Annotated in this window: 926 protein-coding genes, 11 tRNA genes, 3 other RNA genes, 6 pseudogenes and 2 riboswitches; of the genes and pseudogenes, 428 read left to right on the forward strand and 518 right to left on the reverse strand. The window is 44.7% G+C overall.

All coding sequences use genetic code 11. From position 1 onward, the window contains the following. The first annotated feature begins 173 nt into the window (after positions 1-173). From nadA to A8O14_RS06245, 3 genes are all read left to right on the forward strand, one after another. Positions 174-1,301, forward strand: a complete 1,128-nt coding sequence (nadA, locus tag A8O14_RS06235; RefSeq protein WP_068948715.1) for a quinolinate synthase NadA — start codon at positions 174-176, stop codon at positions 1,299-1,301. Positions 1,302-1,360: 59 nt separating this feature from the next. Continuing rightward, positions 1,361-2,266, forward strand: a complete 906-nt coding sequence (nadC, locus tag A8O14_RS06240; protein WP_068948716.1) for a carboxylating nicotinate-nucleotide diphosphorylase — start codon at positions 1,361-1,363, stop codon at positions 2,264-2,266. 188 nt (positions 2,267-2,454) lie between these two features. After that, positions 2,455-3,615 (forward strand): helix-turn-helix domain-containing protein, encoded by a 1,161-nt coding sequence (locus A8O14_RS06245; RefSeq protein WP_068948717.1) that lies wholly within the window; start codon positions 2,455-2,457, stop codon positions 3,613-3,615. 161 nt (positions 3,616-3,776) lie between these two features. Here A8O14_RS06245 and nadB read toward each other — a convergent pair whose 3' ends face one another. From nadB to A8O14_RS06280, 7 genes are all read right to left on the reverse strand, one after another. After that, entirely contained in the window at positions 3,777-5,429 is a 1,653-nt protein-coding gene (gene nadB, locus A8O14_RS06250) for an L-aspartate oxidase (protein ID WP_068948718.1), read from the reverse strand. Between the two features lie 40 nt (positions 5,430-5,469). Then, positions 5,470-5,748 carry a type II toxin-antitoxin system RelE/ParE family toxin gene (locus A8O14_RS06255; protein ID WP_068948719.1) on the reverse strand — a complete coding sequence of 93 codons (279 nt, stop codon included), beginning with the start codon at positions 5,746-5,748 and terminating at the stop codon, positions 5,470-5,472. Continuing rightward, positions 5,748-5,975, reverse strand: coding sequence for a ParD-like family protein (locus tag A8O14_RS06260; RefSeq protein WP_068948720.1), 228 nt, complete (start codon positions 5,973-5,975; stop codon positions 5,748-5,750). The genes A8O14_RS06255 and A8O14_RS06260 overlap by 1 nt, the downstream gene beginning before the upstream one ends. 111 nt (positions 5,976-6,086) lie before the next feature. Beyond that, the gene (fdhF, locus tag A8O14_RS06265) at positions 6,087-8,978 is read right to left on the reverse strand and encodes a formate dehydrogenase subunit alpha (RefSeq protein WP_068948721.1); all 2,892 of its coding nucleotides are present in this window, start codon (positions 8,976-8,978) and stop codon (positions 6,087-6,089) included. Between the two features lie 51 nt (positions 8,979-9,029). After that, the gene (locus tag A8O14_RS06270) at positions 9,030-10,832 is read right to left on the reverse strand and encodes an NAD(P)H-dependent oxidoreductase subunit E (RefSeq protein WP_068948722.1); all 1,803 of its coding nucleotides are present in this window, start codon (positions 10,830-10,832) and stop codon (positions 9,030-9,032) included. A 166-nt stretch (positions 10,833-10,998) separates the two neighbouring features. Beyond that, positions 10,999-11,223, reverse strand: coding sequence for a hypothetical protein (locus tag A8O14_RS06275; RefSeq protein ID WP_068948723.1), 225 nt, complete (start codon positions 11,221-11,223; stop codon positions 10,999-11,001). A gap of 9 nt (positions 11,224-11,232) precedes the next feature. Continuing rightward, the gene (locus A8O14_RS06280) at positions 11,233-13,677 is read right to left on the reverse strand and encodes a DUF748 domain-containing protein (RefSeq protein ID WP_068948724.1); all 2,445 of its coding nucleotides are present in this window, start codon (positions 13,675-13,677) and stop codon (positions 11,233-11,235) included. A 77-nt stretch (positions 13,678-13,754) separates the two neighbouring features. Here A8O14_RS06280 and A8O14_RS06285 point away from each other — a divergent pair, with 77 nt between their 5' ends. Further along, positions 13,755-14,348, forward strand: coding sequence for a 3-keto-disaccharide hydrolase (locus A8O14_RS06285; RefSeq protein ID WP_068948725.1), 594 nt, complete (start codon positions 13,755-13,757; stop codon positions 14,346-14,348). Position 14,349: 1 nt separating this feature from the next. Here the strand turns inward: A8O14_RS06285 and A8O14_RS06290 are convergent, their stop codons facing one another. The 8 genes from A8O14_RS06290 to A8O14_RS06325 all read right to left on the reverse strand — a co-directional run bounded on the left by A8O14_RS06290 (position 14,350) and on the right by A8O14_RS06325 (position 21,546). Next, positions 14,350-14,697: an HVO_A0114 family putative DNA-binding protein gene (locus A8O14_RS06290; RefSeq protein WP_068948726.1), complete on the reverse strand. Its 348-nt coding sequence runs from the start codon at positions 14,695-14,697 to the stop codon at positions 14,350-14,352. Continuing rightward, entirely contained in the window at positions 14,694-15,050 is a 357-nt protein-coding gene (locus A8O14_RS06295) for a toxin-antitoxin system TumE family protein (RefSeq protein ID WP_068948727.1), read from the reverse strand. Before A8O14_RS06295 ends, A8O14_RS06290 begins: the two co-directional genes overlap by 4 nt. A 67-nt stretch (positions 15,051-15,117) precedes the next feature. Then, positions 15,118-15,420, reverse strand: coding sequence for a YciI family protein (locus tag A8O14_RS06300; RefSeq protein ID WP_068948728.1), 303 nt, complete (start codon positions 15,418-15,420; stop codon positions 15,118-15,120). A gap of 24 nt (positions 15,421-15,444) precedes the next feature. Beyond that, positions 15,445-17,154 (reverse strand): amidohydrolase, encoded by a 1,710-nt coding sequence (locus tag A8O14_RS06305; protein WP_068948729.1) that lies wholly within the window; start codon positions 17,152-17,154, stop codon positions 15,445-15,447. A gap of 58 nt (positions 17,155-17,212) precedes the next feature. Beyond that, the gene (locus tag A8O14_RS06310) at positions 17,213-18,043 is read right to left on the reverse strand and encodes a hypothetical protein (RefSeq protein WP_068948730.1); all 831 of its coding nucleotides are present in this window, start codon (positions 18,041-18,043) and stop codon (positions 17,213-17,215) included. Between the two features lie 64 nt (positions 18,044-18,107). Further along, a complete protein-coding gene (locus A8O14_RS06315; RefSeq protein WP_145915341.1) occupies positions 18,108-18,578 on the reverse strand; it encodes a hypothetical protein in 471 nt (156 codons plus the stop codon). Positions 18,579-18,623: 45 nt separating this feature from the next. Then, positions 18,624-20,315 (reverse strand): amidohydrolase, encoded by a 1,692-nt coding sequence (locus tag A8O14_RS06320; RefSeq protein WP_068948732.1) that lies wholly within the window; start codon positions 20,313-20,315, stop codon positions 18,624-18,626. 139 nt (positions 20,316-20,454) lie between these two features. Further along, positions 20,455-21,546: a patatin-like phospholipase family protein gene (locus A8O14_RS06325; protein WP_068948733.1), complete on the reverse strand. Its 1,092-nt coding sequence runs from the start codon at positions 21,544-21,546 to the stop codon at positions 20,455-20,457. Between the two features lie 310 nt (positions 21,547-21,856). On the opposite strand from A8O14_RS06325, the gene A8O14_RS06330 reads away from it, so the two are divergent. The 3 genes from A8O14_RS06330 to A8O14_RS06340 all read left to right on the forward strand — a co-directional run bounded on the left by A8O14_RS06330 (position 21,857) and on the right by A8O14_RS06340 (position 23,089). Next, the gene (locus tag A8O14_RS06330) at positions 21,857-22,075 is read left to right on the forward strand and encodes a hypothetical protein (protein WP_068948734.1); all 219 of its coding nucleotides are present in this window, start codon (positions 21,857-21,859) and stop codon (positions 22,073-22,075) included. Between the two features lie 91 nt (positions 22,076-22,166). Next, positions 22,167-22,427 carry a hypothetical protein gene (locus A8O14_RS06335; protein ID WP_068948735.1) on the forward strand — a complete coding sequence of 87 codons (261 nt, stop codon included), beginning with the start codon at positions 22,167-22,169 and terminating at the stop codon, positions 22,425-22,427. Further along, positions 22,421-23,089 carry a hypothetical protein gene (locus A8O14_RS06340; protein WP_068948736.1) on the forward strand — a complete coding sequence of 223 codons (669 nt, stop codon included), beginning with the start codon at positions 22,421-22,423 and terminating at the stop codon, positions 23,087-23,089. The genes A8O14_RS06335 and A8O14_RS06340 overlap by 7 nt, the downstream gene beginning before the upstream one ends. Before the next feature lie 65 nt (positions 23,090-23,154). On the opposite strand, the gene A8O14_RS06345 is transcribed toward A8O14_RS06340, so the two are convergent. Then, positions 23,155-24,333 (reverse strand): outer membrane beta-barrel protein, encoded by a 1,179-nt coding sequence (locus A8O14_RS06345; RefSeq protein ID WP_068948737.1) that lies wholly within the window; start codon positions 24,331-24,333, stop codon positions 23,155-23,157. A gap of 13 nt (positions 24,334-24,346) precedes the next feature. Further along, positions 24,347-25,681, reverse strand: coding sequence for a TAXI family TRAP transporter solute-binding subunit (locus tag A8O14_RS06350; RefSeq protein WP_068948738.1), 1,335 nt, complete (start codon positions 25,679-25,681; stop codon positions 24,347-24,349). A gap of 497 nt (positions 25,682-26,178) precedes the next feature. Between A8O14_RS06350 and A8O14_RS06355 the strand changes: the two genes are divergently transcribed. Both A8O14_RS06355 and A8O14_RS06360 read left to right on the forward strand, forming a co-directional pair. Then, the gene (locus A8O14_RS06355; RefSeq protein WP_068948739.1) at positions 26,179-27,909 is read left to right on the forward strand and encodes a TRIC cation channel family protein; all 1,731 of its coding nucleotides are present in this window, start codon (positions 26,179-26,181) and stop codon (positions 27,907-27,909) included. Between the two features lie 6 nt (positions 27,910-27,915). After that, on the forward strand, positions 27,916-28,440 hold the full coding sequence (locus A8O14_RS06360; RefSeq protein ID WP_068948740.1) for a cupin domain-containing protein: 525 nt from the start codon (positions 27,916-27,918) through the stop codon (positions 28,438-28,440). 28 nt (positions 28,441-28,468) lie between these two features. On the opposite strand, the gene A8O14_RS06365 is transcribed toward A8O14_RS06360, so the two are convergent. The 9 genes from A8O14_RS06365 to A8O14_RS06405 all read right to left on the reverse strand — a co-directional run bounded on the left by A8O14_RS06365 (position 28,469) and on the right by A8O14_RS06405 (position 39,094). After that, positions 28,469-29,011, reverse strand: a complete 543-nt coding sequence (locus tag A8O14_RS06365) for a (2Fe-2S)-binding protein (RefSeq protein ID WP_068948741.1) — start codon at positions 29,009-29,011, stop codon at positions 28,469-28,471. Further along, positions 29,008-31,809, reverse strand: a complete 2,802-nt coding sequence (locus A8O14_RS06370; RefSeq protein WP_068948742.1) for a xanthine dehydrogenase family protein molybdopterin-binding subunit — start codon at positions 31,807-31,809, stop codon at positions 29,008-29,010. Before A8O14_RS06370 ends, A8O14_RS06365 begins: the two co-directional genes overlap by 4 nt. 36 nt (positions 31,810-31,845) lie before the next feature. Next, positions 31,846-33,201 (reverse strand): deaminase, encoded by a 1,356-nt coding sequence (locus tag A8O14_RS06375; protein WP_161484816.1) that lies wholly within the window; start codon positions 33,199-33,201, stop codon positions 31,846-31,848. Between the two features lie 10 nt (positions 33,202-33,211). Further along, the gene (locus A8O14_RS06380) at positions 33,212-33,643 is read right to left on the reverse strand and encodes a hypothetical protein (RefSeq protein ID WP_161484817.1); all 432 of its coding nucleotides are present in this window, start codon (positions 33,641-33,643) and stop codon (positions 33,212-33,214) included. Positions 33,644-33,732: 89 nt separating this feature from the next. Continuing rightward, positions 33,733-35,568, reverse strand: a complete 1,836-nt coding sequence (locus A8O14_RS06385) for a bifunctional metallophosphatase/5'-nucleotidase (RefSeq protein WP_068948744.1) — start codon at positions 35,566-35,568, stop codon at positions 33,733-33,735. A 97-nt stretch (positions 35,569-35,665) separates the two neighbouring features. Then, positions 35,666-35,971 carry a hypothetical protein gene (locus A8O14_RS06390; RefSeq protein WP_068948745.1) on the reverse strand — a complete coding sequence of 102 codons (306 nt, stop codon included), beginning with the start codon at positions 35,969-35,971 and terminating at the stop codon, positions 35,666-35,668. A 25-nt stretch (positions 35,972-35,996) separates the two neighbouring features. After that, positions 35,997-37,223: a hypothetical protein gene (locus A8O14_RS06395; protein ID WP_145915344.1), complete on the reverse strand. Its 1,227-nt coding sequence runs from the start codon at positions 37,221-37,223 to the stop codon at positions 35,997-35,999. Positions 37,224-37,398: 175 nt separating this feature from the next. After that, positions 37,399-38,595, reverse strand: coding sequence for a DUF1624 domain-containing protein (locus A8O14_RS06400; protein ID WP_082913124.1), 1,197 nt, complete (start codon positions 38,593-38,595; stop codon positions 37,399-37,401). Between the two features lie 304 nt (positions 38,596-38,899). After that, positions 38,900-39,094, reverse strand: coding sequence for a hypothetical protein (locus A8O14_RS06405; RefSeq protein ID WP_145915345.1), 195 nt, complete (start codon positions 39,092-39,094; stop codon positions 38,900-38,902). 676 nt (positions 39,095-39,770) lie between these two features. Between A8O14_RS06405 and A8O14_RS06410 the strand changes: the two genes are divergently transcribed. Both A8O14_RS06410 and A8O14_RS06415 read left to right on the forward strand, forming a co-directional pair. Continuing rightward, the gene (locus tag A8O14_RS06410; protein WP_068948748.1) at positions 39,771-40,055 is read left to right on the forward strand and encodes a hypothetical protein; all 285 of its coding nucleotides are present in this window, start codon (positions 39,771-39,773) and stop codon (positions 40,053-40,055) included. A gap of 111 nt (positions 40,056-40,166) precedes the next feature. Then, positions 40,167-41,666 (forward strand): Fic family protein, encoded by a 1,500-nt coding sequence (locus A8O14_RS06415; RefSeq protein WP_068948749.1) that lies wholly within the window; start codon positions 40,167-40,169, stop codon positions 41,664-41,666. Positions 41,667-42,085: 419 nt separating this feature from the next. On the opposite strand, the gene A8O14_RS06420 is transcribed toward A8O14_RS06415, so the two are convergent. Further along, positions 42,086-42,176, reverse strand: a tRNA-Ser gene (locus A8O14_RS06420). Positions 42,177-42,235: 59 nt separating this feature from the next. Beyond that, complete coding sequence (gene acs / locus A8O14_RS06425) at positions 42,236-44,209, reverse strand: acetate--CoA ligase (protein WP_068948750.1); 1,974 nt, start codon at positions 44,207-44,209, stop codon at positions 42,236-42,238. Positions 44,210-44,392: 183 nt separating this feature from the next. On the opposite strand from acs, the gene A8O14_RS06430 reads away from it, so the two are divergent. The 5 genes from A8O14_RS06430 to A8O14_RS06450 are packed head-to-tail and all read left to right on the forward strand — an operon-like array spanning position 44,393 to position 48,534. Further along, the gene (locus tag A8O14_RS06430) at positions 44,393-45,916 is read left to right on the forward strand and encodes a fumarate hydratase (RefSeq protein ID WP_068948751.1); all 1,524 of its coding nucleotides are present in this window, start codon (positions 44,393-44,395) and stop codon (positions 45,914-45,916) included. An 11-nt stretch (positions 45,917-45,927) separates the two neighbouring features. After that, positions 45,928-46,740: a glutamate racemase gene (murI, locus tag A8O14_RS06435; RefSeq protein ID WP_068949749.1), complete on the forward strand. Its 813-nt coding sequence runs from the start codon at positions 45,928-45,930 to the stop codon at positions 46,738-46,740. Continuing rightward, positions 46,737-47,420 (forward strand): energy transducer TonB, encoded by a 684-nt coding sequence (locus A8O14_RS06440; RefSeq protein ID WP_068948752.1) that lies wholly within the window; start codon positions 46,737-46,739, stop codon positions 47,418-47,420. Before murI ends, A8O14_RS06440 begins: the two co-directional genes overlap by 4 nt. Before the next feature lie 5 nt (positions 47,421-47,425). Then, a complete protein-coding gene (locus A8O14_RS06445) occupies positions 47,426-48,118 on the forward strand; it encodes a MotA/TolQ/ExbB proton channel family protein (protein ID WP_068948753.1) in 693 nt (230 codons plus the stop codon). 2 nt (positions 48,119-48,120) lie between these two features. Further along, positions 48,121-48,534 carry an ExbD/TolR family protein gene (locus A8O14_RS06450; RefSeq protein ID WP_068948754.1) on the forward strand — a complete coding sequence of 138 codons (414 nt, stop codon included), beginning with the start codon at positions 48,121-48,123 and terminating at the stop codon, positions 48,532-48,534. Positions 48,535-48,548: 14 nt separating this feature from the next. Here the strand turns inward: A8O14_RS06450 and A8O14_RS06455 are convergent, their stop codons facing one another. After that, positions 48,549-49,016 carry a hypothetical protein gene (locus A8O14_RS06455; protein WP_068949750.1) on the reverse strand — a complete coding sequence of 156 codons (468 nt, stop codon included), beginning with the start codon at positions 49,014-49,016 and terminating at the stop codon, positions 48,549-48,551. 27 nt (positions 49,017-49,043) lie between these two features. Then, positions 49,044-49,132 (reverse strand) — tRNA-Leu (locus tag A8O14_RS06460). A 133-nt stretch (positions 49,133-49,265) separates the two neighbouring features. Here A8O14_RS06460 and A8O14_RS06465 point away from each other — a divergent pair. The 4 genes from A8O14_RS06465 to purU all read left to right on the forward strand — a co-directional run bounded on the left by A8O14_RS06465 (position 49,266) and on the right by purU (position 53,508). Continuing rightward, positions 49,266-51,725, forward strand: a complete 2,460-nt coding sequence (locus A8O14_RS06465; protein WP_068949751.1) for a penicillin acylase family protein — start codon at positions 49,266-49,268, stop codon at positions 51,723-51,725. A gap of 70 nt (positions 51,726-51,795) precedes the next feature. Next, complete coding sequence (locus A8O14_RS06470) at positions 51,796-52,203, forward strand: surface-adhesin E family protein (RefSeq protein ID WP_068948755.1); 408 nt, start codon at positions 51,796-51,798, stop codon at positions 52,201-52,203. Between the two features lie 11 nt (positions 52,204-52,214). Next, entirely contained in the window at positions 52,215-52,577 is a 363-nt protein-coding gene (locus tag A8O14_RS06475) for a hypothetical protein (protein WP_068948756.1), read from the forward strand. 76 nt (positions 52,578-52,653) lie between these two features. Further along, complete coding sequence (gene purU / locus A8O14_RS06480; protein WP_068948757.1) at positions 52,654-53,508, forward strand: formyltetrahydrofolate deformylase; 855 nt, start codon at positions 52,654-52,656, stop codon at positions 53,506-53,508. 19 nt (positions 53,509-53,527) lie between these two features. Here purU and soxA read toward each other — a convergent pair whose 3' ends face one another. From soxA to A8O14_RS06510, 6 genes are read right to left on the reverse strand one after another with little or no spacing between them, the layout of a single operon-like run. Next, on the reverse strand, positions 53,528-54,304 hold the full coding sequence (gene soxA / locus A8O14_RS06485) for a sulfur oxidation c-type cytochrome SoxA (protein ID WP_068948758.1): 777 nt from the start codon (positions 54,302-54,304) through the stop codon (positions 53,528-53,530). Then, the gene (locus A8O14_RS06490; RefSeq protein ID WP_068948759.1) at positions 54,301-54,630 is read right to left on the reverse strand and encodes a thiosulfate oxidation carrier complex protein SoxZ; all 330 of its coding nucleotides are present in this window, start codon (positions 54,628-54,630) and stop codon (positions 54,301-54,303) included. The genes soxA and A8O14_RS06490 overlap by 4 nt, the downstream gene beginning before the upstream one ends. Before the next feature lie 9 nt (positions 54,631-54,639). Beyond that, complete coding sequence (locus tag A8O14_RS06495; protein ID WP_082913125.1) at positions 54,640-55,122, reverse strand: SoxY-related AACIE arm protein; 483 nt, start codon at positions 55,120-55,122, stop codon at positions 54,640-54,642. Then, positions 55,119-55,568 carry a sulfur oxidation c-type cytochrome SoxX gene (gene soxX, locus A8O14_RS06500; protein WP_228385049.1) on the reverse strand — a complete coding sequence of 150 codons (450 nt, stop codon included), beginning with the start codon at positions 55,566-55,568 and terminating at the stop codon, positions 55,119-55,121. The genes A8O14_RS06495 and soxX overlap by 4 nt, the downstream gene beginning before the upstream one ends. A gap of 21 nt (positions 55,569-55,589) precedes the next feature. After that, positions 55,590-57,806: a xanthine dehydrogenase family protein molybdopterin-binding subunit gene (locus A8O14_RS06505; RefSeq protein WP_068948760.1), complete on the reverse strand. Its 2,217-nt coding sequence runs from the start codon at positions 57,804-57,806 to the stop codon at positions 55,590-55,592. Positions 57,807-57,815: 9 nt separating this feature from the next. After that, entirely contained in the window at positions 57,816-58,265 is a 450-nt protein-coding gene (locus A8O14_RS06510; RefSeq protein WP_068948761.1) for a (2Fe-2S)-binding protein, read from the reverse strand. Between the two features lie 152 nt (positions 58,266-58,417). Between A8O14_RS06510 and A8O14_RS06515 the strand changes: the two genes are divergently transcribed. Together A8O14_RS06515 and A8O14_RS06520 are read left to right on the forward strand one after the other, a co-directional pair. Next, the gene (locus A8O14_RS06515) at positions 58,418-58,768 is read left to right on the forward strand and encodes a CidA/LrgA family protein (RefSeq protein WP_068948762.1); all 351 of its coding nucleotides are present in this window, start codon (positions 58,418-58,420) and stop codon (positions 58,766-58,768) included. Further along, on the forward strand, positions 58,761-59,489 hold the full coding sequence (locus A8O14_RS06520) for an LrgB family protein (protein ID WP_068948763.1): 729 nt from the start codon (positions 58,761-58,763) through the stop codon (positions 59,487-59,489). Before A8O14_RS06515 ends, A8O14_RS06520 begins: the two co-directional genes overlap by 8 nt. A gap of 13 nt (positions 59,490-59,502) precedes the next feature. Here the strand turns inward: A8O14_RS06520 and A8O14_RS06525 are convergent, their stop codons facing one another. From A8O14_RS06525 to A8O14_RS06545, 5 genes are all read right to left on the reverse strand, one after another. Continuing rightward, positions 59,503-59,817, reverse strand: a complete 315-nt coding sequence (locus A8O14_RS06525) for a HigA family addiction module antitoxin (protein ID WP_068948764.1) — start codon at positions 59,815-59,817, stop codon at positions 59,503-59,505. 8 nt (positions 59,818-59,825) lie between these two features. After that, a complete protein-coding gene (locus tag A8O14_RS06530) occupies positions 59,826-60,104 on the reverse strand; it encodes a type II toxin-antitoxin system RelE/ParE family toxin (RefSeq protein WP_068948765.1) in 279 nt (92 codons plus the stop codon). A 67-nt stretch (positions 60,105-60,171) separates the two neighbouring features. Beyond that, complete coding sequence (locus A8O14_RS06535) at positions 60,172-61,149, reverse strand: Bug family tripartite tricarboxylate transporter substrate binding protein (RefSeq protein ID WP_068948766.1); 978 nt, start codon at positions 61,147-61,149, stop codon at positions 60,172-60,174. A gap of 19 nt (positions 61,150-61,168) precedes the next feature. After that, entirely contained in the window at positions 61,169-62,044 is an 876-nt protein-coding gene (locus tag A8O14_RS06540; protein ID WP_068948767.1) for an isocitrate lyase/PEP mutase family protein, read from the reverse strand. Between the two features lie 56 nt (positions 62,045-62,100). Then, positions 62,101-63,453, reverse strand: coding sequence for an aspartate aminotransferase family protein (locus A8O14_RS06545; protein ID WP_068948768.1), 1,353 nt, complete (start codon positions 63,451-63,453; stop codon positions 62,101-62,103). An 88-nt stretch (positions 63,454-63,541) separates the two neighbouring features. On the opposite strand from A8O14_RS06545, the gene A8O14_RS06550 reads away from it, so the two are divergent. Together A8O14_RS06550 and A8O14_RS06555 are read left to right on the forward strand one after the other, a co-directional pair. Then, positions 63,542-64,522: a Bug family tripartite tricarboxylate transporter substrate binding protein gene (locus A8O14_RS06550; protein ID WP_068948769.1), complete on the forward strand. Its 981-nt coding sequence runs from the start codon at positions 63,542-63,544 to the stop codon at positions 64,520-64,522. Between the two features lie 30 nt (positions 64,523-64,552). Beyond that, positions 64,553-66,142, forward strand: coding sequence for a gamma-glutamyltransferase family protein (locus A8O14_RS06555; protein WP_068948770.1), 1,590 nt, complete (start codon positions 64,553-64,555; stop codon positions 66,140-66,142). 38 nt (positions 66,143-66,180) lie between these two features. Here the strand turns inward: A8O14_RS06555 and A8O14_RS06560 are convergent, their stop codons facing one another. From A8O14_RS06560 to A8O14_RS06615, 12 genes are all read right to left on the reverse strand, one after another. Then, positions 66,181-67,509 carry an ATP-dependent DNA helicase gene (locus A8O14_RS06560; protein ID WP_082913127.1) on the reverse strand — a complete coding sequence of 443 codons (1,329 nt, stop codon included), beginning with the start codon at positions 67,507-67,509 and terminating at the stop codon, positions 66,181-66,183. 68 nt (positions 67,510-67,577) lie between these two features. Further along, positions 67,578-67,653 (reverse strand) — tRNA-His (locus A8O14_RS06565). 57 nt (positions 67,654-67,710) lie between these two features. Then, positions 67,711-68,793, reverse strand: coding sequence for a tRNA dihydrouridine(20/20a) synthase DusA (gene dusA, locus A8O14_RS06570; RefSeq protein ID WP_068948771.1), 1,083 nt, complete (start codon positions 68,791-68,793; stop codon positions 67,711-67,713). 94 nt (positions 68,794-68,887) lie between these two features. Continuing rightward, entirely contained in the window at positions 68,888-69,151 is a 264-nt protein-coding gene (locus A8O14_RS06575) for a hypothetical protein (RefSeq protein ID WP_068948772.1), read from the reverse strand. Between the two features lie 12 nt (positions 69,152-69,163). Then, positions 69,164-69,547: a translational machinery protein gene (locus A8O14_RS06580; RefSeq protein ID WP_068948773.1), complete on the reverse strand. Its 384-nt coding sequence runs from the start codon at positions 69,545-69,547 to the stop codon at positions 69,164-69,166. A 111-nt stretch (positions 69,548-69,658) separates the two neighbouring features. Next, positions 69,659-70,561 (reverse strand): pseudouridine synthase, encoded by a 903-nt coding sequence (locus tag A8O14_RS06585; protein ID WP_068948774.1) that lies wholly within the window; start codon positions 70,559-70,561, stop codon positions 69,659-69,661. A 30-nt stretch (positions 70,562-70,591) separates the two neighbouring features. Further along, positions 70,592-71,380 carry a methylmalonyl-CoA decarboxylase gene (scpB, locus tag A8O14_RS06590; RefSeq protein WP_068948775.1) on the reverse strand — a complete coding sequence of 263 codons (789 nt, stop codon included), beginning with the start codon at positions 71,378-71,380 and terminating at the stop codon, positions 70,592-70,594. A gap of 60 nt (positions 71,381-71,440) precedes the next feature. Further along, positions 71,441-71,656, reverse strand: a complete 216-nt coding sequence (locus tag A8O14_RS06595; protein ID WP_068948776.1) for a hypothetical protein — start codon at positions 71,654-71,656, stop codon at positions 71,441-71,443. Between the two features lie 14 nt (positions 71,657-71,670). Then, positions 71,671-72,888 (reverse strand): polyhydroxyalkanoate depolymerase, encoded by a 1,218-nt coding sequence (locus A8O14_RS06600; protein WP_068948777.1) that lies wholly within the window; start codon positions 72,886-72,888, stop codon positions 71,671-71,673. Further along, positions 72,885-73,223, reverse strand: a complete 339-nt coding sequence (locus A8O14_RS06605; protein WP_068948778.1) for a hypothetical protein — start codon at positions 73,221-73,223, stop codon at positions 72,885-72,887. Before A8O14_RS06605 ends, A8O14_RS06600 begins: the two co-directional genes overlap by 4 nt. After that, complete coding sequence (locus A8O14_RS06610) at positions 73,214-73,651, reverse strand: cupin domain-containing protein (RefSeq protein WP_068948779.1); 438 nt, start codon at positions 73,649-73,651, stop codon at positions 73,214-73,216. The genes A8O14_RS06605 and A8O14_RS06610 overlap by 10 nt, the downstream gene beginning before the upstream one ends. A 2-nt stretch (positions 73,652-73,653) precedes the next feature. Further along, on the reverse strand, positions 73,654-74,313 hold the full coding sequence (locus tag A8O14_RS06615; protein ID WP_068949755.1) for a glutathione S-transferase family protein: 660 nt from the start codon (positions 74,311-74,313) through the stop codon (positions 73,654-73,656). Between the two features lie 174 nt (positions 74,314-74,487). Here A8O14_RS06615 and A8O14_RS06620 point away from each other — a divergent pair, with 174 nt between their 5' ends. From A8O14_RS06620 to A8O14_RS06630, 3 genes are read left to right on the forward strand one after another with little or no spacing between them, the layout of a single operon-like run. Further along, on the forward strand, positions 74,488-77,934 hold the full coding sequence (locus A8O14_RS06620; protein ID WP_068948780.1) for a transglutaminase family protein: 3,447 nt from the start codon (positions 74,488-74,490) through the stop codon (positions 77,932-77,934). A gap of 11 nt (positions 77,935-77,945) precedes the next feature. Beyond that, entirely contained in the window at positions 77,946-80,558 is a 2,613-nt protein-coding gene (locus A8O14_RS06625; protein ID WP_068949756.1) for a circularly permuted type 2 ATP-grasp protein, read from the forward strand. A gap of 12 nt (positions 80,559-80,570) precedes the next feature. After that, a complete protein-coding gene (locus A8O14_RS06630; protein WP_068948781.1) occupies positions 80,571-81,488 on the forward strand; it encodes a transglutaminase family protein in 918 nt (305 codons plus the stop codon). Here the strand turns inward: A8O14_RS06630 and arsB are convergent. The 12 genes from arsB to scpB (A8O14_RS06690) all read right to left on the reverse strand — a co-directional run bounded on the left by arsB (position 81,485) and on the right by scpB (A8O14_RS06690) (position 96,840). Next, on the reverse strand, positions 81,485-82,537 hold the full coding sequence (arsB, locus tag A8O14_RS06635) for an ACR3 family arsenite efflux transporter (RefSeq protein ID WP_068948782.1): 1,053 nt from the start codon (positions 82,535-82,537) through the stop codon (positions 81,485-81,487). The genes A8O14_RS06630 and arsB overlap by 4 nt on opposite strands. Next, on the reverse strand, positions 82,534-83,013 hold the full coding sequence (locus A8O14_RS06640) for an arsenate reductase ArsC (RefSeq protein ID WP_082913128.1): 480 nt from the start codon (positions 83,011-83,013) through the stop codon (positions 82,534-82,536). The genes arsB and A8O14_RS06640 overlap by 4 nt, the downstream gene beginning before the upstream one ends. Then, positions 83,010-83,339 carry an ArsR/SmtB family transcription factor gene (locus A8O14_RS06645; RefSeq protein ID WP_068948784.1) on the reverse strand — a complete coding sequence of 110 codons (330 nt, stop codon included), beginning with the start codon at positions 83,337-83,339 and terminating at the stop codon, positions 83,010-83,012. Before A8O14_RS06645 ends, A8O14_RS06640 begins: the two co-directional genes overlap by 4 nt. 509 nt (positions 83,340-83,848) lie before the next feature. Then, positions 83,849-86,206 carry a Tex family protein gene (locus tag A8O14_RS06650; RefSeq protein ID WP_068948785.1) on the reverse strand — a complete coding sequence of 786 codons (2,358 nt, stop codon included), beginning with the start codon at positions 86,204-86,206 and terminating at the stop codon, positions 83,849-83,851. A gap of 105 nt (positions 86,207-86,311) precedes the next feature. Next, positions 86,312-88,129, reverse strand: coding sequence for a translational GTPase TypA (gene typA / locus A8O14_RS06655; RefSeq protein ID WP_068948786.1), 1,818 nt, complete (start codon positions 88,127-88,129; stop codon positions 86,312-86,314). Positions 88,130-88,180: 51 nt separating this feature from the next. Beyond that, positions 88,181-89,092, reverse strand: coding sequence for a tRNA pseudouridine(55) synthase TruB (truB, locus tag A8O14_RS06660; protein ID WP_068948787.1), 912 nt, complete (start codon positions 89,090-89,092; stop codon positions 88,181-88,183). Next, positions 89,093-89,461, reverse strand: a complete 369-nt coding sequence (gene rbfA / locus A8O14_RS06665) for a 30S ribosome-binding factor RbfA (protein ID WP_068948788.1) — start codon at positions 89,459-89,461, stop codon at positions 89,093-89,095. Between the two features lie 10 nt (positions 89,462-89,471). After that, positions 89,472-92,222 (reverse strand): translation initiation factor IF-2, encoded by a 2,751-nt coding sequence (gene infB, locus A8O14_RS06670; RefSeq protein ID WP_068948789.1) that lies wholly within the window; start codon positions 92,220-92,222, stop codon positions 89,472-89,474. Positions 92,223-92,235: 13 nt separating this feature from the next. Next, positions 92,236-93,717, reverse strand: a complete 1,482-nt coding sequence (nusA, locus tag A8O14_RS06675; protein WP_068948790.1) for a transcription termination factor NusA — start codon at positions 93,715-93,717, stop codon at positions 92,236-92,238. After that, positions 93,714-94,205, reverse strand: coding sequence for a ribosome maturation factor RimP (gene rimP / locus A8O14_RS06680; protein ID WP_068949757.1), 492 nt, complete (start codon positions 94,203-94,205; stop codon positions 93,714-93,716). The genes nusA and rimP overlap by 4 nt, the downstream gene beginning before the upstream one ends. Before the next feature lie 172 nt (positions 94,206-94,377). Then, positions 94,378-96,150 carry a 23S rRNA pseudouridine(2605) synthase RluB gene (rluB, locus tag A8O14_RS06685; protein WP_068948791.1) on the reverse strand — a complete coding sequence of 591 codons (1,773 nt, stop codon included), beginning with the start codon at positions 96,148-96,150 and terminating at the stop codon, positions 94,378-94,380. A 3-nt stretch (positions 96,151-96,153) separates the two neighbouring features. Further along, on the reverse strand, positions 96,154-96,840 hold the full coding sequence (scpB, locus tag A8O14_RS06690; protein WP_068948792.1) for an SMC-Scp complex subunit ScpB: 687 nt from the start codon (positions 96,838-96,840) through the stop codon (positions 96,154-96,156). A 305-nt stretch (positions 96,841-97,145) separates the two neighbouring features. On the opposite strand from scpB (A8O14_RS06690), the gene A8O14_RS06695 reads away from it, so the two are divergent. From A8O14_RS06695 to A8O14_RS06705, 3 genes are all read left to right on the forward strand, one after another. Beyond that, positions 97,146-97,934 (forward strand): patatin-like phospholipase family protein, encoded by a 789-nt coding sequence (locus A8O14_RS06695; protein ID WP_370623045.1) that lies wholly within the window; start codon positions 97,146-97,148, stop codon positions 97,932-97,934. Between the two features lie 96 nt (positions 97,935-98,030). Then, on the forward strand, positions 98,031-98,300 hold the full coding sequence (locus A8O14_RS06700) for a BrnT family toxin (protein WP_068948794.1): 270 nt from the start codon (positions 98,031-98,033) through the stop codon (positions 98,298-98,300). Continuing rightward, on the forward strand, positions 98,284-98,556 hold the full coding sequence (locus tag A8O14_RS06705) for a BrnA antitoxin family protein (protein WP_068948795.1): 273 nt from the start codon (positions 98,284-98,286) through the stop codon (positions 98,554-98,556). The genes A8O14_RS06700 and A8O14_RS06705 overlap by 17 nt, the downstream gene beginning before the upstream one ends. Positions 98,557-98,565: 9 nt before the next feature. On the opposite strand, the gene A8O14_RS06710 is transcribed toward A8O14_RS06705, so the two are convergent. From A8O14_RS06710 to A8O14_RS06730, 5 genes are all read right to left on the reverse strand, one after another. Next, complete coding sequence (locus tag A8O14_RS06710; RefSeq protein WP_068948796.1) at positions 98,566-99,225, reverse strand: C40 family peptidase; 660 nt, start codon at positions 99,223-99,225, stop codon at positions 98,566-98,568. Between the two features lie 148 nt (positions 99,226-99,373). Beyond that, complete coding sequence (locus A8O14_RS06715) at positions 99,374-101,011, reverse strand: ABC transporter ATP-binding protein (RefSeq protein WP_068948797.1); 1,638 nt, start codon at positions 101,009-101,011, stop codon at positions 99,374-99,376. After that, on the reverse strand, positions 101,008-102,033 hold the full coding sequence (locus A8O14_RS06720; protein ID WP_068948798.1) for an ABC transporter permease: 1,026 nt from the start codon (positions 102,031-102,033) through the stop codon (positions 101,008-101,010). Before A8O14_RS06720 ends, A8O14_RS06715 begins: the two co-directional genes overlap by 4 nt. Further along, positions 102,030-103,094, reverse strand: coding sequence for a microcin C ABC transporter permease YejB (locus tag A8O14_RS06725; protein WP_191904655.1), 1,065 nt, complete (start codon positions 103,092-103,094; stop codon positions 102,030-102,032). Before A8O14_RS06725 ends, A8O14_RS06720 begins: the two co-directional genes overlap by 4 nt. A gap of 11 nt (positions 103,095-103,105) precedes the next feature. Further along, a complete protein-coding gene (locus tag A8O14_RS06730) occupies positions 103,106-104,974 on the reverse strand; it encodes an extracellular solute-binding protein (protein ID WP_068948800.1) in 1,869 nt (622 codons plus the stop codon). Between the two features lie 50 nt (positions 104,975-105,024). Here A8O14_RS06730 and fabI point away from each other — a divergent pair, with 50 nt between their 5' ends. The 6 genes from fabI to A8O14_RS06760 all read left to right on the forward strand — a co-directional run bounded on the left by fabI (position 105,025) and on the right by A8O14_RS06760 (position 111,413). Next, entirely contained in the window at positions 105,025-105,810 is a 786-nt protein-coding gene (gene fabI, locus A8O14_RS06735; protein ID WP_068948801.1) for an enoyl-ACP reductase FabI, read from the forward strand. Then, a complete protein-coding gene (chrA, locus tag A8O14_RS06740) occupies positions 105,807-107,144 on the forward strand; it encodes a chromate efflux transporter (RefSeq protein WP_068948802.1) in 1,338 nt (445 codons plus the stop codon). The genes fabI and chrA overlap by 4 nt, the downstream gene beginning before the upstream one ends. A 22-nt stretch (positions 107,145-107,166) precedes the next feature. Further along, complete coding sequence (locus tag A8O14_RS06745) at positions 107,167-108,051, forward strand: FAS1-like dehydratase domain-containing protein (RefSeq protein ID WP_068948803.1); 885 nt, start codon at positions 107,167-107,169, stop codon at positions 108,049-108,051. Between the two features lie 36 nt (positions 108,052-108,087). Continuing rightward, positions 108,088-109,464, forward strand: coding sequence for an MmgE/PrpD family protein (locus A8O14_RS06750; protein ID WP_068948804.1), 1,377 nt, complete (start codon positions 108,088-108,090; stop codon positions 109,462-109,464). A 17-nt stretch (positions 109,465-109,481) separates the two neighbouring features. After that, complete coding sequence (locus A8O14_RS06755; RefSeq protein WP_068948805.1) at positions 109,482-110,327, forward strand: HpcH/HpaI aldolase/citrate lyase family protein; 846 nt, start codon at positions 109,482-109,484, stop codon at positions 110,325-110,327. Between the two features lie 96 nt (positions 110,328-110,423). Next, a complete protein-coding gene (locus tag A8O14_RS06760; protein WP_068948806.1) occupies positions 110,424-111,413 on the forward strand; it encodes a tripartite tricarboxylate transporter substrate binding protein BugD in 990 nt (329 codons plus the stop codon). Positions 111,414-111,486: 73 nt separating this feature from the next. Here A8O14_RS06760 and A8O14_RS06765 read toward each other — a convergent pair whose 3' ends face one another. The 5 genes from A8O14_RS06765 to A8O14_RS06785 form a co-directional block, all read right to left on the reverse strand. After that, on the reverse strand, positions 111,487-111,855 hold the full coding sequence (locus tag A8O14_RS06765) for a Rap1a/Tai family immunity protein (RefSeq protein WP_068948807.1): 369 nt from the start codon (positions 111,853-111,855) through the stop codon (positions 111,487-111,489). 21 nt (positions 111,856-111,876) lie between these two features. Beyond that, positions 111,877-113,160 (reverse strand): DUF3300 domain-containing protein, encoded by a 1,284-nt coding sequence (locus tag A8O14_RS11975; RefSeq protein ID WP_068948808.1) that lies wholly within the window; start codon positions 113,158-113,160, stop codon positions 111,877-111,879. A gap of 75 nt (positions 113,161-113,235) precedes the next feature. Then, on the reverse strand, positions 113,236-113,856 hold the full coding sequence (locus tag A8O14_RS06775) for a hypothetical protein (RefSeq protein ID WP_068948809.1): 621 nt from the start codon (positions 113,854-113,856) through the stop codon (positions 113,236-113,238). Beyond that, positions 113,856-115,130 carry a sialidase family protein gene (locus A8O14_RS06780; RefSeq protein WP_228385050.1) on the reverse strand — a complete coding sequence of 425 codons (1,275 nt, stop codon included), beginning with the start codon at positions 115,128-115,130 and terminating at the stop codon, positions 113,856-113,858. Before A8O14_RS06780 ends, A8O14_RS06775 begins: the two co-directional genes overlap by 1 nt. Next, complete coding sequence (locus tag A8O14_RS06785) at positions 115,121-116,842, reverse strand: ArnT family glycosyltransferase (RefSeq protein WP_068948810.1); 1,722 nt, start codon at positions 116,840-116,842, stop codon at positions 115,121-115,123. The genes A8O14_RS06780 and A8O14_RS06785 overlap by 10 nt, the downstream gene beginning before the upstream one ends. A 192-nt stretch (positions 116,843-117,034) precedes the next feature. On the opposite strand from A8O14_RS06785, the gene A8O14_RS06790 reads away from it, so the two are divergent. The 3 genes from A8O14_RS06790 to A8O14_RS06800 all read left to right on the forward strand — a co-directional run bounded on the left by A8O14_RS06790 (position 117,035) and on the right by A8O14_RS06800 (position 119,217). Continuing rightward, a complete protein-coding gene (locus A8O14_RS06790) occupies positions 117,035-117,364 on the forward strand; it encodes a c-type cytochrome (RefSeq protein ID WP_082913129.1) in 330 nt (109 codons plus the stop codon). A gap of 13 nt (positions 117,365-117,377) precedes the next feature. Beyond that, positions 117,378-118,652, forward strand: coding sequence for an NAD(P)/FAD-dependent oxidoreductase (locus A8O14_RS06795; RefSeq protein ID WP_068948812.1), 1,275 nt, complete (start codon positions 117,378-117,380; stop codon positions 118,650-118,652). A gap of 106 nt (positions 118,653-118,758) precedes the next feature. After that, positions 118,759-119,217 (forward strand): phosphate-starvation-inducible protein PsiE, encoded by a 459-nt coding sequence (locus A8O14_RS06800; protein ID WP_099092305.1) that lies wholly within the window; start codon positions 118,759-118,761, stop codon positions 119,215-119,217. Positions 119,218-119,221: 4 nt separating this feature from the next. Here A8O14_RS06800 and A8O14_RS06805 read toward each other — a convergent pair whose 3' ends face one another. Further along, positions 119,222-120,634: a TAXI family TRAP transporter solute-binding subunit gene (locus tag A8O14_RS06805; RefSeq protein ID WP_068948813.1), complete on the reverse strand. Its 1,413-nt coding sequence runs from the start codon at positions 120,632-120,634 to the stop codon at positions 119,222-119,224. A 79-nt stretch (positions 120,635-120,713) separates the two neighbouring features. Between A8O14_RS06805 and A8O14_RS06810 the strand changes: the two genes are divergently transcribed. Next, positions 120,714-121,415, forward strand: coding sequence for a pirin family protein (locus A8O14_RS06810; RefSeq protein ID WP_068949760.1), 702 nt, complete (start codon positions 120,714-120,716; stop codon positions 121,413-121,415). 22 nt (positions 121,416-121,437) lie between these two features. On the opposite strand, the gene A8O14_RS06815 is transcribed toward A8O14_RS06810, so the two are convergent. The 4 genes from A8O14_RS06815 to A8O14_RS06830 are packed head-to-tail and all read right to left on the reverse strand — an operon-like array spanning position 121,438 to position 125,174. Beyond that, positions 121,438-122,421: a Bug family tripartite tricarboxylate transporter substrate binding protein gene (locus tag A8O14_RS06815; protein ID WP_082913130.1), complete on the reverse strand. Its 984-nt coding sequence runs from the start codon at positions 122,419-122,421 to the stop codon at positions 121,438-121,440. A gap of 30 nt (positions 122,422-122,451) precedes the next feature. Continuing rightward, positions 122,452-123,501 (reverse strand): Ldh family oxidoreductase, encoded by a 1,050-nt coding sequence (locus A8O14_RS06820; RefSeq protein WP_068948814.1) that lies wholly within the window; start codon positions 123,499-123,501, stop codon positions 122,452-122,454. Between the two features lie 4 nt (positions 123,502-123,505). Continuing rightward, positions 123,506-124,336 carry a GntR family transcriptional regulator gene (locus tag A8O14_RS06825; protein ID WP_082913131.1) on the reverse strand — a complete coding sequence of 277 codons (831 nt, stop codon included), beginning with the start codon at positions 124,334-124,336 and terminating at the stop codon, positions 123,506-123,508. After that, positions 124,242-125,174, reverse strand: coding sequence for an SMP-30/gluconolactonase/LRE family protein (locus A8O14_RS06830; protein WP_068948816.1), 933 nt, complete (start codon positions 125,172-125,174; stop codon positions 124,242-124,244). The genes A8O14_RS06825 and A8O14_RS06830 overlap by 95 nt, the downstream gene beginning before the upstream one ends. 142 nt (positions 125,175-125,316) lie before the next feature. On the opposite strand from A8O14_RS06830, the gene A8O14_RS06835 reads away from it, so the two are divergent. Beyond that, on the forward strand, positions 125,317-126,252 hold the full coding sequence (locus A8O14_RS06835; protein WP_068948817.1) for a 3-hydroxyacyl-CoA dehydrogenase family protein: 936 nt from the start codon (positions 125,317-125,319) through the stop codon (positions 126,250-126,252). Here A8O14_RS06835 and A8O14_RS06840 read toward each other — a convergent pair. Beyond that, positions 126,239-127,384, reverse strand: a complete 1,146-nt coding sequence (locus A8O14_RS06840) for a mandelate racemase/muconate lactonizing enzyme family protein (protein ID WP_068948818.1) — start codon at positions 127,382-127,384, stop codon at positions 126,239-126,241. The two genes, A8O14_RS06835 and A8O14_RS06840, sit on opposite strands and share 14 nt — an antisense overlap. Positions 127,385-127,448: 64 nt before the next feature. Between A8O14_RS06840 and A8O14_RS06845 the strand changes: the two genes are divergently transcribed. The 4 genes from A8O14_RS06845 to A8O14_RS06860 all read left to right on the forward strand — a co-directional run bounded on the left by A8O14_RS06845 (position 127,449) and on the right by A8O14_RS06860 (position 131,344). After that, positions 127,449-128,411 (forward strand): Bug family tripartite tricarboxylate transporter substrate binding protein, encoded by a 963-nt coding sequence (locus A8O14_RS06845; RefSeq protein WP_068948819.1) that lies wholly within the window; start codon positions 127,449-127,451, stop codon positions 128,409-128,411. A gap of 26 nt (positions 128,412-128,437) precedes the next feature. Continuing rightward, the gene (locus tag A8O14_RS06850) at positions 128,438-129,985 is read left to right on the forward strand and encodes a UxaA family hydrolase (RefSeq protein ID WP_068948820.1); all 1,548 of its coding nucleotides are present in this window, start codon (positions 128,438-128,440) and stop codon (positions 129,983-129,985) included. A gap of 62 nt (positions 129,986-130,047) precedes the next feature. Then, on the forward strand, positions 130,048-131,028 hold the full coding sequence (locus A8O14_RS06855; protein ID WP_068948821.1) for a DnaJ C-terminal domain-containing protein: 981 nt from the start codon (positions 130,048-130,050) through the stop codon (positions 131,026-131,028). A 4-nt stretch (positions 131,029-131,032) separates the two neighbouring features. Beyond that, positions 131,033-131,344 carry a chaperone modulator CbpM gene (locus A8O14_RS06860; RefSeq protein ID WP_068948822.1) on the forward strand — a complete coding sequence of 104 codons (312 nt, stop codon included), beginning with the start codon at positions 131,033-131,035 and terminating at the stop codon, positions 131,342-131,344. Between the two features lie 7 nt (positions 131,345-131,351). Here the strand turns inward: A8O14_RS06860 and A8O14_RS06865 are convergent, their stop codons facing one another. After that, complete coding sequence (locus tag A8O14_RS06865) at positions 131,352-133,268, reverse strand: ATP-binding cassette domain-containing protein (RefSeq protein ID WP_068948823.1); 1,917 nt, start codon at positions 133,266-133,268, stop codon at positions 131,352-131,354. Positions 133,269-133,344: 76 nt separating this feature from the next. On the opposite strand from A8O14_RS06865, the gene A8O14_RS06870 reads away from it, so the two are divergent. Further along, the gene (locus A8O14_RS06870; RefSeq protein WP_068948824.1) at positions 133,345-133,941 is read left to right on the forward strand and encodes an AAA family ATPase; all 597 of its coding nucleotides are present in this window, start codon (positions 133,345-133,347) and stop codon (positions 133,939-133,941) included. Between the two features lie 63 nt (positions 133,942-134,004). Here A8O14_RS06870 and A8O14_RS06875 read toward each other — a convergent pair whose 3' ends face one another. The 4 genes from A8O14_RS06875 to A8O14_RS06890 all read right to left on the reverse strand — a co-directional run bounded on the left by A8O14_RS06875 (position 134,005) and on the right by A8O14_RS06890 (position 138,925). After that, complete coding sequence (locus A8O14_RS06875) at positions 134,005-134,673, reverse strand: OmpW/AlkL family protein (RefSeq protein WP_068948825.1); 669 nt, start codon at positions 134,671-134,673, stop codon at positions 134,005-134,007. A 167-nt stretch (positions 134,674-134,840) separates the two neighbouring features. After that, a complete protein-coding gene (gene hemN / locus A8O14_RS06880; RefSeq protein ID WP_068948826.1) occupies positions 134,841-136,256 on the reverse strand; it encodes an oxygen-independent coproporphyrinogen III oxidase in 1,416 nt (471 codons plus the stop codon). Positions 136,257-136,295: 39 nt separating this feature from the next. Further along, on the reverse strand, positions 136,296-137,906 hold the full coding sequence (locus A8O14_RS06885) for an NAD(P)/FAD-dependent oxidoreductase (protein ID WP_068948827.1): 1,611 nt from the start codon (positions 137,904-137,906) through the stop codon (positions 136,296-136,298). Between the two features lie 29 nt (positions 137,907-137,935). After that, positions 137,936-138,925, reverse strand: a complete 990-nt coding sequence (locus A8O14_RS06890) for a tripartite tricarboxylate transporter substrate binding protein (RefSeq protein WP_068948828.1) — start codon at positions 138,923-138,925, stop codon at positions 137,936-137,938. 74 nt (positions 138,926-138,999) lie between these two features. Here A8O14_RS06890 and A8O14_RS06895 point away from each other — a divergent pair, with 74 nt between their 5' ends. Next, on the forward strand, positions 139,000-139,548 hold the full coding sequence (locus A8O14_RS06895) for a YaeQ family protein (RefSeq protein ID WP_068948829.1): 549 nt from the start codon (positions 139,000-139,002) through the stop codon (positions 139,546-139,548). Between the two features lie 21 nt (positions 139,549-139,569). After that, positions 139,570-139,986, forward strand: a complete 417-nt coding sequence (locus A8O14_RS06900; protein WP_068948830.1) for a putative toxin-antitoxin system toxin component, PIN family — start codon at positions 139,570-139,572, stop codon at positions 139,984-139,986. Between the two features lie 18 nt (positions 139,987-140,004). On the opposite strand, the gene A8O14_RS06905 is transcribed toward A8O14_RS06900, so the two are convergent. After that, the gene (locus tag A8O14_RS06905; RefSeq protein WP_068948831.1) at positions 140,005-141,003 is read right to left on the reverse strand and encodes an LLM class flavin-dependent oxidoreductase; all 999 of its coding nucleotides are present in this window, start codon (positions 141,001-141,003) and stop codon (positions 140,005-140,007) included. Positions 141,004-141,032: 29 nt separating this feature from the next. Between A8O14_RS06905 and A8O14_RS06910 the strand changes: the two genes are divergently transcribed. The 5 genes from A8O14_RS06910 (at position 141,033) to A8O14_RS06930 (ending at position 142,575) form a co-directional block, all read left to right on the forward strand. After that, positions 141,033-141,254: a hypothetical protein gene (locus A8O14_RS06910; protein ID WP_068948832.1), complete on the forward strand. Its 222-nt coding sequence runs from the start codon at positions 141,033-141,035 to the stop codon at positions 141,252-141,254. 8 nt (positions 141,255-141,262) lie between these two features. Next, on the forward strand, positions 141,263-141,463 hold the full coding sequence (locus A8O14_RS06915; RefSeq protein WP_068948833.1) for a SlyX family protein: 201 nt from the start codon (positions 141,263-141,265) through the stop codon (positions 141,461-141,463). A 69-nt stretch (positions 141,464-141,532) separates the two neighbouring features. Continuing rightward, a complete protein-coding gene (locus tag A8O14_RS06920; RefSeq protein WP_082913132.1) occupies positions 141,533-141,865 on the forward strand; it encodes a type II toxin-antitoxin system RelE/ParE family toxin in 333 nt (110 codons plus the stop codon). Continuing rightward, entirely contained in the window at positions 141,862-142,167 is a 306-nt protein-coding gene (locus A8O14_RS06925; RefSeq protein WP_068948834.1) for a helix-turn-helix domain-containing protein, read from the forward strand. Before A8O14_RS06920 ends, A8O14_RS06925 begins: the two co-directional genes overlap by 4 nt. 57 nt (positions 142,168-142,224) lie before the next feature. Further along, a complete protein-coding gene (locus tag A8O14_RS06930; protein WP_068948835.1) occupies positions 142,225-142,575 on the forward strand; it encodes a phage holin family protein in 351 nt (116 codons plus the stop codon). A 10-nt stretch (positions 142,576-142,585) separates the two neighbouring features. On the opposite strand, the gene A8O14_RS06935 is transcribed toward A8O14_RS06930, so the two are convergent. Next, the gene (locus A8O14_RS06935; protein ID WP_068948836.1) at positions 142,586-144,400 is read right to left on the reverse strand and encodes an AsmA family protein; all 1,815 of its coding nucleotides are present in this window, start codon (positions 144,398-144,400) and stop codon (positions 142,586-142,588) included. Positions 144,401-144,438: 38 nt separating this feature from the next. Between A8O14_RS06935 and A8O14_RS06940 the strand changes: the two genes are divergently transcribed. Next, entirely contained in the window at positions 144,439-144,780 is a 342-nt protein-coding gene (locus tag A8O14_RS06940) for a zinc ribbon domain-containing protein YjdM (protein WP_068949763.1), read from the forward strand. 5 nt (positions 144,781-144,785) lie between these two features. Here the strand turns inward: A8O14_RS06940 and A8O14_RS06945 are convergent, their stop codons facing one another. Further along, positions 144,786-145,004: a YdcH family protein gene (locus tag A8O14_RS06945; RefSeq protein ID WP_068948837.1), complete on the reverse strand. Its 219-nt coding sequence runs from the start codon at positions 145,002-145,004 to the stop codon at positions 144,786-144,788. A gap of 227 nt (positions 145,005-145,231) precedes the next feature. Between A8O14_RS06945 and A8O14_RS06950 the strand changes: the two genes are divergently transcribed. Further along, positions 145,232-146,077, forward strand: coding sequence for a hypothetical protein (locus A8O14_RS06950; protein WP_068948838.1), 846 nt, complete (start codon positions 145,232-145,234; stop codon positions 146,075-146,077). Between the two features lie 23 nt (positions 146,078-146,100). Here A8O14_RS06950 and A8O14_RS06955 read toward each other — a convergent pair whose 3' ends face one another. Next, on the reverse strand, positions 146,101-146,364 hold the full coding sequence (locus A8O14_RS06955) for a hypothetical protein (protein ID WP_068948839.1): 264 nt from the start codon (positions 146,362-146,364) through the stop codon (positions 146,101-146,103). 69 nt (positions 146,365-146,433) lie between these two features. Here A8O14_RS06955 and A8O14_RS06960 point away from each other — a divergent pair, with 69 nt between their 5' ends. Continuing rightward, complete coding sequence (locus A8O14_RS06960; RefSeq protein ID WP_068948840.1) at positions 146,434-147,090, forward strand: DsbA family oxidoreductase; 657 nt, start codon at positions 146,434-146,436, stop codon at positions 147,088-147,090. Positions 147,091-147,099: 9 nt separating this feature from the next. Here A8O14_RS06960 and A8O14_RS06965 read toward each other — a convergent pair. Continuing rightward, positions 147,100-147,189, reverse strand: a tRNA-Ser gene (locus A8O14_RS06965). 133 nt (positions 147,190-147,322) lie between these two features. Between A8O14_RS06965 and A8O14_RS06970 the strand changes: the two genes are divergently transcribed. Continuing rightward, on the forward strand, positions 147,323-147,568 hold the full coding sequence (locus A8O14_RS06970) for an AbrB/MazE/SpoVT family DNA-binding domain-containing protein (protein ID WP_068948841.1): 246 nt from the start codon (positions 147,323-147,325) through the stop codon (positions 147,566-147,568). Then, entirely contained in the window at positions 147,568-147,993 is a 426-nt protein-coding gene (locus A8O14_RS06975) for a type II toxin-antitoxin system VapC family toxin (protein ID WP_068948842.1), read from the forward strand. The genes A8O14_RS06970 and A8O14_RS06975 overlap by 1 nt, the downstream gene beginning before the upstream one ends. A 64-nt stretch (positions 147,994-148,057) precedes the next feature. Here A8O14_RS06975 and A8O14_RS06980 read toward each other — a convergent pair whose 3' ends face one another. Genes A8O14_RS06980 through A8O14_RS06995 form a run of 4 tightly spaced genes read right to left on the reverse strand, consistent with a single transcriptional unit; the run spans position 148,058 to position 152,770 of the window. Further along, positions 148,058-148,462 carry a hypothetical protein gene (locus A8O14_RS06980; RefSeq protein WP_068948843.1) on the reverse strand — a complete coding sequence of 135 codons (405 nt, stop codon included), beginning with the start codon at positions 148,460-148,462 and terminating at the stop codon, positions 148,058-148,060. A 27-nt stretch (positions 148,463-148,489) separates the two neighbouring features. After that, positions 148,490-149,800 (reverse strand): serine--tRNA ligase, encoded by a 1,311-nt coding sequence (gene serS / locus A8O14_RS06985; RefSeq protein WP_068948844.1) that lies wholly within the window; start codon positions 149,798-149,800, stop codon positions 148,490-148,492. 28 nt (positions 149,801-149,828) lie between these two features. Beyond that, complete coding sequence (locus tag A8O14_RS06990; protein ID WP_068948845.1) at positions 149,829-150,524, reverse strand: outer membrane lipoprotein carrier protein LolA; 696 nt, start codon at positions 150,522-150,524, stop codon at positions 149,829-149,831. Positions 150,525-150,532: 8 nt separating this feature from the next. Beyond that, positions 150,533-152,770, reverse strand: coding sequence for a DNA translocase FtsK (locus A8O14_RS06995; RefSeq protein WP_191904657.1), 2,238 nt, complete (start codon positions 152,768-152,770; stop codon positions 150,533-150,535). A gap of 105 nt (positions 152,771-152,875) precedes the next feature. Here A8O14_RS06995 and trxB point away from each other — a divergent pair, with 105 nt between their 5' ends. Further along, positions 152,876-153,832, forward strand: coding sequence for a thioredoxin-disulfide reductase (gene trxB, locus A8O14_RS07000; RefSeq protein WP_068948846.1), 957 nt, complete (start codon positions 152,876-152,878; stop codon positions 153,830-153,832). Between the two features lie 64 nt (positions 153,833-153,896). On the opposite strand, the gene vapC is transcribed toward trxB, so the two are convergent. From vapC to A8O14_RS07015, 4 genes are all read right to left on the reverse strand, one after another. Continuing rightward, positions 153,897-154,295 (reverse strand): type II toxin-antitoxin system tRNA(fMet)-specific endonuclease VapC, encoded by a 399-nt coding sequence (gene vapC, locus A8O14_RS07005; RefSeq protein WP_068948847.1) that lies wholly within the window; start codon positions 154,293-154,295, stop codon positions 153,897-153,899. Next, positions 154,295-154,528, reverse strand: a complete 234-nt coding sequence (vapB, locus tag A8O14_RS07010; RefSeq protein WP_068949765.1) for a type II toxin-antitoxin system VapB family antitoxin — start codon at positions 154,526-154,528, stop codon at positions 154,295-154,297. Before vapB ends, vapC begins: the two co-directional genes overlap by 1 nt. Positions 154,529-154,610: 82 nt before the next feature. Next, the gene (locus A8O14_RS11770) at positions 154,611-154,787 is read right to left on the reverse strand and encodes a hypothetical protein (RefSeq protein ID WP_161484819.1); all 177 of its coding nucleotides are present in this window, start codon (positions 154,785-154,787) and stop codon (positions 154,611-154,613) included. Positions 154,788-154,880: 93 nt separating this feature from the next. Next, positions 154,881-156,941, reverse strand: a complete 2,061-nt coding sequence (locus tag A8O14_RS07015; protein WP_068948848.1) for a sodium-translocating pyrophosphatase — start codon at positions 156,939-156,941, stop codon at positions 154,881-154,883. A 172-nt stretch (positions 156,942-157,113) separates the two neighbouring features. Here A8O14_RS07015 and ppa point away from each other — a divergent pair, with 172 nt between their 5' ends. The 3 genes from ppa (at position 157,114) to A8O14_RS07030 (ending at position 159,727) form a co-directional block, all read left to right on the forward strand. Further along, positions 157,114-157,650 carry an inorganic diphosphatase gene (gene ppa, locus A8O14_RS07020; protein ID WP_068948849.1) on the forward strand — a complete coding sequence of 179 codons (537 nt, stop codon included), beginning with the start codon at positions 157,114-157,116 and terminating at the stop codon, positions 157,648-157,650. Between the two features lie 47 nt (positions 157,651-157,697). Further along, positions 157,698-159,317 carry an NAD+ synthase gene (locus A8O14_RS07025; protein WP_068948850.1) on the forward strand — a complete coding sequence of 540 codons (1,620 nt, stop codon included), beginning with the start codon at positions 157,698-157,700 and terminating at the stop codon, positions 159,315-159,317. Between the two features lie 71 nt (positions 159,318-159,388). After that, entirely contained in the window at positions 159,389-159,727 is a 339-nt protein-coding gene (locus tag A8O14_RS07030) for a P-II family nitrogen regulator (protein ID WP_068948851.1), read from the forward strand. A 27-nt stretch (positions 159,728-159,754) separates the two neighbouring features. Here the strand turns inward: A8O14_RS07030 and A8O14_RS07035 are convergent, their stop codons facing one another. After that, complete coding sequence (locus A8O14_RS07035) at positions 159,755-160,738, reverse strand: helix-turn-helix domain-containing protein (RefSeq protein WP_068948852.1); 984 nt, start codon at positions 160,736-160,738, stop codon at positions 159,755-159,757. A 506-nt stretch (positions 160,739-161,244) separates the two neighbouring features. On the opposite strand from A8O14_RS07035, the gene ilvD reads away from it, so the two are divergent. Next, positions 161,245-162,939, forward strand: coding sequence for a dihydroxy-acid dehydratase (ilvD, locus tag A8O14_RS07040; RefSeq protein ID WP_068948853.1), 1,695 nt, complete (start codon positions 161,245-161,247; stop codon positions 162,937-162,939). Between the two features lie 75 nt (positions 162,940-163,014). Here the strand turns inward: ilvD and A8O14_RS07045 are convergent, their stop codons facing one another. From A8O14_RS07045 to A8O14_RS07085, 9 genes are all read right to left on the reverse strand, one after another. Continuing rightward, on the reverse strand, positions 163,015-163,497 hold the full coding sequence (locus A8O14_RS07045; RefSeq protein ID WP_068948854.1) for a copper chaperone PCu(A)C: 483 nt from the start codon (positions 163,495-163,497) through the stop codon (positions 163,015-163,017). A 32-nt stretch (positions 163,498-163,529) separates the two neighbouring features. Next, on the reverse strand, positions 163,530-164,006 hold the full coding sequence (locus A8O14_RS07050; protein ID WP_068948855.1) for a TlpA family protein disulfide reductase: 477 nt from the start codon (positions 164,004-164,006) through the stop codon (positions 163,530-163,532). After that, on the reverse strand, positions 164,006-165,166 hold the full coding sequence (locus A8O14_RS07055; RefSeq protein ID WP_228385051.1) for a sialidase family protein: 1,161 nt from the start codon (positions 165,164-165,166) through the stop codon (positions 164,006-164,008). Before A8O14_RS07055 ends, A8O14_RS07050 begins: the two co-directional genes overlap by 1 nt. 86 nt (positions 165,167-165,252) lie before the next feature. Beyond that, positions 165,253-167,457 carry a TonB-dependent receptor gene (locus A8O14_RS07060; RefSeq protein ID WP_068948856.1) on the reverse strand — a complete coding sequence of 735 codons (2,205 nt, stop codon included), beginning with the start codon at positions 167,455-167,457 and terminating at the stop codon, positions 165,253-165,255. A gap of 80 nt (positions 167,458-167,537) precedes the next feature. Continuing rightward, the gene (locus tag A8O14_RS07065) at positions 167,538-167,909 is read right to left on the reverse strand and encodes a DUF2946 family protein (RefSeq protein ID WP_068948857.1); all 372 of its coding nucleotides are present in this window, start codon (positions 167,907-167,909) and stop codon (positions 167,538-167,540) included. Between the two features lie 92 nt (positions 167,910-168,001). After that, complete coding sequence (gene oxlT / locus A8O14_RS07070; RefSeq protein ID WP_068948858.1) at positions 168,002-169,258, reverse strand: oxalate/formate MFS antiporter; 1,257 nt, start codon at positions 169,256-169,258, stop codon at positions 168,002-168,004. 536 nt (positions 169,259-169,794) lie between these two features. Further along, a tRNA-Thr gene (locus A8O14_RS07075) sits at positions 169,795-169,870 on the reverse strand. Between the two features lie 15 nt (positions 169,871-169,885). Next, a complete protein-coding gene (locus tag A8O14_RS07080) occupies positions 169,886-170,356 on the reverse strand; it encodes a cyanophycin metabolism-associated DUF1854 family protein (protein ID WP_068948859.1) in 471 nt (156 codons plus the stop codon). After that, positions 170,353-172,710 (reverse strand): cyanophycin metabolism-associated ABC transporter, encoded by a 2,358-nt coding sequence (locus tag A8O14_RS07085; RefSeq protein WP_068948860.1) that lies wholly within the window; start codon positions 172,708-172,710, stop codon positions 170,353-170,355. The genes A8O14_RS07080 and A8O14_RS07085 overlap by 4 nt, the downstream gene beginning before the upstream one ends. Positions 172,711-172,913: 203 nt before the next feature. Here A8O14_RS07085 and A8O14_RS07090 point away from each other — a divergent pair, with 203 nt between their 5' ends. Beyond that, positions 172,914-175,106, forward strand: a complete 2,193-nt coding sequence (locus A8O14_RS07090) for a cyanophycin synthetase (RefSeq protein WP_068948861.1) — start codon at positions 172,914-172,916, stop codon at positions 175,104-175,106. After that, positions 175,107-177,677: a cyanophycin synthetase gene (gene cphA / locus A8O14_RS07095; RefSeq protein ID WP_068948862.1), complete on the forward strand. Its 2,571-nt coding sequence runs from the start codon at positions 175,107-175,109 to the stop codon at positions 177,675-177,677. Between the two features lie 85 nt (positions 177,678-177,762). On the opposite strand, the gene A8O14_RS07100 is transcribed toward cphA, so the two are convergent. After that, positions 177,763-178,761 carry a class 1 fructose-bisphosphatase gene (locus A8O14_RS07100; RefSeq protein ID WP_216861565.1) on the reverse strand — a complete coding sequence of 333 codons (999 nt, stop codon included), beginning with the start codon at positions 178,759-178,761 and terminating at the stop codon, positions 177,763-177,765. A gap of 185 nt (positions 178,762-178,946) precedes the next feature. On the opposite strand from A8O14_RS07100, the gene A8O14_RS07105 reads away from it, so the two are divergent. Together A8O14_RS07105 and A8O14_RS07110 are read left to right on the forward strand one after the other, a co-directional pair. Further along, positions 178,947-179,150 (forward strand): antitoxin of toxin-antitoxin stability system, encoded by a 204-nt coding sequence (locus A8O14_RS07105; protein ID WP_068948863.1) that lies wholly within the window; start codon positions 178,947-178,949, stop codon positions 179,148-179,150. Between the two features lie 2 nt (positions 179,151-179,152). Then, a complete protein-coding gene (locus tag A8O14_RS07110) occupies positions 179,153-179,536 on the forward strand; it encodes a type II toxin-antitoxin system VapC family toxin (protein WP_068948864.1) in 384 nt (127 codons plus the stop codon). 15 nt (positions 179,537-179,551) lie between these two features. Here A8O14_RS07110 and pepN read toward each other — a convergent pair whose 3' ends face one another. The 5 genes from pepN to A8O14_RS07135 all read right to left on the reverse strand — a co-directional run bounded on the left by pepN (position 179,552) and on the right by A8O14_RS07135 (position 186,377). Next, positions 179,552-182,161 (reverse strand): aminopeptidase N, encoded by a 2,610-nt coding sequence (gene pepN / locus A8O14_RS07115; RefSeq protein WP_068948865.1) that lies wholly within the window; start codon positions 182,159-182,161, stop codon positions 179,552-179,554. A 44-nt stretch (positions 182,162-182,205) separates the two neighbouring features. Then, positions 182,206-182,781 carry a TMEM165/GDT1 family protein gene (locus tag A8O14_RS07120; RefSeq protein WP_068948866.1) on the reverse strand — a complete coding sequence of 192 codons (576 nt, stop codon included), beginning with the start codon at positions 182,779-182,781 and terminating at the stop codon, positions 182,206-182,208. Positions 182,782-182,835: 54 nt separating this feature from the next. Continuing rightward, on the reverse strand, positions 182,836-183,954 hold the full coding sequence (ald, locus tag A8O14_RS07125; protein WP_068948867.1) for an alanine dehydrogenase: 1,119 nt from the start codon (positions 183,952-183,954) through the stop codon (positions 182,836-182,838). 12 nt (positions 183,955-183,966) lie between these two features. Next, entirely contained in the window at positions 183,967-185,292 is a 1,326-nt protein-coding gene (locus A8O14_RS07130; RefSeq protein ID WP_304609584.1) for an amino acid permease, read from the reverse strand. Between the two features lie 317 nt (positions 185,293-185,609). Then, the gene (locus tag A8O14_RS07135) at positions 185,610-186,377 is read right to left on the reverse strand and encodes a tRNA threonylcarbamoyladenosine dehydratase (RefSeq protein WP_068948868.1); all 768 of its coding nucleotides are present in this window, start codon (positions 186,375-186,377) and stop codon (positions 185,610-185,612) included. Positions 186,378-186,399: 22 nt separating this feature from the next. Between A8O14_RS07135 and pdxH the strand changes: the two genes are divergently transcribed. Further along, entirely contained in the window at positions 186,400-187,035 is a 636-nt protein-coding gene (pdxH, locus tag A8O14_RS07140; RefSeq protein ID WP_068948869.1) for a pyridoxamine 5'-phosphate oxidase, read from the forward strand. Between the two features lie 7 nt (positions 187,036-187,042). On the opposite strand, the gene msrA is transcribed toward pdxH, so the two are convergent. Further along, a complete protein-coding gene (gene msrA, locus A8O14_RS07145; RefSeq protein WP_068948870.1) occupies positions 187,043-187,615 on the reverse strand; it encodes a peptide-methionine (S)-S-oxide reductase MsrA in 573 nt (190 codons plus the stop codon). A 49-nt stretch (positions 187,616-187,664) separates the two neighbouring features. On the opposite strand from msrA, the gene A8O14_RS07150 reads away from it, so the two are divergent. Then, the gene (locus A8O14_RS07150) at positions 187,665-189,062 is read left to right on the forward strand and encodes a coniferyl aldehyde dehydrogenase (protein WP_068948871.1); all 1,398 of its coding nucleotides are present in this window, start codon (positions 187,665-187,667) and stop codon (positions 189,060-189,062) included. On the opposite strand, the gene leuE is transcribed toward A8O14_RS07150, so the two are convergent. Beyond that, positions 189,063-189,740 (reverse strand): leucine efflux protein LeuE, encoded by a 678-nt coding sequence (gene leuE, locus A8O14_RS07155; protein ID WP_068948872.1) that lies wholly within the window; start codon positions 189,738-189,740, stop codon positions 189,063-189,065. Between the two features lie 252 nt (positions 189,741-189,992). On the opposite strand from leuE, the gene A8O14_RS07160 reads away from it, so the two are divergent. Both A8O14_RS07160 and A8O14_RS07165 read left to right on the forward strand, forming a co-directional pair. Continuing rightward, a complete protein-coding gene (locus tag A8O14_RS07160) occupies positions 189,993-191,507 on the forward strand; it encodes a DEAD/DEAH box helicase (RefSeq protein WP_068948873.1) in 1,515 nt (504 codons plus the stop codon). Positions 191,508-191,509: 2 nt separating this feature from the next. Beyond that, complete coding sequence (locus tag A8O14_RS07165; RefSeq protein ID WP_068948874.1) at positions 191,510-192,082, forward strand: chorismate--pyruvate lyase family protein; 573 nt, start codon at positions 191,510-191,512, stop codon at positions 192,080-192,082. 13 nt (positions 192,083-192,095) lie between these two features. Here A8O14_RS07165 and A8O14_RS07170 read toward each other — a convergent pair whose 3' ends face one another. Next, complete coding sequence (locus A8O14_RS07170; protein WP_068948875.1) at positions 192,096-192,917, reverse strand: uroporphyrinogen-III synthase; 822 nt, start codon at positions 192,915-192,917, stop codon at positions 192,096-192,098. An 18-nt stretch (positions 192,918-192,935) separates the two neighbouring features. Beyond that, positions 192,936-193,901, reverse strand: a complete 966-nt coding sequence (gene hemC, locus A8O14_RS07175; RefSeq protein WP_068949769.1) for a hydroxymethylbilane synthase — start codon at positions 193,899-193,901, stop codon at positions 192,936-192,938. 55 nt (positions 193,902-193,956) lie between these two features. On the opposite strand from hemC (A8O14_RS07175), the gene argH reads away from it, so the two are divergent. The 3 genes from argH to A8O14_RS07190 are packed head-to-tail and all read left to right on the forward strand — an operon-like array spanning position 193,957 to position 197,458. Continuing rightward, on the forward strand, positions 193,957-195,375 hold the full coding sequence (argH, locus tag A8O14_RS07180; protein WP_068948876.1) for an argininosuccinate lyase: 1,419 nt from the start codon (positions 193,957-193,959) through the stop codon (positions 195,373-195,375). Between the two features lie 5 nt (positions 195,376-195,380). Next, a complete protein-coding gene (locus A8O14_RS07185) occupies positions 195,381-195,932 on the forward strand; it encodes a TRAP transporter small permease subunit (RefSeq protein WP_068948877.1) in 552 nt (183 codons plus the stop codon). Then, the gene (locus A8O14_RS07190) at positions 195,929-197,458 is read left to right on the forward strand and encodes a TRAP transporter large permease (RefSeq protein ID WP_068948878.1); all 1,530 of its coding nucleotides are present in this window, start codon (positions 195,929-195,931) and stop codon (positions 197,456-197,458) included. Before A8O14_RS07185 ends, A8O14_RS07190 begins: the two co-directional genes overlap by 4 nt. A gap of 39 nt (positions 197,459-197,497) precedes the next feature. Here A8O14_RS07190 and A8O14_RS07195 read toward each other — a convergent pair whose 3' ends face one another. From A8O14_RS07195 to A8O14_RS07210, 4 genes are read right to left on the reverse strand one after another with little or no spacing between them, the layout of a single operon-like run. Continuing rightward, entirely contained in the window at positions 197,498-199,765 is a 2,268-nt protein-coding gene (locus tag A8O14_RS07195) for an arginine/lysine/ornithine decarboxylase (protein ID WP_068948879.1), read from the reverse strand. Continuing rightward, positions 199,762-200,676 carry an ion channel gene (locus A8O14_RS07200; RefSeq protein WP_082913135.1) on the reverse strand — a complete coding sequence of 305 codons (915 nt, stop codon included), beginning with the start codon at positions 200,674-200,676 and terminating at the stop codon, positions 199,762-199,764. Before A8O14_RS07200 ends, A8O14_RS07195 begins: the two co-directional genes overlap by 4 nt. 13 nt (positions 200,677-200,689) lie before the next feature. Then, positions 200,690-201,256: a dCTP deaminase gene (gene dcd / locus A8O14_RS07205; protein ID WP_068948880.1), complete on the reverse strand. Its 567-nt coding sequence runs from the start codon at positions 201,254-201,256 to the stop codon at positions 200,690-200,692. Between the two features lie 40 nt (positions 201,257-201,296). After that, a complete protein-coding gene (locus A8O14_RS07210; protein ID WP_068948881.1) occupies positions 201,297-202,148 on the reverse strand; it encodes a formate dehydrogenase accessory sulfurtransferase FdhD in 852 nt (283 codons plus the stop codon). A gap of 151 nt (positions 202,149-202,299) precedes the next feature. Here A8O14_RS07210 and metG point away from each other — a divergent pair, with 151 nt between their 5' ends. The 4 genes from metG (at position 202,300) to panC (ending at position 205,966) form a co-directional block, all read left to right on the forward strand. Beyond that, positions 202,300-203,970, forward strand: a complete 1,671-nt coding sequence (gene metG / locus A8O14_RS07215) for a methionine--tRNA ligase (RefSeq protein ID WP_082913136.1) — start codon at positions 202,300-202,302, stop codon at positions 203,968-203,970. Positions 203,971-204,073: 103 nt separating this feature from the next. Beyond that, positions 204,074-204,262: a DUF3460 family protein gene (locus A8O14_RS07220; RefSeq protein ID WP_068948882.1), complete on the forward strand. Its 189-nt coding sequence runs from the start codon at positions 204,074-204,076 to the stop codon at positions 204,260-204,262. Next, a complete protein-coding gene (locus A8O14_RS07225; RefSeq protein WP_068948883.1) occupies positions 204,255-205,118 on the forward strand; it encodes a segregation and condensation protein A in 864 nt (287 codons plus the stop codon). Before A8O14_RS07220 ends, A8O14_RS07225 begins: the two co-directional genes overlap by 8 nt. Further along, a complete protein-coding gene (gene panC / locus A8O14_RS07230) occupies positions 205,115-205,966 on the forward strand; it encodes a pantoate--beta-alanine ligase (protein WP_068948884.1) in 852 nt (283 codons plus the stop codon). Before A8O14_RS07225 ends, panC begins: the two co-directional genes overlap by 4 nt. Before the next feature lie 74 nt (positions 205,967-206,040). Here the strand turns inward: panC and A8O14_RS11940 are convergent, their stop codons facing one another. From A8O14_RS11940 to A8O14_RS07260, 7 genes are all read right to left on the reverse strand, one after another. After that, on the reverse strand, positions 206,041-206,196 hold the full coding sequence (locus A8O14_RS11940; protein WP_228385052.1) for a hypothetical protein: 156 nt from the start codon (positions 206,194-206,196) through the stop codon (positions 206,041-206,043). Positions 206,197-206,225: 29 nt separating this feature from the next. Then, positions 206,226-207,158, reverse strand: coding sequence for a methionyl-tRNA formyltransferase (locus tag A8O14_RS07235; protein WP_068948885.1), 933 nt, complete (start codon positions 207,156-207,158; stop codon positions 206,226-206,228). Between the two features lies 1 nt (position 207,159). Beyond that, complete coding sequence (gene frc, locus A8O14_RS07240) at positions 207,160-208,407, reverse strand: formyl-CoA transferase (RefSeq protein WP_068948886.1); 1,248 nt, start codon at positions 208,405-208,407, stop codon at positions 207,160-207,162. 128 nt (positions 208,408-208,535) lie between these two features. Then, on the reverse strand, positions 208,536-208,964 hold the full coding sequence (locus A8O14_RS07245) for a PAS domain-containing protein (protein ID WP_068948887.1): 429 nt from the start codon (positions 208,962-208,964) through the stop codon (positions 208,536-208,538). Between the two features lie 71 nt (positions 208,965-209,035). Next, positions 209,036-210,286, reverse strand: coding sequence for a formyl-CoA transferase (gene frc / locus A8O14_RS07250; protein WP_068948888.1), 1,251 nt, complete (start codon positions 210,284-210,286; stop codon positions 209,036-209,038). 64 nt (positions 210,287-210,350) lie between these two features. Next, entirely contained in the window at positions 210,351-212,060 is a 1,710-nt protein-coding gene (gene oxc, locus A8O14_RS07255) for an oxalyl-CoA decarboxylase (protein ID WP_082913201.1), read from the reverse strand. A 213-nt stretch (positions 212,061-212,273) separates the two neighbouring features. Next, positions 212,274-212,891 (reverse strand): Crp/Fnr family transcriptional regulator, encoded by a 618-nt coding sequence (locus A8O14_RS07260; protein WP_068948890.1) that lies wholly within the window; start codon positions 212,889-212,891, stop codon positions 212,274-212,276. An 82-nt stretch (positions 212,892-212,973) separates the two neighbouring features. Then, positions 212,974-213,187: riboswitch (cobalamin riboswitch) on the forward strand. Between the two features lie 140 nt (positions 213,188-213,327). On the opposite strand from A8O14_RS07260, the gene A8O14_RS07265 reads away from it, so the two are divergent. The 5 genes and pseudogenes from A8O14_RS07265 (at position 213,328) to A8O14_RS07280 (ending at position 217,081) form a co-directional block, all read left to right on the forward strand. After that, positions 213,328-215,382: a TonB-dependent receptor domain-containing protein gene (locus tag A8O14_RS07265; RefSeq protein WP_068948891.1), complete on the forward strand. Its 2,055-nt coding sequence runs from the start codon at positions 213,328-213,330 to the stop codon at positions 215,380-215,382. A gap of 93 nt (positions 215,383-215,475) precedes the next feature. Continuing rightward, on the forward strand, positions 215,476-215,748 hold the full coding sequence (locus A8O14_RS07270; protein ID WP_068948892.1) for a hypothetical protein: 273 nt from the start codon (positions 215,476-215,478) through the stop codon (positions 215,746-215,748). Further along, positions 215,729-215,944 (forward strand): annotated as a pseudogene (locus A8O14_RS12020) (cell division protein ZapA); the annotation flags it as partial. The gene A8O14_RS07270 and the pseudogene A8O14_RS12020, both read left to right, overlap by 20 nt. Before the next feature lie 99 nt (positions 215,945-216,043). After that, a non-coding RNA gene (gene ssrS, locus A8O14_RS07275) (6S RNA) lies at positions 216,044-216,262 on the forward strand. Continuing rightward, on the forward strand, positions 216,263-217,081 hold the full coding sequence (locus tag A8O14_RS07280) for a sulfite exporter TauE/SafE family protein (protein ID WP_068948893.1): 819 nt from the start codon (positions 216,263-216,265) through the stop codon (positions 217,079-217,081). It begins immediately after the preceding RNA gene. Here the strand turns inward: A8O14_RS07280 and A8O14_RS07285 are convergent, their stop codons facing one another. From A8O14_RS07285 to A8O14_RS07325, 9 genes are all read right to left on the reverse strand, one after another. After that, entirely contained in the window at positions 217,082-218,602 is a 1,521-nt protein-coding gene (locus A8O14_RS07285) for a malonate--CoA ligase (RefSeq protein ID WP_068948894.1), read from the reverse strand. It lies immediately after the preceding gene. Between the two features lie 35 nt (positions 218,603-218,637). Next, positions 218,638-219,996: a TRAP transporter large permease gene (locus tag A8O14_RS07290; protein WP_068948895.1), complete on the reverse strand. Its 1,359-nt coding sequence runs from the start codon at positions 219,994-219,996 to the stop codon at positions 218,638-218,640. 2 nt (positions 219,997-219,998) lie between these two features. Continuing rightward, on the reverse strand, positions 219,999-220,505 hold the full coding sequence (locus A8O14_RS07295; protein ID WP_068948896.1) for a TRAP transporter small permease: 507 nt from the start codon (positions 220,503-220,505) through the stop codon (positions 219,999-220,001). Between the two features lie 2 nt (positions 220,506-220,507). Continuing rightward, a complete protein-coding gene (dctP, locus tag A8O14_RS07300; RefSeq protein ID WP_068948897.1) occupies positions 220,508-221,581 on the reverse strand; it encodes a TRAP transporter substrate-binding protein DctP in 1,074 nt (357 codons plus the stop codon). 158 nt (positions 221,582-221,739) lie between these two features. Beyond that, the gene (locus A8O14_RS07305) at positions 221,740-223,044 is read right to left on the reverse strand and encodes a malonyl-CoA decarboxylase domain-containing protein (protein ID WP_068948898.1); all 1,305 of its coding nucleotides are present in this window, start codon (positions 223,042-223,044) and stop codon (positions 221,740-221,742) included. A 134-nt stretch (positions 223,045-223,178) separates the two neighbouring features. After that, positions 223,179-224,084 (reverse strand): LysR substrate-binding domain-containing protein, encoded by a 906-nt coding sequence (locus A8O14_RS07310; RefSeq protein WP_068948899.1) that lies wholly within the window; start codon positions 224,082-224,084, stop codon positions 223,179-223,181. Positions 224,085-224,096: 12 nt separating this feature from the next. Further along, positions 224,097-224,888, reverse strand: coding sequence for a prolipoprotein diacylglyceryl transferase (lgt, locus tag A8O14_RS07315; RefSeq protein WP_068948900.1), 792 nt, complete (start codon positions 224,886-224,888; stop codon positions 224,097-224,099). 12 nt (positions 224,889-224,900) lie between these two features. Next, on the reverse strand, positions 224,901-225,365 hold the full coding sequence (locus A8O14_RS07320; RefSeq protein ID WP_068948901.1) for a DNA polymerase III subunit chi: 465 nt from the start codon (positions 225,363-225,365) through the stop codon (positions 224,901-224,903). 14 nt (positions 225,366-225,379) lie between these two features. After that, positions 225,380-226,990, reverse strand: a complete 1,611-nt coding sequence (locus A8O14_RS07325) for a leucyl aminopeptidase (RefSeq protein WP_068948902.1) — start codon at positions 226,988-226,990, stop codon at positions 225,380-225,382. Between the two features lie 175 nt (positions 226,991-227,165). On the opposite strand from A8O14_RS07325, the gene lptF reads away from it, so the two are divergent. The 3 genes from lptF (at position 227,166) to A8O14_RS07340 (ending at position 230,437) form a co-directional block, all read left to right on the forward strand. Continuing rightward, positions 227,166-228,281: an LPS export ABC transporter permease LptF gene (gene lptF, locus A8O14_RS07330; protein WP_068948903.1), complete on the forward strand. Its 1,116-nt coding sequence runs from the start codon at positions 227,166-227,168 to the stop codon at positions 228,279-228,281. Beyond that, complete coding sequence (gene lptG / locus A8O14_RS07335; RefSeq protein ID WP_068948904.1) at positions 228,278-229,432, forward strand: LPS export ABC transporter permease LptG; 1,155 nt, start codon at positions 228,278-228,280, stop codon at positions 229,430-229,432. The genes lptF and lptG overlap by 4 nt, the downstream gene beginning before the upstream one ends. Positions 229,433-229,495: 63 nt before the next feature. After that, positions 229,496-230,437: a CysB family HTH-type transcriptional regulator gene (locus A8O14_RS07340; protein WP_068948905.1), complete on the forward strand. Its 942-nt coding sequence runs from the start codon at positions 229,496-229,498 to the stop codon at positions 230,435-230,437. 44 nt (positions 230,438-230,481) lie between these two features. Here A8O14_RS07340 and A8O14_RS07345 read toward each other — a convergent pair. After that, positions 230,482-230,566, reverse strand: a tRNA-Leu gene (locus A8O14_RS07345). Positions 230,567-230,718: 152 nt separating this feature from the next. Between A8O14_RS07345 and A8O14_RS07350 the strand changes: the two genes are divergently transcribed. The 8 genes and pseudogenes from A8O14_RS07350 to rng all read left to right on the forward strand — a co-directional run bounded on the left by A8O14_RS07350 (position 230,719) and on the right by rng (position 237,375). Further along, positions 230,719-231,438 (forward strand): YebC/PmpR family DNA-binding transcriptional regulator, encoded by a 720-nt coding sequence (locus A8O14_RS07350; RefSeq protein WP_068948906.1) that lies wholly within the window; start codon positions 230,719-230,721, stop codon positions 231,436-231,438. A 21-nt stretch (positions 231,439-231,459) separates the two neighbouring features. Beyond that, complete coding sequence (gene purD, locus A8O14_RS07355; protein WP_068948907.1) at positions 231,460-232,734, forward strand: phosphoribosylamine--glycine ligase; 1,275 nt, start codon at positions 231,460-231,462, stop codon at positions 232,732-232,734. 44 nt (positions 232,735-232,778) lie between these two features. After that, a complete protein-coding gene (gene hemF / locus A8O14_RS07360) occupies positions 232,779-233,690 on the forward strand; it encodes an oxygen-dependent coproporphyrinogen oxidase (protein ID WP_068949771.1) in 912 nt (303 codons plus the stop codon). Between the two features lie 11 nt (positions 233,691-233,701). Further along, a complete protein-coding gene (locus tag A8O14_RS07365; protein ID WP_228385053.1) occupies positions 233,702-234,391 on the forward strand; it encodes a nicotinate-nucleotide adenylyltransferase in 690 nt (229 codons plus the stop codon). A gap of 47 nt (positions 234,392-234,438) precedes the next feature. Continuing rightward, positions 234,439-234,825, forward strand: a pseudogene (gene rsfS / locus A8O14_RS07370) (ribosome silencing factor); the annotation flags it as partial. An 18-nt stretch (positions 234,826-234,843) separates the two neighbouring features. Next, positions 234,844-235,287, forward strand: a complete 444-nt coding sequence (gene rlmH, locus A8O14_RS07375; RefSeq protein WP_068948910.1) for a 23S rRNA (pseudouridine(1915)-N(3))-methyltransferase RlmH — start codon at positions 234,844-234,846, stop codon at positions 235,285-235,287. After that, positions 235,280-235,915: a Maf family protein gene (locus tag A8O14_RS07380; RefSeq protein ID WP_068948911.1), complete on the forward strand. Its 636-nt coding sequence runs from the start codon at positions 235,280-235,282 to the stop codon at positions 235,913-235,915. Before rlmH ends, A8O14_RS07380 begins: the two co-directional genes overlap by 8 nt. After that, positions 235,912-237,375 (forward strand): ribonuclease G, encoded by a 1,464-nt coding sequence (rng, locus tag A8O14_RS07385; protein ID WP_068948912.1) that lies wholly within the window; start codon positions 235,912-235,914, stop codon positions 237,373-237,375. The genes A8O14_RS07380 and rng overlap by 4 nt, the downstream gene beginning before the upstream one ends. A gap of 4 nt (positions 237,376-237,379) precedes the next feature. Here rng and msbA read toward each other — a convergent pair whose 3' ends face one another. Next, positions 237,380-239,143, reverse strand: a complete 1,764-nt coding sequence (gene msbA, locus A8O14_RS07390; RefSeq protein WP_068948913.1) for a lipid A export permease/ATP-binding protein MsbA — start codon at positions 239,141-239,143, stop codon at positions 237,380-237,382. A 10-nt stretch (positions 239,144-239,153) separates the two neighbouring features. Here msbA and A8O14_RS07395 point away from each other — a divergent pair, with 10 nt between their 5' ends. The 3 genes from A8O14_RS07395 to A8O14_RS07405 are packed head-to-tail and all read left to right on the forward strand — an operon-like array spanning position 239,154 to position 241,845. Then, on the forward strand, positions 239,154-239,915 hold the full coding sequence (locus tag A8O14_RS07395) for a glycosyltransferase family 2 protein (RefSeq protein WP_068948914.1): 762 nt from the start codon (positions 239,154-239,156) through the stop codon (positions 239,913-239,915). Beyond that, positions 239,912-240,691: a glycosyltransferase family 2 protein gene (locus tag A8O14_RS07400; protein ID WP_068948915.1), complete on the forward strand. Its 780-nt coding sequence runs from the start codon at positions 239,912-239,914 to the stop codon at positions 240,689-240,691. Before A8O14_RS07395 ends, A8O14_RS07400 begins: the two co-directional genes overlap by 4 nt. Positions 240,692-240,702: 11 nt before the next feature. Further along, entirely contained in the window at positions 240,703-241,845 is a 1,143-nt protein-coding gene (locus A8O14_RS07405) for a glycosyltransferase family 9 protein (RefSeq protein WP_068948916.1), read from the forward strand. 3 nt (positions 241,846-241,848) lie between these two features. On the opposite strand, the gene dnaE is transcribed toward A8O14_RS07405, so the two are convergent. Then, on the reverse strand, positions 241,849-245,463 hold the full coding sequence (dnaE, locus tag A8O14_RS07410; RefSeq protein ID WP_068948917.1) for a DNA polymerase III subunit alpha: 3,615 nt from the start codon (positions 245,461-245,463) through the stop codon (positions 241,849-241,851). A 15-nt stretch (positions 245,464-245,478) separates the two neighbouring features. On the opposite strand from dnaE, the gene gluQRS reads away from it, so the two are divergent. Beyond that, the gene (gene gluQRS / locus A8O14_RS07415; RefSeq protein WP_228385054.1) at positions 245,479-246,414 is read left to right on the forward strand and encodes a tRNA glutamyl-Q(34) synthetase GluQRS; all 936 of its coding nucleotides are present in this window, start codon (positions 245,479-245,481) and stop codon (positions 246,412-246,414) included. Between the two features lie 6 nt (positions 246,415-246,420). On the opposite strand, the gene A8O14_RS07420 is transcribed toward gluQRS, so the two are convergent. The 3 genes from A8O14_RS07420 to A8O14_RS07430 form a co-directional block, all read right to left on the reverse strand. Then, positions 246,421-247,863: a DEAD/DEAH box helicase gene (locus A8O14_RS07420; protein ID WP_068948919.1), complete on the reverse strand. Its 1,443-nt coding sequence runs from the start codon at positions 247,861-247,863 to the stop codon at positions 246,421-246,423. 6 nt (positions 247,864-247,869) lie between these two features. After that, positions 247,870-248,274 (reverse strand): GlcG/HbpS family heme-binding protein, encoded by a 405-nt coding sequence (locus tag A8O14_RS07425; RefSeq protein ID WP_191904688.1) that lies wholly within the window; start codon positions 248,272-248,274, stop codon positions 247,870-247,872. A 166-nt stretch (positions 248,275-248,440) separates the two neighbouring features. Further along, entirely contained in the window at positions 248,441-249,625 is a 1,185-nt protein-coding gene (locus A8O14_RS07430) for a pyridoxal-phosphate-dependent aminotransferase family protein (RefSeq protein ID WP_068948921.1), read from the reverse strand. Between the two features lie 180 nt (positions 249,626-249,805). Here A8O14_RS07430 and A8O14_RS07435 point away from each other — a divergent pair, with 180 nt between their 5' ends. After that, positions 249,806-250,492, forward strand: coding sequence for a GntR family transcriptional regulator (locus A8O14_RS07435; protein ID WP_068948922.1), 687 nt, complete (start codon positions 249,806-249,808; stop codon positions 250,490-250,492). Continuing rightward, positions 250,489-253,545, forward strand: coding sequence for an FAD-binding and (Fe-S)-binding domain-containing protein (locus tag A8O14_RS07440; protein ID WP_068948923.1), 3,057 nt, complete (start codon positions 250,489-250,491; stop codon positions 253,543-253,545). The genes A8O14_RS07435 and A8O14_RS07440 overlap by 4 nt, the downstream gene beginning before the upstream one ends. Positions 253,546-253,562: 17 nt before the next feature. Here the strand turns inward: A8O14_RS07440 and A8O14_RS07445 are convergent, their stop codons facing one another. The 3 genes from A8O14_RS07445 to queG are packed head-to-tail and all read right to left on the reverse strand — an operon-like array spanning position 253,563 to position 255,841. Beyond that, positions 253,563-253,922: an AzlD domain-containing protein gene (locus tag A8O14_RS07445; RefSeq protein WP_068948924.1), complete on the reverse strand. Its 360-nt coding sequence runs from the start codon at positions 253,920-253,922 to the stop codon at positions 253,563-253,565. Beyond that, positions 253,922-254,707 (reverse strand): AzlC family ABC transporter permease, encoded by a 786-nt coding sequence (locus A8O14_RS07450; protein WP_068948925.1) that lies wholly within the window; start codon positions 254,705-254,707, stop codon positions 253,922-253,924. Before A8O14_RS07450 ends, A8O14_RS07445 begins: the two co-directional genes overlap by 1 nt. Before the next feature lie 33 nt (positions 254,708-254,740). Beyond that, positions 254,741-255,841 carry a tRNA epoxyqueuosine(34) reductase QueG gene (gene queG, locus A8O14_RS07455; protein WP_068948926.1) on the reverse strand — a complete coding sequence of 367 codons (1,101 nt, stop codon included), beginning with the start codon at positions 255,839-255,841 and terminating at the stop codon, positions 254,741-254,743. A 42-nt stretch (positions 255,842-255,883) separates the two neighbouring features. Between queG and tsaE the strand changes: the two genes are divergently transcribed. The 3 genes from tsaE to A8O14_RS07470 all read left to right on the forward strand — a co-directional run bounded on the left by tsaE (position 255,884) and on the right by A8O14_RS07470 (position 257,933). Next, on the forward strand, positions 255,884-256,411 hold the full coding sequence (gene tsaE / locus A8O14_RS07460) for a tRNA (adenosine(37)-N6)-threonylcarbamoyltransferase complex ATPase subunit type 1 TsaE (RefSeq protein WP_068948927.1): 528 nt from the start codon (positions 255,884-255,886) through the stop codon (positions 256,409-256,411). Beyond that, a complete protein-coding gene (locus A8O14_RS07465) occupies positions 256,412-257,770 on the forward strand; it encodes an N-acetylmuramoyl-L-alanine amidase (protein ID WP_068948928.1) in 1,359 nt (452 codons plus the stop codon). Positions 257,771-257,857: 87 nt separating this feature from the next. Continuing rightward, positions 257,858-257,933, forward strand: a tRNA-Lys gene (locus A8O14_RS07470). A 332-nt stretch (positions 257,934-258,265) separates the two neighbouring features. Here A8O14_RS07470 and A8O14_RS07480 read toward each other — a convergent pair. The 10 genes from A8O14_RS07480 to A8O14_RS07525 form a co-directional block, all read right to left on the reverse strand. Then, positions 258,266-258,871 (reverse strand): hypothetical protein, encoded by a 606-nt coding sequence (locus A8O14_RS07480; RefSeq protein ID WP_068948930.1) that lies wholly within the window; start codon positions 258,869-258,871, stop codon positions 258,266-258,268. Positions 258,872-258,916: 45 nt separating this feature from the next. Beyond that, the gene (locus A8O14_RS07485; protein WP_068948931.1) at positions 258,917-260,653 is read right to left on the reverse strand and encodes a thiamine pyrophosphate-dependent enzyme; all 1,737 of its coding nucleotides are present in this window, start codon (positions 260,651-260,653) and stop codon (positions 258,917-258,919) included. 47 nt (positions 260,654-260,700) lie between these two features. After that, positions 260,701-261,915, reverse strand: coding sequence for a c-type cytochrome (locus A8O14_RS07490; RefSeq protein WP_068948932.1), 1,215 nt, complete (start codon positions 261,913-261,915; stop codon positions 260,701-260,703). A gap of 47 nt (positions 261,916-261,962) precedes the next feature. Beyond that, positions 261,963-262,448 carry an ion channel gene (locus A8O14_RS07495; protein ID WP_068948933.1) on the reverse strand — a complete coding sequence of 162 codons (486 nt, stop codon included), beginning with the start codon at positions 262,446-262,448 and terminating at the stop codon, positions 261,963-261,965. A gap of 13 nt (positions 262,449-262,461) precedes the next feature. Beyond that, entirely contained in the window at positions 262,462-263,325 is an 864-nt protein-coding gene (locus A8O14_RS07500) for an FUSC family protein (protein ID WP_068948934.1), read from the reverse strand. Beyond that, complete coding sequence (locus tag A8O14_RS07505) at positions 263,313-264,155, reverse strand: hypothetical protein (protein ID WP_068948935.1); 843 nt, start codon at positions 264,153-264,155, stop codon at positions 263,313-263,315. Before A8O14_RS07505 ends, A8O14_RS07500 begins: the two co-directional genes overlap by 13 nt. 40 nt (positions 264,156-264,195) lie before the next feature. Then, positions 264,196-265,242 (reverse strand): HlyD family secretion protein, encoded by a 1,047-nt coding sequence (locus A8O14_RS07510; protein WP_161484822.1) that lies wholly within the window; start codon positions 265,240-265,242, stop codon positions 264,196-264,198. Then, positions 265,202-266,578, reverse strand: coding sequence for a TolC family protein (locus A8O14_RS07515; RefSeq protein ID WP_161484823.1), 1,377 nt, complete (start codon positions 266,576-266,578; stop codon positions 265,202-265,204). The genes A8O14_RS07510 and A8O14_RS07515 overlap by 41 nt, the downstream gene beginning before the upstream one ends. 173 nt (positions 266,579-266,751) lie before the next feature. Continuing rightward, positions 266,752-267,387 (reverse strand): response regulator transcription factor, encoded by a 636-nt coding sequence (locus A8O14_RS07520; protein ID WP_068948938.1) that lies wholly within the window; start codon positions 267,385-267,387, stop codon positions 266,752-266,754. A 120-nt stretch (positions 267,388-267,507) separates the two neighbouring features. Beyond that, a complete protein-coding gene (locus A8O14_RS07525) occupies positions 267,508-268,977 on the reverse strand; it encodes a sensor histidine kinase (RefSeq protein WP_068948939.1) in 1,470 nt (489 codons plus the stop codon). Between the two features lie 462 nt (positions 268,978-269,439). Between A8O14_RS07525 and A8O14_RS11715 the strand changes: the two genes are divergently transcribed. Both A8O14_RS11715 and A8O14_RS07535 read left to right on the forward strand, forming a co-directional pair. Continuing rightward, the gene (locus tag A8O14_RS11715) at positions 269,440-269,637 is read left to right on the forward strand and encodes an antitoxin VbhA family protein (protein WP_068948940.1); all 198 of its coding nucleotides are present in this window, start codon (positions 269,440-269,442) and stop codon (positions 269,635-269,637) included. Further along, positions 269,615-270,208 (forward strand): Fic/DOC family protein, encoded by a 594-nt coding sequence (locus A8O14_RS07535; RefSeq protein WP_068948941.1) that lies wholly within the window; start codon positions 269,615-269,617, stop codon positions 270,206-270,208. Before A8O14_RS11715 ends, A8O14_RS07535 begins: the two co-directional genes overlap by 23 nt. A 141-nt stretch (positions 270,209-270,349) precedes the next feature. Here A8O14_RS07535 and A8O14_RS07540 read toward each other — a convergent pair whose 3' ends face one another. Then, entirely contained in the window at positions 270,350-271,627 is a 1,278-nt protein-coding gene (locus A8O14_RS07540; RefSeq protein WP_068948942.1) for a glutamate carboxypeptidase, read from the reverse strand. A gap of 249 nt (positions 271,628-271,876) precedes the next feature. Between A8O14_RS07540 and A8O14_RS07545 the strand changes: the two genes are divergently transcribed. The 7 genes and pseudogenes from A8O14_RS07545 (at position 271,877) to A8O14_RS07570 (ending at position 277,622) form a co-directional block, all read left to right on the forward strand. Further along, positions 271,877-272,485, forward strand: coding sequence for a cupin domain-containing protein (locus tag A8O14_RS07545; protein WP_068948943.1), 609 nt, complete (start codon positions 271,877-271,879; stop codon positions 272,483-272,485). Between the two features lie 10 nt (positions 272,486-272,495). Beyond that, positions 272,496-273,587 carry an NHL repeat-containing protein gene (locus A8O14_RS07550; protein ID WP_068948944.1) on the forward strand — a complete coding sequence of 364 codons (1,092 nt, stop codon included), beginning with the start codon at positions 272,496-272,498 and terminating at the stop codon, positions 273,585-273,587. Positions 273,588-273,601: 14 nt separating this feature from the next. Next, positions 273,602-274,354, forward strand: coding sequence for a substrate-binding domain-containing protein (locus tag A8O14_RS07555; RefSeq protein WP_145915346.1), 753 nt, complete (start codon positions 273,602-273,604; stop codon positions 274,352-274,354). Positions 274,355-274,376: 22 nt separating this feature from the next. Next, positions 274,377-275,465, forward strand: a complete 1,089-nt coding sequence (locus tag A8O14_RS07560; RefSeq protein WP_068948945.1) for an amidohydrolase family protein — start codon at positions 274,377-274,379, stop codon at positions 275,463-275,465. Between the two features lie 212 nt (positions 275,466-275,677). Next, positions 275,678-275,848, forward strand: a pseudogene (locus A8O14_RS12025) (phytochelatin synthase family protein); the annotation flags it as partial. Between the two features lie 14 nt (positions 275,849-275,862). Beyond that, on the forward strand, positions 275,863-276,732 hold the full coding sequence (locus A8O14_RS07565) for an HpcH/HpaI aldolase/citrate lyase family protein (RefSeq protein ID WP_068948946.1): 870 nt from the start codon (positions 275,863-275,865) through the stop codon (positions 276,730-276,732). A 95-nt stretch (positions 276,733-276,827) separates the two neighbouring features. Continuing rightward, a complete protein-coding gene (locus A8O14_RS07570) occupies positions 276,828-277,622 on the forward strand; it encodes a bestrophin-like domain (RefSeq protein ID WP_068948947.1) in 795 nt (264 codons plus the stop codon). On the opposite strand, the gene A8O14_RS07575 is transcribed toward A8O14_RS07570, so the two are convergent. Further along, positions 277,623-278,060 (reverse strand): gamma-glutamylcyclotransferase family protein, encoded by a 438-nt coding sequence (locus tag A8O14_RS07575; RefSeq protein WP_068948948.1) that lies wholly within the window; start codon positions 278,058-278,060, stop codon positions 277,623-277,625. Between the two features lie 243 nt (positions 278,061-278,303). Here A8O14_RS07575 and A8O14_RS07580 point away from each other — a divergent pair, with 243 nt between their 5' ends. Further along, positions 278,304-278,522, forward strand: coding sequence for a hypothetical protein (locus tag A8O14_RS07580; RefSeq protein ID WP_068948949.1), 219 nt, complete (start codon positions 278,304-278,306; stop codon positions 278,520-278,522). Positions 278,523-278,535: 13 nt separating this feature from the next. Here A8O14_RS07580 and A8O14_RS07585 read toward each other — a convergent pair whose 3' ends face one another. Continuing rightward, the gene (locus A8O14_RS07585; RefSeq protein ID WP_068948950.1) at positions 278,536-278,913 is read right to left on the reverse strand and encodes a hypothetical protein; all 378 of its coding nucleotides are present in this window, start codon (positions 278,911-278,913) and stop codon (positions 278,536-278,538) included. Continuing rightward, positions 278,914-279,141, reverse strand: a complete 228-nt coding sequence (locus A8O14_RS07590) for a hypothetical protein (RefSeq protein ID WP_068948951.1) — start codon at positions 279,139-279,141, stop codon at positions 278,914-278,916. A gap of 99 nt (positions 279,142-279,240) precedes the next feature. On the opposite strand from A8O14_RS07590, the gene A8O14_RS07595 reads away from it, so the two are divergent. Continuing rightward, complete coding sequence (locus A8O14_RS07595; protein WP_068948952.1) at positions 279,241-279,906, forward strand: alpha/beta hydrolase; 666 nt, start codon at positions 279,241-279,243, stop codon at positions 279,904-279,906. Here A8O14_RS07595 and A8O14_RS07600 read toward each other — a convergent pair. The 4 genes from A8O14_RS07600 to pmbA all read right to left on the reverse strand — a co-directional run bounded on the left by A8O14_RS07600 (position 279,903) and on the right by pmbA (position 284,553). Then, on the reverse strand, positions 279,903-280,688 hold the full coding sequence (locus tag A8O14_RS07600; protein ID WP_068948953.1) for a sulfite exporter TauE/SafE family protein: 786 nt from the start codon (positions 280,686-280,688) through the stop codon (positions 279,903-279,905). The genes A8O14_RS07595 and A8O14_RS07600 overlap by 4 nt on opposite strands. A 25-nt stretch (positions 280,689-280,713) precedes the next feature. After that, the gene (locus tag A8O14_RS07605; RefSeq protein WP_068948954.1) at positions 280,714-282,000 is read right to left on the reverse strand and encodes an NRAMP family divalent metal transporter; all 1,287 of its coding nucleotides are present in this window, start codon (positions 281,998-282,000) and stop codon (positions 280,714-280,716) included. 104 nt (positions 282,001-282,104) lie between these two features. Further along, a complete protein-coding gene (locus A8O14_RS07610; RefSeq protein WP_068948955.1) occupies positions 282,105-283,187 on the reverse strand; it encodes a TRAP transporter substrate-binding protein in 1,083 nt (360 codons plus the stop codon). A gap of 64 nt (positions 283,188-283,251) precedes the next feature. Continuing rightward, positions 283,252-284,553, reverse strand: coding sequence for a metalloprotease PmbA (gene pmbA / locus A8O14_RS07615; protein ID WP_370623046.1), 1,302 nt, complete (start codon positions 284,551-284,553; stop codon positions 283,252-283,254). A 71-nt stretch (positions 284,554-284,624) separates the two neighbouring features. On the opposite strand from pmbA, the gene mog reads away from it, so the two are divergent. Then, complete coding sequence (gene mog, locus A8O14_RS07620) at positions 284,625-285,248, forward strand: molybdopterin adenylyltransferase (protein WP_068948957.1); 624 nt, start codon at positions 284,625-284,627, stop codon at positions 285,246-285,248. Positions 285,249-285,253: 5 nt separating this feature from the next. Here the strand turns inward: mog and orn are convergent, their stop codons facing one another. Continuing rightward, on the reverse strand, positions 285,254-285,838 hold the full coding sequence (gene orn, locus A8O14_RS07625; RefSeq protein WP_082913140.1) for an oligoribonuclease: 585 nt from the start codon (positions 285,836-285,838) through the stop codon (positions 285,254-285,256). A gap of 15 nt (positions 285,839-285,853) precedes the next feature. Between orn and A8O14_RS07630 the strand changes: the two genes are divergently transcribed. Then, entirely contained in the window at positions 285,854-287,107 is a 1,254-nt protein-coding gene (locus A8O14_RS07630; protein WP_068948958.1) for a M48 family metallopeptidase, read from the forward strand. Positions 287,108-287,109: 2 nt separating this feature from the next. Next, positions 287,110-288,123: a ribosome small subunit-dependent GTPase A gene (gene rsgA, locus A8O14_RS07635; protein ID WP_068948959.1), complete on the forward strand. Its 1,014-nt coding sequence runs from the start codon at positions 287,110-287,112 to the stop codon at positions 288,121-288,123. On the opposite strand, the gene A8O14_RS07640 is transcribed toward rsgA, so the two are convergent. The 6 genes from A8O14_RS07640 to rpsP all read right to left on the reverse strand — a co-directional run bounded on the left by A8O14_RS07640 (position 288,068) and on the right by rpsP (position 292,036). After that, on the reverse strand, positions 288,068-289,024 hold the full coding sequence (locus A8O14_RS07640) for a CobD/CbiB family protein (RefSeq protein ID WP_068948960.1): 957 nt from the start codon (positions 289,022-289,024) through the stop codon (positions 288,068-288,070). The genes rsgA and A8O14_RS07640 overlap by 56 nt on opposite strands. After that, a complete protein-coding gene (locus tag A8O14_RS07645) occupies positions 289,021-289,758 on the reverse strand; it encodes a CoA pyrophosphatase (RefSeq protein WP_068949774.1) in 738 nt (245 codons plus the stop codon). The genes A8O14_RS07640 and A8O14_RS07645 overlap by 4 nt, the downstream gene beginning before the upstream one ends. Positions 289,759-289,824: 66 nt before the next feature. Next, positions 289,825-290,217, reverse strand: a complete 393-nt coding sequence (rplS, locus tag A8O14_RS07650; RefSeq protein WP_068948961.1) for a 50S ribosomal protein L19 — start codon at positions 290,215-290,217, stop codon at positions 289,825-289,827. Positions 290,218-290,353: 136 nt separating this feature from the next. Beyond that, positions 290,354-291,100, reverse strand: a complete 747-nt coding sequence (gene trmD / locus A8O14_RS07655; RefSeq protein WP_068948962.1) for a tRNA (guanosine(37)-N1)-methyltransferase TrmD — start codon at positions 291,098-291,100, stop codon at positions 290,354-290,356. A gap of 30 nt (positions 291,101-291,130) precedes the next feature. After that, positions 291,131-291,697 carry a ribosome maturation factor RimM gene (gene rimM / locus A8O14_RS07660; RefSeq protein ID WP_068948963.1) on the reverse strand — a complete coding sequence of 189 codons (567 nt, stop codon included), beginning with the start codon at positions 291,695-291,697 and terminating at the stop codon, positions 291,131-291,133. Between the two features lie 93 nt (positions 291,698-291,790). Continuing rightward, on the reverse strand, positions 291,791-292,036 hold the full coding sequence (gene rpsP, locus A8O14_RS07665; protein ID WP_068948964.1) for a 30S ribosomal protein S16: 246 nt from the start codon (positions 292,034-292,036) through the stop codon (positions 291,791-291,793). Positions 292,037-292,260: 224 nt separating this feature from the next. Between rpsP and A8O14_RS07670 the strand changes: the two genes are divergently transcribed. Both A8O14_RS07670 and A8O14_RS07675 read left to right on the forward strand, forming a co-directional pair. Beyond that, on the forward strand, positions 292,261-292,791 hold the full coding sequence (locus A8O14_RS07670; RefSeq protein WP_082913141.1) for an META domain-containing protein: 531 nt from the start codon (positions 292,261-292,263) through the stop codon (positions 292,789-292,791). Positions 292,792-292,813: 22 nt separating this feature from the next. Continuing rightward, complete coding sequence (locus A8O14_RS07675) at positions 292,814-293,260, forward strand: hypothetical protein (protein ID WP_068948965.1); 447 nt, start codon at positions 292,814-292,816, stop codon at positions 293,258-293,260. A 47-nt stretch (positions 293,261-293,307) separates the two neighbouring features. Here A8O14_RS07675 and A8O14_RS07680 read toward each other — a convergent pair whose 3' ends face one another. From A8O14_RS07680 to A8O14_RS07700, 5 genes are all read right to left on the reverse strand, one after another. Then, positions 293,308-295,095, reverse strand: a complete 1,788-nt coding sequence (locus A8O14_RS07680) for an acyl-CoA dehydrogenase (protein ID WP_068948966.1) — start codon at positions 295,093-295,095, stop codon at positions 293,308-293,310. A 40-nt stretch (positions 295,096-295,135) separates the two neighbouring features. Beyond that, complete coding sequence (locus A8O14_RS07685) at positions 295,136-296,071, reverse strand: electron transfer flavoprotein subunit alpha/FixB family protein (RefSeq protein WP_068948967.1); 936 nt, start codon at positions 296,069-296,071, stop codon at positions 295,136-295,138. Then, positions 296,072-296,821, reverse strand: coding sequence for an electron transfer flavoprotein subunit beta/FixA family protein (locus tag A8O14_RS07690; protein WP_068948968.1), 750 nt, complete (start codon positions 296,819-296,821; stop codon positions 296,072-296,074). It lies immediately after the preceding gene. 86 nt (positions 296,822-296,907) lie between these two features. Then, a complete protein-coding gene (locus tag A8O14_RS07695) occupies positions 296,908-298,560 on the reverse strand; it encodes an acyl-CoA synthetase (protein WP_068948969.1) in 1,653 nt (550 codons plus the stop codon). Positions 298,561-298,603: 43 nt separating this feature from the next. Continuing rightward, positions 298,604-299,524: a histone deacetylase family protein gene (locus A8O14_RS07700; RefSeq protein WP_068948970.1), complete on the reverse strand. Its 921-nt coding sequence runs from the start codon at positions 299,522-299,524 to the stop codon at positions 298,604-298,606. Between the two features lie 83 nt (positions 299,525-299,607). Between A8O14_RS07700 and A8O14_RS07705 the strand changes: the two genes are divergently transcribed. Continuing rightward, positions 299,608-300,870 carry a lytic murein transglycosylase gene (locus tag A8O14_RS07705; protein ID WP_068949776.1) on the forward strand — a complete coding sequence of 421 codons (1,263 nt, stop codon included), beginning with the start codon at positions 299,608-299,610 and terminating at the stop codon, positions 300,868-300,870. 5 nt (positions 300,871-300,875) lie between these two features. Here the strand turns inward: A8O14_RS07705 and cysM are convergent, their stop codons facing one another. The 15 genes and pseudogenes from cysM to gyrA form a co-directional block, all read right to left on the reverse strand. Further along, on the reverse strand, positions 300,876-301,787 hold the full coding sequence (cysM, locus tag A8O14_RS07710; RefSeq protein ID WP_068948971.1) for a cysteine synthase CysM: 912 nt from the start codon (positions 301,785-301,787) through the stop codon (positions 300,876-300,878). Positions 301,788-301,828: 41 nt separating this feature from the next. After that, positions 301,829-302,254 carry a ComEA family DNA-binding protein gene (locus A8O14_RS07715; protein WP_068948972.1) on the reverse strand — a complete coding sequence of 142 codons (426 nt, stop codon included), beginning with the start codon at positions 302,252-302,254 and terminating at the stop codon, positions 301,829-301,831. A gap of 87 nt (positions 302,255-302,341) precedes the next feature. Beyond that, the gene (gene rfaD / locus A8O14_RS07720) at positions 302,342-303,361 is read right to left on the reverse strand and encodes an ADP-glyceromanno-heptose 6-epimerase (protein ID WP_068948973.1); all 1,020 of its coding nucleotides are present in this window, start codon (positions 303,359-303,361) and stop codon (positions 302,342-302,344) included. Next, positions 303,358-304,287 (reverse strand): D-glycero-beta-D-manno-heptose-7-phosphate kinase, encoded by a 930-nt coding sequence (gene rfaE1, locus A8O14_RS07725; protein WP_068948974.1) that lies wholly within the window; start codon positions 304,285-304,287, stop codon positions 303,358-303,360. Before rfaE1 ends, rfaD begins: the two co-directional genes overlap by 4 nt. A 41-nt stretch (positions 304,288-304,328) precedes the next feature. Further along, positions 304,329-305,693 carry a UDP-glucose dehydrogenase family protein gene (locus A8O14_RS07730; protein WP_068948975.1) on the reverse strand — a complete coding sequence of 455 codons (1,365 nt, stop codon included), beginning with the start codon at positions 305,691-305,693 and terminating at the stop codon, positions 304,329-304,331. Between the two features lie 43 nt (positions 305,694-305,736). Next, on the reverse strand, positions 305,737-306,948 hold the full coding sequence (lapB, locus tag A8O14_RS07735; protein ID WP_068948976.1) for a lipopolysaccharide assembly protein LapB: 1,212 nt from the start codon (positions 306,946-306,948) through the stop codon (positions 305,737-305,739). 108 nt (positions 306,949-307,056) lie between these two features. Next, positions 307,057-307,353, reverse strand: a pseudogene (locus tag A8O14_RS07740) (integration host factor subunit beta); the annotation flags it as partial. 52 nt (positions 307,354-307,405) lie between these two features. Continuing rightward, on the reverse strand, positions 307,406-309,079 hold the full coding sequence (gene rpsA, locus A8O14_RS07745; protein WP_068948978.1) for a 30S ribosomal protein S1: 1,674 nt from the start codon (positions 309,077-309,079) through the stop codon (positions 307,406-307,408). 153 nt (positions 309,080-309,232) lie between these two features. Beyond that, entirely contained in the window at positions 309,233-309,895 is a 663-nt protein-coding gene (gene cmk / locus A8O14_RS07750; protein WP_068948979.1) for a (d)CMP kinase, read from the reverse strand. Between the two features lie 15 nt (positions 309,896-309,910). Continuing rightward, positions 309,911-311,230: a 3-phosphoshikimate 1-carboxyvinyltransferase gene (gene aroA / locus A8O14_RS07755; RefSeq protein WP_099092336.1), complete on the reverse strand. Its 1,320-nt coding sequence runs from the start codon at positions 311,228-311,230 to the stop codon at positions 309,911-309,913. Between the two features lie 8 nt (positions 311,231-311,238). Further along, complete coding sequence (locus A8O14_RS07760; RefSeq protein ID WP_068948981.1) at positions 311,239-312,120, reverse strand: prephenate dehydrogenase; 882 nt, start codon at positions 312,118-312,120, stop codon at positions 311,239-311,241. A gap of 21 nt (positions 312,121-312,141) precedes the next feature. Next, a complete protein-coding gene (gene hisC, locus A8O14_RS07765) occupies positions 312,142-313,266 on the reverse strand; it encodes a histidinol-phosphate transaminase (RefSeq protein ID WP_068948982.1) in 1,125 nt (374 codons plus the stop codon). Positions 313,267-313,284: 18 nt separating this feature from the next. Next, positions 313,285-314,364 (reverse strand): prephenate dehydratase, encoded by a 1,080-nt coding sequence (gene pheA, locus A8O14_RS07770; RefSeq protein ID WP_068948983.1) that lies wholly within the window; start codon positions 314,362-314,364, stop codon positions 313,285-313,287. Then, on the reverse strand, positions 314,364-315,461 hold the full coding sequence (gene serC / locus A8O14_RS07775; RefSeq protein ID WP_068948984.1) for a 3-phosphoserine/phosphohydroxythreonine transaminase: 1,098 nt from the start codon (positions 315,459-315,461) through the stop codon (positions 314,364-314,366). Before serC ends, pheA begins: the two co-directional genes overlap by 1 nt. A gap of 26 nt (positions 315,462-315,487) precedes the next feature. Further along, positions 315,488-318,196, reverse strand: a complete 2,709-nt coding sequence (gene gyrA, locus A8O14_RS07780; protein ID WP_068948985.1) for a DNA gyrase subunit A — start codon at positions 318,194-318,196, stop codon at positions 315,488-315,490. 159 nt (positions 318,197-318,355) lie between these two features. Between gyrA and ompA the strand changes: the two genes are divergently transcribed. From ompA to A8O14_RS07805, 5 genes are all read left to right on the forward strand, one after another. Beyond that, on the forward strand, positions 318,356-318,928 hold the full coding sequence (gene ompA, locus A8O14_RS07785; RefSeq protein WP_068948986.1) for an outer membrane protein OmpA: 573 nt from the start codon (positions 318,356-318,358) through the stop codon (positions 318,926-318,928). Positions 318,929-319,025: 97 nt separating this feature from the next. Beyond that, positions 319,026-319,715 (forward strand): bifunctional 2-polyprenyl-6-hydroxyphenol methylase/3-demethylubiquinol 3-O-methyltransferase UbiG, encoded by a 690-nt coding sequence (ubiG, locus tag A8O14_RS07790; RefSeq protein WP_068948987.1) that lies wholly within the window; start codon positions 319,026-319,028, stop codon positions 319,713-319,715. Next, positions 319,712-320,398: an HAD family hydrolase gene (locus A8O14_RS07795; protein WP_068948988.1), complete on the forward strand. Its 687-nt coding sequence runs from the start codon at positions 319,712-319,714 to the stop codon at positions 320,396-320,398. The genes ubiG and A8O14_RS07795 overlap by 4 nt, the downstream gene beginning before the upstream one ends. 65 nt (positions 320,399-320,463) lie before the next feature. After that, positions 320,464-320,822, forward strand: a transfer-messenger RNA (tmRNA) gene (ssrA, locus tag A8O14_RS07800). A gap of 161 nt (positions 320,823-320,983) precedes the next feature. Continuing rightward, positions 320,984-322,237 carry a tyrosine-type recombinase/integrase gene (locus A8O14_RS07805; protein WP_068948989.1) on the forward strand — a complete coding sequence of 418 codons (1,254 nt, stop codon included), beginning with the start codon at positions 320,984-320,986 and terminating at the stop codon, positions 322,235-322,237. Here A8O14_RS07805 and A8O14_RS07810 read toward each other — a convergent pair. Genes A8O14_RS07810 through A8O14_RS07820 form a run of 3 tightly spaced genes read right to left on the reverse strand, consistent with a single transcriptional unit; the run spans position 322,234 to position 324,779 of the window. Further along, on the reverse strand, positions 322,234-323,844 hold the full coding sequence (locus A8O14_RS07810) for an AAA family ATPase (protein ID WP_068948990.1): 1,611 nt from the start codon (positions 323,842-323,844) through the stop codon (positions 322,234-322,236). The two genes, A8O14_RS07805 and A8O14_RS07810, sit on opposite strands and share 4 nt — an antisense overlap. Positions 323,845-323,892: 48 nt before the next feature. Next, on the reverse strand, positions 323,893-324,246 hold the full coding sequence (locus tag A8O14_RS07815) for a M15 family metallopeptidase (RefSeq protein ID WP_228385055.1): 354 nt from the start codon (positions 324,244-324,246) through the stop codon (positions 323,893-323,895). Further along, on the reverse strand, positions 324,243-324,779 hold the full coding sequence (locus tag A8O14_RS07820; protein WP_068948991.1) for a hypothetical protein: 537 nt from the start codon (positions 324,777-324,779) through the stop codon (positions 324,243-324,245). The genes A8O14_RS07815 and A8O14_RS07820 overlap by 4 nt, the downstream gene beginning before the upstream one ends. Between A8O14_RS07820 and A8O14_RS07825 the strand changes: the two genes are divergently transcribed. Continuing rightward, entirely contained in the window at positions 324,778-324,963 is a 186-nt protein-coding gene (locus tag A8O14_RS07825; RefSeq protein ID WP_068948992.1) for a hypothetical protein, read from the forward strand. The two genes, A8O14_RS07820 and A8O14_RS07825, sit on opposite strands and share 2 nt — an antisense overlap. On the opposite strand, the gene A8O14_RS07830 is transcribed toward A8O14_RS07825, so the two are convergent. Both A8O14_RS07830 and A8O14_RS07835 read right to left on the reverse strand, forming a co-directional pair. Next, positions 324,960-325,343, reverse strand: a complete 384-nt coding sequence (locus A8O14_RS07830) for a hypothetical protein (protein WP_068948993.1) — start codon at positions 325,341-325,343, stop codon at positions 324,960-324,962. The two genes, A8O14_RS07825 and A8O14_RS07830, sit on opposite strands and share 4 nt — an antisense overlap. A gap of 11 nt (positions 325,344-325,354) precedes the next feature. Continuing rightward, positions 325,355-326,401 carry a phage major capsid protein gene (locus tag A8O14_RS07835; protein WP_068948994.1) on the reverse strand — a complete coding sequence of 349 codons (1,047 nt, stop codon included), beginning with the start codon at positions 326,399-326,401 and terminating at the stop codon, positions 325,355-325,357. Positions 326,402-326,638: 237 nt separating this feature from the next. Here A8O14_RS07835 and A8O14_RS07840 point away from each other — a divergent pair, with 237 nt between their 5' ends. The 3 genes from A8O14_RS07840 to A8O14_RS07850 all read left to right on the forward strand — a co-directional run bounded on the left by A8O14_RS07840 (position 326,639) and on the right by A8O14_RS07850 (position 327,833). Beyond that, entirely contained in the window at positions 326,639-327,055 is a 417-nt protein-coding gene (locus A8O14_RS07840) for a MarR family winged helix-turn-helix transcriptional regulator (protein WP_068948995.1), read from the forward strand. Positions 327,056-327,123: 68 nt separating this feature from the next. Continuing rightward, on the forward strand, positions 327,124-327,429 hold the full coding sequence (locus A8O14_RS07845; protein WP_068948996.1) for a DUF2917 domain-containing protein: 306 nt from the start codon (positions 327,124-327,126) through the stop codon (positions 327,427-327,429). Positions 327,430-327,443: 14 nt separating this feature from the next. Next, positions 327,444-327,833, forward strand: a complete 390-nt coding sequence (locus A8O14_RS07850; RefSeq protein ID WP_068948997.1) for a tautomerase family protein — start codon at positions 327,444-327,446, stop codon at positions 327,831-327,833. Positions 327,834-328,025: 192 nt separating this feature from the next. Here the strand turns inward: A8O14_RS07850 and A8O14_RS07855 are convergent, their stop codons facing one another. The 4 genes from A8O14_RS07855 to A8O14_RS07870 all read right to left on the reverse strand — a co-directional run bounded on the left by A8O14_RS07855 (position 328,026) and on the right by A8O14_RS07870 (position 333,046). Next, entirely contained in the window at positions 328,026-328,784 is a 759-nt protein-coding gene (locus tag A8O14_RS07855) for a hypothetical protein (RefSeq protein ID WP_068948998.1), read from the reverse strand. Next, positions 328,784-329,809 carry a helix-turn-helix domain-containing protein gene (locus A8O14_RS07860; protein ID WP_068948999.1) on the reverse strand — a complete coding sequence of 342 codons (1,026 nt, stop codon included), beginning with the start codon at positions 329,807-329,809 and terminating at the stop codon, positions 328,784-328,786. The genes A8O14_RS07855 and A8O14_RS07860 overlap by 1 nt, the downstream gene beginning before the upstream one ends. 92 nt (positions 329,810-329,901) lie before the next feature. Further along, a complete protein-coding gene (locus A8O14_RS07865) occupies positions 329,902-331,104 on the reverse strand; it encodes a hypothetical protein (protein WP_068949000.1) in 1,203 nt (400 codons plus the stop codon). Further along, positions 331,085-333,046 (reverse strand): hypothetical protein, encoded by a 1,962-nt coding sequence (locus tag A8O14_RS07870; RefSeq protein ID WP_068949001.1) that lies wholly within the window; start codon positions 333,044-333,046, stop codon positions 331,085-331,087. Before A8O14_RS07870 ends, A8O14_RS07865 begins: the two co-directional genes overlap by 20 nt. Before the next feature lie 87 nt (positions 333,047-333,133). Between A8O14_RS07870 and A8O14_RS07875 the strand changes: the two genes are divergently transcribed. Continuing rightward, positions 333,134-334,114, forward strand: a complete 981-nt coding sequence (locus A8O14_RS07875; RefSeq protein WP_068949002.1) for a DUF4238 domain-containing protein — start codon at positions 333,134-333,136, stop codon at positions 334,112-334,114. A 40-nt stretch (positions 334,115-334,154) separates the two neighbouring features. On the opposite strand, the gene A8O14_RS07880 is transcribed toward A8O14_RS07875, so the two are convergent. The 4 genes from A8O14_RS07880 to A8O14_RS07895 are packed head-to-tail and all read right to left on the reverse strand — an operon-like array spanning position 334,155 to position 337,037. Next, positions 334,155-335,456: a terminase family protein gene (locus tag A8O14_RS07880; protein ID WP_068949003.1), complete on the reverse strand. Its 1,302-nt coding sequence runs from the start codon at positions 335,454-335,456 to the stop codon at positions 334,155-334,157. A 3-nt stretch (positions 335,457-335,459) separates the two neighbouring features. Next, a complete protein-coding gene (locus A8O14_RS07885; protein ID WP_068949004.1) occupies positions 335,460-335,912 on the reverse strand; it encodes a hypothetical protein in 453 nt (150 codons plus the stop codon). Then, a complete protein-coding gene (locus A8O14_RS07890; RefSeq protein WP_068949005.1) occupies positions 335,909-336,151 on the reverse strand; it encodes a hypothetical protein in 243 nt (80 codons plus the stop codon). The genes A8O14_RS07885 and A8O14_RS07890 overlap by 4 nt, the downstream gene beginning before the upstream one ends. Further along, positions 336,141-337,037, reverse strand: a complete 897-nt coding sequence (locus A8O14_RS07895) for a YdaU family protein (RefSeq protein ID WP_068949006.1) — start codon at positions 337,035-337,037, stop codon at positions 336,141-336,143. The genes A8O14_RS07890 and A8O14_RS07895 overlap by 11 nt, the downstream gene beginning before the upstream one ends. Positions 337,038-337,854: 817 nt before the next feature. On the opposite strand from A8O14_RS07895, the gene A8O14_RS07905 reads away from it, so the two are divergent. Next, positions 337,855-338,160: a hypothetical protein gene (locus A8O14_RS07905; RefSeq protein WP_068949008.1), complete on the forward strand. Its 306-nt coding sequence runs from the start codon at positions 337,855-337,857 to the stop codon at positions 338,158-338,160. Positions 338,161-338,180: 20 nt separating this feature from the next. Here A8O14_RS07905 and A8O14_RS07910 read toward each other — a convergent pair whose 3' ends face one another. From A8O14_RS07910 to A8O14_RS07925, 4 genes are all read right to left on the reverse strand, one after another. Next, positions 338,181-338,627 (reverse strand): 5' nucleotidase, NT5C type, encoded by a 447-nt coding sequence (locus tag A8O14_RS07910; protein WP_216217821.1) that lies wholly within the window; start codon positions 338,625-338,627, stop codon positions 338,181-338,183. A gap of 76 nt (positions 338,628-338,703) precedes the next feature. Further along, complete coding sequence (locus tag A8O14_RS07915; protein ID WP_068949010.1) at positions 338,704-340,134, reverse strand: restriction endonuclease subunit S; 1,431 nt, start codon at positions 340,132-340,134, stop codon at positions 338,704-338,706. Further along, positions 340,128-342,152: an N-6 DNA methylase gene (locus tag A8O14_RS07920; protein WP_068949011.1), complete on the reverse strand. Its 2,025-nt coding sequence runs from the start codon at positions 342,150-342,152 to the stop codon at positions 340,128-340,130. The genes A8O14_RS07915 and A8O14_RS07920 overlap by 7 nt, the downstream gene beginning before the upstream one ends. 133 nt (positions 342,153-342,285) lie before the next feature. Further along, positions 342,286-344,463: a GmrSD restriction endonuclease domain-containing protein gene (locus A8O14_RS07925; protein ID WP_068949012.1), complete on the reverse strand. Its 2,178-nt coding sequence runs from the start codon at positions 344,461-344,463 to the stop codon at positions 342,286-342,288. Between the two features lie 540 nt (positions 344,464-345,003). Between A8O14_RS07925 and A8O14_RS07935 the strand changes: the two genes are divergently transcribed. Then, positions 345,004-345,972: a helix-turn-helix transcriptional regulator gene (locus A8O14_RS07935; protein WP_068949014.1), complete on the forward strand. Its 969-nt coding sequence runs from the start codon at positions 345,004-345,006 to the stop codon at positions 345,970-345,972. 246 nt (positions 345,973-346,218) lie between these two features. Here the strand turns inward: A8O14_RS07935 and A8O14_RS07940 are convergent, their stop codons facing one another. The 6 genes from A8O14_RS07940 to A8O14_RS07965 form a co-directional block, all read right to left on the reverse strand. Beyond that, positions 346,219-346,506 carry an STAS-like domain-containing protein gene (locus A8O14_RS07940; RefSeq protein WP_068949015.1) on the reverse strand — a complete coding sequence of 96 codons (288 nt, stop codon included), beginning with the start codon at positions 346,504-346,506 and terminating at the stop codon, positions 346,219-346,221. Then, on the reverse strand, positions 346,500-347,351 hold the full coding sequence (locus A8O14_RS07945; RefSeq protein ID WP_228385056.1) for an ATP-binding protein: 852 nt from the start codon (positions 347,349-347,351) through the stop codon (positions 346,500-346,502). Before A8O14_RS07945 ends, A8O14_RS07940 begins: the two co-directional genes overlap by 7 nt. A 491-nt stretch (positions 347,352-347,842) precedes the next feature. Further along, a complete protein-coding gene (locus tag A8O14_RS07950; RefSeq protein ID WP_068949017.1) occupies positions 347,843-349,000 on the reverse strand; it encodes a methyltransferase in 1,158 nt (385 codons plus the stop codon). Beyond that, positions 349,000-349,854: a pirin family protein gene (locus A8O14_RS07955; RefSeq protein ID WP_068949018.1), complete on the reverse strand. Its 855-nt coding sequence runs from the start codon at positions 349,852-349,854 to the stop codon at positions 349,000-349,002. The genes A8O14_RS07950 and A8O14_RS07955 overlap by 1 nt, the downstream gene beginning before the upstream one ends. Before the next feature lie 20 nt (positions 349,855-349,874). Next, entirely contained in the window at positions 349,875-350,426 is a 552-nt protein-coding gene (locus tag A8O14_RS07960) for a carboxymuconolactone decarboxylase family protein (protein WP_068949019.1), read from the reverse strand. 9 nt (positions 350,427-350,435) lie between these two features. Then, entirely contained in the window at positions 350,436-351,437 is a 1,002-nt protein-coding gene (locus A8O14_RS07965) for a tripartite tricarboxylate transporter substrate binding protein (protein WP_068949020.1), read from the reverse strand. Positions 351,438-351,526: 89 nt separating this feature from the next. On the opposite strand from A8O14_RS07965, the gene A8O14_RS07970 reads away from it, so the two are divergent. The 7 genes from A8O14_RS07970 (at position 351,527) to A8O14_RS08000 (ending at position 357,859) form a co-directional block, all read left to right on the forward strand. Then, positions 351,527-352,297, forward strand: coding sequence for a sulfurtransferase (locus A8O14_RS07970; protein WP_068949021.1), 771 nt, complete (start codon positions 351,527-351,529; stop codon positions 352,295-352,297). Between the two features lie 96 nt (positions 352,298-352,393). After that, on the forward strand, positions 352,394-353,389 hold the full coding sequence (locus A8O14_RS07975) for a Bug family tripartite tricarboxylate transporter substrate binding protein (RefSeq protein ID WP_068949022.1): 996 nt from the start codon (positions 352,394-352,396) through the stop codon (positions 353,387-353,389). Between the two features lie 48 nt (positions 353,390-353,437). Beyond that, entirely contained in the window at positions 353,438-354,811 is a 1,374-nt protein-coding gene (locus tag A8O14_RS07980; protein WP_068949023.1) for an MmgE/PrpD family protein, read from the forward strand. Positions 354,812-354,832: 21 nt separating this feature from the next. Beyond that, the gene (locus tag A8O14_RS07985) at positions 354,833-355,810 is read left to right on the forward strand and encodes a D-2-hydroxyacid dehydrogenase family protein (protein WP_068949024.1); all 978 of its coding nucleotides are present in this window, start codon (positions 354,833-354,835) and stop codon (positions 355,808-355,810) included. Positions 355,811-355,812: 2 nt separating this feature from the next. Then, positions 355,813-356,352 carry a chromate transporter gene (locus tag A8O14_RS07990; protein WP_068949025.1) on the forward strand — a complete coding sequence of 180 codons (540 nt, stop codon included), beginning with the start codon at positions 355,813-355,815 and terminating at the stop codon, positions 356,350-356,352. Then, positions 356,349-356,870, forward strand: a complete 522-nt coding sequence (locus A8O14_RS07995) for a chromate transporter (RefSeq protein ID WP_068949026.1) — start codon at positions 356,349-356,351, stop codon at positions 356,868-356,870. Before A8O14_RS07990 ends, A8O14_RS07995 begins: the two co-directional genes overlap by 4 nt. Positions 356,871-356,881: 11 nt before the next feature. Then, positions 356,882-357,859 (forward strand): Bug family tripartite tricarboxylate transporter substrate binding protein, encoded by a 978-nt coding sequence (locus A8O14_RS08000; RefSeq protein WP_068949027.1) that lies wholly within the window; start codon positions 356,882-356,884, stop codon positions 357,857-357,859. Positions 357,860-357,901: 42 nt separating this feature from the next. Here A8O14_RS08000 and crcB read toward each other — a convergent pair whose 3' ends face one another. Genes crcB through A8O14_RS11775 form a run of 4 tightly spaced genes read right to left on the reverse strand, consistent with a single transcriptional unit; the run spans position 357,902 to position 359,428 of the window. Further along, a complete protein-coding gene (gene crcB / locus A8O14_RS08005; RefSeq protein ID WP_068949028.1) occupies positions 357,902-358,279 on the reverse strand; it encodes a fluoride efflux transporter CrcB in 378 nt (125 codons plus the stop codon). Positions 358,280-358,289: 10 nt separating this feature from the next. Next, on the reverse strand, positions 358,290-359,069 hold the full coding sequence (gene ygiD, locus A8O14_RS08010; protein ID WP_068949029.1) for a 4,5-DOPA-extradiol-dioxygenase: 780 nt from the start codon (positions 359,067-359,069) through the stop codon (positions 358,290-358,292). Positions 359,070-359,078: 9 nt separating this feature from the next. Continuing rightward, positions 359,079-359,216, reverse strand: coding sequence for a hypothetical protein (locus tag A8O14_RS11865; protein ID WP_172793433.1), 138 nt, complete (start codon positions 359,214-359,216; stop codon positions 359,079-359,081). A 44-nt stretch (positions 359,217-359,260) separates the two neighbouring features. Next, positions 359,261-359,428 (reverse strand): hypothetical protein, encoded by a 168-nt coding sequence (locus A8O14_RS11775; protein WP_161484824.1) that lies wholly within the window; start codon positions 359,426-359,428, stop codon positions 359,261-359,263. 28 nt (positions 359,429-359,456) lie between these two features. On the opposite strand from A8O14_RS11775, the gene A8O14_RS08015 reads away from it, so the two are divergent. Together A8O14_RS08015 and A8O14_RS08020 are read left to right on the forward strand one after the other, a co-directional pair. Then, positions 359,457-360,119, forward strand: a complete 663-nt coding sequence (locus tag A8O14_RS08015) for a site-2 protease family protein (RefSeq protein WP_068949030.1) — start codon at positions 359,457-359,459, stop codon at positions 360,117-360,119. Between the two features lie 89 nt (positions 360,120-360,208). Beyond that, positions 360,209-360,661, forward strand: coding sequence for a c-type cytochrome (locus A8O14_RS08020; protein WP_068949031.1), 453 nt, complete (start codon positions 360,209-360,211; stop codon positions 360,659-360,661). A 5-nt stretch (positions 360,662-360,666) separates the two neighbouring features. Here the strand turns inward: A8O14_RS08020 and A8O14_RS08025 are convergent, their stop codons facing one another. Then, complete coding sequence (locus A8O14_RS08025; protein WP_068949032.1) at positions 360,667-361,347, reverse strand: cytochrome b/b6 domain-containing protein; 681 nt, start codon at positions 361,345-361,347, stop codon at positions 360,667-360,669. A gap of 42 nt (positions 361,348-361,389) precedes the next feature. Between A8O14_RS08025 and A8O14_RS08030 the strand changes: the two genes are divergently transcribed. After that, on the forward strand, positions 361,390-362,595 hold the full coding sequence (locus tag A8O14_RS08030) for an MFS transporter (protein ID WP_068949033.1): 1,206 nt from the start codon (positions 361,390-361,392) through the stop codon (positions 362,593-362,595). 24 nt (positions 362,596-362,619) lie between these two features. Here A8O14_RS08030 and A8O14_RS08035 read toward each other — a convergent pair whose 3' ends face one another. After that, on the reverse strand, positions 362,620-363,561 hold the full coding sequence (locus A8O14_RS08035) for a 3-hydroxyacyl-CoA dehydrogenase family protein (protein WP_068949034.1): 942 nt from the start codon (positions 363,559-363,561) through the stop codon (positions 362,620-362,622). Positions 363,562-363,646: 85 nt separating this feature from the next. Between A8O14_RS08035 and A8O14_RS08040 the strand changes: the two genes are divergently transcribed. From A8O14_RS08040 to A8O14_RS08055, 4 genes are all read left to right on the forward strand, one after another. Then, entirely contained in the window at positions 363,647-364,576 is a 930-nt protein-coding gene (locus A8O14_RS08040; RefSeq protein ID WP_068949035.1) for a 2-hydroxyacid dehydrogenase, read from the forward strand. A gap of 12 nt (positions 364,577-364,588) precedes the next feature. Further along, positions 364,589-365,515 (forward strand): dihydrodipicolinate synthase family protein, encoded by a 927-nt coding sequence (locus tag A8O14_RS08045; protein ID WP_068949036.1) that lies wholly within the window; start codon positions 364,589-364,591, stop codon positions 365,513-365,515. A 25-nt stretch (positions 365,516-365,540) separates the two neighbouring features. Next, on the forward strand, positions 365,541-366,491 hold the full coding sequence (locus tag A8O14_RS08050; RefSeq protein WP_068949037.1) for a TAXI family TRAP transporter solute-binding subunit: 951 nt from the start codon (positions 365,541-365,543) through the stop codon (positions 366,489-366,491). A gap of 77 nt (positions 366,492-366,568) precedes the next feature. After that, positions 366,569-368,581 carry a TRAP transporter permease gene (locus A8O14_RS08055; RefSeq protein ID WP_068949038.1) on the forward strand — a complete coding sequence of 671 codons (2,013 nt, stop codon included), beginning with the start codon at positions 366,569-366,571 and terminating at the stop codon, positions 368,579-368,581. Between the two features lie 79 nt (positions 368,582-368,660). Here A8O14_RS08055 and A8O14_RS08060 read toward each other — a convergent pair whose 3' ends face one another. Further along, positions 368,661-369,794, reverse strand: a complete 1,134-nt coding sequence (locus tag A8O14_RS08060; protein ID WP_068949039.1) for a mandelate racemase/muconate lactonizing enzyme family protein — start codon at positions 369,792-369,794, stop codon at positions 368,661-368,663. Positions 369,795-369,966: 172 nt separating this feature from the next. Here A8O14_RS08060 and A8O14_RS08065 point away from each other — a divergent pair, with 172 nt between their 5' ends. Further along, positions 369,967-371,364: a M23 family metallopeptidase gene (locus tag A8O14_RS08065; RefSeq protein WP_228385057.1), complete on the forward strand. Its 1,398-nt coding sequence runs from the start codon at positions 369,967-369,969 to the stop codon at positions 371,362-371,364. A gap of 68 nt (positions 371,365-371,432) precedes the next feature. Here the strand turns inward: A8O14_RS08065 and A8O14_RS08070 are convergent, their stop codons facing one another. Next, entirely contained in the window at positions 371,433-371,873 is a 441-nt protein-coding gene (locus tag A8O14_RS08070) for a universal stress protein (RefSeq protein ID WP_068949041.1), read from the reverse strand. 87 nt (positions 371,874-371,960) lie between these two features. Between A8O14_RS08070 and A8O14_RS08075 the strand changes: the two genes are divergently transcribed. Together A8O14_RS08075 and A8O14_RS08080 are read left to right on the forward strand one after the other, a co-directional pair. After that, positions 371,961-372,362: a DUF2177 family protein gene (locus tag A8O14_RS08075; protein ID WP_068949042.1), complete on the forward strand. Its 402-nt coding sequence runs from the start codon at positions 371,961-371,963 to the stop codon at positions 372,360-372,362. Positions 372,363-372,369: 7 nt separating this feature from the next. Beyond that, positions 372,370-373,998: a SulP family inorganic anion transporter gene (locus tag A8O14_RS08080; protein ID WP_191904658.1), complete on the forward strand. Its 1,629-nt coding sequence runs from the start codon at positions 372,370-372,372 to the stop codon at positions 373,996-373,998. On the opposite strand, the gene A8O14_RS08085 is transcribed toward A8O14_RS08080, so the two are convergent. Then, complete coding sequence (locus A8O14_RS08085) at positions 373,995-374,714, reverse strand: sulfite exporter TauE/SafE family protein (RefSeq protein ID WP_082913143.1); 720 nt, start codon at positions 374,712-374,714, stop codon at positions 373,995-373,997. The genes A8O14_RS08080 and A8O14_RS08085 overlap by 4 nt on opposite strands. 72 nt (positions 374,715-374,786) lie before the next feature. On the opposite strand from A8O14_RS08085, the gene A8O14_RS08090 reads away from it, so the two are divergent. After that, positions 374,787-375,557, forward strand: coding sequence for a helix-turn-helix domain-containing protein (locus A8O14_RS08090; protein ID WP_068949044.1), 771 nt, complete (start codon positions 374,787-374,789; stop codon positions 375,555-375,557). 2 nt (positions 375,558-375,559) lie between these two features. Here the strand turns inward: A8O14_RS08090 and A8O14_RS08095 are convergent, their stop codons facing one another. The 10 genes from A8O14_RS08095 to A8O14_RS08140 all read right to left on the reverse strand — a co-directional run bounded on the left by A8O14_RS08095 (position 375,560) and on the right by A8O14_RS08140 (position 384,753). Further along, complete coding sequence (locus A8O14_RS08095) at positions 375,560-375,820, reverse strand: hypothetical protein (RefSeq protein WP_068949045.1); 261 nt, start codon at positions 375,818-375,820, stop codon at positions 375,560-375,562. Next, positions 375,817-376,020: a hypothetical protein gene (locus tag A8O14_RS08100; RefSeq protein ID WP_068949046.1), complete on the reverse strand. Its 204-nt coding sequence runs from the start codon at positions 376,018-376,020 to the stop codon at positions 375,817-375,819. The genes A8O14_RS08095 and A8O14_RS08100 overlap by 4 nt, the downstream gene beginning before the upstream one ends. 30 nt (positions 376,021-376,050) lie before the next feature. Continuing rightward, on the reverse strand, positions 376,051-377,508 hold the full coding sequence (gene ccoG / locus A8O14_RS08105) for a cytochrome c oxidase accessory protein CcoG (protein ID WP_068949047.1): 1,458 nt from the start codon (positions 377,506-377,508) through the stop codon (positions 376,051-376,053). 3 nt (positions 377,509-377,511) lie between these two features. Then, the gene (gene ccoP / locus A8O14_RS08110) at positions 377,512-378,438 is read right to left on the reverse strand and encodes a cytochrome-c oxidase, cbb3-type subunit III (RefSeq protein ID WP_068949048.1); all 927 of its coding nucleotides are present in this window, start codon (positions 378,436-378,438) and stop codon (positions 377,512-377,514) included. After that, positions 378,435-378,602, reverse strand: coding sequence for a cbb3-type cytochrome oxidase subunit 3 (locus A8O14_RS08115; protein WP_068949049.1), 168 nt, complete (start codon positions 378,600-378,602; stop codon positions 378,435-378,437). The genes ccoP and A8O14_RS08115 overlap by 4 nt, the downstream gene beginning before the upstream one ends. Positions 378,603-378,621: 19 nt before the next feature. After that, positions 378,622-379,272 (reverse strand): cytochrome-c oxidase, cbb3-type subunit II, encoded by a 651-nt coding sequence (gene ccoO, locus A8O14_RS08120; RefSeq protein ID WP_068949050.1) that lies wholly within the window; start codon positions 379,270-379,272, stop codon positions 378,622-378,624. A 10-nt stretch (positions 379,273-379,282) separates the two neighbouring features. Beyond that, positions 379,283-380,725: a cytochrome-c oxidase, cbb3-type subunit I gene (gene ccoN, locus A8O14_RS08125; RefSeq protein ID WP_068949051.1), complete on the reverse strand. Its 1,443-nt coding sequence runs from the start codon at positions 380,723-380,725 to the stop codon at positions 379,283-379,285. Positions 380,726-380,892: 167 nt separating this feature from the next. Next, positions 380,893-381,072, reverse strand: coding sequence for a cbb3-type cytochrome oxidase assembly protein CcoS (gene ccoS, locus A8O14_RS08130; RefSeq protein WP_068949052.1), 180 nt, complete (start codon positions 381,070-381,072; stop codon positions 380,893-380,895). Positions 381,073-381,081: 9 nt separating this feature from the next. After that, positions 381,082-383,514 (reverse strand): heavy metal translocating P-type ATPase, encoded by a 2,433-nt coding sequence (locus A8O14_RS08135; protein ID WP_068949053.1) that lies wholly within the window; start codon positions 383,512-383,514, stop codon positions 381,082-381,084. A gap of 3 nt (positions 383,515-383,517) precedes the next feature. Continuing rightward, complete coding sequence (locus A8O14_RS08140) at positions 383,518-384,753, reverse strand: MFS transporter (RefSeq protein WP_068949054.1); 1,236 nt, start codon at positions 384,751-384,753, stop codon at positions 383,518-383,520. Positions 384,754-384,837: 84 nt separating this feature from the next. On the opposite strand from A8O14_RS08140, the gene A8O14_RS08145 reads away from it, so the two are divergent. Continuing rightward, on the forward strand, positions 384,838-385,809 hold the full coding sequence (locus A8O14_RS08145; RefSeq protein WP_068949055.1) for a Bug family tripartite tricarboxylate transporter substrate binding protein: 972 nt from the start codon (positions 384,838-384,840) through the stop codon (positions 385,807-385,809). Between the two features lie 5 nt (positions 385,810-385,814). Here the strand turns inward: A8O14_RS08145 and A8O14_RS08150 are convergent, their stop codons facing one another. From A8O14_RS08150 to ccmA, 14 genes are read right to left on the reverse strand one after another with little or no spacing between them, the layout of a single operon-like run. Next, the gene (locus A8O14_RS08150) at positions 385,815-386,138 is read right to left on the reverse strand and encodes an AtuA-related protein (RefSeq protein WP_068949056.1); all 324 of its coding nucleotides are present in this window, start codon (positions 386,136-386,138) and stop codon (positions 385,815-385,817) included. Next, positions 386,135-387,508 (reverse strand): acyclic terpene utilization AtuA family protein, encoded by a 1,374-nt coding sequence (locus tag A8O14_RS08155; RefSeq protein ID WP_068949057.1) that lies wholly within the window; start codon positions 387,506-387,508, stop codon positions 386,135-386,137. The genes A8O14_RS08150 and A8O14_RS08155 overlap by 4 nt, the downstream gene beginning before the upstream one ends. A gap of 15 nt (positions 387,509-387,523) precedes the next feature. Beyond that, on the reverse strand, positions 387,524-388,279 hold the full coding sequence (locus A8O14_RS08160; protein WP_068949058.1) for a 2OG-Fe dioxygenase family protein: 756 nt from the start codon (positions 388,277-388,279) through the stop codon (positions 387,524-387,526). Between the two features lie 32 nt (positions 388,280-388,311). After that, entirely contained in the window at positions 388,312-389,268 is a 957-nt protein-coding gene (locus A8O14_RS08165) for a Bug family tripartite tricarboxylate transporter substrate binding protein (RefSeq protein ID WP_068949779.1), read from the reverse strand. Positions 389,269-389,291: 23 nt separating this feature from the next. Beyond that, positions 389,292-390,596, reverse strand: a complete 1,305-nt coding sequence (locus A8O14_RS08170) for a TAXI family TRAP transporter solute-binding subunit (protein WP_068949059.1) — start codon at positions 390,594-390,596, stop codon at positions 389,292-389,294. Between the two features lie 46 nt (positions 390,597-390,642). Beyond that, the gene (gene ccmI / locus A8O14_RS08175) at positions 390,643-391,845 is read right to left on the reverse strand and encodes a c-type cytochrome biogenesis protein CcmI (protein WP_068949781.1); all 1,203 of its coding nucleotides are present in this window, start codon (positions 391,843-391,845) and stop codon (positions 390,643-390,645) included. Next, a complete protein-coding gene (locus A8O14_RS08180; protein ID WP_068949060.1) occupies positions 391,838-392,323 on the reverse strand; it encodes a cytochrome c-type biogenesis protein in 486 nt (161 codons plus the stop codon). Before A8O14_RS08180 ends, ccmI begins: the two co-directional genes overlap by 8 nt. Next, positions 392,320-392,850, reverse strand: a complete 531-nt coding sequence (locus A8O14_RS08185) for a DsbE family thiol:disulfide interchange protein (protein ID WP_068949061.1) — start codon at positions 392,848-392,850, stop codon at positions 392,320-392,322. The genes A8O14_RS08180 and A8O14_RS08185 overlap by 4 nt, the downstream gene beginning before the upstream one ends. Next, on the reverse strand, positions 392,847-394,766 hold the full coding sequence (locus A8O14_RS08190; RefSeq protein WP_068949062.1) for a heme lyase CcmF/NrfE family subunit: 1,920 nt from the start codon (positions 394,764-394,766) through the stop codon (positions 392,847-392,849). Before A8O14_RS08190 ends, A8O14_RS08185 begins: the two co-directional genes overlap by 4 nt. Next, a complete protein-coding gene (gene ccmE / locus A8O14_RS08195; RefSeq protein WP_068949063.1) occupies positions 394,763-395,197 on the reverse strand; it encodes a cytochrome c maturation protein CcmE in 435 nt (144 codons plus the stop codon). The genes A8O14_RS08190 and ccmE overlap by 4 nt, the downstream gene beginning before the upstream one ends. Next, positions 395,194-395,382 carry a heme exporter protein CcmD gene (gene ccmD, locus A8O14_RS08200; protein WP_068949064.1) on the reverse strand — a complete coding sequence of 63 codons (189 nt, stop codon included), beginning with the start codon at positions 395,380-395,382 and terminating at the stop codon, positions 395,194-395,196. The genes ccmE and ccmD overlap by 4 nt, the downstream gene beginning before the upstream one ends. Then, the gene (gene ccmC, locus A8O14_RS08205; RefSeq protein WP_068949065.1) at positions 395,382-396,152 is read right to left on the reverse strand and encodes a heme ABC transporter permease CcmC; all 771 of its coding nucleotides are present in this window, start codon (positions 396,150-396,152) and stop codon (positions 395,382-395,384) included. The genes ccmD and ccmC overlap by 1 nt, the downstream gene beginning before the upstream one ends. Further along, positions 396,149-396,814 carry a heme exporter protein CcmB gene (gene ccmB, locus A8O14_RS08210; protein ID WP_068949066.1) on the reverse strand — a complete coding sequence of 222 codons (666 nt, stop codon included), beginning with the start codon at positions 396,812-396,814 and terminating at the stop codon, positions 396,149-396,151. The genes ccmC and ccmB overlap by 4 nt, the downstream gene beginning before the upstream one ends. Beyond that, the gene (gene ccmA, locus A8O14_RS08215) at positions 396,811-397,473 is read right to left on the reverse strand and encodes a cytochrome c biogenesis heme-transporting ATPase CcmA (RefSeq protein WP_228385058.1); all 663 of its coding nucleotides are present in this window, start codon (positions 397,471-397,473) and stop codon (positions 396,811-396,813) included. The genes ccmB and ccmA overlap by 4 nt, the downstream gene beginning before the upstream one ends. 196 nt (positions 397,474-397,669) lie before the next feature. Between ccmA and A8O14_RS11630 the strand changes: the two genes are divergently transcribed. Together A8O14_RS11630 and A8O14_RS08230 are read left to right on the forward strand one after the other, a co-directional pair. Next, positions 397,670-399,027, forward strand: a protein-coding gene (locus A8O14_RS11630) for an IS3 family transposase (protein ID WP_099092309.1) whose coding sequence is annotated in 2 segments (ribosomal slippage) — positions 397,670-398,135 and positions 398,135-399,027 — 1,359 coding nt in all. Because the reading frame shifts where the segments join, the coding sequence is not laid out codon by codon here. Between the two features lie 74 nt (positions 399,028-399,101). Further along, positions 399,102-400,559: an alkaline phosphatase gene (locus A8O14_RS08230; RefSeq protein WP_068949069.1), complete on the forward strand. Its 1,458-nt coding sequence runs from the start codon at positions 399,102-399,104 to the stop codon at positions 400,557-400,559. 98 nt (positions 400,560-400,657) lie between these two features. On the opposite strand, the gene A8O14_RS08235 is transcribed toward A8O14_RS08230, so the two are convergent. Further along, positions 400,658-401,821, reverse strand: coding sequence for an IS30 family transposase (locus A8O14_RS08235; protein ID WP_068949070.1), 1,164 nt, complete (start codon positions 401,819-401,821; stop codon positions 400,658-400,660). A 970-nt stretch (positions 401,822-402,791) separates the two neighbouring features. On the opposite strand from A8O14_RS08235, the gene A8O14_RS08240 reads away from it, so the two are divergent. From A8O14_RS08240 to A8O14_RS08250, 3 genes are all read left to right on the forward strand, one after another. Beyond that, the gene (locus A8O14_RS08240; RefSeq protein WP_015421843.1) at positions 402,792-403,466 is read left to right on the forward strand and encodes a haloacid dehalogenase type II; all 675 of its coding nucleotides are present in this window, start codon (positions 402,792-402,794) and stop codon (positions 403,464-403,466) included. A gap of 28 nt (positions 403,467-403,494) precedes the next feature. After that, positions 403,495-405,165, forward strand: a complete 1,671-nt coding sequence (locus A8O14_RS08245) for an MFS transporter (protein ID WP_015421842.1) — start codon at positions 403,495-403,497, stop codon at positions 405,163-405,165. Between the two features lie 67 nt (positions 405,166-405,232). Continuing rightward, the gene (locus A8O14_RS08250; protein ID WP_068949071.1) at positions 405,233-405,919 is read left to right on the forward strand and encodes a GntR family transcriptional regulator; all 687 of its coding nucleotides are present in this window, start codon (positions 405,233-405,235) and stop codon (positions 405,917-405,919) included. A gap of 630 nt (positions 405,920-406,549) precedes the next feature. Here A8O14_RS08250 and A8O14_RS08255 read toward each other — a convergent pair. Both A8O14_RS08255 and A8O14_RS08260 read right to left on the reverse strand, forming a co-directional pair. After that, on the reverse strand, positions 406,550-406,996 hold the full coding sequence (locus tag A8O14_RS08255; protein WP_068949072.1) for a phosphate-starvation-inducible protein PsiE: 447 nt from the start codon (positions 406,994-406,996) through the stop codon (positions 406,550-406,552). A gap of 161 nt (positions 406,997-407,157) precedes the next feature. Continuing rightward, positions 407,158-407,511, reverse strand: a complete 354-nt coding sequence (locus A8O14_RS08260) for a hypothetical protein (RefSeq protein WP_068949073.1) — start codon at positions 407,509-407,511, stop codon at positions 407,158-407,160. Positions 407,512-407,683: 172 nt separating this feature from the next. On the opposite strand from A8O14_RS08260, the gene A8O14_RS08265 reads away from it, so the two are divergent. Continuing rightward, positions 407,684-407,989, forward strand: coding sequence for a high-potential iron-sulfur protein (locus A8O14_RS08265; protein WP_068949074.1), 306 nt, complete (start codon positions 407,684-407,686; stop codon positions 407,987-407,989). A 144-nt stretch (positions 407,990-408,133) separates the two neighbouring features. Here A8O14_RS08265 and hemF (A8O14_RS08270) read toward each other — a convergent pair whose 3' ends face one another. Further along, on the reverse strand, positions 408,134-409,075 hold the full coding sequence (hemF, locus tag A8O14_RS08270; protein WP_068949075.1) for an oxygen-dependent coproporphyrinogen oxidase: 942 nt from the start codon (positions 409,073-409,075) through the stop codon (positions 408,134-408,136). After that, entirely contained in the window at positions 409,068-410,837 is a 1,770-nt protein-coding gene (locus A8O14_RS08275) for an ABC transporter transmembrane domain-containing protein (RefSeq protein WP_068949076.1), read from the reverse strand. The genes hemF (A8O14_RS08270) and A8O14_RS08275 overlap by 8 nt, the downstream gene beginning before the upstream one ends. A gap of 142 nt (positions 410,838-410,979) precedes the next feature. On the opposite strand from A8O14_RS08275, the gene A8O14_RS08280 reads away from it, so the two are divergent. Continuing rightward, on the forward strand, positions 410,980-411,216 hold the full coding sequence (locus A8O14_RS08280; RefSeq protein ID WP_068949077.1) for a CDGSH iron-sulfur domain-containing protein: 237 nt from the start codon (positions 410,980-410,982) through the stop codon (positions 411,214-411,216). A 13-nt stretch (positions 411,217-411,229) separates the two neighbouring features. Here A8O14_RS08280 and hemC (A8O14_RS08285) read toward each other — a convergent pair whose 3' ends face one another. Beyond that, on the reverse strand, positions 411,230-412,207 hold the full coding sequence (gene hemC, locus A8O14_RS08285) for a hydroxymethylbilane synthase (protein WP_068949078.1): 978 nt from the start codon (positions 412,205-412,207) through the stop codon (positions 411,230-411,232). Between the two features lie 89 nt (positions 412,208-412,296). Here hemC (A8O14_RS08285) and bchI point away from each other — a divergent pair, with 89 nt between their 5' ends. Continuing rightward, positions 412,297-413,331, forward strand: a complete 1,035-nt coding sequence (gene bchI, locus A8O14_RS08290) for a magnesium chelatase ATPase subunit I (RefSeq protein WP_068949079.1) — start codon at positions 412,297-412,299, stop codon at positions 413,329-413,331. Beyond that, positions 413,328-415,145, forward strand: a complete 1,818-nt coding sequence (locus tag A8O14_RS08295; protein WP_068949080.1) for a VWA domain-containing protein — start codon at positions 413,328-413,330, stop codon at positions 415,143-415,145. The genes bchI and A8O14_RS08295 overlap by 4 nt, the downstream gene beginning before the upstream one ends. A 104-nt stretch (positions 415,146-415,249) precedes the next feature. On the opposite strand, the gene A8O14_RS08300 is transcribed toward A8O14_RS08295, so the two are convergent. Continuing rightward, the gene (locus tag A8O14_RS08300; protein ID WP_068949081.1) at positions 415,250-416,128 is read right to left on the reverse strand and encodes an alpha/beta fold hydrolase; all 879 of its coding nucleotides are present in this window, start codon (positions 416,126-416,128) and stop codon (positions 415,250-415,252) included. A gap of 139 nt (positions 416,129-416,267) precedes the next feature. On the opposite strand from A8O14_RS08300, the gene A8O14_RS08305 reads away from it, so the two are divergent. From A8O14_RS08305 to A8O14_RS08365, 14 genes are all read left to right on the forward strand, one after another. After that, positions 416,268-417,173: a polyprenyl synthetase family protein gene (locus A8O14_RS08305; protein WP_068949082.1), complete on the forward strand. Its 906-nt coding sequence runs from the start codon at positions 416,268-416,270 to the stop codon at positions 417,171-417,173. A 14-nt stretch (positions 417,174-417,187) separates the two neighbouring features. Continuing rightward, entirely contained in the window at positions 417,188-418,351 is a 1,164-nt protein-coding gene (locus A8O14_RS08310; RefSeq protein ID WP_082913147.1) for a methyltransferase, read from the forward strand. 80 nt (positions 418,352-418,431) lie between these two features. Then, positions 418,432-419,382 (forward strand): chlorophyll synthesis pathway protein BchC, encoded by a 951-nt coding sequence (bchC, locus tag A8O14_RS08315; RefSeq protein ID WP_068949083.1) that lies wholly within the window; start codon positions 418,432-418,434, stop codon positions 419,380-419,382. Then, positions 419,379-420,386, forward strand: coding sequence for a chlorophyllide a reductase iron protein subunit X (locus A8O14_RS08320; protein WP_068949084.1), 1,008 nt, complete (start codon positions 419,379-419,381; stop codon positions 420,384-420,386). The genes bchC and A8O14_RS08320 overlap by 4 nt, the downstream gene beginning before the upstream one ends. A gap of 14 nt (positions 420,387-420,400) precedes the next feature. Continuing rightward, on the forward strand, positions 420,401-421,924 hold the full coding sequence (gene bchY / locus A8O14_RS08325) for a chlorophyllide a reductase subunit Y (RefSeq protein WP_068949085.1): 1,524 nt from the start codon (positions 420,401-420,403) through the stop codon (positions 421,922-421,924). Beyond that, a complete protein-coding gene (bchZ, locus tag A8O14_RS08330; protein ID WP_068949086.1) occupies positions 421,924-423,381 on the forward strand; it encodes a chlorophyllide a reductase subunit Z in 1,458 nt (485 codons plus the stop codon). The genes bchY and bchZ overlap by 1 nt, the downstream gene beginning before the upstream one ends. Positions 423,382-423,504: 123 nt before the next feature. Beyond that, complete coding sequence (pufB, locus tag A8O14_RS08335) at positions 423,505-423,651, forward strand: light-harvesting antenna LH1, beta subunit (protein WP_068949087.1); 147 nt, start codon at positions 423,505-423,507, stop codon at positions 423,649-423,651. A gap of 49 nt (positions 423,652-423,700) precedes the next feature. After that, positions 423,701-423,922 carry a hypothetical protein gene (locus A8O14_RS08340; protein WP_068949088.1) on the forward strand — a complete coding sequence of 74 codons (222 nt, stop codon included), beginning with the start codon at positions 423,701-423,703 and terminating at the stop codon, positions 423,920-423,922. Positions 423,923-423,932: 10 nt separating this feature from the next. Further along, entirely contained in the window at positions 423,933-424,109 is a 177-nt protein-coding gene (gene pufA, locus A8O14_RS11535) for a light-harvesting antenna LH1, alpha subunit (protein ID WP_071608677.1), read from the forward strand. 99 nt (positions 424,110-424,208) lie between these two features. Next, positions 424,209-425,033, forward strand: coding sequence for a photosynthetic reaction center subunit L (pufL, locus tag A8O14_RS08345; RefSeq protein WP_068949089.1), 825 nt, complete (start codon positions 424,209-424,211; stop codon positions 425,031-425,033). Between the two features lie 32 nt (positions 425,034-425,065). Then, on the forward strand, positions 425,066-426,064 hold the full coding sequence (pufM, locus tag A8O14_RS08350) for a photosynthetic reaction center subunit M (RefSeq protein ID WP_216861588.1): 999 nt from the start codon (positions 425,066-425,068) through the stop codon (positions 426,062-426,064). Beyond that, positions 426,061-427,104 carry a photosynthetic reaction center cytochrome PufC gene (pufC, locus tag A8O14_RS08355; RefSeq protein ID WP_068949091.1) on the forward strand — a complete coding sequence of 348 codons (1,044 nt, stop codon included), beginning with the start codon at positions 426,061-426,063 and terminating at the stop codon, positions 427,102-427,104. Before pufM ends, pufC begins: the two co-directional genes overlap by 4 nt. 57 nt (positions 427,105-427,161) lie before the next feature. Continuing rightward, on the forward strand, positions 427,162-428,721 hold the full coding sequence (gene crtI, locus A8O14_RS08360; RefSeq protein ID WP_082913149.1) for a phytoene desaturase family protein: 1,560 nt from the start codon (positions 427,162-427,164) through the stop codon (positions 428,719-428,721). 55 nt (positions 428,722-428,776) lie between these two features. Then, complete coding sequence (locus A8O14_RS08365) at positions 428,777-429,769, forward strand: phytoene/squalene synthase family protein (RefSeq protein WP_228385059.1); 993 nt, start codon at positions 428,777-428,779, stop codon at positions 429,767-429,769. Positions 429,770-429,801: 32 nt separating this feature from the next. Here A8O14_RS08365 and A8O14_RS08370 read toward each other — a convergent pair whose 3' ends face one another. The 5 genes from A8O14_RS08370 to A8O14_RS08390 all read right to left on the reverse strand — a co-directional run bounded on the left by A8O14_RS08370 (position 429,802) and on the right by A8O14_RS08390 (position 435,172). Further along, on the reverse strand, positions 429,802-430,524 hold the full coding sequence (locus A8O14_RS08370; protein ID WP_216861587.1) for a carotenoid 1,2-hydratase: 723 nt from the start codon (positions 430,522-430,524) through the stop codon (positions 429,802-429,804). Positions 430,525-430,718: 194 nt separating this feature from the next. Then, the gene (gene crtD, locus A8O14_RS08375) at positions 430,719-432,212 is read right to left on the reverse strand and encodes a 1-hydroxycarotenoid 3,4-desaturase CrtD (RefSeq protein ID WP_068949093.1); all 1,494 of its coding nucleotides are present in this window, start codon (positions 432,210-432,212) and stop codon (positions 430,719-430,721) included. Next, a complete protein-coding gene (locus A8O14_RS08380) occupies positions 432,196-432,888 on the reverse strand; it encodes a hypothetical protein (RefSeq protein ID WP_068949094.1) in 693 nt (230 codons plus the stop codon). Before A8O14_RS08380 ends, crtD begins: the two co-directional genes overlap by 17 nt. Positions 432,889-432,894: 6 nt before the next feature. Then, entirely contained in the window at positions 432,895-434,319 is a 1,425-nt protein-coding gene (ppsR, locus tag A8O14_RS08385; RefSeq protein ID WP_068949095.1) for a transcriptional regulator PpsR, read from the reverse strand. Between the two features lie 22 nt (positions 434,320-434,341). After that, a complete protein-coding gene (locus tag A8O14_RS08390; RefSeq protein ID WP_068949096.1) occupies positions 434,342-435,172 on the reverse strand; it encodes a cobalamin B12-binding domain-containing protein in 831 nt (276 codons plus the stop codon). 198 nt (positions 435,173-435,370) lie between these two features. Between A8O14_RS08390 and bchF the strand changes: the two genes are divergently transcribed. The 26 genes from bchF to A8O14_RS08520 all read left to right on the forward strand — a co-directional run bounded on the left by bchF (position 435,371) and on the right by A8O14_RS08520 (position 463,654). Next, on the forward strand, positions 435,371-435,844 hold the full coding sequence (bchF, locus tag A8O14_RS08395; protein WP_068949097.1) for a 2-vinyl bacteriochlorophyllide hydratase: 474 nt from the start codon (positions 435,371-435,373) through the stop codon (positions 435,842-435,844). Continuing rightward, the gene (locus A8O14_RS08400) at positions 435,841-437,133 is read left to right on the forward strand and encodes a ferredoxin:protochlorophyllide reductase (ATP-dependent) subunit N (RefSeq protein ID WP_068949098.1); all 1,293 of its coding nucleotides are present in this window, start codon (positions 435,841-435,843) and stop codon (positions 437,131-437,133) included. Before bchF ends, A8O14_RS08400 begins: the two co-directional genes overlap by 4 nt. 11 nt (positions 437,134-437,144) lie before the next feature. Continuing rightward, a complete protein-coding gene (gene bchB / locus A8O14_RS08405) occupies positions 437,145-438,767 on the forward strand; it encodes a ferredoxin:protochlorophyllide reductase (ATP-dependent) subunit B (RefSeq protein WP_068949099.1) in 1,623 nt (540 codons plus the stop codon). After that, complete coding sequence (locus A8O14_RS08410; protein ID WP_216217836.1) at positions 438,757-442,539, forward strand: magnesium chelatase subunit H; 3,783 nt, start codon at positions 438,757-438,759, stop codon at positions 442,537-442,539. Before bchB ends, A8O14_RS08410 begins: the two co-directional genes overlap by 11 nt. Then, the gene (bchL, locus tag A8O14_RS08415; protein ID WP_068949101.1) at positions 442,539-443,450 is read left to right on the forward strand and encodes a ferredoxin:protochlorophyllide reductase (ATP-dependent) iron-sulfur ATP-binding protein; all 912 of its coding nucleotides are present in this window, start codon (positions 442,539-442,541) and stop codon (positions 443,448-443,450) included. The genes A8O14_RS08410 and bchL overlap by 1 nt, the downstream gene beginning before the upstream one ends. Before the next feature lie 2 nt (positions 443,451-443,452). Continuing rightward, on the forward strand, positions 443,453-444,157 hold the full coding sequence (gene bchM / locus A8O14_RS08420; protein ID WP_068949102.1) for a magnesium protoporphyrin IX methyltransferase: 705 nt from the start codon (positions 443,453-443,455) through the stop codon (positions 444,155-444,157). Next, positions 444,150-445,580 (forward strand): BCD family MFS transporter, encoded by a 1,431-nt coding sequence (locus A8O14_RS08425; RefSeq protein WP_068949103.1) that lies wholly within the window; start codon positions 444,150-444,152, stop codon positions 445,578-445,580. Before bchM ends, A8O14_RS08425 begins: the two co-directional genes overlap by 8 nt. A gap of 23 nt (positions 445,581-445,603) precedes the next feature. After that, positions 445,604-446,368, forward strand: a complete 765-nt coding sequence (gene puhA / locus A8O14_RS08430) for a photosynthetic reaction center subunit H (protein WP_068949104.1) — start codon at positions 445,604-445,606, stop codon at positions 446,366-446,368. Then, entirely contained in the window at positions 446,365-447,045 is a 681-nt protein-coding gene (puhB, locus tag A8O14_RS08435; protein ID WP_068949105.1) for a photosynthetic complex putative assembly protein PuhB, read from the forward strand. The genes puhA and puhB overlap by 4 nt, the downstream gene beginning before the upstream one ends. Next, entirely contained in the window at positions 447,042-447,485 is a 444-nt protein-coding gene (gene puhC / locus A8O14_RS08440) for a photosynthetic complex assembly protein PuhC (RefSeq protein WP_068949106.1), read from the forward strand. Before puhB ends, puhC begins: the two co-directional genes overlap by 4 nt. Before the next feature lie 2 nt (positions 447,486-447,487). Further along, entirely contained in the window at positions 447,488-447,841 is a 354-nt protein-coding gene (locus tag A8O14_RS08445) for a hypothetical protein (protein WP_068949107.1), read from the forward strand. Continuing rightward, positions 447,838-448,914, forward strand: a complete 1,077-nt coding sequence (gene acsF, locus A8O14_RS08450) for a magnesium-protoporphyrin IX monomethyl ester (oxidative) cyclase (protein ID WP_068949108.1) — start codon at positions 447,838-447,840, stop codon at positions 448,912-448,914. Before A8O14_RS08445 ends, acsF begins: the two co-directional genes overlap by 4 nt. 6 nt (positions 448,915-448,920) lie before the next feature. Continuing rightward, positions 448,921-449,679, forward strand: a complete 759-nt coding sequence (gene puhE / locus A8O14_RS08455) for a putative photosynthetic complex assembly protein PuhE (protein WP_068949109.1) — start codon at positions 448,921-448,923, stop codon at positions 449,677-449,679. A gap of 11 nt (positions 449,680-449,690) precedes the next feature. Next, positions 449,691-450,632: a 4-hydroxy-3-methylbut-2-enyl diphosphate reductase gene (gene ispH, locus A8O14_RS08460; RefSeq protein ID WP_068949110.1), complete on the forward strand. Its 942-nt coding sequence runs from the start codon at positions 449,691-449,693 to the stop codon at positions 450,630-450,632. A gap of 113 nt (positions 450,633-450,745) precedes the next feature. Next, positions 450,746-451,630 (forward strand): chlorophyll synthase ChlG, encoded by an 885-nt coding sequence (gene chlG / locus A8O14_RS08465; RefSeq protein WP_068949111.1) that lies wholly within the window; start codon positions 450,746-450,748, stop codon positions 451,628-451,630. Next, positions 451,627-452,955, forward strand: coding sequence for a BCD family MFS transporter (locus A8O14_RS08470; RefSeq protein ID WP_068949112.1), 1,329 nt, complete (start codon positions 451,627-451,629; stop codon positions 452,953-452,955). Before chlG ends, A8O14_RS08470 begins: the two co-directional genes overlap by 4 nt. Positions 452,956-452,958: 3 nt before the next feature. Further along, positions 452,959-454,164, forward strand: a complete 1,206-nt coding sequence (locus A8O14_RS08475; RefSeq protein ID WP_068949113.1) for a geranylgeranyl diphosphate reductase — start codon at positions 452,959-452,961, stop codon at positions 454,162-454,164. Then, complete coding sequence (locus A8O14_RS08480; RefSeq protein ID WP_068949114.1) at positions 454,161-454,646, forward strand: TspO/MBR family protein; 486 nt, start codon at positions 454,161-454,163, stop codon at positions 454,644-454,646. The genes A8O14_RS08475 and A8O14_RS08480 overlap by 4 nt, the downstream gene beginning before the upstream one ends. A gap of 13 nt (positions 454,647-454,659) precedes the next feature. After that, the gene (gene hemA, locus A8O14_RS08485; protein ID WP_068949785.1) at positions 454,660-455,961 is read left to right on the forward strand and encodes a glutamyl-tRNA reductase; all 1,302 of its coding nucleotides are present in this window, start codon (positions 454,660-454,662) and stop codon (positions 455,959-455,961) included. A gap of 16 nt (positions 455,962-455,977) precedes the next feature. Then, on the forward strand, positions 455,978-457,855 hold the full coding sequence (gene dxs / locus A8O14_RS08490) for a 1-deoxy-D-xylulose-5-phosphate synthase (protein ID WP_068949786.1): 1,878 nt from the start codon (positions 455,978-455,980) through the stop codon (positions 457,853-457,855). A 13-nt stretch (positions 457,856-457,868) separates the two neighbouring features. Next, a complete protein-coding gene (locus tag A8O14_RS08495) occupies positions 457,869-459,086 on the forward strand; it encodes a Coenzyme F420 hydrogenase/dehydrogenase, beta subunit C-terminal domain (protein ID WP_068949115.1) in 1,218 nt (405 codons plus the stop codon). Between the two features lie 115 nt (positions 459,087-459,201). After that, positions 459,202-460,170, forward strand: a complete 969-nt coding sequence (locus A8O14_RS08500; RefSeq protein ID WP_082913150.1) for a cobalamin B12-binding domain-containing protein — start codon at positions 459,202-459,204, stop codon at positions 460,168-460,170. 17 nt (positions 460,171-460,187) lie between these two features. Next, complete coding sequence (hemE, locus tag A8O14_RS08505) at positions 460,188-461,309, forward strand: uroporphyrinogen decarboxylase (protein ID WP_068949117.1); 1,122 nt, start codon at positions 460,188-460,190, stop codon at positions 461,307-461,309. Positions 461,310-461,317: 8 nt separating this feature from the next. Further along, entirely contained in the window at positions 461,318-462,640 is a 1,323-nt protein-coding gene (locus A8O14_RS08510; RefSeq protein WP_068949118.1) for an NAD(P)/FAD-dependent oxidoreductase, read from the forward strand. Positions 462,641-462,652: 12 nt separating this feature from the next. Continuing rightward, complete coding sequence (locus tag A8O14_RS08515; RefSeq protein WP_068949119.1) at positions 462,653-462,961, forward strand: winged helix-turn-helix domain-containing protein; 309 nt, start codon at positions 462,653-462,655, stop codon at positions 462,959-462,961. A 90-nt stretch (positions 462,962-463,051) separates the two neighbouring features. Beyond that, positions 463,052-463,654: an FMN-dependent NADH-azoreductase gene (locus A8O14_RS08520; protein WP_068949120.1), complete on the forward strand. Its 603-nt coding sequence runs from the start codon at positions 463,052-463,054 to the stop codon at positions 463,652-463,654. Positions 463,655-464,069: 415 nt separating this feature from the next. Here the strand turns inward: A8O14_RS08520 and A8O14_RS08525 are convergent, their stop codons facing one another. Both A8O14_RS08525 and A8O14_RS08530 read right to left on the reverse strand, forming a co-directional pair. Continuing rightward, complete coding sequence (locus A8O14_RS08525; RefSeq protein WP_161484825.1) at positions 464,070-464,663, reverse strand: nitroreductase family protein; 594 nt, start codon at positions 464,661-464,663, stop codon at positions 464,070-464,072. Further along, positions 464,653-465,120, reverse strand: coding sequence for a nuclear transport factor 2 family protein (locus tag A8O14_RS08530; protein WP_068949122.1), 468 nt, complete (start codon positions 465,118-465,120; stop codon positions 464,653-464,655). The genes A8O14_RS08525 and A8O14_RS08530 overlap by 11 nt, the downstream gene beginning before the upstream one ends. 173 nt (positions 465,121-465,293) lie before the next feature. Between A8O14_RS08530 and A8O14_RS08535 the strand changes: the two genes are divergently transcribed. Beyond that, positions 465,294-466,370, forward strand: coding sequence for an HPP family protein (locus tag A8O14_RS08535; RefSeq protein ID WP_456107071.1), 1,077 nt, complete (start codon positions 465,294-465,296; stop codon positions 466,368-466,370). Continuing rightward, positions 466,367-466,897, forward strand: coding sequence for an HPP family protein (locus tag A8O14_RS08540; RefSeq protein ID WP_068949124.1), 531 nt, complete (start codon positions 466,367-466,369; stop codon positions 466,895-466,897). Before A8O14_RS08535 ends, A8O14_RS08540 begins: the two co-directional genes overlap by 4 nt. Positions 466,898-466,904: 7 nt before the next feature. Here A8O14_RS08540 and A8O14_RS08545 read toward each other — a convergent pair whose 3' ends face one another. The 6 genes from A8O14_RS08545 to A8O14_RS08570 are packed head-to-tail and all read right to left on the reverse strand — an operon-like array spanning position 466,905 to position 475,207. Continuing rightward, positions 466,905-467,414, reverse strand: a complete 510-nt coding sequence (locus tag A8O14_RS08545; RefSeq protein WP_068949125.1) for an HPP family protein — start codon at positions 467,412-467,414, stop codon at positions 466,905-466,907. 3 nt (positions 467,415-467,417) lie between these two features. Further along, on the reverse strand, positions 467,418-468,326 hold the full coding sequence (gene ybiB, locus A8O14_RS08550; RefSeq protein WP_068949126.1) for a DNA-binding protein YbiB: 909 nt from the start codon (positions 468,324-468,326) through the stop codon (positions 467,418-467,420). Positions 468,327-468,333: 7 nt separating this feature from the next. After that, a complete protein-coding gene (locus A8O14_RS08555) occupies positions 468,334-471,174 on the reverse strand; it encodes a nitrate reductase (RefSeq protein WP_068949127.1) in 2,841 nt (946 codons plus the stop codon). Continuing rightward, entirely contained in the window at positions 471,167-471,517 is a 351-nt protein-coding gene (gene nirD / locus A8O14_RS08560) for a nitrite reductase small subunit NirD (protein WP_068949128.1), read from the reverse strand. The genes A8O14_RS08555 and nirD overlap by 8 nt, the downstream gene beginning before the upstream one ends. After that, positions 471,510-473,960: a nitrite reductase large subunit NirB gene (nirB, locus tag A8O14_RS08565; RefSeq protein WP_068949129.1), complete on the reverse strand. Its 2,451-nt coding sequence runs from the start codon at positions 473,958-473,960 to the stop codon at positions 471,510-471,512. Before nirB ends, nirD begins: the two co-directional genes overlap by 8 nt. Then, positions 473,957-475,207, reverse strand: a complete 1,251-nt coding sequence (locus A8O14_RS08570; protein WP_068949787.1) for a CmpA/NrtA family ABC transporter substrate-binding protein — start codon at positions 475,205-475,207, stop codon at positions 473,957-473,959. Before A8O14_RS08570 ends, nirB begins: the two co-directional genes overlap by 4 nt. A 195-nt stretch (positions 475,208-475,402) precedes the next feature. On the opposite strand from A8O14_RS08570, the gene cobA reads away from it, so the two are divergent. The 9 genes from cobA to cydB all read left to right on the forward strand — a co-directional run bounded on the left by cobA (position 475,403) and on the right by cydB (position 484,281). After that, on the forward strand, positions 475,403-476,206 hold the full coding sequence (gene cobA, locus A8O14_RS08575) for a uroporphyrinogen-III C-methyltransferase (RefSeq protein WP_068949130.1): 804 nt from the start codon (positions 475,403-475,405) through the stop codon (positions 476,204-476,206). A 20-nt stretch (positions 476,207-476,226) separates the two neighbouring features. Further along, positions 476,227-477,600, forward strand: coding sequence for a CmpA/NrtA family ABC transporter substrate-binding protein (locus A8O14_RS08580; protein ID WP_068949131.1), 1,374 nt, complete (start codon positions 476,227-476,229; stop codon positions 477,598-477,600). A 15-nt stretch (positions 477,601-477,615) separates the two neighbouring features. Next, the gene (gene ntrB, locus A8O14_RS08585; protein ID WP_068949132.1) at positions 477,616-478,476 is read left to right on the forward strand and encodes a nitrate ABC transporter permease; all 861 of its coding nucleotides are present in this window, start codon (positions 477,616-477,618) and stop codon (positions 478,474-478,476) included. Next, complete coding sequence (locus A8O14_RS08590) at positions 478,466-479,329, forward strand: ABC transporter ATP-binding protein (protein WP_068949133.1); 864 nt, start codon at positions 478,466-478,468, stop codon at positions 479,327-479,329. Before ntrB ends, A8O14_RS08590 begins: the two co-directional genes overlap by 11 nt. Before the next feature lie 22 nt (positions 479,330-479,351). Next, positions 479,352-479,795 carry a cyanase gene (gene cynS / locus A8O14_RS08595; RefSeq protein ID WP_068949134.1) on the forward strand — a complete coding sequence of 148 codons (444 nt, stop codon included), beginning with the start codon at positions 479,352-479,354 and terminating at the stop codon, positions 479,793-479,795. A gap of 87 nt (positions 479,796-479,882) precedes the next feature. Beyond that, entirely contained in the window at positions 479,883-480,314 is a 432-nt protein-coding gene (locus A8O14_RS08600) for a PAS domain-containing protein (RefSeq protein ID WP_068949135.1), read from the forward strand. A 1-nt stretch (position 480,315) separates the two neighbouring features. Further along, complete coding sequence (locus A8O14_RS08605; RefSeq protein ID WP_068949136.1) at positions 480,316-480,681, forward strand: sirohydrochlorin chelatase; 366 nt, start codon at positions 480,316-480,318, stop codon at positions 480,679-480,681. Positions 480,682-481,912: 1,231 nt separating this feature from the next. Further along, positions 481,913-483,265 carry a cytochrome ubiquinol oxidase subunit I gene (locus tag A8O14_RS08610; RefSeq protein ID WP_068949137.1) on the forward strand — a complete coding sequence of 451 codons (1,353 nt, stop codon included), beginning with the start codon at positions 481,913-481,915 and terminating at the stop codon, positions 483,263-483,265. A gap of 2 nt (positions 483,266-483,267) precedes the next feature. Beyond that, on the forward strand, positions 483,268-484,281 hold the full coding sequence (gene cydB / locus A8O14_RS08615; protein WP_068949138.1) for a cytochrome d ubiquinol oxidase subunit II: 1,014 nt from the start codon (positions 483,268-483,270) through the stop codon (positions 484,279-484,281). Between the two features lie 213 nt (positions 484,282-484,494). Here the strand turns inward: cydB and A8O14_RS08620 are convergent, their stop codons facing one another. After that, positions 484,495-485,151, reverse strand: a complete 657-nt coding sequence (locus A8O14_RS08620; RefSeq protein WP_068949139.1) for a DsbA family oxidoreductase — start codon at positions 485,149-485,151, stop codon at positions 484,495-484,497. Between the two features lie 518 nt (positions 485,152-485,669). On the opposite strand from A8O14_RS08620, the gene A8O14_RS08630 reads away from it, so the two are divergent. Together A8O14_RS08630 and A8O14_RS08635 are read left to right on the forward strand one after the other, a co-directional pair. After that, positions 485,670-485,879: a TA system antitoxin ParD family protein gene (locus tag A8O14_RS08630; protein ID WP_068949141.1), complete on the forward strand. Its 210-nt coding sequence runs from the start codon at positions 485,670-485,672 to the stop codon at positions 485,877-485,879. Beyond that, on the forward strand, positions 485,879-486,157 hold the full coding sequence (locus tag A8O14_RS08635) for a type II toxin-antitoxin system RelE/ParE family toxin (RefSeq protein WP_068949142.1): 279 nt from the start codon (positions 485,879-485,881) through the stop codon (positions 486,155-486,157). Before A8O14_RS08630 ends, A8O14_RS08635 begins: the two co-directional genes overlap by 1 nt. 335 nt (positions 486,158-486,492) lie before the next feature. Here the strand turns inward: A8O14_RS08635 and A8O14_RS08640 are convergent, their stop codons facing one another. Next, complete coding sequence (locus tag A8O14_RS08640) at positions 486,493-486,993, reverse strand: DUF6933 domain-containing protein (protein ID WP_068949143.1); 501 nt, start codon at positions 486,991-486,993, stop codon at positions 486,493-486,495. Positions 486,994-487,552: 559 nt separating this feature from the next. Between A8O14_RS08640 and A8O14_RS08645 the strand changes: the two genes are divergently transcribed. Then, a complete protein-coding gene (locus A8O14_RS08645; protein ID WP_161484826.1) occupies positions 487,553-488,548 on the forward strand; it encodes an STAS-like domain-containing protein in 996 nt (331 codons plus the stop codon). A gap of 222 nt (positions 488,549-488,770) precedes the next feature. Here A8O14_RS08645 and A8O14_RS08650 read toward each other — a convergent pair whose 3' ends face one another. Genes A8O14_RS08650 through A8O14_RS08675 form a run of 6 tightly spaced genes read right to left on the reverse strand, consistent with a single transcriptional unit; the run spans position 488,771 to position 494,667 of the window. Beyond that, positions 488,771-489,745, reverse strand: a complete 975-nt coding sequence (locus A8O14_RS08650; protein ID WP_068949145.1) for a Bug family tripartite tricarboxylate transporter substrate binding protein — start codon at positions 489,743-489,745, stop codon at positions 488,771-488,773. Between the two features lie 29 nt (positions 489,746-489,774). After that, positions 489,775-490,764: an oxidoreductase gene (locus A8O14_RS08655; protein WP_068949146.1), complete on the reverse strand. Its 990-nt coding sequence runs from the start codon at positions 490,762-490,764 to the stop codon at positions 489,775-489,777. A gap of 1 nt (position 490,765) precedes the next feature. Continuing rightward, positions 490,766-491,737 carry a tripartite tricarboxylate transporter substrate binding protein gene (locus A8O14_RS08660; protein ID WP_068949147.1) on the reverse strand — a complete coding sequence of 324 codons (972 nt, stop codon included), beginning with the start codon at positions 491,735-491,737 and terminating at the stop codon, positions 490,766-490,768. 22 nt (positions 491,738-491,759) lie between these two features. Further along, positions 491,760-492,920: an acyl-CoA dehydrogenase family protein gene (locus tag A8O14_RS08665; protein ID WP_068949148.1), complete on the reverse strand. Its 1,161-nt coding sequence runs from the start codon at positions 492,918-492,920 to the stop codon at positions 491,760-491,762. 28 nt (positions 492,921-492,948) lie between these two features. Continuing rightward, positions 492,949-493,434, reverse strand: coding sequence for a MaoC family dehydratase (locus A8O14_RS08670; RefSeq protein ID WP_068949149.1), 486 nt, complete (start codon positions 493,432-493,434; stop codon positions 492,949-492,951). A 12-nt stretch (positions 493,435-493,446) separates the two neighbouring features. Beyond that, positions 493,447-494,667: a CaiB/BaiF CoA transferase family protein gene (locus A8O14_RS08675; protein ID WP_068949150.1), complete on the reverse strand. Its 1,221-nt coding sequence runs from the start codon at positions 494,665-494,667 to the stop codon at positions 493,447-493,449. A gap of 151 nt (positions 494,668-494,818) precedes the next feature. Between A8O14_RS08675 and A8O14_RS08680 the strand changes: the two genes are divergently transcribed. Both A8O14_RS08680 and A8O14_RS08685 read left to right on the forward strand, forming a co-directional pair. Further along, on the forward strand, positions 494,819-495,604 hold the full coding sequence (locus A8O14_RS08680; RefSeq protein ID WP_216217835.1) for an IclR family transcriptional regulator: 786 nt from the start codon (positions 494,819-494,821) through the stop codon (positions 495,602-495,604). 36 nt (positions 495,605-495,640) lie between these two features. Beyond that, positions 495,641-496,417 (forward strand): enoyl-CoA hydratase/isomerase family protein, encoded by a 777-nt coding sequence (locus tag A8O14_RS08685; protein ID WP_068949152.1) that lies wholly within the window; start codon positions 495,641-495,643, stop codon positions 496,415-496,417. Between the two features lie 416 nt (positions 496,418-496,833). On the opposite strand, the gene A8O14_RS08690 is transcribed toward A8O14_RS08685, so the two are convergent. Genes A8O14_RS08690 through A8O14_RS08710 form a run of 5 tightly spaced genes read right to left on the reverse strand, consistent with a single transcriptional unit; the run spans position 496,834 to position 501,894 of the window. Further along, complete coding sequence (locus A8O14_RS08690; RefSeq protein ID WP_082913152.1) at positions 496,834-497,532, reverse strand: GntR family transcriptional regulator; 699 nt, start codon at positions 497,530-497,532, stop codon at positions 496,834-496,836. Further along, positions 497,532-499,349 carry an allophanate hydrolase gene (gene atzF / locus A8O14_RS08695; RefSeq protein ID WP_068949153.1) on the reverse strand — a complete coding sequence of 606 codons (1,818 nt, stop codon included), beginning with the start codon at positions 499,347-499,349 and terminating at the stop codon, positions 497,532-497,534. The genes A8O14_RS08690 and atzF overlap by 1 nt, the downstream gene beginning before the upstream one ends. Further along, positions 499,346-500,131 (reverse strand): ABC transporter ATP-binding protein, encoded by a 786-nt coding sequence (locus A8O14_RS08700; RefSeq protein WP_068949154.1) that lies wholly within the window; start codon positions 500,129-500,131, stop codon positions 499,346-499,348. The genes atzF and A8O14_RS08700 overlap by 4 nt, the downstream gene beginning before the upstream one ends. Next, on the reverse strand, positions 500,128-500,895 hold the full coding sequence (locus A8O14_RS08705) for an ABC transporter permease (protein ID WP_068949155.1): 768 nt from the start codon (positions 500,893-500,895) through the stop codon (positions 500,128-500,130). Before A8O14_RS08705 ends, A8O14_RS08700 begins: the two co-directional genes overlap by 4 nt. A gap of 6 nt (positions 500,896-500,901) precedes the next feature. Further along, the gene (locus A8O14_RS08710) at positions 500,902-501,894 is read right to left on the reverse strand and encodes an ABC transporter substrate-binding protein (protein ID WP_068949156.1); all 993 of its coding nucleotides are present in this window, start codon (positions 501,892-501,894) and stop codon (positions 500,902-500,904) included. A gap of 208 nt (positions 501,895-502,102) precedes the next feature. On the opposite strand from A8O14_RS08710, the gene A8O14_RS08715 reads away from it, so the two are divergent. Then, the gene (locus A8O14_RS08715) at positions 502,103-502,315 is read left to right on the forward strand and encodes a hypothetical protein (RefSeq protein WP_068949157.1); all 213 of its coding nucleotides are present in this window, start codon (positions 502,103-502,105) and stop codon (positions 502,313-502,315) included. A gap of 246 nt (positions 502,316-502,561) precedes the next feature. Here the strand turns inward: A8O14_RS08715 and A8O14_RS08720 are convergent, their stop codons facing one another. Then, a complete protein-coding gene (locus A8O14_RS08720; protein WP_068949158.1) occupies positions 502,562-503,026 on the reverse strand; it encodes an Hsp20 family protein in 465 nt (154 codons plus the stop codon). A gap of 472 nt (positions 503,027-503,498) precedes the next feature. On the opposite strand from A8O14_RS08720, the gene htpG (A8O14_RS08725) reads away from it, so the two are divergent. The 15 genes from htpG (A8O14_RS08725) to ureG all read left to right on the forward strand — a co-directional run bounded on the left by htpG (A8O14_RS08725) (position 503,499) and on the right by ureG (position 517,324). Further along, positions 503,499-505,400: a molecular chaperone HtpG gene (gene htpG, locus A8O14_RS08725; RefSeq protein WP_068949159.1), complete on the forward strand. Its 1,902-nt coding sequence runs from the start codon at positions 503,499-503,501 to the stop codon at positions 505,398-505,400. A gap of 22 nt (positions 505,401-505,422) precedes the next feature. Continuing rightward, a tRNA-Gly gene (locus A8O14_RS08730) sits at positions 505,423-505,497 on the forward strand. Between the two features lie 467 nt (positions 505,498-505,964). Continuing rightward, positions 505,965-507,224 carry an urea ABC transporter substrate-binding protein gene (gene urtA / locus A8O14_RS08735; RefSeq protein WP_068949160.1) on the forward strand — a complete coding sequence of 420 codons (1,260 nt, stop codon included), beginning with the start codon at positions 505,965-505,967 and terminating at the stop codon, positions 507,222-507,224. Positions 507,225-507,275: 51 nt separating this feature from the next. After that, the gene (gene urtB, locus A8O14_RS08740) at positions 507,276-508,859 is read left to right on the forward strand and encodes an urea ABC transporter permease subunit UrtB (protein WP_068949161.1); all 1,584 of its coding nucleotides are present in this window, start codon (positions 507,276-507,278) and stop codon (positions 508,857-508,859) included. Between the two features lies 1 nt (position 508,860). Beyond that, complete coding sequence (gene urtC, locus A8O14_RS08745; RefSeq protein ID WP_068949162.1) at positions 508,861-510,003, forward strand: urea ABC transporter permease subunit UrtC; 1,143 nt, start codon at positions 508,861-508,863, stop codon at positions 510,001-510,003. Beyond that, positions 510,000-510,797, forward strand: a complete 798-nt coding sequence (gene urtD, locus A8O14_RS08750; RefSeq protein ID WP_068949163.1) for an urea ABC transporter ATP-binding protein UrtD — start codon at positions 510,000-510,002, stop codon at positions 510,795-510,797. Before urtC ends, urtD begins: the two co-directional genes overlap by 4 nt. A gap of 2 nt (positions 510,798-510,799) precedes the next feature. After that, on the forward strand, positions 510,800-511,492 hold the full coding sequence (gene urtE, locus A8O14_RS08755) for an urea ABC transporter ATP-binding subunit UrtE (protein WP_068949164.1): 693 nt from the start codon (positions 510,800-510,802) through the stop codon (positions 511,490-511,492). Positions 511,493-511,527: 35 nt separating this feature from the next. After that, positions 511,528-512,403, forward strand: coding sequence for an urease accessory protein UreD (locus A8O14_RS08760; protein ID WP_068949165.1), 876 nt, complete (start codon positions 511,528-511,530; stop codon positions 512,401-512,403). Between the two features lie 18 nt (positions 512,404-512,421). Next, complete coding sequence (locus A8O14_RS08765) at positions 512,422-512,724, forward strand: urease subunit gamma (RefSeq protein ID WP_068949166.1); 303 nt, start codon at positions 512,422-512,424, stop codon at positions 512,722-512,724. A gap of 11 nt (positions 512,725-512,735) precedes the next feature. Beyond that, positions 512,736-513,368, forward strand: coding sequence for a HupE/UreJ family protein (locus A8O14_RS08770; RefSeq protein ID WP_068949167.1), 633 nt, complete (start codon positions 512,736-512,738; stop codon positions 513,366-513,368). Next, entirely contained in the window at positions 513,365-513,703 is a 339-nt protein-coding gene (locus tag A8O14_RS08775) for an urease subunit beta (RefSeq protein ID WP_068949168.1), read from the forward strand. The genes A8O14_RS08770 and A8O14_RS08775 overlap by 4 nt, the downstream gene beginning before the upstream one ends. Then, positions 513,703-515,406, forward strand: a complete 1,704-nt coding sequence (ureC, locus tag A8O14_RS08780) for an urease subunit alpha (protein WP_068949169.1) — start codon at positions 513,703-513,705, stop codon at positions 515,404-515,406. Before A8O14_RS08775 ends, ureC begins: the two co-directional genes overlap by 1 nt. An 8-nt stretch (positions 515,407-515,414) precedes the next feature. After that, positions 515,415-516,011, forward strand: coding sequence for an urease accessory protein UreE (gene ureE / locus A8O14_RS08785; protein WP_068949170.1), 597 nt, complete (start codon positions 515,415-515,417; stop codon positions 516,009-516,011). After that, positions 516,001-516,693 carry an urease accessory protein UreF gene (locus A8O14_RS08790; RefSeq protein ID WP_068949171.1) on the forward strand — a complete coding sequence of 231 codons (693 nt, stop codon included), beginning with the start codon at positions 516,001-516,003 and terminating at the stop codon, positions 516,691-516,693. Before ureE ends, A8O14_RS08790 begins: the two co-directional genes overlap by 11 nt. 10 nt (positions 516,694-516,703) lie before the next feature. Further along, a complete protein-coding gene (gene ureG / locus A8O14_RS08795) occupies positions 516,704-517,324 on the forward strand; it encodes an urease accessory protein UreG (protein ID WP_068949172.1) in 621 nt (206 codons plus the stop codon). 310 nt (positions 517,325-517,634) lie between these two features. Here the strand turns inward: ureG and A8O14_RS11780 are convergent, their stop codons facing one another. Continuing rightward, positions 517,635-517,772, reverse strand: a complete 138-nt coding sequence (locus A8O14_RS11780) for a hypothetical protein (RefSeq protein ID WP_161484827.1) — start codon at positions 517,770-517,772, stop codon at positions 517,635-517,637. Positions 517,773-518,082: 310 nt separating this feature from the next. After that, positions 518,083-518,664 carry a histidine phosphatase family protein gene (locus A8O14_RS08800; RefSeq protein WP_068949173.1) on the reverse strand — a complete coding sequence of 194 codons (582 nt, stop codon included), beginning with the start codon at positions 518,662-518,664 and terminating at the stop codon, positions 518,083-518,085. Between the two features lie 149 nt (positions 518,665-518,813). Between A8O14_RS08800 and A8O14_RS08805 the strand changes: the two genes are divergently transcribed. The 4 genes from A8O14_RS08805 to A8O14_RS08810 all read left to right on the forward strand — a co-directional run bounded on the left by A8O14_RS08805 (position 518,814) and on the right by A8O14_RS08810 (position 520,283). Continuing rightward, on the forward strand, positions 518,814-519,347 hold the full coding sequence (locus tag A8O14_RS08805) for a superoxide dismutase family protein (protein WP_068949174.1): 534 nt from the start codon (positions 518,814-518,816) through the stop codon (positions 519,345-519,347). Positions 519,348-519,429: 82 nt separating this feature from the next. Then, a complete protein-coding gene (locus tag A8O14_RS11870) occupies positions 519,430-519,606 on the forward strand; it encodes a hypothetical protein (protein WP_191904659.1) in 177 nt (58 codons plus the stop codon). A 66-nt stretch (positions 519,607-519,672) separates the two neighbouring features. Then, positions 519,673-519,822, forward strand: coding sequence for a hypothetical protein (locus A8O14_RS11785; protein WP_161484828.1), 150 nt, complete (start codon positions 519,673-519,675; stop codon positions 519,820-519,822). A gap of 26 nt (positions 519,823-519,848) precedes the next feature. Next, entirely contained in the window at positions 519,849-520,283 is a 435-nt protein-coding gene (locus tag A8O14_RS08810) for a DUF2244 domain-containing protein (RefSeq protein WP_068949175.1), read from the forward strand. Here A8O14_RS08810 and A8O14_RS08815 read toward each other — a convergent pair. Next, positions 520,275-520,820, reverse strand: a complete 546-nt coding sequence (locus A8O14_RS08815) for a DUF4149 domain-containing protein (RefSeq protein ID WP_145915350.1) — start codon at positions 520,818-520,820, stop codon at positions 520,275-520,277. The two genes, A8O14_RS08810 and A8O14_RS08815, sit on opposite strands and share 9 nt — an antisense overlap. 35 nt (positions 520,821-520,855) lie before the next feature. On the opposite strand from A8O14_RS08815, the gene A8O14_RS08820 reads away from it, so the two are divergent. From A8O14_RS08820 to A8O14_RS08830, 3 genes are all read left to right on the forward strand, one after another. After that, entirely contained in the window at positions 520,856-521,443 is a 588-nt protein-coding gene (locus A8O14_RS08820) for an RrF2 family transcriptional regulator (protein ID WP_068949177.1), read from the forward strand. Between the two features lie 18 nt (positions 521,444-521,461). Continuing rightward, complete coding sequence (locus tag A8O14_RS08825) at positions 521,462-522,850, forward strand: 3'-5' exonuclease family protein (protein ID WP_068949178.1); 1,389 nt, start codon at positions 521,462-521,464, stop codon at positions 522,848-522,850. Between the two features lie 117 nt (positions 522,851-522,967). Further along, a complete protein-coding gene (locus tag A8O14_RS08830) occupies positions 522,968-524,284 on the forward strand; it encodes an alpha/beta fold hydrolase (RefSeq protein WP_068949179.1) in 1,317 nt (438 codons plus the stop codon). Between the two features lie 52 nt (positions 524,285-524,336). Here A8O14_RS08830 and A8O14_RS08835 read toward each other — a convergent pair whose 3' ends face one another. Together A8O14_RS08835 and A8O14_RS08840 are read right to left on the reverse strand one after the other, a co-directional pair. Beyond that, positions 524,337-524,972: an NAD(P)H-dependent oxidoreductase gene (locus A8O14_RS08835; protein WP_068949180.1), complete on the reverse strand. Its 636-nt coding sequence runs from the start codon at positions 524,970-524,972 to the stop codon at positions 524,337-524,339. 41 nt (positions 524,973-525,013) lie between these two features. Then, the gene (locus A8O14_RS08840; protein ID WP_082913153.1) at positions 525,014-525,925 is read right to left on the reverse strand and encodes a LysR family transcriptional regulator; all 912 of its coding nucleotides are present in this window, start codon (positions 525,923-525,925) and stop codon (positions 525,014-525,016) included. Between the two features lie 121 nt (positions 525,926-526,046). Here A8O14_RS08840 and A8O14_RS08845 point away from each other — a divergent pair, with 121 nt between their 5' ends. The 7 genes from A8O14_RS08845 to A8O14_RS08875 all read left to right on the forward strand — a co-directional run bounded on the left by A8O14_RS08845 (position 526,047) and on the right by A8O14_RS08875 (position 532,277). Next, a complete protein-coding gene (locus A8O14_RS08845) occupies positions 526,047-527,240 on the forward strand; it encodes a CaiB/BaiF CoA transferase family protein (RefSeq protein WP_068949181.1) in 1,194 nt (397 codons plus the stop codon). Positions 527,241-527,249: 9 nt separating this feature from the next. Continuing rightward, a complete protein-coding gene (locus tag A8O14_RS08850) occupies positions 527,250-528,176 on the forward strand; it encodes a hydroxymethylglutaryl-CoA lyase (RefSeq protein WP_068949182.1) in 927 nt (308 codons plus the stop codon). Between the two features lie 9 nt (positions 528,177-528,185). Then, positions 528,186-528,581: a VOC family protein gene (locus tag A8O14_RS08855; protein ID WP_068949183.1), complete on the forward strand. Its 396-nt coding sequence runs from the start codon at positions 528,186-528,188 to the stop codon at positions 528,579-528,581. Between the two features lie 119 nt (positions 528,582-528,700). Continuing rightward, positions 528,701-529,744, forward strand: coding sequence for an alpha/beta hydrolase (locus tag A8O14_RS08860; protein ID WP_082913154.1), 1,044 nt, complete (start codon positions 528,701-528,703; stop codon positions 529,742-529,744). 31 nt (positions 529,745-529,775) lie between these two features. Beyond that, positions 529,776-530,756 carry a fumarylacetoacetate hydrolase family protein gene (locus A8O14_RS08865; RefSeq protein ID WP_068949184.1) on the forward strand — a complete coding sequence of 327 codons (981 nt, stop codon included), beginning with the start codon at positions 529,776-529,778 and terminating at the stop codon, positions 530,754-530,756. A gap of 6 nt (positions 530,757-530,762) precedes the next feature. Then, positions 530,763-531,719, forward strand: a complete 957-nt coding sequence (locus A8O14_RS08870; protein WP_082913155.1) for a Bug family tripartite tricarboxylate transporter substrate binding protein — start codon at positions 530,763-530,765, stop codon at positions 531,717-531,719. Between the two features lie 15 nt (positions 531,720-531,734). Then, on the forward strand, positions 531,735-532,277 hold the full coding sequence (locus A8O14_RS08875) for a VOC family protein (RefSeq protein WP_068949186.1): 543 nt from the start codon (positions 531,735-531,737) through the stop codon (positions 532,275-532,277). A gap of 9 nt (positions 532,278-532,286) precedes the next feature. Here the strand turns inward: A8O14_RS08875 and A8O14_RS08880 are convergent, their stop codons facing one another. Both A8O14_RS08880 and A8O14_RS08885 read right to left on the reverse strand, forming a co-directional pair. Then, positions 532,287-533,246, reverse strand: coding sequence for a Bug family tripartite tricarboxylate transporter substrate binding protein (locus A8O14_RS08880; RefSeq protein ID WP_068949187.1), 960 nt, complete (start codon positions 533,244-533,246; stop codon positions 532,287-532,289). 14 nt (positions 533,247-533,260) lie between these two features. Then, entirely contained in the window at positions 533,261-533,860 is a 600-nt protein-coding gene (locus A8O14_RS08885) for a cupin domain-containing protein (RefSeq protein WP_068949188.1), read from the reverse strand. Positions 533,861-533,959: 99 nt separating this feature from the next. On the opposite strand from A8O14_RS08885, the gene A8O14_RS11790 reads away from it, so the two are divergent. Then, on the forward strand, positions 533,960-534,121 hold the full coding sequence (locus tag A8O14_RS11790; RefSeq protein ID WP_161484829.1) for a hypothetical protein: 162 nt from the start codon (positions 533,960-533,962) through the stop codon (positions 534,119-534,121). Here A8O14_RS11790 and A8O14_RS08890 read toward each other — a convergent pair. After that, positions 534,118-534,879, reverse strand: a complete 762-nt coding sequence (locus A8O14_RS08890; RefSeq protein WP_068949189.1) for an SDR family oxidoreductase — start codon at positions 534,877-534,879, stop codon at positions 534,118-534,120. The genes A8O14_RS11790 and A8O14_RS08890 overlap by 4 nt on opposite strands. A gap of 58 nt (positions 534,880-534,937) precedes the next feature. Continuing rightward, a complete protein-coding gene (locus A8O14_RS08895) occupies positions 534,938-535,282 on the reverse strand; it encodes an HNH endonuclease (protein ID WP_068949190.1) in 345 nt (114 codons plus the stop codon). A gap of 61 nt (positions 535,283-535,343) precedes the next feature. Between A8O14_RS08895 and A8O14_RS11540 the strand changes: the two genes are divergently transcribed. From A8O14_RS11540 to A8O14_RS11545, 3 genes are read left to right on the forward strand one after another with little or no spacing between them, the layout of a single operon-like run. Further along, on the forward strand, positions 535,344-535,613 hold the full coding sequence (locus A8O14_RS11540) for a TIGR03643 family protein (RefSeq protein ID WP_071608678.1): 270 nt from the start codon (positions 535,344-535,346) through the stop codon (positions 535,611-535,613). After that, on the forward strand, positions 535,610-537,145 hold the full coding sequence (locus A8O14_RS08900; protein WP_068949191.1) for a cryptochrome/photolyase family protein: 1,536 nt from the start codon (positions 535,610-535,612) through the stop codon (positions 537,143-537,145). Before A8O14_RS11540 ends, A8O14_RS08900 begins: the two co-directional genes overlap by 4 nt. Positions 537,146-537,153: 8 nt before the next feature. After that, positions 537,154-537,315: a DUF2256 domain-containing protein gene (locus A8O14_RS11545; RefSeq protein WP_071608679.1), complete on the forward strand. Its 162-nt coding sequence runs from the start codon at positions 537,154-537,156 to the stop codon at positions 537,313-537,315. A 24-nt stretch (positions 537,316-537,339) separates the two neighbouring features. Here A8O14_RS11545 and A8O14_RS08905 read toward each other — a convergent pair whose 3' ends face one another. Then, a complete protein-coding gene (locus A8O14_RS08905; protein WP_068949192.1) occupies positions 537,340-538,035 on the reverse strand; it encodes an SDR family NAD(P)-dependent oxidoreductase in 696 nt (231 codons plus the stop codon). 61 nt (positions 538,036-538,096) lie between these two features. On the opposite strand from A8O14_RS08905, the gene A8O14_RS08910 reads away from it, so the two are divergent. The 7 genes from A8O14_RS08910 to A8O14_RS08940 all read left to right on the forward strand — a co-directional run bounded on the left by A8O14_RS08910 (position 538,097) and on the right by A8O14_RS08940 (position 544,029). Continuing rightward, positions 538,097-538,507, forward strand: a complete 411-nt coding sequence (locus A8O14_RS08910; protein ID WP_068949193.1) for a thiol-disulfide oxidoreductase DCC family protein — start codon at positions 538,097-538,099, stop codon at positions 538,505-538,507. Between the two features lie 9 nt (positions 538,508-538,516). After that, positions 538,517-539,071 carry a chalcone isomerase family protein gene (locus A8O14_RS08915; protein WP_068949194.1) on the forward strand — a complete coding sequence of 185 codons (555 nt, stop codon included), beginning with the start codon at positions 538,517-538,519 and terminating at the stop codon, positions 539,069-539,071. Continuing rightward, on the forward strand, positions 539,071-539,619 hold the full coding sequence (locus A8O14_RS08920; protein ID WP_068949195.1) for a DUF3833 domain-containing protein: 549 nt from the start codon (positions 539,071-539,073) through the stop codon (positions 539,617-539,619). Before A8O14_RS08915 ends, A8O14_RS08920 begins: the two co-directional genes overlap by 1 nt. Before the next feature lie 80 nt (positions 539,620-539,699). Continuing rightward, a complete protein-coding gene (locus tag A8O14_RS08925) occupies positions 539,700-540,488 on the forward strand; it encodes an SDR family NAD(P)-dependent oxidoreductase (RefSeq protein ID WP_068949196.1) in 789 nt (262 codons plus the stop codon). A 144-nt stretch (positions 540,489-540,632) separates the two neighbouring features. Beyond that, a complete protein-coding gene (locus tag A8O14_RS08930) occupies positions 540,633-541,646 on the forward strand; it encodes a TRAP transporter substrate-binding protein (RefSeq protein ID WP_068949197.1) in 1,014 nt (337 codons plus the stop codon). Between the two features lie 14 nt (positions 541,647-541,660). Then, positions 541,661-543,514 (forward strand): TRAP transporter large permease, encoded by a 1,854-nt coding sequence (locus A8O14_RS08935; RefSeq protein ID WP_099092311.1) that lies wholly within the window; start codon positions 541,661-541,663, stop codon positions 543,512-543,514. Positions 543,515-543,540: 26 nt separating this feature from the next. Then, a complete protein-coding gene (locus tag A8O14_RS08940) occupies positions 543,541-544,029 on the forward strand; it encodes a cupin domain-containing protein (protein ID WP_082913156.1) in 489 nt (162 codons plus the stop codon). 62 nt (positions 544,030-544,091) lie between these two features. On the opposite strand, the gene ahpF is transcribed toward A8O14_RS08940, so the two are convergent. Both ahpF and ahpC read right to left on the reverse strand, forming a co-directional pair. Continuing rightward, entirely contained in the window at positions 544,092-545,672 is a 1,581-nt protein-coding gene (ahpF, locus tag A8O14_RS08945) for an alkyl hydroperoxide reductase subunit F (protein ID WP_068949199.1), read from the reverse strand. A 105-nt stretch (positions 545,673-545,777) separates the two neighbouring features. Next, complete coding sequence (gene ahpC / locus A8O14_RS08950; protein WP_068949200.1) at positions 545,778-546,341, reverse strand: alkyl hydroperoxide reductase subunit C; 564 nt, start codon at positions 546,339-546,341, stop codon at positions 545,778-545,780. A gap of 216 nt (positions 546,342-546,557) precedes the next feature. Between ahpC and A8O14_RS08955 the strand changes: the two genes are divergently transcribed. Both A8O14_RS08955 and A8O14_RS08960 read left to right on the forward strand, forming a co-directional pair. Next, a complete protein-coding gene (locus A8O14_RS08955; RefSeq protein WP_068949201.1) occupies positions 546,558-547,205 on the forward strand; it encodes a lipid-binding SYLF domain-containing protein in 648 nt (215 codons plus the stop codon). 115 nt (positions 547,206-547,320) lie between these two features. Next, positions 547,321-547,848: a phasin family protein gene (locus A8O14_RS08960; RefSeq protein WP_068949202.1), complete on the forward strand. Its 528-nt coding sequence runs from the start codon at positions 547,321-547,323 to the stop codon at positions 547,846-547,848. 7 nt (positions 547,849-547,855) lie between these two features. On the opposite strand, the gene A8O14_RS08965 is transcribed toward A8O14_RS08960, so the two are convergent. Both A8O14_RS08965 and A8O14_RS08970 read right to left on the reverse strand, forming a co-directional pair. After that, entirely contained in the window at positions 547,856-548,755 is a 900-nt protein-coding gene (locus tag A8O14_RS08965; protein WP_068949203.1) for a histone deacetylase family protein, read from the reverse strand. Then, positions 548,752-549,138, reverse strand: coding sequence for a DUF2237 family protein (locus tag A8O14_RS08970; protein ID WP_068949204.1), 387 nt, complete (start codon positions 549,136-549,138; stop codon positions 548,752-548,754). The genes A8O14_RS08965 and A8O14_RS08970 overlap by 4 nt, the downstream gene beginning before the upstream one ends. Before the next feature lie 149 nt (positions 549,139-549,287). Here A8O14_RS08970 and A8O14_RS08975 point away from each other — a divergent pair, with 149 nt between their 5' ends. The 7 genes from A8O14_RS08975 (at position 549,288) to A8O14_RS09005 (ending at position 553,798) form a co-directional block, all read left to right on the forward strand. Continuing rightward, the gene (locus A8O14_RS08975) at positions 549,288-549,722 is read left to right on the forward strand and encodes a DUF2452 domain-containing protein (protein WP_068949205.1); all 435 of its coding nucleotides are present in this window, start codon (positions 549,288-549,290) and stop codon (positions 549,720-549,722) included. A gap of 31 nt (positions 549,723-549,753) precedes the next feature. Then, positions 549,754-550,734, forward strand: coding sequence for a quinone oxidoreductase family protein (locus A8O14_RS08980; protein ID WP_068949206.1), 981 nt, complete (start codon positions 549,754-549,756; stop codon positions 550,732-550,734). A 77-nt stretch (positions 550,735-550,811) separates the two neighbouring features. Continuing rightward, positions 550,812-551,222 carry a hypothetical protein gene (locus tag A8O14_RS08985; protein WP_068949207.1) on the forward strand — a complete coding sequence of 137 codons (411 nt, stop codon included), beginning with the start codon at positions 550,812-550,814 and terminating at the stop codon, positions 551,220-551,222. 144 nt (positions 551,223-551,366) lie between these two features. Then, entirely contained in the window at positions 551,367-552,224 is an 858-nt protein-coding gene (locus tag A8O14_RS08990; protein WP_068949208.1) for a metal-dependent hydrolase, read from the forward strand. 120 nt (positions 552,225-552,344) lie between these two features. Then, positions 552,345-552,764 carry a MarR family winged helix-turn-helix transcriptional regulator gene (locus tag A8O14_RS08995; protein ID WP_068949209.1) on the forward strand — a complete coding sequence of 140 codons (420 nt, stop codon included), beginning with the start codon at positions 552,345-552,347 and terminating at the stop codon, positions 552,762-552,764. A gap of 22 nt (positions 552,765-552,786) precedes the next feature. Then, a complete protein-coding gene (locus A8O14_RS09000) occupies positions 552,787-553,215 on the forward strand; it encodes a DoxX family protein (protein WP_068949792.1) in 429 nt (142 codons plus the stop codon). Positions 553,216-553,246: 31 nt separating this feature from the next. Then, positions 553,247-553,798: a flavodoxin family protein gene (locus A8O14_RS09005; protein ID WP_068949210.1), complete on the forward strand. Its 552-nt coding sequence runs from the start codon at positions 553,247-553,249 to the stop codon at positions 553,796-553,798. Positions 553,799-553,867: 69 nt separating this feature from the next. On the opposite strand, the gene A8O14_RS11635 is transcribed toward A8O14_RS09005, so the two are convergent. From A8O14_RS11635 to A8O14_RS09040, 6 genes are all read right to left on the reverse strand, one after another. Beyond that, positions 553,868-555,225, reverse strand: a protein-coding gene (locus A8O14_RS11635) for an IS3 family transposase (RefSeq protein ID WP_099092312.1) whose coding sequence is annotated in 2 segments (ribosomal slippage) — positions 553,868-554,760 and positions 554,760-555,225 — 1,359 coding nt in all. Because the reading frame shifts where the segments join, the coding sequence is not laid out codon by codon here. Positions 555,226-555,350: 125 nt separating this feature from the next. Beyond that, complete coding sequence (locus tag A8O14_RS09020) at positions 555,351-556,541, reverse strand: MFS transporter (RefSeq protein ID WP_068949212.1); 1,191 nt, start codon at positions 556,539-556,541, stop codon at positions 555,351-555,353. Between the two features lie 115 nt (positions 556,542-556,656). Further along, positions 556,657-557,079: a thioesterase family protein gene (locus A8O14_RS09025; protein WP_068949213.1), complete on the reverse strand. Its 423-nt coding sequence runs from the start codon at positions 557,077-557,079 to the stop codon at positions 556,657-556,659. A 119-nt stretch (positions 557,080-557,198) separates the two neighbouring features. Then, positions 557,199-558,458: a D-amino acid dehydrogenase gene (locus A8O14_RS09030; RefSeq protein ID WP_068949214.1), complete on the reverse strand. Its 1,260-nt coding sequence runs from the start codon at positions 558,456-558,458 to the stop codon at positions 557,199-557,201. A 149-nt stretch (positions 558,459-558,607) separates the two neighbouring features. Next, positions 558,608-558,696: riboswitch (glycine riboswitch) on the reverse strand. Positions 558,697-558,725: 29 nt separating this feature from the next. Continuing rightward, on the reverse strand, positions 558,726-559,895 hold the full coding sequence (locus A8O14_RS09035) for a M20 aminoacylase family protein (RefSeq protein ID WP_068949215.1): 1,170 nt from the start codon (positions 559,893-559,895) through the stop codon (positions 558,726-558,728). A gap of 12 nt (positions 559,896-559,907) precedes the next feature. Continuing rightward, positions 559,908-560,891: a Bug family tripartite tricarboxylate transporter substrate binding protein gene (locus A8O14_RS09040; RefSeq protein WP_228385060.1), complete on the reverse strand. Its 984-nt coding sequence runs from the start codon at positions 560,889-560,891 to the stop codon at positions 559,908-559,910. Between the two features lie 119 nt (positions 560,892-561,010). On the opposite strand from A8O14_RS09040, the gene A8O14_RS09045 reads away from it, so the two are divergent. Continuing rightward, the gene (locus tag A8O14_RS09045) at positions 561,011-561,922 is read left to right on the forward strand and encodes a LysR family transcriptional regulator (RefSeq protein ID WP_068949216.1); all 912 of its coding nucleotides are present in this window, start codon (positions 561,011-561,013) and stop codon (positions 561,920-561,922) included. 55 nt (positions 561,923-561,977) lie between these two features. Here A8O14_RS09045 and A8O14_RS09050 read toward each other — a convergent pair whose 3' ends face one another. The 16 genes from A8O14_RS09050 to A8O14_RS09120 form a co-directional block, all read right to left on the reverse strand. Next, entirely contained in the window at positions 561,978-563,012 is a 1,035-nt protein-coding gene (locus tag A8O14_RS09050) for a porin (protein ID WP_228385134.1), read from the reverse strand. Positions 563,013-563,047: 35 nt separating this feature from the next. Next, positions 563,048-563,209 (reverse strand): porin, encoded by a 162-nt coding sequence (locus A8O14_RS11945; protein WP_228385061.1) that lies wholly within the window; start codon positions 563,207-563,209, stop codon positions 563,048-563,050. A 273-nt stretch (positions 563,210-563,482) separates the two neighbouring features. Continuing rightward, on the reverse strand, positions 563,483-564,472 hold the full coding sequence (locus tag A8O14_RS09055; protein WP_228385062.1) for a tripartite tricarboxylate transporter substrate binding protein: 990 nt from the start codon (positions 564,470-564,472) through the stop codon (positions 563,483-563,485). Then, a complete protein-coding gene (locus tag A8O14_RS09060) occupies positions 564,459-565,769 on the reverse strand; it encodes an MFS transporter (RefSeq protein ID WP_068949218.1) in 1,311 nt (436 codons plus the stop codon). Before A8O14_RS09060 ends, A8O14_RS09055 begins: the two co-directional genes overlap by 14 nt. Before the next feature lie 2 nt (positions 565,770-565,771). Then, on the reverse strand, positions 565,772-566,575 hold the full coding sequence (gene pcaD, locus A8O14_RS09065; protein WP_068949219.1) for a 3-oxoadipate enol-lactonase: 804 nt from the start codon (positions 566,573-566,575) through the stop codon (positions 565,772-565,774). An 8-nt stretch (positions 566,576-566,583) separates the two neighbouring features. Continuing rightward, positions 566,584-567,792 (reverse strand): 3-oxoadipyl-CoA thiolase, encoded by a 1,209-nt coding sequence (gene pcaF / locus A8O14_RS09070; RefSeq protein ID WP_068949220.1) that lies wholly within the window; start codon positions 567,790-567,792, stop codon positions 566,584-566,586. Beyond that, positions 567,789-568,439 (reverse strand): 3-oxoacid CoA-transferase subunit B, encoded by a 651-nt coding sequence (locus A8O14_RS09075; RefSeq protein ID WP_068949221.1) that lies wholly within the window; start codon positions 568,437-568,439, stop codon positions 567,789-567,791. Before A8O14_RS09075 ends, pcaF begins: the two co-directional genes overlap by 4 nt. 2 nt (positions 568,440-568,441) lie before the next feature. Further along, positions 568,442-569,110 (reverse strand): 3-oxoacid CoA-transferase subunit A, encoded by a 669-nt coding sequence (locus A8O14_RS09080; protein WP_068949222.1) that lies wholly within the window; start codon positions 569,108-569,110, stop codon positions 568,442-568,444. Beyond that, on the reverse strand, positions 569,103-570,302 hold the full coding sequence (locus A8O14_RS09085) for a benzoate/H(+) symporter BenE family transporter (RefSeq protein WP_068949223.1): 1,200 nt from the start codon (positions 570,300-570,302) through the stop codon (positions 569,103-569,105). The genes A8O14_RS09080 and A8O14_RS09085 overlap by 8 nt, the downstream gene beginning before the upstream one ends. Continuing rightward, a complete protein-coding gene (locus A8O14_RS09090; protein ID WP_191904660.1) occupies positions 570,302-571,087 on the reverse strand; it encodes a 1,6-dihydroxycyclohexa-2,4-diene-1-carboxylate dehydrogenase in 786 nt (261 codons plus the stop codon). Before A8O14_RS09090 ends, A8O14_RS09085 begins: the two co-directional genes overlap by 1 nt. Beyond that, positions 571,087-572,109 carry a benzoate 1,2-dioxygenase electron transfer component BenC gene (gene benC / locus A8O14_RS09095; protein ID WP_068949225.1) on the reverse strand — a complete coding sequence of 341 codons (1,023 nt, stop codon included), beginning with the start codon at positions 572,107-572,109 and terminating at the stop codon, positions 571,087-571,089. The genes A8O14_RS09090 and benC overlap by 1 nt, the downstream gene beginning before the upstream one ends. 17 nt (positions 572,110-572,126) lie before the next feature. Continuing rightward, positions 572,127-572,618, reverse strand: a complete 492-nt coding sequence (gene benB, locus A8O14_RS09100; protein ID WP_068949226.1) for a benzoate 1,2-dioxygenase small subunit — start codon at positions 572,616-572,618, stop codon at positions 572,127-572,129. Beyond that, entirely contained in the window at positions 572,615-573,985 is a 1,371-nt protein-coding gene (benA, locus tag A8O14_RS09105) for a benzoate 1,2-dioxygenase large subunit (RefSeq protein WP_068949227.1), read from the reverse strand. The genes benB and benA overlap by 4 nt, the downstream gene beginning before the upstream one ends. 43 nt (positions 573,986-574,028) lie before the next feature. After that, positions 574,029-574,949: a catechol 1,2-dioxygenase gene (gene catA / locus A8O14_RS09110; RefSeq protein ID WP_068949228.1), complete on the reverse strand. Its 921-nt coding sequence runs from the start codon at positions 574,947-574,949 to the stop codon at positions 574,029-574,031. Positions 574,950-575,017: 68 nt separating this feature from the next. Beyond that, positions 575,018-575,308: a muconolactone Delta-isomerase gene (gene catC, locus A8O14_RS09115; protein ID WP_068949229.1), complete on the reverse strand. Its 291-nt coding sequence runs from the start codon at positions 575,306-575,308 to the stop codon at positions 575,018-575,020. Positions 575,309-575,319: 11 nt separating this feature from the next. Next, positions 575,320-576,465 (reverse strand): muconate/chloromuconate family cycloisomerase, encoded by a 1,146-nt coding sequence (locus tag A8O14_RS09120; protein ID WP_068949230.1) that lies wholly within the window; start codon positions 576,463-576,465, stop codon positions 575,320-575,322. 100 nt (positions 576,466-576,565) lie between these two features. Between A8O14_RS09120 and A8O14_RS09125 the strand changes: the two genes are divergently transcribed. Beyond that, a complete protein-coding gene (locus A8O14_RS09125; RefSeq protein WP_099092313.1) occupies positions 576,566-577,480 on the forward strand; it encodes a LysR family transcriptional regulator in 915 nt (304 codons plus the stop codon). A gap of 467 nt (positions 577,481-577,947) precedes the next feature. Here A8O14_RS09125 and A8O14_RS09130 read toward each other — a convergent pair whose 3' ends face one another. The 6 genes from A8O14_RS09130 to A8O14_RS09155 all read right to left on the reverse strand — a co-directional run bounded on the left by A8O14_RS09130 (position 577,948) and on the right by A8O14_RS09155 (position 582,601). Then, the gene (locus A8O14_RS09130; protein WP_068949232.1) at positions 577,948-579,186 is read right to left on the reverse strand and encodes an ABC transporter permease; all 1,239 of its coding nucleotides are present in this window, start codon (positions 579,184-579,186) and stop codon (positions 577,948-577,950) included. Position 579,187: 1 nt separating this feature from the next. Beyond that, positions 579,188-579,889, reverse strand: coding sequence for an ABC transporter ATP-binding protein (locus A8O14_RS09135; RefSeq protein WP_068949233.1), 702 nt, complete (start codon positions 579,887-579,889; stop codon positions 579,188-579,190). 8 nt (positions 579,890-579,897) lie between these two features. Further along, the gene (locus A8O14_RS09140; protein WP_082913158.1) at positions 579,898-581,196 is read right to left on the reverse strand and encodes an efflux RND transporter periplasmic adaptor subunit; all 1,299 of its coding nucleotides are present in this window, start codon (positions 581,194-581,196) and stop codon (positions 579,898-579,900) included. An 88-nt stretch (positions 581,197-581,284) separates the two neighbouring features. Beyond that, positions 581,285-581,593, reverse strand: a complete 309-nt coding sequence (locus tag A8O14_RS09145; protein WP_068949234.1) for a hypothetical protein — start codon at positions 581,591-581,593, stop codon at positions 581,285-581,287. Beyond that, on the reverse strand, positions 581,577-582,152 hold the full coding sequence (locus A8O14_RS09150) for an RNA polymerase sigma factor (RefSeq protein ID WP_068949235.1): 576 nt from the start codon (positions 582,150-582,152) through the stop codon (positions 581,577-581,579). The genes A8O14_RS09145 and A8O14_RS09150 overlap by 17 nt, the downstream gene beginning before the upstream one ends. Positions 582,153-582,160: 8 nt before the next feature. Next, positions 582,161-582,601, reverse strand: coding sequence for a DUF3106 domain-containing protein (locus A8O14_RS09155; protein ID WP_068949236.1), 441 nt, complete (start codon positions 582,599-582,601; stop codon positions 582,161-582,163). 144 nt (positions 582,602-582,745) lie between these two features. On the opposite strand from A8O14_RS09155, the gene A8O14_RS09160 reads away from it, so the two are divergent. From A8O14_RS09160 to A8O14_RS09170, 3 genes are all read left to right on the forward strand, one after another. After that, a complete protein-coding gene (locus A8O14_RS09160) occupies positions 582,746-583,411 on the forward strand; it encodes a Spy/CpxP family protein refolding chaperone (RefSeq protein WP_068949237.1) in 666 nt (221 codons plus the stop codon). Then, on the forward strand, positions 583,412-583,714 hold the full coding sequence (locus A8O14_RS09165) for a hypothetical protein (RefSeq protein WP_068949238.1): 303 nt from the start codon (positions 583,412-583,414) through the stop codon (positions 583,712-583,714). 266 nt (positions 583,715-583,980) lie between these two features. Continuing rightward, positions 583,981-585,162, forward strand: a complete 1,182-nt coding sequence (locus A8O14_RS09170; protein ID WP_068949239.1) for an integrase core domain-containing protein — start codon at positions 583,981-583,983, stop codon at positions 585,160-585,162. A 638-nt stretch (positions 585,163-585,800) separates the two neighbouring features. On the opposite strand, the gene A8O14_RS09175 is transcribed toward A8O14_RS09170, so the two are convergent. The 5 genes from A8O14_RS09175 to A8O14_RS09195 form a co-directional block, all read right to left on the reverse strand. Further along, positions 585,801-586,418: a hypothetical protein gene (locus A8O14_RS09175; protein WP_068949240.1), complete on the reverse strand. Its 618-nt coding sequence runs from the start codon at positions 586,416-586,418 to the stop codon at positions 585,801-585,803. A 156-nt stretch (positions 586,419-586,574) separates the two neighbouring features. Next, on the reverse strand, positions 586,575-587,033 hold the full coding sequence (locus tag A8O14_RS09180; RefSeq protein ID WP_068949241.1) for a hypothetical protein: 459 nt from the start codon (positions 587,031-587,033) through the stop codon (positions 586,575-586,577). Positions 587,034-587,187: 154 nt separating this feature from the next. Continuing rightward, positions 587,188-587,586 (reverse strand): hypothetical protein, encoded by a 399-nt coding sequence (locus A8O14_RS09185; protein ID WP_068949242.1) that lies wholly within the window; start codon positions 587,584-587,586, stop codon positions 587,188-587,190. A 156-nt stretch (positions 587,587-587,742) separates the two neighbouring features. After that, positions 587,743-588,159: a hypothetical protein gene (locus A8O14_RS09190; protein ID WP_062309433.1), complete on the reverse strand. Its 417-nt coding sequence runs from the start codon at positions 588,157-588,159 to the stop codon at positions 587,743-587,745. Between the two features lie 170 nt (positions 588,160-588,329). Then, on the reverse strand, positions 588,330-589,172 hold the full coding sequence (locus A8O14_RS09195) for a hypothetical protein (RefSeq protein ID WP_068949243.1): 843 nt from the start codon (positions 589,170-589,172) through the stop codon (positions 588,330-588,332). Positions 589,173-589,366: 194 nt separating this feature from the next. On the opposite strand from A8O14_RS09195, the gene A8O14_RS09200 reads away from it, so the two are divergent. Beyond that, on the forward strand, positions 589,367-590,098 hold the full coding sequence (locus tag A8O14_RS09200; RefSeq protein WP_068949244.1) for a hypothetical protein: 732 nt from the start codon (positions 589,367-589,369) through the stop codon (positions 590,096-590,098). A gap of 25 nt (positions 590,099-590,123) precedes the next feature. Further along, on the forward strand, positions 590,124-591,059 hold the full coding sequence (locus A8O14_RS09205; RefSeq protein ID WP_068949245.1) for a hypothetical protein: 936 nt from the start codon (positions 590,124-590,126) through the stop codon (positions 591,057-591,059). Between the two features lie 23 nt (positions 591,060-591,082). On the opposite strand, the gene A8O14_RS09210 is transcribed toward A8O14_RS09205, so the two are convergent. Further along, entirely contained in the window at positions 591,083-591,649 is a 567-nt protein-coding gene (locus A8O14_RS09210) for a tyrosine-type recombinase/integrase (protein WP_068949246.1), read from the reverse strand. Between the two features lie 444 nt (positions 591,650-592,093). Continuing rightward, entirely contained in the window at positions 592,094-592,552 is a 459-nt protein-coding gene (locus A8O14_RS11950; RefSeq protein ID WP_068949247.1) for a hypothetical protein, read from the reverse strand. Positions 592,553-592,959: 407 nt separating this feature from the next. Between A8O14_RS11950 and A8O14_RS09220 the strand changes: the two genes are divergently transcribed. Both A8O14_RS09220 and A8O14_RS11875 read left to right on the forward strand, forming a co-directional pair. Next, positions 592,960-593,409, forward strand: coding sequence for a DUF6641 family protein (locus A8O14_RS09220; RefSeq protein ID WP_099092314.1), 450 nt, complete (start codon positions 592,960-592,962; stop codon positions 593,407-593,409). A gap of 65 nt (positions 593,410-593,474) precedes the next feature. Beyond that, entirely contained in the window at positions 593,475-593,621 is a 147-nt protein-coding gene (locus A8O14_RS11875; protein ID WP_167345994.1) for a hypothetical protein, read from the forward strand. 282 nt (positions 593,622-593,903) lie between these two features. Here A8O14_RS11875 and A8O14_RS09225 read toward each other — a convergent pair whose 3' ends face one another. The 5 genes and pseudogenes from A8O14_RS09225 to A8O14_RS09250 all read right to left on the reverse strand — a co-directional run bounded on the left by A8O14_RS09225 (position 593,904) and on the right by A8O14_RS09250 (position 596,992). Next, positions 593,904-595,250 (reverse strand): tyrosine-type recombinase/integrase, encoded by a 1,347-nt coding sequence (locus A8O14_RS09225; protein ID WP_068949249.1) that lies wholly within the window; start codon positions 595,248-595,250, stop codon positions 593,904-593,906. A gap of 168 nt (positions 595,251-595,418) precedes the next feature. After that, positions 595,419-595,661, reverse strand: coding sequence for a hypothetical protein (locus tag A8O14_RS09235; RefSeq protein WP_068949251.1), 243 nt, complete (start codon positions 595,659-595,661; stop codon positions 595,419-595,421). A gap of 247 nt (positions 595,662-595,908) precedes the next feature. Then, positions 595,909-596,325: pseudogene (locus A8O14_RS12030) on the reverse strand (DUF6988 family protein). Next, positions 596,325-596,531: a hypothetical protein gene (locus tag A8O14_RS09245; RefSeq protein ID WP_068949253.1), complete on the reverse strand. Its 207-nt coding sequence runs from the start codon at positions 596,529-596,531 to the stop codon at positions 596,325-596,327. Before A8O14_RS09245 ends, A8O14_RS12030 begins: the two are co-directional and overlap by 1 nt. Further along, positions 596,528-596,992: a hypothetical protein gene (locus tag A8O14_RS09250; RefSeq protein ID WP_145915351.1), complete on the reverse strand. Its 465-nt coding sequence runs from the start codon at positions 596,990-596,992 to the stop codon at positions 596,528-596,530. Before A8O14_RS09250 ends, A8O14_RS09245 begins: the two co-directional genes overlap by 4 nt. A 411-nt stretch (positions 596,993-597,403) precedes the next feature. On the opposite strand from A8O14_RS09250, the gene A8O14_RS09255 reads away from it, so the two are divergent. Then, entirely contained in the window at positions 597,404-598,354 is a 951-nt protein-coding gene (locus A8O14_RS09255; protein ID WP_068949255.1) for an alpha/beta fold hydrolase, read from the forward strand. 118 nt (positions 598,355-598,472) lie between these two features. Here the strand turns inward: A8O14_RS09255 and A8O14_RS09260 are convergent, their stop codons facing one another. The 3 genes from A8O14_RS09260 to A8O14_RS09270 are packed head-to-tail and all read right to left on the reverse strand — an operon-like array spanning position 598,473 to position 601,782. Then, complete coding sequence (locus A8O14_RS09260) at positions 598,473-599,741, reverse strand: DASH family cryptochrome (protein ID WP_068949256.1); 1,269 nt, start codon at positions 599,739-599,741, stop codon at positions 598,473-598,475. A gap of 33 nt (positions 599,742-599,774) precedes the next feature. Next, positions 599,775-601,175, reverse strand: coding sequence for a 3'-5' exonuclease family protein (locus A8O14_RS09265; RefSeq protein WP_068949257.1), 1,401 nt, complete (start codon positions 601,173-601,175; stop codon positions 599,775-599,777). A 19-nt stretch (positions 601,176-601,194) separates the two neighbouring features. Further along, the gene (locus A8O14_RS09270; RefSeq protein WP_068949258.1) at positions 601,195-601,782 is read right to left on the reverse strand and encodes an RrF2 family transcriptional regulator; all 588 of its coding nucleotides are present in this window, start codon (positions 601,780-601,782) and stop codon (positions 601,195-601,197) included. A gap of 35 nt (positions 601,783-601,817) precedes the next feature. Between A8O14_RS09270 and A8O14_RS09275 the strand changes: the two genes are divergently transcribed. Beyond that, the gene (locus A8O14_RS09275) at positions 601,818-602,363 is read left to right on the forward strand and encodes a DUF4149 domain-containing protein (RefSeq protein WP_068949259.1); all 546 of its coding nucleotides are present in this window, start codon (positions 601,818-601,820) and stop codon (positions 602,361-602,363) included. On the opposite strand, the gene A8O14_RS09280 is transcribed toward A8O14_RS09275, so the two are convergent. Both A8O14_RS09280 and A8O14_RS11795 read right to left on the reverse strand, forming a co-directional pair. Beyond that, positions 602,355-602,789 (reverse strand): DUF2244 domain-containing protein, encoded by a 435-nt coding sequence (locus tag A8O14_RS09280; protein WP_068949260.1) that lies wholly within the window; start codon positions 602,787-602,789, stop codon positions 602,355-602,357. The genes A8O14_RS09275 and A8O14_RS09280 overlap by 9 nt on opposite strands. Positions 602,790-602,815: 26 nt before the next feature. Continuing rightward, positions 602,816-602,965 (reverse strand): hypothetical protein, encoded by a 150-nt coding sequence (locus tag A8O14_RS11795; RefSeq protein WP_161484830.1) that lies wholly within the window; start codon positions 602,963-602,965, stop codon positions 602,816-602,818. Between the two features lie 129 nt (positions 602,966-603,094). Here A8O14_RS11795 and A8O14_RS09285 point away from each other — a divergent pair, with 129 nt between their 5' ends. Genes A8O14_RS09285 through A8O14_RS09295 form a run of 3 tightly spaced genes read left to right on the forward strand, consistent with a single transcriptional unit; the run spans position 603,095 to position 605,005 of the window. Next, positions 603,095-603,739 carry an LON peptidase substrate-binding domain-containing protein gene (locus tag A8O14_RS09285; RefSeq protein WP_068949261.1) on the forward strand — a complete coding sequence of 215 codons (645 nt, stop codon included), beginning with the start codon at positions 603,095-603,097 and terminating at the stop codon, positions 603,737-603,739. Between the two features lie 4 nt (positions 603,740-603,743). Then, positions 603,744-604,604 (forward strand): oxygenase MpaB family protein, encoded by an 861-nt coding sequence (locus tag A8O14_RS09290; protein WP_068949262.1) that lies wholly within the window; start codon positions 603,744-603,746, stop codon positions 604,602-604,604. Positions 604,605-604,621: 17 nt separating this feature from the next. Next, on the forward strand, positions 604,622-605,005 hold the full coding sequence (locus A8O14_RS09295) for a DUF4149 domain-containing protein (protein ID WP_071608680.1): 384 nt from the start codon (positions 604,622-604,624) through the stop codon (positions 605,003-605,005). A 28-nt stretch (positions 605,006-605,033) separates the two neighbouring features. Here A8O14_RS09295 and A8O14_RS11880 read toward each other — a convergent pair whose 3' ends face one another. Together A8O14_RS11880 and A8O14_RS09300 are read right to left on the reverse strand one after the other, a co-directional pair. Next, positions 605,034-605,210 carry a hypothetical protein gene (locus tag A8O14_RS11880; RefSeq protein ID WP_191904661.1) on the reverse strand — a complete coding sequence of 59 codons (177 nt, stop codon included), beginning with the start codon at positions 605,208-605,210 and terminating at the stop codon, positions 605,034-605,036. 1 nt (position 605,211) lies between these two features. After that, positions 605,212-605,610 carry an MAPEG family protein gene (locus A8O14_RS09300; protein WP_068949263.1) on the reverse strand — a complete coding sequence of 133 codons (399 nt, stop codon included), beginning with the start codon at positions 605,608-605,610 and terminating at the stop codon, positions 605,212-605,214. A gap of 80 nt (positions 605,611-605,690) precedes the next feature. Between A8O14_RS09300 and A8O14_RS09305 the strand changes: the two genes are divergently transcribed. Genes A8O14_RS09305 through A8O14_RS09315 form a run of 3 tightly spaced genes read left to right on the forward strand, consistent with a single transcriptional unit; the run spans position 605,691 to position 607,732 of the window. Beyond that, positions 605,691-606,377, forward strand: a complete 687-nt coding sequence (locus A8O14_RS09305) for an alpha-ketoglutarate-dependent dioxygenase AlkB family protein (RefSeq protein ID WP_082913161.1) — start codon at positions 605,691-605,693, stop codon at positions 606,375-606,377. Beyond that, positions 606,313-607,308 (forward strand): NAD(P)/FAD-dependent oxidoreductase, encoded by a 996-nt coding sequence (locus A8O14_RS09310; protein ID WP_068949796.1) that lies wholly within the window; start codon positions 606,313-606,315, stop codon positions 607,306-607,308. Before A8O14_RS09305 ends, A8O14_RS09310 begins: the two co-directional genes overlap by 65 nt. A 13-nt stretch (positions 607,309-607,321) precedes the next feature. Beyond that, on the forward strand, positions 607,322-607,732 hold the full coding sequence (locus tag A8O14_RS09315; protein WP_228385063.1) for a dihydroneopterin aldolase: 411 nt from the start codon (positions 607,322-607,324) through the stop codon (positions 607,730-607,732). Positions 607,733-607,855: 123 nt separating this feature from the next. On the opposite strand, the gene A8O14_RS09320 is transcribed toward A8O14_RS09315, so the two are convergent. Further along, positions 607,856-608,389: a superoxide dismutase family protein gene (locus A8O14_RS09320; protein WP_068949264.1), complete on the reverse strand. Its 534-nt coding sequence runs from the start codon at positions 608,387-608,389 to the stop codon at positions 607,856-607,858. A gap of 101 nt (positions 608,390-608,490) precedes the next feature. Here A8O14_RS09320 and A8O14_RS09325 point away from each other — a divergent pair, with 101 nt between their 5' ends. Continuing rightward, a complete protein-coding gene (locus tag A8O14_RS09325; RefSeq protein WP_228385064.1) occupies positions 608,491-609,120 on the forward strand; it encodes a histidine phosphatase family protein in 630 nt (209 codons plus the stop codon). A gap of 14 nt (positions 609,121-609,134) precedes the next feature. Beyond that, positions 609,135-609,989, forward strand: coding sequence for a DUF6671 family protein (locus tag A8O14_RS09330; protein ID WP_068949265.1), 855 nt, complete (start codon positions 609,135-609,137; stop codon positions 609,987-609,989). 37 nt (positions 609,990-610,026) lie between these two features. Here the strand turns inward: A8O14_RS09330 and A8O14_RS09335 are convergent. Together A8O14_RS09335 and htpG (A8O14_RS09340) are read right to left on the reverse strand one after the other, a co-directional pair. Then, positions 610,027-610,101: transfer RNA gene (locus A8O14_RS09335), tRNA-Gly, on the reverse strand. 22 nt (positions 610,102-610,123) lie between these two features. After that, the gene (gene htpG / locus A8O14_RS09340) at positions 610,124-612,025 is read right to left on the reverse strand and encodes a molecular chaperone HtpG (protein WP_068949266.1); all 1,902 of its coding nucleotides are present in this window, start codon (positions 612,023-612,025) and stop codon (positions 610,124-610,126) included. 468 nt (positions 612,026-612,493) lie between these two features. Between htpG (A8O14_RS09340) and A8O14_RS09345 the strand changes: the two genes are divergently transcribed. Both A8O14_RS09345 and A8O14_RS11650 read left to right on the forward strand, forming a co-directional pair. Then, positions 612,494-612,958, forward strand: coding sequence for an Hsp20 family protein (locus A8O14_RS09345; RefSeq protein WP_068949267.1), 465 nt, complete (start codon positions 612,494-612,496; stop codon positions 612,956-612,958). Between the two features lie 645 nt (positions 612,959-613,603). After that, a pseudogene (locus tag A8O14_RS11650) lies at positions 613,604-614,961 on the forward strand (IS3 family transposase). A gap of 86 nt (positions 614,962-615,047) precedes the next feature. On the opposite strand, the gene A8O14_RS09360 reads toward A8O14_RS11650, so the two are convergent. Beyond that, a complete protein-coding gene (locus tag A8O14_RS09360; protein WP_068949268.1) occupies positions 615,048-615,467 on the reverse strand; it encodes a CHRD domain-containing protein in 420 nt (139 codons plus the stop codon). A gap of 152 nt (positions 615,468-615,619) precedes the next feature. Between A8O14_RS09360 and senB the strand changes: the two genes are divergently transcribed. Beyond that, positions 615,620-616,576 carry a selenoneine biosynthesis selenosugar synthase SenB gene (senB, locus tag A8O14_RS09365; protein ID WP_161484831.1) on the forward strand — a complete coding sequence of 319 codons (957 nt, stop codon included), beginning with the start codon at positions 615,620-615,622 and terminating at the stop codon, positions 616,574-616,576. An 11-nt stretch (positions 616,577-616,587) separates the two neighbouring features. Here the strand turns inward: senB and egtD are convergent, their stop codons facing one another. The 10 genes from egtD to A8O14_RS09415 form a co-directional block, all read right to left on the reverse strand. Further along, complete coding sequence (gene egtD, locus A8O14_RS09370; protein WP_228385065.1) at positions 616,588-617,520, reverse strand: L-histidine N(alpha)-methyltransferase; 933 nt, start codon at positions 617,518-617,520, stop codon at positions 616,588-616,590. Positions 617,521-617,549: 29 nt separating this feature from the next. Further along, complete coding sequence (gene phnE, locus A8O14_RS09375; protein WP_068949270.1) at positions 617,550-618,344, reverse strand: phosphonate ABC transporter, permease protein PhnE; 795 nt, start codon at positions 618,342-618,344, stop codon at positions 617,550-617,552. Beyond that, complete coding sequence (locus A8O14_RS09380; RefSeq protein WP_068949271.1) at positions 618,341-619,168, reverse strand: PhnE/PtxC family ABC transporter permease; 828 nt, start codon at positions 619,166-619,168, stop codon at positions 618,341-618,343. Before A8O14_RS09380 ends, phnE begins: the two co-directional genes overlap by 4 nt. 2 nt (positions 619,169-619,170) lie before the next feature. Then, complete coding sequence (locus tag A8O14_RS09385) at positions 619,171-619,956, reverse strand: phosphonate ABC transporter ATP-binding protein (protein WP_370623065.1); 786 nt, start codon at positions 619,954-619,956, stop codon at positions 619,171-619,173. Next, the gene (locus tag A8O14_RS09390) at positions 619,953-620,825 is read right to left on the reverse strand and encodes a putative selenate ABC transporter substrate-binding protein (RefSeq protein WP_068949272.1); all 873 of its coding nucleotides are present in this window, start codon (positions 620,823-620,825) and stop codon (positions 619,953-619,955) included. Before A8O14_RS09390 ends, A8O14_RS09385 begins: the two co-directional genes overlap by 4 nt. Positions 620,826-620,864: 39 nt before the next feature. Further along, positions 620,865-621,905, reverse strand: coding sequence for a selenide, water dikinase SelD (gene selD, locus A8O14_RS09395; protein WP_068949273.1), 1,041 nt, complete (start codon positions 621,903-621,905; stop codon positions 620,865-620,867). A gap of 59 nt (positions 621,906-621,964) precedes the next feature. Continuing rightward, positions 621,965-623,116, reverse strand: a complete 1,152-nt coding sequence (locus A8O14_RS09400; RefSeq protein WP_082913163.1) for an SUMF1/EgtB/PvdO family nonheme iron enzyme — start codon at positions 623,114-623,116, stop codon at positions 621,965-621,967. 37 nt (positions 623,117-623,153) lie between these two features. Next, positions 623,154-623,753 carry a DsbA family oxidoreductase gene (locus A8O14_RS09405; protein ID WP_068949274.1) on the reverse strand — a complete coding sequence of 200 codons (600 nt, stop codon included), beginning with the start codon at positions 623,751-623,753 and terminating at the stop codon, positions 623,154-623,156. Positions 623,754-623,795: 42 nt separating this feature from the next. After that, the gene (locus tag A8O14_RS09410) at positions 623,796-624,347 is read right to left on the reverse strand and encodes a demethoxyubiquinone hydroxylase family protein (RefSeq protein ID WP_068949275.1); all 552 of its coding nucleotides are present in this window, start codon (positions 624,345-624,347) and stop codon (positions 623,796-623,798) included. A 72-nt stretch (positions 624,348-624,419) separates the two neighbouring features. Beyond that, positions 624,420-624,983 (reverse strand): RrF2 family transcriptional regulator, encoded by a 564-nt coding sequence (locus tag A8O14_RS09415; RefSeq protein ID WP_068949276.1) that lies wholly within the window; start codon positions 624,981-624,983, stop codon positions 624,420-624,422. A 352-nt stretch (positions 624,984-625,335) separates the two neighbouring features. Here A8O14_RS09415 and A8O14_RS09420 point away from each other — a divergent pair, with 352 nt between their 5' ends. From A8O14_RS09420 to A8O14_RS09435, 4 genes are all read left to right on the forward strand, one after another. Then, positions 625,336-625,521 carry a hypothetical protein gene (locus A8O14_RS09420; protein ID WP_068949277.1) on the forward strand — a complete coding sequence of 62 codons (186 nt, stop codon included), beginning with the start codon at positions 625,336-625,338 and terminating at the stop codon, positions 625,519-625,521. Between the two features lie 23 nt (positions 625,522-625,544). Further along, positions 625,545-625,871 (forward strand): hypothetical protein, encoded by a 327-nt coding sequence (locus A8O14_RS09425; RefSeq protein ID WP_068949278.1) that lies wholly within the window; start codon positions 625,545-625,547, stop codon positions 625,869-625,871. Positions 625,872-626,102: 231 nt separating this feature from the next. After that, complete coding sequence (locus A8O14_RS09430) at positions 626,103-627,590, forward strand: glycine betaine ABC transporter substrate-binding protein (RefSeq protein ID WP_216861595.1); 1,488 nt, start codon at positions 626,103-626,105, stop codon at positions 627,588-627,590. Between the two features lie 89 nt (positions 627,591-627,679). Next, entirely contained in the window at positions 627,680-629,242 is a 1,563-nt protein-coding gene (locus tag A8O14_RS09435; RefSeq protein WP_068949279.1) for a cryptochrome/deoxyribodipyrimidine photo-lyase family protein, read from the forward strand. A 45-nt stretch (positions 629,243-629,287) separates the two neighbouring features. On the opposite strand, the gene A8O14_RS09440 is transcribed toward A8O14_RS09435, so the two are convergent. After that, complete coding sequence (locus tag A8O14_RS09440) at positions 629,288-629,668, reverse strand: VOC family protein (protein ID WP_068949280.1); 381 nt, start codon at positions 629,666-629,668, stop codon at positions 629,288-629,290. A 490-nt stretch (positions 629,669-630,158) separates the two neighbouring features. On the opposite strand from A8O14_RS09440, the gene A8O14_RS09445 reads away from it, so the two are divergent. Further along, on the forward strand, positions 630,159-630,686 hold the full coding sequence (locus tag A8O14_RS09445) for a YceI family protein (RefSeq protein WP_161484832.1): 528 nt from the start codon (positions 630,159-630,161) through the stop codon (positions 630,684-630,686). 187 nt (positions 630,687-630,873) lie between these two features. On the opposite strand, the gene A8O14_RS09450 is transcribed toward A8O14_RS09445, so the two are convergent. The 5 genes from A8O14_RS09450 to rpsU form a co-directional block, all read right to left on the reverse strand. Further along, on the reverse strand, positions 630,874-631,476 hold the full coding sequence (locus A8O14_RS09450; protein ID WP_068949282.1) for a nitroreductase family protein: 603 nt from the start codon (positions 631,474-631,476) through the stop codon (positions 630,874-630,876). Positions 631,477-632,095: 619 nt separating this feature from the next. Continuing rightward, on the reverse strand, positions 632,096-634,693 hold the full coding sequence (gene rpoD, locus A8O14_RS09460; protein ID WP_071608681.1) for an RNA polymerase sigma factor RpoD: 2,598 nt from the start codon (positions 634,691-634,693) through the stop codon (positions 632,096-632,098). A 234-nt stretch (positions 634,694-634,927) separates the two neighbouring features. Further along, positions 634,928-636,889 carry a DNA primase gene (dnaG, locus tag A8O14_RS09465; RefSeq protein WP_068949284.1) on the reverse strand — a complete coding sequence of 654 codons (1,962 nt, stop codon included), beginning with the start codon at positions 636,887-636,889 and terminating at the stop codon, positions 634,928-634,930. A gap of 27 nt (positions 636,890-636,916) precedes the next feature. Then, positions 636,917-637,363 carry a GatB/YqeY domain-containing protein gene (locus A8O14_RS09470; protein ID WP_068949285.1) on the reverse strand — a complete coding sequence of 149 codons (447 nt, stop codon included), beginning with the start codon at positions 637,361-637,363 and terminating at the stop codon, positions 636,917-636,919. A 118-nt stretch (positions 637,364-637,481) separates the two neighbouring features. Then, positions 637,482-637,694: a 30S ribosomal protein S21 gene (gene rpsU, locus A8O14_RS09475; RefSeq protein WP_011903537.1), complete on the reverse strand. Its 213-nt coding sequence runs from the start codon at positions 637,692-637,694 to the stop codon at positions 637,482-637,484. Positions 637,695-637,771: 77 nt separating this feature from the next. On the opposite strand from rpsU, the gene tsaD reads away from it, so the two are divergent. Further along, positions 637,772-638,845 carry a tRNA (adenosine(37)-N6)-threonylcarbamoyltransferase complex transferase subunit TsaD gene (gene tsaD, locus A8O14_RS09480; protein WP_068949286.1) on the forward strand — a complete coding sequence of 358 codons (1,074 nt, stop codon included), beginning with the start codon at positions 637,772-637,774 and terminating at the stop codon, positions 638,843-638,845. A 6-nt stretch (positions 638,846-638,851) separates the two neighbouring features. Here the strand turns inward: tsaD and folE2 are convergent, their stop codons facing one another. Genes folE2 through xseB form a run of 4 tightly spaced genes read right to left on the reverse strand, consistent with a single transcriptional unit; the run spans position 638,852 to position 642,752 of the window. Next, a complete protein-coding gene (folE2, locus tag A8O14_RS09485; protein WP_068949287.1) occupies positions 638,852-639,679 on the reverse strand; it encodes a GTP cyclohydrolase FolE2 in 828 nt (275 codons plus the stop codon). Between the two features lie 25 nt (positions 639,680-639,704). Then, positions 639,705-641,606, reverse strand: coding sequence for a 1-deoxy-D-xylulose-5-phosphate synthase (gene dxs, locus A8O14_RS09490; RefSeq protein ID WP_068949288.1), 1,902 nt, complete (start codon positions 641,604-641,606; stop codon positions 639,705-639,707). A gap of 15 nt (positions 641,607-641,621) precedes the next feature. Then, on the reverse strand, positions 641,622-642,518 hold the full coding sequence (locus A8O14_RS09495; protein ID WP_068949289.1) for a polyprenyl synthetase family protein: 897 nt from the start codon (positions 642,516-642,518) through the stop codon (positions 641,622-641,624). Beyond that, positions 642,519-642,752, reverse strand: coding sequence for an exodeoxyribonuclease VII small subunit (gene xseB / locus A8O14_RS09500; RefSeq protein WP_068949290.1), 234 nt, complete (start codon positions 642,750-642,752; stop codon positions 642,519-642,521). It abuts the gene before it with no gap. 161 nt (positions 642,753-642,913) lie between these two features. On the opposite strand from xseB, the gene A8O14_RS09505 reads away from it, so the two are divergent. Continuing rightward, positions 642,914-644,020, forward strand: coding sequence for an aromatic ring-hydroxylating oxygenase subunit alpha (locus tag A8O14_RS09505; RefSeq protein WP_068949291.1), 1,107 nt, complete (start codon positions 642,914-642,916; stop codon positions 644,018-644,020). A gap of 51 nt (positions 644,021-644,071) precedes the next feature. Beyond that, complete coding sequence (locus tag A8O14_RS09510) at positions 644,072-644,902, forward strand: sulfurtransferase (protein ID WP_068949292.1); 831 nt, start codon at positions 644,072-644,074, stop codon at positions 644,900-644,902. 26 nt (positions 644,903-644,928) lie between these two features. On the opposite strand, the gene A8O14_RS11680 is transcribed toward A8O14_RS09510, so the two are convergent. From A8O14_RS11680 to polA, 3 genes are read right to left on the reverse strand one after another with little or no spacing between them, the layout of a single operon-like run. Further along, positions 644,929-645,702: a ZIP family metal transporter gene (locus tag A8O14_RS11680; protein WP_068949293.1), complete on the reverse strand. Its 774-nt coding sequence runs from the start codon at positions 645,700-645,702 to the stop codon at positions 644,929-644,931. 6 nt (positions 645,703-645,708) lie between these two features. Continuing rightward, the gene (locus tag A8O14_RS11685; protein WP_068949294.1) at positions 645,709-646,593 is read right to left on the reverse strand and encodes a dienelactone hydrolase family protein; all 885 of its coding nucleotides are present in this window, start codon (positions 646,591-646,593) and stop codon (positions 645,709-645,711) included. A gap of 23 nt (positions 646,594-646,616) precedes the next feature. Beyond that, positions 646,617-649,442: a DNA polymerase I gene (gene polA / locus A8O14_RS09525; protein WP_068949295.1), complete on the reverse strand. Its 2,826-nt coding sequence runs from the start codon at positions 649,440-649,442 to the stop codon at positions 646,617-646,619. An 82-nt stretch (positions 649,443-649,524) separates the two neighbouring features. On the opposite strand from polA, the gene A8O14_RS09530 reads away from it, so the two are divergent. Genes A8O14_RS09530 through A8O14_RS09540 form a run of 3 tightly spaced genes read left to right on the forward strand, consistent with a single transcriptional unit; the run spans position 649,525 to position 651,712 of the window. After that, positions 649,525-649,938 (forward strand): hypothetical protein, encoded by a 414-nt coding sequence (locus A8O14_RS09530; RefSeq protein WP_082913164.1) that lies wholly within the window; start codon positions 649,525-649,527, stop codon positions 649,936-649,938. A 26-nt stretch (positions 649,939-649,964) separates the two neighbouring features. Further along, complete coding sequence (locus A8O14_RS09535) at positions 649,965-650,942, forward strand: homoserine kinase (RefSeq protein ID WP_068949296.1); 978 nt, start codon at positions 649,965-649,967, stop codon at positions 650,940-650,942. Next, the gene (locus tag A8O14_RS09540) at positions 650,939-651,712 is read left to right on the forward strand and encodes a BPSS1780 family membrane protein (protein WP_068949297.1); all 774 of its coding nucleotides are present in this window, start codon (positions 650,939-650,941) and stop codon (positions 651,710-651,712) included. The genes A8O14_RS09535 and A8O14_RS09540 overlap by 4 nt, the downstream gene beginning before the upstream one ends. Before the next feature lie 11 nt (positions 651,713-651,723). Here A8O14_RS09540 and A8O14_RS09545 read toward each other — a convergent pair whose 3' ends face one another. Next, a complete protein-coding gene (locus A8O14_RS09545) occupies positions 651,724-654,087 on the reverse strand; it encodes a UvrD-helicase domain-containing protein (protein WP_068949298.1) in 2,364 nt (787 codons plus the stop codon). 24 nt (positions 654,088-654,111) lie between these two features. On the opposite strand from A8O14_RS09545, the gene A8O14_RS09550 reads away from it, so the two are divergent. After that, entirely contained in the window at positions 654,112-657,003 is a 2,892-nt protein-coding gene (locus A8O14_RS09550) for a valine--tRNA ligase (RefSeq protein ID WP_068949299.1), read from the forward strand. 14 nt (positions 657,004-657,017) lie between these two features. Beyond that, positions 657,018-657,902 (forward strand): UTP--glucose-1-phosphate uridylyltransferase GalU, encoded by an 885-nt coding sequence (gene galU, locus A8O14_RS09555; protein ID WP_068949300.1) that lies wholly within the window; start codon positions 657,018-657,020, stop codon positions 657,900-657,902. Positions 657,903-657,982: 80 nt separating this feature from the next. Here the strand turns inward: galU and A8O14_RS09560 are convergent, their stop codons facing one another. Then, positions 657,983-658,210, reverse strand: coding sequence for a sulfurtransferase TusA family protein (locus A8O14_RS09560; RefSeq protein ID WP_068949805.1), 228 nt, complete (start codon positions 658,208-658,210; stop codon positions 657,983-657,985). Positions 658,211-658,224: 14 nt separating this feature from the next. Next, positions 658,225-660,849, reverse strand: coding sequence for an alanine--tRNA ligase (alaS, locus tag A8O14_RS09565; protein WP_068949301.1), 2,625 nt, complete (start codon positions 660,847-660,849; stop codon positions 658,225-658,227). A gap of 131 nt (positions 660,850-660,980) precedes the next feature. On the opposite strand from alaS, the gene A8O14_RS09570 reads away from it, so the two are divergent. The 3 genes from A8O14_RS09570 to A8O14_RS09580 all read left to right on the forward strand — a co-directional run bounded on the left by A8O14_RS09570 (position 660,981) and on the right by A8O14_RS09580 (position 664,820). Then, positions 660,981-661,442 (forward strand): tripartite tricarboxylate transporter TctB family protein, encoded by a 462-nt coding sequence (locus tag A8O14_RS09570; protein ID WP_068949302.1) that lies wholly within the window; start codon positions 660,981-660,983, stop codon positions 661,440-661,442. Between the two features lie 18 nt (positions 661,443-661,460). Then, on the forward strand, positions 661,461-662,963 hold the full coding sequence (locus A8O14_RS09575; RefSeq protein ID WP_068949303.1) for a tripartite tricarboxylate transporter permease: 1,503 nt from the start codon (positions 661,461-661,463) through the stop codon (positions 662,961-662,963). An 84-nt stretch (positions 662,964-663,047) separates the two neighbouring features. Further along, a complete protein-coding gene (locus A8O14_RS09580; RefSeq protein ID WP_068949304.1) occupies positions 663,048-664,820 on the forward strand; it encodes a glutamine--tRNA ligase/YqeY domain fusion protein in 1,773 nt (590 codons plus the stop codon). Here the strand turns inward: A8O14_RS09580 and A8O14_RS09585 are convergent. Continuing rightward, on the reverse strand, positions 664,801-665,697 hold the full coding sequence (locus A8O14_RS09585; RefSeq protein ID WP_228385067.1) for an SDR family oxidoreductase: 897 nt from the start codon (positions 665,695-665,697) through the stop codon (positions 664,801-664,803). The two genes, A8O14_RS09580 and A8O14_RS09585, sit on opposite strands and share 20 nt — an antisense overlap. A 27-nt stretch (positions 665,698-665,724) precedes the next feature. Here A8O14_RS09585 and A8O14_RS09590 point away from each other — a divergent pair, with 27 nt between their 5' ends. Together A8O14_RS09590 and A8O14_RS09595 are read left to right on the forward strand one after the other, a co-directional pair. Further along, positions 665,725-666,774 (forward strand): CDP-6-deoxy-delta-3,4-glucoseen reductase, encoded by a 1,050-nt coding sequence (locus A8O14_RS09590; RefSeq protein ID WP_068949306.1) that lies wholly within the window; start codon positions 665,725-665,727, stop codon positions 666,772-666,774. A 46-nt stretch (positions 666,775-666,820) separates the two neighbouring features. Continuing rightward, positions 666,821-668,011: an acetylornithine transaminase gene (locus A8O14_RS09595; RefSeq protein ID WP_068949307.1), complete on the forward strand. Its 1,191-nt coding sequence runs from the start codon at positions 666,821-666,823 to the stop codon at positions 668,009-668,011. Between the two features lie 12 nt (positions 668,012-668,023). On the opposite strand, the gene A8O14_RS09600 is transcribed toward A8O14_RS09595, so the two are convergent. From A8O14_RS09600 to A8O14_RS09630, 7 genes are all read right to left on the reverse strand, one after another. Beyond that, positions 668,024-668,737 (reverse strand): ABC transporter ATP-binding protein, encoded by a 714-nt coding sequence (locus tag A8O14_RS09600; RefSeq protein ID WP_068949308.1) that lies wholly within the window; start codon positions 668,735-668,737, stop codon positions 668,024-668,026. Continuing rightward, the gene (locus A8O14_RS09605) at positions 668,737-669,510 is read right to left on the reverse strand and encodes an ABC transporter ATP-binding protein (RefSeq protein ID WP_216861592.1); all 774 of its coding nucleotides are present in this window, start codon (positions 669,508-669,510) and stop codon (positions 668,737-668,739) included. Before A8O14_RS09605 ends, A8O14_RS09600 begins: the two co-directional genes overlap by 1 nt. Then, positions 669,510-670,598: an ABC transporter permease subunit gene (locus A8O14_RS09610; protein ID WP_082913165.1), complete on the reverse strand. Its 1,089-nt coding sequence runs from the start codon at positions 670,596-670,598 to the stop codon at positions 669,510-669,512. The genes A8O14_RS09605 and A8O14_RS09610 overlap by 1 nt, the downstream gene beginning before the upstream one ends. Then, positions 670,591-671,526, reverse strand: a complete 936-nt coding sequence (locus A8O14_RS09615; RefSeq protein ID WP_068949311.1) for a branched-chain amino acid ABC transporter permease — start codon at positions 671,524-671,526, stop codon at positions 670,591-670,593. Before A8O14_RS09615 ends, A8O14_RS09610 begins: the two co-directional genes overlap by 8 nt. Positions 671,527-671,589: 63 nt before the next feature. Beyond that, complete coding sequence (locus tag A8O14_RS09620) at positions 671,590-672,777, reverse strand: branched-chain amino acid ABC transporter substrate-binding protein (protein WP_068949312.1); 1,188 nt, start codon at positions 672,775-672,777, stop codon at positions 671,590-671,592. A 29-nt stretch (positions 672,778-672,806) separates the two neighbouring features. Continuing rightward, entirely contained in the window at positions 672,807-673,748 is a 942-nt protein-coding gene (ispH, locus tag A8O14_RS09625) for a 4-hydroxy-3-methylbut-2-enyl diphosphate reductase (protein ID WP_068949313.1), read from the reverse strand. 3 nt (positions 673,749-673,751) lie between these two features. After that, positions 673,752-674,198 carry an FKBP-type peptidyl-prolyl cis-trans isomerase gene (locus A8O14_RS09630; protein ID WP_068949314.1) on the reverse strand — a complete coding sequence of 149 codons (447 nt, stop codon included), beginning with the start codon at positions 674,196-674,198 and terminating at the stop codon, positions 673,752-673,754. A 30-nt stretch (positions 674,199-674,228) separates the two neighbouring features. Between A8O14_RS09630 and radC the strand changes: the two genes are divergently transcribed. The 3 genes from radC (at position 674,229) to rpmG (ending at position 675,492) form a co-directional block, all read left to right on the forward strand. Further along, positions 674,229-674,924, forward strand: a complete 696-nt coding sequence (gene radC / locus A8O14_RS09635; protein WP_228385068.1) for a RadC family protein — start codon at positions 674,229-674,231, stop codon at positions 674,922-674,924. A gap of 155 nt (positions 674,925-675,079) precedes the next feature. Next, the gene (gene rpmB, locus A8O14_RS09640) at positions 675,080-675,313 is read left to right on the forward strand and encodes a 50S ribosomal protein L28 (protein ID WP_011903570.1); all 234 of its coding nucleotides are present in this window, start codon (positions 675,080-675,082) and stop codon (positions 675,311-675,313) included. A gap of 11 nt (positions 675,314-675,324) precedes the next feature. Continuing rightward, the gene (gene rpmG, locus A8O14_RS09645) at positions 675,325-675,492 is read left to right on the forward strand and encodes a 50S ribosomal protein L33 (RefSeq protein ID WP_015421876.1); all 168 of its coding nucleotides are present in this window, start codon (positions 675,325-675,327) and stop codon (positions 675,490-675,492) included. Between the two features lie 66 nt (positions 675,493-675,558). Here the strand turns inward: rpmG and A8O14_RS09650 are convergent, their stop codons facing one another. From A8O14_RS09650 to purN, 3 genes are read right to left on the reverse strand one after another with little or no spacing between them, the layout of a single operon-like run. Continuing rightward, positions 675,559-676,758, reverse strand: a complete 1,200-nt coding sequence (locus tag A8O14_RS09650) for a DesA family fatty acid desaturase (protein ID WP_068949315.1) — start codon at positions 676,756-676,758, stop codon at positions 675,559-675,561. Positions 676,759-676,800: 42 nt separating this feature from the next. Then, entirely contained in the window at positions 676,801-678,345 is a 1,545-nt protein-coding gene (locus tag A8O14_RS09655; protein ID WP_068949316.1) for an RsmB/NOP family class I SAM-dependent RNA methyltransferase, read from the reverse strand. Beyond that, on the reverse strand, positions 678,342-678,971 hold the full coding sequence (gene purN, locus A8O14_RS09660) for a phosphoribosylglycinamide formyltransferase (RefSeq protein ID WP_068949317.1): 630 nt from the start codon (positions 678,969-678,971) through the stop codon (positions 678,342-678,344). The genes A8O14_RS09655 and purN overlap by 4 nt, the downstream gene beginning before the upstream one ends. 39 nt (positions 678,972-679,010) lie before the next feature. On the opposite strand from purN, the gene A8O14_RS09665 reads away from it, so the two are divergent. Genes A8O14_RS09665 through dut form a run of 5 tightly spaced genes read left to right on the forward strand, consistent with a single transcriptional unit; the run spans position 679,011 to position 685,035 of the window. Then, the gene (locus tag A8O14_RS09665) at positions 679,011-679,961 is read left to right on the forward strand and encodes a bifunctional riboflavin kinase/FAD synthetase (RefSeq protein ID WP_068949318.1); all 951 of its coding nucleotides are present in this window, start codon (positions 679,011-679,013) and stop codon (positions 679,959-679,961) included. Beyond that, on the forward strand, positions 679,936-682,815 hold the full coding sequence (gene ileS / locus A8O14_RS09670) for an isoleucine--tRNA ligase (RefSeq protein WP_370623067.1): 2,880 nt from the start codon (positions 679,936-679,938) through the stop codon (positions 682,813-682,815). The genes A8O14_RS09665 and ileS overlap by 26 nt, the downstream gene beginning before the upstream one ends. A gap of 10 nt (positions 682,816-682,825) precedes the next feature. Next, the gene (gene lspA / locus A8O14_RS09675) at positions 682,826-683,314 is read left to right on the forward strand and encodes a signal peptidase II (RefSeq protein ID WP_068949319.1); all 489 of its coding nucleotides are present in this window, start codon (positions 682,826-682,828) and stop codon (positions 683,312-683,314) included. Positions 683,315-683,323: 9 nt separating this feature from the next. Further along, complete coding sequence (coaBC, locus tag A8O14_RS09680; protein WP_068949320.1) at positions 683,324-684,535, forward strand: bifunctional phosphopantothenoylcysteine decarboxylase/phosphopantothenate--cysteine ligase CoaBC; 1,212 nt, start codon at positions 683,324-683,326, stop codon at positions 684,533-684,535. Between the two features lie 50 nt (positions 684,536-684,585). Beyond that, complete coding sequence (gene dut, locus A8O14_RS09685; protein ID WP_068949321.1) at positions 684,586-685,035, forward strand: dUTP diphosphatase; 450 nt, start codon at positions 684,586-684,588, stop codon at positions 685,033-685,035. On the opposite strand, the gene A8O14_RS09690 is transcribed toward dut, so the two are convergent. The 5 genes from A8O14_RS09690 to clpS all read right to left on the reverse strand — a co-directional run bounded on the left by A8O14_RS09690 (position 685,032) and on the right by clpS (position 690,733). Further along, complete coding sequence (locus tag A8O14_RS09690; RefSeq protein WP_068949322.1) at positions 685,032-686,276, reverse strand: dicarboxylate/amino acid:cation symporter; 1,245 nt, start codon at positions 686,274-686,276, stop codon at positions 685,032-685,034. The genes dut and A8O14_RS09690 overlap by 4 nt on opposite strands. Positions 686,277-686,288: 12 nt before the next feature. Further along, positions 686,289-687,698, reverse strand: coding sequence for an aspartate ammonia-lyase (locus tag A8O14_RS09695; RefSeq protein ID WP_068949808.1), 1,410 nt, complete (start codon positions 687,696-687,698; stop codon positions 686,289-686,291). Between the two features lie 110 nt (positions 687,699-687,808). Then, positions 687,809-688,045: a hypothetical protein gene (locus tag A8O14_RS09700; protein WP_068949323.1), complete on the reverse strand. Its 237-nt coding sequence runs from the start codon at positions 688,043-688,045 to the stop codon at positions 687,809-687,811. A gap of 28 nt (positions 688,046-688,073) precedes the next feature. Continuing rightward, positions 688,074-690,380: an ATP-dependent Clp protease ATP-binding subunit ClpA gene (clpA, locus tag A8O14_RS09705; RefSeq protein WP_068949324.1), complete on the reverse strand. Its 2,307-nt coding sequence runs from the start codon at positions 690,378-690,380 to the stop codon at positions 688,074-688,076. Continuing rightward, positions 690,377-690,733, reverse strand: coding sequence for an ATP-dependent Clp protease adapter ClpS (gene clpS, locus A8O14_RS09710; protein ID WP_068949325.1), 357 nt, complete (start codon positions 690,731-690,733; stop codon positions 690,377-690,379). The genes clpA and clpS overlap by 4 nt, the downstream gene beginning before the upstream one ends. Before the next feature lie 276 nt (positions 690,734-691,009). On the opposite strand from clpS, the gene A8O14_RS09715 reads away from it, so the two are divergent. Together A8O14_RS09715 and A8O14_RS09720 are read left to right on the forward strand one after the other, a co-directional pair. After that, the gene (locus tag A8O14_RS09715; RefSeq protein WP_011903586.1) at positions 691,010-691,213 is read left to right on the forward strand and encodes a cold-shock protein; all 204 of its coding nucleotides are present in this window, start codon (positions 691,010-691,012) and stop codon (positions 691,211-691,213) included. Positions 691,214-691,296: 83 nt separating this feature from the next. Continuing rightward, the gene (locus tag A8O14_RS09720) at positions 691,297-691,758 is read left to right on the forward strand and encodes a DUF192 domain-containing protein (protein WP_068949326.1); all 462 of its coding nucleotides are present in this window, start codon (positions 691,297-691,299) and stop codon (positions 691,756-691,758) included. A 1-nt stretch (position 691,759) separates the two neighbouring features. On the opposite strand, the gene A8O14_RS09725 is transcribed toward A8O14_RS09720, so the two are convergent. The 5 genes from A8O14_RS09725 to argF form a co-directional block, all read right to left on the reverse strand. Next, positions 691,760-692,500 carry an alpha/beta fold hydrolase gene (locus A8O14_RS09725; RefSeq protein WP_068949327.1) on the reverse strand — a complete coding sequence of 247 codons (741 nt, stop codon included), beginning with the start codon at positions 692,498-692,500 and terminating at the stop codon, positions 691,760-691,762. 72 nt (positions 692,501-692,572) lie between these two features. Next, positions 692,573-693,930, reverse strand: a protein-coding gene (locus A8O14_RS11655) for an IS3 family transposase (protein ID WP_099092315.1) whose coding sequence is annotated in 2 segments (ribosomal slippage) — positions 692,573-693,465 and positions 693,465-693,930 — 1,359 coding nt in all. Because the reading frame shifts where the segments join, the coding sequence is not laid out codon by codon here. A gap of 84 nt (positions 693,931-694,014) precedes the next feature. Then, positions 694,015-694,320, reverse strand: coding sequence for a pyrimidine/purine nucleoside phosphorylase (gene ppnP / locus A8O14_RS09740; protein WP_068949329.1), 306 nt, complete (start codon positions 694,318-694,320; stop codon positions 694,015-694,017). 40 nt (positions 694,321-694,360) lie between these two features. Beyond that, the gene (locus tag A8O14_RS09745; RefSeq protein ID WP_068949330.1) at positions 694,361-695,593 is read right to left on the reverse strand and encodes an argininosuccinate synthase; all 1,233 of its coding nucleotides are present in this window, start codon (positions 695,591-695,593) and stop codon (positions 694,361-694,363) included. Between the two features lie 67 nt (positions 695,594-695,660). After that, positions 695,661-696,608 carry an ornithine carbamoyltransferase gene (gene argF, locus A8O14_RS09750; RefSeq protein ID WP_191904691.1) on the reverse strand — a complete coding sequence of 316 codons (948 nt, stop codon included), beginning with the start codon at positions 696,606-696,608 and terminating at the stop codon, positions 695,661-695,663. Between the two features lie 152 nt (positions 696,609-696,760). Here argF and A8O14_RS09755 point away from each other — a divergent pair, with 152 nt between their 5' ends. After that, entirely contained in the window at positions 696,761-697,075 is a 315-nt protein-coding gene (locus tag A8O14_RS09755; RefSeq protein ID WP_068949331.1) for a DUF3579 domain-containing protein, read from the forward strand. A 74-nt stretch (positions 697,076-697,149) separates the two neighbouring features. Here the strand turns inward: A8O14_RS09755 and rpsT are convergent, their stop codons facing one another. Then, the gene (rpsT, locus tag A8O14_RS09760; RefSeq protein ID WP_068949332.1) at positions 697,150-697,416 is read right to left on the reverse strand and encodes a 30S ribosomal protein S20; all 267 of its coding nucleotides are present in this window, start codon (positions 697,414-697,416) and stop codon (positions 697,150-697,152) included. A 151-nt stretch (positions 697,417-697,567) separates the two neighbouring features. Between rpsT and murJ the strand changes: the two genes are divergently transcribed. Next, entirely contained in the window at positions 697,568-699,121 is a 1,554-nt protein-coding gene (gene murJ, locus A8O14_RS09765; RefSeq protein WP_068949333.1) for a murein biosynthesis integral membrane protein MurJ, read from the forward strand. A gap of 5 nt (positions 699,122-699,126) precedes the next feature. After that, the gene (locus tag A8O14_RS09770) at positions 699,127-699,969 is read left to right on the forward strand and encodes a SirB1 family protein (RefSeq protein WP_068949334.1); all 843 of its coding nucleotides are present in this window, start codon (positions 699,127-699,129) and stop codon (positions 699,967-699,969) included. A 21-nt stretch (positions 699,970-699,990) separates the two neighbouring features. On the opposite strand, the gene A8O14_RS09775 is transcribed toward A8O14_RS09770, so the two are convergent. Further along, positions 699,991-700,635 carry a VTT domain-containing protein gene (locus A8O14_RS09775; RefSeq protein ID WP_068949810.1) on the reverse strand — a complete coding sequence of 215 codons (645 nt, stop codon included), beginning with the start codon at positions 700,633-700,635 and terminating at the stop codon, positions 699,991-699,993. A gap of 58 nt (positions 700,636-700,693) precedes the next feature. On the opposite strand from A8O14_RS09775, the gene miaA reads away from it, so the two are divergent. Beyond that, positions 700,694-701,698 (forward strand): tRNA (adenosine(37)-N6)-dimethylallyltransferase MiaA, encoded by a 1,005-nt coding sequence (gene miaA / locus A8O14_RS09780; RefSeq protein ID WP_068949335.1) that lies wholly within the window; start codon positions 700,694-700,696, stop codon positions 701,696-701,698. A gap of 16 nt (positions 701,699-701,714) precedes the next feature. Here miaA and purM read toward each other — a convergent pair whose 3' ends face one another. Continuing rightward, positions 701,715-702,767 carry a phosphoribosylformylglycinamidine cyclo-ligase gene (purM, locus tag A8O14_RS09785; protein WP_068949336.1) on the reverse strand — a complete coding sequence of 351 codons (1,053 nt, stop codon included), beginning with the start codon at positions 702,765-702,767 and terminating at the stop codon, positions 701,715-701,717. Between the two features lie 72 nt (positions 702,768-702,839). On the opposite strand from purM, the gene A8O14_RS09790 reads away from it, so the two are divergent. Genes A8O14_RS09790 through panB form a run of 6 tightly spaced genes read left to right on the forward strand, consistent with a single transcriptional unit; the run spans position 702,840 to position 708,108 of the window. Next, positions 702,840-703,829: an AI-2E family transporter gene (locus A8O14_RS09790; protein ID WP_082913166.1), complete on the forward strand. Its 990-nt coding sequence runs from the start codon at positions 702,840-702,842 to the stop codon at positions 703,827-703,829. Positions 703,830-703,839: 10 nt separating this feature from the next. Beyond that, complete coding sequence (hda, locus tag A8O14_RS09795; RefSeq protein WP_068949338.1) at positions 703,840-704,595, forward strand: DnaA regulatory inactivator Hda; 756 nt, start codon at positions 703,840-703,842, stop codon at positions 704,593-704,595. A gap of 19 nt (positions 704,596-704,614) precedes the next feature. Next, complete coding sequence (locus A8O14_RS09800) at positions 704,615-705,295, forward strand: histidinol-phosphatase (protein WP_068949339.1); 681 nt, start codon at positions 704,615-704,617, stop codon at positions 705,293-705,295. Beyond that, entirely contained in the window at positions 705,292-706,695 is a 1,404-nt protein-coding gene (gene pcnB, locus A8O14_RS09805) for a polynucleotide adenylyltransferase PcnB (RefSeq protein ID WP_068949340.1), read from the forward strand. The genes A8O14_RS09800 and pcnB overlap by 4 nt, the downstream gene beginning before the upstream one ends. Positions 706,696-706,747: 52 nt before the next feature. Next, on the forward strand, positions 706,748-707,275 hold the full coding sequence (gene folK, locus A8O14_RS09810; RefSeq protein ID WP_068949341.1) for a 2-amino-4-hydroxy-6-hydroxymethyldihydropteridine diphosphokinase: 528 nt from the start codon (positions 706,748-706,750) through the stop codon (positions 707,273-707,275). 17 nt (positions 707,276-707,292) lie between these two features. Next, positions 707,293-708,108, forward strand: a complete 816-nt coding sequence (gene panB, locus A8O14_RS09815; protein ID WP_068949342.1) for a 3-methyl-2-oxobutanoate hydroxymethyltransferase — start codon at positions 707,293-707,295, stop codon at positions 708,106-708,108. Here the strand turns inward: panB and dnaJ are convergent, their stop codons facing one another. The 5 genes from dnaJ to hrcA all read right to left on the reverse strand — a co-directional run bounded on the left by dnaJ (position 708,109) and on the right by hrcA (position 714,240). Continuing rightward, positions 708,109-709,245: a molecular chaperone DnaJ gene (gene dnaJ / locus A8O14_RS09820; RefSeq protein WP_068949343.1), complete on the reverse strand. Its 1,137-nt coding sequence runs from the start codon at positions 709,243-709,245 to the stop codon at positions 708,109-708,111. 100 nt (positions 709,246-709,345) lie between these two features. Beyond that, positions 709,346-711,277, reverse strand: a complete 1,932-nt coding sequence (gene dnaK, locus A8O14_RS09825; RefSeq protein ID WP_068949344.1) for a molecular chaperone DnaK — start codon at positions 711,275-711,277, stop codon at positions 709,346-709,348. Between the two features lie 190 nt (positions 711,278-711,467). Beyond that, entirely contained in the window at positions 711,468-712,025 is a 558-nt protein-coding gene (grpE, locus tag A8O14_RS09830) for a nucleotide exchange factor GrpE (RefSeq protein WP_068949345.1), read from the reverse strand. A 66-nt stretch (positions 712,026-712,091) separates the two neighbouring features. After that, positions 712,092-713,189, reverse strand: coding sequence for a ferrochelatase (hemH, locus tag A8O14_RS09835; protein WP_082913167.1), 1,098 nt, complete (start codon positions 713,187-713,189; stop codon positions 712,092-712,094). A 40-nt stretch (positions 713,190-713,229) separates the two neighbouring features. Further along, positions 713,230-714,240, reverse strand: a complete 1,011-nt coding sequence (hrcA, locus tag A8O14_RS09840) for a heat-inducible transcriptional repressor HrcA (protein ID WP_068949347.1) — start codon at positions 714,238-714,240, stop codon at positions 713,230-713,232. Between the two features lie 37 nt (positions 714,241-714,277). Between hrcA and A8O14_RS09845 the strand changes: the two genes are divergently transcribed. Further along, positions 714,278-715,183 (forward strand): NAD kinase, encoded by a 906-nt coding sequence (locus A8O14_RS09845; protein WP_068949811.1) that lies wholly within the window; start codon positions 714,278-714,280, stop codon positions 715,181-715,183. A 26-nt stretch (positions 715,184-715,209) separates the two neighbouring features. Beyond that, positions 715,210-716,880: a DNA repair protein RecN gene (gene recN, locus A8O14_RS09850; protein ID WP_068949348.1), complete on the forward strand. Its 1,671-nt coding sequence runs from the start codon at positions 715,210-715,212 to the stop codon at positions 716,878-716,880. A 6-nt stretch (positions 716,881-716,886) separates the two neighbouring features. Here the strand turns inward: recN and glnE are convergent, their stop codons facing one another. Further along, positions 716,887-719,691 (reverse strand): bifunctional [glutamate--ammonia ligase]-adenylyl-L-tyrosine phosphorylase/[glutamate--ammonia-ligase] adenylyltransferase, encoded by a 2,805-nt coding sequence (gene glnE, locus A8O14_RS09855; RefSeq protein WP_068949349.1) that lies wholly within the window; start codon positions 719,689-719,691, stop codon positions 716,887-716,889. A 78-nt stretch (positions 719,692-719,769) separates the two neighbouring features. Between glnE and A8O14_RS09860 the strand changes: the two genes are divergently transcribed. The 4 genes from A8O14_RS09860 to A8O14_RS09875 are packed head-to-tail and all read left to right on the forward strand — an operon-like array spanning position 719,770 to position 727,409. Beyond that, positions 719,770-723,903: a YhdP family protein gene (locus tag A8O14_RS09860; protein WP_082913168.1), complete on the forward strand. Its 4,134-nt coding sequence runs from the start codon at positions 719,770-719,772 to the stop codon at positions 723,901-723,903. Positions 723,904-723,909: 6 nt separating this feature from the next. Continuing rightward, on the forward strand, positions 723,910-724,743 hold the full coding sequence (locus A8O14_RS09865) for a carbon-nitrogen hydrolase family protein (RefSeq protein ID WP_068949350.1): 834 nt from the start codon (positions 723,910-723,912) through the stop codon (positions 724,741-724,743). A 20-nt stretch (positions 724,744-724,763) separates the two neighbouring features. Then, on the forward strand, positions 724,764-726,254 hold the full coding sequence (tldD, locus tag A8O14_RS09870) for a metalloprotease TldD (RefSeq protein WP_082913169.1): 1,491 nt from the start codon (positions 724,764-724,766) through the stop codon (positions 726,252-726,254). A 30-nt stretch (positions 726,255-726,284) separates the two neighbouring features. Further along, complete coding sequence (locus tag A8O14_RS09875) at positions 726,285-727,409, forward strand: 3-deoxy-7-phosphoheptulonate synthase (protein WP_068949351.1); 1,125 nt, start codon at positions 726,285-726,287, stop codon at positions 727,407-727,409. A gap of 38 nt (positions 727,410-727,447) precedes the next feature. Here A8O14_RS09875 and A8O14_RS09880 read toward each other — a convergent pair whose 3' ends face one another. Then, positions 727,448-728,017, reverse strand: a complete 570-nt coding sequence (locus A8O14_RS09880; protein ID WP_068949352.1) for a cob(I)yrinic acid a,c-diamide adenosyltransferase — start codon at positions 728,015-728,017, stop codon at positions 727,448-727,450. 27 nt (positions 728,018-728,044) lie between these two features. Here A8O14_RS09880 and A8O14_RS09885 point away from each other — a divergent pair, with 27 nt between their 5' ends. Genes A8O14_RS09885 through proC form a run of 5 tightly spaced genes read left to right on the forward strand, consistent with a single transcriptional unit; the run spans position 728,045 to position 733,569 of the window. Further along, positions 728,045-729,550, forward strand: coding sequence for an FAD-linked oxidase C-terminal domain-containing protein (locus A8O14_RS09885; protein ID WP_191904692.1), 1,506 nt, complete (start codon positions 728,045-728,047; stop codon positions 729,548-729,550). Next, positions 729,550-730,695 (forward strand): glycolate oxidase subunit GlcE, encoded by a 1,146-nt coding sequence (gene glcE, locus A8O14_RS09890; RefSeq protein ID WP_068949353.1) that lies wholly within the window; start codon positions 729,550-729,552, stop codon positions 730,693-730,695. Before A8O14_RS09885 ends, glcE begins: the two co-directional genes overlap by 1 nt. Positions 730,696-730,703: 8 nt before the next feature. Continuing rightward, positions 730,704-731,978, forward strand: a complete 1,275-nt coding sequence (gene glcF / locus A8O14_RS09895; protein WP_068949354.1) for a glycolate oxidase subunit GlcF — start codon at positions 730,704-730,706, stop codon at positions 731,976-731,978. Beyond that, positions 731,978-732,703: a YggS family pyridoxal phosphate-dependent enzyme gene (locus A8O14_RS09900; RefSeq protein WP_068949355.1), complete on the forward strand. Its 726-nt coding sequence runs from the start codon at positions 731,978-731,980 to the stop codon at positions 732,701-732,703. Before glcF ends, A8O14_RS09900 begins: the two co-directional genes overlap by 1 nt. After that, the gene (proC, locus tag A8O14_RS09905; RefSeq protein WP_068949356.1) at positions 732,700-733,569 is read left to right on the forward strand and encodes a pyrroline-5-carboxylate reductase; all 870 of its coding nucleotides are present in this window, start codon (positions 732,700-732,702) and stop codon (positions 733,567-733,569) included. Before A8O14_RS09900 ends, proC begins: the two co-directional genes overlap by 4 nt. A gap of 1 nt (position 733,570) precedes the next feature. Here proC and ubiA read toward each other — a convergent pair whose 3' ends face one another. Further along, on the reverse strand, positions 733,571-734,434 hold the full coding sequence (gene ubiA / locus A8O14_RS09910) for a 4-hydroxybenzoate octaprenyltransferase (protein WP_068949357.1): 864 nt from the start codon (positions 734,432-734,434) through the stop codon (positions 733,571-733,573). Positions 734,435-734,442: 8 nt separating this feature from the next. Next, positions 734,443-736,509 (reverse strand): ATP-dependent DNA helicase RecG, encoded by a 2,067-nt coding sequence (gene recG / locus A8O14_RS09915; protein ID WP_068949358.1) that lies wholly within the window; start codon positions 736,507-736,509, stop codon positions 734,443-734,445. A gap of 30 nt (positions 736,510-736,539) precedes the next feature. Between recG and queA the strand changes: the two genes are divergently transcribed. From queA to secF, 5 genes are all read left to right on the forward strand, one after another. Beyond that, on the forward strand, positions 736,540-737,586 hold the full coding sequence (gene queA / locus A8O14_RS09920) for a tRNA preQ1(34) S-adenosylmethionine ribosyltransferase-isomerase QueA (protein ID WP_068949359.1): 1,047 nt from the start codon (positions 736,540-736,542) through the stop codon (positions 737,584-737,586). After that, positions 737,583-738,740: a tRNA guanosine(34) transglycosylase Tgt gene (gene tgt, locus A8O14_RS09925; RefSeq protein WP_068949360.1), complete on the forward strand. Its 1,158-nt coding sequence runs from the start codon at positions 737,583-737,585 to the stop codon at positions 738,738-738,740. The genes queA and tgt overlap by 4 nt, the downstream gene beginning before the upstream one ends. Before the next feature lie 134 nt (positions 738,741-738,874). Further along, positions 738,875-739,201, forward strand: coding sequence for a preprotein translocase subunit YajC (gene yajC, locus A8O14_RS09930; RefSeq protein WP_068949361.1), 327 nt, complete (start codon positions 738,875-738,877; stop codon positions 739,199-739,201). 25 nt (positions 739,202-739,226) lie between these two features. Beyond that, a complete protein-coding gene (secD, locus tag A8O14_RS09935; protein WP_068949362.1) occupies positions 739,227-741,086 on the forward strand; it encodes a protein translocase subunit SecD in 1,860 nt (619 codons plus the stop codon). Between the two features lie 3 nt (positions 741,087-741,089). Continuing rightward, entirely contained in the window at positions 741,090-742,064 is a 975-nt protein-coding gene (gene secF, locus A8O14_RS09940) for a protein translocase subunit SecF (RefSeq protein ID WP_068949363.1), read from the forward strand. A gap of 6 nt (positions 742,065-742,070) precedes the next feature. Here secF and A8O14_RS09945 read toward each other — a convergent pair whose 3' ends face one another. Further along, a complete protein-coding gene (locus A8O14_RS09945) occupies positions 742,071-743,432 on the reverse strand; it encodes a 3-deoxy-D-manno-octulosonic acid transferase (RefSeq protein ID WP_068949364.1) in 1,362 nt (453 codons plus the stop codon). Beyond that, complete coding sequence (gene purB, locus A8O14_RS09950; protein WP_068949815.1) at positions 743,429-744,808, reverse strand: adenylosuccinate lyase; 1,380 nt, start codon at positions 744,806-744,808, stop codon at positions 743,429-743,431. Before purB ends, A8O14_RS09945 begins: the two co-directional genes overlap by 4 nt. 97 nt (positions 744,809-744,905) lie before the next feature. Between purB and A8O14_RS09955 the strand changes: the two genes are divergently transcribed. Further along, positions 744,906-745,520 carry a glutathione S-transferase gene (locus A8O14_RS09955; RefSeq protein ID WP_068949365.1) on the forward strand — a complete coding sequence of 205 codons (615 nt, stop codon included), beginning with the start codon at positions 744,906-744,908 and terminating at the stop codon, positions 745,518-745,520. A gap of 14 nt (positions 745,521-745,534) precedes the next feature. Here A8O14_RS09955 and mnmA read toward each other — a convergent pair whose 3' ends face one another. Further along, positions 745,535-746,644 (reverse strand): tRNA 2-thiouridine(34) synthase MnmA, encoded by a 1,110-nt coding sequence (gene mnmA, locus A8O14_RS09960; RefSeq protein WP_068949816.1) that lies wholly within the window; start codon positions 746,642-746,644, stop codon positions 745,535-745,537. A 177-nt stretch (positions 746,645-746,821) separates the two neighbouring features. On the opposite strand from mnmA, the gene A8O14_RS09965 reads away from it, so the two are divergent. Genes A8O14_RS09965 through A8O14_RS09975 form a run of 3 tightly spaced genes read left to right on the forward strand, consistent with a single transcriptional unit; the run spans position 746,822 to position 749,717 of the window. After that, entirely contained in the window at positions 746,822-747,952 is a 1,131-nt protein-coding gene (locus A8O14_RS09965; RefSeq protein WP_068949366.1) for a Re/Si-specific NAD(P)(+) transhydrogenase subunit alpha, read from the forward strand. A 26-nt stretch (positions 747,953-747,978) separates the two neighbouring features. Next, positions 747,979-748,320: a proton-translocating transhydrogenase family protein gene (locus tag A8O14_RS09970; RefSeq protein WP_068949367.1), complete on the forward strand. Its 342-nt coding sequence runs from the start codon at positions 747,979-747,981 to the stop codon at positions 748,318-748,320. A gap of 29 nt (positions 748,321-748,349) precedes the next feature. After that, positions 748,350-749,717, forward strand: coding sequence for an NAD(P)(+) transhydrogenase (Re/Si-specific) subunit beta (locus tag A8O14_RS09975; protein WP_068949368.1), 1,368 nt, complete (start codon positions 748,350-748,352; stop codon positions 749,715-749,717). Positions 749,718-750,276: 559 nt separating this feature from the next. Here the strand turns inward: A8O14_RS09975 and oxlT (A8O14_RS09980) are convergent. From oxlT (A8O14_RS09980) to A8O14_RS09990, 3 genes are all read right to left on the reverse strand, one after another. Beyond that, positions 750,277-751,521 carry an oxalate/formate MFS antiporter gene (oxlT, locus tag A8O14_RS09980; RefSeq protein WP_228385069.1) on the reverse strand — a complete coding sequence of 415 codons (1,245 nt, stop codon included), beginning with the start codon at positions 751,519-751,521 and terminating at the stop codon, positions 750,277-750,279. A 217-nt stretch (positions 751,522-751,738) separates the two neighbouring features. Further along, positions 751,739-753,391, reverse strand: a complete 1,653-nt coding sequence (gene groL / locus A8O14_RS09985; protein WP_068949370.1) for a chaperonin GroEL — start codon at positions 753,389-753,391, stop codon at positions 751,739-751,741. A gap of 28 nt (positions 753,392-753,419) precedes the next feature. Continuing rightward, on the reverse strand, positions 753,420-753,710 hold the full coding sequence (locus A8O14_RS09990; protein ID WP_068949371.1) for a co-chaperone GroES: 291 nt from the start codon (positions 753,708-753,710) through the stop codon (positions 753,420-753,422). Between the two features lie 315 nt (positions 753,711-754,025). Here A8O14_RS09990 and A8O14_RS09995 point away from each other — a divergent pair, with 315 nt between their 5' ends. From A8O14_RS09995 to dacB, 4 genes are read left to right on the forward strand one after another with little or no spacing between them, the layout of a single operon-like run. Continuing rightward, positions 754,026-754,868 (forward strand): diguanylate phosphodiesterase, encoded by an 843-nt coding sequence (locus A8O14_RS09995; protein ID WP_068949372.1) that lies wholly within the window; start codon positions 754,026-754,028, stop codon positions 754,866-754,868. Continuing rightward, positions 754,868-755,491, forward strand: coding sequence for a response regulator transcription factor (locus A8O14_RS10000; RefSeq protein ID WP_068949373.1), 624 nt, complete (start codon positions 754,868-754,870; stop codon positions 755,489-755,491). Before A8O14_RS09995 ends, A8O14_RS10000 begins: the two co-directional genes overlap by 1 nt. Positions 755,492-755,496: 5 nt before the next feature. After that, entirely contained in the window at positions 755,497-757,914 is a 2,418-nt protein-coding gene (locus A8O14_RS10005) for an ATP-binding protein (RefSeq protein ID WP_068949374.1), read from the forward strand. A gap of 47 nt (positions 757,915-757,961) precedes the next feature. After that, entirely contained in the window at positions 757,962-759,494 is a 1,533-nt protein-coding gene (gene dacB / locus A8O14_RS10010; protein WP_068949375.1) for a D-alanyl-D-alanine carboxypeptidase/D-alanyl-D-alanine endopeptidase, read from the forward strand. On the opposite strand, the gene A8O14_RS10015 is transcribed toward dacB, so the two are convergent. The 7 genes from A8O14_RS10015 to A8O14_RS10045 are packed head-to-tail and all read right to left on the reverse strand — an operon-like array spanning position 759,440 to position 766,924. Then, entirely contained in the window at positions 759,440-760,528 is a 1,089-nt protein-coding gene (locus A8O14_RS10015; RefSeq protein WP_068949376.1) for an L-threonylcarbamoyladenylate synthase, read from the reverse strand. The two genes, dacB and A8O14_RS10015, sit on opposite strands and share 55 nt — an antisense overlap. Positions 760,529-760,530: 2 nt before the next feature. Continuing rightward, entirely contained in the window at positions 760,531-761,715 is a 1,185-nt protein-coding gene (locus A8O14_RS10020) for a 5-(carboxyamino)imidazole ribonucleotide synthase (RefSeq protein ID WP_068949377.1), read from the reverse strand. Between the two features lie 4 nt (positions 761,716-761,719). Next, positions 761,720-762,214: a 5-(carboxyamino)imidazole ribonucleotide mutase gene (gene purE, locus A8O14_RS10025; RefSeq protein ID WP_068949378.1), complete on the reverse strand. Its 495-nt coding sequence runs from the start codon at positions 762,212-762,214 to the stop codon at positions 761,720-761,722. A gap of 40 nt (positions 762,215-762,254) precedes the next feature. After that, entirely contained in the window at positions 762,255-763,151 is an 897-nt protein-coding gene (locus tag A8O14_RS10030; RefSeq protein WP_068949379.1) for a phosphoribosylaminoimidazolesuccinocarboxamide synthase, read from the reverse strand. A gap of 7 nt (positions 763,152-763,158) precedes the next feature. Continuing rightward, complete coding sequence (fba, locus tag A8O14_RS10035) at positions 763,159-764,223, reverse strand: class II fructose-bisphosphate aldolase (RefSeq protein WP_068949380.1); 1,065 nt, start codon at positions 764,221-764,223, stop codon at positions 763,159-763,161. 50 nt (positions 764,224-764,273) lie between these two features. Next, on the reverse strand, positions 764,274-765,710 hold the full coding sequence (gene pyk, locus A8O14_RS10040) for a pyruvate kinase (RefSeq protein WP_068949381.1): 1,437 nt from the start codon (positions 765,708-765,710) through the stop codon (positions 764,274-764,276). 2 nt (positions 765,711-765,712) lie between these two features. After that, positions 765,713-766,924 (reverse strand): phosphoglycerate kinase, encoded by a 1,212-nt coding sequence (locus A8O14_RS10045; RefSeq protein ID WP_068949382.1) that lies wholly within the window; start codon positions 766,922-766,924, stop codon positions 765,713-765,715. A 211-nt stretch (positions 766,925-767,135) separates the two neighbouring features. Here A8O14_RS10045 and A8O14_RS10050 point away from each other — a divergent pair, with 211 nt between their 5' ends. The 5 genes from A8O14_RS10050 to A8O14_RS10070 are packed head-to-tail and all read left to right on the forward strand — an operon-like array spanning position 767,136 to position 770,436. Next, positions 767,136-768,059, forward strand: coding sequence for a branched-chain amino acid transaminase (locus A8O14_RS10050; protein ID WP_068949383.1), 924 nt, complete (start codon positions 767,136-767,138; stop codon positions 768,057-768,059). Positions 768,060-768,083: 24 nt separating this feature from the next. Continuing rightward, positions 768,084-768,272 (forward strand): zinc-finger domain-containing protein, encoded by a 189-nt coding sequence (locus A8O14_RS10055; RefSeq protein ID WP_068949384.1) that lies wholly within the window; start codon positions 768,084-768,086, stop codon positions 768,270-768,272. 46 nt (positions 768,273-768,318) lie between these two features. Beyond that, complete coding sequence (gene waaF, locus A8O14_RS10060) at positions 768,319-769,353, forward strand: lipopolysaccharide heptosyltransferase II (protein WP_068949385.1); 1,035 nt, start codon at positions 768,319-768,321, stop codon at positions 769,351-769,353. 20 nt (positions 769,354-769,373) lie between these two features. After that, positions 769,374-769,808 carry a nuclear transport factor 2 family protein gene (locus A8O14_RS10065; RefSeq protein WP_068949386.1) on the forward strand — a complete coding sequence of 145 codons (435 nt, stop codon included), beginning with the start codon at positions 769,374-769,376 and terminating at the stop codon, positions 769,806-769,808. Positions 769,809-769,812: 4 nt separating this feature from the next. Then, positions 769,813-770,436 carry a DUF2946 family protein gene (locus tag A8O14_RS10070; protein WP_068949387.1) on the forward strand — a complete coding sequence of 208 codons (624 nt, stop codon included), beginning with the start codon at positions 769,813-769,815 and terminating at the stop codon, positions 770,434-770,436. Here the strand turns inward: A8O14_RS10070 and A8O14_RS10075 are convergent. Beyond that, positions 770,433-772,085 (reverse strand): M48 family metalloprotease, encoded by a 1,653-nt coding sequence (locus A8O14_RS10075; protein WP_228385070.1) that lies wholly within the window; start codon positions 772,083-772,085, stop codon positions 770,433-770,435. The genes A8O14_RS10070 and A8O14_RS10075 overlap by 4 nt on opposite strands. 71 nt (positions 772,086-772,156) lie before the next feature. On the opposite strand from A8O14_RS10075, the gene moaC reads away from it, so the two are divergent. Beyond that, the gene (moaC, locus tag A8O14_RS10080; protein WP_068949389.1) at positions 772,157-772,630 is read left to right on the forward strand and encodes a cyclic pyranopterin monophosphate synthase MoaC; all 474 of its coding nucleotides are present in this window, start codon (positions 772,157-772,159) and stop codon (positions 772,628-772,630) included. 53 nt (positions 772,631-772,683) lie between these two features. Here moaC and A8O14_RS10085 read toward each other — a convergent pair whose 3' ends face one another. From A8O14_RS10085 to A8O14_RS10120, 8 genes are all read right to left on the reverse strand, one after another. Further along, on the reverse strand, positions 772,684-773,184 hold the full coding sequence (locus tag A8O14_RS10085; RefSeq protein WP_068949390.1) for a pilin: 501 nt from the start codon (positions 773,182-773,184) through the stop codon (positions 772,684-772,686). A 121-nt stretch (positions 773,185-773,305) separates the two neighbouring features. Then, on the reverse strand, positions 773,306-774,010 hold the full coding sequence (locus tag A8O14_RS10090) for a TerC family protein (protein WP_068949391.1): 705 nt from the start codon (positions 774,008-774,010) through the stop codon (positions 773,306-773,308). A gap of 93 nt (positions 774,011-774,103) precedes the next feature. After that, positions 774,104-774,997 (reverse strand): succinate--CoA ligase subunit alpha, encoded by an 894-nt coding sequence (gene sucD, locus A8O14_RS10095; protein WP_068949392.1) that lies wholly within the window; start codon positions 774,995-774,997, stop codon positions 774,104-774,106. A 15-nt stretch (positions 774,998-775,012) separates the two neighbouring features. Next, positions 775,013-776,182, reverse strand: a complete 1,170-nt coding sequence (sucC, locus tag A8O14_RS10100; RefSeq protein WP_068949393.1) for an ADP-forming succinate--CoA ligase subunit beta — start codon at positions 776,180-776,182, stop codon at positions 775,013-775,015. Between the two features lie 188 nt (positions 776,183-776,370). After that, positions 776,371-776,889, reverse strand: a complete 519-nt coding sequence (gene recX / locus A8O14_RS10105) for a recombination regulator RecX (RefSeq protein WP_068949394.1) — start codon at positions 776,887-776,889, stop codon at positions 776,371-776,373. Between the two features lie 17 nt (positions 776,890-776,906). After that, complete coding sequence (gene recA / locus A8O14_RS10110) at positions 776,907-777,998, reverse strand: recombinase RecA (RefSeq protein ID WP_099092316.1); 1,092 nt, start codon at positions 777,996-777,998, stop codon at positions 776,907-776,909. A 119-nt stretch (positions 777,999-778,117) separates the two neighbouring features. After that, positions 778,118-778,651, reverse strand: coding sequence for a DUF2878 domain-containing protein (locus A8O14_RS10115; protein WP_068949395.1), 534 nt, complete (start codon positions 778,649-778,651; stop codon positions 778,118-778,120). Between the two features lie 62 nt (positions 778,652-778,713). Then, positions 778,714-778,790 (reverse strand) — tRNA-Met (locus A8O14_RS10120). Between the two features lie 291 nt (positions 778,791-779,081). On the opposite strand from A8O14_RS10120, the gene A8O14_RS11660 reads away from it, so the two are divergent. Further along, a complete protein-coding gene (locus A8O14_RS11660) occupies positions 779,082-779,414 on the forward strand; it encodes a hypothetical protein (protein WP_216217827.1) in 333 nt (110 codons plus the stop codon). 112 nt (positions 779,415-779,526) lie between these two features. On the opposite strand, the gene A8O14_RS10125 is transcribed toward A8O14_RS11660, so the two are convergent. The 5 genes from A8O14_RS10125 to A8O14_RS10140 form a co-directional block, all read right to left on the reverse strand. Next, on the reverse strand, positions 779,527-779,709 hold the full coding sequence (locus tag A8O14_RS10125) for a hypothetical protein (RefSeq protein WP_068949396.1): 183 nt from the start codon (positions 779,707-779,709) through the stop codon (positions 779,527-779,529). A gap of 27 nt (positions 779,710-779,736) precedes the next feature. Further along, entirely contained in the window at positions 779,737-779,883 is a 147-nt protein-coding gene (locus A8O14_RS11800; protein WP_161484833.1) for a hypothetical protein, read from the reverse strand. 9 nt (positions 779,884-779,892) lie between these two features. Next, positions 779,893-780,918 carry a tyrosine-type recombinase/integrase gene (locus tag A8O14_RS10130; protein WP_068949397.1) on the reverse strand — a complete coding sequence of 342 codons (1,026 nt, stop codon included), beginning with the start codon at positions 780,916-780,918 and terminating at the stop codon, positions 779,893-779,895. Positions 780,919-780,989: 71 nt separating this feature from the next. After that, positions 780,990-781,460 carry a DUF6641 family protein gene (locus tag A8O14_RS10135; protein ID WP_323368182.1) on the reverse strand — a complete coding sequence of 157 codons (471 nt, stop codon included), beginning with the start codon at positions 781,458-781,460 and terminating at the stop codon, positions 780,990-780,992. A gap of 706 nt (positions 781,461-782,166) precedes the next feature. Next, positions 782,167-782,655, reverse strand: a complete 489-nt coding sequence (locus A8O14_RS10140; protein ID WP_145915353.1) for a hypothetical protein — start codon at positions 782,653-782,655, stop codon at positions 782,167-782,169. A gap of 318 nt (positions 782,656-782,973) precedes the next feature. Here A8O14_RS10140 and A8O14_RS10145 point away from each other — a divergent pair, with 318 nt between their 5' ends. After that, complete coding sequence (locus tag A8O14_RS10145) at positions 782,974-783,540, forward strand: tyrosine-type recombinase/integrase (RefSeq protein ID WP_068949400.1); 567 nt, start codon at positions 782,974-782,976, stop codon at positions 783,538-783,540. Positions 783,541-783,593: 53 nt separating this feature from the next. Here the strand turns inward: A8O14_RS10145 and A8O14_RS10150 are convergent, their stop codons facing one another. The 3 genes from A8O14_RS10150 to A8O14_RS10160 form a co-directional block, all read right to left on the reverse strand. Continuing rightward, positions 783,594-783,911, reverse strand: a complete 318-nt coding sequence (locus tag A8O14_RS10150) for a hypothetical protein (RefSeq protein ID WP_068949401.1) — start codon at positions 783,909-783,911, stop codon at positions 783,594-783,596. Next, on the reverse strand, positions 783,911-784,579 hold the full coding sequence (locus tag A8O14_RS10155; RefSeq protein ID WP_068949402.1) for an AAA family ATPase: 669 nt from the start codon (positions 784,577-784,579) through the stop codon (positions 783,911-783,913). The genes A8O14_RS10150 and A8O14_RS10155 overlap by 1 nt, the downstream gene beginning before the upstream one ends. Positions 784,580-784,648: 69 nt before the next feature. Next, on the reverse strand, positions 784,649-785,461 hold the full coding sequence (locus A8O14_RS10160) for a hypothetical protein (protein ID WP_068949403.1): 813 nt from the start codon (positions 785,459-785,461) through the stop codon (positions 784,649-784,651). A 272-nt stretch (positions 785,462-785,733) separates the two neighbouring features. Between A8O14_RS10160 and A8O14_RS10165 the strand changes: the two genes are divergently transcribed. The 3 genes from A8O14_RS10165 to A8O14_RS10175 are packed head-to-tail and all read left to right on the forward strand — an operon-like array spanning position 785,734 to position 788,605. Further along, on the forward strand, positions 785,734-786,537 hold the full coding sequence (locus A8O14_RS10165; protein ID WP_068949404.1) for a hypothetical protein: 804 nt from the start codon (positions 785,734-785,736) through the stop codon (positions 786,535-786,537). Between the two features lie 59 nt (positions 786,538-786,596). Next, on the forward strand, positions 786,597-787,529 hold the full coding sequence (locus tag A8O14_RS10170) for a DNA cytosine methyltransferase (protein ID WP_068949405.1): 933 nt from the start codon (positions 786,597-786,599) through the stop codon (positions 787,527-787,529). 47 nt (positions 787,530-787,576) lie between these two features. Further along, positions 787,577-788,605, forward strand: a complete 1,029-nt coding sequence (locus tag A8O14_RS10175) for an HpaII family restriction endonuclease (RefSeq protein WP_068949406.1) — start codon at positions 787,577-787,579, stop codon at positions 788,603-788,605. Here the strand turns inward: A8O14_RS10175 and A8O14_RS10180 are convergent, their stop codons facing one another. From A8O14_RS10180 to A8O14_RS10190, 3 genes are all read right to left on the reverse strand, one after another. Beyond that, positions 788,606-789,820, reverse strand: coding sequence for a tyrosine-type recombinase/integrase (locus A8O14_RS10180; protein ID WP_082913171.1), 1,215 nt, complete (start codon positions 789,818-789,820; stop codon positions 788,606-788,608). It abuts the gene before it with no gap. A gap of 378 nt (positions 789,821-790,198) precedes the next feature. After that, positions 790,199-790,627 carry a hypothetical protein gene (locus A8O14_RS10185; RefSeq protein WP_068949407.1) on the reverse strand — a complete coding sequence of 143 codons (429 nt, stop codon included), beginning with the start codon at positions 790,625-790,627 and terminating at the stop codon, positions 790,199-790,201. Beyond that, complete coding sequence (locus tag A8O14_RS10190) at positions 790,624-791,517, reverse strand: exonuclease domain-containing protein (protein ID WP_068949408.1); 894 nt, start codon at positions 791,515-791,517, stop codon at positions 790,624-790,626. The genes A8O14_RS10185 and A8O14_RS10190 overlap by 4 nt, the downstream gene beginning before the upstream one ends. A gap of 94 nt (positions 791,518-791,611) precedes the next feature. On the opposite strand from A8O14_RS10190, the gene A8O14_RS10195 reads away from it, so the two are divergent. Continuing rightward, complete coding sequence (locus tag A8O14_RS10195; protein ID WP_068949409.1) at positions 791,612-792,883, forward strand: tyrosine-type recombinase/integrase; 1,272 nt, start codon at positions 791,612-791,614, stop codon at positions 792,881-792,883. A gap of 216 nt (positions 792,884-793,099) precedes the next feature. Here the strand turns inward: A8O14_RS10195 and A8O14_RS11805 are convergent, their stop codons facing one another. From A8O14_RS11805 to A8O14_RS10210, 4 genes are all read right to left on the reverse strand, one after another. Then, positions 793,100-793,243, reverse strand: a complete 144-nt coding sequence (locus A8O14_RS11805; protein ID WP_161484834.1) for a hypothetical protein — start codon at positions 793,241-793,243, stop codon at positions 793,100-793,102. 93 nt (positions 793,244-793,336) lie between these two features. Further along, entirely contained in the window at positions 793,337-793,732 is a 396-nt protein-coding gene (locus A8O14_RS10205; protein ID WP_068949411.1) for a hypothetical protein, read from the reverse strand. Positions 793,733-793,787: 55 nt separating this feature from the next. Beyond that, a complete protein-coding gene (locus A8O14_RS11810; RefSeq protein ID WP_161484694.1) occupies positions 793,788-793,937 on the reverse strand; it encodes a hypothetical protein in 150 nt (49 codons plus the stop codon). Positions 793,938-794,143: 206 nt separating this feature from the next. Next, positions 794,144-794,431, reverse strand: coding sequence for a DUF6641 family protein (locus tag A8O14_RS10210; RefSeq protein ID WP_323368183.1), 288 nt, complete (start codon positions 794,429-794,431; stop codon positions 794,144-794,146). A gap of 145 nt (positions 794,432-794,576) precedes the next feature. On the opposite strand from A8O14_RS10210, the gene A8O14_RS10215 reads away from it, so the two are divergent. Then, the gene (locus A8O14_RS10215) at positions 794,577-794,960 is read left to right on the forward strand and encodes a hypothetical protein (protein WP_068949412.1); all 384 of its coding nucleotides are present in this window, start codon (positions 794,577-794,579) and stop codon (positions 794,958-794,960) included. Positions 794,961-795,646: 686 nt separating this feature from the next. Next, complete coding sequence (locus A8O14_RS10220) at positions 795,647-796,213, forward strand: tyrosine-type recombinase/integrase (RefSeq protein WP_068949413.1); 567 nt, start codon at positions 795,647-795,649, stop codon at positions 796,211-796,213. Here A8O14_RS10220 and A8O14_RS10225 read toward each other — a convergent pair. Then, positions 796,205-796,987, reverse strand: a complete 783-nt coding sequence (locus A8O14_RS10225; protein WP_068949414.1) for a hypothetical protein — start codon at positions 796,985-796,987, stop codon at positions 796,205-796,207. The two genes, A8O14_RS10220 and A8O14_RS10225, sit on opposite strands and share 9 nt — an antisense overlap. A 139-nt stretch (positions 796,988-797,126) precedes the next feature. Between A8O14_RS10225 and A8O14_RS10230 the strand changes: the two genes are divergently transcribed. The 4 genes from A8O14_RS10230 to A8O14_RS10245 are packed head-to-tail and all read left to right on the forward strand — an operon-like array spanning position 797,127 to position 799,493. Then, positions 797,127-797,918 (forward strand): hypothetical protein, encoded by a 792-nt coding sequence (locus tag A8O14_RS10230; RefSeq protein WP_068949415.1) that lies wholly within the window; start codon positions 797,127-797,129, stop codon positions 797,916-797,918. A 19-nt stretch (positions 797,919-797,937) separates the two neighbouring features. Further along, the gene (locus A8O14_RS10235) at positions 797,938-798,648 is read left to right on the forward strand and encodes a hypothetical protein (RefSeq protein ID WP_068949416.1); all 711 of its coding nucleotides are present in this window, start codon (positions 797,938-797,940) and stop codon (positions 798,646-798,648) included. 52 nt (positions 798,649-798,700) lie between these two features. Further along, a complete protein-coding gene (locus tag A8O14_RS10240) occupies positions 798,701-799,000 on the forward strand; it encodes a hypothetical protein (RefSeq protein WP_068949417.1) in 300 nt (99 codons plus the stop codon). Between the two features lie 10 nt (positions 799,001-799,010). Further along, positions 799,011-799,493 (forward strand): hypothetical protein, encoded by a 483-nt coding sequence (locus A8O14_RS10245; RefSeq protein WP_068949418.1) that lies wholly within the window; start codon positions 799,011-799,013, stop codon positions 799,491-799,493. A gap of 137 nt (positions 799,494-799,630) precedes the next feature. Here A8O14_RS10245 and A8O14_RS10250 read toward each other — a convergent pair whose 3' ends face one another. Together A8O14_RS10250 and A8O14_RS10255 are read right to left on the reverse strand one after the other, a co-directional pair. Continuing rightward, the gene (locus A8O14_RS10250) at positions 799,631-800,131 is read right to left on the reverse strand and encodes a hypothetical protein (protein WP_068949419.1); all 501 of its coding nucleotides are present in this window, start codon (positions 800,129-800,131) and stop codon (positions 799,631-799,633) included. Between the two features lie 41 nt (positions 800,132-800,172). Next, positions 800,173-802,353, reverse strand: coding sequence for a heavy metal translocating P-type ATPase (locus A8O14_RS10255; protein ID WP_068949420.1), 2,181 nt, complete (start codon positions 802,351-802,353; stop codon positions 800,173-800,175). A gap of 98 nt (positions 802,354-802,451) precedes the next feature. Here A8O14_RS10255 and cadR point away from each other — a divergent pair, with 98 nt between their 5' ends. Then, positions 802,452-802,850 carry a Cd(II)/Pb(II)-responsive transcriptional regulator gene (gene cadR, locus A8O14_RS10260; protein ID WP_068949421.1) on the forward strand — a complete coding sequence of 133 codons (399 nt, stop codon included), beginning with the start codon at positions 802,452-802,454 and terminating at the stop codon, positions 802,848-802,850. Between the two features lie 149 nt (positions 802,851-802,999). On the opposite strand, the gene A8O14_RS10265 is transcribed toward cadR, so the two are convergent. The 6 genes from A8O14_RS10265 to A8O14_RS11980 form a co-directional block, all read right to left on the reverse strand. Continuing rightward, positions 803,000-803,395, reverse strand: a complete 396-nt coding sequence (locus tag A8O14_RS10265) for a hypothetical protein (RefSeq protein WP_228385071.1) — start codon at positions 803,393-803,395, stop codon at positions 803,000-803,002. After that, entirely contained in the window at positions 803,392-803,718 is a 327-nt protein-coding gene (locus A8O14_RS10270) for a heavy-metal-associated domain-containing protein (protein WP_068949422.1), read from the reverse strand. Before A8O14_RS10270 ends, A8O14_RS10265 begins: the two co-directional genes overlap by 4 nt. 22 nt (positions 803,719-803,740) lie before the next feature. Further along, positions 803,741-804,379, reverse strand: a complete 639-nt coding sequence (locus A8O14_RS10275; protein ID WP_011903509.1) for a hypothetical protein — start codon at positions 804,377-804,379, stop codon at positions 803,741-803,743. Then, positions 804,376-804,657, reverse strand: a complete 282-nt coding sequence (locus A8O14_RS10280) for a copper-binding protein (protein ID WP_011903510.1) — start codon at positions 804,655-804,657, stop codon at positions 804,376-804,378. Before A8O14_RS10280 ends, A8O14_RS10275 begins: the two co-directional genes overlap by 4 nt. Before the next feature lie 71 nt (positions 804,658-804,728). Then, complete coding sequence (locus A8O14_RS10285; RefSeq protein ID WP_068949423.1) at positions 804,729-804,998, reverse strand: hypothetical protein; 270 nt, start codon at positions 804,996-804,998, stop codon at positions 804,729-804,731. A 140-nt stretch (positions 804,999-805,138) separates the two neighbouring features. Beyond that, entirely contained in the window at positions 805,139-805,261 is a 123-nt protein-coding gene (locus A8O14_RS11980; RefSeq protein WP_099092317.1) for a hypothetical protein, read from the reverse strand. 104 nt (positions 805,262-805,365) lie between these two features. On the opposite strand from A8O14_RS11980, the gene A8O14_RS10290 reads away from it, so the two are divergent. The 3 genes from A8O14_RS10290 (at position 805,366) to A8O14_RS10300 (ending at position 807,122) form a co-directional block, all read left to right on the forward strand. Then, positions 805,366-805,716: a DUF3147 family protein gene (locus tag A8O14_RS10290; protein WP_068949424.1), complete on the forward strand. Its 351-nt coding sequence runs from the start codon at positions 805,366-805,368 to the stop codon at positions 805,714-805,716. A gap of 309 nt (positions 805,717-806,025) precedes the next feature. Continuing rightward, positions 806,026-806,358: a cupredoxin domain-containing protein gene (locus tag A8O14_RS10295; protein WP_068949425.1), complete on the forward strand. Its 333-nt coding sequence runs from the start codon at positions 806,026-806,028 to the stop codon at positions 806,356-806,358. Further along, the gene (locus A8O14_RS10300) at positions 806,355-807,122 is read left to right on the forward strand and encodes a hypothetical protein (protein ID WP_068949426.1); all 768 of its coding nucleotides are present in this window, start codon (positions 806,355-806,357) and stop codon (positions 807,120-807,122) included. Before A8O14_RS10295 ends, A8O14_RS10300 begins: the two co-directional genes overlap by 4 nt. A gap of 80 nt (positions 807,123-807,202) precedes the next feature. Here A8O14_RS10300 and A8O14_RS11820 read toward each other — a convergent pair whose 3' ends face one another. The 3 genes from A8O14_RS11820 to A8O14_RS10310 form a co-directional block, all read right to left on the reverse strand. Beyond that, a complete protein-coding gene (locus A8O14_RS11820) occupies positions 807,203-807,376 on the reverse strand; it encodes a hypothetical protein (protein WP_161484836.1) in 174 nt (57 codons plus the stop codon). After that, entirely contained in the window at positions 807,351-807,557 is a 207-nt protein-coding gene (locus A8O14_RS10305; RefSeq protein ID WP_068949427.1) for a hypothetical protein, read from the reverse strand. The genes A8O14_RS11820 and A8O14_RS10305 overlap by 26 nt, the downstream gene beginning before the upstream one ends. Before the next feature lie 232 nt (positions 807,558-807,789). Then, positions 807,790-809,325 (reverse strand): autotransporter outer membrane beta-barrel domain-containing protein, encoded by a 1,536-nt coding sequence (locus tag A8O14_RS10310; RefSeq protein WP_161484837.1) that lies wholly within the window; start codon positions 809,323-809,325, stop codon positions 807,790-807,792. A gap of 270 nt (positions 809,326-809,595) precedes the next feature. Between A8O14_RS10310 and A8O14_RS10315 the strand changes: the two genes are divergently transcribed. Continuing rightward, entirely contained in the window at positions 809,596-811,035 is a 1,440-nt protein-coding gene (locus A8O14_RS10315; protein WP_068949429.1) for a sensor histidine kinase, read from the forward strand. A gap of 3 nt (positions 811,036-811,038) precedes the next feature. Then, positions 811,039-811,680 carry a response regulator transcription factor gene (locus A8O14_RS10320; RefSeq protein ID WP_068949430.1) on the forward strand — a complete coding sequence of 214 codons (642 nt, stop codon included), beginning with the start codon at positions 811,039-811,041 and terminating at the stop codon, positions 811,678-811,680. A 119-nt stretch (positions 811,681-811,799) separates the two neighbouring features. Here A8O14_RS10320 and A8O14_RS10325 read toward each other — a convergent pair whose 3' ends face one another. Next, positions 811,800-812,792 carry a DUF2806 domain-containing protein gene (locus A8O14_RS10325; RefSeq protein ID WP_068949431.1) on the reverse strand — a complete coding sequence of 331 codons (993 nt, stop codon included), beginning with the start codon at positions 812,790-812,792 and terminating at the stop codon, positions 811,800-811,802. 389 nt (positions 812,793-813,181) lie between these two features. Here A8O14_RS10325 and A8O14_RS10330 point away from each other — a divergent pair, with 389 nt between their 5' ends. Continuing rightward, complete coding sequence (locus A8O14_RS10330) at positions 813,182-813,502, forward strand: DUF6150 family protein (RefSeq protein ID WP_082913172.1); 321 nt, start codon at positions 813,182-813,184, stop codon at positions 813,500-813,502. A 14-nt stretch (positions 813,503-813,516) separates the two neighbouring features. Then, positions 813,517-814,128 (forward strand): MOSC domain-containing protein, encoded by a 612-nt coding sequence (locus A8O14_RS10335; RefSeq protein ID WP_068949432.1) that lies wholly within the window; start codon positions 813,517-813,519, stop codon positions 814,126-814,128. A gap of 53 nt (positions 814,129-814,181) precedes the next feature. Here A8O14_RS10335 and A8O14_RS10340 read toward each other — a convergent pair whose 3' ends face one another. Next, complete coding sequence (locus A8O14_RS10340) at positions 814,182-815,852, reverse strand: MFS transporter (RefSeq protein ID WP_068949433.1); 1,671 nt, start codon at positions 815,850-815,852, stop codon at positions 814,182-814,184. A 175-nt stretch (positions 815,853-816,027) separates the two neighbouring features. Between A8O14_RS10340 and A8O14_RS10345 the strand changes: the two genes are divergently transcribed. Then, positions 816,028-817,626: a gamma-glutamyltransferase family protein gene (locus A8O14_RS10345; protein ID WP_071608683.1), complete on the forward strand. Its 1,599-nt coding sequence runs from the start codon at positions 816,028-816,030 to the stop codon at positions 817,624-817,626. Here A8O14_RS10345 and A8O14_RS10350 read toward each other — a convergent pair. Then, positions 817,613-818,242 (reverse strand): trimeric intracellular cation channel family protein, encoded by a 630-nt coding sequence (locus A8O14_RS10350; RefSeq protein ID WP_068949435.1) that lies wholly within the window; start codon positions 818,240-818,242, stop codon positions 817,613-817,615. The genes A8O14_RS10345 and A8O14_RS10350 overlap by 14 nt on opposite strands. Positions 818,243-818,335: 93 nt before the next feature. Here A8O14_RS10350 and maiA point away from each other — a divergent pair, with 93 nt between their 5' ends. Further along, positions 818,336-819,019, forward strand: a complete 684-nt coding sequence (gene maiA, locus A8O14_RS10355) for a maleylacetoacetate isomerase (RefSeq protein ID WP_068949436.1) — start codon at positions 818,336-818,338, stop codon at positions 819,017-819,019. Here maiA and A8O14_RS10360 read toward each other — a convergent pair. From A8O14_RS10360 to A8O14_RS10370, 3 genes are read right to left on the reverse strand one after another with little or no spacing between them, the layout of a single operon-like run. Continuing rightward, complete coding sequence (locus A8O14_RS10360; RefSeq protein ID WP_068949437.1) at positions 818,987-819,916, reverse strand: AEC family transporter; 930 nt, start codon at positions 819,914-819,916, stop codon at positions 818,987-818,989. The genes maiA and A8O14_RS10360 overlap by 33 nt on opposite strands. A gap of 12 nt (positions 819,917-819,928) precedes the next feature. Then, a complete protein-coding gene (locus A8O14_RS10365; RefSeq protein ID WP_068949438.1) occupies positions 819,929-820,453 on the reverse strand; it encodes a gamma carbonic anhydrase family protein in 525 nt (174 codons plus the stop codon). 56 nt (positions 820,454-820,509) lie between these two features. Beyond that, positions 820,510-821,712: an ammonium transporter gene (locus A8O14_RS10370; protein ID WP_068949439.1), complete on the reverse strand. Its 1,203-nt coding sequence runs from the start codon at positions 821,710-821,712 to the stop codon at positions 820,510-820,512. 136 nt (positions 821,713-821,848) lie between these two features. Between A8O14_RS10370 and A8O14_RS10375 the strand changes: the two genes are divergently transcribed. Both A8O14_RS10375 and A8O14_RS10380 read left to right on the forward strand, forming a co-directional pair. Further along, complete coding sequence (locus tag A8O14_RS10375) at positions 821,849-822,217, forward strand: Rap1a/Tai family immunity protein (RefSeq protein WP_068949440.1); 369 nt, start codon at positions 821,849-821,851, stop codon at positions 822,215-822,217. Positions 822,218-822,263: 46 nt separating this feature from the next. After that, positions 822,264-822,551, forward strand: coding sequence for a glycine zipper domain-containing protein (locus A8O14_RS10380; protein WP_068949441.1), 288 nt, complete (start codon positions 822,264-822,266; stop codon positions 822,549-822,551). 45 nt (positions 822,552-822,596) lie between these two features. Here A8O14_RS10380 and A8O14_RS10385 read toward each other — a convergent pair whose 3' ends face one another. Together A8O14_RS10385 and A8O14_RS10390 are read right to left on the reverse strand one after the other, a co-directional pair. Continuing rightward, complete coding sequence (locus tag A8O14_RS10385; protein WP_068949442.1) at positions 822,597-822,986, reverse strand: OsmC family protein; 390 nt, start codon at positions 822,984-822,986, stop codon at positions 822,597-822,599. Between the two features lie 34 nt (positions 822,987-823,020). Next, a complete protein-coding gene (locus A8O14_RS10390; protein WP_068949443.1) occupies positions 823,021-823,431 on the reverse strand; it encodes a rhodanese-like domain-containing protein in 411 nt (136 codons plus the stop codon). A 58-nt stretch (positions 823,432-823,489) separates the two neighbouring features. Between A8O14_RS10390 and A8O14_RS10395 the strand changes: the two genes are divergently transcribed. The 9 genes from A8O14_RS10395 to A8O14_RS10435 all read left to right on the forward strand — a co-directional run bounded on the left by A8O14_RS10395 (position 823,490) and on the right by A8O14_RS10435 (position 833,431). Next, complete coding sequence (locus A8O14_RS10395; protein WP_068949444.1) at positions 823,490-824,752, forward strand: putative Na+/H+ antiporter; 1,263 nt, start codon at positions 823,490-823,492, stop codon at positions 824,750-824,752. 66 nt (positions 824,753-824,818) lie between these two features. Beyond that, positions 824,819-826,165 (forward strand): tRNA (N6-isopentenyl adenosine(37)-C2)-methylthiotransferase MiaB, encoded by a 1,347-nt coding sequence (gene miaB, locus A8O14_RS10400; protein WP_068949445.1) that lies wholly within the window; start codon positions 824,819-824,821, stop codon positions 826,163-826,165. 88 nt (positions 826,166-826,253) lie between these two features. After that, entirely contained in the window at positions 826,254-826,634 is a 381-nt protein-coding gene (gene ybeY, locus A8O14_RS10405) for an rRNA maturation RNase YbeY (protein WP_255531430.1), read from the forward strand. A 37-nt stretch (positions 826,635-826,671) separates the two neighbouring features. Beyond that, positions 826,672-827,508, forward strand: coding sequence for an HlyC/CorC family transporter (locus A8O14_RS10410; protein ID WP_068949447.1), 837 nt, complete (start codon positions 826,672-826,674; stop codon positions 827,506-827,508). A gap of 8 nt (positions 827,509-827,516) precedes the next feature. Beyond that, positions 827,517-829,040: an apolipoprotein N-acyltransferase gene (gene lnt / locus A8O14_RS10415; protein ID WP_216861569.1), complete on the forward strand. Its 1,524-nt coding sequence runs from the start codon at positions 827,517-827,519 to the stop codon at positions 829,038-829,040. Between the two features lie 59 nt (positions 829,041-829,099). Further along, positions 829,100-829,972 carry a glycine--tRNA ligase subunit alpha gene (glyQ, locus tag A8O14_RS10420; protein WP_068949448.1) on the forward strand — a complete coding sequence of 291 codons (873 nt, stop codon included), beginning with the start codon at positions 829,100-829,102 and terminating at the stop codon, positions 829,970-829,972. Positions 829,973-829,980: 8 nt separating this feature from the next. Continuing rightward, positions 829,981-832,119 (forward strand): glycine--tRNA ligase subunit beta, encoded by a 2,139-nt coding sequence (gene glyS, locus A8O14_RS10425; RefSeq protein ID WP_068949449.1) that lies wholly within the window; start codon positions 829,981-829,983, stop codon positions 832,117-832,119. Continuing rightward, on the forward strand, positions 832,116-832,688 hold the full coding sequence (gmhB, locus tag A8O14_RS10430) for a D-glycero-beta-D-manno-heptose 1,7-bisphosphate 7-phosphatase (protein ID WP_068949450.1): 573 nt from the start codon (positions 832,116-832,118) through the stop codon (positions 832,686-832,688). The genes glyS and gmhB overlap by 4 nt, the downstream gene beginning before the upstream one ends. A gap of 8 nt (positions 832,689-832,696) precedes the next feature. Beyond that, the gene (locus A8O14_RS10435; RefSeq protein WP_068949451.1) at positions 832,697-833,431 is read left to right on the forward strand and encodes a lysophospholipid acyltransferase family protein; all 735 of its coding nucleotides are present in this window, start codon (positions 832,697-832,699) and stop codon (positions 833,429-833,431) included. Between the two features lie 4 nt (positions 833,432-833,435). Here A8O14_RS10435 and rsmA read toward each other — a convergent pair whose 3' ends face one another. From rsmA to A8O14_RS10455, 4 genes are read right to left on the reverse strand one after another with little or no spacing between them, the layout of a single operon-like run. Then, positions 833,436-834,212 (reverse strand): 16S rRNA (adenine(1518)-N(6)/adenine(1519)-N(6))-dimethyltransferase RsmA, encoded by a 777-nt coding sequence (gene rsmA / locus A8O14_RS10440; RefSeq protein ID WP_068949452.1) that lies wholly within the window; start codon positions 834,210-834,212, stop codon positions 833,436-833,438. Positions 834,213-834,215: 3 nt separating this feature from the next. After that, on the reverse strand, positions 834,216-835,223 hold the full coding sequence (gene pdxA / locus A8O14_RS10445) for a 4-hydroxythreonine-4-phosphate dehydrogenase PdxA (protein ID WP_082913208.1): 1,008 nt from the start codon (positions 835,221-835,223) through the stop codon (positions 834,216-834,218). Then, complete coding sequence (locus tag A8O14_RS10450) at positions 835,198-836,658, reverse strand: peptidylprolyl isomerase (RefSeq protein WP_071608684.1); 1,461 nt, start codon at positions 836,656-836,658, stop codon at positions 835,198-835,200. Before A8O14_RS10450 ends, pdxA begins: the two co-directional genes overlap by 26 nt. After that, positions 836,655-839,180: an LPS-assembly protein LptD gene (locus A8O14_RS10455; RefSeq protein ID WP_068949454.1), complete on the reverse strand. Its 2,526-nt coding sequence runs from the start codon at positions 839,178-839,180 to the stop codon at positions 836,655-836,657. The genes A8O14_RS10450 and A8O14_RS10455 overlap by 4 nt, the downstream gene beginning before the upstream one ends. A gap of 33 nt (positions 839,181-839,213) precedes the next feature. On the opposite strand from A8O14_RS10455, the gene A8O14_RS10460 reads away from it, so the two are divergent. The 10 genes from A8O14_RS10460 to ruvB all read left to right on the forward strand — a co-directional run bounded on the left by A8O14_RS10460 (position 839,214) and on the right by ruvB (position 848,775). Next, complete coding sequence (locus tag A8O14_RS10460) at positions 839,214-840,215, forward strand: aminoglycoside phosphotransferase family protein (RefSeq protein ID WP_068949455.1); 1,002 nt, start codon at positions 839,214-839,216, stop codon at positions 840,213-840,215. 12 nt (positions 840,216-840,227) lie between these two features. Then, the gene (murU, locus tag A8O14_RS10465) at positions 840,228-840,944 is read left to right on the forward strand and encodes an N-acetylmuramate alpha-1-phosphate uridylyltransferase MurU (RefSeq protein ID WP_068949456.1); all 717 of its coding nucleotides are present in this window, start codon (positions 840,228-840,230) and stop codon (positions 840,942-840,944) included. Next, positions 840,937-842,301, forward strand: coding sequence for an aminopeptidase P N-terminal domain-containing protein (locus A8O14_RS10470; RefSeq protein ID WP_068949457.1), 1,365 nt, complete (start codon positions 840,937-840,939; stop codon positions 842,299-842,301). Before murU ends, A8O14_RS10470 begins: the two co-directional genes overlap by 8 nt. A gap of 2 nt (positions 842,302-842,303) precedes the next feature. After that, on the forward strand, positions 842,304-843,461 hold the full coding sequence (locus A8O14_RS10475; RefSeq protein WP_068949458.1) for an FAD-dependent monooxygenase: 1,158 nt from the start codon (positions 842,304-842,306) through the stop codon (positions 843,459-843,461). Between the two features lie 153 nt (positions 843,462-843,614). Beyond that, positions 843,615-844,631: a tRNA dihydrouridine synthase DusB gene (gene dusB, locus A8O14_RS10480; protein WP_068949459.1), complete on the forward strand. Its 1,017-nt coding sequence runs from the start codon at positions 843,615-843,617 to the stop codon at positions 844,629-844,631. Between the two features lie 35 nt (positions 844,632-844,666). Then, entirely contained in the window at positions 844,667-844,906 is a 240-nt protein-coding gene (locus A8O14_RS10485) for a helix-turn-helix domain-containing protein (protein WP_068949460.1), read from the forward strand. Between the two features lie 39 nt (positions 844,907-844,945). Next, positions 844,946-846,526 carry a bifunctional phosphoribosylaminoimidazolecarboxamide formyltransferase/IMP cyclohydrolase gene (gene purH, locus A8O14_RS10490; RefSeq protein WP_068949461.1) on the forward strand — a complete coding sequence of 527 codons (1,581 nt, stop codon included), beginning with the start codon at positions 844,946-844,948 and terminating at the stop codon, positions 846,524-846,526. A 6-nt stretch (positions 846,527-846,532) separates the two neighbouring features. After that, entirely contained in the window at positions 846,533-847,051 is a 519-nt protein-coding gene (ruvC, locus tag A8O14_RS10495; RefSeq protein ID WP_068949462.1) for a crossover junction endodeoxyribonuclease RuvC, read from the forward strand. Positions 847,052-847,080: 29 nt separating this feature from the next. Further along, positions 847,081-847,662 carry a Holliday junction branch migration protein RuvA gene (gene ruvA / locus A8O14_RS10500; RefSeq protein ID WP_068949463.1) on the forward strand — a complete coding sequence of 194 codons (582 nt, stop codon included), beginning with the start codon at positions 847,081-847,083 and terminating at the stop codon, positions 847,660-847,662. Positions 847,663-847,704: 42 nt separating this feature from the next. Then, positions 847,705-848,775: a Holliday junction branch migration DNA helicase RuvB gene (gene ruvB, locus A8O14_RS10505; RefSeq protein WP_068949464.1), complete on the forward strand. Its 1,071-nt coding sequence runs from the start codon at positions 847,705-847,707 to the stop codon at positions 848,773-848,775. On the opposite strand, the gene tyrS is transcribed toward ruvB, so the two are convergent. Further along, positions 848,772-850,004, reverse strand: coding sequence for a tyrosine--tRNA ligase (gene tyrS, locus A8O14_RS10510; protein ID WP_068949465.1), 1,233 nt, complete (start codon positions 850,002-850,004; stop codon positions 848,772-848,774). The two genes, ruvB and tyrS, sit on opposite strands and share 4 nt — an antisense overlap. A gap of 88 nt (positions 850,005-850,092) precedes the next feature. Here tyrS and A8O14_RS10515 point away from each other — a divergent pair, with 88 nt between their 5' ends. Next, on the forward strand, positions 850,093-851,220 hold the full coding sequence (locus A8O14_RS10515) for an anhydro-N-acetylmuramic acid kinase (protein WP_068949823.1): 1,128 nt from the start codon (positions 850,093-850,095) through the stop codon (positions 851,218-851,220). 12 nt (positions 851,221-851,232) lie between these two features. On the opposite strand, the gene erpA is transcribed toward A8O14_RS10515, so the two are convergent. From erpA to rplM, 4 genes are all read right to left on the reverse strand, one after another. Beyond that, complete coding sequence (gene erpA, locus A8O14_RS10520) at positions 851,233-851,607, reverse strand: iron-sulfur cluster insertion protein ErpA (RefSeq protein ID WP_068949466.1); 375 nt, start codon at positions 851,605-851,607, stop codon at positions 851,233-851,235. A gap of 68 nt (positions 851,608-851,675) precedes the next feature. Then, positions 851,676-852,734 carry an N-acetyl-gamma-glutamyl-phosphate reductase gene (argC, locus tag A8O14_RS10525; protein WP_068949467.1) on the reverse strand — a complete coding sequence of 353 codons (1,059 nt, stop codon included), beginning with the start codon at positions 852,732-852,734 and terminating at the stop codon, positions 851,676-851,678. A 120-nt stretch (positions 852,735-852,854) separates the two neighbouring features. After that, positions 852,855-853,256: a 30S ribosomal protein S9 gene (gene rpsI / locus A8O14_RS11665; protein WP_015422033.1), complete on the reverse strand. Its 402-nt coding sequence runs from the start codon at positions 853,254-853,256 to the stop codon at positions 852,855-852,857. A 9-nt stretch (positions 853,257-853,265) separates the two neighbouring features. After that, on the reverse strand, positions 853,266-853,694 hold the full coding sequence (gene rplM / locus A8O14_RS11670) for a 50S ribosomal protein L13 (protein WP_068949468.1): 429 nt from the start codon (positions 853,692-853,694) through the stop codon (positions 853,266-853,268). A 418-nt stretch (positions 853,695-854,112) separates the two neighbouring features. Between rplM and A8O14_RS10540 the strand changes: the two genes are divergently transcribed. Beyond that, the gene (locus tag A8O14_RS10540) at positions 854,113-854,535 is read left to right on the forward strand and encodes an OsmC family protein (protein ID WP_068949469.1); all 423 of its coding nucleotides are present in this window, start codon (positions 854,113-854,115) and stop codon (positions 854,533-854,535) included. On the opposite strand, the gene rnpB is transcribed toward A8O14_RS10540, so the two are convergent. From rnpB to A8O14_RS10605, 13 genes are all read right to left on the reverse strand, one after another. Continuing rightward, an RNA gene (rnpB, locus tag A8O14_RS10545) (RNase P RNA component class A) lies at positions 854,536-854,842 on the reverse strand. Between the two features lie 64 nt (positions 854,843-854,906). Further along, positions 854,907-855,965, reverse strand: coding sequence for a dihydroorotase (gene pyrC / locus A8O14_RS10550; RefSeq protein WP_068949470.1), 1,059 nt, complete (start codon positions 855,963-855,965; stop codon positions 854,907-854,909). 1 nt (position 855,966) lies between these two features. Next, positions 855,967-857,307 carry a glycerate kinase type-2 family protein gene (locus A8O14_RS10555; protein WP_068949471.1) on the reverse strand — a complete coding sequence of 447 codons (1,341 nt, stop codon included), beginning with the start codon at positions 857,305-857,307 and terminating at the stop codon, positions 855,967-855,969. A gap of 9 nt (positions 857,308-857,316) precedes the next feature. Next, a complete protein-coding gene (locus tag A8O14_RS10560) occupies positions 857,317-859,140 on the reverse strand; it encodes an ABCB family ABC transporter ATP-binding protein/permease (RefSeq protein WP_068949472.1) in 1,824 nt (607 codons plus the stop codon). Positions 859,141-859,164: 24 nt separating this feature from the next. Next, the gene (gene nudB / locus A8O14_RS10565) at positions 859,165-859,608 is read right to left on the reverse strand and encodes a dihydroneopterin triphosphate diphosphatase (RefSeq protein WP_068949473.1); all 444 of its coding nucleotides are present in this window, start codon (positions 859,606-859,608) and stop codon (positions 859,165-859,167) included. Positions 859,609-859,636: 28 nt separating this feature from the next. Further along, positions 859,637-861,436, reverse strand: a complete 1,800-nt coding sequence (gene aspS / locus A8O14_RS10570; protein WP_068949474.1) for an aspartate--tRNA ligase — start codon at positions 861,434-861,436, stop codon at positions 859,637-859,639. Between the two features lie 15 nt (positions 861,437-861,451). Continuing rightward, complete coding sequence (locus tag A8O14_RS10575) at positions 861,452-862,105, reverse strand: DUF502 domain-containing protein (RefSeq protein ID WP_068949475.1); 654 nt, start codon at positions 862,103-862,105, stop codon at positions 861,452-861,454. A 52-nt stretch (positions 862,106-862,157) separates the two neighbouring features. Beyond that, entirely contained in the window at positions 862,158-863,747 is a 1,590-nt protein-coding gene (gene ubiB / locus A8O14_RS10580) for a ubiquinone biosynthesis regulatory protein kinase UbiB (RefSeq protein WP_068949476.1), read from the reverse strand. Between the two features lie 3 nt (positions 863,748-863,750). Then, the gene (locus tag A8O14_RS10585; protein ID WP_068949477.1) at positions 863,751-864,371 is read right to left on the reverse strand and encodes a ubiquinone biosynthesis accessory factor UbiJ; all 621 of its coding nucleotides are present in this window, start codon (positions 864,369-864,371) and stop codon (positions 863,751-863,753) included. 53 nt (positions 864,372-864,424) lie between these two features. After that, positions 864,425-865,336 (reverse strand): Tim44 domain-containing protein, encoded by a 912-nt coding sequence (locus tag A8O14_RS10590; RefSeq protein WP_068949478.1) that lies wholly within the window; start codon positions 865,334-865,336, stop codon positions 864,425-864,427. 67 nt (positions 865,337-865,403) lie between these two features. Next, the gene (ubiE, locus tag A8O14_RS10595; protein WP_068949479.1) at positions 865,404-866,147 is read right to left on the reverse strand and encodes a bifunctional demethylmenaquinone methyltransferase/2-methoxy-6-polyprenyl-1,4-benzoquinol methylase UbiE; all 744 of its coding nucleotides are present in this window, start codon (positions 866,145-866,147) and stop codon (positions 865,404-865,406) included. Next, the gene (locus A8O14_RS10600; protein ID WP_068949480.1) at positions 866,147-866,545 is read right to left on the reverse strand and encodes a gamma-butyrobetaine hydroxylase-like domain-containing protein; all 399 of its coding nucleotides are present in this window, start codon (positions 866,543-866,545) and stop codon (positions 866,147-866,149) included. Before A8O14_RS10600 ends, ubiE begins: the two co-directional genes overlap by 1 nt. Continuing rightward, positions 866,545-870,384: a DUF3683 domain-containing protein gene (locus A8O14_RS10605; protein ID WP_068949481.1), complete on the reverse strand. Its 3,840-nt coding sequence runs from the start codon at positions 870,382-870,384 to the stop codon at positions 866,545-866,547. Before A8O14_RS10605 ends, A8O14_RS10600 begins: the two co-directional genes overlap by 1 nt. A gap of 134 nt (positions 870,385-870,518) precedes the next feature. On the opposite strand from A8O14_RS10605, the gene ilvA reads away from it, so the two are divergent. Genes ilvA through queF form a run of 3 tightly spaced genes read left to right on the forward strand, consistent with a single transcriptional unit; the run spans position 870,519 to position 873,803 of the window. Next, complete coding sequence (gene ilvA / locus A8O14_RS10610; RefSeq protein WP_068949482.1) at positions 870,519-872,039, forward strand: threonine ammonia-lyase, biosynthetic; 1,521 nt, start codon at positions 870,519-870,521, stop codon at positions 872,037-872,039. A 12-nt stretch (positions 872,040-872,051) separates the two neighbouring features. Next, positions 872,052-872,960, forward strand: a complete 909-nt coding sequence (locus A8O14_RS10615) for a 5'-nucleotidase (protein WP_068949483.1) — start codon at positions 872,052-872,054, stop codon at positions 872,958-872,960. Positions 872,961-872,975: 15 nt separating this feature from the next. Further along, on the forward strand, positions 872,976-873,803 hold the full coding sequence (gene queF, locus A8O14_RS10620; RefSeq protein WP_068949484.1) for an NADPH-dependent 7-cyano-7-deazaguanine reductase QueF: 828 nt from the start codon (positions 872,976-872,978) through the stop codon (positions 873,801-873,803). Between the two features lie 93 nt (positions 873,804-873,896). On the opposite strand, the gene ssb is transcribed toward queF, so the two are convergent. Beyond that, entirely contained in the window at positions 873,897-874,352 is a 456-nt protein-coding gene (gene ssb / locus A8O14_RS10625) for a single-stranded DNA-binding protein (RefSeq protein ID WP_068949485.1), read from the reverse strand. 80 nt (positions 874,353-874,432) lie between these two features. Beyond that, the gene (locus tag A8O14_RS10630; protein ID WP_068949486.1) at positions 874,433-875,617 is read right to left on the reverse strand and encodes an MFS transporter; all 1,185 of its coding nucleotides are present in this window, start codon (positions 875,615-875,617) and stop codon (positions 874,433-874,435) included. 37 nt (positions 875,618-875,654) lie between these two features. Here A8O14_RS10630 and uvrA point away from each other — a divergent pair, with 37 nt between their 5' ends. Beyond that, a complete protein-coding gene (gene uvrA, locus A8O14_RS10635) occupies positions 875,655-878,543 on the forward strand; it encodes an excinuclease ABC subunit UvrA (RefSeq protein ID WP_068949487.1) in 2,889 nt (962 codons plus the stop codon). Between the two features lie 20 nt (positions 878,544-878,563). Here uvrA and A8O14_RS10640 read toward each other — a convergent pair whose 3' ends face one another. Beyond that, entirely contained in the window at positions 878,564-880,546 is a 1,983-nt protein-coding gene (locus A8O14_RS10640; RefSeq protein WP_068949488.1) for a monovalent cation:proton antiporter family protein, read from the reverse strand. A gap of 11 nt (positions 880,547-880,557) precedes the next feature. Here A8O14_RS10640 and A8O14_RS10645 point away from each other — a divergent pair, with 11 nt between their 5' ends. The 9 genes from A8O14_RS10645 (at position 880,558) to rapZ (ending at position 886,994) form a co-directional block, all read left to right on the forward strand. Then, a complete protein-coding gene (locus A8O14_RS10645; protein WP_068949489.1) occupies positions 880,558-881,550 on the forward strand; it encodes a KpsF/GutQ family sugar-phosphate isomerase in 993 nt (330 codons plus the stop codon). Between the two features lie 21 nt (positions 881,551-881,571). Next, positions 881,572-882,144: a KdsC family phosphatase gene (locus A8O14_RS10650; protein WP_068949490.1), complete on the forward strand. Its 573-nt coding sequence runs from the start codon at positions 881,572-881,574 to the stop codon at positions 882,142-882,144. Between the two features lie 3 nt (positions 882,145-882,147). Then, positions 882,148-882,789 carry an LPS export ABC transporter periplasmic protein LptC gene (gene lptC, locus A8O14_RS10655; protein ID WP_068949491.1) on the forward strand — a complete coding sequence of 214 codons (642 nt, stop codon included), beginning with the start codon at positions 882,148-882,150 and terminating at the stop codon, positions 882,787-882,789. 1 nt (position 882,790) lies between these two features. Further along, a complete protein-coding gene (locus A8O14_RS10660) occupies positions 882,791-883,351 on the forward strand; it encodes an LptA/OstA family protein (RefSeq protein ID WP_082913174.1) in 561 nt (186 codons plus the stop codon). Further along, complete coding sequence (lptB, locus tag A8O14_RS10665) at positions 883,348-884,115, forward strand: LPS export ABC transporter ATP-binding protein (protein ID WP_068949492.1); 768 nt, start codon at positions 883,348-883,350, stop codon at positions 884,113-884,115. The genes A8O14_RS10660 and lptB overlap by 4 nt, the downstream gene beginning before the upstream one ends. Before the next feature lie 183 nt (positions 884,116-884,298). Then, on the forward strand, positions 884,299-884,622 hold the full coding sequence (gene hpf / locus A8O14_RS10670) for a ribosome hibernation-promoting factor, HPF/YfiA family (protein ID WP_068949493.1): 324 nt from the start codon (positions 884,299-884,301) through the stop codon (positions 884,620-884,622). A 33-nt stretch (positions 884,623-884,655) separates the two neighbouring features. Further along, positions 884,656-885,117, forward strand: a complete 462-nt coding sequence (locus A8O14_RS10675) for a PTS sugar transporter subunit IIA (protein WP_068949494.1) — start codon at positions 884,656-884,658, stop codon at positions 885,115-885,117. Next, a complete protein-coding gene (hprK, locus tag A8O14_RS10680; RefSeq protein ID WP_068949495.1) occupies positions 885,114-886,100 on the forward strand; it encodes an HPr(Ser) kinase/phosphatase in 987 nt (328 codons plus the stop codon). Before A8O14_RS10675 ends, hprK begins: the two co-directional genes overlap by 4 nt. Positions 886,101-886,103: 3 nt before the next feature. Further along, positions 886,104-886,994 (forward strand): RNase adapter RapZ, encoded by an 891-nt coding sequence (gene rapZ / locus A8O14_RS10685; protein WP_068949496.1) that lies wholly within the window; start codon positions 886,104-886,106, stop codon positions 886,992-886,994. Here rapZ and mutY read toward each other — a convergent pair. Continuing rightward, positions 886,939-888,081, reverse strand: coding sequence for an A/G-specific adenine glycosylase (gene mutY / locus A8O14_RS10690; protein ID WP_068949497.1), 1,143 nt, complete (start codon positions 888,079-888,081; stop codon positions 886,939-886,941). The two genes, rapZ and mutY, sit on opposite strands and share 56 nt — an antisense overlap. Beyond that, positions 888,066-888,902, reverse strand: coding sequence for a bifunctional DNA-formamidopyrimidine glycosylase/DNA-(apurinic or apyrimidinic site) lyase (mutM, locus tag A8O14_RS10695; RefSeq protein WP_068949498.1), 837 nt, complete (start codon positions 888,900-888,902; stop codon positions 888,066-888,068). The genes mutY and mutM overlap by 16 nt, the downstream gene beginning before the upstream one ends. Positions 888,903-888,937: 35 nt before the next feature. Here mutM and A8O14_RS10700 point away from each other — a divergent pair, with 35 nt between their 5' ends. The 6 genes from A8O14_RS10700 to pth all read left to right on the forward strand — a co-directional run bounded on the left by A8O14_RS10700 (position 888,938) and on the right by pth (position 893,883). Continuing rightward, positions 888,938-890,425, forward strand: a complete 1,488-nt coding sequence (locus A8O14_RS10700) for a lipoprotein insertase outer membrane protein LolB (protein ID WP_068949499.1) — start codon at positions 888,938-888,940, stop codon at positions 890,423-890,425. Further along, positions 890,418-891,302, forward strand: coding sequence for a 4-(cytidine 5'-diphospho)-2-C-methyl-D-erythritol kinase (gene ispE / locus A8O14_RS10705; RefSeq protein WP_068949500.1), 885 nt, complete (start codon positions 890,418-890,420; stop codon positions 891,300-891,302). Before A8O14_RS10700 ends, ispE begins: the two co-directional genes overlap by 8 nt. 5 nt (positions 891,303-891,307) lie before the next feature. Further along, a tRNA-Gln gene (locus tag A8O14_RS10710) sits at positions 891,308-891,384 on the forward strand. 54 nt (positions 891,385-891,438) lie between these two features. Beyond that, positions 891,439-892,404, forward strand: a complete 966-nt coding sequence (locus A8O14_RS10715; protein WP_068949501.1) for a ribose-phosphate pyrophosphokinase — start codon at positions 891,439-891,441, stop codon at positions 892,402-892,404. 135 nt (positions 892,405-892,539) lie between these two features. Further along, positions 892,540-893,190, forward strand: a complete 651-nt coding sequence (locus A8O14_RS10720; RefSeq protein WP_068949502.1) for a 50S ribosomal protein L25/general stress protein Ctc — start codon at positions 892,540-892,542, stop codon at positions 893,188-893,190. A 102-nt stretch (positions 893,191-893,292) separates the two neighbouring features. Beyond that, positions 893,293-893,883, forward strand: coding sequence for an aminoacyl-tRNA hydrolase (pth, locus tag A8O14_RS10725; protein ID WP_068949503.1), 591 nt, complete (start codon positions 893,293-893,295; stop codon positions 893,881-893,883). A gap of 9 nt (positions 893,884-893,892) precedes the next feature. Here pth and A8O14_RS10730 read toward each other — a convergent pair whose 3' ends face one another. The 5 genes from A8O14_RS10730 to A8O14_RS10750 are packed head-to-tail and all read right to left on the reverse strand — an operon-like array spanning position 893,893 to position 897,975. Continuing rightward, the gene (locus A8O14_RS10730; RefSeq protein ID WP_068949504.1) at positions 893,893-894,159 is read right to left on the reverse strand and encodes a YfhL family 4Fe-4S dicluster ferredoxin; all 267 of its coding nucleotides are present in this window, start codon (positions 894,157-894,159) and stop codon (positions 893,893-893,895) included. 15 nt (positions 894,160-894,174) lie between these two features. Further along, positions 894,175-894,666, reverse strand: a complete 492-nt coding sequence (gene coaD / locus A8O14_RS10735; RefSeq protein ID WP_068949505.1) for a pantetheine-phosphate adenylyltransferase — start codon at positions 894,664-894,666, stop codon at positions 894,175-894,177. A gap of 36 nt (positions 894,667-894,702) precedes the next feature. Next, positions 894,703-895,317, reverse strand: coding sequence for a 16S rRNA (guanine(966)-N(2))-methyltransferase RsmD (gene rsmD / locus A8O14_RS10740; RefSeq protein WP_316934893.1), 615 nt, complete (start codon positions 895,315-895,317; stop codon positions 894,703-894,705). Beyond that, positions 895,310-896,650, reverse strand: a complete 1,341-nt coding sequence (locus tag A8O14_RS10745; RefSeq protein WP_068949507.1) for a M16 family metallopeptidase — start codon at positions 896,648-896,650, stop codon at positions 895,310-895,312. Before A8O14_RS10745 ends, rsmD begins: the two co-directional genes overlap by 8 nt. Continuing rightward, entirely contained in the window at positions 896,647-897,975 is a 1,329-nt protein-coding gene (locus tag A8O14_RS10750) for a M16 family metallopeptidase (protein ID WP_228385074.1), read from the reverse strand. Before A8O14_RS10750 ends, A8O14_RS10745 begins: the two co-directional genes overlap by 4 nt. Positions 897,976-898,074: 99 nt before the next feature. Between A8O14_RS10750 and ftsY the strand changes: the two genes are divergently transcribed. Together ftsY and rpoH are read left to right on the forward strand one after the other, a co-directional pair. Then, positions 898,075-898,965: a signal recognition particle-docking protein FtsY gene (gene ftsY, locus A8O14_RS10755; protein ID WP_068949509.1), complete on the forward strand. Its 891-nt coding sequence runs from the start codon at positions 898,075-898,077 to the stop codon at positions 898,963-898,965. A gap of 90 nt (positions 898,966-899,055) precedes the next feature. Next, positions 899,056-899,985 (forward strand): RNA polymerase sigma factor RpoH, encoded by a 930-nt coding sequence (gene rpoH, locus A8O14_RS10760; protein ID WP_068949510.1) that lies wholly within the window; start codon positions 899,056-899,058, stop codon positions 899,983-899,985. Positions 899,986-900,006: 21 nt separating this feature from the next. Here rpoH and A8O14_RS10765 read toward each other — a convergent pair whose 3' ends face one another. Genes A8O14_RS10765 through A8O14_RS10785 form a run of 5 tightly spaced genes read right to left on the reverse strand, consistent with a single transcriptional unit; the run spans position 900,007 to position 904,009 of the window. Next, positions 900,007-900,597 (reverse strand): SCO family protein, encoded by a 591-nt coding sequence (locus A8O14_RS10765; protein ID WP_068949511.1) that lies wholly within the window; start codon positions 900,595-900,597, stop codon positions 900,007-900,009. A 1-nt stretch (position 900,598) separates the two neighbouring features. Further along, positions 900,599-901,492 carry a heme o synthase gene (cyoE, locus tag A8O14_RS10770; protein WP_068949512.1) on the reverse strand — a complete coding sequence of 298 codons (894 nt, stop codon included), beginning with the start codon at positions 901,490-901,492 and terminating at the stop codon, positions 900,599-900,601. After that, a complete protein-coding gene (locus A8O14_RS10775) occupies positions 901,489-902,592 on the reverse strand; it encodes a COX15/CtaA family protein (protein WP_082913175.1) in 1,104 nt (367 codons plus the stop codon). Before A8O14_RS10775 ends, cyoE begins: the two co-directional genes overlap by 4 nt. Continuing rightward, the gene (locus tag A8O14_RS10780; RefSeq protein ID WP_068949513.1) at positions 902,592-903,248 is read right to left on the reverse strand and encodes a hypothetical protein; all 657 of its coding nucleotides are present in this window, start codon (positions 903,246-903,248) and stop codon (positions 902,592-902,594) included. The genes A8O14_RS10775 and A8O14_RS10780 overlap by 1 nt, the downstream gene beginning before the upstream one ends. A gap of 2 nt (positions 903,249-903,250) precedes the next feature. Beyond that, positions 903,251-904,009: an SURF1 family protein gene (locus A8O14_RS10785; RefSeq protein ID WP_228385075.1), complete on the reverse strand. Its 759-nt coding sequence runs from the start codon at positions 904,007-904,009 to the stop codon at positions 903,251-903,253. A gap of 47 nt (positions 904,010-904,056) precedes the next feature. Here A8O14_RS10785 and A8O14_RS10790 point away from each other — a divergent pair, with 47 nt between their 5' ends. Next, positions 904,057-904,269, forward strand: coding sequence for a twin transmembrane helix small protein (locus A8O14_RS10790; RefSeq protein WP_068949514.1), 213 nt, complete (start codon positions 904,057-904,059; stop codon positions 904,267-904,269). Between the two features lie 63 nt (positions 904,270-904,332). Here A8O14_RS10790 and A8O14_RS10795 read toward each other — a convergent pair whose 3' ends face one another. From A8O14_RS10795 to A8O14_RS10820, 7 genes are all read right to left on the reverse strand, one after another. Then, positions 904,333-905,187, reverse strand: a complete 855-nt coding sequence (locus tag A8O14_RS10795; RefSeq protein WP_068949515.1) for a cytochrome c oxidase subunit 3 — start codon at positions 905,185-905,187, stop codon at positions 904,333-904,335. Between the two features lie 29 nt (positions 905,188-905,216). Beyond that, positions 905,217-905,381 (reverse strand): DUF2970 domain-containing protein, encoded by a 165-nt coding sequence (locus A8O14_RS10800; RefSeq protein WP_071608698.1) that lies wholly within the window; start codon positions 905,379-905,381, stop codon positions 905,217-905,219. A 26-nt stretch (positions 905,382-905,407) separates the two neighbouring features. Beyond that, the gene (locus tag A8O14_RS10805; RefSeq protein ID WP_068949517.1) at positions 905,408-905,992 is read right to left on the reverse strand and encodes a cytochrome c oxidase assembly protein; all 585 of its coding nucleotides are present in this window, start codon (positions 905,990-905,992) and stop codon (positions 905,408-905,410) included. A gap of 15 nt (positions 905,993-906,007) precedes the next feature. Beyond that, positions 906,008-906,223, reverse strand: a complete 216-nt coding sequence (locus A8O14_RS11960; protein ID WP_216217828.1) for a cytochrome oxidase small assembly protein — start codon at positions 906,221-906,223, stop codon at positions 906,008-906,010. Next, positions 906,123-907,742: a cytochrome c oxidase subunit I gene (gene ctaD, locus A8O14_RS10810; RefSeq protein ID WP_068949518.1), complete on the reverse strand. Its 1,620-nt coding sequence runs from the start codon at positions 907,740-907,742 to the stop codon at positions 906,123-906,125. Before ctaD ends, A8O14_RS11960 begins: the two co-directional genes overlap by 101 nt. A 42-nt stretch (positions 907,743-907,784) precedes the next feature. Continuing rightward, positions 907,785-908,855: a cytochrome c oxidase subunit II gene (gene coxB, locus A8O14_RS10815; protein ID WP_370623054.1), complete on the reverse strand. Its 1,071-nt coding sequence runs from the start codon at positions 908,853-908,855 to the stop codon at positions 907,785-907,787. Between the two features lie 276 nt (positions 908,856-909,131). Next, the gene (locus A8O14_RS10820) at positions 909,132-909,920 is read right to left on the reverse strand and encodes a methyltransferase domain-containing protein (protein ID WP_228385076.1); all 789 of its coding nucleotides are present in this window, start codon (positions 909,918-909,920) and stop codon (positions 909,132-909,134) included. Positions 909,921-909,943: 23 nt separating this feature from the next. On the opposite strand from A8O14_RS10820, the gene A8O14_RS10825 reads away from it, so the two are divergent. Then, positions 909,944-910,687: a ComF family protein gene (locus A8O14_RS10825; protein ID WP_068949828.1), complete on the forward strand. Its 744-nt coding sequence runs from the start codon at positions 909,944-909,946 to the stop codon at positions 910,685-910,687. A gap of 28 nt (positions 910,688-910,715) precedes the next feature. Next, positions 910,716-911,186 (forward strand): tRNA (uridine(34)/cytosine(34)/5-carboxymethylaminomethyluridine(34)-2'-O)-methyltransferase TrmL, encoded by a 471-nt coding sequence (gene trmL, locus A8O14_RS10830; protein WP_068949520.1) that lies wholly within the window; start codon positions 910,716-910,718, stop codon positions 911,184-911,186. A gap of 20 nt (positions 911,187-911,206) precedes the next feature. On the opposite strand, the gene A8O14_RS10835 is transcribed toward trmL, so the two are convergent. From A8O14_RS10835 to A8O14_RS10850, 4 genes are read right to left on the reverse strand one after another with little or no spacing between them, the layout of a single operon-like run. Continuing rightward, positions 911,207-912,229, reverse strand: a complete 1,023-nt coding sequence (locus A8O14_RS10835) for an NAD(P)H-dependent glycerol-3-phosphate dehydrogenase (protein WP_068949521.1) — start codon at positions 912,227-912,229, stop codon at positions 911,207-911,209. A 24-nt stretch (positions 912,230-912,253) separates the two neighbouring features. After that, positions 912,254-912,778, reverse strand: coding sequence for a protein-export chaperone SecB (gene secB / locus A8O14_RS10840; protein WP_068949522.1), 525 nt, complete (start codon positions 912,776-912,778; stop codon positions 912,254-912,256). 26 nt (positions 912,779-912,804) lie between these two features. After that, positions 912,805-913,059 (reverse strand): glutaredoxin 3, encoded by a 255-nt coding sequence (gene grxC, locus A8O14_RS10845; protein WP_068949523.1) that lies wholly within the window; start codon positions 913,057-913,059, stop codon positions 912,805-912,807. Between the two features lie 8 nt (positions 913,060-913,067). Beyond that, positions 913,068-913,481 (reverse strand): rhodanese-like domain-containing protein, encoded by a 414-nt coding sequence (locus A8O14_RS10850; protein ID WP_068949524.1) that lies wholly within the window; start codon positions 913,479-913,481, stop codon positions 913,068-913,070. 22 nt (positions 913,482-913,503) lie between these two features. Between A8O14_RS10850 and gpmA the strand changes: the two genes are divergently transcribed. From gpmA to A8O14_RS10865, 3 genes are read left to right on the forward strand one after another with little or no spacing between them, the layout of a single operon-like run. Beyond that, positions 913,504-914,193: a 2,3-diphosphoglycerate-dependent phosphoglycerate mutase gene (gene gpmA, locus A8O14_RS10855; RefSeq protein WP_068949525.1), complete on the forward strand. Its 690-nt coding sequence runs from the start codon at positions 913,504-913,506 to the stop codon at positions 914,191-914,193. Positions 914,194-914,203: 10 nt separating this feature from the next. Next, complete coding sequence (locus A8O14_RS10860) at positions 914,204-915,637, forward strand: S41 family peptidase (protein ID WP_068949526.1); 1,434 nt, start codon at positions 914,204-914,206, stop codon at positions 915,635-915,637. Between the two features lie 18 nt (positions 915,638-915,655). Continuing rightward, positions 915,656-916,408 (forward strand): HesA/MoeB/ThiF family protein, encoded by a 753-nt coding sequence (locus A8O14_RS10865; protein ID WP_068949527.1) that lies wholly within the window; start codon positions 915,656-915,658, stop codon positions 916,406-916,408. Positions 916,409-916,419: 11 nt separating this feature from the next. Here A8O14_RS10865 and ptsP read toward each other — a convergent pair whose 3' ends face one another. The 6 genes from ptsP to A8O14_RS10895 form a co-directional block, all read right to left on the reverse strand. Next, a complete protein-coding gene (ptsP, locus tag A8O14_RS10870) occupies positions 916,420-918,171 on the reverse strand; it encodes a phosphoenolpyruvate--protein phosphotransferase (RefSeq protein ID WP_068949528.1) in 1,752 nt (583 codons plus the stop codon). A 2-nt stretch (positions 918,172-918,173) separates the two neighbouring features. Next, entirely contained in the window at positions 918,174-918,443 is a 270-nt protein-coding gene (locus A8O14_RS10875) for an HPr family phosphocarrier protein (protein WP_068949529.1), read from the reverse strand. A gap of 14 nt (positions 918,444-918,457) precedes the next feature. Continuing rightward, on the reverse strand, positions 918,458-918,883 hold the full coding sequence (locus tag A8O14_RS10880; protein ID WP_068949530.1) for a PTS sugar transporter subunit IIA: 426 nt from the start codon (positions 918,881-918,883) through the stop codon (positions 918,458-918,460). 1 nt (position 918,884) lies between these two features. Beyond that, positions 918,885-919,826, reverse strand: a complete 942-nt coding sequence (gene gshB, locus A8O14_RS10885) for a glutathione synthase (RefSeq protein ID WP_068949531.1) — start codon at positions 919,824-919,826, stop codon at positions 918,885-918,887. A 29-nt stretch (positions 919,827-919,855) separates the two neighbouring features. Then, positions 919,856-921,154 (reverse strand): glutamate--cysteine ligase, encoded by a 1,299-nt coding sequence (gene gshA / locus A8O14_RS10890; protein ID WP_068949532.1) that lies wholly within the window; start codon positions 921,152-921,154, stop codon positions 919,856-919,858. 104 nt (positions 921,155-921,258) lie between these two features. Beyond that, positions 921,259-922,743, reverse strand: a complete 1,485-nt coding sequence (locus A8O14_RS10895) for an ammonium transporter (protein ID WP_068949533.1) — start codon at positions 922,741-922,743, stop codon at positions 921,259-921,261. Positions 922,744-922,746: the final 3 nt, after the last annotated feature.

Genomic DNA, 922,746 nt, shown 5'->3' on the forward strand with positions numbered 1-922,746 from the left:
CCAGAATGCAGAAAAATAGCGCTACGAGCCCATGCGCCGCGATTAATCTAAAATCGACACATTCAATTGAAATGTTTTATCATAAATTGATCCTCTTTGGTCATGGTGCCAAATTAATATCGGCTTAAGTCCAAGCCAAGTATCAACTAATAACCTTTTAATCTTAGGTTGTCATGAATTCCACTGTTAGCACACCAATTGCCTTTGATTATCCTCAGCAAGATGCCTCTGGGCTAACTTGCACAGCACAAGCATGGGCTAAAGTGCCGGCACCTTTAACGGATGTCCAAAAACAGTCTGTACTTGCTCGTATTCGTTCGGAATTGATTGCCCGCAAGGCAGTCTTAATTGCGCACTACTATGTCGATGGGGCAATTCAAGATCTGGCACTAGAGACTGGTGGCTTTGTTGCAGACTCTCTAGAAATGGCGCGCTTTGGTAAAAATCATCCTGCACAAACCTTAATTGTGGCTGGGGTGCGCTTTATGGGTGAGACTGCCAAAATTCTCAGTCCAGAAAAAACCGTCTTGATGCCCGATCTAGAGGCTACCTGCTCTTTAGATTTGGGTTGTCCTGCTGATCAATTTGCACTGTTTCGGTCTCTGCATCCTGACCGCGTCGTCGTGGTGTATGCCAATACCAGTGCTGCAGTTAAGGCTCAGGCCGATTGGATGGTCACCAGTTCTTGTGCTCTTGCGATCGTACACCAATTACATCAGCAAGGCAAAAAAATCTTGTGGGCTCCTGATCGTCACCTAGGTAGTTATATTCAGGAGCAAACGGGCGCTGACATGCTACTGTGGAATGGTGCCTGCATAGTGCATGATGAATTTAAAGGGGTTGAGCTTGAGCTATTGCGTGCTCAGCATCCTCAAGCAGTCGTATTAGTCCACCCAGAGTCTCCTAGCAGTGTGGTTGCGCAAGCTGATGTCGTGGGCTCAACTTCAGCCATGATTAAAGCGGTTGTTGATGGCAATGCTGCCGAATATATCGTGGCGACTGATCAAGGTATCTTGCACCGCATGCGCCAATTAGCCCCAGGTAAACATCTCATCGCCGCACCTACCGCGGGTCAAAGCGCCACCTGCAAAAGTTGTGCCAACTGCCCTTGGATGGCCATGAATGGATTGCAAGGCATCTTGCAATGTCTCGAGCAAGGCTCTGGTGAAATTGATGTTCCTGAACCGACTAGATCAAATGCGCTCATTTGTATTGAACGTATGCTCGACTTTACGGAACACCATCCCGAGCTTTTAGCTAAAGCGCAACATGGCTTTGTGAAAAACATCGGGGCTGCTTAATTGATTTTGCCCCTTGATCTTGGTACTTTTTGCTTGGACGATCTACCCTACTTATCGCAATGCATACCCCAAGTCTAAATCCCTCCCCTACGCTATCGTGGTCGGTGCCTTTTGGTTTTAATGAAACCCTAGAGCAAGCTCGTCAGCGCAATATTCACGATGCCTTACTAGAAGATGTCGGGGTTCAAGACTGGACAGCGCTATTGGTGCCCGATGAACCTGCCCAAGCGCAATTATGGGTGCGTGAGTCTGCGGTCTTATGTGGGGTTGATTGGTTTGAGGGTTGCTTAAAAAAGCTCGATCCCCAAGCGCAAGTCATCTGGAACTATCTTGAGGGCGCAGTGATGGAACCCAATACCGTGGTTTGCTCCATCAAAGCTCATGCGCGCGCGATCCTGACGGCTGAGCGCCCTGCCCTTAATTTTTTACAGAGCCTGTCTTGGACTGCCACGATTACCCACTCATATGTCAAGGCTATTGAGGGGGTGATTCCCAACCCTCAGGCTTGCCTGATTTTAGATACCCGAAAAACCATCCCTGGCTTACGTCAGGCTCAAAAATATGCGGTGCGTGTGGGCGGCGGTAGTAATCAGCGCTTGGCCCTGTGGGATGGCATTTTGATCAAAGAAAACCATATTGCGGCTGCTGGTGGTATTGGCCCCGCATTGCGCGCTGCAAGCGCCCTTCATGCAGGGGTTTCTATTCAGATTGAAGTAGAAAACTTTGCTGAACTTCAGCAAGCCCTTGATGCGGGAGCACTCAGCATTTTGCTCGATAACTTCACCCCCAAAGAGATGGCACAAGCAGTGCAATTGACGGCTAAAAGGGCGTTACTTGAGGCTTCTGGGGGTATTGATCTCGATCAGATTTGTGCGATAGCCAAAACAGGGGTAGATCGGATCTCGATCGGAAAATTGACCAAAGACATTGTCGCGGTTGATTTTTCTCTTCGGGTCCAGGCTTAATATGAGAAAAATAGCCTTATCTTTCAAACAATAAGCCCATTTAAGCTAGAATGTGCACTAAGAAACTGAGGTCTGAAACGTTGCTAAGCTAGCACTTTTGCGCAGCATGCAGTTTTTGCTCAATCAGTTTTTGCTTAATCAGTTCTTGCTTTTGGCATATGTAAAATTTAATCAGAAAACGGCATTTGGTGAATAAGACTCCTGTTATCACTCAAGTCAACGGTCGTGCTTTTCAAGAAGCACGTGAGCGCTTGGGTATTTCTGTTAAGGATTTAGCCAAGCAGTCGTGTTTCTCAGTTCGACAAATCGAACAGATTGAAAATGGCAAAAGTGATGCGTTTTATTCATTAGCGATTAAAGCCAATGCTGCCAAAAAAATTGCTCATCTTTTAAAACTGTCAGAAGCTGAAGCTTTTGAATTCAAAGTCGACTCTCTGACGCTGGCAGCAGAAAAAGAAACGCTCACCACTGACACTGATAACTCACAATCGAGTCTCACGAGCAGTCCTGCAACTACACCAGCAAGATCTATTGCTACGCACACTGACGCAGTCGATTCTCGCTTTAGCTCTCACTCAAGCGCTCTGAGTGAACAACTAGAACCCCGCTTTGGTCCTGATCAAGATGGTACAGGATCCTTAGCATCATTAAATCATAAGCCACGCTCTGGCCGAACGCTCATCATCAGCCTTGCCTTGGCAGCAATTGTTTTGCTGGTGGTATTGATACAGTCAGATTTACTCATCCAAATACAAAATCCATTTTCACCTAAGCCTGCTCCGGTTGTAGAAGTCATGATTCCCGAAGACAAACCCGCTGAACCTGAAAAGTTGGGTATGACATCTGACAATAATGCCTCTACTGCTAGCCCTGCAGCTACTCTAAACACTAACGCTGCAACCGGAACAGTTGGATCAAATAGTGCTCCAAGTACTGCGCTTGCAACAGTAGCACCGAGTGCTGCCATCACGCCAAGCAATACCCTAGAGGGTTGTCCGAGTGTGGGTGTCAGCGCAAGTGCCTATACACCCACTCAAAGTAATCGCAGTGCGGACATGGTGTATGTGGTGAGCAAGGTCAATCAGACTGTGTGCGTGGTCGATGCCAATGGAAAAATCCAAAATCGATCTTTAGATGCTGGCACCAGCGCTTCTTTTTATGGCAAGCCTCCGTTTAAGGTCATGACCAGTGGTTTATCACAAGTAGATTTGTTCTTTCAGGGTTGGAAAGTGAGACCTACAAACCCCAATGAGAAGACCATTGAATTGCTACCATTGATCAATGCAACTCCGCCTGCGCCAAGTGTCGCGCCCGCACCTGCCGGCAACTCTCCCAGCACCACGAATTAAGAATTAAAAATTAAGGTTAAGGCCTCGGTCACATTGTTCCTAGAGCTTCATTACTGGCTTAGTAAGTCAGACTTTACTGAGTCAGACCTTACTGAGTCAGACCTTAGTGAGTCACACTTTAACTAGTATCTGTACTGCTTTTCTGAATACCTTAAGGTTGTCTAGGATTCTTTTTCTTCTCGGTCAATCGCTTGCGGGGTCAAGATAGTGGGGTAGGAAACCGCCCAAGTGCCAGGATAATCGCGACTAAAATGGAGTCCTCGACTTTCTCTTCTCATCAGAGCTGATCTAACGATTAATTCAGCGCACTCTAGCAAGTTGCGTAACTCAATCAGATCTCGTGTGACCTTAAAGTTCGCGTAATACTCTTGTACTTCATATCTGAGCAACTTAATTCTGTGTAAGGCACGCTCTAAACGACGATTGGTTCTCACAATGCCAACATAGTTCCACATCAAGGAACGCAGTTCATCCCAGTTATGGGCAATCACCACTTGCTCATCGGCATCTTCTACTTGGCTTTCATCCCATAAGGGAATAGTAGGTAATGGCGGCGTTTTGAGTGTACAAATATCTTCTGCTGCTGCCTTACCAATCACAACACATTCAAGCAAGGAGTTACTCGCGAGGCGATTAGCACCATGCAAACCAGTATAGGTCGCTTCACCTACTGCATATAAGCCAGGCAAATCCGTGCGACCCTTGAGGTCCGTCACCACTCCACCACAGCTGTAATGCGCCGCAGGCACAACTGGAATAGGTTCTTTGGTAATGTCTAGGCCCAAACTGAAGCAACGCGCATAGATCATGGGGAAATGCTCTTTGATAAAAGCTTCGCCCAAATGGGTGGCATCTAAATGCACATAATCTAAGCCGTGCTTTTTCATTTCAAAGTCAATGGCACGTGCGACGATATCTCGTGGGGCCAGTTCATTGCGCTCATCATGATCTGGCATAAAACGGGTGCCATCTGGCAGTTTTAATAAACCACCCTCACCGCGCATGGCTTCAGTAATGAGGAAGGTACGGTCACTAGGGTGATACAGGCAAGTTGGGTGGAATTGAATAAATTCCATATTGCCAACACGGCAACCTGCACGCCATGCCATGGCAATTCCATCGCCCGTAGCAGTATCGGGATTACTGGTATAGCGATACACTTTGCCAACACCGCCTGTAGCCAGTACTACTGATTTAGCTTGTATCGTTTCTACCCGATTGTTTTTAATGTCTAAGGCATATACGCCATAGCAACGATTGGGTTTAGTGCGCTGCGTCTTGGCATCAAGTTGACGATTGGTAATGAGATCCAGAGCAATCCAATGTTCCAGAATCTGAATATTTTGATGTGCTCTGGCTTTATCCAGTAACACTTCATGAATGGCTTTGCCTGTGGCATCAGCAGCGTGCGCAATACGGCGATGACTATGGCCACCTTCACGAGTGAGATGTAATCCCATCGGACCAGTCTCATCAGCAGTAAAAGGAACGCCCTGCTCTACTAACCATTTAATCGCCTCAGCACTTTCTTCAGCGATATAGCGGGCAGTCGACTCCACTACGAGACCAGCACCAGCATCCAAAGTATCAGCTACGTGTGAATCAATACTGTCATGCTCTTTATCAACCACGCCAACAATACCGCCCTGGGCCCATGCAGTGGCTGCCTCACTCAAACCACGTTTGGCCATCAGAATCACTGGCTGAGTCTTGGCCATATGCAAGGCAACGGTTAAGCCAGCTAATCCAGCCCCAATAATGAGAACCGGTAACTCAGCTTGAGTTTGCGTGGAGGATGGTTTTGAACTGGCCATAGAGGGATCATTCTAAAGGTCGCTAGAGATATTCGCTCATTTATCGCTTAATGTTTCGGTAGAAGTTTTCGTGGGGTCCAATGGAGTCTAAATAAACAAGCCTAAGACCATCATCAATAGAATAGCCAAGCAAGTAAAGCTGGCTGTTGCTCTTAAACTTAAAAACCCATAATTTAGACAAATCACCCTTTTTTCTCTCACCAATACGGGGTGCTTCTGAGATTTTGACTACAGCGTCGTCAACATCTTTAGCAGTTTTGTCATTTAGTTTTTTGTATTGTCTTGTAAATCGGCGCATTTGAATAACTGCGTACGCCATTAAAGCTTCCTTGATCGAGGAATAAATGGAGTCCCGCTTTCACGCGGCTCTGCTAATGAGGCCAATGACTCCGCAATGAAAGATACTGGCAAATCGGGATTATCGATTGCGGCACGGCCTACTTTTGCCCAAAACTCGATCTGGCCAGCAATAGTCCGATGCTCAGCCTTGGCCTCTAGCTTGGCTAACTCATAAAGATCATCATCAATTCTCACTGGCATACCCATCAGGACCCCCTTTTCTTCATTTTACTACAAAAGTAGTAAGAAAGAAAATAGGGTTTAAATATAAAAAAGGGCTCTTGGTGGGAGCCCTTTGATGACTTGGTAGCTATTTACTTAGACAATCGCAGCCTGAATGAGTTTGGGATCATTCGTTCCATAACCCATCACCTTGGCAGCATTGCCACCTTTGGCAAGTTTGACTGCGCAATACTTAAATTCCGGAATCTTGCCAAAGGGATCTAGGGCTGAGTTGGTAATCAGGTTAGCCGCAGCCTCGTAGTAAGCAAACGGAATGAAGATCACGCCTCGGGGAGTGCCATCATCCCTACGTACGTGAATGCCTACCTCACCGCGACGAGATTGAACGGTAATGACATCACCTGCAGTTACCCCTAATTGGGTCATGTCTTCACCATTCATAGAGACAGTTGCCATGGGTTCAATCGCATCCAAGATCGTTGCTCTTCTAGTCATACTACCGGTATGCCAATGTTCTAACTGACGACCGGTAATCAAGACAAAAGGATATTCAGTATCTGGACGTTCATTTGCAGGAATAATGTCAGCCGGTACGAGTTTTACCTTACCGTCTGGAGTCGCAAATTCATCATCAAATACGATGGGACGACCGGGATCTTCAGCAGAAAGGCATGGATAGGTGACGCTCGATTCCTTTTCAAGACGCTCCCAGGTAATACCGTTAATCGCGCCATGCATGGCTTGACGCATTTCATCATAGACGGCCGCCACACCATCATCTGGTCCTTGGTAATTCCAATTCAGGCCCATACGCTTAGCAATTTCTTGAATAATCCACAAATCTGGCTTAGCGTCACCTGGCGGGTTGATTGCCTTCTTGCCCATTTGCACCATACGGTCGGTGTTACTTGCGGTACCCACCTTCTCTGGCCAGGCGCTGGCTGGCAATACAACATCAGCCAGCAATGCTGTTTCGGTCATGAAGATATCCTGTACCACTAAATGCTCTAGCGATGCCAAGGCATGACGGGCGTGATTTAAGTCAGGGTCACTCATCGCTGGGTTTTCACCTTCGACGTACATGCCACGAATCTTATCGGGATCACTATCGGGCGCAGTAATCTTATGCATGATCTCAACCACAGTGTAGCCAGGCTTTTTATCGAGCGGTGTGCCCCAGAATTTTTCAAACCAAGCATGCGCTTCTGGATTGTCAACCCGTTGATAGTTCGGGAACATCATCGGAATCAAACCGGCATCACTAGCGCCCTGAACATTGTTCTGACCACGCAATGGATGCAAACCAGAACCTGGTTTACCGATTTGACCAGTGATACTGACCAAAGCAATTAAGCAGCGCGCATTATCAGTACCGTGCACATGTTGGCTTACACCCATGCCCCACAAAATCATTGCTGACTTCGTAGTGGCAAATTCTCGAGCGACTTCACGCAAGGTTTCTGCTGGAATGCCGCAGATTGGTGCCATCGCTTCTGGGCTATACCCTTTGATATTTTCTTTTAGAGCCTCGTAGTTGCTTGCACGATTTTTGATGAACTCTTGATCAGCCAAGCCTTCTTCAATAATCGTATAGATCATGGCGTTGAGCATTGCCACATCGGCATCGGGCTTGAACTGCAGATTGCGCCAGGCATGTTTACTAATCTCAGTCATGCGCGGATCGCAGAGCACAATCTTGGTACCGCGTTTAGCGGCATTCTTAAACCAAGTTGCAGCTACTGGGTGATTCGCTGTTGGATTTGAGCCGATCAAGAAAATCAAGCTCGAGTGCTCAACATCATTCACTTGATTGCTGACTGCACCAGAGCCAACACCTTCTAGCAATGCCGCTACTGATGACGCATGGCAAAGACGGGTGCAATGGTCCACGTTATTACTACCAAAGCCCGTGCGAACCAGTTTTTGGAATAAGTAGGCCTCTTCATTACTGCCTTTGGCAGAACCAAAGCCAGCAAGCACCTTCAAGCCGTGTTGATCTTTTAACTTCTTCAGGCCACCACCTGCAAAATTCAGCGCCTCTTCCCATGTAGCTTCACGGAAAATATCAGACCAGTCTTGTTTACCTTCGAGGATAGATTCATCCTTAGGCACGCCAGGTTTACGAATCAAAGGCTTGGTTAAGCGCTGTGGATTATGAATGTAATCCATACCAAAGCGACCTTTAACACAGAGACGATTGTGATTAGCTGGGCCATCACGACCTTCGACGCTCACAATCTTTTCATCTTTCACGTTGTAGGTAATTTGGCAACCGACACCGCAGAATGGACAAACAGAATCCACCTTACGATCGACAGTCTGTGAACCAATCAAGCCCTTGGGCATCAATGCGCCAGTTGGGCAGGCTTGTACACACTCTCCGCAGGCAACGCAAGTGCTCTCGCCCATGGGATCATTGAGATCAAAGACGATTTCGCTATGCGCGCCACGCATGGCGTAGCCAATCACATCATTGACCTGCTCTTCACGACAAGCGCGGACACAACGATTGCATTGAATACAGGCATCAAGATTGACAGCCATCGCGGGATGCGAGATATCATTTACTACTTTGTCACGGCGCAAGGCTTTGAGTTCTGGACGAACGGTCACATCCATGCGCGTAGCCCAGGTACTGAGTTCGCCATGTTGTTGCTGTTGTTCTTCAGCCTTGGTATCACCCACCCACTTAAAGCCTTCGTCTGGCATATCGGAGAGCAACATCTCGAGCACTAATTTTTGACTCTTGATCGCGCGCTCGCTATTGGCTTTAACTTCCATGCCAGGCGTAGCGCTTCTGCAGCAGCTAGGAGCCAAGGTACGTTCGCCATTGATTTCTACTACGCAAGCACGGCAGTTGCCGTCTGGGCGATAACCGTCTTTAAAGCACAAATGTGGAATATCAATACCGTGACGTTTGGCAGCTTTGAGAATCGTTTCACCTTCATAGGAAACAATCGTCTGACCGTCTAACTTGAACTCAATAGTTGGTAGCTCGAGTGCTTTTGGATTGGTTGGTGCGTTCATATAGTCTCGTTATTCCCTGATTTTTCTAGGTACTTTTTTTAAGCTACTTCCTTATTGAATTTCTTCTGGAAAGTATTTAGTAATACAACGTATCGGATTCGGGGCTGCCTGACCTAATCCACAGATTGAAGCATCAATCATCACGGTAGCCAAATCTTCAAGCGTTTCTTGATCCCAGGTTTTAGACTGCATTAACTTAGCAGCTTTGCCAGTACCGACGCGGCATGGCGTGCACTGACCACAACTCTCGTGTTCAAAGAAGTGCATCACATTGAGCGCCATGTCACGAGCTTTATCTTTGTCACTAAATACCATCACCGCCGCAGAACCAATGAAGCAACCATAAGGCTGCAAAGTATCGAAGTCGAGCGGAATGTCATTCATCGTTGCTGGCAAGATGCCGCCGGATGCCCCACCAGGCAAGTATCCATAAAATTGGTGACCATCTTGCATACCACCACAGTATTCATCAATGAGTTCTTGTATGGTGATACCAGCTGGCGCTAATTTGACGCCTGGTTTTTTAACACGGCCACTGACGCTAAAACTACGTAGGCCTTTGCGATCGTGACGCCCATATGAACTAAACCACTCTGGTCCACGAGAAATAATGTCGCGCACCCAATAGAGGGTTTCAAAGTTATGCTCTAAGGTTGGTCGACCAAATAAGCCCACTTGGGCGATGTAGGGAGGACGCATGCGGGGCTCACCGCGCTTACCTTCAATACTTTCGATCATGGCAGATTCTTCACCACAGATATAGGCGCCTGCGCCACGACGCAATTCAATATTCGGAATTGGGAATGGCGGATTCGCTTTGAGCTTAGCCAACTCTTTTTCGAGTAATTCACGGCAACCGTGATACTCATCACGCAGATAAATGTAGCAAGCATCAATACCCACAACATTAGCTGCAATCAATAAACCTTCTAAGAAACGATGTGGGTCACGCTCAAGATAAGTACGGTCTTTAAATGTGCCTGGCTCACCTTCGTCAATATTGACTGCCATGAGCTTCGGTGCGGCTTGATCTTTCACGATCCGCCACTTACGACCTGCTGGGAAACCTGCGCCCCCTAAACCGCGGAGACCAGAACTCTCCATTGCTTTGATCACACTCTCAGCGTCTTTCTTGCCCTCATGAATTTCCTTCGCTAAAGCGTAACCACCTTGAGCACGGTAAGACTCATACCCCACATAGTCAGGAGAAACTGCTTGGTTCTCACCTTGTGGAGATACACCTTGCTCTGCCAATGCAGCAGGATCAAAGCTCGCATCGTCCTTGGCCATGGGCTGAGTAGTCAACTGATTGCCGACTGCCGCCTTGACCTTATCAGTTGTCGCAAATAGCACTGGGTATTGATGCACTACTGCTACTGGAGCTTGCTCACAGCGCCCTACGCAAGGAGCTGCAATCACTTTCACCTTGGGATTACCCAAGATGCTTGGTAGCTTTGCCAGAAGGTTTTGCGCACCCGCTAATTCGCAGGCGATGCCATCACATACGCGCACAGTGATGTCAGCAACTGGATCATTACCACGCACCACTTCAAAGTGATGATAGAACGTGGCTACTTCATAGACTTCTGCCATTGGCAAATTCATTTCTTTTGCCAGAGCAACTAAATGGCGATCATGTAATGCGCGATATTCATCGTTGAGCTTATGGAGATTTTCAATTAATAGATCGCGACGATGTGGCGCATCACCGATCAACTGTCGAACTTCAGCAACTGAAGCATCATCTGCTTGACGACCTTTTAATTTGCTTTTGCGACGAATGGTCTCCCTCAAATCATCAGCAGTAGCCACTGCGACTGCTTTGACTTCCTTGGTAGGCTTTGGGTGATTCATAGTCTCTAGTCTCTAATATTTATGTAGGCGATTAATACGTCTTTATTGCATGCGTTTACACCACCCCAAAATAGGGGGAAAACGCAAATTAACGCTTGATTTTGGGTTATTTCAAGCCCTAAGTCCTTGACGGCGCTCAAGGGATTGAATTACGGGTAAACCCTAATTAGAGAAGGGATGGAGATGGCTTATCTCCAGGGGGCAAGGAGTAATCCAGCTTACGCTCATAGAGCCTTGCCTTGTAGCAATCTTCATAGCCCTTGCTACCGATATTCCAGCCAATGGAGGTGCAGTCATCTTGAGCTGCTTGCTCAATCGAGCCACAAGCCACCAAAGAGATGCTGGCTAAAAGTACGGAAATAAGGGGGAGGCGCAGTTTTGTCGAATTCATGGCTCAAGTCTACTTGATTCTGAGCTCAACATCGAGGGGAACGCCCTCTTTGCCTGCCTCAACGGGTTTAACTTCACCCACCGCAATTCGATCCTTCAGGCTTGGGTTTTCCTTGAGCATCATGGCATAGGCATTTTGAGCACGATTCTTGGCAAGTGTTTTCAGTTCAGCATCGCTAATTTCAATCCCGGCAATCAGCTCCGAATGAAGTTGTTCATTACGAGCTTCACCATCAGGGAGCATTAATAATCTTTGGCCCAACTTGATGCGGCCAATGTATTGCGCATAAGCCGCTTTTAAACCAGATTGCACACGGGGATCGGACAAACTGGGTAATGGCACAGGCTCACCTTCTTGCAACTTAAAGCCAGCATCTTTCAAGATCGCACTATCCGCTTTTACCCTCGCCAACTCTTGTTTATCTTTTACAGGATCGTAAGTACCAATAATTTCTAAGGTGGAATTCGGGCGCTTGACCAAATACTCACCAAATTTTTCAAGGCGCTCTTGATCTTCTGGCAAGAACACGGCTTCACCCAGTACTGCATTAACACCTTCATCTCCACCCATGCCCAATATAAAAGCCAAGGCCCTGAATGGCGCAGTAGCTACATTAGTCAGTACATTGGTAATGGCCTGCCAAACCAAGCCACTCGCACTAAATTGTGGTGAATCCACATTACCCGCAATACGAATGGTGACATCGATGGTGTCATCTGAGTCTTCCAACAAAGCAATTGCTAAACCTAGGGGCAATTTCTTTCCCTGAAAGTCAGGAACTTCATCACCAAGCTGCACATTCTTAATGATGATTTGATTGCTGCCATTCAGTTGACCATTTTTGGCGCGGTAATTGAGATTGAGATTGAGATTGCCACCTGTAATTTGATAACCTGCATAAGTCATGACTGCTGGATTAAAAGTAGTGAGGGGCAAGTTTTTAAAACTCATCAAGATGTCATGATTGCGACGCGGATCATCAAATGAAGCTTGGCCTTTTGCGCGCATGCTGCCCGAGTTTGCCACCACCCCATCCATTGCAATGGAAGCAAAACGGCCAGGAGCGTTGCTCACCCCCAGAAAGGTCGCATTAAACTTTTTGACATCGACTTTAAAGTTTGGCTTCATTGCCAAATCCGTAAAGAACACTTCTCCAGATCTCAGATTGACTGAGCGAATATCGAGGTCAAACAGACTCTTGGTCTGACTCGCAGGCTGATCCTGAGTAACCGCCACGCCATCAGTATTAGGCGAGTCATCGCTCTTGGGTTTAGAGAACAATCTGCGGAAGTTCGACAGCCCCTGCGCATTGATTTCAAAACAAAGTGCTGGATGCTCAACAATCACTTCATCCATCACAAGGCTGGTGGACTGACTGCCAGCTTTGTTACTAATCTTATATTCAAATTGACGAATGTCAGCGCTATCCCATGTAACGAGAGGCGTCTTTTCGCCTTTTTCCAAAATAGCTAAGTTTGCAATTTGCGCATTTCCAGAATAAATGTCGGCCTCATGGGTTAGTTTCACTACCAGCTCTGCATTCAGAAGTCCACTATTGCCGACCAATTCTTTATTAGCAGGCAAGAAAGCAATCATTGGGGCAGTGGCAATATTTTCAATCTTCACCTTTCCTTCTAGCGCTTTAGAGGCGGTATTCAAATCCCAGTGCGAAAGAATTTTTCCTTCATCAAGCTTGAGATCCAGTTGAACTCCCAGTATGTTGGAGCTTGGATTGTCTAATCCTCCAGCCAAACTCACATGATTAAAAGCCAGTGTCTTATTTACCCCAGGAATTAAAAGCTGCAACGAGCCAAGATTAAAGTCGTACTGACCACGCACTCCCGACACCAGACCATTTTGGTCATAGTTAGCGACATCAAGCAACTTGATTGAAAACGGCTTGAGTGCTTCTTTCAGCTTGCTAGCTTCATCGACCAAATCAAGGGTTGCGCCACTAACTAAAAACTCATCTACAGAAATCTTCAATGGCTTTTGGGCTTGATTGGGATCCTTAGGTGGGAGATTTTTTTGCAGCGCATGGATAAACTCTTGCCAGTTCCAGCCGTTTGGTATTGCGCCCTGCTTTTTATTTACGCGCTTCTCTAGCAGTAACTTAGGTTCATCCAGGATGATTTCATCAAACCCAATTTCTCCAAGGACTAGCTTGGTCCATTTCAGGTTAATCAGTAGTCTCTTAAATTCAACTAACTTGCTACCACCCTCTTTGGCCAAATGCAGACCATCAATTTCAATTTGTAAACGCAAAGGTGAAAGTCTTATATCCTGATAAGCAATCTCATAACCAAGCTTTTCACCATACTGGGCTGCAGCCTTTTGGACGAATCCAGGAACAAATAAATGGTATGCTCCCCAAAACAAGACGGTCAAGCAAATGAACGCCCCCGCTATGCGAAGGCTCCATTTTTGGATCTTAGGGTTTTTGAGGGGGAGCATCTACTTGTATTTACCTATGAATATCAGTAACAATGAAATTATCACAGAACAAATAATATAAACCCACTGGAGACCTTATGAAATCATCCCTAAAGCTCATAGCCTCACTAGCTTTCTGCTTACATACTGCCCTATTTGGTAATTTAGCTTTTGCTCAAAATCAAGATGGTTTTGTAGACTTGATCGATGGGATTAGTTTGAGTGGTTGGAATATCATCGGCAATGCGAGCTGGCTTATTGGCAACGGAGTTGTTGAAGGCAACAAACCGAATGGATTCTTAGTCAGTACGAAGTCATATAAGAACTTTGTGATCAGAGCAGAATTCTGGGCTGAATCAGACACCAATAGCGGCATCTTTATTCGCTGCCAGGACCCCAATAAAGTCTCCGCAGCGACTTCTTATGAAGTCAATATTTGGGATACTCGTCCTGAGCAAGCCTATGCCACTGGCGCAATTGTGGATGTCGCCAAAGTGAATGCTGTTCCTAAGGCGGGCGGACGCTGGAATGTCATGGAAATTGTCGCCAATGGCTCACACTTCAAGGTCACACTCAATGGTGTAGTGACTGTTGCTGATGGGCAAGACAGTAAATTTGCAGAAGGCCCTATTGCCCTGCAATCTGCTGGTGGAGTTGTCAAGTTCAAAAAGGTTCAGATCAAACCAATTTAAATTAGACAAAAATCTCAATACGATCACCGCAGGCTATGGGCATTAATGCCCTATCCTGCTTTTTCATTTTCACAAGCCCGTAATTCGACATTGTCTTCAATGTTCGGGAAAGATTTCCTTGTTTACGGCCAGTCAGGTCAGCCAACTCTGTTACTGAAACTGGCTTAGATGAGCGAATCACTTCCAAAAGCGCACGGTTTTCATCGCTCAATACCTGAGCAAGAGATCGCATTGATGTAAACCAAATTTTGGGGTCGCTACTTTTGGCCTTTAATTTTCCACTTGCAATTGCAAGCATGCGCTTGCGAATATCTTCTTGTGATGCAATGCCAATCTTGATTACTTTCATTTACCTTTGTCCGCCCTTAAAACTTTATCTACATCAATAAAGAAATCACTTAGCAATTGATGGGCATCTTTAAAATCATATCGAATGCCCTGATCATTTGGAGATCGATGCTTATGGTCATAAGGGAACTTTCTACCAGAATAGCCAAACGGTACCCTTACCGCATGAGCGTTGTCATAACCCATGATTCTTAAACCACTGGGCTTATGCAAAGTAAGGGAATATCGAATTCCATGTGGAATTGCGGTTGTAGCGTCCACCTGCCATGCCTCAATCTTCACCCAATACCCATCCTCTTGATCGATTACCTGGTGATGTAAGTCCAGTAAGTTAGAGATGCCAGAATCTTTCATCCCCAAACTATATCAACTAATGATATACCAAAAGTATCAACCCTTCAAAGAGCCTGGTCTAGATCAATTAAGCAGGAGGAAATCCAGCCTTCTGTGCCCACATATTGTTAAATGCATGAATCACTGGTTTTTCATAAACACCTGCCTTGGTATAGGGCTCGTCTTTTAACCAGGCATCTACGGCTGCTCGGTTTGGAAAGTCCAATGCCAACAGGCTGCCAACAACTGTTTTGCCATCTTCTGATGTGAGTGGTCCGGCAAAGGCCATACGATCAGCTTGCTGCGCTAAGTAAGCGCGATGCTCAGGACGAATTTGCACTCGCAGATCTGCTGTACCTGGACGATCCATTAATAAAATTGCATAAATCATATTTTTCCTTAAGAAATTGCTTTATTACCAAGCCTGCTTTTTGCCATCAATCCAAGTTTCCTTCACTTGAATATTGCGGATTTCATCAACCGGTGTCTTTTTAGGATTTGCCGATAGCACTACCAAGTCAGCTTGCTTACCTACTTCAAGACTGCCAACTTTATCGTCAGAGAACATTTCATAAGCTGCATTAATGGTTACAGCCCGAATCGCATCATCCACGGTGACACGCTCATCTGGTCCAAGCACTTTGCGTGGTGCTTTTTGCCATAGGCGACCAGCACCTTCAGAAATATAGTTCAAAGGACCCACATTAGAGACTGGAGAATCGCTATGGTAAGCAAAGCGTCCACCTTCTTTTTTGAATGAGCCTGACGGATCAATACGATCAGCACGCTCTGGACCTACGATCTTGTCATGAAATGCTTCACCCCAGTAATCTACGTGCCCAATCGTAAAGCCTGGAATCACGCCCAACTTCACCGCACGCTTGACTTGCTCTGGAGTGTTGATTGTGAAATGCTCAATACGCAAGCGGCGTGCTTTAGGATCAGGCGAATTGGCTAATAACTTTGAATAAGTATTAAGGGTTTGCTCAATCGTACGATCTCCATTTGCATGGGTGGCAATCTGCCAGCCTTGATCAAAGACCGGCTTAGTCATCTTATAAATTTGATCATCGGCGTAATCTAAATTACCTCGAAATTGAGTCCCTTTAGGATAAATATAGGGATCATTTAAGGCTGCGGTGATACCTTGAGTAGAACCGTCAGAGACAAACTTCACGCCCACATAACGCAACTTGTCATCACCATCATTTGGCTTTAAACCATGCATGCCATCAGCCAATAATGGGCCATACAAATATGCTCTAACCCGCAATGGAAAATTATCGCTATGAACCAGAGTATTAAAGAGCTTTACTTCATTATCTAAACCCAACATCAAACCCAAGGTGATTTCCGCTGAGGTTGTTACCCCTTTTGAAGCAATCATCTTGGCTGTTTTTTGCATGGCTGCTGCTAATTCAGCATCGGTAGGTGCAGGCGCATGCTTCAGAATAGACAAAATTGCTGATGGCTCAACAACCACACCCGTTAAGCGACCCTGAGCATCCTTCATGTAAATACCGCCATCCCCAGGATTTGGAGTTTTATCAGTAATGCCGGCAACCTCAAGCGCCTTATGGTTCACATACAGAATATGGCCCGATTGATTCATGACTGCAATTGGCACCTCTGTCGAGACTTTATCCAATACATCCGCAGTCAATTCGGCCATAAATGGTTGCGTGCGGGATGGATCCACACCAAAAGCGCCCAACCATTGTCCCTTTGGCAGAGTCTTTAATCTTGCCTTGAGTTTTTGACTAAGCGTATCAATAGTGTCGTATTGAGGAGTGAAGTTCGACAGATTAAGCCAAAGCACTTCTGTCATCGCTGTCATCACAATATGAATGTGGGGCTCTACAAAACCCGGCATCAGCGTTTGACCTTTGAGATCAATCACCTTAGTGCTGTTTGCACGCCACTCTTTGGTTACAGCATCCTTTGGGCCTACCGCCACAATCTTGCCATTTTGAACGGCCAGTGCTTGCGCCACTTCATTCTTCGCATTGACAGTTAATATTGGACCGCCATAAAAAATGGTGTCTGCAGCCTGGGCAGCAAAAGCCGCTGGATGAGCAGCAATTAAGCCTGCGGATAAAAGTGCAATGCGAATCATGCGTTTCATAGAAAACCTCTTATAAAAGTGAAAGGCCATTAAAAGATGCCAGTCCAGATAAATAAAATTACTTCAAAATGACTAATGTTGCTGTAGCACGAGCACCCCAACCTGAAGGTCCGCCCGGCACGTTGCTAATGTAATACATTGGGCCGGCCGCAAATTGAATTGGAACGCCATCAAAAACCATTAATTTTGAAACACCCGTATAGAGAGGATTAGAGGTGCGATGAGAGTCATAGTTATATTGCGCTTCCATATTGACTGTATAGGTCCAGGCATCCTTGGTCGTATAAGCAACAAACGGTTGGCCATATAAATTATTTTGCGTGCCAAAAGTTGGATTACCGCCTACGTTCCATGATTGATACCCAAGAAGACCATAAGTCCATGGGCCATGACGATTTAGGACAACGCCTGTGATACCGGCACCAGTTTGTTGAGAGCCAAACTTACCGCTATTACCTGATGGGGACACAGCATATGGCCCAACACCCCAAATCCATGAAGAATTAGTATTGGGGGCATAAAAAGATTCGATGGTGACACTGGCAATACCGTAACCAGAAAAGGGTTGTCCACTGGCACCTTGCACACTTACTTCTCTCACTCCCGCAACAATCGGTCGCAGAATAAATGTATCCCCGCCGCCAAGATCAAAAGGAGCGACCGGCTGAAATAAAAGGGTTTGCTCTGAGCCCCCTTGATTGGCGCCAATGCCTCGGCTAAATTCGTACTGAAGCGGAACGGAGATCATATTAGCAATTGGATTGGCTAACTTTTTAGCAATCCCCTCTTTATCAACTCCCCCGGGGGTAGATGCACTTTCTTGTGCCTGCGCAAGACTAGATGTTAGCGCCATCAATATGGCAAGACCAATGATTTTGAAAATTTTCATATGAATAATTAATGAAGAGTCGCAAAGTAAGGGCAATTAATCCAATGCCCTTACAACCAATAAATTACTTCGTTAACTTGACAACTGCTCCCGTGGAAGGAAACCACATTGGCGCAGTCAGCTTGCCGCTTACCATTGCAATCACCCCTTTTTCATTTTTAACGGTAACAGTTTCCAAGGCATCATCTGGCTTAATACCGCCACCAATTTGAAAGTAAGAGCCCTCAAATTGAGAAATGTCTTTCATTCCGTACACATAACCCGTTGCTTTTAGTTCAGCTTCACCGAAACGATTACCCATCGTTACTGCAAGAACTGTAAATGGGTATTGCTTGCCCTGAAACGTAAGCACACCTTTGGACAATGGAACAGCAGATTCACCAGAGAACATTGTCAATGCTTTAATGTCTAGGGTAAAAGTTGCAGAAGGTTCTAGCGTTGGATCAGCTGCATATGCATTTCCATACAAAAGACTGAGGGCAAAAAGAAGGTTTGTTGCAATTCGCAAGGACTTATTCATAATTTTTAAGGTCATTTAGTAAAAATCGTGTTTGGGATATGTGGGGAGTCTGAAAAACATTTATTGCTGATGAACATACAACTGCTTACCACCCTTTATGGTTTCCGTTACCTGAATGTCTTTAATTTGCATTGGATCAACCTTTAAAGGATTGTGATCAAGCACAACTAAATCAGCAAGCTTTCCGGCGGTAATGCTGCCCTTGTTTGCTTCTTCCTTGTACATGTAAGCAGGAACAGCAGTAAAACCACGTAAGGCTGTATAAGGATCGGTGCACTGGTCGGCACCTAATGCATCCCCACCATAGGTTTGGCGATTAACAGCAGTCCAGATGGTAAACATGGCGCTTGGTCCTGAAGAAGGGGTATCGTTATGTAGGCCCGCATGCAAACCTTTTGCCTTAGCCCAAGCCATAGGAACCATATTGTTAGCCCTCTCCTCCCCTAAGATCTTTTTATATACATCTCCATACATCCAGATGTGATTAGGCATAAATTGGGGAATAATTTTGTTGCTCTTATACAGATCTAGTTGGTCATTGCGAACAAAAAAGGAATGTGCAATTGCAGTTCTGCGATCTTCAGTAATGCCCGTCTCGCGAATTGCTTTAGCAATTGCGGAAAGGGTGATATCAATACCTGCATCACCGTTGGAATAGCCAAAGTACTGAATATTTTTCTGATAGGCCAATTTCGCGTAGCGATTAACAAGATCTGGTGGGGATGCATCTAAGCCACGCCAATCCTTTGGAAACCCAGTTGTATCTGCATAAGGCTTGCTGAAATATGCCAACTTTAATTGTGGTGCACCGTCAGTAGAAACCAGGATGCCTGCTACCTTAAAGCCGCCATCACCTTCTGTATAGACACCAAAAGGATACTTAGGGTTGGTAGCTAATAACTGATCAACCACATCATAGGTTGGCAATGCAATCAAATCTAAACTAATTACCCTGCGATCTACAGACAATCGCATGTTTTGAATATCCTCCACCGTGGTCTCATAACTTTGCGCAGTGGTGAAACCATTAGAAGCATAAATTCTTTCCGCCTTGCGATAAGTTTCCATGGTTAAGTCGCGGGGAAATTTTCCAAACACCTTTGCTGTCGCAATAAAGTTTGGTTCACCTATCAATTCACCGGTTAACTCTCCCGTTTTTGGATCCACTGGAAGCATTCCTTGCGACACTTTGGTAGCCTTAGTAAATCCAAGTTTTTTAAGCCCCGCAGTATTTACGATGCCAGTCAGAGTCGAAATATTGTTGATGAATACTGGCTGATCGGGGAATGCGCTGTCTAAATCCGCAATAGTCAAAGGCCCATCAGTCAAAAAGGCATCTGCGTACTCGGCGCCAATAATCCAGTCATTAAATGGACGAGCCTCGGCTTTTAATCGACCAATTAACTCCTGGGTTGTATGAGGCGGCTTTTTTGAGAAATATCCCAAATTCACTGCCAAGGTATTTTGTGCAATCAAGGTGAAGTGGCCCCAGGCATCGATAAATCCTGGCAACATCGTTTGCCCTTTTAAATCCCGCATCGTTGGATTAACTCCAGCTTGATTTAAAGCATCTCGCATATTGCCGGTAAAGGTAATTTTTTTATCCTTCACCACAATTGCTTCAACATACTGTGGCTTATCACCCTCCATGGTGAGAATATCGCCATTGAAATAAACCGTTGAATTATCGGCAAACACTTGGACTGAAAATACAAACAAAAGGGAAGTAAAACAGACTTTGAAGATTTTCATAAACAGCCCATTGAAATAAGTGAATCGAGTATTAATGGATTATAGAGGAGCGAGTTCCAGAGCAATCTTGATAAGCAAAGGTCTTTAAACAATTACAGGGTGATTGTTGTTTCATAAAACCCTTTGATTAGAAAAAAATTTAAGCCCAAAATTCTTTAATTTTTGATGCCTCTACTTTTGCTCGATCATACCCTGTTCGCAAGGCACCTGCGATCTGCTTTGGATCAAGCAAATCGACCCCTGCTGGGGTGCCAGCAACAATCCACTTTACTTTTGTGCCTGTTGCTTCAACGTCTTTAATGTTTTGAGTAATCGGATGAGGAATCGTTGTCAGAATTGCTCCTGTAATGCCATTGGTTAATGTGATGATCAAAGCTCTTTTTGAACCCGCTACCAAGTCCACGTGGGCAGGATTGGAACATATCCCTCCATCCATGACATAGCGCTGGCCCAGCAATGTTGGCCCAGCAACACCAGGCAGTGAACTACTGGCTGCCGCTCCGTGCGCTAGAGCAATGTTGTTCTTCTTGGCCGTTTGCTGACCTACAACCAATCGCTCTCCTGTGTAGCAATCAATTCCGGTAGTAAACATTCTTTTTGGTGGCCAACTTTTTTTGCTATCACCGGTTAATAAAGCTGCTAGCTTTTCAATACGATCACTGTTTAATTTATTGTCAGCAGCTAGTGCTGCGGCACCAATGATTCTGCGTGTTTCAATACTGCCATCCGTAGCACTCATATTCACCTTATCAGCTCTTAGTTGACTGATGTTTGGAGTTGCTACTGGTGCTATCTTAGAGAATATTTCCGGAAACTTACCGAAAAAATCAAATTCTGTTCGCAGACGGTAAAACTCACCTGAGAGTAGTGATGAGCCCATGTAAGACCCAGCAGAAGTACCAACAACCATTTCAGGCATATTGGCCATATCCAGCCCAGCTTCATATAGGCCATAGAAAAATCCGCAATACCAGGCAATGTAATACTCCCCACCACCACCGAGCACCATTGTCCGATCTAGTCCTTTTGCCAAATTGGAAACGGTCGGTTTTGTAGCAATCGGAATTGACAAACCATCATCGGCAAATAATTGATTAGATATCTCAGTTGCTTTGAGCTGTAAGTTTGATTTTTCAGAGGCTGCGTGAGCTTCACTAATTGCAAATCCATTGGTGCCTGCTATGGCTGCTGAACCAACAATCGTTTTTTTTAAAAAATCACGGCGGGACATTCGAATGCCTTTATGAAATTAGTTATAAAAGATCTTATCAGCCCTAACCATAAAAAAACCACCCGAAGGTGGTTTAGGTATTGCTTGGCGGTGGGTGTAGTCAGCGCCCATATTGTCTTTGTATAACGCCCTGCTAACAGGGAAATTAACAGGGTATTTCGGTAAAAATGGGCCTGATTTTTCCCAAAACAGACGGCCAACCCCCTAAATATATAGCCATCCGACCAAAGCCACGATTTGGGAACAGGGAATAACAGGGAATGATCATTTTTCACCAGATTATTCTAAAATTTAAGAAACTAAGGGTTCTATGGTTCTAGAAGAAGGCTATCTTTCCGGGGCAATAAACGGGTTTCACAATACCAGCACTGTTTTTAAATTTAATGGTGGTGGCACATGGATTCAAGCCGAATATAACTACCTCTATCAATACCTGTACGCCCCATATGCAAAAGTAATTGAGAAAAATGGAATGGCATTTATTGAAATTGAAGGAATAGATGCATCGGCTCCAGTTAGGAAGGCCTAAATAACCCAAGAACAAGGCGCTCAATAGGCAAGCCATGAATCCTTATTGGGGTCACTGTGAGTGAGGCTTTATCCAAAATTAACCATCCAATATGCCCGTTGTCATTCCACCAGCTGTCGCCACAAAACTTGCCGACATTGAGACGCTGCTCAAGCCCTTCGATACATTCGAGCTTTTTGGTGAACTTAACCAACTAATAAATAAAACGGAACTTACCGATGATGAGCGCCTAGGCTACCAGGCAGAGGTTCTTGGATTTCAATTCACACCGATGCGCGGTAAAGACCGCAGCCCATGGGGTGGTTATTTTGGCCCATTTTCTCCTACGGAACAGCAACTGGCGAAATGGTAAATAGTCCGGATGCCAAAAGTATTTCGCTAGAGGTAATTGAGTACTGGAAGGCTCGCTCAAAGCAAACACCTTACCCCGTTCTTCAAGCTCGATATGCTGATTTAGCCGTAGATATTGGTTGCATTTGGAATCATGAGCACCCTGACAAAGCGAAAATTACGCTACCACGTGAACTTTCTCAGTGCGCTATTGATGGTTACATATGCACGGTGGAGGGCTGTCTATCAACGGAAAATTACCAAACCTGGACATTTCTTAATAGAGCAATTGATCTTGCGCTACTTGTTAAAGATACACAGAGAGTTGAGAAGATAAAACATATTGCGCTTGCCTATACCCGCAATCAACCAAAATCGTGGTGGGAATTAAATAGCCTTGTTTGGGAGAAAAAAGGTTTAACTTTAAGCGGGCCAGAGCGTGATGAACTGATTGGATGGCTTGAGGATGCGTTAATAACCTCCTCCAACATTAATGATCCCACTCACTTTAATCCACATGAGGCACTTAATGCGGCCGATCTTCTCCAATGTTGGTATAAAAAATTAAAACAGACCGACCTTGGTGTGACTACCCTCAAAAAAGCAGGGGCTGCATTCGAGGGGCTAGCAGTCAAAAACGAATGCACTTACTGCGATTGCATGGCTAGAAGACTGAAGCTTTAGATAAACATTGCCCAGCTTCAAATAATCGTTCTTGATACTGCGTTGTTGATACCACGTTGTTGATACTAATACAAAAAGCCCATTTCCAGCATGATGCGCGCCTGATTTGTGGCATTCCCCGCAGCTCCAAATGCTTGACCTGCGCTTGTTTTAACAGCTTGAACGTAGGAAAGTTCACCACGAATAAAAGTACGCTGATACTGATAGGTCGGCGTAATTGTCGCCGACCAAGCGGCGCTCCTAGGTCCATACAAGAGATTGGGGGTATTGACTTGGGTTTTATTGCCCGAGCCGATGTACTCTAGCCTCAAGGGGAGCGTAAAGCCGCCGGTTGCGGAACGCGTGACCTGATAGCTAGTCAACACAGCCGCTCCCATGGTCTGCGCGCTGCTCAAAATACCAATCGAGGGATTGGCCGGGACATACGTATATTGCAAATAGGGCGTCACACTCCAATGATCAGCGCGATAACTATAAATAGCGTTGAAGATCTGAGAATTATTTTGAAAGAGTGGCGTGATAAAAGTATTAGTGGAGTTCGCTTTAATTGCGCCAGTCCACACCATACTGGCATCGCTGCGGGCATTGAGCTGATAGCCGAGTGAAGCCCCCATCCAACTGAGTTGATTGGAATAGAAACCATCATTTAACGTGATCGCACTCGAGAGTGCACCCTCCCGATAGGAAACTTCAAATCCTTTGCTGACATTGCTCGTTTGATTCCAAAGCAGCCCGCGGTCAATATTGCTATTTTGATAGGTGAAGGTATTTTCATAACCGCCAAAGGAATTGATTTTGCCGGCACTCAAGCGCCAGTGCGTATCCGGTACTACGGAGACCGAAGCTAAAGGCAATACACCAAAACTTTCTTTGGTTTGCAGGCTGGCGCGCTGATAAGTCGTACCTAAGGAAGGAGTTGAATAGTAACCCCCTTGCAGATAAAACTGTATTAGGCCAGTCTCTTTTTGTAGTACGAGCTGCGCATTAGCGAGATCAGCATAGGCATGATAGTCGTTCGGTACAGCGTTGGTTTGCGCCATACCGATACCACTCACAACGGCAGAGATATTGACTGATCCAAGGGGAGCAAACTCGAGCTGGAAAGGCTGCGTAATTAGTAGCTGCGTACTCAGTGGCTGCGCGCTAGATAAGGGCTGATCTTCCGGGGCATTTTGCCCAAATACACTGAAGGAGTAAATCCATCCAGAGAGCGTAGCCCAGATAATGTAAGACGAAATCCTCATATGGTGTGGCTAATTAATCTAACTGCGAACGCGTTTCAGATAGGCGCTCCAGAAAGTCCAGATAATCTGATTCGCATCCTGAGGGTACTCGATACTGCGCCTCTGCCTTTCGTATCTCACCTAATCTCTTGGTGATGGCCAATCGGCGTTCTGCAGTAAGAGGAGCTTGGGCTATATCACGCTCGTATTGCAATACCTCGCGCAAGATTTTTTCGATTCGAATCCGGAACCGAATTGCTCTTAAATTGATATTGAGCTGAGAGAGCGGAATAATGATCGCCAGCACCGAGAGAATGTATACCCAAATTCGGTCAATAAACGCCGCTAACCAAAAGGGTAAATAGCGCATGGTTTGGGGAACGCCATAATCGTAGTAACTCGATGCAGTAGCGCTAATCGGAATGGTTAAATCGAGATAGGCAGGAAATTTTTCTTCGCTGCTTAAAAATAAACTTCTCGAGCTGCGTTGCGCCTCTTTGGCGGCCATCAGCAACACCATTTGTAAGCCAGGATGAAGATCCTTACTGACGGCCAGGTTAGTTGTTGTGGCAAGCAGTGAAATATCCTTAGGAGGAATCTGCCTGGCTATATCAATGGCGGCAGCAGGTAAAGTAACTACCTTTACAAATGGCAGTTGAATGTCATAAGCCGCGGCATGCGTTAGCTCAAATAACTCAATCTCAGGCTCATGCAATAAACGCATCACAATGGGATCGATTGCGGGATTCACATTGATTACCACATCAAGTTCACCCGCTAACAGATCCGATAAATTACTTTCATAACTGCCAACCTTAAAATTTTGGGCGGACTCTATATCAATCCCATTGAGTAAGAATATTTTTTTAGCGATCGTCCAGGTACCACTTTGGCTAGGGCCTACGCCCACTCTGAGGCGCGCCAAATCTTTTAGTCTGTCGGTTCGGTTGGCCAAACCCTTGCGTTGAAAAATCCACACTGGCTCAAAATCGACGCTACCGAGTGATTGGAGCTTGTCAGCTAGCTCTGAACTCAGTACACCCCCCTGAATCAATGCCGCATTCACACCGTCTGTCCCACTTGCCAGCATCTGGGCACTTTGCATCGAGCTTGGGGAATTTTGAGTGCTCAGCGAAATGCCTTTATCTTTTAAGAACTGTGCTTGTTTTTGCGCGATCAAGGAGTAGCCCGATTCTTCTCCCGAAATCGCCATGCGAATCTGACTTCCCGCAATTGGGTCTATCAGATAGAGGCCTGCTAAAAATCCCAACAATAGAAAAGTAAATATCAGTTTATTTTCTAATAGGAGTTCTTTAAATGCTGCCAGCTCGTCGCGAGCCGCTAATAAAAAATAGTTTTCTTTTAACACCTAGAGGCCCCGTAATAAAGCTACATAATGATATTCGTCTTGATCATTGAACATTGAACATTGAACATTGATTAAGCATGATTGCTTTTGCAAACTAAATGCTTAAGCTTCACTCCATACTCAATGGTACTAGCAAGGGACGGAGTAATCGGCGGATGCAGTGCTCAATAAAATAGATCGCCTTGATTTAACTGATCTTGATTCAATAATCTGCCCCACCCTACCTCGACAGCTCAAAATCGCCAACATTCGGCAGGCCTGAGAGAATCCCCTAATCTGACTTAGCCCCAAAATGAAGCACCACAACAGAATGCAAGCCTGCCAATAAGCCAAGCCATATTCATTTGGACGTAATTAATGGTTTTATTTGCCCTCAATCCCATTTTTCATGGGTTTATACCAAGTGATGCCGCTATCTTGGCTTCCCAAGACCTCAATTTGATACTATCAAAAGTGATCCATTAACTGCATTTGCTTTTCTAAGCCCCCTTTTTTCAATGAAATCATTCCGTTTATATTGCCATCTTTTACTGGTCTTATTAGGCTTAATTGGCCTATCAACAAACGTTCAAGCCCAAGAAAAAATATCCGACCCGATTCGGGTTCAGCTTGCCTGGTATCACCAAGCGCAATTTGCGGGATTTTATATTGCCGAAATTCGCAAACATTTTAAAAATGAAGGGCTCAATGTCACCTTGGTGGAAGGGGGCTCGAACATCAATCCCATTACCGAAATCCAGGAAGGTCGCGCGGATGTCGCGGTGTCTTGGCTGAGCAACGCCTATAACCTGTCTAATGACCAGAAATCAGTCAGTAACGTAGCGCAAATTTTTTCCGGTTCTTCCTTGGCGGTTGCGTGTCGCATTAGCGCGGGTGTTTTTACCCCGCAAGATATGGTTGGGAAAAAAGTGGGTGTTTGGGAAGTCGGTGATGAAGCCTTGGTGAAAAAAATGATCCAGCTGCTCTCCATTCCACCAGAATCGGTAGAGCTGGTAAAACAAGCTCCCAATGGCCAAGATCTGGTAGATGGAAAAGTAGCTTGTGCCACCATCATGACTTATAACGAGTATTGGCAGATTCTGGCTGCTGGCGTACCTGCAAGCGATTTGATCGTGATTAGTCCTGATTTATTTCAGATTGCGCATATTGAAGATGGTTTATACGTGTCTACAGAGCGTTTAAAGTCACCTATTTTCCGTGAACAGCTGGTGCGTTTAGTCAAAGCCTTACGCCAGGGCTGGGCTGAGGCTCGTATTGCCCCCACGCTAGCCGTTGAAACTATTGAGCGGATGGCACCGAAATTGAATAAAGAACATCAGCATCACATGCTTGAATCGATTTTGGGAACGATTCCAAGTAGCCCCGATCAATTTGGCTTGCTGGATTTGAGTAAATACTATTCAGAGGTAAACCTCTTACTGGCCAAAGTTGATGACAAAAAAGCACCAGGTCATTTGTGGACTTATGAGATTTGGAATGAACTCAAGAAGGCAGATGGCAAATCTACTCCATTAACACAAGCAACAAAATTTTATGCAACTAGTATCACGGGCATGCTCGCTTTTAAAGTCTTGGTGTACTTAGGGGTGTTTACCTTTGCGCTCTCTGGAGTACTAGAAGCGATCAATCGTCATTACGACTTATGGGGACGTCTCATCCTGGCATTTTTATCTGGCGTAGGCGGTGGCACCCTTAGAGACCTGATTATTGGCGGTGATCGCCTGCCCTTTTATTACGTAAAAGATATTACCTATCCCTTGGGCATTTTGATTGTGGTGCTCATTACAACGGTCATTGTGCTGATGTATGAGGATGCTCCGCAAAGTAAAACCTTTAAAACTATTAAAAAATATGCTGATATTTTAGGGTTCTCCATGCTCGCCATTACGGGTGCAGTGATTTCGATTTCTGCTGGACTACCCTGGTTTTGGGCTCCCATTTGTGCGGCCCTCACTTGTGCCGGCGGTGGTATGTTGCGCGATATCGTGATTAATCAAGAGCCCAGTACCTTTAAGGGCGTGATCTATGAAGAGGCTGCCATCGTAGGTGCCTTATTCTTGGTAGGCGGTCTGATGATCTCCAATCATTTTGAATATACCGCTGTGCCTGTCTATATCAGCTTGATATTAAGTGTGATCCTCATCGCCTGCTTGAGAATATTGATCTATAAATACCATTGGCACTATCCCAAAAGCCTGGGCGGTAATATGACCCCCGATCAGCACTAAATTTTAATGATCATAAAATCTACTCCCTTCTCTTTAGCGCTCTGGGTGCTTTATTCAAGTTGTAGCTTGGCTCAGGCAGAACCTCAGTCCCAAGAAATGATCAACGATACGACTCCTCCCGGCACAGTTGTTAAGGCAAGCGAGGCCTTGCTACTGCATCAAACCCACCCATCTGGCAATGACATCGTTATCATGAAAACCATCAGACCCAGCGGCACGAGAACCCCGATTCATCAGCATCCCTCTAGCGGTAGCACCTGTGTGATCTCAGGCGAAATGACCCTCTACTTAGAGGGTGCGGCGCCGCAGCGTGCTCCTGCAGGAGCTTGTTATGCCATGCCTGCGGGTAAAAAAATGGCGGGCGTCAATTCTGGTCAGCAAGAGGCAGTCATGATCGATATTTTCATTACTCCCAAGGGCGGAGAGTTATGGACGGTAGTGGAGTCACAACACCAGAAACTGCAAAATCAACTAACCCCACCCATGCTACCCATGCTACCCATAGCACCTGTACCACCTAGTCATCAATAGTCAATAGCCAATATTGCAGACTTGATCATTAAACAGTAAGGCCTGGGGTTTTTAAAATAAGTTCTTTGATCGCACGGTAATATTGAACATATCCTGTGCAGCGGCAGATATGGCCATTGAGGCTTTCCATAACCGTTTTTTCAACATGCGATTTTGGGATGGGGTGTTTTTGTAATGACTCGATTAAGACCGTAGCCGCATTAACAAAACCGGGCGTGCAATAGCCACATTGGAAACTATAATTTTCCAAAAATGCTTGCTGGACAGGTGAGATCGCCGTTAACTGGCCCTTTGCATCTCTCTTGCCATGACCTTCGATAGTGCGAATACTCTTGCCGTTAAAAGCAATGGCAGGCACTAAACAAGTGATGGATTCAGTACTGCTACCATCAGGATTATCAACAATGACAGTACAAGCCTGACATAGTCCCTGCCCACATCCCAGACGAGAGCCCGTTAAGTTTAAATACTCATGCAAAAACTCAATCATATTGAGCGAAGCCGGCACTAAAGCTGTCTCAATCGCCTTACCATTGACATTGAGATTGAATGGCATCAGTTCTTCACTCATAACGGGGCCCCTATCATTTTTTCTGCTGTGATGGGGAGGTCATAAAAACGTTTTCCCGTAGCAAATGCCACTGCATTGGCTATGGCAGGGACAATTGGAATGATAGCCACCTCAGCCATGCCTTTCGGCGGATCAGTATCACTTAAGGGCGGAAGCATTTCATGGCTTTGTGACCATACTGCAACATCAGATGCGCGCGGGATGGAGTAGCGGTCTAAATTCCAATTTCCCTTGCCTGGTCCATCTTCATATAGCGGTAGATATTCCATTAAGGCATGCCCAATCCCCATAGCCATCGCTCCAGACATTTGACCGCTTACCAGCTGAGGAATCATGACATTTCCGCACTCCACAATGGAGTGGTGGTTGAGAACCTCGACAGCGCCACTTTTCTTATCTACCGATAGCTCTACCAAACTGCCGATCACACAGAACAAAGTCATTGCGCCCCGCACTCTGTCTACCGCTGGATACTGCACCCGATTTCTCTTAATGAAGTGATAAGCGTGTGGATTTTTGGCGTTCCCATAGCGCAGGGATAGCCCATCAATGGGTCGCCAAAATGTATTCCCGGCCACCTTGAACTCGGCCTCGGCCCATTGCCAGCGGTTAAAGGTATGAACAACTGAACCGGTGACCAGCCCTAATTCATGGGCTTTGTGAGCGAGTCTGTTGAGAGATAAAGGCTCTAAACCAGTCGCTGTTAAACAGCCGCTCACCCACCTTGCTTGCTCAAGCTTAGGTTGTGTAGTGCTCAGCTGACCCCCATTAATCCCTTGACCCCAAATCGCTAAAGCTGCTGGCCATAAACCAAAACGGAAAATCATATACCCCGCTTCTTTGGTAGCGTGGGTTAAGTAATACGCTGTGTTAGTAGCGCCAGAAGACGACACATAGTTTGGCGTCCAGCGAGGATTAGTACGAGACCAATCATCTTCTTGGGATTGCTGATTGGTGTTTGCATTTCCCATGCTCTCCATGGGAAGATCTGCCCAATCGGTAATGCCTAGCTTTACCTCATGCGCCGCTTGGCCGAGCCATTGCTCACAAATGACAGCTTGGGTAGTTGCCAGACCTGTACCCATTTCGATGCCCGGATGAAAAACGCAGATGCGCCCATCTGGACTGATTTCAATTTTGGCAAATGCCGCTTCCCGCCCAGTCCCAAAACTTTTTTGTGCACAGCCAAACCCTACTCCATAGGATTTTCCAGGGTTGGCTTTCTCAAAACTTGCTTTCCGAGCATACCGCTCCTGCCAAATCACCTGTTTTTTTGCCTGCTGTAATACCTCGATCGCCCGATTCTGCCCCGATGGGATCGCACCTTGAGATGTTTTCATGCCCGTCAGCATGACATTGTTCAGACGAAAATCTATGGGATCCTGACCAAGAATGGTGGCAATCTCATCAACCATCATTTCCATTGAGCCAACCGTTTGCAAGGAGCCAAATCCCCGAATCGCACTGGCATCCATTGCGCGTGAAGATTTCACCGTACCGCACAAATCACTTTTTGGATAATAATAAATACCGCCTGCTTGGATCGTAGATTGTGGCAAGACGTAAGGTGAAAAGCTTGGTCTGCCCCCGCCATTTGACTCAATCTGCGCCTGCAGAGAGGCAAACTTTCCAGTATTTCGATTGACGGCAAGCTTATAACGTATATCGTAAGGATGGCGTTTGAGTGCAGCTTGAAAATTCTCATAACGGTCGAGCGCAATACGCACCGGTAAACCTTGAGCGTACAGCGAGGCCAGCAACACATAAAAAGTATGATTTGAAGAGTCTTTTGAACCGTAGCCTACCGTATAGCTTGGATAAATATACAAATCTTTCAGCGCAAAAGCAGATCCCTTCAACATCTCCACAGCACTGGTCATTGTTTCGTTGGGATTTTGGACTGAGACTACCATGTGCAAAGATTTTGATGAGGAGTCATACCAGCAATTGGCGTTCTCTGTTTCCATCGTAAACGCGTCGGTCGATTGCGTTTTAAATTCTCTTTCTATGACCAAGTATTCACTTGAGGGATTGGCGAGCTCATCCTGGATCTGCTGGGCATAGTACATCCCCTGCTCACTTGCATCACCTTGAATATTCCCCTTTGGCCAAAGTGGCTCCTGATTTGAATAGCCTTTATTTTGAATGCGATTATTTTTGAGACTTGAAAAAATATCATTCGCCTCAGGAGTTGCTCCAGCAATCCGCACCGAACGAAATGATGCCCATGGATCTTTTTTCAAAGGACCCACCACTGGACCATATTTAAAAATAGTCTCATTAAACTGCAATAATTTTTTGCACTGTCTAAATTTTTCATATTGATCAAAAATCAATATAGCAACTGGCTGACCTAAGAGTGGAGCGACTTTGCCCTCAGGTAACAGCATGTCTTTTCCATAAAAGGCTGGGAAATCAATCTTATCTTTTGCTAAATCCCGAGCAGTAATGATTCGAATCGGTTTCATGTCATCACTTACTGTGCTCAGATCCATGCCTAGGTATGCTCTATCAGCCTGATTAATCCTTAATATGAATCCATAGGCTTGCTGAGAGGGCCATCCTTCCAAATCTTTTGCCCTGACATCACGCGCGAATACTTTAGCACCCGTCACCTTAGCTATGCCATCAATCCGATATTGATCAGCATTAGGTGTCTTGCCATATTCAGCAACAGCCGAAAAATGATTCTCACTTAGAGTGCTAGAGAATACTTTTGAGCTCAGGGTAGAAAAATAGATATTCACCCCAGCAATGGTGGCTAGCTTTAAAAATTCTCGCCTTGAAGTAGAGGTCATTTAAAAAATATACTCCGTTCTATATGAAGAATGTACCTAGACAACTACCTTTTGTGGATTGATATTGACCAGCTCCCAATAAAATGGGGGCATGGCCTTAATCAAAGCACGTAAATCTTCAATCGTTCCCAATTCTGGCTCGAGAAAATATTGAAAATGACTAGGTTGTTTGACTGGGATGACACCCTCCATCGTTGATCCATAAGCGCCTAGGTCTTTTAATGTCGTCGTGTCATCAGCGCTCGGGGCGTATAGAAACACAAAGGTGCCATATCGAGGGGAGGTCAGCGACTTTTGTGCATTCAAGGAATGCTGTGGATCGTTGATGAATTGAAATCTCAGTTGAGAGTACTGTTGTACTGTCAACATGAAAGCAGTAGAAATGGGGCTGATGTCAAACCTGTCGGCAGAAGCCATTAATAAATTGCCGTAATAGTCAATGAAGGCAACGGCATTTCTGGCATTGGGTGTACTATTTTTAAGTCGAATTAAAAAATTTTTTAGCGCTTGATCGGGTCGTCTATAGTTTTTCAATCGGATGCTAAAGGCATCGGCAAATGATGAGGCGTAAGCCTCCTTCATCGGTGAAAGAGCGGGGTCCACCATTTGATCAGCAAGATTGCTAGGATTTAATCCAGAGCCTGAGCTTGATTGACGCACTTGACTAGCGCTATCTTCGAACACTGTAAGACACCCGCTCGCTGTACTGGGACTCACTAAAGTATCTTGATAAAGCGTATGTTGCGCTCCGAGGTATTGCCTTCCACCAGCAACGCCATAAAATCCAAAGGTATCTAATAGCTTTTGGCGAATGCCTGAGGGCAATCCGGGGTAATTAGCTTTTTCGTTATAGTTGATACCAGCGTAAGCATCATAGGCCACCACAGCAGCATTAAAACCAGCGGTAGTAATCGAACCAGCGCACATAGCGCATGGATCTAAGGATGTGACAATGGTTAATTGCTCCGGTGGAGGGAGTTTTAGCGCAGCGACATGTTGATAGTACCAACTGATCAACTGACGCTCACCATGCGCTGTAGGATCTTGAGTGTATGGCGTGTTTGACAATGGGCCAAGATTATTTCCTAAGCGCACTAGCACTTGGTTGTGCATCGTCTTAATCACTTTGCCGCTAGCATTTTCAATCATTGCACCGCCCACACCAAACGTACCGCTATCACTGGCTTGTTTAGCAAGCATGAGCACAAGAGCAGCAGCCTCTTCGGAGTTTTTGACATAGTCAATTGACTTGGGAGCAACGGTATTGTTTGACTCAGATTTGCATGCTGCAAGGAATGAGGAGCCCAATAATCCAGATAAAAAAATGGGCGCTGGCGAGCCTGCAATAAATTGAAGGAAGTGGCGTCGAGTAGGATGGGGTTTTTCTTGCATGGGTAATCGCCTAATGAGTCTGTTTTTCTTTGGGAGTGCCACCATCCGTGTCAATTGGGGCTGGCTGAGGCATTTTGCGCATTTGCTCAATTTGACTTAAACGTATGTCGCAGTTACCAGGAACCGTGGTACATAAACTGCGGTCATCAATCCCAAGCGTTCGCTGAATTTTACGAAAGCGCTGGAGAAAATACCAAGCAGTGTTATAGGAGCCATACATTCCAGTACGTACAGCATCCATGGCCCCAACATACGCAAAGTAATAAGTGCCTAGCTTTTGGGGGGAAGAATTCATCTGACGCTCAGCGAGCTCATCGATACAATCTTGGTATTGAATCGTATCAAAGTGAATTTTCATAAAGCATTGTTGTTGGGCACTTTCAGCCCCACCTTTAATTTGCTCAAGCACTGTTTGCGACGAAAGAGCCGTCGCACTTATCATGATCAGAAACATTCCCCACAGGCCGGTATAAATCCATCGCATTATTTACTAAGGAAGTAGGTAATTTATGAATGTTCTAAAAATTCTATTTAATAAAATTTAGGGCAAGTAGCACACTGTATACGACGTTTTGGAGGCGGCATTGGTGAAGAGGCTGGGTATTGATTAAAGTAATGGACCATGGCATCAATATCGACTACACCCATATCCTGCAATCCTGTTCCCTGCTTAAATACCGTAAAGTTATCCCCACCATCCTCAGCTAAAAATGAATTCGTTACCACGCGATATTTTTTCTTCAAATCCAATGGCTCTTGATTAGGGCCTATCCTGACGGTATCGACTAATACCAAATTACCCTTGCCAAAATCTTTTCCGGGTCCGCGGGTGACATCCCAAGAATAGGTCAGAGTAGAGCTCGGTTGCAATAGCCTACCGCACATATTGACACCGTTTTTCTTGAGCGGTTTGTTCCGGCAATTAGCGCCTTCCCATTGCTCTTCGAGCAAGCGAATCAGTTGTTCTCCCGTGAGGTCAACATAAAACAAATTGTTGCCAAAGGGGGCAATACTAAAGAGGTTATCGTAAGACACTGCACCAGCTTTATTGATACCAGAGCGCACTCCTCCAGGATTCAGTAAGGCAATATCCGCTTTTGCCTCTTTTGGGGCACTAGCCAAATAGGCATCTGCAATCACATCCCCCATCAAGTGCTCCACATTATTATTGCGGGCTGTTGTTCCCTCAATGGTCACCATTGGCAAAGGTGCAGCGATATAGCCTTGAATCACAGCGCGTTTCTTTTGTGAAAGGTCGTCATACAGGGCAACTTCTCTCTGTATAGCGGGGTCTGGCTTCAAGGCGGTATAGCCTCTAGGAATCTTCTTATTTTGATCATTGATCACGGGAAGACTGTTGGCTTTTTTATCAAGCACCCCCTTACCTGGCTCAATAAGCAAATTGATATCTGTCACCACATTACCGTAATAGTTTGCCTGTGTTAGCAAAATACCAGTTTGTTGATCTTTACAGACATATTCACGGTGGGTATGTCCGCTAACAACAACATCCACATTTTTTAAGCCGTGCACGATAGGCAGAATTTCTCCCGAAAGACCAGGACAAGTTTGATCATTCAAAGTAGCCGCAGTAGTGCCACCACCCTGATGAATCAATACCACCACTGCCTCGATGCCCTGGGCCTTAAAGCGAGCCGCATGTTCATTAATGACCTCGATTTCATCATTAAAACTCAAACCGAGTGCCCCGCGCGTTGCCTTTGGGGTTCCCCGCAAAGTGAGCCCTACAAAACCGATGCGCACACCATTAAACGATTTGATATAGGTAGACGGAAATAAAGTCTTGTTTGTATCGTCATCGATCACATTGGCAGCAAGGTACTGAAATTGCGCACCATTAAAAGTATTATTCTTGATGCAAGTTTCTTTACCGATCACTTTGCCTGGTGCACAGCCGCCATTTTGCAAGCGCATTAATTCAGTCTTGCCTCGATCAAATTCATGATTTCCTACTGCCGAGACTTCAAGCCCAATCTCACCCATCACATTAATCGTTGCTTCATCCTGAGTAAACGAGGAGATGGCTGGAGAAGCGCCAACAAAATCTCCGGCACCCACCACGATGGAATTCGGATTTTCAGCTTTCAGCTTTTTGACTAAAGAGGCAATATAGGGTGCACCACCGACCTTGACTTTAGCAACCTTCTTAGGATTATCAGGATCTATTAGAAAAAGCTCTGCATTGTCCGATCTATTGAGATATCCATGAAAATCGTTCATCGCAATGATTTTGACTTTTACAGGCGCCTTATTGAGCTCACTCACCGAGGAAGGGGCGGTGCTACAAGCTGATAAGCCAGCCACAACCAGGCATATACCAATCAGCGATATGTGTTTTAGATTCATTTCAAGCCCATTGCAAAATAAGGAAGATTAATGATTGATAATTGAGTGCATCAGATTCGGAATTGGATTTGAATTTGGTTTTGAAGTGATATTCCAATTATTGCCCCTTACAAGAATCCATTAACGCCGCCGTAAATGCCGAGGTTAGATTTCTTCTTAAAAATTGTGGATTATGGTTTATCCACCTGACAAAATAGTCATTTGATCTTTGCAGGTCATATTGAGGCTGACAAGTAGCGGCTAGTTCAGCGTTTGCCTTGAGATATCTGCGCAGGTAGATCTCCTGTTGCTCTGTTGTCAGCATCAAATAATCTGAAGGGCTGTTGACATCCATTGAAGGTTGCGCATATGCCATGGTGCTGAGAATAAGGCTCAAGAACATGTAAAGACATTTCAATTTCATATATCGCCTTCTTTGATGACTTTCTTTAAAATGCGAACGGTAAGTCATACTTCACATTCAAACCAACCGTTTGAGAGGTGGTGCCAATATATTGATTTTCTTTTTTATAACCCACCATCGTTTTAATGCCGTTTTCAAAGGTGTAGCCAATGGCAACTTGCTGCTGATTCCAGCGGTCAGAAACATAGACATTCGATGGTATTAATTTTTTGATATTAGGTGCTTCAGCATTCCAATTGGCGTCCCAGACATTTCCAGATAAACCAAAACTCCATTGTTTGTAGCCGAACAATAAGGATCCAACATAATAGCTCTTGTTATACCCCGCCAACCCCGCAGAATTAATAATGCGGTTGTACTCTAATAAAGGGGTTAACTTAATGCCGCCACCAAGATCGATCTTGTTCACTAAGGTCGAGACCACGTAGCGTTGTTCATTGCCTAGGTATTGATTGGCTACTGGCGTATTCGTATCTACGTTGTACAGACTTTGGGTAGTCAGCTTTACTGCGGCCAATTGATAGCGAAATTGAGGAAATATCGGAATATTTAAGCCGTCTAATGAAACTGCGTAATTATTCAACTTCCCCGTATTCGCAGGTCCGCCTAAACTCAGCGGGGTTGGATTCCTGCTAGCGCCAAAGGTATCCGATAAACCCGTGGTATCGACCATAAACGCACTACCTGATAGTGCGTGATTGCCATAGCCAGGAGTGTCAAATTTATATGCCCCTCCCAAGACCATCATATTATCAACACCATACTCTTTTTTGGCGATTGTTTTACCCCAAATGCCTGCTGCAAAATCACGCGAGAGAGAATAATTAATACTAGTATGCCCTGCTACCAGCGAGTAATCATCAGCATCATAACGAATCGCGAGTTCCGCAAAAAAGGCTGAACCTTCATCAAAGAAATAGTTTTGGGTCGTTTTTTCACCGCTAGAGGTGGCAAGCCGAAGATTGGCGGATAAATAAAGATCTTTTGTCGCATATAAATTCCCCAAAATATACCCTTTAGAGTAGCTATTTTGTGGTGTATTGGCGATATTTTTACCGCTATAAGTATCTTCAACAAAAAGAGAGAGGCCCATTTTTCCTTCGAACAGGGGTGTGGAAAATAGCTTATCGTTCTCCGCGGCTAATTTGATCGCCTCTGCCTTTTTTTCTGCTGCAGTATCTGTAGTGCTTATCTGTTTTACTTCCACATTAGCAACTGGTGTAGTTTGCGCAAGACTCTGCTGTGTCAGCATCAAGCTACTGAGAGCTCCGATACTAAAAAGGAGGCGTAAAGTGAAACCGTAAAAGTTCATGACAAAATCATTACAGATTGATCTTAAGATAATGGAGAATCGCTATATGTTTTTTGAATCATAATCAATGCGCATGCACTATTGATGACGAATGTAGATTAAACATCAGAGCATGCTAAATATAGCTTAACCACCAATCTTTTCGGCGTTGCTTGAGATCTGCAAACCATTTACAAGGGGGATAGAGAGCAATAATGACCAGTGGCCAAATCAAATACACAGATCCAATGGCTATGCCGTAATTTTCAGGCTTGGCTGAAGTAATCGGCCCAAATAACCAATTCATGCCAATTCCTGTGTAGTAGGCATAAAGCACTGCTAAAGTGTGCAATAAAAATAGATGGGTAACGTAGAAGAAAAAGGGTACCCTACCGAATACGGTAAAAAAATCAACTACGATCCCTTGTGCCTTCTCGGCAAAAGCAAGAAGCAGACAAGCTGGCCCCAAGGTCATTAAGAGAAAAAGCAAGGAAGGGGGATATTTTTCTACATTGAGAAAAGAAATGATCGTACCTAATGTGTCCCCTTTCATTTGCCATGGCACTGGGTTGCCGTAAAAATTGGTCCAACGCAGTATCAAGAAACTCACTGTCAGAATCACGCCCATGATTTTTAAATAGCGAATCCGAGAATCTTGGGGCATTTGATACAGGGAACCCATGACATACCCAATGCTGACTACGCCAATCCAGGGCACTAAGGGATACAAAACCAGAATTTCAAGCTTACTACCAAACTGGAGTAACCCAGATTCGTGCAATAGATTCCACAAAAATCCATAATGCCCAAGCGCACTAGCATGCACATTATCAACTGCGTTATGCCCAAAAATCATTACTAATGAAATGCTTGCAATCAGCCAACGCGGCATAAAAACCATCATCGCTAAAGCCAGCATTGAACCACCAATAGCGAAAATGACTTGCAGGAAAAAGTAATCAAGATTAAGGCTAAACATCCAAGCGAATCGGACAATCAATAATTCTGCGAAGATAAGCCATAAACCTCTTGATAAAAGAAAGTAACTGACCTGTTTCGTCGAAGACACTTTACTTGCATATAAAGCAGCGGCTGTTCCCGTCAACAACATAAATACTGGGGCGCAAATATGCGTGATCCATCGTGTAAAAAAAATGAAAGGGTCTAATGTGGCACTCGGATCTTGAGGGCTAGCATTGAAAAAATCTCGGGTATGGTCCAGCACCATGATTACCAGCACAAAACCACGCACAAAATCGATGGAATTTAAACGAGAACGTGAGCGGTTATGCCTAAAACTAGCAACAGGGCTTGCATTACTGGTCATATTCATTTTTCTCCACCATTTACAACGTCTATATTACAAGATCATTTTTCGGTCTTATTGGGGGATTACAGTATTGAGCACCAAATGAAGGCCTCCATTAAGAAGTCCAATCGATCACCAGTTTTGTCCTTGGTCATCCATCCTGAGTTAGTAGACTTTGATGGGGTAGATTTCTCAAGCTGGTGTTTTACGGGGTATAGTAGACATTCTTATAAAACAAGCTTGGATCTCCTATCTGGCCCTTAGTTGCCGTTCAGGACAATAAAAAAGGCCACCCGAAGGTAGCCTAAATTAAGAGTGAAGAAATGCCTTAGATTGGATTATGTACCGCACAAGTTTGACCATTAGCAGATTGGCTAGCTGAAGCATTGAATGGTGCGCCAGAAGTGACCGTTTGCAAAGTGCCGCTACCGCAACTCGTTGAACCAGTGCCACCGTTAACCTGCTTTGGAGCATATAGGCTGTTACCCTCTAAATAAGGTTTGATTGAACCTTTATTAAACAAATAGTCAACCCCCATCCAAATTCAGGTGTTAATGTAAGGGGTACTAGGCAAATACAGCAATTACTGTTTCCCGACCCTAATTTTACATAATGATTGATTTTTTCCGACATTCGGCCGGTTATCAACCAGTATGAATTTCTACTATTATCTTGTCTGATGGCCGGTTGAATCCAAGGCCAATTTCTGCCTGTCAAGCATCTTTAAATTGCCTGCTTTGAGTGTCTACTGCTTAATTGGTAAGAGCCATTAGCATTAGCGCATAGGTATGTAGAACATATATATCTTCACGAAAATACCAACCAGACTTTAGGTAGTAGATCTCGAAGCCAAATGGAATTTAATCATTAGGTGGGGATCCTCCTCTTCTAACATTATTGAAGGGCGCACTCTAGGCAATTGGTTAGGTAAAAAAAGAAGTTGAACCGGGATATGCACATTCACTACCAATAATTCAAAGGTACATCAATAGTTGCGTAGAAATAAATAAAGCCCGTTAGGGCTTTATTTACATACATCCATGGCGGAGAGGGAGTCCAGTTTTTGCCCCTCCTGTGCAGTCTACCATTCTCCATAGAACCCTTGCAATATATAGGCTCTATCGGTAACCCTACTCTAATCACACCCATTCAAGTTCACTAAAATCTTGGTTTAAACGGTGGGTATGAAGGAGGGAATTTTGAGTGCTTTAGAAAACAGCAAGACTGGCGGAGGCACTCAAAAATCAAGGTTAACTGCACGCGGTATAACTTCACTTACTACCCCAGGATATTACTCTGACCCTGATAACAAATGCCTCTATTTGCAGGTATCCTCAGGTCTGGGTTCTTTTAAGCTTCAATTTGAAGGCAGTCCACATAGAGCAGATGTCGATGCTCTTAATACCTTGAGGCTTTTCTTTGAAATCCTTCACAGGCACAATCAGATATATCAATTGTTAACTGACGCAAAGGCTGTGAAATAGCCTTATTTAAAAAGCCAAAATTAGGGTTATTTTTATTCTATACGCACTTTTGTTGACATTAAACTATAATATATGCATAGTTGTTGACAATAATGGATAAATTGAGGTCCTATGAGCACTTCTGTTGACCAGCTACCCCTCTTGCTTTTTAGTTCAAGAGAAGACAAAACCAACGCCCAGAGAATTTCCCGCTTGGCTAGGTCTGGGCGTTTGCGTCAAATTTATCGCGGCATTTACACCAGCGACATCACCAGCCCGCTCGAACAAATCATTCGGCCCAATTGGCGGCAAATTACCGAATATCTTTATCCAGGCTCCGTAGTAGCTTACCGCTCTGCTCACCTTTGCAAACCAGATGATAGCGGCAATGTATTTTTAGTATCTGGCAATAGAGCACGTCAAATAGCATTTCCAGGGTTGACTCTCAATATCTTGCCAGGTCCTGCTGCAGTTCAATCGCACAAAGATTCGCTAAACGATACCCCGTATGGAAAACTCTTTATATCCTCGGAGGCTAGGCGGTTACTGGAGAACCTCTATAGCCGAAAAGGCTCAGATCTTCGCACTATGGGTCGCCCTTGGGTTGAGTCTTATTTAAGCAAGCTATGCACCATTCGTGGTGAACATAAGCTCAATGCACTGCGTGATGACGCTAAAGCTATTGCCCATCAATTAGGTCTAGAGGTTCAATTTAAAACACTAAACACGATTGTTTCGGCCTTAATGCAAACTGGTAAGGCTCGCTCTTTAAGGGCAGCTGATGCATTAGCGCGCGCAGCTGGTAAGCCTTATGATCCTGATCGCATTGAGATCTTCGAAACTTTGTTTTCTGCATTAAGAAAACCTTTTCCCATCATTGGAGATCAGGCAAAAACAGGTAAAAGCGCCTTTAATTTCGCATTCTTTGAATCGTACTTTTCGAACTACATTGAAGGCACTACATTTACCGTTGAAGAAGCTTCTGAGATTATTTTCGATGGAAAAATGATTCCAAAACGAAATGAAGATTCACATGATGTACTTGGCACCTTTAAAGCAATCATGGAGCAGCCCTTTCGCTCTAAGCCTCCGAAAGATGAGGATAATTTTTTAGCGTGGCTTTTGCAATGTAACCTCCAAATACTCTCTAGTCGTCCAGATAAAAATCCAGGCGAATGGAAAGAGCAAACCAACCAAGCCGGCAACACCATTTTTGTTCACCCAGAGCTTGTAAAAGGTACTTTACGTGAAGGATTCAAGCGCATTTCTTTGCTAGAAGATCCATTTGCGCGCGCATTGATGGCGATGTTTGTAGTTACTGAAGTGCACCCATTTATGGATGGCAATGGCCGAACGGCGCGCCTCACGATGAATGCATACTTAACTCAACACTCCACCTCTCGCATTATTATTCCCACAGCTTATTGTGAGGAATATTTACTGCCATTAAAAGCACTGTCTCAAAATAATGACCCTGATCCTTTCATCCGATCCATGACTCGTGCATGGCGTTGGACCGCTGGATTTGATTATTCGAACTTCCCAAATCTTTGGGAAAAAATGAAGGCTTGTAACGCATTTACAGACAACCCCTCACAGCATCAATTGCTTGATCCTCACGATATAAGCTAAGTTGTTGACGAAAAATGACTATATCGGCAGTTTTGTAGACAAAATGAGGCGATTTGGGTGTCTAAAGACATTTATGTCTACATGCCACTAGTTTTAAGTGGCATGTAATTCACAGCTATCCATATCACCATATTGCCTAAATACTGAGCAATCCGGTCTATTGGATTTTCAAAGCTAGTCAACTCAGGAGATACATGCAAAAGAAATCTAGAAATCAAAGCATATAGCGTTGACGTCTTTAGCGACCACCGTGGAAGCGGCTAAAGCCCTTGGGTTCGTATTGCGTTGAACCGATATAACCAGTCCAAGGAGCTGCAACACGGTCTTTTCTTAGGTAATTTTTCGCTGGTGGGTAGAGTAGTAGGTAAAGATCCTCAAAAAAGAAAGAGCCCCGTGGATAGGGGCTCTCAGGGTGTTGCTGGCGGAAGGGGCGGGATTCGAACCCGCGGTAGGCTATTAACCTACGCACGCTTTCCAGGCGTGTGACTTAAACCGCTCATCCACCCTTCCGGAACCGTAGATTATACGATTGCCGCAAGGGCTTTGCCCCAAACCCCGGTAAAGCGAGCTTAGAGAGACTCTTTGAGCTGCTCCAAGATATGTGGATTTTCCAAGGTAGAAGTATCTTGAGTGACTTCCTCGCCCTTTGCAATCACACGTAACAAACGGCGCATGATCTTGCCTGAACGGGTTTTTGGTAAGTTGTCGCCAAAGCGCACATCTTTTGGTTTAGCAATTGGGCCAATCTCTTTACCAACCCAGTTACGCAATTCAGTCGCAACCTTCTTAGCATCTTCACCAGTTGGGCGACCGCCTTTAAGAACTACGAATACGCAAATTGCTTCACCAGTGAGCTCGTCTGGGCGACCAACTACTGCCGCTTCAGCAACTAATGGATTAGCCACTAAGCAAGATTCAATTTCCATGGTTCCCATACGGTGACCAGAAACGTTCAAGACGTCATCGATACGGCCAGTGATGGTGAAGTAACCAGTATCTTTATTACGAATTGCGCCGTCACCCGCTAGATATAAAGTGCCGCCCAACTCTTCTGGGAAATAAGACTTCACAAAGCGATCAGGATCATTCCAAATCGTACGAATCATCGAAGGCCATGGACGCTTAACTACCAAGATACCGCCCTGGCCATTTGGCACATCAACACCCGCCTCATCGACAATCGCTGCCTGAATACCTGGCAACGGCAATGTGCATGAACCTGGAATCATTGGGGTTGCGCCTGGCAATGGAGAGATCATGTGACCACCAGTTTCGGTTTGCCAGAAAGTATCTGCGATTGGGCAACGTGAACCACCGACATTCTCGTAGTACCACATCCACGCCTCTGGATTAATGGGTTCGCCTACAGATCCCAAGAGACGCAGTGAGGACAAGTCATAGCTCTTAGGGTGTACTGACTCATCGTTACTAGATGCTTTGATCAATGAACGAATTGCTGTTGGTGCGGTATAGAAAATGCTGGCTTTGTGTTTTTGGATCATGTCCCAGAAGCGGCCAGCATTTGGATAAGTTGGCACACCCTCGAACACAATCTCAGTAGCGCCGACTGCAAGTGGACCATAAGTAATGTAAGAGTGACCCGTTACCCAACCGATATCCGCTGTACACCAGAACACATCATTTGGTTTGATGTCAAAAGTCCACTTCATTGTGAGAATCGCCCACAAGAGATAGCCACCAGTGGAATGTTGAACACCCTTTGGTTTACCAGTAGATCCAGAGGTGTAAAGAATGAATAATGGGTGCTCAGCGCTTACCCACTCTGGCTCACAAGTAGTTGCTTCGTTGGCCACAATCTCTTGCATCCAAACATCGCGCCCTGCTTGCATATTGATGTCTGTACCAGTGCGCTTGCTTACGATCACATGTTTAACCTTAGGGCACTCGCCAGTAGACAAAGCTTCATCACAAATAGCTTTGAGTGGCAATGCTTTGCCGCCACGGTACTGTCCATCGGCAGTAATCACGGCAACTGCGCCAACGTCCATAATGCGGTCGCGTAATGCTTGCGCAGAGAAGCCGCCGAACACAACAGAATGAATTGCGCCGATACGAGCACATGCTTGCATCGCAACAATACCTTCGATGGTCATCGCCATATAAATGATGACGCTGTCACCAGACTTCACACCCATCTTGCGCAATGCGTTTGCCATTTTGCAAACACGCTCGAGCATCTCTTTATAAGTGACTTTAGTAACTGTGCCGTCATCTGCTTCAAAGATGATGGCTGTTTTATCGCCTAAGCCAGCTTCAACTTGACGATCCAAACAGTTGTACGAAGCATTGGTGGTGCCATCTTCGAACCATTTATAGAAAGGCGCTTTAGACTCATCCAAGACTTTGGTAAATGGCTTTTTCCAATAGATATTTTCTTTTGCAAGACGACCCCAGAAACCGTTGTAATCAGAATTAGCTTCAGCGCAAAGCTTGTTATAGGCGTCCATACCTGGAATTGCCGCACCCTTTACAAAATCTGCAGGTGGGTTAAATACGCGGTTTTCTTGTTTTAATGGTTCCATACTTCACAGCCCTCTATTAAATAATCAATGATCTGTACGTCTCAAAATGCGCAAAATGGCGCAAAATGGCAGGTTTAGACCCTTAAGACCTTCGAAGATAAGTGAAAACACTTGGGATTTGCTCTATGGCAAACCCTTAAAATAGGGGAAACCTTACTAATTATGTGGAAATTAGCCTAAAACATGACCAATATTAAACAAAACGACCTAATTCAAAGCGTAGCTGACGCCTTCCAATTTATCTCTTACTACCACCCCAAGGACTTTATTGACGCAATGGGCAAAGCCTACTCCCTTGAAAAAGGTGAAGCGGCAAAAGATGCAATTGCACAGATTCTGACAAATAGCCGGATGTGCGCCGAAGGTCACCGCCCACTTTGTCAAGATACTGGTATCGCAGTGGTCTTCCTCAAAATTGGTATGAACGTACAGTGGCCAGACGCCACGATGAGCGTCACTGATATGGTCAATGAAGGCGTACGTCGTGCGTACCTCAATCCAGAAAATACTTTGCGTGCTTCGGTCCTGACTGATCCGGCAGGTAAGCGCAAGAACACTGGCGACAACACTCCTGCAGTGATCCATTATGAAATTGTTCCTGGTGATGATGTTGAGGTGATCTGCGCCGCTAAAGGTGGTGGCTCTGAAAATAAAGCCAAGATGGTGATGCTCAACCCATCTGATTCGATCGTGGATTGGGTTCTCAAAACTGTCCCTACTATGGGTGCTGGCTGGTGTCCTCCAGGCATTCTGGGTATCGGCATTGGTGGTACTCCAGAAAAAGCCATGTTGATGGCCAAAGAAGCGTTGATGGGTCCAGTAGATATTCAAGAACTCATTGAACGCGGTGCCAAGAACCGCGTCGAAGAGTTACGACTTGAGCTCTACGACAAAGTAAACAAACTCGGTATTGGCGCCCAAGGCTTGGGCGGTTTGGCGACTGTGCTCGATATCAAGATCTTGGATTACCCAACCCATGCAGCTTCTTTGCCTGTGGCAATGATTCCGAACTGCGCAGCAACCCGTCACATCCATTTCCATTTACATGGTGATGGTCCTGCGAAGTTAGAAGCCCCTTCCCTATCCGATTGGCCTGATGTCACTTGGACACCAGACGTTCAAAAATCGAAGCGTATTAATTTAGACACCTTGACTGCTGAAGAGGTAGCCAGCTGGAAACCAGGCGAGACCTTGCTTTTAAATGGCAAGATTTTGACTGGCCGTGATGCTGCTCATAAGCGCATTCAAGACATGCTTGCTAAAGGTGAAGAGTTACCGGTGAGTTTTAAAAACCGCGTGATTTATTACGTTGGCCCAGTTGATCCAGTACGTGATGAAGTGGTTGGTCCAGCAGGCCCTACTACCTCTACTCGTATGGACAAGTTTACTGAAATGATGCTCGCAAAAACGGGCTTGATTTCGATGATTGGTAAAGCTGAGCGTGGGCCTGCAGCTATCGAAGCGATTAAGAAACATAAGTCTGCTTACCTCATGGCCGTAGGTGGCGCTGCTTACCTAGTATCTAAAGCAATTCAAACCTCTAAAGTGGTTGGCTTTGCCGACTTAGGCATGGAAGCTATCTATGAGTTTGATGTGAAGGATATGCCAGTAACTGTTGCTGTGAACTCTGATGGCATCTCTATGCATGAGACTGGCCCAAAAGAGTGGCAAACAAAAATTGGCAATATTCCAGTCAAGATTGCATAACTGGTTTCGCATTGTCTCTAATCGGCGTTTTTGATTCTGGCGTAGGTGGCTTATCCATCTTGGATGAGGCCCTGCGCCAACTTCCCCAACACGACTATATCTATCTGGCAGATTCAGCAAATGCGCCTTATGGTGAAAAGTCTGGTGCATGGATTGCTGAGCGTAGCTTAATCTTATGCAAATACTTAGCTGACGCTGGATGCGACGCCATTGTGCTTGCATGCAATACCGCTACCGCTGAAGCAATTAAACAAATTCGTGAGCAATTGCAAATCCCCGTCATCGGGGTGGAGCCTGGTATTAAGCCAGCAGCAATGCAATCTCAAAATGGGGTTGTTGGGGTCTTGGCAACTGAAGCCACTCTCAAAAGTGATAAGTTCAACGCTTTATTGGCAACCCTTCCTAATGATTGCCGCTTCATAAAGCAAGCTGGTGCTGGGCTAGTACCACTAATTGAAGCCGGCAAAGCCGATAGCGAGGAAGCATTAGATCTTCTTGCGAAACATCTTGAGCCTATTCTAGAAGCGGGTTCAGATACCTTAGTGCTCGGTTGCACCCACTATCCCTTCCTTAGAACAGCCATACGCAAACTCTTGGGTGACTCCATCACGCTTATTGATACGAGTGATGCAGTGGTAAGACAACTCAAGCGCCAACTAGAGCTACTTGCATCTGATGACAAGTTAACCATTCAGGACCATGGATCTGTGAACTTTGTGAGCAGCAAAGATGATGCTGTATTGCTGCAAATGGCACAGAATTTAATGCATAGCAATCTTGAGATGCATGCAGTCAAGTCCCAGATGTTAGGCAACATCAAATGAGTGCGTTTTTAAATAAGCTCGATGCTCACCTGCCATTTACGAAAACGGAGCGGATCATCATCTGCATCGTGCTGCTGATGCATGCTCTGCCAGCCTTAGAGTTTTTACACTGGACTAGTAAGCCTACTTCACTTGACGATACAAGGGTGATGGCCAATTTAGTAAGCCCCGACACTGCCTCAAGCAAGAGCCAACAACCACCTGCTCCCCCTCCAAAACCCAAGGAGGAGTCTAAGAAAAAAACGGTAGAGGAAAAGTCTTCACAAAAGCCAACGCCTCCACAGACACAAAATACGCCGCAGCAACAAAAGAGTGAATCTCAGTCACAAAGTCAGATGCAAAATGCAGCTGTAGCACCTGCTACGACTGGTGGCGCTAGCGGCACACCGATTCAGACGGACATTGGTAAACTGGTCGTTGTATACCAGCCCGATGCAGATGCCTACTACCCTTCCTTCTCCAAGAGATCAGGCGAACAAGGTACTGTGGTTGTGCGTTTGATTATTTCTGAGAACGGAGAGGTTGAAGATGTTGCCATATTGCAATCGAGCTCCTTCCCCAGGCTGGATCGAGCAGGCACTGATATTGGCCGTCGCTATCGCTTTAAACCATTTTTAGTAAACGGTTCACCACAAAGAATTTCTACCAATCTTTTAATTAAATTTAATCTTAAGAATTAACAAATATGAATACACCTTTTGGAATTGCAAATCTTTGGCTTGAGGGTGATGCCATCACTCGCTTTGTAGCGATTGCCTTATTAGTGTGCTCTATCGTTACTTGGGTCATCTTGCTCACGCGTTTTTGGGAACTCCGTAACCTGCGTAAATTTAAGCCTGAGTTAGAGCAATTTTGGCGCGCCACTTCTTTTGATCAAGGCATGCAGTCCTTTAGCGATCATGCCATCAACCCTTACTATCATATTGCCAAATCTGCGAGTGGCGCTTCCGTGCACCATCAGAGCCAAGCGAGCAATCATCGCGAGTTATTACAAACCCTGAACTACTCTGAATGGATGTCTCGCAGTATTAAGAATGGCATTGATAGTATTGCTGCAAGCCTGCAAAAGGGGTTGACCTTCTTAGGCTCTACTGGTGCAACTGCTCCGTTTATCGGCCTGTTTGGAACTGTATGGGGCATCTATCATGCTTTGATATCAATCAGCAGCTCAGGTAGCGCCCAGATTGATCAAGTTGCAGGTCCTATTGGCGAAGCCTTGATCATGACAGCTTTGGGCCTTGCAGTAGCAATTCCTGCAGTACTTGGATTTAATGCGATCAATCGCGCAAACAAACTTCTAGTGGCCGATCTCAATCGCTTTGGCAATGACTTACTGGCGTATTTCGTAACTGGCGCCCGCGTGAAGTCTGGAGAATAAGCATGTCTTTCCATATACAAGACGATCAGAGTGATGACGCCATCATGGCGGAAATCAATATGACTCCGATGGTGGATGTCATGTTGGTACTGCTGATTATTTTTATGATCACCCTGCCTGTCATTCAGCAAGCAGTGAAAGTCGAACTTCCAAAGGCTAATAGCGTTCGTAATGAAATTAAGCCTGAGTCAGTCCAACTCACCATCGACTCCAAGGGGCAAATCTTCTGGAACAGCACACCTATTGACCTAAAAACATTCGATGGCTACGCTCAGAAGGCAGCGGAAAAAGATCCTCAACCAGAAATTAATCTTCGCGCTGACAAATCGGTGAAATATGAGTATGTTGCTCAAGTCTTGGCAGCCTCTCGCCGCGCAGGCCTAACCAAACTGGGCTTTGTCACTGAACCGGATTAATTTCTAATCTCGTTTTATTTTGATTTATAGGGCATTTTAGATGGCAAGCAGTTTTCTTCGCTGACATAAGTTCCGTTGCCTATCGTCTCACCCAAAATACCACCCTGAATTTTTTCGACTTTCTTGAGCTTGCCAGTTACCGGGTCTAGTGTAATCTGCGTGGATACCGTTCCAGCCGAATAAGAAACGCCCATCAGGTTTTCTGGTTCAAAGCTCGCTTCAACTGCTATCAAAATATTAGGACGTGCTAGCGTCACACTTTTCACCACTTGTTTGCCGTAAGCGTCAGATTGATCTAAGTCTCGATCATCCAAATACACTTTAGCTTTCTGGGTACCAGCAGCCAAAGTAATCTTCATGTCGTACTCTTCGGTATAGCCTTTTTCAGTACGCTTACAGTTAAATTCAAGAATATCGACGGCAAGTGAGGGGGCAGATATAAGAGCAATAGACAGGCAAAGCAGGGTTTTAGATAAATTCATAACCAATGAATCATGAAAGAAAAGTGGTGGTGCCCGAGGCCGGAATCGAACCGGCACGACTTTTTTGAGTCGGCAGATTTTAAATCTGCTGTGTCTACCGATTTCACCACTCGGGCTCGCACAAGCAGAAACTGCCGCGCTATATAAATCAAGACAAGATGAATTTTAGCATGTACGCCCCCAACCCCCTTGAGAGGCCTATTTCCATAGACACTCAGTGAGTCAGCACAAAAATACTAAAATATGCTTATGAAATCCAATGGCAATTTGGCAGGTCTACGTAAGCTCTTACACCCTTTGATTTGGGTTCTGGGTTTCTCCCTGTTGGCAGCATTAGCCATCATCCTCAGCTACCTGTATTCAGCACAATCAAGCCCTTCAGGAAAACGCAGCATTAAAAGTCTTGGGGATAACGTTGTCATCACCTTTGATGAATCTGATATTCCCCACATTAAAGCCAATAGCCAATCAGATGCTTTATTTGCCTTAGGCTATTTGCACGCATCTGAACGCTCTTGGCAAATGGAAATGAATCGCCGTATTGCGAGTGGACGCCTCTCCGAAATTCTCGGAAGTGAAACCGTTAATATTGATCGCTTCATCCGCACCCTAGGAATCAAGCGCGCTGCAGAACAACAGTTCGATAAATATCCTGTTTCCACAAAACGTTTATTACAAGCTTATGCTGATGGCGTAAACGCAGGCAACTCTCAACTGGGTTGGGCACTACCAGTGGAATATTTTTTAACGGGATCTAAGCCAGGCCACTGGTCTCCAACCGATAGTGTTGCCTGGATGTTGATGATGGCATTAGATCTAGGTGGTAATTGGCATAAAGAATTACAAAGGCTTGAGCTCTCCGAGCATTTAACAACGACGCAAATTTGGGAAGTGCTACTACCCTTTGAGCCGGATGAGCCAGTTACTAAGATGGATTTTGCAAAAATCTATCGGGACCTCAATGTCTTCAATCCCAAAGCGGGTCCAGTGAACAATCGCTCCAAAAAGCTACCCGCTACAGAGCTCTCAGCCATTGACCCCCCAGGCGGCAAGGATGGCATTGGCTCAAATAACTGGGCATTAAGCGGCAAGCTCACAGCAAGTGGCAAACCATTATTAGCCAACGATCCTCACTTAGGATTGTCGGCCCCTGCAATTTGGTACTTTGCCCATTTAGATGCTCCGGGCTTAAATGTCATTGGTGGCACCCTTCCAGGAATTCCGGCAGTGGTACTTGGTAGAACCGAGAAATTTGCTTGGAGCTTTACCAATACCAACCCCGATGTACAAGATTTGTATATCGAGCAGATTGATCCAAAAAATCCTGGCATGTACCGCGGCCCTGATGGCATGCTGCCATTTAAAGTACGACAAGAACTGATAGATGTCAAAGGCGCCCCTTCGGTAAATTTCATTGTGAAAGAAACTCGTCATGGTCCAGTGATCTCAGACTCTTATGCTCGTGCTAGACGGACAATTGATACCGAGAAATTTGCTTTGGCCTTGCGTTGGACTGCCTTAGACATTGAAAACCAATCTGTTGCAGGCCTGTTGGAAATGAATCGTGCTAAGGACATGGATTCATTCAAGCAATCCTTGCGCAAGAATTACGCTCCGATGCAAAACGTAGTGATGGCTGATGTTGATGGCAATATTGCTTATCAAGCTGCCGGAGTAGCTCCTAAGCGCATTCTCCATCAAGGACTTTATGGGGTTGCTCCCGCCCCAGGATGGGAGAAGCAGTATGACTGGAATGGTTACGTGCCTTTTGAGCAATTGCCCGCCAGCAATAATCCGGAGCAAGGCTGGATTGCAACTGCCAATCAAAGAATTATTGCGAGTAATGATCCCAACCCTCTGACCAGCGACTGGGACCTGTCGGCTCGCTATGACCGCATCGTAGATCTCATTAAGGCTAGAAATAGTCATGACTTGGAATACATGAAGACGATGCAGGCAGACACACTCTCTCTGACGTCGATCCCCCTTTTGGATCTCTTTAAATCTAGCACCCCCAGCCATCCTCTAGGTGCTAAAGCCTTAGAGGTCTCAAAAGATTTCAATGGGGATATGCGAATTGATAGTACTGCTGCACTTATCTTCAATGCTTGGGTAGATAACCTGACTCGCAATCTATTTTCTCGCTTAGGTTATGTCTTTACTGAGACCTATGGTGATCGCAACTATCGTGGCGCACTCATTGCACAATTGAAAAACCCTAATAGTCCTTGGTGTGATGATCCCAAAACTGAACGAGTCGAGACTTGCGCAGAAGCTTCTAATCAAGCCTTTGATAAAGCATTGGAATTTCTCAGTAAAGAATATGGCAATGATCCAAGCAAATGGACTTGGGGTAAAGCACACACCGCTATCTCTGAGCACCGTCCATTAAGCAAAATTCCCTTTCTTGGTAAATTGTTTAATATAGAGACGCCATTCCCAGGTGATAGCAACACTATTAATGTTGGCAGATTAGAGCTACTCCGATCCAATAATCCTTATGAGACTCTACAAGGGCCAAGCTTGCGAGCGATCTATGACTTTGCTGACCTTGAAAAGTCGCTATTCATCATCCAATCAGGTCAATCAGGCTGGGTCCAAAGCAAGCTTTATCGCAATATGAGCCCCCTTTGGGCCAAGAATGAATATTTACCCTTGCAGATGAAGCCTGAAAACAGCAAACGGACCTTGGAATTAAATAATAAGTAATTCTTCTGGTCCTTGGGATGTATAAAATCACCTTAACCTACTTATAAGCCTTCTTTTTGAAAGTCTTCCTATGAAAAAAATCCTTCTTGCCAGCCTAACTACTTTCACTCTCTTATCGACCTACAGCAATGCAAATGCCGCCTGGAAAGAATTAGGTGCCAATGACCTTATGGTGGTGTATGTGGATCTCGATACTATTCAGACCCAAGGTGAGAAAACGCAAATCATCTCGATGTTGGATTTCAAAAAACCGGGCCTTAATCCAACCAATAAGCAGCCTGTGAGCTCTATTATTGGCCTCAATGAATTTGACTGTCCAACTATCAGCTATCGTCCAATTGCCTTTAAAGAATTTTCTGGCAATAAGGGCACGGGCAAAGTTGTTTCGGAGAACAATACTCCCGATAGCAAATATGAACCAGTACCCAATGGCGACTGGGTTGCTGGCGTCTTTAACTCGGTATGCAAGGCTAAGTAATCTTATATTGAATGCCCTCAACACTCTGGGTTTGGCTTCTATTCTTTTTTAATCTTGCTTTTTTGCAAGGATGCGCAGCACCTTTAGCAGCCCTAGGTGCTAGCAGCACTGCGGCAGCAAGCTCTGCTGGCACAACAGTAGCTACTGCTGCAGTTGCCAACCCGATAACAGCAACTAGCATAGTCTCTACTGCCGCAACTGGCAAATCTCCTTTAGAGCATGCCGCGTCCGCTGCTACTAAGAAAGAATGCAGTTTTAGCAATATCGTTGGCCCAAAACCTATCTGTGAAGATGTTGTCCTTCCAAAAATTATTGACAACAGTAGTCCCTTGCCAGGGCCTGCGGATCAAGCAAAAGAGACTGTAAAACAATAAGAATCTGAGAGTCCTAAGAAATAAAGCAGCTAGGGTCTAAAATCAAGGTTTACCTGAATTCTTGATGGCTTACCTGATGACTACTGAAAACTATTACCTCACCCTTACTTGCCCTAACAAGCCTGGCATTGTTGCTGCCGTATCCACATATATCTTTCAGGCGGGTGGCGATATTGAAGAAGCCCAACAGTTTGATGACAAGGCATCTAAACGATTTTTCATGCGTGTGAGCTTTAGCTGCCCAACGGATGGCAATACATTGCGCTCCGGTTTTACGGAAATTGCCAAACGCTTTGAGCTCACCTGGAATCTACGTGCCGTTAAAGATCTGAAGCGCGTATTGATCATGGCCTCAAAGCTAGACCATTGCTTAGTTGATCTTTTATACCGCTGGCGTATCGGTGAACTACCGATGATTATCTGCGGCATTGTTTCCAATCATCCGCGCGATGTGTATGCCAGCATTGATTTTGCAGACATTCCTTTTTATCACTTACCAGTGACCCCAGAAACAAAGCCTGCACAAGAAGCCAAATTATTAGAGATCATTGCCGAGTCTAAGGTAGACATGGTGATTTTGGCGCGTTACATGCAGATTTTGTCGGATGATTTATCGACCAAATTATCAGGCCGTTGCATCAACGTTCACCATTCCTTCTTGCCCAGCTTTAAAGGTGCTAAGCCATACCATCAAGCACACGCGCGCGGGATTAAATTGATTGGCGCTACTTCACATTTTGTGACTAGTGATTTAGATGAAGGCCCGATCATTGAGCAAGACGTTACTCGCGTCACCCACGGTGATACGCCAGATGACTTGGTTCGCAAGGGTCGTGATTTAGAGCGCACTGTTTTATCTCGTGCTCTACGTTATTACTTGCATGACCGCGTCTTAATTAACGGCACTACCTCAGTCGTATTCTCCGACTAATTTCTAATAGCACGACTTATTAAGGCCTGACCCCTGGAGACTCTAGGGGCAGTCCACGTGCACGCCACGCCAGAAACAATTCAAGCTGAGCCATTTCTGGTGAGCCATATTCATATTGCTGTGCCCTCACTCCACTCATACAGTTGCGCAGGCGGCGCTGTAAAGAGCCTAAGGTTTGCCATTCCAAACGATAGATTGGATACGCATTGGGATGACCTTGGGGAATTGGGCTGCCGCCCAATTTCAAGCCTGCACGCTCCTCATGGCACTGAGCACAAGACAAGTTCAGTTGCCCCATACGCTCATAAAAGGACTGACGGCCTTTTTGCAGGGATGCTCGATTTTCTGGGGTCTCTTTGACTGCAATGGGCATCCCCTTTGATTGGTTTGCAATGTAAGCAGTGAGCGAGAGTAGTTCTTTACTTTCGTAGGCCAACGAAGAAGCGCCTTGAGCACCTGCTCGGCATTGATTAATTTGCCCCTCAAGTGTCTGCAAGCTTCCTTTAATCATTTTCGGAAAAACGGTTGCCACACCGCGCATGGACTTCTTGGCGTCACCATGACAACTGGCACAGGATTGATTATTTTTTTCAGAAGGCTTATTCCACAAAGCCTCTCCATCACCAACCCAAAACATCGCTGGGTTCAGGCTTGGATCATCTTGCATAGCTTTATTTTCAGCAGACATCAGTTCATAGCTGGATTGCAGTTTAGGCTTAACGCCATCGCCTGCTGCTAATAGGGTCGATCCACTAAAAATTAAACAGCAAGTAATCAGAAACTGCTGTTTACTCATGACACTGTGATATTAGCTTGGTTCATCGCTTCATATCCATCATCACCAGTCCACTTGAACTCTAATACTCCAGTCTCAGTGGCGATCGTCGTAAAGATGATGAGAGGATTGGCGCCAATTCCCGAATAAAAGTCTGCCTTAAAAATCTCGATATTGTTATAGGTACAAGTAAATACCCGAATAATGTCGCGCGGAATTAACTTACCACCCTCGGTATACCGAAAACCAGATTCCATATCATGCTGGGCAATCGCTCGGATTTCAATAATCGAACCCTTCTTTGCGCTAGATGGCATAGTAATTGAGGTGCGTGAGGTTTTTCTCATAATCTGTCCTCACACCAACTCAGTACAAGCTGAAAGTGTCACTAAAGTTTCCGCCTGACCTTGATAAAAACTTCCATTACTCATCTGCGCAATAGCTCGAACAATCTGACTATCAGCCAAACGAACCCGAGTAGTGATATTGGCTGTACCTGAGCGTGGCGATAGGTAAACCGTAAAGATATTGGGCAATGGATTGCCCTCAGCAATGACATGAATCGCTTTGACATAATCATTCGCTGTCATTGGACTCTCAACGCTCACCTTGAGCACCACTAAATTACCATTCTCAACCAGCGGTGGAATTACCAGCTTTACTTTTCCATCAAGCACTGGCTTACCACCGGTAATTTCTTGAATCGCTTTTGATGCATCTTCTGGCTTAGCAAATGCTGTTAATGGGCTAAACCAGGCACCCAAGGCCAGCAGGCCAAATTTTTGAATGCGCTTAAACCATGTGCGACGGCTGTTTTGAATCCATTCTTTACGCATCATTGAACACTCGTATTTAAAGAAAGTAAAAATGCCACGACGTCCTCAATCTCTTGACCACTCAAGATAGTTTGTCCAACAAACTTGGGGGCAACCCGATTGAGAAGATCAGTTCGGTAATAGGCCGGCATGATGGTATTGGAATTAAAGTGACTTGTGTCCACAATTCTGGCTCTTAGTTGAGGTGCTGTATATCGGGCAACACTACTACTGAGCTCTGGTGCCAAGTTACCCTGAAAACGCTCTTCGGGAAACGGCCCGCTGTGGCACAGCAAACACAAACCCGTTTGGCGGCTGGCCACAATAGTGCGTCCACGTAAGGCATCTCCAGGGATTACCGTTAGCGGCTGATCAATGACGCCATTGACAATCGTTTGCGCAGCAGCCAGATTGAGATTGAGGGCGACCAGCAAGAGTATTGCTAGTACGCACCCCTTTCTCATAAACATCGAATCACAGAACTGAGCTAATTAAACCAGCTTAATGCCGCTGTTTTTCAAAGGTACTGTGCGATAGCGTTTTCCAGTAGCACGATAGATTGCATTGAGCACTGCAGGAGCCGCAACCGCAATCGTAGGCTCGCCAACACCACCCCACTCTTTACCGCCACCCTGAATCACAATGGTCTCTACCTTTGGCATCTGGGATAGGCGAATCGAATTGAAGGTATCAAAGTTCTTCTGTACCACGGCACCTTTATCAATTGTGATTTCTTCTTCGAACAAAGCAGATAGGCCATATACAAATGAACCAGAGACCTGGCGTGATACCTGTGCTGGGTTAACGATATAACCAGGATCAGTAGCAGCAACGATGCGATGAATCTTCACTTCATTGCCATTCTTCACGGATAACTCACATGCTGCAGCGACATAGCTACCGAAGGAGCGCATTTGCGCAACCCCACGATAAACACCAGGAGCAGCAGGTTTAGTCCAGCCAATACCATCGGCTACTGCATTCAGAACAGCAACTGCACGCGGGAACTCTTGCATGTGCTTACGACGGAACTCCACAGCATCCATGCCCGTTGCCTCAGCTAACTCATCCATAAATGTTTCAATGAATACGGCATTCTGGTTCACGTTCACGCCACGCCAAAACCCGGGTGGCACATGTGTATTGCGCATTGCATGATCAATCGTGAGATTCGGGAAGCTATAAGTAATACCATGCTCACCTGAAGGCTCCAAGCCCTGGAAGGTCAACGGATCTTTACCTTTATTGGCAGCAACTACTGCAGGACGTACCGCAGCCAAAATAGATTGGCCAGATAAACGCATATTCAAACCGGTAACATTTTTCTTATCGTCAATAGCCGCAGTCATCTTACACATCATGACTGGGTGGTAACGACCCTGGGTCATGTCTTCTTCACGTGTCCAGATCAACTTAATGGGTGTGCCCGGCATTTGCTTGGCAATATTGACCGCCTGAGTTGTGTAATCTTGGAAAGCGCCGCGGCGACCAAAGCCGCCACCTAGATTTACTTTGTAGACATTACACTTCTCTGCAGGCAATCCAGAAGCAGCGATCACCGCAGCCAAAGATGCTTCACCGTCTTGTGTTGGCACCCATGCTTCGCAAGAATCTGCAGTCCACTTGGCAGTGGCCGTCTGTGGTTCAAGGGTTGCGTGATTCAAAAATGGATAGAAGTAAGTCGCCTCAATCTTCTTAGATGCATTTGATAGTGCAGAATGCACATCGCCATTAGTAGTATGCACAAATGCATCATTCGCAGTCAGACCCTCTTCCAACATCTTCTTAATAGAAGCGCTAGTGACATTACCGTTCGCGCCGTTATCCCAAACAATATTGACTTGATCTAAAGCGGTTTTAGCTTGCCAGAAGGTTTCAGCAACCACAGCTACAGCTGAATCACCAACTTGAACTACTTTCTTTACGCCCTTCATACTCTGTGCTTTAGCAGCGTCATAGCTCTTGACCTTGCCGCCAAATACTGGAGACTCTTTGATGTTAGCGACCAACATACCTGGCATCTTTAAGTCAATCGCATATACCTGACGACCAGTCACCTTATCTGCAACACCGTCGATACGATTGACTGGCTTACCAATCAACTTCCACTCTTTTGGATCTTTTAATGGAACTTCAGTTGGCACTGGTAATTGTGAGGCTGCTACAGAAACTTTTCCAAATGTTGTTTTACGGCCAGATGGTGTATGCGTGATCAGACTATTGGATGCTACGCATTCAGTAACTGGAACATTCCATTGATTTGCTGCTGCCTGAATTAGCATCATGCGTGCTGCTGCACCGCCCTTACGAACATACTGTTCTGATGTACGGATACCGCGGCTACCACCAGTTGAGTAACTGCCCCAGGCTTGTTTACGCTTAAGACTCTCTGCTGGCGATGGATATTCGTAGCTCACTTTTTTCCAGTCGCATTCCAACTCTTCTGCAACCATTTGCGCCAAACCCGTAATAGTGCCTTGACCCATTTCCGAACGGACAATACGCACGATGACATCATCGTTGGGTTTAACAACAACCCACACACCAATCTCCGGGGTTGCCAGTGGGGTCATAGCGGTTGTGCCAGTGCCCATTGCAGCATTTGCTGCAGACATAAATGTCAGATCAAAGCCGATTGCCAAACCGGTAGCAATCGCACTAGAGCCAACTACAAAATGACGGCGGGAGGTATTAATAGTAGTAGTCATATTTCCTCCTTAAGCTTTGCTAGCAGCATGAATTGCTGCGCGCACTTGTTGGAATGTGCCGCAACGGCAGATATTGGTAATGGATTCATCGATTTGCGCATCTGTTGGCTTTGGGTTATTACGCAACAAAGCAGTTGTTGCCATCACCATGCCAGACTGGCAGTAGCCACACTGTGGCACTTGGTTATCAACCCAAGCTTTTTGCACCTTAGAAAGCTGTCCACTCTTCTCTAAACTCTCAATGGTTTCAATTTTCTTGCCTTCGGCTGCAGCAACAGGCAATGAGCAGCTGCGAACTGCTTGACCCTCAAACAAAACAGTACAAGCACCGCATTGACCCACTCCACAACCATACTTGGTTCCGGTGAGGCCAATTTGCTCACGAATTACCCACAGTAATGGGGTATCTGGATCTACATCCACCTTATATTTCTTGCCATTGACATTTAACTCAGCCATGAGCGGTCTCCTATTTATCTCTGTTCTTGTTTTACTTTTGATACTTATTTTTTAAGGGGCTTTACTACAAAACCCCTATTAATTTCCTATATTTATCTTACTCAAGAAATCATTTATTGCTATGCAACATAAATCAGAGCCTGTAAGATCAGATGATGATTTCTGGCCTAGTACAAATTCTTCTTTTTCAAAGTCTTGGTGAGTTAGTTTCCAAGTTACTACTCCCCACCCTGCCAGGTCCAGTGATTGGCTTGGTCATGCTGGTTGGATGGCTGGTCATTCGCAAGGGTATTAATACTGAACTGGCTATGGTGGCAGATGGCTTCAGTCAATATCTGGGCTTACTCTTTGTGCCTGCTGCAGTTGGCGTTGTGCTATTTCTACCGCAACTCAAGGCCAATGCATTGGCCATCATATCCGCACTAGTTGCTAGCGTCATCCTGACTATTGGATCAAGTGCTCTGGTGGTTCGCTTTTTAAGCAAGAAAGCTAGCCATGAGTGAAAAGCATTCGATTGTAGAAATTTGGGTTTACTTATCGGGTAGCCCGCTCTTTGCACTCTTTATCACTTTAGCCGCCTATCAGATTGGCCTCACTATTTATAAGCACGCTAAGCAAAATCCCTTAGCTAATCCCGTGGCTATAGCCATCTTGATTGTGGCTAGCACTATCACGCTCATTGAAATGCCCTACTCAACTTACTTTGAGGGTGCGCAATTTATTCACTTCTTACTCGGATCTGCCACTGTATCTTTGGCAATTCCGATCTATCGGGGGTTGAGTAGTCTTAAAGGTAGATCTTTGCCTTTAATTGCATCGCTGTGTACCGGTGGTTTAGTTTCTATTGTGAGCGCCGTAGAAATTGCCAGACTTTTAGGAGCTGATAGCAGCATTACTGGTGCCATGTATCCAAAATCAGTGACCGCTCCAATTGCGATGGGTATTGCTGAGCGCATTGGTGTGTCACCCACTTTGACAGCCATCTTTGCCGTGAGCACTGGAATACTAGGCGCTATCTTGGCGCCCTTTGTGCTCAACGCATTGGGTATGAAAGCTTGGTGGCAAAGAGGATTTGCGATTGGTATTGGCGCACACGGCATCGGTACCTCACGCGCATTTAGCATTCACCCTGAAGCGGGAACCTATGCAAGCCTTGCGATGGGAATGAACGGCGTGATTAGCGCTGTTGCTATCCCCATCATCTATCACTTATTTAATAAGTAATTCATTATTGAGTTTAAGCAGCATGCAGTGCTGGTATGCGAGCATGCTTTACTTTTGGCTTAATAGTCTTTCTTGCTTTCCATAAATCGCAAGCAGATTGTTGAGCCAACCAAACGCTGGCGCTACCACCATTCTTTACACCAAGCCACGCCTCGATACGCAAAGCCATTTCAGGAGATATCGCAGCCTTGGCATTTAATACACGCGACAAAGCAGGACGAGTAACACCCAGCTGCTTGGCCGCTGCAGTTACAGTCAACTCTAGAGCAGGCAAGATATCATCTCGCAAGATGAGCCCTGGATGGGGTGGGTTGTGCATTTTTCTCATTTTTATCGTCAATGGTAATCCTGATAATTCACCAGCATTGCATCTTCCCCTTCAAATCTAAATGTCATCCGCCAGTTTCCGCTCACCACAATTGAGTAGTGGCCCACAGACTTTCCTTGAAGCAAATGAAGGCGCCAGCCCGGCAAATTCATATCCTCCCAGGATCTCGCCTCACTCAACCTTGCGAGTTGTCGCGAGAGCCGTGGAGCATGCGCGCTTTGGATGCCTGCTCTACTACCTGTTTCAAAAAATAGCTGCAATCCTTTGTGGCGAAACGATTTGATCATACCACATTGTATAGCATAGCGTTACACCAATATTGAGTCTCCATAAAGGCATATTTACATTATGGAATTACTCAGATTTGATTTGAGCGGCTTTCACAATCGGTGCAAATCGCACTAAGTCGCCCTTAATTTGCTCACCAAATTTTTCAGGTGTACCAGGTGATGGGAAGATACCCATGGATAGAAGCTTCGCCTTACCTTCAGGTGAATTCAGGATCTCATTTAAAGCTTGATTCAATTTGGTAATAATCGGTTTCGGTGTTTTTGCTGGGGCTAGTAATCCAACCCAATCATCAATCACAAAATCTTTGACGCCACTCTCGATAAAAGTTGGCACATCAGGCATGCTTGGACTACGTTTTGCACTCGACACAGCAATCGCTTTAATTCTGCCAGTAGCAACGTATTGATTTGCTCCAGCAACTGCAGTGTAGACAAGAGGAATATTGCCACCCAATAAATCTAGCAAAGCTTGACCACCCCCTTTATAGGGAACATGAACCAAGTTCGCGCCTGTCTTTTGCTTAAAGAGCTCTCCTGCGATATGCGGAGTTCCACCAGACCCGGATGTGCCATAAGACAGTCCATTAGGATCCTTTTTGGATATCGCAATAACGTCTGCCAAAGTCTTACCCTGAAAATCGTTATTCGCAACAATGATCAAAATGGCGTCACCAATTTTTCCGATAGGTGCAAAGTCTTTCACGCTATCAAAGGGCACCTTGTCAAAAAGTGAAGGATTGATTGATAAAGTACCCGCATAACCCAATAACAAAGTGTAGCCATCAGGTTCAGCAGTGGCAACCATTTGAGTGCCAATATTGCCAGATGCGCCAGGCTTGTTATCGGCAATCACTTGTTGACCCAGCTTCAATGACAATTGCTCCGCAATGAATCTCCCTGAGGTATCCGTTACGCCACCTGGTGTAAACGGAATGATTAAGCGAATGGGTCGATTGGGATAATTTGATTGTGCAAAGCCAGCCAACGAAGTCAGGGCTGTCAGCAAAAAAATGGCGGATGAGAAGTAACGATGTAATGTCATGGCAAACCTTTATCTAGTTTTACTTCGTCTCAACAAAACGTTTCTCAAATTCCCATACATCTTCAAAGCCCATCAGCTTTGATAGATCCCCGAAGTCATATAAATCTACTGGATTATTGATGGAGGAGCCAGAGTCTTTAAAGTGTTCGTACACCTTACTCATTGTCTGTACTGAAGCCAGTAAAGCGGTTACTGGGAAGATGGCGATTTTATAACCCAACTGCTCTAACTCTACTTTTGATAACACAGGAGTTCTTCCCTTCTCCACCATATTGGCTATCAATGGATGATCGGGAAAGGTCTTACCTATGCGTTGCATTTCTTCTTGAGTCTCAGGTGATTCAATAAATAGAATATCTGCACCAGCTCGAGCATATGCTTCACCACGGCGAAGTGCCTCGTCCAAGCCGAGAGTAGTTCTAGCGTCAGTTCTGGCGATGATCTTGAAATTGGGGTCGGCACGTGACGCAACTGCAACCTCAATCTTTCTAACCATGTCTTCCATTGGAATCACTCTGCGGCCGGGTGTGTGTCCACATTTTTTAGGAAACTCTTGGTCCTCTAGTTGAATCGCTACGGCACCGGCAGCTTCATAACCACGAATGGTATGACGTACATTTAATAAGCCACCATAACCTGTATCACCATCGGCAATCAAAGGAGTCTTAGCCATCCCAGCCATCGCAGTTACCCTGCCAACCATTTCGGTATAAGTGGCAATGCCTGCGTCTGGCAATCCTAACAATGAAGCAACCGTACCATAACCCGTCATGTAGAGGGCATCAAAATTCATACGATCTGCTAAGCGTAATGACACCATCTCATAAACTCCAGGTGCAACAATCAATCCTGGTTTACTGAGTCGCTGATTAAACAAATCCCTTTGGGTCGTCATAGGTCTCCTAATTTTTATCTTTTTATTTTGTTCTATGTTTTATTTTATTGGGCGTGCTATGCGTTGATTTTCATTGCAGCATCTATCGCGTCACCCAATACACTACATAAGAATTCAACTTCTTTAGGCTCTGAGATAAATGGAGGCCCCACTGCAATTACATCTCCCGCAACACGCACGAGAGCGCCTCTCTCAATGCATGCTTCTAACACCTTAAGCGCACGCAAACCTGGCTTACCAGAAACTGGATCGAGCTCCACCGCGCCAGATAAACCAAAGTTCCGAATATCCAGAACACCAGCCTTGCCTTTCATGGCATGCAGTCCATTCTCTAAAACAGGTTCGAGTGCTTTTGCACGATTGACCAAGTCATCAGATTCAAAAATATCCAGTACTGCATGACCAGCAGCCGTTGGAATGGGATGGCCTGAATAGGTATAACCGTGGAAGAATTCAATTGCTTGCTCTTGCCCACCATTAGCAATAATGCTGTCATAGATATCACCACGCACGATTACACCACCCAGCGGAATAACGCCATTCGTAATCGCTTTTGCAAAGGTAATCATATCGGGTACAACACCAAATCGGTCGGCACCAAAGTTTGCGCCCAGGCGCCCAAAGCCCGTAATGACTTCATCAAAGATTAATAAGATCCCGTGCTTAGTGCAGATCTCACGAATTTTTTGCAGATAGCCTTGGGGTGGAACAATCACACCCGTCGAGCCCTGAACTGGCTCAAGAATAACGGCAGCAATCGTATTCGCATCCTGGAGTGCAACGATTTTTTCTAACTCATCTGCAAGGTGCGCACCCCATATAGGCTGCCCTTTTGAAAAAGCCATTTGCGAAAGATTGAGAGTATGTGGAAGATGATCAACACCAGGCATCATCATGCTGGCAAACATCTTGCGGTTGGCAACCATACCTCCCACCGAAATACCGCCCATACCAACCCCGTGATAAGCGCGATCCCGTCCAATCATACGAATGCGTGAAGCATTACCCATAATCCGGTGATATCCAATGGCAATTTTTAGTGCGGTATCAACCGCTTCTGATCCGGAGTTTGTAAAAAAGACTTTGTCTAAGCCTGCTGGTGCCATATTGGCAATGCGAGTAGCTAGACTAAAAGTAGCCTCGCTTGCCATCTGAAATGCTGGGCAATAATCCATGGTTTCATACTGCTGAGAAATGGCTGCACCAATTCGTGGGTCTGCATGCCCCAATGGTGAGCACCAGAGCCCAGATAGACCATCAAATAGCTTACGGCCATGATCGTCATAGTAGTAAGCTCCCTTAGCAGACCGCATGATCTTTGGATGCTGATGAAAGTAGCGGTTTGGGGTAAACGGCAGCCAGTACGCTGACATATCTACACCGTTCAGTGTTTTATTTACTGCCGTCATGAATGTCTCTCGAAGTCTATATATATCTGTTTTCTGAATATCCAATACTATATAACCCATTGACCCATTTGACTCTAAGGACCTTGAAATGACTATCCTTAAATCCTGCCTTTTAAGTGCCTGCACCCTACTAAGCTTATTTGGCAACGCTTTTGCCGCCCCAGAGACTGATTGGCCTAAGAAACCCATTCTTGCAATTGTTTCCTTTCCGGCCGGTGGCTCTACCGATATTTTTGCGCGCAGCGTAACTGCTCCCCTGGCGGATTTACTCGGTCAATCTATTGTGGTGGAAAACAAACCCGGTGCAGGCGGCATGATTGGCTTACAAGCTGCTGCCAAAGCTGCCCCGGATGGTTACATCATTCACATTAGTGCATTGACCAATCAATCCATTTCTTCTGCTTTGTTTAAGAACCCCCCTGCTGACTTACAAAAAGATTTTGTTCCTGTCGCTCTAATTGGCACTATTCCCCATTTGATTGTGGTGAACCCTAGCGTTCCCGCTAAAAATCTTCCTGAACTCATTGCTTTTATTAAATCCAAAAAGGGTGATTTCAATTACGCATCCCAGGGTAACGGCAGCCTCTCCCATTTAGAGTCCACCTTGTTTATGCAACGCATTGGCGCTACCGGCACTCATGTTCCTTATAAGGGCAGTAGCTTTGCATTACCTGACCTTATTGCTGGTAACACTTTAATGATGTTCGACAGCGTGACCGCATCCCTACCACACATTCAGAGCGGTAAGCTGCGACCTATTGCTATTGCTGCAGCGGAACGTTCACCACTCATGCCCAATGTACCAACATTGGGGCAAGATGGTATGAAGCAATTTGATGTTGAGAACTTCTATGCGGTCTATGTCCCCAAAGGAACTTCTCCAGCCATTGTGAGTAAGTTAGAGCATGAGATTCGTAAGATTTTGACTAACCCGGACTTTAAGTCCCGGATGGCTGCGCAAGGCATCCATCCGCAATTTGCTAATTCAGAAAAGCTTGCAGAAATTACAGTTGAAGAGGCAAATAAATGGACGAAAGTAGTAAAGTCAGCGAATGTTAAAGTTGACTAATTATTAACTTTTTAATTACTAAAATTAACTATGCTCATTTCTCCCCCATTTGGCGGTGGTCGCGCCCCCGTACTCGCCAGAAATACCGTTGCTAGCTCTCAACCTTTAGCGACCCAAGCCGGTATTGAAGCTCTGCAAAACGGAGGAAATGCCGTCGATGCTGCACTAGCAACAGCGATCACCCTCACCGTAGTTGAACCGACCATGAATGGTCTTGGTGGTGATGGCTTTGCAATTTTGTGGGATGGTAAGAAAATTCATGGTCTCAATGCTTCGGGTCGTGCCCCTGCCGCGTGGACTCCAGAGTACTTTGCAAGCAAGTCTGCGATGGATCTCATCGGCTGGAATACCGTCACCGTTCCAGGAATGGTGGCTGGCTGGATTGCGCTCTCCAGAAAATTTGGCAAGCTGCCATTTGCACAACTCTTTCAGCGTGCAATCGACTATGCAGAAAATGGTTTTCCGGTTTCACCAGTGATTGCACGCCAGTGGCGTGAAGCCATTCCGATTCTCAAAAATCAACCGGGCTTTAGCGAGTCATTCTTAATAGACGGCAAAGCCCCACAGGCTGGTCAGATTTGGAAATACCCTGCTCAAGCAAAGACCTTGAAAGAAATTGCGACTACTGAAGGTGAGTCTTTCTACAAAGGTCCTCTAGCCCAAAGCATGGTTGACTTTGCCAAAGCAACTGGCGGTTGCTTCACCATGCAAGACTTTGCTGATAACGAACCGGATTGGGTTGAGCCCCTCGCTTTTGATTACGGTGACTACACCCTCCTAGAAATTCCACCGAATGGTTCAGGCATTGCCGCACAAATGGCTTTAGGTATTTTGCAGGCTGCCAATGCTAAACAATATCCTGCAAATTCAGCCCAACGTATCCATCTTCAGATTGAAGCAATGCGTTTAGCATTTGCTGATGCTTATGCTTATGTATCTGATGCACGCTCGATGCAAGTTCCAGTATCAAGTCTATTAGATCGTGACTACTTAGCAAGTCGTGCTGCATTGATTGATGATAGCAAGGCTGGTACCTACGGCCCTGGTGATCCCCACTCTGGTGGTACCGTCTATCTTTGCGCTGCCGATGAATCTGGCATGATGATTTCGTATATTCAGTCAAACTTCAAAGGCTTTGGTTCTGGTGTTGTGGCTCCAGGTGGTATCGCCTTCCACAACCGTGGCATGAGCTTTAGCTTGCTCAATGGTCACCCCAATCAGGTTGCTCCTGGTAAGCGCCCCTTCCATACAATCTTGCCCGGGTTCTTAACAAAAGATGGCAAACCACTAATGGCATTCGGTGTGATGGGTGGCAATATGCAACCGCAAGGACATCTTCAATTTGTAATGCGTTTTGTTGATGAGTATCTCAATCCGCAAGCCTGCTCTGATGCTCCACGCTGGCGTATTGACGATCTTGGCAAACTGACAGTAGAGGCATCGATGCCGCAAGGCGTTGTGGATGGACTAAAAGCCATGGGGCATGAAGTAGCTGTTCAGCCTGCCAGTAGCCTGGACTTTGGTAGCGCACAAGCAATTGCTAAGTTAATGGATGATGTCACCTCTGCTTATATTGCTGGTAGCGATCACCGCCGCGATGGATTAGCCGCTGGGTTTTAAAAAATATAGTCTTGCTTTTTGGTAAGTTACTTAAGGCCTTATTTAGCGGGCAAGCAGTTCAAATAAAAGCGTTTGATCTCTTGATCGCAACTCACATCTCTGGGTTCAATCGGTCTTTGTAGAGAAATGCCTTCAATCGTTTTACAGCGGCTCAGGGCCACATAAACCTGTCCTGATGCAAATGCTCCAGATGAGAGATCTACTTTGACTTTGTCCAAGGTCTTGCCTTGACTCTTATGAATGGTGACAGCCCAAGCCAGCATAAGCGGTATCTGCACATAAGTACCAATAATGCTTGGCGAGATCTTGCCAGACATCATGTCATGGTCGTAGCGATACGATTCCCACTGATTGCCAGTAACTTCTACGGTATTTGAGTAGGGCCCGTTTTGCACCATCACCTTAACCTTATCAGGAAGTAACTCACGTACTATGCCGATCGTGCCATTGACCCAACGCTTCGGAAAGCCTGGATCTGTTGCAGTGAACATCACCTTAGCTCCGACTTTTAAGATTAAATTATTAGGCGACGGCAGATTACGCTCATCGATATTGAACTTACCAGTCGTTTTGCCTGCATAGACCTTACCTTCAGTCGTAATAGCACGTAGTCCAGCCCCATTGATCTGATCAGCTCTTGCATTGGTAGTGGTCAAGGTAATAGTTTGTTCATCAACCGCCTCATCCTTGCGATAGCACTGGGCATTAAGAGTATCGATAGCCTCATCTACATCTTGATTAATTCGAATACGGTTTAAGAGGCTAGCGAAGTGTTCATCTTTTTGGCGGAAAATCTTGGATAACTCCACCATAGTGACGTCTTTACGATGCAAGGCCATGGCACAAAAGAAATAAGGTCCTTCATAGCCTCGATCAGCGAGCACTTGCATGTCTGCACTTGAAACCACTGGAGGCAATTGAAACAGATCACCTACAAACATTACCTGAATGCCGCCAAAGGGCTTGCCTTTTTGCGGACCATTCTCACGTAGGAATAAATCCATAGCATCAACTACATCAGCACGCACCATGGAGATCTCATCAATGATGAGCAAACGAATGTCTTTATAGAGCCGCTTATCGCGCAGCGGCTTAATGTCTTCTTCGGGAAAAATTAAACGTGGTGGCAGTCTAAAGAATGAATGAATAGTCACTCCCTTGACTTGTAACGCCGCTACCCCAGTTGGCGCAACGACGACAACATTGCCGGGGGTAGTTTCTCGCAGATGACCGATTAAGGTTGTTTTACCAGTCCCTGCTTTACCGCTCACAAAGATATAAGGATCTTGACGCTCAATAGCCTCAATCACGGCCTGGTAATCAGGGGTGATTTCGATTTCGTGAGGTTCAATTACTGGCTTAGTCATTTCAAATTATTGTGTTTCATGAGGGCCATATAAAAAGGCTCCAATTTTGGAGCCTTTTGCAATTTGGATGGGGCGAACGACGGGGCTCGAACCCGCGACAACCAGAATCACAATCTGGGACTCTACCAACTGAGCTACGTCCGCCGTTGTAGAAGCTGAGATTATAGCCTTTTTGACAAAAAACTGACTAAAACAGCCTTATTATGCGGTTTCTAACTCAAAAGCAGCCCAATCGCCAAGGCATAGGCTGGCGCCCAGAAAGAAGTCTGCAATGGCTGCTTTACTTTGAACTTTGGCTAATGCATGGTGATCTGAGAGAAGCTGACGCCAGTAGCGTGACCCTGCCCTACCATGCGCCAAGCCCAAAATATGTCTCGTGAATGCGCCAATATAAAAAGGCTTTTGTTTTACTTGGCACTCATCAAACCAAGACCAGACCTGATGCACCAAGGCAATCTGAATACGGTGCCATTCAGTTTCACTAAAAAGATAACCTGCAGCATCTCCATCAGTATTGATTAAGTCATCCCATCCTAATAGCAATGCTGGGAAATGATATGCAGCTCTTCCCACCATAAAGCCGTCAAAGTCATCCCAATGTCCAGCAATTTGCTCGTTCGTTTCTAAACCACCATTAAGCAGTACTTTGAGATTAGGAAAATGTTTTTGCGCATCTAATCTCAATCTAGCAGCAACTTCATAACGTAGAGGTGGTTTACTGCGATTCTCTTTAGGAGATAAACCTTTGAGTACTGCGTTGCGCGCATGTATGGTAACTTGACTAGCACCTGCATCCGCCACAGCCAAAATGAAATCAAGCGCAAACTGATAATCCTTTTCTGAGCTGGCAGCATCCATGGAATCCAATCCCAAGCGATGCTTTACTGAAATCGGAATATCCACCGCCCCCTTCATGGCCTTGATACAGTCAGCCACTAAATGAGGCTCTGCCATCAGGCAAGCACCGAAGGCACCACGTTGCACACGCTCCGATGGGCAACCGCAATTCAGATCGATTTCATCATAGCCCCACTGCTGCGCTAGCTCTGCAGATTTCGCCAAATCACTTGGCTCTGAACCACCCAATTGCAAAACAACAGGATGTTGATCTTGCGAATAATCTAGATGACGTGGCACATCCCCATGCATCAGAGCGCCAGTGGTCACCATCTCGGTATAGAGAACGGCTTCTTTAGTAAGCGTACGATGAAAAGAACGGCAATGACGGTCAGTCCATTCCATCATTGGGGCTACGGCCAGACGCTTCTTAGGGGAATTGATCATGAACTTCTTTTAAATAACGATTAGTGACTATTTTAAATGCATCAGGGCAACCGAAGTTGCCCTGAATAGAATGGGACAAGAGTGCAGTTCTTACCTATTTCAGCTTAGCTAGCTTAGCCTCTAGCTCTACTGCAAGATCTAGTGCGCCCATGTAGCCAGACTTCAGATGATTTGGCAGATCTGGGTCGCCAACCATAGCGCCTAAGGTTTCAACCAGACTAAAAACAATTCCTTTAGCTGCTCCAGCGGCAATCGTATTATTGGCTACCGCTTCATCAATATGATTAACCGCTTCCAAAAAGTAATCGTGACCTGGTAAGCCATCTGGTCCTAGCGCTTCTTTAGTATCTTTACTCATTTTTTTCCTTCTTTAAAGCATCTGATCTACTTTATAGAAAAACTTGCGGGCATAGGCAAGGATTTCTTTATCGCTTGGATGATCTACAGTTTCTACACCAACAATCTTTTCAGCAATCTTGGCATCATGCTGGTGGGCATGCTTAATCAACTCTAATTTAGCTGAGCCTGGCCCCAGAATCAAAATTTCCAGTGATTTATTTACCGCCTCTATAACGGAGTGCAGATATTTGGAATCTAAGATGACTTTACCGCTGCCAACTTCTCCGCCCTTGTGATGCAAATGACTGTGGGTAGATTTACTACGAATGATTTCTGCTTCGCTAGCCTCTTTGCTCAGGAACATGACGTGAGCTTCTTTGTGGTCTATCCAGATGACTGCATGATTTAATGACATATTTTCCCTATTGTTTTGAATGACTACCCTTTCAGGATACTCCTGCAGGCTTCTTTCAATCACTTATGGGCTTGATTTAAGTCAAATAGATGACCTCAAAGAGCAGAACCACTAGAACTCCAAGGTCTTTTGGCTGGTAAATGACCTTGCTTGATTCGTGATGGGATCTTGAAAGGCAATTTCTTTAGCCAATAGCTGTAATGGCTTAGAAATATCGAGGTCATATTCTTGGTATGGCGTGAGAACTGGATAAATCTGATCATGCTTGATTGGGATGCTCAGCGAATTGAGGTGGCAACGCAATTGATGCTTCTTGCCACTGCCTGGAGTGAGGCGATATTTAGCCCAAGGTTTATTGGCTTGAATCAATTCGATGAGCGTATCTGAGTTTGGTTCGCCCTCCACTTCTGCCATCTGCAGGAAGTGTGCTGATTCTTCTAAGCGACTTTGATAAGTCATGGGCAACTGCTTAATCAGCTCTTCTGAGTATGGCGCAATCGCTTCATACGTCTTTTTAACGGCGCGATCTCGAAAGAGGTTTTGATATTGCGCTCTTTCATTAGGATTCACCGAGAAAATCACAAGGCCAGCAGTGTCCCGATCGATACGATGTATTGGGCTCAGGGTTTGAATGTTGACTTTTTTCTTCAGGCGATTGAGAAGTGTTTGATGAAGATAAAGTCCGCTCGGTGTCACCGGTAAGAAATGGGGTTTATCAGCAACTAAAATATGTTCATCTTGAAACAGAATTTGTTCTTCGAATGGAATCTCTGGTTCGCGCGCCAATCTCCTGAAATACATCAGATGCGTATTGGGTTGGTAAGGGTCACTTGCTGCTAGAGGTTGACCTTCTAGATCCAGAATCAGGTTATCGCCAAAGCGTTGCTCCCACTCTGCCGCTTCAATGTGCGGAAACTGGGCAATAAAGAATCGCAACAGGTTTGGATGAGCTTGATCAGCAGGTAAAAATACCCGTGATGCTGACACCCCTTCTGAATTAACCTGAATGCTCATAGCGCCCCATTGCTTGGAGCTCTATTTTAACTACATAGCCTGACCAAATACGGGATCGCGTCTTTCTAGAAATGCTGTAATGCCTTCGCGGTAGTCGCTGCCCATATAGACGTTCTTACGCAGAGACTGCAGGTGCTCAAATACTGCTGGGTTCATGACAGCTGCGTCAGAGAGCATTTGTGCTTGGGCTTTGAGTACTGAGTTAGCTTGCGGTGAACGCGAGGCAATCGTTCTGGCCATTTGATAAGTCTTCGCCTCTAATTCGCCGGACACATAAAGGTGATTGAGAATACCGATTTGTAATGCACGGTCGGCACCAATGGGATCAGCAGTAAGGAACATTTCTTTTACGACATTTAGTGGCATGCGTGACATGAAATGCAAAATGCCACTGGCGGTATAGGGAAGGCCCAGCTTTGCAGGTGTAATTGCAAAGGTGGAGTCATGGTCTCCCATGGCAATATCGCAACTCATTATCAAGTCCGTGGATGCGCCCCAGACTGAGCCATCTACCATTGCAATCACTGGCGCCCTAAATGCACGGATGGACTTCAGAAGCACCATCACAGGATCATCTGCTGGCAAGGGGTCACGTTCAGAACGGGGCAATTCCATTACATCATGTCCTGCCGACCACACCTTATTCTTTTGATCCGATCTCAGTACCAAAACACGCACATCCTCTTTGCCAAATACTTCTAAGGCATGATGCATCTCTTCTATCAAACACTCGCTTAATGCGTTGCGCTTACTGTAATGATTAAAGCGAATAGTGGCAATCAAATCTGCCTGTTCGGTTTTGATGTACTGATAGTTCATTTTGAAATGCTTTTGTCTTATTTTTTATTGAGTATTTCTCTGTCTCTTTATTTTCTAGCGCTATGCGGTAATCAGGATATCTCCGATTTCCATCTTTTCCCACCAGATAAATGGCAGTAAATAGACTGGTTCGCCAGCATCTTGCAGAATTTCTAGGGCGCCATCATTCGTTTTATTGGCTTCATATTTGCCAGGATTTAGCGGAAAACATCCGTTATCCGTACCATCATTACGACGCATTCTAGCGATGATATTGCGGGTGATGTATACGACCATGATTCCTCCTCCATTTATAGAGCTGACTGAATATGATTACGAACAACAGGATAAATCTGTCCATCCCAGCGTTTACCATTAAATACGCCGTAATGTCCCACGCCCGCCTGCAGGTGATGAGACTTCATATAGCCTGGCAAACCACTACAAAGGTCTTGTGCTGCTAAGGTTTGACCAATCCCACAAATATCGTCCCGCTCACCTTCTACGGTTAGCAAAAATGTCTTTTTAATGAGCTTCGGATTGACTAATCGCCCCTGATAGGTCAACTTGCCCATTGCCAGATCGCGATCCATAAAGACTTTTTGAATAGTTTCTAAATAGAATGGGGCCGAGAGATCCATGATTGCAAAGTACTCTTCATAAAAATCATGAATGGCATCCGCTTTTTCTGTTTCACCACTAATGCGATAGTCATAGAGCTTTCTAAATGACTCTGCGTGACGATCCGGATTCATGCTCATGAATGCCATGAGTTGCAAGAAACCGGGATAGACCTTCCGACCTGTGCCGTTGAATTGACCGGGAATGATCCCAATCAATTTTTCTTCAAACCAACTGATCGGCTTACTGGTAGCCAACTCATTTACCTTGGTTGGACTTTGGCTGACATCGATTGGACCTGCCATTAATGTCAAGCTAGCTGGCACATACGGACTTTTATCCTCAGACATGATGGCCGTTGCTGCTAAACAAGCCACTGTAGGTTGGCAGACTGCCATTAAATGGGTTTGTGGGCCAATGATTTTTAAGAAGTTGATGATGTGCTCGACATAAGAATCAAAATCGAACTCTCCACAACTTAATGGAATATCGCGAATATTGAGCCAGTCGGTGACATAGACATCATGATCTCTCAACAAAGTCTTGATAGTGCCAGCCAATAAGGTGGCAAAGTGCCCTGACATAGGTGCAACTAGCAAGATTTTGGGTTGCCCTTCAATGCCTAGTTTTGTAAAGCGCACCAGATTACAAAAATGGGTTGAGTTCACCAACTCTTCGCTAACAGCCTGCTCTACACCGAAAGAATCGAGTACTGCATCAATCTTGAAATCAGGTCTTGTATGCGTAAAACCTAATAATGATATTTGCTCGTAGTGAGCAGCAAGGCGCTGCATGGGATTTAAGGTGAAATTACCAAACCAATTATTAGATACCCGCTCTGAAGCCTTCGCAAATAAGCGAATGGGATCGTGCAAGTTTGAAAAAGTTTGATATGCCTTATACATCATCTATGTGCACCGCTTTCTATATGACGTAAGGCTCGTTCAGTGGTTTTCAAAGTAGGATCAAATACCCTACTTAGGGAGACATCGTTTGCAATGATGGCTGCCGTTTGTGCCGCTCGCGCAGAAACAATCGACAGATTGACAAATCCTGCTACGTTGAAGGTTTTGAGAAGATCAATCTCTTGATCATCAGTTGCTGATAGCTCGCCCGATTCAATCTTCTTATATAGCTCGCGGTAATATTCACGCATACCCTCGAGCTCCTCAGCGAGCGTCATGATCCGCTGAAACAACACAGCAAAATCAGACGCTAATGGATTTTTATTGATCACTTCCATGGGGTGACTCCTGGCACCTCCGCAGGACCAACGGAGACCTCAACAGTACCAAAGTCCGCAGGGCCAACAATCTCCAAATACTCCATGTCTGGAGAATAATCAAACAGGTAGTGAGTAATGCCTGGCATTTGATGGACCACATCACCCGCTTCAACCAAGGTCACCTTGTCTTCATACATGAACTTAGCCCAGCCTTTGTTCATGATGACAATTTGAAACTCAGCTACGTGATAATGCCATCCCGTTCCATCGACTGGTGGCTTATTCGCCTTCACCAAATGGGCAATCACTTTGCCTTTGGTGGCTTTCGCTACGCCTAAATCACGATACAGAAAGAAGTCCCTCAATCCACCAGGAAGAAACTGTGTATCAGCCAGTTTTACATGGGAAAACTCGGTATCGCTCTTCAACTTTACAGGTGCATTCATGATCAAAACTCCACTTCAAGTTCTTCAATGTCATCGGGTTCTTCGAGGGCGCCCATCACCCATTCCTTCATCTCTGGCATCGCCATGATGTGCTCGCAATACCGCTCGCTCGCCTTATCCAGCTCTACGTGATAAGTCAGGAATCTTGTGACAACTGGCGCAAACATAGCGTCAGCCAAAGTGGGTTCTTTGCCAAATAGGAATGGGCCACCATAGGTAGAAAGGCAGTCTTGCCAAATGACTAATATGCGGTTGATATCGATTTGTGCTTTTGACCAAACCTTAAATGATTCAAACTTTCCTTTGATGTTCATAGGGAGTGAGGCGCGCATGGCAGAGAAACCAGAATGCATCTCACCACAGACGGAACGGCAGTGCGCTCTGGCTACTGGATCTTTTGGTAAGAGATGGGCTTTGGGATTGAGCTCGTTAAGATATTCACCAATTGCCATGGTGTCCCACACCTTGCAACCATCATGATCCAAACGCGGTACTAAGATAGAGGGCGAAAGGAGTAAGAGCTCAGCCCGGTTATCAACATCATCTGGGTGCACAGCAACTTCCTGAAATGGCAGACCAGAGAGTTTGAGCATGAGCCAGCCACGCAGAGACCATGAGGAGTAATTTTTACTGCTGATCGTCAAGGTAGTTTGCTTAGACATATCTACTTTCATAAGGGGATGCAACTACAACATATTCCTTCTCAATTGGGCAATTGCATATCTATGCCCTGTTTTTGACGTCTTTTGCCCAATTTTGGGCACACCCTTATTTATGGCACTAATCTTGTGCGACGCAATAATGCACCCTTGTGGTGAACTTATAGACTTTGAGACATGTCTATCCATGCCGCCCTCCACCACGTTACCGAATATGACTACGACCGCCTAGTCGAGTTGGGTCCGCAAGTCGTGCGCTTGCGCCCAGCTCCACATTGCCGAAGTCACATTCTTTCTTACTCACTCAAGGTTGAGCCAGAAGGTCATTTTGTGAACTGGCAACAGGATCCTTACGCAAATTACCAAGCGCGTTTGGTTTTTCCAGAGAAGACAAACAAATTCAAAGTTACGGTTGATCTTGTTACTGAGATGGCGGTTTATAACCCTTTTGATTTCTTTTTAGAGCCGGATGCAGAAAATTATCCATTCACCTACAACTCAGAGCTCAAAAAAGAATTGCGCCCTTACCTCGGAAGAATGCGCAATGCCACATTAAATAAGTATTTCAAAATGATTGATCGTAGCGAAATGCGCACGATTGATTTTTTAGTCAAACTCAATCAACAGGTTCAACAAGATATTCGCTACCTCATTCGCATGGAGCCTGGAGTTCAAACTCCCGATGAAACTTTAGAGCTTCGTAGTGGCTCTTGTCGCGACTCTGCTTGGTTAATGGTCAACCTATTGCGCCTATGCGGCTTGGCCGCACGCTTTGTATCGGGCTATCTGATTCAATTAAAGCCGGACGTAAAAGCACTTGATGGTCCAAGCGGTACAGAGGTAGATTTCACAGACTTACACGCTTGGTGTGAGGTGTATCTACCAGGTGCCGGCTGGATTGGCTTAGATCCCACCTCTGGTTTGTTTGCGGGTGAAGGTCATATACCAGTAGCTTGCACACCAGAACCATCAGGTGCCGCACCTATTGAAGGTGGCGTTGACAAGTGCGAAGTCGAGTTCAAGCACACGATGGAAGTGACTCGAATCTATGAGTCTCCTCGCGTTACCAAACCGTATACCGAAGATCAGTGGCAAGCAATTGTTAATCTAGGTCATAAGGTCGATAAAAAATTAGAAGATGGTGATGTGCGTCTTACGATGGGTGGCGAACCTACTTTTGTCTCCATTAATGGTCGTGATGAACGCGAATGGAATGTGGATGCGCTCGGGCCCACCAAGCGAGGTTATGCTACAGAGCTAGTAGAACGTCTGCGTAAAGAATATGGCGATGGCGGCTTCTTACACTTTGGTCAAGGCAAATGGTATCCTGGCGAACAATTGCCACGCTGGGCACTCTCCATTTATTGGCGAGCTGATGGACAAGCAATCTGGAAAAACCCTCGGTTATTTGCTGATGAACGTGATCCCATCATGTACACCAACAAGGATGCAGAGAAATTTGTCTACACGCTCTCCAAAAACCTAGGCCTTGCCGATAAATTTATTGAGCCCGCATATGAGGATGTGTTCTATTACCTCTGGCGAGAATCCAAACTCCCGGTCAACGTAGATCCCTTTAAATCCAACTTGGATGATGAGATGGAGCGCACTCGCTTAAAGCGCGTGTTTACCCAAAAATTAGATTCTGTCATCGGGTATGTATTACCAATTGAAGCTGATCAGGGTCAAAACTACTTTGATACCAATTGGAAAACTGGTCCTTGGCTTTATCGTGATGATCGCCTATATTTATTACCCGGTGACTCTCCCATGGGTTATCGCCTGCCACTCGATTCCCTGCCTTGGACGAATAAAGCAGATTACCCATACATGATTGAGCAAGACCCTTTTGCTCCGCGCCCACCTTTACCCAGCTCTGCACCAGTCATTCAGCAACATCAAGGTTTGGGTCAGTCTATTTTTGGCGGAACTGTTGGCGGTACTACAGGCAAATCTAGCGCTTCTTCAAAATCCTCTTCCAGCAAAACCATTTGGAGTCAGTCGCAAGACGTGCGTTATCCACAACGACAAGAATCGGCTGCTTGGATTACCCGTACTGCGCTTTGCGTTGAGACCCGTGACCCAATGCGTTCGAATGGACCGGATGCAGAGAAGAAACATGGCGGCAAAAATGGCGCATTGTATGTATTCATGCCACCACTTGCGCGTCTAGAGGATTACCTCAATTTATTGGAAGCAGTTGAAGCAACTGCAGAAGAACTTCAGTTTCAAATCGTGATTGAGGGTTACCCTCCTCCACGCGATCCTCGACTCAAGCTCTTGCAAGTCACTCCCGATCCTGGCGTGATTGAAGTCAACATTCATCCGGCTCATAACTGGAATGAATTGGTCGAACATACTGAGTTTCTGTACGAAGCCGCTTTTGAATCACGCTTATCCGCAGAGAAGTTCATGACCGACGGTCGCCATACTGGTACTGGCGGTGGCAACCACTTTGTAATGGGTGGTGCAACTCCGGTAGATAGCCCCTTCTTACGCAGGCCAGAACTCCTCGCCAGTTTGATTTTGTATTGGCACAACCATCCTAGCCTGAGTTATCTCTTTAGTGGCATGTTCATTGGACCAACTAGTCAAGCTCCGCGCGTTGATGAAGCGCGTAACGATCAACTCTACGAATTAGAGATAGCCCTCAAAGAGATTCATGAGAATCGCAAGAAGTATGGTGCCAGCATGCCTCCATGGCTTGTCGATCGCACCTTGCGTAATATCTTGATTGATGTGACTGGCAATACCCATCGTAGTGAGTTTTGTATCGATAAGATGTACTCACCTGACAGTCAAACAGGACGCCTTGGTTTATTGGAACTTCGTGCCTTTGAAATGCCACCACATGCGCAGATGAGTATTGTGCAGCAATTACTCATTCGTGCGTTGATTGCGCGCTTCTGGGATGATCCCTATCTTGCACCTGCAACCCGCTGGGGCACTGAGTTACATGATCGCTGCCTTTTGCCAACTTTTATCAAGATGGACTTTGATGATGTTATTGAAGAGATGCAAGCTCATGGTTATGACTTTAAACCAGAGTGGTTTGCACCACATCTTGAGTTCCGCTTCCCATTGATTGGTCAAGTTCAAACCATGGGTACTGAGATTACTTTGCGCAATGGACTTGAGCCATGGCATGTCATGGGCGAAGAAAGTACTGGTGGCGGTACTGCACGTTATGTGGATTCTTCTATCGAACGGGTTGAGGTGCGCGTCACTGGACTTAACCAAAGTCGTTACACCATTACTTGTAATGGAGAGCCATTACCTCTTCAGCCAACCGGTATTGCTGGTGAATATGTTGCTGGTGTTCGTTACAAGGCTTGGAATCCACCTTCCAGCTTGCATCCAAGTATTGGAGTGCATGCCCCATTGGTATTTGACGTGATTGATACCTGGATGAAACGCTCGGTTGGAGGCTGTCAGTACCATGTGGCCCATCCCGGTGGGCGTAACTACGATACCTTCCCGGTCAACGCCTATGAGGCGGAGAGTCGGCGCCTCTCCCGCTTCTTCCGCATGGGTCACACACCAGGATCGGTCGAAGGAATACAGCCCAATATTGAGTTGGCAGCCAGCAGAGAGTTTCCATTTACGCTCGATATGCGTCGATGAGACAATGGGCTGTGGACTCTACTCAAGCCAATCCTTTGAAATCTACAGCCAATCCCCCTCTGGTGGATGAGATTGCCCGCTTGGCACCAAAAGCCAAAGAGGGTCACTTTGATGAATTGCGTGGCAATGCATCAAGCCTGTTGCCACACTGGAAGACGTTTTTTGAGCAATTAGAGCCCTCAGGACTATCCGATTTAGATCAGCGCACGCTTGAGCTTAATCGTCAAGTTCAAGATAACGGCATTACATATAATGTCTACGCCGATGAATTTGGACCACAACGCCCTTGGTCAGTAGATCTCTTCCCCTTGATCATTAGCCCAGAGTCTTGGCAAGAGATTCAGTCGGGAGTCTTGCAAAGAGCAAAATTATTAGAAGGCATCATCAAAGATATTTACGGTTCCCAGACTTTACTCAAAGAAGGTTTGATACCACCAGCCTTAATTCATGGTCACCCAGGCTACTTACGCTCCATGTACGGCGCTAATTTTCATCAGCGTAAGCATTTGCACATCATTGCTTTTGACCTAGCCAGAGCGCCGGATGGTAAATGGTCTGTACTATCTCAGCGCACGCAAGCTCCTTCCGGTTTGGGTTACTTGCTAGAGAACCGCAATCTAATTGCACGGCAGTTTCCCAAAGCGTACGAGCAAATGCATATTGCGCCACTGGCCAATGCCTATCGTGATCTGATTGATGCTTTGAAACTTGAAAGCCCCGCAGGTCCCAATGCCCATATCGCTCTTCTCACCCCTGGTCCCTATAACGAAACCTATTTTGAGCATGCCTATCTTGCTCGCTATCTAGGTTTAACACTAGTAGAGGGCGGAGATCTCACTGTTCGAGATCAAAAAGTGTATCTAAAAACAGTTCGCGGTCTCGAGCCAGTAGATATTTTACTTAAGCGCTTGGATGATGAATTCTTAGATCCTTTAGAGTTACGTGCCGACTCCACTTTAGGTGTTCCTGGTTTATTGCAAGCGATTCGCGCTGGTAATGTCATCCTAGCGAATGCACCTGGCTCAGCATTTTTAGAGTCCCCCGCTCTGTTAGGATTCTTACCCGCTATTAGCGAGCGCTTGCTTGGTGAAAAAATTCAATTACCGGCGATGGATACCTGGTGGTGTGGGGAGCGCGCAGCTTTAGATGCCGCTATTCCGAATTTGGGTCACAGCGCTATTAAGCCGACCTATCCAAATGGTAGCGGTCATCAAAATTATGAATCTGCTTTGGGTTGCGACCTGACTCAAGCACAACTCGATGAATGGGTTGGCAGAATTACTCGTCAACCTGATGAACATACTGTGCAAACGTATATCCCGCTAGCGCAAATGCCAACCTGGCTCAATGCATTTAATCTCAATGACGCCTCACTCATAGAGCCTCACTCTTATATGCTGCGAGTATTTGCGCTGAGTAATGGTCCTGACAGCTGGCAAGTATTACCTGGGGGTCTTGCGCGTATTGCAGGCAACGATTCTGGTATTGCCTCTATGCAAAGGGGTGGTAGTAGTGCCGATGTATGGGTACAAAGCCATCAAACCACTTTAGATTCAGAGGTTCATCCTCAACAAGCATTACAACCAAAAGAGTTGGTCATGCGCAAACGTATGGTGACCAGTCGTGCTGCTGAAAATTTATATTGGTTTGGTCGCTACACCGAGCGCAGTGAGAATATTTTGCGTTTGGCTAAGCTCTACCTAGAAAATATTAATAGTGAATACATCCCTTCCCGCTCCCTATGGACCTGGCTAGAGCATCTCTGTCATCAATATGGTCTAGTGCCTGAAGGCGTACCAAGCAATTTTGATCAAGGAGATATTCGTCATCGTATTTTTGAGAGAACTTTGATTAATTCTCTAAATGGAAATGAAGGCGTCACTAGCGTTGGCTTTAATCTCAATGCAATGAAGCGCACTGCCTCCAATGTACGTGAAAGACTTTCAACTGAACAGTGGAGCACGATTAATCACTGTATTGAGCACTTTGAAAAAGATTGTCTTAAGGCAACGACCTTTCATGATTTTTCTTCCTCACTAGCCATTGATGCCCTAAAGCAAGCCAGCAGTTCTTTAGCAGCTATTACCGGCGCTCAAACTGACCGCATGACAAGGGATGATGGCTGGCAACTTCTCTCGATTGGCCGCCACATTGAACGTCTATCGTTCTTAACAACGGTTTTAGACTCAGCCATCGAAATGGGTTTACTGTTTAATCCCAATACCGATAGCTCTGGCTACACAGCATTACTGAATTTATTTGACAGCACGATTACCTTTCATGCTCAGCACCAGCAGAGCCGTGAAATTGCTCCACTGGTCAGCCTCTTAGTGCTAGATGATGAGAATCCTCGCTCCCTAGCCTGGGTAAGCAAAGCATTACGCGCTAGACTATCTAAATTGGCTGGCACAGAACGCAATAACCCAGATGAATTAACTCGCAGTGTGACCAATCTTCAAGACTACGATCTATTGAAACTATCTCGTGCTGATGGCTTTGGTAATTTCTCTGAATTAAGGAACTGTTTACATGCGGTTTCACAATCAGCCTGGAATATTTCTGATGAAATTAGTGCGCGCTACTTTAATTTGATTCATGCCAACGAATATAGCGTTCAAACATAAATACCCATCACCATGCTGCTTGAAATCACTCACGACACTCACTATTCCTACGATCCCAATGTAGAAATAGCGCAGCATTTTGCGCATCTTAAGCCTGCCTCAATGGGAAGCCAGCAAGTTTTAAAGACGGAGATTCAGGTAAACCCAAAGCCTGCCTGGTCAGAAGAGAATGTAGATAACTATGGCAATGTTTGTACTTTTTTCTCACTACAAAATCGCCACAGTGAACTATCCATTACTGCCAAATCATTGATTCAAACCAAGACCGATGCTCTTGTGGGACCTAAGCCTGCAGAAACGCCTACCTGGGAACTAGTACGCGAGTATTTTCGCTATCACTCCAATACCCAATGGGATGCGGCTTCAGAATTTTTGTTTACCTCCCCTTTTATTGCCTTGCGTCCTGAGTTTTCAGAATTTGCCAGAGCAAATTTCACACCTGGTCGACCTATATTGGAAGCTGCGATTGATTTAACGCAGCGCATTTATGGTGAATTTCACTATGTCAGCAAGAGCACCGATATTGGTACGCCCGCACTGGATGCCTTAAATAAAAGAGAGGGTGTTTGCCAAGACTTTGCTCATATCTTGATCTCATCATTGCGAAGCATTGGCCTGCCTGCCAAATACATCAGTGGCTACATCCTGACTAACCCACCCCCTGGCCAAGTACGCTTAATTGGTGGTGATGCCTCACATGCATGGGTGTCAGTTTATATCCCGAGCATAAATGAAAATGGCCAACTGTCTACAGGGCTCTGGTGCGACTTAGATCCCACCAATAATCGTTGGGGCTATGAAACCCCTGGTGAAGACTATGTGCACCTTGCCCAAGGAAGAGACTACGCTGATGTCTCGCCAATTCGTGGTGTGATTCACGGCGGTGCCGATCACACCTTGGATGTTGCCGTGACAGTCATGCCTGTCTAAGCTAAATCGGGCTTAAAGTAACGACCTTTAATAGCCAAAGCTAAAGAAACTAAACCTATCATGATGGGCACCTCAACTAGGGGCCCTATCACTGCCGCAAATGCTGCTCCAGAATGAATTCCGAACACGGCAATAGCGACCGCAATCGCCAACTCAAAGTTATTACTTGACGCTGTAAACGATAAGGTGCAGCAGCGCTTGTAATCGATACCCATTTTGCTAGTGATCACAAAGGTAATGACAAACATCACAGCAAAATAAATCAGCAATGGAATTGCGATCGTTAATACATCGCCAGGCAATTGGAGAATGAGCTTACCCTTGAGGCTAAACATCACCACGATCGTAAATAACAATGCAATCAGAGTAATCTTGCCGATCTTAGGCACAAAGTGTTCGTGGTACCAATCTTTAGAGACAAACTTGAGCATGACAAAGCGAGTTAAGAGACCTGCAATGCAAGGAATACCCAAGTAGATAAATACGGTGGTTGCAATCTCACCAATCGAAACGCTTACATTAGATGCAGATAATCCAAACAATGGCGGCAAGACAGTCAAGAACACATAGGCATAGACGCTAAAGAACAGCACTTGAAAGATTGCATTAAAAGCGACTAAGCCTGCCGCATATTCTGTGGAGCCCTTAGCAATGTCGTTCCAAACAATCACCATGGCAATACAGGGCGCAATACCAATCAAGATTAAGCCGGCCATGTACTCCGGTTGATTGGGCACAAAAGTGATCGCTAAAAGAAACATAAATATTGGCGCAACCATCCAGTTCATGACAAAGGCAATCCCAAAGATACGCTTATCTTTAAAGACATCTGGCAGATCTTCATAGCGCACCTTGGCAAATGGCGGATACATCATCAAAATTAAGCCAATAGCAATCGGATAATTTGTTGTGCCAACTTGGAAAGAGTTAATGAACCCCTCTACTCCCGGAAAGAAATAACCCAAGCCAATACCAGCTGCCATAGCAGCAAAAATCCAAACCGTTAAGTAACGATCTAAAAAAGAGAGTTGTTTAGTAAGAGCAGTCATGATTTGGTGTGCACTTCTTTCAGGGATAATGAGTCGAGCGTTTCTAGTGGCATATCAGCCAACAGATCAAGGCGCTTCTTGAGGCCAATCATGACATCTTTAAATGCCCTTCTCTTGTCCTCATCCGTACCTTGCACTTGAGATGGATCGGGAAAGCCCCAATGCGCTGTTGCAGGCTTACCCGGCCAGAATGGACAGACTTCTCCAGCAGCGTTATCGCAAACCGTAATAATAAAATCCATCTTCGGCGCATCTGGTAGCCCATATTCATCCCAACTCTTGCTTCGTAGCTTTGATTCTGGGTAACCCAATTCTTTGGCGATCTCAGCGGCAAATGGGTTTACTTTAGTGCCTGGTGTAGATCCTGCTGAGTAGCCGACAAACTTACCACTTGGATGGGTAGATGCCAAGGCTTCGCCCAATACAGATCTTGCGGAATTATGGGTACAGAGAAATAGGATGTTGTATTGCTTCATACTGTCTTTACCCCTTTTTGAATTTTGATCGGCGCGCATTCCTTGCCACCACAGCAGTTATCTAACAAGAACTCACTGAGGTCCTGTACCAGCTTTGCATTGGGTCGATAAATGAGATTACGACTCTGTCTTTCAACTAAGAGAAGATTAGCTTGCACCAACTCTTTTAAGTGAAAGCTGAGGGTGGCATTGGGAATGCCTAATTTCTCAATGATTTGACTAGGAGTTAGACCTACATCTCCTCGCTGAACAATCAAACGAAAGATATTAAGCCTAGACTCCTGCCCCAAAGCAAGGAATGCTTGAACTGCATTAGTATTTTTCATATTTCCAATTATATAGAAATATATATGACGCTTTTGTTACAAGCAAAACGTGATTTAATGGCTCTTGCGGTTAGGAAAAGATCAAGTTGAGCTTCTCGCGCAGTGTCTTCTTTTTTGGATGACACCCATTACCAACTACTTTCATATATTGAGGATGACGTTAAATAGGCTATTAGAGTAGTTCGGGTACATTAATCCATAGGCAATTTCTGTTTTAGGATCTTCAGCAATATAGGCTCCAAACATTCTGTCAAAGTTCATCAGGATCCCGCCATAGTTCTTATCCAAATGCCGATTATTTGGTGCCCTACTCCGACACCCAATAAGGTTGTGCTCTTAATCCAAGGGTATGATTTCTTGTAACGCCACTTATCAATCAGAGATTACGTCAAGATTGCAATTGCAATCTAGGATAAGAAATAAACAGACTGGTTATTGCTGAGGAATTGTTCCATAGGACTATATTAGCCCAGCAATCCAGAGATGATTTACTTACTAATAGCTTGGGATTATTTTTTTAACTTTGCCAACGCTATGGCCATCGCACTATTAATGGGCGCAACTTGCCTTCTATCCTCCTGAGGCTTTTTAGGCTCGTTGGATTTAGGGCGATTGGGACTTCTTTGCACCGATTTTGGGGAGGCACTTGCTTTTGGTGCTTCATCAGTCAGGCGCATCGTCAGCGCAATACGTTTGCGTTTCTCATCTACCTCAAGCACTTTGACTTTCACGACTTGCCCCGCTTTCACAACAGAATGTGGGTCTTTTACAAAGGTGTTTGATAGTGCAGAGATATGCACTAAGCCATCTTGATGAACGCCGATATCTACAAACGCACCAAAGGCTGCAACGTTAGTAACAACCCCCTCAAGAATCATGTCTGTCTTCAGGTCACTGATTTTCTCAACCCCTTCTTTAAAGGTGGCAGTGGTAAATTCTGGGCGAGGATCACGACCTGGCTTTTCTAACTCTTTCAGAATATCGGTCACTGTTGGCACACCAAATTGACCATCGGCATACTTTTCTGGTGAAAGAGATTTGAGAAGGTTGGTATCACCAATCACCTCTTTCACACCCTTCTTAATGTCTTTCAAAATCTTCTCTACTAGGGGATAGGATTCTGGGTGGACTGCTGAGGCATCAAGCGGATCTTGGCCATTCATGATGCGCAAGAAGCCGGCAGCTTGCTCAAAAGTCTTTTCACCAAGGCGAGGCACACTCTTGAGATCCATTCTGGATTGAAATGCACCCTTGCTATCGCGGTAGGCAACAATACCTTCAGCAACCGTACTAGATAGACCAGAAACCCTTGCTAATAATGGTGCTGAGGCAGTATTTACATCGACGCCGACAGCGTTTACACAATCTTCTACCACCGCAACAAGTGACTTAGCCAACTGGGTTTGCATCACATCATGTTGATATTGGCCCACACCAATTGATTTGGGATCAATCTTCACGAGCTCTGCCAATGGATCCTGCAATCGGCGTGCAATCGATACTGCGCCACGCAAAGACACATCCATGCCTGGCAATTCTTTTGAAGCGTACTCAGAGGCGGAGTACACAGAAGCACCTGCTTCTGAAACAACGATCTTAGTAAGACCCAGCTCTGGCTTGGCTTTTATTAAATCTTGCGCAAGCTTATCGGTTTCTCGTGAAGCCGTGCCGTTACCAATCGAAATCAAAGTCGCCTTGTGCTTCTCAGCCAATTTAGCAAGGGTGATTAGCGAGCCTGCCCAATCATTCTTGGGTTGATGGGGATAAATCACATCGGTATCGACCACTTTGCCTGTCGTATCGACTACCGCCACCTTCACACCAGTGCGCATTCCAGGGTCTAGACCGATCGTAACTCTTGGTCCTGCGGGGGCAGCCAGAAGAAGATCCTTGAGATTGCGGGCAAAGACATTAATAGCTTCCGTTTCTGAGCGCTCACGTAATGCAGTCATCAATTCTGACTCTAAATGCAATGAACACTTCACGCGCCAGGTCCAACGGACAGTGTCAGCTAACCAAGCATCGGCTGCCCTACCTTCATTTTTGATTTTGAAATGATTGGCAATCCGGTTTTCACAAGGGTTGTGTGGCGCACCCCATTTTGGCTTCTCTTCTTCTGAATCTAAACGCAGCATTACCATCAAGATTTGCTCACGGCGCCCCCTAAACAATGCCAAGGCGCGATGCGATGGTATGGCCTTAATAGGTTCGGAGTAGTCAAAGTAGTCCGCAAATTTCTCACCCTCTTGCTCTTTTCCGGCAATTATTTTGGATTCCACTACGCCATGATCTTGCAAATAAACTCTCAGTGATTGCACTAGTGCGGCGTCTTCGGCAAAGCGTTCCATCAAGATTTGGCGTGCACCTTCTAGAGCTGCCTTTGTATCTGGCACTCCTAGATTTTCAGTTTCCTCGATCTTAAAGGCAGGCTTGATGTATTTAGCTGCTTCTGCTTCTGGGTCGAGAGTGGGATTGGCTAATAGATCATTCGCGAGTGGCTCTAATCCAGCTTCTAGCGCTATTTGCGCTTTTGTTCTTCGCTTTGGCTTATAAGGCAAATAGAGATCTTCAAGGCGGGTCTTATCTTCCGCCATCATGATGGCTTTGAGCAACTCAGGGGTCATCTTGCCCTGCTCTTCAATCGAAGTCACGATGGTCTTACGGCGATCCTCCAGCTCACGCAAGTACGTTAAGCGCTCTTCAAGCAAACGTAATTGCACATCATCCAAGCCACCCGTTGCCTCTTTACGGTAACGCGCAATAAAAGGCACTGTTGCGCCTTCATCTAATAAGGCAACAGCAGCGGCGACTTGATTTGGTTTAGCAGAGAGTTCTTGGGCAAGGCGTTGTTCAATCGATGGCAGCATTTATCGGCTCTCTCATACTTTTCTATTTGTATTTTTGGAATATTTGGATTGTCTGAAGAACAAAAGCCACCCGGAGGTGACTTTTGTTGTGTAGCTTGAGTTTAATTACTCGCGTGATGCTTTCTTGCGCTCATGCTCCTTAAGGTAACGCTTACGAATACGAATACTCTTCGGTGTTACCTCAACCAATTCATCATCATCAATGAACTCGACTGCGTACTCTAAGTTCATTGCGATTGGCGTAACCAGGCGCACTGCTTCGTCAGTACCAGAAGCGCGAACGTTGGTTAATTGCTTACCTTTAATAGGGTTAACAACCAAGTCGTTATCACGGCTGTGGATGCCAATCACCATACCTTCGTATAAGGGATCGCCAGGACTTACAAACATACGGCCGCGGTCTTGTAATTTCCATAAGGCATATGCAACTGCTTCACCATCATCTTGGCTAATCAATACGCCGTTATGACGCTCTCCTAAGATTCCATCCTTAGCAGGTGCGTAAGAATCAAATGTATGGCTCATTAAACCGTTACCGCGAGTCATGGTCATGAAATCGCCTTGGAAGCCAATCAAACCACGTGCTGGAATGCGGTACTCAAGACGAGTACGGCCTTTACCGTCGCTCACCATATCGAGCAATTCACCTTTACGCTTACCCAAATCTTCCATCACGGCGCCTTGGGTAGTGTCTTCTAAGTCAACAGTTAAGTTCTCGTACGGCTCCATCTTCACACCATCTTCTTCATGGAAAACCACGCGTGGACGGGAAACAGCCAACTCGTAACCTTCACGGCGCATTGTCTCTACCAAAATAGTGAGGTGCAATTCGCCGCGGCCTGAGACTTCAAATACAGTGTCATCGTCAGTATCTTTAACACGCAAGGCCATATTGGATTTCAATTCGCGGTCTAAACGCTCACGAATCTGACGGCTAGTCACAAACTTACCTTCACGACCAGCCAGTGGGCTCGTGTTCACCATGAAGTTCATGGTTAAAGTAGGTTCATCAATCTTAAGCATTGGCAATGCCTCTGGAACATCTGGTGCACAAATCGTTGTACCAATTGCCAAGTCTTCAATACCGTTTACCAATACGATATCGCCTGCTTGTGCTTCATCAACCAATTCACGCTCTAAACCGCGGAATTTCAATACTTGGTTAATACGACCTTTACGTTGTGTGCCATCTGGACCATCCATAAAGACGACATCCATTAATGGCTTTACGGTTCCACGGTTTACACGGCCAACACCGATCTTACCGACGTATGTGCTGTACTCAATCGAGGTGATCTGCAATTGCAAAGGACCCTCTGGATTGTCATCACGCACTGGAACATGCTTAAGAACAGTGTCAAACAATGGGCGCATATCACCTTCGCGCACATCATCAGTTAAGCCAGCATAGCCATTGAGGCCTGATGCATACACCACTGGAAAATCTAACTGCTCTTCAGTAGCGCCTAATTTATCAAATAGCTCAAAGGTTGCATTGATGACGTAATCGCAACGTGCGCCAGGACGGTCAACCTTATTGATTACCACGATAGGCTTTAATCCTAAAGCCAAGGCCTTCTTGGTAACAAAACGGGTCTGTGGCATTGGACCCTCAACTGCATCGACCAAGAGTAATACACCGTCAACCATCGAGAGTACCCGCTCTACTTCACCACCGAAGTCTGCGTGTCCTGGGGTATCAACGATGTTGATGTGTGTGCCGTCATATTCCACTGCACAGTTCTTGGACAAAATAGTGATACCACGTTCTTTTTCAAGATCGTTTGAGTCCATGACGCGTTCGGTCATTTTTTCATTGGAGCGGAATGTACCAGATTGACGCAAGAGTTGGTCAACCAAAGTAGTTTTACCGTGGTCAACGTGGGCGATGATGGCGATGTTACGAAGTGCGCGTTTAGTCATGTGAAGCTTCTAAAGTTAAAGATAAGTAAAGGGGTTATAAGAAATAATTGTTTAATGTGCCTGCGAAATCAAACGCTTGGGATGTAAAACCCCGGAGCGCCAATCAGCAGTACCAATAAAGTTATGTGGAGCAGCAGTAGCGCGATAAATTCTCACCAAAGCCTCAATCGAAGGCAAGTTGAGCGGAACGCGTTGTCCCATTTCTAGACGCTTAGCTTGTTGCTCGTCTACGGTTAGGTGTGGCAAGGTTTGTAAAAGTGCATCAACCGGCAGGATATAGCTTGAGCTATCGTGCAAAGCGTTCTGAATCGATTCAATCGTAAAAGATTGCTCCAAACTCAAGTGCCCTACTTCGGTTCTGCGTAAACCAACTAAATGGGCACCACAACCTAAGGCATTACCAATATCTTCAGCCAATACTCGAATATACGTACCCTTGCTGCAAGTCACCTCTAGAGTCGCTTCAGGCCAATTAATACTAGTCCAACGAATCTTGTGAATCGTGATCTCGCGGGGTGTACGCTCTAACTCAACACCAGCACGAGCGTATTCATATAAGGGCTTGCCATCACGCTTGAGCGCAGAATACATTGGTGGCACTTGAGTAATGGGACCAGAAAATTTGCGTAGCAAAGCATCTAAAGCTTTTTGTAGGGCTGCTCCATTTTCAAAAGCAGGTAGGGGCAATTCTTCAATAGTGAGGCCTTCAGCATCACCAGTATCAGTGCGGGAGCCAAACTTCACCTGAGCGATATAGGTTTTATCTGCTTCCAGCAAGTCTTGAGAGTACTTAGTTGCTTCTCCCAAGCAAATCGGCAATAAGCCAGTTGCCATTGGATCTAAGGTGCCTGTATGCCCAGCTTTTTCTGCATTAAACACACGCTTAACAGCAGTCACGGCACCCTGGGAACTCATTCCAGCAGGTTTATCTAGCAATACTACGCCGTCGATACGCGTGGACATTTATTTGCTCTCGCCTGATTGATCGCTCTCTAGAGCTTGATCGATCAATCGAGACATCTCTATGCCATGTTCAACTGAGCTGTCATAGTGAAAGTGCAAAGTTGGCACAGTATGAATATGCAAACGCTTAAACAGTAAAGAGTGTAAGTAGCCCGCTTTTTCCTGAAGGACTTTGAGCGCATGCTCTGGTTCGGCACCCAATACAGTGAAGAACACCTTAGCGTGCGCCAAGTCCGGTGAGAGCTCAATACTTTGTAAGGTAATCAAGCCCAAACTGGAGCTACGCAACTCACGAGGAATCAGTTCGGCCAAGTCTCGCTGAATTTGATCGGCGAGACGCTGGTTACGATGAGGACTGGTTTTATGCATACTGGAACAATTAGAGTGAACGAGCTACTTCAGTCACTTCAAATACCTCTAATTGATCGCCCTCTTTAATGTCGTTGTAGCCTTTTAATGACAGGCCACACTCAACACCGGCACGAACTTCTTTAGCATCATCCTTAAAGCGCTTGAGAGAGTCCAATTCGCCTGACCAGACAACGACGTTGTCACGCAAGAGACGAACGCTTGAAGTGCGTTTAACAATACCGTCAACGACCAAGCAACCAGCAATTGCGCCAACTTTAGATACCAAGAAGACCTGACGAATCTCTACCAGACCGGTAATTTCTTCTTTCTTATCCGGAGTCAACATACCGCTCAAGGCGAGTTTCACTTCATCAACCGCGTCATAAATAATGTTGTGATAACGAATATCTACACCATTGTTCTCAGCCAGCTTACGGGCTGCAGCATCGGCGCGGGAGTTAAAGCCAAAAATCACCGCTTTAGAAGCCACTGCCAAGTTCACGTCGGTTTCTGTAATACCACCCACAGCCGCATGAACAATCTGCACCTTCACTTCAGGAGTAGACAACTTCATTAAAGATTGAGCCAATGCTTCTTGAGAACCTTGAACGTCAGCCTTAATAATCAGCGGCAACAACTTCGCTTCAATCGCACCCTCTTCCATATTTTCCATCATGGTTTCAAGTTTGAATGCCTGTTGTTTAGCCAACTTCACATCACGGAACTTACCTTGACGGAACAGGGCAATTTCACGAGCCTTACGCTCATCAGGAACCACTTGTACTGACTCACCAGCGGCAGGAACTTCAGATAAACCCTGAATCTCCACCGGAATAGACGGGCCAGCTTCGTTACACGGCTTACCGTTTTCATCCAACATGGCACGAACACGACCAAAGGTGGAGCCCGCCAACAACATATCGCCACGCTTGAGCGTACCCGATTGAACCAATACTGTTGCAACTGGACCTTTACCTTTATCCAAACGTGCCTCAATCACGAGACCTTGTGCAGGAGCATCTTTAGGCGCTTTGAGTTCTAAGATTTCTGCTTGCAGAAGTACGTTCTCTAGCAATGCATCAATACCTTCGCCTGTTTTAGCAGACACTGGAATAAATGGCACATCGCCACCATATTCTTCAGGAACAACCTGCTCAGCTACCAACTCCGTTTTTACTCGCTCTGGATTGGCTTCTGGTTTATCGATCTTATTAATAGCAACCACTAATGGCACTCCACCAGCAATCGCATGGTGAATCGCCTCTTTAGTTTGCGGCATTACACCGTCATCCGCTGCTACGACCAAGATCACGATATCGGTTGCCTTAGCACCACGAGCACGCATGGCAGTAAACGCTTCGTGACCTGGGGTATCTAAGAAGGTAATCATGCCGCGTGGTGTTTCTACGTGGTATGCACCAATATGCTGAGTAATGCCACCCGCTTCGCCGGAGGCTACTTTGGCCAAACGAATCTTATCAAGCAAAGAAGTTTTACCGTGGTCAACGTGACCCATCACCGTAACTACTGGTGGGCGTGGCAACATTTCTGCATCATGCCCGTCAGTACCCAGATCTAAATCTGGATCATCTAACTTCGCAGCATGGGCTTTATGACCCATCTCTTCCACGATGATCATGGCTGTATCTTGATCGAGCACTTGGTTAATGGTAACCATTTGGCCCATACCCATCAGCAGCTTAATCACTTCAGCACTCTTAACCGCCATCGCATGAGCAAGTTCAGCTACCGTAATCGTTTCTGGAACATGAACATCGCGTACAACCGGCTCCGTTGGAACTTGGAAGTTGGTATCAACGTTTGCTTCAGCAATTTGACGCTGTTTCTTGCGACCGCCGCCTGAACGCCAGCCACCAACACCACCAGAGGTATCGCCACGGGTCTTAAGACCACCAGGTTTCTTAGCGCCTTCTTCTTGCCAAGTCGATGAAGTCTCAGAAGACTTGATCGTCTTACCACCAACCTTAGCTGGTGATTTTTTCTTATCGTCTGCACCCTCTGCTTTAGCAGGTTTATGCAAAGTTCCTTTTTTTGCTTCTTCAGCAGCAACTTCGCTTGGCGCTTTCAGAACACGAGCAGGAGCACTCATCATGTCACGAATCGCTAAGGCTTCAGCCTCAGCAGCTGCACGACGTACACGAATATCCGCTAGCTCTTTTTCTTTACTTGCAGCAATTTCTTTAGCCGCTTTGTCTGCTTTGGCTTTTTTCTCAGCAGCCGCAGCAGCAGGGGCATCACCAGATTCAGCTTCAGTAGGGGCAGCAACTTCTTTTTGACGCGCCTCTTCTGCGGCTTTCATTTCTGCTTCTTGACGAGCCAATAACTCAGCTTGACGAGTAGCTTCAGCTGCGCGTTTTTCCAACTCCTCTTCAGAGAGGATTGGTTTCGCTGGCACTGTTGATGTAGCAACTTTAGCTGGCTTTTCGGGTACTTCTTCAGTAGCAGGCGCCTTATCTCCCGCTTTAACCAAGACGCGCTTTTTACGAACTTCTACTTGCACGGTACGAGTACGTCCAGCAGAGTCTGCCTGACGAATCTCAGAGCTCTCGCGCTTAATCAACGTAATCTTTTTGCGTGCTCCAGTGTCAGCGCTGCCATGAGCTTTCTGCAAATGCTCAAGCAAGACAGTCTTGTCCTTTTCGGTGATGCTATCGTCCTCAGAACCTTTATCGATCCCGGCTGCCTTCAATTGCTCTAAGAGGTCAGCCGCGGTTCGTTTGAGTTCCTTAGCGAGTACTTTTACTGTTGTTGTTGCCATGCACTACTTCCTCTCATGAAGTAAACCAATGTTCGCGCGCTTTCATGATGAGCGTTTTCGCAGTTTCTTCGTCAATTTGTGTCGCCTCAACTAGCTCATCAACAGCCAGTTCAGCCAGGTCGTCACGGGTATGTACTTGATTGTCAGCAAGCTTGGCAATCAATTCTGTGGTCATTCCCTCTAAGGAAAGTAAGTCTTGTGACACTTCGCCAATGCGCTCTTCCTTTGCCAACTCCATCGTCAACAAAGAATCACGTGCGCGGGTGCGCAACTCATTCACAGTATCTTCATCGAATGAATCGATCTCTAACATTTCAGACAATGGTACGTATGCCACTTCTTCTAATGTATTGAAACCTTCTTCAATCAAAATATCAGCCACTTCTTGGTCTACGTCCAATTTGTCCATAAATAATTGACGTACAGAAGAAGCTTCTTTTTCAGTTTTCTCAGCAGACTCTTCAGGAGTCATGATGTTAATCTGCCAGCCAGTCAAATCGCTAGCCAAACGTACGTTCTGTCCGCTACGACCAATGGCGATTGCCAAGTTTTCTTCATCAACTACTACATCCATCGCGTGGCGCTCTTCGTCAACTACGATTGAAGATACTTGTGCAGGAGCTAAAGCACCAATCACAAACTGTGCTGGATCCTCAGACCACAATACGATATCCACTGCTTCGCCTGCTACTTCATTACGAACTGCAGTAACGCGAGTTCCACGAACGCCAACGCATGTACCGATTGGATCAATACGCTTGTCATAAGTCACAACAGCAATCTTTGCGCGGATACCAGGATCACGGGCAGCGCCCTTAATCTCCAGCAAGCCCTGCTCCATCTCAGGCACTTCATTTTCAAACAACTTGATCAAAAAGTCTGGGCAAGTACGGGATAGTTCGATTTGTGGGCCACGAGCCTCACGATCCACTTTGAGGATGTAAGCACGGACGCGGTCACCGGAACGTAAATTCTCTTTTGGAATCATTTGATCACGACGGAGCAATGCTTCAACACGGCCTGATTCAATAATCAAACCATTCTTGTCAGCGCGCTTGACAGTACCGGTCATAACTTTTTCGCCACGCTCAAGGTAGTCGTTCAAAATTTGCTCGCGCTCGGCATCACGAATGCGTTGCAAGATCACTTGCTTAGCCGCTTGTGCACCGATACGACCGAATGCTAACGATTCGATCTGCTCTTCGATGTAGTCGCCAACCTCCATGTCGGGAATTTGCTCTTTGGCTTCAAATTGCAAAATCTCCTTATCTGGCTCTTGCAGACCGGCTTCATCAGGAACAACCAACCAACGACGGAAGGTTTCGTATTCGCCTGACTCACGGTCAATCGATACACGAATATCCACATCTTCATTGGGATAACGCTTCTTAGTGGCTGATGCCAGCGCCATTTCAAGCGCCTCAAACACAATCACTTGATCAACGTTCTTTTCACGCGCTAGGGCGTCTGCCAACATGAGAACTTCTCGGCTCATGACTTTCTTCCTTTGAAATCAATAACAGGGACCAACCGAGTCTTATCGACCTCGGCTAAAGAAAACTCCAATTGAGACGGCTGACCATCAGCTGCCTCGAACACCAAACCAAATTTCGCATCAGGTGAATTCAATTCACCACTCAGCAAACCTTGCAACACACCACGAAAATTCTTACGGTTACCAACGGCAACACGCAACTTCATATCCACTTCCATTCCAGTAAAGCGCTCAAAATCGACTGCTGTCTTTACAGGACGATCTAAACCTGGAGAGGAAATCTCCAAACGCTCATAAGGAATGTTTTCTACTGGCAAGGTGTAGCTCAACTGATGACTCACCTTCTCGCAATCCAAAACAGTAATCAACCGCTCGTAATCTGGGTTTTCAATTGTGACGCGCAGCAAACCCCCAGCTTCACGCTCGATATCTACTAGCGTGTAGCCCAAGTTTTCCAACTCTGCAGCGATGATCTTTTGATCCTTCACAACACCCTTCAAACCAAAACGGCAAAAAAAAATGGGCTTTGAAGCCCATATTCTCGAAATTCAGAACAGGCCGACTTACGTTGATCGCAACATCAGTCGGTAACAACACTTGCAGCATGTTTGTGCTGCAAGACCAAAATTATAGCTGATTTTTAGAGAAAACTGTTAGAAATCAGAAGCTTTCGCCAGGATTTCGGGGTTTTCTAGGGCCCTTATTGAAGGGTTTGCGCCCTTTAGGAGCGCCCCGTTTGGGTCCATTTCCAGGACTTTGGGGGTTGCCTGTCACGAATGCAGACTGGCCATGGTGCACTTTTTTAGCTTTATTACGGCCTTGACCGTTTCCGCCCTGCCCACCTTGACCGCCCTGTCCACCCTGTCCAGGCCTACCGCCTTGGGTTCGACCCCGGAAAGGACCACGTCCCTCGCCAGATCCACCGCCACCGCCAGGTTTGCCACCCCTACCTTGGTGAGTGAGACCGTTGTGACCACTTGCCAGGGTTAAAGCGTCCCGTGAACCCCAGTAAGAAACTGAGGTTTGCATTGGGTCAGGTTGAAAGTCTGCGCCAGCAGGGTTACGACTTTGTCCACCAGCATTTGGGTTGCGAGCCTTGTCTTGTGGCTGAGGCATTTTTAAGCCCGCAGACTTCATCAAGTTATAGATGCCACCGGCCTCAATCTCTTCCCACTTTCCGCGCCTTAAGCGTGGAGGCAATAAGAAAATGCCGTAACGAGTTCGGATTAAGCGAGATACCGTATGGCCAACTGCTTCAAACATACGACGCACTTCGCGATTACGTCCTTCAGTTAATGCAACGTGGTACCAACGGTTAGCACCGTCACCACCGCCCATCGCTAGGCGTAAGAATTTAGCTTGACCATCATCGAGCGTAATACCGGTCTTTAGTTGCGCCGTATTGTCTTGACTCAACTCACCCAAGATACGCACAGCGTATTCACGCTCAACACCGTAACGTGGATGCATCAAACGATTCGCCAACTCACCAGAAGTAGTAAATAGCAATAAACCTTCAGTGTTGAAGTCCAAGCGACCTACGGCAATCCAACGACCTTGACGGGGTTTGGGTAAACGATCAAATACCGTTGGACGACCCTCTGGGTCTGACTGGCTCACGATTTCGCCAGCAGGCTTGTGATACATGATGACGCGTGGGGGCTTTGTTTGAATCTTACGATGCACCGCTTTGCCATTGATGCGTACTTGATCGGTCGGACCAATACGCTGACCAATATGTGCAGGCAATCCATTAACAGATACGCGCCCTTGCACAATTAAATCTTCCATGTCGCGGCGTGAACCCATGCCGGCATCAGCTAATACTTTATGAAGTTTAACGGTATCTTCATCATCCGCATCATCGTCTAGACCGTCCAGATCAGACCATACTTCATCACGCAAACTCAGCGGCAATTCATCGATGTTTGCAAACTGCAGACTACTCATCTCTTCTTCAGTCGGCGCATCCGGATCTTCATTTTCACGTGAACGCTGTGCACGTTGCGCACGACGTTCTGCACCCGTTTGATGAGAGATTTCGCTTTCGTTTAAGCCATCTGGATTCTTGGCTTCCAATACTTCTGGCGCATCTAGTGCAGCATCAAACTCACCTGAAACAACTGAAGCAAATAAGGCTTCAACATCTGCAGGGTTTGGTGCTAGCTTTGCGGAATGATTACCGCCTTCACGAGGACCATTTGAACCCTCACCTTCACGACGCGGTTTGTCCTTATTGAAGGGACGCTTCTTATTAAATGGGTGCTTGCCGCTGCCTGCACGACGAGGATGGCGTGGGCCACGATCCTCGCGAGGCGCACGTTCACCACCCTCACCCTGAGGGGCTTCTGTATGAGAAGACCCTGTATCAGTCTGTGATGGTGTTGCTGCAGGCGCTACTGGGCTTGAATCGTTTTCGTGAGAACTTGTCATTAATTATTGTTTTGTTTCGTCTGATTGCTCATCAGACTCAGGGGTAACTTCTTCTGCGATGATTTCGCTGGTTTCTTCAATTACTACTTCTGTCGTCTCTTCAATCACAACCGTTTCTACTGTGGCGGTAGGATCAAATTCCATGACTGCTTGGCCTAAATGCTCTGCAGCTGCCATCGGTGCCGCATCCTCCAAAATTGGTAGGCTTTGTAGGTTAGTCAGACTTAAGTCATCTAGAAATTGTTTTGTTGTGGCATACAAACCAGGACGGCCGATTGTATCTTTATGGCCAATCACTTCAACCCAACCACGGTCTTCTAATTGCTTCATCACGTTACTGCTCACAGCAACGCCACGAATTTCTTCAATCTCACCACGAGTAACCGGTTGACGGTAAGCAATAATGGCCAAAGTCTCCATCACTGCACGAGAATACTTTGGCGGCTTCTCAGGCGTCAAGCGATCAAGATATTCGCGCATCGACAAACGACTCTGAAAACGCCAGCCTGTTGCAATATGCACTAGCTCCATACCCTTGTCATCCCAGGCGCGTTGCATCTCAACCAATGCTTCATCAATATCGGCAGTGGTGATGTCTTCAATAAATAGGCGAGACAGATCGGCAACTGATAGTGGCTCCTGCGCGCACAGGAGGGCTGTTTCAATAACGCGCTTGTTGTGGTCGTCCATAAAAGTCGGGCTATCAGGATTGGTCCTGAGTAGGCTTTAAAAAATGTATTTCAGTAATGGGTTTTGGTGTTCTCTAGCAACTACGGACAATCCATCTCATAATTTCTAGTTAGGGAATATGACCGCGCTGCAACGAAGTCCTTTTCGTTCACCGTGCAACTATTATAAGGTAGGCTCAATACAATAGCCACATGCACAATATTTCATCAAAACCCCCGATTTCCCCTGAACGACGCCATTTGTTAGGTCTTGGCATCGGAATGGGCGCACTCTTGGGTGCAAGCGGCTTGAGCTCATGCAGTCTCATGGGGCCCAAAAAGCCAGTGGTTGGATTGGTTCTTGGTGCTGGCGCCGCCAGGGGATTTGCCCACGTGGGCGTCATTAAAGCCCTCGAAGCACAAGGCATTCACCCCGATATCGTTGTTGGCAGTAGTGCTGGGAGCGTGATCGCCGCCCTCTTTGCCTCTGGCGCCACTGGGAACGATCTCAATCGCCTGGCTCAAAATCTCGATGAAGCCACGATTGCTGACTGGGGTCTTCCATTTGCCGGACGTTTTGGGGGGTTGATCAAAGGGGATGCCCTTCAAAACATGGTCAACCGTGAAGTACAGAATAAAACCATTGAGCAGATGCGTATTCCTTTAGGAATTGTTGCTACTGAATTGCAATCTGGCAAAGGAGTTTTATTTCGCACAGGCAATACTGGTCAAGCGGTACGTGCTTCTTGCAGTGTGCCTGGCGTCTTTCAGCCCACTGTGATTGGTGGCAAAGAATATTTGGATGGCGGCCTAGTGGCACCGGTACCCGTCAGCTTTGCAAGACAGATGGGCGCGACCCTAGTGATTGCGGTGAATATTTCTTCGGAGCCTGTTCATCAAGACGCGAGTGGAACCTTTGGCGTTCTGCAACACACTATTTCGATTATGCAAAGAAGCATTAATCAATATGAACTCAAGAGTGCGGATATTGTGATTACCCCACAACTCAAACAAATGAGTAGTGGTGATTTCAAATCTAGAAACGCGGCGATCTTGGCTGGCGAAGTCGCAGCCCAAGAGCAAATAGCATTGATTAAGGAAAAGCTGAAAAGCTGAAAGGCTGAGCCGGCAGGTCATAAACCCCTGAATAATATGTCCTTTTTGTAATCATGGTATAGTTCCATAGGTCTAATTGTAACTACAATTAGACCTATGGAGATTACTTATGACTGGGCAAAAAACGCGCAAAACATCCTCGAACGAAATCTTTCCTTTGACCGGGTGGTGGATTTTGATTTCGAGACAGCAAATTTCACGATCGACAAGAGAAAAGACTACGGAGAAATTCGTAGATGTGCGATTGGTTACCTTGGAAGCAGGCTGCATTCCCTGGTATTCACCGAAACGCCAAAAGGAATTCGGGTAATTAGCTTTAGGAAGGCAAATAAACGAGAACTAGCAATCTATGAACAGAAAAACTAAAAACGATAAAGATGATTTTGAATGGACCGAGACGGAACTGAAGGTGTCCAAAAAAATAAATTCGCTTCCAAAATCTCTACAATTAAAACTTGCAGCACGCAAAACTAGAGGTCCGCAAACAAGCCCCACTAAAGTCTCCACTACCATTCGTTTATCGAGTGATGTGATTGCATCCTTCAAGGCAACTGGATCTGGATGGCAAACGAAAATTGATCATGCACTCAAGCAATGGCTTGAAGAACATACACTGACGTGACAAAATTTTCTAAAGACTGCGTGACTTACGCTTGAGGTTCTTCACCTCATTTAATAACTCTTGACGCTCAGCGTCATCTAAGTTGTCACTGCCATCAAGACGACGGGCGCCGTCAAAACGTTTATCCCAATAAAGACTACCAAGATCGTCAACGCGAACACTGGTACCTTTGGATGGCGAGTGAATAAATTTGTTATCACCAACATAAATACCCACATGCGAAAACGTTAAACGCATCGTGTTAAAGAATACGAGATCGCCTGGTTGTAATTCATCGCGACCTATCGGCTTTCCAACACGACTCATTTGTGTAGACTTGCGTGGTAGCAAGAAACCCAATTTATCTTTAAAGACGTAGCCAACAAAACTGCTGCCGTCTAAACCAGACTGAGGCAATTCTGTATCCCAGCGATAACGCACACCGATCACTTCCATCGCGCGATTGATCAACTCTTCAGATTTTCCGGTAACGGTATCAGCCAAACGATCAGATACTCGAGCGATATAAGCCCTACCAGCCTGGAACATACTTTCCTTGGGAACCACTGTATCTGACGTTGCTGCTGAAACCTCAGGCGCAGTCGTATCCGCTGCTAAGGCAGTGAACGAAACCGCCAAACCTAAGGCAGAACCCAAGGTTTGAGAAAGTAGCGTTTTTTTCAGTGACATCAAGTCAGTTTAACAAAGAACCCTTATTTAACCAAGCTTTGACTCTATTCTTAAGCCTTTGTTTATAAACAATATTTTGCACCTTTTCAGAGTCATTATTGGGAAAATGCACCAAATTAGCCCCAAAAAGAGTGGTTTTGAACTAGAGCTAGGTAAGCTCAGCGGCCGCAAATAACTCTTTGGTATAGATCTGCTTAGGGTGTTTGATCAAGGTTTCGGTATCGCCGAACTCCACCACCCTACCCTCTTTGAGCACCATAACCTCATGCGACATGGCCCGAATCACGGCCAGGTCATGGCTAATTATCAGATAAGCCAGGTTGTACTTTTTCTGCAGCTCTGAGAGTAAAGCTAAGACTTGTTTCTGAATGGATACATCTAATGCTGAAGTCGGTTCATCCAAGACTAAGATCTGCGGACGCAAGATCAAGGCACGCGCAATCGCAATACGTTGACGCTGACCACCAGAGAACTCATGAGGGTAGCGAGTTAACGCCGAGCGATCTAAACCTACTTCCTTGAGCATATCCACTACGCGAGATTCACGTTCCGCTGGGGACAGTTTTGGATAATGCACATCTAATCCTTCGGCAATAATTTGCATCACGTTCATGCGTGGCGACAATGAACCAAAAGGATCTTGAAAAATCACCTGCAAACTTGAACGCATTGCGCGACGCTCAACTGGTTTTAACTTCTGCCAATCTTTACCCAAGACATCGACATCACCACTGACTTGGGCAGATGAGTCGCCCAACAGTCCGAGGACGGCCATACCTAAGGTGGTCTTACCTGAACCAGACTCTCCAATCACGCCAATGGTCTGACCCTGTTTTAGATTGAAGCTGACTTTTTTCAAAACTTTGTGAGAGGGCGCCTTTTTAAACCATGAAGTTGATTCGGAACTTGGGTAAGCGACGGATAACTCTTCTGTCTTTAAGAGCACTGGCGCTAAAGGCATGACCGGTGCAAGTTGACGCACAGGCTCGCTGTTAACTAAGGCACGCGTGTAAGGATCGCTTGGATGATCAAAGACTTGCTTTGTTGAGCCTGACTCCATGAGATTGCCTTGGTTCAAGACTGCAACTCGCTGCGCAAAGTGCTTGACTAAATTAAGGTCATGCGTAATGAGCAGGATGCCCATGCCGCCATCTGCCTTAGATTCTTCTTGTAACTCTTTGAGCAAATCCAGAATTTGCAAACGCAAACTGACATCCAATGCTGTTGTTGGTTCATCTGCAATCAAGAGGCGTGGCTTGCAAGCCAAAGCCATTGCAATCATCGCGCGCTGGCGTTGTCCACCAGAGAGCTGGTGAGGATAAGAATGGAAGCGACGCTCAGGCTCAGGGATACCCGTCTTTTTAAGCAAATCAATGGCTGCATCTATGGAATCAGACTTTGAGATAAGGGGTTGATAGATCTGTACCGCCTCGATAATTTGATTGCCGATGGTAAATAGTGGGTTGAGCGCAGTCATCGGCTCCTGAAAAACCATGGCGATCTCGCGCCCACGTATCTCACGAATATCTTCAATTGGCAAAGACAGTAAATCCACCGTCCCACTACCATCTTTTTTATTCCACAGAATCTTTCCAGAGACTTTAGCGCCCTCAGGCTCTAGTCTTAAAGGAGCTAGTGCCGTTAAAGTTTTTCCTGAGCCAGATTCACCAACGAGAGCAACACGCTCGCCAATACCAATTTCTAAATCCAAATGATTCACTGCAAACTTCTCGCGGCGTCCCGAGCCAAAGGAAATTGACAAATCCTCGTAACGTAGCAAACTCATGAGCGCCCTCCGCTCATGAGTCCTGCTTTACGCGAATCGTAGGCATCACGCAGCGCTTCACCCATGAAAGTGAGCAGCAGCAATGTCGCCACCAAGACCACAAAAGTCGATAGTGAGATCCACCATGCGTCTAAGTTACCCTTACCTTGCGAGAGCAACTCACCCAAGCTAGGCGTGCCGGGCGGCACTCCCAAGCCTAAGAAATCCAAGCTCGTAAGGGACAAAATGGCGGCACTCATACGAAATGGTAAAAAGGTAATCACAGGCGTCAAACTATTGGGCAGAATATGGCGCCACATGATTTGCACATTCGTCAGGCCCAATGCTCTGGCGGCGCGAACATACTCTAGGGCGCGGTTGCGAAAGAACTCAGCACGAACGTAATCAGATAAGCCCATCCAACCAAATGCTGCTAATAAGATAATTAATAGCGAAACGCTCGGATTAAAGATTGAGGCAAAGATGATCAAGAGATAAAGCTCTGGCATAGCGGACCATATCTCAATCAAACGTTGAGAGATCAAATCAAATTTGCCACCAAAAAATCCCATCAAGGATCCTGTGATGATGCCAACCGTTACCCCCACGATGGTTAATGCCAAACCAAACAATATCGATAGGCGGAAGCCGTATATAAGTCGTGAGAGCACATCGCGACCTCGATCATCAGTACCTAGCCAGTTTTGCCAGGAAGGCGGCGCAGGATTGGGAACTTGTGAGAAGTAATTGAGCGTCTCGTAGCTATAGGTGATGGGTGGATAGATAGCCCAATTACCATTACTCGTAATGTTGCGACGAATATCTGGGTCCAAGAAATCCGTTGGCGTAGCAAAGTCTCCACCAAATACCGTTTCTGGTTGATTCTTGGCGATTGGGAAATAAAAATGGCTGTCATAACGCACAATCAATGGCTTGTCATTCGCAATGAATTCAGCACATAGAGAAAGACCAAAGAGAATTACGAAGATCCACAAGCTGGTATAGCCTCTGCGATTACTTCTGAAGCGCTGCCAACGACTCATGAACCACCTCCAGCACCAAACTGAATGCGAGGATCTACATAGACGTAGCAAAGATCAGAGATCAACTTCGTAAACAAGCCGATCAGGGTAAATAGATACAAAGTGCCAAAGACCACTGGATAGTCACGGCGCATGACTGACTCGTAAGAAAGCAAACCAAGGCCATCAAGCGAGAACAAAGTTTCAATCAAGAGTGATCCAGTGAAGAAGGCACCAATGAAGGCTGCTGGGAAGCCCGTTACCAGCGGCAACATCGCATTACGAAAGACGTGCTTCCAAAGTACTTGCTGTTCAGTCAGGCCTTTTGCTCTTGCGGTCAATACATACTGCTTGCGAATCTCTTCCAAGAAAGAGTTCTTGGTCAACATAGTGACTACTGCAAAGCTACCCAAGACGGATGCCGAAATTGGCAATACCAAGTGCCACAAGTAGTCCATCACCTTACCTATCAAACTCAGCTCGCTCCAGTTATCAGAGGTCAATCCTCGTAAGGGGAAGAGCTGCAGAAAGCTACCTCCACCAAAGATCACCAACAAGAGCACACCCAATACAAATCCTGGAATAGCATAGCCCACCAAAATCATGGTGCTTGTCACCGCATCAAAGCGTGAGCCATCGCGTACTGCTTTAGCAATTCCCAGTGGAATCGATACTAAATAGGTAATAAAAAATGTCCACAAGCCAATACTGATCGACACAGGCAGTTTTGAAACCACTAAGCGCCAAACACTTTCATGCTGGTAGTAGCTCTCACCCAGATCAAATCTCGCAAAGCGGCCCAACATCATAAAATAACGTTCTAGTGGTGGCTTATCAAATCCATACAAAGCCTTCACTTCCTCTAAGCGCTGTGCATCAATACCTTGGCGTCCACGATAAGTTGCTCCAGCACCAGAAGACTCTGTGCCACCAACCGCTGCATCGCCCTTACCCTTGAGCTCCAATACCATTTGCTCGACAGGGCCGCCTGGCACAAATTGCACTACCGCAAAGGTCAAAGTCAAGACGCCCAACAAGGTTGGAATCATCAGCAATAAACGTTTGAAAATGTAGGTGCGCATTTGTCCTTGCATTATTTTGCTTCCTCTTTCCACCAGTTTTGCATAATCCATGGCTCAGCCTGGTAATACAGCGGCGGCTCTGGGTAGCGCATTTCTTTCTGGAAGGCTACGCGGTGGGTTGGGTTGTACCACTGCGGTATTACGTAATAGCTATTCCACAGTACACGATCGAGTGCTCTACAAGCAGCACGCAACTCTTCACGATTTTGCGCCTTTGTAATCTCTTCAATTAAAGCGTCGACCACGGGTGATTGAATGCCAATAATGTTGTCTGATCCTTTTGCTTTGGCTGCTTGACTGCCAAAGCGATCCCAAAGTTCATTGCCTGGATTTTGTGAGTCAGGAAAGCGCGTGGTGGTCATATCAAAATCATATTCATCCATGCGTTTTTGATACAGGGCAAAGTCGCTCGTTCGTATGTCAAGCTGTATACCCAACTTTTCTAAGTTACGACCGTATGCAGAAAGGACTCTTAAGAAAAATCCGCCGTTCTCGACCATCTCAATCCGAAACGGCTCCCCCTTTTCATTTCGCAGGGCACCATCGCGATATTGCCAGCCCGCATGCATCAGTAATTCACGCGCTTGACGCAGATTTTGACGCAGACTGCCTGGGGACCTCGTTGAAGGTGGCGCAGGCATTGGACCAAAGACAGCGTCAGGCACCCACTGTGGGTATTTAGCCTTTAGCGGTCTGAGTAACTTCAATTCGGCTTCAGTTGGTTTGCGAGGACCATCAAAGTTCGCACTTAAATCACTATTAGTAAAATAACTATTAATGCGGCCATACTGATCAAAAAATATTTGACGATTGAGCCATTCAAAGTCCAAAGCCAAACCTAATGCTTGACGAACACGTGGATCTTGCAAAGCAGGCTTGCGCACATTCATGGCAAAACCCTGCATACCAGCGCCGTTGTGATTGATAAAGGCTTTCTTTAAGAGCGTGCCGTTATCAAATTTAGAGCCTACGTATCCTTTAGCCCAAATCTTGGCGCGGTACTCTACTAAAGCATCAAACTCACCCGCCTTAAATGCCTCAAGTCTCACGGCATCATCGCTGTAGAGTTTGTATAAGACACGATCAAAGTTATAAAAACCCACGCGAACATTTAATGGTTTGCTTAATTGATCAGCCCAATACTGTGGATTGCGCTTATAGGCAATAGACTTGCCAGCCTTGAAGGACTCAATCAGATAAGGTCCACTACCAATCGGAGTTTCAAAGGCAATCTTATCAAAAGCAATCATCGTGCCATCAGGACGCTTACCCCAGTTACGAGAAAAAATGGGGAGCGTTCCGACCATGATCGGCAATTCGGTATTGTTATTCGCAAAATCAAAGCGCACGACTCGATCAGAAAGCACGACCGCTTGTTTCACATCAGCAAAAGTCGTTTTATAACGAGGATGTGCAAGACCGCTCATCAAAGTATCAAAGCTATGTTTAACATCTGCCGCTAATACTGGAGAGCCATCAGAAAATTTAGCTTCAGGTCGAATGTGAAACGTAACAGACTTACGATCTTTTGCTATATCAATATCGTCAGCAAGTAATCCATAAATACTAGATACCTCATCTGCACTCCCTTCGGCGAGAGATTCAAACATCAAATCAATTCCGGGAGCCGTAACGCCGCGCAAGGTATAAGGATTGAACTTATCAAAACTGGTTCTTTGCCCTGGGTTTGGTAAGGTCAAAGTTCCGCCTCTGGGAGCATTGGGATTGACGTAGTCAAAATGGGCAAAACCATCGGCGTACTTTGGCTTACCGTACTGGGCAATCCCTTGAGCTGCTTGCGCAATATTGCTGCCAAGCCCCACTAGCATGGCTAGCAGTAAGAAATGGGCAGTTTGGCGAAAAAGGGTTTGAGCTGGCATATATGCAACAATTGTAGATAGCAAATCATATTTGAAGCAAAGGACACAACATGGGCTTTCTCTCCGGCAAAAAAATCCTCATTACCGGCCTCCTCTCCAACCGCTCCATTGCCTATGGCATTGCCAAAGCCTGCCACCGTGAAGGCGCTGAACTTGCCTTTACCTACGTCGGCGAGCGCTTTAAGGATCGTATCGTTGATTTTGCAAAAGAATTCAATACCGAACTCATTTTTGACTGTGATGTTGGTAGCGACGAGCAGATTTCTGCCCTCTTTAAAGACTTAGCTAAATCCTGGCCTCAGTTTGACGGTTTTGTACACGCAATTGGCTTTGCCCCACGCGAAGCGATTGCTGGTGACTTTTTAGAAGGCCTCTCACGCGAAGGCTTCAAGATTGCACATGACATTTCTGCATATAGCTTCCCTGCAATGGCTAAAGAAGCATTACCTATGTTACGTGATAAATCTTCATTACTCACATTGACCTACTTAGGCTCGATGAAGAATGTTCCCAACTACAACACTATGGGTTTAGCTAAAGCATCACTTGAAGCATCTGTGCGCTACCTCGCTGGCTCCGTTGGTCCTAAGGGCATTCGTGCGAACGGCATCTCTGCAGGTCCAATTAAAACCTTGGCAGCTTCTGGCATCAAAGGTTTTGGCAAGATTTTGGAAGCAGTTGAGCAAACTGCGCCACTACGACGCAATGTCACAATTGATGATGTTGGCAACACTGCAGCATTCTTATTGTCAGATTTAGCAAACGGTATCACCGCAGAAATCATCTACGTCGATAACGGCTTTAGCCAAGTCGTTGGTGGTATGGAAGACGCTTGAGCAAACCGCAATCAATCAGCCTGCGTGAGGCCCTCAAATTTTGGATAAAGCTCGGATTTATCAGCTTTGGAGGCCCCGCAGGACAGATCGCTGTTCTGCATCAAGAGTTAGTCGAGAAGCGTCGCTGGATTTCAGAGCGGCGCTTTTTACATGCGCTCAACTATTGCATGGTGTTACCGGGGCCTGAAGCCCAGCAACTCGTTACTTATATCGGTTGGCTTATGCATCGCAGTTGGGGTGGCATTCTGGCTGGCACGCTTTTTGTTCTTCCTTCTTTATTTATTTTAATTGGTCTGTCATGGGTGTATCTCACGTATGGACAAGTGCCGTGGATTGCTGCGATTTTCTTTGGTATTAAACCGGCAGTCACTGCGATCGTTATTCATGCTGCCTTTCGGATTGGTAAACGCACGCTTCATAATCAAGCACTCAAGGCGATTGCAATTGGATCGTTCTTAGCCGTTTTTATTTTGAACTTATCGTTTCCCATTATTGTCTTGATCGCTGCTGCTGTTGGATGTTGGGGTGGCAAGCGTTATCCAGAATATTTTCAACAGAATAGTCATGCAAACAAAGAAGCCAAAAGCTATGGTAGTGCCATCATTGATGACGATACCCCCACTCCAGCTCACGCCCAATTTAGCTATCAAAGCACAGCTCTGCATAGTACTGTTGCCTTTGCTTGTTGGCTATTACCCATAGCAGCTCTGATTGCTTATTTTGGCTGGAAAACACTTTATCCAACCATTGCCTGGTTCTTTACTAAAGCCGCCTTCCTCACCTTTGGTGGTGCGTATGCAGTATTGCCTTATGTTTATCAAGGTGCAGTAGATCAATTTCATTGGTTAAGCGCTAATCAAATGATTGATGGTTTGGCACTCGGTGAAACGACTCCAGGACCACTCATCATGGTGGTCGCTTTTGTTGGCTATCTCGCAGGTCATATCCAACATCTGATTGGTTATAGCAACCCATTTTGGTTTGGTGCTCTCGGAGCAGTTGTGGCTACCTGGTTTACTTTCTTGCCATCATTCTTCTTCATCTTGGTTGGCGGCCCCCTAGTTGAGTCGACCCACGGCAAAATTGGCTATACCGCACCACTCACTGCAATTACTGCAGCAATCGTTGGCGTGATCGTCAATCTAGGTCTATTTTTTGCGTATCACGTGTTTTTACCTCATGGATTAGGCGGCTCGATTTCCTGGATTTCAATGGCGATTTGTGGATTAGCAGGCATAGCATTGTTTAAATTCCATAAAGGGGTGATGAGCGTCATTGGCGGCTCTGCTTTGGCAGGGCTGTTGACCTACTTTTCGTCAGTTTTGATCGGCTAAGATTTCCCCCAAGATTGGCATAATGGAAGTTATGCGAATCGAACCTCAAACCATTACCCATCTTCAAGAGTGGCTCGGCAAAACCGAGACCCTTACCGACACTATTACTGCTGCACCGGTACGTGCTTTATCGGCAACTTTAGATAGGCCCGATCCCGAACCTGTCAAAGGCACTTTCTTGCCTGAACTCTGGCACTGGCTATATTTCCTGCCCCATGCACGTCAATCCGAAATCGGTCCTGACGGTCACCCCAAGCGTGGCGGCTTCTTGCCACCAGTACCACTACCTCGCCGTATGTGGGCCGGCAGTCGTATTCAATGGCTAGAGCCTCTGAGTGTTGGTGATGAAATCAAACGCGTTTCTAAGATTGCATCCGTTACTCACAAATCGGGACGCACTGGCGACTTGATTTTTGTTTTAGTCAAACATGAGATTACCAATCAAAAAGGTTTGGCTATCATTGAAGAGCATGACATCGTGTATCGCGATGCGCCTGGCCCCGATGACAAACCTGTGGCACCAACACCAGCGCCTACTGATGCCAGGTGGAGCAAAACCATCACACCAGATGATGTGCTTTTATTTCGCTACTCAGCTTTAACCTTTAATGGTCATCGCATTCATTACGATCGCAAATATGTGACAGAGGTTGAGGGCTATCCAGGCCTCATCGTTCATGGACCCTTGATTGCCACGCTCTTAGTTGATCTTGTACGCCAGAGTATTCCAGGTTGTAAGTTGAAGAGCTTTGAGTTCCGGGCCATACGCCCTACTTTTGATATCAATATCTTCAAAGTGAGTGCTAAGCCAGATTTAGAAAAAGATCCTTCTGGAAAAACGATTGCAATTTGGGCTCAAGATCATGAAGGCTGGCTCACCATGCTAGCGACTGCAGTGCTCGCCTGATGAATTGAAAAACTAAAAAAATAGAGACAATACAAAATGACGACTGAACATTTATCACGTGAGCTTGCTAGTTTTGCCGCGAATCTGAAGATCGCTGATATTCCAAGTGAGGTTATCAGTCGCGCAGAAGATCTTTTAGTGGATTGGTTTGGCTCTGCGATTGCAGGCAAAGGATCGCGCCCAGTTGAAACGATTACTCAGTTTGCTCAAAACATGAGTGGTTTTGATGCTACTCACGCTGGCCCTTCTGAAATTCTCATCACCCGTAAGACCTCAAGCCCTTTATTAGCTGCGATGGCTAATGCTGCTGCGTCCCACGTTGCAGAACAAGATGATGTGCATAACGGCTCGGTCTTTCATCCCGCAACGGTCGTATTTCCTCCAGCTTTAGCCTGCGCTCAAGCGATTGGTACCTCTGGCGAAGATTTGCTGGTTGCCGCTGTAGCAGGTTATGAAGTTGGTATTCGGGTTGGTGAATTTTTGGGTCGCTCGCACTACAAGGTGTTTCATACCACCGGCACTGCGGGTACGATTGCAGCGGCTGCTAGCGTTGGACGTTTACTCAAACTGAACCCTGAGCAGATGTTGCATGCCTTTGGCTCAGCAGGAACACAATCAGCCGGTCTTTGGGAATTTTTGCGTGATGCTGCAGACTCCAAGCAATTACATACTGCGCATGCTGCTTCTACCGGTTTAATGTCTGCCTATATTGCGCACGCTGGCTTTACTGGAGCACAACACATCCTAGAGGGCAAGCAAGGTTTGGCCGCAGGCATGTCAAGCGACGCAGATCCAAGCAAGTTAGTTGATCGTCTAGGCACTCGCTGGGCTTTGGCCGAGACGAGCTTTAAATATCACGCCTCTTGTCGTCACACCCATCCCGCTGCTGATGCGCTATTACAAGTAATGCTAGCCAACAAACTCAAACCTAGCGATATCGCTAAAGTAGAAACTTTGGTTCACCAAGGTGCGATTGATGTCTTAGGTCCAGTCACTGACCCTGCTACGGTTCATCAATCGAAGTTCTCGATGGGTACAGTCTTGGCTTTGATTGCTCACTATCAGTTCGCTGGCTTGCAAGAATTCGATGAACATTTTCATGACGATACAGTTTGCCTGTTTAGAGATCGCGTCACCATGACGCTCGACCCTGAAGTTGATGGCGCTTATCCACAACGTTGGATTGGGAAGGTTAAAGTGCACTTAAATAATGGTCAGATCCTAGATGGCCGCGTGGATGAACCTAAGGGCGACCCCGGCAATACCCTCTCTCGTACAGAAATTACAGATAAAGCTATGCGCCTAGCCGCCTTCAGCGGCGGTGCCAGCCCCACAGAGATGAGCAAAGCAATTGATCTCTTGTGGAATGTCCGCAAACAAGCCAAGATAGGCTCTTTATTACCCAGCAATTAAAGCTGTAACCCCCAAATATGAATCCACTTGATACCCCATTAGTTTTTAGCTCTAACTTTTTATTCGTACCTGGCACTCGCCCTGATCGCTTTGTCAAGGCACTCGCTAGCGGTGCTAACGGTGTGGTGTTGGATTTAGAGGATGCGGTTGCAGAAGAAGATAAAGAGGCGGCACGTAATGCCATTCGTACTGCCTGGCCTCAGTTCTCCGCCGAGCAGAAGCAACGCTTAGTTATCAGAAGCAATTCTCCGGGGACTAAGTTTTACTCTGCTGATTTAATACTGGCGCAGGAATTACAAGTGGGCTGCCTACTCATTCCCAAGAGTGAATCGCTTGATCAAATTAATGGCGCTGCGCTGATTCTGCCCAAGACTGCAATCATTCCGATGATCGAAACTGCAATTGGTCTTGATCACCTTCGAGAAATTGCTAACTCGAATCAAGTACTTCGCCTAGCACTTGGCAATTTGGACTTGCAAGCAGACCTTGGGATGATTTGTGATGAACAAGAAACAGAATTGCAGACCGCTCGCTATCAGATCGTTTTAGCCTCTCGTTTAGCCCAAATTGCCCCTCCTATTGATGGGGTTACGCCTTCAACTGATGACCTGCTTCGCATTACGAATGATGCTGAACGCGCCAAGCGCATGGGCTTTGGTGCGAAGCTCTGTATCCATCCAAAGCAAGTGGCTATTGTGAAGGCTTCCTTTATGCCCACTGAGGAAGAAATTGAGTGGGCGCAAAGAGTAATAGAAGCAGATCGTGCCTCAAAAGGGGGCGCAGTTAAACTCGACGGTAGGATGATTGATCGTCCAGTAGTGCTATTAGCCAAAAGGACGCTAGCGCTTGCTGGTAAACACTAATCTAATACCAAGATCATTTTTATCAAAAAATGGCAAAATGATCCCCAGTAAAGCAGTACTTAAAATGCTTTTAACAACTAATACTCGAGACTAACCATGAAATTACGTAAATCGCTATTCGCTGGTTTCTTTGCAATCGCTGCCTCAACATTGCTCGCTGGCAATACATTGGCTGCAGATGTTTATCCAAATAAACCAGTCACCTTAGTCGTACCTTTCGCTGCAGGCGGCCCAACTGATGCAGTTGCGCGTCTGATTGCAGTCCCAATGGGTAAAGAATTAGGCCAAACCGTGATTGTTGAAAATACGGTTGGTGCTGGTGGCACTATCGCCGCAACTCGTGTAGCTCGCTCTGCACCTGATGGCTACATGATCTTTATTCACCATATGGGCATGGCTACTGCGCCGGCTTTATACAAAAAATTGAACTTTGATCCAATGAAGGATTTTGAATACATTGGCCAAGTAGTTGATGTGCCAATGGTACTCTTGGGTCGCAAAAATTTCCCGCCTAACAACTTCAAAGAATTAGAGGCTTATATCAAAGCTAATAAAGATAAAGTTACATTGGCAAACGCTGGTCCTGGCGCAGTGTCTCAGTTGTGCGGTCTCTTATTCATGTCTCGTGAAGGTGTTGAATTGACAACCGTTCCTTACAAAGGAACTGGCCCTGCTTTGACTGATTTGCTCGGCGGACAGGTTGACTTGCTTTGCGATCAGACCACACAAACCGTTCCTTATATTAAAGATGGTTTGGTTAAGGCCTATGGCGTAACTACTCCAAAACGTTTACCAGCATTACCAAACATCCCAACTTTAGATGAGCAAGGCTTAAAAGGTTTTGAAGTCAAAGTTTGGCATGGCATGTATGTTTCTAAAGGAACCCCTCCAGCAGTTGTCAACAAGATTAATAAGGCACTGAACGTTGCACTGAATGATCCCGAAGTGAAAGCACGCTTGGCAGAATCGAATATTGAAATTGTTCCACCAGCCAAGAGAACTCCAAAAGGACTACAGGATCATCTTGATGCTGAAATCAATAAATGGGGTCCAGTGATTCGTAAAGCTGGAGCTTACGCAGACTAATGCACTAATCAGTCTCTAGCTTCAATTAAAAAAACCAGCTTCGGCTGGTTTTTTTAATTGGGTATCCGGCTAATTACTTACAAGGATAGTTCTGAGTAAAGAAGCGCATTAATGACTTAGCTGCTTGATCTTTATTCAATTGAGGATTTGATTTGGTCCAGGCCAAGAACTTTTGCAATACCTCATTGCGAGTCTCGGTCTTATTTGCAAAGCATATAGCTGGCTTAGCATTTATAGCGCGATTGGCCAAGTACTGTTGGTACACCCCCTCGCCAAAGCCAAAACAAAAACTGCGACCCTCGATGTCATCGGGATTTTTGCAGAGCTCAACAAATGCAGCAGTGCTAGCATCATCAGCAGGAAGGTCTTTCTGCGCAAATGCACTTGGCGCAAAGGAAAGAATGGACACAATAAATAAGAATGTTGCTGGTAATGTTTTCATAATTCTCTTCTCTTAAAAAGGTTAACGCCTAAAGCCGCTCATATGACCACCACCAAAGCCGCCCATATGCCCGCCCCCACCTCCGTTAAATCCACTCATATGACCTCCGCCGCCAAATCCACCACCCCCACCGAATCCACCCATATGGCCACCACCAAAGCCACGTGAGCGATCTTGGTCGCTGTCAAAGCGAGCCTGATCACGCAATGCGTTTTCTTGGGCAGCCTCACGGTAAACATTCGGGTCAGATCGATCCATCTGAGCATCATTACGCGCTTCTTGATTTAGGCGCGCTGCTTGATCTCTTTCTTGAGGGGTGGCATCTTTTTGAAAGGCATTATTAGCTCGCTGAGCATCAAGGCGGGCAGCTTGCCTGTCCTGTGGCGTGGCATTATTTTTCCAGTCATTCAATAAGCGCTGTTGATTGACAACACTGGCTGGACCAATAATAGCGCGGGAAGGTATACGTCCAGATGGGTTGATGGTTGTAGAGTTGATCGTGCCGTTATTCCAATTGGGGTAGGTCCAAAAATCATCGCCGATCATAAAGCCCAGACCAAAATCCATGAATCCCCAAGCTGGATCATAGACAGGATATGGCGGGTAATCAGGATATGGCCATGGACCATAAACCACTGTAGGGTTATAACTTGGTATGTAAACCACTTTGGTGTTAGCAGGGGCAATCAAGATATTGCCGTTGGCATCAGTGGTGACAGTGATTTCTTTATTCGACTTCAGTGCTCCAGCTTGAATGGCTTTTTTTCTTAAATCTTGTACCGCCTTCATCGTGTCTGCAACTTGGAGCTTATAAGCATTACCCAAGTTTTGAGTCCACTGTAATTTACTGCCCATCATGTTGAAAGCTTTTGGAAACGATATCAAGGATTTAACACTATCGTTCCACGATTGTGTCTTCAGTGCATTCTGCAGGGCATCGCCCTTCAAGGAAGCATTGCTATTACGCCAGTTATAGGCTTCTGCTACTTCCAGTGGATAGGTAGAAGCCAACAACATCAGCGAGAGCAAAGAATCTGGATAAAGTGCTATAGGAGAAACCAATGACTGCAATTGCGCGGCAGAAATGGTTTGTGGACCTGCGTTATAGCTTGGGTCTTCAGTGTAGCCAGGGATACCATATCCCCCGCTTTGCGTATAAGCCTGAGGGTAGTAACCGCTTTGTTGATATGGCCCTGGATTCATGACGCAGCCATTGAGAAGAGATCCAAAAGCGATCACCACCAGTGCCGGCAGTCTGCTTTGCTTGATCAATGCGGTAATACTTCCTCGGCTTACCTGTTTCATATCTACCTCAGTATTGCTCAATATCAATAACTCATTTGATTCACCCTACTTTACTACCTTGGGTATGAGTGCGAATTAACCCGGCCTAAATAAATAGCCAGAGCGCGCTTTCTCTTTACGCTTTTCAAGAAACAATCCAAGCAATGAAAAAATCACCCAGATTGCCAAGAGTGGATCCAATAGATAATCCCAAAGATTGGCAGACTCATGCCAATGCACTCCCCAAGCAATAATAGCAAGACCCAAAATCCAAGTCCCCTTACTCCAGCTTGCTAGACCACAGACCGCTGCAAACAATAGTACTGAGATCAAGAACATCGTAGAGCCATAACCCCAAGCGTATGGATCGAGCATTCCCAAACCTAGGGCCAAGGGATAAAAACCCATGGCAACGATTGCCACACTCAATTTAAATGCGGCGGGTACATGCTTATGATTTGGCATCAAAGTTCCCCATAGTAAGAGGGTAGTCACAATACTCAGATCACCAATAACACCGCGAACATAAGCTGCTAGCGGCAACTCCAGCGAAATACCTAAAGGCCAGAAAAAGAGATTGGCCAGTACTAGTAACAAAATAACTTTTGCAAGCAACGGAAATGCTTGTTGAGAAATTTTTTGCATCGCCCAAATCAACACGAAAGCGCAAGTAATCGACATTTCCGCCAAGGCAATATTCTGCAGAAGATGATTCATTATTGAGCCTCCTTCACTTCAGAGCTTGCTTCATTATTAGATTGCGTTGGTAATTGCTTATAAGCCCTTGAAAGCCATGTATTTGAGAAATAGACATGTCGAATCTTTTTACGATCCCAGGTGTAGACCAAGTGCGCATCATTGCCATTTTCGCTGATGAGAAAAGGATATGAAAATTCTTTACGCTGCTCATCTGCTAAAGCTTCATCATTCTCTAACACCTCGACCACATGCCATTGCCCCAACTTGGGATTACTCATCATTAGAACTAGGCGATGACGCCCTGCTTCAATATTATTTAGGGCTAATAGATGGGTTCCGTTTTTCAGAGTTAAGCCCGCAACCGCAGAATTCGGATTAGCAATCTCTAGGTCCGCAGCAGCTTGCCAAGATTGGCCTGCATTTTGAGTATGACTAATAGGGATGTGCTTTGGCTGCCCTGCACTTCTCGTCTGACGGAAATAGGCAGTAGCATCTTGAGGCTCATTCACAAAGATAACTGGCTGAATCGCGCTACGACCTGAACTCATGCGGCGCTTATCGATCACCTGCGTGCCGTCTAACCTCAAAAACTCACCAAAGCGACCAATCCATTCGTGATACGCAGGCAAGCCCAGACGTCCATCTGCAAAAACAATAGCTGGCGACTTTACCAATGTGCTTAAGTTGATGAGGGGTGAAGTAATCAAGCGTTCTGGTCGCCCCCAAGTAAAGCCATCGTCTTCTGAAATCATAGTGGAGATAGAGCTCCCTGCCCAGCCACCAATCGATACCGTAACAAAGAACAATTGCAGGCGACCATCAGCCATACGCGCAGGAACAGGATTGCCTAGTTTTGCAATGTAGCGCGATAAACCTTTTTGTGCGCCAACTCGGTCAATCACTACTGAAGGTGATGACCAAGTATTGGTTTTGGAATCAAAGACTGCAGTGTTAATAACAACATCAGCAGCACCCTCTCTACTACCCGCAAACCAAAATGCACAAATACCGCCATCCTTTAGAGTAATCAGCGAAGCAGCATGGACCGAAGGCGCGCCTGTATCGGGGAGCCAATCAGCTCGTGGGCCAGAAACTGAAGGCTGCCCAGACACTTTAGCTTTTACTGCAGCAACATTTGCTGGCTTGGTTTCTGGCGTGACTTCTTCGGGCTCTACTACTGCAAGTTCATTACTAGCAAATGGCGCCCATACAGGGCGACTGTCGATATGAATAAAGCCAACTACGGCAGCAAGCAGTAAAAAACATAGGGCAATCACACGACTCATCTGCATACATCCTTCACATTCAACAACTCAGTACTCAATACTGGTGTGGCAATTAAATATTCTGTTACGAACAGATACTCGCCAATATGGCCAAGCAGCATGGCTTTAATTTCTTCATCAGAATGGCGCGCCCGCATTTCCATTCTCTGGCCAAGGATCAAGCAAGAATCACAGATCGCAGGAGCAGATCCCAAAGGAGCATGCACCGCTACCAATGGATAAGTCTTAGTGAGGCTTTCACTATTCCCAGCATCCTTTGCAAGATAACCATGTAGCTGAGCGCCTGGTAAGAGCAAGCGATATTCTTCATCTTTTGCACGATAGTCACATGGAATCCAAACATCTTTTCCCTGCACTTGCGCAATGGTCTGCGCAGAAAATCGACCTAAGTTTCCCTCTAAAGGACCAAGGCTGCTAGTGAGAGCGCAATAGACCAAGAAACATCCCATCAATGCAAGAGTCTTGCACTGACTTTTCTTGATCAGGCCAATCAAGACGACGATCAAGGCGATAGCCATCAATCCCCAATGAGTCGGACTATAGGACCACGATCCCGCATCACCCATAAAAAGCGAAGTTTGCAGATTGATGCCAAGCCATAACAATATTGAGAGGACTAGGCCCTGCAAAAGCAAAGCAATTCGGAATCCCCAAAAAGGCAAACGCTCCCAATGCAGTGCAATAAGCGCTGCAAATGCCGGCATCACTGGCAGAAGATAGCGGCCAGAGCGTTGACTTGGCAAACTAAAAACGACTAAGAATGCACCAATTAGCAATAAGAGCAAAACCTCCTCCACCGACAAGAAGCGACGCTCGCGCCAGCATTGCATCAAAGTGGAGAGCAATACAAAAGTGGATAGGCCAGCATTTGTAACTGTTGTGAGTAGTAATATCCAAATACTGTCACCTCCACGCACAAAATCCATAAAGTAATTAGAACTCCGGGCAGCAAACTTGCCAGCATTCTCCCCCAGCACAAACTCTCTCCAGACCGCTTCTGGCTGGGGATCGAGCACAAACCATAGGCCAAATACTCCTAAAGCCAATACGCCAATCAAGATCAGCTTATAAAGATCTCGTATAAGCGTTTGAGGAATACTCCATTGCCGCCAATGCCAGTAATACAAACCCAGCGCTAGAGTAGCGGGAACAATATAGGCAAATGATTTTGCAAAAAGCGCTAAGCCAAAGCAGATACCAGCTAACACCGGAAAGAGCAGTTTAGATTCAAAAGCAGACTTGCCCCAATACAGCAGCGCAAAAAATGGCAAGCTCAACCAGAATACTTCGGGTGGGTCAGTTAAAAACGGGCGCCCGTAGCGATAGCTTGCAAAAAACGAGAGCCAAACAAATGCTGCTAAGAATCCAGTTTGGGTTTTGCCACTAAAGCGACGAACTGCTAAAAATAAGAAAAATGCAGTGAGTCCTGTATAGAGAACACTCGGCCAACGCAAGTTTTCCAAGCTCCATTGACTGGCCCAACTGGTACTGGCAATTCCTTGCCAAAAAATTAGTGGTGGCTTAGTGTTTTTAATCCCATCCATTTGAGATTGGAGCGGCAGCCAACTACCTGCATCGGCCGTCATTCGCACGATATGCATGTAGGGGTACTCATCTCCATTTTTAGGAGCAAAACGACTATCTAAACCATAGAGATAGGTAAATACCGCCAAAACTAGGGTTAGGAGTGCATACCGAAGAGGAAATGAGCCACGCATGCCTATAGTTTATAGGCTTACAGCTCTTGCCTATAGAAAAGCTGAGCTATTTACTTTTGGGTATGAGCTTATGAAAAATCCCTATGGGATGAACATCCCTTTTTAGTAATTTCTTGGTTAAGATAGCCTAAGAAAAACATTTATGCGCCACCGTATTCATGGCGCATTCCACTAGAGCGGAGATCCATTTCCATGCGAGTCAATCGAATGAAGTCAGTTTTTGCAGCAGGCATCTTTTTTAGTCTTTCTGCCCTAACTTCTATTAGCCAAGCCCAATCCGATACCACCAAGCTCTATCACCGAGGGCTAGCTGCAACCTGTGCCAATTGCCATGGAACCGATGGTAAAGGTGTTGTTGATGGTGGCATGCCTCTCATCAACAACCTCACTAGCGAACAAATGCTGACTCAACTGAAAGCATTTAAATCTGGGGCACGTGAAGGTACCATCATGCCGCAGTTAGCCAAAGGCTATTCTGACGAGCAACTCGAAATCATCGCCAATCAACTTGGCCAGAAATAATTAGGAGATCACCATGGATCGTCGACACTTTATCGGCCAAAGTACAGCAGCTATTGGCTTGCTCGCAGGCTTCTCAGGTCAGTCACGTGCCAATTTACAAAAAGCAGAAGTTCTAGTTATTGGCGGCGGCTATGGCGGCGCGACAGCAGCTAAATATCTGCGCCTATTTTCGAATAACACCGCCAAGGTAACCTTAATAGAGCCTAATGCTTCTTTTATTTCTTGCCCACTATCGAACTTGGTGGTGGGTGGTTCACGCACCCTAGCTGAGCTCACTAGTCCTTATGACAATCTGAGCAAACGTCATGGTGTCAAAATTATTCAAGATAGCGTGATCGGAATTGATCCAGATAAAAAAACAGTCAAGCTCGCCTCTGGCAAAAAACTACCGTATGACAAAGTGATTGTGTCACCCGGCGTGAGTCTACTGATGAATAGTATTGAAGGACTCGCACAAGCAAACAAAGCGGGAGTCACCTTGCAAGCTTGGAAGGCTGGAGCAGAAACGGTGGCTCTGCATAAGCAGTTAGCAGGTATGCGTGATGGCGGTACCTTTGCTATTAGCATTCCTGAAGCCCCCTATCGCTGCCCTCCCGGGCCTTATGAACGTGCCTGCCAAGTGGCTAGCTATTTCAAGCAAAACAAACCAAAGTCCAAGGTGCTCATTCTCGATGCGAATCAAGATGTCACCTCTAAAGGCGCCCTATTCAAAAAAGTCTGGGCTGAGCAATACCCTGGCATGGTGGAATATCTACCCAAACACAATGTCACCGCAGTAGATGCGAAAACCAAGACCATGAAGTTTGAAATACAAGACGACATGAAGGCAGATGTTTTAAATTTACTACCCGCTATGAGTGCCGGTGAAATCGCTGTCAATACGGGTCTTGCGAACTCCAATGGACGCTGGGTGAATGTGAACTTCCTCAACTTTGAATCCACCGCCCAAAAAGATATCCATGCATTAGGTGACTCCATTCAAGTGGCTTATGCTATGCCTAAATCAGGACATATGGCTAACCAACACGCTAAGGTTGCAGCGGCAGCCATTGTTGCTGAACTTAGTGATTGGGAAGTTAATCCTGCTCCAGTGTTAACTAATACCTGCTACAGCTTTGTGAATGCCAAAGAAGTGGTCCACGTTGCAAGCGTGCATCAATACATCGCTGCTGAAAAAACCTTTAAGCCAGTTCCGGGTTCTGGAGGTCTTTCTCCTGGGCCAACCACCCTTGAGGGGGTCTATGCTTGGGGATGGGCCCACAACATCTGGGCCGATACGCTTGGTTGACCCAGGTCAACACTTACAAAAAAAGGGGCTCATTAGCCTCTTTTTTTCTTTCTTTTTCTCATTTGAGAAATATACTGAGACCCATAAATAGAACGATGGAGGCTTTATGAATATGACCCCTACCTCACCAAAAGATGCAACCAAGCTAGAAGCTGCCATTGAAAAATGGACCGTGCCGATTGGCAACCTCTTTGTCTCGCTGTTTCATCGGATCGCTTTGTTTGGCATTGGTGCGGCAACCGTCTGGTCAGCAGCAGTGGCCTTTCTAGGAATGGTCAGCAAAGGCTCCGCTTCCATTGAAGACTTATTGCTATTGTTTATCTATTTAGAAATCGGCGCGATGGTGGGCATTTATTTCAAGACCAATCATATGCCCGTTCGCTTCTTGATCTATGTAGCCATTACAGCAGTAACTCGCTTAATCATCGATTTAGTCAATACCAAACATGAAGCTGACATGGCGATTCTGTTTATGGGTATTACGATTTTGATCTTGGCGCTAGCTAATGCCGTTGTGCGTTACGCCTCTTTCAAATTCCCTAGCAGACACAGCGATAACGAATAGCTAGCTATAGATCAGGATCAACACCAGCATCATATTGATAGGGGTGAACACCCCTATTTAGGCAATTACGCACGTAATCAATACTCGTTCGCAAGGAATAGTAATCGCCAGCTAATCGTTTGGATACTGTGACATTTAGAGCCTGATATTCCAAGAGATCCAATCTTTTTAGATACTCATCCCGCTTCGCGTGATCATAGTTGGTTAGCAGGTCTTGCTCAAAAGTCTTGAGCTCCCCATACAGACGATTAATTTTGTTATACATCCGTCTGGTTCTAAAGCTTGGCAGTGCTTGTAATGCTGGATAGGCCAGTACGCAGAATGGCAACAGCACAAAGATCAGTCTGCTAATGAACTCTGCTAGCCAAAATGGAAAGTAGGTCGAGATAAGCGGATATCGATTTTTCTCGTAATGAACCGCCACAGGACTTTCTGGCAATAGAGAATCTTTAAAAGATGGAAACTCCCCTCTCTTTGTAAAGAAGGATTCCCTACCGTTGATTTCCCTAGCTGCCTCTAAGAATAGGAACTGAATAGCTGGATGCATGCGGTCATCAATCAACAGATTCGTTGTGGTCGCGACCAATTTCAAATCTTCACTTGGAAAGTTACGCTCCAAGCCGAAGGACCCTTCAGGAACTTTGAGGATTTGCAGGTAAGGGATGATCTTAGTAAAGGCCTCAGCACGCTTAAAGGTCACTAGATGCATTTTTGGATCTGCGAGTAATGTTTGAATATTCGGCGCCTCGTAAGAATCCACGATAAAGGCGCCGTCAATCTCACCCTTCTTGAGAGCTTCAACCGCCCGCTCTCCTGGCAAGTTGAGAAATTGGAGATTGGTTCGATCCAATCCTGTAGCCTTCAAAATTTGCGTCGACTGCGCATGCGTTCCACTACCTTCAATACCAATTGAAATCTTGCGATTGGCAAAAAATTTAGAGTGCCCACGCACTACCTCAAAATCGCTGTACTGAACCTCTGGCCCGGTATAGAAAAACCAGATCGGATCGTAACCAATCGCACCCAACGATTGAATACCACTCACACTTTTAGGATGTGCAACTCCAGCCTGAACAAACGCTGCTTGCACTGGATCATCACGATCACTCAGACGGGAGAGATTTTCTTGTGCGCCATTGGTTGGCGTCAACTCCAATATGACGCCTTTCTTAGCAAAGAACTCTGCATACTTCTTACCCAATACTTCATACGATCCGCCAGGTGAGCCAGTAGCCATCAGAACATGTCTTGGTGGAGGTGGATCTGCATACCACCAAATTCCCATCAAGACCATGAGCAAGAAAAGGAGTAGCGGCCACGCCTCTTGTAAAAATTGAGTAAAGTCAGACCACTTCTCCTGAGCAGTCTCAGAAAGACCTAAGAATGTTTCTTGAACGCTCTGTTTGAAGCTTGCCATACGCTACCAATTAACCAATATCGTAAAAGCTTATGATAATGTCCTTATTGCCATTACATGGAAATTAATCCCATTAGATATGCAGATACTCAGAAAATCCCAAGATAGGGGCTATGCAGACCACGGCTGGCTCAAAAGCTTTCATTCCTTTTCTTTTGCGGGATATCACGACCCCCGATTTATGGGCTGGGGTAATTTGAGGGTCATTAATGAAGATCGCGTTGCTCCTGGTATGGGCTTTGGCAAGCATGGCCACCGTAACATGGAAATTATTAGCTATGTTTTAACAGGTGAGTTGGCGCATGAAGACAGCATGGGGAACGTTAAAGGCATCCCTCCGGGAGATGTTCAGCGTATGAGCGCTGGCACTGGCGTAATGCATAGTGAATTTAATCATGCAAAAGATCAGACCACCCACTTTTTGCAAATCTGGATTGAGCCTAATGTTTTAGAAGTGGCGCCTAGCTATGAACAAAAAACTATTCCGCAAGCAAACAAAGAGGGAAAGCTGTGCTTGGTAGCATCCTCTAACGGTGAAGATGGTTCTGTTTCCATTTCAGCTGATGCCAAAATGTACTCAGGTCTTTTTGATGGCGCCCAATCTGCACGGCTCACTTTAGATCCAAGCCGTAAAGCCTACGTACACTTAATTCGTGGATCACTCGATGTGAATGGCGAGATACTAAGCGGTGGAGATGCCTTACTCATTCACGGTGAAAATCAAATAAGCCTCTCCAATGGAAAAAGTGCTGAGGTCTTGGTATTTGATCTCAGCGCTTAATGGTTTAGTAAGCAGATTGGATTTAATCTAGCTTAATCTTCGCTTTTTCAATCACTACTTTCCAGCGAGCAATATCTGAGAAATACAAATCAGAGAATTGCTGAGTATTCATTGGCGCAATTTGTACACCAGCCTTCTGAAAGCGATCTTTCATCTCTGGCGTTTCTAAGATCTTCAAAACAGCGTTATTTAACTCCTTAATGATTGCTTGTGGCGTTCCAGCTGGCACAAATACACCTTGCCACAAAGCCATCTCATAACCCTTGACCCCAGACTCTTGAATAGTTACCAATTCTGGTGCGCCACTGAAGCGATTTTTACTTGTAACAGCCAATGCCCTTGCTTTATCGCCTTTATATAAAGGTAGGCCGACAGGCATGCCAGCAAAATAAAAATCAATCTGACCGCCAACTAAGTCTGTTGCTGCTGGTGATCCACCTTTGTACGGAATATGAATCGCCTGCAAGCCGGTAGTCGCAAGAAACAACTCGCCAGCCATGTGATCAGAGTTGCCAATACCAGAAGAGCCAAAACTTAACTTACCTGGGTCTGCTTTGAGCATGGCAATCAAATCGGCTACGCTCTTTGCGGGCGAATTGTTATTCACAATCAAGATGTGAGGAGTCGCCGCCACACCAACTACTGGCAGTAAATCTTTTTGACCATTAAAGGGTAATTTTGGATTAGCTGCCACATTAATTGCCAAGCCATTTTGTGCAAACAAAATGGTGTAACCATCAGGCGTGCTTTTAGCTACTGCATCTGCTGCCAAGCTACCTGCTGCACCCCCACGATTTTCAACAATAATCGGCTGCTTTAAAGCAAGGCTAAGATCATTGGCAATCATTCTGCCAACAATATCAGTCGAGCTTCCAGGTGCATAGCCAATCATCATCTTGATAGGCTTTTCAGGATAGGCGGCTACAGCTGAACCAACGAATACTGGAATCACAGCCGGTAGTACTACTGCGCTTATTACTATGTTTTTTATTAGTTTTTTAAACATATTGCCTCCTCCAGTAATTTTTTAAATGCTTTATAAGCTTAAGGCAGGGATGCCGCACTCTTTGGCACAGGTATTTAATGCATCTAACAGCTCAGGTGAAACTGGAATGCCTTTATGAATTCTCTCTGCCATGGTTTTTGCTGCCCCTTCACCCGGCACTCGAATTTCTTTGACACCCGGTAAGGTTGATGAATTCTTCAAATCCTTTACCAAAGCAACTACTCTCGCTACAAATTCGTCCTTGTTACCAAAAGCACTTGGATCGACCGCAATAATAGTTTGCCCAGTATTGGTTACCAAGTCATGGTGTGCATTGAAATCAATCGTTCCCTTGCCAACCGCTGCATTGTTTAAGGCACCAGCCAGAAGACCAATCATCACTGCTAGGCCATAGCCTTTGTAACCACCAATAGGTAATAGAGAACCTTCGGCAGATTTTTTGGGATCTGTGATTGGCTTACCTTGACGATCAATCATCCAATCATCTGGAATAGACTCCCCCTTTTGGGCAGCTACTTTCACTTTTCCATAGGCCGCAACTGTTGTGGCGATATCTAAAAGTACTGTAGGGCCGTCACCAGCTGGAACAGCAATAGCAATCGGGTTGGTTGATAATAATAAATCGATACCGCCCCATGGCGCCATATGGTTCGCATTACCTACTGCCATATAGATTCCGATATATCCCTGCTCTGCTAGCTTGCGAACATACACAGATGCTGCACCAGAATGATTTCCATAGTGACTGCCGATCCAACATACACTGTGCTGTTTTACTTTTTCTATCGCAAGATCAACCGCCCTGTTCATCACCAAGTGACCTAAGGCGTTATCACCATTAATCAGTGCAGTTGCGCCCCGCTCACGCTCGATATGAATATTGGGATGCAAGTTAACGCCGCCTGCTCGGATCCTCTTGAGATAGGCGGGTAAACGAAAAATACCATGGCCATCAGCACCTACTAGATCAGACTTCACCATTAGGTTTGCAATGATGTCTGCATCTCCTGCAGGAACTTTCTCGGCTTGAAGTGCACTGGAAATAAAGCGCTCAGCGTCAGCGATGGATAAATATTGCATGATGCTAGGCCTCTGAGCTCGCTTTAAATTCCATGCTGTAGACGTATTTATTTTCTGGATGATGCGTGACTGTCACTTCAAATAACTTATCTTGATCATCAAAGTAACGACGAATAATCACTAGACAGGATGTATCAGGCTTGATGTGAAGTTTTTCAGCGATTGCTGGTGACGCCACAGCGGCATAGACATCAACCTCCGCCCTCTCGATTCTTGCGCCATATTTTTTTTCAATTTGCTCGTACACCATCACCTGAGTATGCTCTGGATCTTTAGTCAGCGAAGCAAACTGGGGCAGGATATAAATATCGGTCCAGGCAATGACCTCTTCTGCCTGTTGACGCTTACGAATACCGCCAATGTGATACCAAGAAGATCCGATCGGCGCCCCGACAATCTGACTAAGAGGTTTATCGAGCTCGATAAACTCTTCCACTAAGTTTTCACGATAGGTATCACGTGAGTAACTCAGAATATCAATCGGCGAGTTATAGCTTTGTGTGAAGCGGCGTAGGCGCTGCCGTGATACAACTTTTGTAGGCGCGCCTTGATGGCGATAAATCAGACCATTCGCTTCTAGAATTTGGAGCGCGTGTCGCAAGGTGTGGCGACTAGACTCAAAATCTCGGCAAAGATCCGTCTCAGCAGGCAAGACGGATCCCACCGGCCAATCACCATTATAAATACGCTGCTCTAGCGTATTCGCTAGAGTTTTGTATAACGGTAATCGCTCAGTCAACTTAGGAAAGCCCAAACATTTTTTTACCAGCAACTGGCACGCGGGCCTTGAGAATGTCGCCAGATAAAGATTCGGTGATGTAGAGATCTTTTCCATCAGCACCGCCAAAGCACATATTAGCTAAATGATGATGGTGTGGATTCTCAGAGTAGATCAAGTGCGTTGGCAACATGTTGTTATCGAATCTCCAGATGCCAATTCCAAGGTGGCATACCAACAGGCCGTTTTCAGAGTCCATCTCGATACCATCTGGACCAGCAACGCCACCAGTCAACTGCACCGCTACACCAGTCTTAGATACTGAACCGTCGGCCATCAAAGGCAATCTCCAGATCTGCTGAGATCTAGTAGCTGCAACAAATACATGCTTTTCTTGAGTGTTCAAGGTAATCCCATTTGGACTTGGTACGTTGAGTGCCAAGCGATCAAGCTGACCGTTAGCGCGCAATCTAAATACGCGGCCAGTTGGATCGGCGATGCCTGTTTGTCCTTGGTCTGTGAAATACAAATCGCCATTAGAAGCAAAATGTAGATCGTTCAAACCCTTGAAGTTTTCGCTATACATTGAACCCAAGATGGTTTCGATTTTTCCGGTCTTTGGATCCAATGCGAGTAGACCTGCTTTGTAGTCGCAAATAAAGGCACGGCCATCTTTATGAAACTTCATGCCGTTTGGCCAACCATCGTACTGAGTAATCAATTCCCACTCACCTTTGGTATCAATGCGGAAAATGCGACCAAATGGAATGTCTACAAACCATAAATTGCCTTCGCGATCAAAAGAGGGGCCTTCTAAGAAGCACTCTACTTCTGCGCCCTGACGATTGGGATCGGACCAGCCTGTGCGGGATTTCTTACGAAACTTCTCTGGCATGGTCGAAAAAACTTCGGTCTTGATTTTTTCAACCGGCTGGAAAGGGTTATGCATGGTCATTGGGAAGTCTCCTGAGATAAGTTATACGGATAAGTAAGTTTTATTATTTAACTATTAAACCATAAATAATGCTAACCTTACGCATCTATTGATCAGAATCGATCAAACCCAATTGATTACTTAACCGTATAGGTTTAAAAATATGAAATCTGTAGCTGTTATCGGAACCGGAATTATGGGTGCTGGCATTGCGGCTGGCTTTATTGCCCAAAACATCCCCGTAGTTATTTTGGGCAGATCCAAAGAAAAGGCTGAAGCCTGCTTAGATAAAGCCATCACCCTGGCAAAGAAAATTGGCGTGGTTGGAGACAATGCCACCAAAGAAGAAGCTGACATTAAGAAGCAGCAATTCGTTGGAGTCATGGAAGAGTGGCAGAGCTGGGATCAATGCTCCTGGGTGATTGAGACCGTAGCCGAGAACTTAGAACTCAAACAAAAGGTATTTCAATACCTGGATCAAGTTGTACCAGCAGACATTCCTATTGGTAGCAATAGCTCTGGTTTCCCGATCAGTAAGATTGTAGAAGGACTCACGACCGCCAACCGCATGATGGGCGCCCACTACTTCATGCCTGCAGAGGTCGTGCCATTGGTTGAGATCGTCATGGGACAAAAGACAGAACTGAAATACGCCGAGCAAGCTTGCGAGCTTTATAGAGCCATTGATAAGAAACCCGTTCTAGTAAAGAAGGATATCCCTGGATTTTTAGCAAACCGTATTCAGCACGCTCTGATGAGAGAGGCCCTCTCCCTCGTACAGGAGGGTATCGCTACCCCAGCAGATATTGATGATGCAGTTAGATATAGCTTTGGCTTTCGCTATGCAGCCGTTGGTCCGATGACTCAAAAAGAGATCTCGGGTTGGGACGGCATGGCTAATGCTGCTAAAGAGATTTATCCGTCGCTATCGAATATCACCTCCCTGCCCCCTAAGGTAGTTCAGTTAATGGCTGATGGAAAAACAGGTATGAAAGCAGGCGAAGGTTTTCGGAAGTGGACACCAGAAGAAATCAAAACAGTTTCGGACTCCTACTCCCGCAGATTGAAAGCTGCTTTTGATGTACTTAATATTGAATAATTGAGTAACCTTGGGCTACAGCATCCTTCACACGAGCCAGATTTGGCGTAACTCCAACACCAGTAGTGTTGAGTTGCTCAATATCAAGATGGCCACGCTTTGCGCTTAATGGGCGATCGCAAATATCAAAGCGCAGATATTGATTTGACATGCTAAATCCCCAAGGCACTTCTCCGATTGCAAAACCGATGGATGCTGTTGCAGCTCCCGCTAGCGAAGTTTCGGCAACCTTACACGCGAGATTGAGTTTGAGATTATTACTGCGCAACAGTTGTGCGCAATTCCAAGCCTCCAATACCCCACCCGTCTTGATTAACTTGAGACTAGCGCCATCAAGCGCCTTGGCTACTCTAAATTCATCTATTTCATCTGAGCCATGGATAGATTCATCTAAACCAATTGGAATTGGTGAGCGCTGCTTGAGTAAAACAAAATCCGCTAAAGCAGAATCCGCATGGATTAACTGCTCTGCAAAAGCGAGTGTACCGGCCTGCTTAGAAGTACAAAAACCTATCGCATCATCTAGAGACATCGCGCCATTAGCATCTACAGAAATCACATCACCCTCTAGTAGGTCTGAAAGAACCTGGACTCGATGCAGATCCTCCTCTACAGAGAGTGAGCCAATCTTAATTTTCCAATGCCGAAATCCTGCTTCACGAAAGAATTTGGCATCAGCCACTTCTTTTTCTAGAGTGCCGCCCAACATGCGCAGCAAGGGAAGCTTGCCAGGCTCTGGTAAATCTTCACTAGCCCCTAGTGATCGCAAGTATTTCCACAAAGCAATCGAATTTTTTTGTGTATATAGATCTAGCAACGCCATTTGTAGACAAGATTTTGCTGATGGGTTGCCATATAAAATCGCATCACACGCTTTCGAAAAATGCTTGGGATCGCTCCACTCCATCTTGCAAGCTTTTTCCACCAAATACTTCACACTGGCTAGTAGGCTGTCCAGTGTTTCACCAGTCATAAGTGGTGCAGCGGATGCTTCACCCCAGCCTTGGTGGCCTTCATCATCAGTTAAACAAAGCAATACTGTTTTGGCGTCGACAATCTGCTCTTTGGCCATCTTGATTGGCTCAATGAGTGGTATGGATAGGGGGAAGATTGTCGCCTGAGTGATTTTCATTTTTTATAAAGCATTTAAAACAAGATCTTATAAGAATAAATATTAGGAATACGGAGAACATTACATGAGAAAAATCTTTTTGGCATTGTCGCTGGTCAGTATTGGCTTTGCTACCACTGTGCAAGCTCAGAGCTACCCAACGCAACCCATCAAATTGATAGTTCCTTTTGCTGCAGGCGGCCCTTCTGATGTTTTAGCTAGAGGCTTTACACCCAAGCTTGGTGAAAATCTTGGTCAGCCCATCATTATTGAAAATAAACCTGGTGCAGGTGCCAACCTCGCTGCTGAATACGTAGCCAACTCTAAACCTGATGGCTACACCCTCTTTCTGATGATGGTAGGCACTCAGGCCATTAATGAAACCCTATACAAGAAGCTGAATTACAACCTCATCAAAGACTTTTCACCAGTATCCTTAGTAGCCTCTTCATCCCTGCTCTTTGTTGCTAATCCTTCTGCACCTTTTAAAACAATTCCCGAGTTGGTTGCATACGCTAAAGCCAATCCAAACAAAGTAAGCTTTGGCTCTTCTGGTGCTGGAACGCCATTACACCTCGGTGGCGAACTATTTAATACTCAAGCTGGGACAGATATCCTGCACGTACCCTATAAAGGCGCCGCTCCAGCATTAACGGATGTGCTTGGGGGTCAAATTGAAACTGCTTTAGTAGGAACTCCCGCTGCACTGCCCTATGTCCGCTCTGGCAAATTGGTGCCGCTTGGCATCACTAGCCTAAAGCGCTCTCCGAGTGCGCCAGAGATCCCAGCAATCTCAGAGTACTACCCTAAATTTGAAGTAGAACTCGTGTATGCCATTGTTGCCCCAGCAAAGACACCTAAGGCAGTTATTGATAAACTCAACTCACAACTAAATACGGTTTTAAATAATCCAGAGATCAAAGCACAGATCAATAGCAAAGGCTTTGAAATTGTTACTAGCACCCCTTCTCAATTAGGGGACTACATTAAGTCAGAGGTTTCTAAATGGGCTCCCATTGTGAAAAAGTCTGGCGCTACTCCTGAATAATCAAACTCTCTATTTGAAAGAAATCCATGATTGAAATTTCCGAAAAACGCCTGATTGGCCCGATCATTCGCCTACACCCCAACGACAATATCGTTGTTGCTCGCATTGATATTGCTATTGGTACCGAAGTGCCCAGCGAGAACTTTACTAGCCGTAGCCAAGTGCCTGCTGGCTACAAAATTGCTGCTAAGAAGATTCTCAAAGGTGAGCCAATTCTCAAATACAACGTTACTGTAGGTTTTGCTAACGTCGATATCGAGCCAGGCACGATGGTGCATAGCCACAATACCGAGTTTCGTGAATTCGATCGTGACTATGCTTATGCAAGCGAGTTCAAGCCAACTCAACTGTTGCCTGAGTCAGAGCGTGCAACATTTCAAGGTTATGTGAGACCCAATGGCAAAGTAGGTACTCGTAATTTTATCGGCATTCTCTCTACCGTGAATTGTTCAGCAACCGTTGTCAACAAGATCGCTGATTGGTTTACGCCAGAGAGATTAAAAGACTATCCCAACGTGGATGGAGTAGTTGCGTTCAGTCACGATATCGGTTGCGGCATGGAAATGAGTGGTGAGCCGATGCAATTACTACGCCGTACAATGGCAGGGTATGCACGTCACCCTAACCTCGCAGCCGCATTGATTGTAGGCTTGGGCTGTGAGCGCAATCAACTCAAAGGCTTGATGGAGCAAGAAGATCTCAAAGAAGGCTCTAATTTGCACACCTTCATCATGCAAGAGTCTGGTGGCACTAGAAAAACGATTGAAGCAGGCATTGAGGCTGTTAAAGCGCTCCTGCCAGAAGCTAACAAAGCTAAACGGGAAACTGTTTCTGCAAGTCATTTAACAGTGGGCTTGCAATGTGGTGGCTCAGATGGCTTTTCATCTATCACCGCTAATCCAGCCTTAGGTGCAGCGATTGATATTCTGTCGCGTCATGGTGGTACCGGAATTTTGTCTGAGACTCCAGAGATCTATGGTGTTGAACATACACTTACCCGCCGTGCTGCTAGTCAAGCAGTTGGTGAAAAACTCATCAAACGTATACGCTGGTGGAAAGATGAGTACTCCGTAGGCCGAGATGTTCAAATCAACGGACAAGTCAGTCCTGGAAACCAAATTGGTGGCCTTGCGAATATTTTTGAGAAGTCCTTGGGTTCTTCGATGAAAGGTGGCACAGGCCCATTAATGGAAGTTTATAGATATGCAGAGCCTGTGAATACCAAAGGCTTTGTATTTATGGACACACCTGGATTTGACCCCGTTTCCGCAACCGGGCAAATTGCTGGCGGTGCAAATCTCATTGCCTTCACAACAGGTCGTGGCTCCATGTTTGGTTCCAAGCCTGCTCCCTGCATCAAGTTAGCTACCAATACCCCGATGTATCAGCGTCTGACTGAGGATATGGACATCAACTGTGGCGAGATTCTGGATGGCATCGTCTCCGTTCAGGAGATGGGGCAACGTATTTTTGAGTTATTCCTCAAAACTGCCTCTGGAGAGCCTTCCAAGAGCGAGCTTTTGGGCTTGGGTGACTACGAATTTGTGCCTTGGCAAATTGGTGTGATGAGCTAATACGCCTGTAGAATTAATCCTTAGGGTATTGATGATGAATGCTTAAGGATTAATACAGGCTTATGAAATTTAGGGATTACTACGAAACCCTCGGTGTTGCCCGTTCGGCTACCGAGGCAGAAATTAAAGCAGCTTATCGCAAGCTTGCCCGCAAATATCACCCAGATGTCAATAAAGAAGCTGGTGCTGAAGAACAGTTCAAAGAGATTGGTGAAGCCTATGCAGTACTAAAAGATACTGAGAAGCGTGCTGCATACGATCGCTTTGGTGCGAACTGGAAAAACGGTCAAGACTTTACTCCCCCTCCGAATTGGAATGAAGGTTTTGAATATTCTGATGGTGGATATGGTGGTGGCCATCCTGGATATGGTGGCGGCTTCGAAGGTGATCAAAGCGAATTCTTTGAATCCCTTTTTGGTAGAGGCAAGCATCGTCAAGGTGGACGTGGTAGCCAAACTCGTCAGGGCATGAACTTCAAAGGCCAAGATCATCACGCCAAAATTTTGATTGATCTTGCCGATGCCTATAACGGCGCTAAGCGTACGATTTCACTACACATGCCAACACAAGACGCGAGTGGTCATGTCACCACGCAAGAGCGTAAGCTAGATGTCAGCATTCCAAAAGGGATTAAAGCTGGCCAAAATCTCAGACTCTCTGGTCAGGGTGGCCCCGGGATTGGTCAAGGGCCAGCGGGCGATCTTTATTTAGAAATTGACTTTCACTCCAACCCTATCTATCGCGTTGATGGCAAAGATATATTCATTGATATTCCATTAGCACCTTGGGAAGCGGCCTTGGGAACCACAGTCAATGTTCCCACCCCTGCGGGCTCTACTTTAGAACTCAAGATTCCTGCAGGCACTGTAGCCGGTCGCAAGATGCGACTCAAGGGTAAAGGTATACCAAGCACTGATCCTGGTGATCTCTATGTTGTGCCAACCATTACCCTACCGCCTGCAGATACGGATGCCCATAAACAGGCTTATCAAGCTTTTGAGAAGTCTTTTGATTTCAACCCCAGAACCCACTTGAAGGGATGATGCGATGAACCAAACTAATATCACCTGGATTGAAGGTAGCGTTGTTGAAAACGAAGTGCACATGAGTATTGTGGAACTTTCGCATGCTTCACGCACTCCAGAAGAAATGATCATGTCATGGGTAACCGAGGGGGTACTGAGCCCTAGTGGATCATCACCACAAGACTGGCGCTTTGGTGGTGATTCTCTGCGAAGAGCTAAGACAGCTGCGCACCTCGCTCATGATTTAGAGCTCAACGTTCCCGGCGTGGCTCTTGCCTTGGATCTTCTCGATGAGATTGCCGAACTACGCGCACGCCTTAAGCGTGGCGAGTAAGGTTTAATTAAGGCTCGGAGCGGCTTAAGAGCTGCTCCCAGCGCTGTAATTTATGTTCAAGCTGTTCAGTAATTTCACTTAAGCGCGCCTGCATACTAGCAGCCAACTCAGGTTCATTTTTATAGAGATCAGGATTGCTCATAGCGATACCAATATCGGCCTGCTCCGCTTCAAGCTCCTCAATTTGCAAAGGTAAGGCCTCAAGCTCTTGGCGCTCTTTACCATTGAGTTTTTGCACCCCACTCTTAGCCACCGGCTTAACTTCAGCTATCGGCTCAGCCTTGACTTCCGCTTTAGGGGCCAACTTTTGATTAGAGTTTGCGGCACGAATTTTGTCTGAGCGGGCTTTTTGAATCTTCCAATCTTCATAGCCACCTTCATACTCACGCCAGAAACCGTCACCTTCATTGGCGATGATGCTAGTGACAACGTTATCTAAGAAGTAACGGTCATGGCTAACCAAGAAAACCGTACCTTTATAGTCTTGCAGCAACTGCTCTAGCAAATCCAAGGTATCAATATCCAAGTCATTGGTTGGCTCATCCAATACCAAGACGTTTGCAGGACGCGCAAACAAGCGAGCCAGCAAAAGACGATTCCGCTCTCCACCAGATAAAGTGCTTACTGGTGAATTCGTTCTCTCAGGCGCAAATAAAAAATCACTCAAGTAACTCTTAACGTGCTTTTTATTGCCATTGATTTCAATCCACTCACTGCCTGGACTGATGTAATCTTCAAGGGATGCATTCAGATCAAGACCTTCACGCATCTGATCAAAGTAAGCCACCTCAATACGGGTACCCATCGTGGCCGTACCAGAGTCTGGTGCAATCGTTCCCAAGATGAGCTTGAGTAAAGTAGTTTTTCCTGCGCCATTCGGGCCAAGCAAGCCAACCTTATCGCCACGCAATATGGTTGCCGTAAAGTCTTTCACAATCGGCCTGCCGTAAGACTTACTGACATTTTCAAGTTCCGCCACGATCTTGCCACTGCGATCTCCAGCGGATACCGCCAACTTCACCTGACCCATAGCATCTCTGCGCTCAGCACGACTGGTACGAAGCTTTTCAAGACGAGCGATGCGGGCAACACTCCGTGTTCGACGTGCCTCCACCCCCTTGCGTATCCAAACCTCTTCTTGTGCCAGCAATTTATCGGCTCTTGCATTGGCCAGAGACTCTGCGTTGAGCTCTTGCTCTTTAAGCACTTCGTATTGCGTAAAGTTTCCTGGGTAGCTACGCAAGATGCCGCGATCAAGTTCCACAATCTGGGTGCAAACGTTATCCAAGAAGGCTCGATCATGGGTAATCAAAATAACTGAGCCTTGGTATTCCTTAAGAAGCTCTTCTAACCATGCAATGGAATTCAAATCTAAATGGTTAGTTGGCTCATCCAATAAAAGAACATCAGGCATCTCTACTAAAGCACGAGCCAAAGCGACGCGCTTTTTAGTACCACCGGACAAATTACTAATCTTTTGCTCAGAATCAAGATGTAAGCGGTCTAATGTTTCATGAACTCGCTGTTCCCAATTCCAGCCACTTAAAGCTTCTAGTTTGGATTGCACTTCATCTAGTCGAAGATGTGCGTCATCATCCCACTCGCCTACGCTCAGAGCCTCATACTCCTCTCGCAGTGCCTTGGCTTCAGCTACACCCTTCGATACCGCCTCAAATACAGTTTCCTCAGCCTCAAAAATAGGTTCCTGGGGAACATAGGAGATGCGCAAGCCCTGTTGGTATTGCAGTAGGCCATCATCCATTTTTTCAATGCCAGCCAAGATCTTCAATAAGGAAGACTTGCCAGTGCCATTGCGGCCAATTAAGCCAACACGCTCACCAGATTCGAGTGAAAAAGCGGTGTTTGCGAGGAGGTCAACATGGCCGAAAGCCAGTTTTGCATCAGTAAGTACGATTAAAGCCATGGCGACATTATCGTCACTTCGGTAAAACAGGAGATTTTTTCACTCTTACCCTTGATTTCTGCGAGACTAACGATAAATGATCTGCAAACTTAGCCCCTCAGCGCCCCGCCTCATCCTTTTTGCAGGACATGCAGGCACAGGCAAGTCAACCTTAGCTAAAAAGGCGCTCCCACTCATTATTGAGAAAACGGGTGAGGACTTTTTCTTTCTAGATAAAGATACTGTCTACGGAGCTTATAGCGCCCATGTGATGGAGCTCACCACCCAGAACCCCAATGATCGTGACAGCCCCTACTATCTTGATAACCTAAGGGATTGGGAATACCAAGGTCTATTGGATATCGCCAAGGAGAATCTATCGCTTGGTGTAAATGTGATTTTGGTGGGTCCTTTTTCCAAAGAAATTCAGAGTGGCAGAATGTTTAACCCTGAAGCATTAGGGATAGCTTCGCAAACCCGCATTTCAATCGCATGGATTGATCTGGAGGAGAATGAAGCAAGAATGCGCATGCAAAAACGTGGCGATCCTAGAGATGAATGGAAGCTGGCGCATTGGGATCAATATGCAAAACGTCGCATTGATCCACCCGATCATTTATCGATCAAACGATTCGACAATCATAGTTTTGAAGCAGCAAGATTTGAAAAGCTGATTGACGAACTCATTAAATAGCGAACTAAACAGATAAAAAAGAGCCCCTAAGGGGCCCTATCTCAAGAACTAAGAACTGAATTCTTAGAACTTGTAAGTCACGCCAACAGCAGGCATCCAAGGATTCAAAGTGAGTTTGCCAATGTTTCCTGCTGCTGCAGCAGCATTTTGACCAGTTACATTTGTACTCATAGTTGCATACTTAACGTCTACGTTCATGCCCCAGTTTTTATCAAACATATAGTCGGCACCAACCTGACCTACAAAACCAACGCTGTTTTGGTCAACAGTTAAATAGTTGTTATTTCCACCAACTGAGAAATTGTTTCTGTTTGAGAAAATTGTGTAATTAACGCCAGCACCAATATAAGGCTTGATTGCACCCAGATCAGTAAAGTGATATTGGAGCAAAAGTGAGGGTGGCAATGCAGTAATAGTACCTGTAGGGCCAGGAGTTAAATTAGAGTAAATATTGACACGTTGTGGGTAAGTTAATACCAATTCAGCCGCAATATTCTTGGTGAAGAAATAAGATATGTCGAACTCAGGTATCCATTGATTTTTAGCGCGGACATTATTCTGCTGAACACCAGCACCTGCATAGCCACCGTTAGATTGTCCATTTTGCCAAAGCAAATCAACAGCACGGACACGAACCATCCATGGGTTCTCATCTGCTGACTGAGCTTGCGATGCGATAGGAGCTAAGGAAGCTATTGCAGCTATTGCTACTACTAGTGATTTAAGACGCATGGTATTACCCCTTTTGTTATCAATTTCGATGTTTCCATTTTGAAATGGACACCTTCAGGGCAATTTGATTTAAATCAAATGAATAGATGCTGTGATTTTTTTCTTAACTTAAAAGCAACAGTGTTTTGCTACTTATTTGACCTAGATCAAGTAGCCTATGAATAAGCCTAAAGCACCCTAGAGTAAGTACCTTTTGCTTGGGACTCGCGAAGATGGCGATCAAAAGTCATAGCCACTCGCCTTGCTAACAAGCGTCCTTTGATCGGAACGTAAATGTTTCCTTCTAGCCATTCCAAAAGCCCTGCCTCTTCTAAACTCTTTAGCTCTTCAATCTCCGTTTTGAAGTAATCCTGGAAATTAATGCCATGATCTTTTGCAAAAGCCTTAGTTTTTAAAGTAAATTGGCACATTAATTCACCGATCAATTCACGACGCAGTAAATCATCTTTATCGAGCTGCATACCTCGCAGAACTGGAAGGTGACCAGAATCCAAGGCCTCATAGTATTCATCTAGTGTGCGGACATTTTGTGAATAACAATCATCGACTTTGCCGATAGAAGAGATACCAAAGGCCAAAAGATCGCATTCCGCTTGGGTTGAATAACCCTGAAAATTGCGATGCAGCTTTCCTTGTCGTTGAGCGATCGCCAATTCATCATCAGGCTTGGCAAAATGATCCATACCAATGAAGACATAGCCTGCTTCACCTAGGCGCTCTATTGTGTTGGACAAAATATCCAATTTATCTGCAGCGGGCGGTAAATCTGCCTCTGCAATACGACGCTGTGGTTTGAAGATATGTGGCAGATGCGCATAGTTATAAACAGATAAGCGATCTGGATTCATCTTGAGGACAGCATCTACAGTTTCTTTGAAGGTAGCTGGTGTTTGCTTAGGCAAGCCATAGATCAAATCGACGCTTCGAGACTTAAAGCCGTACTTTCGAGACCAATCCATTACCGCTTGAGTCTCTTCAATCGTTTGAATACGATGCACAGCCTCTTGAACAGCGAGATTGAAATCCTGGACGCCAAGACTAATGCGGTTAAAGCCCAGATCAGCAAGCAAGGCAATATCTTGCTCTGTTACTCGCCTTGGATCAATTTCGATGGAGTATTCGCCACCAGGCAATAATTCAAAATACTCTCTTGTGTGATGCATTAACTCAATCATCTCTTCATGAGATAAGAAGGTTGGTGTACCACCGCCCCAATGTAACTGCGTAATGGGGATTTTTTTCTGAGCACCCATCGCACTGGTGACCATTGCTATTTCTTTGGCCAAATACTTAATGTACTTTGCACTTCGACCGTGATCTTTGGTGATAATTTTGTTACAACCGCAGTAGTAACAAATGTTCGGGCAGAACGGAAGATGGAAATATAGAGATAAAGGCTCGTTTACCTTAGCCACCCTTTTGAGTGCACCTAAATAATCTTGTTCCGAGAACGCATTATGAAAGCGATCAGCACTAGGGTACGAGGTATAGCGCGGCCCATTAATATCAAACTTTTGCAGCAATTCAGAATGAAATAAGATTTCTTTTTGATCTGGAGGACTGTTGTTTATTGCTGAGCTCATAAAGGGAGTATCAATGGGTATCAGGACTGCTGAATCAAATTAAGACAAATAGTCTAGCGCTACCGCTTCTGCTACTTTAATCCCATCCACCCCAGCAGACAAGATTCCCCCTGCATATCCAGCACCCTCACCTGCCGGATAAAGCCCTTTAATGTTCAAACTCTGAAAGTTTGTACCGCGGGTAATGCGTAAAGGCGAAGAGGTTCTCGTTTCAACACCAGTAAGCACAGCATCTTTCATAGAGAAGCCTTTGATTTGCTTCTCAAATGCGGGTAATGCTTCACGAATCGCTTCAATTGCATAGGCAGGCAGGGCATCGGCCAAATCTGTTAAATGCACTCCAGGTTTATAGGATGGCAGAACGGTACCAAATTCAGTCGATGGCTTGCCTTCAATAAAATCGCCCACCAATTGGCCTGGTGCTTCATATGTGCTACCGCCCAGTTCAAAAGCTTTGGACTCTAATTGGCGTTGGAACTCTATACCCGCAAGCGGACCACCAGGATAATCTTCTGGCGTAATACCAACAACAATGCCCGCATTGGCATTGCGCTCATTGCGAGAGTACTGACTCATTCCATTGGTAACCACGCGATTAGGCTCTGAAGCTGCAGCCACTACTGTTCCACCTGGGCACATACAGAAGCTATAAACCGCACGGCCGTTCTTCGCGTGATGCACTAACTTGTAGTCAGCTGCGCCGATTAATTCATTGCCTGCGTGGGGGCCCAAGCGAGCTTTATCAATTAGTGATTGAGGATGTTCTATACGAAAGCCCACTGAGAATGGCTTTGCTTCCATATATACGCCAGCATCATGCAAAGCTTTAAAGGTATCACGGGCGCTATGACCCAAGGCTAATACGACATGGCTTGCCGGCAAATCAGCTTGTCCTTCAATTTTGACACCGGTAATCTGCTCGTTCTCAATATCAAAGCCAATGACCTTTTGTGAAAAACGAATCTCTCCACCTAAATCAATAATTTCTTGGCGAATTTTTTCCACCATGCCAACCAATCGGAATGTACCAATATGGGGTTTGGCTACATACTGAATTTCTGGAGGCGCGCCGGCTTTCACAAACTCATTAATTACCTTACGGCCATAAAATTTCGGATCTTTAATTTGGCTATAGAGCTTGCCATCAGAAAACGTACCGGCACCACCCTCACCAAACTGAACGTTAGATTCAGGATTGAGGATATTTTTACGCCATAATCCCCAAGTGTCTTGTGTACGCTCGCGTACTTTCTTGCCACGTTCCAGCACGATCGGTTTAAATCCCATCTGGGCTAGCAATAATGCCGCAAAGATGCCGCATGGCCCAAATCCAATCACTACCGGACGCAAAGCATTCCCAGTGACTATAGACTCTGGCGCTTTTGCTACAAAGTGGTAGCTGGTGTCTGGAGAAGGTCTGACATGAGCGTCATTCACAAATTTCTTGAGTAAAGTTTCTTCGTTTTTGACTGAGAGATCTACTGTGTAAATAAATGCAAGCGCAACATTCTTGCGTGCATCATAACTACGCTTAAAGATCTCAAAAGAAATCAAATCTTTTGGAGGCAAGTTAAGACGCTTCAGAATAGCCGCCTCAATCTCTTCTGGGGCGTGATGAATGGGTAGACGCAGCTCAGTAATACGAATCATGGGGCTCTACGATACACAAGTATTGATCTCTATTCAGCTCTTGCACCAGAAGCTTTCACGACATTGGCCATCCGTACATAGTCCCTAACTAATAACTGATTAAATTCTGCTGGAGATAGATTGCCGATTTCAATCCCTTGACGGCGCATGCGCTCGACTATTTCTGGCTGCTTGAGCAACTTACCCATTTCGGACTGAACCTTATTGATGACTGTAGCTGGGGTTCCAGCTGGTGCCAGTAATCCAAACCAACTGTCAAAGACGTAACCCTTAACAGTATTGCCAATCGGTGGAACGCCTGGAACAAATGGAGATGGTTTTTCTGAAGAGACCCCCAAGAAACGTACTCTTGGATCATTGGCAAATGGTAAAGCCGCCACATTGGCGGCAATCACGGCCTGTGCGCGCCCTGCTAATAATTCAGTAATCGCATCACCCGTACCTTTAGTCGGAATGTGGACGAGATTGATACCAGCCATGCTATCAAAATAAGCCATTGCCAAATGTGAAGCGCTGCCATTGCCTGCGCTTGCATAGTTGTATAAACCCGGATTTGCTTTTGCTAGAGCAATGAACTCAGCAACTGACTTAGCTGGAAACTCTGCATTTGTCATCATGATGTAACTACTAGTGCCAATATAGGCAGCGCCTGTGAAATCCTTGATCGGATCAAAACTCAGTTTGTTGAATAAACTACCGTTAATATTGTGACTAGCAGCTGCCAATACAAAGGTATATCCATCGGCAGCAGAATTAGCAACAATGCTAGTGCCAACGGTACCCCCTGCTCCTGCTTTGTTCTCAACTACAACTGGCTCGCCGAGTGCTGCACCCAATTCATTTGAAAACGATCTTGCCAATACATCCTGAACGCTGCCAGGAGAAAAGGGAACGATGATTTTGATGGGCTTAGTCGGCCATGGATCTGCAGCCATCACCGCTTGATAAAAACTGGCGGCACAGACACTGAGCAAGAAACTTGCTACAAAGCGAATTTTCCAGGTAATAGCAGTATTCATAGGGGCTCTAAGGGTGGAATTACTAAAATGATACGGCAATCTGGGGTGCCTGCATTTAAAGGCGATAATGCCGTATGGCTCTACGCGCAACTATTCATAAAGCCGACCTTCATGTCGCAGATTCAGACCGCCACTACTATGGCAGTCATGCCCTAACCATCGCCAAGCACCCTTCAGAGACTGATGAGCGGATGATGGTCAGAATCATTGCTTTTGCATTGCAAGCTCATGAAGATCTGACTTTTACCAAAGGTTTAAGTGATACTGATGAGCCAGATTTGTGGATCAAAGATCTTACTGATGCCATTAAGCTTTGGATTGAGATTGGTCAACCCGATGAGCGCCGCATTCTGAAAGCCTGCGGTAGATCAGACCAAGTGATTGTCTATTGCTATGGTGGCCATACGAGCAAAATTTGGTGGGATGGTATCGCCAACAAACTCAACCGTGCTCGTAACCTGCAAGTAGTTTCTATCCCTGCAGAACAAGCCAATGAACTCAATAAGCTGGTAGAGCGCAGCATGGTGATTCATGTCAATATTCAAGACGGTGAAGTTTACGTTTCTTCAGACAAGGGTCAAGTAACTATCACACCCGAAGTCTGGCGCAATAATCAAAATTAAATCTTCATTTAGATTACATCAATGAAGTCCGTTGTCTTTGATACCAATGTCCTGCTAGACATCTTTGTTTTTAATGACTTTAGAGCAATTCATCTCAAGCAGGCTTTAATTGATCAGCAAATTGATGCTTTAGCCAGCCCTAAGACAATTGAAGAATTTGCTGATGTCATTAGTCGCCCACTCTTCTGCCTTGAGCAAGACGTGCAAGAGAAGATCATGTCCCAATGGCGTTCTATTGCTAGAGTCTTAAATGATGAGACTTTATTGAACGCCCCCTGGCAATGCCAAGATCCAGACGATCAAGTCTTTTTAAATCTAGCCTATACAGCAAAGGCCTGTCTTCTGATCAGCAAAGACAATGAAGTACTCAAGCTTGCTAACAGCGCAATCAAAGAAGATCTCGTTATTACCTCTGACTACAACGCTATTGCGCAGTAAATAACTCGCAATAAAAATTTACAAGCTTTGAGCAGCCATAGCTGCAATCTCAAAAGATTTAAGGCGCGCTTGGTGATCAAAGATTTGACCGGTAAATAAGATTTCATTAGCGCCTGTACGATCTAACCAGGTCCGCATTCCTCTTTTAATAGTCTCGAGTGAACCAACCACTGAGACTTGCAATGTATGTGCAGCCGCTGCCTGCTCATGCGGATCGCAAAAATCATCGAGATTCTCAATGGGCGGCGGTAGCTGACCACGAGTATTGCGACGCATCCGCACGACGTTTTGCTGTAGCGTTGTGAAAAGGTGTTGCGCCTCTTCATCCGTATCTGCAGCGACTACGTTCATTACAAAAGCAGAATAAGGCGCTGATTGTTGAGCAGATGGCTTAAAGAGTTCGCGATAAATCGACATTGCCTCCAATAGCTGGTCTGGGGCAAAGTGTGATGCAAATGCATAAGGCAAGCCAAAGTGCGCAGCCAATTGCGCACCATAAAGACTAGAGCCCAAGATCCAAATCGGTACATTGGTATTAGCGCCTGGAATAGCTTTAACCGACTGACCCTCCTGAATAGGTCCAAAATAATGTTGTAACTCACGTACGTCTTGTGGAAAGCGATCATCACTTCCCAGTAAATCGCGACGTAAGGCACGCGCGGTCATCTGATCAGTGCCAGGTGCCCGGCCTAAGCCCAATTCAATGCGGCCAGGGTAAAGCGACTCTAGTGTGCCAAATTGTTCTGCAATGACTAATGGGGCATGATTTGGCAACATCACCCCGCCAGAACCCACTTTGATGCGATTGGTGCCTGCAGCCAGATAACCGATCAGCACGGCAGTAGCCGAACTAGCGTTACCTGTCATATTGTGATGCTCGGCAACCCAATAGCGGGTATAGCCCCACTTCTCAGCATGTTGGGCCACATCGAGTGAGTTGCGCAACGCATCGGCAGCCGTAAAACCCTGCGGAATGGGAGATATATCTAGAATGGAGTACGGGATGGAATTTGCCATCACCAAATCATACCGAGAAAGTACGTTTTATGAGTAAACCCAAAATGGCTGACCCCGATGATGACCTCTTCAAGCCCGGCGCAAAATTGAGGCACATCAAGACTGGCGGATTTTATAAAGTGGTTTTACTAGCGAATATTGAAGCAAGCCTAGAGCCAGCTTATGTCTATGAATCGATGCAATCGCATGATTTTTGGATTAGGCCAAAGGTTGAAATGGAAGATGGTCGCTTTGAACTGATTGCAGAATAAGGCTGAATATGACCGAAGACAGAATCACCAACTTAGAAATTAAACTCAGCTTTACTGAAGACCTCATTGAGAAACTCAATGAGACTATTTACAAACAACAGCAGCAAATTGAATTTCTGTATCGCGAACTCAAAGCCATTAAAGAGCAAGCCAGCAGCGGTGGCGGAGGTGGTGGTAGCTTAAAAGATGAAATTCCACCGCATTATTAATAACCCTTGATTTCCTGAGATTTATCTAATATCATTTTTGATATATATCAATATTGATATAATTTATGAATGATAAATTGGGAAGTTGAGACCTTAAACGCATGTGTTGACAATGAATTGGAGCGGCTACCCGATGATATGAGGGGTCGGTTTGTAAGAGTTTCTGGCTTATTGGAGCAATTTGGCCCCAAACAAGTAGGTATGCCACATATCAGAAGTTTAGGAAGTAAATTTTGGGAAATCAGAGTTGCAGGTAGAGATGGGATTGCAAGAGGCATTTATGTTCTTGCCCAATCAAAAAAGATAGTGATCTTGCATGTATTTATTAAAAAATCACAAAAGACACCAACAGCAGCCTTAAATATCGCAAAACAAAGAGCAAAAGAGGCCAAACTAATATGACCAAGATTTCAACCCTACACAAACGCTGGCTAAAAGAGCCATCTTATAAAAAAGCTTATGAACAATCTCGTGTTGAATTCGAAATCTCGAAAGAAATCATTGAAGCTAGGATGAAAAGTGGGCTATCACAGGAGGAGCTTGCGGCTCGTATGCAAACCTCACAATCAGCAATTGCAAGGCTAGAAAGTGGCTCCAGCCTACCCTCCATGAGAACTTTAGCCAAGTTTGCACAGGCAACCAATTCACAAATTCAAATTCACTTCAAGCCCATTAAGACTCCTAGGCAAAAAATTACTGCCTAATCTACTGATACCATACCAAAGCAAGACTAATCACCAAAAACAATCACAAAGGAAACGATCATGGGTAACTTAACGCTATTTCTAGTCCAGTGGGGCTTAACTTCTTTGTCTCTTTGGGTAGCCAGCTATATTTTTAGCGGCCTGAGATTTGCAGATGGTGGCTCACTATTAATCGCTGCCTTGGTTTTGGGTTTCGCCAATGCCATCGTAAAGCCTTTGCTCATCCTGCTGACCTTGCCACTAACAGTAGTAACGATGGGTCTATTTTTATTGGTAGTCAATGCTTTGGTATTGATGCTGGTATCTGCAGTCGTAAGCGGCTTTACGATCTCCAGCTTTTGGACCGCATTCTTTGCCAGCATCTTTATTTCTTTGTTCAGCCTGTTTGTCAGTGGCTTAGTTTTCTGAGTCTTTTTCCTTAATTCGCACCAGGATAAATATCCGACCAAGAATGTAACGCTGCTTTGCAGGGTTGCGACTTGGTCGCAAGTGATTTGGCATTCTCTGCCAAGATCGTTGCGCCGCCCGTCAAAATTCCTAGGCCAATCGATACTGCGCTGTTTACTACACCCTCTTTGTTTACGCCAGCCTTAGGATTTAGCAAAGTTCCTTGAAGCTTTACCAATCCAGCTAGATTTACACCGGTTGTTAGCCCAGACTTTTCCCTTGGATCAATCTTGACATTTAAAACTTCAGTTTTTAAATCTACCGAGCCAGAAAGAACAATGTCGAGACGGTCGGTTACCACCCCGATAGAGTCATTCAAGACAACCTGACCGTTATTCATCGGCAAGTAGAACACTGCACACTCCAAGATGGTTTGATCTGTTTTCTTACGCAAGGGATTAATAGCATCAACAACGGTGATCATCAGATCTCCACCCCCGTCAATAAAGCGAGAATCAATACTTCCCTTACCTACCGAGACTTGAACAGCGCCATTTGCCCTGCTAGCCAATTGATGCATTGATACTCCAGAGCTGCGTATATTAAAAGCAACTTCCGTATCCCCACCCTTGACCTTGGTGCTGGAATCAACAGCATCCATCAGTTGCTCAAGGGTAAAGCCTTTGGCTATGCCCTTGATAGATAGCGCAGGGTTTGTCCCTTGAAATTGAGAAACACTAGCTTGTACTTGAGCGCTGCCTTTGCCAAGCCCAAAGGAAAGATCATTCACATGAAAGTTGGAGCCATCAAAGACAAAATTTCCCTTTACCGCAGTCATGGGTACATGACCAGGAAAGCTAAGCTGATCAATATTGATAGCAAGCTTTCCAGTGGCTTCAGGCAATAGATCGAAAGGTAAAGCATCTTCACTAAAAAGAAACTTGCTTAAAGCTTTATAGGGCTTGCTAGTAGTAGCTTGTTTGCCGCCTGAGGCAGCAAGCGCTGCGCTACCAGCTAAGGGGCTAAGTTCAAAGGACTTCGAGCTCAAATGCAGATTAAAAGTGGGCAATGTTTTGGGCTCCTTATCAATCTCACCATCAATAGCCAAAACTTTTCCATTCACCGTGAGGTTCAAATCCAATGGCATTTTGACTGAAGTAGTATTCCAGCCATCTAATACATCATGAAGATTGCCAGTCTTGCCTTTCATTTCCAGCTGATAGTTGGCGTACTTTGCTTGAGCCAAGATTTCTGTTTTAGCACTTCTACCAATGATGGAAAGCTTGGGTATTGCAATAAAGGTGCGATCTGATCCAAAACCCTGATAGCTAACGTTTGCATCAGTGATATTGAGGTTTCTGATTCTGACTGGATCAACTTGATCTGTGCTGGAGCTTTTTGAAGTGAACTCTGCGGCATTACTCGCACCAGCACCAGAAGAAACGGGGGATGTGAAATCCCAATTCCCATCGCCTGATTTATTAGTTTGCAAATGTGCATCTACTCCACTGAGATTAATTGCATTAAATGCAATCTCCTTCTTCAATAGCGGTAGTAATTCAATATCCAGCTCCAAATGCTTGACCATCAACATATCAGCCTTATCGGCCCAAGATGCATTGCTGAGTGACACCTGTTCGGCAGTAATAGCTAATGTTGGAAATAACTTCAGGCTAACGGGGCCTGCAATCTTCAAGTCACGGCCAGTAGCTTCCTTTACAGAAGAGCTTAGCAACTGAGTAAGTTGTGCTGGATTAATGCCCGATGCTGCATACCAGATGCCTAAGGCGCCTATACAAAAAACCGTTGCCGTTACTACCAAAAAGATTTTGAGTGATTTGTTCATTTCGTTTCATTCTATATGGCTAGACTAAAATGATGGATATGAGCACAGATAACCTACCGAGATGCCCTGCCTGTCAGGAAGATATGACCTACCCCGATGGAGATAACTATGTTTGCGCTCAATGTGGTCATGAGTGGCCGATAGCTGCTGCATTGGAGGAAGAAGCCGGATTGATAGTAAAAGATGCCAACGGCAATCTACTATCTGATGGTGATACGGTTACTCTCATCAAAGACTTGAAGGTTAAAGGATCCTCAACCACCTTGAAGGTGGGCACCAAGATTAAGGGAATTCGCTTGGTCTCGGGAGATCACGAGGTGGATTGCAAAACAGAAGCAGGCAATATGTTGCTCAAAGCCTGCTTCCTGAAGAAAGCTTAATTCCTCTAACCTGCGCTAGCCTTCTTAAGCACTGCGTAAATCTGATCTTTTAGTAGTAACTTCTCTTTTTTCAGAGTTTCGATTTGCTCAGGGGTGCTAGGCTCTTTGTGGTCTTCCATACGCAAAATCTTTGCATCCAAGTTATTGTGTTTATCAAACAGATGAGAAAAGTGACGGTCTGTTGTCTTTAATTTGGTAATTAACTCGCGATATTCTGGAAACATAAAAGCCCTCATTGAGAAGTAACTGGGTTTATTAATACTGCGTGATTTCAGTGTATCAATCCCAACTCCAGAGAACAATAAGCCAGGAAGTATTTTTATACTGCCCCACCCCTTGCAATTAGCAGGACAAACCCCATATATCTTTGATTATTAATGTAATTATTTTGCAGTAATATGAACACGTGCTAAAGCATATTATTAACTACCAAAAAGAAGGGTAATAAACCATGGCTACAAAGAAGTCGTCAGCAAAAAAGAAAGTAGCTACCAAGGTGGTAAAAAATGCCCCTACAAAGAAAGCTGTTAAGAAGCTTGCTACTAAAAAGGTAGTGGCTAAGAAGACAGTGAAGAAGGTAGTGAAACCAGTAGCAAAGAAGGTGGCTGCAAAGAAGCCTATCGCTAAAAAAGCGCCAGCTAAAAAACCAGCGACAAAGAAAACTGCCAAAAAGACTGCTGCAAAACCTGCAGCCAAATCATCCAAGGTTGATCAATATGGCCTGGAAAAAGATGATGAGTTTTATGGTCTCTACTTTGCTAAATCCACAAGTAAAGGTTTGGTTGAAGTGAAACCATGTACCTTCTCTCTTATGTATTGGTGGAAAGGCTTGCTTGGCTACCCTGACATGATTGAAATCTCTAAAGGTAGCAATACTGCAATGCTACAGTTTGAATCTACTTTTGGTGGTGGTGATTCAGGTGAAACTGAATTGACTGAGCAAGATGTATTAGATATTGATCACATCATTGAAGTCGATGAAGAGGAAATGCTGATCTCCCTCTACTCTTATGTGCCGATTCCAGTACCAGAGAAGTTGGTTGGCGCATTGAGCTTATCGATTCTCAATATTAATCCTGAAACTCGCTACGGTAGTCTAGAGCTCTGTTCTACGGAAAATGAAGAAGGTGAAACTGAGCACTTCTTGCGTTACCGCGCTGCTACTTACTTACGTGGCATTAAGTCAGGCAAAGTCGAGGCGATTGAGAGCATGGTTACCAATGGCTCTGAGTTCTTTGGTCTTGCTCTAGATGCAATGTGCGTTAATAAGTCCATTAAGAAATGGTTGCTCAGCTAATTACTAAGCACCAAATGAAAGCCTTATCTACATAAATAGTTGTACGTCATCGGGAAGCGGTCATTGACCGTTTTCCGACTGTCGATAATCGTTGCAGTTCTCTTGCCCAACTTCTTGCACTCAGCAAGAGCCATTTCCTGAGCCTCTTCCTCTTTTGCATCTTTTGGAGAGTGCACACCGATAGTTCCATCAGACTGCTGATACACGCCAAATCTACTTGGTGGCGTTGAGCAAGCAGACAATAGAAATCCAATGCAAATAATGAGGCGATAAGGGACTGATTTCATGGAAATAACTCTAACAGATTTATTAACACCCTCCTTCACCAATAATCCAATTTCTCTAGAATCCAGAATATGAAACCTACGATCAAAATTGACTTTGTATCTGATGTAGCCTGCCCTTGGTGCGCCGTAGGCTTAGGCAATCTAAATCAAGCAATGGCAAAGCTCAGTAATAAGGTAAATTTTGATGTTCACTTCCGCCCGTTTGAACTCAATCCAAAAATGCCTCATGGTGGGCAAGATGCAATCGAACATCTCACCGAAAAATACGGTTTGTCAGCAGAACAAGTCAAGGCCAATCAAGCCAATATCCGGGCTAAAGCGTTAGAGGCTGGATTTGAGTTCCATCCAGAAGGAAGAAAACGGGTCTACAACACCTTTAATGCACATCGCCTCCTCTTTTGGGCATCTAAGGAATGCAGTCTAGAAAAGCAAGCAGCCCTCAAGAAAGAATTGCTTAATACCTATTTTTGTTTAGCAGTAAGCTTGGATGATCAGGAAAATCTTCTTGAAGCGGTAAGTCGCGCAGGACTAGACCGCACTAAAGCGCAGCAAATATTGAGTGGGGATGAATTCACTCAAGAAGTCAGAGATGAAGAGAGCACCTACACTAACCTTGGCATAAATTCGGTACCCTCAATCATTCTGAATGATCAATATCTACTGCAAGGCGCACAGCCCGTAGAACAATTTATTGATACGTTTGAGCAACTCATTAAGCAGACTTAATAGTGTATTTGGCGGAGAGGGAGGGATTCGAACCCTCGGTAGGTTTGACCCTACGCCTGATTTCGAGTCAGGTACATTCGACCACTCTGCCACCTCTCCGAATCGATGAGTCATTATAGCTACCGATACATAAAGCCATACGGCTGATATTGGCTTAAAAATTGACTGGCCACACCCAATAATTTACATTAGTATAGATATACATTTATGTATATCTATTTAAGGACTAATCATGAATATTCAAATTTCAAAATGGGGCAATAGCCTAGCACTTCGCATTCCAGCTAGCTTCATCAAAGAAATCAAACTAAAAGATGGTGATAGGGTTGAAGCTACCCTATCCAGCGATGGGGCATTAGTGATCAGACCTCAAAAGCTAGATCGCAAAACCTTGTCCAAAATGGCTAAGGAATTAAAAGATTCTATGAAAATGGGTACATCAGTAATGGATGAGATTCGCTCTGGGGCTCGCTACTAATGCTCTATGTTGATACAAGTATATTGGTTGGCTTTTGTACCCACGAAGGTAAAAGTCCAGCCATCCACAAATGGTACGACAACTCCAAAGATATAAAACTGATCTCATCCACTTGGACGTTTACTGAATTTGCTAGCGCCCTAGGTATTAAAGAGAGATCTGGACAGATTACCTCCAAGGAGAGCAGGAATGCTTGGAAGCTTTTTGAAGCAATATGCACTAATGATATTGAGTTATTGCCAATAGAAAATAAAGTCTTCTACTCAGCCGGGCTTTTAGTGCTGGATAGTAAATCCAAGTTACGCTCTGGAGATGCGCTACACCTCGCAGCTGCAAAATATTTCAAAGCAAAATCCATCATTACTCTTGATAAAGTGCTTGAAAAGAATGCTTCTCGGCTAAAAATAAAAACTATAGTTCTTTAGGGGCTGACTATAGCGGACCTGAAATCACCAAAAGCTAGTGGTAATTCAGGCTAGAGGTACGCAATTACTCGCAGAAGCCCGTCATCAGGAGCGCACCTGAGAAGAACCCAAATGGGTACTTTCCGTCTTTTGCAAACCCGTCAATGCTGAGATAGTCTATAAAGACGCCATTTTGACCTGCAGCCTTTTGTGTCCAAATGACTTTATAAGCATTGCTCTTACTTCCAGATGCAATTACCTTAGGTTTTCCTAAAGAATCCATCACATCCCCAACAACTTCACCAGTTTTCTTGATCACCGCAAATTCTTGACCAACTCTAGGGCTATCTTGAACAATGGCTAGTTCACCATTCGTTTTGATATAGGCATCACTTAATATTTCACAGCGATAAACCTTTTCCGCGGCAAAAGCCCCTTTACAGAGCAATACTGAGCAAACCAAGAATGAGACCAATAAGCGCATATTCATTTGGGTATGCCTAATTTTTTGGTGGAATTAGATAGGCTTGAGCACTTCTAAGCCACCCAAGTATGGCTGCAACGCTTTTGGAATAGTGATGCTGCCATCTACTTGTTGCTTGTTTTCGATCAATGCAACCAATGCTCTGCCTACTGCTAATCCAGAACCATTTAGGGTGTGAACCAACTCTGGTTTACCTTGTCCTGATTTGAATCTGGCTTGCATGCGACGCGCCTGGAAGTCGCCCATGCTCGAGCATGAACTAATCTCGCGATACGCCTTTTGTGATGGTACCCATACTTCTAAGTCATAGGTCTTGGTACTTCCAAATCCCATATCACCAGTACAGAGCAATACTTTTCTATACGGCAACTCGAGTAACTCGAGAATTTTCTCTGCATGTCCCGTTAAATCTTCAAGGGCTTGCATAGAGTCGTCTGGTTTGGTGATCTGGACCAGCTCGACTTTGTCAAACTGATGCTGACGAATCATGCCGCGCACGTCACGACCATAGCTACCTGCTTCAGAGCGGAAGCATGGAGTGTGAGCGACAAATTTCAATGGCAAGGTATCAGCGTTAACGATCTCGTCACGCACTAAATTCGTTACTGGCACTTCAGCGGTTGGGATGAGGTAGAAGTTTTCAGTTTTGGATTCACCATTACCATCTTCCCCGCCCATCTGACGAGGAACTTTGAATAAGTCTTCTTCAAACTTCGGTAGCTGACCAGTACCGCGCATAGAAGCAGCATTTACCATATAGGGCGCATACACTTCTTCGTAACCATGGTTTGTTGAGTGTGTGTCAATCATGAATTGCGCTAAGGCGCGATGCAATCTCGCAATCGGTCCTTTGAGCACGACAAAGCGTGAGCCACTGATCTTAGCTGCTACTTCAAAATCTAATCCTAATGGGCCACCAAGATCTACGTGATCTTTGATCTCAAAGTCAAACATGGGCTCTTCACCCCAACGCTTGACCTCTTTGTTCTCTGTTTCGTCTTTACCAGTGGGTACAGACTCATCTGGCAGATTTGGAATACCCATCAAGAAATCAGATATCTCTGCTTGCAAAATAGCTAGGCGCACTGCACCTGATTCCATATCGGTGTTTACTTGTGCAACTTCAGCCATCTCAGCAGAGGCATCCTCACCCTTACCCTTCTTCATGCCAATTGCTTTAGACAATTGATTGCGCTTGGCTTGCAATTCTTCTGTACGAGTTTGCAAAGACTTGCGCTCAGATTCTAGAGTATTGAATTTTTCAACATCAAGCTGAAATTTGCGAGTAGCTAAACGTGCTGCCACTGCGGCGATATCTTTACGGAGTAATTGCGGATCAATCATATGTTGCTCTAGTTTTTCAATATAGGCTCTAGTTTAAGCGTAAGACTTCAGCCCCCGCAGGTGGGGTGAAATTAAAGCGGTTGGCTGGCAAATTGACGTTGAGCTGGATCTTGTCTAGGGTGACCAACACCACACTTCCCAGTCCATCGATTAGTTCAAGCGCTTTTGGAAGGCCGTTGGCCATGCCAATAGAGATCTTGGTATAGGGCAAATCATTTTGCTTCTTAGCATTAGGGTCGCCTTTTGGTACTAAGGCAACCCACTTCAGGCCTCCACGCTCTTCGCCCTCAATTAAATCAAAATGTTGATCTAGAGAAGATTCACCAAACAAAATAGCTGCCGGTGTTGATGCAAGCGCCTGCCCTGACGGACGAAAAGTCGCTTGATTTAAATCCTTGTCCCACAAGATCAACTGATTGCCATTTGCAATCAACTTCTGCTCATAAGGCTTTTGGGTATCCCACACAAAACGACCTGGACGTTGAAATACAAAATGACCTTGAGTTTGGCGAACCACTTTAAGGCTCTTGTCTTGCGACTCATTAGCTTTGGGTGCGCGCAACTGCTGCTGCACAAAGTCACCCTCTGCTGTTTTAGAATTGCGCACAAATTGACGCAACTGCTCTGAGCCACTCTCACTCTGAGAGATCGCTACACCTGAAAATAGAATCGTTGCAATACCGAGGGTTATTTGAATCGCTACTGCAGATAAGAATCTTTGCAAGGTATTTCCTACTCTGAAGGACGATGCAAAATCTCGCGATTGCCGCCATTGCCCATTTTTGATACGAGACCGGCTTTTTCCATATCTTCTAAGAGACGTGCTGCGCGGTTATACCCAATGCGCAAGTGGCGCTGCACTAAGGAGATCGATGGACGCTTGTTTTCTAGAACAATAGCAACCGCTTGATCATAGAGTGGGTCAGCTTCACCACCGCTCTCACCTGTTAAGGCATCGATATTGGATTCATCAGCACCTTCGAGCACACCGTCGATGTAATTAGCTTCGCCCTTCTCTTTGAGCCACTCAACTACACGGTGCACTTCATCATCCGATACAAATGCACCATGGACACGAACAGGCAAGCCTGTGCCAGGCGCCATATAGAGCATGTCACCCATACCAAGTAATGCTTCCGCGCCCTGCTGATCCAAAATCGTACGGCTATCAATCTTGCTACTGACTTGGAAAGAGATGCGTGTAGGCACGTTGGCTTTGATCAAACCAGTAATCACATCCACGCTAGGACGTTGCGTTGCCAATACCAAATGAATGCCTGCAGCACGCGCTTTTTGTGCAATACGCGCAATGAGTTCTTCAATCTTTTTACCGGAAACCATCATCAAGTCTGCCAACTCATCGATCACGATCACGATGACTGGCGCTTTATAGATTGGCTCAGGATCATCAGGCGTCAAGCTAAATGGATTGGTGAGCTTCTCGCCCTTTTCTTCTGCTTCTAAAATCTTCTTGTTAAAGCCCGCTAAGTTACGTACGCCAAACTTACTCATCAGTTTGTAGCGTCGCTCCATCTCATTCACAGCCCAGTTCAGTGCGTTATACGCCTGCTTCATATCTGTTACTACTGGACAAAGCAGATGTGGAATTTTGTCGTAGATGGCCATCTCCAGCATCTTCGGATCAATCATGATCAAACGTACTTCATCAGGCTTTGCCTTAAAGAGCAGAGAAAGAATCATGGCGTTGATACCAACAGACTTACCGGCACCAGTTGTACCTGCTACTAAGCAGTGCGGCATCTTCGCTAAGTCAGCCACCATTGGGCTACCGGAAATATCTTTACCTAAAGCAAGGGTCAAAAGTGAGTGATTGTCGTTATAGACCTGTGAAGTCAGAATCTCTGACAAGTACACCGATTGACGTGTTGGGTTTGGCAATTCCAAAGCCATACAAGTTTTGCCTGGGATGGTTTCTACAACACGCATGCTCACCACGCCCAATGAGCGTGCTAAGTCGCGTGACAGGTTCACAATCTGGCTACCCTTCACACCAACCGCAGGATCAATCTCATAACGCGTAACCACTGGTCCAGGGTAAGCGGCAATCACAGTAACTTGAACATTAAATTCTGCCAACTTACGCTCGATCAAACGAGAGGTGAACTCCAACACATCGGCAGAGATCGTTTCTTTTGCTTCTGGTACTGGATCAAGCAATGCGAGTGGCGGCAATTCTGAATCAGGAATGTCAACGAATAATGGTTGTTGTTTCTCCCGCTCAACACGGGCGCTCTTAGGGATCTCTACTGGCGCACGAACGATTTGAACTGGTGCTGCCACTTCAACGCGCCCCCGAATCTCTTCTACAAACTCTTCACGCTCTTCAGCAGCAGCCTCGCCCAACTTGCGATCTTCTTCGCTATCGCGACGCTCACGGATACGGAGGAAAGTTACTTCTAAAAAACGACCTACTTTTTCGGCGACATCTAGCCAAGAAAAATGAAGAAATAAAGAAAGACCCGAACAAAGACCAAAAAGGAGAACTAAGGTTGCGCCTGTGAAACCCAATGACATCTGCAGAGGATCACCGATCAACTCACCCAAAATGCCACCAGGCGGCCGTGGAAGCTCCCAGGACAACGAATGCAGACGAATAGACTCAAGACCCATGCTGCAAACCAAAGTCAGGCCAAAGCCCAACCAACGCATTAATAGAGAGTCAGGTTTAGCCTCTGGATCTTGGGGTAAAGGAATACTCCAGAGCTCACGCCAGCCATTGAGAACCCGACGCCCAAATAGAACTACCCACCAAAAGGCAGAAATACCAAAGATATACAACATTAAATCGGCTAAATAGGCCCCAAAACGACCGCCCAGGTTCCTAGGGGTCTCAAAACTGGCATGAGACCAGGCTGGATCAGCCTTGGAATAAGTCAGCAAAATGGCAAGTAGCCCAAGGCATAAACCCAGGGAAATGAACCAGCGCGCCTCTAGGAGTAGGCGGGGCATCCGGCCCTGCCCGCCATTATTTGGGGGCTGGGGTAATTGGGACTTCGGGTATACGGTTCTCGCCATGTTCTGCTGATTGTAAACAAGCAAATCTATAATTTGGATATGACTACTAATACCCCAAAACACTCCAAAGTTCTTATCCTCGGATCTGGCCCTGCTGGCTATACAGCTGCAGTCTATGCCGCCCGTGCCAATTTGAAGCCTACCCTTATTACTGGCTTGGCTCAAGGGGGTCAATTAATGACCACCACTGACGTTGAAAACTGGCCAGCTGATGCCGATGGCGTCCAGGGCCCAGAACTAATGGATCGCTTTTTAAAGCATGCTGAACGCTTTAATACTGAAATCATTTTTGACCATATCCATACGGCAGCACTGAAAGAAAAGCCAATTCGCTTAGTTGGCGACTCCGGGACTTATACCTGCGATGCCTTAATTATTTGTACTGGTGCTTCTGCTCAATACATTGGTTTGCCAAGTGAAGAAGCGTTTATGGGTCGCGGTGTATCTGGTTGTGCGACCTGCGATGGTTTTTTCTACCGCAATCAAGATGTGTGCGTAGTCGGCGGCGGTAATACTGCCGTTGAAGAAGCGCTATACCTCACGGGAATTTGCAAGAAGGTTACCGTGATTCACCGTCGCGATAAATTCCGCGCTGAACCTATTCTGAATGATCGCCTCATGGCTAAAGTTGCCGAAGGCAAAGTGGAATTGAAATTGAACGCCACTCTTGATGAAGTGCTGGGCGATGAAAAAGGCGTTACTGGTGTGCGCATCAAGAAACAAGATGGCAGCACTGAAGAAATTGCAGTGACTGGCGCCTTTATTGCGATTGGTCATAAACCAAACACTGATCTCTTTGTTGGCCAGCTTGATATGAATAACGGCTACCTTAAGACCTACTCAGGGCTTGAGGGCAATGCCACTGCTACCAACATCCCTGGTGTATTTGCTGCTGGTGACGTTCAAGACCACATCTACCGCCAAGCAATTACCAGTGCTGGCACAGGCTGTATGGCTGCATTAGATGCCCAGCGTTATTTAGAGACTTTGGAATAAGTTTCTAAACTTAGAATAATAAAAATGCCTAGAAATGCTAGGCATTTTTATTGGGACGTTTTTTCTAAACCCAATTTTCAAGGGCAAGATTAGGGACTCTTTTAAATTCGGATAGATTATTTGTTACCAGGGTTAAACCATGACTTCTAGCATGGGCCGCAATATGAATATCATTTACTCCAATAGGTTTACCCTTACTCTCCAAGAATGATTTGATTTGACCATAATGCTGGGTTGCATTTATGTCATACGGTAAAACTTCTAAATGACTGACAAAGTCTTCAATGTTATTAAGATTACTTTCAACCTGTTGACTCTTTTCTGCGCCATACATCAACTCCGCCAACGTAATTGTTGATATAGCCATTCGGTTTGCATTTTTATTGAAGACCTTAAGCACTTCTAGTGGCTTTCGCTTCATTACATAAATAACAATATTGGTATCTAGCAAGTACTTAAGCATTAGAGAGACTCTCTATCACTTTGCTCTTGAGAGCCTCTTTCATTCATAAAATCATCACTTACACGAGCATCGCCCAAAAAGTAGTTGTCCCACATGTTTTCAATTGGGGCAATTATTCGCTCCCGACCCTTTGCGCGAACATTAACCTTGCGAACATTTTCTGGCAGCCGCATTTCAGCAGGCAATCTCACGGCTTGAGTCCGGTTATTTGTAAAAACAGTTGAAATAGCCATAATTTTTGATCTCCCAGTGTATATAGCAATTGTATATTGCATCAAACGCCTATGCAATCCCCAAAAATACCCTTCGAAGCATCTATAGCTTAGGGGAATTATTAATAAAGCGTTCCCACTCCAGATCATCTTGCTTTTCTTGCTGCATGATTTGCTCATCGGTGGTTGCATCCAATTTAGATTTGTCAACAAACCCCTTAGGGAATGTTTTTGGATTAATTGGGTCGACCTGGATTTTTATGATTTCACTTTCACTCATACCCAAATAATAATCCCCCTCATTACAACCTATCTCAGACCCGTAAATAAAAGCCTAGCAATGCTAGGCTTTTTATTTACGCAACAACGATTGTTATCTTGAGATCACTGGCAAGAGTGGCACGATAAGTAATGCCACGATGTTGATGATCTTGATGAGTGGGTTGACTGCAGGACCTGCAGTGTCTTTGTAGGGGTCGCCTACAGTGTCACCAGTCACAGCAGCTTTGTGTGCCTCAGAACCTTTACCGCCGAAGTTGCCTTCTTCGATATATTTCTTAGCGTTATCCCAAGCGCCACCACCAGTACACATCGAAATCGCCACGAACAATCCAGTCACGATCGTACCCATAAGTAAGCCACCCAATGCAGCAGGTCCTAATAGGAGACCAACGACGATTGGCGCAACCACTGGCAATAATGAAGGAATGATCATTTCTTTGATAGCCGCGCCAGTAAGCATGTCTACCGCTTTGCCGTATTCAGGCTTAGAAGTACCTTCCATGATTCCCGGGATATCACGGAACTGACGGCGCACTTCTTCCACTACAGCACCAGCACAACGACCTACTGCTTCCATCGCCATCGCACCAAATAAGTATGGAATCATGCCGCCGATAAACAGACCAATGATCACCATATGATTTGAGAGATCAAAAGATACTTGCTGTCCAATTCCTTCCAAAGCATGGGTGTAGTCAGCAAAGAGTACTAATGAGGCCAAACCAGCTGAGCCGATTGCATAACCTTTGGTCACCGCTTTAGTCGTGTTACCCACTGCATCCAAAGGATCGGTAATATCGCGCACTGATTGTGGCAAACCTGCCATCTCAGCGATACCGCCAGCGTTATCAGTAATAGGACCATAAGCATCCAGCGCCACTACGATACCTGCCATTGATAACATGGAGGTAGCAGCAATCGCAATGCCATATAAACCTGCCAACCAATACGCTGCGTAAATTGCAGCACACACAAATAACACTGGATAAGCTGTTGACTTCATCGAAATGCCTAAACCAGCGATGATGTTAGTGCCATGGCCTTTAGTTGAAGCTTCAGCAATGTGTTGCACTGGCTTAAATTGGGTACCGGTGTAGTACTCGGTAATCCATACCAATGCAGCAGTTAGCAAGAGGCCAACAATGGTTGCACCAAACAAGCGCCACTGACTACCTGGAATGCCTAGCGCATCATCAGGCATGATGAAGTTAGTAACAAAGTAGAAGGCAACGAGTGATAAGCCGCCAGCAATGATCAGACCCTTATACAAAGCAGGCATCACATTCTTCATGCCAGGAGTTGCTTTAACAAAAGAGCAACCAATGATCGAAGCAATAATCGATACACCGCCAAGCACTAATGGATAAATGATTGCTGCCACCGGAGCGCCAGCCACCATCAATGAACCGAGCACCATAGTTGCGATCAATGTCACTGCATAGGTTTCAAATAAGTCAGCTGCCATACCAGCACAGTCACCGACGTTATCGCCAACGTTATCTGCAATCACGGCAGGATTACGTGGATCATCTTCTGGAATTCCTGCTTCCACTTTACCGACTAAGTCGGCACCAACGTCTGCACCCTTAGTAAAGATGCCACCACCCAAACGCGCGAAGATGGAAATCAATGAGGAGCCAAATGCTAAGCCAATCAGTGGATGTAATACGGAAGAAAGATCTTGTCCTGCGCCAATCGAGACAAGGAACATAAAGAATAAGCCAACACCTAGGAGTCCAAGACCCACTACCAACATACCAGTAATGGCACCACCCTTGAAGGCTACGTTCAGCGCTTCGTTCATTCCTTTGGTAGCCGCTTCAGCAGTACGCACGTTTGCACGTACCGAAACATTCATACCGATGAATCCGCAAGCACCAGAGAGAACCGCACCGACCACGAAACCAATCGCAGTAGCGAAATCTAAAAAGAGTGCCATCAATATGGTCAGAACTACCCCAACTATGGCAATCGTTTTATATTGGCGCGATAGATAGGCTGCCGCGCCCTGCTGAATCGCCTCTGCAATTTCTTGCATCTTGGCATTGCCGGTACTTTGCTTCAAAATCCAGCCGCGCATCACAAAACCGTAAATCACGGCCAGGACACCGCACGCCAAGGCAAAATACAAGCCTAAAGTGACATTACTCATGCTTGAACTCCCTAAAGTTGATCTTTATTGTTTTGTATTACTAGCGCTTAGGTAGACCTGGTTTGCGAAAGCTTTAAACTATAGTCTTTAAGCTGTATCAGTATGTAACAGAATCACCCCTGCGCCCCCTCCACAGGATCAGGGTATTTACTAATCTTTATTCGGAGTATTTATGAGTCTCGACAACGTCAAGCCAGGCAAAAAGATCCCTGAGAGCTTCAACGTCATTATTGAAATCCCAATGAACGCTGATCCAGTGAAGTACGAAGTGGATAAAGAGAGTGGCGCTATTTTCGTTGACCGTTTCATGGGCACTGCAATGCACTATCCGTGTAACTATGGCTACATCAATAAAACGATCGCCGGTGATGGCGACCCTGTTGACGTTCTCGTCATTACCCCGTTCCCACTCATTCCAGGTGTGGTCGTTGCTTGCCGCGCGATTGGCGTTTTGCAAATGGAAGATGAAGGTGGTGAAGACGCCAAGTTGTTGGCAGTTCCAGAAGACAAAATTTTGCCAATCTATACCCATTGGCAAAAACCAGAAGATATGAACCCATTGCGTTTAAATCAAATCCAACACTTTTTTGAGCACTACAAAGATCTTGAAAAAGGCAAGTGGGTCAAAGTTAAAGGCTGGGGTGGCGTTGCGGATGCTCACAAGGAAATTCTTGAGGGCATTGATCGTTACAACAAAGAGCACGCTTAATTTAGTATTGATTTAGATTCTTTTTAATACAGGCTTTGTGATTCGGAGTGAGCGCACAGAAAATTGCCCTAGCCCAAATGAACCCTCTTCTGGGTGATCTGGCTGGTAACGCGCAACTGATTCACAAAGCCGCCTCGGATGCCTTTAATCAAGGCGCCAAGCTCGTAGTTACACCTGAGCTTTCTCTTACCGGCTACCCACCAGAAGACTTATTACTCCGCCCTGCTTTTATTCAGGCAGCGCAGGTACAGCTTGATCTCTTGATGAAAGAGTTAGCCAAATATGCTGACCTTACAGTGATCGTAGGTCACCCCAAAAAAACATCTGCAGGTTTACAAAACTACGCGTCAGTTTTGCGCAATGGCAAAGTGATTGCAGGTTATGCCAAACAAGAATTGCCCAATCATGAAGTCTTTGATGAGGTACGTTACTTTGTGCCTGGCAATCAAGCTTGCGTATTTGAATGTGAAGGCATTCAGTATGGCTTAATACTCTGTGAAGATGCATGGCACCCAGGACCAGCCAAACAAGCCCACGCTGCTGGTGCGCAAATCTTGCTCGTTCCTAATGCATCTCCATACCACCTGAAAAAAGAAGCGCTACGTATCGATGTATTGCGAGGTCACATTGATCAAACCCAAATGCCTTTGATATATGTCAATGCGGTTGGCGGTCAAGATGAATTGGTGTTTGATGGCGGATCATTCGCTCTAAATAAAAATAGTGAAGTTGTCATGTCTATGCCTCAGTTTGAAACTGGCCTTGGCATTGTGAATGTGACCGCAGCGGGCGAGCTCGAAAAAGACTTAATCTCCCCACCACAAAGTGTTGAAGCGCAGGCTTACCAAGCCTTGGTATTGGGCGTGCGCGATTACGTTACCAAGAATCGTTTTCCTGGGGTCATTATTGGCTTATCGGGTGGCGTAGATTCTGCGCTGGTCCTAGCCATTGCAGTTGATGCTCTTGGTGCAGATAAAGTGCGAGCGGTCATGATGGCCTCTCGCTACACGGCAGATATCTCTTGGATTGATGCCCGCGAATTAGCCAAAAACCTAGACGTTCAGTATGACGAGATTCCGATTAGCGGACCAGTTGATGCTCTAGAGCAATCCTTGGCAGAGCAATTTAAGGGCATGAAGGTCGATGCCACTGAAGAAAATATTCAGGCCCGCGTACGTGGCACGATGCTCATGGCGCTATCCAATAAGACTGGACGACTAGTTCTGACAACGGGCAATAAGAGTGAGATGGCAGTCGGCTACTGCACTTTGTATGGTGATATGGCTGGCGGATTTGCAGTAATTAAAGATATCGCTAAAACTTTGGTGTATCGCTTGTGTACTTATCGCAATAGTATTGCGCCAGTGATTCCAGAACGTATTTTGACCCGCGCGCCCTCGGCTGAATTACGCCCAGATCAAACTGACCAAGATAGTTTGCCTTCATATGAAGTTTTAGATGGCATCGTCGAGCGCTATATGGAGCAGAACCAATCGATTGAGCAGATCATTGCTGAGGGTTATGATCCCGAGAGCGTAGAAAAAGTAACTCGCCTCATCAAACTTAATGAGTACAAGCGTCGCCAAGCCCCTCCAGGGGTTCGCGTGACAACACGCGCATTCGGCCGTGACTGGCGCTACCCCATCACTTCACAATTCAGAGCCTGAGGGTCCGGAAGGCGCCAAATTTGGCACTTCTTTCCAGTTCTAGGTATGATTACTGCAATAGGGAGAAAACCATGAAACTCATTACATCAATCATTAAACCGTTCAAACTCGATGAAGTTCGCGAGGCATTGGCTGAAGTGGGTGTTACCGGCCTAACTGTTACTGAGGTAAAAGGTTTTGGTCGTCAAAAAGGTCACACCGAGCTCTACCGTGGCGCCGAGTATGTAGTGGACTTTTTACCTAAGGTAAAAGTGGAGGCTGTAGTTCCTACTGATCGTGTTGAAGCTGCGCTTGAGGCTATTACCAAAGCTGCACGTACTGGCAAGATTGGTGACGGAAAGATTTTCGTTACTGCAGTTGAACAAGTGATTCGTATTCGTACCGGTGAAACTAACGAATCAGCGGTTTAATCAAACCGCTATTGAATAGCTCAGTTATTAACGTAACTGAGAGTCTGTTGGAACGGCAGGCTGAACGATTTCAGCCGGTTCCAAAATAATAGTCTTCGCAGTGGTATTGGATAGGCGTACTTTCACGCCCTGATAATACATATCGACTTGAGCCTGTCCTGAGGTTAATACTTTTAAGGGTGGCTTACCAAAAATACTGACCCCTACTCCAGGTTCTAAGATTTTATTTTGGGTCTTGCCACTGGCATCAACCACGCAAACTGTTTGGGCAGTTTTGGATTGCAGAAAGACCATATCTCCTGCCTTTTTAGGTGCATCCGTCTTATAGCTCACCCCGGCTGCATCTACAGGCGGACATTCAGAGGAAGTTACAGGGGTAGCAACAGCGGCTGGAGCAGCAGCAAAAGTAGTTGGCGCGGTCTTCTCTTCAGGCTTGGTCTCCGCCACTGGCTCTGCAGGCGGGTTCACTGGAGCAGGCTCTTCAATAATGACAAGCTCCTCCTTGACTGGCTCCGGAAAAAATATGGGGCGCAGATTCACAATCGGAAATGTTAATGCTGCAGCGATGCCCAAAAGAACGAATAATTTTTTCTTTGGATTGTTTTGCTTGCTTGATGAGGATGTTGAAAAAAATGTTGTCTCTTTTGCTTTTTCGGGAACCTTAGTCACGCTGGGCTGCGCATTTTTTTCCACTAGCGTAGCACCTGTCGCTTGCACCGGCTTTGCCTCTACTGCAGATATCTCTATCTCAACTGGTTTCGGTGGAGTAGCATCGCCAGAATCAAAAGCATCTTCTGCCTTTAGCTTCAATAGTGCTGCAACTTTTTTTGCTGCAGTGACTTTAACTTGAGGACCATAAAAAGCGCTGGATTCACCATTTTCAAGTTGCTCAATTTGGCGCACTGACAAGCAAGCCATTCCAGATAAATCTTTAGTAGTTAAACCAAGACTCTCCCGGGCTTTAGAGAAAGCCTCTTTTCGAATCTCCGGAAGTTTTGCTGGATTGCCCATCTCTGAACTGTCTCGCTTTTTGATATTGGTATCACTCTAATGTATTGATTACTTTAATGCTTTATTAAATATTAGTACTTAAATACCATCAAGATACTGAGCTTTAAGGCTGGTGACTTACGGACTAATTTTCCAAGCCTGATTCAAGCCACTGTTTCGAGCTATTTACTTGAGAACTTTTACTTTGAACCCGCGAGAGCTGAAACTATCACCCCCGCCCTGTCAAACTTATTGGCAGCATCAGCAAATGGCCGACTTTCCTATACAAATATCCGCATAAAGTCCTCGCTCATTAAGCAGATATACCCAACTTTAGTTATTGAATTCAAAGGAAAAAGTGTTTATTTAGCAAATGAGTCCAAACCGCATAAATGATTTATTTGCTTTTTTGTATTGCAGCGCAACATAATCTAAGGCGAATCCATCCTATATAGCTAGGGTACCCCCCAACTAATCTCACGGCACAATAGAGCCTTTCGCATTTAACCTTTTCTGGAGTAATAAGCATGAAACGCCTTAATGAACGCTCACGCATGGTCACCGAGGGAGTCGCTCGCGCACCAAATCGTTCGATGTATTACGCAATGGGCTATCAGGAAAAGGATTTTTCAAAGCCCATGGTTGGCGTGGCAAATGGTCATTCCACCATCACTCCCTGTAATAGTGGTTTACAGAAATTAACCGATGCCGCGGTGATGGCACTTGAAGAAGCGGGTGCAAAAGCCCAAATGTTTGGCACGCCAACTGTTTCTGATGGTATTGGCATGGGTACTGAAGGCATGAAATATTCCCTCGTGTCACGCGAAGTGATTGCCGATAGCATTGAAACTTGTGTTAATGGTTTATGGCAAGACGGTGTAGTCGTGATTGGTGGTTGCGATAAAAATATGCCAGGCGGCATGATGGCGATTGCACGCACAAACGTACCTGCAATTTATGTTTATGGTGGCACGATCAAGCCAGGTCATTACAAAGGCAAAGACCTCAATATTGTTTCCGCATTTGAAGCTGTTGGTGAATTTACTTCTGGGCGTATGAGTGAAGAAGATCTCAAAGGCGTTGAGCAGCACGCCTGCCCAGGTAGCGGCTCATGTGGTGGTATGTATACCGCCAATACCATGAGCTCTTCCTTTGAAGCCCTAGGCATGAGCCTTCCCTACTCATCCACCATGGCAAATGAAGATGCTGAAAAGGTAGCTAGCGCCGCTGAATCTGCACGCGTACTAGTTGAGGCAATTAAAAACAATCTCCGCCCACGCGACATCATCACTAAGAAATCGATTGAGAACGCAGTGAGTGTCATCATGGCAGTTGGTGGCTCAACGAATGCAGTATTGCATTTCTTGGCAATCACTAGCGCAGCTGAAATCGACTGGACCATTGATGACTTTGAGCGCATTCGTAAGCGTGTTCCTGTCATCGTGGATATGAAACCGTCTGGCACCTATTTAGCAACTGACTTGCATCAAGCTGGTGGTATTCCACAAGTAATGAAGATTTTGCTCGATGGCGGATTGCTACACGGCGATTGCATGACAATTACTGGCAAAACCATTACTGAAGTGTTGAAAGATGTTCCTTCAGTGCCCCGCGCTGATCAAAAAGTCATTCGCACTCTGGACAACCCTTTGTACAAGCAAGGTCACCTGGCCATTCTGAAGGGCAATATCTCCCCAGAAGGTTGCGTAGCCAAAATTACCGGCCTTAAGAACCCATCGATTACTGGACCAGCCCGTGTGTTTGACTCTGAAGATGACGCAATGGCAGCCATCATGGCGCAAAAGATCAAAGATGGTGACATCGTGATTATTCGCTACGAAGGCCCTAAAGGTGGTCCAGGCATGCGTGAAATGCTTTCCCCCACCTCTGCCTTAGTTGGCCAAGGTCTAGGTGAGTCTGTTGGCCTCATTACCGATGGTCGTTTCTCAGGCGGCACTTGGGGCATGGTAGTTGGTCACGTTGCTCCAGAAGCTTATGTAGGCGGCACAATTGCCCTGATCAATGAAGGTGACTCAGTGACTATTGATGCACATAAACTCCTCATTCAACTCAATGTAAGCGATGAAGAGATTGCAAAACGTCGCACAACTTGGAAACAACCTAAGCCACGTTATACCCGCGGCCTCCTGGCAAAGTATGCAAGCCTAGCAAGTAGTGCTAGTAAAGGTGCGGTAACGGATTTGGATTTAGATCTCACCTAATACATAAGCAGCAAGCAATAAAACAAAAGCCCCTGAATAAAATCAGGGGCTTTTTTATTAGCTACCTCAAGGGGATTAATGCTTATCGTGCATCGCTCCCATTGCATTTACGGGAAGCTTTACCTCTACCTCACCTGCTTTAGCAAACTTCAGCTTTACTGGAACGGTTTGACCAGCAGCAAAAGGTCCTTTTAGGTTCATGAACATCAAGTGGTAGCCACCTGGCTTGAGTTCTACAGCGCCATTGGGAGGTACAGCAATATCTTTTACCTGGCGCATTTTCATGACGTTGCCGTCCATAGCCATTTCATGCAATTGCACTTCTCCTGCAGATGGTGAGCTAGCAGACACTAGCTGATCACTGGCAGCACCCTTGTTCTCAATCTTCATAAATCCACCCGCTACCTGCTGACCTGGCGCAGTAGCACGTGTGTAGGCATTTTCAATTTTGATTGCATTAGTAGTGACAGTCTTTGAGACATCCTGGGCCATTAATGATCCGCAGAATCCCAAACTGAGAATACTGATAGATAACGTTTTTAATAATGATCTTTTCATTTACCTCTCCTTAAATAATCTTGCCAAATCCCTTATGCACCAATGGCATACCACTGCTTTAATTTCTCAAAATCCATACTGCCAGTCTTGCGAATAACTTTCCCATTCTTATCAATTAATAGCGTCATTGGCGTTTCACCCCGCCATTTGGGGTCAATCTCATAACGCAAAGCATCGTCAAAAGGCGATGCCAAAGTGTAGTTACCGACAGGATTGACATTAGCAACTGTGAGCATCTTGGATGCACTCTCCGAGGGAACATCGTCAACCTGAATAAAGATAATTTTGGCGTTTTTATTTTGACTTAGAAATTTTCCCCATAGCGGCATTTCTTTTGCGCAAGGCGAGCAAGTAACGCCCCAAAAATGAATGACAATAGGCTGCCCAGCATAAGACTTGGTAACAGTCTTCCAATCGCCCTTTTGATAAGGCTTTAATGCACTACTCTGGGCATATGCAGACTGTATAAATGCCAAGAGGACAAATAAGATGCTTAGTAGTTTTTTCATTATTTTGAGTTTAATGGAATCAATTGATACCCATTTTCACGAGTGAGCCATGAGAGATAAACCTCTTTTCCATGACTGACCAGCAAAGGGTGATCACCATATCCAGTGGTAGCACTGATTACCTTTGGGGGTGACCAACTCTTTCCATCATCAAGTGATTGTTTGAGGTATACAGAAGTTTTCGCGCCATCAAACTCTTTCCAGACTAACCAAACGGATTGGTCGATTGCTAACAAATAAGGTCTTGATACATTCGCATTTTCCGCGCCAATTCTTTGGGGTTTGGAATAGGCTTCACCTTGATTGCTAGAGCTGGCATAAAAAACACCGGAGCGAGCACTACCTTGCGTAAACCAGGCTACATGGATTTTTCCTGAGCTCGATATAGCGATAGTTGGCCCGTGATGCGGGCAAGCATCCGTTTTCCACTCATCTCTAGCAACGCGTTGCGTCTTGCTGGCACCCATTGGTGTAATGATCTGAGTCGCATGATCCCGAATACCACCAGGGAATATTGCGCGATAAATAATACCGACCCCGCCCTGGGGATCTAAGCTAGCCCCAATGCGACAGCACTCACAACTAGCTTCATTGGCAATTAATTCTGGAGTAAAACTATTGCCACCATCATTAGAAAACGAATAGGCTATGGATCCACCCAAACGTTGCTGCCCTGACTTCTTGGCATCAGCCACTAAGCGCTTATCAATCCATGCAATAAAGATAGAGTTGTCAGGTCGAATAACGACCGAAGGAAAGCGCTGGCTAGAACTGTCTTTTACCAAAGATTGGGGCTGAGAAAACGTTTTCCCACCATCAAAGGATCTTGCAATATTGATCTGGGCATTCCAGTTGGAATCTTTGAAGAATGCATAAGCCAACAGCACATTACCAGTCTTGTCAGCAACAATTTGAGCGCGTGCATCAGCACCTGTATCCAAAGACTTCCCATGCTCAGCAACAACTACGGGAGTAGAAAATGTTTTTCCCTTATCCATCGACTGGGCAACAGAAACCACACCGCCCCCAGTCCATGCCAACAATAACTTGCCATCTGCCATAAAGAATGGGGTTGCTGCATTTGCGCAATCTAACCCAGACCCAGTGCAAGCGGTAGGCTTTGAAGAAGAAGCGCCCATCATATGAGACGAGTGATCCATTTGGGCAAACGCAGAATTAAATGCGACCGACCCCAAAACACCCATGAAGAGAGCTTTAAATGATAGATGGCAAGAGGATTTAAGCATTAGAAGATGATACGCGCGCCAACGGTGATGGATTGTGGTTGACCAAGTGTATAACTCGCCTGAGATGTCGCTGCGTTATAGGTGATATAGGTTCTATTAAATAAGTTAACCACCGAAGCAAATACTGATGCTTGAGGAGTCACTTGGTAATTGGCTCTCAATCCAATAACAGCATAGGATGGAACGGGTAAGGTGTGTGGAGCATCCATCCATGAATTACCGATATAGCGAACATTCGCACTAATGCTAGTTTTCTCATATGGAGAGTAAGTTAATGCTGCGTACCCCATATTTTGGGGAACACCACCAACCTGACTGCCCACCGGATTTAATTTGGGATCTACCCCAGCACCTATAGAAGTAAGAATGGTGTTTGTCAGGGTATAAGTTCCATCTATCGCCCAATGAGGATTGAGATCATGATGAGCCTGGACTTCCAGACCCTGGCTCTGTAGATTTTGATTATTACCATAGAGAGTTACCGTCTGCCCAGTACATACTGTGCTTGGGCAACCATTTGCTAGAGCGGCAGCAGTAGTAATTTGTGGGTTATAAACTGCATTAGAGAGCATTGATCTAAAACCAGTCACCTGAACAAAGCCAGCATTCCATCTGTAGTCTGTTCCAACCTCATATCCTGTCATATTTTCGGGGGTCAAATTGGGATTGGAAAGGCTAACGGATGTAGAGCTAGCATATGATCGAATAGTGTTATTAAGTCCTGGAGCATGAAAACCTTGATAAGCTGCGGCCCTAAAATCCAGCTCTTTGGTGGCCTGTAAAAGCAAGCCTAAGTTAGGACTAAATTTGTATACAGTTTGATTTGGGACGCTTGTATATCCGGGAACATTGTTGCTACCAGCTAGCCAATATGTAGGTGTTTGACTCTGCCACTGATCCTCACGAAGTGTTAGGGTAGCCTGTAGAGGGATATAGCTCGCCTTAGATTTAAGTTGTGTCATAACGCCATAAAACTCTTGCTGACCTTTAGCGTACGCAGAGGATGTCATGGTGCCAGGCTGATTACTAGTTGAGCTCAATGCGCTGAAGGAGTTAGTTAAATTCTGTGCGGCAACCTGCCTTCCATCCACGCCAACCATAACTTCGTCTATTGCGAAATCATTAAATTTCTGTATTGATTTTGCAGAGGCGCCAACCGTTGAAAAGGGATTTGCGTAATTTGAACTTATATAAGCCGATGCAGGCGGAGAATTAGAAACATTTTGTTGCCATAAATTGCCATTTTCATAGAATGCATTAGCCTCTACTCTATGGTCGCTACCTAAACGAGTCACAACACCAGTTGAAAAAGTCGTTTGCTGCATTGTTTTGGGTGCAAAGGAATACCCCGGTCCTGATAAATTGGTGAAGTTGTGGGATCCGATTTTAAAAAATGCATCGGTATCTGAATTTAATTTCAATGACCCATCTAGGCGGTAGTTTGCAGCGTTCGCGCTTGCCGGACCTATGCCTGGCAACAAAGGCGCAGCTTGATTTGAAAGTACAGAGGTAGTTTTCTTATTGGGATAAGTGGTTGCAGGCGATATTGTTGATTGCACGACGTAGCCATCGGTAGCAAAGTAGTCTGCAGAAACACGGAGCCTCAATACGTCGTTAAGGGCCATCTCTTTTGATGCTGCCACATTTCCAGTGCCATAAGAGCCGTAACTAGCTGACGCCTCTCCTTTATTTTCGTTAATTTGCCTGGTAGTAATATTAATTACACCTCCCATTCCCATATTTCCATATAGGTTTGAGACACCACCACGAATAAATTCAACATCTTCAATGGCTGATAAAGGTGCGCGGTTCCATTCAACCGTTCCATACATTGCGTTATTGGCTGGCACACCATCAATCAATACAAGGGTTCGTTGTGTACCTAGACCACGTACATTTAAGCTTTGACCCGTTACATCTTTTTCATAATATGGCGTGTCATTTAAAAACACGCTTGATTGATTTTTTAATACCTGATCAATCGTTTGATTGGGATTATTTTTAATATCTTCATTGGTAAGAATGGATGTATTTTGAGTCATATCCTTCAATTCAGTGCCAATCAGGCTAGCACTAACAACGACATCACCAATCTTTTGACCATACTCCGGCGGAATTACTTGAGCTCGAGACACGCCACCAATTAGGATTGATCCAAATATCAATCCAATATAAATACTAATTTTTCTTTGCTTCAACTTCATTTACTTCTCCACACAATATGACGGCAACTTAGTTACGACTGTGTTGCCAACTACATAGCTAGGCTATGCCCCTAAAAGATTTAGGCTTGTGCTGGAGGTGCTGCTGAGGGAGGTGTTACCCAAACCGAGAGTGGTTTAGGCGATTGATAGAAAAGCTTCGGAAGCAAGGCAAAAGAATTTGGGGCTTCAAATGTGAGATTAGTATTAAACGCTGGGGTAATTGAACTGTGCATTACACAATATGGACAGGGCTGCACTTGATTGGCGGCATCTTGTTCATCGCCCTGCACATCAATTTGCATCTTGCTACCGTCAACCGAACAAATTTCCATAGCAAAACCGTGACCACCCTTCGCAAGCGAGACCGCCTGCGAAACTGCTGGGGCGAGTGCGCTCATTGCAATGGCTGCAGCTGCAATCCAGTGAATAAGGCGGTTTTTAGAGAATTTCATCACAGACGCATTTTATCTGATCAAATAAAAAAGGGGTCCGTAAAAAAGGGGTCCGAAGACCCCTTTTCTTGGGCTTTTAACCTGAATTACATTCAAGCAGAACGCTCGATGAGTTTGCGACGCATTGGACGCAATACAAACCAAGCCAAGATTGCAGCAGTTCCGTTCAAGAAACTTGCAACCCAGAAAACCGCTTCCCAACCACCAGTCATTGTCACCAATACGCTGGACAAAGGCACTAACAATGAAGCTGTCCCTTTAGCTGTGTAGAGAAGACCTGCGTTACCAGCAGCATAGGTTGAACCGAATGTATCTGCATTAGTTGATGGGAACAAACTATAGATCTCACCCCATGCAAAGAACACTAAACCAGTCAACAGAACAAACATCACAGGATCACGACCGAGGTAGTACAAACCCAGAATACCTAAGCACTCAAATGTGAAGCAAAGGGTCATTGTCTGTTCGCGACCAATCTTGTCAGATACCCAACCGAAGAATGGACGGGTTAAGCCGTTCAATACACGGTCAACTGTCAATGCAAATGTCAATGCAGGCAATGCCAATCCCATCAAGCTCACTGTTACGCCAGCAATTTGGAAGTCTTTAGCAATTGGGCCTAACTGTGCAGTAGCCATCAAGCCACCAGCAGCAACCATCACGAACATCACGTACATGATCCAGAACACTGGCTGCTTAACCATTTCCATTGGACGGAAGTCTTTACGAGTCTGAACAACGGCAGCCTTAGCTGTAGTGATCGCGCTCTTGATAGGCTTAGAGAGCAACAAGCTTAGGACCACAACGATTGCACCTTGCCAAATACCAAAGTACCAGAACGCATCTTGGTAGCCTTGATTAGCAATCATGTTAGCAATTGGAATCACAGTCAATGCAGAGCCAGCACCGAAGCCTGCTGCAGTCATACCAGCAGCTAAACCACGACGATCTGGGAACCACTTGAGCGCATTACCTACGCAAGTACCATAAACAGCACCTGCGCCGACACCGCTCACAGCAGCTGCAACGTACAACATAGTTAAGGTATCAGCATGAGCATTCATCATCCAACCAATACCGCACAAGATGCCGCCAAAGAATACTACTGGGCGTGGGCCAAATTTATCAACGAGGTAGCCCTCGATTGGCACCAACCAAGTTTCGGTCAATACGAAAATGGTGAATGCAACCTGAATCGCTGCACGTCCCCATCCAAACTTCGCATCAATTGGGTTTACGAATAAAGTCCAACCGTATTGCAAGTTTGCAATCATCGACATACAGATAATGCCGATTAGTAGCTGAAACCAACGACCTCCTAAAGGCCCTGCAGTTTTCTCGCCGCTCATCTTAAATCTCCTATTTTTTACTTTTTATAAATACTCATCAGTCCCAAAAATTGGGCTATCTGATTTTTAAGCATTTACACAATGGACCTCTTGACACTAATCAAGTTTTTCCCAAAACCTTACTAGTGAATACCCTCCCCATAACCCCATGATATTTGGGTCTATTGCACTTATCTGAGGCTTGTTCGCATAGCTTTGCGAGAATTTTTAGACAAAGAAAAAGCCACCCAAAGGTGGCTTTCTGGTTTGCGTAATTTTTAAAATTACATGCCACGGTAAGCGCCGTCAAAATCATAATGACGAGCAGCTTGCTCTTGGCTAGTTTTGCTCTCAGTAAAAAGCTGGTTGATCATATTCAATAAAACAGTCATTTGAATCTCCTTAAGGGTTAATACCTAGAGTATAACCCTAATATTATTGCGATGCAACAGGAGGAAAATACCAAAATTCCTGGGAATTGAGTGATTCCTATTATCGTAAATCGTTGTTTTTATTGATTATTATTATTTTGATAGGTAATTTAGCCATGAATTAGCTGGTGCCGCTTGCCGGAATCGAACTGGCGACCTTTTCATTACGAATGAACTGCTCTACCAACTGAGCTAAAGCGGCTTACCTCAACAAATTCTAGCGGAAACGGTCCAAAAGCTTTTTGCTGACTTTATCCAAAGCGGTAGAGTCTTTGATTAAAAACTGGAGGCCATTCGAGTCAGCGATTAATAGTGTATTGCCAGAAATTCGGCGAATATCTTCTTCACCCCTGAGGCGAATGCGAGTTGGGCCTCGATCGGTTTCGATATCCCAAATACTTGGGGTCGCAAATGTTGAGACCTTTGTAATTCTTTCAATCACAGGCATAAATTCACGCGCTGCTAATTCTTCTTCGATTAGTTGAAGTTCATTATTTGGAATTACAGCAACATCGGGATACCAAAATACTTCTTTGCCGGATTGATCCATGATACCAATGCCAGCACTCGGCGATGTAATCGGAAAAGCTCGTACTGGATGAACGCCAATATGAGAGGCGCCTTTAGCATCTACAAACACTAAACGTCCAAGTGCATCACGCATCAGTTGATGAGTAGCTTGCGTCATACTCCTCCCCCAATATTTTTTGCAACCGCTTGTAGTTTCTCGTCCTGTCGCTCTTCTTTAATTTTTTCTACGCTCTCTTCTAAGCTCTCACCAATTGCGCCGCCTTCAACCAACTCAGCAGCATGACGTAACTGTGCTTGGTATAGGGCGTAGTAGGCCCCCTGAGCTTCCATCAATTGCTCATGAGAGCCGATCTCCACTATCTCGCCTTTATCCAATACTACCAAGCGGTCAGCCTTTCTGAGGGTTGAGAGACGGTGCGCAATCGCAATAGTTGTGCGGCCTTTAACCAAGTTATCTAATGCTCGCTGAATTTCTTTTTCAGTTGTTGTATCGACTGATGAGGTTGCTTCGTCCAAGATCAAAATGCTTGGATTAATTAAGAGTGCGCGCGCAATCGAGATACGCTGACGCTCACCGCCAGATAGAGATTGACCGCGCTCACCGACAAGTGAGTCATAACCTAATGGCAGACGCAGAATAAATTCATGGGCATGTGCAGCACGAGCTGCTTCGATAATTTCTTCACGAGTGGCATCAGGTTTGCCGTAAGCAATATTCTCTGCAATCGTGCCAAAGAATAAAAATGGTTCTTGCAACACCAAGCCAATACATTTGCGATAGTCAGCAATTGCAATACTCCGAATATCGCGCCCATCTAGAGCAATAGATCCAGAACTCACATCATAAAAACGGCAAATCAAGTTCACCAAAGTGCTCTTACCTGAACCGCTATGCCCCACCAAGCCAATCATCTCGCCTGGAGCAATGTCTAAATCAATGCCTTTGGATACTGCGCGGTTACCGTACCGGAAACCTACGCCACGCATTGAGATACGACCTTGCACTGGGCCAAGAAGTGCTGGGTTGATAGGCTCAGGGACGCTGGAGACGTGATCCAAAATATCAAAGATGCGCTTAGCACCAGCGGCTGCTTTTTGAGTGTGCGACACAATACGACTCATCGAATCTAAGCGCACATAAAAACGACCGATATATGCCAGGAATGCAATCAATACGCCAACAGTCACTTTTTGATGCGCGACCTGCCAAATACCAAAGCCCCACACAACCAATAAACCGGTTTCGGTAAGTAGTGTTACGGTTGGTGAAAATAATCCCCAAACACGATTCACGCGATCATTAATTTGTAGGTTGTGTTTATTCGAATCGACAAAACGTTTGAGCTCACGGTCTTCTTGAGCAAACGCCTTGACCACACGAATACCTGGAATCGTATCGGCCAAAATATTGGTGACTTCAGACCAAATACGATCGATCTTCTCAAAACCAAAACGCAAACGATCACGCACTACATGGATCATCCACACAATAAAGGGCAATGGCGCCAAGGTAACTAAGGCCAACAGCGGATCAATCGATACCAAGATGGCTGCAGTCATGGTGATCATCAAAACGTCGGTCGCAAAATCAAGCGCATACAGGGACAGGAAGACGCAGATACGATCGGTCTCTGCACCGATACGCGCGATCAAGTCACCGGTACGTTTACCACCGAAATACTCTAGAGAGAGTTTTAGTAAATGTTCAAACGTGGTGTTGCGCAAGTCCGCGCCGATTCGCTCACTCACCAGCGCAAGTAAGTAGGTCTTCCACCAACCTAAGCCCCAGGCAATAATGGCAGCACCAAAGAGCGCCAATAAATATTTAGTTGCTAAATGAAAATCAATTGGATTGCCACGCTCATACGGAATCAAAACATGATCCATCAAAGGCATAGTGAGATACGGCGGTATTAATGTTGCACCAGTTGATAGCAGTGTTAACACGAAGCCAAGTAACAATTGGTTTTTATAAGGCTTGGCAAAACGCCAGAGTTTGAACAAAGTCCAAGTAGATGGCGGCTTCTCATCTTCGGGATCACAAGTTGGACACACATCCGAATTTGCTGGCTTAGGACTTAAGCAAACTGGACAAATCTGTTTGTCGTACTCGCTTACCTCAGCCTCGTTGCGCTCTTCACCCCGAGTCAGCTGTCTAAAACTTGACTGCAAACGCAAAATCTGTGGATTGACTGCTAAGGTGAAATACCAAACTCGCTTTAAAGAATCGGCAGATTCAAGCTTTAAATGACCAACGCCAGCATGATCTCCATGAATCAGATGTTCTCTGGTGCTAATGGGCCAGGATTGAAATTGCTGGCCATCAGTCCAAAACAAGCCTTGCTCAGTCAGCATCAAGAGGCTTTTTTCAAAGCGTAAGTCGGCATCAAGATCTAGCTCAACCCAAGCCAGAACTGCCTCTAAGCTCTTAACAGGGGAATTTTCACCCCCAAGAATAGCCTGCCAATGGCTTGGCAGCGCAGGGGCAAAAGGTAGGATGGCTGGCTTCATTAACCTTAAAAGTATAGTGGAGCTGGATTTTTTAGATTTATTGCTACTGTCAACTTTAAGGGGTAGAAAACCGTTAAATTAGCGATGTAGTCCTTTTTATGTATTTTTGTAATTTTTGTGGATTTTCAATAAAACTAGAAACTGAGAGACAGTCAACCGCGTCGACCCTCAAAACCTGGCGCTGACCCCTCGCAATACCTTAAATGCCCCAATTACTAGATAAATCCATCGAGATCCTGAGTGTTAAGCATCTCCGTGGCCCCAATATGTGGACTTACCATCCCGTCATTGAGGTTTGGATTGATATTGGGGATCTAGAAGACTATCCATCCAATCTCATTCCCGGCTTTTATGACCGCTTGGTCAAAGCCCTTCCTAGCCTCATTGAACATCGCTGTAGTTATGGTGAGACAGGTGGCTTCCTCAAACGTGTTGAGGAAGGCACTTGGCCTGCTCACATCATGGAGCATCTCACGCTTGAGTTACAAAATCTTGCGGGCATTCCTGGTGGATTTGGAAAAGCGCGTGACGGTGATCGTCGCAGCGTATACAAAGTCATGGTCAGCGCAATCAATGAAGAAGTGACTCTGACAGCATTAAAATATGCACGTGATCTTTATCTCGCTCTTGCCCAAGATACACAAGATTGTGTTGCTTTAGTTCAAGATATTGTCGAAAAGCTGCGCGACCTTGGCGATGATTTATTGCTCGGCCCTAGTACCGCCTGTATTGTTAATGCGGCTGAAGAGCGCGGCATTCCCTCTATTCGTTTATCTGAAGGTAATCTGGTGCAACTAGGCTACGGTGCTAAACAACGCCGTATCTGGACAGCAGAAACAGACCAAACCAGCGCGATCGCTGAAACCATCTCTAGGGATAAAGACCTCACAAAGAGCTTATTACGTAGCGCTGGTGTTCCAACCCCAGAAGGCAGAACCGTTACCAGTCCTGATGACGCTTGGGAAGCGGCGCAAGATATTGGTTTGCCAGTAGTTGTTAAGCCAATCGATGGTAACCACGGTCGCGGTGTTTTTATTAACCTCTATACCCAAAAAGAAATTGAAGCTGCTTATGCAGTAGCAATTAATGAAGGTAGTGAAGTGTTAGTGGAGCGTCATATTGTTGGCGATGAACACCGTTTACTGGTAGTTGGTAATAAAGTTGTTGCTGCTGCCAAAGGTGAAACCGTATGGGTCACTGGTGATGGCAAACACACCGTTCAAGAATTGATTCAGATTCAGATTAATTCTGATCCACGTCGCGGCACTGCTGAAGAACATCCTCTCAATCCCGTGCGCATTGATTCTGCGGTGGAGCTTGAACTTGCTCGTCAACAACTCACTGGTGCAAGTATCCCCGCAGTTGACCATAAAGTGTTAATTCAGAGTAATGGCAACGTGGCGTTTGATGTGACCGACTTAGTACATCCCGATGTTGCTAGCCAAGTCGCCTTAGCGGCACGTGTTGTTGGCTTAGAAATTGCTGGTGTTGACTTAGTAGCTCAAGATATTAGCCGTCCTCTTGCAGAACAAAATGCGGCAATCGTGGAAGTGAATGCTGGCCCAGGCCTTCTCATGCATCTCAAACCTGCGAGTGGTAAGCCTCAGCCCGTTGGTAAAGAGATTGCAAATCACCTCTTTCCCGCGGGCGCTGACTTCCGCGTTCCATTAGTCGGCATTTGCGGTGAAAGCGGTAAAACGCCTGTTGCTGAAATGGTTGCCCACTTCCTGCGCCTCACCAATGTCTACGTTGGCTTGTCTTGTAGCAAAGGTTTATTTTTTGGTAATCGTGCCATCCCCAACACCAACGCATCTAATTGGGAAAACGCCCGTCGCACTTTACTCAATCGCGCTGTAGAAGCAGCTGTGATTGAAAACAATCACCTCTCTATGTTAATCGAAGGCTTAGCATACGATCGCTGCCAAGTTGGAGTTGTACTCAATGTGGACCATAAAGCAAACTTTCCTCAATACGCGATCTACGATGAAGATCAAGTCTTTAGTATTGTTCGCACCCAAATTGACGTAGTTCTACCTACTGGTGTTGGCGTTCTCAATGCAGATGATCCAATGTGCGTTCAGATGGCCGAACTCTGTGATGGTCAGGTGATCTTCTTTAGCGAGAATCCTGACTCTGAAGTTGTTAAGACCCACCTACAAAATGGTGGTCGCGTTGTACTCGTTGGTAAACAGCAAATTACCCTGAAGTCTGGCAAGCTGGATCAGAAATCCATCCCGATGCCTCGACACTCCGAAGCCAGCAGTGCTTCGCCATGGAAGGCCATGAACCTGGGCGCCGCCATTGCTGCTGCATGGGCTTTGGATATTCCGTTTAATGTTATTGAAGCTGGTGCAGAAACCTTTGTACCAGACGCTACAAACACGATAGGGGCTTAATTGGAAATCACCCGCATTCGTATGCTACGTGGCCCCAATTTATGGAGCCGTCATACTGCTTTAGAAGCAATTGTGACTTGCGAAGTTTCTGAGCGCTCGATTGATGCGATTCCCCAATTTGAAACCAAGATTCGTGAACGCTTCCCACAACTCGGTAGCATGCGTCGCGGCGGCCATACAGAAGTTTTATCACTTGCTCATGCTCTTGAGCATGCTGCGCTAGGTCTACAAGCGCAAGCAGGTTGCCCAGTAACTTTCAGTCGCACGGTACAAACTATTGATGAGGGTGTTTACCAGGTTGTTGTTGAATACATTGAAGAAGTTGTTGGTCGCATGGCATTTGACTTTGGCTTTGCGCTGATTCAGGCAACACTGAATGATGCTCCATTTGATTTAGCTGCCGCCTTATCTGAATTAGAAGCGCTCTATGAAGATGTGCGTCTGGGACCCAGCACTGGTTCAATTGTGGATGCAGCGGTGCAACGCAATATCCCCTATCGCCGCATGACCGAAGGCAGTATGGTGCAGTTTGGCTGGGGCAGCAAACAAAAACGGATTCAGGCAGCAGAAACCAGTGATACCAGCGCAATCGCGGAAGCGATTGCACAAGATAAAGAGCTTACCAAAAATCTACTCGCTGCTGCTGGTGTATCGGTTCCCATTGGTGAAGTAGTGACAAATGCTGATGATGCATGGCGTGCTGCTCAAAAGATTGGCGGCCCAATTGTTCTCAAACCCAAAGATGGCAACCAAGGCAAAGGTGTTGTTGCCAACATTCAGACTGAAGAAGAAGTGCGTGCTGGCTTTGAAGTGACTCAAGGGTTCGGTCGCGAGACGATTGTGGAGCGCTATCTTCCTGGGGCTGACTATCGCCTCTTGGTTGTGGGAAATCGCTTATCTGCTGCCGCTCGTCGTGAGCCAGCTCAAGTGGTAGGCGATGGCAAACATACCGTCGCAGAGCTGGTTGAAAAAGAAAATCAAAATCCCTTGCGTGGTGATGGGCATGCAACTGCATTAACCAAGATTCGTTTTGACGATATTGCCCTTGCGCATTTAGCGAGCAATGGACTTACTCCGCAATATGTACCAAAAACTGGTGAGCGCGTTTTACTACGCAACAATGCCAACCTGAGTACTGGCGGTACCGCTACTGATGTTACAGATGATGTTCACCCAGATGTCGCAGCAAGTGCTGTGGCAGCAGCACAAATGATTGGCCTAGATATTGCCGGTGTAGATATTCTTTGTGAATCCATCTACAAACCTCTAGAACAACAAGGCGGTGGCATTGTTGAAGTCAATGCTGCCCCAGGACTGCGTATGCACTTAAAGCCATCCTATGGCAAAGGTCGCCCAGTTGGTGAAGACATTATTAATATGATGTTCCCCCTTGGGGAAGATGGTCGCATTCCGGTTGTTGCAGTTACTGGCACCAATGGTAAGACCACTACAGTACGTTTGATTTCTCATCTGTTGAGTGAAACCGGTCTACGTGTGGGCATGACCGGAACTGATGGTGTGTATATCAACCATCGCCTCATCGATACTGGCGATTGCAGTGGTCCGAAGAGTGCTCGCAATGTATTAATGCATCCCGATGTTGATGCTGCCGTATTAGAAACCGCTCGGGGCGGCTTATTACGTGAAGGCCTCGGTTTTGATCGCTGCGAAGTAGCAGTTGTTACTAATATTGGTGAAGGTGATCACTTAGGCTTGAACTACATCACTAGTGTTGAAGATTTAGCCATTCTGAAGCGCGTTATCGTACAAAACGTAGCACCTACTGGGGCTGCTGTTCTCAATGCTGCTGACCCGATGGTTGCCAAGATGGGTGACAAGTGTTCTGGTCGCGTGATCTTCTTTGCTCAGAACCAACATCACCCAGTAATTACCGCTCATCGTGCGAAGAACAAAAAAGTAATCTTCTTTGATGGCACCTATATTGTTGCCTCCAAAGGTTCGCGTGTGATGTATCGCTTCCCTGTCAGCGAAATTCCACTGACGCAAAATGGTGTGCTCGGCTTTCAAATTGAAAATGCCATGGCAGCCATTGGTGCCGCTTGGGCCTTAGGTCTAGATGCCGAAAAGATTGCACGTGGCTTAAATAGTTTTGAGAGTACTGCAAATGCCGTACCAGGACGCTTTAATCAATTCAAGCACAAAGGTGCCACAGTGATTGCAGACTACGGTCACAATCCTGATGCCATGCGCGCATTAACTAGCGCTGTAGCAGCCATGAAACCCAAGAAAAGCCATGTGGTGATTAGCGGCGCTGGCGATCGTCGCGATGAAGATATTCGCGATCTCACTAGGGTTCTGGGAAACGCTTTTGATAATGTGATTCTTTATCAAGACGCCTGCCAACGCGGCCGTGAAGATGGCGAAGTTTTAAGACTCCTACAAGAAGGTCTAGTAGGAACAACTAAAGCCAAGGAAGTAAAAGAGATTCATGGTGAGTTCAAGGCAATTGATACCGCCTTGAGTGAAGTCTCTGAAGGCGATGTTTGCTTGATTCTGATTGACCAAGTAGAAGAATCGCTGGCCTATCTAAAGGAAAAGGTTCAACCCTAGAGTTTTCGTAATCTATGAACTCAGAAACAAAAAAACCCAATCGTCTGATTGGGTTTTTGCTTTTCGGAAGAACTGCAGTCTTTAATTAAGAGTGGTAATGACGCAGACGATCAATCTCTTCTTTAGATCCCAACATTACCGATACACGCTCATGCAAATCGGTAGGCTGCAAATCCATGATGATGTCTTTGCCGTTGGTAGACGCCCCGCCCGCCTGCTCAACCAAGAAGCTCATTGGGTTAGCCTCGTACATCAAGCGCAATTTGCCAGGCTTATGGGGCTCTCGTTGATCCCATGGATACATAAAGACACCACCGCGTGAGAGCACACGATGTACATCAGCCACCATCGAGGCAATCCAACGCATATTGAAATCTTTTTCACGGGTCCCACCTACACCAGCCAAGCACTCTTCAACATAGCGACGTACTGGATCGGCCCAGTGACGCATATTCGACATATTGATTGCAAATTCTTTGGTGGAATGTGCAATAGTGACTGCATCTTTAATTAACAGGAATTCGCCAGTCACCTTATTTAAGGTGAACATCACTACACCATCGCCCAAAGTCAAAGCCATCGTTGTTTGAGGGCCATAGACTACATAACCAGCTGCAACCTGATGGCGACCCGATAACAAGAAATCAGCAGTTTGTAATGGCGCCTGTGGATCTTGTTTTTTGAGAATGGAGAAGATCGTACCAATAGATACATTCACATCAATATTAGATGAACCATCCAATGGATCAAACAATAAAAGATAGTCTCCAGTACCTTGCACGGGCACGGGCAATTCCATTTCTTCAGAAGCCAGACCAGCAAGCGACTTACAACCCTTCACGCCATCGATTAATAAATCATTGGCAATGATGTCTAACTTTTGCTGAACCTCACCCTGTACGTTACCCGTACCGGCAGAGCCCAATAAACCAATCAAGGCGCCCTGCGCCACTTCGTGACTTAAGGTGGAGCAGGTGCTAACAACAGCAGTCAGCAAGTCTTGCAGTCCAGCAGGAATTGCAGCACCACTCGGTTTAGCGGTTGCTAGATATTGCTTGAAATTAATGTGGGTACTAGAAGACAAAACGATTTCTCCAAGACGCTAGTGAGGTGGGATAGGGGTCTATTTTGCCTTGTAATTACAGTCTCATCGAAAAATAGGTATCTATAAACCCAAAAATGCTACTTACCGACTATTAAAGGTATTTACGATCATTTATGATGTTTTAATTGATGTTATTATGCATCAATATTGATGAGGAGTAAGTAATGAGAACCACCGTAACTATTGATGATGATCTATATCAAAGCGGTCTAGAGCTTGCTGATCCTGGCATGGATAAGGCAGACCTTTTCCGTGAAGCGATGAATGTTTTTATTCGAGTGCAAATTGCTAAAAGGCTAGCTGCCTTAGGCGGGAAAGCGCCGCAAATGAAAAGTATTCCTCGACGCAAATCCAATGGCGCTCAATAAATATGACAATGATTTTGGCGGATACCTCGGTATGGGTAGCTCACTTCAGAAAATCTAATCCATTATTTATATCTTTACTAACAAATGATCGAATACTCTGTCATCCGCTAGTTTTGATTGAGCTAGCATGCGGATCCCCGCCTTCACCACGCTTAAGAACGATTAGCGATGTCAAACGATTGCAGCAAGCAACCGTAGCCACTACTGAAGAAACATTACAGTTCATTGAAGCGCATAAACTTTATGAGTCAGGATGCGGAGCGATTGATGTATCGCTACTTGCCTCTACCCTTCTATCTGAAAATGCACTCATTTGGACTTTTGATAAACATCTTGAATCGCTTGCTAGTCTGCTTGGCATCTCTTATAACCAGCAGCTTCACTAGTAAAGTCTTTCAAAATCAGTTCCCCAAAGCCTTACCAATAACCTCTCGTACATCTGGTGAAAGGGTTGGACAAGCAGCAACCCGCTCCAATGCCGCTTTCATTTGGCTTTGATAAGGCTGCGCAAATAAGCGCCAACGATCTAAGGCTCTTGCCAGACGAGCAGCAACTTGCGGGTTGATTGGGTCTAGAGCGAGCACGCTCTCTGCCCAGAACGCATAACCACTGCCATCAGCCTGATGAAAGCTTGCAGGATTATTGGCACAGAAGGCATGAATTACGCTACGTGCACGGTTTGGATTGTTTAATTTGAAGGCTGGATGTTCACGCAATCGTTTGACATCAGCTAGCGTTGACTCAAGACCATCAACCGGTGGACGACTCGATTGCAATGCAAACCATTTATCAATGACTAAAGTATCATTAGCAAAACGACTAAAGAAATCATTTAAACAATCATTTGCGCCCTTAGCACCATGAATGACTAACGCCGCGAATGCCGCATAGCGATCGGTCATATTGTCAGCAATCTGATATTGATTGATCGCCATTGGCGCCCAAATCTTAGGATCAGCTTCCAGCAACATACTGAGCGCCAAGTTCTTTAATGCGCGCTTACCAGAATCTTGAGCATCAGATTTAAATGGTCCGGGTGTTTGGTTCTGCTGATACAGCGCAGCCCACTCAAGCTGAAGCTGCTTAGCAATTTCTCTACGGAAAGCACGGCGGGCAGTAAAGATTTGTTGTGGATCTACACTTGAGCACTGCTCATACAAATAAGACTCAGCAGGCAAAGTGAGGGCCAGCTCTTTAAACGCAGGATCGAGCTCAGGATCTAGTAATAGGTTTCGATACGCATTCATCAGCGCAGCATCAGGCAAGCGATTGTTCAGAATCATTTGCATAGCCAGCTTCTGACCCGCCTCCCAACGATTAAAAGGATCGTCATCACTAGAGAGCAAGCTCAGAAGATCAGCTTCGCTTTGCTCGAAATCTAAATGGATTGGAGCAGAAAAATTACGGTTAATTGATAAAACAGGACGCTCAGCGATATTGTCAAAAGTCCAAGATTGGGTGGGCTCAGTTAATCCTAGTAATTGTTCTGGTAGGTCATTGGCTGAAGTAATCAAGCGCATTTTCAATGGAATATGAAATGGCTTTTTCTCAGGCTGTGCAGGTGTAGGGGCGCAACTTTGGGTCAGCATGAGGTGATACTGCTTTTTGGCAGGGTCATACATCTCCTCTACTTTGACTCTTGGTGTGCCAGCTTGGCTGTACCAGTTTCTGAACTGAGTTAGATCTTTGCCGTTGGCATCAGCCATTGCAGCCAAGAAGTCATCACAAGTCACCGCTTGTCCATCGTGGAGCTTGAAATACAAATCCATCCCTTTGCGGAAACCATCTCTACCGAGCAAGGTTTGATACATCCGCACCACCTCAGAGCCCTTCTCATACACGGTAACGGTATAGAAGTTATTAATTTCTTGATACTCATCAGGGCGAATAGGATGAGCCATCGGACCCGCATCTTCTGGAAACTGCAGCTGACGTAACAGTCGCACATCTTCAATACGCTTTACCGCCCTACCAGACTCACTACCCATTTGATCTGCAGAGAACTCTTGATCTCTGAATACTGTTAAGCCTTCTTTGAGAGAAAGCTGGAACCAATCTTGGCAGGTCACACGGTTACCGGTCCAGTTATGGAAGTACTCATGTGCAACCACGCTTTCAATATTGGCAAAGTCAGCATCTGTTGCAGTTTCTGGTTGTGCAAGAACAAACTTGGTATTGAAAATATTCAAACCCTTGTTCTCCATCGCCCCCATATTGAAGTCGCTAACAGCAACAATCATGAAGCGTTCGAGATCTAACTCAAGGCCAAAGCGCTTTTCATCCCAATGAATCGAGGCAATTAAAGAATCCATTGCATGACGAGTCTTTTTCAGGTCATGCGGCTCAACCCAGATTTGCAAGAGTTTCTTAGCACCGCTACTAGTGGTAATCGTTTCTTCTATGCACTCCAGCTTGCCTGCTACCAGGGCAAATAAATAAGATGGTTTAGGGAATGGATCTTCCCAAGTCGCGCTATGCCATCCATTAGGCAGCTTCTCTTCTTTTAATAAATTGCCATTGGAAAGCAATACAGGACACTCTGCTTCACGCGCTTGCAACGTGACGCGATAGCGCGCCATCACATCTGGTCTATCCAAGAAGTAAGTAATCTTGCGAAAGCCCTCTGCTTCACATTGAGTGAAAAAGTTCCCATTAGAGACATACAAACCCATCAAGGTCGTATTTTTTTCTGGAACGCAGATACAAATGATCTCTAATACAAACTGATCTTTACCCTCATTTGGTAAAGAGCGAATCGTTAAGGCTTCTGGGGTAAGCTCAAAATGGCGATGCGCCTCGCCATTGATTCGCAGACTGACAAACTCCAGTTCTTGACCTGCTAATACCAGTGGTGCGCCAGGCTCAAAACTCTTTCCCGGTATTACTTCAATTTTGCTTTTAACAATCGTGCGGGCTGGATCTAAAGCAATATCCAATTCCACTTGGTCAAAGGTATAAACAGGGGGACGGTATTCGAGCCTTCGAAAGCTCTGAGGTAGATCAGTTTTCATCTGATTATTTTAAGTCTTGAAGCCAGGCAATGCAGAGGAGTGAATTAACTCCACACTAGGGTTGCTATGCCAATAGCAATAAAGCTTACTGCAGCAACAGCATGTACCCATTTGATCGGCATACGCCGGGTAAATTTCTGACCAATCCAAACCGCTGGGGCATTGGCCAACATCATCCCCAATGTGGTGCCTAACGTTACCGAAATGACATCTTCATATCGAGCGCCCAATGCAATCGTTGCAATCTGTGTTTTATCACCCATCTCAGCCAAGAAGAACAACACAACTGTCAATGTAAAAACTTGGAAGGCGCGATCGGCCACTTTAGAGCCTGCCGCATCATCAATGTGATCGGGAACCAAAAGCCATAAACCAATACCCAGAAAGCTAGCACCTAAAATCCAGCGCATCACGTCAGGAGAAATTAAAGTCATCAGCCAATGCCCGAGTAGGGCGGCGCAAGCATGATTTGCAACTGTCGCAATAAAAATACCGGCAATGATGGCTAGCGCCTGCTTGGGGTAGCGAGCGGCTAGCATCAAAGAAAGTAATTGGGTTTTGTCACCCATCTCCGCCAATGCAACAACACCAGCGGAGAGGGTTAAAGCTGAAAAGTCCATGGATCTTCTGATATGAATAAGTTTGTATTCAACCAGTTTAAATCCTCAATATGACTAAGCCACAAAAAGCTCCTCTGCCAGTGAAAAGTCTAGGCCCTGAGCTTGAGCAACGGGCTTGGAGGTCAAAACACCTTTATGAATACTCAAGCCATTACGCAAGTGATGATCAATAGCTAGTGCTTTCACAATCCCGCGATTCGCCAAAGCCTCCACAAAAGGGTAAGTCGCATTGGTAAGCGCGAAGGTTGAAGTTCTGGCAACGGCGCCCGGCATATTCGCTACACAGTAGTGCAGCACCCCATCAACTAAAAAAGTGGGATCTGCATGAGTAGTAGGTTTAGACGTTTCAAAGCAACCGCCTTGATCAATCGCTACATCCACAACCACCGCACCCGCTTTCATTTTCTTCACCATCTCATGGCTTACTAATTTTGGCGCTGCACCGCCCGGCAGCAATACGGCACCAATCACCACATCAGCCTCACACACCTCCTGTTCAATGAGCAAACTATCAGAATAAAAAGTCCGCACGCGATTGCCATAGAACATGTCAATTTGGCGCAGACGATCAATATCGCGATCAAAAATACAAACATCTGCGCCCATACCTACCGCTATTTGTAAAGCATTGCGACCTACAACACCACCACCCAGAATCACAATTTTTGCTGGTGATACACCCGGCACACCAGCCATTAAAACACCTAAGCCTCCTTGAGTTTTTTCTAAATGGGATGCAGCAGCTTGTATCGACATTCGTCCTGCTACCTCACTCATTGGAGCAAGTAAGGGCAATGCACCATTGATAGCGGTAACCGTCTCATAGGCTATACAGGTTGCGCCAGATCCCAATAAGGCTCTGGTTTGAACTGGGTCTGGGGCAAGATGCAAATAGGTGAATAGAATTTGATCTTCACGCAACATGGCACATTCCTGTGGCTGAGGCTCTTTCACCTTCACAATCATTTCTGCTTTTTGAAATACTTCGGCAGCGCTATTGATCAAAGTAGCACCCGCAATCCGATAAGACTCATCACTGAGACCAATTTGCATACCCGCGCCTCTTTGAACTAAGACCGAATGTCCCTGTCGACATAACCCACTGACATTGCCTGGGGTGAGACCCACCCGAAACTCATTATTTTTTACTTCCTGTGGAACGCCAATAATCATTGCTATCTCCTTTTATTTAAATTGACGACTAGTTTTGGTTTTGCGATGCAAGCCAACGATGTAAAACATCGCGAGGTACACGCCTAATAAACACGGACCCAAAATCAATGCCATCCGTGCATCCTCATGAAAGCCCATTAACACCACTACTAAAAAAATAAATGCCAGAGCAAACCACGAGGAATACGGCCACCAAGGCGCGCGATAACCTAACTCGGCCACTTGCGCTTTAGTTAATGAACGACGAAATTGCATTTGCGTAAATAAGATCGCAATCCAAACCATCAAACCCACAAAGGTGACTGCGGCCATAATGTATTGGAAGGCCTTATCGGGAACAAAATAATTTAGCACTACACCTGACATGCAGACCGCAACGGTAGCCATTACCGCGCGATGAGGAACGCCATACTTTGACAACTTAGCAAAAGGTGCTGGCGCGTAACCATTGCAAGACAAGGCATACAACAAGCGACCGCCACTGAAGATGCCTGCATTGCAAGATGAGAGTGCGGCAGTAATCACGACAAAGTTAATGACGCCTGCAGCCTCTCGCAATCCAATACGCTCAAACATCACCACAAATGGACTGCCCTGCTGCCCCACTTCATTCCAAGGGAAGATCGCCAAGATGACGAGAATTGCGCCCATATAGAAAATCAAGATGCGCCATGCCAATGAATCAATTGCCATAGGAATGGTTTTCTTAGGGTTCTCAGCTTCACCAGCAGATAAACCAATCATCTCGATGCCAACGTAAGCAAACAACACCATTTGCAAGGAGAGCAACATGCCACTGATACCATTTGGGAAGAAGCCACCATGCTGCCAAAGATTACTCAAACCAATTGGTTGCCAATCATTCGTAAAACCAAACAGAATGACAGATCCACCTAAAGTAATCATGGCAACAATGGCGACCACCTTAATAAGCGCAAACCAAAATTCAAACTCACCAAATACTTTTACTGCAATGAGGTTGATTAAACCCATCATGACGATTGAGGACAGCGCCCAAATCCACTGTGGTATTTCCGGAAACCAAATTCCCATATAAATACCTACAGCCGTGACTTCAGCAATACCAACCACAATCCAGTAGGTCCAATAGCCCCAGCCCACCATATAGCCTGCTAGTGGTCCTACATAGGTATTGGCATAGGCAGCAAAAGAACCTGCTACGGGCTCATGAACCGCCATCTCGCCAAGCGTTCGCAAGACGATGAAGGCAACAATCCCTGCCAGCAGATACCCCAAAAGAATGGATGGACCAGCGATTTGAATTGCACTCGCAGATCCCAGAAATAATCCAACGCCAATCGTTGAACCTAAGGCCATTAAACGAATGTGCCTCACTTTAAGGTGGCGTTTCAAGCCGGTTTGTTCAGTCTGCAAAAGAGACCTCCTTTCGATTTGTCGTTGGCGATTTACCAACGAAGCAAAGTCTAGGGAGGACTGCTCATCTGTACTAGAGGCTAAAAATAACTAAAGTGATTAAATGATTAAAAGTAAATACTCAAAAGCAATAAAACACTTTTAAATCATGAGGGGGCACACTCAGCGAGTGGATATGACTGCAACAGAATCAGTAATTTCCTACAGGGAATCCCCTTAAGGATTTACAGCAAAATAATCGCGTTTGTTTATAGATGAACTTACTTTTGATCTTGACCGATCAAATTGAGGATCTCTGCAGCGGCAGCTAAGCCGCAAGCAGCGGTCACCATGACAGTAGAACCATAGCCAGAACATGCCAAGCCGCCAGTAGATGCGCCAGCTCTTGGTTCATGAGAGTAAATGGCTCGGATGCCGATCTTGTGTTTGAGGTTTCTTGAAAAACCATGATCTTGCCGCAGACCCTGACGTACTTTTGCTAACAATGCGTCTTGTTCAGTGCGAGATAAGTCATCACATCGAACCGAGGTTGGGTCGGTCTTTCCACCAGCAGCACCACACATGACCAAAGCACGATTGCTTTCCCTCGCCCAAACAGATAGGGCAATTTTGGTTTGCACTGAATCTGTCGCATCTAATACATAAGCATCGCCAGGAATAATGCGATCAAGATTTTCTGGTTCGAGAAATTCATCGCAAGCAGTGATTTGAATTGCTGGATTGATTTGCAGAATACGTTGAGTCATCGCCTCTACTTTGGCTTTGCCATACTGACCTTCAAAAGCATGCAGCTGACGATTGGTATTACTCTCAGCAATGTGATCAAAATCAACCAGTACTAGATGACCAATACCGGTTCGTGCCAAGGCTTCTGCTGCCCAGGAACCAACGCCTCCTAGACCAGCCACAACAACAGAGGCTTTCTGAAAGCGCGCACGCAGATCTGGGCCATAGAGCCTAGAAACTCCCCCGAAACGGCGTTCTTCTATGTCACCTTCTTTCAAGCCTTCAACCTTGTCTTCTGCCATAGCTTCTCTTTATACTGAATAAATGGATTCCATTGCTCAACTCCGCAAAAACTATACCTTTGGTCAACTGTCTGAAACCGAGGTTCCACACCAGCCCTTATCCCTTTTTCAGCTTTGGTTTGATCAAGCCGTAAAAGCAGAGTGCCCTGAACCCAACTCCATGACCTTAGCAACTGCCGATAAAGCAGGAAATCCATCAGCCCGTATTGTCTTACTAAAAGGCGCTGACGAAAACGGCTTCACCTTTTTTACCAACTATGAGAGCCAAAAAGGCCAAGAATTGGCTGCCCGCCCACAAGCTGCATTGCTGTTTCACTGGCACGAGCTGGAGCGCCAAGTCCGAATTAAGGGTCTAGTTGAGCGTGTTAGCCCCGAGGAAAGTGATCAGTACTTTCATTCGCGTCCACCAGCATCACGGATTGGTGCTTGGGCCTCTCCGCAAAGTGTGGCCATTCCTAGTAGAGCATTTTTAGAAGAAGCGGAAAAACGTTTTAAATCCGAATTCGGTGATGCTCCACCACGGCCTGCGCATTGGGGCGGTTATCGTTTGCGCCCAACGGAGATTGAATTTTGGCAAGGTCGCCCTTCCCGATTACATGACCGCATCCATTACAAACTAGATGGCGGCAATTGGAACATTAGCCGCCTCGCCCCATAGTCACTTACTAGACATACTGTGGCGCAATAAGCGATTTAAATTTCGCTCTAAATTTCGCCAACTTCGGGGCAACGACAGCAGCACAATATCCTTGATAAGGATGTTGCTGAAAATAATTCTGGTGATAATCCTCTGCAGGATAAATTGTTGGCGCTGGTTCGATTTGCGTCACTACCGAGTTGGCATAGATTTTGGAATCTTCCAATTCTTGCACTACCTCGTGCGCAATCTTGATCTGCTCATCGCTGTGAGTAAAAATCACTGAGCGATATTGCGTCCCATGATCATTGCCCTGATAGTTCAATGTAGTGGGATCATGGATCACAAAAAAGATTTCTAGCAGGTCCCTAAATGAGATGGCCTCAGGATCAAATTCAATATCCACGATTTCTGCATGACCTGTTGCACCCGTACAGACGGACTCATAAGAAGGATTCGGCCGCGCACCCCCGGCATAGCCAGATACGATGCTTTTCACACCTTGAATTTGCTGATAAACAGCCTCAAGACACCAAAAACATCCGCCACCTAAGGTGGCTCGCTCTAATAGGGGTGGATTTTTATCAGTCATTTTGGTCATGGCTTTATCCTAATGCCTTATTTCAATGCTTGCCAACTATTAATCCACTATGAATCGCTTCACTATCCAACTTGACGAAATCAAGGCCGCCTATGCCGCCGAACCCAATCCCTCGCTCGAAGTAAGGCTTGAGCGTATTGGTCGAATCGAAAGAATGGTTTCGGCAAATGAAGACAAAATCTGTAAAGCCCTCGTGGCAGATTTTGGAGTGAAAAATTCCATTGAAACTCGCCTTGTGGAATTTCAGGGAATTTATCAAGCCTGCGCATATACCCGTAAACATCTTAAAGACTGGTTGAAGCCAGTACAGATGGATACTCCTTTTTATATGGGGGCATCGCAGGCTTGGGTTGAAAACCAATCGATGGGCGTGGTTGGCATCATGAGCCCGTGGAACTACCCAGTGAGATTAGCCCTGCTTCCTGCAATTGCTGCTTTTGCTGCCGGCAATCGCATTTGGCTCAAACCCTCTGAACGTAGCTCACGCACATCAGGATTTTTGGCAAGCCTTATTCAGGAATATTTTCACCCTAGCGAATTTTGCGTCACCACTGGCGGCCCTGATATTGCTGAGCAGTTCGCTGCCCTTCCCTTTGCACACCTATTCTTCACAGGCTCAGAGGCAGTCGGTAAAAAGGTCATGCGTGCAGCATCTGAAAACCTCACGCCTGTTACCCTGGAACTTGGCGGTAAATCACCCGCCATCATCGATGCTTCCGCGAAACTTAAAGAAGTGGCTGCATCTTTGGCCTATGGCAAGCTTCTGAATGGCGGTCAGACTTGTATTGCTCCGGACTATGTTTTGATTGAAGCGGGTAACCAAGCTCAGTTCATACAAGAGTTGCAAGCTGCGGCCCAGAAACAATTTAGCAACCCCCAAGATCTGACTGGGCCAATAGATGATGCACAATTGCAATACTGGCAACATCTTGTCAGCGATGCTGTTGACAGAGGTGCAAAAGTTATTCCACTACTCAATAATCCAGGCGCGGGCGCCAGAAGATTTGAACCTGTGGCGCTGATAGATGTTCCTCAAGATTCCCGAGTGCTTCATGAAGAAATCTTTGGTCCTATTTTGCCAATAGTGACTATTGCAAACACTGCAGCAGCTATTTCCTATATCAATAGCAGGCCCCATCCCTTGGCCCTTTACTGGTTTGGTAAAGATAAGAAAAATTTACAGCAAGTCTTAGAACAGACCCGATCAGGCGGCGTCACGATTAACGATGTGTTCTTGCACTCAGCCCACGAGTCCCTGCCATTCGGTGGTATTGGTACGAGCGGTATGGGCAGGTATCACGGTAAAGCAGGCTTTGATACTTTTAGCTATCCAAAGTCGATCTTAGAAGTAAGTGGATTACTCGGCACTAATCTGTTCAAGGGGACAAAGTTGGCGCACCCACCTTACACCAATAAAACTGAGCGCCTCTTAAAGCGCCTGAAGTAATTAAACAAGTATCAGTCGCAAGGCAAACCCCATAAAGAGACTTCCAGCGAGTATCCACAGCCCTGCTGTTAAACGATGATGGTGACGGAAGTATTTTGAGAAAAATTGGCCCATCAAAATTAACGCCGTGAGATAAGCCATGCTCATCAACTGCAGAATAATTGCGAGATAAACAAAGGTAATCGCTGGATGAGCAAAATCTGGCTTAATAAATTGCGAGAAGAATGCAATAAAGAAAAAGATCGCTTTAGGGTTAGTTAGCGACAGAGATAGCGCTGCGAATAGTGGATGCAATTGCATTAAGCGCGCTTGAATTTCAAACATCTTTGCATGAGATTGGCTTGTCCAACGTCCCATACCACTGCGTAGTAAGCCAATTCCCATCCAAGCCAAGTAGATTGCCCCAACGATACGCACCAACTGAAATAAGATTGGAGAGGACATCAATAAGGAGGCTGCACCTAGGGCAACAGCGAGCATCAGAATCGAATCGCCAATAAAGATTCCAAGCGCACCCCAAGCGCCAGAGCGCCATCCCTTTTGCGTTGCGATGGTTAATACATAAAGCGAATTGGGGCCGGGCAACAAAATGACAAGTATGGTTCCAAGCAAGTAGCTCGAGAAATCCACAATCCCTGCGTTTGTAGGCGATAAGAGGCTTAATGTGAACCATTCCATCACTACATCATAATTAATTCGGGAAAACCCTTGTAATCATGGTCTCAAACTGACATAATGAGAGGCTTTTTTAAGCAATTTGATTCATCGCCCCCCAGCTCTATTTCAGCGTACCGTTTAGAAGTCATAAACACCGAAGTCCAAAAAACGCGCTGCCGCTTGTCTGATGGTCGATGCCTTTGACCATCGCATCCTATAAAAAACCATGGGTGCAACATACGGAGACATCCCTTTAAGGGGATGTGTAATAGCATGACTTTTTCTAAAGAAACTAAACACGAGTCGCAAGACTCAAAGAGCGCTGGATCAGAATTCCAGAATTTCGCCCTAGCGGCATCACTCCTTAAAAACGTTGCTGAACTGGGTTTTACCCAAGCTACTGCTGTTCAAGCTCAGGTTATTCCTGCTGCTTTAGCTGGCGGTGACTTATTGGTCAGCAGCCAAACCGGTAGCGGTAAAACCGCAGCCTTTTTATTGCCTTTAATTAATCAACTGATTGAAAGTAACCCAAATAATTCACCTGTACCAGGTCGCGCGCAACCGAAAGTGTTAGTGCTCTGCCCTACCCGCGAATTAGCTCAACAGGTTGCCGCCGACGCAGTAAATTTAGTTCGCGGTATGAAAGGTATTCGCATTGCCACTGTTATGGGTGGCATGCCTTATGGTAAACAAATCCAAGCATTGAAAGGTGCACTGCTAGTTGTTGCAACCCCAGGTCGTTTGCTCGACTTGTGCGATAGCAAAGCAATTCGCTTAGATGATGTTAAGCAGCTCGTGATTGACGAAGCTGATCGCATGCTCGACATGGGATTTGCTGACGATCTCGAAGCCATTGATAAGCGTTGCGCTGGTCGCGACCAAACCTTGATGTTCTCTGCAACGTTTGCGCCAAAGATTATGTCTTTAGCCAATGAGTTGACCACAGACGCTAAGCGTATTGAACTTGCTCACGCAGGTGAAAAGCACGCCAACATTGAGCAGAAATTGCACTGGGCTGACAGCATGTCACATAAGCACAAGCTACTTGAGCATATTTTGGCTGACGCCTCTCTAGATCAAGCAGTGGTGTTTGCAAGTACCCAAGTTGAAAGCGAAAAAATCGCTGACACATTGCGTGCAAACGGTTACGAAGCAACTGCTCTTCACGGTGCAATGCCTCAAGCTGTGCGTATGCGCCGCCTTGAGTCTTTACGTAAAGGTCATACCAAGATTTTGGTTGCGACTGACGTAGCGGCTCGTGGTATTGATGTGCCACGTATTAGTCACGTAATTAACTTTGGCTTGCCAATGAAACCCGAGGACTATACACACCGCATCGGCCGCACCGGTCGTGCCGGTCGCAATGGTGTAGCAATTACTTTGGTTGAACATCGTGATCGTGCCAAGATTCGAAATATCGAGCGCTTTACACAGCAAGATATTGTTGCTTCTGTTATCGCGGGTCTTGAGCCACAAGCTAAGCCTAGCTTTGGTGGTGGCGGTCGTCCTGGTGGTCGCTCTGGCGGCGGCTTTGGTGGTAACCGTTCAGGTGGTGGTGGTGGTCGTTACGGCTCTGGCGCACGCTCTGAGTCACGCTTTGGTGGCGGTGGTTCTGGTGGCGGTAATGGTGGCAACAGTGGTGGTCGTTCTGGCGATTCACGCCCTGTACGCTCTGCTGACTCCCGCCCTGCACGTTCTGCGGATTCACGTCCAGCTCGTCCAGCGGGTGGCCCACGCTTTGCTAAACCAAAGTCCGGCGGTCAACGTCGCAACTTCAGCGGTAGCTAAACATGACTCACCGCAATCGTCTCCGTTCTGCATGGAATCGAGTCGGTTCCGGTGAAATTCATCGGGCGCCAAGAAAGTGGCAACCATGGCTAAGTGATACTGGGTCTTTAACCCAAAAAATTGAGAAAGTGATTGGTCAAAAACTGCAAGTTCAGGTTTTGCGCGACTGCCCTCAAACCTTAAATAGCGACGAGAGTCGCTATTTTCATTTCAAGATCAGACGTTGCCGCGTTCGTGAGGTCCTACTCTGCGCAAACAATATTCCTTTGGTGATGGCACATAGCGTCATCCCCACTTTGAGTTCGAGCGGTAGTAATCACTCCGTATTGCGCTTAGGTACCAAGCCATTAGGTGCGGTGCTGTTTGCTAAAACACGAATGCACTCCAAAGCGAAGCCACCACGAGACATAGCGCGCCTTAATAAAAGAAGTGCTTTATGGAAAAAATGTTCGCGGAATTACGTGGGCCTGAGCTCACCCTTGTGGGCACGTCGGACCCTATATCGCTTGAAGGGGCACCCCATTTTGGTCAATGAAATCTTCTTACCAGCACTACTAAATTACTCAGCCTTTTAAGAGATATTCAGTATCAAATCGAGAGCCACGCCAATGTGGCTTTAATCAGAGCTTCATCGCCAGGCTCAGTTATAAATACCTCACCAAACCCAATCGCTTCTGCTGCATTAGCGATATTGCGATGAGGACATAAGGCGCTAGCACTTTGTAGCCCCTCTAATTGATTGTTCGCAACTTGCCCCAAATAACGCACTGCTTCCGATGAAGTCAACAACCACAGCGATTTAGAAATATCCATCTCGCGTATGGCATGCCATGCTGGATTCTTTTCATCCAAAGGTACTCGAGTGTAGGTAGATATTGCCTCGACTATTGCACCCGCTTTTGTGAGCGTATCTGCCAACCAGTCACGGCCACCCTCACCCTTAAAGATAACAATCTTTTTTGTGGGCAAATTCCACTTCAAGCTTTGCAACTCTTGCCACAAACCTTCTGAATCCCATTGCTCATTGTTTTTTGGCACGACTACTGGGGTTGGGCTGAGCTCCAAGCCGATACCATGGTTCTTCAAGGCCATCGCGCTACTGCCGCCCATGACGCCAATGGGAATAATTTTCTTGGAGAAATCCTGCCAATCTCGCTCAAGTAAACGCATGACAGATTCAACCGCATTGGGGCTCACGAAGATTGCTAGATCAGCATCTTTTAATGCACTAGCAATGTGATCAGCGAGCTGCTCATCATCTTTAGGAACAATCGTGAGCAAAGGAAGAGACACTATGTCTGGAAGACTACGCTTCGTGATACCACTTTTTTCAATAGTCTGCGATAGCAATTCAATTAACTGACGAGCCTGACCACTGGGTCTCGTGATAACAATAGTTTTAGTGCTCATCGTTATTGTTGCTAAATTTTACTTAGTAATCTTTGGAATCAAATCTGCTGCACCTTGTGCAAGTAAATCTTTTGCAACCGCAAGGCCTAGGGCTTCTGCATCATCGACTGATTGCACTTTGGCATTGCCATTAGCTAAGCAAATAGCTTTACCATCAACGCTTGCTACGAAAGAGCGTATTTGCATTTGACCCTGATCCCATAAAGCATAAGCCGCTAGAGGCACTTCACAGGAGCCTCCCAACTGACGAGAGACCATACGCTCCGCTGAAACCGCATACAGGGTCGGTAAGTCATTCAGGGGCGCTAGCCACTGCTTGATATTGGGATGCTTGCTCAAAGTTTCGATACCAAGTGCGCCTTGCCCTGCAGCTGGTGTGTAGGGATCATATGGAAGGTAGGCGCGAATGCGACTTGCTAAACCCAAACGCTTTAATCCAGCGGCGGCCAAAATAATGGCTTGGTATTCACCGCGATCTAACTTACTCATACGGGTATCTAAGTTGCCACGCAGAGCTTGAATTTCTAAATGAGGAAATTTTGCGCGTAGGACAGACTCGCGTCGTAAGCTTGAGGTGCCGACGATTGCCCCTTTAGGAAGATCTTCTAAGCTCGCATAATCATTTGAGACGAAAGCGTCACGCGCATCTTCTCTGGCCATCACACAGGCAAGATCAAAGCCTTCGGGCATGACCATCGGTACATCCTTGAGAGAGTGCACCGCCAAATCTGCCCGCCCGTCTTCAAGGGCAGTTTCTAATTCTTTAACAAAAAGACCTTTGCCACCTACTTTGGAGAGGGCGCGATCTAATATTTGGTCACCCCGGGTGGTCATGCCCAGAATCTGCACATCACACCCTGGATAGAGCTTTTTAAGGCATGCCTGCACATGTTCGGCCTGCCACATGGCCAAGCGACTTTCGCGGGAAGCAATAACTAAGCGCTTTGGGGCTTCCAGAGTGGCGGATGTAGATGAAGAATTCAGGGTTTGGGACATAACATTTAAAATAATCAAAGACCTACACCAATATACTGTGTTTATGAGCTCATCCAAAAATTCCCTAGCCAACAAAGCCCAAGCTTGGTCGGCCCGTTTTAACGAACCCGTTGACGAACTCGTTCAGCGTTATACAGCCTCTATCGGCTTTGATCAACGCTTTGCCTTAGTCGATATCGCCGGCTCCCTCGCCCACGCCCAAATGCTGGCAGCCCAAAAGATCATCAGTGCCCAAGATTTAGCTGGCATTCAAAAAGGAATGGCTCAGATCAAGAGCGAAATCGAGGCAGGTGAATTTAACTGGCAGTTAGCGCTGGAAGATGTGCACCTCAATATCGAAGCACGCCTCACCGAGCTCGTTGGTGATGCTGGCAAACGTTTGCATACTGGACGCTCAAGAAACGATCAAGTAGCAACTGATTTACGTTTATGGTTGCGTGGCAGTGTGGATGAAATTGCAGCCACCCTTAAAACTTTACGTACCGCTTTATTAGATCTTGCAGAAAAACATGCTGGCACGATCATGCCTGGTCACACACATTTGCAAGTAGCGCAACCGATTACCTTCGGCCACCACTTGATGGCTTATTACGAAATGTTTAGTCGTGACTCAAGTCGTCTTGCTGATTTGCGTGCACGTTTTAATCGCTTACCTTTAGGTGCTGCTGCTTTAGCTGGCACTACCTATCCAATTGATCGCGAGCAAGTAGCTAAGACTCTAGGTTTTAATGGTATTTGTAATAACTCTTTAGATGCTGTGTCTGATCGCGACTTTGCGATTGAATTCTGCGCCTTTGCATCGATCTTGATGATGCATGTCTCACGCCTGTCTGAAGAGCTCGTACTCTGGCTCAGCCCACGCTTTGGCTTTATTGATTTGCCTGACCGCTTCTGCACCGGTAGCTCGATCATGCCGCAAAAGAAGAACCCTGATGTTCCAGAATTGGCACGCGGTAAAACAGGTCGCGTCTATGGGGACTTAATATCTTTATTGACACTTATGAAGAGTCAGCCTCTTGCCTACAACAAAGATAACCAGGAAGATAAAGAGCCTTTGTTCGATGCTGTCGATACCGTGCAAGATACCTTGCGTATCTTTGCTGACATGGTTCCACATATTGAAGTCAAAGCTGATGTTATGAGAGCTGCTGCCGAAGAAGGCTTTGCTACCGCTACTGATTTAGCCGACTACCTAGTAAAAAAAGGCTTGGCATTCCGTGATGCACACGAAGCGGTTGCCCATGCCGTCAAAGCCTGTGTTGGCAGAAACTGCATGCTGACCGATTTAAGCTTATCTGAGTTGCGTTTTGCATGCGGTTTAGATAATCGCCCAGAACTGATTGGTGATGATGTATTTGCACTACTCACGGTTGATGGCTCTGTGCAGTCTCGCCAGCACGCTGGTGGTACAGCACCCTCACAAGTAATCGCTGCAATCAAACGGGGTCGTACAGATCTCTAGATCACATGGGGTTTTGGTCTAAGCTCTCTGCGGGCATCGATCGCATTAATCAACTGCTAGGCAAAGCCGCTAGCATCATGATCTTGCTATCCTGCGTAGTATCTGCCGTCAACGCCCTGCTTCGCTATGGATTCGATATCAGCAACAACTGGCCATTAGAGCTACAGTGGTATCTCTTTAGCGCAGCAGTCATGTTGGGTGCCTCATACACCCTCAAGCGCAATGAACATGTCCGCGTCGATCTAATTTATTCCCAACTATCCGATCGTGGTCGTCTTTGGGTAGACCTTTTTGGATTGCTTTGTTTTTTAATGCCAGCCTGTTTGCTGTTTACCTGGCTATCCTGGACTACGCTCTTTTATCCATCCTGGTTAGTCATGGAACATTCGATGAATTCTGGTGGTCTAGCGCGTTATCCGATTAAATTTGTTGTGCCCTTTGGATTCTTCATGTTGAGCTTACAAGGCTTATCAGAAATCATCAAACGAATCGGGGCACTCAAAGGTGAGATTGTCTTGCCAGCCGAAGACCTTCATTACGAAAAGCCTATGCAATGATTCCATTGGAGTGGATGCCCCCCTTCATGTTTGGCGGCCTCATCATCTTTATGTTGATAGGCTTTCCAGTAGCTTTCTCCTTAATGGCGGCGGGCCTGTTTTTTTCCGTGATCGCAATGAGCGAAGGCTTTTTTGGCATGGCTTTTTTGCAAGCTATTCCTCAGCGCATCTTCGGTAGCGTACTAGCGAATGATCTTCTCTTGGCTATTCCCTTCTTTACCTTTATGGGCGCGATTCTAGAGCGCTGTGGCCTTGCAGAAGAAATGCTGGACTCGATGGGCCAACTCTTTGGCCGTGTGCGCGGTGGCTTAGGTTATTCCGTCATCATTGTTGGCTTCATTCTCGGGGCAATCACTGGCACTGTAGCAGCTCAGGTGATCGCTATGGCGATGATCTCCCTGCCGGTAATGATGCGTTATGGTTACAACATGCGCTACGCCACAGGCGTTCTAGCAGCATCCGGAACAATTACCCAATTAGTCCCACCCTCATTAGTTCTGATTGTCTTAGCGGATCAACTCAAAACTCAAAGTGGTAGCGCAGATGTGGGCAGCATGTATCTTGGTGCTTGGGGTCCATCGCTTTTGCAGATTGCCTTATTTGCGCTCTACACCTTCTTCTTGGCGCGTATTCGTCCGAATGATTTACCACCCGTTCCAGAGAGTGCTCTGACCCTCAAGGGCTGGACTCTTTGGAAAAAATGCCTAATGGGCATTATTCCTTCGGCAGTATTGATCTTCCTGGTTCTTGGCACCATCATGACCGGTATTGCCACCCCTACTGAATCCGGTGCGATGGGTGCGATGGGCGCACTGCTGCTAGCTTGGTTAAGAAGGGCCAGCATCCCCAACCTCAAAGGGCTTGTTCAAGAGGCTTATCAAAACACCATGCGCATTACTGCAATGGTGGTCTTTATTTTAATTGGCTCTACTTGCTTTTCAGTCGTGTTTCAGGGAGTAGATGGCGGCCATTGGGTTGAAGAACTCTTCTCTAGCCTGCCTGGTGGTTGGGTAGGATTTTTGATTGTCGTCAACCTCTTCGTCTTTTTCTTGGCATTCTTCTTAGACTTCTTTGAAATCGCCTTCATCGTAGTGCCTATGCTGGCACCAGTAGCAGTCAAATTACTCTCGCCTGTATTGCTTGACTCTATGAACGGCAATCCGCAAGCAGCCGCCAGTGCAGCGCTTGTTTGGTTTGGAGTGATGCTATGTGTGAATATGCAAACTTCATTTATGCATCCCCCTTTTGGCTTCGCCCTCTTTTATCTCAGAGGTGTAGCTCCCAAAGAAGTAAAGAGTAGCGATATCTATTGGGGCGCTTTACCTTGGGTAGGCTTGCAGCTCATCATGGTGGTGCTTGTAATGGCTTTCCCAGCACTGGTAACTACCTTTTTGGATAAACCCGCTGCAGTCATTCAGAGTCAGGATTTCAACTTCACTGGCGAAGAAAATAAATCAGATGCACCGGCAAATAAAGTAGATGAAGATGCGCCAGTGACTTTCCAATTGGATAAGCCGGTCAAATAAAAAACCCCGTTAATACGGGGCTTCTAATTCTGCAAACCGTTAAAGCGTAATGTCATGTTCTTGTCTGACGCAATCCACGTAGTATTCGCTACGACCATCCACATCAGCCTTCACAAGTCCATGAATATCGGTCTCAAAACCTGGGAACTTTGCATTAAAGTCCCTAGCGAAATAAAGGTAGTCGACGATCCGTTTATTAAAGCGCTCACCGGGAATCAAAAGTGGAATACCTGGAGGGTATGGGGTAACCAACATTGCAGTAACACGGCCATCCAATTGATCTAGAGGCACGCGATCAACTTCTTTGTGCGCCATCTTTGCCCATGCTTCTGAAGGCATCATGGCGGGCTCCATATCTGAGGTATACATCTCAGTTGTCATGCGAGCTACGTTACGACTCTTATAAAACTCATGAATTTGCTGGCAAATATCCTTTAAACCAACGCGCTCATAGCGTGGGTGCTTTGCCACAAACTCAGGCAACACTTTCCACAGCGGAGCATTTTTATCAAAGTGATCTTTGAACTGTTGTAACTCGGTTACAAGCGTATTCCAGCGACCTTTGGTGATGCCGATCGTAAACATGATAAAGAAAGAATATAGTCCGCACTTCTCAACAATCACGCCATGCTCTGCAAGGTATTTCGTTACGATACTTGCAGGAATACCCATCGATCCAAAGTTGCCCTCGATATCTAAGCCTGGTGTCACAACAGTCGCTTTAATCGGATCAAGCATGTTGAAGTCTTTAGCGAGCTTGCCAAAGTCATGCCAGTTTGCATTCGGCTCTAGCACCCAATCAGAGCGCTCGCCAATGCCCTCTTCTGCTAAATGATCTGGACCCCAGACCTTGAACCACCAGTCCGCACCAAACTTATCGTCAACCTCACGCATGGCGCGACGGAAATCCATTGCTTCAGCAATCGACTCCTCAACCAAAGTGGTACCACCAGGAGATTCCATCATTGCTGCTGACACGTCACAAGACGCAATGATTGCGTACTGTGGACTGGTCGAGGTATGCATCAAGTACGCCTCATTAAAGCAGTCGCGATCTAGCTTCGTATCCTCAGCATCTTGCACCAGAACTTGTGAAGCTTGTGATAAACCAGCCAATAACTTATGAGTTGATTGAGTTGCAAACATCAAACTCTTTTTGGTGCGCTTACGATCAGAACCAATCGCATGCATATCTTTATAGAAAGGATGGAAAGCGGCATGGGGCAACCAAGCTTCGTCAAAGTGCAACGAGTCCACTTTGCCATCGAGCATCTCTTTAATCATCTCGACGTTGTACACGATGCCATCATAAGTACTTTGCGTCAGCGTCATCACACGTGGCACAACATCCTTATTCTTAATAAATGGATTGGCATCAATCTTCTTCTTGATATTTTTCCACTCAAATTCTTCTTTGGGAATCGGACCAATAATGCCAAGGTGATTACGGGTGGGCATCAAGAAAATTGGGATTGCGCCCATCATGGTGATGGAATGAATCACTGATTTATGGCAGTTACGATCAACCAGAACAACATCTCCCGGGGCAACTGTTGAGTGCCACACAATTTTGTTAGAAGTAGATGTGCCATTGGTCACAAAGAACAAATGATCGGCATTGAAGATGCGGGCAGCATTGCGCTCACTCTGCAGCACCGGGCCAGTATGATCTAGTAGCTGACCCAATTCTTCTACGGCATTGCAAACGTCTGCGCGTAGCATATTCTCGCCGAAGAACTGATGAAACATACGACCGACTGGACTCTTTAAGAAAGCTACGCCACCGGAGTGACCCGGACAATGCCAAGAGTAAGAGCCTTCAGAAGCGTAATTAGTTAATGCGCGGAAGAATGGTGGTGCTAAAGAATCGAGATAGACCTTAGCTTCACGAATAATGTGACGCGCTACGAATTCTGGGGTATCTTCATTCATATGAATAAAGCCATGCAACTCACGCAAGATATCGTTTGGCATATGACGTGAGGTACGAGTCTCACCATATAAGAAGATTGGAATATCTTCATTGCGTTTGCGCACTTCAGTAATAAATGCGCGCAAATTATTTAATGCTGGTAAATCATGATCTTCAGAGTCAGAGACAAACTCTTCGTCATCAATTGACACAATAAAAGAGGAAGCGCGAGATGCCTGCTGAGCAAAAGAAGTCAGGTCTCCATAGCTGGTGAGGCCAATAACTTCCATACCTTCATTCTCAATAGCCTCTGCTAGGTCGCGAATACCTGAACCCGAAATATTTTCGGAACGGAAATCCTCATCAATGATGATGATTGGGAAACGAAATTTCATAAATACTCCCCTGCTGTTTTGTCCGATGAATTCGGAACCCACTTCTCAAAATTGGCTAGATCAATGACTCGGCCACCATCCGGTAAAACCGTGACTATATCGACAAATGTCGCATTTTGCTGCACATCTCTAGGTAAGTAAACATGGCGCGCATAGACTTGGTTTGCTAAGCTCTCGTGATAGCCCGTAAAAGTAATAAGCAAATGCCAATGGCTGCGCATAACACCGCCACCCAAATACTCATTTAAAGGGCTAGATTCATCCACACTATGCATTGCTGTCCAGGTCAAAGAAAATACTGGACTCTCAGATCGATGCAAAGGAAGTTCCACAGAACGACGATAGCGCTCACCCTCAGAGGTCATGCTCTCTGCAATCAACCACAGACGTAACTGCGCCTCCACAATATGGGAGCTGCGGTCATTGGCAACCCGAAACTTGAGTGTCTTCACGCCATCGTGATTACCCACTACCGCCACCTTGGTAAAACGCACTCCTGCAGTAGGTCTCGTAAAGCGTGCAAACGCCAAACCAGTAGTCAGCGCCGAATACACAATGCCAAAGAAAGCCTCAAAGGTGACAATTGAGTTAGGCCAGTGTCCTACTGGAGTCATTTGACCATAACCAATGGTTGCCATGGTTTGTACGCTGAAGTAAAAAACATCAATCAGAGATCCGGCCTTGGTGTTTGTGATGGCCCCAGGGCCACAAGTCAAGTAAGCTAACGCAAATAAAAGATTGGTTCCTAGATACACACAAATAACCAATAGCAGAAACTTGGACCAACTTGTGCCCAATAGCCAATGGTAGAAGTTGTTCTCAGGACGGGCTACCGCTGAGCGCGTCAGCGTAGCGCGATATTCATCAAGGTTAATCCGCTCGGGGCGGCGACCAAGGTGAAATTTTTCCACTACCGTGTGTAGATTAGGTCTTTGGCAGGGTCACGCCCCGCTGACCTTGATATTTACCACCGCGATCTTTATAAGAAGTGCCACACACTTCATCGCTCTCAAAGAAGAGTACTTGTGCACAACCCTCGCCTGCATAAATTTTTGCAGGCAATGGGGTGGTATTAGAAAACTCTAATGTGACATAACCCTCCCACTCCGGCTCGAATGGGGTGACGTTCACAATAATTCCGCAACGTGCATATGTACTCTTACCAACGCAAACGGTTAATACGCTACGGGGAATCTTGAAATACTCCACCGTTCTTGCCAAAGCAAATGAATTTGGTGGAATGATGCAGACATCACCCTTGAAATCTACGAATGATTGTTCATCGAAATTCTTAGGGTCAACAATCGTGCTATTGATATTGGTAAAGATCTTAAATTCGTCTGCACAACGAATGTCATAGCCATAACTTGATGTGCCATAACTAACGATTTTGTTGCCTGCTGCGTCTTGGCGGATTTGCCCAGGCTCAAATGGGCTGATCATGCCTTGTTCGCCCATGCGGCGGATCCAGTGGTCAGATTTAATAGTCATGGCCGAATTGTAAAACCTTCGCCCTCACCTGCCCACGAATTTATTGGGTTTTTTGGTTAAAAACCACCCGCTCAGGGGCGTTGTAGATCTCGAAGTGTTTGCCCGAGCAGCGAGATAAGATAGTGAGATTGGTCTTGCGGGCTAGCTCCAAGCCCATGAGGGTGACACCCGAGCGCGTGAGCAAGAAAGGAACACCCATCTGAGCGCCTTTAATCACCATTTCTGAAGTGAGGCGCCCCGTGGTAAAGAAGATCAAATCTTTGCCGGGTTTATTTGCCAGCCACATCAATCCGGAAATTGAGTCGACCGCATTATGGCGACCAACGTCCTCAATGAAGTACAAAAGTTTGACACCACCTTCTGGAGTGCGCTCGAAGACTGCGCAGGCGTGGACTGAGCCAGACTTCTTGTAGATCGTGTCATGGACTCGGATGTCATCCACTAAAGCAATAATTGACTCTTGGGATAACTGGGGTCCATCAGGCAGGCGAATCTCCGACATTTCCTCCATCAGGCCACCAAACATGGTGCCTTGACCACAGCCTGTGGTCACAACCCGCTTACTGGTGAGAGCGTCAATATCTACCGTGCTTCGACGAGTCTTAACGGCGGCTGAATCCGTCTCCCAATCCACCTGAATACTCTCAATATCGTCGGGTGACTCGACTAGGCGTTGGTTACGCAAATAACCTAAGACCAGAGCCTCTGGAGCACTGCCTAGGGTCATTAAGGTAACTACCTCCCGCTTGTCTAAGTAGATTGTCAGTGGGCGCTCCCCTGGGATATGAGCCAGCTTAGTACGACCTGCTTCATCTAATATCTTCACCTCATGCACTAAGGGCACGGAGGCATTTGACATCTGAATGTTCGGTTTTGCTGCCACCACTGACATGAAGCGCCTTCTAAATGGGGTTTAAACTCAATTTTATCGAGACTAATCGGGGTTTTACTTTAACCGCAGACTAAAATTACTGCTCGAGCCCGCATAATTGCGGATTAAACCTTAATTTAACCCTGTCATTCCTGATTGAAGACCGCTTCACATGAGTAGCTCCCAGCGTCGCCTCCTAGTCACCTCTGCTCTACCGTATGCCAATGGTCAGATCCATATTGGTCATTTGGTGGAATACGTACAGACTGATATTTGGGTTCGCTTTCAACGCATGCGTGGTCACGAAGTTCATTACGTAGGTGCCGATGACACTCACGGCACTCCCATCATGCTACGTGCTGAAAAAGAAGGTCTTACACCAAAAGAACTCATCGCCACTGTATGGAAAGAGCATAAGCGTGACTTTGATAACTTTCTTATTTCATTCGACAACTACTACACCACCGATAGCCCTGAGAATGAAAAGTTAGCACAAAGTATTTATATCAAGCTACGCGATGCTGGTTTGATTGAAAAGCGTGCGATTGAGCAAGCTTATGATCCCGTTAAAGAAATGTTTCTACCTGATCGCTTCATTAAGGGTGAGTGCCCAAAGTGTGGCGCCAAAGATCAATATGGCGATAACTGCGAAAAATGTGGCGCAACTTATTCACCAACCGATTTGAAGAATCCCTTCTCCGTCGTGAGCGGTGCAACACCGATAAAAAAGATTTCTGACCACTACTTCTTTAAGTTGTCTGATCCACGCTGCGAAGCATTTTTGCGCGAGTGGACTCAAGTCAAAACGCCTTTACAGCCGGAAGCTCGCAATAAGATGAAAGAGTGGGTTGGCGAGCCTGGCGAGAGCAAACTAGGTGACTGGGACATCTCCCGCGATGCCCCGTATTTCGGCTTTGAGATCCCTGATGCACCAGGTAAATACTTCTATGTATGGCTTGATGCCCCTATTGGCTATTACGCCAGCTTCCTCAACTACTGTCAGGCTAAGGGCCTGAATTTTGATGAGTGGGTAAAGCCCGATACTACTACTGAGCAATACCATTTTATTGGTAAAGATATTCTGTATTTCCACACTCTATTTTGGCCTGCCACTTTGCAGTTTGCAGGCTATCGCACACCAACCAATGTATTTGCACATGGCTTCTTAACCGTCGACGGTGAAAAGATGAGTAAGTCACGTGGCACATTGATTTCTGCGAACAGTGTGATTGAGTGTGGATTTAATCCTGAGTGGTTCCGCTATTACTTTGCTACAAAATTAAATGACAGCATGGAGGATTTAGATTTAAATCTTCAAGACTTCGTGGCTCGTGTAAATAGCGACTTGTTAGGCAAATACATCAATATTGCAAGTCGCAGTGCAGGCTTCTTAGTAAAACGTTTTGGTGGTGTTGTATCTGATGAGGCAATGGACAATCCATTAGTCAAAGAAATTGCCGCAGCTAGTGAAAAAATTGCTGCACTTTACGAAGGACGCGAGTTTGCAAAAGCATTACGTTTGATTATGGAGCTCGCTGACAAGGTCAATGGTTTTGTGGATGAAAACAAGCCCTGGGAAATTGGGAAGGATCCTGCGCGTGAATCCGACTTACAACGAGTTTGCAGCGTGACCTTAGAAGCCTTCCGCATGCTAAGCCTCTATCTCAAGCCAGTGATCCCACAGGTAGCAGCAGGAGTAGAAGAATTCCTGTCCCTGGCACCACAATCTTGGGGAGATATCAATTCCTCGCTTTCCAGCAAGAGCCCTATTAAGGCCTATAAGCACCTCATGACCCGGGTTGAGGCTCCTCAAATTGAGGCTCTGCTGGCTGCAAACTTGTAAAAAAGGGCCTAAAAAGCACCTATAATGGTGGTCGTAGTCCCCAGATAACTTTTGGAATTAAATTAATAAGTTATTGATTTTATTAAGTATTTTAGGAAATACCATGGCAAGATATCAATCTGAATTCACCCAGTTCTTAAATGAACTCAAAACCGAGAAGCCACACCTCGAGGCAGCCCAACAAGCCGGTCGCGCCCTCTTATGGGACAAAGAGCCATTGACCGTTGAAGATCAGCGTCGCGCTAAAGCCGCCAAATTAAAACAACGCGCTTACGTTTACTCTAATGACTGAGCCAAGTACTCAGCCAATACCAGATTTACTCGATAGCACTCCATCAGTAACCGATGGAATGTCGGAAGCATTCGCCAAACTTTATGGCGAACCTCTCTTTAAGCTTCCTACCGATCTTTATATTCCGCCCGATGCACTAGAAGTTTTTCTAGAAGCATTTGAGGGTCCACTCGACCTCTTGCTATATTTAATTCGTAAGCAGAACTTTAACGTTCTCGATATACCGATGGCTCAAGTTACTCAACAGTACCTGAGCTATATAGACCAAATTCGTCATCACAATCTTGAACTTGCGGCTGAGTACTTATTGATGGCAGCGATGTTGATTGAGATTAAATCTCGCATGCTGCTACCGATGAAGAAAGCAGATAGCGAAGAAGAAGTAGAAGATCCACGCGCAGAATTAGTCCGCCGCCTCCTAGAGTATGAGCGCATGAAACTGGCCGCTCAAGAACTTGACCAGATTCCGCAACAAGGTCGTGATTTCCAAGTAGCGCATGGCTTTGTTGATACAACCGTGGCAATCACTTGGCCTGAAGTGAACCTAGATGACTTGCAAATGGCTTGGCGTGATGTTCTGCACCGGGCCAAACTCAATCAGCACCATACGATTACGCGTGAATCCCTCTCCGTCCGTGACTTTATGACCCGCATCCTGCGTCGCTTACAAGGTACAAAATTCATTGAGTTTGGTGAATTATTTGAAGATGCGATTAAGTCAGGTAATGGCATTCCAGTAGTGATTGTGAACTTTATTGCAATGCTAGAGCTCTCTCGTGAAGCTTTAATCGAGATTACCCAAGCTGAGCCATACGCACCAATCTATGTGCGTCTAGCCTATACGCCTGTTGCATGAAAATCATTAGCGACATTCAAGAGTTACGGGACCACTTAAGGGGTCAAAACCGCGCTTCATTTGTACCGACCATGGGGAATCTTCATGAAGGTCACCTCTCACTGATGCGCTTGGCGAGACAACATGGTGATCCAGTCGTAGCGAGCATCTTTGTAAACCGTTTGCAGTTTGGTCCTAACGAAGACTTCGATAGCTACCCCCGTACAATGCAGGCCGATATCGATAAGCTGGAAAAAGAAGGTGTCTACATCCTCTTTGCTCCGACTGAGCGCGATCTTTATCCACAGCCCCAGGAATATCGTGTTGACCCACCACAGCAGTTAGGTGACATCCTCGAAGGTGAGTTCCGCCCCGGTTTCTTTAAAGGGGTTTGCACAGTAGTTCTCAAACTCTTTTCTTGCGTACAGCCAAAGGTTGCTGTATTTGGTAAAAAAGATTACCAACAGCTCATGATTATTCGCCAGATGGCCAAGCAATTTGCTTTGCCAGTAGATATCATTCCCGGTGAAACCATTCGCGCTGATGATGGTCTAGCCCTCTCCTCCCGCAATGGCTACTTATCCACAGAGGAGCGCGCTGAAGCACCAGAATTACAAAGAACACTTCAAGAGGTTCGTGAACAAGTTCTACAACTGAACTCACGCAATACAAATGCTTTATCCGAACTGGAAAAGGCTGCCGTTGTCAAATTAGTTGGTCGTGGCTGGAAGCCTGATTACATTGCCATTCGGCAGCAAAGCGATTTAGCTCCAGCATCTAACGAAAGCCTTCAATCTGGCGAACCGCTCGTGATTCTCACAGCGGCCAAGCTTGGTAAAACCCGCTTGATTGATAACCTCGAGATTTAATCTTTAAGCTACCTGAACTTATTCGTCCCAGGGAAATCGCTGGCGAGATAACTCTTCCATGATTTCGCGCTTACTCACTCCGGCTTTTCTTGTATTGGTAGCTCTATGCTCGGTTGAGTTTTCTTGATCGACAGCATCTTCGGCTCGCTCTTTTTTGCATCACCATCCTGAGATGGCGGCATCCGGGGCTTTTCCCCGTCTGCGGACTCTAATTTGGATTCGTTCATCATCACTAGATTCCGTATGCGCCTAAGACAATCTATAGAGCGAAGAACTGCCCTACTTGAAGATTTAATTCTTTTGCCAATTCAGCACCAGTTACCTTGCCTGCAGCGCCTTTAGCCTTAAGGACTTCGATCTGTCCACCATGGCAGGTGATGAAGAAAGAATCTAGAGTGACCTGAGTAACTTCCCCTGGCTTACCTTTAACGGCGCCAAAGGTAGCGGCGACATGCTTGTGGCAATCGTAGATTTGGACTTTTTGCTCACCAAACCTTGTCCATGCACCTGGAGCAGGATTGCATGCACGAATCAAGTTGTAAATCTGACTAATGTGTGTTGCCCAATGAATTTGTGCGGCGTTAGTATCAAACCAACCTTCGTAGTTCGCTTGTGATTCATCTTGGACGATTTCTTGATGCTTACCCGACATCACCAGATCAGCAGCTTCTAGCAGAGCTTTCACGCCAATCGGGAATAAATGATCAAAGTAGACCTTACCTAAGGTGTCATTCGGCCCGATCGCTACTTCTTTTTGCAGAATGACTTCGCCTTCATCTAAGCCATCAGAGGGACGGAAAATCGTTAGGCCGGTTTTTTCTTCGCCCAATGCAATTGCCCAGTTAATTGCGCTTGGTCCGCGATATTTAGGCAGTAGCGATGGGTGATATTGAATGGTTCCATGCTTTGGAATCTTACAAAGCTCTTGTGGCACAAACTGCAATACATAAGCCATAACGCAGATATCAGCTTGGCTATCAATCATTGCCTGAGCAGCCTCAGGCCCCTTGAGAGAAGCTAACTGCAAGGGAGCTAAACCCCTTGCTAGTGCAGCCTCTTTAAGGGCTTCCGGTTTGCTTGATTTGGGATTGTCAGGTGGACAAAAAACAGCAACAATCTCGTCGCCACGATCTAAGAACGCTTCTAAAGCAGCTTTACCAAAATCTGCACTCCCAATCAACGCAACCCGCATCTTAGATAACCTTATCGTGACGAAGTGAGATCAATTCATCAGTTGAGTAACCTAACTCACTGAGAATTTCATCGGTGTGCTCACCCAATAATGGTGAACGCTCAACTTCAGTCGGGCTATCAGACAACTTAATCGGATTACCCACCGTGAGGTATTTGCCACGAATCGGATGATCAACCTCAACTACAGTACCTGTAGCACGCAAGGCTGGCTCTTCGGCGATTTCCTTCATTGATAGAATTGGGCCGCATGGAATATCGTACTTATTAAGAACGTCCATGACTTCAAACTTCGTCATGGTCATAGTCCATTTTTCGATTTCACCAAAGATTTCCATGAGATGTGGCAAACGTGCCATTGGAGATGCAAAGCGCACATCAGTGATCCAGTCTTCGCGACCAATCACTTTGCATACCGCTTCCCAAACTGGGGCTTGAACAATCACATACATATACGCATTGGGATCAGTTTCCCAGCCTTTGCACTTCACAATCCAACCGGGCTGACCACCGCCAGAGGCATTACCAGCGCGAGGTACAGCGTCACCAAACTCACCGTTCGGGAACTGCGGATACTCTTGCATCAAGCCATTGCGCTCCAGGCGCTGTTGATCACGCAACTTCACACGGCACAGATTCAATACAGCATCTTGCATTGCTGCCAAGACCTTCTGACCACGACCAGAGTGGGTGCGCTGGTATAGAGCCGTGACAATGCCAAGCGCTAAATGTAAGCCGGTTCCGCTATCACCAATTTGCGCCCCAGTGACCATTGGGGGGCCATCATCAAAACCAGTTGTAGATGCTGAGCCGCCAGCACATTGCGCAACATTCTCATACACTTTGCAGTCTTCATATGGTCCAGGACCAAAACCTTTGACTGAAGCCATGATCATCATTGGATTCAGTTCTTGAATGCGCTCCCAAGAAAAACCCATACGATCTAAAGCACCTGGCGCAAAGTTTTCTACTAAAACGTCACACTCTTTAATGAGACGCTCTAGGATTTCTTTGCCCTTTTGAGTTTTGGTGTTTACCGTGATAGAACGCTTGTTGTGATTCAACATCGTGAAATACAAGCTATCTGCATCTGGAATATCGCGCAGTTGACCACGGGTTGCATCCCCTTCGCCTGATTTTTCTACCTTGATTACATCTGCACCAAACCAAGCCAACAACTGCGTACAGGTTGGCCCCGATTGAACGTGCGTGAAGTCGAGTATTTTGACCCCTTCTAGTGCTTTTGCCATGATTTAAGTCCTAATAAGAATGAAAATTTTGAATTGAAGCAATTTTACCAGCGGGGAATTCTGGAAAATCGTCTATGCCCAATTTTTGGGCAGCGGCTCCTGCAAAGCCTTGTAGGAACTATATGAACCTAGGGCTGAGGGTTTTCAAGCTCAGAAAGGCGTTTTTTAAGGGCTCTTTCTTCTGCAAACCTAGAAGTTTCATCCCGAATGATGGCAACCACTCCATTTGCCTTGTGATTTTGATCAAACAGCATCCCTACAGTAAAGGCTATGGATAGCATGCTGCCATCCTTATGCTTTGCTGGAACCTTTAGCAAAGAGGTTCCATATTGCGTAGTACCAGTCTCCATAGACTTGCTATAGCCCTCATTATGTCTCTGACGTTGACGATCAGGAACGATGAGGTCTAATGTCTGACCAAGGGCCTCTGCTTCTGAGTAGCCAAAGATGCGGGTGGCTGCTGGATTCCATAAAACGATTTTTTCGTTTGTATCCGCAGCGATGATGGCGTCGCCCACACACTCAACCAATTGATGCAGATCTATATTTGTGTTCATGCCTTGAGTCTATAGAATAAAAAAGGCGCCCACAAGGAGCGCCTTCAAATGAATGCGATGAGTAATCGTAATTAAACTGCTTTAGCTGCGTGCAATTTAGCGATGTCATCTGAGCTGTAGCCAAGGTCAGCCAACACTTCATCAGTGTGCTCACCCAATACAGGGGATGGCTTCACTTCGATTTCCAAATCAGAGAACTTGATTGGGCTACCGATAGTCAAATACTTGCCACGTACTTTGTGGTCAACTTCAACAATCGAACCGCTCTTACGCAAGTCTGGTGATGCAGCCAATTCTTTCATCGAGAGAACTGGAGCACATGGAATATCGAACTTGCGAAGGATGTCCACAGCTTCGTATTTAGTCTTGTCTTTGAGCCAATCTTCAATGGTTGCGAAGATGTCAAAAATCTTGTCTTGACGAGCTTCAGCAGTCATGTACGCTGGATCAGTTGCCCACTCTGGTTTGCCCAATGCTTTAGTAATTGGCTCCCAAGCATGGCCTTGAATGGTGAAGTAGATGTAAGCGTTTGGATCAGTTTCCCAGCCTTTACACTTCAGTACCCAACCAGGCTGACCACCACCACCAGCGTTACCGCCACGTGGAACTACATCAGTGAATGAACCATGTGGGTACTGTGGGTACTCTTCCAAGTAGCCAACCTTGTCCAAACGTTGTTGATCGCGCAACTTCACACGGCACAAGTTCAATACAGCGTCTTGCATTGAGCAAGAAACTTTTTGACCGCGGCCAGTTTTTTCACGCTGCATTAATGCAGTCAAAATACCAATTGCCAAGTGCATACCAGTATTTGAGTCACCCAAAGCAGCAGCAGAAACTGTAGGAGGACCATCCCAGAAACCAGTAGTAGAAGCAGCACCACCAGCACACTGAGCCACGTTCTCATACACTTTTAAGTCTTCGTATGAGTGGCCATCACTGAAGCCTTTAACAGAAGCCATAATCATTTTTGGATTCAATTCCTGAATACGCTTCCAAGAGAATCCCATGCGATCCAAAGCGCCCGGACCAAAGTTCTCAACCATTACGTCTGAAGTCTTGATCATCTTTTCTAAAACTTCTTTACCTTCTTGAGTCTTGGTGTCGAGTGTCAAAGAACGCTTATTACCGTTCAACATGGTGAAGTACAAAGCATCTGCACCTGGGATATCACGCAATTGGCTACGAGTTACGTCACCGGCACCTGGACGCTCTACTTTGATCACGTCAGCGCCGTACCATGCCAATAACTGAGTACATGCAGGGCCTGCTTGTACGTGGGTGAAGTCAATAATACGAATACCGTCTAATGGTTTAGTCATGTTTGTTTCTCCTTAAGTGTTTCTTGTTTGTTGCTTAATTTAGTCCAGAAATATTAACTTTTTATTACTTCTTAGCAGCTGCTGTGGATGGGTTCAAGTTTGTTAAACGTCCACTCTCAGTACCTGCGGTTTCATCAATAACAGCATTGATGAGGGCTGGTTTACCGGCAGCAATTGCTTCTGTTAACGCTGCTTCTAATTCTGCTGGGGTAGTTACGTAATATCCAACACCACCAAATGCTTCAATCATCTTGTCGTAACGTGCATCTTTAACGAATACAGTCGGAGCAACATCAGCGCCACCAGTAGGATTCTTATCAGTGCCACGGTATACGCCGTTGTTATTAAATACAATGGTTGTGATTGGTAAGTTGTAACGGCAAACAGTTTCGAGTTCCATGCCACTAAAACCAAATGCGCTATCGCCTTCAACTGCTACTGTTGGTAGACCGCTAATAACAGCTGCGCCAATGGAGTAACCCATACCAATACCCATAATGCCCCAAGTACCAGAGTCAAAACGCTTACGTGGCTTATACATATCCACGATGGCGCGGCAGTAATCCAAAGTATTTGCACCTTCGTTTACCAAGTTCACATCTGGGTTCTTCTTAATCACATCACGAATCACGCGCAATGCACCATGGAAGTTCATTGGGTTAGCTTCTTTGGCCAATGTTTCAGCCATCTTCGCCATGTTCTTATCTTTTTTCTCGTTGATCGCGTTGATCCAGTCAGCGCTTGGCTTAGGTACTGAAGCAATACCCTTTAAGAGTTCGCCTACACATGAGCCAATATCACCGATCAATGGAGCGGCAATTTGAACGTTACTATCCACTTCATTTGCCTGAATATCGATTTGGATAAATTTCTTAGGCTCTTTGCCCCATGTCTTACCCTTACCGTGTGCAAGCAACCAGTTCAAACGCGCGCCGATCAACAATACTGCGTCAGCCTCAGCCAATACAAATGAGCGTGCTGCTGAAGCAGACTGCGGATGATTGTCAGGCAACAAACCTTTAGCCATCGACATTGGCAAATAAGGAATACCAGATTTTTCTACCAAGTGACGAATCTCTTTATCGGCTTGTGCGTAAGCAGCACCCTTACCCAAAAGAATCAATGGACGCTTAGCGCCTTTGAGCACATCTAATGCACGTGCAACTGCATCAGCTGCTGGGATCTGACGGGGAACTGGGTCAATTACCTTGAAGATAGTCTTCTTAGCTTCTTCAGCAGGCATCGTTTGAGCTAGCAACTGTGCTGGCAAGTCCAAATACACGCCACCTGGACGACCAGAAACTGCAGCACGAATTGCACGAGCAAAACCAATACCGATATCTTCAATGTGATTAATGCGATAGGCAGCTTTGCAATATGGCTTAGCAGCATTGAGCTGATCCATCTCTTCGTAGTCACCTTGTTGCAAGTCAACAATCTCGCGTTCGCTTGAACCAGAAATCAAAATCATTGGGAAGCAGTTCACAGTGGCGTTAGCCAATGCTGTTAAACCGTTCAAGAAACCTGGTGCAGAGACAGTCATGCAGATACCAGGCTTTTGAGTCATATAACCAGCGATCGCTGCAGCATTACCTGCGTGCTGTTCATGACGAAAGCCAATGAAGCGCAAACCTTCTGCCTGCGCCAAACGACATAAGTCAGTAATTGGAATACCAACAAGACCGAAAATCGTATTGAGGTCATTGGCTTTTAAAGCATCAATGACGAGATGGAAGCCATCAGTTAATTGTGTGTTTTGGTTATCTGTTGTCATAGAAATTTTCATGTGAACCACACCTTCCACCAGATGATGGTTTGTGCAGTTTAGCTTTCGCTAGTGTCTCCAATTAAGTTATTCATCGCTCTACGGGTTTTAGCCCCGCTTAGGCTGAGATGAATATTAGGCTTGGGGTGGTGGATCATCATTGACTTCGGTCAATTTCCCCTAAATCCCTTATCCCCAAAGGGGTGCGGATCCTCAAAAGACCTATATGAAAAGCTCTTTATGCTTCGTTTTGAGACGACTTAAGGTCTCAGGAGAGAGGTTGAGATAAGCGGCCAGCTCTTTTTTAGGAAGGAGCTCAAATAGGTCTTCATATTTGCGCAAAAAGCGCTCTACCCGACCCGGGGCATCGAGCATATGTAGGGTAATGGTGTGAGCCATGATCTCACTCATTAAGCGCATAACCTCGAATTCAAAACTCTCTTTAAGGGGCTTATGTTCTTCTAGAAACTCAGCCCATTTTTTCATTGGCATCCGAGCCACGCGAGCCTTGGTTACACAGGCAATGCTGTATGGGGCTGCCGTCTTGAGGCGCCAGGCTGCATAACTGGTTTCAATATCTTTCTCAATAGCAAAACGTAGAATCATCTCTTTAGCATCGGCACTAGAAACAATGCGCTTCAAAATTCCGTCAAGGACAAAATACTGCTCCATCTGGTGATCGCCTTGGTGCAGCAAAATTTCCGATTTCTTTATGTCTGAGACCTCTAAATGGCGCTCTAGGTCAGCCATTGCTGCTGAGTCGAGGCTCTTGAGCACGCAGTTATTGCTCAATTGAAGTCGAATCAGGTTTTTTTCGGGGTGCTTATCTAGTACAGTCATGAATCCTTCGTCCTGGACCCCATATTGTAGGCTTTTTTACCCCAAAACCGGGACAAAACCCCTGCCGCAACCCTTTCTTACGCTAGAATGGTATGGTCGTGGTGCTTTGTTGCAATGCAATAGAGTTAAACGGGAAACACAAAACGTGTGCTGCCCCCGCAACGGTAGGTAAATACCTCAAAAAATACATTTTTGGGGTCAGGAGTCTGAATACGCCACTGTGCGCGTCAATCGCATGGGAAGGCCAGATTCTGAGATTTACTAGCCCGGATACCGGCCAAGACAGGTGGAATTTCGCGGACGGGGACCTTCGCGCGCCGATGACAGCGCTCGGTTTGACCCTGCCGCCAAATTGACGCAATCTCCTGCACGAGAAATTCTGTTCGACCCAGCTTACGGGGAAGTGAGCTAGGCAATCGATAACAGAAAGTCAACAATGAAAGAGCAGTTCAGCAGTAACAACCTACACAAACTAGTTTGCATAGGTTTACTCACCCTTAGCAGTGCGGTTTTTCCACAAAACAATTCAAGCGTTTCAGTTGCAACAGCTCCAGACACAATGGACCCAATAATTGTTACTGCCAATCGTGCACCAACATTAGCAACTAATGTGCTTGCAGATTATGATTACATTGGGCCAGAAGAAATTAAGCAGGCCGGTCAAACAAGTTTAGTAGATTTGTTACAAAGACAGCGTGGCGTTCAAATTTCAAACGGCTACGGTAGCGGGGGTTCTGGTGCTAGCGTGTTTTTACGAGGCACAACAAATGCTCAAAGCATTGTGCTCATAGATGGCGTGCGCTCCGATTCCGCCATGAATGGAGGGCCTACATGGGAGTCAATACCTTTACCACTCATTGATCACATTGAAATCATTTTTGGACCACAAAGCAGCCTTTATGGCGCAGATGCAATTGGTGGTGTTGTACAAATTTTCACAAAAGATGGCAGTGGACCAGCGAAAGTTAGCGTTTCGACTGGCTACGGTACTTATGGAACAAGCGTCAGCGATGTAAGTATTTATGGCTCTACTGAAGGCGATCAAAAAATACGATACTCACTTGGAGTAAGTGAAACACTATCAACTGGATTTAATTCTGTTGCCAACAATAATCCCTATGGCATGACGGTAATGAAAACTGGTTATGTACAAAATGCAATAACTGGGAAACTATCTCAAGAATGGTCAAAGGGTCAGGTGGTTGGAATTCAAATAATACAGAGTCGCGTGAATTCTCAAATACCAGGCTTCAATACGCTTGATTATTACAACAACAGTACCTACTACAACTGTTTCACTAGCCCATGTGGCGTCCCTGGCACACAACAGAATCAAAATGCAATATCACAAATGGGGATTTATACCCTGTTCTCAAAAAATCAAATTTCAGAAATTTGGCATAGCTCACTACAAGCATCAATCTCAAACAACAATGGTCAGTCCATTCAAGGGGCTACTCAATACAGTCCGGCCTACAGCCCTTATGCCAATACCAAACAAAATATCTACACCTGGCAAAACGACATTTCTATTGGATCAGACCTATTGCAACTGGTAGCTGAACGAAGAACTCAAAGCGTTAATACCTATCAATATGATGCAGTTTCAGACAATAACTTCAACAATGGTTTAAGTACTACAACAGCGCCACCAACCGCTTTTAGTCAAACGCGCAATACCAATTCCGTTGCTGGCTCATATCAATTAAAACGCGGTGACAATCTTGCTAACCTTTCACTACGCAATGACAGCATTACTGGATATGGCCCACAAACAACAGGTGCGATTTCATACGGCTACTTTTTTACCAAAGAATTTAGGGGCAATATTAATTATGGAACTGGTTTTAGGGCGCCCACTTTTAATGATCTCTACTACCCCAGCTACGGCATGCCGAATATTCTTCCTGAAAAAAGCAAAAATACGGAAATTGGCCTTCACTACAACACATCTAATTATGAAGCACATGTAGTTGCATTTGATAACAGCATTACCAACCTTATCCAAGGAACCACGTCAGGTTGCCCCGCGAGTGACACCTGGGGTTGCGCAGGTAATATCGGGTTTGCAAATATCAAAGGCATCTCGTTTGGTGGCGACGCACAAGTAGGCAACCTTAGATTAAAGGGCTCAATAACCCAACAAAATCCAGAAAATGTAACTAAAAATACCTGGCTATACAAACAAGCGCGCACCCTTGGAAATGCTTCTGTTGAATATTCTCGCAATAAATGGATTGCTGGATTCGGAGGCACCTTCTCAGGGCAATCCCAAGACTTTTCTGGAAATGACGCCATAACAAATAGTCCCTATAGCGGGGCTCTTGGCGGATACTCAATTTTCAATTTGTACTCAAGCTATGAAATTGAAAAAAATTGGACTGTATTTGCCCGCTGGAACAATATATTTAACAAGCAATATCAACTCACCTATGGCTATAACACCATGGGATCAAATATCTTTGCCGGTATCCGTTATGCAATGAAATAGACACCGCCTATTATTTAGCCCCAGGCTTGGGGCTAAATACAGGTGATTCAGCAAGGACTTCAAAGGTTCGTCAGTCAAGGCTACAATACCTAGATGAGCGAGCCAACCCCCCTGCCCCCAAGTCTTGACGACCTTAGCGCGTCACTTGAGCGTCTGTCCGAAAAGATTTCCTTGATTCAAGGTGCCGTGCGCAATCTCAACCAGAGTCGCTTACAACTTGAGGGCAAGATTGAGGATGCACAAAAACGAGTTCAACGAATCTTGAGCCGTTTGCCAGAACAAAACGATGGTCGTCAACTAAACTTACTTGGCGAAGCAATTCCACCAACCAACTCAGAGGACGACAGTGAGCCAACAACGCATTGAAGTAACTCTTGCAGGACAAAAGATTACGTTAGCAACTAGCGCTGAACACGAGCCACTGCTTCGCGCTGCCTGTGTATTGGTTGACGAACAAATTCAACTCGCCATTGGTGGTGGCAATCGCAGTATTGAACGAGCTAGTATGATGGCTGCACTTAAAATTGCTGGCGACTTAATTACTTTGCAAAAAAATCAAGTGCAACAAAGTTCTTCTTCTAATGTGAGCTCTGATGAAGTTGCGCGTCTTCAAGCAGAAATTCGTGGGCTTGAAGAGCAGGTAGATACTTTGATGCAATCCCTTTCCCTGCCTGGTTCGCCAAGGCCAATAGTTCCTTGAACCGATGCGCAAGCATCCGGAACGATCTTTACCTTGTGGGCGTGAGCGTTTCGAAAGTTCACAGTGCCAACTTAGACTTGGTCACTCCCTGAGCCTCTTAATGCACCCGAAGCAGAGTAGCCGTTCCACCTTGAACCCTAGGGTTCAGGATGACGGCCTAGCGGCTAAGGCGGGGAATTCATGTTATTAAGCGATATCTTAATGCTGATGCTCTGCGGGGGCATCTCTGGATTTCTTGCTGGACTTCTTGGCATTGGTGGTGGCATGATTCTTGTACCATTTATGATTCTGGTTTTTAATCACCTAGGCTTTAGCCAAGAAGTAGTTGTGCACATGGCTATCGCAACTGGCATGTGCACCATTCTCTTTACTACCTCTTCTGCAATTTGGGCGCATCACAAACATGGCTCAATTGATTGGAAACTAGTTGCAGCACTGAGCCCTGGAATGGTTTTTGGCGGCTTAGTTGGTGGTAGTGAGCTATTCGAAGCGCTCAAGACCTCTTGGCTCTCCCTCTTTTTTGCCGTCTTTATTGTTTACACCTCAATTCAGATGCTGCTCAATAAGAAACCAAAATCTGGTAGAGAATTGCCAGGAGCCCTAGGTCTTTTTTCTTTTGGAACATTTGCTGGAGCCCTAGCAAGTCTAGTTGGCGCAGGAGGCGCATTTATTACCGTGCCTTTTATGCTTTGGTGCAATGTTAAGCCTCATACAGCAATGGCGACATCATCGGGCTTAGGCCTACCAATTGCTGCCGCGGCTACTCTTGGTTACATGTACGGCAGTTGGGGCAACCCTAATTTACCCACCGGCTCTATGGGCTTTGTTTACTTGCCCGCGGTTGCATGCATAGTGGTGGTCAGCATTTTTACTGCACCCTTCGGTGCCAAACTAGCCAGAAAGCTTGATGTTGCTCAGCTGAAGCGGGTTTTTGGCGTGATGTTATTTTTCCTTGCGGCCTTTATGTTTAATGAAAGCCGCAAGGCATTCGGATTTTAGTTACGCGTATTGCTGACGCAAAATATTCTTTTGCACTTTACCCATCGCATTACGTGGCAAGTCAGACACAATCTCTAGACGCTTTGGAATTTTGAAATTCGCAATTTGCGTTTTCAGAGTGGCAATCATTGCATCCGCATTCAACTTTGCTCCAGCCTTAGGTACAACAACGGCCATTACCGCTTCGCCAAAGTCAGGATGTGGAATACCAATCACTGCACTCTCATCAACACCATCCATGTCATCAATGAAGCTTTCGATTTCTTTTGGATAAACGTTGTAGCCACCAGAAATAATCAAGTCCTTGCTACGGCCAACGATACATAAATAGTCTTTAGGTGCTTTGCCGCCATTGGCATCACCACCCCAACGTCCAACGTCACCCGTCTTAAACCAACCGTCTTTAGTAAATTCTTCAGCGGTTTTCTCAGGCATACGCCAGTAACCCTTGAATACGTTAGGGCCCTTTACTTGAATGCTACCGATCTCATTCACACCACAAGGCTTGTTGTCTTCATTAACAACACGCACTTTTACGCCAGGCAAAGGCAGACCAACAGATCCACCCACACGTGCGCCTTTATATGGGTTGGAAACCAGCATCACTGTCTCACTCATGCCATAACGCTCAAGAATTGGCTGGCCAATTACTTGCTTGAAACTGTTGAAGGTCTCAGTGAGCAATGGAGCAGAACCAGAGATAAAGAGGCGCATATTACGCGCTACCTTCTTGGTAAAGCCTTTATCAGCAAGCAGTCGTACATAGAATGTAGGAACACCCATCATCACTGTGGAGTTAGGCATGTGGTGAATTAATTGCGATACATCTAAGCGTGGCAACCAAATCATCTTGCTACCATTAATCAAAGCACCGTGTGCAGCAACAAACAAGCCGTGCACGTGGAAGATTGGTAATGCATGCAAAAGTACATCGCCTTTGATCCATCCCCAAAACTTCTGCAAGACCTGTGCATTACTGTACAAGTTCTTATGGGTCAACATAGCCCCCTTGCTGCGTCCAGTAGTTCCAGAGGTATACAAGATTGCTGCTAAATCATCATCTTTGGTAGCCACTGTCTTAAATGTATCGCTCAAACCACCAGCACGCTCTAACAATGTGCCAGTACGATCTTCATTAAGAGTAAGCACATGCTTAGTGCCAGCCTTGGAAGCAACTTTTGTAACCCATGGCAAGTTCTTACTGCTACAAACAACAACCGCAGGCTCAGCATTCTCAATGAAATACTGCATCTCTGCAGCTTGGTATGCAGTGTTGAGTGGCAAATACACATAACCCGCACGAATCGTTGCCAAATACAAAAAGAGTGCCTCGGGTGATTTCTCAACCTGAACGGCTACACGAGAGCCCGCAGGTAATTTGAGGCTCTTGAGTAAGTTAGCCATCTTCGCGGTTGCGCGCTCTAGATCGCCCCAAGAGTAGTACAGGCCATCATGCGTTTCGATAGCGCATGCTTTTTTGTCTTTTGGAAAGCCTTTTTCCAATACCGAATACAAATTCATGAAGTAGTCCTAGTCGATTCTGATTTTTGTTTAGCTCAATGTACTTTCGCTGGACCCATTACTAGGTCAGATAATCCTGTAGCAATTTCCGGTGCGAAGCAGAGCAACACCACAGAGAGAATCATGATCACAACGAATGGGAGTACGCCATAGATAATTTCATTCAAGGAAATATCCGGAGCAATATTCTTAATCACAAAGATATTCAAGCCCACCGGAGGGTGAATCAATCCAGTTTCCATCACAATCGTCATCACCACGCCAAACCATACCAAGTCAAAGCCTGCGGCACGTAATGGCGGCAAGAAGATTGGTGCAGTCATCAAAATAATGGATACAGGCGGCAAGAAGAAACCAAGGATGATCACGAGAACCAAGATTGCAGCTAATAGTCCCCATCTACCGAGACCTAAATCCACGATCGCTTGTGCTGCTGACTGGCTCAGATGCAGATGACTCATCACGTTAGAAAACAATAAAGACATACCAATAATGAACATCAACATGGTTGATTCTTTAATCGTCGCATTGAGCAAAGGTGATAAATCTTTGATACGCCACATCTTATAGATGCCAGCGATCAATACAAATGCCAAGATTGCACCAAGACCAGCGGTTTCGGATGGTGTTGCATAGCCACCATAAAGAGCCACCATCACACCAATCAACAACACTAAGAATGGCAATACCCGTGGCAATGAGCTCATCTTCTGCTGCATTGTGTAGGTATGTCGCTCGAGGATCGGTTGGCTAGGCGCACCCTTTTCTACAGCATGCAATGCTAAGTTGTATTCTTTGCGGAAGCGATACACCGTATAAATAGAAAAGAATAAAACCAACATGAGGCCTGGGCCAATGCCAGCGAGGAATAATCGACCCAATGACTGCTCGGCAGCTACTGAATACAAAATCATCGTAATAGATGGTGGCAACAAAATACCGAGCGTTCCACCAGCAGCAATAATGCCTGCCGCCAAACCAGGCGAATAACCACGCTTACGCATTTCTGGGATACCAGCACTACCAATTGCAGAGCAGGTTGCAGGGCTAGAGCCTGCCATAGCAGCAAACAATGCACAAGCCAATACGTTAGCAACACCAAGTCCACCAGGAACCTTACCTAACCATACATGCAATGCTTCATACAAATCCTGACCAGCACGTGAACGACCAATCGCCGCCCCTTTTAAGATAAAAAGAGGGATCGATAGCAAGGTAATACTCGCCATTTCTTCGTATACGTTTTGTGTAACAGTATCCAATGAAGAAGTTGGCATGAAAAACACCATGAATACCACTGCGACTGAGCCCAGAGCAAATGAAATTGGCATTCCTGAAAACATAATCAGCAGTGTTACTGCTGCAAATAACAATCCTAGCGTCATTATTGACATACTTATTCCCCTTTGCCTGGATTAACAACATCTCCAAACGCTTGGAGCAAAATCTGAAATGCCAATAAAGTCATACCAATAGACATCATGCTATAGGGAATCCACAATGGTGGTGCCCATGAAGACGAGGTCACTTGACCATCTACCCACGCTTCATGAAACAAGGTCCATGACTTCCATGCAAAGAATGCGCAGAAAGCACATGAGGCGATATCAATCAACAAAATCCTGAGTTGATTAACCGACTTAGGCAACATTGTAGAAACAGCAGAGATACCAACGTGACCACGAATTTGCTGAACGTAGGCGCCACACAAAAATGTTGCACCTACTAAGCAAAATACTGCAGCCTCATCTTGCCAATCTGTCGTTGCGCCAAAGAACGCACGAGAAGCAACGCTATAGCTCAAAATCACTGAAGCGGCGACTAGAGCCAAGGAACCCAAGAACACCATCAGCTTATTGATTCCCGACATTAAGCGGTCGGTCGCTTGTAATAATTGAGTCATCTTTAGGTCACTTTTTCTGCTGCTTTTAATAAGGCTGCACAGCTCTCGCTCTTCTCGGCATAGTCTTTCCATGCGCTATCGCGTGCGATTACTCTCCACTTATCCACAATTGCCGCATCAATATCAGTTACCTTGCTGCCTGCTCGAGCATAGGCAAGAGCTGCAGTCTTGTCATCGTCCTTAGCCTGCTCTAAGCCAAATTTTTCCATTTCAGCACCAGCTGCCATCAAGGCATCGCGCTGATCTTTTGGTAGGGCCTCAAAAATTTGCTTAGACATCATCAAAGGCTCAAGCATGAACCAATAAGATTTTTGACGAGCACTTGTAAAAGCTTTGGCCAACTCTTCTAATTTAAAAGACATGAAGCTTGTAGATGATGTGTAAGCTGCATCCATGGCACCCGTTTGCATTGCTGCGTAGATTTCATTAGACGGTAATGAAATTACTGAAGCACCAGCTGCTTTGAGCATCAAGTCAAATTCACGGCTACCACCACGAATCTTCATGCCCTTAACGTCTTCAGGCAACACAATAGGCTTGCTTCTGCTAGCTACGCCACCGGCCTGCCATACCCAACTGAGAATCACAATACCCTTGTCATCCAAGGTTTTTGTCAACATACGCCCTACTTCAGCAGTTTTCCATTTAGCAGCCTGTTCATAGCTCGTCACCAAAGCCGGCATCAAACCAATATTCACTTCAGGTACTTCACCACCAGCGTATGGCATTGGAAATAAAGAAATGTCTAAGGCACCCTTACGCATTGCACTGAACTGCGCATTGGTTTTCATAAGTGATGAACCAGGATAAATCTGGAATTTCAAAGCGCCTTTTGTGCGCGCTTCAACTGACTCAGCAAACTTTCTGCAAAGACGGTCACGGAAATCGCCCGCTTGAATAGTGCCACCAGGAAACTGATGAGAAATATTGAGCGTTTTAGTAGCGCCTTGTGCGCTGGCAAGGGGGCTGTAGCCCATAACACCCGCTAAAGGCAATGCTGCTGATCCCGCTAACAATTGACGACGCAATACGTTTGGCTTGGATGTGCCCGATCCTGAATTGAATTCATTACTCATGCTGTTCTCCTGATTAATTATTTCTATCTATTTATTGTTCCAACTACTGCTTGGATATCGGATCTTGGCGCCCGACTTCCTTGCTAACCATTCTAAAGCGAATACTCTTTAAACTCTGCTTTAGACCATCTCCTCCAAAAATCTGCTTTTATATCTACTTAGGGCTGCATTAAACGACCCACTGCACGTGAATAATCGATTTCGCCCTGTGTAAAACGCTCATGATTCTCCTCAACAGCGGAGAGATCATACAAATAATTAACCATCAAGGATGCAGATTGACGCAAACCCTTGCGTGATAAATCACCGGCCCAGTTAATTTGGTGCAATTTGGCACCATTACCCAAATGGAACTTTGCAACTGGATTGCCACTTCTACCTGCAGAGCCTAAGCCAAGATAAATACTAGCCAAGCAAAGTAATGCAGATTTTTCTTTTTCAGTTGCATTATCGGGATGCCAGCCAGCGCTTAATCGCTCAGTCCATGAGCGGTTAGCTAAACCCATCGTCTCTAAGGCCTGTTCACGAGCCGTACGAATTGCTGGCTTTAATTGCACGCCAGTTTTTTCACCGCCAATATCGGCGCCTGTAGCAACCCAATCAATAAATCCGGGAATTGGGGAAAGGGTTACGAAGGTTTTTAAGCCAGGGAATTCTGCATGCAACTGTTCAGCAACACGCTTAATTAAGAAGTTGCCCATCGATACACCTCGTAGGCCAGGCTCACAGTTACTAATCGAGTAAAAAGCTGCCACTTTGTATTGCGAAGTTTGGTGAACGGTCTCTGCCTTCTTGTCAACCAAGGGCGTAATGACCGATGGAATCTCGGGCAATAAAGCCACCTCAACGAAAATTAAAGGCTCATTTGGCAATTGCGGATGGAAGAAAGCAAAGCAACGGCGATCAGGCTGTAAGCGCCTACGCAGATCGTCCCAGCCATCAATCGCATGCACTGCTTCATGCTGTATGAGCTTCTCTAGCACTTCAGCGGGAGACTTCCAGTCCACTCGGTGCATCTTCAAAAATCCCGGATTAAACCAAGATGAAAGTAGATGGCGTAAATCAAAATCAACTGCAGTGAGCTCTGGTTGCTTTTCTAATAATTGCAATAGGTCACGACGCATACCAACTAAAGCAGCTGTGCCATTAGTGGCGCGATTCAAGCGACGGAATAATTCTTGTCTTGGAGGTTCGGTAACGCGTTGTAATTTAATGTAGTTACGTGCGCTTGCTTCTGCAGAAAAATTTTGCGCTGCAGTCATGACTGCAGCTGGATCTGGATTGAGCTTTTCAAATAAGAAAGTGAAAAACTTTAAATGCTGGTCTTTAGTTAGCTTACGATAGTTATTAATCACATCATCAGCCATGCTGACGGCATTGGACTCACCCCGCTCAGAAATCAGGCGGTTTACTGCGCCTGTGACGCGCGAGAAGTATCGGGCTTTTGCTAACTTTTCAAGCATTCAAGTCTCTTTTAACAATCGGTAAATAACGGCAATAGCTCAATGTATTCCCGACCGCCCCTAGAATCAATTAAGTTAATTTCATTTTCATTAACTTTTAGTTAATGAATAGGGGATTGCTTGTAAATGGTTGCTTAGTTTTTGCGATGCAACATGCGGGCTTCAGCCGCTAGAGCCAAAATATTGGGATTTGATTCATTAGCCTGGAGGTACATTAGGGCAATTCGTTGGGTCACCTGATATTTCGGCAATAGAGGAGTGAACTCGATAGCATCCCCCATTAAGGCCCTTACCCTACCCGGTAGCAAGGTTCTGCCCATATCACCAGAGACCATATTCATCAAAGAGAAGATATCCCCAACCTTCATCACAACGTTAGGTTTAAACCCCGCCAAATGAAAGGCATCGTAGAAGCCAGAAGTAGTTGCAAAGCCATCTTGTAGCGTGAGGAATTTCTCGGACTCGTACTTGGATAAGTCAATATCGCCCTCTATTGGCTTGTTATTTTTAGAAGAGGCAAAAAATAATTGATCCTCGAACAAGGGAACCATTTCAATCCCCTCGAGAGAGTGATTGGTAGGCGCCGCAATGACCACCGCATCAATATTCCCTTCGGTCAGCTTTTTCATCAAATCTTCGTTTGAACCTAAATACAGATCGATGTCCAAATCCGGTCTACGAATTTTGGTACCCATGATGATGCGAGGAATGATATTCGCGGTAAGCGAATACATTGAGCCCAAACGAATTTGACTACTCTCAACGCCTGCTTTGGCTCTGGTTTTTTTGAGAACACGATCAACGTCATCTAGCAAATCAACACTAGCTTCTGCTAAATAGATTGCGGGAGGAAGGGCTTTGAGATGACGACCTTCCTTGATAAATAACGGACAACCTATTCCGACCTCAAGAGAATGCAAGGCCTTATGAATACTAACCGAGCTAAGCTTCAACTCATCAGCAGTCTTTACTAAACTACCCGTTCTCACAAAAGAACAGAGTATTTCTAATTTTCTCAGCGTCACTTCATCATTGAGCATATGAGACGCTCTCTAAGAAATTAAAGATGCTGAATGTCGGCGCATGAGATAAAAGCCGAAGATCATCATTGGAATGCAGAGCCACTGACCCATCGATAGACCAAGACCTAGAAGCCCTAAGAATGCATCGGGCTCGCGAGCATACTCAGCCAAGAAGCGACAAACTCCATACCCCAACAAAAAAAGTCCTGAAATTTGTCCAATGCGACGAGGCTTGCTGGCATAAATCCAAAGCACGATACCTAGCAAAATGCCCTCACCCAACAATTGATAAATTTGGGAAGGGTGACGCGGCATGGAGTCTACCAATGGGAACATCATGGCCCACGGAAGATCAGTGGGTCTCCCCCAAAGTTCGCCATTAATAAAATTGCCTAGGCGCCCAAACGCCAATCCAAAAGGAACCAATGGCGCCACTAAATCACTCACTACATAAAAAGTAGTCTTGCGTTTTTTGGCAAACCACCACAAAGCCACTAGCACGCCAAGCAGACCACCATGAAAAGACATACCACCTTCCCAGATCTTAAAAATACTCAAGGGATGTGAGAGATAAAAACTGGGCATATAAAACAGGGTATAACCCAGGCGACCCCCAAGTACAACGCCTAATACCCCTGCAAACAATAAATCCTCGAGATCTTTATAGGTCCACCCCAAAGCTTGATAGCGAGGCGCGCGAATGCGTAAGCGGCCTAGCAATAAAAATTGAGCAAAAGCCATTAAATACATTAATCCATACCAATGAATCGCGAACGATCCAATCCGTATAGCAGCAGGATCAAACTGTGGATGGATCAACATGAAAAATGTAAATCAACTTTTAGATTGATCAAAGTTGTGTAACTCATGACCTAAATCACGATAGGCCTTAAAGCGCTCTCGCCCTGCTAAACGCTCTGCCTCATTTATGGTTACCACTTCAACGATGCGAGGAAATCGCTCTACCAAAGCAGGCACATTTGGGGGCATCTGCATCCCAATGTGAATCATGACATCTGCATGAGGCACTGAATATAATGCTGGTGATGCAAAGTCATCCGTCATCACTATTGGCGTCTCTGCGGCCGCTTCATCTTCAATATTGCAATGGGGTAAAAAATCTGTACCGCTAAAAGTCCAAAGTAGCTCATCTAACTTTTTGAGATCAGCTTTTTCTCCAACGATCACAATATTACGAACAGGCTGACCTTCTTGAGTAGCACTCCAGATTTTTCGAGTGAGACGACAAACATACTCTAGCTTGTCGCTGACATTGCTATGGAAATCGATGCGCGCCATCTACGTTTACCGACTTACTTTTGTTCGAGTAAGTAATTGACCAATAGGGGCACTGGACGGCCAGTAGAACCCTTGGCGGCACCACTCTTCCAAGCAGTTCCAGCGATATCTAAGTGAGCCCACTTATATTTCTCAGTAAAGCGCGAGAGGAAACAAGCGGCGGTCACACTTCCCGCAGGGCGTCCGCCGATATTGGCAACATCAGCAAAGTTTGATTTGAGTTGCTCGTGATAAGCAGCATCCAAAGGCAGGCGCCATACAGTATCCAATGAATCTTGGCCTGCTTTGGTTAATGCATTTACTAGATTCTCATCATCCGAGAACAAACCGCTATGCACATGGCCTAAAGCAATTACACACGCACCTGTTAATGTTGCAATGTCAATAACGGCTTTGGGTTTAAAGCGCTCTACATATGTCAGTGCATCACACAAAATCAAGCGACCTTCAGCGTCGGTATTAAGAATCTCAATTGTCTGGCCAGACATGCTCTTTACAATATCGCCTGGGCGAGTTGCACGACCTGATGGCATGTTTTCACAAGTTGGTATAACACCAATCACATTTTTCTTGAGCTTCATTAGAGCTGTTGAATACATGGTGCCAATCACAGAAGCAGCACCGCACATGTCGTACTTCATTTCATCCATAGCTTCGCCGGGCTTCAAAGAAATTCCGCCCGTATCAAAGGTAATCCCTTTGCCCACTAAAACGACTGGAGCATCTCCTGCTTTGCCACCCTGGTGACGCATCACAATAAATTGTGGCGGAGTATCAGAGCCTTTAGCTACCGATAAAAAAGAACCCATGCCCAAAGCCTCTATTTGCTTAAGCCCCAAGACCTCTACCTTGAGGCTGGTTTTCTTCGCCAAACCTTGCGCGGTCTTACCTAAATAGGTCGGCGTACAAATGTTGGGCGGCAAATTACCTAAGTCTTTAGCGAGATGCATGCCTTCTACGATGGCACCGCCTTGCTCTACTGCCAGCTTGAGCTCTTTTGCACAAGCATCATTGCCGGCAAAGATTAAATGCTTAAATGCATCGGCCTTATCTTTAACCTTGAATTTCATAGCCGGCTGACGCACACCAAATCGATAAGCTTGATCACCAGCATATTGAACTGTCAGTCGCACCTCTTGTGCGATCATTTCGCTTGCTTTAGACAAGGTGAAGCTTGGAGCAAACCACAAAGCGTTTTCAATTGAGCCTCCGCTTAACGCCTTCAATCCTGCGCGTGCTACCTTGGCGTAGGCAGTCAAACTACGATCGGTGCTTGATTGCAGATCGCCCATACAGAGCAATAAAACCCGTTTGGCTTTTACTGCATTTGCAGACCAAGACTTATCTGCGCGTAATAAACAAATGCTCGCTTGCTTGCCATCCAAATCACCCAGAACCATGGCATGACTGACAGCACCCCCCAAGAGCAAATCCAGCTCCGCCAAAAGACCAGCTTTAGACTTTGCAGGTTTGCTCGCTGCCACTCCATCAAAGTCCGCTTTGGAGTAGCCCAAAACGAGACAATCGGTATTTTGATTCAGCAGGCTTTTCAGACTAGTTTTGAGCTGTTTTGTGCTCTGTAGGTCAGCCTGAGGGAAAATCTTGGTACTAAATTGAATTGTCATAATCTATAGCGGTGTCTATTACAGTGTTTTAGGTCGATTCTGGGGTGAAAGATACAAATTCACGTTGTTTATCCATTATCCTCCGACATGAGATTAACCTATTTTTCCTGCACCAAAATAAGTCCTTAAACCCCCTAATCCCCATAAAACTACTCCCGCCAATTTATAGCCATTCATGATTTTCAAAGAAGCCCTTCGTCGCGAACTAAGCTTTACTACAGGCGGAGTCTTTTTAGTCTTAGTTACCATCATGGTGACCACCTTGGTGATCCGAATCTTGGGGTATGCGGCTAATGGCGCAGTGAATCCCGAAGATGCCATTGTTCTGATTGCTTTGGCTACCCTAGGTTATCTTGCAGTGCTACTCACTGTCTCGCTCTTTGTAGCCACCCTGATTGTTCTAGTGCGTTGGTACAAAGATTCAGAAATGATTGTTTGGTTTGCAAGCGGCCTAAGCATTAGCAATCTCATTCGCCCTATTTTGCAATTTGCTACACCCCTGATCATTATCATTGCGCTACTTGCACTTTTTGTGTGGCCATGGGCTAATCGCGAGACCACACTGATTAGCCAACGCTTTCAGCAGCGTGATGATGTCTCCATGGTGAGCGCTGGTCAATTTAAGGAATCCGCCAGAGCAGAACGCGTCTTCTTTATTGAAGAATTGGATGTTGATAAAAGTGAAGTAAAGAATATTTTTGTGGCGGACAACAAAAATGGGCGCCTGAGCATTGCTGTAGCTTCTACTGGATACATTCAGAACTCTGAAGGCGGTGAGAAATCCATTGTTCTGCACAACGGGCGCCGCTACGAAGGACAACCTACCCAGCCTGACTTTAGGATCCTGGAGTTTGATGACTATACGACCAAGATTAGAAGCAAGGAAACCTTGGCGCCAGCACCACGAGATCGCGAGAAAACCGTCACAGAGTTATTAAATGATCTGAACCCAGCTGCATTGAATGCTAATCGAGCAGAATTACTATGGCGTATTGGTTTACCGCTTATGGCCCTAGGCTTAGTGCTAATTGCCATTCCACTAGCCTATGTCAACCCACGCTTGGGTAACTACACAGCCATGTTCTATGCAGTGCTCATTTATTTGATTTACAGCAACCTACTCAATCTCACTCAAAACTTTGTATCTCAAGGCAAGTTCAGTGTGTTTGTTGGCATTTGGCCCATACATCTGCTGGCGCTCTTAATTGCGACAGTGTTAATCCGCAATCGTATTAATCCTTCTGTGAAATGGTGGCGCCGTCAATTGCCTGCCTCGCTTGCCAAGAAATGAAACTGCTCTTTCCACTTATCTATGAGCGTTATTTAGCCAAGCAAATCTATGCGGCGTTTGGCTTCATTTTGTTTGCTTTGGTTGCCTTATTTTTGTTCTTTGATATTTTGAGTGAACTAGGTTCGGTACAAGGTGGCTACACACTACCAATCGCACTTTTACACGTATTACTCAAAGCCCCAAGTCGCATCTCGGAAATTATTCCAATTGCAGCCCTCATTGGTAGTATTTATGTTTTTGCGATGCTAGCCAGTCAATCTGAATTCACCATCTTGCGTATTGCAGGCTTAGATGTGAAACGGGCTTTAATCGCTCTCACCAAAATCTCCTTACCGCTGGTCGTTCTGACGTTGATCATGAGTGAGTGGGCAGGCCCATATACTGAAAACAAGTCAGAGCAAATTCGGATGAAAGCCTTGGGTGCAACCTATGCCTCACAATTTAAGACTGGGGTCTGGGTTAAAGATCGCCTGAGAGATGAAGACGGTAGCGGCCCTGTTCGCCCTGGCGTTCGCTATGTCAATGTGGGCAAGGTTGATAAAGATAATGAGATTCGTGATATTCGGATGTATGAATTCAACGATACCTACAACCTACTATCAATTCGTAGCGCCCCTTCTGGGCACTTTGATGAGTCAGGTATTTGGGTCTTAAATGACGTCACCGAAACACGCTTCAAAGAAACCAAACAAACCGATCCGCTAAATCCTGTTTTTTCAGCACAAACTTTCACCCATCCGATTTTGACTTTAGAGTCCGAGGTCACACCACAAATCTTGAGCGTACTGTTAATCAGCCCAGAAAAAATGTCAATTGTGAGCTTGGGTCGCTTTATTGCCCACTTACAAGAAAACAAACAAGATACGCAAAGGCATTCGATCGCCTTTTGGAAAAAAGTGGTTTATCCGTTCACGATTTTTGTGATGCTTGCTTTAGCCCTTCCATTTGCTTACTTAAAAGTGAGGGCTGGTAGTGTCGGCATCAAGGTGTTCGGCGGCATCATGTTAGGCATGAGCTTTCAGCTATTTAACTCCCTATTCTCAAATGTCGGCCTCTTGAGCGCATGGCCAACCTTCTTGACAGCCCTCATTCCGCCAATGCTCTACTTCCTATTAGCATTAGCGGCATTGCGCTCAGTTTCTAAAGCCTAATACCCAAAATTCATATAGAATTTGATTCCTATATCTTTGTAGATATATAGATAGGAATCGCATATGAACCTTCATCAATTCCGCTTTGTCCGCGAAGCCGTAAGACAAAACTTCAACCTCACCTCTGCTGCTAAGGCTCTATTCACATCGCAACCCGGCGTATCAAAGGCGATTATCGAATTGGAAGATGAGCTTGGGGTTGAGATTTTTCGTCGTCACGGAAAGCGCATTCGCTCCCTTACCGAACCAGGTAAACGTATTCTGAGCTCCATTGAGCGCATCCTTGATGAGGTTGAGACACTCAAGCGGGTGGGTAAGGATTTTGCAAGTCAAGATCAAGGCAACTTTGTGATTGCTACTACTCATACTCAGGCACGTTATGCACTACCTAAAGTGCTTACTGAATTTACAAAACGTTTTCCTAAAGTGCGCGTCAGCATCCAACAAGGAAGCCCAGGCCAAATTGCCGAGTTACTCAGTCATGACCGCGCAGACATTGCCATTGCTACGGAAGGAATCGCTAATACACCCGGCGTACTAGCACTACCAGGCTATCAATGGCAGCATGTCATCATGGTGCCATTAAGTCACCCATTACTTAATCAAGCCACCGTAACCCTTGAGGAGATAGCAAAGTATCCCATCATCACTTATGACAAAGCCTTTGCAGGTCGAAGCAAAATTGACGCAGCCTTTGCACAACGCAGCATCACCCCTGACATTATTTTGGAAGCCATTGATGCGGATGTAATCAAAACCTATGTTGAAGCAGGAATGGGTATTGGTATTGTTGCTGGCCATGCCTATGACCCTGACCGAGATCGTAATCTTAAAGTGATTCCTGTGGGTCACTTATTTGGAAACAATGTCACGCACATTGGCGTTAAACAAGGCGCCTATTTGAGATCGTTCGTCTACACGTTTATTGAGCTTTTCTCACCAACCCTCACCAAAAAAATTGTTGAGCAAGCAATGAGTGAGAAAGCAGAGACCTACGAAATTTAGAAGCTAAGAAGCTTGGGGAAATTACTGGTTGAATAACCTGTAAATGGTGCCTCGGGGCGGACTCGAACCGCCACGCCTTGCGGCACCGGATTTTGAGTCCGGCACGTCTACCAATTCCATCACCGAGGCAGGTGTTTGCAGTGGAAATTCTGCTTAATTTGCTACTTTGTTACTGCTAAGACATGAGAGTGTAACAAAAATTGCTTGATAGCCACCTCCCTCGGGTCTAGAACCCCTTAAAATAGTGTCTTATAGCCAAATTATTAAAAGGACTTACCCGTATGGCCGGCCACTCGAAATGGGCCAATATTCAGCACCGCAAAGGTCGTCAAGACGAAAAACGCGGCAAGATTTGGACCAAACTCATTAAAGAAATTACCGTCGCCGCCAAACTTGGTGGTGGCGACCTTGCTACTAATCCACGCCTACGCTTAGCCGTTGATAAAGCAAAAGACTCGAATATGCCGAACGATAACGTGCAAAGAGCGATTCAACGCGGCACTGGCACCTTGGAAGGCGTGAGCTACGAAGAGATTCGCTATGAAGGCTATGGCATGAATGGCGCTGCGATCATTGTGGATTGCTTAACAGATAACCGCACTCGCACCGTCGCAGAAGTGCGCCATGCCTTTAATAAAAATGGTGGCAACATGGGAACTGAGGGTTCGGTTGCTTTCTTATTTAAGCATTGCGGTCAAATGTTATTTGCCCCCGGAACAAGCGAAGATCAACTCATGGAAGTCGCTTTAGATGCTGGTGCTGATGATGTCATCACTCATGATGATGGGTCTTTAGAAGTTCTAACTCCCGTGACAGATTTTCCTAAGGTGCAAGATGCGATTACTAAAGCGGGCTTGAAAGCAGAACTTGCTACTGTGGCTATGCGTCCTGAGACGGAGATAGCATTGGAAGGCGATCAAGCAGAGAGCATGCAGAAACTACTCGATGCCCTTGAAAACCTTGATGACGTACAAGAAGTATTTACCAACGCCGCTCTTTAAACCCTTATTACCCTTTTTATTATGAAAATTCTTCTCGTTGGATCTGGTGGACGTGAACATGCATTAGCCTGGAAATTAGCGCAATCCCCTCAAGTACAAACTGTCTATGTAGCTCCAGGCAATGGCGGCACTGCCACCGCCAAACAGGCTACTGCAGGTATTGAAAATTTACCGATCACTGGCTTACAAGAATTAGCAGATTTTGCAAAGCGCGAAAAGATTCACTTAACAGTGGTTGGTCCAGAGGCTCCTTTAGCAGCAGGTATTGTGGATGTGTTCCGCAATAATAGCTTGCGCATTTTTGGGCCCACCCAACTTGCTGCCCAATTGGAGTCCTCAAAAGACTTTTCCAAAGCATTTATGAAACGTCATGGAATTCCAACCGCAGACTACCAAACATTTTCAAACGCATTAGAAGCACATGCTTATATTGATGCTAAAGGTGCACCAATTGTGATTAAGGCAGATGGTTTAGCAGCAGGTAAAGGCGTTGTCGTGGCTATGAGCTTAGAAGAGGCTCACGCTGCCGTAGATATGATGCTGGCCGACAACAAACTCGGCAATGCTGGTGCACGCGTCGTAATTGAAGAATTTCTAACTGGCGAAGAAGCCAGCTTTATTGTGCTCGTTGATGGAAAAAATGTTTTGGCTTTAGCAACCAGTCAAGATCACAAGCGTTTGTTAGATGCAGACCAGGGCCCAAACACTGGTGGCATGGGCGCTTACTCCCCTGCCCCTGTTGTCACACCTGAAATTCATGCGCGTGCATTACGTGAAGTCATCATGCCGACCGTGAAAGGCATGGAGGCTGATGGTTTGCCATATACCGGCTTCCTCTATGCAGGGCTCATGATTGCTCCAGATGGCAAGATCAAAACCCTTGAGTTTAATTGCCGCATGGGTGATCCAGAAACACAACCCATCATGGCGCGCCTTCGTAGCGACCTCGTGAACGCTCTCGACCATGCGGTAGATGGCAAATTAAACGAAGTGGAGCTTGAATGGGATCGCCGTACAGCATTAGGCGTTGTGCTTGCTGCACACAACTATCCAGATACGCCACGCAATGGTGATGTCATTACTGGCATCCCAGCTGATACCGAAGATCAAATTACTTTCCATGCGGGAACTAAATTACAAGACGGGAAATTAGTTACTTCAGGTGGACGGGTCATGTGCGTTGTCGGCTTAGCAGATACCGTTCGTGGCGCCCAACAAAAAGCCTACGATGCTATTAACAAAATCCAGTTTGACGGCATGCAATATCGCAAAGATATTGGCTACCGCGCCATTTAATAAAGTTATAAAGCGCATCTCCCTTGTCAAGCCAATATACCCAAATCGATATTGCAGCGCTTAAAGATTATTTCTTAAGCTTACAAGATCGCATCACCAATGCAATGAGTGCATTAGATGGCAAAGCCTTTGTTGCTGATGAATGGCATAAGCCCGAAGACAGCAAACTAAAGGGTTATGGTCGTACCTGCATTTTGGATGGTGGCAATATTTTAGAAAAAGGCGGGGTAGGTTTCTCCCACGTTCGTGGCGATCAAATGCCTCCCTCAGCATCCCATCATCGCCCTGAAGTAGCTGGACGCAGCTTTGAAGCAATGGGCGTATCACTAGTTTTCCACCCAAATAACCCTAAAGTTCCAACCACCCACATGAATGTGCGCTGCTTTATCGCACAGGCGCCTGACAAAGAACCCGTATGGTGGTTTGGTGGTGGTTTTGACCTCACCCCGTATTACGGCGTGGATGAAGATTGCAAGCACTTTCATCAAACCGCTAAAGATGCTCTTGATCCGTTTGGGTCGGAACTCTACCCTCGATTTAAAAAATGGTGCGACGAATATTTTTACTTAAAGCATCGCGAAGAGCCTCGGGGTATTGGCGGCGTCTTCTTTGATGACTTCAACGAACTTGGTTTCGAAAAAAGCTTTGCCATGACACGCGCAGTGGGTGATGCATTTATTAATGCCTATCTACCAATTGTTGAGCGGCGCTACAAAGACGCCTTTACCGCAGAAGAAAAGTCCTTCCAAGAATATCGTCGTGGACGTTATGTAGAGTACAACCTGATATTTGACCGTGGCACGATCTTTGGCTTGCACTCTGGTGGTCGCACCGAATCGATCTTGATGTCGATGCCTCCGGTAGTTCAGTGGTGGTACAACTGGCAGCCTAAGCTTGGTACACCAGAAGCTAAGCTGTATGACTACTACCTTAAGCCGCGCGACTGGTTAGTTTGAGCGCTTCACCCTTGAATACCCGCAAAAAAATTGGCCTGCTCGGTGGCACTTTTGATCCACCGCATATTGGTCACCTTAAGCTTGCAAGCCATTTTGCAAAAGTCTTGAACTTAGATGCCATACTGTTAATACCCAGTGGCGAGCCATGGCAAAAAGATGCTGCAATTACTCCCGCAGAAATTCGCCTTCAACTAACTGAAGCGGCTGGCATTGATTTAGCAAGAGCACTGTTGTATCTCAAGATCCCAACTCAGGTAGGCATCGATCGTATTGAAGTTGATCGTGCAGGACCAAGTTATGCAATTGATACTGCTGTAGCCTTAAGAGAACGTTTTGGTCCTGATGCTAGCCTCGTTTGGTTAATGGGCGCTGATTCGCTACTGAATCTACCTACTTGGCACGCATGGGAAGATCTCATTCACTATCTAAATTTTGCAGTGGCGAGTAGACCGAACTGTGACCTAGATGCCGAAATAAACCCTGCAACCAAGCAATTGCTCGAAAAGCATCAAACTAAAGAGCCCAATGCTCTTGAAAATTGCGCTTCCGGCCTCATTTATATTGATGACAGTCTTGCAGTAGACCTATCCTCTACTGATCTCAGAAACCGCCTCAAAACCTCTACTCGCAATACCATTGCGTCAGAACAAATTCCTTCTCATACCCTAGAAATCATTACGAATCTGGGCTTGTACCAGTAATCAAGCTAAGATCAACACCAACAACTAAAAGATATTGAATAGACAACATGGACTTACGTAAATTACAACGCGTCATTATTGATGCCCTAGAGGATGTGAAGGCGCAAGATATTCGCGTTTATGACACTACCAAACTCAGCGAGTTATTTGATCGCGTCGTGATTGCTACTGGTTCAAGTAATCGACAAACCCGCTCCTTAGCGATGTCCGTTAAGGAAGAAGTCAACGCCAAAGGTGGTGAGGTGATTGCTATTGAAGGTCTAGAAACCGGTGAATGGGTACTTGTAGATTGTGGCGATATCGTCGTCCATATCTTGCAACCCATGCTTCGCTCTTACTATCAGCTTGAGGGTATGTGGGGCGCCAAACCTGTGCGCGTGAAGCTGGCTGGCACCAAAGGTCTTGCTAAGGCCAGCAAATCAGAAGACGACGAGTAATTCTGTATTTAGCCAATGCGCTTAACCATTGTCTCAGTTGGTCATAAAATGCCAGATTGGGTTGCCACTGCAACCCATGATTACATCAAGCGCATGCCAGCAGATTGCAGTATTGAAATCAAAGAAATTAAGCCCGATCTCACTCCTGCAAAAGAAGCCGTTAAGATCTTGGCCGCCATCCCCAAAGGTTCAAGAATCATCGCGCTCGATGAACGTGGCAAAGATCAAACCACCCAGAACCTAGCTACCCAACTAGCAAGCTGGCGTCAAGAGGGTTTTGATATCACCTTTTTGATTGGCGGAGCCGATGGCTTAGATACCAGCCTAAAATCGAATGCGCAAGCGATGTGGCGACTCTCTAGTCTCACCCTACCTCATGCGATGGCTAGAGTTCTGTTGGTAGAGCAGCTTTATCGTGCCTGGACGATACTGCAAGGCCATCCCTACCACCGTGAGTAAAGTTTTGCATTCATTTATTTACCTTGCCTCTCAAAGTCCTCGCCGTCAAGAGCTCTTAACGCAAATTGGCGTGCGATTTGAATTGCTTCTTGCTCGAGCGGGTGAAGACACCGAAAGTATTGAAATACCTCTGCCCAATGAAAAAGTACGCACCTATGTTGAGCGAGTCACCTTAGTTAAAAGTGCAGTTGCACTGGAGCGCTGGAAAAAAAGTGGTTTAGCTTGGGCCCCCATTCTGTGTGCAGACACCACCGTTAGCCTACCCAATAGTGCTAAAGGGGAAATTCTAGGCAAGCCTGCAGATGTCGTGGATGCAGAGCGCATCTTAAGAATGCTCAGCGGCAAATCCCACGAAGTACTAACTGCTGTTGCACTCACCGTTAAACCGGATGAATCACCTATGCATCTTGTCCAGATATCAGAAGTACAGTTTGCCGAACTCTCTGATGCTCAAATCCAGGCTTACATCGCCACCAAAGAACCTTTTGGCAAGGCTGGGGCCTATGGAATTCAAGGTGGCGCTAGCGCATTCATCCCCTCGATTCAGGGTAGCTATAGCGGTATCATGGGGCTACCCCTCTATGAAACTACTCAATTACTGAAACGCGCTCAAGTCAATTGCATATGAATGAAGAAATCCTGATCAACATCACTCCGCAAGAAACGCGGGTTGCCTTAATTCAGCAAGGCGCCGTCCAAGAGCTTCAAATTGAGAGAACTCGTCAACGCGGTATCGTTGGTAATATTTATCTAGCAAAAGTAGTGCGTGTATTGCCTGGCATGCAGTCTGCCTTTATTGAGATTGGTTTAGATCGCACTGCTTTTATGCACGTTGCCGATATCACTCAAAGTAATCCTCAGCCTCAAATTGAAAAACTGTTGTTTGAAGGTCAAACCATATTAGTGCAGGCTTTAAAAGATCCGCTAGGCACCAAAGGTGCAAGACTCACCACACAATTAAGTATTGCCGGCCGTAATTTGGTTTATTTACCTCCCGCTGGTACTGATATAGCTACTGAGAAATATATTGGCGTGTCTCAACGCATTGATCAACCAGAAGAACGTGAGGCGATCAAAGCGCGTTTAGCAGGCCTTATGGCCGAAGATGAAAAGGGCGGCATTATTGTACGCACCAGCGCCCAAGATGCCTCAGATACTGAACTACAGAATGACATGCGTTATCTCAGAACCACTTGGGAAAATATCCGCGAGGCCATGAAACATAAAGCGGCACCTAGCTTGTTATACCAAGACCTCAGTCTAGCTGAACGGGTATTGCGTGACGTTGCGGGCGAGGAAACAACCCAAATTCGAGTGGACTCTGCAGAGAATTTTGAGAAGCTCAAAGGCTTTGCCAATCTGTACATGCCTAATCTCTTGGGTAAACTGACCTTGCACCGTGGTGAGCGCGCCCTCTTTGATTTATTTGACGTTGATGCTGAAATCAACAAAGCCCTAGGTCGACGTGTTGATCTCAAATCCGGTGGCTATTTAATGATCGATCAAACAGAGTCGATGACCACGATTGACGTGAATACCGGAAGTTATGTGGGTGCACGCAATCTAGACGACACTGTTTTCAAAACTAACTTAGAAGCTGCTCAGGCAATTGCCCGTCAGCTGAGACTGCGCAATCTGGGCGGCATCATCATTATTGATTTCATTGACATGATTGGCAAAGATCATCAAGAATCTGTCTTACATGAACTGAAACGCAATCTAGAGCGTGATCATGCACGCACCTCTGTGAGTGAATTCTCGGCATTAGGACTAGTAGAAATGACTCGCAAGCGCACCCGTGAGTCGCTTGCCCATATCACCTGCGAGCCCTGCGCTACTTGTATGGGCAAAGGTGAAATTAAAACTGCTCAAACGATCTGCTATGAAATCTTGCGTGAAATTGTGCGTGAGCATCGCCAATTTAACCCACGAGAATTTCGGATCGTGGCTGCACCAGATGTCATTGACCTCTTTCTTGAAGAAGAAAATCAATTCTTGGCACAGTTAGGCGACTTTATTGGCAAACCTATTACCCTTCAAGCAGAGGGTAGCTTTCGCCAAGAACAATACGATATTGTTCTTAGCTAAAAATCTAGGCGTTTGAAAATTGAATGCGGTGTAAGTTGGCATATAAGCCATCTTTCTGAATTAACTCTTCGTGAGAGCCGTTTTCCACAATCTTTCCATGCTCAAGAACCACAATACGATCCGCATGCTCAATCGTTGAAAGTCGATGAGCAATAACCAAAGTGGTTCTACCAGCCATCAATCGCTCTAAGGCATCCTGTACTTGGCGCTCTGATTCTGAATCCAAAGCAGAAGTCGCCTCATCCAAAATTAGGATTGGTGCATTCTTGTAAATCGCCCGAGCAATGGCTAAGCGCTGACGTTGACCACCAGATAAACGATTGCCGTTATCACCCACCATAGAATCAATACCCTCAGGAAGCTCTCGAATCAAGCTGCTGAGATTTGCAGCTTCCAAGGCCTCTATCACACGGCCGCGATCAATACCCTCTTCATTCACTGCGCCATAAGCCACGTTTGCTGCAATCGTATCGTTAAACAAAATGACATCTTGGCTGACAAAAGCCAATTGCTTACGAACATCAGCAAGAACGATATCTTCTAGCGGAAGATCATCTAAATAAATATGCCCGCTTGTAGGTTTAAAAAATCGCGGCAGTAAATTCACCAAGGTTGATTTACCTCCACCCGAAGGCCCCACAAATGCAACTATTTCCCCAGGCTTAATGGTGAGATTAATGTCCACCAAAGCATCTTTTCGCCCCACCTCTTGCTGGTACGAGAATCCAACCTTTTCAAAACGAATCGCGCCTTTCGCTTTCTCCAAAGACTTCATGTTCTGCTTGCGATCCTCATCCTCTTCAAAAGGCTGATCCATTAAACCGAAAATCATCTCTGCCGCAGTAAGTCCGCGCTGCAATGGCTGATTGATATCAGCAAGGTGTTTTAATGGAGAGATCACCAACATCATTGCGGTAATAAATGCCGCAAAACCTCCAACCGTAGTACCCTCTGTAGCAGACTGCATCAGGGCAATCACTAGCACGATGGATAGCGCCATAGAAGCTATCAGCTGAGTAATAGGCTGATTTAAACCGCCCGCTACTGCTGACTTCAATGCAAACTGACGCAGACGTTCTGCCTTTTGCATAAAGCGATTCATTTCATATTCTTGTGCGCCATGCACTTTGACAATTTTGTAACCTGCAGAAGACTCTTCAACAATATAGGCTAATTCGCTGGTCAGATTTTGCTGTTCGCGATTCAGTGATCTTAGGCGTCGATTAATCTTGCTCATAATCAAAGCGATAACTGGAAAAATAAATAAAACAACTAAAGTTAATTTCCAGTTGAGGTAAATCAAGTAACCCATCAATCCCACTACAGTGAGAGAGTCACGCACTAAACTAATGAGCATTCCACCCATAATTGATAAAACATTGTTCACTTCAAATACGACAGCATTAATTAAGTTGGATGCGGAGTTCTTCTGAAAAAAAGTAGTGCTGGCATGCAACAAGGTTTGGAACATTTGCTCGCGCAATTTGAGAAGCACCGCATTGATAACTCGAGTGAGTAAATAATTTGATAAAAACTGGGCCAAACTTCTGACCAGGGCTAGACCAACCAAAAAGACTGGTACCTGCCACAGCTTGCTATTAAGCTGGCCCGTAAACCCTCGGTCCAATAATGGCTTCATCAAGGCAGGGATCGAAGTCTCAGCCCCAGCGACAAAAGCCATGGCTACCAGAGAGCCAATAATCAAGCCCATATGGGGCTTGAGATAGGTAATTAAGCGATTTAGAGCGGTCCGGTCTTGAGCATTCATATAATGAATTATGCCCACCTTATCAGTCATACTCATCACCCGCAATGAAGAGGCCAATTTAGACGACTGTCTAGCCTCACTGGAAGGCATTGCCCAGCAGGTAGTCGTAGTCGACACCAATAGCTCAGACCGCACCATAGAAATTGCCCAAAACTATGGGGCAACCATTGCACAACCCTCTGATTGGCCCGGTTTTGGCCCCCAAAAGAACCGTGCCTTAGACTTGGCGACTGGTGAGTGGGTTTTATCCCTAGATGCCGACGAGCGGCTCACCTCTGCCCTCAGATCTGAAATCTTGACGGCTATTCACCATAGCGCCCATGTTGATTGTTTTGCGATTCCAAGGTTATCTTGGTACTGTGGCCGCTTTATTCGTCACTCTGGATGGAGTCCGGATTATGTAGATCGCCTTTTTAGGCGAGGCACCGCAAAATTCTCCGATGATTTGGTGCATGAGCGACTCATCCCCAATGGATCTGTCGCCAGACTAGAAAATCCTATGCTCCACTACAGCTTTATGAATTACGCACAAGTATTGCAAAAGCTGGATCGCTACTCAACCGCATCTGCAGAGCAGGCCTTTGCCAAAGGCAAAACGAGCAACCCACTTAAGGCAGTCTTACATGGTGCCTGGGCCTTTTTTAGAACTTACATTATTCGCGCTGGATTTTTAGACGGAGGTCAAGGCTTTACTCTTGCTGTATCAAATGCTCAGGGTACTTACTATCGCTACATTAAACTCTGGCACTTAAACCAGGAAGCAAGCAAATGATTTCGATTTTGCTGGCTACCTACAACTGGCCGCAAGCACTCAAGCTCTGCCTAGAATCATTAGCCACCCAAACAGATTCAGATTTTGAAATCATCATCGCCGATGATGGCTCAACCGAAAGCACCAAGCAAATCATTGATACATTTAAAGCTTCGCACGCCATGTCAATTACCCATCTCTGGCAGGAAGACCAAGGCTTTCGTAAAACCAAAATTCTGAATCAGGCAATAGCCGCTTCTCAAGGCGACTACTTAGTTTTCTTAGATGGTGATTGTATTGTTCAGCCCGATTTTGTAGAGCGTCATCGTGAGCTCGCCCAAAAAGGATATCTCGTTACCGGTAGCCGAGTTTTGCTGAATGAAAAACTTACTCAAGACTTGCTTACCTGGCCTACCTGGGACTTTAAACGCTTTAACTCCAAACTCTTAGGTGAGCGTTTGAGTGGTGGCATCAATAAATACCTGCCCCTCGTAATTAAATTTGGTAATGGTGGTTGGCGCGACTATAAGAAATTTGTTTGGCGGCGCATCAAGGGCTGTAATATGGCCTGCTGGAAAGCGGATGCACAAGCGATTGATGGCTTTGATGAAACCATGACTGGCTGGGGTCATGAGGATGCTGACTTTATATTACGCTTACAGCGTCATCACATCAAACGCAAGTCTGGATCATGGGCCACTGAGGTGCTCCATCTCTTTCACAAAATTCATGATCAAAGCAATGCTGCTGAGAATGCTCGACGTGTGCGTGAGAAGATTTTGGCAAAGGCGATGTAAGCACTCTGTATATGAGCAACTTCTCTACTCTCAAACCTAAAAAAGTCTTATTTATTGCCACACGGCAAATCGGTGACGTGCTGGTTACTACCCCCTTAATTAGTAAGGCACGTGAGCTTTGGCCTGATGCTGAGTTTCATTTTCTGGGCTACAAGGGCAAGCTGGACATGCTCAAAGGTAATCCAGAGATCGCTCAAGTGATTGAGACTTCCGATCGCCCTGGCTTTGGTGAATATCTTGCTCTATTCAACAAACTGTTTCAACGCTATGACCTTGCGTTAGTCACTCAGCCGAGTGATCGCGCTTATTTATACGGTTTAGTAGCCGCTTTTCATCGAGTTGGCATCTTGGGTGGGCATCCGCAAGGAATGGCCAATGATAAGTCTAAGCAGCAAAATGCTTGGAAGAAATTCATTTCTATGTATACCGTTGATGTAGATTATTTTTCACAGCACGTGATTACAGAGAAGTTGCGCCTACTCGAAGTCTTCTTCAGAAATCCGAGCGAATTATTCTCAAAACCGATTACCGTCACCCCGCCAATTGGTGAGCCGTTGACGCCAATCATTGCCGGTGAACTCACTCAACCTTATGTAGTGATTCATCCTGGGCCGCTGACTGCATATAAGCGTTGGCCACTTGCTCATTGGCAGCATCTCATCACTTATTTGGCAAAGCGTGGCTATCAAGTAGTGCTGAGTGCATCTCCTGCTAAACAAGATTTACAACTCAATCACGACATTCTGTCTTTGCTAGACGAAGAGGTTCGTAAGCAAGTAATTAATACAGCAGGAAAACTGTCGATTCCTCAAGCGGGATCTTTACTGCGCGGTGCAGTACTTTATATTGGCGTCGATACCTCCATTACCCATTTAGCTGCGGCTTGTAATACTCCAACCATTACTTTATTTGGCGCGACACCACCAAGCAATTTTGGACCATGGCCCAATGGCTTTATTGGTAAACAGCCTTACCAATTGCGCGCTCGCTCGCAAACTGTTGGCAACATCACCATCTTGCAAGGTCCCGGTGAATGTGTGCCCTGTCGCAAAGCGGGGTGCCTAGATCGTGCTGACAGCAATAGTGAGTGTTTAGATTTATTAGAACCTGCTCAAGTAATTGAAGCAATAGAGACAGTCTTAGTTAACAACTAAGACTTAGTGGTATTGAACCTGAACAGGGTCTTTTTGTTTTGATGCAAGCAATTGATTGAGGCTATGCAAACAAGCGTCATCTGGATAAATGCGCATCTCTTCTGGGAATTGCATTAAGCATGCACCGCCACTAGTAGTCACCGCTGCAGTTAGCATTAAACCCTTCACACCATCATTTGCATTTGGACTTGGCATATGCGCACTGAGTTTGGGATCTCTAGTGCGATTGGTCATAAGATAGGGTCCAATTTGAGTACGCAACATTCTGATATCAACCGCCGCATCAAGACAGACATGCACATTGCGAGCAAAGCGCATTCTGGCACCAGTAATATCCATCACGGCTTCAGACACAATTCGCATACCGCCAGAGAACTTATCGGGCGTGACATTGACCTTAGCAATCAATAATTCATCTTCCTTTAGCCATGAACGGTTTGGCTCATAGACTTCGCTGTACAGGGTTACCTCTAGAGCAGCCGTACCGTCATCAATAGTCGCGATCATCATGCGACCGCGCTGACCAGTCAACATACGTGCCGAGGTCACAATACCAGCAATGAGCTGATCTTTACCTTCAGTCACCTTCGATAAGGGCTGGCGTATGAAGTGCGACGTCTCTTCGCGATAGGCGTCAAACATATGCCCTGTTAAGCACAAGCCAAGAGCAGTCTTTTCTTCTTGAAGGCGTTTTTTCTCAGACCAAACGGGCTCGCGCACTAACTCAGGTTGATGAGCATGATCCTCTCCAGCAACCTCAAACAAACTCACCTGATGAATAGAGGCTTCTGCTTGTTCAGCAGCCTCTATTGCTCTAGCTAAAGAAGCTAATAAGGTTGAACGAATATCATACAAGTTGCTGCCCGCAACCAAGGAGTCTTTATAAAGACTATCAAATGCACCTGCGCGCATCAGCGCTTCAATAGCACGACGATTGACCTGTCTACGATCTACACGGGCACAGAAATCAAACAAATCCTTGAATGGGCCACCTGATTGGCGAGCTTTGACGATCGCTTCAATCGCCGCTTCACCAGTTCCCCTCACTGCACCCAAGCCATAACGAATATGGCTAATTGGTGCATCAGGTGCTGCATCAGGTGCGCGCAATGGTGTGAACTCATAAACACCAGTATTGATATCCGGAGAGAAGACCCGAATCTGATTAGCTAAACAATCGTCATACAAAATTTTCACCTTATCGGTGTCATCCATTGCAAGCGATAAGTTGGCTGCCATAAATTCAGCTGGGTAATAGGCTTTAAGCCAAGCTGTTTGATAGGCTAAGAGCGCATAAGCGGCAGCATGGGATTTATTAAAACCATAGCCTGCAAAACGCTCCATCAAGTCGTAAATCTCGTTCGCTTTTCCTTCGGAGATTCCGCCAGCCTTTGCACCATCACTAAAGATCTTGCGATGCTGCGCCATCTCTTCTGGCTTCTTCTTGCCCATCGCACGGCGGAGCATATCTGCACCACCGAGTGAGTAGCCTCCAATCATCTGTGCCATCTGCATCACCTGCTCTTGATAGACCATGATGCCGTAGGTTTCGCGCAGAACGGGTTCAATACGAGGATCTGGATACTCCACTTTTTGACGACCGTGCTTACGTTCAATAAAGTCTGGAATCAAGTCCATTGGACCAGGTCGATACAAAGCTACGAGGGCAATAATGTCCTCAAAACGGTCGGGCTTGGCCTCACGAAGCATGCCTTGCATGCCGCGACTTTCTAGCTGGAATACCGCGACAGTATTGGCTCTCTTGAGCACATCAAATGCTTTTTCATCATCAAGCGAGATATCACTGATACTCCAATCCTTACGATCGGCATGCAGTGCTTTAATCCAGCGCTCAGCCGCAGCCAAAATAGTGAGCGTTGTTAATCCTAGAAAGTCGAACTTCACCAAGCCAATCGCCTCAACATCGTCCTTATCAAACTGACTAATCACAGAACTGCTATCTTGATCCTTACTCTCTTGGGTGTAGAGTGGACAGAAGTCGGTCAAACGACCTGGGGCAATCAAAACACCGCCAGCATGCATACCGACGTTACGGGTCATGCCCTCGAGCTGCTGTGCCAATGAAAGCAGTTGACGAACCTCATCTTCATTCTTTTCGCGCTCGGCTAATTGCTTCTCTTCCTTCTTTGCCATCTCGATGGTCATGTACTGGCCTGGCTTATTTGGCACGAGCTTAGCAATGCCATCAACAAAGTTATAGCCCTGCTCTAAAACACGACCCACGTCACGAATCGCCGCTCTCGCAGCCATCGTGCCAAAGGTGGCAATTTGGCTTACTGCATCTTTGCCGTACTTATCTTTGACGTACTGAATCACACGGTCTCGACCGTGCTGACAGAAGTCGATATCGAAGTCGGGCATCGATACCCGCTCAGGATTTAAAAAGCGCTCAAACAGTAAGTTATAACGAAGTGGATCAAGATCGGTAATGCCGAGTGAATAGGCTACTAACGAGCCTGCACCTGATCCGCGACCAGGGCCTACTGGCACGCCATTATTTTTTGCCCAGTTAATGAAATCTGCAACGATCAGAAAGTAACCAGGAAAACCCATTTGAGAGATCGTCTTTACTTCAAATACCAAACGCTCGTGGTAGCGCGGCATTTCTTTTGCGCGCTCTTCTGGGTCAGGGAAATTACGTTCCATGTGACGCTCAAGCCCAACCTCAGATTGAGCAAGCAAATACTCGTCTAGAGTAATGCCCGGTGGCGTCGGGAAATCTGGCAAGCGTGGCTGACCAAGAATGAGCGATAAGTTACAGCGCTTAGCAATCTCAACGGAGTTCGCTAATGCAGCAGGCAAATCTGCAAAACGCTTTTCCATTTCTGCTTGCGTTAAGAAATACTGTTCATCATTAAATTTCTTAGCGCGACGTGGATTGCCTAACAACTCACCTTCAGCAATACAGACACGTGCCTCATGCGCAGTGAAATCGCTCTTTTGCATAAACTGCACTGGGTGCGTTGCCACAACCGGAAGATCTAGCTCGCTAGCCAAATGGCAAGCCAGTTGAAGTTGCTTCTCATCTTGAGGATTGCCACCACGCTGAACTTCTATATAAAACGATTTGGGGAAGAGCTTTTCATAACGTCTTGCAGCTATCTTGGCTTGGTCCTCTTGGCCAGCTAATAATGCAGCCCCAATTTCGCCCATACGCGCACCCGAAAGTGCAATCAACCCATGGGCAAGTGTTCGCTTCGCTTTTTTATCTTCGGCTTTTGCAGCAGGCTCACTAAACCAGGCCGAATCGACTTCAGCACGACCGCGAGATTGATTCTCTAAAGAGGCTCTACTGAGTAACTCACAAAGATTGAGATAACCAGAATGGTTCTGAACTAACAATAACAGTCGATGGGGCTGATCAGGATCTTGGGGGTTGCTGACCCAAACATCAGCGCCAGCAATCGGTTTAATACCACTAGAGCGGGCGGCCGTATAAAAACGCACTAGGCCAAATAAATTACTTAAATCCGTAATAGCCAAAGCACCCATCTCATCTTTGACCGCTGCAGCAACTGCATCGTCTATGCGCACGACTCCATCCGTAATTGAAAACTCGGAATGAATGCGAAGATGAACAAAACGGGGTAAAGCCATGAGATGATTTTAGCTGTGTCTAAGCTCAAAAACCCTTCATCCCCAGCCGACGGCTATCGTGGGCGATTTGCCCCCTCGCCTACTGGCCCGCTCCACGCAGGATCGCTGGTTGCCGCCCTAGGAAGCTGGCTGGATGCCCGTAAAAATAAGGGTAAATGGCTCCTCCGAATTGAGGATTTAGATACCCCCAGATGCATCCTAGGGGCAGACCAGCAAATACAGGCCCAATTGCTCGCCTGTGGCCTTTTTTGGGACGAAGAACCTTGCTATCAGTCAGCACGCCAGGATATTTATCAAGTAGCCATAGATCGCTTAAATGGACTCCAAAAACTCTACTCCTGCAACTGCTCCAGGCAAACCATTGCCAATGCTCTGACAAAGCTAGGCATTGACACTCCACGCAATCAGGAGATGGTTTATCCCGGCACCTGCCGACCTGATGCTATGAAAGACAATTCGAATGCTGAAATATCTGGTCTCAAGGCAGCGTGGCGAGTAGCGTTGCCTAATTCTTGTCAAATTGAGTTTGAGGATTTGGCTCTTGGAACCCAAAGCCAAAATCTCAATCAAGATGTGGGTGACTTTGTTTTAAAAAGAAGTGATGGTTTTTTTACCTATCAACTTGCTGTCGTCGTAGATGATGCAGACCAAGGTATTACTCATGTCGTGCGTGGCGCAGACTTATTGAGTAACACCGCTAGACAAATTCATTTGCAAAATATTTTAGGCTATACGACGCCACACTACAAACATCTGCCACTCGTATTGGATGGGCATGGAGAAAAATTGAGCAAGCAAACTTTAGCCAATCGAATCAATACGCAAGATCGGCAACATACTCTTCTCGAATTGCGCAAAGCTGCAACACATTTGGGATTGAGTGATCTGCCTGATGGTGAGAGCATCACCATTGCAGAGTGGCTCTTAGCAGCCACTCATGCTTGGAATTGAACTTCTTTACTTCTTTTTGAATCCACCCAACAGGGCGCCAACTGCAGGCTTGGCAGCCACAATGCCAACTTTTTTTACTTCTGGTTTTGCAGTATCGTCAGATGACTGTGGCGCAGAAGTGGGCTCATAAGGTTTATAGAAGAAAGGATCTGCCCCTTTGGTCGACGCAGCACTCCCTGATGGCGGCTTTGCATATGCAGGTGTACCCTCAGGCAATGGCTTGATGTCTAGCTTGCACTTCATCAATTTTTCAATATCGTCTAGTAAGCGCTTTTCGCTAGCATCAACCAAAGCAATCGCATCACCCGTACTACCAGCGCGACCAGTACGACCAATGCGGTGAATAAAGTCTTCAGCGTTATAAGGCAACTCATGGTTGATCACGCAGGGCATGTCTGGGATATCTAAACCACGCGCCGCTACATCCGTTGCAACTAGGGCTTCAATAGCGCCAGACTTAAATGCGTCCAAAGTTAAGGTGCGCTCACCCTGACTCTTATCCCCATGAATTGCGCCCGCCTTGATACCATCACGCTCCAGGGCACGCGCCAACTTAGCGCAACCCAATCGGCTATTGGTAAAGATGATGCACTGACGCGATAAACCCTGACGTGTACGGTTTTCTAAAACCTTCACAATCGCACGTTGTTTATCGCCTGATGACACCATATGAATGACTTGCTTGACGGTATCTGCAGCCGCATTTTGGCGCGCTACTTCAACAGTCACTGGCGTACGCAAATAGCTCTGCGCCAATTTCTTAATCTCTGGCGAAAAAGTCGCTGAAAACAGCAAAGTTTGTCTTTGAGCAGGAATCAAGTTAATGATGCGCTGCAAATCTGGCAAGAAACCCATATCAAGCATGCGGTCGGCTTCGTCCAAAACCAGAATTTCTACCTGAGATAAGTTGGCAACTTTAGATCCAATGTGATCAAGCAAGCGCCCAGGTGTCGCAATCAATATTTCAACACCATTGCGCAAAATTCCTACTTGCTCTTTCATATCAACGCCGCCATAAACAACGGCCGCACGCAGATCGGTATGCTTGGAATAGCTAGCGGCATTCTCAGCGACTTGCACTGCCAACTCTCTAGTCGGCGTTAAGACTAACGCGCGAATTGGATGACGTGCTGGTGAAGCGCTATTACTAGCATGACGCAAAATCTTTTGAATAATCGGCAATACAAAGGCTGCCGTTTTACCAGTACCCGTTTGGGCGGCGCCCATCAAGTCACTTCCCGCCAATACATGTGGAATCGATTGCGCTTGGATTGGTGTAGGGATGGTATAGCCCTGCTCTAGCACCGCCTTTTGAATCTTTGGATCTAAGCCAAAATCAGCAAAAGTAATTGTTGCCGGAGGAGTAGCGCTAGTAACGCTAGAGTCACTAGGGGCGACTATGTTGTCAGCCCCTGCAGATGAAGTTATTTCAGTTTCGGTATTTGTCAAGGGAGCTTACAAGATGGCGGCAATGCCGGCCTTAGCGGTCTCTGCATCTTCCGCAGATTTAACGCCGGAAACGCCGACTGCGCCGATGGTAAACCCATTTACCTCGATATTGACGCCGCCTTCTAACATGCCCGAAATATGCGGAGCAGATAAGAAAGAAGTGCGGCCATTATTAATAATTTCTTCGTAAACACGTGTCTCGCGTTTACCCATTGCTGCTGTACGCGCTTTTTCTTGTGCAATGTAAGAGGACAAAGGAGCGCAACCGTCGCGACGAATTAAACCCAACATATGACCACCATCATCACAAACAGCAATCGTTACCGCGAAATTGTTTTTAGCAGCGTGTTTATCGGCTGCATCCAAAATCTTTTGAACATCAGCTTGAGTTAAATACGGTTTAGTTGCCAACATGTTGAATCCTTTTTAAATGCTATTGTCTCGAATATGTTTTAAGTGATGAAACTGCCACCAATACAAGTGCATGAATTATAAAGGCTGTAGCCTGACTCAGGCCTTCGAGCCCGGCTCCAGCCTAGCTGCAGGCGATATGCACCCTAAAGCGTCCAAATAGTGTTTATTTGAGAAATTCTTGGGCAGCCACAACACCGCTGGCCTTGGGCTTAAAGCCCATTGAACCCAAACTCATCTCGACGCCGCTCAAAGCAGCCATCAAACTGAGCTCATTGCAATCCCCCAAATGTCCAATACGGAATGCTTTACCCTTAATTTTGCCAAGGCCCGTTCCTAGGGAGAGATTAAATTTCTCCAAAGCATGTTTGCGTAACTTATCAGCATCCATACCTTCTGGAGTTGCGATACAAGTAAGCACCGGTGAATAGCAATCTTGATCTTGGCACTGAATCTCTAATCCCCATGCGTTGACCGCCTCTCGGCAAGCTGCAGCCAAACGTTGGTGACGTGCAAAGATCGTATCTAAACCTTCCGCCATCATCATGTCCATTGCTTCGTGCAAACCGTACATCAAATTGGTGCTTGGTGTAGTTGGCCAGTAGCCCGTTTTATTAGACTCCAAGATTTCATCCCAAGCCCAATAAGATTTTGGGAAAGTGCTGTGCTTACTAGCTTCAATTGCTTTAGGCGATAAAGCATTAAAGCCAATGCCTGGTGGCAACATTAATCCTTTTTGTGAGCCAGAGACGGTTACGTCAGCGCCCCATTTATCATGCTCATAGTCGGCTGAACCAAGCCCTGAAACGCTGTCCACCAATAACAAGGCTGGGTGCTTAACAGAATCAATTGCCTTTCGTACTGCAGCAATATTGGAAGTCACGCCAGTAGATGTTTCGTTATGAACAACACACACTGCTTTAATTTGATGTTGGGTATCTTTGCGCAAACGCTCTTCGATCACTGATGCATCAACACCCCAGCGCCATGAATCTTGTCCAGGTTTACCAACCACTTCGACATTTAAACCAAGGCGTTGAGCAAGCGCACGCCATAAATTCGCAAACTGACCTGTTTCATAAAACAAAACCGTATCGCCAGGATTCAGAACATTTACTAAAGCACCTTCCCATGACCCCGTTCCAGAGGCCGAATAAATAATCACGGGTTGTTCAGTTTTAAAAATCTTCTTGATGCCATCCAATACTTTTAAACCAAATGCACCAAATTCAGGACCGCGATGGTCAATCGTTTGATAGCTAATTGCGCGCAAGACGCGGGAAGGAACTGGGCTTGGGCCAGGAATATGTAAGAAATGGCGTCCTGATGCGTGGTTATCTAGTTTCAACATGCTTTGTCTCGTTATGGGTAAGTTTATGAAGAAGGTGAATTTCTAACGCTAGTGTATGACAATTTTCAGGAATTTTCCATTTTGTATACAAAAAAATATCAATCTAAAGCATTTAAAGCCTTTATTTATGCTTTATGATGGCTTATTGATATTTTTGTATACAAATTATAGGTTTTCACTATGGCGATCACAGAGCAGCCCAATACCCAGAATTTGCATGAAGCAACCTTCCAAAAGCTCAGATCACTCTTGGTCGAGGGAAAGATTGCGCCGGGCAGCAAACTCAATGAGCGTGAATTAGCCGAAAGTCTTAATGTATCTCGCACACCAATTCGTGAAGCGATTCGCCGCCTTGCGGCTGATGGCTTAGTCGAACTCATTGCGAATCGTGGTGCAATTGCCGTTCAACTGAGTTTGGAAGATGTGATTCACACCTTTGATGTGATTGCAGACCTAGAGGGATTCTCTGGTGAATTAGCCGCCAGCAATATTAGTGATGCCGCCCTCTCTGAATTAGAGGCCCTCCAATATGAAATGATGGCCTCATACGCGCGTCGTGATCTTTCAAGTTACTACAAGCTGAATTTGTGCATTCACCATCTGATTAATCAAGCAGCCAATAATCCTGTTCTGTCTCACCTCTTCTCGCAAGTAAACGCACGCATTGAAGCGCTGCGCTTTCGCTCTAATCAAGATGGCGTTAAATGGGAAAAGGCCGTAGAAGAACATCAAGAGATGCTTGATGCCCTCAAAGCTCGTGATAGCAAGAGAATGCGCAAGATCATGATTGCTCACGTACAAAATAAACGTGACGTTGTAGTACAACTCCTCAAGGCAGAAGCTGACGCAGTGGAGATTATCAAATGAATAAGCCTTTAGACCTCAAAGAATTGATGGTTGATCAAGTGCAACTCGCTAAGCGTCTGCGCCAAGAGACATCCGGTGAGGTGATGACCGATAGCGCCAGTCGTGGACGCTATGCAACAGATGCATCCATTTATCAAGCTATGCCAGTAGCTGTATTCGTGCCAAAGACTGCAGAAGATATTGCGACCGCCATTCAGATTGCAGCAGAGTTGGGTGTACCCGTTCTTCCTCGTGGAGGTGGCACTAGTCAGTGCGGCCAGACCACTGGTGCAGCGCTTGTCATCGATAACACCAAATACTTCAGAAACATTCTAGATCTCAATATTGATCAGGACCATGTAGAAGTTGAACCTGGCATAGTGCTTGATCACCTCAATGGAACACTCAAGCAATATGGTCTTTGGTATCCAGTGGATGTATCTACCGCTGGTCAAGCAACCATTGGTGGCATGGCTGGTAATAACTCTTGTGGTAGTCGCTCTATTGCATATGGCAATATGGTGCATAACGTCTTGGGCATCAATGCTTGGATGGCGAATGGTCAAATTGGCGAGTTTGCTGACTACGCTAATAGTTCTGGCATTGCCAAGCAATTGGGTGACTTTGTAAAAAGTTTAGCTAGCACACTCCAACCAGAGATTGAGGCGCACTTCCCGAAAGTCCTCAGACGAGTCGCTGGCTATAACCTGGATATCTTTCACCCCCAAAGCGAGCTTCCTTATACCCAAGATGGCAGCGTCAATTTATCGCATCTTTTAGTAGGCAGCGAAGGTACGCTCGCCTACTTCAAATCCCTCAAACTCAAGTTAGCGCCTTTGCCTAAACACAAGGTACTGGGCATTGTGAACTTCACTAGCTTTTACAAAGCTATGGATAGCGCACAACATATTGTGAAACTAGGTCCTACTGCAGTTGAGTTGGTCGATCGCACGATGATTGATCTAGCGCGCAGCAATCCGAGTTTTAAGAAGACGATTGAGACGGCACTCATTGACTATACTGCACAGACCCCTGAAGCCATTTTGCTGGTGGAGTTTTCTGGCGAAGCGCATACACCATTACTAGAAAAGCTTAAAGCGCTTGAAGAACTCATGGGTGACCTAGGTTTACCAGGCTCTGTAGTATCTATGCCGGATGCCACACTGCAAAAGAATTTGTGGGAAGTTCGCAAGGCTGGTCTCAATATCATGATGAGCCTCAAAGGGGACGGCAAGCCAGTCAGTTTTATTGAGGACTGTGCAGTGCCTCTAGAAAGTCTAGCCGATTACACCCAAGCATTAACTGATGTCTTTTCTAAATACGGCTCACGCGGCACTTGGTATGCGCATGCATCGGTTGGTACATTGCATGTCCGCCCTATTCTCGATATGCGTAGAGATGGCGCCCAGAAGATGCGTGCCGTTGCTGAAGAGGCTTCTGCATTAGTACGCAAATACAAAGGTGCATACAGCGGTGAACATGGCGATGGTCTATGCCGTGGCGAATGGATCTCCTGGCAGTTTGGACCTAGGATCACTGAAGCTCTTTCAGAAATCAAGCACGCGTTTGATCCCAAAGGATTATTCAATCCGGGCAAGATCATCAATCCGCCTAAGATGGATGATCCAAGCAATTTCAGATTTCCACCAAGTTACAAAGTAATTCCATTACAACCTGTATTAGATTGGTCTGCTTGGAATGTGCAAAATAATCCCGTTACAGAACAAACGACTGCACCAGGCACCGGCGGTGACCCCGCTTTGGGATTAGCAAAAGCAGTCGAGATGTGCAACAACAACGGCCACTGCCGTAAGTTTGATGCTGAAGTGATGTGCCCAAGCTATCGTGTCACTCGAGATGAAAAGCACCTCACACGTGGCCGAGCCAATACCTTACGTTTGGCACTTTCAAATCAACTCGATATCAAAGATGAGTCTTCACCCCTAGGTAGCGATGCTATTAAAGAAGTCATGGAGCTGTGCGTCAGCTGCAAAGCCTGTCGCCGCGAGTGTCCTACTGGCGTAGACATGGCGAAGATGAAGATTGAGTTCTTATCGGCCTACAAGAAGCGGGTGGGTCATTCCTTACGAGACTTAGCAGTCGCTTATCTTCCCAAGTATGCAGGCACGATTAGTAGTATTCCTTTCTTACCTACAATACTCAATCTGCGTAATTACATTGCACCAGTTGCCAAACTACAAGAATGGATCATGGGCATCTCTGCTCAAAGAAGTTTGCCAATTTGGAAGAGTAGGACTTTCTGGAGCAAATCAAAGTCAATTGCGCCTTATCAATATAGTGCCGATGAACTCTCAAACCAAAAGGGTGTAGTGCTGTTGGCAGATACTTTCAACGCTTACTTTGAAGATGAAAATCTGATTGCCGCAATCAAAGTACTCACTGCTGCTGGCTATCGCATTCATATTCCGCACAAGAGCCAGAATAAAACAACTAGCAGCAATACTTGCTCAAAAGAGTTTTGCTGTGGGAGAACTTATCTCGCCGCAGGCATGGTCGATAAAGCCAAAGAAACATTGGGCGAACTCGTTGATCACCTAGCTCCCTACGCAGAAAAGAACATTCCAATTATTGGCCTAGAGCCCTCTTGCCTCTTCACCTTAAAAGATGAAGCCTTAGTAATGGGTTTTGGTGAACGTGCAGTAACCGTATCCAAGCATGCACAGCTTTTAGAAGAATTTTTAGCAAGTGAAGCAAAGGCAGGAAAACTCAAACTCAATCTAAAAGCGGCGGATAAACCAGTGCTGTTTCATGGTCACTGCCATCAAAAATCGTTTGCTGCAGTAATGCCTGCAATGGAATTACTCAAACTGATTCCGAACGCAGAACCTAAGTTAATTGAATCTTCATGTTGCGGTATGGCTGGCAGCTTTGGCTATGAAGCAGAACACATTGAGGTATCTAAGCAAATGGCTGAAGCCAGCCTATTGCCGAGTATTCGTAAATCACCGAATAGCTGGGTAGTGGCTGATGGCACGAGTTGTCGCCATCAGATTGCCGATGGCACGCAAAGAGAGGCGGTTCATATCGCCAAAATTTTGGCGTCACATCTGTAGTGCGTCATTAATAGTAATTAGCGAATGATGCCGTAACCCACCATGAGCAAGGTTCCAGTCAGCAAGGCTGGAACCAATCGCTTGGTAGGCTTAGACACCATCACGCCAATACTCAAGGCGCAAATCAGAATACGTATCCACAAAGGGACTGTTGCCATCAATCCCAAGGGCATCACAATCAAGCGAATAGTTAAAGCAGAAACCATCGCATAGGTAACAGCAGCTAACCAACGAAAGATTTCACTATCTTGATTAATGCTTTGAGAAAGCATTACACCAATCGCCCTACAAAAGTAGGTACCTAAGCAGGCGCCAACAAGAGCAATCCAAAGACCCCACCCAGAAAGTGCATTGGTCATCGCATTCATAGCACTCATTACCCGATCACTCCAGGTTTCTTGCGCAAGAACTGGCGATCAATAAAGTAAGCCAATGTGCCCCCGATGAGACCAGCCGTAAGCAAGCTGGTATCGCGGTCAATCATAAAAAATATTGGTCCAAATACGCAACCCATCAAAATAGCAATGCGATTAATCCAAGGCTTCACTTCTGTGAAAGTCAGCAAGAAAAAGAGTGGATTAATAAATACGAGACCTAGCGTAATAGCAGGTGGCACCATGCCTGCTAAGTAGAAACCTAAGATGGTCCCGGGAATTGAAATCAACCAACAGAGCAAACCGAGGCCAACAAAATACGCTAAGCGATGCTTAGTCTCAATTGCATGAAACTCTCTCATCGAGATTGCCCATGCAGTCATCGCCAACAAATGCACCGAGGCGTACAAACTTCGATTGCGATCTTTTTGATGAAACTGCGGAAAGAGCGTGACCGTCATGGTAATAAAACGGGTCGAAGTTAATGTCACCGCCAAAGCAATGGCAAGGACTGATGAACCAGTAATAGCCATCTCAAGCAAGACTACCTGCCCTGGTAATGCAAACATGAAAAATGAAGTGAAGGTGGTAAACCAAACATCAAAGCCATTGGTCTTACCCATAGCGCCGAAACCCACCATGCCAGCAAACAAAACCATTGCTGGCGCTCCAGCAGCGTCTCGTATGCCCGACCAAAATGCGTCATTAGGGTTCTTAAAGCGCTCAGCGGCTGAACCTTCCAGCGCGATTTCACTGGGATCTATATAAGGTTGATCGGCTGATGACATAAAGTAATTGTAAGAGCTAGTGGCAATTCCTGCTCAAGAAGAAGGGTTCAGAGCCCACTGAATATGTTCAGTCACCAATGAATCTGCAGTTGCCATTCCCATACTTAAGGCTTTACGAATTTCTTCTTTTTCATGATCGGCAATCCTTGGGCCTCTAAGTGCATTACCCATTGCTACCGCAAGATTACGACGCCATCGACTATAACCAATGCGTCGAATGGCACTCCCCTCATGGCGTTGCTCAAACTCCGCTTCCGTCCATGACCATAAATGCAAGAGGCTCGCCTGCCCCAGGCCATGGCGCTGAGCAAAATCTGGTAACTGTGTTCGCTTAGCAAACTTATTCCATGGGCAAATGAGCTGACAGTCATCACAGCCATACACTCGATTACCCATTGCCCTACGAAACTCCATTGGAATTGACTCGGGATTTTCAATGGTGAGATAAGAGATGCAACGACGGGCATCTAATTGATATGGCGCAGTGATAGCTTGGGTGGGGCAGACATCGATGCAGGAGGTGCAGGTACCGCAATGCTCTTCAGACTCTTGATCAATCGGCAGTGGCACATCAACCAAAATCTCGCCCAAGAAAAAGGTGGAGCCAGATTCTCGATTGAGCAACAGGGTATGTTTGCCGCGCCAACCTAAACCTGCTTTACGTGCCAGCTCTACTTCCATCAAAGGTGCGGAATCAGTAAAGACTCGATATCCAAAGGTTCCGATTTTTTCTTCGATAGCTTTAGCAAAATCTTGCAAACGATTGCGCAGTACTTTGTGATAATCACGCCCTCTGGCATACATCGAGACTATAGCTTGTGCTGGATCTTCCAATCTCTTCCACTCGCGATCAAAATCACAATCTACAGGAAGATAGTTCATCGTTACGCAAATCACTCGTACCGTACCTGGGACCAATAACCCTGGGTCTGAGCGAAGATTGGCATGGCGCTGCATGTATTCCATATGGCCATGACGACCCTCTGCTAACCACTCCTGCAAACGCTCACTTGCCGAGCCTAAATGAGTATTGGTAATGCGTAGACCATTAAAGCCCAGCTTTACAGCCTTTTCTCCAAGCCAAGTTTGTAACTCAGACTCGTCTAGAGTAGAAAGGTTGCTAGATAAAGGCATAGGAATAGAGAATGTAGCTCAATTATTGAATAAACTAGAAGAATGGCCAAAACACTAGAAACACTTAAGCAACATTGTAGGCAGGAAGCGGATACCGCATGCCTTGCCAAACATCTTGCCGCCAGTATTTCTGGATTTATAGAACAAAATCCACTGGGGCACCTCAATATCTCTCTGGTAGGTAATTTAGGCGCAGGTAAAACAACCTTTGCACGACACCTGATTCAGTCCATGGGCCATTTAGGAAAGGTAAAGAGTCCAACCTATACCTTATGCGAGCCCTACTCACTTAAAACTAAGAGAAGTGCTTACACAGCTCATCACTTTGATCTCTACAGAATGCGAGAGCCCCTGGAATGGCAAGAAGTAGGATTTGCAGAGTATTTTGATATCCCCGGTTTTTGCCTCGTTGAGTGGCCAGAAAAGGCAGAGGGAAGCTTGCCACCTTTTGACCTCGAAATTGAATTAATGGCTGGCACTGATGAGAATGAGCGAATAATCACAATCAACGCATTTTTAAATGATGGCCTCTATGTTCTAAATCATTTAAAGAAGACCTTGTCTAAATAAATGCGCATCAAGAAAGCCTTAGGGCAAACTAATCTTTCGAGAAGACAGCACCTGAAAACGACCGCAAAGTTTTTAAGCTTTGCTTTACTTTTTACAGAGGTAGAAATCGCTTGGGGCGCCAAGATATTAGGTGTGCGTATTTGGCCTTCTGAAGATTACACGCGCATTACCCTAGAATCCGATACCCCCCTACCAATTACGCAACAGATTCTAACTAACCCCGATCGCTTAGTTGTGGATGTTCAAGGTCTTGAACTCAATCCCACACTCAAGGATCTGGTTGCTAAAGTAAAGCCAAATGATCCCTATGTTTCACAAATTCGGGTGGGCCAATTTCAGCCAGGCATTGTGCGCTTGGTATTTGACTTAAAGGAGCCCATCAAACCTCAGCTCTTCACGCTAGACCCTGTAGCTGAGTACAACTACCGAATGGTATTTGATTTGTATCCCACCACTCCGCCAGACCCGCTGATGGAGTTAGTCAAGAGCAGTGCTCGCAAAGAAAGTGCTCTTGCAAAATCTAATGAAGAAGTGGATTTGATTGCGCAGTTTGCTACTAAGAAAGAGAAGGAGGCTGCAAAGACCCCGGCAGCACCGACCGCCCAAGCTATTCCAGAGATGAAACAAGCTCCTGCACCAGCAAAATATCAACGCTTGATTACCATTGCGATTGATCCAGGGCATGGAGGAGAAGATCCCGGCGCTATTGGATCTTTGGGCTCTAGAGAAAAGCATGTCGTACTTTCCATTGCCAAGCGACTCAAAGACAAGATTGAGAATGAAGCTTATATGCGCCCTTTCTTAACGAGAGATGGTGATTACTTTGTGCCGTTACACGTCAGAGTACAGAAAGCCAGACGAGTTGAAGCTGATCTTTTTGTCTCGATTCATGCAGATGCGTTTATTCAGCCCCATGCCAAAGGTGCCTCAGTATTTGCTCTTTCGCAAATGGGAGCTAGTAGCACCATGGCGCGTTGGATGGCCAACAAAGAGAATGCTTCTGATCTCGTAGGCGGCATCAATATCAAAACTCAAGATCGACAAGTGGCCAACCTTCTTTTAGACATGTCGACTACTGCTCAAATTAAAGATTCGCTGCAGGTCGGTAACTCTGTTCTGAAGCAAATTGGCGGTTTTGCACCCCTGCATAAAGGTAAGGTAGAACAGGCCAGCTTTGCTGTTCTGAAAGCTCCAGACATCCCCTCTATCCTAGTAGAGACAGCATTTATTAGTAATCCACAGGAAGAAGCCAGGCTTAATGATGATGGCTATCAAGACCGCATTGCTGAAGCTATTTTGAAGGGAATTAAGGACTATTTCTCTAAAAATCCGCCAGTAGCTAGGCGGGCTACTACATAGCCGACTTGTAACTACAAGGGCTTAAGGGCAGACCCTACAGACCGAAGGATCACCAACAAACTTCTTGCTATAATTTATGGCTTAACTGGGTCGGTAGCTCAGTCGGTAGAGCAGCGGACTTTTAATCCGTTGGTCGCGAGTTCGAATCTCGCCCGACCCACCAGTTATACGAAGGGATCACAGAGATGTGGTCCCTTTTCTTTTGGGCGAACGGAATATAGGGATGGCTGTTGATGACAATGCGGAACTTTATGGACGTAAAGAGTGGGGATGGGAGGCGCTGGGTGGCCGTGAGCATCTCATGAGGGTTATGGGTGTCGCGAAACGCGACACTTGGTTATGCGGTTTGTCGGGAAAACAGACATTTAAGCATCACAACGAACCGACTATACACTGGTATTTTGAACGGCCACTATAGACTAAATCCGTCTTTGGGAGAGCATTTATTTTGCCTAGGAAGCTATGCCTAGCTTAATTCTGCATTAAGTATTGATTTTAGTTCTGCTTAATTAAAGCTTGCTCAAGCCTACCAATTAACTCGAGACCTTTCTTTTTCTCATCCTCAGGAAGTAAATCGCCAGGCTTTTGAGCCTGCAGCTCATATTCCATATCCTCTAATTTACGAACTATCTCTAGAACCTCTTGATTTTGGCGTCCAATTAACTGATATAGATTGAAATATAGAACTGATAGGTTAATTTTTTCAACATCAGGATTAATTGGCGTCTTGCTTTGAAAAACGCTTCTCAAGGCAAACTCACCCTCTCTAATAGTTTTAGCCTTACGCCAAAAATACCGCATATTCTCAATACGATTAGCAATTTCGAATTGAAGCGTTATGAGTTGGGTTTTATTGTGAAGTTTTTCTTCATAATGATGCTGCATTGTTTGGTAAAGACCAGCGCCCCCAGTGACCAATACTGATGATAAGAGCCACATACCAACATTACTATTTAAGAATTCTTGAATTTTGCTCCAAATACCTTGCTCAATTGCTATAACCTCTCGTTCCATCGCACCAACTTCATAGCGTAACTTACTTGCTACCTCATGGCGATAGCGCTCCTCGGCTTCAATTGCTGATTTTTTCTCATCTAACATGTGTTTATCACTATCTATGTAAATATGTGTCGCTAGTTGCTTTTCTTAGTTCTTTAATTCACGCTTAGCACTCTGTAATGTATTTGCCATCAGCGTTTTCACATCGGTAATACGACCATTTAAGATTGCCTTGGCACTGTAGGTGGCCATCCCTATAACATTACCCAGGTCCACCGTTGGAGGCATAACTAACTCAGAACGATTGGTATAAACGTCAAGGAGCGCTGGGCCCTTATGAGCTAAAAACTCTTGTATTATTCCATCAAGCTCAAAAGCATTTTTAACTTCAAATGCTTTGATACCAACAGCCTCTGCAATCTTGGCAAAACTAGGGTTATGGAGATCCGTGTAGTTATTTAATAAACCCTCAGCCTTCATCTCTAACTCGACAAAATCAAGTGCGCCGTTATTAACGACCACGATCTTAATTGGCAAATCTTCTTGATTAATCGTCAGTAAATCACCCATAAGCATAGCCAGACCGCCATCGCCGCAGAGCGCTATCACCTGACGATCTGGGTATGCCTTCTTAAGTCCAAGCGCCATGGGCATACTATTTGCCATGGTTCCATGCCTTAAGCTCATCAAAAATTTTCTGAACCCATTTACCTTGATATGTCGAAGTGCCCAAACCCAGCATGTGCCTGTATCGGCGGTAAATAAAGCATCTTCATCTGCATATTGACTCAATAATTTGGCCATATATTGGGGATGAATTACCTTGCCATCACCAATCTCTTCTTCCACCTTAAGTGCTGCCTGTGTCTTTTTCGATACTTCTAAACATTCATTTAGAAATTGATCTTCAGAACGCTCCTTAAGCATTGGGATCAATTTTTCCAATGTTGGAATGACGTCACCTTGAAGACCCAGGGCAATCGGATGCCTTCTACCAAGGCGAGAAGCTTCGCGATCAATTTGAATGATTTTGGCGTGTTGGGGATAAAACTGACCCCAAGCAAAGTCAGCCCCAAGTAAAAGCAGGGTTTCGCACTCAGACATCATATGAAAGCCAGAATGGATACCCAATAAACCAGTCATGCCTACGTTATAGGGATTGTCGTATGCAACGATATCAATAGCCCTTGAGGTGTGGGCAATGGGTGCTTTTAGTTTTTTTGCCAGCTCCACCAACAAATCATGCGCGCCTTCGCAACCAATTCCAGCATAAATACCTATCTTTTTACCCTTTGCAAGTATTTGCGCAACTTGATTTAAATCATCCTCTGAGGGAGTACAGATCGATTTAGGAAAGTGAACTGAGTATTGAATTTCATCCTCAACTTCAGCCTTGCTGATATCCACTGGCAGAATAATGACAGCCGGACCCTTTTTGCTGATAGCTGCTTGACATGCTAAAACAGCAACCCTTCTCATCTGTTCAGCGTTATAGACTTGCTCACAAAATACCGAACAGTCGGAAAATACCTTTTGATAATCAACCTCTTGAGGCATATCCATACCTAAGGTCATGGTATCAATTTGACTGGCAATCACAATTAATGGGACACGTGCTCGATGAGCCTCGTATACCCCATTAATCAAATGAAGAGTTCCTGGTCCACAAGAGCCTGCGCAGCCAGCCAGGTTACCAGTCATATATGAATCAGCAGTTGCTGCAAATGCCCCCACTTCTTCATGCCTTGTATGAACCCACTCAATACTGCTTTTAGATAATTCGTCTGTTACATAATTTAAAGTATCCCCCACCACACCATAAATATGCTTTACACCAGCAGACTCTAATACCTCCACGAGAACTTGGGCTGCATTCTTTTTCATATCATTTTCCTTATTTACCGCTCATTAAGTTAATTTCCAGATAGGACTTAGATCCCTGGATTAGCACGAATATGTTTAACCATTGCCTCAGTGACATTTGGTGCTGCTGCATTACCCCAACTACCTCGTACATAGTTGCTAAGTTGTGCGATTTCTTCGTCACTTAATCGTGAGGCAAAAGATGGCATCGGAATATAACCATTACGACTACCAATCCCTCGAATGATGACTTTCACAACATTTGATCCATTTGGAGCTAATACGGCAGGGTTACTTGCTAAAGGGGGAATGACGTTTTGGATGCCACGGCCACTTGACTGATGACAACCGCTGCAGTTATCAATGTAAAGACGAGCACCTTCTAGTGTTGACTTATCAATCACCTTATTTACATTGTTTAAACTTGAATTTGCAGGCAGACTTTTAAGGTAAACACCCATTGCTAACAAATCAGCATCGTTGAGATAGCTTGTGCTGTTATGTACAACCTCTTCCATCGGGCCCAGAGCCGAAGTTTTTCCAGGATACTTCCCCGTTTTTAGATAATTTGCAATATCCCCTGCAGACCATGAACCTAGTCCAGTTCGCAAATTGGATGTAAGGTTGAGAGCAAACCATCCATCAACTAAAGCACCAGTAAATGCCTTTGATTGCTCAATAGCACCCATGACATTACGAGGTGAGTGACATTCACTGCAATGTCCCAGCCCCTCAACTAGGTAGGCACCACGATTCCATGAGGCAGATTGCGAAGAATCAGGCTTAAAAAAACCTGGGGAGAAGAATAACTCTCTCCAAAAGAACATGGATGTGCGGATATTGAATGGAAATGCAAGATGATTGATGGAAATCTCGTTTGCAACCGGTTTAACCGTTCTTAAATAGTCGTAAATTGCATCAACATCCTCACGACTCACTTTGGCATAGGAGGTAAAAGGCATTGCAGGATACATATCCTGGTCTTTTTTATTGACACCATCATGAATTGCTCTAAAAAACTCATCCTTGCTCCATGAGCCAATTCCAGTCTTCACATCAGGGGTAATGTTCGGTGTCAGCAGGTAACCAAAAGGGGTATTCATTTTGAGTCCACCGGCAAAAGGCTGACCGCCAGGTGCAGTATGACAAGAAATACAGTCCCCCGCCCTAGCAAGGTACTCCCCTCTTTTCTCGGGGGTCTGTGCAAAAGCTAAATGGGTGGTGAGAAAGACAAGCGCAGTAGCAGCCTGGAATACGGCAAGGGTTAACTTAATTTTTTTCATTTGGTAGCTTTCAAATAACATTCTTTTATAAGAAAAATATTGATAATTCACTTACTTTTATTTCGCTCGTCTAGTAACATTTGCAGCATATTAAATAGACCAGCACCTGATATAGAGATGGCAAATATGCCCGAAAATGCAATAACCAATGGAAGACCGCGCCATTCTGGCGAAAGTTGATAATTGCCATATCCCACGGTGGTGTACATCTCCCCAGCAAAATAAAATGAAGCTAGCGGATCAGAAAAAACGCCCATACCATCTAACATGTAAGCATAAAAGAGCAGATCCATCATGTGAGTCATCACAATAAGAAACATTACAAATGCATAAGGTAGAAAACTTACCCTTGCTTTCCAGCTGACAGAATTTCCTGTAATGAAGCGCCCAAAACCTCTTGTAATTGAAAGCACTAAAAAGCTATGAATTACAAAAATTACGATTGCGGAAAGCATGAAAACATCTATACCGCTACCAAAGATATTCTCAGCATAAAAAGCGAGTAGCTTGAGTGGGTTTTGAAAGTTAGTCATATTTGAAATTACCTTACATTGCGCCATTAGCAATCAAAGATTGATCTGGGCTACCAATGGCATTTCTAAGCCGCACGGCTCGACGTTGAATCAAGCTCTTAATTTTGGTTTGCATTTCCAAAGGTTCCTGCTCTGCACTGGATCGATCGAGAAGTAAGGATATGACCCTATGCCTTAGTATGTTCACCTGCCTAGCCATACGCAGCTCTCTGCAGGGGGCGCCCAGACCAAAGTCTGCAGCAGAAAGTAACTCCTCAAAAGATGCCGCCTGGGCTGTAAGTACCATAGCTTGATCAATTCCAGACATTTCTGGGGCGCTAGCAGCCTGACTAAGCCAGAAAAGTTGATCAGCAATCTTTGCTTTAAGTTGATGAGTCGATTCCGAAAGCTCTACCCTAGCGTTTTGGGTGCCATATACATATTTTTGTATTAGCAAAAATAGGGCAATACCTGTCAGTACAGCCATAAATCGGGCAATTAAGAATGAGATAGGCTCAAAAGAGGTAAATGGCAAATTCATATACTCAAAATTCAAACAAATCGCGACAGTCACGACCATGATGAAGTAGCGATAGTTTTGCTGAACTGCAAACCCCAATACATAAGCCAAAACGATACCCACAAGAAACACAAACTGATAGTTGTATCTAAGGAAGATCTCTAATACCGTAGCTATCAGCAATCCAGCAATGGTCCCAATAATTCGATTGCGCGACTTTTCGATTGTTAAGCTTGCGCTAAATGGGCCAATAATCGCAGTTACCGATACGGCAATCCATAGCCCCTGGTCCCACTGCAAAATTTGAGCGATCAAAAGGGAAAGCACAATAAGTCCTACGACTTGAAGTATTCGAATTTTAAAATTTAGGCTAGGCATTTTGAGTTCCAATACATAGCTAAATCCTTTATGGCGGCGTTCAATTTAGAGTCTCGCAGCTCTTCTGCGCCAGACGCGAGCCTATCGACTGCAATTAAACGTGATTTACTGATGGCACCGTGGATTTCCTTGAGCATATCCAGCGCAGGAATGGCCTGATCTTTAAAAACTGTAATGTTTCCTCTAATTTGAAGCTGGAGTGACTTTAATAATGGCATTAACCCATAAAAAACTGGTTGGACTTGATCTGCTTGATTTTCTAATACTAAAAAACTGGAGATAATCCGGTCGTTAAACTCATTAAGACTTAACTCCCCTTTGATTAAAAGCTGGTCTGCCTCTAGTAAGCGTAAAGCTGCGCTTTTGACGACTCGATCGTGTAGATTTGGAAATATTAGCAATGCGAGTAATCCCGCTGCTGCATATTCAAAATAAAATAGAACGTGATTGATTACGCCATTCAGATCAGTTGCAACATCCCCTTCAAGTGAGACGATACCGATCAAAATCAATATACCTACTACATTAGCAGTCATTCCATCTTTGGCAATTAGGCGGTAAAGGATTAAAGACCACAATCCTATGCCAAATAATAGACCCCACTTGAAATAGGAAACGAGCCCAAAAATAGTGTTGGTAGTTACGCAAAGTATAACTATGCCAATGTAGCCTAGGATCTTTTTCTTACGGGAATTCATTGGTGGCAATTCGGTTGCTGCTACTGCAACGGCAGTTACTAGCATTTCCAACACTGGAACTGTTGGAGACTTAAAGAAAGCATTAATGATAAAAAGCACTACCGCAACATAGGCAACCTTTAGGGCCGACAATCGGCAGACCCAGTAAGGGTCAGCCCGATCTAATAAGGGGCTACTGACCGCGTATACGAACATAGGCTGACATACCATTTTGAAGCGGGTACTTAGGGTCAGTATTAGTGATTTCTATGATGACTGGAAGTCGCTGCGGCAGCAAAAGCCATTTGTTTTCGGTGGCGATAATTTGATTACCCGTAAATGGTTGGCTGATTTGTCTGGTAACGCCAAATGGGTCGCTAACCACTACACCCTCAAAGGATTTACTGCCAAAGTAGACCCTTGGGTAAACCTTTACTTTGTCGCCCTGCTTAACGCCTTCCAAATCTGTTTCTTCAATGTTTGCCTGAACGTAAACAGAGCCACTATTAACCAAAGTAAAAAGTGTTTCACCGGGCGCTACATTTTTTCCGATTCCTAGAAAAACGTTTTGAACCTGCCCATCAATAAGAGCTTTGATCGTGGAGTCATTTAAAACAATTTCCGCTTGATCTCTGGCGCTCTTTAATGCTGTCAGGTTATTTCTAGCCATCTCCACTTCAAGCTGGTCGATTTCAAGCTGATCAGCAAAGCCTGCAGTGATATTTGCCTGGACTTCGACCTTGTGCTTTAGGTCGGATAGCTCAATCTGTGGAATACCACCTTTTACTGATGGATGATTTTTTTGACGGTATTGATTTTTCAAAATCTCTAGATTCTCTTTTGCTGCCTGTAAATTATGCTTGGTGAGATCAACTTTCTTCGATAGGGCCTTAATGCTAGTTAAGCCTTTTTCGTACTGAGCATCTGCCGCCTCAAACAATAATCTGTAGTTATCTGAATTTAGTTTTACTAAAACATCGCCCGCTTTAACTGACTGCCCATTCTTAACCAAAACCTCTAAAACTGAGCCGGCAATTTTTGAAGAAACAGGAGTTTGTATGCGAACAATGTAAGCGTTATCAGTTAATGTGAACGCGGAAGTTAAAAAGTATCCAACAGCAATCAATCCACCCAAGGCGAATATTGCCGTTGCAAAGTTGACCTTACTCAATTTCTGACGAAAATTGATTTGAGTAAGTTTACTTTTGAGTTGGTTGTACTTTTCCGTTAGAAATTTCAAGATTTGATTCTTCATAAATTGATCCACCACCCATGGATTGATATAACTTGGCGATTGCAATTAGCTCAGTCAGCTTTGTCTGCGTCACTGCAGCCTCTACCAAGTTAAATTGGGCCTTATTTTCTAGAAACTGCGACTGAGAAAGAAGTCCTTGCCGAAACATAGACTCCGATATTTTCAGATTGTTTTTAGCTTTAGAAAATGCCTCGGTGTCATGCCCCAGCTTTACTCTCTGCGCCTCATATCCCGAGAGCGCATCATCAGTTTCTCGAAGTGCTGAGTTGACTACCTCTACATAAGCAATGGCTGCTGATCGATAGATAGCATTGCTAGAGCTAATTGCGCCGATGATCTTAGGATCAAGCACCAGAGCAGCGTAAGCGGCCTGAAAATTGGCATTTGAGCTCGCATTTGCTCCATTCTGAGTGGTTTTAATATTAGTGACCAATGCGTTCAGACTAATAGAGGGAAATAAAGCACTCGCTGTTGCAGTCACCCCATAATTTGTTGCATCTAACCTTGCTCTAGCTGCAGCCACATCAGGCCTGGTTGCTACGACTGATGCGGGCATATTTCCGGGAGACGGAACATCGGTATTAATTTGATCAATAGATTGTTGGGTTTTGATACGCCCAATTCCTCTTCCCACCAGAATTAACAGAGCATTTTGCGCAGCCTGATGATTAGCGTTATTTTGCGCTAGCTGGCCTGAGATTGCATTTAACTCAATTTCTAATTGATTCTGACCATACTCAGTCGCCAAACCCCTAGCGGCTAACGCCGAGACAATCTCGGCCCGCTTTTTAAGGGATTCACGCATATCTTGCAAGATTTGTGTCTGGCGCTCGCTTACCAACACGGCTACATATGCTGTAGTCACCTGCGCGATCATCGTAGTCCTAACTGCCAGATAGTCTGCTTGCGAAGCTTCGAGTATTTGTCCAGCCTGATTTTGTCTTGCAGGCTGCTGAAGCAAATTCACCACATAGGTGGGCAAGAAGCCCACAAAGCCTCCCACGTTAGCTACTGGAACAGACAGCCCTTGGAAAAATAGCGTGGTATTGCCATTGATTGATCCCCCAAAGAAATTGAGAGAAGGTAGCCAGCCAAGTTTGACCGTATCCAATTGAGCCTGAGCTTGCTCGATGTTGTTAATAGATTGGAGTATTTGGCGATTATTTTTTAAACTTTCGCTAACTAGCTCATTTAACTCATCACTTTTTAGCTCTTTCCACCATGGATATAAGGGCAAAGACTTCTCTTGGGAAGCATTTTGAGTTGCAGGCCATTGATCTGGCAATTTAACCTGAGGAGGCGTGCCGTCGCCGTACATCATGCAGCCATTTAAAACGGCGCAGATGACAAATGTAAAAGTGAATCTTTTGATAGAAAAGACTTTGGGGGACATGCTCAAATTGAGGCCATCTAATGCGGGTTTATGTGTAATTTATTATCAATTACATGGCCAAACCGCAATACTCTCGATCGTGAGTATTTGTTAATTTTTAACTAACGTTCATTTAGGCTCATGAGCTCAGAAAGAGATTTGACTCCCAACTTTTGCATTACCTTTGTTTTGTAATTTTTGACGGTATATAGAGTCAGGCCCGTTGCCTGAACTATTTCCTGATTATTAAAGCCTTTTTCTAAAAGCTTAAAAACGTCAAGCTCACTTTTAGTGAGCATTTTTAAAAGATGTGAAACTTTCTCAGCCTTATTTAATGAACGAAGTCTTGAAAGATCTTGGCCAATTCCATTAACTACAGCCTTAATTAAATCCTCGCGACTAAAAGGCTTTACCAGAAACTCAGTAGCGCCTTGCTTCATGGCAGTCAACCCCTGTTCCAATGTACTTTGACCGCTCACGAATACGATAGGGATATTAAGACCCCTAGTCGATAACTCACTTTGCAACTCAATACCACTCATATTTGGCATGCGCATATCAGTGATAACTACGGATGGAGCCTCGATGAAATCCATGGCTAGAAATTCCCTAGGGTCATTAAAGGAGTGAACTACGTAACCCAACAACTCTAAAGTGACTTGGATGGTGTTGCGCATGCCATCATCATCCTCAATTAAAAAAACATGCTCTAACCTATCACTTTGAGATTGTTTGATGCTAGATGGATTTGGAGACATAGTTTATGAAAAGAGAGGTTAAGTGTTAATTGTGCCAAATTGTGGATATTCGAAAAACTCACGATAGTGAGTTGTAATATCTTTTATCCGTTAAAAATACAAATTCTCAAGTTAAGCTTTTTAACCCTCATTAGCACTCATGGGTAATACAACATCAAATTGTGCCCCGCCAAACTTTGACTGACGATACGAAATAGACCCCCTGTGACGCTCAACAATAAACTTCACAAGCCAAAGGCCTAGTCCCATACCCTCTGATTTTTTTGTATCTTTAATTAACTCAAACATAGTGCCAATTTGCCGCGCCGGAACTCCTGGGCCATTGTCAGAAATTGAGAAAAGAAGGCTTTGATTATTTTGGCTAGTTTCGATAACTAGCTTGCGCTCTGAATTATCAATACCAACTAAAGCATCAACCGAGTTATTAATTAAATTAATAAGAACTTGGTGCAGCTCAACACTGTTCCCATTAATTAATATTGGAGCAGATAAAGAGCAATCAACTTGTATGTGATTTTCCTGAAGCTTATTTTTATAAAGCATCAAAACTGACTGAATCAGATTATCGAGCGATACTAACTTTTTTTCAGTTCCGCCGTCAGTAAAAATTGCTCGCAAGGTTTTTATAAGATCACTAGCTTTTTGATTCTCATTTTCAATGTCATTCATTACTTTTTCTGCAATAGGAGGCACAGCATTCTTGTCAACCAAAGTTTTCAATAACTGTATTGCAAGCTTGATAGCCCCCAATGGCTGATTGAGTTCATGGGCTATGGATGCAGACAATGCACCTGTTATCGCAGTTTTATTCACTCGCGACAAAGAGCCAATAAGTTTGTTTCGCTCGGAGAGCAGCTCACGAATGTTATTGTTTTCAGTACTTGTCTCAACCTTGGCGCGTACGGCTCGTTCAGACCAGTAACCCACCATTGCCTGGTATGAAAGTACATTAAAGAGCATATTTGCTGTTGAGATCAGAATTAAGGATAGGGGTATGTCGTCAAAGCTCACCACCAATTGATCAGCATTGGAAGCAAACAGTTTCCAACTGACTACTGCCAATCTTCCACAGGCAAAAATTAATTCCACTGAAGTAAAGATCAACAACAAGTTAAGTGGAATTGATTTATTTTTACGCTGACTGTTTCGTAAAAAAGTAATTTGCAAAAACTGTAAAATTACCACCAGAAAAGCAACCTCAAATGCCGCTAAAGATATATAACCCAAATAGTGTGTCACAAAAAATTGGCAGCTAAATAAAACTGTCATTACTAACGCAACGCCAACGGCTTTTGTGGGGGTATTACTTAAAAGCGAATAGCAAAATAAGGTTTGAAAAACCACTGAAATGATGTAAAACGAATTTGAAAATGCAAAAGCCTGTAATCCAAAATTAAATCCAATCTCGGAGCTTTGGGTGGCATATCCTGAAGTTATGAACTGAGCAATAGCAAATAGCGCCGATGCCACCCAGAACTTAATTGAATTTGGGACCGGCTTTTCCGTAAAAAGAAATGAATACGAGCAGACAAATGAACCCAACAAAATGAGCCCAAAAAGGTAAAAGTCAGCTGACAGTATGCTTTGCATTCAACTAATATAACAATTAAGCGCTTATGAGACTTTTTTATCTATCCCACTAGAAGATCTAGCATGTTTGGGGTTAATTGAATTAATTGCTCTGAGTAGTCGTAATTTCTGTCGGTTTTCCCGACAACCAAGTGTCGCGTTTCCAGACACTCCAACACGACATTGCCAAAACCAACTGACCTCCACCTCGCACCAATCGACTCCACAAAACCCACTGCCTATATCGCACCTGAATCTAGGCAGGTTTAAGCCAATGTCTAAATTACTGTTTTAGGACAATTTTGCGTCTTTTAATCCGTTGGTCGCGAGTTCGAATCTCGCCCGACCCACCAAGCATTACTAAGCCTCGCTTCTGCGGGGCTTTTTTATTAGTCACATCATCCCTCCAAATAGCTATTTAAGGCCTGATTTAGAGCTATTTTATGGCTAGGAAATCACCCCCAAATCGACTAAAATAGACTTATGCCAACTAAGTTTGCCAACCAATCTCAAGCTCGCCAATACAACGTTTCTAACGCTGTAGCTTCTGCTCGGATTGAAGGTATTGTTCCAACTAAGCAGTTAGAGCAAAACCTTACTGATTATGTTGCCGGCAAAAAGAGTATTGCGCAAATTTTGGAAGAAACTAAGCAACGCTATGTCACGCTACGACGCGGATGACACCTACTGCTACCCAGGTACAGATGTACTTCGAAACAAAGCAGAAATAACCAACGCAGAAGATTTAGACACCTACGAAGGTGAGCTATCTACTTTGCGCTCAATTGAAATTCTAGAGAAACCCATAGCAGGTCAATTTGACCTTGCTCATCTTCAGCACGTTCATTTGGCACTCTTTCAGGACGTATATGACTGGGCCGGCAAGATTCGCACAGTAGATATAAGTCGTGGTAATAGTCGCTTTGCTAATGTGCGCTTCATTGAGTCAGCGGCAAATGATATCTTTAACAGACTAGCTCGCGAAAACTGGCTCAAAGGGTTGGATGCCAATGCCTTATCGAAAAGATTGGCGCATTACCTTTCAGAGATCAATGCCCTTCATCCTTTTAGAGAGGGAAATGGTCGCGTACAACGCATATTCATCTCCCAACTTAGTCAATCAGCCGGATATCAGCTCGACTACTCCGACCTGGAGCAGGAACAAATTTATCAAGCAATGGAACTAGCGTTTAATGGCGATGAATCCATTCTTGCCAATCTGATTTCGGATCGCCTGGATCGAAATGAATAGGTTTGAGCAATTTACCGTCCTGTCTGAACCAATCAAACCTCTTTAAGCCCGTTGGTCGCGAGTTCGAATCTCGCCCGACCCACCAGTTATACAAAAGCCACCCTCGGGTGGCTTTTTCTTTTGCCATTAAGTCGCGGGAATTTAATTACCTGACCCAACTTTGCCGTTAGATATATCTATGATCAAACGAGAAAGTAAATACATTCTTGGAGTAATTGAGCTCACCAAGATATATTCATCATCATTAGAGTGGGCACCGAACCCCTGAACACCCATACTCTCAATCACAGGATTTTGAGTATCAAGCGCTGCAAAAGCTGCATCTGTTCCGCCACCCGTTGCTACTGTACCCAAAACCAAATCTCGCCCTAGTTCGGCATATACCTTTTTCGCATATTCAGCCATCTGCAGAGATTGTGGGCTGGTTACTAGAGGGGGACGGCGGCGCTCAAAGCCTATATCAACTTTGACATCAGGTGTCTGCTGTGTTTTAACGCGCTCTCGCACTTCTCTTTCAACTACATCAAAGTCGTCTTTTTTCATTACCCGAACATCTGCAGTAGCAAATGCGCTTGCTGGAATCACATTGCGATTAGTTCCAGCGGTAGCTAATGTCCAATTCATCTTAATGCCCTCTTTAGCATCAGATAAATTACGCATTTGCTGAATCTGATAAGAGAGCTCATCTAGAGCATTTCTACCAAGCTCGGGAGCAGAGCCAGCATGCGATGCCTTGCCAGTAATATTTAAATTTACTGCAGCAATTCCTGCGGTAGTGAGCGCAATACGATCAGACTTTGCTTGTGATGCCTCACATGAGAAAGTGACATCATGCTCAGCACCCAACTTTGAAAAATATGCCCTAGCTGCTGGCGAACTTATTTCTTCATCGCCGTTAATTAGTACCGTTACTTTTCCATAGTCATTAACTTTTAACTTTTTCAAACTTTCAATGGTGTGCAATATTAATGCTATGCCTTGCTTATCATCGGATATACCCAAACCATAAGCGCGATCGCCATCAATTCGAAATGGCTGCTTGGCTAACATGCCCTTTAGATACACAGTATCCATATGAGCAATCAAAAGAATTTTCTTTTTGCCAGAGCCTTTAAATTCAGCTTTCACCATTCGGCCAGGATTGTCGGGGGTATCGTGCATACGATACATACTCATACCAGGCTCAATAAATTCAACTTGGCCACCTAAACTCTTTAACTTATTAAAAATAAGTTGAGATATCCTATCTAGCCCCTCGCGATTCCTACTGCCAGACTCGATAGAAACTAATTCTTTTAAGGTCGCTAAATAAGGACCCTGCTCTTTTTGGACCACTGAAAATACTGGCTCTTGTGGAGCCGCTACAGCAATTACGCAATTACCAAGAACCGCGCAGAAAACAAATAAAAGTTTTTTCATTAACCACCCCCTAATGAATAACGATTTGATCATGCATAAAATGATTTTCAAAATTATTAGAAGGATATTACTGGGAACTCGCGTAGTCCACAGATACTGCAAAGTTGTATGGACAAGCAAACATCAAAATGCCCATTATTTAACAGGCAATCTTAGATGGCCTAAGGGATAACCCATATAACAGGCTGCATATGAGGTGATTCAGAGTAAGCTCTTCAGAAAATAGTAGTTAAAAAATAGGGAGACAATATGAAATACCTATATGCCATCATTGCATTGCTGATTAGCACTTCACTTGCTGCACAGCCAAAAGTGAACCCTACGGATCCTCAGCCAACTTGCTATATGTGCCCCGGCACATTTATTCCCGTAGATGAGCTCAATGCCTATACGAAGAAAGCAATTCAAGAGGGTCACATCGATCAACAAGTGCGCGATATTGATATTGGTAAAGCGCACGTAGGAATTGGCATGGTATATCGCGGCAAGCTTGAGGCGCCAAATCCAGACTCAGTAGCAGAGCATGATCAGATTAGTGAGGTCTATCACATTATTTCTGGTTCCGGGACCTTGGTGCTTGGACCAGACATTACTAACCGTCAACGCAGGCCAGCCACCCAAAAAACCGTGGTTGAATTCAATGGCCCAGGAAACAACGGCAGTGAAATTCTCAACGGAATCTCACGTAAGCTTCAGCCAGGTGATGTCGTAGTAATACCCGCTGGCACAGGTCATTGGTTTACTGAAATTCCAGACCATATTAACTACTTAATGATTCGGTTTGATCCGGACAAAGTAACGCCACTAAAGAGCGAAGCTCAGTCATTAAATTATCTTTCTAAACCAGCAAGCCGCTAAGGAGATCTCCATGAAAACAATCATTCGTCGCGGACTTCTCATTACATTTGTTGCGGTCAGCTGCAGCGCATTTTCACAAAATCAAACTTCTACAAAAGCCCCGGAATACAAAGTCGATGCATCCTGGCCAAAAGCACTACCTAATAACTGGATCTTAGGACAGGTAGCAGGCGTAGCTACTGATAAAAATGATCACATCTGGATCATTCATCGCCCTCTTACGATTACAGATGATGAAAAAGGCGCAACCCTAAACCCCAAAAGATCAAAGTGCTGCATACCAGCACCACCTGTTCTTGAATTTGATAAAAAAGGTAACTTATTGCAAGCATGGGGTGGACCTGGTACTGGTTACAACTGGCCAAAAAATGAACATGGAATTTATATCGACCCTAATGGATATGTTTGGGTAGGCGGCAATGATCAAACTGACCATATGATTTTGAAATTCACACAACAAGGCAAGTTTCTTCTTCAGATTGGGTCACCTGGCGCAAGTCTAGGCAGTAATGATCCAAATCAACTTGGACGTCCCGCCCATATGAATGTCGATCCCTTGGCGAATGAGGTCTACATTGCTGATGGATATTTAAATAAACGGGTAATTGTCTTTGACTCTAATACGGGTACATACAAACGTCACTGGGGGGCTTATGGCAACGTTCCTAGCGATGAAAAGATACCAAACTTCAATCCGTCATCTCCGCAGTTTGCAAACCCGGTTCATTGTGTTCGCCTTATGAAGGACAACACTTTATTTGTCTGCGATAGAGCAAATAATCGAATCCAAGTATTTGAGAAGAATGGCAAATTTATTCGAGAAATGGCATTTGAAACTGATACCAAAGGTTCTGGCTCGGTATGGGATCTGATACCAGCGGATGGAAATCAAAAGTACCTATTGATTGCCGATGGCACTAACAATGAAGTCACGGTTATTGAGCGCGACTCTGGACGCAAACTCAGCTCATTTGGAAGAAGCGGAAGAAATGCCGGTGAGTTTCACTGGGTACATAACATTGCGGTTGATTCTGATGGTAGCGTCTATACCACTGAGGTTGATACAGGTAAGCGAGCTCAGAAATTTATTAGGGCTAAATAAATTTGGAGCGTCATTTGAAATTTCTCATTACCCTCGCACTCTCTTTGCTACTAAGCACCCCAGCCATGGCTCAACTTGAAGTGATGATATCGGGTGGTTTTTCAGGGCCATACAAGCAAATGCTTCCTGCGTTTGAGAAGGCAACTGGCATTCAAGTTGTTACCAAGTCAGGTGCATCGCAAGGCAGTGGGCCCAAAACCATCAAAGCACAACTTGCTGCCGGCGTAACAGCAGACGTCGTGATCCTATCGCGTGAGGGCCTTGAAGAACTAATCGCCCAAAACAGGATTATTCCAAACTCAGACGTGGATTTAGCAAAGGCGCCTTTAGGATTGGCCGTGCCTACAGGGAATCCAAGGCCAGATATATCAACCACCAAAGCTTTTGCAGATGCATTGGTCAAGGCGAAAAAAATCGTTGTGCCAGGCAGCACCAGTGGAATCTACTTAATAGATGAACTATTTCCAAAGCTTGGCATTAAAAATCAACTTACAGTGCAAGTGACCGAACGAGGTTCACAAGCTACTGCGGTTTTAGCTGCGCGTGAAGCCAACATTGCCGTTCAACCCAGTAGCGAACTCGTGAATATTGCAGGCGTTGATTATGTGGGTGCCCTCCCAAGCGATATTCAGCTCATTCAGACTTTTGCAGCAGCCATCATCATGAATTCGCCTAACCAAGAGGCTGCCAAAAAGCTAATTCAATACCTCAGCTCACTAAATGCAGCAGAGCCAATCAAACATAGCGGTATGAATGCTGTTCGCTAAAACATAGATAGAAAATTCATCCATGCACAATCGTCGCTCTTTTCTGAAAACATCTGGCAAAGCTTTGGGGGGATTATTCTTTTGCGGTTGCGGCCTCTCACCTGCTGCAGACGATCAGCCAAAACGGATAACCCCAGTCTTTATTAATGGGAAACGCATTAAAACGATCGATGTTCATGCGCACTGCATGTTTCAAGATGCAATCGATTTGATGGGCGAGGATGCCAAGTCTGTGCCACCACCCACCAAGGGCGTTCCAGAGCATTTCATCAAAATCAATGAGCGCATTAAGGCCATGGAAGCTCAAGGCATTGATATGCAAGTACTCAGTATCAATCCCTATTGGTATCGTAAAGATAAAGAAACCGCCGCTGAAATCTGTCGCCTAAACAATCTCCATCTAGCTGAGTTATGCGCTCTCCGACCAGATAAGTTTGCCGCCTTTGCGTCACTCACAATGCAATATCCAGAATTGGCTGTTGAGCAACTTGAATTTGCTGTGAAACATCAAGGTCTTCGCGGTGCCGCCATTGGTGGTAGCGTTGCAGGACAAGATTTCTCTGATCCAAAATATCATCCAGTATTAGCAAAAGCTCAAGAGCTAAACGTAGCCCTCTTTATTCATCCTCAAAGTACCCCACAACTTGCTCAGCGCTTCAAGGGAAATGGCTGGATGTCTAATGTCATTGGTAACCCCTTAGATACTACGATTGCCTTACAACATCTCATCTATGAAGGTGTTTTAGATAAGTATCCGCAACTTAAGGTACTAGCGGCACATGGTGGTGGCTTCTTGGGATCCTATGCACCACGCATGGATCACAGCTGCTTTGTTTCACCACAAAATTGTGATCCAAATATCGTGCTCAAGAAAAAACCTTCCGAATACCTCAAGCAGCTTTATTTTGACTCATTAGTCTTTACCCCTGAAGCATTGGCATATTTAGTCTCGCAGGTCGGCGCAAGTCAGGTGGTGATTGGAACTGATCATCCAATACCTTGGGAAGAATTTCCGGTAGAGCGCGTAATGGCAACCAAAGGCTTGAGTAATGCCGATCGCATCGGTATCCTAGGTGGAAATGCAGCAAGGCTTTTGAACTTGAAGATCTAAATTTTAGTTACCGAAATTCAAGGGGCAACCCATTCCTTTTTTAGTACCCTTCTCACCATAGGATCAAATGTCGATAGAGGCTCGCTTTTGTAATTGAGATCAAAAGAAATTTCAGCATATTTAGAGCAAAACTCTACTGTTTATTCATATGTAGGATCAGATTTAAATTGATCTCGAGCATTAGGATCTAAACTAATCTTAGCGGTCACTTTTCACCAATAGGCACTTATGACTCAAAATCAGATTCTGCATTGATTCTAGACGTGGCTAAATTTAAATATCCTTTATTCTGGGTCAAAACTAGTGACTTACTTGCCTCCTTAAAAACGATCGATCCGGATTCTGGCAAATCAAGAGGAATTGTTCAAATTACAGTAAATTAAAAGTGTTTATAACCATGATCAATATCAGCAGACCCCGCCGTTCCGTTCTTTATATGCCTGGTGCCAATACAAGAGCATTAGAAAAAGCCAAAATACTAGCGGCAGATTCTCTGATTTTGGATCTAGAAGATGCGGTTGCACCAGATGCTAAGGTTGCTGCTAGACAAAATATTCTTGAAGCTCTGCAGACTGGCTTTGGCCATCGTGAGGCTGTTGTCAGAATCAATGGTCTCAATACGCCTTGGGGACTAGATGACTTGAAAGCATTTGCCAATAGCAAGGCGGATGCCATTGTATTACCAAAAGTAGAGTCGGCCACACAAGTGCAGGAAGTAGCAAAGGTTCTCAAAGAATCTAATGCGCGCCCCGACTTGACGATTTGGGCCATGATTGAAACACCTAAGGCCATTTTTAAACTAGAAGAAATTTCCGGATCGCACCCACTTCTAGAGGCGCTAGTTTTAGGAACATCTGATCTTGTTAAAGATCTCCATGGTAAGCATACCCCTAGTCGAGTCGAGACTCAAACCGCACTATCGCTATCGATACTGGCAGCGAGAGCCTTTGGTCTTTGTGTCTTGGATGGTGTTCACCTCTCATTAGATGATGAGGTAGGTTTAAAACAGTCTTGCATTCAAGGCAGGGATATGGGTTTTGATGGCAAGACCTTAATTCACCCAAGTCAAATTGCATTCGCCAATGAAACTTTTGGACCTTCTACCGAGGAAGTCGCTGAAGCTCAGGAACGTATTACTGCTTACGAGGCCGCCATCAAATCTGGAGCGGGCATTGCCGTTCTTAATGGTAAGTTAATCGAAGAACTCCATATCCAAGATGCTAAGCGCATTTTGGCTTTAGCAAATGCAATTCAGTCCTTTGGGTAATGCAAAAAAACTGATGTCAGGACGCCAAAATCCTTTAGCATGTCATAAGCCCCCCGCAAAAACCCTCTTAGACCTCTCAGATAAGCATTAAAACTATGGACCTGCCAGCACTCAGATATCTTCTTTTGGCCCATGACTTTGGCTTGCGCTTTGAGCTACTAGTAATTCTGTTAGTAATCTGCTTTTTGGTTTTCTGGCTGACACAAAATATTTTTCCAAGCTTTCTCTTTGGGGAAGATTCACAATATGCAGGTTATATCTATAACGCTATGGGGGTAGTCTTTAGTTTGGTATTTGCCTTTGTAACAGTATTGGCCTGGCAAAACTATAACGGTGTAAGCGATGCTATCGCTAAAGAAGCTGGCGCCCTCAATAATGTCTATCGCGTTTTGTCCGCGTTTCCGCCTGAGGTAGAGCGGAATGGGCAAGCTAAATTAAAAACTTATGTTAATACCGTAATTGAAGAAGAATGGCCACTCCTTAGCAAAGACCAGTTTAGTGTGAAAGCCTATAAGCAACTACTTGAGATAGAGCATTTAGCAATACAGATCAAACCCCAAAATATGGGGGAATCAAATGCGCATCAACAACTTTTAAGCCTGACTCTACAGGCAACTGAACTGCGTAGAAGCCGAATTTATAATGCTCACTTTTCCTTAGCACCACCCGCATGGATAGGGCTTATCAGCAGTCTTATGGTTTTTCTAGTTTTCTCTTGCCTATTCCAGATGAAATCAAAACGCATCCACGTTTTGCTAATTTTCTTTCTGAGCTCAACCGTTGTTGGAATTTTATATTTCTTAGTTCTATTTATTCATCCATTTCTTGGGCCAATGGCAATCGGCCCAGAGCCCTTCATTAATCTATTGAAACTCTCCTGGATATACTAATTAGCGCCGTATATCTTCATTTTTCCTACGTATCAAAATTTGGTTTTCATTAATAAAGTTACCAGACTCAATCTTTTTAAGATTATCGATATCTAGGTTGTAGATATAGACCCAGGCCTTCACTATTTCTACCTCGAAATGTACTGGCTCGAGAGATCTGATGTATTCATGCGGCTTAGGGCTTCTTGGAGCACACTCCTCATATTCATCCAAAGATATAAGTAATGTTTCTGGATCATTGAGTTTCCAGATTTCACCTAAGACATGCTCACTCCCATTAGTAGATCTAACTGCTCCTGGATAGTTCCTCACCAGATAAAGCGCGCCCTGCCATTTTGCGGACCCGAGTAATTGAGCATTCTGATGCAGATTATTTGCATTGGGATTGCACGCATCAGACTTTAATGTGCCGTAGACAAAGAGATAAGGGGAGGTCATAACTGGATATTGAGGGTCGCAATTTAAATATAGCCCTGTGACATCAAAATTCTGGTTAAAAGTTATACATAAAATGCACTAGATAGGTGCGCAAATCAATCAATCACTCTTTGGAGCTGCCACGAAAAGCAGTTTGGGCACTCTTTTGAGCGCCCCCACATGAACACACCCAATTGGTGCATCTCATTTTCCAAATTGTGCAAGATCTTAATTGCTACTAATTAATGGAACTTAAGATACAGCATGCGTATCAAAATTACAAAAAGTCTAGTACTAAACGCCCAAATTCATAATACGGAGACGGTTCCTGCGGCCTTATTTCCCGAAGGCGAATATCTTGCCAACCTTACTCCGGATGGCAAGATTGAAGTCATCAACACCAAATCGATTAAGGCCCTATTTTCTTTTTCCCAATTTAGAGAAAAAGTCTCGCAAGGAGACTTTGTAGTTGTAGAAGCTTAGGGTCAAAGTTGAACTAATGATCTAAATCCAAGCTTTGCACGAGACTGGCAAGCTTAATTACTGATTCAAAAGCATTCGTATTGCATGCCTCCACATCTAAATTCTCCCAGTTAAATTCTAGAGAGAAATGTGCCGACTCTATGATTAACTCATAGCTTGAGGAGGCCTTGCTATTTGAGTTTGCCGTGAGCTCTTCTGTAACAGGCACTTTCAGAACTTCAATTGCATCCAATAAGATTTGTGTCTCTGCAGAAGAAAGTTCTCTGCTATGCAATACATCATCTGTTCTTTTCACCGAAATTTTGGAGACCCCATCGATCGTTACTTCATACTGATTGAGTCCCAGATCAAACCAAACTGTTAATTCAATCGCAATTGGATAAGTTTTCATTTAATCGACCTCGTCAGCATGGGGTTCATCGAAATGCTCATTATGGGGTTTTAGTTTGGCTTCCAACTGAACCCATTTACTTTGTTGTTTGCGGTAAGTGCAATCCTCAGCATGGTTTTCTAGCAAGCCAAAAATCACTGTAGTAGGAATCTTGCAATACATACATCGATAGGCATGCTGGTGCTCTTCAATTTTTTCCTGAGGATAATCAATATAGAACGGCTTCACCCAACACCTCCGACGGTAGCGAGAACTCTTTCAGATATATTACACCCCATTAGAATAGGTTTTAATTAATCGTCATCACATTAGGAGCACTGAAATCTTATGTTGCCATGCATCGAAATTGAGACCTCTCCCAATCCAAGCACTTCAATCATCTGGTTGCATGGCCTTGGGGCAGATGGCAATGATTTTGTGCCTATCGTCCCCGAACTGCACCTAGAGGGTTGTCCCGGAATTCGATTTGTATTTCCAAGCGCGCCAAGTATGCCGGTTACGGTAAATGGTGGATACGTGATGCCAGCTTGGTATGACATCGTTGGCAGAAATTTGATGGATCAAGAAGATGCCGCAGGTATTCATCGATCAGCAGCCTCGATTGTTCAGTTAATTGAAAAGGAGGCAAGTCGAGGAATCGCTTATGAAAACATTGTTCTGGCTGGCTTCTCTCAAGGTTGTGCAATGGCTCTTCAGATTGGACTTCGCTTTCCCCATAAGCTTGCCGGCATCATGGCCCTTTCTGGATATCTTCCACTAGCGATGTCCCTGAACACCGAAAAGCATCCTGCCAATCAACACACGCCAATCTTTATGGCGCATGGTATATATGATGCGGTGGTTGTGCCTGAACGTGCCGAAGCTTCTTATGCTCTATTAGAAAAAATGGGCTATTCAGTCTCTTGGAATGAATACCCCATGGAGCACTCTGTCAATCGTGAGGAGCTCATGGATATCTCGCGCTTTTTACAAAGCGTATTGATTAAAACCTAGATCAAGCCATCTATTACGAGCTTAACGCCAGCTATCAGCAAGAAGAAACGCACCGTTCGGTAGTACCATTTCATTGAAATTCGCTTGGCTAAGTAGAAGCCCAAGTAAACACCAATAGGTACACAAGGCAAGAGCAATACTGAGGTAGCTAGCTGCTGAAAGTTTAGAAGATCTAGGTAAGCATACGGCGCAATTTTTCCAAAATTGATCACCGTGAAGAAAACTCCAAGAGTCGATGTATAGACCATTGGTAGTAATTTTTCTCTCAACATAAATAGAGTGATCGGTGGGCCGCCAATATGGGCAACAAAAGAGGTGAAGCCTGTGGTCATCCCCATAAATCTGCCCAACCAAGGATAAGGTTTAGCGTCTCGCGCATCAAAGTGAGACATGGCCAGATTCTGGACTAAGAAGAGTAAGGTAAAGATACCGATTGAGAGGCTAAGTGTCTTGGGTGTGATCGATTTAAAGAAAATAACTCCCAAACCCATACCAATCATTGCAGGTGGGATCACTAATTTTAAGATCCGCCAATTGGCATTACGAATAAAACGCTGCAGTCCTACCAAATCAATGGCAATCAATAAGGGCAAAAGAATTGCCAGAGCCTCACCAACACTCACTTGACTAGCCATTAATGGAAGTGAGAGCGTACCTAAGCCAGCCCCAAAGCCACTCTTAGAGATACCCACCACCACAACGCTGGCGATGGCAGTAAGAAAGAATGCAAAAGTATGTGTATGAAAAGATTGAATTAATGGGATGATAAGCGAATCAGGCATCCAGCGATCTTACCAAGATAGTGGCTTACTGAGCCACAAACATATAGAGTGCAGCAATTGCCATAAAGATAGTTGCAAGCCAACCAAAAATTTTCATACTCCAGCTTGCTACGTGAGGCCCCATAACTGAGACCTTGCAAGAAAGCACCATAATGGCCACCATCAAAGGCACCGCCACAACCCCATTAAGCACCGCACTCCAAAATAAGGCCTTCATAGGGCTAATGGGTGAGTACTGAATTGCCAAAGCTCCGAGAACACTTAACGCGATGATTAAATAAAACTTACTAGCCTGCCTAGCGCTGTCCTCAAGGCTAGAACGCCAACCAAATACTTCGGATAGAGCATAGGCCGCAGAACCCGCCAAGATCGGCACACCCATTAGGCCAACACCTAGAATTCCTAGTGCAAATAATAGAAATGCAAATTCACCTGCAAGCGGCCTTAGAGCTGCTGCAGCCTCTGCAGCAGTATTAATGTCTCGAATTCCAGCAGCATGCAAAGTCACGGCAGTCGCCAAAATAATGCAATACGCCGCCACATTGGAATACAGCATGCCGCTCCAAGTATCCCAAGAAATTCTGCGTAATTCAGAATGAATTTCTTTATCACCTTCTTCACCATGATCATTTAGCAAACTAGACTCATGTCGTAGATTCATGTCCTCAACCTCTTGAGAAGCTTGCCAGAAGAATAAATAAGGACTGATTGTTGTTCCAAAGACACCCACAACGACTGCCGCAGCATCTGCATTAAAAGTGATCTGCGGAAAAAATGTACTCCAAATAACATCACCCCATGGGACATGCACTGTAAATAAAACAGCACCATATGCCAGCAAAGATAACGAAAGCCACTTTAAGAAAAATACGTAGTGACGATAGGGAATCAATATTTGCAAAACTAGTGTGAGCAGAACAAATACACCTGTCATGATGTGCCAATTAATGCCGGTAACTAGCTGAGCAACCTCGCCCATTGCCGCGATATCTGCAGCTATATTTAAAACATTCGCAAGCAACAAAATAGAAACTAATCCAATCAAAACAGCAGGAGGAAATGCGAGCTTCATATTGGCAGAGAGTCCTCTACCGGTAACTCTACCGATACGCGCACATAAAACTTGAATAGTGGACATTAATGGATAGGCAAATGGCATGGTCCACAGCATATTGAAACCAAATTGCGCGCCAGCTTGAGAATAGGTCACAATCCCACTTGGATCATCATCTGCAACACCTGTCACTAAACCAGGCCCCACTCTAGACAAAGGATGTTGCTTAATGCGCGTCCAAATAGCAGAGAGATTCACGATGCTTGCAATTGAGTTTTAACCATTACTGTAGTGTAGTGTGTTGTGGCACTAAAAAGAAAAAGGGCTCCATAGAGCCCTTGATGTTGAGGCGTACTGACTGCTTAAAGCTTTTTAGCAAAGCTGTATTGAGCAAATGCCTGCTCAGCAACACCAAACCACTGTGCCTCCATGTTCCTAAATACGCGATAGTCATCAAAAATCTTCTTAAACTGAGGATTCTTAGCGGATTCTTCTGCATAAGTTTCTTGGCTAGCTTTAAAGCAGGCATCCATGATGGAGGTATTGAACTTGCGAAGAACGGCACCATTTTGCAAGAGACGTTGCAATGCTGGTGGATTGAGTGCATCGTATTTTGCGCACATATCAGTATGCGCCTCAAAACAAGCTGCCTCCCAGGCTGCTTGATATGAAGGTGGCAAAGAATCCCACTGTTTTTTATTTACCAAGAATGAGAGGCCTGCAGCACCTTCCCAGAATGCAGGGTAATAGTAGTTCTTGGCCACCTTGGCCAAGCCCAACTTTTCATCATCATATGGACCTACGAATTCAGCAGCATCAATAGTGCCTTTTTCCAAAGCAGAATAAATTTCCCCTGCAGGCAATTGCTGCGGCACTACACCCAACTTTGCCAATACTTGGCCTGCAAATCCAGCGATACGGAATTTCAGACCTTTTAAATCTTCTGGAGATTTAATTTCTTTACGAAACCAGCCGCCCATCTGGGTACCAGTTTGACCGCCTAAGAAATTCACAATGTTGTAACTTGCATAAAGTTCACGCATTAACTTCATACCATTGCCATGCAACATCCAGGCTGATTGTTGACGAGCAGTCATGCCAAATGGAGCTGCAGTATCAAAAATGAACGCGCTATTTTTTCCGAGGTAGTAATAACTTGCTGTGTGACCACACTCCACAGTGCCATTTTGTACCGCATCTAAGACCTGTAACGCTGGAACCACCTCGCCCGCAGCAAATACTTTGACGTTGAACTTTCCGTCAGTAGCTTTGCGCAAGGAATTCGCAAAGACTTCGGGGGTACCATAAAGGGTATCCAAGGATTTTGGGAAACTAGAAACCAAGCGCCAGTTGAGTGTTGGCAAACTTTGTGCAAGTGCTGGCGCGCCCAGAGCAGCAACTCCAGCGCCTACGGTAGCCTTCTTAAGAAATGAACGTCTTTGCATCACCATCTCCTTCGGTATTTTTATAGATGTTTATTAATTTTCTATTTAAATTCTATAGCGAGACTTATTTTCCGCCAACTGTCATGGAGCCAATCAGAATGGAACCGGTTTCCTTGGTGCCCCTAATTAAGGAATCACTTCCAATCAGCTCAATATCCAAGAGCATATCGCGCAAGTTACCAGCAATCGTTACCTCTTCGACTGGATATTGAATCTCACCGTTCTCAACCCAGTAACCAAATGCACCACGAGAGTAATCCCCTGTTACATAATTCACGCCCTGCCCCATCAACTCAGTCACTAGTAAACCGGTACCCATTTCTTTTAGTAAAGCAGGTAAACCGCCCTTAGGGGTCTTTTTACTTTTGAGAGTCAAGTGATGTGATCCGCCAGCGTTACCAGTAGTCTTCATGCCCAACTTACGCGCAGAATAGGTTGAGAGAAAATAGCCCTCCAAAATTCCTTTATCAACGACGGTACGCGCACTTGTCTTGACGCCTTCTTCATCGAAGGGTGCACTTCCCGTCATTGCTTTGAGATGAGGATCCTCAAACAAGCTGACATGTTTAGGTAAGACTTGCTTTCCCAAACTATCAAGCAGGAAGCTTGAGCGGCGATAGAGAGCCCCTCCCGAAACGGCTTGCACTAAACCGCCTAATAGGCCTGCAGCTAAGGGAGCTTCAAAGATGACAGGGCAACGACGCGTGGTGAGTGATCTGGCCTTTAGCCTAGACAAGGCACGCTGGGCAGCGTACCGACCAATTGCCGCAGGATCCGCTAACTCTGAAGGTATGCGTGAGCTGGAATACCAATCATCTCTTTGCATGTGCGATTTTTTTCCACCTTGACTGGCAATCGGTGCACAAGAAATATAGTGACGAGAAAATGGATAGCCACCCATGAAACCATGCGAGGTCCCCATCATGAAATGCGCATGATGTGCAGATACAGAAGCACCATCGCTGTTCTGAATTTGCTTGCTGACTGAAAAAGCAGCGCCTTCTGCAACACGCGCAATCTCTACAGCACGGGCGGCATCAATATCCCACGGATGAAACAAATCAAGATCTAATGGATTTTTTTCTAACAACTCTGCTTCAGCAGGGCCAGCACAATTATCTTCCGCAGTATGTTGAGCAATGTGATACGCAGCATCAACAGTAGCTTTCAATGACGCTTTAGAAAAATCACTTGTACTGGCGTTGCCGCGATGGTGCCCCAAAAATACGGTTACCCCAACCTGCTTATCTAGGCTTTGCTCAATGGTTTCGACCTCGCCCTTACGGACCGTTACCGAGAGACCTTGGCCCTCAGATATTTCCGCAACCGCATCAGAGGCACCCCTTCTTTTGGCCTCTTTGAGCATGAAATGGATAATTTCTTGAAACTGGCTGGATGAATATGTAAACATGCCCTAATAATAGCTAGAATAGAAATATGAAGCATACCGAAGCCCTGAAACGGAAGACCCCAAATGAGGTCAAAATTGGCCTCATCTCGGTCTCAGACCGTGCCAGCAAAGGCATCTACCAAGATGAAGGCATTCCCGCCCTACAAGCATGGCTGATGAAAACGATTAGCAATGATTGCACCTTCCATGAACGTCTGATTGCCGACGAATCCGAAATCATCACCGAAACCATCGTTGAATTAGTAGATGAGCTTGGCTGTGACTTAGTTCTCACTACAGGTGGTACAGGCCCCTCTAGGCGCGATGTTACCCCTGAGGCAACTCTAGAAGCTGGAACCCGAGAAATGCCTGGCTTTGGCGAGCAAATGCGTCAAATTAGTCTGAAATTTGTACCCACAGCGATTTTGTCTAGACAAACAGCTGTTCTTCGTGAAATTGAAGGGCATGCTGCTCTAGTCATCAATCTACCCGGACAACCAAAAGCAATTGCCGAAACCCTTGAGGGCTTGAAAGATGAAAATGGCAAATCCATTGTTCCTGGGATCTTTGCCGCCGTACCTTACTGCATCGATCTGATTGGTGGCCCTTACATCGAGACCAATGAAGAAATCATCAAGGCCTTTAGACCCAAGAGCGCAATCAAGAAATAAATTCTTTAGGGTAGCGGAACGATAAATTTATCGCGGTAGTACTTTAGTTCTTCAATCGACTCTTCAATATCAGCTAAAGCGGTGTGGGCCTGTTTTTTGGTAAAGCCCTTTACCAACTCCGGATGCCAACGCTTACATAACTCCTTGAGAGTAGAGACATCTACATTTCGATAATGAAAGTAAGCCTCTAACTTTGGCATGTACTTGGCCATGAAACGACGATCTTGTCCGATCGTATTGCCGCACATCGGTGCAATGCCAGGTTTAATATATTTCTTTAAGAAAGCAATACATTCTGCCTCCACTGCCGCCTCATCCATGGTGGATGCCTTGACCTTGTCGATTAATCCCGATCGGCCATGGGTACCCTTATTCCAAGCATCCATTGCATCTAAAAGCACATCATCTTGATGGACCACCCAAACCGGTGCGGTAGCAATAGTGTTTAGGTAAGCGTCCGTCACAATAATAGCGATTTCGAGGATGCGCTCGGTTTCTGGATCTAAGCCAGACATCTCCATATCGACCCAAATCAGGTGCTCATTGGCCGGTGCCATCTTTGCCGCTGCAGTATTCGTTTGTTCGCTCATATCTATAATGATCTCATGACATTCACAATTGTTTTCCTAATTGCTTTTATCGCCAGTTTTGGCCTACGCCATTGGCTTTCCCAACGTCAAATTCGCCATGTTGCCGAGCATCGTGACGCAGTCCCAGCAGAATTCGCTGAAAAGGTAACCTTGGCCGAACATCAAAAAGCCGCTGACTATACGATTGCTAAATTGCGCCTGGCTATTTTAGAAAACGGGGTTAGCGCCATCATTTTAATTGCCTTCACTTTATTGGGAGGTCTGGAGATTCTCAATATCGCTCTACTGCAATTGCTTGGAGAAGGAATTACTCAGCAGATCGCCCTGTTAGCATCGATTGCTCTTATTTCTGGGGTGATTGATCTGCCCTTTTCTTGGTACAAACAGTTTTACCTTGAAGAGCGCTTTGGCTTTAATCGCATGGGTAAGAAATTATTTTTTACCGATTTACTTAAGGGTGTTGCTCTGGGCACAGCGATTGGTCTGCCATTACTCTGGGTCATTCTCACACTAATGCTCAAGGCAGGGGATCTGTGGTGGCTCTGGGCATGGGCAGTGCTTTCCGTATTTAGTCTCTTGATGCAATGGATTTTTCCTACCTTCATCGCACCACTATTTAATAAGTTCCAAGCCCTAGAAGATGGTCCACTAAAAACCCAGATAGAGGCATTACTAACGCGCTGTGATTTTGCAAGCCAAGGTTTATTTGTCATGGACGGAAGTAAGCGCAGTGCTCATGGCAATGCATTCTTTGCTGGCATGGGAAAAGCGAAGCGCATCGTGTTTTTTGACACACTGATTGAGAAACTCAATCCTGGTGAAGTAGAGGCTGTTCTTGCTCATGAACTAGGTCACTTCAAGTGCAAACATATTCGCAAGCGACTGATTGTTTCTTTTGCTTTGAGCTTTGCAATGTTTGCCTTACTAGGCTGGATCAGTACACAAGTATGGTTCTACACTGATCTAGGCGTGATGCCCAACCTCAATGGCTACAACGGTGGCTTAGCTCTGGCGCTATTCATGCTGGTCTCGCCCGTCTTTAGTTTCTTCCTCACCCCTTTAGGAAGCCTAGCCTCGCGCAAACATGAATACGAGGCTGATGGTTTTGCAGCTGAAAAATCCTCCGCAAAAGATCTCATCTCTGCGTTAGTCAAGCTCTACCAAGATAATGCTTCAACTCTGACGCCCGATCCGATCTATACCGCTTTTTATAGCTCGCATCCCCCTGCTCCATTACGTATTGCTAACTTGCATCGCTTTAGCTCTTAAACATGGAACAATTTCGCGCGCTACTGACTGCTTCCTATGGAAGACACTATTTAGCTCAGCGTCTTGCAGCAGATACACTTGGTAATGAATCCCCAAGTGGTCCATTAATTCAAGTGAGTACACCTGCAAAGCAACATATAGGCGCAGTAGGTGATCGCATGTTACTCGAAATGACTTCTGTTGATCAAGCACGCATTATCGAAATTGAGCCGCGTGAGAATATTCTCTATCGCTCTGATGCCTTCAAGAGCAAGATCATTGCATCGAATGTGGATCAAATTTTAGTAGTACTAGCAACGCAACCCGCCTTCTCACCTGACCTACTGGGCAGGGCAGTTGTTGCTGCTGAAGCCAATCAAATTGGTTTACATATTCTGCTCAACAAGTGTGACCTCAAAGATAACTTAGAGCATGCGCGCAAAATCATTGAGCCCTATGCACGTATGGGCTATCCAGTCAGCGAGGTGTCCGCTAAATTTGACAGCGCTTCCATTGATGCGCTTCGCCCTGCAATTGCTGGCAAAGTATCTGTCTTCGTTGGCCAATCAGGCATGGGTAAATCTAGTTTATTGAATGCTTGGGTACCTAACGCAGCCGCGCTCACTCAGGAATACTCTGTGCGATTAGATACTGGCAAGCACACTACGACTGCTTGCCGCTATTTTGAATTACCAGAAGCTTGGGGTAGAAATGAATCTGGCAAATTGGGCGCATTGATTGATTCACCAGGATTTCAGGAGTTTGGCTTAGCGCATATGTCTGTGAGTGAGTTGCAGCATGCCTTTAGAGAATTTAAAGACTTGCTTGGCAAATGCCGCTTTCATAACTGCGCCCATCAGTCTGAGCCCGATTGCGCAGTTCGTGATGCCGTAGACAGAAATGAAATAGCGCCAGAAAGACTGGCGCTATTTAGGCAGCTACGTTCTGACTCGAAAACAGCTGATACGCAAATTCAGGGAATTAGCCAAGCCAAAGAGCGATGGTCAGCATTAGCAACAAAGCCATCCAAGCGATAACTAAACGCCATACTAAGCCAACTGCAGAGCGCATCGTACGCTCAGTAGGCTCAAGACCTACCTCATAAACCAGGGGTTCACCAGCTTCAGCCATCCGCAAAGCTTCATCACTATCAGGCTCACTCAAAGGCTCACCCAAGCGAACGCCTAGTGCGCCACTACCTGCCGCAAGAATCACGGCAGACAAGGAGTCAGTCCATTTTTGTGTGAGATAGCGCCATGCGTATACCGCACCCTCAAAATTGCCAACGATTGCAAAGCCCATCGCGGTAATGCGTGATGGAATCCAATCAAGCACATAAAAGAAATGACGCGCAGCTTCACTTAGGTTGTAGTCACGCTCAGACCAACGCTGTGCTGCGATGTCAGCCAAACGATAGAGCACAACACCAGCGGGACCCATTGGCATCATGAACCAGAACAAGACGCCAAACACATGGCGATGAGAGCCTATGATGGCACGCTCTAGCGCTAATGAAATGACTTCAGTCTCAGATAAATCCGAAGTATCTAATTCGGGGCCATACCATTCGCCCAAGGCAGCGCGCGCCGCTGGTAAGTCATGCGCTTCAATCGCTTCATGCACCAAGGTAAAGGAATGGCTGAACTGGCGAAAACCGAAGAACAAATAAGCAATAACAATGTTCCACAAGAAACCAAGAATAGGATAGGTCACCATACATGTGACGTACACCATGAACACCAAGAAAGTTGGCAAGACAAATGCGACTAAGCAGGCCATGCGAGCGCCAACTGGACTCGCACCTTCCTCAGACTTACCACCGAATTCACCGGCGACCCAATCTAACCAACGGGCACTCATACGTGCAATCCAATGGTTAGCAGTTACTGGGCGGTATTGCTCAGCAATGAGGGCGAAGAGAATAGAAAAGAAAGTCATACTTTTAATAAATGATATAGGTTACGTAACATTCCCGCAGTAGCACCCCAAATAAAGCGGTTCTCATAAGGCATTGAATAAAAACGGCGACCACCTTGCTCACTTTGCCACAATCTGATCTGGTGATTGGCAGGATCTAGCAAAAACTTCAGCGGCACCTCAAAAACATCCGCCACCTCGAACTCATCTAAGACATATTCTGCCTGAGGATTCACTAATCCTACTACTGGTATGACGCTATAGCCAGAAACTGTTAAATACTCTGGTAGATAGCCAATAATCTCCACCTGCCCTGGATCAAGACCAATCTCCTCTTGGCTTTCCCTTAAAGCGGTGTCATCGGGGCTTCGATCTTCTGGATCCATCCGTCCGCCAGGAAAACTAATCTGCCCTGCGTGATCTCGCAAATGATTAGTTCTTTGCGTGAGCAATACGGAAAGACCATCTTCTTTAAGTAATAAGGGGATTAATACTGCTGCACGCGTCACCTTACCCGCAGCTTGACGTCTCGCAATGATATCGGCAGCAATGACATGGCGATTCTCATCGGTAATCTCTGGTTGCCATTCAGGCGGATATTGCAATCGCAACTTCAAAGCCTGTGGCTCTAGAAGTTCTGGAGAAACCTTCTTGTCATTAATACATACCTCATGAATTGGAACGGCTTCCGCATTAAATCCTGGTGGCGCAGCGACATTGATTGCGTCTTCTTCAGGTTTTGAGGTCTTGGGCATAGTCATAATTCTAAGGCAACAAAAAAGGCGACCGAGGCCGCCTTTCTGTTTGCCTCAAAGCAGTAATTATTCAGCAGCAACTGCTGTTGGTTTAACGCGTGCTTGAAGCTTTTCTTTAATACGTGCTGACTTACCAGAACGGTCGCGCAAGTAGTACAACTTCGCACGACGCACATCACCGCGACGCTTCACTTCAACGCTAGCGATCAATGGTGAGTAGGTTTGGAAAGTACGCTCAACGCCTTCACCAGAAGAAATTTTACGCACGATAAAGCTGGAATTGAGTCCGCGATTACGTTTAGCAATCACAACGCCTTCAAAGGCCTGGGTACGCTTACGTGTACCTTCAACAACGTTTACGCTAACAACTACTGTGTCACCAGGCGCAAAGCTTGGCAATACTTTGTTAGCACTTAAGCGAGCAATTTCTTCTTGCTCAATTTTTGCAATTAAATTCATTTTTAATCCTTAAACATCGTATTAGCGTTTAATCCCGAGATATAAATCAGCGGACCTAATAGAGGATGCAGTTAAAACAATTTCACTAAACCAAAAAACCAAACCTTTAAATCACTACTGAGGAAACTAAAAGTATTCACAGCGAGCGAAGAAATTGTTCATCTTCTCGGGTTAGTAACCCATTGGCTCTGGCCGAATCAATTAAATCTGGCCTTAACCTGAACGTCAGCTCTAAAGACTTCTGCCGACGCCAATCCGCTATTTTAGCGTGATGTCCGCCTAAAAGCACGTCCGGCACCGATAAATTTTCATAAATTTCGGGTCTGGTGTAGTGCGGATAGTCCAAAAGATCGTTCATAAAGCTATCCTGAGTGGCAGATTCGCCATCTCCAAGCGCACCTGGGATCAACCTAATAACTGCATCCATCATGGCCATAGCGGGGATTTCACCCCCAGAAAGCACAAAATCGCCTATAGATAGCTGTAAATCGACGTTTCGATCAACAAAACGTTGATCAACCGCCTCATATCGACCACAAACAAAGGTTAAATTGCCTAAATTAAGGATATCGGAGGCTATTTTTTGAGAAAACCGCTCCCCTTGAGGTGCCAGAAGGCAAACTGGACCAGACTTCACCCCGGCAGCCTGATGCGCTGCTTTAATCCCTGTAATGGTGTCCTCAAGGGGTTTAGCCATCATCACCATGCCTGGGCCACCACCATAAGCGCGGTCATCTACCGTCTTGCGAGGATCAGAACAAAAATCTCGGGGATTCCATAAATGGACGCTAGCTAAAGACTGCTCGCATGCGCGACCTGTCACACCCCACTGCGTGAGCGCAGAGAACATTTCTGGAAATAAGGTCACAACATCAAAGCGCATATGTTTATGTCTTGAGTTTTTGCTTAGGGCTTATTGCCAATCTAATTGCCAATCCAGCGTAATCGCTTTATTGGGTAAGTCCACGTTTTGCACCACTTCTTTCACAAAGGGCACGAGATACTTAATTTCTTTATTGGCAGCATCGCCAATAGCAATAACGCCATGTGCACCATTTTCAGTGACATCAAGCACTTCGCCAAGAGCCTCATTTTGTAAATTGATTGCTTGGCAACCAATCAAATCTACCCAGTAATAAGAATCACTTTCCGCTTTTGGAAAAGCATCACGCGCCACCAGAATGCGAGCGCCCTTCAGCGCCAGAGCTTGATCGCGATCAGTGATGCCATCTAATGCAACGACCACATTGCCACTATGCATCTTGGCACTTTTCACTTTGTATTGCGTCAATGAAGCTTGCTCTACAGACACAGAAACGCCAGCATCCCTTCGCGGGATCAGAGAAAGCCAAACTGTTTTAGAGGAAAGAAGTGCTACAGGGTCAGATGAGTGAGGTCTAACTTTCACTTGCCCTTGCAAACCTTGCGCTTCAGAAATAGCGCCAAGTTCAATCAAATCATTCAGGGAAGGTGTACTCATTTGTAAGTCACCTTATTTTCCCAAAATAAAACTACCAATCAATTTCATCACTAAATGCTTCACCGAACAGATGAGGCATTTAGTAACAGAATATTAAGCAGCAGGATTGTTCTTAATTAAACGAACAACAGTCGGAGATACTTGCGCACCAACGCCAGTCCAATAAGTCAAACGATCTTGAGCGATGCGCATAGCTTGCTCAGATTCAGCTGCTTGTGGATTGAAGTAACCAATACGCTCGATAAAGTTCGAGTCACGACGGTTGCGTTTATCAGTAGCAACGATGCTGTAAAAAGGGCGCTTCTTAGAACCGCCGCGTGCCAGTCGAATGACGACCATACTTATTCCTTAAAATCTAAAAATGAAAACAGGTTGATTACAACCCAATGAAATTTCTACAAAAATCTTGGGCTCCAGCTCACCAACTAAACGTACGGTAAAGCGGAAAACCTCATATTCTAGACGAAAACCCCTACCTCTTCCACCTATTTAAGCGTCTAAGCCAGTAGAATAGAATTCAGATCAATAAAAAAAATACATATAAATCAATAACTTATAAAAATATGTCCAATCAAACACCCCAATTCACCCCCAATACAGGCGCGCTAAATCTCCTTTGGATCACGCTTTCTTGCCTTGGGTTGGGTCTTTTGACTGCATGCGCAAATGTGATTCCACCCTGTGGCGCCAAAATTAGCCCGCCAAGCAGTGAGCTACGCAATACAAAGTGGGAGCTCACCCGTTGGAACTTGCCACCCAATAGCTATGGGGAAGTACGCGCCCGCCAAATCCCCCAAGGTGACGCCAGCAATCCTATTCAAATTAGCTTTGATGCAAATGGTAAGCGTATTAGTGGATCAACTGGGTGCAATCGCTTTACCGCCGAACTGGATGAAGATACTAGAGGCTTTAGTCTGAGCAAAATTACCAGCACGAAGATGGCCTGCACTGCACAACGCATGGAATTAGAAAATGATTTTTTATATGAACTCAATGACTACCGCAGCATCGTTCGCAACGGCGATCAATTGCTGATGATCGGCACTGATCGTGAGGTCCTTAGTTTTACTCAACGCCCTGTAAGCAATAAATAAAGTAAAGAGTATTAACACCATCATGAAGAAATCCAAACTACTATTTTGTGCACTCGGATTATTTTTTCCAGGCACAGGTTTAAATTGTTTTTACCTACAGGGAATCAAATCTTTCTGGGCTTGGACTCAGTTGCTCGCATTGTTTGGAGGCTTTGTTGGTTGGGGTCTACTCAAAGATGCTCACTTTAGCTCTGGCCCTGGTTGGGTACTACTCACCTTTGGCTTTATTGCAATAGAGGCAAGCTGGCTCACTACGATTGCCTTTGGTCTGCGACCTGATCAAAAATGGGATGCCCAATTTAATCCCGGCATTGCAACACATGAGCGCAGTCAATCAGGTTGGCTAGTGATCCTGACGGTGATTTTCTCACTAGTTCTGGGAGCTGGCGTCATGATGACCTTCTTAGCGATTGCTTTTGAGCAATTCTTTATTTCACAACTCCAAGAAGCCAGAAAGCTATCGCAGTAATATCGGATAGCTTTCGCAGGTATTTCTAGGTTGACCTGAGTAAAACCTTAGAACTGCTCTACTTCCAATGCATTGGTAGAGTAACCGCCTTCAACAATTGAAATGGCCAGGGCTTGTGCTTGCGGTAATAAATTTTCTGCAAAGAAGCGAGCTGTTGCAATCTTAGTGTTGTAGAAAGTAGGATCGGTATCGCGCAAACGTTCTGCTGCCAATAAGCTACGTGCCATTTGCCAGCCGCCTAAGACCAAGCCAGATAAACGCAAATAAGCAAAACTACCAGCGTATACCGCTTTGGTTTCAGTCTTTGCATTCGCTAAGATGTAAGCAATCGCTTCCTCAAAGGCAGCGCGTCCAGCCATTAACTGCTTCAGCACTGCTCTAGCATCGGCACTGCCGCTAGCAGCGAGCTCTTTTTCGGTTTCGGCAATGCTTTGTGAGAGTACTTTTGCAGTAGCGCCGCCGTCACGCACGGTTTTTCTACCAACCAAGTCATTTGCCTGAATTGCAGTTGTACCTTCATAGATCGTCAGAATGCGAGCATCACGATAGTGTTGTGCTGCGCCAGTCTCTTCAATAAAGCCCATACCACCATGTACTTGCACGCCTAAGCTAGCAACTTCAATCGACATCTCTGTGGAGAAGCCCTTCACAATCGGCACTAAAAATTCATAAACAGATTGATTTGCTTTGCGTATCGCCTCGTCCGGTGCGGCATGTTGTGCATCGTAAGCAGCAGCAGCGTAGTAGGCCAATGCCCGAGATGCTTCTACATAAGCGCGCATGGTCATTAACATCCGTTTCACATCCGGCTGATGAATAATCGCTACAGGACCAGCAGAACCTGCAAGGTCACGACTTTGCACGCGATCTTTAGCATACTGCACTGCCTTTTGATAAGCGCGCTCTGCTACAGCAATGCCTTGCATACCCACTGCAAAACGCGCAGCATTCATCATCACAAACATGTATTCCAGGCCGCGATTTTCTTCGCCGACTAAATAACCAATCGCACCACCGTGATCGCCAAACTGCAGAACTGCGGTTGGACTCGCCTTAATTCCTAGCTTATGCTCAATCGATACGCAATGCACATCATTACGCTCACCCAATGAGCCATCCGCATTGACTAAGAACTTAGGCACTACAAATAAGGAAATGCCTTTAACACCCTCTGGTGCATCAGGCGTTCTGGCCAACACCAGGTGAACAATATTCTTGGCCATATCGTGTTCACCATAGGTGATATAGATCTTAGTGCCAAATATTTTGTAAGTGCCATCACTCTCAGGCACAGCCTTAGATCGCACCATAGATAAATCAGAACCTGCTTGCGGTTCAGTGAGGCACATGGAGCCAGTCCACTCACCAGAAATCATGCTCGGTACAAATTGCTCTTGTAACTCTGGGCTTGCTGCGGTTAGCAGCGCTTCAATCGCGCCATCAGTCAGCATCGGACACAAAGCAAATGACAGGCTGGCCGAGTGAACCATTTCAAAACAGGCGGTAGCAATTAATTTTGGTAAGCCTTGACCACCAAACTCTGCCGGATGAATTACACCCTGCCAACCAGCAGCAGCAAATTGTTCAAATGCCTCTTTAAACCCAGGGGTTGTAGTAACAACGCCGTCTTTTAATGAGCTTGGATTTTGATCACCTGGCCAGTTAAGAGGAGCCACAACATCTTGATTGAACTTTGCTGACTCTTCCAGGATTGCTGGAGCCAAATCAACATCAGCACCAGCATCTGCATAAGATGGATAGGCCACCACATCAGATAGTCCCGCTAATTCATTCATCACAAACAACATGTCTTTAACGGGGGCTACGTATGGCATTACAACTCCTATGAATTCAAATTAAATGGGCTATTGAAAATTACGAGAGTGCTTTTGTTAATTCTGGTACTGCTGTAAATAAATCAGCAACTAAGCCGTAATCAGCTACACCAAAGATCGGGGCTTCTGGATCTTTGTTAATGGCAACGATCACTTTGGAATCTTTCATGCCGGCTAAATGTTGAATCGCACCAGAGATACCAACAGCTACATACAACTGTGGAGCTACGATCTTGCCAGTCTGACCAACTTGATAGTCATTTGGAACATAACCAGCATCGACTGCAGCGCGCGAAGCACCTAAAGCAGCACCAAGTTTGTCAGCCAGCGGAACAACTAGTTCTTGATATTTTTCACCTGAACCCAAACCGCGACCACCAGAAACAATGATCTTGGCAGCAGTAAGTTCTGGGCGATCGGACTTAGTCAGTTCACGACCAACGAAAGAAGACTTACCTAGGCTATCGGCGACAGCCACTTTCTCAACCGCAGCAGAACCACCAGTGGCAGCTACTGGATCAAATCCAGTCGTACGTACTGTGACGACCTTTACAGGATCGCCAGACTGAACAGTAGCGATTGCATTACCTGCATAGATTGGACGCTCAAACGTATCAGCGCTAACTACTTTAGTAATATCAGAGAGCTGAGCAACATCAAGCTTGGCGGCAACGCGTGGCAAGACATTCTTACCAGATGCTGTTGCAGGAGCAAGAATATGGCTATAGCCACTAGCCAGAGAAAGAATCTGCGCCGCTAAAGGCTCCGCTAGTTGATCGGCAAGATTTGCTGCATCAATCTGAATGACTTTGCGCACACCAGCAATTTGAGCTGCTGCAGCTGTTGCGGCATCAGCTCCACTACCAGCGACCAGCACATCCACCTCGGCAGAGCATTTCAAAGCCGCAGCAACTGCATTTAAAGTGGCCGCTTTTAAGGATTGATTGTCGTGTTCAGCAATTACAAGAGCAGCCATTTAAATCACCTTCGCTTCATTTTTGAGTTTTTCAACAAGAGCGGCAACATCAGCAACCATCACACCAGCGCTACGCTTGGGTGGCTCTTCTACTTTTAGGGTTTTCAGACGTGGAGTAATATCAACACCCAAATCTTCAGGCTTAACGACATCAATAGTCTTTTTCTTAGCCTTCATGATGTTCGGTAAAGTCACATAACGTGGCTCATTAAGACGCAAGTCAGTGGTAATGACTGCTGGCAATGAGAGCGCAATCGTTTCCAGGCCGCCATCGACTTCACGAGTCACAGTAGCTTTGCCATCAGCGACTACTACCTTAGAAGCAAAAGTCGCTTGAGGAATATCCATCAAGCTGGCTAACATCTGACCAGTTTGATTGCTATCGTCATCAATCGCTTGTTTACCGAGGATGATGATTTGTGCTTGTTCTTTTTCAGACAGGGCCTTCAGAATTTTAGCGACTGCAAGCGGTTGCAATTCAGCATCAGTCTCAACAAGGACGGCACGGTCAGCGCCAATCGCTAGGGCTGTGCGTAAAGTTTCTTGGCATTGAGTCACGCCCGCAGTAACGACGACCACTTCAGTGGCAACACCAGCTTCTTTGAGTCGTACCGCTTCCTCAACTGCAATCTCATCAAATGGATTCATACTCATTTTGACGTTAGCAATATCAACGCCAGAGTTATCTGACTTCACACGAACTTTGACGTTGTAATCAACAACGCGCTTCACAGCAACTAAGATCTTCATCTGACTTTCACAATCCTCAAATTCTTCAAAAGCAATATTTATCTAAAAAAACGAGTAACCCCTATTTTACCGCCCCCACTACTGAACTAGACGTCAATAGCAGTGGCCGATCCTGCCTGCTTGCGCAGTTCAAACTTCTGAATTTTGCCGGTCGATGTCTTGGGTAATTCACAGAACACAATCGCCCTGGGCACCTTGAAGCCCGCCAAATGTTGCTTGCAGTGAGCGATGATGTCAGCAGGCGTTACCTCCATTCCAGACTTAATCTCCAAGAATGCACAAGGAGTCTCTCCCCACTTCGGATCTGGCTTAGCAACCACTGCAGCAGCAATTACTGCTGGGTGACGATAGAGAACATCCTCAACCTCAACAGAAGAAATATTTTCTCCACCAGAAATAATGATGTCTTTGCTGCGATCCTTCATCTTCACGTAGCCATCAGGATTCATGACGGCCAAGTCGCCAGAATGGAACCAGCCGCCCTCAAAAGCTTCTTTGGTAGCTTTCTCATTCTTAAGGTATCCCTTCATCGCAATATTGCCCTTGAACATAATCTCGCCCATGGTTTCTCCATCAGCAGGAACAGGCCTCATTGTTTCCGGATCCAAAACAGCAATTGCTTGTTGCATGTGATAACGCACGCCTTGACGTGCATTCAAGCGAGCGCGCTCACTGATATCTACATCATCCCATTCATCTTGTTTTACGCAGACAGCAGCAGGGCCATAGACTTCAGTTAAGCCATAAACATGGGTTAAATCAAAGCCCAACTTCTCCATGCCTTCAATAATCGAAGCGGGTGGCGCCGCACCAGCAATTAAGCCCTTGACGCCTGCTGGGACACCCGCCTTGAGCTCATCAGGAGCATTCACTAAAAGGTTATGCACAATCGGTGCTGCACAGTAGTGAGTCACACCATGCTCTTTAATAGCAGCAAAAATATGTTGGGCATCTACGCGACGTAAGCAGACATTAACGCCGGCACGGGCGGCAATAGTCCACGGGAAACACCAGCCATTGCAATGGAACATTGGCAAGGTCCACAAATACACTGGATGTTTATTAATGTCCCAATCAAGCACGTTAGAGACGGCGTTAATGGCGGCGCCACGATGGTGATACACCACACCCTTAGGGTTACCGGTAGTTCCCGATGTGTAGTTTAAGCAAATGGCTTGCCATTCATCGACTGGGACTTGCCATGCAAACTTTGGATCGCCCTCTGCAAGTAATTGCTCATAAGTGAGTTTTCCTAACTTCTCACCAGGGATGTCATATTCATTTTCTTCAACATCGATGACCAAGAATTCACGGCCAGTTTCTTTCTTAGCGATTTCAAGAGCCTTCTTCATGACCCCTGAAAACTCAGGATCCACAATTACAACCTTTGCTTCACCATGACCCAACATGAAAGCAATCGACTCTGGATCTAAACGGGTATTCAAAGCATTCAAGACTGCACCCGCCATTGGAATGCCAAAATGCGCCTCAACCATTGGAGGTGTATTTGGCAGCATCACCGCAACGGTATCACCCAGACCAATGCCGTGCTTTTGCAAAGCACTTGCCAAGCGGCGACAACGCTCATACGTCTGCGACCAAGTTTGACGTAACTTGCCATGAACGACTGCAATCTTATTTGGGTAGATCTCTGCGGAGCGCTCTAAAAATAGGAGCGGAGTAATTGGGGTGTAGTTAGCGGGATTGCGATCTAAACCTTGTTCATAAATATTTGCCATCTTGTTCTTTCAATAACAGTATTGCTTTTAATTGTTTGATTCTTTAAATATCCGCCAATGCTTTCACGTGAGCAACAACACTGCGGCCCAAAGCAGATAAGTTGTAGCCGCCTTCTAAGCAACTCACAATGCGATTGTTTGCATACTGATGTGCAATCTCCTTCAAGCGCTTAGTAATCCAGACATAGTCATCCTCAACTAAACCCATTTGACCCAAATCATCCTCACGATGTGCGTCAAAGCCAGCTGAAATAATGATTAACTGAGGCTCAAAGTTTCGAAGTACTGGCAACCACTTTTCCTCAACAATAGAGCGCACAACATCACCACGAGTGGCCGCAGGCAAAGGCACATTCACCATATTGTTGGCATGATCAAGGCCGCTATAGGGATAAAACGGATGCTGAAAGAAGCTGCACATTAAAACACTGGGATCATTAAAAAATGCTGCCTCAGTTCCATTGCCATGGTGCACATCAAAATCAATAATGGCGACTCGCTCGATGCCATAGGTTTCCATGGCATAACGTGCGGCAATCGCCACGTTATCAAACAAACAAAAACCCATTGAACGGGTTGGCTCAGCGTGATGGCCTGGAGGCCTTACAGCGCAAAAGACATTTTCAACCTCACCCTTCATGACAGCATCAACACCAGCAATCGCAGCACCAGCAGCACGCAATGATGCTTGCCATGTATGGGGATTCATAATCGTGTCACCGTCGAGCATGGCATATCCACTTTGTGGAGCCTGCTCTTTGACAAAAGCAATGTGATCAGGGCTATGTACTAACTCTAGTTGATCTTCGCTAGCTAAAGGAGCATCTAAGTGATGTAAAAAGCGATCCACCCCGCTACGAATCATTTGATCATTAATCGCTTGAATGCGTTCAGGGCACTCTGGGTGATGACTACCCATCTCATGTTTCAGAAAGTCTGGGTGAGTTATGTATCCTGTTGTCATTAGCTGAAATCCTCAATAGCAAAACTGTATTTTTTATAATCTAATTAATTGTGCTTAATTCTCAAAAAACCTTATCCTGGCGCATGAGCTCTCGTGCCTCCTGCCTGCTACTAGCGCTTCTACTTGGCGCCTGTTCCAGCACCCCAATTCAACAAAGTAATACCGCCCAACCCATCGTAAACCAAGCCGATGATGCGGCTACTGAAGCGCGCTATAGCCAAAATCTGAGTGCTTTACTAAACCAGGTCTCGCAAGCCCAAGAAATCCCGCTTCAGACCTTGGAAAACGGCTTCCTTGATGCTAAAACGATTCCATCTATTCGCAAATTGGTATTACCCCCATCGGGCACTTTTAAGAAAAACTGGCTGGCTTACCGTAAGCGCTTTATAGAGCCTGTACGCCTGAAGGCTGGAAAGGCCTTTTGGGAGGAAAACCAAGCCTTTTTGACCCAGGTTGAGCAGAATTCTGGTGTGCCAGCAGGGATTATTGTGGCCATTATTGGAATTGAAACCATTTATGGACGGCAAACAGGTAATTTTCGGGTCAAAGACGTTTTATCTACCTTAGCTTTTAGCTATCCAGACACACCTAATAAGCCTGCACGGGAACAGTTATTTAAGGATCAACTCCAAGAACTCATCTTGATGTGCTGGACAGAGGCTGGGGGCAAACTACCAGCAAAGAACAATACTCAAGGCCTTAACCCCACGCGCTTTAACACTTGCCTCAATCAAAATAGTTCATATGCAGGTGCAATTGGCTTGCCCCAATTTATGCCAAGCAGCATTCGTAACTTTGCGGTCGACGGTGATGGGGATGGTCGCATCGACCTCAAACAAAGTCCCAAAGATGCAATCGCTAGCGTAGCGAACTTTATGAAGAATCACGGTTGGCAAGCAGGCATGCCCATCTCCTTCCCCGTACAAGAAAATGCCATACCAATAGCAAAGCAATTGGCAGATGGTGAACCTCAGCTCAAATACAGCGTCGCTGAGCTGATTGAAAAAGGGATCCTATCGCCTTCTCAAGGCGATCTGCAACGTGGTGGCGTAGAACCCCAGAGTAAGGCATTGATTGTGGATCTACCCTATCCCGATAAAGATGGAACTGATCAAGCGCAGTACTTTGTTGGTTTAAATAATTTTCTAACCATTGTGCAATACAACCGCAGTTACTTCTATGCGCAAAGTGTTGCAGAGTTTGCAGAAGCTCTAGGCTACAAGAATCAAAGCGTGGTTCCAGTTGAAGCCACAATGAAAGCCGAGGATCAAAAAGGTGCTACAGAAAAATCTAAGAATAAGAGCACTAAGAAATCTACTGCCAAGAAAAAGTCTAAGACTAGCTAAGCTGATTAAGCGGGGAAAACACCCGTTGAGAGGTAGCGATCGCCGCGATCGCACACAATAAAGACAATAGTGGCATTTTCTACCTGACGAGCAATACGTAGAGCCACTACCAAAGCTCCGCCAGCTGAGATACCGCAGAAAATACCTTCTTCAGCCGCCAAACGCCTTGCCATATCTTCAGCATCTGCCTGTGTGACATATTCAATTCGGTCAACGCGATCGCCTTGATAGATCTTTGGCAAATACTCTGGCGCCCACTTTCGAATACCCGGAATCTGCGAACCTTCTTCGGGCTGTGCCCCAATAATCTGAATCTCTGGGTTCATCGATTTGAGGTAAGTAGATACGCCGGTGATTGTTCCAGTAGTGCCCATCGCAGAAACAAAATGGGTAATCTGCCCATCTGTATCGCGCCAAATCTCTGGGCCGGTGGTTTCAATATGCGCTCTAGGATTATCTGGGTTAGCAAACTGATCTAGCAATCTGCCGCGGCCTTCACGCTGGAGTTGCAAAGCATAATCTCTTGCAAATTCCATCCCACCAGATGCTGCAGTCAAAATAAGCTCTGCACCATAGGCAGCCATACTTTGACGTCGTTCAACACTTTGATTTTCTGGCATGACCAAGATCATCTTGTATCCCAGCATGGCAGCAGTCATTGCTAAGGCAATACCAGTATTACCACTGGTTGCTTCAATTAAAGTATCACCGGGTTTAATTTCGCCACGCTCTTGTGCACGCATGATCATCGACAGCGCAGGTCGGTCTTTCACCGACCCGGCTGGATTATTACCCTCTAACTTACCTAGGATCACATTTTTACGATGCTCGTTTTCCAAACCAGGAATACGCTGTAGCCGTACTAATGGGGTATTGCCTACAGTTTGTGAAATCGTTAGGTAAGAAGGTTTACTCATGGACTCATTTTAGCCATAAGCAAGCCTATACCCTGAAGGGTTTAATTTCGGCGATGTGGCGTCGTACGCTCTGGCTGATTGCGATGACCACCCTGATTACGCGAATTGCGTCTGCTAGAGGCTCCGCCCTCCTTCTTGGTGCGGCCATTGGGCTCCCGAAAAGAGCTTGGCGCCTCTATGGTTAATCCGTTATCCACCATCTTTTCAACCGATCTCATGCCAATACCACGCACGCGTTTTTGTAAATCATTAGCATCTTGAAAGTGGCCACCATCGGTGCGCTCGCTAATGATGGTTCTTGCTTTAGATGGGCCAATTCCTTTAATGCTTTCCAATTCAGACTGAGTTGCCGTATTTACATTGATTGGTGAGGCATAAGCAAGCCCCAAAGAAGTCAATGCCAGAGCTGCTGAAACTAATGCCGAACGAATAAAGCCTGTACTTCTAGAATTGAAATTTCTTGTCATGTCTTCTCCATAGTAAATAAAAAATCCACGGACACAAAGTGCACGTGGATGGTTTACAACGAAGAAGCTGGTTTTGGGTTGACTGCCTTACAGTGGGTTTGCCAAGAAACCAGAATTGGCTTCTAGCCACTCAATATAACGACCGACACCTTGCTCAACATTTAGGAAGGGCTCTGTGTAGCCTGCAGCGCGCAGTTTTGTTAAATCCGCTTGAGTGAAACATTGATATTTTCCTTTGAGTGCATCTGGGAACGGAATGTACTCAATCGCTTTTTCTTTTACCAATTCTTGCAGGGTAGCTGGTTGTGCTTTATCTAGCTTGCGCATTGCATTTGCTACAGCATGGGCAACATCGTTAAATGGCTGCGCACGTCCGCTACCTAAGTTGAAGATACCGCTAATTTCTGGATGATCCAAGAAAAACAGGTTTACCTTAACGACATCTTCTACAGACACAAAGTCACGGCTTTGTTCGCCAGCACCATAACCACCATACTCACCAAAGAGTTTGACATGCCCATTGGCTTTGTATTGGTGATATTGATGAAAGGCAACCGATGCCATGCGACCTTTATGGGACTCACGTGGGCCATATACGTTGAAATAGCGAAATCCGACTACTTGCGCAGTATTCGCATTTTCAGCAAAGCGCTTGCGCATGACTTGATCAAATAAGAATTTAGAGTAGCCATAGATGTTTAGTGGCTTCTCATGTTCACGACTCTCAACAAATACATCAGAACCGCCATAAGTTGCAGCCGAAGATGCATAGAGTAATTGCACTTTTTGAGCCGTGCAGATGTCCAGCAAATCCATGGTGTAGCGATAGTTGTTCGCCATCATGAAAATACCGTCAGTCTCCATCGTGTCAGAGCATGCGCCCTCATGGAATACTGCCTGTACCTTGCCAAAGCGACCACTTCTAAATGCCTCTAAAAATTCATCTTTATCGAGGTAATCAATAATGTCTAAATCAGCGAGATTACGATACTTATCCGCAGGACGCAGATCGTCTACGGCAATGATGTTTTTCTCACCACGTGCATTGAGGACCTGAACAATGTTCGCACCAATAAAACCAGCGGCGCCAGTTACGATAATAGTCACTGTAATTCCTCTGAAGTAACGGTAGCTGTACCCAGCTTCCCAACCACAATACCACCAGCACGATTGGCTAAAGCCATTGCCTTTTCTAATGGCCACTTCGCAGCCAAGGCAACCGCTAAGGTTGCAATCACCGTATCGCCAGCGCCTGAAACATCAAATACCTCGCGTGCCTGAGCCTTGACGTGACTCACACCTGCATCGGTATATAAACTCATACCCTCTTCAGAGCGCGTCAATAACAATGCCTCTAAGTTCAGTGACTTTCTGAGGTCTTGTGCTCTTTTAGTTAAATCTTCTTCGCTGGTCCATTGCCCTACTACTTGGCGCAACTCGCTACGATTTGGTGTTAACACAGTAGCACCACGATACTTTTCGTAATCCTCGCCTTTAGGGTCGACCAAGATCATTTTGTGTTGTGCTCTCGCTTGCTCAATCATATGAGCCACTTGACCTAAGGCGCCCTTGCCGTAATCAGACAGAATCACCACATCAGCAAAACCTACTAATTTTTCAAAACGCTCGAGCTTATGTGCCAAGGCTTTTTTACTAGGGGTTTCTTCAAAATCTAAACGGATTAATTGCTGCTGACGTGCAATGACGCGCAACTTAACAATTGTCGGTACGTCTGCATCAACCTCAAGTTGACTATCAACACCACCAGATTTCAGCAGATCAATGACTCGCTGCCCTGGTTCGTCTTTGCCAACAATTCCAAGAATTGTGGTCTGAGCGCCTAAGGCAGCAACGTTACGCGCTACGTTGGCAGCGCCACCCAGACGCTCATCAATCTTGCCAACCTGAACTACTGGGACTGGCGCCTCAGGAGAAATACGATGGGTATCGCCAAACCAATAACGATCCAGCATCACATCACCCACTACCAGTAGGCGTGCTTTGGAGAATTGTTCACGATTCACTTTTTCCATTTGAATACTTTTTATATTTCTATTGCTGTTTCGATATGGACTTAATTATGTCGCCCAATGCCATGGTATTCAATACCCAACTCTTCCATGGCTTGTGGCTCATAGAGATTGCGGCCATCAAAAATAACCGGGCGAGTCAGTTTTTGTAAAACAGCATCAAAGTCGGGGCTACGGAACGCCTTCCACTCTGTCACGACAACTAATGCGTCACAACCGTCCAATGCAGCCATTGGATCATCAACCAAAACAATCTTCTTCAGACCCTCTGGATTTCCCTTAAAGTCCAAATCAAAGCAATGTTTTGCTTCTGGCATCGCTACTGGATCATGGGCCACTACTGTTGCGCCACGCTTTACCAGTTCTTGAATAATCACTCGACTTGGCGCTTCACGCATATCGTCTGTATTGGGCTTAAACGCAAGACCCCATAGAGCAAACTTCATATTGGAAAGATCTTTACCAAAACGTTTTTCAATCTTCTCTACCAATACATACTTCTGGATTTCATTCACCGCTTCAACTGCATCCAGAATCTTCAAATCACGTCCATGCTCTTTAGCAGTTTTAGATAAAGCAGAAACATCTTTCGGAAAGCATGAGCCTCCATAACCTGTACCAGGATACAAAAACCCAAAGCCAATTCGCGAGTCTGAACCAATGCCTTGACGTACTGCTTCAATATCCGCACCAACTAAATCTGCTAAATTGGCCAATTCATTCATAAAGGAGATACGAGTAGCCAACATGGCATTTGCAGCGTACTTCGTTAACTCAGCACTCTTCACATCCATGTAATAAGTACGCTCATGATGACGATTAAATGGTGCATAGAGTTTGCGCATTTGCTCTTTAGCACGCAGACCTGCTGGCGTATTTTCAGTACCGATCACAATACGGTCTGGGCGCATAAAGTCTTCAACAGCAGCGCCCTCTTTTAAGAACTCGGGATTAGATACTACAGAGCAGAGCTCTGCAGACAAACCTCTTTTGTCTAACTCTTCAGTAATTGCTGCTGATACTTTATCGGCCGTTCCAACTGGGACAGTAGATTTATCCACAATCACTTTTGCAGTAGTCATATGTCGGCCAATATTGCGTGCTGCCGCAACAACATATTGAAGGTCAGCTGAGCCATCTTCATCCGGGGGTGTACCTACAGCAATAAATTGAACATCGCCGTGCGCAACTGAGGCCGCGATATCAGTTGAGAACTGCAGACGACCAGCAGCACGATTGCGCTCAATCATTTCCTTCAGTCCGGGCTCATAAATTGGAACACCACCAGAATTAAGAATCTCAATCTTCTTGGGGTCTAAATCTAGACAAAAAACATTGTTCCCTTGTTCAGCAAGGCAAGCTCCAGTAACCAAACCTACGTAACCACTGCCGATAATTGTAACTTTCAAGCGAGCTCCTAATAATGTCTATATGTCTATTTTATAAATGGTATTACATTGATGGGCCGCTTGGAGCGACACCTTCAGAACGTCTTGGGGAGTATGCCTCCCAATTATTACAGCCAGGACATTGCCAATAAAAACGACGTGCACGGAAACCGCAATTACCACAGGTATAGCGAGCCAAGCTCGTAGTGCGCTGACGCAAAAGGTACAAAATCGATTGCAATTCAGAGAGTCTCTCTGGGTTTGCGCTACCCTCTTCTAAAGCAAGACGGGTTTCAGCCAATTTAGATAAAGCACTTAAGCTTGGAGAGTGTTGCATTACTTCAGACAACATCACGTTAGCAGCCTCTGGTCCCCGAATTTTCATAACCTGCTTATGAACAATATCTAATAACTCGCCTGATGCTTGGGTCTTGAGTAATTCGCAAAGTCGATCCAACCCTTCATTCTCTTTGCCTAGGGCTGTGTGAGCAATCATCCAACGATCGGCTAATAGATGCATATAAGCAGGATGCGATGCAGCGACTACACTCCACACTTCAATCGCTTGTGGTGGTCGCTCTACTGCCATTAAATAGTCGCCCTGCAAAATTAAGGCACGAGCATGGTTAGGCACAGCTTGCAGCGCTCTTGCAATCGATTGTTCAGCATCTACTAAGTCTTTGCGACGTAAGGCATCCTGACCTAGCTCACAATGAAACTGAGCAATTTCAGTGTGATGAGATTTCCCTTGTAAACCCTCAAGCTCAGCAGCGGCAATGATGGCTTTCTTCCAATCACGCTCTACTTGATACATCTCTAACAAACTTTCTTTTGCTGGCACAGCGTACTTACCATCGCCGACCCGGTTCAGCGATGCCTCAGCGCGATCGAGTAAACCTGCGCGCAAAAAGTCACGGCCTAATTCATAAGCAGCATGATCACGATCGCGCGGCTTTAAGTCATCACGGTTAGCTAGATGTTGATGCACTTTGATAGCACGCTCAGTCTCACCACGACGACGGAATAAGTTACCAAGTGAAAAATGGAGCTCAACAGTCTCAGGATCTAGTTGAGCAATCTTCACGAGTGTTTCAATTGCTTGATCAGGTTGCTCGTTTAATAAGAGACTGAGGCCTTTAAAAGTGGAGCGTTGCTGACGCATGCGCTCACGCTCATCCATGCGATTCTCAAGACGCAAGTCCCAACGTGATGCTAACCAGCCAATACCAAACATAACTGGTAGAAGCAGTAACCAAGAGGTAGCCATCTGAATCATGGTGCGCAGAATCTAAATAAAAAAATGGTCCGAACGGACCACTGAGGATGAGCCAGAATACTAGGCACTAGAACCCTCTTCAGGGCCCGCTTGTTTCAGTGGCTTGTAATCTACTCGCTCACGCAACTCTTTGCCGGGCTTAAAATGCGGAACGCGTTTTTCTGGGATCAATACCTTCTCGCCAGACTTTGGGTTACGACCGGTGCGTGCAGGACGATGGTGGAGCACAAAACTCCCCACGCCGCGCAACTCAATCCGCTTACCTTCTGCCAAAGCTTGAGTCATTGTGTCCAGCAATGTCTTGACTGCCAACTCCACGTCCCTGGGCAGAAGCTGCGGAAACTGTTCCGCGAGGCTCTCCACGAGTTCGGAGCGGGTAATTGCTTGTTGCTCTTGATCTGTCATGATCTATCAATAAAAAATCGCCGCCCTCCTAATGGAAAGCGGCGATATTGATTTAGCCTTGATTGTCCAATTTTGCTTTTAACAAAGCACCCAAATTGGTTGTGCCAGACTGCGCATCACCTTGGAGCTTGCTCATTGCATCTTGTTGATCAGAGCTGTCTTTTGCTTTGATTGAAAGATTGATCACACGTGACTTACGATCAATATTGATGATCATTGCAGTTACGCTATCGCCTTCTTTTAATACGTTACGTGCGTCTTCAACGCGATCTGTTGAGATCTCAGAAGCACGTAAGTAAGCTTCAACTTCATCAGCCAAGTGAATTGTTGCACCCTTAGCATCAACCGCCTTAACAGTACCGGTAACTAAAGCACCTTTGTCGTTAACGGATGTGTAGTTGTTGAATGGGTCACCAGACAATTGCTTGATACCGAGAGAGATACGCTCTTTCTCAACATCGATTGCCAATACGGTGGCCTCAACTTCATCACCTTTTTTATATTTCTTAACAGCTTCTTCGCCTGACTCATTCCATGAGAGGTCTGAGAGGTGAACTAAACCGTCGATACCGCCAGGCAAGCCAATGAACACACCGAAGTCAGTGATTGACTTGATTGCGCCAGAAAGCTTGTCGCCTTTTTGTTGTGAACGTGCAAACTCTTCCCATGGATTTGCTTTGCACTGCTTGATGCCCAAGCTAATACGACGCTTGTCTTCATCAATATCGAGAACCATCACTTCAACTTCGGTACCCAATGCAGTTGCTTTGCTTGGAGCAACGTTCTTATTGGTCCAATCCATTTCAGAAACGTGTACCAAACCTTCGATACCAGATTCGATTTCAACGAATGCGCCGTAATCAGTTAAGTTGGTTACTTTGCCGAATAAACGGGTGTTCGGTGGGTAACGACGAGCGATACCTACCCATGGATCATCGCCAAGTTGCTTCACACCGAGTGAAACACGGTTCTTCTCTTGATCGAACTTCAAAATCTTAGCGGTAACTTCTTGACCAACAGTCAACATCTCGCTTGGGTGACGCACGCGACGCCATGCCAAATCGGTAATGTGCAAGAGGCCATCGATACCACCGAGGTCAACGAATGCGCCGTAATCAGTGATGTTCTTAACGAGGCCAGTTACTACTGCACCTTCTTTAAGGTTAGACATCAACTTAGCACGCTCTTCACCTTGGCTAGCCTCTACAACTGCACGACGTGACAACACTACGTTGTTACGCTTACGGTCGAGCTTGATAACCTTGAACTCCATCGTCTTACCTTCGTAAGGGCTGGTGTCTTTAATTGGGCGTGTATCAACGAGTGATCCTGGCAAGAATGCGCGGATACCGTTAACCATCACAGTCAAGCCGCCTTTAACCTTACCAGTAACAGTACCGGTAACGATCTCAGCTTGCTCGAGAGCTTTTTCCAAATTCAACCATGATGCCAAGCGCTTCGCTTTGTCACGGGAGAGGATGGTGTCGCCATAGCCGTTTTCGAGGGCGTCAATAGCAACAGAAACGAAATCGCCAGGAGCTACTTCAATCTCCCCAGCGTCGTTATGGAATTCTTCAACAGGAATAAACGCTTCAGACTTTAAGCCAGCGTTAACAACGACGAAGTTATGGTCGATGCGAAGAACTTCAGCCGAAATAACTTGGCCGGTCTTCATATTCGATCGGGTTAATGATTCTTCAAATAATTCTGCAAATGATTCAGACATGTGTATTCACTTTTTGCCGTCAGAAGGCCCGACGGGTTAGGTTAAAAAAGCCTTAAAGAAACACGCTAATGAAATGATCGCGTTGTGGAGTTTCCTAAGACACCAAAACTACTTCTTGTAAAACTAACCGCCAACTACTCACTACTTACAAAACTAAGCAATCGCGGATTGATACCAATCCAAAACTGTCTTAACTGCTTGATCTATCGAAAGATCTGATGTTTCAAGCACTTTTGCACCATCTGCAACCAACAAGGGTGCGGTACCTCGACTGCTATCTCTGGCATCGCGCTCCTGCAAATCTTGCAGTAAGTCGAAAAGTTTAGCAGAAATTCCCTTAGCTATCAATTGCTTATAGCGACGTTCGGCTCTAGCGATAGCTGTTGCCGTCAAAAAAACCTTCAAAACTGCATCGGGGAATATGACGCTTGCCATATCCCTGCCATCAGCCACTAGGCCAGGGGGTTGGCGAAAACTGCGTTGCAGACCCACCAAAGCAGTTCTCACCTCAGGATGAACGGCCAAGGTAGAGGCCCTCAGGCCAATGTTTTCAGTGCGAATGGCATCCGTAACATCTTCGCCATTGAGAAAAATTTGAGAATTTTTAAATAAAATCAACAACTTAGGAACTAAAAGGCCTAATTCAGGGCCATTTTTGACGTCAATTCCTTGTTTTTCACTAGCTAGGGCCACTAAGCGATAGAGCGCCCCGCTATCCAAATAATGAAAACCCAATTTCTCAGCAAGCAAAGAAGCAACTGTACCTTTACCCGAGGCAGTGGGACCATCAATTGCGATGACTGGAAAATTGCTCATGAAATCGTTTTTGAGTTAACTAACCACTTTCGCAAATTCTGCGAAGTAAGTGGGAAAAGTTTTTGCTACGCAGTTGGGATCATTGATCTTGAGTGCATTCGGACCAAATGCGGCCAGTGAGAAACACATCGCCATGCGATGGTCATCATAAGTATCGATACCTGAACTCGGTGAGCTCCAATCATTATTCGATGCTGGCGCTTGAACAACGATATAGTCAGCACCTTCCTCAACAATCGCACCAACCTTTTTTAATTCTTTTGCCATCGCAGCGATACGATCGGTTTCTTTGATGCGCCAACTTGCAATGTTATTTAAACGGGTTGGCCCTTCTGCAAACAAAGCGACAACTGCAAGTGTCATTGCAGCATCTGGAATTTCTGTGCAATCAATTGTGATGCCATTAAGCTTGCCATTGGCATTCTTTACACCCGAAACTTCAATCCAATCCTCACCAGCAGAAATATTAGCGCCCATCAAACCAAGCGCATCAGCAAAAGCGACATCTCCTTGAATGCTGTTATTACCCACACCCAGCACTCGCACTGGGCCAACGCCTATGGCGCCTAAGGCTAAGAAGTAAGAGGCAGAAGAGGCATCACCCTCTACTGATAATTGACCTGGACTCTTGTAAACCGCATCAGAAGTTTTTGCAGGAATCAAAAATGACTGGGTATCAGGGCAATCTACATTTATCCCAAATCGCGCCATCAGCTTAAGGGTGATATCGATATACGGACGAGAAATGAGTTCACCAATGACCTCAATACGTACCGGCTCATTTGCAACCAAAGGTAAAGCCATCAGTAATGCCGTCAAAAATTGACTGGAAACATCACCACGTACCTTAACAACATCTTTAATTTGAATGTCTGAAGCCAAGATTTTGATTGGGGGATAGCCTTCTTGCATTTCGTATTCAATCTTGGCGCCCACCTGACGCAAGCCATCTACCAAATCACGAATAGGCCTTTCATGCATCCGCGCAACACCAGATAAGCGATATTGACCACCTTGCATTGCCAAGGCAGCAGTTAGGGGGCGGATTGCAGTACCTGCATTACCCATAAAGAGATCAGCATCGCGAACTGGAAATTTGCCACCACAACCCTCTACAACGCAAACCTTGTCAGCCTTATCAGTGACAGACAGACCAAGCTGACGCAGAGCATTACGCATCACCTGTGTGTCATCTGCATCTAATAGATTTTTCAGAGTGGTGGTGCCAGTAGAAAGCGCCGCTAAAAGTAAGGCGCGGTTTGAAATACTCTTTGAGCCCGGCAAGACAATAGAGCCTTGCGCTCGCTTCAATGGACCAATAGTGATATCTGGCAAACCACTCATCAAATAGAGTCCAAATCTTGACGGGCTTTGCTCGCCTTATTAAATAATTTTTCTAGCCCAGCACCGTCATTTTCGGCAATAAGCTTACGCATATGATTGACGATCAACAAATACTGATCTAACTCTTTCAGGATAGCGGTTCGATTACCCAAGCAAATATCACGCCACATTTCTGGACTAGAAGCTGCAATTCGAGTGAAATCTTTAAAGCCTGCGCCGACATGACCAAGCTTTTGATCCGCATCTTCAGAATTGACGACGCTAGCCATCAGAGCGTAAGACAAGATGTGCGGCAAATGAGAAACTGCCGCATAAATTGCGTCATGCTGTACGACACCAATCTTTTTCACCTCAGAACCAACAGACTCCCAAAAACCGATGATCAATGCAGTATCTTCGGGGGAGTTCTCTTGCAAAGGGCAAATGATGGTTTGCTTGCCTTGGAATAAATCTGCCTTAGCAGCACTTGCACCATGTTGCGCCCCACCTGCAATTGGATGGGCCGGCACAAACTGACAAGCCTTTTTACCTAACACTTCTTTGGCAGCCAAAATCACATCGCCTTTTGTGCTTCCTGCATCTGTAACCATGGTGCGGGACTCAAGATGGGGCTCCATCACTTCAAATGCTGCGCGCATTTGGGCTACTGGAACACAAAGCACAATCACATCAGATTGTTTGGCTGCTTCTACTAAATTAACTACGCCATCAATCGCGCCCATCTTCAAGGCTTGATCTAAGTTTTCTTTGCTACGGCCAACCCCTAAGATTTTAGTAACCACACCCGCTTTTTTGAGTGCTAAACCCAAAGAAGCGCCAATCAAGCCAACACCAACGATGGTGACAGTGCCGTAATTGCTTGAAGGATTGATGATGGTCATTGATCTGTTTGTTTTGGGAATTTACTGCTGCGCCACGATCGCTCTTAAGGCATCCAGAAATACCGCGTTTTCTTCTGGCAGGCCAATAGAGATCCGTAACCACTGTGGCAAACCATAGTTACCTACCGGACGAACAATAATGCCGCGCTTGAGTAATTCCAAATTAATGCGTACACCCGCTTGATCATCTTCACCAACTTTTACCAAAACAAAGTTGCCAGAGGATGGTAGGTACTGAAGTCCTAGCTCATCAAATGCCTTGGTAAATTGCTCGTAACCTGCGCGATTGAGTTCAAAGCCTTGCTGCAAAAATGCTTCGTCCTGAAATGCAGCGATTGCCGCCGCTTGAGCCAAGCTATTTACATTAAATGGCTGACGAATACGGTTCAATAAATCCGTTAAGTGAGGCTGAGCAACACCATACCCAATACGTAAACCCGCAAGCCCATATGCTTTAGAGAAGCTGCGAGACAAAATCATATTGGGAAAGCGCTTGACCCATGCAATTGCGTCGTAGCGTTGCTCAGGCGTTAAATACTCGTTGTAGGCCTCATCCAAAACCACTACTACGTGAGGCGGCACTGCTAACAAGAAGTCTTCAATCTCTTTTGCCGTGAGATAACTTCCCGTTGGATTATTTGGATTGGCTACAAATACCAACTTAGCCCTGTCACCAGCAGCTTTGACTGCAGCCACCATCGCTGCTAAATCATGGCCATAAGTAGCGGTTGCCGAAACCTCAACCGCCTTAGCACCAACAGCTTGGGTCGCTAAAGGGTAAACAGCAAATGCATGTTTAGAGAAAATGATTTCATCACCCGCTTGCGCAACAGCACGTGCCGCTAACTCAAGGATGTCATTACTGCCATTGCCCAGAGTAATCCAATCACTTGGCACTCCCAAACGCTTAGCCAATACATTCTTGAGATCAAAACCGTTGGAGTCTGGGTACCGACCCAAATCACTCGCAGCCTTGAGCATTGCATCTTGTGCGGACTTGGGCATACCCAACGGATTTTCATTGGATGCCAACTTCACAATCTTGTTTTCATCAAGACCGTATTCGCGTGCAACTTCGCTGATGGGGCGCCCACCAACGTAAGGTGCGATTGCATGAATATGTTTCAGACCAATCTTAGAAGTCATTCGGATTTTGCAAGTTGATTAAATAGAGTGAGGATATGAGCCGAGGTTCTTATAAAACGCAGCAACTCCCTTGAGCTCATCTAAAGCTTTTACAACTTTTTCATCATCGGCATGGCCAGCGATATCTATGTAGAAGTGATATTCCCAAGTGCCTTTGCGTGCAGGACGAGATTCAAAGCGATTCATGGACACGCCATGTTTTGCTAAAGGCGCTAACAAGCGATGGACTGCGCCAGGCTGGTTATTTACTGAAAGCACTAAAGAAGTTTGATCTTTACCAGTAGGCTGACAAGCGTAATTGCCCACCACCACGAAACGAGTGCGATTGTGCGGATCATCTTGAATCTGCGCGGCAACTGCTTGCAAGCCATAAGCTTCTTGTGCAGGATCACCAGCAATAGCGGCTAGGGTTGGATCGCTTGCCGCCAAACGCGCCGCTTCAGCATTACTGCTTACGGCCTGACGCTTCAATTGTGGTGCATGCACGCTTAACCATTGTTGGCACTGAGCTAATGCTTGTGCATGGGCGCAAACCGTTGTGACACCATCTAAATTACCACTCTTAGTCAAGAGATGATGACGAATCGGCAACACCACTTCACCGCTAATACGCATCGACGAATCCAACAACAAATCGAGTGTGCGAGAGATTGCCCCTTCACTTGAATTTTCAACAGGAACTACGCCAAATTGCGCCGCACCCTTCTCTACAGCTTTAAATACTTCATCCAAGCTTGCACAAGGCAAGCCTGCAATTGAGTGGCCAAAGTAAGTTTGTGCGGCCTGCTCAGAGAATGTTCCTACCGGCCCAAGATAGGCAATTGTTTGGCGAGCTTCTAAAGCTCTACAAGCAGACATCACTTCACGCCAAATAGCGGCGATGCCATCAGGAAGCAAGGGGCCTTTGTTAATTTCTTGCAAGCGAGTAACGACCTGACGCTCACGCTCAGGACGAAAGACTGGTGATGAGAAGCCACCTTTGACATGACCCACTTCTTGCGCAGCTTTTGCACGCTGAGTCAGCAAATCTAAAATCTGTGCATCCAGCGAATCAATTTTTTCCCGCAAGGGAGCTAAGCGCTGTTCTTCAGTACTCATTAAGCCCGCCTTTCAAAGTCGCGCATAAATTCAACCAAGGCTTTTACACCTTCAATGGGCATTGCGTTATAGATACTAGCGCGCATACCGCCTGCAGCTTTATGGCCACGCAAGGCAACTAAACCAGCAGCATTTGACTGCGCCAAAAACTCTGCGTTTAGGTTCTCATCTTTTAAGAAGAAAGTCACGTTCATCCGTGAGCGATATTCCTTGGTGACGCGATTTTCATACAAACTACTTTGATCTAAGAAGTTGTAGAGCAAATCGGCTTTCTCTTGATTACGTTTTTCAATCGCCTTCACACCGCCCTGTTTAAGCAGCCACTTGAAACCTAAACCAGCCATGTAGATTGAAAATGTCGGCGGGGTATTAATCATCGACTGAGTATTGGCCTGAACAGACCAGTCCCAAATCGTGGGGGTAATGCCCATACTATGACCCAACAAATCTTTACGAATAATGACGATTGTCACACCCGATGGGCCAATATTTTTTTGCGCACCACCAAACCACACGGCGCACTGCTTGACATCCATTTCCTTAGAAAGAATGTTGCTTGAAATATCTGCAACCAATGGAATATTGCCAACATCTGGAACATTTGGAAACTCTACGCCACCAATGGTTTCATTCGCACAGTAATGCACATATGCCGCATCGCTTGATAAGTTCCAAGATGATCTTGCAGGAATTGTGTTGAATTTTTCTGCAGCAGAAGAAGCAGCTAAATTTGCTGCGCCGTATTTCTGCGCTTCTTTATATGATTTTTCAGACCAAACACCCGTAACAATGAAATCCGCTTTGGGCCCATTTTTAGCGAGCGGCATGAGATTCATTGGAATGGCTGCATTTTGACCAAGACCACCACCTTGCAAGAGTAGGATCTCGTAAGAGTCAGGAATACTCATCAGGGTACGAAGATCTTGAATAACCTCTTCGTACACCTCCATGAACTCTTTACTGCGATGGCTAATTTCCATCACGCTCGTACCGAGTCCACGCCAATTAAGCATCTCATCGGCAGCCTGCTTCAATACCTCTTCGGGCAAAGTAGCAGGCCCCGCAGCGAAATTGAAGATGCGGCGGTCAAAAGTCATAGCGTTACGAGTCTTGTGATGACGCTTTAAGCGTCACTTGCCGCATCAGGATTGGAATCAGCTGCTGGCTCTACAGAAGCATCACCTTCTTCACCATCATCAGCATCATCGTCTGAATCGCTTTCAGCAATGCGTTGCAAGCCAGACAAACGAGTGCCTTCATCCACGTTGATTAAGGTCACACCTTGAGTGGCGCGGCCCATCTCACGAATTTCAGATACACGAGTGCGCACTAAGACGCCGCCTGTAGTGATCAGCATAATTTGATCTTCAGGTGATACCAAAGCTGCAGCAACAACCTTACCGTTACGCTCTGTTGTCTGAATTGCAATCATGCCTTTTGTGCCACGACCATGACGGGTGTATTCCGCGATCGGCGTACGTTTACCGTAACCATTTTCAGTTGCAGTTAAAACGCTGCTTGGAATCGCAACACCATTAGCATCAACCACTGCCGCTTCAGCACCCTCAGCAGCTTCCGCTGGAGCAACCAACATCGCAATCACTTGATGACCTTCGCCCAAGTTCATGCCACGCACACCACGTGCAGTGCGACCCATCGGGCGAACATCATTCTCATCAAAGCGTACGGCTTTACCCGCATCGGAGAACAACATCACATCATGCTGACCATCGGTAATTGCTGCACCAACTAAGAAGTCATTTTCATTCAAGTCAACCGCAATAATGCCGGCCTTACGTGGGTTGGAGAAATCAGACAAACGTGTCTTCTTCACAGTACCCAAGCTTGTTGCCATGAAAACGTACTGATCATCTTGATAACCCTTAATTGGAAGAATCACCGTAATTTTTTCGCCTTCAATCAGCGGGAACATATTGACTATTGGCTTACCGCGCGATGTGCGACTACCTTGCGGTACTTCCCACACCTTGAGCCAGTACATACGACCGCGATCGGAGAAGCACAAAATTGTGTCGTGTGTATTCGCCACGAACAAAGTATCAATCCAGTCTTCATCTTTCGTTGCAGCAGCTTGCTTGCCACGACCACCACGTTTTTGCGCGCGGTACTCACTGAGCGGCTGACTCTTCATGTAACCAGTATGTGAAAGTGTTACCACCATATCTTGCGGTGTGATCAAATCTTCAGTGAAGAGCTCGGTTGCATTCATTTCGATAAACGAACGACGACCGTTGTCACTTCCAGCAGCGCCAAACTCAGATTGAACTTCTTTGAGCTCACTTTCAATTACAGAAGTAACGCGCTCTGGTCTTGCTAACAAATCTAGCAAGTCAGAAATCTCCGCCATCACTTCTTTGTACTCATTCACAATCTTGTCTTGCTCAAGGCCAGTCAAGCGTTGTAAACGCATCTGCAAAATCTCTTGGGCTTGGCTATCAGACAGACGATACAAACCCGTAGTTTGCATGCCGTATTCAGGCAGCAAGCCTTCTGGACGATAAGCGTTACGGCCGCCTGGTGTATCGGTCTCAGCGCGCGCCAACATCTCACGTACCATTGAGGAATCCCAAGCTTTGCCCATCAATTCTTGTTTAGCAATAACAGGATTTGCAGCTGCTTTAATAATCGCAATGAATTCGTCGATGTTTGCTAGTGCAACAGCGAGACCTTCTAATACGTGGCCACGTTCACGTGCTTTGCGCAATTCAAAAATGGTGCGACGTGTAACCACCTCGCGACGATGCTGCAAGAAGTACTCCAGCATTTGCTTCAAGTTCAACAAGCGTGGTTGGTTGTCCACCAATGCCACCATGTTCATACCGAAGTTATCTTGCAGTTGAGTACTCTTGTACAAATTATTGAGAACCACTTCAGGTACTTCACCGCGCTTGAGTTCAATCACAACACGCATGCCAGATTTATCTGACTCATCACGCAAATCAGAAATACCTTCAACTTTTTTCTCATTGACCAACTCGGCAATGCGCTCGAGTAAGTTCTTTTTATTTACTTGATATGGCAATTCATCAACGATGATCGCTTGACGCGCGCCCTTGTCTAAATCTTCGAAGTGAGTTTTGGCACGCATCACCACACGACCACGACCGGTGCGATAACCCTCACGAACCCCTTGAACACCGTAAATAATGCCGGCGGTCGGGAAATCAGGGGCTGGAATAATCTCAATCAGCTCATCAATTGAGCATTCTGGGTTGTGGAGGACGTGTAAACAGGCTGAAATCACCTCATCCAGGTTATGGGGCGGGATGTTGGTAGCCATACCCACTGCAATACCCGAACTGCCGTTTATCAGCAAATTTGGCACTTTGGCCGGCAAAATCAGGGGTTCTTTCTCGCTACCGTCGTAATTTGGCCCAAAATCGACAGTTTCCTTATCTAAATCGGCCAAAAGCTCATGGGCGATCTTGCGCAGGCGAATCTCGGTATACCGCATCGCAGCAGCGTTATCACCGTCTACGGAGCCAAAGTTACCCTGCCCGTCTATCAGCATATAGCGCAGAGAGAAATCCTGGGCCATGCGAACGATCGTGTCATACACCGCAGAATCACCGTGCGGGTGGTATTTACCGATTACATCGCCAACTATACGGGCAGATTTTTTGTAAGCTCGGTTCCAATCGTTGTTTAATTCATACATTGCGAATAAGACCCGGCGGTGAACCGGTTTGAGGCCATCACGCACGTCTGGCAGGGCTCTGCCGACGATGACGCTCATTGCGTAGTCCAAATAGGACCGCCGCATTTCGTCTTCGAGGGATATTGGTAGTGTTTCTTTAGCGGCTTGTTCCATCTAGAAATAATATCATTTTGATGACAGAGGGGCGCTATGCTAAGATTCTGTCAGTTTGTACGAAATTGAGATGTGTCGCTTTGCGGTTTTTAGCTTCAAAGTAGGGCGAATTACATTTAAGTTTGACTTTAATTAAAAAGAGATTTTTGAGGACTAAAAATGAACAAAACCCTAAAACTGTTGCTCGCTTCTGTTATTACTGTTTCTGCTTCCGCAGCAATGGCTTCTGATAACTGGCAAAACGGCGACGGCGCCCTTAACTGGAAAAACGGCGACGGCGCATTGTGCTGGCGTGATAACAGCTGGACACCTGCAACTGCAGCTAAAGGCTGTGACGGTGCATTGGTAGCTGGTGCTGCTGCTTCTGGCGTTAGCCAAAGCAAAATCACTTTGCAAGCTGACACACTTTATGACTTCAACAAGTCTGACTTGAAACCAGAAGGTAAAGCTACTTTGGACAAGATCGCTGCTGATTTGAGCAAGATCAAGTTGGAAGTAATTATCGCTGTTGGTAACACTGATAGCGTTGGTACAGATGCATACAACATGGCCCTCGGTCAGCGTCGTGCGCAATCCGTTAAAGCATACTTGGTAAGCAAGGGTGTTGACGGTAGCCGTATCTACACAGAATCAAAAGGCAAGAGCAATCCAGTTGCATCTAACGCAACTGCTGAAGGCCGTGCTAAGAACCGCCGTACCGACATCGAAGTTGTTGGTACAGCAGCTAAGTAATTCACTTTACTTGTAAAAAAGCCCGCTTCTAGCGGGCTTTTTTATTTCCGCTATATTCATAAACTTCACCAATTGCTCCACACTAAAGTAACTCAATATGAACGTTGATCAATCTGAAATCGCTAAATTTAGCGCCCTCGCCCATCGCTGGTGGGATCCCAATAGCGAGTTCAAGCCTTTGCATGCGATCAATCCACTGCGCCTTAATTGGATTAAATCCTTCGTGAGTTTGGAAGGTAAAAAAGTGGTTGATATTGGTTGCGGTGGCGGCATCCTGGCTGAATCCATTTCCCAATCGGGTGCCGACACCACCGGCATCGATTTGTCTGAAAAAGCATTAAAGGTTGCTGAATTGCACGCATTAGAAGTAGGAGCCACTCTCACCTATCGCTCCATCTCTGCAGAAGCCTTGGCTGAAGAACAACCAGAACAATATGACGTCGTAACATGCATGGAAATGCTTGAACACGTTCCTGATCCTGCATCTGTGGTGCGTGCCTGCGCCAAGCTTTGCAAGCCGGGCGGCACCTTATTTTTTAGCACCTTAAATCGCAATCCAAAGTCCTACTTATTCGCCATTATTGGTGCAGAGTACATTCTCAAGTTACTGCCAAAGGGCACTCACGAATACGCTAAATTCATCAAGCCTTCAGAATTAGTCGCCTTTACGCGCCAAGCAGATCTCGAAATGCTCGGCATGAAGGGAATGAGTTACAACCCCCTCACACAGGTATACAGCCTGAATGATGATGTGGATGTGAATTACATGATTGCCGTGCGTAAATGACTGCAGGTTTAAATGTAAGCCCCTACCAAGGAGTCTTCTTTGATTTGGATGGCACATTGGCCGATACCGCTCCAGATTTGGTAGCGGCTACAAACAAGCTCCTCATCGCTCGCAATTTAGCCCCAAAGCCATATGAGTTTCTGAGGCCCTATGCATCAGCTGGCGCCCGTGGACTTCTTGAGGGCGCATTTGGTATTAGCACAGACCATCCAGACTTCATAGCTTTGCGTGATGAATTTTTTACCAACTATGAAAAAGCTCTCTTGGTCGAAAGCAAGTTATTTGACGACATGCATCACTTACTCGATGCAATGGATCAAGCCAAACTGCCCTGGGGTATTGTGACCAATAAAAGCCAACGCTTTACCAATCCCTTAGTTGAGCTCATGGGTTTAAGTCAGAGATCCATTTCGACTGTTTCAGGCGATACAACACCTTATTCAAAGCCACATCCAGAACCGATCTTGCATGCAGCCAAAATGGCCAATGTTGACCCTACAAAATCGCTTTATGTTGGAGACGACATCAGAGACGTTCTGGCAGGCAAGGCGGCAGGTATGCAAACGGTCGCAGCAGCCTATGGTTATTGCGGCTGCAAAGAGCCTCCAGAGGCCTGGGGTGCGGATTTCATCATCCATACCCCGCTTGATTTGTTGCAAATCATCTTTCCCAGCAAGGGATAAGGTAAAAGATATTCGGTAATTTAAGGCCAGCGGCTTTAAAATAGTGCCTCCTATGCATGAACTCTGGGGTCGACATGGTTTCGACGTGGATTACAAAGCATCAAGGGCATACCGAGGACCCGTTATCTCGTAAATCAATGGGAATGTAATAACTGCTAACGACGAACGTTACGCACTAGCCGCTTAATTGCGGTTGCCCCTGAACTGATTCTCTCTTGGGTCAGGTAGCGCAAGCTACATCAGGGTCATATACAAGAGATAAGACTATTTTGCGTCACGAAGAATAGTACGAAAACTTAGTGAATCGTCAGCGAGGAACGTGTCAATCCGTGCCTAACTGATTAAATTAAACGATATGACTAAGTATGTAGAACTTGTTGTGGAGGATTTGCGGACGCGGGTTCGATTCCCGCCGACTCCACCATTTTGAAGTATGTAACAGTCCAACGCCACCCACCAGGGTGGCGTTTTTCTTTGTAGATAAAGGGCTGTACGCCCATTGTGGTCTTTCTAGATTCTGCTGTATCCAAATACGCTGGGGGTATTATTGGGGGTATCAGAGCAAAATCGAACAGGGTCAAAAACATGGTTGGGGGTATTTCTGGAAAGCTTACGGATAAAGGGATCAAGAGCTTCATCAACCGCTCAGCCCCAGGCAGCAAGCTTGCAGATGGCCGAGGCCTTTATTTACTTATCACCCAGACCCAAACTGCTATTTGGCGCATCAAATATCGCATCGAAGGCAAAGAAAAAAGTTATTCCATAGGCGGGTATCCACAAAACAGCTTGGCTCAAGCAAGACTAGAGCTAAACGAGGTCAAAGCCTGTCTTACCAAAGGCCAGGATCCAGTCATTTCTAGGCGCCTTAATAGAGCCAATGCCGCTTCTCAGAGTGACAGCACCTTCAAGGCTGTAGCCGAAGAATGGTTCTCCATGAAAGAGAAAGAATGGAGCGCAACCCACTTCACGAAATCCAAAAGGGCTTTTGAAAGGGATGTTTATAAATCTCTGGGAGCACTGCCTATTGAAAGTATTACTCCCTCAGTTATTGCCAAGGCAATTGAGACCATTAACAAACGAGATGTTCTAGAAACTGCCACAAGAATTTTGCAGCACCTCAATGGGGTGTTTCGTTATGCCCAGGCTAAAGGTTTGTGTGAGGGTAATTCTGCTGCACCAGTGAAGGAAATTCTTCCGCGGAAGAAAACCAATGGACGGATGCCTGCATTACTAGATTGGAATTCTTTAGGCGCCCTCTTACGCGCTGCAGATGCTGCACGCCTCTCACCATCAGTTAGAGCGGCTCATCGCCTTCTCGCATTTAGTGCAACGCGTATTAGTAACGTTGTGCAAGCTGAGTGGAAAGAATTTGATCTTGATGCAGATATTCCGATTTGGGTAATACCTCGAGCCAAGATGAAAGATCACACGCGTATTGGTGATCACCGCATTCCTTTGGGTCCGCAAATCACTGCAGAGTTAAAGGCATGGGGGAAACTGTTTGGTAGGCGAGGTTATGTATTCCCATCCCCCACTGGTAATCAATACATTAGCCGTGAAAGTCTAGAGAAAGCTTATCGAGTAACACTCAATATGGCGGGCAAGCATGCGCCACACGGTTGGAGAAGTGCCTTCTCAACATTAGCCAGAGACAATGGCTTTGAGCAAGATGTTGTTGAGTTGGCACTAGATCACGCGCATGGGAATGAGGTTGTAAGGGCTTATGATCGTGGTGAAAGATTTACACAACGGATTGAGCTATATAAGTGGTGGGGGGAGAAACTGACCCATGCGCAGAATGGGGCTGAGATTATTGAGTTATCGAAGAAGGTGGCTTAGCGCCCAAAAAATATACATTCCTCTAGCTCTTTAAATACCACCATATCCCTGGTTATGAAGTCAGATAAATCTGTCTTAAATTGCTCTTTACTTATACTAAATGTAACGCCACATAACTCTTTGATCGCACCGGTCTGATCCTTTAGGTTATCGTCGAAAATTTCTTTAACCAGCGCATCGTATCCATCCGAATCAAATGATAAGCCGTTAAACTTAGAGTACCCCTCCAGAACAGACTTGTCATAGAGATAATTTTCAATTTCTAAACGCTTCAGAACTCGGTGATTTGACGGATTACCTGACAAGTATTTCTCCCGATCCTCTTGGGTTGTTGTTTTCCCTGAGGCCATATCTCTATCTTTCAACACTAAAATTTCAATCTTGGAAAATACCTTTGATAGGATTGCAATCGCGACGTTACTTCTTTGATCCAACTCAGTATTGCCGCCACTAGAAACAAAATAAGTATCTGGATGGCTTTCATAAAAAATATTGTTATAGATAATAGCGTCCAGACCTCGCTCTATTCCCTCCTTTCCGGGTTCGCCCCTACCCTCGCAATAAACAATTCTTTTGGGACTCACTAGGTGTGAAATATCATCCAACGCGATTGTAAAAATTTCCCTCCAATTTAATATGCTTCTTTTAATTGGCCTTAAAACTTGTGCCTCTGAGGCCAAATTTAATCCATCTTTGAATAGAATAATTTGGCTTTCATCTTTAAGATTTTCTTGAAGAGCCCTCAAAAAACCGATGCTATGTGTAGTTATCCATATTTGACAATCTGGACCTATCAGCCTGTTGATCTCCAGCAATAGATTCTTTTGTATAGAGGTGTTAATGTGGAGCTCCGGCTCATCAAGCAAAAAAATAGTATCGCTGTATTCTTCCTTTCTAAGATATAGATCCAAAAGAATATCAACGACTTCTTTTTCGCCTGAGGATAAGACATTGAACTCAAATTCGCTGAAGTGGTCCAATTTTTTAAAGAAGATTGTGCCTTTTGAATCTTCTATGTCACCTAAACCGCTTACTTCGATATCCAAGCATTTTTTTAATGATTCATTTAAATCGCCAATAATCTTTTGACGTGCCTCACTCGGCTTGCAATCCGTTTCATTTAAATACTTAGTGTATTTAATATTTAACCTTCTGTAGTTGTCCTCCATCTTGTCATCAAGATCAGATGATGAAGTTGCTCCATAACCATTTAATTTAATCTCTGGCGTAGCTTTAGATTCGCTAACCTTTAGATTGCTGTTGTAGCGATATGGACTTCTAAATGAAAAAATAGTTTTTTCATGGCCAGTTTTCTTCTTTGCGGATTGAAGGGACTCAAAACTTCCCGTATTAAATTCAATCTCTACATTCGTATAGTCATAATTTGGCTGTCGATTCATCGAATGGTACTCAAAGCCTTTAGGAGCTTTACTTCCAATATGTCCCCATGCATTTGCGTGAAACAACATGCCATCCAATATGCTACTTTTTCCGCACCCATTTGGTCCAACGAGCACAATAATTCGCTTCGGACTATCGCCCAAATCAATAGTCAAATCAAAGAATCTCTTATATCCGTTTTTTAATCTTATCTTTTTGATTTTCATATCAAGGTCTTTAATTTAAATTATTGATCAGTAGTCGAACAAGCAAGTCTAAACCCTCCTTTCAAAATGCGGAACATCCACAAATCCCTTGAAATTCCCACCCCACCTATTCTTAGAGCTCAGACTCTCCCAATATTCACCTACCGTGCGGATTAGCTCTTTATCCCATACCAACCTACCATTCCAGAAGAAATTGAGATCAATAGCGCAGCGTCTTAAATGGTTGCTATTCATAGTCTTTGATCTACCACTCCTGAAATAGATCTCCTGCTGCTCTGGTGAGCGCCAGAGCTCACCCCCTGTAATCACCCAACCCTCTGCAGTAGCAAACTGAATCAGCCTGGTGACGTCAATTAGAAAAGCTGCTTGTTCCGCTACTAAACTGCTCACTTTTGAATTCACTTCAACTCTTCTCTTCTATTCGAGCCATGCATACGCATCTCAAAGATCTTCTCTACTGATCTTCCGCCAAAGTAAGCCAGCATGACTAGTTGCCCCCATTCGCCGAGAAGCTTTACGTAGGCTTCATTGATATCTATTCCCATGGCTGAGAGCAAGGCGAACAATAGATAGGCCGTCAGGATGTAAACCAGCGTTCCTGGTCTGATGTTCTTCGATAACTTGGAGTCACTGCCCATATCTGATTGCCAGCGATTGGTTGCATTATCTTGGGAGGCTCGATGCATCTCTGCTAGAAGCTTTGATTCCTCTATTTCAAGTTCTTTTTGCTTTAGGGTGTATTGCAAAAGGAGTTGCTCTTGTTCAATCTCTAGCTGCTTGAGCTTGATGAGGTCTTCCTGACTGGGATTATCTGGAATGCGCGCACCAATCTTGCTCTCGATGAATTCCTTGCCCTTGGCTTGGACGGCGCCTGCAAGCAGACCAAGACCATTGACGGCCAAGGTTTGCACTAAAGATGTGATGATTGGAAGCATGTCATTAGCTCTTTTCTTGATGCTTATATCTAGAAGTCCATCGCCCCACTACCGCCTAGGTCTTTTTGGTGTTGGCAGTGGGGCGCAGTTACGCGCGCCCACACACCATGGTTACTTCAACACCCGCAGCCGCACCCAAACACCTGCCGCTAGTGGTCATGGCGATGGCCTTCCCTACTGCTAGCGTTTCTTGACTCCTTTGGTTTCTGATGGCCCTTGCCCAAGAGCTCCTTCTAATGTCTTCTCTTGTGCTGGGAGCTGACCTTCATTCATCAGACCTTCTACAATCTCCATTAGGCGATCACCATCATCTTCGCCAAAGACTTTGGCTACGACTTCATGGCCATACTTGGCGCATAAGCGGTCGTACTCCTGCTCTGGAGTGATAGTTGTCTTTGATGGGCGCTCGAACACCGTGACGTTCTCGCGCCCAAAGAGGTTTCGAAGGATATTGGTCTCATATGGCGGTACATGCACATGGATGGTTGTGAATGCATCCCTGCGTACTACCGCTTCCACCTCTTTAATTTGGAAGTCGCTATGAATGAGTTCTTTGTGGTTCATATTGATCTTCCTTATTGAATGGCTAATACCGCATGGGCATTTACTCTTGAGATGGATAAAGCACAACGTAAGTTCACCATGGCGTACATGGCGAGCGTGTCATGCGGACGAATTGGGGCAACGATGTCTAAGTCGTCATCACGCAACTTCATAAAGCGCGTGTTGAGGAAATAGCAGCGCTTACTCCACTCCACTGTGCGATTAGCCATGGCATCAAGTTCATCAAACTGCGGATCCCAGATGATCTCAACCCCTTTAAAGGCTAGGCCTGTGTTCACTCCTGCACCCACGCCAGCATCGATGTACTTGGTTTCACCTGATCCGGCAATATGAGTCACTGTCACTTGCTTACGATAGGTATCAATGAACTTGCCACCCGCGATGATGAAATCAGGACTTCCACCATGCTTAATGCATTGTCGCCATGCAGTCTCCATCTCCCCGACTAAGTTACCTGGCGCTGTTGACGCAATGTCTTTAACGGCGTAGTTGCGCCAGTAACTTGCTTTAGCTCGATCGATACCACCTACTGTGCCAGCATCTGGCGCTAAGCTGACTAGGGTGTCTAGGCCCACTACGGCATCTGCGCCGTGTGAGCCGTCGCGGTGCAGCTCAAGATCTAGCTTATTAAGGAATCCTTCTCTCAGGACCTCTAATTGCTCATCCAAGAGGTTGATGAGTTGTACACGCTCGTTGTATTCCAGCTGAAAACCTCGCGCCCCACCCTCACGCACTTTGATGCCATTGCTAAATAAGCGGTCATAGTCGATATACAAGCCATCGACCGCTCTACGCCATGGGAAGGAAGCTTGCTCAGTCGTATTGCGCTTATTGAATTTGACCGTCTCCTCGCCAAATGCCCAGCTAAAGTTGCTGCCGTGCTCTTTGCGGATGTTCTCCACTACGTTCTGCTTTGCACCTAATAGGCTCTTGCGTCCTTCCATGAGTTTTTTAAGGAAAGGTCGCTCTACGGCGATTTGATCGACCGGTAGATTGCGCAAGTACTCATCCAAGGATACCTTAGCTAACTCTTGCAAGTCTGTATTTGAAATTGGCATATGCCACCCCTATCAATATGTTTATCTATTCGAATATTAGTTGGCTTCATTCCAATTGATAGAGCGTGAAGCTATCCATTGCTACGCTGCTAGTCGCGACTCTAGCTTTAACGCGGTGGCATGAAGCACTGAGATCAATTATTGGGGTGATAGGCAGGGGCTTGGGATATTTGTGGGGTTTTTATTGATATTTTGAATATAGTTGCATAGCTAATGAATATGTATTACACTACCTTCATGTTTGAACAATGTCTCTATTTCAATACCACCAGCCTAGCTCGTCAGCTAGAGCGGGAGTGGACGGGTGCTTTTAAGCCTTTTGGGCTTACCCCTTCTCAGGCTTTTATGCTCAGAGTGGTTTTAGATAAAGCACCGCTACTGCAAAGTGAATTGGCTAAGGAGATGAATATTAGCCGCCCTACTGCTACCCGCGCTTTGGATGGCTTGGAGCGCCTGTCTTTAATTAAACGGCAAGCATCTGAGAAAGATGGCCGGGAGCAAGAGATTCATCCGACCAAAAAAGCCATGGAGATGAAAGATGCCATTAATTCTGCCAGTGTAGCCGTAGCTAAACGCCTTAAAAAATCACTTGGAACCAGTCATTTTGAAGAAGCTGTAGATCAAATTAGAGGTATTAGCTCAGCCCTGAAATGAGCTCTTTTTTATTTCCCTAATAGTTGCATAGCTAACTTGTTGTTATGTAAAGTCAAATGGAGAATCAAATGAAAATTGAACTAGGAAATACCACCCTTCGTGTAACCGAAAGCAATAAAGTGAGTTTTTCACAGGCGAAAAATGTAAGCCTTGAATGTGTTCATGGAGATATCTGGCTAACCTTCAATGACTTACAGGGTGATTTTTTACTCACCAAGGGGGAGCGACTCATTATTCCAAGCAACGGCATAGCCCTGATTCAAGGACTACCGGCGGCAACAGTGAAATTCTCCAACCCTCAAATGGCACCAAGCCACTTAGCGAGGCTATTGAACTCAATACGCAATCATTTTTTAATCGCAGTAAGCCCATAAACAAGGAGAACAACATGCCAATCTTGAACGTAAAAGTCAGCGGACAAAAGAATATTGTCACTACCAAAGCGATACATGAACTATTGCTAGACCTCACCCACCTCATTCTAGGCAAAAAGAAGGAAGTAACCGCTATTGCAATTGACTATGTAGATCCTGAATGCTGGATGGTTGGCGGCAAGTTATTAAGCGAACAAGGTAAGAATAGCTTTTACTTTGATATCAAGGTAACAGATGAGACCAACACTAAGGATGAGAAGGCTCGGTATATCAAAGAGGCCTTTGATGGGTTTGAGCGCATCTTAGGCAATCTGCATGAAGAGAGTTATATCTACGTGCAGGATGTTAGAGCTGCTACATACGGATATGGCGGAAAGACCCAGGAATATCGATACCACCAGTAGGCACTCACCCCTTCGCACTGGTCTTTATGCCCAATGTGCCTGTCTGCCACCTTGGGCATAAATGAGCGTTTCTTTGGTCGTGGCCATCAAGGGTTCGCAAGCCACCCCTTTGGGGTGCCCTTGACGGAATTTCATTCGAGTGTGATTGGCTAAATGCTTTGCGGCACTCTTTGAATGTGTGAACAATCTTTTTTATAGGAAGGCTTGTTTAATCTGGCTCAAGACATCCGCTAAATTTGATCCCTTTGGATGATTTAGGCCGCTCGGATCAATAGATTCATCCTTAGCTTGGCCTAAAAATTTCACCATGTCTTGCCTTATTGATTCTGGCAATTCATATTGAAAATCAACAGGCAGAATGGATACCAACCTCAACACATCTCGCAAGTGCTTTTTGATGTCATCCGAATCAATCTTTTCACCAGCACGCTTACGCTCACTCAGATCAAGCCAGGCTTTTGCTTTCAGGGGAATCAGAACGGGGGCATCCACCCAGATAAAACCAGGTTTTCTATCCCTTTTTATCAAACCGTAATAATCATCATCCAGCAAAATCGCGGAAAGACTAGAAACATCCTCTGCTAGAGGAATCGCCCGCATATCGCCAATATCCCTCTCTCTAAGAAAGTCTGGCTTTCTTGAAAAGAGTTCAAGCATGAATGGGTATCCAGCGGTCTTAGGTTTTTTGAAGCGGTAAAACTGCCTAGTGGAGTCGCTCTTTTGCTGAATCTCGTACTCACCCGCCTTCACAAATTCCCAAAATTTCTCAATGAACTCAGGGGTCAGCGCATCAACAATCACAACAATATCCAAGTCTTTAGTAGTGCGGCTAAATAGCTCTCCGGCATTCTCCATAGCCAACTGCGTAGCGCTACCGCCTATCAACACATACTGATCTTCAAATCCTTTAAACGCTTCCTCAAAGACCTTAAGCCCTACTTGCGTTGCCATTAACTTATTCCTCTCAACAATTCTTTTAGCACTACCTGAACTCGATCATCATCCATAGCCTGAAGACTTAAAAACAAAGAATATGGGTCCACGATGCCGTTATTGGCATCCCTCTCTTTGGTATTTAGAGCTTTAATTCTTTGTGGTGCATAACGCCAAACCTCTAATTCCAAAGCGCCATCGATTGCCTCGGGCACCACTTGCTCAGCATCTAATTCGCGCTCCAACTTGCGCCAGTCCAACTCTCCAATCGCCCGCACAATATTCTGAGGCTCTCCAAGCATGGTTTGCTTTGCTAGGGCGCTCAATCCCGCAAGGGGTAGCCCCTCAATATAGGGATTTGGATTTCTAATCCACAGACGCTTACGTACCGGGCTTTGTAAATAAGGCTTAATGGCTTTCCAGAGCTCACCCCCTTCCACTGTTAGTCGCCAGAGTCGCCCTCCTCTATAAGCATCCATGTCTAACCAACCATGCTCCATCAACTCGCTTTTAATACGAGTCATAGTCATGAGGCTATAGCCCAAGTACATGGCAATCTCTTTTGGATTTAATGTGTCAGGCAAATTACCAAGCAGCGCATTAATAAAGAATACTTGTGTTGCTACATGTAGCTTTTCTTTAGTATCAACCTTTGTTGCTAATGCACGCTCTTGAAACTCAACTCCCAACGGGGGTAGGTAAGCCTGTTTAAACGGAATGATAAAAGGCATGCGCCTCGCAACCATCTCTTTGCGCGCATAAGCTTGAAGAGTATCTCCAACCCAAATAACAGGCACCCCAGCCTCTTTCTGAATAAGAGCCCTTTGTTTAAGTAAGGCCGGCAATGCTTGAACCCCGTCCTTATTGGCCATCAAAAGAACCTCGATCCCACCTAACCTGGCTTTGCCCATATCGTATGTTTGGGCAAGATAGCGCGGTAATTGCACTCCTTTCTCCCAAGCGCCCTCCTGCAGCAAATCCTCTCCTAGGGTTTGCTGCAAGTAGGTACCTGCTTGAATAAATAGGTTGTGCGCATTCGTCATGCATCCATTTTAACACTATTTTTAACTATTAACATACAGTATGTTAATAACAAATAAAGTATGTTAATTATATGATTTTATTGATATAAATATCAAATACCCATGTTTCCTAGGTGCTGAGCAATCCTATCCATCGGCTGTTCAGAACTAGCTACTGGCGCACCTAGAGTTGCTGTTCGCGCCCGTATAGGTTGCACATTCTGCAGGACTGAATGCCTCATGTTGGCAACGCTAGCAGTAGGCCTTTCGATTGCCTCATAGATAGATTCAATCATGGTTTGCCACTGCTCCGGCTGATTGTTCTGCACAAAGACCTGCATGTAAAACGGATCTGACATGTATTTGTTAAAGCAGATTGCCTTATCAATGTGATCGATTTCATCTGAGCGGGTATTCAAGAACTTGAGCATCTGTAGCTTCGCCTCTGAGACCAACTCGGAAGGTTTTTTCTGGCTATCAGCAATAGTCATCACATTACCTACAAGCTTGCTTTCAATTTCATATTTACGAATCGCATCCTGCAAGCTTGTAACTGTACATTCCAGATCTTCAACCTGTTTCTCTAGATCGCGCTTTTCATTAATGATTCTCTGTACACGCTCACATCCCCTCTTGGATTTGATACCGCCAGAAGATTCTGTATTAACACTAGGCTCGGCATCGGGAATCGAAACCGCGGACCCAGAGTTCAAAGCCCACTTCATTAGCTCTTCAGCTGTCTCAGCTTGAATATCAGTCTTTGGAAGTGTATCGACGGTAATGGCGACTGGTGCAGGCAATATTTCACCAAGGTCATGGGCTTGTAGTGGCGCCGTAACCTCTGTAGCAGGCATAAAGGCTGGCACATGCACTTCGCCCTTTACAGGTGTAAATATAGACTCAGGCTCTAGAGCTTCAGATTCCTCTTCTAATACTTCGCCCTCATCAATGTCCTCAGATAACTTGGTAAGAGATGCATTAGGGGCCTTACTTAAATCATCTAGTAAGTTGGTTGCTTGGGTCCGACTCTGACTCTTACGTTCCGCCTTTTGGGTTTGTTGTGCCTGAGCGCTACGCTCCTTATCTAATTGAGCGGCTTCTTGCCTAGCTTTTGCTTGCGCAATCAATTCAAGCGCACGCTCTTCCCTTGCCTTATTGCGCCTTGCAGCACTTTCGGCTGCATGCTTCTCATAAGCTTCTTTTTCAAGGCGCTCGCGCTCTTTCTTGGCCTCTCTATCCTGCACTCTTTGAATTGAACCACCCTTAGTGAGTACCTCTGATTTAAATCCCTCCACCTCATTTGCTACTTGCGTCATTGCCTGTCTCCTCTTTTAATAAGTTGCTGCTGTAATTCATTTCAGTGCCTGACTTTTGCTTTCGTTCAGAAAACCAATTCATTCCTAAGTTTGGGTCGTCATCGCGTGACCATCCCTCCGCTTGCCTTTCTACATTCGGTATAAATAGATTTGAATCGATACGATCGTCATATCGCAAGAGGGTCTCATGTAGGAGATTACGGATATGTTCGTAATCCATTCCTCTGGCTTGTAGGTTTTGCATCTGAATTGATAGATTCGTAATCATGGGTAAAACTTTGAGCCAGCTCTCTTTATCTTCTATGCCATCTGGTGCGCCGGTGGTACCTGCTCTTATGCGTAGATCGACCATGTCAAAGATTCGGTCTTTGGTGAGTTCTGGCCAGTCATAGGTTTTCTCCATGGTCATGACTAGCTCACCATTAATCATGGTGGTCTTGGTGCTTGGTGGCCCCATGTAGCGCTCCACCTGTTCTTTAGTAAGTTCCTGTAAAAGTACCTGGGCGCTGTATTGGGCAATCTCTTGTAACCAATCTTCGATCTGGTCCTTGAATTCAAATACGCGCCCAGATAAGGCTCTTTGTAAGATGTTGGCTTCGGTGGCTGTCTTAGGCCTAACTACCGTAGAGCGCGCAGCATCTTGCAAGCCAGTGACTTGTTCCCAGTCGTAACGCACTGCGCTGGTGTCATACACAACGGGGTCAATCTTGGGATGACCCCTGGGGACGATTACCTGGTTAAGTGGTTTACCTTCGGTATCAACAATCGTGATCTCACCAAAGCGTGAATCAGAGTGCTTCTTGATGGTCTTTTCATTGATGTCGGCAGAGGCTACCCACCCCGGAATACAGAGGTCTCGATGTTGATTGAATCGACCCCTAGCTTCGTTGTGTTCATCTTGCAAGCGCTCAGTCAGATCAACCAGGCTTGGGCCAACGAATTGACCATCGACCACTTGGTAAGGTAATAAGAAGAATGGGTACCAGCGCTCTCCGGCTCTTGGTGGTGAATAAGGTTCACGTAGCCATTCAGTCGCGCCCTCCACCATGGTGTAAACACGCTGGGTAGCCCTATCCCAGATCTCTAGTACTGCAATTTGTTGATCATCCATGACTGGGCCTGAACCAGCATTCATCTGCATTGAGGCTAGGCGTTTGGCTTTCTTATGAGATGGTTCGCCTTGGCCTGGCTGATATATCTTGGCATTGGCTAAGTTCTTTTTGTAAAGTGCTTCAGCCTGGCCACGCTTCATAGGGATGATTTGGCAGATCCAGTCCGCATCGGTGTAATCCCAGAACTCACAGATGGATGGGTCGATGAGGAGGTTTTCCGTGAGGACTCTGTCGATTACTAAGCCTTCGGCGGATTGCACTTCCGATTGTTCATGTAATGACTTGATGAGCTCTTCTAACTCTGCTCTCTTGGCATCATGATGATGTTGAGCATCGTCTTGAAGATCTCGAGCTAAGTCTTCCATGGCCAGGAGGTTTTCTTGGGCATCGTTGATGCGACCCTGGATATATGAATCCTTGCTTGGGTCTCGCTGATACATCACTTTGAGAATTCCGAAGCTACAGGTGAGCGCCGCCCTTACAGTGGACTTAGCTCGATTCTTGAGTTGAGCGTGTTCTAGCGCTCTATTGGTGACTTTCTCTAGCGTTTTACAAAAGAGTTTGATATCCGAGCCCGAGTGGGTTGGCGTAGTAGATATTTCTGGGTTGCGTGCATACACATTAGGTAACACTGCGGAGATGGTGCCGTGTATAAGGTTGGCTCTCAGGCTGTAGAAATCTTTGCCAGTAGGATCAGCATTCCAATTAAAGCCGGCTACTGTATTGCGGTTGTGCCTTACGCGCTTATGAAATGTTGCCCAGTGAGCGCGCGCATGCGTGATGCGGGCGGTCCATTTTTGCTGGAGGGGTTGTGGATTTTGGGTTGCCATTCAAAGGTTATAGAATGGTTAATAAAAAGTAGAGTATTTATTTAAGATTTATCTTGGCAAGAAAATTCATAACCAATTAAAAAGCCCGTGGAAGATTCTGAAAAAAACATACCCATAACCCCAAAACTTTCGGGACCAAAAAGACAGCACTTCATTCCACGCTTCTACCTCGAAGGGTTTTGCCAAAATGGACTGCTTAGTCTCTACGACCGAGTTGAGAATGCCTACCGTGATCAAACGCCTCTCAATACCACGGCAATAGGTCATTACTACACATTTACAGATCAGGAAGGTCGACGTAGGTTCGACCTTGAGTACTTAATGTCTGATTACGAGGGCAAGGCTGCCCCGATCCTAAAAAAACTTTCTCAACGTGAAGAAATTTCAGATGAGGAACGTAGCGACATGTCAATTTTTATCGCAATGCTTGGGTTTCGCATTCCAGATCAAATTGATTCGCTGAAATCAGCTAATGGAGAAATGATAAAAAAAGTATCACGAATGATGTTTGGAAATCTAGATCAGGCGAAAAAAATTATTAGAGAAAATCCTGAAAACATAAAACTTACAGAAGAGGAGATTGAAAATCAAGCCGTGATAATGGCTAATTTTATCGAAGATGGTAATTACACTGTGGAAACGGATCACCAATGGATTATGGGTATGTCTATCAACATGTTTCTCCAGGTTGCTCCGATTTTTTCCCAAAGAGACTGGGTTATTTTACACAGCACATCGGATAAAAAATCATTTGTCACCAGCGACTCCCCTCTAACCTTAACAACTATTCAGCCAAGGCAAAATGATTTTTGGGGTATTGGCTACGCAAATAGCGATGCACTGGTAATTTTTCCTCTTTCTAAATCTTGTGTTTTAGTTATGCATGGCTCTGATGGAAATTTATCCCATAGTTCTATTTCTAACAAAGAAATTAGGGAGGTGAATTGCCTCACAGCAGACAGATGTCAACGGTTTCTCATGGGGCAAGATGAGGCATTAATTCGCTCGCTTGTGAGCCATACAGGGATTGACAATAAAAAGTGGGGGCCAAAAATTAAGGTATCTTGAGAGTTCGCACGACCGACTTTAGATTTATCTTGGCCTAGATTCACACTTTTCTCGCCCTCATCACACCATACCTAGTTGCATCCCAAGCATGATCTTCAGAATCGGTATCTACATCCTCTGGATTTAAGGAGTCTGGCGGTAATTGGGGGATAGTTCTTAACCAATGCTTACAGGTTGAGAAGATCTTGAGTCTGTCTTCAGCTAACAGCCGAATGATTTCTTGAGCTCCATTTATCCTGCTTCTTGGAGCGTTGTAGGCCTCAGTCCATTTCACACCCTTATCCCTGAAGATTTGTCCGATCGATCTCTCTGCCCCTATCTTGGAAAAGATGGATGGGTCAGCTAGGTTCATGCGGTATTCATAACCAAGTCGTTGGTCATGCATCTCTATCTTCTTGATCTTCTCCGCTACTACGGTGGCATCTTCTCTTGTGCCCGTGTTTTCTTTATCTCCATACCCATAAAGCTCTCTCCATAGGTAATAGACTCCATCATTGGATAGCGCAAACCAATACACGGCGTATGGCCGGGCATATCCCCAATCCATTGAGCGCCACACTTTCCATGTTGGTGGAATTGCGAAGGGTTCTACAACATGTTTTGAGGGCTGCCATACGCCTTCCAAGAAACTTCCCACGTGGATATCCCAATCACCTTCTAACCAGGCTCTGCGCCTGTTTGGATCGCTTAGTGACTCTAGGCTCATCAGGTAGTTGGGGTCGTTTTTTAGGAGATGGGTGTTCTCATAAATCGTCGAATGAATTCTCACTCTTGGTAGCGTACCTTCTTGTCGAATGATCTGTCCTGCTGGAATGGCCCCAATCTGAAATCTTTCCTTTACTGACGCATGCCCTACTCCAAATGGATTGCATGTTGCCCTCACCATTCTTGGCATGCCGGGCTGGGATGACCTACAGGTGGAATGCATTGCTTCGTAGAACGAGAGGTTGCGCCAATTTGTGAGCTCTTCAAATCCTAGCCAGGGGTATTCATGGCCATGGTAATTCCAGTAGTCGTCTTCGTTAGCTCCATAACGAAAGTACAACATTTCTCCTGTGGGCCACTTCCAGACATAGTCAGATTCATTGAACTTGGCACCAGGGAAGATTTGATAGAACCAGCGCTTACTCTTGGCTACTACGTCAGCTAGTTGCGGGTAAGTTAAGCGAAATAATGTACCGCGCCAATGATCGCCAAATCCTCTGCCTACGTGCTGTGCATAGCTCATGAGCAGGGTATCGGTCTTACCCCCTCCTCGGGTGCCCTCTAGCAATACTTCATACACAGGGCAAGTCAGAAACAAAGTCTGACTACCGGGCAATGGTGCCCAGATGGTTTTCATGGACTAGTGTTTTGCTTGGGCGGTTTGCTCCCAATCATCCATACTCATCGCCCCTGGCACTACCAAGACCCCACTTTGAAGTGGCGCCCCATCCTTGCCGGTATGCTCTATTGCAGATAGGCGCGGGTGAACATAGGGGGCAGCGTGTCTTGCGATGGTGGCAGCCATGTTCAGAAGCTTGATTCGACTCTCGGTGATCATGATGTCATGATCATGACCTGCACCTTCATGAGCATGATCATCATGCTTAGTGCAGTTTTCAGCCTCCTTGTAGAGCTCCATCATGGTTCTCATCATGACTTCTAAAGGTGTAATGCCCTGCGCGGCGGCTACCTCTGCGATTTCACGAGTCCTCTTGGTGAGGCTGCCCTCTTTACGCCCTGCTCCTGGCCTAGCTCCTCCTTTATTTGCCGGCTTTGCTTTTGGCTTTGATTTCTTTTGATTGTTTTCAATCATGATGATGCTTCTGATCTTCTGATCATCTTCAAAAGATGAGGTTGCAATGCCACTGAATCACCAAAAGGTTCATCAAACTCAATGATGATTCTCTGAAATAGGTCATGACGACTTTGGGCCCCACGATGCTTTACAACTGTGCCTATTCGGCCACTTGGGGTTTTAACGATTGATCCGATTGGGAAATCTTCCATATCGGGTCGATCAATGATTCCAGCTATACCTAAGTTAGCTTGCATGGGAAGCCTCCATTGTGGCTGGGATCTCTTTTCTCTTACGCAGCTCAGAAAAGATTCTGGTTTTAAAAGAGTCATAACTCTCCGAGCCTTGAGCTCGCATTCCGAGTTCTCGTCCCTTAAGGTCAATTCCCTCATTCGATTTCCACCAGGTATCTTCGGAAGAATCTAGGGCTTTCCTACGTATCCCTTTGAGAATGGCCAGAACAAATCCGGTGTTGATCGGGGTAGAGCTTGATGCCCTCCTTCGCATTTCCTTTGCCTGGGCAATAGCCTCCTCAAGCTCTTCAACGGTTAGGGCTTGTTGAATCAACTGAGCAATACGCTCATCGTCTACTCCAACATTCAAACCCTCCTTTTCAAAAAGAGTTTGAATTTGTTTTTTCCTTTCACCATCGGCTTGTAAAACTTTTTCGATTTCACCCCCATTGTTTTGTTTGTCTGGTGTATGGAGATTGGTGACTGGTGTTTGGTGTCTGGTGTCTGGTGAGCATTGCGTTCGCAATGCGGTCGCAATGCGAACGCATGCATTGTGAGGTTCAGTTTCTTGGCGCAGATCATCTGCTTGAAATGCTTGCCAACGACCTTCAGCACTCCGTCTAGCCTTGTTTTGCTTATCTTTAAAGCGGGCTATTTCATGATCACAGCGCACTTGTCTCCAACCATCATCAGTGAGGGTAAAAAATTCATTTAGGACAGAGACAACTGAATTTTTTTCTTCTTTTGATCGTGCATTAATCAATCGTTGCACTAGCCTCACATCAATCGGCAATGGTTTTTCTGTGGCGTAATACTTTCTAATTAAACGGCTATAAGTAGCGTCTTCGATAAAGGTCAGATGTGCAGTAGCTTCTGCGTAATCTCCAATGTGATGCTCGTAGTAGTTCATTTAATACTGCCTCCGCGTTGTTCTTTTCTTGCAAGAAATAATTAATGCAAGAGATGAATCTAACAATCGGAAAGCGTATCGTCAAACGCGTTTTTTCTGAATTTATTTTTAATTTATTTATTTAACAAATGTCTGTAATCCTATTTTGAAAAATTCGTGAGAATTTATTTCTTGATATGAAGTCTTCATTGATCTACGCGTGTCCACCACTCTCTTAGCTCTATCAGAATTTACTGACCGGGCTGTAGCACTTTATTTAATTGGCTTTTGTTACTTCTATGAATAAATATTTTTTTGTAGTCAAAAATTAATTTGTGTTTATAGAGTGGGTATTGACTTTTGATTGACCACCTAAATTTCATTGGCTACATTGCAACTCAGTAGCACACAGATTCACTTACAACAACACACAAAAGGAGAAGAATTTAATGGTGGCAATTCGGTTATATAGCTTGTATCGCTCTTATGGATACACAAAAATGAGTTCTGCGAAGATGGCTTTGCAGGTTTATCGAAAAAATATGAAGCGCGCCCGCCATGGGGGTAGCTGTGAGTAATACGAATCCACAAACGCCACCTATAACCCTAATGAGAATTCCACAAATACTAAAGGTGATGCCAGTTTCGAAGTCTAAGTTCTGGCTGATGGTTCAGAAAGGTGAGTTTCCGAAACCAACCAAAATAGGAAGATCGTCTTTTTGGACGATTGAGCAGGTTCAAGCTTACTTGCGTGAAAGGACGGGTCAATCCACCAATTGAAACATGGCTATCTCCTGAGCTTATGCTATCTATCCTACGGAAAACTCAGGAGATATCTATGCAAACAGGTAACCTATCTAAACCATTTAGCGTTGACGTATTTAGCGATCGTAAACCCTTAAATGGAAGCCCATGGTTAAGGATTGGAGAGTTTGATGAGGTTGGTGAAGCTGTAGAGGCTTGCAAGAAAGTAGTCGATGAATTCCTAAGCAAACAAAGACCAAAATTAAAAAGCGCAGAAGATTTGCAGTTTGATTATCTAAATTATGGCCCAGTGCCCTGCATCATTGGCGCAGAAAACCCTAAGACATTTGAGTTTTATGAGTATCTCAATAGACGATGTATTGAGTTAGGCCAGCAATAGCCCAACCTCGAGCTCCGTTACTAGACCCTAGTCTTTAGATAGTTCACTACTGATTCCCAATCAGGAAAATCAGGAGTGGCAAAGTGAATATGCTCACCCTTAAACCGATCTACTCCATTCTTAAGGCGGTCATCGACTAAGAAATCTCCATCATTTAGATTCTTATGGTGACTTAGGATTAAGCGTTTGTATGCTGGCTTACCTAGATAGTCTTTTACCCATAGCAACTTATCAGACCATGCACTCGGATTATCCCAAGGTGCGGTTGAAAGAATATAGGTATCGAACATGGTCGCCAACTCTTCATATGCAGCAATTGCTCCTGGAATTGGATCCATCAAATAGAAGATACCTGGAACTTCATCCAATCGATCTTCGTACTGGTCTTGTAAGTGTTCAGGGGTTCTTGCGATGCCTGATGGGAAATCCACCAATACGTTATCCATATCTATGTAGAGTGTTTTCAAATTAACACCTCAAGCAATTACGATGTCTCATTTCCATAGCGGCAGACAAGACAATGTTAAGTAAATAAACCGAACATCAATTGAAGCTAAGCCCTAAAACCTCTTTATTAAAAATATTTAGTGCTTCCTGCTCCAACTCAAATGCTTCAGCCCTTTTGTCATTTGCAGCCAATACCAATTCACCAATTTGGGCCATTAATGGCTCATCGACAAGGGGAACCAGAACACCACCAATATGTGTAGCATCCACTTCATCAACAACGGCTCCATATGTAAATCTCTTAATAAGTTCCTTTGCGTAATCAGTGGAGAGCCAAGCATATAGATAACCCCCAATCACAGATGACGAAGGCTGCAGACGAATCACATGCTGACTGGAGGTCCACCCCTCCCAGTGCCTAGGGGCAATGGCAACTTTTCCAATTGTTCCAGAGCAAGTAATCATTACTTGATTTTGATGAATGGTGAGTTGATCTTTGATTCTTGGACCATGGCCCTGTAAAGATAGATTTTTTCCCGTTCTAGGATCCAATGTTCCAAGCTCTTTACCCCCCAAAAATGGAACGCCAAATCCATCCTCAACATAGATTCTCTTAAATCTACCTGGCAATATTATTTCGTTAACAAGCTTTTTATCACCCAAACTCGAAATAGAGTGTGAAGACTTAACCAGCAGACTCTCAATTGCATTGGCAAGTGGATTGAAATATGAGCCGTCTAATCGCTCATCTAAGTTCCGAGGTGATACTGTCCAGTTTAATACCCCGGCTTCAGTTTTGTATAAAGATAATTTAATGTTGGATAACTCAGGAAGATTAATTGCCTTTATTAATTTACTTTGAGCCTCACTGATCAGGGAATTAGACTCATCACGGTATTCAAAGGATTGAAGAATCATATCGCTAATGCGATCAACAAGCTCCTCACTTGGTACTGGAACTTGGATTTCATACAAATGCTCTGGTTCAATATGCTGTATTACTGCACCATAGTTACTTGTGGTTAACAAGCAGTGCCCAATACTTGACCTAAGAAATGTATATATGTAACCAGCGCCCACTTCTTTTGAGGCATTCATTCTAATTAGATCATGACTAAATACTGCGCCGTCAAGAGTATTGCCAACCATAGAAACCTCACCAACCGTACCAGAGCAAGTTAATAAAATTTGATTCTTCTTTACACGCAAAGGATCAAATTCATTTGGCTTAAACCCCGAGAGGAATCTTGCAGGCGTGGGACTTAAATCATTCAGCTGAGATGGCTGATAAAAAGGTATGCCTGGCTTATCAACATAAGGCCTCTTAAAACGAGGGCGATGATAAGCTTCCGTCAAACCTCCAACTCCTGCGAGGGGCACCTTTCTCCAGGGGCAGCCAGAAATTACTTCGCGAGCCTGTCTTGCTTCAATATTGAAGACACTTGCATCCAAGCGCCCTCCGGCCATTTGGACCTCAGCAAGAGTTACGGAGGTGTATCGAAATAATCCAGATGTTGCATTTACCATTGCAATCCTTCAGCAGACTTCCATTCAGCAAAAACGGCTGGTACGTATCGAGTCTGGTCATCAACAACCTTCTCTTTTCGTTTTTCTAACTTCAATACACCGTCATCTTGAGGAACATACTCCTCAATATCAACGAGAATCTCATTCCCATGATCATCTCTCTTATAGACAGTATTGCCGCGCTTATCATGGCCAACCTTATCAATAATAGCCATGAATACATTGGTTCCTTGAGTAAGCCCTATCTTGACCTCACTACTTTTCTCAGTAATGGTTTTTTTCTGCAGAATTAAAATGGAAGTTTGAACCCCTGTATGTGGTTGGAATGCATCTTGATGTAAATCAACGCTTGCAACTACTCGAGTTTCAGATAAGAGCCACTGGCGAATAAAGCCGAGGCCCGGCGACCCCAAGATACTATCAGGCAGAACAATAGCCATCCTCCCGCCAGGGGTTAGAAATTGAATGCATCGCTCAATAAAGAGTTGCTCAGGAGGCACCCCTCCTTGCAGGCGATCAGTTTTAACCCACTTTCCACCCTTACTTTTTGGCTTTTCCCAAATGTAACCCAAGTCATACTGCTCCAAGATATGGCTATCCTTAATCAAGATTTTGCTGCCAAAAGGTGGGTTGGTAACTATTACATCGAACTGAGCGAGATCTTTCGCGCTTCTTACATCAGACTCTTTTAAATGTTTAGCAGAATCAACCTGACCTAAATTTAAACCATGAGCCAAGGCAGCCCTAAATTCAGCAGACCACATGTAAGGCGGAAGCAATGAATCAGCGGACAGCATATTTCCACTTCCATCGTTATTCATCACCATATTCATTTTTGCCGCCTTGGCGAGCTCTGGGGTGATATCAATACCAAAAAAGGAGCTGCTAACTATTTCCGAGACTCTGGAGTCATATTGACGCAGCTCCTCTTGATTCCAGTTTTCTCTTGAATTTCCGCAATGGGCAACAAATGCATTTTCCATCGTCCTCAAAACTCGCAATAACGCGGTAACAATGAAACCTCCAGTACCACACGCTGGATCAAGAGTTCTCTCATTTACCTGAGGATTTACCATATCCACAGCCATATGCATAATATTTCGCGGCGTGAAGAATTGGCCCCTATCCCCTTTTAAATTGCTACCAACAATTTCCTCATAAGCCTTTCCCTTGATATCAATATCCGTAGAGAGTAATGAATAGTTCTGAAGCTCTGCAACAACCCTAACTAAACTTCGTGGATTTAGCTCAATTGCCTCTGAAGCATTAAAAATTTGAGGAAATTTAGCCTTCACCTTACCAAAAATTGATTCAATTCTTTTCTTACATGCAATTTGCCCATCTGGATCATTTAATTCATTCGGTTTTACGTAAAACTCGAGATCATTCAGAATATTTTTTTCGTCAGATATTTTGCTAAATATTATTTTCAACAACTCAAAAAATGCTTTTTCTTTTTGAAAGCCATCAATTGCATGTATTTGGTTATGGCAGGTTTTAAAGGCATAAAGTAAAACATCGCCAACTGCTTTATCTAACTCGCTTCTCTTTCTGAAATTTGTTTTTAATCCAGTGGCAGAGGGGATATCTACTTCCTCAATAAATCCCAGACTACCGTCTGGCTTAGTGACCTTTCGCCACACCTCTCTATGTCTTCCATTGGTCCATAACCCCCACTCACAATTTAAGCAGGCGGCCATGTAACTTTGAAGCTGGCCAACACCCTCTTTTTTATCTTTTGGGCTTATAGATTCTTTTTTGCATTCAACGGCAATCTCAACATTTTCTTGAATTTGTGAAATGCCATCCTTAAAGATGCTAATGTCTATTCGTGGCTTTGCAGAGCCTAGCTTAATTCCATATTCAACTTTTATTCTTGACTTTGGATAGTGCAAGGAATTTACAAGTCTCTTGCTAATATTTTGACGAACACGTTCTTCAGGCGTGTCAGGACGAAATTTACCATCAATAAAATCTACGATTTTGTTGTCTGGAACAACGATATCGATTTCAGACATAATCTTTTATTCTTTCTAAACTGGAACAATTAAGCACGTGAAATGGAAAACTATACAGGAGGTAGGCCAATCAACTCTTACAAACCTACCCAAGGCTGATTCAGTCTCCTAATCAAATTTTATAGCGACTTTATTAAACTCCATCCTCATCGTCACTCTCAATATCATCACCATCAACCATTAACTGGTCTAGGTATTGCGTGCGCACATCTCGTAGAGACTGTTTAGTGAGGGGGTTCAATAACCAAAAGCCCCATCCGTTAATTGCCCTCTTTCTGAGAAATTTACCTGCACCAGATGGTGTATCAGAAATGTTGTCACCAATGCCAATCGAGCCATCCTGAAGAATCACCGCAGTTTCGTCTATAGATTTTGAATCGCTGGGATAAAGAACTTGACCTGGATGCAAAAGATCAGCGGCAATCAAGTCCTGAATGGTCACTCTAATCGTACTTACTTCCTTTTTAGTTCTCGCGCTTGATTGGTGCCCAGGCGGGACTGGCCATATCGCCAGGATGTCATCAATCAAGCCTTCTGTTCGGGCATCAATCTTCCCCTCATCCCAAACTAAACCAGCATCATCAGTAACAGATCTATTTAGAAATAAAACATCACGCTTTAGCAGACTGGGCCTTTTACCCTCTTCGCCACCCCATGAGCCATTAGATACAGAGCTATTTAACTTGCTACTAAGTAAAGTTAAGTTCCCCAGCTTATGAATACGATCATTGCGATTTTGCTCCGTATATCCATCCGTTAATGGCCAATGCCTCTCCCAGCTCTGAGGCATAAGATGTTCAATTGCATAAGTACCGCGTCGGACTCGCACACCTGACATGGAAACTTGATCTCCAATCCAGCCGCGACGGTAATCTTCGATTGCCTCCAGCACCATCCTTAACCTACCGCGCCCAATCTTTCTGTAAATCATTAAATTAGAAAGCTCGCTCTTAACTTCCTTGTCATCCGGCCAATAGGAGCTATCACTCGTTTGATTTGAGAGGAATGCTCTTAAGGCACTACTCAGTTGTCCTGTTGGAGTTTTCTGAATGACCTTGATCATCTCAGTCATAATTTTGTTATAGGCTTTAGTTGTGCCCCTTACCAACATCCGCCTAATAAGCCATGACTCAATAATCTCTAAAGATGCATTGATGTCATTAAGGTCTATTTGATCTTGGTCTCTATCAAATATTGCCAAGAGCACTGGCTTTACAACCTCCATCTCCATTGCTTTAGTTCGATATAGGAATAGGCCAATACGGTCTATAGCGCCCTCAAGCACATCACCCCTATCAATAAAATCTTTGTACTTAATTGATGCCCCATGAATTCTTGCCAATAGTTCGGGCATTGTCATAGGCGCAATATCGTAATCTGCAAAAGATTTAAATCTTGAAAACACCTCCCTAGATACAATTTCCTCGGTGGTTTGGCAGATTAGCCAATGGTTCAAAAAGATGGATGATCTTGGTGCTTTGACGCGACCAACGCTAATCTCCTGCTCCCAAAATCCTGTTTCAAACTGTTTCCAGTGATTGGAGTAAGAGCTTTCAATATCCGCACCCTGCTCTAATAGCCTTTGAAAAACAAAATTCTTAATAAGGTCTGCGGCAGTTAACTGAGAGCCTCTGGCGTTAAGGGTCTCAAAGATCTCTTGGGCGTTTTCACTAGCATTTAAGTCGATCACCACGATCTGAAGTAATTCTCGCGTTGTACGCTCAATAGCCTTTACACGTGCCGGAATCTCATCAGCCCCACCCTCATTTAGCCACCGCTTAAATTGCTCGGAAAAGAATTGATGAGCAAGCACTAGCTTTGAGCCTTTATTCTTGAGGCTCTGGTAAGTAGCTGGCATATCCATAGCCATTACTTCATTAAAGGCTTGACGATCTTTATTAGTTGGCCAAACCTTAAATTGATCCTCATGATGATCGCAATATTCTTTGGGATTCCTAATAAGCAGCTCTAGTCTTTTTGATGCATCAGACTCACCGACTAAATTAATTTCAGCGTGTAAAGAGTCAAGCAAGATTTGCAATGTAGTTAGTCTTTGCTGGCCATCAATAACTGTTCTTTGCTGGAGATTCCCCGGTGGATTTTGAATCTGCTGAAAGACTACTGCGCCCAAAAAATGAGGCTGCTGTTGGTCTGAGCTAGCTAATAGTCGATTTGCTATCCTTTCTAAATCCTGCCACAAGGGCATCCATTGACTCTCCTGATTCCAGACATATGGTCGCTGAAAAAGTGGCACCAGCAACCTCTGGGGTTGCATAAAAATCTGCTGCGGAGTTTTAACTAGTGTATCCATATTCTCAACCCGCTACTGGGGCTCTAAATTAACTAATTTATTGGTCTTATTAGCATATTAAGGCATTAAAAATTACCTTCGTTTATCAAAATGGATCCACGTCCTTTCCTAACTATCTAGCGCCGTACGTAAGATTGAATATACGATTTTCGGAGATTTTCATTGCTGGCATTAATCAAGCCTGCATTTTGCTGAAGTACCGCCAATGGCTCCTGAATTAGGTTTTTTTCCGGCCGATATCGATTTCCATTTGAATCCCTCAATTTGAACTTTGGTAGACCCAGGATCTTTGCGCTATCCACGAACACGGCTACAGCCAAGGGACGATTGAATGGAATTGCGTCTTTGCCGCTTGGAGATACCTGCAATGGCAGCATTGTGATTAAAACTAGCGCACTGGTTAGCATTTGGCTCTTTTGTGAAATTTAGTAGATTTTTCATTTTCTTGAGCCTCTAGCTCAAAAAATGAGCTATAAAGTCCTTAAAGTTATTAAAACAATAAATATGTGAATGTTTGATCTTTAAGATACTGGAGATGGTATGAGCGATATGGAGCGGCTGCACCGCATTAAGTACATGATTCAGCAGCGTAAATGTGTGCCTCGCGAGGACTTTCTGTCTGAGCTAGAAATCTCCCCTGCCACCTTCAAGCGTGACCTGGAGTATCTGCGTAGCCGAATGCAGGCGTCCATTGTTTACGACCGATTCCTGGGTGGCTACAAGTTTGAGAATTCCTCATCGATCGAGAGGATCGAGATGCCTGGACTCTGGTTCTCCGAGAAGGAGGCTACGGCCTTAGTGCTAATGCAGCACTTACTCTCTTCGCTCGATCAAGGCGGCTTAATTGGACCCCATATTGAACCTCTTACCGCAATTATTGATGGAATTCTGGGTCAGAGTGATGCCACAGCCAAAGAGCTGCGCAAACGCATCAAGGTCATTGGTATGGGTTCGCGCAAGAACTCGATTGAGAACTTCTCTGAAATTGGTGCAGCCTTATTAAAGCGTAATCGCCTTCAGATTACATACTACTCCAAAAGTAAGGATGAGAATACGGTCCGTGAAATCTCCCCGCAACGCTTAATCTATTACCGTGAGAACTGGTACCTCGATGCGAATTGCCATTTGCGCAATGATTTGCGGAGCTTTTCGGTAGATGGTATTCAGAGTGCGGTACTGACCAACAAGAAAGCTCAAGAGGTTTCTGAAAAAGAATGTCAGGAGCACTTTGCGCAGAGCTATGGCATCTTCTCAGGTAAGGCGACACAGAGAGCTAAGCTTCGCTTTACTCCAGAGCATGCAAGGTGGGTATCGGGCGAGCATTGGCATGGCCAACAAGTAGGCAACTTTGATAAAGATGGTTATTACAACCTGGAGTTTGATTACAACCAAGATCCTGAATTAGTCATGGATATCCTGAAACATGGATCTGGCGTTGAGGTGATTAGTCCGGCTAGTTTAAAAAATAAGGTTAAGGCTGAACTTAAGAAGGCAATAGAATTATATTAATAGGCGGGGGGCGAACTTCGGGCATCTCAATAATTTTGAGCCGTATTTTGCTGGTGGGTAGAAGCCCTCAAAAAAAACAAAGCCCCGTGGTTAGGGGCTATTCTATCGGTCTTGGCAGAAATGAGAGATGGCAAACTCCATATGTCGCATAACCAAGAGAATAGAGATACCAAAAAAGATATTTAAATTGGAATTTTGGGCAACAAAAACCCCGCCGTAGCGGGGTTTTTGTGTTGATAGTAGTTTTTAGTGCCTGGTAGATGCAAACAGCAATCTGCTCTTAATTAAATCGTTGATAAATTTTGTGGAATCCACGATCTTCAAATGTTGCTGAATATTCTGGATTGAAGTTACCTCAAGCAGGCGTACAAAGGCTGAGTTTATAAATGCTGAAGGGGTTGCGGGGATCTCTTTAAATGAAACTACAACATCTTCTCCCGCAGCTACTTTTTCAGAAATAAGCTTAAAAATAACCTCTCCATCGGCATAACTAGATGCGGAAGGGACGAGGTCTTTAATGTGTATATTTACCATTGGAATTCCTCCTTTTCAAGGCTACTTTCAGTCATTTTCATTGTATCAGTGCGTAATAAAACCTGCACCATAGTGCCTGGATAATATCCCTTTGGAATGGATCGAGAGGTTATATTTGGGGCTTTTGGGCCCATGGTTGCAGATAAATAGCCCATTCCAGAGTGAATTAGCACTACACCATCATTCTTTTGGGCAACAAATTTGACAAGCATTGTAAGGCCCGCGCCGCGATTTCTTACGTTTGATTGAGTGGTAAACCCCTCCTCAACGGCCTGTTTTAGGGCATCCTTATCGGACATGCTTGGGTAGATAGTTCTTACGTTCTCAGGAATCCCATGCCCAAAATCAGCAATGGCAATGCTAATTTGATTTTTTCTTGGAAAGTGTTGGGCAAAAAAACATCCTATCTTTACCCCAGAGTGAAAGATGATGTTGTGAAAAATCTCTTCCAAATGAACCCTGATTAGATCAAGCGGATCTCCGCCTATATTCGCCCTTTCTCCAATCCATGGAATTAAGGTGTTGAGAAGATAAGACTGCTGCTTTTCCTCCGGAAGAATATGAAGTGGGATGGTAGTGTCTCTAACTTTACTGCCTTCAAAAATATTCTGTTTGAGGTAGTACTTGAAAAACCCAGCATCATCAAGAAACCTTAGGGCTCCACTACCATGCTTATGATTTTTAAAGTAAATATTCAGTCTTTGTAGCTTGAAATACTCTATGAGATTGGAGAGAGTTACTATGCCCTCTGGTTCAATAAATTCAAGCGCAGAAAAGTCAAAATAGATCTTAGCGCCTTTTGCGTTTTTATTGCCGTCAATTAAATTTTCGATGAAATCGATCATCGTATCTTTATTGAAAGACTGTGGTAAAGCTATGTTTAGATCACCCTTACTTAATATTTTGAAAATCATTCGTACCTCATTAGATTTTTGTTAATTATTACATTGGCTGGGGCAAGATCTTTACTCAAGCTCTAGTATTTTTAACCGGCCCTTTAAAAAAGAGGGATCGCTGCAATTTCAGCTAATGTTTTGATGGTGGGTAGAGGAGCCCTAAAAACAAAGAGCCCCATACTTAGGGGCTCTGCTGCCGTATGTGGCGGAAGAGGTGTACGTATGGTTCTTTTTCTATCGCCAACCCTTCCAGAATCTGAAGACAATTAAATCAAATTGTACGAATTAAATCTGGGGGTATTTTTGGGGGCACTCTTTGAAATTCGTACCTTTTCGGTAATATGTAACCCACTGTTTTTGATCTAGAAAATGGGGTTTAGTTCGATCTCCGCCGACCCACCAATTAAAGCAAGCCCCTCTGAATTTTGGAGGGGTTTTGTTTATCTGCTAGCCAAGCGCCAAAGCGACGTGGTCTCTTTCGCTCTTGCAAGATGCAGCGCATCTGTTTTATCAAAAGCTTTTGGATGCTGCGGCTTGGTATCTAATCGAGCAATCACTTTCAGTCCTGCAGACTCAATCCAAGAGAGTAAATCCTCTCTAGTACGCAAACCTAAGTGCTCAGCTAAGTCCGACAAAATTAACCAGCCCTCACCCTCAGGCAACAAGTGTTCTTTTAAATTATTGAGAAAGCCTTTGAGCATCTGACTATCTGGGTCATAGACAGCATGCTCTAAAGATGAGCTTGGTCTTGCCGGCAACCAAGGTGGGTTGCAGACAACAAGCGCAGCCCTGCCCTCCGGAAATAAATTGGCTTTCTGAATCTGAATGTGAGACCCCAAGTTTAGTTTCTCAATATTGTCTTTTGCACAAGTAATCGCACGATCATCCTGATCAGTTCCAATAATCTTTTTGATTTCTCGCATCGCGAGCACTATAGATAGGACACCCGTACCAATGCCGATATCAAATGCTATAGAACTTTGTTTGAGCGCACCGGGAAGTGGCGCCTTCAGCACAAGCTCAATATATTCGCCACGGATAGGTGAGAACACGCCATAGTGAGGATGAATCCGAATCTCTTCGTCATCTCTTACCAAAATGGGCACACCCTTCTTACGCCATTCATGAGCACTGATGACACCAAGTAATTCACGTAACGAGATGACATAGGATTCACTTTTTTTCCCATATGCCTCAACACAGGCCTGAGCAACATCTGGAGCGCGTCTTAGGGAAATAGTGTGATCTGCATTTACTTGGATCAGTAGCATCCCTAAAATGCGGGCGCGCTGTGACTGAGATAAACGATGCAAATTAAAAGTGTCTAAAGGAGTTTTTGTTTTCTCTTTTGCAACTCTATCGGCTCTAGTTGATTTCTTAGAAGGCTTATCCACTCTCCTCACCAATGCTTGCAGCAATTGGCGAGCGTTTTGAAAGTCACCACGATAAAGAATAGCCGCACCCTCACATGCCAAACGGTAAGCGATATCAGCTGTTAGGGTATCGTCACCAATCTGAATTTTTTTATGCGGCGCAATTCCGTTCTCGGAATGCCATTTTGCGGTACAAGTTTGCCCGCCCTCATCCCATTCGATCATCAGGGGACCACAAAACGATTATTTTGATAATCGTCAATTGCCTGTTCAATTTCAGCTCGGGTATTCATCACAAAGGGGCCATATTGCACAACAGGCTCTTGCAATGGCAAGGCTGCTAGTAAGATGAACTGTGCGCCTTCGGTGCCTGCTTTTGCCTTTAACAAATCACCATCACCAAGAACAATCGCAGCCTGCCGAGGTACAGCGCGCATTGGGCCACCAATCCCTAAGTCACCTTCATAGATGTATACAAATGCATTGAGTTCTTTAGGAATGCGATGCTCAAATTCTGCATTAGCAGGTAAATGCACATCCAAAAATAATGGGGCTGTAGTAATACCTTGAATGGGGCCTTGAATACTGCTTCCTAGATGCTCATAGGAGCCAGCAATGACCTTTACCGTTCCGCCATTAACTAAAGACGTCTTCGGAATATCTTCAACCTGAATGTCTTTATAGCCAGCGGGCTTCATCTTCTCTTTTGCTGGTAAATTAATCCACAGTTGAAAACCGCGCATTGCACCGCTAACCTGTTGTGGCATTTCCGAATGAATGATTCCGCGCCCTGCCGTCATCCACTGCACGCCACCAGTCTTCAGATGCCCTTGATTACCTAAATGATCTTCATGCAACATGTGACCCTCAATCATATAAGTCACAGTCTCAAAGCCACGATGGGGATGCGCTGGAAATCCTGCAACATAATCATTTGGATCATTCGATGAAAACTCATCGAGCATCAGGAAAGGATCTAACCTCACCTGCTGCTGACCACCTAGACTGCGGCGCAACTTGACACCCGCACCATCTGATGTCGCAATGCCAGGAATAATGGTTTGAATATTGCGAATCATCAATGTGTTTTTAGATTCAATTAGGCCGGAGGATGATCTTCAGGATTGACGTCCAAGGCAATTAAGAAGCGAGACACCATGTTGTATGCCGCAATTACAGTCACTAACTCAACAGTATCTGTGCTGCCTAATGCTTTTTGTAAACGCTTCATGAGCTCAGGGTCCACCTTGATATTGCGAGTCATTTGGAAAGTCAAATCTGCCGCATCATTCTCCACCTGAGAAAATAAATTCCTTGGAAAACCGGCTTGCCCAATTAAGCGCAATGCTTGAACCTGTTCCTCAGTGCCGCCCGCCTTTTTAAATGGTGGCGCATGGTGGAAGAATTCATATTCGGCACCATTTAACACGGCAACGCCGCACATCGCTAGTTCACGCAGCTTGGGGTCAAGAGAAAGATTGTTGCGAATTTCACCAACAAAGTGATTCCAACCTTCAGCAATCGGTACGCTATGCAACAACATCCGATCTAAGTTAATAAATTGACCGCCGCGACGTTTACGAATTGCAGCCACCAGCTCAGCTGGCTCAGCCAAATCCATTGGCTGGTAAGGAATTAAACGTTCAGACATAAATACTTTCTATTGACCTGTTTCTTTGATGTTGTTTTCGATAACAAACTTACCCCAGATACCAATCTGCTTGCCAATAAACTCACGGGCAGTTTCAGTAGAGCCGCCAACGATTTCAATTCCTTGAGATTTAAACTTCTCAGCAACTGCTGGATTTTTCAATACCTTGTTCAAAGCCTTATTCATTGCATCCACAATCGCAGGTGGTGTCTTGCCTGGAGCCAATACTGCCCACCATGCAGGCGCGCTAAATCCTGGGAAACCGCTCTCAGAAATCGTTGGCACATTAGGCAATGAAGGGGATCTCTTGGCAGTAGTAATAACCAAAGGAATCACGCCCTTGTTATCGATATGCGGCTTTACTAAAAACTCTGAACCAACTGCAAGCTCGACTTGGCCACCCAAAACATCTTGCATTAAAGGACCACCGCCACGATAAGGAATATGGTTCCAATCAAATCCTGCTTGCTTGGCTAAGCGCGCCATAGCTAAGTGGCCTAGGCTACCAATACCAATTGAGCCATAGCTAAATTTCTTACCCGCCTTGGATTGATCTACTAGTTGTTTAAAACTCGTGATTCCTGAATTTTTACTCGCTACCAAAACCATTGGCGACGTGCCCACCAAAATAATTGGTGAAATATCTTTAATAGTGTCGTAAGGGAGTTTTTCTTTGAGACTTGGATTAACGCCATGTGTATCAAAGACCACCGCAAAGGTATAGCCATCTGGATCAGAACGAGTCATCGCAGAAGTACCAATCACTCCAGAAGCTCCGCCGATATTTTCAACAATCACGTTTTGCTTTAACTCAGCCTGCAAAGCGGGCGCCAAAATACGAGCAACTTGGTCAACAGATCCGCCAGGTGGAAAAACCGCAATAAATCGAATCGGTTTTTGAGTAGGCCATGTGCCCGCTCCCGCCGTTTGCGCTAACGCAAGGTTACCTGCTCCTAGGGTCAATAAGGCCAGTAATAGGGCTCTTTTGGCCGTTTTTGCTAGATCTAGCATGGATTTGTCTCCTATAAATAAGACCTCAAGATTACCACCCCCGAGCCTCATTTGCTCGATAATGCTGGGGTAGCTTGAAGAGAGAAAACATGAAGTCGATTTTGAATATTGCCGCCTATCTATTTGTCAGCCTTGATGGCCTGCCAGAGCTGCGCGCCAAAATGCTCGACCAATGCCAGAATCGGGAGCTCAAGGGCACTATTTTGCTCACCGGAGAAGGCATCAATATGTTTCTTGCTGGCAAAGCCGATGCCTTACGTGGATTTTTAGATTGGCTACAGACCGATCCTCGCTTCGCACTTCTTCAAGCTAAAGAGAGTTGGTCAGACGAGCAGCCATTCAAGAAAATGCTCATCAAACTGAAGAATGAAATTATTCGGATGAATCACCCCGCTATTCAGCCAGAAAAGGGGCGTGCAAATTTCATTTCACCAAAAAAATTACAAGAATGGCTGGATCGAGGGACTGATGATCTTGGTCGGCCAGTAGTAATGGTTGACACTCGCAACGCATTTGAAGTGGACTATGGGACTTTTGAAAACGCTCTGCACTTTAACATTGAAAAGTTCACTGAGTTTCCTGCTGCCATCTCAGCACATAAAGAAGAGTTGGCAGATAAAACACTTGTTAGCTTTTGCACAGGCGGGATTCGTTGTGAAAAATCTGGCTTATACATGCGCGAAATCGGTATGGAGCATAGTTATCAACTGGAGGGTGGCATTCTCAAGTACTTTGAAGAGGTTGGCTCTGCCCACTATCAAGGGAGTTGCTTTGTCTTTGATGAGCGTGAAGCTCTTGAGCCAAACCTCGATTCCATCCCCGTTGAGCGGTCTATTCGGAAAAAGCTCAAAACTGGCTAAGTAGGCGCCTAACATCTAGCATAAATAGTAAAATTAACAAACAGTGGTACTTTAATTGCAGCACACCAATACATAACAATAATTCGGACTTGAGACATGTCTAATACTATTTATCGGCAAAAGCCGATTTTTTTATCTTTTCTGTTTGCCTTAATTGGGCTAGCAACTAGCCTGAGCGCTCATGCTCAAACTCCTGCTTACCCCACTAAGCCGATCAAACTTATTGCACCTGTTGCCGCGGGCGGTGGCTTAGATAATATTGCTCGCGCTGTTGCCGAGAAACTATCCCGCTCACTTGGTCAGCCAGTTATCGTTGAAAACATGGGTGGCGGCGGTGGCGCCATCGCCTCACAAGCAACTGCAAAAGCGCCCGCTGATGGCTATACCCTGATGGTTGCGTATGTTGGCACTCATGGCACCAATCCAGCAGTTCGTCGACTTCCTTATGATGCGATCAAAGATTTCACTCCCATCGGCATGATTGGCGCAACTCCTAATGTCTTAATCATCAACCCTGAGTTGCCGATTAAAAATTTTAAAGAGTTTGTGGACTACGCAAAAAAGAATCCAGCCAAATTAAGTTATGGATCAGCTGGACCAGGAACATTAACTCACCTCGGAATGGAGCAACTGAAGCTTGCCGCTGGCATCTTCATGGTGCACGTACCTTATCGTGGCGTCGGACCTGCCTACACAGACCTTCTAGCTGGACAAACGCAGGCGATGTTGCCAACTCTATTTGCAGCCCTACCCTATATTGATACAAATCGCGTGCGGGGCCTAGCAGTTACTGGCGCTAAGCGCAGTTCAGCCGCCCCCAATATCCCTACCTTTAAAGAGTTGGGCTTTAGCGGTTTTGATGGTCAGCAATGGTATGGAATTGTTGGACCTGCAAATCTACCACCGGCCATTGTTAGCAAACTGAATACTGAGCTGAATAAAGTGCTGGCCTTACATGACTTCTCAGAAAAGATGACAAGCGAAGCAATGACCTTAATGCCAATGTCTCCAAACCAATTCTCAAATTACATCAAAGAAGATATTGCACGCTGGGCTAAAGTTGCCAAAGATCGTCACATTGAACTTGAATAAATTTATCTCTTACATTCCCCATCATTCATATCAATCATAGGAAATAACATGTCTCACGCTATCGCTGCAGCAGCCGATTTAAATGCGCCACCAGTTACAAAGATTCTGGCAGAGTTTGTCACCTCACATCCCAGCCAAGGCTGGACACCAGAAGTGGATCACGAAGCGCATCGCACTTTTTTAAACTGGCTTGGCTGCGCAATTGGTGCAGCTAACCATGAAAGCGTTGAGTCTTCATTAGCCGCTATTCGTGAATTTCAGCCAGCGCCGCAAGCCAGCATCCTCGGACGTAAAGATAAAGTTGATATGGGTGGCGCTGCTCTGATTAATGGCATTAGTTCCCATACTTTTGACTTTGATGACACTCACTTAAAGACGGTGATTCATCCTGCGGGCCCAGTCGCTTCAGCAATCTTGGCTTTGGGCGAACACACCAATGCCAATGGTCGCCAAATTATTGACTCCTTAGTTTTAGGTATCGATGTTGCATGCCGTGTTGGCAATGCTATGTACCCTGACCACTACCATCGCGGTTGGCATATCACCGGCTCAACCGGCATGTTGGGCTCTGCTGCGGCTTGTTCACGCTTAATGGGTCTTGATCTTCAAAAAACAACTATGGCACTCGGTATTGCCGCTTCACAGCCAGTTGGCATGCGCGAGCAATTTGGCACGATGACTAAGCCCTTTCATCCAGGTGGTGCTGCACGTGCTGGTCAACTCTCTGCGTTACTAGCAAAACATGGTTTCACAGCCAGCCCTAAAGCACTTGAAGCAGGTCGCGGTTATATGCAAACTGTTTCTACCAAGAATGACTGGACAGAAATTGATCGCGCCCTGGGTAAATCATTTGAGATCTCTTTAAATACCTATAAACCATTTGCTTGTGGCATCGTGATTCACCCTGCGATTGATGCATGCGCACAGTTACGCGCACAGGGCGTCAAGGCTGAGGACGTAGAGCGTATCGAATTGCGCGTTCACCCACTCGTTCTAGAGCTTACTGGCAAGAAAACCCCTAAGGATGGTCTTGAGGGCAAATTTAGCGTCTACCATGGTTGTGCTGTTGGACTCATCTTTGGTCAAGCTGGTGAAGGCGAGTATGCGGATGACATCGTGAACCGTCCCGATGTTGTGGCATTGCGCGCTAAGGTGAACGCCACTACCGATACCTCTATTAGTGAAGCTTCAGTTGACGTTAAAGCCATCCTAAAAGACGGTAAAGAAGTACATATTTTTGTGAAGAATGCGATTGGTTCTGTAGAAAACCCAATGAGCGATGCCAATTTGGAACAGAAATTCACTAGCTTGGCAGAACCGATTATTGGCAAAGAGAAAACTCGTCAACTAATTTCCGCTCTATGGAAATTAGGCCAAGCCTCTGATCTCAAGCAGATCTTGAACCTTTGCACACCCGACTAAATTTAAAGAGAGTATTGATTAATGGCTTCATTACCAAATATCGTCATCCTTGGAGACTACGAGCGTGCTCTGCGTCGCTTCTCCAATTGGGAAAAACTTGAGAAGCAAGCAAATCTCACCTTTCACCATGAGCCACTGCGTGATGAGGCACTTTATGAAGCAGTGAAAGATGCAGATGCAATTGCAATCGTGCGTGATCGCTCTCCATTCAATGAAGCCATGATTGCACGCTTACCGAAGCTGAAATTTTTGATGTTTACAGGTGAACGTAATGGCACTCTCGATGCGGCAGCATTGGTAGCTCGTAACATTCCCATTGCCTGCTCACCTGGCGGTCCATCAAAGGAAACTACAGCAGAATTAACTTGGGCTCTCATTCTTGGCGCATCGAAACGTCTGATTGAAGAAAATAAATTGATTGCATCAGGCGGATGGCGTGATCACCTTTCCGTTCTCCCCATGCTCTCAGGCGAACGCTTAGGCATCATGGGCCTGGGCGCAATTGGTAGTCGCGTAGCACGAGTTGGCGCTGCATTTGGAATGGAAGTCGTTGCTTGGAGTCCTCGTATGACTCCAGAGCGTGCTGCTGCGGAGAATGCTAAAGCAGTCAGTCTTGATGAATTGCTATCAACATCTAAGGTGGTATCCATGCATCTGGTAGCAGGACCTGGAACCAAAGGATTGATTAGTGCCGATCAATTGGCTTTGATGCGCCCTGACTCAATCCTGGTAAACACTTCACGTGCAGCCCTGATCAATATGGCTGATCTACAAAAAGCGTTGATTGCAGGCAAGCCAGGTCAAGCAGCTGTCGATGTATTTGATATTGAACCTCTTCCAGCAAATGATCCTTTACGCAACACACCGAATCTGTTGGTTACACCCCATTTAGGATTTATTGCAGAACCGATCTTTGCTAGCTTCTCCAAGGGCATTACCGAAACTTTAGAAGCATGGTTGGACAACAAGCCATTGCCTCACCCATTTAAGCCACAGTAATCTTGAAAACACTCACGCCGCTCGAACTCTTTATTAGCTTTAGCAAAATTGGCATGTCCGGGTTCGGCGGGGTCCTTCCTTGGGCCAGAAGAACCCTGGTAGAGCGCGACAAGATTTTGACCTCTGAGGAATTTAGCGCCATCCTAGGTATCTGCCAAATTGTTCCAGGACCTAATATCGTGAATCTCGCAGTTTGTATTGGCTCTCGTTTTGGTGGCGCTAGAGGTGCACTTGCTGCGGTACTAGGTCTCACCTTGGGACCAATTTCTATTGTGATGTTGTTAGCGGTTTTATACGAGCACTACAGCTATTTGGACTCAGTTAAAGGAGTGCTCCGTGGAATATCTGCAGTAGGTGTAGGCCTGATTGCATCTACGGGTTTCAAAATGCTCAAGGATGAGTTTCGTTATCCAGCAATGTTCATTGTTGTCATCGTCACCATACTAGCTGCGAGCTATTTCCATCTTGGTTTAGGTTGGGTCGTCCTAATCTCTTCACCATTAGCCTTGGTCTTAGCCTGGAAGAAAGCCCACTCAGAATGAGCATGCTTCTTAGCCTCTTTCTCAAGCTCTCTGCTTTCTCCTTGATCGCATTCGGTGGCGTGAATGCACTACTCCCAGTTCTATTCAACTTAGCAGTAACCCAAGAACATTGGATTGATGTTCAGACCTTCTCTGACTATTTTGCCATTGCACAAGCGGCACCAGGTCCTAATTTCATGACCGTTACCCTATTGGGCTGGCATGTTGATGGAGTGATTGGCGCCCTCGTTGCCACATTTGCAATCGCCTGGCCTTCTTCCATTTTGATTTTTTACTTACAACGCCTCATTATGGGTATTGAGGATCCGCTAAAAAAGAAATCAATTCAATACGCAGCTGCCGCTCTTGCGATTGGCTTGGTTCTCTCTTCTGCCTGGCAAATTTCTTTACAAATTAACCATAGTGTCGCTGCTTATATATTGACGATCGCGACGATTGCGATTACCTTCTTTACACGTTGGCACCCTTTGTATTTAATAGTGATTGGGGCCGCATTAGGCTTACTAGGCATCATCTAAAAAGGATCAAAATGAAGATCACCCATTTCTTTCTCACCGCATTGGGCTTAGTTAGCCTTCTCAATATTGGGACTGCGCAGGCTCAATCTAACTACCCTAACAAGCCTATCAATTTTGTTGTTCCTTATGGTGCCGGTGGTGGCGCAGATTCCCGTAGCCGTCAAATTGCACAGAAGATGAGCGTCATTCTGAAGCAACCTATCATCGTTGATAACAAACCAGGTGCTGGTGGCAATATTGGCACTGAATTTATTTCTCGTGCAGCGCCCGATGGTTACACCATCGGCATGGGGAACTTTGCTCCAATGGCTGTCAATAAAACTTTATTTGGTAATTTACGTTACGACCCTGAAACCGATATCACACCAATCGTGTTAATCGAAAAAGGTCCTTTAGTTTTAGTAGTTAACCCAAACTCACCCTATAAAACAGTACAGGATATTGTTGCAGCTGCTAAAGCGAAGCCTGGCGTACTCACCTTTTCTTCTGGCGGGATTGGTGGTAGCCACCAACTGTCTGCAGAAATCTTTGAGCAAAATGCTGGTATCGATATGATTCACGTGCCATATAAGAGTGGCTCGGCTGGCTTAACGGATTTGATGGCGGGTAACGTCACCATGATGTTTGATCAAATGTATTCAGCCATGCCCTCAATTAAGGCTGAGAAGCTTCGTCCAATTGCCATTACTAGCAAGAAGCGCTCTCCTCTACTGCCTAACATCCCCACTTTTGCTGAAGCAGGCTACCCAAAGGTTGAAGTACTCAATTGGCAAGGCCTGATTGCACCCAAGGGAACTCCAAAGGCCATCATTGATAAGCTCAATGCTGCAGCAAATGAGGCTTTGAAAGATCCTCAATTACGAGAGCTCATGCTATCTCAAGGAAATGAAATTGGTGGCGGCAGTCCTGCGGAATTTGCTGCGTTGATTAAATCAGAATCAGCCAAATGGAGTGCAGTTGTGAAAACGGCTAATATCAAACCAGAGTAATGAGTTTGATAAATAAAAAGGGGGGCTTAATAGCTCACTTTTTTATTTCAGGGCTTGATACGTCAAGATACCCAAAAAGGTTAACAGCAGTGAACCAACTAAATGCAGCATTGCCGTTCCCAGAGCCCAAGTAAATTCTCCACGCTGAATGAAGGCAACGACTTCAGCAGAGAAGCTAGAGAAGGTAGTCAGGCCACCTAAAAAACCAGTTACCACCAAGAGTCGCCACTCTGGCGAAAGCTGCGGATTATTACCAAAGAAAGCAACGGCTAGACCAACTAGGTAACCGCCCACCATATTCGAGATCAAAGTGCCCAGCGGAATGATGGAGGCAGCGCTTACCGTCAGAACGTTAAAGCCCGCTCTTAATAGGGCACCAAGACCAGCGCCAAAGAAGATTGCAAGAATAGAAAGCCACATAATGTTTTCTTTATTGAATGGAAAAACCAAGCATGCTGATCGAACTCATTTCGATACCATCAACAAACACTTTGGCATGCTCACCCTCTTGTTGTAAAGCTAAAGTATATAAAGCGGGCCAATAGTGCTCAGCCGTAGGAATGGATAGATGAGCAGCATCCCCATATTTTTCCCAGTCGATTAATGAATCATGGTGATTGGCGCGAATCTCCGCTGCGAAAAAATCATTAAATTCTTCTGCCCATGGGTATGGTTCCGCGCCATCTTGCCAGTGAATCGTACGCAAGTTGTGCACGATATTACCGCTAGACAAAATCAGAATATTTTCATCGCGCAAAGGTCGCAACTGTTTTGCTAACTCATAATGCTCGCGGGCTGACATAGAGCCATCTAGGCTCAACTGGACCACGGGCACATCTGAATTGGGATAGAGGTATTTCAGAACAGACCATGCACCATGATCAATACCCCATTCATTCTCTTCTAGAACAACGGGAACATTTAATAATTCTTGAACACGGTCTGCTAATGCAGGGCTTCCAGGGGCTGGATATTGGATATCAAATAGCGCTTGGGGAAAGCCGCCGAAGTCATGAATTGTTTTAGGCTTAGACATTGCAGTAACCCAAGTACCGCGAGTTACCCAATGTGCGGAGATCACCAGAATGGCGTCAGGCCGTTTGAGTGATTTTCCTAGAGAGGCCCAAGCCGCTGTAAAACGGTTGGGCTCTATGGCGTACATCGGACTGCCATGGCCAGCAAATACAGCAGGTTGGCGATGGCTAGTCATTAAGACTGATTAACCGAATACGTAACCAGTATGAGCAGCCACCAATGCAAACAAAATCGCCAAGCTAGTTGCAGCAGCCAACATCACGATCAATGTAATGATCTTTTTGTTAACTTCTTCTTTAGATTCGTTGTGCCATTCGTTCATGCTAAATCCTCTGTAAACACATTAATAATGAGTGTAATTATCCACTATCGACCGCGACCGGCCTTGCGCATCATGCCTTTTCCGCCACCAAAGCCTGCCTGAGGCCTGCCAGCGGGTCCTGATGGTCCTTTTGGTGCAGGTGGACGGGCTGGGGGCTTAGCTACTACTGGCTTAGCTGGGGTTTTTGGGTCTGTTTTCTTATCGTCAGTCACTTTGAGCTCCTATGGATATCATATTGCCATGATTACTGACTATTCTATCCAAGCCGTCGCTATTAATGCGATTCCCCTAATTTTTGCCATCACCATCCATGAGGCGGCCCATGGCTACGCTGCCCGCAAGTTTGGGGATAACACGGCTTACATGCTTGGCAGAGTAAGCCTTAACCCTGCTAAACATATAGATCCAGTAGGAACTGTGTTACTTCCTTTAGCATTAATTTTGATGCAGTCGCCTTTTTTGATTGGCTATGCCAAACCAGTACCCGTCAACTTTGGGCGCCTCAAAAATCCTAGAATCGACTCTATTTGGGTTGCCCTGGCTGGACCTGGGTCTAACTTTATTCAGGCACTAATTTGGTTAATTCTGCTAATTCTGCTGGTGGGCCTTGGTATTGATGAAAAATTCCTGATTTCGATGTCTCAAGCCGGTATCTCTTGGAACCTCAGCTTGCTTGTATTTAACCTGCTACCAATTCCACCTTTTGATGGAGGACGAGTTCTATCGGGACTCCTCCCTACAAGACAGTCCTTGGCGCTCGATAGATTAGAAAAGTGGGGGTTTTATATTGTCCTTGGGCTCATGTTTACTGGAATTATCAGCAATCTCTGGATGACACCTCTCTTAAACTTCTTCCAATGGCTTATTCTTTTGCTAACCAGCCCCCTGCAGATGCTCTTCTAGGCTTCCCGTCAAACAAAAGTCATCAATCTGGAGTATGCTGATTTCATAGTAGGCGGTCTCCATTCATCAATATATCTAAAGAGGTTCCCATGAAACTACAGAAAATTCTTTTAGCTGGTACAGCAACCGTTTTAGCAATTGCCGCTGGTACTGCGATTGCGCAATTCCAAAAACCAGAAGATGCCATTAAATATCGCCAAAGTGCTTTTACAGTAATGGCAAATTCTTTTGGAAAAATTGGTGCGGTTGTTAAAGGCGAGGCTCCATATAACAAAGATGAAGTTGCCAAAAATGCAGCGATTGTTGCCATGATGTCGACCTTGCCATGGCAAGCATTTGGTCCAGGCACTGAAGGCGGTAAGGCGCAACCTGAAGTTTGGTCTGATAACGCGAAGTTCAAAGCAGCTTCTGAAAAAATGCAACTAGCAGTAGCTGATCTGAATAAAGCCGCTCAATCAGGTGATCTGGAAAGCATCAAGAAAACGTTTGGCGCTGCAGGTGCAAGCTGCAAAGGATGCCACGATGATTTCAAAAAGAAATAATCTGCTTATTTGGTAATCAAATAACCCACTGCGACGGCAATAGCGCTTAACAGCACCAAAGCCAGAGCACGCTGTAGACCTCCATCCTTGGAGGGTTGACCCAAGTCAGAAGGCAAATATTTTGCTTCCTCGCTTGGGTCGATTTCTTTATCGCCACTAATCATTGGCTTTATTAAATTTTCGCCTTTGTATCTCTTATAAAACCAAATCGCAGCGATATGGATCGCAATCAAGGTGTAGATCACCACTTGATTGCCTTCGTGAATTTCAGATAAAAAAGAAACTACTGCATTAGGTACGTACTTCGCTAATGGCCCCTGAAAAGCAATCTCATCATCCACAAATAAGCCGGTGAACACTTGAACACTCAAGACAAAGAGCAAAGCAAAGACCGAGAGAGCACCAATCGGGTTATGCCCCAACATGCGTGGTGACTTCCCTTGCAGGTATTCCAAAATGCCGGCGCGGGTTGGGAAAAATGAAGCAAAGCGAGCATGCCTAGAGCCTACAAAGCCCCAGATGATTCTAAATATCAACAAGGTCAAGATGCTGTAGCCAAAATAAGCATGGTATTCAATCGCGCTATCACCTAGGTTAACGCTAATTAAGCTACCAGTGATACAAAGCACCAGTAACCAGTGAAACAGGCGGATTGGCAAGTCCCAGACACGAATCGTTTTCTTCATACCTTAAGGATAAAGCACAAACTCCCTTAAACTCACTAAAACATGAACCCAAGCAAAGCCTTTAGAACCCTACTGCTCTACCGTGTTGGCGCAACACTGAGCTACCAAATTACGATGGTAGCGGTAGGTTGGCACATATATGAACTCACTAATAGCGTTGTTTCATTGGGCTTAGTGGGTTTAGCTGAGCTTGTACCCTACTTCCTGCTGGCGCTCTATGCTGGTCATGCAGTGGATCATTACTCGCGCAAATTGATTGCTGCGATTGCCTGCATGATTCATATTGCGGTTGCATTATTTCTGACAGCAATTGCCCTTAACTGGCTTACGCCACCCGTTCCCCTCATTTACACTGCGATCGCATGCATTGGAGCAGGTCGTGCTTTATTAAGGCCTTCCTATACCGCCATCTTTGGGCAGATTATTCCTAGAGAGCAATTACCACGTTACACAGCATATGCATCTTCAGCATTTCAGATTTGCGTTGTAGCAGGCCCAGGTTTGGGAGGCCTGATGATTGGTTTTGCAGGACTGGAATGGACTTATCTATTAGCGGGAGTTTGTGGCGCTATTGGTTTATATGGCATCACCTTTATTCACGCGCCCCAAGAAAAAATGAGCCAACTTTCTGGTCACTTTTTCAAAAGCTTTTTGGAAGGCTTTGAATATGTTCGTAAACATGAGTTGATTCTAGGCATCATGGCATTAGATATGTTTGCTGTTTTGTTTGGTGGTGCCGTTTCCATTCTTCCTGCTTTTGTTAAGGAAGTATTAAATGCAGGCCCAGAAGTATTAGGCATTCTGCGTGCTGCACCAGCAGCAGGCGCTGTGATCACGGGAATCTATTTAGCGAAACGACCAGTATTAACAGACTCTGGTAAACACCTCTTCTTATCGGTTGCCGGGTTTGGCTTAGCGATTATTGCCTTTGGTCTTTCCAGCCATTTATGGGTGTGTGCATTCTTCTTATTTATTTCAGGATGCTGTGATTCTGTATCAGTAGTCATTCGCGGCAGCATCATGCAACTGACAACCCCCGATCATATGCGTGGGCGCATCAGCGCCATTAACGGTATCTTTATTGGATCCTCAAATGAATTGGGTGCACTTGAATCAGGAATCGCGGCCAGCATGATGGGCTTAGTGCCTTCTATTGTCTTCGGCGGTGCAGCCACTATTGCGATCGTATTGATCACCTATCGACTTGCGCCGCACTTAAGCAAACTCCATCTCAAAGATATTTCCTAGAAATGGAATTTGGCTTGATCAAGCCTATTTGATTTCTGGTAACTCTTTTTGAATAATTTTTAAGCCCTCACGTAATGCAGACTGATAGCGCTCACGCTCTGCTTTAATAGTTTCTGCAGTCCAAGGATAAAAACCCTCTCCAGTTTTCATGCCAAACTTCCCGCTCTCAACGCGCTCACTTAAGCACCTTGCAATCGTTGAGGAATTATTCAACGTAGGATAAATCGTCGCTCCGCCAGCGGCATGGATCTCAAGACCCGCATGATCCCGCTGCATTGCTGGACCGGCGGCGATATAGCGAAAGCCAAATCCATAGCGCACCGCCTTATCAATATCCTCCGGTGTGCAAATACCTGCATCCACCATCGAGAAGGCTTCGCGTGATAAGGCATGTTGTAAGCGATTTGCCAGAAAACCTGGTAAATCTTTTTTAACGGTGACTGGCACCATACCACAAGCGGTCATGAGTCGAGTAAGGCTATCACCAACCATAGGTGAAGTCTTTGCTCCATAAATGACTTCAACACAAGGAATCAAATGTGCTGGCATGAAAAAATGTAAGCCAATCATTCGGGCGGAAGTTTTTAATCCTTCTGCAATTTGGCTAATTGGAAAGCTAGTGCTATTACTTGCAAGCACTGCTTCTGGTTTTGCATACTTCTCTAGCTTGGCAAATAATTCACGCTTAATATCCAACCGCTCTGGCACACACTCGATGACCAAATCAATATCAGCCCAATCAACCTCTTCAAGCGAGCCTGCCACAGACAATAAATGGATACGATGCTCGTAACCCAAATCTGTCATGGTGTTAACAAAATAATCTGGCAATAGCGCACGACGCTCTGTAGTCGGCTCGACCACCTGGACGGCACAACCACCCCGCGCGCAGACGGCAGCGACATCGGCGCCCATCGTACCGCCACCGACAACGACCACTTTAGTTTCAGCTGGGGTAAACAACATGACATTTTCTCCTAGAGGGGGAGGACTTTTTGCCAAAAATCCTCATACAATGGAATCATTATTCCAATAAAAAATAGAGACAGACATGATCCCCGTCAATTCGGTGCTACAGGTCGGCCATTTCCCTGAGATTATGCAGGCGGAAATTGATCGCCGCTTTACGCCTACTCGGCATCCAGATGTAAATGCCCCGCCGCCTCCAGGAAACTTCGAGGCCATCTTGGTTCGCTCCAATACAAAATTACCAGAAGCCCTTGTAAAGCAGATCCCGAGCATTAAATTGGTATCCACCTGTGGGGTTGGTTATGACAACCTACCGCTACCCTACCTAAAAGCCCATGGGATTAAGGCAAGCAATACGCCCGGCGTTCTCAATGATGCAGTCTGCGAACTTGCTATTGGCATGATGCTTAGCCTTATGCGACGCCTTCCAGAGTCTCAAGAGCATGTAAAAAGTGGCGCCTGGTCGAAAGGTCTCTTTCAACTCACCACTACCTTGGCAGGCAAACGGGTTGGCATTGCCGGCATGGGTCGTATCGGCCAAGATTTGGCGAAGCGCCTTGAACCATTTAAGGTAGAAATAGCCTACTCAGGACCTAATCCAAAGCCAGTGCCCTATACCTATTACAAAGAGGTAGTGGATTTGGCACTAGCTTGTGATGTTCTGTTCTTGGCTTGCCCGGCTTCCACTGATACGGACAACTTAATCGACGCCAAAGTTCTTGAGGCACTTGGGTCGTCATCTTATTTGATTAATATTGCGCGTGGCAGTGTTGTAAATGAAGCCGCGCTTTTATATGCACTGCAACATAAACAAATTGCAGGTGCTGCCTTGGACGTGTTTAATAATGAACCCAATCCAAATCCTGCCTTTTTGGAGCTTGATAATGTTTTACTCACGCCCCATATCGGAAGCGCTACCTTGGAAACACGGATAGCAATGACGAACTTAGCTGTAGATAATTTAGAAGCCTTCTTTAAACAACAACCACTTCTTACCGAAGTTCATTATTAAATTGGAGTCAGCATGACTATCTCTTTGCATCCCTCTACTTTGCCAGCGGTGTTATCACCAGTGTTGACGCCATTTAAGGCAGACGGCAGCCCAGATGCCCAGAAACTACTAAAGCAATGTAAGTGGTTGGAGTCCAATGATGTTGGTCAAGCCGTCTTTGGCACCAACTCTGAAGCCAACTCCATGTCTGCCCCACAAAAGATGAGTACTTTGACCGCTCTCATTGAAGGTGGTTTGAATCCTGAACATATGATGCCTGGAACTGGCGCAACTTCAATTGATGCCACAGTCAACATGACACGTCATGCAGTCAATCATAAGTGTGCTGGTGTATTGATGCTGCCGCCGTTCTACTACAAAGACGTTACTGATGATGGCCTGTTTGCTTATTTCTCAGAAGTCATTCAGAAGGTAGGTAATTCAGCCTTACAAATTTATATCTACAACATTCCACCGGTTACTAAAATTAATCTTAGCCTATCACTACTGGAGCGTTTGTCAAAAGAGTATCCAAAAACAGTAGTTGGCATGAAAGATAGCTCTGGTGATTGGGCTTATACCGAATCTGTGATCAAGCTATTGGCGCCATCAGGCTTCCGCGTCTATGCTGGCAGCGAAGTCTTTTTGATGCGTACTCTGCGCGCTGGTGGCGTTGGCTGCATCTCTGCTACAGCAAACGTTAATCCTCACGCCCTTGCTGATCTTGCTGCGCACTGGAAAGACGCCAATGCAGATGAACGTCAAGCGGAGTTAGATAAGGTGCGTAGTGTGTTTGCAAAATATCAAATGATTGCCGGCATGAAAACAGCAGTTGCCCACTTTAGCAAAGATCCAGAGTGGCTGCGTGTACGCCCACCACTCATGCAATTGACAGCAGATCAACAAGCCCAGCTATTGAGCGAGTTAAAGCAAATTAACTTCAGCATGCCTGGTCTTTAATTCAAAAGATATATAGGAGACTTCCATGAAACTACTCAAAGTCATTGTTCTATCACTCAGCTTTTTGTGGGCTGGAGCACAAGCGCAAAATATTTCGATTGCGACGGGTGGTACTGGGGGCGTTTACTACCCGATGGGCGGTGGTTTAGCCTCCGTTCTCTCCAGCAAAGTACCTGGCATGTCTGCAACTGCTGAGGTAACTGGCGGTTCAGTAGATAACCTCAACCTCATCGGTACCGGCAAGCCTTATGTTGGATTTTCAATGGCTGATGCTGCAAAAGATGCGCAGGTTGGTGAAGGTAAATTTGCAGGCAAGAAAGTAGATCTTCGTACCTTGGTGGTGCTCTATCCAAACCTGATGCACGTAGTGACTGTCGATTCCACTGGAATTAAATCCATGAAAGACTTAAAAGGTAAACGCGTCAGTACTGGCGCCCCTGGAAGCGCAACCGAAGTGATGGCATTTCGTATCCTCGAAGCTGCTGGTCTTGATAAAGACAAAGATGTTAAACGTGAGCGCTTAAGTGTTGCTGAATCAGTCAATGCCGTCAAAGATCGTAAGATCGATGCATTCTTCTGGGTAGGTGGCTTACCAACAGCAGCCGTTACTGATCTTGCAAACACCCCTGGAACTAAAATCATCATGGTTGATACTAGCGATGAGGTTGCTACTATGAATAAGAAATACGGAAACCTGTATTTTGTTACCACCATTCCTAAGGCTACCTATAGCGGCATGGCAAAAGATAACAAAGTTGCGGCCGTTGCAAATATTCTAGTGGTTAATGCAAACATGCCTGACGATCAAGCCTATAAGATCGTCAAGACTATGTTTGATAACAAGCTAGAGCTGGTTCGTACTCATCAAGAGTTTATGAATGTCAGCCTAGAAAATCAAAAGACAAAATCAACACCAGTAGATTTTCACCCTGGCGCCCTGAAATACTTTAAAGAGAAAAACGTCAAATTGAATTAAAACTGCAATAGGGGTGAGTTAATCTCGCCCCTTCTGCTTTTAACGAAGTACATAAATATAAATATATAGGTTGAGACATGAATCAAAACGTCATCGATAACGAAACACAGGAAAAATTAGATGCCTTCATCAAGCAGGAGGAAGGTGACTCAAATGACTACAAAGGCTTATTAGCCAAGTTCATTACACTCGTTGCAGTGGGCATGTCTCTTTTTCATTTATACGCTGCATACTCCATCGTACCTACACAAGAGTTGCGCGTGATTCACGTGGCACTCGTTTTATTTTTAGTGTTCTTAAGCTTCCCTATTGCAACACGCTTTAAAAATCGACTGATGCCCTGGGATATCGTCTTTGCAGTGGCATCGGTAGCGATTGCGTATTACATCCTCAGCGGCGGCGATGATTTTATGGATAGAAACACTGCCCCCAACGCAACCGATGTCATGGTGGGCATTGCCTTAATTCTTCTGATTTTAGAAAGCGTGCGCAGAACCAATGGGATGATCCTAGTTAGCGTTACAGCCTTGTTTTTGCTCTACGCTCTGTTTGGCAATCATTTGCCAGCGCCTTGGACTCACAAGGGATACGATCTCGATCGCTTAGTGGGTTACATGTACATGACGCTGGAGGGAATTTACGGCACAGCAGTAGACGTGTCCGCAACCCTCATTATTCTCTTCACGATCTTTGGCGCATTCTTGCAGTTCACGGGTGCAGGCAAATTCTTCATTGACTTCTCTTTTGCAGCAATGGGTGGCAAATCCTCTGGAGTTGGTAGAACCATAGTGATGTCCTCCTTCCTCTTGGGTGGTCCATCAGGTTCGGGTGTAGCCACTACCGTGACTGTCGGCTCAGTTGCCGCACCAATGCTAGAAAAAGTTGGGTACGAGAAAAACGCTGCGGGTGGTCTTTTAGCTGCAGGGGGTCTTGGTGCCATCATTTCCCCGCCGGTATTAGGTGCTGCTGCATTCTTGATTGCCGACTTTCTAAAGATTTCTTATTTAGACGTGCTATTGATGGCCAGCATTCCGACTATCTTGTTCTACCTAGGTTTATTTGTCATGGTGGAAATCGATGTTCGCAAGTACAACATGAAGAGCATTCACTTTGAATCTACTGAGTCTGCTTGGCAGCTTACCCAGAAGTATTGGTTCCATTTCTTCTCACTCATCTCTATTGTGGTGTTTATGCTCATGGGCTTTTCACCAGTGATGTCCGTGTTCTGGGCAACAGTAGTTTCTGCTCTCTCTAGTATGTTGAGAGAAGATACCGCGATCATTCCTTGGGCCTGGTTTAAGGGCAAAGAACCAATTCTTTCCGGTTTGTATAACTCCAACCTTACCAAAGCACTAGCCTCAGGCTCTACCGGCGTTTTAGCAATTGCAGCTACTTGCGCAGGCGCTGGCTTAATCGTAGGCACAGTGACTCTGACTGGACTTGGCCTCAAATTTAGCTCGATCGTGATTCAATACGCCGGTGGCTCACTACTGCTTACGACCATCTTCACGGCTCTAGTTGTTTGGGTTGTAGGTCTAGCAGTACCAGTGACAGCGTCATACATTATTTGTGCAGTGATCGCAGCGCCTGCCCTGATTAATTTGGGTGTACCAGCGTTTGCAGCACACATGTTTATCTTTTACTACGCTGTGCTATCTGAAGTATCTCCCCCAACCGCACTATCGCCATTTGCTGCGGCTGCAATCTGCAAGGGGAATCCCTACCAAACAACTTTGCAGACTTGGAAATATGTTGCACCTGCGATCCTTGTTCCCTTCATGTTCGTGCTAGATAAATCAGGCGTCAGTTTATTGCTCATGGGATCAACCGATGCGCTTGAGCAAGCCGACTGGTTGCAAATTGCTTGGGTATCCTTTACTGCAGTTGTTGGAATCATCTGCTTGGCTGGTGGTCTACAAGGTTGGTTTATTGAGAAGACTAAAGTCTTTGAACGCATCATCATGGTGGTCTCTGGCGTTGCCTTGGCCTATCCATCTACTGAAGCAGACTTAATTGGTTTTGTGGGCTTTGCTTTGGTATTGGCTACCCAAACGATTACCCACTTCAAGCTACACCCCAGATCAACATAAGTCTTCATTTTTGATCAAAGCACCAGAAACAATAAAGCCCACAATAGCGGGCTTTATTTTGTTTTAGATCTTAGAAGATTTAAGCAATCTTGGTCCAAGCAGCTTTACCAGCATATTTCTTGATGGCATTTTCATCAAATTCAAAGCCCAGACCCGGAGTTTGATGCAAGATCAAGTCACCATTCTTAAATGTAAGTTGCTTATTAATCAATCTGCGAAAGTTGAAGACTTGATCGTCCAAGAAGAATTCTACAAAACGTGCATTTGGTGTTGAAGCCACTAATGGTGCGTGCAAGTCATGCATCCAGTGCGGGCAAACCGTAATGCCTTTCGCGTCGGCATAAGCAGAGATACGGCGCCATTCAGTGATTCCGCCACAAACAGCAGCATCCGATTGCAAAATCGCAGCGCCACCTGCGTCAATTAATTCTCTAAAACGCCAACGACCAGCCTCCATCTCGCCAGTAGCAACACTGATCTTGGTTTGACGAGCTAAGGCAGCATGCAAATCAATTGCATCCGGTGAAAAAGGCTCTTCAATCCAATAAGGGTTGTAAGCCTCAAAACGTCTCACATACTCCAAGGCAGTCGGTAAATCACGCCAAGCGTTATTTGCATCTAGGGTTAACAGAATATCGTCACCAATCGCCTCACGAGCTGCCTTTACACGCGCCTCCTCTTCGGCTGGGGATAGGCGCCCTACTTTCATTTTGACGGCTTTAAAGCCCTGCCTTACATAAGACTCCATTTCCTTGCCAAGTTTGGCTGGTGTCTTGCCTTCTAGGTAATAACCTCCGCTGGCATAAGCAGGCACTCGATCATCCACTACAGAACCAAGATAGTGATGCAAAGGTAAACCAGCAGCTCGCGCATTCAGATCCCAAAGTGCTGTATCCAAAATTGAAATGCCACGCATTACAGCGCCGGCACGGCCTTGCAAGATGGACTCGTTGTACATATCCATCCATAGGCCTTCGCTCCGATGGCTATTCTGTCGAATCAGTTTGGGGGCTAATAATTGCTCGACAGCAATTTTGGCAATATCACCACCAGCACTTCCGACATAGCAAAAGCCAATACCCTCATTTCCATCCTTGCCGCGAACTTTAACTAGGCAGTAGTGGCGCTCTGATACGGTACGGGTTGAAAATGAGGTGACCTTATCTAGAGGCACGGCTACTGATGCAACTTGCACAGATTCGATGATCGGCATCTGAACTCCTTGATGAAAAAAATATTGTAGCCAGTATTGAAATACTCGGTTTGAGCTTGGTCTAGGGTTAATTTATTGCGCCACAACAAAATTATCTAGCCTGTGTTCCGCATTATTAGATAATTACGAAGTGAATAGAAAAGTAACCACTAATTACCGCCTCGCAAAAGGGTTGTCGCTCCTTCTAGCGAGTGGCTTACTCAGCCTAAGCCTAGGATTAGGTTCAGCGCAGGCCCAAACAAGCCAAGCCAAAAAGCCCACTCAGAACCGAGCCAAGGTCTATGTACAAAACTCCAAGCAGGTTGGGTTTAAAGATAAATCTGCAGGAATTGGCTCAAAGATCAATAGCATGAGCTTAAATCCATCACTCTTTCAGAAAAAAGATCCGAGTGAGCTCATGCTTGATAGCGATGCCAACCTAGACTATCGAGTGATGCAGGGTTGCCTTCGACGCAGCTTTAATGAAGACAATTTGCCATCCAGTATTGGCATTGATAACCGCCAATTTTCTGAATTCTTCAAAAGCCAAACTAAAGGATTTTTTGACAAGATGCGTGGCGATTGCATTCCATACGCAGTTGCATTTACTACCCGTAATCGTTTTGATTCTTTAAGCATTATGAATGGTCCGATTCAGGATAGTAAAACTGAAGTTTGGACATTTACTCCATCTGCTTTTGGTGGCTTCTTAGTACAGCAAGATCTATTAAGAAATGAATCCAAAAATCTTACAGAGATTCGTGTACCTTTGAAAGAAGTTTTATATGACCCACGCAAGTTGGGCGATAAATTACCAGTCGAGTTGGTGTGGGAGCTGAACTCCATCATCAAACAAATTTATCCCGAGGAAAATAACTCCCTAGAAAACACCAATAGCGTTGTCCGCCTGATTGTGGATTTTGGTGATCGAGATCGATGGGCTCAGATCTGGGCAGCCGAGATTATTGATCCAGCCAATAAGGAGGTCTTTGCTGGTGCTTTCTGGGTAGATCGCAATGACATACCTGGCGCCTTCTTTACAGCCAGTGGTGAATCCCTAGAGAGATCTTTCTGGACTAATCCATTGAGCTATCGACGGATCTCACGTGGTGTGGGAATGGTGCGTGCTAGCGCGCCTAAGCGATCTAAAAATAATGTTGCTGTCACTCAACCCGCGCCTACCAAGCAGCGCTACCGCGCTCATATGGGAATTGACTACGCAGCGCCCATCGGCACACCCATATTTAGCGTGGCCAATGGGAAGGTAGTTCATCTTGGCTTTAGTGGTGCGTTTGGCAATCTCATTGTTTTAGAACACCCAGGGGGCTATCATACTTACTACGCACATCTGAGTAGCTACAACTCTGAACTTGAAGTCGGTAATGAGGTGCGCCGTGGTCTGGAAATTGGCTATGTCGGATCTACTGGTCGATCTACTGGACCCCATCTTCATTTTGAACTCAGAAAAGATGGGATCTACGTTGATCCTTACGGTTCAAGAACACAACTTGATCTCTGGTCAATGCGCAATAACGAAAGTGGGCAGCTTACAAGAGAGATTTTGTTGCTAGGCAGCCCTCTCAATCGTTAAATTATATTTTCTACAGATAAAAGAATGGGGCCTCTAGGACCCCATTCTTTTTTACAAACTCGAGAATATTAACCAAGCACTAACACTGGTAATTTTGAATGCACAATCACTTCATGTGTTTCGCTACCCAATAATATACCCTTGATACCGGTACGTTTGTGTGAAGCCATGACGATGACATCTGCTTTTGCTTTTTTAGCGCCATCCAAAATACCCTCTGAGAGATTTGTATTGGAGATATGCAAAGTCTTCGCTTTAATAGTAGCACCGAGTGCTGTAGCCGCTTTTTTGAACACATCTTTTGCGTAGGCATCACAAGCGCTTTTATGTTCTTTTGCGGAAACTCCATAACCCATTGTGCTATCGGAATACACCAAAGGAGGCAATGGGTCGGATACATATACCAAGGTCACAGCTGCGCCATCCGCTTTCGCAAGCTCAGCAACCTTTTTTAAAGACTTTTTGCTGACATCTGAACCGTCAACTGGCACCAATAAATGCTTAAACATATTTACCCCCTTTAAATTAAACTACTAATCTACTCTTTGCATCATAATGCTTATTATTGACCTATAAAAGCACAAAGGGTAACTTAATTGCTCAAGTATTTAGGGATCTACTTCTCCTTTTTAATCACCCTCATTGCCGTGGATTTAATCTGGCTCCTGGGAATAGCAAAGAATCTCTATCGCGAGGATATGGGCGATTTAATGGCGAGCGAACCCAAACTTATAGCAGGCTTAGCGTTTTATATTCTGTATGCCCTAGGGGTTTGTATTTTTGTCATTGCGCCCGCACTATCAAAACAATCTCTCATTTATGCACTGCAATATGGGGCGCTATTTGGTTTCTTTTGTTATATGACTTACGACCTCACCAATCTCGCAGTCATACGAGACTTCCCCACTCGCTTGGCATTCGTTGATATTGCCTGGGGATCCCTTGTGACAGCATGCTCTGCCGGATTTACCTACTGGGTAGGAAATCGACTCCCCTAAGAGGATTATGTTTTTTCATCCAAAAATCCTCGATTCTTTTCAGGGCTACAACCGCACCCTATTTACCAAAGATGTTTTAGCGGGACTTACTGTTGGTGTCGTAGCGCTCCCATTGGCTATGGCTTTTGCAATTGCCAGCGGTCTAAAACCTGAAGCTGGAATCTTCACCGCCATTATTGCTGGTGGATTAATTTCTTTGCTAGGCGGTAGTCGCGTTCAAATCGGGGGTCCGGCTGGTGCCTTCATTGTGATCGTTTACGGTATTGTTGATCGCTATGGAGTACCCAACCTATTACTAGCAACCGTAATGTCTGGCGTTTTTCTCCTGATCATGGGCTCGTTTCGACTTGGGACACTAGTACGATTCATTCCTATTGCAGTAATCATTGGCTTTACCAACGGTATTGCTTGTTTGATTGCGCTATCGCAAGTTAAGGAATTCTTTGGTTTGACGATTGAAAAAATGCCAGCGCAATTTTTTCAATCGATACATGCTCTTTATAGCGCAGCAGATACCATCAACCCTGCTGCATTCAGCTTAGCCTGCGGCAGCCTAGCCATCATTATTGGCTGGAGAATGATGCGCAAGAATTTAGGTTGGCTGAGCCATCTTCCAGGCACTGTTATAGCCATGGTAATGGCAACCGTCATTACTGCCTTGCTGGACTTACCAGTAGATACGATTGGCAGCCGTTTTGGTGGGATTCCCTCAAGCCTCCCACAGTTTGAATGGATCCCCATCAGTTGGGATACCGCCCAATTTATGGTGGTGCCAGCCCTCACTTTGGCCCTCCTAGGCGCAATTGAATCATTACTTTGCGCCCGTATCGCCGATGGCTTGATCCATGATCGCCATGACTCTAACCAAGAACTGATGGCACAAGGTATTGCCAACTTAGTGACGCCATTTTTTGGCGGTATGCCAGCAACCGGGACGATTGCACGCACTGTTACTAATATCGAAAGTGGTGGTAGATCACCAATCGCTGGGATTGTGCATGCTCTCACTCTATTGATTGTGGTTTTATTTGCAGCCCCACTAGCAAAAGATATTCCCTTGGCGAGTCTAGCTGCTATCTTGATGTATGTCGCTTGGAATATGGGTGAGTGGAAAAAGTTTATTGACTTGAAGCAGTTTCGCCTGCCCTATCAACTCACTATCATTAGCGTGTTTTTGCTCACTGTTATTTTGGATCTCACGGTTGCAGTGCAAGTAGGTCTGCTACTTGCTTTCATCACTTTCATTTATCGCATCTCCAGCTTATCCCGTTGTGAGCTGGCAGATACCGAGCACTTCCCGCAGTTAAAAAACCAACAAGGTCGGATTGATGCCTACCGAATTTATGGCGCCATCTTTTTTGGTGCCGTAAAGCTTCTTGAAAAGATTGAAGAGAAGTTACCTTCTCAGGTTTTATTAATTGATCTCAAGAACGTGATTTACGTAGATACCTCAGGAATGGAAACCATTATCGAGTTGGCTCATCTATGCAAAATCCGCAACATCAAGCTCTGTATTTGCGGTCTAGATCATCAACCTTATGAGATGGCGCAGCGCAGTGGCTTTTTACAAACCTTGCCACAAGACTGCCTCTACCCCGACCTACTTTCTGGAATTGCTGCAGCAACTGGGCACTAAGCAATACAGAATCCGCCTTTGAGTAAAGCTTCTGGCAGAACCCAAGCGCGATACAAACCAAAACTGCCAGCAACAAAGAGTAGCAAGACGGCAAAGTAGCGAACCCACACATACTGAGCGAATTGAGTGAGTGCCGCCGAAAATTTAGAAATCAGTAATAAGTTAGGCAAAGTGCCTAAGCCGAATGCCAGCATCAAGGCTGCGCCTGTCACCACATCTCCGGATAAAAAAGCCAAAGGTAAAACGCTATAGACCAAACCGCAAGGCACCAAACCCCAAAGCATTCCACTAAACCAACGAGATGGACCGCTAGCAAAGCGCCCCAAATATTTTGCCCAGTAACTTGCAATCTGAGTGCTGAGCCACCGCCCACCAGTTCGACCCTTTGATTTACCAAGACCCAGCAAGCGAAGACCCATGTATATCAACAATAAGGATGTCAGAACAAACAAGGATCTCTGAATCGGGAGAAAACTTTGCTGCCAAACAACCACCCCTATCCAAGCAGCTAAGGCACCCAATAAAACATAGCTTGTGACCCGACCCAAATGCATGATTAGCTGTAGATAAAAAATCTCAGATTTGGCTCGTAAAGGGGTCTCCAAGGCCGCTGGACGCTCTATGGCAGCGGCTATGCCACCACACATCAAAGCGCAATGCCAACCGCTCACTAACGCGCCCAAGAAAACAGCTAAAAGAAGGCTAGTAGTCAACATTTTGATAGCGGAATAAAAGGCAAAATTGGGTATTCACCCTAGTAGAATAAACTGTCTGCATAATTAACCCATATGAATTACAAGCCCACCGACAGCCCAACCAGCAAATGCTCAGTCTGCGTTTTGGGGCAGTTCTGCCTTCCAGTTGGCCTCACCCCTACCGACGTATCCAAAATTGATACTCTGGTTAAAGAACGGGTTCATTTACAAAAAGGTGAAAGCCTGTATCGCCATGGCGATCCTCTGAGCTCTGTTTACAGTGTTCGCTTTGGCACCCTCAAAACAGAATACTGCCTTCAAGATGGTCGTCAGCAGGTCATCGGCTTTCATCTCCCCGGTGAAATCTTAGGTCTAGATGGTATTGGCGAAGGCCACTATCAGTCTGATGCAATCGCTCTTGAAGAAAGCGAAGTCTGCATTATTCGCTACGATGCCTTTGAAGATCTTGCCCGTCAGATTCCAGTACTTCAAAATCAGTTTCATAAGATCATGAGCCGCGAACTTACTCAAGATCAACGCCACCTTCTATCTTTAGGCACGATGCGTGCCGAAGAAAGATTGGCTGCATTTTTATTAAGTCTTTCACAACGCTTAGCGGCTCGTGGATATCTCAATAATGAATTCGATCTACGGATGAGTCGCGTAGAAATTGGCAGCTATCTTGGTATTCAAATTGAGACTGTTAGTCGCATGCTTTCTCGCTTTGCTGAATCTGGCCTCATTCAAATCAAGCAACGTCACATCAAATTGATAGACATGAATGGCTTATATGAACTAGCAGGCATCCCCAACCCAGATAGAACTGCCTGCGTCAGCAGCGAGATCCCTGTAAAGCACACGTAGTTTTACAGCAGGCCCCGGTCAATTCCTTTGCCGTCTGGAGATTCAATGCCTGGCAATATATAGGCAGTCAATGCACTTGAGACAGCACAAAAAGTCCAGATAGCAAAAAATCCAATGGAGTAAATGCCTTCATCCGAAATATCTGGGTGATGACCAAAAAACAAGAGGTCTTGTGGATGAATCACGGTAAATAGCAAACCTTCTGCCATGCCAGCCACCAAGAAGGAAGGCCACAAAATCCAAATGAGTAGTCGGTATTTCATTTGCCGGCCTGCGTATCTTTGCTTTGCTCAACTTTTAAACCTTGCTTTACAACGCCATCACGCAAGGGCTTATCCGCATAAAGATTAACAGCTAGCCAAATTGTAATTGCGCAACCAATCATGGCAACTGCTGGACCACTAATGAGTAGCCATGGCCACATCTGCTTCCACCAGGGTTTGATCATGTGCTGTTCGGTCATAAGCATCCTCTCCATCTTTTGCTCGCCAGCTTAGCGGGGAATAATAAAAGTAGATTTCTCATCACGCTTTCTGGCAACCATCTCATTTCCAGAATGCTCTTGAGCAACTACATCAAAATAAATAGGGTAATTTCCTGGCTCATTTACGCCAAGCGCAGCACTCACCTTGATTGGCATTAATAGATTGCTAGCAGGGCCCACTTCAATTTCAGAGACGATTTGGCCTTGAGAATTCAAAATACTCAGGCCTTCCAAGCCCGTAGCCCTCAGCTGCACACTCATCTTATTTTCTGATGCATTCATAATCTGAATGCGATAAATATTTTCAATTCGCACGCCCTCAACCTCACGAGCTAAGGCGCCACGATCCCGCATCACATCCACTCGTAATGGATTACGGGTTGCCAAAGACACCAAGAAAGCAGAGGCAAGAACGGTAATGAAGGCCGTATAAATCAACACACGTGGGCGCAAAATATGACGAATGGCGCTTTGATTCGATTCTCGATCCTCGACCGCGCGTTCGGTGGTGTAGCGAATCAGCCCTTTTGGATAATCGACTTTCTCCATCACTTGATCACAAGCATCAATACAAGCACCGCAACCAATACACATGTATTGCATGCCATCACGAATATCAATACCGGTTGGACAGACCTGAACACAAATGCTGCAATCTACGCAATCGCCCAAACCCAATGAGGCATGATCTGCTGACTTGCTGCGACTACCTCTGGGTTCGCCACGAACTTTGTCATAGGTCACTAAGAAGGTATCTTTATCTACCATCACACTTTGGAAGCGCGCATAAGGACACATGTATTTACATACCTGCTCGCGCATAAAGCCCGCATTACCCCAAGTTGCAAAACTATAAAAACATAACCAAAATGTCTGCCATGGTCCAAGAGATAAATGAATTAATGCTGAACCTAGGGTTGTAATTGGGGTGAAGTAACCAATGAATGTAAAGCCTGTCCAGAAGGCGATTAAGAGCCAAAGGAAATGCTTAGTAAGCTTGAGTCGCCACTTCCGAATACCCCATGGCCATTCTTCACCGTCCAAGCGTATACGCGCAAAGCGATCGCCTTCAACTTTGCGCTCGATCCACATAAAGATCTCGGTATACACCGTTTGTGGACAGGCGTAACCGCAAAAGAGACGTCCCGCTACAGCAGTAAAGAGAAATAAAGCTAAAGCAGAAAGAATCAGTAAGAGCGTGAGATAGATCACGTCTTGTGGCCATAACACTAGACCAAAGATATAAAACTTACGTTGAATTAAATCAAAAAGAACAGCTTGGCGGCCATTCCAACTTACCCATGGCAAACCATAGAACAAGAGTTGGGTAGCAAAAACAAGAATGAAACGCCAACGAGCAAAGAGGCCCGAGACTGAGCGCGGGTAAATCTTTCGCCGAACCTCGTAAAGAGACTCCTCAATAACTTCTATCGGAATAGGTTTCCCACCCGGCGAATGACTTGGCACTGCTTACTTTGTAGCTGCTGGTTGCTTATTGTTAGACAGGCCCCAAACATAGGCAGTTAACAATTGAATCTTTTCAGGACTTAGCACTTTGTCTTGAGCGGGCATCATTGCCATACGACCTTTAGTTACCGTCTCAACAATAGTTGCTTCGGAGCCGCCATACAACCAAGTTTTATCAGTAAGGTTTGGTGCGCCAAGTGCGATATTACCTTTACCATCAGCACCGTGGCATGCTGCACAGTTCGATTTGAAAACTTCTGCACCACGAGCCGCCTTCAGATCATCAGCTGGCAAGCCAGACAAACTACGCACATAGTTCGCAACATCCACAATTTGTTTGCTATCTAACTGTGGGAATGGAGGCATGACACCACCACGACCATTGGTAATAGTCGTTTTGATGTTCTCGGGTGAACCACCGTATAACCAATCACCATCAGTCAAATTCGGGAAGCCTTTAGAACCACCAGCATCTGAACCATGGCATTGTGCGCAAGAGTTCAAGAATAAACGTTGGCCCATTTCACGCGCTTTTGGATCAGCAGCGACTTGTTCAATATCCATCTTCACATACTGCGCATAGACCGGCTTGAGTTCATCATTAGCTGTAGTCATTGATTTCATCAGTGCGCCATCAGTGCTATAGCCCAAGAGACCAGGATATGAGCCCAGTCCTGGATAGAGAACTAAATAGACTAATGCAAAGATACAAGAGAGTAAGAACATCCACATCCACCAACGCGGTAATGGATTATTTAACTCACGTAGATCATCATCCCAGACGTGGCCAGTATCAGCAACTGCACCATCAGGCGTATGAATTACCTTAGCCTTACGTTGAGAAAATAATAACCAGATGCACCAAACAATACCGACTAATGTTACTAAGGCGATATAGGCACTCCAACCGGCACCAAGAAAGTCACTCATGATTTATCCTTACTGAATTCATCGGGTAGATCGAACGGAAGTTCGGCGGATTCTTCATTAGCAGGCTGTCTTTTTGCAGACCAAGCCCACCAAACGATTCCTAAAAAAACTACCAAGCCAAGCACGGTAGAAATTGCTGAGAGGTAGGGAGCGATATTTTGCATATGTCTCAGTCGCTAAGCATTACTTAGCAACCACCTCATCAACAATGATGTATCTACGGTTAATACCAAGACCTTGAAGATAGGCAACCAAGGCATCTAACTCAGTCTTACCCTCTAGCTCTTTAGGCGCATTCGCAATCTCTTCGTCGGTATAAGGAACACCTAAACGACGCATTGCTACCATATGGGATTGAATCGAGCTCGCATCAGCAGCATTCTTAGCAAGATAGGGGTATGCGGGCATATTTGATTCAGGCACTACATCACGTGGATTATTTAAGTGAATTTGATGCCATGCATCTGAGTAGCGACCGCCTACGCGCGCTAAATCTGGACCGGTACGTTTACTACCCCATAGGAATGGATGGTCATATACAGATTCACCAGCCAAGGAGTAAGGGCCATAACGCTCTACTTCTGAGCGTAGCGTACGAATCTGTTGTGAATGACAACCTAAGCAACCTTCACGCTGGTAGATATCGCGACCAGCCAAACGTAGTGCTGAATAAGGTACTACGCCTGGGCTAGGCTCAGTTGTGGAATGCTGGAAAAACAATGGCACGATCTGCACTAAACCTGCAATCGATATTGCAGCAATAGTAGCGATGATCAACCAACCGGCATTACGCTCGAGTGTTTCGTGGGAGAAAAAGCGACGTTGTTCTGACATGTTCTTATCCTTAATGAGCGGCGATGGACGCTTGTGGAATGGGAGCGTCTATAAATTTTTTGTTAATCACAGTTTTGTAGACGTTGTAAGCCATCAACAACATACCGCCCAAGTAGCACAGGCCGCCTAGCAAACGAATGACATAGAAAGGATAGGTAGCTTTTACTGACTCCACAAAGCTGTAAGTCAAAGTACCATCTGGCTCAAATGCTCTCCACATCAAACCTTGCATCACACCCGCAATCCACATTGCAGCGATATAAATGACTACGCCAATGGTTGCAATCCAGAAGTGCAATTCAATTAATTTGGTGCTGTACATATCTTTTTGACCAACCAAACGTGGGATCAAGTAGTACAAAGAACCAATCGTGATCATGGCAACCCAGCCTAGAGCACCTGAGTGAACGTGACCAATAGTCCAGTCTGTGTAATGCGACAGGCTATTTACTGTCTTGATTGACATCATCGAGCCTTCGAAAGTCGACATACCGTAGAAAGACAAGGCCACTACCAAGAACTTCAAGATTGGGTCGCGACGCAACTTGTGCCATGCGCCAGATAAAGTCATGATGCCGTTAATCATGCCGCCCCATGATGGCGCCAACAAGATTAGTGAGAAAACCATCCCTAAAGACTGAGTCCAGTCAGGCAATGATGTGTGTTGTAAATGGTGAGGACCTGCCCACATGTATGTGAAGTTCAAAGCCCAGAAGTGAACAATCGATAAGCGATAGGAGTAGATCGGACGCTCAGCTTGTTTTGGAATGAAGTAATACATCATGCCCAAGAAGCTAGTGGTCAAGAAGAAGCCCACTGCATTATGTCCATACCACCACTGAATCATCGCATCTTGTGCGCCAGAGTAAGCCGAATAAGACTTAAAGAGACTTGCAGGCATTTCAATATTGTTTACGATATGCAAAACTGCAATCGTCAAAATATAGGCACCGAAGAACCAATTTGATACATAAATATGTTTAGTCTTACGTTTGATCACGGTACCAAAGAAAACGACTGCATAAGCGACCCAAACAACAGTAATCAATAAATCGATTGGCCACTCAAGCTCAGCGTACTCTTTAGAAGTTGTAATACCTAATGGCAAAGTGATTGCAGCAGAAACAATGACCGCCTGCCAGCCCCAGAAAGTAAATGCTGCCAACTTGTCACAGAAGAGGCGTACCTGGCAGGTTCTTTGCACAATGTAGTAGGAGGTAGCAAATAATGCTGAACCACCAAAGGCAAAAATGACTGCATTGGTGTGCAATGGACGTAAACGACCATAGCTAAGCCAAGGAATATTGAAAGTGATTTCAGGCCAAATTAACTGCGCCGCGAGAATAACCCCCACGAGCATGCCAACGATTCCCCAAAGCACGGTAACGATGGCAAATTGGCTGACAACCTTGTAATTGAAGGTATCTTGATTACCCCCCACGGTAAGTCCCATGGTTTCTCCTTTTTTGTGACCAAACAGCGACATAATCCAAATAGACTGGATTGATTATCAAATCAAGGCTTTAAGGGGGTTTTGATCTATATCAAAAAGGGAGGGTCAAAATCGTGGTTCACCCAGAAAATTAAGCCGTAGACCATCAATAGTCTTTATAAATATGGCTATTTTTGAGAGTCTTCACTAACTTTGCGCGGCGATGGAAGGTCGTCATCCATCAAAATAGACTCGCCAGGACCATTAAGATCATCAAACTGTCCGCTTTTCACTGACCAATGCAAAATCCATGCCAAGAGCCCTACCAAGAGCAAGGACAGTGGAATCAGAATAAAGAGGCTTTCCATTGCTGTAGTCTAAGCTTTTCGTAATCGCCAAGCATTCAAAGTCACGGCCAGCGAGGAAAGTGACATGCCAATACCAGCAACCCAAGGGTTGACCAAACCCATCATTGCCGCAGGTATCGCTATCAAGTTATAAACCAGCGCCCACAATAAATTTTCTTTAATGATGGCTTGGGTCTTGTCTGCTAGCGCTAATGTTTTTGCCAAAGGCTCAAGTGAGATTGCGGTCAAAATTGCATCAGCGCCGGCTGTGGCGAGTGGCGCCCCCGCCCCTACCGCAATTGAGATATCAGCACGCGCAAGCAAGGGCGCATCATTCACACCATCGCCAATTGCCCAAACAAAGCGTTTCTCACTTTGTAAACGCTCAATGTATTCATATTTTTCCTCTGGAGTGCATGCACCTTTATAGCTTTCAATACCAACATGATGAGCCCACCAAGAAACTGTCGCCGGATCATCGCCCGACACCAAATGCACAGCAACGTTTCTCAACTTTGCAGTTTGTAATAAATTCTGCAAACCTGGTCTTGGCGTATCCAGGAACACAAAACTTGCAATGAGTCCTTGCGCATCTGCGAGATGAACTTGCCCATATTGACCCTCTCGAGCATTCTGCTGTATACCAAGCCAAACAGCACTACCAAGGCGATAAGGTCCTGAACGCAAACCTTTACCTTGTTGATTGACTACTGGATCAATCAATGTAGCAGGAGAGATTTTCTCCAGTTCTGCTGCTCGCAACAGCGATAGTGCCAAGGGATGTCTTTGACCAGACTCCAATGCAAGTGCAAGCGCCAAAGCATCTTCACGACGAAAGTCTGCGCGCAAATTAATAATTTCTTTTAGCTCTGGCTGACCCATTGTGAGCGTGCCAGTTTTATCGAGCACAAGATCCGTTGCTTTAGACAAGCCCTCTAATACATGACCACGTACAATCAGTAAACCTAGTTTGGTAACAGCGCCTTGAGCAGCAGCCATTGCGGTAGGTACGGCGAGGGATAAAGCACAAGGGCAACTGGCAACCAATACCGATACCAATACTGTCCATGCTTGGCTAGGATCAAAGTACAACCAAATTGCTGAAGAAACAAAGGCACTCAGTAACAAAAAAGCGACAAAGTACGCAGCCCATTTTTCAGCCAGACTGACCATGACAGGCTTTGCAAGCAATGCTTGATCTAATAAAGATGCAATGCCAGTAATGCGTGTAGATTGACCTACGGCATCGATTCTCATCATCAGTGGATTGAGAATGTTATGAGTACCTGCATATAAGCGATCTCCAATTTTTTTCTCAACCGGCTTAGATTCACCAGTTAGCAAAGATTCATCGAGCGCACTAGCGTTCTCAATCAAAATACCATCTGCTGGCACCACCTCACCTGGTGATACTCGCAATACCTCTCCAGGATTGCAATTGACTACTGGCACTACCTGCACATCTTGAGAGTCTGGGTAATTCAAAATGCGTTCGCAAGTCGCTGGTAACTGTTTTGCTAAAGCTTCTGCTCCACCCTGAGCATCCTGTCTTGCTAATAATTCAACATATCTTGCGGCCAAGATAAATGCCACAAACATCGTAATTGAATCAAAGTAACTTTGGCCCGATCCTGTAATGAGATTAATCGTTCCAGCCGTAAATGCTAAAGCCAAGGCCAAAGCAATCGGCACATCCATACCCAACATATGCGTTTGTTTAAAGGATTGAACGCTACGCCATGCAGCCTGGAAGATAGGCCCTGCCGAATAGAGCATCACCGGGACTGTAAGTGCCCAACTCGTCCAGCCTAATAGAACTTCAAACTCAGGTGTAATGTCTGCACCCACATAAGTAGGCCACGCGTACATCATCACTTGCATCATGCCCAGCATTGCCACGCCTAGGCGCGTTAACAGCTGACGTTTTTCTTTCTTCGCCCTATCTAAAGAAAGTGAAGGCTCAAATGGCCATGCTTCATAGCCAATACGCTCTATCTCAAAAAGTAGTCTCGCTAGACTTGTTTTACTTGGATTAAAGCGCACCATTACCTTTTGTGTCACGTAATGAATTTGCACATCAATGACACCCACTTGACGACGTAAGTGCTGTTCACATAACCAAACGCAAGCTGCACAACGAATTTTTTCAAGGCGCAATGTCGTTTCTAAATCGCCTTCAGTCCCATGCGCCCTTGTAAAACGGCCAAGCAAGGATGGATCATCGTAAGGCTTGAGTTTTTCAGGAATGTCTTTGCCAGCTAAGTAAGCTGCAGGCTTCTCGCCCGTCTGAGCACGACGTGCATAAAAAACTTCTAGGCCTTCACCATGAATAGTTTGGGCAATTGCCATACATCCTGGACAGCAGAATTGGTGCTGCACTCCCCCAAGCTCGGTCTCAATGAGATCGCCAGGCAAAATTCTGCTTGAGCAGTGATAACAAGTGGCTTTAATACTGTTTGTCATTGCTCATGAATTGGTTTTATCTACCCAGCCATTACGACGTTCGTAAATCACAAAGAGAACGCCCCATATCACAACAGCAACATAAGCCCATACCCAAGCAATTTGGGAAGAACGCGAACCAGCAATATCCAATACAAATCCAAAAATAGCGGGGCCCATCAATCCACCGCCAAATCCCATAAGCGAATGTAATCCCATGGCAGCGCCCTTGATATTTTCTTGAGCATTGATAACTAAACCCGCCGTGAGGGTTGCAGAGTCAGCCATAATAAAGATAGCGTGACCAATAGCCAAGGCCACAATTAACCACCAAGAGTGTCCTGTTGAACTGGCTAGGGCAATCCCCATCACTGCACTGGTGAGCATCACAATACAAACCCACTTTTGGCGACCCACTCTTAAAGCAATTTCGTTACCCAAAATAGAAGAAGGCACCCCAAAGAAATTGATCACCCCAGCCAAAGTGGTAGCGGCTAGAAAAAAAGATTCACCAGAAGCTGCCGCACAGAAGGCAAAGAAGGCCACGATCCAGCTACGAGAAGCGAATAATTCTAGAGAGTGAGCGGTGTAGCCAAAGATAAATCCAGAAGCTTTTTTGTTTTGAAGTACCAGCCTCCACTTATCTACCGGAAATATATCCTGCAGACGAATTTTGATAGGCCCCTTCCACTTATCTTGATCCAAGGGTGGAATCAACAAGAACACAATCAAAAATGCAGTGAATGGTCCCAAAGCAATCATGCCAAATACATAGTGCCATCCGAGTGCACTCAATATCCATCCAGAACACAAATAAGAAAAGCCTGTACCAATTCCAAAGAAGGCAGTATAGAAAGCAATGTGACGAGTCAACTCGCCTGACTGAATGCGGTCAGATAGAATTTTGAGTCCAGGCATATAAGTGCCGGCGAGACCTGCGCCATTGATCGCCATAAAGAACAGTGCTGTCCAAAAATTATTAGCAAATAGACTCATCCCCAAAAGACCTGAGGTTGCAGATAAACCGCCAACGAGATAGACCTTACGAGCATCAACACGATCTGTTAATGCAGTGGCCAAGGGAACAGCTAGCATGTAGCCAAAAAAGAATGCGCTCGCTATCAAACCAGATTGGAGATTACTTAAATGCCACTCTTCCTGTAATGGAGTCAGCACAACCGCATAACAGGCGAAACCCAATAAAGCGCAGGTCTGCGCTATAAGCATAAGAGGGGTATAACCGGTTGATCGAAAGCGCATAAAGTATCAGTAAAAACGTGAACCTATTCTACTCGCCCAAGTTCACCAAGACCCGCTACACTAACCATAAATCATGGAGACAATATGAAAAAAATATGCTTTCTGGGTCGCTGCATTGCCCTGACTCTTTGCTTTGCTAGCACCCTAGCATTGGCAGACAACTACCCCTCAAAACCAATCAAGGCAATTGTTCCGTTCGCTCCCGGTAGTGCCACCGATCAAATTGGACGCGCGTTCGCTGCCAAAATGGCTGATGCCCTCGGTCAACCTGTCGTGATTGAAAATCGCCCGGGGGCCAATGGCATGATTGGAGCAGACGTAGTAGCCAAATCAGCAGCTGATGGATACACCCTTTTATTTGGTACGAACAGCACAAATGCGGCCCTCAAAAGCTTAGTTAAAAATTTACCGTATAACCAAGACACCGCATTTACCCCAATTGGTTACTTTGGATCAGTTCCATTGATCGTAGCAGTGAACAATGATCTGCCTGTGAAATCTCTCAACGGTTTTGTTTCCCTTGCAAAAGCCGATCCTGGAAAAATCACATTTGCATATGCAAGTACATCACAACGGGTCTCATCAGAAATGTTGGCGAATGCAGCGGGCATCAAAATGACAGGTGTTTCTTATAAGAGTGGACCTAATGCAATGACGGATTTAATCGGCGGTCAAGTCAATATGTTTACTGCGGACTTTGCAGTGACATTGCCACAAGTTCAAGCAGGGAAAATTCGAGGTTTAGCGGTGACCTCGCTCAAACGCTCACCAGCCATTCCTGAGTTGCCCACTGTCAATGAAGCATTGGGCATCAAGAACTATGAATTGATTGCCTTCTTTGCCGCCTTTGGTCCCGCAGGGATGCCTAAGGACGCTGTCATTAAACTCAATAAAGCAATTAATGATGCAGCCAAGTCTAAAGATCTCACCGAACGATTTGCCTCAATGGGCTTTGAGACGCAACCTGGAACACCAGAAGCGCTTGGGCAAAAAATTAAATTAGAAACTACTAAGTGGGCTCAAGCCATCAAAGCAGCCGGCATGGAAGCCGAGTAATCGAATTATTCAACCTCAATCTCAATAGACAAGAGCCAATAAGACAGGCTCTTGCCATGAGAATCTAAGTTTAAAGATAGATTAACGCCCCCATCTAGCAAGTCATCAATCACGAAGTTAAGCGCCATCAATTTTGGTAGATCATAGCGCTTTACCGACGTCGGATTACGAAACCCAAAGTGCGCTTTCACTTTGTCTTCGGTTAACTGCTTTTGCAACAAAGCAAAATCTTTTTGCTGATAGGCAAGCACACTAATATTGGAGCGCGATCCTTTGTCTCCAGTGCGCGCATGGGCTATCTCATAAAGAGGCACGGAAGACTTCTTCATTGGTCACCCCTCCCCTCGTAGAATTGATACGATGCCATGATTTCATCTCTAGGAATAAAACCTACTAAGGTATTGAGTCGTGGCTTTAAGCTAGTTCGAACACCGCCTCCTCCAGCAGGACCACAGGTATATAGAGCATTCACCTCTCTACAGACTTGCATTGCTAATGTGCGATCTTGATGAGCGGCAGCAATACGCAAGCGGATATCTTCAAAGTGATTTTCAGCATTTTGTGCTGGGCCGTGTCCAGAGTCACTCGCAAAGATGCTAGATGAGCCAATAAAGTCGACTCTTAAATGCAATTGCTTACCAAGACGTTCGCGAACAATTTGCGCTGCAAGCTCTGCTCGTTGATACGCCTGATGACCCGCGTAGGAAATCTCTCCTTCAGCCAACCATCCACCATCAATACAGATATTGGCTTTTAAGGTGCTAGGTTTGGGGTGGCCCTTGACTCCAGTAACCTGCACCCGATTGTCGCCCTGATCAATTACGGTGACTTCAGTGATATCAGCCACGACATCTGGCGTTAAATACTGCGCGGGATCATGTAGCTCGTAGAGCAACTGCTCTGTCACGGTCATCTGATTCACTACACCACCAGTATTCATCGGCTTTGTTACACAAATATTTCCTGATGGATCAATTTCAATAATTGGAAATCCAACATTACTAAGCTCAGGAACATCTTTGTATCCAGGATCGGCAAAATAACCGCCAGTTACCTGCGCCCCACACTCGAGCAGATGACCTGCCATCGTAGCAGCACCTAAAAAATTCCAATCACTCCAACTTTTCTTGAAATACGCCATCAAAGGACCAACGGTTAGCGCGGGATCGGCAACGCGGCCAGTCACCACAACTTGTGCGCCCGCAGTTAAAGCCTCGGCAATTTCTTTTGCCCCCAAGTACACATTGGCACTAACCAGCTGACTATATGCCAAGATTTTTTGATCTTGCGCAGAAAGTGAGTCCTCTAATTTTTTTCTCAACGAAGGTGCAGAAATATCATCCCCGTAAACAATCGCGATCTTTAAATCGGGAATACCTTTGTCATTTGCGATGTGAGCAATGAGTTCCGCCGCTGCCAGAGGGTTGGCTGCACCAAAATTACCCACAATCGGAATGCCTGCGCGCACGCAATCTAACAAGATAGGCTCTACCATTTCTGCCAATAAGGGTTCGTATCCTAATTGGTCATTCTGGCGACGCTCCAACTGAGCCAGCGCTAGAGTCCTCTCGGCCAGACTTTCAAATATCAGACAACTTGGTCCGCCCAGTCTAATGAGCTCATCTACCAAAGGCTTTGCAACCCCTATCCGATCACCTGAGAACCCTGCGGCGCAGGCTACGCGATATATATCAGGCACAGTTGATGGCCAAGCTTATTGTTGACTACGGTTTGGTGAATCTTGAAAACCGTTAGCCCTAAAGGTCAATACCAAGGTATCGCGATAACCATAGCTTGCTAATGGCTGGATTGGCGTAGATTCATGAATCATGCGTTCATCATTCATGAGCAATAAAGACCAAGGTTGGGTCAAAGTAAATCGTAGACCAGCAGATCCTTTAGCGTCAAAGATTCGGGTCTCACCACCTTTGATGCCCACTCGTTCTAATAAAAATACGGCAACAAAATCAACACCGTCTCGATGCGCGCCCTCTGGTGTTGGCCGACCAATACCATCGGTAGTATCAATTCGAAATTGATGTGCCTCAATAAACCAGGTTGTTACTGGCTTAAGACCACTTAATACATTTGCCAACCCAAGTAATACCGCTTGCCATGCGGGGTCATTGATGACATTGGCTTGTATTGGCTCAAACCATCGCTCAATCCCACCATGTAAGGCGTTATAGTCCACTGACTGCCAATGCGCACGATGTGGCACCAAAGTCAGCACATTGTTTTTCACCTCGTAACTTGCATGACGACGAAAACGATAACGACCACCGTCCTTAAGATAGGGGTCACGCGGCAAACCTTCCCAGAATTGGGTAAGACGCTCTAAATTCGCTAAAGGAATCTTGCTAATCTCCGCCACTGTTTCAGCGGATACAACTGCGAAGCCATCTGCTCGCAAAGCCTCGGGAATATCTTTGGCTGGAGTAAGCGCCGGAGAAAGATTGGCTGAGGTCATATCTTTATTTTAGGGCAATAGGCTACAAGTCATTAATCCAGCTGCGCACCTGATGCCTTCACAATTTTTACCCACTTTGCGAGCTCATCCTTCAGCAGGGCACCTAATTTAGCTGGCAGTACTGGGCTCAAGTCCAAGCCTTGTGCGATCAATTTTTCTCGCACATCTGGTTTAGCCAGAGTCTTATCCATTGCCGCCTGAATCTTCTTAACAGCATCAGAAGAAGTGCCTATAGGTGCAAATAAGGCTACCCATACTTCACCCACACAATCGGGATAGGTTTCCGCAATCGTTGGAATTTCAGGGGCAGCACTAGAGCGCTTGGCTGAGCTTATTGCAATTGCTTGCAGCTTTCCAGCTTTAATGTAATTTAAGGCTGATGGCAAACTCGCAAAAGCGAGGGGGACTTGGCCACCTAATACGTCATTAATTGCGGGTGCCACTCCTTTGTAGGGAATGTGCTGCATATCCACCCCTGCGCTAGTATTGAGCATCGCACCAAGAAGGTGGCTAATCGTTCCGTTACCAGCAGATGCATACGAAAGCTCGCCTGGCTTTTTCTTTGCCGCGGCAATTACATCAGCAAGGGTTTTATAGGGTGAGCCTGGGGGTGACACCAAAACATAGGGTGTGGCACCAATGTAATAAAGAGGAACAAAGTCATTGATCGGGTCAAATCCAGGATTTTTGTATAAGGCTGGATTAATCGCTTGCGCACTATTAATCGTCAGAAGCAATGTGTAACCATCCTTTGCTGAACGCGCAACGCTTTGTGTGCCAATATTGCCACCAGCACCTGGCCTATTCTCCACCACGACTGAAGCACCGATGGCATCACCAAAAGCAGGTGCAATCAAGCGAGCGACAATATCATTGGTGCCCCCTGCAGCCTGGGGCACCACCAATGCAATTGGCTTATTGGGATAAGACTGCGCATGTGCGCCTATAGAAAACAAAAGCGAAAATAGCAACCCTACTATTGTTGTCATTTTTTTATACATTTTGTCTCTACCTAAGGATACAGATGCTTTAAACGTGCACGCACATCTCCTACATGCCCCTTGAGATCATATAACTCTTTGGAATCCATCATGGATACCTTGATATTGTTAACACGCCTTTCGATTGCTTCGAGATCTTTCAAGTTTTTTTCTTTCAAAACTGGATTAAAGGCGTTCTTATCAAGCTCCCTTAGCTCTGTATAGACTTGCGCAAGCTTAAGGCGTAATAAAAAGTTTTTAGCTGACGGAATATAAGTGAAGAGAGGAATAAAAATCACTAACAACGGAATCACGATCTTCACAAAACGTCCAACCCAGACTGCTGTCCAGAAAGGAAGGTGGCGATGCAAGAAAGATGGGCCATCCTTCAAATAAATCTCAGCATCCACGTGTAATGGGAAATCCATACCGATACTTGATGGGAACTCCCCGGGCTTTTGTAATCGGGAATACGACTTCAGAATGTCATAAGAGGCGCTTAACAATAAAGAAATCATCGCGGGACTTACATTGTCTTGCGTCACCAATGTAGCGGTAGGTGCAATCACTTGAATATCTTGGCGCGGAAGATCATGCTCAATACTTAAGAGGCCCCGAGGGACGTTCACTTTTGATAGGTAGGGCATGTTACGGGTATAAGCATCTGCTTGATCAAAGCTCATCAAACGAATACCAGGGATTTTGTAAAACTTTTCTAGAACGGGGGCTTCTGCAGCAGCCACAATAAATGCAGCATCTAAATCTCCGCTATTGAGCTTAGCGAGTGCTTCATCCGGCTTTAATCTTTCCGTATGAATTTCATTTTCAGCAATGCCGCTCATTTTCAATAAGGCGGTGCTTAGTGCTAGAGTTCCACTCCCTTCGTTACCAATGGCAACACGCTTACCTTTAAGTTGCCCCAAAACCGATAGTTTTCCACTCTCGCTTTTAAATGCAGGCTCGCGGTACCAAACCCAAACTGGCTCATAAAACATTCCTGCGATTGAAACCAAATTGGGATATTTGGTGACATCGGCAACACCGCCTTGGATCATCGCAAATTTCACACCCGACTTGGGATCATTGAGTAAGGCTAAGTTATCGATGGTTCCACCGGTAGCTTTTACTTCTAGATTGACGCCATCAGTTGTAACCTCCTTCTTGAGGCGTTCGCCAAACTGGTAATAAAGACCAGTTGGAAAACCGGTAGCCATTTCTATTGCTTTAGGTGGCGGGGGTACCAAAATCCATAAGACGGCAAATATAGAGATCAGCAATACGCAAAAGCCAATAGCAATCGCAAATGGGTTGTATAGGTATTTTTTTAGAGAATTCATAAGACCTCTATGGTTTATTGCTAGCCATCAAAGCTATGCAATTAATTTACTGCCGAACTTGATCAACTAATAACTTCACCTGGTTTGATCCGACTTTAACGGTTTGAACCGCTGAGATCAAATCTCCAGTCTCAGCCTTAGCCATTCCGGTTTTGGAAATTCTAACTTCAATAGAAACTTCAGCCAGTTTTGAGATTGGGGCACTAGGATTCATAGCTTGCGCATCAGTCAAAGCAAAGTTCATTGGAAATTGGGTTACAGGCACTTTCAAAACAGCTACTGGCATACGCTCACCAGGTTGGCGTGCAATCACCATCACGACATCACCCGACTTCACTTTAGCTTTCAACTCCAGTGAGAGCTCAATCTTGCCACTGACGCCCTTCCCGCTCGCAACTGCAGTATTGGTAGCGTCATTAGTATTAGCCAAACCACCCTTAGACCGGGCCTCAGCAATCGAGCCCTCAATTGCACGGACCTCCTCTGAGCCTGGAGGTAGCTGTTTTGCAAGCTTTTGCCAGGTTTGCACTGCCGCTTTGTAGTTGCCACCGCTAAATGATGCCGATCCTGATAGCCAAAGTGCTAACAAATTATTGGGATCTAGTTTTAATGACTGATTAATTAATTGCAATGGCTTACCAGCAAAGCTTCCATTGGCGGTTGCGATCAAAGTATCGGCATACTCTGCCAGTAATTCAGGATCATTACTAATAAAGCTACCTGCACGACCATAGGCCTTTGCAGCGTCTTCATTACGCCCTAAGATGCGATAGGATCGACCCAGCATTGCCCAGCCCTTGAGATTGTCGGGATCTTTTTCCATCTTGAGAGCAAAGTCAGCAACCATCTTTTCAACGCTGGCTTGGGTCATTGGCCGCTGCTCACTATTTTGAGCTACCCGCACCACATCGCCCAAGAAAAGATATAAGCCAGAAGAAATGAGCACGACAAAGACACAAAGACTAATCACGACTTTTTTAGTTGAACCCATTACCGCCTTGTCGTCCTCTTCATTAGTATCCTGAAAAAGACGTTGACGCATTTCAGCATGACTCATTTCATACTCTTGAATATCGATGGCTCCAGCATCACGCTCTGCCGCCAATTTCTCGAGCTCTTCACGATAAATGGCTGCATTCATTTGGCGACGAGAGGTACCCTCATTCTTGCCAGAGAAGATAAATGGTCGTAAGACTAACAATAAAACTAACACTAGCAATAAGAATGCGGGAATAAAAAAACTAGCCATGAATTCCATCCCGATCATTTTTTCCAAGCGCATTTAACAAGTCATCAATTTTTTGATTATCTTCTGCTGTCAATGTCTTATTGGATGTAAGCGTATTACGACGGCGCAGATAAGCCAGCAAAAATGCAATCCCAATCACTAGAATCACAAATGGGCCAATCCACAACAACCAAGTAATGGGTTTCACTGGTGGGCGATACAAGACAAAGTCACCATAGCGCTCAACCATAAAGGAACGAATTTGATCATCGCTCTTGCCCTCTTTAATAAGAGTACGAATTTCCCTGCGAAGATCGTTTGCTAAATCAGAGCGCGAACCAGCTAAAGATTCGTTTTGACACACTAAGCAACGCATTTCTTCAGAAATACTAATCAGACGTTGCTCTGTTACGGGGTCATCGGCCAATGGCGCAGCATCATTTGCATAAGCAGCGTGCAAACATAAAGAAGATGCAATTGCCAAAAAGAAGTACTTCATGATTTTTTGAGCTCAGCCAACAATGGGTAGATTTTTTGATTCAGGATTTCTAAAGTGATTGGGCCAATATGCTTAAACCGAATGATTCCTGATTGATCAATCACATAAGTTTCCGGTACACCATACACTCCATAATTAATGCCGACTCGACCATCAGCATCAAATGCCGAAAGCAAATAAGGATTCCCTTGTCTTTCTAGCATCGCTAGCGCATCTTCACGCTTATCTTTGTAATCAAGCCCTATTAACGGTGCCTGGCCTGACTTACCCAGCTCAACTAATACGGGGTGCTCTTCCCGACAAGCTACACACCACGAAGCCCAAACATTGAGGATCCAAACTTGACCCTTCATGCTGGCAGGAGAAAAGGTTTTATTGACATGCGCCAACTGCGCAATCTCAAATGCAGGTGCAGGCTTATTAATTAATGGGGACGGCACTTCATGCGGATCACGATTGAGGCCAACAGCCAAAAAGCCGACGAGCACAACAAACAGCAATAGGGGAATCAGAAATTTGGCTTTCATGATGCAGCCTTCCTTAGCTTCATCCGATAGCGTTTATCGGAGATTGCTAAGACACCACCCAGGGCCATTAACAAACAACCTCCCCAGATCCAATCGACGAATGGCTTGTAATAGACCCTGACAGCCCAAGCTTTATCGTTTAACTCCTCACCCAGAGATACATAAATGTCTCTTGTTAAGCCGACATCAATTGCAGCCTCGGTCATTGGCATTGTTGAAGAAAAATAACTACGCTTTTCTGGGTAGAGGGTTGCTTGAGCATTGCCATTCTTAGTTAATAAGAAAGTGCCACGCATAGCTTGGTAATTTGGACCAAGCGCTTTATCAACCCCCAGTAACTGAATTTGATAACCCCCTACGGTTACCGTTTCACCGGCCAACATGCGCACATCTTTTTCTTCTTGGTATGCACCAACCATCGTCACGCCAATCACAAAGATGGCAATGCCTAGGTGAGCGAGCTGCATACCAATAAAAGATCGTGTAGGTTTGCCCAATCTTGCCTGTCGAATAATTTGCAAGCATCCAGATGAAATAACCCAGAATGCGAGCAAGAAACCCAGTCCAGCAAGCCAAGTAAATTGCCCCATGATTAACGGAATTACTACGCCCGCCAATACCGCTACTAGGCCAGCAAGCCATAAACGCTTAATGACGATGATCAAATCGGTATTCTTCCAGCTAGTCCATGGCCCAATTCCCATAAGTACCAAGAGTGGAATCATGATCGGCACAAAAACACTATTGAAATAAGGAGGGCCAACGGAAATTTTTCCAAGATGCATGGCATCTATTAGTAGAGGGTAGAGTGTACCCAACAATACCGATCCAGCAGAAACCACTAAGAACACATTGCCGAGCAAAATAAATGTTTCTCTAGAACTCAAACTAAATTTACCGCCCAGAGTATTTTTAGGGGCACGCCAAGCATATAAGGCTAATGAAGAGCCAACAACCAGAGATAAGAAAATCAGAATAAAGATGCCGCGTCTTGGATCGGTTGCAAAGGCGTGCACTGAGGTCAACACACCAGAGCGTACTAAGAATGTTCCCAAGAGCGAAAGTGAGAAAGTAGTAATTGCCAGAAGCACTGTCCAGCTCTTAAAGCCGCCACGCTTTTCTGTTACCGCCAAAGAATGCAATAGCGCTGTGCCAACCAACCAAGGGATAAAGGATGCGTTTTCAACTGGATCCCAGAACCACCAACCACCCCAACCTAACTCGTAATAGGCCCACCAAGAACCCAATGCAATGCCAAGTGTCAGAAATACCCATGCAGCGGTTGTCCAAGGGCGTGACCAGCGAGCCCAGGCGGCATCCAATCTTCCCGATAGCAGTGAAGCAATCGCAAATGCGAATGCTACAGAGAAACCAACATAGCCCATATACAACATCGGCGGATGAAATACTAAGCCTGGATCTTGCAATAAGGGATTGAGTGATCGACCATCTTGGGCGGCTGGTAATAAACGTTCAAACGGGTTGGATGTTGTTAATACAAAGAGCAATAAACCACTTGTTACCAAGCCCAGTACACCAATCACTCTCGCAACCATAAACTCGTCTAAAGCTTTAGATAGTTGGGCCACCAAAATAGTCCAGGTGCTTAACAAGAAGATCCACAGCAATAAAGAACCTTCATGACCACCCCATACTGCGCCCAAGCGATAGACGACGGGCAATTGCGAATTGGAATGTTCAGCAACATAGAGCACAGAAAAATCATTGACATAAAAGCTCCACGCCAAGATGACAAATGCAATCGCAAGCAGCAAAAAGGTGGTTTGAGCTGCAGGTCTTGCAAGCACTAAAAATTCGCGGCGGCCATAATGCGCACCCACTAGCGGTAAGACCCCTTGGATTAAGGCAAGACAAAGAGCCAAAATCAGTGCGTAATGCCCAAACTCAGGAATCATTTATTACTTCCATTTTTTTGAGCCTGATCTAATGCATGCTTTGCTTCTGGGGGCATATAGTTTTCATCGTGCTTAGCCAATACTTCGCTTGCCACAAATTCTCCATTAGTATTCAATCTTCCTTGAATCACTGCGCCCTTACCTTCTTTAAATAAATCCGGCAGGATGCCTGTATAGGAAACAGAAATATCCTTTACAAGATCAGTAATCACAAAGTGAACTGTTAAACCATCGCGTTTTAGAGAGCCATCCTTCACCATACCGCCAATTCGGAAGGCCTGACCTTGCGGTGCTTTACCAGCTGCCACCTCACTTGGTGTTACATAGAGTGCGATGTTGCTATTCAGTGCATTCAAAATTAATAATGCAGCGATACCGATGACTGCTAAGGCAGCAACAATAATTAATGCACGCTTATGTCTAGGCTTCACTTACTACCTTCGTTATCAAACTGCGCAGCCAAACACTCTTGCTTGAGCCTGCGCAAAATCGATTTATTGCGAGCTCGCACACTAATTGGCTCCAACAATAAAATAGCTGCACAAACACCAAAACTACTCCACACATAGAGTGCGTAGCCACCCATTGCAAAAAAATCTGCTGGACTATTCCACATCAGTTTTTCACCTCATCTAATTGTCTCACCCAATCCGTATGGGCCTCACGCTCCAAAATAATGGCGCGTACTCGCATTAAACCCACTGCAATGGTGTACATCCAGAAGCACAAAGCCATTAATAACATTCCTAGCAACATGGTCTGCGCCATCGCCGGTGCTTTAGTGAGAGATACGGAAGCCCCCTGATGTAAGGTATTCCACCACTTCACTGAGAAATAAATAATCGGCACGTTGACTACACCCACTAAGGCCAAAATTGCACCCGCTTTATCCGCTCTGCGCGCATTGTCAATTGAGGCTTGCAGGGCAATAAAACCCAAATACAGGAACAACAAGATCAACTCAGAAGTTAAGCGAGCATCCCATACCCACCAAGCGCCCCACATGGGCTTACCCCAAAATGCCCCAGTCCATAAAGACAGAAATGCCATCCATGCACCAATCGGGGCTAAAGCTTGTGCCATCATTGCTGATAAACGGGTGTTGAAAATTAAGCCTAGACCAGCCCAAGCTGCCATCACCAAGTAAATAAACATCGACATCCATGATGCAGGCACATGAATGAAAATGATTCGATAACCTTGGCCCTGGACAGCGTCCACTGGAGCAACAAAGAAGCTTACCCAAAGACCTGCCACACCAAAGATTGCAGTCAATACCCAGAAAAACGGGATGAGCTTTCCCGCTACCGGATAAAAGGTACTGGGGCTCGACAACTTAAACCAGTTGACTAAGCGGGACTTTGAAAAATTATTAATATCTGTCATTCAATCGCTATCTTTAGGGCTGCAGCACTAACCCAAGGTACAAATGCTAAAGCCAAAACTAATAAAGCGCCGAGCAAGGAAAAATGTCCTGAGCTATCTAACCCAACGCTATTGGCATATACCGCACCAGCACCAAAAATGAGGACCGGAATATACAGAGGCAAGATCAACAAACTGATCAATACACTACCGCCCCTTACCCCAAGGGTAAGTGCCGCGCCAATGGAGCCCAAGAGAGACATCACAGGCGTACCTAATAATAGAGTTCCCATCAATACATACAAGGAGCTCAGATCTAAATCAAACTGAATACCAATGATTGGCGCCAAAATTACCAATGGCAGCCCGCACACAATCCAGTGTGCAATTATTTTTCCTGCGACTAATAAAACCATCGGCTGAGATGACAAAGCCATTTGCTCTAATGCACCATCAGCATAATCAGCAGCAAACATCCTGTGCAAACCTAACAAAGTAGATAACAAAGCGGCTACCCAAATGACGCCAGGTGCAATCTTCCGAAGAAGCGCAGCGTCAGCACCAATGCCCAGAGGAAATAAGCTAGTTACCACCACAAAGAAAAACAGCGCTGTGAGTACTTCACTCTTGCGACGCATAACCAAGAGTAAGTCACGATGAACCATGGCAAATAAGGCGCTCATAAGTCCAGCACCTTTACCTTAGATAGGTTAACGGCCTGGTGGCTGGTCAATACCAGCAGGCCTCCAGAAGCTAGATGCTCAGCAATCAATTTTTCTAACTCAGCAACCGCATGAATGTCTAGAGCATTAAATGGCTCATCCAAAATCCATAAGCGTGCCCCACGAGTTAACATTCTCGCCATTAATACACGACGCTTTTGACCTGCAGACAAGCAATGTACGGGCAAGTTTTCACGTCCACGCAAACCAAAACGAGCTAAGGCAGCTAATGCTTTTTCAAGGGGAAGCTGAACATCATCGAGAGCAGCATACATTTGCAGATTTTCTAAAGCAGTCAACTCTTCCTTAAGTGCGTCACGATGACCCAAAAACAAGAGTTCACGATGGAAAACGCTAGGCTCAGAAGCGATAGATTGAGAATTCCACAGCACCTCACCAGACTCTGCCTTTGCCAATCCTGTTAAGAGTCGCAATAAGCTAGTCTTGCCAACACCGTTCTCACCTCGAACATGCAGGCAATCACCAGAACCAACCCGCAGGCTCAAGTCAGTAAATAATTTTCTATCACCCCGCACACAGGTCAAAGCACGGGCCTCGAGCACTTGGCTAGATGGGCTGGAAGTTGGGGAAAGATGGGCTGTCATGAAGGGTTTTGGCATGAATCAAACCGCCAAACGCATTGTCCAAGAGCCCCTCAGGACTGTCAAACATACAGAAAGGGATTTTTAAGAATAATCTCTTTTAATTCAATTGCTTAGAGAATTATAAACTGAGTCCCCCATCCAATAAAAAACCACCCGAATGAACTGACCCCCAAAAGTTGGACATCAAGTCCAACCAAGGGGGTTTTGTTTTATGAGCAAATACAGTAAGCAGTTCAAACTAAAGGTAGTTAAGGAGTTTTTAAAGTCTGGTGGCCTCAAGCGGGTTGCCCATCTATTTAAGATTAGTCATGCTCAGGTCCGTAATTGGATTTTAGCCCATCGGCTCCATGGCATTGCTGGGCTTAACCCAAAGCCTGTGCGCCATACTGCGTCGTTCAAAATGCAAGTCCTGCAATACATCGACTTGTACCAAGTCTCCCTTCATTACGCAGCTGCCCACTTCAATATCCCTTCTCCAAGCACGGTTTGGATGTGGCAAAAACTCTACAATGAAGGTGGTATTGCAGCCTTGCAATCCAAACCCAAGGGACGACCGCCCATGCCAAAACAAAGTGAGATTGCAGCGCTACTAGCTAGGCCATCTTCTGAGCTGACACATGACGAGTTACTGCGCAAAGCGCAGTATTTAGAAGTGGAGAACGCTTATCTAAAAAAGTTAGAGGCCTTAGCCCAGCAAAAGCACTTGGCAAGCAAGAACAAGTCCAAGTGATTGCTGAGTTAAGGCGGAGTTATCCACTACAAGTGATCTTGACAGTAGTTGGAATACCTAGGAGTGTGTATTACTACTGGGTTAATGCCAGCTTTAAACCAGATCCTTATCTCGACACCAAGATGCAGATCAAGACCATCTTCCATGCCCATAAAGGTCGCTATGGCTATCGCCGGGTGCAGACAGCGCTTAGCTCCCAGAGCTGCTACCTCAATCACAAGACCGTACAAAAACTGATGGCTCAGCTGGGGATCAAGTCGACTGTCAGACCTAAACGCTATCAGTCTTACAAGGGAGCCCTTGGTAAGGTGGCCCCCAATTTACTAGAGCGTAACTTTGGAGCAAGTAGGCCTAATCAGAAGTGGGTAACTGATGTCACGGAGTTCAATATAAAGGGTGAGAAGGTCTACCTCTCACCAATCTTAGATCTGTATAACCAAGAGATCATCTCTTATACGATCACAGATCGTCCTCAGATCAGCATGGTGATGCAAATGCTCCAACAGGCTTTTAAGCAACTAAAACCAAAAGATAAACCCATGCTGCACTCAGACCAGGGCTGGCAATATCAGATGGGGTTTTATCAGGAGGCTTTAAAAGAACAAGGCCTTACCCAAAGCATGTCCAGAAAAGGCAATTGCTTAGATAATGCCGTCATGGAAAACTGGTTTGGGATCATGAAAAGCGAGTTCTTCTACCAAGAGAAGTTTGAGACGATCGAATCATTTAAGCAGGGGCTACATGAATATATCCACTACTACAACCATGATCGAATCAAACAAAAACTAAAGGGATTAAGTCCGGTGCAATACCGAACTCAATCCCTTCTGGTAACCTAACTAAACTGTCCAACTTTTGGGGGTCAGTTCATTCGGGTGGTTTTTTTCATTCAAGGCCGGGGTATAGTTGCGTTATGACTAAATTAAAAACGCTCATTTATGCTTGTCTTTTTATATGTGGAATTGCCATTTCCAATTTCGCACTTGCCCAATTTAACTATGGACATAGTGCGTCAACTTCGGATGCAGTCCCGAAAAATATCATTATTTTATTTGCAGATGGCACGACCAGTAGTCAATACGAATTTGGTCGTTATTCCAGTGCGCTACTGCGACAACAACCATTTGCCGTAACTGATGTCGTAATGGCAAAGGGGCAGTATCAGTTGATGAAAACAGAATCAGCAAATTATTTTGTAACTGATTCGGCCGCCGCTGCATCTGCCATGTCTACTGGCTATAAAGTAAATAATGGCGCCATCTCAATCACTCCAGACGGCAGTACACCGCCCACAATAATGAGGGTGGCCAAAGATAAGGGAAAGAGAATTGGACTGCTCAGTACTGCGCCAATCTATGATGCCAGTCCTGCGGCTTTTAGTGTTCATTCCAAATCCAGGCAAGACAATGAATTAATCGTGAATCAGTATTTAGAGTTAGCCCCAGATGTCTTGATGGGCGGAGGCTCAAACTATTTTCTGCCAAGCACACTTGCTGGTGGAAAACGTCAAGACGGCAAGAATGTGATTGAAGCCTTTCAAGCAAAAGGTTACCAATATATCAATACCCCAGAACAGCTCAATCAAATCAAATCATCTAAGCTTTTGGGGCTATTTGCCGAGGAAGATTTGGATTATGAAATTGATCGGAACCCACAAGAGACGCCGACTTTATCGCAGATGTTGACGGGGGCACTCCAAGCCCTTAATCAGGACTCTATGAAGAGTCATAACAAGGGATTTGTATTGTTTGTCGAAAATGAAAATACAGATTCTGCAGGCCACCAAAATGATGTTGCTGCTTTAATGCGAGATCTTTGGGCCTTTGATGATGCTGTAAAGGTCGCGCTAGAGTTTCAGAAACGTAATCCAGATACCTTGGTGATCGTTACTGGTGATCATGAGACGGGTGGCTTTTCTCCTACTTATGGACGTAAAAATCTGGGACCCGCAGGAAGTGCAAACTATTTGAATGTGAATATCGAGCAGCTCAAGCTAATCGAACGCTTTACGATGTCGCTCAATGAGTTTTCACAAAAATTTAAAGCCAAGGCAAAGCAAACAACCAGCAGCTCTGACTTGAATGCCTATTTGAATGTTTTATTACAAGATAATTTTCCTGGCCTTGCTTTAGATGATGACTTGCGGGAAAAAATTCTAAGCCAAGGGCAGTTGAATCCTAGTTCAAATTACTTGCCGTCTAACATCCTTGCTTTAGCAATTGCAAGGCAAACTGGCTTTTATTGGGGGAGCTCTGGTCATACCCCAACGCCTATTACCGTTGCTGCCATTGGCCCAGGGGCACAACTGTTCAAGGGGTTTGATGACAATACTGCTTTTGCGGTAAAGCTGCGGCGATTAATAGGCCCATAGCGGCCCCATAGCATCCAGCCTTTTGTGTCCCGAGCTGCCAAGAAGTACCAACCATCTCCTAGCAGTTTTTCTTTGAATGTCTTCTTTGGGTCTTGGATTCAACCGGTCAACGCAACAGATTGGGCAAAACGTTCTGCCGGTGTTTGATAGTTTAGTGTCTTTCTAGGGCGCTCATTCAGTTTCCTGGCTATGGCATTGAGCTTAGCCTGTGAGTAATTAGCCAGACTCATTCCTTTAGGGAAGTATTGTCTTAATAACCCATTGGTATTTTCATTCAAGCCTCGTTGCCAAGGATGCTGGGGATCACAAAAGTACACCTGAACATCCGTGGCTAAGGTAAAGCGTTTGTGCTCAGACATCTCTTTACCTCGATCCCACGTTAAGGATTTATATAGCTCGTCTGGTAATTTTCTCGCATGCTTAATGAGGGCATTGACGACTGTTTGACTATCTTTACGGGCAACTTTCACTAGCATCACATAGCGAGTCTGGCGCTCAACGAGAGTGGCGATCTGACTATTAGCATCCCCATATAAAAGATCGCCTTCCCAATGACCTGGCACTGCACGATCTTCTGCTTCAGCTGGCCGCTCTCTAATAGATATAGCACCCTTGATACTACCCAGAGCTTGATCTTTAAGCGTGTGATGACGTGAGCGGCGCATGATCCGAGTGCGTCGTAAGTGCGCCACGAGCTCTTTCTTTAAGGCTCCACGGGCTTGGATAAAGAGGCTGCGATAAATCGTCTCGTGTGACACCTGATAGCTTTTCTCATCTGGATACGTTTGCTTTAACCATCCGGCAATCTGTTGTGGCGACCACTGCAAGAGCTGCAGCTTGTCTGTCACGATACTTGCCAAGGGCTTGTTTAAGACCAGTTTACAAGTCTTGGGGCGAAGTGCTCGATCCCAAGCAGAACCATCGGCTCCAGCTGATCGGTAGTCTTTGGTACCACCATTGCGCTTTACCTCCCGACTGATCGTAGAGGGTGATCTACCTAAAAGCTGTGCGATAGAGCGAAGGGATTGTCCAGTTGCTAGGCCGCGGGAGATCTCTTCTCGCTCAGCTAAAGTTAGCGATAGAGCTGATCGAGATCTCTCTGGTGGTTTGATGCCACCACTTTCGGCCAAAATACGCTGGATAGAAGAGTGGCCCCGATCAAATAACTGCGCTATCTGATGAAGGTTATCGCCTTTTTGCCAGCGTTCCCACATTAAAGCCTTCTGGGTGGCCGTGTAATAGATTCGGGATCGTTGTTTCATGTGCAACACTCCTTTTGCTTACGCAGTTTGTAGTGTGTTGCGTTGACCGGTTGAATTCAAGGTCGTTAGCTGCCTCTCGCTATAAAAGCGTTACTTTAAGTAACGCTCACTCACCCAAAAGTACTTTGGAGCAACGAAGTACTAGATGGTTGCTCCAAAATTCTTGTGGTTTTCGAAACCAAAGAGTGAGAGACCGCTCCTTTTAAATCCATGAATTTGCTTACACATTTGCTTACACACCGACACTGAACACCCGCAGAGCCCCTGTTTATATAGGTCTATCTTGGGTGTCTGCTCTCATAAGAAAGAAGCCCTAGGGGTCTTGTAACAAAGACCTCAATAGATTCAAGAGGTTAGTGGTGAATTAGGTGGTTTAAATTCACTACACACCGCTTACACACCAGAGAAAAAACCGAGGTGTGTAGTAAATGTGGTTTTAGTGTGGTTTTGAAGTAGTAAACACCAGCAGTAAGGTGTGTAGTAAAAGTAAAGTTTTAGGGCCCATAGCTCAGTTGGTTAGAGCAGAGGACTCATAGCGAAAGTTGTGCCTTATGTCGGGAAACTGCATAAGGGATGGTGTCAAATTCGGAGAAAGCTAAAGGTAGCCAAAAGCTGCACAAGCTAACGCCGAGCGAAGCTTAGTAGAAATACTTTGAACGTGTAGAGACTAGACGGCACCCATCTAAGTTGAGCAATCAATATGATGATGGCATAGTCCAGGGAGTAGTGAAAGCTACACAAACCGGAATCCTTTGGTCTCAGGTTCAAGTCCTGGTGGGCCCACCAGAAAAGCAAACCCTCATCAGAAATGGTGGGGGTTTTGTCTTTTGAGCGTTACTTTGAGTAACGCTGAGCAATTCGAAGTAAAAATTTTTGCAAACAAGGGTTTTCACTAGCTTGATTGGCTATGTTTTTCCCATTTTTTACTAGTATCCTAATGAAATCCCAATTGAACTTCAGTAAGGAATGTATGAAAAAATTGCACGGAATTAAAGCTCTTGCGTTTGACGCTTATGGAACGGTGTTTGATGTTCACTCAGTTGTTGCTTTGGCTGAAAAGATGTACCCAGGGAAAGGCAAGGAGTTAAGTCAACTTTGGAGATCAAAGCAAATTGAATATATGTTTTTGAGAACCATTATGGGTAGATATATACCCCATAACCAAAATACAGAAGCAGGCCTTAAGTATTCATTGAAATATTTAGGGCTTCCTGGAGGAACAAGTGAGAGAGGTGCCTTAATGGATGCCTACGAAAGGTTATCTCCCTTTGAGGATGCTAGGCAGACTCTTCCTAAATTGAGTGGACTTAAGAGGGCAATCCTATCTGTTGGAACCCCATCATTACTAACAAATTTAGTTGGCAACGCAGGAATTACGGATCAATTTGACGCCTTATTAAGTGTGGATGAGGTCAAAGTTTATAAGCCACATCCAAGAACTTATCAGTTGGCAACTGATAAGTTCGATCTCCAAAGACATGAAATTGGATTTGTTACATCAAATTACTTTGATGTAGCTGGTGCCAAAGCATTCGGGTTTCAGGTGATTTGGATTAATCGGAATGGTGCAATCCCTGACGAGGTGGGCCTTCTTCCTGATGTTGCATTAACTTCGATAGCCGAAATTCCAAATCTTCTTGGCTAAGCAAATAAACTTTTAAAGGGGGCTGTAAATGTCAACTCAAAGCACAAATAATTCTGTAAACAGCAAAAGGGTCATTACTGAGGCGGAGCGAAAAATACTCATTGCTTCATCTTTAGGTACTGTATTTGAATGGTATGACTTCTTTTTATATGGATCTTTGGCAGCTGTAATAGCGAAGCAATTTTTTGCCAAGGCCGATCCAACAACGGGACTTATTTTTGCTTTATTAGCCTTTGCGGCAGGCTTTATCGTTCGCCCATTTGGCGCCCTCGTATTTGGTCGACTTGGGGACATGATCGGTCGCAAATATACCTTTTTAATGACCATCCTCATTATGGGCTTATCGACCTTTGGTGTTGGTTTGCTGCCTGCATATGAAAGTATAGGTATTGCAGCGCCGATTATTCTGATTTCGCTTAGGTTGTTGCAAGGTCTTGCGCTTGGCGGAGAGTATGGCGGTGCTGTAGTTTATGTAGCGGAGCATGCGCCGAATAATCAACGGGGGCAATTTACTGCTTGGATACAGACTACCGCAACCTTGGGGCTATTTCTATCACTGTTAGTAATCCTATCAACAAGACTATTCTTGGGTGAGGCGGCCTTTGGAGATTGGGGTTGGCGCATCCCGTTCTTGGTATCCATCATTTTGCTAGGAATCTCTGTATGGATTCGCATGTCTATGAGCGAGTCGCCTGTGTTTGCCAAAATGAAAGAGGAGGGGGCTGAGTCAAAAGCCCCATTAACAGAGTCATTCCTGCGTTGGAAAAATTTGAAAATTGTATTGATAGCATTGTTTGGTATCACCGCCGGATTAGGGTGTGTTTGGTATACGGGTCAATTTTATGTACTACTTTTCTTGACGCAAACACTTAAGGTTGATAGCGTTACTGCGAATTTAATTGTGGCTGGGGCGCTTTTACTCGCCACCCCATTCTTTTTGATATTTGGCACGCTATCAGATCGTATTGGAAGAAAAAAAATTATTCTGACTGGAATGGCATTGGCTGTGCTGACCTATTTCCCAATATTTAAAGGTCTGACACATTATGCGAATCCTGCTCTAGAGATGGCATTAAAAAATTCCCCTGTAGTTGTGGTAGCAGATCCTGGGGATTGTCAATTTCAATTTAACCCCACTGGAACTAAGAAATTTACCTCTTCTTGTGATATTGCTAAGGCAAAGTTAGTAGCTGCATCAGTTAACTATCATGTTGAGAATGCGGTGCCCGGAACAATTGCGAGCGTTAAAGTTGGCGATAAGATTGTTAATTCATTTGACTCAGTGGGACTCTCAAAAGAAGAGGCTGCACTAAAAATGAATAATTTTGCAAAAGAGCTGAGCGCTACCATTTCAGAGGCTGGTTATCCTCAAAAAGCAAATGTAGATGAGATCAATAAACCAATGGTTTTCTTGCTGGTATTTTTGCTTGTAATCTATGTAACGATGGCTTATGGACCAACAGCGGCAGCCTTGGTTGAGCTCTTTCCAACCAAAATTCGCTATTCTTCCCTCTCGCTGCCCTATCATATTGGCACTGGTTGGTTTGGGGGCCTAATGCCTACAACAGCCTTTGCTCTAGTGGCCTTAGAGGGCGATATTTACTATGGACTCTGGTACCCGGTAATTATTGCGGCAGTGACTGTAATTTTTGGCTTGATATTTTTACCGGAAACTAAAAATGTGGATATAAAATTATAAAAACCTAGTTTCAGGCGAAAATGGTGGGGATTAATATCCTCACTATTTTCAATACCTAAATCCTGCTGTGAAATTAAAAAATACCGGAAAAAAGAAGCGACTAGTCTTGCAAAAGACTGACATCATCAGCTTGGCTGATAAGGTGTACGCTGAGCTTGAGGAAATGATCGTCACTCTTCAATTTAAGCCGGGACAGATGCTTTCTGAGTCAGAGTTGGGCGAGATGCTTCAAGTCAGCAGAACGCCGATTGGAGAGGCTCTCCAACGATTAGCTAGGGAGGGATTAGTTAACATCCTTCCGCGTCGGGGAATTGTTGTCACCGAAATCAATATTGCTGATCAGTTAAAGCTTTTGGAATTTAGGTGTGTAGTATCTCGATTTGCTGCCGGATCTGCTGCAAGACGTTCAAGTGATGAAGAGCGTAAGCAAATGCAAGCAATTGCTGATCAGCTTTTGGGTGCAGTCAAAACAAGAGACGGTCATGCACTTTTGCAGGCTGATAAAGCTTTTCATGATCATTTTTCCACTTGCGTGAGAAATGAATTTGCATCTAGGGCATTAGATTCTTTAGATTCTTTATCGCGGAGATTTTGGTTTGTTTATCATCAAAGCCAGGATGATGCGGAATCTGGAAAACTGCACGCAAACCTCGCTTTGGCAATCTCTAATGGCGACTCTAAAGCCGCTGAAAGGGCTTCGGATGAGTTATTTGAGAGTCTGGAAAAGTTTGTCCATCAAACACTAAAAAGATAGTTTGAAGGCATAGTCCAGGGAGTAGTGAAAGCTACACAAACCGGAATCCTTTGGTCTCAGGTTCAAGTCCTGGTGGGCCCACCAGAAAAGCAAACCCTCATCAGAAATGGTGGGGGTTTTGTCTTTTGAGCGTTGCTTAAAGTAACGGTTAGCTACATATATAAAAGAACTTTGGGGCAACCAATTGTTAGATGGTTGCTCCAAAAATCCTGTGGTTATGAAAACCAAAGAGTGAGCCAGTACTTCCTGTAAATCTATGAATTTGAATACGCGCCGACACTGACTACTTACAGAGTATAAGACTTTAATTGACCTGGCTATCACTAAGCGCAAGTTTAAGCATTGATGAATTTAAAAGATGTGTTTAAATATAATCATCTGGGTCAAAATTTTACTAAATAAAGGGTAACCAGTGAACAACAGGGCAATTGAAACCAGAGATAAGTTAGCAAAAATATATTTTATATTTGGTGCTATTTTTATTGCTATTTTTTCAACAATATCACTTTTAGCGTTATTTTTTTCAGCTCTAAATTTTTAGAAATAGGCTGAAAATTAAGCCCTTTAGTGACTAAGGTTTGTGACAGCAAATAATTGCCGAGCACAATCCTCCTGAGCTAGGGAATAATATTAATCGCTGGAGTTTGCTGGAAATCTGCTGGAGGCATAGCGAACTAGGGCATTTGCAAGGGCCAAAATTAGGATTGTGACTCCTAGAATTAAGATTTGCACATCAGCCTCATGCTTTGTATTTGCTAAATCAATAATCAGTCTTGTCACTGCAGTTATAGCAACATAAATTAAGAATCTGACTGGCATGTGATTGGTCTTAAAGTAAATTCCGACCATTGCACCAATTTCTAAAAAAATAAATAGCAATAAAAGATCTTCAATAGAAGCGGTACCTTTGTTGATCATCCCTAAAAAAGTATGAACCCCTGACCATACTGTTGCAGCACCAATTCCAAACAATGCAATACGATGAAATAAAGAGACAAATAAATTCCCAATAGGGTCAGAGATTTTCTCCAAGGAGATTTCAAGCTTAGAACTTTTATTTGTTGGCTTGGGTGACATATTTATTTTGGTAATTTTCTATGCTATTTGATTAATTCTATTCTGAGAATTTAAAAAACAAAAGAGCATTAGATCCCCCAGATTAGGCGACTTCTATCAAACTTCTGATTTCGTACAGAAACCACTTGAAGCTTACATGGATGAAATGATTATTTTTTTATCTAGAATATCTTAGAAAGCCCCTCGTCAGCAATATTTAGAACATCCTCGGCCGTATTCGCTAATTTACCTATACCATTTACTTCAACAAGAAAATATTTTAGTTGATGAATATAAATTCGCGCGCTAAAACTGTCCCTCTCATTGGAAAGAATTAAATCCAGATAAGCCTCATTCGAATTTGTGTCATATTTTTCTGTCAAACCTGAGGACGTAGCAATGGAGCTATTTTGCTTACTCAATTCTCTAAGCTTATCTATTAACTTCGTTACTAAAATGACATACTCAGCATGTAGCGCAGGATTAGTAAACACCAAATCATCAACTGTGATTGTATGTAGTGTTTGTAGTGCCATTTTGAGCCTTACTAGATGCTGATTAATTTAATGCTATCTATTCTTTTTATTGCCGTGGTTTAAATTTCTAATTGAGCCTAAATGCTAAGCTGGCGATGTTGGCATTAATATTTACTTAATATATGATCAAATGCGTAGTGATATGTTCATGTTAAATGCGATAGGAGTCAAGATGAAAACTTCCAGACGCACCTTTATGACAATGTCTATTGCTGGCGTGACAGCGTTAGCTTTAAATAAACATGCTCAAGCCCAGGCAATGCTCTCTCCTACCGATCCTCAGGTGGTTGCGCTTGGCTACCATCCAGATGCATCCAAAGTGGATAAGACTAAATTTCCAAAGTATGCCGCTCCACAAGCTTGTGGAAACTGCGCTCTGTATCAAGGAGGTACTGCAGCAACTGGTGGTTGCCCCTTGTATCCTGGTAAGCAAGTGTCTATTAAGGGTTGGTGCTCTGCATACAATAAAAAGGCATAGGTCAAGCCTTTGCTGGCGCCATCAAAGAGGTACACATACCTCTAATGCGAGGTTATTGACTTTATGCCAATAAATCTTAGAATGAACTTTGAAGTCCCTACATTTCCAATTTGTCTCCCCATGCGGGCGATTTTTTTGTCACTCTCAAGCTAGCCAGTCACGTGGTTTTAGATAGTAGTCATATAGTCTGGCCTCTGGTGTGCCTGGTTTGGGCTGCCAGTTGTACCACCACTGAACTACAGGAGGCATCGACATCAGGATGGATTCAGTTCGGCCACCAGAGTGCAGACCGAAGATTGTGCCGCGATCAAAGATGAGGTTGTATTCCACATAACGGCCACGACGGTATTCTTGGAAAGACTTCTCTTGCGGGGTAAAAGCATCTTTGCAGCGTCGCTCTACTATTGGTAGATAGGCATTAATAAAGGCATCACCAACGGCGCGTGTCATTGCAAAGCTTTTTTCAAAGCCTAGCTCATTAAAATCATCAAAGAAAACACCGCCAATACCACGCGGTTCTTCACGATGTTTTAAGTAAAAGTATTCGTCACACCATTTTTTAAAGCGTGGGTAAAGCTCTTTTCCAAATGGATCTAGGGCATCTTTAGCGGTTTGATGGAAGTGTTTGCAGTCTTCATCCACGCCATAATAGGGAGTTAAGTCAAAGCCTCCCCCAAACCACCATACGGGCTCTTTGTCTGGCGCTTGCGCTATAAAGCAGCGCACATTCATATGGGTAGTGGGTGCCTTGGGATTGTTGGGGTGGAATACTAAGGAAACACCCATCGCTTCAAAGCTACGACCAGCCACTTCAGGGCGATGGTGTGAGGCAGAGGGTGGCATTTGATCACCACGTACATGAGAAAAGCCTACGCCACCTTTTTCAAGAATATTGCCACCATCCAAAATGCAGGTGCGACCATAGCCTTTGAGTTTGCTATCTTCAGGCTTATGCCATTCATCGGCAACAAAGGCCTTGCCATCTAGAGCACTCATTGCGCTCGTGATGCGATCTTGCAGTCCTAGAAAATATTCTTTTAGGGTTGCGATATCGATTTGAGTGTGTTGATCTTGATTTTTAGGCATCAGTAAATTGCAGCTTAGCTAGATGTGAGTAAAGACCTTCATTATTTACAAGTGAAGAGTGGGTACCAATTTCCACAATTCGACCATTCTCCATGACAACAATTCTGTCAGCTTTTTTGACAGTCGCCAGTCTATGTGCAATGACTATGGTTGTTCTGCCTTTCATTGCCTCTTCGAGTGCTTGTTGTACCAGTCTTTCCGACTCTGCATCTAGGGAGCTAGTAGCCTCATCTAATAAAAGTAATGGTGGATTTTTTAGCAAGGCTCTTGCTATGGCAATTCGTTGTTTTTGACCGCCAGATAGCCTGACACCTCGGTCACCTAAGAATGTGCTGTATCCATCCGGCAACTTGGATACAAATTCATCGACAAAGGCAATCTTAGACGCCTTAATTACATCCTGATCGCTTGCATTTTCATCGCCATAGCGAATATTTTCTAATGCATTTTCAGAAAAGATGCTGATATCTTGAGGTACCACTCCAATGAGTTTGCGTAAATCATCTAATTTATAGTTTTTTATATCAACACCATCAAAAGAAATGCTACCTGACTGAGGATCATAAAATCTCTGTATTAATTTAAATAAGGTTGTTTTACCTGAACCCGATGGACCTACAATCGCAATTTTTTCTCCAGCCTGAATATTTAGAGAAATGTCTGTAAGTACATTTGTTGGAATGGATTGGTAGTGAAAGCTTAATCCTTGGATGTTAATGCTGATAGCTTTATTAGCTGATGAAGGAGGAATAAAGGGTTCTTTAGGATTTTGTACTTGTGACTCGATGCTTAATAGCTCTAAAAGTCTATCGCCAGCACCAATCGCTCTTTGTGAGTCGCCAAGAACCTCTGAAAGAGCTGCTATAGAGCCTGCAACAATTACTGCATACAAGAAAAACTGGGTTAGTTCACCACCAGACATCTCCTGGTTGCTGACTGCATAAGCGCCAAGCCACAACACGGTGATGATGCTGGTAAAGCCCAAGAGTATGGCAACAAAAGTAAGCTTGCCACGAGCTGCACTCCTAATTTTTGAGGCCAAAAATGAAGCTTCAACAGATGTGTTAAATGCTCGGATTTCTTTTTGTTCATTTGCAAACGACTGAACAGTAAGAATGGCATTTATTTTTTCACCTGCTATTGCAGAGGCCAGCGCAATTTTATCCTGTGAATTTCTGGATAGCTTCCGAACTTTTTTACCCATCACCATGATGGGTACTACGGTTAATAATAGGGTAGCAAGAATGAGTAAGGACAATTTAATGCTGGTAATAAACATCATTGTCATCCCGCCAAGCAGCAGAAATAAATTTCTCACCGCCATGGAAATGCTTGTACCTATTAGGATTTGAACTATTGAAGTGTCGTTATTAATCCGAGAGAGAAGTTCGCCACTTTGTTGTGTTTCGAAGAACTCTGGACTTTGTAAGATGATATGTGAGTAGACTGCTTTCCGAATATCACAAGTGACTCTTTCCCCTAGCCAGGAGACGATGTAGTAACGCAGTGCACTAGCAAATGCAAGCACAAACGCAGCTGCAAAAAGATTAATGAAGGTTAGGTTAATTTGCTCATGGCTTATATCGCTAAATCCTAGATCAATGATCTTCCTAAAACAAAGTGGTACTACTAAAGTTGCTGACGCAGCAAGAATAAGACTTGTTGCAGCAATTATTAGCTGTTTTTTATAAGGCCTTAAAAAAGGTAAAAATGACTTTATTGAGTTAAGTTTTTTTGAGTTTTGAATTTCTTTTTCAGTCATAAGCCATTTTTTATTGCTTTATTGCATTGTTATTGAGGATTTATCTTATTTTAAAGGGGGTGCTTGACTATTAAATATAGCTGTTATGTAATGGCCTTGCAGAAGTTATCTTACATAGATTCAGTAATTCAGAGGCATTTTTATGAGAAAAAAGAAGTCTGATAATTTGCCTTATCCGCTATTGGTAGATGCAGAAAAAAAATATTACTGGTGCGCCTGCGGTTTGAGCGATGCACAACCTCTGTGCAATGGCTCTCATGCGAGTGATACAGCTCAGCCTATTGAGTTTTCAGAGATGCAAAGCAAAACCGTCTACTTGTGTGGATGTAAGCACACCAAAACACCGCCTTATTGCGATGGTAGCCATGCTGATCTCTAATTAGACAAGCGCTTTACTTGCTCACATTAGGAATTAAATCTGCTGCACCCTGCGCTAACAAATTCTTTGCTACTGCAAGCCCCAAGGCTTCTGCATCCTCAACCGACCTTACTTGTGCAGTGCCATTTGCTAAGCAAATTGCTTTTCCATCAACACTCGCTACAAAGGAGCGAATGTTCATTTGATTCTGATCCCATACAGCATGAGCTGCTAACGGCACTTCGCATGATCCACCCAACTGGCGAGAGACCATACGCTCAGCAGATACTGCAAACAAAGTGGGTAAGTCATTTAATGGGGCAAGCCATTGTTTAATATTGGGATGCTTACTTAAGGTCTCGATACCTAAGGCGCCTTGACCTGCAGCAGGGGTGTATGGGTCGTATGGCAAGAACGCCCGTATACGTGATTCGAGCCCCAAGCGCTTTAATCCAGCAGCGGCCAAAATAATGGCTTGGTACTCACCCTTATCTAACTTGCTCATACGGGTATCTAAATTACCACGTAATGGCTCAATCCTGAGATGCGGAAATTTGGCACGTAGCACAGACTCACGTCTAAGACTTGAGGTACCTACGATCGCGCCGTGAGGGAGATCCTCAAGACTTGCATAATCATTCGAGACGAATGCATCGCGCGCATCTTCTCTAGCCATGACACAAGAAAGATCAAATCCCTCGGGCATCACCATGGGAACATCTTTTAGGGAATGCACTGCTAGGTCTGCACGGCCATCCTCGAGAGCGGTTTCGAGCTCTTTGACAAAAAGGCCTTTGCCACCCACTTTAGAGAGCGCTCTGTCCAAAATCTGGTCCCCACGGGTAGTCATCCCCAAAATCTGGACATCACAGCCTGGATAGAGCTTTTTAAGGCAATCCCGGACGTGCTCAGCCTGCCACATAGCGAGGCGACTTTCTCGGGAGGCGATAACGAGGCGCTTTGGGGCTGTCAAAGATGAAGAGATAGGGTTAAAACTCAGGGTTTGCGACATGGCAATCTGCTCAAAGCGTTAATAACATCTGGTTAAACTGAGCTAAATTTAACCTATATTTTAATTTGAATGATTTATGTAGGACGTCAATGACTATCACCTTCCCCTTTACCGCCATTGTTGCGCAATCAGAAATGAAGCTGGCAATCGCCCTTTGCACGATTGACTCTTCGTTAGGCGGTGTTCTTATTTTTGGAGATCGTGGAACAGGTAAGTCCACCACCATTAGATCCTTAGCCTCCTTGCTTCCTACGATGAAATCAGTGGTTGGCTGTAACTATCATTGCGATCCAGATGCTAAAAGCCTTTGCTCTGAATGTGAGTTCAAAAAGAGTGCGGGACATAAGCTAAGGTCCGAAAATATTTCTGTTCCAGTAGTAGATTTGCCGCTTGGGTCTACAGAAGATAGAGTTGTAGGTGCTTTGGATATTGAGAAAGCCTTGACCCAAGGCATCAAATCCTTCGAGCCTGGCCTGCTTGCAAAGGCTAATCGAGGATATCTTTATATCGATGAGGTCAATTTACTTGAAGATCACTTAGTTGATTTGCTAATTGATGTAGCTGCTTCTGGTGAAAATATTATTGAACGTGAGGGATTGAGTATTCGACATCCGGCTAGGTTCGTTCTTATTGGAAGCGGTAATCCGGAGGAGGGGGAGTTGCGACCGCAAATGCTTGACCGTTTTGGACTATCTATAGAGGTAAAAACACCTACTGATTTTAAAGAACGGATTGAGATTATAAAAAGACGAGATGAGTTCGAGCGGAATCCAGAAAAATTTATTGCTAAGTGGGAAGGGTCAGAAGAAGACTTTAAGAAGCAGATCATGAAGTCGAAGAAGCTTCTGGATAAAGTGGAGGTAGATGATCAATTGCTTGAGTCTGCCACTAAGCTTTGCGCTCATCTTGGCACTGACGGCCTAAGAGGTGAGCTTACCTTGCTTAGAGGTGTCAGAGCATTAGCTGCTTTTGAGGGTAAGAAAAAAGCGAATCTGAACCATTTAAAGAAAATTGCGCCAATAGCGCTTGGGCATAGATTGCGTCGTAATCCACTTGACGATAGCAATTCAAAAATTCGTATTGAGCGTGCAATGCAAGAATTCTTTGCTAGTACTGAAAAGTGAATCCAGTACAACAAGCTTGGTTTGATGCAAACTTAATCGCCATTCTTTTGGCTATTAACCCGCGTGGCTTAAAAGGAGTATCAATAAAGAGCCAGTTTGGCCCCATCAGAGATTCCTGGCTTAATTATTTTATAAATCTATTGCCCGCAGACAGTAAAGTTATTAAAGCTCCGGCAAATTTATCCTCTGAGCAATTATTTGGATCATTAGATATTGAAAGCGCTCTTTTGTCTGGAGAATTTAAGGTTAGTCAGGGCCTTCTAGAAAGACTGGGCGGACAATATCTTCTTTTGCCCATGGCTGAGAGAATGAATTTACAGGCGCTAACTCATATTTCTCAGGCTTTGGATGAAAAAAATCTTTTCAATCACCCTCATGCGGCCAACAATGATCACTTTGGAATAATTGTCTTTGATGAGTCTGAGTTCCAAGAGGAGGGCGTTAACCTACGATTGTTAGATAGGCTTGCGTTTGGGATTTATCTCGATCGTTTTTCAATTAACGATACTAAGAAATATATAGAAGTTACCCCGTCCGATATTAAGGATGCTATAGCATTGCTACCATCTGTAACTTGCCCCCAAGACTTGATGGAGGTGCTCATAAAGGCCGGTCTCAGCCTTGGAATTTCATCATTAAGAGCCAATCAATTTGCATTAGAGGCTGCCAAGTCGCTAGCTGCACTGAGGGGATTAATTAGGGTGGGCCAAGAAGAGGTAATTGATGCTGCACGACTTGTCTACACCCATCTTAAAAGTATGCAATCACCGCCCGAAGAGGGGGCAGATAATAAAACAGATGACAGCGAAGATGTTGAAGGTAATCAGGAAAGTCAACATAACTCAGACAATGAACTTTCAAAAGAGGAAGAAACGTCTGATTTAGAAAATATAGATCCTCCATCTTCTACTGATGAATTGGAAGAGTTAGTGGTTGAAGCTGTTCAGGCTTCTTTACCCCCAAAATTTATGATGCGGATGAATCAGACTCTAAGGTCGACTAAGACTAAAGCGAGTATTGCTGGTAAATCGGGATCAATTGAGAAAAGCTTTGCCAGCGGGAGACCTCATGGTGCGAGAAAAGGGCTTCCTGGTAATGGCAGGCGCCTTGATATCTTAAAAAGTATTCGATCTGCTATCCCATGGCAAAGAATACGCGCTCAACAGAACAACGCTTTCTTAAAATCAGATAATGGAAGCAAAATTCAATTTAGAGCAGAAGATTTACATACCAAACAATATTTGAAACGCCGAGGCACGATAACTATATTTTTGGTGGACGCGTCTGGCTCATCAGCAACTCAACGATTATCGGAGGCTAAAGGCGCTTTAGAAGAATTATTGAGTCAATGCTACATTCGACGCGATGAAGTAGCGATGCTGTCTATGCGAGGATCTAAGGTAGAAATTGTTTTACCACCAACTAGGTCGCTAGTTAGAGCAAAAAGAAATTTAGCTACCTTACCCGGGGGTGGTGGCACCCCTCTTGCATTGGGACTTCGTTCCGCTAATGAAATGGCAAGTTCATCAGAGCGTAAAGGATTGACGCCAATCATCGTAATCATGACCGATGGTAAGGCAAATGTTAATTTGAATGGCGTAGGCGGAAGAGCGGGGGCTCACAATGATGCAATTACCGCCGCAAAAGAGTTAAGCATGAAGAGTCATCGAATTTTATTCGTAGACACTTCACCTCAACCCGAAAAATTAGCCCAAGAGCTTGCTGGGATAATGGCTGCACAATATTTCCCCCTTCCATATACCGGGTCCAGAAAAAAAATTACATCGGCAGCTATTCAGTTGGCAAATTTCTAATATAGGCTTGCTCTCGAATTTTTCGGAGAACCTTTTTGCCTTTGATGTAAGCATTTAAAAACATCCCAAGACCAAGGGCAATGCAGACAATTATCAATACATTGTTAAGGGTTGACATTCTCCTCTTCCTCCTTATTTAGGGCATTCTGAATTAAGTTCAGAGCCATTTCTTCATCGCCTTCGTGAAATAAGTGGCCACCTTTTAGCTCAATCACTTTTGCTTTATCAAAATATTCCCTAATTACGTCACGTAAATTTTTAATTGGTATCCAACCATCATCTTCTGAGAGGATGAAGGTCAATTTTGATTTTATTAATTTGCATTTCTTTAGCAAAATCGCTATGTCTGTTCCTGCCATGAAGCTCATAGAGCCATTAAGATGTTCTGCGCTATTAAATAAAGCCTTATATTTCTCTCTTTTATCAGGGCTTAACTTTGTTTTCGTTGAGTCTAAAAGTCCATCAATAATCTTGGTGTGAGGTAATAGGTCACTTAATATGGAAGTGAAGAATGACGAAGTAACAATTGGATTTAATAGTGGGGCTATAAAGTTTTGATAAAAGCTAGGTAAGGTAATCAGGGATGGGTTTAGCCCAATGATTTCTTTGGGCTGCTCATTAGTGAGTGCGTAACTTAATCCAAGTGTTGCACCAGCTGAATGACCAATAATGTAATCAAAATATTGAATACCTAAACCCTCCCTTAACCTTGTGAGTTGGGTTGCAAGCTCATCTAAGCTGAAGGACTTTTTCGTAACACTCGTTGTAAAACCATGGCCCGGCAAGTCAGGTGCAATCACGGTGTAATTCTTTGCTAACTCTGAAAAGATTGTGCCCCAGGTGTGTGCTGAAGAACCAGTTCCATGAAGCATGAGAATGTGTTTTGGCGAATTACCCCCAACTTGTACATGCCAAGATAGGTCCTCGGTCTTTATCTCTCTACTGAAGGATTGATTAGGCCAATCCTTTGGGATGTTTTTCATTTGTTCTAAAACTTCACTGTAATTAAGGGTAAACCCGAATAAATAAGTTTGACAGCTCGATCAATTGTGTCTATATTTTTTTACATATTAAATTGTATTTTAATTTAGACAAAGCTATTTCCTTCATAGGGGCAAGATCATGTCACCAATTAAGCATTTGGATCGGGCATTAGAGCAGGCGTTGAAATCGCACGAGTCTATGAAGGGACCTCCTTCGCTAAGCAAGGCTATTAGACATGCTGTTTTTCCTGGTGGTGCACGGATTAGGCCTCAGTTGACTTTGGCAGTGGCTCAAGCCTGTGGAAATGATGACCCCCAATTATCGATGGCTAGTGCAATTTCCATTGAAATGATTCACTGCGCCTCCTTAGTTCATGATGATTTACCTTGTTTTGATAATGCAGATATGCGGCGCGGTCAGACATCAGTTCATAAAGAATATGGCGAAAGGTTGGCCGTCTTAACTGGCGATGCGCTGATTGTTATGGCTTATGAAACAGTTGCAGCTGCTTCAAGAAGATCCTCTCATCGCTTAGCACCAATTATCAAAACGATTTCACAGGGCGTTGGAGCGCCATTTGGAATTATTGCAGGACAGTCTTGGGAGTGTGAGACACAAGCCAACCTTAGCGACTATCAGAGAGCTAAAACTGGAGCGTTGTTTGCTGCGGCAACCTCAAGTGGTGCGCAGGCTGCTGGAGCTGATGCCGAGACATGGAGGGGTTTGGGTGAATGGCTTGGCGAAGCATATCAAATTGCAGATGATATTCGAGATGTATTAGGTGATGCGCAATTTTTGGGTAAGCCTGCAGGGCAAGACCAGGAACATCATCGCCCTAGCTCTGCAAAAGAATTGGGATTAAATGGAGCTGTTGAGCATTTTGATTTGTTGGTTGGTAAGGCAGTGGCATCCATCCCTAGTTGCATAGGCGATAAGGCGCTAAAAAAATTAGTCGCATTTGAGGCCGAGAGATTACTGCCTTCATCATGGTTTGAGCGTGGTGAAAGACACATTGCTATTGAAACCCTTCGTCAGGCTGCATAGCGCGCCTAATTAGAGTGCCTCAAGCCCGAACAATTCCGATTGAACAAGACCAAAGTGAGTATGGTCTGTTGGATAGGTTATTTATCTACAAAGATAAGCTAATAGCAAATTCTCGATTCCAAAACACAGTCGCAAAAATTCCATTTCTAAGACGTATCGCAAAAAAAAGAGCTAATCAATTATTTGATGTAATGGTGGGTTTTGTATATTCCCAAATCCTTCTAGCTTGTATACGCCTAAATCTTTTTAATCATTTAAAAAACGGCCCATTAACTTTAGAGGCCATAAAAAATAAATGTGGTTTAGAGCAAGCACCTCTAAAACAATTACTAGACGCCGCCGTATCAATTGATTTATTAGAAATTCGTAGCAATCAAAAATTTGGTTTGGGAAAGTTAGGTGCGCCGCTAGTTGAGAATTCTGCTTTAGCGGCAATGATTGAGCACCATACTGTTTTGTATGAAGATTTGAGAGATCCTCTTCTTTTGCTATCTGGCAAATTAAAGAATAAGAAATTAGAGAAATTTTGGCCTTACGTTTCGAATGATCTTGAGGATCAAGAGTCTCTTAAAGATCAAGATCGAGTTAAGGGTTACTCAGATTTAATGTCTACATCGCTACCATTGGTAGCAGATCAAGTCGTGAGTGCATATGATTTTTCTAAGCACCGCTGCTTGTTGGATGTTGGAGGAGGGCAGGGTACTTTTTTAAAAAGAGTGCACCTTCAATCCCCTCGGTTAGAGAGAATGCTTTTCGACTTGCCGGGTGTTGTGAATCTTGCCGCAGAAAATTTCTTGGCCAATTCAGAAGATCAATCCATCAAAGTTTTTGGTGGAGATTTCTTTAAAGATGACCTCCCTAGTGGAGCAGATTTAATCACTCTTATCCGTGTCATTTTTGATCACGATGATGAGCGAGTAAAAATTTTACTGAAATCAATTTTTAAGGCTCTTCCTACAGGTGGCAAGTTATTGATTGCTGAGCCTATGGCAGAGACGCCTGAACATCCCCCAATGGGGCATGCCTATTTTGGTTTTTATTTAATGGCGATGGGTAGGGGTCGACCCAGAACAGTTGAAGAGATAAGTCATTTAGCTCTTCATGTTGGCTTTAAAAATATCGACATATTGCACTCGGATATGCCTATAAATGCCCAAGTTTTGCTACTGAGCACCTAATTAAGGGTAAGTACTAATAGAAAGTATTTGAATAGTGTATAAATTACTTTACATATAAGAAAGTAAATTTAAATAGACACATGCAAAGTCAACTTCATTCCACAGCAGTACTGCTGGAGTCTCCAAGAGAACTCAGGTTGAAACGACTTTTGCTTGATGAGCCCAATGACTCGGATGTTGTGGTGCAAATTGAGTGGAGCGGCATCAGCACTGGAACTGAAAAGCTACTTTGGAATGGAACTATGCCAGATTTTCCTGGAATGGGATATCCGCTAGTGCCTGGATACGAATCTGTTGGCAGAGTTACTCGGGTAGGAAAGTCATCTCATCTCAGTCTTAACCAAAGAGTTTTTGTTCCCGGCGCAAAGTGTTTTGGTGATGTGAAGGGTTTGTTTGGAGGGGCTGCCTCGCATGTTGTTGTTCCTTCCGATAGGGTTATCGAACTCAATGAAGAAATTGGCGAAGAGGGTGTTTTGCTTGCCTTAGCAGCCACCGCCTATCACGTTACTCAAGGAAAAAAATCATTACAACCCGATTTGATTGTGGGCCATGGCGTATTAGGAAGACTGATCGCTCGAATTGCAGTCATGTTTGGCCACCAGCCAGTTGTCTGGGAGATTGATACAGATCGTATGAGTGGAGCTGAGGGCTATACAGTTCTTCATCCTTGTGATGACCAAGATAACAAATATAAAAATATCTGCGATGCAAGTGGGCAAGTGAGTGTATTAAATAAATTAATTAGTCAACTCCAGTTTGGCGGAGAAATTACCCTTGCTGGTTTTTATGACAAAGACATTCAGTTTAATTTCCCCAGTGCATTTATGAAGGAAGCTAAATTGCGGATTGCTGCACAGTGGGCGCCTCAGGATTTGAAGGATGTGAAGCAGCTCTTATCGAATGGCAGATTAAATCTGAATGGATTAATAACGCATCATCGTAAGCCCTCTTCAATTGGTGATGTATATCGCACCGCATTTGAAGATCCTAACTGTCTCAAAATGGTAGTTGATTGGAGAGAAGCACTATGAATGCCCCAAGTGTCCCAAAAGAAATAACAATTCAATTTACGCAATTGAAAAAAGAGGCCGCTATTGAGCCTGATCAGGTCCATACAGGTGAGATTAAAAAAGAAACTCAGATCATTGCAATTTATGGCAAAGGCGGAATTGGGAAAAGCTTCACATTAGCCAACCTGTCCTACATGATGGCGCAGCAGGGCAAAAAGGTATTGCTGATTGGCTGCGACCCAAAAAGCGACACCACTTCATTGCTATTTGGAGGTAAAGCTTGTCCTACCATTATTGAAACTTCTTCCAAAAAGAAGTTAGCCGGTGAAGAAGTCAAGATTGGCGATGTTTGTTTTAAGCGTGATGGCGTATATGCCATGGAATTGGGTGGCCCTGAGGTTGGTAGAGGGTGCGGTGGCAGGGGAATCATTCATGGCTTTGAAACACTGGAGAAGCTTGGTTTTCATGACTGGGGGTTTGATTACGTATTGCTAGACTTTTTAGGCGACGTAGTCTGCGGAGGCTTTGGATTACCAATCGCTAGAGATATGTGTCAGAAGGTTATTGTTGTGGCAAGCAATGATCTCCAGTCGCTCTATGTTGCCAATAATGTGTGCTCTGCAGTTGAATACTTCCGTAAATTAGGTGGCAATGTTGGTGTAGCTGGCATGGTTATCAATAGGGATGATGGCACTGGCGAAGCAACAGCTTTTGCTGAGCATGTGGGTATCCCTGTACTTTCGGTTATTCCAGCGAATGACGATATCAGAAGAAAAAGTGCTAGCTATGAAATCATTGGCAAGCCAGATTCACAATGGGGTCCGCTCTTTGAGGGTTTGGCAAGCAATGTTGCTGAGGCGCCTCCAGTCCGACCAAAGCCAATGGCACCAGATGATTTACTGGGCTTATTTTCTGCAAGTCAAGTTGGTAGAGATATCGTTCTTGAGCCTGCAACAATTTTCGATATGGTTGGTAAGAATGAAGTGATTAAGCCAACGCTTGAAGTGATTTACGACAAAGCCTAGAAACCGGAGCCATCGTGAAATCATCTAAAGTTATTCCGATACAAGCTCAGAACACTTCTGAGACTGGAATAACCTGTCATTCAGGCGCAGAAGAATTATTAGCAGCTGCTAAGTCTGCCAATAAAAGTGAGATCTTGGGTCAGTACGCAAAAGATTACCCTAAGGGCCCTCATGATCAACCACAAAGTATGTGCCCTGCATTTGGTTCTTTGCGAGTAGGCTTGAGAATGCGTAGGACAGCGACGATTCTGTCAGGTTCGGCCTGTTGTGTATACGGCCTTACTTTTACCTCCCACTTTTATGGTGCGCGACGTAGCGTCGGATATGTACCATTTAACTCTGAGTCCTTGGTTACTGGAAAGTTATTCGAAGATATACGGGATGCGGTTTATAAAGAAGCTAATCCCGACCTCTATGACGCCATAGTCATTATCAATTTATGTGTTCCAACTGCTAGTGGCGTGCCGTTGCAATTATTGCCAAAAGAAATCAATGGTGTTCGTATTATTGGCATTGATGTTCCGGGATTTGGGGTGCCTACCCATGCAGAGGCCAAAGATGTTCTAGCAAGCGCAATGTTGCGTTATGCACGTACTGAAATCGAAAATGGCCCAGTGTCTGCACCACGGAATGGCCTTTCTGATAAGCCTACAGTTACCTTGTTAGGTGAAATGTTCCCGGTAGATCCAATCAGCATTGGAATGATGTTAGAGCCAATGGGTATGGGTGTTGGACCAGTTGTGCCAACTAGAGAATGGCGCGAGCTATATCAGGCGTTCGACTCTAAGGTAGTCGCAGCAATTCACCCGTTTTATACCGCAAGTATTCGTGAATTTGAAAGTGCTGGAAGAACCATTGTGGGCTCTGCTCCGATTGGTTACGATGGCACAGCTCAATGGCTAGAAAACATTGGAGTAGCCTCTGGTATCAGCGCAGAAAAAATTGGTAATGCTAAAGCCAAGTTTTTGCCAATGATTCAAGCCGCACTCAAAGCAAAACCAATCAAAGGAAGAATCACTCTTAGTGGGTATGAGGGTTCGGAATTACTAGTGGCACGTTTATTGGTAGAGAGTGGGGCGGATGTACGTTATGTTGGCACTGCTTGTCCAAAGACAATTTGGAGCAGCGGCGACTTAGATTGGCTTGAGCAACACGGCGTTCATGTTGAGTATCGCGCTTCTTTGGAGCAAGATCTCGCCGCAATGAAAGAGTTCGAGCCAGATTTAGTGATTGGCACAACGCCAGTAGTTCAAAAAGCCAAAGAATTGGCTATCCCATCCTTGTATTTCACGAATTTAATTTCAGCACGACCACTAATGGGGGCTGCTGGTGCAGGTTCTTTGGCTCAAGTCATCAATGCAGCATTAGCAAACCAAGATCGTTTTGATGCTATGAACTCATTCTTTGGGGGTGTGGGTAAAGATCATGCAGCTGGTGTTTGGGAATCAGCACCTGTTGATCGTCCTGAATTTAAAGCTGATGTAAGGCGTCGCATGGAAAAAGCGCGAGCCAAGCAAAAAGCTGAGGAGATGGGCTAATGCTAGTCCTAGATCACGATCGCGCTGGAGGATATTGGGGGGCTGTATATGTATTTACGGCTGTAAAGGGGCTTCAAGTTGTTATTGACGGTCCGGTTGGCTGTGAAAACTTGCCGGTGACATCAGTGCTGCATTACACCGATGCCTTACCGCCTCATGAGTTGCCCATAGTAGTGACCGGTTTAGCTGAAGAGCAGTTAGGCCGGGAAGGTACAGAAGAGTCAATGAAGCGCGCTCATAAAGTGCTTGATCCCGATTTACCTGCAGTAGTAGTAACGGGTTCTATTGCGGAGATGATTGGTGGTGGCGTAACACCTGAGGGAACTGGTATCAAGCGCTTCTTGCCTAGGACAATTGATGAGGATCAATGGCAATGTGCAAATAGGGCAATGAATTGGCTTTGGACCGAATATGGCCTCAAAAAGATTCCACCGCGCAAAAGAGATGCAGATACAAAACCCAGGGTTAATATTATTGGACCCTCTTATGGCAGCTTCAATTTATATAGTGATTTAGCAGAAATTAGGCGTTTGGTCGAGGGTGTTGGTGCGGAAGTAAATTTAGTATTTCCCTTGGGAACCCACCTTGCCGATATTCCAAAACTAATTGATGCAGATGTCAATATCTGTATGTATCGAGAGTATGGACGACTCCTATGTGAGACGCTTGAGAGACCTTATTTGCAAGCCCCTATTGGAATGCAATCTACCACTGCTTTTTTACGAAAGCTGGGGGAGTTGTGCGGGCTTGACGTAGAGCCCTTCATTGAAAAAGAGAAGCACACAACATTAAAGCCCGTCTGGGATTTATGGCGTTCTGTCACACAAGATTTTTTTGGCACTGCTAGCTTTGCCATCGTAGCAAGTGAAACCTATACACGAGGTGTTAGAAACTTCCTCGAAGAAGAAATGGGTCTTCCGTGTAACTTTGCAGTTTCTAGATTGCCTGGAAACAAGACAAATAACATTGAAATCAGAGAGTTGGTTCAAAAGAAAACTCCTTTAGTCATGTTTGGAAGTTATAACGAGCGGATGTACGGTAGCGAAATCAGTGCCCGGTTTTCTTTCATACCCGCTTCATTTCCTGGGGCCATTATCCGTAGGCATACCGGCACTCCTTATATGGGATATTCCGGATCAGTCTATTTAATTCAGGAAGTTTGCAATTCACTGTTTGATGCTTTATTCAATATTTTGCCCCTAGGTACTGAAATGGATAAGGTTGATCCAACCCCTGCGAAATTACAAAGCTTCATTCAGGCAATGCCATGGGAGCAGGAGGCCCAGGAGTTATTAAACAAGTTAATTAGTAAACAACCAGTGCTCACTCAAATATCAGCGGCGAAGAAAATTCGTGATGAGGCTGAGTTAGAGGCACGTATACAAAATATTGAAAAAGTAACTGTAGCTTGTTTACAGAAATCATCCTTTTCCTTAGTTGAAGGGGAGGTTGTATGACACGCATTCAAAGATATTGCTCTAGTAAAGAGCTAAACCAATATGGTGTTGTTAAGCCATATCCTCAAATCTACAGGGGTGATGTAGAAAAGACCGCAAGGTCAGTTTCAAGGAGTAGTCATCATGAGTGAAAACAGATCTATATCTGGGCTTACCGATGCAGAAGCTAAAGAATTCCATACATTTTATATGCAAGGTCTTCTTGGATTTACTGCAATCGCTGTCGTCGCGCACATACTTGTATGGGCATGGCGTCCATGGTTCTTTTGATGCAGTAGTAAGTACATAGTAAACGTAGTCAATTAGAGGGAGTGTTTTTATGAAGATCAATACGGATTTAATGCATAAACATGTTTTGCATGACACCTTGTCATTCAAAATTATTTTTTTGATTAGTTACGTGGTGCTCTTTGTTGTAGCACTTTTTTTAATTGTCTTGCCTGCATCACAGAAAAGTTGGTTATTTTCTGGTGCTGACGGAGGATCATTCTTCAAGTCAGTTGAAACAGGTGTTTACGGCTTTATGTCTTACTTAAATTAGGAGAAATATTATGTGGAGAATTTGGAAACTATACGACCCACTACGTGCGATGGTTGCACAGGGCGTTTTTCTCTTTGCTTTGGCAGCAATGATTCATCTCATTTTATTGAGCACAGTTCAATACAAATGGTTGGATGGTATGAGTCAAGAGCAGTACAAAGCAGCTATATCAGCAGCGAAGAAGTAATTAGATGTGCAAACCGTAGGCGAATTTCTAGAAATAGTGATTCGTCTACGCAAGATTAATTTAATGTGAGAAGAATTCTCACTGTGTAAGGAGCGCAAAATGGCCATGCTCAACTTTGAAAAAAAATACCGCGTGCGCGGTGGGACTCTAATAGGAGGAGATCTTTTTGATTTCTGGGTAGGCCCTTTCTACGTCGGATTCTTTGGGGTAACCACTATATTCTTTGCATTCCTTGGGACTGCAATGATTCTTTGGGGCACATCTCAGGCAGGCGTTTTCAATCCTTGGCAAATAAATATTGCCCCTCCGGATCTGAAATATGGGTTAGGCGTAGCTCCTTTGATGGAGGGTGGATTATGGCAAATCATTACTATCTGCGCCTTAGGAGCATTTGGTTCTTGGGCAATGCGTGAGGTGGAAATTTCCCGAAAATTGGGAATGGGCCTTCATGTACCAGTTGCTTTTAGTATGGCCATCTTTGCGTATTTCACTTTGGTTGTAATTCGCCCAGTGTTAATGGGTGCATGGGGCTACGGTTTTCCTTATGGAATATTGAGTCATTTAGATTGGGTGTCGAATACTGGGTATCAGTATCTGCACTTTCATTACAACCCAGCCCACATGATTGCGGTAACACTGTTCTTTACAACAACATTAGCACTTGCGCTGCATGGAGCCTTGATCTTATCTTCCACGAATCCACAGCCTGGACAGCCGGTCAAAACTCCTGAGCACGAGGATACTTTCTTTAGAGACATTATTGGATATTCCGTTGGAACATTGGGCATTCATCGTCTTGGATTATTCCTAGCCTTAGCGGCGGTATTTTGGAGTGCTGTTTGTATTGTTATTAGTGGCCCCTTCTGGACAAAGGGTTGGCCTGAATGGTGGACATGGTGGTTGAATTTGCCAATCTGGGGTTAGTTTTCAGCTAAATTGAAAATGCGGAGAGCATTATGGAATATCAAAATCTATTTACACAAACACAAGTAACTGGCCCTGCAAGTCATGGCGTTCCAATCAACGCCTACGATATGCGTGAGCGAACTCGCTCTATTGGATTTAGTCATTTGATGGGGCGCATTGGGAATGCACAGCTCGGACCTTTATACCTTGGGAGATTAGGGGTTGCATCCTTAATATTTGGTATGACGGCATTTTTCATTATTGGGATGAATATGCTGGCCCAAGTAGGCTGGAATCCTTTGCAGTTTGTGAGGAAATTATTTTGGCTTTCTTTGGATGCCCCGGCACCTAAGTATGGATTGACCTTTCCGCCTATGAATGAAGGTGGTTGGTGGTTGATTGTTGGTCTATTTTCAACGATTTCAATCATGCTCTGGTGGTTGAGAACCTTCCGTAGGGCTCAGGCTCTTGGAATGGGTACTCATGTACCTTGGGCATTCGCATCAGCAATTTGGTTGTTCTTAGTATTGGGCCTTATTCGTCCGGTACTGATGGGCAGTTGGAGCGAAGCGGTGCCATTTGGTATCTTTTCTCACCTAGATTGGGTATCCGCCTTTTCAATTCGCTATGGCAACTTGTTTTACAACCCATTCCACATGCTCTCCATTGTGTTTCTTTATGGATCAGTCCTTTTGTTTGCTATGCACGGCGCAACTATTCTGGCAGTGAGTCGATTTGGCGGTGAAAGAGAAATTGAGCAAATTGTCGATCGCGGAACCGCATCTGAAAGGGCGGCTTTATTCTGGAGATGGACTATGGGCTTTAACGCTACGATGGAATCTATTCACCGTTGGGCCTGGTGGTTTGCTGTACTTACTCCATTAACAGGTGGCATTGGAATTTTGCTAACCGGCACCGTTGTGGATAACTGGTATCTATGGGCTGTTAAGCATAATATGGCGCCAACTTATCCGGCAATTTATGGGACCGTGTCTGATCCTGCTTTAAAGGCACCTTCAGCTCCAGTAGCAATAGGGGAGAAAAAATGAAAAACGTTCGCCAAAAAATTGCCATTGCATTTAGTGTTTTGGCAATTGTTACGCTTACGGCTTGTGAGCGACCACCAGTTGAGTCAAAGCAAACTGGATACCGCGGTACCGGTATGGATCAAATTGATAATCCTAGAACACAAGAGCAGCTAGCTAAGATTAATGAAATGCCAGCTGGAGTTCCTGCATCCCCGGACGGACCAAAGGCTGGTGCCGTATATAAGAACGTCAAAGTTTTAAATAATTTAAGCACTGCACAGTTTGGTGCTTTTATGGTCTCAATGACTTCATGGGTTGCCCCTAAAGAGGGTTGTGCTTATTGCCATAATGTTCAGAATTTTGCAGATGATTCTCTTTACACTAAAACTGTAGCTAGAAGAATGATTCAGATGAATCAGCAAATTAATAGTAATTGGGCTGATCACGTAAAGCAAACGGGCGTTACTTGTTACACCTGCCATAGAGGTAATAATATTCCTCAAAATGTTTGGTTTAATCCAGAAGAAAAGCGTGGCGGAAATATGCTAGGTAATGCTAACGGACAAAATGATCCAGCATCTGCCGTTGCCTATACAGCCCTCCCGAATAAGCCATTTGCAGACTATTTGGTAGAAAAAGGTGGCCCAGCAAGGATTGTTGGCAAAACGGCACTTCCTACGGGTAACAAAGCAACCCTTCAAAGTACAGAAAATGTATATGGAATGATGACTCACATGTCCCATTCTCTTGGGGTTAACTGTACCTTTTGCCACAACTCTCAAAACTTTTCTAGTTGGGAGCAGAGCACACCTCAGCGTGCTCAAGCATGGTATGGCATTCAAATGCTAAAAGATATTAATACCAACTTTATGACCCCGTTAAAGGATGTTTTTCCACCAAATCGACTCGGGCCCACTGGTGACGTTGCTAAAGCAAACTGCGCCACCTGTCATCAAGGTGTAAATAAACCACTCTTAGGTCAAAGTATGTTGAAGGATTATCCGTATCTTGCTCCAAATAGAGATATGCCAAAAGATAGCACCCATAGCGCAGCAAAATAGCCTTGCCAACCCCTTTGATATTAAATATCAAAGGGGTTTTTAAACAAAGGAAGTCTGATGGACCAACAGGTCGATCAATTTAAGATCCCCGAAAACATAGCCACAGTTGGAAATGTACATGCTTCTGAACGCGCTCTTGTAATCGGTGCAGGGTTTGGTGGTCTTGCTGCAGCAATACGTCTAGCCATAAAAGGATATGACGTCCAGGTATTGGAAAGATTGGGAGACGCTGGAGGTAGGGCTTATGTACATAGAAGAAATGGCTTTACGTTTGATGCCGGCCCTACTATTATCACCGCGCCTTTTTTACTAGAAGAGTTATGGAGCTTGTGCGGCAAAAAAATGTCTAACGATGTTGATTTGCGTGCAATGGATCCGTTTTATCAAATCCGATTTGCAGATGGCCGCATATTTAATTACACCGGTGATCTGGAGCGAATGAAGCAAGAAGTTGCCAAATTTAGTCCTAGTGATTTACCAGGTTATCTACGTTTTTTAGAAGAGGCAGAGTATTGCTACAAACTAGGGTTTGAAGAGCTGGGAGATGTTGCATTTGACAGCTTAAAAGATTTAGTAAAAGCATTTCCAAGCCTAGTGAAGATGAGGGCCTGGAATAATCTCTATAGCTTAGTTGCGAAACATATCAAAGACCCACAGCTTAGAGAGGTAATGAGCTTTCATCCATTACTCATTGGCGGTAACCCTTTTTCGGTTACCTCTGTTTATGCATTAATTAATTCCTTAGAGCGCAAATGGGGCGTTCATTCCGCAATGGGTGGAACGGGATCAATTATCAAAGGACTTGTTGGTTTGCTTAATGGCCTTGGCGTAAGAATCCGTTATGCAAGTACCGTTAAGAAAATCAATATCGTTGAAAATAAAGTAACGGGCGTAACATTGGAAAATGGTGAGGTTTTATTTGCCAATAAGGTAGTCTGTAATGCTGATACAGCATGGACTTACAAAAATTTGATTGACCCAGAACATCGAAAAATATGGACTGATAAAAAAATTGAGAATGGTAAGTACTCAATGAGTCTATTTGTCTGGTACTTTGGCACTAAAAAACAATACCCAAAAATACCGCACCACATGATGCTGTTAGGTAAACGTTATAAAACTCTTTTAGAGGATATTTTTAAACGCCATCATCTTGCTAAAGACTTTAGCCTTTATTTGCATCGTCCCACAGCAACTGATCCTAACTTAGCTCCTCCAGAATGTGATACCTTTTATGTACTTTCCCCCGTTCCTCATCTGGACAGTGGAACCGATTGGAAGCAGGAGGCTGAGCCCTATAGAAAAGCCATTGCAAAGATGCTTGAAGAAACTGTTTTACCGGGCTTGCAAGAGAATTTAGTGGAATCGTTTGTAATGACTCCAGAAGATTTTAAAGACAGGCTGCTTTCCTATAAGGGGGCTGCTTTTGGTTTGGAACCTTTGCTTACCCAAAGTGCTTGGTTCAGACCACATAATCGTAGCGAAGATATTGAAGGTCTTTATATGGTTGGGGCGAGCACTCATCCGGGTGCGGGGATTCCTGGGGTTTTGTCATCAGCCAAAGCTTTAGATTCGTTGATTGCGCCCGCTAAAATACTCTCTCAAAATGCACGATAGAGCTATTACATCCGAATACGGATTTCAGCTTGATCTACTCTCTTGCGAGACCTTGATGAGAGATGGCTCCAAATCCTTTTTTTCTGCATCCAGGATCCTGCCTTCTAATATTCGTGATTCTGCTATAGCTTTATATGCTTTTTGTCGTTTACTGGATGATATGGTGGACGATCAAAATGCGTCTGATAATGTTATAGAGCAGATTGAATATCGATTAGATCGTATCTATTCAAAAAATCCACTAGATATACCCGCGGATAGAGCTTTAGCTCTTGTAGTTGAGCGATTTTTAATTCCTCGAAGCCTCCTGGAGGCACTGGTAGAAGGATTTAAGTGGGATCGTACTGGTCGCCAATATCAAACCATAGAAGAGTTATGTGACTATGCTGCTAGAGTTGCTTCAACAGTAGGGGTCATGATGACTCTGATTATGGGTATACGGGATCGAGCTGTATTAGAACGCGCATGCGAGCTTGGCCTTGCAATGCAGTTGACTAATATTGCGCGGGATATTGGGGAGGACGCTAGAAACGAGCGTCTCTATCTTCCTAGAGATTGGCTTCAAGAAGAAAATATAGACCCTGATCAGTGGCTTAAAAATCCTATTTTTAATGATGGTATCTTGCGAGTGAATCAAAAGCTCATTCAGTACGCCGATGATTTATATGCTCGTTCGGCATTTGGATTCTCTGGTTTACCAAGAAATTGTCGATCAGCCATAGCCGCTGCTAGTTTGATTTATTCGGAAATCGGTAGGCAAATTGAGCGACAGGGGATGGATTCGGTTACAAAAAGAGCTGTCGTATCAAAGAAAAGAAAAGTTTTATTGCTATTCAAATCTCTTGGGGCGGCTATCTATAGTGCAAAACCAACGCAGAGTTTAGATTCCATTCCTGCTATACAGTTTTTGGTTGATGCGGTAGAGCCAGAAGGACAGTACGCGCATTACAGTGGATCTGTAGAGGATAGGCTCATTTGGGTTGTTAGTCTTCTGGAAAAAGTAGAGCATAGAAAAATAGACTCATACCATTCTTTTGCTCGGCATTAGCATTGCTTAGCTGTTTCTATATTGCTAGCTTATTAATATAGACGCGTTGGATTTCTAGGCATTCTCCAAGGCAGCATAAATTGGACGATGTTGGATTCTAGGCGTTTTATATTTAATGTTTCATGCATCGAAATAACATCCTCTCCAAGTAGTTTTGATGCAATCATCGAGCGAGCATAAAAAGGCGTATCTTCCAAGGTATTAAGCACTGTTACCTTGTGATCTGATTCAGAGCGCATATTGCGCTGAATTCTCCATCCTGTTTTGCGAAGTTCAACTCTATTTGGCGCTAAAAAATCCTCAGTACTACCATCTAATTTAAATTTAGTTGCTAGAACCTTTTCTACTCCATTCTTTTGTCGCACATCATAAATTACAGCAGTGCTGCCATCTTTTAAGTGAGCTCGTGACCAGTCCCACTCACTGAAGGGTTTGTTGATTGCCTCATCTCCCTCATTAGAGTCAAAGTAAGCATTGCCAATCCAGTTTAGATTAGGTTTATTGAAAGAGACTTCGACTCTGGAGGAGGGTGCTATTGGCCCCCAGCGATGCTTCTGTTGATCATCAAGAGCTACTACATGATTAAAAAGTTGCTCTGTAAATACTTTGATGGTTCCCTGAACTCTTTGACCAAGCAAAGGAACTCGCTCATTAATGGTGATAGTAAGAGCGTTATCGTTCCAGCTTAACTGACTGGGACCTATAGTGAACTGATTGGCTGTGCGATGGATTGCATTCTTGCCCCTTTCAGTCATCGTCCAATATTTTTTGGTTGGCGTATAAAGCGCAACATTAATGGAGCAAAAGTCTTCAGCTTGTGCAGGCTTGCTTTTATTTGCCCAAGCGTAATAGGGAGAAAAGACGCTGCCAACAAAGGCAATAATGCTAAACCCATTTAAGCCATCATCGCTAAGGCCGTCAATGTACCACCAGAGATAGTTACCCGGATTTACCGCTTGGTCGAACCTAGGCGATCCATCAGGGTTGCGGCCGCCAATCGTCCTGACATTGCCGCCATTGGAACCCCCGGACCTGGGTGGGTGCTGCCTCCTGCTAGGAGCAGATTGTTGATTTGCGATTGAGAACCTAGTCTGTGAAATGAGCTCATCCATCCATGAGTTGCTTGGCCATATAGCGCTCCGCCTCGACCCGGAAATAGCATTGAGAAATCCTGAGGGGTCGTTCGCGTAATTTGAGCATCCTCCAGCTGGAGTCCATATTTGTTCATGATTGAAAATGCTTTTTGTTCGCATTGATCGATTTCCTCATTGTTATAAGGTTTTTTTGAGCCATTCGCTGGTGCATTTACTAAACAAAACAATCTTTCAGGCTGATTATTCTCAAGTGCTAAATCATTTCTATCTTGAGCGCAGATATAGACTGTTGGGTTGAGTGGAAGGCGCTGTTTTTCAAAAATATCAGAAAATTCGCTCTGATAGGGCTGATTAAAAAACACGTTATGACGCACTAGAGGGAATCCTGAAGATTTCACCTTCATTGACCAAGTCACCGCTGATAGGGAGTCTGTTTGTTTGAGCTTGGCAGGTATCGCAGTACTTACTCTCTCACCTAATAAGTGATTTTTTAAAGCATTTATATCACCATTAAAAATGAGGTAATCGCATTCTAGAAATTCACCACTTTTGAGATGTACGCCACTAATTTGCGAACCAGCCAGCTCAAGACAATCAACCTCTGAGTCATAGCGGAATTTACAACCTTTTTTTTGCGCTAACGTGGCTATCACCTCAGGTATTTTTGCCATACCACCTTTGATTGACCAAACTCCATCCATTTCTACCTGGGCGATCAACATCAGGGTTGCTGGAGCTAAATAGGGAGACGAGCCACAGTAAGTTGCATAACGTCCAAAGAGTTGATGTAAGCGTGGGTCTGGAAAGTATTTTTCTAGAGCGGACCAAAGACTGCTAAAGGGTCCGATATCCCATAATATTTTACTTTTCTCAATCCCCAATGAACCCATCATTCCCAGCATGCTGGGGCGTCTAGATTCTATAAAGGGCTTTTTTAAGGATTCGTAAACCTTTTTAGCTGTACCACAGAACTCTAAAAATAATTGTGCTTGCTTGGGATTACAAAACTGAGCGATAGCATCTGCGCTTTTTTTGTTGTCAGCATATAAGTCCAGATAGTCCTCGCCCCAACTATGTCTAGCAAGGATATCTAAAGCCTCTAACTCAAATTCAGAAGAAAAATTTTCATCACAATCATCAAATAATTTTTCAAAAACCCAGCGCATTGTAAAGACCGTAGGCCCTGAATCTATCAATGCACCATCAATATCGATTTGACGAATTTTCCCGCCTGGGTAGCTATTCTTTTCAAGAACGGTTACGTTGAGACCATGGTGAGCTAGCTCTAGAGCGGCTGTAAGACCGGCAATACCTGCACCAACTATGATGACCTTAGGGGATTTGGACATATTTTCCTTGCCAAACACCGCTTGCTGAGCCGACCTTAAAGCGAGTGAACATAGACTCTGAAAAGTAATTCTCTCCGTACGCTGCCTTTATGGCCGAGAGATGTGCGCCTGATTGTGCATACGCATCAATGGATTTGAGATTTTCCCATATAGTAAATGTAGCTTGACGAAAGTAGGGTGCTTCTCCTAGCCCAGCTGTCAGAATCGATCCTGAGGCTTCTTTAATTGCTTGTTCTGCTGGTTTTGCTTTGGCCCAAAATTGCACTGCTTTGAAAGGTCTGATTGATGCCCTGGTAAGAGATGCTATTGGCCCACTTTCAGGGGGAGAGCTTAAATTATTTATTGAGAAGCCTGACCATGATCCTCGGCTGGAATAAGCATAGAGTGTAGCTATAAAGAACTCATTAGCATGGGATCTGTAAGCATTCACAGTGGGAGATGTTTGCTGAAAAATTTCTGCATTTTGTTTTGTATCAAAAACACAAAAGAATCCCTGTTTAGTAAGGCTTGGCTTGGTACTGAAGCCGCCATTAAAACCAGATCCCAAGATCTTACAAAAGACGAGGCCAGGAACACCCCTAAAGGCAAATTTACCAAAAATATAGCGACTAAACCCCCACAACCTAGATCCAGAAGCAATATCTATTAAAACCAATACTGCCGTCTGTTCGCTCATGAGGCCTTATGAATCTAAATCATCGCTAGCATTGTTATCGACAATACCAAAACGTCTCATTTTGATATAGAGACCTTGGCGTGATAATCCCAGTAGCTCGGCAGCTGAGGCCCTATTAGACATGGTGAGATCGAGGGCTGCTAGGATACAGAGTTTTTCAATAATGTCTGTTGTTTCAGTGACAATTTGCTTAAGCGGAACTTTGCCAACTAATTGGGTAAGCTCTTTTGCATTCTTGCCCAAGTTATCTGATTTGCCTGCTGGCTCACGAGAAGTTTTTGATATTTGATGAATGCCAATGGCTACAGCTGACAATTTTCCAGCATTGAAATTTGTTGCCGATATGACAACATTTATCGGTGAGCTGCCATCATCAGTAGTGATGGTGCTTGCATAGTCTTTAATTACCCCGTACTCACGTACAGTCCCGAGAATAATTTTTAAATCAATACTTGCTCTACCAAGCCATAGCTCAAAAGACTTACCAAGAATATTATCTTTCTGAGTAGTTTGTGACATCGAAAGAAAAGCGTTATTCGCGGTCAAAATAACGCCATTTGTACTGCAAATGATGAAGCCATCTTGGAAATCTTCGATTGCTTGTGATACCAAGACGCTTTGATCGCTTGCATTACCAACTTGAATGCCACTAGCTTTAGGCTTTACCGTAACTAGGCAGATATTGTGATTACCTTCGCGTAAAAGTACGCTGGAAATTTCTACATCTTCCTGAAGGTTCTCTAGGGTCGAATGAATAGAGGATTGCATGATCCCCGACTTAGATCCAGTAAGGTATTCTTGTATAGCGACATGATCCTTAGTCGGAAAAAGATTGGTAAATAGCTTGCCCTGAATCTTTTTAAGATCACCTACTAAAAACCCGGCGGATTTATTTACTTCTAAAATTTTCAGAGTCAAGCTATCAATTATTAAATAGGCCTGATCAATGCTATTAAATAATTGTAAGTATCGATTTTCTATTGCATGAAGACTCGCATAGTCCCGCTCAATTTCTTGTTGAGATTGAACTAATTTTTGCTGAAGGGCAGATAGACCGCTAAGATCTTTTCCGATTGCAATCAGCTTATTTTGTTGCTGAAAAAAGAGCGTACTAAATTGAATGGGGATAGAAGAAGAGTCACCCATCTCTTGATTTACTTGACGCCAATTCTGCTCTTCACTATTGCTGATTGTTTTAAGTAGTGCGTTTACCTTCGGCTGGCTATCAATCGCAACAGTATCTATCCATTTTTTCCCAAGCAATGACTGTGTTTTGGTGTGAACTGGTTTTGAGCCGTCGATGACTTTCTCAATCATTCCAGACTGATCGATGACTAAAACGAGATCTACAGAATGCGCAAGCAGAGAAGCTGCTTGATTTACATTTAATGTATTTAGTTCGGGTGTGGCTAAATTCACAATTTTGGTCACAATATTTTTTCTACTTATGCATCTAAGTGTTATTTTCTATTAGGCTGAGATGCTGATCTAACTTTTGCACAGATTCTTCAGGAGTAAAAGCTTTGACATCTGCCTGAATATGATTAAACTTTTCAGGCGATTTATTATAGAGCGGACCTCCTATGAGAACAAGGATTTGAGGGTTATTAGATTTCCCCTTGAGCAACTTAATTAAGCTTGGAAGCTCCTGAAGTTGTTCATAAGTAGAAATAGATATTCCTAATACATGGTGATGTTTTGATTCAATTTCATGAATTATTGCATTCAGTCCATTATTAGCTGGCCGATAAACCTGCCAGCCAGAATAGGTAAAGAAGTTGGATAAGATTAATGTTCCAAGAGAGTGCTGCGAGTCCGGAAAGAGAGAGATCAGAATTGACTTGTCCTGTCGCTTTTCTAATTGAGTAGCTTGGAATAAGTAATCAAGCTTATGTATTGCGCGCTCTAGCTTTCCAACCCCAATGGATACCTCGGCAAAACTTAATGTATCTTCTTCCCATTGCTTCCCCAGCTTCTTGGCGATTTCAGGAATAAGCTCTAAAACAATATAGTTAATTGATGCTCCATGAGTTTTTAATACGGTGATTGCAAGCTCGAATGCGCCTTCTTCTGTGTCAAGTAATAACTCGGTAATTTTGCATACCTGCTCTTCATTTAACGCTTTTTGGTTGTTATGTTGAGCTGCTGGAGCTTGAATCCAGCTTTCATTGGATGGTGGGTTAAGGGTTGACTTATCAACCTTGCGTTCAATCTCTTCAATTAGCCTGGGTAATTGAGTGCTGAAAACTTCCCTGATGAGTTCTTTTTTGACTAAGGTGTCCATCAATGCCCCCGAGGATAAAAGTTGCTTATCAACGTTACTTATATGTAAAATAAATATTACATTTATGTCCTCAATAATGCAATTATTTTCAATAATTAAGGGTAATTACCTATCTTTATAGGGGTAAATACTAGTTTTAGTAAGACATATTTGGCGTAAAGTTTTGTTTACACAAAGCCAATAAGGCAACGCCAAAAAATGAAGATTAGTAAGCCACTTTACAGCCAAGAGCAGCGTGCAAAACGCGATGCGACTGTGTGGACCTTGGTTCAGGGAATCTTGGCGCCAATTCAATTTTTAGTTTGTTTAATTAGCCTCACTTTAGTCTTGCGTTACCTCATTAGTGGTGAGGGGTATGAAATAGCAACTATCTCTGTGATATTCAAAACGATCTTCCTCTATCTAATCATGTTGACTGGAAGTATTTGGGAGAAGGTTGTATTTGGTAAATATCTTTTTGCCGAAAGCTTCTTTTGGGAAGATGTATTTAGTATGCTCGTGATCTCTTTGCATACTTTGTACCTTTATTTCCTCATCGTTGGGGGAATGGGTAAAGAGGGTTTAATGCATCTCGCATTAGCTGCATATGGCTCCTACTTGATTAACGCTGGGCAATTTATTTATAAGCTTAGGATGGCCCGCCTGCAAGTGAGTAATGGGGTGGTTGTATGAATGCCATTGTTGATTTACCCCAAGACCATTTAAATAAATCAGGGAAAAATATTCCTATTTATAAAGAACGTGGTCAAAGAGAGGTGTTTTGTGGTCTGACAGGAATTATTTGGCTGCATCGTAAGATTCAAGATGCTTTCTTCTTAGTTGTCGGTTCTCGTACTTGCGCACACTTAGTGCAGTCTGCGGCTGGCGTAATGATTTTTGCCGAGCCTCGTTTTGCTACGGCCATTATTGATGATCGTGATCTAGCGGGTTTGGCAGATGCGCACGAGGAGTTAGATCGCGTTGTGAAAGCACTGCTAGCTAGGCGTCCAGATATTAAGATGCTTTTTTTAGTTGGCTCTTGTCCATCAGAAGTAATTAAATTAGATCTATCTCGCGCTGCTCAGCGATTGAGTAAAGAATTTGTCAGCAAATGCCGCATATTAAGTTATTCCGGCAGTGGGATTGAGACAACTTTTACACAGGGTGAGGATGCTTGCTTGGCTTCACTCATTAACGATACCCCTAAACAGGTGGCGGCAAAAGACAAAAATCTATTAATCGTAGGTTGCTTGCCAGACGTGGTTGAAGATCAATTTAAACGACTTTTTACTGAGCTTGGCATTGAAAATGTTTCCTTTTTCCCGCCAAAAAACTCTCAACAGTCAATTGAAATACACGGTAATACACAATACTTATTGGCTCAGCCATTCTTAGCTGAGACAGCTAGATTGATTGAGGAACGTGGCGCAAAAAGAATCGCAGCACCTTTTCCTTTCGGAATTGAAGGAACTACCGCCTGGCTAAAAGCAGCCGCTCATTTGTGGGGAATTACATCAGAACATTTTGAAGGTGTAACTCAGGGAAAAATTGAGCGGGCAAAAAAAAGTTTGGCACGCTATCTTCCGGCACTGGAAAACAAGACCATTTCTTTTTTCCCGGACTCGCAATTAGAAATTCCTTTGGCGCGATTTTTATCTCGTGAGTGCGGTATGAGGGTGCTCGAAATTGGGACGCCTTACCTTCACAAGCAGCATTTAGAGTGCGAGCTCGATTTATTGCCAGAGGGCTCAAAAATTGTAGAGGGGCAGGATCTTGAGCGCCAATTAGATCGTTGTCGCGCCGATCAACCCGATATTGTGGTTTGTGGCCTTGGGCTGGCAAATCCGCTAGAAGCAGAGGGAATCACTACAAAGTGGTCTATTGAGCTGGTATTTAGCCCCGTGCATGGCTATGAGCAAGCTGCTGATTTGGCAGAGCTTTTCGCACGTCCTTTAAATCGCAGTATGAAGTTAGCGGCATAAGGAATAGGGCCATGCAACTAACACTCTGGACTTATGAAGGCCCTCCACATATTGGTGCAATGCGAATTGCTGCATCAATGACTGACTTACATTATGTTTTGCATTCTCCCCAGGGAGATACTTACGCAGATTTACTGTTTACGATGATTGGCAGGTCTCGTAAGCGTCCTCCAGTCACCTATACGACCTTTCAGGCAAGGGATCTAGGGGGGGATACTGCCCAGCTATTTCAGGATTCTGTGAATAACGCATATCAGCGTTTTCAACCTAAGGCGATGATTGTCGGAGCATCTTGTACTGCAGAGTTAATTCAGGATGACCCAGGTGGTCTAGCTAGAGCACTTACTCTGCCAATCCCGGTGATTCCTCTAGAGCTACCTTCGTATCAGAAAAAGGAAAACTGGGGCGCCTCAGAAACTTTCTATCACATTGTTCGTGGTTTGGTAGCTGTAGATAAATCCATTTCAGCGCAACAGTATCAAGAGAATCGCACTGCTAGTAAGCAAGAAGGTCAGAAACCTACTTGCAATATTTTGGGACCAACAGCCTTAGGGTTCAGAAATCGTGATGATGTACAGGAGATTCAGGGCTTATTGGAATCTATGGGCATTGAAGTGAGGGTAGTAGCCCCTTTAAATGCATCTGTATCTGATCTGTCCAAGATCACGAAGGCTGATTTCAATGTGTCACTCTATCCTGAGATTAGTCAGCTGACTTGTACTTGGTTGAATAAAACCTTCGGACAGCCATTTACAAAGATCATTCCAATTGGTACAAAAGCGACTAGGGCATTTATTGAGGAGGTAGCACAGCTCGCCAATCTTAATCCTGAGTCCACCTTAGCAAATCAAGAGGAGCGGGCACACTGGTATGCAAAATCAGTTGACTCTACCTATTTAACTGATAAAAGGGTCTTTATCTTCGGTGATGCAAGTCACGTTATCGCTGCAGCCAAGGTGGCCGCAGAAGAAATTGGTTTCAAGGTGGTTGGTCTTGGAACCTATAGCCGTGAATTTGCTCGTGAAGTACGCGAAGCAGCAAAACTGTACGATGTTGAAGCGCTAATTACTGATGATTATTTAGAGGTCGAGCAAAAAGTATCTGAATTAGCTCCAGATCTAGTTTTAGGTACTCAGATGGAGCGCCATATCGCTAAGAGATTAGGCATTCCTTGCGCAGTAATTTCTGCGCCAGTGCATGTACAAGACTTCCCTGCGCGCTATTCTCCTCAGATGGGCTTTGAGGGTGCCAATGTCTTATTTGATACCTGGATTCATCCTCTGATGATGGGGCTTGAAGAGCATCTAATCATGATGTTCCGGGATGATTTTGAATTTAGTGCAAAAGCTGCGCCTTCTCATTTAGGGCATGCAGCCCCACCCGAATCTAGCCAGCCAAAGACCTCACAGATTTCTGTAGCAAGCCCATCTCCCATCAAGATTAATGCAGGAGAGGCAATATCTAGCTCTATTGATAGTTTGTGGGCTGCCGATGCTGAAAAAGAGTTAGGTAAGATTCCATTTTTTGTCAGAGGGAAGGCGCGTCGTAATACTGAAAAATTTGCAGTTGAGCATGGTATTAGTCACATCACCATTGAAACCCTCTACGATGCAAAGGCTCACTATGGTAGATAAGCATATTCCGATGAGAGTTGCAATTATCACCATGGATACGCACCTATCTAGCGCGACAGAGAGGGCTCGTTATGCACTTAAAAAGAAAATTCCAGGACTGGAATTATCTATTCATGCTGCTTCAGCTTGGACGGTCGATAGCAAAGCGCTTGATAGCTGCATTCATGATATCGAGGCAGCTGACATTCTGATTGTGACGATGCTGTTCATGGAAGATCACTACAAGCCTGTAATTGAGGCCTTAAAAGCTCGCCGTGATCATTGTGATGCCATGATTTGTGCAATGTCAGCAGGTGAAGTGGTTTCCCTCACTCGTATGGGCGGGTTCGATATGGGTAAGCCGGCGACTGGATTGATGGCTTTATTAAAGCGTTTGCGCGGAAATAAAGAGAAGGCTCAAACTGGTGGTGCAGCACAAATGCGAATGCTGCGTCGTTTGCCAAAAATTCTTCGATTTATTCCAGGTAACGCACAAGACGTCAGAGCCTATTTCTTGACATTGCAATATTGGTTGGGTGGCTCCGAGGAAAACCTCTTCCATATGGTGACCAATTTAGTTAATCGTTATGCCGCCGGTGAGAGACAAGTTTTAAGGACTAAAGAAAAGCTTATTGAGCCAGTCATATATCCTGATAACGGCATTTATCATCCACGGCTCAAAGGCCGTATGAGTGAGTCTATTGATGATTTACCTAAATTGGTTTCTGATAAGAAATCCAAAGGTCGGGTTGGACTGCTTTTGCTGAGATCTTATATCTTGGCTGGCAATACTTTGCATTATGACTCAGTGATTGCTTCGCTAGAAGCTCAGGGTTTACAGGTTCTACCAATCTTTGCTGTTGGTCTTGATGCAAGACCTGCGATAGATCAATTTTTCTACCAAAATGGAAAAAATATAGTTGATGCAGTAGTTTCTTTAACTGGATTTTCATTGGTTGGCGGTCCAGCATATAACGATGCAAAAGCAGCTGAAGAAGTATTAGCATCTCTTGATGTGCCTTACCTTGCAGCACAGCCACTGGAGTTCCAGACATTAAATGAATGGGGTAGCTCTGATCGCGGATTACTCCCAGTTGAAAATACCCTGATGATTGCCATACCAGAATTAGATGGTGCGATTGTGCCTATGGTATTTGGTGGTCGCGCAGGTGATGCTGATGTGCAATGCAAGGGCTGTCATAAAGGCTGTGTATTTGAGGCCAGCATCAATCGGCATGACATGCACACTTGTGTAGAACGAACTGCAATGTTGGCTGCAAGAGTAAGTAAGTTGGTCGCTTTGCGTAAATCAGAGATGGCCAATAGAAAAGTTGCGCTAGTCATGTTTAACTTTCCTCCAAATGCTGGCAGGGTAGGAACGGCGGCACACCTAAGTGTATTTGAGTCAGTCTTCAATACATTAAATAGCCTTAAGGCAGAGGGATACACAGTTGATGTACCGAACTCAGTAGATGAGTTTAGGAATCAAATACTGGCGGGGAATTCTAAAGAATTTGGTACCGATGCAAATGTACATACGCAAGTTGACGCAAACGACTACATCAAACGTGAGCCTTGGCTAAAAGAGATTGAATCCCAATGGGGTCCTGCACCAGGTACTTTTCTAACGAACGGAGCCTCAATTTTTATTCTTGGAAAACAGTTTGGAAATGTTTTTGTAGCACTACAGCCTGGATTTGGTTATGAAGGCGATCCTATGCGCTTGTTGCATGAAAAAGGATTTGCTCCTACCCATGCTTTTTCAGCGTTCTATCGCTATATTCGAGAAGACTTTGCAGCATCCGCTGTGCTTCATTTTGGCACGCATGGTGCACTTGAATTTATGCCTGGTAAGCAATCGGGTATGTCCGGCGCTTGCTGGCCAGACCGTCTAATTCATGATTTACCAAATCTTTACATTTATGCATCAAACAATCCTTCCGAGGGTGCGATTGCTAAAAGACGTGCTGGAGCAACGTTAATTAGCTATTTGACTCCACCTGTGTCTCAGGCTGGCTTGTATCAAGGCCTGCTTGAGTTTAAGGAAGCGGTTGAACATTGGCGCAAATTAGCTCCAATGGCTAAAGATACCTCATGGGATGCCAATCAAATCGAGCTATTGGATTCATTGCAAGCGCAAGCAGTGAGTTTAGAGTTTGAAGTAGCTGAGCCCTTATGGAAAAATTTAGATGCAAATAAAGTCAACGCAATTGTTTTACGTCTTAGTGAAAAGATTCTCGAATTAGAGTACGCCCTAATTCCTTATGGATTACATATTTTAGGAGCGCCTGTAAATTTTGAGCAAAGTATTGAGATGCTACTCAGTTACTTATCAGTTCAAGATGGTGAGCTACAGAATATTAATAAAGAAGCTTTAGCTGAGTTGATTCAAGGTGGTGGGATTGAGCTATTCGCAAAAAACCAAAATTTAACACTTAGTGAGAGCCTAAGGACCGAAATAAACCAAGTATTAACAATGTATCGTGAGCTTCAATCTGATAGTGAAATGCAGGGTATTTTAAAAGCCTTGGATGGTCGTTACATCAGGCCAGCGCCTGGCGGAGATGTTCTGCGAAACCCACAAGTCTTACCTACTGGTCGTAATGTTCACGGTTTTGATCCATTTCGTATTCCTAGTAAGTTCGCTATGAAAGATGGTCAATATCAGGCAAGCAAGCTTCTGGAGCGTTATCAGGCTGATGGAAATCCTTTGCCAGAGTCGATTGCTATGGTTTTATGGGGTACTGATAATTTAAAAACTGAGGGCGGTCCCATCGCACAAATATTTGCGTTGATGGGCGCATTACCCCGTTTTGATAGTTTTGGTCGGTTAGCAGGAGCCCAATTAATTTCCTTGGAAGAGTTGGGGCGTCCAAGAATAGACGTCATGGTATCGATTTCTGGAATTTTTAGAGACTTGATGCCATTACAGATTCGGATTCTTGCAGAAGCCGCCTATTTAGCTGCATCAGCTGACGAACCATTAGAGCAAAATTTTATTCGTAAACATGCACTTTCGTATCAGGCATTGCATCAATGCGATCTCGAAACTGCATCATTGCGTGTTTTCGGTAATGCTGAAAGTGCTTATGGCGCTAATGTCAACATGATGATTGACAATGGATTATGGCAAGATGAAAACGAATTAGCAGAGACATATACGCGTCGTAAAAGCTTTGCATACGGAAGAGCCGGTACCCCTGTATTGCAGTCAGAGTTACTCAATAATATTCTTGCAGATGTTGAACTAGCTTATCAAAATCTCGATTCAATCGAGTTGGGTGTTACTACTATTGATACTTATTTTGATACCTTAGGTGGTGTTAGTAGGGCTGTTCGCAGAGCCAAGGGCGGAAAAGCTGCACCAGTATATATAGGCGACCAAACTAAGGGTGACGCTGTAGTTAGAACCCTAAATGAGCAAGTTTCTCTTGAAACCCGCTCACGCATGCTAAATCCAAAGTGGTACGAAGGAATGTTAAAGCACGGCTATGAAGGCGTTCGTCAACTAGAGAGTCACTTAACCAATACTGTTGGTTGGTCAGCTACTACTGGCCAAGTAGAGCCCTGGGTGTACCAGCATTTAACCCAAACATTCATCCTAGATCCTGAGATGCGTGAGCGTTTAATGAGTTTAAACCCAGCCTCATCTGCAAAGGTTGCAAGTCGTTTATTAGAGGCTTCCGAAAGAAACTATTGGAAGCCTGAACCATCCGTATTGGAAACATTACGTCGTGTAGCCAATGATTTTGAAGATCGACTTGAAGGTGTCTATGAAGGAGTACCTATTTAATGAACACAGTTAGTGTCCCAGTTTCATCCATCGGTACTAAAACTAAGCCATTAGATGGTGAGGGTAGCTTGCAGGTACACCTTGACCCTAATGAAAAGATCGGCAATGCAAAGGTATTTGCTATTTATGGCAAAGGGGGAATAGGCAAAAGTACAACATCCTCAAACTTATCTGCAGCTTTCTCTTTGTTAGGCAAGCGAGTAATACAGATTGGTTGTGATCCTAAGCATGACTCTACTTTTACTTTGACTAAAAAACTCGTTCCGACAGTGATTGATATTTTAGAGTCGGTTGATTTTCACTCTGAAGAATTAAGGGTCGAAGATTTTGTTTACGAGGGATTTAATGGGGTTATGTGCGTGGAGGCGGGTGGACCCCCTGCAGGAACAGGATGCGGTGGATACGTCGTTGGTCAAACCGTCAAATTATTAAAAGAACACCATTTACTTGAAGATACGGATATTGTGATCTTTGACGTTTTGGGGGATGTAGTTTGCGGTGGATTTGCTGCTCCTTTGCAACATGCTGATCGTGCCTTAATTGTCGCTGCAAATGATTTTGACTCTATTTTTGCAATGAATCGAATTGTTCAGGCAATTAGTGCAAAGGCTAAAAATTACAACGTAAGGCTAGGTGGCGTAATTGCAAACCGCAGTCAAGACACAGATCAAATTGATAAATTTAATGATCGTGTTGGCTTGAAGAAGATGGCCCACTTTCCTGACTTAGATGCTATTCGTAAAAGTCGCTTAAAGAAGTGCACCATTTTTGAGATGGAGTCTACGCCAGAAATCGAGAAGGTTAAGGAGGAGTATCTTCGCTTGGCAGCCAGCTTACTGTTAGATGATGACCCCTTAATCATGGAATCACTCAAAGATCGTGAAATTTTTGACCTACTAGGATTCGATTAATCATGGATGCTATTTCATATTTAAGTAGACGGGGTAAGTTGCAAGATTATTTTGATCGTACAGCTCTCGACGCATGGGCGAAACTGACATCGGATGCACCAGTAAGCGGAATTCGGGCCACTGTGAGAGCGGGTCGAGATCAAATGCGCAATAGCATCATTGGTCGATTACCAGAAAACCTTCATGGAAAAAGAGTCCTTGATGCGGGATGTGGCACCGGAGCTTTAGCACTTGAGTTGGCAAAAAAAGGCGCTAAGGTAATGGCCGTTGATTTATCTCCTCAGCTCATCAAATTAGCCCTAGACAGAATTGCCGAGCATGATCGCCAAAATATAGAGTTTCATGCTGGCGATATGCTGGATGAGGCTTTAGGTAAATTTGATTATGTAGTAGGGATGGATTCAATGATTCACTATTGTGCTGCCGACATGCTGGTAGTCCTGGAGAAGTTATCACCTCGTGTTAAAGACAAGATCTTATTTACATTTGCGCCGAGCACCTTACCGTTAGAGGTCATGATTCGAGTTGGTCGCCTGTTTCCAAGAAAGAACCGGGCTCCTTTCATTGAGCCTATAAGTCACATAAAGCTTCAAAAGCTCATCTCCCAATCTCCATGGTTCGTTGAATGGGGAGCCCCCTTTACTAATTTGGTATCAAGTGGATTTTATAAGTCGCAACTGATGGAGTTGCAAAAAAATCATGATTAAATTATCAAGGATGGCTAAGACATGGATGAGGATAGACCCACGGTTTTTGCCTTTTGCTCATGTAGCCACTCCTAATTTGCCTTTGAGCCGACTCTTACGACTTTCATTGTTCCAAGTTTCAGTTGGCATGGCCACCTCATTGTTGGTTGGAACCTTGAATCGTGTCATGATTGTTGAGTTAGGAATGGAATCATGGTTGGTTGCGTTGATGGTAGCGCTCCCCTTGATTTTTGCCCCATTTAGAGCTCTTATTGGTCATAAGTCTGATGTTCATCGGTCAATTTTGGGCTGGAGAAGAGTTCCTTATATTTGGATTGGTACTTGGCTGCAATTTGGCGGTCTTGCCATCATGCCTTTTGCTTTAATCATTCTCTCTGGGGATAGCCATTGGCCGATTTGGTTTAGTTATTTAGGAGCCGGATTTGCCTTCCTGTTAGTTGGTGCTGGGATGCAGACAACTCAAACAGCTGGTTTGGCTCTTGCGACGGATTTAGCCGATGAAAAAAATAGACCCCGAGTGGTAGCAATGATGTATGTGATGTTGCTAGTGGGGATGGTAGTAAGCGGAATTTTATTTAGTATATTTCTGAAGCCGTTTAGCCCATTACAACTTGTTAAAGTAATCCAGGGTGTAGCTTTAGTTACCTTATTGCTAAATATTTTCGCACTTTGGAAGCAGGAGGCAAGGCAACCAAAAAATACATCCCCCTCCATTCCGCAGCCTAAATTTAGCCAAAGTTGGCAAGACTTTATTAAAGCACCCAATGTACGCCGTTTTTTAATTATGTTGGGGCTTGGTACCACTGCTTTTAGTATGCAAGACATCATTTTGGAGCCTTATGGCGGTGAAATCTTAAAACTCGATGTATCTGCAACTAGTTTCCTAACTGCTTTAATTGCCTGTGGATCATTAACAGCATTTTCTCTCTCTGCGCGATGGTTAAGTCGAGGATATAACGCATACAGAATAGCTTCTGTTGGTCTATTGCTAGGTTTGATTGCATTCACATTAGTCATTTTTTCTGAACCTATGGATTCGCCAAATTTATTCAGGGCAGGGGCTTTGTTGATCGGCTTTAGTGGCGGCTTATTTGCGGTCAGTACGCTGACCATTGCAATGAGCATGGATAAAGAAAATATGAGTGGAATGGTAATAGGCGCTTGGGGGGCTGTTACAGCAACATGTTCCGGTATTGGCATGTCATTGGGTGGTGTGGTGCGCGATGTAGTAGCCGATCTGGCGATGAATGGAGTGATAGGTTCTGCGCTAATAAGTCCTGCAACTGGCTATAGCTTCGTCTATCACATTGAAATTTATTTGTTGTTTATTACTTTGATTGCTTTAGGTCCGTTGGTCAACAAAGGATCCAATAAGGTTGGTTCAAAAATGAGTAAGTTTGGTCTAGCTGATTTTCCAGGCTAGTTTTTTTAAAGAAGGAGAGAAAAATGGGTACAGGTGCAATTACACAATATGTTGATGTAGCTCAAGTTGTGGTTTACCTTTTTTTGTTTTTCTTTGTTGGATTGGTTGTCTATCTAACATTGGAAAGCAAAAGAGAAGGTTTTCCATTGGAGACCGAGCGTTTTGGAAAGATTCGTCGCGAGTATGGAATTCTTGGTATGCCGCGTATTAAAAAGTTTGTTACAGAATTTGGCGAGACTTATTTTGCCCCAATGGCAAACCCACCTAACACTGAAAAAGTTTCAGCAGTGCCTATTCATCCATGGAATGGTGCACCCTTAGCGCCAGTTGGAAACCCTCTCCTAGCCGGTGTTGGCCCTGGTTCATATGCAAATAGAGCTGATCATGTTGATTATGATTTAGAAGGTCATGCACGTATCCGTCCATTGCGAAAATTACACGAAATTTCAATATCTAAGATTGATACCAACCCAATTGGCTTAAGTGTTATTGGAGCGGATGGCCAAAAAGCCGGAACTGTAACGGATGTCTGGGTAGATCATATGGAAATGTTGATTCGCTATCTAGAGGTAGATGTTGCTGGCAATAGGACGCTGCTACCAATCAATTTTTCACGGATAGGCAAGAGGGACATCAAAGTTCAGTCAATTCTTGCCAGTCAATTTAATCAGGTCCCTAAGACTAAGCATCCGGAAGAAGTTACTCTGCTAGAGGAAGAAAAAATCATGGCCTACTTTGGTGCGGGCACTTTATATGCCACTCCAGGTCGTCAGGAACCGCTGATATGAGTTTGAATATCCACAGCAGTCCGGAGCATGAATTTGAGCCTGAACTAGGGCTTCCTGAAAAGCTGCCGGAAGGGGAGAAAGTATTATGGCAAGGCTCTCCAGATCTGAAAACTTTATTGCTTAAAGTTTTTCATATGAAGGGTCTTGTCCTATATTTTGGGTTATTGCTAGCCTATCGAGTTATTAGTGGCGTGCTAGATAGTGATCCCCTATACCCCATGCTTCTCTCAATATTGCAAATAATTATTTTTTCAAGTTTGGGACTTGGCTTAATTGGCTTATTAGGCTATCTCATGGCATCTACAGCTGTGTATACGATCACTAATAAAAGGGTGGTGATGCGGATTGGGATTGTGCTCAATATGACTTTTAACTTTCCACTTAAACAGATCGAGTCAGCCGATTGCGGGCTTACTAAAGATGGTTGTGGCGATATCTACATGAAGTTAATTAAGGGAACTAAGATCGCTATTTTTCATCTTTGGCCCCATTCAAGACCGACTAAATGGGCTGTTCCGCAACCTAGCTTAAGGTGTATCAAGAATTGTGCTGAAGTTGCGCAAATTTTGGTTGATGCCTGGTCTGTGCAAAATAATGTGATTTCGCGTTCTGTTCAGATCAGCAATAACATATCAGATGAGTCAAAGCGTCATTTCACAGGGGTTGAAACAGCATGATTCTTCAGATGACTACTGCACGCATACAAAATTACATTGGATTGGTAATTTTTGCTGCTTTGGTGATGGTAGTTATCGGTGTGGGAAGTTTCATGAAGGCTGGAGCATTAGAGCGCCAGGCAGATGCTAGTGTATTGGTTCAAAAAGATCTCTATTTTAGGGATCTACCGGATGGATCGGTTGGGGTTATTTCAGCTAATAATGGAGAAGTAATTGCGCAAGTAACAGGGCAAGCTGGATTTGTGAGGGGGATTCTCAGGGCAATGGCGCGTGAACGTCGTATTCGTCAAATTACAAGTGATGAAGCTTTTTTATTGATTAGTCACTCTGACGGTAGGCTAACTTTAGTAGATCCGGCTACTCAGAATCGAATTGATTTAGAGTCATTTGGAAAAGATAACGCGGCTGAGTTTGCTGCATTTTTAAATAGTCCGAGGTAGAGATGTCAAAACAGCTAGTGAATTGTCATATTGATATGTCCAATACATCTGAATTTTTGTATGCACACGTTGATCTTAATGGTGTCAAGGTGGGGCCAGGCGATGCAGTTTTAGTACATAACCCAATTGTAGATATTGAATATGGAGAAATTCTCAGTTACAGCAGAACGGCGACGGTTTCAAAGGCTGGGATTTTTTCGCGCCTGTGGGTCTACCTTACTGCAAGACTAGAAATTACTATGTTGTACGAGGTCAGTTTTTCTACAACTCGATTCAGTAAAGCCAAAAGATACCCAAGGCCAAGCGAGAAGCAAGAAATTAGCCCATTAATTTTGCAAGAAGGAGTAAAGGCATGAGCGCATCCACTACCAGCATGGATTCTGTTCGTCCAATTAATGAATCAACTGATAGGGCCTTAGAAAATACCATTCTTAGCCCACGCTTTTATACAACTGATTTTGATGAAATGGATCGATTTGACATTTCTTCTGTAAAGCCTGAATGGGATAAATTAATGCAGGAATTTGATCAGGATATTAATCAGGCGCATTTTCAACGTCCTGAAGATATGTCCAAGGATTATTCGCATTTGCCAGATGGCCTATATCAGGAATTTTTAGATTTCTTAATTAGCTCGATTACATCCGAATTTTCAGGTTGTGTTCTTTATTCTGAGATTAAAAAATCGATTAACAATCCAGATCTTAAAAGCCTTTTTTCTTATATGGCTCGAGATGAAAGTAGGCATGCTGGATTTATTAACCAATGGCTGAAGGATTTTGGTATTGGCGTAGATTTGGGTTTCTTGGCAAGAACTAAAAAATACACCTTCTTTAAGCCGAAATTTATTTTCTATGCAACCTACCTATCGGAAAAGATCGGATATGCAAGATATATTACGATTTACCGAATAATTCAAAACAAGCCTGAATTACGTTTTCATCCAATATTTCTCTGGTTTGAAAAGTGGTGTAACGACGAGTTTCGCCATGGCGAAGCATTTGCCTTATTGATGCGCTCAAACCCAAATCTGCTAAGTGGTGTTAACAAGCTCTGGATTCGCTTCTTCTTATTGGCGGTATATGCCACGATGTATGTTAGAGATCATTCCCGTCCAGAGTTTCATAAGGCGCTCGGTGTTTCCCCATCAGACTATGACCGTAAAGTATTGCAAATTACTTCAGATATTACTAAGCAAGTATTTCCTTTCACTATTGATTTAGACAATCCACGACTCTGGGAAGGATTCGACAAATTAAGAAGGATTTCCGATGAGGTTGAGGAGTTAAAGCTAATAGGAGGGCCTTTGTCCCTAATCAAGCGTGGATACCTAGCAGCCTGCGCAATGGTGACATTTGTGAAAATTTATACCATGCCTGTTGTTCCAAATGAGCTTCCTCAAGACATTCGTCTTGCCCCTGTTTGGTAACTACTCATGTATTTTTGGATAAGCCCTTTAATTTTTACCATTTTTATATGGTGGTTTAGTACAGGACTTATTTTAAAAATTAATAGCCTTCCAAGACGCTTTTACAAAGCAATATTTGTTATTTCGATTGTGACCCTGATTTTTGCATTTTGGGGCCTACAAATATCTAGTCGGGAAGCAACTATTGCCGGGGCTTATTGTTCATTTACATGCGCCATTATTATTTGGGGTTGGCAAGAGCTTGCATTTTTACTCGGCTACATCACGGGATCACGGCGATCAGATTGCCCTAAGGATTCAGGTGGCTTACAGCGTGCATGGTACGCATTTCAAACAATCAATTATCACGAACTAACTCTATTGGGCTTGGGCCTCGCCCTATTTTTGATTAATCTTGACTCTGCCAATCAAACTGGCTTTTGGACCTACGTTATTTTGTGGGGGATGAGACAGAGCACTAAGGTAAATATCTTTTTGGGAGTCTTGAATTTCAATGAAGCATTTTTGCCTCAGCATTTGAAATATCTAATTACATACTTTAGACGTAGGGCTATGAATTTATTGATGCCTTTCTCTATTCTCGTGTCTTTGCTTATTCTTATTCCAATCTGGTCTCATGCAGCCTCTGAATCTTCCCTATTTGAAACAACATCTTCTGCACTTTTGGGGATCTTATTAGGGCTTGGTCTGTTGGAGCATTTATTTCTCATACTTCCATTTCCAAATGAGTGGTTATGGAAGTGGGGCTATAAGAATAATCGCTAGAGAGAATTTATATGATCTCATCTAAAACCATTTATCTTGCTCAACCGCGAGGATTTTGTGCGGGCGTCGAAAGGGCAATCCTTATTGTTGAGGAGGCTCTTAAGCGATTCGGAGCCCCAATCTATGTAAGGCATGAAATTATTCATAATGCTTATGTAGTAAAAGATTTTGAAAGTAAGGGAGTTGTTTTTGTAAACGACTTATCTCTCGTCCCTAAGGGGGCTATCCTTATATTTAGTGCACATGGTGTATCCAAGGCAGTGAGGTTTGAGGCTGATGAGCATGAACTTACAGTTTTTGACGCTACTTGCCCATTAGTAGCAAAGGTCCATGCTGAAGTAGTGCGATTAAAAGAGCGCGGTTATCAAATTATTATGATTGGTCACCATGGGCATCCTGAAGTAGAGGGTACTATGGGCCAGGTTGATGCATCTATTCATCTTATTGAGTGCGTATCGGACGTAGCCAAATTAAACTTTAGTGAGAGTGATTTATTGGCATACGTAACGCAAACCACTTTATCCATTGATGAGACTCATGAGATTGCTGCTGCATTAGTTCAAAGATATCCGCAGATACACGCGCCTAAGCGACAAGACATTTGTTATGCAACACAAAATCGTCAGGATGCCGTTAAAGCGATGGCACCTCAAGTCGACTTAGTTATCGTTGTCGGAAGTCAAAATAGTTCAAATTCCAAGCGACTTCAAGAATTAGCTACCAGTTTGCATATCCCGGCTTATTTGGTTGATGAACCAAGCCAAATCCAAAATAAATGGTTTAGAGGGGTGGCGAATATTGGAATTACCGCTGGCGCATCTGCTCCCGAGGCATTAACCGCCAAAATTATTGAGGCGGTTGGCTTTATCTGTCAGGCCAAAATACTGGCTCTAGACGGCATTGAAGAGAACGTCAATTTCTCTTTACCAAAAGCCTTATTGCAGGCTGCATAAACCCCTAAAATTGCCTTTCTTATTGATATATAAGGGTTTTCACTGGTAAAAACAGGCTATAAAAGTGTCAAATTTAATTGACACTTTAAAATGTCAATGACAAAATCATTTACATGAATCTGCCAGAACCTAGAGCAATTTTGACGCTTTTGAAGCCGATCACATGGTTTCCTCCAATGTGGGCGTTTGCTTGCGGCTCCATCACTGGCAGTGAAACAATCAAGCAACATCTCCCAATATTTTTCTTGGGTTTACTTTTAACTGGCCCCCTTGTTTGCGCTTCAAGTCAGGCTGTAAACGACTGGTACGACCGTCATGTTGATGCAATCAATGAACCTGATAGACCAATACCATCAGGCAGAATTCCTGGAAGTTGGGGATTATATATAGCCATTATTTGGTCTCTGATTTCGCTTTATGCTGCTAGCTACTTAGGTGTGATGGGATTTTTAGCGACTGTTTTAGCTTTAGTCTTGGCATGGCTATACAGCATGCCACCGATACGATTTAAAAATAATGGTTGGATTGGAAACCTTGCTTGTGGAGTGAGCTATGAAGGCTTGGCTTGGATAACAGGCGCAACATTGTTATCAGGTGGATCTATTCCAAATAAGCCATCGCTATTGCTCGCAGGCTTATATAGCGCAAGTGCCCACGGCATTATGACCCTGAATGATTTCAAGGCGATTGAGGGCGATAGACAAATGGGCGTGCGCTCATTACCTGTTCAGCTGGGAGCAAAAAGAGCAGCTCAATTTTCTGCAGCATTTATGTTAATCCCACAGATCTTGGTAATGATCTTATTGTCGTATTGGGATAAGCAGGGTTATGCCATCGTTATTGGGGCATTAATGATAGGGCAGGTTTTCCTGTTAGTTGATTTCCTCAAAAGACCTATACAAAAAGCACTTTTCTATAGTGGCTTTGGCGTTCCATTGTTGGTATCGGGGATGATGGTCGCAGCATTTGCAGTCAACAGCATGGAGATGGGATCATGAGTATCGCAATTGCTCAAGCTGTCACTCGTCATTCCACATTTGGATGGCTCAGTATTGTGCGATTGGGTCTTGTCCAAGCTTCAATTGGCGCCATTGTCGTCATGACAACCTCAACACTAAACCGCATCATGGTGGTTGAATTGGCTTTACCCGCTAGCCTTCCTGGGCTTTTGGTTGCTATTCATTATTTCGTGCAGGTTATTAGGCCGCGGATGGGTTTTGAATCCGATAGTGGCTCGAAGAAAACACCGTGGATTATCGGCGGTATTGCATTGCTAGCATTAGGTGGATTTGGCGCGGCTATTGCTACGACATTGATGGGCATTAATTTAATTATCGGAATTTTGGCTGCAATAGTAGCCTTCTTCTTAATTGGCATTGGTGTCAGTATGAGCGGTACATCATTGCTTGCCTTGTTGGCAAAAGGTGTGAGTGACGATCGTAGGGCGGCTGCAGCAACAACCGTTTGGCTGATGATGATTTTTGGGTTTGCATTGACTAGTGGAGTAGCAGGGAAATTTTTAGATCCCTATGCTCCTGAAAAGGTAATTCTCATTTCAGGGATCATCTCGCTAGTTGCTATTGCACTTACATCATTAGCCCTATACAGGCTAGAAGGCTCTGACCTTGAAAATAAGATATCCAAGACCAAAGAAAAAATCCCTTTCAAGAGTGCTCTTGGGGAAATCCTATCCGATCCTGATACTAAAAGATTCACCATTTTTATCTTTTTATCGATGCTTGCTTTTAGTGCCCAAGACTTAATTTTGGAGCCTTTTGCGGGAATCATTTTCAAGTACACACTTGGAGAAACGACTAGTCTTTCAGGAATTCAACATTCTGGCGTTTTAACTGGAATGCTGTTAGTTGCCGTTTGTGGCTCAAGTAGATTGAGGCGCTACTTTGGGTCTTTAAGGTCATGGATGATTTATGGTTGCCTCGCATCAGCATTGGCAATGTTTGGATTGGTAATGGCCGGAATATTAGAAGGCGAATGGCCTCTAAAGCTCAATGTGTATGTTTTGGGTCTGGCTAATGGAGCGTTTTCAATTGCGGCAATCGCATCAATGATGCGATTGGCAGTAGTTGGGGGTGGCGGGAAAGAGGGGGTCAGAATTGGCCTTTGGGGTGGCGCTCAAGCAATAGCGTTTGGTCTTGGAGGCCTATTGGGGGCAGGCGCAAGTGATTTAGCCCGTTCAATATTCACGAATCCTGCCTGGGCCTATGCAAGTGTATTTTTTATAGAGGCAATTTTATTTGTTGCCTCTGCCTACATGGCATCTTTGGTTGAACGCAAATCCACTAATGAATTCAAGGCGGGGTGAAGAATGTCATCAGAATTGATTTATGACGCAGTAGTTGTTGGTGGTGGACCAGCCGGTGCTACCGCTGCACATACTCTAGCGCTGAAGGGAATGAAAGTTCTCTTGCTGGACAAACGGGGAAGAATTAAGCCATGTGGAGGCGCTATTCCCCCCAGATTAATAAAAGATTTTCAGATTCCTGATGAATTACTGGTTGCTCGAGCAAAATCAGCACGCATGGTTTCGCCTAGCGGGAAAGCAGTAGATATTCCGATTGAAAATGGTTTTGTAGGAATGGTGGATCGAGCACAATTTGATGAATGGTTAAGAAAGCGTGCCGTAAATGCGGGCGCCGAAAGAGAAGATGGTTTATTTGAAACCCTGACAAGGGAGAATTCTCATGTCCGGATTCATTATCGATCTAGGGGCGCCCGTGATGGCGATCATGGTTCTATAAAGAGCGTTTTAGCCAAATCAGTTATTGGCGCCGATGGTGCTAAATCCCAAGTGGGTAGAAGTGCCGGGGTTAAGGGATGCGCAGAGGCAAATTATGTATTTGCTTATCACGAGATTATTAAAACTCCTAAGGACAGTCCAAGCTCATTTGACGCAAGTCGATGTGATGTTCTCTATCAACAACCGGTATCTCCTGACTTTTATGGTTGGGTGTTCCCCCATGGCGATACGATCAGCATTGGGACTGGAAGTGCTGATAAGGGTTTTTCGCTCCGTAATGCAGTAGGGAAATTGAGGAAGGATATTGGATTAGAGCATGCTGAGCTAGTTCGACATGAGGGCGCGCCGCTACCTATGAAGCCTTTAAAAAAGTGGGATGACGGAAAGCAGGTTGTACTTGCTGGTGATGCTGCAGGAGTTGTAGCGCCAGCATCTGGTGAGGGGATTTATTACGCCATGCTTGGTGGTCAATTAGCGGGCGAGGCTATTGCTGAATTTGTAGAGACGCAAAACCCGGCAAAACTGCAACTCGCGAGAAAAAGATTTATGAAAGAACATCGTATGACGTTTCTGGTGCTTGGAATCATGCAATATTTTTGGTATTCAACTGATAAACGTCGCGAGAGTTTTGTAAAAATGTGTGAGGATAAAGATGTGCAAAGACTCACCTTTGAGTCTTATATGAACAAAAAGTTGGTTCGCAAAAAGCCTCTCGCACATTTCAAAATCTTTATTAAAGATATGGGACATCTGCTAGGGCTAGCAAAGGTATGAAAATTTTCTTTCAACATAAGTACCTTTTGCTGATTGCCATTTGGATGGTTGGCACATCAGTAATGGGGGGTCTTGCAACAGAAATAGGCCCTTGGTACTTTTCATTAAAGCAGCCGGGCTGGAAACCGCCTGATTGGGCTTTTGGTGTCATCTGGACCATTATTTTTGTTTTATCAGCAATCGCCTGGATGATTGCATTTAATAGCAATCCATCTCCATCTCAGAAAAATAAAATTATTACTTTATTTTTCTTGAATGGATTTTTAAATGTGCTTTGGAGTGTTTTCTATTTCAGGATGCACCATCCAGACTGGTCCTTAATAGAAGCATGCTTCCTGTGGGGCTCAGTGTTGGAGATTATTTTAGTGATGTGGCCGATTAGAAAGTTAGCCGCATTACTAATGGTTCCATACTTAATATGGGTAAGTATCGCCATGCGCTTGAATTGGGAAACTATGGTCTTAAACCCAGGGGCCTACTAAAAGTATGTCAGGCATGAAGCTCTTAAACCTCGGTGTTAATCACCACACAGCGCCAGTCGACATTCGAGAAAGTGTTGCAGTCTCGCCTGAGGTTTTGCAGGACTCACTTATCGATTTACGTAAATATTTACAGGGAAATGGCTCGGGACATAAACCAGAGGTAGCAATATTGTCTACATGTAATCGAATGGAAATTTATTGCGCGGCGAATGATGTTGAATATACCGAGAACCATTTGGAAGATCGGGCTTTTGAATGGTTGGCAGCTCAAAATAATGTCCAAAAAGATGAGTTACGTCCTTACATCTATTCAGCAAAAGAAAGCGATGCTGTAAAACACGCCTTTAGAGTCGGAAGTGGTTTGGATTCAATGGTTCTGGGAGAAACACAAATTCTAGGGCAAATGAAAAAAGCTATAGAGAATGCTAATCAGGTTGGGACGTTGGGGGCTTATTTAAAGCCCTTGTTTAATAAAACTTTTTCAGTGGCAAAAGTTGTTCGAGGTAATACCCAAATTGGAGCGCACTCTATATCAATAGCGGGCGCCTCCATTAAGTTGGTTGAGCGTATTTTTGGACAAGTCAGTGATTGCAATATTTTATTTATTGGAGCTGGGGAGATGATCGGGCTTTGCGCTAATCACTTTGCAGGTAAAGCCCCAAAAAAGATTGCAATTTCAAATAGAACTGTTGATCGGGGTAGCGAGTTAATTAAAACTTTTTCCGATAAGAATTTAAGAACAGATGTATTCCCTTTAGTTGAGCTACCAAAGCAGTTACATGAATACGATGTTGTTGTTTCTTGTACTGCTAGTTCGCTCCCAATCATTGGCATGGGAATGATTAAAACAGCTCTTAAAGCTAGGCAATCACGCCCCATTGTTCTGATAGATTTAGCGGTACCAAGAGATTTTGAGCCGGAAATTAAGACTCTTAAAAATGCCTATCTTTACTCTATTGATGATCTCGGTGAAATAGTAAGCGCAGGAAAAGCAAATCGTGTGGATTCTATTGGTGATGCTGAAAAGATTATCGAAAGAGGTGTCGTGGAGTTTTACGAAACCTTAGAAAAAAGAGCCGTTGTACCAATTATTAAGTCAATTCAAAACGTTGGCGAGCAATATCAAAAGATAGAGTTGGAAAAGGCAAGTAGAAGGATTGCTAACGGTGACGATCCTATGGTTGTTCTTTCGCATATGGCAATAGCGCTTGCTAATAAATTTATGCACGCACCAATTCATGCATTAAAGCAATCTTCCGATGCGAATCTGGAAGAATATAAACAAATTATTTCTAAAATATATTCTTCCAAGTGAGTTGGCTATGCTAAAAATGACTAACTTACTCGAAACCATATCAAACCCAGAAGAATTACGGGCCTATGAAATTTCTAAGCTCCCTCAAATAGCGAGAGAGCTTAGAAATTTTATATTGAGCTCTGTTTCAAGTACGGGCGGTCATCTTTCTTCAAACCTGGGGACAGTAGAGCTCGCAATAGCACTCCATTATGTATTTGATACCCCTTATGATCGCCTGATCTGGGATGTGGGTCATCAAAGCTATGCTCATAAAGTACTCACTGGCCGCAGGGAGGCGATGTCTGGGCTAAGGCAGTTTGGCGGTATTTCAGGGTTTCCTAAACGCAGTGAGAGTGAATATGATGCGTTTGGAACTGCCCATTCATCTACAAGTATCTCAGCGGCCTTAGGAATGGCAGTGGCTGCTAAAACAAAAAATGAGAAACGTAATATAGTAGCAATTATTGGCGATGGTGCAATGAGTGCTGGTATGGCTTTTGAGGCGATGAATAACGCTGGCGTGAATAAAAAAGTACCGCTAATTGTGATTCTGAACGATAACGAGATGTCAATTTCACCGGCGGTAGGAGCGCTAAACCGCTACTTAGTGAAATTGATCTCTGGTTCTATGTATGCGGCTACTAAAAGAGGTATCGATAAAGTACTCTCTGTAGCGCCACCCATCCGTGAATTTGCAAAAAGATTAGAAGGTCATGCAAAGGGAATGGTCGGCCCTGCAACGATTTTTGAGGAGTTTGGGTTTGACTATTACGGCCCAATAGATGGCCATAATTTAGATGTATTAATTTCAACTCTAGAAAACGTTAAAACGCTTGCTCAAACTGAGGGCCCTCAGTTTCTTCATATTATTACAAAAAAGGGCAAGGGATATTCATTAGCAGAGCTCGATCCTATTGCCTATCATGGCCCTAGCGCATTCGATCCGATAGTGGGCATTGAGGCAAAGCCCGTGCCTAAGAAGGCCTATACCCAGGTATTCGGAGAGTGGTTATGCGATATGGCTCAGGCAGATGAACGCTTGATTGCCATTACTCCTGCTATGCGTGAGGGCTCGGGCCTGGTGGATTTTGAAAGACGCTTTCCTGATCGATATTACGATGTAGGAATAGCGGAGCAACATGCGGTTACCTTTGCGGCTGGAATTGCTTGTGAGGGATTAAAACCAGTAGTTGCGATTTATTCAACTTTCTTGCAGCGTGGCTACGATCAGCTGATACATGATGTGACCTTACAGAACTTACCTATCGTATTTGCTATTGATCGAGCTGGTATGGTGGGCGCTGATGGGGCAACACATGCCGGAGTATTTGACATTGCTTTTTTACGCTGCTTACCAAATTTAGTATTGATGACGCCATCAAACGAACAGGAATGCCGAGCAATGCTGACAACTGCTTTTAAGCACGATGGTCCTACAGCTGTGCGCTATCCACGCGGTGCCGGAATCGGATTGGAAGCAGCGGGTGAATCCCTAGCTACTTTGCCTATTGGCAAGGGGTTTGTGGTTCGCTCTATTGATAAAGCTTTGCCTCCAAAGAAAAGAATTGCTTTCATTTGTTTTGGACCCTTGCTTTACACCGCTCTTTCCGTGGCCCAAGAAATCAATGCCACCGTGGTAGATATGCGCTTTGTGAAGCCTTTAGATGACAAATTATTAATAGAAATCGCTGATAGTCACGATGGACTAGTTTTTGTTGAGGACAGCGCTACTAAGGGTGGCGCCGGTAGTGCTTGCTTAGAAGTGCTGTCAGACAACAATATCCATATTCAAACCTTATTGCTAGGGCTGCCTGATGAGTATGTAGAGCATGGTGAGCTTAATTTACTTCTAGATAACTATGGACTGTCTAAGGAAAAGATTAAACAAAGAGTTTTAGCGCGTTTTGTATAAGGTCTGATAAAGAGTGGAGTCAATTGAGATTGCCCCATTTCGTGATTTATGTACCGATTGCGGTGTATCTCGAACTACGCAGCCTAAACGTTGCGCAACTGCCTGTCAGTTTATTCAACCCAATTACCCTAAATTTGAGACCTTAGTTCACGGCAGGGAACGCGTTACAGATAAATCTGATGAGGTCTTTTTTGGACCGTATTTAGAAATGTTTAGGGCTAGATTAAAGACCCCGCTACAAGGCGCTCAGTGGACTGGAATTATCACGAGACTTTGTGAGGTGCTGCTAGAGCAGGGTGTTGTTGATGCTGTCATTACAATGCGCTCTGATGCTGATGACCGCTGGAAGCCTGTTCCGGTAATCGTGACAAGACCTCAGGATATGGCGCAATGCAGAGGAATGAAGATGGGTTATGCCCCAATCATTCAATACCTCGAGCAAGCAAAAGATCTAGGATATAAAAAGGTGGCTATGGTGGGAATTCCATGCCAGGTCTATGCTGCTAGAGCGCTCGAGCAAGAATTTGGCTTTGAGAAATTATTGATTATTGGCTCCCCTTGTTCCGATAACACTACTACTGAGCATTTTCATCAGTTCTTAGGCCTGCTTTCTGATAAGCCGGAAACGATTTCTTATCTAGAATTTAGGGCTGACTATCACGTTGAGATTCGCTTTGAAAATGGTCGAAAGCAAGAAATACCCTTTTTAAAATTACCTTTATCTAATTTGCCCGCAGATTTTTTCCCTACAACCTGTAAAACTTGCGTTGACTATGTCAATTCACTGTCTGATATTACGGTTGGGTATATGGCAGGTACAGGAGAGCAGTGGATCATTGTTCGTAATACTAAAGGCAAAGGTTTAGCGAGTTTGCTTGCTCAAGAGCTTATTTTGGAGCCCGTTTCCTCTGCTGGCAATCGCCTGAGTCCCGTAAAAGGCTTTATGAAAAATGTGGAACTAGCGGCCGGCGGATTGCCACTTCAAAGAATGCCGAATTTTTTAAGAGGAATATTTGCTTGGGTAATGCCTAGGTTTGGACCTCGAGGTCTGGAGTTTGCAAAAGCAAGAATTGAAATGAAGGCAATTGAATCTGTTATTCATTTACGAAATACTGCGCCGCACAAAATTAAAAATATGGTCCCTGACTACATATGGAAGATAACGAAGAGCTACTGTTTAGAGCCTCAATATGATGAAACAAAAGGCTCTAGGGAAAGCACCTACAAATAAGTCTTTGTGATTTGATCTAAATCAATTTATAAAGTAATTATTCCAATAAAGAGGCTCTTAGGCAGCCACGGTTTTTTTCAAAAAAACTCTTTTGAGACCGTGTCTTGATCAAGTGATGTTCATGAATTTATCCAAGCTGGTGAGCATTGCGGGGTTTAAGAAGAAATCTACTCACGATGATTTCAAATTGGATAAACAACAGACGATCAAAGCGTCTAATGATATGTGGGAAGATTGCTTAGTATCTAATGCACCCACTAAGTCAACATTTAAGCAAGATAAAAATACTCATCCAATAGAAAAAGCCTGTACAGAAGGCGAGTACCTTGAGTCACTGGTTAAAACCATTGAGGGAAACATTCTCCCTCATATTATTGAGCAACATCTAGATTCATCTATCCCGGCGCAAATACCGGTCAAGCAAACGATTGATCAAAAAGCAGTAGAAGAATTAACTAAATTAGTTTTGGAAGAAGATGCTCGTATTTCCGTTGACTATGTAAAAGAAATCCATGCTTCTGGAACTGCCTTAGAAGATATTTATTTGCTCCTGCTAACTCCTGTGGCCAGAAAATTAGGAGAGATGTGGGAAGAGGATGAATCTAGCTTTACAGAGGTCACAATAGCGCTTTGGCGAATTAAGCAACTAATGTATGACTTAAGTCCTGTTTTCCAGCAATATGCTGAGCAGGGTAAAACTGGCTCTAGCATTATGTTGGTTCCATTGCCTGGCTCACAGCATAACTTGGGCCTCTTCATGGTCTCTGAGTTTTTTGCAAAGGCTGGGTGGCGCATATGGGGTGAATTAGCTGCTACCGAAGAAGATATTGTTTCTATGGCTGCAAACGAATGGTTTGACATTGTCGGTTTATCAGCTAGTGTTCGAGAGCAATTTCCGCAGTTGAAAGAATTAATTAAGAGTATTAAAGCTAAGTCTAAAAATCCTAATGTAGGTGTCATCATCGGCAGCCCTGTTTTTAATCAGTTCCCCGAGCTAATAGAGGATATTGGGGCGGATATGGTTGGTATGGATGCTGAGGATGCGCTTGAAAAAGCCACTTTTTATGTTGAGCGATTACGCTAAATTATTAATGAACATTTATGGCAGTTCAGTTAGAAAACGATTTATTCATCAGAGCCTGTTTTTGTCGCGAAACTGACAGAACGCCTGTTTGGCTGATGCGTCAGGCTGGTAGATATTTGCCTGAGTATCGAAAGACCAGATCTAAGGCGGGAAGTTTCCTAGATCTCGCTAAAAATCCCGATTTTGCTACCGAAGTAACGCTGCAGCCAATCGATCGTTTTGACTTGGACGCTGCAATTTTATTTTCGGACATCTTAACAATTCCCGATGCCATGGGATTGGAGTTATCGTTTGAAAATGGCGATGGGCCTCGGTTTGCCAAGCCTTTAAGTTCTGAGCATGAGGTGAAGCAATTGCGCAGCGCCGACATGGAGCAGTTGCAGTATGTATTTGATGCGGTTAGCTCAATAGCAAAGGCGCTAACTTCAAATGGTAAGCAGCAAGTACCTTTGATTGGATTTTCTGGAAGTCCTTGGACCTTAGCTTGCTACATGATTGAAGGTTCAGGCTCTCGCGACTTTTCCTTGGCCAAGAAAATGCTGTATGAGCGGCCTGATCTTTTGAAGAAAATTCTAGATATCAATATTCAATCAGTTAGTGAATATTTGCGCCTACAAATAGATGCAGGTGCACAGGCTGTGATGATCTTTGATACATGGGGTGGTTTATTAACTTCAGAGGATTATTTGCAATACTCTCTTGGGCCGATGTCAAAGATTGTTAAAGACATCCGTAGTAATCCTAAATATGATCCAGTACCTATCATCTTATTTACCAAAGGAGGGGGCATTTGGTTAAGTGATATTGCTAATTCAGGAGCCGATGTATTGGGCATAGACTGGACCATCAATTTAGCTAGGGCCCGTGGGCTGATTAATCATGCAAGTAGCCGACATATAGCTATACAAGGGAACCTTGATCCATCTATCCTTCTATCCAATCCACAAGAGATTGAAAAAAGGGTTCAGCAATGCTTTGAAGATTTATCAACCGTAAAGGTGCTAGAGGGAAGTCCATTAGATGGGCATATATTTAATCTGGGTCATGGCATTAGCCAATTTACGCCGCCAGAAAATGTTGCCGCACTAGTCTCCAAGGTCCGTCAATGTTCGGCTGATCTTAGGCTAGCCAAAGTTTAGGGGCACACATGTCAAGCGCACATCGAATAGTCATAGTGGGTGGAGGCGCAGGCGGGCTTGAGTTAGCAACCAAATTAGGCGATGACTCAGGATCTAATAAAACAAGTATTACTCTTGTTGATAAGAATAGAACGCATATTTGGAAGCCAAAACTCCATGAGGTAGCTGCAGGCTCTATGGATCTTGCTGATCAAGAGTTAGACTATATTGCTCAAGCGCATTGGCACCATTTTAAATTTCGATTGGGTGAGCTAATCAGTATTGATCGAGAGCGAAAGCAAATCCAAATTGCTCCTGTTGTTGATGAAGCGGGTGAATTGGTAACTCCAATACAAACGATTCCATATGACACGCTGATTATTTCCATAGGTAGTTTGACAAACGATTTTGGGACGGAAGGTGTTGCCCAATATGCACAAAGACTGGAATCACTGGCCGATGCAAAGCGCTTTCATTTACGTTTGGTTAATGCCTGTTTAAGAGCACAAGCTCAGTCCGACCCTTTGGCTCCTCATCAGCTTAAAGTGGCAATTATTGGTGCAGGAGCAACTGGAGTTGAGCTTGCTGCAGAGTTACATAGAACTACTCGCGCAATCATTTCTTTTGGAATGGATAGAGTTGATCCAGAAAAAGATCTAAAAGTGATATTGATCGAAGCGGCCCCTAAAATATTGCCAGCACTATCTAATCGGATTTCCACCGCTGCTCAAAAACTATTGCTAGATCTTGGTGTTGAAGTCATAACCAACGCAAAGGTGCAAAAAGTACTGCCGGATAAGGTATTGCTTTCAGATGGCGTTGAAATACCTGCTGAATTAATTGTCTGGGCAGCCGGAGTGAAGGCGCCTGATTTCCTTAAGGGTATTGGCGGTCTAGAAACTAATCACGTCAATCAATTGTTAGTCTTGCCGTCATTGCAAACTACTTTGGACCAAAATATCTTTGCGATTGGAGATTGTGCGGCCTGCCCATGGCCCGAAGCAAATAATGGCAAGGGGGGTATTGTGCCACCACGCGCTCAAGCAGCGCACCAACAGGCAACGCATATTTACAAACAAATTAATCGGATCATGAGTCATGAGCCCCTGAAACCTTATGCGTATCGGGATTTTGGATCTCTAGTTTCTCTTGGTGAGTACAGCAGTGTCGGCAGCATGATGGGCGGTCTCATTGGTGGCAGCCTTATGGTGGAGGGGCTATTCGCTAAATGTATGTACATTAGCCTTTATAAGATGCACCAATTAGCACTTCATGGTTGGGTAAAAGTAGCTTTAGACACTCTGAGTCGATTAATTCATCGTAGGACCCACTCGATTGTTAAGTTGCATTAGTTTGGAGGATTTATGAATATCAATAAGTATTGCGCCATTTTTGAGGCACTAGGTTTTGAGATTAGATTAAAAATATTTAAGTTCATTATTCAATCCGGAAATGAGGGTGTTGCACCCAAAAATATCATTAAGGAGTTTGATGTTGACTCAGGTACTTTAAGCTTTCATCTAAAAAAGCTAGAAAAGGTAAAGTTGATTGCAAAGAAAGCTACAGGAAAAAGAGCAAGTTATTGCGTCTCTCCTGCTATGCCAAAAGCAGTTATGCAGATATTTCTAGCAGAGCTTGTGAATGAGAGTGTCGGGCTCATGCCGCTGGTCTAATTAGCTCTTGATCTTCAGCCGGAGTTCCAATGAGTCCGTTAAAGGCCGTTACTGGTGTTGCATAATGGGTCTATATAAATAGGCTTAAATATGAATACCGTACTGTGTCTTAATTGCAGCATACAAGGCGATAACAGCCATTCACGACAGTTGTCTAATAAACTGCTTGAGCGTATTAAAAAAACGTATTCCAGCGTCAAAATTGTGAGTCGCGATTTAGTAAAGGATTCACTACCCCACTTAAATGGCGCGCAATTTAATGCGTTCATTACGCCGCCTGAGCAGCGTACAAGTGAGCAAAAAGTACTTGCTAGTCAATCCGATGATCTAATCAAAGAAATTAGCGATGCAGATACGGTAGTACTGGCTTTGCCTATGTATAACTTTGGAATTCCATCTCAGCTTAAATCTTACTTTGATAATTTAGCTAGAGCAGGTGTGACCTTTAAATATACAGCTACTGGTCCTTTAGGTTTGCTAACCGGTAAAAAGTCGATTGTTCTGGCTACTCGGGGTGGCCTCTATTTTGGAACTGATAAAGATACCCAAACAAAATACGTCAAAGATTTCCTTAGTTTTATCGGCATTACCGATGTGGAGTTCATTTATGCAGAAGGCTTGGCTATTTCACCGGAGCAAAAGGTCAAGAGCTTAGAGCTCGCCAATGATATTATTGAGGCGATGAGTCTATAAGGGTTGCACATATAAGCGTTACTTAAAGTAACGCTCGTTTACCAAAAAGTACTTTGGAGCAACGAAGTGTTAGATGGTTGTTCCAAAATTCCTGTAGTTTTGAAAACCAAAGACCGATAGACCACTTCTTTTAAATCCCCGAATTTGCTTACACATTTACTTACACATCGAGACTGACCACCCGCAGATCCCCTGTTTATATGGCTCTACCTTGGGCTTCTGCTCTCATAATCCTTTGGTCCCAGGTTCAAGTCCTGGTGGGCCCACCAATGAAATCAACGACTTAGGGAGAAATTCCTAAGTCGTTTTTCTATTTGTGCCACAAAATGTGTAAGCAATTCCCACGTATCTTCCAGTGCAAACCCAATAAACATATAGGTCTGCCATTGGAGCAATGAACTACTTATGGACTGAATTAGAAAACTGAGCTGTAGGAACTTGCATCAGGTCTTTGTTTATTGGGTTTATGAGCTGAGATAGTACCGATAGTGATGAAGCACAGAGGCTCCTCTTTATCCTTAAGTAAAAATAACTCCCTCATCTTTTGGCTATATAGAGCCTTACCGCTTGATAGCCCTGAGCCAAACCCTAAAGCGTTAGCCATTAGTAAAATATTCTGAATTGCACATCCCGCGGAGATGAGTTTTTCTTGTTCAGGAATATTATCTAGCGCATTGTTTAGCTTGGCAGTTGCCAGTAGCAGTAAGGGGCCCCGAAAGGCTTTCTGCTTTGCTTCATCAAGTTGGGTTGGTGTTGCGTTGGGATCTCTTGCCATAAGGGAATCTGCAAATAGGCCGCCTAATAAATTGCGACTTTCAGGGCTAACTTCATAAAAGTGCCAAGGCGTTACCTTCCCATGATCGGGTGCGGCTCCAGCGGCATTCAGAATTTCTAATTTCTGGGATGGGTTAGGGCCAGGCGCAATAAGTCTTTTAGGTGAAACATGTTGGCGACTATGGATCAGGGCATCTGCAAAGCCACCGAGCGAATCTAAATTGCTAGAAGCCAAAATGACTCAGCCCCGGGTGATCATCAGGCCGTCTTCCAAGAGGCCAAAAGAATTTTCGATCTGATTCTTTGATGGGTAGATCATTGATGCTGGCAAAACGTCTCATCATGAAACCATTTTCATTGAACTCCCAATTCTCGTTGCCAAAGCTTCGTGACCAGTTCCCAGAATCATCCCGGCACTCGTAAGCAAAGCGAACCGCGATGCGGTTATCTGTGAATGCCCATAACTCTTTAATTAATCGATAGTCAAGCTCCTTGGCCCATTTACGCTGGAGAAACTCTTTTACTTGATCTCGGCCTTTCGGAAATTCAGATCTATTTCTCCAAATAGTATCTTCCGTGTACACCAAGGAAACCTTTTCTGGGTCTCGGGTATTCCAGGCATCTTCAGCCATTCGAATCTTTTGAATCGCAGATTCCGTATTAAAGGGAGGTAGGGGCAGTTTCTGTTCCATAGCGCTTTGTAGTTAATCACTGGAATGATAAGAATATACACAGATCTGCATACAATAGCCCAAGTAGTGCCAGTTTTGGTGCATTTAAAAAACACTCATTAGGACCACTTTTGAAACATTTTTTCAAAAAGTTAATTGCCATCTCTTTGCCGGAGGCTAACTCAGTTTCGTGGTTGGAGCGGTTTAGGTCAGTTTTAGGGGTTGCGTTGGGCTTACTAGCTATGATCAGCCTTGGCTTATTGCTTGAAAGTTATGGTGGCGCATCGCCATGGATAGTTGCCTCGATGGGGGCTAGCGCTTTTTTATTATTTGTATTGCCTTCAAGTCCAATGGCACAACCTTGGGCGGTTATAGGGGGTAGTTGTGTTTCTGCTTTTGTGGGTGTTATCTGCACGCACTTTATCCATGAATTGATATTATTAATTCCTCTGTCGGTTGGACTTGCAATCTTGGCAATGTTTACTTTACGTTGTTTGCATGCACCCGCTGCAGCTTTAGCGCTATTAATCCCTCTGAGCGGATTGACAGATTTTCATTTTGTACTCTTCCCAGTCTTAGGTAATTCTGTCTTACTAGTTTTGTGCGCAGTAATTTATAACTCCCTAACGGGAAAGCCGTATCCACATCGCCCAAAAGCGCTGATAGACTCATCCCCATTACAACAGCGCGACCGTAAAATTGAAGATGAAGAAATTGATGCTGTTTTAGAAAGATATAACCAAGTCCTTGATATCAGCAAGGATGACTTAGCTAATTTAATTTCTCAAGTTGAGCATGGGGCATATCAAAAGAAGCTACAAAGTATGTTGTGTAAAAATATTATGACAACAGATGTCGTGTATGTGATTATGGATTCACCTTTGGATCAGGCATGGAATTTACTGCGCAAGCGTCATGTCAAAGCTTTGCCAGTTATAGATGGTGCAAGAAGAGTGCTTGGAATTATTACCCTAGAGGATTTTCTTAAAAGTGCAGCAGTGGATTTTCACCAAACCTTTGGACAGCGCATCAGGGGTTTTATGCGGACAGCTGTTCCCGGTTTAAATAGTTTCCCCAATGCTGTTGGGCAGGTGATGAGTAAGCCGGTAAGAGTGATTAGTGAAGATCGAAATATGCTTGACTTGGCTGAGATATTTTGTGGCGATGGTCATCACCATATCCCTGTAATTAATGATAATAGGCAGTTGGTAGGAATGATCACCCAATCTGACTTTGTGAAAGCTATTGACCAGTCCATTGATATTAGATGAAAAATATTTTCAATAAATTGATTAATTTCTTTAATGAAATTGCACCACCCCAGGGACAATATTCTTGGTTTGATAAGCTCAGAGTATCTATTGGTGTGGGCGTAACCATCCTTGTGATAGCCTTCTTGAATCACCTATGGGGTGATATGACGCAAGATGAGAATATGGTGACGGCTGTATTTGGAGTAAGTGCACTATGCATTTTTCTCTTTCCCGATAGCAAGTTCTTTTCTCCATTGGTATTGATCGAGGCAAATTTATTGGCCTCCTGCGTCGCCTTCATTTGTGTTTATATTTTTCCATCAGTTTCCTTGGGTATTCCGGTTGGCATTATTGCCACAATAGTTGGTATGTACTTGCTAAAGTGCATCCATCCGCCAGCTGTTTTCTTAAGTATTTTTATTGTGATGGCCGGCACAAATAGTTATGATTTTGCCCTACACCCCGTTTTAGCTGACTCTATGGTTTTAGCCCTGGCGGCTTTTGCAAATAAGGAATTAATGAAGTATTGGGCCCGCAGATCTTAGATCTTGATTAGCTCCAAACACTCCAGTCCTTTGATTGCGGTGAAGGTTCATTCCATTTCACTGGGTAATGAAGAGTCTTTCCTGGAGTTAGACGACTCCAGATAGCTGCCACAACTGCAAGAATCGTAACGCCTACCAAGACAACTCCTACGAGATGGCCAAAGCCAGCGTGAGCCTGGATCATGATGAGTGGATTAGCTCCGGCTGGTGGGTGCACAGTTTGGGTAAGCAATAAGACCACTAAAGTAATTACCTCTGCGAGCAAGTAAACCCACAAAGCATCGTCAAAAAGCTGGTAACAGACAATACCAATGAGTGCGCTGATGAGGTGCCCACCAAATAAAGCTCTTGGTTGTGCTGCAGGGGCGCTAGTTAAGCCAAACAGAAATATTGTTGAGCCACCTAATGATGCAAGTAGTAATGGTGAAGTTGGGGGTTTAGTGGCAAGCAGAACCAAGCCAAGCGCAACGATTGCTCCCAATGAAACCCATACCAAACGTTTAATTATTCTGAGCATGACTTAGTGTAAGCCAGCCATCGTAGATATTTGATCAGCTTGCCTGAGGATTGAGCTCGGACATCTGACTTCTCCAGAGAGTACTTGCTTGGTAACAGACGCTGTTGATATGGCATCAATTTCGAAAAATGGATTCGGGTCTTCGAAGCGTTCTTCTGGGCTGGTGACTTCATTTCTATTTGAAGGCAAAAAATGCATTTCAGGTAATCGTTGTAGGGAGGCAGTTGGTTCACCCTCGCTTCCCCTCATCAAAATTGCATTTGCTGAACGAAGTTGGAAAAACTCTCGTAATTTTTCTGGGTATTCTGGATGGGTGTAGTTAGAAACTTGCCAAGGGTTTTGAAGCGTTGGATTAATCAGTTTTGCCAGCACATGACCGGTATTTCGCAGGCCTATTCTTTCTCTGACGTCTAATAATCTTTGAAGCGCTGGTAAGATAACATTGAGAGGGCAAAAGACTGGTTGATTAGAAGTTAGGAGGGTTCCAAATTCATTCTTAGTATTGAGAATTGGCCAGCCAAGGGACTTAAAAATTTCATGGCTCGTTACCCTGGTTTGATCTTTTTCGACCCCCTGAACAAGCACTGTAAAACCATAACTAGCAAGCATGCCAGCAAGAAGTGGCGTTAAGTTTGCTTGTTTTCTAGCCCCGTTATAGCTTGGTAAGACTATGGTTGGACGTGTGCCAAGATTCAGTAAATTCAGATGCGGTTGTAGGGCATCCATAAAGCCCATGAGCTCAGAGACAGACTCACCCTTGATGCGCATAGCAATACAAAATGCACCCAGCTCTAGATCGCTGACATTGCCATCTAGAATTTGAGTGAATACTTCTTTGGCCTGATTGCGATCAAGATCGCCAGCGCCCTTGCTGCCTCGGCCGATGACCTTTAAGAATGATGTGATGCCCATTACAGAATTATGCAGCTACTTCTAATTTCTTGAGGAAGGTGGCAATAATCTGCTTGACTTCGGGTTTGCAGGAACCGCAATTGGTTCCACATTGCGTTTCAGATTGAAGAGAGGTCATGGCGTCTTCGGGGGAGGTTCCTGCTGGCATCTTGCTTAAGTATTGCTTCATTGTGTCTGCAGATACATTAAAGCAATTACAAATTGCCTTACCTTTGGGTTTAATTTCTACAGGGGGTTTGCTAACAGGCATCAACAAAGACCGACCAAGGGTTTTTGCATCTAAGCCGCTTTCTAGGTACTCTCTTAACCAGGTAGTACTTGCTAGGCTTTCAATGGAGCCAGTCAGCATTGCAGATAGAACCTTCTCTTGAGCGCGAACAAGTCGTACTACGCCTTTGCGCTTATCGCTATATCGCATCACTGGCTCTTCAGACGCCTCATCTAATTTAAATTTTTGCATCACTTGCTTTAAAGCTTGTGCTGCAACAGATCCTGATTCTTCAAGAGGGTCTTCGTGGTGAGCAGCCTTGAATGAAACCCCAATGAGGTCACCATCCTGCTCTCTCCCAAATAGAACGCATTGGGCGGAATCGAAATGAGGCAAGATGCTGCGCAAACTGTTTTGAACAAAAAATACTTCTTCTTTGGGAAATAAGCCGAAAGCCACTAAATGCCAGGGAAGGTTTGCTGGCAATATCTTGACGGCTGAATGTTTCAGTTCGGGCTGACCGGATACAGGGTCGATCATGTTGCAAGTAAGGCCGTTGACTCCGCGGCCCGGTGTTTTACCAGCAGCGCCTGAAATAAATTCAGAACCCCAGTGCATGGCAATAAAGGCTTGGGAGGAGGCGATATCGTCTGAGACTTTGATTGGGAAGATCTCACTACCTCTGCGACTAGTGACATGAACTAAATCACCATTAGCCAAATTCATCCTGCCAGCATCTTTGGGTGAAAGCTCTACGCAGGGTTCTGGCGAGTGGCCATACAGAGTCGCAATCGTTCCTGTTCTGCTCATCCCATGCCATTGATCTCTGAGGCGCCCAGTATTTAAGGCAAATGGGTAGCGAGCATCTACAGATTCTGCAGTTGCTTTATAGGGTGCAGCAATAAAGTGAGCTTTTTTATCTTTGGTAGGAAAAACGCCATTTTCATAAAGACGTTTTTTGCCAAAGAAATCCCCTTTGGGCATAGGCCATTGCTGTGGTCCGCGTTCCTCAAGGATTTTGTAGCTTAAACCAGTAATATCGAGATCGCGACCGGCTGTACTCTCACGATGCTCATTCCAAATATCCTCAGGTCCGGCGTAAGGAAATAGAGTGGATGTTCCTTCTTTTCTATTACCTGGTAATAGCGCTTCAAGAGCTACTCCAATTTCAAGAGCGATCTGCCAATCATGTTTAGCAGACGCATAGGGATCAATTGCGGGATTTACTTTGGAAATTCTTCGCTCTGAATTAGTAACTGTCCCCACTTTTTCTGCCCAGGTAGTGGCGGGCAATAATACGTCTGCATATAAGGTAGTGGCTGTGTGCGCATAAGCTTCCTGCACTACAACAAATTCTGCTTTGCTTAATCCCTCGTGAACTGCATTGAGATCGGGCATCGATTGTGCTGGGTTTGTACAGACGATCCATATGGCTTTTAGTTTTTCAGTACGCAATGCCTCAAACATGGGAATGGCACTAAGACCTGGCTTTTCGGGAACTGAATGCACCCCCCACAGGTCTGCAACTTCTGCACGATGTTCTGCGTTGGCAAGATCGCGGTGTGCAGATAATAGGTTGGCTAAACCTCCAACTTCCCGGCCACCCATCGCATTGGGTTGTCCAGTCAAAGAGAATGGGCCAGCACCAGCTTTTCCTATTTGACCGGTGGCCAAGTGAAGATTTACTAAAGCAGCATTCTTGGCTGTACCTGATGCTGATTGATTTAATCCCTGGCAGTACATCGATAGGGTTGCAGGTGAAGTAGCAAACCATTGCGCCGCTTGGAACAAGTCTTTTTCATTAATACCGCAGATCTGACTTACTGCCTTAGGCGTGAAATCTCTAACTAAATCACGCAGCGCATCAAAATCCGCCGTATATGAGCTGATATAAGACTCATCAATCCATTTCTCCCAGAGCATGATGTAAAGCATGCCGTGATATAGCGCAACATCAGTACCAGGCTGTATCTGAAGATAGAGATCGGCTTCTTTAGCGGTATCTGTTTTTCTGGGATCAACAACAATGACCTTGAGATCCGGATTATTTTTACGTGCATCCTCAAGACGTCTATACAGAATTGGGTGAGCAAAAGCAGTATTAGATCCGGTAATAAAGATCGTAGATGCCAAATCAATATCTTCATAGCAGCAGGGTGGAGCATCCATCCCCAAGGTTTGCTTGTAGCCAGCTACCGCGCTAGACATACAAAGGCGTGAGTTGGTATCAATATTGTTAGAGCCAATCAAGCCCTTCATTAACTTATTGAAGATGTAATAGTCTTCGGTCAGCAATTGACCAGAGACATAAATACCAACAGATTCTGGACCATGCTCTTTAATGATGTTGGCAAATTTTTGGGCAACAGTTTGAATTGCCTCGGTCCAAGAAACATCTGTCGGCTCTTCGCCCCTTGTTTTGCAGATAGCAGGTGAACCCAGCCGAGCCTGCATCTGAAGGCTTGGGTTTGCAGTGAGATGAAGGGTGGAGCCTTTACTGCAGAGTCTGCCAAAGTTTGCAGGATGATCGGGGTCGCCGCGAACCCCAGTTACCTCGATCTTCCCCTTATTTTCTGCAGTTTCAATAATGACGCCACAGCCAACACCGCAATAGCAACAGGTGCTCTTAACTTCAGCCATGAGTAGCTTGCAATTCCTCGCGGCTTAGCCAAACCACACCAGACTCTACTTTGACTGCAAAGGATTTAGCGCAGCCTTCATCCGGGGCAACGGCACAGCCAGTGGAGAGATCTATATTCCAGGAATGCAGTGGGCAGGTGACGGATTTACCATGAACAATACCCTGCGAGAGAGGGCCACCCTTGTGCGGGCACTTATCCAATACGGCAAATACTTCGTCTTCTGAATTTCTGAAAATTGCTATTTGACCCGCAGGTGCCTCAATAACGCGAGCGCCTAGGACTGGTATTTCTTCGACCGTTGTGATTTTTTGCCACTGATCAAGTTGGACGGTATTAGACATTTCCAACCTCGACAATAGGAATGGTTTTAAATTGACGAATATCTACACCAGCGCGTTCGAAGTCCTTCCAGGGATCTGGAGCATCTTTTAGATCAAACAGCAGTCTTTCATAGAGAGCTTTACGACTTTCAGCATCGTCGACCACCTTTTGCTTAATGTATTCCATGCCAACTCTTGCCAAGTAATGGACAGTTCGATCCAAATACCAAGCTTCTTCGCGGTACAGCTGTAAGAAGGCACCAGAATATTCACGAACTTCCTCAACAGTTTTAACTTTACAGAGAAATTCCGCTACTTCAGTTTTAATGCCGCCGTTACCACCAATATAGAGCTCCCAGCCAGACTCAACGCCAATGATGCCAACGTCTTTGATGCCAGCTTCTGCGCAGTTTCGGGGGCAGCCAGACACTGCAAGCTTCACTTTGTGAGGTGCGTACATACCGAAGAGCATTCTCTCTAGATCTACGCCCATTTTCATGGAGGACTGGGTGCCAAAACGACAGTGCTCATCACCAACACAAGTTTTCACTGTGCGAATTGATTTGCCATAGGCATGACCTGACGGCATATCCAACTCTTTCCAAACCGCTGGAAGATCATCCTTCTTGATGCCAAGTAAGTCAATTCGTTGGCCGCCAGTTACCTTCACTGTGGGCACTTGGTATTTCTCAGCAACGTCAGCAATTCTACGTAGCTCAGAAGGAGTAGTTAATCCACCAAACATCCGCGGAATAACTGAGTAGGTGCCATCTTTCTGAATATTGGCATGAGCACGTTCATTAATGAAGCGGGATTGTGGATCATCTTTTGCTTCATGTGGCCATGTGGAGATCAAGTAATAATTTAAGGCAGGGCGACAAGTCGCACATCCGTTAGGTGTCCTCCAGTTTAGTTCGGTGCGAACTTGCTCTTGAGAAATTAAGTGACCTGAGCGTATGGCTTGACGAATTTCATCATGAGAAAGATCGGAGCATCCGCAAATCGATTTCTTTCTGGGGGTTGCTGAATAGTCTGTGCCAAGAACATTCATCAGCACTTGCTCAACTAGGCCTGTACATGAACCACAGGAGCTGCTGGCTTTAGTACATTTCTTCACTTCATCTAGTGTGAATAGACCTTGTTCCCGAATAGCCTTGACAATGGTGCCTTTAGTAACCCCATTGCATCCGCAGATTTCATCTGCATCAGTCATTCCGGCAGCTTTATTGTGACCTTGATGACCAACGTCGCCAATATTGGATTCACCAAACATCAACGTGTCGCGAATTTCTGCAACACTTTGTTCGTCACGCATGAGCTTGAAATACCAAGTGCTGTCTGCTGTATCGCCAAACATGCAGGCACCAATTAAACGATCATCTTTGAGAACTAATTTTTTATATACGCCGCCAATTGGATCGGCTAGAGTAATTTCTTCAGTGCCTTCGCCGCCCATAAAATTTCCAGCAGAGAACAGATCAACGCCAGTTACTTTTAGTTTTGTTGAGGTTACAGAGCCCTCATAACGACCGATGCCGTACTCAGCAAGATGGTTTGCACAAACTTTAGCTTGCTCAAATAAGGGGGCGACTAAACCATAGGCTGTGCCGCGGTGACTTGCACATTCACCAACTGCATAGACTCTTGGATCAAACGTTTGCAGAGTGTCATTAACAACGATGCCTCTTTGGCAATGTAAACCTGCAGACTCAGCTAAAGCTGTATTGGGCTTAATACCCGCCGCCATAACAACTAAGTCAGCCGGTATTCCTAGCCCACCTTTAAAGCGGATATGGCTAACACGATCTCCGGCTGCATTAGGGGTAATTGCCTCAGTAGAAGTTTTCAGTAAAAACTTAAGACCTTTTTCTTCCAAGGATTTTTGTAGCAAATCAGCCGCTGTTTTATCTAACTGTCTCTCCATCAACCATTCGGCAAGATGGACCACGGTCACACTCATACCCCTGAGAGCTAGACCATTTGCAGCTTCTAGACCAAGCAGGCCGCCACCAATGACAACGGCATTTTTGTAACGCGTCGCCACATCAATCATCTCATTGGTATCTTTAATATCACGATACGCAATCACGCCAGGTAAATCATTTCCTGGAACAGGCAAGATGAATGGTAAAGAGCCAGTAGCTAGCAATAAGCGATCGTAGCTTTCAACGGTGCCATCATCGGCAATAACAGTGCGCTCTTTGCGATCAATCTTAGTTATGGTTTTGCCAAGATGAAGATGGATGCCATTACTCTTGTACCAATCGAGGTCATTTAGAACAATTTGCTCAAGAGTCTGTTCGCCAGCCAATACTGGGGACAGCAAAATGCGGTTGTAGTTGGGATGGGGCTCAGCACCAAAGATGGTGATGTCATAAAGCTCTGGGTCGAGCTTTAATAGTTCCTCGATGGTCCTAACTCCGGCCATCCCATTGCCAATCATGACGAGTTTTTGTTTTTTCATGCTTTGATCTTGAAGCTATCTGCATAAGCAGCAGGGTTGGAGCCATTCCATACAACGCCATCGAATAATTTACTTGTGCGCATATCACTCTTGGGTAGGGGCGTTTTAGTGGCTGTTGCTGCCTCTTTATAAAGAGCAATGTTATTAACCTTTTTAGCGACAGCCAAATAATCAGGATGTTCTTTTAATAGACCCCAGCGCTTATGCTGAGTCATGAACCACATACCATCTGAAAGGTATGGAAAATTAACCGAACCGTCGTTATAAAACTTCATTGCATGCGGATCATCCCAAGTTTTACCAATGCCATTGTTATAGCGTCCCATCATACGATCTTGAATAACGTTGATGTCAGTATTAATGAATGAAGGTGCTGAAACCACTTCGGCTGTTTTATGTTTATTGCTAGTTGAGGCATCAATGTATTTACTAGCCTCTAGCATGGCTGATACAACGGCGCGGCATGTATTTGGATACCTCTTTGCAAAATCTCCAGTTGATCCAAGAACTTTCTCGGGGTGATCTTGCCAAATAGCCTGGGTGGTGATGGCTGTGAAGCCAACATCATCAATAATTGCACGAGCGTTCCAAGGTTCTCCTACACAAAATCCATCCATATTACCGCTGCGCATATTCGCAACCATTTGTGGAGGCGGAACGGTTGTGATTTTCGCATCCTTAAATGGATTAATTCCATAATTTGCTAGCCAGTAATAAAGCCACATTGCATGCGTACCAGTTGGGAAAGTTTGAGCAAAAGTATAGTCACGCTTCTCTTTATCCATAAGGGCTTTAAGGCTGGCACCGTCAGTAACACCTTTTTTGTAAAGCGCTTTAGAGAGACTGATTGCTTGTCCATTGTTATTAATGCTCATTAATACCGACATATCTTTTTGTTGACCGCCAATACCCATCTGCAATCCATAAACTAAACCATACAGAATGTGTGACATATCATTCTCACCGTTGACAAGCTTGTCGCGAATAGCTGCCCAAGATGCTTCTTTGGTAGGAATGATCTTGACGCCATACTTTTTATCCAAGCCAAGATGGTTGGCCATAACCACTGATGAGCAGTCAGTCAGAGCGATAAAACTTACCTTCACATCAGTTTTCTCCGGAGCATCAGAGCCTGCAGCCCATGCCCCTGCTTTAACCATTGGATCTATCAGAGAGAGAATGCTGGCAGAGCCAATACCTTGAATGAGTTTGCGTCGTACAGAGTTGGTATCTGAAGTGGCTGAAATAACAGTTTCTGGTGTTATTAATTTAGCTTTGATGTTTTCTTTCATGCTGGGCTCCTTTGGTCGATAACTAACAATAAGGAATTTTGATTTCTAGGAATTTTCTGAATGCTCTGAAATGGTGCTCCAAAAGAATGCATGAACACTTTTGGTTCATTTGTTAGGCTTAGAGGGGTTGCTGACTGTTACAAATGATGCATGGAACAAATTGCACCATTAAGAGTTCGAGCCCCTAAATTAGATGGGCTAGCGTCCGGCGTTTACCTCATTGGCGCTGGACCTGGAGCTGCCGACCTCATTACTGTTCGCGGCTCGAGAATTTTGGCTCAGGCAGACATCGTTTTCTATGACGCACTCATTGATCTTTCCATGTTGGATTGGTGTTCTAGCGCTAAATTGGTGCAAGTTGGTAAAAGATGTGGGTCACATTCGAGCTCTCAGCACTTTATTAACAAGCAATTGGTGGACGCTGCTAGCAAGTATCCAGTAGTGGTGCGCCTCAAAGGTGGGGATCCGCTAATTTTCGGTCGAGCGCAGGAGGAGATTGATGCCCTTGAGAAGGCAAATATTCCTTATGAAATTGTTCCGGGAATTACTACAGCCTTAGCGGCTTCTGCTGAATTGAAACAGCCGCCCACAACACGCGAACTAAGCCGTACCTTGACACTGACAACCTTGCCTGGTCGTTGTGCGCATGAAGATTATAAAACCGCCATCTATTACATGGCGCGTGACCAGTTATCTGAGGTTGCTACAACCTTATTGACTCAAGGCTACTCAGCGAATACACCCGTTTGTTTAATGGAGTCAGTAAGCCTTCCAGCGCAGCGCAGTTTTGCTTGTACCTTAGATCAATTGCGTTTTGGTGATGTTCATGATCATTTTTTAGATAAGCAACCAGTAGTAGTGATGGTGGGAGAAGTTTATAGAAAAAAACTTCAGACTTTATTTCCTTTCATTGAGTCACAAAATCATTTCAATCTATTTCAAAAAGCATCTTAATTATTTATTAGGAGATACACATGAATTCATATCGTCCGTTTGATCCAGATAGGCCGTTATTTAGTAACCGCTGCAGTTGTGGACAGCATGCTTCTGAGCTAGACCATGCAAATTCTCTATCAGCAAAAATGGATGTCGAGCAAGAGAGTGCTGATTTTGTAGAGGCTAGTTTAGTAAAAGCATTGTTTCCTCAAGAAAGTCGCCGCCGTGCATTCTTAAAAGCAGTTGGAGCTGGTGGCGCCATGAGTGCCTTATCAGGCTTCTTGCCAGTAGGTGCCTTACAGGCTATGGCTCAGGAAAAAGCACCGCTTGAAAAGCCGGATCTGAAGATCGGCTTTATTGCTATTACTTGTGCGACACCGCTCATTATGGCTGACCCTTTGGGTTTCTATAAGAAGCAAGGCTTAAATGTAAGTTTGAATAAAACTGCGGGCTGGGCATTGATTCGAGACAAGATGCTCAATAAAGAACATGACGCCTCTCATTTCCTATCACCTATGCCGATTTCAATGTCAATGGGTTTGGGATCAGATCCATCTCAGATGCGCGTTGCGACAATTCAAAACGTGAATGGACAAGCAATTACTTTAGCGAATAAACATAAAGATAATCGTGATCCAAAAAATTGGAAAGGTATGAAGTTTGCGGTTCCGTTTGAATACTCAATGCATAACTTTTTATTGCGTTATTACGTAGCGCAAGCAGGATTGGATCCAGATAAGGATATTCAAATTCGAGTCACGCCACCGCCAGAGATGGTCGCTAATCTACGTGCAGGTAATATCGATGGTTTCTTGGGGCCGGATCCATTTAATCAGCGGGCTGTTTATGATGAAGTTGGCTTTATCCATATTCTGACTAAGCAAATCTGGGATGGTCATCCTTGCTGTGCTTTTGGAACCTCAGAAGAGTTCATTAGGAAAAATCCAAATACATTTGCAGCTCTTTATCGTGCGGTACTCAATGCCTCCACCATGGCACGCGATCCTGCGAATAGACCTTTAATTGCGAAAGTTATTTCTCCGCAAAACTATTTGAATCAACCTGAAACAGTCGTGATGCAGGTCTTGACGGGTAAGTTTGCAGATGGTCTTGGAAATGTACAGAATGTCCCGGATCGAATCGACTTTAATCCGATTCCGTGGTACTCCATGGCAACCTGGATGTTGACTCAAATGCAGCGCTGGGGCTATGTCAAAGGTGATGTGAATTACAAAGACATCTCTGAAAAAGTGTTTCTCCTTACCGATGCCAAAAAATATATGGGTGAGACTGGTATTGCTGTGCCTCCATTAGCTAAGGTTGGATACAAAAAAGACAAGATTATGGGTAAAGAGTTTGACCCTAGTCAGCCAGCAGCCTATTTGAAATCTTTTCAAACTAGTAAAGCGTGAATTTAAGGTAAATGAATGAAAACGTTATCAATTAAGGTAAAAGGCGCAATTCTTTCTGTTGCAATCCTTCTGATGTGCTTGCTTGTATGGCACGTTTCGACAACGCAAAAGGTGTCACCCCCGCCCGGATTTTCTGCAAACTCAAGTGAGTACAACAGCTTAATGGGTCAAGGCGGAGGAGCATCAGTTCAAAAAACAGGATTTCCAACCTTAACGCAGATGGGGCAAACCATTTATAAGCAACTGTCACATCCTTTTTATGACAATGGTCCTAACGATAAAGGAATTGGTATTCAACTGGCTTATTCCTTAGTTCGTGTTGGTTTGGGTTTTTTATTGGCAATGATTGTGGCAATCCCATTTGGATTTTGGATTGGAATGTCGCCTTTAGCGTACGAGGCATTTAATCCTTTCATTCAAATACTAAAACCAATTTCTCCCTTAGCGTGGATGCCGATTGCTCTATACACTATTAAAGACTCTTCAATTTCTGGAATATTTGTGATCTTTATTTGTTCTGTATGGCCAATGCTTTTAAATACTGCATTTGGAGTAGCTAGTGTCCGTAAGGAATTATTAAATGTCACCAAAACATTAGAAGTTTCTCCCCTGCGAAAGGCATTCTTGGTAATTCTTCCTGCTGCTGCACCAACAATTTTGACAGGTATGCGTATTTCTATGGGTATTGCATGGCTGGTGATCGTTGCTGCTGAGATGCTTGTTGGCGGAACGGGTATCGGATATTTTCTATGGAACGAGTGGAACAACTTATCGCTCTCCAGTGTGATTTTTGCGATTCTTTTAATTGGTATTGTTGGAATGTTATTAGATACCGCATTTGCTAAGTTACAAAAGGCGGTTGCGTATGCAGAATGAAAATATTTTTCTCAAAGTTTCAAATCTTAGTAAGTCATATAAAGCTGATGCACCGCCAGTATTTGAGGGTATCGATTTTGAAATCGAAAGAGGGGAGTTCGTTTGTATTATTGGACACTCTGGATGTGGAAAAACCACTATTCTGAATGTGCTCGCAGGTCTTGAGGAGTCAACTGGCGGTGATGCAATTATGCTTGGTAAACATATTCAGGGGCCCGGTCTTGAGAGAGGAGTTGTTTTTCAAGGACATGCATTGATGCCTTGGATGACAGTATTGCAAAACGTTGCCTTTGCTGTGAAGTCAAAGTATCCCGATTGGTCAAAAGAGCAGATTAACGAGCATTCCAAAAAGTATTTGGAGATGGTTGGTTTGGTAAATGCTGAATCAAAAAAACCATCAGAATTATCTGGAGGTATGAAGCAAAGAGTTGGTATTGCTAGAGCCTTTGCAATTGAGCCTAAAATGCTACTGCTTGATGAGCCCTTTGGTGCTTTAGATGCGCTAACTCGTGGAGTGATTCAGGATGAGCTCCTCAAAATCTGCAAAGAAACCAATCAAACTGTCTTTATGATCACCCATGATGTTGATGAGGCAATCTTACTTTCAGACAAAATCATGTTGATGAGCAATGGTCCTAATGCACGCATCGCTGAAATTGTAGTTAATACCCTGCCTAAAGGTCGCCAAAGAGCAAGCTTGCATCATGACCCAATGTACTATCCAATGCGCAATCACTTAGTTGATTTCTTAGTCAATCGATCAAAGGATTTGCAAATAAAGGGTGCAAAGGGTGAGTTGGATGGTTACAAGCCAGTCATAGTCCTTCCAGGTATTGATGCAGCTGTAGCTTAATAAATTAAATCAGGAGAAGAAGATGGATCGTTCAGTAGTTACACAGAAAATTATCGAAGCCAAAGTTCGCAAAGGCATGAAGTGGAGTGATATTGCCAAAGCCATTGGCGAGTCTAAGGAGTGGGTTACTGCAGGCTGCTTAGGCCAAATGACTTTTACCAAAGCCCAGGCTGAAGCTGCTGGCAAGTTATTTAACTTAACTGATGAAGAAATGGCTTGGTTACAAATTGTTCCTTATAAAGGCTCTTTACCAACTGCAGTACCAACAGATCCATTGATCTATCGTTGGTATGAGATTGTTAACGTGTATGGCACTACTATCAAAGAACTGATTCATGAAGAGTTTGGCGATGGCATTATGAGTGCGATTGATTTCTCCATGGATATTAAGCGTGAGCCTGACCCGAAGGGCGATCGTGTTCAAGTAGTTCTTTCGGGTAAATACCTTGCTTATAAGACTTATTAATCAACCTTGCCTCTCAGTTAGCCACCTTCGGGTGGCTTTTTATTAGAGTATTCTTAGTCATAAATGATTAAACAATAGAGATTAAGCATGTCAGATAGCATTAATTTCAAAACGCTGGTGAGTCAAATCGGCGAGGCTGTGATTATTTCTGATCGGGATGAAAATATCTTGTTCTGGAATGCTTCCGCTGAGCGAATTTTTGGCTATAGTGAAGATGAGGCTTTAGGAAAAACTCTCAGCATCATTACGCCTGAGCGTTTTAGGGAGCGCCATTCTAAGGGCTACTTTCACACGATGGAAACTGGAAAAACCAAGTATGGCAATACTTTACTGCGGGTTCCAGCGATTCATAAAGATGGTAGATCTATTTCAATTGCATTTTCAGTAACCATGATTTTTAATGACCAGGATCAGCCCGTTGCGATTGCAGCCATTATTCGCGATGAAACGGAGCGATTCCAGGAAGAACGCAAGCTCAAAGAAAAATTAGCAACTCTTGAGAAAAATACTCAATCTTAATATGAGAGCTATTATTTTTTTTGGGCATGGTGCGCGTGATGAACGTTGGCGTGAGCCTTTTGACCGTCTTGCTGCTTTGTGGCAAGCGCAGAATCCTGATACTCCCGTAGAACTCGCTTTCTTAGAACTTATGCAGCCTTCTTTGTCTGGTGCAGTTCAAAAAATTGTTACACAAGGAATCAAGGATATTTTTGTTGTTCCAGTATTTTTTGGACAAGGGAGCCACTTGCGCAATGACTTTCCTAAAATATTAGAAGAGTGTCGGAGCGAGTTTTCAGAAATTTCCTTAAGTGCTACGCCTGCTGTAGGTGAAAATCTACTTGTTCTGCAGGCGATCATTGATTATGCCGATCATTCTTTGAATTAATTTTATAAAGAATCTTTATCTTTTATGGGTAGCTAGGTTTAATTAGTTACTGTCGCTTAACAAGCGTTACTTTAAGTAACGCTTATATTCATAAAAAGTAATTTGGAGCAATGAGGTGTTAGATGGTTGTTCCAAAATTCCTGTAGTTTTGAAAACCAAAGACCGAGAGACCACTTCTTTTAAATCCCTGAATTTGCTTGCACATTTGCTTACACACCGATACTGACCACCCGCAGACCCCCTGTTTATATGGCTCTATCATGGGCTTCTGCTCTCATAAGAAAGAAGCCTTAGGGGTCTTGTAACAAAGACCTTAATAGATTCAAGAGGTTAGTGGTGAATTAGGTGGTCAAAATTGCTTACACACCGCTTACACACCAGGGCTTTTTTCATGGTGTGTAGTAAATGCGGTTTTAGTGTGGTTTTGCAGTAAAAAGCACCCCTCAAAAGGTGTGTAGTAAAAACAGTTTTAGGGCCCATAGCTCAGTTGGTTAGAGCAGAGGACTCATAGCGAAAGTTGTGCCTTATGCGTGGAAACTGCATAAGGGATGGTGTCAAATTCGGAGAAAGCTAAAGGTAGAAATATCCAAGCTAACGCCGAGCGAAGCTTAGTAAGAAATTACTTTGAACGTGTAGAGACTAGACGGCACCCACCTAAGTAAGGATGTAGATCTTTATATGGTGAAGGCATAGTCCAGGGAGTAATGAAAATTACACAAACCGGAATCCTTTGGTCCTAGGTTCAAGTCCTGGTGGGCCCACCAATGAAATCAATGACTTAGGAATTTCTCCCTAAGTCGTTTTTCTTTCTGTGTCACTCAGTGTGTAAGCAATCTCTATGCCTCTTCCACTAAAGCCCCAATAGTTATAAAGACCCGCCAATGGGGCAATAAACTACTTGGAGATTGTGGTGGTATTTACAAATAGCTGTTTGATACTTGTATTCTTGGCTTTAGGCAATTTACATGTGGAGATTGCAACCCTATTTGCATTGGGATCACTTGTAAGGATGGTATTCGGGAAGTTGATGGAGAAAAAGATCAGTGGCACTCAACCTAATTTATAAAGTGGTATAGACTCACGGCCAGGTGTCGAATTAAGAGGCGCTCTTTCAAGGCTATCAGCGCCTGTATTTAAGATACTATGCCGACGGGAATGCTATTAAATGGGGCTCAGCACGCAAAGACGGTAAAGGGCATAATAAAAATATATTAAAAATAAGAGGTAAAAAATGCTTGATACGCTTATTTTGAGCAGAATTCAATTTGCTTCAAATATGACTTTTCATATTCTTTTCCCAACGATATCCATTGCTTTGGGATGGGTACTTTTCTATTTCAAGGTTAAATTTAATAAGACTGGTGAGTCGGTATGGAGTGAGGCTTATCAATTTTGGGTCAAGATATTTGCCCTAACTTTTGCCCTTGGCGTAGTAAGCGGTATCACGATGAGTTTTCAGTTTGGAACTAACTGGCCTGGATATATGCAAACGGTCGGTAATATTGCAGGACCTTTGCTTGGATACGAAGTTTTATCAGCATTCTTCCTTGAGGCAACTTTTTTGGGGATTATGTTGTTTGGCTCTAAAAGAGTCTCTCAAAGAGCTCATACTATCGCCACATTTTTAGTTGCTTTCGGTACTTCGCTTTCGGCATTCTGGATCATTGCCCTAGATTCTTGGATGCAAACCCCACAAGGGTTTGAGATGATCAATGGCCAAGCACATGCAACCAATTGGATTGAGGTTGTCTTTAATCCCTCAATGCCCTATCGCCTCCTGCACATGATGACAGCATCATTTTTGACAGTAACGTTCTTAATTGCAGGCATTTCTTCTTATCGATATTTGAAGGGCATCAATCTGTCTGGCAACCGAGCACTGATCAAACTGGCAATGACCGTGGCGGTAGTGTTAGCCCCTTTGCAAATTATCCTTGGTGATTCACATGGCCTAAATACTCTAGAGTATCAGCCTGCAAAGGTAGCGGCAATGGAGGGAATTTGGGAAACAACCAAAGGCGCCCCCGCCGTTTTGTTTGCCTTGCCCGATGAAGCTATTAAAGCTAATAAATACGAAATAGCCATTCCAAAGCTGGCATCTTTATATTTGACGCACTCATTTGCGGGTGAGGTGAAGGGTTTGGATGCCTTTCCTGGTGCAACTCCACCAGTCGCCCCCATTTTCTTTGCCTTTCGTATCATGGTCGGCATCGGTATGTTGATGCTCTTAACCGCATTCGTTGGGTTTTATCTGACAAGAAAAAATAAAGAACTACCAACCTGGCTATTAAAGGTTTTAAGCGTGATGACTTTCTCGGGTTGGGTCGGCGTAGTTGCCGGCTGGTATGTGACCGAAATAGGCAGACAGCCTTACCTTGTTAGTGGAGTGCTAAAGACTGCTGATGCGGTTACTAAAGTGCCTACTAATATGGTTTTAGGTACACTCGTTATGTATCTTGCGCTTTATTTGGGGCTCATTGTTTCCTATATCTGGGTTGTTTTTTATTTGGCAAGACAAACTCTTCCCGTGCATATTATTGACGGGCAAAAATCAGGCTTAACTAACAGCATTGCAGGAGCATAAGCATGATTCCTAATTTATCTGAGGCATCTGGTTGGCTACCCCTTTTCTTTTTGGTTGCCATGGGTATTGCAATGGTGGCTTACGTTGTTCTAGATGGATATGACTTGGGTGTAGGCATCCTATTAAATCAGGCAAGCGAATCAGAAAAAGACATCATGATTTCATCAATTGGTCCTTTTTGGGATGCTAATGAAACATGGTTGGTGCTCGGAGTCGGTGTACTCTTGATTGCCTTTCCAATGGCGCATGGCATTATTTTGACTGAGCTCTATCTGCCAGTGGGTATCATGTTGGCCGGTTTAATTTTACGGGGCGTTTCTTTTGACTTTCGTGCAAAAGCACATTTGAGTCAGAAGTCAGTCTGGAACTTCTTATTCTTTTTTGGTAGCTTCTTGGCCGCGGCATCTCAAGGGGTGATGGTTGGTAGAGAAGTGATTGGTTTTGACTCCGGCTACTTAGGGTGGATATTCTCGTTCATCGTGGCACTTTGTTTGCCTGCTGGATATGCCCTATTGGGGGCTGGCTGGCTGATTATGAAGACTTCTGGCGACTTACAGCTTAAGGCAGTAGGCTGGGCAAGAAGGTGTTTGTTATTCACGGCTCTAGGCGTTGGGATCATTTCTGTTGCGACACCATTCTTTAGTTCAGAAATTGCGGCTAAGTGGTTTAACTTTCCTAATGTCTTTTTCTTACTGCCTTTTCCAGTTTTGACCCTGGCGTGTTTTGTCTTAATTGATTTGAACTTGCTAAAAATGCAAAGAAATAAGCCAGCGCCAGTTTGGATTCCTTTTGCCCTTAGTGTAGCCATTTTTGTTTTAGCTTTTTTAGGGATTGCTTACAGCATGTTTCCCTATATCGTCGTAGACAAAATGACAATCTGGGAAGCGGCATCAGCTACAGAGTCATTATGGGTAATATTTTGGGGAGCGGTAGTTGTGCTACCAACCATCATTGGATACACAATTTATTCTTACAAAATCTTCTGGGGCAAAACCGAGCCGCTTAGTTATTACTAGAGTAATAATATTTACATCGCTTGAATCAAGGAAGCTTTAGGATTCGAGCTTTTGAGCATTACTTTAAGTAACGCTCACCAACATTAAGTACAAGTACATTGAAGCAACGAAGTGTTAGATGCTTGCTCTCATAATCCTTTGGTCCCAGGTTCAAGTCCTGGTGGGCCCACCAGAAAAGCAAACCCTCATCAGTAATGGTGAGGGTTTTGTCTTTTAGCCCTTTTGAATTAGTTGCTCAAATGCATTTATGAATGACTCGGGAGGCTGGGCACCTTGTAAAAGGTATTGATTATTAAGAATGATTGATGGAACAGAGCTAATACCAGCACTTGTATAGGTAGCTTCTTCTTCACGCACTTCGTTAGCAAATTCATTGTTTTTGAGTAATTCTTTAGCTCTGTCTTTGTCTAGCCCAGCACGTATTACCGCATCTATCAAGTTTTCTTGATCATCTAAATTTATGGCAAGGCAAAAGTAAGTATTGAGCAATTCTTTTTTAAGATCAGCTTGCTTTTGCAAGTCATATTCTTTGGCAGCCCAATACAAAAGACGGTGGCAATCAAAAGTGTTGTAAACCCTTTTTCTACCTTCTGGATGAAATGCAAATCCAGCTTCTAACGCTTTAGCCCTAATATTAGATTGATTGGCTTTAACTTGGTCCGCAGTTAAGCCATATTTTTCTGTGAGATGCTCAATAGCGTCTTGTCCACCCTTAGGCATATTTGGATTAAGCTCAAAGGGATGAAAATGTACTTCAAAATTTGCCTTATTGCTTAACCCGGCTATGGCCTGATTGAGGTTGCCTAATCCGACAGCACACCAGGGGCAAGCTACATCGGATACATAGTCTATTTTGATAGTAGGTTTCATCGCTTTATTCTACAGAAGCAAATTAGTAATGAAATGAAAGATAAATAAGCTTTACTTAAAGTAATGCTCATCCCTCCAACATACCTCCACAACTCGCCATTAATCCCCACTCTTAGCCATACTTTCTTTTGGCTAAATTGACCCCAGTAATTCATCCAAAGAGGTTGTCCTAGCCTGGTGTCAGAAGCTAAAGTATGTGTATGGCAATTAAAAAAGAAAGTACACATCAACTCATACACCGTACCCAACCCTCTATCAACGCGAGCATTTGCCGTATGGCAATGTCGCTATAAAGTGGATAACAAGTGGATACGAGCCACTACCAAAGAGACTAAGTTTGACTTGGCGATGAATAAGTCTAAAGAGCTGTTGGTGGAAGTGGGATTCGTAAAAATTCTGGGACTCCAGCGACCATTAAGGGCTTATTTGCTATATGGCAAGGTAAAAGTGGGTGATTTATATAGGTTCCAAAAAGGAACTTATTGCGCTATAATGGAACCACCTAACGGAGAACAATCATGTCTATTAACGTGAAATTATCGGAAAACCTTGTTGAGCAAGCTAAAGTGTTTGGAAGTGTTGAGCATCGCTCAGTACCTAAGCAGATTGAGTATTGGTCGCAAATCGGCAAGATCGCTCAAGAAAACCCAGATTTACCATTCTCTTTGATTCGCGAGATCTTGATTGCCGATCAAGAGCCAGTCATTGGTGAGTACGTTTTTAACTAATGCGTTTACTGGTCACGGCCACTTTTGCAAAGGCTACAAAAAAACTGCATACACCGCAAAAGCTAGAGTTAGATGCTGCACTTAAGCTTATTTGCAAAGATCCTGAGATCGGCGAGGCAAAGGTGGGAGATTTGTTAGGCGTATACGTTTATAAATTTAGGTTGTCTCAGCAACAATGTTTATTGGCGTATCGAATTTTGGATGCAGAAAGCATCAAACTATTAACATTTGGCCCGCATGAAAATTTCTATAGAGATTTAAAACGTCAAGACGAGTAATGGGCCTCTTTAATTCAATGATTCATAGTGATAGTCGCTGTGTGAATGGTGTCAAATTCGGAGAAAGCTAAAGGTAGAAATATCCAAGCTAACGCCGAGCGAAGCTTAGTAGAGATACTTTGAACGTGTAGAGACTAGACGGCACCCATCTAAGTTCAGAAATGAATACGGTGAAGGAATAGTCCAGGGAGTAGTGAAAGCTACACAAATCGGAATCCTTGGCTCCCAGGTTCAAGTCCTGGTAGGGCCCACCAGAAAAGTAAACCCTCATCAGCAATGGTGGGGGTTTTGTCTTTTGAGCATTACTTTAAGTAACGTTTTGCAGGATATATAAATTAATGAATTTGTCCACTCAGAGCGAATTCCCTTAGAGCATTACCAGGTGTGATTGTGCTTTTGTAGAGTGGTCCACAGGGAGTATCGGCCATCATCATTGAGAGTGAAAAGCAATTATCTGCATAATGCATGGACTGATAGCCTTCTAGATGATAAGTAAACATATTTAAAATACCAATGATGCTGCGATTGGTTGATTTGCAATAAATCACCTTATCAAGATGATCTAACTCCTGTTGCATAAAAGATTCGCTTACACCTTGAGAAAGCAAGATCTTAAATAGGTATTGTGGGAATCGCTCTACTAGGTTTGATGCTGGAGCTAGTGGCATCAACACTGGTAGTAGGGTTCTTTCATTTACAAACAACGCCACTTGAGGTTTTGAAAATATTGCCTTAGCATACCAATTGCCCAAAATATTGTCTCCCTTCCCAGCGGGTTTGTTTGCGCCTAAAGAGACCCGATCTAATAATTGTTTTGAGCAGTGTAAATAAAACATTGGAAGGCGCCTCTGATTAGGTCTAAGGTCAACTTTCTTTTTACCATATGCGGTAAAAAGTTTGAATTTTATTAAAATCCATAAGCCTTACCGTTACTTAAAGTAACGCTCATTCTCGATTTATTGCCATTAGCCACCACAACTAGCCACAAGTTCTTTTGGCTAAATTGACCCCAGTAATTCATCCAAAGAGGTTGTCCTAGCCTGGTGTCAGAAGCTAAAGTATGTGTATGGCAATTAAAAAAGAAAGTACACATCAACTCATACACCGTACCCAACCCTCTATCAACGCGAGCATTTGCCGTATGGCAATGTCGCTATAAAGTGGATAACAAGTGGATACGAGCCACTATCAAAGAAACCCAACTTAGTTTGGCGGTTAATAGGGTTAAAAGAGCCTCAGAGTATCGTTAAACGCTATTTAAGCAGGGTTTCTTGTCAATTCCTGACTAAAAACTTTACAATGATTTCATAAAACTTTACAATAATTCCATAAAACTTTACAAAAATAGACATGAAATTTGCCAATACAAAGCGCTCCCAAGAGGTACGCCAGTTCTTGGTAAATGGCGTTAAAGCCAATCAACTCGATTTAGCTCATGCTGCAATGGCAAAGTTTGGCCTTACTAGGCAGGCTATCCATGCACATTTTGCAGCCTTAGTTAAGGATGGATTTTTAGCTTCCAGCGGAAGTACCAAGGCGCGTGTATATCAATTAGGTATAAAGCGATTTCATGACGGTCTATTTAAATTAAAGGGACTGGAAGAGTCTGAAGTCTATTCAAGTGACTTTAGTGAAATATTTAATGGCTTGCCTAAAGAAATTGCCAATATTTGTCATTACGGCTTTACTGAAATGCTAAACAACGCCATTGATCACTCAGAGGGTACTGAGGTCTATATTCATGCAGAAAGAACGCCTGATTTTGTTTCAATAGCTATTGTTGACAATGGCGAGGGAATTTTTAACCATATTGCTAGATTATTGAAGTTACATAATCCACGTGAGTCTATTTTGGAGTTGAGCAAAGGAAAGCTTACAACTGATCCAAGAAATCATACTGGGCAAGGAATCTTTTTCTCATCCCGAGCTTTTGATGAATTCTTTATTTTCTCTGGTGATTTAGTCTTTACGCATGCTGACGGTTCGGGAATAGACTTTTTACTACATAACGAAAACAGTCATCAAGGAACCAGGGTTGTCATGAAAATAGCGCTTAATTCAGAAAGAGTATTGCGTACGGTATTTGATAGTTTTAGTGGTACGGAAGATGAAGATTACGCGTTTAATAAAACCGTTGTTCCAGTGAAGTTGGCTCTATACGAAGGTGGGCAACTTATTTCGCGTTCGCAGGCGAAGCGAATTTTAAATCGTGTTGATCGTTTTAAGACTGTACTATTAGATTTTAAAGGTGTTGGATCAATTGGTCAGGCCTTTGCGGACGAAGTGTTTCGTGTTTTTATTAAACAAAATCCGCAAATTACCATTCACCCTATTAATGAGAGCTTAGAGGTTAAAAAAATGATTAAGGCTGCTCAAAGCAATTTAGGATAGAGACACTACGGCACCCAACAAAGTTCAGGAATGGATATGATGATGGCATAGTCCAGGGAGTAGTGAAAGCTACACAAACCGGAATCCTTTGGTCCCAGGTTCAAGTCCTGGTGGGCCCACCAGAAATGAAAATACCAACCTTCGGGTTGGTATTTTTTTGAGTATTACTTTAAGTAACAGTTGTAACAGCAGATTTGTAATTATAGGTAATTGGTAAATTTATTATTCAGCAGTTATACCCGTAAGGCGGATAATCTCGGCCCATTTTTTATTTTCACTCACCATATACGTTCCAAAGCTTTGAGGGCTCTGGCTGGGCGTAACCATATTACCTGCCTCCTCATAAGTTGTCTTAAGAGATTTGTTATTAAGAGCGCTGGTAATGCCTTGAAATAAAGTGTCAATCTTATCTCGAGGTGTTTTGATCGGGGCCCACATGCCAAACCATGATTCTTGAATTGTTAACTCATTTTTCATAATTTCATTTAGTGTTGGTACATCTGGTAACTGCGTTAAGCGATTTTTGCTTGTTACGGCAAGTGCACGCACTTTTCCTCCCTTAACCAATGGCACGGCCGTACCTGCTATTGGAAAGGCAAATTGTGTATCGCCCCGAATTAAAGATGTAGCAATTTCTACCGATCCTTTTAATGGGATGTGAACTACCTTTAAATTATTCAATGTTACAAATGTTGCCCCCGCAATATGCGCTGAAGTGCCAATTCCACCTGATCCATAATTCATAGATCCTGGGTTAGCTTTGGCAGCAGCGATTACGTCCTCAACCCTTTTGTAAGGTGAGTCTGCTGAGACCATCATCACTGTTGGGAACGAGTACATGTTACTAATGGGCGCAAAATCTGTTAGGGGGTTAATTGAAATTTCTGGCTTAATAATTTTTTGGATTAACTGTATGTTTGATCCAAGCATAAGGGTATAGCCATCAGGTGCTGACTGTGAGGCATATTGAGTCGCCAGTACGCCGCCAGCACCAACTTTATTCTCAATGATGACTGCTTGCTTAAAAGTGTCTCCCAGATAAGGCGCTGCTTGTCTTAGCTGTATATCCGGACCACCTCCAGCTGCGTATGGGCAGACTATTTTGATCGAGTTACTTGGAAATCCTGTCTGCCCATATGATGCAAAAGGATATAGGCTAATGCCGGGGATGGTAATTAGAAACTCTCGACGTTTCATGCTGTATCCTAATTTTCTTATTTCAGATCCTATCGACTCATATCAATCACAATCCTACCCTTCGATTTACCTGCCAGCGTGAGATCTAGGTAATGTGATAGCTCTTCAATGCCAATGATGCTGGCGATTTCTTTTAAATGGGTCGGGCGATATTCATTAGCAATCTTCTTCCAAACTTTTTCTCTTATATTCATAGGTGAGTTTGCATTGATGCCAATCAAACGAATTCCTCTGAGAATAAATGGAATTACAGTAGTCTCAAGTTCTGCTCCACCTGCATTTCCAAAGGCAGCGATTACTCCGCCTGGTTGCATCACGCGAGTGATCCAAGATAAAATAGAGCCGCCAACTGAGTCAATTGCTCCTGCCCATTGCGCTTTTTCAAGTGGCTTAAATTTACTCTCTGATGAAATTCGTGCAATGACTTCGGTGGCACCGAGGTTTTTAAGATATTCCACCTCATTTGGTTTGCCACTCATAGCAGTAACTTGATAGCCTCTTTTCGACAACATATCAATTGCAATAGTGGCTACACCGCCAGTTGCTCCGGTTACCAGGATTGGGCCGCTTATTGGATTGAGGCCGTTTAGCTCCATTAAGTCAAGAGATAGTCCCGCCGTATAACCTGCTACACCGATAGTGGCGGCATCAAGAAGCGTGAGGCCTTGAGGTATTTTCATGGCCCAATCTGCATTGACCCGTGCATATTGGGCATGCCCACCATCATGATCAACTCCAAGCCCGTAACCATTTACCAATACCTGATCACCTGGGCTAAAGCGTGAATCAAGCGATTCAACCACTATGCCAGTCAAATCAATACCGCTAATTCTTGGCCATTCACGCACTATATTATTAAGACCTTTCGAAGCTAATGCATCCTTATAATTAATACTAGAATATGCCACCTTGATGATCACATTGCCGGGGCTTAAAGAGTCCAATTGAATAGATTCAATTTTTCTGGTGACTGCTCCATCTAAGGAGTGAAGGCGAAAAGCTTTAAAAGGTGCATTCATGTTATTGGGCTTTGATGTTGGCTTGTTTAGCAACTTGTGACCACTTGATTGTTTCAAGTCTGATATGTTCAGCAAACTCGGTAGGAGTGCTTCCAACAAATTCCACCCCTTGTTTTTGCATGCCCTCGCGAACATCAGGCATCTTTATGACTGTTTGAATGGCGCTATTTAGGCGATTGATAATAGGAGTCGGTGTGCCTGCTGGTGCCAAAATTCCCCACCAGGAATATGCTTCCATTGGGTATCCCAATTCCTTTAATGTTGGAACATTCGGCGTAATATTTGCTCTATTCGGCATGGCAATTGCTAATGGGACTGCATTGCCCGCGTTAACTTGCGCCATTACTGGACCATAATTATCAAAACTTAATTGAACCTGCCCGCCAATAAGGGCGGTTGTTGCTTCTGAACTTCCCTTGTAAGGGATGTGATAGAGGTTACTTTTGGAGTCACTTTTAAATAGCTCTCCAGCCAAATGTCCAATACTGCCATTTCCCGGCGTTGAATAAGATAGGCCGTCGGGTGTTGATTTTGCTTTAGCAAGTAACTCAGCAATACTTTTAATATTTGAATTATTTGTAACAAAAATATAAACGGGAACTTTAGTAATAAGCGTTATCGGAGCTAAATCCTTTTGAGTGTCATAAGGCAATTTCTCAAATAATGCGGGATTTGTTGCAAGGTTTGCTGTACCCATCAACAAGGTATAGCCATCGGCAGGGGCTCTCGCAACTGCGAGTGTTCCTGTTTGTGTTGAAGCACCTGGTTTATTTTCAACAATCACTGTTTGGCCAAGTATCGACCCTAATTTCTGACCAATTGTTCTCGCAACATTATCCGCGCCACCACCTGCGGCGTAAGGGACAATGATTTTGATGGAGCGATTAGGATAGCTTGCATCCTGGCCAAAAGCGTTAAAAGCAGATGTTACGTAGAGCAAAGAAAATATCGCTATATGAAGTTTATTTTTCATAATTTCTCCAAAAATTAAAATGTTAGTTAAAGGTATGCCCTGCTTTTTTGAACGTATTTCTAGCGATGTTTAGTTGATGAATTTGACTCGTTCCCTCATAGAGGCGGAAAAGACGCACATCTCGATAAAATCTCTCAATCGGGTTATCTGAAATATAACCATATCCACCTAGCATCTGTACACAACGATCGGCAACCCTTCCACACATTTCCGAGGAGAAATATTTGCAGATGGAAGCTTCCATGCTGACATCTTCTCCAGAGTCACGTTTTCGAGCAGTTTCTAAAACAAGTGCTTTAGCAGCATAAATTTCAGTTTGACAGTCTGCAATCATCGCCTGCACTAATTGAAAAGTGCCAATAGACTTGCCAAATTGCTCTCTGACAGATGCATAGTTCACAATTTCATCTAACATGCGAATGGCTGGACCAATACAAAGTGCTGCTAAATGTATGCGTTGCTTATTTAATACTTTCATTGCAGTTTTAAAGCCTGCGCCCTCTATCCCGATCAGGTTGCTACCAGGAATACGGCAGTTTTCAAAATGTACCTCTGAAACCGGGGATCCTGCTTGCCCCATTTTTTTATATGGGCTACCAACAGTGAGTCCTGGCGTATTTCTTTCTATTAAAAATGCAGAAACACCATCAGCCTTAGGCTTGCTCTGATCTGTTCTTGCCATAACGGTAAATAGATCAGATATGGGCGCATTAGTAATAAAGCATTTGGTACCATTTAAGATGAAATCATTTCCCTCTTTTCTTGCCGAAGTTTTTAAAGAGGCAGCATCAGAGCCTGCATCAGGCTCGGTAATTGCAAAGCACCCGGTAATTTCACCGCTAGCTAGTCTGGGTAAATATTTTTCTTTTTGTGCTTCTGATCCATCGGCAACTAAAGCCTCCGATCCAATTCCAGTGTTGGTTCCTACTCGCGCACGAAAGGCAACAGAGCATTGCGATATTTCCATAGCGGCCAATACCAGTTCTTCAGTCGTCATACCGAAACCGCCATATGTCTCTGGAATTGAGAATCCAAATAGTCCGAACCCAGCCATATCGGCCACTAAATCTGGGGGCACCTCATGTAGTAATTCAACTTCCGCTTCACGAGGAATAAGTTTATTCTGGCAATACTTTTTTAGTGAGTCTAAAAAAGAAGAGAATTCGTTTGGGTTACGAATCATAGGGCTCCTTTAATCAAGGTATAAAATTTCATTGCGAAGCCTCGCTATCAAAAGCCCCATAACGTCGGCTTACCCATTCTGCGATCATGCAAGGCCGCTCCTTATCTTCTTGCTCTATAGATACATTCCAAATAATTTGTACTCCACCTTTAAATGCCTCAAGGGAGGTTAAGGTGAAATGAGCGCGCACTCTAGAATTTACTAAAACTGGATCAGTAAATCTGACTTTATTAGCTCCATAATTGATCGACAATGTAACGCCATCAATGTGAACAGTATCTGTGAAAAATCTACTTAAGAGTGAGAGGATTAAAAAGCCATGAGCTATTGTGACGCCATAAGGGGATTCTTTAGCAGCTCTTACTGGGTCTACGTGTATCCACTGATTATCTCCACCGGCCTCTGCAAATAAATCAATACGCTGTTGAGTGATTTCCTGCCAATCGGAAGGGGGAAGCTGTTTGCCAACCCAGTTTTTTAGTTCGTTAAGAGAGCCAAGTGTAATTTTGTGCATGCAGTACCCCTTTTATATAACGTTGCTAGCTTTTAGTTTGGAAATTTCTTCATCACTCAAGCCAAGTTCAGAATAAAAAGAAATATTATGGGCGCCAGTTTTCGATCCACTATGGGGGATATATTCGGGTATGCCAGAAAAACGCGGAACGATACAAGGAGCCGGAATACTACCTAAATCTTCATCAGGCAGCCTGATAATTGCATTACGTTCTATAAAGTGGGGATCATTCAAGACATCATTAATGTCATAAACCTTTGTAAAAGGAACATCATGCCGGTTAAGGGCTATTGCTAACATTTCAAAATTTAGCGAAGAGCACCAGGTAGAGATAATTTGGTCTATTTCATCTAAATTCTTTAGGCGCAACTGATTATTAGAAAATTTAGGATTGTTTGCCAATTCTTCCATTCCCATTGCAGAACAAAACCGCTTAAATATTGGATCAGAAGAGCCAACTACGCTAACCCAAACCTCATCAGATGTTTTGTAAATATTAGAAGGGGCTGTATATGTTGCCCTTGATCCGGCACGCCCGCGAATGTAATTTAATTGATCCAGCTCTACTGCGAGTGGATCAAGTAGACGCATCATGGCCTCGGTTGCGGATAGGTCGATTTCCCTGCCGACCATATCTTTTGCTCGAGAGCTCTCAACTAAAGCTGCTGCTATAGAGAACGCGCCAAATAATCCGGAAACTACATCTCCTAAAGGGTAATTCATATGCTGCGGGGGGCCATCGGCCATTCCAGTTAAGTTTGTAAAACCACTCATTGCCTCAAAGATGCGAGCAAAGCCTGGCCTTCTGGCATAGGGGCCGGTCTGACCAAACCCAGTAAGGCGAAGAACAATAAGCTGAGGATTGGCTTGATGTAAGGTTTTGATATCCAGGCCCCATTGATCAAGGGTGCCAGTCCTAAAATTTTCTACTAGCACATCAAATGAGGGCAGCATTCTCAAAAAAATTTCTTTTCCCTCAGGCTTTCGCACATCTAGAGTAATGCCTTGTTTGCCTCTATTGGTAACTTTCCAATATAAAGAATGATGGTCCTTCATGGGGGCAAAAGTTCTTAAAGGGTCACTACTAGCAGGTAGCTCGAGTTTGGTGACTTCAGCACCTAGGTCAGCGCAAAGCGTCGCTGCAAATGGACCAGCAATTACGGTGGCCATATCGAGGATACGAACGCCGGATAAAGGGCCTTTATTGGTTACTGCTGCCTTAGGTGTACTCATATTCTTTTAGTCGGTTTTGGTAGGAATTTCTATTGAATCAGAGAAAATCATGATCATCAGTGTGTTTCGCTAGGCGAAACACTTGTTAGAATAGATTGCGATCCAGCAGGAAAAGAATCAGGATCTATAAACCTTGAAAGGGATAAAAGTCGTGATCGATCGTCAGTTTGCAATTAATCTAAGTAGGGGCCTAGAAGTGCTGAGGGCGTTTAATCCTGCCGACCAATTACTTGGTAACAAAGAGTTGTGTGAAAGAACTTCGCTACCTAAGGCAACAGTTTCGCGCCTAACTTACACGCTTGAAAAATTGGGTTACTTATTAAAGGTGGATCGATTGCAAAAATATCGCCTTGGACCTGGTGTTTTAATGCTGGGTTATCCCATGTTGGCTGGTTTAGAAATCCGGCATTTAGCTCGCCCTCATATGGAGCAGTTAGCCACTAAAACAAAGTGGACGGTTAACTTGGGAATGCTTGGGCGTCTTGAAGTTGTATATATAGACGCATTGCGATTGGATCGTCGGAATTTCCTAAAGCCAGATATTGGAAGTAGTAGGCCACTTTTAACTACTTCGATAGGACGCGCTCTTTTGCTGGCCTCTTCGGAAAAAGATCAGAACGCTATTTTAAATAGAATAAAGATTGCTTATCCGACCCAGTATCGTAAGGACGTACACCACTTTAATCGAGATAAAGCTTTTTATGAGAAAAATTCGTACTGCCTGAGTCTTGGGGATTGGGAGTCAAATGTATGTGCTGTATCAGTCCCGCTTAGGGTTGGAAGTAGTGACGATCCAACTATTGCGCTCAATTGCACTCTTAGTGGTTCAAAGCTTTCTCAACAAGAGATCCATCAATCCATTATTCCGCATTTATTTGAAGCAAAACACAATATTGAAAAGGATAGCGGAAGAATTTTTATCAGTAGAAAATATTGAGAGATTTATAAAAAATAATCTTTATAGGGGTTTGCAATGAGTTACGAGTGCATTGATTTAAGAGTTGATAGCGGCGTGGCATTTCTTTTTCTTAATAGACCAAGTAAGCATAATGCCTTAAACGATCAGATAAGACATGAGCTTATCAACGCTCTTGAGTCGGTATCAAATGATGAGAGTATATTCGCTGTTATTTTGAGTGGAAATGGGGTTAGTTTTTGTGCGGGTGGTGATATTGAGGCGATGGCTAAAAGGCTTGAGATTCAAGCTGGCGAAATAGCTATCAAGGGGTGGAAGAGACATCAAGAAATTCAGCGAATGATTACGCTGATTCACAATATGCCAAAACCCATTATTGCTGCAGTAAATGGCTCAGCTTTTGGATTGGGCGCTGATTTAGCGCTAGCATGTGATTTCATTATTGCCAGTGAAAATGCGTTGTTTTGCTGGTCATACATTGACAGAGCTGTGATTCCAGATGGAGGTGGGATGTATTTTTTACCTCGAAGAGTTGGAATGAGCTTGGCTAAAGATTTAATCTTCTCAGGAAGAAGGGTCAAATCTGAAGAGGCAATGACAATCGGCATCATAGATCGCTGCTCAGATCCTGGCGATTTACTCGAGAATGCTAAACAATGGGCTAATACATTTAATGACACAGCCAAGCCTGCCTTCATGCTGAGCAAGCATATTATTAATAAAAGCCTAGAGTCTTCGCTTGAGGATATTTTTTCTCAAAGTAATATGGCTCTAGGAATGTGTTTTAGTTCTGTGGAGCATCGAACATCGGTTGAAAATTTTCTGAATAGATGATAAAAAATCCTTATTTAAAAAAGTACTTTGGAGCAATAAGGTATTAGATGGTTGCTCCAAAAATCCTGTGGTTATGAAAACCAAAGAGTGAAAGACTGCTTCTCTTAAATCCACGAATTTGCTTACACATTTGCTTACACACCGACACTGACCACCCGCAGAGCCCCTGTTTATATGGGTCTATCATGGGCTTCTGCTCTCATAACCAGAGAACCTAAACAGGACCAAAAATTAATCAAAAGCTAGTTTTTGAGATTAAAAGTGAGATTTGGTCATTTAAGCGTTACTTTAAGTAACGCTGGACATGCTCGAAAGTGTGTAGACGCTTACTACACACTTTCTAGTGCATCTTCCGCAAACATATAGTTATGCAATTTAAGAAATAGGATGCATGTTGATTATGGAAAGCAATTTTTTTAGCCGACCGCTTGTTTCCTGACATCTTGTAACATTCCTAAGGTAATTTTTCTTACCTCAATCTTGCTTTGTTCGATATGTGCCTTTAGCAATCTTTGAGCCTCAGCAGCTCTACCCGCCAAGATCGCCTTAATAATTTGACCATGCTCATCATAGGTATTGTTGATACGATCATTTTTTGTGAAGTCTAGCCTTCTAACAATCTTGATGCGTTCAGTTATCTCTGAATGTGTTTTAAGCATCTCTTCATTTCCAGATGCCTTAACTAATAAAGTATGGAATTGCTCATCGAGTATTCCGACTTCTAAAGTATTAAAGTTTCGCTTTGATTTAGGGGCTAGCCAGATTTTTTGCAGATCCTTGAAGATTTGATTATCTCGATTAGAGTTGCAAAGAGCATTAACAGCGTTTAGCTCAATCAAGATACGAAAGTCATATAGCTCATCAAGCTTGTCAAAATCTAAAGGGGCAACTTGCCAGCCGATCTTAGGAATAGATTTAATAAATCCACCATGCTGTAATTGCTGTAATGCTTGGCGTAAGGGAGTTCTACTTACTGATACTAGTTTGGCTAAATTGCCTTCCGAGATTAAATCCCCAGGCATCATCTCAAAATTAAAGATCTTCTGTTTAATCTGAGCATAGGCATGTTCTGCCAAACTGGAGAACTCGCTATTCATGGGAATAATAGACGGCATTACTTTTGATCTCCTAATTGATGCATGTAAGCTCTCCACCCACCAAGATCGCTAATATCTTTTGCACCTTCAATTGCATATGGCTCGCAAATAAATCCTTTAACCCATGTGCCATCATCTAATTCAACATTGCCAAGGCCTAGTGGGGCGGGGATCAGCCCTAAGAATGATCCTACCTCAGACACTGGCATTGCATAGATCTCTAGATCAATCGCTGCTCCATTCGACTCAGATTTTACTAGCCCGGGTTTTGGTGGAGTGGTATTGGGTAGTGCAAAGAGCCGATAGGATTTGGCAGATTTGCAGGACTTGATTAAATGAGCATGCCTCTCAGTTAACTGTGAATGCAAAGGCATACCTTGAAGGTGCGCTCCAACCACGGCAATTTCTACGATGTCCTTATTATTGCCGCTAATGGTGAGTTCAGAATGGGCTGCCTTGATCTCAGATTTGCCTAGTGAGAGACCAAATAAGATCTGCCACTGTGCTGCCAGTTTAAGTAGGGCGGTATCTGAGCCTTCTTGTGCTATCAGAGTCACTCCAAAGGGCATACCTTTTTCCGTAAATCCAGCAGGAACTGCCACAGCGCATAGACGCATGAGATTGACGTAATTGGTATACATTCCTAATTCACTATTTTTCAAAATAGGATGGTTTTTTAAATCCTCTAAGGTAGGATGATTAGGGGCGCTTGGCACCAAAATGACATCACATTTTGCCCAAGTCTCCTTAGTCTCAATTTCTAACTCTTTTAACTGATAGATTGCTCTAAAGCCCTGCGCAGCTGTGTATGATGCGCCACTTTGAATAATCTGCTTCACACTGGGATCGAAAGAATCTGGATGAGTATTTAAAAAATTTTCTGTGACGGCAAAACGCTCAGATACCCAGGGACCATCATATAAGAGCTTTCCAGCTTTAACAAATGGATCAATGTCTACTTGAACAAGCTCAACGTCCAGGCCCTTTGCATTTTCTATGGCTTTAGCAAAAGCTTTTTGATACTGACCATCATCTAAAAATTGACAGCTAATAGGAATGCCTATGCGTGTGGGTCTTCTAAAGCTGGAGACTAGTTTTGGGATTGGATGGAACTGCGCCTCTTTGATTCTATCAACTTCAGTAGATTTCATAACATCAAGAACAATATGAGCATCAGCAGCGGTGAGCGTCATGATGGATACGCAGTCAATTGACTTACATGCTGGAAATACACCCTCAGTACTCACTAAGCCAGGCGTGGGTTTAGTGCCGACGATATTATTAAATGCCGCAGGTATTCGGCCAGAGCCAGCAGTATCAGTACCAAGGCTAAAGCAAACTAAACCCCTTGCAACTACTGAGGCAGAGCCTGAGCTCGATCCTCCACTGACATAAGTGGGGTCAAACGTATTAGGCACAGCCCCATAGGGGGATCGAGTTCCCACTAGTCCAGTAGCAAATTGATCTAGATTAGTTTTGCCAATCAAGATGGCACCGGCATCGAGTAACTTTTGTACTACTGTCGCATTCTTTTTAGGATCAAATGCAAAGTCAGGACAAGCTGCAGTTGTCTCCCAGCCCAGCGCATCAATATTGTCTTTAATAGCAAATGGAATACCGTATAGTGGCAAGTTAGCGATCGTTTTTTCTTTCGCCAGTAACTCCAGATTGTTTAGCTGTTTACTAATATTGCTATCAGTGGCTACGCAAATCCAGGCTGGGTCTTTTGTTTCATGAAAGTGACTGCGAATAACATCTAGTAAGGCAGGAATATGCTTTTGTGGAGAAATCTCTCCAGCTTGATAGCAGTGAAGTAACTCTTTAATGGTAATCACGCTCTCATCTCCCGTTGGAATATTTCCAATGCCAATGCTTTTGTTTTAATAAATTCTGTCTCACTGACACTCTCAGGTGATCTAGGTTTTGCCATGTCAAACGTGAGATATTCAGCAATGCGAGTAGGCCTGCGAGTTAATAATAAAATCTTGTCTGCTAAAAAGACTGCATCTTCCAGATCATGAGAGACGATCATCATCGTCACACCAGTACTCAAATTGGCTTCTTGTAACTTAGCCCTGATGAATAGGGTCATTTCAAAATCTAAAGCGGAGAAGGGCTCGTCCAAAAAAAGAATCTCTGGATTTGGAGCTAAGGCTCTCATAATTGAGACAGTTTGCATCTGACCGCCAGAAAGCTCATATGGGTAAAGATTGAGATTAAATTTAATCTCAAATAAAGCTACCAGTTCATCAACTCGCGCTTTAACCTTATCCTTAGACATACCACTGCGTTTAAGCGGGTAGGCAATGTTGTCCCATGAACTCATCCAAGGAAAGAGAGCGTCACGATAATTTTGAAACACGTAGCCAATAGTTGTCTTATCTAAGGTTTTGCCGTCAAACAGAACTTCCCCTGAATCAATTGGCATCAAACCAGAAACCATATTGATTAAGGTTGATTTTCCACACCCATTAGGGCCAAAGATTGAGACAATCTTTCCTTTAGGAATATCTAAATTAAAGTTGTCATACAGGATGGCACCATTAAAAGACTTATCTAGACCGCGGATAGTAACGTGGGTTCCTATTTCCGCAGGAAATTCAAGTACGGTACTCATGCTTTTCCACCCCAATGAACAATACGCTTTTCTGAAATCAGAAATAAAAGATTAAGACCATAGCCAAGAGCGCCAGTAATGAGAATCGAGCTGTACATCTCTTTGACATTAAATACTTGCTGAGCATCAATAATGCGATGTCCAAGACCGTTCTCAGAGCCAATAAACATCTCGGCTACGATCACAATCACTAAAGCCATTGAAATGCCCATGCGCAAACCGACAAAGGTTTGGGGCAGGCTCTCCATTAATAAGATATCTTTAAAAATAAAGCGAGTAGGTATACCCATTGTTTTGGCGGCGTTTACACGAGTCTTTTTCGCATTCATCACGCCATAGGCGCTATTAAACAGAATGACTAATACAGCGGCAAAAGCTGCAATTGCAATCTTATTAATATCGGTAATACCAAAGATCAGCATAAACAGCGGTATCAAGGCAGATGAAGGTGTTGATCTAAAGAAGTCGATCAAGAATTCGACGCTACGATAAATCTTTTCATTGCTACCCAAGATAATGCCTAAAGGAACCCCAATTGCAGTGGCAATTGCAAAGGCATAAAAGGTGCGCTTAATCGTGGCGAATAAATCACCAAAGATAGCGCCACTCATAAAAGAGTCAGCCATATAAGCCAATGTTGCCCCTGGTGGTGGCAGCAAGATTGGCTTTGCCCACTTTGCCTCCAAAATCAGGCTCCATAGCAGTAAAAGTGCAATGGGCCCAATTAATGGAAGGAGTTTTTGAAAATGATCTTTATTAATCATGAGCTATTAGGAGTAGATCAAAGGCTTAACATCTACAACCTTAGAGAAAATCTTACGATCCGTGAAGATATCGAAATATTTCTGGAAGTAAGCAATATCACTAGGTTTAAATTCGTTAAACATCACAAAATTTGCTAAAGGCACTTCTTTAACAACCGCCTCTTCAATTGCAGTAAAGCCATCAAGTGATTTTCTAGATTCTTCTGGATTCTTACGGACAAAATCTACTCCCTTGGCATAGGCGAGGATATATTTCTTCACATCGGTAGGGCGCTCCTTAATTAGTGTGGTAGTCAATGATGCTGATCCACCAAACCAAGGCGCCATCGCATCACCCAGCATGTATTTAGAAATAACGCCTGCTTCTAATACACGTGATACACCCTTTACCTTTCCAATCGTTCCAGATGGCTCAAGGGTATAGACAGCATCAATTTGTCCAGCAGCTAGAGCTGGAATATGTTGGCCCACAGGTAACTCGATTGGTTGAACGTTTAGCAGGCCATTTTTTTCGAGAATAATCTTAGTTAGTGTCACATTTTGAATGCCTGGGCCGCAGCCAAACTTAACATCTTTTGGAAGATCTTTAATGGCTTTGACTTTGCTATCTATTGGTACTAAGACTTCATCTAATACATATTTGGCATTTGAAGGGTTAGAACAAATAATTTTAAATAGATTGGGTGAGGAAATTTCAGCAAGGGCTAATGCCGCAGAGGCTGTGCCGTTTGCAGACCCTTGAATACGACCAGCAATCATCGCCTCAGCGATTTGATTGGGGCTGGCAAACTTCACACCCTCAACATTAAGACCAACCTCTTTAAAGTAACCTTTTTCTAGCGCCACATAAAAGGGTAGGCCACTAGCGATAGGCCAGTAGCCAATCTGAATTTTGTCATCAGCTGCGCTGGCAAATGATGGGATAAGGCTTGAGGCTGCTGTAATAGCACCCGCTTGCAGTAACTGACGACGTCCAATGCTAAATGTGCTTTTACTCATATGAAAGGCTCCTTTGGGTTGACATACGAAAATTGGTGTACTTACTTGTATACAAGTTTGCCTATCAGTCATTACTTGGAATAACTGCCGCGCACTAATTGGATGCAAAAAAGTGACGAATTGCACCCTAAATGTGCGGTTGCCAGACGGAATTGCTTTTAATCGGCCTAGATTTCAGATAAGCCAATTTAAAAGAGAGGAGTTGGTTATGAATATCTATGTAACTAGAAAAATCTTAGCCAGAGCGCGTAGAAATGATGGAACTGATAAAGGTTGTGTCCCTTTATCTCCAGGTCAGTACCAAGCAAATAAAACTAGTGATGGTGCTTTAGAAATCTTGCAAGGAAGCAATGAGCCTTTATATTTGCTCCCATTTATATGGTGGGAAAGAATGGAGATGGGCGAGATTGTGATTTCTTAAAAGAGTGTCGCGATGAAAAGACATTAAATTATCTTTCCGCAATAAAGTATTAGCTTTGGTTATCTCAATGTTGCTAGTTTCAAGCTTGCGTGAAAGGTAATCATTTGCTACCAACGGAGTAAATTCTGCCTCAATACCCTTCGCAGGGCGCTTCTTAGCGATGATCCAGTGATTAACGAGTATCCACTTAAAGCTGATGTTTGTGCAGTTAACTAGCCCAGATGGCTCTGAGCTAGTTAATTATTATTAAGCCGCTTCCTTGACTTCCTCAATCACTAGCTTAGAGTTTCCACCAATCAAAATCTTGCGGGGTAACTTCTCCTTAGGAATGACATTCTCTAGCTTGATGATCAGTAAGCCATTCTCGACATCGGCAGAGCGCACAATCACAGTCTCTGCCAAGGTGAAATCATGACTAAAGTCTCGATTGGCAATGCCCTTATGGAGGTATTCGCCAGTCTGATCTGCCTTAACCTTACCTACAACGGTTAGCTTGTTACCTTCAGCCGTGATATCAATCTCATCATTTTTGAAGCCTGCCACTGCGATTTCAATAGCGTAGTCGCGTTCATTCTTTTTGATGATGTTATATGGGGGATAGCTTTGGGCTTTATTGAGACTCTCTCCGGAGCTCATTTCCTCCATCGCATCAATGAGGCGATCAAAACCTACAGAGCTTAGTAATACATTTTTACCGAATGGATAAGACATCGTTTTCTCCTTAAATTTAAGCAAGTTCACAATTTCCTAGACCCCTAAGGCATCTAGTTAAGCTCTATTTAAGGGTTGGTTTTTTGAATTTCAAGGGGCTTGAATTTCATTTTTTTTGCCCATATGTATAAGTCAAAGAACCAAAAATTCCCCATTGAAATTAGGGATATTTTTCTTTTGTCACTTTTAGGTAATTTAATGGCTAACTGATTACGTGGAGAAAGCAAAATGCTCGAAACTGACCATTTAGAGCTCTAAGAAAATAAGCAGGAGCCCATTACTAGGCCTAAGCTCAAGCGCTTGATTTTGGAATATCTTCAAAAAAGGAGTCGCAAGGAGATTCTTGCGGAAGACCCTCATGATGAGGGGTCTTCCCTGGTCGAGTAGCCTCTAGGAAGATAGTTTACAGGTCTTGAAATACCCAAAATTATCCCCAAATAAAGGGAGTTGATCTTTTCTATAGGAAATTGAAATGACTGTTGCTACTAAAGAAACTTTAGGCTTTCAGGCGGAAGTAAAGCAGCTTTTGCAGCTGATGATTCACTCCTTATATTCCAATAAGGAGATTTTCCTACGTGAGCTCATCTCAAACGCTTCTGATGCTGCTGATAAATTGCGTTTTGAAGGTATTGCCCACCCTGATTGGTATGGTGATGACCCAGAACTGAAGATCAAAGTCGAATTTGATAAAGCTGCTAGAACGGTAACTATTTCAGATAATGGAATTGGTATGAGCCGAGAAGAGGTGATCAATAACCTGGGTACGATTGCCCGTTCTGGTACTAAAGAGTTCTTTACCAAGCTATCTGGAGATCAGCAAAAAGATGCAGCCCTCATTGGCCAGTTCGGCGTAGGCTTTTACTCTGGCTTTATTGTGGCTGACCGCATTACGGTTGACACTCGTCGTGCAGGCTTACCTGCTTCTGATGGCGTGCGTTGGGAATCAGATGGTTCTGGTGAATTTACGATTGAATCGATTGATCGTTCGCAGCGTGGAACCTCTATAACCTTGCATTTACGTGAGGGAGAGGATGATTTCCTCAGTAGCTATCAGCTTAAATCGATTATTCGTAAGTACTCTGACCATATTTCTTTACCAATTCAGATGCGTAAAGAAGAGTGGGATGCCGATAAAAAAGAGCAGGTTATTAAGGATGAGTTAGAAAGTATTAACCAGTCTTCCGCGCTATGGGCTCGCAATAAGTCAGAAATTACAGAAGAGCAGTACAACGAGTTTTATAAGCACCTATCGCATGATTATGAAAACCCGCTGTGCTATTCATTAAATCGAGTAGAGGGTAGAAGTGAATTTACCCAGTTACTCTTTGTGCCGAGTAAAGCCCCTTTTGATTTGTGGGATCGCAATAAGCGTGGTGGCATCAAGCTGTATGTCAAACGCATTTTCATTATGGATGATGCTGAAAAGCTCATGCCGATGTATTTACGCTTTGTTACTGGCGTAATTGATTCAGTCGATTTGCCCCTAAACGTCTCCCGTGAAATCTTGCAAGAGTCGCGTGATATTAAAGTCATTCGCGAAAGTTCTACCAAGCGAGTGCTGAGCATGCTTGAAGAGCTTGCCAATAATGAAGATGAGGCTAAGAAAGAGAAATATCGCACCTTCTGGACGCAATTTGGTCAAGTCCTCAAAGAAGGTGTTGGAGAAGATCATGCTAATCAAGAGCGGATTCTCAAGCTTCTTCGTTTTGCTAGCACCCATACCGATTCTGCTGAGCAGACAGTATCTTTGGCTGAGTATGTCTCGCGTATGAAAGAAGGCCAAGACAAGATTTACTATGTCACGGGTGAAACTTTCAACGCAGCTAAAAACAGTCCGCATTTAGAGATTTTCCGTAAGAAAGGCGTTGAAGTACTCTTGTTATCGGACCGTGTTGATGAGTGGATGCTGTCTTTCATCACGGAGTTTGATGGTAAGCAATTGGCTTCAGTTGCTAAGGGTGGTTTAGATTTAGGAAGTCTAAGTGATGAAAAAGAAAAGAAGGAGCATGAGGAAACTGAGAAGCGGTTCAAGGACTTGGTTGAGCGCATGAAAAAAGTCTTGGAAGATAAGGCTAAAGATGTGCGAGTGACCTTTCGCTTAACGGATTCTCCAGCCTGTTTGATTGCTGATGAAAATGAACTGTCTGGAAACTTGCTACGTATGCTCAAGGCTGCCGGTCAAAATGCTCCTGATATGAAGCCTATATTAGAGATTAATCCTGAGCACCCTTTACTTTCCAAACTCAAAAGTGATGATAAGCATTTTGATGATTGGACTAATCTCTTATTTGACCAGGCCTTATTGGCAGAGGGTGGTCAGTTAAATCATCCAGCCAGTTTTGTAAAGCGCATGAATCAATTGCTCCTCAAATAAGCGTATTAATCTCGTCTCTATTGCGGGTGTCGTATAACGGCTATTACCCTAGCTTCCCAAGCTAGAGACGAGGGTTCGACTCCCTTCACCCGCTCCATCACTACAACGAGTGTTACTTAACGTAGTACTCGTTAACTTAAAAAAACTATTTGGAGTAATGAAGTGTTAAACGGTTGCTCCAAAAAATCCTTTGGCCCCAGGTCCTGGTCCCAGTAGATCACCAATGAAATCAATGGTTTAGGGAGAAAATCCTAAGCTGTTTTTCTTTTTGCTCCACTCAGTGTGTAAGCAATCTCCACACATCTTCCACTGCAACCCCAATAAACATAGAGATCTGCCATTGGGGCAATGAACTACTTTTAGACTGCAGTATTCTGACTTTTTCATTTGCAACTGCAGCAAATGTTCTCATATCGTGCGAGTTGCCTAATTTTTATGCCTTTTTCTGGTGCATGTGCTCTCATTTGGGGATTTGTTAAATTTGTACCAACTTGAACCATTCTTTAATAATTGCAGGCGTTAGGTAATCCTGCCCACATGATTAATTTACTCAAGAGGTGAGACATGAAACGTAGATCAATATTGAAGTTGTCAACTTTAGCAGCGGCATTAAGTTTTACAGGCTTAAGTCATTTAGCAATGGCTCAAAGTAAGGAGCCAATCAAGGTGGGCATCTTGCACTCCCTATCTGGAACAATGGCTATTTCTGAAACATCACTGAAAGATATGGATTTGATGGTGATTGATCAGATCAACAAAAGTGGTGGTGTTTTAGGTCGTAAATTAGAGCCAGTAGTTGTTGATCCAGCTTCTAATTGGCCATTATTTGCCGAGAAAGCCCGCCAATTGCTAACAAAAGACAAGGTAGCGGTTGTATTTGGTTGCTGGACTTCTGTATCACGTAAGTCCGTATTGCCAGTATTTGAAGAATTAAATGGCTTGCTGTTCTATCCAGTGCAGTATGAAGGCGAAGAAATGTCCCGCAACGTGTTCTACACCGGTGCGGCCCCCAATCAACAGGCTATTCCAGCGGTGGAGTACTTGATGAGTAAAGAGGGCGGCGGCGCTAAGCGCTGGGTTCTCTTGGGTACCGACTATGTTTACCCTCGCACAACCAATAAAATCTTGCGTGCATTCTTGAAATCCAAAGGTGTTAAAGATGATGATATTCAAGAAACATACACACCATTTGGCCATTCTGACTATCAAACCATTGTGGCCAACATCAAGAAGTTCTCTCAAGGTGGTAAGACAGCAGTTGTCTCTACTATTAACGGCGATTCAAATGTTCCTTTCTACAAAGAGTTGGGCAACGCAGGTTTGAAAGCTAAAGATGTTCCAGTAGTGGCATTCTCTGTTGGTGAAGAAGAGTTGCGTGGTGTTGATACCAAACCATTGGTTGGTCAATTGGCTGCATGGAACTACTTCATGTCAGTTAAGAACCCAGTCAATGACGAGTGGAAAAAACAATGGGCCGCTTATTCTGTAGAGAAGAAGCTACCTGGTGCTAGCAAGCCTTTGACAGATGATCCAATGGAAGCAAGCCGTACCGGTATCTTGATGTGGAAAGCTGCTGTTGAAAAAGCGGGTACAACGGATGTTGATGCTGTTCGTAAAGCGATGATTGGTCAAAAACTCAATACTCCAAGTGGTTATCTTGAGGTGATGGGTGCGAATCACCATTTGTCTAAGCCAGTCATGATTGGTGAAATCAAAGCAGATGGCCAGTTCAATGTGATCTATAAAACGCCAACAGCTATTCCAGCTAAACCATGGAGTCAGTACATCGAAGGTAATGCAGGCAAGCCTGATTCAGTACAGTAGTCTTCAATAGCAATGCCCTCCCTCGATTGAGGGAGGGTTTTCACAAACCTTATGAAATTCCCGGTCTTTTCAAAACTAATCCTTTTTGTCGTTTGTTCATTGGCAAGCGGGATTACTTTTGCAAAAATTAATACTCCAGATTTAAAGATTCTGTTTAGCGATAATTTTGATGCCAAGGTTAAGGTAGTCCAAAATTTATCTAAAGAGGGTAGTCCCGAGGCCTTGGAAATTCTTCAAGCTCTCAGTGCAGAAAGCCTCTTTTTGTCACCTCAAGGTGTTGTAATTCAAAAGGGCGATCAATATATAGATCCGTTAACCGCACAAAACATATCAGTGAAGTCTGATGAGATGCAAGAGGTTGTGCTCAACAATCAATTGCGCGGTAAAGTTGATAATGCCTTATTAGGTTTGCAGCTAGCTTCAGCAGATCCACAGATTCGCACCAAAGCTGTCGATGCTTTGATTAAGGATCCTGAGCCCGATGCTTTTCCAGTGGTTGAAAAATTACTTTCAACTGAAAACGATCCAGTGCTAAGGCCAAAAGTAGAAAAGCTTTGGGCGCTATTGGCGTTGCAATCAGATAATCAAGAGTCAAAATTGAAAGCTATTGCCTTATTGGGTGATAGTGGCGACCCTCAAGTCGCGGCTTTATTGGCTCCGCTAGCTAAAGAGGGTGGTCCAGTTCAGGAGGCTGCCGAGAAGGCTCTGGCCAAAATTAAGAAATCTGAGTTTAGTGGCGAGATTTTAGGTAATGTCATTGCCGGCCTTAGTTATGGCAGCATCCTTTTGCTGTGTGCATTGGGCCTAGCGATTACTTATGGTTTGATTGGCGTCATTAATATGGCCCATGGTGAGTTCTTGATGGTGGGTGCTTATGCAACCTTTGTTGTTCAGGGCTTCTTTAGGCAATATGCCCCAGGCTACCTGGATTGGTATTTACTATTTGCATTACCTGTAGCCTTTGTTGTGGCCGCTTTGGTCGGCATCTTAATCGAAAGAACGGTCATTAAGTTTTTATATGGTCGCCCACTAGAAACTTTGTTGGCAACATTTGGCGTTAGTTTGCTAATGATCCAAATGACTAGAACTATTTTTGGTGCTCAAAACGTAGAAGTTGCTAACCCGACATGGATGTCAGGTGCTTTGCAGGTACTGCCAAATTTAGTGGTGCCATATAACCGCATCATTATTTTTGGATTTGCGATTGCAGTGGTCGCTGTTACCTGGCTAGTGCTTAACAAAACTCGGCTTGGGCTTTTCGTTAGAGCGGTCACTCAAAATCGGACAATGGCGGCCTGTGTTGGCGTTAAAACAGTTCGCGTAGATATGTATGCTTTTGCCTTTGGGGCAGGTATTGCTGGACTAGGTGGGGTTGCACTTTCACAAATCGGTAACGTTGGACCTGATCTAGGTCAAAGCTATATCGTCGACTCATTCATGGTGGTAGTGCTTGGTGGTGTAGGTCAACTTGCCGGCACAATCTATGGCGCATTCGGACTTGGCATCACGAGCAAGCTACTAGAACCCTTTATCGGCGCTGTATTGGCCAAGATTGCTATCTTAGTTTTCATCATCATCTTCATCCAGAGACGTCCTCAAGGCCTCTTCGCATTAAAAGGCAGGAGCGTTGATTAGTATGGATATTAGAAAACTTGCCCCTTCATCCAGCTTTAGTCTTTTCGTGCCAGAGCGTGAATCCATTCTGAGCAAACGATCCTATATTGCATTAGCTGCGCTTACGTTGTGCGTATTGATTGGTGTACCAATCTTCTCATTGTTGGTTCCAGATACCAGTATGTTTTATATGTCAGCTTATGCGCTTACTTTAATTGGCAAGATCATGTGCTTTGCGATAGCGGCATTAGCGCTCGACTTAGTTTGGGGCTACTGCGGAATCTTAAGTCTTGGGCATGGCTTATTCTTCGCTATCGGTGGATACATCATGGGGATGTATCTCATGCGTCAGATCGGTACTGACGGCGTTTACAAAAGTGAATTACCCGACTTCATGGTTTTTTTAGACTGGAAAGATTTGCCTTGGTTCTGGAAGGGTAGCGAGCATTTTTGGTGGATGCTCATGATGTTAGTTTTGGTGCCTGGCGTTATTTCTTGGATATTCGGATACTTTGCTTTCCGATCCAGGATTAAAGGGGTTTACTTTTCGATCATTACCCAAGCCTTAACGTACGCCGCGATGTTGCTGTTCTTCAGAAATGAAACGGGCTTTGGTGGAAATAATGGCTTCACTGACTTCAAGAGAATTTTGGGATACTCAATTAGTGCCTCGAGCACACGTGTCACACTCTTTATTATTACTTTCCTGGTTTTGTTAGGTAGCCTTATTCTTTGTCGAGCCCTAATCACTTCTAAGATGGGTAGAGTTATTACTGCAGTTCGCGATGCGGAGTCCCGTCTAATGTTTTGCGGTTACAACCCATTAGGATTTAAGCTTTTTGTTTGGGTGGTATCGGCTATCTTGTGCGCTATTGCGGGAGCTTTATTTGTACCTCAGGTTGGCATCATCAACCCAGGCGAGATGTCTCCAACCAACTCTATTGAAATGGCTATTTGGGTTGCAGTTGGTGGCCGGGGAACTTTGCTCGGACCAATCATTGGAGCCTTTGCAGTCAGCGGCGCTAAAAGCTTTTTTACCGCAAACTTTGCAGAATATTGGTTATTTTTCTTGGGCCTCATGTTTGTTCTGGTTACTTTGTTCTTGCCTAACGGCTTATTAGGGATATATCACCAGTTCTTTCATAAGAAAGGCGGCTCGGAATGAGCGCTCACTTTCTTGAAAAGGGTATTGATACATCACATACGGGAATTTTGTATGTGGAAGATCTATCGGTAAATTTTGACGGCTTTCAGGCAATTAATAAATTGTCATTGACGATTGACGTTGGTGAGCTGCGCTGCGTTATTGGGCCTAATGGCGCTGGCAAAACAACATTAATGGATGTCATTACTGGTAAAACTCGCTCTAACATTGCCGATATTGATGGCTCTGTCTATTTAGGCTCGACTATTGATCTCATGACAATGAACGAACCGCAGATTGCTCAGATTGGTATTGGACGTAAGTTTCAAAAGCCTACCGTGTTTGAACAACATCCTGTTTGGGAAAATCTTGAGCTAGCTATGGCGGGAGATAAGTCATGGCATCATTCACTAGTCGCCAAGGTGGATTCAGAAGGTCGCCAACTCATGGAGGCGGTGCTAGCGCTGACTCAACTCGAATCAGAGGCTTATCGTGAGGCCGGCCTTCTCTCTCATGGTCAAAAGCAACGCCTAGAGATTGGCATGTTATTAATGCAACAACCAAAACTCCTATTGCTCGATGAGCCTGTTGCAGGCATGACAGACGAAGAAACCATGCGCCTGGCTGAACTGCTCAATTCTTTGCGTGGCCAATGTTCTATGGTCGTGGTTGAGCATGACATGGAGTTTGTTGCTGCATTGGCGGGCGATAAGGGCAAAGTCACCGTGTTGGCTGAGGGTTCGGTATTGGCTGAAGGCACACTAGATGAAGTAAAGCGCGATGAACGTGTTATTGAATCGTATTTAGGACGTTAATTATGTTGATCGTCAAAGACCTAAATCAATACTATGGCGGTAGCCATATTTTGCGTAATATGAATTTTGAAGTTCCTAAGGGGCAGTTGACTAGCCTCCTTGGCCGCAATGGTGTTGGTAAAACCACTTTACTCAAATCTCTTATGGGTGTGGTTAAAGTAAAGACTGGCTCGATTACTTGGGATGGAAATGAATTAGTCAATCTACCCACTTGGTCTCGGGTGGATGGTGGTTTTGCCTATGTTCCACAGGGCCGAGAAATTTTTCCAAGACTTACGGTAGAAGAAAACCTGCTCATTGGGGCGGCAAAATTCCCAAGCCCAAAAAATATTCCCGGATATATTTATGAGCTATTTCCAATTCTGTCGGATATGAAGGCGCGTCGGGGTGGCGATTTATCAGGCGGCCAACAACAGCAATTAGCGATTGGGCGTGCACTGATGTCTCAGCCAGAGTTGATTATTTTGGATGAACCTACCGAGGGTATTCAGCCATCGATTATTCAGGACATTGGCCGATGCCTTCGCAAGCTAGTTGATGAAATGGGCATTACGGTTCTTCTCGTTGAACAATATTACGACTTTGCGAAAGAGCTCTCAGATAACTATATTGTGATGCGCCGTGGTGAAGTGGTTGCCCAAGGAAAGGGTGCCGACATGGGTCTCAATGGTGTGCAGGAGATGATTTCGGTTTAAAGTGGATACTCATTACACTTAGATGGCTTACCCATATGTTTTTGGCTCCAGACAACGCAGTAAAACAGCTATTTAGGTCTCTAAGTCCTAGTTGGCTAGCTAAACTGAGTCTGTCTTATGAGCGAACCGCAATTGGCACTGTGCTTAAGAAAAGTTTGCATGAGGGGCCACTGCGGGTTCAAAAAGCTTTATATCCTGAAGGTGACGATATTTGCCACACTGTCATCATTCACCCGCCAGCAGGCATCGCAGGCGGCGATACCTTAGATATCCAGATTGCAGTTGGCAAAGGTAGTCATGTAGTCCTATCGACCCCAAGTGCCACTAAATGGTATAAATCATTTAAAAATCCTGCGACCCAAAATGTTCAATTTGAGCTGGGTGAGAATGCAAAGTTAGATTGGCTGCCTCAAGAGAATCTTTTTTTCAAAGGCGCAAACTCGAATGTGATTACCAAGCTGAGTCTTTCAACAAATGCCTCATTTATTGGTTGGGATGCTCTGATGTTGGGGCGCTATGCATCTGGTGAAGCATGGTCTAGCGGCCATATTCATATGCTCAATGAAATAAGGCGCGATGGGAAGTTGATTTGGATCGAGAACGGGCATATTGATGCAGAAGATCAATACTCCAGATCTTTGCCCCAACTAGGATCTTGGCCTGTATGTGTAACTTTATGGGCTGTAGGGCCAAGTTGTTCAGCGAATTTGGTTGAAATATTTGCTGAGATGATGCCTTGGACTGATGCATTGCGGGCTGGTGTGACGTTGATGCCACAAGGAGTGCTATTGGTGAGGGCAGTCTCAAACGATATTGAGATAGCAAGAAATTTTATGATTGATGTATGGGCTAAATTAAGGCCAATAATTCATGATGTACCAGCTCAACCATTGCGGCTTTGGGCTTCTTAGAATTGTTAAAGGTGAGATATGGAATTAACTCCACGCGAAAAAGATAAGCTACTAATCTTCACAGCAGCACTTCTAGCAGAGCGCAGAAAGGCTAGAGGTCTGAAGTTGAACTATCCAGAATCAATTGCTTTAATTAGTGCTGCGATTATGGAGGGCGCTCGTGATGGCAGGACGGTTGCACAACTGATGCACGAAGGTCAAACGATACTAAGTCGCGATGATGTAATGGAAGGCATTCCGGAAATGATCCCCGATATTCAGATTGAGGCAACATTCCCCGATGGAACAAAATTAGTAACAGTTCATAACCCGATTATTTAGGAGTGATAAAAATGAATATTCATATGAAAAAAATATTATTAGCTCTTGGTGGATTGATCGGGGTTCTATCATCAAATTTAGTTTATGCACATCAAGGGCATGAAACTTCAGTTAGTTTTCTAGCGGGTTTGATGCATCCATTTAGTGGCTTTGATCACTTTTTAGTTATTGTGCTCGTAGGATTTTGGAGCGCTTTTATGCTAAAAAAAATCTGGCTTGGGCCTTGTGTTTTTATACTAGGCATGTGTCTTGGTGTATTTTCGGGGCTAAGTAATTTGCCTCTTAATATCTTTGAGTTCGGAATTGCTGCTTCTGTGATTGCAATGGGCTTATTGTTGCTTGTACAACAACAATATTCCAGCAAGGCAATCCTATCTTTGATTGGCTCTTTTGGAATATTTCATGGTTTTGCTCATACTGAATTATTTTCAAACGGATCCTTTGGGACTTCCTTGTTACTTCAAGATTTGGCAGGTTTGATTTTGGCAACAGGGATCTTGCATTTATCAGGTGCTCTATTGGTCAAGTTTTTAAATGAAAAGACGGCAATCGTTGCAAAAATCACTGGTTTTGCTAGCGTTATATACGGTTGGTTATTAATCAGTCAGCTTTCATTTGCAGTGCTTGGTGGGGCTTCGACATGAGTTCACCTTCAAGCGCAAATAGCCAACGCTTTATTCCAGGGCAGATGTTTGTAGAGCCCGGAGATATTGAATTGAATGTTGGTCGAAAAACACTTTCAATTAAAGTCTCTAACAGCGGAGATCGTCCTATTCAAATCGGTTCTCATTTTCACTTCTTTGAAGTAAACGATGCCCTATTATTTGATCGCGATAAGACGAAGGGGATGCGATTAAATATCGTTGCAGGTACTGCTGTTCGTTTTGAGCCTGGACAAATGCGCACCGTCGAACTAGTTCAAATAGCTGGCGATAAGAAAATTTATGGCTTTGCTGGTCGTGTGATGGGAGGCGTGTAATGGCTAAGATTGGTCGTCAAGCCTATGCTGAGATGTTTGGTCCTACCGTGGGTGATCGCTTGCGGCTGGCAGATACTGGTCTCATCATTGAGGTCGAAGAAGACTTTACGATCTATGGTGAAGAGGTGAAGTTTGGCGGTGGCAAAGTCATTCGTGATGGCATGGGGCAGAGTCAGCGAGAGTCAAAAGATTGTGCTGATACTGTCATCACTAATGCAGTAATCATTGATCACTGGGGAATTGTCAAGGCTGATATCTCTATTAAAAATGGTCGTATTTCCAATATTGGTAAAGCAGGCAATCCTGATATTCAACCTGGTATTACTTCTGTCATTGGCCCTGGAACAGAGATTATTGCTGGCGAAGGAATGATTGTCACTGCAGGTGGAATAGATACCCATATCCACTTTATTTGCCCGCAGCAAATTGAAGAAGCTTTGATGTCTGGTGTGACCACGATGATTGGTGGCGGTACGGGTCCTGCAACTGGAACTTTTGCGACTACTTGTACTCCTGGGCCTTGGCATATCCAAAGAATGTTGCAGTCGATTGATGCCTACCCTATGAATATCGGATTATTGGGTAAAGGCAATGCTAGTTTGCCAGCTGGCTTGCGAGAGCAAGTGGATGCAGGTGCGATCGGTTTGAAATTGCACGAAGACTGGGGAACTACTCCTGCAGCGATTGATTGTTGTTTGGGCGTGGCGGATGAGACAGATACTCAGGTCGCCATTCATACCGATACTTTGAATGAATCTGGGTTTGTAGAGACTACCTTGGCTGCATTCAAAGGCCGAACAATTCACACCTACCACACTGAAGGTGCTGGTGGCGGTCACGCACCAGATATTATTCGTGCCTGCGGTGAGTCAAATGTATTGCCATCCTCAACCAATCCTACGCGACCGTTTACTGTGAATACTCTGGATGAGCATTTGGACATGTTGATGGTATGTCACCATCTTGATGCTTCTATTGCTGAGGATATCGCGTTTGCAGAGTCTCGTATTCGTCGTGAAACGATTGCCGCAGAAGATATCTTGCATGATCTTGGCGCGTTTTCAATGCTCTCATCTGATTCTCAGGCAATGGGACGCGTTGGCGAGGTCATTATTCGGACTTGGCAAACTGCTGATAAGATGAAAGTACAGCGTGGTTTATTGCCTGGCGATACCAATCGAAACGATAATTTTCGCGTAAAGCGTTATATCTCTAAGTACACTATCAATCCTGCGATTACCCATGGGATCTCGCATGTTGTGGGCTCTGTTGAGGTAGGTAAGTATGCAGATTTAGTATTTTGGAAGCCGGCTTTCTTTGGAGTAAAGCCTTCATTGATATTGAAGGGCGGCTCTATTGCAGCTGCGGCGATGGGTGATCCAAATGCATCTATTCCAACACCTCAACCCGTTCATTACCGCAATATGTTTGCAGGTATTGGACAAGGAATTCGCCACAGTTCATTAACCTTTATTTCGCAATCGGCAATGAAGGCCAATATTCGCGATACTTATGGTTTGGAGAAACAAGTTGAAGTGGTAAAGAATTGTCGGTCTATTACTAAAGCAGACATGATTCATAATGATTGGCAACCCAATATCACTGTTGATCCAGAGACCTATCAAGTGATCGCTAATGGTGAATTGTTGACCTGTGAGCCTGCCAAGGTATTGCCAATGGCCCAACGTTATTTCTTGTTCTAGGGAAGGCAATGTCAGAACCTATTCGAATTGAAAAGATTATCCCCAAAGGACAAGGCTTGGCCAAGGCTGTCTTGGCTAGAGCGCTCGAACTAAAGTTGCCATTTGAGGTGCGTAATAAAAGTCGCTTTTCAGAAAAACTTTCTGATGGTCGCGAGGCGCACTTTTTCTTGCCAAGAGGAAATGTATTGGTAAGCGATGATATTTTGATTGCGGATGATGGTTCGATGATTCGTATTTCTGCAGCAGATCAAGAAGTGGTAACAATTAATTCTAGCGATGTTCATCAGTTGATGAGAGCTGCTTACCACTTAGGAAATCGACATATCCCCGTCCAAGTGGGCCAAGATTTTTTAAGAATTGAACCCGACTCAGTACTTGAAGGGATGATTCATCAATTGGGCCTAGAGGCCAAACATGAATCTGCCCCCTTTGAGCCTGAAACAGGTGCGTATGGAGGTGGGCATCGCCATAGTCATGCAGAGACATTTGATAGTGACTATGCACTAGCGCAGAAGCTATATGCCGAGCATGAGAAGCCACATATTCACGGACCTGGCTGCTCTCACCATCATCATGGCGATCACGATCATCCTCATGAGCATTGATCTAAACGAAATCACTGCATTAATGCAGTTAGCTTCGCCCGCCTTACCCATTGGTGGATATAGCTATTCTCAAGGTTTAGAGGCTGCTATTGATTCAGGTTTGGTAAAGGATGCTCCAACTGCAGAGGCATGGATAAAGGATGTATTTCTAGGTGTGCTTGCTAGATCTGAAGCCCCACTTTGGCTTCTCAGTTACGAGGCTTGGATAAAAGAGGATATTGATTCAGTCCAAAGTCTGAACGACTATTTCTTAGCAAGTCGCGAAACCTCAGAACTTAGATCGGAAGCTGAGCAGATGGGGTGGTCCTTATTGCAAATTGCTCAGTCTCTGGGTTGGGGTAGCGAAAGTCTCACCCAATTGTCTGAAATCAAACCTTTGTCATTGTTGACCGCTCATAGCTACGCCTGTTTTCATCTAAAAATACAGTCAAAGAATGGACTTGCAGCTTATGCATTCTCCTGGATTGAAAATCAAGTGGCAGCCTCGCTCAAAGCTATACCGCTGGGTCAAGTGGCAGGGCAGCAGGCGCTGACAAAAATCCGCTTGCTTGTTCCTGAAATGATTAAAGAAGCCCAAGATCGAGCTAAATCTGGTTTATTGATGATTGATAATTTTTCACCAATGTTGGCTATCCTATCTTCAAGACATGAGACTCAGTACTCTCGATTATTTCGTTCGTAAATAAAATCAAATGATGAGAACTAAAAAGAATCCCCCGTTACGAGTTGGCATTGGTGGTCCTGTCGGATCAGGCAAGACAACTTTGCTTGAGATGCTTTGCAAAGCAATGCGCGACCAGTATGACTTAGTGGTCATCACTAATGATATATACACCAAAGAAGATCAACGCCTTCTTACTGTTGCTGGCGCTCTAGATCCCGAGAGAATTATGGGTGTAGAGACAGGGGGTTGTCCCCATACCGCTATTCGTGAAGACGCTTCCATTAATTTGGAGGCAGTTGATCGGATGCAAAAACAGTTTCCTGATGTAGATATTATTTTCATTGAATCGGGTGGGGATAACTTAGCTGCAACCTTTAGCCCCGAACTTTCTGATCTAACGATTTATGTGATCGATGTTGCTGGAGGTGAGAAGATTCCTCGTAAGGGCGGTCCAGGAATTACACGCTCAGATCTATTGGTCATTAATAAGACTGATCTTGCCCCTTATGTAGGAGCATCTTTACCTATTATGGAATCAGATGCTAAAAAGATGCGCGGTGATAGACCCTTTATTATGGGTAGCGTGAAGTCTGGTGATGGACTAACGGGAATTATTGAGTTTATTCAGGAAAAGGGGTTATTAAACTAGTGTTACTTAAAGTAACGCCTACTAATTTCAAGCAAAAACTATTTGGAGCAACGAAGTGTTAGATGGTTGCTCCAAAATTATTAGGTTTTCTAAACCAAAGACCGAGAGACCACTTCTTTTAAACCCACGAATTTGCTTACACACAGACACTGACCACCCGCAGACCCCCTGTTTATAAAAGCCTACTTTGGATATCTGCTCTCATAATCCTTTGGTCCTAGGTTCAGGTCTTGGTGGGCCCACCAGAAAAGCAAACCCTCATCAGCAATGGTGGGGGTTTTGTATTTTTGATAATCAGGTATTTAGAGCCTTATTCGCAAATTCCAGTAATGAGTAAGCTACCACTAAAGAAACCAAAAGGCTTTTTCTTCCCTTTTACGAATTCATCAATATTGAGGTAATCAACAAAGACCTCATCTTTTCCAGAAGCTTTTTGAGTCCAGAGCACTTTAAAAGAATTCTGACCACTTCCATAGGCAATGACCTCTGGAGTTGTGAGGGCATCAAATATGTCCCCAGAAACTTCACCAGTTTTTTATCTACTGAAAATTGCGCTCCAACCCTGGAGCTATTTCGAAGTAAGTCTAATTCGCCGCTATTTTTTATGTTGGCATCGCTGATAACTTGGCAAACGTAGTAAATCGTGGCGGCATAGCTATTAATTGTGATTAATGCTGTAACCGAAAGTAGAATACTCAAAAAATATTTCATATGTGAGAAGCCTCTAAGACTTAAATTAGTCGTGTGCCCTATTACTTTTAGTAACTTGGACTCGGGTAGATCTGATGGGATAAGTATCTGCCATTCTTATCCACTTTAACTAAAACCATGTCGCCAACATTAACTACTTTACCTGTATAGGCTTGGATGTTGACATGGTGCGTTACTAAAATAAGGGGTATCTTAGAATTTTCTTTAAGTTGCGCTTGGATAAGCCTTTCTAAGTCTTGTGTTTGTTGCTTTTCGAGACTCATGTCATCAAAGAAAGAGCCAAGCGTAGGAGTAATCGTCACCAACCCTTTATTAATTAATCTTGCTGTATCTAGACAGCGACACCATGCGCTGCTGAAAACTTTTGCTGAAGTGATTTCTTGATTAGTTAGCCATTGACCAATCGCTACTGCTTGCTTTCTACCCCTATCCCCAAGATTTCTCTGGGTAGAGCATTTATCTAACTGGTAGCCAGCAGGATCACCATACCCTGGTGCATCAGCATGGCGTATGAGTAAAACATGCTGTCCATCGTTGAGGTCGTTGGCTAGGCTTGCGCTTGCGGGAATGGAAAGTAAAGCCAGGAAAGAGCCTACTAATAAAGGGGTGATTAATTTGATTAATTTCATGGCTATATGCAATCTACTGCTTCAGTGTATTGAATATTTAGAAATCACGCTCCGACTCATATATGGGATAGCGAAGATCTGCAAATTCATTGCATTTATGTAACACTGAGCAAGAAAGTTCTATTAATCAAAAAATAATGGAGTTAAAAATGAAATTTACTCAGAAACATTTGCTATTTGCTCTATCACTAGCGGGCCTATTTTCTCTAGTGGCCTGTCAATCTATGGAACAAGGGACTGGCCAAAAAGCCAGCGCTACTTTAGATTCCAAGTCAGGCTCTCAAGCAAAAGGTGAAGTCATTTTTGTTTGGCAGGGCCACGATGTGTTGATTAATGGAAAGTTTTCTGGTCTTAAGCCTAACTCTGAACAAGGATTTCATGTTCATGAAAAAGGGGACTGTTCTGCGCCAGATGCTACGAGTGCAGGCGGTCACTTTAATCCGGAGACAAAGATGCATGGTGTTCCAGACAGCGGCATGAATCATGCGGGAGATATGCCTAATATCAAGTCTGATGCCAATGGCAACGCAACATATACCGCCAAATTGCATGGCTTCGCAGTAAATACAGGACCGACTGGTATTGTTGGGCGTGCAGTGGTTGTCCACAGAGACCCGGATGACTACAGGACTCAACCTGCTGGGAACTCTGGCCCGCGTATTGCCTGCGGCTTGATTAAGTAATTCAGCTAAAAAGAGTTGCTACGGTGTTGGCTTTTGGGCTGACCCCGTATTAAATATTTATTAAATTAATGAAGGTGTATTTATGAAGCCCCCAGATAAGCGTTGCTGTGGATCCGGAGTTTGCATCATCAATAATGCGGGTGAGTGCTGGTGTGGGCAGGTTTGGGATGGTGAAAAAATGACTGCACCTAGCTTAAATCTACAGTCGACCACCTCTAAAATTCAAGAGCAGGACCTCAATCAAGCCAAACCAAATTAGCGAAGCTGTAGCCAGCACTAAACTGGATTTGCGTTTACATTCAATGCTAAATACTAGGAGATGTAAATGATTCAAAAACTTCGCATCAAGCTTGCCCGGTGGATTCTAGGAAAGCATTGCCCTTGTTATCAAATGGGCTATCACAATATGGTCGATTTTCAACAACGAAGTGCGGACCAGTTGGCTAAGGCTCAAGAGCGAAACAAGATTCAATAATTTCAAATTGATTTCAGGCTACCGGTATGAGCGTAAAACGTTGGCAAATGAGGAGAAATTGCGCACTGACTCCTAAACAACTCCTGCAGTTTTATGTTGCTTTAGTTTGCCTTTCCTTAATCGTGGCAACAGGTTTCTTTTTGGCTGGGGTATGGATGATCCCCATTTTTACGACCTTAGAGTTAACGGCAGTAACAATTGGTTTTTTAATCTACTGTAGACATGCCCTGGATTCTGAAACGATTGAAATTGAGGGTAAGCGTCTGTTAGTGAAAAAATTTATAGGTTACAAAGAATCACTGTATGAATTCAATACGCAGTGGGCAAAAATTGAACAGCCTATTGAGAATTCAAAAACATTTCATATCTGTCAATCCAGCCTTCGGGTTGAGTTGGGCCAGTTTTTGAGGACTGAGCAGCAACTCGCTTTGATTGCGCAAGTACGGTCCCACTTAGGGTAGTTGATTACCGCTAAGGCGCCAAGCAATTACACTGCTTGAGATAAGCTGAGCGCATAGTAAGAAGAGCGTGATGGAATTGAGTATTGCAAAGTAGTTTGCAAAAGGGGAGAGCATTACTGGCATTCCATCTTGAAGTGCTGTTTCTCTCAAGTAATCCATGCGTGGAATTATTAAAAAGCTAGCAATGGCAATAGAAAAAATTAATGCCAATGATGGTAAGCGTACTATTTTTAATTGTGATACGCCTCGCTTAATCAAGATATTCGAGAGGCTTAAGATTAGAAATGTACATCCTAGAAAGTAATACGAAAGATGTTGTATCACTAGATGGGCCAGCATACCCGCTACCTGGGAGTCCTCCATTAAGAGGTAAGGGGCGATGCAGCAAATGGCTTGAGCAATCATGGCGCCAGACATCAAATAGCCAAGGAAACGTATCAGTCGGCAAGGAAGAATGTATTGGCTTCTAGGGGCTTCAACCATAGGATAGAAAGGGTTAATTAATGCACTGCAGCACAAAGTTTGAATCAGTTCCATACTAGACCTAATCTAACTTAAATGCTGAAAACACTATGGAAGTCACCAAAGCAGTCAAGGTAGCACTCAATACTCTAGTTGATATAGCAAATCATTCGACCAATGGCCAACTAGTGCCCGTTCCAGAAATTGCCAAAAGGCTTCAGATGTCGATTAGTCGCATTGAGCTGTTGTTGCGACCGCTTCGGGAGTCTGGATTGGTCATTGGGATCAAAGGGCGAACTGGTGGCTATCAACTTTTAAAAGACCCTCGCATCATTACGATTAAGGATATTGTTTTGGCGATGAATGGTATTAAAAAAAGAAAAGTAGAGGTCTCTGATATTGCAAAGGATCTCTACCAGTCACTAGAGACTTATATGATGAATTGCATCTCCAACGTCACTTTAGCTTCCACTATTAAAGACTATATTCCGCGTTTTAGTGAAGTACAGAAGGCGCCAGATAGAAGGGCATATCTCCCACTAGGCCTAGATGAGATGGGTAAGCAAGAAAAAAGACCAAAGGGTGAGATTCAGAAAGTAGTCAAGACCTCATTTAAAAAAGTCGAGGAAATTCCTCTCGGACCCAACTCAATTTTTAGCTTTGCCGATTTCCTAAATAAAAATTCACCGGCAAACTAAGTATTAAAGTAATTTGACGTGGATAAAGAGGTCTCGTACCCTAATTTAGCTTTTGTAGACATTGAAACTACTGGGTCGCACTTTGATCGTGATCGTATTACAGAGATAGGTATAAAAACTTTATCTGGTAATGAAATCCAAGCATGGGAGCAGTTAATAAACCCGCAGACCTTTATTCCACAAAATATTCAAAGGCTTACGGGCATATCTCCGCAGATGGTCGAGAATCAGCCCAGCTTTGATCAGATTGCGGGCAAGTTAAAGCAAGAGCTGGAAGGAAAGATATTCATTGCCCACAATGCAAGATTTGACTATGGATTTATCAAGGCCTCTTTTAAAAGAATTGGCATAGACTTCAAGCCTAAAGTTTTATGTACGGTAAAGATGTCAAGACTGCTCTTCCCCGATCAACCTCGCCATAATCTAGATACCATCATCAATATGCATGGTCTCAAAGTGAGCGCTCGTCATCGTGCATTAGGTGATGCAGATTTATTGCTGCAGTTTTGGCGAGTGTGTGAAGCAAAATTTGGAAAAGAGAAGCTGAATGAGGTTACTCACCAGCTTATTGGGAATGCTAGTCTCCCGCCAAATATTGATAAGGACTTAATAGATTCTATTCCTGATGCTCCAGGCTGCTATATCTTTTATGGAGAGAATAAAGTTCCTTTGTATATTGGTAAGAGCATATCCTTGCGAAGTAGGGTAATGGGGCACTTTCAAAGCGCTCTTACGCAGCGGAAGGAAATGAAACTCTCCTTACAAATTCGAGATATTGACTGGATAGAAACTAGTGGAGAGCTAGGCGCTCTGATTCTTGAATCTAGGTTAATTAAAGAACGTATGCCCAGTATGAATATCAAGCTTCGTCGCTCTAAAGATCTTTGCGCTTGGAGCTTAGAAGAGGTTTCTGCTGGAATTCTTAAGCCGGTACTTATAAATCAAAAGGATTTGCAACCAGGCCTTCAAGAAAATCTATTTGGATTGTTCTACAGCAAAAGAGAGGCCCACTCTTATTTAAAAGCGATAGCTAAAAAGTATCGTTTATGTGAAGTATTGCTTGGGTTGGAAAAGGGTGTAGCTGGTAAGACCTGTTTTGGGTATCAAGTTAAGCAATGTAGTGGTGCTTGCGTTGGTATTGTCTCTGCAGAAATGCATAATCTGCAGCTAAAGACTGCGATGAATCTGTATAAGGTTGAGGTCTGGCCCTATGAAGGTCCAATTGCCATCAATGATGGTGGAGAAATGATTGTTCTAGATAAATGGTGTTACTTGGGAACGGCAATTAACGAAGAAGAGCTAGATGAGTTGAAAAGCTCTGGCGATGCTGAATTTGACCTAGATATCTATAAAGTCGTTAAAAAAGCCTTGGCCGGACGCTATAAAAACCGAGTTATCCCTCTATAGGGTTTTCGCTTGGCTAAGGATGGCGCTAAATAATTCTTGTGCCAAAGTTTCAGGTTCTACCCTAGCTGCTATTAAGTTAATATCGTTTTTTATTACCAATCAGATTTATAGACCTTTATGAATAAAACACTCAACACGCTTTTTTCTATAGTTATTTTTGCTGGCCTGAGCCCAATGGTCGCTCAAGCTGATCCACCAGTTGCTGCATTCTATGAGCCTCTGGCAAAGATGACCCCTAGTGGCAAGTTGGGCCAGGTTATTAAGCAGGAAAAAATTAAGACTGCAGTAAAAGGTGCTCAAGCATGGAAGATTGCCTACATTTCCTCGGATGTTGCTGGACGTAAGACCATTGTCACAGGATTAGTTGTTGCGCCAATGGGGTCTGCTCCTAAGGAAGGTCGGCCAATTCTGGCGTGGGGTCATGGCACTACTGGTGCTGCGCAAAACTGTGGACCTTCACAAGTTCTCGATCCTATAGTTCCGCTCAATGAATATTTTTTAATTGGCGGTAACTCTTGGACGGACTATGGCATTCCAAGTATTGAAGAATTTATTAAAGAAGGTTATGTAGTTGTTGCAACAGACTATCAGGGTCAAGGTGGTGGTGGCGAGCACCAATACGCTTTGGCGGCAACCAATGCCATGGATATGATTGATTCAGCTAGAGCTGCTAGCTCGATGAAAGAAACGGGCGCTGGTAAGAAAACAGTGATTTATGGATGGTCACAAGGTGGTGGTGCAGTGATTGCGGCAGCTAGCATGCAGGACTACTTTGCCAAAAAGGGAACTGCTGCCGATAGTATTGAGCTTGTTGGTGTCGTAGCTCTTGCTCCAGACGATATTGCCATCATGCTTCCTAATGCGACTGTTGACCAAGCTAGCGCTCAAAAGTCCTTAGATGGAATTATTAAGATGTTCACTGGGAATGTCTTCGACTTTTCTCATATGGCAATGAGTATGTGGGGGGTGAGAGCCGGCAATCCAAATCTAAAGCTGACAGATATCTTTACAAGCGATGGAGCTAAAGTGCTAGATGAGGTGATTCGCAATAAATGTATGCATGCTGTGGCGGATACTTTGAATTTCAACTTCAGCAGCCAATATCAATCTCTTTTAAAAGATCAATACACGAATGCTCTCGAGTGGACTAAGGCTATGGTTAAGGGTAGCGTTAATCCAGTCAAACCTATTGCACCAGTTGTGATTTATTGGGGCAATAAAGACACCACTAATCCTCCAATCATGGGCAAGCTATATCAAGAGCAAATGTGTAAGTTGGGTGGTAATGTGGATCGAGTGCAGCTACCGGGAGATCAGTCTCATTTCACAACCCCTGGAAGTTCGGCACCTTTTTATCGAGCCTGGATCAAAGATCGTTTAGCAGGTAAACCCGCTACCAATAATTGCAGTCAAGCTGCACAGCTACCAAGCTGAAATACAAAAGCCACCTTGCGGTGGCTTTTTGTTTGATGCACTTCTTAACTTTTTAGTTCATCCAGCTAATAAAGCTTTCTTTAGGACGTCTGACTTTCTTGAGCTTAACAAGCCAGTCTTCATCTTCTTTTCGGTAGCCCAAAGGAAGCATTACTACGCTACGCAGACCCTTTTCCTTAAGATTTAGAATTTCATCAAGCGCCTTGGGATCGAAGCCCTCCATTGGCGTGGAATCAACACCTTCTTCAGCAGCTGCAATCAGGGCGGTACCTAGACCGATATAGGCTTGCTTAGCCGTGTGTATGAAATTCACCTCGGGACCTCTGGCAGGGTAATTCTTGAGGAGCATTTGGCGATACGCAACGCCAGCATCGTTCTTAAAATTACGCTCAGTCTCAGTCATATCAAATGCCGCATTAATGCGCTCAGCCGTGTAATTATCCCAAGCAGCAAAAACCACCAAATGAGAGCAATCAGTAACTTGTGATTGGTTGTTAGCAACCCCTTTGATTTTTTCACGGAGGTCTTTGTTCGTGATGACAATAAGTTCATAAGGCTGTAATCCGCTAGAGCTGGCAGTGAGTCTTATAGCCTCTAAAATTTTCTCTACTTTTTCTTGCGGTACAGATTTGCTGGAATCCATTTTCTTGGTGGCATAGCGCCACTGTAATTTATCTAAAAGACTCATTTACATCCCTTTTTTTGTTAGATTCACAATGAAGATCAATATTAGCGCAATTGAGAGAGTAGGTGCTGACTTAGCAGCGAGGAGGCTGGGGATTGGTATCCATGAGCCTTCATAGCCAGTAGAAGATTGCGCTTGGCCCATGCATCCTCTAGATGGATCACCTTGAGCCCCATGGCTTTGATTTGGGGCGCACATGCCTGAAACGGCAACACGCCAATCCCTAAATTGACAGCAATCATTTGACACATTGCATCATAGCTTCTCACCTGAATACGTAGCCGCATTTGCTTGCTGAATTTTTCCGCTTGTCGAGAAGTGAGCTCTAGCAGTGAGCTTCCACGGTTAAGGCCAACAAAGTCATAGTCAAGACATTCTTCAAAAGAGATACTCTTTTTGCTTTTAATCGAGTGATCTTTACTGCAGACAATTACGAGCTCATCATGCCCAATGATTTTGGTATCGAGCCCTGCAGTGGGTGTGCCATCTGCCAGCACGCCAATATCTGCAATACCATCGAGTAGTGCCTTAACAATGTCCCCGCTAAGTTGCTCCTCAACTTCGACTTGGATTTCAGGATGTTGTTTTAAGAAGCTTGCTAAAGCAGATGGTAGAAACTCGGTTAACGAAGACATATTTGCCCATAAGCGTACATGTCCTTTAATGCCCTTGGCATATTCACCTAGCTCGTTGCTAAATTGTTCGAAGCCTTGAAAGAGTCTGAGTGCATGTTGCATAACTGCATGGCCGGCTTGGGTCAGAGTCACACCTTTGGCTGATCTATCTAATAGCATCAGGCCAACGGTTTCTTCAAATTCAGAAATTCTTCTACTAGCTGCAGATAGGGCAAGACTGCATTCATTGGCGCCCTTGGTAATACTGCCCGATTGAGCAATCGCGCAAAAGAGTTTAAGAGTGACGAAGTCCACTCTAGCTGGATTCATTTGGGGATTCATGGGGCTATTTTAGCCAAGCCTTCGCAAAATGAGAAGGCCACCTGATTTCATAGCAATTCCCATGCTCATAAAGAGGGGTTATTTTGTTGGAATTGTAAATTCAGGAAGATGGGAATCCCTTATGGAACCGCTAGCAGGGCTAAAAGTCATTGAGATGGGGCAGTTGATTGCTGGTCCTTTCGCCGCCAAAACCTTGGCAGACTTTGGCGCCGATGTTGTAAAGATTGAGCCACCTAAAGTAGGTGATGCTTTGCGTAAGTGGCGCTTACTAAAAGATGGCACTTCAGTCTGGTGGCAAGTTCAGTCTCGAAACAAACGCTCTCTCTCATTGGACTTACGTCAGACTGAAGCGCAAGAGATTGTTAGAACCTTAGCTAAAGAAGCTGACATCTTGATTGAAAACTTTCGTCCCGGAACATTAGAAGGTTGGGGTCTCGATCCAGAAGGATTGCTTGAGCTTAATCCGAAGTTAATTATTCTCAGAATTAGTGGCTATGGTCAGACCGGTCCATACAGAGATAAACCAGGCTTTGGCGTAGTTGCTGAAGCGATGGGTGGCTTACGTCATCTCACGGCTGAACCCGGAAGAGTCCCAGTGCGAGTAGGTATCAGTATTGGCGATACTTTGGCTTCACTACATGGTGTGATCGGAATCCTAATGGCCTTACAAGAGCGTCATCGTAGTGGCAAAGGGCAAGTGATTGATATTGCACTTTATGAGGCTGTCTTTAATTGCATGGAAAGTTTGTTGCCTGAGTACAGCGCTTTTGGTGAAGTGAGGCAGGCAGCAGGAAGTGCCCTGCCTGGAATTGCCCCAACCAATGCCTATTTATGTGCAGATGGTGGTTATGTATTGGTTGCGGGTAATGGCGATAGTATTTTTAAACGCCTCATGAAATTAATTGGGCGCGATGACTTAGGAAAAGACCCTCAATTAGAAAATAATGAGGGCCGAGTAAAAAGGGTGCTTGAGCTGGATGCTGCAATTGGTGCTTGGGCAAAAACACTGAGTACTAATCAGGCACTAAAAGCGCTAGATTTAGCAGCCGTGCCAGCAGGGCGTATTTATACAGTTGCAGATATTGCAAACGACCCGCACTATAAAGCACGTGACAATATTCAAACGATCAAGATGCAAGATGGTAGCACTTTAGATGTACCGGGTGTTCTTCCAAAGCTTTCGCGTACACCAGGATCTATTAAAACCCTTGCACCTAATATCGGTCAAAACACAGATGAGGTTTTAAGGGAAATTGGTTTGAATGACTTACAAATCGCCTCCTTAAAAGAGCGTGGTGTTGCATTTACTCAATAAGAGAAGACGATGACTAGAATTTATTTCAATGATGTGGTGACAAGGGATGGGTTTCAGATTGAGCCAAATTTTATTCCCACTGAAGATAAGGTAAGGCTCATTAATGGCCTAAGTGAGTGTGGTTTTGCAAAAATAGAAGTCACATCATTCACGTCTCCCAAGGCAATACCAATGCTTAGAGATGCTGAGGAAGTCATGGGAAAAATCAAGCGCGTTGCTGGTGTCGAATATACCGTGCTAGTTCCTAATTTGCGTGGAGCTGAAAGGGCCCTAGAGTCCCGTGCCGATGAATTCAACTTGGTGATGTCCACTTCTGAAATGCATAACCTTGCTAATCTGCGAATGACTCGAGAAAAAAGCTTCGCTGGTCTGACTGAGGTCATTCGATACGTAGATGGTAGAACGCCAATTAATGTTTCTTTGTCAACTTCCTTTGGTTGTCCAATGGAGGGCGAAGTACCCCAAGAGGTGATTGAACTGTTTGCACAACGTTTTGCAGATTTAGGTGTGCGTGGTTTAACGATTTGCGATACCACTGGTATGGCAAATCCATCCCAAGTAGCAAAGATGGCTGAATCACTGCAAAAGAAATTTCCTAAGCTGCAGTTGACCTTTCATTTTCACAATACAAGAGGAATGGGTTTAGCTAACGTATTAGCTGCAGCACAAGCAGGAATTATTCGTTTTGATGGTTCCTTGGGCGGCTTAGGTGGCTGTCCTTATGCACCTGGCGCGAGCGGTAATATCTCAAGCGAAGATGCCATTCATATGCTCGATGCGATGGGTTATGACACTGGCATTGATATTCCAAAATTATTGGGTTTTGCAAGAGAGTTGCCAATGATTGTTGGTCACGCTGTTCCTGGCCAAGTTGTTAAAGCAGGTCTTACCTATGACTTGCATCCAGCACCTTCATTTATTAACGACCTGCGCTGAGGTGAAGCAATGATAGATTACTTGGATCATTTAGTGCTTACAACCGCCAATGAATCTGCCTGCGTTGATTTTTATACTCGCATCCTAGGCATGAAGTTGGAATCATTCATAGGGGGCACGCCTCCCGTTGAGCGCAAGGCATTTAAGTTCGGCAATCAAAAGATCAATCTTCACATTAAAGGGAGGGAGTTTGAGCCGAAGGCAGATATTCCAACGCCTGGCTCATTAGACCTTTGCTTTATTGCTGATCGACCTTTAACTGAGGTGATAGCACTCCTCGCAAAAGAACGCTGGCCAATTATTGAAGGTCCAGTTATACGGACAGGTGCAACATCCAAGATTAACTCTGTCTATGTGCGAGATCCAGATCAGAACCTCATTGAGATTAGCGAGAGTATTGGGTAGCCCCATAGACCATTGATTTGCCAATACCCTCATCATTCACGATGAGTGTATCTACTGCTCACAAGTTTTTGGAGAATATGGTGTAGAGTAATTCATATAAAAAGTATCTTGGAGACAAAATGAAAATAACTAAAACAGTATTTCTGGGTCTGATAGCGTTTGTTGGTTTATCTCAAGTTTTTGCTGCCAATAAAATTGAGATGAATGAGTACATGATTCAAAGTGATACTCCTGGCATCTCTCTTTACGTTCGCAATAAACATCTAGCGGGAATGAAAAAATTCTCCCCAGAAAAGACCTTGCTTTATGTGCATGGTTCTACCTATCCATCTGAAACAGCATTTGACCTGTCGCTGGGTGGTACATCTTGGATGGAATACATTGCTTCAAAAGGCTATGACGTTTGGTTAGTGGATTTGCGTGGATATGGAAAATCTACCAGGCCACCTGAGATGGATCAGCCTGCAGAACAGAATCCTCCTCTAGTTCGAACTACCGTTGCAGTAAGTGACGTCTCTAGTGCAGTAGATTACATCCTCAAAAAACGCAGTATCAATAAGTTGAATTTACTAGGATGGTCTTGGGGTACAACCATCATGGGTAAATACACTGCTGAAAATAATCAGAAGGTGAATAAGCTAGTTTTATATGCTCCGCAATGGTTGCGCCAAGGCGGAGCGCCGTTGACTGACAAAGGTGGTCCATTAGGCGCCTATCGCGTTGCTTCTGTTGCGGATGCGAAGAATCGCTGGCTAACTGGTGTTCCAGAGAACGCGAAAGCGACTTTAATTCCAGAGGGTTGGTTCGAGAAATGGGCGGCAGCCACATTTGAGACGGATCCATGGGGTAAAAATCAGAGCCCTAAAAAATTGCGTGCACCAAACGGTACGGTGCAAGATGCTAGAGAGTTCTGGACGGCGGGCATTCCGGTGTATGAGCCAAAAGACATTCGAGTGCCAGTCATGCTCGTGCATGCAGAGTGGGATGCAGATCTACCGAGTTACATGATGTATGAATACTTCACCAAGCTGGAAAATGCACCTTACAAAATCATGTTGCAGATTAGTGAGGGTACTCACACCATCATTATGGAAAAGAATCGTATGTTGATGTTTAATGGCGTTCAGGAGTTCTTAGATAGCAATTTCAAGCCAGAAAAATAAGAGCCAAAATAAACAGTTTTTAGGAGTTTGAATGAAGTTAGCTAGTTTGAAAACGGGTAGTCGTGATGGAGCCTTGCTTGTAGTATCAAAAGATATGAATCGCGCAGTAGTGGTTTCGCAGATTGCGAAAACTATGCAAGAGGCAATTGAAAATTGGGACGCGACTAGGCCTGGTCTAGATAAGGTCTACGAGCAACTCAATGCTGACATTTTAAAGGATGCCTTTGCTCTTGATGTTTCTAAACTAGAGAGCCCTTTCCCAAGAAGCTATCAGTTTTTAGATGGTTCTGTATACCTACATCATATGGAAAAAGCGCGTAAGGCAAGGGGCGCAGAAATGCCCCCTAATTACAAAACTGAACCATTGATGTATCAGGGCTTATCAGATCGATTCTGTGGCCCAACTGAAACGATGGTATTTCCGGATGCTACATTAGAACCAGACTATGAGGCTGAGGTTGCGATTGTTGTGGATGATGTACCCATGGGTACATCAAAGTTGGATGCAGGTAAGCATATTAAGTTAGTGATGCTTTTGAATGATTACACCTTGCGATCTTTAACCAAAACGGAGTTACCTAAGGGGTTTGGCTTTATGCAGGCTAAGCCTACCAGCGCATTTTCACCGGTTGCAGTCACTTTGGATGAGTTAGGGAATAAATGGGATGGTGAAAAATTACACCTTCCATTGATATCCGGTATCAACGGCAAGCAAATGGGACAGCCCAATACTGGCAAGGACATGTTCTTTACTTATCTAGATTTGATTGAGCATGCTTGTCGAACTCGGTCGCTAAGTGCGGGAACCATAATTGGTGCGGGATCAGTAACTAACCAAGATGAGGCAAGTGGATTTGGTTGTGTAGCTGAGGCTCGCATTCATGAACAAATGATGCACGGAAAAGCTAGCACTCCTTTTCTGAAAGATGGCGATGAAGTCTATATAGAAATGCTGGATGACCAAGGCCAATCCATCTTTGGTGCCATTCGTCAAAAAATTCAAACCTTGTAAATCACTATGCTGATTAGAACTCTTCTGGCATCGATATTTATTGTGGGCTCGGTGTGTGCTCAAACAACATTATCTGACAAGCCAATTACTTTGGTACAAGGATTTGGAACGGGCGGAAACTCCGATACGATTGCTCGCATCATTGCTCCTGGGCTCTCCAGAGAATTGGGGCAACCAGTGGTTGTGGAGGCTAAAACAGGTGCGGGCGGAAATATTGCCAGTGCTGCCGTTGCAAAATCAGTACCTGATGGTAATACATTGATATTGATGACTGGCGGCCACGCAGTATCAGCGGCTTTATATAACCAGCTGAGTTTTAATCCCCTAGATGATTTTGATTGGATTTCTTTGGTCACCCAGTTTCCATTTGCAGTGTCTGTAAGTGAAGATAGTAAATTTAAGTCGCTAGCAGATGTGATAAAGGCTGCTAAAGCAATGCCTGATGCCATTTCATATACCTCTGTTGGTATTGGCTCAACCCAGCATTTATCTGGCGAATTATTTGCATCGATGGCTGGCGTCAAGATGATGCATGTTCCATATAAAGGTGGTGCAGGTCCATTGCAGGATGTCTTGGGTGGAAGAGTGGATGTGATGTTTGATTCAATTACTGTGACCAAGACCCAGATAGAGTCAGGCAAATTGAGAGCTCTTGGAGTCACCTCGTTAAAGTCCTATAAGTTATTGCCAGGCATTTCTCCGGTTGCCGATACCATACCTGGCTATGAGGTTACCTCTTGGACTGGGGTTGCGGCTCCCAAAGGAATAAATCCAGAAGTATTAAAGCGTATACACACAGCCCTCCTTAAAGTCTTATCGGATCCTGAAGTGATCGCAAAACTTGAGAATACGGGTGGTCTGGTTACCCCATCTACGTCAAGCTTACGAATGAAACAATATGTAGCTGCACAAATTGCCAAATGGAAGAAGGTGGTAGCCTTGGCTAACATCCAAAAACAATAGTCACCTGGAGTGCAAATGCTTTGTAAAAGACTTCATCACGCCGCCTATCGCTGTCTTGATGCTAAAGATACCGTAAGGTTTTATACCGAGGTATTGGGATTAAAGTTTTCTCATGCAATGGGTGAGGATCATGTCCCTTCTACTGGATTATATAGCCCCCATATCCACATTTTTTTTCAGATGGAGGATGGTAGTTGTATTGCATTCTTTGAGTGTCCTAAGGATCCTGGAAACATTAAAGATAAAGATTCACCGGATTGGATACAGCATTTTGCATTTAAGGTAGAAAGCCTTGAAGTATTGATGCAAGCAAAAAAAGATCTAGAGTTAAAAGGGCTTGAAGTATTGGGCCCAACTAATCATGATGATTTCATCACCTCTATTTATTTCTTTGATCCCTCCGGACATCGCCTTGAGCTAACTGCTGATACTTGTGAGAAAACTATGTATCCTATTTTTGAGGCTGAAGCCCCTAAAGTATTGGCCCTATGGGATGAGACTCATGACTGGTCTCAGAGAGAAAAAATATTTGGCTCAAAGTCTGGGTATAAGCGATAGCTGATGAATTTATTCAGCCTGAATATTAGAAATCTTAACAATTGTTTTATAGCGTTTTAAATCTCCTTGTATCGCATTTATATATTCTTGTGAGGTACTTCCCACTGGAATAAAGCCACCCTTTATTAAGAAATTCTTGAAATCAGCATCTTTAATTGCTTTGATTGCTGCACGCTGGAGGATAGTAATAATATATTCAGGAGTCTTTGCTGGCGCAAATAGGCCAAACCTACTACCTACCCAATGAAATCCATTAACTGTCTCAGAAATTGCAGGAACATCTGGCGTAGAAGATAGCCTCTTGGTATCTTTACCAACGGCTGCAAGAGCTTTCAATTTTCCAGACTTAATCTGAGGCATTGCCAAAAGTGGATTCACAAATATGAATGTAACGTCTTCACGTATTGCAGCGGTAATCATATCTGGTATCCCTTTGTAGGGGACATGAACTAATTTAACGCCAGATTCATGGCTTAAGGACTCAGCAAGGAAATGTTGACTACCTCCGATTCCGGGTGATCCATAAGAGAGCAGGTCTGGCTTTGATTGGGCGACATTTAATAGATCTTTAAGGCTGTTATATGGGGAATTGCTACTCACCAGCATCAGATATCCCTCTATCGACATTCCTTCTGAGATGGGGGTGAAATCCCGCAGGGTGTCATACTGTAATGATGGATTAATAGCTTGGGTTGCCACCATTGCGGAAGAGTTAAAGAGTAGTGTGTAACCATCTGCGGGTGCTTTGGCAACCAGCTCAACTCCCAATATGCCATTCCCACCAGGTTTATTTTCAATAATAAAATTTTGTTTTAAATTGGCTTCCATGAAGTACGCCAATTTTCTGGCTAGCACATCGTTAGTTCCGCCGGCAGGAAAGGGCACAATGATTTTAATTGGCTTATCTGGAAAAGCAGCATGCGTATTCGATAATATAAAAAAAGTAAAACAAATAAATAAGAGGCGCATAAAATTTCTGGAATTTATTTTTTTGAACTTGCGTAAGCGTCTAAAGAGAATTTCCAGCCATTCTCCTCAAGTTTATCAACCATCTCTTGCCCGTATTTTTCTATGATTGGTATAGCCCCTTGTGGGAGTCTTCCAACATCATTGAACTCTTCCTTTTTCCCTTGAATAATTACTAATAGATGTGCATCCTGATCGGATATATTAATAAATTGCCGAGCCACCTTTGGTGGCATTGAGATCATGTCGTAGGGCTCGAGAATAATTTTTTCCTGCCCCTCATCACCCCAGCGTATTTCCCATCTCCCGCTTAATGCCATAAATGTTTCCGTTGTCATCCAATGCACATGAAGGCCTGGGCCATCACCTGGTTCTGCCAGTGCAATCGCAACCCTGATATCTCCTTTATCTCCTTCAATAATGGCTGGGTTTGGTGAAAGTCTTCCTGGCAGCCCTTCGGGAGCCATTAATACATAGTTTGCTTTTGGGTTAAACATTCTCATGACTTCCATAGGAATGCCTAGATCTTTCGCCCAATGACTCGATCTAGGCTTCAAATCTTTGAAGCGAGCTATACGCAACTGCATTTCTGCCTGGCTGGGACAAATCGTTTTCATTGGAAGGGTCTCCTTGGGTAATTAGTACCATCCAATATAGCGAATAATATGAAAAGGAGCTATGAGTATTGGCCTGCTTGGTAGTTATACGGATACCTTGTGGAGCATAGTCAGAAGCCTGACAAAGCTTCTGGTGCTGATGCAGATCCAAAAAAACCAAATCCAAAAGATACGAGCTTACGAATTGATGGTAATGGTGGATCAACCAATCGATCGGCAGGCGGAAAAGCTATTCTGAAGCAGCGTATTCCATTTGATTAGCCACGACCAACAAATGGCATATTTGTTGCCATGATGGTCATATTCAGAATATTGCTCTCTAAGGGTAGTTGGGCCATATGCAGTACCGCATCTCCAACATGATCAACATCCATGCGCGGCTCTACTTTGATAGAGTGATCTGCCTGAATAATTCCTGCAGCCATACGTTCGGTCATTTCGGTAGCAGCATTGCCAATATCAATTTGTCCACATGCAATATTGAATAGTCTGCCGTCTAGGGCAATCGTTTTTGTTAAGCCAGTAATAGCGTGTTTAGTGCTGGTATATGGCGCCGACATCGGTCTTGGTGCATGAGCAGAGATTGAACCGTTATTAATAATGCGGCCACCCTGAGGCGATTGCGCCTTCATCATGCGAATAGCTTCTTGGGAGCATAAGAAGGCTCCGCACAAATTAGCATTGACTACATTCATCCATTGTTCATAAGTGAGGTCTTCCATAGGAATAGCAGGGGCGCCAATGCCAGCATTATTAAACAGCACATCAATGCGTCCGAATTTATTTTTAAGGGCAGCAAAGAGTTTTTTAACTTGATCCGGCTTGCCTACATCACACGCAACGGCTAGGCAATTTTCTGCTGTGCCACCAATATCCACAATTGCCTTTTCGAGCTTGTCGAGATTACGCCCAGTTAGCACTACCTGATAGCCCCCACGTAAGAGCGCCTTGGCTGCTGCTCTACCAATTCCAACGCCGGCGCCCGTAACGAGTGCCACTTTTTGATTTGCTTGGGTCATGACGTCTTTCTTAAATTGTCTCGAATGGTATTTGCTACTTATTTTATCTGTTGCGAGTCTACGCTTTTATGCGTGCGCTCTTACGGGTTTTTTCAAAAAAGTGATCTGGTTTCGATTTAACCCACTGGATAAAACGTTGCATTTCTGGATGTTCTTGCAGAGCTGACGCGGTATGAAGGTGGGTAGCTAACTCAGTCTCAGTAAATAGTGCATGGATTTGGCGATGGCAGATGCGATGTAGATACTCCGTTGTTTTGCCACCTTTGGATTTAGGTACCAGGTGATGCGCATCTTTTTGGGATTCGGGGATCAACCGCTCACAAATAGGGCATACAACTTCCTGAGCCTTTGGCATTAGCTTAGGCTCTAAAGAAATTAGCTTCTGTCGAATTTTTCCAATCATGGGTATCTAGCGCTGGATGGGGTGCCATACCAGTTTATTAAATAAGTCTTAAACTTGCACAATGCCAAGATTCTCTCCAAAAACGCTCTCTGAATCGGATATTTCCCGCCTAATTGAAATGGCTTGGGAAGACCGAACTCCATTTGATGCCATTGAGCAATCCTTTGGTCTGTCAGAATCACAGGTGATTCAGTTAATGCGACATGAGCTCAAAAGAGGGTCGTTTGAGTTATGGCGTAAACGCGTGACTGGCAGGACAACAAAACATGTCGCTCTGCGTTGTAAGTTAGTAGACAGAGCCTACTGCCCAACCCAGTATAAAAATAAATGAAACCCCCTAAAAGGCTGATTCTCCTATTGGGTGATCAGCTTGACCTCAAGAGTGCGGCCCTGAAAGATTTTGATTTGCAGGCGGATGAGGTTTTTATGGTGGAGTCGCTAGATGAGGCTCAGTATGTTTGGTCTCATCAAGCCAAGATCGCATTATTTCTATCGGCTATGCGCCACTTTGCCCAATCCTTAAAGACGCTCGGCTACCCCATTACTTATCTCAAGAATTCACCTTTATCGATTATTGACGCATTAAAAGAAAAGCTGCAACAGGAAAAAATTACCCAATTAGTTTGTATGGAGCCGGGTGAGTGGCGCTTAAAGCAGCAGATTGAAAAGCTAGCTGTAGAACTTAAGCTTCAGCTAGACATGCGTGAAGATAAACACTTTTTTTGTTCTCGCCAAGAATTCACCAATTGGGCGGCTGGTAAAAAAGAGTTCAGGCTTGAATATTTTTATCGCTTGATGCGAAAGACGCACAATATATTGGTTGATGTTGATGGCAATCCAGAGGGTGGTCAATGGAATTTTGATCAAGATAACCGCAAGCCATTTCCCAAAAAAGGCCCCGGCATCATTGATGACCCCGTGTTCTTTGAGCCTGATGCAATCACGCAAGAAGTCATTGCCTATGTGAGTAAGGCTTACGCCAAGCACCCCGGATCATTGGAAGCCTTTCGTTGGCCTGTCAATCGTGATCAGGCCTTGGAGGCGTTGAATTATTTTGTGGAATACCGTTTACGTAACTTTGGTACCTATCAAGATGCTATGTGGACAGACACGCCCTATGGCTGGCACTCCATACTCTCCAGCTCCCTCAATCTCAAATTACTAAATCCTCGCGAGGTGATTTCAGCTGTTATCGATGCTTGGAAAAAATACTCTTTGGATTTATCAACTGTTGAAGGCTTTATTCGTCAAATTTTGGGTTGGCGAGAATTTGTCAGGGGTATGTATTACTTAGATATGCCTAAGATGGCTCAAGATAATTATTACGAGCATCAAAGGACATTGCCAAAGTGGTATTGGGATGGAAAAACCAATATGGCTTGTATGAAAGATGCTATTGGTCAGACCTTAAAGTATGGCTATGCACACCATATTCAGCGCTTAATGGTGACCGGAAACTTCGCTCTGCTGGCAGAAGTTCTACCCTCTGCAGTGTGTGATTGGTATTTAGCTATTTATGTAGATGCGATTGAGTGGGTTGAACTTCCCAATACCGCTGGCATGGCCTTGTTTGCTAATGGCGGTCGCTTTACAAGCAAGCCCTATATCGCAAGCGGGGCATATATCAAGCGCATGAGTAATTATTGCGACTCCTGTAAATATAAGCCGGAAGTTCGCTTTGGAGAAACCGCCTGCCCTGTTACGACCTTATATTGGAATTTTTTAATCAAGCATCGCACGCAGTTTGAAGCAAGTCCGCGAACACGCCTAATGACGGCCAATCTCAAAAGAATTAGTGATGCTGATCAACAATCAATTGTTCAACATGCTCAGCACGTACTTACTCACTTGAATGATCTGTAGGATTTTTGATGAGCGCTACATTTAAGGGAAATAAAAGTTATTTACCGAGTAAGACTTGTGTTGTTTGCCAAAAAGAAATGACTTGGAGAAAGTCTTGGGCGAAAAATTGGGAATCCATTAAATATTGTTCTGATGCTTGTCGTAAAAAGGCCCCAAAAGCCCAGGCTTAGATCGGAACTTATTCTTGTCGATTATTACCAGGGCAACTTTTCACCTGAATAAGAAACAAAACTTCCTGAATCTTCTATCTGAAGATTTTCAATAACGCTAAACATATCTTTGACCGCATCTTCTGCAGGCCTGCCAATCTGCTCGCCACGAAATGGTTTAGAGAGTCGGGAGTTCACAGTGCCTGGATGCATAGCTATCAGCGCAATATTTGGTTTGGTGCGACCAAGTTCAATAGAAGCCGTTTTGATCAACATATTGAGTGCAGCTTTAGAGGCACGGTAGCTATACCAGCCACCAAGACGGTTATCTTCAATGCTGCCTACTTTGGCAGACAAAGTAACCATAATGCTATTTTGTGGATCAAGCAGTTTAGAAAAATATCGAATCGTGAGTGCTGGGCCAATTGCATTCATTTTCATGAGCTCTATTAATTGTTCAGCATTGAGATCATCCAACCTTTTCTCTGGCATCCAATCAGCGCTATGTAAGACCCCAATCGTATTAATAATGAGCTGGAATGGCCCCTCAGTAGCAAGCGCATTTGCGCAGGTTTCTATTGATGATGGATTTTGATAGTCCAGGGCATATGTAGAGTTGCGATGAATACCCACAACCCCTGAGCAATTGGGGTTATTTGTGAGAAGCTCCATAAAAGCCGAGCCAATGGTGCCAGATGAGCCAATCACTAGGGCGCGAAAAGGAGTTGGGAGAATTTTCAAGAGAACTTTATAGACTGTTGTACTGCCAGCCAGTTTATTGAATAAGTCTTACACTTGCTTGATGAGTAACGATTTGCAGAAACTGACCTTGTTTTACGATGGTGCATGCCCTTTGTGCCAGGCGGAGATCCTGTTTCTCACCAGGCGGAATAAAGCGGGTTTGTTGGATTTCGTGGACATTAACTCCGATCGGTATGATCCGGTATCAGTTGGAGTGTCTTGTGAGCAAGCATTGGCTGCAATGTATGGTCAATACGCTGATGGTAGCTTAATTAATGGTGCAGCTGTTTTTCCAGAAGCGTATCGCAGGGCGAACCTACCATTTTTAGCATGGCTATTTTCTAGAAAAGTAGTGCAGCCATCACTACGAATGGGCTATCAATTTTTTGCTAAGAATCGTCACGCAATTTCTCGAATCTTTGGTCCCTGCGCCTTATGGCTAGTTCATGCAACATCGAAGACTAAGAGCTAATCTATACCTATGAAAGTCCAAAACCTATTTGCTCAAGTATGTGTAATTGCCTGCTTATTTTCTAGCAATAGCTTTGCACGAGAGTTGACTTATGTGAATGAAGCTCTCAATCCAGCAAAGCTTCAAGGTAGTGGCAAACTCACTTGGTGGGGCCTTCATGTATACGATGCATTTTTTTATCGTGGCATGAGTGCTAACTCTTCTGAGTTTGCTTTAGATTTGCGGTATCAGAAATCATTTACGGGTAATGCTATTGCCAATCGCTCAGTCGATGAGATGAAAAAACTGGGTGTGCCCGATGCTCAAGCTCAAGCTTGGGGCAAGCAATTGGCAACTTTTTTACCCAATGTAGAGCCGGGCCAAAACATCACTGCGATATACCTTCCTAAGCAGGGTACAACTTTCTATTTTGACGGCAAGCCGCTTGCCCAAATTCCAGGAGCTGATTTTTCCAAAGCATTTTTTGGCATCTGGTTGGACCCCAAAACAAGCGCGCCTAAATTACGCGAGCAATTACTCGGTCAAAGTTGTCCGCCACCCCTTTTCCAAGAGACTTGTAACTAATGAAAAATATTATTAACAAATTCGCTGCGGTGATCTTTTGCACATCATTTTTATTAGGATGTGCTGGTCCAAAGGTTTCGCAGTATTCCAATGAAAAGCCTACGCTAGATCTGAGTGAGTATTTTGCTGGCACGATTGATGCTTATGGAATCTTTACCGATCGGAGTGGGGTCGTAGTGAAACGCTTCACGGTGTTGATCCAGGCAAACTGGAAAGTGGTCGATGGCAAAAAGGTAGGAACTTTAGATGAAAGCTTTGATTACTCGGATGGCACAAAGCAAAAACGTATTTGGACATTGACTGAAGTATCGCCAGGAAAATATATTGGTAAAGCAGATGATGTAGTGGGCGAGGCTAATGGATCTTCTTCCGGTAATGCTCTCAATTGGGCATACACCCTGGCCTTACCAGTAGATGGCACGATCTATCATGTGCAATTTGATGACTGGATGTATCTCGTGACACCCAAAGTCATGATTAATAAAGCGCAGATGAGTAAGTTTGGTATCAATCTAGGTGAAGTGACATTGAGCTTCTATAAACGTTAAGACTTTTTAGTCTATTGCGTTAATCTATTAGAATTGTTTTGGGACAGCATTTACTCAAAATAACGTATAGAAAATCGCCAATGAATACAAGAAATTCAGATCAAGCACGTGTTGCCGTTGTTACTGGTGGCGCTCGTGGTATTGGCTTGGCAATAGGCCAATGGTTTTTAGATCATGGATACCAGGTTGCTCTGTTAGATATTGATAAAAACACCCTTGACGCCACTATGAAAACTCTCGGCACTTCTCAGGATGTCATTGGTATTCACTGTGACGTCTCAAAGCCGGATGAAGTGGAATCTGCATCGCAAAAAGTACTCTCGGCATTTGGCCACGTCACTGCGTTGGTTAATAACGCAGGGGTTGCCGTTTTTAAACCAGTATTTGAAACTTCATTTGATGAGTGGCGTACTGTCCTTGGTACTAATTTAGATGGTGCATTTATTTGCTCGCAAGTCTTTGGTCGTTTAATTGTGAAGAATGGTGGAGGGGCGATTGTGAATATTGCCTCCATTTCTGGCTTAAGGGCGAGTACTCTCCGAGTCGCTTATGGCACCAGCAAGGCGGCACTCATTCAGCTGACCAAACAGTATGCGGTTGAATTAGGAAATTCAAATGTGCGTGTGAATGTGATTGCACCTGGTCCGGTAGATACTGAAATGGCTAAATTAGTCCATAGTGTCGCCATTCGATCTGACTACTACGACACTATTCCCTTGGGTCGCTATGGCACACCAGAAGAAATGGCTAATACAGTTGGGTTCCTGTGTAGTAATGAAGCTGCCTTTATTAATGGCCAGGTCTTGGCGGTCGATGGTGGATTTGAGGCTACAGGGGTTGGTTTGCCAACTTTACGCCGCAACTCCTAGCCACCAGAATCAAGTGGATGTGGTGTTTTCCCTTGATTTATGACGCTTTATTAAAATCTAGCGGTATATTAAGCACCAGAATAAATGCCTAACGAATAGGCCGTTTTACCCGAGATGAATTAAAAATTATCCAATGGAGACAGTATGACGTTTACAAGACGAGACTTTATTAAGCACGCTGGTATTGCAGCGCTACCCTTAGTAGCGGGCAATACCTTTGCACAGACTGCAGAATTTAATATGAAATTTGGCAGTAACTTGCCAGCAACTCATCCACTCAATATTCATGCCTACAAGATGGCATCGAAAATTAAGTTGGAAACAAAGGGGCGAGTCGATATTCAAGTGTTCCCATATAACCAATTGGGTAATGACACAGATATGTTGTCGCAATTGCGTTCAGGAGCCTTAGACTTTATGACCTTATCACCATTGATCTTGGGCTCATTAGTTCCTCAGGCTCAGATCAACGGTGTGGGCTTTGCTTTCAAAGACTACAAACAAGTTTGGGCTGCAATGGATGGTGAATTGGGCGCTTATGTACGCCGTCAAATTGCCAACACGGGTACGATTTTTGCCTTCGATAAGATTTGGGATAACGGCTATCGTGAGGTGACTAATAGCGTGCGCCCGATTAATAAGCCAGATGATTTAAAAGGTATTAAATTGCGCACCCCTCCAGGCCCAATGTGGGTGTCTTTGTTTAAAGCGCTTGGTGCTGCTCCTACTCCATTGAATTTTGCAGAGGTCTATTCAGCATTGCAATCTAAGGTAGTTGATGGACAAGAGAATCCATTGGCAATTATCTATACCGCTAAGTTGTATGAGGTGCAAAAGTATTGCTCTATGACTAACCATATGTGGGACGGTTATTGGTTTATGGGCAATAAGAAATTATTTGAACAGTTGCCACCTGACTTACAGGCTATCGTGACCCGTAACGTTGCCGAATCTGCAATCATGCAAAGAGCAGATGTACGCAAGATGAATGATGGTTTGCAGACAGACTTGAAAGCTAAGGGTATGGGAATTAATGAGACCAACCCAGATCCTTTCCGTGAAAAGTTAAGACAGGCTGGTTTCTATTCTGAGTGGAAAGCCAAATTTGGTGAAGAAGCTTGGTCATTGCTTGAGAAATACACAGGCAAGCTAGCGTGAGTTCTCCGTCTTTGATGAAAGAGGCCCCTTTACAGGGGCCTTTCGGTAAATACGCTTCATACCTTGAAACCATAGTTGCCACCATTGTTGAATGGGTGGCTGCTTGCTTGGTCTTAGCTTGTATCGGGATTTTATTTTCAGGGGTAGTGGGCCGTTATATTTTTAACTCACCACTCGTTTGGTCTGATGAATTGGCATCCATTTTGTTTTTATGGCTTGCCATGATTGGCTCAGTCATAGCCCTAAAGCGGGGTGAGCATATGCGGATGACGGCTTGCATCAGCAAGCTAAGCGATCAAAGAAAAATGTATTTTGAGACGCTCGGTGTTTTAGCCTACTTTTTCTATTTGGCAATCATCATCAGGCCTGCCTATCATTTTGCGTTAGATGAGTTGATCGTAACGACACCATCATTGGAGATCTCCAATCTCTGGCGCGCAGCTGCCTTGCCAACCGGTGTAATGCTGATGATGTTCTTTTGTTTATTTCGTTTGGCCAGAATTGCAACCTTAAAGGTTGTCATTAATAGCGTACTTCTTTTGTTGGCAGTCTTTGCAGCTCTCTACTTTTCTTCGTCTGCATTTACGAGTCTTGGTAAATACAATTTACTCATCTTTTTTGTTGGTGTTGCTGGATTCAGTATTCTGGCTGGTGTGCCCATTGCTTTTGCATTTGGCTTAGGCACTGTTGCGTACTTAGGTTTAAGTACGCAAATGCCAATATCTGTTGTGATTGGCCGCATGGATGAAGCAATGTCCCACATGGTTCTGTTGGCCGTTCCTTTATTTGTCTTCCTCGGTCTCTTGATGGAAATGACTGGAATGGCCAGAGCCATGATTGCTTTTCTTGCGTCACTACTTGGGCATGTTCGTGGCGGGCTTTCTTATGTATTAGTAGGTGCCATGTATTTAGTGTCAGGCATCTCCGGCTCCAAAGCTGCAGATATGGCAGCAATTGCGCCAGCGCTCTTTCCCGAGATGAAAAAGACTACTCCTCCAGGCGAGTTGGTCGCATTGTTAGCTGCCACTGGTGCGCAAACAGAGACAATTCCGCCGAGCTTGGTGCTCATTACGATTGGTTCAGTAACTGGCGTTTCAATTGCTGCCTTGTTTACTGGAGGCATGCTGCCAGCACTTATCTTGGCATTGATTTTGTGTATTTTGGTATGGTGGCGTAATCGTCATGTTCAGATCGCTCAAGTAGCCCGTCCAAAACCAATTGAAGTGATGAAGTTGTGCTTAGTTGCTTTACCGGCGCTGGCTTTGCCATTTGTGATTCGTGCTGCTGTTGTAGAGGGTGTTGCTACTGCCACTGAGGTATCTACGATCGGTATCGTTTACGGTTTGATTTGCGGAGTCATTATTTACCGCCAATTTGATATCAAACGTATCGTACCAATGTTGATTGATACCGCATCTTTATCTGGCGCAATCCTCCTAATTATTGGCGCTGCAACTGGTATGGCTTGGGGTCTGACTCAGTCTGGCTTCTCTCAGGTAGTTGCCCAGATCATGACTGATCTCAATGGTGGGCCAAACTTATTCCTACTAATTTCCATCATCGTATTTGTTGTACTGGGATCTGTACTTGAAGGCATCCCTGCAATTGTTCTATTTGGACCACTTTTATTTCCCGTAGCGCGTCAACTAGGAATAAACGAAGTGCACTATTCCATGGTGGTAATTCTGTCCATGGGTATTGGCCTCTTTGCACCGCCATTAGGCGTTGGATATTACGCTGCCTGCGCGATTGGTAAGGTCAATCCTGATGAAGGGGTTAAACCCATTATTGGCTACTTAGTGGCTTTAGTGATTGGTACTTTGATTGTTGCATTTGTACCTTGGATTTCAACCGGTTTTCTGTCATAACGATTCACAATAATTTGGAGACAAGCATGAAAACACTGTTTGGTATTAAAAAATTATTTGCTGTTTTGATTTTTGGCTTTGCGTCCGCAAATATTTATGCGCAAGCGACTGCAAAAGACTTTGTGATCGTTAAACCTGATCAAGTTGTTTGGGGTGATCTGCCTGCAGGAGTAAAGACGGCAGTTTTATATGGCGACCCCAATAAACCTGGAATGTATGTGGTGCGTAATATCTTTCCAGAGGGAGTCATGAGTTCGCCCCATTTTCATACTCAAGATCGTTTTGTAACGGTGATCAAAGGAACTTGGTATGCAGGCACTGATGCAAGTTGGGATCCTGCTACGACGGTTGGTTTACCAGCGGGCAGTATGATGTTTCACCCAGCGGGCGTTGTGCATTTTGATGGCGCTATCGAAGGGGCGACCGAGATTCAAATTATTGGCATGGGTCCCGTGAGCACAACTCCGGTTTATCCAGACGCACCTCGCTTTGGTCGGCCCCGTAAGTTAAACTAAGTTTTTACTAGCCAAAAAAACCCCCAGATCAATGTCTGGGGTTTTTGTTTGTAGAGTTAATGTTAAGCAGCAATCTTACTTGGTTCTTCTTCACTTACAGAGTGGCGGATTAGATAGTCAAATGCTCCCAGAGAAGCTTTGGCACCTTCGCCCATAGCGATGATGATTTGCTTATAAGGAACTGTGGTGCAGTCACCTGCGGCAAATACGCCGGGCAATGATGTCTCGCCTTTTGCATCGACGATGATTTCACCGCGAGGTGACAGGTCAATCGTACCTTTGAGCCATTCAGTATTTGGCAATAGACCAATCTGTACAAAGATGCCTTCAAGCTCAAGGGTGTGATCTGCTTTGGTGGTGCGATCTTCGTAACGCAGACTATTAACTTTACTGCCATCACCCAAAACTTCTTTGGTTAACGCGCTCTTGATGACGGTCACATTTGGTAGGCTGAAAAGCTTCTTCTGCAACACTGCATCTGCGCGCAATTGGCTGTCAAATTCGATTAAAGTCACATGACTTACGACGCCAGCCAAATCAATCGCAGCTTCAACACCGGAATTGCCGCCACCAATCACAGCAACACGCTTGCCTTTAAACAAGGGGCCGTCACAGTGTGGGCAGTAGGCAACGCCTTTATTGCGGTACTCTTGCTCGCCGGGAACATTCATCTCCCTCCAGCGGGCACCAGTGCTGATAATGACAGACTTGCTCTTTAATTTAGCGCCATTGGCCATTTCGACTTCAATTCCATGGCTTGTCTTTTTCAGAGCGTTAGCGCGCTGCAAGTTCATGATGTCAACTTCATAGTCTTTTACATGTTGCTCTAGGGCTTGAACCAGTTTTGGTCCTTCAGTATGAGAAACGGAGATGAAGTTTTCAATGCCCAAGGTATCCATGACTTGGCCGCCAAAGCGCTCAGCAACAATACCGGTACGAATGCCTTTGCGGGCAGCATAAATCGCAGCAGCAGAGCCTGCAGGGCCGCCGCCAATGACTAAGACATCAAAGTCTTCTTTGGCATTGAGTTTTGCCGCCTCTTCTTCGGCACTGCCGGTATCGAGTTTGGCAATAATCTCTTCTGCACCCATACGGCCTTGACCAAACACTTCGCCATTGAGAATGACGGTTGGAACCGCCATGATTTGATATTGATCAACTAGGTTCTGGTAGAGGGCGCCATCAATCATTTCATGTTCAACATTTGGATTGATTGCTGCCATCAAGTTCAGGGCCTGAACAACATCAGGGCAGTTGTGGCATGACAAGGAAATAAAAGTCTGGAAATGGAACTTGCCGTCGAGTTTGCGAATGCGCGCAAGAATGTCTTCTTCCACTTTTGGTGGGTAACCACTAGCCTGCAAGATTGCCAAGATGAAAGAAGTCATCTCGTGTCCCATGGGCAATCCTGCAAAAGTAATACGTGCTTCTTCACCAGTTTTGCTAACGGTAAAGCTCGGTACATTTTTCGCCTGACCATCAGTCTTAACGGTGAGTTTGTCAGTCTGTTCGGCGACTTCGTTCAAGAGCTCAAGCATCTGTGCAGAAGCAGGGCTGCCATCTACGCTGGCTGTCAGAGTAATGGGGGCGGCGATCTTCTCGAAGTATGCTTTTAATTGGGTTTTGATATTGCTATCTAACATCTTGAAATCCTTTATTTCTATTTCAGTGAGTCTATTGGGCAGGATCTTGAGACCCTCTCCAATAGACTCTCCGCAGAGAGTCTATTGGTTATAGATTAGGATCGATTAGATCTTGCCTACGAGGTCCAAAGATGGAGTCAAAGTTGCTGCGCCTTCTTTCCATTTCGCTGGGCAAACTTCACCTGGGTGAGCTGCTGTGTATTGAGCAGCTTTGAGCTTGCGCAATGTCTCAGAAACGTCACGTGCGATTTCATTGGAATGAATTTCTGCAGTTTTGATAATGCCCTCTGGATTGATAACGAATGTGCCACGCAATGCCAAACCAGCTTCGGGGATATGAACGCCGAAAGCGTTTGTCAATGTATGTGTTGGATCGCCAACCAGTGGAAACTTTGCCTTACCAACTGCTGGTGAAGTTTCGTGCCAAACTTTGTGTGAGAAGTGTGTATCAGTTGTCACGATATACACTTCAGCACCTAATTTTTGGAACTCCGCATAGTTCTCTGCTGCATCTTCAATTTCTGTTGGGCAGTTAAAAGTAAATGCTGCTGGCATGAAAATCAAAACTGACCAATGGCCTTTGAGGCTTTCTTCAGTAATGGTTACAAACTTGCCATTGTGGAAAGCTTCAGTTTTGAATGGTGCTACTGCTGTATTGATAATAGACATGGTGCTCCTTTTGTTAAATAAATTGGGTTAATCAAACAAGGAATGCTTTGATAACGGAATCCATTCTAGGGACTATTTATTTATTTGTATAATGAATAATATCGATATAAATCATCGATTTATTCGATAATTAAAAGAGGCCATAACCAAAGCTGGGATAATGGCGTTTTAGGTGCTTTATTGGCGCTTTCCAGGCTTTAGACAAGAACATTATTTATGCCAAATTTACTTAAGCAATTTTCTCGGTTGTTCGCCGTTATTTTATTTGGAGGACTCCTTACCGCTTGTCAATCCACCGGTAAAGACGGCAAACCCCTGACTGAGGCGGAAATCTTACAAAAGCGCCAAGCCACCATTCAAATGGCTAAGACTGGCCTTGATACTTTGATCAAACAGAATCCTAAAATTAAACAGGATATCGAAAAGGCTCCTGGCTATGCAGTCTTTAGCACCACCAATGTAAATGTGGTTTTAATTGTGGTGGCGCGTGGTGAGGGTGTGTTGTATGACAAGCGTCGTAAAGAGCCCGTCTTTATGCAGGCCCTCAAAACTGGCGAAGGTCTAGGCGCTGGCTATCAAGACCAATATCAAATCGCAATTTTTAAAACGACTTCAGCAATCGATCAATTTTTGCTGACCTCAATCGATGGCCATCATGGCGGGATGGATGTGGATGCTAACTTTTCAGCAGGATCGGGTGGCACAATCCGATCCTTTAATCCAGATATCACTTTTTATACGGTTGGACTCTCAGGATATGATCTTCAGGCCAACTATGGTGGCACGCTATATTTAGTGGATCAGCAACTCAACGATGCCGCTATGCTGAATAGCCTGCCGAAGAAGCCCGCCCCAGCAAAGTAAACAGTTCTCGCTGGAATTTGCTGGCTCTACTGGTATTTCTCTATAGAAACACCCTAAAACCAGAGTAGATTGGCAGTGGTATCCATTGCGTATCTCTCACCAAAAAGGGGTTGTCATGAGTAAAAGTCAGCAAAAAGTGGTTGATGCAAGTAAGGCTGTAGGCCGAATGGCCATAGAAAGCACACAAGCAATAGCGCAAATCAATCAAAAGGCTGCGCAAGATTTTGCTGGGCTTATTCAGAAGCGTGTATCTGAATTGATGAAAACCCAAGATCCTAAATCTGCATTCGATTATGTTCATTCTGAAGTTCTACAGGATGCCGCAAAAGAAGTGATGCATTATCAGCAGCAACTCATGGACGTTTTAAAGAGTGGCAATAAAGAGCTCGCCGAAATCGCTGAAGTGATGATCCAAGACTCAAAAACCGATTTAATTCATTTTGTAAATGACGCTACCAATAATGCACCAATTGGCAGTGAAGCTTATGTCTCGGTATTTAAGACATCATTTAACAATGCCTTGCAAAATTTTGAGCTGGTACGAGCGGCAATGGCTGATTCATTCGTGAACTTTGAAAAAAGTGTAGAGAGTGTGAGTAATTTGTCTGCCACCAAGAGTGCACCCAAAAAAAAGCCGAGTTAGTTGGCGCTTAGTACTGCTGTTGAAAGTTCAAGGCGGTTTGAATGGTTTGGTAGTGAATCTCAACGGTAGATCCAATATCTTTGCCATAACCGCCTGCCATTGAGAATGCAACGGGTATTTGTTTACCTAGTGCGTACTGAAAAACTGCCTCGTCTCGGAGTCGCATTCCCTCTTTACTTATCTTAAGTCTTCCGAGTCGGTCACCCTCGTGAGGATCAGCACCAGCAAGATAAATCAAAAAGTCCGGTTTAAAGCGCTGGTTCAATTGCTCTAGAGATTGAGCCAGAGCATCTAAATAGGTTTGATCATCGCAGCCATCGGCTAAACCAAGATCTAGATCGCTGAATTCCTTTTTAAATGGGAAATTATTTTCACCATGTATCGACAGGGTAAAGATAGATGAATCATTTTGCAGAATCGATGCAGTGCCATTACCTTGATGCACATCTAGATCAATAATCGCTACTTTGAGCTTGGAGTGAATTTCTTTCTGGAGTGTGCGAGCAGCAATCGCAGAGTCGTTAAAGACACAAAACCCGCTACCTAGATTTCGATAGGCATGATGGGTCCCTCCTGCTAAGTTTCCAGAGACACCCTCTTTGATTGCAGTCTTCGCCGCAGCAATCGTAGCTCCCGCAGAGCGACGTGAGCGCTCCACCATTTTTTCACTCCACGGGAAACCAATTTCTTTTTGCTCGGCTGGGCTAAGCTTGCCTTCGATGATTTTCAGTAGATAACTTGGGTCATGCGCAAACAGTATTTGGGTATCTGAAGCAGGGGGCGCTTCCACTAATTCAAGATGGGGAAGCTTGCTAACTAAGTCACGTACGCGAGAATATTTTTCCATGGGGAAGCGGTGTCCCGCAGGAAGAGGTAGGACGAAGTGGTCTGAGTAGAAAGCTTTCAAACAGGATTTCCAACTTCACTTGAATATTTTTCAAGAACGCTTAATGAGACAATCTCAAGTGCTTTAATGTTTGTGCTCTCTAATTTAATGAGAGGTGCGTAATTGGCTTCCACTGCTTCGAGCCAGCGATTGATACAAAGGCACCACTGATCTCCCGCAACTAGACCGGGAAATTGATAGGCTGGCATTGGAGTGATGAGATTGTTGCCTTTGCTCAGGCTAAATTGCAAAAAGTCATTAGTAACAATTGCGCAGACTAAATGACTTCCAACATCTTCTTCATTAGTTTTGCAGCAACCATCTCTGAAAAATCCCGTTAAAGGCTCAAACGAGCAGGGGACTAGGGGCTGCCCCAGAACATTCAAGGCGACTGTATTACTCATCAAATTATTCCTTAATTGTGGTTATGGCGAATCTATCTAGTGGGATATGGCACTGCTCGGCAAAAAATTGCCATTTGTGTCACACTTTCCCAATCAATAGAGGTTATTGAAGCCAATTTTGCAGTAAAACCAAATTTCATGGGCCAGCGATGAGAATTGAAGACACCGATCCAGCAAGACATGCAGGAATTGAATATCCAATGGAGGTTGGTGCCCCTGTGTTCGCCCCAATTAAAGTGGTTGAGGAAAAAGATAAGGCAGTGAATGTTGCACGTCAAAATGCCAAACTAGAGTATGAGCGCATTATGGAGCAGGCTGAAGTATTGATGAAGCAAGCGAAAGCATTGCAGGCAAGACTAGATGCAACCGAGATGGTGCACATTGCAAAATTTAGCTTCAATCCTATTCATGGAAAAATCTACTATCTCTACTACGACACCAGAAACTCAACGAATGTCTTGATTCAAAATGGACCAAAAGAATGGAGTTGCGGTATTCCGGATGGCTGGACATACTCTATGGCAGTAAAGAAGTTGGGCGATAGTACATGGGCGGTAGTGGAAGAAAACGCCCTTGTTGTATGATATTTTAATAACAAATATAAATAGGTGACATGTGACAAAAGCAAGAGTAGTTAGCCTGGACAAGCTGGGTAGCGCAGACGTAATCAAAGTAATCGACAAAGAACTGCCTTCACCAGCAAAAGGTGAAGTTCAGATTCGTCAGACAGCGATTGGATTTAATTTCATCGATGTTTATCAGCGCTCTGGTGTATACCCATTGGAATTGCCAACCGGTCTTGGTCACGAGGCGGTGGGTGTAGTTGAGACTCTAGGCGAGGGCGTCACAGGTTTAAAGCTTGGCGATCGCGTAATGTATATGAATGCCGGTATTGGTGCCTACGCCAGTGCACGTAATGTCGCCGCTGATAAATTAGTACCAGTGCCAAGCAATGTTTCTGACGAAGTTGCTGCAGCAGTTTTTTTTAAGGCAATGACTGCACAATACCTTGTGCAAAAAACATATAAGGTCAAAGCAGGCGACATTGTATTGGTGCATGCAGCTGCTGGTGGCGTTGGTCAAATTTTGGCTGGCTGGGCTAAGGCATTGGGAGCATTTGTAGTGGGAACAGTTGGCTCGCAAGCAAAAGTTGCCGCAGCAAAGGCGGCTGGATGTGATGCTGTAGTTGATTACTCTCAGGCTGGCTGGGTAGATGAAGTATTGAAAGCAACGGGTGGCAAAAAAGCCAACGTTGTGTATGACTCTGTTGCAAAAGATACCTTCTTGGGTTCATTGGACTGCACTGCTCCATTTGGTACAGTGGCGCTCTTTGGTGCCGCTTCAGGTCCAGCCCCAGAAATTCAGCCAGAGATTCTAAATAAGAAAGGTTGCCTCTTCTTAACAAGACCTTCTGTGTTCCCGCACAATGCGACGCATGCCCTCTTGCAAGAGAATGCAAAAGCAGTCTTTGACGCAATTGCTAAGGGCTACGTTAAGGTGCAAATTGGCGCGAAGTTTCCTTTGGAGCAAGCAGCTGATGCCCACCGTGCGGCTGAGGGTAGAAAAGTCTCTGGCGCAATTGTGATGATTCCTTAGGATATAAGCAGTTACCGATCTCAAGCCCCGCTGATGCGGGGCTTTTTCATTAGTCTTGCGAGCAGTAAGATAGATAGATGAAAACACTTTTGCAATGGCTTTTAGCCACATTCTTATGGGTAGCAGTTGGATTTGTTCTGGCTCAGGTTCCGCCAACCCAACACTCGGGTGGCATCTCCTATATTTCTGGCGGAGTGGGTGAAGAAGAAACCACTGCCATTTTGGCCGAAGCTAAGCTATGGCCAGTCTTACTTGAGTTATCTCAAATAGAGAATGGAAGAGGTGTGTGGATTTTTGGCGCCAATATCAAAGTAGTTGATTCTAAGAAGCAAGTCCTGTTTAATGCGCAGGCTGATGGCCCTTATATGCTCATTAACCTAGAGGCTGGCGATTACATCATTGAGGCAAGTTACCAAGGTGTAGAGCAAAAAAGAGCTTTAAGTGTGAAGACCAATTCAAGCCAAAAAATTTCTCTATTCTGGAAGTAAATCAAACCGCCTAAGATTTTAGACATACAAAAGATCTTGCCCCAAAAAATTGGTGCAGTGCCGTATAAGGCATTCCTCGACTCTAGTTAAGGATTTCGGATATAGTTTTCCTATCCAATTAAAAAAATCACGGGAGACAGAATCATGAGAAATCATTCACTCAAGCAGAGGCTTGCGATTGCATTTGCATTGCCAGTTTTGTTGCTGATAAGTAATTTTGCTTTAGCGCAGACTGCTTCAGCTACTAATGCACAGGGCAAGACTGAGCTCTTATGGTTAAGTCAAGCTGGATTTAGGATTAAATCCCCCGAGGGTAAGATGATTTTGATTGACCCGTGGATCACCGGAGGTCCAAAGACTCCGCCACAATATAAAAATGATTTGGCTGCAATTGGTCCGATTGATCTGCTCTTAGTAACGCATGCTCACGTTGACCACATTGGTGATGCACCCGCAATTGCAAAAGCCAACAATACGAAGTTATATGGCCCCGCAGATATGGTGACTCCATTAACAACACTCGGTATTATCCCTGCTGAGCTTGGATGGCGCTTCAATAAAACTGGTCGTGTGACTCCTTTGCCTGGGATTAAGGTAACTGCTGTTCAAGCTGAGCATTCTTCATTATTGGTGTGGAAAAATCCTGCAACCGACAAGCTTGAATCACATCCAGCTGGTGAGCCAATGGGTTACATCATTGAGCTTGAGAATGGATTCAAAATTTGGCATATGGGTGACACCGGTTTGTTTAGTGATATGAAATTTATCAGCGAACACTACAAGCCAGATCTGGTATTGATTCCAATTGGTGGCAACTTCACTATGGCTCCTGACGATGCAGCTTTTGCATTGAAAACTTGGATCAAACCAAAAATGGTGATCCCGATGCACTACAACTCCAACCCAATGACCAAAGGAACGCTCGCAGAATTCCAGGCGGCGATGAAGGGCAGCAATATCAAGATCATCCCAATGACTGAGGGTGAAACAGTCCAGTTTTGATCAAAACCCCGGCTTAAATACAAACCCCACATAAATTGTGGGGTTTTTTATGACCTAAGCGCTTGCAATTAGTTCGCATTAGGACTAAACTAGTCCTAATTAGTACTTAGTTTGAATTAAATGACCTTTTTACCGACCCTCCGCAATCTTGTTTCAGCCTATCAGGCGTTTGAGCGTTACTCAGCGCCTGATGTTAAAGCGATGGGGCTAACGACAACCCAGTTTGATGTCATAGCAACTCTAGGCAATCAACCGCCAATGACTTGCAAAGAGTTGGGTGAAAAAACTTTAGTCACAAAGGGCACCTTAACGGGGGTATTGGAGCGCCTGGAAGCCAAGGGCATCTTGGAAAGAAAACTCAATCCAGAAGATGCACGTAGTCAGATGATTGGTTTGACGACAGTGGGTCAGACTTTATTTGAAAAAGTATTTCCAGCGCACTTGAGCCATTTAAATAAAGTGTTTGAAAAATTAAATACTAAGGAGCTTGCAGAGATTACAAAATCTTTGCAAGCATTAAAAAATGCATTTGAAAAATGATCTTCATAAAAAAGGAAACGATATGAACGCGGTATGTCAATCAACAGCTAAACCTTTGGCATTGGTAGCCAGAATTTTGTTGGCAGCAATTTTTATTTCGGCTGGGCTATCAAAGCTAGCTGGCTTTGAAGGAACTGTTGGCTATATTGCATCTAAGGGATTGCCAATACCAAGTTTAATTGCGGCACTCACGATTGCTGTTGAAGTGCTTGGTGGTATTGCAATTGTGATCGGTTATAAAGTGCGTGTGGCAGGTCTATTGCTGGCAGTATTTACTTTGCTAGCGGGCTTTATTTTCCATAACTTCTGGGCCGTTCCGGCAGATCAGGCTTACATTCAGAACATTATGTTCATGAAGAACCTCAGTATGGCTGGTGGCCTGCTATTACTGACAGTATTTGGTGCAGGCGGTTTGTCTGTAGATGCTAAAACTGCAGCAAAAGAATCTTAATTAAACATTCGCTATTTCAAAGGAGATCAAGATGGCAAAAGTTGCTGTTGTATTTCATAGTGGTTATGGCCATACTGTAAAACAAGCTGAAGCAGTTGCTAAAGGCGCTAATGGAACTTTAGTCGCAATTGATGCTGAGGGTAATATTACTGATGCGCAATGGGCGACTTTAAATGATGCTGATGCAATTGTATTTGGTTCGCCAACATATATGGGGTCAGTGAGCTGGCAATTTAAAAAGTTTGCTGATGCAAGTTCTAAACAATGGTTCTCTCAGCAATGGAAGGATAAAGTGTTTGGTGGCTTTACCAATTCTGCAACCATGAATGGTGATAAGCACTCCACTTTGCATTATTTCTTTACCTTAGCAATGCAACATTCTGGTTTATGGGTTGGTACAGGTTTAATGCCGTCTAATTCAAAAGCAGCAAAGCGTGATGACATTAACTATGTTGGTTCATCTGCTGGTGCGATGATGCAAACCCCCTCAGACGCAAGCGCTGATGAGGTAAATGCGGGCGATTTGGAGACTGCCAGGCTTTATGGTGAACGGATTGCAGAAATCACCAAGCGTCTCAAATAAGTTGGGTTTAGGTCTTGCCAAATAAAAAGCCACCTTCGTGAACTGACCCCCAAAAGTTGGACAGTTTAGTTAGGTTACCAGAAGGGATTGAGTTCGGTATTGCACCGGACTTAATCCCTTTAGTTTTTGTTTGATTCGATCATGGTTGTAGTAGTGGATATATTCATGTAGCCCCTGCTTAAATGATTCGATCGTCTCAAACTTCTCTTGGTAGAAGAACTCGCTTTTCATGATCCCAAACCAGTTTTCCATGACGGCATTATCTAAGCAATTGCCTTTTCTGGACATGCTTTGGGTAAGGCCTTGTTCTTTTAAAGCCTCCTGATAAAACCCCATCTGATATTGCCAGCCCTGGTCTGAGTGCAGCATGGGTTTATCTTTTGGTTTTAGTTGCTTAAAAGCCTGTTGGAGCATTTGCATCACCATGCTGATCTGAGGACGATCTGTGATCGTATAAGAGATGATCTCTTGGTTATACAGATCTAAGATTGGTGAGAGGTAGACCTTCTCACCCTTTATATTGAACTCCGTGACATCAGTTACCCACTTCTGATTAGGCCTACTTGCTCCAAAGTTACGCTCTAGTAAATTGGGGGCCACCTTACCAAGGGCTCCCTTGTAAGACTGATAGCGTTTAGGTCTGACAGTCGACTTGATCCCCAGCTGAGCCATCAGTTTTTGTACGGTCTTGTGATTGAGGTAGCAGCTCTGGGAGCTAAGCGCTGTCTGCACCCGGCGATAGCCATAGCGACCTTTATGGGCATGGAAGATGGTCTTGATCTGCATCTTGGTGTCGAGATAAGGATCTGGTTTAAAGCTGGCATTATCCCAGTAGTAATACACACTCCTAGGTATTCCAACTACTGTCAAGATCACTTGTAGTGGATAACTCCGCCTTAACTCAGCAATCACTTGGACTTGTTCTTGCTTGCCAAGTGCTTTTGCTGGGCTAAGGCCTCTAACTTTTTTAGATAAGCGTTCTCCACTTCTAAATACTGCGCTTTGCGCAGTAACTCGTCATGTGTCAGCTCAGAAGATGGCCTAGCTAGTAGCGCTGCAATCTCACTTTGTTTTGGCATGGGCGGTCGTCCCTTGGGTTTGGATTGCAAGGCTGCAATACCACCTTCATTGTAGAGTTTTTGCCACATCCAAACCGTGCTTGGAGAAGGGATATTGAAGTGGGCAGCTGCGTAATGAAGGGAGACTTGGTACAAGTCGATGTATTGCAGGACTTGCATTTTGAACGACGCAGTATGGCGCACAGGCTTTGGGTTAAGCCCAGCAATGCCATGGAGCCGATGGGCTAAAATCCAATTACGGACCTGAGCATGACTAATCTTAAATAGATGGGCAACCCGCTTGAGGCCACCAGACTTTAAAAACTCCTTAACTACCTTTAGTTTGAACTGCTTACTGTATTTGCTCATAAAACAAAACCCCCTTGGTTGGACTTGATGTCCAACTTTTGGGGGTCAGTTCACGAAGGTGGTTTTGGTATATCTTGGTGGCCTGAGGCGGAATCGACCAAGCCTAAAGATATCCAATCCTAGCTCTAGACTTGTAATCTTCTAAAGACTTTTTTCAAACCCAAAGTCAGCGGTAGCACCATTAATAATGAGCCAGCAATTAGGGCAATAGTATTAGGGACTCCCAGCCTATCGCCGACAAAACCATAAACAAGGGGTGAAATAGCACCAGAACCAATTGTTACTGTATAAAACACTCCAAATGCTCTTGATCGCATGTGCGGTGGAACTAACTCGGGGACAGTTCCATAAAGCCCAGAGGATGTTCCATTTAAGGCAACACCAACTAATGGCAGCATCAACATAACAACATCAACATTTAGCGGCAAGGTTAAAGCCATCAGAATAGACGTAGCAATCTCTGTTATTAAAGTGGTTTTGATTACGCCAAATCGAGCTGCGATAAACCCGCAAACAAATTTACCTGCGGCGCCACCAGCAAAAGTTAAACTCAGCGCAAAGCCTACCTGCGTGACTGTGGCGCCTTTAGACATTAATAAAAAAGGTAGTAGTGTTAGAAACCCCATACGAGTAGCGCTATCGATAGCAGCAATTGACGATAAAGAAATAAAGCCTAGATTAAGAAAGTTGCTGCCTGCACCTTTTCCGCTTGTATCACTTGATGCCTTATTTAACTGGGTCTTAGAGTGATTGGTAACTGTTGTTTTAGGTAGAACAACTGCTAAGAACATTACAGCCAACAATCCCAAGAGCCCCATCACGCTGGTTACGGTATGCCAATCCCAGACTGCCAATAAAGCCGCACAGAGTGATGGCAACAACACCTTCCCTATATCGCCAGAAAAGTTATATGTGCTCAGAGCACCCCTTAATTCCGAGCCTTCAAAAGCATGGGAAGTTAATGAGGAGGAGAGGGGGTGTTGAACACTTGCGCCAATACCACTAAGAATTAAACAGGCCGCCAAACCTAAAAAACTGGTAGTCCAACCAGACAATAAAAACCCAATTGCCGCAATCAGAGTGCCGAATAGCAATAGGCGTTTTTCACCGACCTTTTCTGACAACATGCTTGATGGAACTTGTAAGGAAGCCATCGCCCCCGAATATAAAGTCTTTAAAGAGCCAACTTCAGCAAGCGATAGACCAAATGCCATTTGCCAAATGGGAAACATGACATACAGTAGGTCGGTATATCCATCATGAAGAATATGGGCACCACAACAAGACCCCAGGATTCTTTTCTTGAGCGCTTTCATAGCAACAATGTAACCGAGCCCAAATGAAAAAACCACCCGAAGGTGGTTTTAGTGTTTCTTGGTGGCCCGGGGCGGAAGCGACCAGGGCCGAGGATGTCAAATCCTTGAGTAATAATTAATCCTGAACAAATTTTGACCTAGCCCGCCCTTCAAATTGCCTTTTGTTGACAATCATTCTCTCGTGGCGACCTCGTGAGATTAAGTCCACCTCATCGTGAGCCTCTACCTGAAATATGAGCTTTCTACCTTCTACGCCAATAAGTTCAACATTCGCAGTCACCTCCATGCCCACAGGAGTGGCGGCCTCATGAGTAACGCTAATGAATGTTCCAACAGCTTGTTCTTCTGGCCAATCTAAATGGGGAATAATCGCCCTCACACAAGCTAACTCAAGGAAGCCAACCAAAAAGCCTGTGGCAAATACTTCTGGCCTTGCTGCAGCCTCACCAGACTCGGGATACATGGCAGGAACGGTCTGACTATCTGTAACTGTAAATTTACATTGATACTTAATGCCTGGCTTTAAGGTGTCTTTCATAAAAGCAATCCATATAAGTTATTAATCAATTTATAACAGAATCTTATGAATAGAAAAATCCGATACTGAGGCTTACTAGGGATAAGCGTTATTTAAAGTAACGCTTATCGACTACTGACTCAAGAAAACTTTAAACTTGCTGGCGAACTAACCTTTTTGGTGGTTTCGCCATACTGGATTACATCACCAATCATTTCAGCAGTACAGGCAGACAAGGTCCAACCTAAATGGCCATGACCAGTGTTGTAATACACATTAGGTTTACTACCTTTGCCAACTTTTGGCATCATCGTTGGCATCATCGGACGCAAACCTGCCCATGGGACTACCGAGCGAGTACTAACTTCAGGGAAGCATTGGTTAACCCAATCAATCAAAGGCTTAATACGATCAGCGCGGATATCGCGATTGATGCCATTGAACTCTGCCGTACCTGCAACACGGAATCGGTCTATCCCAAGACGACTAGTAACAAGCTTAGTTTCATCATCAAGCAGACTCACATTAGGGGCGCCCTCTTGGCTGGCTTTATCGGTCAAATTAACCGTTATTGAATAACCTTTAACCGGATAGACATTGACGCGATCGCCTAATTGAGAAGCCAGATCACGACTTCCAACACCAGCGCACACAACAACATTATCAAAAACGAGTTGGCTAGCATGCCCGTCTTTACTTAGGGTTAAGTTCACACGATTGCCATTGGACTGAACAGCAAGCACTTCATGCTCATAAATGGTTTTAACGCCTAACTTTGCAGCAGCCTCTGACAACCCATGAGTGAACTTATGGATATCACCTGTGGAATCGCTTTCTGTGTAATAACCACCATAATATTTACCGGCTAGCGTAGGCTCAATTTCTTTCATCTCTTGAGGTGTAACGGCAGTACGCCCTAGCCCACCTTCAGCGAGCATCTTAGAGACTTTGCCTGCATGCTCAAAGCCAGCCTGGTCACGATAAATATGCAAGATACCTTCGCGCTTTAAATCAAAATCAATACCCTCTTGCTTTGCCCAAGCAAATAGATGCTTTCTTGCTTCAATTGCCATATGTGCAGTCTGAACGGTATTGCTCTTATAGTTCGGAATCGAGGCAATGAACTCTGCGAACCATGAAATCTTGTGCCAATCAGGCTTGAGATTGATCAAAAGTGGGGCATCTTTTTTAAAGACCCACTTCATACCTTTCATGATCGTTGACCAGTGGTTCCAGACCTCTGCATTAGATGCAGAAAGTTGGCCGCCATTAGCAAAGGATGTTTCCATGCCAGCATAACGATGACGCTCAATTAAAGTGACATCGTAGCCACGCTTCGCCAAAACATAAGCGGTCGTAACGCCTGTGATGCCACCACCAATAATTACAAATGATTTCATTTTTAGATCCTTCAAACGTCAGGGTTACCCATTGCAGATGCTCAAGGGGCCCCCTCTGTTCTGGACCTGAGAGATTCGCAAATATTTAATATTTGCTTGCTCCTTCGGTGTTATTGGATGACGAATACCCAATATCTCTTCAGAGTTTAAAGATCATTTCGGTTCTTTTGCCTGAGAGTTTCCGGGGCGGTTGCTCCTTCGGCGTTGCTGTAAAAGCAATCTCTCCCGAGAATGATTTAAATACCTTTAATACTATACCTTCAAATACTAAGTCTTCAAATATTGCTTCACCAGTTCAGACCAAAATGTTGCGCCAATCGCAATATTTCTATCATTAAAGTCGTAGGCAGGGTTATGCACCATACAAGTTCCTGGTGTATCCCCATTGCCAATAAAAAGATAGGAGCCAGGGATTTTCTCGAGCATAAATGCAAAATCTTCGCTGCCTGATAATGCCGGTCCTTGGCGCGTAATAGCTGCTTCGCCAAAGAGATCAGCCGCCACATTCCGCGCAAACTCTGTTTCTGCCGCTGAATTTACTAAGACCGCATAACCCCTTTTCCAATTCACTACTGCAGTAAGTCCAAAGCTTTCTGCTTGTGACTGCACAAGTTCCTTAATTCTTTTTTCCAGATCAATTCTGACCTGAGGATCTAATGCGCGAACGCTTAATTCTAATTTTGCACGTGCTGGAATTACATTGTTAGCATGGCCAGCATTAAATGCCCCCACTGTTATTACCGCTGATTGTTGTGGGTCAACGTTCCTAGACACAATAGTTTGCAACGCCATCACAATCGAGGAGGCAGCCACGATTGGATCGGATGCTTTATGTGGCATTCCCCCATGACCTCCTACGCCTAAGATCTCTATAGTTGCATAGTCACTAGATGACATGGTTGGACCATCACGAAAAATAAAGTGGCCAACCGCATATCCAGGCATATTGTGTATGGCAAAGATAGCATCGCAAGGGAAGTGTTTAAACAACCCATCCTCCATCATGCGAAGTGCGCCTCCGCCACCTTCTTCAGCCGGTTGGAATATAAGATTTATCGTGCCTGAAAATTCTTTTTTATCAGCAATCTCCTTAGCTGCAGCAAGTAGCATTGCAGTATGTCCGTCATGACCGCAAGCATGCATTACGCCCTCATTCTTGCTAGCCCATTCCAGGTCTGTCTGCTCATTAATAGGCAATGCATCAAGATCAGCCCTTAAGCCAATTGTCATTTCACCATTACCGTTTTTTAGAACACCTACAACGCCTGTTCCGCCTATACCTTCATGTACCTCATAGCCCCAAGACTTTAGTTTTTCAGAAACCAATGCCGCAGTTCTATGTTCTTCAAACGCAAGTTCAGGATGTTGATGAATATCTCTTCTTAGAGAAATAAACTCCTCAACCTCTACCAAATTAACCTCATGCAATTGAGTCATTGATATACCCAATTATTGAGGTTGTAAGTTGATGGATTTTGCAATTGCTCTAAATTGAGCAGTACCGTCACCATAAACTTTATTCAACTCATTTAAGGACAATGGCTTTGCAATCATTAAACTATTGGCATCAAGTCCTGACTTCACAGCTGGGTCTTCAAGTACATCAGCCAAAGCTTTATTCAGAGTTTGCATAATTGGCTCTGGGGTATCTTTCTTCACAAAGTAACCAGTCCAGATGGAGTACACAAAACCCTTAAGACCTTTACTTTCAGTAACTGCAGGGTAATCTTTAACGCTCTCTAAACGCTTAGAATTCAGCATTGCAAGTATTTTGATTCTTCCTTGCTTAGCCAGCTCATCATGTGATTTGCCATATGGCGCCAAAAAGAAATCGATTTGACCGCCGATTAAATCCTGCAATGCTGGTCCAGCACCTTTGTATGGAACATGTGTCATTGGAATCTTAGTCTCCTTGGACAGTTGCTCACCAAGCAAATGATAAAAAGAACCCGGGCCAACACTTGCATAGGAGAGGGGCTTGCCTTCTTGTGCAGATTTTTTTGCAAATGCTAAAAATGAGTCAACATCCTTCACAGGCATATCACTTCTTACTAAAAAAGCGATTTGTACAGATCCGATCATCTGAACAAGACGAAAATCCTCGCTTTTAAATTTAATTGCTGAATTTGCAAGAGGTCCCAAAATTAACTCATTTGGAGAGCCTTGCATCACTAAGTAACCATCCGCTGGTGCATTTAGCACCTTTTGGGCGGCAATGCCACCACTTGCCCCGCCAATGTTTTCAACAATGACAGCCTCACCTAACTTTTTGGAGAGGGGCGGGCTCACAATACGAGCAATCACATCTGAAACACCGCCCGCAGGATATGGAACAACCAAACTTACCGGCTTAGAGGGAAAGGATTGCGCCATGGCAGTGGTTGCAATGGACACAACACCAAACACCAAGGCAAAAAACTTAGTTAATTTCACAGCAGGACCCCTCTTTTATGAATGTAGAGCATATTCTAGGTATGGTTAAATATAATGTCTAATGCATTTTTATATCATTTACTATAATTTCATGTAATAGCTATTATTGGAGAAACAGCATGACACTAACTCAGCTTAGACACATGAGTGAGCTTGCCAAAACCGGCTCCTTCATTAAGTCATCAGAGAATCTATTTGTTACGCAACCAGCTCTTAGCAGAAGCATTAAATCGCTTGAAGATGAATTGGGTGCAAAATTATTTGATCGACAAGGTAGGCACACGACTCTCACTGCATTTGGTGAAGAAATTTTACGCCGCTCGCAAATTTTGCTGGATTTAGCTAAAGACATCAAAGAGACTAATCGGAATTTCAAAAATGGGCTTAGCGGCCAAATTCGAATCGGCATGGGGTCTGGACCTGGCGCGCTGTTGATGACCAAGCTTTTGGAACATATTGCCGTTCACTATCCCCATCTTCATATTGAAGTTGCAAGAGGGAAAACTGGCATGCTCATTGAGTCGCTGAGAGCAAGAAAATTAGATGCCCTCATTATTAATGCTAGATCAATGAAACCAGCGCAAGATTTAAAAATGGAAGTGATCTACGAAACTCCAGGTGCATTCATGGTTCGCAAAGGACATCCATTAAGAAAGCTAAAAAAGATTTCCATTGATGATCTTAGAAAATATCCTATTGCTTCTACAGCCTTAAGTGAAGAAACAGAAAAGACAATCATTGATCGCTATGGAAAAGACGCTAATCTTGATAATCTGGTCAACATAAAATGCAGTGAAATATCAAGCCTAGTGGAGGTAGCACAGCAGAGCAATACTGTACTTCTTGCAATTCGTAATTCTGCACTTGAGCTGGAAGAATTAACTATAACTCCGCCATTAGATGCGACTGCTAGATTTGGATTTGTTACGATCGAAAATAGAACTGAATCTCCACTATTGAAGCACGTCAGAGATTTTATTGAAAAAGATCTCAATGAGAGACCAAATAAAATGGCAATAAAAAAAGAATAAAAAAAACCCGCCTAAGGCGGGTCATACTTTTAATTTTTGGAGATTTAAAGTTTTATTAAAAAGTGTGGCGCATACCTATTGCATAGTTATTTAATCCAGCACTCACTGTTTTACCAGTGGAAGTTGTTGAATTAGATACAGTTGTTTGGCCATAGATTGCATACAAGTTGGTACGCTTACTCAGCCAATAATTAGAGCCAGCTTGCCAACCATTAAAGTTTGCAGTTGGAGAGCCTGATCCCATATAGGTATAGCGCCCAAGCCCTGCAGATGCCCATGCTTCAATTGCAGGAGTGATATAGCTTCGCAACCCAATTTGCTCTGCTGAGCGCCCAAGATAATATCCAGATGAAATTGTCGATGTGGCTTTACGATTCAGGTACTGGGCATAAGCTTTTAATATGCCGAAATCATAAGTAGTACCAGCATAAAATTGGTTATCTTGAACATTTAACGCGTTTCCACCGGGTAATGTAGGCGCAGTAGATGCGCCATTCGCTTGAGCATTAGTCCATTCATGTGAATTTGAAGTTGAAGGAACTGAAGCTGTGTCTGCAGTGGTAAATTGCTTCAAAGCTTGGTAGGCAACTGCTGCATAAAATTTATTATAGGTGTAATCAACACCAAGACCCCATCCACTAGCGTTAGTATTTCCACCCGTAATGGTTGCCCCTGATGTTGTTTGTGTTTCGTTTTTATTATTTAAAGTATAGATACCGCTTGCGGTAAACCCAGCAATTGAATCGGTTTTAAATGACAATGTATTTGCCGTGCGAGCTGTAAAATCAATGTAGCTAGTTCCAGCGCTTGCACTCGAAATTCCCTGCGCACTTGCGTATATGACGTTACCAGTCAGGTTGTTAAAGTTACCTGGATCCGTTGCTAACCCTGCGTTAAAAATTGGCGTGTATTGCAAACCAAGTGCCGCTTGTCCAATACCATTCTTTTTTAGACCAACGAATGACTGTCGATTAAATAAGCCATTATTTGCATTGCCACCTAAGTTTGCATCTTGAGGATAAATTTGAAATTCTGTTGTGAAAAATGCGGACGATCCAACACCCAAGTCTTCAATTCCTTTTAGACCAATACGACTAGAGCTCTCTGCATTCTGACCAAATTGACTTACTGTTTCTTTGTTTCTGCGCCTGTTGTGGGGCTGACTACTCTTGAGTTGCCGCCTACATAACCCGCATCAATAATTCCATACACCGTTACACTTGATTGTGCTTGTACGCCGCTTGCACAAACAGCTGCTAAGCCCGCCGCTGTAATAATCTTTTTCATTTCCTATTTCCTTTACCTTTTAACTTTCAATTAATTTTGGTGACCCGAATGCAAAACCTGCAATCGAAGCCAGTCTAGGTAAAGAACTACATGATGTCTAATGCATTTTAATGACACTTAATATAATTAAATGTAATACATTGCTATAGTGAAGTAGATAAATGAATTCACAATTAATTTCTAAACTTTTGGACGAAAATTTGTAGCAAAAAAAATGCCAACAAAGGCTCAAGCTCTGTTGGCATTCAGAATGAAAATGTGGGTAGCTAGATCTTAATCAGCCTTAATTTGATTTACTGAAATAACCTTTCCCCAGCGTTCAATTTCTTTATTTAGATAAACCCCCAGCTCTTCTGGCGATGATCCTATAGGTTCAGCACCAATACTTTCAAACTTATCCTTAATGGCAAGAGTATTCATACTGGCTACCAAGGCTACATTCAACTTCTTAATAATAGGCTTTGGAGTATTCGCTGGCACAAAAACTGCAAACCAAGGCGTGACATCATATCCTGGTAACCCAGACTCAGCAATGGTTGGTATGCCTGGCAAGGCCTTAGAGCGCTTGATTGTCGTTAAACCGATTGGCCTTAGCTTTCCAGAAAGAATATGAGGCTTTGCAGAAGTGATGCTGTCAAACATGTAATTCACTTGACCGCCAAGTAAGTCAGTCACTGCTGGGCCGCTACCCTTATAAGGAATATGTTGCATATCTATTTTCGCTAACGACGTAAATACCTCTCCAGCCAAATGAATAGAAGTGCCGTTACCTGCTGACGCATAGGTAATCCTTCCAGGCTGCGCCTTTGCATTTGCTATCACATCCGCAACTGTTTTTACGTTAGGCTGGGTAGCATTAGTAACCAATACATTAGGCACAATAGCAATGAGACTAACGGGCGCAAAATCCTTTATCGGGTCATAGCTTAATTTTGGATATAAAAACTTATTGGTAGCCATGCCAATTGAAGTAATCATCATTGTGTAACCATCAGCTTCAGAACGAGCTACTAATTCCGCTCCAATATTCCCGCCTGCACCGGGCTTATTTTCGACAAAGATTGTCTGACCCAAAGATTTGGAGGAGCTATCTGCAAGTGCGCGTGCAATCACATCCATTGCCCCGCCGGGCGGAAAAGGAACAATCCATTTAATTGGCTTAGTGGGCCATTCCTGTGCATTAGCCATACTGAAGTACAGGAATATTGCAGCAATTCCAATGCCCTTTCCTATCCAGGATGGCTTCCGTTTATTTCCCATCATGCCCACTTTTCCCTGCTAATGAGATTGCAATACATGCAATTGCGCCTGGAATTGCGAATGCATAGAAGTTAAATTCCAATGGCAAACCCAAGCTTAACAAAGTACCGCCTAGCACTGGACCTAAAATAGCGCCCACACGACCAATGCCAGAGGCCCAACCAATACCAGTGGAACGAATTTTTAATGGATAGTATTGCGCAACATAGGCATAGAGCAAGATTTGAGAGCCAATTGTGGTTGCGCCTGCAATAGCTACCAATAGATTTAAAACAATGAATGGACTCTTAACACCTAAGAGACTAATTGAAGCGGCAGCGCAAATAAAGAAAATGGTAAGTACCTTGCGTGGATGGAACTTATCGGCAAGCCAACCACCTCCAACCGCTCCAAAGATAGCGCCAATGTTTAGCACCATCAAGAACATTAGGCTTGAACCCATCTCATACCCAGCTTTGTTCATTAGCTTTGGAAGCCAAGATCCCAATGCATAAACCATTAATAGGCACATAAAGAATGAAGTCCAGAACATTAAAGTACTTAATACGCGACCATCTTTAAAGAGCGAAACCAAAGGTACGGAGCTAGAGGCTTTACCTAATGGATAGATATATTCATTAGAAAGCAATGTGCCGCGCTCTGGGGCGATTTTTTTTAATATTTTTCCAGCATCAGAGTTCCGATTTGATTTAATCAAAAATCCAGGTGACTCAGGCAGATAGTAAAGAATGATTGGTAGCAGCAGCAGTGGAATAATGGCAACGAAAAAAACTGAGGGCCAGCCATAGGTCGGAATTAAATAGATTCCTACGCCAGCCGATAACATACCGCCAACTGAGTAACCGCTAAACATAATCGTTACCAGCAGGCTACGAATTTTTTTAGGTGAATATTCAGTCATCAAAGCAACCACGTTAGGCATTACGCCACCAATACCTAATCCAGCAATAAATCGACAGATACCAAACTGCGTAAGGTTTTCTGCAAAACCATTAATAAAGGTAAAGAAGCTAAATAATGTAACGCACATTGCAATAGTCTTTTTTCTCCCTATCTTGTCTGATAACGGCCCAAAGAACATAGCTCCAAACATCATGCCAAATAATGCATAACTACCCAAAGTCCCTGCCTGCATGGGTGATAACTGCCATTCGGCCATTAATTTAGGCAAAACAACTCCATAGATGACGAGATCGTAACCATCAAAAATGATGATTAGACCGCACCAAAATAAAAGACCCCAGTGAAATTTATTAAACCTCGCTTCGTCTATTAACTTATGAACATCAATTTGACTCATGCTTATGTCTCCAATTTGTGTTTGATTTGATTTGCAAAAAATTGCTTGATTACTTGATTGAATTCAGTTTCTGCTTCAATGTTTGAAATGTGCGAAGCAGGCACCTCTTGTAGTTGAGACCCTTTAATTTGGGACTGCATATACTGAGCATCACTAATAGTGGTAACAGGATCTTTATCCCCGCTGATAATTAATGCAGGAATATTGATTTCTGAAATCCCCCCCTTAAGATCCTCAGTAGCCAATGCCTCGCAACAACTTGCATAACCTTCAGGGTTCATATTTTTCAAGTTAATCAGTAATTCGTTAACTGCTTTAGGGCTTGAACCATAAAACTCTGGTGTAAACCATCTCGAAGGAGCGGATTCTGCGATAGTATTGAGACCCTCTTTTCTAGCTAAAGCCGCCCGCTCATTCCATGCCTGCTCATTACCTATTTTTGGCGCAGTATTTGCAATCACTAACGCCTCAATTCTTTCGGGCGCATTGACCGCTAGCCATTGACCAATAAGCCCGCCCATCGAAATTCCACAGAAGAAAGCCTTATCAATACTGAGGTAATCAAGAAGACCTAAAACATCATTTGCTAGCTGTGCAATGGTGTACGGACCCTTTGGAGAATGAGTTAATCCATGACCTCTAGTGTCGTATCTGATTAAGTAGAAATCTCTTCTTAATACTTCAAGCTGACCATCCCACATAGAATGATCTGTTCCTAAAGAGTTAGAGAAAATAATTGCTGGTTTGTGAGGATCGCCATCTGTCAAATAGAAGATGTCAATTCCGTTAATGTGCGCAATACTCATTACTACTCCTAAACTCGTTCAATAATCATGGCTATGCCCTGCCCAACACCAATACACATAGTGCAAAGGGCGTATCTACCTTTAGTGCGAATCAGTTGATACATAGCTGCAGTTACTAATCGCGCACCAGATGCCCCTAGTGGATGCCCAAGAGAAATAGCGCCCCCATTTGGATTGACGTGCGCCGCGTTGTCAGGAAGACCAAGATCACGAGTAACTGCTAAAGCCTGCGATGCAAATGCCTCATTTAGCTCAACCACATCCATCTGACTAAGCTTTAAACCTGCTTTTTCCAAAACCTTCTTCACTGCAGGCGAAGGACCAAATCCCATGATTCTTGGAGCAACGCCAGCCGCAGCCACAGCCACAACACGCGCCTTTGGAGTCAGGGAATGCCGCTTTACACCAAGCTCTGAGGCAAGAAGTAAGGCGCAAGCGCCATCATTTACGCCTGAAGCATTGCCGGCAGTAACTGTGCCACCTTGTTTAACAATGCTTTTTAGAGAAGCTAAAGTTTCTAGAGTGGTGAGACGCGGATGCTCATCCTTAGAAAAAACAACAGGATCGCCCTTTTTCTGCGGAATATTTACCGGAATAATTTCATCGTCAAAGATGCCTGCAGCCTGCGCCTTTGCAGTACGCTGCTGACTAGTAAACGCAAATAGATCCTGATCAGCCCTGGAAATCCTAAAGTCTTCGGCAACGTTTTCTGCTGTTTCTGGCATGGAGTCAACGCCATACTGAGCCTTCATTAAGGGATTAATGAAGCGCCAACCAATAGTTGTATCTTCAATTTTTGCCGATCTTGAATACGCAGAGTCGGCTTTACCCATTACAAAAGGTGCCCGAGACATGCTCTCTACACCCCCCGCAATCATTAGATGGTTGCCGCCACCTTTAATTGCATTTGCAGCTATACCAATGGCATCAAGACTAGAGCCACAGAGTCTATTGATGGTGGATCCAGGCACTTCCACTGGTAGACGAGCCAACAAGCTGGCCATCCTAGCAACGTTACGATTATCTTCACCCGCCTGATTGGCGCAACCAAAAATAACGTCATCTAACATTGACCAATCAACAATATTACGCATCATGAGAGCTTGAATTGGTAATGCAGCCAAATCATCCGCCCTTAAAGTAGATAGTGACCCACCGTACCTACCAAAAGGAGTTCTAATGGCATCACAAATATATGCATTTGAATTATTTTTCATGATTGAGCTATAGATAAAGGTGCGTCAGTTAGTTTTTGCAGCTCGCCCAAGGTGAGCCCAGGAACCATTTCACTCACAACCAAACCGTTTGGTGTGACATCGATAACAGCAAGATCTGTATAAATGCGATTTACGCAACCCATACCGGTAAGTGGGTATGTGCATTTTTCAACAATCTTTGCCTCACCATTCTTGGTGACATGCTCCATCGTTACAAATACATTTCTTGCGCCAATTGCTAAATCCATTGCTCCACCTACAGCGGGAATCGCATCTGGCGAACCAGTGTGCCAATTTGCTAGATCACCATTTTGAGCAACCTGGAAAGCGCCCAATACACAGATATCAATATGTCCACCGCGCATCATCGTGAATGAATCGCCATGATGGAAATAGGAGCCGCCCTTTAATAGGGTGATAAATTCCTTCCCCGCATTGATCAAATCAGGATCTTCGTCTCCCTTAGCTGGAGCTGGACCCATGCCAAGAACCCCATTCTCGCTTTGCAAAAATATCTCTTTATCAGCATCAAGGTAATTAGCGATTTTTGTAGGCAACCCAATACCCAAATTTACGTAAGAGCCCTCCGGAATATCTTGAGCCACTCTTTGAACAATTTGCTCTCTAGTTAAACGTTGGTATGCCATTTTTATTTCCCCTTCACAGCAACAACGTGCTTTACAAAAATACCCGGTGTAACAACATGCTCGGGATCTAGATCTCCCAGAGGCACCACTTCATTTACCTGAGCGATGGTGCATTTAGCTGCGGTCGCCATAATGGGGCCAAAATTTCTAGCGCTCATTCGATAAGTAAGATTGCCCCAGCGATCACCCTTAAATGCTTTAATGAGTGCAAAGTCGGCATGAATCGGATACTCAAGCACATAGCCTTTGCCATTAATAACTTTGCTTTCTTTGCCTTCAGCCAAGAGGGTGCCAAATCCTGTTGGGGTATAGATAGCACCAAGACCAGCCCCTGCCGCCTGAATGCGAGCCGCTAAGTTACCTTGCGGGACTAATTCGAGTTCAATTTTTTTGGCGTAGTACAACTTATCAAACTCATAAGAGTCAGATTGCCTTGGAAAGGAGCAGATAATTTTTTTCACCTGGCCTGCTTTGAGCAAGGCGGCCAAACCGACATCACCATTTCCAGCGTTGTTGTTTACTACTGTTAGCTCTTTGGCTCCATGCTCAATCAAAGCATCAATTAACTGCGCAGGCTGACCAGCCGTCCCAAAGCCACCAATCATGACGGTTGAGCCATCTTTGATTTGTTTTATAGCTTCATGTATTGAAGCCGATGTTTTATCAATCATTCTTTTCTTTACTCTTTAATTTCAATAAATCTTTATCAAAAACAACATATGCAATAGATCCAATCACAATTCCCCAGAATGCTGATCCCAGACCTAAAAAAGTCATGCCAGATGCAGTTGCTAAAAATGTGATTGCGGCAGCCTCACGATGATCGGGTTCTTCTAAAGTGCTCATGAGGCTAGTGACGATTGCGCCAAGTAAAGCTAAGCCAGCCAAAAGCGCGATGAGCTCTTTTGGAAGACTGGTAAAAATGAGAACGATTGAACCTGCTAAGGAACCGCCAATTAAAAAGAAAACGCCGCTGAAAATGCCTGCAACATATCGCTTGTTTGGATCTTCGTTAGCTTCTTTGCCTGTACATAGGGTTGCCGTAATTGCTGCAGTCGTAGTGGTAATGCCACCAAAGAATGCGGTTACCAGGGACATGAAACTTGTAAAAGTAATAATGGGCTTAGCGGGCACGTGATAGTTCGATAACTTGAGGATTGCCATTCCCGGCAAGTATTGGCCGGTCAAACTTACTAGAACCAACGGTATTGCAAAGCTGAATGTTGATTCCCAAGTCCACACAGGAGTGATGAATGTAGGATGGGCCAAAGCTAGCCTGAAATTATCTGGATTAACATCACCAATGAGATATGCCAGCCCGATTCCTGAAAATAAAACAACTAAGATCGCGAATTTTGGTATCAACCTTTTGAATATCAGATAAATTCCAATCATCGATAAAGCCAAGGCAGGCATGGTTGATACAGATTTAAATATATTGATACCAAACTGAAATAGAATGCCCGCCATCATTCCGGCCGCTATTCCCTTGGGTATATGCTTTATTAGCTTGTCAAAGGTACCCGTAATGCCAATTAATAGAATGATCATTGCGGCAGTGATATAAGAAGAAATTGCCTCATTGACCGACATATGCGGAAATAAGGCGATTAAGAGAGCAGCGCCAGGAGCGGACCAAGCAGTAATGATCGGCATCTTGTATTTCCAACTGAGATAAATCCCGGAAATGCCACCACCAAACGATACCGCCCATACCCAAGAAGATAGAACTTCATTAGATACCTGAGCTAGAGATGCGGCCTGAAAAAATATCAGCATCGGCCCAGCATAGGAAATCAATACAACTAGAAATCCAGCCGTAATTGAAGAGGGTGAAATATCTTCGAAAAAGGCGCGCTTCATTAGCCCAAATCTCCGCCACCAACCGGTAATACTGTGCCAGTGATATAAGATGACTCATCAGAAGCTAGGAATAAAATCGCCCTTACCTGTTCCTCAATTGTTCCATACCGATGCATCAAACTGGAATCAATCGTTTGGTCAATGATCCCTTGATACCAAACCTCTTCTTGCTTGGATAATTTATTCTTGTTTCGCGGAATCTTTCTCGGAGGAGCTTCAGTTCCACCAGTGGCGACCGCATTAAAGCGAATACCATCTTTAGCGTGCTCAAATGCCAAGCTAGCAGTCATCGCATTTACTCCGCCTTTTGCTGCGGCATATGGAATACGGTGAATACTGCGAGTGGCAATAGAAGAAATATTTACGACAACGCCATGCTGTTGCTTAATCATCACCGGTAATACAGCTCTACAACACCATAAGGTTGGAAACAAGGAGCGACGAATCTCTGCCTCTATTTGATCTTCATCATAGTTCTCGTAAGGCTTTGCCCAAATAGTGCCACCGACGTTATTAACAATAATATCGATCTTTTTAAATGCCTTTACTGCCTCGGAAATTAGCTTTGAAGCACCAGCATAGGTCTCTAAATCAACCTTAACCGTCAAAGACTTTGCTTTTAGCTTACCTAGCTTCTTTGCCACATCATCAACTAGATCGGAGCGGTCGGCCAAAATAACCTTGGCACCCTCTTTAGCTAGGGCAATTGCCACGCCTTCGCCAATCCCTTGGGCAGCACCCGTGACAATAGCAACTTTATTCTTAAATCTTAGCGCCTGAGTCATCATGCACCTACAGCACTTGGAGAAAATTTCTCAAACAAGAAATTTGCTGGGGTAACACCTGCGCCAGACAACCAATTGCGTACAGCATCTACCATGGCTACTGGACCACATAGATAAATATCCACCTCACCTTGGTTTAACCATTCGTTTTCAATATGCTCTGTGACATAGCCTTTGCGATCATGAGTACTTTCGGATGAAGCAACCACCGTCCGATATTCAAAATCAGGCAGTTTTGTTTTCATAGCTTCGAGCTGATCTAGAGCTACCAAGTCCATATCATTTGTCACACCGAATACCATCTTGATTGGATGCGCAGATCCCGATGCAGCCAAAGAGTCCAGCATCGATAAAAATGGTGCAATACCTGTTCCACCAGCGAGAAATAACACCGGACGCTTAACTTCGCGCAGATAGAAACTACCATTTGGTCCGGCAAATGAAATCACATCGCCTGACTTACCAATGTCTGCTAGATACTGACTCATACGACCATTAGGGACATTACGCACTACAAAAGATGCAATGGATGCGCCTGGCGGAGAGCTAAAAGAATAGGCCCGCGTTAAGTCTGTTCCTGGAATTTGCACATTGACATATTGGCCAGGTAGGAACGTTAAAGAAGCAGGATCATCAAGCTCAATTGAGAACCCAATTGTTGAGTTCGATAGTTTTTCAATCTGTGCAATCTTGCCTGGGAATGATGAAGATCCAGTCTTACATGCGGCAGATGATGCGGGAATCTTCACCACACAATCCGACTTGGGCTTCATCTGACAAGCCAGGATCTGACGCTGAGCAGCTTCTTCCGGAGTAAGTGCATCCTCTATATAACTAGACTCAGGTAGATCGTAATCACCAGATTCACATAAACCACGGCAGGTACCACAAGCCCCATCCCTGCAATCAAGCGGAATATTCACTTTCTGACGATATGCAGCATCAGAAAGTTTTTCGCCTTCGTTGCAGGAGATAAAGCGAGTTACCCCGTCTTCAAACTGTAGTGCGATGTTATAGCTCATAGCATTCCGCCGATGTATTAAATGTGATAGATATCAATGACTTGACTGATGTAATCATTTTTAAGAACGATGTATTTGTTCAAAATGATTGGCTTATCGCCAGAGAAGTCGATTACATAACGAGACATACCAAAGTAGCTGTAGTTGGTTTTGTATCGATGACTTAGGGTGTGCCAATTAAAGCGAACCGTACAGATATCACCTTCACGCTTCTCTAACTCAACATTAGTAATGTTGTGACAGGTTCTTGTGTCGGGCATAGTTGCGCTTGAGCGTTCAGTCTTAATGCGGAATACACGATCCTCAAGGCCTTGACGATTTGGGTAATAAATCAAAGAAATTTCTTCTTGTGGATTTGTGACTAACTCATCGTTATCGTCCCAGGAAGGCATCCAAAACTCAGCGTCTGGGCTATAGCAATTAAGCCACTCATCCCACTGCTCATCGTCCAATAGGCGACTCTCGTAATACAAAAATGCATTGATATCTAATATGGAGATTGTTTTCATGCGTTCACCTGCTCTTGCTCAACTGCTTTTTTCATTGTTTCAAGCCAATAGCGATGCTGAACTGTGTACAGGCCCTCATCTTCAGTTTTCAAGCCACTTAATACGGGTTTCAAGCCGATCTCTTTAGCCGCATCGTCAGCGCCTTCAATCCAATGCTCTGAACCACGACACATATCGTTCCACTCGATCGTCTTTGCAGCAAAGCCTTCCTGGCAAGCTCTAAACTCTTCCAAGTCATCTGGAGTAGCCATACCGCTCACGTTAAAGAAGTCCTCGTATTGACGAATTCTTCTAGAGCGCGCTTCTGCTGACTCGCCTTTTGGAGCAATACAGTAGATAGTGACTTCAGTTTTATCAACAGCTAATGGGCGCAGTAAGCGGATCTGTGAACCAAACTGATCCATCAAATACACGTTTGGATATAAGCAAAGATTTCTGGAGCGCTCAATCATCCAATCAGCAATTGGTTTGCCAAACTTATCGGAAAATTCCTGGTGCCTCGGGAAATTTGGCCGGTCCTGTGGATTAGCCCACTTTGTCCAGAGGAGCATATGGCCGTGATCAAATGAATAGAAGCCACCACCCTGCTTACCCCACTTGCCAGCATCCATTGCTTTGATGTTGTCTTCGCGAATTGCTTCTTGCTCTTTACGATGGTTGGTAGTTGCAGCATAGTTCCAATGAACAGCAGATACGTGATAACCATCAGCACCGTTTTCTGCCTGAAGCTTCCAATTACCGTTAAAGGTATAAGTTGAGGCGCCCTTCAATACTTCGAGTCCATCAGCAGATTGATCCACAATCATGTCAATGATCTTGGCGGCTTCACCCAAAAAGTCCTTTAAAGGGGCAACATCATTATTTAAGCTACCAAATAAGAAGCCACGATAGCTTTCAAACTTAGGCACCTTCTTGAGATCGTGTGAGCCTTCCTTGTTAAAGCACTCTGGGTAGCCGGCCTCCTCTGGATCTTTAACCTTCAAGAGCTTTCCGCTGTTATTAAATGTCCAGCCGTGGAATGGGCAAGTGAAAGTAGCCTTGTTGCCGCGCTTATGACGGCACAACTGAGCGCCACGATGGCTACAAGCATTCATCATGGCGTTCAGTTCACTCTGACGATTACGAGAAATGAAGATTGGCTGACTACCAATATAGGTAGAGTAGTAATCATTGATGTTTGGGATTTGACTTTCGTGCGCCAAATAAATCCAATTACCCTCAAAGATGTGCTTCATCTCTAATTCAAACAAATCTTTATCGGTAAAAGCACTACGGTGAAGACGATAGTCGCCCTTCTCCTTATCCTCAATTAAGAATTCATCAAGGCTTTTGAGTTTTGGGCTGTTATCTACATGAATTGGGATCATTTTTTATCCTTTATGAACGGGGTGCATGCACCCCCGATTCAAATTACACAGTGAAGTGAGCTCTATCAACGATTCCGGATGCGGCAGCTGGCTTCTCAACCACCATCTGGATATCAAAATCAATCGAGGCAAATGGCTTAGTTACACCCTTAGCTTTCATTTCAGCTGGGTCGCTTACACGAACTACTGGAGGTACAAGTCCTTCGCGACTTGCAAATGCAAAGTCATCCCAAAGATACTTGTCACCATCAATATTGATTTGAGTAGTTAACTTTCTATGTCCAGGTGCCGTTACAAAGTAGTGAACGTGTGCTGGGCGATTGCCGTGACGACCTAGTAGATCTAATAAAGCCTGTGTAGAACCATCTGGTGGGCAGCCGTAACCATTTGGCATGATGCTTTGCATCGCATAACGACCATTTTCATCAGTGAAAATGGTGCGACGTAAGTTATAAGGAGACTGAGTCTTGTCAAAGAAAGAATAGCCGCCCAATGTATTGGCATGCCACATCTCTACCTTTGCATTAGCTAAGGGCTTACCATCAGCCCCATAAACAGTGCCCTGCATAAACAATGGCTCTGCTTTATCCACTTCTGTACCGTCATCCATGCGTGCAAAGCCTACAGACTCAGGAGCGCCAGCTACGTACAACGGGCCTTCAATAGCACGTGGGGTACCACCTGTTAATCCAGCCTTCTCGTCTGCTTCATCGGCACGCATATCCAAAAAGCGCTCTAGGCCAATTCCAGGGGCCAATAAACCCAACTCGTTACGTGCTCCAGCTTCTGAGAAATACTCCAAGCCCTTCCAGAATTCGGTTGGGGTAATGTCCAAATCTTCAATTGCTTTGCATAGGTCAGCAACCAAGCGCAATGTAATTTCTTGAACACGCTTATTTGCTGGAGAATCGGCTGAATCTACGATCCATTCTTTTGCTAATTTTTCAATATCTGTATGTTTCATTTTGTATCCTTAATAATTAATTTGATTTAATAAACTTCAATGCAGTGGTTTTAAGTTTGTTTAATGGATTAACTGTCATCTCCCCTTACAGAAGATGGATGTCTGCACAAGGGCATGACTTCAATTTGCATATATGGGAAAAGTGGTAATGTTGAAATTGCTGTATGTAGCTCATCTACGCTCTCAACATCAAAAATGCTGATGTTTGCGTACTGACCAGCAATGCGCCATAAGTGACGCCACTTGCCTGATGATTGCAAACCCTGCGCAATCTCTTTTTCTTTGGTCTTGAGAGCGGTTGCTTCTGCTGCCGGCATTTCCGGTGGCAAATTGACATTCATTCGTACGTGAAATAGCATGCTGTCTCCTTTTAAGCAGGTATCAAATCAACTTGATCGGAATGACCTTGCTGACGTTTTAAGTAATTAATTTTTTCAACATCTAACTGAATACCAAGACCGGGGCCCTTTGGGACTTGGAGAGAAAAATTCTTATAGATCAATGGCTCGGTCAGAATTTCTTCAGTAAGCAATAAAGGTCCGAATAATTCAGTTCCGAACGCTAGGTCACTAAATGTAGAAAACACATGGGCAGAGGCTGCAGTACCAACTGCGCCTTCAAGCATGGTGCCGCCATACAAACTGATACCGCTGAGTTCAGCAATGGTTGCTACCTGAATTGCTGGGAAAAGACCGCCAGACTGATTAATCTTCACCGCAAATACATCGGCCGCAAATTTGTTTGCCAACTCCAATGCATCATTTGGACCATGTAAAGCCTCATCAGCCATGATGGCAACGTCAAATTGATTGGTAAGGCGTGCCATGCTTGCCTTATAAGAGGCTTTTACAGGCTGCTCAATTAAATCAATACCACCTGCTTGAAGCGCTGCAATCCCTTTAACAGCATTGAGCTCGCTCCAGGCTTGGTTCACATCAACGCGTACGCTAATGTCAGAACCCAACGCACGCTTAATAGCAAGTACATGCTCAACATCTGCCTCAACAGAACGTAAGCCAATCTTTAATTTGAAAATATTGTGTCTACGCAGTGAGATCATCTTCTCTGCTTCGGCGATATCTTTTTTGGTATCACCACTTGCCAAAGTCCATGCAACCGGTAACTCGTCACGAACGCGGCCACCGAGTAATTCACTCACAGGTACGCCTAAACGTTTACCTTGAGCATCTAATAAGGCGGTCTCAATTGCACACTTAGCAAATCGATTGCCTTGAATCGTGGTGCGCAACTTATTCATTGCCTTGGCAACCTGTTCGGCTTTCATGCCAACAATCAGGGGTGCCATATAGGTATCGATATTGGTCTTAATACTTTCTGGACTCTCTTCACCATAGTTCAGACCGCCAATCGTGGTGGCCTCGCCCCATCCCTCGATACCGTCGTCGCAAAGAATGCGTACCAAAACTAGGGCCTGGGCATTCATCGTGGCTACAGATAACTTGTGTGGGCGGATAGTCGGCACATCAACTATTAGGGTTTCTACTGATTTGATCATATCTATTTCGTATAGTTTTTCGATAAATGAACTCTAAACAGGTCTTTTTGACGAGTCCAAGACTGATTTGGTATCCTTTTGATACTTAAAAGGTATACATATGGAATTAAGGCACCTACGCTACTTTGTTGCTGTTGCAGAAGAAAAGAACTTCACTAGAGCTTCTGAAAAACTGTTTATTGCGCAACCCCCACTGAGTAGGCAGATCCAACAACTCGAAGAAGAGTTGGGTGTAACTCTGTTTGTTAGGAACTCGCGGCCCCTCAAGTTGACAGACGCGGGCAACTTTTTCTATGAGCATGCAAAGCAAGTTTTGGCTCGAACTGGTGAGCTCAAGGCTATGACTCAACGGGTTGGCAATATCAACCGAATACTGAATGTCGGCTTTGTTGCATCAACGCTCTATGGAAAACTTCCAAAAATTATTCGCAAATATCGGGCCAAATTTAACTCTATTAAATTGCGTATGTATGAGATGACAACAATGGAGCAATTGAAAGCATTGAAAGATGGAAAAATTGATATTGGATTTGGTCGTGTACGACACGAAGACGCCAATATTCGGAGAATTGTTTTGCGCGAAGAAAAACTAATTGCAGCCGTACCTTACGAGCATCCACTATCTAAATCAACTAAGCCAATTAACCTAAAAGACCTTGCGGATGAGAACTTGATTGTGTTTCCAAAGAATCCACGTCCAAGCTATGCAGATCAAGTATTAAATGGCTTTAAAGAGAGGGATGTTCATCCCAAAAAGATTATTGAAGTTCGAGAATTACAAATAGCTATTGGCCTTGTTGCTGCAGGCGAAGGTGTATCCATTGTTCCATTTAGCTTGCAGGGCATGAAACGTGATGACGTTGTATATCTAGAATTAAATGAAAAGCATGCCTACTCCCCCATCATCATGAGCACTAGATCAATGGATAAGTCTGAAGAAATTAAGGCAATGCTTGATTTAATTTATTGCATCTATGACGAAGAGGGTATTTCTTATACGCGAGAAGAGTTATAAATTTGCCGCACACTACAACCCCAATATATTTTTGTAGGTAGATTATTTAAAGTATCGCCATTGAAAAATGTGTAGTATTTGACTACACACTTTTTTAGCATGCTCAGCGTTACTTAAAGTAACGCTCAAATGACCAAATCTCACCTTTAGTCTCAAAAGTTGGCTTTTTGTGACGTTTAGGTCCTGTTTAGGTTCTCTGGTTATGAGAGCAGACATCCAAAGAAAACCACTAGGATTTCAAGAGCTTACGTCTCCTAAATATCGGTGTGTAGCGTTTTGTGTAGTGGAATTAATCTAATTAGAAGAACTGCTGACCGACTCTTTGGTTTTCATAACCACAAGAATTTTGGAACAACTGTGTAGCACTTCGTTGCTCCAAAGTATCAATTGGAGGGTAAGCGTTTTTCAGAGAAATGTCTGTGTGAATTGGCCATCAAAGTCTAGTTGAGACACTAAAGCCAATATATCTATTCATAACGCAATGCTTGAATTGGCTGCATCATCGCCGCTTTTTTAGCCGGATAGAATCCAAAGAAAATACCAATTGCCGCCGAGAATCCTACCGCCAAAATGATAGAGATCAGGGATAGCTGTATAGCCCATCCTGCCAATATCGCAATCAATTCAGACGCCAAAAAACCAAGCACTATGCCAATCAATCCGCCAAGAGTCGCTAAGGTCATGGCCTCTACTAAAAATTGCTCCAAAATATCCCTGCCCTTTGCGCCAATGGCCATTCGCAACCCAATTTCTCTGGTGCGCTCTGTTACAGATACCAGCATGATATTCATGATTCCGATCCCGCCTACCAAAAGACTGACAGAAGCTACTGCGGCTAACAATGCTGACATCACTTTGCTAGCCGCCTCTTGAGCTTCTAATATTTCCGTAAGATTTCTAATCGTAAAATCGTCTTCAGCGCCTATTTGAGTTCGATGTCGTTGCCTCAACAGTTCAGCAATCTTTTGCTCCGTCGCCTTCATGTCATTGCCATCCTGAACCTTCACGGCAATGCTTCCAATTCTCGCAATTCTTCCCATTGCCTCACCAAAAATTCTGCGCCTACCAGTTGATAAAGGAACAAAGACGCCATCATCTTGGTCTTGACCTTGCATGCTTTGGCCCTTTTTTTCCGTAATCCCAATAACAGTAAATGGGACACCTTTAATTCTGACTTGCTGATCAATTGGATCTTCACTACCAAATAACTGATTAGCAACAGTTTGGCCAAGAATCACAACCTTCCCTGCTCCTGCAATTTCGGCATATTCAAACATTCGACCGCTAGAGAGTGGCCACTCTCTAGCCTCAAAGAAATCAGGATTGACCCCATAAATAGTTGTTCCCCAGTTATTGCTACTAGAAATGATTTGACCGCCACCCCTGCTAATAGGGGCAGCATAGGCAACCTCAGGAATTTCTCTCAAAATTGCATTTGCATCATCTTCAGTTAGAGTTTGTGCATTCCCAGTTCCAAGACGTACCCCAGATTGCAATAATGATCCTGGAATAATGATCATTAAGTTAGATCCGAGACTAGAGATTTGAGCCTTCACACGAGCCTGCGCACCACCACCAACAGCAATCATCGTAATGACTGCAGCTACACCAATAATGATCCCCAGCATAGTTAGAGACGAACGTAGCTTATTGACTTTCAGAGCTTGAAAGGCTATAGCTAAGTTTGTTGCAATTTCAATCTTCATATTAGGCGTGATTTATTTTGATACTAATAACCTTGCCATCTTTAAAGGTAACAGTTCGTTTTGCATAAGCTGCCACATCCGGTTCATGGGTAACTACGATCACCGTCATTCCCTGATTATTCAACTCTGTAAATAAGCCCATCACTTCTGCAGTAGTTTTGGAATCTAAGGCGCCAGTTGGCTCATCAGCCAAAATTAAATCGGGATCATTTACTAATGCACGCGCAATTGCTACTCTTTGTTGCTGCCCGCCTGAAAGTTGATTTGGCATATTATCAAGCCGATCTCCAAGACCAACTTGCTCTAAACGCTTTTTTGCATGATCTAACCGCTCCTCTTTACTAAGCCCAGCCAAAGGGCCTGAGCGAGCATATAGAAGTGGGAGTGCAGTATTTTCAATAGCGGAGGTACGATTTAATAAATTGAATTGTTGAAATACAAACCCGATCCGCCGATTCCTAATATCCGCTAGGGAATCTGGATCAAGAGATGCCACATCTTCGCCCGCTAGAAAATACCTGCCACTACTAGGCTGATCCAAACAACCAATCATGTTCATGAAGGTAGATTTTCCTGAGCCAGATGCACCGACAATAGCGACAAAATCACCAGAATCGATATCAATAGAAACGGAATCTAACGCATGGACAATTTGATCTCCTACGCCATATATTTTTGAAAGATTTTCAGTATGTATGAGCACGAAATTATCTAAAACATTCTGGGTCCATTTTGACGCTTAGGAGGCCCTTCTTTAGAGCCTGAAGATTGAATACCAGTAATAACTAAATCACCTACTTTAAGAGGAAATTTAGAGTCTGCATCTGGTAAAAGTTCTGTAAAGCTACCATCGGTCATTCCAGTTCGAATTTTTAGCTCTATTGGCTTATCCTTCAGACCACCTGTATCCAGTAGCCACACCTTCCTTATCCCGGTAGACCCCCAACCCCCAGCACCCCCTCTTGAAGTGCGCAGACTGACGCTAGTATTTCCAGACAGAGAAGGCTTAGCAACTGGAGAATCATCAGCACTTGGCATTCTAAAGCGTAATGCAACGTTTGGAACCTTGAGCACCTTTTCTCGTTTATCGTAAATGATGCGTACATTAGCAGTCATACCAGGCAATAACTTTAAGTCTGGATTGTCCGCAGAAATTAATACCGTATAAGTAACAACGTTTTGAATAGTGATAGGTGCTTTTCGAATTTGTAAGACCTTGGACTGAAAAACTCTGCCTGGAAAAGAATCCACCGTAAAACTAGCATCCATTCCCTCCGATAAGCGACCAACATCGGATTCATCAATGGATGCCTCAACCTGCATTTCAGCCAAATTCTGTGCAATGATGAATAATTCAGGTGCCTGCAAGCTTGCCGCTACCGTTTGACCCACCTCTACGCTACGCTTAACCACCACCCCATCAACTGGCGCATGAATCACTGTATCGTCTAAAGATTTTTTAGCTAAATTCAAAGCACCTAACGCAGCCTTATATGCACCTTCAGTCTGCACAACCGCTGATTTAGAAATAAATCCTTTGCCTACTAGCTTGAGGTTGTATTCATGATTGCGCTTTGCCAATTCATAGTTAGCGAGAGCTTGATCGTAGCGCGCTTGATATTCTCTAGGATCTATCCTAGCAATAACCTGCCCTTTTTTCACTTGGGAATTAAAGTCCACATCTAATTCTTTAATCATCCCCGTTACCTGGGTGCCAACGGTAACTGACTTCACTGGATTTAATGTACCACTGGCGCTGATGGTAGCAACAATAGGGCCCTCTTCGATTGCAGCGGTCCGAAAATCAGGCGAATTCAAACCAAACATGGCTTGGGCAGTCTTTAGAACTGCATACAGAACCAGAGGGATAATAACGAGTACGGTTACCCTTCGCAGCCAAGCCGTTTGAATGTAATTAATAAATGGAATGCGAGCAATCAAAAAATCTGACCAATTTTTGATGATCCTTAAGAGATTAGCAACTTTCACCTTGGGAACGTTCATCTTCATTTCTGCTTTGCGTTAACGATAGAATGCGTTCAGTGTAATCGGAATATTCTATGGTCAATAGAAGATCAATTCAGCAGCTTTTTTTAAATTAAATAGTAGATAAGCTAAGTTCAGATAAGGCGTCAATCCTACGCAATTCATCGTCCTGCGAGTTCACTAATAGCTTTTGAGTAAGCAATGCGGATGTGATCACTAGCGCAATCAATAAAAAGGTAACTCTCTTAGGATGAAGCTTTAAAAGCACCAAGACTTCAGAGAATCGGTTGGATGGCTTTTCTACTTTAGTAACCGTTCGTTGCCAATCTTGATAAATACGTTGCTCGAAATCAGAAGATGAGCTTTGAACTTCAATTTGATCCAGCGCTTTCTTTAAATACTTTTTATCGTTCGATCGCATGAGATTCACCCTTTTCTAATTCTGCCCTTAATTTTAACTTAGCTCGATATAGCAACTGATCAACGCTGTTTTTACTCGTCCCTAGGACATCACCAATTTGTTCTGCGGTTAGATCCTGATAAGCCCACAGCAACATCGCCATTCTTTGTTTAGCACTTAAGGAATTCATAGCCCTTTTTATACTCTCCGGTTCAATACCCCCTGCATGATTCCAATCAATCTCCTGCATTGGGTAATGCTCAACCTCATCAAACTCCTCGAAGAATCCCTTATTAATACTTTTAATCCTATCCAAACAAAGATTGCTGACGATCGCGTAAAAGTAAGTAAAAAGTCCTGATTTTCCCGCAAACGAATCGGCACTTTTCCATAAGCGAATAAAGGCCTCTTGTACGACATCTTCCGCATCTTCTTTGTTGCCAAGCATCTTCCAGGCCAAGGAATATGCGGGGGAACTTAGTAGGCGAATGACCTCTTTTGACGCCTTGGAATCCCCCGCTACAGCACTTTTTAATAAAGTCTGCTCAAAACGATGTTGCTTGCTAGGAAATAAAGTCAAACTGATCCTTAATTGCTCATTGGCTTATTCCAATGTTCTTTTTCATTGGGATGCGCCTTCATCCACTCTTCGCGTTCTTTTTTCATCTCAAGACGCTCTTCAGGAGTCATTGCTGCAATCATGGCTTTGCGGTTATCGCGCAGCTCTTTCTTTTGCTCAGGGCTTAGTGCCTGCCACTGAGCGTGCATTTTGTCGCGCAATGCCTTGCGCTCTTCGGGGCTGAGCGCCTTAAATTTGGCATGAAGTTTTTGGCGATACTCACGGCGCTCTTCTGGTGTGGCTTGCTTAAACTGCTCTCGTAGATCCTTAGACATCTGAAGACGCTGCTCATAGCTCATATTAGCCACCACTTGAGGATCCTGTGGCTCAGGCAAAGCTGCGCTTGCAATACCAATCGCTCCCACCATCAAAATACTTGCCATCATTAAACCTTGCATTGCTCTTTTCATTTATATCTCCTTGTTTGTTACTACTTAGACGCGAGCACCTATAGAAAACTTACGACCAAAACCAAATAATTATTTTCTTTTTAGAGTAAGTATTTTCCAAAATTACTGTCTAACAACAGTTAGAGACATCCATTTGAGAGAAAAATGAATCAAACCATGCCATTGCGCTCAATTATCTTGAGTTTTCTAGTTTTAGTAGCAATTTCGCCCATTAAAGAGTCTTTTGCTCAATGGGGCGGATCCCAAGGCTCTGGGATACCAGGAATGCCTGGAATGCGAAGGGGCGCCGGGCGCAATGCTTCTAATCCTGACTCTTCCAGCACATCAGCAAATACGCATATCTCAATGCCTGCTCCAGGCTCAGATCTGCTTACTTATGAGCAAATCGAAACTGGCTTATCTCGCCTTGAGGAAAGTCTTCAGCTAACACCCGCACAAAGCAAGGCTTGGGGTAATTTTGCAATCAAGGTGAGACTTTATGCGAGTGATGTTGCCAAAGTAAGGGCTAAATTGAATAACGATAGTTCCGCCACTATTGATGGACTGAAATTTCTAAGTCAAACTACTGAAGATGCAAAAAATCGATACACCATCTTAAAAGAGGTTGATGAGACTGCCAAACCGCTTTATAAATCATTGAGTGCTGAGCAAAGGGCATCTTTTGATAGCAAAGTACCTACTTTTATTAATGCAAGCCAAAAAAGACTGGCGCCAAGCCAACCAAATTACAACTTGCCAGAACTCGGTGAATCACCGTCGTCCAACCAAAACTCTGGGTCAGGCACTTTGCCAGGCTACATTCACCAGTAAATGCGTAACCCCAACAATCTAAGTGGTCATATTCTGCCGACTTCAGGCGCAATGCTTGGGGTATGCATGACCGTTATCAGCATTGTGAAGCTAACCCAAACAAACCGAGGTATTGCCTATTGGGTAGATGACCTCCTAGCCCTAGATGCCCTCATCTTTCTAGCAAGCTCTATCTTTTCATACCTATCCATTCGAAGCAATTCAAAGAAGGTTTATTTTGAAGATATTGCGGATAAGTTCTTTATGCTCGCATTGCTCTGCATGGGTGCTGCAGTCTTACTCCTGACATATGAAATTGTGTAGGCGGTGTGATGGCTCCATCTGGCCGTAAGCAGTCCTTCAATATTGCACGCAACAATCTACAAGTAGTTCATAGTTCCAATGGCAGACCTATATGTTTATTGGGGTTGCCATGGAATCTGCGTCGAAATTGCTTACACACTGAGTGACACAGAAAGAAAAACGACTTAGGAATTTCTCCCTAAGTCGTTGATGTACGACTCGACACATAGTTAACACTTTATACCGGACACATACTTTACAGTTTTTGGCATAGGAGGGACCACTCTATGCCGTGGAATGAAAGTACGAAGATGGATGAAAAGCTCAAATTTGTGTCGCGTTACCTCGATGGCGAGAAAATTACTACCCTGTGCCAGGAGTTTGGAATCTCCCGAGTGACGGGCCATAAGATCATTGATCGGTATAAAGACAGTGGTTTGGAGGCCTTTACCGATCGCAGTAGACGACCCTTTCGGCAAGCCAATCGCTTGCCCTTCCAGGTCGAGCAATTGATTGTGAATCTGAAAAAAGAGTTCCCCACCTGGGGCGCTCCTAAACTGCGCGACCGCATCCACACCCACTATCCAGAACTGGCATTGCCTGCCAAGAGTACGGTACATGCAGTTCTCGATCGCCATGGTCTAGTGAAGAAGAAACGGATGCGCCGCCATCCCAAGCTTACCGGGACCAACTTATCCGATCTCAAAGAGCCCAATGCCCTATGGTGCGTGGATTACAAGGGCGAATTTATGTTCGGTAATAAGCGGTACTGCTATCCCTTAACCGTAACGGACTATGCCTCTCGCTTTTTGATTTGCTGTGAAGGTTTGGAGAGTACTCGTGAAGCGCAGGCTTTTACCGTGTTTGAACAACTCTTTAAAGAGTATGGACTGCCAGGTTCAATCCGCTCAGACAACGGCGTGCCCTTTGCCTGCGCTAATGCGCTCTATGGTTTAAGTAGTCTATCGGTATGGTGGTTGCGCTTAGGCATTGGGATTGAGCGCATTAAGCCCGGCAATCCCCAGCAAAATGGCCGCCATGAACGCATGCATTTAACACTCAAGCAAGCGACGACTAAACCCCCAGCCAAAACGATGTTGCAACAACAAGATAAGTTCGAAGACTTTATCCATGAGTACAACTATGAGCGTCCCCATCAAGCACTAGAGATGAAAAAACCGGCACAGCTCTATGTTCCTTCGACCCGAAAATATGAAGGGCTACCCGATGTGAGTTATCCCTTCCACGATAAGACAGTGACCGTGACTAACTGCGGACGCATCTGCCTTGATGGTAAGAAGATTCACTTTAGTACGGTGTTCGCTGGTCATGACGTGGGCCTGCGACAAGTCGAAGACGACGTGTGGTTAGTGAGCTTTATGGATTACGATATGGCTTACTTTGATATGGAGTCTTCAAGGGTACAAGCCCTAGAAAACCCATTTGGTCCCAAAGTATTGGGGATGTGATTGGTAAATGTGTAAACCATGTGGTCGGTACCGGACGTAAAGCATGTGTCCGGTACGTACCTTTTATTTCTGGTGGGCCCACCAGGACTTGAACCTGGGACCAAAGGATTCCGGTTTGTGTAGCTTTCACTACTCCCTGGACTATGCCTTCATCATATTGATTGCTCAACTTAGATGGGTGCCGTCTAGTCTCTACACGTTCAAAGTATTTCTACTAAGCTTCGCTCGGCGTTAGCTTGTGCAGCTTTTGGCTGCCTTTAGCTTTCTCCGAATTTGACACCATCCCTTATGCAGTTTCCAAGCATAAGGCACAACTTTCGCTATGAGTCCTCTGCTCTAACCAACTGAGCTATGGGCCCTAAAACTGTTTTTACTACACACCTTACTGCTGGTGTTTACTACTGCAAAACCACACTAAAACCGCATTTACTACACACCTCGGTTTTTGCTCCGGTGTGTAAGCGGTGTGTAAGCAATTTTATATGTCTTAACCACCACTAACCTCTTGAATCTATTGAGGTCTTTGCTACAAGACCCCTAGGGCTTCTTTCTTATGAGAGCAGAGTACCAAATTGACCGTAGTAAATACAAAGGTCTAGCGTTAGTGAGACTCGGTGTGTAAGTAAGTGTGTAAGCAATTAAGCTGCAATAGGGAATTCAAGCACCGGCATCCCCATCTTGATTCGCTGAAGATAACTATCAGTCATGATCTTAGAAATATCAGCTTTTCCAGCATCAGCCACAACAACAATCCCACCCTGATTCTTAAAATCAGCTCTATCCACCCAACCTTGCGGTGTTAGTTGTTGTAAAGTCATGCCAGCGATGGAAACAGCTTTGGATGAAATAAACCATAACTCTTGCTTATCCCCTGCCTTCTTAGCAACTATCTCATTGATTTTGCCAATAGGTGACTTAAGTAACTTCTGACGATGGTAGCTACCAATCCAAGTTTTAATAGATTTAAATTCAGATCTATTAAATTTAAAACGCCAGATGCCACCGACATAGCCTGCTAGCTTTAGCATGTCAACATGAGGTTTTTCTGTGCCCAAATGTAATTGAAGATTTGTTTCTGGCATTTTTGGAACGTGAGGTAATGCAGTTCTTGGAAAACGCACTTCTGCTGTAAACCAAGCAAAATTAGTTACTGAAGGGTGCAACCTTACCCCAGTAACTGCCTCTGTTTTAATTTCTTGTGACATCAAAATATCAAACAAGTTATAACCTTTTGTGTAATGAAAAATAGTGCTCATTTAATTCTCCTTAATTGCGAACTATCACTGCGATAATTCATAAGTTCTATATTAGTTTTGATGCCTTAAATTTCGAATGAATAAGCGATTTAAATCAAGTTTGTTAATCGCCCTGAAAGTAAGATAAGTGGTTGCCTTGCAACCACTTATCGAGCACTATGCAGCTAATTCGACCTGTTGACAACGATCACAGGAACATCCAACTATATTTCGATTAAAGTACTCCTCTGCATCAACATCACAGATATTCCAGGCGTAGATAGGACCCATCATTGCACCCCAAGGAGCAACAATGGTGTCATTACGCAAAACTCCAAAGTACGCCAAGTTGCCCACATCATCCACTTGCGTTGAAGCGACCTCAAACCAAAATCGCTCATTTGGAACATCCTCAATTCCCCAATCAACAATCACCTTAGCCATCATTCCCACGGGGATTGACTCACGAATCTCTTTTTCCGGAATTGAGAAGGTATCTGGGAAATTCTCTTCCATATATTCAACATCTTGCAATCCAATTTCCATCCACTCAGAATCCACCTCTATAAAAGTGGAGTTAAATGGTGCTTCACTTGCCAATTTAAAGTCTGCTGCCGTATGTTTGCAATTACACATGTATTTCTCCTTTTTACTTAAGGTCATCAAGAGCGATAACCCATATACCTAAGATAGGCGTTTTGACCCTCTTTTCGGGTAAACAATCAATTCAAATCGAGTTTGTTAATCAATAGATATAAACAAAAAAGCCACCCGAAGGTGGCACTAAAACTTATGCAAAGTTTTCTATGGGTAGAGAGCCATTCAAAACCTGTTCGGTGACCTCTATGCCGCCCATATCCTCAATAAAATCTACCAAACCTTCTCCGGATAACATTAAGGGAATATCTTTCAAATGCGCCCCAAGAGCCACAACGATTTGACAGCGTCTTAAGAAAACTTCTTCATCGGCATTAGCTTTGGACCAGTCAAAATTTCTAACATCTTTATATTCAGCCTTAACCGTAGACAGCATTTCAAGCCACTGACTCATAAAGCTTTCAAAACCAAACCGCCCAATTAAATCTGGTGTGTTTTCAAGCAGCTCAAAGAACATATCTACTGGAACCTCGATGGCGCAATCTATATCAAGATTTACCAGACTAATAGTCAACATTTTTTCATTACTCATTTCAACTTCTCCTATTTAATAAAGGCTCTCAAGAGCGACAGCCCATATATGTAAGATATTCGTTTCGACCTACTTTTCGGATGAATAACCAATTCAAATCAACTCTGTTAATTGCCGAAACCGATAGAAAATGCCACCCGAAGGTGGCATCTATTACTAAGCCGCTAATCGCATAACAGGAACCTCTGGAATCAAATCTACCCCTCCAGCAGACGACAGATCCAATAAGCCGCGAGCACGCTGCTCATCAAATTGCTCCGGATGCACTAGATAAATCGGCTCTTTGTATAAAACCGTATTAAGAGCGGCAAAATCAACGCAAAGATCGCAAAACTTACCCCATCTTTCTTTCTGAACGTGCGCTGCCTTAGGATGTTTATTAAAAAATGCATCCTCACGTAACAGCTTTGCTTTAAGCACTAAGTGGTAACCATCGGCTTTTTCATGATCACTATTTACCAACCTCTCAAATTCATTAACAATCGCATCTACAAAATCTGTCGTAGATTTAACTACCATCTTGATGCCATAAGGAATCATATTGACTGCAATTACATAAGATTTATTACTCATTTAATTCTCCTTTAATTGAGAGCCACCAAGTGCGGTAACCCATATACGTAAGATAGGCGTTTTGACCATCTTTTCGGATGAACAATCAATTCAAATCAAGTCTGTTAATCGATGTCTTTAAACGAAAATGCCACCCGAAGGTGGCACTGTTACTGCAAGTAACGCTTGTTTCATGCGGCTATTGGTAGCGGCTGGAGAGTCAGCTTTTTGGCTCGACGTTGTTCATCAACCCTATCGCGCTCCTCTTGTATCTTGAGTTGATAAGCAGGCGAAATCATCTCTTTTGCTTTTGCAAATTGCTGTTTTTCAATTTCTGAATAACTCCCTTTGCTGCCAATGTCCACTATTACCCGTTTAAGAATTTGCTCCTCAAACTCATAATCCATAGGAACAATACCTACTACTTTGTAAATTCCATCAACTATGGCGCAAATGGGATATAGAAATGAGCCAACACCATGCGAATCATGTACTTGACTGGTCCATTCGCCTGGAATCCTAAACTCAGCCATAGGCGTTTCAGCTTTTATGTTTAAAAGTGCTTTCACAAGCTTTGCCCTACCCTCATCTTCACTTTTGCGCTTTTGTACGCCTTCTAAATTCACATTACTTTCGCGAATACGGTCAATTCCTCCGTTTTGGCGTATGAAATCTTCTAGCTCATCAGCCATTACATCCTGTCTATAAGCCATATCAAGCACTCTGGCATAAACGTGCGCATTTTTACGATTAGTGCGCACTACATATTTCACAATAATGGTCAGATCTGGGGTATTTTTTTGAACCTTGATATGGTGCTTGGTTGATAAAGTACTGCGCATTTTGGATAGTATTTCTAGCTTATAGTCAGACCCCAGAACCTGATCGCTATATCGCATTAACTCAGCCAATAGCCCATATAAAACGTCGTTTGCTTTCACAATGTAGCTATCGTAAAAATCAACTTGCTGCTGTGCCAGTAAATCCCCTTCTGATAACACTTGCTCTACTAATAACTTTCCATTCTTTTTCATCTTATTTCTCCATTGTTATGCGTGTTAGTTCGCTTTATAAGTCTATAAAAATAGGGGTCTTTTTCGGATGAATAAGTGATTTAAGTCAGTTCTGTTAAGCGGATTTAGAGGGGTAAACGCTAATCAATTTGGATAAGAATTGTGCTTATACTTTTCATATCTACATTTAGTACAGCAATCAACTAAAGGCTTATATGGCAGAAGAAGGATTGGGGCTTTACAAGGAGATTCCAGGTGGACTTCGAAAAGGACGCTCCACTACAGATGACTGGCGGAAAGCTAAAGACACAATGTATTACGAATGGTGGCGATGTTTAAATGCAAGCAACGAATATCTTGATTGCTGTGCAAAAGGCGGTAAAAACCACCCTTTAGCCGATACCTATGCACTATTCGGGGATGTAAACGTCTCATGGGCACAATGGTGGATCAAAGTCGGCAAACGTATTTTTAGTGAGAGGCGTCAATACCCTAAGGTTCGCGCAATCGAGCAAGAAGAGGCATTAAGCAAGTTGGAAGTTGAGGCAAAGGATTTCTTAATCCTCGATATCCCTTTACATCTGCGTCGAGTAACCATTCTTGAGCAAATCAATAAGCTCTTAGATCAGCATCATGATGGCAAAAACTTGGATGTGAGAGCTCAAAGTACCGCTTTAGTGCAACTCGAAACTACTAAGCTACAACACAAAACCGTCCCAATCTTAGTGGATGTTGCAGAAATCCTGCATCGCAACCCCGGCATTCAACTGTATCAACTGGCTCAAAGAGCAAAACTAGCTGAAATCCACCTTGGTAGGAAAGTTCAAGAATCTAATAGCGCAGAGCAAGAGAAGCAAAGACGGCAAATGGCTGCCAGTAGATATAAGGAGCAAGCAGAAAGATTGGTTTACAACGCGGCAAGACTGAAGTTCCCATCAATTGAATAAGTGTTATTACAGTTAAGGATAAGAAATGACTATTCAAAGTACGGTATTAATAGGCAACGGCCCTAATCGCGCAAACGAAAAGGATATATTGGAGGTTGGCAATGTAGAGATAAGTTGGAACAGCTTGCTAGCTGACTTATCTAAGTTTGCTGGAATTGATATACGTAATATTGACAGTAAACCACTAACCCTAGTATTTGATGAAATCTTACTGCGTTCGAGAAAGCCAAATATCAAACTAGCATTGCTCAAGGAGGTGTCAAATAAAATCTTTCTAGCTAGAAATGCTGAGCTAACCAAAAGACTTTCTGAGCTAACTAAAGTAATGCTCACTACCAACTATAGTTGGGCTACATTTGATTCGCCTGAATTTGGATTATTTCTTCACAAGAAATTTCCAGAAATTAATGAAAATACTTTTTCTATTTTTCGAGGATTTAAAGGTGATAAAAGAGAAATTTGGTTTATTAATGGATCGTCAGATACCCCTACAAGCCTAGCACTAGGCTTTATGCAGTATGCACGCCATCAAACACAAATTAAAAATTACTTAACTGGCGGAGTTTCTTACAGCAAAATCAAAATTCCGAATTCGCCTTTATATCGAGGGATCCCTCAATTTGATTTTGATAAGAAAAAAGAGCCTTACTCTTGGGCGGATTTATTCTTACGCGACCATATACATATGATTGGTTTGGGAATGGAATATACCGAAACGATTCTTTGGTGGTTGCTTATCGAAAAAATGCACTTACAACGCAAATATCCGAAATACATTGGCGGTGTCACTTATCACCAAGTTGATGTTAAAGGTAAGCCTGAAAAGAACATCAATGACAAGCTAAATATGCTTGAAGATCTGGGAGTCCAAGTCAACCGCGTATCTGCTCCAAGCTACTTTGACGGGTACATGATGATTGCAGATCAAATTTCGCCAAAGGTACGCAAGGCTAAGAAATAACAAAAGGCGCTTAAGCGCCTTTTTCATATCAACTCAACCGCATTACGCATGAGATCTGGATTGACGTCGATATATTTTTGGGTAACCGCAATCGATTTATGCCCCGCCAATCCAGCCAATACCCTTACGGAGATTCCTTTGTTTGCTAGCGTAGTAATGAAGGTTCTACGCCCACTGTGACTGGAAGCTCCAGCGATTCCGGCATTGCGATAAGCCCAAAAAAACCATTGGCATAAAGAGTTCGCTGAGAATCCCAGTCTTTTAGCGGTATGAAAGAACGGCACGTCTGGAAATCGCGCATAACGAGTAGCCAAATAGATCGCCAATTCATCTTGTAATTTCTTAGGTAAAAATACCGTTCTAGGTTGCCCACCCTTAGTCTGCGCTGCGCTTAAACGTACTTCATTGCGAATCGTGCCATCTTCATTCACTACGTCCCGCATTTTTAAACTGGCTATTTCGGCAACGCGAAGCCCGGAATAACAGCTGGTCAATATCAGCGCCCTATCCCGCTCAGGGTACTTCTTAGTACTTACGTATGCCAATACTTTATCTAGCTCTTCTGGAGTCAATGTCTTTGCTTGTGCCATTTGTTTTTCCTTTGCAGTTAATAAAAAGCATGTATGTAGTGTGTTTTCTTTTGTAGCAAAGGTTGACCTCTATTTGCCATGAGGTGCTTTTGAGTTCTTGTGATTTGTCATCTTTGCACTAGGTTTGCATGTAAAACCATGGGCTTCCAAGATCCTCCATGAATCAATGACTTACAAAAATTCCAAAAGATTAAGCATTTTTTCTTATGTGCACACTACGCTTAATATTTAGCTGTTTTGTGTGAGATCTAGACAACAATTTGAATAAGAATTTGGTGGATTTTTAAGTAAATTCTGTGGGTTTTAGACACACCGCTAAAAACACCTCAAATCCACGCTGTACTGCGTATATGCAATCTCAGCTAACCCATGCTTAAGAATGCAAAAAACCCGCGTTAAGCGAGCTTTTTTGAGGGGTTTATTAACAATTTTATGTATTGGCAATTACTGCCAAACTGTTAAATCCACATTAGTAGCAATAAACACGGGAAGCTTTGGCCCTGCGTTTTTGCAGTGGCGCACTGGCAAGTCCCAACTCCCTTTTGTCCCCCGTTGCTCATCGCCAATACGCAAATGCATTTCCCCGCTATCTGGCAAATACGCACAGAATCCCGGCACTGTTTGTTTAATCTTTGCATCCCTATCCCAATGCAGTATCCATGACATCAGGATATTGGGCGCTTTAGGTAAGTCTGTATTAATCAGCTCATTGACGATATCTATTTGCTCTTGTGTCTGAGCACGGTTTTCCCAATGGATGTAGCTATAAAAATCGACTAAATACTTTTGCATAGGGTTATGTAGTTCGATTGAGCCGTTATAAGCAGCGCGATTAAACACCATATTTCCATAGCTTCCTGCAAATTTTTCATTAATAAACATTCTGACTGCAATTTCTCTCATTTTTTTCTCCTTTTAGATGAGTGATGTTGCAAGTCGCTTGGTTAATTAGTTTCCTAGTTAGTTACTAGAAGAAGAGATCTCAAAAGATCGTTACTTAGTGATTAGTTGCTTCTCTCAATAGAGAGAAGTGCTTTTGTGTTGCTAGTCAGAGTTATTCATTTGCCACTAAGTGACTCACTTAACTCCATTAGCTACTACTTACTCAGCTAGTAACGTTTTTCCCTAACCCCTGTAACCCACTCTGTCGCAACCGAGCAACTCACAAAAATATTTATCTCTTGATAAGAAATACTATATTTTTTCTATCCAAAATGCTCTGTTTTCTAAGAGTCGTCAAATAGAGGTCGCCCTAAAGCTATGATCAGCCATACATTGCGTGTGTACCCCACTTTTGATAGGAGAACACCGTGGATATACCAAATGCATTAAATAAACTGAACTTTGTAGACGCTATAAGGCCTAGATCTATGCCCGCAATCCAGCAAAGACGCAATAAATTAAGCAACAAGCTTTGGGAACAGATCCAGTTAGCCAAGAGCCAAATGGAACATACCCATTTTGTTATAAAGCGCAGGGTTACTGTTAAAGACTTAGAGGGTAACTACAAGAGTATTGAACGCCCTAAACGCATTAAACCTTGGTGGTTTATGGCTGCAGATGGCGCCTTATGTCTATCTGTTTTTTATGGCAGCAAACGCTTAGAGCTTGTACCAGGCAAAACCTTTGTTTCGGTAAAAAATATGAATGACTTAATAAAGACATTAGAGCTTCTTAAGTCTGAAACGGAGGCTGGTAGCTTGGATCGGGCTATTAAAAATGCCAGTGGCGCACTGAAATTGAACTTCAATAAAAAATAGTTAGCACAACAAGCGTCACTTGAAGTAACGCTTGTATCAATAGATAAGAAAAGCTAAATAGCTATATGAAAAGATATAAAGCGACAGTCAATGCGGCAGGGATGTGGGTGGAAACTATTCTCTACGCCCAAAATCAAGCCCAGGCTTACAGGTTATTTCAAGCTATTTTTGGCGCTAATAACGTTCCCCATCAACCACTACAGATTGGTTAACTATGAGATTCGATGAAATCGCTCCGATAAAACCCTTAAGCCCTGAGCAAGCTAGACTTAAATCAATGAAGGATCGCGTTAAGCGAGATCAAGAGGCTATCAAAGCTGAGCGAGCTAGGCAGAAGATTAAAACGGGGCAGCAGCAATTGGCAACAATAAATAGCGTCAGCTAGCAAATGTGCCTAGCGACTATAAACAGTGGCTACCAACTCGAAGGGCTGATGATCCCTATTTGCAGAAGGCTTTGGATAGATAAGTGCTACTTTAAATAGCCTTTGCGCTTCAAGCAGCCCGCAGCTCCTGCTGAGCCCGCTTCTTGCTCGGGTAGTTATCTGCAGCCTTACTGTCTGCTTCTATAAGCTTTCTTGTATTTGTTCCACGCAACTGCTCAATAGCCTGTATTACCTGTAAGTGGCTATAGTGCCGCTCAATCATTAAGACGCTAGTGCCCATCTGCTTAGCTAGTGTATGAATAGGCACCATATCGTGAGTAAGTGCTAACGTGGCATAAGTATGGCGCAGGCTATAGAACACCCGCTTTTGATTGGTCTTAGGATCAATTAGCAATCCATGGTCCGCTAAGAAGCCATCAAACATATGGTTTAAGACATCACTTAAATCTCTGCCCTCTTTGGTTCTAAAGATGAAGTCATCGTTAGTGGGTTTAATCAGTTCCGCTAATGGATCTTTAATTGAGCTTGCTACTCCATAGTTCCGCATAGCTATACGTTCAAGCACTCTAATACTAGGCAGTCGTCCAATAATCTGTCTTTGCCCTGTTTTCCCTTTGACAGTCATCTCACAGCTTCGGTTTAAGCTATGCACTTCAATGGTTTCGCCCTCCTCGTCTAATTGATCTGTCACTGTACTAATGGGATTCATCATGAAACGGATTTGCTTCCATTTCATATCTAATATCTCAATGCCTGGCCTTGCTCCTGTATCAACCAGCATTTCCACATAGTCTCTAAGAATCTCTCTGCGTTCGCGAACATCCTTGGTTCGGCCCGACTCTATGTAAGGACCTAGCAGTTTTAATAAAGCTCTCAGTTCATGCAATTCAAATGCAGGACGACGCACACTCTCTTTAGTCTTGCCATCTAACTTAGGCCGATTACTTTCAGTTAAATAACCCCGCACAATAGCTTCATCAAACACTCTATTAAAAGCGGCATTTTGAGTCTTACGATTACTATTCGATATTGCCAAGCCATATCTAGCTTCTCGGTCATCGTAGTACCGCTGAAGGGCATCGTAATCAATATTGGTAATAAGCCTTTGCCCAAGACTGGGGATGAAATGCTCCTTAATAATACGGATGTAATCTTTGTAGATTGACTTACCTAAGCCGCCTTTTAAGTCTCGCTCCATACGATCAATAGCTAACATAGCGATATCTTTAAAGCGTTTGGTAACCACTGGGATACCAGAGCGTTTACGAATCTCCGCTTCTACCAATAGCTCTTTAGCCCGATTAACAGCCAAGTCGTAGTTAGTTTCTTTTGTAGTAGAGCGTATCCACTTGTTATCCACCTTATAGCGACATTGCCATACGGCGCTATGCTCGCGTTGATAGAGGGTTAGATTACGGTGTATCAGTTGATGGGTATCTTTTCTTTTAATTGACATATATGTACTTTAGTTTCTGATGGCGGCTTAGGACAACCGGTATTGGGAAAATTACCTTGTCAATACGCCCAAAGCAGACTGACTGATTAATAGCAATTCTTGGAATCTCATGGTGCTCTCTTGGTAATCGCGGCGTTACTTGAAGTAACGCCTGATCTATGCAAGCACTCATTGCGCCGCCAAATACATAATCCCGTGCTTTTCTAGTGCATCGCCAATAGCTGCCATTTCAATGCTAGAAAACACTGAATGCCCCAATCTTTGCTGGAAATAGTCATTTACAGCGAACAACGCACCCAAGTGATCCATATCCAATTCATCGCCAAGGTTAATCTTGGCACTGGCATATGCTGACGTTTTTAAAGTGTCAAAAGAGATCACTTGATTAACTGCTAGATTGCTTTGATTCATTTGCTTCTCCCGTATATATGGGGCTATCAATATCGATAACCCATATACGTACGATAGGCGTTTTAGCCTACTTTTCGGATAAACAATCCATTCAAATCAAGTTTGTTAATGGCTTGTAGAGCCAGGCTAAGACAACCCAGTTGGAGGAATCACTGGGGACAATTTAGCCAAAAGAACTTGTGGCTAAGAGTGGGGATGAATGGGGAGATATGAAGGAATGAGCGTTACTTTAAGTAACGCTTGGGATTCAATTCTTCTTTTTAAATAGGCCCATTGAATATAGTTTACCTATAGCAACTTGCACCAAGTCATCTCGCTTAACCTCAATCGCCACTTGAATAAAAGCCAACAGAGCAAACATCTGAGAAATTTTTAATACTTCAATAATTTCCTCATCCTCAAAATCTGGATACAAATTTCCGGATTTAACCCTTCTTGAGATTTGTTGAAATCCACCGTGGGTATAGCTGCTCATTGCTGACCATGCCTGCTTTTTTAAAGAAGATAGCGATCCGCTTTTGAATGCCTCAAGACCTTAAACCAGCTTCAATATTTCCCAAAATTCTTTCTTTACCCTATCTTTTTGGAAATTAACCAACTCAGCGTCTTCGGCACAATTCTTTAACCAAACACCTCTAACGAAGGTTTCGAAAATAGGTCGCACTAAACTAAAAGCAGATCCATATATCTTGCTTTTATTAAAGTAATTGCTCCCAAGAAGTGTTCAATAATGGTATCAAATGCGCAAACTGATAATAACGACCGCTTATCCTTTGAAATATCTAATTCATTGAGATTATCTAAAATCCAGGCATGTAGGGCATAAGAATCATTAACATAATCTCCTACAGTCATTTTCGCTTTAGTCATTTTTTTACACTAACAAATAATGCATGCGCATAAAGGGCGGCATAAAATCGTTTTCCAGTTAATTCAACATTCACAATACTTCCAGATGCAACTGGATCACAGCGTAAATAATCATAAAGATACAAAGCTGCATTTCTTGCAAGTCTAAGCTTTGGAGGATACATAACCCTCTCATCATCTAAGTGAGCTAAGAATTTATTTCTATATTTCAGTACATCACGAACATATACCTTAAATTCTTTTTTACTAATTTTTAAGTGGCTATATAAACCCACCTCAAATCCTGCCCTATCCTCAACTACTTTTTTCCAATGGTGTTTTCCATCTTTATCGGCAAAGAGTTTGCACCAATCCAATATAGCTACATCCAAAAAATTACTGTTGGCTGCTACGTCATATTGCTCTTTTACTCTGATTTGCTTCCCTCTCCAGCCGGCTCGATAAAATGCAATATTTCTCATGGCGTGGCAACACAGTATAGTTACGCGTCTTATACGCTCATGCTTAGTGAGAGGCTTTGAATTACTCATACGCATAGCATACTTAAAAAGACAAAACCCCCACCATTTCTGATGAGAATTTTCTTTTTCGTTAAGCCCATTGGGATTAAAGCCCAGGGCCAAAGGATAATGAGCCTAGAGGTCCTGAGTAAAGCCCTATAAAAATGGGGCCTGCGGGCGATAAATACCGGTATGCGAGCATGTGTGTTTTGAGTCAAGAAGAGCAAGCGTTGCTTTAAGTAACGCTTTAACGAATGACTTCTCGCGACTCAAAGCCACCATTGTCGAATGCTTAAAACTCAGACATTTTTAGTTTTTATTTAAATGCTAATATGAAGCCTTAAGCAAATCACTCCAAACTAGGACCTTATGATGCGTTTTAATAACTCCCTACGCTGCTCACCTGCAACCTGGATACGTGGGATGTATTTAACGATTGCTAGCCTTTTCATTTCTCTGAGCTTATGTATTACAGCGCAAGCTCAAGAAAAGCCTGAAGTTAAATATGCTCAGGTTGGTGATGTGAAATTAGCCTACTACCTAAAAGGTAAGGGCGATCCTATGATTCTAATTATGGGTTATGCAGCCACCATGAGCGCCTGGGACCCCGCTCTTCTTGAGGAGTTGGCAAAGAATAATCAACTCATCATTTTTGATAATCGCGGCGCTGGACTGTCTACTGATACCAAAGAAAACAATACAACTATTCCTCAGATGGCAGATGATGCCGCAGGTTTAGTAAAGGCACTGGGCTTCAAAAAAGTAAACGTATTCTCATGGTCAATGGGTGCACGAATTGGACAACAGCTTGTCATCAGACACCCAGATTTAGTTAGTAAAGCCATTCTATGCGCCCCAAATCCAGGCGGAAAATATCAGATTGCCATTTCTAAAAAGGTTGGGGAGGAGCTAAATAATCCAAGTCTATCCCCGATGGAGAACTTCGAGTTATTGTTCCCAATTACGCCAGAAGGTAAAGCGGCTGCCAAGGTTGTATATGAAAGGTTTATGGCGGCAAAAGCCGCAGGAGCCATCCCTGATGATTTCATCGTCTCTAAAGAAACCCAGGAGCGCCAAGTTCGTGCTCGAATAACCCTTTGGAATGCCGATAATCAGAATTACAAGGATTTAAAGAACATTAAGGTGCCAGTGCTAGTTGCAGACGGTCGTGAAGACATCATCGACAATCCTAAAAACTCGGTTGTTATTGCCGATCAAATTCCTTTTGCTTGGTTGGCTTTTTATGAAGGTGGTCATGCATTCTTATTCCAAAGTTATAAGAAGCTTTCTGAAACTGTGAATATATTCCTACAAAAAGACTAACTAGCTAGTCCTGCATTACCCACCCCAAAGCCACTCATTGGGTGGCTTTTTTCATATCTTTTTATCAATATACTTTACGGAATGGGGGCCAAGAGGGTCTCTTAACTTAAAAGTGCCTTTAAAGAATGCAATCCCTATGTAACCACTTTGTCTGATAAGTCCCATCAGGATCGTGCTCTTTGGATTGTTTGGCTATGTTAAAGGGCCTTCCGCCCCTAGGATCAGTTCCCTTGCCGGCTATATACAACCAATTTCCTTGATTGCTATACACATCATAGTCAATGAGCTGAGATTCAAACCATGCGGCACCAGCTAGCCAGTCACCTTCCATGTCGTAAATCCAATAACTAGCGACAATTTGACGCATGCGGTTTGAAATAAATCCTGTCGCCCTTAATTCACGCATGCCAGCATCAATAAATGACTCTCCGGTATTTCCAGAGGTCCACTGATTAAATTTCACATCATCAAACTGCTTACTTTTTTGATCGCTCAGGCCTTTTGACTGATACAGCCTTTTGCCATATTTAAAATGTAAAAAGCGGAAATAGTCTCGCCAAAGAAGTTCAAACCAAAGCCAATACGTGCCATCATTCGCACCAGACTTCATTTCATAATCTGTTAATTTTTTGGCAATTGACCTTACGGAACATGATCCATTCGCAAGCCATGGAGAAAATTTACTTGAGTAATCCATCCCGATGAGTTGATTGCGAGTTTGCTTATACGTATCTACAAGAGTGCGCGCAAAGTATTGATTGATATGGGCTTGCGCCTGGTCCCCTCCCCCGAAGAATAGGCTTTTTCTGGGCGAGGGATTTGTTTTGGCTTGCGAACTATGCGGCCTTCCTTCACTTGGTAAAGGTGGAATCACTGGTATTACTTCTATCGGATTCGTAAACCTCAGTTTTTGCTTTTCAATCTGCTGTCGAAATTGCGTAAATACATCGGGCATTTGCTCTAGCTCAAATGGTAAAGACTTGGGGTCCAACATACTTGATTGCCATACACAGTGAAGCTCAAACCCGATCTCTCTTAGCGCTCTAACTTGCTCTAATTCTTCAGGCGCTTCAATTTGCTCACAATAAATCTGGCTGATGCCAAGCTGGATACGTAGCTCCGCAAATACTTCTGTGAAATTACCCGATAGCTCAAATAAATCAGACCCTAGCCGCCTGAGCTTTACCTTTAAGTTTTGTAAAGACTCCTGTAAAAAGACTTTGCGATGCTCGCCTACCCTTGAAAATCCCCATGGAGTCTCTAACTCTAATGTTGATTCATGCACGTAAATGGGCAACAAAAAATCTGCGTTCTGACACGCGAGCATCAATGCAGGGCTATCTTCCAAGCGAAGATCATTTCTAAACCAATAGATTGCGGTAGTCATTTGTGTGTGAATTATCGAACATCTATTAAAGATCTACCGGATACTAATTGGTATTACTTGTGCTTTAAAGGGGCCTGATAAGGCTTTTTTGACTATCTTGTAAATATCGAGATCAAACTCAGCCTCGCCAGAATCCGCCAACTCATAAAGCTCATCTTGATTAATGGCGGTGCCGAGATAGCACCATTTATCAATGACGATCATCTCACCGCCCTCTTTGATAGCGATAGGCCCAGAGTAAGGCCATACTTGCACCTTAAACAATTCCAATACTGTCTTTAGCTGTAAGTTATGCAGCGCAATTGGGGTGAGATTCAGGCATGCGCCATTACATTGTTTTACCTGATACCCAAAGCAAGATTTACCTTCAACCCTCTTTTCTAGACCAAGCAATGCCTCACAAAGATGATACTTTTTGGCAATCGCCTTCAAATAAGAGTGCGCCTCTCGCTTGCTATAAAACAAGCCATATAAATTATCTTGCAAACCAGGAGCTAGTTGATGATGGGTAACGAGTACAGGCACAAGAACTCCAGCATCATCCTCAACCAAGCTCCATCCACAAAGATCTTTCGATCTACGTAGCTTAATGTTCATGCTTGGCATGCGCTCTTTAATTAACCTAGATTCTAGGATCAGAGCGCCAAGCTCTCCACCAGTTTGAATCCAATCAATATCACGGATTTGCAAAGAGAGTTTCATTTCTTTGCGCTGCGTTAATGCGCCTTGAAAGTGCCCCATCACTCTGCTGCGTAAGGAGATGCTCTTACCAATGTATAGAGGAGTCTTGTTTTCCCCATAAAAGATATAGCAGCCAGGTCCATCAGGAATAGAGTCTATTAGGCCCTTATCTATATTTGGCGGCAGACTAGGGTTGCCTACCAGTTGATTGATTACCTCATTGAGTTTTTCTTTACCGAACCTGGATTCGCATACTCGCCAAAACTGCAGCAACAAATCTGCATCACCAAGAGCGCGATGACGGACGCTCACTTGCAGACCATGGGCATTAATAATGGTATCTAGATTATGGCGAGGCTGCTCTGGAAAGAGTAATCTGGAGAGCTTTACTGTACATAGAACTTTGGACTTAAAGTCTATGCCGCTTCTTTTGAAAGCAGCTTTGATGAATCCATAGTCAAATCGGGCATTGTGAGCAATGAATATCTTTCCTTCAAGCTCTTGCATTAACTCGTTCGCAACCTCATCAAAGCTTGGCTGATTCTCAACCATCTGAGGAGATATACCAGTCAGTCTTTGAATATTTTGCGGAATAAAGGTTTGTGGGTTAATTAACCGCTCCCATACCTGGATTTCATTACCAGTTAGGGTTTTGATACCAATCTCGGTAATGCGGTCCAAATCGAAACGGGACCCTGTGGTTTCAATATCTACAAAAGCCAAATTAGGGTAAAAGACCTCTTCAATGTCCACGTTTAATGACTTTACAGCTCTAGTTTGCTGGTGAGTTTTTATTGAGATAGTCGGCAAAACTAAAAATCGAGTTTGGTCCCAGCGGAATTTCTTCAACTTTTTTAAATGAAGTCTTCACTACTTTTTGAAACTCGCCCTTGGGTCTTTTTTCTTGCTTAGCTTTCACTTCCACCTCCGTAGGAAAATAAGGCTTTCTTTCGGGGGCGGTTTGCACTTCACTAAAGCGCGGAATGTAGTCTTTGATAGCAGAAGATAAAGTGACATTAGAGATGCAATTCATCATATAAGCCTCTAGAGACTGATAGAGATCTTTTGCTATATCAGATACCTCTACTTTTCTCTTTTTAATGCGATTCATCGCCAAAACAATATCTTTGATCGTAATAATGCGTGGGTCTTTTGAGAGCTGATAGCCACCAGCTCGACCTTTAATCCCGATGACAAGCCCTGATTCTCGAAGAGGTCGCAGCAAGAGTTCAATGCGACTAATCGACATATGCAGTCTTTGGGCTATCTCTGGTACAGAGACTAGCTGGCCATTAGTCGAGTGACTGGCAATATCCACCAGTGTATTTAGAGCAACTTTGACTGCTTTAGTAACTTCCATGGTGTTTTTGACATAAAAGTGAGATTGAGAATAGTATGAAACTGATTCAAACTTTGTGCTGCAGCGCACTAATTAACCCTTTTTATCCCATGGTTGAAGCCTCCGAAAGTCAATACACCTTTTCCTGCCGTCTGCTATGCTTTCTTGCTTGCCTGATGGCTGGCGCCATCATTGCTCAAGCTCTTGGCTGCCTCGCAACATACCTTGCAATGGAAGACTCGCAGGCAGCGGGCATGATGGCGCATCTGCTTATACAACATCTCTCATACTATTTTTTGGGGTGTGGATTTGTCATCTTGAGTCTCTCCAATATCTTGATTAAGAGAGGCTTATCTCAACTGAAAGTAATTCGCTTACCTTCTTTGATATTGATCGTTTCCGTTAGCGTTGCCAGCTTTTTGCTCATCCCACGCATGGACTACTTAAGAGCGACCGCACTCTTGGATGGAATGCCAGTAATGCTCTCGCCTTTTGCAAGCTACTTTGCAATATTAAATGGGATCACATTTTTCTTACTTTGCGTTCAGATTTTCTCAAGCCTCCTAATAGCCTGGAGTCTTAGTGATAATCAATCAACCTAGGTAAGCACGTACTTGTGCAATCAAGGCAAGCTGCTGCTCATGCCTTATAAACTGGCCAAGCTCAATCCGTAATGCAGATTGGCTGATATGAAATGTTTTAGAGCCCTCAATCGGCGGCTCAATTTTTGCCCACTGAGTATTAAATTCAAAAAGGGTTTCTCTGTAACCAATAAATTTTTTGACTAAAAGACGTTTTCCATCAATTTCAATCGTTTCACAATCTAAAGCATGTCTGCAGTAGATTAAAAAACCAACCGTTACCGCCGTTAACTCCAAGGCTGTAAAAATTGGAATCATCCATACGCCTGCCAAAAAGAAGCCTGTTGCGACGATCAGCGAAAGACAAACCAAGACAACATAAAATTGGAGAAGTTGCTTTGGTGTTAGCGCGCAGTTTCTTCGCATTTGCCAACGTTTCGGACTCATGTCAACGGCTAGAGAATAACCAAGCTTTATTTAATCTTGTTGCGCTCTTGAGCTTTAGCCAACTGATCAGCGCTTCGTTGCTGAAAATCGACCATATTGTGATAACCCATTTGATAGCAAGGGCAATGCTTACCCAAAATAAAGCGGGCTAGCTTAATGCGAAGCTTTTGAATCATTTTGATCTCCTAGTATTGAGCTTTAAATGTAAACGTAAATAAGGTTTGGTGCTGGCTATCAGAAAAAGTGGGGCGTTTAACTCCAATTAAGCCTCAGCAAAGATGAGATAAATCCATTACATTGAATGGATGACTGATTCCACCCCCTCCTCTCGCAAAATTCCCCTATTTCCACTGGGCACCGTGCTTTTTCCAGATGGCGTGATTGCCCTGAAGATTTTTGAGGCACGCTACCTTGACATGATTAAGCAATGTTTGCGAGAAAAGACTGAGTTTGGCGTAGTGAGCATTATCAAAAACACTAGTGCCAGCGAAGAAGATATATCCCTATCCTTTTCAAACATTGGTACTCTGGCCAAAATTGAGGACTTTGACCCAGTTCAGCCCGCTCTTTATATGACCAAGTCATTTGGCACGCAGCGCTTTAAGTTAATCACTAGCGCACAAGAGACTAATGGGCTTTGGATGGGTGAAGTTGAGCTTTTGGAGAACGATCCCCTTATCCCAATTCCCCAAGAGCATCAAAAGGTTGCTGAGTTACTAGATGAAATCATCTCAGTCATTCAAAGCGAAGATCTTTTAGGGGAAGCTCCCTTTAAGAAACCATTTAAGGTAGATGATTGTGGTTGGGTCTCTAACCGCCTTGCCGAGCTTTTACCCATCTCATTAGCCCAGAAGAATCATTTGTTGGCCCAAACCAACCCCAGGATTAGGCTGGATCTCATCACTAAAATTATTGAAGATGATGATTTAAGAAATCTCATGATGCATTAATGCTATGCTGGATGAGCTGATTCGTAAAACGATTCGAGAGATGGTTGGCGGAAGCGGGCCACCAGTGGCGTTTTTGGTTCCAAAAGGTGATCGAGGTTTATTCGGTCCAGAATCTATTGCCTGGAAGGTTCATGCTGACTTTATCTCCATGATGATTGGTGGTATTAGCTCGTTGGTCTTGCAGGCCCTTCACCCTCAGGCTCTTGCTGGAGTGTGGGATCACTCCACTTTTAGGGAGGATCTCAAGGGCCGCCTTGGTAGAACGGCATTTTTTATAGCAGCAACAACCTATGGTCCCACTGAGATGGCAAATAATGTGATTACAAAGGTCAATCACATTCATACCAAAATTACCGGCTTAGATGAATTTGGCAAACCCTATGCAGCAACAGATCCCCATTTACTCGCTTGGGTACACCTTACTGAAACACGCAGCTTTATGAATGCATATGAAGTCTACCGAAAAGAAACAATTACTCCAAAAGAAAAAGATCAATATTTTTTAGAAATGAAATCTTTGGGTGAAAGAATGGGTGCCACCGATCTTCCTAGCACTTATGCCGATACCGAGAGCGCTATAAAAGCTTATATTCCAGAACTCTATTTTGGTGAGCGTGCAAAGAGCATTGTTGATTTACTTGAGAGCTTTCCTAGCAAGCTAGCAGCTAAACCATTTATTAAACTGATTACTCGCGCAGCCTTTCTCAATCTTCCAGGCTGGGTCTACCCCTTGATTGGGAAAGCTACCCCAACTTATTTAGAGCGCTTAGCAGTTAAAAAGAGTATTGATTTAATTGCAATTCTCGTTCGTGAGGCACTTAAGGATGGGGTCGCCGCCCACTCCCTTCGAAGAGTCTACGGATAATTTTTTAGGAAACAATCATGATCACGATCACGGCTTATTTAATATCTGGCATGGTTGGCATCATGCTCTTTTTTACCGTTGTAGTAGCCCCGAGTGTTTTTAAGGTTCTACCAGTTGAATGGTCCAGCAAGTACGTAAGGAACTTTTTTCCCAAATACTACGCATCGCTTGGCTTAGTAACGCTAATCTGCGTTTTTACCGAGTCTGACACAACCAACAAGGCATTACTGGCAATCTGTGCAGCACTTTTTGCTTTTACGCTCTTATATCTGACTGGAAAAATTAATAGCGCTAAAGATAGCGGCTTCACTCGTCAATTTCATTGGCTTCATGGCGCCAGCGTAGCCATTAATTTATTTCAATTAATTACTTTTATCTATCTGCTAGTCAAAGCATCATAAAGAGTAAGGCCCCTAAGCTATTGCTCAATTACTTAGGCTCAAGCTTGTTGAGAGCTTGATCTTGACTATCCTGGGTAGCGGTATGTAGCTTTAAGCTGGGCGCTGTCATTTTTTCACCATCCCAAACCTGCCCACACCAGCACTCGCCTGCGTCATTAATGATGCAAACACCGGATCCACAGCAGCGCTTATCTGGAGCTTTCATATTAGGCCTTCATGAGCTGGTGAAAGATTCCATAAGCTGCGCCTGTCCACAGGCCCGCCACAACTAGAATGGATATCAAAAAACCTAAGCCACGTTTTGCTGGATTGAGTTGATAAGCAATGGCGTACCAGATTCGGGCAATCAGCCAAATCACACCAGAATCCCCCGCCCCTTTATCTCCAATAAAAATAGCATAGAGCCATAAGGCAGGCAAAAACATGAGGACGTTTTCAATCGTATTGAGCTGGATTCGGTAGGCACGCTCAAAAAGCTCATGCCCAGAAATAGCTGGCGCTTTGACTTGATATTTCCCTCTAGCCCTACCTACATTAAAAGTGAGCCCAAACATCAACAGAACGGTCAGTAGAGTGATAAAAGAGGTGTAGAGATACTGGTTCATAAATAAGAGCCGATCAAGAAATAGGAATTAAGGATATTCTAGGGTTTTTATTCATTTGTCGCTTACGTTCAATTCTCCCAATGAATCAAGACTCCTTATTTTCCGCCAACTCATTCCATAACGGGTTAAATCTATTACCTAAGGTTGGCTCCGCCTTCTACCATCCAGAGTTTATAAACGCGACAGATAGCACTCAGCTCATGAATCAGTTACAACATTCGCTTCAATGGGGTGCGGATCAGCTCATAATGTTTGGCAGGCTGGTCACTACTCGTCGCAAAGTAGCATGGGTTGGAGACCCCAATTGCTCTTACACCTACTCTGGGGTGAAAAAACAAGCGCAAGCCTGGATCCCAGAATTAATAGGCATTAAACGCCAAGTCGAAGAGCTTACCCAGTCAAAATATAATTCTTGCCTACTCAATCTTTACCATGATGGTGCAGATGGCATGGGCTGGCATAGTGATAATGAAAATGAGTTGGATACCCAATCGCCTATTGCCTCACTAAGCCTTGGGGCTAAGCGTAAGTTCGCTTTTAGGCACAAGCAAGATAAATCAACCACTTCCCTGCTTCTGGAAAATGGTAGCGCCCTCATTATGTACGCCCCCACTCAGCAATTTTGGCAGCATACGCTCCTGAAGACAAAAACTATACATACACCTCGCATCAACCTAACCTTCAGAAAAATCAATGTTAGCAATGAATCAGGATCAACGAAAAACAATCTCTGTTGCGATCATTGGTGCCGGCATAGCGGGACTTAGCTGTGCTACTCGGCTTAAAGCACTGGGATTTACAGTACAGATCTACGAAAAGAGTCGCGGTGTCAGTGGCCGCATGAGCACTCGTAAGGCGGATGATTGGTCAGCTGACCACGGAGCCCAGTACTTCACTGCTAGGGACTCCTTATTTATTGAAGAGGTCAATCAATGGGTTGATACCGATGCGGCTGCTATCTGGAATCCACGCTTAAGAGTGTATGAAGCCAAACAATGGCGAGAGAGCGTCTCCAGTGAACATCGTTATGTCGGCACTCCCGCCATGAATTCAGTTGGTAAACATTTAGCCAGGAATTTGCCAATTGAATTTAATCAAACCATTGATCGCATTGCTTATAACAATAGTAAGTGGCTATTACACAGTCTAGAAGCCGGCGACATTGAACAACAATTTGACTGGCTTGTAATAGCACTTCCTGCACCTCAAGCCCAAGCTCTTGCTAAGTCGTCGGACAAGTCAATTGAAGAAATTGCCGCTGATGCCAATATGCTGGGCTGTTGGACTGTTATAGCAAACTTTGCAGAAAAATCGGATGTTCCATTTGACGCTGCTTTTATTAACGATGAGATTATTAGCTGGATTTCTCGAAACAATTCAAAGCCAAATCGAACTGGTATGGAGACTTGGACTATTCATGCTAATCCTCAATGGAGTCAAGAATGGATCGAGCTAGAAAAAGATGAGGCAGCCAAGCGTATCCTCAATTGTGCAAAGACGCTTGGTCTCGATTGTGATCAAGCCATCATTACGATTCATCGCTGGCGTTATGCAAGCGGGCATATTAATTGCATTCCAGGCTTTAGATTTCGAGAGGATTTAAAGATAGGGTTTTGTGGCGATTGGCTTCATGGCGGTAGAGTTGAAGGCGCTTGGCTCAGCGGTCACAAGTTAGCATCGCAGATTGCAAATAGTTAAAGGTAAAATCTATATGAATATGATGAACACAAATGCACGTATTGAATTAAAAGATCTCAAGCTCCAGACGCAAATAGGAACTTATGGACCAGGAGCCATTATTCCCAAGCAGCATCTTTTAGATTTGACTCTATGGATTGACTCAAAATTAGTCTTGATCTCAGAAGATGTCATGAAGAATGTATTTGACTATGACCCATTAGTTACTGAAATTAATAGGCTTGCGGGCGATGGTCATTATGAGACCCAAGAAAGATTGATGACTCGTATAGTTCAAGCTTGCGCAAAATATTCCGAAATCATTTCTCTTGAAATTGGCCTGAGGAAATTGCCGGTCAGCGCAGGCTCTGGTTCACTTGGTGTGCGTCTCATGGTAGACGAAAAGACTATGCAGAGACTAAGAACTTCAAAACTCTCAGCGTAAATAAGCCCTAATGAGGCTTAAAAACTCATCATAAAAGTATCGAAGTTTTTTACGAGCCTCATATCGCGGACGATGAAAATGTGTCATGCCAGCCCGAAGGCCGGCATTCCTTGTGATCTCTGCTTACTTAATCAAGCCGCAGGCAATACGAGGGCCAGAGTTACCAGCAGGCTGACTCTTATAGTCATCCGGATCTCTGTGAACCACTACCGATCGACCCACAATTCCTGTTGGCCCAGTATTAACAGAAAAGCCGTGCAATTTTGCCGTATAGATTGCGTTACCACTAGCATCAGATTTGATATTCGGTAAATCGCCTGCATGATTCATGCCACTATCAGGCATTCCATGCATCTTAGTTTCAGGATTAAAGTGTCCGCCTGCACTCGTTGCATCAGGCGCAGAGCAGTCTCCCTTTTCATGAACATGAAAACCTTGCTCAGAATTAGGCTTTAAGCCAGAAAATTTGCCATTGATTAATACGTCATGACCTTGCCAAACAAAGGTAACTTCGCCTTTAGCCTGGGACCCCGACCTAGAATCCAAGCTAGCACTTGCCTTCTGCCCAGCACCCTGCTCCATAGATTGACAGGCAACCAAGGACAGCAATCCCGCGGTCGAGGCTGCAAGGAGCATCTGTTTTTGAATTAGCTTCATTTTTGACTCCGTTATTTTTATAACAATTGAAATTACCCGATCAGTTTCACACAAATAAATTGAACTCGCAGGCTCCCGATATCCAAGATTACGAGCCATGCATGAATTCACAACTTTTACTAAACTGGGGCATCAAAGCGCTCGAAACTATGAAATTGAAAAAATTAATCACCCTTTTGTTGGTAGGCCCTTTACTTGCCTTTTGCACCTTATCGGCAAGGGCGAACCTTGCAAATGAATTGAATGATGGGCAGCATGTCCTGCTGATGCGGCATGCCGACGCACCAGGTTACGGAGATCCCCCGGGCTATCAATTGGATAAATGCGCGACCCAGAGAAATCTAGGGGAGAAAGGTAAAAAACAGGCAATAGCCATAGGTCAATGGTTAAGCAGCCAAGGAATTAGCTCTGCAAAAGTATTTAGCAGTCCCTGGTGTCGCTGCCTCGATACAGCAAGGCCATTGAACAAAGGACCCGTCACAATTACACCGGTACTTGGCTCTTTTTTTGACGATATGAGCCTCGAAAAACAACAAACCCAAGATTTAGAAAAGTTGATTCAAACTCAACTTAAAGAAAATCCTAAAGCGCCACTCATTCTAGTGACACACCATGTCAACATACAAGCTTATACAGGTAAGGTGGTGAATGTTGGTGACATGGTCCTAGTCAAGACCGACAAGAAAGGCAAATACCTTTCTCATCAAATCTACCCAAGTCCAAGCTATTAAAAATTTGCGCTCTTATGTCAAATCATCTCAAGCCTTATGATGGATTGAAAGCAAGTCTACTAACTCAACATGGTAAAGAGTCTGTAATTTGCCCTGAAATGCTTAACACCAATGGTCTTGAAGTAATTCATGTAACGGGATATGACACAGATAAACTTGGAACGTTTACTCGTGATATTCCGCGGTATGGATCGCAACTAGAAGCTGCCAGAAAAAAAGCAAGGGTTGGCATGGAGCTCTCAGGAACTCAAATAGGTATTGCTAGTGAGGGAGCATTTGCGAATGATCCATACACCGGACTAATTCCTTGGAATTATGAATTAGTTCTAATGGTTGATGACACCCGCAATATAGAAATTGTTGGGTTTTTTGGAGGGGAGGCACAAAGTGCGAGCAAGCTGGCGTCGAGTTGGGATGAGTTGACAGTCTTCTTGTCTGAGGCCCAATTTCCAAGTCATCAATTGGTAATTAGGCCTGATGATGAATACCAACTTGAATGCCGTAAAGCCATCAACACAATTGAGTCGCTAAAAGAAGCATACGACTGGGCTGCGAAGCTTTCCAAGAGCGGCAATGTCTTTGTAGAGAATGATCTACGGGCTCACACTAACCCAACCCGCATGGCAAACATCCTAAAAGCAACACAAGATTTAGCCAAGAAAATGGCCTGCCTTTGTCCAGAGTGCAAATCTCCTGGGTTCTCAATTACTGAAACTAAAAAAGGCTTACCCTGCCGTCACTGTGGAGCACCAACAAATTTACCAATTGCTAATATGTGGTCATGCGTAAAGTGTGGACACAAAGAAGGGGTGGCGATTACCAACCAGGACGGCGCCGACCCATCAAGGTGTAATTACTGCAATCCTTAGAAATATGTTTTGCTGGAAGTAACGCTTATTAACACTCTGGAGCGGGTGAAGGGAGTCGAACCCTCGTCTCTAGCTTGGGAAGCTAGGGTAATAGCCGTTATACGACACCCGCAATAGAGGCAATCTACATGAAACTATTTCAGCAGCAGCTGATTCAACCGCTTTACAAAACTTGCCGGATCATTTAATTGACCACCCTCCGCCAAAAGCGCCTGATCAAACAAGAGATTAGCCCAATCATCAAAATGTTGATCGTTACTTTTGAGTCTGGATAGCAAAGGATGCTCTGGATTAATCTCTAATATTGGCTTCATATCAGGTGCATTTTGACCAGCGGCTTTGAGCATGCGTAGCAGGTTGCCAGACAGCTCATTCTCATCAGCAATCAAACAGGCTGGGGAATCAGTTAGGCGGAATGTCACCCGAACATCCTTAGCCTTATCCTCCAACACCTTTTTCATTCGCTCGACCAAGTCCTTGAACTGCTTCTCAGTCTCTTGATGCTCTTTCTTTTCTTTTTCATCACTTAGACTTCCTAAATCTAGGCCACCCTTAGCAACTGATGCCAATTGCTTGCCGTCAAACTCAGTGACAAATGAAAGCATCCACTCATCAACACGGTCAGATAGCAAGAGCACTTCGACGCCTTTCTTGCGGAAGATCTCTAAATGCGGACTATTTTTGACCGCATTAAAAGATTCTCCAGTAACGTAGTAAATCTTGTCTTGGCCTTCTTTCATACGCGAGACATACTCAGCCAAAGATACTGTCTGCTCAGCAGAATCGGTATGGGTGCTAGCAAAACGAAGAAGCTTGAGAATCCGCTCTTGATTAGCATGATCTTCTCCAACACCTTCTTTGAGGACTTGACCAAATTGCGTCCAGAAGGTGCGATATTTCTCTTTCTTAGCCTCATCTTCATTATTGGCAAGCTCTTCAAGCATGCTCAGCACTCGCTTGGTAGAACTTTCGCGAATGACTTTAATATCACGCGACTCTTGCAAGATTTCACGGGAGACGTTTAGGGGCAAATCGACTGAATCAATTACGCCAGTGACAAAGCGCAAGTACATTGGCATGAGCTTTTCAGCATCATCCATAATAAAGATACGTTTTACATACAGCTTAATGCCACCACGTTTATTGCGATCCCATAAATCAAATGGCGCCCTGCTAGGCACAAAGAGTAGCTGAGTAAATTCACTCCTACCTTCTACGCGATTTAATGAATAACACAAGGGATTTTCATAATCATGCGAAAGGTGCTTATAAAACTCGTTGTACTGCTCTTCAGTGATATCTGACTTATTGCGAACCCATAGAGCAGAAGACTGATTAATACTTTCTAGCCCATCCTTAACCACCTTCTCTTTTTTATCCGCATCCCACTCCTCCTTGCGCATCTGGATCGGCAATGAAATATGGTCAGAGTACTTCCGAATGATGGATTTGAGCTGATGGCTATTGAGGAAATCATCCTCCCCTTCTCGCAAATGTAATGTAATGGAGGTACCACGTTGAGGGCGATTAATTTGTTCAATCGTAAATTCGCCTGAACCATCCGATTCCCAACGAACTCCATCTGAAACAGACAATCCTGCGCGACGAGTTTCTACGGTGATGCGGTCGGCAACAATAAAGCCAGAATAAAATCCTACGCCAAACTGACCAATTAAAGCGGCATCTTTTTGCTGATCACCGGAGAGTTTTGCAAAGAACTCTTTAGTCCCAGAGCGAGCAATAGTGCCCAGGTTATTGATCACCTCTTCCCGACTCATACCAATTCCATTATCTGAAATGGTCACCGTTCTAGCGGCTCTATCAAATTCCACTTTGATTTTAAGATCAGGGTCATCACCATACCAATCAGGGTGAGCAATGCCCTCAAAACGCAATTTATCTGCAGCATCCGAAGCATTCGATATAAGCTCACGCAGGAAAATTTCCTTATTAGAATACAAAGAGTGAATCATCAACTGCAAAAGTTGCTTTACTTCTGCCTGAAATCCAAGTGTTTCTTTAGTAGCAACAGTCATTTCAATTTCCCATAGAAAAGATTGATTCCCCATTACTTGGGGATAGTTTTTAGCATTTCAAGACCTGGAACGGCCAGTGGGTGCTACTCCACCGACCCACGCACCTCACCGCAAGGCTCTTCCCGAAGAATTTCCTTGCGACTCCTTTTTTGAAGGTATTCCAAAATCAAGCGCTTGAGCTTGGGTCTAGTAATGGGCTCCCGGTTATTTTCCTGGAGCTCTAAATGGTTAGTTTCGGGCATGTTGCTTTCTCCATGAAATCAATTAGCTATCAAATTACCTGCAAGCGACAAAGGGCAATACCTCCCAATCTCAATGGGATATTTTGTCCTTTTGCCTATACATATAGGCTAAAAAATTGAAATTCAGGGCCCTTGAAATTGAAAAATTCCACCCTTAAATAGTCTCTAACTAGATGCCTTCGGGGTCTAGGAAATTGTGAACTTGCTTAAATTTAAGGAGAAAACGATGTCTTATCCATTTGGTAAAAATGTATTACTAAGTTCCGTAGGTTTTGATCGCCTCATCGATGCGATGGAAGCAATGAGCTCGGGGGATAGCCTCAGTAAAGCTCAAAGCTATCCCCCATACAACATCATCAAAAAGAATGAACGCGACTACGCTATTGAAATCGCAGTGGCAGGCTTCAAAAATGATGAGATTGATATCACGGCTGAAGGTAACAAGCTAACCGTTGTAGGTAAGGTTAAGGCCGAGCAGACTGGCGAATACCTCCATAAAGGCATTGCTAACCGTGACTTTAGCCACGACTTTACCCTAGCCGAAACCGTGATTGTGCGTTCAGCCGATGTCGAGAATGGCTTACTGATCATCAAGCTAGAGAATGTGATTCCCGAGGAAAAATTGCCACGTAAGATTCTGATTGGTGGCAACTCTAAGCTGGTGATTGAGGAAGTCAGAGAAGCGGCTTAATTAAAATGAGCTGGCTCAGAGCCATCTTAGCCAGCTTACTTCTTAATATTTACCATGATATGGATACGCGCTAATCACGGAATCATTAAAAATGGGAAATAATAAAATCCATCTTATAAGTCTCACCTTGTTTGCCTTGCTAATAGGATTCCTCATAATCCATTGGGATAGCTCCCACCCTCTCACAAATGAAATGGGGTGGGCATTAAAGCAGTTACCAGAGGTGAAATCTTTGGAGTATTTTGAGGTGTTAAAGAAAAGTTAGGCGGCCAAAATAGAAAAACGACTTAAGAATCTCTCCCTAAGTCGTTGATATTGCTGGTGGGCCCACCAGGACTTGAACCTGGGACCAAAGGATTATGAGAGCAGAAGCCCAAGGCAGACCCATATAAACAGGGGTCTGCGGGTGGACAGTGTCGGTGTGTAAGTAAATGTGCAAGCAAATTCAGGGGTTTAAAGAAATTGGTCTCTCGCTCTTTTATTTTCGAAAACCACAGGATTTTTGGAGCAACCGTTTAGCACTTCGTTGCTCCAAAAGACTTTTTAAAGGAATAAGCGTTACTTAAAGTAACGCTCAAAAAAACCACCCGAATGAACTGACCCCCAAAAGTTGGACATCAAGTCCAACCAAGGGGGTTTTGTTTTATGAGCAAATACAGTAAGCAGTTCAAACTAAAGGTAGTTAAGGAGTTTTTAAAGTCTGGTGGCCTCAAGCGGGTTGCCCATCTATTTAAGATTAGTCATGCTCAGGTCCGTAATTGGATTTTAGCCCATCGGCTCCATGGCATTGCTGGGCTTAACCCAAAGCCTGTGCGCCATACTGCGTCGTTCAAAATGCAAGTCCTGCAATACATCGACTTGTACCAAGTCTCCCTTCATTACGCAGCTGCCCACTTCAATATCCCTTCTCCAAGCACGGTTTGGATGTGGCAAAAACTCTACAATGAAGGTGGTATTGCAGCCTTGCAATCCAAACCCAAGGGACGACCGCCCATGCCAAAACAAAGTGAGATTGCAGCGCTACTAGCTAGGCCATCTTCTGAGCTGACACATGACGAGTTACTGCGCAAAGCGCAGTATTTAGAAGTGGAGAACGCTTATCTAAAAAAGTTAGAGGCCTTAGCCCAGCAAAAGCACTTGGCAAGCAAGAACAAGTCCAAGTGATTGCTGAGTTAAGGCGGAGTTATCCACTACAAGTGATCTTGACAGTAGTTGGAATACCTAGGAGTGTGTAATACTACTGGGTTAATGCCAGCTTTAAACCAGATCCTTATCTCGACACCAAGATGCAGATCAAGACCATCTTCCATGCCCATAAAGGTCGCTATGGCTATCGCCGGGTGCAGACAGCGCTTAGCTCCCAGAGCTGCTACCTCAATCACAAGACCGTACAAAAACTGATGGCTCAGCTGGGGATCAAGTCGACTGTCAGACCTAAACGCTATCAGTCTTACAAGGGAGCCCTTGGTAAGGTGGCCCCCAATTTACTAGAGCGTAACTTTGGAGCAAGTAGGCCTAATCAGAAGTGGGTAACTGATGTCACGGAGTTCAATATAAAGGGTGAGAAGGTCTACCTCTCACCAATCTTAGATCTGTATAACCAAGAGATCATCTCTTATACGATCACAGATCGTCCTCAGATCAGCATGGTGATGCAAATGCTCCAACAGGCTTTTAAGCAACTAAAACCAAAAGATAAACCCATGCTGCACTCAGACCAGGGCTGGCAATATCAGATGGGGTTTTATCAGGAGGCTTTAAAAGAACAAGGCCTTACCCAAAGCATGTCCAGAAAAGGCAATTGCTTAGATAATGCCGTCATGGAAAACTGGTTTGGGATCATGAAAAGCGAGTTCTTCTACCAAGAGAAGTTTGAGACGATCGAATCATTTAAGCAGGGGCTACATGAATATATCCACTACTACAACCATGATCGAATCAAACAAAAACTAAAGGGATTAAGTCCGGTGCAATACCGAACTCAATCCCTTCTGGTAACCTAACTAAACTGTCCAACTTTTGGGGGTCAGTTCACGAAGGTGGTTTTGGTAATCCTTAGTGACATGAAGCAGAGGAAGTATTTCCATCCTTAGGGCTTAAGCTGAGCCCTGATTTCACCAGGTTTATTTGTAGCGCTATGAACATTGAGATAGAGATTGCCGCTCTTTAGGCTTTGGATCTGAGCCTCGGTTAATTTAGCACCAGCAGGTGCTGACCAAACATTATCCGCAGTCTTGGTAAATGGCACGATTACGGGTCCATTTTGACCCATTGGCGCTTCATGAATATGCGCCATAGTCCCCTCCATACCCATAGTAGTGATAGTTCCGGATACGGAGCCATCTGGAGCAACCATAATTGAACCTACTCCAGATGCAGAAGTCATGACTGGAGGAACCTCTTGAGACCCGGATAGGGTTACTTTCATGGACTGTGCTGATACACCAAATGAGGCAATCCCAACACCTAATACCAAAGCAGCTTTAGCAAAAACATGATTAATCTTCATCTATATCTCCAATCGGGTTAGCGAAACCTCAGACTATCACATACACAAGCGTAAAACATGACAATTAAAGGGCCTTGAACATATCTTTCCTTTCTACCCTAGAATCTTGTGGAGCACAAAACTTTAATCTGAGCTAACTGGGAAATATTAATTTGAAATTGCGTATTGAAATCGTAACCCCTGCACCTCCTGGTACTCTTCATGGAAACCGTATTACCGCCTTACGATGGCATCGATTTTTGTCACATTTAAATTACCAAAGTATTGTCACTGAGAAATGGTCTAAAAAACCATGTGACGTTCTGATTGCGCTCCATGGGCTACGAAGTCATGACTCTATTCAAGGGTTTAAAAAAGCCTACCCTAATCATCCAGTCGTTTTAATAATGACCGGAACCGATATCTATAGAGATCTAAAAAATTCAACCAAGGTTATCAAATCAATGGAGATGGCCGATGCGATTGTGGTTCTTCAACCAGATGCTATTCAATCCTTACCTAAGAAATTTCACCATAAAATCCAAGTGATTTACCAGTCAGTAAAAGGCATTACTAAAAAATCTCCGCCGAAACGTCATTTTTTAGCCAGCATCATTGGCCATCTGCGGTCTGAAAAAGATCCCTTTTGTGCAGCGCAATGCCTGCCTTTATTGCCATCAAACAGCAAGGTCCAGCTAGTGCAACTCGGTAAGGCAATGAGTCCAGAGTTTAAAAAACAAGCAATCTCGATTGAAAAAAATGTTATGCGTTATCGATGGTTGGACCAACTGAGTCACTCTAAAACGCTACAGTGGCTCTCTCGCTCACACGTGATGATCATCTCCAGCATTATGGAAGGTGGCGCACATGTGGTGTCCGAAGCCATCGCAATTGGCATCCCCGTAATTGCATCAGACATTCCAGGCAATCGCGGCTTACTAGGGGATACCTACCCCGCTTACTATCCAGCAGGGGATAAAGTTGCCTTAAGCAAACTACTAAACAAGGCTGAAGCCAATCCAGTCTTTTATCAAAAATTGTGTAGGGCGATTGCTTTACGACAGAAGATCACCAAACCAGAATTAGAACAAAAATCTATTCAAAAGCTCATTAAAAGCCTGATTAAATAACCAATCAGACCCTATGCTGTCGCATAAACTACTAAAAAGTAGCAATTTGGATCAGTCCAGGAGTGTACGGCTTTAAAACCGCCGCTCATTAAAAGAGATTCAAATTTTTCTTGCGTGTACTTATAGCTATTTTCAGTATGAATAAGCGCACCGCTATCAAAACGCCTTTTACCTCCAGGGAACGAAACTACTTGACTCCGAGAAGATCGAAGATGCATTTCAATTCGAGCAAGTTGCTCATTAAAAATTGCATAGTGCTCCCAATGCGCCAAATTAAAGTCCGTTTTAGCCAGACGATTTAGGTGCAAAAGGATGTTTTTATTAAAAGCTGCAGTAATTCCAAGGGCATCGTTATAAGCTCGAGATAGAACTGCGTGATCCTTAACCAGATCAACTCCGATCAATAAACCCCCATCACCTTGGCAAACTTTCACAATATTTTTGAATAGCCCTAGAGCAGCCTCTGGGTCAAAATTTCCGATGGAAGAGCCTGGATAAAAAAAGGTTTTCTTTCGGCCCACTAGATCAGGAAATGCCATTTCTTCCTGTAAATCACAGGTTTGTGCCTGCATCTGAATTTGTGGGAATTCTTTTTGTAAGCCTGAGATTGCTTGCTCTAAAAATTCTTTTGAGATATCTAGAGCGCGATACTCTTTGGGTAATAGGGTGTCAAACAATGCACTACCTTTTTCGCAGTTACCAGCCCCTAAGTCCAATAAAACATCGCACTTTCCAATCGCCAAAGCAATCGCTTCGCCGTTTTGCATCATGATTTGTTTTTCAGTTCGAGTTGGGTAATACTCTTCCAAAAAAGTAATTGCCTCAAATAAGTGAGATCCAATTTCATCATAGAAAAACTTTGGAGATATAGATGGCTGCTCCTGTGAAAGACCAGCAATAATTTCATCAACTAACTTTTGATTTGGCATATGCTCTTGACTCACTTCAATATTCCTTTTTAATACGACCTAGTTTAGCCAAGACTGTGCATTTGCACTCTACGGAGTTTGTTGCTAATCATGTCTACAGCTACAACTAGGATAAGCATCGCCATGATCACCGTTGAGGCTTGCTGCTCATGCAATAAAGAGAGCTCATAGTACAAAATTTGTCCAAGACCCCCTGCGCCGACAAATCCTAATATCGTGGCCATACGTATATTCATTTCCCAACGATAAAGACTATAAGAGAGAAGTTGAGAATAGATCCCCGGCAAGGCCCCATAAATAAATGCTTGAGTATTACTTGCCCCAGCTAACCTCAGTGCTTGTGTCGCGTTAGGAGAGTGATTTTCCAGGGTCTCGCCAAATAAACGCCCTAGCACTCCCGTGGTGTGCAAGGCGAGCGCTAAGGTTCCAGCAAATGGGCCCAAACCTACTGCTAACACCATTAATACCGCCCAAACAAGCTCTGGCACCGAGCGCAGAAAATTTAAGAAAAAACGGGTCGCCACTTTTGCGCTACGACCAAACTGTCCAGCTGCTGGTAGCGCCAGAAAAAGACTCGCAATTGCCGACAATAAGGTGGCCATGGCAGAAATGGCCAGGGCCTGCAATACACCACTCCACACCTTCTGTAAAAAAGATGGCGAGAGATCTGGTGGAAAAAAGCGTGCTGTATAAATGGCAATGTCGCTCATAGCTTGCTGAGTAAACAAAGCCAGAGGATTCAATGAAAGATAGGCAAAGCTCATCACAATGAATATCGCAACCAGTAAAAGCGTAATGAGGCACTTAAGACAAAATTTGCGAGCAGGATAGTGGTTCATGCGAGCTGCCGACGAATGATGAGGCTGATGTAGTCTGCGAGTAAAACAAGCAATAAAAACATGATTAGGATGGTAGATACCTCACCACCATTAAGCATCTTCATTGACTGGTCCATAAGCTGCCCTAAGCCACCAGCGCCCACAAAACCCATGACCACCGAGGCTCTAACTGCACATTCCCAGCGATATATGGTGTAAGAAGCCAGTTCTCGTGAGGCGCTTGGCAATAACCCATATAAAAATGCATTGATACGGCCACTACCTAACATCAGTAGCGCTTTAGCAGGTAGCGTGTTTTCAGTTTCCAGGATTTCGGAATACACTTTTGCGAGCATGCCACCATAGGTAATAGCGATTGCTAGCACCCCCGCGATTGGGCCTAAACCAAATACTCTCACCAAAAGCAAGGCCCATACAATTTCTGGAATACCCCTGAGCAGTAATATCAGCATTCGGGCAAGATATCTACCAAGTTTTGCGACGCGATGACCTGAGGCAGGACCAATACGCGAAATCGATAGGCTATAGGTGATGATGAGGCCCAGTGGAATTGCCATCAGCATTGCCAAGGCAATACCTGCTGTTGCCATGGCTAAAGTTTCTAAAGTAGCCTTGAATACCAAAGCTAAAAATGATAGTTGCAGATTAGGCGGAAAAAACTGAATTAAGAAGTTAGCAAAAACTTTAAGATTGCTAACTTCAAATAATTTAAATACATCAAATTGTGCCAATTGCATCATTGGCCATAAGATCGCTAACGCAATACACGTCACCACAAAACGCCTGAGCGCATCTGGATCTCTAAGATAGACCGCTCTTTTCATAGCTATGTATTTACGCTACCTTGTTTTGGCAGAACACCACGTTCGGATGCATACAACTGTTGCAGCAAACTTTCATTCACCTCAGATGCTGGTAAGTCAAAAAAGACTTCTCCATCCTTCAGTCCAATGATTCTGGGGAACCATCGCAAAGCAATATCTACTGCATGAAGACTAGCTACAAAACAAGCATCTCTACTTCGGGCATCCTCTAAAAGACGCTGAATGGTTAAATCAGAAAGGACGGGATCCATCGCTGATACTGGCTCATCAGCCAGTAATAAATAAGGCTTCTGGTACAGCACGCGCGCGACACCCACTCTTTGCAATTGACCTCCAGACAGGCGGTCACAACGATCAAAGAGGCGGTCGGCGAGATCGAGTTTTTGCAGACATAACTGCGGACCCGCGATATCTATCGGATAGATTAATGACAGAAGAGATTTCCAGAGCGGCCACTGACCAAGACGACCAGCTAAGACAGCGGTAATCACTCTTTGTCTTGGTGGGATCGGGGCTGCTTGATGGACTAAGCCTATTTGAGAGCGTAAACGGCGTAATTGCCCTTTTGAAATCGCCCATGGATCAATACCCAATAACGATATAGACCCAATACTAGGGCGCAGTGAAGTCGCTATCAAGTTAAGCAAGCTCGTTTTGCCAGAGCCAGATGATCCAATAATCGCAATTGATTCACCAGCTGAGGCGCTAATGTTGATATTTTTTAGCGCTTCTTTTCCATTGCTATGACTAAAACTAACTTGCTTAAATGCAAATGCTATTTTTTTCACTTAATCAAACCAGCACCAATTGCAGCCTTTTCAATTTCATCGTAGTTAGATGATTTAGTAGGGATATATTTGCTAGCCCTCTGAAGATCCATTAATTCTTTATGAGCAGGATCATTGGAATTCAGCTTTAAAAAAGCATCGCTAATTTTTTTAGTTACCGCTGCATCCAAACCACCTCGTACGGTCCAGTTATAATCATGGTACGGAGGCGTTGTATAAAGAACTTTTACTTTTTCGGTATTAGGATTTTTAGCATCAGACAATTTATCCCAAACAGATGCATTTAAAGCGCCAGCATCTGCTTTACCGCTAGCAACAAATGCGACTGTTGCGTCATGGGCTCCAGAAAAAGCAATACTCTTAAAGTCTTTATCTGGGTTAATGCCTGCCTTCATTAGGTAAAAACGCGGCATTAAATGGCCTGAAGTAGATGATGGCGAACCAAAAGCAAAGGTCTTGCCCTTTAAATCTGTCAAATTCTTTGCCGAGCTAGCATCAGGAATAATAAATTTACTCGTAAATTTTTCATCTTCAAGACGCTGAATGATCGGCTTGACGGCGCCATTCGTACGAATTTTTGCTTGAATATAGGTAAACCCGCCTAACCATGCCATATCGATTTTATTTGTTGCCAGCGCCTCAACAACTGCGGCATAGTCTGTCACGGGCGTAAATTCAACTTTCATGCCAGTCTCTTTAGAAAGATATTCGCCTAAAGGAAGAAATTTTCTTTGTAGCTCGGTTGGTGATTCATCCGGAATCGCGGAGACGCGTAAGACGGCTTGCGCCTGAGCTGGAAGCGTGAACATGCTACAGCAAAGCGTTGTTAAAACAAGGCCGAGTGAAAATTTCAAAGTATTTAGTTTCATGTTGTTCGGATACTTTCTATTGAATTAAAGAAGTAGAGCTTAGGCTACAGAAACACCTGAGCCCTGTACAAATTGGCCTATTTTTTGAGCTTGGCTAAATCCATCTGCCCTGAGAATTTCCAATACCTGCTCAGTCGCTTCTGGGCTACAAGAGATTAATAAACCACCACTAGTCTGGGGGTCGGACAAGAGGTTTTGCTGCCACTCATTCAAATGAGAGGCCAGCTGTATTTCATGACCATAACCCAGCCAGTTACGTGGTGATGCGCCAGTAAAGATGCCTTCTTTTACCAGCTTGACCGCCTCAGAAACTACTGGAATAGAGTCCCACTGAATCTGAGCTGAAAGCTTTGCTCCACGGCACAGTTCCAATAAGTGCCCTGCTAAGCCAAACCCTGTCACATCCGTAAGCGCATGCACGCTATCGAGTTGGGATAGCGCGACGCCAGGTTTATTCAGCTTAGTCGTTAAGGCAATCATCTCCTGGTAAGCAGAGTCAGAAAGCTGCTCTTTTTTTAGCGCAGCAGAAAGAATACCTACACCCAAGGGTTTGCTAAGGATGATGCTATCGCCTAACTTTGCACCGCTATTACGCTTGAGTTTTTTAGGGTCTACTACGCCAATGGCGACCAAGCCATAAATGGGCTCCACAGTATCAATGGAGTGACCCCCAGCAATCATAATCCCAGCTTCTGCGCATACCGACTCACCACCAGCAGTAATTTGCTGAATGACCTCCAAAGGAAGGACATTGATTGGCATGCCTAATAGCGCTAGAGCAAAAAGAGGTTGGGCACCCATAGCGTAAATATCTGAGATCGCATTTGTTGCTGCAATTCGCCCAAATTGATACGGATCATCAACAATCGGCATAAAGAAATCGGTTGTCGCTACGATCGCCTGATGTTCGTTGATTTGATAAACAGCGGCATCCTCATTGTTATCAGAACCTGCTAGTAGTGCAGCAGGTATCTGGCGAATAGGAGAAGATTTCAGAATATCGCTCAAAACACCTGGAGCAATTTTGCAACCACAGCCTCCGCCGTGAGAGAGGGAGGTAAGACGACCGTTATATGTCATGTTGAAGAACTCAATTTAAAAGTAAGAAGATGTCAGCGAAGTATGTGAGCTTACCTAATTTATGCTAAACAGGTACGAAAGCCGCAAAAAAAGTCACTGCGGGAAGGTAGGTAAAAATTACGAAATTGGGGTCGACGCAGATAGTCGGGGGTATATACACTCCAGCCCTTCAAAACCCGATGCCTGCTATCAAACCATGGGGCCGAATAATCTTGATAAGGATCGGAGCTAAAGCCCTCAAAAGGCTTAAAAGTACCGCTAGTCCACTCCCATAAGCTGGAGGGTTGCCATGGCTCATGTGCTGATGTCATTAAAAGGCTAAGCTCATTTTCAGTGGGGAGTCGAACACCCTTCCATAAACAATACTGCTCAGCATTATGGGCAGAGATATGTCTTACTGGAGCATTAAGATCCAACTCTCGCCACTGATCAAAAAAACGCTCAAACCAAGTATCGCCCTCTTTTTTCCAATACGTAGGTTGATGCTCTACATAGCTTATTCCTGCATCATTTAGAGATCTTAAAAACTCTACATATTCACCGCTGCTAACTGCATGGCTTGAAATTGAAAAATTGGGGACTAATACTTCATGCTGCCATTTTTCATTATCAAAAATAAAGCCTATATTTGGTGTGGACCCAAGCTTAAATTGAGACTGAGGAATATGGATATATCTTGGCTCTAAGTCTTTCTGTTGTTCTTGTATAGAACCCAGACTTTGCTCTAGCGGCCAGACGTAACCTAAAGATTGCCACATATAAGCAAATGCTTCATTGTGCATATCCTCATGATAGAGGGCCAATTGAATAAAGTAAGCCTGCTCAGGACTCAAGATTCCAGATCTGAGAATGGCAAATGTACGCTCCATCACATTCGAAAAGTAATTCATCAAGATATCGATAGAAGGTATTTGTACCTGCCAGCGATCATCATGAATTATTTCAGAAGAATTAAATAAAGCATCTGCATGGGCTAAAAAGGAAGGATTGGATGCTACCCCTTTGCGATGAACCCAAAATTCGTGAAACCAAATCAGATGGCCAAACTCCCAATGCGGAGGGTTTAATCCGGGCAATAAGGCGACTGTTTCCTGGCCGTGATCAAGCTTACTAATGATAGTTTGTGTCACGTGAGTCGAGCGCTCTAAATCTTTTAGAAGCTTATTGGGTAATGGCCAAGGCTCGTAGCGCAGATAGTCAAACTGTGTCATTTAGATTTAGAAAATGAAGATCATCAATATCGCTGTACTACTTAGGCAAGATCTCAAGTAATTCTTCAACGGTTTTATACCCCATGATGGGCATGAAACTTCGAGGTGAAAAATTCTTCTCACCAATAAGCATTGCCGGTAATCCCTGAAAGCCATACGTTTTAAACTCTTGCTCATCGGCCATGACATGCTTAGTCAATTCACCATTATCGAGTGCTTGCCTCAGCTGCAAGATGTCTATTCCTGCTTGAGAGGCAATCTTCATCACTACTTCTTCACTGCTGATATCAAGCCCACTCAGAAAGAATGCATCAAATAAAGCTCTGGCTAATTTTAAAGATAAGCCCTGAGAATTAGCGAAGTAAACACTCTCTTGTGCAAGCCAGGTATAGGTTAGAAATTTTGGTGTTAGAAGCTTAAGATTTTCTTGCATGACAATGGGCTCAGACTTAGCAGCCTCAAGATTATCTATATAGGATTGTGGGGGAGAGATATTGCCCTCAACTGGGGTTAATTCAAATGCTCTCCATACTATCTCTAGTCTGTCTTGATACTTTATTTGGAGCTTTTCAAAAACTATAGTCTGAAAGTAACTATATGGACATTCAAAGTCAGCCCAGATCTGAATCTGAATCATTACTTCTCCACCTCGTTTAATTAACTACCAACATCATATTCTTTAAATCTGCCTAGCCAATAAAACAGCTACTGCCGATCCACCCCCCACTAAAGCACACCAAAGCCTTAGAGTTAAGGGCCTAGGGCTCACAACTTTTGATCTTGCTTCATTTTTATGATTTATTTCGTCGGCTTGGCAACGTATGAGGAGCTTAAGCAAATCATCATGACTACCATTTTTTTGTAGATATTCAATCTGTTGCTGATAATGTTGTTCTACAAATGTCTCAACAGCATCAATCGTTGCATAAACTGCTTTTCTTCCAAATAGCGCTGGTATCGCCCCAGTTAACCATCCCGCAATGCGCCAAGGACCCAGCAAACAACTTCGATGCTTGGCCTCGAAAATAGACTCTATTAACTGTAAATGCTCAGCCTCAGTGGCTCCATGATGCTTGGCAAAACTGATGAGCTCCTGATCTTTACGTAATTTTACAATGGCAATAATGCCTTTATAGATATAGATAGCACCCGTTTCGCCAGCATGATCTGAGCGCAACTCACGTTCCAAATAGACGGAATAAGCATTGCTACGCTCGATTACACCCCTCATCTGAGATAAGCCCGGATGTAACTTATAACTTCATCATAAAACTGTCGCATCTTTTTCATCAATCTCATTTTATTATTGAAGGTAATTACTAAAATCAAATATAGAGTTGGGCCCGAGCTTTTCTGCTTTTTGTAACTCGGCTTTTGTAATCAGAACGCTTTGAGTATCCCATTTACCCTTTTTGGAGATTTCTTGTAATTGATACTTTTGCGAGTCCCAGGCTGGAATGATCTCAATTTGAAAGGGGCTTGTTCTCGCATGTTTTGAAGATGATGCTACGGCAATCTTAGATAGACAATCACGCATATAAGATTCAAATGATTCTACGAACTCCTTAGCAAAATCTGCGATAACTACTTTTCTGGATCTAGAGTGATTGACTGCTAAAAATACATCTTTCATCGTCATACTTTGTGGGTCTTTAGCTAAGTAGTATCCGCCCCTTCGTCCTTTGGCAGCTCGTATTAAATAAGCAGACTTGAGTGCGGATAGCACTATCTCCATACGACTTAAAGAAAGGTGCTGACGTTTAGCGATATCAATTGCTCTAACCGGAACACCAAAGCGTGAATAGGCGGTGATATCAATCAAGGTATTGATAGTTTGCTCAAGCGACCTATTGATGTACTTCAGCATGACACTTTCCTTTTATTAACGACACGATAGAAATGACTTAAAAAGAAGTCGCCCGAAGGCGACTGAAGGACCTTAAATACGGGTCGGGAGACAGCTTGATTCTGAACCTATTAGGGTTATTACGTATAAAACTACTAATAGAGGGGTTTTTGCTGCCCTGCAATCTATGATCTTAAAGCGCATACTAATTAAGTAGTAACCCTAGTATTTCTAACCAAAGGAGCCTTAAATGAGACAGTTCAAACAGTTTCTGAGTAATTTGGTCATAGTTTTAGTCGAGGCTCGCAAGGCTTACTTCAGGCGCCATATCAATCATCTTTTAGGCTCATGAGTTACGTTCAACAAAAATCATATGAAATTAACCGTTTTTCGTTACAAAGTCTGGGATCCCCAGGATGACAATGAAGCACAGATGCCTCCTTACTACGCTATCCGGGAATATATCGAAAACTTAGAAGGAGCCTCTGTCATCGAAGATGACTTTTTGGAGGTTGATGAGTCAGACCTTGATGTTTATGGAAGAATCTCTACCACTTAGATTAAATGAAAAGGAAGCGCACAATGTCAACATTTCGTACTGCTTTATCGTTAGCTTTTTTGTTAGTAACATCCCATCAGTCTTTTGCTCAAGCAATTTCAAAAGACTTTCAAAAGAATTGCGCAACTGAGCAAGTGGCTGAGCATAAAGATCTTAAGGGTAAAACTCTGAGTGCAGAAGACTTTGCTGCCTACTGTACTTGTCAGGCCGAGTTCATCAATAAAAATGCCACCAATGGACAAGTCAATGAGTTAGTGATGAACCCAAAGGCTAAGCCTGAGTGGTTAAAGACAATTGAGTTGAAAGCAATGAAATCCTGTCTCTCGGTCGACTCAAAGATGAGTACTTAACAACCCAACTAAGTTGTCAGGGATGATGCTTCAACGATACCCAGCCCTACAAGGGTAGTATTTTTAATGAATCAAAACTGTCGTTTACTGTACATTCAAATAGACTACTAAGTGATTCTTACAAAAGTACATACGGGCTGAGCACAATAAGCCAAAGGCTTATATGATGAGATCTCATATTTTTAATGAAGAAAACCCCGCTTGTATTTCACTAAGTACATTTTCTCTTTTTTGATTAAGCTCAGCTTATGTTTTGGTATAACCATTAGCTGCTTTGTATCAGCTCAGTCTACAGAAAAAATTACCGCAGTTGGATCAAAGCGGTTTACAGAAAGCTATGTACTTGGAGAGCTTGTTAATCTCACATTACATGATGCTGGATTAAAAGCTATACATCGCCAAGGTCTTGGTAATACTGCTATTGTTATTCAAGCGCTTAAAACTGGTCAAATTGATGTGTATCCAGAGTACACCGGCACTATTCTGCGAGAAATACTCAAGCGCCCAGAAACCGAAGCCTCAATAGATGCCCTTAATGCCTGGCTCAAGCCTATGGGATTAAAAGCAGCGATACCACTTGGCTTTAACAACACTTATGCACTTGCTATGAGACCAGAACAAGCGAGTAAGCTAGGTATAAAACGAATCAGTGATATCGCAAATCTATCAACTGAGCAGCAATCCACACTTCGAATTGCCTTATCTCCAGAATTTAAAACCAGGAATGATGGTTGGTCTGCGCTTATTCAGGCTTACGCCCTCAAAATAAAATCCAAAAAAGTACTGGAGCATGGCCTAGCATATGATGCTCTTGTTCGTGGCGATGTCGATATTGTGGATGCATACTCGACTGATGCATCAATTACGAAAAATAATCTGACCTTATTAGAGGATGACAGAAAATCATTTCCTCGCTACGATGCAATCCTATTAATGCGCTCTGATTTTGATGAGAAGCCTCTACAAAAATTAGCGGGAGCATTAAATGAAGTAACAATGGCAAAACTTAATAATGAGGCTGAGTCTGGCATTAGCTTTGAAATGATTGCTCGTGGATTTTTGAATAAATCCACTAATGATCAATCAAGTCCTACAAAGATCTCAAGGTTTTTTAATTTACTTTTTGGCCCAGATTTTCTTACCGCACTCCGAGATCATGTTCTGTTGGTTACAATTTCCTCAACAATGGCTCTTCTCGTTGGAATTCCTCTTGGAGTTGTTGCATACCGTCGACCTCGATTTTCGACTTGGATCCTAGGGACTGTTGGTGTTTTACAAACGATACCCTCTCTTGCATTACTAACTATTTTGATTGCTGTATTAGATCAAATAGGGACCATACCAGCCGTTTTGGCTTTATTTATTTATGGCCTTCTACCAATTGTGGGTGCTACCCACATTGGCTTAATGGAGGTTCCAAGCACTTTAAAAGAAGCAGCCTTGGCTCTTGGTTGTAATGAGCGAAAATTATTGCTTTCTATTGAGCTACCGCATGCTAAGCCAATCATTATGACTGGCTTAGCATCAGCTACTGTGATTGGCGTCGGCACCTGCACTCTTGCAGCATTAGTAGGTGCGGGTGGCTTCGGCGACCTTATAGTGGCTGGGCTCGCCGTGAATGATCAAGCTCTAATGCTTTCTGGTGCCATACCAGCCGCCATTCTTGCCCTACTCGCACAAGTCGTACTGACTCCCAAACGTAAAGCTATAAATAAGTAGTGATTGATTACCTTATTTTTGCGTTAGCAAGAAAAAATTGGCTTAATCATCTAACATCAATATAAATTCATCCTCTCTACTAATTAACTATGAGTTATCAACTGGTTTGGTTTAAGCGTGATTTGCGCTGTGAGGACCATACCGCGCTTGTCGAGGCTGCAAAGTTAGGCCCCATTCGCTGCATTTACGTGCTTGAGCCAACACTTTGGACGCAGCCAGATGTGGCCCTCCAACATTTTGAATTCATTCGAGAGTGTCTTCAAGATCTAGATGCCCAACTCCATTTACTTGGTGGCACTTTAGAAGTTCATGAAGGTGAAGTTACTGAAGTACTGAGTAAAATTTGGCAAGCCAGCCCTTTTCAAGGTTTGCATTCACATCAAGAAACTGGCAATGGATTTACGTATTCCAGAGATCAAGAGGTTGGTGAATGGTGTCAGTCTCATTGCATACAGTGGGGTGAGTATCCCCAGTTTGGTGTCGTAAGAGGGTTAAAAAATCGTAATGAATGGCATGCTCATTGGCAAAAGCATATGGAAGCGCCTTTATGTGAACTTCCGACGATTCAATTTTGGAGGGCACGACTCTCTAGTGTGCTAACACCGAACTCCAGCGCTCTTTATTTGACGCCGTCCATGATGCAGGCGCCTCTGCACCTGAAACATAATCCACCTTTAAGACAACGCGGCGGAAGATCTCTTGCACTCAAAACGCTTAATAGTTTTTTGAAGCAGAGGAGCATGTGGTATCGAGGCGGGATCTCATCCCCCCTATCAGCACCAGATGCCTGCTCCCGATTATCTGTATATCTAAGTTATGGATGTCTCAGCATTAGGGAAGTAGTACAGGCAACTAACGAAGAACTGCTTCAAATGTCGCTAGATACCAGCAGAAGAAAGTCAGGTTTAACTGCTTTTATGAGTCGCTTGTATTGGCATTGTCATTTTATTCAAAAGCTCGAAAGCGAGCCTGAAATTGAGTGGCGAAATATGCACCGTGGATATGATGCATTACGCGAGAATGAATTCAATGACGATTACTTCAATGCATTGAAGGATGGTAAGACGGGTTGGCCTATGGTGGACGCCTGCGTTGTCATGCTACGTGAAACGGGATGGCTTAATTTTAGAATGCGCGCAATGCTGGTTTCAGTTGCAGCTTATCCACTTTGGTTGCACTGGAAACCAGTAGGAGATTGGTTAGCCACCCAATTTTTAGACTACGAACCCGGAATCCACTGGAGTCAACTACAAATGCAATCCGGCACGACCGGGATCAACGTGACACGTGTTTATAACCCGATCAAGCAAGCGCAAGATCATGATCAAAAAGGCTTTTTTGTTAGAAAATGGCTTCCTCACATGCGCCAAGTACCAGATACTTGGCTTTTTGAGCCTTGGAATATGCCTCAAGAAGTACAAAACAGTATTGGCATTGAGATTAGTAGAGATATCCCCCAACCAATAGTAGATCTTGCTATCGCCACAAAAGCATCTAAGGATCGCTTGCATGCTAGGCGTAACTTATCAGACGTTCGAGCCGGCAAAAAATCAGTGATTGATAAACATGCGTCTCGAGCAAAAATGACTGGCCGTAAGAGCTCTAAAGTAAAAACTACAGGGACAAGCCCGCAGCTTACCCTTGAGTTTTAGCCAATCTAGTCCAATAACCTAACCTAACCCTAGCGAAGCAAATATTTATTTCGGCGGCCTATGCATTGCACAGATTTTATTGCCAGCAGGATCTCTGAGCCAAGCAATATAGACAGTACCAGCGACCCCCTCTCGATAGCCAGGGTCACCTTCACAGGAAGAACCTCCATGAGCAACACCGATGGCATGGAATGCATCTACATCAGCGATAGTTTTGGCGCTAAAGCCGATTGTGCCGCCATTGGCATGAGTAGCTTCTTTACCATCGATAGGCTTAGTAATAGCAAAGACTCCGCCAGGACCGCGATAAAAGTATTTGTCATGACTAAAGCTCCCGGCTTTGATACCTAAAGCTCCTAAAGCGGCATCATAGAAGTCCCTTGAAACTTCTAAATCATTTGCGCCCAACATAATGTGACTAAACATGATTCTTCCTACTAAGTTAATTAAATAAAGAAATGTAACTCAAGACTCTATCGACTCTTCAGATGGATTGATAGATGCACGCGTGAGCGTATTACGAATAAATTGTTTTTCGTAATGTCGATTACGCCTTGATCTCTTGGCCAATGAGCGTTGATTCCTGCGCTTATCCGTAACAATGTTACTTAATTGACTGAGATCATCTAAGTCTCGTATCTGACTTGGTGAATTTCGGAGAGGCATCGCTAACGGATTCTGCTTTAGTAGTATTGGCATTAAGCTTGGTATAAGCGTTAATTAAATGAATTAACTCATATAAATGGATTTTATGCTCGCCGTGCCAGATTTTTAAAGCCTAAATTGTCGGAAAGACTAAAAAACAAGGTATTTAGGACTGTATTGAGGGTGGGGTCACTGATTCAGCACACTCTCCTATCAACACCTAAAATATCTAATGAACTTTTTTTATATAAGTGTCTTACTCCTAAACTTGGTGACTTCTTCGGTACAAGCAGCAGAAATTTATATTACCGACCCTGAGCACACCTTTGTTAGCTTTAGCTACAAGCATTTAGCTTACTCGATTCAAACTAGTCGTTTTGATAAGGTAAATGGAACTATTACACTCAACGATCAAATGGATGGGGGCACTATAGATATTGACATTGAGACTGGCTCAATTAGCACAGGCTCCGATACCTTTAATAAGCTACTTAGAGGCGAAGATTACTTTAATTCTGAAAAATTTCCTGTAGCCAAATTCACTTCTGATAAGGTTGTATTTAATAATCAGTCTATTACATCGATCTCAGGCGAACTGACCATCAAGGGCACTACTAAATCCATTAATGTTGAAGTAAGTAACTTTGCTTGTAGTCGCAACTTCATTACTTTGAAATATATGTGTGGCGCTAATGCAACCGCAAAGTTAAGTCGCTCAGAATTTGATCTAGGAAAATATGTGCCATTTGTTGGCGATGAGATCCGCTTAAATATAGTGATTGAAGCGTCAAGAGAATAGCCTTAATTACAATGGTATCGCCAATAGAGTCTGCAAGAAATAAGGTTTCATTTGAGCGACTAACCTAACACAACAATATAAAAATTAAAGCCCTCACCATTTTTGATGAGGGCTTTAATCAACCCAATAGGAGCTGGGCTTAGATTGAATTTCTCATGCCGTTCAAACCCGTTCAGAAAATATCAGCTTAAAAATGGTTTTCAATCAACATTTCTGACCGAGGAATAAAGCCAGGTTTAGGCCACGCTGGTTTAATACCCTTACCAATCACCAGCATTGCTGCAATCGCATAGTCTTTTGGCAAATGAATCAGCTCAGCCACCTTATCAAAATCAAAGCCTACCATTGGGCATGAGTCATAACCCATAGCCTTTGCAGACAACATCATCGTTTGAAGCATGATTCCTGCAGAGCGCATTGCCTCATCTCTTTGCAATTGCTCCTTACCCGAGTAAAAGGGATGAATCCAGGGCACCAAAATGTCTTGGGCCTCCTTGGGTGCATTAACCCAATATCGAGCAGGATCTTTATCCCAAGCCTTCGTATCTACAGTTACTACAAAAAGTAATGATCCGTCCGTAACCTGAGCTTGATCATGAGCAGCTTCCCGCAATTTGACTCTTAAAGCCTTGTCAGTGACATTAACTAAACGCCAGTGCTGAATGTTAAAAGATGATGGGGCCTGCATAGCAAGATCGAGCAATTGCTCAGTTTCTTGCTGGGTAAATTGATGTTTTGGATCAAAATTCTTGACTGCCCTACGTTCGCGAATTGCATCAAATGTATTCATTAACTTCCTCACTGAGATTTAAACCTTGATCATAAGCCAATATTTAAAAGACAAAACCCCCATCATTGCTGATGAGGGTTTGCTTTTCTGGTGGGCCCACCAGGACTTGAACCTGGGACCAAAGGATTCCGGTTTGTGTTAGTTTCCTAACTCCCTGGACTATGCCTTCACCGTATTCATTTCTGAACTTAGGTGGGTGCCGTCTAGTCTCTACACGTTCAAAGTAATTTCTTACTAAGCTTCGCTCGGCGTTAGCTTGGATATTTCTACCTTTAGCTTTCTCCGAATTTGACACCATCCCTTATGCAGTTTCCACGCATAAGGCACAACTTTCGCTATGAGTCCTCTGCTCTAACCAACTGAGCTATGGGCCCTAAAACTGTTTTTACTACACACCTTACTGCTGGTGTTTTTTACTTCAAAAACCACACTAAAACCGCATTTACTACACACCTCGGTTTTTGCTCTGGTGTGTAAGCGGTGTGTAGTGAATTTATACCGCCTAATTCACCACTAACCTCTTGAATCTATTAAGGTCTTAACTACAAGACCCCTAGGGCTTCTTTCTTATGAGTCCTCTGCTCTAACCAACTGAGCTATAGGCCCGTTAGTCTTTGGTTCAATCTTCTTCGAGGAAGGTCTTGAGCTTATCGCTGCGGCTTGGATGACGCATTTTTCTCAAAGCCTTTGCTTCAATCTGACGAATACGCTCACGGGTAACGTCAAATTGCTTACCTACTTCTTCAAGAGTATGGTCTGTACTCATCTCAACACCAAAGCGCATACGCAATACTTTTGCTTCACGTGGTGTTAATGAATCCAGAACGTCTTTCACCACATCGCGCATCGAATCATGCAATGCTGCTTCAGCTGGAGCCAAGGTGTTGCCGTCTTCAATGAAGTCGCCCAAATGAGAATCTTCATCGTCACCAATTGGTGTTTCCATAGAGATTGGCTCTTTAGCAATCTTCATGATCTTACGAATCTTGTCTTCAGGAATCTCCATCTTCAGCGCTAGGGTTGCAGCATCTGGCTCATGACCAGTTTCTTGTAAGATCTGGCGGCTGATACGGTTCATCTTGTTGATGGTTTCAATCATATGAACTGGGATACGGATCGTACGTGCTTGGTCAGCAATAGAACGGGTAATCGCTTGGCGAATCCACCAGGTTGCATAAGTAGAGAACTTATAACCACGACGGTATTCAAACTTATCTACCGCCTTCATCAAACCGATGTTGCCTTCTTGAATCAAATCCAAGAATTGCAAGCCACGGTTAGTGTATTTCTTAGCTATGGAGATTACTAAACGTAAGTTGGCTACAGTCATCTCACGCTTCGCTTCACGAGCACGCTTCTCACCCGCGATCATCTGCTTGTTGACTTCTTTCAACTCAGGAAGTGGAATAACGACATTCTTCTGAATATCAATCAACTTCTGTTGTAACTCTTGAATCGCTGGAACGTTACGTTGCAAGAGTGCGCTATAAGGCTTGTTCTCTTTGAGCAACTTGTCAGTCCATGTCAAATTCATAGACATCTTAGGGAAATCTTTTAATACTTCACCACGATTGACGCCAACTTTGTCTACTAACAGACTAACGATACCGCGCTCAAGTTTCCAAACTTGGTCTACTTGTGAACGCATGGTATCGCATAACTTCTCAACACTCTTTGCGGTTAAGCGGAAGCCAAGCAACTCCGCACGAATCGTATCTTGCGCTTTGACGTATGCAGGACAGTTATAGCCCTCTTTATCGAAGGCACGACGCATCTTTTCAGCTTGCGTGCGAACAATCGCAAACTTCTCTAAAGAAATCTGCCTCAACTCTTCTAATTGCTTAGCGTTAGCTGTTGCAGCACCACCGCCACCGCCGCCGCTTTCATCTTCTTCGCCCTCTTCGCCCTCTTCAGCATCAGGATCAATTTCTGGCTCTTCAGGTCCAAGCTTAATGTCTTCTGCGTTTGGATCAACCAAGCCATCAACAAATTGGTCAATCTCCATTTCGCCACTAGCGATCTTGTCAACGTTGCTCAGAATCTCAGTAATCGTTACAGGGCAAGCAGCCAAAGCCATCACCATGTCTTTAAGGCCAGCTTCGATTTTCTTCGCAATGACGATCTCGCCTTCGCGAGTTAACAAGTCGACCGTACCCATCTCACGCATATACATACGGACTGGGTCAGTTGTACGACCGAACTCTGAATCCACCGTTGAGAGCGCTGCTTCGGCCTCTTCCTCAGCTTCTTCTTCAGAAGCTGCAGCTGCGGTGTTATCTGAGAGGATTAAGGTTTCGGCATCAGGCGCTTGTTCGTAAACAGTAATACCAATATCATTTAACAAGCTAATCAAAGTTTCTAATGCATCAGCATCAGACAACTCATCAGACATCACGTCATTCATTTCGCCATGGGTTAAATAGCCTTTGGACATGCCCATCTTGATCAAAGTCTTCAAGCGAGCACGACGTAATTCTTGTTGCTCTTCGGTACCTAACTGCTGTGCTGCGAATTCTTTTAAGAGGGCTTTTTCTTTTGCTTTACGCTCGCGAGCTTTTTGACGATCAGTCAACACTGGCTCAGCACCTTCCGCGGGAGCATCAGCCTTAGCTTTGCGGCCACGCTTTTTCTCTTGTTCAACTACCGCAACAACTTCAGCAGCTTTTCCTTTTTTACCTTTGGGCTCTTTTGTATCTTTTACTTCTTCAGCCTTAGTTGCAACTGCTTTACCTTTTTTAGCTGGCTCCACTTTGACTTCTGCTTTAGATGCCTTCGTAGGTGCAGCAGCCTTCACTGGTTTAGCCGGTGCTTTCGCTGGCTTGGCAGCAGCCTTTACTGGTTTAGCCGGGGCTTTAGCAACTGTTTTTGCTTTTGGCGCAGGTTTAGCAGCAGCCTTTACTGGCTTGGCAGGTACTTTTGATTTTGGAGCTGGTTTGGCTGGAGCCTTAGCAACTACCTTAGCTTTAGGAGCTGGTTTTGCTGTGGCCTTCACTGGCTTAGCTGGTGCTTTTGCTTTTGGCGCAGGTTTTGCTGGAGCCTTGGCTACAGTTTTACTTTTTGGAGCCGGTTTTGCTGTGGCCTTCACTGGCTTAGCTGGTGCTTTTGCTTTTGCTTTTGCTTTTGCTTTTGCTTTTGGCGCAGGTTTTGCTGGAGCCTTGGCTACAGTTTTACTTTTTGGATCTGGTTTAGCTGGTTTTTTGGTCTTGGTATTAGGCATTTATTAGCACTTACTCACATTACTACTGTTGTTGATCTCGACTGATTAAGCACAGCCCCGTAACTCACTTGTCCACTTACCCCAAACTTCATAAAAATAAAGCGCAAGTGGCTGAATTAATTCGTTTTTTTCTTGGGAACAGAGGATTATAGTCGATTGCGACTTTTTTAGCCTCTGATTACCTAAAAATATGGTGTATTTATCGATAATTTCTAGGGGTGTTTCAGAAAATTCCTAGGAGAATTTCAGCTTTTCGCCCAATTCCCGATAACGGGCCTTATCTTGGTCGCTAGCCGTACTGCCAGCAATCTTTTGGGCAATTTCTGTCATTTCTTGCTTTAGATTGACCAATTCCAGCTTCTTGAAAGTGCCATCTAAATCAGCGGCCGCTCCCTCGAGTTCAAGGTCTGATCCCATAACGCGTTTTCTAAGGACTTCATACATTGGCGCCAAATCACTCCGAGACAGTTGGTCTTGAAACATTGCAAATGCCCCTGCACCTACAGAACCAGGCTTTCCATTCTCTCCGGGAATCAATTCCACTTGATCGCATTGCGACAAAAGATCTTTCATTAATGCGAATGCATTAGCTGATCGTTGTTCGGCAGCCTTTAATGCGAGTGCACGTTTATTAATATCCAGTGCCTTACCTAAATGCGGAAACTGAATGAGGACTCTGAGCATTTGCTCGGCTAAATCAGTTGGTGCTTTTGGCGGCTCAATGTTTTGCGTAGCAACTCTTTTTGCAGAACCTTTAGATGCTTGCCATGGTGCGCCCTGTCTATTGCCATTATTAGAATAGCCAACTTGATTTGGTTGATTATTTTGATAATTTTGTTGTCTTGTTTGAGTGGATTGATAAGCCGTCGGCTGCACAGGCACTACCGTTAAACCGCAGAAAGACTCTAACTCTGCAGGAGTAGTGTTCGTACGAATCGCTAACTCACGTAGGATTTGGGTTCGCAAAGCAATAGGTGGCATCGACAGCAATAGCGGCTTGGCTGCATGATGCGTATGAGCCCTGCCTTCTGGGGTAGTTAAATCATGGCCTTCACTGGCAATCTTAAAGAAGAAGCTTGAAATCGACATTGCTTCTTTAATTGACTTCTCAAACGCAGGTGCCCCATAAGCGCGTACATAACTATCGGGATCATGCTCTGTTGGTAAGAATAAGAAACGAATTTCTTTATCGTCAGACATGAGTGGCAAGCAGGCTTCCAGCGCACGCTGTGCAGCACGTTGACCTGCAGAGTCACCATCAAATGAGAAAACGACTTTATCTGTTTGACGTAGCAGCATGCGCACATGGTTTGCAGTACATGCGGTACCCAATGTCGCAACAGCATTAGGGAAACCCAATTGCGCAAGAGCAACTACATCCATATAGCCTTCGCACACCAAAACATATTCTTGGGCGCGAATAGCTTGTCTTGCCTCAAATAAACCGTAGAGCGTATTACCTTTAGAGAAGAGTGGTGTCTCTGGAGAATTTAAATATTTTGGCTCACCTTGATCGAGAATGCGTCCGCCAAAACCAATCGTTTGACCCTTAGGATTGCGAATTGGGAACATCACGCGATCACGGAAGCGATCGTAGCGTTTCACAGGGGCACCTTCAGTCTGCTCCCCCTGAATAACTAAGCCACCCTCTACTAAGGTCTTTGCCACTTCATCATTGGTATAAGGCCCAAATACCGCCTCAAGACCCTGCCAACCATCTGGGGCATAACCGAGTGCATAACGTTTGGCAATTTCACCAGTAAGACCACGGCCTTTTAAATATTCAACTGCGCGCGTGTTGCCCTTAAGTTGCTGGCGATACCAATCTGCCGCAGAACTCATCACTTCGCTAAGTGCCATTGCTTGCTGCTGTCGTGCGACATCATTAGCGGTGCGTTCTTCGCGCGGCACATCTAAGCCTGCAGAGCGCGCAAGCTCCTCAATCGCATCGACGTAACCGAGACCCGAATATTCCATCATGAAGCTGATCGCAGAACCATGTGCACCGCAACCAAAGCAGTGATAGAACTGCTTCGTTGGAGAAACAGAAAACGATGGGGACTTCTCTGAGTGAAAGGGGCACAAACCTTGATAGTTTGCACCTGCCTTTTTAAGCTTTACGTGCTGCCCAACCACATCAACGATGTCGACCCGATTTAAAAGATCAGCAATGAAGGATTGTGGAATGAGCGCCATAAGGCTAAGAGTATGAGCTGAGTTCTCTTATTTTGCGAGTGCTGCTTTTACTAAACCAGATACCTTGCCCATATCTGCTTTGCCAGCCAATTGACCTTTGAGTACGCCAATCACTTTACCCATATCTTGTGGGCCTGTAGCGCCAGTTGATGTTACTGCGGCAGCGACTGCAGCCTCAACCTCAGCATCAGACATTTGTGCCGGTAGATATGCTTGCAATATCACCATTTCAGCAGACTCGACAGCAACCAAATCATCACGCCCTGCTTTTTCAAATTGAGAGATTGAGTCCTTACGCTGCTTAATCATTTTTTCGATAGTAGAAATAATGGCTGCGTCATCAAGCACGATACGGTCATCAACTTCACGCTGTTTGATTGCGGCCAACAAAAGACGAATAGCGCCAAGACGTGCAGTCTCCTTAGCACGCATTGCGTTTTTCATATCTTCGGTAATTTGATCTTTCATACTCATGATGTCGTTCTCAGTGTTAGATAGTGATTGATTACTGGCGATTAAAAAGCAAAAACCCGCTGCGTTTCACCGTCAGCGGGTTTCAAAGCTTCTCGGTGAAGAGAGCTTTTAAATTCGATTAGTAAAGCTTCTTAGGCAACATTTGGCTGCGAATACGCTTGTAATGGCGTTTTGCAGCAGCAGCCTTTTTACGCTTACGTTCAGCTGTTGGCTTCTCGTAAAACTCGCGGGCACGCAAGTCTGTCAAAAGACCATTTTTTTCAATGGTGCGCTTGAAACGGCGCAATGCCACTTCAAATGGTTCGTTTTCGCGGAGGCGGACTGTAGTCATACTTATTTAACTCGTATATGCTCGATAAATATCGAAAAATTAACTGAATTGCGATTCTAGCACGGCTAAGCAAAAAAATGATTGTTTTAGGAATAGAAACTTCTTGTGACGAAACTGGGGTGGCTTTATACAACACAGCCCCTTGGGAAGAGGGAAAACCTGCATTCCAGGGCATTCTAGGCCAGGGTTTGCACTCTCAGATCGCCATGCACCGAGATTATGGGGGTGTAGTTCCAGAGCTCGCCTCAAGAGACCATGTTCGCCGTGTTTTACCCCTTTTAGACCAATCTTTAGCCCAATCTGGCCTGAAATTAGCAGATATTGATGCTGTAGCCTTTACCCAAGGGCCTGGTCTAGCCGGCGCTCTATTGGTCGGTAGCGCTTTTGCTAAATCCCTCGCTCAAGGCCTGAATTTACCGTCCATTGGGGTTCATCACCTCGAAGGTCACCTACTTTCTCCGCTTTTAGGCCAAACGGCACCACAATTTCCCTTTATTGCCCTCCTTGTCTCAGGCGGCCACACCCAGCTCATGAAAGTCTCTGGTATTGGCCAATATGAACTTTTGGGCGAATCCTTGGATGACGCTGCTGGCGAAGCCTTCGACAAGACAGCCAAATTATTGGGCCTCGATTACCCCGGCGGCGCTGCAATTTCTAAATTGGCAGAACAGGGTCATGTCGGAATTTTTGATCTACCCAAGCCGATGCTGCATTCAGGTGATTTGGATTTTTCTTTCTCGGGATTAAAGACAGCAGTTCTCAATCAAGTCAAAAAGTTTGAAGAGAAAAATATTTCCAACCCTGCTGAGGTAACGCAGTTTCATGCAGACCTCGCAAGAAGTTTTGTAGACGCCATTGTTGCAGTCTTAGTCAGCAAGTCCGAGAAAGCGCTCAAGCAAACTGGCTACAAACATCTAGTACTTGCTGGTGGCGTAGGGGCGAACTTGCAATTACGCAATGCTCTGAATGACAAGGCAAAAAAAAATGGCTTTGAAGTGCACTACCCACCACTGGAGTTATGTACTGATAACGGGGTGATGATTGCTTTTGCAGGTGCGCTACGTATGCTTGCCAAAAATAATGGCTCCACAACTTCTGGAGCCTTTGATATCAAACCCCGTTGGGATTTGCAAAGCGATAACTTAGTTTAGTTTGCTTTATTTCTTGTGGCTGATGCGTGCAAATGCGCTGTGGTTGTGAATAGACTCGAAGTTCTCTGCCTCAACCACAAAGGATCGAATGCGCTGATCAGCCTTAAGATTACCAGCGACATCACGCACTAAATCTTCTACAAATTTTGGATTGCTATAAGAATGCTCAGTGACCCACTTCTCATCAGGACGCTTGAGCAATCCCCAAAGCTCACTGGAAGCCTCGCTCTCAGCGGCGGCTACTAAATCTTCTACAGTCATTTGAGTTTTAGAATCAAGCGCTACTGTCATCGTGACATGGGAACGTTGATTGTGTGCACCAAACTCAGAGATCTCTTTTGAGCAAGGACACAAACTCATCACAGGTACTTGCGCACGTAAGCCCAATTCAACATCAGTATTACCAGCGGTGTTTTGTTTGGCAGTAGCCATCCAAGTCACTTCGTAATCCATTAGGCTTTCAACACCAGAAACTGGCGCTGCTTTTTTCACAAAGTGTGTGTAAGTAAATTGCACATGACCTTCCTTAGCATCAAGCAAAGGCAACATCTCTTGAACAAGCGCTACTACGGTAGTGCTATCGACCGCATGCTCTTGCTTTTGTAACAAGGCCATGAAACGCGACATATGCGTACCTTTGACATGAGCTGGCAATGCCACATCCATCTCAAAAGTACCAACCGATGGAAAGTTTCCAGTTGCACTTCGAATTGTCAATGGGTGACGTACGCCACGAATGCCGACTTGCTCAATGGGCAATGCGCGCTCGTCCAAAGTGGACTGCACGTCAGGCATTGCACTGGCTTTGAGAAAGGCTGGGTTCATGTCATTCATGACGCTATTTTCAAGCAAAACGATCTTATTTGCCTGAAATCACCGAATTTGCCATTAATAACGCAGGAAAACGCCTTTTAATGGAGTTTGTAATGCCCTCTACATCTAGGCCACACTTGGTCATTAGCAGTTGATAGTCGCCATGCTCAATAAATTCATCAGGAAGACCTAACTGCAATAGGGGCTTGTTAATACCAAGACTGGAGAGCGCTTCAAGACATGCGCTTCCAGCGCCACCAACAATCGCGCCATCTTCAATCGTTACAAAATAGTCGTGATTCTCAGCCAAGAATTTGATGAGATCAATATCGAGTGGTTTTACAAAACGCATATTGGCAACTGTTGCATTAATGCCTTCAGCGACTTCTAGCACTGGATACAGCAAAGTACCAAATGCCAAGATTGCTACACGCTGTCCAAGGGATGCATTCGATTTACGACGAATCTCACCCCTACCCAATGGCAATGTACGCAACTCAGCAGATGGAATAGCGCCAACACCAGAACCACGTGGATAACGCACGGCACTTGGATGCGGCTGATGGAATGCAGTTGTTAATAAATCACGGCACTCTGCTTCGTCTGCTGGTGTCATCACCAACATATTCGGAATACAACGTAAGAATGGGATGTCATAGGCGCCAGCATGGGTTGCTCCATCCGCACCTACTAGGCCAGCACGATCGAGCGCGAACAATACAGGCAAGTCTTGTAAAGCAACGTCATGAATCAATTGATCGTAAGCGCGTTGCAAGAATGTGGAATAGATTGCAACAACTGGCTTCATTCCTTCGCATGCCATACCCGCCGCAAAAGTCACTGCATGTTGTTCGGCAATACCGACGTCATAATAGCGTTTAGGGAAATTCTTTTCAAATTCAACCAGGCCAGAACCCTCACGCATAGCTGGAGTAATGCCAACCAACAACGGATCAGCGTGTGCCATATCGCAGAGCCATTCACCAAATACTTGAGTAAAGGTTTTCTTGCTGGCGACTGACTTCTTGACACCCTCTTCCGGATTAAATTTACTGGGTCCGTGATACAGAACAGGATCAGCCTCAGCCAACTCATAGCCTTGACCTTTTTTAGTTACAACATGTAAGAACTGTGGGCCGCGCCCTTCAAGCGCCAAACGTTTTACGTTCTGCAACATTGGAATTAAGGCATCTAAGTCGTGGCCATCTATAGGGCCAAAGTAGTTAAACCCAAATTCTTGGAAGATGGTTGATGGTGAGACCATACCCTTGGCATGATCCTCTAGGCGTTTAGCAAACTCACGCAACGGTGGCGCAATCGACAGAACACTATCAATACCTTTTTTAGTTGCAGAGTAAATATTGCCGCTGAGCAATCTCGCTAGATGGCGATTGAGTGCGCCCACCGCTGGAGAGATCGACATATCGTTGTCATTGAGAATCACCACGAGGGGCAGGTCGTCATAGACGCCAGCGTTATTCATCGCCTCAAAGGCCATGCCGCCGGTCATGGCACTGTCGCCAATCACTGCAACCGCTACCTGACGTTCGCCCTTGGTTTGAAATGCGCGTGCCATACCCATCGCTGCAGAAATGCTGGTCGATGAATGGCCCGTACCAAACGCATCGAATTCGCTTTCAGTGCGATGTGGAAACCCTGATAAGCCCTTGAACTGACGTAGAGTACTCATGCGCTCACGGCGACCAGTCAAAATTTTGTGCGGGTAGCTTTGATGGCCCACATCCCACACGATGCGATCACGCGGGGTATCAAATACGTAATGCAAAGCAATCGATAACTCTACTGTGCCCAAGTTGGAAGACAAATGCCCACCCGTCTTCGAGACAGAGTCCAAAACAAACTGGCGCAACTCATCCGCCAGAGCAGGCAACTCTTCGCGAGAAAGTTTTTTCAGATCATCAGGAGAATTAATAGAATATAAAGTCATTGCATCTAATTTGTGTCATTTGGCTCTATTGACAACCAACAGAGCCAAATCTTTTAAGGCTTGCGCTTTTTCACCAAAACCATCAAGGCTACTGATAGCGGTTTCTTGCAATTCTTTAGCCTGTTTCTGTGCATAGTCTAAACCCATCAAGGTGACATAGGTTGGCTTGTCATTGGCAGCATCCTTACCAGCGGTTTTTCCAAGGGTTTGACTATCGGCTGTGGCGTCAAGTACATCATCCACAATCTGAAATGCTAAGCCCAGGGCTTTGGCGTATTTTTGCAATTGTTCTAATTGACTTGCATTGAGATTGGCAGCGATTCCACCCAATTCAACTGCGCAAGCTAACAAAGCGCCCGTCTTCATCGCGTGCATTTGTTGCAAACCCGAAAGATCCAACTTCTTACCAATGCTTTCTAAGTCAATGGCTTGGCCACCAGCCATGCCACGCGAGCCAGAGGCTGCTGCTAAAGCGCTAATCATGCGCAATTTACTGTTAGCGTCACCGTTTGCATTAGCCAAAATTTCAAAGGCACGTGTTTGCAAGGCATCGCCAACCAATAATGCAGTAGCCTCATCAAAAGCTTTATGAACAGTTGGTCTACCACGACGCAAATCATCATCGTCCATGCAAGGCAAATCATCATGTACTAAGGAATACGCATGAATACATTCGATCGCTACTGCAGCCGCATCTAATGCTTCAGTATTTTCTTTGCCATCACCAAGTTGACCGGCTGCATAAACCAACAGCGGACGAATGCGTTTACCCCCACCTTGCGCTGCATAACGCATCGCTTCGTGCAAACGATGCGGCGTCGTTTGCGCAGAATCAAGCAAACGATCTAAAGCAGATTCGGTGCGCCCAGAGTGAGCAGCAATCCAATCTTGAAATTGCAAAGTAGCGCTCAATTAAGCCTCGAATACGCGCACTTGCTGCTCTACTTGTGCAAGCACTCCTTGACAATGTTTGAGTAAAGCGGCGCCACGTTGATAAGCCAGCAAGGTCTCTTCTAAGGAAAATTTGCCAGACTCCATGTCAGAAATGAGCTTTTCAAGCTCTTTCACCGCTTGCTCATAGCGAAGATCTGGGTCGATTTGGACCTCAAGGCCTAGTTTTTGACTTTCTGACTTCTTGGCTGGCATAAGCGGTTTCCTTTGTAATTCCCACACGGATAGCCCTACATATTAAAGCGAGAAACCCCTTGGATGGTTATAATCCATCCCTTCCTTTCCAATATCGATCCGTCGATGGTTGGATTGGTTATTCCGCTTAGCTTCGGCTGACGTTTTCGGGGGTGGGGAGAATGACTAATCTGGCTACCGCGCAGAAGCTTGCGCCGTCCAATCTACAACTGCCGGTTTCGGCATATTTTGACGCTGACTTGTATCGGCGGGAAATTGAACTGCTTTTTAAGCAGGGGCCTGGCTATGTTGGCCACGAACTCATGGTGCCTGAAATTGGCTCGTATCAAACATTAAGCGCAGAAAACGAAGGTCGCATCCTCGTTCACAATCACGAGGGTGTTGAACTCTTATCCAACGTTTGCCGTCATCGTCAAGCATTGATGCTCAACGGCAAAGGTAAAGCTGACAATATTGTTTGCCCATTGCATCGCTGGACTTATGACTTAAGCGGCAATTTATTAGGCGCACCGCATTTTGAAGATAAGCCTTGCTTAAATCTTGGCAAGTCGCCCCTACAAAATTGGCAAGGCCTATTGTTCGAAGGTCCACGTGATGTACGTAATGATCTTGCCAAACTCGGCGTTGCTGACGACCTTAAATTTGATGGTTACCTACTTGACCATGTTGAAGTTCATGATTGCAACTACAACTGGAAAACTTTTATTGAGGTCTATCTTGAGGACTACCATGTTGTCCCATTTCATCCTGGCTTAGGTAAGTTTGTTTCTTGCGAAGATTTGCAATGGGAATTCGGTGATTGGCATAGCGTCCAAACCGTCGGCATTCATAAAGATCTACAGAAACCAGGCTCTCCAACTTATAAAAATTGGCATGAGGCAGTGCTGCGACAATATGGCGGCAAAGCCCCACGCCATGGAGCTATCTGGCTCACTTACTATCCCAATGTGATGGTAGAGTGGTATCCAGGTGTTCTCTGCGTATCCACCTTGCATCCTATGGGTATCAACAAGACTCGCAATATCGTTGAGTTCTACTACCCTGAAGAAATTGCTCTATTCGAGCGTGAGTTTGTAGAAGCTGAGCGCGCCGCCTATATGGAAACCTGCATCGAGGATGATGAAATCGCCGAACGTATGGATCAAGGTAGAGCCGCACTTCTTGCCCGTGGCGTTAACGAAGTTGGCCCCTATCAAAGCCCGATGGAAGACGGTATGCAGCATTTTCATGAATGGTACCGTCGTGCAATGAACTTTCAAGGCGCATAATCTAGACAGTAGCTTTAATAAACCCTTCGCCACCACAACATAGGAAGCATCATGACTCCTCTAATTACCGCAAACCAGTTAGAAGAAATCATTAATAGTGGCGAAAATGTTTTGCTCTGTGATTGCCGCTTTGATTTAGTCGATCCCCTTGCCGGCAAAAAAGCTTACGAAGAAAGCCATATTCCTGGAGCAATTTATGTTGACCTTGATCATGACATGTCGAGCAGCAAAACTGGCACAAATGGCAGACATCCCCTACCTACTCCGCAAGCTTGGGCAAAAACCAAAACCCGCCTTGGCATTAGCCCAAATACTTTAGTTGTTGCCTATGACAAACAAGGTTCAGTCTATGCAAGTCGCCTCTGGTGGATGCTCAAGGCCACTGGTCATGCCAATGTTCAGGTTCTAGATGGCGGACTCGATGCCTGGAATGGCCCGATGAGCACAGTGCCACGCCAACCTACCCCAACACTACAAGCAATTGAGCCTAGGCCTTATGTTGGCTTAGTTTTGGTTGATGAAGTTGTGAGCAATCTACAAACAAAGAAAAATACCGTTCTTGATGCCCGCGCTAATGATCGCTTTCAGGGTCAGAATGAAACCTTAGACCCGATTGGCGGACATATACCTGGCGCAATTAACCGATTCTTTAAAGGCAATCTATCTGCCACAGCATTCAAACCTGCCGAACAACTCTTTAAAGATTTTGTTGAATTACTAGGCCCCATCAAACCAGCCGAAGTGATTCATCAATGTGGATCCGGCGTTACCGCTTGTCACAACTTACTCGCAATGGAGATTGCTGGGCTAAAAGGTTCTCGCCTATATGCAGGCAGTTGGAGCGAATGGTGTGCAGACTCTAGCAGACCTATTGAAACTTAATATAAGTTTTAAAGGTTAGCTCTTAATTAATGCAGTAGGGATAGCAGGATCACGAACCCTACACCGCAAGCAATCAATACTGTTTGACGTAGTGACTCAGCCCAGTGTGGGCGACGATGCATTTGCGGAATCAAATCGCTAACTGCAATGTAAATAAAGCTGCTTGAAGCAATCACGAGCAAGTAAGGCATTGCCGCATGCGCACGCTCTAAGAAGAAATACGCCAGCACCCCGCCAACCACAGCAGACAAGCCGCAGATAAAGTTATAGAGCAATGCGCGAGTGCGGGAGAAGCCCGCATTGAGTAGAACGATAAAGTCGCCAATCTCTTGTGGAATCTCGTGGGCAATGATGGCAATCGCAGTAAAGATACCAACCTGGTAGTCCGCCATAAAAGCGGCAGCAATCAAAATACCATCGACAAAGTTATGAATGCCATCGCCAACCAAAATCATCCAGCCACTACGGCCAGCATTCTCTGCATCGTGCCCATCATGATGGTGATGACCATCGCCCTCATGATGATGATCGTGACGTAATAAGGCAATTTTCTCTAATAAGAAAAATCCCAATAGCCCAGCTAATAAAGTTGCAAATAAGAACTGGGGATTAGTGCCCGGAATATTGAATGCCTCGGGCAATGAGTGCAACAAGGCAGTAGCCAGCAGAATACCCACTGACAAACTCACCATGTTGTTCACCATCTTAGATAACAGCGCCAACGAACAACTGGCGGCAACTAACACGCTTGCAGTACCCGCTAACGCCGTGACTAAGAGGATGCTTTGTAAAACCGTCATGAAGAATTACGCTACGCCCATTTTCTTGAACCAAGCGATGCACTTTTCCCAGCCATCTTTAGCAGGACTTTCGCGATAGCTTGCGCGATAATCTGCATGAAAAGCGTGTGGCGCATCTGGATAAACTTCAATCAAGGATGCTTTGGCTGCAGGGTTTTTTGGAGCTGCTTGCGCAAGGGCTGCGCGCATTTGATCCACGCTCTCCAACGAGATCCCAGTATCAGCACCACCATATAGGCCGAGTACTGGCGCCTTCAAATCAGCTGCAAGGTCGACTGGATGACGTGGACTGTTTTCCGTTTTTTCGCCAATGACTCGACCGTACCAAGCCACACCGGCTTTTACTTGCGGCAAAGTGGCAGACAACCAAGTAATGCGACCGCCCCAGCAAAAACCAGTAACACCAACACGCTTAAGATCGCCACCATTTTTTCCGGCCCAGACCAAAGCTCCTTGCAAATCATTTAAGACTTGAGCATCGGGAGTCTTAGCAACGATGTTTGACTGAATCTCAGCAATAGTGCCGTAAGTATTGGGGTCACCTGCACGAGTAAAGAACTCAGGAGCAATCGCGAGATAACCTAATTTTGCAAAACGTCGTGTGACATCAGCAATGTATTCATGTACGCCGAAGATTTCACTCACAACGATGATGATTGGCAAATTGCCTTTTACCTTTTCGGGTCGTGATACATAGGCTGGCAGCTGAAAGCTGCCAATCGGAATCATTTGCTCACTCGCTTGTATGCCTTTGAAATCCGTCTCAATGGCTGTAGCCAATACCGGATCAGAAGCTGCGACAAAGCCAACGCCCATAGTTGTTACCACAGTTACGTTAGCAACTGAGGTTTTCATAAAGTTTCTTCTGCTGTTTTGTATCTGATTGCTCATGATGCTTGTCTCCCTGCTAATTTCTAGTGTGCTTCTTCCCAATTATCGCCAATCCCAATACTGACAACCAAAGGTACCTTCAATTGAGCCACATTGCACATCAAATTAGGCAACTTTGCTTGCAATAGGTCGATTTCATTAAAAGGAACATCAAATACCAATTCGTCATGCACCTGCAATAGGAGCTTGGTCTTGAGTTGCTCCTTTTCGAGCCAATCTTCAACGGCAATCATTGCCAATTTAATTAGGTCGGCAGCAGTTCCTTGCATTGGCGCATTAATAGCAGCACGCTCAGCACCCTGACGACGCGGTCCATTTGAACCCTTAATTTCAGGTAACCAGAGGCGCCTACCAAAAACGGTTTCCACGTAGCCATTTTCTCTAGCCTCCAAACGTGTGCGCTCCATATATTGCGCAACGCCTGGGTAACGATCGAAATATTTCGCAATATAGTTTTGCGCAGCAGAACGTTCAATGCCCAAGTTGCCCGCTAAACCAAAGGCACTCATGCCATAAATGAGGCCAAAGTTAATGACCTTGGCATATCGACGTTGTTCTGAATTGACATCCTCTAATGGGATACCAAAAATCTCTGCAGCGGTTGCTTGGTGAACATCCTTGCCATCTCTAAATGCGGCAAGAAGATTTTCATCCTCAGCAATGTGCGCCATGATACGTAGCTCAATTTGCGAATAGTCGGCAGATAACAACTTGCAACCATCTGCTGGAACAAATGCTTCCCGGATACGACGACCTTCTTCTGTGCGCACGGGAATATTTTGTAAGTTCGGGTCACTCGATGCCAAGCGGCCAGTGACTGCGGTTGCTTGCGAGAAGTTGGTATGCACGCGACCTGTTTTGGGGTCAGCCATTCGGGGAAGCTTCTCTATATAGGTTGACATCAGCTTAGCCAAGCTACGGTAATCCAAGATGCGTGCTGGCAATGGATAGTCCTCAGCCAATTTTTGCAAAACCTCTTCATCCGTTGAAGGCGCGCCCGATGGCGTTTTCTTAATGACGGGCAACTCGAGTTGGACAAAAAGAATTTCAGCTATTTGTTTGGGTGATTGAATGTTGAATGGCTGTCCTGCCAGTTGATGAATCTCGCCTTCAAGCTCTAAAAGACGCTTGCCAACCTGCTGCCCCTGTTTAGCCAATAAAACTGAATCAATCCGAATGCCATTACGTTCCATGATTCCCAATACGCGCATCGCCGGTATTTCAATCTTTTCATAGACATAGAGCAAGCCTGGACTCTCTTGGATTTGTGGCCAAAGCTCCAGTTGCAGGCGCAAAGTAATGTCAGCATCCTCAGCTGCATAGTCCGTAGCGATCTTGAGATCCACCTGATCAAAACCGATTTGGTGAACACCTTTGCCGCACACCTCTTCGTATCGAATGGTCTTCATGCCCAAATGGCGCTCGGCCAAACTGTCCATATTGTGCGGAAGATGTGACTCCAAAACGTAGGACTCAAGCAAGGTATCAAATGCAACACCGCCTAGAGTAATTCCATAGTTAGCGAAAATATGGGCGTCGTACTTTAAGTTTTGCCCAACCTTTAAACGACTTGTGCTTTCTAGCCAAGGTTTTAATTTTGCAAGTACAGCATCACGATTGAGTTGTACTTCGCCATTACGATGCGCTACTGGAATGTAGCAAGCTTCGCCTGGTTTTACTGACAGTGAGATGCCAACCAGTTCAGCAGCCAATGCATCTAAGCTAGTTGTTTCTGTATCAACTGCAGTCAGCTGCGCAGCCTCAATCTTTTTAAACCACTTTTCTAAAGCAGTTTCATCTGTTACGCACTCGTAGTTGCGCTCAATCGCACCTTGTAGATCAGTTGTATCTTGTGACAGTACTTTAGTCGGAGCACTGGCAATAACGCGTGATTTTTTAGGGTCGCTTTCTTCTGAACTACTAGTGATTGGGCTACCAGCCAGATCAAAGCTAGGTGCTTCGGAGGCTATATCTGCTGGGCTTATCAGCTGTTTTTCCACATCGCGCAACCAGGTCTTAAAGGCATAACGCTCAAATAACTCCCTTAGCAAAGCAGCATCTTCAGACTTAGCATGTAAATCATCTAAGCCAGGCAAATGGGGCGATAAATCACAATCCGTTTTTACGGTGATCAGTTGACGAGCTTGCGGCAACCAATCTAAAGTTGCGCGAAGATTTTCTCCAACAACACCTTTCACTTGATCTGCATTAGCCATCAAGTTATCAAGATTTCCAAACTCTGCTAACCACTTGTTAGCAGTTTTGGGTCCCGCCTTAGGAACACCAGGTACGTTATCCACGGCATCACCGATGATAGATAAATAATCGACGATGAGTTCAGGGGGCACGCCAAATTTTTCTTTTACACCCTCAATATCCAACCTCTCATTTGTCATCGTGTTGATGAGCGTGACCGAAGAATTGACTAACTGCGCTAGATCTTTATCGCCAGTGGAGATAATCGTTTCCCAACCCGCTTGAGTAGCTTGACACGCGAGAGTGCCGATCACATCATCGGCCTCCACTCCTGAGATCATTAAGACCGGCCAACCCAAAGCTTTAACCATCATGTGTATGGGCTCGATTTGTTTGACCAGATCCTCTGGCATAGGGGAGCGGTGAGCCTTGTACTCGGAGTACATTTCATCCCGAAAAGTCTTGCCCTTGGCATCAAAAACGCAGGCAATATGGTCTGCCTTGAGCTCGGATCTAGCTCGGCGCATCATATTCACCATGCCATATATGGCGCCAGTAGGCTCTCCAGCCCCATTTCTGAGGTCTGGCATGGCATGAAAGGCGCGATAGAGGTAGCTAGAGCCGTCTACCAACAAGAGTCTATGTTTAGTCATACCGCAATCGTACAATCTAGTTATGAATTGCCTACAGGTCTGGTTAAAGAACCGTCCGAGAGTAGGCCAAAAAAGGTGAAAAATGATGCATGCTCTAACAAACTTAATTAGCCATACCCTCAGCCAAAGCCTTGCTCTCATGAGCTTTTTGGTGGTTTTTAGCCTCTTTGGAGTGGGGTCGGCGCAAGCTCAGAATACCAGCCAAGCCCTAAGCCAATCTGAGCTCAACCGAATTAACAATCAACCGTTGGCTCCAACCGTTAGTCCAGCAGGCGTCATGAGCAGTCCTGAATCCCGCAAACCAAGCTTTCAGCACAAAGAAGCTACCGGTACTGAGATTACCGAATACAAGGATGCCAATAGTCCAACCCAGGTACAGGTCAAAACTAAGTACACCACCTATGAGATGTCACCTCCAGACTCCGTAATGCCTGGACCTCCATCCGGTGAAGGCGCACTCATAAGCGTACCTAGCATTAGCATTCCGATTCAGTAAGAAATAAAAAGAATAGTTACTGCTTTATGGCTGTATTTACCCCCGTTGAACTGAGCGATATCACTGCATGGATCTCGCAAAATTTCAAGATTGGTGAGGCGACTAAGATACGCGGTATTCATGGTGGAATTGAAAACTCGAATTTCTTTTTAGATACTGTGAAAGATGGCAAGAAGCAAGAATATGTTCTAACCATCTTTGAGCGCTTATCCGCAGAGCAACTACCCTACTACCTTGAGTTAATGCGTCACTTGGCCAACAAGGGCGTACCCGTTCCCAAGCCAATTGAAAATAATCAGGGAGAAATTCTATTTTCCCTCAAAGGCAAGCCGGCAGCGATTGTGAGCAAGTTGCCGGGTCTATCCCGCATGCAACCTGAGGCAAAACATTGCGCCATGGTTGGTGAGATGCTGGCAAAGATGCATTTAGCTGGAAAAGACTTTCCAAAATCACAAGAAAATCTTCGCAGCCTTAGCTGGTGGCAAGAAACAATTCCTTTGGTATTGCCACACTTAAATTCAGCACAAAAAGATTTGCTCACTCATGAGCTGGCTACACAAGAAGCTTTTTTTACATCCAGCAATTACGATATGCTGCCACAAGGTGCAAGTCATTGTGATCTCTTTAGAGATAATGTCTTATTTGATTCACAAGGTTCTACCGATACCAGCAAAGATCAACTCGGCGGCTTCTTTGATTTTTATTTCGCAGGTACAGATAAGTGGCTATTCGATCTTGCTGTCACCGTGAATGACTGGTGTCTGGCTGAGAATAAACAAGATCTTGATCCTGTGCGTTTTGATGCCCTCATGCAGGCTTATCAATCTGTGCGCCCCTTAAGCAAAGAAGAGCAAGCAAGTTGGCCGCTCATGGTGCGCGCCGCTGCGCTACGCTTCTGGGTGTCTCGTCTGTGGGATTTCTATTTACCACGCGATGCACAAATGCTGACCCCACACGATCCAACTCACTTTGAGAGCATTTTGCTCAGTCGCCGCTCTTTATGAAACTCAATTCTGTCGCCCCCAAGGAAGGCTATGCCTGGATTAGACAAGGCATCTGGCTCTTCAAGCAAAACCCACTGGGTTTTTTGATGTTGGTTTTTATGTATGTCTTTACTGCTCAACTCGCAGTCATCATCCCTGTAGTCGGCGTGTTTGCAGTGCTGCTCTTAACGCCAACTCTGTCGGTGGGCTTCATGACAGCCTGTCGTCAAGCGATTCAAAAAGAACGTATCCGCCCGATGGTGTATTTGATTGCTCTGCAATCAGGTGTATTGGTTCGTAAACGTATGTTGCAGTTGGGTCTAATTTACGCTGCACTCATTCTGTTGCTCAGTTTGATTTTGAGCCTCTTAGTCGATTTTGAATTGTTGCTTCCCCTCATGACTGGCGACAAAGTCATTTCGCCTGAAGCGCTACGTCAAATCTATTTAGTGCTTTTCTTTGGGGCCATCCTCTACATTCCAGTCGCTATGCTAATGTGGTTCTCACCAGTCTTGGTTGCTTGGGCAGATATGTCGGTTCCTCAAGCGCTCTTTTCTAGCTGGCTGGCTTGTTGGACTAATAAGGCAGCATTCTTTTTCTATCTTGCCATTTGGAGCGCAGTACTAATTGCCATTCCGTTGACGATTGGCATGTTGTTTGATGCGCTCGATTTTGGTCAAGCAGCGTCATTTATCATTGCCCCCATCTCGATGGCTGGTCTAACGGTAATGCACTGTTCTTTCTACGCAACTTGGAAAGCGTGCTTTACTGAAGATGAAATAGTAGTTTAGTTTTTCGCAGCTCAATCAATCGCGGCAAGCTTGGCAATACTCAGTTGTAGCCACTTGACACCGTGACGCTTAAAGCTCACTTGCGCACGAGCATCTGCATCAACACCTTCTAGGCCGGTGACACGACCTTCACCAAACTTGGTATGGAAGACATTTTGACCAATCTTGAATGGGTAATCGCCTCGTGGGGGTGATGCTAAGCGTTTCACTTCCATAGATGCGGAGCCTACTCGTTTAGCAGGTCTTTGACGTTCACTGCCCGAGTCAAAAAAATCATTCGACTCATATTCTCGCTGGCGGGTATAGCCATCTTGCCAAGTTGAACCTGATCTAGTGCTGCCACCCCAACGCGCATCTTTTGCTTTGGGTGTTAGCCATTTCAACGAATCTGATGGCAATTCTTCCAAGAAGCGAGAAGGCATGTTGTAGCGCACTTGACCATGCAGCATGCGTGATTGGGTATGCGACAAATAGAGACGTTCCTTAGCGCGAGTAATTGCCACATACATCAAACGACGCTCTTCTTCGAGACCATTTTGCTCATTGATGCTGTTCTCATGCGGAAATAATCCTTCCTCAAGCCCAGTAATAAAGACAGAGGTAAACTCCAAGCCTTTAGCAGAATGTACCGTCATCAACTGAACAGCATCCTGGCCAGCCTGAGCCTGATTGTCACCCGCCTCTAGGGAAGCATGAGATAAGAAAGCTGCTAATGGAGAAACTTCAACAACACCAGGAGCATTCTCACCCGGTAGCATCGCAGCCGCAGCATCTTGTCCGTAACCCTCTTCTGCAATAAAGGCTGTGGCAGCATTAATCAATTCTTGTAAGTTTTCTACGCGGTCTTGGCCTTCGCGTTCAGAAAGGTAGTGCTGAATCAGGCCACTGTGCTGAATCACAAACTCCACCGTTTCAGGCAAAGTATTGTGACGAGTTGCTTCGCGCATGTGATCCACTAAGCGAATGAATCCAGCCAATGCTGCGCCGGCTTTGCCTTCGAGAGACGATGCAGCTGAATACAAAGAGCATTGCTGTGCTCTAGCTGCATCTTGCAGTGCTTCGATCGATCTTGCACCAATACCTCTAGTTGGGAAATTCACAACTCGAGAGAATGAAGTGTCGTCGTTTGGATTCTCCAGCAAACGCAAATAAGCTAGAGCATGTTTAATCTCAGCACGCTCAAAGAATCGTAAACCACCATATACGCGATACGGAATGCCCGCTGAGAACAGTGCGTGCTCAATAATGCGTGACTGCGCATTACTGCGATAGAGCAAAGCTACTTCTGTGCGGCGGATTCCGCTATTAATCAGCGCTTTGATCTCATCAACGAGCCAAGCCGCTTCAGCGTGATCACTTGGTGCCTCATAGATACGGACTGGCTCGCCATGCCCCGCATCGGTTCGCAGGTTTTTTCCAAGGCGCTCCGAGTTATTTGCAATTAGATGATTAGCAGTATCCAGAATATGGCCATGCGAGCGATAGTTTTGCTCAAGCTTTACTAAGAGTGGATGAAATTGCTTCTCATAGAGGCGCATGTTCTCAACGTCCGCACCACGGAATGCATAAATACTTTGATCGTCATCACCCACCGCAAATACAGAACTACTACCCATACCACTGACATTCACTTTACTAGCATCATGTCCGGAGAGCAACTTGAGCCAAGCGTATTGCAAAGCATTGGTATCTTGAAACTCATCAATTAGAATGTGACGGAAACGCTCTTGATAATGTGTACGAATGGGTTCGCTGTCTTTAAGCAATTCATAACTGCGTAAGAGTAATTCTGCAAAATCAACCACACCTTCACGCTGGCACTGCTCATCGTAGGCAGCATAGAGCTGTGCCATCTTCGCCTGGAAATCATCTCCCACCGATAAATCTTTGGCACGTTGACCACGCTCTTTGGCGTGTGCAATAAAGTACTGCAATTGCTTGGGCGGATACTTTTCATCATCAACCTTCAGACCCTTCAAAAGACGCTTAATGGCTGAAAGTTGGTCCTGGGTATCCAAAATTTGGAAGGTGGATGGCAAGCCTGCTTCTTTATGGTGGGCACGCAACAAACGATTGCAAAGGCCGTGGAAGGTGCCAATCCACATACCGCGAGTATTAATGGGCAACATGGCGCTCAGACGCACCATCATCTCTTTAGCTGCTTTGTTCGTAAAGGTGACTGCTAGGACACCGATAGGGGACACCTGACCTGTTTGGATTAGCCAGGCTATACGGGTAGTCAGAACGCGCGTCTTACCGCTACCAGCGCCAGCCAAAATAAGGGCTGATTGGGCTTGGCCATTTGAATTAACAGGCGGGAGGGTCACTGCCTCGCGCTGTTCTGGATTGAGGTTCGCGAGCAAGTCTGAGTACATCAGCCCAATTATAATTTGCCTCTTATGCCAAATGCCTCAAATACCCCTAATTCACCAGCAACTGGTTCAGTAGATGAACTAGCCAAATCCTATGAACCCGCTCCGATCGAAGCCTATTGGGGTCCAGAGTGGGAACGCAGAGGCATTGCCGATGCGAGCATGGATGAAGACAAGGGCGACTTTTCGATTCAGCTGCCACCACCCAATGTAACAGGGACCCTACACATGGGTCACGCGTTCAACCAAACCATCATGGATGGCTTGGTACGCCATGCTCGCATGTCGGGCAAAAATACTTTGTGGGTTCCGGGTACAGACCACGCAGGCATCGCCACTCAAATTGTTGTTGAGCGTCAACTTGATGCACAAAAAGTTTCTCGTCACGATTTAGGTCGTGAGAAGTTCCTAGAAAAAGTTTGGGAATGGAAAGAAACTTCTGGCAACACGATCACCCGTCAAATTCGTCGCTTGGGTGCTTCGATTGATTGGGGTAAAGAATATTTCACGATGGACAGCAAAATGTCTAAGGCCGTTGTAGAAGTATTTGTTCGTCTGCACGAACAAGGTTTGATTTATCGCGGCAAACGCTTAGTGAACTGGGATCCCGTATTAGGTACAGCAGTCTCTGATTTAGAAGTGGTGAGCGAAGAAGAAGATGGCTCGATGTGGCACATTCGCTATCCACTGACTGATGGCTCTGGCCACTTAACTGTAGCGACCACCCGCCCAGAAACCTTACTGGGTGACGTTGCAGTGATGGTGAACCCAGAGGATGAGCGCTATAAACACCTTATTGGCAAGTCCGTCAATCTACCTTTATGCGATCGCCAAATCCCCATCATTGCGGACGACTACGTTGATCTGAACTTTGGAACTGGCGTGGTGAAAGTTACCCCTGCGCACGACTTTAATGACTACGCAGTAGGTCAACGCCATCAACTACCATTAATCAACATTCTTACTTTGGATGCCAAGATTAATGAGAATGCGCCTGCCACTTACCAAGGTATGGAGCGCTTTGCTGCTCGCAAACAAATCGTTGCCGATTTAGATGCAGCTGGTTTATTAGAGAAAGTACAACCGCACAAATTGATGGTGCCGCGTGGAGATCGCACCCAAACCATCATTGAGCCAATGCTTACTGATCAATGGTTTGTGGCAATGTCCAAGCCAAGTCCTGATAACAAATATCAACCTGGCTCATCGATTGCTGGTGCAGCATTGGATGCGGTCACCAAGGGTAACATCAAACTCGTTCCAGAAAACTGGATCAATACCTATACTCAGTGGCTAGAAAATATTCAAGACTGGTGTATTTCTCGTCAACTCTGGTGGGGCCACCAAATCCCTGCTTGGTATGGCGATGACGGCCAGATCTTTGTAGCTCGCTCAGAGGAAGAAGCTAAAACTAAAGCTGCTGCAGCTGGCTACACCGGCATGCTTAATCGCGATCCAGACGTTCTCGATACCTGGTTTAGCTCTGCCCTCGTTCCATTTAGTTCACTAGGCTGGCCAGATGAAACCCTCGCTTTAAATCACTTCCTACCCTCATCAGTATTGGTGACTGGTTTTGACATCATTTTCTTTTGGGTAGCTCGCATGGTTATGATGACCTGCCACTTCACCGGCAAAGTGCCATTCCATACCGTGTATGTTCACGGCTTAGTACGTGATGCTGAAGGTCAGAAAATGAGCAAATCCAAAGGGAATACTTTGGATCCAATCGACTTGATTGATGGCATCAAGATTGAAGAGCTAGTAGATAAGCGAACTACTGGATTGATGAACCCTAAGCAAGCCGAGAGCATTAGCAAGAAAACGAAAAAAGAATTTCCAGATGGCATTCCTGCATTTGGTACGGATGCCTTGCGTTTCACCTTTGCATCTCTTGCTTCACTTGGCCGTAATATCAACTTTGACCAGAAACGTTGCGAAGGTTATCGCAATTTCTGCAACAAGCTTTGGAATGCGACTCGCTTCGTGCTCATGAATTGCCCTGGTGGCAATGAAGACAACGGTCTAGCACCTTGTGATAACCAATGTGGCTCAGAAGGTTATTTGGATTTCTCAGCCGCAGACCGCTGGATTGTGTCTCAACTCCAAAGAACAGAAGCTGAAGTAGCTAAGGGCTTCCAAAACTATCGCTTTGACAATATCGCTAGCAGCATCTATCAATTTGTTTGGGATGAGTATTGCGATTGGTATCTAGAGCTTGCTAAAGTGCAGTTGCAAACTGGCACGCCTGCTCAACAACGCGCGACTCGTCGCACATTGTTACGCGTTCTAGAAACTATCTTGCGCATGGCACATCCATTAATTCCTTTTATCACTGAAACCTTGTGGCAAACTGTTGGTCCAAAGTCTGGCAAAGATCTGGCCAAGCAAGCAAAGCAAAGCATTGCTTTGCAACCCTACCCAGTTTCCCAGCCTGAAAAGATTGATGAGCAAAGCGAGGCTTGGGTTTTACAAGTAAAAGCCATTGTAGATGCCTGTAGAAACTTGCGTGGTGAGATGCAAGTGCCCCCAGGTCAAAAAGTACCTTTGTGGATTTATGGCCCTGATACCTTTTTGCAAAAAGCAAGTCCTTACTTGCTCACACTAGCTAAATTAACAGAAGTCAAAATTTATAGCGATGAATCCGCCCTGGAGAAAGATGCTCCAGGCGCCCCGATTGCCCTAGTTGGCGATATCAAGCTCTTACTCAAGATTGAAGTGGATCTTGCTGCTGAACGGATTCGTCTTGGCAAAGAAATTGAACGTCTTGCTAATGAAATCACTAAAGCACGCAGCAAATTGGGTAACGAGAGCTTTGTGGCTCGCGCCCCAACCGAAGTTGTAGTACAAGAAAAACAACGTCTTGCTGGATTTGAGCAAAATCATGAGAAGCTTGTTGCACAATTAGAGCGTCTTACATAAAGATTGGATACGCAATGTCATTGACTACCAAAATCGTTACGAAAGCAGTCTTCCCCGTTGCCGGTCTTGGCACACGTTTCTTGCCTGCTACCAAGGCGAGCCCAAAAGAGATGTTGAACGTAGTTGATAAGCCATTGATTCAGTACGCCGTAGAAGAGGCGATCGCAGCTGGCATTACTGAAATGATTTTCGTTACCGGTCGTAGCAAACGTGCCATTGAAGATCATTTTGATAAAGCATACGAGCTCGAGGCTGAACTCGAAGCCAAAAACAAACAGGCACTGTTAGATATAGTGCGTAGCGTAAAGCCCAGTCATGTGGATTGCGTCTACGTTCGTCAGCCTGAAGCTCTGGGTTTGGGTCACGCAGTCTTATGTGCGGAAAAATTAGTTCGCGATGAACCTTTTGCCATTATCTTGGCTGATGACCTGTTAGATGGACAGCCTCCAGTCCTCAAGCAAATGCTCAATGTGTTTAATCAGCAAAATGGATCTGTGATTGCAGTTGAAAAAATTGATCCAGCCAAAAGCAGCTCGTACGGTATCGTCGCCGGCTCAGAAGTAGCCAAAGGTATATATCGCTTGAACGGCATCGTAGAAAAACCCCAACCAAAAGATGCGCCTTCGAACTTAGCAGTAGTGGGACGCTACGTTTTATCCTCAGACATCTTCAAACATATTCGCCAGCTAAAGCCAGGTGCGGGTGGCGAGATCCAATTGACTGACGCAATTGCGACCTTGCTCAAAGAAGAGCCTGTATTTGCTTATGAATACGATGGTGTGCGCTATGACTGTGGCAGCAAACTTGGATACCTTAAGGCTTCTGTGGAATTTGCATTACGCCACCCAGAAGTATCTGCAGACTTTGCAGCGTACCTAAAGAGCCGCTCCTTAACTTAAAAAGTTCAAGTCAGAAAACAAAAAAGGCAGGAATATCCTGCCTTTTTATTTATTCCCAATAAATAAAATTGGTATTGGCCTTACCTTCTCTTCAAAAAGAATACCAAGACATCACCTTCGGTGGTACTAGCAATCAACTCATTGCCGGTTTGCTTGGCAAATGCCGGAAAGTCTCTCGCTGCACCTGAATCGGTTGCCTTGATTTTGAGAACCTCACCAGATTGCATTGTTGCCAGAGCCTTCTTGGTACGAAGAATCGGTAATGGGCAGTTCATGCCGATGGCATCTACTTCTGCATTAAATGCAATGCTCGCTACATCACTCATTTAGTTGCCACCCAATCCCTAACTGCATCTAAGGCAGCGCCCAATTTGCTTGGGTCGTTGCCGCCAGCCATTGCCATCTCTGGTTTACCACCACCTTTACCACCCACTTGCTGAGCAACAAAGCTCACCAAATCACCTGCCTTTACCTTACCAATCGAGTCAGCGGTTACGCCTGCAATCAAACTCACCTTATCACCTTGAACTGATGCCAACACAATGGCTGCAGTCTTGAGCTTGGTTTTGAGAGCATCCATAGTTTCACGCAGAACACCGGCATCAGCACCATCCAATCTTGCCGCCAATACCTTTAAGCCGTTGACATCAATCGCTTGACCGGCTAATTCATCACCCTGGCTAGCTGCTAATTTGGAATTGACTTTTTCAAGTTCACGCTCTGCTTGACGCAAGCTTTCTTGAAGTTGCGCAACACGATTGACCAAATCACCAGGATGGGTCTTGAGAATTGCTGCGGCTTCATTAATTTTGTCTTCGAGACCTTGTAAGAATTGCAGTGCGTTGCTGCCAGTCACCGCCTCAACACGACGAATACCAGCGGCTACACCACCTTCAGAAACAATCTTCAAGCTACCAATATCACCAGTGCGAGATACATGAGTACCGCCACATAATTCTTTGGAAGTGCCGATTTCTAGAACACGCACTTCATCACCATACTTCTCACCGAAGAGCATCATGGCACCAGTCTTTTGCGCATCATCCAAGGACATTACTTTTCCAGAAGTAGCCGTGTTAGCCAAAATCTCAGCATTCACAATATCTTCAATGCGACGAATCTGCTCCGCTGTAATGGGAGCGTTATGCGTAAAGTCAAAACGGGTCTTAGTCGCATCTACCAAGGAACCTTTTTGCTGGACATGATCGCCTAAGACTTCTCGTAAGGCTTTGTGCAAAATATGCGTAGCGCTATGGTTACGCATGGTGTCGGTTCTTTGCTGGACATCGACCAAGGCATTTAAGGCATCGCCTACCTTGAGCTCACCTTCGAGCAACTCACCTTGATGGCCAAATACATCTGCCTGAATCTTAAAGGTGTCATCCACTGAAAAACGGGCAGATTCATTACGCAATTCGCCTTTATCCCCGACCTGGCCACCAGATTCAGCATAGAAAGGAGTGTTATCCAATACAACTACCGCAGCATCGCCCGCCTTCACTGAGGTGACTGCAGAGCCGTCAACGTAGAGCGCTGTCACTTTGGCGCCCTCATGCTTCAGTGTGTCGTAGCCGTGGAACTGAGTAGGCTCTCCCTTGTAATCTAAGCCCTGAGCCACCTTGAACTTGCCTGCAGCTCTTGCCTGATGGCGTTGCTTTTGCATGGCGACTTCAAAACCTTCAGCATCTACAGTCACACCACGTTCACGACAAACATCTGCAGTCAAATCTAATGGGAAACCAAAAGTGTCGTGCAAGCGGAAAGCAGTTTCACCATCAACGACCTTTGCACCACCCGCCAGTGCGCTATCCAAAATTTCCATGCCATTGGCAATGGTTTGGAAGAAGCGCTCTTCTTCTTGCTTAAGGACTTCGCTCACTTTATCTTGTGCAGCACGTAATTCTGGATAAGCCTCACCCATCTCTTTTACAAGAGCGGGAACCAATTGATAAAAGAATGGTTTACGTGCACCAAGTTTGTAACCGTGGCGAATCGCACGACGTGCAATACGACGCAATACATAACCGCGTCCAGCATTACCTGGAATCACGCCATCAAGCACAATAAAACTACAGGCACGAATATGATCAGCAATTACCTTGAGTGAAGGGCTTGCAGCATCGCAATTCTCGCCGCCAGAAGCATCCACAGCATCCTTAGAAGCCTTAAGCAGATTGACGAAGAGGTCGATCTCATAATTGGAGTGCACATGTTGTAGTACAGCGGCGATCCGCTCTAAACCCATGCCAGTATCTACGCTAGGCTTAGGCAGTGGGTGCATTACCCCTGCTTCATCGCGGTTGAATTGCATGAACACGTTGTTCCAGATTTCAATAAAACGATCGCCATCTTCTTCTGGACTGCCGGGAGGGCCGCCAGGAATGTGTTCACCGTGATCGTAGAAAATTTCTGTGCAGGGGCCACATGGACCAGTGTCACCCATCATCCAAAAATTATCTGAAGCGTAGCGCGCGCCTTTGTTATCACCAATACGAATGATGCGCTCAGCAGGCACGCCAATCTGATCTTTCCAAATGGCATACGCTTCGTCGTCCTCGGCATAGACAGTGACCAACAGCTTATCCTTCGGCAACTTAAATACTTGGGTCAATAAATCCCAGGCAAACTGAATAGCGTCCTTCTTGAAATAGTCCCCAAATGAGAAATTACCCAACATTTCAAAAAAGGTGTGATGACGGGCGGTGTAGCCCACGTTATCCAAGTCATTGTGTTTTCCGCCGGCACGGATGCACTTTTGGGCGGTCGTGGCACGACTGTAAGGACGCTTATCAAAGCCTAAAAATACGTCCTTGAACTGGTTCATACCTGCATTGGTAAAAAGCAGGGTTGGGTCATCTCCCGGCACTACCGGGCTGGATGGGACGATTTGGTGGCCCTTTTGGGCAAAGAAATCCAGGTAAGCCTGGCGGATTTGGGAGACTTTCATGCCGATAATTATCGCATTGGCACTAGCCTAGGGCAAACGCTTGGCAATAGGACCTAAACCTGCCTTACAATCCCACAACATTAATAAAAATCGGCACTTAAGCACTTAAGTCGACAAACAAGGAGAGCAACTTGAAAATTCGCAATCAACGGGATTTTGGGGCGGGGGTCATGTATATGGTCATCGGCCTCTTCTTCACCATCGTGGCTACTAATTACCCCATGGGCACGGCTGCCAAAATGGGTCCTGGTTATTTCCCATTTTTCCTTGGCATCCTAATGACGTTATTAGGCTTGTTTGTACTAATTAGATCTCTCGGTGCAAAAGCTGCCATTGAAACAATTCCTAAATTCAACTGGAGAATCATTGCTCTCATTACGGGCTCAGTGGTTTTATACGGCATCCTCCTGCCAACAATGGGCTTTGTTGTAGCGGTATTTGTTTTGGTATTTATGTCAGCTAGCGCAAGTCACGAGTTCCACTGGAAGGGCACATTAATTAATGCAACCTTCCTCATTGTTTTCACTTACTCGGTATTTGTATTGGGTCTGAAATTGCAATTCCCATTACTACCTTTCTTCTTACAACAATAACGAACCGGGACTCTGAAAATGGATTTATTTGCTAACTTAGCGCTCGGTTTCGATACCGCGTTCACACTTCAAAATCTTCTGTACTGTCTTATTGGCTGTGTCTTGGGAACTCTGATTGGCGTGTTGCCAGGTCTTGGCCCAATCGCGACTATCGCGATGCTGTTGCCAGCGACCTATGCCCTGCCTCCAATTGCTGCGTTGATTATGTTGGCCGGTATTTACTATGGCTCACAATACGGCGGTTCTACGACTGCAATTTTGCTTAACATTCCAGGAGAGACGTCCTCGGTAGTGACGGCGATTGACGGATACCAAATGGCCCGTAATGGTCGAGCTGGTGTTGCGCTATTTACCGCCGGTATGGGCTCTTTCTTTGCCGGTTGCGTAGCAACTTTAGTATTGGCTGCATTTGCTGCACCACTCTCGCAGCTTGCATTTAAGTTTGGTCCTGCTGAATATTTCTCACTCATGGTCTTAGGCTTGATTGGTGCAGTGGTTTTGGCATCCGGATCTTTGATCAAGGCAATCGGCATGATTATTTTGGGTCTTTTAATGGGCTTGATTGGTACCGACGTGAACTCTGGTGTATCACGCTATGCGTTTGATATTCCTGAGTTGAGTGACGGCATTGGCTTCGTTGCAGTTGCGATGGGCGTTTTTGGTTTCGCAGAAATCATGGGCAACCTCGAGAAGAAAGATGAGGACGAGGGCTTCTTAAATAAGATGACCACCATGATCCCAACGAAGGAAGATGTGAAACGCATGATTCCTTCCATCTTGCGTGGCACCACCATCGGCTCTATCTTGGGTATTCTGCCTGGTGGTGGCGCAGCGCTAGCGGCTTTTGGTGCGTACTCTGTTGAGAAGAAATCTTCCAAGTACAGCCATGAGTTTGGACACGGCGCAATTGAAGGTGTTGCTGGTCCAGAGTCAGCGAATAATGCTGCAGCTCAAACCTCATTTATTCCCTTACTCACACTAGGCATCCCACCAAATGCGGTTATGGCTTTGATGGTTGGTGCAATGACGATTCATAACATTCAACCAGGCCCACAGGTAATGACCAGTAACCCAGCTTTGTTCTGGGGTCTGATTGCTTCCATGTGGATTGGTAACGTGATGTTGATTCTCTTGAACTTGCCCCTGATTGGTATCTGGGTCAAGCTCTTAAAGATTCCTTATCGCTTTATGTACCCAGCCATTTTGGTTTTCTGCTGTATCGGCGTTTACACCGTGAACAATACCGTGTTTGACGTGTATGTCACGGCTGCCTTTGGCTTGATCGGTTACCTTTTCTTCAAATTGGGTTGCGAACCTCCCCCATTGCTCTTGGGCTTCGTGCTCGGACCGATGATGGAAGAGAACTTCCGTCGCGCCCTATTGTTGTCACGCGGTGATTTCACTACCTTTGTAACCCGCCCACTCTCCTTAGGATTGCTAATTGCGGCAGCCCTCTTGGTGGTGATCGTGGCCTTACCAGCAGTGAAGAAGACTCGTGAAGAGGCTTTCGTCGAAGACTGATTGTCTTAGACCTAACAGAAACGAGCCCGCAGCAGTTTGCGGGCTTTTTCTTTATGGGCCTAGGGTTTTCTCTACAATGTGGCTATGTCCCAAGATAGTAAACCCACTAAAGCAGCCGCTGGCACAGTTGCCGAGCCTTCCAACTTTTTACGCCAGATCATTGATCATGATTTAGCAAGTGGTGCTTTCTCTCAGCGCACCAATTTAGCTGGCGAACCTATCCCCTCAATCATCACCCGCTTTCCACCCGAACCAAATGGCTACTTACATATCGGCCATGCAAAAAGTATTTGCTTGAACTTTGGGTTAGCGGCTGATTACAACAATCAAGCTGGTGGCGCCCGCTGTAATATGCGTCTTGATGACACCAATCCAGTCAAAGAAGATGTTGAGTATGCCGACAGCATTTTGGATGCGGTGAAATGGCTGGGCTTCGATTGGGGTACACATCTTTATCACGCTAGCGATTACTTTGATCGTCTCTATGAATTTGCAGAAATTCTGATTCAGAATGGCAAAGCCTACGTAGATAGCCAAAGCGCTGATGACATTCACACCAATCGCGGTAACTTTGGTCAAGCTGGAAAAAACAGTCCTTATCGTGATCGTAGCCCCGAAAATAACTTATCTCTCTTTCGCGAAATGCGCGATGGCAAGTTCAAAGATGGCCAACATGTTCTGCGCCTGAAGATTGATATGGCGCACCCCAATATTGTGATGCGTGACCCCGTGGTTTACCGCATCCGTCATACCGATCATCACCGCACCGGTAGCAAATGGTGCATTTACCCACTTTATGACTTCACCCATTGCATCTCAGATGCTTTAGAGAACGTCTCTCACTCAATCTGCACGCTGGAGTTTGAGAACAACCGTCCGCTATATGACTGGATTGTTAACTCGCTTAAAGAATTGGGCGTATTCAAAGATCCCGTGCCACATCAATACGAATTTGCACGCCTTAATCTAACGTACACCATCACCAGTAAACGTAAGTTATTGCAGCTCGTTGAAGAAAAGCATGTTGATGGTTGGGATGATCCGAGAATGCCAACCATTGTCGGTATTCGTCGTCGTGGTTACACCCCAGAAAGTATTCGCTTGTTCTGTGAGCGCATTGGCGTCTCCAAGGCAGACAGTTGGATCGATATGAGCACACTCGATCAAGCCCTGCGTGATGATCTTGAAGCCAGAGCCCCGCGCGCGACTGCAGTATTAAAACCACTTAAACTAGTAGTTGAAAACTTTGATGTATCCGCAAAAGAGGCTTGCTCGGCGCCACGCCACCCACAACATCCTGAATGGGGCAATCGTGAATTTCATTTCACACGCGAACTCTGGATTGAAGCCGATGACTTTATGAAAGAACCGATTAAAGGATTCTTTAGACTCTACCCGCCGATTGGTGATCAACCCGGTAGTCGAGTTCGTTTGCGTCACGGCTTTGTAGTTGAGTGCACTGGCTTTGAAACAGATGCTGACGGTAATGTCACTCAAGTGAACGTCACCCACTTCCCAGATAGCAAGAGCGGTACGCCTGGCTCAAACAACTACAAAGTGAAGGGCAATATTCATTGGATTAGCGCTGCAGAAGCCATTCCAACTGAAGTGCGCTTATTTGATCACCTCTTTAGTGATCCGCACCCTGATAGCGGTGATAAGAATTTCTTGGATGCAATTAATCCGAATTCTAAAGAAACCATTACCGCTTACTTAGAACCCTGTATGAAGAATGTCAAAGCTGAAGATCGCTTTCAGTTTGAACGTCACGGCTACTTTGTTGCCGATAAAACCGATTCCAAGCCTGGCAAGCCGGTGTTTAACCGTACTGTTGGTCTTAAGGATTCTTGGAAGTAGTCTTCAGAAAATCCGCTACGCTGGGATAACGTAGTGGGGTTTTTAATTCATGTAGCCGAGTATTGGTAACTCGTCTTGATTCACGCATAAATGACCAAAGCATCGGGCTCACTATTTTTTGTAGCTCCCTAGCTGGCTTACGTGGCGGCCTTTCTAGACCAAACGCATCAGCCACCTCATCAAAATAATCACCCATCTTGGTTTCACCGCCGTCACAGGTATTGATAATTCGCTGTGGCTTGCCGTGATAAACCGCTGCACAAACCAAGCGCGCTAGATCATCGCTGTGAATGTGATTTGAATACGCATCCTCCTCTGGCAATAGGGCTGGAGTTTGAGACTGCAGGCGTTCAATTGGTAGACGATCAGCGGCATAGATTCCAGGGACACGCAAAATAGTCACCGCTACGCCATGTGCTGGGCCCCACAAACGCAAGACTTGCTCTGCATCTACCCTTCTCTGGGCTCGCTCGCTTTGAGGGCTAACTGGAGTTACCTCGCTAACCTTGGCACCTCGATGATCCCCATATACACCCGTAGTGCTGATGTAGATCAGGCGCCTGACGGCATTGGAGCCTTGGGCTAAAATTCTCAATAGGTTGCGGGTTCGGCAATCACGATTTCCTTGATTTTGGGGTGGCGCCAAATGAATGACGGTTTGAGCTAAACCGGATAAACGCCATAAGCTTTCTGGATGATCCAGGTTGCCCAAAATAGGAATCGCGCCAACCTCCCTCAACTCCTGAAAACGATTTTGTGAAGAAGTGAGTGCAAAAACTCGATGGCTGCGGGATAGCTGTCTTGCAACCCGAAGACCAATGTCACCACAACCAATAATCAGGATTGAAGGTTTACCAAAAGATTGCATAAGTGACATCGTAACGATTTATTGAAAGGAATGAGAGTGTTTTATCAGGTCACGCTCAAAACGAGCGGCAAACAATTTACTGTTACTCAGGATGAAACCGTCCTAGAGGCCGCTCTTCGTCAAGGCATCAACCTTCCCTATGGCTGCAAAAATGGTGCTTGTGGCTCTTGTAAGGGCAAGGTATTAGAAGGTCATATCAGCCATGGCCAGCACAGCGAGAACGCCCTGAGCAAAGCAGATGAAACTGCAGGCGGCATCTTGTTTTGCTGCTCCCACCCAAAGTCTGACCTCTTGATTGAGGCGCGCGAAGTTCAGGGCGCCGGTGATATTGCGATCCGCAAGGTGCCCTGTCGCGTAAATACCATCAGCAAACCCAGTAGTGATGTAGCGATTCTGAAATTGCAACTTCCCGCTGCTGAGCGCTTTCAGTTTTTAGCAGGACAGTACCTCGAGTTTCTTTTAAAAGATGGGCAACGTCGTGCCTACTCTATTGCGACTCCTCCAGACCAAGAAGGTCCACTTGAACTTCATATTCGCCACATGCCTGGTGGTCTATTTACCGACTTTGTCTTTGGTGCAAGCACACCCGCGCTTAAAGAAAAAGATATTTTGCGATTCGAGGGCCCCCTGGGCAGCTTCTTCCTGAGAGAAGATTCCAAGAAGCCCATCATCTTTTTAGCAGCAGGTACGGGCTTTGCGCCCATCAAATCCATCATCGAGCAAATGCAAGCTAAAAAGATTGATAGGCCCATAGAGTTGTATTGGGGCGGACGTCGTCCCGGCGATTTGTATCTTGATCAACTATGCAAAACCTGGGCACAAGAAATTCCAAGCTTTAAATACATCCCAGTAATTTCAGATGGATTGCCTGAGGATGGGTGGCAGGGTCGCACCGGCTTTGTGCACCAAGCCGTCATTGATGACCACCCAGACCTTAAGGGCTTTCAGGTCTATGCCTGTGGAGCCCCAGTCATGGTGAATACTGCTAGACATGACTTCTCCGCCAAGTGCCAACTGCCTGAAGATGAGTTCTTTGCAGACTCTTTCACCAGCGCCGCAGATTTAGCTACAAACCAATCTTCATAAAGTTAGATAATAGAAACCTTATCGGCCTCAATTACCCCAATACAGCATGAACACACCAGCACCCATTGATACCCATTCAGTCATGTTTATTACTCAACGCCCAGATGTGGTGATGGTTGAGGGTAATGGCTCATGGTTAACCGATAACAATGGCAAACGCTATTTAGATTTTTTACAGGGTTGGGCTGTTAATTGCTTAGGTCATGGCAATCCCGGAATGATTGCTGCCCTCAATACACAAGCAAAGAAACTGATTAACCCAAGCCCTGCGTTTTACAACGAGCCAATGATTGGCCTATCTAATCTATTGACTTCAAATAGTTGCTTTAACAAAGTCTTTTTTGCGAATAGTGGCGCCGAAGCAAATGAAGGCGCAATTAAGTTGGCGCGCAAATGGGGCCAGCTCAATAAAAATGGGGCTTTTGAAATCATCACCTTTGATCACAGCTTTCATGGTCGCACTCTGGCAACGATGAGTGCCTCTGGTAAGCCAAATTGGGACACCATGTTTGCGCCCCAAGTTCCCGGTTTTCCAAAAGCAGATTTGAATGATTTGGACTCCGTTAAAAAAATGGTAACCGACAAAACGGTTGCGGTAATGCTCGAGCCAGTTCAAGGTGAAGGTGGCGTCATTCCAGCAACTAAAGAATTTATGCGCGAGCTGCGCAAGTTCACCAAAGAAAACAATATTCTGCTCATCGCTGATGAAGTACAAGCTGGCTGTGGCCGCACAGGCACTCTCTTTGCTTATCAGCAATACGGCATTGAGCCAGACATCATGACCTTGGGTAAAGGTATTGGCGGTGGCGTTCCTTTGGCTGCCTTACTGGCAACTGATGCAGTAGCATGCTTTGTGCCAGGCGATCAGGGTGGCACCTATAACGGCAACCCACTCATGACTGCGGTCGGCATCAGCGTTATTGAGCAACTATTAGCACCAGGATTTTTGGATAGCGTTAAAGCTAAAGGTGAATTGCTCAAATCAGAGCTCCTCAAGCTTTGTGCTGAATTTAATCTTGAAGGTGAGCGTGGTGAAGGCTTGCTACGCGCCCTGATGCTTGGTAAAGATATTGGTGGCAAGCTAGTAGAGCTGGCGCGTGAGCGTAATCCAGAGGGCCTACTGATCAATTCACCAAGACCAAACTTATTACGCTTTATGCCAGCATTAAATGTTAGCGATGATGAAATTCGCCAGATGTGCAATATGCTGCGCGAATTACTTAAAGAAACAGCTTAAGTATTTACTCACTTACTCACCCAGGTAAGCCGTGCGCACTCTCGGGTCTTGAAGTAATTCCCCTCCAGGACCAGTAAGCGTAATTAAGCCACTCTCCATCACATAAGCACGATCAGCCATCTGCAAGGCCAAGCGAGCATTTTGCTCGACTAAGAGAATAGTCATGCCACTCATGGAAAGAGTGCGGATCACATCAAAAATGGTTTCTACCATGATGGGGGATAGGCCCATAGATGGCTCATCCAATAGCAAGAGCTTAGGCTCCGCCATCATCGCTCTGCCCATCGCCACCATTTGTTGCTCACCACCCGATAGAGTGCCCGCCAATTGAGAGAGTCGCTCTTTCAACCTCGGAAAATAAGTAAATACCTCTTCTAGCTTTTGATTGATCGCTTTGGCATCCGTCTTCAGAAACGCCCCCATCTGCAAGTTTTCCAGAATGGTCATACGTTTAAATACGCCACGACCTTCAGGCACAAGACCCAAACCCCGTTTAACCAATTCATAAGCAGGCAATTGATTGGTTTTCTGATTGATAAATTCAATTTCGCCTGACGCAGGTTTTAGCAGGCCTGAAATCGCTTTCAAACTCGAACTCTTACCGGCACCATTCGCACCAATCAAAGCAACCAGCTCTCCTTGATTTACGTGCAGATCTATTCCCTTGACAGCATTAATGCCACCATAAGCAACCTTGAGATCTTGAACTTGAAGTAAGGCGCTCATTACACTGCCCCCTGGCCCAGATAGGCTTTAATCACTTCGGGATGCACGCGCACATCGGCAGGCTTACCTGTAGCAATCACCTTGCCGTAATCAAGTACGGTGAGACTATCGCAAATACCCATCACCAGGCTGACATCATGCTCAATTAAGAGAATGGTTTTACCGTCCGCACGAATACGTAGCAATAGCTCGCGCAATTCCAATTTCTCGGTAGCATTCATACCTGCAGCTGGCTCATCTAAAGCCAAAAGTTTGGGTTCTGTCGCTAAAGCTCTGGCAATCTCGAGGCGACGTTGATGTCCGTAAGATAGATTGCGTGCTTGCATATCCGCATAGTCGCCCAAGCCAACATAGGTAAGCAAAGCTTGTGATTTTTCACGAATAGATTGCTCCTCTCGCTTAGTCGATGGAAAGCGGAAGATAGCACCCAGCAGTCCCGCTTTAGACCTGCAGTGACAACCTACCATCACATTCTCAAGTACAGACATTTCACCAAAGAGGCGAATATTCTGAAACGTTCTCGCTAAACCAGATTTAGTAACTTCAGAAACCGATTCTGGAAAGTAAGATTTGCCATCAAACAAAAAGATTCCGGAGTCTGCTGGATAGAGTCCTGTAATCACATTAAAGAACGTAGTCTTACCCGCACCATTGGGCCCAATCAAACCCACAATCGATCCCTGAGGAACTTGTAAGCCAACAGAATCGAGCGCTTGGACTCCGCCAAAGCGCTTAGAAACATCAGTAACATCTAGCAATAAATGAGAAGACATTATTTGTCTACCCCTTTTTGCCAGATACCGCCCGGGCGATACAACATGATCAAAATTAAGGCGAGACCATAGATCAATTGCCGAATCACTTCTACATCCACAATCACATGACCAAAGAGTACTTTTTGAACTGGCTCAGCAACACCGCGCAATATTTCTGGAAATACCGCCAAGACAATCGCGCCCAAGATCACACCGGGAATATGCCCAATACCGCCCAGCACTACCATCGCTAAAACGACTATTGATTCCCATAATGTAAAAGACTCAGGAGAAACAAAACCTTGAAATGCTGAAAAGAGCACGCCAGCAACTCCTGCGAATGATGCACCAATGGCAAAAGCCAATAGCTTCATATTGCGAGTATTGATTCCCATGGCCTTGGCAGCAATCTCATCTTCGCGGATGGCAACCCAAGCACGACCGATACGAGAGTACTGTAAATGGAGACACACTATCGTAACCGCAATAGCTAATATCAGGAAAAGATAAAACACTAAATACAAACTGGGTACCTGCACAAAACCGAAATCTAGTGGCTTAGTAAAAGAAACACCAAACAACTGAATTGGATCAATTGCCGTAATACCTTTTGGGCCATTAGTCAGATTCATTGGGCGATCAAGGTTATTCATAAAGATGCGAATAATCTCTCCAAAGCCCAAGGTCACAATCGCTAAATAATCGCCACGCAACTGCAACGTGGGGAAGCCCAAAATAATGCCAAACAGGGCTGCCAAGATAATGGAGAAGACCGCTACCATCCAGGGAGAGAAGTGCATGCCCTGCGGAAAAGCGGCGGCAATTGTTTCAAAATGCTGAGGCAAATGAGGTGATGCTAATAAGGCATAGCTATATGCACCTAATGCATAAAAAGCGATATAACCTAAGTCCAAAAGACCAGCAAAACCCACAACTACATTAAGACCTAGTGCAAGAACGATATAGAGCAAAGCGAAATCAAGTACACGCACCCAATAGTTACCACCACTTGCGCCTACTACCCAAGGCAAGAGTATTAACGCAAGCGCGCCCAGCCAAAGATAGCTTGATCGACTCAAATGATTTGAAGAAAGTCGCTTAAGCACGATCTGAAACCTTCTCACCCAACAAACCCGTTGGGCGCAATACGAGGACTAAGATCAATACCAAGAAAGCAAAAATGTCTTGATAGTTCGAACCAAAGACACCACCAGTGAGCTCACCTATATAACCGGCGCCCAAAGCCTCAATTAAGCCTAGTAGTAAGCCACCCAACATGGCGCCCTGTAAATTACCAATACCGCCCAACACTGCCGCAGTAAATGCTTTGAGGCCAGGAATAAAGCCCATATAGAAGTGCACATTGCCATAGTTGCTAGCAATCATTACTCCCGCCAATCCAGCTAACGCGCCACCCAACATAAATGTAATGGAAATCACACGATTAGGATTGACACCCATTAGCGATGCAATTTGAGTTTGCTCAGCAGTGGCACGCATAGCTCTACCAAGCTTGGTTTTTTCAACTAAGAACAGCAAACCGCACATCACCGCTAATGCCACCACAATAATCACCATTTCTTTGCCGGTAATCGTTGCGCCTGAAGTACCAATCTCAATTGGGCTTGAGGGAAGCAGCTGTGGATAGGTCATTGGATTTCTAGACCATATCAGCATTGCAATCGTTTGTAACAAAATCGACATGCCAATCGCGGAGATCAGCGGTGCTAAACGTGGCGCATTGCGCAGCGGTCTATAGGCAATACGCTCAATCCAATAACTCAAACCTGCGCAAACGGCCATCGTCACCGGCAAAACAATCAGCAGCGTCAGCCAACCTGGTAAATCGCTAGTCAAACTCAAGATCAAACGCAGTAATGAGAGGGAGACCATTGCGCCGATCATGAGTACCTCGCCATGAGCGAAGTTAATGATCCCCAGCACCCCATAGACCATGGTGTATCCCAAAGCGATCAAGGCATAAATGCTACCCAGCACTAAGCCATTGATGATTTGCTGAAGAAAAATGTCCATTAAAGGGCTTTATGAAGAAGTACAAAAAAGAGCGCCGTATTTGCGGCGCTCTTTTCATGTTTCTTACATATTGATAACGTCAAGAACCGTTTTCTTTTTGTCTTTGAAGTCGTACAAGGTGATGACACCTTCTTTCATATCGCCCTTACTATCAAAAGCAATATTGCCTACTAGGCCATTCATCTTAGTATCAGGCATAACTACCAAAATCTTTGCCGGATCAGTGGAGTTAGCGCGCTTCATCGCATCAACCAATACGTAGACCGCATCATAAGTAAATGGTGCGTAAATTTGTACATCAGAGTTAAAGCGCTCTTTATAACGTTTCTGAAAGTCAGCGCCTTGAGCCATTTTTGAGAGCGCTTTACCAGCTTCAGAGCAAGTCACATTTACCACCGCATCACCAGCCAACTCAGCAAGCTTCTCGGTACACATGCCGTCACCACCCACAATCTTCGCCTTGATGCCCAACTCGGCAGCTTGCTTTGTTAGCGGACCACCAGTGGCATCCATACCACCGTACATGATGACGTCCGGTTTACTACCTTTAATCTTGGTGAGAATGGCCTTGAAGTCTGTTGCCTTATTGTTACTTGCTTCACGCGTTACCACTTTCACACCAGAAGCTTTCACTGTTTTTTCAAATTCATCAGCCAAACCTTTCCCATATTGAGTGGAGTCATCAATGATGGCTACAGTCTTTGCATTCAAAGTCTTCGAAACGTAGTTAGCCAAAGCTGGTCCTTGTTGAGCATCAGTTGCCACAAGACGATAGGTCGTTTTGAAACCTTGCTTGGTGTAATCAGGATTGGTGGCGGATGGAGAAATCTGCGTAATACCTGCATCACTATAGATTTTTGAAGCAGGAATACTGGTACCAGAGTTCAAGTGACCAACGACACCAACTACTTTTGCATCCACTAATTTTTGCGCAACTTGAGTCGCTGTTTTTGGATCCTCAGCATCGTCTTCTGGCACTAAGGTGAGAACCACTTTTTTACCGTCAATCGTCAAGCCTGCTTTATTGATTTCTTCAAGCGCTAAACGTGCGCCGTTTTCATTATCTTTGCCCAAATGAGCAATTGGGCCAGTCAATGGCGCCACATGACCAATTTTGACCTCGATGCCATCTACAGGAGCGGCCGCAGACTTATCGCCCCCCTTACCACAGGCAGCCAATAATAATGCCGTTGCTGATAAAGCAATTGCAGTTTTTACAAAACTTACTTTTGATGTTCTTGAATTAATCATCTACAAATCCTCCGTTAAGAATCAATACTTCAGTCGACTAAATTTTTTGGCAAAGAGAAGCTGACATCCTCCACCACACCAGACAAGGCACGCACACTGCGAGGCCCAAACTCTTGAATACGTGCAACGATAGATTGGGCCAGACTTTCAGGAGCTGATGCGCCAGCAGTAAGGCCCACCCGCTTCTTACCAGCAAACCATTCGGGCTTCAGTTGATCTGGCGCGTCCACCATGTAAGACGGTACGCCTAATTTTTCCGATAGTTCACGCAAGCGATTGGAGTTCGAACTTGTCGCACTACCTACCACAATAACCACTTCTACTTGGGGTGCCATAAATTTCACGGCGTCTTGGCGATTCTGAGTGGCATAACAAATATCTTGCTTGCGCGGCTGAACAATATTAGGGAATTTTTTTGTGAGCGCCTCAACAATTTCTTTAGTCTCATCCACTGACAAAGTTGTTTGCGTCACAAAGGCAATTTTTTCATCACTTGCAAAATGGAGATTAGCAACATCAGCCACTTTTTCAATCAGAAAAACGCCTTCTTTGACCTGCCCCATAGTTCCCTCAACTTCGGGATGGCCAGCATGGCCAATCATCAATACCGTAAAGCCGTCTCTACACATCTTAATTACTTCAAGATGTACTTTGGTTACCAATGGACAAGTAGCGTCATACACCTGCAAGCCACGCTGCTCTGCGTCTTTGCGAACCTCTTGAGAAACTCCATGCGCACTAAAAACCACAATGCCGCCCTTGGGTACTTGATGCAACTCTTCAACAAAGACTGCGCCCTTATCACGCAACTCATTCACCACATAAGCATTGTGCACAATCTCATGACGTACATATATGGGAGCGCCAAAGCGAGCCAGTGCTTCATTCACGATATTGATTGCGCGATCTACGCCCGCACAAAAACCGCGGGGCTGTGCCATCAAAATTTCAGCGGTATCGGGCACACTCATGCTTTAGAGGATCGCAACAATCTGTGCTTCAAAATTTACTTCACGACCTGCAAGCGGATGGTTGAAGTCAAACCAAGCGCCCTCTTCATTAATCGATTGCAAAACACCAGCATATTGAGCGCCACCTGGCGCGTTAAATTCAATCACGTCACCAGGATTAAATTCAACGTCGTCATCGCGACCTTCTTTGAGCGCTTTCAAAGACACCCATTGCACTAAATCTTCTTTGCGCTCACCAAAACTTTCATCCGGTGAAAGCAATGCGCTTTTTTTATCGCCAACACCCAGGCCCAACAATACTTTTTCAAAGCAAGGTGCAAATTGTCCAGAACCCATCAAAACCGTCGCAGGGCGATCAACAAAAGTATTGATGTAATCATCCCCATTCGGCAAAGTCAGCCGATAGTTGAGGGTCAAGTAGGAATTAGGCAAAACGGTAAGCTTGGTCATAAGGTAATTGTATCTAGCCCTGCATCAGCGGTGGATTCTCCGATCCCGGGTTGGCCCAAAAATCAGCAGCCTAGAGAAAAGTTGCGTTTACATGGAGCCCGTTGCCTCACAGATGCAGAATTACTAGCGATTTTTTTGCGAGTTGGCGTCAAAGGCAAAAGTGCGGTTACTTTAGCAAATGATTTGTTGCACTACTTTGGAAGCCTGCCTCGCCTGCTGGCTAGTAGCCACAAAGAATTTATCCGCATTCATGGCATGGGACTCTCGAAATGGTCGCAAATACAGGCAGCTTATGAGCTTGTTAAGCGCAGCCTAGAGGATAGCCTCACTCAAGGCTCAGTTTTTTCATCTCCAGGCCATGTAAAGGAGTTTTTACAGGCCAAAATTGGATGCCTGCCCCATGAAGTCTTTTTATGCCTTCACCTTGACTCTAACCTCCACTTAATAGAGTGCCAGGAGCTATTTCGGGGGTCCATTACCCAAACTGCGGTCTACCCCCGTGAAATCCTGAAAGAAGCTCTTTCCCGCAATGCAAGCGCCATGATCGTGGCTCACAACCACCCCAGCGGAAACCCATTACCCAGCAGTGCCGACCAAAAACTCACTCAAACTCTTGTAAAAGCCTTACAGTTGGTCGATATCCAGCTCTTGGACCACTGCATCGTCAGCAGTAGAGGATTTTTCTCTTTTTCAGAGTCAGGGCTTATGAATATTGAGAATAATTGATAGTAATTACTAACTTATAGAAGAAAATGGGGTGCTTAAATGAGGATTTCACCTAAATTCTTGGTCAAACCCTAACGGCAAACTCAATAAGGGCTAGCCCAAAATAGGCTTTGACTGATACAATCTTCTTTTTTCGCAATTAATGGAGTTATGTCATGGCAAAAGTTTGCCAAGTCACTGGGAAGAAGCCGATGGTTGGCAACAATGTATCCCATGCAAACAACAAAACGAAACGTCGCTTTTTGCCGAATTTGCAAAACCGACGCTTCTGGGTTGAATCTGAAAACCGTTGGATTAGCTTGCGCTTAACCAATGCTGGTTTGCGCGTTATCGATAAAAACGGCATCGATGCTGTTCTGTCTGATCTGCGTGCACGTGGCGAAATTTAAGGAGCGCACAAATGGCTAAAGGCGGCAGAGAAAAAATCAAATTAGAGTCATCAGCTGGTACTGGTCACTTCTACACTACTTCAAAAAACAAGCGCACCAAGCCTGAGAAGATGGAGATCATGAAATTTGATCCTACGATTCGCAAGCACGTTGCTTACAAAGAAACAAAGCTGAAGTAATTTACTTCCAGCCAATAAAAAACCCGCTTAGTAGCGGGTTTTTTATTGGCTAAAATTTGAGACTACTTAAGCGTAACGACGCAATCTCAACGAGAACTCGCGCAAACTTGTTAGGCCACTGTCTTCAGCGCGTTGACACCAAGCATGTAACTGTGAAACCAATTGCTCTCTAGTGGCGCTAGAGCGACCCCAGATTGCCTGCAAGTCACGACGCATCTCAATCATCTTACGCAACTGTGCATTGCTTGCTATCAGCTCTTCCAGCTTGACCTTCTCTTCTTCAGTCAAGCGAGACTCGTCTTTCGATAACCAGGTACGAGCGTCACTCAAATGCGAGGCAAGAACTTGCATATGCTGCACTTCGTTGCTAAAAAAGTTACGCAAAGTTTTACTGTAACGCGCCATGATTTCATAACGGTTAGCAATGATGGCCTCTAGAGTATTTTGATCAGCAGGGCGAAGATCACTAAGCACTGGCTTAGGCGGGGTCTTCTTCACTGTTGCCAAACCTACAACACTCATCATCTGGATATAGAGCCAGCCAATATCAAACTCATACCATTTATTTGAAAGTTTAGCGCTTGTCGCAAAGGTGTGATGATTGTTATGTAATTCTTCACCACCAATCAAAATGCCCCACGGGAAAATATTAGTAGAAGCGTCTTCACAGTCAAAGTTGCGATAACCCCAGAAGTGACCAATACCATTAATCACACCAGCTGCTGTAATTGGAATCCACAACATTTGCACGGCCCAAACTGTTAAGCCAATACCGCCAAACAAAAACATATCAATGATGAGCATGATGGCAACGCCCTGCCAAGAAAACTTGGAGTAGACATTGCGCTCAAGCCAATCATCAGGAGTGCCATGACCAAACTTTTGCATCGTCTCTTGATTTTTGGCCTCGTTTTTATAAAGCTCAGCGCCGCGCGAGAGAACTGTGCCAATCCCTAAAACTTGGGGGCTATGGGGGTCATCCACAGTTTCACATTTTGCGTGGTGCTTACGGTGAATAGAAGCCCACTCTTTCGTCACCATGCCAGTAGTCAGCCAAAGCCAAAAACGGAAGAAGTGAGAAACAATCGGATGTAGATCCAAAGCACGGTGCGCTTGGCAACGGTGCAAAAAGATCGTGACCGCCGCGATAGTGATGTGGGTGACAGCCAAGGTGAACAGCGTTATCCGCCACCAAGACCAATCTAAATATCCATTGGCAAGCCAATTAAGGAATAAATCAAAACCTGAGCTTGAAACTGTATTCAAAAGAGCATCCTATTTAAGTATTAGCTCGTATTTTAGAGCTTTTTAGGTCTTTTTTGGCTTATCTTTCGCTAACTCTAGGGTTTTTGGATTTTCAGCCTTCTCGGGCTTGGTGCCTTTTTTCTGGAAAACTGCCCCAAAAAAGCCATCTGTCCCATGGATATGTGGCCATAACTGCCACCAAGGGCTGTCTGCTGAACACCCTAAAGGAATTTTATCCTTTGGAAACAATGGCTTAAGAACTTCCGCGGCTGGAACAGCCTCAAATTCTGGGTGTTTTACTAAAAAATCTTCTGCAATTGCCTGATTTTCTTGGGGTAAAAGACTGCAAGTAGCATAAACCAAACGACCACCTGGTTTTAATAGCCGAGCAGCGGAACTCAAAATACTCATCTGCTTCTGATTGAGCTCTAAGACTCCTTCTGGAGTCTGACGCCATTTCAGGTCGGGATTGCGGCGTAATGTACCCATTCCACTACAAGGGGCATCAACCAAGACTCGATCAATCTTGCCGGCCAAGCGTTTGATCTTGGCATCATTCTCGCTATCAATCCATACGGGATGAACGTTAGAGAGGCCGCTACGCGCCTGTCTTGGCTTCAGGTTAGCTAAACGACGCTCTGATGTATCAAAAGCATAGAGACGCCCTGTAGAACGCATCAAGGCACCAATAGCCAAAGTCTTTCCGCCAGCACCCGCACAGAAATCAACCACCATCTCACCACGCTTGGGAGCAAGCAAATAAGCTAACAGCTGACTTCCTTCATCCTGAACTTCAAACATCCCTGCTTTAAAGCCAGCAGTATTTTGCAGTGCGGGCTTACCCATAATGCGAACACCATCAGGTGCGTATGGAGTTGGAATAGCTTGGTAACGACCACCTAATGCATTCATCTGCGCTAGTAATTCTTCGCGATTGGTTTTCATGGTGTTTGCACGCAAATCCAATAACGCAGGATGCATCAAGGACTTTGCAAGATCTTCGCGGGTTTCTTCACCAGGATATTTTCCAAACGCATCCCACAACCACTCTGGCAAATTATTGCGCACGAGAGGATTTAATGCAGCAGGATCTACAGTGGCAAAACGTTGCAACCATTCATATTCACCAGACTTGAGCACGTGCGCTAAATCAGCAATTGCACTCTCTGCGCGGTTAGCAGAGCCTAATCCGCCCTCAGATAGAGCAGACAGCAAACCCAATAGGGCTAAGCGTCTAGCCTGAGAGCCCTCACCGCTGACGGCAAATTGAGAGAACTCATTTTTACGACGAAGAATGGCAAATGCACTCTCGGCAATCAAAGCCCGATCGCGATTGCCGAGCTGGGGTTCAGCACGAAAATAGCGGCTCACCACACGATCAGCTGGCTGCTCAAAACTCAGCAACTCAGGAAGCAAACGCTCCAAATGAATAGCGTGCTGAGGTAATGCTTTTGCATTCGAAAAATTCTTTTGACCTTCAGGTGCAATCAGATTTCCACTCGCATTGCGTCGCTCTGGACGGCGCAAGGGATCTTTTGTTTTAGCGGCATAACTTTTTTGTGAGCCCAAGCGGTTGCTAGACTTTCGGGGTGGACGTTCTGCACTCATAATTTAAAAAATTGCGACTCTGGGGGTTGTAACTTCACTTGATTACCTTCTGTTCGCAATCGTCCATCAAGGAACCATTTTACGGCCCGCGGGTAAATCTGATGCTCGGCAGCCAAAACGCGCGCAGCTAAAGTGTCAGCATCATCACCCTCAAGCACTGGGACAGAGGCCTGACAAATAATGGGCCCTTCATCTACGCCCTCATTAACGAAGTGGACTGTAGCCCCATGCTCCTTAACGCCAGCCTCTAAAGCGCGCTCATGGGTATGCAAACCTGGAAAGGCAGGTAAGAGCGCAGGATGGATATTGATGAGGCGCCCCTCAAAATGACGAATAAATACTGGGGTCAGAATTCTCATAAAACCAGCCAAGACCACTAAATCAGCCCCTAACTCATCAATTTTCTGAATGAGAGCGGCATCGAAGGACTCGCGGCTAGCGTGCTCCTTATGCTCGATAGCGTAAGCTGGAATACCCTGCGAGCGAGCAAATTCAAGGCCCTTAGCCGCAGAATGATTGGCTATGACCCCAGCAAATTTGACTGGCCATTGCTCTTTTTGAGCGGTTTTAACGATGGCCTCGAAATTAGATCCGCGGCCTGAGATTAAGGTAACGATAGAAAGCATGCCCACAATATAATTGATGGCTACCCTGAAAGCGATTTTGTGAACGTATTCCGTGGCCCGACCCAGTTTTCTGCAGGACCTGCTTGTGCTCTAACCATCGGCAATTTCGATGGCGTGCACAGGGGCCATCGCGCCCTGCTTAAACAACTCGTCGATGGCGCCAAAGAACGGGGTCTAGTGAGTTGCGTCATGACCTTTGAGCCTCACCCCAAAGAATTCTTTGCCCCCGATCAAGCACCACCTCGCATTCTCAACTTGCGCGACAAATTAGCCGCTCTATCGGATCTTGGTATTGATCGCGTTGTGGTTGAACATTTCAACGCTGCATTTGCACGTCTGCCTCCAGAAGAATTTGTTGCAGAAATTATTGTCAAACGTTTGAATGCGAAATGGATTTTGATTGGCGATGATTTTTGCTATGGTGCAAAACGGGCAGGTAATTTTGCAAACCTTAAAGCGGCCGGTGAAAAATATGGCTTCGAAGTATCTAGCATACAAACGATTCTTGAAAATGGTGAACGTATTTCGAGTTCCGCTTTGCGTACTGCGCTAGCAAGTGGCGACATGCAGCAAGCGGAAAAATTATTAGGTCGCCCTTACGGCATCTCAGGTCATGTGATTCACGGACAACAACTTGGACGCAAGCTAGGATTCCCTACCTTGAACTTAGCAGTTGCAAATCACTTACATCATCGCAAACCAGCGACCACAGGAATTTTCACTGCACAAGTGCTGGGTCTTTCCGATAAACCCTTGCCGGCTGTCGCTAGTCTAGGCGTTCGGCCCACAGTAGAAGACGAAGGACGCGTTCTTCTCGAAACGCATATCTTTGATTACCGACAAGATGTATACGGAAAAATTATCACCGTTGAACTCTTAGAAAAAATTCGTAACGAGGCAAAGTACGACAACCTCGATGCCCTTACAAAAGCAATTGCAGCTGATGCAATGCATGCCAGAAATTATTTCCAGAAAAAAGCTTATGTCTGAAAAAGAAAACTCTTATCCCGTTAATCTACTAGATACTGCATTTCCTATGCGGGGAGATCTTGCCAAACGTGAACCCCAATGGGTTTCTCAATGGCAAAAAAATAAGCTCTACGAAAAGATTCGTGCAGCGCATGCAAATCAACCGAAGTTCATCTTGCATGATGGCCCTCCTTATGCGAACGGTGATATTCATATTGGTCATGCAGTAAACAAGATTCTCAAAGATATGATTGTTAAATCTCGCTGGCTTATGGGCTTTGACTCTGCCTATGTGCCAGGCTGGGATTGTCATGGCATGCCGATTGAAATTCAGATTGAAAAACAGTTTGGCAAGAACCTGCCCACCGCAGAGGTTCAAGCCAAAGCGCGTGCCTATGCTCAGGTACAGGTGGATAAGCAAAAGAAAGACTTTGAGCGACTAGGTGTTTTAGGCGACTGGAACAACCCATACCTCACCATGAACTATCGCAATGAGGCCGATGAAATCCGCGCCTTGGGCGAGATCTGGAAAAAGGGCTACGTTTTCCGTGGCTTAAAGCCAGTGAACTGGTGCTTTGATTGTGGCTCCGCTCTAGCAGAAGCTGAAGTGGAATATCAAGACAAAACGGATCCAACCGTTGATGTTGGTTTTGCATTTGATGATGCACAGCGTCCGCAACTTGCAAAAGCATTTGGGCTCTCAGAACTTCCAAATAAACCTGGTCAGATTGTGATCTGGACAACAACCCCTTGGACCATTCCTGCCAACCAAGCGATGAACGTCCACCCAGAGCTAACCTATGCCTTAGTCGATGTTGGCGACAAGTTATTGATTCTCGCAAAAGATCGTGCTGAAACCTGCTTGCAGGACTATGGTCTCGAAGGCAAAGTGATTGCTACTTGCCTTGGTGCACAGTTAGCAAATATTTCTTTCTGGCACCCGTTAGCATCATTGCATGAAGGATACAAACGTCTCTCGCCAATCTATCCCGCTGAATATGTCACGCTAGATACCGGTACAGGCATTGTTCACTCTGCGCCTGCCTACGGCGAAGAAGACTTTAAGTCTTGTAAAGCAAACAAATTAGCTGACAAAGATATTCTGAATCCAGTCATGGGTAATGGCGTGTATGCATCTGGGTTACCGCTCTTTGCAAACGAATACATCTGGAAAGCCAATCCTAAGATTGTCGAAGCTATGCGTGAAGCGGGTAGCCTCTTGCGTGACAAAACCTACACCCACTCCTACATGCATTGCTGGCGTCATAAGTCACCGATTATTTATCGCGCTACTTCACAGTGGTTTGCCAGCATGGATAAAAAACCATCTGATGGTAAAGCAAGTTTGCGCGAGACCGCGTTAGCTGGTATTGATAGCACCGAATTCTTCCCAGCATGGGGTAAACAACGCCTACACAGCATGATTGCCAATCGTCCTGATTGGACTTTATCGCGCCAACGCCAATGGGGCGTACCAATGGCTTTCTTTGTTCATAAAGAAACGGGTGACCCACATCCACGCACAGTCGAGCTACTAGAAGAAGTTGCCAAGCGTGTAGAAAAGGGTGGTATTGAAGCCTGGCAACAATTGGAAGTTTCTGAATTACTTGGTACTGAAGCCGCTCAATATGAAAAGAATCGCGATACCTTAGATGTTTGGTTTGATTCCGGAACAACTCACTGGCATGTGATTCGCGGATCCCACCGCGATGAATTGCTTACTGCTGATGCAGAAACTCCAAATGGTCGTTTAGCCGATTTATATCTCGAGGGTTCAGATCAACATCGTGGCTGGTTCCACTCTTCATTGTTGACTGGCGCCATGCTCGATGGCAAGCCACCTTACAAAGCGCTCCTGACTCACGGCTTTACTGTGGATGGTCAAGGCCGCAAGATGAGCAAGTCTGTTGGCAATGTGATCGCCCCTCAACAAGTAGCCGATAAACTCGGTGCTGAAATCATTCGCCTTTGGGTGGCTTCTACTGATTACTCTGGTGAGATGACCATCTCAGATGAGATTCTCAAACGGGTTACTGAAAGCTATCGTCGCATTCGTAATACTCTGCGCTTTTTGCTTGCCAACCTCTCTGATTTTGATTCAAGCAAGCGTGCAATGCCGCCTGAGCAATGGCTTGAGATCGATCGCTATGCGGTCGCACTAGCAAATCAAATCCAGGGCGAAATCGAGGCGCACTACAAAGCTTATGAGTTTCACCCTGCTGTAGCACGCATGCTGTCGTTCTGCTCGGAAGATTTAGGCGGCTTCTATTTGGATATTCTGAAAGATCGCCTCTACACCAGTGCACCTGACTCACCTGATCGTCGTGCCGCACAGAATGCGCTATTCCATATCACCCGCAATCTCTTGAAATGGTTGGCCCCATTCCTCTCATTTACCGCAGAAGAGGCATGGCAAGATTTTCCTCATGGTTCAGGCAGTAAGCCGTCTGAATCGATCTTCATGGAAGAGTTTGGCACCTTGCCTACTATCGCCAACGCTAATGAATTGCTCGCCAAGTGGAATCGCATTCGTGAGATTCGTTCTGAAGTGACCAAAGCGATTGAGGTGGAACGTGAAGCAGGTAATGTTGGATCATCCCTGCAGGCGGAGCTCACTATTAAAGTGGGTGATATTGACTTTGCCATCCTACATTCATTAGAGGATGACTTACGTTTTGTAACGATCACCTCGAGTGCCAATATTGAGCTCAGTAATGATGGCTTGGAAGTCTTGGTACGTAGTAGCCAATATAAAAAATGTGGTCGCTGCTGGCATCACACTAAAGATGTAGGTGCCAATGCTGAGCACCCAGAGCTTTGTGGTCGCTGCATTAGCAATCTCTTTGGCGATGGTGATCATCGCCTGTTTGCTTAAGAAATATCAGATGAGCCTGATCTTTTTGCGCTGCTTAGCCATTGCCACCGTTACCTTGCTGTTAGACCAAGCGAGTAAGTGGCTGGCACTCAGCAACTTGCAAATGGGTATTCCAGAATATGTACTACCTTTTCTCAATTGGTTCCTCCTCTTTAATCCAGGTGCGGCATTTTCTTTTCTAGCCCAAGGGACTGGTTGGCAACGTTGGTTTTTTACTGCACTTGGTTTAGCTGCCTGCACCTACATCGTTATCCTTCTGCGAAAACATCAAGAAGATCGCCTACTATGTGTTGCCCTTAGCTTGATTCTAGGTGGTGCACTAGGAAATGTATTAGATCGCCTGATGTATGGTGCTGTAGTGGACTTCATTGATATGCACTATGCCAATTGGCACTGGCCAGCATTTAATGTAGCTGATAGTGCTATTTGTATTGGGGCTGTACTCATCATTTTTGGCGAATTGCATAAGTCATTTGGCAAATCTCCTCAATCCCATTAAGCTGGCGCCATGCAATCACTTTTAAATAAGAAAATCGTTCTAGGCATCTCTGGTGGCATTGCTGCTTATAAGACGCCAGAGCTGGCACGCCTTCTCATGCAAGAAGGCGCCTCTGTACAAGTGGTGATGACCGAATCTGCGCAACAATTTGTTACCCCCGTTACTATGCAGGCCCTCACAGGAAATCCTGTTTATACAAGTCAATGGGATAGCAGTATTAGCAACAATATGGCTCATATAGAGCTATCACGCTCCGCAGACATTATCCTAATCGCACCAACTAGCGCTGATTTAATGGCAAAACTATCTCTTGGTTTAGCGGATGATCTATTGAGTACGCTTTGCTTAGCGAGAGATTGCCCTTTGCTTTTAGCTCCAGCCATGAATAGGCAAATGTGGGAGCATGCCGCAACAAAACGAAGTGTAGAACGCCTTGAAAAAGATGGCGTGAACCTTCTTGGTCCAGCTAGTGGCTTTCAGGCTTGTGGCGAAGTGGGTATGGGCAGAATGCTAGAGCCAACAGAAATTTGTGAGCAGCTTGTTTCTTTCTTTCAAAAAAAGGTGCTGGCTGGTAAAAAAGTCTTAATCACAGCAGGTCCCACCTTCGAAGCGATTGATCCTGTTCGTGGCATTACCAATCACAGCTCCGGTAAGATGGGCTTTGCAATTGCACGCGCTGCAGTTGAAGCAGGTGCTCAGGTTCATTTGATCGCAGGTCCTTGCGACCTTGAAACTCCCCTGGCGGCCACTGGCAAGATTACGCGTACCGATGTAGTGAGTGCTAAAGAAATGCATGCCGCTACTATTCAAGCAAGTGATAGCGATATTTTCTTTGCGGTTGCTGCAGTAGCAGACTGGAGTGTTGCTAAACCCGCCAAAGAAAAGATTAAACGCCAGAGTCAAAAAGCGCCCGACCTAGCATTTGTAGCAAATCCTGACATCTTGTTAGATATGGCCAAGTCCGTCAAAACTAAAGCAGGTAAACCTTACCCATATTGCGTTGGCTTTGCCGCGGAGTCCACCAACCTAGAGGCGCATGCGAAAGAGAAACTACAGCGCAAAGGTATTCCGATGATTGTTGGCAATATTGGTCCCGAGACTTTTGGTAGCGACCTTAATCAATTACTCATTATTGATGCTCAGGGTAGCAAAAAATTAGCCAAAGCTGAAAAGCTGCAACTCGCACGGCAACTCATTGAGCTCATTGCTAAAAAAATATAAATTCTTCTTTCCAATCTCAGTCTGAACCTTTACCGGCATTAGGAACTTTCATGCAATCTCTACAAGTCAAAATTCTCGATGAACGTATGCGCGATCAACTGCCTGCTTATGGCACGCCAGGTAGTGCTGGATTAGATCTTCGGGCATGCATCGATGAAACGATTGAAATTGCACCAGGCCAAACTGTATTAGTACCAACAGGTTTAGCAATCTATGTTGAAGATCCTCGTTATGCAGCTTTTATTCTGCCGCGCTCTGGGCTTGGCCATAAGCACGGAATTGTGCTTGGTAACCTCGTTGGCCTAATAGATTCTGATTACCAGGGACAACTGATGGTTAGCACCTGGAATCGAGGATCTACTCCATTCAAATTAGAGCCGATGGAGCGCTTAGCGCAACTCGTCGTCATGCCTGTTCAGCAAGTAGAGCTCAAAGTAGTTGAAGAATTTACAGAGAGCAGTCGTGGCGCTGGCGGCTTTGGTAGCACTGGGCGAGCTTAAGAGCGATGCCCATGCTCATCTAACTCGCCTTCCCACTTAGAGATCACGGCCGTAGCTAAGCCGTTACCCAACACATTTGTAGCAGAACGAGCCATGTCCAAGAAATGATCGATTCCCAAGATCAGCAATACACCCGCTTCAGGTAAATTAAATTGAGAAAGTGTCGCCGCAATAACTACTAAGGATGCACGTGGTACACCAGCAATGCCCTTAGAGGTAATCATCAAGACCAGTAACATCAAAAGCTGCTGCGATAAAGGCATCTCAATTCCATATACCTGTGCAATAAAGATGGCGGCAAATGAGCAGTACATCATGGAGCCATCTAAATTAAAGGAATAACCTACGGGTAGTACAAAAGAGGCAATTTTATTTTTGCAACCAAAGCGCTCAACCTGCTCCAGTGTCATCGGGTAAGCAGCTTCAGAACTAGCAGTGGTGAAGGCCAACAAAATCGGCTGGCGCAACATCGAAACTAAATGAAATGCGCGCCTTTTAAGGACAAGTGAGCTAAGTAGAATAATAACCACCCAGAGCATCAAAATGGATGCGTAGAAGCTAGCCATAAACTTGCCGTAGGTAAATAAAATATCTAGACCGTTTTCCGCTATCACCGACGAGACGGCAGCAAAAACTGCTACTGGAGCAAACTTCATTACTGCAGTAGTGATCTTGAGCATAATGTGAGAGAGCATGTCTAGATTGCGTATGAACTCTTCTGCTCGCTCACCAAAACTACCTGCAGCAACTCCAAAAAAGATCGCAAAGACTACGATTTGTAAGATTTCGTTCTTGCCCATCGCATCGAAGATGCTGCTTGGGAAGATATGCTGGAAAAATTCACGGATATTAAAGCCGCTCTTATCTAGCCCCGTACTGGCAGTGACCTCTGGGATCGGCAAGTTAACACCCACTCCTGGATCAAGCAGATTCACCATCAATAAACCTAGCAATAAAGAGACTAGGGACATAGAGATAAACCAACTAAATGTTTTTAAGCCTACGCGACCTATAGCAGATGCATCTCCCATACGCGCAATACCTACCACCAAAGTACTAAAGACCAATGGCGCAATGATCATCTTAATCAGGCGCAAGAAGATATCCGTTAGCACAGAGATATATTCAACATACTGAATCGCAAACCCTGAAGCCGATCCGAAGTAATGAACAAGATAGCCACTGATGATCCCTAGGATCATGGCGCCAAGAATAAAGTGGGTCAGTTTTTTTGACGACATGAATTTCCTTGTTTATTTAGACTGAATGCCAGGAGATGTTAATACGGCAGGGCTCAGAATCTGATCTAGCGTTTCTTTATCCATCAGACCAAGCTCCAATACCAAATCAGCGACAGAGCAATTTTCTTGAAGTGCCCTTTTCGCAATCATGGTGGCATTCTCATACCCGAGATAGGGATTTAATGCTGTTGCAAGTCCGGCCGAAGTGCGCACGCGCTCGGCTAATACCTCACGATTGGCAGTAATACCAATAACGCAATGTGTTTTTAAGGTATTACAACCCGCACTGAGATGCTCAATGCTCTTAAAAAGACTATGCGCAATAATCGGCTCAAACGCGTTCAGCTGTAGCTGCCCGCCTTCAGCGGCCATGGTGATCGTGACATCGTTACCAATCACCTCAAAAGCAATTTGATTCACCACTTCTGGAATCACAGGATTGACCTTACCCGGCATGATAGAAGAACCAGCAGCTCGTGGTGGCAGGCGAATTTCATTCAAGCCCGCCTGTGGCCCGCTAGATAGCAAGCGTAGATCATTACAAATTTTCGATAGCTTAACTGCAATACGCTTGAGTACCCCAGACAACTGAACAAATGCGCCACAGTCCTGAGTTGCCTCAATCAGATTCGGAGAAATCACCACGTCTACCCCAGAAATCTTTTTGAGATTCGCAATCGCTAACTTTGCGTAGCCGACATCGGTATTGATCCCTGTTCCAATCGCTGTCGCGCCTAAGTTAATCTCCGCTATCAATGAAACCGCCTCCTTGAGGCGCTCTTCATCCTCTCGGATCATGACAGCATAGGTCGAAAACTCTTGACCCAAAGTCATTGGAACTGCATCTTGTAATTGAGTTCTACCAATCTTCAGAATATCTTTGAACTCCTCAGCCTTATCGGCAAAGGCCTGACTTAAGGAAGCCATTGCCTTCAGCAAGGTGGGTATTGCTAAGCATGTTGCTAGGCGCAAGGAAGTGGGATAGACATCATTCGTACTCTGAGACATATTGACATCATTAATGGGGTGCAGTTTGGAATAGTCGCCTTTGGCATAACCCAAGATTTCTAGAGCACGATTCGCAATGACTTCATTGGCATTCATATTGGTTGATGTACCTGCACCACCTTGGATGACATCAACCACAAACTGATCATGCAGTTTGCCAGACTCAATTTCATGACATGCCTTAATGATGGCTTCCGCTTTCTTTGCATCCAAATGGCCAAGCTCCAGGTTCGCTTTTGCTGCGGCCTCTTTGACATAGGCTAAAGATTTAATGAGGTCCGAATATTCACCAATCACCTTGCCAGTAATAGGGTAGTTCTCTATCGCTCTTAGCGTATGAATCCCCCAATATGCATCCGCAGGCACTTGGGCATCCCCCAGAAGATCGTGCTCTGGACGAGTGGAATTAGTCATGTCATTCTCCATTAAAGATAGCTTCAATTTATCACCAAATACCAAACCCACCTCAATATGGCAAAGAAAAAGCCACCCGAGGGTGGCCTTTTCCTGAAGAATATTTCTACTTATTTACGAATATGTGCATGACGGGCAGCATCTTGTGACATACCTGCGCCCTTGCCTTCACGAGACTCTTTTTCAGCAGTAATTTCTTTGCGACGCTCTTTGCATGAACCAGCAATCTCTTGCAAAGCCTTGCGAGCACGGGCGGCAGAAGCCTTAATTCCCTTACCTTGAAACTTTTCATTTTCAGCTTTGTACGTTTCAAAAGCTTCGAGTAATTTATCGTGATGGTGGGACATATTTTCCTTTTGTTGATGAGGCTGTTGTTTAAATTTCTTCTGCAGGTGCTACGTCAATCTTGGCAGCCTTACCAGGCAACTTAGGGGCTTCAAAATTCAGCTGCACTTTGCCATCTTCATCGATATCAACGTCCACATGACCGCCCTGAGCCAACTTACCAAAGAGTAACTCATCAGCAAGCGCCTTACGAACGGTATCTTGAATAATACGTTGCATAGGACGTGCGCCCATCAATGGGTCAAAGCCATGCTTCGCTAGATGCGCACGCAATGCTGGACTGAAAGTGGCATCAACTTTCTTCTCATGCAACTGCTCTTCCAGCTGCATCAAGAACTTATCAACTACACGCATGATGATGGTTTCATCAAGTGCCTTGAAGGATACGATGGCATCTAAGCGATTGCGGAACTCAGGCGTAAAGAACTTCTTAATATCTGCCATCTCATCGCCAGACTCACGAGCATTGGTAAAGCCGATAGTCGACTTCTGCATCGCCTCAGCACCAGCATTGGTGGTCATGATGATGATCACATTACGGAAATCTGTCTTCCGGCCGTTGTTATCCGTCAAAGTGCCATGATCCATCACTTGCAAGAGAATATTGAAAATGTCTGGGTGCGCTTTTTCAATTTCATCGAGCAAAAGCACGCAATGCGGCTTCTTATTAACAGCTTCAGTTAACAAGCCACCCTGATCAAATCCAACGTAGCCTGGAGGCGCACCAATTAAGCGGCTTACCGCGTGACGTTCCATGTACTCAGACATATCAAAGCGTAATAGCTCAATACCCAAGATATAGGCAAGCTGTTTAGCAACCTCAGTTTTACCAACACCAGTTGGGCCTGAGAACAAGAATGAACCAATTGGACGATCAATCTTGCCAAGACCAGCACGAGTCATCTTGATTGCACTTGCTAAAGCCTCAATAGCAGGGTCTTGACCAAATACCACGCTCTTAATATCACGATCCAAAGTTTGTAACTTGCTACGATCATCAACCGTGACGGATTGCGGTGGTATACGGGCAATCTTCGCCACGATTTCTTCGATCTCTGGGCGGCCAATCGTTTTCTTCTGCTTTGACTTTGGCAGAATACGTTGTGCAGCACCTGCCTCATCAATCACATCGATTGCTTTATCTGGCAAATGACGATCATTAATGTAACGAGCGGATAACTCTGCTGCTGCCACCAAGGCACCAGCGGCGTACTTCACACTGTGATGCTCTTCAAAACGAGATTTCAAGCCACGCAGAATTTGTACAGTCTGATCAACAGTTGGCTCCACCACATCCACCTTCTGGAAACGGCGTGATAAAGCAGCGTCTTTTTCAAAGATGCCACGGTATTCAGTAAAGGTAGTTGCACCAATACATTTGAGCTGGCCGTTGGATAAGGCAGGCTTTAATAAATTACTGGCATCCAATGTTCCACCAGATGCGGCACCAGCTCCAATTAAGGTGTGAATCTCATCAATAAATAAAACGCCATGGGCATGATCTTTTAATGACTTGAGAACACTCTTGAGGCGCTGCTCAAAGTCACCGCGATATTTGGTACCAGCTAACAACGCGCCCATATCTAAGGAATAGACAGTCGCATTAGCCAGAATGTCAGGGACATCCCCTTTAACAATTCTCCAAGCTAGGCCTTCGGCAATCGCAGTCTTACCTACGCCAGCCTCACCAACCAACAATGGGTTGTTCTTGCGGCGGCGGCAAAGCACTTGAATCACGCGCTCTACTTCACTCTCACGACCGATCAATGGATCGATCTTGCCTTGGCGAGCCATGGCATTGAGGTTCTGGGTGTACTGATCTAATGGACTTTCCTTACCTGAAGATGCTGCTTCTTCAGTTTCTTGGGTAGTATCCGCCGGTTTTACATGTTCAGTTTGATCTTTACGCACACCGTGACTAATAAAGTTCACAACATCTAAGCGTGTCACACCTTGCTGTTGCAAGAAGTACACCGCATGCGAATCTTTTTCGCCAAAGATTGCTACCAAGACATTGGCACCAGTCACTTCTTTCTTACCATTAGATGTCGATTGAACGTGCATGATGGCGCGTTGAATCACACGCTGAAATCCTAGCGTTGGTTGTGTATCGACTTCATCATTGCCAGGCACTACTGGTGTGTTGTCGTTAATAAAGTTTTTGAGTTGCGCACGCAGCTCCGCAATATTGACTGCGCAAGCCTTCAGCACTTCAACCGCCGTAGCGTTATCGAGCAAGGCTGCCAGCAAATGCTCTACGGTAATAAATTCATGTCTTGATGCCCTTGCGTCAACAAACGCCATATGCAAACTTACTTCTAGTTCTTGGGCAATCATGCTTCCTCCATAGTGCACTGTAGTGGGTGACCCGCTTCACGGGATAATTCAATAACTTGATGCACCTTGGTTGCCGCAACGTCACGAGTGAAGATTCCGCAAACGCCTTTACCAACCAAATGAACCTGCAACATGATGCGCGTTGCTGTTTCGTGGTCCTTATTAAAATACTCCTGAATGACCATCACCACAAATTCCATTGGCGTGTAATCGTCATTTAGTAATAAAACTTTATACATTGATGGAGCCTTAACTTGCTCGACCTGTTTTTCGAGAAGAAGGGTGTCCTCAACGTAGGGATTGGCGGGGACGCCAGTAGTGGGATTTTTGGGTGTGCGGCTCATGAGAAACATTCTAAACACAGATATCTAAACTTGATTTAAGGAGGGTCTTGTTGTGAAAACCCCTCAAAAACCCCTCTTTAACCCATATTGGGGCATTTTTTGATAAAAAAAGGGGTAATTACTGGGGGGTATGTACATATAACTCCTTGACACCCCTACAAAAAGGGCAAACAATCGGGGGGTAGACTTCAAAAGAGGTTCTATTTAGGCGTGTTGTGGATTGAGACTGATTAAAAAGTATTTACCCTCATCACGGTTGTTTTAAGTTTATGTAATGGAGTTCGCATGGCGACCGGAATTGTTAAGTGGTTCAATGATGCAAAAGGTTTTGGCTTTATCAAACCTGATGATGGTGAAGAAGAGTTGTTCGCGCATTTCAGCGCAATTACTATGCCTGGGTTCAAAACCCTTAAGGAAAACCAAAAGGTAACGTTTGACATTACCCAAGGCCCTAAAGGCAAGCAAGCTACCAATATCCAAGCGGCTTAATAGTCCTTAGATCATTATGGAAAACCCAGGATTCGTTCCTGGGTTTTTTTTCGTCTGCAATTTGCCTCACTTAAAATCTTCACATGCATAAATTTATAAAAATAATTTCCAAGCTATTTGCGACCACCCTTCTACTTAGCCCCGTTATTGCATGGGCTCAAGTCAATATTGGATTGCCTATCATTGAGTTAAAGACAGGGATCTACCGGATACAAGCAGAGTTAGCCGATACCCCCAAAGCAAGAGAAGTTGGCCTCATGAATCGCACAAGCATGCCAAGCAATTCTGGAATGCTGTTTGTCTTTGAACAAAAAGCTGGTCATTGCTTCTGGATGAACAACACCAAGATCCCACTATCCATTGCATTCATTGCAGATGATGGCAAGATTGTGAACATTGAAGAGATGCAAGCTGAGACCACTAATAATCACTGCCCCAAGGCTGCAGTTCGCTACGCCTTAGAGATGAACAAACAATGGTTCTCAGATAGAGTGATTGTGCCGGGTAGTGTAATTAGTGGATTACCAAGGCGGGAATTACCTTGAACTAGTTCTTCAATATGAACTGGGCAGCGGCTTTAATGAACTCCTGCTCTTTTTGATTGAAGCCGTGATATGCCCTTGAGCCACAAACATCACCTTCGCTAATTCCGCCATCAATCTGAATAAATTGTGAGCTTAATTTTTTTGGACGACTTTCAATAATTCGCTCGGAAGAGGCTAATGGCGTAGATGCGCATCCATCATCTATGTGATGAATTGCTAGCACTGGCACTGTGATATCCGAATCTACTGTGGCTGACCTATAGGTACCAGCAACAATTACCCCAGCAATCAAATTTTCTTTTTCTTTGCCGCCATTAACAAATTCAGTAACACTCACAGTGCCCATACTGTGACCAAATATCCATACCGGTAGATTGAATTTTTCCTTGTAATAAGTCACTACATTCAAAATTCTTTGTTGATGATCCCGGATAGATCGAGAATTACGCATACCTGCACCGAGGTCGTAAGGGGTATCCACCAATACAGAATCAATCCCGTATTGAGCCCAGAGATCCTTAGACCTGACAAAGGTATGGCCGTTGGTCGTTGAGCCATCATTCTGCAGTTTTAAGACGCCCCCGCCACCAGGAAACAACAAAACAACTGCCTTGGCATTTTTAACTGGGGTCAACAAAGTTCTAGTCGGAGCATCGTCTTTATAAGGAACATCAAATACCTGAGAATGCGCGACAGACGATACAAGCATCCCTATAGCAGCAACAATGTGATTGAATTTCATTTATGGATTCTTACATGGCGCAAAATAAAAAACCACCCGAATGAACTGACCCCCAAAAGTTGGACAGTTTAGTTAGGTTACCAGAAGGGATTGAGTTCGGTATTGCACCGGACTTAATCCCTTTAGTTTTTGTTTGATTCGATCATGGTTGTAGTAGTGGATATATTCATGTAGCCCCTGCTTAAATGATTCGATCGTCTCAAACTTCTCTTGGTAGAAGAACTCGCTTTTCATGATCCCAAACCAGTTTTCCATGACGGCATTATCTAAGCAATTGCCTTTTCTGGACATGCTTTGGGTAAGGCCTTGTTCTTTTAAAGCCTCCTGATAAAACCCCATCTGATATTGCCAGCCCTGGTCTGAGTGCAGCATGGGTTTATCTTTTGGTTTTAGTTGCTTAAAAGCCTGTTGGAGCATTTGCATCACCATGCTGATCTGAGGACGATCTGTGATCGTATAAGAGATGATCTCTTGGTTATACAGATCTAAGATTGGTGAGAGGTAGACCTTCTCACCCTTTATATTGAACTCCGTGACATCAGTTACCCACTTCTGATTAGGCCTACTTGCTCCAAAGTTACGCTCTAGTAAATTGGGGGCCACCTTACCAAGGGCTCCCTTGTAAGACTGATAGCGTTTAGGTCTGACAGTCGACTTGATCCCCAGCTGAGCCATCAGTTTTTGTACGGTCTTGTGATTGAGGTAGCAGCTCTGGGAGCTAAGCGCTGTCTGCACCCGGCGATAGCCATAGCGACCTTTATGGGCATGGAAGATGGTCTTGATCTGCATCTTGGTGTCGAGATAAGGATCTGGTTTAAAGCTGGCATTAACCCAGTAGTAATACACACTCCTAGGTATTCCAACTACTGTCAAGATCACTTGTAGTGGATAACTCCGCTTTAACTCAGCAATCACTTGGACTTGTTCTTGCTTGCCAAGTGCTTTTGCTGGGCTAAGGCCTCTAACTTTTTTAGATAAGCGTTCTCCACTTCTAAATACTGCGCTTTGCGCAGTAACTCGTCATGTGTCAGCTCAGAAGATGGCCTAGCTAGTAGCGCTGCAATCTCACTTTGTTTTGGCATGGGCGGTCGTCCCTTGGGTTTGGATTGCAAGGCTGCAATACCACCTTCATTGTAGAGTTTTTGCCACATCCAAACCGTGCTTGGAGAAGGGATATTGAAGTGGGCAGCTGCGTAATGAAGGGAGACTTGGTACAAGTCGATGTATTGCAGGACTTGCATTTTGAACGACGCAGTATGGCGCACAGGCTTTGGGTTAAGCCCAGCAATGCCATGGAGCCGATGGGCTAAAATCCAATTACGGACCTGAGCATGACTAATCTTAAATAGATGGGCAACCCGCTTGAGGCCACCAGACTTTAAAAACTCCTTAACTACCTTTAGTTTGAACTGCTTACTGTATTTGCTCATAAAACAAAACCCCCTTGGTTGGACTTGATGTCCAACTTTTGGGGGTCAGTTCACGAAGGTGGCTTTATTTAAAACATCATTTGCTTACTCAAAGTGGCAGACATAGTGCACTGGTTGCTCAGCACGAATAATGAAATAACCGCCCTTTTCCACTTCCCAACTTTGACCAGCATTGAACTCTTGCTCTGGGGCACCGTTAATGCTTACAAAAGCGTTGCCATCAACTACTTCCATGATTTCTTTGGTGCTGAGATCAAAGCGTAGAGTGCTTGGCAATACGACGCCAACAGACTTACGCACGCCGTTTGGCAGGGTTACGGTATGTGAAACGCATTTGCCATCAAAAAATACATTGGCTTTTTTGCCGACTGAAACTTGATCAAATTGCATCTGATTTCTTTCTATTTCGTTTGGTTCTGTTAAGTTCTGATTATTTCTTTGCGCGCTTACGCTTTGCAGTTTCAGCAATCCGCATACGCAATGCATTGAGCTTGATGAATCCACCAGCATCAGCCTGGTTATAGGCACCACCATCATCATCAAAGGTTGCAATGTTTTGATCAAACAAAGTATTTGCTGAGTCACGTGAAATCACGGATAAAGAACCTTTATAAAGCTTGAGGCGCACTACACCATTAACCATCTGTTGGGTGTGATCTATCAAGGTTTGCAGCGCAAGACGCTCTGGAGACCACCATAAGCCGTTGTAGATTAAGCTAGCGTAGCGTGGCATCAGATCATCTTTCAGATGAGCCACTTCGCGATCGAGAGTAATGCTCTCAATACCGCGGTGTGCCTTCAAAAGAATCGTGCCACCAGGGGTTTCGTAACAGCCGCGACTCTTCATACCAACAAAACGGTTTTCGACTAAGTCGAGACGACCAATACCATGCTTACCACCAACACGATTGAGCTCAGCCAACAACTCATGTGGCTTGTAGGCTTTGCCATCAATTGCTACCGGATCACCAGCCTTGAATTCAATTTCAATAATTTCTGGAGCATCGGGAGCCTTCTCTGGAGACACTGTCCAACGCCACATTGACTCTTCAGCCTCAGCGTTTGGATTCTCAAGATGGCGACCTTCATAGCTAATATGCAACAAGTTGGCATCCATAGAATACGGTGAGCCGCCTTGCTTATGCTTCATCTCGACTGGAATACCATGCTTTTCAGCGTAGGCCATTAACTTCTCGCGTGAGAGGAGGTCCCATTCACGCCATGGAGCAATTACTTTAATTCCTGGCTCAAGCGCGTAATAACCCAACTCGAAACGAACCTGGTCATTACCTTTGCCAGTAGCGCCGTGAGATACCGAGTCAGCACCTATCAAACGGGCGATTTCAATTTGACGTTTCGCGATCAATGGGCGTGCAATTGAAGTGCCTAAAAGATATTCGCCTTCGTAAATGGTGTTGGCGCGGAACATGGGAAAAACAAAGTCGCGCACAAACTCTTCACGCAAATCATCAATAAAAATATTTTCTGGCTTGATGCCAAACTGTAAAGCTTTAGCACGAGCTGGCTCGAGTTCTTCACCCTGACCTAAGTCAGCAGTAAAAGTAACAATCTCACAACCATAGGTATCTTGAAGCCACTTCAAGATCACGCTAGTGTCGAGCCCACCAGAATAGGCTAGTACGGCTTTTTTAATATCAGACATGATTTCTTATTCAATCAAAATTAATGGAAACGAATTACTTAATATTTTATTGCTTACGTTTTATTGTTTAGTCCAAACGACCGCAGAGCAAATACTCCATCAAAGCCTTTTGCACATGCAAACGATTTTCTGCCTCTTCCCACACAATGCTTTGCGGACCATCAATTACACCCGCAGAAACTTCTTCTCCACGGTGAGCTGGCAAGCAATGCATAAATAGAGCGTCGGGCTTTGCCTCTGCCATTAACTCTTCATCCACCATCCAATCTTGGAAGGCATGCATCCGTGAGCTGTTCTCGGCCTCATAGCCCATGCTGGTCCATACGTCAGTAGTCACCAAGTCAGCACCTTTGCATGCATCCTTAGGATCAGCACAAACGGTTAAGTGTTTTGCCCAATTCTTAGTCAAACGCGCAGGATCCAACTGGTAGCTCTCAGGCGCAGAAAAACGTAACTGGAAGTCCAAGCATTCAGCCGCCTGTATCCAGGTATAGGCCATATTGTTAGCGTCACCTACCCAGGCAACTGTTTTGCCTTGAATCGGACCGCGTGCTTCAACGTACGTAAAGATATCGGCCAAAACTTGGCAAGGGTGATATTCGTTGGTTAAGCCGTTGATAACGGGCACACGAGAGTTTGCAGCAAAACGCTCGATGATCTCCTGACCGAATGTACGGATCATGATGATGTCAGTCATCCTTGAGATGACCTGTGCGGCGTCCTCTACAGGCTCGCCACGACCCAACTGAGTGTCACGAGTGTTTAGGTATACAGCATGACCACCAAGCTGATGGATGCCCGCCTCGAAAGAAAGGCGAGTACGTGTGGAGTGCTTTTCAAAAATCATTGCCAAGGTACGGTCATGCAAAGGATGCCAAGTGTCATAACTCTTGAATTTAGCCTTGAGCCATGCTGATCTTTTGAGCAGGTAGTCATACTCCTCGCGAGTGAGGTCGGCAAACTGCAGGTAGTGCTTTACCTGACCGGGCACTTGAGGCTTTGCCAGAGATGTCATAGTTGAGCTTTCTACTAAAGTTTTGGCTTGCATTTTTTTCTTAAAACTTTCAACTGCACGAAAATAGAACATAAAGCCATCTTACGGCCACCTCACGCTGTTAAGCTAGAGGGCTTAGCAATACTGATTCTTACAAACTTCTTTACGCCAACTTGAACCACAAAAAGCTTTTCATTCAAGGCATTACCACTACTGGCAAACCATTTCGGCCCAGCGATTGGGCGGAGCGTCTTTGCGGGGTGATGGCTACTTTTCGCCCTCCAGGAGATTCTGGAGACCCTCGCTTCACTTATTCGCCCTATGTCAGACCAGTGCTTATTGCAAAAGTGAAATGCGTTGTTATCGATACCAGACTAGGTGACCTCGATCCAAGAGCGCTCGACTTTGTCATGAACTTTGCCAAAGACAACAGCCTACCGATTGAAGAGGCCTGTGAGTTTGAACCCAAACCCCAAACCCAGCCCTAAAAACAAAAACCCGCTCTGATAAGGAGCGGGCTTAGGTCGAAACTTGCTTCGACCAGCCTAAAACTTTTACTAAATTACGCTGCCATCGCCTTGATAGCTGCAGACAAACGTGACTTTTGACGTGCTGCAGTATTTTTGTGAGCGATCTTTTTATCAGCAATCTTGTCGATTGTTGCTTGAGTTGCAGCGAATACTTTCGCTGCGGCAGCCTTGTCACCAGTGTCGATTGCTTTACGAACTGCCTTAATGGAAGTACGTAGTTTTGAACGCAAGCTGGAGTTATGCTCGTTCTGTTTTACTGCCTGGCGTGCGCGCTTGCGCGCTTGTGCTGTATTGGCCATCTTTAAACCTTGCCTCTATAAATTGCAAAATGCGATTAGTTAAAAATCTCGCGGACCTGCCAGATTCATAAGCAAGCTCGCCAAAACCCAAGATTTTACCTTAAAGGGGCAAAAAAGCCCAGTCCACCCATAAATAGGTGAAAATCGGCTCATGAATCTGCTTTCTGCCGCCGCTAAGGTTAGCTCCCTGACCATGCTGTCCCGTATTACGGGATTGCTCCGAGAGACCCTGATTGCCCGTAGTTTCGGGGCTTCTGAGTGGACGGATGCCTTTAATGTGGCTTTTAGACTACCCAATCTGCTCCGCCGGCTATTTGCGGAAGGGGCGTTTTCTCAGGCTTTTGTGCCCATTTTGGGTGAAATTTCCACAAATGAAGACCAAAACAAGGCCAAGGTCCTCATAAATGCGGTTGCCACGCTCTTATTTTGGGCCCTGCTGCTCACGGTACTGCTTGGGGTAATCGGCGCGCCATTGCTCATTTTGGTCATTGCTACAGGCTTTAGCGGTGGCCCGGCATATGAGGCTAGTGTTGTGATGACCCGAATCATGTTCCCCTATATCGGACTGATTTCGATGGTTTCCCTCTCCGCGGGGATTCTGAATACCTATCACCGCTTTGCCATTCCAGCTTTCACACCCGTATTACTGAACCTCGCTTTAATTGGCAGCGCCATCTTTTTAGCGCCACATTTAGAGCAGCCAATTTATGCGCTGAGCATTGGTGTTTTCTTAGGTGGTGTACTGCAATTAATCATTCAAGTTCCAGCACTTTCTCGTCTAGGTCTTTTGCCGCGCATTGGTTTACTGCCTAGAGCGATCAAAGCCGCAATCAACAATCCTGATGCGAGACGTGTCATGAAGCTGATGGGGCCTGCAGTTTTTGCGGTATCTGTCGCGCAAATCTCTTTAATCATCAATACCAATATTGCATCACGCCTTCAGGCAGGAAGCGTCTCTTGGCTCTCGTATGCAGATCGCTTAATGGAATTTCCAACAGCACTGCTTGGTGTTGCACTAGGCACTGTGCTTCTGCCAAGCTTGAGCAAAGCCAACGCTAAAAATGATTTAGTGCACGCCGGTGAATTACTGATTTGGGGATTACAGCTCACCTTTTTGCTCGCAGCGCCGTCTGCCATTGCGCTCTTTGTTTTTGGCGAGCCCTTGGCGGCAGTGCTGTATCACTATGGAAAATTTAATGCGCTCGATGTCTTAATGACACAACGTGCTTTAGCGGCCTACGGAGTAGGTCTAATTGGATTAATCCTAGTCAAGATTTTGGCGCCCGGTTTTTATTCACGCCAAGATATTCGCACCCCAGTCAAAATTGGCTTGTTCGTTCTGGTTGCCACGCAATTGGCTAACCTAATCTTTGTACCCTGGCTTGGACATGCCGGCCTAGCCTTATCTGTTGGTACTGGCGCCTGTCTTAACGCAGCTCTACTCTGGGTTGGCCTACACAAGCGGGGAGCACTTCCAAGTGCAGCCTGGGCAAAGTATTTGGGACAGCTCTTTTTAGCTTTAATTCCGTTCGCGGGCGTGCTGTTTTATGCAGCAAATGCACATAACTGGATTGCCCTTCAGGCCAAACCTTGGACCCGCATAGGTTTATTGGCTCTCTGGCTGACGGTGGCAGCCCTGATTTACTTTAGCGCCCTAGCCTTAGTCGGAATTCGCTGGCAAAAATTCTTGCGTCATGCAAAATAGGATGTATGCCAACACAACAACTCGACTATTTCACTTCATTAGTTACTGAAGACGATCACTTCCCATTAACGGAAGCAGCAATCGCTGTAGCACAACATGCGTATCCGGATTTGAATGTACAAGGCGTTCTCGATCATCTTGATGAGTTAGGCAATAAATTAAAGGCGCGCATTACACCAGACACTTCCCCGATTCAGCGCTTACAAATTCTGAAGCACTTCTTTTATACCGAGCTTGGCTTTGGTCCAAACCCGAATGATTTCTATGCTCCAGAAAATTCTTATCTACATTATGTGCTTGAGAACCGCAGAGGCATTCCAATCTCGTTAGCAATTCTGATGATGGAATTGGGTCAACAAATTGGCTTGAAGATTCGCGGCGTCTCATTTCCAAATCACTTCATGATGCGTATTTCATTGCAACAAGGTGAAGTCATCATGGATCCATTGACTGGTGATTCGCTATCTAAAAATCAGCTACAAGAAATGCTTGATCCTTATCTTGATGCCAAAGGCTACCGGGGGGAGCTAAGCCTACCCCTGAACGTCTTCCTGCGGGCCTCGAGCCCAAGAGAGATCTTGTCGCGCTTCTTGAGAAACCTCAAGATGATCTACTCAGAGCATGAGCGCTGGGAGCGCCTGCTAGGCATTCAAGAGCGCTTGGTAATTTTATTGCCGGACTCTATTGAGGAGATCAGAGATCGTGGTTTGATCTTTGCGCAACTTGAGTATTTGCGCCCCGCCTTAGCGGATATGCATCGCTATCTCAGCGAATCCCCAGAAGCAGAGGACGCTGGCGATATTCGTGAACATATCGCCACTTTAGAAAGCCAAACCAAACTGCATTAGTCTGGTCTGGCTGAGGTTGATTTAGTTTTTCTTGCGCTGGAAAATTTTGTAGAGTGCAGCAAGCACTACTGGCACAGCTGCTGCACCAATACCTACGAGCACGATCACATTTAAGTTCTGGCGAATGATTGGAATATTGCCAAAGAAATATCCAGCGATCACCAAGCCAAAAACCCAAAGCACAGCGCCAGTAATATTAAATAACTGAAAGCGCGAGAAGTTCATCTCTGATACGCCTGCAATAAAAGGAGCAAAAGTTCTGATGATGGGCAGAAAGCGAGCCACGATGATGGTCTTACCGCCATGCTTTTCATAAAAAGCGTGCGTCTTAAGTAAAGCACCTTGATCTATCCAACGGGATTGACTACTAAACACTTTCTTACCAATCCATCTACCTATGAAATAGTTTACTGTGTTGCCGGCTACTGCAGCAATCAATAAACCAATACACAAGGTCCAAAGATTGAAATGTTCAGTTGCGCAATACGCGCCCGCAATAAACAAAAGAGAGTCGCCCGGCAAGAAGGGCGCAACAACCAAACCCGTCTCTGCAAACACAATTGCAAAAAGCAAACCATATGCCCAAGGGCCATATTGTGAGATCACAATATCTAAATGGCGATCAATATGAAGCAATAAATCGCTTAGTTGCAACAGGGTATCAATCAACTTGCTCTCCAAAGATAGGTTTGATGCGGATATTAACAGGCTCTTATAATGAAGCATGCAAACTGAACCCCACATTCAGCCTATGCAGTCACTAGAAGCAAATCCCATTCTTTGTATTGTGGGTCCTACTGGTGCAGGCAAAACCCATCTCGCCATGTCTTTGGCTGAGTATGCCAAATCGATCGATCTCACAATTGAATTAATTAGTATGGACTCCGCCTTGGTCTATCGCGGCCTAGATATTGGGAGCGCCAAACCGACTAAAGCAGAACAAGCTGCAGTCATTCATCACCTAATTGATATTCTTGAACCGACTGAGGTGTATTCAGCAGCGCGTTTTGCCAAAGATGCGAAGAGGTTGTGCAAAGAAATTCGGGGTCGCGGAAATATTCCAGTCGTGGTTGGTGGAACCATGTTGTATTGGAGAGCTTGGGCGCATGGCCTTTCTTCATTACCAACCGCTAACCCCGAAATACGTGCCCGCCTTGATGAAGAAGGTAAAACGCTAGGTTGGCCTGCGATGCACGCTAAGCTCGCAGAAGTAGATCCAGAAACGGCAGCACGCTTAAAGCCCAATGATTCTCAACGAGTTCAACGCGCGCTTGAAGTCTTTGAAATCAGTGGCAAACCTATGTCCACATTACTCGCAGACTCGCCTAGTGAGGATGGTAGAGGAGGCTCCGCTATTCCAGATTGGATTAAGTTAGTGTCGCTTGAACCTAGTGACCGTAAACGTTTACATCAAAACCTAGAAAAACGATTCGATAAAATGCTACTAGCAGGCTTTTTGGATGAAGTGAAAATACTCCGTACTAATTCTGAGTTACATGCAAATCTGCCAGCGATACGTTCAGTTGGCTATCGCCAGGCTTGGGAATATCTCAACGGTGAAATTGATGCCGAACAAATGCGCTACAAAGCTTTAGCCGCCACTAGACAACTTGGAAAGCGCCAACTCACCTGGCTAAGAGCAATCGCAGGACGAAATACTTTTGACCCCTTCAACTCAGAAGAGCTGAAGGTAGCCTTAGATTACTGCAAGAAAAACCTAAAGAAATAAGCGGGTAGTGATCGTCTTAGATAACAATTGTTTGTGGCGCATCTTTTGGACGCTCAAGCACTTCGCCAACAGTCCATGCTTTCAGGCCTTGGGCAGTTAGTGATTTGATTGCAATATCTGCTTGGCTTGGAGCAACAATCACCACCATACCAATACCGCAGTTAAATACCCGTACCATCTCAGCGTCTGCAACGCCACCCTTCATCTGCAACCAACGAAAGAGTTCGGGCATTTGCCAGCTACTGCGATGTAAAACTGCTTGAGTATTTTCTGGTAATACACGTGGCACGTTATCCACCAAGCCACCACCAGTAATGTGCGCCATACCTTTAACATCAATCTCAGAGATCAATTTGAGTAGCGGCTTTACATAAATCTCTGTCGGCGCCATCACAACATCACCCAATGAACGACCGCCTAGATCATCGGTAGGTTTTGCGCCAGCACGCTCAATAATTTTGCGCACCAAAGAGTAACCATTGGAGTGAGCTCCGCTTGAACCAATTGCTAAGACCACATCACCCGGAACAATAGTGTTGCCAGTAATAATTTTAGATTTCTCAACTGCGCCTACTGCAAAACCAGCTAAGTCATATTCACCTGGGGGATACATACCCGGCATTTCCGCTGTCTCACCACCAATGAGCGCACAACCAGATAATTCGCAGCCTTTAGCAATACCACCAACAACAGTCGCAGCAGTATCTACAGTCAACTTGCCGCAAGCAAAATAATCCAAGAAGAAGAGTGGCTCGGCACCTTGAACCAAAATATCGTTCACGCTCATGGCGACCAAGTCTTGCCCGATCGTATCGTGGCGATTCCACTCAAAGGCCAAACGTAGTTTTGTGCCAACACCGTCGGTACCGGAAACCAAAACTGGTTCTTTGTAGCGCTTAGGAACCTCAAAAAGGGCGCCAAAGCCACCGATTCCGGCCAATACACCCTCTCGCATGGTCTTTTTAGCTAAGGGCTTGATACGGTCAACCAAGTCATCCCCAGCGTCAATATCAACGCCAGCATCACGGTAGGAAAGGCCTTTTGAGGAAGAATTTGTAGGTGAAGTCATATCTGAGCTGGAATATTAGTAAAAAATGCTACTGGGTCAGTAGAATCATTGAATTCTAGAGGATTACTCGTCATGGCTGAAATTTTTACCCCTTTTCTGGCTGCATTCATTTTGGCTTACATCCTAAGGCCTTCTTTTCAATGGCTTGAAGGACGTCGATTGCCAGCAGCAGTTGCAGCAGGTCTGACTGTTATCTTTGGCCTAGGGGTGGTGATTGCGATTTTGAGCCTCTTTATTGGTCTCTTGAAAACCGAGATCCCGCTAGTTAAGGCGCAATTGCCAGAATGGATTGCAAATACCCAAGCTTGGCTTGGGCCTAAATTAGCTGAACTGCATTTCAGCGTCGATTGGGGCACTTTAAAAACAACTATCTCACAAAAAATTTCTGATCATATTAGCGATAACGCTGACACTCTTATGGGCTCCACGATCGAGACCGTACTCATGTCTGGCAGCTCGGTCATCGCAGGATTTATTAATTCTATTTTGATCGTGTTTGTGATGTTTTATCTACTTATCGACTGGGATCATTTTTTTGGGCTAATCAAAAAAATTGTTCCAGTGCGCGCGCAAGAGACGGTGCATCACTTAGCAATGCATACAGATGGCCTACTCTCGCAATATCTCAACGGCATGATCATTGTAATTTCCATCATGTCGGTTTTTTATAGCGTTGGTCTTAGCATCATTGGCATTAAAGGCGCTATTGCATTGGGCATTTTTACTGCGCTCATGATTGTGATTCCTTACATTGGCATCACACTGGGCTTTAGCCTTGCAATCATTTCGGCGCTTCTACAGTTTGGTCCGCAACGAGAACTCGTTGGTGTTCTCGCACTCTACGGGCTTGGCCAGTTTCTAGAAGGCTTCGTCCTTACACCACGCCTCGTCGGTGAGCGCATTGGCTTACATCCGGTAGCCGTCCTGTTTGCTTTGCTTCTCTTTGGAAAACTCTTTGGATTCTTTGGAGTTTTATTAGCCTTACCAATTAGCGCAGTAAGTTTGGTACTAGTGCAATACCTCTGGTCTGTTTATACGCAAAGCTCTTGGTATCAAAAATAATTTCGTTTTAATGAATACACCTTCGCTCCCAAGACAATTCGCTTTAGATATTAGTCACACACCCAAAGCCAGTCTCGAGAACTATTTACCCGGCAAAGATCGTGCCTTAGTTGAGACCCTGAAAATACTTTGCAACTCTTGGGAAAATAATTCCACAAAAGGATCTAGCAACCCTCTGAACCATCGTTGGATGTATTGGTGGGGACCAGAGGGATCTGGTCGCTCGCATTTATTAGAAGCGGTGGCGCATGCTGCTGAACGCACTGGTCTTGATTGCTTTTCTTTAAATCCAAGTGAACCCGTTTCTTGGGTGCGACTTGAAGAAAAACTACTGGTTCTCGTCCAAAGTGAGGCCGCCTCAGTCATTACAGTGGATGATGTCGACCGCTTAGATGATCGACTGATTGGTGCACTTTTTCGGATTCTGAATGAGGTCCAGGCTAGTAGAAATATTCACATCTTTATAGCTGGAAATGCTGCTCCAGCCAATCTCACACTTCGGGAAGACCTACGGACCCGTCTGGGCTGGGGTCTCATCTTTCAAACCCAGCTTTTGGATGATGATGAGAAAATACAAGCCTTGGAGCAAGCAGCCAAGGCTCGAGGGCTGGTGCTATCGCCTGATGTATTGCCGTGGTTGTTAAACCGTTTTTACCGCGATATGCCCAATTTAATGGCCCTCATTGATGCTTTAGATGCTTATTCATTAGAAACAAAACGTGCTGTAACCTTGCCCTTGGTGCGCGAGCTCTTGCAACCTAAATAATTTATTCAATACTCTATTTGTGACCCAGTTAGCCCTTTTCGATTTAGACCACACACTATTGCCCTGCGATAGCGATTACGAATGGGGTCAATTCTTGGCGCGTATTGGCGTTGTCGATAGCAAATACTATGCACGACAAAACGAGCGCTTCTATCAAGACTACAAGGAAGGTAAGCTTGATATTCATGAATTTCTCCGCTTTGCCCTAAAACCCCTCTCTGAGCACTCACGTGCCCAGCTCAAAGAATGGCATGACCAATTCATGGCAGAAGTGATCAACGGGCAGCTTCGTCAAAAAGCGATCGATTTGGTAAAACAACATCAAGATGCTGGTGACTTATGTTGCGTTGTCACCGCAACCAATAGCTTTGTAACGCGCCCAATCGTCGAGAGTTTTGGTATCGAGCATCTGATTGCAACTGAGCCAGCAACCCGTGGTGATGGGCTATTGGCCAGCTTCACGGGCGAAGTTAAAGGCATTCCAAACTTTCGCGAAGGCAAGATTCAAAATCTGCATGACTGGCTGAGTAAGCAGGATCTGAGCTTAGCTAAATTACCGCGCAGTTATTTCTATTCAGACTCAATGAATGACTTACCATTATTAGAGCAAGTAAGTCACCCAGTTGCCACTAATCCAGACGATCGTCTACGCAATGAAGCCCAATTACGTGGCTGGCCAATTCTTGAGTTGTTCGCATGATTACTAAATTTATCAAGCGCATTTTGCGTCGCGACCCGATGGTCAAGCATACGCAAGCAAACAATACAGGCGCACCAAAACGTATTCCTAAAAAATCGCATCGCATTGATCCACATTTACTTTCTAAAAACGCGGTCAAGGTAACGCAAACTTTGCAACAAGCGGGTTATGAGGCATTTATTGTTGGTGGTGCGGTACGAGATCTCGTTTTAGGCATTGGCCCAAAAGATTTTGACGTTGCTACCAATGCAACACCAGATCAGGTCCAACGGTTATTTCGTAAGGCACGTCTCATTGGGCGTCGCTTTCAGATCGTGCATGTGACCTTCTTTGGTAAAGGTCACCCAGAAATCATTGAAGTTTCCACCTTTAGAGCCTTACTTGATAACGCTGGTGACCATGTTGCTGAAAGTGGTCGAATTTTGCGGGATAACGTTTGGGGTTCTCAAGGTGAAGACGCAGCTCGTCGCGATTTCACAATTAATGCAATGTATTACGACCCATCTAGCGAAACTGTGCTCGACTATCACGGCGGTATGGCGGACATGCAAAAGAAAACTTTGCGCATGATTGGCGACCCCACAAAGCGTTATCGCGAAGATCCCGTTCGGATGCTCAGAGCGATTCGCTTTGCTGCTAAAACTGGATTTACTTTGGACGCTGATACTCGTGCGCCGATTGCCAAGCTAGGAAAACTACTGCAAGACGTTCCTTCAGCAAGACTCTTTGATGAAATCCTTAAGCTGTTGATGTCAGGCTATTCTTGGGCGGCCATACAAGGTCTGCGAAATGCAGGCCTTCATCATGGCCTACTTCCGCTGCTCGATCATATTCTTGATAACAGCGAAGCCTCTAAGGGGGCAAATGATTTTGTGAAGCTAGCGCTAGCCAATACTGACCAACGCATTCAATCTGGCAAGAGCGTTTCGGCTGGCTTCTTATTCGCCACCCTACTTTGGCCAGACCTCTTAAAGAATTGGAAGGCCAATATTGCTAAAGGCATGGCAAATATCCCGGCACTACAAGATGCAATGGATGACACGATAGCCACCCAAAGTAGTGGTATGACGATTCAGCGGCGCTTTGAAAGTGATATGCGGGAAATCTGGTCTATGCAGCCACGCTTTGAAAGGCGAATTGGACGCTACCCTTATCGACTCATAGAATCGCCCCGTTTTAGGGCAGGCTATGACTTTATGCTCCTAAGATGCGCAACTGGTGAGCAGAGCCCAGCCATAGGAGAGTGGTGGACTAACTTCATTGCTGCCGACCCAGTAGGACAAGATGAATTGATGGCCAGCGTAAAAAATGAATTAGGCGCTGCCGCCAATATACCTGCCAAAAGACGCCGGCGTAGAAAACCCAAATCAGCCACCCCACCAGAACCGACCTTAGGTTAAGCAGACTTAGAGATTTTTCGGTAAAATAGTTTCATCTCTAGTTTGGAATCGTATGGCACGAGCATTTATCGGATTTGGTGGCAATATCGGTGATACCCGTCAGCTCATCACTGATGCAATCGTCTGCTTAGCGCAGCGCTCAGAATTACAAATTCTGGCAAAGAGTTGCTTTTATCAAAGCGCACCCGTTGAAGCTCTCGGTGGCGATTACATTAATGCAGTGATTGAAATCGAAACCCAATTAAGTCCGTATGGGCTTCTGCATGTCTGCCAAGCAATTGAACAAGAATTTGGTAGAGAGCGCCCTTACGCTAACGCACCGCGTACGCTAGATCTCGATATTCTGTCTTTTGAGGGCGTTACTCAAAATGAAACTGAGCTTATGCTCCCCCATCCAAGAATTATTGAACGATCATTCGTTCTACTTCCCCTGCTAGAAATTGCCCCTGATTTCTTCCTACCTAATTTTGGCGAACTGAAGAGTTATTTACCTCAGGTGGCTCATCAGAGAATCGAAAAACTCCCCTGCCGCAACTGCAATTGCGGGGAAAAAGACGTTTATAGCCAAACGGCGCATTAATTCATTAAACTCTCGCCATGGGTTACTTACAAGGCGACAAGCCAATTTCGATTACTAAGCTCTTGGCGATGCATGCCGAGCAAGAAAAAATTACTATGCTCACCGCATACGATTCGACAATGTCCGCATTATTGAATCGCTGCGCAGTTGAAGTCATCTTAATTGGTGATTCTCTAGGCAATGTGATTCAAGGCCACTCCAGCACGACGCCAGTGACTGTTGAGCAAATGGCGTATCACACTGAATGTGTAGCTCGCGCCAACACCCACGCTTTTTTAATTTCTGATTTACCCTTCGCCAGCTATGGCGACCCTGTACAGGCTTTAGATTCTGCAGCAGAACTCATGCGCGCTGGCGCAGACATGGTCAAGCTAGAAGGTGGCGATTGGCAAGTCGATATCATTCAATATTTAGTTGAGCGTAGCGTTCCAGTTTGTGCTCACCTTGGATTGCTTCCTCAATCAGTTCATGTTTTAGGTGGCTACAAAGTTCAAGGTAAATCAAGAGATGCGGCAACCCACATGCTGGAGCAAGCACTTGCATGCCAACAAGCTGGCGCACAAATGGTAGTGCTCGAAGCGATACCTTCATCGCTTGGCGAAAAAATTACGTCTGAATTGCATATTCCAACCATTGGGATTGGTGCAGGTCCAGATTGCTCGGGTCAAGTTTTAGTACTTCAAGACATGTTGGGCATTAGCCCAGGTAGACCGCCCAAGTTCGTGAAGAACTTCATGGAAGGTCACCACTCAGTTGAAGCAGCCGTTAAGGCCTATGTGCGTGAAGTGAAATCTGGAAAATTTCCCGGACCCGAGCACGGCTTTGCTGGTTAATTAGCTAAAGAAGCTCTTTACCCCATCAAACCAGCCTTTTTGTTGCGGGCTATGTTTGTCGCCACCAGATTTCAGACTGTCGTCAAACTTCTGTAGCAATTGCTTTTGCTCATCAGTCAACTTCACCGGTGTTTCAACCAAGACGTGAACAAACAAATCGCCAACTAAAGTTGAACGGAGGCCTTTGATGCCTTTATTACGTAGGCGGAAAGTCTTACCAGTCTGAGTTCCTTCCGGAATTGGAAACTCAACCCGACCTGATAACGTTGGGACTTCAATTTCACCGCCGATCGTTGCTATCGCAAATGAAATCGGCATCTGTACATGCAAATCGCTACCGTCGCGCTCAAATACTTTATGGGGTTTAACGCGAACCTCTACGTAGAGATCGCCGGATGGTCCACCGTTAATACCAGGCTCGCCATTACCAACTGAACGAACGCGCATACCGTCATCAATACCTGCAGGTATTTTGATTTCGAGGGTTTTTTGTTCTTTGTGTTTACCTGTGCCATGACAAGTCTTGCAAGGCTTTGGAATGTACTCGCCAGTGCCGCGGCACTTAGGGCAAGTTTGCTGCATTGAAAAGAAGCCTTGCTGAACACGTACTTGACCATGCCCATCACAGGTAGAACATTTCTCCGCCTTTGAACCAGGCTCTGCACCAGTGCCGTGACATGGCTTGCAATTACTCCAGCTAGGAACACGAATTTGAGTGGTATAGCCTTCGGCTGCCTGCTCAAGTGTAATGTCCATGTTGTAACGTAAGTCAGCACCTTTGTAGACTTGCGGACCACCATGACGACCACCGCCTTGACCAAAAATATCACCGAAGATGTCACCAAAAGCATCAGCAAAGCCGCCACCGCCAAAGCCACCGCCTCCGAATCCGCCACCCATCGAAGGATCAATACCAGCATGACCGTACTGATCGTATGCAGCACGCTTATTGGGATCGTTTAGCGTTTCGTACGCTTCTTTTACTTCTTTAAATTGGGCTTCAGCGGTTTTGCTATCGGGGTTGCGATCAGGGTGATACTTCATTGCCATTTTACGATAAGCTTTTTTGAGCTCTTCATCGCTGGCACCTTTTGCTACACCAAGCACTTCATAAAAATCGCGTTTACTTTTAGGCACGGCCTATCCTCTCAACAACCTGAATGGCACAAGTCGGCACGAGGCCGACTTGTTATTTAAGTACATCAAAACTACGTTAATGAATGTCTGATTTAAAGAATTACTTCTTGTCATCAACCTCTTTAAAGTCTGCATCAACAACATCAGCGTCAGGGGCTGCCTTTTGCTCGCCACCTGGGGCTGCGCCTGCAGCTGCACCAGCTTTAGCCTGTTCAGCAGCCATGACTTTTTCGCCCAGCTTCTGACTTGCCTTACCCAAAGCTTCAGTTTTGGCTTCAATAGCTTCTTTATCGCTACCCTTGATCGCTTCATCCAACTCTTTGAGGGCTAGTTCTATGGCTTCTTTTTCAGAGGCTTCTAAGCTAGCGCCATGCTCTTCCAAAGCCTTCTTAGTAGAGTGAGCCAAGGCATCTGCAGTGTTACGAGCAGTTACCAACTCCAATGCTTTCTTATCTTCGGCAGCATTGGCTTCAGCATCTTTCACCATGCGTTGAATTTCTTCTTCGGTCAAGCCAGAATTTGCCTTGATGGTGATCTTGTTCTCTTTACCAGTAGTCTTGTCTTTTGCTGTTACATGCAAAATACCGTTGGCATCGATATCAAAGGTCACTTCAATTTGCGGCATACCGCGCTGAGCAGGTGCAATACCTTCGAGGTTAAATTCACCCAACAACTTGTTTGCAGCAGCCATCTCACGCTCACCTTGGAAGCACTTGATGGTTACAGCAGGCTGATTGTCTTCTGCAGTAGAGTAAACCTGTGAATGCTTGGTAGGAATCGTTGTGTTCTTTGGAATCATCTTGGTCATGACGCCACCAAGAGTTTCGATACCCAATGACAATGGGGTAACGTCCAAGAGCAATACATCTTTACGATCACCAGACAATACAGAACCCTGAATTGCGGCACCAACAGCTACTGCTTCATCTGGGTTAACGTCTTTGCGTGGCTCTTTACCAAAGATTTCTTTTACTTTGTCCTGAACCGCAGGCATACGAGTCTGACCACCGACCAAAATCACGTCGTCGATATTGGCGACGTTTACGCCAGCGTCTTTAATCGCAGTTAAGCAAGGGCCAGCCGTGCGGTTGATTAACTCTTCAACCAAGGACTCTAATTTGGCACGGGTCAACTTCAAATTCAAGTGCTTAGGACCACTAGCGTCAGCAGTCACGTATGGCAAGTTAATTTCAGTTTGCTGTGCAGATGACAATTCGATCTTGGCTTTTTCGGCTGCATCTTTTAAACGCTGCAATGCTAAAACGTCTTTACTCAAATCAACGCCTTGCTCTTTCTTGAACTCAGCAATGATCCAGTCAATGATGCGTTGGTCAAAGTCTTCACCACCCAAGAAGGTATCGCCGTTGGTAGAAAGCACTTCAAACTGCTTCTCACCATCCACGTTAGCAATCTCAATGATGGATACGTCAAATGTACCGCCACCTAAGTCATACACAGCGATCTTGCGATCTACCTTGTCTTGCTTGTCCAGGCCAAATGCCAATGCAGCAGCGGTTGGCTCGTTAATGATGCGCTTCACATCCAAACCAGCGATACGTCCGGCGTCCTTAGTGGCTTGACGTTGACTGTCGTTGAAGTAAGCAGGAACAGTAATGACTGCCTCAGTCACTTCTTCACCGAGATAGTCTTCGGCAGTCTTTTTCATCTTGCGCAGGATTTCAGCAGAAACTTGCTGTGGCGCCATTTTCTTATCACGTGCTTGAACCCAAGCATCGCCGTTGTCTGCTTGAATAATTGCGTAAGGCATGAGTCCAATATCTTTTTGCACTTCAGGATCAGTGAATTTACGACCCATCAAACGCTTCACTGCGTAGATTGTGTTTTTAGGATTTGTCACTGATTGACGTTTTGCTGGTGCACCAACCAATACCTCTCCATCTTCAACGTAAGCGATGATCGATGGAGTTGTGCGAGCGCCTTCTGCGTTCTCCACAACTTTAGGTGCATTGTTTTCAACAACTGAAACACACGAGTTAGTGGTTCCTAAATCGATTCCGATAATCTTTCCCATAATTGCTCCAAAAAATTAAATTACTTTGTTGTACTTCTAGGTTGTTTTAGGCGATCTATTTGAACCGCCACGAATATTCCAATACCCAATAAATGGGGTCTAAAAAGGGGAATTCAAGGGGTGAAATGGCAAAAAAGGCAGAAATCTGCCTTTTTTTGACTGTTTGGGGTTTTTACCCCATTTTTTTGGTTTACTTAGGGGCGCTCACCGTCACTAAAGCTGGTCTAAGGACGCGATCAGCCACGGTATAACCCCTTTGCAGCACTGAAACCACGGTATTGGCATCTTGCTCAGAAGGCACTGAGGCAATGGCCTGGTGGTGGTGGGGATCAAATTTATCGCCTACCGAAGGGTTAATTTCGGTCATGCGACCTTTTTCAAAAGCAGCCAAGAGCTGCTTCAAGGTAATTTCTAAACCTTCTTTGAACGCCTTAGCATCACCCGCATCAGTACTCAATGCGGCATACAGACTATCCGTTACCGGAACTAAGTGCTCGGCAAAACTCTCGATCGCAAACTTATGAGCCTTCGCAATATCCTCCACGGCGCGACGACGGATATTTTCAGCCTCAGCCTTAGCGCGCAGAAAATTATCTTGCAAATCAGAGACCTTCTGGTTGAGCTCAGCAATTTCTTGCTCAGGTGTTTTTACCGCAGGAGTCTCTGTTGCAGTAGTCGAATTTTCTGTATTTGACTCTGCCGCAAGATTCTCTTGCTCTGGCATTGGGTTTTGATTTTCTTGTGTCATGGACGCGAATTCACTTTTCTGTAATGGGTGCTATTGCATTGCTATGTGGGGTCAGTTTATTCAATTTCAAGACATACTTTTAGCCAATTCCGCTCTTTCATTGCACTTGGCAAGCTCATCAGGGGATTCTGTACCCAGAGACCATCCTAATAAATGCTGATAGGCAATATTGCTCAAAGCCTCAATCCACTTGGGGTTGCTGTTTAAACAAGGGATATAGCGATAGTCTCTGCCACCATGATCAAGGAATGATTCTTTTGCTTCCATGGCAATCTCCTCTAAAGTCTCAAGACAATCAGCTGGAAAGCCTGGACAAAAAATGTCGATACGCTGACAACCTTCTTTAGCGAGCTTTTCAATCGTGGGTGCGGTATAAGGCTTTAACCACTCGGCCTTTCCAAAGCGAGATTGAAAGGTCACAATATATTGACCTAGCTCTAAGCCAAGAGATTCTCCAAGTAATCGACCTGTTTTCAAACACTCACAATGATATGGGTCACCCTTCATCAAATTGCGTTTTGGCAAACCATGAAAGGACATCACAAAACGATCGCCTTTTTCAAAATCAGGTTGTCCATCTTTATCCCAATGACTTAAAACTTGGTCGCGCAGTGCGGCAATGTAAGCTGAGTTGTCGTGATAGTGCTTTACCAAGCGCAACTCTGGCTGGTCACGCCATGTACTTAATACGCGAAATACTTCATCAAAGCTTGAGGCTGTGGTCGTAGCGGAATACTGGGGATACAGGGGCAATAACAGCAAGCGCTCCATTCCTTGCGCCTTTAAGCCTTCAAGGGCTTCTTGGGTCGATGGCTTGCCATAACGCATCGCTAAATCGACCAACACAGTGTTGCCTTCATTGGAAAACTTTTCACCCAACTCTTTTGCTTGCAAGCGCGAGTAATGCATGAGTGGCGAACCTAATTGAGGCAACCATATCGATGCATATTTTTTTGCGGACGCACTACTGCGAATTGGCAAAATGATGCCATTTAAGATAATCCACCAAATGAAGCGTGGAATCTCTACAACGCGCGGATCGGAAAGAAATTCTTTCAAATACGCTCTCACTGCTTTTGGCGTTGGCGCAGATGGCGTACCTAAATTCAGTAACAGCACTGCTGTTTTAGAGGCGCGTAAGTGTGGGTTTTGATTCAAAGTAATGTGTCTCGGTTAAATAAGTAATTGTTGATTCAATATATTTTTATGAGCTGAGCGCGCCCGATAATAATTTAGAGGTGATATCCACAATTGGAATCACTCTGTCATAAGCCATACGGGTTGGACCAATGACGCCCAAAGTACCAACGATCTGCCCATCTACGCTATAGGGAGCACTAATCACAGCCAGATCCTCATATGGCAAGAGATCACTTTCGCCACCAATAAAGATTTGTATTCCATCAGCATGACTCGAAACATCAAGCAATTGCATCAAGACAGATTTTTGCTCCAACATATCAAACATCTTGCGCAACTTATCGAGGTTAGAGCTAAGATCGCCAACATTAAGCAAGCGACGCTCACCTGAGAGAACCATCTCACTCCGACTCATATCGTAATCTGCAACACCACTTTGTAAAGCTAAGGCCATCAATCCAGAAATATCAGCACGTAAATTATCAAGATCTGATTTCAGATGCAAACGGACTTGCTCAAAACTTTTGCCAGCAAATTGCGCATTGATGTAATTGCCAGCTTCAATAAGTTGGCTCGGCGTGTAATCCTGATTGGTTGGCAAGATACGGTTTTGTACATCCCCTTCTGGGGTGACCATGATGAGCAAAATCTTGCCTTCGCCCAAACGGAGAAATTCAATATGTTTAAAAACTTGGGCTCGCTTTGGTGTCATCACCACGCCGGCAAAATGGGTGAGGTTAGACAAAATCTGGGCGGCTGAATTCAAAACCCGTTGTGGAGAATCTGGCAAAAGACCTTTTTCAACCTCACGGGCCGCCATTTCTTCGAGGGGACGAACCGTGACCATGGTGTCCACAAAGAGACGATAACCTCTTGGCGTGGGTATCCTACCGGCAGAGGTATGGGGGCTGGTTACTAGGCCCATATCCTCTAAATCAGCCATCACATTACGAATAGTGGCGGCTGAGAGGTCTAAACCCGAAAATCTCGAGAGGGTGCGCGAGCCAATAGGCTGACCCTCTTCGATATAGCGCTCGATGAGGGTTTTGAGTAAGGCGCGGGAACGTTCGTCCATGGTGGAAGGGATTTTATGCCTATGGTTTAATCGTTATATGTTAAGCCCATCCCCAAATTCCTCCAAGAAGGCTTTTAGCCGGGTGGCGCTCGTCGGCAAATTTCATGCAGATGGCATTGAAGACCACCTAAAAGACCTGGCTACATTGGTCTCAGGATTAGGTTGCGAGGTCTTTATTGAGGCTGAGACTGCAACTCACCTCGGTTTAAGCGGCTACCCAACTAAAACAGCGCAAGACTTTGCTGGGTCAATAGACCTGGTTGTGGTCTTGGGCGGTGATGGCACCATGCTCGGTATTGCTCGTCAATTGGCGGGTAGCAATGTACCGCTCGTAGGAATCAATATGGGTCGCCTTGGTTACATGACTGATATTCCTTTTCAGTCCGTCAAAGACACCTTACCTAAAATCATTGCCGGTGATTTTGAGGCTGATACCAGAACACTTTTAGATGCTGTCGTGCTGCGTGACGGCAAAGAAATTAATCGTGCCTTGGCACTCAATGATGTGGTCGTAAACCGCTCTGGTATTTCTGGAATGGTGGAGCTTGCAGTTCAGGTAAATGGCTCATTTATGTACAACCAACGCTCTGATGGCTTGATTGTTTCCACCCCAACCGGTTCAACGGCCTATGCCCTCTCTGCTGGGGGTCCCATTTTGCATCCACATGTTGCAGGCATATTACTTGTGCCAATTGCGCCACACTCACTTTCTAATCGTCCGATTGTTTTGCCAAAACATAGTGTGACCGTGATCGAAGTAGTTAACGGATTGGAAGTGATTGTGAATTTTGATATGCAATCCCAAACCAACCTTCAAAGTGGTGACAAGATTGAAGTGCGTCAATCCGATAAAACGATCGCCCTTTTACACCCAAGCAATCACAGCGACTACAAAACTTTGCGTGAAAAATTGCACTGGAATGAATACCCATCGACTTTCTGATGTCGAGTTTCTTGCTACGCTAATACATGCTTCAAACCATCTCCCTTCGTGACTTTGTCATTGTTGATCAGCTTGAACTCGATTTTGCTAGCGGTTTTACAGTCCTGACTGGCGAAACTGGGGCTGGTAAATCGATTCTGCTTGATGCTTTAAGCCTCGTTCTTGGTGAACGCGCAGATAGCAGTCAAATACGTGAAGGCAGTAGTCGCGCAGAAATCTCAGCCCTCTTCCGCATTGATCCCGAACTCATTTCATCCTTTAGTCAATGGCTAGATGAACAGGGCTTTCCTATTGAGGATGATGGACAAAGTCTCGTACTCAAAAGAACCGTTGAGAGTAATGGTCGCAGTCGTGCTTTTATCAATGGCAGCGTTGCCACATTAGCTCAACTTCGTGAAGCAGGCGATCAACTGGTTGATATTCACGGCCAACATGCACATCAACTACTCTTGAAGGGTGGCGCGCAACGCGAACTCTTAGATCGTCACGCGGGATTGCTTCCGCTAGCATCAGAAGTTGCGCAAGCTTTCAAAGTACTCAATGATTCACGTCGCCGACTAGAGCAGGCCGAGAATGCAGGCCATGATATTGAGCGTGAACGCGAGCGTCTCGAATGGCAATTGGAAGAACTCACTGAACTTTCTCCGCAAGTAGGAGAGTGGGGCAACATTCAAAGCGAGCATGTCAGATTAGCCAATGGCGCCAAACTGATTGGTGGCTGCCAAGAAGCAATCGAAGTGTTGAGTGATGCCGATAATTCACTAGCATCCTCCTTGTCTAAGGTCTGCGGCAGTATCAGCGCCTTAGCAGAACATGATCCCGCCTTAGGCAGTATCAGCGAATCGCTTGAAAGTGCACAAATTCAGTTGGACGAAGCAATTCATGGACTTAATCGCTATCTGCAAAAAATTGATTTAGACCCCGCACGTCTTGAGCAAGTTGAAGAGCGGATGCAGGCCTTGCATGGCGCCTCTAAAAAATATCGCACTGATGTTGATGAGTTACCAAAACTTCTTTTAGAGACTTCGGAGCGGCTAGAGGCCTTAACTGCCTCACAAAATATTAATGCCCTCAGAGAAAAAGTTAAACAAGAAGAAGCGGCTTATTTCAAAGTAGCAAAGCAGCTCTCACAAAAGCGCAGCAAGGCTGCTGCCGAACTAGGCCAACTAGTGACAGATGCGATGCAGGACTTATCCATGGCTGGGGGACGTCTAGAGATTGCTCTCGCATCATTGCAAGAAGGTGGCTCACACGGTCTTGAACAAATCGAGTTTTTAGTGGCGGGTCATGCGGGCAGTACTCCACGCTCTTTAGCTAAAGTCGCCTCTGGTGGTGAACTTGCTCGTATCAGCCTAGCGATTAGCGTGATCACCAGCAAAGCCTCATTCACTCCAACCTTAATATTTGATGAAGTAGATGCCGGTATTGGCGGTGCGGTTGCCGAAACGGTCGGCAAGTTGCTCCATCAATTAGGCCAGTCTCACCAAATCCTCTGTGTCACCCACTTGCCTCAAGTAGCAGCCCAAGGCAATCATCACCTTAAAGTGAGTAAATCACAGAGCGGAGAAAAAACGGTTTCACAAGTTCAGCCATTGGGTAGAACAGAGCGAGTTGAAGAAGTTGCCAGAATGTTAGGTGGCGCAACAATCACCGATACCACCCGTCGTCACGCTCGCGAGCTACTAGAACAAAATTAGTCGGCTCTAATTACTAGACGGCGCTCGAAAGATATCTTGCCAAAGCAGTAAAACGCAATCTCTAGCAGTCACCAGATCTGGTTCATTGACCAATGGAATACGCGTTTTTTCTGCGCCATCTAAACGTAAACGGTGTTGACGAGCCCTGAGCAATCGATAGGCATCGCCAACATGTTGGGCAGTGTTAGCTTGAATCAAACCCATATCCCCTGCAATTCTTAAGAGAGTGATATTTCCTAAGTTGCCAATGAGATCCGGACATTGATGTGAATATGCTAATACCAAAAACTGAACAATAAATTCAATATCAACCATGCCTCCAGCATCGTGCTTGAGATCAAATTCACCTGTAGTATTGGGATGCCCTTCATGTACCTTGCGTCGCATATCCAAAATTTCAGTTCGCAATTCATCTAAATTGCGCTTCTGACTTAACACTTCTGAACGAACGACATCAAACGCATTACCAACTAAAGAATTGCCGGCAGCAAAGCGTGCCCGGGTTAATGCCTGATGCTCCCAGACCCAAGCCGCATTATCACCTTCACGCATTTGATATTTTTTAAACGCCTCTATATTGGTGACCAGAAAGCCAGCAGACCCATTAGGCCTTAAACGAGTGTCGATCTCAAATAAACTGCCCGTAGCTGTAAAGGTAGTCAACCAGTTAATCATGCGCTTAGCTAAAAGTGCATAAATTTCTTGTGCGTTGTAATCATTTTCTGGTGCTTGATATAAAAACACAAGATCAAGGTCGGAGGCATAGCCAAGCTCTTTGCCGCCTAACTTGCCATAAGCAATCACTGCAAATAGGGGGGACTCATTTAGCGGTAAATTAAATTTTTTCGCAACAGCAGGCCAAACCCGTTCAAAGGTAGCCTGCAATATCAAGTCTGCTAATGCGGATAGATGGTCGCTGACTTTTTCTACAGAAAGGGCCTGATCTACCCCAATTCCCAAATCGGCTAAGAGCGTAATAAAGGTTTCGGTGTGATGTGTCACACGCAAGATATCCATCGCTTGTTCGGAACCATCGCCCTCAGCCATCACATCATCTAAGCGCAGATTTAGATTTGCGCGCACTTCACCCCAATACTCCTCGGGTTGCTCAATCAGCATCTGCTCAGTACGAGAGTTCAGTAAATAATCTAATAAGTGAGGGTGCAAGGTCAAATATTGTGCACCCCACTGCGATGCTTTTAGCAGGGCCAGAATATTAATCAAAGCTTTTGGGTATTCTGCCAAAATAGACAGGTATGCACTGCGCCGAGCAATAGCCTCAAGGAAATCAAAAAAGCGCAATAGTATTTGATCAACAGCCAAGGCGGTATTGTCATCAGCGCTCAACATTTCTGCAGCATTGCGCATTAAATTATCAAAAATTAAGCGACTTTTCTCTGGCAATAGTTTTGCCTTAGGCCCCACATGCCAAGCTTGCCAGCGAAGCAAAGACTGCGGAAAAAGATTTGCATCTGGCTCCCAGACCCTATTTAAAGGAGCAAGATCAAGACGAGTCTCATCATCTAGTAAGAAGGCTTTCTCAAATAGACGTGCAACATCATTTTGATAACGTTCTAATTCAGCCAAAAAACTCGCCCCATCTGGAAAGCCCATGGTGATAGCTAAGCGCGTGCGCATACTTGCATCTTCAGGTAAGTAATGGGTTTGCTGATCATCCCAAACCTGAATCCGATGCTCAAGTCGACGAAGAAAAATATATGCGGAGCTAAGCGCCTCTACCTCATCAGTTGGCAATATTCCTCGACTTCTAATTAAGTCAAGCACCTTTAAGGTTGGACGCACTCTAAAGCGAGGGTCAGTGCCACCGCGCATGAGTTGGAACATTTGCGCAAGAAATTCTATCTCTCGAATACCGCCACGTCCCAGCTTAATGTCATGTGATCGACCTTGATAACCCATAGACCGCTTCTCTGCTTCATGCTGAATTTGTGCATGCAGTTCTCGAATCGAAGCAATGACGCCATAGTCCAAATGCCGTCTATATACAAACGGACGTATGAGCTGATCTAAGGCTTTTTCACAACGGGAATAATCCTGCGAGCCAGGCAGGGGAGTAATCAGTCTGCCTTTAATCCAAGCATAGCGCTCCCATTCCCTACCCTGAACTACTAAATACTCTTCCAACATATCAAGACTGCAAACCAGTGGACCCGAGTCTCCATTAGGTCGTAAGCGCATGTCTACGCGAAACACAAATCCATTGGCATCATGCTCAGATAAAAGCCTCATTAGACGCTTACCCATGCGATCGAACCATTCATGATTTGATAAGCTTTTGGGGCCACCCTGCGTTTCACCCTCATGCTCATACAAAAATATCAAATCAATATCAGAGGAAAGATTAAGCTCATAACCGCCTAACTTACCCATACCCACCACCATCAGCGGCATTTCAGAGTTGCTTGATTGACTCCACGGTAATCCAAAGCGGTCTTGTAAATCACGGCGAATAAATGTAATGCAATCTGCAATAGCGAATTGGGCGAAATGACTAAGGCTATGAGTCACCTCATCTAAGGTAGCCATGCCATGAAGGTCACGATAAGCTAACCACAGCATGAGTTGCTGACGAGCCAAACGCAAAGCAGCCATAAATTGCGCTTCATCATGGTGGGCACCAAGGTCAGCAATCTTGCAAGATTCGAGTAAGCCCTGTATGCCATGCAAATCAATTGCTTGGCAGCCATGGTCCCTGAGCCACTCGCGCCACTCTGGCTTAGCATGTAGCCAACGCCGGGCATAGTTGGAGTGCTGCTCTAAAAAGTCGATTTGCCTAGAAAAATCATCCATACCCCCATCTTAATGCCGACCAAAAGTCAGACCACAGAAGCTTGGCGGTCATATAGAGCCTGACGGATAATAGAGCCTATGCTGCAAAAGATCATTCCGCCTCGCCTCAAGAGCGTGTTAGCAAAACGTCCTCCAGGTTTTGGTGCTGGATGGCGTAATCGCGCACTGGTTCTGATCGGTATTGCATTAGCTCTTTTTGTGATTGGCCACCTTGGCGTTCGTTATGTTCTGTGGCCCCAAATTGAAAAATCCAAATCCTCAGTTGAAAAACTCATTAGCGCACGCGTTGGGGTCAATGTGTCTATTGATGATCTCAGGGTTTCTTGGACCGGAATACGGCCTGCCTTTGAAATGGATGGATTGCGCTTTAGCAATCCCGATCAAACAAAAGCATTGCTCAAGATAGAAAAAATTTATGGTCAACTGAGCTGGAAATCTTTTTACCACCTCGCGCCATATTTTCATGAGATCCATTTAGAAAATGCTGAAATTTATGTGCAACGGAATTCCAAGGGAATCATTACGATCGCCGGAATTCAGATTGATAGCGGCACGAGTGATTACTCGGCGGAGAATTGGCTATTTTCTCAAGACGCCATTGATGTTAGTAAGGTTAGTCTAAATTGGGATGACCAGCTCAATAAAAAACCACTGAGTACGGTTGAAGTTTTGAATTTATCTCTCACCAATGGCATACGAAGCCATCAAGGCTCAATTACTGCAACCACTCCATGGACCAAAGGCATTACTGAGGTCAAGGTTGATTTCGTACACCACATTGGTGGCCAAGCTGGGAATTGGCATGACTGGATTGGAACGGCAACCTGGAACCTAACAGACTTAGACCTAAACCAAATCTCCAAAGACTTTAAGCTGGGGCTAAATACCTTAGAAGGTTTATTAAGCTCCAATGGCAACTTAAAAATTGATAATGCGAAGCCTGATGGCGGAGAATTTTTTGTCGCAGTGGATAACCTTGTAGTGCAATCGTCAAAAAGTGAAGAAGCCATTGCACTTGGACGGCTTGAAGCGAATCTTCTTCAAGATACAGATGATGGCCTCATCGCAATATCGACTAAAACATTTGCCTGGCGCGAGATGGGTAGCCCAAAGTCTACGCCGCTTGAAAAACTCAGTCCAATGACATTTCGCTGGCGCCCGCCTGGCGCAGATGGAGAAATCAAAGAATTTGGATTCTCGTCTCCAAAGATTTCTGTTGAAGATGTTGCATTATTTGCATTAAATCTTCCGCTCTCCAAAAAAGTGCACCAATGGATTAAGACTTCACAGGCCGAAGGAGATCTTGAGAACTTAGATATTCATTGGTCAGAAAGTAAATCAGCGCTATCTGCGCTAAATATTCCTGGAGGTTGGTTCAAATCCAATAAATTGGATTTCACCATCAGCGCCCAGCTGATTAATCTGAGCTTTGTTGGCGTCAACAAATTAATACCCTCAGTATCCAATCTTTCTGGTTTTGTTACCAGCAACCAAAAGGAAGGTAGCTTTTCTCTAAACTCCAATGATCTTGGGCTGGAGATTTATGACCTACTGGAAGATCCAAAGATTCAATTGGATCGCGCAAACGGCCAAATCACTTGGGCCAAACAAAGGGGTCAATGGGTCATCAATACCAAGAAACTCTCTCTAAGTAACCCAGAAATTACCACTAACCTCAGCTTGAACTACATCATTGGCAATCCGAAGGAAGCTGACTTCATGGCTTTAGATATGGACTTTCAAAAAGCCAATCTCAAAACTGCCTATCGTTACCTGCCCGTTGGAATGGGTAAAGATGTGAGGGTATATTTAAGTAAAGCATTCGACTCGGGCGTTATTCAAAATGGCAGTCTGCACATTAAAGGCGACCCCAACCAAGTCCCATTTCCAGATAAACAACAGGGAGAATTCAGTCTAAACCTTCCTATATCAAACGCAGCCTTTAGTCCCGTTCCAACGCTTCCAAGTAGTCAAGGCACCTGGTCGACCTTTAGCAATGTCAATGGCAACATTGCAATGGCAAATTCTCATTTCACAGTAGACATTGCTAATGCAAATTACAAACAAGTTGCACTCAATACATTCCACGCAGAAATCCCTAACGTTAGCGCAAATCAATTAACACTTAGCGTAAATGGCAAAGCAAGTGGTGATGCGCCGCAGTTGCTTGAGTATTTTTATGCCTCGCCCGCTGGAAAAAAACAAAGCAAGCTTGAGCAAAATCTTCGCGTCAGTGGGCCGGTCAATATAAACCTCGGCCTTAAGGTTCCACTCTCTGGCTCTGCTGATACTAGTTTTGGTTTGAAACTCGACCTGCCTGGCAATAAAGCAGAATGGGCTGACATACCCCCTTTTGAAAATCTTAAAGGCACTATTCGCATTACTGAAGCCAACCCGGAGTTTGAGGATGTTTCTGCAAACTTCTTGGGCGGCTCTATCAAAATCACCAGTGCAGATCAGAGTAACCATAATCAACACTTCAAGATCGCTGGTGACATACAAGCAAATTTTGTAAAAGATTATTTTGCAAATAACCCTCGCTCAGCATTAAATCCAATATTGAATGCCATGAATGGTTCCATCAAATACGATGGGGCTATCAGCTTCAATAAATTTGGTAGCGAATCTAACCTACGTTTTGATCTGAAAAATTGGTCGCTAAATGCACCTGCACCCGCTAAAAAATTAGCAGGTTCGCCAATGAGTGCTGAACTCAATGTGAAGACTTTCACCAACGATAAGTCCAGCCCGAATCGTGCGAGCTGGTCCGGAAAAATTGGTGACCTCTATGCCATACAAGGCGTCATTAACCGTGATGATGAATTGCGCTATAGCCTCGGAGTGGGCGCGATGCCCACCCTACCGCAGCAAGGCTTTCACTTGAACCTAGCTAGCAATGAATTGAATCTCGATGCCTGGCAAGATTTCTTAGGCAATAAGAAGGTTGCTCGGGATCAAGGATCTGAGACAAATACGGGCAATGTTCAAATAACAGCCCAAGTTAAGAAACTCACTGCGATGGATCGCTATTGGCAGGATTTCAACATATCAGCTAGCAACAAAAAGAATATATGGGACTTACGACTCATATCACCCCAGATTTCTGGGCAGCTTCAATATCAAGAAGCTAGCAAGGCACATACCAGCGGCCTTGTATCTGGACGCCTAATAAAGCTAAAGCTTCCCGACCCCATCCCGGAGGTCGCCACTAAGACGAATACCATCGCCCAGAAATCACTTAACCCCGAATCAATCCCGAGCTTAGATCTCACGATTGAAGATTTTTCTTGGTCAAGAGCTCAGCTCGGTCAGCTGAAGATTAAGACAAATACAAATGACAACGTATTAAAAATGGATTCAATCCAAGCCAATAACCCGCAGGGAGTCACATCAATTAACGGCCAGTGGCGTGGAAACTCAAAAAATGCTGTGGATCACACCACCCTCAACATCAATATGGATGTGAAAGATGCCGGCCAAATTATTGCTCACTGGTCTACTCAAAAATCCATCGAAGGTGGTCAAGGCAATGTCACCGCCAATGTGGAATGGGATGGTTCTCCTTATAACCCCAAATATGAAACACTCACAGGCAAGGCGAGCTTGAATCTTGAAAAAGGTCGACTGCTTGAGGTCAATACCAGTGGCGCCAAAATTCTGGATGTTCTAAGCCTACAAAGTTTATTTAGATTCGCAACGCTAGATCTCAAAGGCAGTCTTGGCAACATTGTTACTAAGGGAACGCCCTTCAACTCTATTACCAGTAATTTTGATATTGGCAATGGCATTGCGCAAACCCAGCAATTTAATATGAATTTAGATCAAGCGCGTGTTGCCATGAGCGGTCAAATTAATATTCCAAAACAAACCCAAGACTTACGCATCACCATCTTCCCAACCATTGATGCCACTGCTGGATCTCTAGCTGCTTTTGCCATCAACCCCATTGTCGGCTTAGGGGCCTTAGTTGGGCAGTACTTGCTCACCAGTCAAATCAATCGCAGCTTACAGTCAGATTACTTGGTACAAGGATCTTGGGAAGATCCCGAAGTGATTCCTTTGAACCAACAAGGCCAACCTATTGACTCGAAGACCTTCGATAGCATTCGCAGCAAAGAGTTGCTCAAAGAACAAAGTAAACCTAACTCAAGCAATACGCCAAGCACAAGCAATCCAAATACTTCTGGAAACATCCCTAAAGCGACTAACTAGATTCCGATGAGCACACTAACAAATACAACTGAACTACAAATCGCTTCTGTACAAATGGTCTCTACTCCTGATCTACAGGAAAACCTAAATACCGCAGGTAGACTTATTCGTGCAGCCACACGCGCTGGAGCCAAGCTTGTAGTGTTACCGGAATACTTTTGCTTAATGGGCCTGAAAGATACTGACAAAGTGCGGGCTCGGGAGAGTCTTGGTCACGGCCCAATTCAAGAGCAACTAGCGAGTTTTGCTAAAGAAAATCAAATATTTTTAGTAGCAGGAACGATTCCACTAGAAGCAAAAGATCTTGGCAAAGTACTAAATACCATGCTGACTTTTAATCCGACTGGACAGCGAATTGGACGTTACGACAAAATTCATCTTTTCGGCTATCAAACTCAGACCGAGCGTTACCAAGAATCTGAAACGATTGAGGCGGGTAATTCGCCGGGGGTCCTCACAATTTCTCACAACAATCATGACTGGACTTTTGGGCTGAGCATCTGCTATGACTTGAGATTTCCAGAACTTTACCGAGCAATGGGTGCCGTAGATTGCCACATCATTCCTGCTGCCTTTACATACACAACCGGCAAAGCACATTGGGAAATTCTTTTACGTGCTCGCGCTATCGAAAATCAAAGCTACGTCTTGGCCTCAGCACAAGGTGGAACGCACCTGAATCAAAGGCGCACTTGGGGGCATAGCATGCTAGTTGACCCATGGGGTAGTGTATTGGCTGACCTACCTGAAGGAGAGGGCTTTATTTCTGGTACTTTATGCAAAGAAAAATTAAACGAGGTACGCTCTCAGTTACCAGCACTTGCACATCGCAAGCTTTAAGGAAAGATCTGCCGAATCACATGAACGCACCAGAAGCACTATTTCCAGCAAATTGGACAAAAGCCAAAAAGCAGGCAGACCTCATTAAATTAGCCAAATCTATTTTGTTAGAACCGACCGGCCTAACAGAGCAAGATCTTCATCGTACATTTGGGAATATGTTTTCTCATCGTTTGGATGATGCAGACCTCTATTTTCAACATACACGTAGTGAAAGCTGGAGTCTTGAAGAAGGCATCGTTAAATCTGGTAGCTTCAATATTGATCAAGGTGTTGGTGTTCGCGCCATCTACGGCGATAAAACTGCTTTTGCCTATTCGGATGAAATTAACCTAGACGCTTTGAGTAAAGCTGCTAAAGCCACGCGCGTCATTGGTCCTGAAGGCGGCAAACAGGCTGTGGCAAGCAAATTATTTAATCCTGTTTCAAACAAACTTTATTCCGATCTCAACCCCTTAGAATCATTACAACCCAAAGAAAAAATTGCCTTACTGGAAAGCATCGAACGTCGCGCAAAAGCCCGTGATCCACGCATCATTCAGGTAATGGCAAGTTTGGCCGGTGAGTTTGACGTTGTTCTTGTGGCTAGAGCAGATGGATTACTAGCAGCAGATATTCGACCACTGGTTCGAGTGTCTGTGCATGTGATTGCAGAACAAAACGGTCGTCGCGAATCTGGCTCCTCGGGTGGCGGCGCACGCCATGACTATCGTTACTTTGATACTGAATTGATTAATCGCTACGTTGATGAAGCCGTTGATGGCGCGCTCGTTAATCTTGAATCACGCCCTGCACCTGCAGGTCCAATGACGGTAGTGATGGGTCCTGGTTGGCCAGGAGTCCTCTTACATGAAGCTGTGGGCCATGGCCTAGAGGGTGACTTCAATCGCAAAGGTTCTTCTGCCTTTGCTGGATGCATCGGCCAACGTGTTGCTGCCAAAGGGGTTACCGTAGTTGATGATGGAACATTATCTGGACGCAGGGGCTCACTCAACATTGATGACGAAGGCACCCCGACTCAATGCACTACCCTCATTGAAGATGGGATCCTGAAGGGCTATATTCAAGACAGCTTGAATGCTCGACTCATGAATATGCCTCTTACTGGCAATGGTCGCCGCGAAAGTTTTGCATCTCTGCCAATGCCACGCATGACCAATACTTATATGCTGGCTGGCAAGGATGACCCTCAAGAAATTGTAGCGAGTATCAAACGAGGTCTCTATGCAGTCAACTTTGGCGGCGGTCAAGTGGACATCACTAGCGGAAAATTTGTATTCTCCGCTTCAGAAGCTTACTGGGTTGAAAACGGAAAAATCCAATATCCCGTCAAAGGCGCCACCATCATCGGCAGTGGCCCTGAGTCCCTAAAACAGGTTTCCATGATTGGCAATGACCTCAAATTAGATGGCGGGGTCGGGGTTTGTGGCAAAGAAGGTCAAAGCGTACCGGTCGGGGTTGGACAGCCCACTTTAAGGATCGACAGCCTCACTGTTGGCGGCACCGCCTGAAATTGGCAAATTACGGCTTAAAATAACCGTATGAGCCAACAAAATACGAATCCCGCTAATTGGTACTCCGCCGTTGATAAAACGTCGGATACCGACGATCAACGCATTGACAACATCTCCGTTCTGCCGCCGCCAGAACATTTAATTCGCTTCTTTCCGATTTCTGGAACTCCAACGGAAGCGTTGATCAGCAAAACCCGTAAAAAAATCCGCGACATTATTCACGGCAAAGATGATCGTTTGCTTGTCATTATTGGACCATGCTCGATTCATGATCCAAGAGCAGCATTGGAATATTGTCAAAGACTCTTAGCCGAGCGTGATCGCTTTGCTGGTGAATTAGAGATTGTGATGCGTGTGTATTTCGAAAAACCACGCACTACAGTTGGCTGGAAAGGTTTGATTAATGACCCTTACCTCGACGAGTCTTATCGTATCGAAGAAGGTTTGCGTCTTGCTCGCCAAGTCTTAATGGAAATTAACCGCCTCGGCATGCCAGCGGGCAGCGAATTCTTAGATGTCATTTCTCCGCAATACATTGCCGACCTGATTTCTTGGGGTGCAATTGGCGCACGCACAACCGAAAGCCAAGTACACCGTGAACTTGCTTCAGGTTTATCTGCGCCAATCGGATTTAAGAATGGCACTGATGGCAATATCAAAATTGCTACCGATGCAATTCAAGCAGCAGGGCGTCCTCACCACTTTTTATCCGTTCATAAAAACGGCCAAGTATCTGTTGTGGAAACTAAAGGCAATAAGGATTGTCACGTTATTTTGCGCGGAGGCAAAGAGCCTAACTATGAGGCCAAATTTGTCGAGGCTGCATGCTCAGAGCTAGAAGCTGGCAAGCTTCGCGGCAGTTTGATGGTTGATCTCTCACACGCCAATTCAAGCAAAAAACATGAACGTCAAATCGTTGTAGCCGATGACATTGCTAAGCAAATTGAATCTGGTTCACATCAAATTTTTGGCGTTATGGTGGAAAGTCACCTCAATGATGGTGCTCAGAAATTTACACCTGGAAAAGATGATCCTAGCAAGCTTGAGTACGGCAAGAGCATTACTGATGCTTGCATTAATTGGGATGATTCAGTTAAGGTGCTTGAGCGTCTTGCAAATGCAGTCAAAAAACGGAGAAGCAAGAAGAAGTAATGTATTGTTAATCGAGTAACTACTAAAAAGAGGCTAATTTATTTAGTCTCTTTTTTTTCGTGCTTCCACAACACATCTGTTTCACCCGCTGCACGATTCAGAATGCGCGCAATAACAAACAGTAAGTCGGACAAACGATTGACGTATTGACGCGGTGAATCATACAAAGGCTCTTCCCAGCCTAAGCGCACAATCGAACGCTCTGCTCTTCTGCAAACGGTGCGACAAACGTGTGCTTGAGCAGCAGCACGCGTACCACCTGGCAAAATAAATTCAGTTAGCGGAGGAAGTTGCTTGTTGTACTTCTCCAACCAAACATCCAATTGAGCTACATGATCTGGATTGAGCAATTTGTAATTCGGAATGCAGAGCTCACCACCCAAATCAAATAAATCGTGCTGGATCTGCAAAAAGAGGGTTTTTAACTCGTTAGCAATACTTTCTGGGATCGCTTCAGTCATCAAAGCACCGATTTCTGAGTTGAGCTCATCGACATCACCCATGGCACAAATACGCAAATGATCCTTCTCAACGCGACTTCCGTCTCCAAGGCCAGTCATGCCAGCATCACCAGTTCTGGTGGCGATTTTTGATAGTCGATTTCCCATGAGCTTAATTATAGGTAAATGGCTAAAATGATTGTCATGAATATGGTGACCCCGCCCCCCGATCTGGCCGCTATTAGCGCCCTTCAGTCCAAACTGGTTAAGGCCTTACGCCCAATCCTCCCGGAATATGCACTGCTTTGGGAGCCTGAAGACACGATTCCTTATGAATGTGATGGTTTGGCAGCCTATCGTCGCATACCATTGGCTGTTGCCCTGCCTGAAACGGAAGAGCAAGTAGCTCAAATCCTCAAGATTTGTTTTGAGATGCAAATTCCAGTAGTACCTCGCGGATCCGGAACGGGCCTTTCAGGTGGTGCCATGCCGATTTCTCAAGGTCTTGTACTTTCATTGGCTAAGTTAAAAAAGATTTTGAGCGTCGATCCATTTACTCGTACCGCAGTAGTTCAGCCAGGTGTGCGTAATTTGGCCATCTCTGAAGCTGTTGGACATTTAGGTTTGTATTACGCACCAGATCCTTCATCTCAGATTGCCTGCTCTATTGGTGGCAATGTGAATGAAAACTCTGGGGGCGTGCATTGCTTGAAGTATGGTTTGACTCTACATAACGTCTTGCGTGTTCGTGGCGTCTTGATGAATGGTGAGATTGTCGAGTTTGGCAGTCTCGCCCCAGATTCGCCGGGATTAGATTTGCTGGCCATCATAATGGGTAGTGAAGGTATGCTTGCCGTGGTTACTGAAGTGACCGTGAAGTTAGTTGCTAAACCCAAGTTGGCACGCGTCATCATGGCTAGCTTTGACGATATTGAAAAAGGTGGCAACGCAGTAGCCGCGATTATTGCTGCCGGCATTATTCCCGCTGGACTTGAGATGATGGACAAAGCAACTACTCGCGCAGTAGAAGAATTTGTTCATGCAGGCTATGACCTAGATGCTGCGGCAATTTTGCTTTGCGAATCTGATGGTACGCCTGAAGAAGTTGCTGAAGAAATTGAACGTATGACTAAGGTTTTAGAGCAAGCTGGCGCTACTGGCATTCAGATCTCAAAAGATGAAGCTGAGCGTTTGAAGTTTTGGAGTGGACGAAAGAACGCCTTTCCTGCTGCAGGTCGTTTAGCCGCTGATTACTACTGCATGGATGGCACGATTCCACGCCGTCATATTGCAACCTTACTCAAGCGTATTCAGGGCATGGAAGTGAAATACGGTCTTGGCTGCTTAAACGTTTTCCATGCTGGTGATGGCAATATGCATCCCCTTATTTTATTCAACGGCGCCGATCAAGATGAATGGCACCGTGCAGAAGAATTTGGAACAGAAATTCTGGAAGCTTGTGTTGAGTTGGGTGGAACCATTACTGGTGAACACGGTGTTGGTATTGAAAAGATTAATTCGATGTGCGTTCAATTTGGCGAAGGTGAGCGTGAATCTTTTTGGGGTGTCAAAGCGGCATTTGATCCTGAAAAACTACTCAACCCAGATAAAGCAATTCCAACTTTGAATCGTTGCGCTGAATACGGTCGCATGCGTATTAGTGGTGGTAACCTGCCCCACCCAGAATTGGAGCGTTTTTGATGACAGCTGCTAATTCAACCATCGATGTCTTTCGCGAGCAGATTCTTCACGCTGCCAAAAATAAAACCAAGCTTTCTATTACAGGTGGCGGCACGAAGTCTTGGTATGGTAATCCGAATCAATTCACTAAATTAGATGCTCGTACATATTCAGGTATCTTGGAATATCAACCTGAAGAGTTGGTAATTACTGCCTGCGCTGGTACACCACTAAAAGAAATTGAAGCCACCCTCAAAGAAAAAAATCAGGTACTTGCATTTGAACCCCCGCACTTTGGTGAACATGCTACGTTTGGTGGTGCGATTGCCGCTGGATTAGCCGGTCCGGGTCGTATTAGTGTTGGCAATTTCCGTGACTTTGTTTTGGGTGCACGTATTTTGGATGGTAAGGGTCAGGATTTGTCATTTGGCGGTAAAGTCATGAAGAACGTAGCAGGCTATGACGTTTCTCGTTTACTGCCGGGCTCTTTGGGTACGCTTTCTCTATTGCTTGAAGCATCTGTGAAGGTTTTACCAAAGCCTGCGGCAACTGCCACATTGCGTTGCCATATCTCCCAAGAAAAAGCATTGAAGATTCTCAATGAATGGGCTGGCCAACCGCTACCATTATCGGCAAGCTGTTGGATTGGCAAAGAAAAAGGTGGTGATGGTGAGCTCACGATTCGCCTAGCAGGCGCCATAGCTGCGGTGAAGGCCGCGATTCCTTTAATGAGCTCTTTAGTTCTTGCCAAGGAAATGGATCCTGAGGCAGCTGAAATTTTTTGGCAGGATTTGCGTGAGCAAAAACTTTCTTCTTTTACCAATCTTGGCGCCGATCAAACACTGTATCGTTTAGCGCTCCCCGCTGCCTGCGGTCCGCTCGCCGTTTTAGACTCAATCGATGATCTGGTTTTCGAGTGGCATGGTCAGCAACGCTGGATCAAGGCTGCTGGTGATGAAGCTACTTTTGCTGCAATCAAAAAAATTGCTAGTAGTCATGGTGGTCATGCAACCCGCTTTAAGCAAGGCACTAATGTAGATCCATTGTTTGAGCGCTTCACTTTACTTAGTGAACAAGCCCACTCTTCAGCGCTTGAAGCAGTTCAAGCACGTCTAAGATCTGCCTTTGATCCAGCCGGCGTATTTGCCACTAAACGTCTTCCATAAGTATTCCTATGCAAACTCAACTCGCCCCTCAATTTGCCAATACGCCAGAAGGCATAGAGGCTGCCCGCATTCTGGGTAAATGCGTTCACTGTGGTTTTTGTACTGCGACCTGCCCAACCTATCAAATCTTGGGTGACGAACTCGATGGCCCTCGCGGTCGCATCTACCTCATTAAACAAATCGCCGAAGGTCAAGCGCCAACTGAAAAGACCCGCTTACATTTAGATCGCTGCTTGACTTGCCGCAATTGCGAAAGCACCTGCCCTAGCGGTGTGCAATATGGCAACTTAATTGATATTGGCCGTAAATGGGCTGAAGAAAACACGCCTGATCGTCCACTAGGTCAACGCATGACTCGCTGGGCTCTTAAAGAAGGCTTAACTAAGCCAGCATTATTTAATTCAGCGATGGCATTGGGTCGCTTAGTGCGCCCATTGATGCCAAGCGGTATCAAACGCAAGATTCCGCTTACTAAAAATAAAGCTTTGGATCGAGCAACAAATCCTTATGCTAGACCGAGTACACAACATCATCGCAAGATGCTTGTTCTGGAAGGTTGTGTTCAGCCAGGCATGCTACCTAATATCAATTCAGCAACTGCCCGTGTTTTAGATGCTCTCAGAATTCAACTCATCAGCGCACCCAATGCAACTTGCTGTGGTGCATTACGCTATCACCTGAACGATCAGACGGGTGGCCTTGATAACGCCAAGCAAAATATTGATGCTTGGTGGCCATTTATTGAGCAAGGCGTTGAAGCAATTGTGATGACTGCATCTGGATGCGGTGTCATGGTCAAAGACTATGGCCATCTCTTTGCAAATGATTCTACATATGCAGCTAAAGCCAAGAAAATTTCTGAGTTAACTAAAGATATCGCGGAGATTTTGCCCGCACTTCAAAATGAGCTGGTACAACTTATTGGCTCTGACCAAAAGCCGGGCGTGGTGTATCACCCACCCTGCACTTTGCAGCATGGCCAACAAATACGCGGCAAGGTTGAGGGCTTGTTATCCGGCTTAAGCATTGGTGTGCGTCTATGTAATGACAGTCACCTCTGCTGCGGCTCTGCTGGCACATACTCCGTGACCCAACCAGAGCTTTCGGAGAAATTGCGCAAGAATAAGCTTGCCCATTTAAATGCGGCCTGCGAAGAGTCAGGAGCTAATGTGATTGTTTCTGGAAATATTGGGTGCATTACCCACCTCCAACAGGATGACACACCAGTGCTTCATTGGATTGAAATCGTAGATCAACTGATTAGTAAACAAGCTAAGGCTTAATGAACTCGATTGTTGTCAATCTCATTCAGGTTAGAAATCGCATAGAGTTAGCCGCCCTAGCTTCAAAGCGCGAGCCCGAAGGTATTGAACTCTTAGCCGTTAGCAAAACTTTTCCAGCATCCGCTGTAGAAGAGGCAATGCACGCCGGACAATCAGCGTTTGGCGAAAACTACGTACAAGAAGGTGTTGATAAGATTGTGCAGCTAGAAAAGTTGCGCCCATGGCTGGTGTGGCACTTTATTGGCCCCCTTCAAAGCAATAAAACCAGAGAGGTTGCCCAGCATTTTGATTGGGTGCATAGCGTAGATCGACTCAAAATTGCTGAGCGATTGTCTACTCAGAGAGGCGAGTTTCCTCATTTGGCAGAACTACAAGTCTGCGTCCAAGTTAACGTGAGTGAAGAAGATAGTAAAAGCGGGGTTGCACTTACAGAAGCAGAAGCTCTTTGCGATGCGATCAGCAAGCTACCCAACATAGCCCTCAGAGGCTTAATGGCCATCCCAGCCCCCAATCCAGACCCTAAGATTCAGAGGGAAGCATTTTCTGCCGTACGCGACTGCTTTCAACGAATTCAGTCCAGCCATTTGGTAGACCCCGGATACCAATTCTTTGACACCTTATCGATGGGTATGTCCGATGATTTAGAGGCTGCTATTGCTGAAGGAAGCACCATGGTTCGTATTGGAACTGCTATTTTTGGGAAGCGCGATAAGATTACTAAATGAGCCAACAAAAAAACATGTCAAACAATAGCAATGCACACATTACCTTTATTGGCGGTGGCAATATGGGTCGCGCTTTAATTAGTGGGCTGATTGCAAATGGACTTGAGCCCAATCAAATCTCCGTTGTTGAAGCAAATGCAATGACTGCCCTAAAACTGTATGAAGATTTTGGTGTTCAAGGTATTGGCGCTCTAGAACAAATTGCATTTGATTTTTCAAAAAATAATGTGGTAGTCATGGCTGTTAAGCCGCAAGACTTTAATGTCGTTGCCAGAGGACTATCTTCCAAGCTCAAACATGCAAGCGCACCCGGTCCACTTATTCTGAGCATCGCAGCCGGTATCCGACTCAAAGATATGAGTCGCTGGCTAGACCACACACGCTGTGTACGCGCCATGCCAAATACTCCGGCGCTCATTGGTAAGGGGATTACAGGTTTATTTGCTGATGCCGCAGTCAATACATCTGATCGCGCTCTAGCGGAGACAATTTGTAACGCTGCTGGTGAAGTAGTTTGGGTTGCTGAAGAAAAATTGATGGATGCTGTCACAGCAGTCTCTGGCAGTGGCCCCGCTTATGTCTTTGCTTTCTTAGAAGCCATGCAATCTGCAGGTGAAAAGTTGGGTCTGGATGCGCAGACTGCTCGCAAATTAGCTTACGCTACCCTGGAAGGCGCTACTCAGCTAGCCCATAATTCGGATGAGCATGCTGGCGTCTTGCGTGAGCGTGTAACCTCTAAAGGCGGCACAACCGCTGCAGCGCTCGAGGTAATGAAACAGCATAGCTGGCATGAGATTCTTGAAAAAGCGATTGATGCCGCAAGTCAGCGCGGCAAAATTATGGGCGATGAGTTAGGTAAAAACTAGCTTAGTAAATGCTGAGGCCCAGCACAATTCCTAAGAATAAAAATCCGCCTAGCCAATTGTTGTGACGAAAAGCTAGAAAACATTCGTCTCGACTCCTGCTGGAGACAAGTTTGATGTGATAAATCGCACAGCCTAAAGCCATAAACCATCCAGCCAAAAAGTAGTTACTCAAGTCAGCGAGTTGCGCTACCCAGAGTTGACTTAGAAATAAGATCGCATAACTCACACCAATAGCTGGTACGTCATATTTTCCAAAAGTGATTGCTGAAGTACGCAGACCCAAACGCAAGTCATCATCACGATCGACCATTGCGTATTCCGTGTCATATGCAATTGCCCAAAATATATTCCCCACAAATAAGATCCAAGCTTCTAGAGGTATGAAATCTAAAATTGCTGCATAAGCCATTGGAATACCAAAACCAAATGCAATTCCGAGCACCGCCTGCGGCATGGCAAAGAAGCGCTTAGTAAAGGGGTAAACGAAAGCCACCAATAATGCGAGTACTGAAAGCTGCTTGGTGAAAGTGTTAAGCGGCTGAATTAATAGAAAAGCTATTAGAGCCAAGCCAGCAGCTATTGCAACCGCCTCTTTCCCAGAAATCTTGCCGCTAGTTACTGGACGTCCCTGAGTTCTTTGAACATGAAGATCAAAGTCGCGATCTGCGTAATCATTAATAGCGCAACCAGCACTTCGCATCAAGAAAGTGCCGACAATAAAAATAAACAAGATATGGAGATCAGGAATTCCGGAGCTTGCTAACCATAGAGCCCATAAAGTCGGCCATAAGAGCAAGAGCGTTCCAATCGGCTTATCTAGACGGATGAGATAAGCATAAGCTTTAAGTCGATCGTTCAATGACATAGCCGCAATTATGCCTTCAGAAACTCTGCTCTAGATCCCAGCCATCGCTCTAAGTGACGCTCAACAATGTCAGCATGGTTTACCAATAACCGCTCTGCTGCCTGCTGAGCAAGCTCAATCAACCAAGCATCTCGCTGCAAATCCACAAAACGCAACATCGCATCGCCAGATTGCTTAGCTCCTAAAAGCTCGCCGGGACCACGAAGGGATAAATCACGTTCAGCAATCACAAAACCATCAGAGGTCTCACGCAAGGTTTGTAAACGCTCTTTAGCTGCCATAGACAAGGGTTCTGCATACATCAAAATACATACGGAATCTGCAGAGCCCCGTCCCACCCGCCCGCGTAACTGATGAATCTGGGCATAACCAAAACGCTCAGCATGCTCAATCACCATCAGAGCAGCATTCGGCACATCAACGCCCACCTCTATTACCGTAGTTGCCACTAGAAGCTGAATCTGATTGGCCTTAAATGCAGCCATGACTGCTGCCTTTTCATCTGCCTTCAAGCGCCCATGTACTAGGCCTACTTTAAATTCTGGCAATGCCTGAGTTAATTGCTCAAAGCTTTCTACTGCGGTTTGTAATTGCAAAGCTTCGGACTCTTCAATCAAAGGACAAACCCAATAGGCCTGCAATCCTTTTGAAAGCCAACTTTGTAAGCCATTAATTACTTCATCGCGCCGACTAGCCTTAACTACTTTGGTAGCAATCGGTTTACGTCCAGGCGGCAACTCATCAATCACCGATACATCTAGATCGGCGTAATAGGTCATTGCTAAGGTACGCGGAATTGGCGTAGCAGACATCATCAATTGATGACAGTAGAATAATTCAGAGCCAACGCGTTGCTGAATCTCTAAACGCTGACGAACTCCAAACCGATGTTGCTCATCAATTACGGCTAGACCTAATTTTGCAAAGCTGACATTTTCTTGAATCAAGGCATGAGTGCCAATAATGAGTTGTGCCTGACCACTCTCAATGATTTCTTGAGCTAATTTCTTTTCTTTTACTTTTAGACTGCCAGATAGCCATGCAACTTGAACTCCCAAAGGCTCAAACCACTCTTTCATCTTGAGATAGTGTTGCTCAGCCAATATTTCGGTAGGCGCCATGACTGCGGCTTGATACCCATGATCCATCACTCGTGCAGCGGCCAATGCAGCCACGACAGTCTTGCCACTACCCACATCACCTTGGAGGAGACGATTCATAGGAAATGACTTAGATAGGTCATTGCTAATTTCTTCCCAGACTCGTGCTTGTGCTGAAGTGAGTTGAAAAGGCAATACTTTTAGCAACCCCGCCTCAAGACCATTGCCCTCATTCGCTTTCTTAAAGCTAGGTGCGTGACGCTCTCTGCGAATAGCGTGTGCGCGCTTTAAGGAGATTTGTTGGGCAAGCAATTCTTCAAACTGGACACGGCGCCACGCTGGATGAGTGCGCTCCAATAGAGCCTGAGTATCAGCATCGGCCGGTGGCTGATGCAAATAGGTAATTGCAGACTGCAAGTTTGGCCAATCATGACTCGGCAGTAATTCAGCCATGAGCTTCGTGGGCAAGAATTCCGCCAAACTATCCCGCAAACTCGGATCGCGTAATGCTTGAGCAACTGCCTTACGTATCACCAATTGCGATATTCCAGCGCTTGCTGGATAGACTGGAGTCAAACTTGTCGTTAATGGCGCATCCGGCGTAACGGCTTTGACAGTTGGATGAACCATCTCGGGCCCCTGAAAACCCTCACGCACATCGCCTCGAACTCGAACATGAGCGCCTACTGCCATTTGCTTTTGTTGGCTTGGGTAGAAATTCAGAAAACGTAATTGCAAGCTTGCCGTGTCATCTTCAATAGTGACAAGCAACTGCCGTCTAGGCCGGAAAAGGACTTGATTTCGAATAACACGACCCTGGGTCTGAGTCGAGCCAAACCGTCCCTGCATCAGACTTTCTTCAATCGTGCACAACTCTGTCTCATCTTCATAACGAGATGGGAGATGCAAAGCAAGGGCCATTGGGCTGTCTAAACCCATTTTTTGCAGTGTGTTTGGCGCTTGCTTAGTAGTCATCGTTAAAATCCCATACCTGATGGTAATGCTATGCAACTCTCCGACTTCAATTACGAACTCCCGACCGAACTAATCGCCCAGCATCCCTTAGCGAATAGAACTGATAGCCGCCTCCTTGAGGTCAAGGCTGATCGGGATGATCACGTCCAGCTTGTAGATCGACAGTTTAAGGACATTCTTAACCTGATGAAGTCAGGGGACTTATTGGTCTTTAACGACACTAAGGTAATTCCAGCTAGGCTTCATGGCAAAAAGGAGACGGGGGGCAATGTCGAACTTCTGATTGAGCGCATTAGTGGAGATAAACAAGCTTGGGTTCAGATCCGAGCATCCAAAGTGCCTAAGACTGGTTCAATAGTTCATATTCATAATCAGGCTGGAGAAACCTTTCCTGTTGAGATGATTGGGTACGACGGTCGCTTTTATGAAGTTCGCTTCCCAGAAAATGTTTTTGTCCTGCTCGAGCGTTTTGGTGAATTACCCCTTCCCCCATACATCGAACATCAACCCGATGGTGAAGATGCTCAGCGCTATCAAACTGTCGTTGCCAAGAACCCGGGTGCCGTTGCTGCACCAACCGCAGGCCTGCACTTTGACGAGCCCATTCTGCAGCAGTTGAATAACTTGGGAGTTGAGCAAGCTACAGTTACTTTGCATGTTGGTGCAGGTACATTTACTCCTGTTCGTGAAGAAGACCTGTCTAAGCATAAGATGCATTACGAATGGTTCTCTATTCCAGAAGCCACTTTGCAAGCTATTGCAAAAACCAAAAGCAATGGTGGCAGAGTGATTGCAGTAGGCACTACTAGTCTTCGCGCCCTAGAAAGCCAAGCGGCAACTTGCCAGAGTAGCGGTGAAACCAACCTCTTCATTACACCCGGTTTTCAATTTAAAACGGTAGATTGTTTGCTAACTAACTTCCATCTGCCAAAATCTACCCTATTGATGTTAGTGAGCGCTTTTGCAGGAATGGAAAATATTCGTGCTGCATACCAACATGCAATTCACCAGAAATATCGCTTCTTCAGCTATGGAGATGCCATGTTTCTTTGCCGACTTGAGAATACAAAGACATGACCAAACCCGTTCACTTTAATATTTTGGCGCGTGACTCCCAAAGTCCTGCGCGTCTTGGTCAGTTAGATCTTCCGCATGGCAGTGTCCAGACCCCAATCTTTATGCCAGTCGGAACCTATGGCACCGTGAAAGCGATGACACCACGCGATCTCAATGAAGCCAAAGCCCAAATCATTTTAGGGAATACTTTTCATCTTTGGTTACGGCCAGGTTTAGATGTCATCAAAAAACATGGCGGTCTGCATCGCTTCATGGGCTGGGATAAACCAATCCTCACCGACTCTGGTGGCTTTCAGGTATTTAGCTTAGGAGCATTACGTAAGATCTCTGAAGAAGGCGTCACCTTTGCATCACCGATCAATGGTGACAAATTATTTATGTCCCCCGAAGTGTCGATGGAGATTCAAGCGGTTTTAAATAGCGACATCGCCATGCAGTTTGATGAGTGCACCCCTTATGAAATCAAAGGACAACCCACATCTGAAAAAACAGCGCGTGCATCCCTTGAAATGTCTTTACGTTGGGGTGATCGCTCACTCAAACGTTTTCGAGAGCTTAATACTGGCAATGGTCTATTTGGCATCGTCCAAGGCGGTATGTTTGAAAACCTACGCGAGTTTTCTTTAGATGCCGTCAGTCAACAAGGTTTTGACGGTATTGCCATTGGCGGTCTGTCGGTGGGAGAACCAAAACCAGAGTTTGAAAGAATTCTGAATTTCACCGCACCAAAGTTACCTGAACATATGCCTCACTACCTCATGGGTGTAGGCACCCCCGAAGACCTGATCCTGGGAGTGAGTTTAGGTATCGATATGTTTGACTGCGTCATGCCTACCCGCAATGCTCGCAATGGTTGGCTATTTACCCGTTTTGGCGACCTGAAATTACGCAACTCTGGATATAAAGATGATGATCGCCCGCTAGATCCTACATGCGCTTGCTATACCTGCCAAAACTTCACTAGATCCTACTTAAATCACCTCCAAAAGGCCAATGAGATTCTGGGGTCCCAACTCAATACAATCCACAACCTCTCTTATTACCTTCAGCTAATGACCGAAGTCAGGGAGGCCTTAAGCAAAGACCGTTTTAGCGCCTATCGCGAGGAATTCCACGCTAATCGCCAGCGTGGCGTGGAACCTGGGCAGGATTAGTAGCCCTAGCAGGGGGAATAACCTGCTCAAATCACCTCTAAAGCCCCATACCGTTTAGAATTGCGGGTTTACGGCTTTCTATTTAAAGCCTAAAAATGATGCAGTTTCCATTTGGTAATTAACGGAGGTTTTGTATGTGGATTAGTAACGCTTTTGCTCAGGCTCCAGCCGCGGGCGCAGATGCAGGTGGCTTGATGAGCTTCCTTCCCTTAATTTTGATGTTTGCAGTTTTGTACTTCATCATGATTCGCCCACAAATGAAGCGTCAAAAAGAAACTAAAGCAATGCTCTCAGCCTTAGCTGTTGGCGATGAAGTGGTTACTGTTGGTGGCATCTTTGGCAAAGTAAGCGCTTTGAAAGATGATGTAGTGACTGTTGAAATTGCTGCAGGCACTCAAGTGCAATTGCAAAAAGGTGCAATCACTACGGTATTGCCAAAAGGCACTTTGAAGTCTGCTTAATACGATTGTTTAAAAGTATCTCGATATGAACCGCTACCCTCTCTGGAAATATATAGTCATCGCCGTTGCATTACTCATCGGTGGACTTTACTCATTACCCAATTTCTACGGTGAGGCTCCAGCGGTTCAAGTCTCGTCTGCCAAGCCAACCATCAAGGTTGATTTGGCGACACAATCTCGCGTTGAAAAGATTTTGACTGATGCAGACATCAACAGTACCGGCATCTTTTTTGAGAGTGCGGGCAATGTAGGCTCTATCAAAATTCGCTTTAACAACACCGATATTCAGTTGCGTGCGCGTGATCTCTTGCAGCAAAAATTGAATGTTGATCAAAATGACCCCAATTTCACAGTTGCGTTAAACCTTCTGTCTAATACACCAGGCTGGCTAAATGCGATTAATGCATTACCAATGCCACTTGGTCTTGACTTGCGTGGTGGCGTCTACTTCCTCTTGCAAGTAGATATGAAAGGCGCTGTTCAAAAGAAAGTTACTTCCTTAGCAACAGATATACGTAGTCAACTGCGTGATAAGAGTATTCGTCATCAAGGTATTGATCGCAATCCAGAATCAATCTCCATTAACTTTGGAAGCAGCGATGAAGCTGAAGCGGCTCGCACTCTATTAAATACATCACAACCTGACCTCATTTGGTTAGTCAAAACTAGTGGCGGCTCAGCAAAGCTATTTGGCGAATTCAAACCCAAAGCTTTGAAAGATATTCAGGACAATGCAGTAAAGCAAAATATCATCACGCTGAATAAGCGTGTGAATGAACTAGCAGTGAAAGAACCCGTGATTCAACAACAAGGCGCTGAGCGCATTGTTGTTCAGTTGCCAGGCGTTCAGGATACTGCGCGCGCTAAAGACATTATTGGTCGTACTGCCACTCTAGAATCACGCCTTGCTGATCCATTAGTTTCCACCATTGGCATTGGTGAAACACCGCCTCCAGGCATGGATACGTTCCGTTTTGGTGAGAACCGTTTAGGCGTATTCAAAAAGTCTGTCATTTTCAGTGGTGATCGAATTACTGATGCAAGTGCGGGCTTTGATCAAAACCAACGTCCTGCAGTCAACATCTCTCTAGATGCTGCTGGTGGTCGGGTCATGCAAGAAGTAACCCGTGAAAACATTGGCAAGCCGATGGGCATGATTTTGTTTGAAAAGGGTAAAGGTGAGGTTCTCACAATTGCCACTATTCAAGGTGAGTTTGGCTCTAAGTTCCAAATTACTGGGCAGCCCACCACTGAGAGCGCAAACGACTTAGCCCTCTTACTACGCGCTGGATCTCTAGCAGCCCCAATGGAAATCATTGAAGAGCGCACGATTGGACCAAGCTTAGGTGCTGAGAATATCGAGAAAGGCTTTAAATCTTTATTAATTGGATTTGCAGCAATTTCTATTTTTATGGTTGCCTACTACTTGCTATTTGGCACCTTCTCTGTAGTCGCATTAGCGGTGAACTTGTTATTACTGATTTCAGTGTTATCGATGCTGCAGGCAACCCTCACATTGCCAGGCATTGCTGCGATGGCACTTGCACTGGGCATGGCGATTGACTCAAACGTGTTGATTAACGAACGTATTCGTGAAGAACTTCGTAATGGCTCCTCACCGCAAACTGCGATTGCAGTTGGCTTTGATAAAGCCTGGGCAACCATTTTAGACTCTAACGTAACTACCTTAATTGCTGGTCTCGCCCTTTTGGCATTTGGCTCTGGCCCTATCAAGGGATTTGCGGTAGTTCACTGCTTAGGTATTTTGACTTCAATGTTCTCGGCTGTTTTCTTCTCTCGCGGTCTTGTCAACCTTTGGTATGGCAGACATAAGAAGATTCGAAAACTTGCGATCGGCCAAGTTTGGCGTCCACAGGAGAAATAAGCCATGGAATTTTTTAGAATCAAAAAAGATATTCCGTTTATGCGCCATGCATTGGTGCTCAACGCGATTTCTTTAATTACTTTCTTAGCAGCAGTCTTCTTCCTCTGGCATAACGGCCTGCACCTTTCTATTGAATTTACTGGTGGTACGGTGATGGAGGTTACTTACCCCCAAACTGCACCCCTAGATTCAATTCGCTCTAAAGTTGAAAAGCTGGGTTATGCAGATACCCAAATTCAGAACTTTGGTAGCTCACGTGATGTGATGATTCGTCTTCCGTTGCAAAAAGATACCGAAGGCAAACTCATCTCTTCTACAGATCAAAGTAATGCCGTGATGCAAGCCCTTGATTCAGCGACCACCGGCGTCAAACTTCAACGGGTTGAGTTCGTTGGCCCGCAGGTTGGTCAAGAACTGGCGATTGATGGCTTAAAAGCTTTGGTATTCGTCATCATCGGCATCGTGCTTTACCTCTCCTTCCGTTTTGAGTGGAAGTTTGCGCTTGCCGGCATCATTGCGAACTTACATGACGTGGTGATCATCCTAGGCTTCTTTGCCTTCTTCCATTGGGAGTTCTCACTCTCAGTATTGGCAGCTGTTTTAGCGGTCTTGGGTTATTCGGTAAACGAATCTGTGGTGATCTTTGACCGTATCCGCGAGAACTTCCGTAAGTATCGCAAGATGAACACCCGCGAAATCATTGATAACGCGATTACCAGCACTATCAGCCGTACCATGATTACCCACGGTAGCACTGAAATGATGGTGCTTGCGATGCTGATCTTTGGTGGCCCAACCCTGTTCTACTTTGCCTTAGCCCTGACCATCGGCATCTTGTTTGGTATTTACTCTTCAGTCTTCGTTGCTGCAGCACTGGCAATGTGGCTTGGTGTGACTCGCGAAGATTTAGTCAAAGGTGACAAGAAACCGGACGACAACGGCCGCAATGATGATCCGAATTTTGGAGCGCGGGTTTAAGCTAACTTAGCTTAAAGAAAAGTTTTGTTGATCAAGGGCAGCTAAGATTTTTTTGGTTGCACCTTGATGTTCAGTAGAGTAGCTCTTAGCAGCTTGACTCATCTTAGCTAGCTCAGCAGTATTTAAGAGCAATCCTTTCAAAGACTCTGCTAGAGCAATCTTCTCACCTAGCAATAGATCGCCCTTAATCCGCTTAGCAGCGCCAATGGTAATGGCATCTAGTGCAGCTTGTTGGAAGTTGTAGGTATGCTCTCCAAGCAATACTGGGCAGCCTGCGGCACAAGCCTCAATGAGATTCTGCCCACCAAATGGCAATAAGCTTCCACCCATCACAACCAGATCAGATGCGCTGTAATAAAGAGGCATCTCACCCATAGAGTCGCCCAAGATGACATCTAAACCAGCACTATCTTTTGGCAATCCGACCCATTCAGAACGGCGGCGGAACTTAAAACCCGCCGCATCAATTTGATTGGCCACTTCGGTAAAACGCTCTGGGTGACGTGGCACCAAACAAAGTAACGGCTGGACAGAAAACACATTACTGAGCAGTAAATCTTTCCAAGCCTTGAGGATAATTTCTTCTTCGCCATCACGCGTACTAGCAGCACACACCATGAGACGTTTGCTAGCGTGCAAATCCTGTTGCCATTCTTTGCCTTGACTTAGCAAGTGAGGGTCGAGTGGCACATCAAACTTCATATTGCCGGTTATCGCCACATTTTTTACACCCAAGGCGCGATAACGATCCGCATCAAATTCGGTCTGCGCCAAAATACCCGCAAAAGCTTGAAATAATGCACGTCCTGCCTTGCCAAAGCGATTAACACGACGCGCACTTCTCTCAGACAGGCGGGCATTGACTAAAAATAAAGGCAAGCCGATTTCCTTACAGCGAAACACGACGGTTGGCCAAGCTTCTGTTTCCATAAAGAGGCCAAACTTTGGCTTAAACGTTTTCAGAAAATGCTCCACACACCAGCAAAGGTCATAAGGTAAATACACCTGTCGAATTTGTCCCGCAGCAATGGCTTTGTTAAAAAGTTGCTTTCCAGTGCGACGACCATTGAGGGTCATATGCGTGAGCAAAATAGATTCGCCACGAGCAAGATAGGCTTCAATCAAAGGTTGGGCAGCGCGGGTCTCGCCAACCGATACCGCATGTATCCAGATGGAACCTTTGGCAACCGGCTTTTCATATCCAAAACCAAGGCGCTCTGGGATGTGGTGTAGATATGCAAATGAGTGACGTGCGCGCCAAGCTAAGCGCACAAAAGCCAATGGCAACAAGAGGTGCCATAGCAATTGATAAACAGCAAACCAGAATCGAGGACGAGCCCCGTATTCTGAATTCGGGCTCACACTCACTTTTTGAGACGTTCGGTCAATTCGACCGCCTTACCAAGATAAGAAGATGGCGTCATTTCGAGTAAACGTGCTTTTGCATCATCCGGAATCTTCAAACCACGGATGAAGTTTTGTAAATCCATTTGATTAATGCCTTTGCCACGAGTCAATTCTTTTAACTGCTCATAGGGATTCTCAATGCCATAACGACGCATCACTGTTTGCACTGGCTCAGCCAATACTTCCCAGCATTCATCAAGATCTGCAGCAATTGCTGCGTGATTCACCTCCAACTTACCCAGACCGCGCAATGCGCTGTCATAAGCTAAAACGCTATGACCAAACGCAGGGCCTAAATTACGCAAAACGGTAGAGTCTGTGAGGTCACGCTGCCAGCGAGAGATCGGTAATTTTTCTGCGAGGTGTCGCAACAAGGCATTCGCCACACCCAAGTTACCCTCGGAATTCTCAAAGTCAATTGGATTTACTTTGTGCGGCATGGTGGAGGAGCCAATCTCACCGGCTTTGGTACGTTGCTTAAAGTAACCAACAGAAATATAAGCCCAGAAGTCACGGTCCATATCTAATAAAATAGTATTGGCACGTGCAATCGCATCAAACAACTGAGCCATACCATCATGTGGCTCAATCTGAATCGTATAATGATTGAAAGTTAAGCCTAGACGCTTCTCAACAACATTCTTTGAAAAAGTCTCCCAATCAAAATCTGGATAGGCAGATAAATGTGCATTGTAGTTACCAACAGCACCATTCATCTTGCCAAGCAATGGCGCTGCAGCAATAGAATCAATTGCGCGCTCTAAACGTTTAGCAAAATTGGCAATCTCTTTACCTAAAGTACTTGGTGATGCAGGCTGGCCGTGTGTACGTGAGAGTAAAGGCACCTTAGCGTTCTCAAGGGCTAAATCAGTTAATACAGAAAGCACCTTGCGCAGCTGTGGCAGAAGAACTTCATCCCGCGCACCTCGCAACATTAAACCGTGTGAAGTGTTATTAATATCCTCAGAAGTACAAGCAAAGTGAATAAACTCACTCGCTTTTAATAAGTCAGGACGACCAGCAACTTTTTCTTTTAAGAAATACTCAACTGCTTTCACGTCATGATTTGTTACGGCTTCAATGTCCTTAATGCGCTGCGCATCAGCATCAGAGAAATTTTCTGGCAGGGAAAGCAAAAAGGCTTCATCCGCTGCATTGATCTTTGGGACATCTGGCAAACCGGCTGATGCCAAAGCCAATAACCAGTGAATCTCAACAAAAACGCGTTGGCGCATAAAAGCCGCCTCAGATAACCAAGGACGCAAAGCATCTAGCTTTCCGGCATAGCGACCGTCTAAAGGGGAAAGGGCATTAAGGGTAGAAAGCGGCTGACTCACAAATAATTGCCTTTGCATTGAAATATGTCGATAAAAGCCAATTTTAATGCGTTCTGACCTGAAGCAAAGGTCAGTTTGGGTGGCTATACTGTGCCCTATGAAACTAATCGGATCCCTCACCAGCCCCTATGTACGTAAAGTACGCATCGTTTTTTTGGAAAAAAAGCTTGATGTAGACCTTGAATTAGAGAATGTTTGGGCTGCAGACACCAAAATCGCCAATTCCAACCCCTTAGGAAAGGTCCCCTGCCTGATTCCTGACGACGGAGGCGCAATCTACGACTCCCGCGTGATTGCGGAATATGCAGATGCCTTGAGCCCTGTCAGCAAGCTTATTCCCGGTGACAATCGGGAGCGTGCAGCCGTGAAAACTTGGGAAGCTTTAGCTGACGGCGTTATGGATGCCGGTATTTTGGCTCGCCTTGAACGCACTTGGCGTCCAGCAGAGCAGCAAAGCACTGCTTGGGTTGACCGTCAAATGGGCAAGATTCAAAACTCACTTCGTCAGATGTCCGAAAATCTTGGCGGAAACGCATGGTGTCATGGCAATCAAATGACCTTAGCAGATGTTGCTGTTGGATGTGCGGTTGGCTATTTGCTATTTCGCTTTCCTGAGATCAAATGGCAAGCTCAATATCCAAACCTAGATCGCTTGTATCAAAAATTACTGCAGCGCTCTTCGTTTATTGAAACTGAGCCGCCTGCTGCATAACTTCTAATATGTATTTAGGCGGAAATAATACCGCCGCCTAAACAAATATCACCGTCATATAAGACGGCAGATTGGCCAGGTGTCACCGCCCATTGCGCCTCTGGAAAACTTAAACTGAAATTCAAAAAATCATCGCTGGTTAATGTGCAAGCAGAATCCGCCTGTCGATAACGCGTCTTAGCAGAGTAATTTCCAGTATTAGGTGCACTGCCGGAAACCCAACTAGCATCGATAGCATCGAGCTTGCTAGCCAATAGCCACGGGTGTTCATGGCCTTGTACTACATACAAGGTGTTGTTAGTCACATCCTTGCGAGCGACATACCAAGCGTCGCCGTTGCCATCCTGACTGCCACCCAAACCGATTCCCTTACGCTGACCTAAGGTGAAAAATGCTAAACCCATATGCTCGCCAACAATTTTTCCTTCGGGCGTTTTTATGGGGCCTGGCACGCGTGGCAAATATCGATTCAAAAATTCTCGAAACGGTCTCTCGCCAATAAAACAAATTCCGGTGGAATCTTTTTTCTTGGCATTATGCAAACCAATTTTTTCGGCAATTTCGCGTACTTCTGTTTTAGGAATTTCCCCCAAAGGGAATAAAACATTCGCTAGCTGCTGCTGAGTTAAACGATGCAAGAAGTAACTCTGATCTTTATTAGCATCTAGTGCCTTTAATAATTGCACCTTGCCACCCTCGTGACGAACGCGTGCATAGTGACCAGTAGCAATGGCATCGGCCCCCAGACTCATGGCATGATCTAAGAAGGCTTTGAATTTGATTTCCGCGTTACATAGAACGTCGGGATTTGGTGTTCGTCCTGCAGCATACTCGCGTAAAAATTCAGCAAAAACCCGTTCGCGGTATTCAGCAGCAAAATTGACTGCCTCGACGTCGATGCCGATCAAATCGGCAACTGAGACAACATCTAGCCAATCTTGCCGGGAGGAACAATATTCATCATCATCGTCATCCTCCCAATTCTTCATAAAAAGGCCTACAACCTCATAGCCCTGTTCCTTGAGCATCCAAGCTGCAACCGACGAATCTACGCCCCCAGACATGCCAATGACGACTTTCTTGGGGTTTGAAGGTGGGATTGCTGAAGAATTGAGCTGGATCATCAAAAAATGCGAGAATTCAATATAAGCTAACAAACCACATTGTAGAAGTCTTAGCCTGATTTGACAGAAATTTAGGCAAAAACAATGCGGGTGGTTTTAGGGGTAAGTAGATGGGCATTATTTGACCTATTTAACTAAAATAGATTTTTTGAAAAATTTTGCTTTTGGAGACATGCCATGCGCATAGGAGTGCCGCTGGAAACGAGACTTGGGGAAACTCGGGTTGCTGCCACACCAGAAACCGTTAAAAAACTGATTGGCCAAGGCCACACTGTCGTCATCCAAAAAGGTGCTGGTGTGCAGGCAAGCCAACCAGACTCCGCATATGAGGCTGTAGGCGCTTCCATTGGTAGCGCGGCTGATGCCTTTGGCGCAGAAATTGTTCTCAAGGTACGCGCTCCTGAGGCTGCAGAGCTGAAGCAAATTAAATCTGGAAGTGTGCTGATTGGCATGCTTGATCCATTTGATAGCGACAACATTGCTGCCATGGCTGCGCAAGGCATCACCGGCTTCTCACTAGAAGCTGCGCCGCGCACTACTAGAGCACAAAGCATGGACGTCTTGTCATCTCAAGCAAATATTGCTGGCTATAAAGCAGTAATGGTTGCTGCAAATGAATATCAACGCTTTATGCCGATGTTGATGACTGCAGCGGGAACTGTAAAAGCAGCGCGCGTTCTGATCTTAGGTGCTGGTGTTGCTGGTTTGCAAGCGATTGCCACCGCAAAACGTCTCGGTGCTGTGATTGAAGCATCTGATGTACGCCCAGCCGCGAAAGAACAAATCGAATCTTTAGGTGCAAAGTTTGTTGACGTGCCTTACGAAACAGATGAAGAGCGTGAAATCGCTCAAGGTGTTGGTGGCTATGCCCGCCCAATGCCAGAGGCTTGGATGAAGCGTCAAGCAGCACTAGTTGCAGAACGCGCCCAACAAGCAGACATCGTGATTACTACTGCACTGATTCCGGGTCGCAAACCACCTGTTCTATTGCATAGTGATACTGTTGCCAATATGAAGCCAGGCTCTATTGTGATTGACTTGGCTGCAGGCAAAGGTGATAACGGATCAGGTAACTGTCCTTTGACTCAAGCAGATAAGGTGGTCGACGTGAATGGCGTGAAGATTGTGGGATACACCAATCTAGCCAGCATGGTCGCTGCCGATGCTTCCGCACTTTATGCACGCAACTTACTCGACTTCATGAAACTAATTGTCGATAAAGAAGCAAAGTTAGTTATCCCGAGTGATGACGACATCGTTACTGCTTGCTTAATGTGTCGTGATGGCCAAGCCGTCCGCAAAAACTAATAGAATATTCATACGAAGGAAACATCATGGATCTCGCTGCTTTTCAAAGCATCCTCACAGTCCAAAACATCACTGTGTTTGTCTTGGCTATTTTTGTTGGCTATCACGTCGTTTGGAACGTAACCCCAGCACTACACACCCCATTGATGGCGGTTACCAATGCCATCTCTGGAATCATCATTGTTGGCGCGCTCTTGCAGACTGAAGTGATTGGTGGCGATGAAATCACCCTCACTAGTGTGATTGGTGCTGTTGCCGTTTTCTTAGCCTCAATCAATATTTTTGGTGGCTTTATGGTTACCCGTCGCATGCTGGAGATGTTTAAGAAAAAAGCTCCCAAGGCAAATTCGGCTGATGCAGCCAAATAAATAGAACAAGACCTATAGAGACCAAAACAATGTCAAACATAACTGCTATTTCTTATCTCATTTCATCGGTGTTATTCATCCTCGCGTTGCGTGGCTTGTCTTCACCAACGACCTCACGCCAAGGCAATACCTTCGGCATGATCGGCATGTTGTTAGCCGTGATCACTACCTTCTTTATTCCTGACTTCAAGCCTGCAGTTTCATTGATTGCTGCAGCAGTTGTAGGTGGCGCAATCATCGGCACCTTGGCTGCTAAGCGCGTTCAGATGACTAAAATGCCTGAGCTCGTTGCTTTGATGCACTCTTTTGTAGGCTTGTCTGCTGTGTTGATCGCAATCGCAGCGGTATTTAATACTGCACACGACCATACTGGCGCCCAGAAAATTGAACTCTTTATCGGCGCATTCATTGGCGCCATTACCTTTACTGCATCTGTAATTGCTTTTGGCAAATTATCAGGCAAAGTAAGCGGTAAACCAGTGAGCTTTTCTGGTCAGCACTTACTCAATCTGATTTTGGCAGTTTCTATGATTGGCGCTGGTATTGCGTATTACATGGTTGATAGTCATGCTGCATTCTTGGCAATGTGCGCAATTGCATTGGTCTTAGGCGTGACATTAATCATCCCAATTGGCGGCGCAGATATGCCAGTGGTTGTATCCATGCTCAACAGCTACTCTGGTTGGGCAGCAGCAGGTATTGGCTTCACTTTGAACAATCCAGTATTGATCATCGCTGGTGCTTGCGTGGGCTCGTCTGGCGCCATTCTGTCTTACATCATGTGTAAGGCGATGAACCGTTCGATCCTCGCAGTATTACTTGGCGGCTTCGGTGCAGAGGCAGCAGCCGGTGGTGGCGATGATAGCGGCCCTAAAAACTACAAAACAGGCTCTCCAGAGGACGCTGCTTTCCTAATGGAAAATGCGGACACTGTCATTATCGTTCCTGGTTATGGTCTTGCAGTAGCTCGCGCTCAACACGCTCTAAAAGAGTTAACTGAAAAACTAACCCATCATGGTGTAACGGTAAAGTACGCAATCCACCCAGTAGCAGGGCGCATGCCAGGTCATATGAACGTTCTCTTGGCTGAAGCCGAAGTTCCATATGATCAAGTGTTTGAGATGGAAGATATCAACAGCGACTTTGGTCAGGCTGACGTGGTATTGATCTTAGGTGCTAACGACGTTGTGAACCCTGCCGCTCGTACACCAGGAAGCCCAATTTTTGGCATGCCAATTTTGGAAGCCTTCAAAGCCAAAACTATCATCGTTAATAAGCGCTCTATGGCTGCTGGTTACGCTGGCTTAGATAATGAACTCTTCTACATGGATAAAACTATGATGGTCTTCGGTGACGCGAAGAAGGTTGTCGAAGATATGGTTAAGTCAATTGAGTAAAAGCAAGGATTTAATCGCTTCAGAAAACCGCCTACGGGCGGTTTTTTATTGCGCTAAGCTACAACATAGAAGCATCAAGAGAATGCTAAATCACTAAACATCGAGATAATATGCAAATCAAGCCAGAACTACTAGCTTTTTTCTTTTTTATCTGCAATCTATTTGGGATTGGCTTAGCGTATTCCCAAACGAATTATCCAAATCGCAGTATCCGTTGTGCTTCCCCATATTCGCGCAGGTAATTGAAAGTATTAGGGGTTGCAAGCAAAACATGTTCCTCATTATTACCAAATACGTCATTCATCAATGAAAGCGTGAAAGGTTATGAGTTCTCCCCATGGGGCGCCCTACTGGTACCAAAAGGAACGCCGCCAGCCATTGTTGAAAACTGAATGAATCATGGGCGGCAGCACTTAAAAGAAATGATTTCTCAAGGATTGGCAAGAATAAAAAAGTGATTCAGGATAGCGGCATACAGCCTGATTAATTGTGAAGCATGATTAAATAAAAAGGCTAGCATTTGCTAGCCTTTTTATTTACTACTCATTAAAGCAATAAATTACGCAGCTTGAGCCTTCATATATTTTGCCCTCATTGGGCGTAATACAAAGAATGCCAATAACGCTGCCGTCGCATCTAATGCAATCATGATGCCAAATACTGGGATCCAGCTATCTGCTACACCATGAATGTATGCTGCAATTGGGCCACCAATGATAGATCCCACTCCTTGAGCCATATACAAGAAACCATAATTTGTAGTCGCATGCTTTTGTCCAAAGGTGTCCGTTAATGTAGATGGGAATAAGGAGAAAATTTCACCCCAACCAAAGAACACCACACCCGACATCAATACGAACATAACTGGATCAGAACGGGTGGAGATCCAAATAAACATGGCAATTGCTTCGAGACCAAATGCGATTGTCATGGTGTATTCACGGCCGAGTTTGTCAGATACCCAGCCAAAGAATGGACGAGTTAGGCCGTTGGTAACGCGGTCAATCGTGAGTGCCAATGGAAGTGCTGCCATACCAAATACAGTAGCGGTAGTAATCCCGAAGTCTTTAGCAAATGCACCCATTTGGGAGATAACCATCAAGCCAGAAGTAGACATCATGGACATCATCAGAAACATGAGCCAAAACACCGGCGTCTTCAACATCGTTTTTGGTGCTACGCCAGAAGCAGCAGCTTCGATTTGACCCGCAGTTTGCGCACGATCAGCATGAGGTATGCGAATGCCTTGGGCAGCAAGCAAACCTACGGCACCAATGATGTAACCAAAGAACGTCAAAGTACCTTGTAGACCTGATTCAGCAAGACTTGCAGAAATTGGGAAGGTGGTCAAAAGTGCCCCGATACCGTATCCCGCAGCAACCATGCCGACTGCAAAGCCACGGTTATTTGGAAACCAACGAACCATCAGACCAACAACACCAATGTAAACAATACCGGTACCAAGACCACCTAAAACGCCATAGGTAATGTAGAGGTTAGATACTGTAGTGAGATTGGCGGAAAGTACCCAGCTTAAGCCCGTTAATACGGTACCAATAGAGAGCAGCAATCGAGGGCCAAACTTATCGACCAACCATCCCTGAAATGGTGAGAAAAAAGTTTGCAACACAATCAAAATGGAAAATGTTACTTGAAGCTCAGTCAAGGTAACGCCTAACTGACCCATGATGGGTTTAGTAAATAAAGCCCAAACATATTGCGGGCTTGAGATGGACATCATACAAATCACACCTAAAGCTAGCTGGACCCACTTTGACTTTAAAGGGTTTGTGCTCTCACTCATCATTTATCTCCTGATTATTAAAACCAATTTAAATTTGGTTTAGTTATTGTTGTAGATTTATTACGGGTTTTTACTGATCAGTGCGCCAGCTTGGTGCAGTATGCTTCGTTTTGAATCATAGGCGTATTCAATGAAAAATGCATAAAAAAACGCCTGGTCTTTTGAACCAGGCGTTTTAACTTCTACGGCTAAGTTGCCGATGAAAGGGTTGCAACAATTACATCATGCCGCCCATTCCACCCATACCACCCATGCCGCCCATATCAGGCATACCGCCACCAGCAGATTCTTCTTTTGGCGCTTCGGAGATTGCACAGTCAGTAGTCAACAATAAACCAGCAACAGAAGCTGCGTTAACCAAAGCTGTCTTAGTTACTTTAGTTGGATCGATAACACCTTGTGCAACGAGATCGCCGTATTCACCGGTAGCTGCGTTGTAGCCGTTGTTGCCTTTGCTTTCTTGCACGGCGTTAACAACCACACCAGCGTCCTCACCAGCATTGCTTACGATAGTACGAAGAGGCTCTTGCATAGCGCGCAATACGATGCTGATACCAGCGTCTTGATCGGCGTTATCGCCCTTCAAGCCCTTGATACCTTGCATTGCACGAATCAAGGCTACGCCACCGCCAGGAACAATACCTTCTTCTACAGCCGCACGAGTTGCGTGCAATGCATCATCAACACGAGCCTTCTTCTCTTTCATTTCTACTTCAGTAGCGGCGCCAACACGAATCACTGCAACGCCGCCTGCCAATTTAGCAACGCGCTCTTGCAATTTTTCTTTGTCGTAGTCACTGGTAGCTTCGTCAATCTGAACACGAATGTTCTTCACACGCGCTTCGATCGCTTTGGCATCGCCAGCACCGTCAATGATGATGGTATTTTCCTTGCCCACTTCAATCCGCTTCGCTTGACCTAAGTGCTCAAGAGTGGTTTTCTCGAGTGTGAGGCCAATTTCTTCAGCGATAACAGTACCACCAGTCAAAATCGCGATGTCTTCCAACATTGCTTTACGACGATCACCGAAACCAGGAGCCTTAACAGCACAAGTTTTGATAATGCCGCGGATATTGTTTACAACTAAAGTTGCCAAGGCTTCACCTTCAACATCTTCAGCAATGATCAACAACGGACGACCAGACTTCGCTACCTGCTCGAGTACTGGGAGCAAATCACGGATGTTGGCAATCTTCTTGTCAAACAAGAGAACAAATGGGTTTTCCAAAACAGCTACTTGTTTTTCAGGCTGATTGATAAAATATGGAGAGAGGTAGCCACGATCAAACTGCATACCCTCAACCACTTCAAGCTCATCCTCCAAGGACTTGCCATCCTCAACAGTGATAACACCTTCTTTGCCTACTTTTTCCATTGCTTCTGCAATACGCTGACCAATGCTATAGTCGCTGTTTGCAGAGATAGAACCTACTTGAGCAATTTCTTTAGTAGTAGTGCAAGGCTTACTGATTTTTGCAAGCTCTTCGATTGCAGCTGTAACAGCCTTATCGATACCACGCTTCAAGTCCATTGGATTATGACCTGAAACTACATACTTCATACCTTCGCGAACGATAGATTGCGCCAAAACAGTAGCGGTAGTTGTTCCGTCACCAGCGATGTCAGCAGTTTTGGAAGCAACTTCCTTAACCATCTGAGCGCCCATGTTTTGAAGCTTGTCTTTGAGTTCAATTTCTTTTGCTACTGACACACCATCTTTAGTGATGGTTGGGCCACCAAATGAACGCTCGATAACTACGTTACGGCCTTTTGGACCCAATGTAGTTTTAACTGCGTTTGCAAGAATATTTACGCCTTCGACCATCTTGGTGCGGGCGCTATCTCCAAATACGACGTCTTTTGCTGCCATGATTAAATTCCTCTCTTAAATACCGAAATTACTTCTGAACAACAGCCATGATGTCGTCTTCACGCATCACGATGAGCTCTTCGTTGTCTACTTTGACTGTTTGGCCAGCATATTTACCAAACAACACGCGATCGCCTACTTTGACGTCGAGTGGGTTTAACTTGCCAGTCTCATCACGCTTACCTGGGCCGACTGCCAATACTTCACCTTGATCAGGCTTTTCTGCAGCAGCGTCAGGAATGATGATTCCAGATGCAGTTTTTGATTCTTGATCCAAACGCTTGATGATTACGCGATCATGTAAGGGACGCAAATTCATCTCTTCTCCTATGTTAGTAAATGTTAACTAATTAAAAATCTATATAAATCAATGCTTTATAATCTCTCACACGTTAGCTAATGCTGATTTAGTGAAAAACCAGTTGTTTTAGCACTCGCGTGTAGGGAGTGCTGATTATATAGGTCTGTTTCCCGAGATTTCAAGGGCAGATCTCCATAAATTCTTTAAGGATTTAGCCTCTATCTATACTGTGGACAGGCAAGTAGGACGATTCCTACAGATAAATCAGCCTTAAGCCCTTACCGCTCCAATCCGTCCTGCCTAGACTGGACAGTCACCGATTGGAGAATGCTGATGAGCCCGAAATCCCGGCTGTACACGCTTGTAAAGGCATGGAAGAACAAACCCTTCCAAGAAGTACGCGACGCCTGTGGCGCACCCTGGCTTGGCCTAAGTAGCCAAGCCCTCGAAGAACACCAATCCTGGTCCAAGCGGCAAGCGATTAGTCATGAACCCATTTTTAACCGTAAGGGGACAAAACTGACAGGCTCTTTATTTAGACCATTACTTACAGCATCCGATATGCAATTACTGCGTTTATTCATGGAGGGCTTAGATACGATTTCCTATTGGTATAGAAGCGGTCGCTTTATTCCGGGAATTTTGCCAATCCCAACTCATGCTATTGCCTCAAGTGCTTATGTTGATGCACTGAGCGATCTCATTCTCAATTCTAGATTGCCAGTGGGTTTAGTCGCCCTTGGAATGCAGTCACTTCCCGAGCCAGAGCTCGCAGATTCTTGCAAAGAAGGTTTACTTCGTATGCGTCGGCTTGGCGTACTACTTCATCTCATGAATTTCTCCGGCAGCTCTGAGCAACTACATTGGGTCGAAGAAATGCAAATGGAAGGCATTCATCTCGATATGGGTCACCTTCGCGAGCAAACACTTTCCCATGATGTCCTGGCAAAGATTCGGCGCTCTCCTTATTCCTCAACGCAAATCTATGCAAGCAATGTAGGCCTTGTAAAAGATTTAGAGAATGCCTCTGACTGGCAAATAGATCACTGCTATGGCGGTCTCATGATGTCATCCATAAGTCGGCATCAGATGTTACAGATTAACGATAGCCGAATCGCAAAAGCCATTTTTTCGCTGCACCCTCATCAACAACTAAACCCAAATGGAGACAAGTAATGAGAAAACGCGTGATGTTGGTAGATGACCATCCAGCAATGCTGATGGCTCTTAAAAGTATGTTGCAAGATCAACTGATGTTTGAGGTAGTAGGTCAAGCCCAAAATGGTGAGGAGTGCCTCCGATCTATTAAGGAGGTCAATCCAAATATGATCATCCTAGATCTGGATATGCCGAAGACCGATGGCTTCGATGTCATTCGGCGTATTGGTCTAATGCATCCCGATGTACGTATGTTGATTTTGTCGAGCATGGATGAAGCCGTTTATGGGGGCAGGGTTCGCTCTCTGGGTGGCCACGGCTTTGTTAACAAAACTGCTGGGGCAGATGTCATTTTGGCAGCCTGCGTAGCAATCTCACAAGGTTATAACTTTTTTACCCATGGGAAAAATGGCAATAGCTCTTTAACCGATAACGACAAACTTGCCTTGATCTCTGATCGCGAATTGCAAGTCATGAAATACCTTGGTAAAGGCAATACCAACCAACAAATTTCAGACATGCTTCACATTAGCAATAAAACTGTTGCCACATACAAGACTAGAGTCTTTGACAAACTAGGGATCAACAACATTGCAGATTTAATCCTTTTTTGTCGAATGAATAACATTATCGAAAGCTAAAAAGTATGCATCGATTCATCATTCACTCAATTGTTTTGTATGGTCTCGCATCAGGGGGAGCGCTGCATGCTTCGCCTTGGGGTCCAGCAGAACAAAGGTGGATCGATGCCCATCCAGTAGTGCATTTCAGCATTCATGAAAAGTATGCGCTGTATCTTGAGGATCAATCAGAAGGGTCTGCAGGCGTTTTCAATTCAATACTTCTAAGACTTGGGAGCCTGACCCAACAAGAATTTCGTCCAAGATGGAGAAAAACAGACAAAGAAGGGATAGAGCAACTCTCAAGTGGTGAGGTCGACTTCATCATAGATCCTCCCGCCATTAATGATGATTACCTACGCTTTGGCTCACTGTCTGAAGCCATCTTTTGGGGACAAGATGCTGTCGTCACCAAACAAACTAAGAGCAGTTCTGACATTGCACCAGAAAAAATTGCTTACTTTGATCGTGGTTATGAGAAGCCACCAGTCAATGCCAATATACACACGTACCTCTCAGCTGATCCTCAAAAACTAATGCTGGCCCTCTTGCAAAATGATGTAGAAGCCTTAGTTCTGCCGATTCGGTTGGCCCAACAGATCATTGCTAAATTGAATAACCCAAATATTCAAGTTGATGGACTCTACAGCCGAGAACCATTTGCGTATCGCTGGTTGATTTCCCATGACGACGCACCAATGCATCAAGTGCTTGATCGGTTTTTAGTCAACCTAGACCCTATAGAGTCGCGTCAACTATTTTCACTTGATAGCAATAGGCCAATAGATAATGCCAGCCATTGGAAGGTGCTACCCTGGTTCTCAATGCTTGCTATATTTCTTGGTGGTAGCCTACTACTGTGGCGTATGCGTAAGCGACAGCTAGAACAAGAAAAGGAAACTGCAGCGCTACTTTCTTCAAAAGAGTTGGCCGAAAAAGCCAATGCCGCCAAGTCCTCATTCCTGGCAACCATGAGTCATGAAATTCGCACGCCCATGAATGCCATACTAGGAGTTCAGGAGCTACTTCTGAATAGCCAAAAATTTCCAGCGCATGAAAAATCATTGCTCAAAAGCGCCCATACCTCTGCTGAGTCACTTTTAGGAATACTGAATCAAGTATTAGATCTTTCCAAGATAGAGGCTGGTAAGTTAACTTTAAATTTAGAGCCATGCTGCCTAAATACCTTAATTGACGATATTGACTCTGCATTTTCAACGGTAGCTTGTAAGCAAAATTTAATCCTGCATACCTCAAAGGATCCTCGAATTGCTCAAGTTTTAATGATCGATGCATTACGCCTTCGGCAAGTCTTACAAAATCTCATTAGTAATGCTATTAAATTTACAGAGCATGGAGAAATTTATTTCTCCATCAGCGTTTTAGCCGATGACCACGCCGGCCAGTTGATTGAGTTTCGAGTGATTGATACCGGTGTTGGCATGGGTGCAGATGAGATTGAGTTAGCGTTACAAGCTTTTGAACAAGTTCCCGGCAAAAGAGATCAAGAGAACGGCACCGGTCTTGGTCTCACCATTACCAATCATTTGGTCACCTCAATGAGTAGTCAACTGTATTTTGAGAGTGCTCCAGGATTTGGTAGCAATATTCATTTCTGCGTGGCATTTCCACGCACCAGCATCGCCCCCTCCAGAACCCATTATTCAAGTAATTATGACCTCAATACTCGACTGATTTCTAAACAGACTAAGAATGTTGGTGCAGTACTCTCAGCTCTAGTCGTAGAGGATCATCCTGCAAGTAGACAAATTATTTCTCTACAGCTCCAAGCTCTGGGCATTCAGATTTCTGTTTGTGATAACGCGAACACAGCGCTCACAATGATTACTCAAGATCATTTTGATCTCTTAATAACTGACCAGTCCATACCGGGTATGCAAGGTTCTGAATTGGCTAAAGCAATCCGATCCCTAGGTTTTAAGGATCTTGTCATCATTGGAGTAACTGCTGATATTTACGCCCTAGAATCTCGTCATCAGTTTTTAGCTGCCGGCATGAATGGGATATTGATTAAGCCATTGAGCTTGATGAATCTTGAGAATGAGCTGCTACGGTATTTCCAATCAAGTGAAGTTATTAAGAATGCGCCTCTTGCTGATGAGGAATACACATTTGATTGCTTTACCAATTTAATCAAGAGTAATCCAGACAATATCTTAATTATTCTGGAGGAGATTAAAAAGGTACATGACGAAATCTTGCTCACTATAGATTCTGAGTCAATCAATGAAACTACCCTAGCCAGCCTGATTCATAAAGTCAAAGGTGGCGCGCAGCTAATTTGTGCAAAGCGATTTGTAAAATCCTGTGAGGCTTTAGAAATAGAGCCGGATTTCTATACCAAGATCACCTCACTCAAAACGCTTCTTCAAGATCAAAACCAAGTAATTGCCCGCTATCAAATAAAGTTTTCTAGAGTCTGATTCTGTGGAGGCTTGCCTTCCAGCTCTGTAGGTTTATTCTATAGCGAATGAAATCTCTAGTTCACCAGCTTGTTCGCCCATTTTTGGCAATCCTTTGGATTGCTAGTTCGCTTAGCTCTCACGCTGTAAAAGCTCAGGATCTACCGATCCCTACAGCTATTACAAACAGCCTAGAGCGCAATCAAATTCCATTAGATGCATTGAGCATCTCTGTAACTGAGATTGAGCATGGTAAGCCTGGCAAACACATAGCTAAAACTGTCTTGGATTGGCGCGCTTCTGAGCCCATGAATCCTGCTTCAACAATGAAAGTACTTACTACTCTTGCAGGCTTAGATATTCTTGGTCCACAGTACCGCTGGCGGACAAAAATATTTACCGATGGCGTAGTTCGACAGGGAACACTCAACGGCAATCTCTATCTACAAGGAAGCGGTGATCCAAAACTTATCCCCGAAGAACTCGCTAAGCTAATGAAAGACCTTCAAGCACTTGGTATTCAAAAAATTGACGGCAATTTATTTTTTGATCGTAGCGCTTATGCGCCTAGCGTTATGGAACACAACACGATCGATGGCGAATCTCTACGCGCCTACAACGTTCCACCCGATCCCCTACTCTATGCCTTTAGAACATTATCTTTTCAGATTGGAAAATCACGTACTGCTGACTTTATCGATATTAGCTACACGCCCGCCCTCTCGCAACTAAAAGTTGTAAACCAAATGCAACTAGTTGATCGATCCTGTGATAACTGGAAAAGCAATGTTCGCTTTAACTTGGATCCTGAAACGGGCAGCAATAATGATCAACTACTTACCGCTAAATTCTCAGGAACCTTTCCTAGTGCTTGCAAAGGCGTGAATTACAACGTCGTAGCAATAGATGCTAATACTTTTTTAACGCAAGGCTTTACCGCTGCTTGGGAGCTTGCAGGTGGGACTTGGGTAAAGCCACCTGTTGGTAAAGACGGCGCGGTACCGGTAGCTGCAAGACTATTGTTGCAATTCGAGGGGATCAATCTAGCTGATGATGTTCAAGATATTAATAAGTACTCAAATAATGTCATGGCACGCCAACTACTTCTTACTTTGGCACTAGAAAAAATGGGTAAGCCAGCAACAACAGCGAATGGTGATCTCGTAATTCAAAGCTGGCTTAAACAAAATAGTTTGAACTTTTCAGGCCTAGTGATTGAAAATGGTTCTGGCCTCTCACGCAATGAGGCAATTTCTGCGGGGCAAATGAATCAATTGCTGCTCACTGCGCGCAACCTGCCAAGTGGGGAAATTTTTTACAATAGCCTTCCAATTGCTGGCGCCGATGGCACTATGCGTAATCGCTTAATGACACAACTACGTAAATTTTTGCATCTCAAGAAAAAACCTGAAGCTAGAATCAAAACTGGGTCGCTTGCTGATGTGCGCGCGATCTCAGGTTATGTCATTAGCAAATCTGGAAAAATGTATGCGGTAAGCTCATTTATTAATCACCCCAATGCATGGAAAGGCTTAGATGCCCACGATCAATTACTATCGTGGCTACTAGAAGATGGGCCAGAACCGAAACAAGCACGCTGAAGTCGATCCCTCACACCATCCCACTCTTCTCCAGCAGGTGGCTCAGGAAATAAAATGAGGTCCCAGCCTTGTTGATCTAAGTCTCTTAAAGAGCGATAGAGACGACTTGCAAATGCCCCGCTGTCACTTGGCATTTCTACTTCTTCAAAATGAACGGATGGATGGCCTGCTTCACCCAAAGAGGATTCAGAATCCCAAACCGCTACCGCTACTCGCGATTTAATATCTGGAAACTCGGTCAGCGCATCCAATACACGCCCAGGGGCATACAAACGCAATGGAGTGGTTGGCGCATAGTGCGCCTTGAGACTACCCGACACCCTTGGCAAGGCATCGCCCTCTTTCAACTCTTCACCAGCTAGATAAACCTGAATACCAGTCTTAGCCAAAATCTCTTTGGGAGTAATTACGCCCGGACGAAGTAATACTGGATGATCGCCACTTGATAAATCGATAATGGTAGATTCAATGCCGACTTCGCAGTCACCGCCATCTAACACCATCAAGCCCAATTCACCCTCAAATTCACTGCGTACATCTGCTGCACTTGTTGGAGAAACCTTACCAAAACGATTAGCAGAAGGTGCAACAACACCACCCTTAAATTTTCGCAATAGCTCTTGAGCAATCGGGTGCGCTGGTGCACGAATTGCAACGGTGTCTTGACCTCCAGTGATCTCACCTAAAACGCTTTTGTTTTTTTTAAAGACTAACGTGAGTGGGCCCGGCCAAAATGCATTAATGAGCTTGAGCGCATCCTCAGAGATATCCCTAACCCAAGGCGCCAATACCGCTACCCAATCAACCTGAGCTTGATCAAATTTCTCTGGCGCTGCTAAATGCACAATCAAAGGATGATTAGATGGCCTGCCTTTGGTGACGAAGACCTTCTTGATAGCCATAGGGTTTGTTGCATCCGCACCTAAGCCGTAGACCGTCTCAGTAGGGAAGGCGACTAAGCCACCATCACGCAAGGTTTGAACTGCTTCATTAATCACTGCAGAAGATTGCAGTGGCGTACTATCGCTAGACATTTCTACGGCTCAATGCCTAATTCAGAAGCGACAGCAGCGCAGTTCTGACGCGCTTCATGGAGAGCCTCACCCAAACAATTGATGTGGCCCATTTTTCTACCGATACGAGGAGCTGATTTACCATAAAGATGCAGCTTAGCATCTGGATGAGCAAGCACTTTATTCCAGGCCGGTTCTTTTACTTGATCTTCACTGCCCTCAAACCAGAGGTCACCCAATAAGTTCAACATAGATACGGGTGCCAGCTGACGCGTATCACCCAGTGGTAATCGCGCCATTGCTCTCACTTGCTGCTCAAATTGACTACTCACACACGCATCCATGGTGTAGTGACCCGAGTTATGGGGACGAGGAGCAATTTCATTCGCAACAATATCACCATTCTTTAGAACAAAGAATTCAACGCAAAGTACGCCCACATAATCAATTTTACGAATGAGTGCTTTCGCTGCATCGACTATCTTTTTCTCTTGCGCAGGCTTGAGTGATGGCGCAGGCACTGTAGAGGTATGCAAAATACCGTCACGATGAATGTTTTGAGAAACTGGGTAAGCAACCACAGCATCATCATAGCCACGCACTACTAAAGCAGACACTTCGAAGTCCAAGTCCAGCCGCTTTTCTAATACACAAGGCACCTTACCTAGCTCTGCCCATGCAGCTGGAAGGTCAGCAACTGCATGCACGGTAATCTGGCCCTTACCGTCATAACCCATACGGGCTGTCTTTAAGATTCCAGGAAAAAGATCTGCGGGAGTATGTTCAATATCAGCATCATGCTCAATCACGAAGTTGGGAGCTGGGCCAATATTGGTCTCAGACTTCCAAGTAGCTAAGAAGTTTTTCTCTGCAATACGGTTTTGAGCCAAAGAAACGCAACTGCTTCGAGGCGCAACAAAAACCCCCAATGACTCAAGCTCATCTAGAGCTTGGGCTGGAACATTTTCAAATTCAGTACTGACAGAAGCACAAATCGAAGCCAACTCTTTTAAAGCCACTGAATCTGTGTAATCTGCTTGAATGAATTTTTCAGCAATCGAGCCTGCAGGACTATCGGATCCTGGATCCAACACACAAACTTTATAGCCCATGGCTTGGGCAGCCTGAGTAAACATCCGCCCTAATTGACCGCCACCTAAAATTCCCAAAAATGAACCCGGCAAAATGGGTTCCATACGATCTGCCATGTAATTAATATCCCGGCAAATTCATTGAGCGTGCAGTATCAGACTGCTTCACACGAAACTCTTCTAAACGCTTAGCTAAATCAGCATCATGCAAAGCTAAGCCTGCGATCACATGTAATGCGGCATTTGCAGCGCCCGCCTCACCAATTGCAAAAGTAGCAACGGGAATGCCTTTAGGCATTTGTACGATGGAATATAAAGAGTCCTCCCCGCGCAAATATTTGCTTGCGACTGGAACACCATAAACCGGAACAATTGTTTTGGAAGCTAGCATGCCTGGCAAGTGAGCGGCACCGCCTGCACCAGCAATAATCGCTTGCAGGCCATTCTTTTGCGCATTTTCAGCGTACTGGAACATATCGTCTGGCATGCGGTGGGCCGAAAGCACTTTGGCTTCATGGGCAATACCAAATTGCTCAAGCATCTGAGCAGCGTGTTGCATGGTGTCCCAATCTGAATTGGAACCCATCACTATTCCGACTATTGGGTTCTTGCTCATTTACCTCTCCAAATACCCTAAATATCAACCAAGGCCTCTATTATCCCTGAGTTAAGCGAGTTAGGGCTTCACGATACTTTTGGGCAGTCTTTTCAATAACGTCGGCAGGCAATTGAGGTGCAGGGGCTGTCTTAGACCATAACTTGCCATTTACTTGAGCAGTTTCTAGCCAATCACGAACAAATTGCTTGTCATATGACGGTGGATTTGAACCAACATAATAGGTTTCAGCAGGCCAGAAGCGCGAAGAATCGGCTGTCAGAATCTCATCCATTAAGACCAATTCACCAGCAGCATCCAGGCCAAACTCAAACTTGGTATCCGCAATAATGATTCCGCGAGTAGCTGCATACTCAGAGGCTTCCTTATAGAGACGAATACTCACTTCACGAATTTGATTTGCGAGCTTCTCACCAATAAGCTCAATCACTTTTTCAAATGAGATGTTTTCATCGTGATCACCAACTTCTGCTTTAGCGGCGGGAGTGAAAATGGGCTCTGGTAACTTTTGCGCATTCTCCAAGCCGGCAGGTAACGCGATGCCGCACACTTTGCCAGTTTCTTTATAGTCTTTCCAACCGCTTCCAGCCAAATATCCACGCACAACTGCTTCAACCAGAATTGGTTTTAAACGCTTTGCGACTACTGCGCGCCCTTTAACCTGCTCTACCTCATCGGCAGAAACAACAGTCGTAGGATCAATTCCAGTCAAATGGTTGGGGATTACCTTGCCTAATTTATCGAACCAGAAGTTCGCCATTTGATTCAGAACAATTCCTTTTTCTGGAATGGGCTGACCCATCACTACATCAAACGCGGATAAACGATCCGTTGTGATCATCAAAAGCTTGTCATCACCTAATGCATATACATCGCGCACTTTTCCCTTAGAGAGCAAAGGTAGTGACTTAATAGAAGTTGCGTAAAGAGCTGGCATATTTAGGTCACTTCACGATCTGAGCTAACTTACCGCTCTTGTATAGCTCAGCCATTCTTTCCAACGGAATAGGCTTAATTTTGGAGGCTTGACCAGCAGAACCAAATGCCTGGAAGCGTGCAATACAAACCTTCTTTGCGGCTTCACGGGCTGGCTTCAAATAATCGCGCGGGTCAAATTTGCTTGGGTTCTCGAACAGATAACGACGAATGGCACCTGTCATTGCCAAGCGAATATCGGTATCAATATTGATTTTGCGAACGCCATTCTTAATACCCTCTTGAATTTCTTCAACAGGCACGCCATAGGTTTCTTTCATATCACCACCGAACTCACGAATCTCTGCAAGTAGTTCTTGTGGAACACTTGATGAACCATGCATAACGAGGTGCGTGTTCGGAATGCGTGCATGAATTTCTTTAATGCGATCGATTGCCAAAATATCGCCTGTTGGCTTTTTGGTGAACTTATATGCGCCGTGGCTAGTTCCAATAGCAATTGCTAAAGCATCACACTGCGTTGCTTTTACGAAGTCGGCAGCTTGCTCCACATCAGTGAGCAACTGCTCACGAGTCATCGTGCCATCAGCGCCGTGACCATCTTCTTTGTCGCCTTTCATGGTTTCTAAAGAGCCAAGTACACCGAGCTCTGCTTCAACCGTAACCCCGATCGAGTGTGAAAATTTCACCACTTCTCTAGAAACATCAACGTTATATTCATAGCTAGCAACGGATTTACCGTCAGCCTCTAAAGAACCATCCATCATTACACTGGTAAAGCCACTCTTAATTGCAGCCATACAGACTGCCGGACTTTGACCGTGATCTTGGTGCATCACTACTGGTATATGGGGGTAAGCTTCTACCGCAGCAGAAATTAGGTGGCGTAAGAATGCTTCGCCTGCGTATTTGCGTGCACCAGCTGATGCTTGCATGATCACTGGGGAATCAGCCTCATTAGCTGCCTCCATGATCGCAGTCACTTGCTCCAAGTTGTTGACGTTAAAAGCCGGCAAGCCGTAGCCATTTTCGGCCGCATGATCCAAGAGTTGTCGTAAAGATACTAAAGCCATGATGTTCTCTTTATTTGTATGAAGTTAATAGTTGAATGGAATAAATGTGCTTATTTCACATGAATAATTTTGAGAGTGTTAGTCCCACCAGGCTCGCCCATAGGCTCACCAGAAGTTAACACTACGGTATCGCCCTTTTTAAGCGCACCCAATTTCTTTAAACATGCCTCTACTTCTTGTAGAGCGGTGTCACGATCCTTGGTGTAATCTAAACCGATCGGCGTCACATTGCGATAAGTACTTAAGGCACGTTGAGTAGCGATCTTCGAAGTCAATGCAAAGATTGGTACATGAATGTTGTGGCGACTCATCCAAATCGCTGTTGAGCCTGAATCTGTCAATGCCGCAATCGCATCTGCATTCAAGTGATGAGCGGTAAATAAAGCGCCCAATGCAATAGTTTGATCGATACGAGTAAAGGTTTGGTCTAAGAAGTCGGTATCCAACTTGACGCGATCTGATTTCTCTGCTTCAACGCAAATCTCAGCCATTGCTTTGATGGTTTGTACTGGATACATGCCAGCTGCAGACTCCGCAGAAAGCATCACAGCATCGGTGCCATCTAAAACTGCATTAGCCACGTCACTGACTTCAGCACGGGTAGGAACCGGAGCGCTAATCATTGACTCCATCATTTGTGTTGCAGTGATTGTGAATTTATCCGCCTCACGCGCCCAAGCAATCATCCGTTTTTGTAACGCAGGCACCGCAGCATTACCAACCTCGATAGCGAGATCACCACGGGCAACCATAATGCCATCACTCTCAGCAATAATACTTTTGAGCGCCTCTGGCTCAATAGCTTCAGCGCGTTCTACCTTGGCAATCGTTCTAACCTTTCCAACACCGTACTTGGCACTGGCTGCATCTGCCAATTTACGGGCATAAGCCATATCAGCACCATCCTTTGGAAAGCTGATTGCCAAGAAATCAACGCCCATCCCAATTGCTGCATCCAAGTCCGCAACGTCTTTTTCAGTCAATGCAGGTGCAGTTAAACCGCCACCCGCACGATTAATACCTTTGTTGTTGGAAAGTGGGCCACCTTGCTCAACAAGGGTAAAAATTTCTCCACCTCTAACACTTTCAACGCGAAGTACTACCAATCCATCGTTTAACAAAAGACGGTCGCCTGGTTTCACATCATTAGGCAGTTCTTTGTAATCAAGTCCTACGCGTCCTTGATCACCTAACTCACACGCAACATCCAAAATAAATTTTTCACCTTCTTTCAGAAGGATCTTGCTATCGGCAAATTTGCCAACGCGAATCTTTGGGCCCTGAAGATCAGCCATGATGCCCACTTCCTTACCAGCTTCAGCAGATATGCTTCGTACCAAATCATGACGCGCTTTGTGATCTGCAACTGTGCCGTGTGAAAAGTTCATCCTTACAACATCAACACCAGCACGAATCATGTCGCGCAATACTTCAGGTTTTTCGGATGCTGGACCTAAAGTTGCAATGATTTTGGTTGCTCTTAACATGTTTAGTCTTTCGCCCGTTCGGCAAGTACTGCAAAGGCTGGCAAGGTTTTACCTTCGAGAAACTCCAAGAAAGCACCACCGCCAGTTGAGATGTAATCCACTTGATTTTCAATACCGTATTTAGCAATAGCCGCTAAGGTATCGCCACCACCCGCAATCGAGAAGGCTGGCGAATGCGCAATTGCTGCAGCCAACATTTTGGTGCCACCACCGAACTGATCGATTTCAAAAACGCCTAGAGGGCCATTCCAAACAATCGTACCTGCGTGCGCCAACATGATTGATAAACGCGCCGCTGTCTTGGGGCCAATATCCAAAATCATGTCATCTTCAGCAACTTGATCAGCAGGCACGCGGTTTGCACGAGCTAGTGGTGAGAGTTCATTCGCAACAACAACATCCTCTGGAATAGGCACATGTGCCCCACGCTTTTCCATGAGATCCATAATCTCTCGCGCTTCTTCCACCAAGTCTGGCTCAGCAAGAGACTTACCAATTGGCAAACCCTTGGCCAACATAAAGGTATTAGCGATACCACCACCAACAATTAGTTCATCTACTTTTTCAGAGAGCGCTTTCAGAATAGTTAACTTTGAAGAAACCTTCGAGCCAGCAACGATCGCTACTAGTGGGCGCTTTGGACTTGCTAATGCACGACTCAAGGCATCTAACTCAGCAGCCATCAATGGGCCTGCGCAGGCAATCGGTGCAAATTTTGCAATACCGTTGGTTGTTGCCTCAGCACGATGAGCTGTACCAAATGCATCATTGACATAAACATCACAAAGGGCAGCCATCTTTTTTGCCAGCTCATCATTGTTCTTTTTCTCGCCAGTATTTAAACGGCAGTTTTCCAACAGGACCACTTCGCCAGGATGCACTTCAAAGCCGCCATACACCCAATTGCTAATCAGAGGGACATTGCGATTGAGCAAAGTTGCTATGCGATCTGCTACAGGCGCCAAACTATCTTCAGGTTTAAATTCACCTTCTGTTGGGCGCCCCAAATGTGAAGTCACCATTACTGCGGCGCCAGCATCTAAACACATTTGTACTGCAGGCATCGATGCGCGAATGCGGGTGTCCTCAGTAATATTTCCAGCTTCGTCTTGAGGCACATTCAGGTCAGCACGGATAAAAACCCGTTTCCCCTTTAATTGGCCTGATTGGGCTAATTCACTTAAACGCTTAACTTTAAATAAGGATTCCGGCATGAGGGTGGCTAAATTAGGTGGTTTATGGGGAATACTCCATTCTAAATCGTCTAGCCTCAGAACCCCGAAGGTCGAGACCATCTGACAGCACTGCCTGCTCTACAATAGAGGCTTGGACGCACTCCGAGTCAAAAGGCCTCAAAACCAGTTGATCTGGCGCCCCGATTAATCCGCTATTACACATAGCCTATAGACACAAAAGGTAGAGAAAATGTCGATGTCCGACCGCGATGGCTTTATTTGGTCCGATGGGAAGCTAATTCCCTGGCGTGAGGCCAATATTCACGTACTTACCCATAGCCTGCACTACGGCATGGGCGTGTTTGAAGGTATCCGCGCCTACAAAACCCCCCAAGGTACCGCCATTTTCCGCCTGCCAGAGCACGTCAAACGTCTCTTTAATGGCACCAAGATCTTCCAAATGAACATGCCTTACAGTTCGGAAGAGATCACTAAAGGCATTATTGATGTGGTGAACAGCAATAAGCTGGAATCTTGCTACATCCGCCCGATCATCTTTATTGGCTCTCAAAAGCTTGGCATTTCACCTAAAGGCAACAGCATCCACACTGCCATCGCAGCATGGGAATGGGGCGCTTATTTGGGCGAAGACGGCCTTAACAAGGGTATTCGTGTTAAGACCTCATCGTTCACCCGCCACTTTGTGAACTCCTCCCTCGTGCGCGCCAAAGCCTCGGGCTATTACATCAACTCCATTTTGGCCAATCAAGAAGTCACGGCTAATGGATACGACGAAGCACTACTGCTTGATACTGAAGGTTATGTTTCTGAAGGCTCTGGAGAAAATCTTTTCATGGTTCGCAACGGCATCGTGTACACACCAGACCTGGCCTCATGCTTAGATGGCATTACACGTGATTCAGTTATTCAGATCGCTAAAGATCTTGGTTATGAAGTTCGTGAAAAACGCTTAACTCGTGATGAAATTTATTCTGCTGATGAAGCATTTTTCACAGGCACTGCCGCCGAAGTAACACCCATTCGCGAGCTCGATGATCGTACGATTGGTGATGGCAAGCGTGGTCCAATTACTGAAAAAATTCAGAAGACCTATTTCGATGCAGTGTATGGCCGAAGCGATCAATATAAAGCTTGGCTCACTTACGTTAAATAATCTTTAGCAATCAGGAATCAGAATATGACTCAAGCTCAAGTGACAATGGTAGACGGCAAAGATCTACCATTGCATTGCCCTACTAATAAAACCCCTGCATGGAATTCTCACCCACGGGTATTTTTAGATATCACCAAAACTGGCGAAGCAAAGTGTCCTTATTGCGGCGCTGAGTACAAACTCATTCCTGGCACTGAGCCACACGGGCACTAAACCTTATCAGCACCTCTTCGTGGGGTGCTGAGTCGGGATACATCATATGCAAGGTATTCTGATCATCGCCCCTAACTGGATTGGGGATGCCGTCATGACGCAGCCTTTACTGGCGAGGCTCAAAGCGCAATATCCAAGTTCAAAAATTGATGTTCTTGCTAGCACATGGGTTGCTCCTATTTATCGCGCGTGCGCTGAAGTTAATGAAATCATTGAAGCAAAGTTTGAGCACAAACAATTGCAATGGGGATTAAGAAAACAATTAGCAAAAGAACTTCAAGTTAAAAATTACCAAGCATGCTTTGTTCTTCCGAATAGCTTTAAATCTGCCCTCATCCCTTGGTTAGCCAATATTCCATTTCGCATTGGCTATCGTGGAGAATTTCGATACGGATTAATCAATTTATCTTTTGATAATCCAAGCAAAGTTAATCGCCCACCAATGGTGGAGCACTATCTCGCACTAAGTCAGCTACTCAAAGACGATGAAGTCAATCCACCAAGCGAGTTAACACCAAAACTCAACGTCTCATCTCTTGCTAAACAATCTGTAGAACAAAAATTGGCATTAGCAGACATCAATCCAAAAGCTCTTTTAGTGTTTTGTCCAGGAGCTGAGTATGGCCCAACAAAACGTTGGCCCACTAATCATTTTGCAGAGCTCACCAGGAATCTTGTTGAGCAAAATGCAGATGCTCAAATTGTGTTGTTAGGCGGAAGTAGCGATCACGAGCTCGCCCAGAATATCGTGCTGCAATCTGGAAATAACCCCCATCTGCATAACTGGTGTGGCAACACCTCTTTAGACGAGGCGATTGCTTTAATTGGTATAGCTAAGGCTGTAGTAAGCAATGATTCAGGCTTGATGCATATCGCTGCGGCACTCAAAACTCCTCAAGTAGCTATTTTTGGATCTAGTGATCCTGCGCATACACCTCCACTTTCAGAGAAGGCGAAAGTTATTTGGCTCAACCTTCCATGTAGCCCTTGTCATAAAAAGATCTGCCCCTTGGGTCACTTGCGGTGCCTAAATGACATCCTACCGCCACAAGTTTTAGCTACACTAAATACCTTGCAATAAATTCCCAGGAAACGTGAGATATGACCAAGCTAGCCAGACTCTTTCACAACGCTGATGATGTCGTTGATGCCTGGCGTGATGCGCTAAAGCATAGAGATGTTAAAAGCGCTTTAGATATTTGGCTGGATGATGACTCAATTACTTGCGTGCTACCAGAAGGTCACCGCCTAAGCGGTCATGCAGAAATTCGAGAGGGTCTAGAAAGACTCTTATCAAAACAAGCATTATTTTTAGAGCCAATTGCTTGCATTAGTCACACGATTTTGGGTGCTGCTGTATATGACACCACTGAGGCAGTTCACCTAAGAGCAGATCAAATCGAAGCAGAGTTTTTTCTCAACATTACCCTTGTTCTTTTACAAGATAGTCAAGGCTGGCGCATCGCTCACCTGCACGCGAGTCGCTCGACCGACGATACCTTTGACGCACCGTCTACCCCACACGGTTTGCATTAAAAGTATGGATGAGCAAGTACTACGCTCGCTCTTCAAATGGCCTAATGTGCCAGATTGTTTTGGCTGGCTGGCCTTAGATCGCCGTGGACAATGGCGCATGGTTGATGAATTTGCACAGCAACATAATTTGCCAGGACAGGTAATCCAGCATGTAATCCTAAATGAATTCATCTCCAGGAACTACGCCAAAGATACTTCGGGTAGATTCTTTTTTCAAAATGGACCGCAACGGGTATTTATTACACTAGCCGCAACCCCCTGGATAGTTCGCATCATTCCAAGCGACCAAGGCACTCAACTAATTACCCAATGTCAGACGGCAATTTCACCAAGCTCAGCTCTAAGCGATGAGAATGGGAACATCTACATTGTTGGTTCAATTAATCAAACGATCTATCAAGACTTAGCCACGCAACAATTTGAAAAAGAATCGTGCCTATGTGTTGCCTTATTACATGATCACGACTTGGACCATTTTTCTGAATTAACCAAACTTCGCGAAGAAGCCTGTAGCTTTGGGGGATCTTGGAGTTGGCAGGATAAGCAATTACCTTTGGACCCAATACATTCTGAAGAATTAAGCAAAAGATTTGGGTATATCAATCAACCGCAACCAAGTTCAGTCTAGCTTGGTAGTTGCTTCTTCTCTTTTAACTCTTCGTTGTATTGTTTTTGCATCTCTCTGAGACGAGCATCAATTGTTGAGCCTTGATAAAAGTCAGAGCCAGCTGCAGATCTAGCAATTCTCATCTGCTCAAGCGCAGAAGGCCATGCGCCCTCTAGAGCATACTTTTCACCCAGCGCGTAGTGACGCATTGGAATATTATTTGCCTGGTCATAGGCTTTTGAAAGCAGGCTCCACCAAATCACTTCATTTGGCTGAGCCTTGGTACGCGCCTTAAGCCAAGCAATCGCCTCATTTGTTCTACCTAGCTTCAATTCTGCACTCACCATGGCTACGGCTGCCGCATAAGATTGTGGATAAGCTCTAAGGGCTGATTGAGCAATTTGCAAAGCCTCTTCATTTTTTCCCTTGGCAAGAGCTAGCTCGGATGCCATGATGTCCAAGGAAAGACTTTGCCGTTGCCCTGACGAAGCAGTCGCACTATATTTTTGTGCTAAATTACGCGCCTGTTGTAAATTAGTCTCCGCAGCATCAATCTTGCCTTGTCTTTGTGCAATCAGCGCCAAACCATAAAAGCCTTCCATTTGCTTACCAATTGGAGCTTGCTTGCTAAGACTTTCAAATACATTCTTGAGGTCATAAAGACCGCTTGATGTGCCCGCCTGCTCCATGCGTGCCCGGGCTTTAATAAAATAAAATTCAGATGTAGCGGGAACGTTATGTTGAGATACGCTACGAACACGATCCTGCATATCGGCGATACGGTCCGTTGTTAGTGGGTGAGACCGAACATAGGTTGGAACTCCTTTATCCATAATTCCAGTGATTTTTTGTAAACGCTGGAAAAAGTCTGGAGCACCATTTACGTCATAGCCACTAGCATTTAAGATTTGAAAGCCGATACGATCAGCCTCACGCTCCGCATCTCTCGAATATGAAAGTTGATTATTAATGGCTGCAGCTTGGCCGCCCTGCATAAGTCCGCCCGCAGCCTGAGGATTACGAGACATCGCCAATGCACCCAACACCATGCCTGCCAGAGCAATCATAGTGTTAGTTGCCTGCCTATCCATTTGACGAGCTAAATGACGTTGTAAAACGTGACCCGTTTCATGACCCATAACTGATGCCACTTCAGAATCAGTTTCGGCATCGACAATCAAGCCAGTATGAAATCCAATAAAACCGCCCGGTAACGCGAACGCATTGATACTGCTATCTTTAACTGCGAATACTTCAAAGTTATAGGCGCCACTACCCTGCTCGTTTGCGCCGCCAAGCTGCAATTTTTTTGCAGTCTGAATCAAGCGTCGCTCCATTTGATTCAGGTAGTCATACAGCGGCAAGTCATTTGAATAGTCGGCATCAGGCCGAATCTCTCGCATGATGAGCTCACCATACTTACGCTCATCTATGCGACTTAAAGCATCACCACCTGGATCACCCATATCCGGCAAGATAATGTTTGGCTGACTTTGGAGGGTATTGCGTGTTGGCGCATTAGCAGGACGAGCATCGGGAGACTGCATGGCTCGACCAATATTCTGAATAGCGGCCGAGTTGCCCTCTACAGAAACATCACCTACAGAAGGCGCAGCATTCGTAACGTCAACCCCAGAAATCTCCAAGGACAGCACTAGCAAAAATGCCAAACTACGCCTAAATATTGATGTTTGGTTAGATGTCTTTATGTCTTGCATCCCTATATGGTAAAACTTATCCCATGAACAAACTAACTCATTTTGATGCCAGCGGCCAAGCCCACATGGTCAATGTTGGTGATAAGCCCAACACCCACCGCATAGCCATTGCAACAGGCAGAATTACGATGCTTCCCGAAACCTTCAAAATGGTTGAATCCGGCACCCATAAAAAGGGTGATGTTTTAGGAATTGCCCGTATTGCGGGTATTCAGGCATCCAAAAGGACGGCAGATCTTATCCCTCTCTGCCACCCCTTGGCACTGACGCACGTAAGCCTCGAATTTGCGCTTGATCCAATAACTAGCAGCATCACTTGCCAAGTGAAAGCAGAAACCACCGGCCCGACTGGCGTTGAAATGGAAGCCCTCACTGCAGTCCAAGTTGCCCTGCTCACAATTTATGACATGTGCAAAGCAGTAGACCGTGGCATGGTGATGGGAGATGTGAAGCTTCTTGAGAAGAGTGGTGGTAAGAGTGGGGAGTGGAAGGCTTAAAAAAATAAGCCATCCTAAGATGGCTTATAAATTAGAAAAAGCACCTATTCTTTTTACTTACTAATTCTGCACTCCGAAGGCAGCAACTGAGAAATGAGATTTGTCTCAGTAGACCGGCATGACCAACCGCCAGCCCATGTTGCCCCTTCAGGTTTTGATAAATCAATAGGCTTTGGAGAGTTTGCATCAGGCTCATTCGTTGGCACTAGGTGCAATGTATTTTTCCCTTCAGGTGCAACGCTCACCTGATAATCGATGGCGATTGCTCCAGATGGAGTCACTTCAATCAATTTAACACTACGTGTTGGCGTGAAAGTAAATGATCCGCTTGTTGCCTCATCCATCGGTACCGTACCCCTACTCGCAAATGCTTCTGTCACTGCCAGCTTTGCACTAGAAGACAAATTCATACCCTCTACAACGCGACTTCGTGCGATGTAGTCCTGGTATTGGGGCACTGCTACTGCAACCAAAATGCCAATAATGGCGACCACAACCATAACTTCGATTAGTGTAAATCCAGCTTCTTGATAATCTTTATTTGTATCCTGCATATCTTTTGGCTCCTGAGGTGAAATGCCTCATCATCCAGTCTATACCTCTTAAACTCAAGGCAGACACAAATAAAAAAGCCAGCTTTTTGAGCCGGCTTTTTCTGATCTTTGGCTAAGAAAGTTACGCTTCTTTAGCTGTGTTCTTTTTCTTAAGATAAGTACCCAGCAGGATCACAATCGCAACCCCAATGCCTTCAAAGATCATATGTGCATCTTCAAAAGCAGCCTGCATAGATTCCTTAATTGCTGGGTCTTCTACCAACATACCACCTGCCAACAACCCTAATAAGCCGGCGCCAAGAGTGATAATGACCGGAAAGCGATCCATTACCTTCAGAAGCATAGTGCTACCAAAAATAATTAAAGGAATAGATAGGCCAAGACCAATAATTAACAGGGCCAAACGAGTTTCTTCTGGACCTTTTTGCGCGGCAGCAGCAACAGCCAATACGTTGTCTAGGCTCATCACCAAATCTGCAACTAAGATTGTGCGGATCGCACCCCAGATATTGGAGTGACCGTGCATTTCTTCTTCTTCGCCACTATCAGCCAATAGTTGAACGCCGATATAGAGTAGCAAAATAGCGCCAATGATCTTGAGGTAAGGTAAGGTTAGCAATTGAACGGCAGTAACTGTGAGCACGACACGTAAAACGATTGCAGCCGCACTACCCCAAAAGATGGCTTTTTTCTGTTGATGGGACGGCAGATTCCGTGATGCTAAGGCAATCACAACGGCGTTATCACCAGATAACAAAATGTTCGCAACGATAATGGAAAGAAGTGCAGCCCAAAATGCTGGCCCAGAAAATGCTGAAAAATCCATGTTGTCTCCCTACTTTTTTGTTTTAACTACTTTTTTAATGACTGCGCACTACAAAAAAGGATGCTGATCATCAGCATCCTTTTTTTATGCTAATTACAGCATAGCTTTCAACAGAGTGGCCATTTCAGATGGATTCTTTGTGACTTTGAAGCCACATTCTTCCATCACAGCAAGTTTGGCATCTGCAGTATCAGCACCACCGGAAATCAATGCGCCGGCATGACCCATACGTTTACCAGGAGGCGCTGTAACACCAGCAATAAAGCCAACCACAGGTTTTTTCATATTGTCTTTGCACCAGCGAGCCGCTTCAGCCTCATCTGGACCGCCAATTTCACCGATCATGATGACAGCATCAGTTTCTGGGTCTTCGTTGAACATGCGCATCACATCGATATGCTTCAGACCGTTAATTGGGTCACCACCAATACCAACTGCAGTAGATTGACCCAAACCGATTGCTGTCAATTGACCAACCGCTTCGTATGTCAAAGTACCGGAACGACTGACAACCCCAATACGGCCTTTCTTGTGAATATGGCCTGGCATGATGCCAATCTTAATTTCATCAGGAGTAATGATTCCAGGGCAATTAGGTCCCAGCAACAAGGTCTTCTTACCGCCTTTAGCTTCTTTTGCCTTCATCTTGTTACGTACTTCAAGCATGTCACGCACTGGAATGCCTTCGGTAATACAAATCACAAAATCCAAGTCAGCTTCAACAGCTTCCCAGATCGCAGCAGCGGCACCAGGAGGCGGAACATAGATGACAGAAGTAGTTGCGCCAGTTTGCTGGGCAGCCTCTTTAACAGTCGCATAAATCGGAATATTAAAAATAGACTCACCAGCTTTTTTAGGATTTACGCCAGCAACGAAACAATTTTTACCGTTTGCGTATTCCTGACATTTTTCAGTATGGAACTGACCGGTCTTACCAGTAATACCTTGAGTAATGACCTTGGTGTTTTTATTGATCAAAATAGACATATTGAAATTCCTGGATTATTTGTTTTTGGCAACAGCAGTAACTACCTTAGTAGCAGCTTCAGCCATTGAATCGGCGCTAATGATTGGCAAACCTGAGTCGGCAAGAATCTTCTTACCTAGCTCTTCGTTTGTACCCTTCATACGCACAACCAAAGGTACTGTGAGGTTAACTGCCTTACATGCAGTAACAACACCGTCAGCGATAACATCACAACGCATAATGCCGCCAAAGATGTTGACCAAAATGGCTTCAACACTCTTGTTCTTGAGCATGATCTTGAATGCTTCAGTAACCTTCTCTGCTGTAGCGCCACCGCCAACGTCTAAGAAGTTTGCAGGTTCGCCGCCGAACAACTTAATAGTGTCCATTGTTGCCATCGCCAAACCGGCACCATTCACTAAACAACCAATGTTGCCATCTAAAGAGATGTAAGCAAGGTCAAATTTAGAAGCTTCAATTTCAGCAGCATCTTCTTCATCGATATCGCGGTAAGCAACAATTTCTGGATGACGGAACAAAGCGTTTGGATCAAAGTTGAACTTCGCATCCAAAGCCTTGATCTTGCCGTTACCTTCAAGAATCAATGGGTTGATTTCGACTAATGAAGCATCAGTATCCCAGTATGTCTTGTAAAGGTTTTTAAATACGTCGCGAGCCATTGGAATAGAGGCTTCAGGAACACCAATACCTTTAGCAACAATGTCGCAGTCTGCATCTGTTAAACCAATCAATGGATCAACAAATACTTTGATAATTTTTTCTGGATGAGATTCTGCAACTTCTTCGATATCCATACCGCCTTCGCTAGAAGCCATGATCACATTCTTCTGTGTTCCACGGTCTGTAACGATACTGAAGTAGTACTCTTTTTTGATATCTGCGCCATCTTCAATTAAGAGGCGATTGACTTTTTGACCCTCTGGTCCTGTTTGATGTGTCTTGAGTTGCATACCCAAGATTTCTGAAGCATATTTCTTCACGTCGTCCATGCTTCTTGCCAATTTGACGCCGCCGCCTTTACCACGACCACCAGCATGAATCTGCGCTTTTACAACCCATACTGGGCCACCAAGCTTTTCAGCAGCTTTCACCGCCTCATCAACACTAAATGCAGGAATGCCGTTTGGAACAGGCACATTAAATTGGCGCAGAAGTTCTTTGCCTTGGTACTCGTGAATTTTCATAATTACTCCGAAACGGTATCTTTTTTAGCAAGCAATGAGGATTAGTTAAACCGATGTTGCCTTGATCCCATACTTACTCTGGATATAGCTAAATTAGCTAAATTTGAATAAATGCGAACGGCTTGACCGACTTCCTAAGTCTATCATGTTGCAATGCCGCAAATGGCCTTTCGAGATCCGTAATTGCCCTAATCCGGGCTTTGGCCACCGATGATCCTAGAGACTACATCTGAGCTAAAACCTTTAGAGGCCAAGAAACGATACTGTCTTGCGCGCTCTTTTTGGTCGAGGGCTCTCTGACTATATTTTCTTGACCATAGATCATAAGCCCGCTGAAATTCAGTCTCTTTGAGGGCGCCAAGAAGCTTGGCAGATTGCTTGGAATCAACTCCCGCTCTTTCTAACTCATCCGCTATTTTACGAGTGCCATACCGTTCACTCCGCCGGCGCACCAAAGCTTCAGCAAATCGCTCGTCTGAGAGCCAGCCCCGTGCCTCAAAATCATCTAATACAGCCTCAATACTGAGAGCGGTAGCCTGCGGAGTTTTATCTAGCTGCTCAGCCCCAAGCTTTGCCCATCTAGCCTCTGATTCGACCAACTTGGTAGCCAAAGTCTTACGACTATATTCTCTGAGTGATAAAAGACGCAAAGCCCGAGCTTTGAGACTCGGGCTTTGTTTTGGTTTTTTCCTACCTAATTCTGACATTGAATTATTCAACCGGGTTATTCGACTTCCTCTTCTTCGCTCAAGACATCAGTCACAACTGCAGAGCCGACTTTGACGCCTAGCTTCTCGCGAATTTTAGCTTCGATATCTTTAGCAATCGCTGGATTCTCTTTCAAGAAGTCACGCACGTTATCCTTGCCTTGACCAATGCGGTCGCCGTTATAGCTATACCAAGAGCCTGACTTTTCAACGATATCGGCCTCAACACCCATATCAATAATCTCGCCTTCTCTTGAAATACCAGCACCATACATGATGTCAAAAATCGCCTCGCGGAATGGTGGAGAAACTTTGTTCTTCACAACCTTCACACGAGTTTCGTTACCAACTACCTCATCGCCTTTTTTGATGCTACCAATGCGGCGAATATCTAAACGCATAGAAGCGTAGAACTTGAGTGCGTTACCGCCAGTGGTTGTCTCTGGAGAACCAAACATCACACCAATCTTCATGCGGATTTGGTTAATAAAGATCACGGTGGTGTTTGTGCGTTTAATGGCGCCAGTCAATTTACGCAAGGCTTGGCTCATCAAGCGAGCCTGCAAACCTGGTAATGAATCGCCCATATCACCTTCAATCTCAGCCTTTGGAACCAATGCGGCAACAGAGTCAATGACGATGAGATCAATAGAACCGGAGCGCACTAAAGCATCAGCAATCTCTAAAGCTTGCTCGCCAGTGTCTGGTTGAGAAATCAATAAATTATTTACATCAACACCAAGGCGTGATGCGTACTGAACATCTAACGCATGCTCAGCATCGATGAATGCACAAGTGCCACCAAGCTTTTGCATTTCTGCAATAGCGTGCAAAGTTAATGTTGTTTTACCGGATGATTCTGGGCCATAGATTTCAATGACACGACCACGTGCCAGACCACCAACTCCCAAGGCAATATCTAAACCCAGTGAGCCACTCGATACCACTTGAATGTCTTGACTGATCTCAGCATCGCCCAATCTCATGATTGAGCCCTTACCAAATTGCTTTTCGATTTGCGCTAAGGCTGCTGTTAGTGCTTTTTGTTTGTCTCCGCTCATTCCCTCAAATTCTGAGGAGGCTGATTTTCTTTTGTCATCCAAGGCCATTTTTTATTCCCTTTTCGCTTTGTATTGGGCATTTTCCCGAAGTTTTATCTACTGTTTCACAACTTAGGAGTTACTGTATATAAAAACAGTATTCTTTGCAAGCGACTTTTCAAAGGAATTTACGGATTTTTGACTAGTCCCTTTTCGAGAGGCGTCTGATCCCAATAGAAAAAGAGGGGTATAGCCACTGCCCAAACGATCCCAACAAGGATAAAACCGATAGTCTGACCTCCAGGACCCCAGCTTCCGGCCCCCATCCGAATACCCGCCTCATAAGACATTGGGCCACAAATCCCCCCCAATATGGCCCCCAAAACTGGTCTGCCACGTAGCCAAGACAAAGAGCCATTGATGGTTGTAGCTACCAAAAGCCAAAGAGCCCACATCCAAACTGGAGAGAGGTAGCTTGAAGGCCAAGAATCCTGAAAGTCCAGATAACCCAAATGTACGATGACGGTATCCGCCAAGATTCCATAAATAAGAGCCCTGATCAGCAGATGAAGCGACTCTTTAGGCTCGTCTAGGCGCCATATATGGAAGGCTATATAGGCTAAAGTTGCTAGAACGGCCCAGAATACTTGCTTGTTAGCCGCGCCCAATACGCAGGCAAACCAACCAAGCTGGAAAAAAACAAAGTTCCAAAATTTAGCCATATCGAAGGATTCTACTTAGCCTAAGAAAAAGGCCACTGCCGGTGGGCAATGGCCTTTGTATTTGGTGGCGAATCAGGGATTTGAACCCCGGACCTGCGGATTATGATTCCGTCGCTCTAACCAGCTGAGCTAATTCGCCGAACTCGCTATTTTAGCGTAATTAAGTGGTGCTGTCTAAATGTAATGAACTGTAGCGCCCGTGCCTACTTGCTTAACCGTAAAACAGTGCGGTGTTCTACCGTGTTTTTAGGTTGCTAACCCTGTAAATGTAGCTAAATGGGGGTGGATGCTGATTAAGCGTAAAAATAATTGACGCTGTAAAAGCATAGCCAACCATTCTTGCTATGCCTCTCATCCCCTCATTCACAAAATTAAAAATACATATGAAAATCGCCAAAAACCCCTGCTTTTTGCTTCAAATCACATATTTTTGAAGTTGCTTTCAAAACTCAACCAAAGAGGTTTAGGATTAAAAATCATAATGAAAGGGCTTGATATGAAACTTGGAGTGTTTTTAATGCTGTGTTTTTCCACCCTTGCTTATGGGCAGTATGGGCAATCTCTTAATCCAAACAATAGTCCTCTTAACCCACTGAATAGCGAGCTTAATCCCAACAATAGCTCGCTTAACCCCCTCAACAGCCCTCTAAACCCAAACAACAGCCCTCTAAACCCAAGCTCTACAAATGGCGTTTATGACAACACTGGGAATCGCATAGGGTATGAAGTAAAAGCCCCCAACTGGCGTCACCAATTACTTTGATAACAAAGGGAATCGAACTGGCTATAGTCCCGCGCAAAGATAGTGGGGGTGTTAGATTAAAACTGGTGGGGGTTAGGTTCTGCGTGGCGTTTGAAAACTGCGCTACAAATTTTTAGTGAGTAGCTTTGAAAATCTGTTGCTGTGCTTTAGCTACAGTCTGTCTATCTTTCTCAGCCTTATAAGCCTGCTTAGCATTCTCTTTGTTGCGCTTTAAGCTATACAAACGATATTGCTGTGGGTTCATTGGCTTGACAGGTTTAATACTGGGGGTGTGGGCAAATTCGTAAAAGCGCATACAAGTATTTACCCCACCGCCTTCAACTTAACTAACTTCTGTGTAGTTCAACACATTACCTACACCATACTGCGCTTCCCCTAATTGCTTTGCCATATACGCATTGTCAGCAAACACAATCGTATTAGCAGTTTGTAGTTGATTGATACGCACCCATAGTTTGTATTGCTTCATTTCTTCTCCTTAAATCAATACCTTTAAAATCACATCACGCTTTTGTTCAAGCGTATATCCAACTGTTCCATACATATTAAAATCACTACCCCCACTACTATGCCCTGTAATGCTTTCTGCTAAGCGTGTCGGTATGTCATTGCGAGCCTTCATTCTGTCAATGATTGCGTGCCTAAACATATGACTCTTGAACTCAAACTCTTTAAGTGTTTTCTTAATGATTTGAGAGCAACTTGAATTTCCATTATCTCGTGCGTAGTGTGGAACAAACCATTCGCTGTTTTTCCTTTTAGCAATTTTGTATAACTCTTTAGCGGCATCTAATGACACTCCGCACAATGGCACAGCACGAATACTTGATTTTGTTTTCCTATCGCTTAAAGCATTCCTTCTAATCCATAAGTGCGGTATGTCGTGCTCCAATACACAATCTTCCAATCTGGCAAATAAAGGCTCAGATAACCTAAACCCTGTATTAAGCTGAATTAGCGCTACTAACTTATGAGGTGTTGAATTTCTTAATAAGCACTCTTTGACTTGATGGATTAGTTGAGTAGTAATGATTGGCATTAGACGCTTGTTATCACCTTCACCCCTAATCTTCAATGCTCTAAATGGGCTAAGTCTATCTATATCCAAATGCTTAAACGCCATATTGAGCATAGCGTTTAGTGTGTTGTTATGTTTGCGAATGCTGGTTGGACTCAAGCCTCTCGCAAGTTGATAGTCTCTATATTCAGTAATATGCCAATGCTTCAATTCATCCAGCGTTAAATCACCAAAAAAGTCCCTAAAACTACGAAAGTGATAGTTAGCGTGTTTAACGAATGTTGGACGATGCGAAGAAGTTGCTTCGTTCATATAGATTTGAAAGGCATCTGTAATCGTAGGCAATTTGCCATTCTTTTGTTTAGCTAAGTGCTCACTGATGATTTTGGCAAGGAACTCTTCTTCAAAATTCATGCCATTGACATTGATTAAGCGTTCAATTTTGTCAAAGACGATTGGATGGGGTTTTATTACAACAGCTCGCATAGTGTTCCTTATTAAAGTAAAGTTGGATTACTCGGCGATAGGTGTCGCGCTTAACACGACACCCCACCAACTCACTTACCAAATCCTTTGCGTAGCGTATTGCTTGCTTCTTCAATTTGACTATCAAGCTCACCAGCTTCTACTGCCGATTTAATTGCGCTAAGTGCCTTAACCAAATCTTGTGCGCTTTCAACTTGAACACTGGGCTTACCTTTAGCTAACTCTAATGTTCTTGTGCCGTATTTCACAGAAAAACAAACCTTACCTGTGTCAGCCACAAACCACCACGCTTTAATGCGTTTGGGAATTTCAACTTGCTTACGCAAACCTGTATCTACATCTTTAACAGAGCGGAACTTCATTACTACAAAGGGCTTGCCATCAATTTGACTTTGCGCCAGATTGATTTGCTCCCATAACTTTGCTGATAATTTATTACGGCGATGCTGTAGTGCTGGAATATGGGTCGGCTTTTTTACTGCTACTAACTTCAAAGTGCTTAATGTGCTCATTTCATTTCTCCTATTAGTTAATGAACACACTTAATTTATTGTCAGAGTTTTTAATTGGACAAGAGACTTACGCACAAATCCTCAGTCTTACCAAATAAAAAGCCAGTTTCTTACTTCTTTTCTTATCACTCGTATAAATATCTTTGACAGCAGAACAGAGGAAAGTTCTGTGTTGCCATTGATTACTACCGATAACGAGTAGCGACACTCAGTTGATATGTCGCCCTAAAACTGGACTAAGAGTCGCAGGGATGGAATTTCTGTGCGGTAGCAGAGACTTGTATTCACTATCCTTAACAGGACGCTATTAGCATTGCTAACTAATTGAATCAAGTATATGAACAGCACAAAGACGACAGCTAATATAGCTGTGAGCGTCACGAGCAAGCCCTGCCTACACAGCAACTTGCGAACTTACGAATAGTCGGCACTTCAGCATTCGTAATTGTTGCGTTTTATTTCGACGGCACATAAAAGGAGACAGCAAAACCGCCCTTACCTTTAACGAGGTTGTGCTTGAAGTGTTGTGGTGAAAGACTCATCAAAAGAACTTTTACACATTACTGAGCCTGTTGCTTGTGGCTCAGTGTGACTTAGATCTATCAAAAGTATTCACAAAACAATTATTCCCATTCATAAAATAATCAAAGAAGAAAGAAATGTGTGAGCAGAAGCGAAAGCGAATGCGACACACAAGCGAACTGCGTTCGCTTATACATAACCCTACAAAATCACACTACATATATTCATCTACATCAAGTATCACAGGACTATCTTTGCTACTCATCACATTAAAAGCAATTACAAGAGTTTTCTGTTCATTAAGTATTTGAAACAACAAATCTAAGCGTTCTTTTTGATTGGCATTCAATTCAGAGTCATTCATTTGACGCTGGATTTGATAGAGGCGATGAAAAAAACTTACAGTAAATCCAAACTCTTTCCACTTATCTAAAAGAATTATCTGTAGCTCATCTAATTTTTTTCTATCATCTTCCGTAAAACCCAAACGCTCACTTCTCAATATAGTGTCTGAGTTTGAAAATAGAGAGTCTTGTAAGGACGCAAATATGTCCTCTACATGCTTGATAGCATCAATATCTTCATCACTTAAATCCAATAAGACTGAGCTTGTGAAATTAACTATGTTTTCAGCCTTATCTTTTAAGTCAGCGTTATCGCTTTGAAAATTAAAGTCAGCTTCTGTCAAATACATTTCACTCATATAGTCCTTTTAGCTTTGATTTTGTAAGCGTAGCACAGCAATACATCAAATCCTTCGTATAAAGCGAAATTCTGACTAAGTGAATACGCAAGCAACAGAACGCTTAAATAACAGCGTGTAGGGCTTTGAATACGGGCTTGTTATAGATGTGGCTTATTGACTACAGCGACATAAGAAAAGTAGGAAATTCTTATAACGAGCTACTTTGACTGCGTAAGTCATTGAATTATGGAAACTCTTTTATCAAATATTTTTGGTAGGAATTTTGCTAATAAGAAAACATACTAATAACAATAAATTCTTTTATGGAGCAAGAAAATGGCACAAGCAAAAACATTAAATCAGTCGGAAATTGATATGGTATTGCGCTACATCAACACAAAACAGAAATACAGCATCAGAAACAGGGCGATGCTACTGACAAGCTGTTGGAGTGGAATGCGTGTGGGTGAAATTGCGGCGCTAAGAGTATGCGATGTGCGAAATGAAGATGGCACGATTAAAAGCGAGATACGCTTATCTGCCAGTCAAACGAAGGGCAATAAAGGAAGGGTTGTATTTGTTAATGAAAAACTACGCACTGAATTAGCCACTTACTTAAAGCACTACTCACCTAAAGACACATCACTGCCTTTGTTTGCTACAGAAAAGTCAAAGGGGTTTTCTGCGAATACACTGACGCAATGGTTCTTTTGGCTCTATCGCAAAGCAGGCATTAAAGCCTCGTCACATAGCGGACGCAGGACTTTCGCAACGAACTTAGCAAGCAATGGTGTGGGTATTAAGGTGCTACAGCACTTAATGGGACATAAGGACATACAGACAACTTCAATTTATATCTTTGCGTCTGACGATATGATGCGTAAAGCTGTGGAGTTGGTATAAAAAAAGCCCGCCTAAGTTAATAAGCGGGCTTAAAAGTTAAGCGTCAAAAAAATCTACGCTTTAATTTGTTCATAACCTTCATAGTCAATCATAAAACGATCAACTAATTCGTTTATTTTTTCCTCTACTTCGTAAGCGTGACTACCTATATCAACCCATCCATTATCAAACTGGTATTTGATTGTTGTAATGCGATAGTCATAATGTATAAGTTCAATCTTCCCATACATAAAAAAGCCATCGCTTTCAAAATACTTTAACAACGCTTCTTTATGCTTGATGTGTATGGGATAAATGTCACACACTACTTCAATACAAATGTCAGCATGTCTTACGATTGAGATTGGCGTTCCCTCAATAATGTATTCCATTATTCACCCTCTTTCATAAAATTTGCCTCATCGTTCCATGCTTCAATAATTTCATCTAAAGCACGATAGTAGGCACGATTGTCATAATCGTTCTCAAACACTGTTTCCAACACTTCACGCAAGACACTGTCTTCTAAATCAACCCCTTCACCGCGTAATATGTGCTGTGCGCGGGGGAAGAAACGATCAGGCGGCGCAGGCAATACTTCAACTACTTCCGCCCTGCTTAACAATCCCCTATCTATCTTTTCAACTTCATTCGTTGTAAATATAAACAGCTCTCTTTCTGCCATACTGTCCAAACACACTCGTAATGCGCCTTTAGCTTTAGGATCAAAATTAACTTCTTCTACTACTGTGTAGTTGTTCTTTTGTCCGTTAGCACTAAACAGTTTGTCAAATTGAACAGAGCGAAAAAACTTCTTTCGCACATCATTGGCGCTGTTCAATTCTTCGGCGTTAATGTAATTGACTTTCACATCCTCGCCGTCCAATGCTTTTGGTATTAAGTCTGCCAACAAACTCTTACCCGTCCCATACTCGCCGTGTAGCACTAACGGCAACATTGACTTGCCCTGCGTATAGCGTTTAATTTGCGTTTCCAGCTTGGGTGTTGCGAAAACAAACTCATCTACTGACTTAGGGCGATACTTGTAATTCGTATTCATATATACTATCCTTATGTTGTGGGCTGAGTGCGCTAACACCCAGCCCAAGTTTCAAAACACTTTTGTAAGTTAAGCCGCTAACAATTCGCCTACTGTTTCAGTAGGCGTTTTGCTTTTTACAGCCGACTTTGCGTTAGCAAGTGCGCTGTCTTTGCGCTTAGCATTAGCACCCTTTTTAGTAATCGCCTGCTGATTACTAATAAATAACGCTAATTGCTGTTTTGCCCACTTAGTCATGCCTGCCGAATACGCTGGCACAGCGCCCAGTGCTTTAATGTTTCCCTGCTTGTCAGCTTTACCAATAACAAAAACAAAGTCTTTGTCATAAGTGTTTGCTACTACGCTGTTGGGAACTTTAAATGTCGCTAACGGGTTATCTGCTAAGTTAGCTAATGTGTCATCTACTAAAGACATGTTGTTAGCAATATTTGTTTCTTTTGCTACAACAACTGCCGACTTAGTAAAGCGCTTCTTACACTGTTCAACTCCGCCACAGTCCTCTACAAACTGCGCTAACTGCTTAGCACTAATGCCTTGCTGTATAGCCGCCTGTAAAGTTCTGCTGTAGTTCATACTGCGCTGTCTATCAGTGCGAAATACATAGCGCACAAACAGGGTTAATGCCAGCGTATTAGTTTGAACACGCACCTTGCTTGCTTCCAACTTAGTTTTTAACTGCTTAACAGTTTCAGCTAAAGTTGTTTTGCTACTACTTGCTTGTTCATACATATCCAGCACTTCCGCCAAAATCTCATACAAACGCTGATTACTGCGTGCGTATTCATTTTGCTCAAAGCTCTCACGCTGTTTTACTAAAGCATCCGCTTTTTCAACAATTGATTGTGCGGACAATACTGTTTTGCTACTTGTTTGCTTAGCCATGATGTTTCCTTTATATAAAAATGGCGTTGATAAAAGAGTGCGCTTGCGAAATGCTTACGCACTTACTACAAACAGGCGTAAAAAAAATTTACGCTTGTTTTACTGCTACTACAAAACTTTGCTATTTGTTAAAGAGGGTTGAACTGTGTTGCGTTGTTCAATCTATGTATCTATTGTAAGATTTATTAACATGAATTATTATTACGACATAATCTATCTATACTTGTTAATATTAAATGGCTAATTTAGGACGAAAACCCCTCCCACGCCTTATGTCATTGGAGGCAAACTATGAACAGACTGGAATTTCAGTTAAATCTGATTTGCGATATGACTTGGTTTGTGACTACCTAAAAGCAAGCCCCAGCTATGAAGCTGTAATCCGTAAATTAGCTAAGCAAAAATCGCCCTACCCATTACCAAAAGACTTTAAGGCTGTAGCGCAAGTCGTAAGTGACTTTGGTCCAATCTACAAAATGCGAGAAGCAGACTGGTGGGGCAAGATAGGTATGCGTTTATATGGGATAAGTGCCCCTTTACCCAAAGTCAATGTTGTAGGTGTTTTAGACTCAACCAAAAAGCAACTAACAAATAAATGGGTGGGGGTTAATTCAGTAGTGGCTGAATTGCCACTCAATCTAACCCTGCCGCAAGCACTTAAACAACTACGCAAGCAATTAGAGGGTTATGGTTTTTCAGCCACCCTGCCAAAACAAGTGGCGCCCTTATACCAACTTTCAAATAGTAAATTGCGTATAGACACATTACAGAATGGATTAACCGCATTACGGCTATATAAGAAGGATGTGCCACTATGGAAAATAGGTAATCACCTAAGGCTTATCCCAGCACAGTCATTTATTGAGTCAGAAGCGAATGACATATTAGAGGCTGACTTAGCAGATAGAAAAGAATTGCTTAGCATTGCGGCAAGCAGGCTTATTCGTTGTGCGGCTTTGGTAGCAGAAAATGCGGCAAGAGGGAGATTCCCATCAAATAAGGGCTTTAGTGAAGCAATTACAACCCCTTATAAGCGCAAGGCAGGACGACCAACTGGGACAAAGAAGATTAAGTGAAAGTATGAGCGTAGATTATTTTTACGCTTAAAGACAATATAATTAACAATCAAAATATTATGAATAAATTACGCAAACCATCTAAGACAAAGAAAAGTAAATTCAAATTTATTGATTTATTCGCAGGGATTGGCGGCTTTCACCTCGCCTTTCACAATGAAGGCGGCGAATGTGTCTTTGCGTCTGAAAAAGATGTGTTCGCCAGAAAGACTTATAAAGAAAACTTTAAGTCCCTATCGCCAAATTTGTTTAGTGATGATATGTTTGATAACCCTTTGTTTAATGATGACATAACAAATATTGATCCAAACGAGATACCTGATCACGACATTCTTTGTGCGGGTTTTCCATGTCAGCCATTTTCACAAGCTGGACATAAAAAAGGCTTTAATGAAGAGCGTGAGTCTCGAGGCAATATGTTTTTTCATATTAGAGACATATTACAAACCAAGCGTCCCAAAGCATTCTTTTTAGAAAATGTTAGACACTTACAAAATCACGATACTGGAAGAACCTTTGATGTAATAAAACAAATTCTTCAGGTTGAACTTGAATATGACATTTACTACAAGATAGTTAAAGCATCAGACTATGGACTGCCACAGCACAGACCGAGAATTTTTATTATAGGCTTTCGTAAAGAAGATCAATATAGGGAACCATTCCAATTTCCAGATAAAAAAGAATTGAAATTTAATATGTCTGATGTTTGGGGCGGCGAATGTTCTCGCGAAATAGGATTTACATTGCGTGTTGGTGGCAAAGGGTCAGGTATAGACGATAGAAGAAATTGGGATGCTTACTTAGTAGATGGTGAAATAAGAAGACTCGGTATTGAGCAGGGGAAGAAAATGATGGGATACCCTGATGACTTTAAGTTTCCTGTAGCTAAAGGACAGGCAATGAAACAGCTTGGTAATAGCGTTGCTGTAGATGCTATACAGGAGGTTGCTAAGTCAATTATCAAATATATTAAAAGTTCTAAAAATTAGCGGCTTGATGTATCCTGCTCTTAATGAGCAGAATACAAAATTTAACAATGAATCGTGGCGAATGGAGTGAAGCGTATGCGCTTCTTTCTCTTATTGCTAATGCTGATTTTGTTTTGTCGGATAAATCCTTAGCAGACGAAAATTCAACACAATTTAAAGTTAAATCCATTCTTATTCCCTCCAATACTCCCAATAAGTTTGTCAGTCTCGTTGTTCAAGACCAATCCGTTATTGCCAACTATGATGGGCAACAGAGTTCGACTCCTTTAACTGACATTGAAAGTGTTGCTAAAGCTCTTTTTCAAAAAATCTCATCCTCTTCTTCTACAACCTTCAGCTTTAATGAACTTGATACTTTATGGACTAAATTTTTTAATCCACAAATAAAGGCTACAAGATCAGAAAAGAGTGATATTAAATTAGAGATTCTTGATACAAGCACACAACTTAAATCAATTAAAGGCTTTAGTATCAAAAGCAATTTGGGCGGGGCAACTTCTTTACTAAACGCTTCACAATCTACAAATTTCTTATACGAAGCGCCACACAAGATAAGCGTCCCAAACATCACCCCAAAAAAGTTAGGTAAATTTGTTAAGCCATTGCCATTGAAATATCTTGGCTCTGTTAATGAGACATACAAATTGAATCTAAATAAAGTAGATCAAAACTTAGAAAGTCTTATTAGTCACTTATTAGTTGAATACTATGGGGCAAGCAACAGAGAAAAATTTGTAAAAGATTTATTAGCTATTGTTGCCAATAAGAATCCGCTTAGTCTTTCTAACACAAGTGATTACAAGATAATCATGTCTAAGTTTTTAAGAGCTACAGCATTTGGTATGGTCCCAAGAGACTTATGGGATGGTGCTTTATCAGCAAGTGGTGGAATGATTATTGTTAAGGCTGACGGAAAATTAGCCAGCTTCTATTTAGATGATTCTCATTCTAACGCTAACCTTGATAACTATTTGCTTGAACATAGTTTTTTTGACACGGCAAGCACAACAAGACATGACTTTGGTAAAGTTTTCGATGATAAGTTCTTCAAATTTAATTTGCTGATAAGGCTTTAACTAAGCCAATTTCTCGGCGCTCATCATTGCGGTTAGCTTGCTATAGTGGCGCTCTATCATCACAACGCTTGTCCCCATCTGCTTCGCTAATGTGTGTATATCAATCCCATCAGCCAGCGCCAAAGTAGCGTAGGTATGTCGCAGGCTGTATAGCGTTCTATTTTGCCCACCAGCATCTTTCATCAGCCCACTCTTTTTCATTAAGTTTCTAAAGATGTTTTCCATCAGATGTGGCATTTCGCCAGACTGAAGCGTAAAGACTCTTCTGTCCAGTTTTGCTTGGATTAGCTCGTTTAAGTCCATAAAGGGCAACTTGTGCCACCGCATTAACTCCTCCAAAACCTCTAAAACAGCGTTTTTAGCGATTAAATACCTTGCGCCTGTCTTGCCACTTACCCATATACGCAAATACCTCTTAGAGCCTATAAAGTGCCACTGTAAGTGTTTCCATCGCAAAGGCATTGACTCAGTGCTGTGTCTTACGCCCGTATTAACCAAAAACTTTACATAAGCACAACAGAGGTAGCGTATTTCTGTAGATTGTTTATGCCACACATCTATCTGCCACTTAGGCATATAGGCATACATCTGCTCCAACTCCTCTACCGTAAAAGCTGGGCGTGATTTGCCACGCTCCCCCGTAATATCTAACGGCACAATCATTTTGTTAAGTGGAATATAGCCTCTCGCCTTTGCCAGCGTCATCACTCTGTTGTAAGCCATTGCGTGATGCTTCTTTGTCATCTGCTTGGCATTCTTACCCATCTCCGCCAATCTCCAAGCCTCAAAGTCAGCTACTTCCTCGTCATCAATCTTTGCGACATCAAAGTTGCCAAAAAATGGGATTAAATACTTTTCTAAAATGAACAAATAGTCTTTGTATTTGCGCTCAGTGCGTGGCGTTGTTGCCGTCCTCGCCATTCTGGTAATTTCTTCTCTTGCTAACTGCTTGAAACTTCTTGTAGAAGTAGCCAATCCAGCCTCTGTTCTAATTTTGACTGTCTCGTAGATGGAGATAGCCTGCTGTTTAGCCTGCGCCAAGTCTTCAGTTCCCGTTGAGGCTGAGTGCCACTTCCCATTAACCAACTTGAAACGACAGTGCCACTGATGGGTATTAGGGCGCCTAAACACAGTAATTCTGCTATCAAGCAACTTCACTGCTTTAGGAGCGTAAATTATTTTTACGCTTGAAAATAACTGATTTAGATTTGACATTACAAACAACCCTTAAGCGTTGCTTGCTATTGTGTTTTCAGTTTTAGATTTGGGCTACCGCTTTTGTAATACCCTGTGAATGCCACCCGCTTGCGGGGTGAAGCTACAAATTGCCGTGTAGCGTGGTGTTTATTGAGCACCAAAATAGAGCTATGCTTAAAACAATGTTTAAGCACTGTTTTGACACGGACACTGTGCTTTATGATTCCGTCGCTCTAACCAGCTGAGCTAATTCGCCGAACTCGCTATTTTAGCGTAATTTAGCCTAGAGAGCTATTTCGAGCCGCCTAAATCCTTCTTCTCTTAAAAAACGGTGTTTTTACGGTAAATCTACGGTACACACCTTGTTTACAGAATTTGTCGTTTTAAACGACATATTTAGGAAGCGGCGATTTTTGTTTTATCTTCAGACTTGTACTGGGTTCCGCATTGCTCACAAGATTTGAGGCTATTTCTCCAAATGGGCCCTTGCTGCTCAGATCCGCATTTTTGGCAAACCAACTTCCAGCCCTTTGTAATGCTTTTAATTTTGTACTTGGCAAAAATTAATAGATTGGCAACCAATGAAGACTGCTGGACATGCTCATATGAACCCCATGGGGAACTAATCTGCCCTCCATTTTTATTTTGATTAATCCAATAATTTCTAGTCAATTTACTAGTGTCATCTGACTCTTGAGCAAGAATATTTGTGGAATAAATTATTGTGTATTCCTTATTCGCATCCTCAAGTTCAATTTCCAAGTCTTTATTGCTTAGGTATTGTTCAACCTGCTTTCTAATTGCTTCCGAATTTTCAGTACTCATTCGCCAATCCCACACATTCTTATAAAGTCATTTTCGGTAAGAATTTCAATATTAACCCCTTCGGCAATCAACTCCTCTGCCTTTCTTTGCTTAGTACTCTTATCATGCCCAGCTAAAGTGGAAAGATCTTGAATTCCCACGACCAGATAATCAGTTTTCTTTGTGACGCCTGAGCCAATCTTGAACCCAAACTGACTGGCATGTGTTGCGGCACCATCCCTAGTCATTGTCACAAGAGCACCCGTGAAAACAATTATCTTGCCAAAAAACATTCCCTCTTCTTTTGGGCGATAGTCAGATGCCTTAAAGCCATGATGAAAGGGGTGTGGATTTTCTATCTGAAACTGAATGCCTTTCAGCAAAACTTCTTTGGTTATTAAACAGTCAGCAATGGCGCGATGTGCGCCCTCAATAGAAATATTAAGTTCCTGCGCAACAGTTGCTAATTTGTGATTAGTTAGATTCGGAAATGTCCTTTTTGCCAAGGCCAGAACATCTTTTAAAGGACGATGCTCTTCAGTGTGAACATTTAAAAACTTGCTATCAAAGCCTGCGTTATATGCCCATATCTGTAAATCGCCAGCAAACTGAAAGAATGCTTCTACCGCCTCTGGATTGCTAGGTGCACCCTCAAGCATTTCATCCGTAATGCCAGTTAACTCAACAATAAATGGATCAAGCCTGTCAGGCTCAACATCTTCTTCATCGAACTCTTCATCCTCATCACCAAAGTATGTATAGACATCATCGGGCTTTGTGAAAGTCTGAAATTGATCTATTACTTCACCAGTATCAAGATCTACTTTAATTGCACCAATTTCAATAATTTGATCGCTACCACCATCTAAACCAGTAGTTTCTAGATCAACGATGATTGCGAGATTTCCCATGTGACAACTTTACTATAGGGATAAGAAAAAATTAAAACTTATCTTGCCCAACCCTGCACACCGAAATTAAGCTATGTTTTTCAGCTAGAGAAACATGCCCAAAGAAACAGAAGTGCTTGCCCTTTTCTTTCAAAGCACCTCTACCCCTGAAAAATCACCCCAACTTAAATATCTAGAAAACCTAGCTACTGGCAAGCTAGTACACATGAGGGATGGCAACATTACCCTCTATAAGCGAGAGCGCAGTAAGCAATGGCAAATGCGCTTTCGGCTTTATGACAAGAAGTGGCACAGAGTTAGTACTGGCTATGAGGATCTGGAATACGCCAAGAAGAAAGCTGGCGATATATATGACAGAGCCCGCTTTATGGAAGAGCTGGGATTGCCACCACTTAATAAGCGATTTGACTCTGCAGCTGAGGCTACAAAAGTAGAGTTACAGAGTGATTTAGATAATGGCGTTGGTAAAAAAATCTATGTAGATTACATATCCGTTATAGATAACTATCTAACCCCATTCTTTGGCAAAAAGCATTTAACCAATATCAACCATCAAGATATTGCTGAGTATGAAGTTTGGCGAGCAGAAAAGATGAAACGCAAACTCATGCACTCAACCATGATGACCCACTTCTCCGCTTACAACAGGGTATTTGATCTAGCAATTAAAAGAGGCTGGCTTAGTGACAAACACCCAGTTCCAAGGTTAGGCACTAAAGGTGAAAAGAGCACTCCGAGACCTGCCTTCACTAGAAAAGAAATTGACTACTTACTGGAGTTCTTAAAAACATGGAGTCAAGGTGGCAAAACCCAAGAAGCTCACCTTGGCAGACTATTACTACGAGATTACATAGAAATACTAATGGCGACAGGCATGAGACATGGAACAGAAGCATTCAATATCCAATGGCGACACCTAGAGTGGCATACAGATAAGAGTGTTCGATACCTGCGAATATGGGTAAGCGGTAAAACAGGTCCACGCTGGCTGATTGCAAGACATGAAGCGGTTCCCGTCATCGAACGCTTAAAAAGCCGGTTTACCGAATGGGATCATTTAACCCTCGACCAATTACTAGAAGAAAAGAGTGATGAGTTCTTGTGGCGACATCCCAATGGGGAGCGTCCTTATGACTTTGTCAGTAGCTTTAAGTGGCTCATGAAGGACTCAGGCTTATTGCTATCAACTACGGGGGCTAAACGCACTATGTACAGCTTTAGACACACATACGCTACGTTTAGCTTAGTGGAATGGGGCATGGATATACATACGCTAGCCAAACAGATGGGCACTTCCGTACAAATGCTAGAGCGGTTCTATAGCAAGCTCACCGCTACGCTTGCTGCAGAAAAGTTGGCAGGATAAATATTTGTCGTTTTAAACGACTCGCACATGAATAAATGCAATGAACGCAAAGAAACTAAAAACTACCTCGGTTGATTCCAAGCTGCCTGCACAAGTTAGATTTGAGCAAAGCCTACAAAATGCCATTCATTGTCAGGAGTCCATCTTAAGCATTGGATATTTGCAATACTTAGCTGAATATAAAACCCATAACCCCATTAGTCATTCACGCATCACCTACAAAGTGATCCATAGAAATACAGGATGCTCTGTACTCATCAAATTAACCAGGGTTTTAAATGCTGGCTCAGGACTACGCAAACGCCAAAGAATCAACAGAACTACAAAACGAATATCAGTGAAATGGATGCCAAGACTCAAGACGAGGTATTGATTTACGCATTACCTGTCAGCCAGACAATTTGTCAACCTATTAAAAGAGTAATCACCAGATCAAACCGCGATTTTGAATCGTTATAGCGGTTTGGGCGTTTCGCCTCTTAAGTAGTCCCGAAACATTTTTAACTCTTGCGGCGATTTATTAGTAATAGTGGGTCCTGTTGTAGCCGGCGACTTAGGTTGCAAAGGCGCAATCGTTTTAGCTTGAGCAACGGGCTTAGCTACTTTTTGCTGTGCAGCCTGTACTGGCCTAGCAACCGGGACAGGTATTGCTCTTTGCGGCAAACTCACCGCCTTGGGTTTAGGTGTCTTTGGGGCTTTGGGTGTCTTACTCTTGGGCTTACTGGCTTGCGCCGCCTTTTGTTTAGCCTGTGTGCTAGCTTGTTGGCTAATGGCACTCCAGGTGTTATTCATAATGACTCGCAATAATCCTAGCTGATCTTCTGCATTGGCAATCTCATACACTCTCATGGCCTTCTCCTTTCCTTATATTTATCGAATCGTCTAGGATTTAGACGATCCCCACCTAAACTTCTGTCGGCAAATGCACCACATTGTTTGCACCATACTGCCCTTGCAATAGGAAATAAGCGGCTTGACTGTTATCTGCAACTACTTGAGTTTGTACTACCCAGCCTTGGGGCTGTATGCGTACATAGGCTACATATGTTTTCATCTAATCTATCCATAGAAGAAGCACTAATACTATGATCAGTATTAGTGCTTGGCTGTTCACTTACCAAACCCAGCACGTACAGCGCCGCTAGCTTGCTCTATTTGGGTGTCTAACTCTCCCGCCTCCACCGCACCCTTAATGATCTCTAAGGCTTTGATAAGCTCATCTGCAGTAGCAACTTCAACAGCCGTTTTGCCTTTTGCAAACTAAATTACGCGACTTCCATAGCGCACGTTTAAACAAACCTTGCCGTCACTAGACACAAACCACCACTGACGTACACGCTTTTGATGCTCTACGGTTTTACGTGACCCGTCATAGTCTTTAACTGATTTAAATTTCTTAACAGTAAAAGTACTGCCTTCACGCTGGGCTTTAGCTAACTGGATCTGCTCCCATACTTTTGTAGAGAGCTTATTGCGTCGCTGCAAAATGGGTGGAATAGACGTTGGCTTTTTGGAATTAACCATTTTCAAACTGTTTAATGTGCTCATTTCATTTCTCCTTTGTAGTTAATGGGCACACTTAATTTATGGTCAGAGTTTTTGGTTGGACAACCTCTTTTTGCCAATATCTGCCAGAACCAAAGGATTTACGCCAGATCTACTCTTCTTTTATTAGGTTTTGCTAAATACTTTCATGAACTACAAGAAGAAACGATTAACTGACGCACAATTTAAGATTAATAACGATCAAAAATATGACTCGAAAATCACTGATAACTTCTTAAGGGAGTGCGGACTAAACCCGCAAACCTTTACAATCATGGCAAAAGAGTTAGTTCAGGCTCGCTTAGCGGCAGTGGATTTACTCAAAAATTACTCAAATCTTTTAAACAAACATCAAACCAAGGCACTCAATAAATTCAAAGGCAAAACAGCTAACAAAAAGAAATGCAATCAACTTAGCCCTACTTTGGCTTATCCAATACTCAATCTAGCTACCAAAATCAAAAGACAGGCTCATAAACAAGAAGTGCAAGCAAGGCAAACTATTCAGGAACTAAGGTACAACCAACCTTAACAAACAGGTACAAACGCGGGTTGTAATACGTCGGCTAATGAGCCCGCACTTGGCATAACTGCTCTAAAGGTTATGCGCTACAAGTAGGCCGCAGGATTCCTAGGTTTTCTAGGTTTGAAGTTTTAATTCATCTGTCTTCAATAAATCTTTTTAGAGTCGTGTTGCTGGGGAATACTTAGTACCAATCTACACGTAGCGGCGGCTATAGTACTTTTATAGTGCTATAGCCGTCGTTTGACAGAAGAATCTATTGCCCAATCAGCTAAAAGACAAAATGTGTGAGCGAAAGCGAAACACAGGACGAATGCAGTTCGTCCTTATATGTGCCCTAGCAATATGGGGTATAGAAGCAAAATCACCACCCTGAATCTGTAAGTACTTCATATAAATTTTCCGCAGCTCTATTTTTACAGGGCACAGGACCCATTCGGATATCAAATCATTCGTTTAAACAGCGATCTACTTCACTCGCATACATGGGTAGTCGAGTGCTAAATATATGTGCTTATACGAAGGATTTAGCCGTGGCATTTAAGCCACGAAATGTAATAGAAGTATGAAACTATTACATTTAGAGCTAAGTCATTGATTAATGGAAAGATCTTTGTAGGCAGATTTCGGTTGCTCAAACCAAACCTAAGAAAACATACTGTAGTTGCTTATTTATTACATTTTGGGAGCTACATATGTCACAAGCAAAAACATTAAACACAACAGAACTACGCAGAGTGCTAGATCACATCGCTACACGCAAGCATTCAGCCCGCAATCGATGTGCCCTGCTTTTAACCCATTACGCTGGAATGCGTGTCGGAGAAGTTGCAGCACTTCGCATTTGCGACGTTTTAAACGACAGCGGAACGATTAAAGATGAAATCCGCTTAAAGCCAGAGCAAACCAAGGGCAAATACGCTAGAACTGTATATATCAATGCCCGTATGCAAAAAGAGATAGTCCAGTACATCAAACTAATCCGCATTACAGATACCAATAAGCCTTTGTTCTACACCCAAAAACGAGCTGGGTTTTCAGCAAACACACTTACGCAGTACTTTCACTTCCTATATAGACGTGCGGGACTTGAAGGTTGCAGCTCTCATTCAGGAAGAAGGTCATTCCTAACTTCGTTGGCAAATAAAGGCACAGCCATACATATATTGAAATCCTTGGCAGGCCATCGCAATATTAGTACGACCGCTGGATATTTGTACTCCAGCCCAGACCAAATGAAGGCCGCCGTAGAGCTAGTTTAATAACTCTCTTGCTTCTGGAAGATAGTCGCTAGTGTCCGGAAATCTGCCAACAGTTGCATTAGCGATTAACTTTTTTGTATTTTCTAGGTTATACATCAGCGCACCATGCAACTTAGATCTATCGGCATCTGTCACTCTATTTGTTATCTCAGGACTACCCAATAGCCCATGCTTTTGAGCAAACTGATATGCAATAAAACCTTCTTTGACTGATTCTTTTTGATAATCAGAATAAATTTCAAGGTCCCTTTTGATAACTTCGTAACCAAACTTTTGCCCCAGTTGGAATATTTTTGCATTGGCAGTAGTGTTATCAAAGATGCTAAATTTTCTACGCTCCTGGTAGGCTTCTTGCATCCTCAAGATTTCATCAAACTGTCTTCTCAATATTTTTATATCCAAGTGCAACGGCACTTCAAGCAGAAGTATTGGCGGCTCATTCGGGTCTTTAGCCTGTTTAAATTTGTAGTCCAAATCCACTGGCTTAATTTCAGTAAAAGGAATTCTCTCCTTGAAAATTTTGTAGCCCGTAGCTTTCCACCACTTCTCAAAAGTCAGATTACTCAGATCGCCAAATAACTTGCAAGTATCAGCAATTGCCTGATTCTTAAACTCTCTAGTCTTCTGAGCTTCAGCATACCAAGGCGATGCTTTAAGCACATCAAACCATGACTCATATATAGAGTGCTTGGCTTTAGAAGCCGATACCTCAAGGCTAAAGCCGTAGATGTCATCTTCTACTGGAAAGCCTTTATAAAAATGCAACTCGTCCATACATTCCTTCAGAAAAAGCTCTTCGAGGCGAATTCTTAAGTCGATCTTCTCGACCGAACCCCACTTTTCAAACGAAAATTTTTCTATCGCGAATAAGCAAATTTATTCGTGATTTTTTCTTAACTTAAAGGAGCATACCATGGCAACAACTAAGCAATTTATTCCATCCATTCAAAACAATGTCTTTGCTAAAAAGATTATTCAGTCTTTAAATAAACTCTCTGAGCTTCGCCAAGAGTGGGAACAAACAACGTACAAGAAGGCAACTGATGGCTTGTACTCCTTGCTCACTCACTGCTTTAAAACTTACGACTCAAATTTCGTTAATGCTACTGACGCAGATCGTAAAACCTTGCGCTTAGAGCTAATGAATCGTCTGAAAAAAGAACGTATCAAGGTAGTTCCATCCACAACAACACTAACGATGTTAATTCGTTTCGTGTTTCAGTCTGACCGCAAACGTGCTCACGTATATGGTTACGCAATCAAAGCTGCTATCTCTCATGGCGTTACTCCAGATAACTTTACCCATTGGTTGATTACCAATCATGGCATCGAGGAAGTAAAAGCAGAACTAAAAGAGTCTGATGAGACTAAGAAGAAAAAAGCTGCTTTCAAAGAGGCTAAAGATTTAGTAGATGCTGATATCGAAGAGAAAACTGCCAATCCAATCATGCAGTTTGCTCTAAAGGGAATCAAGGGTACGCACGGCATTCTGCTTGTAAAGGCAACGCCAGATGGTGAAGTAGGCGTTGTTGGCGTAGTGACCGACCCTAAAGAGTCTTTGGTAAAGGCCGTCGTCAAACAAATGGCCCAGGAAAAGACTGCGGACATGGCTGTTGATAAGGCCGTATCAAACGAGTCTCACGATCTGTTAGCTCAGATGAAAAAAGAGGCCGCAAATCACCCGCAGCTTCGTAAAGCCGCTTAATTAAAAAGGAGAAAGAATCATGCGTGTAGCAGACAAACATAAACCAAAGAACCTCGACGAGGTGATTTACCCAAATCAAACAGTAAAGGAGCGCATCATGGCTCATGCTACTGGCGGGTTAACTGGCAACCTGATGTTATGGGGTCCCAATGGAACCTCCAAGTCAACCGTTGCTAATTTACTCCCAGTAGCAATTAGCGGTGAGAATGCCTTCGTTGAAACTAAGTCTCTCAATGTATTGATGGATCACCCTCAATTTGAAGAGATTATTTCGAAGTCTTGCCTTTTAACGACATTTACTGATAGCCATCAGTACTACATCGTTTCCCATGAGCTTGATAACTACAAAATCAAAGCCCATGAGTTTTGGGTATTGATGGACAAGTACAGCACACAAATGAAGGTCATCATCACAACCAATGACCCAATGAAGGTGCATCCGAGCATTCGTTCACGCTGCACACCAGTGCACTTTCCTGCCGTGCAGCCGCATCAAGTGCTTAAACGTGCTCAATACATTTTGCAACAAGAAGGAGTACACCTTACAGATGCGGCTGTAATGCACTATTTGAGCGCAGTTCAGCATCATGGCGATCTGCGTAAGTACTTTGAAAAGCTAGATGACCTCATCTTCTTACAAAGTAAAGGTACGCCATTTCCACCAGTACCAACGGGAACTCAGGCCGCCAATCGCCTTTCTGTAGTGCCTGTTATCAAGAAAGCTGCATAACTTAAATCACGGAACGTCTAAATCCTAGACGTTCCTCCATTGGAGATCAGATATGAAAAACGCCCCTTATACAAAAATCAATGCCTCACCTACAGAGTTTGCTCATGTAGCTAATACCACCGCAATTCAAGTAATCAATGCGAAATATCGTAATTCCACGATCAATGGAGTGCTGGAACTCGCTAATGGCAAGGACTCATTTCAAATTCACGGGTCTAAGCTCTGTGCGAAGGCAAAGTTAGGGTGGTTTGGAATGGAGTTTAAAAAGGGTTTTCGCCTAATTGAGCTAAACATGGCTCAGGTGAAGGTATTGCAAAACTACACCGGCAATGTCATTGCCAAACTCGCTTAAGGAGACTGCCATGACAAAACTATGGATTGTGGCTTGCGATAGCGATGGGCATGTATTAGGGGTTTTTGACAATCAAAAAGCTGCTAATGATTGCAATGAATATTGGCATGAATACCATGAGTTAACCACAACTGAAATTGATATTACTAAAACAATGTCCGAATTTGTTGGAGTTAAAACAGAGCACGATATTGCTACCATAAGCCGCTATTACGAAGTAAAAGATGCATTGCATAAAGAGACTTCAAAGTTTCGTGATGAGTTCTTGGTTGCCAAACGCAATTATCAAAACTCAATGATCTCGTTTGTAGAAAAATACGATGTTAAGGATAATGTAGACTTTAGCGACTTTTTAAGCGAGCAATTTAGCGCCCTAGAAAGTATTCACGTCAAAAACTCAGGCGCAAATTATGTAGATATTGAAATGGTTTTAGAGTGGATCATTCGTAGTCATCTAAATTTTGTAAAGCTAGAGGAAATGCTTGAACAGTAATGAAAATAGCCTTGGTTTATATCAAGGCTATTTTTTAGTGCGATCCATTACCACTCCGAGACTCCATTTAACGACCGCTTACGACCCAAGGGAGACCTTGGAGGACAAGTCCAGTAACTCATCCCCCTAGTGTGTTACTACCTTGACCGATCCATCCACATATAGTTCTGCTGCATCATTTGGTTCATCATGTTCTGCTGCATACCCATGTATTGATCCATCATGTATTGGCGTTGCTTTAACTGCTCAGGTGTTAATTTAGAGTAATAGGGGCCCATACCATTCCAACCCATCATGTGTCCACCCATCATGCCGCCGTTACCACCACAACAACCCATCATTCCCGAACCCCACATGCCTTGCATCATATTCATGTTGCCCTGCATTGTGCTCCAGTGAGCCTGCATCAGCTTTTGCCTTTCTTGCGGATCTTGAGTTGCACGGATCTGATCCATCTGCTGTTGCATCTTTTTAAAGTTCTCTTGAATTTGAGCGGCTTGCTTATCAAACTCCGCTACATCAACATTTTTTTGTTGTGTCTGTGAGGCTTTAGTGCCCGCCCCTGCTGTTTGCGCCAAAACGGGCGCACTTAGTAAAACACCTAAACTTAAAATCGCAACCCATCCTAGCTTTTTCATTTTAGTACTCCTTGAGTTAACTGCTTGATATGAACTAACACCTAGCTTCTTAATAACCGCAATCCATTTGCCACTACTAGCAAGCTCGCACCCATATCCGCAAATACCGCCATCCACATCGTGGCTTGCCCTGTAAAGGTAAGCACAAGGAAAATAGCTTTAATGCCAAGAGCAAGAACAATGTTTTGAGTCAGAATTAGAGCGGTTGATTTGGATAGCCGAATAAAGGTAGCAATCTTGCGTAAATCATCATCCATTAGCGCAACATCAGCAGTCTCTATCGCAGTATCGGTTCCAGCCGCCCCCATCGCAAATCCAATACTTGCTCTTGCTAAAGCGGGGGCATCATTAATGCCATCTCCAACCATGCCTACCTTTACATTGGGATCCTTTTTTAGGCGACTGTCAATTATTTTGAGCTTATCTTCAGGCAATAAATTACCCATAATCTCATCGACACCCACCTGTTTACCTATTGCCTTAGCGGTGTGCTGATTGTCACCAGTGAGCATGATGGTAGTCACGCCTAATTGGTGAAGCTCATCAATAGCCTGCTTGCTTGTTTCTCTAACAGTATCGGCCACCGCAATAATGGCTAAAACCTCTGTTTGGTTGGTAAGCAATACGGCCGTTTTGCCTTGCTGCTCTAGTGGTAATAAACGATTCTCAATATCATCAGAGCACAAACCCAATTCTTCAATCAGTCGATGATTGCCAAGGTAATACAAATTATCCTCAATAACGCCTTTGACACCGCGACCCAGAATCGCCTCAAAGCTATCTACAGTCTTTAAATCATTCTTTTGCTCTTGATTAGCATGGGCAATTGCTAGAGATACGGGATGATCAGATCGCGCTGCAAGACTGATGGCAATTTCGTGAATATGCTTGTCATTGCTACTTAATGCAAAAAAGTCCGTTTGTGCAGGCTTCCCGTAGGTTAGTGTCCCTGTCTTATCTACTGCTAAGACCTTCATGCTCCGTCCTGCTTCTAAAAAAGCGCCTCCTTTAATTAAGATGCCTTTTCTTGCAGCGGCTGCTAAGCCACTCACAATCGTTACTGGTGTTGAGATCACCAAAGCACAAGGGCAGGCAATCACTAACATGACTAATGCTTTATAGATCCACTCTTGCCATGACTGCGCCATTAACAATGGAGGCAAAACAGCGACTAACACCGCAAGCAAAAAAACAGCTGGCGTATAGATCTTGGCGAATTGATCAACAAAACGCTGGGTGGGCGCACGACTTCCTTGCGCTGCTTCAACTGCATGAATAATTCGAGCTAGCGTTGAATGAGTCGCTTCTGCAGTAACTTTGTATTCGAACGATCCTGTCTGATTGATCGTTCCTGCAAATACCTCATCGCCAACTATCTTATCGACGGGTAGGCTCTCACCCGTGATTGGCGCTTGATTTACTGCCGAGTTACCACTTATTAATATGCCGTCTAAAGCTATTCGCTCTCCAGGACGCACTCGAACTAAAGCACCTAAAGCGATAGCCTTTACATCCGTTAGCACCCAAGAGCCATCGGCTTGCTGAACGGTTGCGGTTTCAGGGGTGAGGTCTAATAATCCACGAATCGCATTACGAGCACGATCTAATGACTTGGCTTCAATTACTTCAGCTAGAGTAAATAAGAACATCACCATGGCGGCTTCTGGCCAACTTCCAATCGCCATCGCGCCTGTGACTGCAATTGACATTAAGGCATTGATATTGAGATTGCCATTCTTTAATGCAATCCAGCCCTTTTTATAGATGGTCAGGCCACCTGAAGCAATTGAGGCGATTACTAGAGCAATGACAATCCACTGATTACCAAGTTGCAGCAATTCCATGATTTCAGCCAAGGTTGCAGTGATACCTGCAACAGCCAATGGCCACCAATTTTTTTTAGGTATAGGCTCAATCGAGCTGTCCTTTGTAGAAGTCTGACCACTTTGTAGCACCGCCTGCATTCCAATTGAACCCAAAGCGGACTCGATAGCGTCAAGTGAGTTGAGATTGTGACCAACCGTGAGTATCCTTTGCATTAAGTTAAAGTCCAGCGACTCAATGCCGCTTACACTAACTAGCTTTTTGCGAATAAGCGCCTCTTCAGTTGGGCAGTCCATATTTTCAATGCGATAGATGGCCTTATTCTTGCTCCGTATCTCAGAAGCCTTTGTCACAGGGGTTGATGTAGAACAACTACAGGAGGTATTGCATTCGCTCATAGCGGAAACCTAAATGATGAAGACATAGAACATTTAACACCCTATAGTAACTATAGAGTCAAGGGATTAGAATAAAAATGTAAAAACTTGGAGGTCAAATGAGAATTGGTGAACTAGCAACAGCCACAGGCACTCAAGTGGAAACTATTCGGTTTTATGAGCAAGAGGGTTTGTTAGCAAAACCGGCTCGATCTGAGGGTAACTTCCGAATCTACGGGGATCAGCACCTGCAACGCCTTACATTTATTCGCCACTGCCGCTCGCTGGACATGACCTTAAGTGAAATTCGTCAATTACTTCGCTTAAAAGATTTGCCCGATGAAAACTGTGATGCAGTAAATGAATTGCTTGATGCCCATATTGAAGGTGTAAGCAATCGAATTAATGAGCTACGCCAACTTGAGCGACAATTAAAGCTGCTCAGAAAACAATGTCATGCGAATCAGGACTCAGCACACTGCGGGATCTTAAATAAATTATCGCTACCCGTGAAGTAAAAAAGAGGTGACACTACCGCCTCTTATTGGCCGATTTGAGACTATGAAGTCAATTGCAACTAACGGTCGCATCTCGACCCAAAGCAGTCATAAAAAGAAAAACCACCCGAAGGTGGTTTAGATTGAATGTAGATACGCCTATGAACTTTTTAACTCGAGATCAGAGGTTGCACAAAAGCAAACCAACCCCCGGTTAAATAAAGCAATAAGCTCAGGCTATAAACGATTAATGAAGCCTTGCGCGTTCTCATGCAGGCATCTCTTAATGTGGGATCAGTTGGGCATGGAGCAAATCTACCGCGCCATTGCATATAACCACTAATAGAGAGCATCACTCCCGCAAAAATAAATACTTCTACCTTGTGCTCGCTAATCCATACAATCTTTGGAAAGATGGAAATAAAGGTGGATAAAGTAGCACCCGCACCTAATGCCACTAAAAGTGCTGGAATAGCGCAACAGATCAAAGTGCTTGAACTGGCAAAGAGCGTCGCAACACTGGTAAGGAGATTGCTTTTGGGTGCGATCATTTTTTCAGGAATCATTTGTTAGCCACTAGTTCTGCTTTGAGTTCTGCAACACTTTTAGGTACTGACTCTACTTTGACGATGTCATACCCTGCATCCTTGACTTCCTCAATAATGGCCTTTTGATCCAAAGCCATGCCGTCTTTTGGCTCAACAACGACGGTCTTTTGTTTGAGATCCACATAGACGGCCTTGGTTGATAGCATTTTAGAAATTCGCTTTTCAATACCTTGAGCACAAAAAGCGCAGACCATGCCATTGACGGTTGCTTTCATACTGGTTACTGCAAATGCTGGGGATAAAGTGAGGGCTAAGAGCGTTGCTATAAAAATCTTTTTCATTTGGGAATCCTTGTTAGTTCATTTAGTAGACATACATAAAGCTCAGGCGGGGTTGGCCATGAAGGTTCGCCCCTGCCTCTACAAAAATACGGTTATGGATCAGCCGAAGCATAGGCGTGACTTCATACTGGGTTGATACCATCGACATTCTTCTAGCTTCCACGATCAACCATGGCTGGGTCTCATCGTAGTTGGCTTCATAGAAAGAAAAGCCAGCTCTTGCCGAAACTACATTATTGGTAATGCCATCAGCCACATAGATGCGAGCATTAGCTGAAGCATACAAACGAGTAGTCTCATAATCAGCCTGAATGCCAGGGGATACCGTAGCTTTAGTGCCGCTAAAGTAGTTACCTGTAGTCTCACCAACGCCGCCGATAAACCAAATATTGGCTTGTGCTTCTGGCATATTCCAACGCTTAACTAATCGAGTGTAGGTGAGCTCATTATTAAGCTGAGTTTGCGAATAGTTATTCGTTTGCATATAGGTCGAAGTCACACCAATAGCATCTCTAGGAGTCAAGGCGTAGTTGGCTGTTTGCTCTCGAAAGGTTTTACTAAAATCACCCATCGTCATCCAGCTATCCTTAAATCCCATTGGCGCGGCTTGAGCGCTAAGGCTGAGCAAAAGACTGCCTATGAATACAAGCCATACCCTCATGGCGCCTTCTCCAGGGCAACTACTTCTAGCGCCCCATCACTGATTTTGACCTGAAAGCGTACCTGATCACCTGCTTTATAGCCCTTAAGATTTAACTTGGGCGCAGTATCAAAAAGCATAGTCATAGCATCCATATCAATGCTTTGAATCCGCTCATGCTTAAGCACAATACGATGACGCTCAGGCTCTACTTTGACTATTTGCGCTTTGGTCCAATCAGGCGCCGCCCAAGACAGTGAAGTGATGAGAAATAAAATACCAAATACAAATTTTTTCATGTTTCCCCCAAAGGAAAGTTAATTAGATAAACAACTCCATCCAAATTTTGGACGGACTACTGCTAGGGGGATTACAAAATGGGTGGCTTGATGGGTAGAGCTAAGAGTGCGCCATATACGAATAATGGCTCTTGCTGTGCAAATTGATACGAGAGTTGCTTAAAATTCATCGCTATGGATGGCAACGCAAATGCAAATGCCATACACAAGGAGCAGGCATTACAAGTGGGTTTGTCATGTTGCTCAGATTGAGGGTCTTGCTTGCTAGAGCTTTGCATCATCTCGCAATGACTGGCATCGCTATCAGCTATCATTTCCATGGAATGCGTTGGCTGAGCCATACTAAAACCCATACTCTCAGACGCAAAAGAGCGAATGGGCAATAGGACAACTAACAGGATAAGTAGGCAAACGCGAAGCATGTTGTGATTCTAGCTACTTTTGTAAAAGCCTGCTTTCCCAATGGCACAAATGAAAAACGCTATTTTTTACTAAAAAAGAGATATTTCGTTAAAGCGGCAATTGAAAGGACAAGGACAATCAAAACTAAGATTCCAATCAACCCCATTCCACCCATCATTGAGCCATCCATAAATTGATTCATATCACCCTCCATTAGGCTAAGCACCTAGTTTCATCCTATGCCTATCTAGGCAGCATGTCTAGGTTTCTATAAACTGAACTGCAACTTATCATTTAGAGGCTCAAATGGCTTGGATCATTACTAAATATCTTCTAACCGCAGGAATGGTTGTATTCATTTCTGAGGTTGCCAAGAGAAGTGACAGATTGGGCGGATTTATTGCGGCATTGCCCGTAATGACTCTTTTAACTCTTTTAACTCTTTTATGGCTTTATTTAGAAAACCAGCCTGAAGAGAAGATAGCTAATCACGCTTATTACACCTTCTGGTATGTGATTCCAACATTGCCTATGTTTCTATTATTTCCATACTTACTTCCAAAGCTGGGGTTCTGGATAACCATGGGTGTATGCGTAGTGGTAACGGTTATTTGCTTTGGATTATTTGCCCTTGTGATGAAGGGTTTTGGGATCTAACTTCTCTGAGTAAGGGCCGTTACTGGCCGATTTGAGATTCCCAAAACAATAAATTAGCCTGATCTCAGCGTCTGCAGTTGGCCGCATAGTAACCATTCGACTGAACTAAGTCCCACTGGCGCTGTCCGACCCACAAGAGACTGATGGTGGCCTGGGGCGGAATCAAACTAGGATCGAGGATGCCCAATCCAGTTGCCAAAATACCCTAAGCAGACCAACAAGCTATATTTGCACTTTTTTATTAAATGAGATCCATTCTCAATGATGTATATAATGAGAATCATTCTTATTTGATAAAGATCTCATTTTATGAAAAATACCGTTGCTTACACCCTATTTTGTCTAATGATTGGGGTTACTACCTTGGCAAGCGCTAACCCGTCAGAAATTACAATCAAGATTCAAAAGGGGCGCTTCTCACCCTCTCAAATTGAGATCCCCGCTGACACCAAAGTAAGACTGGTCATTCAGAACTTAGATGACACCCCAGAAGAATTTGAAAGTCACGACCTTAATCGTGAGGTGCTCATTAAAGCTAACGGCAGCGCCTCTTTTTATATTGGCCCACTCTCAACAGGACTCTACAAGTTCGAGGGTGAGTTTAGCCCTGAGACAGCTCAAGGCGTGGTGATTGTCAAATGAAATGGATTGTCTTTACCTTTCTTAAGTGGGTAGGAGTATCCATCTTTTTATTAACTGCCACAGTTACACATGCCGCCGAATATCTCAGTGGGCCCGCTGACTACATCTATAGTCCTAGAGTAGAAGAGGGAGAAAGAGAGATCGATACGAAGTTTGGAACCCAAACCCCAAGAACTGCTGGAGACCCAAGACAATCAGGCGCCTCCATTGGCTTTGGATATGGGGTGACTTCTTGGTGGTTTACCGAGATCTATGGAAAAAATACTTGGGATGGTAATAACTCACAATTTGACGCTATCGAGTGGGAAAATAAATTCCAACTCACCGAAACGGGGAAATATTTTGTAGATGTGGGATTCTTGCTTGAACTGGAGCGCCCACAAAATCGTAATGAGGGTTACGAAGCTAAGTACGGCTTTTTACTGCAAAAGGATTGGAATAAGTGGCAGGCAAACCTAAATCTACTCATGCAAGGTCATTACACTGGCACCGAAAATCAGGGCACCTATTTTGGCTACCAAGGGCAGTTAAAGTACCGATTACAACCCGAGCTTGAGCTGGGAGCGCAATTGTTTTCCTGGCTTGGGCAGCTTAATAGCTGGAATACCAATCAACAGCAGCAAACCAGTGTTGGTCCAGCCATATTTGGGAAAACCAAACTAGGACGAAAAGAGGCGCTTGTCTACAACTTTGCCTACCTTTGGGGAACAACTACGGCATCTCCAAAGAACACAATTCGGATGCAGGTGGAGTATGAGTTCTAATTTATTAAACCTATAAAGTTAATGGCGTCTCTTATTGGCCGATAACGGACATATGATGTCGTTTAAAACGGCATTACAAATCACGGCCCTTTATTGCGCCTATTTCTCTGCTCAAACTCAATAGCTTCTTCCAGTAAAGCCTTTCGGCGCTCTTCTGCTTTATGGCGCTTGATTAAGTCTTTTCCTGTAAGCACCTGTTGATCCTTAAGCAAGGACTCTAGCGTAGGCTTACTCTTCCCAGGGGAATCGTTCACGGCTTAGCTCCTCCATGATTTCACGCTTGCTAGCGCCATTACGTCTATTTGTACTGTACTTTGCCCAATGCTCACGGTCGGCAATGATTTCAGCCCGATCCTTTTTGATGTTTTCAGCAAGCGAGGTTAGCTTTTCGGCCTTCACTTTGCCCACAAATTCTAGATTAGATTTATCAGTCATGAATAAATTCTAATCGTCTAGTTTTTAGACGTTCCGGAAAAATTGTAGACGAAATGTATAGGCGCAGATATTTGACCGCGTTTACCTAAAAGCGACGCTTCATTACACACCCATCAAATACCGCTATAACTTATGGAAATACCTAGCGATTACATTAGTGCGACCTATTACCGCTCCGAGAGTCTAAAAGAAAAACCGCCCGAAGGCGGCTCAATTTAAGACAAATAAACTCTTACAAGCCAACTGTATAGGTTGCCATGACAGTGGTTGTACCAACTGCCTGATACATCTCTTGGCGGTAGATACCGGTTACGCCTAAGCGTTGATTCTTTTCGATGTCATAGTAAGCACCTAAAGTTGCTGTTGCTCTGTTCTTGACTGGATTGGGATTGAAGTTCACTGGGGTTAATCCAGTAACACCAGTAGCTGAGTAAGTACCTGTATTGAAATTCGTATCACTCTCAATACCAGCGCTGGCAAATAAAGTGGTTTGAGCGATACCTTTATATCTCACGCCAACACCAGCTAGTGCTGTTGTAGCGTTAGTGTTGAGCGCTGAGTAAGTGAGTGGTGCTGTTACAGAACTGGTTGAAGCTTCTGTGTAACCACCCATATTGTTTTGGGTATAACGAACACCAGCATATGGTGATACAACAATTTGATCAGCAAAGCCAAAGCCATACTTAGCTACTACTTGGGCGCCTTGACTGTTTAATTGGGATGAACCAGAACCCGCTTCACTTGTTCCAACTACTTGTCTAGTGATCGTGGTGTTCTTTTGACCATAAGCAGCAGATACCTTAACTTCTGTACCGGTGCCATCTTGACGTTCATTCCAAGCACCGAATAGTCCAATGAGTGGTGTGTTGTTGCCAAGGTTTACTGTAGAACCCGCATTGTTTACGGATAAGTTCTGATCAGCATACGCACCAATACGATAGTTTGGATGTGGACGATAAGCAGCAATCAGCAAGGCGCTAGTGTTATTCAAGCCATTTGCTGCCGAGACTGCTGTGTTACGACCACCAGCACTTACGCAGACATTATTTGCACCAAACACATCGCAGTCATAAGCAAAACTATTAGCTAATACTGAGTTTTGGAGTGTGTAGATGTTTTGTAGAGCTGATGCGGCATTAACTAAAGATTGTTGAGTATCGGCGGTGGAGGGGCCTGAAAATATTGAATAGATGAGATTATTAAATAGAACCCAATCGTAGGCAGGTCCATAGCTGGACATATCAAGCGTAAAGTAACGGATGCCATCTAATTTGAACCCAATATACCCATAATTATGGTAGTTCAAATTCCCGTTTGAGTTCGTCGTTATAGTACCTAAAAGTGCATTACTCGAGTTGTAAGCTTTAATGGTCAAAGGAACATCAGCACCGCCAAATTGAATCGCAAAACCGTTTACTTTTAATGCGGGTAAAAAAGTGAACTTCATTTGTTGTGCACTACCTGAGCCACCTCCGTCTCCGTTCGTCACTCCATTACTACCGAAAAGACTTTGAATATATATATTCCCACTTGGACTATTAATGGATACATTTCCTAGGGAAAAGGGCTGAGTAAGAGGGGTATTTGAAGCGGTCGTACTTGAAAAATCAATCAATGTGTAAGAGCCACCGATCACACTAGTAGCCGTGGCAGGATCAGCTAGATTACCTGGGGCTGGGTTTGCATATTGAAGTATATCTGTCGCAGTAGCCTGACCGTTTAGAAAGAAAACCAATGCAACCGAACTGGCGATTTTCTTTAATTTCATAAGATTTCCTTTGGAAAAATAAATTTCATTTTCATGAGCGCATATGTTGAACCAACATTGCAAACCATGGTTTTCAGCCATGCATCTTATGTGCTTGTTATAAATAAAAAAATGCCCCAAAAGACGATGTCCCGAAGTACCGTGTCTATAAGGACAGTGTCCTTAAGTACATATTCAGATGACTCATGGCGATTAGAGATATAAAAAGGTGATCTGGGATGCATGAACACATAAAATAAAAGTATTCACTGCCAGAAATAATCATCTCTCATGAATAGCTTTGTTTTAGTCCTAATCATTCCCACCCTGCTCACCATCGTATCGGCAAGCACTCTTTATTTTTCTTTCAAAGGAAAAGTAGATACATCAGGTCGATATTTCTTGTTATCAGAATTTCTTTGGTTATTGACATTGCTATTTGTCATAGCATTAAATATTGAGCCCAGTCTTATAAGCACCCCATCTTTTTTTACTCTGTCAGTTACCACCCTACTGTCCGAAGCGGCTATCCTACTAAGCATCAAAGCTTTGACCAAGAAAATTCAGATTCAAGAATTTATTCGCTGGACTGTCGCTATATTGGCTTACTGCGGCTTTATTGAATATGTGCGAGAAAGTTTCGGGGCTCCATTTCCATTACTCTTTTTCTCAACTTTTTCAATCTGCGTTACCTCTTATACCTACCTTATCTGCAAACGGATTGATAGCAACGGCCTTGAATCTAATCTTTTTATCAAATGGATCACGTATACAGAGGTTGGTCTAACAGTAATTCATGTGTTGCGATTTACCAGTTTTTTCACAAACGCTGCTATGACACCATTTAACCCCCCTTCACTAGCTATTGTCTTTTTCTCAATTTGGTTTTCGGTTAGCTTAATTCGTTATTTTTCTTACCTTGCATTACGAGTCAGCTGGGTAGATCCTAGAACTGCTAATGAAAATCCTTTGAATCAAAATTTAGTCAAATTGACCAATGAAAAAGATCAATTCTTACGGGGCTTAATATCATCCAATAGAGCCTTGGGTATCAGCGCACTAGCAAATTCATTGGCACATCAATTAAGCCAACCCATTACTGGCATCCTCTTACAAACTGAATCTGTTAAGTGCGATTTAGTCGATCTAGGCGGTCAGGAAAAATCGGTATCCGCACTAAATGCCGTGACTGATCAGCTAGAGAAGGTATCCGACCTAGTAACAAATTTGAGGAAACTATTTGGCGCTCAAGAACTTGAATTTAGACATTTCAATATTCAAGGCGCTTGCAATGAAGTGCTAGAAATTATCAAACCAACACTTCAATCAAAAAATATTTCCCTTGAGACAACCTATACAGACAACCCAAATGTTGTCGGCAATTCAATCCAAATACAACAAGTGCTGATTAACATTTTCAATAATGCAATGGATGCCATTGAAAATGCTAGGGACCATCGCAGAAAGATAGATCTCACCATTTCTCAAAATCAATCCCTGGCAATCATAGCCATAAAAGATACTGGCAGTGGCATATCTAACAGTATCACACCATCTATGTTTGAGTTATATCAGAGCACAAAACCTGAAGGTCTAGGCATTGGTTTGTGGCTTTGCAAAACGATTATTGATAAACACCATGGCAGCATTACCGCCCTAAATCTTCCAACAGGTGGGGCAATCATTGAAATTCAAATACCAATATCTCAAGACTTAAATGAAAATAACTAATCTATGAAGAACTCCAAAGTAATTATTGTTGATGACGAGCCCATTGTTCGTTCTGGCTTAGAAAATTGGTTATCACGCAGCTTCAAAGTCATTAGTTTTGAATCTGCTGAGTCATTCTTAGATGCTTATAAGCAATTTGAATTTGAAGATGGGATACCTACCTGCATTTTGTTAGATTTTCAGATGCCTGGGATGAATGGCGTTGAACTACAAAAAAATTTGAGAGTAATGAACGTTGAATTTCCCATCATTTTTATGAGTGGCAATGCACAGCAATCGGACATTATTGATGCTTGGCGAGGGGGTGCTGTGGACTTTATTCTCAAGCCATTTACACCAACTCAAGTCAAAGATGCATTAGTAAAGCAATTTAATGCTATTTCTCAATCTAGTATTAACCCATCACCCTCAGATGCCAAAGAACACATTCATATTCCAATTACTAAGCGTGAAGCGGAAGTTCTACTTCTTCTTGGCAGCGGTCAGCAACAGTCTGAAGTAGCGCAAGCACTAGGCATTTCACAGAGAACGGTAAAAATGTACCGATCAAATTTAAGAGATAAGCTAGATCTCAATACTCTTGGCGAACTGATTAAATATTGTCAACAATACGAAAACTCAATTACAAAAATAACTGGTAAGTAACTGATCTTCCATGTCGTTTTAAACGACACTCTATTACACACTCACCAAAATAAGCACTACACCCTAGTATTGCCTGGGAAAATTATTAGTGCGATCTATTACTACTCCGAGATAAAAATTTAAACGGCTGTTAAATTTTTATACTTAATTTGACTACCAGTAATCTCCACAATATCGCCAATTTGAGCAGTAAAACCCTGCGATTTAATTTTTTCAGCAATTGCACTCACCATGCCAATATTTGGAGATATTTTGATTAGGTGATAAAGCTGAAGACCTATGGTCGTCAATAAGCAGACTGGCTGAATTTTTAGAACTCTTTTAGGGTCTGGATTTGTAACTAATATTAATCTTTCATTTGAAACAATTGCCAAAGTGAAGGCATCTTTTGAGCTGCTTTTCCAGTTCTTTTCTAAACCAAAAGAATCAACACCAGACAGCAACCCTAATTCCTGCAAGTTGAGCAACTTATCAAAAGTAATATTGTTTGCACTGAGTATTTGCTCGTCACCTTTATAAATAAACCCCTCAAATACAAATGCCATTAGCGACTCAATTAAAGAAGCTTCGTCTTTACTAAGGTGCTTTAAAAAATCAAGAGTTCTTAAGGAATAGGTGCCGGGACCTTTTGACTCACCAGCCAAGACCTTTCCCCATAAGCTAGTTAGCTCTTCCGAGGAAACGGAAGACGCCCCCTCCCTCCACCTTAGGAGCCAATCACCATCAATTGATTTTTCCGATGGCTCTTGAGCATCCTGCAACAATTCTTGCTCAGCATAGCTAATTGCTTTATTTACACTGACTTCTTTTCTTATTTCTTCAGCTTTTATTGTCTGAATTGACTTGTTGCTGATAAAGCCGATGGTTAATTGATTGTCAGATCTACTTTCAACATCAACGATTTCACCGCTTGGCAACAGAGCCTTCTCACCCCTTTTGATCGCAAGTGCATCTAACTCAACCTGAGCCATCTGAAGCATTTCCGCCTTTCGGACATCAATCATTGCCTGCCCTTCTCTTCTGATCTGCCAGGGCTTCAATAGAGAGCCAACACCCTTGTCGATCAGGCTATCCCATAACTTGATGACCAATTGCTCTCCAAGTAGCGCCATACACCCCTCATATCAGTCCTATCTAATTGATTCAGTTTATAGCTTAGTCCTCGATTTAAATAGAGATGGGGAATTTGGATTTTTGATGTCGTTTTGAACGACATCTTCCATCCACCACCCTCCGATAGAAGCCATATGCTAGAAGGGTTTTTGCCAGCGGAGCCTTATTCTTCGGCACTTTGCGGGTGGTGTGTCACACGGTGTGTGCTACGGTGAAAACCTTGGTTTTCTAAGTGCTTGATTTTATTGGGAAAAGGGTTGAAAACCTCAGAACCTTGTGCTTTATGATTCCGTCGCTCTAACCAGCTGAGCTAATTCGCCGAAGGTGTGATTGTAGCAAATCCGCCCCATTCTGTAACGGCTCAGCCTAGAAACCGTAATATAGATACATGAAGATTCAACTCCTAAAAGTACTCATTTGGGCAATTTTGGGCACTTATTTGCCCCATAATGCACTTGCAGCACAAATCTTTATTACTAACTACCCGTCTGAAGCCAACGCCAAGGTCTTTGTTACCAAGTACCAATCCGAGGCGAATTGCATTGTTTATGAAACCCAATATTCCAGCGATAACGAGCCAGGCGTTTGGTTTTATACAAAATACAAAAGTGATGCTCGAGCAACGATTTACTACACCCAATATAAATCCGATGCTGATCTTGTGCTGTATTTCACGAAATACAAAAGTGATGCTCGTTGTCGCTACTGATTAGCAATTAACTCATGAAACTTATTTCTATTTCCTCGGGAAAGGTTCTGCCTTTATTTGGAAACCACCACCCCAATTACAAGTCTGTGGTTTCAGCAATTCACAAGAAGAGCATTAGTAATTTGCAAAATCCGATTGCTATTGAGATCAACACTCTTGGGGTAAAAGGGGATGAACAAGCCGACCTAAGTGTGCATGGCGGTATCGAAAAAGCAATCTATGTTTATCCGTCAGAGCACTACGAGTTTTGGAATGCTTTATTAACTCGGGAAACAAAAAAACCTACGTCGCTTGAATATGGAGCCATTGGCGAGAACTTTACAATTGAAGGTCTTCTAGAAACCGACGTCTTTGTTGGCGACAAACTCTTGATTGGTGAACTTGAGTTTTTGGTTGTTAAATTAAGAGAACCTTGTTTCAAATTCAACGCCGCTTTGGGCTATAAGGGTGCTAGCAAGGCAATGCTCCAATCGGGTTTTAGTGGCTGGTACTTGCGGGTACTAAAAACAGGAGTGCTCACAGCTGGTGCCAAAATCACTCTAGTGCCAGGCCCTAGAAATACCTCGATTGCTCAGCAAAATAAAAATCTCTTAAATAGTCGCAATCAGAAAGATTTGTGGGAATAAAAAAACCCGATCATTTCTGATCGGGTTTTGAATTTACTACAGACTAAAAAATCTTAGTCACGTGCATAGATATCTACATCTTTGGTTTCACGTACAAACAATGTGCCGATTACTAAAGTAATAGCAGCAATGATGATTGGATACCAGAGGCCGTAGTAAATATTACCGTTTTGCGCAACCAAGGCAAAGGAGATCGTTGGCAACAAGCCGCCGAACCAACCGTTACCAATGTGGTATGGCAATGACATAGAGGTATAACGAATGCGGGTTGGGAACATCTCAACCAACATCGCCGCGATTGGACCATAAACCATGGTTACCAAGATCACCAGGTAAACCAACAAGAGCAATACAGCAACATAGTTAATTTGTGCTGGATCAGCTTTAGCTGGGTAACCTTCTTTATTCAATGCTTCGCGAATTGCTTTCTTAAATTCAGCATCTTTCGCTTTCGCTTCAGCTGGATCTAAACCCTTAGCGGTGTAACCCGGAATCTCTACATCACCAATTTTCACAACAGCAACAGTGCCAGCAGGAGCAGGAATAGTGCTATAGCTTGCAGAGTTAGAAGCCATCACTTGTTTTGCAATATCGCAAGAACTTGTGAATTTAGCAGTGCCTGTTGGGTTGAATTGGAAAGTACATTCGTTTACATCAGCAGTGATTGTTGCTGGTGCTGTTGCCATTGCTTTTTCCAACGCTGGGTTGGCGAAGTGAGTCAAGGCATTGAACACAGAAACAGGGGTGTTAGGGATATAAGTAATTACAGCCAATAACAAGCCGCCCATGATGATCACTTTACGGCCGATCTTGTCAGACAAGCTACCGAACACCACGAAGAATGGCGTACCGATTACCAATGAAGCAGCAATCAACAAGTTTGCAGTCTTCGGATCCACCTTTAACACTTGGGTGAGGTAGAACAAAGCGTAGAACTGACCTGTGTACCAAACCACCGCTTGACCTGCTACCAGACCAAACAATGCCAAGATAACAATCTTCAAATTCTTCCATTGACCAAATGACTCGGTCAAAGGTGCTTTAGACAATTTACCTTCTTCTTTCATCTTCTTGAAAGCTGGTGACTCATTCATGGACAAACGAATCCATACAGAGATCGCCAACAATGCGATAGAAACGATGAAAGGAACGCGCCAGCCCCAAACATCAAAGTCTGGACCAGTAAATTCACGTGTGAACAAAATCACGAGCAAGGAGAGGAACAAACCTAAAGTTGCAGTTGTTTGAATCCAAGCTGTGTAGGCACCACGACGACCATTAGGAGCATGTTCAGCAACATAAGTTGCAGCACCGCCGTACTCACCACCCAAAGCCAAACCTTGAAGCATACGTAATGCGATCAAGATCACTGGAGCAGCAACGCCGATCGTTGCGTAGTTAGGCAGAATACCCACGATGAAGGTTGCGCCGCCCATTAACAGGATGGTGACCAAGAAGGTATATTTACGACCGATCAAGTCGCCTAGACGACCAAACACCAACGCGCCAAATGGACGCACGATGAAACCGGCAGCAAACGCTAACAAAGCGAAAATGAAGGCAGAGCCAGCATCTAGGCCTGAGAAGAATTGCTTAGCAATAATTGCGGCAAGTGAACCGTAAAGATAAAAGTCGTACCACTCAAAAACCGTACCTAATGAGGAAGCAAAAATAACTTTGCGCTCTTCAGCGGTCATTGGGGCTGCTTTAGTTGATGTTGACATCAGTAGCTCCTAACTATTTTTATTGAAGTAGAAAAACAACGGATCGATTATGCTTTGAAAAAAACCAAAGAAATCCGCTAGTTAGGGTAATTCCCCATCAATTAGGGTTGGGGTTTTCCCGAGATCTACAATGTAATAAATCACAAATACAACATTCGTAGTGGAGAACAAATAAATGCAAGCGAAATGGGGAATTCGGGGAATGGCAGTGGCGCCACACTCCCTTGCTTCTGAGTCAGCTTTAGCAGTCCTTCGTGAGGGCGGCAATGCCTTAGAAGCAATGGTGGCTGCAGCGGCAACGATTGCTGTTGTTTACCCCCACATGAACTCGATTGGCGGTGACTCTTTTTGGGTAATCCATTCTCCAGGCAAAGCCATGGGTGGCATTGATGCCTGCGGTGCAGCTGCAGGCTTAGCAACAAAGAAATGGTACGCAGAGCGTGGTATTACTAAAGCCATTCCATTTCGCGGACCAGTTGCAGCCAATACCGTGGCCGGAACAATTTCGGGCTGGGGGGCAGCACAAAGCCTATCTCAGCAAGGTCTAGGCGGAAAGATTCCTTTATCTCGTCTATTGGCAGACGCAATTCATTACGCCGAAGCGGGTGTTCCAGTTACTTATAGTCAATCAAGTCTTACCGCTAAGAAGCGTGAGGAGTTAAATCCTATTACTGGATTTGCAAAAACATTTTTGGTCAATGGCAAGGCTCCTGTAGTTGGCAGCATCTTTAAACAAGAACGCCTTGCTAAAACCTTGCGCCAAATTGCCGCCAAAGGCACAGATGATTTTTACCGTGGCGATCTTGCGGATTTGTTAGCAAAGGAACTTACGGATATCGGCAGCCCTCTCCGATTAAGCGACTTGAATCGTCATAACGCAAAACTGATTGACCCGCTGGAACTGAAACACAGCTTAGGCAATGTGTACAACATGGTGCCACCCACTCAAGGTGTTGTGTCACTCATGATCATCGGCATTCTTGATCAACTCAATCTCAAACGCTTTAAGGTCGATAGCACCGAATACGTTCATCACTGCGTTGAAGCAACTAAGCAAGCGTTTAAGATCCGCGATCAATTTGTCACTGACCCTGCTTACATGACAAAGAATGCGCAATCCTTTTTATCTCCCACTTTCTTGAAAAAGTTAGCAAAAAATATTGATCCCAATAAAGCTTTACCCTGGGGTCAAGGCAAAGGACCAGCGGATACTATTTGGATGGGTGTGATTGATGGCGATGGCAACTGCGTCTCTTTCATCCAAAGTATCTATCACGAGTTTGGTGCTGGCATTGTTCTACCTAAATCAGGAGTTAACTGGCAAAACCGAGGTTGCAGCTTCTCTCTGGATCACAAGACACTCAATCATCTCGAACCCTATCGCAAACCATTCCATACACTCAATCCTGCGATGGCTTTATTCAAAGATGGTCGCTCTATGGTTTACGGCACGATGGGCGGCGACGGTCAACCGCAAACCCAATGCGCGGTCTTTACTCGTACTGCTACTTATGGGCTTGATCCACAAGATGCAATTAGTCGTCCTCGTTGGCTGCTTGGTCGCACTTGGGGTCAAACTAGCGACAGCTTGAAGTTAGAGTCTCGCTTTAGCCCATGGGTTGCAAAAGAATTACATGCAATGGGCCATGAAATTGAAATGCTCGATGCTTTTGATGAAACTGTGGGGCATGCAGGTTGCATCATCCGCGAGCCCTCTGGCACCCTGCGTGGTGGCTGGGATCCTCGTAGTGATGGCGCTGTTAGCGCGTTTTAGTAATAAACATTCTGGGTACGCGCAGATCCCAATAAATGGCGGCTGCGCGTAAACCAAAGATTCCCAACATGCAGATTACGGAACCTTCAAGGGCATATTGCGGGATAAAGTTCAACACCAGCACATAAGCACAACATCCCAGAGTTACTGGAATAGCGTACAACTCATGCGACATGATGAGCGTTTTTCTGCCCGCCAAAATATCGCGTATCAATCCACCACCAATAGCAGTAATGACACCCAGTATGACTGGACCAACTGGCAGACCATACCCCATAGTCCAAGCCTTATCAGCCCCTTGAATTGCAAACAGCGCAGCGCCAAAACCATCGATATAAAGCATCCATCGATAAATTTGGGGTTGCGTAAAAAATGATTCGGCTACAAAAGTGAGCACGCTAGCCCCTAAGGCGAGCCAAACATAGATTTGGTTCTCTGACCAAAATACCGGGGCACCCAAGATGATGTCGCGAATGGTTCCACCACCTATTGCGGTAATAAGACCAAGCACTAGAACACCAAAAAGATCGACGCCACGATCAGCGATTGCAAGTACGCCAGTAACCGCAAACGCCATCGTTGCAATCACGCCAATCCAAAATTGAATCTGTTCCATAGGAAATAGTCTAAAGCACTTTAAATTCTTTCAAACGAAAAATTGGCGCATGCATATACTGTGGTTTATGAATTCTCCTAAATTGCTATCACTATGAAACCCAAGCTCTATAGCTATTGGCGTAGCTCCGCTGCGTTTCGAGTGCGTATTGCCCTGAATCTGAAGGGCATAGACTATGAAGTCATTCCAGTTCACTTAAGTAAAAATGGTGGCGATCAACTCTCAGATGCGTACACCAGCAAAAATCCAAATCGACTAGTGCCCTTGTTCGAAGATGGAAAAAATAATATTCATCAATCTATAGCCATTATTGAGTATTTAGAGGAAATTAAAAAAGAGCCTGCTTTACTTCCACAAGCACCTATCGATCGCGCATGGGTACGCGCACTTTCTCAAGATATCGCTAGCGATATTCATCCTATCGATAACTTAAGAGTCTTACGCTATCTTGTAAAACAATTGGGCATTAGCACTGAGGCAAAAGACACTTGGTACCAACACTGGGTAATAGTTGGCTTAGCCAGCCTAGAAAAGCGTTTGAGTTGCGATCGTCGAGTTGGACGTTTTGCCTATGGCGATCAACCGGGTTTGATTGATATCTGCTTGGTGCCACAATTATTTAATGCGTTGAGTGCAAAGATAGATGTGAGTCTTTATCCCACTCTCATGAAAATCTTCTACGAATGCATGAAGTTACCCGCATTTATTGAGGCCTCATGGGAAAAGCAAATTGACGCGGAAGGATTAAATCCGACTGCTCCACCACAAAATCATTGACAGCGTTAATAATGAGCCTACGGTTGTCATTAATACGACGCGTGAGATCACACTTCCGTCTGCTTTGTAATACTGCGCCAACATAAATGGACCAGTACCCGTAGGTAGTGCACTCAAAATCACAATGGCGTTTAACCAGAGTGACGGCAACCCCAGAATGGGCCCAGCGATTACCCAAGCAATGATAGGTTGAATAATCAACTTTGCAGCACTAATGCCCCATGCCTGTTTTACCTCAGTCTTGCTCTTCTGCAATAAAAATAGTCCGATCGATACTAAGGCGCAAGGGGTAGCAGCTACAGCCAAAAATGAAATTACCTGAGCAATAGGGTCATACATAGTGAGGTTGGATGATGCCCATACCAAACCCGCAACCGGCGCAATTAATAGTGGGTTTGTACAAAGTGACTTCACAACACTAAAGAGAATTTCATGATGTTTTTTGTGAGACAACATGCCAATCTCGATGAGTACTGTCGCTAATGCAAACATCACAAACACAATAAAAGTAGAAATAATTGCTGGGGCTAGACCATCTTGCCCTAATGCGAGAGCACAGAGCGGAATACCCATGTACCCCGTATTTGAATACGATGCACTTAAACTATTAAAGCTGGCGGCAGCCAAATCTCGGCTCTTCCAATAGCTGGCAGCAAGTACCAATAGAAAAACGATCAAGCAACTGAGAAAAAATGCAGTGATAAATTCTGGTTGCCAAAGCGTTTGCCAGCCGCTGTTAGCGGCAAAATTAAAAAGCTGAGCAGGTAATGCCAACCACACCACGAACCGATTTAATTCAATCGAGGCATTCTCGCCTAACTTACCTGCGCGCCCACAAATATAGCCGATAAGAATCAGCAGAAATACAGGCAGGACTACATTAAAGACGTAGAGCACAGGTTCTAATGATTAGGAAATTTTCTTGAGCGTTTGGATATAACGCTGAGCATTTTTGACATAGCGACCAGCAATTTGGCCGATGCCTGCAATTTGCTCTGGGCTCAATTCTTTTACTGCCTTAGCGGGTGAGCCAATAATCATTGAACCATCGGGAAATTCTTTACCCTCGGTGACTAAAGCGCCAGCGCCCACTAAACAATGCTTACCAATCCTAGCGCCATTTAGTATTACTGCGCCAATACCAATCAAGCTGCCATCGCCAATACTGCAACCATGGAGCATTACTTGATGTCCAACGGTGACATTCTTGCCGATCAAAAGCGGATAACCAGGATCAGTATGGAGAACAGATGCATCTTGGACATTGCTACCCTCACCAACTTGAATAAGATCGTTATCACCACGGATAACTACCTTGGGCCAGATATTTGCGCTTCGATGAAGTTCAACCTTGCCAATCACTTCTGCGCTTTCGGCAACCCAAGCGCCCTCTGCTAATTGAGGGGCGTTTCCGTCTAGTTCATATATAGCCATGACTCATTATAGGTATGAATCAAGCCATATATGAAAGACTAAGTACTGCAAATAAATTACCAGTTAGGTTCGCGATCTGGTGTTGAAGAAATACGGTGCACGCTTAAGTCAGCGCCTTCATATTCCTCTTCTTGAGACATCCGGATTCCGAGAACCGCTTTCAAGGTGCCATAGACTAAGATGCCGCCGATCAAGGCAATACCAACGCCCAAGGCGCTACCAATAAGTTGGCCGGTAAAAGTGATGCCACCAATGCCGCCCAACGCCTTAGCGCCAAAAATACCTGCAGCTAAACCACCCCAAAGGCCGCACAGTCCATGCAATGGCCAGACACCCAAAACGTCATCAATCTTCCAACGGTTCTGTACCAAGGTAAACATGTATACAAATAGAGTGCCAGCAACTAGACCGACCACCAAGGCACCCATAGGATGCATTAGGTCAGAACCAGCGCAAACCGCTACTAAACCTGCAAGCGGGCCGTTGTATGTAAAGCCAGGATCATTACGACCAACAACCCATGCAGCAAGAGTTCCGCCAACCATTGCCATTAGAGAATTCAAAGCAACTAAGCCACTAATCTTGTCGATGGTCTGAGCACTCATCACGTTAAAACCAAACCATCCTACCGCCAAAATCCAAGCACCCAAGGCTAAGAAAGGAATGCTTGAAGGTGGATGTGCTGAGATTTGACCTTCCTTGGTATAGCGACCACGACGCGCACCTAAAAGAATGACTGCTGGCAAAGCAATCCAGCCACCAACCGCATGCACCACTACAGAGCCAGCAAAATCATGAAACTCTTCGCCAGTTAAACCTTTGATCCAAACTTGAATACCATAGTGTTGATTCCACGCAATCCCCTCAAAGAAGGGATACACAAATCCAACCAATACAAAAGTAGCAATCAATTGCGGATTGAATTTAGCGCGCTCAGCAATGCCACCAGAAATAATTGCGGGAATGGCAGCAGCAAAAGTGAGTAAGAAGAAAAACTTCACTAATTCATAGCCATTTTTTTCGGCAAGTAATTCTGCGCCCGAAAAGAAGTTCACGCCGTATGCAATGCTGTAACCAATAAAAAAGTAAGCGATTGTCGAAACGGCAAAATCAACCAAAATCTTTACCAGCGCATTGACCTGGTTTTTCTTACGAACTGTGCCCAGCTCCAGGAAAGCAAAACCCGCATGCATGGCAAGCACCATGATGGCGCCTAGCAAAATGAATAAAGCGTCACTACCTGATTTCAAGATTTCCATGTGATTTTCCCCTTCTTTTTTTGCCTCATTATGGTGAATTAAAAAACCTAAATTGGTGCAATATGCACTTATTTAGTGCATTAAATGGGTAAATTTATGGTTTATGATGTTTCCACATACACCCAAGGGAGAACCCATGAAGAAAGTCCTTGTTTTATTAGCTGCATTTGCCGCATTTTCTGGCCTAGCTCAAGCTCAATCAAATGCCCCTGTTAAGGTATTAAGCACCCAGGAACTGGTAAATGTTTGCAAATTACCAGCAAGCCCAGAATCCCGTAGCTACTGCGTTGGTTATTCCACAGCGATTTATGACACTTATTTAGCAACCCGTCATCCCCAGCGTGCAAAACCATTTATTTGCGTTAAACAACCCGCTCCATCACGTGATGAAGTAATTGCTGATTTTGTGAAATTTGGTCAAGAAAATCCACAAACTGCTGACAAACCAGCTTCAGGTGTTTTCTTGGGCTTCTTGGCAGCACGCTTTCCTTGCGCCAGAAAATAATCTCACTAGCTAATCAATACAAAATTAATTTAAAGGATCAGTTGATATGAAAAAAATTATCGCGATTACTGCAGCAACTCTCGCAATTGCTGGTTGCTCAAACATGAGCAACACTGAGCAACGTACATTGTCTGGCGCATCTATCGGCGCAGTTGCCGGTGGTGTAGGCGCTGCTATTTTTCACGGTAACCCAATCTGGGGTGCGGTTGGCGGCGCAGCAGTTGGTGCTGCATCTGGTTATGTATATGACGCGTACAAAAAAGAACAGGCTTCTGAGTACAACTCTGGATATAACGCTGGCAAAAACAATAAGCCTGCAAACGCACCTAACTAATTCAGCACTCTCGCTGTATTAGCAGTACCAACTACCCAGCTTGCATTAATTTACAAGCTGGGTTTTTATTTGGATATCACCAGCCAAGGCCTTATGAATTGGGCACTTGTTTGCAATCTCAAGTAAGCGATCTTTTTCTTCTGCACTCAAGTTACCTAGTAACTGAACATCACGTGTAAACGTTTCAACATCATCTACTCGCTCGATATCTACCGTCACAATCGCATTTTCTAAGTTCATAGATTTACGACCTGCATACATTTTTAAGGTCATGCTCGTACACGCCGCTAAAGCAGCGCCCAAGTATTCATGAGGTGTTGGCCCAGTACCATTGCCACCATTGCTGGTATATGCATCAGCTAAAAATTGCAAATCGCCAGTTGTTAACTTTTGCTGCAAAGAGCCCTCGCCAAACTGTGACACTACTTTTCTCATTGCTTCTCCTAATCTATTTTTAGTTTTAAAAATTTTATTTTTTATGCAGCTTGCTAGCCTTTTCAGAGACCGGTAACTCCGCTTTTTTCCAAGAATGAAAGCCGCCCTCTAAATGACAGATATTGGGCACACCCATTTTTTGCAAAGTCTCGGTTGCCAGCGCTGAGCGCCATGCTGACGCACAATACAGAACCAAACGCTTACCCTCGCCAAAAATCGGTTTGTAATACGGACTGTCCGGATCAACCCAGAACTCCAGCATCCCCCGCGGTGCATGCAATGCATTAGGAATCATGCCTTCGCGCTCCACCTCCCTAATATCGCGTATATCGACAAATAGCGTATTGGGCTCCGACAATAATTTTTGTGCCTGATCTAATGAAATGGTTTCAATCTGGGCCATTGCAGCATCGATAAGCGCTTGGTATCCAATCTTCAATTTCACCAAAATCTCCTAAAGTAACAATACTCATTATTGCTTAGCCACCTGCTACCATTCTGCTATGAACTTTACCCCTACAGAACTAGGCGCAAGTGTAATTTTTGCAATTGCAGTCCTACATACCTTTTGTACCAGCTATTTCGAATCCCTTGCTAAGAAAATTCCAAGGCATGCTGGTCTTTGGCACCTTCTTGGTGAAGTAGAAATTGTTTTTGGTTTTTGGGCGGCCGTTCTCATTATCTATATCAGTCTTATCGATCACTTAGGTTCTGCAAAAGCCTACTTGGATAGCCGTAACTTTACTGAACCCTTGTTTGTCTTTGCCATCATGATCGTGGCGGGTAGTAAGCCTATTTTGTATTTTTCCACACAACTTCTACATTTACTTTCTAGAGGGCTGCAGTTATTACTTCGCACTCGCAGCGCTCCCATTCTTTATTTTTTAACCCTCGGTGCAACGCCACTGCTAGGCTCTTTAATTACCGAGCCAGCAGCGATGACCTTAGCTGCATTTTTATTACGTGATCTGGTTTACCGCCACCAATGTTCTAAGCCTTTACTGTTTGGAACCTTGGGTGTTCTTTTTGTGAATATCTCTATAGGTGGAACACTCACGAATTTTGCTGCCCCACCGGTACTGATGGTTGCCTCCACCTGGGACTGGAGCTCAGCATTTATGTTTAGTAACTTCGGCCTGGAATCCTGTATTGCAATTTTTATTAATGCTCTAGCTGCAACGCTGTTATTTCAGCGTCAGTTAATTGAGCCGAATGAATCTCAAAAACCTACCAGGATTCCGGTTGCCGTGATTGCAATGCACTTACTCTTTTTATTAGGCGTAGTCGTATTTGCACATGACCCTATTATTTTCATGTGGCTCTTATTATTTTTTATCGGCTACACCACAGCCTACCCAAAACATCAAAGCCCACTAATTCTGAAAGAGGCCTTGCTCGTTGGATTCTTTTTGGCTGGATTAGTTGTGCTGGGAGGACTTCAAGGTTGGTGGTTGCAACCTATTCTTGAAATGATGAGTCCTACTGCAGTATTTTATGGAAGCCTAGCACTAACTGCCATTACAGATAATGCGGCACTGACTTATTTGGGGTCACTTGTGACCGGCACCTCACTCGAATTTAAGCTAGCTCTGGTTGGCGGTGCGGTTGCGGGCGGCGGCCTAACAGTGATAGCCAATGCGCCCAATCCTGCAGGCATCGCGATCTTGAGAGCACATTTTCCGAATGGGGCGGTATCAGCCCTCTACCTTCTGCTTGCTGCATTACCACCCACATTAGTCGCAATTGCAGCCTATCGCCTCTTATAAACCAAGAGAAGTGCTTCCACAGTAAAATCTGAGCTTCGCCCCCAGTTATAAACCTGAGAACGGCATATGAAAAAGCTCTATATCAAAACCTTTGGCTGTCAAATGAACGAGTATGACTCGGGCAAGATGGCCGACCTACTCCACGCTGACGAAGGCATGGTTATGACCGACAGTCCAGAAGATGCGGACGTCGTGCTTTTAAATACCTGCTCCATTCGAGAAAAAGCAGAAGACAAAGTCTTTTCTGATCTGGGTCGTTTACGTGAGCTCAAGAAAACGAAGCCTAATTTACTGATTGGTGTTGGCGGATGTGTAGCAAGCCAAGAGGGCAAGCAGATTGTCAGTCGCGCACCTTATGTTGACGTAGTTTTTGGTCCACAAACCCTGCATCGTTTAAGTGATCTGCTTGCGGAGCGTCGTAAAACCGGAGTCTCTCAGGTCGATATCTCTTTTCCAGAGATTGAAAAATTTGATCGTCTCCCAGCCTCACGTCAGACGCGCGGTTCAGCTTATGTGTCCATCATGGAGGGTTGCTCAAAATATTGTAGCTACTGTGTGGTGCCCTATACCCGTGGCGAAGAAGTATCTCGGCCTTTTGATGATGTCTTGACGGAGGTTGCGGGACTTGCAAGCAAAGGCGTTAAAGAAATCGTCTTGCTCGGACAAAACGTTAATGCTTATTTAGGAAAAATGGGCGGCACAGACGAGATCGCAGACTTTGCACTACTGATTGAATATATTGCTGAGATTCCCGGAGTCGAGCGCATTCGTTTCACTACAAGTCATCCAAAGGAATTTACACAGCGCTTAATTGACGTCTACGCTAAAGTACCCAAGCTTGTTAGCCATCTCCACCTACCAGTGCAGCATGGCTCTGACGCAATGCTTTCAGCTATGAAGCGGGGCTACACCGCTCTTGAATACAAAAGTATTATTCGCAAGATGCGAGCAGTTCGTCCTGATCTCACATTGTCTAGCGACTTTATAGTGGGCTTTCCAGGCGAGACAGATGCTGACTTTGAAAAATTATTAAAGATGGTGAAAGAGCTTGAGTTTGATAATAGTTTTTGCTTTATCTTCAGCCCTCGACCAGGCACACCAGCCGCCAACTTAAGTGACGACACGCCATACGATGTAAAACTCAAACGTCTTCAAACTTTATTAGGCGTCATTGAAGGTCAAGCCAATCAGATCAGTCAAAATATGTTGGGTAATACCGAAAAAGTATTGATTGAGGGGTTGGCAAAGGATGGAGCGAATTTGCAAGGCCGCGCTGAAAATAATCGCGTAGTCCACTTCACTGCTCCCGATCAAAATATTGAATCTTTGATCGGCAAAATGGTAGACATCGAAATTACTGAGGTCCTTAATTACACCTTGAGGGGTGAGTTGGTAGAAGCCCATGCAAACTAAGGCCAAAATAGGCAACCCAAAGCTATTAGTGGATATTCAAACTGCTAGCCCAGCAATTGAAGCATCTCTAAACAAAGTAGCGTCATCCATGCTGATTAAGAAGTGGGTCAAAGCAAGCGTTCAGAGCGAAGGCTTGCTGACACTGCGCTTTGTGAATAGATCCGAGGGGAAAAAACTGAATCACGCGTTTCGTAAAAAGGATTACGCAACCAATGTATTAACCTTTCCTTACGAACTCTCCAAGAAAAATGTAGTAGCTGACATTATTTTTTGCCTTCCTGTTGTTCAGAAAGAAGCCAAGGAGCAAGGGAAGACATTAAAAGCGCATCTCGCCCATTTAATTGTGCACGGTTGTCTTCATGCTCAAGGGTATGATCATGAGCATGGAAAAGATGCAAAAAAAATGGAAGCGCTTGAAGTCAGGCTTCTCAAGGAGCTAGGATTTACCAACCCTTATTTGGTGAACTAATTTTTATCCCGTCACATTTCTAGGCTATTCTTACTGCATGCCCGACCCCAAATCCTTATTAGATCTCCTGGCTGATTTTTTATCACCCCAGCCTACAAGTCCGAGTGAACGCCGTCAGGAACTGATTGAAACGCTGCGTGAAGCCCAAACTGAAGGACTAATTGATGCTGATGCACTCTCCATGATTGAGGGTGTTTTTCAGGTGGGTCAGTTGTGTGCTCGAGATATTTTGGTTCCACGAGCACAAATTGATTGGATTGATATCAACCAATCCCTAGCTGAAATTGTGAAGAATGTGATTGAAGCTGCGCACTCTCGCTTTCCTGTTTTTGAAGGTAGTCGCGATAACGTTATCGGTATTCTATTGGCCAAAGATTTATTACGACACTCCACAGAAAAAGATTTTCAAGTTCGCGATTGGTTAAGGCCAGCGGTATTTATTCCGGAATCTAAACGTCTCAGTGTTTTATTGCGTGACTTTAAAGATAATCGCAATCACTTGGCTGTTGTTGTGGATGAGTACAGCGGCATCGCAGGCATCATTACTATCGAAGACGTACTCGAGCAAATTGTTGGCGATATCGAAGATGAACATGACATTGACGAAGAAGCCGACAATATCATCTACTTAGATAATGGTGATATTCGCGTTAAAGGCATTACCGAACTTGATCAATTGAACGAAACACTCGGCACCCACTTTGCCGTTGAAGATATTGAAACGGTTGCAGGTCTGGTGATTCAGCATCTAGGTCGCGTTCCGAAGATGGGCGAGCTGATTGAGATCGATGGTATTGAATTCGAAGTACAGCGTGCTGACCCACGGCAAATTCATATTTTGCTCGCACGTCAAAAAACCAAAAAAGTAGACTAAGGGCTCACTTGCTTAATCAGCAAATCTCTAAGGGTAGTTCTGTAATACCGCTCCTAATCCTTTTTATATTAGGTGGCATCCTCGCCGCTGCAGCAGAGATTCCATATGGTGGTTGGATACAAATTCCTCTTCTAGCATTGGTGTGGTGGCAACTAGAACTTAATCATTCTAAAAAAATTTCATTCAATTTTGTATCAGGCCTTCTATTTGGCGTTGGCTATTTTGTCGTAGGTTTATGGTGGCTGTATATCAGCCTGCATGACGTAGGCGGTATGCATCCTTTACTTTCATGTGCTGCGGTATTTCTTCTTTCAGCATACATGGCTCTGTATTTTTCTATAGCCTCACTAGCAATACCTCTGTTTCAAAGGTCTAAGTTGAGTGGGCTTTTGCTAGCCGCAAGCTGGGTAATCACAGAATTTCTACGGGGCTATATCTTTACCGGCTTTCCCTGGATGGGGTTAGCAGAGTCACAAATTAATGGCCCCTTTGCACCCATTGCACCCATCTTTGGTGGCTTAGCCTGTACCTTTTTAGCAATTTGGACTTCATGGGAACTTTTACAACTCAGAAAACGCGTTACCTTCAGCGCTAGCATCCTTCTTATTGCCATAGGATTAGCTCAAATTGCTGGACTAGCGAACTTCACCAAACCTTTTGGTGAGCCCATCAGCGTTCGTTTAATTCAAGGTAATTTCGAACAGACTCTGAAATTTAATCCACAGGCAATTGGTCAGCAGATTGATTTTTATGCATCAGAAATTAAAAAAGAGTCGGCTGATCTCATCATCATCCCCGAGACCGCCTTTCCATGGCCGCAAAACAATTTGCCCTCTGGCTTACTCAACTATTTACAAGACTTTTCAAATGTAAGTTCAAGCAATATCTTGCTTGGTCTCATTGGGGAGACATCTACCGACAGAGGGATGCAATACACCAATCGAGCAACAGGCCTATCTCCTAATGCACCCACCTACCAATATGACAAAGCACACCTAGTACCATTCGGTGAATTCATTCCACCCGGCTTTTATTGGTTTATCAAGGCATTTAATGTGCCCTTAAGTGACTTTGCAAAAGGCAATCTTGAACAAGCTCCGTTTAATATTCTGCGCAAAAACCAAGAGACGATTCATGCAGCCATCACGATCTGCTATGAGGATGTATTTGGGGGTGAGCTGGCCTCTCGTATTCACAACAGTAAAGAGCCAGTGAATGTATTGATCAATATGACTAACCTTGCATGGTTTGGCCAATCTCAGGCACCTACTCAACAATTGCGACTGTCGCAACTTCGCTCTCTTGAAACGGGATTACCTGCTTTACGCGCCACCAATACTGGAATTACTTCCGTCTTAGGCCCCAATGGGAAGGTACTGCAATCACTGCCAGAATTTACCCAAGCAAGCTTAAGTACCCAAGTCCAAGCCTATGATGGAAAAACGCCTTTTGTAACTTGGGGAAATTTCCCGATTTTGAGCATTTCTTGCCTGCTGCTGATCTGGGGCTTAATTCGCTATAGACGTTTTTAGTCATTTTTGTCTCTGTAACGTCCTAGCCATGTAAAATCAATGGCTTAGCCAGGTTAATCATGCTTACTTTTCAGCAAATCATTCTCAAACTTCAAGATTATTGGGACCAACAAGGTTGCGCCCTATTGCAACCCATCGACCTCGAGGTAGGCGCTGGTACATCCCATACCGCGACTTTCCTGCGAGCAATTGGACCAGAGCCTTGGAAGGCAGCCTACGTTCAACCATCACGCAGACCAAAAGACGGTCGTTACGGTGAAAACCCGAATCGCTTACAGCACTACTATCAATATCAAGTTGTGCTCAAGCCTGCACCTGAAAATATTCTTGAGCTCTATTTAGGATCGCTTGCAGCCCTTGGTCTTGACCTCAAAGAAAATGACATTCGCTTTGTAGAGGATGATTGGGAAAATCCAACTTTAGGTGCCTGGGGCTTAGGTTGGGAAGTTTGGCTCAATGGCATGGAAGTGACCCAGTTCACTTATTTCCAGCAAGTAGGCGGCTTAGATTGCAAGCCCGTCTTAGGCGAAATCACTTACGGCATTGAACGCCTGGCAATGTATATCCAAAATTGCTCTAATGTTTATGACCTCGTTTGGGCAGATGGTATTTCTTATGGTGACGTTTATCACCAAAATGAAGTTGAACAATCTTGCTATAACTTTGAACACTCCAATACAGATTTGCTCTTTGCAAATTTTAGTAATTACGAGAGTGAAGCGAAGCGTTTAATGGAAGTTCCATTGGCATTGCCTGCATATGAGATGGTTCTCAAGGCAGCACACACCTTCAATCTCTTAGATGCGCGCGGCGCTATCTCAGTTACAGAGCGCGCGGCTTATATCGGTCGTATTCGCAATCTATCCCGTGCGGTTGCGCAAGCCTATTTTGAATCCAGAGAGAAGCTTGGCTTCCCTATGTGTCAACGTTAATCTAAAGTATGAGCACATCAAATTCAAACACTCAATCAGCAAACTTGTTGATTGAAGTATTTACTGAAGAATTACCCCCTAAATCTCTACGTCGTTTAGGGGATGCTTTCAGTGAAGGCATTTTTACCCACCTGAAGTCTGCCAACCTCACAACAGATTCATCCAGTGTTACTAGCTTCGCTACTCCACGTCGACTAGCAGTACAAATAAACAATGTACTCAGTCAAGCACAAGATTGCCCGGTGAGAGAAAAGCTTCTCCCAACTAGTATTGCATATGATGACAATGGCAAAGCAACACCACCACTTCTTAAAAAATTAGCAGCACTTGGGCATGCAGATATTGATCTATCGACCCTAGAAAAATCTGGTGAAGGTAAAAATGAGGCTCTCTACCTGAATGTGGTTGCTAAGGGCGCAGCGCTTGAGCAGACTGCACAAACTGCACTTGAGCAAACACTAAATAAATTACCAATTGCGAAAATGATGCACTACCAAGTGCAACAAAAAGATGGTCAATTGGCGGATGTGCAATTTGCCCGTCCAGCACATCGTATTATTGCTCTGCACGGCTCTACAGCGCTCAATATCAGCGCGCTTGGTATTGATGCAAGCAAGCAAACTGAGGGGCACCGCTTCTTGGCACCTGGCGTCCTCACCATCAACTCCGCAGACCAATATGAGAGCGATTTGCAAAATAAAGCTAAGGTTATCCCGAGCTTTAATAAACGTCGCGCACAAATCGAAGCTGCACTCTTAAAAGCAGCAGGCGATGATTTAGTCTTGATGCCAGACAGTCTTCTGGATGAAGTAACTGCGCTTGTTGAATGGCCATCGATTTATGAGTGTCAGTTTGATCAAGAGTTTCTAGAGGTCCCACAAGAATGCTTGATCCTCACAATGCAGACCAACCAGAAGTACTTTGCTCTTACCGACAAACAAGGTAAGTTACGCAATCGCTTTTTGATTGTTTCCAATATTGAGACAGCGACTCCCAATGCGATTATTTCTGGTAATGAACGTGTTGTTCGTCCACGGCTTTCTGATGCGCGCTTTTTCTTCCAGCAAGATCAAAAGCGCCCTTTAGCCTCTCGCGTTGCAGACCTTGGTAAGGTGGTTTATCACAATCAACTTGGCAACCAATTAGATCGTACGAAGCGCGTCCAAGCAATTGCTACAGGTATCGCACAAAAACTCAAAGCGGATGAAAAGTTAGCTAATCGTGCAGCAGAAATTGCAAAGACCGACTTGCTCACCGATATGGTTGGTGAGTTTCCAGAGCTTCAAGGCATCATGGGCTCTTACTATGCAAGCCATGACGGCGAAAATACAGAGGTTGCGGCTGCTTGTAGTGAGCACTATATGCCCCGCTTTGCTGGTGATGCACTACCAAAAACTCAAACCGGCACCATTCTTGCCATTGCTGATAAGTTAGAAACGCTCGTTGGCATCTGGGGTGTAGGTTTAGCACCAACTGGTGATAAAGATCCCTACGCATTGCGCCGTCATGCGCTTGGTATCTGCAGACTTCTATTAGAAAAAAATCTTTCTTTAAGCCTTCCCGATCTTATTGAACTTGCACGTGTGCAGTTCTCTCAAAAAGATGTACAAGAAAAAGCTAAAGTTGCTGATATTTACGAATTCATCATTGATCGCATGCGTGCTTACTTACGGGATCAGTCGGTTTCAGGAAAACCATTTACCAGCGCAGAAATTGATGCTGTATTGGGCCAATCACCATCACAAATTCATGATTTGATTGAACGCTTAACTGCCTTGCGTGAATTTAATGCACTTCCACAAGCTGCTCAGTTAGCTGCAGCCAATAAGCGCATTAGTAATATTCTCAAGAAAACAAGCACCACCATTCCAGCGACTTGTTCTAGCAAGCTTTTACAAATTCCAGCAGAAATAGCCGTCAATAAAGCGTTAGAACAAATTACATCCACCTTAAATGCTGCCTACGAAAAACGCCAATTCGTGGAACTCTTGAAAGCACTAGTAGCTTTGAGCGACCCAATTGACCAATTCTTTGCAGATGTCATGGTTATGGATCCCAATCCCGAGCTACGTGATAACCGTTTAGCACTTCTGCAACAACTTCACCAGAAAATGAATCTCGTTGCCGATCTCGGCAAATTAGCATGAGCACCAGCTCTTCTAAACTTATTATTCTCGATCGCGATGGTGTGATCAATGAAGATCGCGATGATTATGTGAAGTCTGTTGATGAATGGATACCTCTTCCGGGAAGCCTAGAGGCAATCGCACTTCTAAATCAAGCTGGCTATCAAATTGCGATCGCAACCAATCAGTCCGGCCTGGCAAGGGGTTACTTCACCATTAATGACTTGCATGCAATGCATCACAAAATGGAGAAATTATTGCAACCCTTTGGTGGCAATATTGACAGTATCTTTTTTTGCCCCCATACCGATGCCCACGCGTGTGATTGCCGTAAACCGGCGCCAGGCCTGATGAAAGAAATTGCACTGCTATATAGAAGAACTGATAGTACCCAGCCTTTATTGGGCGTTCCTATTGTGGGCGATTCCCTTAGGGATTTACAAGCTGGGGTAGTACTTGGTGCCTCGCCCCACTTAGTGCTCACTGGCAAAGGCGAAAAAACCTTAGCCAAGGGTGGCTTACCAGAGGGCACGCAAATTCATACTGATCTCATGGCTTTTGCAACTACACTGCTAGAAAACCAAGTCTAGGATTTTTCATGGTCTTCATCCGCTCCACACTATTTACCCTATTTTTACTGGTCTTCACGCCAGTTTGGTCTGTACTTTGCATGTTAGCTTTTCCATTTTTAAGTCCAGAAAATCGCTATAGCTTTATTGGCCTCTGGAACAAAGTTGTGATTTGGTTGCTATGGCATCTCTGTGGCATTCATTACGAAATTCGCGGCATAGAACATATGCGAGCAGCTCTAAACCAGCCTGTAGTTATTTTAAGCAAGCATCAATCTGCCTATGAAACGATAGCCTACATTGCTCTGCTACCAAAACAACTCTGCTTTGTCTTCAAACGTGAATTGCTCTGGATTCCATTCTTTGGCTGGGCTTTAGCTTTACTGAAGATGATTCACATTAATCGCGCCAATAAACAAACAGCAGCTTTATCTGTAGCTAGCCAAGGCCGTAAGCGTCTTAGCGAAGGTAAATGGATCATGCTCTTTCCCGAGGGTACTAGAACGCCGAGAGGCTCGACAAAACCTTACCGTAAAGGTGGTGCACGTCTGGCAAGTGCAACTGGTGCCTTAGTTATTCCAATTGCGCATAACGCAGGTTCTTGTTGGCCAAAAAATAGTTTTCTTAAAAATCCTGGGACAGTCATTTTTTCAATCGGCCCTGCAATTACTTCCGAAGGAAAATCTGGAGAAGAATTACAACAAGAAGTAGAAGGCTGGATTGAGAATGAAATGCGCGTGATTGACCCAAGCGCTTACAAATAATTATTTAAACGGCTAATAGCTTAGCCCACTCGATGTAGCGGTCAACTGAAATATCCTGAGCTCTAGCCTTAAGTTCCTCATCAGATAAACCTAAGCGTGCTGCAAAAGCCTGTAAATTGGTGCGCAACATTTTTCTTCTTTGGGAGAATGCAGCGGCAACGACTTGTTCTAATGAATTCCATTGAGATTGAGTCAAACTAAAATCTTTTCTCGGAATCATTCGTACTACCGCAGAATTTACCTTGGGGGCTGGATCAAAAGCTTCTGGTGGAACCTCAAGAACCAATTCCATCTCATAACGTGCTTGAAGCATCACTGAAAGCCTACTGAAATCTGAGCTTCCAGCTTGAGCAACCATTCTCTCAACAACTTCTGCCTGCAGCATAAAAACTTGCTCATCAATATGCTCTGCCGCTTCAACCAAATGAAATAGCAATGGCGAAGAAATGTTATATGGCAAATTACCAACTACCTTACATAGCCCCATTTTTTTCGAACGATTTTGCGCCCATGCATCAAAATTAAATTTGAGAGCGTCTCCTTCAATAACAGTCAGACCCTTTAGATTTTCTTGATTCCAATATGCCACTAAATCTCGATCAATCTCTAATAAATCAAGTTGATCAAGATTGCTCAGAAGAGGTCTAGTTAAGGCGCCCAAACCTGGACCAATTTCGATGACATGCATATCCTGGCTAGGATTGATTAAGGCTACTATCGAATAAATAATGCCTTGGTCTTGTAGAAAATTTTGTCCAAAGCGTTTGCGAGCGCGATGCATGGACTAAGCCTTCTTTTTTTGATTGAGGGCTAATTGATAAGCCAAACGTAGCGCTTCTAGCATGGAGCCAGAATCTGCGATTCCTTTTCCAGCGATATCTAGGGCGGTACCATGATCTACGGAAGTGCGAATAATCGGCAAACCTAAGGTAACGTTAACGCCATCGCCAAAGGTCACAAACTTAAATGGTGCCAAGCCCTGATCGTGATACATCGCTATATAAGCATCAACGGCTTCTAGAGAGGCTGGATCAAACATAGTATCGCCAGGATAAGGACCTGAGACATTAATCCCAAGTTTTTTTGCTGACTCGATTACAGGACCGATGATTTCAATTTCCTCTCGACCCAAGTAGCCTGATTCACCAGCATGAGGGTTTAGTCCCGCCACTCGAATTACAGGATTTGGTATGGCAAACTTGGTGCGCAAATCATGCTGCACTATTTGAATAGTTTCGAGTATACGTTCACGCGTCAATGCAGCAGAGACTTCCTGCAATGGTAGATGGGTAGTGACAAGGGCCACTCTTAAATCTCTAGATGCTTTTAGATTTAAAAAGCCTCTGGGGAGGGTTGCGCAAAGCATCATGACTACATGATTTTTCTTGCAACGCCCTGCTAAATATTCTGTATGGCCAGTGAATGCCGTGCCAGCTAAATTCATAACACTCTTCTGAATCGGTGCGGTAATCATCGCATCGAAACGCCCATCCATACATCCATCAATCGCTTGATTCAAGGTATTGATAACATATTGAGCATTCTGATGATTCAAAACTCCCGCTTGCACAGGCGCTACTAAAGGAATAGCTTGGGTTTGCAAGCGCTCAGAAGCATTTAGATGATTTTTATCTACCGCTTCTAACAAATCCCGATCACCCAATAAGGTAATTATTGCATTGGGTTGCTCGGCAAGAAACTGCTTTGCAGCCACTATCGAAACTTCAGGACCAATACCGGCAGGCTCCCCGGTGGTTACTGCTAAATTAACGAGGGGCACTTGCAGCTGCATCATCTACATTCAAGATTTTTACCGTTGCTGTATCTCTTAATTCACGTAACCAATCTTGATAGGCTTGCTCGAATTTTCTTTCGCGAATAGCAGCACGGGCAAATTGACGCTGCTTTTCAACAGTAAGCTGAGCTTCGCGTCGCTCCAGCACCTGAATCAAATGCCAACCAAATTCAGTCTTTACGGGATTACTGACTTCACCAATCTGGAGGCGATTCATGGCCTGCTCAAATTCAGGAACTAGGTCGCCAGGCCCCATCCAGCCAAGATTTCCCCCGTTTGAAGCCGAACCATCTTCCGAGAACTTCTTAGCAAGCTCACCGAAATCTGCAGTCTTTGCGCGTACCTGATCACGATAGCCGGCAAGACGACGCTCTGCATCCTGATCATTTAAGCCGGCACGATTACGCAATAAGATATGACGGGCCATCGTTTGGGTAATAAGAATATTTTGTGGCGCAGCTGATGAAGTTTCTTGTGGAGTGGCCTGTGGTTGTGGATTTGTACCTGTCACTACTGCACGACGGTCCAATACCTTAAGCACGTGATAACCCGCGGGGCTTTTGACAACAATATTTGCAACCTGACCACCCCCGGTATTTCGAATAGCTTCATAGAATAATTGGGGGAGCCTATCTGGAGTGCGATAACCTAAATCTTGAAATTTAATCTTAGGATTTTCTTTTGCCGCCATAGCGCCAAGCTGCAGAAAATCAACATCGCCTTTAGCGTCACGCAGTAATTGATCCGCCTTCTTTTTGGCTTCTGCCTGAGAGCCTACACCAGCAGAGGAATCAATTGGTATAAAAATCTGTGCTACATCTATCTCTTCTGGCTCACCCTTTGCCGCCGGAGCTGAACGCTGAACACCGCCACCATTCATGGCACGAGTTCTTTCAGAGATAAAATTATCAATTTCAGCATCTGAAATCTTGATCTTTCCCTCAACTTCTCGCTCACGATATCGCGAGAGAATCACATCATCACGTAATAGCTGCCTATATTTCTCAAAGGTACTTCCAGACGCAATGACTTTAGCCTTGAACTCGGCAACACTAATTTTATTTTTGTCAGCAATATCAGCGATGATTTTATCGAGCTCTTTATTGGTTACGACAATACCCTCTTGCTCAGCATTCTGAAGTTGAATTTTTTCAATAATCAAGCGCTCAAGAATCATCTTTCGCAAAGAGCCATCATCTGGAAGCGTTGCCCCCTGTTTTTTTAGCGCAGCAATTCGATCGTCAATTTCTTTGCGCGTTACATAACCAGTATTGACTACGGCAGCAACGCCATCAATATTACGAATCTTGCTATCGGTTACTACATTCGCTTTTGACACATCTTGCGCTCCTGCATAACCAAATATAGCGGATACACCCAACAAGAATATGGTGCAAAAAAATGATTTCAAGCTAATTCTGTAAAGCGTCATTGATAGTTCTCATATATAGATGGTGGAATAGGCTTTGAAGTTGGCATATACCCAGGAACATTTAACTTCATGATATCAACTGGGTTGCTACCAGCGCTAGCAAAGCCCCTAAATTCGATCTGAAAGAGCACTTGGGTAGTCGTAATAAGGGAAGTATTGACCGCCTGCGAGTAAGCACCACGAAAAGTCCAGCAATCTCTGGTCCACTCCAAACCAATCAAGGTATTCAAGGTTTTAATCGTTAATGCATCATATCCCCAGCGCCCTAGTACAGAAACCTCTCTGGTAAGCGGCCATTGGCCAGAAATATTGTATTGATCTGTTGTTGTGGCTGCCGGCACATAGGTTGCTTGGCCATTCTGTGCAGATGGTTGAAGTGGTGGAGACCAAACATTGCGGTATCCAAAATTCAGACTTCTTCCTGGGGTTGGCCGCCAGCTTGCGCCCACAGTAGTTTGCACAAAACGATTTAATTGCGTGTTGTACTGACCGAACATATCGGCACTGAAATTACCAAGCAATCGTACTGAAGCAGAGCCCAAGGTATCAGAGTACGTAGTTGGATTGGCAATGTTTCCATTTAAACCCACTTTCTGTCCTGTAAATTGCTGTTTTTGAGCAAGCGTTACGTTAGCGCGCTCAGCTCCTGTGTTCGCCTCAATCATGCGACTTGTCAAACCTAGTGTTGCTGCATTGGTATCAGCAACACGATCATTACCAATAAACGTATTAGCTGTAAAAATTTGTGAAACGCCAAAACCTGCATCAGCTGTATCAAATACTGGTGTGTTAGCCTGACTTTGATACGGAGTGAATGCATAAAACGCTCTTGGCTCCATTGTGAGTAACATATCGCGCCCAAAAAAACCTTTCAGCTCAGAAGCCTCTCTCTCAAACGCCAATCCAGAATCTAAACTGAATGTTGGAATCGTAAATCCCTGAGCATTCGGAACGCTACCGGATACATAAGGAGTAGCGTTATAGGTGTTCGACTGAAAGCTAATTGTTGGCGTAATGTAATAACCAGGTGTGACCTGTGGAAGCGCTAATGCGCCCTTGACTACTGTTCTATCTGCCTGAGTGTAAGCACCAGGAGGTGGAGCATTGAAGTTGCTTCCCAAGGCATAGGCAAAGCGTGTGTAATCCGTTGAGAAAGTTGTCTTTGGGCCAGTAGGTAATGCTAGGTACTTACCACTTGTATCGGATACTACTGGGCTTAATTGATTGTTATATGCAGCAGTAATATTTGGCAGTACGTTATATGGCGCTTGCACTAAATTATTAGGGTCTGGCTGCAAAGTTTGAAAGCTAGCTGCTTTAGCGCCAACCGTCCAATTACTTAACTCACCAGTTAATTGCTTGCTTGTACCAACTTCTTGACGGAACTGACTAGTAACCTGTCCTGCAATGCTTTGTGAAAAATCCGTTGGGTATAAGCTATCCGAGACCCGCGCCATATTGACATAACCGTTCCACGATCCGGGCAACGGCGCACCGCCAGGACCAACACCACCAGCAAAAATTTGACGCTGTTGCCAATCGTATTTCCAACGATTTGTTCCTGTTTGTTTATCGTAGGGCAAGTACTCGCCAGTCGCTACTCCAGAATATTCTTTATCTAAGAAACGGTAAGACGCGCCTAACATAAAACCACGATGATTCATTTCACGAGGAAGCAACAACAAGTCGCGATTCGGCGCGATATTAACGTAATAAGGTTGAGTAATATCCAAACCATTATTTGAGTTGTATCCAACAACTGGTGCTAACAAACCAGTTCTGCGCTCACCCGACGTTGGGGCGGTGAAGTAAGGAACATAAGCAATGGGCACATTAAAGAAACGCATTACACCGTTAGTGCCAACCATTTCTTTTTGCTCGTTATCGATCTCTAAACTACTTACCGTGAAATACCAGTCCATATTTTCTGGGGTACAAGTAGTGTAAGTAGCTTTGTCAAATACAAAAATGTCAGAGTTTTCAATCGTCAGTTTTTTTGCAGTGCCATTTCCACGAGTGTCTCTAAGTTCGTATGTGGGGGTTTCCATCGAACCCTCACGAGCATCAACTTTAAATTGACCTTTTGGTCCTTTAAAAGTGGTATTACCTTTAGATAACTCGGCATTACCAAGCAAGTCTGCAATATCAGTATCTGGGTTATAGGTAATTTCATCCGCCTTTAAAACGGCGCCATTGCGGCGAATCTGGGCACGCCCTTTAAGATGCATGTCACGCTCAACCACTCCATCAATAGCATCACTAGAAGTGAAAGTCAGTGCCTCGCCATCTGCAATCGGTTTACCTACGCGAAGTTGATCATCCAGCTTAAGAACGGTGACATTTCCCCGATCTGGCAAGAGTGTGAAATTCTGTGTTGCCTGTGAAACTGGGGGTAGAGCTGCTGGTGCTTGAGCTCTTACTGAAAACGGAACTTGAAGCAATGCCACCCCCATCAGTACGCGCAGGGTTATGGCTAAAAAAAGAGGGGCGCGAAAGCCGGCGCGAAGGCGATAATGACTCATGGATCCAGACCCCGCTTATTATACGAATCGACCATGACTGACGCTCGCTTAAACACCCTCCATAACTGGCTAAAAGCCCTCCAGCCTAGCTGGCAATTAGATCTCGATACTTTAGCACCAGCCTCGGCAGATGCCAGCTTTCGCCGCTATTTCAGAATTGAGTCCCAAAACCCAGATTTTGGGACCTTGATCATCATGGATGCGCCTCCGCAACATGAGCCATTAGACTCCTTTATTAAGGTCGATTTATTACTCACTGAGGCAGGCTTAAATGTTCCAAAAATATTGGAACAGAATACAACCGAGGGCTTTCTTTTACTAAATGATCTTGGCAATGCAACCTACCTTGCCGAACTCAATGATCAAACAGCAAAGCCTTTATACCAAGATGCAACTCATGCATTAATACAGATGCAGCTGGCAAGTAAACCGAATGTATTGCCAAACTACGATGAAGCGCTTCTTCAGCGTGAGTTAGATTTATTTCCAGAGTGGTATTTAAAGAAACACCTCAATATTCAACTAACCAACATACAGCAAGAGCAAATTAATACATCCTTCGAACTCATTATTGCGAACAACTTAGCGCAAGCAAAGGTATATGTTCATCGCGACTATCACTCACGCAATCTCATGGTGACTGCAATAAATAATCCAGGTGTATTAGATTTCCAAGATGCAGTGTATGGGCCCATCACCTATGATGCGTCTTCACTATGGCGGGATGCGTACATTGCCTGGCCCGAAGAAAGAGTGATTGATTGGGTTATTAACTTTTGGGAACAAGGTCGTAAAGCTGGCCTACCTATGACAGAGGACTTCGGACAGTTCTATCGGGACTTCGAGTGGATGGGCTTACAGCGGCACCTCAAGGTTCTTGGCATCTTTGCCCGGCTCTTTCATCGTGATGGCAAAAATGGGTACCTGAAAGACATCCCATTGGTTTTGGAATACGCAATAGCAACAGCAAATCGCTACATTGAACTAAAACCATTAGCTCGCATTTTGGAATCCACGCGCACCAACCAAGAATAATCCGTAAAAATCATGGGTAAAAGCGATCTTCTTCCTTGTCTTTTGCTTGCCGCAGGCAGGGGTGAGCGCATGCGCCCACTCACAGATAATCTACCTAAGCCCTTGCTCACTATCAAAAACAAATCACTACTTGCATGGCACCTAGATGCACTGTCCAGGGCTGGACTCCAAAATGTTGTCATCAACCATGCATGGTTGGGCAACAAAATAGAGGCGACCCTGAGATCGGGAGAGGAATTCGGCGTACGAATTGAATACTCACCAGAAGGAACCGCATTAGAAACCGCTGGTGGAATTGCAAAGGCTTTACCACTTCTTCAACCAGAAGATTATTTTTTGGTGATAAATGGCGATGTATTTAGCCCTAATTTACCCATAAATAAAATCTTGGAAAAAGTCGCCATATTGAGATCTGACCCGAACATACCCATGGCACATCTTTTGATGGTTCCAAATCCAGTACAGAATCCTGAGGGTGATTTTTTCTTGGAGAACGCGCAAATAAGCTCTCGAGACTTGGGTGCGGGTGAAAAACTGACTTTCTCTGGAATCGGCCTCTATCACAAGGATTTATTCAAGGATCTGGCAATAGGTACGCCAGCTAAATTAGCACCCCTCCTGCGTGTAGCTATGGAGCAAAATAAAGTGACTGGTGAAAAATATGTCGGTCCGTGGCACGATGTAGGTACACCGCAACGCTTACAAGAGCTCAATGCAGCATATGAATAAAACAGATATTTATCAGCTACGCAGAAATACATTAGCCAAACAAATTTTTAACAAGACTGGTGGTGGCATTGCTGTTATTGCAACGGCGCCTGAGCTTAGACGCAATCGCGATAGTGAATTTCCCTATCGCCATGACAGCGACTTTTTCTACCTAACGGGATTTGAAGAGCCTGGTTCAACCTTAGTGATGAATATCATCGCCAATGGAAAAGGTTTTGAACTCGAATCTCATTTATTTTGTAGACCTAAAGATCTTGAGCGAGAAATCTGGGATGGTATTCGCTTAGGTCCAGAGGCCGCACCAAAAGCTTTGGGTATTGAGTTTGCTCACAGCAATCAAGATCTGGATCAAAAACTGGGTGAATTATTGGCAGACCAAACCGCAGTTTTTGTGCGATTAGCAGAAAGTGCAGAAGCTGATCGACGCATACGCCACTGGATGAAGCAAGTACGTGGACAAGCCCGAAGCGGCATTAATCCACCAACAGAATTTCATGATGTCGAAGCGTTGATTCATGAAATGCGATTATTCAAAGATGCTCATGAAATTGATATTATGCGTCGCGCTGCGGCAATCTCTGCACGCGCCCATATACGGGCAATGCAAGCCTGCAAACCGGGCATGCGTGAATACCAACTCGAAGCTGAATTACTTCACGAGTTTCGTAATAGTGGCTCACAAAGCGTGGCCTACAACAGCATTGTTGCGGGAGGGGCTAACTCTTGCATTCTGCACTATCGCGCAGGATCAACTGAATTACGCAGTGGTGAGCTTTGTTTAATTGATGCTGGCTGCGAATTAGATGGCTATGCATCTGACATCACGCGTACATTTCCCGTCAACGGAAAATTTACTGGGCCTCAGCGGGCGCTCTATAACATTACCCTAGCAGCACAAGAAGCTGCTATTGCAGCAACCAAGTCTGGCAATACATTCATGCAACCCCATGATGCTGCACTCAAAGTCCTTACCCAAGGTTTGCTCGATGAAAAACTTCTCAAGCTGGCTGAAGTGGGCTCTCTAGAGAATGCTATTGAGACTGGAGCCTATCGTCGCTTCTATATGCACCGTACTTCCCATTGGTTGGGCATGGATGTTCATGACGTAGGTTCTTATCGTGAATCCATCAACTCTAATCAAGATGAAAAGCCTTGGCGCATTCTCAAAAGCGGTATGGTAATTACCATCGAACCAGGCCTATATGTCAGGCCGGCAGATGATATTGATGAAGCATTTTGGAATATCGGCATCCGCATCGAAGATGATGCCGTTATCAATGACTCCGGTTGTGAATTGATCTCTCGTGGCGCTCCAGTCAAGGTAGATGAAATTGAAGCACTCATGAAAAACAGCTGAACATGAGCACAAATGACTATGACATCTTGATTCATGGTGGTGGGCCTGTTGGTCTTGCCTGTGCAGCATGGATCTTACAGAAATTTCCCGAAGCTAAACTCACGCTACTAGATCGCAATCCCGTCAAGGACGAAGATCTTATAAACGCAGATAGCAGGGGTATTGCTCTATCACATGGAAGCAAACTCCTGCTGGATACGATCGATGCGTGGCCAACAGATTGTGCTGACATTCATCGTGTTCATGTTTCACAAGCTGGCCGCTTTGGTCGGGCACTCATGACTCGCGAAGAGCTTAAGCAAGAGGCCCTTGGTCATATTATTCGCTATCGCGATATTCACATTACTCTTCGTCAGGCCCTAAGAAAGATTAAAGCAAATAGTCCAAATTTCGTTTGGGAACACATTGATAGCAATGTTGATCACGTACCCATGAATGCCCGCTGTGTGGTGCATGCAGAGGGTGGTCTATTCAAAAAACAAGATTGGGTCGAATCCGGAAGAGACTATGGACAATCGGCTTTAGTGGGCTTAGTAGAGGTAGAAAATGCTATACCTCATCAGGCTTGGGAGCGTTTTACAGCAGAAGGGCCCTTAGCAGTGCTGCCAAGTCACTATGGTGACAATATTCTTAATCTCGTTTGGTGCGGATCACCCGAGCCATCAAAAGATCGCTTACAACTCAGCGAACAAGATTTTCTAGCTTCCCTACAAAAAGAATTTGGTTCGCGTATCGGACGTTTTCTTAAAATTCAAGATCGTCGATTGTATGAACTTGGTTTGAACTACCGCAAGCAAATTACAAAAGACAATGAAGTCTGGATTGGTAACGCTGCGCAAACTTTGCATCCGGTTGCAGGACAAGGTTTAAACCTGGGCTTACGTGATGCTTTCTTGCTCGCTGAAAAATTGGCAGGTCTTTTTTCAAGTTCAGTGGAAAATCAAACGCTAGTGCAAATTCAAGATGCCCTTGAAAATTATGCGCAAAGCCGAAAAGCAGATAGAACAACGACGATTGGTTTGACAGACTTTATGGCGCGAGTTTTCACCTCAAATCTTGCCCCAATAGTAGTAGCTCGTGGATTGGCTTTATCAGCCCTTCAGTGGCTTCCACCCATAAAGACAGCCTTAGCCCGCCAGATGATGTTTGGCAGGCGCTAAAAGGCTTAAATACCCCTCAAAACGCATACTCCTTCACTTTGAATTAAATCCAATAATCTGCCTAAAAAATAGGCAGATTTAGGCCCGACTGTGCTAAAGTGTCATGCTTTCCGTAAGACGCCCACAAAGCTGCCCAAGCAAAGCTCCAAACAGATGAAGATTGGCTCACACACCCTGTCAAATAGACTTTTTGTCGCCCCTATGGCTGGGGTAACAGACCGCCCGTTTAGGCAACTTTGTAAAAGATTGGGTGCTGGTTATGCCGTCTCAGAAATGGTGGCATCGAACGCCCTCCTCTGGAAAAGCGAAAAAACCCAACGTCGCACAAATCATATTGGTGAGTTCAAACCAATCGCAGTTCAAATTGCTGGCGCAGATCCCGCGATGATGGCTGCGGCTGCAAAAATTAATGTAGACCACGGCGCACAAATTATTGATATCAATATGGGATGCCCAGCAAAGAAAGTTTGCAATGTTGCAGCAGGCTCAGCCTTGTTGCGTGATGAACCACTGGTGCAACAAATTTTAGATGCAGTTGTAAATGCGGTTGGCATCGGCCCAGATGCAGTACCTGTCACTTTAAAAATTCGCACTGGCTGGGATCGTGAACATAAAAATGCAATTGAGATTGCACGCCTTGCAGAACAATCTGGCATCTCTATGCTTACCGTTCATGGTCGTACACGCGCAGATCTTTATCACGGTGAAGCAGAGTACGAAACGATCACTGCCGTTAAGAATAATGTCAATATTCCCGTGGTTGCAAATGGTGATATCAACACACCTGAAAAAGCACAGTTTGTTTTAGAGACTACTGGTGCTGATGCGGTCATGATTGGACGTGCCGCTCAAGGGCGCCCTTGGATCTTCCGTGAAATTAACTATTTCCTAGAGACTGGTGGCAAACTGCCCACACCAGAAATCAATGAGATTCAGGGCATCATGAATGCTCATCTCTTGGATCACTATGAGTTCTATGGTGAGCATATTGGCCTACGTACAGCCCGTAAGCACATCGGCTGGTACTGCAAAGGATTACGCGACTCACATAGTTTCCGTCAACGCATGAATACTGCAGATGACTGCAAAACCCAATTGCAAATGGTCAATGATTTTTTCGATGAGATGAAATCTCACTCCGACCGTTTACTTTTTTTAGAAGCAGCTTAATTAGTACCCAAGTTATTTTTTAGATTTGAATATTTATGACCAATAAGCATCCCATTACCGAATGTATTGAAACGCAACTACAAGGCTATCTCAATGACCTTAAAGGTACGCCCCCGAACGACATCTATCAAATGGTATTAGCGGTTGTTGAAAAACCAATGCTTGAGCTTGTCATGCAGCATGCTAAACAAAATCAATCCTTAGCTGCCCAGTACCTCGGCATCAACCGCAATACCTTGCATAAAAAACTTGTAGAACACCAGCTGCTTAAATAATTACTAAGCCATTTCATTATTAAAACTTTCTGAAAACATATGATCCGTACTGCACTCATCTCCGTCTCTGATAAAAATGGCATCGTGCCTTTTGCTAAAGCCCTCCATGAGCAAGGCATCAAATTGATATCTACTGGAGGTACTGCAAAGCTTTTAGCTGAAAACAACTTGCCTGTAGTCGAAGTTTCAACATTGACCAAATTCCCAGAGATGCTGGATGGTCGCGTAAAGACACTTCACCCAATGGTGCATGGCGGTTTATTGGCTCGCAGAGACTTTCCAGAGCATATGGCAGCGCTTAAAGAGCATGGCATAGACACCATCGATATGCTAGTGATCAACCTCTACCCATTTAACGAAACTGTTGCAAAAGAAAATTGTTCTTTTGAGGATGCTGTTGAAAATATCGATATTGGTGGCCCTGCCATGCTGCGTGCTGCCGCAAAGAATCACCAAGATGTCACCGTGCTGATCTCTCCAGAAGATTACGCTCCAGTGTTGGCAGAAATGAAAGCTAACAAGAATACAGTTTCATACAAAACGAATTTAGCATTGGCTAAAAAAGTATTTGCCCATACTGCGCAATACGATGGTGCGATCGCCAATTACCTCTCCGCACTGGGTGACGACCTAGATCACAAAGCTCGGTCTCCTTACCCAAAAACCTTGCATCTTGCTTTTGAAAAAGTTCAAGAGATGCGTTACGGCGAGAACCCACACCAGTCTGCAGCCTTCTATAAAGATATCCTTCCAGTCGAGGGTGCACTTGCGAACTACAAGCAATTGCAAGGAAAAGAACTCTCTTACAACAATATTGCTGATGCTGACTCTGCCTGGGAATGCGTTAAAAGCTTTACTGGTAATGCTGGTGGGGCTGCTGCCTGTGTCATCATCAAACATGCTAATCCTTGTGGGGTAGCCGTAGGGGGAACAGCACTAGAGGCTTATCAAAAGGCCTTCAAAACTGACCCTAGTTCAGCATTTGGCGGCATTATTGCTTTTAACGTTCCATGCGATGGAACTGCTGCCCAAGAGATCTCCAAGCAATTTGTAGAAGTATTGATTGCTCCTAGCTTCAGCGATGAAGCAAAAGCCATCTTTGCTGCCAAACAAAACGTTCGCCTCCTAGAAATTCCACTTGGTACCGCATTTAATACATTTGACTTCAAACGTATTGGCGGGGGCTTGTTAGTTCAATCACCTGATGCGAAAAATGTTCTGCAAAGTGAGATGCGTGTCGTTAGCCAAAGACAGCCTACCCCAAGCGAAATGAATGACATGATGTTCGCCTGGCGTGTTGCCAAGTTTGTGAAATCCAATGCAATTGTGTATTGTGCCAATGGCATGACCTTAGGCATTGGTGCTGGTCAAATGAGTCGAGTTGACTCAGCACGCATGGCTAGCATTAAGGCTGAAAATGCTGGCTTAAGCCTTAAAGGCTCAGCAGTTGCCAGTGATGCCTTTTTTCCATTCCGGGATGGTTTGGATGTGGTTGTTAACGGTGGTGCAAGTTGCGCCATTCAGCCAGGCGGTAGCATGCGTGATGATGAAATCATTGCTGCAGCGAATGAGCATGGCATTGCCATGATCTTTACTGGCACGCGGCACTTCCGTCATTAAGAACTCATGCGTTGGATTGGAATCGACCCAGGCTTACGTACCACCGGTTTCGGTGTTATTGATGTTGAGGGCCAAAAACTAACATACGTAGCATCTGGGACGATTGAGAGTGGCGATCCAGCTAAAGGCTTGCCAGAACGTCTAGGCGCTCTGTATGCAGGCGTTAAAGAAGTTCTAGAAACCTATCATCCAGAATCAGCAGCAATTGAGGAAGTCTTCTTAAACGTGAACCCCCGTTCAACGCTAATGCTGGGTCAAGCGAGAGGCGCAGTCATTGCTGCCCTCGTCTCAGAAAAGCTCCCCGTTGCTGAATATAGCGCCCTGCGGGTAAAGCAAGCGATTGTGGGTACTGGTCGTGCAGCCAAACCTCAAGTACAAGAAATGGTCAAACGCTTACTCAGACTCAATCGCGCTCCCGGCACAGATGCCTCTGATGCATTGGGTGTTGCCATTTGCGCCGCTCATCACGCTCAGATTCCAAAAGCAATTACAGCGGCCTTGGTACCCAAAAAACGTAGTAAGTAAAAATACACATCACAGGTTAAGATCTCTACATGATTGGTCGCATACAAGGTATCCTCGTTTCAGTTCACCCACCTCGCCTCTTGGTGGATTGCCAAGGCATTGGCTATGAAGTCGATGTACCCATGAGCACCTTGTATCAATTGCCGCAAGCAGGTCAAAAAATTACCCTTCTCACTCACTTCCAGGTACGTGAAGATGCTCAGCAACTGTTTGGTTTTGCAACTGAAACTGAGCGTGAGGCATTTAGACAGCTTATCAAAATCAGTGGCGTTGGCTCTAGGACTGCATTAGCAGTTCTCTCGGGCATGAGCGTGAATGAATTGGCTCAAGCAATTACCCTTCAAGAAGCTGGTCGCCTCACACAAGTCCCCGGAATCGGAAAAAAGACAGCTGAGCGTCTTTGCCTAGAGCTCAAAGGCAAATTAGCACCAGACTTAGGCATCACAGCTGGCAAACCTCAAACATTGGATGCTAATAGCGAAGTACTGCAAGCCCTCTTAGCTCTTGGCTACTCAGAAAAAGAAGCATTACTAGCACTCAAGCAAATTCCGCCAGATACCAATGTGTCAGATGGCATCCGCATGGGCTTAAAGTATTTATCTAAAGCCTGATCTTAAATAGAAGCAATTCCTAATAAGCACTACACTTGTAGCATGGCAATACATACCGATGACCTGAGCTCTATTCCTGAAGATTTGCCAGAGGGAAACGACCGTATCGTGAGCGGCGCTGCAGGTAATGCTGAGGCTGTTTTTGAAAGAGCATTGCGCCCAAAACAACTCGACGAGTATGTTGGCCAAACGAAGGCTCGCGCCCAATTAGAAATTTTTATTAGTGCTACCAGAGCACGTCAAGAAGCACTTGATCACGTCCTCTTATTTGGACCTCCAGGACTTGGCAAAACTACACTTGCTCATATCATCGCGCGTGAGCTAGGTGTGAACTTGCGCCAAACTAGCGGACCAGTTCTCGATAGGCCTGGTGATCTCGCTGCATTACTAACCAATTTAGAGGCTAATGATGTGCTCTTTATTGATGAGATTCATAGACTCTCGCCAGTTGTAGAAGAGATCCTGTATCCAGCGCTTGAGGACTATAGCCTTGACATCATGATTGGTGAAGGTCCCGCTGCCCGTAGCGTCAAGATTGACCTCAAGCCCTTTACCCTGATCGGCGCAACAACCCGTGCCGGCATGTTGACCAATCCATTGCGTGATCGTTTTGGGATTGTGGCAAGACTTGAGTTCTACACCACGGAAGAGCTCACTAAAATCATCAATCGCTCAGCGAGCTTGCTTAAAGCAAACATTGACCCAGAAGGATCAATAGAAATTGCTAAACGTGCCCGCGGCACCCCACGTATTGCTAACCGCCTATTGCGCCGTGTTCGTGACTATGCGGAAGTGAAGGGCACCGGAACAATCACCAAAGTAATGGCTGATGCTGCACTCAAGATGTTGGATGTTGATCCGAGTGGTTTTGATGTGATGGATAGAAAATTACTCGAAGCCATCTTGCACAAGTTTGATGGTGGCCCAGTTGGTATTGATAATCTAGCAGCCGCCATAGGCGAAGAACGTGACACTATTGAAGATGTCTTAGAACCCTACCTTATTCAACAAGGTTATTTACAGAGAACCTCGCGCGGCCGTATCGCAACTCGCCAGGCTTATGAGCACTTTGGCTTAACGCCGCCTAGTAGCTCTGCAAATTTGGATATTTAAACTAGCGTCACTTTCGCAAACTTACGTTTACCAACTTGTACAACGTAAATTCCAGCTTCAATCTTCGCTTGTTTGTCTGATACCGTAGCACCATCAATCTTCACACCATTTTGCTCAACATTACGTATCGCTTCTGATGTCGATGGGGCCAATCCCGCCGCCTTCAAAAGGCTAGCAATTCCCATTGGGGCCCCTGAAAGATTTACTTCTGGAATGTCATCCGGTACACCACCTTTAGCACGGTGATTAAAGTCTTCCAATGCTTTTTCGGCAGCAGCTTGTGAATGAAAACGCGCAACAATTTCTTGCGCGAGCAGAACTTTACAATCTTTTGGATTGCGGCCAGCCGCAACTTCTTGCTTCATGAGATCGATTTCAGACAGGGGGCGGAACGACAGTAATGTGAAGTAATCCCACATCAAATCATCTGAGATACTTAAGAGCTTGCCGAACATATCGCCAGCAGGCTCACTAATACCAATGTAATTGCCCTTGGACTTACTCATCTTCTCAACACCATCAAGACCTACCAAAAGTGGCATAGTCAAAATGCATTGTGGGTCTTGGCCATACTCACGCTGAAGCTCTCGGCCAACTAGGAGATTAAATTTCTGATCGGTTCCACCAAGCTCTAAATCGCTCTTGAGCGCAACCGAGTCATAACCTTGCATGAGGGGATACAAAAACTCATGAATAGAAATAGGCACGCCATTACGATAGCGTTTCGTGAAGTCATCGCGCTCTAACATGCGAGCAACTGTATGTTTTGCCGCAAGTTGAATCATGCCGCGCGCACCCAAGGGATCACACCACTCACTGTTGTAGCGCACTTCTGTTTTAGTAGGATCAAGCACCATGCTCGCTTGACGATAATAAGTTTCTGCATTGACAGCAATTTCTTCTGCAGTCAAAGGTGGACGAGTTGCATTACGACCAGATGGATCACCAATCATGCTGGTGAAATCGCCAATTAAGAAAATAACGGTATGACCTAAATCTTGTAGCTGTCGTAATTTATTTAGAACGACCGTGTGTCCCAAATGAATATCTGGGGCAGTTGGATCTAAACCCAGCTTGATCCTGAGTGGGGTCTTGGTAGCCTGGCTTCGAGCCAGTTTTTGCACCCAGTCCGCTTCAACCAATAGCTCGTCACAGCCACGTTTTGTGACTTCGAGTGCCGCAAAGACTTCAGGGGTCAAAGGATATTTTTGTTCTGGTTTAGCCGTCATGCTGATTCGGTTAACTGTTTCAGTTAAATTAGTATTTAAATTGCTAAAGCATAATTGTCGCATCACTGAGAGCCAAGCCCTGAACCCTATGACCCAACCTCATTCCCTCTATATTGGCCTTATGTCTGGAACCAGCCTAGATGGAATTGATGCTGTTTTAGCCCAGATTGGGTCCAACGGTGAAGCAAGTGCAGTAGAGGCCGTAAGTAGGCCCTTCTCACCTGAGCTACGTAAAGCCCTTTTTGAGCTCCAAAGTCCTGGCTCTAATGAGCTTCATCGAGAAAAGCAGGCTGGTAATGCCTTAGCCTTAGCTTATGCGGAGGCAGTAAGGGAACTTCTCAAAAAAGCCAATTTACAGCCATCTCACATTGCAGCAATTGGCGCTCATGGTCAGACGATTCGTCATCAACCGGATCTTGGAGATTTGGCATACACACACCAAACCCTGAACCCTGCACTCTTAGCAGAAAAAACGGGTATTGATGTCATTGCTGACTTTAGAAGTCGTGACCTTGCAGCAGGCGGTCATGGTGCTCCACTAGTCCCCGCTTTTCATGCACAGCAATTTGTAGAAGATAAAAATCTCGCTATTCTCAATATTGGCGGCATTGCAAATCTCACACTACTCCCTAGGACAGGTGAAGTCACTGGGTTTGATTGTGGACCAGGAAATATGTTGATGGATGCCTGGATACAAGAGCACCAAGGCAATGCTTTTGATGAGAATGGTAACTGGGCATTACAAGGTACAGTAAATGAAATTCTTCTTGCGAAGTTGCTATCAGACCCATTCTTTAAAAAAGCTCCGCCTAAGAGCACTGGTCGAGATGACTTTAATCTAAGGTGGTTGCAAGAAAAAATAGGTAATGAGAATCATCATACCGAGGATGTACAAGCTACCCTCTTACACCTAACAGCCCATTCCGCATTAGAAGCTTTAGTACATCATGCCCCGCAAACCCAAAAGCTGATTGTCTGTGGAGGCGGCGCCCGAAATACTGCTTTGATGAACTTACTCAAGGTCAAAGCACAACATTTATTTGAAGTGCCCTTAGAAATTTCAACAAGCGATTCAGCTGGTATTGATCCACAACTCGTTGAAGGTCTGGCTTTTGCTTGGCTTGCTTGGGCCCATAAAGAAAAACGGCCAGCAAATATGCCAGCCGTTACAGGAGCGAAGGGCCCTAGAATTCTGGGCGCTTGCTACCCTGCTTAGTTGCTAATTGCCTTAAGCAGAGAAAGAAGATCCGCAGCCACAAGTAGTTTGGGCATTTGGATTCTTGATCACAAACTGTGAACCATTGATATCTTCTTTGTAGTCAATCTCAGCACCAACTAAATATTGGAAGCTCATTGAATCCACCAAAAGAGTAACGCCATTCTTTTCAAAGAGCGTGTCATCTTCATTTACAGCATCATCAAATGTGAAGCCGTACTGAAAACCTGAGCAACCACCACCCTGAACGAATACGCGCAACTTCAACTCTGGATTACCTTCTTCGGCAATCAAGTCGGCCACTTTTGCAGCAGCGCTATCCGTGAACACCAATGGGGTTGGTGGCTCGGCTAAATCCTGTGCTGTTTGTATCGCTAATTCGGTCATAGTTCACTCCTAAATCTAAAGGGTATGTCTTATTTTAGGCTTTTAATGGCCAGTTTGCTGAAGGGTCTTTATGGAGAAAGGGCAATTTGGGTAAGACCCGTTGTTTCAGGTAAGCCAAACATCAAATTCATACATTGAACACCCTGGCCAGAGGCGCCTTTTACCAAGTTATCCTCAACCACCAAAATCACTAGAGTGTCGCCACCACTCGGACGATGAATAGCAATCCGAATGCCATTGCTTCCCCGAACAGAACGGGTCTCTGGATGACTGCCAGCAGGCATTACATCCACAAAGGGCTCATCCGCATAGAAGTTCTCATAGAGCTTTTGGTAATCGATATCTTTACCAGAATCCGTCAAACGTACATATAAGGTCGAATGAATGCCTCTCACCATCGGTGTTAAATGTGGCACAAAAGTTAAGCCAATCTGATCATGACCTGCAATCGCTTTTAAGCCCTGCACGATTTCAGGGAGATGCCGATGGCCCTTAACCCCGTAGGCTTTGAAGTTATCACTTGCCTCAGATAGCAAGGTTCCAATCTCAGCCTTACGTCCAGCACCTGAGGTCCCTGACTTTGAGTCCGAAATAATATGATTACCATCAATCAACTGCTTGCCGCCAGTCGATTTTGGTGAGAGCAAAGGCGCAAGACCCAACTGCACAGAAGTTGGATAGCACCCAGCCAGCCCAACAACACGCGCTTTCTTAATGTCCTTACGATTAATTTCTGCCAAACCATAAACCGCTTCAGCCAAAATTTCTGGGCAGCTATGTTCCATGCCATACCACTTGGCAAATTCTTTAATGTCCTTCAAACGGAAGTCTGCTGCAAGATCCAAAATCTTCACATTGTTTGCGAGTAATTCTTTTGCCTGTGCCATAGCAACGCCATGAGGAGTTGCAAAGAACACTACATCGCATTCATTTAACTTGGCTTCATCTGGTGTCGTGAATTTCAGATCAACACGACCACGCAAAGATGGGAACATCTCAGCTACGGGCATGCCCGCTTCTGTACGAGATGTAATAGCAACAATTTTTACTTCAGGATGCTGCGCCAATATGCGCAATAATTCCACCCCGGTATATCCTGTGCCACCAACGATACCAACCTTAATCATGTCTTTCTCCAAAATACCGACTTCGAGAAGTTTTCAAACAAACTTCACAATACCTCAATTGTAGAAACAAAAAGGGCCGCTTGCGCGACCCTTTCGATAAAACTTAAGCGACTGAAAGAATTAGCGCTTGCTGAACTGCTTACGACGACGCGCGCCGTGCAGACCAACTTTTTTACGCTCAACTTCACGAGCATCGCGAGTTACCAAACCTGCTTTAGACAGGGTTGGCTTCAAAGCGTTGTCGTAGTCGATTAATGCACGAGTAACACCGTGACGAACTGCACCAGCTTGGCCAGTTTCACCGCCACCAGAAACGTTTACCTTGATATCAAAGGTCGTTAAGTGGGCTGTGAGAGCCAAAGGCTGACGAGCAATCATGCGTGATGTTTCACGAGCAAAATAAGCATCGATAGGCTTACCGTTAACAGTAATTTCGCCTTTGCCAGATTTAATAAATACGCGCGCAACAGAACTCTTGCGGCGACCTGTACCGTAATTCCAATTTCCGTAATTAATAGCCATTTGGTTTCCTTAAATCTCTAACGCTTTAGGCTGTTGAGCCGTGTGCGGATGATTAGCGTCGCCATAGACTTTTAATTTCTTGATCATGGCATAGCCTAGTGGGCCTTTTGGCAACATACCTTTTACAGCCTTCTCCAAAGCGCGACCTGGAAAACGGTCTTGCATTTTGTCGAAGTTGGTCGAGCTAATACCACCTGGGTATCCGCTATGACGGTAATAGATCTTGTTCAAGCCTTTTGTGCCAGTAACACGCAGCTTAGATGAATTGATCACGACGATAAAGTCGCCAGTGTCAACGTGTGGTGTGAATTCAGGCTTGTGCTTGCCGCGTAGACGGTGTGCCACTTCACTGGCGACACGACCGAGGACTTTGTCCGTAGCGTCAATCACGAACCATTCACGCTTTACCTCATGGGATTTTGCGGAAAAAGTTTTCATGATTTCTCAAATTGTTATAGTCAAAAAAATTACTCCAACCAAACTACGTCCACCTTGGCCCTGCTTATGTTTGCAAGCTCGCAGATTCTGCAATTTACCTGGTACAACGATCTCCGCTGACTAGTTCGGATATCCAGTAAAGCCTTGAATTGTAACCCAAAAAAAACCCAGGAACGAGTCCTGGGTTGGAATCCACCTATGTTTGGGTGGAGGAGACACTGGGAGGTAAGTCACAGTCTTATACAAGACTGACTACCAATATGGTTATTCTACACAAGATTTTTGGTGCAATGCAAGAAAATTGACCAAAATCAATTTTTTGATGTTTTTTAGCTCAAATCGAAATCAATCCCAACAGATAGGAAATTGGTAAACTATTGAAAATATTGATTAATTTAGTAAGTTAGGGGTCACTAATATGGAATGTCGAGTATCTTGGTTGGGTAATGGTGGAATGGCTTTTTCTGCAGAAACAGGTAGTGGGCATCTCATCAATATGGATGGTGCACCCGAAGCAGGCGGCAGAAACCTAGCCCCAAGGCCAATGGAGCTCCTTTTGGCTGGCGCAGGGGGTTGTTCAGCATTCGACGTGGTTTTAATCCTACAAAAGGCTCGTCAGGCTGTTACAGCTTGTGATGTAACCCTTAAGGCTGAAAGAGCCTCTGAGGACCCTAAAGTCTTTACTAAGATCAATTTGCACTTCAAAGTCAAAGGTAAAGAGCTCGATCAAGCTAAAGTAGATCGTGCCGTTAAGCTTTCCCACGAAAAATACTGCTCTGCTACAACGATGCTGGCTAAAACAGCTGAACTGACTTACAGCGTTGAAGTCATTTCAGAATAAGTGCAGAGTCAATCGATAAGCCGGATTCTGTCGCCTAGATTTGCATCTAGGGGCAATCATTCCTCTAGGCCGTTAGTTACCTAACGGCTCAAGCTCCCTACCCGCAGACTCAGCGGGACGCCTCATCGTCTGCATACTTGGGATTGCTCCAGGTGGAGGTTACCGCGTTTCACCGTAACTAAATACGCTCGTCTCTGTGGCCCTATTCCTCACGTCACCGTGGATGGCCGTTAGCCATCACCCTACCCTATGGAGTCCGGACTTTCCTCCCCCTCAATAAAGAGGCGGCGATTGCCTAATTGACTCTGCGCCTGCAGTCTAACGCAGACGGAGCAAATTGGCTTGTAAAACGTTTATAGCTTGATGTGGAATTAAATCAGCGACCAAGCAATTGTTTCACCCGCACGCAAGGGAACAATTGTGGCATCGCCTAAAGGTAATTCAACAGGAATGCTTTGTGATTTTTTAGAAAGTGTGATTTTTTTGCTATTGCGTGGCAAGGAATAGAAGTCAGGCCCAAAGAAACTCGCAAAGCCTTCTAATTTATCAAGCTTACCAACGCTCTCAAAGGCTTCAGCGTATAAACCCAAAGCATTGAAGGCGCTATAACAACCTGCACATCCACAAGCAGCTTCTTTAGCGCCCTTAGCATGCGGGGCGCTATCAGTGCCCAAGAAGAATCGAGGGTTACCACTCGTGGCAGCCTCAAGCAAAGCAACACGATGCTCCTCACGCTTAAGGACTGGTAAACAATAATTATGCGGACGAATACCACCTGCAAAAATCGCATTACGGTTCATCAATAAATGTTGAGGAGTGAGCGTGGCAGCAATCGTATTTTTTCCACCAGTTAAAGCATCACGTACATAGTGTGCTGCTTGTTTAGTAGTAATGTGCTCAAACACAATTTTGAGTTCAGGAAATTTTTTGCGAAGAGGATCAAGAACGGTGTCAATAAATACCGCTTCTCGATCGAAGATATCGATGTCCGCATGCGTCACTTCCCCATGAACTAATAGCGGCATTCCGATTGCTTGCATTGCTTCTAAGGCTTTATAACAATGCTTAATATCACTGACACCTGCATCGCTATTTGTTGTGGCGCCTGCAGGATATAACTTGAATCCCACAATGCCTTCTGCCTTCGCCATACGTACTTCCTCTGCAGAGGTGTTATCAGTGAGATACAAAGTCATCAGGGGCGTAAAACTACTAATGCCCAATGATTCTAAATTGGATTCGATGCGAGCTTGATAGGCCTTAGCTAAATCTACGGTGGTTAGAGGTGGCTTCAAGTTCGGCATGATGATCGCGCGCGCAAATTGGCGAGCAGTATCACCTAAAACGTCTTTCATCACTTCGCCATCACGAATATGCAAATGCCAGTCATCTGGCTGAATCAATTGAATTTGAGTTGGACTATTAGACATATTATTTATTAAGCAAGATGATGCGGAAATCATTCACATTTGTAAGTGTAGGGCCAGTTTCCACCAAAGCTCCTAATTCTGCAAAGAAGCCATAACAATCATGAGCTGCCAAAAATGATTCTGGCACTAGACCCTTTGAATAACCGGCTTTTCGAATGTCGCCGTCAAACCACGCGCCCGCATTCTTTTCACTACCGTCAATACCATCTGTATCAGCCGCTAATGCAGCAATTTTTGGTAAATCAGAACTAGCAGCCAAAAGTGAAAGCAAATATTCGCTACAACGACCACCGCGACCCTTAACGCCGGGAGGAATAGTTACCGTACATTCACCACCAGAAATCAGTGCTAAAGGCCCATCACCTTTGGCTAAATGCTGACGAACAAGATGTGCTTGGGTTACGCCAACCTCTTGGGCCTCACCGGTAATAGTGTCCCCTAAAACGATGGGCTCATACCCTTGAGTGCGAATATAGTCAGCGGCAGCCTCCAGACTTTTGTACGCCGTTGCAATGACATGGTTAGCGACTTGAGCATTCACCAGATCAACATCTTTTAATGTCTCTGGCTTCTCTCCTGTCAAACCTTGTTTGAGATGATTCAAAACAGATGCAGGAATAGCGTCTGCGCCTAAGTGATATTTTTCTAGAATATTGAGGGCATCCAAATAGGTTGAATAGTCAGCAGCACAAGGACCACTGGCAATATCTGCTGGGGAATCTCCGGTCACATCCGAAATCAATAAAGCCTCAACTCTTGCGCCACGCGCAATTGCAACTCTTGCCAAGTTGCCACCCAAGATTGCCGATAAATGTTTGCGTACCACATTCATCTCTTCAATCGGCGCGCCACTGCGCAGGAGGGCTTCAGTAGTTTTGCGCATATCTTCAATCGAGATGCCATTAACTGGGAGCGTCAAAAGACTTGAGCCGCCACCAGAGACTAGCGCGATCAAAACATCGCCAGGTTGCAACTGCATGGCTAGGTTCAGGACATCTTTAGCGCCATCCATGCCAGCCTGATCTGGTACTGGATGTCCAGCTTCCACAATCTTGATATATGCAGTTGGCGATTGATGGCCATAACGAGTCAGAACAACACCCTCGATCTTGGTCATTGGCCAGCGGGACTTTGCATACGATTCCAATGCACTTGCCATCGATGCGCTAGCTTTGCCGGCACCCACTACCAAGCACTTTCCTTTGGGCTCATGACCCACTGGAAATATCTTTGCTAAATATTGTGGAACGATGACTTGTGGATCGGCAACTGCCACAGCGGCAGCAAAGGCATTTTTGAGAATCGCCTCGGTTGAAACTAATGGATTATTTTGCTGCGTCATCAAGCTATTCTAATCAAGAGCAGCACGTTCTTGCATTTGCCACATCTCCGCATATCTACCTTTTGAAGCCAGTAGTTCAAGATGCGTGCCGCGCTCCACAATCTGACCATGATCCATTACCAAGATTTGATCGGCATGAATAATGGTTGAAAGTCGATGTGCAATGATCAAGGTTGTCCGATTTTTAGCTAAGCTAAGAAGCTCTTCCTGAAATGCTCTTTCTGTTTTGGAATCCAAAGCAGAAGTAGCCTCATCAAAAATCAACATGGCAGGTTTTTTGAGTAAAGTTCTTGCAATGGCCACACGCTGTTTCTCACCACCTGACAACTTTAAGCCACGCTCACCAACTTGGGTGTCATAGCCATCCGGTAGACGTTTAATAAAACCATCAATTTGAGCTGCTCTAGCAGCCTCTTGCACCTCTTCAATCGTTGCAGAAGGATCCCCGTAAGCTATGTTGTAACCAATCGTGTCATTAAATAAAACGGTATCTTGTGGAACGATACCTATAGCTTTACGCAAACTAGCCTGGGTTACATCTTGGATATTTTGACCATCAATCAAAATCTTCCCGAATTGAACATCATAGAAGCGAAAGAGCAATCTAGCCAAAGTACTCTTACCAGCGCCACTTTGACCAACTACCGCAGTAATAGTGCCTGCGGGAATATTGAAACTGATATCGCGCAGAATCTCACGCTTAGCATCGTAATGAAATGACACATTCTCAAAGCACACGTCTGGCCCATGGCCTTGATTTTCAATATGTAAAGGTCGAGCATGAGGTGAATCAGCAATCTCTTTGTCGGTATTGAGTAAGGAGAACATCCGATCCATATCTGTCAAAGACTGCTTGATTTCGCGATAGATGACTCCTAAAAAGTTCAGGGGGATATACAACTGAATCATTAAGGTGTTAACTAAAACAAGGTCACCCAAAGTCATCGTACCGTCAACAACACCAAGAGTGGCGCGCCACAGAATCAGCATCAAGCCAATCGCAATAATGATTTGTTGCCCAAGATTTAAAAAGGCTAGCGTCTTCTGCGACTTCACAGCCGCAGATTGGTAGCGCAAGAGATTTTCATCATAACGGCGAGCCTCAAAAGCCTCATTACCGAAATACTTCACCGTCTCAAAGTTCAACAAAGAATCAATCGCCTTTTGATTGGCTTTTGAATCCATATCATTCATGGTGCGGCGATAGTGTGTACGCCATTCTGTTACAACAATAGTAAAAACGATATACAGAACCAAGGCTACCAATGTAATTGCCGCAAACCAAATGTCATACGAGTAGGCAAAGTAACCTAGTACTAAACAGAACTCGATGAGCGTTGGCAGAATGCTATAGAGCGAATATGAAATTAAGGACTGAATGCCGCGCGTGCCGCGCTCAATATCGCGACTGACGCCACCTGTCTGGCGCGCCAAATGAAAGCTTAAAGCCAAAGCATGAAGATGCTCAAAGACTTGGAGTGCGACCTTACGTACTGCATTTTGTGTAACACGAGCAAATAAGGCTTCACGCAATTCTGCAAATAAAGAGGCAGAAATTCGTAATAGACCGTAAGCAACAATGATGCCAACCGGAACAACTAATAGAGCTTGGGGAGAATCTGCCTTGACATCTAAAGAGTCGATTAACTCTTTCATCAAAATCGGGATACCTAAATTAGCAAACTTGGCAGCGATCAAGCAACTTAGCGCCAAAATAACTCTGAAGCGATATTCCAAAAGATAAGGTAAGAGATCTCGAATGACGCGCCAATCGCCCCGCCCTGGTGTTTTTGAATCTACGCTACCGTGATGGTGTCCCGATGAATGTCTCATCGTTCTATCTTATTCGCATCTAGTTCAGTTCGCCGAAAACAATTTCAGAATCGCCTCGCCATTGCTACGCGAAAAACATTTCTTGGCAGCCTCTTCAAATGGCAACCACTCATAGGCTACATGTTCTCTTGGGGAAAGCTTGACTTGAATGCTATCAGGAACTTGAAGGGCAAACCAATGCTCGGTATTTCTAGTTACGCCAGGCGCATAGCGGAAGCGCCACTCTGGATAAATCTCATATTCGATTTGATGATGCATATTGCACAGCGCACCTCCCGGCAATTGATCAATGGCAATACCCGTCTCCTCAAAAACCTCTCGAGTAGCTGCATATGCCAAGTCTTCATCTGGCGCATCTAGACTACCAGTAACCGATTGCCAGAAACCTGCACGATCAGCGCGCTCTATCAATAAAACATCCCTATTCGATTTATAGATAACAACTAAAATCGAGATGGGGATTTTCAAGGTAGCTTGAGTACTGCTTAACTTATTTTTATGCAGCTGGGGTTGCTTGGCGCAAACGAATATGTAACTCACGTAATTGACGCTCATCCACCGGACTAGGGGCTTGAGTTAACAAGCACTGCGCACGTTGTGTTTTAGGGAAGGCAATCACGTCACGAATCGACTCAGCACCAGTCATCATGGTCACAATGCGATCGAGACCGAATGCGATACCGCCGTGAGGAGGAGCTCCGTATTGGAGTGCATCTAATAAGAAACCAAACTTAGCCTGAGCTTCTTCAGCGCCGATTTTCAATGCACGGAAAACCTGACTTTGAACTGTCTCTTGGTGAATACGGACAGAGCCGCCGCCAATTTCACTACCGTTTAGAACCATGTCATAAGCTTTGGCTAAGCACTTGCCTGGATCTGTTTCCAGATATTTCATGTGCTCATCTTTAGGACTTGTGAACGGATGATGACAAGCAACCCAACGCGCTTCACCTTCATCGTAGTCAAACATTGGGAAATCTACGACCCATAATGGCTTCCAACCTTCGGTAAAGAGACCATGCTCTTTACCCCAAGCAGAGTGACCAATGCGTAAACGTAAATTACCAATGGCATCGTTCACAACTTTTTCTTTGTCAGCACCGAAGAAAATAATGTCGCCATCTTTGGCGCCAGTGCGCTTCAAGATGCCTTCGATAGCTCCATCATGCAAGTTCTTCACAATTGGTGACTGCAAGCCGTTACGGCCTTCTGCAACAGAATTGACTTTAATCCACGCCAAACCTTTGGCGCCGTAAATACTCACAAACTGGGTGTAGTCATCAATTTCGCTACGGCTGATCTCAGCGCCACCCGGCACGCATAGACCCACTACACGTCCACCTTCTTGATTAGCAGCCCCTGAGAACACCTTGAAATCAACGTCTTTCATCAAATCAGTCAATTCAGTGAACTCAAAATTCACACGCAAATCAGGCTTATCGGAACCAAAACGGGCCATACCTTCTGAATAAGGCATGGTTGGAAATGGATTTGGCAATTCGACATTCATGGTTTTCTTGAAAATATGACGAATCATGTTTTCAAAGAGATCGCGAATTTCAATCTCGCTTAAGAACGCAGTTTCACAGTCAATCTGAGTGAATTCTGGTTGGCGATCTGCACGCAAGTCTTCATCTCTGAAGCACTTAGTAATTTGATAGTAACGATCAAAACCGGCAACCATCAATAATTGTTTAAACAACTGGGGAGATTGTGGCAAGGCAAAGAATTGACCATCGTGCACACGTGATGGCACTAAGTAATCGCGCGCACCTTCTGGTGTGCTCTTAGTAAGCATCGGCGTTTCAATATCAATGAAGCCAGCTTCGTCCAAATATCGACGGCACTCCATTGCAACGTTGTAACGCAAGCGCAAATTCTTTTGCATTTGCGGACGACGCAAATCTAATACGCGATGAGTTAAGCGAGTGGTTTCAGACAAGTTCTCATCATCAATCTGAAATGGTGGAGTAATGGAGGCGTTCACAATTACCAAGCTATGACAAAGAATTTCTACTTTGCCGCTTACCAAGTCAGTGTTTTCTGTGCCAGCAGGACGAGCACGCACCAAGCCTTTAATCTGAATGCAGAACTCGTTACGAACCTGCTCGGCAAGTGCAAACATCTCTGGGCGATCTGGATCGCACACCACTTGTACAAAACCTTCACGGTCACGCAAGTCAATAAAGATCACACCTCCATGGTCACGGCGACGATTAACCCAACCCGAGAGTGTGACCTCTTTACCAATTAGTGAATCGGTTACTTGGCCGCAAGTATGGCTACGCATTGACATAACAATTTCCTAAAATCAAAAATGGTGTGGTGACTCATGTGGAGCCATACCACTAGAATTATTTGGTGGAACCGAACCCATTGAAACAATATGTTTCAATGCCTCTTCCACGCTCATCTCTAGCTCGATCGTTTGTGCACGGGGCACGATCATAAAAAATCCAGAGGTTGGATTTGGAGTAGTAGGTAAAAATACGTTAACGTAATCTTCACCCAACTTAGCAGTCACTTCTTTTGCTGGGGTGCCAGTTTGGAATGCAATCACCCAAGAGTCTGCATGAGGATAACGAATTAATAGCGCTTTACTAAAAGCCTGACCGCTACCAGAAAATAGTGTTGATGAAACTTGTTGCACGCTAGAGTAAATAGAGCGCACAACTGGAATCCGATTGATCTGCTTATTCCATACCCGTACCCACCACTGACCAGCAAAACTAATCGCAATTAAGCCCGTGAGCATAATGACTGCAATCACAATCAAAATACCAACACCTGGAAGATCGCGGAAGTGCTGCACATCCAGTGCGGCATCATGAGGAAGAACCATGATGATGGCGTGCATTACAGAACCAAAAACACCGTCGAGCAAACCCAAGCCCCAAGCAATCACCCAAACGGTGATCGACAATGGTGCCCAAACTAGGATGCCAGCGATAAAGTATTTTTTCATGTGTTCTGCCTAACCAACCATTTTAACGGGTTAGAGGCCAAGGAGCGTGAGACTAATAAATGCCCAGGCCGATGATCAAAATTCCAGCCAAAAAACCACCAGCAAAGAGCAAAGCGCCCGCTACCAGGCGATGAGTACGGCGCTCCTGTAATAAAAGGGTCTTTAAAACCTCTAATTCGCCGTTTTCGGCCTTTTTTTGCTGCAGGCTGACCTGTGCCAAGCTATCCACAAGCAAACGGGGCAAGGTTGGCAAGATCTTGGCCCACATTGGTGCCTCAGCTTTTAAGCCATCAATCAAGCCACGCCAACCTAGTTGCTTATCTACCCATTTTTCCAGAATCGGCTTGGCCGTTTTCCAGAGATCCAGATCTGGATCAAGCTCACGCGCTAGACCCTCCACGTTTAAGAGCGTCTTTTGCAAGAGCGTTAATTGAGGTTGTATTTCTACCTTAAATCGACGAGAGGTCTGAAATAAACGCATTAACACAATGCCTAAAGAAATTTCTTTTAATGGGCGATCAAAGTAAGGCTCACAAACTGAACGAACTGCGCCCTCCAATTCCTCAACGCGAGTATTAGCAGGCACCCATCCAGATTCAATATGGAGTTCGGCAACGCGACGATAATCCCGATTGAAGAATGCTAAGAAGTTCAAGGCCAAATAATTTTTATCGGACTCACTGAGGGCGCCAACGATTCCAAAATCTAAGGAAATAAAGCGCCCAAAAGTTTGCGGCTCCAAGCTAATCATGATATTTCCAGGATGCATATCTGCATGGAAAAAACCGTGCTCAAAGACTTGGGTAAAAAAGATTTCAACCCCATCGGCGGCTAGCTTTTTAAAGTCCACGCCAGCATCACGTAAGGCCGTAGTACGCCCAATCGAAATGCCATTCATTTTTTCCATCACGATGACATTGGTATGACATAGATCCCAAAACATCTCTGGAATCATTAACTTCTTAGAATCGACAAAATATCGACGCAACTGGCTTGCATTCGCAGCCTCACGCATGAGGTCCAATTCATCATGCAAATAGGTATCAAACTCTGCAACGTTCTCACGTGGCTTGAGTCGGCGACCATCCTCAGAGCTCTTTTCTATGACTTTAGCCAAGTCATACATTAAAGCCAGATCGCCTTCAATCACTGGCAAGATACCGGGGCGTAGCACTTTAATAGCAACTGCTTTATCAGCCCACTCGGGATGTTTTTCAGTGGCTCGCAATACTCCAAAATGAACCTGTGCAACTGAGGCACTTGCTACTGGAGTCGCATCAAAACTAACAAAGACTTCCTCAATTACTTGACCCAAAGCCTCTTCGATTAAACGGCGCGACTCTTCATTTGAAAATGGAGGCACTTGATCTTGTAACTTTGCCAGCTCATTCGCAATATCTTCAGGCAACAAGTCCCGACGCGTGGAAAGCACTTGTCCAAACTTAACAAAAATCGGGCCTAGCGCTTCTAGGGTTAGGCGAATACGCTCACCCCGAGGTAATTTTGTTCCAGGGGAAGTCCAACAAATAACAGTTAGACAGCTACGCCCAATTCCAGGCTTGAGAACATCGCGCAATAAAGGTAATAAGCCATAACGCCACGCAGTAAAGAAAATGAAGCAAAGACGAGCAATTCGACGCACGATTTATTTAGCCTTTTGCTCTATGAATTGAATGCGCTTTTCCAAACGATCTACGGAATCGCGCAAGTCATTGACTTCAGATTTATGAACCATAAAGTCTCGTTTATTTAAAAGCACTTTTCTCTCTTCGCTGACATACTCGACTACATTGTCCAGCAAATCACTGGCAGCAGAACGAGTGGCAGATACTAATTTCTTGCCCTGTCGAACCGCAAAGTGAGCGGGTGCGTCACCAATCGCTTGCGCCAAATCTTCTTCATATTCCCAACGCAATTGGCCAGCCAAACGTCCAATTAATTGGGCCAAATCTGCATCGCCCGTAATTTTGACTGCTTTGAATGCTTGCTCTTTCATACTCCCAGGGGTGGCAGTCAAATCACTTAAGGCCTTAACTGATACCTCAAGCGACAGTGTAGGACTATCCAGCTCCCTCAGAACTTCTAAACAACCAGAAGAATTAATCTCAAAACACAAACGTCCAAAGGGCAACTGGACCAGAACTGTCTTGCCAGCATGCTTTGCCAGTTCAGCACAAGCCCATGACTCTTTTCTCAAGACATGATTAATGCCACGGCAAGCAGCGCTGGCGGCAATCGTATGGGTTGAATTAGATAGTGTGTTCATAAGTGTAAAAAACCCGCACTAGTGCGGGTTTTCCAACGGAAAGTACCTAAAGCTTAAACCAACTGGGAGATACCCGCCAGTACCCAGCCTCCAGGGCCCTCTACTGGCTTACTTAGATTCCAGATTTCTGAGAAATCCGTGGCTGGAGCCCCTGGCTGCTCACAGATCATCCCGCTGAACTGAACGCTACAGAAATAATGCGCATCTGCTGTCTCAACTCCCAATAATCGAGCGTTGATTGTCACTACATCTGTTTGGTTTGCGCTATCCACACGTCCAGCCAAATCTTGCTGGATAGTGGCAAACATCTCAGGTGTAGTGAACTCGCGTAATGAAACAAGATCGCCTTGATCCCAAGCTTTTTGTAAGGTCACAAAATATTGCTTAGCATTTTCCAAGAATGTGCGCTCATCAAAACCTGGCGGCATAGTCGATTGAAAGGTTTCCGGATCTGCGCCAACACCAGCAAATGCATTCGCGGCAGGAGTAAACGCCGGCTCCTGTCTTACATTTTGATCAAAACTGGTTCGTTGTATGCCGGAGGAGGGCACATTTGAATTCTGACCAGCCCCTGACATAGCGGGCAACAATTTACGGATCACAAACATAATGACAAAACCAGCGAGCATTGCGATCAGCAGTCCAGTAATCAATGATGATGCTGCTTCACCCAAACCAAAATGAGAGAGAAGATAGCCAATTCCTAAGCCAGCAGCTAAGCCCCCCAAGATTCCACCCATGCCACCAAATCGACTAGGGGTGGGAGCTTGAGGCACTGGAGCTGGTGCCGTAGGCTGAGCTTGCTGAACTGGCTTTTGTGCGGGGGTAGCCTGTCTTTGAATTGGGGCGCTTGGAGCGCGCCCAAAACTTTTTCCGCCACCAAGACGTGCGGCATCAACGTGACCAACCGTTGCGAATATCAAAGTAAAACTTAGTAAAGCTGCTTTGAATAAATGTGTGTTCATTGTTTTTACCCCTTCATATAACTTCTTCACCGCTTTAGTTTTTAAGATCTTAAAAACTATGTAACCATTAGTATTTAATACCAATATGTAAGGCAACGATACCCCCAGTCATCCTGTGGGTTTCGACTTCATCAAAACCAACTCCTAACATCATTTCTTTTAAGGTATTTGCATCGGGATGCATGCGGATGGATTCTGCTAGGTAACGATAGCTTTCTGAGTCTTGCGCAATCTTTTCACCCAACCAAGGTAACACCTTGAATGAATAGGCGTCATATACAGGCTGCAAGAATGCATCAGGCTTAGAAAACTCGAGGACTAATACGCGACCACCCGGTTTGATGACGCGACACATTTCACCAAGCGCGACATCTTTATGGGTCATATTTCGCAAACCAAAAGCAACAGTCACCACATCGAAATGGTTATTAGGAAATGGAATTTTTTCTGCATCAAATTGCACACAAGGCAAAGCCATGCCGCGATCCAACAAACGATCACGACCTACTCCCAACATAGAGGCATTGATATCGCTTAGCCAAACTTGAGCATCCGGGTTGCGACCCCAATCTGTAGCTTTAGCAAATGCAGCAGCAAGATCTCCAGTGCCCCCAGCGATATCTAAGACCTTTTGACCAGGACGCACATTGGCTCGTGCAATAGTGATTTTTTTCCAAACACGATGTAAACCAAAAGACATTAAGTCATTCATCACATCGTATTTGCTGGCTACCGAATGAAATACCTCGGCAACCTTGCCAGCTTTTTCGGCTTCATCAACGCTTTGATAACCAAAGTGGGTTTTGCTCATTAGTGACTTCCACAAGAATGACCATGCGAGTGTCCTGACTGCACCATTGGCGCATCACGATCAAGACCTGCAGCAGCCAATTTATCTAAATGCTCTTGCCATACTTGCTCTTGGTTTTCGCACAAGAAATATAAGTAATCCCAAGAATACAAACCTGAATCATGCCCATCAGAAAAAGTGGGCTTGAGTGCGTAGTGACCAACGGGTTCAAGGTTTGCAATTAATACCTCGCGCTTACCAGTTTGCAATGTCTCTTGGCCTGGGCCATGACCCTGAACTTCTGCCGATGGAGACAGCACTCTTAATAATTCAAAAGGCAAGCGGAAAGTAGAGCCATTCTCATAAGAGAGCTCCAAGACCTTAGATTGTTGATGCACAACAATATTAGTTGGAATCATTAAACCAATACCCTTTCGATACCACCTTGGTTTGCTTTAGCAACGTAATCTTGCATCCAGTTTTCACCAAGCAATTTTTGCGCCATCTCAACCACAATGTAATCTGCAGTGGTATCACTATCTGCATCAAAGCGCGTTAAGCCTTGCAAGCAAGATGGGCAACTCGTTAATACCTTAATATCACCAGTAAAGTCGCCCTTACGTAAATCATTAGCACCTTTTTCCATTTCGATTTGCTTACGGAAACGCACCTGAGTAGAAATATCAGGACGTGTTACTGCGAGTGTTCCTGACTCACCACAACAACGATCATTCTTGGCAATGGCTTTGCCATCCTCCAACTGAATAAGCTCATTGACAGTCTTCAAAGGATCTTGCAACTTCATTGGAGAGTGGCAAGGGTCGTGATACATGTACTTGACACCCTTTACACCAGCGAGCTTAACGCCTTTCTCCGCTAGGAATTCATGGATATCGATAATTCGGCAACCTGGGAAGATTTGCTCAAACTGGTATCCGGCTAATTGGTCATAACAAGTACCGCAAGATACGACCACAGTCTTGATATCTAAGTAATTCAAAGTATTGGCAACGCGATGGAACAAGACGCGATTGTCCGTAATCATCTTCTCTGCTTTATCAAAGTCGCCATTACCCCGCTGTGGGTAGCCACAACATAAGTAACCCGGTGGCAATACCGTTTGCACTCCCACATTCCATAACATGGCTTGGGTTGCTAAGCCAACTTGAGAGAACAGGCGCTCAGAACCGCAACCAGGGAAATAGAACACCGCTTCAGTATCAGCAGATGTTGTCTTCGGATCACGAATGATTGGTACATAGTTGGCATCCTCGATGTCCAAGAGGGCGCGAGCCGTCTTCTTCGGCAAATTGCCAGGCATCTTCTTATTCACAAAGAAAATCACCTGCTCTTTAATGCTCGGCTTGCCAACGGTTGCAGGAGGATGCGCTGTTTGTTGTTTTGCAAACTTGCGGAAAATATCATTACCCAAGCGCTGCAACTTATAGCCCCAACCAATCATGGTCTTGCGAGCTAAATGGATAGACTCGGGACTCGTAGCATTCAAGAAGAACATCGATGCGGCGGTACCAGGATTAAAGCGCTGCTGTCCCATCTTGCGTAATAGGTTGCGCATATTCATCGTCACGTCACCAAAGTCAATTTTGACCGGACAAGGTGTCAAGCACTTATGACACACCGTGCAATGGGCCGCAACGTCATCAAACATTTCCCAGTGACGAATCGAAACGCCACGGCGAGTTTGCTCTTCATACAAGAAGGCTTCGATCAATAAAGAAGTGGCGAGGATCTTGTCGCGCGGGCTATAGAGCAAGTTTGCACGGGGTACATGGGTTGAGCAAACAGGCTTGCACTTGCCACAACGTAAACAATCTTTCACGCTATCAGCAATCGCACCAATATCACTTTGCTGCATGATGATCGACTCATGGCCCATCAAACCAAAGCTAGGCGTATATGCCATGCTCAGGTCGGCATGTGGCATCAACTTGCCTTTATTAAAGCGGCCTTCAGGGTCAACACGATTCTTATAGCTACGAAAGTCTTTGAGTTCAGCTTCAGTTAAATATTCAAGCTTTGTAATACCAATACCGTGCTCACCAGAAATCACGCCATCCAATGATCGCGCTAACTTCATGATGCGGTCAACTGCACGATGTGCATCTTGCAACATCTCGTAGTCATCAGAGTTCACTGGAATATTAGTATGAACGTTACCGTCTCCAGCATGCATATGCAAAGCAACGAATACACGTTTGCGCAGTATATTTTTATGAATCGCTTCGAGTTCAGCCAGAATTGGCTCAAAAGCTAAACCACCAAAAATGATGCGCAATTCAGAGCGCACTTCTTCTTTCCATGAGGCACGCAAACTGTAATTCTGCAGCTGCGGGAAATAAATATCCATCTGCGTCAGCCAGTCAGCCCAACGATGACGGACTTTTGCAATTAATTCGAGAGCCTGTTGAACACGATCGCCCAAGATTTCTGCTGTTGGAATCTCATATTCCTCATCGCCCTTGCCCAATGGCAAAGCACTCTTTTTTAAGAATGCTTCGAGACCATCGAGAACTTGTAACTTATTCTTCAGGGATAGTTCAATATTGATGCGATCAATACCATCGGTGTACTCACCCATGCGCGGCAATGGAATAACAACGTCTTCATTGATCTTAAAAGCATTGGTATGGCGGGCAATCGCAGCCGTACGCGCACGATCTAACCAGAATTTCTTACGAGCTTCCGCACTGACTGCGACAAAGCCTTCGCCAACACGCAAATTCGCCATCCGCACTACTTCACTAGTAGCAGCAGCAACAGCTTCTTCATTATCGCCAGCGATATCGCCAATCAACACCATTTTCGGCAAGCTGTTACGCTTCGATTTGGTTGAGTAGCCTACTGCGCGTAAATAACGGTCATCCAAATGCTCAAGACCAGCCAAAATGGGGCCGCCTTGTTTACTTAAGCCATCTAAGTAAGCCTTGATTTCAACAATACTTGGGATTGCTTCGCGCGCCTGACCAAAGAATTCTAGGCAAACAGTACGCATGAATTTCGGCATACGATGTAATACCCAAGTTGCGCTAGTAATCAAACCATCGCAACCTTCTTTTTGCACGCCAGGCAAACCAGATAAAAATTTATCGGTAACGTCTTTACCTAAACCCTCTTTACGGAAACGCTTGCCCTCAACCTCTAATAATTCTGTTTTCAGAATACGTTGTCCAGGCTCACTATTGCCATCAGACCAAGTAAGCTGAAAGCGCACTGTTGCAACATCATGGATCTTGCCAAGGTTGTGCTCAAGACGTTCAACATCAAGCCAATTTCCTTGAGGATCCACCATGCGCCAGCTTGCCAAGTTATCTAGAGCAGTACCCCAGAGAACGGCTTTTTTACCGCCAGCATTCATTGCAATATTGCCGCCAATACAACTTGCATCAGCAGAAGTAGGGTCAACTGCAAACACCAACCCAGCATGCTCTGCAGCGTCAGATACGCGACGAGTAACAACACCAGCACCCGTAAAGATTGTTGAAACCTCGTGAGCAACACCAGGCAGATGCTTAGATTTAACGCCACCGATATCTTGCAATTTCTCAGTGTTAATCACCGCAGACATTGCATACAGCGGAATCGCACCACCGGTATATCCTGTGCCACCTCCACGCGGAATAATCGTGAGACCCAATTCCACGCATGCTTTAACCAAACCAGGAATTTCCGATTCGTAATCTGGCTTGAGAACGACCAGCGGAAACTCAACACGCCAGTCAGTTGCATCAGTCACATGCGCTGCACGTGATACGCCATCAAAACAGATATTGTCACTAGCAGTGTGACGACCTAATTCTTTGCGAGCGCGTTTGCGGATAACCTCAACTTCTTTAAATCCATTTTCAAAATTTTCAATTGCGCGATAAGCGGCACTCAATAGAATTTCTACTTGTTCTGCAGAGTCGCCAATATTACGTTTTTTAACTTCGCCTAGGCGATGCCATAAAGCATCAATCAATTGCTGACGACGGCTAGGGCTATCTAATAGGTCGTCTTGCAAAAAGGGGTTGCGTTGAACCACCCAAATATCACCCAGGATTTCGAATAACATGCGTGCTGAACGGCCAGTTCGACGAACGCCGCGCAGCTCATTGAGAACGCGCCATGACTCCTCACCCAACAGGCGAATCACAATTTCTCGGTCAGAAAAGGAGGTGTAGTTGTAGGGAATTTCGCGAAGACGGGGGGAACCTGCCTCAGCATCCAACAACTGGTTCAAAGCTAGTGGTGCGTTCATAGCGACATATTTGATAAATAAGCATTTTAATTGAGCGAACCTGATAGTGGCAGGAAACAGAGAAAGTTGCTCCCCGAAGGGATAAACCCTTGCAAATCTAAGGGCTTAGGGGTCATCCGTGGTACGCTCATTAGATGGCAACGAACTATTTAAAGAAAATTTTATCGGCTCGCGTCTATGACGTGGCCAGAGAAACTGAACTTCAGGTCGCCCCTGAACTGACCAAACGTTTGGGCAACCAGGTCCTACTCAAAAGGGAGGATAACCAGCCGGTTTTCTCCTTCAAACTGCGTGGCGCCTACAACAAAATGGCCCATTTACCCGCTGAAGCCTTAAAACGCGGGGTAATTGCGGCTTCAGCTGGAAACCACGCACAAGGGGTAGCCCTGGCTGCCGCCAAGATGAAATGCAAAGCTGTCATCGTAATGCCGGTAACTACCCCCAGCGTCAAAATCGATGCGGTCAAAGCTCGCGGTGGCTCTTGGGTAGAAATCATCCTACATGGCGAGTCTTACAGCGACGCCTTCAAGCATTCAGAGCTCTTGGGCAAAAAACGAGGTTTGACATTCGTCCATCCATTTGACGATCCAGATGTCATTGCAGGACAAGGGACGATTGCCCATGAAATTTTTACTCAATACGAAAAACCGATTGATGCAGTTTTTGTAGCTATTGGTGGCGGTGGTTTGATTGCAGGTATTGGTGAATACATCAAAGCAGTTAGCCCTAAAACTAAAGTCATTGGCGTTCAAGCATCTGATTCTGATGCCATGAATCAATCGCTCAAAGCTAACAAACGCATTGAGATGAAAGATGTTGGTTTGTTCTCAGATGGCACCGCAGTCAAATTGGTTGGCAAAGAAACTTTCCGCATTTGCAAAAAAGTGGTAGATGAAATCATCACTGTTGATACTGATGAAATTTGTGCAGCGATTAACGATGTTTTTACCGATACCCGAAGCATTCTTGAGCCCGCTGGCGCCCTAGCCATTGCAGGCATGAAGAAGTATGTAGAGAAAAAGCGTATTAAGAAAAAAACTTTGGTGGCGGTGGCCTGCGGGGCTAATATGAACTTTAGCCGTCTGCGCTTTGTAGCAGAACGCGCAGATGTTGGTGAGTTCCGCGAAGCCGTATTTGCCGTGACCATTCCTGAAGAGCGCGGCTCTTTCAAACGCTTCTGCGAACTACTTGGAAAACGTAACGTCACTGAATTTAACTACCGGATTGGCGATCAAAGTGAAGCGCACATTTTTGTGGGTATCAGCACACAAAAAGTAGGTGATAGCGAAGCCATTGCAAAACATTTCCGCAAAGCCAAGTTTGCAACGATTGATCTCACGCATGACGAGTTAGCAAAATCTCACCTGCGTCACATGGTAGGCGGCCATTCCGTTCTTGCCAAAGATGAATTGCTCTACCGCTTTGAATTTCCAGAGCGCCCAGGTGCTTTGATGAAGTTCCTCACCAGTATGGCGCCGAACTGGAATATTAGCCTGTTTCACTACCGCAACCACGGCGCCGACTACGGCCGTATCTTGGTAGGCATTCAGGTTCCGAAGAATGAGCAGAAGAAATTCCAAAGCTTCTTAGCAACATTAGGCTACCCGCATTGGGATGAGAGCAACAACCCTGCGTATCGTTTATTTCTTAAATAAATTTAATTAAAGATGTCTTACACGCTCACCGGAAAACTCGTCGTCGCGATCTCCTCGCGCGCCCTGTTTGATTTCGAAGAAGAGAATCGCATCTTCGAATCGACCGATGACAGCGCATACATGAAGTTACAGCTCGAACGTCTTGGCGAAGCTGCGCAGAAAGGTGTGGCATTCCCGCTAGTCAAAAAGCTGCTCGCCTTTAATGAAGAAGGTGAGCAACGCGTTGAGGTAGTCATCCTCTCTCGTAACGATCCCGTCAGCGGTTTGCGCGTGTTCCGCTCTGCAGAGCATCACGGTCTGCATCTAGAGCGGGGTGTCTTTACTAGAGGTCGCCCGCCCTACCACTATCTGCGTTCATTACACGCCAATCTATTCTTATCTGCAAACGAAGATGATGTGAGAGCGACGATTGATGCTGGCTTCCCTGCAGCACGCGTCTATCCAGAGTCCAGCAAAACCGCTGAATCTCATCCCAATGAAATCCGCATTGCATTTGACGGAGACGCAGTACTTTTCTCCGATGAAGCAGAACAAGTTTTTCAGAAAAAAGGTTTGGAAGCTTTTGTAGATCACGAGAGCAAAAAAGTTGACATTCCACTGCCTCCTGGCCCATTCAAACCTTTACTCGAAGCGCTACACAGACTCCAGCGCTCAACCAGCGAAAACGGTATGCGCATTCGCACTGCATTAGTAACCGCACGCTCTGCTCCAGCACATGAACGTGCTATCCGCACATTGATGGCATGGGGTATTGATGTTGACGAAGCCATGTTCTTAGGTGGCTTGTCGAAGAGTGAGTTCTTACGAGAATTTGAACCAGACTTTTTCTTTGACGATCAAACCGGTCATTGCCAATCTGCTGCTTCAGTTGCACCAACAGGCCATGTTGTATCGGGCGTATCAAATAAACCTAAGAAGTAAGCACCAGAATACTCAATGGCAACACTACCACTCGGTCAATCTTCGAAATATCCCGATCAATATAATCCAAGTTTGCTCTTTCCAATTCCAAGAGTAGAGAACAGGAAGAAGCTTGGCATAAAAGAAGATCAAGTGCTACCGTTTGTCGGTGTTGATATTTGGAATGCCTTTGAGCTCAGCTGGCTCAATAAAAAAGGGAAGCCCCAAATTGCATTAGCGGAGTTTCAGATCCCTGCAGACTCACCAAATATGATTGAGTCCAAGTCATTTAAGCTGTATCTAAATAGCCTCAACAGCGCCCGCTTTGAAGATGAGAATGAAGTTAAAGAGCAACTCATCACAGACTTATCTGCGGTAGCTGGTAGCAAGGTCACCACGCGCATCATTCCCACAGAAGCAATCTCCAAAAAGGGGATGCAAGAGATGGGTGGGGTCTTGATGGATCGTCTTGATATCGAAGTAGACCCAACTCTCCCTGCAGACCCAAGTCTACTAGGGGTAAATGAATCCTTTGGCCCCATTGAGCAATGCCTAGTTTCGCATCTACTGAAATCAAACTGCCCGGTTACCGGACAACCAGATTGGGCTAGCGTGCAAATTCGCTATCAAGGTAGACCTATTTTGGAGGAAGGCTTATTGCGCTACCTCATTGGCTTTAGACAATTGGGTGAGTTTCATGAGCATTGTGTAGAAACGATCTTTACCGATATCAAGCGCCAGTGCAAACCTGAAAAACTGTCTGTATATGCGCGCTACACCAGACGCGGTGGCCTAGATATCAATCCATTTCGCACAGACCACAATTCGCCTTGGCCTGAAAACACCCGACACGCAAGGCAGTAAATGATTACATTAGCAGTCAAATAAAAACCCCTTGTAGGAAATCCTAGAAGGGGTTTTTGCTATTGCGGCATCCACCGCATTAATAGTTATTACTTAAAACGGGATGTCGTCATCCATTGCGCCAAGTGATGCAGCATTAGATGATGCTGGAGTAGATTGCTCAGCCGGCTTTGAGCGGCTATAGCTCTCGCCACCGTCACCACTTCCGCCTACTGGCTTGCCACCGAGCATTTGCATGGTTTCTGCAACGATCTCTGTGGAATACTTTTCTTGGCCGCTGGCGTCAGTCCATTTGCGAGTACGCAAACGTCCTTCAACATAAACCTGTGAACCTTTTTTGAGGTATTGACCAGCGATCTCTGCAAGCTTGCCAAAGAATGCAACGCGATGCCATTCTGTGGTTTCTTTCATTTCGCCAGTTTGTTTATCTTTGTAGCGATCAGATGTTGCTACTGAAATATTTGTAACGGCGTCGCCGCTTGGCATATAACGTGTCTCTGGATCACGCCCTACGTTACCTACGATGATGACCTTATTTACCGAAGCCATGTTGTCTCCCGAAGAAAATTACCACTGTTATTACTACTCAAAATAAACTGCTCGCTTTAATTTAATCTATGAAGCTGCGGTTATGTCGTTGTGGCTACATCCTTTGATTCTGTTGCTCTCGTTGGCATTTCGCCCATCGACCAGGCAATTATAAGCCAGCAAACTAAGAGCACCGCGCCCATCACAAAGACCGATAAATCGCCATGGCTATCCATTAAATAACCCCCAACAGCAGCTCCAGAAAACAGTCCAATTGACTGAGTGGTGTTGTAAACACCTAAGGCGGTACCTTTAGATTCTTTGGCAAAACGCGATACCAAAGATGGTTGCAAAGCCTCTAGTAAGTTAAAGCCTACGAAATACACTAATAGCGCAATCGCAATTGAAGTGATAGACGCGGTGTTCGTAAAAAGAATTTCTGCAATTAATAGCAACACGATTGCAAATAAAAGGATAGTGCGCAACTTCTGCTTTTTCTCACCATAAATGATGGCAGGCGCCATAAAAACAAATGACAATAGAACCACCGGCAAATAAATTTCCCAATGGGATGAAAGTGGCAGACCAGCTTGCACCAATAAGCGTGGCACCACTAAAAACATAGCCACTTGTGTTGCATGCAATACAAAGACACCCAGATTTAATCGCATTAGCTCAGGACGAAAGAAAACTTCTTTCAAAGAGGCTTGTTGAACTTTGGCTTCTGGTTTAGTGGTAGGTAAAACGTAGTAAGTCACCAGCATTGCCAATACACCAAGAATCGCCAGAACAATAAAAATTCCACTCAGACTAATCGCACGATAAATCGGCGCAGCAATAACCAATGACAGAGCAAATGACAAAGCAATACTTCCGCCCACTAAAGCCATGGCTCGAGTGCGCACCTGTTCGCGCGTTAAATCAGCCACCCAGGCAGAGATTGCAGCAGAAACTGCCCCAGCACCCATAATTCCGCGCCCAATCGCAATCCATAACAAGTCATCTTTTGCTGCGCAGATCAGCGCTCCGGCGACAAAGAGGGATAAACCCCATAAAACTACGGGTTTGCGTCCAATTCGGTCAGAAAGGCGGCCTAAAGGGATATAGAAGCCAGCCTGAACAATATTGAAGATTCCTAGGGTCAAACCCACCCAGAGAGCGTGCTCGCCACCCGGCAAGCCCCGAGCATGAATGCTAAAGACCGGCAAGAGCAAGAACAGGCCCAGCATGCGAAGGCCAAAGATGCCCGCTAAGGCCAGAGTAGATCGGAGTTCAGAAGGATTCATGGGAAAGAGCTATATTAACAAGTTACGCTAAAAAATCATGAATAACGAAATCAAGATCCGCGGTGCCCGCACCCACAACCTTAAAAACATCAATCTAGATATCCCTAGAGAGAAACTCGTCGTCCTGACTGGCTTATCTGGTTCTGGCAAAAGCTCATTGGCTTTTGACACGCTCTATGCCGAAGGTCAACGCCGCTACGTTGAATCCCTCTCTGCATATGCCCGTCAGTTTTTGCAGTTAATGGAAAAACCGGATGTCGATACGATTGAAGGTTTATCACCTGCAATCTCTATTGAGCAAAAAGCAACTAGTCATAACCCACGCTCAACTGTTGGCACCGTTACTGAAATTCATGATTACCTGCGACTACTATTTGCTCGTGCCGGCACGCCACATTGTCCTGATCATGATCTTCCGCTTGAAGCCCAAAGCGTTTCACAAATGGTCGATACCGTGCTGTCTATGCCAGAAGATACAAAGCTAATGATTCTGGCTCCAGTAGTGAGCGAGCGCAAAGGTGAATTTGTAGATCTCTTTCAAGACCTGCAGGCACAAGGCTTTGTGCGCTTTCGAGTGCGCTCAGGTGGTGGCACAGCAAACTTAGCTAAGGCAGAAATTTTTGAAGTCGATCAATTACCTGCACTTAAGAAAAATGATAAGCATTCAATTGAAGTAGTGGTAGATCGCATTAAAGTACGACCCGATATTCAGCAACGCCTTGCAGAATCTTTTGAGACAGCCTTACGTCTTGCTGATGGCAAAGCCATGATTGTGGATATGGATACGGGCAAGGAGATGATTTTCTCTAGCAAGTTCGCTTGCCCGGTTTGCTCATATTCACTGCAAGAACTGGAGCCTCGCCTTTTCTCTTTCAATAATCCTATGGGCGCCTGTCCATCCTGCGATGGTCTTGGACATCAATCCTTCTTTGATCCTAAGCGCATCGTGGCGCATCCTGACTTATCGCTAGCCTCCGGTGCAATTAAAGGTTGGGATCGTCGCAATCAGTTCTACTTCAAGCTATTGCAGACCCTTGCTAAGCACGGTGGCTTTGATGTGGAAAAACCATTTGAGTCCTTGAGCAAGAAACAACAAGATCTTATCTTGCTAGGTTCTGGCGATGTCACCATTCCTTTTGAATACATCAACGAGCGTGGCAAGAACAGTATTCGTGAGCATGCCTTTGAAGGTATCGTGGCCAATTTTGAACGTCGATATCGCGAAACCGATTCTGTCACTGTGCGCGAAGAGCTTGCGCGCTATCAAAATATCCAAACCTGTCCAGAATGTAATGGCAGCCGTTTACGCAAAGAAGCACGGTTTGTCAAAGTAGGCGAAAAGAAGCAATCGCGAGCCATTTATGAGATCAGTGCACTGCCGCTCAAAGAAGCGAAAGAATATTTCGAAGCACTTGAGCTGAAAGGCGCCAAAAGAGAAATCGCAGACAAGATTGTTAAAGAAATCGGCGCCCGTCTACGCTTCCTTAATGACGTTGGGCTTGATTACCTCTCTTTAGAGCGAAGCGCGGACACCCTATCTGGCGGCGAGGCGCAACGTATTCGCCTGGCAAGCCAGATTGGCTCTGGCTTAACTGGTGTGATGTATGTATTAGATGAGCCTTCTATTGGTTTACATCAACGCGACAACGATCGCCTAATTGGCACACTCAAACACCTCCGCGATTTAGGCAATAGCGTATTGGTGGTTGAGCACGACGAAGATATGATTCGTGCATCAGACTGGGTAATCGATATCGGTCCTGGTGCTGGTGTTCATGGCGGTGAAATTGTTGCTGAAGGTACGCCCGCTGAGGTGGAAGCCAATCCAAAATCGCTCACTGGCGCATACCTTTCTGGCCGAGAAGCCATTCAAGTTCCACAAAAACGTATTCCAGTCAATGATCGCTTTCTAGAAATCATTGGAGCACGTGGTAATAACTTGCAATCTGTGCATGCAAAGATTCCGGTTGGCCTCTTAACTTGTGTCACTGGTGTATCAGGCTCAGGCAAGTCAACCTTGATTAATGACACCCTGCATCATGCAGTGGCACAGCATCTCTATGGCTCTAACGCAGAACCTGCAGCACACGATGCAATGAAAGGTCTAGAGCACTTTGATAAGGTGATTAGTGTCGATCAATCACCGATTGGCAGAACACCGCGCTCCAACCCTGCTACCTACACTGGCCTCTTTACGCCAATTCGTGAACTCTTTGCAGGCGTTCCGGCAGCGCGTGAGCGTGGCTATGAAGCTGGTCGCTTCTCCTTTAACGTCAAAGGCGGTCGTTGCGACTCTTGCGAAGGTGATGGCGTTCTTAAAGTAGAGATGCACTTCTTACCAGATGTTTATGTGCCTTGTGATGTCTGTCATGGCAAGCGATATAACCGCGAGACTTTAGATATCCGCTACAAAGGCAAGAACATTCATGAAGTACTTTCGATGACTATCGAACAGGCGCATGAATTCTTCGAGGCTGTACCCGTCGTTAAGCGCAAACTCAAAACATTGCTAGATGTTGGCTTGGGCTATGTGAAGCTTGGGCAAAGTGCAACAACGCTATCAGGTGGCGAAGCGCAACGCGTGAAGTTATCGCTGGAGCTCTCTAAACGAGATACTGGTAGAACTCTATATATTCTCGATGAACCAACTACAGGTTTGCACTTCCATGACATTCAACTTTTGCTTACAGTAATTCAGACGCTAAAAAAACAAGGCAATACGATTGTCATCATCGAGCACAACTTAGATGTGATTAAGACTGCCGATTGGATTATTGACTTAGGTCCTAAGGGTGGGGCTGGTGGGGGTCAGATTATTGCTACGGGAACGCCTGAGGATGTAGCTAAGAATGAAGTGAGTTTTACTGGTCACTACTTGGCACCATTACTGGATCGTAAACCCGTCGCCGCCAAGAAAAAGAAATAGTCAAAACACCGTGAACAATCTCAGAGTAATTTAGCTTCAGCCAAGTCGGTTGCTTCTGAATTACCTGAGATCACCAAAATATCATTAGCTTCCAGGGTCAAGTCCGGCATCAGCACAAGTTTGGCGTAATCTGCATTTCGGCCTTTGCGACGGACCGCCTGCACGCTCACCCCTTCATTTTCAAGTTGAAGTTCACCCAGTGTTTTGCCTACCGCTTGAGAATTGGGCAAAAGGGTGATCGAATGCAAACGCCAAGATTCGTTTGAACCAAAATCATCATCCCCGGCACCCCGGAAATAGCCTCGCAACAAGCTATAACGCTCTTCACGTGCAGTCGTAATGCGCCGAACCACCTTACGCATGGGGACGCCCATAATCAGTAGCACATGTGAAGCAATCATGAGGCTGCCCTCAATCAATTCAGGAACTACTTCTGTAGCACCTGCCGCTTGAAGCTTAGCGATATCCGCATCATCTCTAGTGCGCACTAGCACCGTCATACCTGGGCGCAAATGCTCAACCTGACGCAGCACACGCAAACTGGCAGCAGTATCGGCATACGTAATGACAACTGTCTTAGCCCTCGAGAGGCCAGCAGCAACTAAATAATTTTCTCGACTGGCATCGCCATATACAACATTGTCGCCAGCAGCCGCTGCTTCCTTCACACGATCAGGATCTAAATCCAGTGCGATATATGGAATCTTTTCCTGATCGAGCATACGAGCCAAGCTTTGACCAGAACGACCAAAACCACAAATGATGACGTGATTCTCATTACGTACGCTCTTTGCAGCAACGCGTGTTAATGCGAGCGATTGCAACAACCACTCATTACTTGAGAAACGCATCGCAATTCGGTCGCTGTATTCCACTAGGAATGGCGCGCAGAACATCGATAGCAACATGGCTGCAAGCACTGCTTGACTCAAGACGAGATCAATCAAATCCAAGCCATCAATTTGAGTCAGTAATACGAAGCCGAATTCACCCGCTTGAGCAAGGCAAAGCCCAGTCCTAATGGAGATGCCAGGGCTTGATCCAAAAGCCCTAGAGAGCAATGCAATCAAACCAAACTTAAATACCAATGGGCCAATCAACAATAACAGCACTAACAGCCACTGCTCACGAATGACGTTGAAGTCTAGCAACATGCCAATCGTAATAAAGAAGAGCCCCAATAAAACATCGCGGAATGGTTTAACGTCTTCTTCAACCTGATGGCGATAAGGTGTTTCAGAAATTAACATGCCAGCCAAAAATGCACCGAGTGCCAAAGACAAACCAAAATGCTCTGTTAAGCCCGCCATACCGAGCACGATCAGCAAGAGATTGAGCATGAATAATTCTTGCGAGCGCAGCTTAGCAACCAATCTAAACCAACGGCTCATAAGCGATTGACCAATAAAGAAGATCAAAGTCAATGCAATCGTGATTTTGATAGATGCCGTAGTGAGGGCCACAAAAAGATCTTTAGGATTTTTTCCTAAAGAGGGCAACAAGATCAATAAGAAGACCACTGCCAAATCCTGGAATAACAAAATACCCACTACATTTCGACCATGTTCTGTTTCCAATTCAGATCGATCAGACATCAGTTTTGTCACAATCGCAGTAGAGGACATGGCTAAAGCACCACCTAAAGCAATCGCCGCCTGCCAAGAGATTGGATAAATCCAGTTCATCAAAAGGCTAGCAGGAACTGCCAACAGCATGGTTAAAACCACCTGACTACCGCCTAGACCAAACACGATGTTCCGCATTGACCTCAACTTATGGAGATTAAATTCCAAACCGATCGAAAACATTAAGAAAACTACCCCGAACTCGGCCAAATACTTGACTGTGGATGAGTCGTTTGCCAAAGCTAGGGCATTAGGCCCAATCAACACGCCAATGGCCAAATAGCCCAAAATAGGGGGTAAGCCAAAATAGCGGAAAATAACCACTCCGGCCACACCCGAGGCCAGGAGAATGAGGGTTAATTGAAGGACTGACGGCATATACTTACTCGATGATAGCTAAGACTCGTGAACGTACCCTAAAGCTTGCGCGCGATACCCTCACTATTGAGGCTGCTGCACTGCAAACGATGCGTGATCGCCTAGAGGGCGTCAACGCTGATGCGCTGGTACACGCAGTTCAATTACTACTCGACTGCAAAGGCAGAATTGTGGTTTCTGGAATTGGCAAATCTGGGCATATTGCCCGCAAAATTGCAGCCACCTTTGCATCCACCGGCTCACCGGCTTTTTTTGTTCACCCGGCAGAAGCAAGCCATGGTGATTTAGGAATGGTTACCAGAGATGATGTTTTTGTAGCACTCTCAAATTCTGGTGAGACCGAAGAATTACTCACCATTGTGCCTATCGTAAAACGCACTGGCGCAAAACTGATTGCTCTTACTGGCGCTCCGGATTCTTCGCTTGCGAAATTGGCAGATGCCCATTTAGATACGAGCGTAGAAAAAGAAGCGTGCCCCCTTAATCTTGCCCCAACTAGCAGCACAACTGCTGCCCTAGCAATGGGCGATGCCTTAGCTGTTGCCTTGTTAGATGCTCGCGGATTTCAGGCGGAAGATTTCCAGCGCTCACATCCAGGCGGACGCTTAGGTCGCAAACAACTCATACATGTTAGCGAAGTCATGCGCAGCTTTGATGACACCCCAAAGATCTCTATTCAAGCATCACTACAAGAGGCTTTACAGGAGATGACTGCTAAGCGCATGGGTATGGTAGTGACATTAGATGACAAGCAAAAAGTATTTGGGATTTTGACTGATGGTGATTTGCGTAGGCTCTTGGAAAAAAATACCAATCTGACCAGCATTACATTACAGAATGCAACTACGGCTAGCCCCCGCACCATTCCACCTGAACTCTTGGCAGAAGAAGCTATTGAAATGATGGAAAAACATCGCATTAATCATTTAGTGGTTACTGATAAAGATAGCCGCCTATTGGGCGCATTAAATCTACACGACCTCTTTGCAGCCAAGGTAATTTAATACCGTTGTTGATTGAAACTCATGCCTAGCGCCTTTAATACTCACAATACCAACCCACTATCCCAGTACCCCCAAGCCTGGGAGCGTGCAGGCAAAATCAAGTTGCTTGTTTTAGATGTCGATGGTGTGCTCACTAACGGCCAGGTATGGATTGGTGCTGATGGCAAAGAATCTTTGAAGGCCTTTGACATTCAGGATGGCTTAGGCATCAAACTTCTAGAACAATGCAATATTCCAACAGCAATCATTACTGGTAGAAACTCCAAGATGGTCTTAGCTCGTTGTGATGAGTTGGGCATCAAGCAGGTTCACATGGGTGTTGAAAATAAGGCACTGGCTTTAAAAGAAGTTCTAAAGAAGCTTAGTCTTAAAGCGAGTGATTGCGCCGTGATGGGCGATGATTGGCCAGATCTCGCAATGATGAAAAATGCCGGTTTGCGAATTGCACCAGCACAGGCACATGAATCTGTTAAAGAGTTTGCGCATTTTGTCACTACACATACTGGTGGTAATAGCGCTGTACGCGAAGCATGTGACCTCATCCTAAAAGCCCAAAACCACTTCGATGAGTTGCTCAGCAAGGCTCGCCAGTAAATAATGCAATTGAATTCTCAACGAATCAAAATCAGCCTTACACGCACGCTATTGCGCCTTATGCCATTGATATTGATGGGAGCTTTAACTCTCATGACTTTTTGGTTGGTCCAGAAAAATACTCCCCCAGAAAGCTCAATGCTTGAGCGCGTTCGTCTACACGAGCCTGACTACATTATTAAAGACGGAACGCTCTCAGCCTTGAATGAGCAAGGCAGCACCAAATATCGAGTATTAGGCAATAAAGTCATTCACTATGACGATGATGCCTCGATTGATATTGAACAGCCCCGCATGCGTCTATTTCAGCCAGATAAAGCACCTGTGACCGTGAAGTCTAATACTGGACACCTAGATGGTGATCTCACCATCCTGGAGCTCTTTGATAACGCCTCTATCTTTCGACCAGCCCAAGCTGCAACCGCTACGGAGCCTGCAACGCTGCGGATGCTGGCTTCCTCTAGCTATTTCAAGGTCTTGATTAACGACGATATTGTTGAAACTGATCGACCCATCACACTAGAGCAGGGCATGTCGATCATGCACTCTACTGATGGTGGCATCTTCGACAATATTCAGCAGAGCATGACACTTTCAGGACAAGTTAAAGGTCGTATTGAACGTGCTCCGCGGAGTGCTCAATAATATGTTCACAATAAATCGCCTTGCTCATTTTGGAATATTTCTGGGCGCCTTAACACTGGGCAACTTTGCTCATGCAGAAAAAGCAGACCAAGATAAACCTATCATTTTTGAGGCGGAAAAAGTTTCCGTAAATGACGTTCAACAGATTTATGACCTCAAAGGCCAAATCCTATTAATTAAAGGCAGTATCGTTGTGACAGGTGATGATGGACATATTCAGGTAGATCCAGAGGGTTACGAATATGTCGATATCAAAGGATCACCTGATACAACAGTCAGCTTTAGACAACGACGAGAAGGCCCTGCAGATGAGTACATGCAAGGTAATGGTACGCAGATTACTTACAATGCAAAAACAGAAGTATTGACCATTATCGGTGATGCCAGTCTAAAACGCTCACTCAATATGCAGATGCTCGACCAACTGCAAGGCTGGAAAATTGAGTACGATGATATTACTGAGCGCTATCGTGTAACACCCCCTGCAAACTCAAAACCAGAGGATCTACCCTTAGCCCGAGCAATCCTTTCACCAAGAAGAAAAGCCACATTAGAGAAATGACAACGGATTTAGCTCAAAACACTTCCACGCCAACACTGAGTGCTCACAATCTCCAGAAGCGCTATGGCTCTAGAACAGTAGTTCGAGATGTTTCAGTTGAGGTGAAATGTGGTGAAGTAGTTGGACTGCTGGGCCCCAATGGCGCAGGTAAAACAACCTCGTTCTACATGATCGTAGGTTTGGTTCCGCTTGATGCAGGTCGCATTATTTTGGATGGTGCTGATATCACTCACCTACCCATTCATGAGCGTGCTCGTATGGGTCTGTCTTACCTTCCGCAAGAGGCGTCTGTTTTTAGAAAACTCAATGTGGCTGAAAATATTCAAGCTGTACTTGAGCTACAAGTTCAAGGTGGCAAGCGATTAACCAAAGGGGAAATTGCTGACCGCTTAGATGAACTATTAGGCGAGCTACAAATTAGCCACCTGCGCAATAATCCAGCACTTTCTCTTTCCGGTGGCGAGAGACGTCGTGTGGAAATCGCCAGAGCCTTAGCCTCTCAGCCAAAATTTATCTTGCTAGATGAACCCTTTGCTGGCGTTGACCCTATTGCCGTTGGGGAGATTCAGCGTATTGTGCGTTTCTTGCGAGATCGTCAAATAGGTGTTTTGATCACCGACCATAACGTTCGCGAAACCTTAGGGATCTGCGACCACGCCTACATCATCAGCGAAGGAAGCGTTCTAGCAGAAGGCAAGCCCGACCAAATTATTCAAAATGATGCGGTTCGTCGAGTCTATCTAGGCGAAAACTTCCGGATGTAAGCCGGACAAGACATCTGTCCGTATAAGTCATAAAAAGTGGTTTTCCCTCTTGGTTTTCAGCAAAATCGCTGATACGCTGGAGGTTCATGGTTCATTTTCCAAAAAAAACAGCTCAAAAATTACAGGGGCTTGCTGCGCACCCCGGGTATAGCTATGCGCACGCGTTGATATAAGGAGTTGCTCATGAATTTAAAAATTAATAGCCGTCATGTAGAAGTTACCCCTGCTATGCGTACGCACCTTGAGGCTGGGATGGCCAAAATTCGTAAGCACTTCGATCACGTCATAGATGCATCCGCTTTTTTAGTAGTCGATAACGCTAAAGAAAAAGATCTGCGCCAAAGCGCTGAGATCACGATTCACCTCAAAGGCAAGGAACTGTTCGCCGAAGCACACAACGCTGACCTCTATCACGCTATGGATGCGGTGGTTGATAAGCTGGAGCGCCAAGTCGTGAAACATAAAGAAAAAATTCAAGATCATCATCACGAAAAGCATTTTGAGTAATCCTGACTGTCAGGACACCTATAATCATCTGTAATGAATGCCCTGACCAATCTTTTTGCCCCTGACTGCATTGCATTAGATAACTCTGCTAAAAACAGAGCTGATGCTTTTGCAGCTGCTGGGGAACTATTTACTAAACAAGTTGGCATTGATGCAACCGCAGTGATAGAGTTTCTCGATGCTCGCGAAGATCTAGGCTCAACTGCTTTAGGTGCTGGAGTCGCTATTCCTCATGGTCGCGTTAAAGGCCTAAAGCAACCATCTGCTGCTTTTATGAGGCTCAAAGAGCCTATCGAGTTTGCAGCCCCTGATAATGAGCCCGTTTCGATTCTCATTTTTTTGCTGGTTCCAGAAAAAGCTACTCAGCAGCATTTAGAAATTCTCTCTTCTATCGCACAACTATTATCCGATGCAGATGCAAGGGAAAAATTAGCCACCGCCACTGATCCGAACAAAGTCTATGAACTCTTACAGCAGTGGGGAAGTGCAAAATGACCCAGCCATTACTCCTTGACGGAGTAACTGCTCAGCAGATTTTTGACGACAACGTTTCTGATCTAAAGCTCTCTTGGATCGGCGGTCTTGAAGGCGCCGATCGTACCTTTCCGCCTGAAGCGGTTAAAGCGGCTGCCGCCAGTTCAGACTTAGTTGGTCACTTAAATTTAATTCACCCAAGCCGTATCCAAATTTTTGGTGAACAAGAGGTGGATTACCATGCAGCACTTGAGCCAAAACAAAAGCAAGAGCAGATCGCTAGCCTCATTTCTAAAACGCCACCTTGTGTCATAGTGGCAGACGGCAAGGCTGCCGATCCAGATTTGCAACTTTTTTGTCAGCGCTCATCTACGCCACTATTTACGACCCATATTTCTGCTGCAGAAGTTATTGACCATCTGCGTACTTATCTCACCAAAATTGGTGCCCCGCAAATTACGATGCACGGGGTGTTCATGGATATTTTGGGCCTAGGCGTTTTACTAACTGGAGAGTCTGGGCTTGGTAAAAGTGAATTGGGTCTGGAACTCATTTCTCGAGGACACGGCTTGGTGGCGGATGACGCTGTTGACTTTTCACGCCTTGGCCCAGATTACATTGAAGGTCGTTGCCCAGTCATTTTGCGCAACCTACTGGAGGTTCGTGGCCTTGGCTTGTTGGATATTCGAACCATTTTTGGCGAAACAGCGGTTCGGCGTAAATTAAAGCTACGCCTGATTGTGCAGCTGGTTCGCAGAACCGATGGTGAGTTTGAAAGACTACCGCTTGAGGCTCAACATATCGATGTTCTCGGCATTCCAATTCGGACTGTCAAAATTCAAGTGGCGGCTGGACGCAACTTGGCAGTTCTTGTTGAGGCCGCAGTTCGCAATACGATTTTGCAATTGCGTGGCATTGACACCCTCAAAGAGTTTATTGAGCGACAGCGCGTTCAAATGAATGCGGAAGCAGACTCCATCAAATCCCAAGGGCGACTACTCTAAGCCATGCAAATTAATCTGATTACCGGAATCTCAGGCTCGGGTAAATCAGTTGCCTTAAGGGCTTTTGAGGACGCAGGCTACGACTGCGTAGATAACCTACCAGTCTCATTACTAGAAAACCTCATTACTACTCTTGTAAATGAAAAAAGTGAGCGAGTGGCTGTTGCCATCGATGCACGGCGCGGTCAATCTATTGCGCAGCTTCCATCTATTCTCGAAAATCTCAAGCGTGATCACCAAGTACGTATCGTCTTCTTAAATGCGGATACCAACACATTGGTTCAGCGTTTTTCAGAAACACGTCGCCGACACCCCTTGTCAACTAATGCAAAGCAAACTCAATCTGCGACCTTGATTGAAGCAATTGATAAAGAGCGCAGCCTCTTAGAGCCTCTGCGCGCACAAGCTCACAGCATCGACACTAGCAATCTTCCTGCTCATGCCCTACGCTCTTGGATCCAAGATCTCCTTAAAGACAAGCCAGCTGGCTTGACAGTCATTTTTGAATCCTTTGGTTTCAAAAAGGGGGTGCCCAGCGAAGCCGACCTTGTGTTTGATGTTCGTTGCCTACCCAACCCCCATTACGACAAAGTCTTGCGGCCTCTGACAGGCAATGACATACTCGTTAAAGAATTTCTGGAAAAAATCCCTGAAGTTATCAGTATGGAAACTGACATTACGCAATTTATTGATAAATGGCTGCCGCACTATATTGCTGATGGACGGAGTTATTTAACCGTTGCTATTGGCTGTACTGGCGGCCAACATCGCTCAGTCTATTTAGTCAACCGAATCAGCGAACACTTCCGCGCTCAAAAAGATTTGATGGATCTACAGCTTAATTTTTTAGATCGCCACCGCGAGCTAGACTCAATCCCTGCAGCAAAACTTTAATTGGCTGCGGTAGACCGTAGCGCCCCAATTGTTTTAAGGGTACCCACTTGAGTTTTTCGTTTCCAGGCTCGACGAGTTTTGAGGTACTCACATACCAAATCTGCATCCATAAGCGTCGATGAGTAAACACATGCTTAATTTGAGGGCCAGCCTGGGCAGTCTTACAAACCCTCAGCCACGGGGAGGCCTTCTCTTCCGGCAAAGCTGCTGCAAATAAATTTTGAATACTTGGAGTGGTTTTTCTAGAGGGGGATTTGGCTACCCAGACAGATTCCGGTAAAGACCATAAGCCACCCCAAATCGCTTTACTCGGACGCTTTTGCAACAGAATAGAATTGCCTGATCGAATTAAGAGCATATCGCAATCAAACTCAGGCGACTTTGCTTTCACTATTTTTTGTGGCAATGACAACACTTGATTGCTCAAATTTGCTTGGCAAGATTTTTCAAATGGACACTTTTTTTCATGACCGAGACAAACCGGTTTGCGGGCAGTACACCAGGTAGCACCAAAGTCCATCAACGCTTGGGTATAAACCGGCATATCTTTTGGTTTTACAGGCAAGATATCTGTAGCCAATTTCCATAAGCGATCATTTATCACCTTCTCTTGCATTGCACCCTCTACACCAAATAAGCGCGCCAAAATTCTTTTGACATTGGCATCGAGAATGGGTGCTCTTTTATGAAAAGCAAATGCAGCAATTGCACCCGCGGTTGAGCGCCCAATACCCTTGAGTTGTTCGAGCATTACTGGATCACTTGGAAACTGCCCTCCAAACTCTTTCATTACTTGCTGCGCACAGGCATGCAAGTTTCGTGCCCGCGAGTAGTATCCAAGTCCAGCCCATTCTGCCAACACATCATCAATATGGGCCTTAGCTAATTTTTGAACCGTGGGGAAACGTTTCATAAAGCGGGGGTAGCGCTCTAGCACCGTAGCAACTTGGGTTTGTTGCAACATGACCTCTGAAACCCATACCGCGTAAGGATCTCGATTGCCTTGCCAAGGTAGGCCAGAGCGCCCACTACGCGCATGCCAGGCAATCAAATTTTCAGAAAATGTCGTGATCAGCGTTTTTGACATGTGGGGCAAAAATAGGTTGAACGCTGACCCTGAACAATTTGTTTGATTGGTGTTTTGCAAATCTTACATGGCTGATCTTTGCGATCATAGACTTTGGTTTGCACCATGAAGTGACCTGGATCGCCATCACTGTTTACAAAATCTTTCAAAGTACTGCCGCCTGCCGCAATCGCTTTTTTCAAAATCAACCTCACAGCTTCAGCAAGGCGAGAGCATTGGGGACGTGTGAGTTTTCCTGCGGCCTTTGCAGGATTTATACCTGCCTCAAACAAACTTTCAGAGCAATAAATATTGCCAACCCCAACTACCGATTGCCCAGCCAAGAGAAATTGCTTGACCGCAATACTTCGCTTGCGAGATGTCTTATACAAAATATCCGCACCTAGCTCTCCAGCAAACTCTGGTGAAAAAGGCTCCACCCCTAACTTTTGCAACAGGGCATTTTTTTCTATCGGTCCTTTTGTTTTTGGATGCCATAAGACTGCGCCAAATTTCCTAGGGTCATGCAAGCGCAAGCTCAACTTTCCAAACTCTAAAGTGACGCGATCATGCAACTTCAAAGGTTCAGTACTTGGCAAAACACGTAAAGTGCCAGTCATTCCCAAATGTACCAACACATAACCTGTATCCAGTTCAATTAAGAGGTACTTTCCACGCCTTTCAATACCGCGCACTTTTTGGCCTGGCAAAATTTTTGATAGGGTTTTAGGGACAGGCCAACGTAAGCGCCCGTCAAGGACCTTAACGGCACTAATACTTCGCCCCTGAAGGTGAGGGGCAATTCCTAGTCGAGTAACTTCAACTTCTGGGAGCTCTGGCATAAATCAATTGTAAATTCGCAGATTAGAATGTGCTCATGAGCCAATATTTACTGAAATCCTATCTCAACGGATTTTTACTCCTTGTCATCGCTTGTACAGGCAGCCTTTCGGGATATGTTGCTGCGCAAACGGATGAGGCGCAAACTGGCCAAGCAGTTTTTGAGGTGCTGGCTTCCGAGATTGCCTTACAAAGAGGTGAAGCGGGCCTGGCTTATGGCACCTATCTGGAAATGGCGCGCCAATACAAAGATACTCGCCTAGCTCAAAGGGCAATGGAAATTGGTATTGCTGGAGGATCGCCTGAGCTAGCTTTGAATGCCGCAAAACTCTGGGATAGCTTGTCGCCCGCCTCCCAAACCAAGCCCAAGGAAGTTCTGATCACTTTACTGGTCTTAAGCAATCGTTGGTCTGATGCAGTCAAGCCAGCCATTGCCTTACTCCGTCAGCAATCCCCTGCAGAGCAAGAAAATACACTCTTGCAACTACAAGCCTTACTTGCCAAAGCTAAAGATGAGTCGGAAGCTTTGCGAGCTTTCTATGAAATTACTTCTACTGCAAAACCTGCCCCCAAAGATCCTGCGTTGCTCTACACCTATGCGATGTCAGCAGAAAAGATTGGCCGTTTAGATGTGATGGAGAAAACCCTGCGTGAAATCTTGCGCAAGAATCCGAACGATGCGAATTCATTAAATGCTCTAGGTTACTCACTAGCCGACCGAAATATCAAATTACCTGAAGCATTTGCGCTCATTAATAAAGCACATCAACTCTCACCTAAAGATAATTTCATTTTAGATAGCTTGGGTTGGGTCAACTTCCGTCTTGGAAAAAATGAACTGGCTTTAGAGCAACTACAGCAAGCATTCAGAATGAAGCCTGAAGCGGATATCGCGGCACACACTGGCGAGGTTTTATGGGTAATGGGTCGTCGCACTGAGGCTGAAGAGATGTGGCAGCAAGGTCAAAAATTAGATGCCAATAATCCCACCCTCAAAGAAACCTTAAAGCGCTTAAAACCTGATTGGTCTAATACAGATCAAGTTGCACAAGGCTCATGGGACGGACGTTTCGCCGTTAAAGTAACGGGACTAACAGACGCTCAAAACCAAGGGGGGTCTGGTGGCTTCACGCTGACCCAGGAACAACTAAAGGATGTCTTAGAAATTCGTAACCCCGTCGGTGGCTCTATTGCCAAAATTACTATTGAGCCTGGGGAAGCAACGCTAGAGCGCGATGGCCAAGTCATTACTGCGATTGATGCAGATACTCTAGTTCAAAACGCATTAGGACTGCCACTGCCTGCGCGCGGTTTATCAAACTGGCTTCGAGGCGAAGTAAGGCCTGGCGGTGAAGCAAGTGTAGAAAGAAATGTAAAAGGCCAAGTGAGCAAAATAATTCAAGATGGTTGGAACTTGGTTTACACCTGGAACGATAAAAATCGTCTTGAAAAGTTAACAATGACTCGTAGCTCTAACATTGGGTCGATTGATATCCGCCTCGTATTTGATCAAGCCAATGAGTGATGCATTTAAAGACTCTCTAACGCTACGCTCACCAGCTAAGCTCAACTTATTTCTCCACATTGTTGGACGCAGAGCAGATGGCTATCATTTGCTGCAATCTGTATTTCAATTGATTGACTGGTGTGACACTGTCAGCCTCAAAAGAATTCCAGAAAATGAGATTCGTCACATCAACCCAATCCCTGGTGTAAAGCCTGAAGACGATTTGGTTGTAAAGGCCGCGAATTTATTAAAAGATTTTTGCAAAATTAAAATTGGCGCTGAGATAATTCTCAAAAAAGATATTCCGATGGGCGCCGGATTAGGTGGTGGCTCATCTGATGCAGCCACTACTCTGATTGGCCTAAATCACCTCTGGAATCTCCATCTCGATCAAAAAACGCTTTGCGATCTGGGCCTCAAACTTGGTGCTGATGTGCCTTTTTTTATCTTTGGAAAAAATGCGTTTGTTCAGGGAATTGGCGAAGAAATACAAGAAATTACCTTGGATAGTCGCCAGTTTTTAGTCATGTTCCCAAATCAGGGAATTGCCACCAAGAGTATTTTTCAAGACCCCGAATTGACCCGAGATCATGGTCAGATTACAATTGATGGCTTTCTTGCATCGCCATGGTCAGATCTTTCAAACGATTGTCAGGCGGTAGCGATGCGGATTTGTCCTGAAGTGAAGCAAGCTTTGGATTGGATTAGTCAGGCGGTACCGGGCTCAGAGCCCCGTATGTCAGGCTCTGGAAGTAGCGTTTTTGTAGTCTTAGACCCTAAGACTGATGTCGCAAAACTGGAAAATCTTCTACAAAATCTTCCTAAGGGGTGGATAGGTCGGGTTGTTCGGGGGCTAAATAAAAATCCCGCTTACAATTTGATTTCTTCAGAATGATCCGTAGGGGAATCGCCAAGCTGGTTAAGGCACTGGATTTTGATTCCAGCATGCGAAGGTTCGAATCCTTCTTCCCCTGCCAAATACTGTAGAAACGACAAAGATAACCTTTTGACCCTACAAAATCCTTAAGACTATGTCCCCCACAAACTCAGATTTATTGACTTTATTTACAGGCAACGCAAATCCGGTTTTGGCTCAGGCTGTAGCCAAAGAACTCAAGTTGCCGATGGGCAAAGCCTTTGTAGGTCGTTTCTCAGACGGTGAAATCCAAGTAGAAATTCAAGAAAACGTCCGCGGCAAAAATGTCGTGGTGATTCAATCAACCTGTGCGCCAACGAACGACAGCTTGATGGAACTGATGATCATGATTGATGCTCTAAAGCGAGCATCAGCAAGCCGTATAACCGCAGTGATTCCTTACTTCGGTTATGCACGCCAAGATCGCCGTCCGCGTTCTGCCCGTGTTGCCATCTCTGCCCGTATCGTGGCAAATATGCTGCAATCAGTGGCTGGTATTGAACGTGTCCTCACAATGGATCTCCATGCCGACCAAATCCAAGGTTTCTTCGATATCCCCGTAGACAACATTTACGCCTCCCCTGTCTTACTGGCAGACCTAGAAGCACAAAAGACTAAAAAAGATCTGATTATTGTTTCACCAGACATCGGTGGCGTAGTCCGCGCCCGTGCCATGGCAAAACAATTGGGTACAGATTTGGCGATTATTGATAAACGCCGACCTAAGGCCAACGTATCCGAAGTAATGCACCTGATCGGCGAAGTAGAAGGCCGCCATTGCGTGATTATGGATGACATCATTGATACCGGTGGAACGCTTTGTAAGGCTGCTGAAGCGCTTAAAGAGCGTGGCGCAAAGGGTGTTACAGCTTACTGTACCCATGCTGTCCTATCAGGTGGAGCTGTGGCCCGTATTGCTGCCTCTGAATTGGACGAGCTGGTAGTCACAGACACCATCCCATTGACTGCAGAAGCTGCAAAAGTAGGCAAAATCCGCCAGTTGACCGTAGCTCCATTGCTAGCCGAGACCCTTTCTCGCATCAGCAAAGGTGACTCCGTCATGTCCATGTTTGCTGAATAAGCCGAAAAACTCCGTTTTACCCCGTTTTTTGGTAGTTTTAGGTCGTTTGTAGGCAAAAATCTCCATTCCCACGATATAATCGAAGGCTTTTCTGTTTGGTCGCGAACGGAAATTAACCTTAAAAGGGAATTTAATATGAAAGTTGTAGCCTTTGAAAGAAGCGTACAGGGAACGGGTGCGAGCCGCCGTCTGCGCAATTCCGGAAAAACTCCGGGAATCGTTTACGGTAGTAAAGATCCAGCCTTGGTCATTGAGTTAGACCATAACGCGTTGTTCCATGCTCTCCGCAAGGAAGCATTCCACTCATCTATTTTGGATTTGGAAATTGCTGGCAAAACACAAAAAGTGTTGTTGCGCGATTACCAGATGCATCCATTTAAACCATTGGTTTTGCACATTGACTTCCAGCGCGTATCTGCTACCGAGAAAGTTCACATGCGCGTTCCATTGCACTTCACTAATGCTGAGACTTCAGCTGCTGTGAAATTACAAGGCGCTGTTGTAAGTCACATCCTCAATGACATCGAAGTTTCCTGCTTACCAGCAGACTTGCCAGAGTTCATTGAGGTGGACTTGAGCAAAATCGAAGTGGGTCATTCTGTTCACGCTAAAGACCTTACGTTGCCAAAAGGTGTTAGCTTGGTATTACACGTCGAGCAAGAGAATCCAGTACTTGCAAACGCACGTATTCCAGCTGTTAAAGCCGCTGAGACTGAAGAAGCTGCTCCTGCAGCAACCGCAGCTCCAGCAGCCGCACCTGCTGCTGATGCAAAGGACAAGGCTTAATTATTAAGCTATCTGTTTGCGAAGAAAGCCCGCGCAAGCGGGCTTTTCTTTTATCTCCGTTCTCTTTTTGTAGAAATCGCCTGATATCTTTACACTCTCACCATGACTAAATTAATTGTTGGCCTAGGAAATCCAGGCGATGAACATGAGGAAGATCGGCATAATGCTGGCTTCTGGTTTGTCGACGCTCTCGCAAAACAATTAAGCGCCCGCTTTGAATCAGAAAAACGTTTTCATGGAAAAGTGGCGAAAGCAAAATGGGAAGGCGAGGATGTTTATCTTCTCAAGCCAAGCACTTATATGAATCTGAGCGGTCAAGCAGTTGGGGCGCTTTGTCGCTTTCACAAAATCACGCCTGAGAATATTTTGGTAGTGCAAGACGAACTAGATCTCAAGCCAGGAACTGCACGCCTCAAGCTCGGCGGGGGTACTGGTGGTCATAACGGTCTTAAAGATATCCAAGCGCACATCGGAACGCCGGAGTACTGGCGGCTACGACTGGGCATTGGACACCCAAGGGATCTCGCAGGCGATGGGCGCCCGATGGATGTGGCAGATTATGTTTTGCGCAGACCTCAGTTGGCCGAACAAAAGCTCATCAATGCCAGCATTGAAAATGGCCTTCAAATCTTGTCACTCTTTTTAAAAGGCGATACCCAAACCGCCATGCAAGAGCTGCATTCCAAAGGTTAGATTACTTAGCTAAGCCGAACTTGCCTTTCTAACAGCAGTTAACAGCTTGAACTTGACCATCAACTGGTCTTGGGTTTCCGTATGATCGGGGTTAAATGGAATGCAATCCACCGGACATACCTGACGGCACTGGGGCGCATCATAGTGACCTACACACTCAGTACATTTGCTGGGATCAATCTCATAAATTTCTAGCCCCATATAGATTGCATCATTGGGACATTCTGGCTCACACACATCGCAATTGATGCATTCGTCAGTAATCATTAAAGCCATATTTACTCGGTGGCCTTACTTAGAATTTTGATTGGCGATCTTCTTCACAAGCCATTTTTCTACTGACGGGAAAACGAACTTACTAACATCGCCACCCATCGATGCAATCTCGCGTACAAAGGTACCAGAGATAAATTGATATTGATCAGATGGGGTTAAAAATAAAGTTTCTACATCAGGCAAAAGATAACGATTCATGCCTGCCATCTGGAACTCATATTCAAAGTCTGATACCGCACGTAAGCCACGAACAATAACGCGCGCATTGTGCTCACGAGCAAAATCTTTTAATAAGCCATCAAAGCCGACAACCTTTACATTGGAATAGTGTCCTAAAACTTCTCTAGCAATCGCAATGCGCTCTTCTAATGAGAAGAAAGGATGCTTGCTTCGACTGGATGCAACACCAACAATGAGCTCGTCAAAAATGCTAGATGCACGACGAACTAAATCCTCGTGACCACGAGTAAAAGGATCAAATGTTCCTGGATATACAGCGACAGTCATAACTCTCCTAAGGCTTTATCAGCTACAGGCAAGAGTTTAGCCTCTTCCACCGCGAAATAGACAAGCTTTTACCTGTCCAGCCTCTAAGTATTTTCCACAATGCCAGTCTGGCAATAGGACTTCTACCTCTTCGCGAGAGCGATTTGTGGGGAATTCCACATAAATGCCGCCACCGCCAGAATCATCACAAATTCTGCCTGCCTCGATCACTGCTCTATTAAACAGGACATTGTCTGCAAATGGAGGATCAATAAAAATGAGATTACTGGAGCGATCTGCTTGCTGCTTTAAAAATTCAAGACTATCTCGCTGCAAAATCTCTACTTTCCCTAAAGCAGGGGAAGATTGCAATAGGCCAAAATTAGCAACTAAATTTGCACAAGCCTTTTTATCTTTCTCAAGAAGCACAACGAGATCTGCACCACGTGACGCTGCCTCAAAACCAAGAGCACCCGTGCCAGCAAATAAATCTAAACAGCGCAAACCCGTTAAGTCTTGACCAAGCCAATTAAACAGCGTTTCCCGAATGCGATCAGTCGTTGGGCGCAGACCAGGTAAATCCAAAACAGTTAACAAACGACTTCTCCAGGTGCCGCCAATAATGCGCACTTTTTTTGGCGGCTCTGCCCTCAGAGATTTTGGTTTATTTATTTTGAGCCCCCAGCACTACGATCTTCATACGATCCATTGCAAGATATTTTTGGAATGCGGCACTTACTTGCTCCAAGGTAACTGCCTCTACCTGCTTAGTCCACACGTCCATTGTATCTAGAGGTAAATCATTCCAAACGATCGATGAAACGTTATCTAAGAGCTTGCGATTGTTATCAATGCGCAATGGATAGCCATTAATCAAATTTGCTTTTGCCGCCGCAAGCTCACTAAGCGTTGGACCATCGGCAATAAATTTTCCAATCGTATCGCTCATCACCCCAAGTGCTACGGAGCCCTGATCACTCTTAGTTTGTAAGCCAGCTTGAAAAATACCATTGTCTTTGCCTGGAGCGAAATAGCTAAACACGCTATAGGCAAGCCCCCGTTTCTCACGCACCTCACCCATGAGGCGCGATACAAACCCACCACCACCCAAAATATAGTTGCCCACAAGTAAGGGGAAGTAATCAGGATTGTTGCGGGCTACCGCCGTCATACCCATAGCGATATGCGCCTGTTGAGAATCAAATGGAATCTGCACTTCGCGCTGAGACAAAGGCTCTACAGGTGAACGCTTTAATTCTGGCAATGGTGCAATTACAGGCCCTGATTGTGGAATTCTTTTTAATAAGTTTTGCACTATTTCATTTGCTTGTATCGAATCTACGTCACCCACAATGCTGACGATCATCCGATCACTACGATAGAACTGCTTGTGAAACTGCTGCAAATCATTGGTAGTAATTGCGCCAACGGATTTCACTGATGGAGTATTAGCTAGGGGATAGGCGCCATAGACCATTTTTTTAAAACGACGTTCCAACACATACTCAGGCTTTGTTTCCGCCTCAAGCAAGCTAGTAATGGTTCTTTGCTTTTCTCTTGCAAGGATATTGGCATCGTAGGTTGGGGCGCTCAACATCGCTGCCGCCAATTGCACTGCCCTGTCCCTTAAATCTCTCCTGCTTAGACTACGAATGCGCAAGATGGCACGCTCACCACTCACCGATAAACCAATATTCGCGCCCAAGTCAGCAATTTCATCAGCAATTTGAGCTTCATTTAATAAACCCTTATCACTACGAACCCCATAATTCATGAGGCCTGCAGTCATATCAGCTAAGCCACTTTTGTGCACAGGATCATAGCGATCACCAGCATCAATACTGACTTCAATATCGACCATCGGTAGGGCTTTAGTTTGCACTAAATAGGCTTTGGCACCTTTAAAAGCATCAAGTTTTTCGATCGGCAATATGGCATTTGCACTTGTAACCACACCAAATGCCAAAAGAGAAATGGCAACACAATGATTGAAAGCCCTGATCATTTGCTCTCCTGACTAACTGACTTTCGAGCTTGAGGATCCAATACTGCAATTGTCAAACCTTCATCCACTAAATATTTTTTGGCAACAGCCTGAACCTGCTCTGGAGTAATGGTTTGCATTTTCTCCAACATGTAGTCTATGTCTTTCCAAGAGAATCCAGCCATCTCGGTGCTCCCAATTTCCATCGCTTGGCCAAAAATAGAATCTCGCTTATAGATTTGCTCAGAGAGAATGTGAACCTTAATGCGCTTGAGCTCTGACTCCAACACACCTTTTTGCTTGATTTCTTCAATAGCTTTACGAATGCTCGCTTGTGCTTGTGCGACCGTTTTTCCTTTAGCCATCGTGGCGCTAATTAGGAACAACTCCGGACCACGAGATACCATGTCATAGCCAACCCCCACATCGTTCACAACTTTTTCTTGCTTGACAAGTGAGCGATTCAAGCGAGCATTGTCATAACCATCAAGTACCGCTGTTAGAAGTTCTAACGCATAAGGCTCGGGATTGTCTAACTTGCCAGATTCAAGGGGCGGAGCTTTCCAGGCCATCGTGAATTGAGCGCTGTCTGCAGGCGCCTTCACTTGAACTTGCTTAACACCCTTCTGTGGTGGCTCAACTTGTGGCTTACGTACTGGTAATTCTTGCGCACCAATAGCGCCATAATATTTTTCTACTGTAGCCAATGCCTGTTTTGTATCTACATCCCCAGCAATCACTACTGTTGTATTGTTTGGCTTATACCAAGTGCGATACCATTCCCTCGCATCAGACGCCGTCATATTTTGCAAATCATTCATCCATCCCACGACTGGATGACGATAGGGAGAGCTCATATATGCAGTTGCCATAAGTGACTCATTAAGCAGACTGCTAGGGTTATCTTCTGTGCGTAGGCGACGCTCCTCCATAACCACCTGGATTTCTTTTAGGAACCCTGCATCATCAAAATTCAAATTAGACATGCGATCCGCTTCAAGCTTAATCACTTCATCTAGCTTAGACTTCTCCACCTGCTGAAAGTAAGCTGTGTAATCACGCGAAGTAAATGCATTCTCACGGCCACCAACAGCGGCCACCAAACGAGAAAACTCTCCTGCTTTGACCTTGTCAGTCCCCTTAAACATCATGTGCTCAAGGACATGGGCAACACCTGTCTTGCCATTGACCTCATCCATAGAGCCTGCGCGGTACCAGACCATATGAGCTACAGTTGGAGCACGATGATCTTCCCGCACAATGAGCTTGAGGCCATTGCTTAGCTGAAATTCATGGGTATCGTCCTGATCTTTGCCTGTCGCCCAAGATAATTGGGTTAACAGCATAAATAAGAAGGTAATTCGGAGTAAATTCGAAAGCATCTGCTAAATCACCATATCCCAAGAATTAAATTGATAAGATGCAAGGATTAAATTGTATCGATTATGTTCGGCTTACGTAAAACCCTCGGATCTCTATTTAAATCAAGTAAGACTGATGAAGCTTGGTTTAATACCTTAGAAGAATCACTTATTCAAAGTGATGTGGGATTACCCACGGCCGAGCAATTAATCAGCAAACTACGAAAAGCAGCAAAATCTGAAAAAGCCTCTAGTCCTGAAGAGTTACAAGCACTCCTGATTCAAGAGGTTGGCGCTTTATTGCAGGCATTAGAGCCGTCGCTAAACCCTTTATTTACAAGCCAAAACGATACTATTCCCGAAGTTTGGTTAGTCGTTGGCGTCAATGGCGCAGGCAAAACCACCACGATTGGTAAGCTTTGTAGACTTTTTCAATCCCAAGGCAAATCAGTACTTCTTGCAGCAGGTGACACCTTTAGGGCTGCAGCGCGTAACCAGTTACAAGAATGGGGTGGACGCAACCAAGTTGATGTCATTACTCAAGAAGGTGGTGATGCAGCAGCAGTAGCGCACGATGCAATCCATTCAGCAATCTCTCGCAAAAGCGATATTCTGATCATTGATACCGCTGGTCGTCTTGCCACCCAAGATCATTTAATGGAAGAATTGAAGAAAGTGAAGCGCGTCATCGGCAAAGCCCTTCCTGGCGCTCCTCACCACACTCTATTGGTTTTGGATGGTAATACTGGCCAGAATGGATTGAGCCAAGTAAAGGCCTTTCATGCGGCTCTGGGGCTTACTGGAATCATTGTTACCAAACTTGATGGTACTGCTAAAGGCGGTGTTATCTGCGCTCTAGCCCACACCCTCAAAGAAGGCCCCAAACCGGCTGTTTTAGCTCTGGGTAAGGGCGAGGGAATAGACGATTTAGCCCCTTTCACAGCGGGGCAATACTCTTCCGAATTATTCAATTAATTCAATAAGTTACAGATGTAATAAACCATTAGCACTCTCTTGACAGGAGTGCTAAAATAATAATCTATTAACACCTCATATTTATAAAAAATGGTTCAAAAGAAATCTGACAAACCGAATTTGCAAAGGCTATCTGTAGCGCAGGCTGCAGCGGCGTCCGCTTTTCCGATGCTGCCATCCCTTGGGGTTGGCACTCTCGAGTCGTATATTGCATACGTTAATCGCGTACCGATGCTTAGCGCTGCAGAAGAGTTGCATCTGGCGCAAGAATTTCGTCGCACTGAAAACGTTGAGGCCGCTAAAACTTTAGTGCTTTCACATTTGCGCCTCGTTGTTTCTGTTGCACGTCAGTATCTTGGCTATGGCATTCCACATGCAGACTTAATTCAAGAAGGCAATATCGGCTTGATGAAAGCGGTCAAACGTTATGACCCAAGCAACGGTGCACGCTTAGTCTCTTATGCAATCCATTGGATCAAAGCCGAAATTCATGAGTACATTCTCAAGAATTGGCGCTTAGTCAAAATGGCGACTACTAAAGCACAGCGTAAACTGTTCTTTAACTTACGCAGCAACAAACCTACTTTGAGCGCACTCACTCCAGGTGAGGTAGACGCTTTAGCAAAAGCACTTGATGTAAAAGGTTCCGACGTTAAAGAAATGGAAATGCGTCTTGCTGGTGGTGACGTTGCGCTTGAGGCCGATGATAGCGATGAAGAGGCTGCTTATGCGCCTATTCAATGGCTTGCTGACAACAGCCAAGAGCCAACTGAGCGTATCGCCCATGCAGAAGCTGACGCATTACAGGGTCCTAAATTAGATCAAGCTTTGATGGCTTTAGACGAGCGCAGTCGTAATATTGTGCAATCCCGCTGGTTAGCAATGGATGCTGATGGCAACGGCACCAAGACCCTGCATGATCTTGCAGCTGAGTATGGCATCTCTGCAGAGCGTGTTCGCCAAATTGAAACAGCCGCCCTCAAAAAGATGCGCGGCATGTTGCAGGCTGAAGCAGCTTAGAGCCGCTTCAGCTCCATTCTCTTACTTTAAAAGTTCTTTCAAGTCATGCGCCAAGGTCTCTGGACCTTGAGCGTGCTTGATGTACAAACGCAGTCGCCCTTCAGGATCAAATGCGTAACTACCGGCAGTGTGGTCCATGGTGTAAGAACCTGGGCTAGTGCCTGGTACTTTCTTGTAATAAATCTTGAAGTCTTTGCTGACTTTTTCTAGCGCAGCTTCATCTGCAGGGCGTAATCCTAGGAAGCGTGAATCAAAAGACGGAACATACTGCTTCAAAATTGCTGCAGTATCACGATCAGGATCAACCGTTACAAATAGTACCTGTACTTTATCGGAGTGCGGACCCAATAAGGTCATGACCTGCTGCATCTCTGTCAAAGTAGTCGGGCAAATATCAGGGCACTGGGTATACCCAAAGAACATCACCACCACTTTGCCCTTAAAGTCGGCAAGCGTTCTCACCTTGCCATCCGGATCTAGCAAGCTAAAGTCTTTGCCAAATGCTGTGCTGCCAGTGATATCGATATTTTTAAACTCAGGCTTTGGGCTGCATGCGGCCAACAACAAAATAAAGAGTGCGATAGAGATCTTGCGCAATAAATTGATATTCATTTCAAAGGAAGTAGTGATCTATTAGCAAGGCTGCAAACAGCAAAGACAAATAGGTAATTGAAAAGCGAAAGGTCTTTTTAGCCAATGCATCGCTATAAGAAATAAACAATGCAGTCACATAAGCCAAGAACATCAAGCCCAGAATAATTGCGGAAATCAAATACACCATGCCACTCATGCCATAAATGTAGGGCAGCAAGGTTGCGGCAATCAAAATCAAGGTATAGAGCACAATATTGAGCAAGGTAAAACGCTCACCATGAGTCACTGGAAGCATTGGCAACCCGGACTGCACATAATCATCGCGACGATATAAAGCTAAGGCCCAAAAATGCGGCGGCGTCCATACAAAAATGATGAGGACTAGTAGCCATGCTTCTGCTGAAAGCGTATTCGTTACCGCTGCCCAACCTAGTGCGGGCGGCATCGCGCCGGATAAGCCGCCGATCACAATATTCTGCGGGGTAGCGGGCTTCAGTAACCAAGTGTAGATGACTGCATACCCTACAAAGGTAGCTAATGTCAGCCACATCGTTAAAGGGTTGCAAAAGTTCCACAAGATGATCATTCCCAAAGAACCAAGAATGATCGAAAAAACAATAATATGAAAAGGCGTCACTTCACCAGTTGCCGATGGACGCCAGGATGTGCGTTTCATCTTGGCATCCACTGCCTGCTCAATTAAACAGTTCACAGCAAATGCCGCGCCTGCTAAAAGCCATATCCCAATAATGCCGCCAAAGAGAACTGGGTATGGAACCATGCCTGGTGTAGCCAAGAACATACCAATGACTGCACAAAAGACTGCGAGCTGAGTCACTCTAGGTTTTGTTAGAACCCAGTACTGACGCCAACGTGGCATCGCCACTGTTGTAGATGTTTGAGGTGTATTCATAATGACTTCCAAGAAGCCCAGTAACTCATTCTGACTAAACAGAATACCAAAGCAGCAGAACCGGCCGTATGCAATAAAGCCGCCAACAAGGGCCATTGAAATACTACGTTTGAGATACCCGTCAGAATCTGCAAAGCAAGCAGACTAAACAAGAGTTTGGCAAAACGTTTAAGCCCTGTTGTTGCTAATGTAGTTAGCTTGAGAGCCCGCCAACCCAAGAATGAGAGGGCCCCTAATACCAATACTGCAAATAGGCGATGCGCCCAGTGAATGGTCTGTAACGCAACAGGAGAAATAAACTCGCCCTGGGCATTTAATCCAAGCTGACGCCAAAGCGTGAAACCTTCAGTCCAATTGGTTTCCGGCCATGCCAAACCCAAACAAGTCGGAAAGTCTGGACAGGCGAGCACAGCGTAGTTGGTACTCACCCAAGCACCCAAGAAGACCTGAATGACAAGCACTATAAAAGCTATCAATAACAAAACGGCCGGCAAAGGTTTAACTCGCAGTGTGCGTACTGCAGAAATTTTTTCTTCCCACGCTTGTTGAGCATAAGCAGTTAAACCGGCTAATAGGGCCAGCGCCAACATCAAATGAATAGTCACAATAATCGGTTGCAATTTAAGGGTCACAGTCCATGCGCCAAAAGCGCCCTGAATACACACCAATAGGAGCAAACCTAAGCTACCAAACAATGGGCTTTTGCCAAGCGTTTTGAGTTTACTGAAGGCTAAGCCTACTTGTACCAAGATCAATGCGCCAACAGTCATCGCCAAATAGCGGTGAATCATTTCAATCCAAGCTTTCATGACAGTTACAGGCCCGCTGGGCAACGCACTTTGAGCTTGCTGTATGTCGCTCAACGCATGAAAGGGATTGGAGGTGCCATAGCAACCAGGCCAGTCTGGGCAACCAAGACCTGAGTCGGTTAAGCGCGTAAAGGCGCCAAACACAATTAAATCAAAAGTCATAAACACCAAAACCCAATTGAGTTTCTGAAAAAAACTATAGCCTGGCCTTGTCCAGAGATAAGCCAAGGGCAGACCTGCAAAGACGATTGCAATAGCGGCCAACTCTAAGAACAAAACAATATTGGGCATTACAAACTCTCACCCTTGTGATTTAACTTCAAGAGTTTTTCTAAATCTTTCTTCAAACTAGAAAATTCTTTAGGCGAATTAGTCACTGGGAAATACATCATCTTCGCTGGACTTGGATCGATCAACTGAATCTCTTTGCCAGCGCCCTCTTTATTCAGCCAAGTGTCAAACTCAGCACGAGATTTAGGATCTGAGGACAACGAAACTACCTTAAGCCCTGCCGTCTTTTCGTCATACGCTTTTGTAAGCTCAGGGTCCACAGCCTTGCCATCCGTATTGACCCAAATCAGCTGAACACGTCCGCTTTCTCTGCCCATTGCCACTCTGGTTTGGCGCATAAGAAATAATGCTTCCACACATTCTTTGTCTTTCACTTGACACTCACCTGCAGGGCGGGCAATCAACAAAGTCCATTTACCTTTTAGTGGAACATCGAGCCAAGCACTATTGAATTCCTGGGCTGGGTATATCAAGGTACCAAAATTGGTTTTTCCACCCTCAGGCTTAATCACGTAGTAGGCAAAGTAGGATGCAATTACAGGACTAGCGCAAGCCAGCAATAGCAGCAGCATTTGAATGCGGCCACGGCGAGTTCGCGCATTGATTGCCGAAGAATCTGTTTGAGAAGCCGGAATTAATAACTCTTTATCACTCACGCCTAAGCCCTATCCTTTACATCCTGACGCCAATATTGACGCAGGCCAGTAATCAACCAAAACAAGAATCCACAAGTTGCTAAAGCAAACCACTGGAATGCATAAGCATAATGGCGATCGACTCCACTTGTCAGAGGTGACCACTCTCGTAATAAACCATCTTCAATCCCCATATTTTCTTCACGCAAGATGAATGGGGCCTGATTCCAACCACGAAGATTACCTTCAGCCGTTAGATTGAAGTTTTGCTCTATCTTTGGCTTGCCTACATCACCTGAAGGTTTGCCATCCCCTAGTTCATAAACCTTACCTGGATGAGCAAAGACGATACCCTCAACATTCACAATCCCTGCGGGAGTTTTCACTGGCGGTAAAGTTTCTCGATTCTCATTATTTCGCGGAGCCCAACCGCGATTAATCCAAAGTACTTCATCGCGACCCTCTAAGCGCAAGGGCATCATCAAATAAAACCCCGCTTGGGATGAGGCGGTACCAGCGGCGGGGATAGGTCTTGGACGGTTATCTAACCAGATAGCGCCTTCGGAAATAAACTGGCCACGTGCGATCATGCGGCGTTCACCGACCTCTTCCAAGGTCCAAGGCCCTGCATTAGCACTCAAAATTGGCATTTGTTGTCGAGCTAATAAATTAGCTGCTAATGCAATTTTGCTGCTGGCTCTACTCAACTGCCAAACGCCCGCTCCGCAACTAAGCGCAACCACCAGCAAGGCTGATACAGTAGCAACTATGCGCTTTGTCACAAGGCTGTGAAAGAGACTATTTAAAGGATTCAAGATAAGGATTTGAGATGAAGTGGATTATTCCAATTGTCCTACTAATGATCGTTGCTAGCTTAGGCTCAGCGCTTTATTACATGATGAAAGATAAGGGCAATAGCGCTAGAATGGTTCATTCCCTCATGCTGCGAATTGGCTTATCTATTGCGCTATTTCTAGGTATTTTGCTGGCCCACTACTTTGGCCTCATTGAAGCGACTGGAATCAAGGTTGGCACAAACTAAACTGCTACAAATTAGAGTCCTCAGAAACAAATCGGGGCTTAGAGCCCCGATTTTTTATTCTAGTTACATCCAGTAAACAGCGATGTACAAACCAAGCCATACAACGTCAACAAAGTGCCAGTACCAAGCAGCACCCTCAAAGGCAAAGTGATGCTTAGCTGTGAAATCGCCGCGAATCATACGACGCAAGACAATCGCCAACATCGTGCCACCAAGGAACACGTGGAAGCCGTGGAAACCTGTCAACATGAAGAAGGTTGAGCCATAGATACCTGAAGTCAATTTCAGATTCAACGCATGGTATGCATGGTAGTACTCATACATCTGGAAACCCAAGAAGATTGCGCCCAAACCAACAGTTGCGGCCAAACCAATAATGGCCCTCTTCATATGGTTCTCTACTAATGCGTGGTGAGCAATCGTAATAGTCACGCCGGAACTCAACAACAATAAAGTATTGATGGTTGGAACTGGCCAAGGACCCATGGTAGTGAACTTCTCAACCAAACCAGCTGGACCATCATTAGGCCAAACAGCCTGAAAATCTGGCCAGAGCAACTTGCTCTCAACATCACCCATCCAGGGCATTGCAATATTGCGAGCATAGAAGAGAGCCGCAAAGAATGCGCCAAAGAACATGATCTCGGAGAAGATGAACCATGCCATCGACCAACGATAAGAGATGTCTACGTTGACACCATTCTTACCAGCGTTTGACTCAGCAATCGTGTCACCAAACCAGTTGTAGAGCACATAGAGAACAAATGCTACTCCCGTCAGGGTAAGGGGGCCACCCCAAGGAGCATGGTTAACCCAGCCTGATATGCCAAAAGCAAAGCCAATGAGGCCAAGTGCAGCCATAGCTGGATGCCTAGATAGTCCAGGGACGAAATAGTGTGGGGTTGAATTGGATGACATCTTATTCTCTCTATTCAATCAAAAAATAATCAATGGGACACAACTACTTTCACTATTAAGAGCAGGATAGCCATAAAAATTAAGGCACCAACAACTCCCGCAATAATAATGTGTACAAAACTTAACGACGCTACATCTTCCTGCAAACCTGACTTCTTACGCACTCCTAAAAAACCCCACATCACGGCTTTCATAGACTGCGTAAAGCTACTTTTCTTCTTCACGAAACAACCTTTGATTTAGGAGCCGGTGGAGTACCGCCCAAGCCCAGCTCAAAAAAGGTGTACGACAAAGTGATGGTTTTCACATCATCCGGTAAGCCTGAATCAATTACAAAAACTACTGGCATCTTCTTGGTTTCATTTGCTGCCAATGTTTGCTCTTGAAAACAAAAACACTCTAGTTTGGTAAAAAACTCTGTCGCACTTTTAGGCGCATAACTTGGTATGGCTTGCGCCCTTACCGAACGATTCTGATTATTGGTGACTTCATAAACAATCTCTGTCATCTCACCCGGGTGCACTTCTAGAAAATTCTTAACCGGTTTGAATGTGAATGGGCCACGGCTATTTGAGTCAAACTCAATCGTTACCGTACGAGCATAGTTAACCTGGGTATTGCCAACCTTATTAGGACTAAAGGCTCTAACGCCATAATCATTCTTATTTGTTACGACATTAATGCCAGTAACTTCACACAGAGCCTTATACATTGGCACTAAGGCATATCCAAAGCCAAACATCATCACCGCTGCAATTAAGAGCTTGACTAAGATTTGACGGTTGAGTGACTGAGTAGAAACCATTGCTGTAAGCAGGCGTTAACCTAAAAAGCTCCGTTTGATCACGATACCAATAAAGAAGGTCAGGACGACGCTCAAAAGGACAAAGCCCAGCCTGCGGTTATTCGCAGCCAGGGCTTGTTTATTTGAAGAATTAAATTCCTGCTTCACGCATTTGCTCTGCACTAGGCGGAGTTTCAAAAGTATGATGAGGCGCAGGAGAAGGAACAGTCCACTCCAAACCTTTAGCGCCATCCCATGGCTTCATTGGTGCTTTTTCACCTTGGCCACGGTACGCTGGCATCACAACAAAGATTAAGAAATAAACCTGCGCTAAACCGAAACCTAAAGCACCGATTGAAGCAATCATATTGAAATCAGCAAACTGCGTTGGATAGTCTGCATAACGACGTGGCATACCAGCTAAGCCCAAGAAATGCATAGGGAAGAAGGTGATGTTGAAGAAAATCATGGAAGCCCAGAAGTGGATCTTGCCGCGAGTTTCATTCGCCATATAGCCGGTCCACTTAGGGCACCAGTAGTAGAAGCCTGCGAACATTGCAAACAATGAGCCCGCTACCAATACATAGTGGAAGTGAGCAACGACGTAATACGTATCTTGCACGCCGATATCGATTGGCGCCATCGCCAAGATCAAACCAGTGAAACCACCCATCGTAAATACGAAGATAAAACCGATAGCCCACAACATTGGAGTTTCAAAGGTCATTGAACCTTTCCACATTGTTGCAACCCAGTTAAAAATCTTCACACCAGTTGGAACAGCGATCAACATGGTTGCGTACATGAAGAACAGTTGACCCGTTACTGGCATACCAGTAGCAAACATGTGGTGAGCCCAAACGATGAATGACAAGATCGCAATCGATGCGGTTGCATAAACCATGGAGCTGTAACCAAACAATGTTTTTCTGGAGAAAGCAGGAACGATTTCACTCACGATTCCAAATGCTGGAAGAATCATGATGTAAACCTCTGGGTGGCCAAAGAACCAGAAAATATGCTGGAACATGATTGGGTCGCCACCACCAACAGCAGAGAAAAATGAAGTGCCGAAATGACGATCAGTCAAAACCATGGTGATCGCGCCAGCCAAAACAGGCATCACAGCAATCAACAAGTAAGCAGTGATCAACCAAGTCCAACAGAACATTGGCATCTTCATCAGAGTTAGGCCAGGAGCGCGCATATTCAAAATGGTGACGATGATATTGATCGATCCCATGATCGAAGAAGCGCCTAACAAGTGAAGCGAGAAAATCGCCATATCCATGCCAGGGCCCATTTGTGAGGTCAATGGAGCATAGATTGTCCAACCACCCGCAGGGGCGCCACCAGGAACAAGGAATGAGCTCAATAACAAGGTTGCAGCTACAGGCAGAATCCAGAAGCTGAAGTTATTCATTCGAGCAAATGCCATATCAGACGCACCAATTTGCAATGGCACCATCCAGTTAGCAAAACCAACGAAAGCTGGCATGATCGCGCCGAACACCATCACTAAGCCGTGCATGGTGGTGAGCTGGTTAAAGAACTCAGGGCGGAAGAATTGCAAACCAGGCTGGAATAATTCCAAACGAATTCCCAAGGCCATCACGCCGCCAGCTAATAAGCTAACAAACGAGAACATCAGGTACATCGTGCCGATGTCTTTGTGGTTGGTTGCGAACAACCAACGACGCCAACCATGTGGCGTGTGATCATCATGCGCGTGATCGTGTGCGTGATCGTGGGTAGTAGAGACTGTGCTCATGAATTACTCCGGTTTCGTTTTATCTATATTAGTTAATCTGAATTACTGGCCGCGTGCGGTAATAATTTCTTGGGTCTGAATTACTTCGCCCGTTTTATTACCCCATGAGTTACGGGTGTATGTAATCACTGCAGCAATATCGCCATCAGAAAGTACACCAGCCCATTTCGGCATTGCATTTTTACCGTTTAACAAAATGTTGAATTGACCCGCTTTAGGACCATTCACCACTTTGCTGCCATCCAATGCTGGGAACGCACCCGCACCTTTACCGTTAGGCTGATGGCACGCAGCACAGTTCGCTGCGTACACTTTTGCGCCACGCTCTTTTTGCTCATCCAAGGTGTAAACCTTTGAAGGATCATCTCCAGCAGCGCCCATTTCTTTTTTCTTCTGCGCTACCCAAGCGGTGTAATCCTCTTCAGAAACCACTTTCACAACGATCGGCATAAAGGCATGCTCTGCACCACAAAGCTCTGAACACTGACCGCGGAATGTACCAATCTTGTCAGCTCTAAACCAAGTATCTCGAACAAAACCAGGGATCGCATCTTGCTTTACACCAAATGCTGGAATAGTCCATGCATGAATAACGTCATTAGCAGTAGTGATCAAACGAATCTTCTTGCCAACTGGCACGACCATTTCGTTATCCACTTCCATCAAATACGTATTTGATTTTGGCGCTAGGTTATTAATCGCTTCACGTGAAGTAGACAAAGTAGATAAGAAGCTAATGCCTTCGCCTTCACCTTTAATGTAGTCGTAACCCCACTTCCACTGGTAGCCAGTAGTCTTAATGGTGATGTCAGAGTTGGTAGTGTCTTTCATGGCAACAACTGTTTTAGTTGCGGGCAATGCCATGCCAATAACGATGAGCAAAGGAATCACCGTCCAAATAATTTCAACAGTGGTGCTCTCATGGAAAGAGGCTGACTTATGGCCTAAAGATTTACGGTGCTTCAAAATCGAATAGAACATCACGCCAAATACGCCCACAAAAATGAGTGCGCAGATTACCAACATCATCCAATGAAGCCAATGGATTTCTTGCATGATTTTGGTTGCTGGGGCAGTGAAGTTCAGCTGGTTTACAGCTGGACCGCCAGGCATGTTTTCAGTTGCGTGTGCAAAAGCAGTGCCGAAGGCTGCTACTAGATAGAGCGAAGCCCTAGTGACTTTTCCAAATAAATTCATCTTATTCTCTGTTTATTGTCGTGAGCACAGTAGCAAAAAGCGCCACAAAATGCTCAAAATGCGGTCTCAAGCCAATACATCCAGCGGTGATTATAGGGTTAATTAGGCACAAGAACAAACAGGGATAACCCACCTTCATCCAATCTTGGTCGAGCTTAAAATGATAGTAAGCACTTACACTTAAGCAGGATATTACCTAGTCTTGCGTCCAATTTGATTTATATCGATATAGGCAACGCTGTCCTGCGCTTTTGCAAGTTGCTTGCCAATAGCCCAAGCGTGCCCGTAAACCACTTCTAAAGTCAGTTTTGTGGGCAATTCTGTCGTTTCATAAGCAAAATTGGTGCTAGGAGTACCCATCTTCAAAGCCTCGATATCTGCCAATAACAGCGCTGGCTTTTCATAATCGAGCATCAGATATTCCATGTCCATTACGGGATCCGAAAAACGCTCGCCCATTAGTGCATCACCCATATCGTGCATATCCCAAGGGTTTAATAGGTTTTTGAGCTGAAAAGGGGTTATACCCATCGAGCGTAGCTCTTTTCCGGTGTCAGGCCCTAGATAGCTAAACGCAATCAAACCGCCCTCTCGCAGCACTCGCCAACACTCCTGCAAAAAATGCTTTGGGTCGGCAAGGTCTTGCAACAATAAATTACTAAATACCAAATCAACAGAATTATCAGGAAGATCAAATTTGCCAGTATTGAGATAACTTGCAATGGCGCTTGTTTTCCCATTGCGAAACAATGTGCGCCAATTTGCCGAAACTTTAGATCGCCACAAGTCAAAACTAGATGAGCCCTGTTCAGCAACACTATGGATGCGAGCCCCAGGAAAGCGCTTTGCAAAAGAATATAAATGCTTCCCAGAAAAATCTGGGATCAACAAAATATCTTGAACTTTTAATTTGACGATATCGAGTTTTTGCAACATACGGTCTGCAATTTCGTCTTGTAACCATCTAATTGGCTGGGTCATTGGCTCAGTATACTCAGCGCCCCATGCATTTTCTAGTGAATCTTACTCAATCCATCAGCGTACAAATATTGCCCACTGCTTGCATTGCTTGTCAGCAATATCAAGACAATTCTATTTGCGTCTCATGCCTCAATGCTTTGCAGGAGCATAGCCTTACTCACTACGAGTGCTGCTATCAATGTGGCATTCCGCTAAATGCATATGAAGTTCATGAACAACATTGCCAATCGTGTAAAAAGCATTCACCATTCTTTGATGAAACTCATTGTCTTGATTGCTACGACGGGATATTACAAGACGCCCTGCATCAACTCAAATACCAAAAGAGAATTGCATTTGCACATGGGCTTGCTAAGGCATGGAATCAAATTCAATCGAACCTGCTAGGACAACATCATGCAGACTTTCTTCTCCCCGTTCCATTAAGTACTGAAAAATTACTCACTCGAGGATTTAATCAAAGCTGGGAACTGGCAAGGAGAATCCACTGCAGCAACCATGCGCAAAAGCTCCCTTACGCCCTAAGACGCCATCATCACCCAGACCATCAAGCAGGCAATACCTTAGTAGCAAGGCAAGATGCTATTCAGGAGATGTTTTATATTGACACTCAATATCAATCTCGCTTGAAAGGCAAAATCGTTATTGTCTTTGATGATGTGATGACTAGCGGTGCGACACTCAATGAAATTGCGCGTATTCTCAAATCTATTGGGGTCTTGCGTGTCATTAATTGGGTATTACTCAGAACCACAAAATTTACTTGATCAGTCCTTTAAGAATTGAAAATGCAGCATGTTTAATATCGTTTTATTCGAACCAGAAATTCCTCCGAATACGGGAAACATTATTCGCTTGTGTGCCAACACGGGAGCAAAACTGCATCTTATTGAACCATTGGGCTTCCCAATGGAAGACGCTAAATTGCGTCGCGCCGGTTTGGATTATCACGAGTTTGCAAGTATCAAAGTACACGCAAATTGGGCACAGTTTCTGATCAATGAAAAACCCGATCCCCAGCATCTCTTTGCATTAACCACTAAGGGCAAGGGAAGGTTTCATGAGGGAAGGTATCTTGCGAATGATTACTTCATCTTTGGCTCAGAAACCAAAGGCATTACTGATGAAGTACGCAACTCAATTCCCGCTGGAAATCAGATGCGTCTTGCGATGCAAGATAGTAGTCGCAGCCTAAACCTATCCAATACGGTGGCCATTGTGGTATATGAAGCTTGGCGCCAGAATGGTCTTGCAGGCGGCAAGTAGACCTAAGAAGCTTTACGGTCTTAAGATTCAATTTTTGGGTCGCGGCCCATTAGCTTTTTAAGAGCCTCTTTTGGGGTGAGTTTGCTCGAGAGCACTTCCCCCATCATTGTTGTGATCGGCATTTCTACATCCAAACGCTTTGCAAGATCACTGACTGCGGCGGCACACAACACACCCTCGGCAACATGACCCAAACTTGCCAAAATCTGATCTAAAGATTTTCCCGCAGCCAACTCAAGCCCTACACGGCGATTGCGCGATAGATCTCCTGTAGCAGTCAAAATCAAATCGCCAACACCTGTTAAACCCATACAGGTTTCAGATTTACCACCAGCAGCTTTAACCAAGCGCATCATCTCTGCAAGACCGCGGGTTAGCACTGCAGCGCGCGCATTCAATCCTAAATTTAAGCCATCACCAATACCGGCAGCAATCGCTAATACATTCTTTACGGCACCACCCAATTCAACACCGATCAAATCATCGCTGGAATAAACGCGCATATTGCCATGATGAAAAGCAGCTTGAACGATTTCACAAAGATGCGTGGAAGAACTGGCAACGGTTAAGGCACATGGCATTCCTGCACCTACCTCATGAGCAAAACTCGGCCCAGATAAAGCGCCATAAGCATGCTTTAGGCCATGACTATGAGCTCGATCTTCACGCCCTACAACTTGATGGGGCAAAAGCGCGGTGGATGGCTCCAAGCCTTTACACAACCAAATAATATTAAGTGGCTGATTCGCAATCTTCAGAGCATTGGCAATAGTTTCTGAGAGACCAGACATCGGAGTTGCAATCACTAAAAGATCTTCAGGACCAACTCGTTTGACTGCAGCAGCAAAATTGCTTTCTAGCAGTAAATTTTTTGGCAAAGAAATGCCTGGTAGGTAAGACTGGTTTTCACCCGTTTGCACAATATCTTGCAACTGTTTATCACTACGAGACCATAAGCACACATCTTCTGCTTGAAGCTGACGTGCTGCTTGAGAGGCCATTGCAGTCCCCCAAGCACCGGCACCAAGCAATGTCACTTTCATAATCTGTGACCTAGCTTTTGATGATTAATTCGGAAGAATGATTTTGCTTTCATCTGAACTATCGCCAGCACTATCGCCAGCAGCTTGTTGCGCCTGCATCAATCTGTGCTCGTACATTCCATGGAAATTAATTTCATTCAAATGGATCGGCTGGAAACCAGCACGACTAATGACATCGGCCATGTTTGATCGCAGGTATGGATACAAAATTGTTGGGCAAGTAATGCCTAACATTGGATCAATTTGTTCAGCAGGGATATTTTTAAATTCAAAGATACCTGCTTGATTAGCCTCAACTAAGAAGAGTACCTTGCCTTCAACGCGCGCAGTTATGGTAGAGCTTAGGGTAACCTCAAAGAGTTCACCGCTGATAGGCTTAACGCCAACATCCACTTCAATTTGTACCTGTGGCTCTGCAACCACCAGGAAAATTTCTGGTGCATTGGGTTGCTCCAGAGATAAATCCTTCAGGTAGATGCGTTGAATGCGAAATGAAGGATCTTGAGATTCGGTATTGGCTGCGCTAGGAGCAGAAGATTGTTCAGTCATCACAAACTTTCTTTATATTTAATCTATCAAACTAATAAAGGATCGAGCTTTCCAGCGCGATCCAAAGCAACTAAATCATCGTAACCACCCACATGGGTCTCATCAATGTAAATTTGCGGGACAGTGCGGCGACCAGTGCGAGTCATCATGACCTCACGTTGAGCGGGATCACGATCAATCAAAATCTTTTCTAAATTACTCACGCCTTTTTTTTGCAACAGTTTTTCCGCCATAACGCAGTATGGACAAACTTGTGTGCTGTACATTGTGACTTTTGGCATATCTTCTCTTATTTCACCAATGGAAGAGCAGCAATTTTCCAGGCTTGAACACCGCCCTCTAAAACACCAACCTCTAAAAATCCAAGCTTTTGAACTCGAGCTAGGGCTTTGCGCGATTGTGATCCAGTCTCGCAAACCAATACTAGAGGGCGCTTGCGATCCAACTTCAAAGTTTCAATAGCAGCCTCTAGACTGGCTACATTAGCCATCTTCGCGCCAGGTAGATGCCCCGCTTTAAATGCCTCTTCAGCACGTAAGTCCAAAACATGGGCTTTACGGCGGTTTATCCAAATAGTCGCTTCAGTAGGCGACAAGCCTTTTCCGCTGATAAGCGTAGATAATGTAGGAAGGAAAAGCGCTGCGCCCGAAACAAGCAGAAGGGCAATAAGCGCTAAATTATCAATTTGCGTGAGAAAGTTCATCACCGGATTATAGAATGGCTCTATGAAACAACTTGTCCTTATTCGTCATGGCGAATCCGCCTGGAACCTTGAAAACCGCTTCACTGGCTGGGCGGACGTTGACTTAACCCCTAAAGGCGCAGAACAAGCCCTAGCGGCGGGGAAGAATCTTAAAAAAGCGGGCTATGAATTCGATATTGCCTACACGTCTGTTTTAAGACGTGCCATTAAGACCCTCTGGCATGTGCAAGACACCATGGATCTGATGTGGATCCCAGTAGTACATAGTTGGCGATTGAATGAGCGTCACTATGGTGCACTCACAGGCCTTAATAAAGCAGAAACTGCAGCAAAGTATGGCGATGAACAAGTCCATATTTGGCGACGTTCTTATGATGTGCGCCCTCCATTGCTTGAAGCGGATGATGAGCGTAATCCAAAAAATGATAGCCGCTACTCAAAATTAAACACATCTGATATTCCACTCGGTGAATGCTTGAAAGATAACGTTGAACGTGTTCTACCACTTTGGAATGAGTCTATCGCACCCGCACTTAAAGCAAACAAGCGTGTACTACTTGTAGCTCATGGTAATAGCATTCGCTCCTTGATTAAGTATTTAGACCAGATGTCCGATGAGGCCATCATGGAAGTTAACGTTCCCAATGGCATTCCCCTAGTCTACGAGTTAGATGACAACCTCAAGCCAATTCAACACTTCTATTTGGATTAATACAAATAACATGCGTCAATTTCTGAAGAACTTTGCTCTCATTACAGTCGGCCTTATCGCTGGTGTTGCCGCCACTATTCAGTTATCAGCGACCGCTCAGCAGGGCTCGCAGCTACCCCTAGATGAACTGCGTACGCTATCGAATGTATTTGCTCAAATTAAACGTGAGTATGTCGAGCCCATTGAGGATAAGCAACTACTAACTGATGCCGTTAAGGGAATGGTTAGCAGTCTTGATCCACACTCAACCTTTCTAGACAAAAAAGATTTCGCGGAGATGCAAGAGCAAACCTCTGGGAAGTTTGCTGGCCTCGGAATTGAAATTACCTCAGAAGATGGTGTTGTTAAAGTTCTCAATCCGATTGAAGACAGCCCTGCTGCACGCGCAGGCTTACAGGCTGGCGACTTAATTACACGCTTGGATGACAAACCTGTCCGCGGAATGTCGCTTGATAAAGCAGTGCGCACAATGCGTGGTACACCAGGTACAAAAATTACCTTGACTGTTTATCGCAAGAGTGAAGAGCGTAGTTTCCCGGTAACTATTACTCGCGCAGAAATCAAAGTCCAGTCTGTGAAAGCCAAGATCCTAGATAACGATATTGCCTGGGTACGTGTTACCAGCTTTCAAGAACGCACCGTTCCAGATCTAGCCAAAAAATTAACTGAGCTTGCTAACCAAGACCCAAAAATGAAGGGCATCATTCTTGATCTCAGAAATAATGGTGGGGGATTATTACAAGGCGCGGTTGGAGTAGCAGCGGCCTTCTTACCACCCGATGCCGTCATTGTCTCAACCAAAGGGCAGGCGCCTGACTCCAGGCAAGTATTTAATGCAACGCCAGCCATGTACCGACTGAGTGAAGCTGGCGATCCTTTGGCGGGCGTGCCTGAGATTTACAAAAAACTACCGATGGTTGTTTTAGTAAATGCTTACTCTGCATCTGCCTCTGAAATTGTTGCAGGAGCGCTTCAAGACTACAAACGCGCAACCGTTATTGGAAAGACAACTTTTGGCAAGGGCTCAGTACAAACAGTACGCCCTCTGAGTAATGACTCCGCTCTTAAGATTACGACCGCCTACTACTACACCCCCAGCGGTAAATCTATTCAGGCCTATGGCGTGAAACCTGATATTCCAGTAGATCAAAACAAAGATGGCGATCCTGATGATGTTTTAATCACTCGTGAAATAGATAGCGAGAAGCATCTTCGCAACAAACAAACAGCCGAAGACAAATTGATTAAAGATCGCGAGCAACGTCGCCTTGAAGAGTTACAGCGCATCGAAGAGAAGAATGCCAAGAAAACCCCCGAGGAAAAAGAGAAAGAAAAGAACAAGAAGCCCCCTGAACTTGGTAGCGCCGATGATTTCATGCTTTCTCAAGCGGTGGCTTTTATTAACGGTCAACCGGTGAAGCGCTCTTCATCTAAGCTTGAGTAAATTCTTTACGACCTGCAAATGAATGACGCGCAGCTACTTCGCTACTCAAGACATCTTCTACTTGAGGATATTGATGTTGAAGGTCAGGAAAAGCTATTAAATGCTCACGCCCTAGTCATCGGTGCTGGTGGCCTTGGTAGCGCTGCAGCCCCATACCTAGCAGCTGCCGGAGTTGGGCACATCACATTAGTAGACCATGATGAAGTTGAGCTCACCAATCTACAACGCCAAATCATGCATACTGAATCCACAATTGGTGAAAGTAAAGTTGCCTCAGGCAAACAATTTTTACAACAATTGAACTCTAGTATTCAGATTGAAATAATACAATCCAAGGCAACTGAAGCGCTATTGGATGAATTACTACCTAGCGTAGATATTGTTTTAGACTGCACAGATAACTTTTCAACGCGACAACTCATTAATGCCAGCTGCGTTAAACATCAAATACCTCTAGTCTCGGGGTCGGCCCTGCGGTTTGATGGTCAGGTTTCTGTATTTGACTCCCGAAATGCTACATCCCCCTGCTACGCCTGTATATTTTCTCCTGATGAAGAATTTGAAGAAGTGAGTTGCGCTAGCATGGGAATCTTTTCTCCGCTTGTTGGCATTATTGGTGCCATTCAAGCTGCACAAGCACTACAAGTATTGATTGCGTTTGGAGAGCCACTCATTGGGCGAATGTTGCTCTGGAATGCGCGCACCACTCAGATAGATCAAATTCGCATCGCTCGCAACCACGACTGTCTAGTCTGCGGCAAATCCCGCTAAGCGCTGAAGATTTACGCCAGCAGGCGTTCTAAGGCCTTAGCCTGAGCTTCAGGCTCATAAGCCTTCAGCACTCTAGGAAAGCGGGCCTTCAACATGCCAACATTGGCTTTTAGAATCTCTCGCTTTACTAGTAAGAGCTGACTGAAATGCATTGAAAAATCCGTCAGTCCCATCGCAAGCAATAACTTGGTGAGCATTGGATCTCCCGCCATCTCACCACACACAGCAACTGGTATATTAGCGCGCTTAGCCTGATCAATAATGCTAGCCATCAAATTCAAAATTGCTGGATGCAAGGGATCATACAAATGCGCTACTGCATGATCAGCGCGATCAATTGCCAAGGTATATTGAATTAAATCATTAGTACCAATCGACAAGAAATCAAAGTGGCTGATAAATAAAGGCAAGACCAAAGCGGCAGCGGGAATTTCAATCATGGCGCCGACTTGGATATTCGGATTAAAAGATTGACCACGCTGCAATAACTGTTGCTTTGCTTTTTCAATCAAGCGGAATGTTTCATCGATTTCCTTGGCATGAGCCAACATTGGAATCATGATGCGTGCTTGACCATGAGCGGATGCGCGCAAAATTGCTCTTAATTGAGTTAAGAAAATTTCTGGCTCTGTCAAGGACCAACGAATCGCCCGCAAACCCAATGGTGATGTGCCTGTCTGTGATACGTCGGTACCACCCGCACCCAAAGCTTTATCAGCGCCAACGTCAATCGTTCTGATGTTGACTGGCAAGCCATGCATAAGATCAACTACACGACGGTATTCTTGGTATTGCTGTTCCTCATCCGGCATCGCTTGCTTACGATCCATGAATAAAAACTCAGAACGAAATAAACCCACCCCCACTGCGCCTAGTTTTACTGCCTGTATCGCATCTTCTGGCAACTCAATATTGGCAAAGAGCTCAATGTCTACTCGATCTAAAGTCTCTGTTTTGGAGTGCTTTAACTGCTGGAGTTTACGAGCCTCCTTTAATGCCTGGGTTTGTAATTTGCGATACTCAGCTAGTAGTTGCTCATCAGGAGCAACCACAACAATACCTTGCTCGCCATCTAAAATGAGCCAATCACCATGGCGAATCATTTCGCTAGCATGGCGCACACCAACTACAGCAGGTATCTCCATACTTCGCGCCACGATAGCAGTATGCGAGGTTTTGCCACCTAAGTCAGTAACAAAGCCTGTAAATGCATGCTCTTTAAAGCGCAGCATGTCATGCGGCGCAATGTCGTGAGCAACGATAATGGACTCCACACCCACATCACTCGATGGCAAAAAATCAGGTTCATTTAGCGCATCTTTCTGGGCATTCAGGGCTTTGATGACTCGCTCAGCTACCTGACGAATATCATTCGCACGTTCTTTTAAATACGGGTCTTCAATCTCAGCAAACTGCTCTAAAAGATCATTGAGTTCGGTAGTCAAGGCCCAAGCAGCATTCAATCGTTGTGTACGAATAAGCTTGATTGGTTTTTCTGCTAAGGCCGGGTCGGCCAAGATCATGCCGTGCACATCCAAGAACGCTGCCATCTCTTGCGGGGCATCCTTAGGCAAGCCCAGGCGCAATTGATCTAGCTCTAAACGGACTTGATTAAATGCGTCTAGTAACTTTTGGGCTTCCGCCTCTTCTTTACCGGGTTCAACCAAATAATGACTTACCTCTAAAGCTGCACGTGAAATCAGTACCGCTTGGCCAATGGCAATGCCTTTGGATACCGGAATTCCGTGCAGCGCAAAGGTCATACTTATTCGCCCTCTCCAAAGCGGTCATTAATTAATGCGGTGAGCGCTTCCATGGCCTCATCGGCTTTATCGCCGACCGTTTCTAAAGTAACAGTGCTGCCAATGCCGGCTGCCAGCATCATGACGCCCATAATGCTCTTGGCATTAATTTGACGTCCATTGCGTGACAACAATACTTCACAGGGAAATTGTGCGGCCAATTGAGACAACTTTGCAGATGCTCTAGCATGAAGCCCCAATTTATTAATGATCTCAATTTCAGCTACTGGCATTGCGCGCTCCGCTCCTATTGCTCTTGATCTACTTTTGCGCCAAGACGCAAAATTCCATGCTGTCCACCAGCGAGTGCTTTCTTAGCTAACTCCTCTAAACCTTCACCGCGATGAGAGATACAACGCATCAGCATCGGTAAATTAAGACCCGCCAAAACAATTACCGGAGCATTGAGTCCCGACAAGGGCCCGAGACTTTCTAGCTTAGAGGCGACATTTGCTGGGGTTGCGCCCATCACATCGGTCAAAATGAGAACACCATTACCAGTATTTACACCGTAGGCTGCTTTGAGTACTCGATCAAAGCTCACCTTAGTATCTTCATGTGGAGGTATATCAACCGCTCTAACGCGCTCTGGCACTACACCAAAAGTATGTTCCGCAAAGCTCAGCATTGCGTTAGCAACGGGAGTGTGGGCAACGATTACGATTCCAGCCATGTTATGACAATGTCCTCTCAAGGGCTTTTAACCAAAACTGCGGCACATCAAAACTACTTTGATCTGTAATTTCAACAAAACAGGTTGGGCTAGTAACGTTTATCTCGGTCAAATAGCCGCCTATTAAATCCAAGCCCACCAAGAATAAACCGCGTTGATTGAGAATGGGGGCAAGTTTTTGAGCAATTCTTTTCTCTTCAGCGCTTAAAGGCATTGCAACACCCTTGCCACCCGCAGCTAAATTACCGCGAATTTCTTTGCCCTGAGGAATGCGGGCCAAGGCAAAGGGCACAACCTCACCACCAATTAACAATACACGTTTATCGCCCTGCGCAATCTCTGGCAAAAAGCGTTGCGCCATTAAAGTTCTAGCGCCATTCTCACCGAGCGTCTCAACAATACTTGCGAGATTCAAGCCGTCAGGCCCAACACGAAACACACCCATCCCACCCATTCCATCTAGAGGCTTAATCACAATATCCGTATGCGCTCTATGAAACTCTTCAACTGCACTGAGTTCGCGAGTCACAAGTGTTGGAGGAATCAGCTCAGGAAACTCAGTAATCGAGAGCTTTTCAGAATGATTACGAACAGCCGTAGGATCATTAAATACTTTTGCGCCCTGTATTTTTGCAGCAGATAAGAGCCATGTTGAATTGAGATACTCGATATCAAACGGTGGATCCGTTCTCATCTGCACTGCAGAAAATGAATTGAGAGCTTTTGATTGGACTTCCCCTAAATCAAACCAAGATTTAGAGCTTGGTTTTATCAATAATGATTGGCAGTCAGCAACTACCAAATTATCTTTCCACAAGAGATTACGACTCTGACAGAACCACAACTGATGACCCGCCTCTTGAGCAACACGCATCATCGCTAGAGTGGAATCTTTTTTGATCTTGAAAGATTCTAGAGGGTCCGCAATAAATAAAAGATCCATATTCTTCTATTAAGTGATCAGCATGAATACTATGCTGCTTCCATATCTGGGTCAGTGCGCTCGAGTTCTAAAGAGGCTGCAAGCAATGCCAAACGAGCTACTACACCGTACAAATAAAAACGGTTCGGTGCCGCACTACCTGGCTTAGCCCCAAGATCTGGCATAGAGTTTTGCTCAAAAGCCAGCGGCACAAAATGCATGCCAGGGGCGTTTAAGTTTTCATCTGGGCCACGATCTGTATGAACGCGATAGAAGCCGCCAATAACATAGCGATCAATCATATAGACTACCGGCTCTGCTACTGCCTCATTCACTTTCTCAAAGGTATAAACACCCTCTTGAATTAATACATTACTTACCTCAAGACCCTCTTTGACCACACTCATTTTGTTACGGTCTTTACGATTCAAACCTTTCAACTGAGTAGGATCGTTTACGACCATCACACCCATCCCGTAAGTTCCAGCATCAGCCTTCACAACGACATAAGGTTTTTCTTTGATACCGTACTCACGATATTTCTTTGCGGTCTTTTTGAGAACTTGCTCTACTGCAGTTTGCAATTCATCTTCACCTTTGCGCTCATGAAAATTAATATTTGAGCAACTAGTAAAGTAAGGATTAATCATCCACTGATCAATATCAACAACCTTAGCAAATTTCTTAGCCACCTCTTCATAAGCAGCAAAGTGATTAGACTTGCGACGAACATGCCAACCAGCATGTAAGCCAGGCAATAGATACTGCTCATGGATATTTTCCAAAATTGGAGGAATGCCAGCCGATAAATCGTTGTTGAGCAGAATGGAGCAAGGGTCAAAATCTTTTAAGCCCAAACGCTGTTTCTTCAATCCTAAGCGTGACAATGGCTCCATCAATAAACGATTACCATCAGGCAACTCAATCCAAGTTGGCTTCTTAATTTCTTCAGAGAAAGTACCTAGACGAACATTGAGTCCAGCCTGGCGCAAAATAGAAGAGAGGCGCGAAATATTCTGCAAATAGAATGTGTTGCGAGTATGCCGCTCAGGTATGAGTAATAAATTTTTAGCTTCTGGACAAATCTTCTCAATCGCAGCCATTGCCGCCTGAACAGCCAAAGGCAACATCTGCGGAGATAGATTATTAAAGCCACCGGGGAAAAGATTGGTATCGACCGGAGCAAGCTTAAACCCAGAATTTCGTAAATCAACTGAACAATAGAACGGTGGAGTATGCTCCTGCCATTCGAGCCTAAACCAGCGCTCAATCGTTGGGGTTGCTTCAAGAACCTTTGACTCTAATTCGAGCAAAGGACCGCTAAGGGCAGTGATGAGATGTGGAACCATTCCACCATTGTAAGATTATTAAAAGAAAGACGCGGGATCCTAGGATCCCGCGCTTAAAACTAGGCAACCAAGCATGGCCGCCCAGTGAGGGGTAAATCTACAGATTAAGACTCGTAGGCAGACTCACCATGTGAGCTGATATCCAAGCCTTCGCGCTCTTCTTCTTCCTTGACACGCAAACCGATCACGATATCGATCAATTTGAAGGCAATGAAAGAAACTACGCCAGACCAAATAATCGTAGTGATCACACCTTGCGCTTGGATCCACAATTGGCTAGCGATAGAGTAATCAGGAGCAACTGCGTTAGCTACATAATCCCAGATACCTGAGCCACCCAATGCTGGATCAGCAAATACACCGGTTAACAATGCACCAGTAATACCGCCTACGCCGTGAACACCGAATACGTCCAAGCTGTCATCTGAACCCAAAATTTTCTTGAGACCAGTAACACCCCAGAGGCAAACTACACCAGCGATCAAACCGATAATGATGGAACCCATTGGGCCAGCAAAACCAGCAGCAGGAGTAATAGCAACTAAACCAGCTACGCAACCAGAAGCAGCGCCCAACATAGAAGGCTTGCCTTTGAGAACCCACTCTGCAACAGACCAGCCCAATACAGCGGCGGCAGTAGCCAAGTATGTATTCACGAAAGCCAATGCTGCGCTACCGTTTGCTTCAAGAGCTGAACCAGCATTGAAACCAAACCAACCGAACCACAACAGAGCGGCACCAGTCATGACATACACTAAGTTATGTGGCTTCATTGCTTCTTTGCCGTAACCAATTCGTTTGCCGATCACAAAAGAACCAACCAATCCAGCGATCGCAGCATTGATGTGAACAACGGTACCGCCAGCAAAGTCGAGAACACCTTTTTGCCATAACCAACCAGCACGAGCAGTAATTGCTTCGAGGGATGCAGCATCTTTGATGTCATCAGGACCAGGCCAGAACCAAACCATATGTGCGATTGGCAAGTAGCTGAATGTGAACCAAATAACCATGAATATCAGGATTGCAGAGAACTTAGCGCGCTCAGCAAAAGAACCGATAATCAAGCAGCAAGTGATAGTTGCGAATACTGCTTGGAAGGCCATAAATACGTACTCAGGAATTACAACACCCTTACTAAACGTTGCAGCTACTGAGTCTGGATTCATTCCACCCAAGAAGAGACGATCAAGTCCACCGACAAATGCTCCGCCTTCTGTGAATGCAAGGCTGTAGCCATAAATAGACCAAAGCACTGTAATCAAAGAAAACACCATGAAACATTGCATGCAGATAGACAAGATGTTCTTGCTACGAGTTAAACCGCCGTAGAACAATGCCAAGCCAGGAAGGGTCATCAACAGCACTAATGCTGTACAAACCATCATCCAAGCAGTATCAGCTTTGTTGCACTTTTCGGAACAAAGTACAGGTGCAGGTTCTGCGGCTGCTGGAGTAGCGGCCGGAGCAGTCACTGCTGGTTTTTTGACTTCATCAGCATGCGCTGGCGAAGTAACCATTACACCAGTAGCGCCAATAGCCAAGGCCATAGCACCACCAGCAACGAGTCGTTTCATCCAAGTTAACATTTT

The organism is Polynucleobacter wuianus (genome assembly GCF_001659725.1).
Classification (GTDB): Bacteria; Pseudomonadota; Gammaproteobacteria; order Burkholderiales; family Burkholderiaceae; genus Polynucleobacter; species Polynucleobacter wuianus.

Excerpts from the sequence above, each read along its gene's own strand:
- nadA (WP_068948715.1), top strand. The coding sequence starts at position 174 with ATGAATTCCACTGTTAGCACACCAATTGCCTTTGATTATCCTCAGCAA.
- nadC (WP_068948716.1), top strand. The coding sequence starts at position 1,361 with ATGCATACCCCAAGTCTAAATCCCTCCCCTACGCTATCGTGGTCGGTG.
- nadB (WP_068948718.1), bottom strand. The coding sequence starts at position 5,429 with ATGGCCAGTTCAAAACCATCCTCCACGCAAACTCAAGCTGAGTTACCG.
- A8O14_RS06255 (WP_068948719.1), bottom strand. The coding sequence starts at position 5,748 with ATGGCGTACGCAGTTATTCAAATGCGCCGATTTACAAGACAATACAAA.
- A8O14_RS06260 (WP_068948720.1), bottom strand. The coding sequence starts at position 5,975 with ATGGGTATGCCAGTGAGAATTGATGATGATCTTTATGAGTTAGCCAAG.
- fdhF (WP_068948721.1), bottom strand. The coding sequence starts at position 8,978 with ATGAACGCACCAACCAATCCAAAAGCACTCGAGCTACCAACTATTGAG.
- A8O14_RS06270 (WP_068948722.1), bottom strand. The coding sequence starts at position 10,832 with ATGAATCACCCAAAGCCTACCAAGGAAGTCAAAGCAGTCGCAGTGGCT.
- A8O14_RS06275 (WP_068948723.1), bottom strand. The coding sequence starts at position 11,223 with ATGAATTCGACAAAACTGCGCCTCCCCCTTATTTCCGTACTTTTAGCC.
- A8O14_RS06280 (WP_068948724.1), bottom strand. The coding sequence starts at position 13,677 with ATGCTCCCCCTCAAAAACCCTAAGATCCAAAAATGGAGCCTTCGCATA.
- A8O14_RS06285 (WP_068948725.1), top strand. The coding sequence starts at position 13,755 with ATGAAATCATCCCTAAAGCTCATAGCCTCACTAGCTTTCTGCTTACAT.
- A8O14_RS06290 (WP_068948726.1), bottom strand. The coding sequence starts at position 14,697 with ATGAAAGTAATCAAGATTGGCATTGCATCACAAGAAGATATTCGCAAG.
- A8O14_RS06295 (WP_068948727.1), bottom strand. The coding sequence starts at position 15,050 with ATGAAAGATTCTGGCATCTCTAACTTACTGGACTTACATCACCAGGTA.
- A8O14_RS06300 (WP_068948728.1), bottom strand. The coding sequence starts at position 15,420 with ATGATTTATGCAATTTTATTAATGGATCGTCCAGGTACAGCAGATCTG.
- A8O14_RS06305 (WP_068948729.1), bottom strand. The coding sequence starts at position 17,154 with ATGAAACGCATGATTCGCATTGCACTTTTATCCGCAGGCTTAATTGCT.
- A8O14_RS06310 (WP_068948730.1), bottom strand. The coding sequence starts at position 18,043 with ATGAAAATTTTCAAAATCATTGGTCTTGCCATATTGATGGCGCTAACA.
- A8O14_RS06315 (WP_145915341.1), bottom strand. The coding sequence starts at position 18,578 with ATGACCTTAAAAATTATGAATAAGTCCTTGCGAATTGCAACAAACCTT.
- A8O14_RS06320 (WP_068948732.1), bottom strand. The coding sequence starts at position 20,315 with ATGAAAATCTTCAAAGTCTGTTTTACTTCCCTTTTGTTTGTATTTTCA.
- A8O14_RS06325 (WP_068948733.1), bottom strand. The coding sequence starts at position 21,546 with ATGTCCCGCCGTGATTTTTTAAAAAAAACGATTGTTGGTTCAGCAGCC.
- A8O14_RS06330 (WP_068948734.1), top strand. The coding sequence starts at position 21,857 with ATGGTTCTAGAAGAAGGCTATCTTTCCGGGGCAATAAACGGGTTTCAC.
- A8O14_RS06335 (WP_068948735.1), top strand. The coding sequence starts at position 22,167 with ATGCCCGTTGTCATTCCACCAGCTGTCGCCACAAAACTTGCCGACATT.
- A8O14_RS06340 (WP_068948736.1), top strand. The coding sequence starts at position 22,421 with ATGGTAAATAGTCCGGATGCCAAAAGTATTTCGCTAGAGGTAATTGAG.
- A8O14_RS06345 (WP_068948737.1), bottom strand. The coding sequence starts at position 24,333 with ATGAGGATTTCGTCTTACATTATCTGGGCTACGCTCTCTGGATGGATT.
- A8O14_RS06355 (WP_068948739.1), top strand. The coding sequence starts at position 26,179 with ATGAAATCATTCCGTTTATATTGCCATCTTTTACTGGTCTTATTAGGC.
- A8O14_RS06360 (WP_068948740.1), top strand. The coding sequence starts at position 27,916 with ATGATCATAAAATCTACTCCCTTCTCTTTAGCGCTCTGGGTGCTTTAT.
- A8O14_RS06365 (WP_068948741.1), bottom strand. The coding sequence starts at position 29,011 with ATGAGTGAAGAACTGATGCCATTCAATCTCAATGTCAATGGTAAGGCG.
- A8O14_RS06370 (WP_068948742.1), bottom strand. The coding sequence starts at position 31,809 with ATGACCTCTACTTCAAGGCGAGAATTTTTAAAGCTAGCCACCATTGCT.
- A8O14_RS06375 (WP_161484816.1), bottom strand. The coding sequence starts at position 33,201 with ATGCAAGAAAAACCCCATCCTACTCGACGCCACTTCCTTCAATTTATT.
- A8O14_RS06380 (WP_161484817.1), bottom strand. The coding sequence starts at position 33,643 with ATGATAAGTGCGACGGCTCTTTCGTCGCAAACAGTGCTTGAGCAAATT.
- A8O14_RS06385 (WP_068948744.1), bottom strand. The coding sequence starts at position 35,568 with ATGAATCTAAAACACATATCGCTGATTGGTATATGCCTGGTTGTGGCT.
- A8O14_RS06390 (WP_068948745.1), bottom strand. The coding sequence starts at position 35,971 with ATGAAATTGAAATGTCTTTACATGTTCTTGAGCCTTATTCTCAGCACC.
- A8O14_RS06395 (WP_145915344.1), bottom strand. The coding sequence starts at position 37,223 with ATGCTGACACAGCAGAGTCTTGCGCAAACTACACCAGTTGCTAATGTG.
- A8O14_RS06400 (WP_082913124.1), bottom strand. The coding sequence starts at position 38,595 with ATGAATATGACCAGTAATGCAAGCCCTGTTGCTAGTTTTAGGCATAAC.
- A8O14_RS06415 (WP_068948749.1), top strand. The coding sequence starts at position 40,167 with ATGAGCACTTCTGTTGACCAGCTACCCCTCTTGCTTTTTAGTTCAAGA.
- acs (WP_068948750.1), bottom strand. The coding sequence starts at position 44,209 with ATGGAACCATTAAAACAAGAAAACCGCGTATTTAACCCACCTGCAGAT.
- A8O14_RS06430 (WP_068948751.1), top strand. The coding sequence starts at position 44,393 with ATGACCAATATTAAACAAAACGACCTAATTCAAAGCGTAGCTGACGCC.
- A8O14_RS06440 (WP_068948752.1), top strand. The coding sequence starts at position 46,737 with ATGAGTGCGTTTTTAAATAAGCTCGATGCTCACCTGCCATTTACGAAA.
- A8O14_RS06445 (WP_068948753.1), top strand. The coding sequence starts at position 47,426 with ATGAATACACCTTTTGGAATTGCAAATCTTTGGCTTGAGGGTGATGCC.
- A8O14_RS06450 (WP_068948754.1), top strand. The coding sequence starts at position 48,121 with ATGTCTTTCCATATACAAGACGATCAGAGTGATGACGCCATCATGGCG.
- A8O14_RS06455 (WP_068949750.1), bottom strand. The coding sequence starts at position 49,016 with ATGAATTTATCTAAAACCCTGCTTTGCCTGTCTATTGCTCTTATATCT.
- A8O14_RS06465 (WP_068949751.1), top strand. The coding sequence starts at position 49,266 with ATGAAATCCAATGGCAATTTGGCAGGTCTACGTAAGCTCTTACACCCT.
- A8O14_RS06470 (WP_068948755.1), top strand. The coding sequence starts at position 51,796 with ATGAAAAAAATCCTTCTTGCCAGCCTAACTACTTTCACTCTCTTATCG.
- A8O14_RS06475 (WP_068948756.1), top strand. The coding sequence starts at position 52,215 with ATGCCCTCAACACTCTGGGTTTGGCTTCTATTCTTTTTTAATCTTGCT.
- purU (WP_068948757.1), top strand. The coding sequence starts at position 52,654 with ATGACTACTGAAAACTATTACCTCACCCTTACTTGCCCTAACAAGCCT.
- soxA (WP_068948758.1), bottom strand. The coding sequence starts at position 54,304 with ATGAGTAAACAGCAGTTTCTGATTACTTGCTGTTTAATTTTTAGTGGA.
- A8O14_RS06490 (WP_068948759.1), bottom strand. The coding sequence starts at position 54,630 with ATGAGAAAAACCTCACGCACCTCAATTACTATGCCATCTAGCGCAAAG.
- A8O14_RS06495 (WP_082913125.1), bottom strand. The coding sequence starts at position 55,122 with ATGATGCGTAAAGAATGGATTCAAAACAGCCGTCGCACATGGTTTAAG.
- soxX (WP_228385049.1), bottom strand. The coding sequence starts at position 55,568 with ATGTTTATGAGAAAGGGGTGCGTACTAGCAATACTCTTGCTGGTCGCC.
- A8O14_RS06505 (WP_068948760.1), bottom strand. The coding sequence starts at position 57,806 with ATGACTACTACTATTAATACCTCCCGCCGTCATTTTGTAGTTGGCTCT.
- A8O14_RS06510 (WP_068948761.1), bottom strand. The coding sequence starts at position 58,265 with ATGGCTGAGTTAAATGTCAATGGCAAGAAATATAAGGTGGATGTAGAT.
- A8O14_RS06515 (WP_068948762.1), top strand. The coding sequence starts at position 58,418 with ATGATGATTTCTGGCCTAGTACAAATTCTTCTTTTTCAAAGTCTTGGT.
- A8O14_RS06520 (WP_068948763.1), top strand. The coding sequence starts at position 58,761 with ATGAGTGAAAAGCATTCGATTGTAGAAATTTGGGTTTACTTATCGGGT.
- A8O14_RS06525 (WP_068948764.1), bottom strand. The coding sequence starts at position 59,817 with ATGAGAAAAATGCACAACCCACCCCATCCAGGGCTCATCTTGCGAGAT.
- A8O14_RS06530 (WP_068948765.1), bottom strand. The coding sequence starts at position 60,104 with ATGATCAAATCGTTTCGCCACAAAGGATTGCAGCTATTTTTTGAAACA.
- A8O14_RS06535 (WP_068948766.1), bottom strand. The coding sequence starts at position 61,149 with ATGACATTACATCGTTACTTCTCATCCGCCATTTTTTTGCTGACAGCC.
- A8O14_RS06540 (WP_068948767.1), bottom strand. The coding sequence starts at position 62,044 with ATGACGACCCAAAGGGATTTGTTTAATCAGCGACTCAGTAAACCAGGA.
- A8O14_RS06545 (WP_068948768.1), bottom strand. The coding sequence starts at position 63,453 with ATGACGGCAGTAAATAAAACACTGAACGGTGTAGATATGTCAGCGTAC.
- A8O14_RS06550 (WP_068948769.1), top strand. The coding sequence starts at position 63,542 with ATGACTATCCTTAAATCCTGCCTTTTAAGTGCCTGCACCCTACTAAGC.
- A8O14_RS06555 (WP_068948770.1), top strand. The coding sequence starts at position 64,553 with ATGCTCATTTCTCCCCCATTTGGCGGTGGTCGCGCCCCCGTACTCGCC.
- A8O14_RS06560 (WP_082913127.1), bottom strand. The coding sequence starts at position 67,509 with ATGACTAAGCCAGTAATTGAACCTCACGAAATCGAAATCACCCCTGAT.
- dusA (WP_068948771.1), bottom strand. The coding sequence starts at position 68,793 with ATGATCAATTCCCCTAAGAAGCGTCTGGCCGTAGCCCCAATGATGGAA.
- A8O14_RS06575 (WP_068948772.1), bottom strand. The coding sequence starts at position 69,151 with ATGAGTAAAGATACTAAAGAAGCGCTAGGACCAGATGGCTTACCAGGT.
- A8O14_RS06580 (WP_068948773.1), bottom strand. The coding sequence starts at position 69,547 with ATGTCATTAAATCATGCAGTCATCTGGATAGACCACAAAGAAGCTCAC.
- A8O14_RS06585 (WP_068948774.1), bottom strand. The coding sequence starts at position 70,561 with ATGAGCATTCAGGTTAATTCAGAAGGGGTGTCAGCATCACGGGTATTT.
- scpB (WP_068948775.1), bottom strand. The coding sequence starts at position 71,380 with ATGAACTATCAGTACATCAAAACCGAACAGGCAGATTTGATTGCCACT.
- A8O14_RS06595 (WP_068948776.1), bottom strand. The coding sequence starts at position 71,656 with ATGGTCGTATACATCACCCGCAATATCATCGCTAGAATGCGTCGTAAT.
- A8O14_RS06600 (WP_068948777.1), bottom strand. The coding sequence starts at position 72,888 with ATGATGTATAAGGCATATCAAACTTTTTCAAACTTGCACGATCCCATT.
- A8O14_RS06605 (WP_068948778.1), bottom strand. The coding sequence starts at position 73,223 with ATGGAAGTGATCAATAAAAATCCATTAGCGTCTGATTTTGCTGTGTTG.
- A8O14_RS06610 (WP_068948779.1), bottom strand. The coding sequence starts at position 73,651 with ATGAATGCACCTGTAAAGTTGAAGAGCGATACCGAGTTTTCCCATGTA.
- A8O14_RS06615 (WP_068949755.1), bottom strand. The coding sequence starts at position 74,313 with ATGTCTAAGCAAACTACCTTGACGATCAGCAGTAAAAATTACTCCTCA.
- A8O14_RS06620 (WP_068948780.1), top strand. The coding sequence starts at position 74,488 with ATGTCTATCCATGCCGCCCTCCACCACGTTACCGAATATGACTACGAC.
- A8O14_RS06630 (WP_068948781.1), top strand. The coding sequence starts at position 80,571 with ATGCTGCTTGAAATCACTCACGACACTCACTATTCCTACGATCCCAAT.
- arsB (WP_068948782.1), bottom strand. The coding sequence starts at position 82,537 with ATGACTGCTCTTACTAAACAACTCTCTTTTTTAGATCGTTACTTAACG.
- A8O14_RS06640 (WP_082913128.1), bottom strand. The coding sequence starts at position 83,013 with ATGAAGCAATACAACATCCTATTTCTCTGTACCCATAATTCCGCAAGA.
- A8O14_RS06645 (WP_068948784.1), bottom strand. The coding sequence starts at position 83,339 with ATGAAAAATACTAATGCAGTTCAAGCATTCCTTGCTTTGGGGCAGGAG.
- A8O14_RS06650 (WP_068948785.1), bottom strand. The coding sequence starts at position 86,206 with ATGCTGCCATCGATTGAACAACGCCTTGCCCAAGAACTCTCTGCTAAA.
- typA (WP_068948786.1), bottom strand. The coding sequence starts at position 88,129 with ATGACTAAACGCGCACTTCGTAACATCGCCATCATCGCCCACGTTGAC.
- truB (WP_068948787.1), bottom strand. The coding sequence starts at position 89,092 with ATGTCCACGCGTATCGACGGCGTAGTATTGCTAGATAAACCTGCTGGA.
- rbfA (WP_068948788.1), bottom strand. The coding sequence starts at position 89,461 with ATGCATAAAACCAGTCCTCATCGTAACCAGCGTCTCGCCGATCAAATT.
- infB (WP_068948789.1), bottom strand. The coding sequence starts at position 92,222 with ATGGCAACAACAACAGTAAAAGTACTCGCTAAGGAACTCAAACGAACC.
- nusA (WP_068948790.1), bottom strand. The coding sequence starts at position 93,717 with ATGAGCCGAGAAGTTCTCATGTTGGCAGACGCCCTAGCGCGTGAAAAG.
- rluB (WP_068948791.1), bottom strand. The coding sequence starts at position 96,150 with ATGACAAGTTCTCACGAAAACGATTCAAGCCCAGTAGCGCCTGCAGCA.
- scpB (WP_068948792.1), bottom strand. The coding sequence starts at position 96,840 with ATGGACGACCACAACAAGCGCGTTATTGAAACAGCCCTCCTGTGCGCG.
- A8O14_RS06695 (WP_370623045.1), top strand. The coding sequence starts at position 97,146 with ATGGGGCCCAAAAAGCCAGTGGTTGGATTGGTTCTTGGTGCTGGCGCC.
- A8O14_RS06700 (WP_068948794.1), top strand. The coding sequence starts at position 98,031 with ATGGAGATTACTTATGACTGGGCAAAAAACGCGCAAAACATCCTCGAA.
- A8O14_RS06705 (WP_068948795.1), top strand. The coding sequence starts at position 98,284 with ATGAACAGAAAAACTAAAAACGATAAAGATGATTTTGAATGGACCGAG.
- A8O14_RS06710 (WP_068948796.1), bottom strand. The coding sequence starts at position 99,225 with ATGTCACTGAAAAAAACGCTACTTTCTCAAACCTTGGGTTCTGCCTTA.
- A8O14_RS06715 (WP_068948797.1), bottom strand. The coding sequence starts at position 101,011 with ATGAGTTTGCTACGTTACGAGGATTTGTCAATTTCCTTTGGCTCGGGA.
- A8O14_RS06720 (WP_068948798.1), bottom strand. The coding sequence starts at position 102,033 with ATGAGTCGTTGGCAGCGCTTCAGAAGTAATCGCAGAGGCTATACCAGC.
- A8O14_RS06725 (WP_191904655.1), bottom strand. The coding sequence starts at position 103,094 with ATGCGCACCTACATTTTCAAACGTTTATTGCTGATGATTCCAACCTTG.
- A8O14_RS06730 (WP_068948800.1), bottom strand. The coding sequence starts at position 104,974 with ATGCCAGCTCAAACCCTTTTTCGCCAAACTGCCCATTTCTTACTGCTA.
- fabI (WP_068948801.1), top strand. The coding sequence starts at position 105,025 with ATGGGCTTTCTCTCCGGCAAAAAAATCCTCATTACCGGCCTCCTCTCC.
- A8O14_RS06745 (WP_068948803.1), top strand. The coding sequence starts at position 107,167 with ATGGAAGTTATGCGAATCGAACCTCAAACCATTACCCATCTTCAAGAG.
- A8O14_RS06750 (WP_068948804.1), top strand. The coding sequence starts at position 108,088 with ATGACGACTGAACATTTATCACGTGAGCTTGCTAGTTTTGCCGCGAAT.
- A8O14_RS06755 (WP_068948805.1), top strand. The coding sequence starts at position 109,482 with ATGAATCCACTTGATACCCCATTAGTTTTTAGCTCTAACTTTTTATTC.
- A8O14_RS06760 (WP_068948806.1), top strand. The coding sequence starts at position 110,424 with ATGAAATTACGTAAATCGCTATTCGCTGGTTTCTTTGCAATCGCTGCC.
- A8O14_RS06765 (WP_068948807.1), bottom strand. The coding sequence starts at position 111,855 with ATGAAAACATTACCAGCAACATTCTTATTTATTGTGTCCATTCTTTCC.
- A8O14_RS11975 (WP_068948808.1), bottom strand. The coding sequence starts at position 113,160 with ATGAAACAGGTAAGCCGAGGAAGTATTACCGCATTGATCAAGCAAAGC.
- A8O14_RS06775 (WP_068948809.1), bottom strand. The coding sequence starts at position 113,856 with ATGAATCATCTTCTGCAGAATATTGCCTTGGCGGAAATGTCGATTACT.
- A8O14_RS06780 (WP_228385050.1), bottom strand. The coding sequence starts at position 115,130 with ATGCAGATGAGTCGTGTGATTGCCCTATGTTTTTTACTGCTTGCTGCC.
- A8O14_RS06785 (WP_068948810.1), bottom strand. The coding sequence starts at position 116,842 with ATGCGTGGCTCATTTCCTCTTCGGTATGCACTCCTAACCCTAGTTTTG.
- A8O14_RS06790 (WP_082913129.1), top strand. The coding sequence starts at position 117,035 with ATGCGAGTCAATCGAATGAAGTCAGTTTTTGCAGCAGGCATCTTTTTT.
- A8O14_RS06795 (WP_068948812.1), top strand. The coding sequence starts at position 117,378 with ATGGATCGTCGACACTTTATCGGCCAAAGTACAGCAGCTATTGGCTTG.
- A8O14_RS06800 (WP_099092305.1), top strand. The coding sequence starts at position 118,759 with ATGAATATGACCCCTACCTCACCAAAAGATGCAACCAAGCTAGAAGCT.
- A8O14_RS06805 (WP_068948813.1), bottom strand. The coding sequence starts at position 120,634 with ATGGCAAGCTTCAAACAGAGCGTTCAAGAAACATTCTTAGGTCTTTCT.
- A8O14_RS06810 (WP_068949760.1), top strand. The coding sequence starts at position 120,714 with ATGCAGATACTCAGAAAATCCCAAGATAGGGGCTATGCAGACCACGGC.
- A8O14_RS06815 (WP_082913130.1), bottom strand. The coding sequence starts at position 122,421 with ATGTTTAAAAAACTAATAAAAAACATAGTAATAAGCGCAGTAGTACTA.
- A8O14_RS06820 (WP_068948814.1), bottom strand. The coding sequence starts at position 123,501 with ATGCAATATTTATCCATCGCTGACGCTGAGCGCTTTATTTCCAGTGCA.
- A8O14_RS06825 (WP_082913131.1), bottom strand. The coding sequence starts at position 124,336 with ATGGAAAAGATCTCTACATCACCGAATCTTTATCTGGCGACATTCTCA.
- A8O14_RS06830 (WP_068948816.1), bottom strand. The coding sequence starts at position 125,174 with ATGACCATGCATAACCCTTTCCAGCCGGTTGAAAAAATCAAGACCGAA.
- A8O14_RS06835 (WP_068948817.1), top strand. The coding sequence starts at position 125,317 with ATGAAATCTGTAGCTGTTATCGGAACCGGAATTATGGGTGCTGGCATT.
- A8O14_RS06840 (WP_068948818.1), bottom strand. The coding sequence starts at position 127,384 with ATGAAAATCACTCAGGCGACAATCTTCCCCCTATCCATACCACTCATT.
- A8O14_RS06845 (WP_068948819.1), top strand. The coding sequence starts at position 127,449 with ATGAGAAAAATCTTTTTGGCATTGTCGCTGGTCAGTATTGGCTTTGCT.
- A8O14_RS06850 (WP_068948820.1), top strand. The coding sequence starts at position 128,438 with ATGATTGAAATTTCCGAAAAACGCCTGATTGGCCCGATCATTCGCCTA.
- A8O14_RS06855 (WP_068948821.1), top strand. The coding sequence starts at position 130,048 with ATGAAATTTAGGGATTACTACGAAACCCTCGGTGTTGCCCGTTCGGCT.
- A8O14_RS06860 (WP_068948822.1), top strand. The coding sequence starts at position 131,033 with ATGAACCAAACTAATATCACCTGGATTGAAGGTAGCGTTGTTGAAAAC.
- A8O14_RS06865 (WP_068948823.1), bottom strand. The coding sequence starts at position 133,268 with ATGGCTTTAATCGTACTTACTGATGCAAAACTGGCTTTCGGCCATGTT.
- A8O14_RS06870 (WP_068948824.1), top strand. The coding sequence starts at position 133,345 with ATGATCTGCAAACTTAGCCCCTCAGCGCCCCGCCTCATCCTTTTTGCA.
- A8O14_RS06875 (WP_068948825.1), bottom strand. The coding sequence starts at position 134,673 with ATGCGTCTTAAATCACTAGTAGTAGCAATAGCTGCAATAGCTTCCTTA.
- hemN (WP_068948826.1), bottom strand. The coding sequence starts at position 136,256 with ATGAGCTCAGCAATAAACAACAGTCCTCCAGATCAAAAAGAAATCTTA.
- A8O14_RS06885 (WP_068948827.1), bottom strand. The coding sequence starts at position 137,906 with ATGATTCGTATTACTGAGCTGCGTCTACCCATTCATCACGCCCCAGAA.
- A8O14_RS06890 (WP_068948828.1), bottom strand. The coding sequence starts at position 138,925 with ATGAATACTGCTATTACCTGGAAAATTCGCTTTGTAGCAAGTTTCTTG.
- A8O14_RS06895 (WP_068948829.1), top strand. The coding sequence starts at position 139,000 with ATGGCTCTACGCGCAACTATTCATAAAGCCGACCTTCATGTCGCAGAT.
- A8O14_RS06900 (WP_068948830.1), top strand. The coding sequence starts at position 139,570 with ATGAAGTCCGTTGTCTTTGATACCAATGTCCTGCTAGACATCTTTGTT.
- A8O14_RS06905 (WP_068948831.1), bottom strand. The coding sequence starts at position 141,003 with ATGGCAAATTCCATCCCGTACTCCATTCTAGATATATCTCCCATTCCG.
- A8O14_RS06910 (WP_068948832.1), top strand. The coding sequence starts at position 141,033 with ATGAGTAAACCCAAAATGGCTGACCCCGATGATGACCTCTTCAAGCCC.
- A8O14_RS06915 (WP_068948833.1), top strand. The coding sequence starts at position 141,263 with ATGACCGAAGACAGAATCACCAACTTAGAAATTAAACTCAGCTTTACT.
- A8O14_RS06920 (WP_082913132.1), top strand. The coding sequence starts at position 141,533 with ATGATAAATTGGGAAGTTGAGACCTTAAACGCATGTGTTGACAATGAA.
- A8O14_RS06925 (WP_068948834.1), top strand. The coding sequence starts at position 141,862 with ATGACCAAGATTTCAACCCTACACAAACGCTGGCTAAAAGAGCCATCT.
- A8O14_RS06935 (WP_068948836.1), bottom strand. The coding sequence starts at position 144,400 with ATGAACAAATCACTCAAAATCTTTTTGGTAGTAACGGCAACGGTTTTT.
- A8O14_RS06940 (WP_068949763.1), top strand. The coding sequence starts at position 144,439 with ATGAGCACAGATAACCTACCGAGATGCCCTGCCTGTCAGGAAGATATG.
- A8O14_RS06945 (WP_068948837.1), bottom strand. The coding sequence starts at position 145,004 with ATGTTTCCAGAATATCGCGAGTTAATTACCAAATTAAAGACAACAGAC.
- A8O14_RS06950 (WP_068948838.1), top strand. The coding sequence starts at position 145,232 with ATGGCTACAAAGAAGTCGTCAGCAAAAAAGAAAGTAGCTACCAAGGTG.
- A8O14_RS06955 (WP_068948839.1), bottom strand. The coding sequence starts at position 146,364 with ATGAAATCAGTCCCTTATCGCCTCATTATTTGCATTGGATTTCTATTG.
- A8O14_RS06960 (WP_068948840.1), top strand. The coding sequence starts at position 146,434 with ATGAAACCTACGATCAAAATTGACTTTGTATCTGATGTAGCCTGCCCT.
- A8O14_RS06970 (WP_068948841.1), top strand. The coding sequence starts at position 147,323 with ATGAATATTCAAATTTCAAAATGGGGCAATAGCCTAGCACTTCGCATT.
- A8O14_RS06975 (WP_068948842.1), top strand. The coding sequence starts at position 147,568 with ATGCTCTATGTTGATACAAGTATATTGGTTGGCTTTTGTACCCACGAA.
- A8O14_RS06980 (WP_068948843.1), bottom strand. The coding sequence starts at position 148,462 with ATGAATATGCGCTTATTGGTCTCATTCTTGGTTTGCTCAGTATTGCTC.
- serS (WP_068948844.1), bottom strand. The coding sequence starts at position 149,800 with ATGATTGATCCGCAATTACTCCGTAAAGATATCGCCGCAGTGGCAGCA.
- A8O14_RS06995 (WP_191904657.1), bottom strand. The coding sequence starts at position 152,770 with ATGCCCCGCCTACTCCTAGAGGCGCGCTGGTTCATTTCCCTGGGTTTA.
- trxB (WP_068948846.1), top strand. The coding sequence starts at position 152,876 with ATGACTACTAATACCCCAAAACACTCCAAAGTTCTTATCCTCGGATCT.
- vapC (WP_068948847.1), bottom strand. The coding sequence starts at position 154,295 with ATGCTTAAGTACTTGCTAGATACCAATATTGTTATTTATGTAATGAAG.
- vapB (WP_068949765.1), bottom strand. The coding sequence starts at position 154,528 with ATGGCTATTTCAACTGTTTTTACAAATAACCGGACTCAAGCCGTGAGA.
- A8O14_RS11770 (WP_161484819.1), bottom strand. The coding sequence starts at position 154,787 with ATGAGTGAAAGTGAAATCATAAAAATCCAGGTCGACCCAATTAATCCA.
- A8O14_RS07015 (WP_068948848.1), bottom strand. The coding sequence starts at position 156,941 with ATGAGTAATGTCACTTTAGGCTTGTATTTTGCCTTGGCGTGCGGTGTC.
- ppa (WP_068948849.1), top strand. The coding sequence starts at position 157,114 with ATGAGTCTCGACAACGTCAAGCCAGGCAAAAAGATCCCTGAGAGCTTC.
- A8O14_RS07030 (WP_068948851.1), top strand. The coding sequence starts at position 159,389 with ATGAAACTCATTACATCAATCATTAAACCGTTCAAACTCGATGAAGTT.
- A8O14_RS07035 (WP_068948852.1), bottom strand. The coding sequence starts at position 160,738 with ATGGGCAATCCAGCAAAACTTCCGGAGATTCGAAAAGAGGCTTTCTCT.
- ilvD (WP_068948853.1), top strand. The coding sequence starts at position 161,245 with ATGAAACGCCTTAATGAACGCTCACGCATGGTCACCGAGGGAGTCGCT.
- A8O14_RS07045 (WP_068948854.1), bottom strand. The coding sequence starts at position 163,497 with ATGAAAAGATCATTATTAAAAACGTTATCTATCAGTATTCTCAGTTTG.
- A8O14_RS07050 (WP_068948855.1), bottom strand. The coding sequence starts at position 164,006 with ATGAAAAAACTACTAAGCATCTTATTTGTCCTCTTGGCATTTATACAG.
- A8O14_RS07055 (WP_228385051.1), bottom strand. The coding sequence starts at position 165,166 with ATGGATCACTCGTCTCATATGATGGGCGCTTCTTCTTCAAAGCCTACC.
- A8O14_RS07060 (WP_068948856.1), bottom strand. The coding sequence starts at position 167,457 with ATGAAGTTGAAGCAAAGAAAAATTAGTATTTATATTGGATTGATATTT.
- A8O14_RS07065 (WP_068948857.1), bottom strand. The coding sequence starts at position 167,909 with ATGAAATTCTCTAAAAACCGCCTTATTCACTGGATTGCAGCTGCAGCC.
- oxlT (WP_068948858.1), bottom strand. The coding sequence starts at position 169,258 with ATGAGCGGCGAGAAAACTGCAGGGCCTTTAGGAGGTCGTTGGTTTCAG.
- A8O14_RS07080 (WP_068948859.1), bottom strand. The coding sequence starts at position 170,356 with ATGACGCAAGCTACTCATCAACTGATGCGTGATGCACTTGGACGTTTA.
- A8O14_RS07085 (WP_068948860.1), bottom strand. The coding sequence starts at position 172,710 with ATGAAGCCAGCCATCCTACCTTTTGCCCCTGCGCTGCCAAGCCATTGG.
- A8O14_RS07090 (WP_068948861.1), top strand. The coding sequence starts at position 172,914 with ATGCCCCAATTACTAGATAAATCCATCGAGATCCTGAGTGTTAAGCAT.
- A8O14_RS07105 (WP_068948863.1), top strand. The coding sequence starts at position 178,947 with ATGAGAACCACCGTAACTATTGATGATGATCTATATCAAAGCGGTCTA.
- A8O14_RS07110 (WP_068948864.1), top strand. The coding sequence starts at position 179,153 with ATGACAATGATTTTGGCGGATACCTCGGTATGGGTAGCTCACTTCAGA.
- pepN (WP_068948865.1), bottom strand. The coding sequence starts at position 182,161 with ATGAAAACTGATCTACCTCAGAGCTTTCGAAGGCTCGAATACCGTCCC.
- A8O14_RS07120 (WP_068948866.1), bottom strand. The coding sequence starts at position 182,781 with ATGGACTTTTCAGCTTTAACCCTCTCCGCTGGTGTTGTTGCATTGGCG.
- ald (WP_068948867.1), bottom strand. The coding sequence starts at position 183,954 with ATGATTATTGGCGTTCCACAGGAAGTAAAAAATAATGAGTTTCGGGTG.
- A8O14_RS07130 (WP_304609584.1), bottom strand. The coding sequence starts at position 185,292 with ATGGCCTTAGGTTCAACGATTGGCGTTGGATTATTTCTGGGATCTGCG.
- A8O14_RS07135 (WP_068948868.1), bottom strand. The coding sequence starts at position 186,377 with ATGGCAGAAGACAAGGTTGAAGGCTTGAAAGAAGGTGACATAGAAGAA.
- pdxH (WP_068948869.1), top strand. The coding sequence starts at position 186,400 with ATGGATTCCATTGCTCAACTCCGCAAAAACTATACCTTTGGTCAACTG.
- msrA (WP_068948870.1), bottom strand. The coding sequence starts at position 187,615 with ATGACCAAAATGACTGATAAAAATCCACCCCTATTAGAGCGAGCCACC.
- A8O14_RS07150 (WP_068948871.1), top strand. The coding sequence starts at position 187,665 with ATGAATCGCTTCACTATCCAACTTGACGAAATCAAGGCCGCCTATGCC.
- leuE (WP_068948872.1), bottom strand. The coding sequence starts at position 189,740 with ATGGAATGGTTCACATTAAGCCTCTTATCGCCTACAAACGCAGGGATT.
- A8O14_RS07160 (WP_068948873.1), top strand. The coding sequence starts at position 189,993 with ATGACTTTTTCTAAAGAAACTAAACACGAGTCGCAAGACTCAAAGAGC.
- A8O14_RS07165 (WP_068948874.1), top strand. The coding sequence starts at position 191,510 with ATGACTCACCGCAATCGTCTCCGTTCTGCATGGAATCGAGTCGGTTCC.
- A8O14_RS07170 (WP_068948875.1), bottom strand. The coding sequence starts at position 192,917 with ATGAGCACTAAAACTATTGTTATCACGAGACCCAGTGGTCAGGCTCGT.
- argH (WP_068948876.1), top strand. The coding sequence starts at position 193,957 with ATGAGCTCATCCAAAAATTCCCTAGCCAACAAAGCCCAAGCTTGGTCG.
- A8O14_RS07185 (WP_068948877.1), top strand. The coding sequence starts at position 195,381 with ATGGGGTTTTGGTCTAAGCTCTCTGCGGGCATCGATCGCATTAATCAA.
- A8O14_RS07190 (WP_068948878.1), top strand. The coding sequence starts at position 195,929 with ATGATTCCATTGGAGTGGATGCCCCCCTTCATGTTTGGCGGCCTCATC.
- A8O14_RS07195 (WP_068948879.1), bottom strand. The coding sequence starts at position 199,765 with ATGAAATTTCGTTTCCCAATCATCATCATTGATGAGGATTTCCGTTCC.
- dcd (WP_068948880.1), bottom strand. The coding sequence starts at position 201,256 with ATGACTATTAAATCTGACCACTGGATCCGCCGCATGGGCGAACAAGGC.
- A8O14_RS07210 (WP_068948881.1), bottom strand. The coding sequence starts at position 202,148 with ATGTCAGTGGTGGCAGCAAAACCGAACATTCAGATGTCAAATGCCTCC.
- metG (WP_082913136.1), top strand. The coding sequence starts at position 202,300 with ATGAGTAGCTCCCAGCGTCGCCTCCTAGTCACCTCTGCTCTACCGTAT.
- A8O14_RS07220 (WP_068948882.1), top strand. The coding sequence starts at position 204,074 with ATGGCAAGATATCAATCTGAATTCACCCAGTTCTTAAATGAACTCAAA.
- A8O14_RS07225 (WP_068948883.1), top strand. The coding sequence starts at position 204,255 with ATGACTGAGCCAAGTACTCAGCCAATACCAGATTTACTCGATAGCACT.
- panC (WP_068948884.1), top strand. The coding sequence starts at position 205,115 with ATGAAAATCATTAGCGACATTCAAGAGTTACGGGACCACTTAAGGGGT.
- A8O14_RS11940 (WP_228385052.1), bottom strand. The coding sequence starts at position 206,196 with ATGATGAACGAATCCAAATTAGAGTCCGCAGACGGGGAAAAGCCCCGG.
- A8O14_RS07235 (WP_068948885.1), bottom strand. The coding sequence starts at position 207,158 with ATGCGGGTTGCGTTGATTGGGAGTGCAGATTTTGGTAAAGCTGCTTTA.
- frc (WP_068948886.1), bottom strand. The coding sequence starts at position 208,407 with ATGGCAAAAGCACTAGAAGGGGTCAAAATACTCGACTTCACGCACGTT.
- A8O14_RS07245 (WP_068948887.1), bottom strand. The coding sequence starts at position 208,964 with ATGAACACAAATATAGATCTGCATCAATTGGTTGAGTGTGTGGGCGAC.
- frc (WP_068948888.1), bottom strand. The coding sequence starts at position 210,286 with ATGACTAAACCATTAGACGGTATTCGTATTATTGACTTCACCCACGTA.
- oxc (WP_082913201.1), bottom strand. The coding sequence starts at position 212,060 with ATGACAACAGATAACCAAAACACACAATTAACTGATGGCTTCCATCTC.
- A8O14_RS07260 (WP_068948890.1), bottom strand. The coding sequence starts at position 212,891 with ATGACTGTACTAGATAAGCACCCCGAAAAAAACCTGATTCGACTTCAA.
- A8O14_RS07265 (WP_068948891.1), top strand. The coding sequence starts at position 213,328 with ATGAAAGAGCAGTTCAGCAGTAACAACCTACACAAACTAGTTTGCATA.
- A8O14_RS07270 (WP_068948892.1), top strand. The coding sequence starts at position 215,476 with ATGAGCGAGCCAACCCCCCTGCCCCCAAGTCTTGACGACCTTAGCGCG.
- A8O14_RS07280 (WP_068948893.1), top strand. The coding sequence starts at position 216,263 with ATGTTATTAAGCGATATCTTAATGCTGATGCTCTGCGGGGGCATCTCT.
- A8O14_RS07285 (WP_068948894.1), bottom strand. The coding sequence starts at position 218,602 with ATGAATTTGTATTCGGTATTGGAAAAAGGCTTTCCAAAAGACAAAAAA.
- A8O14_RS07290 (WP_068948895.1), bottom strand. The coding sequence starts at position 219,996 with ATGTCAATAATGACGCTAGGATTGTTATTTGCAGCAGTAACACTGCTG.
- A8O14_RS07295 (WP_068948896.1), bottom strand. The coding sequence starts at position 220,505 with ATGACTCAATTATTACAAGCGACCGACCGCTTAATGTCGGGAATCAAT.
- dctP (WP_068948897.1), bottom strand. The coding sequence starts at position 221,581 with ATGAGTAATGAATTCAATTCAGGATCGGGCACATCCAAGCCAAACGTA.
- A8O14_RS07305 (WP_068948898.1), bottom strand. The coding sequence starts at position 223,044 with ATGCTTGAAAAGTTAGCAAAAGCCCGATACTTCTCGCGCGTCACAGGC.
- A8O14_RS07310 (WP_068948899.1), bottom strand. The coding sequence starts at position 224,084 with ATGCTCAATGATGAAGTGACGCTGAGAAAATTAGAAATACTCTGTTCT.
- lgt (WP_068948900.1), bottom strand. The coding sequence starts at position 224,888 with ATGTTGATCCATCCACAGTTTGATCCTGCTGCTATACGGATTGGATCG.
- A8O14_RS07320 (WP_068948901.1), bottom strand. The coding sequence starts at position 225,365 with ATGGCGCGCATCGATTTCCATAGCAATGTCAGCGACAAGCTAGAGTAT.
- A8O14_RS07325 (WP_068948902.1), bottom strand. The coding sequence starts at position 226,990 with ATGACAATTCAATTTAGTACCAAGATTTTCCCTCAGGCTGACCTACAG.
- lptF (WP_068948903.1), top strand. The coding sequence starts at position 227,166 with ATGATTTTCAAAGAAGCCCTTCGTCGCGAACTAAGCTTTACTACAGGC.
- lptG (WP_068948904.1), top strand. The coding sequence starts at position 228,278 with ATGAAACTGCTCTTTCCACTTATCTATGAGCGTTATTTAGCCAAGCAA.
- A8O14_RS07340 (WP_068948905.1), top strand. The coding sequence starts at position 229,496 with ATGAACCTTCATCAATTCCGCTTTGTCCGCGAAGCCGTAAGACAAAAC.
- A8O14_RS07350 (WP_068948906.1), top strand. The coding sequence starts at position 230,719 with ATGGCCGGCCACTCGAAATGGGCCAATATTCAGCACCGCAAAGGTCGT.
- purD (WP_068948907.1), top strand. The coding sequence starts at position 231,460 with ATGAAAATTCTTCTCGTTGGATCTGGTGGACGTGAACATGCATTAGCC.
- rlmH (WP_068948910.1), top strand. The coding sequence starts at position 234,844 with ATGCGCTTAACCATTGTCTCAGTTGGTCATAAAATGCCAGATTGGGTT.
- rng (WP_068948912.1), top strand. The coding sequence starts at position 235,912 with ATGAATGAAGAAATCCTGATCAACATCACTCCGCAAGAAACGCGGGTT.
- msbA (WP_068948913.1), bottom strand. The coding sequence starts at position 239,143 with ATGAATGCTCAAGACCGGACCGCTCTAAATCGCTTAATTACCTATCTC.
- A8O14_RS07395 (WP_068948914.1), top strand. The coding sequence starts at position 239,154 with ATGCCCACCTTATCAGTCATACTCATCACCCGCAATGAAGAGGCCAAT.
- A8O14_RS07400 (WP_068948915.1), top strand. The coding sequence starts at position 239,912 with ATGATTTCGATTTTGCTGGCTACCTACAACTGGCCGCAAGCACTCAAG.
- A8O14_RS07405 (WP_068948916.1), top strand. The coding sequence starts at position 240,703 with ATGAGCAACTTCTCTACTCTCAAACCTAAAAAAGTCTTATTTATTGCC.
- dnaE (WP_068948917.1), bottom strand. The coding sequence starts at position 245,463 with ATGGCTTTACCCCGTTTTGTTCATCTTCGCATTCATTCCGAGTTTTCA.
- A8O14_RS07430 (WP_068948921.1), bottom strand. The coding sequence starts at position 249,625 with ATGTTGAAACTAGATAACCACGCATCAGGACGCCATTTCTTACATATT.
- A8O14_RS07435 (WP_068948922.1), top strand. The coding sequence starts at position 249,806 with ATGGCGATCACAGAGCAGCCCAATACCCAGAATTTGCATGAAGCAACC.
- A8O14_RS07440 (WP_068948923.1), top strand. The coding sequence starts at position 250,489 with ATGAATAAGCCTTTAGACCTCAAAGAATTGATGGTTGATCAAGTGCAA.
- A8O14_RS07445 (WP_068948924.1), bottom strand. The coding sequence starts at position 253,922 with ATGAGTGCTATGAATGCGATGACCAATGCACTTTCTGGGTGGGGTCTT.
- A8O14_RS07450 (WP_068948925.1), bottom strand. The coding sequence starts at position 254,707 with ATGTCATCAGCCGATCAACCTTATATAGATCCCAGTGAAATCGCGCTG.
- queG (WP_068948926.1), bottom strand. The coding sequence starts at position 255,841 with ATGCCTTTATCTAGCAACCTTTCTACTCTAGACGAGTCTGAGTTACAA.
- tsaE (WP_068948927.1), top strand. The coding sequence starts at position 255,884 with ATGGCCAAAACACTAGAAACACTTAAGCAACATTGTAGGCAGGAAGCG.
- A8O14_RS07465 (WP_068948928.1), top strand. The coding sequence starts at position 256,412 with ATGCGCATCAAGAAAGCCTTAGGGCAAACTAATCTTTCGAGAAGACAG.
- A8O14_RS07480 (WP_068948930.1), bottom strand. The coding sequence starts at position 258,871 with ATGTTAGATGAGAAAAAATCAGCAATTGAAGCCGAGGAGCGCTATCGC.
- A8O14_RS07485 (WP_068948931.1), bottom strand. The coding sequence starts at position 260,653 with ATGAAAAAGAATGCAGCCCAAGTTCTCGTGGAGGTATTAGAGTCTGCT.
- A8O14_RS07490 (WP_068948932.1), bottom strand. The coding sequence starts at position 261,915 with ATGAAAAAAATTAAGTTAACCCTTGCCGTATTCCAGGCTGCTACTGCG.
- A8O14_RS07495 (WP_068948933.1), bottom strand. The coding sequence starts at position 262,448 with ATGACTAACTTTCAAAACCCACTCAAGCTACTCGCTTTTTATGCTGAG.
- A8O14_RS07500 (WP_068948934.1), bottom strand. The coding sequence starts at position 263,325 with ATGCCTAGCCTAAATTTTAAAATTCGAATACTTCAAGTCGTAGGACTT.
- A8O14_RS07515 (WP_161484823.1), bottom strand. The coding sequence starts at position 266,578 with ATGATGTACGGCGACGGCACGCCTCCTCAGGTTAAATTGCCAGATCAA.
- A8O14_RS07520 (WP_068948938.1), bottom strand. The coding sequence starts at position 267,387 with ATGTCTCCAAATCCATCTAGCATCAAACAATCTCAAAGTGATAGGTTA.
- A8O14_RS07525 (WP_068948939.1), bottom strand. The coding sequence starts at position 268,977 with ATGCAAAGCATACTGTCAGCTGACTTTTACCTTTTTGGGCTCATTTTG.
- A8O14_RS11715 (WP_068948940.1), top strand. The coding sequence starts at position 269,440 with ATGCCAACTAAGTTTGCCAACCAATCTCAAGCTCGCCAATACAACGTT.
- A8O14_RS07535 (WP_068948941.1), top strand. The coding sequence starts at position 269,615 with ATGTCACGCTACGACGCGGATGACACCTACTGCTACCCAGGTACAGAT.
- A8O14_RS07540 (WP_068948942.1), bottom strand. The coding sequence starts at position 271,627 with ATGAAAAAACTTTTATTTGTTTTCTGCGCGGTTCTTGGTAATTGCGTA.
- A8O14_RS07545 (WP_068948943.1), top strand. The coding sequence starts at position 271,877 with ATGAAATACCTATATGCCATCATTGCATTGCTGATTAGCACTTCACTT.
- A8O14_RS07550 (WP_068948944.1), top strand. The coding sequence starts at position 272,496 with ATGAAAACAATCATTCGTCGCGGACTTCTCATTACATTTGTTGCGGTC.
- A8O14_RS07560 (WP_068948945.1), top strand. The coding sequence starts at position 274,377 with ATGCACAATCGTCGCTCTTTTCTGAAAACATCTGGCAAAGCTTTGGGG.
- A8O14_RS07565 (WP_068948946.1), top strand. The coding sequence starts at position 275,863 with ATGATCAATATCAGCAGACCCCGCCGTTCCGTTCTTTATATGCCTGGT.
- A8O14_RS07570 (WP_068948947.1), top strand. The coding sequence starts at position 276,828 with ATGGACCTGCCAGCACTCAGATATCTTCTTTTGGCCCATGACTTTGGC.
- A8O14_RS07575 (WP_068948948.1), bottom strand. The coding sequence starts at position 278,060 with ATGACCTCCCCTTATCTCTTTGTCTACGGCACATTAAAGTCTGATGCG.
- A8O14_RS07580 (WP_068948949.1), top strand. The coding sequence starts at position 278,304 with ATGCGTATCAAAATTACAAAAAGTCTAGTACTAAACGCCCAAATTCAT.
- A8O14_RS07585 (WP_068948950.1), bottom strand. The coding sequence starts at position 278,913 with ATGAAAACTTATCCAATTGCGATTGAATTAACAGTTTGGTTTGATCTG.
- A8O14_RS07595 (WP_068948952.1), top strand. The coding sequence starts at position 279,241 with ATGTTGCCATGCATCGAAATTGAGACCTCTCCCAATCCAAGCACTTCA.
- A8O14_RS07600 (WP_068948953.1), bottom strand. The coding sequence starts at position 280,688 with ATGCCTGATTCGCTTATCATCCCATTAATTCAATCTTTTCATACACAT.
- A8O14_RS07610 (WP_068948955.1), bottom strand. The coding sequence starts at position 283,187 with ATGCAAAGACGTTCATTTCTTAAGAAGGCTACCGTAGGCGCTGGAGTT.
- pmbA (WP_370623046.1), bottom strand. The coding sequence starts at position 284,553 with ATGCTCAAAGAGGCCAAAAGAAGGGGTGCCTCTGATGCGGTTGCGGAA.
- mog (WP_068948957.1), top strand. The coding sequence starts at position 284,625 with ATGAAGCATACCGAAGCCCTGAAACGGAAGACCCCAAATGAGGTCAAA.
- orn (WP_082913140.1), bottom strand. The coding sequence starts at position 285,838 with ATGAGCGAACAAACGAATACTGCAGCGGCAAAGATGGCACCGGCCAAT.
- A8O14_RS07630 (WP_068948958.1), top strand. The coding sequence starts at position 285,854 with ATGACATTCACAATTGTTTTCCTAATTGCTTTTATCGCCAGTTTTGGC.
- rsgA (WP_068948959.1), top strand. The coding sequence starts at position 287,110 with ATGGAACAATTTCGCGCGCTACTGACTGCTTCCTATGGAAGACACTAT.
- A8O14_RS07640 (WP_068948960.1), bottom strand. The coding sequence starts at position 289,024 with ATGACTTTCTTTTCTATTCTCTTCGCCCTCATTGCTGAGCAATACCGC.
- A8O14_RS07645 (WP_068949774.1), bottom strand. The coding sequence starts at position 289,758 with ATGCCCAAGACCTCAAAACCTGAAGAAGACGCAATCAATGTCGCTGCG.
- rplS (WP_068948961.1), bottom strand. The coding sequence starts at position 290,217 with ATGAATTTAATTGCAAAAATTGAGCAAGAAGAAATTGCTCGCTTAAGT.
- trmD (WP_068948962.1), bottom strand. The coding sequence starts at position 291,100 with ATGCGCTTTGATGTTGTGACCTTATTTCCAGAAATGTTCTCTGCGCTC.
- rimM (WP_068948963.1), bottom strand. The coding sequence starts at position 291,697 with ATGAGTACACCTTCCCTGAATGATTTGATTGAACTTGGCGCTATTTCT.
- rpsP (WP_068948964.1), bottom strand. The coding sequence starts at position 292,036 with ATGGTCGTCATTCGACTGGCACGCGGCGGTTCTAAGAAGCGCCCTTTT.
- A8O14_RS07670 (WP_082913141.1), top strand. The coding sequence starts at position 292,261 with ATGTCCAATCAAACACCCCAATTCACCCCCAATACAGGCGCGCTAAAT.
- A8O14_RS07675 (WP_068948965.1), top strand. The coding sequence starts at position 292,814 with ATGAAGAAATCCAAACTACTATTTTGTGCACTCGGATTATTTTTTCCA.
- A8O14_RS07680 (WP_068948966.1), bottom strand. The coding sequence starts at position 295,095 with ATGCCATACGTAGCCCCCGTTAAAGACATGTTGTTTGTGATGAATGAA.
- A8O14_RS07685 (WP_068948967.1), bottom strand. The coding sequence starts at position 296,071 with ATGGCTGCTCTTGTAATTGCTGAACACGACAATCAATCCTTAAAAGCG.
- A8O14_RS07690 (WP_068948968.1), bottom strand. The coding sequence starts at position 296,821 with ATGAAGATCTTAGTTGCTGTGAAGCGCGTTGTTGATTACAACGTCAAA.
- A8O14_RS07695 (WP_068948969.1), bottom strand. The coding sequence starts at position 298,560 with ATGGCAAATATTTATGAACAAGGTTTAGATCGCAATCCCGCTAACTAC.
- A8O14_RS07700 (WP_068948970.1), bottom strand. The coding sequence starts at position 299,524 with ATGACAACAGGATACATAACTCACCCAGACTTTCTGAAACATGAGATG.
- A8O14_RS07705 (WP_068949776.1), top strand. The coding sequence starts at position 299,608 with ATGAGCTCTCGTGCCTCCTGCCTGCTACTAGCGCTTCTACTTGGCGCC.
- cysM (WP_068948971.1), bottom strand. The coding sequence starts at position 301,787 with ATGAGTAAACCTTCTTACCTAACGATTTCACAAACTGTAGGCAATACC.
- A8O14_RS07715 (WP_068948972.1), bottom strand. The coding sequence starts at position 302,254 with ATGACAAGAAATTTCAATTCTAGAAGTACAGGCTTTATTCGTTCGGCA.
- rfaE1 (WP_068948974.1), bottom strand. The coding sequence starts at position 304,287 with ATGGAAAAAGTGAATCGTGAACAATTCTCCAAAGCACGCCTACTGGTA.
- lapB (WP_068948976.1), bottom strand. The coding sequence starts at position 306,948 with ATGATTCAGATGGCTACCTCTTGGTTACTGCTTCTACCAGTTATGTTT.
- rpsA (WP_068948978.1), bottom strand. The coding sequence starts at position 309,079 with ATGTCTGAATCATTTGCAGAATTATTTGAAGAATCATTAACCCGATCG.
- cmk (WP_068948979.1), bottom strand. The coding sequence starts at position 309,895 with ATGAGCAATTTTCCAGTCATCGCAATTGATGGTCCCACTGCCTCGGGT.
- A8O14_RS07760 (WP_068948981.1), bottom strand. The coding sequence starts at position 312,120 with ATGACCATCATCAATCCTTCAAGCAATTACGGCACTGTCACCATCGTT.
- hisC (WP_068948982.1), bottom strand. The coding sequence starts at position 313,266 with ATGACTTCTAAGATTGGTCTGAAACATATTCATGCAATCGCACCTTAC.
- pheA (WP_068948983.1), bottom strand. The coding sequence starts at position 314,364 with ATGAGTACTGAAGAACAGCGCTTAGCTCCCTTGCGGGAAAAAATTGAT.
- serC (WP_068948984.1), bottom strand. The coding sequence starts at position 315,461 with ATGACTTTTGACCGCCGCATCTTCAATTTCGCTGCGGGGCCTGCTACT.
- gyrA (WP_068948985.1), bottom strand. The coding sequence starts at position 318,196 with ATGGAACAAGCCGCTAAAGAAACACTACCAATATCCCTCGAAGACGAA.
- ompA (WP_068948986.1), top strand. The coding sequence starts at position 318,356 with ATGAACAAAACCCTAAAACTGTTGCTCGCTTCTGTTATTACTGTTTCT.
- ubiG (WP_068948987.1), top strand. The coding sequence starts at position 319,026 with ATGAACGTTGATCAATCTGAAATCGCTAAATTTAGCGCCCTCGCCCAT.
- A8O14_RS07795 (WP_068948988.1), top strand. The coding sequence starts at position 319,712 with ATGACTGCAGGTTTAAATGTAAGCCCCTACCAAGGAGTCTTCTTTGAT.
- A8O14_RS07805 (WP_068948989.1), top strand. The coding sequence starts at position 320,984 with ATGGTTGGGGGTATTTCTGGAAAGCTTACGGATAAAGGGATCAAGAGC.
- A8O14_RS07810 (WP_068948990.1), bottom strand. The coding sequence starts at position 323,844 with ATGAAAATCAAAAAGATAAGATTAAAAAACGGATATAAGAGATTCTTT.
- A8O14_RS07825 (WP_068948992.1), top strand. The coding sequence starts at position 324,778 with ATGTCATTAGCTCTTTTCTTGATGCTTATATCTAGAAGTCCATCGCCC.
- A8O14_RS07820 (WP_068948991.1), bottom strand. The coding sequence starts at position 324,779 with ATGCTTCCAATCATCACATCTTTAGTGCAAACCTTGGCCGTCAATGGT.
- A8O14_RS07830 (WP_068948993.1), bottom strand. The coding sequence starts at position 325,343 with ATGAACCACAAAGAACTCATTCATAGCGACTTCCAAATTAAAGAGGTG.
- A8O14_RS07835 (WP_068948994.1), bottom strand. The coding sequence starts at position 326,401 with ATGCCAATTTCAAATACAGACTTGCAAGAGTTAGCTAAGGTATCCTTG.
- A8O14_RS07840 (WP_068948995.1), top strand. The coding sequence starts at position 326,639 with ATGTTTGAACAATGTCTCTATTTCAATACCACCAGCCTAGCTCGTCAG.
- A8O14_RS07845 (WP_068948996.1), top strand. The coding sequence starts at position 327,124 with ATGAAAATTGAACTAGGAAATACCACCCTTCGTGTAACCGAAAGCAAT.
- A8O14_RS07850 (WP_068948997.1), top strand. The coding sequence starts at position 327,444 with ATGCCAATCTTGAACGTAAAAGTCAGCGGACAAAAGAATATTGTCACT.
- A8O14_RS07855 (WP_068948998.1), bottom strand. The coding sequence starts at position 328,784 with ATGGCAACGCAAGTAGGGCTTAAGGTCTTTGAGGAAGCGTTTAAAGGA.
- A8O14_RS07860 (WP_068948999.1), bottom strand. The coding sequence starts at position 329,809 with ATGACGAATGCGCACAACCTATTTATTCAAGCAGGTACCTACTTGCAG.
- A8O14_RS07865 (WP_068949000.1), bottom strand. The coding sequence starts at position 331,104 with ATGACGCAAGTAGCAAATGAGGTGGAGGGATTTAAATCAGAGGTACTC.
- A8O14_RS07870 (WP_068949001.1), bottom strand. The coding sequence starts at position 333,046 with ATGGCAACCCAAAATCCACAACCCCTCCAGCAAAAATGGACCGCCCGC.
- A8O14_RS07880 (WP_068949003.1), bottom strand. The coding sequence starts at position 335,456 with ATGAAAACCATCTGGGCACCATTGCCCGGTAGTCAGACTTTGTTTCTG.
- A8O14_RS07885 (WP_068949004.1), bottom strand. The coding sequence starts at position 335,912 with ATGATTGAAAACAATCAAAAGAAATCAAAGCCAAAAGCAAAGCCGGCA.
- A8O14_RS07890 (WP_068949005.1), bottom strand. The coding sequence starts at position 336,151 with ATGCAAGCTAACTTAGGTATAGCTGGAATCATTGATCGACCCGATATG.
- A8O14_RS07895 (WP_068949006.1), bottom strand. The coding sequence starts at position 337,037 with ATGAACTACTACGAGCATCACATTGGAGATTACGCAGAAGCTACTGCA.
- A8O14_RS07905 (WP_068949008.1), top strand. The coding sequence starts at position 337,855 with ATGCAAACAGGTAACCTATCTAAACCATTTAGCGTTGACGTATTTAGC.
- A8O14_RS07915 (WP_068949010.1), bottom strand. The coding sequence starts at position 340,134 with ATGGTAAATGCAACATCTGGATTATTTCGATACACCTCCGTAACTCTT.
- A8O14_RS07920 (WP_068949011.1), bottom strand. The coding sequence starts at position 342,152 with ATGTCTGAAATCGATATCGTTGTTCCAGACAACAAAATCGTAGATTTT.
- A8O14_RS07925 (WP_068949012.1), bottom strand. The coding sequence starts at position 344,463 with ATGGATACACTAGTTAAAACTCCGCAGCAGATTTTTATGCAACCCCAG.
- A8O14_RS07935 (WP_068949014.1), top strand. The coding sequence starts at position 345,004 with ATGAGCGATATGGAGCGGCTGCACCGCATTAAGTACATGATTCAGCAG.
- A8O14_RS07940 (WP_068949015.1), bottom strand. The coding sequence starts at position 346,506 with ATGGTAAATATACACATTAAAGACCTCGTCCCTTCCGCATCTAGTTAT.
- A8O14_RS07945 (WP_228385056.1), bottom strand. The coding sequence starts at position 347,351 with ATGATCGATTTCATCGAAAATTTAATTGACGGCAATAAAAACGCAAAA.
- A8O14_RS07950 (WP_068949017.1), bottom strand. The coding sequence starts at position 349,000 with ATGATCGAATGGGATGAGGGCGGGCAAACTTGTACCGCAAAATGGCAT.
- A8O14_RS07955 (WP_068949018.1), bottom strand. The coding sequence starts at position 349,854 with ATGATTCGCAATATTCAAACCATTATTCCTGGCATTGCGACATCAGAT.
- A8O14_RS07960 (WP_068949019.1), bottom strand. The coding sequence starts at position 350,426 with ATGTCTGAACGTTTAATTCCTTACCAGCCAATGGATTTGGCTGAGCCA.
- A8O14_RS07965 (WP_068949020.1), bottom strand. The coding sequence starts at position 351,437 with ATGCTAGATCTAGCAAAAACGGCCAAAAGAGCCCTATTACTGGCCTTA.
- A8O14_RS07970 (WP_068949021.1), top strand. The coding sequence starts at position 351,527 with ATGAAGTCGATTTTGAATATTGCCGCCTATCTATTTGTCAGCCTTGAT.
- A8O14_RS07975 (WP_068949022.1), top strand. The coding sequence starts at position 352,394 with ATGTCTAATACTATTTATCGGCAAAAGCCGATTTTTTTATCTTTTCTG.
- A8O14_RS07980 (WP_068949023.1), top strand. The coding sequence starts at position 353,438 with ATGTCTCACGCTATCGCTGCAGCAGCCGATTTAAATGCGCCACCAGTT.
- A8O14_RS07985 (WP_068949024.1), top strand. The coding sequence starts at position 354,833 with ATGGCTTCATTACCAAATATCGTCATCCTTGGAGACTACGAGCGTGCT.
- A8O14_RS07995 (WP_068949026.1), top strand. The coding sequence starts at position 356,349 with ATGAGCATGCTTCTTAGCCTCTTTCTCAAGCTCTCTGCTTTCTCCTTG.
- A8O14_RS08000 (WP_068949027.1), top strand. The coding sequence starts at position 356,882 with ATGAAGATCACCCATTTCTTTCTCACCGCATTGGGCTTAGTTAGCCTT.
- crcB (WP_068949028.1), bottom strand. The coding sequence starts at position 358,279 with ATGTGGCTTTCTATTCTTGCAATCTTCTTTGGCGCTGGTCTTGGTGCC.
- ygiD (WP_068949029.1), bottom strand. The coding sequence starts at position 359,069 with ATGACTAGCCATCGCCAACCTGCTGTATTTGCTGGCCATGGCAGTCCG.
- A8O14_RS11865 (WP_172793433.1), bottom strand. The coding sequence starts at position 359,216 with ATGAACGAATGGCACAACGAATCTAAAGAAGAAGTTAACAAAAAGATC.
- A8O14_RS08015 (WP_068949030.1), top strand. The coding sequence starts at position 359,457 with ATGATTACTGACTATTCTATCCAAGCCGTCGCTATTAATGCGATTCCC.
- A8O14_RS08020 (WP_068949031.1), top strand. The coding sequence starts at position 360,209 with ATGAAACTACAGAAAATTCTTTTAGCTGGTACAGCAACCGTTTTAGCA.
- A8O14_RS08025 (WP_068949032.1), bottom strand. The coding sequence starts at position 361,347 with ATGAAGAAAACGATTCGTGTCTGGGACTTGCCAATCCGCCTGTTTCAC.
- A8O14_RS08030 (WP_068949033.1), top strand. The coding sequence starts at position 361,390 with ATGAACCCAAGCAAAGCCTTTAGAACCCTACTGCTCTACCGTGTTGGC.
- A8O14_RS08035 (WP_068949034.1), bottom strand. The coding sequence starts at position 363,561 with ATGTTGTTTACCCCAGCTGAAACTAAAGTGGTCGTTGTCGGTGGCGGT.
- A8O14_RS08040 (WP_068949035.1), top strand. The coding sequence starts at position 363,647 with ATGATCCCCGTCAATTCGGTGCTACAGGTCGGCCATTTCCCTGAGATT.
- A8O14_RS08045 (WP_068949036.1), top strand. The coding sequence starts at position 364,589 with ATGACTATCTCTTTGCATCCCTCTACTTTGCCAGCGGTGTTATCACCA.
- A8O14_RS08050 (WP_068949037.1), top strand. The coding sequence starts at position 365,541 with ATGAAACTACTCAAAGTCATTGTTCTATCACTCAGCTTTTTGTGGGCT.
- A8O14_RS08055 (WP_068949038.1), top strand. The coding sequence starts at position 366,569 with ATGAATCAAAACGTCATCGATAACGAAACACAGGAAAAATTAGATGCC.
- A8O14_RS08060 (WP_068949039.1), bottom strand. The coding sequence starts at position 369,794 with ATGCCGATCATCGAATCTGTGCAAGTTGCATCAGTAGCCGTGCCTCTA.
- A8O14_RS08070 (WP_068949041.1), bottom strand. The coding sequence starts at position 371,873 with ATGTTTAAGCATTTATTGGTGCCAGTTGACGGTTCAGATGTCAGCAAA.
- A8O14_RS08080 (WP_191904658.1), top strand. The coding sequence starts at position 372,370 with ATGTTTTTTCATCCAAAAATCCTCGATTCTTTTCAGGGCTACAACCGC.
- A8O14_RS08085 (WP_082913143.1), bottom strand. The coding sequence starts at position 374,714 with ATGTTGACTACTAGCCTTCTTTTAGCTGTTTTCTTGGGCGCGTTAGTG.
- A8O14_RS08090 (WP_068949044.1), top strand. The coding sequence starts at position 374,787 with ATGAATTACAAGCCCACCGACAGCCCAACCAGCAAATGCTCAGTCTGC.
- A8O14_RS08095 (WP_068949045.1), bottom strand. The coding sequence starts at position 375,820 with ATGAAATACCGACTACTCATTTGGATTTTGTGGCCTTCCTTCTTGGTG.
- A8O14_RS08100 (WP_068949046.1), bottom strand. The coding sequence starts at position 376,020 with ATGACCGAACAGCACATGATCAAACCCTGGTGGAAGCAGATGTGGCCA.
- ccoP (WP_068949048.1), bottom strand. The coding sequence starts at position 378,438 with ATGAGTGACTTTCTTGGTGCCGGTTGGAGTGCCTATATCGCCTTAGTA.
- A8O14_RS08115 (WP_068949049.1), bottom strand. The coding sequence starts at position 378,602 with ATGCAAAATATCGCTCCCTACCTCTCAGCAATTTCTACCGTGCTTGGC.
- ccoO (WP_068949050.1), bottom strand. The coding sequence starts at position 379,272 with ATGTCAGAACAACGTCGCTTTTTCTCCCACGAAACACTCGAGCGTAAT.
- ccoN (WP_068949051.1), bottom strand. The coding sequence starts at position 380,725 with ATGGGACTTACCGTGGGGGGTAATCAAGATACCTTCAATTACAAGGTT.
- ccoS (WP_068949052.1), bottom strand. The coding sequence starts at position 381,072 with ATGGAAAGCCTCTTTATTCTGATTCCACTGTCCTTGCTCTTGGTAGGG.
- A8O14_RS08135 (WP_068949053.1), bottom strand. The coding sequence starts at position 383,514 with ATGACAAACAGTATTAAAGCCACTTGTTATCACTGCTCAAGCAGAATT.
- A8O14_RS08140 (WP_068949054.1), bottom strand. The coding sequence starts at position 384,753 with ATGCGCTTTCGATCAACCGGTTATACCCCTCTTATGCTTATAGCGCAG.
- A8O14_RS08145 (WP_068949055.1), top strand. The coding sequence starts at position 384,838 with ATGAAAAAAATATGCTTTCTGGGTCGCTGCATTGCCCTGACTCTTTGC.
- A8O14_RS08150 (WP_068949056.1), bottom strand. The coding sequence starts at position 386,138 with ATGAAGAAGTCTTCCGTGCCTCTTTATGAGATAGCCCATGCGCGCACT.
- A8O14_RS08160 (WP_068949058.1), bottom strand. The coding sequence starts at position 388,279 with ATGACCTCAGCCAATCTTTCTCCGGCGCTTACTCCAGCCAAAGATATT.
- A8O14_RS08165 (WP_068949779.1), bottom strand. The coding sequence starts at position 389,268 with ATGACAACAATAGTAGGGTTGCTATTTTCGCTTTTGTTTTCTATAGGC.
- A8O14_RS08170 (WP_068949059.1), bottom strand. The coding sequence starts at position 390,596 with ATGAATTCTCTAAAAAAATACCTATACAACCCATTTGCGATTGCTATT.
- ccmI (WP_068949781.1), bottom strand. The coding sequence starts at position 391,845 with ATGGCTAGTTTTTTTATTCCCGCATTCTTATTGCTAGTGTTAGTTTTA.
- A8O14_RS08180 (WP_068949060.1), bottom strand. The coding sequence starts at position 392,323 with ATGAAGTACTTCTTTTTGGCAATTGCATCTTCTTTATGTTTGCACGCT.
- A8O14_RS08185 (WP_068949061.1), bottom strand. The coding sequence starts at position 392,850 with ATGAAAGCCAAATTTCTGATTCCCCTATTGCTGTTTGTTGTGCTCGTC.
- A8O14_RS08190 (WP_068949062.1), bottom strand. The coding sequence starts at position 394,766 with ATGATTCCTGAGTTTGGGCATTACGCACTGATTTTGGCTCTTTGTCTT.
- ccmD (WP_068949064.1), bottom strand. The coding sequence starts at position 395,382 with ATGTGGAATAGTCCAGCAGATTTTTTTGCAATGGGTGGCTACGCACTC.
- ccmC (WP_068949065.1), bottom strand. The coding sequence starts at position 396,152 with ATGACAGATATTAATAATTTTTCAAAGTCCCGCTTAGTCAACTGGTTT.
- ccmB (WP_068949066.1), bottom strand. The coding sequence starts at position 396,814 with ATGAGCGCCTTATTTGCCATGGTTCATCGTGACTTACTCTTGGTTATG.
- ccmA (WP_228385058.1), bottom strand. The coding sequence starts at position 397,473 with ATGCCAAAACCCTTCATGACAGCCCATCTTTCCCCAACTTCCAGCCCA.
- A8O14_RS08230 (WP_068949069.1), top strand. The coding sequence starts at position 399,102 with ATGACTAAATTAAAAACGCTCATTTATGCTTGTCTTTTTATATGTGGA.
- A8O14_RS08235 (WP_068949070.1), bottom strand. The coding sequence starts at position 401,821 with ATGAAACAACGATCCCGAATCTATTACACGGCCACCCAGAAGGCTTTA.
- A8O14_RS08240 (WP_015421843.1), top strand. The coding sequence starts at position 402,792 with ATGAAAAAATTGCACGGAATTAAAGCTCTTGCGTTTGACGCTTATGGA.
- A8O14_RS08245 (WP_015421842.1), top strand. The coding sequence starts at position 403,495 with ATGTCAACTCAAAGCACAAATAATTCTGTAAACAGCAAAAGGGTCATT.
- A8O14_RS08255 (WP_068949072.1), bottom strand. The coding sequence starts at position 406,996 with ATGTCACCCAAGCCAACAAATAAAAGTTCTAAGCTTGAAATCTCCTTG.
- A8O14_RS08260 (WP_068949073.1), bottom strand. The coding sequence starts at position 407,511 with ATGGCACTACAAACACTACATACAATCACAGTTGATGATTTGGTGTTT.
- A8O14_RS08265 (WP_068949074.1), top strand. The coding sequence starts at position 407,684 with ATGAAAACTTCCAGACGCACCTTTATGACAATGTCTATTGCTGGCGTG.
- hemF (WP_068949075.1), bottom strand. The coding sequence starts at position 409,075 with ATGCCTAAAAATCAAGATCAACACACTCAAATCGATATCGCAACCCTA.
- A8O14_RS08275 (WP_068949076.1), bottom strand. The coding sequence starts at position 410,837 with ATGACTGAAAAAGAAATTCAAAACTCAAAAAAACTTAACTCAATAAAG.
- A8O14_RS08280 (WP_068949077.1), top strand. The coding sequence starts at position 410,980 with ATGAGAAAAAAGAAGTCTGATAATTTGCCTTATCCGCTATTGGTAGAT.
- hemC (WP_068949078.1), bottom strand. The coding sequence starts at position 412,207 with ATGTCGCAAACCCTGAGTTTTAACCCTATCTCTTCATCTTTGACAGCC.
- bchI (WP_068949079.1), top strand. The coding sequence starts at position 412,297 with ATGACTATCACCTTCCCCTTTACCGCCATTGTTGCGCAATCAGAAATG.
- A8O14_RS08300 (WP_068949081.1), bottom strand. The coding sequence starts at position 416,128 with ATGAAAAACATCCCAAAGGATTGGCCTAATCAATCCTTCAGTAGAGAG.
- A8O14_RS08305 (WP_068949082.1), top strand. The coding sequence starts at position 416,268 with ATGTCACCAATTAAGCATTTGGATCGGGCATTAGAGCAGGCGTTGAAA.
- bchC (WP_068949083.1), top strand. The coding sequence starts at position 418,432 with ATGCAAAGTCAACTTCATTCCACAGCAGTACTGCTGGAGTCTCCAAGA.
- A8O14_RS08320 (WP_068949084.1), top strand. The coding sequence starts at position 419,379 with ATGAATGCCCCAAGTGTCCCAAAAGAAATAACAATTCAATTTACGCAA.
- bchZ (WP_068949086.1), top strand. The coding sequence starts at position 421,924 with ATGCTAGTCCTAGATCACGATCGCGCTGGAGGATATTGGGGGGCTGTA.
- pufB (WP_068949087.1), top strand. The coding sequence starts at position 423,505 with ATGAGTGAAAACAGATCTATATCTGGGCTTACCGATGCAGAAGCTAAA.
- A8O14_RS08340 (WP_068949088.1), top strand. The coding sequence starts at position 423,701 with ATGAAGATCAATACGGATTTAATGCATAAACATGTTTTGCATGACACC.
- pufA (WP_071608677.1), top strand. The coding sequence starts at position 423,933 with ATGTGGAGAATTTGGAAACTATACGACCCACTACGTGCGATGGTTGCA.
- pufL (WP_068949089.1), top strand. The coding sequence starts at position 424,209 with ATGGCCATGCTCAACTTTGAAAAAAAATACCGCGTGCGCGGTGGGACT.
- pufM (WP_216861588.1), top strand. The coding sequence starts at position 425,066 with ATGGAATATCAAAATCTATTTACACAAACACAAGTAACTGGCCCTGCA.
- pufC (WP_068949091.1), top strand. The coding sequence starts at position 426,061 with ATGAAAAACGTTCGCCAAAAAATTGCCATTGCATTTAGTGTTTTGGCA.
- crtI (WP_082913149.1), top strand. The coding sequence starts at position 427,162 with ATGGACCAACAGGTCGATCAATTTAAGATCCCCGAAAACATAGCCACA.
- A8O14_RS08365 (WP_228385059.1), top strand. The coding sequence starts at position 428,777 with ATGAGAGATGGCTCCAAATCCTTTTTTTCTGCATCCAGGATCCTGCCT.
- A8O14_RS08370 (WP_216861587.1), bottom strand. The coding sequence starts at position 430,524 with ATGACTGAAAGGGGCAAGAATGCAATCCATCGCACAGCCAATCAGTTC.
- crtD (WP_068949093.1), bottom strand. The coding sequence starts at position 432,212 with ATGTCCAAATCCCCTAAGGTCATCATAGTTGGTGCAGGTATTGCCGGT.
- A8O14_RS08380 (WP_068949094.1), bottom strand. The coding sequence starts at position 432,888 with ATGAGCGAACAGACGGCAGTATTGGTTTTAATAGATATTGCTTCTGGA.
- A8O14_RS08390 (WP_068949096.1), bottom strand. The coding sequence starts at position 435,172 with ATGGACACCTTAGTCAAAAAAGAACTCATCAGGGAAGTTTTCAGCACT.
- bchF (WP_068949097.1), top strand. The coding sequence starts at position 435,371 with ATGAAGATTAGTAAGCCACTTTACAGCCAAGAGCAGCGTGCAAAACGC.
- A8O14_RS08400 (WP_068949098.1), top strand. The coding sequence starts at position 435,841 with ATGAATGCCATTGTTGATTTACCCCAAGACCATTTAAATAAATCAGGG.
- bchB (WP_068949099.1), top strand. The coding sequence starts at position 437,145 with ATGCAACTAACACTCTGGACTTATGAAGGCCCTCCACATATTGGTGCA.
- A8O14_RS08410 (WP_216217836.1), top strand. The coding sequence starts at position 438,757 with ATGGTAGATAAGCATATTCCGATGAGAGTTGCAATTATCACCATGGAT.
- bchL (WP_068949101.1), top strand. The coding sequence starts at position 442,539 with ATGAACACAGTTAGTGTCCCAGTTTCATCCATCGGTACTAAAACTAAG.
- bchM (WP_068949102.1), top strand. The coding sequence starts at position 443,453 with ATGGATGCTATTTCATATTTAAGTAGACGGGGTAAGTTGCAAGATTAT.
- A8O14_RS08425 (WP_068949103.1), top strand. The coding sequence starts at position 444,150 with ATGATTAAATTATCAAGGATGGCTAAGACATGGATGAGGATAGACCCA.
- puhA (WP_068949104.1), top strand. The coding sequence starts at position 445,604 with ATGGGTACAGGTGCAATTACACAATATGTTGATGTAGCTCAAGTTGTG.
- puhB (WP_068949105.1), top strand. The coding sequence starts at position 446,365 with ATGAGTTTGAATATCCACAGCAGTCCGGAGCATGAATTTGAGCCTGAA.
- puhC (WP_068949106.1), top strand. The coding sequence starts at position 447,042 with ATGATTCTTCAGATGACTACTGCACGCATACAAAATTACATTGGATTG.
- A8O14_RS08445 (WP_068949107.1), top strand. The coding sequence starts at position 447,488 with ATGTCAAAACAGCTAGTGAATTGTCATATTGATATGTCCAATACATCT.
- acsF (WP_068949108.1), top strand. The coding sequence starts at position 447,838 with ATGAGCGCATCCACTACCAGCATGGATTCTGTTCGTCCAATTAATGAA.
- puhE (WP_068949109.1), top strand. The coding sequence starts at position 448,921 with ATGTATTTTTGGATAAGCCCTTTAATTTTTACCATTTTTATATGGTGG.
- ispH (WP_068949110.1), top strand. The coding sequence starts at position 449,691 with ATGATCTCATCTAAAACCATTTATCTTGCTCAACCGCGAGGATTTTGT.
- chlG (WP_068949111.1), top strand. The coding sequence starts at position 450,746 with ATGAATCTGCCAGAACCTAGAGCAATTTTGACGCTTTTGAAGCCGATC.
- A8O14_RS08470 (WP_068949112.1), top strand. The coding sequence starts at position 451,627 with ATGAGTATCGCAATTGCTCAAGCTGTCACTCGTCATTCCACATTTGGA.
- A8O14_RS08475 (WP_068949113.1), top strand. The coding sequence starts at position 452,959 with ATGTCATCAGAATTGATTTATGACGCAGTAGTTGTTGGTGGTGGACCA.
- A8O14_RS08480 (WP_068949114.1), top strand. The coding sequence starts at position 454,161 with ATGAAAATTTTCTTTCAACATAAGTACCTTTTGCTGATTGCCATTTGG.
- hemA (WP_068949785.1), top strand. The coding sequence starts at position 454,660 with ATGAAGCTCTTAAACCTCGGTGTTAATCACCACACAGCGCCAGTCGAC.
- dxs (WP_068949786.1), top strand. The coding sequence starts at position 455,978 with ATGACTAACTTACTCGAAACCATATCAAACCCAGAAGAATTACGGGCC.
- A8O14_RS08500 (WP_082913150.1), top strand. The coding sequence starts at position 459,202 with ATGTTCATGAATTTATCCAAGCTGGTGAGCATTGCGGGGTTTAAGAAG.
- hemE (WP_068949117.1), top strand. The coding sequence starts at position 460,188 with ATGGCAGTTCAGTTAGAAAACGATTTATTCATCAGAGCCTGTTTTTGT.
- A8O14_RS08510 (WP_068949118.1), top strand. The coding sequence starts at position 461,318 with ATGTCAAGCGCACATCGAATAGTCATAGTGGGTGGAGGCGCAGGCGGG.
- A8O14_RS08515 (WP_068949119.1), top strand. The coding sequence starts at position 462,653 with ATGAATATCAATAAGTATTGCGCCATTTTTGAGGCACTAGGTTTTGAG.
- A8O14_RS08520 (WP_068949120.1), top strand. The coding sequence starts at position 463,052 with ATGAATACCGTACTGTGTCTTAATTGCAGCATACAAGGCGATAACAGC.
- A8O14_RS08530 (WP_068949122.1), bottom strand. The coding sequence starts at position 465,120 with ATGGAACAGAAACTGCCCCTACCTCCCTTTAATACGGAATCTGCGATT.
- A8O14_RS08540 (WP_068949124.1), top strand. The coding sequence starts at position 466,367 with ATGAAAAATATTTTCAATAAATTGATTAATTTCTTTAATGAAATTGCA.
- A8O14_RS08545 (WP_068949125.1), bottom strand. The coding sequence starts at position 467,414 with ATGCTCAGAATAATTAAACGTTTGGTATGGGTTTCATTGGGAGCAATC.
- ybiB (WP_068949126.1), bottom strand. The coding sequence starts at position 468,326 with ATGGGCATCACATCATTCTTAAAGGTCATCGGCCGAGGCAGCAAGGGC.
- A8O14_RS08555 (WP_068949127.1), bottom strand. The coding sequence starts at position 471,174 with ATGGCTGAAGTTAAGAGCACCTGTTGCTATTGCGGTGTTGGCTGTGGC.
- nirD (WP_068949128.1), bottom strand. The coding sequence starts at position 471,517 with ATGTCTAATACCGTCCAACTTGATCAGTGGCAAAAAATCACAACGGTC.
- nirB (WP_068949129.1), bottom strand. The coding sequence starts at position 473,960 with ATGAAAAAACAAAAACTCGTCATGATTGGCAATGGGATGGCCGGAGTT.
- cobA (WP_068949130.1), top strand. The coding sequence starts at position 475,403 with ATGGAACAAATTGCACCATTAAGAGTTCGAGCCCCTAAATTAGATGGG.
- A8O14_RS08580 (WP_068949131.1), top strand. The coding sequence starts at position 476,227 with ATGAATTCATATCGTCCGTTTGATCCAGATAGGCCGTTATTTAGTAAC.
- ntrB (WP_068949132.1), top strand. The coding sequence starts at position 477,616 with ATGAAAACGTTATCAATTAAGGTAAAAGGCGCAATTCTTTCTGTTGCA.
- A8O14_RS08590 (WP_068949133.1), top strand. The coding sequence starts at position 478,466 with ATGCAGAATGAAAATATTTTTCTCAAAGTTTCAAATCTTAGTAAGTCA.
- cynS (WP_068949134.1), top strand. The coding sequence starts at position 479,352 with ATGGATCGTTCAGTAGTTACACAGAAAATTATCGAAGCCAAAGTTCGC.
- A8O14_RS08600 (WP_068949135.1), top strand. The coding sequence starts at position 479,883 with ATGTCAGATAGCATTAATTTCAAAACGCTGGTGAGTCAAATCGGCGAG.
- A8O14_RS08605 (WP_068949136.1), top strand. The coding sequence starts at position 480,316 with ATGAGAGCTATTATTTTTTTTGGGCATGGTGCGCGTGATGAACGTTGG.
- A8O14_RS08610 (WP_068949137.1), top strand. The coding sequence starts at position 481,913 with ATGCTTGATACGCTTATTTTGAGCAGAATTCAATTTGCTTCAAATATG.
- cydB (WP_068949138.1), top strand. The coding sequence starts at position 483,268 with ATGATTCCTAATTTATCTGAGGCATCTGGTTGGCTACCCCTTTTCTTT.
- A8O14_RS08620 (WP_068949139.1), bottom strand. The coding sequence starts at position 485,151 with ATGAAACCTACTATCAAAATAGACTATGTATCCGATGTAGCTTGCCCC.
- A8O14_RS08630 (WP_068949141.1), top strand. The coding sequence starts at position 485,670 with ATGTCTATTAACGTGAAATTATCGGAAAACCTTGTTGAGCAAGCTAAA.
- A8O14_RS08635 (WP_068949142.1), top strand. The coding sequence starts at position 485,879 with ATGCGTTTACTGGTCACGGCCACTTTTGCAAAGGCTACAAAAAAACTG.
- A8O14_RS08640 (WP_068949143.1), bottom strand. The coding sequence starts at position 486,993 with ATGTTTTATTTACACTGCTCAAAACAATTATTAGATCGGGTCTCTTTA.
- A8O14_RS08650 (WP_068949145.1), bottom strand. The coding sequence starts at position 489,745 with ATGAAACGTCGAGAGTTTCTAATTACCATCCCCGGCATTAGCCTATAT.
- A8O14_RS08655 (WP_068949146.1), bottom strand. The coding sequence starts at position 490,764 with ATGAATGCACCTTTTAAAGCTTTTCGCCTTCACTCCTTAGATGGAGCA.
- A8O14_RS08660 (WP_068949147.1), bottom strand. The coding sequence starts at position 491,737 with ATGAAAAATAAACTTCATATAGCGATATTTTCTTTGCTCTACGTAACA.
- A8O14_RS08665 (WP_068949148.1), bottom strand. The coding sequence starts at position 492,920 with ATGATTCGTAACCCAAACGAATTCTCTTCTTTTTTAGACTCACTAAAA.
- A8O14_RS08670 (WP_068949149.1), bottom strand. The coding sequence starts at position 493,434 with ATGCACAAAATTACACTTGGCTCTCTTAACGAACTAAAAAACTGGGTT.
- A8O14_RS08675 (WP_068949150.1), bottom strand. The coding sequence starts at position 494,667 with ATGAGTACACCTAAGGCAGCAGTAACCAATAAAGGCCCTTTATCCGGC.
- A8O14_RS08685 (WP_068949152.1), top strand. The coding sequence starts at position 495,641 with ATGAGTTACGAGTGCATTGATTTAAGAGTTGATAGCGGCGTGGCATTT.
- A8O14_RS08690 (WP_082913152.1), bottom strand. The coding sequence starts at position 497,532 with ATGCCGTCTATTATTCCCATGAATAGCGAGTTCTCCAGTTTGGCAGAA.
- A8O14_RS08700 (WP_068949154.1), bottom strand. The coding sequence starts at position 500,131 with ATGAGTACCGTACTTGAATTTCCTGCGGAAATAGGAACCCACGTTACT.
- A8O14_RS08705 (WP_068949155.1), bottom strand. The coding sequence starts at position 500,895 with ATGATTAATAAAGATCATTTTCAAAAACTCCTTCCATTAATTGGGCCC.
- A8O14_RS08710 (WP_068949156.1), bottom strand. The coding sequence starts at position 501,894 with ATGAGTAAAAGCACATTTAGCATTGGACGTCGTCAGTTACTGCAAGCG.
- A8O14_RS08715 (WP_068949157.1), top strand. The coding sequence starts at position 502,103 with ATGAATATCTATGTAACTAGAAAAATCTTAGCCAGAGCGCGTAGAAAT.
- A8O14_RS08720 (WP_068949158.1), bottom strand. The coding sequence starts at position 503,026 with ATGTCTTATCCATTCGGTAAAAATGTATTACTAAGCTCTGTAGGTTTT.
- htpG (WP_068949159.1), top strand. The coding sequence starts at position 503,499 with ATGACTGTTGCTACTAAAGAAACTTTAGGCTTTCAGGCGGAAGTAAAG.
- urtA (WP_068949160.1), top strand. The coding sequence starts at position 505,965 with ATGAAACGTAGATCAATATTGAAGTTGTCAACTTTAGCAGCGGCATTA.
- urtB (WP_068949161.1), top strand. The coding sequence starts at position 507,276 with ATGAAATTCCCGGTCTTTTCAAAACTAATCCTTTTTGTCGTTTGTTCA.
- urtC (WP_068949162.1), top strand. The coding sequence starts at position 508,861 with ATGGATATTAGAAAACTTGCCCCTTCATCCAGCTTTAGTCTTTTCGTG.
- urtD (WP_068949163.1), top strand. The coding sequence starts at position 510,000 with ATGAGCGCTCACTTTCTTGAAAAGGGTATTGATACATCACATACGGGA.
- urtE (WP_068949164.1), top strand. The coding sequence starts at position 510,800 with ATGTTGATCGTCAAAGACCTAAATCAATACTATGGCGGTAGCCATATT.
- A8O14_RS08760 (WP_068949165.1), top strand. The coding sequence starts at position 511,528 with ATGTTTTTGGCTCCAGACAACGCAGTAAAACAGCTATTTAGGTCTCTA.
- A8O14_RS08765 (WP_068949166.1), top strand. The coding sequence starts at position 512,422 with ATGGAATTAACTCCACGCGAAAAAGATAAGCTACTAATCTTCACAGCA.
- A8O14_RS08770 (WP_068949167.1), top strand. The coding sequence starts at position 512,736 with ATGAATATTCATATGAAAAAAATATTATTAGCTCTTGGTGGATTGATC.
- A8O14_RS08775 (WP_068949168.1), top strand. The coding sequence starts at position 513,365 with ATGAGTTCACCTTCAAGCGCAAATAGCCAACGCTTTATTCCAGGGCAG.
- ureC (WP_068949169.1), top strand. The coding sequence starts at position 513,703 with ATGGCTAAGATTGGTCGTCAAGCCTATGCTGAGATGTTTGGTCCTACC.
- ureE (WP_068949170.1), top strand. The coding sequence starts at position 515,415 with ATGTCAGAACCTATTCGAATTGAAAAGATTATCCCCAAAGGACAAGGC.
- A8O14_RS08790 (WP_068949171.1), top strand. The coding sequence starts at position 516,001 with ATGAGCATTGATCTAAACGAAATCACTGCATTAATGCAGTTAGCTTCG.
- ureG (WP_068949172.1), top strand. The coding sequence starts at position 516,704 with ATGATGAGAACTAAAAAGAATCCCCCGTTACGAGTTGGCATTGGTGGT.
- A8O14_RS08800 (WP_068949173.1), bottom strand. The coding sequence starts at position 518,664 with ATGAAATTAATCAAATTAATCACCCCTTTATTAGTAGGCTCTTTCCTG.
- A8O14_RS08805 (WP_068949174.1), top strand. The coding sequence starts at position 518,814 with ATGAAATTTACTCAGAAACATTTGCTATTTGCTCTATCACTAGCGGGC.
- A8O14_RS11870 (WP_191904659.1), top strand. The coding sequence starts at position 519,430 with ATGAAGCCCCCAGATAAGCGTTGCTGTGGATCCGGAGTTTGCATCATC.
- A8O14_RS11785 (WP_161484828.1), top strand. The coding sequence starts at position 519,673 with ATGATTCAAAAACTTCGCATCAAGCTTGCCCGGTGGATTCTAGGAAAG.
- A8O14_RS08810 (WP_068949175.1), top strand. The coding sequence starts at position 519,849 with ATGAGCGTAAAACGTTGGCAAATGAGGAGAAATTGCGCACTGACTCCT.
- A8O14_RS08815 (WP_145915350.1), bottom strand. The coding sequence starts at position 520,820 with ATGGAACTGATTCAAACTTTGTGCTGCAGTGCATTAATTAACCCTTTC.
- A8O14_RS08820 (WP_068949177.1), top strand. The coding sequence starts at position 520,856 with ATGGAAGTCACCAAAGCAGTCAAGGTAGCACTCAATACTCTAGTTGAT.
- A8O14_RS08830 (WP_068949179.1), top strand. The coding sequence starts at position 522,968 with ATGAATAAAACACTCAACACGCTTTTTTCTATAGTTATTTTTGCTGGC.
- A8O14_RS08835 (WP_068949180.1), bottom strand. The coding sequence starts at position 524,972 with ATGAGTCTTTTAGATAAATTACAGTGGCGCTATGCCACCAAGAAAATG.
- A8O14_RS08840 (WP_082913153.1), bottom strand. The coding sequence starts at position 525,925 with ATGAATCCCCAAATGAATCCAGCTAGAGTGGACTTCGTCACTCTTAAA.
- A8O14_RS08845 (WP_068949181.1), top strand. The coding sequence starts at position 526,047 with ATGGAACCGCTAGCAGGGCTAAAAGTCATTGAGATGGGGCAGTTGATT.
- A8O14_RS08850 (WP_068949182.1), top strand. The coding sequence starts at position 527,250 with ATGACTAGAATTTATTTCAATGATGTGGTGACAAGGGATGGGTTTCAG.
- A8O14_RS08855 (WP_068949183.1), top strand. The coding sequence starts at position 528,186 with ATGATAGATTACTTGGATCATTTAGTGCTTACAACCGCCAATGAATCT.
- A8O14_RS08860 (WP_082913154.1), top strand. The coding sequence starts at position 528,701 with ATGAAAATAACTAAAACAGTATTTCTGGGTCTGATAGCGTTTGTTGGT.
- A8O14_RS08865 (WP_068949184.1), top strand. The coding sequence starts at position 529,776 with ATGAAGTTAGCTAGTTTGAAAACGGGTAGTCGTGATGGAGCCTTGCTT.
- A8O14_RS08870 (WP_082913155.1), top strand. The coding sequence starts at position 530,763 with ATGCTGATTAGAACTCTTCTGGCATCGATATTTATTGTGGGCTCGGTG.
- A8O14_RS08875 (WP_068949186.1), top strand. The coding sequence starts at position 531,735 with ATGCTTTGTAAAAGACTTCATCACGCCGCCTATCGCTGTCTTGATGCT.
- A8O14_RS08880 (WP_068949187.1), bottom strand. The coding sequence starts at position 533,246 with ATGCGCCTCTTATTTATTTGTTTTACTTTTTTTATATTATCGAATACG.
- A8O14_RS08885 (WP_068949188.1), bottom strand. The coding sequence starts at position 533,860 with ATGAAAACGATTTGTCCCAGCCAGGCAGAAATGCAGTTGCGTATAGCT.
- A8O14_RS08890 (WP_068949189.1), bottom strand. The coding sequence starts at position 534,879 with ATGACCCAAGCAAATCAAAAAGTGGCACTCGTTACGGGCGCCGGCGTT.
- A8O14_RS08895 (WP_068949190.1), bottom strand. The coding sequence starts at position 535,282 with ATGATTGGAAAAATTCGACAGAAGCTAATTTCTTTAGAGCCTAAGCTA.
- A8O14_RS11540 (WP_071608678.1), top strand. The coding sequence starts at position 535,344 with ATGCCAAGATTCTCTCCAAAAACGCTCTCTGAATCGGATATTTCCCGC.
- A8O14_RS08900 (WP_068949191.1), top strand. The coding sequence starts at position 535,610 with ATGAAACCCCCTAAAAGGCTGATTCTCCTATTGGGTGATCAGCTTGAC.
- A8O14_RS11545 (WP_071608679.1), top strand. The coding sequence starts at position 537,154 with ATGAGCGCTACATTTAAGGGAAATAAAAGTTATTTACCGAGTAAGACT.
- A8O14_RS08910 (WP_068949193.1), top strand. The coding sequence starts at position 538,097 with ATGAGTAACGATTTGCAGAAACTGACCTTGTTTTACGATGGTGCATGC.
- A8O14_RS08915 (WP_068949194.1), top strand. The coding sequence starts at position 538,517 with ATGAAAGTCCAAAACCTATTTGCTCAAGTATGTGTAATTGCCTGCTTA.
- A8O14_RS08920 (WP_068949195.1), top strand. The coding sequence starts at position 539,071 with ATGAAAAATATTATTAACAAATTCGCTGCGGTGATCTTTTGCACATCA.
- A8O14_RS08925 (WP_068949196.1), top strand. The coding sequence starts at position 539,700 with ATGAATACAAGAAATTCAGATCAAGCACGTGTTGCCGTTGTTACTGGT.
- A8O14_RS08930 (WP_068949197.1), top strand. The coding sequence starts at position 540,633 with ATGACGTTTACAAGACGAGACTTTATTAAGCACGCTGGTATTGCAGCG.
- A8O14_RS08935 (WP_099092311.1), top strand. The coding sequence starts at position 541,661 with ATGAAAGAGGCCCCTTTACAGGGGCCTTTCGGTAAATACGCTTCATAC.
- A8O14_RS08940 (WP_082913156.1), top strand. The coding sequence starts at position 543,541 with ATGAAAACACTGTTTGGTATTAAAAAATTATTTGCTGTTTTGATTTTT.
- ahpF (WP_068949199.1), bottom strand. The coding sequence starts at position 545,672 with ATGTTAGATAGCAATATCAAAACCCAATTAAAAGCATACTTCGAGAAG.
- ahpC (WP_068949200.1), bottom strand. The coding sequence starts at position 546,341 with ATGTCTATTATCAATACAGCAGTAGCACCATTCAAAACTGAAGCTTTC.
- A8O14_RS08955 (WP_068949201.1), top strand. The coding sequence starts at position 546,558 with ATGCCAAATTTACTTAAGCAATTTTCTCGGTTGTTCGCCGTTATTTTA.
- A8O14_RS08960 (WP_068949202.1), top strand. The coding sequence starts at position 547,321 with ATGAGTAAAAGTCAGCAAAAAGTGGTTGATGCAAGTAAGGCTGTAGGC.
- A8O14_RS08970 (WP_068949204.1), bottom strand. The coding sequence starts at position 549,138 with ATGAGTAATACAGTCGCCTTGAATGTTCTGGGGCAGCCCCTAGTCCCC.
- A8O14_RS08975 (WP_068949205.1), top strand. The coding sequence starts at position 549,288 with ATGAGAATTGAAGACACCGATCCAGCAAGACATGCAGGAATTGAATAT.
- A8O14_RS08985 (WP_068949207.1), top strand. The coding sequence starts at position 550,812 with ATGAAAACACTTTTGCAATGGCTTTTAGCCACATTCTTATGGGTAGCA.
- A8O14_RS08990 (WP_068949208.1), top strand. The coding sequence starts at position 551,367 with ATGAGAAATCATTCACTCAAGCAGAGGCTTGCGATTGCATTTGCATTG.
- A8O14_RS08995 (WP_068949209.1), top strand. The coding sequence starts at position 552,345 with ATGACCTTTTTACCGACCCTCCGCAATCTTGTTTCAGCCTATCAGGCG.
- A8O14_RS09000 (WP_068949792.1), top strand. The coding sequence starts at position 552,787 with ATGAACGCGGTATGTCAATCAACAGCTAAACCTTTGGCATTGGTAGCC.
- A8O14_RS09005 (WP_068949210.1), top strand. The coding sequence starts at position 553,247 with ATGGCAAAAGTTGCTGTTGTATTTCATAGTGGTTATGGCCATACTGTA.
- A8O14_RS09020 (WP_068949212.1), bottom strand. The coding sequence starts at position 556,541 with ATGAAAGCGCTCAAGAAAAGAATCCTGGGGTCTTGTTGTGGTGCCCAT.
- A8O14_RS09025 (WP_068949213.1), bottom strand. The coding sequence starts at position 557,079 with ATGAAAGACACCTTAAAGCCAGGCATTAAGTATCAATGTAAATTTACA.
- A8O14_RS09030 (WP_068949214.1), bottom strand. The coding sequence starts at position 558,458 with ATGAAATCATTTGTAATTATTGGTGGTGGCATCACAGGCGTTACGACC.
- A8O14_RS09035 (WP_068949215.1), bottom strand. The coding sequence starts at position 559,895 with ATGACTCAATTGCATGAGGTTAATTTGGTAGAGGTTGAGGAGTTTATT.
- A8O14_RS09045 (WP_068949216.1), top strand. The coding sequence starts at position 561,011 with ATGACACTAACTCAGCTTAGACACATGAGTGAGCTTGCCAAAACCGGC.
- A8O14_RS11945 (WP_228385061.1), bottom strand. The coding sequence starts at position 563,209 with ATGAAAAAGATTATTACAGCGGCGGGCTTAGCAGCTGTTTGTGCAAGC.
- A8O14_RS09055 (WP_228385062.1), bottom strand. The coding sequence starts at position 564,472 with ATGATGGGAAATAAACGGAAGCCATCCTGGATAGGAAAGGGCATTGGA.
- A8O14_RS09060 (WP_068949218.1), bottom strand. The coding sequence starts at position 565,769 with ATGAGTCAAATTGATGTTCATAAGTTAATAGACGAAGCGAGGTTTAAT.
- pcaD (WP_068949219.1), bottom strand. The coding sequence starts at position 566,575 with ATGAGTATTGCGCACATTAACGGAATTGACATCTTCTATTTGACAGAT.
- pcaF (WP_068949220.1), bottom strand. The coding sequence starts at position 567,792 with ATGAAAAATAATTCAAATGCATATATTTGTGATGCCATTAGAACTCCT.
- A8O14_RS09075 (WP_068949221.1), bottom strand. The coding sequence starts at position 568,439 with ATGGCATACCAACGTTTAACTAGAGAGCAAATTGTTCAAAGAGTGGCT.
- A8O14_RS09080 (WP_068949222.1), bottom strand. The coding sequence starts at position 569,110 with ATGATTGATAAAACATCGGCTTCAATACATGAAGCTATAAAACAAATC.
- A8O14_RS09085 (WP_068949223.1), bottom strand. The coding sequence starts at position 570,302 with ATGAAGCGCGCCTTTTTCGAAGATATTTCACCCTCTTCAATTACGGCT.
- A8O14_RS09090 (WP_191904660.1), bottom strand. The coding sequence starts at position 571,087 with ATGACTCAGGCGCTAAGATTTAAGAATAAAGTTGCTATTGTCACGGGT.
- benC (WP_068949225.1), bottom strand. The coding sequence starts at position 572,109 with ATGAGCTATAACATCGCACTACAGTTTGAAGACGGGGTAACTCGCTTT.
- benB (WP_068949226.1), bottom strand. The coding sequence starts at position 572,618 with ATGAAAACAATCTCCATATTAGATATCAATGCATTTTTGTATTACGAG.
- benA (WP_068949227.1), bottom strand. The coding sequence starts at position 573,985 with ATGATCCCAATTCATGTAGATAACAGCCCAAAACTCAAAAGCCTTGAT.
- catA (WP_068949228.1), bottom strand. The coding sequence starts at position 574,949 with ATGAAACATACAGATATTGAAAAATTAGCAAAAGAATGGATCGTAGAT.
- catC (WP_068949229.1), bottom strand. The coding sequence starts at position 575,308 with ATGCTATTTCACGTACGAATGAATGTCAATTTGCCACCGGAAATGCCG.
- A8O14_RS09120 (WP_068949230.1), bottom strand. The coding sequence starts at position 576,465 with ATGATCAAATCAGTAGAAACCCTAATAGTTGATGTGCCGACTATCCGC.
- A8O14_RS09125 (WP_099092313.1), top strand. The coding sequence starts at position 576,566 with ATGGAATTAAGGCACCTACGCTACTTTGTTGCTGTTGCAGAAGAAAAG.
- A8O14_RS09130 (WP_068949232.1), bottom strand. The coding sequence starts at position 579,186 with ATGAAGATTGAAATTGCAACAAACTTAGCTATAGCCTTTCAAGCTCTG.
- A8O14_RS09140 (WP_082913158.1), bottom strand. The coding sequence starts at position 581,196 with ATGAAGATGAACGTTCCCAAGGTGAAAGTTGCTAATCTCTTAAGGATC.
- A8O14_RS09145 (WP_068949234.1), bottom strand. The coding sequence starts at position 581,593 with ATGCGATCGAACGATAAAAAGTATTTAAAGAAAGCGCTGGATCAAATT.
- A8O14_RS09155 (WP_068949236.1), bottom strand. The coding sequence starts at position 582,601 with ATGAAAAGAGCAATGCAAGGTTTAATGATGGCAAGTATTTTGATGGTG.
- A8O14_RS09160 (WP_068949237.1), top strand. The coding sequence starts at position 582,746 with ATGAATCAAACCATGCCATTGCGCTCAATTATCTTGAGTTTTCTAGTT.
- A8O14_RS09165 (WP_068949238.1), top strand. The coding sequence starts at position 583,412 with ATGCGTAACCCCAACAATCTAAGTGGTCATATTCTGCCGACTTCAGGC.
- A8O14_RS09170 (WP_068949239.1), top strand. The coding sequence starts at position 583,981 with ATGCCGTGGAATGAAAGTACGAAGATGGATGAAAAGCTCAAATTTGTG.
- A8O14_RS09175 (WP_068949240.1), bottom strand. The coding sequence starts at position 586,418 with ATGAGCACTATTTTTCATTACACAAAAGGTTATAACTTGTTTGATATT.
- A8O14_RS09180 (WP_068949241.1), bottom strand. The coding sequence starts at position 587,033 with ATGTGTAATTGCAAACATACGGCAGCAGACTTTAAATTGGCAAGTGAA.
- A8O14_RS09185 (WP_068949242.1), bottom strand. The coding sequence starts at position 587,586 with ATGAGTAATGAAAAAATGTTGACTATTAGTCTGGTAAATCTTGATATA.
- A8O14_RS09190 (WP_062309433.1), bottom strand. The coding sequence starts at position 588,159 with ATGAGTAATAAATCTTATGTAATTGCAGTCAATATGATTCCTTATGGC.
- A8O14_RS09195 (WP_068949243.1), bottom strand. The coding sequence starts at position 589,172 with ATGAAAAAGAATGGAAAGTTATTAGTAGAGCAAGTGTTATCAGAAGGG.
- A8O14_RS09200 (WP_068949244.1), top strand. The coding sequence starts at position 589,367 with ATGGCAGAAGAAGGATTGGGGCTTTACAAGGAGATTCCAGGTGGACTT.
- A8O14_RS09205 (WP_068949245.1), top strand. The coding sequence starts at position 590,124 with ATGACTATTCAAAGTACGGTATTAATAGGCAACGGCCCTAATCGCGCA.
- A8O14_RS09210 (WP_068949246.1), bottom strand. The coding sequence starts at position 591,649 with ATGGCACAAGCAAAGACATTGACTCCAGAAGAGCTAGATAAAGTATTG.
- A8O14_RS11950 (WP_068949247.1), bottom strand. The coding sequence starts at position 592,552 with ATGAGAGAAATTGCAGTCAGAATGTTTATTAATGAAAAATTTGCAGGA.
- A8O14_RS11875 (WP_167345994.1), top strand. The coding sequence starts at position 593,475 with ATGAAAAGATATAAAGCGACAGTCAATGCGGCAGGGATGTGGGTGGAA.
- A8O14_RS09225 (WP_068949249.1), bottom strand. The coding sequence starts at position 595,250 with ATGTCAATTAAAAGAAAAGATACCCATCAACTGATACACCGTAATCTA.
- A8O14_RS09235 (WP_068949251.1), bottom strand. The coding sequence starts at position 595,661 with ATGAATCAAAGCAATCTAGCAGTTAATCAAGTGATCTCTTTTGACACT.
- A8O14_RS09245 (WP_068949253.1), bottom strand. The coding sequence starts at position 596,531 with ATGACTAAAGCGAAAATGACTGTAGGAGATTATGTTAATGATTCTTAT.
- A8O14_RS09250 (WP_145915351.1), bottom strand. The coding sequence starts at position 596,992 with ATGAGAAATATTGCATTTTATCGAGCCGGCTGGAGAGGGAAGCAAATC.
- A8O14_RS09255 (WP_068949255.1), top strand. The coding sequence starts at position 597,404 with ATGCGTTTTAATAACTCCCTACGCTGCTCACCTGCAACCTGGATACGT.
- A8O14_RS09260 (WP_068949256.1), bottom strand. The coding sequence starts at position 599,741 with ATGACTACCGCAATCTATTGGTTTAGAAATGATCTTCGCTTGGAAGAT.
- A8O14_RS09270 (WP_068949258.1), bottom strand. The coding sequence starts at position 601,782 with ATGGAAGTTACTAAAGCAGTCAAAGTTGCTCTAAATACACTGGTGGAT.
- A8O14_RS09275 (WP_068949259.1), top strand. The coding sequence starts at position 601,818 with ATGAAACTGATTCAAACTTTGTGCTGCAGCGCACTAATTAACCCTTTT.
- A8O14_RS09280 (WP_068949260.1), bottom strand. The coding sequence starts at position 602,789 with ATGAGTCCGAAACGTTGGCAAATGCGAAGAAACTGCGCGCTAACACCA.
- A8O14_RS11795 (WP_161484830.1), bottom strand. The coding sequence starts at position 602,965 with ATGATTCAAAAGCTTCGCATTAAGCTAGCCCGCTTTATTTTGGGTAAG.
- A8O14_RS09285 (WP_068949261.1), top strand. The coding sequence starts at position 603,095 with ATGACTGATTCCACCCCCTCCTCTCGCAAAATTCCCCTATTTCCACTG.
- A8O14_RS09290 (WP_068949262.1), top strand. The coding sequence starts at position 603,744 with ATGCTGGATGAGCTGATTCGTAAAACGATTCGAGAGATGGTTGGCGGA.
- A8O14_RS09295 (WP_071608680.1), top strand. The coding sequence starts at position 604,622 with ATGATCACGATCACGGCTTATTTAATATCTGGCATGGTTGGCATCATG.
- A8O14_RS11880 (WP_191904661.1), bottom strand. The coding sequence starts at position 605,210 with ATGAAAGCTCCAGATAAGCGCTGCTGTGGATCCGGTGTTTGCATCATT.
- A8O14_RS09300 (WP_068949263.1), bottom strand. The coding sequence starts at position 605,610 with ATGAACCAGTATCTCTACACCTCTTTTATCACTCTACTGACCGTTCTG.
- A8O14_RS09305 (WP_082913161.1), top strand. The coding sequence starts at position 605,691 with ATGAATCAAGACTCCTTATTTTCCGCCAACTCATTCCATAACGGGTTA.
- A8O14_RS09310 (WP_068949796.1), top strand. The coding sequence starts at position 606,313 with ATGAATCAGGATCAACGAAAAACAATCTCTGTTGCGATCATTGGTGCC.
- A8O14_RS09315 (WP_228385063.1), top strand. The coding sequence starts at position 607,322 with ATGAATATGATGAACACAAATGCACGTATTGAATTAAAAGATCTCAAG.
- A8O14_RS09320 (WP_068949264.1), bottom strand. The coding sequence starts at position 608,389 with ATGAAGCTAATTCAAAAACAGATGCTCCTTGCAGCCTCGACCGCGGGA.
- A8O14_RS09325 (WP_228385064.1), top strand. The coding sequence starts at position 608,491 with ATGAATTCACAACTTTTACTAAACTGGGGCATCAAAGCGCTCGAAACT.
- A8O14_RS09330 (WP_068949265.1), top strand. The coding sequence starts at position 609,135 with ATGTCAAATCATCTCAAGCCTTATGATGGATTGAAAGCAAGTCTACTA.
- htpG (WP_068949266.1), bottom strand. The coding sequence starts at position 612,025 with ATGACTGTTGCTACTAAAGAAACACTTGGATTTCAGGCAGAAGTAAAG.
- A8O14_RS09345 (WP_068949267.1), top strand. The coding sequence starts at position 612,494 with ATGTCTTATCCATTTGGTAAAAATGTATTACTAAGTTCCGTAGGTTTT.
- A8O14_RS09360 (WP_068949268.1), bottom strand. The coding sequence starts at position 615,467 with ATGAAGATTAATCATGTTTTTGCTAAAGCTGCTTTGGTATTAGGTGTT.
- phnE (WP_068949270.1), bottom strand. The coding sequence starts at position 618,344 with ATGAACCACTATCCTGCTCGCAAATTTTGTCTTAAGTGCCTCATTACG.
- A8O14_RS09380 (WP_068949271.1), bottom strand. The coding sequence starts at position 619,168 with ATGAAAAGAGCGGTCTATCTTAGAGATCCAGATGCGCTCAGGCGTTTT.
- A8O14_RS09390 (WP_068949272.1), bottom strand. The coding sequence starts at position 620,825 with ATGAAACTAAATACTTTGAAATTTTCACTCGGCCTTGTTTTAACAACG.
- selD (WP_068949273.1), bottom strand. The coding sequence starts at position 621,905 with ATGACATATAACGGTCGTCTTACCTCCCTCTCTCACGGCGGAGGCTGT.
- A8O14_RS09400 (WP_082913163.1), bottom strand. The coding sequence starts at position 623,116 with ATGACACAGTTTGACTATCTGCGCTACGAGCCTTGGCCATTACCCAAT.
- A8O14_RS09405 (WP_068949274.1), bottom strand. The coding sequence starts at position 623,753 with ATGATTCAGATTCAGATCTGGGCTGACTTTGAATGTCCATATAGTTAC.
- A8O14_RS09410 (WP_068949275.1), bottom strand. The coding sequence starts at position 624,347 with ATGAGGGGTGTAATCGAGCGTAGCAATGCTTATTCCGTCTATTTGGAA.
- A8O14_RS09415 (WP_068949276.1), bottom strand. The coding sequence starts at position 624,983 with ATGCTGAAGTACATCAATAGGTCGCTTGAGCAAACTATCAATACCTTG.
- A8O14_RS09420 (WP_068949277.1), top strand. The coding sequence starts at position 625,336 with ATGAAATTAACCGTTTTTCGTTACAAAGTCTGGGATCCCCAGGATGAC.
- A8O14_RS09425 (WP_068949278.1), top strand. The coding sequence starts at position 625,545 with ATGTCAACATTTCGTACTGCTTTATCGTTAGCTTTTTTGTTAGTAACA.
- A8O14_RS09435 (WP_068949279.1), top strand. The coding sequence starts at position 627,680 with ATGAGTTATCAACTGGTTTGGTTTAAGCGTGATTTGCGCTGTGAGGAC.
- A8O14_RS09440 (WP_068949280.1), bottom strand. The coding sequence starts at position 629,668 with ATGTTTAGTCACATTATGTTGGGCGCAAATGATTTAGAAGTTTCAAGG.
- A8O14_RS09450 (WP_068949282.1), bottom strand. The coding sequence starts at position 631,476 with ATGAATACATTTGATGCAATTCGCGAACGTAGGGCAGTCAAGAATTTT.
- rpoD (WP_071608681.1), bottom strand. The coding sequence starts at position 634,693 with ATGCCTAATACCAAGACCAAAAAACCAGCTAAACCAGATCCAAAAAGT.
- dnaG (WP_068949284.1), bottom strand. The coding sequence starts at position 636,889 with ATGGCGCTCATTCCACAATCCTTCATTGCTGATCTTTTAAATCGGGTC.
- A8O14_RS09470 (WP_068949285.1), bottom strand. The coding sequence starts at position 637,363 with ATGAGTATGAAAGATCAAATTACCGAAGATATGAAAAACGCAATGCGT.
- rpsU (WP_011903537.1), bottom strand. The coding sequence starts at position 637,694 with ATGACTACAGTCCGCCTCCGCGAAAACGAACCATTTGAAGTGGCATTG.
- tsaD (WP_068949286.1), top strand. The coding sequence starts at position 637,772 with ATGATTGTTTTAGGAATAGAAACTTCTTGTGACGAAACTGGGGTGGCT.
- folE2 (WP_068949287.1), bottom strand. The coding sequence starts at position 639,679 with ATGAATGACATGAACCCAGCCTTTCTCAAAGCCAGTGCAATGCCTGAC.
- dxs (WP_068949288.1), bottom strand. The coding sequence starts at position 641,606 with ATGACTTTATATTCTATTAATTCTCCTGATGATCTGAAAAAACTTTCT.
- xseB (WP_068949290.1), bottom strand. The coding sequence starts at position 642,752 with ATGCCAGCCAAGAAGTCAGAAAGTCAAAAACTAGGCCTTGAGGTCCAA.
- A8O14_RS09505 (WP_068949291.1), top strand. The coding sequence starts at position 642,914 with ATGACTAATCTGGCTACCGCGCAGAAGCTTGCGCCGTCCAATCTACAA.
- A8O14_RS09510 (WP_068949292.1), top strand. The coding sequence starts at position 644,072 with ATGACTCCTCTAATTACCGCAAACCAGTTAGAAGAAATCATTAATAGT.
- A8O14_RS11680 (WP_068949293.1), bottom strand. The coding sequence starts at position 645,702 with ATGACGGTTTTACAAAGCATCCTCTTAGTCACGGCGTTAGCGGGTACT.
- A8O14_RS11685 (WP_068949294.1), bottom strand. The coding sequence starts at position 646,593 with ATGAGCAATCAGATACAAAACAGCAGAAGAAACTTTATGAAAACCTCA.
- polA (WP_068949295.1), bottom strand. The coding sequence starts at position 649,442 with ATGACTAAACATAGACTCTTGTTGGTAGACGGCTCTAGCTACCTCTAT.
- A8O14_RS09530 (WP_082913164.1), top strand. The coding sequence starts at position 649,525 with ATGATGCATGCTCTAACAAACTTAATTAGCCATACCCTCAGCCAAAGC.
- A8O14_RS09535 (WP_068949296.1), top strand. The coding sequence starts at position 649,965 with ATGGCTGTATTTACCCCCGTTGAACTGAGCGATATCACTGCATGGATC.
- A8O14_RS09540 (WP_068949297.1), top strand. The coding sequence starts at position 650,939 with ATGAAACTCAATTCTGTCGCCCCCAAGGAAGGCTATGCCTGGATTAGA.
- A8O14_RS09545 (WP_068949298.1), bottom strand. The coding sequence starts at position 654,087 with ATGTACTCAGACTTGCTCGCGAACCTCAATCCAGAACAGCGCGAGGCA.
- A8O14_RS09550 (WP_068949299.1), top strand. The coding sequence starts at position 654,112 with ATGCCAAATGCCTCAAATACCCCTAATTCACCAGCAACTGGTTCAGTA.
- galU (WP_068949300.1), top strand. The coding sequence starts at position 657,018 with ATGTCATTGACTACCAAAATCGTTACGAAAGCAGTCTTCCCCGTTGCC.
- alaS (WP_068949301.1), bottom strand. The coding sequence starts at position 660,849 with ATGAAAGTCTCCCAAATCCGCCAGGCTTACCTGGATTTCTTTGCCCAA.
- A8O14_RS09575 (WP_068949303.1), top strand. The coding sequence starts at position 661,461 with ATGGATTTATTTGCTAACTTAGCGCTCGGTTTCGATACCGCGTTCACA.
- A8O14_RS09580 (WP_068949304.1), top strand. The coding sequence starts at position 663,048 with ATGTCCCAAGATAGTAAACCCACTAAAGCAGCCGCTGGCACAGTTGCC.
- A8O14_RS09585 (WP_228385067.1), bottom strand. The coding sequence starts at position 665,697 with ATGTCACTTATGCAATCTTTTGGTAAACCTTCAATCCTGATTATTGGT.
- A8O14_RS09595 (WP_068949307.1), top strand. The coding sequence starts at position 666,821 with ATGAACACACCAGCACCCATTGATACCCATTCAGTCATGTTTATTACT.
- A8O14_RS09600 (WP_068949308.1), bottom strand. The coding sequence starts at position 668,737 with ATGAGCGCCTTACTTCAAGTTCAAGATCTCAAGGTTGCTTATGGTGGC.
- A8O14_RS09605 (WP_216861592.1), bottom strand. The coding sequence starts at position 669,510 with ATGTCTTCTCATTTATTGCTAGATGTTACTGATGTTTCTAAGCGCTTT.
- A8O14_RS09615 (WP_068949311.1), bottom strand. The coding sequence starts at position 671,526 with ATGGACATTTTTCTTCAGCAAATCATCAATGGCTTAGTGCTGGGTAGC.
- A8O14_RS09620 (WP_068949312.1), bottom strand. The coding sequence starts at position 672,777 with ATGATTAATTCAAGAACATCAAAAGTAAGTTTTGTAAAAACTGCAATT.
- ispH (WP_068949313.1), bottom strand. The coding sequence starts at position 673,748 with ATGAGTGTGCCCGATACCGCTGAAATTTTGATGGCACAGCCCCGCGGT.
- A8O14_RS09630 (WP_068949314.1), bottom strand. The coding sequence starts at position 674,198 with ATGACCAAGCTTACCGTTTTGCCTAATTCCTACTTGACCCTCAACTAT.
- rpmB (WP_011903570.1), top strand. The coding sequence starts at position 675,080 with ATGGCAAAAGTTTGCCAAGTCACTGGGAAGAAGCCGATGGTTGGCAAC.
- rpmG (WP_015421876.1), top strand. The coding sequence starts at position 675,325 with ATGGCTAAAGGCGGCAGAGAAAAAATCAAATTAGAGTCATCAGCTGGT.
- A8O14_RS09655 (WP_068949316.1), bottom strand. The coding sequence starts at position 678,345 with ATGAGTGCAGAACGTCCACCCCGAAAGTCTAGCAACCGCTTGGGCTCA.
- purN (WP_068949317.1), bottom strand. The coding sequence starts at position 678,971 with ATGCTTTCTATCGTTACCTTAATCTCAGGCCGCGGATCTAATTTCGAG.
- lspA (WP_068949319.1), top strand. The coding sequence starts at position 682,826 with ATGAGCCTGATCTTTTTGCGCTGCTTAGCCATTGCCACCGTTACCTTG.
- coaBC (WP_068949320.1), top strand. The coding sequence starts at position 683,324 with ATGCAATCACTTTTAAATAAGAAAATCGTTCTAGGCATCTCTGGTGGC.
- dut (WP_068949321.1), top strand. The coding sequence starts at position 684,586 with ATGCAATCTCTACAAGTCAAAATTCTCGATGAACGTATGCGCGATCAA.
- A8O14_RS09690 (WP_068949322.1), bottom strand. The coding sequence starts at position 686,276 with ATGTCGTCAAAAAAACTGACCCACTTTATTCTTGGCGCCATGATCCTA.
- A8O14_RS09695 (WP_068949808.1), bottom strand. The coding sequence starts at position 687,698 with ATGACTAATTCCACTCGTCCAGAGCACGATCTTCTGGGGGATGCCCAA.
- A8O14_RS09700 (WP_068949323.1), bottom strand. The coding sequence starts at position 688,045 with ATGTCCCACCATCACGATAAATTACTCGAAGCTTTTGAAACGTACAAA.
- clpA (WP_068949324.1), bottom strand. The coding sequence starts at position 690,380 with ATGATTGCCCAAGAACTAGAAGTAAGTTTGCATATGGCGTTTGTTGAC.
- clpS (WP_068949325.1), bottom strand. The coding sequence starts at position 690,733 with ATGTTTCTCATGAGCCGCACACCCAAAAATCCCACTACTGGCGTCCCC.
- A8O14_RS09715 (WP_011903586.1), top strand. The coding sequence starts at position 691,010 with ATGGCGACCGGAATTGTTAAGTGGTTCAATGATGCAAAAGGTTTTGGC.
- A8O14_RS09720 (WP_068949326.1), top strand. The coding sequence starts at position 691,297 with ATGCATAAATTTATAAAAATAATTTCCAAGCTATTTGCGACCACCCTT.
- A8O14_RS09725 (WP_068949327.1), bottom strand. The coding sequence starts at position 692,500 with ATGAAATTCAATCACATTGTTGCTGCTATAGGGATGCTTGTATCGTCT.
- ppnP (WP_068949329.1), bottom strand. The coding sequence starts at position 694,320 with ATGCAATTTGATCAAGTTTCAGTCGGCAAAAAAGCCAATGTATTTTTT.
- A8O14_RS09745 (WP_068949330.1), bottom strand. The coding sequence starts at position 695,593 with ATGTCTGATATTAAAAAAGCCGTACTAGCCTATTCTGGTGGGCTCGAC.
- argF (WP_191904691.1), bottom strand. The coding sequence starts at position 696,608 with ATGACATCTCTGGCAAAGCCTCAAGTGCCCGGTCAGGTAAAGCACTAC.
- rpsT (WP_068949332.1), bottom strand. The coding sequence starts at position 697,416 with ATGGCCAATACAGCACAAGCGCGCAAGCGCGCACGCCAGGCAGTAAAA.
- murJ (WP_068949333.1), top strand. The coding sequence starts at position 697,568 with ATGAATCTGCTTTCTGCCGCCGCTAAGGTTAGCTCCCTGACCATGCTG.
- A8O14_RS09770 (WP_068949334.1), top strand. The coding sequence starts at position 699,127 with ATGCCAACACAACAACTCGACTATTTCACTTCATTAGTTACTGAAGAC.
- miaA (WP_068949335.1), top strand. The coding sequence starts at position 700,694 with ATGCAAACTGAACCCCACATTCAGCCTATGCAGTCACTAGAAGCAAAT.
- purM (WP_068949336.1), bottom strand. The coding sequence starts at position 702,767 with ATGACTTCACCTACAAATTCTTCCTCAAAAGGCCTTTCCTACCGTGAT.
- A8O14_RS09790 (WP_082913166.1), top strand. The coding sequence starts at position 702,840 with ATGGCTGAAATTTTTACCCCTTTTCTGGCTGCATTCATTTTGGCTTAC.
- hda (WP_068949338.1), top strand. The coding sequence starts at position 703,840 with ATGAATACACCTTCGCTCCCAAGACAATTCGCTTTAGATATTAGTCAC.
- pcnB (WP_068949340.1), top strand. The coding sequence starts at position 705,292 with ATGATTACTAAATTTATCAAGCGCATTTTGCGTCGCGACCCGATGGTC.
- folK (WP_068949341.1), top strand. The coding sequence starts at position 706,748 with ATGGCACGAGCATTTATCGGATTTGGTGGCAATATCGGTGATACCCGT.
- panB (WP_068949342.1), top strand. The coding sequence starts at position 707,293 with ATGGGTTACTTACAAGGCGACAAGCCAATTTCGATTACTAAGCTCTTG.
- dnaK (WP_068949344.1), bottom strand. The coding sequence starts at position 711,277 with ATGGGAAAGATTATCGGAATCGATTTAGGAACCACTAACTCGTGTGTT.
- grpE (WP_068949345.1), bottom strand. The coding sequence starts at position 712,025 with ATGACACAAGAAAATCAAAACCCAATGCCAGAGCAAGAGAATCTTGCG.
- hrcA (WP_068949347.1), bottom strand. The coding sequence starts at position 714,240 with ATGGACGAACGTTCCCGCGCCTTACTCAAAACCCTCATCGAGCGCTAT.
- A8O14_RS09845 (WP_068949811.1), top strand. The coding sequence starts at position 714,278 with ATGTTAAGCCCATCCCCAAATTCCTCCAAGAAGGCTTTTAGCCGGGTG.
- recN (WP_068949348.1), top strand. The coding sequence starts at position 715,210 with ATGCTTCAAACCATCTCCCTTCGTGACTTTGTCATTGTTGATCAGCTT.
- glnE (WP_068949349.1), bottom strand. The coding sequence starts at position 719,691 with ATGGATGATTTTTCTAGGCAAATCGACTTTTTAGAGCAGCACTCCAAC.
- A8O14_RS09860 (WP_082913168.1), top strand. The coding sequence starts at position 719,770 with ATGCTGCAAAAGATCATTCCGCCTCGCCTCAAGAGCGTGTTAGCAAAA.
- A8O14_RS09865 (WP_068949350.1), top strand. The coding sequence starts at position 723,910 with ATGAGCACACTAACAAATACAACTGAACTACAAATCGCTTCTGTACAA.
- tldD (WP_082913169.1), top strand. The coding sequence starts at position 724,764 with ATGAACGCACCAGAAGCACTATTTCCAGCAAATTGGACAAAAGCCAAA.
- A8O14_RS09875 (WP_068949351.1), top strand. The coding sequence starts at position 726,285 with ATGAGCCAACAAAATACGAATCCCGCTAATTGGTACTCCGCCGTTGAT.
- A8O14_RS09880 (WP_068949352.1), bottom strand. The coding sequence starts at position 728,017 with ATGGGAAATCGACTATCAAAAATCGCCACCAGAACTGGTGATGCTGGC.
- A8O14_RS09885 (WP_191904692.1), top strand. The coding sequence starts at position 728,045 with ATGATTGTCATGAATATGGTGACCCCGCCCCCCGATCTGGCCGCTATT.
- glcE (WP_068949353.1), top strand. The coding sequence starts at position 729,550 with ATGACAGCTGCTAATTCAACCATCGATGTCTTTCGCGAGCAGATTCTT.
- glcF (WP_068949354.1), top strand. The coding sequence starts at position 730,704 with ATGCAAACTCAACTCGCCCCTCAATTTGCCAATACGCCAGAAGGCATA.
- A8O14_RS09900 (WP_068949355.1), top strand. The coding sequence starts at position 731,978 with ATGAACTCGATTGTTGTCAATCTCATTCAGGTTAGAAATCGCATAGAG.
- proC (WP_068949356.1), top strand. The coding sequence starts at position 732,700 with ATGAGCCAACAAAAAAACATGTCAAACAATAGCAATGCACACATTACC.
- ubiA (WP_068949357.1), bottom strand. The coding sequence starts at position 734,434 with ATGTCATTGAACGATCGACTTAAAGCTTATGCTTATCTCATCCGTCTA.
- recG (WP_068949358.1), bottom strand. The coding sequence starts at position 736,509 with ATGACTACTAAGCAAGCGCCAAACACACTGCAAAAAATGGGTTTAGAC.
- queA (WP_068949359.1), top strand. The coding sequence starts at position 736,540 with ATGCAACTCTCCGACTTCAATTACGAACTCCCGACCGAACTAATCGCC.
- tgt (WP_068949360.1), top strand. The coding sequence starts at position 737,583 with ATGACCAAACCCGTTCACTTTAATATTTTGGCGCGTGACTCCCAAAGT.
- yajC (WP_068949361.1), top strand. The coding sequence starts at position 738,875 with ATGTGGATTAGTAACGCTTTTGCTCAGGCTCCAGCCGCGGGCGCAGAT.
- secD (WP_068949362.1), top strand. The coding sequence starts at position 739,227 with ATGAACCGCTACCCTCTCTGGAAATATATAGTCATCGCCGTTGCATTA.
- secF (WP_068949363.1), top strand. The coding sequence starts at position 741,090 with ATGGAATTTTTTAGAATCAAAAAAGATATTCCGTTTATGCGCCATGCA.
- A8O14_RS09955 (WP_068949365.1), top strand. The coding sequence starts at position 744,906 with ATGAAACTAATCGGATCCCTCACCAGCCCCTATGTACGTAAAGTACGC.
- mnmA (WP_068949816.1), bottom strand. The coding sequence starts at position 746,644 with ATGATCCAGCTCAATTCTTCAGCAATCCCACCTTCAAACCCCAAGAAA.
- A8O14_RS09965 (WP_068949366.1), top strand. The coding sequence starts at position 746,822 with ATGCGCATAGGAGTGCCGCTGGAAACGAGACTTGGGGAAACTCGGGTT.
- A8O14_RS09970 (WP_068949367.1), top strand. The coding sequence starts at position 747,979 with ATGGATCTCGCTGCTTTTCAAAGCATCCTCACAGTCCAAAACATCACT.
- A8O14_RS09975 (WP_068949368.1), top strand. The coding sequence starts at position 748,350 with ATGTCAAACATAACTGCTATTTCTTATCTCATTTCATCGGTGTTATTC.
- oxlT (WP_228385069.1), bottom strand. The coding sequence starts at position 751,521 with ATGAGTGAGAGCACAAACCCTTTAAAGTCAAAGTGGGTCCAGCTAGCT.
- groL (WP_068949370.1), bottom strand. The coding sequence starts at position 753,391 with ATGGCAGCAAAAGACGTCGTATTTGGAGATAGCGCCCGCACCAAGATG.
- A8O14_RS09990 (WP_068949371.1), bottom strand. The coding sequence starts at position 753,710 with ATGAATTTGCGTCCCTTACATGATCGCGTAATCATCAAGCGTTTGGAT.
- A8O14_RS09995 (WP_068949372.1), top strand. The coding sequence starts at position 754,026 with ATGAGCCCGAAATCCCGGCTGTACACGCTTGTAAAGGCATGGAAGAAC.
- A8O14_RS10000 (WP_068949373.1), top strand. The coding sequence starts at position 754,868 with ATGAGAAAACGCGTGATGTTGGTAGATGACCATCCAGCAATGCTGATG.
- A8O14_RS10005 (WP_068949374.1), top strand. The coding sequence starts at position 755,497 with ATGCATCGATTCATCATTCACTCAATTGTTTTGTATGGTCTCGCATCA.
- dacB (WP_068949375.1), top strand. The coding sequence starts at position 757,962 with ATGAAATCTCTAGTTCACCAGCTTGTTCGCCCATTTTTGGCAATCCTT.
- A8O14_RS10015 (WP_068949376.1), bottom strand. The coding sequence starts at position 760,528 with ATGTCTAGCGATAGTACGCCACTGCAATCTTCTGCAGTGATTAATGAA.
- A8O14_RS10020 (WP_068949377.1), bottom strand. The coding sequence starts at position 761,715 with ATGGCAGATCGTATGGAACCCATTTTGCCGGGTTCATTTTTGGGAATT.
- purE (WP_068949378.1), bottom strand. The coding sequence starts at position 762,214 with ATGAGCAAGAACCCAATAGTCGGAATAGTGATGGGTTCCAATTCAGAT.
- A8O14_RS10030 (WP_068949379.1), bottom strand. The coding sequence starts at position 763,151 with ATGCCAGCTCTTTACGCAACTTCTATTAAGTCACTACCTTTGCTCTCT.
- fba (WP_068949380.1), bottom strand. The coding sequence starts at position 764,223 with ATGGCTTTAGTATCTTTACGACAACTCTTGGATCATGCGGCCGAAAAT.
- pyk (WP_068949381.1), bottom strand. The coding sequence starts at position 765,710 with ATGTTAAGAGCAACCAAAATCATTGCAACTTTAGGTCCAGCATCCGAA.
- A8O14_RS10045 (WP_068949382.1), bottom strand. The coding sequence starts at position 766,924 with ATGCCGGAATCCTTATTTAAAGTTAAGCGTTTAAGTGAATTAGCCCAA.
- A8O14_RS10050 (WP_068949383.1), top strand. The coding sequence starts at position 767,136 with ATGTCGATGTCCGACCGCGATGGCTTTATTTGGTCCGATGGGAAGCTA.
- A8O14_RS10055 (WP_068949384.1), top strand. The coding sequence starts at position 768,084 with ATGACTCAAGCTCAAGTGACAATGGTAGACGGCAAAGATCTACCATTG.
- waaF (WP_068949385.1), top strand. The coding sequence starts at position 768,319 with ATGCAAGGTATTCTGATCATCGCCCCTAACTGGATTGGGGATGCCGTC.
- A8O14_RS10065 (WP_068949386.1), top strand. The coding sequence starts at position 769,374 with ATGACCAAGCTAGCCAGACTCTTTCACAACGCTGATGATGTCGTTGAT.
- A8O14_RS10070 (WP_068949387.1), top strand. The coding sequence starts at position 769,813 with ATGGATGAGCAAGTACTACGCTCGCTCTTCAAATGGCCTAATGTGCCA.
- moaC (WP_068949389.1), top strand. The coding sequence starts at position 772,157 with ATGAACAAACTAACTCATTTTGATGCCAGCGGCCAAGCCCACATGGTC.
- A8O14_RS10085 (WP_068949390.1), bottom strand. The coding sequence starts at position 773,184 with ATGCAGGATACAAATAAAGATTATCAAGAAGCTGGATTTACACTAATC.
- A8O14_RS10090 (WP_068949391.1), bottom strand. The coding sequence starts at position 774,010 with ATGGATTTTTCAGCATTTTCTGGGCCAGCATTTTGGGCTGCACTTCTT.
- sucD (WP_068949392.1), bottom strand. The coding sequence starts at position 774,997 with ATGTCTATTTTGATCAATAAAAACACCAAGGTCATTACTCAAGGTATT.
- sucC (WP_068949393.1), bottom strand. The coding sequence starts at position 776,182 with ATGAAAATTCACGAGTACCAAGGCAAAGAACTTCTGCGCCAATTTAAT.
- recX (WP_068949394.1), bottom strand. The coding sequence starts at position 776,889 with ATGTCAGAATTAGGTAGGAAAAAACCAAAACAAAGCCCGAGTCTCAAA.
- recA (WP_099092316.1), bottom strand. The coding sequence starts at position 777,998 with ATGGCCTTGGATGACAAAAGAAAATCAGCCTCCTCAGAATTTGAGGGA.
- A8O14_RS10115 (WP_068949395.1), bottom strand. The coding sequence starts at position 778,651 with ATGGCTAAATTTTGGAACTTTGTTTTTTTCCAGCTTGGTTGGTTTGCC.
- A8O14_RS10125 (WP_068949396.1), bottom strand. The coding sequence starts at position 779,709 with ATGCGCTTTTACGAATTTGCCCACACCCCCAGTATTAAACCTGTCAAG.
- A8O14_RS11800 (WP_161484833.1), bottom strand. The coding sequence starts at position 779,883 with ATGAAGCAATACAAACTATGGGTGCGTATCAATCAACTACAAACTGCT.
- A8O14_RS10130 (WP_068949397.1), bottom strand. The coding sequence starts at position 780,918 with ATGCGAGCTGTTGTAATAAAACCCCATCCAATCGTCTTTGACAAAATT.
- A8O14_RS10140 (WP_145915353.1), bottom strand. The coding sequence starts at position 782,655 with ATGAGTGAAATGTATTTGACAGAAGCTGACTTTAATTTTCAAAGCGAT.
- A8O14_RS10145 (WP_068949400.1), top strand. The coding sequence starts at position 782,974 with ATGGCACAAGCAAAAACATTAAATCAGTCGGAAATTGATATGGTATTG.
- A8O14_RS10150 (WP_068949401.1), bottom strand. The coding sequence starts at position 783,911 with ATGGAATACATTATTGAGGGAACGCCAATCTCAATCGTAAGACATGCT.
- A8O14_RS10155 (WP_068949402.1), bottom strand. The coding sequence starts at position 784,579 with ATGAATACGAATTACAAGTATCGCCCTAAGTCAGTAGATGAGTTTGTT.
- A8O14_RS10160 (WP_068949403.1), bottom strand. The coding sequence starts at position 785,461 with ATGGCTAAGCAAACAAGTAGCAAAACAGTATTGTCCGCACAATCAATT.
- A8O14_RS10165 (WP_068949404.1), top strand. The coding sequence starts at position 785,734 with ATGTCATTGGAGGCAAACTATGAACAGACTGGAATTTCAGTTAAATCT.
- A8O14_RS10170 (WP_068949405.1), top strand. The coding sequence starts at position 786,597 with ATGAATAAATTACGCAAACCATCTAAGACAAAGAAAAGTAAATTCAAA.
- A8O14_RS10175 (WP_068949406.1), top strand. The coding sequence starts at position 787,577 with ATGAATCGTGGCGAATGGAGTGAAGCGTATGCGCTTCTTTCTCTTATT.
- A8O14_RS10180 (WP_082913171.1), bottom strand. The coding sequence starts at position 789,820 with ATGTCAAATCTAAATCAGTTATTTTCAAGCGTAAAAATAATTTACGCT.
- A8O14_RS10185 (WP_068949407.1), bottom strand. The coding sequence starts at position 790,627 with ATGAGTACTGAAAATTCGGAAGCAATTAGAAAGCAGGTTGAACAATAC.
- A8O14_RS10190 (WP_068949408.1), bottom strand. The coding sequence starts at position 791,517 with ATGGGAAATCTCGCAATCATCGTTGATCTAGAAACTACTGGTTTAGAT.
- A8O14_RS10195 (WP_068949409.1), top strand. The coding sequence starts at position 791,612 with ATGCCCAAAGAAACAGAAGTGCTTGCCCTTTTCTTTCAAAGCACCTCT.
- A8O14_RS10205 (WP_068949411.1), bottom strand. The coding sequence starts at position 793,732 with ATGAGAGTGTATGAGATTGCCAATGCAGAAGATCAGCTAGGATTATTG.
- A8O14_RS11810 (WP_161484694.1), bottom strand. The coding sequence starts at position 793,937 with ATGAAAACATATGTAGCCTATGTACGCATACAGCCCCAAGGCTGGGTA.
- A8O14_RS10210 (WP_323368183.1), bottom strand. The coding sequence starts at position 794,431 with ATGAGCACATTAAACAGTTTGAAAATGGTTAATTCCAAAAAGCCAACG.
- A8O14_RS10215 (WP_068949412.1), top strand. The coding sequence starts at position 794,577 with ATGAACTACAAGAAGAAACGATTAACTGACGCACAATTTAAGATTAAT.
- A8O14_RS10220 (WP_068949413.1), top strand. The coding sequence starts at position 795,647 with ATGTCACAAGCAAAAACATTAAACACAACAGAACTACGCAGAGTGCTA.
- A8O14_RS10225 (WP_068949414.1), bottom strand. The coding sequence starts at position 796,987 with ATGGACGAGTTGCATTTTTATAAAGGCTTTCCAGTAGAAGATGACATC.
- A8O14_RS10230 (WP_068949415.1), top strand. The coding sequence starts at position 797,127 with ATGGCAACAACTAAGCAATTTATTCCATCCATTCAAAACAATGTCTTT.
- A8O14_RS10235 (WP_068949416.1), top strand. The coding sequence starts at position 797,938 with ATGCGTGTAGCAGACAAACATAAACCAAAGAACCTCGACGAGGTGATT.
- A8O14_RS10240 (WP_068949417.1), top strand. The coding sequence starts at position 798,701 with ATGAAAAACGCCCCTTATACAAAAATCAATGCCTCACCTACAGAGTTT.
- A8O14_RS10245 (WP_068949418.1), top strand. The coding sequence starts at position 799,011 with ATGACAAAACTATGGATTGTGGCTTGCGATAGCGATGGGCATGTATTA.
- A8O14_RS10250 (WP_068949419.1), bottom strand. The coding sequence starts at position 800,131 with ATGAAAAAGCTAGGATGGGTTGCGATTTTAAGTTTAGGTGTTTTACTA.
- A8O14_RS10255 (WP_068949420.1), bottom strand. The coding sequence starts at position 802,353 with ATGAGCGAATGCAATACCTCCTGTAGTTGTTCTACATCAACCCCTGTG.
- cadR (WP_068949421.1), top strand. The coding sequence starts at position 802,452 with ATGAGAATTGGTGAACTAGCAACAGCCACAGGCACTCAAGTGGAAACT.
- A8O14_RS10265 (WP_228385071.1), bottom strand. The coding sequence starts at position 803,395 with ATGATTCCTGAAAAAATGATCGCACCCAAAAGCAATCTCCTTACCAGT.
- A8O14_RS10270 (WP_068949422.1), bottom strand. The coding sequence starts at position 803,718 with ATGAAAAAGATTTTTATAGCAACGCTCTTAGCCCTCACTTTATCCCCA.
- A8O14_RS10275 (WP_011903509.1), bottom strand. The coding sequence starts at position 804,379 with ATGAGGGTATGGCTTGTATTCATAGGCAGTCTTTTGCTCAGCCTTAGC.
- A8O14_RS10280 (WP_011903510.1), bottom strand. The coding sequence starts at position 804,657 with ATGAAAAAATTTGTATTTGGTATTTTATTTCTCATCACTTCACTGTCT.
- A8O14_RS10285 (WP_068949423.1), bottom strand. The coding sequence starts at position 804,998 with ATGGCTCAGCCAACGCATTCCATGGAAATGATAGCTGATAGCGATGCC.
- A8O14_RS11980 (WP_099092317.1), bottom strand. The coding sequence starts at position 805,261 with ATGAATCAATTTATGGATGGCTCAATGATGGGTGGAATGGGGTTGATT.
- A8O14_RS10290 (WP_068949424.1), top strand. The coding sequence starts at position 805,366 with ATGGCTTGGATCATTACTAAATATCTTCTAACCGCAGGAATGGTTGTA.
- A8O14_RS10295 (WP_068949425.1), top strand. The coding sequence starts at position 806,026 with ATGAAAAATACCGTTGCTTACACCCTATTTTGTCTAATGATTGGGGTT.
- A8O14_RS10300 (WP_068949426.1), top strand. The coding sequence starts at position 806,355 with ATGAAATGGATTGTCTTTACCTTTCTTAAGTGGGTAGGAGTATCCATC.
- A8O14_RS10305 (WP_068949427.1), bottom strand. The coding sequence starts at position 807,557 with ATGACTGATAAATCTAATCTAGAATTTGTGGGCAAAGTGAAGGCCGAA.
- A8O14_RS10310 (WP_161484837.1), bottom strand. The coding sequence starts at position 809,325 with ATGAAATTAAAGAAAATCGCCAGTTCGGTTGCATTGGTTTTCTTTCTA.
- A8O14_RS10315 (WP_068949429.1), top strand. The coding sequence starts at position 809,596 with ATGAATAGCTTTGTTTTAGTCCTAATCATTCCCACCCTGCTCACCATC.
- A8O14_RS10320 (WP_068949430.1), top strand. The coding sequence starts at position 811,039 with ATGAAGAACTCCAAAGTAATTATTGTTGATGACGAGCCCATTGTTCGT.
- A8O14_RS10325 (WP_068949431.1), bottom strand. The coding sequence starts at position 812,792 with ATGGCGCTACTTGGAGAGCAATTGGTCATCAAGTTATGGGATAGCCTG.
- A8O14_RS10330 (WP_082913172.1), top strand. The coding sequence starts at position 813,182 with ATGAAGATTCAACTCCTAAAAGTACTCATTTGGGCAATTTTGGGCACT.
- A8O14_RS10335 (WP_068949432.1), top strand. The coding sequence starts at position 813,517 with ATGAAACTTATTTCTATTTCCTCGGGAAAGGTTCTGCCTTTATTTGGA.
- A8O14_RS10340 (WP_068949433.1), bottom strand. The coding sequence starts at position 815,852 with ATGTCAACATCAACTAAAGCAGCCCCAATGACCGCTGAAGAGCGCAAA.
- A8O14_RS10345 (WP_071608683.1), top strand. The coding sequence starts at position 816,028 with ATGCAAGCGAAATGGGGAATTCGGGGAATGGCAGTGGCGCCACACTCC.
- A8O14_RS10350 (WP_068949435.1), bottom strand. The coding sequence starts at position 818,242 with ATGGAACAGATTCAATTTTGGATTGGCGTGATTGCAACGATGGCGTTT.
- maiA (WP_068949436.1), top strand. The coding sequence starts at position 818,336 with ATGAAACCCAAGCTCTATAGCTATTGGCGTAGCTCCGCTGCGTTTCGA.
- A8O14_RS10365 (WP_068949438.1), bottom strand. The coding sequence starts at position 820,453 with ATGGCTATATATGAACTAGACGGAAACGCCCCTCAATTAGCAGAGGGC.
- A8O14_RS10370 (WP_068949439.1), bottom strand. The coding sequence starts at position 821,712 with ATGGAAATCTTGAAATCAGGTAGTGACGCTTTATTCATTTTGCTAGGC.
- A8O14_RS10375 (WP_068949440.1), top strand. The coding sequence starts at position 821,849 with ATGAAGAAAGTCCTTGTTTTATTAGCTGCATTTGCCGCATTTTCTGGC.
- A8O14_RS10380 (WP_068949441.1), top strand. The coding sequence starts at position 822,264 with ATGAAAAAAATTATCGCGATTACTGCAGCAACTCTCGCAATTGCTGGT.
- A8O14_RS10385 (WP_068949442.1), bottom strand. The coding sequence starts at position 822,986 with ATGAGAAAAGTAGTGTCACAGTTTGGCGAGGGCTCTTTGCAGCAAAAG.
- A8O14_RS10395 (WP_068949444.1), top strand. The coding sequence starts at position 823,490 with ATGAACTTTACCCCTACAGAACTAGGCGCAAGTGTAATTTTTGCAATT.
- miaB (WP_068949445.1), top strand. The coding sequence starts at position 824,819 with ATGAAAAAGCTCTATATCAAAACCTTTGGCTGTCAAATGAACGAGTAT.
- ybeY (WP_255531430.1), top strand. The coding sequence starts at position 826,254 with ATGCTGATTAAGAAGTGGGTCAAAGCAAGCGTTCAGAGCGAAGGCTTG.
- A8O14_RS10410 (WP_068949447.1), top strand. The coding sequence starts at position 826,672 with ATGCCCGACCCCAAATCCTTATTAGATCTCCTGGCTGATTTTTTATCA.
- glyQ (WP_068949448.1), top strand. The coding sequence starts at position 829,100 with ATGCTTACTTTTCAGCAAATCATTCTCAAACTTCAAGATTATTGGGAC.
- glyS (WP_068949449.1), top strand. The coding sequence starts at position 829,981 with ATGAGCACATCAAATTCAAACACTCAATCAGCAAACTTGTTGATTGAA.
- gmhB (WP_068949450.1), top strand. The coding sequence starts at position 832,116 with ATGAGCACCAGCTCTTCTAAACTTATTATTCTCGATCGCGATGGTGTG.
- A8O14_RS10435 (WP_068949451.1), top strand. The coding sequence starts at position 832,697 with ATGGTCTTCATCCGCTCCACACTATTTACCCTATTTTTACTGGTCTTC.
- rsmA (WP_068949452.1), bottom strand. The coding sequence starts at position 834,212 with ATGCATCGCGCTCGCAAACGCTTTGGACAAAATTTTCTACAAGACCAA.
- pdxA (WP_082913208.1), bottom strand. The coding sequence starts at position 835,223 with ATGCAGCTGCAAGTGCCCCTCGTTAATTTAGCAGTAACCACCGGGGAG.
- A8O14_RS10450 (WP_071608684.1), bottom strand. The coding sequence starts at position 836,658 with ATGACGCTTTACAGAATTAGCTTGAAATCATTTTTTTGCACCATATTC.
- A8O14_RS10455 (WP_068949454.1), bottom strand. The coding sequence starts at position 839,180 with ATGAGTCATTATCGCCTTCGCGCCGGCTTTCGCGCCCCTCTTTTTTTA.
- A8O14_RS10460 (WP_068949455.1), top strand. The coding sequence starts at position 839,214 with ATGACTGACGCTCGCTTAAACACCCTCCATAACTGGCTAAAAGCCCTC.
- murU (WP_068949456.1), top strand. The coding sequence starts at position 840,228 with ATGGGTAAAAGCGATCTTCTTCCTTGTCTTTTGCTTGCCGCAGGCAGG.
- A8O14_RS10470 (WP_068949457.1), top strand. The coding sequence starts at position 840,937 with ATGAATAAAACAGATATTTATCAGCTACGCAGAAATACATTAGCCAAA.
- A8O14_RS10475 (WP_068949458.1), top strand. The coding sequence starts at position 842,304 with ATGAGCACAAATGACTATGACATCTTGATTCATGGTGGTGGGCCTGTT.
- dusB (WP_068949459.1), top strand. The coding sequence starts at position 843,615 with ATGAAGATTGGCTCACACACCCTGTCAAATAGACTTTTTGTCGCCCCT.
- A8O14_RS10485 (WP_068949460.1), top strand. The coding sequence starts at position 844,667 with ATGACCAATAAGCATCCCATTACCGAATGTATTGAAACGCAACTACAA.
- purH (WP_068949461.1), top strand. The coding sequence starts at position 844,946 with ATGATCCGTACTGCACTCATCTCCGTCTCTGATAAAAATGGCATCGTG.
- ruvC (WP_068949462.1), top strand. The coding sequence starts at position 846,533 with ATGCGTTGGATTGGAATCGACCCAGGCTTACGTACCACCGGTTTCGGT.
- ruvA (WP_068949463.1), top strand. The coding sequence starts at position 847,081 with ATGATTGGTCGCATACAAGGTATCCTCGTTTCAGTTCACCCACCTCGC.
- ruvB (WP_068949464.1), top strand. The coding sequence starts at position 847,705 with ATGGCAATACATACCGATGACCTGAGCTCTATTCCTGAAGATTTGCCA.
- tyrS (WP_068949465.1), bottom strand. The coding sequence starts at position 850,004 with ATGACGGCTAAACCAGAACAAAAATATCCTTTGACCCCTGAAGTCTTT.
- A8O14_RS10515 (WP_068949823.1), top strand. The coding sequence starts at position 850,093 with ATGACCCAACCTCATTCCCTCTATATTGGCCTTATGTCTGGAACCAGC.
- erpA (WP_068949466.1), bottom strand. The coding sequence starts at position 851,607 with ATGACCGAATTAGCGATACAAACAGCACAGGATTTAGCCGAGCCACCA.
- argC (WP_068949467.1), bottom strand. The coding sequence starts at position 852,734 with ATGATTAAGGTTGGTATCGTTGGTGGCACAGGATATACCGGGGTGGAA.
- rpsI (WP_015422033.1), bottom strand. The coding sequence starts at position 853,256 with ATGGCTATTAATTACGGAAATTGGAATTACGGTACAGGTCGCCGCAAG.
- rplM (WP_068949468.1), bottom strand. The coding sequence starts at position 853,694 with ATGAAAACTTTTTCCGCAAAATCCCATGAGGTAAAGCGTGAATGGTTC.
- A8O14_RS10540 (WP_068949469.1), top strand. The coding sequence starts at position 854,113 with ATGGAATGTCGAGTATCTTGGTTGGGTAATGGTGGAATGGCTTTTTCT.
- pyrC (WP_068949470.1), bottom strand. The coding sequence starts at position 855,965 with ATGTCTAATAGTCCAACTCAAATTCAATTGATTCAGCCAGATGACTGG.
- A8O14_RS10555 (WP_068949471.1), bottom strand. The coding sequence starts at position 857,307 with ATGACGCAGCAAAATAATCCATTAGTTTCAACCGAGGCGATTCTCAAA.
- A8O14_RS10560 (WP_068949472.1), bottom strand. The coding sequence starts at position 859,140 with ATGAGACATTCATCGGGACACCATCACGGTAGCGTAGATTCAAAAACA.
- aspS (WP_068949474.1), bottom strand. The coding sequence starts at position 861,436 with ATGTCAATGCGTAGCCATACTTGCGGCCAAGTAACCGATTCACTAATT.
- A8O14_RS10575 (WP_068949475.1), bottom strand. The coding sequence starts at position 862,105 with ATGAAAAAATACTTTATCGCTGGCATCCTAGTTTGGGCACCATTGTCG.
- A8O14_RS10585 (WP_068949477.1), bottom strand. The coding sequence starts at position 864,371 with ATGAACACACTATCTAATTCAACCCATACGATTGCCGCCAGCGCTGCT.
- A8O14_RS10590 (WP_068949478.1), bottom strand. The coding sequence starts at position 865,336 with ATGAACACACATTTATTCAAAGCAGCTTTACTAAGTTTTACTTTGATA.
- ubiE (WP_068949479.1), bottom strand. The coding sequence starts at position 866,147 with ATGAGCAAAACCCACTTTGGTTATCAAAGCGTTGATGAAGCCGAAAAA.
- A8O14_RS10600 (WP_068949480.1), bottom strand. The coding sequence starts at position 866,545 with ATGATTCCAACTAATATTGTTGTGCATCAACAATCTAAGGTCTTGGAG.
- A8O14_RS10605 (WP_068949481.1), bottom strand. The coding sequence starts at position 870,384 with ATGAACGCACCACTAGCTTTGAACCAGTTGTTGGATGCTGAGGCAGGT.
- ilvA (WP_068949482.1), top strand. The coding sequence starts at position 870,519 with ATGGCAACGAACTATTTAAAGAAAATTTTATCGGCTCGCGTCTATGAC.
- A8O14_RS10615 (WP_068949483.1), top strand. The coding sequence starts at position 872,052 with ATGTCTTACACGCTCACCGGAAAACTCGTCGTCGCGATCTCCTCGCGC.
- queF (WP_068949484.1), top strand. The coding sequence starts at position 872,976 with ATGGCAACACTACCACTCGGTCAATCTTCGAAATATCCCGATCAATAT.
- ssb (WP_068949485.1), bottom strand. The coding sequence starts at position 874,352 with ATGGCTTCGGTAAATAAGGTCATCATCGTAGGTAACGTAGGGCGTGAT.
- A8O14_RS10630 (WP_068949486.1), bottom strand. The coding sequence starts at position 875,617 with ATGAATCCTTCTGAACTCCGATCTACTCTGGCCTTAGCGGGCATCTTT.
- uvrA (WP_068949487.1), top strand. The coding sequence starts at position 875,655 with ATGAATAACGAAATCAAGATCCGCGGTGCCCGCACCCACAACCTTAAA.
- A8O14_RS10640 (WP_068949488.1), bottom strand. The coding sequence starts at position 880,546 with ATGCCGTCAGTCCTTCAATTAACCCTCATTCTCCTGGCCTCGGGTGTG.
- A8O14_RS10645 (WP_068949489.1), top strand. The coding sequence starts at position 880,558 with ATGATAGCTAAGACTCGTGAACGTACCCTAAAGCTTGCGCGCGATACC.
- A8O14_RS10650 (WP_068949490.1), top strand. The coding sequence starts at position 881,572 with ATGCCTAGCGCCTTTAATACTCACAATACCAACCCACTATCCCAGTAC.
- lptC (WP_068949491.1), top strand. The coding sequence starts at position 882,148 with ATGCAATTGAATTCTCAACGAATCAAAATCAGCCTTACACGCACGCTA.
- A8O14_RS10660 (WP_082913174.1), top strand. The coding sequence starts at position 882,791 with ATGTTCACAATAAATCGCCTTGCTCATTTTGGAATATTTCTGGGCGCC.
- lptB (WP_068949492.1), top strand. The coding sequence starts at position 883,348 with ATGACAACGGATTTAGCTCAAAACACTTCCACGCCAACACTGAGTGCT.
- hpf (WP_068949493.1), top strand. The coding sequence starts at position 884,299 with ATGAATTTAAAAATTAATAGCCGTCATGTAGAAGTTACCCCTGCTATG.
- A8O14_RS10675 (WP_068949494.1), top strand. The coding sequence starts at position 884,656 with ATGAATGCCCTGACCAATCTTTTTGCCCCTGACTGCATTGCATTAGAT.
- hprK (WP_068949495.1), top strand. The coding sequence starts at position 885,114 with ATGACCCAGCCATTACTCCTTGACGGAGTAACTGCTCAGCAGATTTTT.
- rapZ (WP_068949496.1), top strand. The coding sequence starts at position 886,104 with ATGCAAATTAATCTGATTACCGGAATCTCAGGCTCGGGTAAATCAGTT.
- mutY (WP_068949497.1), bottom strand. The coding sequence starts at position 888,081 with ATGTCAAAAACGCTGATCACGACATTTTCTGAAAATTTGATTGCCTGG.
- mutM (WP_068949498.1), bottom strand. The coding sequence starts at position 888,902 with ATGCCAGAGCTCCCAGAAGTTGAAGTTACTCGACTAGGAATTGCCCCT.
- A8O14_RS10700 (WP_068949499.1), top strand. The coding sequence starts at position 888,938 with ATGAGCCAATATTTACTGAAATCCTATCTCAACGGATTTTTACTCCTT.
- ispE (WP_068949500.1), top strand. The coding sequence starts at position 890,418 with ATGAGTGATGCATTTAAAGACTCTCTAACGCTACGCTCACCAGCTAAG.
- A8O14_RS10715 (WP_068949501.1), top strand. The coding sequence starts at position 891,439 with ATGTCCCCCACAAACTCAGATTTATTGACTTTATTTACAGGCAACGCA.
- A8O14_RS10720 (WP_068949502.1), top strand. The coding sequence starts at position 892,540 with ATGAAAGTTGTAGCCTTTGAAAGAAGCGTACAGGGAACGGGTGCGAGC.
- pth (WP_068949503.1), top strand. The coding sequence starts at position 893,293 with ATGACTAAATTAATTGTTGGCCTAGGAAATCCAGGCGATGAACATGAG.
- A8O14_RS10730 (WP_068949504.1), bottom strand. The coding sequence starts at position 894,159 with ATGGCTTTAATGATTACTGACGAATGCATCAATTGCGATGTGTGTGAG.
- coaD (WP_068949505.1), bottom strand. The coding sequence starts at position 894,666 with ATGACTGTCGCTGTATATCCAGGAACATTTGATCCTTTTACTCGTGGT.
- A8O14_RS10745 (WP_068949507.1), bottom strand. The coding sequence starts at position 896,650 with ATGATCAGGGCTTTCAATCATTGTGTTGCCATTTCTCTTTTGGCATTT.
- A8O14_RS10750 (WP_228385074.1), bottom strand. The coding sequence starts at position 897,975 with ATGCTGTTAACCCAATTATCTTGGGCGACAGGCAAAGATCAGGACGAT.
- ftsY (WP_068949509.1), top strand. The coding sequence starts at position 898,075 with ATGTTCGGCTTACGTAAAACCCTCGGATCTCTATTTAAATCAAGTAAG.
- rpoH (WP_068949510.1), top strand. The coding sequence starts at position 899,056 with ATGGTTCAAAAGAAATCTGACAAACCGAATTTGCAAAGGCTATCTGTA.
- A8O14_RS10765 (WP_068949511.1), bottom strand. The coding sequence starts at position 900,597 with ATGAATATCAATTTATTGCGCAAGATCTCTATCGCACTCTTTATTTTG.
- cyoE (WP_068949512.1), bottom strand. The coding sequence starts at position 901,492 with ATGAATACACCTCAAACATCTACAACAGTGGCGATGCCACGTTGGCGT.
- A8O14_RS10775 (WP_082913175.1), bottom strand. The coding sequence starts at position 902,592 with ATGCCCAATATTGTTTTGTTCTTAGAGTTGGCCGCTATTGCAATCGTC.
- A8O14_RS10790 (WP_068949514.1), top strand. The coding sequence starts at position 904,057 with ATGAAGTGGATTATTCCAATTGTCCTACTAATGATCGTTGCTAGCTTA.
- A8O14_RS10795 (WP_068949515.1), bottom strand. The coding sequence starts at position 905,187 with ATGTCATCCAATTCAACCCCACACTATTTCGTCCCTGGACTATCTAGG.
- A8O14_RS10800 (WP_071608698.1), bottom strand. The coding sequence starts at position 905,381 with ATGAAAGCCGTGATGTGGGGTTTTTTAGGAGTGCGTAAGAAGTCAGGT.
- A8O14_RS10805 (WP_068949517.1), bottom strand. The coding sequence starts at position 905,992 with ATGGTTTCTACTCAGTCACTCAACCGTCAAATCTTAGTCAAGCTCTTA.
- A8O14_RS11960 (WP_216217828.1), bottom strand. The coding sequence starts at position 906,223 with ATGGCGCTAAAGGTTTGGAGTGGACTGTTCCTTCTCCTGCGCCTCATC.
- ctaD (WP_068949518.1), bottom strand. The coding sequence starts at position 907,742 with ATGAGCACAGTCTCTACTACCCACGATCACGCACACGATCACGCGCAT.
- coxB (WP_370623054.1), bottom strand. The coding sequence starts at position 908,855 with ATGCCTGGCGGTCCAGCTGTAAACCAGCTGAACTTCACTGCCCCAGCA.
- A8O14_RS10820 (WP_228385076.1), bottom strand. The coding sequence starts at position 909,920 with ATGACCCAGCCAATTAGATGGTTACAAGACGAAATTGCAGACCGTATG.
- A8O14_RS10825 (WP_068949828.1), top strand. The coding sequence starts at position 909,944 with ATGCATTTTCTAGTGAATCTTACTCAATCCATCAGCGTACAAATATTG.
- trmL (WP_068949520.1), top strand. The coding sequence starts at position 910,716 with ATGTTTAATATCGTTTTATTCGAACCAGAAATTCCTCCGAATACGGGA.
- A8O14_RS10835 (WP_068949521.1), bottom strand. The coding sequence starts at position 912,229 with ATGAAAGTGACATTGCTTGGTGCCGGTGCTTGGGGGACTGCAATGGCC.
- secB (WP_068949522.1), bottom strand. The coding sequence starts at position 912,778 with ATGACTGAACAATCTTCTGCTCCTAGCGCAGCCAATACCGAATCTCAA.
- grxC (WP_068949523.1), bottom strand. The coding sequence starts at position 913,059 with ATGCCAAAAGTCACAATGTACAGCACACAAGTTTGTCCATACTGCGTT.
- A8O14_RS10850 (WP_068949524.1), bottom strand. The coding sequence starts at position 913,481 with ATGAACTTTCTCACGCAAATTGATAATTTAGCGCTTATTGCCCTTCTG.
- gpmA (WP_068949525.1), top strand. The coding sequence starts at position 913,504 with ATGAAACAACTTGTCCTTATTCGTCATGGCGAATCCGCCTGGAACCTT.
- A8O14_RS10860 (WP_068949526.1), top strand. The coding sequence starts at position 914,204 with ATGCGTCAATTTCTGAAGAACTTTGCTCTCATTACAGTCGGCCTTATC.
- A8O14_RS10865 (WP_068949527.1), top strand. The coding sequence starts at position 915,656 with ATGAATGACGCGCAGCTACTTCGCTACTCAAGACATCTTCTACTTGAG.
- ptsP (WP_068949528.1), bottom strand. The coding sequence starts at position 918,171 with ATGACCTTTGCGCTGCACGGAATTCCGGTATCCAAAGGCATTGCCATT.
- A8O14_RS10875 (WP_068949529.1), bottom strand. The coding sequence starts at position 918,443 with ATGCCAGTAGCTGAAATTGAGATCATTAATAAATTGGGGCTTCATGCT.
- A8O14_RS10880 (WP_068949530.1), bottom strand. The coding sequence starts at position 918,883 with ATGGCTGGAATCGTAATCGTTGCCCACACTCCCGTTGCTAACGCAATG.
- gshB (WP_068949531.1), bottom strand. The coding sequence starts at position 919,826 with ATGGATCTTTTATTTATTGCGGACCCTCTAGAATCTTTCAAGATCAAA.
- gshA (WP_068949532.1), bottom strand. The coding sequence starts at position 921,154 with ATGGTTCCACATCTCATCACTGCCCTTAGCGGTCCTTTGCTCGAATTA.
- A8O14_RS10895 (WP_068949533.1), bottom strand. The coding sequence starts at position 922,743 with ATGTTAACTTGGATGAAACGACTCGTTGCTGGTGGTGCTATGGCCTTG.